The sequence below is a fragment of the Spirosoma foliorum genome (genome assembly GCF_014117325.1).
GTDB classification, from domain to species: domain Bacteria; phylum Bacteroidota; class Bacteroidia; order Cytophagales; family Spirosomataceae; genus Spirosoma; species Spirosoma foliorum.
In genome coordinates this window covers 4494186-5416931 of sequence record NZ_CP059732.1, presented here as the reverse complement: position 1 = coordinate 5416931, position 922746 = coordinate 4494186, and the positions used below count along the sequence as shown (strand labels likewise).

The window sequence follows — 922746 nt, the reverse complement described above, 5'->3', positions numbered from 1 at the left end:
GTACCAGCGTTGTTGCTTCCATAGAATTGTCTATATTAAGTTGGGTGAGGTTATAGCGCTATAAACAAACAGATTTCTCATCACTAAAATTGCGTTAAACTAACATCTGGCGTAAATATTTCGTAAACGTCCTGTATGTACTTTTTTTTAGTACTATTGCCCCGGCAAAATCCAAACGTTTCTCAACCATGAACAATACCTATTTTACAGTCGGAAAACCCCTGGCTGTTGGTCTGCTCGCTCTGACTATGACCTTTGTTAACAATCCTATCCAGGCAACTAGCGTTCCAAAACCTGCTATTAGTAAAAATAGTGAGGTTATGGCCAAAAAAGGCAAGTGGGAGACTCTGTTTGATGGCAAAACGTTAACAGGTTGGCATATCTACTTAAAATCAGGACAGCCCATCTCCGAAAAATGGATTGTCGATGATGGGGCAATTCACTTAACGGCAGGTGGGGCTGGTGATTTAGTCACGGATAAGGAATATGGTGATTTCGAGCTGGAGGTAGAATGGAAAATTGCCGAAGGAGGCAACAGCGGCATTATTTACCACGTTCACGAAGATCCGAAATACCGGGCTACGTATCAGACCGGCCCCGAAATGCAGGTTCTTGATAATGAGCGCCATCCCGATGCCAAGCAAGGCCGCGATAATAACCGGACTGCCGGTGCTCTGTATGATTTACAAAAGCCTGTTAACCTCGGAGCCGCCAAACCGGCTGGTGAATGGAATAAAGCCAAGTTGATCATCAAAGATGGTAAGGCAGAGCAATTCCTGAACGGAAAGAAAACAGCTGAGTATCCAACCAGTGGTCCTGAATGGGACAAAATGGTGTCAGAAAGTAAATTTAAGGGATGGGAAGGCTTTGGTAAGTATTCGACAGGGCATATCGCTCTGCAAGACCACGGCAACAAAGTCTGGTATCGCAATATTCGAATTCGCGAATTATAATTTTGAATGATAGAATGACTGAATGATAGAATGACCCCCGTCAGCCTCTTATTCTATCATTCAGTCATTCTATCATTAGTCATTCATAATTTATGAAATCATCCTCTCGCCGAACGGCCCTTAAAACATTAACAGGAACAGTGTTAACGCTGCCTGCCCTGACTAATTCCTTCGCCAGTTCCATGTCTCAATCTGAACAAGCAGCTCCCATGCTGAAAGGACGTATCAATCACGCGGTTTGCCGGTGGTGTTATAGTAAAATTTCGCTCGATGACTTATGCAAATCGGCTAAGGAAATGGGCATCAAAGGAATTGATTTAACGGGCCCCGCTGAATGGCCTACCCTAAAAAAATATGGCCTTACCTGTTCGATGGCACAGGGAGCCGGAAAAGGGATTCCAGATGGTTTCAACGATCCAAAATTCCACGACGAGCTGGTAGCCAGTTACGAAGCTATTTTTCCGAAAATGAAAGAAGCGGGTCTGACGCAAGTTATCTGTTTTTCGGGCAATCGCCGGGGTATGAGCAACGAGCAGGGATTAGAAAACTGCGCCGTTGGTTTGAAACGACTGATGCCAAGTGCTGAAAAGTACGGTATCACGATGATCATGGAACTGCTCAACAGTAAGGTTGATCATAAGGATTACATGTGCGATCACTCGGCCTGGGGCGTTGAGCTTTGCAAAAAAGTTGGTTCTGAGAATTTCAAACTGCTTTATGATATCTATCATATGCAGATCATGGAGGGCGATATCATTCGGACAATCCGTGAGAACAATAAGTACTTTGGCCATTACCACACAGGTGGTAATCCCGGTCGGAACGAAATCGATGAGACACAGGAACTCTATTATCCTGCTATCATGAAAGCTATTGTCGACACAGGTTTCAAAGGTTTTGTGGCGCAGGAGTTCATCCCCAAACGCGACCCATTAACCAGCCTGAAAGAATCGGTGGCTATATGTGACGTTTAGTTTTGTAGAGACGCAATCCTTTGCGTCTCATACTATGAATGATTGTTGATGCTGCAAATTGCTGACGCAATGGAGACGCAAGGAATTGCGTCTCTACAACTTATAATTCTTATACTCACCAATACGCCAGCCGGTGAGTTTTTCCATGAAGGTTAGAAAACGGACTCTGGCTGAGTAGCGTTTCTGGCTGGTATCGAATGTAAATGGCCAGTTCAAGCGATCAACGCGGGCTTGCATCACGGCAGGGTGCGTCCCTGTAAAATGTGCAAGTGAGTCGATTTGACTATAATCGAAGGCATCAACACTGGCATCGGCCTGAGCAATGGTTGCGCTGGTATTCCAGAAATGATTCGCATTGCGTAGCCGTTTTTTCTGCGTTTCGGGTGGTTTTACCCAACCATAGTGATAGATGTAGGCGTCAATCAACTTCACCTTCAGCTTCTGGTTAGCGCGCGTCCGAAATCCCTGGGCATCTTTGTACGACACCACATTTCCAGTATTTCGAATCACGCGTATTTCGCGCCGATACCATCGACGGGAGTCGCCTACGTAGCTGTAGGAACCGTAGAAATGCAGGTATTTGAACAATAGCCCATCTACACTCTTATCGTTCAGGTACTGCTCCATAGCCTGCTTCACAACCGGAATCGACTGTTCATGCAATACCTCATCGCCCTGGATGTAAAACGCCCAATCGGCATCCGGCGAAACAGCTGCCAGCGCTTTGTCGGTTTCCAGAGCTAACACGCGCCCTCCGGCTTTGGCCGTATCATCCCAGGTTGTTCGAATAATGCGAATCTTATCGGACTTGATCGATTCAATCAACCCAAGTGTATCGTCGTCTGAGTCACCAACAGCAATCACAAATTCATCGCATAAGGGCAGGACCGAGGTGATAGCCTCAACAATAGGGTAATCGAATTGAACGGCATTGCGGATAAAACTGAATCCAGCTACTTTCATGGGGAGCAAATTGGATTGACTACGAGCTGGTAAAGATAAGTCCGTTTTCGTTAGCTGCCAGACGCGTAGATTCAGCAAGTAAGCAGGAATCCTGGAGTTGAATCATCTACAGCCTTTGTGACCCCATTGGAGTCACACAAAATATGGCTTAGCTTTTGCCTGATTTATTAATTAATCTGATGATTTATATAGGTATATTGAATATATTTGAAATAATATTTTATATTTAAGTAATTTTCAAAATATAATTTTAAATAAAGATGATTTTTTAGTCTTATAGTAAGTCTCGTTGTGAATCTGCAACTGATTCTGGCACAACCAGCGTATGGGCATTCTGCTAAAACTGTACTGAATTTTAACTTCACTCACTTCGGTCAATGACTTTTTTCAACGAAAGCAGTTTGCTTAATCAAATTTCTGAGGGTGATGAAAAGGCATTCGGCAAACTATATGACTTTTACCGACCTAGTATCCATCGTTTCGTCTGTAAATTTCTGAAATCAACGGATCTGTCGAATGACATTTGTCAGGAGGTATTCATGAAACTATGGGAGGACCGTTTAGCCACTAAGGATATCCATGCCTTTAAACCCTATTTGTTCACGATTACCCGAAACCATACGTTTAACTTCCTTAAGCGGGCTGCCGTAGAAGATCGGATAAAGACAGAAGTAGTAAGGTGGCATTATACCTCAACAAACGATACCGAAGACGCCATTATAGCCAAGGAATATCAGCAATTTCTTCAAGACGTTTTAGACACATTACCGCCCCAAAGCTGTGCCGTATTTACCCTATGTAGGCAACAGGGGAAAAGTTACGATGAGGCTGCCCAAATCTTAGGTATATCGAGCCATGCGATCAAAAAGCATATGGTTCGATCGATGAAAGTGATCCGATTTGCTGTTCAAAAAGATATAGGAATCGCCTGAGTTGATATTAAAGGTTTCAGGTTTAACGTTTCAAGTTCCATTTGGTGGTCTGCTAACCTGGAACTTGAAACCTGGAATCTTTAACATTCATCGATTTAATTATCGCCGGGGTGGTAGATTTTCTCGGCGTGTTTATAAACGTCGTCTTTGTAGAAATAAATTTCCTTGTACTGGCCCGTAATGTAGCCATTTACCTGATCAGTATAGTGTGGCGATGCCGGATCAGAACTGGAGCCTCCCGTCAAAATTGTCTTGGCCCGAAGCTTGTCGCCAAACTCAACCGCAGCAACGAAGGTATTGCCAGTGATGCCATATCGTTTATGCGTTTTGGCCGTTTTTTTGCTTACATACGCATTCAGCGAACCCATAAAACCGGGCGTTGCCGGAACACCCCAGCTAAGTTTATCATCGCTGGGGTCGCTTTCCGCAATCCGCTGAAAACGGTTGTCTGTTCCCCAGGCTACCTGCCAGGTGCCAAATTCTTTTTCGAGTTCAGTTACGACCTGAGCTAACGCTGTGACCTGCTCCATTGGCGATAAGAATTCAGTGGTAACGGCGGCTCCGTTGGTCAGCGAGTATTGTTCTTCGGTAGTAGCGGGTTTGGGCAAACGGGCCATGTCCAGTGCAATGATTTTTTCCAGCCAATGTACTGTTAGCGTCGTAGCGACCGAGTTTGTATCTGTTTTGAAATCCCATTTCTGTAAGATGTCTATCGGTTGTGCCAATTTTGTCTTAAGGGAGTCATTCGTTATGGATTGATATGCCGCAATCAGACTGGGAATGAACCGCTCTCCACTGGGCAGATACGTATCGTACGAAGCGGCAATAACATCGTCCATCGTCGCATTTTTCAGGGGCGTTAACACACGTACAGCGTGGACAGCGCGAGGGGTGTGGCCATCGGGTAGCATGTAAGCTGGTAACTTTAGCATTTCGGTGGATAACTCACCAGCACCATACAAAGGGGTTGAATTGCAGTTCTGTAACCAACCATTTGCCGGGTTGATGTAGTGTGGAATTTCCGTTAACTCATGGGTTCCCTGCCATTCCGTTGCCGATGTAGTTCCGTCTACCGGTCGTTTCCAATCGAGCAATGGGTTTTTTCTGGGTACGAAATTACCGTGCCAGTAAGCAATATTTCCGGCCTTATCGGCATACACCACATTGCTGCCGACCATAGCCCGGGCATTAATAGCCGCCGTAAATTCTTTCAGGTTACGCGCCTTCATTTTCAGCCAGTGCATACCCAGTAGTTCGATGTTGGGCTCGAAGGTTTTCAAGGTAATCCAGCGGGTGGCGGTGGCGTATACAACCGGTCCGTGGTGCGTACGATACGTAACGAATTTCCTGGTTGCCCAACCCGTTCCTTTCTTGTAACGTACGTCAATAACTGTGCTATCCACTGGTTTCCAGACGCCATTGTAACGATACATCCATTTCCCTTTTTTCTTCTCGACATCTTCGGCGTAGAGATCTTTGGCGTCCGAAAGCGAAACGGGGTGCATCCAGCCACAGAATTCGTTGAATCCCTGAAAAAGATTGAACTGGCCCAGGAAAGGCGCACCATACGAATTAAGCCCCTCATCGCTAACCACTTGAATTTCAATTCGACCGTAGTATTCGGCGTGCGGATTGATGAACAGCATCGCTTTCTTGCTCTTCGTGCGGGAGGGAGCCAGCGCCCAGCCGTTTGACCCGTCATTTTTGGGTGGTTCAGCGGTAAAACTGCGGCTGACGGTTGGGTTCTGATTGGCTTCTTTCAGATAGAAGGCTTTAAAATCGGCTTCACTGACATTGCTTCCACCCATCGCGGGTACGTTATTCATCAGGATCATCCAAGGCTCTACCCGAGTAAGCAATTTGGGCTTTACGGCCGGATGAGTAATCAAATAATAATTAATTCCAGCAGCGTGGGCGTCGCAGAGTTTCTTGAGCCAGTCTGGCGTTTTTTTGTACAACTGAATAGCCTGTGTAGAGTCAATGAACATCCGTGACCAGAGATCGCGGTAAATAGCGGATTCGCCTTCCGTTTCAGCCGTGCGCCCTAGTCGGCTAATGAGTGACGCTTCTACTTTATCGAAGAACTCTTCGCATTGCACGTACATAAGACCAAATACAGCATCGGCGTCTGTTTTTGCATATACGTGCGGAACGCCATAGGTATCTTTGACAATCTCAATGCCCTTGGCCCGCTTTTGTAAATCGGTCGCTTCCTGACTAGAAAACGGCATCTGTGCAATCGTGGATCTGGCCCACAGTCCAAAGAAAATAAGAACGAAATAAGTTTTTACATGCATCATCATTCAGGTTTAACTCGCTAGTTAATGGCCTAAAGAATAAATTCATTCTGTAGGCCCGAAAGCTAAAATAGCTTCATTACCTGAAAGACAATTAAGTTGACGGAGCGGGTACCCCTAGAGTCTTTTTTGTGTAGTCTGCTTTCTGGTTAAGAGATATTGTTGTTTCAGAGCCGCAGCAGCTTCCGGCTAACGGGCTGCCCGTCCAGATCAAGTTGCAGATAATAGGTGCCCGATGCCGTGGGCAACGAACGAGCAGGTACTATTTCCTGATGATCGCCCGCTGATTGATTAGGCCAGGATAGGCTATTCATCTGTCGACCAGTGGCATCGGTAATAATCAGCCGCACGTTGGTCCGTTGCTGGAGCTGGTATTGTAGGGTAACATCACCTATGGATGGATTTGGACTGATGGTGAAGGTAAATCCATCGGTAATTTCGGTGGCCAGCACGTCGGAGCCAAAGGGCAATACGGCGTTATCTATCCACTCCAAGCGGTTTTTTACCCATGTTTTCAGGTAATCAATTTCCTGTTGATAGGTTTGGCCCACATAGCCATTCGGCCAGACATACACGCCAATAACGGGCCACTTTTGGAAATTGCGGGTACGGGCGTCGGTCAGCTCTGTAGCTACCGAGTCGATGTAATTTTGAATCCGTTCGGTTTTGAGTACGTTCTTGCGAAGAGCCTGATACTTAATGCGAACTTTGCTGGCGAATGCTTTGTCGCTTAATAGGCGATCCCACCAGAATGGCATCTGGAAATCATCAGTCGCGCAGGTACGGGTAAAATCGTACGCCCATCCCTGATAAGAATTGCCGTTGCAATAATTGGAATTCCCATAGGTCAGGTTATAATCCCAGATTGGCCCCATGACCAATTTTCCGCCTTTACTATCGCGGTCTTTGTAGAAAAATGAACTGAGCCGATACCCATCCACATTTTTACAGACCTCCGTTAAGAGCAAGTAATCGACAAACGAATCATCGTTGATGTACTTTCGATAGCCCACCAGCGAGTCCTGATATTGTGCGCCTTTCAGCGCATTCTCGAAATCGGTTGCATACTGCTTGGCATATTGGAATTGGGCTTCGGCGAGGTCTTCTGGCTTTGGTCGATCAATCTGAATCAGGATATTTTTTCCATTGGTTTGATAAGCCGAATTCCATTCGCGCGACGCTGACCCTTCGGTTTTATCGATCTTGAAAATATACCCTCCCGTCAGCGCGTCGCCCGATATATCGGTTGTTTTGATGCTGGTAATATTGACCCGGTTTTTATCGCGCTTGATCTTCTCGAATAAAATGTAAATCCCTGAATAACTACCATTGACGATCACCTCACAATAGCGGTAGCGTGGCGTGTAATACTTGCTCATCTGCCGGTTCAAATCGTAGGTGAGCGTTTCCCGAATCAGAGTTTTGTCATTATAGGTCGCATTCAAAACCCAGTCCGACTCGGAGGGCATGCCCAGAATGGAGGCATTTGCAGAGTTCAACCCAGACGTGTCGCGTAGTTCAAATCCGTACGGTTTCTTCGGAAAAAATTGTTGCGATGTAGCTCCCCGTAATTCAATACCGATTTTACTACTGAAGGAAGGCTTGTCAGTTATACTATTAGTTTTACCTGCACCATTATCAATAATCTGTAAGCTGGCTACAATCTTTGGATCATCGGGTATGGTTTGTCCATTCGTATTAATAATCAGGATAGGAAGTTTGGATGACGTAAGTGTTTGCGCAGATACGGAAAAGTGGAGAAAACCAACGATGAGTAGTAGAAACGAAAACAAGCGCATAGGGGTAGTATACTAATTAGAATATAAAAATACGCCTATTTTATTGGATGTATAGAATTATTAGTAGAGGCTAAAGGCTGTCTATTGACCGATTAAGGGATTTCTTTTCAAAAATTCCCGCCAGTTCAATACAGTTATACCAGTGCTTCTTTTTTGCATTTGATTACCCGCATATAAGACAAATGAGTCTCTTTGATCACTTAAATTGTTCCAATAGGTTATATTTTTGAAAAACTCATTATTAATTGTTTGGCCAGGTTTTAACTCAATGGGTATAAGTTTTTCGGTTTCGTCAATAATGACATCTATTTCATGTCCTGTTTTATCTCGCGAATAAAACAGGTTGATAGGTAACCCCGCATTAGTACGTTGTTTTACTAATTCGGTGATGACCATGCCTTCAAAAATAGCTCCTCGTAATGGATGATTTTGGAGGTGTTCAAGCTTTGTGATGCAAATAAGCAAATAGGTCAGGTGTTCGCTGTACTTCGTCCAGAATGGCCCTATATGGATAAGAAGCCAAAAATCCCCTTGGGTCCTGTAACGCAAATTGGCGCATGTCTGGGTTTTCTAAGGATACATAGGGCTTGTCCTTAAATAGTTTTTTAGCCAGAGTCGTTTTCCCCGACTGGCGAGGGCCTGTGACAGCAACATCTTTAAAGGTAATCACTAACTGTATTAATTTTTCTTCTGAAATCCGATTAATCATTTTATAATTTAGCGAAAACTGGAAAAATCTGGAATCTGATTCCAGATTTTTCCAGTTTTCGCTAAATTATAAAATGGGCTATTGTACTTTCTATGTCTTACCAATGGGTGAATACCAACAGCGCCCAGACCAATATTGGCCCGGGCGCTGTTGGTATATGGCAACTAGGCATTCTACATACCCTGCATATCGAACTGTACTTTATCGATAGCAAACAGTGCTTTTGGCCCAGCATTAGGGTTGACAAAAACAAGGTATAGCTTATGTACGCCCTGAACCGGCTGACGGAAGGGTAGATTGACAGGTCCTGTAGCACCATGTTTTACATCGGCTTCGCCAAGCAATGTACCCGTTGGGGAATCAAGTCTGGCTTCTAGTTTGCCACCTGCAACCTGATCGTTTGAGGCAAATACTGATGGTGTAAGTGCCTGAATACCCGTTAAGTCAATGTCCTTAAAGATCAGGTAACTGCCTGATTTTGTCCCGATAGCGGCAGGGCCTAATTTCGGAATATCATACTCGAAGATGTCTTGTTTCCCGTCGGCCGAAACGGCTTTTACCGACGGCGAACGCAACGCCAGCGAGGTTGAACCTGTCAGGGGACCAATAACGCCATTACCCCGGTCGGTATAGCTGGCGGTCAGGATATATGAGCCATCTTTTTTCTGTTGTACGGGTACATAATCGCCCGCAATCGGTTTGCGGTTGGCTGGTTTATCATTGGCCAACGACAGAATGTAACGAACCATGTCGGTAACCTCACTTTCTTTCAACTGTGGGTGAGCGCTCATAGCTTGTTCGCCCCAGACTCCGCCACCACCCGAAATGATCTTCCGAACCAGTTTGCTCTCAATACCAGCAGTGCCTTTGTATTTCTTGGCTACGTCGATATAAGCAGGTCCGATTGATTTCTGATCGATGGCATGACAGGCTTTACAGTCGCTCAATTCCATTAACCGTTTGCCGGTCGAGTTACCCGTATTGGCCTGGTGCCCTTGGGCTAACATCGTTTTATCGAAGCCTTCGAGGTAATCGATGGTCATCGTTACATCGTCGGCGTTGATACCTTTCTGAAGTGAGCCGTCTTCTTTGTCAACGACTTTTACGGCATATTTAACCGGTTTGTTCGGAAAATAGAACGTCTTGTTTCCGGCAACGGCGACTTCAACTTTAGGTTCATCGTTACCAACTTTAATCTCCATTGTTTTGGTCGCGGTGTTTCCTGCGGCATCAGTCACTTTCAGGGTAGCAGGATAAGTTCCTGGTTTACTAAAGGTAACAGTTGGGTTGGCGGTTGTTTGTGAAGGTGCTCCTTTTCCGAATGACCATTCGTATTTTAACGCATCGCCATCGTAGTCCATTGTGCCTTTCGAATCGAACTTCACAACCAGTGGGGCAGCTCCAACCGTTTTATTCGAACTTGCCACGGCAACAGGCTTGCGGTTACCGGCATTATAGGTTATGCGCGACAGACGAGCGTCGGCATTGGCGCCGAACCATTTCTGGCCGTATTCAATCGTGTAGAGCGAGCCATCCTTGGCAAACTGCATGTCGATGATGTGCGAGAATTTCGTGCTGGGCATGAAGGTTTCCATCTTCACGAAATCGCCATTTTCTTTCATGGTTACCGGGTGAACCCAGTCGCGAATCCAGTCGTAGGCAAAGAATTTACCATCGTAGTGACGAGGGAATTTTACAGACGTTTCTGGATAATCGTCGTAGTAGTAAACCGGTCCACCCATCGCATTCCGACCACCTTTTCCAACAATTTCACCGAACTCAGGCGAGTCGGCATAGGGGTAGTAGATGTAGGCTTTCTGAGCTGGGGGCAATTCGGTTAAGCCCGTGTTATTGGGCGAGTTATTGATCGGCTTCATTGGGTCGAACAATGGCCCTGTAGTGCTATCGGCAAAGGTACGCTGGTGGTAGGGACGGTTATCGGCAACGAACAACGGCCAGCCGAAATAACCAGCTTTTCGGGCCTGATTGACTTCGTCGTGACCACGAGGGCCGTATTTGTCGCTGTTGTTACCAGCATCAGGGCCAACTTCACCCCAGTACAGGAAACCCGTGCGCTGATCCACTGAAATCCGGTATGGATTCCGGTTACCCATTACATAAATTTCGGGACGGGTTTTAGGCGTTCCTTTCGGGAAAAGATTGCCTTCGGGAATGGTGTACGTGCCATCGGCTTCGGGGTGAATCCGCATGATTTTTCCCCGCAAATCGTTCGTGTTGCTGGACGTTAGACGAGCGTCCCAGCCACTACGGCCTGGACGCTCATCAATCGGTGCGTAACCGTCGGAGTTGAACGGGTTTGTGTCATCACCAGCAGAGAGGTACAGATTTCCTTTCCGATCCCAGGCAATAGAGCCACCCGTGTGGCAGCAACCATCACGCTTTACCGGAATAGTCAGCAGTACTTTCTCCGTATTCAACAGTACCGTATCCCGAACGTCGTCGTATACAAAACGCGACAGGTGTTGGGCGGTATCGGCAACAGTTTTCCCCGTCGAAGGAGAATAATACACATAAATCCACTTGTTCTGCTTGAAGTTGGGGTCGATGTTCAGCCCCATCAGGCCATACTCGAACTTGGTGAAGACCGGGAAATTAGCGACTACTTTTGTCTTTTTTTTTTTGCGGATCGTACACCGTCAGTTCGCCTTTGCGTTGCGCATACAACACTTTACCGTTGTCCAGTACAGCTAGCTCAGTCGGCTCGTCCATTCCCTGAACCAACACCTGCTGGTCAAAGCGATTTTCTTCGGGAAACGGCTGCGTTTTAACCTGGCCAAATTTCAGGCTGGTTGCCATTACGGATTTGATCCCGCCCAGAATGTGCTGTAAAAACAAGGGATCAGCATACGACTCATCTGTATGACCACCACCCGTGTAGAACGCCTTACCGCCATCGAAATCGTGATGCCAGATAAATGGGTGATTGTCCCCATTTTTGCCACCTTCGTAGGTTTTTTCATCCAGTTTGCCCAGTACTTTCAGGTCTGGTTGGATGCTCTTGTAACTATACCATTCGTCCCAGCGCTTCCAGACGTCGGGCAGCATTTTGGTCGATGGGTGGCTTTTGTCGATAATGTCGATTTCGGCGTTTTGCTGTTTGGGGTGATTCAGGAAGTAAGCACCAACTAATTGGTTGTACCATGGCCAGTCATATTCAGTATCGGCAGCTGCGTGAATACCCACAAAGCCACCTCCTGCCTGAATGTATCGCTCGAAGGCAGCCTGTTGGCCTTCGTCGAGAATGTTGCCAGTCGTACTCAGAAAGATGACCGCACTGTACCGTTTGAGGTTAGCTTCATTAATTTTCGTCGCATCTTCGGTTGTATCGACGGCGAAACCGTTTTCCTTACCGAGTTTCATAATGGCTAGTTTCCCTACAGGGATCGATGCGTGCCGGAAGCCTTTCGTTCGCGAAAAAACCAATACCCGATTCAGGGCTACGGGTGTTTCGGCCGAAGCCACAGCCGGTTTACTAGTCGTACGCTTGGCCGTTGTTTGGGCCCAGACCGAGTTCGACGGCGCAGAGACAGTAGTTGCCAACACGCCCGCCAACAAGAGCACACGGGAGTGAAGCCGTAAGTTTTTCATAGGTTTGGTATTTGATTCAGATTGGTTTGTAAACAGCTAGAAGTCAATTTGTAGCTTAATTTTAGGATTCAATTGACTTTTATTGAGAAACAAAAGTAACGAAAAAGCGAACGCTACCGTGTAGTCGTTCGCTTAAAATAAAGGTTAAAATGACACTAATCTACTTTTTTAAAAACCATAACAACCTTGCCGGCACGGAGTAAGGTCAACTTACCCTCACCGACCCTGTAAGCCAAAGGTTCGCTTAATGCCTGTAGAAATTTAGGCTCAAACTGCCCCGCTTCGCCCATACAAGCCATTTTGGTGGTAATTAATGGTCCGAATACAATTTGTCGGGTATCGGCTCTGACAGTTCCGCTCAGTCGGTTGCAGCCAGTTGTGCCCGTTACCCGGGCTTCTGTCAGTGAAATTTCTAGGCGGGGCACTTCATTGCGCGACCCACCAGCCGAAATGCTATTTCCCTGAAAACTGCTGAGTACCCAAATATCCTGTAGTAAAGCCAATTGCCGTAATGACGAACCACAACCTACATAGCTTTTGCCCCGATAGTCAACTTCCACACGGTAATCAAAACGTTGGCCGGATAGTTTATCAACGCAACTATCTGGTCTGAACAAAACGTTGATTCGGCCCGATTGAGTACTGTCTATCAAAGCGCTAAAACGGAGGACACCTTCTGAGTCGGTTTGAATTTCGGGCGCTTTGGTTGTTAGGCTATCGCTGGTTAATGTCGTGAACGTTAAAAATCCCTTCGATGGATTAATGGTGAGCGTCCAGGCAGGATCACTTCCCATGGCAACGAGTTCGTCACCCGCTTTCAGGTTTCGACTATAGTCTGTGGGCTGATTGACGGGTGTCATCATTGCCGCAAACTGAGTTGATGGACGACGGCAGGCTACCGTCAACAATAAAAGACCAAACAGAAGCGTACGCATGATTTCTAGAGCAAGTAAATTCTGTTTGTAAGACTCCCTGTAGCCCGGAAAGTTTAAATCCGTTTATCAGCGAGCCACTACCATTCGCTTTGTCAGTATCCCCTGAGCTGTTTCAACGCGGAGTAGATAATCGCCTGTAGGCAAATTACCGACGTTGAGTAGAACCGATGTTGGCGTTGGGCGTGAGGAGCTGACGGACATATATCGGCCTTGTGTGTTAGCTATCTGCACCGTTTTTATCCCCTGAACAAGCCAGTCCGACTCCAAAATCACTTCTGCCGATGCTGGATTAGGGTAAAGTCGTGCTTCAGCGGCACCAGGATCGACTCCTGTAACTACGGCTGGTGCCCGAAAGACCGGAGCAACCGCGAAGTCTTTAAATAAGGCAGCGGTTTCGGTGCTGGCATCGGCTCCGAACCAATCGGTCAGGATGGCTGCGTAAACTTGCCGGAAGTCGGTCTGCATTTTGAGATTGTTATTATCCAGGTCACTCAGATTCGGATTTTTCCCCACCATTGCCGACTTAATGGCCGAGCCAAAAACAAACATAGGAGCCGAAGTGCCGTGATCGGTGCCGTAGCTGCTATTTGAGATGGCGCGTCGGCCAAATTCGGAGAACGTCATACCAACCACCCGATCATCTACTTTCAACTGCGTCAGATCATTCTGGAAGGCCGCAACCGCATCGGAGAGGGTTTTAAGCAGATTGGCGTGCGTTCCTGTGGTTGTATCGGTAGCAACTACCTGACCGGCATGGTTGTCGAAACCACCTAGTGTAACGTAATACACTTTCGTTTGCATGCCTCCACTGATAAGTCGGGCAATTATTTTAAGTTGATCGGCCAGTGCGTTTGAGGTAGGGTAAGTAGCCAGATTTTTCCCCTTGCCAGCCGCTGTTTTAATCTGCCCGGCATAACTCACCGAACTGGCCTGCTGCTGACGAATGTAATCAATTTGCTGACCAACATAACCCGTTAAGTTTGTGACTGGCGCGTTGGGTTTATCGCCCACCAGCCGGGCAAAAACGTCTGGATCTTGCAACACAATAGCCATTGAATCCGTTGGGCCGAGCAGCGAAGTTGCCGTTACATAACCGATCTGGATCGCTGGTGGATCAGGCATGTCGGTGGTTGGGTAGGCACTCGGGAAATTAGGGAAACGCTGGTCAAGGTAGCGGCCAGCCCAGCCAGAAGTCGCAGTTTGATTCGAGTCGACGGCAGTCATCCAGATATCGCTGGCTCGGAAATGCGAGAAGTTGGGCGTTGGATACGACACCCCCTGCACAATACTCAATTTATCGTTGTTGAATAGCTGCTGCATCCCCGTCATGGCCGGATGCAGGCCCGTTCCCGGATAGCTCTTTAGTCGGAGCGCTTTGGCTTCGGGAATGGCAATATTTCCGCGAAAACCTGGCGAGGTGTACACGCCCATTTGATCGAGTGGGATCACCATATTCAATCCATCATTCCCCCCAACGAGCTGAATGATGACCAGCACACGATCGCTTTGAGCGGCCAGGCTAATCAGTGATTGAATGAACGAGGAAGGCCGGGCGAATGCTTTGGCTCCGTAGCCATCAATCAAAACCGGAAGTATCAGCGACGAAGCTGCCTTTTGGAGAAAATTACGACGTTTCATGAATTTGATGAGTGATTGAGTGAATGAATGATTGAGTGATTGACTGATTGGTACATGAACTATTCAATCACTCAATCATTCACTAATTCATTCATTGCTTATGCAACCTGATACTCGGCCATGCGGAAAATGTATTGCAGAAGTGTCGTCAGCTTTAGTTGAACCGACTGCTTCTTCGTATTGTCATTGGGGCTTTTGAGGTAGTCATTCCATTCACTCGTCCATTCGTAGCCCGGTAAGCCGTTGAGCAAGACGGTGTTGGTCAGAAAATCCTTTTGTGCCTGATCGAGCGGAATGGCCAGCAACTGCCCAACAGCATCGTTGACTAAGGTGGCAGGATTCGTAGGATCGGAGAGGTTTTTAACGTAGGCTATTGGATCAATAACCGCCTTTCCATTGAATTTCAATAGATTGATTGTCAGAGCGTCGCCGAAATAACCGCGTAGCCCCAGCGTCGTCGAATTGATCCATTGCTGATAATAACCCGTTTGATAGTAGGCTGTCCAGCCAAAAACAGTGGGTGGGTTGAGTAGCTCTTGCTGTTCTTCTTTCAGACGGAGATTGATATAATTTCCGATCTGGTAAAAAACAGTAATAGCCTGTGTTGGATCGGGGGCTTGCACTCCCCAGAAACGGAACGTACCAATAACCAACTCGGTGGGCGATTTAATAACGGCTCCGCGTAAGGCGCTATCGAAAAAATGCTGGCTCTGAAAAAGCGCTGATAATACTGGTTTTATCTCAAAATTGTTCTTTCGGAACAGATCGGCGAGGGGTATAATAAAGTTTGTTTCGACATCAGCCGTAATATCGGAATTGACGAACCAGCGATAAATTCGTCGGCAGATATAACGGGGAGTTTCAACATTCTTCAGAATCATATCCAGCAGATCGTTCAATTCATCCAAACCTGCATTAGCCCCTGTCCGACCTTTGATAACCGTATTCTGATAGGTTGCCGAGAACGTTTTGTCGGTTGAATCGTGCTTGGTCGGCCGAAACGAGCTACTAATGCTTGTGCTAGTCGCATCGCGATAACCTGTATCGGTCCAGCCTGTCAGCACTTTAGCCGCTGCCCGAACATCATCTTCCGTATAGCCACCATTTCGCCCAATAGTAAAAAGCTCCTGAAGCTCGCGGGCATAATTTTCATTGGCGGTTCCTGCCACGTTTTGATTCCCATTTAAAAATCGCAACATGGCCGGGTCCTGCGTAATAGCGATGGTAAAAGCTTTGAAGTTACCGAGGGCATGTTGCCGAAGAAGGGCATTGTACCGATACATATAACGATGATCATTGACCGTCGAATCATTGGTGACGAAATGATTTGACCAAAACAGCGTCATCTTTTCCAACACCGATACGGGCTGATTAAGCATCAGGTTACCCCACCACATTTTCAGATAGGCTCTGTAAGTCGGCTGAGTAGTGGCATCGAAAAGCTGATCTGTAAATGGCTTACCTGTGTTTAGATCGAGCGGAAGCGGGGGCGTAGGCTGATCGGCCAGCAGTTTTGTGGCGATTTGAGCGGCTGTTTGTCCCGTAAGTGTTTTGATCTGATCGGGAGTAGGCCCAAAAGTGGCCCGCCGGAGCAGGTAAGCTACCTGATCTGCCGTCAGAGGTTTAGTATAAGCATCGAGTAGAGCCACGGGCTAGGTAGTTTTAGTAAGTCGAAGAAGCTTTATTAGGGTCAGATAATTAGTTAGACTATAGAGTTTAATTTTTGTAAGTTAATTAATTGATTTTTAATGAAAATATCTGCTGTTTAGTCAGAAGTATAGGCATAAAAAAAGCCCTGAAACTACTCAGTTTCAGGGCTTTTCTATTAGTTAAAATTACTTAGAAATAATTTATCTTTTTTACAGCTGTGGTTGCTCTAGTACGATGTTCTCGTCGACAGAACCGGCCTTGCTGTTACGCAACCAGAACCAAAGAAGCGTGAAGGCAACAATGAGGATGATAGGGAATGTCATCATGGTTGAAAGAGTAGCCTGGCCAGCTGCTAATTCCAGCTCTGAACCGGTTAATCCTTTAGAGGCTGCTGCAGCATGATCAGAATCAATCCAACGGCCAATGATAGGCTGGAAGATAGATGTCGACAGCATACCCACGCCACCAATGATAGACATACCCAGCGCACCACTCAATGGAACCCGTTGCGCAACAAAACCAATCATGGTTGGCCAGTTAAAGCATACGCCAAGGCCAAAGATCACAGCAGCTAAATAAGCGATTGGGCCAGTAACCGTGCTGAACATATAAATACCGATAGTTGCCAGCACTGCGCCACCAAGCAAAACGCCTGTTTGACCAAATTGTGCTACAACCGGACCTGTGAAAAGGCGACCGACGGTCATAACCCCAAAGGTCAAGGCTAATACGAGCATGGCATCGGCTCCACTGCTGCTCAATACAACAGCTACCCATTGGTTAGGACCAAATTCGGTGATAGCGGTTAGGGCCATGCAGCAGAACAGAACGATGTACAGCGGGGTTAGCATAGCCTGGAAATTTTTCGCTAGTGACGTAACTCCTTCCACTTTTGGTTTTGGGAAAGCCTGTCCGAAAAACAGGAATGCGTAAACTACTGTTGGAAGCATAAGTACCCAGATTTGAGACTGCCAGGAAGCACCAGCACTGGTCATAAATTTGGAGATTAAGCTACCGATAACAATTCCACCAGGGAACCACATGTGGAATCGGCCCAGCATTTTGTTCAGCTTGCTGCTGGTATACATATCGGCAATCATCGGATTACAGGCTGCTTCTGTACAGCCATTACCGAAACCAATGAAGAAGGTTGACAATAACAAGCCAGTGTACCCACTCGCATAGATAGTCAGTAAAATACCCAATGTGTGGGCAACAACGGCCACCTGCATAATAATTTTAGGACCTACCGAGTGGTATACGATACCACCAATGACCATTGAAATCGGGAAGCCAAAAAAGAACATGGAATTGATAAAGCCCAATTGCTCGGCAGTCAGGCCAAACTCAGTACCTAATTGGGGCAGAATACCCGCCCGTATACTGAACGAAAAGGCTGTTGTAATAATAGCAAGGCAACTGGCCAGAAATAGCCGCGAAGGGTTAACGGTTTGATTCATTTTCTACGAGAGAGGGATTTAGTGAGTTTTAAAAATTGGATTAAAAACTAAAGGCGTACAAGTAAAGAAACTCCCCGCTTAGAGGTCGTTTTTGTGCAAAATTTCCGAAAAATAAGAGAAAACAGCTAATTTCCAGCCGTAAAATAAGTGAGTAGGTTCAATGACGATCCGTCTTGGTAAAATAACCTTTCGATAAGTCATTTTCTTCTACAGACCTCTCATTGATAAAACGTTCATAATCAACTGTAAATTATCCATTACGGATACTCAACTTTAACACCGATGCACAGAAAATTGCGAATGGGTATGGTTGGTGGGGGGCTTGATGCCTTCATTGGAGCCGTTCACCGCCGGGCTGCTGGGTTCGATGGGGAAATCGAACTAGTTTGTGGCTGCTTCAGCTCAAATCCCGACAAATCGAAGGCTACCGGTCATGCCCTTTACCTGCCCGAAGATCGAGTTTATTCGTCGTTTGAAGAGATGATTCTGGCCGAAAAAGCATTGCCAGAAGGCGAGCGTATGGATTTTTTGTCCATCGTAACGCCTAATCACATGCACTTTCCGCCAGCCAAAATGGCCCTCGAAAATGGCTTTCATGTGATGTGCGATAAGCCCATGACACTTACGCTGGAAGAAGCGAAAGAACTGGCTACTATTGTTGAAAAGTCCGGTTTAGTGTTTGGCCTAACGCATAACTACACAGGTTATCCGATGGTGAAAGAAGCCCGCGACATGATTCGTAACGGCAAGCTGGGTAAACTTCGGAAGGTAGTTGTTGAGTATCCACAGGGCTGGTTATCGAAGAAAGAAGAGGATACCGATTACAAACAGGCAATCTGGCGTACAGACCCGGCCAAATCGGGGGCTGCCGGCTGCATGGGCGATATTGGTACCCATGCCGAAAATCTGGCCGAGTACGTTACGGGTTTACAAATCTCGGAACTCTGTGCTGACCTTACGGCATTCGTGCCCGGTCGTCAGCTTGATGATGACGGAAACGTTCTGTTGCATTTTGAGGGAGGAGCCAAAGGGGTTCTGCACGCAAGCCAGATTGCCAATGGCGAAGAGAACGCTCTGAAAATCTATGTGTATGGCGAACTTGGCGGTCTGGAATGGCATCAGATGGAGCCGAATACATTGAAATATAAAACGCAGGAAGGCCAGCGGATTATTCGCCCGAATGTGGGCACGCTATCCGATTCGGCAAAGGCGCACTGGCGTATGCCATCGGGCCACCCCGAAGGTTTCTTTGAAGCATTCGCTAACCTGTATCGCAACTTTGCCTACGCCGTAAAAGCGCATATGGAAGGTCGCGAACCTGATCCAATTTACGACTTCCCATCCGTGGCAGACGGCGTTCGTGGGCTGGCCTTCATCGATACGGTCATTGCCTCGAATAAGACCGAGACGAAGTGGACGAAGTTTGTAAGTTAAATGATTGAATGATTAAGTGGTTGAGTGATTGAATAGATAACGCGAACATTACATTCAATTACTTAATCATTCAACCTTAATCCCACCGTATGTCGAGATGGATAAAATTGAGTTTGTGCAGCAAATGCAGAAGCGGACAAAAGAATTTGTGTTGAGAAGTATTCGTCTATTTCGTTCGCTTCCGAAAACAGAGGAAGCCAGAATTATAGGAAAGCAATTACTTCGGTCTTCAACATCGGTGGGAGCGAATTACCGGGCTGTTTGCCGAGCCAGAAGTCAGGCTGAATATTTCGCTAAACAGAGTATTGTCGTAGAAGAAACTGACGAATCACTGTTCTGGCTTGAACTATTGGTTGAAGCAGAAATAATGCCTGAAGCTAAACTTGGAAATTTAATGGCAGAGGTTTCTGAACTGCTTGCAATCTTTTCCACTGCCCGTAAAAATACGCCAACCGAAAAGCGCAGGTAAGCCTTATTCAATCACTTAATCATTCATTAATTCAATCACTTACCCTTACATGCAAAAAATTAACATCGGTGTCGTTGGCACCGGATTTATCGGACCCGCGCACATTGAAGCGCTGCGTCGCCTACCTAATACTAATGTTCTCGCCCTTTGCGAAGTAACGGCCGAACTGGCTCGTCAGAAAGCCGATCAGCTGGGTATCGAGCGGTCTTGTACGTTTGATGAACTGCTGAAAATGGACGACATTAAAGTGGTCCATATTTGTACCCCGAACTTCCTGCACTATTCGCAATCGAAAGCGGCCCTGGAAGCGGGTAAGCACGTTGTCTGCGAAAAACCACTCGCCAAAGACCTGCACGAAGCCGAAGAGCTAGTTGAGTTGGCAAAGAAAACCGGTCTGGTCAACGCTGTGCATTTTAACCTCCGCTACTACCCGCTGGTTCGCCAGATGAAAGTAATGCGCGAGCAGGATGATCTGGGCGAAGTGTATTCGATTATCGGGTCGTACTTGCAGGACTGGCTTTTCTATGACACCGATTACAACTGGCGTCTGGAACCCGATAAATCAGGCGATTCCCGCGCTATTGCCGACATCGGTTCGCACTTGATGGATAGTCTGGAATACATCACCGGTTTGAAAACGGTAGCCGTTATGGCCGATTTCAATACAGTTCATAAATTCCGTAAGAAGCCATTAAAACCCGTTGAAACGTATTCGGGTAAAATGCTTCAGCCAGAAGATTATGCTGATGTCCCCATCAATACCGAAGACCACGCTAACGTACTGCTGAAGTTTGACAATGGCAACCGGGGTGTTATTACCGTATCGCAGGTATCGGCAGGACGCAAAAATCAGATGAAACTGGAAATTGCTGGTTCGAAGAAAACCTACGCCTGGAACTCCGAAGCCCCTAACGAAATGTGGATTGGTAACCGCGATGGTGCCAACCAATCGTTCATGCGTGACCCATCATTGGCACACCCCGAAGCGCGTTCGGTTATCTCATTCCCCGGTGGCCATAACGAAGGTTTCCCTGACACATCAAAGCAGTTGTTCAAGGAAGTTTACGACGCCATTGCCGCCGGAAAACAACCCGAAAACCCAACGTTCCCAACCTTCGCCGATGGTTATCGCGAATTGCTGATTTGCGAAAAGATTCTGGAGAGCAATAGGAAACAGGCTTGGGTCGAGATTTAGATAGTAAGTAGTTTTTTGTCATTCCGACGTCAGGAGGAATCTCAAGCTTGACTAATGAGAAACTTGAGATTCCTCCTGACGTCGGAATGACAAAAAAACTGTGTAGTTCCCTCGTTTAACTCTGCGTTTATTTTCTAACGCATAACCTACTTTGACATGAAAACAATGAAAGGGCCTGGAATCTTTTTGGCCCAATTTCTAGGCGATACAGCCCCATTTAACTCGCTCGAAACGATCGCCAAATACATGGCCGATTTGGGCTATAAAGGCGTTCAGATTCCAACCTGGGACCCTCGGTTAATCGACCTCAAAAAAGCGTCAGAGAGCCAGACCTATTGCGATGAACTGAAAGGTAAACTCTCGGATATCGGTGTCGAAATCACGGAATTGGCGACTCACTTGCAAGGTCAGCTAATAGCGGTTCATCCGGCTTACGGCCCAATGTTCGATGGTTTCGGTCCGGCTGAATTGGCGGGCAAACCAAAAGAACAACAAGCCTGGGCAGTTGATCAATTATTGATGACCGCTAAAGCCAGCAAGAATCTTGGCCTTAAAGTGAGCCCTACCTTTTCGGGTGCTTTACTGTGGCCGTTTATCTACCCCTGGCCACAACGCCCGGCTGGATTGGTGGAAACCGGCTTTACCGAACTGGCAAACCGATGGCTACCGATCCTGAACGCCTACGACGAAGCAGGTGTCGATCTGGCTTATGAGTTGCACCCTGGCGAAGATCTACACGACGGTATTACCTTCGAGATGTTCCTCGAAAAAGTAGGTAATCACCCACGGGCGGGCATTAACTATGATCCAAGTCACTTCGTGCTCCAACAACTGGATTACCTACAATTCATTGATTTCTACCACGATCGTATTTACGCGTATCACGTAAAAGACGCCGAGTTCAACCCAACGGGCAAACAAGGCGTATATGGCGGATACCAGGGCTGGGTTGAGCGCGCAGGTCGGTTCCGGTCGCTGGGCGATGGGCAGGTTGATTTCTCGGGTATCTTCTCCAAACTGGCTCAGTATGATTATGATCGTTGGGCTGTATTAGAGTGGGAGTGCGCGTTGAAACACCCTGAACAAGGCGCTGCTGAAGGGGCTCCCTTCATCGAAAGTCACATCATCCGCGTTACCGAACGAGCGTTCGACGACTTCGCCGGAACCGGTGCTGATGATGCATTTAATAAGAAAGTGTTAGGTCTGTAATTGAGTTTTTATTGATTTTTTGAAGTGCCGAGTTAGCAAGCTCGGCACTTTTTGGCATTTATAAATTATACGGATAATGTTGGAAGTTCAACAATTAAAAGACTTTTTGAAAGATCAAAGTAATTTGATAGTTGATCTAAATATATCTGTAAAAAATATGAGAAGATTAATGGAGGATAAATATGACTTTGAAGATCAAATTAAAAAATATGGATTTTTTCAACATCATATTTATCAATTGAAATTTATATCTATTGTCCAGCTCTCGAAACTATTTAGTTCAAAGAAAAATGAGGAGCGCAGTTTCTATAAATTATGTAATAAATTAGAAACATCAGAATATGGAATAAGTTTGGAAAGTTTAATTGAAAATAATAAAAATAAATTAACAGAAGAAGTAAAGTCAAGATATGATATTGTAAGTCTAGTAGTTGCGGTGCGTAATTTAATGAATGTACATAAAGATCTAATTAATAGGGTAATTGGCCTGAGAGATCAAGTTTATGCCCATATAGATAATAATCCTAAAACTCAATCTGTATCGTTGGATGAAATAAAAATATTGGTTGAACTTGCAAATGAAATCCACAATTTAATCCGATTTAGAATATTCTTCTGGCAGACTATGTTTGATTACGTGAGGGACTGGAGTATTGATCCTGTATTGTGGAAAATGTCAGAACTAAGAAGAATAGATTTAGACGAACTTAAGAGAAAGAAGGGTTTTAGTGCTGAATAAGATTTACGGTCTTTATAAATTAATATCATTTCTCGAAAACAACAAAACTAATGGCAGGTCAAGGTTCGGGTGGCAATGTATTGGCTGCCCTTTGTAGTTTCTTTATTCCGGGATTGGGCCAACTGTTACAGGGCCGATTGCTAATGGCTATTCTACAATTTGTCCTGGCGGGGGCGTTGTGGTTTATCCTGATGGGATGGGTTATTCACCTATGGTCCATCATTGATGCTGCTCGCTACGATCCGAATAAATAACCCATCCTGTACGTATTTTCCCATTGGGCGTTGAAACCTCTCATCGCCCTTTTACCCATGCATCATGCAACCCTTCCCCGTTTCTTCATCGATTCTATCTAAAACCCACCTCGCTCAATTTTTACAACGTCAGTATAACCTGGGCCCGGATGCTTCCTGCCAGTTGCTGAAAGCGGGCGTCAATCATTCGTATCTAGTAACCGATGGATCGACAAAAGCCATTTTTCGGCTATATAGTCTGGATTGGCGTACTGAAATTCAGATTGGTGAAGAGATTCGCTTATTGAATCTGTTACAGGAAAATGGCCTACCCGTTTCGTATCCTATTGCTGATGCGGCCGGGACCTATATTCAGAAACTGGATGCGCCCGAAGGGCAGCGGTTTGGTGTGCTTTTCTCCTTTGCTTATGGTGAAAAAATATTGAATTTTTCGGAGGAGGTGCATTTTCAAATCGGGCAGATTATGGCTCGTTTCCACCAGCTGACGCAAAATATGGCGCTGGAGCGAGTAACTTATACACCAGACGTTTTACTGATTGATCCGATTGAAAAACTAAGGCCATTTCTTCCTGTCGACACACCCGAGTTCCAGTTTATGCAATCGGCTCAACACTATATGCTGGATGAGTTTTCGCGGATTGATTACACTAAAACCCGTCAGGGTGGAGTGCATCTTGATATCTGGTTCGATAACCTCAATATTGCTAGCGATGGTACGGTAACGATCTTCGATTTTGATTTTTGTGGCAACGGATTGCAGGCGCTCGACATTGCGTACTATATCCTCCAAATTCATAGTACCGAAACCGACCTAGCCGAATTTGAGAAAAAGAAAGAAAGCTTTCTGCAAGGGTACGAGTCAGTTACGAAAATCAGTGATGAAGAGAAACGACTCCTGCCGATGCTGGCCGAAAGCATTTACTTCTTTTACATCGGAGTTCAGTGTGAGCGATTCGACAATTGGTCGAATACGTTTTTGAATGAGATGTACCTGAAGCGGTTTATCAACCTGCGTGTAAAACGATGGCTTGATTTTAATAAATTAGGCTAATTTTAAAACATTTGTTAGTGTTGCCAATACGCTTAGGTCTCAATTAATGACACCAACATTTTTTCCGACATCAGCTGACTTTCGGACATGGTTGGCTGAAAATCATCATCAGGAAACCGAGTTACTTGTCGGTTTTTATAAAGTTGGTTCAGGAAAGCCAAGCATGACCTGGTCTCAATCGGTTGATGAAGCGCTGTGCTTCGGCTGGATCGATGGGGTGCGTAGGTCTGTTGATGCCGACAGTTATTGCATTCGGTTCACTCCCCGAAAACCGAAAAGCATCTGGAGTGCAGTCAATATGGCTAAGATCGAAGCGTTGACCCAGCAAGGATTGATGCATCCAGCAGGCGTGGCCGCATTTGCCAAACGGGAAGAGAGTAAATCAAAAATTTATACTTACGAACAAAAGAATGAAATAATCTTGTCTGCCGATTTCGAGACGATAGTTAAGGCCAATGAAAAAGCGTGGGCGTTTTTCCAGAAACAGGCTCCCTGGTACAGAAAACAGATGATCAACTGGGTTATGTCGGCCAAACAGTCGGCAACTCAACTCAATCGACTCGACAAATTAATAAGTGCCAGCGCCGAAGAGCGGAAACTGTAGATGTATGATTAGCTGAGTCTTACATCCAATCTGTGCAAGTATTTCGTATATTCGATACCCTTTTTCGAGAAGTACCGAAGGCGATTCCTAAACTCACAGATCGTACAGCACGGCTATGCAACGAGGCCTTATTTGGACGTTAGGTTGGCTTGCACTCATCCTGCCGGGGATTGCTATGGGACAAAACCTTGTTCCAAATGGGAGCTTTGAGAAATATCGAAATTGCCCTACTCACGATAATCAGTTAGTAGAAGCCATACCCTGGTACAATCCAAATAAAGCCACCCCCGACTTCTATCACCATTGTTTTGATTTTGGCCAGCTGATTTTGCCTCCGCATTCGGGGCAGGGCGTCGCTCATTTATATTTCGACCAGGGTTGGGAAGAATATTTGGGAGTACAGTTGACTAAGCCTCTCAATGCCGATGAGTGTTATTATTTCGAGATGTATGTGGCAACTGACACTCCTGCCAAATACATTACAGAAACCATTGGGGCTTATGTCTCGAAGCAGCCGCTAACGGGTACCACTACCGATATGCTGGCCGCCAATCCGCAAATACTTGATCGGACGTCCAAAGCGAGTGTTTCTTCGTTGCAATGGCAGAAAATATCCGGTTTTGTGAATGCCAAAGGCGGGGAGGAGTATCTAACAATCGGTAGCTTCTACAAAACTCCCCCCTTTCTGGGTTATTATTATTTGTTTGTTGATGATGTCCTGCTGACGCCTATAAATCTTGAGCTAGGTAACGATACAACGTTGTGCAGTCGCCGAAACACACTTTTGCTCGATGCCACAACACCCGGCGCTTCGGATTATAAATGGAACGATGGTAGCATCAAACCGACCTTGCAGGTAACCAAGCCCGGAAAGTATTCAGTTACGGTGATTACCAGCTGTAAAACGTTGTATGATTCAATCAAGGTTGATTATGCCCTTGATTTTGACCTGGGAGCCGATACTACACTTTGCAATGGAACGGAGATGGAACTGAGTGTTCCTTCGGCCCCTGCGGCTACGTATCGTTGGCAGGATGGTTCCGTACAAACAACCTATAGAGTGAAACAACAGGGGCAATACTCAATCGCCGTCACACAGGCCAATTGCGTAGCTACCGACACGATTCAGGTACGTTATATAAAACCTCCTCAATTGGAGCTAGGACCAGACAAGGAGCTTTGCGGGGCCGAGACGTTTACCATAAAGCCCACTATTGCCGAAGGTAAATTTGCCTGGCAGGATCAATATGCAACAACAGATCGAATCGTAAATACCTCCGGCGTATTTTGGGCCAGCGTTCGTAATGATTGCGCCACCGTAACGGATTCAATCGAGATTGATTACGGTGCCTGCGACTGCATTCTTTACGCACCCAATAGCTTTACGCCCAATGGTGATGGGCAGAATGATGTATTTTTGACCTATGGTTGTGGTGATATCAAGATTACATCGCTCTCTATTTTCAATCGGTGGGGTGAGGTGATTTACAGGACGACAACTCAACCGTTTCAGTGGGATGGGTACTATCGGGGCAAGCTTTGTGAACTTGGCGTATATGCCTGGAGTATTCAATATGAATTACATCATGGAAAGAAAGTCAAGCTCGACCAGAAGCAGGGGCCTCTTAGTTTGATTCGCTAACTGGTGCTAATGGCTTTATAATGAGATTATTTAAGCTTTATTATTTTAGTTCAGTTTGAATCGTTTTTTGTCATTCCGACTTCAGGAGGAATGACAAAAAAGAACCCCACATTTTCTTATTAAAGAAAAATTCAACTAGATACAATTTTTAACCCGTATGAGATCCCGTTCGTTACTGTATTTTTCTACCCTGATTTTTACGATTTCGCTCCTTGCTGGAGGCACTATGTCAACATGTGCTCAATCACCGAAATCCAGTTTTCGGGTAGTCGCTATCGCGGAGAAGAACGGAGGAGTTCATGCGCCTTTCGTAGCCGAGGCAAAGAAGTGGCTCGCGCAGGTTGCATCAGCCAATAATTTTACGATTGATTACATCGAAAATACGGAGCCAATCAACGACGCTTTTCTGGCGAATTATCAGTTATTCATTCAACTGAACTATCCGCCTTATATGTGGACTGACACAGCGAAAGCCGCTTTTCAGAAATATATTACCGAAGGGAAAGGGGGCGGTTGGGTAGGATTTCACCATGCGTCGTTGCTCGGCGAATTTGATGGTTATGCCATGTGGCCCTGGTTTTCGGAGTTTATGGGTGGCATCCGCTACAAGAACTACATTGCCAGTTTTGCAAAGGCAACGGTGCACGTAGAGGCCAAATTGCATCCGTGTATGAAAGGCGTACCCGCTTCATTCGAGGTAGAAAAAGAGGAATGGTATACCTATAACAAAAATCCCCGACCAAACGTAAAGGTATTGGCCACCGTTGATGAATCGACCTACTCACCCGACTCGAACATTAAAATGGGGGGCGATCATCCCGTAATCTGGTCTAACGAACACATGAAAGCCCGCAATGTGTATATTTTCATGGGCCACCATCCTGACTTGTTCAAGAATGATGCGTTTGTGAAAATTTTCCAAAACGCCATTTTCTGGGGAGCTGGGGTGCCTAAGCAATAATGCGCTATGCTTAATAACCAATCGTCTGACTTCGGCATTAATTGGGGAGCGTATAGTCACTTGCTTGAGGAGATAACAATACCAGCCAAAACGACTCTGTTGCAGGAGGGCGATGTTTCAAAAAACGCTTATTTCATCAAGAAAGGATGCCTGCGTCTTTGGTTCAACAACAACGGCAAAGATGTGACGTTTCAGTTCTTCTTCGAAAACTATGGCGTATCGTCAATCGAGAGTTTTCAGTCTGGGCAGCCGAGTTTGTTCAGTATCGAAAGCATTGAGCCGTGTGTATTGTTGGTGATTTCCAAAGCGAATATGGAGCTAATCATGCAAGAGCTTCCAGGGTATCGGGAGTTGTTTCAGTATCATATTTTGCAGCGGATGCACCACTACGCCAAGCTTTTTCTGTCGCGTATTAAAAACAATCCGCAAGAGCGCTACCTAGAATTGCTGGCCGATAGCCCGCAGATTGTGCAGCGGGTGCCGCAACATTACATCGCTTCATATCTGGGTATTACGCCCGTATCGCTGAGCCGAATTCGGAATAAGGTACTGACCGACAAAAAATAGATTTTCCTCAATCGTTCGCGGCATTTCTTAACAATTGTTATCGTGTATCGGCATCAGGTCAACGGACCTTTGTCGTAACAAAAACACGACGACTATGAAAGCCGCAGTAATTCATCAATTTGGCGAAACACCCCGTTACGAGGAGGTTGCCGATCCTATTTTACAATCTGAAAACGAGTTGTTGATGACGGTGAAAGCCGCATCAATCAAGAATATCGATAAGTCGCAGGCAAGAGGTTCACATTACGACCGTTCTAAGCAACTACCGGCCATTGTAGGTACGGATGGCGTAGGTGTATTGCCAGATGGCTCACGAGTATATGCTTTTTATGCTGGCAGTACAATGGCTGAAAAAGTATTAGTTCAGAAAGGGGGTTACATTGTCTTGCCTGATGGCATCGATTATATAACGGCGGCAGCATTGCCCAATCCGGGGTTGTCGGCTTGGTTCTCGCTGTATTATCGGGCTGGATTACAACCGGGGGAAACGGTACTAATAAATGGAGCGACAGGAGTTACAGGGAAAATAGCGATCCAACTAGCCAAGCACTTTGGAGCTGGAAAAGTAATTGCTACGGGCAGAAATCCGCAAGCACTCGCCACATTACCTGATTTAGGTGCCGACGTAGTTATTTCGCTGGCTCAATCTGACGCTGATTTGCAAGCTGCGCTAAAGGCTGAACAGAGAAAAACGCCTTTTGATGTTGTTATCGATTACACCTGGGGGCACCCCGCCGAACTGATATTGGGTGTACTTGCGGGTAACGATTTTATGGCCGAAGCGCATCGGACACGGTACGTAACTGTTGGTGAAATGGCCGGGCCTACTATTCAATTGGCTTCGGGTGTTTTACGAAGTGCCGCCATTGAGTTGTATGGCGTTGGGGGAGGAAGTATTCCGAAGGAAGTTATGCGTAAAGTTCCAACCGAAATCCTACCAAAGCTATTTGACCTGATCGTAACTGGGAAATTAAAAATAGAGACAGAAGTGGTGGCTTTAAGTGATGTAGAACGGGCTTGGAATCAGAGCGAATCTGGTGGAAAACGGCTGGTGTTGGCGCCTTAATGCGCGTGAATTATCGAGGAAGGCGGGGTTAGAACTCAATGCCTTCCTCGGTTAGCAAGGCGGCTAAATTCAGGTGAACATCGTCCAGTACCGGTACAGTAGCATCCCAGTTTTGGGTAAGCCACGGAGAGGTACGAGTAGCTACAAAGATCTTTTTGGGTTGTGTTGTAATCCAGATCACGGTATCGACGCCAAACTCAAGCAAGCGCTCGGTTTTTTCATACACATAGCCCGATTCTTTACCCGAAAATTCTTCAGGCTCTATGCGCACATCTACTTCAATGGCGATTTTGGGGGGGATATTGAAGTATTTATCGGTTAATGTGAGACCTGAAGATTTATCGAAAATGGCAATATCATTAGATAAATTGTTGCCTTTGTCGAGGTGAATGCCTGACTTGTTGGTTGCAAGTAAATATTGCTTCCGATCAATGTGTGTGAATAGAAAGCCATGTATCAGCGACACAAGCATGGCCTGCAATGAACTACTTCCCATAATTTCGGTGGGGGTCTTTTTTCAGTTGTTACATCGCGGTAACCACGGTAATACAAAGCACGTCCATTCAGCGTTTCATAAATCAGGTAAGATGGCACTCCCGATTTCCTTCGCTTAGTTGGTACTGTTGCAACGGCTACTGACATGACTTTCGTTGAATACGTTTTAACAATACTACGCATTTTGATCGGTAAAAGACAATAGTAAGCCAGTCATTCATATGCCATATCTTCAAGATATGGCATATGAATGACTGGCTTACTATTGTAATAGCTTAACACACTAGAATAACTTCACAATCCGAGATAATCCTGCCGAAATAAGAAGAATAACGGCGACAAACCCCAATCCATAATAAAGCCCAAATGCTTCAGAGACGAATCCAATAACAGGAGGCCCTGCCAGGAATCCAATGAAACTGAAGGTCGCAAACGTGGCCAAACCTGCTGCTGGTGGAATACCCGGTACACGCATAGAAGCACTATACAGAATCGGTGCACCGAGTGAGCAGCCAGCTCCTAATAAGGCAAAACCTATTAAGGCGGTTGGCGGGTAAGGAAGGGCAATTGCGAAAGCCAGACCTGATGCGGCCAGAAGACTCCCTAATTGGAGCCAGCGTTTAGCTCCAATTTTTGGAATAATTGAATCGCCAAAAAAACGTAGGCTAGTCATAGTCAACGAAAAAGCTCCAAAACCCAGCGCGGCAATCTGGCTGCTGGCTCCGAGCGTTTCGTGTAAATAGACTGCGCTCCAATCCAGCGCTACGCCTTCGCCCATCGCTACGGCCAACCCAATAAAAATCATCAGAAGCAAATCCAGATTAGGCATCACAAACGACGACCCAGCTTTCTCGCCCGACTCAGTACGGCTGCTCGATGGAATGGTTTGTAGCGTAGGTTGTAGAAGGAATGTGGCAAGAAGTACCAACCCAGTTATTACCGCCATGTGAATCTGAGGAGATACGTGCAACGCGATAACAGCCCCCGAAATACCGGAACCCAACAAACCGCCCAAGCTCCACATACCATGACAGGACGACATGATGGCAATGCCTTCTTTACGTTCCACATTGGTGGCGCAGGTATTCATGGCCACATTGATCAACGCACTCGACAGGCCTAATAAAAATAAACCCAGCGCCATGACGATCGTGTTTGGCGCATTGATAGGGATACAAACGGCCAGTGCAACCCCTACTGCCGACCAGAAACAGGCTCGTGCCTCACCTAATTTGGCAACGATCCAGCCCGTCAGCGGATTCATAACAAGCAAGCCAATGGGCATTGCAAAAAGCGTTAGCCCTAATCCAGCGTCGGAAATATGGAGCGTTTCTTTAACATGCGGAATATGCGCTACCCAACTCCCGAGCAGGATACTGTCTGATGCGAATACCAATCCAACAGCCAGCGCCTGCCGATTTAGAAAGAATGTCAGCAGGTTTTGGATGAAAGGATTCCGGTGTGATTTAGTTAATGAGGCAGTTGTATTCATAATGCAATAATAGCCGGTCTGGGCCGGCTATTATTGCAATCTATTAGCGTATATTGATGCTGTATTGACTTTTTGTGGTCAATATCTATTCTAACATTGTTAACGCTGTATTATTTTTGAGGTGCCCTACCATTGCTTTGCGCAACTTTTCTACTTTTGGCAGCGATACGCTCTGAATGTAAGGCTGGTTGGGGTGCAAGGCAAAGTAGTTTTGATGGTAGTTCTCGGCTGGGTAGAAAACCGTGATTGGCGTCACTTCGGTTACGACCCGATTGGCATAGTGCTTAGAGTCGTTGGTGCGTTTGATGGCTTCCTGAATTTCGGCTTTTTCTTCGGGGGTCCGGTAGAAGGCAACTGACCGATAATCACGACCAACATCGGGACCCTGCCGATTTAGGGTGGTGGGGTCGTGGCCTGCGAAAAAAGCATCAAGCAACTGTGAATAACTGATCACTTTGGGATCGTAGTAAACCTGGACTGATTCGGCATGGCCAGTTTCGTCGGTTCCAACTTGCTCGTAGGTTGGGTTTTTAACGTTGCCACCAGCATAACCCGAAATGACTTCATGAACGCCTTTGAGTTGGTTCATACCTTCTTCGAGTGCCCAGAAGCAGCCACCAGCAAAGGTTGCTACGGCTTCGCCAGGTTTAAGCGAAGGAAGTTTAGCCGGGCTATGGTCGTTGGATTGACCTTGTGCGCAACCTGCCAGTAAAAGCAGGCTAAGCGCATATAAATGAATTCGTTTCATGCTGTTTCGATCTTGGATTCTGTTACTATATAAACGATGAAAACAGGCTTACGGTTTCATAAGTAGTGCGGATGGAAACCCGCGAAGTACTAGCTATAAAAGAAGCGGGTTTCCACCCGCATTACTCGTTATGAAACTTCAATTTGAGAAAATAGAACCCGAGGCAGGTAGCTCCTTTCGGGTAATTCATAATACAGAAGCGGAAACCTGTCGGGTTTATTGGCACTATCACCCAGAATACGAGATTGTCTATATTCCGTTTGGGAATGGTCAGCGACGGGTAGGGACGAATGTGTCGGCCTATGAAGCGGGCGAATTGGTATTTATTGGGCCAAATTTACCGCACCTCAATTTTAGTTATGGAAAAGAAGGGCAGTATGAAGAGATTGTAGTGCAAATGCGCGACGATTTTATGGGCGAACCGTTTTTACAAAAGCCTGAATTAACTACGGTTAAACGGTTATTCGAGCGTGGGCATATGGGACTTACATTTGGCTCAGTCACCAAACAACAAGTTGGGCCGTGGTTAGAGCAACTACCTAATCAGCCGTCATTCGATCGCTTTCTCACGCTATTGCGAATATTACACTACTTAGCCGATGCTCCTGACGCCGAACCACTGCATGCCAATGGAGTTCAGTTTGATCTGAATCCGAAAGAACAGGAGCGCATTAATCGGGTTTGCCAGTATGTGGAGCAGCATTATGCCGAACCTGTCGATATTCATGCTGTAGCCGATCTGGCCAGTCTGACTGTGCCTGCTTTTTGCCGCTACTTCAAACGCATGACTCATTTAACGTTTACCGATTTTGTCAATGAATATCGTGTTAATCAGGCCCGACGAATGCTGCACTCTGCCCGTACTGTTGCAGATGTAGGTTTTGCCGTTGGGTTTAATAATTTGTCGTATTTCAATAAGACATTCCGGGCTGTAACGGGCCAAACGCCGAGTGCCTATCGAAAAGCATTGGTTGGCTAGAGGCCATAAAAAAACTCCTCATCTAGCTTTAGATGAGGAGTTGAGTTTGTCTTACTTATATTACTTAAACACCTGGATAACCTGGGTTCTGAGTTTTCAGATTTGGGTTGTTCAACAATTCCTGCTTTGGAATTGGAAGCAGCAGATGTTTTTCCTGCAATGGCTGATTATTAGAACTTGGATTCACGTGTCCAACGAAATTATCAAAACCATTGGTTTTATCATTATAGACTTTCCGTAGACGAACCATATCGAACCAGGTGATTTGCTCGTAGCATAGTTCGTGCCACCGCTCGCGCCATACCGCTTCCCGGAACGTAGCTTGAGTATATGTGCCCAGGTCAGGCGTAGTAAGCGTAGCCCGGTCACGAATACGCTTCATCGCATCATAAGCTGCCTGATTTGGTCCACCCACTTCGTTTTGCGCTTCAGCGTAAATCAGCAGTGTTTCAGCGTAGCGAATTTGGGGCACGTTCAGGTTGTTCTGCCGAGTCCCGGCAACGCCCGCTGTTCCGTTGGCAGTCCGGTTAAAGTGTTTGAACACATAAGGGGCACCCAAATCGAACTGCGCTCCGTTTCCATTGGTGTAGTAGGTGGTGTAAAAATAGCCAACCTGATCTTTAGCCCGTAGGTCTCCAGCTTCGTAAGATTTGTAAAAACTAGTCACTGGAACCGAGCTACCCGTTCCACCAGGACCATTATAGGTTACCGGTTTGAAGTTCGGGTAGAAGTTGTCCATGGGGTTACCAGCTACACTTGTATTATACTGAATCATGAACAAATGCTCTACACGGTTTTTATTGCTCTCCTTGTGTACATCATCATAGGTTGTAAACAGATTGATGGTCGATGGATTGGCATTTGCATACGTAATTACTTCAAACGCTTTGTCAGCGGCTAACTTATAGTACGATGCTCCCTTGCTAAGTGGGAAACCTGCCATAGTCAGATACACTTTAGCTAACTGCGTTTTTACGGCAGCTAAATTAGCTCGTCCGCTTACGTCCATCCAGGCCAGACCAGCAGCTTCGGCCGCAGTCAGGTCATCGACAATCAGTTTATAGACATCCTCTTTGGATGAGCGAGCTGGTAGGAAGTCTGCCGATGCTGCCGTTTGAGGTTTGGTAACCAGAGGAATATCGCCCCATAGCTGAACTGCCGTAAAGTAGGCCGAAGCCCGTAAGAATCGAGCCTCTCCCAAGATTTTAGTTTTCTGAGCCGCATCCATTGGGTTAATCCCCGGTACCTTGTCCAGTACCTGATTGGCGTTGGCAATTATCCGATAAAGGCCATTCCAGTAGTTCACTACGTGTGCTGTATTGCCGTCGTGCACCAACCCGTAGAGATTGTTTAAATCGGAGTTCTGCGCTGTTTCTGTAGTAGATGTACCTGTGAGAGCTTCCAGTAACTGCCAGTTGCTGGAGAAGATACCAGCTCCATCTCCCATGAATCGCAGGCCCTGATAGGTTGCAGCAATAGCCGCTTCGGCATGGTCAGGAATCGTGTAGAAGCTGGTTGGAGTTAGGTTTGATGGAGCCTGTTCTTTCAGGAAGTCCGTACAACCAACAGGGCCGACCAATATCAGTCCACCTAGCAAGGCTTTACTTATATTTTTTACAAGTGTATGTCTCATAATTGAATGAGGAATCAAAGAATTTAAAATGAGTGTATTCAGGTCGTTTGCTTCGCGTCGTTAACAATTAGCAATAACGCGAAGCAAACGACTGACATTTTACAGGCCGATCTGGAGACCTACCAGGTATGTAGTTGGTTTTGGATAGTTGTGCCAGATTTGACCCTGCGAGAAAGCGCTGCTGCCAGTTCCCTGGTTGGTAGGCGTTACTTCTGGATCGCCAATGATTGGGTCAGATACTAACAGGAAGAAGTTTTGCGAAGAGGCATACACACGTAGACGGTTCAGCTTCAACTTGTTGGTAACCGCAGATGGGAATGTATAGCCAATCAGTGCGTTTTTACCCCGTAGGAATGAACCATCCTTAACCCAGTGGCTATCCACGTTCGTTACGTAACCTGCACGTGTATCCCGGATTTGAGCAATCATCGTATTCTGATTGGTTGGCGTCCAGGCGTTCAATACAGAGGTGTAGCTGTTTGCCAGAGCCTGCCGGTCTTCACTTGGGTGCAGGTTCATCAGCATTACATCGTTACCATACATATACTGCAATTCAAGCGTAGCGTCGAAGTTACCCAACTTGAAGTTGTTGGTCAACGCACCCCAGCCTTTAGGGCTACCGTTACCAATAATGCTGCGGTCAGCGTCGGTAATTGCTTTGTCGCCGTTCACGTCAAGGTACTTGATGTCACCAGGTAGCAGGGTCAAACCATTCCGATAGCTGGTAAATTGAGCTGCCTGATCGCGTTCAGCTTCACTCCATGTACCTAAACGGGTCAATCCCCAGAATGCACCTACTGGCTCACCAATTCGGATGATGTTGGTTTGGTTCGTAAAGTTCGGACCACCTACACCGAAAATGTCAGATGGCGTAGCCAGCGACAACACTTTGTTGCGGTTCATCGAGATGTTGAACGTCGTGTTCCAGGTGAACGAACCTTTGTTCACGTTCACCGTATTGATCGAGAACTCGAAGCCCTGGTTCTGCATCGAACCTACGTTGCGCCGAATCGTAGCATAGCCGCTGGTGCGTGGAACAGGTGCATCAAGTAACATATCGGTGGTTAGACGATAGTAGTAATCCAATTCCATGTTAACCCGTCCTTTGAATAGACCAATTTCTAAGCCTACATCAGTCTGAGCTGTTTTTTCCCATTTCAGATCGGGGTTAGCTAAGCGGTCAATACCGGTTCCACTAACCCGTGTGTCACCGTAGACAGTAGTATAGGTGGAGCTAAGTAACGATAGCGACTGATAAGGTGGGATTTCCGAGTTACCCGTCAGACCATAGCTACCACGCAGTTTCAGGTTAGAAACGGTCTGATTTCCTTTCAGGAAGTCTTCTTCCGAAATACGCCATGCTAAAGCCGCCGATGGGAAAAACGCGAATTTGTTGTTTTCCCCGAATTTAGACGAACCATCGGCCCGACCTGTCGCTGTGAACAGGTACTTGTTTTTATAACCGTAGTTAATCCGACCGAAGTACGAATTAAAGGCAAATCGGTTAGCACCTGATCGAACAGAAGGGTTGGTTGCACCAGCGCCTAAGTTGTTGAATCCAAAGTAATCGGTAGCAAATCCACTAACAGCAGCACCAATACCGAAATAGTTGGTTTCCTGCCACGAAATACCCAATAAGCCGGTAAACGAATGGTCCTGGCCAAACTGCTTGTTGTAGGTCAGGTAGTTTTCCAGCGACCAGAACGAGGTACGGTTGTTGGCAACATCAGCGTTACCGTTACCACCAATGTTCAGCGTACGGGTTTGCGACTGGTTAACTTCCTGAGTCTGAACGTTCGCACCTAGAACGGTTCGCATTTCCAGCCCTTTACCAAAATTGATGTTTGTATACAGGCTACCTAATGTCGTTTGCGTGTTCTGAATGTATTTCCGATCCATCAGACGGTGTACCGAACTCATTGTACCTTCAGCCTGTGGATAGTCGCGGTTTTCAGCAAAGATACCTGTGTCAGGATACCGAACAGGCAGGAATGGGAAGTCTTCCACGATCTGACGCGCTACAGCGTCATTGATATCGACCAGGTTTTCACTCTGGTTGTTATAGCTCAGCGTACCACCAATTTTGAGCCAGCTTTTTACCTGATCGTCAATGGAGAAGCGGCCAGAATACCGTTTCATGTACGAGGTTTTGATCAGCCCCTGATCGTCGCGATAGTTAAGCGATAGCGAATACTGCGTACGCTCATTACCACCGCTGAAGCCTAACTGATGGTTTTGGGAAATCGAATTCTGCGACGATTCCTTGAACCAATCGGTATCATACAATGGGTTCAGGTTCGCATCAAAAACGCCTGGGTGGGCTGCACTGAATGCTTTCCGTCGAGCTATAGGGTCCAGGTTCGTATATTTCCCAGCCGCCCAGCCAGCTGGATCAAACTTGGCTATGTTCGCATAAGCCAGATCCTCAGTAGCCAAGTACTGTTTTGCATTGAGCACTTGTGGCTTATTGGGGCCAATGGTATTTACGCTGAACTGTGTGTCGTAGGTAATCCGGCTTTCGCCTGCTTTACCTTTTTTGGTCGAGACCAGAATAACGCCGTTAGCGCCCCGTGCTCCATAGATGGCAGTCGACGAAGCATCTTTCAATACTTCTACATTGACGATATCGTTCGGGTTAATGTAGTCAATTGGGTTACTGAACTGATCGCCAGTACCTTGTGGAAGCATAACACCGTCAACAACATAAAGTGGGTTGTTCGACGAGTTAATCGAGCTAAATCCACGAATACGGATAGTAGTACGGCCACCAGGACGGCCTGAGTTGGTGTTTACCTGTACACCTGGTAGTCGGCCAGAAAGCTGCTGGTTAAGTGAAGGAGCTGGGCGTTCTAACAGCTCAGCCTCTTTTACGCCCGAAACAGCACCCGTTAAATCTGATTTTTTTGACGTACCGTAACCGATAACGACAATTTCATCCAATACCTTGCTGTCTGTTTTCAGGCTGATATTCACCGAAGCCTGATTGGAAACCTGAACTTCCTGAGGAAGGTAGCCTACGAACGAAAATACAAGGGTAGATGTACCATCGGGTATGTCTAGTCGATAACGACCATTGGCATCCGTAACGGTACCACGCTGTGTTCCTTTAATAATGACACTTACGCCCGGTAACGCTTCATTTTTCTCATCGCTAACCTGTCCTGTCAGAGTCCTGTCTGCAACGGTTGTTATGTTGCCCCGATCGGTGGGGGTCTTTGCGTAGGTTAGGTTAAGACAGCTAAATGCCAGTAGCAAAGGCGTTGCCGAGCGATATAACTGCCTTCCAAACCAAGGTTGAGGAGGTAAGTGTTTTTTCATAGATGTTGTGATCATTAATGCTTAGGTTTGAGCGTAAACGGAGATTAAAAATGTGCTAAATAGATTAAAAAATAATTGGACTCTACGCGTCAAAACTAGTATATAATCCATTTCTACTCGTTGTAATTAGAAAATAATTAAGCCATAGTTAATAAGTTATTAAAAATACTAGATAACTGCCTGAGTATTTGAGCTTAGCCTTTTTTGGGTAAAAGTGTATGTTTTTAATGATATCAATAGGTATAAATTACTAACATTAGATTAACATTTGATCGATTGAACGCATGAAAAAGCCACCCGCCTGAGCTTCCTTCAGGGCGTTCAAGCAACTGGAAATCAAGTTAGATTTATTGGGTATCTGATAGTATTTTTTGTTAATAGGCCCACTTAAGAGGGGGCAGTTTCAACGAAGGTCAATTATTTCCACTGGTAGCGTATTCGATCCTCAAAGTAAGAAACCCCAGCCTAAGTAGAGTATGAATTGAACAAGGATCACTTTTTTCATAGCGACAATTCGAATCATAAATCAGTCCCCTTTTCTGAATCAACTTAACCAGTCCATCTACTCCTGTTAGCGTGTATTAATGCTGCAGGATAACCTGGGAAATACTGACATCGCTATAGACTACTCACGTATGCTTCGACCTCTTAGTAGCCTTCTGGTACTATCTGCCCTTATCGGCGCAACTGCTCCCGAACCTACACTTCGCTTTAACCGCTACTTTGTGGCTGCCGAAAGTTATGAATCGGTAGGTGTGTTTGACGTCGATAAAAATGACACACTTGACATCGTGTCCGGCGATTTCTGGTACGAAGGTCCTCGTTTTCGCAATCGGCATCTCATTGGAAACGAGCCGCGTAAAGACCAATATTATGACGATTTTTCGACCATTCCGCTCGATGTCAATGGGGATGGACGTATGGATTTTGTAACCGGTGGTTGGTTTGATCAAACACTGCGGTGGGTCGAAAATCCAGCGAAGAAAGATAGCCAGTGGCCCTTGCACGAGATTGGCAAAGTTGGTAATGTCGAAACGACCCGCGCCTGGGATATAGATGGTGATGGCACCGTTGACATTGTGCCTAATAACCCAAACCACCCCCTTAAATACCTCAAGCTGGTTAGTCCGGGTGTATTCAAAACCGTTACAGTGGCGCCGACGCAAGGGCATGGGCTCGGCTTTGGCGATGTGAATGGCGATGGTCGGGGTGATCTGATTGTGAGCGATGGTTGGCTTGAGGCCCCTGAAAATCGGGAATCAGGTCCCTGGACATTGCATAAAGAGTTTGCCTTCGGCACGGCCAGTGTACCCATCATTGTGGCCGATGTGAATGGCGATAAACAGAATGACCTCATTGTAGGGCAGGGGCACAGTTACGGTCTGCACTGGTACGAACAAACCCGCGATGCCAATGGGCAACGCGCCTGGACAAAGCACCTGATCGATGATAAAAACTCACAATATCATTGCCTGGAGTGGATTGATATTACAGGCGATGGACGCCCAGAACTACTAACCGGCAAACGTTTCAGGGCGCATAATGGCAGAGATCCCGGCGAAGAAGATCCCGTTGGCCTGTACTATTTCACCTGGGATGCATCGAAAAAACAATTCGTGAAGCACGATATTGCGTATGGGCAAGCAGGCGTTGGCAAAGGAACTGGAATTTACTTTGCGGTGGCCGATTTGCACAAAACTGGCCGGAAAGACCTTATTGTGGCCGGGAAAGATGGCTTGGTTGTATTTTTTAACGAGGGCTTCTTGAAAAAATAGTAGCTGTTAGTCTATAAGTGTAGTAGTTTTTGGCGTATTTTTATCAATTGTATTGATCGCTTATCGTAACTACTACCTCTATGCAACGTGCTCAATTAAAAGAGTTTTACGGCTACGGATTAATCGTACTTGTTCTGATTGCTGTCCAGATTTATTCTGTTTACACGGCTGCCACTACAGATTTGGCATTAACTTGGAAGCATTATGCTGGGTTTGGAGCCACCGCCCTGGCGGGCGTCTTGTGGGCTATTCGCAAACCTCAATACCTATTTTACGCGCTTGGTCTGACGTTGATGCTGGGCTACGAAAACCTGATTGGCTTCACGCCAACTCTCGATTTCACTGCAACGCGTTATTATATTAACAACATGGCGTTACCCGTATCGTACCAGGACTTTTCGATGTATATGCTGCTCATCTGGGCCTACATTGCGCATGCAAGATTGCGGACAATGGTGCAGTCCTTGTTCGTGAAAACGAGGGGTTAACTGCCCAAGAATGCTTTGTACAAGCTAATGTAGTTAGGGCTAGTTATCATCTAAATAACTTCGGTAACACTAAAATCGGTTTGGTGCGGTTATACGTATCTTTCTGGAAAAAGATGTTAATGCGCCTTCTTTGTCTGGTCTTCTGTCTATTACCGTTTTCAATATTGGCTCAACTTAAGGGCTGGCAGGAAATTACAATCTCTGAAGGCTTGTCGCAAGGAATGATTTATGATCTTAAACAAGATCATAAGGGCTTCATATGGGCAGCGACTAAAGATGGGCTGAATCGCTATGATGGCTATAATTTCACGGTTTTCACCCACGACGCGTACAATAAATTTAGTCTGTCATCCAATGGCTGTTCGACCTTACTGGTTGATCGTCAGGGGCGTTTATGGATAGGAACCTTAAATCGGGGGCTTAATTTATACGATGATCGAACCCAACGATTCTATCATATAGATCTAAGTGATCCGGCTCTACCTGATGCGGGCAATTTCGAGATTAGTATGTTGGCCGAAGACCCAGAAGGCAACATTTGGGTAGGCACCAGCCAGAATAAACTCGTTAAAATTACCTTGACTGACGCGCTGAAAAACGGGTTTCCTCAACAGGATGATGCTACATCCCAGGTCCAATTCAGCCGGTTTTCATTCCCAAGCAGTGGCAGTGCTCCCGCCCGAATCAGATTTCATGACAATGGACAGGCGGTGGTTAGTGCCGCCCGAGAATTATACGCACTGAACTGGCGACAACCGACTGGCTATTCGCAAAGTAAGCGGTTCGGTCCACTAGCCACCCTGTTCCAGGCAACACCCGACGGGCAACAACCTGACTACTGGTTTGGATTCAGTTCGGATACACTCGTTGGCTGGCAGCAGACCAAACGAAAGGTGATCAAGTTGCCGCCTACTAAAAACTTTAATCTGTATCTCGATGCCCTTAATCCTCAAACGGTTGCCGTAGCAACACCCGATTTTTTGTGGCTTATGTCGCCCGCCCAACTCTACGCGCAGGATAATCTGTCGGAACGCAATGCATTTGCCGTTATGCCGCCAAATGTGTTTGCAGTTACCAAACTCCTGATCGATAAAACCGGGAATATCTGGGTAGGTACAGCGGGTTATGGACTTCGAAAATTCAGCCCGCGCATCAAGCAGTTTCAGGCTTACTTACCCAATACCTCACTCTCATATCTATTTCAGGATCAACGGGGTCAGACTTATGTGCGAAATCAGTTTGATTATGGCCAGTTAGACCGCTCTACTAACAACTGGAAATCTTTTTTGAGTAAAAGCGGCACAACTCAATCCGATCGGCCAGCTTACATCATGCAGGATCATCAGGGGTTTTTCTGGGCCTCGATAGCAAACGTCCAGGCCGATCCACATATCCATCAGCTCGTTAAGTTTTCGCCGAACTGGCAACCGCTCAAAACGTATCCGCTGCCGCCCGGTACGGCGTTTGGTCTGTATGGTAATCAAACTCGTGAAGACAAATTCGGGAATCTCTGGATTGGAGCGATGAATGGGAAACTCCTCAAATTCAATCCAGTAACCGAAACCTTTACTGTATTTTCGTACCAGAACCTGCTGCCTCGACAAGCCGCCGAAGTCGAAACCTATTCTCTGTACTTCGATGGAGCTGATACAGGCTGGATTGGTACCCAGAGTGGCCTTATCCGGGTCGATCATCTACAGTCGAACCCGGCTTTTTCGATTTATAAAAATGATATTACTAAGCGGGAAAGTCTGAGTAACGATTTTGTGTCGAGTACCATCAACGACCCTGATCAGCCTGGGAAATACCTCTGGGTAAGCACCAAGGGGGGCGGGCTGGAACGACTTGATAAACAAACCGGGCAGTTTCGGCATTTCACCGAAGCCCAGGGCTTGCCCAACAAAGTGGTCTATGGAATCCTGACAGATGAGTTTAAAAATCTCTGGATGAGCACCAATCGGGGGCTGGCCCAGTTTAATCCCCGGACATTCAGGTTTCGTAATTATACCAAGGCCGATGGGCTTCAGGACGATGAATTTAATACGGGTTCATTTCTTAAAACCGCATCGGGTGAGTTACTCTTTGGGGGCGTAAACGGGTTAACCGCGTTTCAACCTAAAGACGTGGCGGCTACAACTGCCGGATCGGCTCCCCCGGTTCAGATCATTGGGCTAAAAATCAATAACGAGGCTGTTGCGGTGGGTGCCTCAGACGGCATCTTGCCAGAAAGTATAGAGCAAACGCAGCGGCTTGATTTGTCGTATACGCAGAATCTGGTAACTCTGGAATTTGCCGTAATGGATTATGCCAATTCGGCCAAAAATCAATATCGATATCGACTGGAGGGCATTGACCAGAACTGGGTGGAAGCCGGTACGAATCGATTTGCGAACTATGCCCAATTGCCTGATGGTAACTACACCCTTCATGTGATGGGCTCGACCGATGGTCAGATATGGAGTAAGCCCGTCGACTTGCAGATTCGGGTGCATCCGCCATTTTACCGCAGTTGGTGGGCCTATTTGCTGTATATACTTGGGGCGATTGTTATTGTCTGGCAGCTATATCGGTTCCAGAAACAACGGTGGTTGTTGCAGCAGCAGGTGATTTTTGAGCAGAAAGAGGCCAGCCGTCTGGCGGAACTCGATGCACTGAAAACGCAATTCTTTACCAATATTTCCCACGAGTTTCGCACCCCGCTGACGTTGATTCTTGGTCCATTGACTGCATTAAAAGAACAGCTTCGGACGGAAAATGTGGTCACGTTAACGGCATCAGTTGTGAATTTAATGGAACAGAACAGTAATCGGCTACTCCGCCTGATCAACCAGCTCCTCGATCTGAGTAAACTATCGGCGGGTCAACTTCAGCCAACACTGGAAAGTGGCGATATGGCTACATTTTTTCGAACCCTGGCCAGTTCGTTCAGCTCATTGGCCGAAAGTCGACAAATCCGGTTCTCGTTCTCACAGCAATATGCCCATTTTCAGACTAGTTTCGATCATGACAAAATCGAGAAAATAGTAACCAACCTACTCTCAAACGCCTTCAAATTCACCCCAGAGGGAAAGCAGGTCCATCTGCATGTCGACTATCCGCCCCCCGTCCTCAACCGGTGAATTAGTCATTTCGGTAGAGGATACGGGTATTGGTATTGCCCCGGCGAATCTGGCGACCATTTTCGAGCGGTTTTATCAGGTTAAAGCCAACCGCATGGGCGGACCGCAAACCTACGAAGGCACTGGTATTGGGTTATCGCTGGTTAGCGAGCTGGTAAAGATACTTGGGGGCACGATCGCCGTGTCAAGCACAGAGGGAGTAGGCACGAACTTCACGGTTCGCCTGCCGCTGGCAGGTATTGAACAGCAATCGGTGGCAGATGGCTTCGAGATGATGGAAACGGCAGAACATAGCGATAACCTCCCGGTAATTTTGACCGATACGACTCTGCCAACTCCGGTAACCGATAACATTCTGCTCATTATTGATGACAATGCCGACATTCGGGCATACGTACGGACTGTGTTTGAGTTGGACTACCACATCATTGAAGCCGAAGATGGACTGGACGGACTGGAAAAAGCAACGGCTAATTTACCGAACGTAATCATCTGCGATCTGATGATGCCCCAACTCGACGGGTTTGGCTTTTGTAAAGCGCTGAAAACTCAGGAAGTCACCAGTCACATTCCAGTGATCATGTTGACGGCTAAGGCAAGGGTAGAAGATCGTATTGTGGGTTTCGAAGTAGGAGCTGATGATTACCTGATCAAACCCTTCAACCCGACCGAACTGCGGGTGCGGGTGAACAACCTGATTCAGCAGCGTGAACGACTGTATTACTGGTTTAGCCACCAGACTCCTGCCAGCGAAGAGCCATCAGCAACCTCGACGACCACCGGGGCACCACCAGTACTGCCCCCAGCCGACCAGAAATTCCTCGACCGGCTGTCGGCCATCGTTAACCAAAATCTGAGTGAGCCCACATTTAATGTGGAATCGTTGGCCGAGGCTGCGAACCTAAGTCGCACGCAGCTTAACCGGAAGTTGAAAGCTATAGCTGACACCAGCCCAACTAACTTTATTCGGGAGATACGGCTGACTAAAGCGACCGAATTACTACTTGAGGGTGAGGAGAGCGTAACGCAAATAGCCTACGCCGTCGGGTTTGATAACCCATCTTACTTTACCAAAGTATTTCAGGAACGCTACCAGACGTTGCCCTCGCAATATGGCAAAACAACAAACGGGCGGACTATAAAAGACGAATCATCACTTATGTAGTATAATTTACAAAAAATCAAAATCCGTATCTTAACAAGGAAGTTTAGTCATCAAGAAGCCCAGAATCGGGCTTCTTTTTTGTTGGATGCACCCAAATTGACAAACAATGCAACATATGTGGTGGCGGTTGCGACGCCAGGTGTGGTACTTGCCGGGGCAATTTATCGCTAAATCTCAAGCCGACTCAACCACCAACGTATGAACCATTTCTACCTCAATCTATGGACAGCCTCTCCTATTTTGGGCTGTGCCAAACGTACTAATAGCCTCAAACAACCCGACGCTGTGCGAGTAACCGGCTCAACACGAAACACCAGGTTGTATCTCCCTTGTTGCCGCACTTATACCACTACCGAGGGAGTTCAGGATATTGCTCCTGACGGTTTCGCCAACTGATAAACGCTTTCCGCTTCATACATCTTTCTGCTTTTCTTCCCGTCAATCGATCGGATACAGGAATCGACTGTCTCCAAAAATCTTAAATCCTTAGTCAATAGTCGTTATGATCTCTCTTTTACAGTTCAGTCATTGTACCATTTGGCGGGTGAAAAGCCTGCTGATTACGCTGCTTTGCGTCGGTTTTCTCGCTCAGGGGAAACCCATCGATTCTGGTATATCCATGATTGATGCCAGTACCGATTCAACCACTGTCGATAGCACATTGGCTAAACAAACGGACAGTAGCGGAGGAGCTGACTGGCTTTTACGCTATGGCTGGCTGACCAGCGATGGGCCGAAAATTGAGCACCCAGACGGAAGAATCTCGTTTGAGATAGTTCAAAATGGGGGAAAGAAAATCAGCGATACCAAGGCCAGCTTACGAGCCGCCCCGCTCTCAACGCTTGATTACCAGCCATTGATGGATTTGTACAATGGCACAAATGGGCCAAACTGGACCAACCATACAGGCTGGGGTAGCGGTACAGACCCCTGCACGGGTAATAATGGTAGTCCCTGGTTTGGCCTGACCTGCGATAATGGACGGGTAAGTAAGGTTTCGTTAACCAATAATAACCTGGTGGGTAGCCTTCCAGGTAGTCTGAGCATGCTCACAGGTTTAACCGTGATTCAGATTAACCAGAATTCACAATTGAGTGGCAGCATCCCTACAGGCTTGGGTAATTTAACCAGCCTGTTTGGCCTCGAACTGGATAACAATGCCTTGACGGGTTCGATTCCAACCGAGCTATCTATGCTGACTAACTTACTAGAACTTAATTTACATTATAATCGGTTAACGGGCGGCATTCCTTCTAATCTGCCTACAAGTCTGCAAATGCTTGATTTGCAGCACAATCAGCTAACGGGTAGCCTTCCCGCTAACTTGCTTACCATGATCAACATTCAGTCTATTGTTCTAAGTGCCAATCAGTTAACCGGTACTATTCCAGGCAATCTGAGTGCTTTGACCAGCCTGTTAAACTTTAATGTAAGTGGGAATCAGCTAACAGGCAACATTCCTACGGGCCTACCTGCGAGCCTGCAGGGATTCGAGTTACAGGATAATAAGTTGACCGGTACCATTCCGACTAATCTGTCTAAGAACATAGAAAGACTTAATTTATATAACAATCAGTTAACAGGTGGCATACCGACCAACCTGAACACGCTAACCAAACTGACAGAGATTAATTTACATAACAATCAGTTAACAGGTGGCATTCCAACGAATCTGCCTACGAGTCTGCGATTCCTTAATTTAAATAGCAATCAGTTAACGGGTAACATTCCTGCTACCTTGGGTGCTCTGCCCAACCTAACTGACCTTAATTTAAGTGTTAATCAGTTGAGCGGTTGCTTCCCGGCTTCATTAACAGCGCTTTGTGGAGCAGGACGTTCTGCTAACTTAAGTAATAATCCAGGTCTGCCAGGAGCGGGAGACTTCGACACATTCTGTAATACAGGCGTTGGTAAGGATGGATTTTTGGCCCAGGCTTCGGCTGATCAGCCTGAGGTCTGTGTCCAGAGCGTGGTCAGTTTAAGTGCTAACGGTGGAAGTGGCTACACGTACAACTGGATAAGCCCAGCCGGTGCCACACTAAGCGGTAGTTCAAGCCAGACCGTGTCGGCAACGCTGACTACTTCTGGAGTGAAAACCTTCACGGTGGTGATTAGTAGTGGACTGAGTTGCAGCAGCACAGCCACGCTTAGGGTCACATCGAACGGATTGCCCACAGCTAGGTTAGAGAGCAATGGTATCCTTACCTGTGCCGATCCTAGTGTTCGATTGACAGCTACCGGCGGTACATCGTACACCTTTGTCAACAGTAGCGGTGAGGTTTTGGCCGGATCAGGCAATATCCTAACAGTAACTACCCCTGGCACGTATTCGGTTATGGTAGGCAATGCCAATGGCTGTGTCAGTACCACTAGCACGACCGTCCTTGGCGACACAGATCCACCGACAGCTACTATTCTGGCTCCAGCCAGTAGCACAATAACCTGCACCACCACCAGCCTAAGCCTGACGGCCACCGGCGGAGGTACTTACCGCTGGGATAATAATACGACCAATGCCATCCGAACCGTTACTGCAGCAGGTAGCTATTCTGTAACCGTTAGAGCCCCTAACGGCTGTACTGCAGTGGCCACGCAGGTCATTATGGGCAACACGGACCCACCAACCGCCGACATTCTGGCTCCAGCCAGTAGCACAATAACCTGCACCACCACCAGCCTAAGCCTGACGGCCACCGGCGGAGGTACTTACCGCTGGGACAACAATACGACCAATGCCATCCGGACCGTTACCGCAGCAGGTACCTATTCGGTCACGGTTAGAGCCCCTAACGGCTGTACTACAGTGGCTACGCAGGTTATTATGGGTAACACCGCCACTATATCGGTGTCGAATCCTTCGACCACAACAGCTAACCAGGGCACGTTCTTTAGCCAGACTTTTCTGGCCAGTGGTGGGTTGACCCCTCGTAGTTTTGATTTAGCTAGCGGCAGTTTACCGGATGGCTTAAGTCTGTCTACTACAGGCGTGTTGTCGGGTACACCTACCCAGGGTGGTAGTTTTACCATTACAGTACGAGCTACAGATGCCAATGGCTGCTCTGGCATAGGAGCATCTTATGTTATGACCGTTGCAGATAACACGCCTATCATTACTGATTTTGCAGCCGTGAATACGAGTATGTGTGTGGGTAGCCCCTTCACCTTTACGGCTACAATCAGCAACGTAACAGGCACCTACAACTACACGCTCACGAATGGTATTAACCTCCCCTCAATTGGCACAAAAAGTGGTGCTGCTTTCAGTCTGAATCTGACTCCTTCCGGGTCAGGAAATCAGAGCTACACATTGGTTATCAGAGACAACGGTCAGTCGGCATCAGCAATTGCCAATATAACCGTAAGCCCATTTCCCATTCCCAGTCTGACCAATAATGGACCCGTCAGTTGCACCATGACTACCGTAACTCTAACGGCATCGGGCGGTACCTCCTATACATTCACGATGGGTGGAGTAGTAGTTGGGACACCGGGCTCATCGAACACGTTGAATGTGACCACGGCAGGTGGCTATGCGGTACGAGTGGCCAATGCTACTGGCTGTGCGAGTACGACCACTACCACAGTAGGCTCCATCGTTGCGACCGTCACTGTCGACAACCCAACTACGGCAAACGGAGTAAAGAATGCAGCGTTTAGTCAGGACTTCAGCGCACAGGGGGGCACTTCTCCCCGTAGGTTCAGTGTGGCCAGTGGTAGCTTGCCAACAGGACTAAACTTATCGACCACCGGTGTCTTATCGGGTACACCGACGCAAAGTGGTAGTTTCCCCATCACTGTACGAGCCACTGATATCAATGGTTGTTCAGGCGTGGGCGCTTCTTACGTGCTGACGATTGTGAACAACACACCCATTATTGACAATTTTGCAGCCGTGAGTAATGTAGTCTGTTCGGGCAGTCCCTTCACCTTCACGGCCACTGTAAGTAATGTAACAGGAACTTACAGTTACACACTTACGAACGGAATCAACACCCCGACAAGTGGTACCAAAACTAGTGCTACCTTCAGCCAAAGCCTAACTTCTGTGGGATCGGGAAGTCAGAGCTTCACGCTTGTTATCAGCGATAATAGTCAATCAGCATTTGTAACTACCGATGTAATCGTAAACTCATTACCAACGCCTAGTCTGACCAACAATGGGCCTATCAGTTGTACCCTGCCTGCGGTGACCTTAACTGCATTAGGCGGTAACTCGTACACGTTCACCACGAGTGGTGGCATAGTAGTCGGTATACCGGGAACAGCTAACACCGTGGATGTAACCACATCAGGTACCTATACGGTCAGAGTTGCTAATGCTACAGGCTGTGTAAGTACAACCACTACGAATGTTACTGGAACGATACCCACTATTACCGTTACGAATCCAGCAACCAAAAGTGGCACTGCGAATGTTGCGTTTAGCCAAAATTTTACGGCATCGGGTGGAACGGCTCCCCGCAGTTTCAGCATGGTTAGCGGTCGATTACCGGATGGATTGAGTTTAGCGTCAACGGGTAATCTGTCGGGTATACCCACCGAGGGAGGTAGTTTTACGATTGCTGTGGGCGCTACCGATGCGAACGGCTGTTCGGGGGTAGGAGCGGCTTATATACTGGCGATTACAGACAACACGCCCACTATTGCCGATTTTGCCGCCGTCAACAGCAGTGTTTGTGTAGGGAGTACAGTTACCTTCACTGCCACAGTAGGCAATGTGTCAGGGAGCTATACCTACACGCTTACAAACGGCAGTGGAACTCCCTCAACAGGTACAAAATCCGGTGCAGCCTTTAGCCTGAACGAAACGACCGCTGGCGCTGGCATCCAGAGTTTTACGCTAACTGTTCGAGACAATAATCAGTCATCAACAGCTGCGACCGATGTACTGGTGAGTTCGTTCCCGGTTCCTGGTCTGACCAATAATGGCCCAATCAGTTGCACGATGACTACCGTGACGTTGACAGCTTCAGGCGGAAACTCCTATACATTTACCCTTGGCGGAACAGTGGTAGGCTCATCCGGTTCAGCAAATACACTGGATGTGACCGTAGCGGGTACCTATACGGTTAGAGTTGCCAATGAATCCGGTTGTGCGAGCACGACCACAACAACGGTTACCAGCAATACGGCTATACCTGCCCTCACTGTTAGTCCCACCAGCGCTACGCTGACCAACGCCAATCCAAGTACCACCCTCACGGCCAGCGGTACGGGTAGCCTCCTTTGGTCGACGGGACAAACCACGCCTATGATCTCGGTAACCACCAGCGGCAACTACTCGGTCACGCTCACCGGTGCCAATGGATGTAAAGCTACCGCCAATGTGCCAGTAAGGGGCTCCGATTTAACCGCGAACATACTGTTACCACAAGCTCAGTTTGGCGCATCGGGTACAGCTGCCGTGGGTAATTTCGTGGTGAATGTGTTTGAAGTAGGTGGCTTACCCACGTCTTCCGGCAATGTGACCATTACGGTTACGGCGCCTATTGGCTATACCATAGCGTTTCCTGCCAGCCTAACCAGCATTGATGTACAGAATAGTGGTACAGTAAACGTGAATAACGGGCAATGGACCGTTACAAAGTCATTGGCGAATCGGCAGCTCAGCCTAACGATGAATTCAGGAACCTTCATTAGTGGAGGTGGCGAATCGAGTTTAGGCTTTACCCTCACCCGAACGAGTGCGAATTCAGGTAGTACGTCCAGCATTACGGTAAATGTGGCCGATGATCTGACCATGACCTACGATGGCAATTTGTCCAACAATGTATACGCCCGAATTATCAGCGGCTTGTAGGCCCTACTCTTGCGGAGTGAATCAATTAAAATTTACTCCGCAAGATTACTATTAAGTAGGAGCCTGTTCATAGAATAAGGCTTTTTTGATGCTCGTGCAACCAGATTGTTAATTTATGCAACCAGTGTGGTGGTATATCATTGGACATGTGTGCTATTTGCCATCGTATTTAACTCCCACTTTAAACGCCATTCAATGCATAAAATAAAACACAAAATGTAACGCAGTCCTGACTAGTAAGTCTGAATTAAAGTCCGGAAAAATCAACCGTTTTTCCAAATAATCTAACCCATACTCATTACTTTATGAACACAATGTATACGTACATGCCTAAGCTGTATGCCATCAGCTGTGGCCTTTTTAGTAGTTTCCTCTGTTTGCTGGGGAGCCAAACCACTGTTCTGGGATTGTCGCTGCCATCCGCAACAGTCCCATTTGCTACTCTGTCGTCGCCGAATTCTGTTTCGGTTATTGATCCCAGTAAGTGTTATCGACTCGTATCCCGACTAAGCGGTAAAGTATTAAGTGTAGACGCTAGTGCCCAGAACGACGGCGATAAACTCAACCAACGAGCCGATCTTAATCAGCTCACTCAGGGTTGGCGGTTTACTACTTCCAATGCAGGCTATTACAGCATCACGATTCTAAATACGCAGAAAGGTATTGAGGTCACCAACTCCTCAACGGCGGATGATGCCTTGCTGGAGCAATGGACGTATTGGGGGGGTAATCATCAGCAATGGCGTTTGGTACGCAATGCGGATGGGTACTACAACATCATCAATCGTAACTCGAACAAAGCCATCACGGTACGCAATTCGAGTACGGCTGATGGTGCCCAGATCAGTCAGATGACACTGGGAACGGGGCAGGAACAGCAGTGGAGTATTGAAGAGCGTAGTTGTACCGCCACTGCTACCACTAACCAGGCTCCTGTCGTTGTTGCTACCTCTACGTCACTAACGGGGACGTCGCCCCTCAGCGTGACCTTTACCGGCAACAAATCCTACGATCCAGATGGTGACCCTATCACCTACGAATGGAACTTTGGCGATGGAAGTAGCTATGCTACGGAAGCCAATCCTGTTAAGGTATTCACGGCAAAGGCTGGCAGTCAGGGTGTCGGGCTGGTACTCAACTATACGGTTCAGTTGACGGTCATCGATAGTAAAGGATTGCGCAGCCCTGTTCAGACATTTTATGTCAAACTCAACAACAATAACCCAACGGTTAAAATTACGAGCCCGGTCAATAATGCTAAATACCCCCTTGATAAAGCCACTAGCTATACGCTAGGTGCTACGGTCGCTGGCAATAGTATCCAATCGCAGATCTGGCAGATAAAGCTTCGCCACAACAATCGTGAGCAGCTTGTAAAAACCACATCAGGTGCTAATCCAGTTGTTGATATATCGCCCGCGGGCTGCGACGGCGATGATTACTATTACGTGATTTCGGTGAAAGTAACGGATTATAACAATCTGTCGGGGCAGGATTCTGTCAAGATTTATCCCGATTGTAACTCGCCCAAACTCAATATTACTGGCTTAACCGCAACCACGCTTACGAGTAACAGTGTGCGGCTTAACTGGACTAACCCAACGCTACCTTTCGACAAGGTGTTGGTCGTAGGGATGGCAGGATCAGGCCTTACAGATATACCGCTAGAGCCTAATTATACGGCCAGCTCAAGCTTTACGGGTACTGGTTCAGTTTTGCCAGGGGGCGGTAAGGTGCTCTTTCAAGGTACATCAACCTCGGTAGTCGTAACTGATCTGACAGCCGGACAGCCCTATTATTTTCGGGTTTATGCCCATTCAGGAAACGGTTGGTCGGGTGGTGTACAAGTGAGCACAGTCGCAGTTGCTGCAAATCGTCCTCCTGTAGCGGTAGCCACAACGACTTCATTGACAGGTTCAGCACCTTTGAGCGTGACCTTTACTGGCGACAAATCGTATGACCCCGACGGTGACAATCTGTCTTATGAGTGGAGTTTTAGCGATGGGACCGTTTTGTACGGAGCTAATCAGGTAAAGGTCTTCTATTTACAAACAGGGCAACACGGATCGGGTGTGATCAGCACTTATACAGCTCAACTCACGGCTATCGATACAAAGGGGTTGCGAACCACAAGTCAGGTATTTACGATTTCGCTTAACAGTACCGCAACGATTAAAATTACGAGCCCGGTCAATAATGGTAAATACCCTCTTGATAAAGCCACTAGTTTTGGGCTGACGGCTGCCGTTACCAATGGTAGTACCAATCCACCCTTATGGCAAGTGAAATTACGCCGTGGCACTCACGAACAATTGATTAAGACGACTGCCGATAACACCATCGCTATTCCGCCAGTAGGCTGTGATGGCGTAGATACCTATTATCTGATCTCTGTGACCGCGACAGCGGCAGGTGGTGGCTACTCGGTGACGGATTCTGTCAAGATCTACCCCGACTGTAATTCGTCCAAGCTCAATGTTACGGGACTGACGGCTACCACGCTGACGAGTAGTAGTGTACAACTCAACTGGACCAACCCGACTCTTCCTTTCGATAATGTGTTGGTTGTAGGGACTGTGATCGACAATCGTACGGATATACCGCTGGAGGTAAGCTACGCAGGAAATGCCAGCACAAGCTTCACGAATACTAATTCGGCTATGCCAGGGGGCGGAAAGATTCTTTATCAGGGAACAGGAAATTCGGTTACGGTAACTGACCTGACAGGCGGGCAACTCTATTATTTCCAGGTTTACGCCCAGGCAGGCAATGGCTGGTCTGGTGGGGTGCAAGTCAGCGCAACGCCAACACCACTTATTCCCTTGTTGCCAGGTTCCGTTTCGTCGGTTGAAGCGAATAAATGCTATCGACTCATATCCCGGCTTAGTGGAAAAGTGCTGAGTGTAGATGCCAGCGCCCAGAACGATGGCGATAAGTTAACTCAACGTACCGACGCCAATCAGCTCACGCAGGGCTGGCGCTTTGCTGCTACCGATGGTGGCTACTATAGCGTCAAAATTTTGAACACCCAGAAAGGTATTGAGGTGACCAATTCATCGACGGCGGAGGATGCATTGCTGGAGCAGTGGACGTATTGGGGGGGGAGTCATCAGCAATGGCGTTTGGTACGCAATGCGGATGGGTACTACAACATCATCAATCGTAACTCCAACAAAGCCATTACGGTACGCAATTCGAGCACGGCTGAGGGCGCTCAGATTAGTCAGATGACCTTGGGGACTGGTCAGCAACAGCAGTGGATTATTGTGGAACGGACGTGCCCAGCCGGAGCTAGAGTAGGTGCTTCAGAACTAGGGGAAACATTCAAATTATGGCCTAATCCAGCGAGAGATCATGTGTTGATTGACCTCAGTTCAGCCATTGGCCAATCTGTAAGTTTGCAACTGAATGACCTTCAAGGTCGATCACTCCAGCAAACGCAACTGGAGGCTGCTCCAACAGAACCGTATCGTTTCGATACAGGTCAATTATCAGAAGGCCTGTATTTGATTCAAATTAAACCTTTGGGGCAATCGCCAACGACATTGCGGCTGTTGATACAGCGGTAACGGGATAATTGGTAATGAATAATGTAAAATGGACAATGTGTTGGCAGATAGCCCTTTGATGCATTATCCATTTTACATTATTCATTAAAAAAGGGCACCGAGATAGTTTACTGCCTCGGTGCCCTTTGTATACCTGTGGTTAAAAACCTTTACGCGTTTAACGACCAGCCTTGGCGGTATTCGCGCTTAACGAACTGGTTCGCTTCGTCGAAGTTCGTGATTTTCATGTTTTTACCATCCCAGGTCAGTTGTTTCCGGCCAGGATAGGTAAAGCCTTTACCGTCGGCTTTAGGCGCGCGAACGTTGTAGCTACGAATCGCCAGGTTACCCATCAGAACGGATTCGGTCAGAGGGCCAGCAAAGTCAAAAGACGACGTAAGTGCTTTGTGCTCTTTGCTGTTGAAACCAGCTTTACAAGCTTCGGTCCATAGCACCTGGTGACCATTTTCTGGCAACGGCTTAGAGCCATCAGCTGGCTTTGGCTTCGGATCACCTACGATTTTCTTACCATCCTTGGTGTACAGTTTTGGATCTTCGCCATACATGCCGCAGATCAGCAAACCTTTGTCGCCGTGGATAAGTACACCGTTTTCACCATTTTCTGGCATTGGCTCACCTTCTGGCAACATCTCTGGACGGAAAGGACGAATGCCTCCATCTTCCCAGATCATTTTTACCACCGATTTGTTTTTAGACGTTGCGGGGAATTTCAATTCCACGTGCGACGATGGTGGGCAACCTTCAGGAATGTACTCCGGTGTCCAGTCTTTGATGAATACCTGACCAACGCTGGTTTCAACCTCAGTTGGGTAACCCAGGCCGAGTACGCGGAATGGTGTATCCATGATGTGGCAACCGATATCGCCCAAAGCACCAGCACCAAAGTTCCACCAGCCACGCCATTTGAATGGGTGATAAGCAGGGGTATAGCCCACTTTTTGAGCTGGTCCGAGCCAGAGATCCCAATCCAGATCAACAGGGATTTGATCCACTGCTGCTGGTACCGGAATGCCTTGTGGCCACACAGGACGGTTGGTCCAGAGGTTCACCGTATGTACTGTGCCCAGAAGTCCTTTATCGAACCACTCCACCATTTGTTTTTGCTGGGGATTGGACGAGCCCTGGTTACCCATTTGGGTCACAACTTTGTATTTACGAGCAGCTTCGGTTAGTGCCCGAGCTTCGTAAATGTTGTGTGTCAGGGGTTTCTGCACATATACGTGCTTGCCGCGCTGCATGGCTGCCATCGCTACAACTGCGTGCGTATGGTCGGCGGTCGACACGGTAACGGCATCAATGGCTTTTCCTTCTTTATCCAGCATCTCACGGAAATCCTTGTAGCGTTTCGCGTTGGGGTGCTTGGTGAAGTTTTCTTTAACACGGGGGAGGCCCCAGTCTACATCGCACAGAGCCACGATGTTATTGGCTCCGTTGTTATACGAGTTATTAGTATCACTGAACCCTTTACCGCCAAAACCGACACCGGCAATGTTGAGCTTGTCGCTGGGTGCAATGAAACCTTTACCTCCGAGTACATGGCGTGGTACAATAAAGAAACTAGTAGCCGCTAAAGCACTAGCCTGAATGAATTGCCGTCTCGAAGTGGTGCCCGAGTTGTTCTGCTCAGGCGTAGAGTTATCTGACTGATTCATGAGAAAATGAATAGGAGTTCTTACTGATAAGGATATATACGCCGAAATTTACCCAATAGACTATTATGATTTTTCGGTTACGAGGGAGATTTAGCGGTTGCTCTGTGTATAGCTCTGATATTTAATCGTGTACTCAGTGGCGTCAGGTTCAGAACCTGACGCAGCGAGGTTTCTCAAAACCTCGTGTTACGATGTCTCGTAAGGTTTTGAGAAACCTCACGATGTCAGGTTGAAGAACCTGACATCACTAAAACAAAACCGCAGATTAAAGCGATTTGCGAACAATCAGCCGGAATGGATTTTCGACGTGCTCAACGCTGGCGTTCAGGACTAAGCGTGCCGCCGTCCGGCCCATTTGAGCAAAATCGGTGGAAATAACGGTAATGCCATCCAGCAAAAATTCCTTCAGTGGCGTGTCGTTGTACGAAAGAATGCCAACTTCATTTCCCACGATATAGGGAGTTTCCTTTATGCGTTTGATAAGCTCAACAAGGTCTTCTTCCATCAGATTGATATAAGCATGGCCCGGTTCAATTACCTCATTCTGAACGGTATTAATCACCTTGGTTTTAAATCCATGCTCATAGCAGAATTTGTAAAATCCGTTGAGAATAGCCTTGGGATGATAGCTATACGACGGGAACAGTATGCACAGAGTCGAATACTTTTTCAGTAGCGGGAGCGCATCAGTTAACGACTGATACAAGTCACGTTCAAAATTCTGGAATACAGCCCCATAGCTCCCCGTTATCCCTTCCACCAGCTTGTCCAGGATAATTAATTTGTGCTTTGGTAAACTGTTGATGAGTTCATCGGCTTTTTCGCCCCCTTCGAAAAAATGGCCGATAATGACGTAGTGGGTATGGTTACGAGCCTGCCGCTGAATCAGATCCCGAAACAGGCGAAAGTCATTGTTGTAGATGAAAAAATCAATGGCAACCCCCGGCCCCAGCAGTTCGACGAAGGAATCATAAATGATTTTTTTGTGGGCGCTTAACTTGTTGAATAACAGGAATACTTTTAGGTTGTTTCCTGTCGGTGTGTAGTTGATGTAATAGCCTTTTCCCTTTACGGCCCCAATAATTTCTTTCTCTTTTAAAAGCTCATAAGCCCGCTCAATCGTGCCCTTCGAAATATCAAATTCGGCGCAGAGTTCGTGAATAGACGGTAGCTTATCGCCCGGTAGAATATCCCGATTTTCAATGCCTTCGACTATCGAATTATAAATCTGCTGGTATTTAGGCGTATTTGAATAGTCGTTGATCTTTATGTGATAAATCATGGGTTATTGGTTTCGTACAAAAAAATAGTTCTTATGGTCAAAAAAATAGGACAGTATAGGAAAGTCTCTGGGGGACGACCACCTACTTTCAGCCTTTATTAGACAAAAGCATTCAGGCTCTAATACTAACCATATAACCTATCTAATACGTTTACTCAGTTATGCTATCAACCATCAAAACCTATCGGCATGTAAGTTACTTGTGGGATGAAGAAAAGGCGGCCTCTTTAGCGAATGACAACCCGCAGGAACAGGAAGTTGCCCTGTTGCTGTATCGGTCCAATTTATTGGGAGCCGATTTGCGCCTTACGAACTACGGCGGAGGCAACACGTCCTGCAAAACCACGTCTCGAGACCCACTCACTGGAAAATCCACCGAAGTTATGTGGATCAAGGGCTCTGGTGGTGATATCGGTACCCTCACACGTGGTGGACTGGCGGCCCTGTATATGAACCGGTTGCATAGTCTTAAAGAGGTTTACCGTGGGCTCGAATTCGAAGACGAAATGGTTGAATTGTTCAACTACAGCATTTTCGATTTAGCCTCCAAAGCTCCTTCTATCGACACACCTTTGCACGGTTTTCTACCTTACAAACACATCGACCACCTGCATCCCGATGCGGCTATTGCCATTGCCGCTGCCAAAGACGGCAAACGGATTACGGAAGAGCTGTTCAACGGGACGATCGGCTGGGTCGACTGGCAACGGCCGGGCTTCGATCTGGGTCTGAAACTGGAACAATGCATTACCGAAAATCCGGGTATTCGGGGAATTATGCTTGGTTCACATGGCCTATTCACCTGGGGCGAGACGGCCTATGAAAGCTATGTAAACACCCTGGATGTGATTGAAACCTGCGCTCAGTTTCTGGAAGATAGCTACACGAAAAAAGGCGCTCAATTTGGTGGATCGGTTCGTGAATCGTTGCCTAAAGAGGACCGAAAAACGCAGGCGGCCCAACTAGCCCCTGTTCTGCGAGGCTTATGTTCGAGCCAGAACCGAATGATCGGGCATTTTACCGACGATGACCGGGTGCTGGAATTCATCAACTCCGCCGATCTGGCCCGACTGGCTCCAATGGGAACAAGTTGCCCCGATCACTTCCTGCGAACCAAAATCAGCCCACTCGTGCTGGATTTAGCGTCTGATCAGGACGTAACCGATGCTGCGGCTATTCGGGAGAAATTGACACCAGCGTTCGAGGCTTATCGCGATATGTATCAGGCGTATTACGACACTTGTAAACACCCGAATTCGCCCGCTATTCGTGATAAAAATCCGGTTGTTATTCTCTGGCCGGGCGTGGGTATGTTCACGTTTGCTAAGGACAAACAAACGGCCCGTGTAGCCGCTGAATTTTACATCAATGCCATCAATGTCATGAAGGGTGCCGAAGCCATTTCTGGCTATACGTCCCTGCCACGACAGGAAGCGTTTGATATCGAATACTGGTTGCTGGAAGAGGCTAAACTTCAACGAATGCCCAAGCCAAAACCGTTAACGGGTAAGGTGGCGCTGATTACAGGCAGCGCGGGAGGCATTGGAAAAGCCATCGCCAAAAAGTTTGCCGATGAAGGAGCCTGCGTGGTCATCAACGATAACGATGCCGACCGACTTGCATCGGCCAACAGCGAATTTGGAAAGAAATACGGACGAGATACACATGCCGCTGCTCAACTCGACGTAACCAACACAGAGACAATTGCTAACGCTTTTAAGACGGCCAGTTTAGCCTTCGGAGGTGTCGATATTGTGGTCAACTGTGCGGGTTTATCAATCTCTAAACCCATTGAAGAGCATACCGAAGCCGATTGGGATTTACTGTACGATGTTCTGGTGAAGGGCCAGTTTTTAGTGACTCAACAAGGCGTTGCCGTAATGCGTAAGCAGGAGCTTGGGGGCGATGTGCTGAATATTGTCAGCAAAAACGCACTAGTCTCCGGCCCGAACAATGCAGGTTATGGTTCGGCAAAAGCGGCCCAATTACATCTGAGCCGATTGAACGCGGCTGAGTTAGGAAAAGATCATATTCGGGTCAACGTAGTCAACCCCGACGCCGTTATTTCCGATTCTAAAATCTGGGCAGGTGCCTGGGCCGAAGGCCGTGCCAAAGCCTACGGTATCACCGTTGCCGAATTGCCCGCCTATTACGCCAAACGGACCTTACTGAATGAAATTATCCTGCCTGAAGACATTGCTAATGCGTGTTTGGCGTTTGTGAATGGCCTATTATCCAAATCTACCGGTAATGTACTTAATGTAGATGGGGGTGTTGCTATGGCCTTTGTCAGGTAACGCCAGTAAATCAGAGGCTTCGAGTACTTATTTCGACGTGATAACAATATTAACCGAATCGTTCTGGCTCTGGCAATTTCTGGGCCGTTTACATCCGCTAATCGTTCATTTTCCGGTTAGTCTTTTATGCATCGCCTTGCTGCTCGAAGCGGTTGGTTGGTTTCGCAAATCGACCGATATGCAGGCGGGTATCCGGGCAATGGTCTGGGTTGGGGCCATCAGTTCAGTGGTGGCCGCAGCGCTGGGTCTGTTGCTGGTAAATCAGGACGATTACGGCGGAGATACAGTAACTATTCACCAATGGTCAGGGCTGGCAACGATGGTCCTGGCCATTGGAACAGTACTTGCCTTGCGTAGCGGTCGTCTGGAATTGTATCGGGGCTTGTTGATTGTAACAGTCGTTGGGGTTAGTCTGGCGGGTCATTACGGCGCGATGCTTACGCATGGCGACGACTACCTAAGTAGCGTGTTGCCCTTCGGTAAAGGAGGTGGTAGTAGTCCAATAGGGGAGGAGTCGAAATTCGCTTTTGCTAGTGCCACGGCTGGCCAACCCTTGAACGACAAGCAGATTGCTGACCTGAATCTGGAAGTTCGGTCGATTCTGGCGCACAATTGCTACAGTTGCCATAGTGCGACCAAAACCAAAGGTGGCTTGCGGCTGGATAAAAAGGAGTTCGTTATGAAAGGCGGGGAGAATGGCGAGATTCTGGTGCCCGGTCATCCCGAAAAGAGTGATATTATTCGGCGCATCAAACTGCCTGCTGGTGATGAAGACGCGATGCCCACCAAAGGAAAACGCCTAAGCGAACACGATGTCGCTCTGCTTGAATTCTGGATTCAGCAGGGGGCTCCCTGGCCTAGTGGTGCCGAAAAAAGCATTTATAGAGTAGCCGAATTGGAGCCACGCTTACCTGTCCCTCCTGAAGCTCCGGCGGGTATTACGAACCCTATTGATCGGTTTGTGACTGTTTACTTCCAGCAACATAAACTGGCCTGGAAAAGCGTCGTGGATGATCGAACGTACATGCGCCGGGTATATCTGGATGTAGTAGGATTGATCCCATCACCTGAAAAATTAAAAGCTTTTGAAGCTGACCCAAGACCAAACAAGCGAGAGATTTTGGTTAATGAATTGCTTGGCCGAAATGTCGATTACGCGCAGCATTGGTTAACATTTTGGAACGATGCGCTCCGCAATGATTATACCGGAACCGGCTACATTACGGGGGGGGCGATTCGATATCACAAACTGGCTTTATACCTCACTGAAAAATAATAAACCTTACAATCAGTTCGTCCGGGAACTCGTTAGCCCAACCAAAGAGTCGGCGGGGTTTATTAAAGGCATTAAGTGGCGGGGTACCATCAATTCGAGCCAACGGACGGAGATGCAGGCGGCTCAAAACGTGTCGCAGGTATTGTTGGGGTTGAACCTGAAATGCGCTTCCTGCCACGACAGTTTTATCAGTGACTGGAAACTGGCCGACGCCTACGCGTTCGCCAACATATTTGCCGATACCACACTGGAAATCAATCGCTGCGACAAGCCTACAGGTAAATTGGCCGGTACCAAAATCATCTTCGAAAAGCTGGGAACGATCAACGGAAAAGCTACTACCGACGAACGACTCAAAGAACTGGCGAATTTTCTGGTACAACCCAAAGATGGTCGATTGTATCGTACAGTTGTGAATCGGATTTGGGCGCAGGTGATGGGCAGGGGTATTATTGAACCCGTCGATATGATGGATAACGAACCCTGGAGTCAAGATTTGATTGACTGGCTGGCGTCTGATTTTGCCATGAATGGCTACGACATCAAGAAGCTGATTTTCACCATTCTGACCTCCAAAACATATCAATTGCCTTCCGTTGGCCTGAAAGATGCTGACCTGATTACGTCTCCCAATTTCGTGTTTCAGGGCATGGTACGTCGTCGGCTCACGGCCGAGCAATTTGCCGATGCAGTTAGCCTGGCGTTTAGCCCGATCTACGTGGATACGTCTATTGTGGAGAAGCAGTTTCCCAAACAACTCAAGAAAGAAATGCCGTTCCCAAGGGCGTCGTTGGTGAAAAATGATCCATTCCTAACGGCGCTGGGCCGCCCGAATCGAGAAACGGTCAGTACCAGCCGGTCGTCGCAGGCGAACCTGTTGCAGGCACTGGAACTGACCAATGGCGAGAAATTCAACGACGCCCTTAAGCGAGGTGCCCAGCAATGGAAAGTCACCTATCCGAATCCAGATGCCTTAGTGAAAAACTTATACTGGAAAGCCTTAGGCCGTGAGCCAAAACCAAACGAGCTAACTATTGCGCAGAAAATTATTGGCAAAAATCCAACGACAGAAGGCATTCAGGATCTGGTCTGGGCCATTAGCCTGCATCCGGAATTTCAGTTAATTTATTGACATAGCCGTGGTGACAGGGGCTCTGATGTGATGTCAGGTTCTTTAACCTGACATTGGTAGGTTTCTCAAAACCTACTGTTCGCACCGTTCGGTTTTGAGAAACCTCACTGTGTCGGTTATAAGTAACCGACACCACAAAGGCCGTAGGAACCTGACATCAAGTAAAAAATAATACGAACCACCTTATAACTCCCTAATGTACAAGCCGCAGGCAGAAGTACTTTAGAGAGCACAACGACATGAAAACGTACTGGAATAGACGGGAGTTTTTACAGAAAACAAGTGCGGCTACGATGGCCGCTTTTGCGGCTGGTGCTCCTATGTCGAGTCTTTTGTCGGGTTGCAGTCCGTCGAAGAAACCGGGTCAAACAAACGGTACCGCCGACACCGTAATTCTGCTTTGGATGGCGGGCGGCATGGCGCATACTGAAACCTTTGACCCTAAGCGCTATACACCCTTCACAAAGGGCATGGAAGGCAATCGGGTGCTGAGTACGTTCAAGTCAGTGCCGACAGTACTGGATGGTATTCACTTTTCGGAAGGACTTGAATCCATTGGCAAGGTGATGGATAAGGGCACCCTGATACGGTCGTATGTAGCGGCTGATATGGGGCATATTCTGCACTCGCGTCATCAGTATCATTGGCACACCTGCTATGAGCCGCCCCAAACGGTAGCGGCTCCGCATCTGGGTTCCTGGATTGCGAAAGAACTCGGTTCCAAAAATCCAGTGATTCCTGCCTTTGTCGATATTGGTCAGCGGTTTACGGTAGGTGAAGCTGAAGAACTAAAAGCGTTTCATACAGCGGGTTTTCTAGGCAATGAATTTGGGCCTTTCTTTATCCCCGACCCCAGTCAGGGTCTGGAAAGCGTTCGGCCACCCGTTGGGATGGATGCGAAACGGTTTGAGCGACGGAACCAACTCTACAACGACCTGATCAGCAATGGACCGATGGGGGAATTTGGCAGCGATTACCAGAAAGAGTCACTTAAACGGTCGATGGAGCAGGCGTATATGTTGCTCAATTCTCCCGAAGCCAAGGCGTTTGATCTGAGCCAGGAACCTAAAGCGAGCTATGATATCTACAATACCGGTAAATTCGGACTAGGCTGTCTGCTCGCCCGTCGACTTACCGAACAGGGTGCCCGGTTCATCAGTGTGACGACAGAGTACGAGCCGTTTAAGGGCTGGGACACGCACGAGAATGGACACACACGCCTGGAGGATATGAAAAAACAGATCGACGGCCCTATTGCGCAACTCATTAAGGATCTGGATAAAACCGGACATCTGGATCGTACCATCGTCATTCTGGCCAGTGAATTTAGTCGGGATATGATGGTGGAAGGGCGACCCGGAGCCAAAGTGTTGGAACAGGTCAATCAACCGGATATTCTGTCGGATCTAAAGTTTTACGGCATGCATCGCCATTTTACAGATGGGTGTTCGATTCTAATGTTTGGCGGAGGAATTAAAAAAGGCTTCGTTTACGGTAAAACTGCTGATGAGCGTCCGTGCAAAACCATTGAAAATCCGGTTCATATCGATGGGATTCACCAAACGATTTATCACGCATTGGGCATCCCACCCGATACGCATTACGAAGTGGAGAAGCGCCCGTTTTATTCGACGCCAGATGGGCTGGGAAAACCCGTTATGGACTTGTTGATCTGATGGCGCAGGATGGCGCGCGGCTCTAGCCTCGTGCCTATTATTCCCCGGCCTCTGGCCGAAATAAATTAGCTGAAAATCGGCCAGAGGCCGGAGAATAGTCGGCACGAGGCTGGAGCCTCGCGCCATCTCTAAACAAATCGTTGTTATGCGAATAAGTCCATACTATTTGCTGGCTGTGATTGCAGGGTTTGTGTGGTACATGCAATCCTGCGCAACTAGTTCAGCTAATCACAGTGGGTCGGAAGCTATTCCAGAGGTGGTTAGCTATAACTTCGATATCCGCCCTATTCTTTCGGACAAATGCCTGGCCTGTCATGGTCCCGATGCGAACAAACGCGAAGCTGGACTACGGCTCGATATGGCCGAAAGTGCTTATAAAGCTCTGAAAGAACACCCATCGGCTCATGCACTGGTACCCGGCAAACCCGAACTGTCGGAAGTGTTTTTGCGAATTAGCTCGACCGACACGGCGATGATGATGCCCCCGCCTTCGTCGAATCTGAAACTATCAGCTCGTGAAATAAAGTTGATCGAGAAATGGATTCAGCAAGGGGCGACCTACGAGAAACACTGGGCGTTTGTAGCCCCCAAGAAACCGGCTCTTCCAACTGTAAAAGAAACCGACTGGCCCAAAAACGAAATTGACTATTTCATCTTGCAAAAGCAGGAAGAGAAGGGCTTAAAGCCCAATGATGAAGCTGATAAAGAACGATTGCTGAAACGCTTGAGTTTCGATTTAGTCGGGTTGCCACCTAGTCTGCAACTAATGGACAGTTTTCTAGCTGACAAGAGTGCCAACGCTTATGAGAAAGCTGTCGATCAGTTACTGAAAAATCCGGCTTACGGCGAAAAAATGGCGTTGCATTGGCTTGATCTGGCTCGTTATGCCGATTCGCACGGGTATCAGGATGATGGCTACCGAACGCAGTGGCCCTGGCGCGATTGGGTGATTCATGCATTCAACAAAAACATGCATTACAACGATTTCGTGACCTGGCAGCTGGCGGGCGATTTGATGCCAAACTCTACTAAAGAGCAGTTGCTCGCGACGGGTTTCAACCGGAATCACAAAATAACCGAAGAAGGAGGCACGATTCCCGAAGAATACCGAACCATGTATGTGACCGACCGAACTGACCTGTTGGGTAAAGGCTTATTAGGCGTAACCATCGAATGCGCGCATTGCCACGATCACAAATACGACCCGTTTCCTCAGAAAGAATATTACCAGCTCTTTGCCTTCTTCAATAATGTGAAGGAAGTGGGTATCGAGTCGGTGATTGGTGGGCCGGATACCTATGCCAAGAAACCACTGATGGAAATCTGCGATGAAGACATTCAAAGCATTTTGTCGTTCGTCAATAAGCGGGATACCAATCGGCTGATTGTGTCGGTGATGGGTGATTTGGATACGACTCGCAAAACGTTTTTGCTGAAACGCGGAGCCTATGATGCGCCGGGCGAAGAAGTTCAGGTTGGGACACCTACGGCAATTCTTCCGTTCAATCCAAGCTATCCCAAAAATCGGTTAGGGCTATCTAAATGGATGTTCGACAAAAAGAACCCGCTCACGGCTCGTGTGTATGTCAATCATTTATGGCAGGAGTTTTTCGGGAAAGGCATCGTGAAAACGTCCGGTGATTTCGGCATGCAGGGTGACCTCCCCACGCACCCCGCTTTACTCGACTGGCTGGCCGTCGATTTTATGGAACATGGCTGGGATATCAAACGGCTGGTCAAGCAGATGGTGACTTCGGCTACCTACCGACAATCGGCCGTGATAACGCCCGAAAAACTGGCCACTGACCCAGACAACGTACTTCTGGCGCGTGGCCCTCGCTACCGAATTCAGGCTGAGTTTATCAAAGATTTAGTCCTGAGCAGTAGCGGATTATTAAACCCAACCATTGGCGGGCCGAGTGTAAAACCGTATCAACCTGCGGGTTTGTGGGAAGGCGCTACATCAGGGCGTGGCCTGCTTTCTGCTTACAATCAGGATCATGGGTCCAGCCTGTATCGACGGGGGATATATACGCTCATTAAACGAACCGTTCCTCCACCGTCAATGGCGATTTTCGATGCCAGCAACCGCGATCTCTGCGAGGTTCGACGCTTGAAAACCAACACGCCGTTGCAGGCGTTGGTCATGCTCAACGACCCAACCGTACTGGAAGCGTCGCGAGTGTTGGCGGCTAGGTTATTGCAGGAAAATAGTGCTGTGAACGATAAGATCAGCAAGGCGTTCCGCCTGATCGTGAGTCGGCAACCAAACAAAAAAGAAACCGAACTGCTAACGGCCTATTACGAAAAGGAACTGAAAAAGCTTACGCCAGCCAGTACGGAGAGATCGCTGGCAGTGGGTGAATATCTAATTCCGGCTCGTATCGATAAGAAAAAACTGGCTGCTCTGATGCGAGTTGTAACGACGATTTATAATCTGGAAGAAACCATCACAAAGTCTTGATAAACAGAACGCTGATGGTTATGATTTTTGAGATAAAAATTAAGACCTTTTTATAACTGCATCCTCGGTCTGTGTCCTCACAGAACGCTTTGACATAAGCTGAATTACAGGCGTTCTGTGAGGACACAGACCGAGGATGCAGCTAAATCATATTTGATCATATTGATCATAAAATCAGCGTTCTAGTTGCCAACTGCTATGGAAAAAGAAATTCTCGAACACGGTCTGAATTTTAACCGGCGTCGTTTCCTCTCCCGATTGAGTTTGGGCTTGGGCAGCGCGGCCCTGGGTTCGTTGCTGATTCCTGATCTGTTCAGCGGAAACGGAATGAGCGAAGACGGGCTAACCCCCGGAATTCCCCATTTTGCGCCAAAGGCAAAACGGGTGATTTACCTGTTCCAGAATGGAGCACCCTCGCAACAGGAACTGTTTGATTATAAGCCCAAACTGCGGGAAATGATGGGGCAGGAGATACCCCCTTCTGTTCGCGGGACGCAACGCCTGACGGGTATGACAGCCAATCAGAAGCAATTCCCGTTGGTGGGCTCGTTTGTCGATTTCAAGCAGTATGGCCAGTCGCGGGCGTGGGTGAGTGACCTGTTTCCATATACAGCCAAAATTGTGGATGACCTTTGCATTGTGAAGTCCATGTTCACGGAGGCTATTAATCACGATCCAGCGCTCACGTTTTTGCAGACGGGTTCGCAGCAGGGAAATCGACCTAGTATGGGTTCCTGGTTGAGCTACGGACTAGGTAATGAAAATAAGAATCTGCCCAATTTTACGGTATTGCTATCGCGGGGAATTGGTAATGGACAGGGCGTTTATTCCAAGCTATGGTCGAATGGGTTTCTGGATTCCATTCACCAGGGCGTTCAGTTTAGCAAGGGCGAAGACCCCGTTTTGTATCTCCGCGATCCCGATGGTATGAATCGGCAGGATCGCCGGGACATGCTCGATAATCTGGCGCAGCTCAATGATTTATCGTATCAGGAGTTTGGTGATCCAGAAATAACCGCCAAAGTGAAGCAGTACGAGATGGCGTACCGGATGCAAACCGCCGTGCCTGAAGTCATGGATTTATCAAAGGAGCCCGACGATATTATCAAACTTTATGGTCCTGATTGTTTGGTGCCCGGCACCTTTGCTGCCAATTGCCTACTAGCCAGAAAGCTATCCGAAAACGGGGTTCGATTTGTTCAGTTGTACCACCAGGGCTGGGATCAGCACGGGAACCTTCCGTTCGAGATTGCCAAGCAGGCGAAAGACGTCGATCAGGCATCAGCCGCTTTAGTTACCGATCTAAAACAGCGGGGTTTGCTCGACGAAACACTGGTGATTTGGGGTGGGGAGTTTGGCCGCACCAGCTATACGCAAGGCAAACTGACTAAAGACAATTACGGTCGGGATCATCACCCACGTTGCTTCACGATCTGGATGGCGGGCGGTGGTATCAAACCCGGCATTGTGTACGGCGAAACCGACGAAATGGGGTATAATATCGTCAAAGACCCTGTGCACGTGCATGATTTCCAGGCTACAGTGTTGAATCAAATGGGCCTCAACCATGAGAAACTGATCTTCAAACACCTGGGCCGTCGGTATCGGCTGACGGATGTTTCGGGGAAAGTGGTACATGATATTATTGCGTAATTATGGCGCGAGTATTTACTCGTGTCTTTTAATGAAGTCAGTATTCACTGACGCAAGCGAATGCTTGCTGAATAAATAGGCACGGGTAAATACCCGCGCCAGATCATTAGCTCCTTACCTTCAATTTTAAAATGAATAAACGGCTGATTGGAGTAGCGGAACAGGCGTTGTTTGCCTCGACAATCTTCATCGTATTTCTATTGCTGTTCAGCACCCGTTTCGTCGTACCTATCTGGCTACAGCCGCTAGGACGAATGCATCCGCTGTTGCTTCATTTCCCGATTGTGATTTTGTTGCTGGCCATGATTATGGAGGCTTTTCGCTTTCGGATGACCAGTGCTGCAAATCCCGCCGTTTCGGAGTTTTACCGTGATTTTCTGAATAGCCTATTGCTGGTGGGCGCTTTATCGGCTGGGATTACAGTCATTATGGGTCTGTTTTTGGCTAAGGAAGATGGCTATAGTGGCCAGGCGCTTTCATGGCATAAATGGACCGGTGTGGGTATCTTTTTTCTGGCAACGCTGGTGTACTGGATACGAAACAAATCCTGGTATACTACTCGAATTGCCCAGGTCAGTGCTGTGACAACAATTCTTTTTTTAATCGGTGCCGGGCATTATGGGGCAACGCTGACTCACGGCGATAATTTCCTCTTCGAACCAATCAGTAACCAGTTCAAACCCGCTCCCGTTTCGCTCGATAAGGCGCTGGTGTACGCCGATGTAATTCAACCTATTTTTGAGCAAAAGTGCGTTAGTTGTCATAATCCCGATAAACTAAAAGGACAGCTAAATCTGGCTTCGGTTGAGGCTATGCTGAAAGGTGGAAAAACGGGTAAGTTGTTTGTTGCTGGGAAACCCGATATAAGCTTGTTACTGCAACGAATTCACCTGCCACTGGATGAGAAAAAACACATGCCACCATCCGGCAAAACCCAGCTTACACCGCAGGAAGTAATGTTGTTGTCGTTATGGGTGAAAAATAACGCTGATGTTAAAAAGCGTGTAATCGATCTGCCCGCTAACGACTCGTTACGTTTTATCGCAGCGGGCTTATTTAAACCCAGCGAGCAAACCGAAGAGTTTGATTTTGATGCGGCTGATGAGGAAACTGTTAAGAGCCTGAATAATGATTACCGCACCGTGGCTCCGTTGGCGAAAGAATCCCCAGCTCTGGCGGTGAATCTGTATAACAAGTCGGCCTTTACACCCGAAAAATTAACAGAACTGAGTCCGGTTAAACAACAGGTTGTCTATCTGAATCTCAATAAGATGCCCGTAAAGGATGCTGATTTAAAACGAATTGGCGAGTTTGAAAACCTTCAGAAACTAGATCTTAATTTTACGGATATTACAGGGGCAAGTTTAGGCGATTTATCCGCTTTAAAACAGCTACAAACATTATCGTTAGCGGGTACAGGTGTTACATACGATGTCTTACAGAAACAGCTTAGTGGCTTCAAAAGCCTGAAAACGCTGGCGGTCTGGAATACAAAATTGACGACAGACCAAATTGGTCAATTACAGAAAGCGAATAAGCATATTCAGTTCATTGCTGGATTCGATGGAGCGAGTAGTGAGCCTATCAAACTGAATCCGCCACAAGTAAAAAACAGCTCAACTATATTTGGTCAGTCGCTTACTTTGCAACTAAAACACCCCGTTAAAGGTGTTGAAATCCGTTTTACGACTGATGGTTCGGAACCCGACAGTATTCATTCGCCAATCTTCAACGGTCAGACGGTACTCAATCAACCAACACAGATAAAGGCAAAGGCATATAAAGCCGGTTGGTTCGGAAGTAATATGGCCACGTTTGATTTCTATAAAAGCAGCTTTAAGCCCGATAGCGTTAATCTGTTACTGCCATTAAATCCTGTACATCAGGCAGATGGCGCTCATACGTTTTTCGATGGTAAGCTGGGTACATTCAATGCCAATAGCCCGGCCTGGGCAAATAACTGGGCGGGGTTCCGGAAAAACGACATGGCGCTGGTGTCCGAATTTAAGAAGCCAGTTACGGTCAACTCAGTTGCTTTGCGGATCATGGTCGAGGAGGAAACCAGCATTTTCCCGCCGAGCGTAATTGAGATTTGGGGAGGGGACAAGCGAGATCAGATGAAGCTACTGGGTACCCTCAAACCTGAACAACCCACCAAGAAAATTCCCCCTGTGTTGAAATCAGTGGAATGCCGATTTAAATCACAAACCGTCTCTTTCTTAAAGATTATCGCAAAGCCTGTCAAACAAATTCCGGACTGGCACCCGAATAAAGGAAACAACGCCTTATTGCTTGTTGATGAGGTATTTATCAATTGAACGTAGCTGATTTATTCCCCAACCATTCTTAATGATTATACTATAATGTGCCTGCTCGACAGGCATAGATAATCTCTTGTTTACTAACCATCGGACCAATTAATAAATATATAATAGATAATTTTTATAAATAATTGTACGAAGTGTGGGTAGGTATGGGAAAGTTGGTGGTAGTTGATTGGTAATATTTGGCCATGAAACTGACTTTTCCTCAGGATAGTTGGTCGAGCTAACCTTATTACCTATCTAATACTTTTATGAAAAAACTTTATCAGTTGGTGGCACTATGCCTGCTGACGGGCTCTTTCACGAGCTTCGCTCAGGTGCCCAAAGCCGTGCTATCGGAGCACACTCGTCCCACCGATTTACTGGCGAGAAACACCACGAATCCTCACACTGAAGCGACTGCAGACGTTACCGTATCGGGTAAAGTAGTTGATGAAAAGGGAGCCGGATTACCGGGCGTAAGTGTCATTGTAAAAGGTAGCACTCAGGGTACCAACACCGACGCAAGCGGGAGTTTCAAACTTGTAGCGCCTAGTACCAGTTCGGTACTGGTGTTTAGCTTTGTTGGATATGCGCGTAAAGAAGTACTGATTGGTAATCAAACGTCGGTAAATGTAACACTGACACCTGATGATCAGACTCTGAACGAAGTCGTTGTTGTTGGTTACGGTAGTCAGTTGAAAAAAGAAATCACGGGTGCTGTACAAACCGTAAGCGCGGCAGAAATTAAAGATTTACCCGTATCGCAGATTGGCCAAAAACTGCAAGGCCGTCTGGCAGGTGTGCAAATCAACCAGGCCACTGGTAAACCAGGTCAGGGTATCAGTATTCGTATCCGGGGGCAGGTATCAGTTTCGGCTGGTAGTGACCCGCTTTACGTAGTCGATGGTTTCCCAATCACGGGCAACATTGCCCAACTTAACCCTGATGAGATTGAAGATCTCTCGATTTTGAAAGATGCTGCTTCAACTTCTCTCTATGGTTCGCGGGCAGCTAACGGAGTTGTGCTGATTACCACCAAAAAAGGGAAACCTGGTCAGACAAACATTAGCTTTAACACATTTGCAGGTGTACAGCAGGTGCCGATGAAAGGTCGGGTGAAAATGTTGAATGCTGTTCAGTTTGCTCAGTTTAAGAAAGAATATTACGAAGACCAGTTGCAGGCTGTACCGGTCGAGTTTCAAAATCCATCTCAATACGAAGGGAAAAATAACGACTGGTATGACGCTTTACTGCGAGTTGCGCCTATTCAGAGCTACAACCTCAGTATTTCCAGCAACACAGGTAAGTCCAATACATCCTTGGTAGCTGGTGTTTTGAATCAGGATGGGGTAGTGCTTAACAATAATTACAAACGGTACTCACTACGTCTGAACTCAAATTACAATATATCGGATCGAGTAACGATTGGCTTTAACGTCGCACCTTCCTATGTATACGACAATACACCCCGGACTGATGGTGACCGCGGAACCGGGATTTTGTTTAACGCCCTGCACACATGGCCAGTTATGCCTATTTACGATGCGAATGGCGAGCTAACTAAATTCAACCAGTTCCCAGCTAGTACAGGTAATATTTTCCAGTATCCAAACTGGGTGCGGGCTGCTAAGGAACTGATCAATGAGACCAAGAATACAAACTTGCTGGCAAACGCTTATATCCAATATCGGCCGATCACAGGATTAACCCTTCGGTCGACGATGAACATCGAATATCAGAATTCTAAATTCTTCTTCTTTAACCCGTCGACAGCCACCAGCGCTATCAACGTACCCATTCCAACCACCGCTGTTTCGATTCGTCAGGGATTGGAAAATACGTCCTGGCTGAACGAAAACTTAGCTACCTATAGCCGTAGCTTTAACGATCACAACTTCGAGTTGCTGGCTGGTTTTACTAATCAGTACTATCGTCAGGAGTTTAGTCGGATTCAGGCTGATACGTATGCCGATGATCGGCTGCCAACAATTCAGGGAGCACTTAATATAAACCGGGGTGGTACAAACAATGGCATCAACCAATGGGCATTGACTTCTTACCTGTCTCGTTTGACCTATAACTATAAAGGCAAATACCTGTTTACGGCGGCTGTTCGTACGGATGGTTCGTCTCGTTTTGGCGCCAATAATAAGTTTGGTACGTTCCCATCAGCTTCGGTGGGCTGGGTAGTATCAGACGAAGATTTCATGAAATCAGTGCTACCCGTTTCGTTTGCCAAAGTTCGGGCTAGTTATGGCGTAATCGGTAATAACAACATCGGTAACTACACATCGTATGCGTTGGTGAACAATACAACCAATGCCGTATTTGGTAGCACGGTTGCTACGGGAGCTGTTGTCACATCGCTGGCTAACCCAAATCTGGGCTGGGAAACGACAAAGCAGTTCGACATTGGTCTTGATCTGGGTTTATTGAACGATCGTATCCAGTTCATTTACGATTTTTATACAAAGCGGACAACCAACCTGCTGTATAACGTACAGGTGCCACAGGAATCCGGCTTTGTTAACTTCCCTGATAACATTGGAGAGATTAAGTTCTGGGGGCATGAATTCTCGCTGACGACCAAAAACTCAGTAGGTAAACTGAAATGGACAACCAACGCCAACATTTCATTTAACCGTAACCAGGTTGTATCGCTGGCTCCTGGTATTGATCGGGTATACGGTGGTACGGGCTTCCATATTACACAGGTTGGTAAGCCTTTCGGCCAATTCTATGGTCTGGTTAAAGAGGGGTATTACATGACTGCGGAAGAGCTTAAGAGTTCTCCGGTCATTCCTGGTCGTTCGGCTATTGGTACCATCAAATTTAAAGACATAAACGGCGATGGTGTTATTACGAATGGTGGTGATGCTGATGACCGGACTATTCTTGGTAGCCCATTCCCCAAATTCACCTACGGGATTACCAATGACCTGAAATACGGCAATTTCGATTTCTCGATCACGGGGTCTGGCTCCTACGGTAACCAGCTTTGGGTTCGCCACTTATATAGCACCGCTAACCTGGATGCTGTATTCAACATGGTTGAAGGCGTAAAAGACCGTTTCCGAGTTCAGAATTCCATGATCAATGGTGTTGGCGTAGCAACCACCGTGATTACTCCAGGGGCAGGTATGTTTGGGGCAACGAACAACGGTGGTAACTACACCGGTATTGAGCGTGACTGGCATAGCTCGCAGTTCCTGGCTGACGCGTCGTTTTTCACGATCAAAAACATAACGCTGGGCTATAACATTGGAGCGGTCAACAAGCTCTTCAAATCGGCTCGCGTATACGCGTCGGTTCAGCAGGTCTATATATTCACGAAATATTGGGGTGGCCCGAATCCAGAAACTAGTGGTAACGGTGCAGGCGATGGCCCAGGCGACAATTTGAGCCAGGGGGTTGATTTCTCGAACTACCCAGTTCCACGTACGTATACCATGGGCGTCAACCTTAATTTCTAAATGAATAATGTGAAATGGATAATGAACAATGACTCCAAGTTCATGACATGGTGTAGAAGTAAATTCGTTTATTATCCATTTTACATTATTCATTATTCGTTTACTTAACTAATTGTAAATCAATGAAAAATAGATATATAGCGACCTGGCTTTTAGCACTTGCCTTAACCGGTTGCAGCAAAGATTTCCTGACCGTAGTTCCCGAAACGGCGCTGAGCTCAGCTACGTTTTTCAAAACCGAAGCCGACTTTCAGCAGGCTGTCAATGGGGCTTATGTACCCTTTCGGCAGATGTATAACGAGCGAGCCTGGGTTTTAGAGGAAATGCACTCCGATAATACCTATTATGCCCGTAATACACTCTATGGAGCGGTTGACCCAACCGAAAACGTGGCTGATTTTGCCGTTCCAACAGCTAATGGTGTTACGGCCAATGATAACGTATTGGTACAGTATCGACTGAACTACGTGATTATTGCCCGTGCCAATCAGATTCTGTCGCTTATCGACGGCGCCGGGATAACGTTTTCTTCGGATGCGTCAAAAAATAACCTGAAGGGGCAAGCTCTGTTTCTGAGAGCTTTCGCCTACTTCGATCTGGTTCGTTTGTTCGGTAAAGTCCCCTTGCATTTAGTGCCAGTTACCGGTCGTGAAGATGCGGCCTTACCTCTGGCTACAACAGACGCGATCTACGCTCAGATTGAAAAAGATGCGCTTGCTGCCAGCACAGGCTTACAAAGTAAAGCTGCACAAGCCGCAACGGATCTTGGTCGGGCTACATCGGGAGCGGCTAAAACCCTGTTGGCAAACCTGTATATCACACAGAAAAAATGGGCGCAGGCTGAAGCAGTCCTGAAAACGATTGATGGTTATACACTACAGGCCGACTATAACAACGCCTTTTCGTTTACCAGCACCAATAAGAATAATTCGGAGTCGATATTTGAAATTCAGTATATGGAAGGTTCGGCTGGCTATAACGGTAACCAGATTTATCGGTTCCTGCCTTCGCCGATCTCTGCTGCCGAGATAGCGCCTATTGTTGGCACATCGAACCCACAACCAACATCTCAGGAGAGTAATAATATTCCGACGCCAGATCTGATTGCTGCCTACGAAACCGGCGATAAGCGGAAAGATATTTCTATCGGTTATGTAACATTAAGCGGAAGCTTGCGAGCTGACAAAACGTATCCGTACATCAAAAAATACGCACGGGTACACTCTTTGAACCAAAATACTGGTCAGAACTGGCCCGTATATCGCTACGCTGAGGTGCTGTTGTTCCTGGCAGAGTCGTTAAACGAGCAAGGTAAAACGGGTGAGGCTGCTCCTTATCTGAATCAGGTACGGACCCGTGCAGGACTGGCAGCCACAACGGCATCGTCTCAGGCCGATATGCGGGAAGCTATTTTCAAAGAAAGACGTGTTGAGCTTGCCTTCGAGAACAAACGCTGGTTCGATTTGACCCGGACAGGCCGCGTGAAGGAAATCATTGGTGCGTATGGGGCTAAAGTAAAAGCGAATCCGGCGGCCTATTATTTCCCAGCGGGTGCAGTTCCACCACCAAACGCATTCACGGTTCTGGATGATTATTATGGCCTGCCTGCTGTTGAGGCTGCCCTAACACCGAATTTTTAATTTTTAAATTCAGTAATCAGACTAAGCATGTATCAAGAGGGTGTGACCCTATCGGGGTCAAATGTCTATAGAGACAATTATTAGCTATAAACATCTGACCCCGATGGGGTCACACCCTCTGACAACTTAGTGCCGTATTAGTTTGAAAATATGTATACCACTTGATAGCCGCTTTGTCTCTGTCAGAGGTATATATACAAAAACAGTCATTTAGTTAAACATAGGTTGGTAAGACTAAATCAATAGAAGCAGAATCGTTTCGGCTCTGCTTCTTTTCTTTCCTCTACCAGCCTCGAAAAAGCCGGTATATTGCCCTCTAAAGGCGCTTTATGCATAGATTGTCCGCTTTACCATCCGACTAACCGCCAACCCGGCACGATATTAACTTACTTACTCAATACGATTATGTTTTTTACCTACAGACCAGCCAAGTTGATGCTTGCCGTTTCGGCCATCGTTCTGATTGGGGCCTCCTGGGTTAATATGCGCGGAGTGTCATCCGAGGCAACCAAGGCCGACAACCCCAGGCTCGACAAACTGAAACTGTTGCCCGGCTTCAAAGCTGAGCATCTTTACAGTCCCTCCGACAATAAACAGGGTTCCTGGGTGTCTATGGCTTTTGATAACAAGGGCCGTATGATCACCTCCGATCAGTATGGTTTTTTGTATCGGTTGGAATTGCCACCTATCGGTTCTGGTGTACAGCAGCCTAAAATTGAAAAACTGAAAGTTGGAAACGTTCAACCAGGCGATACCACAGTAGGTATGGGTTATGCGCAGGGCTTGTTGTATGCTTTCAACAGCCTCTATGTAATGGTGAACAACCGGGAGAATAAAAACTTCGGGAAAGGGAGCGGCCTTTATCGCCTTCAGGATAAAGACGGCGATGATCAATTTGAGACCGTAACTCTTCTGAAATCACTGAAAGGAGAAGGTGAGCATGGTCCACACAGCATAAAACTCTCGCCCGATGGCAAGTCGCTGTACCTCATGTGTGGTAATTTCACGGACGTCCCTAAAATGGACGCTTATCGGTTACCACCCGTTTGGAAAGAAGATAACCTATTTCCCGCCATTAAAGACCCTCGTGGACACGCTACCGATCGGATGGCGCCGGGTGGTTGGCTAGCCAAAATCGATCCTGATGGACAGAAGTGGGAGTTGATGGGCGCTGGTTTCCGGAACACCTTCGACTTCGATTTTAACGATGCTGGCGATGTAATTGGTTACGATTCGGACATGGAGTGGGATTTCGGTCTGCCCTGGTATAAGCCAACCCGTATTTGCCACATCACGAGTGGAGCTGAATTTGGCTGGCGTACAGCTGCCAGCAACTGGTCGCCCACGTTTGCCGATTGTTTGCCTGCTGTTTTAAATATGGGCCAAGGCTCTCCGACGGGTGTGTTTGCCGGTAGAGGAGCACGTTTCCCTCAGAAATACCAGAAAGCCGTCTATGCATTCGACTGGAGTTTCGGCATTATGTATGCCGTTCACCTACAGCCTCAGGGGTCGACCTATAGTGCTACAGCCGAAGAGTTTATCTCTGGATCACCACTGCCATTAACCGATGGTCTGGTGGGTCCCGATGGCGCGGTTTATTTCTTAACGGGTGGTCGCCGACTGGAGTCCGATCTGTACCGGGTTACGTACACAGGTACGGAGTCGGTAGCGGCTAATACGCAGGCACCAACCCTCACTCCTGAACATCAGATTAGAACGAAACTGGAGCAATATCACGGTGACCCAATGGCTGGTGCTATTGAAGCTGCCTGGCCATACCTGAACCATCCAGATCGCTTTATTCGCTATGCCGCTCGCATTGCCGTTGAACATCAGCCCGTTAGTCAGTGGCAGGCCAAGGCACTCGCCGAAACCGATCCCGTACGCGCTACCTATGCTATCATCGCATTAGCTCGTCATGGTGATCCAGCCCTGAAAAGCCAGATGTTGAATACCCTTCTGAAGATCAAATTTGATCCGCTTACCGAGACCCAACAACTGGATGTAATGCGAGCTATCGAACTCGTATGTACGCGTGCTGGGTTGCCAGAAGGAGCTGATAAAGCAAAGGTAATTGCGTATCTGAGTCCACGTTATCCAGCTAAAACAGCGGTATTGAATCGCGCTTATAGCAAGTTGCTGATCTCATTTGACGCTCCAGGTGTGATTGAGAAAACCTTAGCTCTGCTCGATAAAAATAATGAAGATATAGGGCCCGTGGGTGGTCAGACAGTTACTGCGTCGAGTGACCTGATTTTACGTAACCCTCAGTACGGACTTGATATCGCCAAAATGCTGGAAAAACTTCCCCCAGCTCAGCAAACTTACTACGCCACCATGTTGAGTAGCGCCAATACAGGCTGGACGCCAGCCCTGTGGGATCGGTATTTTTCCTGGTTTGCTAAAGCGTTCAAATATCAGGGTGGCCGCAGCTACATTGGCTTCATTGACAAAGCTCGTAAGCTGGCCCTGAATCACGTACCGAAAGATCAGTTTGAAAAGTACAATAAACTATCGGGAGCCGATTTACTGACTGCATCCGGGAATGATATTGTTAGTGATTATTCGCCTAAAGGCCCTGGTCGTCAATGGAAACTGGAAAAAGCCGTCGCGATTGTTGATAGTGGATCAGGAACTCGTGACTTTGCTACGGGTCAAAAAATCTACTCGGCTATCTTGTGCAGCCGTTGCCATTCGATGGGTGGTCAAGGTGGGGATATCGGTCCTGACCTGACACAACTAGGCACTCGATTCTCCAACAAGGATATTCTGGAAGCGATAATCAATCCTAACAAGGCTGTTTCTGATCAGTATGCATCTACTATTTTCTACCTGAAAAATGGACAGTCTGTGCTTGGTCGGTTAGTTAGTGAAGACAAGGTGAATTACTCTATTTCTCAGAATCCGTTTGCGCCAGATCAACTTCGTAAGGTTCCCAAAAGCACTGTGACGTCGAAAAAATATTCGACAGAGTCGGTTATGCTTCCCGGTCTGATCAATAGCCTGAACGGTGATGAATTAAAGGATTTGATTGCCTATCTGAAAGCGGGTGGCAATCAGAATAACGATGTATATAAGGCAGGCTCGAAAGGGAAATAATAAGTAGCTCGGACATCCTGTCCGCATAGCCGTAGATAAAACAACCTATGCTATGCGGACAGGATGTCCGCGCTACAAAACTAAAATTGACATGCTAAAAAGAAGAAATCTCAACTTTATCCAGCTAGGATTACTACTGGCGGTTATGACGACCGCTGGGATCAATACATCCTGCGTCGCACAAAAAAAGAAAGATGGCTTTGTTCAGATTTTTGACGGAAAAACGCTGAAAGGCTGGGACGGTGATCCAACCTACTGGCGTGTCGAAAATGGCAATCTGGTTGGCGAAATAACGCCAGCTACGCTACTGAAAACCAACTCGTTCATTATCTGGAAAGGGGGAGAGCCCGGCGATTTTGAGTTCACAGGCGAGTTCAATATCACGCAGGATGGTAACTCAGGGATCAACTATCGTAGTGACCAACTGACTGATGTTCCTTTTGCTCTACGAGGGTATCAGGCCGACATCGATGGGAAAATCCGTTACACAGGCCAGAACTACGAAGAACGGAAACGAACAACACTCGCGTATCGGGGACAGAAAACAACCATTCCACCTTATACAGGACCAGCAACACCCGAAGGTGTCCGCGCTAACGTGAAAAACAATGCCTGGAGCGGATTGACCGTGACAGGTTCATTAGGCAGCTCCGACTCATTAAAAACGCTGATTAAAAGCGAAGACTGGAACACCTTCCGGTTAGTCATCAAAGGCAACCGTTTACAGCACTACATCAATGACGTGCTCATGAGTGAAGTGACTGATGAAGACACAGTCAACGGCAAATCCAAAGGTCTTTTAGGCGTACAGGTACACGTGGGCCCACCCATGAAAGTGCAATACCGGAATTTGATGCTGAAACAGTTGTAGTTTCGGTTTACGGTTTATGGTTTACGGTGGCTGATGTACAAGCAAAACACTCGCGTCAGCCACCGTAAACCGTAAACCGTAAACAATAAACCTAGAAATTCATTTTGACTCAACAATCCTGGACAGATAAAGTCTCTAATCCGGCCCAGATCGGCGGTATCGAAACGTCGGTGCTGGATAACGGATCGGGCCGTGGTACCCGAATTGCGTGGATAAACACCGGAACGGGCCTGCGGTACAAAGTGGTCATCGACCGCGTAATGGACATTGCCGACGCCTTTTATAACCAACATAGTCTGGCCTGGCTCAGTCACACGGGAGTAACACCACCCCAACCCTTTTCGGATAAGGGGATCGACTGGCTTCGGACATTTGGTGGCGGCTTACTTACCACCTGCGGCCTCTCGCATGTAGGCGGTCCCGAACAGGATGCTTATGGCGAACGCGGATTGCATGGGCAAATAAGTAACTGCCCCGCCGAAATCGAATCCATTATCCAGCCCGATCCACTGTTGGGCAGGTTGGAAATGAGTATTACCGGCCGAATCAAGGAAACGAAGATTTTCGGACCTAGTCTGGAACTACGTCGGACCATCTCCGGTACACTGGGCCAGCCATTTCTTCGGATTCACGATGAGGTGATCAACCGGGGCAATACAGCTGTACCGCACATGCTGCTCTACCATTTCAATTTCGGTTGGCCACTGGTCGATGAAGGAACCGATATTATCTGGAAGGGAGATTGGCAAACGCGCGAAGGTGGTATCAATGCCGACATATTTCGGGAGGGTAACGACTTCCGTAAATGCCCCGCTCCGTTAGATACGCACAGTGGAACAGGCGAAGCCGTTGCCTCTATTGATTGTACCCCCGATAGTGCTGGCCAATGCACAGCTGGTTTGCATAATGCCAAGCTAGGCATTGCGATGGCGCTACGGTTTCAGAAAGCGCAGTTGCCCTGGCTGATCAATTGGCAGCATTGGGGAAAAGGTGAGTATGTAACAGGCCTGGAACCAGCAACTAACTCGCTGATTGGACAAGCTAAGGCTCGGGAACAGAACGAATTGTTGTTTCTGGCACCGGGCGAGCGTAAATCTTATGATTTAGAAATCGAAATTTTACATGAGAAAGACGCTATAACTGCCTTTCTCTCCTAATATCGTTAAGCTGATTATTAATAAACCTGTATGGAAACAACGCCAGCACTCAGTGTAATTGAAAAAGCATTAGAACAAGGAAAAGGAGTTTTACGCCTAACCCCAACCTGGGTACCCCGGTCGTTTTGCGTACCAGGCCGTCGGATTAAGCTGCATCCAGATGATTACTATGTATTAGGTGGTGAGCGGGGCGGTATCGACGAACGTTGGTTCTCTTCAACTACGCCTGCTAAAAACGGACCACTAACAGGCGAAAACGAAGGCCTGAGCCACGTAGTTTTCAACGACGAAGGCAAAGAAGTTCAATTCCTGTTGAAAGACGCCGTAAGTGAGTTGAAAGGCGAATTGATTGGCGACCGTTTGTGGGATGAGTACGGTGCCTGGCCAATGTATTCTAAGTTTTTCGATAACATGGGTCCGCTGCCACACCACCTGCACCACAACGATGAGCAGGCTGCCCTGATTGGTCAGTTGGGTAAACCCGAGGCCTATTATTTCCCACCACAAGTGAATAACCACGGTGGCGATTTCCCGTATACGTTCATCGGTATTGCACCCGGTACATCGAAAGAACAGATCAAAGAGTGCCTGCAAAACTTCACCAAAGGCGATAACAAAATCACTAACTACTCATCGGCCTATCGACTGGAGCCAGGAACGGGCTGGGATGTACCACCGGGATTGCTTCACGCGCCCGGAAGCATGTGTACCTACGAGCCGCAGAAAGCGTCTGACGTTTTCGCCATGTACCAGTCGCTGGTGAACGAAGCCATTATTCCCGAAGAGTTGCTTTGGAACGGTACGCCTAAAGAGCGTATCGGTGATTACGATCAATTGATGGAGGCAATCGACTGGGACTTGAATACCGATCCGCAAATGATGGCCAACCGGTTCATGAAACCACTACCGGTTCGGGATGTGGAAGAAATGAACGCAGCCGGATACAGCGAAGTATGGGTTTGCTACAAGTCGGATGCCTTCAGCGCCAAGGAGTTAACGGTATTGCCTGGTCAGACGGTAACCATCAAAGATAGTGCTGCTTACGGTCTGATTATGATGCAGGGCCACGGCAAACTAAACGATTGGGACATCGAAACACCAACCATGATTCGGTACGGACAGTTGACCAACGATGAGTTTTTTGTGAGCGAAAAAGCGGCTCTGGAAGGCGTTGTCATTGTTAACCAATCAACGACTGACCCCATTGTGATGCTGAAGCACTTTGGACCAAGCAATCCAGATTTAGTACTTTAAAGAAGTTTGAGGTTTGCAGTTTGAGGTTTGAAGTTGATAGCTGTTCACAACTACGAACTTCAAACCTCAAACTGCAAACACCTACCTTAAACCATACTTTCATGAACGAGAATAATTATCCTAAACTCCACAACGCCATGTGGCCGGGGGTTGTTGGCAAAGGCCCCGATTCCGAACCTGTTGTTGGCTTCGATACCATGCTGGAACTGACAGCGGGTGCTGAAGTGGATGGCGTGAAATTCGACGGCGTCGATCTGGCTCTTTTCGAGCATATCGATGTGAATATATCGGACGATGAGATCAAACGACTGGCCGATAAAGTAGGCGGTTATAACCTGAAAATTGGTTCGCTGGTGGCGCCAATCTGGGGTGGTCCAGCGATGGGTAGCAAAGAAGATCGCGCCAACTTTGTTGAGATGGTTCGCAAATCCTGCCATATCGGCCAGAAACTCACCGAACTCGGAATTCGCCCCAGTGGTGTTGTGCGTATCGACTCGGCCAGTTCTCCGCATGATTGGGACGCTGATCCGACCGGAAACACCAAATTGATTGCCCAAACCTTCCGCGAAGCCTGCGATGTAGCGGCTGAATATGGTGAAAAACTGGCGGCCGAGGGGGAAATCTGCTGGGGCGGTATGCACAGTTGGAAAACCATGCTCGAAACGCTGGAATTGGTTGATCGACCAAACATGGGCTTCCAGGCCGACATGGCGCATACATTGCTGTACACAATGGGCTACAACCGCGAACAGGATCGTATTTTACCGCCTGACTTCGACTGGAGCGACCGGGCTACGCTGGAAGAAGCGCTCAAGACCTTAACGAATGCATTGCGCCCTTGGACTATCGACTTCCACGTCGCCCAAAACGACGGAACAGTCTTTGGCTCCGGTTCGCACGATAAAACGGGCCGTCACTGCCAGGCATTAGACCCCAATGGCAAACTCGATGTTGTTCATGATGCAGGTTACTGGCTGCGCGACGAAAATGGCGTTCTGACCAAAGCGTTCAAACACATCTGCTGGGATGGCTGTATGTTCCCGAATTCGGTGATGACAAACCAGCAGACCTGGAACGATATTCTGGCGACCATGATCAAAGTCCGCCAAGCACACGGCTGGTACGAGGCTTAAAAATAATTTATGGATTACGGTTTATGGTTTACGGTTGGCTGACGCGAACAATGCTGGCGTCAGCCAACCGTAAACCATAAACCGTAATCCGAAAACCAAACAACATGTCAACTAAAAAAGAACTACGAATTGGTTTAGTCGGTACAGGATTCATGGGCCGAACACACTCCAACGGCTATAATCGAGTCCCTAATTTCTTCCCTGATCTGGAATACACGCCGGTTTTGAAAGCCGTCTGTTCCCGTAATGCTGCGAAAGTGCAAGCATTTGCCGACCAATGGGGCTATGAATCTATCGAAACTGATTGGAAGGTGCTGGTTGCTCGAGATGATATCGACGCAATCGACATTTGCACACCTAATGATTCGCACGCCGAAATCGCCATTGCGGCTGCTAAAGCGGGCAAAATGATCCTCTGCGAAAAGCCGCTAGCCCGGACCGTTGCCGAAGCGCAACAGATGGTTGATGCCGTTAAGGAAGCCGGTGTTGCCAATACGGTTTGGTATAACTACCGTCGCATTCCAGCCGTTTCGTTGGCGAAACAGATTATCGATTCGGGTAAACTGGGCAAGATTTTCCATTACCGCGCTAACTTCCTGCAGGACTGGACAATTAGTGCCGAGGTTCCACAAGGTGGTGCAGGTACCTGGCGTATGGACGTTGAAGCTGCCGGTTCTGGCGTAACAGGCGACCTGCTGGCTCACTGTATCGATACCGCTATGTGGCTGAACGGCACCATCAAAGACGTATCGGCGGTTACCGAAACCTTCGTGAAAGAACGGTTTCACCAGGGAACGGGGAAAGTAGAACCCGTTGGTATTGATGACGCCTGTATCTTCCATTGTCATTTCGATAATGGCTCGTTAGGTCTGTTCGAATCGACACGCTATGCCCGTGGTCACAAGGCGTTGTATACGCTTGAAATCAACGGTGAAAATGCTTCGATCCGTTGGGATTTGCATGACCTGAACCGCCTGGAATATTTCGATCATTCTGACGAGAGTATTGTGCGCGGGTGGCGCTCAATCCACGTAACGGACGGTGACCAGCCCTATATGGATAAATGGTGGGTGCCCGGTTTAGGCATTGGTTATGAACACAGTTTCATTCACCAGGTAGCTGATTTCCTGAAAAGCCTCGAAACGGGTGCCCCTTGCTCGCCAAACTTCCAGGATTCGCTGGAAACCCAGAAAGTCTGCGAAGCCGTGCTGGAATCGGCAGCATCCAGAAGCTGGAAGGACACGGGTGTTGAAGAATTCACGCAGTAAAAACCTTATTAATCTCGTAGGGATGACCTGTCAATAGTAAAGAGATTGCCGAATCAATATAGCGCCGTAGGTGCGACCTAATTGTTAATCAAATTAGGTCGCACCTACGGCGCTATGGATAAATGGTCGTGAGATTTTGCTATTAACAGACCGGACCTACGGCCCTTTTCATTAGATTTATCTCCGTTAATACCAGCTATGGCTTCTCCCCAAGACTACATCCTTCAGGTACGTGGACTGACGAAAATCTTCGCGGGTGTGGTGGCCTTGGACGACGTTCAACTGAACATCCGTAGGGGAGAGGTTCATGCCTTGATGGGAGAAAATGGAGCTGGGAAGTCTACGCTGATGAAGCTTCTGATTGGACTCCTGAAACCTGATGCTGGTGAAATCAGTTTTGATGGCAACGACCTAACCGCTAGTCATGTCAGAGAGGTGATTAAGCAGGGCATTTCCATGATTCATCAGGAGATGCTGGTCGTTCCTGAATTGACGGTCGCACAAAATATCTTCTTGGGTCGAGAAGCAAAAGGAAAGCTGTTCAGCTGGTTAAACGACCGGACTATAACAGAGCAGGCAGGCCAACTCCTTCGGCAAATGGGCGTAAACATACGTCCTGATACCCAGATGAAATACCTCAGTGTGGCGCAGATGCAGATGGTTGAAATTGCCAAAGCTATCTCAAACAACGCCAAGGTCATCATCATGGACGAACCCACATCGGCCTTGTCTGATAAAGAAGTGGCGACCCTGTTCGGTATCATTAGCGATCTGAAAAAGAAGGGCGTTGCCATTATTTATATCTCCCACAAAATGGAGGAGATTTTCGCCATTGCGGATACCATTACGGTGCTTCGGGATGGAAAATACGTGGCCACCAAACCAGCTGCCGAACTTGATATACATACCCTGATTACGATGATGGTGGGTCGTGAGATCGACACGCTCTTCCCCGACTCCACAGCCCAATCGGGCAAAGAAGTACTATTAGTAAAGCACTTGAGCCGAAACGGCAAATTCTCTGACATCAATTTCGTGGTTCACGAAGGCGAAGTACTGGGTATTGCTGGCCTAATGGGAGCGGGGCGGACCGAGGTGGCCTGCGCCATTTATGGCCTTGATCCCGCCGACAGTGGTGAGCTATTCATAAAGGGAGAAAAGGTCACGATAAATACACCACAGGATGCCATTCGGCATGGTATCGGCTACGTTAGTGAAGATCGTAAACAATTTGGTTTCATTCCTCACCTGTCGGTTCGGGAAAACATTACCCTGACCACGTTGCCCAAGTATGCAAAAGGGCTTTTGGTTCAGGCAAAAAGTGAATCGGAGGTCGCCGGCGCAATGATGACGAACCTGCGAATCAAAGCGTCCAGTCTTGATCAACCGGTTTTACAACTTAGTGGAGGAAATCAGCAGAAGGTAGTCATCGGTAAAATTCTGCTTTCTTCTCCATCGCTCATCATCCTTGATGAACCAACCCGAGGTATTGACATTGGTGCTAAGGCTGAAATTTATAAACTCATCAATCAACTGAAAGAATCTGGTACTGCAATCATCCTGATCTCATCCGAACTCCCCGAACTGCTCGGCATGAGTGATCGGATACTTGTTTTGTCGCAGGGAAAACAAACTGCACTCTTTTCAACGAAAGAGGCCACACAAGAAACGATCATGCACTATGCAATGGAGCAGTAAATGATTCTGGTGATTCTATTTGTATTGAGTGATAAAAATGGACTGTTTCAGGGCAATAGAATCAAAAAGAATCTAAGAATCCGTAGAAGCCAAAGTGGCCAATAAATTACAATACATGGAAAAAGACATTACGCTTAATAAGGGTGACTATTACGGTAAAATACGCATCGGTAATGTTGGCCGGTATGTGCTTCTGATTGTTCTGGTGGCGATTTGTATTGCTCTTTCGATAACGACACCCCGATTTTTTACGATTCAGAACCTGATGATTATTGTCACACAGGTGTCGATCAATGCGTTGCTGGCCTTTGGCGTTACGTTTGTGATCATCACAGGTGGTATCGATCTGTCTATCGGTTCGATTGTTGCCGTTACGGGCGTTGTAGCCGCTTCGTTTGCCCACGCTGATACGTATCCGGTTATCGTTCCAATAGTAATTGGCTTGCTGGCGGGCCTGCTTTTTGGGGCATTCAACGGTTTTGTCGTGACTCGTACGAAAGTTCCTCCCTTTATTGTTACGTTGGGGACCATGACCATTGGCCGCGGACTAGCCTTGATCCTGAGTAAAGGACGTCCGATTTCTAACCTGTCCGATTCGTTTAATTTTATAGGTGGAGGCAAAGTACTTGGCGTGCCCACACTGATTATCATCCTTGTTGTGTTCTTTGCCATCTGCACCGTTATTCTGCGGAAAACCGTAATTGGTCGTTATATGTACGCAGTGGGCGGAAACGAACAGGCAGCTAAGGCATCGGGAATTGAGTTGAAGCAGGTCAAAATGATCGTTTATACCCTATGCGGTGGACTGGCTGCCTTAGCCGGAATCTTGCTGACTTCCCGGATTACAACCGGCCAACCCAATGCCGGAGCAGGGTTTGAGCTAGATGCCATTGCGGCTGCGATCATCGGCGGAACCAGCACGTCGGGCGGGGCCGGAACCATGACCGGAACGCTGTTGGGTGCTTTACTGATCGGCGTTATCAGCAATGGTCTTGATCTGATGAATGTAACATCCTATTACCAGCAAGTCGTGATGGGCGCTATCATCATTGGCGCCGTAGTGCTGGACAGTTTGAAACATGGAAAGAATGGTTGATTCATTTGATCGCTACGCGACCAGTTAAAAATTCAATATTTTTATTTTCTACAAACATTTAGTCGCTATGCGACTGAAAAGTAAAACTCTAATGAGACAGACCTACACACGATTTGTTAGCTATTATCTTTTCAGCATATTTCTATTAACAGGCTGTAGCCAATCATCTTCCAGCGAAAAAGGGCAGGAGGGCGATGGTAAAAAGCTCGTGGTAGGCGTCTCGATGCTCAGCATGCAAAATGAGTTCATCGTGAATGTGCACGATGCGATGGTTAAAAAAGCAGAAGCCGATGGAGTTGAGTTGATTACCGTCGATGCCGAACGGTCGGCGTTGAAACAGGTGGAACAGATCGAGAGCTTTATCGCTCAGAAAGTCGATGCCATTATTATGAACCCCTGCGAAGTGGAAGCGAGTTCGCCAGCCGTGACGAAAGCGCTGGCGGCTAACATTCCGATTATCAACGTAAACTCAGAAACGAGCGCAAAACCCTCGGCTTTTGTTGGTTCCGATGACGTGGAGTCGGCTCGTATTGCCATGAAATACATTGCGGAGAAATTGGGTGGTAAAGGCAATGTGCTGATGATGCACGGTTACATGGGGCAGGCCGCGCAAATCAAGCGGGAGCAGGGCGCTCGTGAAGTGCTGAAACAATACCCAAACCTGAAACTTCTCGCCCATCAAACGGGCGAATGGGATCGGGCGAAAGCCATGTCCTTGATGGAGAACTGGATTCAGTCGTATGGTTCCCAGATCAATGCAGTATTTGCACAAAACGACGAAATGGGATTAGGCGCTGTAAAAGCCCTGACCGATGCCGGTTTGAAAGACAAAGTAATTGTCGTGAGTATCGACGCCATTCCCGACGGACTACAGGCCGTTAAGAAGGGAACGCTGGACGCTACCGTTTTCCAAAATGCGGAAGAACAGGGCTCTAAAGCGATTGAAACGGCAGTAAAAGCTGCCAAGGGGCAGGCGTATGATAAAGAAACGCTCATCCCGTTTCAGTTAGTGACGAAAGACAACCTGGCCAAGTTTCTGAAATAGAATCTGTTTCCTTCTTTTTTGTCATTCCGACGCCAGGAGGAATCTCAAGCTTGACTAATACACAACGTTGAGATTCCTCCTGGCGTCGGAATGACAAAAAACGATTAATTGGCATATTTAGCCTGCATGGCTTTGATGAATTTGAGGCCGTTTTCGGCGATGTCCCAAGGGTCGTTGTATTCGCGCCAGACATTGATCGAGTTGGCGAAATCAATGTCATTGCGAGTAAAGGCTTCAATTGTCATCCAGCCTTTATAGTCGATTTCGGCCAGTGTTCGGAAGGTATCATCCCAGGGGATATGGCCATCACCAGGTGTTCCCCGGTCATTTTCGCTGATGTGTACGTGTGCCAGAACGGGAGCAATAGTCTGAATTGCTTTCGGAAAACGCTTTTCCTCCATATTGGCATGGTGCGTATCGAACATCGCCCGAACATTCGAATGGTCGGCCATGTGTATCAGATGCGACAATTGCTCCATAGTATTGCACAGATAACACTCAAAGCGATTTAGTGCTTCGGGCGTCAGGATGATGTTTGCCTGCTTGGCGTAATCGCCGACAATGTGTAACACTTCGGCACTGTGGGCGTATTCGTCAGGTTGTGGTTCGCGTCGGGTGAATGTCGCAAAAGCAGAATGAAAAGGTCCACAAAGCACCGATGCATTCATGGCATGAGCCCGGTCAATGACACCTTTCAAAAAATCGACAGCCTGCTCCCGAATTTTAGCGGAATCACTAGCCGGATTTTCGTCGGGGCCAACCACCACCACGCAGGTACTTTGCAAGCCAAGCTGATTCAAATGATCGCCAAACTGTCGGTATACGGCAACATCGGTGTTATCGACAAAGCACTCAATTCCATCGTAACCAATGGTTTTAAGACGCTCCGTGAGCGGGTTCAGTTTTTCGGACATTACGGCTGTCCAGGCTAATACGTTGAAGCCGACAGGTGAAACTATTGAATTAGGCATGATTAAGGGTATTAGGGCATAAGTAAATGTAAAATGCATAATGAACAATGGATAATGACAGGGTGAGTACTTTCCTTATTCATTGTCCATTATGCATTTTACATTATCTATTCACTTACTTCTCCATTGGATGTTCTTTCAGCAACTGATCCGGTGAATAGAAATCTTTTTTACGTTCTGTGGCCGCTCTGACTTGCTTCACTTTTTCAGGTGTAATAGGTGAAGCATTGTTGCCGAATGAATTTCGTACATACGTCAGTACTGCCGCGACTTCATTGTCTTTTAATAAGCCGCCAAAGGGAGTCATTGGCACCTGACCGGGGTAGTTTTTGCCTACGACTTCAATAGGACCCATCACACCTTTCAGAACGATTTTGATCAATCGCTCTTCATTGCCCGAGACCCAGTTGGTGCCCGTAAGTGGAGGGAATCCAGAGGCTGCAAGACCCTTTCCATCAGGCTGGTGACAAGTGGTGCAATAGCCTTCCTTGGCATAAATTTGCTTGCCCAAATTATACAGCGCCAGTTCTGACCCTTTCAAGGTTGACTTCTCTACGACTTCTTTCTCTTTCTTTACGTTTTCTCCCTTGAGGTGCGCCACAGCGGCATCATAAGCGTGAATCATCCAATCGTCAAGTGGCTTTTTAGCAGCTTCCGCCAGGATGGGCAGTCCTTTTTCCTTGCCGATCCAGGAGGCAGCCACAATCGCGTCTAATCGAACCCGACTGTTCTCGTCCTTAACGGCCTGCATCAACAGATCGGCCTGATCTTTTACCTGATGTCCCGTGTACCGAACTACCTGAACCGCAGCGGCTCGGGCGTGGTAATCTTTGGCTTTCAGAACTTGCCGGAGTAGGGTTTGATCGACTTTGTCCATACCCCAACTCACCCATAAGCCTTCCAGCAGATGGTGCTCGTAACGCGGGTCTTTTTTGTCAAGACCAGCTACCCAGATTTTCAATTTAGCCAGTACTTCCGATGCATCCCGACCGCGAAGTTCACGACGTGTGCGGTAGCGAGTACGGTATTCAGGCAGCTTGAGATTATCCAACAATTGCTCAATACTGGCTCCATCAATTTTAGCGGGTGTTACCAGCGGGCGCGATGGATACGTAATCCGGTACACCCGACCGTGCGAATGGTCGCGCAGGGGATCGCGGGCGTTGTGCTGCATGTGGCCGATTAGAATGTTGTGCCAATCAATCAGATAGAGTGAACCATCAGGTGCAAACTCCATATCGACAGGCCGGAAATTACGGTCTTCACTCACAACCAGATCGGCGCGGTGTTTGCTCTTATAGCCGGTTCCATCGTCGACGAGCGTATGTTCTTTCGTTCCCAGAAATCCAATGGTGTTGTTAATCAGGAAATCGCCCTGAATATCATCCGGAAAATGGCGACTGGATACAAATTCCAGACCAGACGTAGGCCGAACCCGATGCGCTTCTTCCACCAACTGAACTGATTTGTGCGTGTATTCGCCATAGCGAGGCAACACCGAACCGGGCATCATCCAGCGAACATCCGGGCTGGAAGTTTCGGCGAAGAACGGTTGTCCCCAGTCATCAAAAGCAATACCCCAGGGATTCGGGATGGAGAGTTGCGCTGTGCGTTCCAGCTTGTGCAGTTGGGGCGCGTAACGGTAAAATCCTCCGTTGGTAGCGCGAACAGGACCATACGAAGTTTCGACGTTAGTGTGCAAAAACACCCCTTCGCCGGAGTAAATGGCACCGGATGGGTCGACGCAAAAAGCATGGCTATTGTGGTGGGTGTCATGATCGTCGTAGCCACTCATCAGAATCACACTTTTGTCGGCTTTGTCATCGCCATTCGTATCTGTGAAAAGCTTCAAATTCGGCCCCTGCGAGATATAAACGCCTTCTTTCGCGATTTCGAAACCAAGCGGAAGGTGCAGATGATCAGCAAAAACCGTTTGTTTATCCGCTTTACCGTCGCCGTTGGTATCTTCCAGGATCAGGATTTTGTCATTGGGTTTAGGATCGCCGGGTTTGTAGTGCGGATAACTTGGCATGGCCGCTACCCAAAGTCGCCCCTTGTTATCGAACGACATCTGCATGGGTTTCGCCAGATCGGGAAACTCTTCTTCGGAGGCAAACAATTCGATTTTATAGCCCTGTGGCACTTTAAGCTTGCTCAACGCTTCCTGCCCGTACAGATATGTCAGACTGCCGTTTTTCTCCGGGTTAAAATTGGTTTTTACTTCAGGCAGTCTTCTCGTTCGTTCATCGGCCGTGGCAATGTCCATTTTCTCCCCTTTAGAAGCTGCAAGCCATACCGCCGTATCCCGAATGGCCGTCATCTGCCGGATTTTCTCGATTTCAGCCGGGTAATTGTCTGGCCCGAATGGGTTGTACCGACGACCGTAGACGTGAACGCCATTCGGAATTTTATAGTCGTTATGAAACATCCAGTCTTTCTCCATAACGGCATCGTAAACCAGTTTCCGTCTGGATTCGGCTTTAGGCGACGATTTGCCGAAAATTTGATCGACGAGTAGAGGGCCAAGCTTTTTATAGCCTTCATCGGTAAGCTGAGAACCATCAATTGTCAGTGGCTCGGCAGTGGTGTTGTACCATTGTTGCGAGGGGGCATAAGCGTCAACAAAAAGAACATGGTTTTTCTCCGCCACTTCCTTCATGGCATTCGCATAAAGCGAAATGTTCTCGTTTTCGGTTTTGCCGTTCGGCAGATCGTATTTGTCGGATAAATTCTCGAACGCGATGGGCGATACGATGGCCAGTTGTGGAGCTGTTGTGCCATTGTATTTCTGGCTCAGCGTGTGCTTGATAAAGGCATCCAGTTCGGCTTTGTAATTGGCCAGACCCGCTTTACCCTGGAAGGATTCATTGTAGCCAAAAAAAGCAATGATCACATCGGTTTTGAGCCGGGTTAGCCATTCGTCGGGCGATTCAAACTGGCCCTGACTATCCGACGGATTGGCGTATTCGGTTTGAAAACGCTCGGCACCGGGAAAGGCCCAGGGCAAGAATCGGCTCGAACGGGGTCTGAAACCAGGTGTATCGCCCGGATCGCACATGTTACGGATGAAGAGCTGGTCATCAGGGTAACGAACCTGCATTTCAGTCTCAAAATGATCGTAGTTCATCATCCGAGAGCCCAAATTGTTGCCAATCAGACTGATATGGGTGCCTTTCTTCAGCGTAATCGGCTGAAAGGCATTGCCTGAACTCGACAGTTGGCCTGACTGAAAAGCACTAAATCCGATGAGTACAGCAACGACGACCAGGAGTACGCTATAGATGTTAGTTCTTCGAGAAACAAACGATTTCATAAATCAAGGTTTTTGGGGGTGGCCGTAGGGCACATTGATGTCAATTTTTCCTTTCCATTTCTTCGGGATTGGCAGCCCTAACTCCCAATGAATCGCATTGATAACTAACCGCTGAAACGATTCGACCTGAAAATCTTCGGGGTGCCCCAGCGTGGTCAGGAAAGCTTTGCCGCCCCATTCGTTTTTCCAGGTCCAGGCAACGGGGTTTTCGATGGCTGGCTTATCGGGGTTCACAGATTTACCCATCAGCAACCAGGTTGATCCTTTGGCCGGATAATCGGGCTGAACGCGGTATAACCAGGATGATGCATGAAAGCTTGGTTCAACACCCGTCAGAATAGGATTCTTTGCCGCTTCAGGGATGATCGTCACATCGGTTGTGCTTTTATGGCCGTAGTGCGTATGCTGTGCCTTGCCACCCCAGCCCGGAGGTGCGCCAAAGGCAAACTCGCCAAAGGAGTTCCAGCGTATGCGTGGATCGCCTTCGGGATAGTTGAACGCATGGGTTGTTGTCCGGAAGCCCATGACTGGTTTTCCTGATTTCAGATAGTCGTCAATAAACTGAAGTTGCTCCTTAGGAAGTTGACGCCAGCGGAGATAGAAAACGGCCAGATCGGCCTCTTTTAGAGCTTCAAGGCCGGGAATATCTTTTTCGCCATTATAATCTGGGTAAGCTTTCAGGACTTTAGTCCTCATGCCGTAGTTTTTCTCAAGTTCAGCGGCAATGAGTGGCAATGTTAGTTCGCCACTGTACTCATGATCGCCAGTAACAAACACCACCAGTGGCTTCTTAGGGGCTTTTACCGTAGCCAGACCCGGTAAGGCACTTAGGCTGACTAATCCGGCGACTGTCTGAAGAAAAGTTCTACGTTTCGTGTTCACGTCTGATTTTTTCGATTGAAAAGCGAAAAATTTGATTGACCTACTATTAAAAACAGAGGTTATTACTATTGCCTGGAGGATAGGAAGACACGGTATAAATCCGCCGTCACGCAAAATAAAGAAATGAGAGGCTCGTAATTGAGCGTATTAATCTGGAAAAGGGCATTTTTATTTATTAGTAATTAAAAAGTATTTATTTGGTTACTTTTTTCGTTTTTACGCTTAACCGTAACCTTATTATGGAACCAAACTATACTAGCTTTTTACTGGAACTTAAAGACCATATTCTACAAAGCCGCTACCGAGCTGCCCGACTCGTTAATCGTGAGTTATTGTTGCTTTATTACGCGGTTGGCAAGCGGTTATCCGAGAAAATTAGTGCCGAAAAGTGGGGAGCGAAGGTTTTGGAACAGCTTTCAACCGATTTGCAGAAACAATTGCCAGGTCTTAAGGGCTTCTCTTATAGAAATCTAAAGAATATGCGTCAGTTCGCAGATACCTATTCACAGGTATTTAGTCAATTGACGAATAGTCAGTCAAAAGGGGTGAATGAACAAGGGAATTCAATTGGGCAGACTGTGTCTGCCCAATTGAATGATATCGAATTAAATATCTTTTTAGGGATTGGCTTCTCGCATCATATTCTGTTACTAAACCGTTGCCACGATCTACAGGAACGCGTGTTTTACATGCAAAAAGCTGTAGCTAATCAGTGGACTCACGAAATGCTCGACTGGCAAATAAAAGCCAAAGCCTATCAGAAACGCGACCAAACTTTAGCTAATAATTTCGCAAATACACTTCCGGAAACGATTCGTAATACAGCTCTGCAAGCGTTCAAGGACGAGTATTTGCTCGACTTTATCAATGTTGAAGCAGATGATGAGCGAGTTGTTGAGAAAGGTATTGTGCAGAACATCAAGGACTTTATTCTGAAGGCAGGAAAGGGGTTTGCTTTTATTGGTAACCAGCATCGGCTACTGGTCGATGACGAAGAGTACTTTGTCGATCTACTATTCTATAATCGCCAGTTGAAATGCCTGGTTGCTGTTGAGTTGAAAAAGGGGAAGTTTAAACCTGCTTATGCCGGACAGCTAAATTTCTATCTGAACGTATTGAATGATCAGGAACGAATGCCCGATGAAAATCCAGCGGTAGGCATTGTACTGTGCAAAGAGAAAAATGACAAGACTGTGGACTATGCATTTCAGGCCATTCAGAATCCGATGGGTGTAGCTACCTATCAACTCAGTTCAGACCTACCGGAACACTTGCGTAATGTATTGCCGGACCCTGAATCATTAAGAAAGCTGCTTGATTAGCAGATTTGTAATTGAAGGAAATAGTAAACCCGACTACTCAATAAATAGGCGAATCATCAACACCAAACAACGCCCCCAACATCCGCTCAAACTCTGCCTGAAAAGGAGCTGTAATGCTAATCCGTTCCTCAGTAACGGGATGCGTAAATTCAAGCTGACGGGCGTGTAGCAGCATCGTACTCATCTCGAAATGCTCTTTAAATAGCTTGTTCTGTTTGTTACAGCCGTGGGGTCGGTCGCCGATGATGGGGTGGAGAATATGCGCCATGTGTTTGCGCAGTTGATGCATTCTTCCGGTGGTTGGGGTTAGCTCTACCAATGAATAACGCGAGGTAACGTGTTTGCCAAACGGCAGGGGGATTTCAGTACGTTGTACCGTTTTGAAGTAGGTTACTGCATCCTGAAATACACCTGTTTCGTCGTTACGTAAAGCATAATCAATTGTCTGTTCGTCGGGCGTGAAGCCGCGAACAATGGCCAGATAACTTTTATCAATACCCCCTTCCATAAACTGTTGCTGCATGAGCGAGTTCATGGAGTCGGTTAGGGCGAAGAGTAACACACCACCCGTTTTGCGGTCGAGTCGGTGAACAGGATACACGCGCTGCCCCAACTGATCGCGGAGAATCTGTACGGCAAATTCGCTGGCATCGCTGGCAATGGGAGAACGGTGAACCAGCAGGCCATGTGGTTTATTGATGGCAACTAAATCGGCAGACTGGTAAAGAATGGGGAGGAGAGGAGAAGTATCAGGAGATGAATTCATTCGCGACAAATAATACCAAAAATAGTAGGATGCCCTGTAACTTACGCCCATTACTAGCGAAACTCAAAAAACATGTGTGTTCATTGGCTACAGACGAGTGTTGCTCTGCTATTAGTTCTAGTTTCTTCAAGCATCAGTAAAGCCCAGAAGGCGACCGAAATACGTCGTTTTCAACTAGCCCAGGTTCAGCAAGGCGTCGCGGTCGACCAGACCCATTTTTACGTCATAAATAACCACTCGCTAACAAAGCATAGCAAATCTGATGGCAAACAAGTAGCGGCTTGGAACGATACTACAGGTTTGTTGAAGCACATGAACAGTGGCGTGGTAATTGGTCAGAAACTCTATTGTACGCATTCGAATTACCCCGATGTACCGATGGCGAGTTCGATTGAGATTTTCGATACACGCACGCTCCGGCACATTGGCAGTCATAGCTTTGGGCTGTTTCCGGGTTCCATGACCTGGGCCGATTTTCATGACGGTTATTGGTGGGTGGCATTTGCGAATTACTCAAACAAGTCGATGGCCGAGGGACGTGATAACCGCTGGACGACATTGGTGAAATTCAATGAGAACTGGCAGCAACTCGAAGCCTGGGCCTTCCCCGCAACTGTGTTACAGGCCTTTGCGCCATATAGTACGTCGGGTGGAACCTGGGGACCGGATGGACTTATCTATTGCACGGGCCACGATAAACCTGAGATGTATGTGCTAAAACTGCCCGAACGTGGACACACACTTCAATACGTAAAAACCATTCCGACCGTCAGCGAAGGACAGGCGTTTGCCATCGATCGAAGCGTCAAAAACAAACAGGTGTTTTACGGAATTACCCGCAATGACAATTACGTTATTGTTTCGGTAGTTGAGTGAAAAGGAGGCTGCTCCAAGCTCCGGCTTAGCCCATACATCCCAACATGTTGAGTAGCCAGAAATGAAAACAGAACGATTTCTTCCTTCTAGCCAGCTTCGGCCATTTGTCAAGACGTTCATGCTTATTGAGAGCGAGCAGGGTATGGTCAACAAGTTGTTGCCCGGCACGTCTATTGTCATGGCGTTTCGCTATAAAGGAAATGTGCGTTATGCCGAGGGCGTCAACGCAGGACTTATGCCCACAGCTGTGATAACGGGTCTGCGAAACTCAATGCGCTTGGTCGATTATACCAGAGAAACAGCTACGTTGTTAGTTATTTTTAACGAAGGCGGAGCTGCGGCTTTATTTAAGGAGTCGCTTCACGAATTATTTGGTACGAGTGCCACGCTGGATGAACTGATTCCACACCGGATCGTAAGTGAAGTGGAAGAACGGTTGGCCGAAGCGAAAACGAACTCGCAGCGGGTGGCAATTGTAGAGCAATTTCTGCTATCGAGACTACAGGAAACTTCTACAGATTTGCTTGTGCAGCGGGCTATCCAGCGAATCCAACTGGCCAACGGCACTGTTCGCATCAACGAATTACTGGCCGATTTGCCCATTAGCCAGGACCCTTTCGAGAAGCGTTTCCGGCGCGTTGTAGGAACTTCACCCAAGCAGTTTTCGAAAATCGTGCGGTTGCGATCGGTGATTAATCAGTATTCTTCTACGCAAAGTCTGACCGAAATGGCTCATCAGGCGGGGTACTTCGATCAGGCTCATTTTATCAAAGACTTCCGTTCATTCACGGGTAAGGTTCCTCATCTTTTCTTTCAATCAGGAGGCTATTGGTGAAGATGGAACGCAGATTTATAAGATCAGGTATGATTTTAAATGATTCAATTGGTAGTTATAAAATCATACCTGATCTTATAAATCATAAAAATTAGCGTTCTATCAAATCAGTGATTTTTTACAATTCTGGGCTTGCTCATCCATCTAGTTTTGTTCAGCCAATTAGGGCCTAACCAAAACACAAACGACGATGAATGAGTATGTTTTTTTGATACGATTCAGCACCCAGAAGACCTTAACTCCCGAACAACAGGCACTGAATACCGAAAAGTGGGGGAAACTGATTCAACTCTGGACAGGGCAGGGGGCTTTTGTAGGAAGTAGCCTGATTACCCAGCCCGGTTTTGTTGTAACGGGCTCACAACGGCAAGTAGAGCAGGGTGTCGTGGCCGATGCGGATTTTAAAGTAACGAGTGTGATTCGGGTGTTAGCCGCCAATCTGGATAGTGCCGTAGAAATGGCCAAAGCTTGCCCAACACTGGATTACGAAGCCTCTGTAGAGGTCAGAGAAGTGCAAAATCGACCTGTTCAGGTGAAAATTGATTAGGTCAGAAGTAGTCAGATATGGTCAGGAATAGTCAAGCAATTGTTTATCAAAACTTGACTATTCCTGACTATATCTGACTATTGATTTTACCGTTTCGCCAGGGCGACAATATCTTTTACTTCCAGAATCTGCTTTTCATAACCTTTCGTGGCCGATTTGATCATGGCCAATGCTAACTCCTGCAAAGTCGAAAAGCCAGCTGGATAAAGTGCCCGACCAATGGGATAGAGCCAATCAATGTATTTGTAGTAACTCTTCACGTTTTTTTGTCCGGCCGTTGCCTTCATAAAACCCGGACGCATCATATAGGAGTTTTTGAATAACCGCATCAAAGCATTTTCAGTGGCACCCTTCACCCGCGCCCACGCCTGACGACCTTTCTCTGTACTGTCGGTACCCGCACCAGACACATATTCGAAAGTCAGATCAGGATTCAGCTTTGCCAGTACATTGGCGAAATTCATCGTCAGATCGTAGGTCATGCGCTTATAGTCATCGTCCTTCATTCCAACCGACGAGACGCCCAGGCAAAAGAAGCAGGCATTATACCCACTCAGTTGACTCTCTATAGGGGCCAGGTTGAAAAAATCCTTGAGGATAATTTCTTTTAGCTTAGGGTGCGATACACCACCCGGTTTTCGGTTGATAACCAGCACCTTTTCTACATCAGGATGTTGCAAACATTCGATCAGGACACCTTCGCCGACCATGCCCGTGGCACCCGTAATAATTGCCTTGATTTTCATAGAGTAAATGGTTTGTCACGACGCTAAAACTCGTCGGTTATTCGTGCTGAATTGAATAAATTTACCGACCTGATGGCTATTAGTCCAAAACCGAACTAACCTAAATAGGTTCAACGACTTAGCTAATTAACCTGTACCTACGGGCTTCAGCCCGTATTTCATCATCTAATTAATACACGGGCTGAAGCCCGTGGGTACAAACACCTCACCAATAGCCTTAATGCAACTATGAAACTTTTTGTCTCCCTTCTACTCACAACCCTGCTCCTGGCCCTGCACCACGCTCCAAGCGCAGGAACTCACCAGCAACGGTCAGCGTGACATTGTATTCAGATCGGTGAATGTGATTCCGATGGATCGGGAGCGTGTTATTAGCAACCAGACTGTCGTTGTGCGTAATGGACGAATAGCGGCCATGGGCAACGAGGGAAGCGTGAAATTTAGTAAAGACGCGCTGGTCATTGATGCGAAAGACAAATACTTGACGCCGGGTTGGGCCGAAATCCATGCCCACGTTCCGCCCATCAATGATATTGAGCCGATGAAAGAGGTGTTGATCCTCTATCTGGCAAACGGTATCACCACCATTCGGGGTATGTTGGGGCACCCTAAACATCTGGAGCTACGGAGCAAAATCAACAGTGGCGAAATTCTTGGGCCGCACTTCTATGCAACTGGGCCATCATTTAACGGGCAAACGGTAAAAACTGCCGAGCGGGGTGCCGAAATGGTGCGGGAGCAGAAAGCGGCTGGCTATGATTTTCTGAAACTGCATCCGGGTCTTACCAAAGAGACGTTTCCGGCGATTGCCAAAACGGCCCACGAAGTCGGTATTCCATTTGCTGGACACGTTTCCTTTAACGTGGGCGTTTGGCGCGCCATCGATGCAGAATATTCGTCGATTGATCATATGGATGGATTCATTGAAGCGATTGTCCCCCGATCCGATACACTGGCCGAACCTGAAACGGGACTGTTTGCATCCTGGATTGCCTACCGAGCCGACGCTTCGCAGATCCCGAAACTTGTGAAAGGTCTTCGCGAAAAACACATTCGGGTGGTGCCAACACAGGCGCTGGCGGAACGCTGGCTTTCTCCGCTTCCGGCCGATGCATTTTCCAATGATCCCGAGATGAAGTACATGAAGCCGGAACAGCTAAAGGGATGGGTGAACACCAAAGTAGGCTATCTCGCCAATCCGAACTTCTCCAAAGAGCACGCCGAAAAGCTAATTCAGATTCGCCGGAAACTGATTTATGAATGTCAGAAAAACGGCGTTGAGCTATTACTGGGTTCTGATGCTCCCCAAATCTTCAACGTGCCGGGTTTCTCGATTCACCACGAAATGAAGTACATGGTCGATGCGGGATTGACGCCCTACGAAGTTCTGCGCACTGGAACGGTCAACGTAGCTTCCTATTTCAATAAGCCCGATTGGGGCACGATCAAACCCGGCAATGTATCCGATTTAGTGTTGTTGGGTGGCAACCCTTTGAAAGACATCAGTCAAACAAAAAGCATCGAGGGTGTGATGATGGGTACGAACTGGTTATCGAAAGAGTATATTCAGAAAGAGTTGAAGAAACTGAAGAAGCAGTAGGAAAGGTAATGGCTAATGGTGCGAGCATTTGCTCGTGTCTACTAATTTCGTCAGCATTCGCTGACGCGCGAATAGCTGGATAGCCAGTATTCACTGGCTATATGAAAAGGCACGAGCGAACCGGAACGCCGGAACGACTCGCGCCAGAATGCCATTTTACTCCTCCAACGGATGTTGGTGGAAAATTTCTTCCAGCCTTGTGAAAAGCTCCGGGTGTTTTTCGTGCAGTAAATCAGGTCGTTTGAAGAAATACTCGGCTACGACGGCGAAGAACTCAGCTTCGTTGGTGACGCCGTAGGGGTTGATGTCTGAATGATTGGCTTTGATATCGTGAATGCTCTTATGAATCAATTGAAGCCACGGCTTAATATGATCTTTCTCCAGCAAATACTCCGGTAATCCATCCGTAGAGCCATCGGCTTTGTCGAGGAGATGGACAAATTCATGAATGCCTGTATTCTCTTTGCCGGTCTCATTCGCAAACCCTTCATGCAAAGCGGGTTTCGACAAGACCATCGTGCTCTGCAAGGCACCGCCTTCGCCAACCATCCCCAGAATATTTCGACCTTCTCCTGTGGTTTGGAAATCAGCGTTGAAACTGCCTTCGTAGAGCAGCACATTGGTTAGCGGGTAATACCAATCCTCGAAGCCGAAAATAGGGATGATCGCGCTGCTGGCTACCAGAACTTTATCGACATCGTCGACGGTGGTAGCTACGCCTTCGATCTTGACATGGTGCAGGAAATGATTGACCCGATCATCGAATAGCTTCTTTTTTTCGGGGCTTAACTCCTGGTAATAAGGCACATACGCTTGTAATAATTGCGGATAGTTGGTAGGCAGGGGTTGGGCATCCTGTTTCTTTTGACTCAGATATCGCCAGACGAGCCAACCAATTATTAATACAACTAGGCTGATAAAGAGAACCATAAAATGAATTGTTTTCACAGGATTAACAGGATAAAACAGGATTTGTATTCTAGCCCTTAATCCTGTTTTATCCTGTTAATCCTGTCAGAAGAAAAGATTATAACTTATTGACTTTCAGTGCTATTTTTGACTCCACCTTAATCAGCGTCTGGATGCCGTCGGGGCGAATGGCAATCTTTTGGGGAGTAAATCGGAAGGTGTTTATGCCCAAATCCGTTTTCTTTCCGGCTCCCCCTTGCTCAAATGCTTTTTCAATTGCCTGCGGAATTTTAGCAATATCATCGCCCAATCGAATCGTTAATAATCCCTCTAATAACGTGCGCAAGCCATCATGCCATACAGCTCCTGTATTTTTCGATAACACACTTCCCGATTCCGCATCAAAATCTAAATTTTTGACTTTTAGCGTGTTAGTTAACGTATCGAACGTTGGTTTACCTCGTAGGTAAACAATGCCATCCAGAAGTCCAGCCAGATCGGCTTTTACAATCAGCGAATGCTGGCCGCCATAAACCGAAATACCTTTGATGGTCAGGCTACCCAAAGCGAGTTTTTTATTCTTTACCGTAAGGGCCAGCATTCGGTTGATATCGGAATAGGGGATGAAGCTCATCAGGTGCAAATCTGAAACTTGAGAAACCTGCTCCCGCTTCTGTAAAAGTGGTAAAGGCGTGTACGCATGAACTGGTTTCTCTGGCTTTACCGCTGTTTGCGTTTCCATTGCAATCCGCACATGAGTCGTTAATTGGGTCGAATCGCCCGTGATCAAACCGGCAGCTATACTAATGGGTTTAGGAATCAGCCAAAGACCGTACTCCTTGTTAATCAGCAGCGGATTTTGCATATCGTGCCAGATCGGTTTCACCATTTTATCGAGCCGAAGTTCTTTATGAACTGCCGAATCGATAGCCATTTCAATCGCGCTCTTGTGCTTTTCCAACAGGTTCTCAACCAGATTGGTTAGCGAAATGCCGACAATTTTAGGTTGAACGATCCAGGTATAATCCGTAAAGGTTGTGTGGCTGGCTAGTCGCCAGTCGGGGGTTACGCTGATTGGACTTTTGAAATGTACGTTAATCGCACAAAAGGGCTTTTCAGGGGGCGTCGTATCTCGGCTGAAAGGTCTCGTGAGCCACATTTGAAGCGGGGCCGATAGCTTTATCTGCTGATCGGCATACTCAACGTGCACCGAACCGAGTCGCTTAACCCGAAGCGACATGATCCCTTTCGTTTTGCCATCTTTTGTTTGTTTGCCGACCAAAACGGGGCTGAGTTCCTTGTTGATTTTTTCCTGTAACTCGGTCAATTGAAACATAATGGGGCCAGCCACATACGATATCGTTTCAGGTATGGGCGGATCAAACCCCTCGGCTTTGGGAGCTTGCGGTTGTTTGTTCTGGCATTGTCCTAGAAGAACAATAAGTCCAAGAGCAAGAAAATAATAGTGCGCTGGTGGTGTCCTCATTAACAGAAAATAGCCAATTGATTGCAAGTCAAAACGTTCCTGCAAACTGGCTATTCAATAACTGATGGGCTGGTGCGTATGTTTTCGCCAACTGTTTTCTATACCTTCTGCCATATACGTTAAGCCTGTTTGAAATTTTCTTTTGACTAATAATCCGCTCGTTTTTTGTCATTTCGACCGCAGGGAGAAATCTCAAGCTTGATTATTGTGAAATTTGAGATTTCTCCCTGCGGTCGAAATGACAAAAAACGAGCGGGCACTTTTCTGAAAAATTAGAAAGTTTAAACAATTTCTTGAGAAACGAAGAAGGCCCGCCACTAGCGAGCCTTCTTCGTTTCTCAGATTAAAACAATTTCTCCTGCGGGGGCTTCACACCTTTCATTCGAATGTAGATCGTGCATTGGCCTCGGTGATGGGTTTGGTGTTCAAACGCTTTTGACAAGACCACTTCTTTCGTCATTTCACGCTGGCCCATTTTTACCGATTCGCCCAATTGCGCATCCGTCATGCTTTTTACGGCATCGATCATGAAATCGTAACTGTCCATGACGGCCTTGGTCAGCGCGGCCTTGTTTTTTAGGTCGGCCATTTCTTCCAGTTTTTTGCCCTGCATCGGGTTCGATTTGCCGCTGGCCAGTGCACCGAAGTTGTAGTTCGCTGCGGCTAAGTGTAACATCTGCTCAGCGAAGCTGCGGATTTCAGACGTTGGTTTGAAGTTGACACCGTCTTCAGGCATCACATCCAAATACTCTTTGGTGTACTCTTTCGCCCGCTGCCAGTCGGCGGTTAGTTGCGAAATGGTGGTTAATGACGCAGCTGCCTGAGCGGTTGTAAATACCCAAAGCAGGCCCAGAAAGACGCGTAGGAATCGTAAATGTGATTTAGTCAGCATAGTTATGTTGGTTAGTTTAATACAAAAGGTCTATAGAGTAGTAAGCTACTGAGTGCGTTTGTCCAGCCGCCTGTTTTCGGTTATCTTTCTGCACAGATAGATTTTTGATTTCGATGCCTTCACGTCGCTCATTCCTACAGGCAACTAGCCTTGCGCCCTTTCTTTCGCTGACTGCTAACGAGCCTCCGGCTACCATCATCAAACCCAGTCGCTTAAAGCCGGGCGATACAATCGGCCTCTTTTGCCCGGCGGCTCCGGCTTATAGTCAGGAGACCGTGAAGATCGCCCAGGAATCATTAGCAGCACTTGGGTTTCAAACCAAACTCGGTCCGCACATCTACGACCGATACGGTTACCTTGCCGGACGTGATGCCGACCGGGTTTCGGATTTACATGCGTTCTTCGACGACAAAAGTGTTAAGGCCGTGATGGCGATTCACGGTGGCTGGGGATGCGCTCGTTTGCTGCCCTTACTCGATTACAATCTAATTCAGCGCAATCCCAAAATCCTGATTGGGTATAGCGATGTTACGGCCTTGTTGCTCGCCATTTATGCCAAAACGGGTTTGGTAACTATGCATGGTCCCGTCGGTTCGGCAACCTTTAACGCCTACACGGTTAATTGGCTAAAGCAAGTATTGATAGAGGGAGAAGCCGTAACAATGCGCAACCCGACTGAAAAAGGCGATAATCTGACGCAGGTGCAAGACCGCATCACGACCATCAAACCGGGACTGGCTCGCGGTCGACTGGTGGGCGGGAATCTTACGGTGTTGAGTCATCTGATTGGATCGTCGTATCTGCCCGACTGGAAAAACACGATTTTATTTGTGGAAGACACGCACGAGGACGTTTACCGTATGGATCGAATGCTGACCCATTTGAAACTGGCGGGCATTCTGGATCAGATTTCGGGCTTCGTTTTTGGCAAATGCAGTGAATGTGGTCCGGGAAGTGGCGGTTACGGTTCGCTCACGCTGGACGATGTACTGACTGAACACATCATACCCCTAAACAAACCTGCTTTTTCGGGGGCGATGATCGGCCATATTCGTGATAAATTTACCGTTCCCTTAGGCATCGACACCGAAATTGACGCCACGGCAGGAACCATAAGACTGCTTGAATCGGCAGTGAGTTAAACTTGTCTGGGCCAAGCTCTGGCTTGGCCCGTTAATAATTTCCAAGACCAAGCCAGAGCTTGGCCCAGACATATATGGCCATAGAACCAGCCCACGGCAACCCCGACTTATTAAAAGAATTACTCCACTATCAGATGCCCTTCGGCAAATACAAAGGGCATCTGATCAGGTCGTTGCCGATGTCGTATTTAGAGTGGTTCGTGCAAAAAGGCTTTCCGGCTGGCAAGTTGGGTATGTTGTTACAAACCATGTACGAAATCAAATTGAATGGCCTGGAGTATTTGCTCGACGGCGTTCGGCGGAGTTTGTGAATGGATTGCTACCTCATGGATATTATGATACGATGAAACTCTTTAAGGAAGAATTGTGTACATTTGAAACACAAGTGTTGTAAACACAGATCTAACACATACATACTGAGGTTAGTATCAACAGTATACTTTACTTGTTTCTCTTCTAATCATAACTCAAAGAGGCTGAGTCATGAGCAAACCAAAAATGAGTGTTGGCGGACGTAGCGTTCCAGGCACGAAACGATCATTTAGCTGTATATCTAAGGCCGAAAGTGTAGCTGTTGTCGCTGGTCAGGCTTCTGACTCTGCGCTTACATCTTTTTCGGGCACTATCAACGTTCGCCAGATGGCTGAAGATGCAGCGAAAATGCAAGACTATATAGCTAACGGCGGCAAGAAAAGTGAGTCAAGTGGCGTCAAATTCATTAAACAATCGGGACTATTTGATATCCGAAGAGTCGGAAGATGATAGTGAATTCTCCTTTATTACGGCCCAAGGCATAAAATATTTAGTTTACTTTAAAGAAGCGGATGGTTATGTGCCATTCGCTTCTTTTGCTGAAGACGCTAAAATGTTTGGCTTTGGTCCAACGAAAGAGACAAGGCCAACGGGTAAACTTCCCAAAGATGCTCAAGTAGGCATCGCCATATTCGAGATTCTCTATTACTATATTTCTAAATACCCCAACAGGATTTTGTTGTTTGTTTGCAGCGATGAAAGTATTTGGTATCCTGGTGCCGAAAACAAACACCCTCGATATGCCAAATGGAGGAGCAATACATTCTCGGAATGGTTTGAAAACTGGCAACAGACAGGAGTTATGCCTGCTGAGAAAATAGACTATAATTTATACGGAGAACTTCACTGTTCATGTCTATTCAGGTCAGGTAACCCCTATGAGGTAGAAGTTAGGCAAGTTATCGAGCAAACGATTCTGTCAAAGCAACCGTAATTCTGTATCTTTCGATTCGCCATCCCCTTTGCCAAAATCCATGAAAAAAAGCAGTTTAATTCCCTTGATATTCGCTACACTATTGAGTTGCACATCCAACAAAAGCGACCAAACCACCACCGCCGATCCTGGCTTTGCGGCCGTGCTGGACGATTATTATGAACAACGGTTAAAGCTGTTTCCGCTGGAGGCTACCATGCAGGGCGATAATCGGTACAACGACCAGTTGCCGAATGACATTTCGCAGGCGTTTCTGGAGCAGACGAAGACATTTTATACCGCTACGCTCGACAAACTAAAACCGTTTGACCGGGAAAAACTGTCTGACGAAGACAAAATTTCCTACGACATTCTGAAACGGGAGATGGAGCTGCAACTGGAGCAATTTCCCTTCCATCAGGAAGACATTCCATTTAACCAATTCGTTGGGTTGCCGCTGATGTTTGGGCAGGCCGGGAGTGGGGAAAGTGCGCAACCGTTCAAAACGGTGAAGGACTATGACGATTGGTTAAAACGAGTCTCCGCGTTTACTGTTTGGGGTGATACGGCCATCGCTGATTTTCGGAAAGGTATGGCTACCAACAACGTATTGCCGAAAAGCCTGGTTGTCAAGATGATTCCCCAGATGAACGATTTAGTGGTGACCGACCCCACTAAAAGTCTGTTCTATGGTCCGATTCAAAAACTACCGGCCACATTTAGCGAAGCGGATAAAACCCGGCTGACGGCAGCTTACAAGAAAGCCATTCTGGAGCAAATCGTACCGACTTATCAGAAGTTAGGGACGTTCCTCAAGAATGAATACCTGCCCAAAGCCCGGACAACATCGGGTATCGACGTATTGCCCAAAGGGCCGGAACTCTACACGTATCTGGTTAAGGTTCAGACAACCACCAACGACACGCCGGAAGAAATCTACCAGATTGGTCTGAAAGAAGTTAGTCGGATTCGGGGCGAAATGGAGAAAGTAAAAACACAGGTAGGCTTTAAAGGTACGCTGGCTGAATTTTTCGAGCACCTCAAAACCGATAAAAAGTTCTATCCTTACAAAACCCCCAAGGATGTATTAGGCGCGTTTAACACCATTCTGGCCCGGCTTGAACCGAACCTGAAAAAAGAGTTTACGAATACGCCAAAGACGAAATTCGAGATTCGGCAGACCGAGAAATTCCGCGAAGCCTCCGCCAGTGCCGAATACAATCCGGGTTCGATGGATGGAAGTCGTCCAGGGATTTTCTACGTCCCGATTCCCGATGCTACCAAATTCAACGTCACATCGGGTATGGAGTCATTGTTTTTGCACGAAGCCATTCCGGGTCACCATTATCAGGTATCGCTCCAACAGGAAAACACAAGTTTGCCAAAATTCCGGCGGTTTGCCTGGTACGGTGCCTATGGTGAAGGCTGGGCGTTATACTGCGAATCGTTGGGTAAAGAACTGGGTCTCTATACCGATCCGTATCAGTACATGGGCGCGCTGGGCGATGAGATTCACCGGGCCATCCGGCTTGTGGTGGATGTGGCTCTGCACACCAAGCACATGACCCGTGAGCAGGCAATCAAGTACATGATGGATAACGAACCCATTGCGGAACAAGGTGCTACCGCCGAAATCGAACGATACATGGCGATTCCCGGTCAGGCACTTTCCTATAAAATCGGTGCCATGAAAATACGCGCCCTACGGACGAAATACGAGCAGGAACTTGGTACGAAATTTAACATTGCAGCCTTTCACGATGAGTTCCTCAAAGACGGTTGCATGCCATTAGACGTGCTGGAACGCAAAATGGACGCCTGGGCCGCAAAGCAGAAGTAAGCGGAGTGAAAGAATAATGAATAATGTAAAATGGATAATGGACAATGAATAATGTAAAATGAGCTAGTAATTAACGTGAATTATGGATGATTTACGAATAGAATTAGACTAGTTTTCTGTCATCCCGACGTCAGGAGGGATCTTCGGTAAATAACCAGTTGCCGAAGATCCCTCCTGACGTCAGGATGACAAAAAAATACATTATAAATAACTGACAATCAGTTGATAATTTCAGACTGTATCCATTTTTCACGTTAATTAGCATTCTACATTATTCTTTGTCCATTATTCATTTTATTACGGCTTCACTAACGCCGGTGATTTCCAGAAATCTGGCTTGCCATATTGTCCTTTGGCGACATCACCACCATAGAGCACAGAGTTAAGTAAAACGCGGTATGTGCCCAACGGTTGGCCACGCCATTGTGGCCGGAAACCATGCAGAATAACATGCCCTTGCCCTTGTTGCACATCCAGCGAAGCGGCATACCCCTGTAGGTATTTTTCGCCCAATAAATAGCCTGATCGTAAGGGCGAACCACTGGTTGAAAACTTGGCCAGAGCCTGCCCTTTGAAGCCATCGAGCGTAGCAAACACGGGGCTATCATCCACAAAAACAGCGGCTCGGGTAGGCATTCCAGCCATGACCGGGTGCGTCGGGTCGGTTTCTACTTCCAGGATTGATCCTCCCGTAAAAAAGTCTTTGGCGTTGACACCCGCTACTACGTTTTTTACAGGCAGATGAAGGGCTTCGATGGCATAATCGCTGCTCTCGTTCAGGCAAACGAGCGTTCCACCCTGACTGACAAAGTTGGTTAAGTTCGCAGCGCCCAGAGTTCCTACCCCCCCTTCGTAGGCAGGTGGCACGGCTCCTTTCGCAAATCCGTCTTTCAGGTTCCGTGGTCGGTCGGAGGCCATCAGGATCACGTCGAAGCGGTCGTTGAGATCACTGGCGAGCACGTCGGTGTTGGTGATGATCGCGAACGGAAACTCAAACTGCTCCAGAATCCACTGCGACCAACCTTCGTCCATACTGGCTGTCCAGGGTTTGTAGATGGCAATGCGCGGTTTCACCGTTGCCCCCGATGTATTGGTAGTCAATTCGGCATTGAGTCCTAAGTCTTTAACCCAGGGTTCCAGAGTTGTTCGAGCCAGACCGCTAATCGCGTAACGCTGAGCTTCTTTAGTAAATTTGACACTTCCGCCCGCTTTGAGTGAGCGCGTAATGACTTTAAACGCATTGTTCTCCGCCGGATTAACCAGCAACACGGTCCCGGTTCCCGTCAGTTTTCCCTCGGGTACTTTGATTCCTGCCGAAACCGGGTTCGTATCAAAGCCAATCCCTGCCACAAAATCGGCGGGTGTGGCATCTTTCTTATCATCCGTTTTCCAATCTTTTCCAGTTCCACTAACCAACTGAATTGCTCCTTTTAGCTCGGGAGATAACGGTTTGATTGCCGGAATGACGTTCAGTTCAAATTGTAACGGGAGTGTCCAACCAGCGGCATCGTAAGGTTGTTCAGGAGGACCGCCGGGGAATTCGCGCAGGTCAGGATACGCTTGTACATCAAGAAGTTGCTTGGTCAATTCACCATACTCCTGATTCATCGGAATGACCCAAGTTCCTTTAGGGTAATTGCGGCCATCAAAAGCGACATCTTTCGTTAACTGACCAATGCGAATACCATGAAAGGCTAGTCGGCGCAGAAGCTCGGCTGGTCGGGCGAGATCGCGTTGTTTTTGGGGGATGAAATAGGCGTAAGGCGGCTCCTGTTCGTATTTTTTGATGGTGTTTCGTCCAGCCTGATAGCGGTTATACAGCAGCACATCGCTGTACTTGGCCGCATAGTCGAGGGTGGCCAGCGAAGCCGTTTCCATGTAGGCCATCGCATCGCTGATTCGCCACCAGCCCCCTGGCCAAGGACTCGAATACAACGACTCTACCCGAAACTCTTTTTTGTCCTGCGGGAAATCGCGGACGGTGTAAAAATGGGGGGTGGCGTAATTGTACAAAGCCGTTTCGGTCCAGAACGCCGGGATGTTTTGCAACACCGGCATATAATCGATATAGCCCGGATACCAGGCATCGAAACCAGTCCCCATGTGCGTGGCTCCCTTCTGTCCGTTGCTTTCCAGCGCCTGCGCCATTGCCATGCCAATCATGTTGACTTCGCGGGCAATGATGGGTGGCGTTTGCGAGGCAATCGGCTCAGCAAAAGGGGGTAACCAGATGCGCGTTGGGAAGGGAGAGGTTTGGTGATGCACAAAAATGATATTCGGCTCCCACTCGCGCCAGGTGCGCGCCACCACCCGCGATTCGATCATGTTGAGCATGTAGGCATCACGGTTATTGTCGTGCCCAACGTACTTCTGATACAAGAATGGCGGAGGAGCAATCTCAAACGGCGTTCCAACATTCGATTTATACCAGTCGCCAATCATCGTTTGGCCATCCGGATTGAGCGACGGCCACAAGAGCAAAATCACATTGTCCAGAATGTTCTTGATCTTGGGGTCATCGGCTTTGCTGAGCATATTGTAAGCCAATGAAATGGTATGCTGCGCCCCCGCGACTTCCGATGCATGCAAGCCGCCGTCGATGTGCACCAATGGTTTTCCTTCCATCGATAGCTTTTTGGCTTCCTCGTCTGTAAGTCCCGCAGGATGCGCGAGCCGCTGCGCAATGGCTCGGTACTTATCAATATTATCGAGATTCTTCTTCGACGAGATCAACGCAAAGTACCAGGGCCGACCTTCAGATGTTTCACCGACATGCACCAGCTTGACCATATCGCTGGCTTCGTCGAGTTTCTTAAAGTAGGCCAAGGATTGTTCGTAGGTAGCTAGATGGAAATCGGCACCAACGGGAAAGCCGAGGGTTTCTTCGGGTTTCGGAATCGGTTTTTGCTGGGCTGTGCTGGGTGAGGTGGCTAGCCAACAGCAGCTAAATAATGCAAGTAAAAAAGCTCGCTTCAGGAAGTACATGGTCATTGATCTATAGTTCAGGTTGTAAGTAAATAACAGTGGCTTTTAGCATGATACTGAACCCCTGATTGTACATAATCAGAAGCCATATGAAGATTTTTTGTCATTCCGACTTTAGGAGGAATCTCAAGCTTGACTGATACGGAACTTGAGATTCCTCCTAAAGTCGGAATGACAAAAACACATTTACAAAACTTTAATAACAGTTTTAGAAAACCTCATTTCCCCGCCACAGGTGGCTTGGCCGCATCGAAATCATCGGGCAGCCGAATCAGCCACAGGTTCCGGACACGGCCGTTTGACATGCGCAGGCCACTGACGATATTTTTCGAATTTCGGACAACGTCGATGGTTGAGGCAAACCACCAATCGGTCGAGAATTTGTCTTTATCGGTTGGTTTCAATGCAACCTCGCCATGATGGACATGCACCAGTTCGAGGCCATCACCCTTTGGACGAATGGTATAAATCGCTTCTAATTCAGGACTGTAATACCGGCCCACATAATCGGCGCTGACGAGCTTGTCCGGCTTTTTGTCGGTCGTTGGGGCTTTGGGTGGAGTGGGAGTCTCTTTCCCTTTTTGCTGGTAGGCAGCCAGATAAATATCGGCTATCTCCAATGCCTTGCCCGTTGGATTAGTCTCGGCCAGATTGTTTAATACGATAAAGCCGTAATCCTCTTTTGGGAAGTACGTGATGTTGGATCGAAAGCCCGCGTCGGCTCCACTGTGGCCGTAATACGGTAACCCCTTGTGCGTACCGTGTACCAACGCGAAAGCATACGGAATGGTATCGCCCTTGGTCAACCGACCTCGCTCCAGCATTTGGGTCATTGTAGCTGCATTCCCAACGGTTGTATTTTTAAAGTTGTTGATCCACTTTGCCAGGTCTTCAACCGTAGTAAATAAACTGGTGGCTCCGGCGTTGGCATAGCTTAGCACACTTTTCTTGAAAAAACCTGCCGACAGGTCGTTAGAGCGATGAAATGAGTACGCTCGCCCTTTCACAATGCGCTCGTCATCGTCGTAGAACAGTGTATTTTTCATGCCCAGCGGTGTGAACACCCGCTGTTTCATCCACTCCCGAAACGGCTGCTTGCCCACGCGGGCTACAATTTCGGCTAATAGTGTATAGCCTGTATTGCAATAGAGATATTCAGCACCGGGAGCAAAATTCAATTCCTTCTGCCGTTTGACGAGGTTAAATACATGCTGTTTCGTAATCACATCACTCATATCCCAGCCCGCCATTGTTAGCAACGCCCACTGATCGCGCAGGCCGCTCGTATGGTGAATCAAATGGCGAATTGTGATTTTCTGCCCAAAATCCGGCACTTCGGGCAGGTACTTATGAATGTCGTCATCCAGCGACAACTTGCCTTCCTGCGCCAGCAGCACAATTCCATAAGCGGTAAACTCCTTGGAAACGGAGGCCACATGGAATATGGTTGTGGGTGTAACAGGCGCTCCCGTTTCTATATCAGCCTCCCCAAAACCTTTGGCATAAATGAGCTTGCCACCATGCAGAACCCCCACAGCCGCCCCTGGCCGTCCAGTCCCATTCCATTCCGAAAATAGCTTGTCAACTCTGGTTGCTAGAGAATCTGGAATTGACTGGGCAGTTGAGAGATAGGCGCTTAGAAGGGCCGAAGTAAGTAAGAGAAGGTTTTTTGTCATGATATGTAGAGACGCAATCCCTTGCGTCTTCTCTAACCGGATGGTTTTGCTGATATGATGCGAAGCTTGCTGACGCTTGAGAGACGCAAAGGGTTGCCGCACCGGCGGACCGGTCTCTACTTGCTCACAGGCAAAATAATCTTACTAGCTGCTGTAGCGCCGTGGTGCACTTTGATAGTCGCCTTCTGGAAATCGCTGTCTTTCGCGTGGTAGATGTCCACGTATTTCTGCGGATTCCGGTCGACCAGTGGGAACCAGGTGCTTTGGATTTGCACCATTACCCGGTGTCCTTTCTGGAAGGTGTGCGCTACGTCGGGAAGGGTGTATTTCACTTCGGTAACCTGACCCGGAATAAATGGCTCTGGTTTCTCGAAACTTTTGCGGAAACGCCCCCCGGAACACTTCACCCCGAACCATCTTCTGGTAGCCATTCATGATGTAAGCATCGGCCGCGCTGTACTGAAAATCATCAGGGAATACATCGATTAGTTTGACAATGAAGTCAGCATCTGTACCGCTTAAGCTCACCTGCAAATCGGCGACGAGCGGACCGGCCAATGTTAAGTCTTCGGTTAGAACATCCGTCTGGAAAACCAGAACATCGGGACGACTGGCGGCAAAGCGCTGATCGTCGGTCATGTATTCGCGGGTGCGGTTAGCTTTAACGCCTTCGGCATAGGGAACCGGTTTGGCCGGATCGCTGACATATTCCGAGAAAGCGCCACTCGCCGAAGGTTTGGTGAAGCCCAGCTTTCCGTTGGCTTGGAGATACAGATCACGATCCGATGTGCTGGCAGGTGGCCACTTCTCGAACTGATGCCACTTGTTTTCGCCCGTGAAGAAGATGTTCGCTTCCTTGATTTTGTCGATGCTCCCTTTTCCTTTCAGATAATAATTAAAGAAAGGAACTTCCACATTCTCCGCATAATACGTGCTCGTCGGGCTGCCGAACTTCACATTACCCAACGATGAGCCGTCACTGCCCCGGCCTGCCCACTGGCCATGAAACCAGGGGCCCATAATGATCTTGTTATTGTTCTTCGCTTTGCCTTCAATGGCCTTGTACGTAGACCAGGCCCCAAAACAATCCTCGGCATCGAACAGACCACCGACAACTAATGTGGCTACATTTGGTGAAATGCCGTCAACGAAATTCCGAACGTTGCGCGCCTTCCACCAAGCATCCAGATTCGGGTGCTGCATCATCTCATTCCAGAACCGAACGCTGTCGCCCGCAAAGCGGGTCAGATTTGCCAGTGAACCACTACGCAGATAGAAGTCGTAGCTGTCTTTAGTTGGCACTGACAGCCCTTTAGGACCAACTGTGGTTGGTTTGGGATGTGGAAAGCCGAACCCGCGACGGAGGTAGAAATTGAAGGCGTCCATCTCCATGAACGCGCCGTTGTGGTGAAAATCATCGCCCAGAAACCAGTCGGTAACAGGGGCTTGTGGGCTGGCTGCTTTTAAGGCCGGGTGGTTGCTCAGAGCTGCCATTGTTGTGTAAAAGCCTGGATAAGAAATCCCGAAAACGCCCACCTTTTCGTTGTTGTTCGGTATGTTTTTCACGAGCCAGTCGATGGTGTCGTAGGTGTCGCTGGCTTCATCAAAGTCCTTCCCTTTTTTATCGGTTTTAAACGGGCGCACATCTTCAAATACGCCTTCGCTCATCCAGCGGCCCCGCACATCCTGCACCACCATAATGTAACCTTCTTTCAGGTATTCTTTGTAATGGTTGCTATAGAAGGGCCGGTACTCCTTTTCACCGTAGGGCGCGCAGGAATAAGGCGTCCGGGAGATTAAAATCGGGTGCTTTTCGGCGTTGTCGTTTGGCATGTAAATGGATGTGAACAGCTTGGTGCCATCCCGCATCGGAATGTATTGTTCTTTCTTGGTGTAATTAGCCTTAAACCAGGTTGAGTCTGGCGTTTGAGCATGCGTGAGCAAAGGCACAAGCGCCACCAACAGGTAAACGAGTTGCTTCATGGTTGTATTCTGATTGACAGAAGAGAAAAAGTTTATTCGGCAATTTACTGAAACTACAGAATTTCCATGGGTGTTGTGGTGTCAGTTTCTTAAAACTGACATGATAGGTTTCTTAAAACCTATCGAATAGATTATCAACTTAACGAGGTTTTGAGAAACCTCGCTTGTCAGTTTTAAGAAACTGACACCACGTGAAAAATTCTCTCAATCCTGTCGAAAAAACTAGCCCTTTACTCTTTACTAATTTTCACATTGCTGATATAAACATTCACGTTTTCGTTACCAGTGCCGACCGTCCAGTTTTCCCAGTTGATGGCGCTAAACTGAACACCGGCTGGTATGACGCAGTATTCGCAGGGTTTGCCATATTTGCTTTTAAAATCGGATGGGAGGATGACGGGCTTGTTGTTGACAAAGAGCGTGACTTCTGAACCTCGCTTGAGCAACTTTACGTGTACCTTGTTCTGGCGATTCGTAAAAACGGTGAGCGGCTTGATCGATTCCCCACCGGCTTCGACATACGTATTGGATTTGACCAACGGGTAACTAGTCACTTCAACTTTTGCCTGTCCCCGGTAATTATTGTTCTGAAAATCTCCTTCATTGCCCGCCGTGATAATGACTTTTATGTACGTAGACGCACGTTTGCGGTCGCCCTTCATGCCACCATTCAACTCCATCCTGACTTCTCCGCCTGTTCGGGAACTAAACTCGTCCGTAGCGACATCGTATTCCATCGAAAAATTCTCCGGAAGTGGTTTAGGCAACGCCGTCGGATCGACCTTGTTGTTGTAGCCGAGTTGCAGCCATTTGCCTGGTAAGTTCTTTACGGTTGTTACCTGCGACGCTTTTCCATACGAAGAAAAGAACCAACCCGCTGGGCGATTACCGACTTCGTTATTAGCAAAATTGTCTTGAAAAAGAACACCAGGAGGCAATGCCGCCCCGGTCGCTGCCGAATTAGTCCAGTAGGATCGTTTGCTATAAGTAGCCAGCGTCTTTTTCAGTAACTCCTCGTTGACAGGTCGGTAGGGTTGCCCTTTAACTTTCTCGGGATTGAAGAAATAATCGTAGACATAATCGAAGTTGAAATGCTCCGTAATGGCCCGAAACAGCTCATATTTCTTGCGGCCATCTTCCTTGGTGGCATACGGAAAAGTAATAGCAATCCACTGGGGCTGATCGGTGAGGCATTTTTCGTAGACTGATGATTCGTACGTATACACGCCGTACGAATGCTTTAGATTGGTAGAGAAAGGATCAATCTTGAACGGGTCCACAGAGCCATCAACGGTATAAATGGTTGGTTGCATATCCCGAATCACCGCTGGCTCGTTCAGGCGACCACTGTACTGGTTCTTTAATGCTTTCAGTTTTTCGCGATAGGTTTTGATCTTCTCCCGCTCTGAGGTCATGGCTTCATTTTGAGCCTTCTCGCCGTTGAACTGGCGGACAATTTCTTTCTGTTTTTCAGCTAAATAGCGATCAAACGACACGTCAGATAGATCGAGAAACTCGCCTTTTGTCAGCTGCCGGATGGGTAATTTATTGCCGGGAGCTAAATAAACGGTCATGGCACCGCTGTTTACCGTTGTGATGTACTTGTAGACATTCGGGTGGATTTTGGGGTCTGCATCCTTGAACCGCTTCAGAAAGAAGTCGCTCTCCATATAGCCATTCGGTAATAGCGTAAAGATGTACTGCGAAGGCGTGTTGAGGTAATAAGCCTGATTGAAATCGAATACGACATTGGCTGCTATCTGAAAAGGCACCCAGGTTTCGTCGATGGGTTTGAAATGGCCTTGTTTATCCAGGGTTTTGAAATCGACATTATAGGCCTGAAAAAATATGCCGTACGCATGCGGGAAGTACTCGTCTTTTTTTGCGTAGTACCGTTTTCGGAAAACACCAATGCCTGCTACAGGCGTGTAGGTTTGCTGCATCCATTGTACAAATAGGTTGTTGATTTCCTGCTGCCGGATCGAAAACGTTTGCCCGCCCGATTGGATTGGTCTCACGGGTTTGTCGGCGGGAGTGAGCTTTGTGTACCAGCCAACCACGGTGTCTTCAATCATCTGCTGCTGGCTAATCTGGGCAAATGAGCCGGAAACTGTACAAAGAAAAACGAACGCAAGTGAACTGATTTTCATGATGAGTTGAGTTGTTGATTCTTGAATCAGCAATGCCAGGCCGCTGTCTTAAAAGTAAGAATTCAACGCAAAACAGGGAAGTGAGGTTGTTGATTAATTCGTGAGTGGTAATGGGTGGGGTAAAAGGTGGCACTAGAACTCGTTACCTTTGTGAATGGATTATTTTAAAAATCTGCTCGATTTACTCAAGGTTGAACGAGAAGAAGACCGTGCTCAATACCGTAAACTCACTGAAACAACTTCCGTTGCCGAACGTCGGGCCAATGGCTTAACCTGGTATCCGATTGCTATTCGAGGTTCTGAAATGAGCCGGGGAGATTATCTGACGGTCGAAGTGGAACGGACGACCCATCAGGATATTCCGCACCAGCTCCGGTTTGGCATGCCCGCTGTGTTTTTCAGTAATCACGATCCTAAAAACGACCGGGTCGAGGGGACGATTTCGTATCAGGGGGGCAATCGGGCCAAAATTACCCTGCGTACTGATGAGTTGCCCGATTGGTCGAGAGATGGGAAACTGGGTGTTGAAGTGCTGTTCGATGACAACAGCTATAACGAAATGGAGGAGGCCCTCAAACAGGCCAATGCGTTGGGCGAGAAATCGGACAATCGCCTGATTTCCATTCTGACGGGCGAGAAATCGCCGACGTTTCATCCAGATATTCCAACGCCATACCTGCCCAAACTGAATCCGAGCCAGGTATCGGCGGTCGGGAAAATACTGACTGCGAATGAATTGGCGATTGTTCACGGCCCTCCGGGTACGGGTAAAACCACGACGTTGGTACAAGCCATAAAAGCCCTGATTGCGCAGGATCATAAGAAGATCTTAGTGGTTGCTCCCAGTAACACCGCCGTTGATCTGCTGAGCGAAAAGCTGCACGACGAAGGGGTAAACGTGATTCGGGTGGGCAACCCGGCTCGGGTATCGGAGCGATTGATGGCGCTGACACTGGATCATAAAATGGCCGAGCATCCTTACATGAAGGAGGCCAAAAAACTGAAAAAGCAGGCGAATGAGTTCAAGAACATGGCGCACAAATACAAGCGCAATTTTGGCAAAGCCGAGCGTGATCAGCGTAAAGCCCTGTTCGATGAAGCGCACCGGATCATGAAGGAAGTCGGCAATTCGGAACAGTACATTATCGATGACCTGATTGCGAAAGCGCAGGTGATTACGGCCACGCTGGTCGGCGCTAATCACTACACGGTCCGAAATCTCACGTATCATACCGTTGTGATCGATGAAGCCGGACAGGCGCTGGAACCCGCCTGCTGGATTCCCATTCTGAAAGCCCAGAAGGTTGTATTGGCGGGCGATCACTGTCAGTTGTCGCCTACCATAAAATCAGCCGAAGCCGCCCGGAAAGGCTTGAGTAACACCTTGCTGGAGAAATGCGTAAATCTGCATCCCGAAGCCGTCTCGCTATTGGATGAGCAATACCGAATGCACGAGCACATTATGGGTTATTCGTCGCAGGTGTTTTACGGGAACAAAGTGCGGGCTCATGCATCCGTAGCCCGGCATTCGCTGTATGCCGGCGATACATCGCTGGTATTTGTGGATACTGCCGGTTGTGGTTTCGACGAAAAACTGGAAGGCACCAGCTCGACAAACCCCGAAGAAGCGGCCTTGCTGATCAGGCATCTGACCCAACTCGTGGCCGATCTCAGTACGCGTTACTCGAAGCAGGATTTTCCAACAATTGCGATCATTTCGCCCTACAAGCAGCAGATAAATATCCTGAAAGAACAACTACTTAGCGTGCCTGAATTACAGGGATATGGCGATAAGATTTCGGTGAATACCATCGATAGTTTCCAGGGGCAGGAGCGCGATATTGTCTATATCTCCATGACCCGAAGTAACGCCGAAGGGGAAATTGGTTTCCTCTCCGACATTCGTCGGATGAACGTAGCCATGACCCGCGCCCGCAAAAAACTCATCATTGTCGGCGACAGCGCTACACTGGCAGGTTTCCCGTTTTACGCTGATTTTATTGCGTATTCGGAAGGGCTGAATGCCTACCAAAGCGCCTGGGAGTGGATGTAAATAAATGAATAATGGACAATGTAAAATGAATAACGGCCTTCTTTCTGCGAAATCCGAGACTACGCCGAACGGGGGTTTAATTCGAAACGAAATGAACGCAGACTATACTTTATTGCTGCAAACGGTTCGTCACTGGATACCTGTTCACGAAGAGGAAGAATCTGTTATTTCTACTTTGTTTGAGCATAAGCAGTTGGCGGCCAATGAGTTCTTTCTAAAGGCAGGTGATATTTGCCATTCCGTTGGGTTTGTTGTTGAGGGGCTGCTTCGCTATTACATTTTGGACGATGGTCAGGAACACACCTATGATTTTTCGCCCGAACGACAATTTACCTGCAACTACGAGAGCTTTCTGACAAAAACGCCTTCTGTCCGATTTATTCAGGCCATTGAAGATACATCGCTACTAGTCATCAGTTACGACAATCTCCAACGGCTTTATGATCGATTACAGGAAGGGCAGAAGTTTGGCCGTCTGGTAGCCGAGGAACTGTTTGTGGGCATGTTGCAAAAACTCACCTCGTTTTACAACGAAACAGCCGAAGAACGCTACGATACCTTGCTGCGAAGTTTCCCGGATTTGCAGGAGCGAGTGCCGCAGTATGTTATCGCGTCGTATGTGGGCATTAAACCTCAATCGCTCAGTCGGATTCGGGCGCAACGGGCGGGTAAGAATTATTGAAGTACATTCGATCTTCACCTAGGTGAATGCAGGCGTCGGTAGGGAGTAGGACCTTTGTTGCGTCACTAATTCATACAACGATGCTAAACGCAACACTGCCCCTTTGGGCCAAATTTATTGGTTATTTCTTCGGTGCCGGATTGATTTTTATTGGTGCCCGTTTTCTGATCCTGCCAGAAACAGCCGAACTCGGTTTTGGACTCCTGTATGCCCAACCGAACGAGTCGTTTCACTATATCAAAGGCGTTCGCGATCTGACGTCTGGACTGTTTTTTACCGTATTTACCCTCGCTGGCTGGCGTAAACCGCTTGGTGCTCTGTTTCTGATCGGCTCAATAATACCCGTAGCGGATATGATCATCGTGCTAACCGCACCCGCAGCTGTGTTGGGTACCGCCTGGATTCACGGACTAACGGCGTTGGCGGCCTGGGTAGGAGGCTATTTTTTGTTGCGGCAGAAAAGCTGATGGCTTTTTGAACATCCGATTCACTCCGTGGTAACCTTCACTGTCATATTTAATCTGGATATGCTGAATGGGCTGGTGGCGATCATCCCTGAACGGATGGTTCGGGGAGAGATTAAGGAGTTACTTAGTTGAACCTGATGAGCATTTTTGTCATGCTGACGAAGGAAGCATCTTAATGTAACCTAACTTCCAAGTATGGATAACTAAAGATGCTTCCTTCGTCAGCATGGCAAAAATGACCTAAAACTTTTTCTGCACTGTAGCAAGAATCTCCTGAGGATACCCCATCGCAATGGCGCTGACCTCATCCAGACGCGTCACCTGATCGGTAGTTAGTTGGATATCAAGTACTTTTAAACTGTCCTCCAGATGGGTCAGCGTTCGTGCGCCGATTATGGGAAATACGTCTTTGCTCAATACCCAGGCCAACGCTACCTGTCCGGGAGTTGCTTCCAGTTCGTTCGCGATTTGTTCCAGTTGATCGATTACGGTTCTGGCTCGATCATCTTCCTGATAACTTCCAGACCCAGAAAGTGTCAATCGCCCGGAGGAACCTTGTCGGTATTTTCCCGTCAGTAAACCCCCTGCCAAAGGAGAGTAACACATCATGCCCAAACCGAAGTGTTTAGCCATTGGTGTCAATTCTCGCTCTGGCGTTCGTTGCAACAGGTTGTATTCGATTTGGATAGCGGCCAACGGCATCGATGTGGCAATAACTGCTGCTTTCCAGGCCGGAAAATTGGCCAAGCCCGTATATAAAACTTTACCGGCAGACACGAGGTCTTCCAACCCCCGAACGGTTTCCTCTAAAGGCGTTACGCCATCATCAAAATGCGGAATATAGATGTCGATATAATCGGTCTTCAGGCGTTTCAGGCTGCCCTCGATGGCCTGACGCATGGCTTTCCGGTGATTTCCGGAATTGACCAGCGACGGATTTGGTTGGCTGCTCCGGGTGTACTTGGTGCAAATAATGAAATCGTGCCGGTTGTGCTCAATAAACCGCCCGACCGTTTCTTCCGATTCGCCCAATTGATATTGGTCGGAGACGTCGATAAAGTTTCCGCCAGCATCAGCATAAGCTGAAAGGATTTCGAGCGCGTCGTGGGCGGCAGTGCCATAACCCCGGCGGTTGCCCAGCTGCGAGCCACCCATAATCAACTCGCTGGCAGGTAAGCCGGTCTGTGTTCCGAATAGTTTGTGTTTCATCCTGCAAAGCACCGACGGGAACAAACGAGAATCAAGTACGGCTAAATTCAGCCGTATCTAGCAGCTCTTGCGAAGGCGTATATTTGTCGGATGTATGAGCGGAAATTACCGGTTGAGCTCGAATGCGGGCTTCACCTATTCATGGAGGTGATGAATGGGAAGTGGAAAATCAGCCTCATTTGGTGCATTCACTCGGGGATTCGGCGACCCGGTGAATTGCATCGGAAAATCCCTAAAGCATCGCGCAGATTGTTAGATACCCAGTTAAAACAGCTGGTGGAGCATGGTATCCTTGCCAAAACGGTTTTTGATCAACGGTCCTTAAAGGTCGAATATGCACTCACACCACTGGGCGAAACCTTGATACCCGTTATTGAATTGACGGCAAAATGGGGCGAAGACCATCGAAGCGTTTTAGAGCCGTTGTTTATTAGTGAATAGGCTTGAAGACAGGGCTGGTAAGGGTTGTGATTTTAGCCCCTCTCCCAAAACGGGAGAGGGGAACAAACTAGGGCAAGAACTCCGTACTTAACAGCCTTGGGCTTGAGGGGAGCGTTTGCTGGGAATTTTTCGACCCCAATGCGGTAAGAATCAAACGATAAAAACTATTCTCTCTGAGCACGGAGGGCAGGTAGACCGATACCACCGGCACTGAAGCCGCCATCAACTGCGATCATTTGCCCGGTAACATAAGCGGCTTTTTCGGAGCAAAGGAATACGATTGTTTCGGCAATATCCTGTTCTGTAGCCGATCGATTTAACGGGATAGCGTCATAATAAGCCTTGATAATTTCCGGCGAATGGACGGCTTCGGCCAACTTGGTTTTGACAGGACCGGGCGACACGCAGTTTACCCGAACGCCATAATCCCCAAGCTCTACGGCCAGTTGCTTGGTTAAATGCACAACCGCTGCTTTTGATGTGCCATAAGCAACCCGTAACGTGCTTGCCCGAACGGCCGAAATGGAAGCAATATTGACCACCGATCCCCGACTTTCTTTCAAGGCAGGGATAGCGGCCTGCGTACAAAGAAAAACACCATCCAGGTTGGTCGCCATAATGGTTCGCCATACGTCGAAATCCGTTTTTTCCAGCGGCTGAAAAACGGCAACTCCGGCGTTATTGATCAGCGCATCGATGCGTCCGAACGTAGTCTGCACGCGGGATACCATTTCCTGAACCGCTTCTGGAATCGAGACATCGCAGGGTATGGCTACTGTATTGGGGAGTTTTTCGGATGCCAAACGTAACTCGGCTTCGTCACGATCAATCATGGCGACCTGCCAATTCGTCTCCAGAAACAATTTGGTAGTGGCCAATCCAATTCCTCGGGCAGCGCCTGTAACGATGGCAATCTTTTGGGTCATAAATCATCTGTTTGCCTTTAAAGAAAGGCTGGCCCTTCTTTTACTACCGGCATTAGTGCGTTATTGACCTGTTTAAACAGTTTCGGCCTGTGTCTGTAGCTAGTTAAGGTTAACTGTCTATAAAAACACTCGGTTTCAACTCAAACTCAGAGCAATGATGCCGCTTAGTATTAGCCCGCTGGCAATGAGTCTTCGTTTGCCATCTTTTTCATTAAAGACTTTTGATCCCATAAACACGCCTAACAAAATGCTGGTTTCTCTAGCTGGCGCCACAACGGTTAACGGCGCATATTTTACCGCTTCCAGGACTAATATGTAAGCCGCCGGGCTCAATATGGCAATGGCGATAATGATCCATTTATGCAGTTTTACTTCTCTTTTTAGCTCCTCTTTTTTAGACAGGACGAATGGCGAAAGTAAAACGGCCCCAAAAAGATTGGTGCCTAATGTGAGCGGTAAAGGAGATACAGCATAAGATTTTACGGCGATGGTGTCGTTAATCGTGTATAGGGCGATGAACAAACCCGTCAGTACGCCGTACGTAATTCCCGGCATAAGTTGCTTGTTGGTCTCTTTGTTGACGCTTAACCCCGTGATCAGCAGCACACCCGCAATAATTAAAAATAGGCCAATGGTTGCCGTTAATCGTAGTGGTTCGTGTAAGAATACAATAGCCGCGATAGAGGAAAACAGCGGGCCCGACCCTCGGGCAAGTGGATATACCACCGACAGGTCGGCGCTTCTGTAGCCCTTTTGCAACACGATATAATATCCCAGATGCAGCACAGCGCTGCTTACTGAAAACCAGAGGAGCGGTGCTGAGTAGAGGGTATCGCCCTGCATTAGTTGGAATAGGAGTACGGGTAAATACACAACATTACTGGCGATATACATTAACCAGATGTAAGGTGTTTGGCCTTGTGTTTTTTTGGAAAGCAGATTCCAGGTGGCATGCAGAACGGCAGCAGTTAGTACCAGCGATAAAACGTAGAGACTCATTTCTGATGGTTAAATGGCTATTGGTCGGTTGTATTCAATGACTCGTTATGGCGTCAAGTTAGTTTAACTCTTAAGGGCTGTCTACATTTCACAAAAACAGTCTCGGTTTTACCCCCAGCCCTGCCCTGAAGGGGGCTTATTCTCATAATGAACTAAGCCCCTTCAGAGGGGTGGGGGTAGGGTAAGTAATTGAAAAGCCTGATTTTAGATGGTCTCTAGGCCATCTGGCAAATGTATGAACCAGAAATGCTTAGAGGTTAAGTGATGAAAGATCAATCTGTTAAATCTTTGTATGGTTTCACCGTGTCAGTTTTGAGGAACCGACACCACGGAATGGGAATTAGAGTGTTTCATGCGATAAATCGGGCGTTGAGTTGGCTACGCGGGTAAATTCTAAGGTGGATACTCTTACAGGAGAGTACATATTATCAAACCACTTTGAACCGAATGAAACTCATCCGAAATACACAATTTGCTATACTGTCTGCCGGGCTACTCCTTGCTGTCAGTGTGGCCATGATTCCGAGTGCTAAAGAACCTGTTGGTGTTGGACTGAAAGCGCCGAAAGGGGCCGAAATGCTGTTCGATGGCTCGAAGAAGATGCTCGATGAAAAATGGACGTATTGGGAGGGGCCTCGGCTTAAGGCTAGCCTGCCCATCAAATGGAAAATTGAGCAGGACCCCGCTGGTACGGGTACGGTGATGAACACCAACGATCCGGCTGCTGCGGGTGGACTATATGGGGCCGCCGACATTGTGACCAAGGAAACCTTTCGGGATTTTCGTCTGCACGTTGAGTTTTACGTAAGCAAAGCGGGCGGAAATAGTGGAGTTTATCTGCAAAACCGATACGAGATTCAGATTTTCGATGGCGATACGACCAGTCACGGATTAGGAGCGGTTATCAACGAATCACCTTCGCCCTACAAACTATACAACGGCATTGGCAAGTGGAACGCCTACGATATTGAGTTCCGGGCTGCCCGTTTCAAAGACGGTAAACGCACCGAACCCGCTATGGTAACGATCTATTTGAACGGTAAAAAAGCGCACACCAACCAGAAGATAACTCAGGTGTGGGGTGGACCAAATTCGGGTATCGACGGAGGGAATGATGGGGGCAAAGGCGTCACCGATACGCCAGGTGGTCTAAAACTCCAGGCCGAAGGGCACGACGTGCTTTACCGCAATATCTGGATCAAGAAAATGGATATAAAAGAGGCCAACACAGATTTTTAGTGTAACGCGGCTGGAAAGCCGCTTGCTCTGTAAACTGCCCATTACTGTCATTCCGACGACAGGAGGAATCGTAAGGTTTCCTTACGCTCAGGGACTGTCTAAGTTTCATGAAAACAGGCTCGGTTTTACCCCCACCCCCTGAAGGGCTTAGTTCATCGTGGGAATGAGCCCCCTTCAGGGGGTGGGGGTAGGGTAAATAAACGCACTAAGAAAGCATAAAATCAGGAGCCACATTCCGCTTATAACAACATAAATTGACCAACTATGAATCGCCGATTTACACATCGCTTAGCCCAGTTATTGCTCCTGAGTATGCTCGGGTTTGTATTGCCCATGCATGGCTATAGTCAGGAGAAGGTCCCCAAAACCGGAAAAGTAGAACGGATAAAGGTACACGGTAAAGGGCTGGAAGGAAATCTGGCTGGCGATTCACCAGATCGGGATGTATCGGTGTATTTGCCGCCCAGCTATCAGACCGATAAGAAGCGCCATTATCCGGTTATTTATTTTCTGCATGGATTTACGGATAGCGACGATAAATGGTACGGCTTCACGAAACACTGGATCAATCTGCCCGCCGTTGTCGATAAAACGTTGGCCGAAGGGAAAACGAACGAGTTTATCATTGTGACACCGAATGCGTATAATCGCTATTTCGGGAGTATGTATTCCAACTCCGTGACGATTGGCAACTGGGAGGATTTTGTGGCCCATGAACTAGTTGCCTACATCGACAAGCAGTACCGCACGATTCCGCAAGCGAGTAGCCGTGGCTTGGCGGGGCACTCGATGGGCGGATACGGCACGATTCGTATTGGGCAGAAACACCCCGAAATATTCTCCAACTTATATCTACTCAGTCCCTGCTGCATGGTGCCGAATATGAACAGCTCGGTCAATGCCGAACGGGCAGCTTTGGCGGAGGGTATCAAAACGGTTGATGATTTGAACAAAGCCGATTTTGGGATTAAGGCCATGTTTGCTTCGGCGGCTTCCTGGTCGCCCAACCCGACGAACGCGCCCTTTTTTCTGGATTTACCGGTGAAAGAAGGCCAGCCTCAACCTTTGGTAACGGCAAAATGGGCGGCCAACGCGCCACTGGCCACCCTCGATCAATACATCGGGAATATCAGGCAACTTCATGCGCTGGCGTTCGATGCAGGCTCAAAAGACGCTTCGATAGCGGCCACAAACAAAGTACTCGACGGTATGCTCACTACCTACCAGATTCCGCATACCTACGAGGAGTACGACGGCGACCACATCAACCGAATCGCCGAACGCATCGAGCAAAAAATGCTCCCTTTCTTCACGACTAATTTATCGACGGAGATGGGGAAAGGCGGGAAGAAGAAGTGAGTTGATTTTAGTTGCTCAAGCAGTTCGGCGTAGTATTTACTACGTCGGTGCGTTATCCGGTCTTTAACCGGTTTTCTGGTAGATATAACTACACCGGTCAGAGACCGGATAACGCTCGAACGTAGTGAATACTACGCTCAGCACACCTACCGCGTAAACTTCAAAATCGTATATGAATAAGCCGGGGAATCATACACCGAAGCCGTTCCTTTAAGCACCACCTTAGTGTGTACAGTTTTATGACGAGCGGGTTCCGTTCGGGTCGATTTGGGTGGGTATCGTTTGCGCACCCGTATTCACAACGTGGACGACTAACGTCTTTCCGCCTTCGCTGTGGACGCGTAGGGGCAGTTGAAGAGGTTCTGGCTGGTGGAATTACGACGCTATCTACTGACTTCAAACAGATGGGAAAGACGCTGGCGCAACTCATAACAACCAAAGCCATCACCACCATCGGAAACTCCTGGCATTTCAATATTCGAAAATCGCTTTGATGTCTTTCTTCAACTCATCTGCCCGGCAATTCACAAGAGAAAGCGACGTTATTTACCCTTATGCATCACTAAATCATCGGTAAAAATCTGTTGCCATTTCCAGAGGACCTTGCCTTTCTGACGGGTTAAAATGAATAGTGGGGCGTTGGGTTTAACCCGGTCCTTGGCGTAAAACGCGCCGTCGGTTGCCGACCGATAGTAGACTTTTAATGTCGTTGGCGTGCCGGTTGCCCAGCAGTCCAGGGTATAAAATGTTTGAATCCCTTCGGCATGCACCTCACATAAATTCATGCCTTTGTATTTATCCTTGACCTTGATGGTATAGGTGACTCCTTCGGGGTGTTCGCCTGTCCATTTCCCCATCCAGCCATCTGTTTGCTGAAAATTGAGGAAGGTCGCGGCTATAAGCAGGCAACAGATGGCGGCAACTACCTTGCGCATGGTGTGTTGATTTAGTGATGGAGATTGACAACTAGGAGTGCATGAAGCCGTACCACATAAAGGCAACGATAATAGCTTCGATGATCCAGACGTGTAGTGTATTGTGATGGGCTAATCGACGGATTAGAAAATGAAGTCCAACCGCTCCGGCCATGATAGGAATGCCGAATAAAAATTGCAGAATGTTGTTCTGCTGTTTCATATCGACAAAGCCATAGAGAATCATGATAAGGCCCATCAGGGCGACAATCATAAGGGGCGTAACCAGATTAAATACCTTTGAAATATCCATATACACGATCAGTTAACGGCCATAATGATCGACCGAGGATCATTGACCAATAGCCAAAATCAATAGGTACAGGGTGGGTCATTTGCGTTTGGCTTATTTCAAGAAATGGCCTATCCGGATCACTAAAATAGGCCTGTTTAATGCCGATTTCATGAACTCTTTAATCGGCTGGAAAAGGGTGTCTGTCGGTATTTACGCCTGAATGGTCTAGTAAATGCGTACGTTCGCCGGGGGTTATTTATCTTTGGGTCATTAAAAGTATTAGATAGGATTAAGGAAAGCGGCCTGACTTTGTTTAGCCGCTTTTTTGTGTTAATCCAGCCTCCATATGCAGACCAACCGATAAGGGATACGGTCAGCGCAAATAGTGTCTGGATAGAATCCCCGCTAAGTCCAGACACTATTCTCTGTGACATCAATGTGATTGCCAGGATGGCGACAGAGTAAGTCCACCGCCAACAAGACCATTTTCGGCCTGCCCACCGTATAAGTTGAAGCTTTTAATAAGGCTATTCCCTAAAAAGCCATTCGTTAGGCCGTTTCGTACGACATCGACGCCAGTACCAATATTGGTTCCTTTACCGGATTTCTTGCCGAAATATTTATAAAGTCCATATCCTGCGGCCAATGCGGCTCCCAGGGCAATTCCTGCGATAGCTGTTACCTTCTTATCCATGAGTATTTATCAGATTGTTTGTATAGGTAACAGACGGTAACACAAATGGTTTTGGTATGAATACTCCAATGGACATTTGATTAAAGCCCGAACTTGCTCAAAAGTACGTTGTTAGCACCGGGTTAATAAGGGGCATTTACGATGTCTGGCTAGCTTAAGGAGGGTGAAGATTTTTTCAATCTGCGCCGGGTTAAAACCCGGCGCAGATCATTGATTCTGTCTTCTTGCACCGGGTTTTAACCCGGTGAGATTGAAAAAATATGCCTGTTGTTCAACCAGAAATTGACGCGTAATTATTGACGCAATTAACCCCTACTTTGTCGGATTTGCCCCACGTCAGCGCCCTAGATTTGCCGTATTTTTGTTCTGTAAATCACCAAACAACACATACTCATGGCAACCAAGATTTTTTTAAACCTGCCCGTTAAAGACCTGAACAAATCGGTTGAGTTTTTCACGAAACTAGGCTACTCCTTCAACGCCCAATTCACCAATCAGGATGGTACCTGCATGATTATCAGCGAGGATATTTATGTCATGCTGCTGGTCGAGAAGTTCTTTAAGTCGTTCATAAAAAAGGAAATTGCCGATACTTCCAAAACCACCGAAGCGATCATTTGCCTTTCTGCCGACAATCGGGAAGCCGTCGATGAAGTAGTGAAAAAGGCAGTAGCTGCGGGGGCTACAACGCCTACTGAAGCACAAGATCAAGGCTTTATGTATAGCCACGGATTTCAGGATCTGGACGGCCACCTGTGGGAGTTTGTCTATATGGACCCTGCTGCCGTCAATCAGGCGTAACCAACGGCAGAGAACAGCTCATTAAAAAAACAGACAACCTGAAAAAGCAGAAAGCCCGATCCTTGTTGTGATCGGGCTTTCTCTTCTAGTATTCGTCCAATTTAGTTTCTATAGATTCTTTTGCTTCTTTTTTTGGATTCTATTCGCTGATTATCAATGTAATAAGGGTAATAAAATCTGGCAGAATCACTAGAATCTAGTTTGACAAAGCACTAGTTTTCAACAAACTCTTTGTCTTCGAGCATGTGCACTACATCGAGGAGTGCTTCAGTTTCCAGATCGTCCCACGTAAAGAGTTCGCCAATTTTTTTGCCAACGATGTGGGCTAGCCCTTGTTCCGTAATTGCATTGAATTCCTGCCCTTCATATTCCCATTCTTCGGCTAAGGCAGCTTCGGGCATTACGGCACCAGTGTGATCCTTTACGTTCTGACGATACAGCTGGCTGATTAATTCTTTTATCCGTTTCCGAAATTTGTCATGCTCTTCCAGGAGCATTTGTGAAGTTTGTTTCATGATACTTTATAAAGTTTAAGGTTGATTGTGAATAATTCATTTTTTGGTTACTGGCTTAGACTGGTTTTGATTAAATAGTATCAGGTTGTAGGTCGCTATGAGATAAATTTTAATGAGAATAACTGATAAGTGTTTGATAGTGAGAGAATTTATCGGTGAAATGATTTTTGCCATTCCTATTTCATTGGGAGGCAGATAGGCTAATCTGGAGGAGTATTTCCGGGTAAAATCTTTAGAAGATATTGGCTGAAAAATAAAAAAGGCACCCTAGGGCGCCTTAACTTAAGTGTATTTATACGCTACCAGACAAAATCATCCAGTAGCTTCGGGCTGTTTAATTAGGATGCTGACTTCTGATTGTGGATGATTAACTTATCGACTTCCAGTTCACCAATTCGCAGCTTCCGGATATAACCCCGACCAACGCTTAACTGTCCAATTGCCAGTGCGCCAATAGCAAGCGCACCCATTGCCAGGGCTCCGGCGGCAAAAGCCCCTAAAGCCAGACGGCCTACAGCAGCCTGCCCCACGGCCTGCCTGCTTAGTTGTCGTGGTAACTTGAATCGTTTCATGGTTTTCGTTTTAACCAGAACTTATATTGCCTCGGCAGGTTTTATTGTATTATCCTACGGACCAAATTAATTGATGAACCGATTTTACGCCATTTTAGCCAACTCGCTGGTTGCCTCATTGACCAATAATCTTGTCTGGTTCGCGGTTACTTTCTGGGTTTACTTAGAGACTAAATCGGTGGTGGCCACCTCGTTGATGGCTGGTGTCTATTCAGGTACGGTAGCGCTTTCCGGTTTTTTCCTTGGCTCACTGGTCGATCGGTATAAGAAGAAGCTCTCAATGCTCATTTCGAGCCTTGGCTCGCTCGTTTTATACGGACTCTCGTTCCTCATTTTCATCACAACACCCGAAAAAATCTTTAAAGACCCCACCAGCCCGATTCTGTGGACATTTATCATTCTTTCCTTGGTAGGCGCCATCGCCGGAAACATACGGAGCATTGCCTTGTCGACGCTCGTGACGGTTCTGATACCTGAAGATGGTCGGGATAAAGCAAACGGGATGGTGGGCACCACAAATGGCGTTTCCTTTCTGGTTTCGTCGATTTTCAGCGGGCTAATTATCGGTTTTCTGGGTATTTTCTGGATGCTGGTTATCGCTATTGGTCTGACTGCTCTGGTGCTGATTCACCTTTGGCTTTTAGAGATTCCCGAAAAAGGAATTGCCCATGCCGAGGAGCATACCAAACGCATTGATATTCGGGGAACGATCAAGGCTATCAATCTCGTACCAGGCCTGTTTGCACTTATCTTTTTCAATACCTTCAACAACTTTCTGGGCGGTGTATTTATGTCGCTGATGGATGCGTACGGCCTGTCGTTAGTCACGGTTCAGACGTGGGGTATTTTGTGGGGTGTTCTGAGCCTTGGGTTTATTATTGGCGGATTGATCGTATCGAAAAAAGGCCTTGGCAAACAGCCGCTTCGCACCCTGTTTTTGTCCAACATCGCCATGTGGACAGTCTGCGTTTTCTTTACGATACAGGCATCGATTATTCTGCTGGCGGTTGGGATGTTCATTTATCTATGCCTCATTCCGGTTGTTGAAGCAGCCGAACAGACGATTCTACAAAAGCTGATTACGCCAGAGCGTCAGGGGCGGGTGTTTGGCTTTGCCCAAAGTATTGAGCAGGCAGCTTCCCCGATAACCGCGTTTATGATTGGTCCCATTGCGCAGCTCATATTCATTCCGTTCATGACCACCGGAGTGGGCGTAGAACTGATTGGTTCCTGGTTCGGGACAGGTAAGGATAGGGGCTTGGCTCTTTTATTTACGGTTACCGGATTGATTGGCCTCATCATTACGATTATAGCCATGAGGTCTAAAGCTTATGACACGCTATTGGCAAACTATCAAAAGCAAATCCAGCTCCAGCCGGAGGTAGATAATGGATAATGTAAAATGAATAACTAGGGGTTCATTATCCATTTTACATTATCCATTTCCTCCCTGTACAACTAATTTCTTGCCTTGTCGGGTCAAATACACTGAAATTAAGATTCCCAATCAGAATGTAACTGCTTCCCCAAATAAGCGATAGCACAATGAAATAAGCAATCAAGCAGAATTAGCTTAGGTTATTTTGAAAAGGCGTTTTTGTCATGCTGACGAAGGAAGCATCTTCGGGTGAGGCTATTTATCCGGCTACCAACGATGCTTCCTTCGTCAGCATGACAAAAAATAATCTAATGTATTTTAGTCCACCTACTTACATTCATTTGGTGTAGGTTTGAATGGTATGCATAATTGAAGGTGAGATATAGATAGATTTATCCCGTAGGGATTGAATGTTTATAGTGAAATAGCTAGGTTATCAGCCGCATGCCGTAGGTATGCAACTAGTGCGATTGTTGCATACCTACGGCATGCTCTACAAACTTACCCATTCTGTGTGCTATAAACATTTGATGCCTAACGGCATCCTAAAAGAAGGCCAACTAGTCATAACTCACATTGATCTAGTACTACTAGGTGTGCGGGGGTGAGGGGGCTACTTCTCCAGAACCGACGTCGGTTTGCCGGGTTCAGCCACGAAAAAGACTAACAATTTGGCCGGAACTGTCGAACTCGTATTTCGGGCTGAACTGTGCAGTCCATTGCTGAATTCATAGAACGTGTCCCCTTTCTTATACACACGGGTCTTGCCTTCGAAAGTAGATTCAAGTTCGCCTTCCAGGAGATAGCCAAACGTAGGGCAGGGGTGACGGTGTGCGGGAGAGGAGCTGTTAGGCGGATAGTCCACAATAAGCATCTGGACTTCTCGATTGTCGATCCCTTTTTCGTTCAATAACTGCTGACGAATGATAGAGCGCGTTACGTTCGTAGGGCTGTTGGTAGCCGCCGTATGGTCATGTTGAGCAAAGAGTTGGCCCGATAATGAACTCGCCAGTATGGCGCTGATAATGAGTAGTGTTTTCATGTGAGAGTTAAGGGGAAAACGTGAATGTACAAACCTATAAGGTTTCAAAAACCTTATAGGTTTGTGTTTTGACTGAACATCAATCCCGGTCGGCAACCATATGCGTGGCAATGGCAATGCGATTCCAGCTATTGATGGTGTTAATGACCAGAATGATTTGGGCTACTTTTTGCTCGCCAAGCAGGCTTACCACCTTATCATACACGTCGTCGGATACGCCCTTGTTGGTTAACTGCGTCAATTCTTCGGTGAACCGCAAAACCGCCTGTTCGATTTCGGTGAAAAAGGGCGTTTCCCACCAGGCACTCAGCGTATACAATCGTTGTTCGGTTTCGCCAATTCGACGGGCTTCTTTGGCGTGCATGTTCAGGCAGTAGCCGCAGCCATTCAATTGCGACACGCGCATTTTGATCAATTCGGTCAATATAGGATCAAGACCGAAGGAAGCCTGTTGTTTTACCGCTTCCATCATGGCCGTATAAACTCTGGGTTCTACTGCTTTAACGCTTAATCTGGTTTTCATGCTCTGTACTGTTTAAGTGAGCAACAGCCGCTTTTTAAGGCGTTTGTTGCCGTTTGTACTTGTGTTTTGTCTCGACAAATGTCTATCTTTCCTGGACTACTTTTATAGTCCAGATTGAACAAATAAAGTAGTCCAGCTATGCTCCTGTTCAAAGATTTTATTCAGATCGACAAAGACGCCGATACGGCCATTTATTTGCAGGTTGTTAATGCCTTAATTCAGCAAATTCGACGGGGGCAATTGCGAAGCGGATCGAAGTTGCCGGGTTCACGCGAGCTGGCCGAAGCGTTGTCTATTCATCGAAAAACCATCGTAGCGGCCTACGATGAGCTCATGGCGCAGGGCTGGATTGAGATGATTCCGCGGAAGGGAACCTTCGTTGTTCAGGATTTACCCGAGATCAAACCAAAGAAGCTGAAACAGCCTGAACCTGTGCTGCCATATCCAAGCCAAACGATTTTTACTATTCAGGAAAATCGACTTGGTTCGTTTCCGGTTGCGGTTATTCCAGACCCTAAAGCATTGGTCATCAATGATGGCTTTCCCGATACGCGCTTAGTTCCTACTGAGTCGCTACTGCGCGAGTTAAGAAGCGTGGGTCGGCAGACCGCTTTCCGACAATATCATATGTATGGGAATCCGGAAGGTACTGATTACCTGCGCGAAACGCTGGCGAATTTTCTGCGTGAAACCCGAGGCTTACCCATTTCGGCCGCCAACGCGATGATTACTCGTGGTGCGCAAATGGGTATTTACCTGACAGCTCAGCTGCTGCTGAAACCGGGCGATCAGGTTGTTGTGGGCGAGTCGAGTTATTTTGCTGCTACGCTCATTTGCCAGCAGACGGGCGCGCAAATCAATCGGGTTCCTGTGGATGAGTACGGTATTGATGTCGATTCAGTAGAGCAGCTTTGTAAAAAGAAGCGAATCCGGTTGTTGTACGTGATTCCGCATCACCATCATCCAACTACGGTGACCCTGCCGCCTGAACGGCGCATCCGGCTCCTTGAACTAGCCGCTACCTACAAGTTTGCTATTATTGAGGATGACTACGACTACGATTTCCACTACACCAGTAACCCCATACAACCCATGACCAGCCTCGACCATCACGGCAGCGTGATCTACATTGGAACGTTGAGTAAAACGCTGGTTCCGGCCATTCGGGTTGGGTTTATTGTGGCACCCGAAAATTTTATTCAGGCGGTTGCCAACTTACGTATGGCTATCGATCGGCAGGGCGACAGTATGATGGAAATAGCCATTGCTGAACTGTATCAAAACGGAACCATTAGCCGGCATATTCGGAAAGTGGTTAACCTCTATCGGGAGCGCCGAGACCATTTCTGTGCGTTGATGACCGATCAACTTGGCGATCGGGTTTCGTTCAAAATACCCGATGGCGGTATGGCCGTCTGGACAAAATTTACTGACAGCGACCTCCGGCAAGTTTCGGCGAAAGCGGCCACAAAAGGATTGATTATGAGCGATGGTCAGCGCTACAACACGGGCTCCATAAATTATAATGCTGCTCGATTGGGTTTTGCCTCGCTAAATCTGGCTGAACAAGATAGAGCAATTGAGATTATGGCAAGTTGTTTTTGATGGGCTCTGACACTGGCGCGAGTATTCACTCGTGCCTTTTACTATGGCAGGCATTCGCTTGCGCCAGTGAATACTGGCAAAATAAAAAGGCACGAGTGAATACTCGCGCCAGGCACCCGGATTGCTCCTGAATCCATGCAACAAACATATGTATCAAAACGTATAGTATTTATTCGAATAGTGCTACCATAAAGTGCCACCAGATACAAAAAAAGCCCTTTTTGCAACTAAAGTGGCATTAATTTGGAATATTTGTAGTTCTAAAATTCATCAACGTTAGATCAATGATTGAAACTGCTACACGAACCGATTTTCCTTCCGATCAACAGCTCTGGCAACGGTTTAGAGAAGGCGATCAGGTTGCTTTTGAGCAGATTATTGCCACTAATTACAACAGTTTGTTTCGGTTTGGCACCCGGTTTACCAAAGATGTTGGCCTGATCGAAGATTGTCTTCACGATCTATTTGTTTACCTCTGGGAAAAGCGCCAATCGCTCGGTGCGACCGATTCGATTCGAAAATATCTGTTCAAATCCTTCCGACACAAAATGCTGCTGGAGTTGCAGCGGGTGTATCGGCGGGGCTGGGTTTCTGAAGACGAAGCGGCTGAGATGGCTTCCGAGCAGAATTTTCAGGAAATACTTTTTCGTCTGGAAAAAGAGCAGTTGACCACGCACAAGGTGAAAGAAGCGATTAATCAATTGCCCGTTCGTCAGCAGGAAGCGTTGTACTTACGTTACTTCGAAGGGCTGGATGTGGATCATATCGCCCAGATCATGAACATTAACCGCCAGTCGGTCTCCAATCATCTTCATAAAGCGCTCACCTATCTGCGCGAACACTGGCAGGACTTTTCCATTTCTATGTTGTTTTGGTGCTTTTTTTAGTAATTGACTAAAAAAGATTCTAGTGATTCCATGGCTGCTTTTTGATTCTATAGGACACCTGATCGCCTATATATAAGCTTCTGAATCCAGAAGAAACTGCTGATTGCCAAAACAATAGAATCCAACGAATCTATAGAATCAACAGAATCTCTTTCACGCTATCAACGGCCCGTAGCCTCAATTCTTCAAAAAGAATCTAAAAAAAAGTTAAAAACGGAGGGTATATTTTTTTAGCTCGCTAATTGTCTGAATAAAGGGGTAAACAAGTAGCGTTTTTTGATGAAAACATTTAACCATTCCGAGCTAGGCGATTTTCTGGAGGACGAGACCTTTCGGCTGTGGCTGTTAGGTAAGGCCACACCCGGACTAGCGCAGGAATGGGAGGAGTTCCCCTATCGATATCCCGAGAAAGCGGCTACATTCAGAAAAGCGCAGGAAACACTGCGCGCCATTCAGGGCGATACGTTTGTGCTGCCATCGGCAAAGGTTCGGCAAAATATCCGGCAAATTATGGAGGCTATTGAACCCGTTTCAGTTAGTCAGCCGGTGGTTTGGTATCAGATGCCGATCTGGCGGTGGGCGGCTGCCGCTATGGTTCTGTTGGGCGTAACCTGGTTTAGCTGGCAACAGAATAGGTTAGACGCTAACACATCGGCCCGACTTTATCAGCAACTGGTCGCCACGGCCGAATCTCCCCTGGAGGAAGTTACGAACACAACCTTCCGCAGCCAACTGGTTATGCTTTCCGATGGCAGCTCGGTGCTGCTTCAGCCGAATAGTCGTATCAGTTACGCGAAGCAGTTCAATCAACACACAAAGCGGGAAATCTACCTGACGGGTGAAGCCTTTTTTGAAGTGGCTAAAAACCCGGAGAAGCCTTTCTTTGTCTACGCCGATAATCTGATTACCAAAGTGTTGGGTACCAGTTTTACCGTTCGGGCTAATGGTGAAAGTGAAGTCGATGTGATCGTGAAAACGGGGAAAGTGTCTGTGTTTACCCGGTCGGATAAAGAGCGAGTTGAAAAACAGCAATCCAAACAACTGACCGGATTAGTACTGACGCCAAATCAACGAGTGCAGTTTGATGAAGTTGGAAATCGCCTGTTACGCTCGTTGGTCGATTCGCCAACAGTGCTCGATATGCCCATTCAACAATCGATGTTCGAGTTTGGGAATACACCCATTACCCAGGTTTTTGCCTCACTCGAAAGAGCCTATGGTGTGGAGATTGTTTTCGATGCGGAGGTCATGAAAAACTGCTATCTGACGGCCTCGCTGGATGATGAACCCTTATTTGAAAAACTCAATATGATTTGCCAGACACTGGATGCTCAGTATGAGCAGATGGACGGGAAGATTTTAATTAGCAGCAAAGGATGTCAATGAATGCCCTAAAATTACTCAACACAATTTCTTAGCCTATGTCTGAAAAATAAGTACGCTTACCTCCAAAGAAAGAGTCAGCAATGCGCCAACATCACTGACTCCAGAGTTTTTCCCCACTTGCTCTCTTCGAAAAAAGCACCCCCTCCAACAGGGTAAGGAAATTTTATTGCCGATCTAAACCGACAAACAATTCAAAAGTATGACAATTCCAATACAAATGCAGCACAGGCTGCTCAAAATTATGCGAGTCAGTTTTTACCTGTTTTTTGTGGTAACAACGGTTGCTTCAATGGCACGGGCGCATGATACGTATGGTCAGGAATTACTTAACCGGCGCGTGAGTTTACAGCTCGCCAACCTGACCGTTGAACAGGCCATCAGTCGCATTGGCAAAGAAGTCGATGTGAAGTTCATGTATAACCCACGCATCTTCACACAGCAACGAATTGGAGCGCTTACGTTTACAAACGAAAGACTTTCCGATGTGCTCGATCGAGTGCTGGGCCCCGCTGCTATTTCGTATGAAGTAGGCGGGAAAACAATTATCCTGAAACGGGTAGCTACTGGACCAGAAAGCGGCCCAAACGTCGAAAAACCCGTTCCGCCCATAACCGTCACGGGGCGGGTTCTCGATGAAACCGGCGCTGGATTGCCAGGTGCCACCGTGTTGGTCAAAGGAACGAGCAACATTGGTACCGCAACCGACGCCGACGGTAAATTCTCGCTGAACGTACCCGATGGTAATGCAACCCTGGTCATTTCATCGATTAGCTATACATCGCAGGAAATCGCCATTAATAACCGCACAACCCTACCCGACATCAAACTGGCGTCGGACGTAAAATCACTGAGTGAAGTAGTCGTGGTTGGGTATGGTACGCAACGGAAAAAAGACCTGACCGGTGCTGTGGCTGTTGTGAACGTGGCTGAGCTTCAGACACAGCCAACCTCACAGATTACCAATCAGTTGCAAGGGCGCGCTTCCGGCGTTACAGTACTTGGATCGGGGCAGCCTGGTGAGGCTCCACAGGTTCGCATCCGGGGGTTGAATACCTTCGGAAATAACCAGCCATTGTACGTTGTGGATGGTGTGCCGACCCAAAACATCAACGACATCAACCCCAACGATGTAGCGTCTATGCAGGTATTGAAAGATGCCGGTTCGGCGTCAATCTACGGTTCGCGGGCGGCTAATGGTGTGATTATCATTACGACCCGTCGCGGCAATGGCAAAGTAAAAGTTCAGTACGATTCGTACTATGGCACCCAGATTCCGAAAAGCGGTAATGTTTGGAATTTGCTCAATCCACAGGAGACAGCACAACTGAAATTCAATGCGTTGCGAAATGCTAATCCAAATACGGCCATCAATGACCCCCTGTATGGTAGTGGCGCCACGCCCGTATTGCCGGACTATATTTCGCCACAGGGAGCCAAGGAAGGTGATGCATCTGTAAATCCTGCCTTGTATAATGTAAACCCAACCTACAACAGTGCCGATCAGTACAACTCGTTCTACCGGATTACACGGGCCAACAAAACCGGCACCGACTGGTTCCATGAGATTTTCAAAGCGGCACCGATCATGAGCCAGAACCTGGCCGTTAGTGGGGGAGGTCCACAAGGCAATTACCTGTTCTCGTTCAACTATTTCAATCAGCAGGGTACGCTGATCAATACCTATCTGAAACGGTACACGATCCGGTCGAACAGCCAGTACAACATTCGGGAAAACATCCGGGTGGGTGAGAACATTGCCTTTTCGGTGACGGATAACCCACGTGTTAACGCCTTGCAGGAAGGCAGCGCCATTGGTATGGCATTCCGGGAACAGACCATTATTCCGGTCTACGACATCATGGGTAACTATGCCGGTGGTTATGGACAAGGACTTGGAAACGCCAGCAACCCGGTAGCTGTTCAGCAACGAACCGCGAATAACAAGGGGTTGAACAACCGATTGTTTGGGAACATGTATGCTGAGATCGACTTCCTGAAAGATTTCACGGCACGCACGAGTTTCGGGGGTGAGATTTTCATGGGTAACTTCCATTCGTTCACCTACCCAACGTACGAGAACCAGGAGAACACGACGACCAACTCATATACCGAAAATACATTCAATGGGTCGAACTGGACCTGGACCAACACGGTACAGTATCAGCATAACTTCAACAACACGCACGATCTGAAAGTACTGGTTGGTACCGAAGCCTATAAGAATCAGGGCCGTAACGTAGGCGGTACAACGCAGAGCTATTTCTCCTTCGATCCGAACTTTACGAACCTCTCAACGGGGTCGGGAACACCAACCAACTACAGCAATTACTACGCTGATGCGTTGTTCTCACTGATTGGCCGGGTCGATTACTCGCTGAAAGACAAGTATCTATTTGGTGCAACTATTCGTCGAGATGGCTCGTCGCGCTTCCTGAACTATCAGTACGGCTGGTTCCCGGCGGTGAGCGCTGGCTGGCGGGCGTCGCAGGAAGACTTTCTGAAAGGTGTCACCTGGTTGAATGACTTGAAAATTCGGGGCGGTTACGGGATCATGGGTAACCAGTTGAACGTAGATCCTGCCAACGCCTACACGACTTATGGTGGAGACAGAACGTCGTCTTATTACGCCATCAACGGTTCGAACTCGGCTAATACCCTGGGCTTTCAGCGGACACGAATCGGTAACCCCGACGCTCGTTGGGAGAAAAACATCAACTCCAACATTGGCTTTGATGCCAGTTTGTGGAAAGGCAAACTCGATCTGACGGTTGATTATTACAACAAGGAAGTTCGTGATCTGCTGTACACACTCGAACTGGCAGGAACGGCCGGTTTAGGTACTGCCCCCGCTGTGAACGTCGCTAAAATGCGCAACCACGGTTTGGATATTGCCGCTTCGACCAACCTGAACATCACAAGTGATCTGAAGATAAACGCCACAGCTACATTCACGAGCTACAACAACAAGATTGTGTCGCTGGCCGATGGTATCGACTATTTCGATCAGGAAGGCCGTCGGTTCAATGGTAGTTACATTGTTCGTAACTCAGTTGGCCATTCTATCGGACAATTCTTTGGCTATAAAACCGCAGGGTTCTGGAACTCGCAGGCAGAAATTGATGCGGCTAATGCGCAGGCTCAGCAAAAGACGGGTAACTCGGCTGCTGTATATCAGAGCGACGTAGCGGTAGGTCGTTTCCGGTATGCCGACACCAACGGCGATGGCCAGATTACCGATGCTGACCGGACTTACCTGGGTAATCCAAACCCAAAATTCAGCTATGGTTTGAATCTGGGTGCTACCTACAAGAAGTTTGACTTCAGCATTTTCTTCTACGGAACGCAGGGTAACGATATCTGGAACAACGTACGCTGGTGGACTGATTTCAACGCGAATTTCCAGGGAGCCAAGAGCCAGACGGCTTTGTATAATTCCTGGACGCCCGAAAATCATAATGCCAAAGCGCCAATTCAGGAAACCGTTGGGTCGTTCAGCTCGGCCAACGTGCCTAACTCGTATTTCGTAGAAAACGGGTCGTACCTGCGAGCTAAAAATGCACAGATCGGCTATACGTTGCCCGCCAATTTACTGAAAAAGGCAGGTGTTGAGCGTCTGCGGGTGTACGTTCAGGCGGCTAACCTGTTCACCATCACCAAGTACTCGGGTCTGGACCCTGAAATTGGTACGACATCAAACACCAACAACAGCTCAGGTGGTAGTTTGAACCAGTCGTTCTCAAATACTACCTCATTTGGTATCGACGAAGGCGTTTATCCGAATCAGCGCCAGTTCCTGTTTGGCTTGAATGTGACGTTCTAACTCATTAACTCGACATACGATGAAAATACAACAGTATATAGCCATCCTGGCAGTTACGGCGGTCAGTTTGACATTTGATTCCTGTAAAAATAGTCTTGATATAGCCGCCCAGGGTGCCCTGAGTGACGAGACGCTGGCCACCGAAAGTGGGGTAGATGCGTTGCTTACGGGGGCCTATGCCGCGCTGGATGGTCAGTACAACAACGGCTCGGCACTGAACCTGAGTGGTTCCGATGCCTGGCAGGCATCGCCTAGCAACTGGGTATATGGAAGTATTGCTGGTGGTGATGCGCACAAAGGCAGTGACGGTAGCGATCAGCCAGCCATTGATGCCATTGCCAAGTTTACATCTGACCCCAGCAATGGTTTTTTTAACGGGAAATGGCGGACCGTATACGAGGGTATAAACCGGACGAACTCAACCTTACGAGTTCTGGCAAAGGCAACGAGTGTTTCTGATGCTAAACGGACCAGTTTTACCGCTCAGGCTCGTTTTCTGCGTGCCCACTATTACTTCGAGCTGAAGAAACTATTCAATAACGTTCCGTGGATCGATGAAACCATCGAAACATCGGCTGCCAGTTCGCAACCGAACAATGTGGATATCTGGCCGAAAATTGAAGCTGATTTGAAGTATGCCGTGGATAATCTGCCTGCCACTCAGTCAGACATAGGTCGGGCAAATAAATGGGCGGCAATGACTTATCTGGCCAAAGCCTATCTGTACGAGCATAAATATGCGGATGCAAAAACACTCTTCGATCAGGTGATTAGTTCGGGCGTTACCAGCAATGGACTGAAATATGCATTGGTGAATAAGTTCCACGATAACTTCGATGCTGCTACGGAAAATAATTCAGAGTCGGTGTTCGCGATTCAGATGGTGGCTAACGATGGTACCGGTACCATCGCCAGTGCCAATCAGGGCGATATGCTGAACTTCCCGTACGGGAACAGTCCATTCCGTTGCTGCGGTTTCTTCCAGCCATCGCAGGATTTGGCCAATTCGTACCGGACTGATGCAACTGGCTTACCGTATGTAGATGCTTACAATAGCCATCCTGTGAAGAACGATCAGGGCGTTGCGTCAAATCAGGCCTTTACGCCAGATGCTGATAATCTCGATCCTCGTATCGACTGGACTATTGGCCGCCGGGGTATTCCGTACCTCGATTGGGGCAATCACCCTGGTGCCGACTGGATTCGGAGCCCAGGTCAGACCTACGCTGGACCGTATTCGCCGAAGAAAAATATTTACATGCAGGCTACCCAGGACCAGTATGCTGATAACCACTCATGGGCACCCGGTACAGCAATCAACCTGAATTTGATTCGTTATGCCGACGTATTGCTGATGGCTGCCGAAGTAGAGGCTCAATTGGGCAATCTGGATCAGGCGCAAACGTATGTCAATCTGGTACGGGCACGGGCCGCTAATCCGGTCAACTTCGTGTACAAATATGCCAACGATGCAACGCCTTTGGCAGGTTACTCAACAACAACCGCAGCTAACTACAAAATGGCGGTGTACCCTGCTGGTAAGTTCACCGGGTTGGGTAAGGATGGTGCGTTGAAAGCTATCTATTTTGAGCGCAAACTGGAGTTAGCTATGGAAGGTCATCGCTTCTTCGATCTGGTCCGCTGGGGAACGGCAGAAGCAACGCTGAATGCGTTCTTTACCTACGAAAGTACGGTCACAACCGACATTCGGGGTGGCCACTTTACATCTGGCAAAAGCGATTATTTCCCAATTCCACAACGGCAGATCGACTTAAGCACATCGAGTGGTAAGTCGTCGCTGACGCAGAATCCAGGGTATAATTAATGAGTTTGTAAAACCTCAAAAGAGGCAGTCATCGTGCTGCCTCTTTTTGTTGTTAATACCTGGCGCGAGCATTTGCTCGCGCCAGTACGTACTCAACATGCGAAGACTATCTTTTCTCATTACAGAGCCTTGGTTCCTTCCATTACTAGGACTGTATATTGTTGTAGTCAGTTGTCAATCTAACAACGACTCAACAACGGCTAAAGACCCGGTTGCTGCCGAAGGCGAAAAACTAGCTCGTCAGTATTGCAGCACCTGCCATTTGCCCGTTCTCCCCGACGCACTCGACAAAGAAACCTGGAGCAAGCATGTTTTGCCCGAAATGGCCACCAAATTAGGGCTGGAAGTCTGGCAGAAGACTCATTATTATCCCTCACAAAACGCCACCATTTCGTTCGAAAACTGGACGAAGTTATTGGCGTACTATGAAAAATTCGCACCTGCGAAACCAATTAAAGCAACCCCACCAACTCCGCTGGTTAACGATTGGTCGATCTTCAGTCTTCGAAAGCCCGCTGAAATTAAAACCGAACTGGCTACTACGACTATGGTCGCCGTTGATTCGACTAGTGGTCAGATTTATTCCAGCAATGAAAATACGTCAGGACTTTATCAGTGGAATTCGGCCCTGAAACCAACCCTGATTCGTACCCTAAATTCGCCAGCTGTTCAGGCTCGATTTATACAGGCTGGCGGTTCTCATCGAGCGCTTCTGACCTGTATTGGAACGATGATGGCGGTTGATCGGCCCAGTGGTGAAGTTGTTGAGGTTGAGTTAGATAAATCGGCAACTAATCAACCTAGTACACTAGCAAGGCAATTGCCGCGTCCTATCCAATCAACACCAGCAGATTTTAACCATGATGGTCTGACGGATTATATCGTTTGTGGATTTGGTCATAATGCCGGTGGGTTATACTTGTTAAAGCAACTGCCCGATCGTCAGTTTGAGAAACAGGTTATCAAGGAAGCACCAGGCGCTACCCAAGTCATTACAGGTGATTTTAACAACGACGGCTGGCTCGATTTTATGGCTCTCTTCGCCCATGCTGACGAGGGTATCTGGTTATTTACCAACGATCAGCAAGGTGGTTTTAATGATCGTAATCTGCTTAAGTTTCCACCTGTTTACGGGTCTACCAGCTTTCAGCTAATCGATTTCAACAAAGATGGGCGATTGGATATTCTGTACACCTGTGGCGATAACAGCGATTATTCGCGGGTTCTGAAGCGGTTTCACGGCGTTTATATTTTCCTGAACAAAGGCAATAATCGTTATGAGCAAGCCTACTTTTACCCAATCAACGGCTGCACCAAAGCCGTTGCCGCCGACTTCGATCAGGATGGCGATCTGGATCTGGCAACCATTGCCTTTTTCGGTGATCTGCAAAACAACCCAGCCGAAACCTTCGTCTATTTCGAGCAGAAAAAATCACTGGATTTCAGTCCCCACGCTGTACCTGTACACCCCTATGGGCGCTGGATTTGTATGGATGTAAACGACCTGGATCGTGACGGCGATCTGGATATTGTGCTCGGCAACTACTCCCAGGGGTTTCTCAATGAAGTCGGATTTCAGCCTGATTGGAATGGATACTTGCCGTTGGTTGTGCTGGAAAATAAGGTTCGTTAATTTGTTTGATGGCGCAAGGCTCCAGCCTTGTGTCTACTATTCTCTGGCCTCTGGCTAAAAAAAAGTAATAATCAACCGGCCAGAGGCCGGAGAATAGTAGGCACGAGCGTAGACGCTCGCGCCATCGATACTACGCACTCAAGCTATATTTCTCCACCCACCGGGCCTTAATATCGGCCCTGGCCTGAATAAACTCTTTGTCTGTTCCCTGGGCAATGGCATCCAATGGATAGCGCAATGGACGCGTTCCTTTTTCCATGTCAACAAGGGCCAAAACACCGTCGGCGATGGTTTGTGGATTCATGTTGAACTCGGCCATTTTACCAAAAAATCCGGCCCCAATCGCATTGAATTTGGCCGTAGCTGAGTCACCGTATTCCGTTACGATCTCAGGCTTGTCGGCATTAAGACCCGCTTTTACGCCCGATGTCATTTCTGTCGGATAAACGCCTGGTTGGATGGTTACGTTTTCGATACCGTAATCAGCTAGTTCGTCCTGTAAGCCTTCGGTAATGGTTTCTACGCCAAATTTGGAGATCAGGTATGGAACCATAAAGGGAACTGTGAATCCGCTGGCTCCCGAGGTGAGGTTAATAACCAACCCGTTTCTTGCTTTACGCATGGCGGGTAAAACGGCCTGATAAGTGCGCAACACGCCATACAAATTAACCTCCAGCATCGCCCGAATCTGATCCAGCGAATAACCTTCCAGCAGGCCAAAACCACTTACGCCAGCATTATTCACCAGTACATCAATTCTGCCATATTTAGTTAACGTTTGTTCGATAGCCTGCTTCACCGATTCATCGCTGGTGATGTCCATTTCGACGACGTCAATATTGGGGAAGGCTGCCAATTCCTGCGCAACAGCGGCATTTTTGCCGGTTTTTCCACGCATGGTTGCAATCACGGTATGCCCCGCATTGGCTAGTGTAATAGCCGTTAATTTACCAAACCCAGTGCTTGTTCCTGTTATCAAAACTACTTGGGAATCAATGGTCTTTTTCATGGTCTTATTCTTGAATTTTCCTGTTGTATTATCTCTGTTTGAGTGATACAAAGGTGGGGAAGAACAAGGCCCTCGTCCATTGACATTTCGTAAGAAATAGCTTGATAAATGTCAATGATATTTTGTATGTAATTAATAATTAGTGATTTATATTTTGAGGTGTAGCGCGGACATCTTGTCCGCATAGCCGAATTCTAAAATTTCACTTGGGCTATGCGGACAGGATGTCCGCGCTACTTCTTCGCCATTTGGTTTCGGACTCGACTGAGGGTTTCGGCGGAGATGCCCAGATAGGACGCAATCATGTGCTGGGGAACTCGGTTGGCTAGTTCGGGACGGGTGGTGATGAAGTTCTGGTACTTTTCTTCGGCGGTATAGCTGATCGTCGCGTAGATTCTGTTCTGCGAAGCAATGAAACTCTTCTGGAGAATTGTTTGAATAAACTCGTTGAAGGAGGGGAGTTGCTGGCAGAGTTGATCGAAGTTTTCCTTGCTAATCAGTACAACTTCCGAATCTTCAATGGCATCGATATTACTGATAGCCGGATTGCCCGTTAGTAAACTATCGCGGTCACCAATCCACCAGTTTTCGGTGGCAAATGTCAATATGTGTTCCTGCCCTTTGGCATCGACCTGATACCTGCGAAGACAACCCTTAGCTATAAATGCATTGGATCGCCAGACATCACCTTCCTGCAATAAGTACTGGTGTTTTCGCAGTTTTTTGATGACACTCATCGCCCTTATCTGCTCAAAATCGGCTTCGGAGAGGCTAGTTTTACTGCTTAAATAGTTTCGGAAAATCTCGAACATACCTATTGGTCGACTTAACGAGCTAGTTCAATTTTGTACTTCTTTCCCTTCATTTTTTCGTCTTTGATCCGCTTCAGAAAAGCATCAACTTTGGCTTTTTTTACGGCCGCAAACGAGATGAAATCCTTTACTTCAATCAAGCCTAAATCGCCTTTTTCGAGTTGCCCCTTTTGAGAGAAAAAGCCAACGATATCGACCTTGTTAAGCTTGTTCTTCTTGCCCCCACTAATATAAATGGTCACAAATTCGGGCGGATTGGGTAAGGGCGAATTAGCGGGGAGTTCTAACGTTTCGAGTGATTTATCCAGATACGGTGGTCGGGGTTCATCACGGTGTAAAATCACATAAGCCGTTCCCGATGTCTGCATACGCGCCGTTCGACCGTTCCGATGAGTAAACTCGTGGGCGTGTGGCGGCAGATGGTAGTGAATCACGTGTTTCATTTCGGGAATGTCCAACCCACGAGCTGCCAGATCCGTGGTAACCAGATAAGTAACACTGCCGTTGCGGAACAGAATCAACGCCCGTTCGCGATCGTCCTGCTCCATGCCACCGTGATAGAAGGTCGAATAAATTCCCATTTCGTTCAGCAGGGCACTGGTTCGCTCGGCGGCATCCCGATGGTTGCAGAAAATCAGAGCTGATTCCGAATTCAGTGAGCAAATCAGTTGAAACAGCGTCTCAATTTTATCTTTTGCGTCCGAATTGACAATCTTAACGGTTAAGTTAGTCGATACGTCTTCGTTGGGCGTGAACGTTAGGGTTGTTGGAGCGTTGAGTTTAACAAAATCAGGGATGGTAATGCCCGATGTAGCCGAAACCAGCACCCGTTTCCGGAGATTACGCAGGCCGCTGATAATATAAGCCATCTCCTCCTGAAAGCCCAGTTCCAGCGATTTATCAAATTCATCCAGAACCAGCGTATGAATACCGTCCAGCGAGAAGGTTCGACGGGAAATGTGATCTGTAATTCGTCCGGGAGTGCCAATCAGTAGGGCAGGGGGATTACTTAGGTTCTTGATTTCGGTTTCCACCGGATGGCCTCCGTAGCACACGTTGACTTTATAACCCGTCGCCATTTTTTTCCAGACCTGTTCAATCTGCATGGCCAGCTCACGGGTGGGTGCCAGAATCAGGCATTGCACCTCATTCCGATTCGGTTTGAGTAGTTGGAGAACGGGAAGTAGAAACGCAATCGTTTTGCCGGAACCCGTCGGCGCTATCAGAAATGTATCGTTATCCTGTAAAATGGCTTTTTGAGCAGCCTCCTGCATCGGTTTTAACGCCGAAATACCGAGACTTTTCAGGGTTTGCTCCTGCTGTTGCGAACTTATCATACCCTAAAAGTACGGATTAAATTTCTGACAGGATTTACAGGATTAACAGGATGTGATACGACAAGAGAAATCGTATCCTCGGTCTGTGAGGACACCTAGAGTATACACACATTTTTTGAGCATGTTCAAAACTCCGTTAGGAGTCTCCTGTTAATAGTAAATAGAGAACTAATCGTACCCTGAAGCGCCGTAGGTGCGACCGATATGAACAGAATTAGGTCGCACCTACGGCGCTTCAGACTTCTACTAAGCGACAATGCCTATTGACAGGACGCCCTTACAGGGCTGATTAGCCTAAGTCTGAGATGTGTATACACTCTAGGTGTCCTCACCGCTTGTAAATCAACCTTAGTCAAAGCGTTCTATGAAGAAACAGACCGAGGATATGGGATACGGATCTCTTCAGATTCAATAAAATCCTGTTTTATCCGAACGTCGGCCCGGCTGTAAATCCTATCAGAAAAACCTATCCTGCAATGAGTTCATGGAATAGCCGTACCTTTACAAACTGGTAGACAATGAGCACGCTATGACGTTTGATGAACTGAATCTGAATAAACCGCTGAGTAATGCCCTGGAAGACCTGGGCTACACGACACCCACAACCATTCAGCAGAATGTGTTTTCGGTTGTTATGTCGGGACGGGATGTGTGCGGACTGGCGCAAACAGGAACGGGGAAAACACTGGCGTATCTGCTGCCCTGCCTTCGTCAGCTCCAATTTTCGAAAGAGAAACTGGCCCAACTTCTGATCATCGTTCCCACGCGCGAACTGGTCGTGCAGGTGCTGGAAACGGTGAACCAATTAACTGCCTACATGAACCTGACAGCGGTTGGCGTGTATGGGGGCGTCAATCTGAAACCACAGGCGGCTGAAGTGCAGAAAGGCATGGATATCCTGGTCGCTACGCCCGGTCGGCTGGTCGATCTGTTGTCGAATGGTACATTCAAAACGAAGGCGATCAAAAAACTGGTCATCGACGAAGTGGATGAAATGCTGGATCTTGGGTTCCGTACGCAGCTAAAAATCATTCTGGACCTACTACCACCCAAGCGACAAAACCTGCTGTTTTCAGCTACACTAACGATTGAGGTTGAGAAGTTAATCGAAACGTTTTTCAACAATCCGGTTCGGGTAGAAGCCGCGCCAGTTGGAACACCCCTGGAAAACATTGCGCAATCGGCTTATGAGGTTCCTAACTTTTACACAAAAATTAACCTCCTGAAATTGTTGCTGAATCAGGACGCCACAATGACTAAAGTGCTAGTCTTTGTGGCAACCAAGCAACTGGCCGATCAGGTTTATGAAGAAATGGATGCCAAATTTCCTGGTCAGCTAGGAATTATTCACTCGAACAAGGCACAAAATCAGCGATTTGAGGCTGTTGATAACTTTAAGTCGGGCGCGTTTCGTATTCTGATTGCTACGGATATCATCGCTCGCGGATTAGACGTAGCTGAAGTGTCGCACGTGATCAATTTCGATATGCCCGACGTGCCGGAAAACTATATCCACCGGATTGGCCGAACGGGGCGCGCCGACCAGAAAGGCATTGCAATAACCTTCATCACACCTGCCGATGAGGAGAAACAGGAGGCCATCGAAGCGTTGATGAATTACCAGATTCCGCTAGTACCATTACCGGAAGATCTGGCCATTTCGGAGGTGCTTACAGAGGCTGAAAAACCGAAGGTTCACATGAAAATGCCAGAGGTAAAAGCACCTAAACGCGAAGACGTTGGGCCAGCTTTTCACGAGAAACTGGCTAAGAATAAAAAAGTAAATGTCCGGCGCGATCACGCAGCCGAAAAAATGTTAAAATATGGTCGACCCATTAAACGAAGCGGAAAAAAATAACGCAACGTTCGCATCGCTGGGCTTGTCGGAGCCGCTTGTGAAAGCCGCTGCAGAGCAACTATACACGCGTCCTTATCCCATTCAGCGAGACGCTATTCCATCCATTCTACGCGGAAAGGACATTCTGGGTATCGCCAAAACAGGGTCTGGAAAAACCGCCAGTTTCGTGCTGCCGATTCTGGAATTGTTCCATCGAACAAAAGAAGCCAGTGGTCGATACGCCAGCGTGTTGGTGCTGGTGCCCACACGCGAATTGGCTGGTCAGGTTGCCGATGTGTTTCAGACGTTGGGTGTACACCTGTTTCCGAAAGTAAAAACCGTGGCCGTTTACGGGGGCGTATCCATCAATCCGCAAATGCAGGCGGTGTATGGCGCTGATATCATTGTAGCCACACCCGGTCGATTACTGGATTTGCTGGACCAGCGCGCCCTGCGTTTATCTGATGTCGAAATTCTGGTGCTCGATGAAGCCGATAAAATGCTTGAACTCGGCTTTGCCGACGAAATGAGCAAGTTGTTTGCGTTGTTGCCCAAAAAACGCCAGACAATCCTGTTTTCGGCCACATTGGGCGATGCCATTCAGGACATCAACGCAACACTCTTACGAACACCGATTAAAATTGAGGTTGTCGAAGAAGAAACCAATCTTGACCTGATTGAACAACTGGCCTATAAAGTTAACGCCGAACGCAAAGGCCCGCTGTTACGGTACCTGATCAAGACCGAGAAAATGAAGCAGGTTCTGGTCTTTGTTTCATCGACCCGAACGGCTGACAATCTGGTTGTTAAACTGACGAAGAACGGAATACAAGCCGCTGCTATTCATGGTCAGAAAGGACAGAATATCCGAACCGAAGTACTTCAGAAATTCAAGGCAGGTCAGCTTACTGTAATGGTCGCCACCGATTTACTGGCGCGCGGCATTGACATTCAACTACTCCCGTACGTCATCAACTTCGATTTGCCCCGATCTCCTAAAGATTACGTTCACCGAATTGGCCGGACAGGTCGCGCGGAAGCGAAAGGGAAAGCCTTTTCGTTGATTACGCCCGATGATGAACATCATTTCAAAATCATCCAGAAAAAGATGGGCAAACGAGTCGAGCAGATCGATAGCGCCGACTTTGATTTGCAAGGGTATTGATTCCAAACCTATAAGGTCTTCGAGACCTTATAGGTTTACTTAAATTTCCGGCGGTTAAACAAGCTCGATAGTTGTCCCCAAACGTTAGTCGTTGACCGATGCTGGGGTTCGCTGGTCAGATTCCGCGTAGTATCATCAGCCAGGGAGTCTGACGAAAGCTGCCTTCTTATGGAGTTAATGACAGCTTCGGATGGCTTTTTGGCGTAAATGCTCTGTACGGCTTCGATGGGAATCGTAACTTGTTTATTACCCGCTTTCGTTTTTACCAAAACAGAATAATGCAAGTCATCTTTGACCGTATGTTCGAGGTACTGGACGGCTCCACCCATACCTAATAACAACTCGATTGGCTCTTTGTCGGATTTGTAGTGTGCGTTCATGGTTATTACCTTGTGTTATCGGATTGATAGTCAATCCGAAGGATACCGCTACAATGACACGTTCTGGAGCGGAAAGCTGCAAACACACGGATTTAAATGAGCGCAATCGTGTGAATTTTTGCTGCCTGAACCGCTAACTTGATTGGAATAAACAAAGCCCGACGATTGCCGGGCTTTGTTGTTGATTTCATGTGTTTTCCTTAGTTCATCGCAATAGTCCGAGCCACTTGCTGAACAGGCTGCGATGACACATTCAGTTGCTTAACGATACTGCCTTCGTTCGATTTGATTTCCAGTTCATACTCGCCATCAGCCAAATCATTGACATTCAATTTAACGGTGTACTTGTCTTCTTTTTTGCCAATGTTGTGCTGATAAAGTACGTCGTGGTTTTTGTTCCGGAGTACCACTTCAATTGGGGTTTCGGCCGACTTACGAACGGCTACCCGAATCTGATGATCGGCAGTTACAAAAGCACTTGCGTCGAATGACAGCGTTTTAGGGGTCGTAGGATTAAACAGGGTTGAAGCGCTTAACAAAAGTGATGCGGCAACTTTAGTCATTAGTGGTAACATGGTAGTAGTTGTTTAGTGTTTGTGTTGTTTACTGAGTTGCTATCATTAAGTCAATGAGCGTGCCAAAACTTTAATTGTATTGATTATCAATGAATTATAATTTGTGCCAATTCGTTGGTACGTCCGCAACCGGACAAATTCTGTTCACTTGCGGACAAAATCAGGGCAATTGATCACTGCTAATTAGTAAGAGAGGAAAATTGGATAAAAGCGTGTAGAAAGGTCAGCGTGACTGATGATTTTTTCGTCTTTTTGAGCGGATAGGAAGCAGTGAATTTTGTGTAAATCGAAAATCAGATAAGTCTTCGAAACGGCTACTAGCACGGGTATAGATTTGCCAAAATTGCCTTGTGGTATAGAAAAAGTGGAGGACTTTTAGGAACTCAAAATAGCGCCTTAAGCCCTTAACCGCTTTACATTACTTCCGCTTATTCACTCCTATTTTCTGGTACGCGATTAATTGATCGGCGCGAGATGCGGGTGGGCGATGATACACAAATACTTCGTAGTCGTTTTCTGTGCCTGAGTAGCTCCCTTCAATAAAATGCTCGTCTGTTTTAGGTGGCGTGGTTGTCGTTTGCCCAACGTAATCATAGTTGTAAACGCCTTGTTTGAGCAGAATAGTAGCTCTGTAAGCCCCCAACAAGGCATCGAATGACATGCGATTTCGATCGTTTAGTTGCCAGAAATTAAACGCCCCGTTTACATATATATCCCAGTTCTGCACTTCGGGTATTTTGAGCGTGAAAACTGTTTCGATATAGTCGGCATTCGTTGCCCCATTGCTGGTTTCCCGCTGGTCGATTACAAATTGACCATTGAAATCATCGCTCTGGATATAAGGGCCCTGATTTCGCGATTTATCCGTCTGCACATAAACCACATTCCGGTCGGCAAGCCGGTCAATTCGATCAATGTAGTTAGCACGAGATAGTACCGTTCGCGTATCAAAAAATCGGTACTCATTCCCACCTAATATGGTGTTGCTCAGGTCGATGAGCTTATATTCCAGCGTCTGGTCGAAAGACTGTACATTGGTCGGACGTAATCCACGAATCTCACGATCATCACGGTAATTCTGCCGGATCACCACCTTGAAGTCATCTTGTGGCGAGATAACCTGATAGCCTTTGTAATTAATACTCAAATCGATTTGCTGATCGGAAAATTGACGGGCCGGGTCTGTCGAAAAGCGTGCTTCGGCAGTTACTTGTACCCGATTCTGGTAGGTACAAAATCGACGGGTGAAGATGATGTTGTTTCGGTTACGCTCGTCGTAAACCACCAACAGGTAGTTACCCGGCAGTTTCAGCTTGGGAAGCGTAAATCGATAATGATAATAGGGAATTTTAGTGTTGATCGAATTTAGGTATTCCGTAATCGGATTGTCGTTGTACTCATAGGTGAACTCAATGTCGTTCAGAACAGAGCGTTGCCAATCGGCGTTACAATGAACAATTCGAGCGCGGAATGAGCGATATGTAGCTGTCAGATCATCAAATTCGAGCTGAAGCGCCACCTGTTCATCCAGCGAAATAACTGGCGGATTGAGGGTTAGCGATGGGTCGAGCTGGTTGGTACTTACTTGTGGAAACAGCAGTACGGTTTCCACTTTAGGATCATAAATATGGTCGATGGTTTTCAGTTGCTGACCCCATACGGGTGCCGCTAGTATTCCCAAAAACAAAAGAGTAGACAATCGGGCAAGTAAACTCATTTAATCTTATTTTAATACGACAGAGTTACTAAATTAACGCTTTACAATCGGCGCGATTATACAAAGTTGCCAATAGCAATGAATTTAACCATTGGTATCGCCAGCAGAATCGCGTATGATTATAGTTTGCTCAACACAACAGCTACATGGTCAGGTACAACCCCAAAGAATGGCTCCGGTTTATTGTTACGTTTAATCGGGCCGATACGGTACGTAAATTACTGCCTATTTTAATCGGCGTAGGCTTTTACGCGTTTGTAATCGTTCATATACTCGAACTGCTCGATCTGAGCGAAAACCCGCATCTGAAGAACTTCTCACTCATGCACACGCTGCTGAGTTTCGTAATTTCGATGCTGCTGGTTTTTCGTACCAATACTGCTTACGATCGTTGGTGGGAAGGTCGAAAATTATGGGGATCGCTGGTAAACAATTCCCGAAATCTGGCGCTAAAGCTAGATCAATTACTGGAACCAGATCAAACCGAAACCCGCGAGTTTTTTCGGGCCATGATTCCCAATTTCGCCTTTGCCCTCAAAAACCATCTTCGGCAACAATCTTTTGAAAGGGAATTCACAGAACCCTCAACATTCAGCCTTCAGAGCTTACATCTGAATGAGCATGTTCCCCAACAAATTGCGTTAATCATTTTTGGCAAGGTCAATGACTTACAACGGCGAAGGGTGTTATTGCCAGAACATCTCATTATTCTAAACTCAGAAATTCAGTCCCTAATGGATGTCTGTGGCGCTTGCGAGCGAATCAAAAATACCCCTATTCCCTTTTCTTACAGTTCATTTATCAAGAAATTCATTTCCTTCTACTGCCTAACATTGCCGCTTGGGTACGTCTCCAATCTGCACTATCTGGTCATTCCGCTGGTTATATTCGTTTTTTATGTGTTGGCCAGTCTTGAAATCATCGCCGAAGAAATTGAAAACCCCTTTGGTACCGACGACAATGATTTACCCTTAGACACCATTTGCAAAGGCATTCATAAAACTGTAACACAATCTTTCGATCATAAACTTACGCTGGAACCCGCCGATCAAAACAGCGAAAAGGAAAAAGGGTTTTCGTATGAGAAATAGGTGGCTAGGCCACACATCTACTCAAACAGTCCAATTTGCCCCGCTGGCCGGAATAGGTCGGTTCTGAGTCGAGGAGGTTGACGGTCGCTGAGGTATTTCTGGCAACCGATACGATGCAGTTGCGCAATGTGCTGTGCATAATTCCCTTCTCCTGCCATACGGGTTCTGAATCGGGAATCATTCAACTGGCCGCCATGACAATCGGCAATCTGCTTCAGTACACGATCGGCGCGGTCAGGAAAGGCTTGCTGAATCCAGTCGGTAAATAGTGGACCAAGTGCTCCATTTAAGCGCACAATCGTATAGGCAGACCAGCAAGCACCCTGTTTGGCTGCCTGTTCAATCAGTTTAGGAATCTCATGATCGTTCAACGAAGGAATAATCGGAGCGGTCATAATGCCTACGGGTACGCCCGCCTGATGCAAGGTATGCATCGTTTTAAATCGTTGAGCCGCGGTAACCGTACGCGGTTCCAGCAATAGGCGCAGACTTTCTGTTAACGTGGTAATCGAAATAGCTACACTCACCAGCTTCAGAGCAGCCATCGGCTTCAAAATATCCAGATCGCGGAGAACCAGCGCATTTTTTGTAATGATGGAAACTGGGTTACGATACTTCAGGCAGAGGGCCAGCATCTGTCGAGTGAGTTGATACGTTCGCTCGGCAGGTTGATAGCAATCGGTGTTACCCGAAAAATGAATGACATCGGGTTTGTACGAACGCGCTTGAAATTGTTTTTCCAACAAAGCAGGCGCGTTTTTCTTCACCATAATTTTGCTCTCAAAATCCAGACCTGCCGAAAACCCCCAATACTCGTGCGTAGGCCGAGCATAGCAGTAAATGCAACCATGTTCGCATCCCTGATATGGATTGATCGACGCCACAAAGCCAATATCAGGACTGTTAGGGCGACTGATAATCTGCTTAGGGGTTTCCTCGAAAAACTGTGTTTTTACTGTCGGTTCGGGAAAGTCATCATCATAAAAAACTCTCTGATCATCGAATTCGTACTGATGCTTTGAGAATGAATTGGCTGTATTAAACTGCGCCCCCCTACCTTTTTTATAGTCACCCATAGCCATACAAGTAAAACACAATTATATTTTATTTGTACGATAAAAACAAAGAGCGAAAGGGTGAATGAGTAAAACTTACCTTCACTCATTCACCCTTTCGCTCTTTAAAATCTGGTTAGGCTAGCTTTTTCTCCCATTCCTCGGCTTCGAGCATAGCCGTTTCCCACTCATCCTGCAATTGATTGATCTGGGCCGTTACGTGTCGATATTCGTCATTTTTAGCCTGCATCAGTTTATCATCGCCATAGGTAGCAGGATTCGCCAATTCGGTTTCGAGCCATTTTTTTCGCTCTTCTAACTGGGCAATTTTCGTTTCCGACTCCTGAGCCTGACGGTTCAAATTCTTGAGTGTTTTTTGCCACTCTTTTCGCTCATCTTCTGATGGTTTGCCATTCGTAGCCTTCCCGTTCGTAACGGGTGCTGGCGTGGGTGCAGGCTGCATCTTCGAATTGTCAGTCGGTTGCTTCGAAGGCCCAAGACCTTGCGCTTTCCGCTCCTCCTGCCACCATTCGTATTCATCGTAAGTACCCGGATATTCTTTAATCTGCTCGTCTTCGATATACCAGATTTTATTCGCAATCTGCGATACGAAGTACCGGTCGTGAGAAACAACCACATACGTACCTTCGTACTGCTGCAAAGCCTGAATCAGAATATTCACCGACTGCATGTCCAAGTGGTTGGTCGGTTCGTCAAGCAGCAGGAAGTTCGCCTGTGAGAGCAGTACCTTTGCTAACGCTACCCGCGATTTCTCTCCCCCCGACAACACTTTGATCTTCTTGAAGACATCGTCACCCGAAAACAGGAAGCAGCCGAGTACTCCCCGAAGCTCACCATCCGATTTCGTTGGGTTTGCCTGTTTCAGCTCGTCCAGCATCGAATCTTCAACCCGCAGCGACTCTAGTTGGTGCTGAGCGTAGAAGCTAAACGAAACGTTATAACCTAAAACGCGGTCACCCTCGATGGGTTCTGAGCCTGAAATAATGCGCAGTAATGTTGATTTTCCACGTCCGTTGGCCCCAATCAGCGCCACTTTATCACCCCGTTCGAGACGGGCTGTAGAGTGAGTCAGAATACGTTTTTCGCCATAAGCCTTCGAGATATCATCCAGGTGCAGAATATGCCGACCGGGCTGTTGCGAGAAGTTGAACTTAAAATTAACCCGTGCATTACTGTCGATTACATCATCCACAAGCTCCATACGCTCAAGTTGCTTAACCCGGCTTTGTGCCTGTTTAGCCTTCGAAGCTTTTGCTTTGAAGCGTTCGATAAATCGTTCTGTCTGACGAATTTTGGCCTGCTGGTTTTCGAACGCCCCTTTTTGAATTTCATTCCGCAACGCTTTCTCCTCCATGTAGTACGAGTAATCGCCAGCGTAGTAATTCAGTTTCGCCCCCGACACTTCAACAATGGTATCGACCACATTATCAACGAATTCACGATCGTGCGAAACCACAATCACAGATCCTTCGTAGTTCTGAACATATTTTTCAACCCACTGAATCGACGGTAAGTCAAGGTGGTTGGTTGGCTCATCGAGCATCAGCAATGAAGGCTTTTCTAACAGCAGTTTGGCGAGCATTACACGCATTCGCCAGCCCCCGGAGAATAGCTTTAGTGGCCGTTGAAGATCGTCGGTCGAGAAGCCCAGACCTTCCAGAATTTCTTCGGCTCTGGACTGGATTGTATACCCATCGAGCGCATCAAACTCTTCCTGCGCCTTGCCCAGTTTATCAACCAGATCATCGGTATAATCGGTCTCCATTTTATGAAGCAACTCCTCAATCTTGATCTGCAGTTCGTTCTGACGGGCAAATGCCTGCATAGCAACAGCGAGGATCGAATCGTCGGTCTGATAAGAGAGCAAATCCTGATTCAGGAATCCAATCGATACATCGCCCGCTTTGGAAATAATCCCCCCGTCGGGTTGGTATTCGCCGTTGATAATTCGGAGTAGCGTCGATTTGCCGGTACCGTTCAGGCCAATCAGACCAATTTTCTGGTTAGGCTTGATATGGAGTGACGCATTTTCGTAGAGCGCCCGGCTACCGAGGTAGTAAGAGAGGTTTGTGATGGAAATCATGGATGCAAATTTACCAAAAATAGAACGGATACTTGCGTTCTTAAATTCCAAACGGTTATATTTGCACCCGCAAAAGCAGTAAAAAGCCTCCTTAGCTCAGCTGGTAGAGCGACGCATTCGTAATGCGTAGGTCGCAGGTTCGAATCCCGTAGGAGGCTCAATAAATAAAAAAGGCTAATCAGAAATGGTTAGCCTTTTTTATTTACCATACTTTACTGCCGAAAAGTTTTCTTTGTGGACGGCCTGTAGTGCCGTTTATACTGCATTCCATTTTTGCAAAAGAGCGCCCTTCGTGCCAAAAACGGGATCAGTTTCTGGAAGTGCTAGCTGAGGGATTCGTGCAAAAGCAAGAGTTCGTTCCTCAAGATTGCCCTTCATCAAGTCCCAGGCTAAGCCTCCCGGATACCCACCAACGATTTCGTAGTTTGTGCCCTCGGTTAAGGCGCGATGACCGACACCAGCCGGAATGATCAGCACATCTCCCGTGGAAACAGTCAACGCCAAACCGTTTCTTTTTCCACCAAGTTGCAAACTCACCGAACCATAGCCAACCCCTAAAACTTCGTGCGTTGTGCTGTGAAAATGATCGTAAGGCAAGATAATGTCGCGCCAGTTATTGGTCCAATTGTTAGCCTTAAAACGGTTTTCCAACCAGGCAGACAGGTTGTTACCTTCTTCTACCTGGCGATAGAGAATAACAGGGAGCCGGTTATTGGGAATGACACCATCATCTGAAAAAGAATAGGTTTCAATATGCATATTGATTGTAAGGATAATCTGTGTTAGTGGAAGAAACGTCCGGTTAAACTTCAAAAGAGGCAGCCGTTATGATTTACTCTACGCTTTAAGCTACAATCAGCTTGTTAAACACTATTGTGAGTCCTTAGTAAGACAATCCTTCAATAGCGTTTCAAAACCCTCTGGTTTGAGCAATTTCCCGATAAATACAATACGGCTAATACGGGATTCGTCTGGCAGCCAGTTTGCTCCTTCGGCTAAAGTCATTGTACTTCCTACAGATTGAAGAATCATCCGATTGGGTCGCTGGACATCAGCGATAATGCCTTTGATACGGTAGATTCCCTGTCCTTGATACAACAACAAGGTTGTTAACTGATTGTATAAACGGGTCAGGTTGAAAGGTTCTTCGAAACGAAAACTTAATGAAACGATAGAAGAATGGGTATGATGATGGTGTTGATGGACTGGCCGAACTAGTGATCGATTTTGAATTCCCTTGGCTAAAGGCTGAAATGCATTCGTTGAACTTAATGGCAAGGGCAGTAGCGTAGCAGGTTGGTCGGTTGCGGCCGTATCACGTTCTATGCGCATCAACTCATCGACTGGATAAGCCTCTTTGTGGCCCAGTAGTACCTGAGCAAACGGGTTCAGGCTTCGTAATGTGTCCTGTAACTGAGCGAGATAGTCTGGCGATACGCGATCTGTTTTATTCAACAGGATCACATCACTGAAGGAAATCTGCTGGATTGCTTCCTCAGTGTCCCGCAATTGGTCCTCAACGTGTTCGGCATCCACCAGACAAATGACCCGTTTGAGCGTGAAGGACCGTTTTACTATTGGCAGCATCAAAAAAGGAACAGCTACTCCCGATGGATCGGCAATGCCCGTTGTTTCAATAATCAACTCATCGAACTTATCCCGCCGATCATCCAGTGCTTCCAGCACATTCAGCAAATCGTCGTTTAGTGAGCAGCATAGGCAACCATTACTTAATTCGGTCACATCCACATCGGGGCGCATGACCAGTTGACCATCAATGGATTCCTCCCCAAATTCGTTTTCGATCAGGGCAAAACGAGTTTGAGGTCGGTCAGACAGAATGGCGTTCAGTAGCGTAGTTTTTCCGGAACCCAGAAATCCTGTTAAGAGAGTCACGTCTTTGGGCATTGTAATAGATTTTACGCTTTGAGTACCTCCAGAAAGTGATTTAGCTTCTGCTGATCGACCAGGTCGGCACCCAATTGGAACTAGTTACGTTATAAAATAGCCAGGGAGGATAAATATAGCCTTACATTCAACAACCTGTTTTTGATAGCCATTCAACAATGAATAATTCCCAACGAAAAATCCTGCTCCTCGACATTGGAGGGGTGCTTCTTTCCGATGGCTGGGGCCATGAATCTCGTGAGAAAGCTGCCGATGTTTTCGGTATCGATCACACGGAAATGAGTGCGACCCATAATCTTCTCTTTAGCTTATACGAAGCTGGTAAAATTACGCTCGACGACTATCTGGACACTGTGGTATTCAATCAGCCGCGCGATTTCAGTAAAGTACAGTTCAAGGAATTTATGTTTTCCCAATCGGTGGAACTGACCGATATGTTGAGTTGGCTAAAAGAGTGGAAGCGTCGAAGCGGTAACGTTCGGGTTATTGCCGTCAACAACGAAGGGCGCGAGTTAAATCAACATCGTATCAAAACATTCGGTTTGCATGACGTATTCGATGCGTTCGTTTCTTCCTGTGAAGTAGGCCTGACTAAGCCTGATCCTGCTATCTGGCGACTAGCGATGAGCATCGCTCAGGTAAAGCCGGAGCGTTGTCTTTACTTCGATGACCGACTTTTGATGGCGCAGGCGGCTAAACGACTTGGCATTCAGGCTTATCAGCATCAGACCGTTCAAGAGACGCATGCGATTCTGGAAGATTGGGTACAGCAGCGCTAATTGTTTCTTTAAACAGGTCAATTCCCCGTATTTCCGACGTCACGCAGTTTACTAAGAGGCTGTCTAAAAAGTAGTTTTTCATTTATTTACCCTACCCCCACCCCCCTGAAGGGGGCTTAGTTCATCGTGGGAATAAACCCCCTTCAGGGGGGTGGGGGTAAAACCTAGACTATTTTTATGAAATTTAGACAGTTTCTACTACTTAGGTATGTGTTCTTAAGAAGAATTATAAGGCTATGATTCTATATAATTTCGTTAAGTATACTCATTCTAAATAATTTGGCATTATTTTTGGAATTCGCTTATCCTAAGGAGTAGTACGATATGAAAAAAGCGGTTCCTTTTGGTCTATTTGCCCTGTTGCTGTATCACATGTTGGCATACGTGCTGGCGTGTGTCAGTGTATGGTGGCAGGCAGAACAGGATTTGTCGGAACGGCTGTTAGTGTATAGGGCAACAGATAGCCTGATTGAGTTTCAGTTGCCACTGAAAAATAAACCTGATGATGCCCATGCAATAGCTCGAACGACGGAGGATGGATTCAGGTATCGGGGCCATTTCTACGATGTGGTGAGTCTGGAAATCCGGAATGATACGCTTTTCATCGCTGGCTTGGAGATTAAGCGGAAGCAAAAGGCATTCTGGCAGGAAGATTTGTTATCATTCCTCAACGATCATGTCGATGGGATGGCTAATTCTCAAAAGAAAGCCAATAAATTTCTGAAATTTCTGTTGACAGAATACTCGCCAAACCCGCGAGCCGTTTTTTGTTTTCTCACGCTGGGAAACGACGAAACTGGTTGCATGCCAACCAGGCAGATTAACCTCTCTTCGCGTTCCCTTCCGGTTCACTCTCCCCCGCCCGAAGCGTAAGTCCCTTTTTCTTGTAACAGGTCAGGCCGGATCAATCCGTCAATCCAAACCCGTTTTTAATTGGGTATTGTCTTGTCGTATCCATTGGGGTAGCCCGCAGCTATGCCCCAATACCTCATCCCTCTTACTGAGAATCTATAAGCCAGTTTACAAATTGGCCACCAGTTCCACTGTTCGAACTGGTGAGTCAACTAGGCTTGGAGAAATCAACCAATATCAAGCATTTAATTAATTCATGGAAAAACGCAGTTTACATATAGATATTAGAATACCTCGATGTCTCGTCGTGGGCCTATTGAGTTCTGTTGCCTTCATTCAGTCCGTATCTGTTGCCATTGGTCAAAGTAAATCCACGAGCGACTCCTTACGTTCGCATACTCTAAACGCCGTTACCGTGAAGGGGGCTCGTTCCATCGTTGTTGAGACGCTACCGGAAATACACGGGACCTACCTGATGGGCGGCAAACGGAGTGAAGTCATTCGGCTTTCTGAGATTGATGCCAACGTGGCCGAAAAGAACCCCCGGCAGATTTTTGCCCGAATTCCCGGCGTATTTGTTTACGACATGGATGGAACGGGTAATCAGGTCAACATTTCGACGCGTGGATTAGACCCGCACCGATCCTGGGAAAATAACATTCGCCAGAATGGGGTCATCACCAACTCGGATATGTATGGTTATCCTGCCAGCCACTATTCGCCACCCATGGAAAGCATGGAGCGTATTGAGTTTGTTCGGGGGATGGGCTCGCTTCAGTACGGCGCTCAATTTGGCGGTATGCTTAATTACATTACCAAAAAGGCCGACACAACACGCCGTTTTGGGTTCGAGACGATCAACTCGGTGGGGTCTTATGGCCTACGAAGTACGTACAATGCAATTGGTGGCCGGATTGGCAAGTGGACCTACTATGCCTACTATTACCGGCGGCATTCGGATGGTTATCGCCAAAATAGCAACTCGGATTCACAAGCTCAATTTGGTTCGTTGCAGTTTCAGGCGTCGAAAAGCGTAGGAATATCGGCAGAATTGGGTCGTTCGACCTATACCTACCACATTCCGGGTCCACTAACCGACGCTATGTTTGCTCAAGACCCACGCCAGTCGAGCCGGAGTCGTAACTATTTCAACCCGGACATCTACATTCCGTCGTTGAAACTGAACTGGAAAATTTCGGATCGAACCAGTGTGTTGTGGACAAACTCAGCGGTGTTGGGTGCTCGAAACAGTGTCCAGTTGGATGCTTTAGCTACGGTTCTGGACACCATTAATCGGGCAACGGGGCAGTATAGAGCCCGGCAAGTGGACATCGATAACTTCAATAGCTACACCACCGAAGCCCGGATACTGCATCGGTATAAGTTAGGGGGTATTGGGGGCGCTTTAGCCGCAGGTGTTCAGCTCATGAGTACCGATCTGCATCGTCGTCAGCTAGGTGTGGGTACTACAGCCAGTGATTTTGATCTGACTCTCACGGCTCCGTTCAAACGCGATCTACACTTTCGGACGAAGAATTTCGCGGCTTTTGCCGAAAACCACTTCTATTTGACGGATCGCCTGACGGTTTCGCCGGGTATTCGGGTCGAAAGCGGTACAACCGAGATGCGGGGAACGATCTCGTATTACGATAATGCCACGCTGCCTCGGGATATTAGCCACCATTTTGCCTTATTGGGCATCAATGGCCAGTACAAACTATCGAATGAGGTGAAACTGTACGGTGGTTGGGCGCAGGCTTATCGCCCTGTGGTTTTCAAGGACATTATTCCAGCATCAGTTTATGAGCGCATCGACAATAATCTGAAAGATGCCTATGGCTACAATGCTGAATTTGGCCTCGAAGGTCGCTGGCAGGGTTTGCATGTGAATGTGACGGTCTTCGATCTGTTGTATCGCAATCGGTTGGGTACAGTTCTGCTGACCAATCCAGATGGCGATGGTGTCAATTACATTCTTCGGACGAACATCGGCGATAGCCGGAGTACTGGCGTCGAGGCTTTGCTTGAAACCCAGCTATTCCGTTCCGAAAAATTGCTGATCAGCGGCTTTACGTCAACTGCCTTTAACAACGCCCGTTATATCAACGGTCGTGTTTCGACGGGAACGGAAAACCGGAACGTGACGGGCAATCAGGTGGAGTCGGCTCCGCGATGGACGTCTCGCAATGGCTTAACGGCTCGTTACGGAACCGCTAGTTTGACGATTCAATACAGCTACGTGGCGCAAACGTTTTCTGATGCCCTCAACACAGCGGTTCCATCGGCCAATGGTGCAGTTGGCCCCGTTCCTGCCTATAGCTTGGTAGATCTGAATGGCACTTGGCGCATCAAACGGCTGCTCACCATCCGGGGCAGTATCAACAATCTGTTGAATCAGCAGTATTTCACCAAGCGTCCTACGTTCTATCCTGGTCCCGGCGTGTGGCCTTCCGATGGTCGTAGCGCCCAAATCACAGTTGGTCTTAATCTCTAACTGGGAGTTCAGAGGGATAACCAGACAAGCCAACCCATTGCGGTTGGCTTGTCTGATTTTGTCAAATAAAATAAAGCTTATAGTTCGCTTTCGACCAAAGTAATTCTGAGGGATAAAACGTGCCCTGCATTTTAGGAGAATTCAGTTTGGTGGCGGGGCGAATCGAGTTTATGCTTTGTTCTTACCCGGACGACTGCGAGTGCAGGCAGCACGTCCAACATCACGGTGAATGTGGTAGATGATCTGACGATGAGCTATGATGGCAATCTGGCCAATAATGGTTACGCCCGAATTATCAGTGGGTTATAAGGGAAAATGAGTCTACCTTATAATTAATAAAATTCATATTAATCATCCTATTCGCTAATTTCGAATTACTGACTATACCAATTTAGTCACACTAATTCGTTATTTCTATGACTCCTTCACGACCTGGCCACAGACGCGTTGCCGCCCGTAGGGTTCCCTTCATTACATCTTCTGGAGGGTCAGGCCTGCCAGCAGTGAGTGGTAATCCACGGCAAATTGCCCAGGCGAGAGCCGCTGCGGTTGCAGCTCCTCCACGTGTTGGTGCGGAGAGACGAGTGGCAGCCCTACCGGGCAAGGTTGCTTCAAACGGTTACTGGGCCGCAAAAAAACTCTACCAACAGGGAGATGAGACCAGAGAGATGCGGTATTGGAATCCGGGAGTAGGTGGTGGGAGCACACGACGGGCCGGTTGGTATGGTCGGGATTTCATGGGCGGATGGACTGATGCATCAACTCCGTTGATCAGTAGTTCCGCTCTAAATACCAGCGAAGCCGGGGTTGAAATCCTATCAAGATTTGATCAACCGTCAGCGCCTGTCAGTCAGCTTGCTTCGATAACGGAGCGCGAGGATCACTTTGGTGCAATAGAAGGGAGATCACGCGGCCGTGGGGTCACGAGTATGCCTGCGAGCCTTCAGATAGAACGTTTCGGCGAAATAGCCAGCTGGTGCCAGAAGGTTGATGATCTAATCGACCTGTTCGAGAAAAACGAGCAAGATGTAACCAAGTGGCGAAACCGCCTTGGAGCATTAAGCGGAGCACAAATAGCGCTCGGTATGGTTGCTGGTGGAATAATTATTGCCGGGATTGTTGCTACTGGTGGTCTGGCGGCTATTCCAATGGCTGCTGGTGCCATAGCCATTGGGGCCTCTTCGGCCGCAGTTGGTGTAGGGGTGGGCGCTGCACGGGCAGTTGCAGAGAGAGGCCTAGAAAACGCACGACATGAAAGTGGAGTCCAACACGGAAGAGCCGCAATTGCCGGAAAAGAGTTATTAAAAGGGGGCGGGGCAATAGGTGCTAAAGAAGGAATGACCAGAGGATTAATGGCAGCTACACAGGCAGGAGCGGCTCAGGCAGTAGGCGCTGCGGCTGGTGGTGGTGGTGCCGCGATTTCCATAGTAACGGGTAGCCTAGGGGTATACAAAGCCGCGAAGGTGGATGTAGGAGCCATCTGGGAACAAGTTAAATGGGATCAGGCATTGCAAAATATAGCTGAGGCCGAAGCGTTTCTGGACAGACACTCAAGAGGTTTCAATCCTGGGATGGTAATACAGATAAAAGCGAAGCTAAAAAGCACTGGAGAGAATATATTCAAGGTATCACGAAGCAAGAACCCTATGTGGAGCTAAAGCTCTGTCATTGAGTAGATAAAGGCTAATCAGTTTTAGAGCATAGACGTCTACTAACTGATTAGCCTTTTTGCGTTAGTGGGTAGATTGGTTAGTTAGCGTTTGCCCAATAGTTTCGCGGTCAAATACGTTCATTTAGCATGACAAATCACCTACGCGACCTGGCTATCAAAATTTGGGACTATCATCATACCAACCACCAGTTACGGAAAGCAGATGCTATTTTGGTGCTGTGTAGCCACGACGTCCGGGTTGCCGAAAGGGCCGCCGATTTGTTTCTGGCAGGCTGGGCACCCTTATTAATATTTTCGGGCGGATTAGGCGTCATCACAAAATCAATGTGGTCAGAGCCCGAAGCCGACTTGTTTGCCCGTATTGCGATCAATATGGGAGTTCCCGCTGATCGAATTTTGATTGAGAACCGATCAAGCAATACCGGCGAAAACGTGTTATTTACAAAGCAGCTACTGGAGCAGCACAACCTCGACCTACAAACGTTTATTGTCGTCCAAAAACCGTATATGGAACGACGGAGCTTTGCGACCTTCAAAAAAGTGTGGCCCGAAAAAGAAGTGATCGTTACGTCGCCACAGGATTCGTTTGACGACTATTTAAGCACCTACACAAATCCAGAATTAACCCCCGATGATGTTATCAGCATTATGGTTGGTGATCTGCAACGAATAAAAACATATCCCGATAAAGGCTTCCAGATTCCACAGACCATTCCCGACGATGTGTGGGATGCCTTCGATGTTTTGGTAAAAGCAGGCTATAACCGGCATTTGCCAACAAACTAACTAAATTCGCAGTAGCAGATTCAGGCAGAAGAATCCGGCCACGAGGGTAGATTCAATCCAGTACTTGTTTTGACGAGTATAAATCCTTGCGGCTACGCTGAGTTCTCCTGGTACCGTCAACCCCATTTTTATGAAATCGCTATACGCTCTTATCGTACTGATCATTATTACGGGCACTAATTTGCTGGCCCAGACAACTCAAAAAGGAAAGGCCAAAGTCATCAGAACGCTCATTGTCGACGGGCAGAATAACCACGAACAATGGCCTAAAATCACGTTTATGATGAAGCGTTACCTCGAGGAAACGGGTAAGTTTTCGGTCGATGTAAAGCGGTCTTATTATACCTGGAACGGCGCTGATCTGATTGAAAAATATAAGATTCCGGGGGTTCAAAACACCGTAGCGTTACCCAAAGCAAAAGCCGATTCCAGTTTCCATCCCGACTTCTCGAAGTATGATCTGGTCATCTGCAATTTTGGCTGGAATGCCGCTCCCTGGTCCGACGAGACGCAGGCCGATTTTGAAAACTTTATTAAAAAAGGGGGTGGGCTGGTTGTTGTTCACGCGGCAGATAACTCGTTTCCGATGTGGCCCGCCTACAACAAAATGATCGGCCTTGGTGGTTGGGGCGATCGTACCGAAAAAGACGGTCCTTTTGTGTATTACGACAATGAGGGAAAGTTAATTAGAGACCCGCAACCCGGACGTGCCGGATCGCACGGGGCGCAGAGCGAGTTTCTGATAACGGTTCGGGACGCGAACCACCCGATCACGAAAGGTATGCCCCTAACCTGGATGCATACAAAAGATGAGATGTATGATCGCCTACGCGGTCCCGCTGAGAATATGACGGTACTTGCAACGGCTTTCTCGTCTAAAGAGAACAAAGGTACCGACCGAAACGAGCCAATGCTCATGACCATTAATTACGGGAAGGGTCGAATTTTCCATACTCCTTTGGGGCACGTCGATTATTCAGTCGAATGCGTTGGCTTCATCACCTGTTTGCAACGGGGTGCTCAGTGGGCCGCCACTGGCAAAGTCGACATTCCGATTCCCACCGATTTCCCAACGCCAAACGCCACCAGTAAACGGAATTTCGTTGAGTAACAACGGTTGATAGGCTTTTTACAAGTCTGTTTTTTCACTTGCCGCACTTTCGGTCTATGCCCTCCCATAGAGTATACACACATTTTTGGGGCATCTTCGAAACTCCGTTAGGAGTGGCCTGTTGATAGAAGTCACAGAATTAGCAATACCTTGAAGCGCCGTAGGTGCGACCGATATGAACAAAATTAGGTCGCACCTACGGCGCTTGAGTCTCTTACTAAGCAACAATACCTATTGACAGGACGCCCCTACAGGGCTGATTAGCCATCGCCAGAAATGTACGTTTACTCTAGGCGTTCCCCATGTTGAGCGTAGTATTAACTACGTTCGTGTGTTATCCGGTCTCTGACCGGGGTGAAATAAGTTGGAAAAACCGGTCGGAGACCGAATAACACCACGGCGTAGTCCATAGACTACGCCGAACAAAGAGAACATTTCTGCAAAAAAGCTCCTTATCCTACTACAATAACGCTGTTTTTTTTACTTGCTGGCTGTGGTAGCTCCGAATATAGTCGCCGGGAGACATGCCTGCGATTTCTTTAAATTGACGATTGAAGTTTGACAGATTGGTGTAGCCGCAACTAAAGGCGATCTGGCTAATCGTTTGTTTAGATTCGCGCAAATGTCGACAGGCGTGTTCGATACGAACTTCGTTGAGCAAAGTCGAAAACTTTTTGCGGGTATGCTGTCGGAAAAAGCGACAGAAAGCGCCCGGCGTTAGATTCGCAATATTCGCCACATCTTCCAGCGAGATTGGTGAATCGTAACGCTCCAGAATATAGGAAAAAACCTGCTCCAGCCGACGGTGATCTTCAGGCCGCTGGGGTTGTTCGTAAGCCACGACCGACAATACCTCCCGAACCGGATTAGACGCCAGCGAGTCTAGTAAAGTCAACAAGCTCAGAAATTGTTCGAAGGGCCGAAGACCTGGAATGGCTGTTAGTTGTTCGACCAGTGGATGCCCTTCCCAACAACGCAAACGGACGCCATGCCTGGATTCCAGAAGCAGTTGATTCAGATGGCGGGTTTCGGGTAAACTTAAGACCGTCGACTCCAATTGCTCAGGACGAAAGAGGATCGAGACCGAGGTTGAACGTTGGGTCGCATCGGCCTGAAAATATGCCGGATCACTTCGTAGTACATGCGGCAGATTGGTACCCAGCATCAGAATATCGTAAGGCGCAAATCGGTCTATTTTATCGCCCACAATTAAGGTACCCTCCCCTGCCTGTATCAGCGTTAGTTGAATTTCCGGATGAAAGTGCAGATGCCCATAAAAATGCGCCAAATTATCCTGCTCAATGCGAAACGACCGATCATCGACAGTAGGAATTTTGAACAATAAAGGCTTCATCGGTATATTTTTTACAAATATACACGCACAAATGGCTGTTTTTAGCGAAAATAATACCATTTCAGCCACGTTGTACCGCTTGTGTCATGCTGATTCGTTACTCGTGGCCGAAGTATAATAAAGCCACGTATTGGGCTAACTCAGCCGAATGTAAAGTTAAAATCGCATCCTGTATAGTGTAGCCAATGTGTCTCGGTCAGCAATACTAGTTTTGATAGACAGAATCATCTGTCAGTTCAGACAATCGATTTTAACCAATCCCGACATTTCCTACCAGCATGACATCAACTACCTCTATGACCATCGATATACAAGATCAATATTTATTAGGACGCACGTCGGCTGAGTATCAGCGATTACGGGCCCAAGCCTTACTTTGGGAAGTGTCTACGGTACGGGCTCTTCAGGCCATTGGTATTCAGGAAGGTATGAATTGCCTGGAAGTGGGTAGCGGCCCCGGCGAAGTGATGCGCTTACTGGGAACAATGGTTGGGCCAGAAGGTCATGTAACGGGCATTGATATAGATGAGCGTCTGGGCGAAGAGTCCCTTCACATTTTAAAAACAACCATCGGTCCTCAGTTTAGCTTCCAGGCGCTCGATCTGGAAACCCTACCTACGCATTTACCCAATGCCCCTTACGACTTAGTTTATGCCCGGTTGACCATGATCCACCTCAACAATCCGGTAGCGGTATTACGGCATTTGTGGTCGTTCGTTAAACCCGGCGGCACGTTACTCATCCAGGATTATGACATGAGTTACGTCCATACATACCCGCCTACCTGGGCTACCGATGAATTTGAGCGGGTTTTGTTCCAGACATTTGACATCAGTGGAAAAGATTATCGGATGGGTAGTCGAATGCCTGGGTTATTTGTCGAAGCTGGAATTGGCGCCCCTACAAACACAGACATCTACGGCCTGATTGAGCCGTTTCAGAAAATCTACCCTATGCTGGTGGCTGTTTACAGGAGCCTGCTGCCTGCCGCCCTAAAAATGGGGGTTACTACGGAGCAACAAAGCAATCGTTTTCTAACTGAACTTGCAGAGCAGGCCCAAAATAGAACCTATTATACCGGCAGTTGGCCGCTGATGATTGCAACCTGGAAACAAAAAGTAGGGTAATTAATGTAGGTTTCGAGGTAGTACCTTTTTTGCATCCTCGGTCTATGTCCTCACAGAACGTGTATGCACATCTTTTTGGCCTGTTTGAAACTCCGTTAGGAGTGACCTGTTAATAGAAAAAAGAAGATTTCCCACACCCTAAAGCGCCGTAGGTGCGACCTATAGAGACAGAATTAGGTCGCACCTACGGCGCTTGGGGCTTGTAATCAACAATAATAACTATTGACAGGTCGCCCTTACCGGGCTGATTACTCTGCATCAGAAATGTGTGGAAGCTAGGTCTCTTCACAAAACACCTGCATGTCAGCCTAAGTCAAAGCGTTCTGTAAGGACACAGACCGAGGATTCGAAACAAAAAATAGATTAGCTAATGCAGGTCTAGAATCCAATTAATGCTTCCCATTTGACCGATCGACGCAGCTTGACAACGCTCGGTAGGTATGGTAGGCCGCTTTCCAGATATGGCCTTTATTGGATGTCTTCCGTTCGGGATCTTTGTCCAGTCCTTCTTCATACCATTCACCATACTGATGGTCGATCAAATAGGTCTGACAATATTGCCAGAGCAGTTTGTAATTCGCAAAATACTGCATAGGATCGTTGGGATACCGATCGGCCATCAACAGTAAGGTGTTCAACCCTTCGGCCTGCGACCACCAGTTTTTGCTGTCATCGATGATCGTCATACCAGGTTTGTCTTTGAAATAATACCCTTGATCGTAGAAACCGCCCACTTTTTTGTCCCAACCATTGGCTAATGCGTGATCAACCATGCGTTTACCCACTTGCAAGGTTTTCGTGTCATTTTTCAGGCCCAATGCGTGCGAAGCTTCCAGCATCAGGTAGGCCGTTTCTACATCATGGCCAAACGAAACATGGTCCAGGCTGCGGTGCTTAAGGACAACCGCTTCCGACGAGTCGCGAAACGAGACAGGCTTCCAGTCGGGTTGTAAAAACAGGATCAGATTGCCTTTGGGCGAGGTGATGACGTCGCGTACCAGGTGAAGCATTTCGTTCAGACGCTCCCGGACCAGTGGATCAGGCCACACCGCGTAGAGTTCGGTTAGAGCTTCCAGCAGGTGAATCGAACTGTTCTGATCTTTATAGCCCGTACTGGCCGTAGAGGGTGTAGATGCATCGCGTTTAAGGGGCGTACCATCTGGCGCTAAATCCTGAAAATACCCTTTGCGAATAGGATCATGGCTGTGTTTTTCCAGCCAGTTAAACGACTTTTTAGCCAGATTCAGTGCAGCCGTATCGTGCGACATATGGTAGTAAGCGCTTAAGGCATACAGTCCAAACGCATTTCCATACGCCACTTTGGTCGACGCATTCTTTGGGTTACCCTGCCGATCAACCAGCGTATAAAAACCGCCATGTTGTTTATCCCACATCTTGTCGCGCAGGAACAGGAAGCCGTGCCGTGAATTATCCTTGTAATAGGCGACATTGGGGTACCGCTCAGCCGCTTTAGCAGTTGTCCAGACGTGACGAGCCTGGGTCACAATCATTTTGTCCTGCGGCCCAGTGGGTTTGAAATCGTAAGTGAAGGTGCTCAGAAACCCCCCAAACTCCTTATCAACCGACTGCGGATACCATTTATTGAGCATTTCAGTCCGGATCGAATTTTCCATTTCGGCTGCAATGCGCTTTCGATCATCGCTCGTCTTCTGAGCCAGAGCCGATTGATGAAAGCTCATTATCAAACAAAGCAGATTAAAACTCAACAACGTGTTTTTCATGGTAAGTCCCAAGGTATAGTAGCTTAGGTTATTCTGAAAAGCCGTTTTGTTAGGCTAACCTACTTAAGCAATCACGGAGATTTAAATTGACCTATGTTTTGTGTGACTCCGATGGGGCAACTGCTTCAATAAAAAACATGAGTCATCCCGAATTTTGAGTCCATAAGTGGGTAAAGGCAATTCGGATGCGATAAAGCGGTGCTGAGGCTTCTCGGCACCGCTTTCCCGTTCGGTGGCAACCCATCCGCAAGAGTAGTTGCTGCCAGTGGCTAAGCTCAGCCCGTAGTAAGGAGAGTAAAAAGGCGTATAATAAAGCGACGATCATCATCAGCTTGAGCCGATTTTCCCAGAACCACAAACGAGGAGATTCTAAAGCCAGCTCCGATTTGGTATACCGAAAGGCTGTCTCAATCTGCCAACGACGGGCATAGGCAAACACCATTTGCCAAGCCGATTCCAGGGAATCAATGACCTCGTTAGTGAGCAAATACCAAGGCGTACGCCCCTTACCAGGCCGCGATACGATCAAATACAGGGGCACATCAGGGTAAGCCGGGTGCCGGACTGGCTGGTAAATAATACCCGTTTTTCGATGACACTTCTGAACCGCATCATAGACTAACCGATGATCGACCGACCGTTTGCCCCGCGTGATTTCCCAGGTCTTTATTGAATCACCCGCTTGATTGAGTAAGCGATAATGGGTTTGCCAGCGAATTAGTCCCTTCAGGTTGGCCGTCAATACTTTTCCTAACCAAGCCTGGGAAGCATAGCCTCTGTCGAAGACATGTAAGACGGTCTGACTAAAACGCTGGGTCAGCTCACTCAAGGTATCATCGAGCACATCCGTTCGCTGGCGAGCATGCTCCCCCCGTCTAGTCCACCACGCAAACTCAAACAGGCAAGGTGCTCCACTCGCACCCGCCAATAAAATGCCCAACCATTCTAGACCTGGGACACAAACCGGTTTACCATCCGGTGGATTGAAGTAGCCAGGTCGAATGCGCTTAAGTCGGCGAGCTTTACTACTCCGAACGGCCCCCAAATCCTCACTAGCCAGTGTCTCCGGCTTTTCCATCACACTCTCATCCGCACCGGCGGCCCGGCCAGAGCACCAACACGCGTTGTCCTTGTTGATGAAGTTGTTCATAAAAGGTTTGGGCTTTGGCACGAATACTTGTCTGGATCAGGGTATGACTCCAATAGGGGCATCGTAGCAAGTTAGAGATTCGTTTAGTACCCGCTGGGGCTTGACGGGCAGAGAGCAGATGTTCGCCTAATTCGCTCAATAGCAGCCCCTGATTTCGGTGCCGAAAGCGTAATAAGGTAATCAGAAGCTGGCTAAAGGTGCGTACTAGCCGCACATCTATCAAGGTCGTTAACTCCTTAACAATACTTTGGGTAAACTGGGTTAAGCGCTGTTGATAAAAAAGGCCCACTGATATTGGCCATTCTTGCTCAGAATTAGTTTGTTTTGCAGCAGTATTCATTAGAAAACCTCCTGTTTTGTAGTTTGGCGACCACAAAGTTCAGGAGGTTTTCGCTTGTTTAGTCAGACCCTAAAATTCGGGATGACTCATGTTACTTGTTAAGCGCTATGCAAAAACTCCATAATATCGCCGTCCTGCACGACGTATTCTTTCCCTTCAACTGCTAGCTTCCCGGCTTCCCGGACACCCGCTTCAGTTTTGAATTGCGAGAAATCAGGGAGTTTCATGACTTGTGCCCGAATGAATTTCTTCTCGAAATCGGAGTGGATAACCCCGGCAGCTTGAGGTGCTTTCCAGCCCCGGTGAATGGTCCAGGCACGAACTTCTTTTACACCGGCCGTAAAATACGTAATCAGACCCAGCAGTTTGTAAGAGGCTTTAATCAGCTTACTCAGTCCCGATTCGGTTAGGCTATATTCGCCCAGAAACAGTTCCCGTTCTTCGGGATCTTCCATTTCGGCAATCTGCGATTCAATACCTGCACTGATTACGATTACTTCCGCACCTTCGTCTTTTACGGCTTCCCGAAGGGCATCTGAATATTTATTACCTTCTGGTAATGAACCTTCATCCACGTTGGCCACGTAAATAACCGGCTTTATCGTGAGCAGGGAAATGTCGCCAATAGCTGCATCGCGCTCTTCAGGCGATAAGGGTACGGTACGGGCGCTTTTGCCTGCTTCTAGAGTCGTTTTGTATAGTTTCAGAATTTCCAGTTCTGCCTTCGCCTTGGCGTCGCCAACCTGAGCAGCTTTCGCAATTTTCTGAATTTTCTTGTCAACGGCTTCCAGATCTTTTAGCTGTAACTCAGCGTCAATAATTTCTTTATCTGAAATCGGATCAACTTTTCCTTCGACGTGAACGATGTTGTCGTCTTCGAAACAACGAATCACGTGCACAATCGCGTCGACTTCCCGAATATTGGCCAGAAATTTATTGCCCAAACCGGCACCCTGACTAGCGCCTTTCACCAAACCGGCGATGTCTACAAACTCGATGATTGTTGGCACCACCTTTTGGGGTTTTACCAACCCTTCGAGTGTATCCAGGCGTTCATCAGGTACGGTTACTACACCTACGTTAGGTTCTATTGTACAGAACGGATAGTTGGCTGCTTCGGCCTTTCCGCTCGAAATTGCATTAAACAACGTCGATTTACCTACGTTTGGCAAACCCACGATTCCACATTGAAGTCCCATAAATAATTTTGAATGAGTGAATGAGTGAATGAGTGAATAGCTGCTAATAGGTTATTTACTCATTCACTTATCCAAAATTCGCTCTTTGTTTTTTTGCAAAAATACAACTGCTATGTCGGACCACAAAAAAAGCCTTCGGCATTGGTGCCGATGGCTAACTGTAGTTTGTATGTAGTAAGAAGGTAGAGTCTAACTCATTCAGTAAACTTGTAAACCGTAACGGGGCCGCCCGCGCGGTCGTAAATCAAAACTCCCTTTATTCCCATTTGAGTTCGCTGGCGAAATCATCCTGTTCATCGCGTTCGCGTTGCGTAAACTGCGCAAAATCTACATCGGGCATGAGTTCGGTTTTTACATGCTCTACCGTTTCCTGTAAGGCTTCCACAAACTTGTCGAAATCTTCTTTGTAGAGAAACATTTTATGTTTCTCATAAACAAAGCCATCGCCCTGCGGATGTCGCCGACTTTCGGTAATGGTTAGGTAGTAATCGTTTGTACGGGTCGATTTAACGTCAAAAAAATACGTTCGTTTACCCGCCCGAACTCGCCTTGAATAGATTTTCTCCCGGTCTCTTTCGTCCACAATCAGTGAGGTTTAATAGGTTCACAAACGCTAAAGTACGGGCATTCAGGAAAGAACAAAAAGAAAGCGGATAAATATATTTTGGGGTAGAATAACCCCAAAACGAAAGGCAGTTGTGGAGGCTATTCCACACTTTTTTGGCTAAATGCTTGGTAGTTAAGTTGATCTATACTATCTTTGTTTTACAGGAATTGCACTTTTTGGGGGCGGATGGTATGAGTAAGTTGATCTTCATGCTATTCGTCTATTTTTTTCACGTAACCAAAAGCTGTATGAGTTTGATCATGTCTCTCATGTTGTTTTTTAGCAACATGAAACCGGCGGAGGCTCTTCCGAGCCTCATACAGAAAGGCAAAGCGTCTTTTTATTCCAAGAAGTTCAATGGTCGTAAGACCGCCTACGGTGAACGAGTTAATTCCGAAGTGCTTGCCGGTGCCCACCGTCACCTGCCGCTTAACACATTAGTCGAAGTAACAAATCTGGATAACCAACGATCAGTAATTGTACGAATCAATGATCGGGGTCCCTTTTCCAAAGGTCGTGTTATTGATTTGACTCATGCGGCTGCACATGCACTTGGCATGGTTTCTAAAGGAATCGCCAATGTATCGCTTCGGGTTGTTGGGAAGGGGAGTTCCATTGCGTTTGCTCCTTCTATATTTGATACCCCTATTGCTTACCAGCCCATGCTGGAACCCGTATTGTAACCTCCCTCTTAGGGTACATTAAACCGAACCGTTCGCCATTTCCCTGTGCAATTCCTGCCGGAAATGTCGAACGGTTCGGTTTTTGCGTTATGTTTAATAAGGGAATGAGCGAAAGAGTGAATGAGCGCAAGAGTGAAAATTATTGCGCCAGCTTTTCACTCTTGCGCTCATTCACTCTTTCGCTCATTAAATTCCATGAAACAACCGCTTAATCTAGGCCAGGTACGTTCATTTGGTAACGTCGAATTTCTAGCCCGCCAATTGGTCGAAGGGTTCATTACCGGCCTGCATAAATCGCCATTCCACGGTTTCTCGGTGGAATTTGCTGAACACCGACTCTATAACACGGGTGAGACTACGCGGCATATTGACTGGAAGGTATTCGGCAAGACCGAAAAACTGTTTGTCAAACGATATGAGGAAGAAACAAATCTGCGCTGCCACCTACTGATTGATACGTCGTCGTCGATGTATTATCCAGAAGCCACTTATGGGAAGATGACCTTTAGTGTCATGGCTGCAGCTTGTTTGGCGTATATGCTACAGCGTCAGAAAGACGCCGTGAGCTTGACAACATTTGCCGATCAGATTGATTTGCAGACGCCTACCAAGTCGACGCCATCGCATGTCCATAAACTCTTTACGCAATTGGACTTGCTGATGCAGCAACCCAAACCCTTACGTCGAACGTCGGCTGCGGATGTGATTCATCAGGTTGCCGAGAAAATCAACAAACGGTCGCTAGTGGTTATTTTTAGCGATATGTTCGACAATAGTGAAAAGGCCGATGCGCTTTTTTCGGCTTTGCAACACCTGCGTCATAACCTGCACGAGGTGCTACTGTTTCACGTTACCGACAAGAAAACCGAAGAGGACTTTGCATTTGACGAACGCCCTTACGAATTTATTGATCTTGAAACGGGCGAGAAAGTAAAACTTCAACCAGGGCAGGTTCGGGAAACCTACCAACAAGCTGTAAAAACGTATTTTCAGGAACTGAAGATGCGTTGTGGTCAATACAAAATTGATTTTATCGAAGCGGATATTGACCAGGGCTTCGATCAGATTCTGACGTCGTATTTAGTGAAACGGACGAAAATGAAGTGAAGTAACGTGGACCTCTGGTCCGCATAGCCGAAGGCTAAGTTGCAGTTATGTAGTTAACCTTAACAAAGTTAGCCTTCGGCTATGCGGACCAGAGGTCCACGTTACTTGTTACTTCTTCACACTTGCCTTGGCATTCGCTGGTGCTACAGCGGCAGGTTTTTTAGCAAGCTGAGCGGCTTGTTGCCGTTTGTGGAATAACATGAAATCTTCCATTTGCTCAACGGGTAGTTTACGCGCAATAATTTTCTTGTTTTTGTCGAGTATGTAGATGGTTGGGGTCGTCCAAACATCGTATTGATGGCGGTAATCGGTGCGATAGCTGAAGTCGTAGCCGTTGATGGCATTACCAAGTTTGAACTCTTTGATAAACTTCTTCCAGTCTTCAGGGCTTTGGTCAATGGCAATTGCCACAACCTCAACACCTTTTCCTTTATAGTCGTCGACAAACTTCTTCACCTTAGGCGCGCTCTCGCGACAGTGACCGCAGGTTGGTGAGTAAAAGAATACAACAGTATAGTCGGCTTTGATGGCTGAGAATGCAATGGGCCGACGGAGCGTATCGCTAATGACGGGCGAAGCCAAGATTTTACCCACCAGATTGGGTTTCATGGTGGCCACTCGTTCACCAATACTTTTCAGTGTCGACGAATCCGACACGGTCATGATTCCTGTTTTGTAATACTTCTCGAACATGTGGACAAATAGGCCATCTGTTCCCATTACTTTGGGTTGCTCATACTGACTCGTGATGTAGTAGATAGTATAGTACTTTACTTCAGTATTCTTGCCGGCAATGGCCTTATTAACCAGGAAATCGGCTTCTTTAATTAATGAGTCAGGAGTCTGAACCGTCAGTTCCTTAATGTAGCGCTCAATTTTCTGTTGTAAGAATGGGGTTCGCACAAAGCGCTCATCGGCGAAGTCGAAATCATCCCAGAAATGGTTTTTGAAATAATTGAATACCCAAACAGAATCAGGGCGACCATTTGACGCCTTAGGAGCAGGTGGTACTTCGGGCTCGGCAGTAGCTTTAAATAATTTAGCGGCAAACGTAGTTGGATTATCTTTCATAAACTGGATACGATAATCATTCGCTTGCTTTTGCAGATCGCCCATCTGCTTATTGAACATAGCTTTCGAAACGTCATCCGTACGAATCTTTTTCTGAATATTCAGCGCCTGAGCTTCATCTGATAATTTGCTGAGCTGTTGCTGATAGGCATAGAACAGTTCATTTTCTTTCGAACCCGTCACCTTCATGTCTTTAATCATGTTGGTTGTATCGGTTTCAAACGAAAATTGCTGATCGTCGGTAATTAATAGTTGGAGGTATCCTTTTTTAGGAACTACAACGAGAAATAAACCCTGGGGTAAGCTTTTATTGCCTTCGAACACCATATTTCCGGCGGCATCTACACGGGCTGTGTCTTTGGGAATGTACTGGGTTGAGCCGAAATAATGAGCCAGTACGCAAGTTGTATCTTTCAGACCTTTTATCTGGCCTGTAATCCGAAAACCGGCAGATGGAGTTTCAGCGGTTGATTGTGCGCTGGCAGCAGGTAGCAAAAGCACACCAAGCAGAGCAGTCAGCAGGAGGTTTTTCATGTATGGAAGTACGTATTTTCGTCGGAAAACAGAGTCAAATTTACGTTATTTGCTCATAATTATATCGACTACAAAACGCTTGCCATACTTACTATAGTTTATGGAAAATGAATAATGTACAATGAATGACGAATAATGTATGTGTTAACCCACTATTCATCATCCATTGTACATTATTCATTTTTAACTTATACGCTCAGGATTTTAACCATTCGGAGCAAATCTTCATTAATGGGCTTCGGTAAACGAATGGTATCCCGGAAAGGGGTATAAACCAATTCATTATTAACAATGCCCGCCATTACATTTTTTTCACCATTCATCAGACCCTCCAATGCGCCAAGGCCAAGTCGGCTGGCCAGAATGCGATCGTAGGCTGTTGGGATACCACCTCGTTGAATGTGGCCTAACGTTGTCACACGCATATCTATAGCCGTTTCAACCTGCTGACGAATTTTTTCGGCAATTTCTGTGGCAATACCCGCTTCTTCGCCCTCGGCGATTACAACGATAGAAGAGGATTTTTGCCGACTCCAACCCGACTTCAGTGTTTCAACAACTTCCGAAATAGGCGTCAATACTTCAGGCACCATAACCATCTCGGCACCACCGGCAATACCCGACTGAATGGCAATGTAACCTGAGTCGCGACCCATTACCTCGATCAGAAAAATCCGGTCGTGTGAATCGGCAGTGTCCCGAATTTTATCAATCGCTTCCAGCGCGGTGTTTACCGCAGTATCGAATCCAATGGTATGGTCGGTACCGTAAAGATCATTATCAATTGTTCCGGGCGCCCCAACGGTTGGGATGCCGAATTCGTCATAAAAAAGGGTAGCTCCTGTGAAAGTCCCGTTACCACCAATGGCAACCAGCCCTTCGATGTCGAACTTTTTGAGTTGTTCAAAAGCCTTAGCACGGCCTTCGGGGGTCATAAATTCTTTACTGCGGGCCGATTTTAGGATGGTGCCTCCACGCTGTACGATGTTACTCACCGAGTGCGAAGACATCTGAAAAATATCGCCATTTATCATTCCGCTGTACCCCCGGCGGATACCGAATACTTCGATGCCATGATAGACCGCCCCCCGGACAACCGCCCGGATACAGGCGTTCATACCCGGCGCATCACCACCCGAGGTAAAAACAGCTATTCGTTTCATAGGTTAAATCAATTTTTTGTCGGAATTGCACAAAAAGGTCAGGTGGGTTTCATAATAAACCCCGCAAATTTATCCGCATTTCGCAATCTAAAGGCATTGTTCTGGTAATTATCCCATTGTTTTCCTCTAAATTTCATAAAATAGCTAAAATGGACATTTTAAGGGTTGATTAATTAGCCAAGCGTAACGGCTATCCAATCGCTTTTTGAATTGAAGAACGCAAAATAGTCATTGTTTTTCGAAGCGCTTGGCACGTAAAAGAATCTTAATATGGTTACGTACTGTTGGCAGAAATCCGAAGTGCGTTACCAGAACTTTAAATCGATCAATCAGCGACCGGCGATGCTGCTGAACAGACAACCCGCCGATGAGGTATTTGCATAAAACAAACGGTAAAAATTCGATCTTTTTTGCCGCTTTCAGGCAACGAATTTCCCAGTCTAAATCGGCACTGAGATTATTGGTCGGGTAGTCTGGCGCAATGGCTTTCCGGGCTACAAAGGCCTGATGGCATACTTTCATGCCGAGTGCCATATCCTGCCAGGTCAGGTTATGGGGTAACGTGTGTGGTGTTATCTGACTTCGTAAACCAACCGGCGATCCATCTTCTTCAACAAACAAGGCATCGCTATAATAGACATCTGCCTGAGTGGCGTTGATCCGAGTCAGGAGATTCGAAAGGGTTTGCGGGTCGTGTAATTCGTCGCCCGCATTCATGAACCAGACATACTCGCCTTTGGCCAGGTGCAACCCTTTGTTCATGGCATCGTACAACCCTTTGTCTGGCTCCGAAATCCAGGTCGTGATATGACTCTCGTAGCGTTTGATGATGTCCAGTGTTCCATCTTTCGATGCTCCGTCAATGATAATATACTCAAAATCACTGACCTGCTGAGCCAATACGCTCTGAATCGTGCGCTCCAGAAACCGCTCGGCGTTATACGTAATGGTGATTATGGAAACAGTAGGCATAGTTTAATGAATGAATTATTGAATGAGTGAATGATAGAATGAGAAAATAGCTAACGCGATATTCACTCATTCTATCATTCACTCATTCAATAATTGTCTATATAACTCAACGTGTTGGCTGGCTACCACTTCTTCCGAGAACCGGAATTCGGCCGATTGGCGAGCGTTTTGGCGTAAGGTTTCGGGATTTGGATGAGTCAGGACAAAGGCCATACCATCCGCGAGTTGCTGAGCTGAACCGATGTCGGCCAGATACCCATTTTGCCGATGGCCGATCATTTCAGGAATTCCCCCCGTTCGGAAGCCAACTACCGGCGTTCCGCAAGCCATAGCTTCGATGACGGTGTTAGGCAGATTATCTTCCAGTGAAGGCACAATCATGGCATCTGCGGCATTATAGGCGGCCACGATATCGTCTTCGCTCGTTAAGAGACCGAGATGGCGTATCGGATAAGGAAGCTCGTTGAACAAGTAGGAGCGACCTTTGCCGAACACCAGAATCTCGGGTGTTAAATCAGGATGCTGTTGATGCAGGAGTGTAAGCGCTTCGGCAAAGTAGGTAAAGCCTTTACGCGTGTCTGTTACGTTCGCACTACCGAATAAGAGTCGAGGTTTGCCTGTGTCGGGAAGGTCAAGGTGGGTATTGGCTTCGGCACGTTCAACAGGACAAAAAATGGTTTGATCGATGGCGTAGGGTATAACCGAGAATGGGAAATTTCTCAGTAACGCGCTGCGTTTCGCTTCGTCGGCCAGCCAATGGCTCGGTGGGGTAAAGTGCACCCTGGCATTCCCGAAAACGCCTTTTTTGCGTTCAAAAACAGTATAGGCTAAATCATGTTCGCCGGGCTTTTTTAGGTACGGGCATTGGTGGCAATGCGTGAGAAAATGAGTACAGCCCCGCGCGTAATGGCAGCCACCCGTAAACGCCCACTGGTCGTGTAGTGTCCAGACGATAGGCTTTCCTAACTCGAATAGCGATTGCAGGCCGTTGAGGGATAAAAAGCCAAAGTTGATCCAGTGAAGATGCAGGATATCAGCCTGTTGGATAGCAGGGTGGAAGTTGAGAGTAGCGCCAAACTTAGCAGGTGAAAACTGAAATCGTACCGAAACGTCACGCTCCTGGGGCAAAAAGTACAGTCGCTCAGCCACAAACCGACCAAAGGCTGTTTGTTCGGCCAGGAAATTATTCGCCAGATAAACAACGCCAGGCTCTGGCCGGTGCGTTTCCTGTCGGTTCGACGTACCCACGAGCATGGTACTTTCGACTGACCCAGTCCATTGCCCAATCTTCGCTAATGCCCGATGCAGCCGGTTCGCTGCTACAGCCGCCCCGCCGAACAAATGATAGGTGCTTAGGTGCGTAACTCTCAACGTCCCAGTAATTTATCGAACTTTTTGACGACTTCTGGCCAGAATCCTAACCCGAACACACGCCCCCAAATCCGCCGACGGGAATAGGCTTCCATTTCGGCAAAAATTGGATCTGAGGAAATGATTTTGGCTTTCTGGGTCAGAATCAGGGCAAAACCGTGCTGCTTTAGCGTCGTTGCGAAGACCCAACCTAAGAGCAGATTTCGTGTCGTAAGCGTAGTGCTGTCAGCAAAACGGTTCAGGTAGGTCATTTCGCCCCAAACGGCGCTGTTCTTGAGCGAGAAGAGAACGAACTTCTTTACTAATGGCTGACTGCTGAAACTGTCCAGCAAAGCGGGCGTGATTCGGGGAGAGCCTTTCGGGAGCAATTCGGCGAGCCAGTGGCTGCCTGTTTCTTCCATGAACTGCAATACCTGATACAGTTTGTCCTCGCCATCGTAGATAGACGCAATGCCCGGTTCGAACTCCGCCGTGAGCACGCGTTTAGCACGGTCGTCGCCCAGATTTCGGAACAGGCGAAGGTCGGTGCCTTGCGAATCCGTTTTGAACCAGTCAACCTGCTTGATATTCAGGCTGTCGAGTGTAGATTGCAAACTACGCGTTTTGAGTTGAACCACTTTTGTCGGTTCAAATTTGGGCGCAAATGCATACTCCTGAATCAAATCGGGCCGGGGACGCAACAGACTGGAGCAATGGGGCGAAACAGTTAAATAGAAATTTGCTGTTTCGGTATCCTCCTCCGCTGAATTTGGCCCGGTAACAATATTATTGAAGGTATACAGTTTCCGAAAATGGCTGGATTCGCTTTCGACATAGCCAAAATCGCGGTCGTCGGCATCGAAGGCGATACAGACGGCGTATTTGGCAAATGATTTCCAACGGCCATGCAACTGCCCCGAAGCCCCAATATCTACCAATACAGGCGGTTCTGACTGAAATTCAGGGCGAGAAAGGATTTTGTCGATCATAGAACTAGTTTGTGGTTCGTAGTTTGTAGTTCGAGGTTTGATGTTCGGAACGGGTGCTTATCTACGTGAACGTCAAACCACGAACGTCAAACTACAAACTCAACTTCTGTACGCAAAGATATTCAATTGCAGGTCCATGCTATCGTTGCCTTTGTAACGGTGATTGACCAACGGCGCGTGGCGGTACTGGCTTGTATTGATGTAATAGCGAAATCCACTTTTTTCCAGCACGTTCATCACCTCAGCTAATGTTTGTGGATGGTCGAGATAAGCGTGGAATTCAACGAACAGGTTTTTGACGTGGGCGAGCGCATCATGGCAATCGGTCAGGACAGCGGTTTCGGCTCCCTCGATGTCCATCTTGAGCATATCAATGTGCGTTTCCCGAAGAAGAACGTCACGCAGTCTGACAGACGGCACTAACTTTCGATCTGTTTGGGAAAAAATTGACGCCGAATCGGCCTGATCGCTACCGAACCAGATGCCTTCTTCGTTTGTCCAGACCGCTTTCGTAATTACCTCGACCCCTGTGATCTGATTTTTTCGCAGATTGTCCTGTAAGGTCGCGCTAATCTGCTCATCTGCTTCAAAGGCGACAATGCGTGCATTTGGGTAGTTCTGACGAAAATACACAACGCTCGTACCGATGTTCGTTCCGCAATCGAAAATGACGGGGTTAGAACTCGTTGTCGAGAACTTGTAAAATTCATCAACAAAAATTTCCCGATACTGCCAGACAAACGATAGCGCATCAGGTACCCGAAACTGATAGAGCCCAAACGTAACATCAACAGCCTGATTACGTGGCCGATCACCATATTGAAAAGCCAACCAGAGTAACCGCCGACCTTCAATCGAACGTACGAGTCGAGCCGCTTCAGTAAATAAAAATCGAAAAACCCACATGTTCTATAACCGAGTGATTTTGTCATGCTGACGAAGGAAGCATCTTGAGGTTTCCTAACTAGTCAGCGAGGAAGTTTTAAGATGCTTCCTTCGTCAGCATGACAAAAAATGAAATCATAAAAACCGTTTTCTCAACCCCTCTACCATTTGGTTTATATCGGATGATAGTTTGAGTCCGATAATTGCTCCTCCAAACAATAGGCTGATTAGTGTTGATCGCCAGCCAATATCCAGTACAGTTTGCCATTTAGGGGCATCGGGAGCCGGATAAGGAATCTGGATGGCTAGCCACCAGACAACAAGTCCCAACAGAATAACCACCAGATTTCGCCAGGTAAAGGGCTGCATTTTAAACGCAAAACCGACAAACAGCGTACGAGCGAGGTTATAAAGTATCGTTGCCAATGCAGCCCCAATGGCAGCCCCGTTAATACCGAAGCGTGGAATTAGGAGTAGGTTGGCGGCAATGGTAATGAAAATGAGCGCGATAAAAAACAACGTGTCGTAGGTGTAATAACGCGACGTGTTCATGATAATACCATTCACCCCAGTTGCCATGTCAATCAGTTTGCCGAGACCCAGCCAGAGAATTACATAATAACCGGCCGCATAATCGGGTGGGAGAAACCGAAAGACATTAGACAGATTAGCCGCTACGCCTACGAAAACTAAACAACCTGCAATCAATTGGTTCAGACAGCTTTTTTGATAAATCGTGGCAATGTTTTTCAGATCATTTGTTTTCCACGACTCGGCAATAAGCGTACCCGACACTTTGTATAAAGCGGTTGCCGGAATCGCAATAACGGCGGCAAAATAAGAGGCTGTGCCATAAATACCTGTGTCGCCCAGTCCTTGTTTGCTGTTTATCATCACCTTATCAATAGTCCAGACAATTTGCGTCGAGAGGGCCGATGTGAGGGTCAAACCGGCATAACGCATCATATTCCGACGCAAACTGGCATCGATTGACACAAACTTTCGGTTGAAAAACAAGGCTTCGTCCTGAGCAACGCTGATGATCATGACAATCAGCGGAATGAGAAAGGCCAGTAACCAAACGCCCAGAAACTGTGGTAGCGTGACCCATCCTAGCCAATACAAGCCACCCGCAAGCAGAATCAGGACTCGCAAAACAAACTGCTGCAATAACGTTCCGGTAACGGGGTCATAGAGCAGCCGGGCGTAGTTATCAAAGACCGTAAAATAGACGGTAAAAAGCGTTAGGGGAATGAGCAGATAATAGTATTCGACAAACAGAGCTGAGTCTTTCTGGTAGAATTCGATAACCCAGGGACGTGCCAGCCAAAGAGCCAGCACACAAATCCCAAAACCAACCAACGTAGTCAGACTTGTTATGAGCAGATAACCATTGTGTTGTCGGTCGGCGTTGCGGAAGAAGGGGAAATATCGCCCACCAGCTCCGTTCAGTCCCAGATTCGATGCCTGGGCTAATACCTGCGAGAGCGAAATCAGCAAGGTCAACAACCCTACGACTTGAGTTCCACGGAATAAGTTCGGAAACCAAATACCCTGCGTCAGAAAGCCAACGGCTACACCCGCATAGGAGTAAATAGAACTCTGAATGGTTTGCCGTTTGATGATACCCATGTAGGTGAATGATTGAATGATAGAGTGAATGAATGATTGAATATGTTTTGCGCCAGCTATTCAATCATTCATTCACTCTATCATTCAAAATTAAATCCCAAGCCAGCGCTGTGCCCGCCTGAATGTCTTGTTTGGCGGTTTTGCCGATGATGTCGTCGTAGTAACGGGTGTGTAAACCGTTGGCCGGGCGGATACTACGTACAGTGTCGGGTGAAAAAGTTTCACCCGCTTTCATATCGCGCACGACGTACAACGACCGTTTGAATTGCAGGCTCTTTTCTTCTTTGGGCGTGAGGGTGTAATTCACTTGTCCCATAGCCAGATGCGCCCGCTCAGTTTCGATAACAAGGTTTTTTAACTCGTCGGGTTCCAGCGAAAAGGCCGAATCAACACCACCATCGGCCCGGCGCAGGGTGACGTGCTTTTCCAGCACAACCGCGCCTAACGCTACGGCTGCTACAGCAGCGCCAATGCCCATAGTATGATCGGAAAGGCCAACGGGTACGTCGAACAACTCGCGCATATGCGGAATCGTATGCAGGTTGGTGCTTTCGGGGGTAGCGGGGTAGGTGCTCGTGCATTTGAGCAGAATCAAGTCCTTACAACCATTGGCACGCAGGACTTTTACGGACTCGTCAAGATCGGCAACCGACGCTACCCCGGTGCTCATAATGACCGGCTTACCTGTTTGCGCCACTTTCTTGAGCAGGATATGATCCGTGTTTTCGAAGGACGCGATCTTGTAGAGCGGTACATCCAGCGATTCCAGAAAATCAACCGCAGTCGTATCGAAGGGCGAGCTAAAGGCAATCATTCCCCGTTTCTGCGCGTGCTCGAAAATGGGCTTGTGCCATTCCCAGGGCGTATAGGCTTCGGCGTAAAGTTTGTACAGATTTTTATCGGCCCAAAGCGACTTGGCATCCCGAATGTAAAACTCTTCCGACCCACCGTTGAAGGTAATTGTGTCGGGCGTGTAGGTTTGAAGTTTGAGCGCGTGCGCACCGGCATCGGCTACGGCATCGACAATTTCCAGAGCCCTTTCGAGGGATTGATTGTGATTGCCCGACATTTCGGCGATAACAAACGGGCGGTGAGCCGGGCTAATGGTATACTGGGCAACCTGAATCGGTTGGTCTTTTCTCATAAATATAGCAAACCTTATAAGGTTCCAAAACCGCAACGGCACGCTCCGCCGTTACTGGCCCGGCTATAAGGTTTTAAGGTAAAGCAAACAGGGCCTTTGCTGGCCCGAGTTCCCAAATTTACCGCTTTCGCCCGACAATTTGAAACCAGCCCGTTCGAAAGACCGTATCGACGCCTGATTCTCAGGTTTGATATAGGCATGAATGGTAACGGCATCCCACTTTTTCCGGCAAATGGCACAAGCCTGCTCAATCAATTGGCTGGCTAATCCTTTTCCGCGTTGTCGGGCATCAACAGATAACCCAATAATAATTTCGTCGGGCATATCGGCGATGGGCGTGCGTTCGAAACGGACCTGCCCAACTGGCTGGCCTGCCTCGTTAGAAAAAATAAGCAACAACGCATTGGGATCGGCTAGTTTACGTGTAAACCAGGCCGTGTGCGTTTCCAGCGAAATAGGGTTGGACTTGAACGACTGTTGCCGGGTATCAGGATCATTGGCCCAGTCAAAATAAAGACGGGCATCGGCGGGTTGGGCGGTTCGGTAAGTAAGCATAGTCGTAGCGCGAACGTCTGACCGAATTACGCACTTAATTGTCGAAATAGCGTACGAAATCGTTCGGGAGAACGACCATCGAAAAACCGACGTTGGTTGGCGAGCGTTTCGACTGTGTTTTCGGGTGAAAACTGAAACGATTGAATCGCAAATTTTAGCAGTTGATCTAACGCCAATACGGGCTTCATACGCGTGAGCAGCGTTGGAAAGTTGACCGAAAGCGCCAGTTTCTCTTCCGATAAAAACTGTGCTAACCGAGCCTGATTATCGGCGGTGACAATGGCAATGAGTGGCCTGTTTATGGCACAGACTTCATAGCTAATCGTACTACAAGCAGTGATGGCTAGACTACATTGCTGCAGTTCACTAACCATTTGTGGAGCGCTCAGATTTTGCAGAATCGTCAGATTCGGAAGTTTATTTCGGGCATCTTCAATAGCTTGACGATTTGGATGAAACGGCCCCAGAACGATATGCACAGGTAAGGTAACATCAACCTGTTGAATGGCTTCCAGTACGGTGAGTGAGGTATTTTGTGGGTCGGCACCGCCCAGACTAACGAAGATTGGTCCAGCAGTGGGAGCTTCTCCAAAACCTTCTGGTTGTAAGAATTCAGGCCGAAGCAAGGCATAGTGTGGACCAAGACAAAACTGCGTATCTGACGAGGCATCATAATCCGTCGTAGCAACACCACCCGCATGATTGATTACGACATCGGCCACCTGATGCCCAGCTACCAAATCATCGATAAAAACCAATTTTTTGGCACGGGATTGAACGGCTTTTTGAAACGACTCATCAAACGCGTAACCGTCCAATACGACAATGTCATCTGACTGAATCTGGTCCAGAAAATCCGCCTGTTGAGTTGATAAGGGTAGGGGATTGACTGATAATCCTGCGTTTTCAATCAATGCGCTAACTTCTGACGTTGGCTCAACGATGGAAAATCGCATGGAAAATTCGCCAGTCAGCATATCCGCCAAAGCCAGACAACGCATCACGTGGCCCAGGCCAATTTGGGCGTTACCATCTGCTCGAAATAAGATTCGATTCATGGGTTAGTGTAGAAAATGGATAATGTAAAATGAGTAATGATAAATAGGTTGTCGGTTTGTGTTGACTCACATTATCCATTACTCATTTTACATTATCCATTAGTTTAAATTTAAACTCCGCTACTTGCCAATCGGTCTCATTATCAATGTCATGAGCGGCCATTTCTGAAATAACGATGCCTCCTGAATTGTCGGTTATCAGGCGATTCGTTTGCCGGAAGGCGTTTACACTGAAAAAGTAAAACTGACCTGCGTCGTGGTAAGCGGGTTCCAAATCCTGCGAACGGGTTAACGCATGTTCGGGTTGAAACCACTGCACTTTTGAATCACTTAACCGTATGGCTCGCTGAATTGGAAAACTAAATTGTTGAACCGGATAAACGGTATCGAACTGCTTTTCGGTCAGGGTCGAAAAAGCACGGCTTAGCAGTTTTGGAGTAACGAATGGGGCAGTAGGGTAGAGGCAGCAGGCATAGTCAAATCGTTTTCCTTGCTGTTCATATTGACTAAGTACCTCGCTCAGCACTTCGGCTGTTGTTGCAAAATCACCCGCTGTTTCGGTGGTTCGTAAAAATGGAATAGATGCCCCGTACTGGCGGGCGATAGCTGCAATCTCTTCATCGTCAGTCGAAACCATTACGTCGCTGAACAAACCCGATTGCAGAGCTGTATCGATAACATAGGCGATTATTGGCTTACCCAAAAACGGACGAATGTTTTTTCGGGGAATCCGCTTGCTACCGCCCCTTGCAGGAATAATAGCTAGGTTACTCATGCGATTAAAAACTCCTTTACTGATTCAATGACATACTGCTGCTCTTCGTCGGTTAATGTTGGGAACATGGGCAGGCTAAGGCAACGGGCATAATAGCGTTCGGCGTTCGGGAAATCGCCGGGTTTCCAGCCAAACTCACGGTAATAGGGCATCAAATGCACAGGAATATAATGCACCTGCGCCATGATGTTTTTGGTCCGTAAGAAATCGTACAACCCTTTCCGGTCATCCACCTGAATTACGTAAAGATGATAAGCATGATTCACGTTGGCAGGGGGAACGATGGTCGTAACATTGGTTCCGGCAAAGGCTTCGTCGTAGCGTTTGGCAATTTCCTGCCGACGAGCCAGCATGGCATCTGCGCGTTGCAACTGGCTCGCTCCCAATGCAGCTTGCATGTCGGTTAGGCGGTAATTGTAGCCCAATTCCTGCAATTCCATGTACCAGCCTCCACGCTCGGGCTCACCCGGATAAGGTTCCGTAAACTCATTGGGTTTATTGGTGATGCCGTGGGTACGGAGCCGGAGTAGGTGTTTATACAGCGCTTCGTCATTCGTCGTAATCATGCCGCCCTCACCAGCCGCAATATGCTTAACCGGGTGAAAACTGAAAATGGCTAACTCCGCCAGCGACCCATCGCCACAACGATGATTAATGCCTGCACTATCGGTAAATGAACCGCCCGGTGCATGGCAGGCATCTTCTAAAAGCCACAAACCATATTCATCGGCCAGTTGGCGAAAAGCAGCAAAATCGACCGGATAGCCCGCAAAATCGACGGGAATAATACCTGAAAAATACCCTTTAGGATGTTGTTCCAGCAAAGCCCGCACGGCATTGATGTCGAGTAGCGCCGTTTCGGGATCAACGTCGGCAAAATGAACTTCACCCCCGCAATACCGAACGCAGTTGGCCGACGCTGAGAAGGTAATGGGCGTGGTAATGACTCGTGTACCTTCTTTTACGCCAAGCGCCATGCAGCACAAGTGTAAAGCCGCTGTGCCATTAGCAATAGCTACGGCATATTGGCTGCCAATATACGTAGCGAACGCAGACTCAAATGCGACAATATGCGGTCCCTGTGTCAGGAATGGCCCGCGCAGGACTTCGGCGACAGCGGCAATATCTTCGTCCGTAATGTGTTGCCGACCGTATGGAATGGGAGACATAAGAGAAATGTATAATGAAGAATGTATAATGGAAAATGATCAGAGAAGTCGAATCACAGGTCAGTCATTATACATTCTTCATTGTTCATTATGCATTAAAATCAGGATCGACGTGTGCGCGAATCTGGTCGCGTAGTTGCTCTACGTTCAGCCAGTCGGTATTCGTGCCGGAGTTGTATTTGAAGCCCATCTCAACTTGTTTCCCGTTGAAGGCTTCCATGTAATCATCAACGCTCCAGGTGGGTGTCGAAGGGGTAATGACGTAATATTTATCCGTTTCGACTGTGTTGAGCGAGTCGGTTTCGGTGATCATTTCCTCATGCAATTTTTCGCCCGGACGGATACCCACCAGTTTTTGTTCGCAGTTGGGGCCGATGGCGGTGGCCACGTCAGTGATGCGGTACGATGGAATTTTTGGGACGAAAATCTCACCACCCCAGGCGTGTTCGAGGGCATGAAACACCATTTCAACCCCTTCTTCAAGTGAGATATTGAAGCGAGTCATGTCTGGATGGGTGATTGGGAGTACGCCATCTTTCCGTTTGTCCAGGAAGAACGGTACAACCGAGCCGCGTGAGCCAATTACGTTGCCATAGCGAACAACTGAGAACCGCAAATCGCGACTTCCTTTCATGTTGTTGGCGGCAACAAATAATTTATCCGAGCAGAGTTTGGTTGCTCCATAGAGGTTGATCGGAGCCGCGGCTTTATCGGTCGAAAGGGCCACTACGCGCTTAACGCCATTGTCTAGCGCTGCGTTAATGACGTTTTCTGCACCAAAGACGTTGGTTTTGATGCACTCCATTGGGTTATACTCGGCTGCCGGAACTTGTTTGAGGGCGGCTGCATGTACAATGATGTCGATGCCTTCACAAGCTCGCTTGAGCCGATCGCCGTCGCGCACATCACCAATGAAAAACCGGATGGACTTGTATTTCGATTGTGGATAATATTGCGCCATTTCGAACTGCTTTAGCTCGTCGCGCGAGTAAATGACGACACGTTTAACATTCGGGTGGCGTTGATAAACCATCTCGACAAATTTTTTGCCGAAAGAGCCTGTGCCGCCCGTAATCAAAATGGACTTATTCGTTAAATCAAGCATTGTTATAAATACCAAGTTGGCCCAGGGCCGTGTAAAAAACTGTCTATTTTGAGCTTTCTTTTTCCCGAACGGAGTTCAATAAAGCACCAAGTTTAGTAACTATCTGCGGATTTTGTCCGGCCAGATTTTTTGTTTCACCCAGATCAGCTTTCAGATCGTACAGTTGGGGCTGAGGAGTGTAACCTGTTTCAATGCTAACCTCCCGCATAAACGCCTGACCATTGCTGGGTTCAATATATTTCCAGTTATTCTGTAACAACGAAAGTGTGCCGTTGAGCGCATGTTCAATGACATATTCCCGGCTTTTTTTCGACTTTCCGAGAAACGTATCGATCATGTTGAAACTATCTCGTGCCTCCGCTTTGTCCAGCGACTGGCCCGTTAATGCCGCAAATGACGCCAACAGATCAACCTGACTAACCAGCGCATCGGACGTGCCGGGCTTTACCTTACCCGGCCAACGTACAATAAATGGAACTCGGGTTCCTGCATCAAACGCACTGTATTTCCCTCCGCGAAGTGGGCCTGCGGGTTTATGCCCGTTTAGTTTGGTAACGGCCTCATCCTGATAGCCATCGTCGACTACGGGGCCATTGTCGCTGCTAATGATGACAATCGTTTTGTTTGTTAGGCCAAGTCGATCTAGTGTTTTGGTGACTTCGCCCACGCACCAGTCCAATTGGAGAATAGCATCTCCGCGAGGGCCCATGCCACTTTTACCTTCAAAACGGGAATTTGGTAAGCGGGGAACATGAATATCGTGAGTCGAGAAATAAACGAAGAAAGGGTTGTTTTTGCTGGCTTCAATAAACTGATTGACTTTGCCCGTCAGTACATCCGCCATCTCTTCATCGACCCACCGTGCCGATTTCCCTCCGCTCATGTAGCCAATTCGACTAACGCCATTCACAATGGTTTGATCGTGCCCATGCGAGTACTTCATTTTGAGCAACTCTGGATGATTTTTACCCGTTGGATCATTCCCAATGGGTTCTTTATAGCTGACCTGAATTGGGTCGGTGGGGTCTAAACCAACGATGCGATGTTTTTCGACATATACACACGGAACACGGTCGCCGGTAGCGGGTAGGAGAAAGGAATAAGTAAAGCCAATTTCGAGCGGACCGGGTTTGATGTCGGCGTTCCAGTCTGGGCCGCCTTTAGGTCCTAAACCCAAATGCCATTTGCCTACTACGCCCGTTTTATAGCCCGCTTTCTGGAGAACACCGGGTAGCGTAATATGGTCGGTAGGAATCAGGAGCGCTGCATCGCCGGGAGCAATACCCGTTCCGGTTTTTCGCCAGGCGTAAGTGCCTGTCAGGAGCGAAAAGCGGGAAGGCGTGCAGGTCGATGAGGAAGCGTGGGCATTGGTGAATTGTAATCCCTCTTTGGCAATTCGGTCAATGTTTGGGGTCCGGATTTTGGTTGCGCCATTACAACTAATATCGCCGTAGCCCAGGTCATCTGCATAAATCAGAACAATATTTGGCTTTTGTTGTGCGAATGTAGCTGCTTCGCCGACTAGCCAACTACCAAGAATCAGGAGAAGAAACTTTGCTTGCATGGGGTTTAGCTAGTACGCATTGATTGGTTAACTGGCTGATTGATCGATTCCCGTTCAAACGCATCGATGTAGCTTTTGGCGCTGGCATTAACAATGCGGACACCCCGATAATCGGCATAATCACGCAGAACTTCGTAGCCCCGAAACACTTTGTGGAATGATAAAAACTGCGAGGCCATTGAAAAGGTACGTTGCCGATGCACGTCGGAATAAACCGGCTGATGCGATACATCTTTGGGCTTGTCGTAAAAATGGATTTGCTTGATTAAGAAGCTGATTTTGGTCATTAAGGCGAATTTCTTCGTGCCAGGAAGTATCGGCGCCAAAGAGATAGATTGTTTCGAATTTTCGGTTGATCATTAGCGCCAGCGCGGCAATAATAACGGTTTGTGCCTGTGGCATGCCCAAACCTTTGGCGTATAGCCAATAAACCAGCCATTGGAATCCCCGAACAACGGTATAGTTGAAATAAACGACTTTGATAAGCGGATTTCCCTGTTCAATCTTGCCAAGCAAATAGGAGCCTTTGGCAAAGTGCGGGACATACAATGTCATGGGCCAATCGACAGTATCCAGAAAAATCGATAACGTCCGGCGGATATCGTCCCGGTCAGTGGTTTGCTCGGTGAAAACGAAATAGTTAGGATCCGAAATGACGTAATCCTGCGGACGTAATCGCGGAAAAATATCGGCGTGGGCAAAGTTATTCACACAGACAATTTCGGTCTGGCGAATAAAATCGAACTGATCACTCAGCGATTCTTTTAACGACGGGCCGTTGCCCAAAACAGAACAAACAGGAAGTTGCCGGGCGGGCAAACGAGTGGCATGCCGTCCACGAATCGCTACTTTCACGAGCGATATCAGCGATGCAAACAACTCACTCAGGAATTGACTAACCGAATTAAAACCAGCTTCAATCATGCTGTCGGCTCCAGACAGGTAGCCTTTTTTTCTACAAAATAACGAAGAAAATAGCAGACCGGGAGAAGGGTAGTCTGGATGAGATTAGGACAAGTTCTTTTTTCGACAGGATTAACAGGGTTTCCAGGATTTAAAAAGTTATTACAAATCCTGGAAATCCTGTTAATCCTGTCGAAAACTAGAGCTGTTTCTCAAAAATAAGTTTGGGCGATTCCTGAGCGCCAAGATTACGTTTGAAACGTAGTAAGCTCGGTTTCTGCTGGCGTTTTTCATCAAGCGATACCCCCAAATCGAGCAGTCTGATTTGTTGTTGCTGGCAATACGTAAATAATCCATCGATTAGCATAACCATCGGGCTAAATGCCTGATAATGAAGGTGTGATGCGGGCAGGAAATTGTACAGTATATCCTGGCGAACACGCACAGCTACGGTTAAGGCAGTAAGATCAGTTCTATCTTTTACGACAAAAACCGCGAACTGCTTTGGGAAGCCCTGAACTAATTTTAGCAGCCGATCGGGCGGTAGCGTGAGTGAATAGTCTTTCTGCGCATGGGTTTCCTGCAAAAAGTCGAGCACTTCGTGGAGATTCGGTTCCTTCCAATGCATAAACTGAAAACCTGCTTCCAGGCATTTGCGTAATCGTCGACGCTCAGCGGGAACAATGGTGCGATCAAACGGAATATCGGCAATTGCTAAAAAGGATGTTGGGTTTATTTCTCGAAGATAGAAGCCATGTTCAATCAGGCGATTCGTTAGCAAGCACGCTTGTTCTGGCGCATAGCAATTGGGATAATTGACTAACCGTACTATAGCAACATCGACCGAGCGTGCTACATTAATAAGTGTGCTCAAAAACATATCCAGAACAAATTTGGGTAATGTTTTAGTGAATTCAACAGAGCCAAATGGAGCAGCTGCAGGACTCAACGCGTTGTTGGCCTGAATAAAAAACGCACAACGGGCCTCGGCTCGCTGAGTAGACAGATTTAAGGCCGAAACCAAATAGAATGGGCCATCATTCTGTTGCTGGAGATGAGCGATTTCGTTGAATAGAAAACCATCCCGATGGAATAAAGGAACATCGAACGGATGTGGATTCCGTTGAACCAGAATACGATACATGGCATGCTGTTAGGTGCGTCGGCCATGTGACGATCCTAGCGTGCCGAAAGTAACTGTACTTTTCCTTCTAATTCATAAAATCATGTGTGGGTAAATACACACTGAAGGTCGCTCCTTTGCCCGCCTGACTCTGTGCCATAATGTAGCCCCGATGATTTTCGACAATCTTTTTCGCAATGGCCAACCCAATACCGGTGCCTGGATATTTATCAGGGCCATGCAACCGCTGGAATGTACCAAATATACGTTCTGCCTGATGGGGATCGAAACCAATGCCGTTGTCGGTAACCTCAATGAGACAATACTCTAGGTCGGGCGATAGCGGGATGAAGGTGGAAGGAAGTTCTGAGCTACCTACTCGTCTGCTTTCTATACGTATATGCGGAATCGTGCCTGGGTTTATAAACTTAATTGCATTGGAGAGCAGGTTCTGAAACAGTTGTACAAGCTGCCGGGAGTCGCCGGGTATAGTATCCAGTTCGCCTACCTGCACAAGCGCACCCGTATCCTGAATGCCAATTTCCAGTTCGTTCAATACCGTCTCTACAAGTTCGTCTAAGGGTTGAGGACGCCAGCTATCAGGGCGTAGGGTCAATCGGGAGTAGTCGAGTAAATCTTTGATAAGCATTGACATGCGCCGGGCGGCTATCACCATTCGGTTCACAATGTCGGCTCCTTCCTCATCTAACTTTGGCGCATAGGTTGTCTGAAGCCGGTCGCCAAATGCTTGGATTTTGCGCAACGGTTCCTGTAAATCGTGCGAAGCCACGTAGCTGAATGAAGCTAGTTCGGCATTTCGGTTGACCAGCTCCTGGTTTTTTTCCGTCAGTTCCCGGTTGATTTCTTTAAGCTCTGTTTCATAATGAAACCGCTCAAGCTCAAATTCAGCTCGTTTGGCTACAATTTTTAAAAGCGACGAAATATACTCCGGTTCATCGATAGCCGATTGGTGCATGGCGACGATGATGCCAAAGGCACGTCCTTTTGCGTCGTACAAGGGGTAACCGATGTATCCTTCTACATTGAATTGAACCAGGGTCTGATTTTTCGGAAAAAGTCGACGGCACTGGCTAGGATAGGTAGAGAGTTTACCCTGAATAACCTGTTCGCAGGGGCCATCGGGCAGGTCGTATTGAATATTGCCAACCGTCTGGCCATTGGCCGTGAGCGCGTACGTACGGATGGCAAATGCGCCTGGCGATGGTTCGATTAACTCGCCCAGAAATACATAATCCAGCTTAGTTTGCTCAGTAATATAGTTGACCAGCGAGTGAAAAAACTCATCACCAACTTTATAGGTAGCAAATCGATCGGAAAATTCCAGCAGAAACCGCTGGTCAACTCCTTGCTGGTTTAGCTGAGATTTTAATTGACGGTTTTCAAGAGTCAGAGCGTCGATCCGCTGCTGTAAATGAGCAGTTGGCAGTACGTCCATGTTACGGTAGTTAATGACTACTTCTTGGTTCAGAGAAGTCGGCTATTCCTTATGCCGAAGCGATAAGCAAAAGATTAACCAAATTTAACGTACTCATTAAAAAACCTACCGCATGTCTGATTTATTTTTTTAAACGGCCAAGCAGTAACACCGTGTAAACCTTTTTTGAGTTTAGCGACTGCTTGGCCGCAATACTGTGTAGCTAAGTTGATGAACGTTGGGCTAGGAGAGAGACTTCCGTTTGCCCAATTGTGAGTAGACTAATTGAATAATGCCATCTTTCAGTCCCAAATCAGGCACAATAATTTTGTTGGCCCCTGCCCACTTCATAACCGAAATATAGATGTCGGCAGCGGGCACAATCACATCAGCTCGGTCGGCATTCAGTCGGAGCTTATTAACCCGATCTTCCAGCCCAAAGCCGGCTATATAATCGCGAATTCGTTCGATTTCGGAACGTGTCGTTTCCAGTTCCGAGGTTTTGGAGGCCAGATTAAATAGCTTACTAATGTTGCCACCTGTACCAACGGCCGTAATCTCGCGTGTTCCATCAACATTATCCTCCACCCAATCTTCAATCTTACGCCAGGCTCCTTTCGTCTCCTTGCCTTCCAGCAATCGAACAGAGCCAATCTTAAAGGATTTGGAGTTTATTTTTTGACGATTCTCATACACGTTTAACTCTGTACTCCCTCCGCCAACATCAATGTGTAAATACTGACGATCGTCCAGCGCTTGCACTACTACATTATTAATGAGCTCAGCTTCTTTGCTACCGTCAATAATATGGATCTTGATCCCCGTTTGGGCTTCAATCCGCTTGGCAACCTCATGCCCATTTTCAGATTCACGCATGGCCGAGGTAGCACAGGCCATATAATCCTCTACCTCATGCAACTCCATGAGCAGTTTGTAGGCCTGCATAAGTTTCATGGTTCGGGCTTCACTTTCAGAGGTCAGGGCGCCGTAATTAAACACATCGTGGCCTAGGCGAAGCGGGAAGCGGACATACTCAACCCGTTTAAAACTAACCAGGTCGTCGTTGTGTAGTATCGTTGAGATTTGCAGACGGGCTGCGTTGGAACCGATATCAATGGCTGCCAGTTTCATAGAGTCAAAAGAGTGAAAGAGTGAAAGACTGAAAGAATAAAAGGCTGACGCACGTCATTTTCGCTCTTTCACTCTTTCAGTCTTTCACTCCTTAATAAAGGCCAAAGATACTCTTTTTGACGCCAGACACTCTACTTTTTCGCCACCTTTTGCCTGTCCATACGCTAAGTCACCTAAGCCGAAAATGCTGTCAGCTCTGCCTCATTAGTCCTATTGACAGCAAAAATTGGTGTTGGTTAAATCTCCAGCGCCCTTAAAATCAGCAGAATCAATAGCCAAAAATAGACTGCAGAATATACCAGCATAGCCTATTTTTGGTTACTTTTGCATTAGCTTATCCAGAAAGACGGAGGGAACGGACCCGATGATGTCTTGGCAACCAGCCAACTCCAGGAGATGGTGCCAATTTCCTCCCGCTACGAAGCGGGATAGATAAGATTAGCTTCCTGCTACCTGTCTTTCTGTTGGTAAGTCTTTTTACTAGTTTGGATTTTTTTAAGGGCGCTCCTTGTTGGTAGCTCTAAGAATAATGCCTTGTATAACTTGCCAGTGAAAACGATACACGAACTCCTGCACGAACGCATCCTTGTCCTCGATGGCGCGATGGGTACCATGATTCAACGGTATAACCTGACCGACGCGGATTATCGGGGAGACCGATTCAAGGATTGGCCACACGATCTTAAGGGTAACAATGATTTGCTGTCATTGACAAAGCCGGATATAATTCAGGCAATTCATAAACAATATTTAGAGGCTGGTGCCGATATTATTGAAACCAATACCTTCAGCGCCACAACCATTGCCATGGCCGATTACCATATGGAGGAGTTGGCTTATGAACTCAACTACGAATCGGCCCGGATTGCGAAAGAGGTTGCTGTTGAGATCACAAAACAAAATCCAGATAAGCCGCGCTTTGTTGCCGGTGCTATGGGACCGACTAACCGTACCGCTTCACTCTCGCCCGACGTCAACAATCCGGCTTACCGGGCCATCACGTTCGATGAACTGGTTAATGCCTATTATGAGCAGGTGAGTGGCTTGGTGGATGGCGGTTCTGATTTACTGCTGGTTGAAACGATCTTCGATACGCTCAATGCGAAAGCAGCGATGTTCGCTATCGATAAGTATTTCAATCTGAATCCACAGAAAACAGTTCTGCCGATCATGATTTCGGGCACCATTACGGATGCCAGTGGACGAACTCTGTCGGGGCAAACAACCGAGGCATTTTTGTATTCGGTTTCGCACTTACCGCTGTTGAGTGTGGGGCTGAACTGTGCATTGGGAGCAGCCCTCATGCGCCCGTATATTCAAACGCTGGCCAAAGAAGCCCCATTCTTCACATCGGCCTATCCGAATGCAGGCTTGCCAAACGAGTTTGGTGAGTACGATGAAACGCCGGAGATGATGGCGTTACAAATTGAAGATTTTATCAAGAGTAACTTTGTCAATATTGTTGGCGGATGCTGCGGCTCTACCCCCGATCATATTCAGGCTATTGCCGATGTAGCTGCTAAATATCCCCCTCGTCAACTACCAGATGCTGAGCCTTATCAGAAGCTGAGCGGACTGGAACCTCTGAAAATAACAGAGCAAACGAACTTCCTGAACGTTGGTGAACGGACAAACGTAACGGGATCGAAGAAATTTGCCCGACTCATTAAAGAAGGGAATTACGATGAAGCACTGAGTATTGCCCGTGGGCAGGTTGAAGGTGGGGCTCAGGTGATCGACATCAACATGGATGAAGGTATGTTAGATTCGGTAGAGGCCATGAAAACCTTTCTGAATCTGATTGCCGCTGAGCCTGATATTGCCCGCGTTCCTATTATGGTCGATTCCTCTAAGTGGGAAGTCATTGAAGAGGGCCTAAAATGCGTACAGGGCAAAGCTATTGTCAACTCGATCTCGCTTAAAGAAGGCGAAGAAGCCTTTATTGAGCGGGCCCAGTTAGTGAAACGGTATGGCGCAGCTGCGGTTGTGATGGCGTTTGACGAAACGGGTCAGGCTGATTCGTATGAACGACGCATTCAGATTTGCGAACGAGCTTACCGAATTCTGGTCGATAAAGTTAATTTCGCTCCTCAGGATATTATTTTTGATCCCAATATTCTGACCGTTGCGACGGGTATTGAAGAGCATAATAATTACGCTGTTGACTTCATTAACGCTACCCGTTGGATCAAGCAAAACCTGCCGTTGGCCAAAGTGAGCGGAGGGGTGTCGAATATTTCGTTTAGCTTCCGGGGTAACGAAGTTGTCCGGGAAGCGATGCACTCAGCGTTTTTGTATCACGCCATCCGGGCTGGTATGGACATGGGTATTGTGAACGCGGGTCAGCTTGAAGTTTACGACAGCATTCCAAAAGATTTGCTGGAGCGTTGCGAAGATGTGTTACTGAATCGCCGTGACGATGCTACCGAGCGTCTGGTCGATTTTGCCGAAACGGTAAAAGCCAAAGGGAAAGCAGTTGTTCAGGACGAAAGCTGGCGTTTAGAACCTGTTCGGGAGCGGCTTAAGCACGCGCTTATCAAAGGAATTACCGACTATATTGACCAGGACGTTGAAGAAATTCGGCTTCAGGTGGAGCGCCCCTTACACGTTATCGAAGGTCCCTTGATGGATGGGATGAACGTTGTAGGCGATTTGTTCGGTGCCGGAAAAATGTTTTTACCGCAGGTTGTAAAATCGGCGCGGGTCATGAAAAAAGCGGTGGCTTATCTGACGCCGTTTATCGAAGCTGAGAAATCAGGTACAGGCTCTTCATCGGCAGGGAAAATCCTGCTGGCAACTGTCAAGGGCGATGTGCATGATATTGGCAAAAACATCGTTGGTGTTGTTTTGGGCTGTAACAACTACGAGATAATTGATCTCGGTGTGATGGTGCCAACCCAGAAAATCCTGGACGCTGCCCGTGAGCATAACGTAGATATTATTGGTCTGAGTGGCCTGATTACCCCATCGCTTGATGAAATGGTTGGGGTTGCCAAAGAAATGCAGCGTCAGGGCTTTACCCTGCCGTTACTTATTGGTGGAGCAACCACTTCCCGTATGCACACGGCGGTTAAGATTGATCCGCATTATACGGGTCCAGTTGTTCATGTGCTGGATGCTAGCCGAAGTGTTCCAGTTGCCGGGCGATTGGTGAGCGAAACAGAGGGTACACGGGATCAAATCTTTACCGAAATTAAAGCTGAATACGTCAAGCTTCGGGACGACCATGCCAAACGGCAAAAAGAAAAGGCTAGCCTGACGATTTCAAAGGCGCGTGAAAATCGCACAAAAATCGACTGGAGTGCTTTCAGCCCAACGAAACCGACTTTTCTGGGAAATCGCTACTTTGAGGATTATGATATTGCCGAATTAGCCGATTATATCGACTGGACGCCCTTTTTCCAAACCTGGCAATTGCACGGAAAATACCCGGCCATTTTTGATGATGCGGTCGTTGGTGTGGAAGCGAAGAAGTTATTCAACGATGCGAAGCAGCTTCTGCAGGAAATCATTGATAACAAACTGTTGAAAGCGAAAGCTGTTGTTGGATTCTTCCCGGCTAATTCGGCCGACGATGATGTGTTGTTACACGATTTTGAAGAACACGTTCGGGATATCCCCTGCGAACGGCACGGTTCTCATCAGCACATCGAGTACAAAATCAGCAAGGCGCAGTCGCAAACGGCAGTTAGCCCGGCGGGCGAGTTGATTTACGACACCAAAACCGTGTTGCACTTCCTGCGTCAACAGAATCAGAAAGCGCCCGGATTGCCAAACTTCTGTTTGTCGGATTTTATTGCTCCGTTGGAAAGCGGACGGGAAGATTACATAGGTGGGTTTGCCGTAACAGCCGGTATTGGTATCGAAACCTTGCTGGAAAAATACGACCGCGAGCATGATGATTACAACAGCATCATGGTGAAAGCTCTGGCCGACCGTTTGGCCGAAGCCTTTGCTGAGCGGATGCACGAGCGGGTTCGGAAGGAGTTCTGGCCGTATGCTGCCAACGAAACGCTGACCAACGACCAGCTAATTAAGGAAGCGTATCAGGGTATTCGGCCTGCACCAGGTTATCCGGCCTGCCCCGATCATACCGAAAAAGGCACTCTGTTTAACCTCCTGGATGCCAATAAGATTGGTATTGAACTCACAGAAAGCTATGCAATGTATCCGGCTTCGTCGGTAAGTGGGTTTTACTTCTCGAATCCCGAGTCGAAATACTTCGCGTTGGGCAAGATCAACAAAGATCAGATTTTAGACTATGCTCATCGGAAAGATATGCCGGTGGAGGAAATTGAAAAATGGCTGAGCCCCGTATTGAGTTATGATGCGTAGGTTTTAAGTCAAATTTATAGGAAAAAGACGGTTGTATAAGCGACCGTCTTTTTTGTTATTAACTTTAGCGGGTAATCGTTAGCCATACATGGATCACTTTATCGACCATATTGAAATCAGTAATTTTAAATCCATCCGGCATTTGGATGTAAGTGGATTCAAGCGCATCAATATATTCATTGGTAGGCCGAATGTTGGAAAGTCAAATATTCTAGAAGCTTTGTCGCTATTTAGTTTGCCGTATGTTTGGGATGGATCGAAGAAGTTGACGGACTTAGTACGTCTCGAAAATCAAAGGGAGTTATTTTATGAAGGTAAACCTTTTGAAGATATTCTGATACGTGCAGGTAAAATAGATAAAGTGCAAACCTGGGAAAATTGCTATATTAATTTTGATCTAGACACAGGTGGCCTTAAGGTTGACATTTCATTGACTCGAATAGATACAAATAGTGATAAAATTGCCGGGTATTCGTCAGCTCCTGAGATATTGTACAGGACTACGCTTGGGATTGATCAGAAGTTTAAGCTTCATTATATTAGCAGATATAATGAAGTCAATTTTGTCGATTATATAAAGCAATACACGTTCAATCCAGCCACTAAATATAAGGAACATAAAACGCCATTTCTACATCCACCTTTTGGCGCAAATCTTCTTTATGTTCTTGAGCTTATGCCCGAATTAATAGATGTATATACACAATGGTTCAGGCAGTATGGTTTACGTTTAGTATTAGACAGGGCAAGCCAAACGTTGAAAATTTTGAAAGATAAAGGTGATGAGATTTTTCTATTGCCCTACTCATCGGTAGCTGATACTCTACAAAGAATCATTTTCTACAAAACGGCTGTTGCCTCCAATAGAAATTCTGTATTGCTTTTTGAAGAACCTGAAGCTCACGCTTATCCTCCATACATCGTTGAATTTACTCAGGAAGTAATCAAATCAGAAACGAATCAGTTTTTTATTGTTACACATAGTCCATTGATAGTCAATGATTTTCTTGAGGGTGCTATTGATGATTTAGCCATTTTTATGGTTGATTTTAAAGACGGACAGACGGTAGCAAAACCATTAACAAGAGATGAACTGAACGAGGTTCATAAGTATGGTGTCGATTTGTTTTTCAATAATGAAGCTTACTTGAGCTAATGGATCTGCACATAATTCCTGAATGCTATATCGACACCAAACTTCTCAAAATAGCTGTCCCGCCCAAAGGCCGATATAATCATCAGAAAGGCTGCCCGAATGTAATGAAGCTCATGCAGGAAAAATTGCGCAGCGATTTCGCTTTAGGGATAATTGATAAGGACAAAGTAATAATGAAGTATGTGGAGGAATTTAACGATATTATTCATATACCCGATAAACTTCAGCTTCTAAAGCACCCGCATCGACATCATTATTTGATCTTTATTTGCCCTGCGCCTGAAAAATGGATGATAGCTACCGCTGAAGATGCTGGTTTATCGCTTACAGATTTTGGTCTACCACACGATTTTGATAAACTGAGTAAGATTACTAAAACGTCGAAAAGTGAGAATGATGATCCCTATTCGGCTAACTTTCAACAGCTATTCAAAGAAATAAAACGGAAAGAGTCGCCTTATTGGATGATTTTCTCCTTTTGGATTGCTTATCTAAAAGCCAATCCATATACTGCAGATATAGGATGGCTTATTCAAGAAACAGAACGTTTAGTGGGTAATTCGTAATACAAAAAATTCCCAGAGAAAGCTCTCTGGGAATTTTGATTGTGTCGGAAATAAGTAAGAAACTTGTTAAGGCATCAATACGGTATCAATCACGTGAATCACGCCGTTGGACTGGTTCACATCGGCGATTGTTACGGTCGATGTGCCGCCTTTAGCATCCATTAATTCGATTTTTTTGCCTTTCATCATGGCCGTCAACGTACCACCTGAAGCCGTTTTCAACGTGGCTTTACCACCACCGTCCATGATTGCTTTCATCAGATCGGCGGCACTCATTTTACCGGGTACCACGTGGTAGGTCAGTATTTTGGTCAGCGTTTCTTTGTTCTCAGGTTTTACCAGTGTTTCAACCGTGCCTTTAGGCAGTTTGTCGAATGCTTTATTCGTTGGAGCAAATACAGTGAATGGACCAGGACCCGACAACGTTTCGACAAGACCAGCAGCCTTAACTGCCGCTACAAGCGTAGTGTGATCTTTCGAGTTTACGGCATTTTCAATGATATTTTTGGACGGATACATGGGCGCACCACCAACCGTCACGGTCTTCTCCTGGGCAAATGAAAATTGGCTGATAGACAGTAAGCTGAGTATAGCCAACGTGAATTTGAACGTCTTCATCGTCGTTATTTTAGAAAGTGTTAAAATTATACTGAACTGTGTCGATCAACGGGAAGACTTACGGGATAGCGGTAGGCTTTGGATTGGAATGTCCTATAACTTTTTTTTAAGCTGTTGATTTTTAGTTAATTATATTTTTTCTGTACCTGTCCAGATAGCTATAAACAAAGACCGCCAGACATATGTCTGGCGGAACTAAGCTTCTAATTAGGTGAGGATATCCTTATGGCGTGGATGAGAATGAAAGCCTCTACAAAAGTGATCGATAAATTATAGAATTAGTAGGGGAGAACACCCAATTCGTATACGGGAGATTTCCCGTATCAAATACGGGAAATCTCCCGTATTTACTCAGCAAATGACTAGTAGTAGTCTACTATTTTGTAGTTAAGTGTCTGACTTTTAAGAATATAATAGGTTGCTTAATCATGCCAAAACGTATATAGGATGTAGTGTATATTGTTTTAACATACATAAGCCATTAGGTTTGAGTGGACCTTTTAACTACTTATTCAAAATGGCTGAAACTGTACAGAATGACCCATATCCTACAGATCCCATAAAACTGAAGGAAGCTTGTGAACGCTACGAAAAACTGCTGGCCGAATCAGGCTTAACTAAATTTTTTCAAACGGGCTACTTTGATGTAACAGGAATTCAAAAAATACTGGCTGAAAATCAGTCAGACCACATCAAAGTATATTACGGCATTGACGAAAAAGATCGACATTTTTTGTTTATTGCTCCTACACAGCCAGATGGCCGCGCTCGGGAAGATACAGACCTGACTGAAGCGGAATGTTGCTGCCAGCGCCCTCCGTGTCCGCTGGAACTTAGCGATCGATACGCAGATCAATAGATAATTACGTAGTATGTGGGATACGCTTTTGTATGTTGGATTGATGGGTGTAAGTACTTATTTGTATAGTATAAACTATCGGGTACTTACGCCCCCACTCCGCTTATTAACGATTAATATAACCCTGACATTCGCTACTACTTTGTACGCGATATATATAATAAAAGCAACCAAAGACGATAACATCTATCTGTATCATATTCTTACAATAGTACAATATTCTTTATACGGTCTACAATTTGGTCAGCTAGATGAGTCGTCTTCTCGTAAACGACTCATTTGGTTGTCAATCATTTTGTTTGATATTGGGGCTTTAATTTTATCGCTCACAATCCAGCCCTGGACTCAATATAATTCGTATGCAATTACGATTTTCAATGTGTTAATGGCTTTTTTATCAGGGCATTACCTTTTGCGAATTTTTATGGATATAAAAGTTCTGGCGTTAGAGCGAGATGCTATGTTCTGGATTGCTGCAGGTTTATTTTTCACATCGCTGGGTAATTTTTTTGTACAGGGTTTAATGCAACATTTGATTAGTAACTCGGGCCCTTACGCATTAACGGTTTATTGGATTCATGAGTTAATGGATTGTTTATTGTTTGCCTTTTTTTTGCGGGCTTTATATGTCTACTTGCGATATTCGCAGAACAGTAACAGGCCGTAAGCAATATGTCTAATAATGCACCTGATGTTATCCTGATTATCTCAATAGGCACGTTGGTTTTTCTTTTATTAGGAGGCTTCATTACGTTATTACTCTTCCTGTATAAGCAACGGTACAAAACACATCAGCAGGAATTAATTACGATTGAGGAAATCAATCGACGCAAACTTCTTCAGTCGGAACTCGATACGCAAAATCAGACCCTTCAGCAGATTGCACACGAGCTTCACGATAATATTGGACAATTGCTAAGCGTAGTTGTCATGCGCCTGAATACGATAGAAGACGAAACGACCGAAGTTGCTACCGAGCAATCTGTTCAGCAAACGCGCGACTTAGTTCGAACTGTTATTACAGATGTTCGGATGATGTCGAAAACGCTTGATTATGATACGGTTAGTCGGTTTGGATTGCTCCCTAGTTTGACGCTTGAACTGGAACGCATCGAACGGGCAGGTCGCCTAAAAACTCAGCTAAATACCGTTGGCGAGCCCTATTCATTGGAGAAGCAAACCGAAATGGTCTTGTTGCGGATGACGCAGGAAGCGCTCAATAATGCCATTAAACATGCCCAGGCGAAAACCCTGACCGTTAAACTAGATTATAGCGCCAACCCATTTACATTATCTATTTCCGACGATGGGCGGGGGTTTGTTGTGTCAGAAGCCATGAATCGAACAATCGATCAGGCGGGGTCTGGTTTGGGTAATCTTCAGCACAGAGCAGGCTTACTTGGCGGTACTTGTACCATTACGAGTCAACCCGGCGTTGGCACCTGCATTGAAATTCGGATGCCTGGTAATCAACCCAGTTAACGAATGCAAAAAATACATTAAAATAATTAGATGTATTTTTTGCATTCGTTGGTTTAGGGCTATACTTTTCAGGTAGCAACCACGTGCCCTCCCTCTATGCCTGTATCCATTGCCATTGTCGACGATCATCGTCTGGTAGCCGAAGGGCTATCCAACCTGATCCAAAAATTTGACGAATATAGTGTTCTATTGGTCGCCGAAAATGGCCGCGACCTGCTCGATCAATTAAGCCGAAATGCTCAAGTTCCTGATATTGCCCTGCTCGACCTAAGTATGCCCATAATGGATGGTTTCGAGACGGCGTTGCAGCTTCGACAACTTTACCCAACTGTACGCGTACTGGCTTTGTCAATGACCGACCGCGAAGATCATATTGTTCGGATGGTGCGTAATGGTGCCCGAGGTTATTTACTGAAAGATTGTCGCCCGTCCGAATTCCGTCAGGCGTTGAATGATGTTATGACCAAAGGCTACTATTATACCGATTTTCTGACAACCAAACTGATTCATAACCTTAATACCCCCAACGGGCAGAGTGCGGTTGCCAGTTTCAATCTGAATGATCGTGAATACGAGTTTTTGAAAATAGCCTGTAGTGAACTAACCTACGCCGAGATCGCTGATCAAATGTGCGTGGCTACCCGAACTGTAGATGGGTATCGGGAAGTGGTTTTTCAGAAAATGAACGTGAAAACACGCGTCGGAATGGTCATTGAGGCTGTGCGTCATGGATTGGTCACTTTTTGATCTTTCCTGTTCCACCTATCTTTGTTGAAATCTTAGCGTCATGCAACTGCTTTTTCACCGGATTGACCTCCGCCTGAATCATACATTTACGATTGCCCACGATAGCCGCGACGTTCAGCCAACGCTCATTGTCGAACTGCGCGATGGGGCCTACCGGGGTTTTGGTGAGGCTACGGCCACCCATTATTATGGTGTTACGATTGAGGGTATGGTCGTTGCGCTCGAAGCCATCCGCGATCGCATTGAAGAGTATAATCTGACGGAGCCTGAGCAGTTTTGGGCGGATATGCAACCACATCTGGCCGAAAATCCGTTTGCTCTCTGTGCGCTTGATCAGGCTGCCTGGGATTTATGGGCTAAGCGAAAAGGTCAGCCGCTTTACAAAATCTGGAATCTCGACCCCGTTAATTGTCCCCCAACCGATTATACGATTGGATTGGATACGCCCCAAAAGATGGTCGAGAAAATGCAGGAGCGCCCCTGGCCGCTTTATAAAATCAAACTCGGTCGTCCTGACGAAGATATAAACCTGGTTCAGTCGTTACGGCAGCACACCGATGCCCTCTTTCGGGTAGATGCTAACTGCGGGTGGTCGGCAGATGAGGCCGTTGCCAAGTCGAAGTTATTGCGTGACCTAAATGTTGAGTTTATTGAACAGCCGCTGCCTGCCGATGATTGGGAAGGAGCCAAGCAGGTTTATGAACAGAGCGCCCTACCGATTATTGCCGATGAAAGCTGTATCGTTGAAGCCGATGTTGACCGATGCGCAGGTTATTTTCACGGGGTAAATATCAAACTAACCAAATGCGGAGGCATAACGCCCGCCCGACGAATGATTTCCCGTGCCCGTGCGTTGGGTTTACAGGTCATGGTGGGCTGTATGACCGAGTCGAGTGTGGGTATTTCGGCCATAGCTCAATTGCTGCCTTTGCTCGATTATGCCGATCTGGATGGTGCTATGTTGATTGCGAATGATCCGGCTACTGGCGTTACCTTTGAGTATGGTAGGATTGTTTACCCCGACGAAAACGGCACTGGCGTACGATTATTAGCAGCAGAATGAGCGAGAGCGTAACAGGACGAACGATTGATAATTTCGAAATCAGTCACCTTCCAAACCGAACGATTACCCATAACGAAAAGACGTATCGTTTTTTTAGCGGCACAGCTTATCTGGGGTTGCCCCAAAATCCGTCATACCATCGATTAATGTTAGCGGCCATTGGCCAATACGGAACCGTTTTTGGTAGTTCACGGAACGGAAATTTACGGCTCAGTATTTACGAAGAAGCCGAGGCTAAATTAGCCTCTAGTATTGGGGCTGAAGCTGCGTTGACCGTATCGTCGGGTATGATGGCGGGGCAGGTTGTCATAAACTGGCTACGTGGACAGAGCGTTACGTTCGTGTATGCCCCCAACGCACATCCGGCCCTCTGGCACGAACCTGTGGTTAAGTTGCCATCAATGTCTTTCGACGAGTGGACGGCGCAACTCTCCAATCAACTGCAGACACTTCCGATTGGTCCGGTAGCTATTTTGACCAATTCGATTGAGGCCGTTCGCTCAGACTATTATGATTTTAGTTGGGTTAGCGAGCTGCCTGATGATCGGCCTATCATACTGGTTGTCGACGATTCCCATGGATTGGGCGTGCTGAATCAGGGCCGGGGTATTTGGCCGAAAATCAGCCATAAACCAAACGTTCGATTGGTGGGTACGGCGTCTTTAGCGAAGGCAATGGGCATGCCGGGGGGCGTTATTTTCGGGGATACTGATACATTGACCAACCTGCGCCGTACAGCTTTTTTCGGGGCTTGCTCGCCTATGCCACCCGCCAATCTGGCTGCCTACTTACAAGCCGATGCACTCTATGCCGAAGGCTATGAGCGTCTGCAACAGAACATTCTTCTTGCCGAGAAGCTCTTGCTGCCAACCGGTTTATTTCGGCATGCAACAGGCTATCCGGTTTTCTTCACTGAGCAGGATGATCTATATGCTTACCTACTCGATCATGACATTCTAGTTTATTCATTTGCTTACCCCACGGCCAATGATCGGGCCAATACACGAATTGTTATTAGCGCTTTTCATACGGCTGAAGATATTCAGGAATTAGCCGAGCGAGTTGGAGGATTCAAACTTCTAAAGTGATTAATAAGGTAAACTTTTCTGTCATTCCGACGTCAGGAGGAATCTCAAACTTGACTGATATGAGAATTTGAGATTCCTCCTGACGTCGGAATGACAGAAAAATGATTTTAAATTCATTTGAGAAATTTAAATAGCCTCTTTTAAGTCTTACTTCAATCCCTCCAAAAATTTCAGACTTTCGGGCATCTGCTCCATCGAACGGGAGGATTCGTCTTCGATGAAAAAGTGTTTGACTCCCGATTTTTTGGCTTGTTTCATAATCGCTGCAATGCCCACATCGCCCTGGCCAAGCACAACATTCGATTCTACATCCGAATGACCTGTCTGACTATCGGGAGTGCCAGGTTTTCGATCTTTGAGATGCATGAGCAGGAAGCGTTTGGGATACTTCTGCAATAGCGCGACTGGGTCATAGCCTGGCGATTTCACCCAGAACACATCCATTTCAAAATGGACAGCTTTTGGATCGAGATTTTCGGCCAGATAATCGAAAAAAGTACCGTCCTTGTAGGTCTGAAATTCGTAGCCGTGATTGTGGTAGCAGAAGGTTAAGTCGTTATCGGCCAATAGCTTTCCGGCGGTGTTGAATACATCAATTGCACGGTCGGCATCCTGTACCGTAAATTTATCGCCAGCGTGAGGAATCCAGGTACAGACAATGTATTTTACTCCCAGTGCCTTCGCTTCGGCAATAATCTTCGGGACGTTCGAATCCAGATCCTCGAAACTCGCTCCCGTGCTAATCGCCTTTATACCATTCTGATCCAATAATTGACGGAAATCGGGTAAGCTAAGCCCGTAAGTGCCTGCAATCTCGGCTTCCCGAAAGCCCATTTCTTTCACTTTGGCCATCGTACTCGGAACATCTTTCGCAAACTGAGTACGAAAACTGTACAATTGCAGGCCGACTGGAGCCGGTTTCTGAGCCTGAGCAGCCATGCCCCACAAAAGCAGGCCAGCCAATAGAAGGGTAGAAGGAGCTTTCATGGATGGAGGGTTTGGGATTGTTTTAGTTGTTCAAGGTTTCAAGTTCAAAGTTGTTCATAATCAACTATCTACCCGTTTGGGTTGTGAACGTACTTTCGAAAATCTTGTCGGCATTGCCTGTTTCGAAGCCTTCGCGTCGGTGCTGCCGAGTGATCTGATCGGCGGGTAAGTCGCGAAACTGAGGGAGCACACGCCGTTCGGCAAACTCTACGTAAGAACCTGCAATGCGGAATACATCGCCCCCGGCAAATTCAGCGTCGATTAGTTGCGCTACCGTCGAGGCCTGTCGCAAATCGCCGTCCGGACTAATTTTGATGGTGCCCCCAGCTGAATTGAGTCGGAAACCCCGGCTTTCCAGAAAGGCAACATACTCGCCGATGGTGTTATAACCCTGTTTCAGATTATGAACGCTGATAGTGAAATGGTTCAGGTAATAGCGATTGTAAATCACCCAGGCCGCATACTCGCTTTCGGCCAACAGGGTTTGATAATCAGCCAGGGTTGGCGTTTCCCAAAGCGGCTGGTGCAGAAACTGATCAACAGCATTGGCATCGTCTAGATCCAGCGAATCAACGGGGTCACTCGTGACCGTGTCGGTATAGCGGTGAATGATCTGTTGGGCTTCGTCGGATAGCTCATGAACGCGGAGTTCACTCGCAAAAATGCGCGGATAATGGGGTTCGGGCGGACTGTACCAGTAGGCCGTTAATTTCTTACCCGTGAAGTTGAACTCGTCGCGTTTCTCATAACCATAATGAAGGAAAATCTTCTCGAACGAGGCAATGCCGAGGTTGGGGACGCCCATCGTTCGGAAGGCGATGTGGTCATTCTCGATCTCGTTCGGCGATTGAATAATGCCCGCGTCGAGCATGGCGTTAATAACGTTCTGCACATCGGGAACGCGCTCGCTGTATCGATGCATCAGTCCGCCGAGCACACCGTCAAGCGTTTTTTTGGATGAAGTGGTCATAATTGTTTTTGTCATGCTGACGAAGGAAGCATCTTCGTTAACAGCAATGTACTCTAGCTATAGCAATAGCCAATCGACGAAGATGCTTCCTTCGTCAGCATGACAAAACTAACACCAAAGGCTTCTGGCCAGTAACACATCTTTCCCCGATTCGGGGTGTAAAATCCGATGCAGAAATGCCTGTGGGCTTTCAATAACTGATTGAATCTGCAATTGATCCTGCCAGTGACTTTCGGTTCGGTAAACTAAATCAATTTCGGCTAATTTCCGCGTTTTTAACGTTTCTGTACGCATTGCTTCAAGTAGCCATTCAACGTAAGCCACATTATTGACATGTTGATTCTGGTCGATGCTTAGCCAGCCCACTTCTATGTCTTTGGTATGAGTCGGGTTAAAATCTGCCGATTGGAAAATGGGTCTGGAGGATAGTTTCCCTATTGGAGCAACAGTCGTTTTAGGAAGATCTGTCGGCGGACTTAACCTACGGATAAAATCGGGGAGCGATACCATCGATCGTTTTTCCATACTAAACACGAGCCACGTGCTGGCGGCATCGGCGAGCAGCGTTCCATCTTCGGCCAATACCTGGAAATCACGATAAATAAAATATTTCTCGACCTCAGTAGGATAGGTCATTACCCGAATTGTCTGGCCATAACGTGGGTACTCGTGCATCCGTAGTCGAAAGCGCATGAGCATCCAGCCGAAACCGCGTTCGGCCAAATCGGAAATGCCGATGCCGTAGTCGATCGCGTTCCGATTCGCGGATTCCTGCATCAGGTTCATGAGGGCCGGAATACTCATTCGGCCGAACGCGTCGCATTCGTAACCGCGTACTGTAAAGGTGTCTGTTTGGATAAAGGCCATGCCGTAAAGGTACAAAGGCATCGCTTTTATTTTTGGCGTGTGGTGCTAGCTCGCTTAGTTGACTTGTAATTCACGTAGGCATCAGCGACCTAGTAGCTCATAGGTAGAATTTGTTCGGAGAAAACTTGATAGCTATAATTCAGTAAATCAGCGCGTTTTGGCAATTTTATAACGTACCTAATCAGGCATAAAGCCAATCGTTTCATTGAAATACTAAGGGGTTATTTACTTGTCTATACGAATCAGGATCATGAAGAAAGTCTTACGCATTATTGGGGTCTTACTCGTACTTGTTGTTGTTATTGGATTGATTCTGGCGTATTGGCCAACTGAGTCAAAGACGAATCATGCTGGTATTACGCCTGAAGAAGCAGTTAGTTTGAGACAACGTTTTACGGGGCCCCACGAGCAGTTTACGACATCAGATGGCGTAACACTTTTTCTGCGCCGATGGAATCCTGACACGATTGAACCCGCCAAGAAAGACATTGCCGTTTTACTTTTTCATGGCATAACGGCATATAGTGGGGCCTATAATATGGCCGGGACCCCACTATCGGCGGGTGGTTATACGACCTTCGGGTTGGATTATAGAGGCCACGGTTTATCGGATGGTAATCGGGGAGATAGTCCGAATAAAGAACGTTGGATTGCTGATTTAGTCGAATCGGTCCGCTATATCAAAAAACTGGGTTACCCCAAAGTGGTTATCCTGGGGCATAGTATGGGCGTGGCATCTGCGATTCTGGCAGCCGATGCCATTCCCAATGAGATTTCGGGTCTGGTATTACTTTCGGGGGCTTATGAAGGTAAAAAAGGAGTCTCAGCACAACCTGCACTTTTCGAAAAAGCAAAAATTCTCGCCAGCTCTATTTTTCGCCCATCGTATCCGGCCGTTGAGTACTACAGAAAGGGGATGATTGTCTCGAAAGATTCTTTGTTCAATTATAGATACACCCTTCGATTTGTATCCATGCTGAATGTCAAAGAACTCCGGCTGCCGAAAACGTTGACTATCCCAGTACTGGTCGGTGTTGGCGATCAGGACGAATTATTTTCTATCGATAAAGTGAAAGAGTTCTACAACCTTGTTCCCGGCAACAAAAAGGAATTTTTGGTCATGAAAAACACGACACACGCGAAAATCCCCGTAGAGAGCTGGAATCAGGTAGTGGCCTGGTTAGATGAAACCTTTCAGTGAGCTATACAGCTTAATTATAGCGAAATAGATCATCGCCGACCAGGTAATTTAGCTCTTCATAAGCGCTGATTCGGTCGGCTTTCAGACGGTTGAGCTGGCGAACGCTATCATTGTAGGATTCAATCAGGTCGACGAATTCGAGAAGGGTCAGGTTCCCTTTTTGGAAGCTGGTAATAACGCCCCGGTTCAGTTCGTCGAATTGATCGGTAAATGAACGCTCGACAGATTGTACCCGCCGTTCAACTTCCCGGACTTTTTCCAGGGAGGTAGCTACTTCATTCCTGACCTGAACAACTTTCTGGTGTTGTAACTGGCTCTGGTAATTAATCTGGCTACGAGCCGCCCGGATGGCCCCCTGGTTTCGGTTAAAAACGGGGATATCGGCCGAAACCGAAAGACCAACATAGTTTTGAATATAACTGCCTGCCTGATCATAGGTACCGCCTACGCGCAAGTCGGGCACAGCTAGTGCTTTCTGCAGATTATAATTTAACTCGGCCTGCCGAATAAGTGATTCCGACCCTTTCAGATCGGGGCGACTTCGGAGAGCCATTTGCTGGAGCGTGTCATCGGATTGGGTTGGCAAATGATAGCGTGGTATCGTTGCATCCCGAACCCGTGGCCGAATGGGTTGGTCGACCGATAGGAGCGTGCGTAATGCCCGCTGATCGTCGGCTAGTTGGAAGATAATTTCTGTTCGGTCGTTGTTAAGTTGAAAGAGCAACGCCTTAAGCCGAAGCAACTCCCGAAGCGAAATGTTGTTCCGTTGGTACTGAGTTTCATAGGCGGATACAATCGTTTCAAGCATTGTAATCTGCTGATTGAACCGATTCAACGTCAGTTGCTGAAAATAAACGGAGTAAAACCGAGACCGTAGGTCAAAACGCAGACCACGTAGTAGATCCCGTAATTCCAATTCAGTCAGGCGAGCCGCTTCAGATGCCAGCGCGATCCGTTTATTGCGTTTACCTGCCGTATAAAGTAGCTGCTGCACCGAGACGATTTTCTCCCCTTGCTTGCCTACATCCAGCACTCGCCGAGTCTCGTTGTTGAAGGAGCTGACCTCCAGCGAGACGTTTGGGTTGTCGTATAAGCTGGCCTGCAACACCTGCGCCTGACTGGCATCGATCCGAAACCGCTCGGCCAGTAGCAATAAATTGTTTTTGAGAAACAGGCTGTCGGCCTGTCGAAGCGTGATGAAGAGGGAGTCCTGCGCCCGAAGAGGCTTGGTATACAGAAAAGACAGAGAACAAACTAACAGAATCAGCAGTAGCCGCATGGTTTCATAAGTAGGGCTACAAATTTCCTCAACTTATATTAATCAAAGCTTAAAACCGTATTAAAGGAAATTTATAAAAAGATTAGAAAATTATTAGAAGCCTGCCTTGGGCTGATCTAGAGCTACCCATTTTTTGTCATTCTGACGAAGGAAGAATCTTACATTATCCTTACTTTCTGGTAAAGAAACGCTAAGATTCTTCCTTCGTCAGAATGACAAAAAAGCTCGTTTGAGTAACTGGTCTCAAAAGTTTAAATAAGCTTATTAGTAAGTACTTACATTATTTTGAGATGCCTAGTGCCTAGTTAATAATTATCTTCAATTGCCGCTGAGGGGGCGTTATTTTTTACGGATTCAATACCATTGTCGCGCCCAGCTGCACTTTCGTACATCTGACTTGTTCCGATGATTTGTCCGTTGGTGGCTTTTAAATTAAAATAGAATTTACCGTTGGCCGACTCTTTTCGGGCGAATTGGCCATCGTTCGGTGCGTTGTTTTTGACAGACTCAATCCCGTTCATGCAGCCGGCTTTGCTAGTATAGCCTTCGCTGGTAAGAATGACCTGACCATTGTCGGCTTTTAAGTTGAAATAAAACTGATCATTAGCGGCTTTTGTCACAACAAATTTTCCCATGACGTACAGATTTTAGGTTACCATTAGTTTCCATGCCGTCGGAATAAACGCACATAGAAAGTTGCTATCCGCCATAAAACGCATACTTATGTGGCTTCTACTTATTCATAAATACAATTCGTTGTGAGGTAGTTAGCTGAGGTCTGAAGGCAGTCCCAGGAATTACAAATGAGGAAGTGAAACCGTAAATGTACTACCCTCGCCTAATTGGCTGTTAACGGTCATTGTACCGTGATGAAGCTCAATCAGCTTCGCGCAAATGGATAGCCCAATGCCAAATCCCTGATAATTCAGCGCGTTGGTCGATCGGTAGAATGGCTCAAAAATATGCGCCTGGTCATGTTCTGACATGCCAATCCCCTTGTCCTGAATGGCAATTCGGCAATATTGACTATCAGTACTGATCCGAACCTGAGCAGTATGATCGGACGAGTATTTGCAGGCATTGTCAAACAAATTGAGCAGAACCTGTTTGAGCAGGCTTTCATTGGCCTTGACGAGTGTTTCAGTTTCGGTTTCGGGGATATTACTATAATCAATAGCGATTCGGTAATTGGGCTTCGCGCTTACCAGTTCATCTTTAGCCAGAAAAACAACGTCGTCGACCCGAATGGATTGAAATGAAACCTGATTGCTTGTTTCCAGCGTTCGGGCCAGTAACAGTAAACTATTGGTCAGGCCAATGAGTCGGTCGGTATCCGACAGGAGGTTGGTTAATATTTCTTCCGATTCCGGTGCAGTTAACGGGCGCCGTAAACCCAGTTGAATTTCTGATTTCAGCGCGGCCAGCGGTGTGCGGAGTTCGTGTGAAGCATGCGATACAAAACTCCGTTGTTGTTCAAACGCTTGATACAGCCGATGCATCACATCGTTGAAATTCATCGCCAACCGGGCAATCTCATCCTGCCGATTGCCCTCGTCTAATCGTTGCTGCAGATTTGAGGCTGTAATGGTTGATACCTGCTGATTGATCTGACTGATTGGCTGTAACGACTGCCCGGCAAAAAAAATGCCCAGGCCGATGGTAATACCGATACCCGCTAATAATCCCCAACCCAATGTAAGACGAAGGTTTTCTAATTTGCTTTTTCCGAACTGATCATAGGCAGAAGCCAGCACAACCAAATCGCGGCCATTCTGTCGGTAAAGCAATCCGATCAGTTCATTATGCCCGCTAAAGGTTTCAATTTCCTTTTTTTGTCGGACTTCATCCAGCAAGGTGGCTTTGAAATAAATCACCTGATCATCGACGCTTGAATAGATCAGGCGATTTTTGGCGTCAAAAATTAAGACCTTCTCATCAATAAGCGCCGTAAGGGTATTGCGGTCGATGATTTTAAGCAACTCCCGATCGACTTCTTTTACCTCAATCAAAAAACGAACCGTCGTTCTGGCTTTATTTTTTAGGCGATCATAAAATTCCTCCCGCCGATAGGTTGCCGACACCAGGTATATCAGTACCGAAAACACAATCAGAATAGAAGCAACAATGAGCGAGAACTGAAGGGCGATACGATTACGAATGGTCATGGTGAGAGGGAGAGAGGGAGGAGGGGGAAAAGTGGGAAGAAAGGGAGGAGGGAGAGGAAAATAGCTCATTACGCTTTCCCTATTCCCCTTCTTCCCTCTCTTCCTTTCTCCCTATATTTACTCCTCTTTTAACACATAACCCATGCCAGGGCGGGTATGAATTAGTTTAGGCTCAAAGTCGCGGTCGATTTTCTTGCGCAGGTAATTGACGTATACCTCTACGACATTGGTACCTGGGTCGAAATTAAGATTCCACACGGTTTCGGCAATATCCAGTTTCGATAGCACCCGGCCTTTATTCCGAATCAGGTATTCCAACAGGGCAAATTCACGGGCCGTCAAATCAATCAGTACATTATCCCGGCGAACTTCTTTTAGGGTCAGGTTAACCGTTAGATTAGCCACTTGGCAGATGTCTTCGGCAACGGCGTCGGTAAGTAAGGCCGACCGCCGAAAACAGGTTGCTACCCGAGCCAGTAATTCACGAAAGTCGAACGGTTTGACCAGATAATCGTCGGCACCCAGCGCTAACCCCTCAACTTTGTCTTCAATTTCGCCGAGGGCAGTAAGCATGATGATCGGGAGTTGGGGTTTCTCTGCCCGAACACTCCGGCACACTTCAAACCCACTCAGACCGGGTAAATTGATGTCTAAAATCAATAAGTCTATTCCCGTTTGTAGTGCAATCTGGCGACCATTCAACCCCTCATACACCACTTCGGTTGCATAACCTTCTTCCTGAAGGCCCCGGCTTATATTCTGGGCAATGCGTCGGTCGTCTTCAATGATCAGGATTTTTTTCATGCCTGTAGGGTTGAGTAAAGTAAACGTAAATAGCACGTTTAAATTGACGAGATTACAAACCTATAAGGTTTTTGAAACCTTATAGGTTTAAAAAAGAACTCCCCTGCCACGGTTACCGCAACAGGGGAGTTCTGTATCAACTGGAAATGTCTTACTTCGTACCGTACCGTTTGCGGAACTTGTCCACACGACCAGCTGTATCAAGCAGTACGTTTTTGCCCGTGTAGAATGGGTGCGACTGCGAGCTAACTTCGATCTTAACGAGCGGATAGGTTTTCCCTTCGAACTCGATGCTGTCTCTGGTTTGAACTGTTGAGCGCGTCAGAAATTTATAGTCGCTTGACAGGTCGTGGAATACCACTTCGCGGTAATCCGGGTGAATGCCCTTTTTCATGATTATCTTCTGTTTCTTATCATCTTCTCGGTTTCCGACCGAAAAGGACTGCAAAGGTACGGTGTTTTATCAGGATTGACAAGCCTTTTTATGGGTTCTTTTGTGGGTTGATAACGAACCGGTTAAAGGAGAACCGTTGCCTAATAATTCGGTAATATGCCCTTGTGCTGTGCCTGTTTCTTTTTAGCTTTCCGATGCAATACGCTTCTTCCACGGAATGGTGCTGCCAACGTTTGGCCGCTCTTCCGATCTATAAAAACGCTTTTTTTAATTTCTTAGAATATCTCTTGGGTGGGGTATTGTTAAGTCGCTAACGCTGACGACTTAACAATTTCTTAACCTGCCCGCAGAGTTGAACGTTTCAAGGATTTGCAAAAATGCCCGAACCTTCCGGGTTGCTTTTCCGTCTTTTTCAAAAGAACTTTAGAACGCCATCCTGCCACGCTTCAGACTAACGCCCGAAGTTCGGTTTTTTGGTTACTTGTTCAAGTGCCTTCGTACCTGAACAACTAAAAATAAACTGCCTCTATAATTAACCATCATATAACCTACATCTCAACCGTAACATGTCCTACAGTCAACATTTTTCCATACTTAACTAGCCAAACTACGTATGTACGTTATCAAACGCGACGGTCGCCGGGAGTCCGTCAAGTTCGACAAAATCACCGCTCGCATCGAGAAGCTGTGCTATGGCCTTGACCCCGCCTATGTACAACCCGTTGAAGTAGCCGTAAAAGTTGTAAGTGGTCTGTACGATGGTGTAAAAACCACCGAACTCGACAATCTGGCCGCTGAAACAGCTGCTTCGATGACGACCAAGCATCCAGATTATGCCATTCTGGCCGCTCGGATTGCCATCTCGAACCTGCACAAAGAGACCAACAAATCGTTCTCTGGAACGATCAAGAAATTATATCAGTACGAAGACCCCAAAACCGGCGAAAACGCATCACTGATTTCTAAAGAGGTATATGATGTTGTACGGCAACACGCAGCGTTGCTGGATTCAACGATCATTTACGATCGGGATTATGGCTATGATTATTTTGGCTATAAAACCCTAGAAAAATCATATCTGCTAAAACTCGATGGTCGGATTGCCGAACGCCCACAACATATGCTGATGCGTGTGGCCGTCGGAATCCACATGGAAGACGTCGAGGCAGCTATAGAAACCTATAATTTGCTTTCCGAAAAATGGTTTACGCACGCAACCCCGACGCTCTTTAACGCCGGAACGCCGAAACCACAGATGTCGAGTTGCTTCCTGCTGACGATGAAGGACGACTCTATCGACGGAATTTATGATACACTGAAACAAACTGCCAAAATTTCACAGTCGGCAGGTGGTATTGGGCTGAGCATTCATAACGTTCGGGCAACGGGAACCTACATCAAAGGCACCAATGGAACCAGCAATGGGATTGTACCAATGCTGCGCGTATTCAACGATACGGCTCGTTACGTAGATCAGGGTGGTGGCAAGCGCAAAGGTTCGTTTGCTATTTACCTGGAACCCTGGCATGCCGATATCTTTGACTTCCTGGATCTGAAAAAGAATTCGGGTAAAGAAGAAGGTCGCGCCCGCGATCTGTTCTATGCGCTTTGGACGCCCGATCTGTTCATGAAGCGGGTAGAAGCCGATGACGTTTGGTCGTTGTTCTGCCCACACGAGTGCCCTGGTCTGGCCGATTGCTATGGCGACGAGTTCGAAGCTCTGTATGAGCGTTACGAACGTGAAGGCCGTGCCCGTAAGACGATAAAAGCGCAGGAATTGTGGTTCAAAATTCTGGAATCGCAAACGGAAACCGGTACTCCTTACATGCTGTACAAGGATGCCGCGAACAAGAAGTCGAACCAGAAGAACCTGGGTACTATCAAATCGTCGAACCTGTGTACCGAAATCATCGAGTATACTGCTCCGGACGAAATTGCGGTGTGTAACCTGGCGTCTATCGCACTGCCGAAGTTCATTAAGCGTGATCCAGACGGCATCATGCGCTTCGATCACCAGAAGTTGTATGAAGTGACCAAAACGGCCACCCGCAACCTCAACAAGATCATCGACATCAACTACTACCCAGTTGAAGAGGCTCGTCGGAGCAACATGCGCCATCGGCCAATTGGTTTAGGTGTCCAGGGCTTAGCCGATGCGTTCATCATGCTGCGGATGCCGTTTGAATCGGACGAAGCGCGCCGGTTGAACGAAGATATTTTCGAGACGATCTATTTTGGTGCCATGACTTCGTCGATGGAGCAGGCGAAAGAATACGGTCCATACGAAACCTGGAAAGGATCACCGATTTCGGAAGGTCAGTTCCAGTTCGATATGTGGGGTGTAAAACCAAAATCAGGTCGCTGGGATTGGGAAAGCCTGCGGAAAGACGTTGTAGAACATGGCGTTCGTAATTCGCTGTTGCTGGCACCAATGCCAACCGCGTCGACCTCGCAGATTCTGGGTAACAACGAATGTTTCGAACCATACACGAGCAACATCTACACCCGTCGCGTATTGTCGGGCGAGTTCGTGGTTGTGAACAAGCACCTGCTGAAAGACCTTGTGAAACTGGGCTTGTGGAATGACTCTATGAAAAACAATCTGATTCTGGCCAACGGCTCGATTCAGGCGATTCCGAACATCCCACAGAACATCAAAGACCTGTACAAAACAGTTTGGGAGATCAAGCAGAAGCACATCATCGACATGGCCGCCGATCGGGGTGCATACATTTGTCAGTCGCAGTCGCTGAACATCCACATTCAGGATTCGAACTTCGGTAAACTGACGTCGATGCACTTCTACGCGTGGAAAGCGGGTCTGAAAACGGGTATGTATTACCTCCGTACGAAAGCCGCTGCCGATGCCGTGAAGTTTACCGTTGTTCAGCCACAAGCCGAACCACAACTGGAAGCCGTTATGACCGAAGCCGCACCCGTCGAGAAACCGCTCGATTACGTACAGTACGCCAAGGAGCACGCGCAAAACGCAGCCCCACAGCCTGTACCAATGGTAACGGATCTGGAACAACAATATGCCGCCATGACCTGCTCACTCGATGACCCAGAAGGTTGCGAGATGTGTGGAAGCTAGTCTGTTTTGCTATTTAAGGTTTCAAGTTTCAAACTCCCGGCTGTGGTTAACATGGTCGGGAGTTGTGTTTTAGTATTTATTCTATTCTTTGTAAAAGCGCTTTACGGGTTTCAGTGTACTCAATTAAAAAGAATGGCAAAGAGAATATCATCAGATGGAAAAGGGTTAGAGAAATTAGTTTCTCGTATTTATGAATCTCTAAAAGACAATCCTTTAATCGAAGTTATTCATGATATCAAGCTCCCTAACTGTATTGGGTCAAAATCTCAGTTCGATGTCATTATTAAAAATAAATTTGACGATGACATCGAACTGATTGCTATAGAATGTAAGGACTATAAAGGGCGTGTTAGTATCTCGCAAATTCATGATTTTAATGGTAGATGCAGTTTAGTGAAAGGTATAGGGAAAAAGGTATTTGTCGCAGTAAATGGTTACCAATCAGGGGCAAAAGAACTTGCTAATCATTATAATATAGAATTGTACAACCTAAATGAGATTTCGGTAGACTTACTTAGAAGTTGGATAAAATGGGAAAGAAGCTATGTAAGCTACCCTGAAAAGCGACAAATTGGGGCTATTCTATTTCATGCTCAGGGAGGCAAGATAATTTCATACAACTTAGATAACTTATCTAATTTGAGTCTCAACTTAGTGTTACAGAGTCCAGGAGTCGAACCAGTGATTTTACAAAGTCTTATTTCTAGTATGGTGAACAAAGATGGGTTTAACAGGGGCCTTCTTCAATTTGCAGGGGAAGACTTTAATAAACTGACTGTTAGTGGGGATGAAAAATTAATAACCATACCTATGCGTGTTCAAGTTATTCCAGAAATTCCATATGTTACAGCTCTGGAAGGCTTTCAGGTACAGATAAATAAAGTCGAAGTTGTATTTGAATATACTTATAAAATTGCCCGCTTTGAAGATGTGACAGCTAGGTCATATCAAACTAATGAAGGAAAAAATACAGCTCATGTAATGTCAACTCAGGTGGGTGAAATGAAGTTAGAAATAATCAGGAATACATTTAATGGTATAAACAGCTTTTATATAATCGATTCGGGGGGACATATGCATAAAATGAATCAGGAGAGAGTGAAAGAGTTTTATGAATAAGATGTTTTGAAATACTTTTAACGTTATCGCTCTCAAATCAATATTCCATAAACTTTCAATTAGCTAGATATGGAAAGTTGCCCAAAATCAACTCATACTTTATTATAGGAATGTGCAATTGCCGATGTATATCCTAATTCGCCTTTATGAAAAAGCTTACTCAATTACTGATAATCCCTTTAGTTGTCTTGAACCTGTTTGCGTGCGGTCAGCAGCCACTTGACAGGAAATATAATAGCACAACCATGTGGTTTGATATTCGGGAGGGGTCAAAGCCCAGGAATGACTCCCTGAATCACGAGCTGTGCAATCAGGCGGTTGCTGACAATACTAAACGTGGCGTGAAAAATGACGGCTTTACCTATCGGGAGTTAATTGATCAGGGGTACGAGTTGCTGGCTAAAGCACACTCGAAGGCTTATGCGGATAGTGTGCGGGAAGCCCATAAGTAAGGGTATTAAGCCCCTCACTCCACCATATCGGCGTGTAAATACACTTTCATTAACCCTTCTGTACTAACAGTGGGCATGGCATAGGGAACACCATTACGGTCTGCAAATTCCAATAAATAATGACCATTAGGGCCGATGTCAATGACAACCCCAATTTCGCCCCGGCGAAGATTATATTCGGGTATAGGTTTCGTTAGAGCCACAACATCGTGTAATTTCAGTTCTTCCATGCTGATTGTAACTTAGTTAACAATATAACAACTGGTTAATCTCGGAAAGTTTTCTCCGTCATGAATAATCCAGCTTGTACGGACAATAGCGTTCTGAGAGTTGTAAACCATTTCAAAATCGACAACGTACAGTTCACCGTATCCATTACGTCCTTCATGCGAAGCTGAGTTAAGCAAAACTGCTGTGAGAACAGCGTCCCGCAAAATTCCCCAGTTTTCCCTGGTTATCCCTAGTGCTGAACGGAATACGCGAGCTTTATGCTTTCCATAAGGATGTTCGAAGTTCAGACAGTAGTCTAAAAATTTAGAATCATCCGCATAGGCCTGCTCGGCGAAAGGTAGCAGCATAGGCGTAAAATATTGTTTCCCGCAAAGTACTGATTTAAATTTTAGCTGGCTAATACCTGTAATTTGCCAAGTAAAAGTAAGGCGATTAATCCACGATATTCACTGGTCATATTACTTCAACAACTCCACCAATTGCGACTTCACCAGATCAATACGTGCCAGGTAAAGATGATCGTCGGACGAAAGCAAACGGGTTCGGCGAAGGTTGGGTAATCGTAAGGTTTCCGCAGCGTACCAGTCCATCAATGCATCAACCTGAGTTAAGGATTGGTGTAAATCAAAATTCAGGGACGAATTGATGCTCACTACTTTCTTTCTGGCGGCTATACCCTCCGTTGCCGGAATACGCTGGTAGTCGACGGATAAGGTATCGGTAAATAAATTCTCGTCGCCATAAAGCACCCGCCCATTCACAATCGTACAACGTACCGATGAATCATCCTGTGTTTGCAAAGCCGTTAAGGCCGGTTGTCGGGCCGATTGTTTGCGTAAAATAAAGAAATCGGCATTGTAGCCCGTTTCAATAAGGCCCGCTTTTACGTTTCCTAACGCAGTGGCTGGATTCTGGGTAATCATCGCCAGCAGTTGGGCATTGCTAACATCGAGCGATAACGCATCGCAGAAATGACGGGCGAACTTCAGCTCATCCCACACATGTTTGCTGCCGCTTGGCGCCCAGTCGGAACCGAGACAAACGTTGATGCCATGATCCAGCAGGGTTTTTACTGGAATAGTGTCGCGATAGAGAATCAAATTGGATACCGGCGACCAAACGATGCTGATGTGATTGTCGCGCAGAAAATCGAGCGTGGTGGAGTCGGAATAATTTAAACCACAGGCATGCGTCAGGGTTAAATTGGCCGTTTTCAGAAATTCCGGATTCGGAAGCTGGAAAAGCGCTTTCCGGAACTCAGTAAACTCCCGCCGACTAAAGCCATCGGGTTTTCCTCGCTGGAGGTAACCCGCTCGCCCTTCGGCAATGTGCGCAATGGAAGCATAATAGCGGTTATTGCCGTTTTGGACTGATGCTAAAAAATCGTCGAAGCTAGGGTGCCGCATCATGGGCCAGCCCGATGTATCGTCATTGGCGTGGAGTGGGCTGCTGGGCGGATCGAAATCCGGTCCCGGTCTTACAAAATCGACTACGGAAAACACTTTTTTCGTGCCAGGAAGACCTAGTTCGTCTGGTGCTCCTGTGTTCCGGACAATGAAGCTGGGCAGACTTCCATTATTCTCCAATTTGATCGTTTGCTGCATGAGCGTCGTACCACCTGCCACGGCTTGTAATTCAGTGATGACGCCATGCATTTTTTGGACCTCGCTAATGGCCGACCTCACCGAACCAGTTGGAAACGCTCGCTGATTGTCGGCTGTGACCGATTGACCATTAAGGTTTATGAAGCCGGGATAGTCTTTAACCCAACGAGCCTCGATATACTCTTTGAAATTTTTTATCTCCCGAATGTACTGGTCATTTATGCGCCACTGATACCGATTGCTCCAAACGGCCGGGCTTTGCCAGAGCGGAAAAACATTGTATTCTGAATGGACGTGTAAATTGATCAAACCTGGAAACACAACCTCGTCGTCGGCTAGCTCAAGCAGAATTAGATCCGGGAGTGATAAGGGCACTTTACCCGCCTGAATCGTGCTGATCTTGCCATTTTGGACAAGTATCGTTTTAACTGATTCGCGGCCTTGTGCATCAACCATATTGCCCATGATGCACAACGGACGACCAGACGAAGAGACCATACTGATTTTGTTGTAGTTTGTCTTTTTTTGGATAATCTACTAGATAATATTGAATAAATAGGGATTCGGGATAGATTAGTTGGTATTGTCGGTACACTTGCCGTATTTCGGTATAACACGCATCGACATTCACTCTAGCCATGACTACCCAACAGATAAATCGATTAGAACGAAATCTACAACATACAAAAACGCTTGTTGTACCCCTGATGAAGGCTGTTTGCTGGCTGATAATCATGGCCCTGGCTGGACAAGCGTCGGCCCAGAAACTGAGCGTTGCCAAAATGGATGCACTGGTTGAAAAGCAGCTCTGGCCGGCAATCGATGAACTGAGCGAGTATGTGTCGTACCCGAACGATGCGGTGAGTGCCGAAGATATCGCCAAAAATATCGCCTGGACTGAAAAGGCGTTTGCCAAACGGGGCTTTCAGACAACGGTTCTTAAAACAACCAGTTTGCCGTTAGTTCTGGCCGAAAGATCATCGCCAAAAGCAACCCAAACCGTTTTGTTCTATTTCCATCTGGATGGCCAGCCAGTGCGGCCTGCCGAGTGGAATCAGAAAGACCCCTGGGTGACGGTCCTCAAAGAGAAAACCGGAACTACCTATAAAGAGTTGGGTGGCGATGTACCCAAAACAACTGTAAACGATGAATGGCGTTTGTTTGGCCGATCGACGTCGGACGATAAGGGGCCAATTATCATGATGTTGAAAGCGCTGGATATCGCTCAGGCGGAAAAACAAACTCCGCCTTTTAACGTCAAGATTATTATAGACACGGAGGAAGAGAAGGGTTCGTCGGGGCTAAAAAGTGCTTTGGATTCCTATAAAGAGAAATTGAAAGCCGATTACATGATTGTGATGGATGGCCCCATGCACTCATCCAATATCCCGACCTTAACGTTTGGGTGCCGGGGAAATGCTGGTTTCACGATGACAACCTATGGTGCTATTACGCAACAGCACAGCGGTCATTTTGGGAATTATTCACCGAATCCGGCCTTTCGGCTGGCCCGACTTATTACGTCCATGAAAGATGAGCAGGGTAGGGTATTGATTCCGGGCTTCTACGACGGGATTGCCTTTGATGAAGCCACTAAAAAAATCATGGCTGCCGTACCCGATAACAAACAGGATATCAACAAGACTCTGCAGATTGCTGACGAAGAAAAAGTGGGCGCGAATTATCAGGAGTCGCTCCAGTACCCATCCTTGAATATCCGGGGCATGAAAGCTGCTGTGGTTGGGAAAGGCTCCGGTACCATTATTCCCGAAGAAGCCGTCGCGAGTTTTGATATCCGGTTGGTGCCCGAAACAGATGGCAAACGAATGGTCGACCTGGTTCGGAAACATATTGAAAAACAAGGCTTCACGGTGCTGGACCACGTACCGACAACCGAAGAGCGACTGAAGTATGCTCAAATCGTTTTCTTCGAGGGGAGCCCCGGAACACCTGCCTTTCGGACGGACATCAATGCCCCGATGGGAAATTGGCTGCGAAAAGCGGTGACGAGTGGATTTGGGAAAGATCCCGTTATTATTCGGATTATGGGCGGTACCGTACCCGTTGTGCCGTTTATTCAGGCGTTGAAAGTTCCGGCCGTAATTGTACCACTAGTCAACATGGATAATAACCAGCACAGCCCAAACGAAAACCTGCGGTTGGGGAATCTGAGAACAGGCATCAAAACCTGCCTGGCCATTCTGACCACGGCGTTGCCGTGATATATTTTTTGTCATTTGTATCCTTGGTCCTGTGGCCTCACAGAACGCTTTGTGGATGGCTGACTGACAGATGTTTTGTGAGGACACAGACCGAGGATGCGGAAATTAGTGTAACTATGTAGTTATGAAAATCCTGCTACTTCTGCTTTCGATTCTGCTAACTACGGCTGCCATTGCCCAATCGTCTTTTTCGGACCAGCTTGCCAAACACCGGGAGAAATACAAAAAGGATTTGCTTAAATCGGCTGGTGGACCGTTGGCTTCGGAAGAAGAGTTAGCGTTTGTCCAGTTTTACGAGCCGGACTCGACTTATCGTGTAACGGCTACGGTGCAGCTAACGCCCAAAGCCGAACCATTTGAGATGCCAACCTATAACGGCATGACCCGCCCGCATGTATCCTACGCGATCCTGTCGTTTGTGCTTGATGGCAAGCCGCAACAATTGACCTTGTATCGTAATTTGAACGTGATTCGAATGCCCGAGTATCGGGATTATTTGTTCCTTCCGTTCAAAGATGCTACATCGGGGCAGGGAACTTACGGCGGTGGGCGTTACATCGACTTTCGCACGGGAGAGGTTCAAAACGGACAACTGATTATCGATTTCAATAAAGCTTACAATCCGTATTGTGCCTTTCATGAGGGCTACCCATGCCCAATTCCGCCCAAACAGAACCAACTGTCTGTAGCCGTACCCGTTGGCGAAAAAGCGTACGGAAAAGCTCATTAATGGGTATGTACTACGATATCGTTTAGGTCCACGCTGTGTTTCTGTATGAACTGAAGGGACATTAAATGACTTGGAAACCACTTGATTTAGAGCGGTATGAGCTTATAATAGGCTATAATTGACCCGCCATTGTACTCACTCATTTATGATTTGTGAATATTATTTCAAAGAAACAACTTATTCTGCTGATATAGGGTTGATTAAGTAGTGGGTCATATAAACCCGCACGGATTGGCGGATTGTGGTCGCAGTAACCCACCTCTCTGAAGTACATCCTGACGAACGCACGCAGGCTGATCTCACATAATAACTAAAGAATGGAGACATTTAGTAAAAAAGAAAAAGAAAAAGCAAGGCAGAAAAAGAGAAAAGACAAAGAAGAAAAGCGCGAAGAACGGAAAGCAAATGCTCAGAAAGGGCAGGGGCTGGACGAAATGTTGGCCTATGTGGATGAGAATGGGAACATAACCTCAACGCCACCAGACCCAAGAAAGAAAAGAGCGATCGATCAGGAAGATGTTCAGATCGGTGTGTCGAAACAGGAAGATATTGCACCCCAGGACACCGTCAGAAAGGGTATTGTGAGCTTCTTTAATGGATCGAAAGGATACGGCTTTATCCGGGATTTACAGAGTCAGGAGAGTATTTTCGTGCACATGAACGGGCTGGTTGATCCCGTTAGTGAAAATGATAAGGTAACCTTTGAGGTCACAAGAACCCCTAAAGGACTCAATGCTGTTTCGGTGAAAAAAGCCGTATAGGCTTACTATTTATAAACCATCTTTGGCCGATGGACACTAATCGTGCATAAATGGAGTTGTGCTTGTAGACCAGGTGTTATGCGAATACCTGGCTCATCCTTATCTCCTATATTTATGAGTAAGCCGACTTACACCTCTATTCCTCCTACCACTGATAGTGTTTACTGGATGTTGAAATCTTCGGATGGTAAAACCAGTATATATGTACCGAGGGACAGAGATCTTGATCGCCAGCTAAAAATTAAGTTTCAGGCCGAAGTAGCTGCGCGGACGTCGATTAAACGGAAAAAGGATCATCGGTAACCAGTAAAAAATAAGCATATTAGTACGGCCTGGCCTTTTAGCCAGGCTTTTTTATTGCCTAGTTTGTTCGATCCCTTCCGGGCCGAACCTTTGCACCTTGTGTTCCATAGCCTCGCTCTTTCCTGATCTGCCATTAAGATTCTTTAATCTGCTCGATGCCTGCCAAACACGAATGACAGATCGGTAGTTAAACTCCCACTGATTCTATTCGTTTTTTATCTGGGACTATGGCAAAGACAGGAGCCGACCTATTGGTCGAACGGTTGTTGGAGTGGGGTGTTGATACCGTGTTTAGCTTACCCGGCGACGGTATCAATGGTATTTATGAATCGCTGCGTAAGCGGCAGGATAAGATTCAACTGATTCAGGTGCGGCATGAGGAAGCAGCAGCCTTTATGGCCTGCGGTTATGCCAAATTCACGGGCAAACTAGGGGTTTGTATCGCAACTTCAGGTTGTGGAGGCATTCATCTGCTCAATGGCCTCTATGACGCCAAGTACGACTCGCAACCTGTACTAGCCATTACAGGCCACACAGCCCATGATATCAGCGGTACTTTTTTTCAGCAGGATGTCGATCTGGTGAAAGTCTTTACCGATGTGGCCGTTTACAACGAGCGGGTTATGGGGCCAGATCATGTGGTTAACGTGCTGGATCAGGCTGTTCGGACGGCGTTGGGGCAGCGTACCGTAACCCACATTTCGTTTCCGAAAGACTACCAGGACTGGACTGTAAGTGATGATAAACGCTCCTCAACTAACGTTCCCGATCATAGTAGTGCAACGCAGGTTAGTCAAACAGTAGTGCCCGATGCCCGGCAGTTACAACGAGCTGCCGATCTGATTAACGCTGGCGAAAAGGTAGCCATTTTTGCCGGACGTGGTTGCCTAACTGCTCGCGATGAAGTGATAGCTTTGGCCGATGCCGTAGGTGGGCCTATTATTAAAGCCTTATTGGGAAAAGGCGTAGTGCCCGATAATGATCCCTTTACAACGGGTGGTTTAGGCTTGCTGGGAACAGCTCCTTCGCAGGATGCTATGCAGGAATGCGATACGTTGATTATGATTGGCACACGATTCCCTTATCTCGAATTTTACCCCAAAGCAGGTCAGGCGCGAACGGTCCAGATTGACCTTGATCCGTCGCACATCGGCCTGCGAACACCTGTAGAGGTTGGTCTGATGGGCGATAGTAAAGCCGTTTTACAAGCCTTACTGCCCCTGATTCAGCGCAAAAAAGATCGCAGCTTTTTGGAGAAAGCACAAAAACGTATGGGGCATTGGAACGAACTCCTGACCGAGCGCGGTACGCAGGAAGCCATACCCATGAAGCCGCAGGTAATTCCGCATACGCTTAGTCCACTCCTCAACGACGACGCTATCGTTACCTGCGATTGTGGTAACAATACAACCTGGGCTGCCCGACATATTCAGATTCGGGGTTCTATGAAATTCTCTACGTCCGGACTACTGGCCACGATGGCATCGGGATTGCCTTATGCAATTGCTGCATCGGTTTCGCATCCAGGGAAGCAAGTGGTGGCTTTAGTGGGCGATGGCGGTTTCACAATGCTTATGGGCGAACTGGCTACAGCAGTGAAATATAAACTACCGATTAAGGTGTTCATTTTCCACAACAATTCGTTTGGGCAAATTAAATGGGAGCAGATTGTAATGGAGGGTAATCCCGAATTTGCCGTGGATTTACAGCCCATTGATTTTGCCGCCTATGCTAATGCCTGCGGAGCAAAAGGGTTTACGATCAATGACCCTAAGCAAGCTGATGCTGTTATTCGGGAAGCGCTGGCGCATGATGGCCCGGTGGTTGTTGACGCCATTGTTGATCAGAATGAACCCCCCATGCCGGGTAAAATAACGACCGACCAGGCCATCGAATTTGCCAAAGCTCTCGTGCGTGGGGAGCGCGACCGAAGTGAGATTATCAAAAACGTGATCAGTAATCAGTTTCACGAAGCTGTTGCTACCAAAGGACGTAGTTTGCTGGATATTTTACCTGGGAGAGGATAAGTAATTAAATCCGTATCTTTGCTTGTGTAGTAGATTGATTGTTAGTATATTATATTCCATCATCATGAGTATAGAAGAGGAAATCACGATCTATCAATTCGGACACGGCGTTTATTCAGTTAGCGATATTCTTGAGCAATTTCGCCAACTGAATGAGGGTGAAAAAAGGATGAGGTTGTATGAGATTTATTCGCTGATACAGCAATCAAACCCTGCTGACACGGATATTGAACAGGCTATTGCTTCCAGTTCGTTAGATCCTACAAATGAGTCTTGTACTACGCTAAAAACCCAGCGATTCCAGCCTCATATGGTATTTCTGCCAGATGGAGAATCTGAAAAGATAGCCGAGTTATTACTACATGTATTTAAGTTGGCGTATCAACGAAGCTACGAACTGGAAAAAGAAAACCCGCGTGAATGGTGGTATGCTGATTTTTCGAAACCTGATATTGTACAGGCTACATTGGCGAGACATCGTGAACTAGCTGATGAGATGTATAATAACCCCAGTTTTCGATTTGAATTTGTTGCTCTTACCAAGCTGTGGTATAAGAGGAAAACAGTAAGAGAGGTGTCGGAACCAGAACCCGTTCCTGAACCACAGACGCATTTCGATTTTGTTACTTATGATGAGATATCAATAGAGGGTCTGGCTACGTATAAGCGTGATTACGACATGATGTACCTGCAAAATTCGGTTACCAAAGGATTAGCGAAACAGTATGAGGTAGATATTGATCTGGCAAGACGATTGATGCTGACTGTTATTGACCGACATATGCAGGAAACCTACCATACTACTCTCCTATAAGAAGCCCACGGGACTGTCTTGACTACATAGAAAATCGTCTCAAAAACTAAACTAACCGCTTCGAGTAAAATTAGATTATTGTGGGCTTTCTGATTTGAAAATCAATCGTTTGTTTAGCTAAAATAGTCCCGCCTATGAACTGGTGGATGGTATTTCAGGTATGCCAATGGGTGGCGAATATAACGGCCACGCCAGACGAGTATCGGCTGAGTGATCAGGCATTTTTTGCTCAGTCGATAAGCCAGCAACCTATAGCGCTTGATAAACCCGATACACTTCTGTTAGATATCGCGCTATTTCAGGCTACCAATGAAGCTCGGCGGCAGGCAGGCTTAAGTCCGTTATTGTATGATCGGGCTTTGTATCAGGCTGCCCGAAACCATGCTCAATCCATGATCGACCATAATTACTATGGTCACGAGGATTTTTATAATCTAAGCGAGTTGACGGTCCAAAAGCGTATTGGAAAGCAGACAAACCAGTTTGAGCGATTTGCTGAAAATATTGGTCAGTATCAGACCATCGATACCCCCGACTGGTTCTGCGCCCGTTTGAACAAGCGAACACATCAATATGAATATATGGATTCGCAAACTAGCCAGATTTTTCAGCCATATACGTATGCGAGTTATGCCCGGTACGCTGTTAAGCAGTGGATCAACTCACCCCACCACCGAGCTAACTTGCTGAATCCTTTGTTTACCCACGTTGGGTGTGCCGGGCGCCTGTCGACTAGCCCGTTTAAAGAACGAAAACCGCCTTTTGGGCGAGTGGTGCAGAATTTTGGTGCAAAGAGTTTATTTGCTCACGTAGCCCATTAGTACGTTTTCTGTGTCAAGCTGGTTTTACGGCCCAGATCAAGCCATAATCCATCTGTGTCGGAATATTCGTAGCGGTTGGTTCTAAACCCGCTTCCGCCAGCCAGCTCCGGTATTCGGCCCGGCTGTAGCAACGCCCAAGTGTATTCCAGAAAAGTTGCGCGGAATAATCCGTAACGGCTAATGGCCCACTTAGATCGTCATCCAGAAAAGCATCGTGTACCCATAATTCGCCACCAGGGCGCAAGGCTGCGGCAAAGCGATGGGCCAGATGTTGGCAGGTAGATGTTGGCCAATCGTGAAAAAGGCTGGCTGCCAGTAAAATATCTGTTTGTGGAATATCATCGGTTAGCATATCCCCAGGCATGAATGTTACCCGCTCTTTAACGCCTGCCGCCCCCGGCCGACCACTTTGAACGAATTCCTCCAGCAATTCGACCGCCACCGCAAGCACCGCTGGCCGGTCGAATAGGGTAGCCGTTGAGGTCGGATTTGCTAACAACCATTCGTAGGTATAGAAGCCTGTACCGCCTGCAACATCTAACAAATGCCCTTCTCGTTTTGAGAGATTTGCGGCTGCTATAGGGGAAAGATGACGGGCGCGCCCGGCTAAGCCTAGCGTAAATTTTCGGGATAGCTCCGGGTCATCCATAGGCGAAGGGCCTTCCCCTTCCTTCACGAACGAAATGCCTTCTGGGGCCTGAAGCGGGCCATCGTTTCGGAGTCGAATGGCCATTTCGAGGACACCCGGATCGTCTTTCTCCAAACCCGTATAACCCGTTAAATTGGGTGTTTGAGTTTGCGTTAAATAATGCCCTAATTCTGTGAGAGCAAGTTGGCCTGATTCATCAAACCGCAGCAATTCCATGGCACATAGGGCCGGAAATAAGACCATAGCTGAACGCTCGGCCAGTTGGAGCTGATTGCGGAGTTCGGTTACGGAAAGTGGCCCGCCTTTTAATTCCTCAAATACGTTCAAATGATGAACCGCAGCCAGTAATAAACGGGAGCCAAACATAGCCCGTAGATGGCGTGTGATAGGAGCAAGGTCGAGTTGGGTTATTGGGAGCATTGAGGATACGATTGAGTCAAGCTGGGCGTCAAAGATAAAGACAAGCCTTGGAACTATCCGAGTCCTTAGATATGCCATTTCTTTGAGAAATGGCGTATCTAGTAAAATAAATCAGTGAGTAGCTAGCCCATAATAACGGGTTTTAGGTCATATAGAGATGAATCCACTAACGAGTTAATGACAAGCACAGCCATTCGAACCCTTTTTCAACGATTTGCCGGCCTGAAAGTGGGCGTTATCGGCGATTTTGCCATTGATCTTTATTTCACACTGCAAACCCAAACCGGTGAGACGTCGCTCGAAACGGGGCTAAATGTATTTTGGGGAAGTAAACCCCGTGCCTTTCTTGGAGCCGCCGGAAATGTTGTTCAGAATCTGGTTGCGCTGGGTGTTTCAGACATTCAGGCTATTGGCTGCGTGGGCAACGACCTGTATGGGCGAGAAATGCAGCATTTGTTTCAATCGCTGGGTGTAAAAACTCAGTATCTGCAAGTGCTCGACAACGGCTGGGATACATGCGTATACACCAAGCCAAATCAGGATGGCAAAGAAGCTAATCGAATTGATTTCGGCATTGCCAATAAACTGGATGAGGCTGTTTTCGCCAGTGTGATCAACGGTCTGGAGCAGGCACTGAAGAATCTGGATGTGCTGATCATCAATCAGCAGTTTGCCAATCCGTTACTCACCGAAGCGCGAGTGAAGTTGCTCAATGAGTTAATGCCCCGGTTTCCGAACGTGAGATTCCTGGTCGATATGCGTGATGTGGGGAAGCTGACTCAACGGGCCACACTGAAAGTAAATACGGCCGAGCTGGCTAAATTTCTGGGTATCGAAGAAGCCCCCGAACATCCTGAGCTGGATTGGTGCGTTCAACAGGGAAATTTATTCCGGGAACGAAGTCAAGGCCCCTTGCTGATTACGCGTGGTCAGGCTGGCATTCTGTATCTGGATGATCAGGAAACAAAGCTCGTAGAAGGTCTTTCCCTACAGGGCGAACTCGACACGGTTGGGGCCGGTGATACGGTTGTGGCTACCTGGGCGGCTTGTATAGGCGCCGGTGCTTCGCCCCAGGAAGCCCTGACAGTGGCTAATCTGGCGGCTGGTGTTACCGTCCAAAAATTAAATCAAACCGGCACAGCCAACCTGGCCGAAATCCTTGCCTTGCATACTACCTACCATTCTAATGACTAACGAAACCTTACAACAGTATCGTCAGGAAATGCATGATCACCTGACGAATGAGTTATTGCCTTTCTGGATGCAACGGGCCGTCGATCGCGGAAACGGGGGCTTTATCACTCATTTCGATCAACACGGCAATGATTCGGGCGAAGACGAGAAATCGCTCATTGCCCAGACCCGCTCCATTTACACCTATGCGTCGGCCCACCGGGCTGGCTACGGCAATGGCGAACTGGCCGATATGGCTCGTCACGGCGTCGATTACCTGATAACCAACATGTGGGATCAGGAGTACGGCGGTTTTTACTGGATGACCAATCGAAAAGGAGAGGTACTGATCGATCAGAAAATCGTGTACGGGCAGAGCTTTGCCATCTATTGCCTGAGTGAGTACACGCTGGCCACAGGCGATACACGCGGGGTTGAGTATGCCCGAAAGGTATTTGATCTGTTACAGAAATACGTCGTAGATACCTGTTACGGTGGCTATTTCGAGATGTTCCACCGCGACTGGACGCTGAAAGGTCCGGGTGCTGCTGGTGGAGATCGTAAAACGCTCGATGCGCACATGCACTTGATGGAAGCTTTCACCACCTTGTATGAATGCACGCAGGAGCCGATTCATCGTCGTAAACTGCTGGAGGTTATAGAGTTGCTGGTTACGAAAATCATGCACCCAGCCTATGGAACGGGCGTGCCCCAATTTTGGGCCAATTGGCAGGTAGCTCCGCAAATCAAGTTTGATGTGATTTGGGGCTGGGATCGCTTTACCGAAGATGGTGTAAAGCGGGAAGCGGAAGACAACACGAGTTATGGCCATAATGCCGAGTTTGCGTGGCTATTGATTCATGCGTTGGATGTATTGCAAATTCCGTATGATACGTACCGCGATCAGCTACAAAAATCATTTTCTCATGCTGTTGACTACGGGGTTGATTGGGAACAGGGGGGCGTTTTTGTAGAAGGCTCGCATAGTGGTGCCGTATACGATCGGGAGAAGGAATTCTGGCAACAGGCTGAGGTATTGATCGGCTTTCTGGACGCCTACCGAATTTTGGGCGATGAAAAATATTGGAATGCCTACGCAAACGTCCACCGATTTGTGCTGGACAAAATGGTCAATCATCCGATAGGGGAGTGGTGGCCATTGATGACCCGGCAGGGTGTTCCTATCTGGACGCACATGAGCCATTCCTGGAAAATTAACTACCACACCGTTCGGGCGGTAGTTCAGTCTATTCGACGATTAGATAAGCTAATTGATAAGGAATAAGTACAAAATAATATTTGTATATTTTAATTTTATTCTATAGCTTGACCGGTAAATCAACCCTCTTACGGTCATGAAAACCTCACTTTTGGTAGTTACCCTTTTGCTGAGTACCGTTCTGCGTGGTCTGGCTCAGGCCGACAACGATGCCATTAAACGCGTGCTGTTTAATGAGACCGAAGGTTTTTTTACGCGTGATAAAGCGAGGTGGGCAAATGCCTGGGCGCATACCCCCTATGTCAACTTTGCCGCTAATCTGTATGGCGGAGATTTCAGGCTCATAAAAGGCTGGAATGATCTGGAAAAACAATTTGCCAGTCAGTTCAAAAGCTCGAAAGTGTTGGATAAGGTAATGGTGCAAAACACTAATTATACCATCCATCAGAATGGAAATATGGCGTTTGTCAGCTACGATCAAACACTCGTAGATAGCCACGGGAAAACAACGTCGAAGGAAACGCGTGTGGTGGAAAAGTTAAGCGGAGAGTGGAAAATAATTAATGTGATCGCGCTGACGAATCTGCAGAACTTCGCGAAGAAGTAAGAACGGTGCACTGACAAACCCCGATAGGGGTGTCCTGTTAATAATTGGGATAGTGTTTAATCAAAAGCGCCGTAGGTGCGACCTGTTTAGATGAGGTCGCACCTACGGCGCTTTAGTTGAATCAACCATAAAATACGCTATTGACAAGCCGCCCTTGCAGGGCTAATACAAACCCTATAAATTCTAAGTTTAAGCGCCAAACTGCTTTACTAATCCTTCCAGCGTGTGTAGCGGCTGAACGCCCGACTGACGCCAGACAATCTTACCGTCCTTGAACATAATCATGGTCGGAATGCTCCGAATCTGATATTGCTGAGCGGCTTCCTGTGCCCTATCCACATCAATTTTAATGACCCGAACCTTGTCGCCAGCACGCTCGGTAAGTTGTTTCAGAATGGGCGCCTGTTGCTTACAGGGACCACACCAGTCTGCGTAGAAATCGACCAATACAGGCTTATCGCCCTGAATAAGGTCTTTGAATGATTGCTTGCTCATCGTATGTAATTTTCTGTTTACAGTACTCGGTTTACGGTTAGCTGAAGCCAGTTCACCGGTGCGGTTAGCCAACCGTAAACCAAATACTGTAAACCATAAACCGTACCTATTGTTCTTCGTTAACAGGCTCATTCAGAATTGTATGGCCCATTTTATCGCGCTTGGTTTGTAAATAGCGGATGTTGTGCGGATTGGATGGAATCTCAATGGGTATTGTGTCGATGATTTCCAGTCCGTAGCCCATCAAACCAGCCCGCTTTTTAGGATTGTTCGAAATGAGCCGCAGTTTGCGAATACCCAGATCCCGCAGAATCTGGGCACCAACACCATAATCACGAGCGTCCATCGGTAAACCAAGTTCGAGGTTTGCTTCAACCGTATCCCGACCCATCTCCTGAAGTTTGTAGGCTTTCAGTTTGTTCATCAAACCAATGCCACGCCCTTCCTGAAACATATACACAATTACTCCCTTACCTTCTTCTTCAACCATTTTCATGGATGCGTGAAGTTGGGGGCCACAATCGCAACGGCAGGAACCAAAAATGTCGCCCGTAACGCAGGACGAGTGAACGCGTACCAGAACGGGTTCGTTAGGTTCCCAACTGCCTTTGATGAGCGCCAGATGCGTATCGCCTGTGTTGCTTTGCTTATAGGCAATCAGGTCGAAATGACCCCATTGAGTGGGCATATCGACGCCAATTTCCCGATGAATCAGCGTTTCGGTACGGAGCCGGTATTCGATCAAATCCTGAATACTAACGAGTTTCATACCGAAGCGGTCGGCCATTACCCGCAATTGGGGGAGCCGGGCCATGGTACCATCTTCGTTTAATACTTCGATGAGTACACCAGCAGGGGATAACCCTGCCATCCGCGCCAGATCAATAGCCGCTTCGGTGTGTCCGGCCCGACGGATAACGCCACCTTCGGAAGCGCGTAATGGGAAAATGTGACCAGGACGACCGAGATCATCGGGAACCGTTGTTGGATCAACCAGCGCCTGAATCGTTTTCGCCCGGTCAGAAGCCGAGATGCCTGTTGTACAGCCGCGGCCCAGTAAATCGACCGAAACCGTAAAGGGCGTTGTGTGTACAGACGTATTACTCGTAACCATCATCTCAAGCCCTAACTCATCGCAACGCTCTTGGGTGAGGGGCACACACATAAGACCACGGGCTTCACGAACCATGAAATTGACCATTTCGGGCGTTACCATTTCGGCTGCGCAGATCATGTCGCCCTCATTTTCGCGGTCTTCGTCGTCAACTACAATCACAATTTTCCCCGCTTTTATATCGGCAACAGCCTCTTCAATACGGTCGAGTCGAATAGGGGCTATATCAGCTTGGGTTAACTCATCGCCAGCAGTAGCTTGAGGTCCAGTGGTTTCAGAGTTGGTACTATTATTGCTCATCTTTTTTGGTCTATGCGTGTCGGTGAAAGTATATTTGGTAGTTGATTCATTGGCTGTCCAGATGGCCAGTCAATACGTTTTACCTACACTCAGTTTGACCTGAAAACTGATTTTAAGAAAGATACGTTTCGCTGGACGCGAAAATGTCCGTTGGGCCGTTTTCAAGCATAGGAACGATAGATTAAAGAACAATAAAAAAAGACCCTCTGTGCGAATTTTACGATTGTGGCTGATTGATGTTGGGGCGAAAGCTAATGTGTTGGCTTATTGGAAGGTAATGGCTCTGTTGGGGCTACTACTTCTCTGTAAATCGCCTAGTACACAGGCCCAGAATGCCTGCATAAACCCACTGTTCCCTGGTAATTTTTCGCTTACTAAAGACAAGGTTTGTGTGGGAACACCGGTTGAGGTTAAGACAGGTCCCAATATCATTAATGTTGGCTATAACTTCCAATATGATGGTAAGAGTCCACTCGGTCAGGTAACTTTTGCGTCAAGTACGACTGCTACATATGCACAACCCGGATCTTATACAATTATCCAGTATGGTTCTGGGGGTGGGGGCACTGTCTTGTGTAAAGAAGTTACCGTACTTCCTGTTGATCAAGTGAAATTTGCTGCAAAGTCGTGTTCGGGCCGGAGGGCAATGATTGTTCCAGATGCCTCAACATTAGGCCAATATGATCAGTATGAAGTGTATTGGGGAGATGGAGTGCGCGAACTAAAAACGCGTGCTCAAATGGCTCTTGAACTGTCGCATACCTACACGAACGCGGGTACCTATACATTGACGGTTCAGGGCATCTACAATGCTCCAGCCAGTTGCCGATCAACGCTAACGACGGCACCTCCTATTACAGTTGCGGCTAATGCAGCTCAACCAACCATCACGGCCTTAAAAACAACCAGCGACAATTCGATTGATATTACCTATATGGCCGGTGCAGGTTCTTCCGTACAGTTGTTTCAGAAAATAAATGGAACCTATGCGGCAACAGGACAGACTGGTACGGGAGGTGGGTCATTTACTGTTCAAACGGATGCCAAACAAGTACAGTGTTTTCAGGTACAAACGCAGGATGCCTGCAATAGTACCCCACTGAAATCGGATGAGGTGTGCAGCCTGGTTATAGATGTAAAAGCTGCGAACAAACAGAATAACCTAAGCTGGCAACCCTATGCCGGAACGATTTCTGGAGCAACACAATTTCGGTCATATAGAATCTATAAAGGCAGCCTTCCTGCTGGTGTCGTAACGAACCAGGCTACTAGTAGTTATAGCGATAATTCGAACATTGCCTGTGGCGTGCAATACTGTTATAGTATCGAAGCGACTATTGCCGGAACGGCTCAGACTATTGTTACGTCGGCTCCCGTTTGTGTGCTGGGTATTAATGGCGAGTTGCCCGGTGATTTGGGAAGTACAGTTGTATCCATTGAAAATAACCACCCTCATTTAGTCGTTTCCTTGCCCACTACAGGGGCCTCGTCCAGCTATACGCTGGTTGTCAGTCGAGCTAGTGAGGGTTCAAATACGTATACGCCAGTAGGTACCATTGCGAATAAAAATGCATTCACAGATGAAACTGCCGACGCATCGACCGGCTCTTACTGCTACCAGATAACTTACCTCACGAATTGTGGCGTTGCATCGGCTCCATCGGCACCCGTTTGTTCGGTGTATTTGACATCCAAGTCACCAACAGGTATCGACTGGACGGCCGAATCGCCTTTTACGCCAGAAAAAATCGGGAATTATATCATTGAAGTGATCGACTCGGTGAATAATACCCGACGAGAAATTACCAATATTGGGGTCAATACACATTATGATCTGAGTGCTACTGACCTGGATATACAATCGCAGAAGTACCGAATCATTGCTGTTTCGGACAATGGAGCCGTTAGCTACTCGAATTTTTATACATTCCGCCGTGAGGCTAAAATCTGGGTTCCCGACGCCTTTACGCCTAACAATGATACTCAGAATGATACCTTTGTTATAAGAGGTACTTATTTTGATCAGTTCAGGATGAGCATTTTCGATCGATGGGGCGAGGTAATTTATAGCACTACCGATAAAACGCAGGGATGGGATGGAAAAGTGAAGGGACAGGATGCTGCAACTGGCCAATATATGTACCACATTGAGGTCATTGACCTGACCGGTGTGAAAACTGTTCGTACGGGTGCGGTGTTATTGGTACGATAAAGGAGTCAGTAGTGATCAGCTAATAGTCGTTAGGACTAGATTGCTGCGTAACTATTGACCATTGACTAACTCACTATCGACTTAAAATTATGAATATGATGGATATGTTCGGGAAGATGAAAGAAGTTCAATCCCGAATGAAAGATGCTCAGGAGACACTTAGTACCATTACCGAAACAGGTGAATCGGGTGCTGGCTTAGTGAAAGTAACGGTGAATGGCCTGAAAAACGTCCTGAAAATTGAGATTGACCCCGATCTGATTCGCCCCGACGACCGCGAAATGCTTCAGGATCTTATTGTAGCAGCCACCAATAAAGCGATGGCTAATATTGAAACAAAATCTCGTGAGCACCTTCGTCAGGCTACCGAAGGGCTGCTGCCTAATATTCCTGGTCTAAATCTGGATGGATTGATGTCTTAATAGTTTGTAAGTTTGTACCGGGCCGCCGGGGCGGTTTGACGTTTGACGCTGGCTCATGATCTATACACTATAGCCAACTACAGACGTCAAACCGCTCCGGCGGCTCGGCACAAATTGATTTGGATACCCTTGCCATTGTTATTCTTAATTACAACGGAAAACCGTTTTTAGCCAAATTCCTGCCTGCAGTACTGGCCACCGCTAATGGGCACCCAGTGTATGTTGCCGATAGTGCTTCTACCGATGATTCTGTAGCTTTCCTACGATCTACATTTCCGACTGTTCGTGTTATTGAACTTCCTCGTAATGAGGGCTATGCCGGCGGTTATAACGCAGCTTTAGAACAGGTTCGAACGCAATACGGAGGAGCTACTTACTACGTCTTGCCAAACTCCGATATTGAAGTAACCCCCGGCTGGCTGTCGCCCGCACTGGCTCTATTGGAAGCAAATCCGAAAATTGCCGCCTGCCAGCCTAAAATCCGTTCATACAGTGACCGCGAGTTTTTTGAACATGCAGGGGCTGCCGGTGGCTTTGTTGATTGGTTGGGTTATGTATTTTGTCGAGGGCGTGTATTCGCTACCTTTGAGAAAGATCATGGCCAATACGACGATAACCGACAGATCTTCTGGGCAACTGGAGCCTGTCTATTTGTCAAGGCGGAGATATTTCACCAGATAGGAGGTTTCGATGGGTCGTTTTTTGCCCATATGGAAGAAATTGACTGGTGCTGGCGTGTGCAGCGATTAGGCTATGAAGTATGGGCGTGCGGGCAATCGACGGTTTATCACGTAGGCGGGGGCACACTTCATAAATCCAATCCCCATAAAACCTTCCTTAATTACCGCAATAGCCTCTTTATGCTCTATAAAAACTGGCCCGCTGATGGCTGGTTGTGGCCCAAAATTCTGTTTAGGTTAGTGATGGATGGTTTATCGTCGTTGCTCTTTATGCGCGAAGGCCAGTGGCCAGATGTGTGGGCAATTGTACGAGCCCACTTTGCCTTTTATGGAGCACTGCCCAGGCTCCAGCGCCAACGGCGTGAACTAAAAAATCAGCAAACCACCGAAGTTAAACTGTATCCCAAAAGCGTTGTCTGGCAGTACTTTGCCGAAGGAAAGAAGACGTATGGGGAAATGATGAATGATGAATGATGAATTGTTTTGTACAATCATTCATCATTCATCATTTTGTTACAGTTCCCAAATAGTGGGGTGAGCATGTCGGCGCAGGTGTTTATTCATCTCCATCCAGAAAGCGAGTATCAGATAGAGAACAACGGGAGAGCCGAGTGTCAGAAACGAGGTATAAATAAAATATAAACGAATGCTACTGGCCGAAATATTCATCTTCTCCCCCAAACGAGAGCAGACACCGAACGCCTGACTTTCAACAAAATAGCGAATCTTATTCATTTTGATTGTCCCTGAAGTGGATTATACTCTGTCATCAATCCTACACAAAACTAACGGCTGTATTTGATAGAATGTTTGCCGTTTACGAAGAAAGCCAATATAAACTTAATGAAATTAGCTAAAAAATGCGCGTAAACTCATTGAAGTCAGAACATTTTCGTTTTCTTTGTGTTGTAACGGGGCTAAGGGCTTTTACGTGCCGTTTTCGCCATTACATTTAACAAAGTTCGTTGATCTTCAACCTCATATCCTAATGAACCGGATATTTAGTTTTCTGTTTTCGGAATCTTTGTTAATGACTGACCCCTTAAATGTTTAATTAGTTTAATTGTTTACGTTTTATGCAAACAGGTGAAGTAAAATTCTTTAACGAAAGTAAAGGTTACGGATTCATTGTTGAAGATGGTACCAACAGAGAACATTTTTGTGCACATCACGGGCTTGAATGGGATTACCATTCGGGAAAAAGATCGGGTGCAGTTTGAAGTGGTAGACGGCAAGAAAGGACTCAATGCCGTAAAGGTGCAAAAAATTAGCTAATTAGATTTACTCCCCAGCATCGACTTACGAAATAGAAACCCCACCCGGTTTTCAGGTGGGGGTTTCCTTATTTAATTTCCAGTCCAACTACGTACCTGATCCAGCGTAGGCATTGGTACGTCCATTTTTAGTTTTTTGCGCACACCCCCAAGATCATTAAAGAGCTTATTAGGGTTGCTTGCCTGGAGTTGATCGACTGTTTGAATAGCCAACTTTTGTAGTGCCGGAATCCATTCGGCCGGAACACCGACTACGACAAAAGCACTATCGTCCGCTAGCTCTACTTTCTTTTCTGGGCGCATCTGTGGGAAAAACAGAACATCCTGGATCGAAGGCTGGTTGGTCATGATCATCGTCAAACGATCAATACCCAGACCAACGCCCGCCGTTGGGGGCATACCATATTCGAGGGCCCGCAGGAAGTCTTCGTCCAACGCCATTGCTTCTTCGTCACCCCGTTCGGCCAGGCGCAACTGCTCTTCAAAACGCTCACGCTGATCGAGCGGATCGTTTAGCTCAGAGTAGGCGTTGGCAATCTCTTTTCCGTTACAAATAGCCTCAAATCGCTCAACCAGACCCGGTTTGCTCCGGTGCTTTTTGGTCAACGGCGACATTTCGACAGGGTAATCGGTAATGAATGTCGGCTGGATAAGGTTGGGTTCGCAGGCATCCCCAAACAGCTCATCGATCAGTTTCGATTTGCCCATGGTGCTATCTACTTTAATTCCCCGACTTTCAGCAACCTGACGCAGTTCGTCTTCTTCCATTGCCGATACATCAACACCAGTATACTCCTGAATAGCCTCGAACATCGTTAGGCGTTTCCAGGGACGTTTGAAATCAATAACGTTTTCGCCAACAGTCACTTTCGTGGTGCCAGCTACGTCCAAGGCTACTTTTTCAACCATCTCCTCAATGGTGTCCATCATCCAGAGATAATCTTTATAGGCAACGTAGAACTCAACCTGGGTAAATTCCGGATTGTGGGTCCGGTCCATGCCTTCGTTACGGAAGTCTTTCGCAAACTCAAACACGCCATCATAGCCGCCCACAATCAGACGTTTCAGGTATAGCTCGTTGGCAATCCGCATATAAAGCGTCATGTCGAGCGAGTTGTGATGGGTGCTGAATGGGCGTGCCGTTGCTCCGCCGTGAATAGGCTGCAAAATCGGCGTTTCGACTTCCAGATAGCCTTTCTGACTCAAGAATTGCCGAATTGAGTTGACCAGTTTGGTTCGTTTTACGAATACGTCGCGTACTTGTGGATTCACAATCAAATCCACATACCGCTGGCGATACCGTTGTTCCGGATCGGTAAAAGCATCGAAGGTTTCTTTCTCTCCTCGCTCATTGACAACTTCCTTCACAACTGGCAATGGGCGCAACGCTTTGTTCAGAATCTTAAATTCTTTCACATAAACGGATAGTTCACCGGTTTTGGTGGTGAAGACATGACCCCGAACGCCAATGATGTCGCCAATGTCAAGCAATTTCTTGAAAACCGTGTTATACAGGGTTTTATCTTCGCCGAGACAGATGTCGTCACGACGGAAGTAGAACTGCATCCGGCCAGTGGAGTCTTGTATTTCGACGAATGAGGCACTACCGCTAATGCGGAATACCATCAATCGGCCCGCCAGTTGAATATTGCCCCAGCGTTCGTCGCCTGAAAAATCCTGTTCAGGTTCAACAGTTTGGAAAGCCTCACGGATGTCGGCGATGGTGGCCGTTACGTCAAATAGCTCAGCAGGGTAGGGGTCGATCCCCATCCGCATTAATTCTTCGCGTTTTTGTCGGCGATTTATTTCTTGTTCACTCAGTTGCATGATTGTCAATAAGTTGGTCAATCAGCAGGTTGACCAGTAATTAAGGCCGCAAAAATAGTGAAAAGGATTGGCGTTTGTAGAGTTGGGGATGTAAGACTAGTTTTTTCTGACAGGATTTACAGGATTTTCTCTAGCCTTCAATCCTGTTTTATCCGAAGCGTCGGCCCGGCTGTAAATCCTGTCAGAAAACAAACTAGTCATTCATCGAAACCATTGCTTTGATGACCCCATTCGCTGGATTGAGCCAGCTGGCAAATTTGTCGCTTACCTGCCCAAACGTCACTCGATGCGTGATGTAGGTTGTTGGATCAACCTGACCGTTTTTCATGGACGCAATCACATGTTCGAAATCCTGCCGGGTTGCGTTGCGGCTGCTCATAAGCGTGCCTTCCCGTTTATGAAACTCTGGGTGACTGACCGAAATTTCGCCTTTCTGCAATCCCACCAGCACATAACGGGCACTATGGGCCATATACTGAAACGAATTGTTAATGGCCTTAAGATTGCCGGTTGCGTCGATGACAACGGTTGGCATATCGCCATTCGTGATTTTGGCTATCTGGTCAAAAACGTCCGGGGCAGTGGCTAGCACCGTATGTTCTACGTTTAATCGGTTTCGGCAGAAATCCAGTCGCGATTCATTGATATCCAGTGCGATTACCTTGCCGCCAGCAATACGAGCAAACTCCATGACACCCAGTCCAATAGGACCTGCGCCAATAACCAGCACCCACTCGCCCGGTTGTACATTGGCCCGACGAATACCGTGCGCGCCAATAGCCAGCGGTTCAACTAAAGCCAGCTCATCGAAACTCAGGCCATTGCCATGTACCAGCGAGTAAGAGGGCACGGATAGGTATTCAACCATGCCGCCATCTGAATGAACCCCACATACATTAAGACTCGCACAGCAATTAGGCTTTCCGGACCGGCAGGCAATGCAGTGACCACAGTTGAAATAGGGAAGGAATGTAACGGCTTCGCCGGGTTCAAAATCAGGCGCTCCGTCTGCCTCGACCAACTCGCCCGCCAGTTCGTGGCCAAGAATACGTGGGTAATTGAAAAACGGCTGGGTGCCTTCAAACGCGTGAAGATCAGTGCCGCAGATACCAATCCGGCGAATGCGAATAATGGCGTTGCTAGGCGTTAGCTCGGGCTTTACGCCTGCTTGGTAGGTTAATTCCCCCGGCGTTGTACAGACTAAGGTTTGCATTCAAGTTTGAGGTTTGTAGCTTGAGGTTTGATGTTTTCGGTCTCTGTGAACATCAAACCTCAAACTACAAACCTCAAATTTTTTTAGTTATGACGCGTTTGCTAAAGCACGATCGAGGTGAACGTAGCCGCCATCGACGTACAGAAGCTGACCTGTTGTGTGGCTGGAACGGTTCGATAGTAAAAACGCCGTTGTGTTAGCGATTTCTTCGGCAGTCGTCATTCGGTTTTCGAGAGGAATATGCGAAACGATCGATGCCAGTTTTTCTTCTGGATTAGGCAGGGTGTTAATCCAGCGTTCGTACAGCGGAGTCCAGCATTCGGCTACCACAATGGCATTGACCCGAATACCATATTTCAGGAGTTCAACCGCCCACTCACGCGTTAGCGCGTTGCGTCCACCATTTGCAGCTGCGTAGGCCGAAGTACCTCCCTGACCTGTGTCGGCCGTTTTCGAAGTAATATTAACGATCGCTCCTTTTGACTCTTTCAAGGCAGGTAACGCATGATGAACGATCAGGTAATAATGGACCAGATTCTTATGCAGCGAAGCTATGAATGCCTCGTAATTACCATGCTCGAGACCAACGCCATCGTTTACGCCAGCATTGTTGACAACGCCGTCAATTCGACCAAATTTTTCCAGAACTGCCTGTACTGCTTTCGCTGATTCTTCGGGCTGAGTAAGTTCGGCTACAACCTGAAATGCCTGACGGCCAGCGGCTTCGATCTCCGCTACGACTTTCTGATTGTCGCTTTCATTTCGACCAATAATAACGGGAATGGCGCCTTCGCCAGCTAGTACGTTCACAATGCCTTCGCCAATGCCTTTGGCTCCGCCCGTAACGATGATCACCTTGTTTTGCAGTTGTAAATCCATATATGTAAGTACTGAATGAACGTTCGATGAAAAAAAGAAAGCCCTCACTCAAGCCGGTGGGGGCTTTCTGAAACCAACCTATGAAAATAAACTCCTTCAGAGAGTGTTATTGCTGTTGTCGTGAACGGACTAAATCCGATTCAGGAATGTATTGTGTATACGAAGTTTTCCTCGATTCGTACCCTTCACCCTTTAATTAATGTGACGTAGTTAAGGCTACATGTTTTACAGAAAGGTTTTTTATTGCAAAATACAGAATGGGTAAAAAACAGATAGCGGGTACCAGGTAAGCCGTTTGCATGGTGGTCATATCAGATACGCGGCCCATGATAACCGGGAACACAGCCCCACCTGCAATGGCCATAATGACCAATGATGACCCCAATTTAGTTTTTGACCCCAATCCCCGAATACTCAGCGAGAAAATGGTTGGGAACATAATCGACATGAAAAATTCAACGCCAACCAGTGTATAAACCGGTACCATTCCATGACCAAATACCGCAATGGCCAATAAACCAATGTTGAGTAAACTATAGAGTGCCAGTAAACGGGGAGGGGTAATATACCGCATCAGGAACGTACCGAAGAAACGACCAATCATAAAACCGAGTAGCGCGAAGGACAGTAACTTGGCGGCTTCTTTTTCGCCGATATTGGCTACCTGCCCCACAAACCGAATGAAAAAACTGCTGATGCAAACCTGCGCACCCACGTAGAAAAACTGAGCGATAACACCCATTACCAGATTTTTTTCGGATAAAATAGAGCCCTGACTAGCTGTTGGTGAATCGTCTACTTCCTCAATGACAGGGAGCGACGTCCGGCTAATCAGCAACGCTACCAGCAACACAATACCGCCAATGATCAGAAACGGAACCTGTACCGACGAGGCTTCTTCTTTTAGGTAGGCTTCGAATTGTGTAGAGCCCATAGCTTGTTGCTCTGAAGCTGATACATTTTTACCCGACAAAATAAATGCGCCACCAGCAAGCGGTGCCAGAAAGGCGGCAAGCCCATTGAACGATTGGGCGAAATTGAGTCGCTGGGTGCTTGTTTCAGAATCACCCAATACCGTGATGTATGGATTGGCGGCTGTTTCGAGTAACGTCAGCCCAGTGGCAATGACAAACAAAGCCACGAGGAAAAGGCTAAACTGCCGAAGTTCAGCGGCTGGGTAAAACAGAAACGTACCTCCTGCAAACAGTAATAACCCCAACGTAATGCCTGCTTTGTAGCCGTAACGTTTCATGAACAGCCCGGCTGGCAGGGCAATCAGGAAATACGCAAAATAAGATGCTGAATCGATCAGAGCTGATTGTAAATCAGTAAGTTGGCAGGCTTTCTTTAGGTGTGGAATCAGAATGGGATTCAGATTCAATGCAAAGCCCCACAGGAAAAATAAAACCGTAATTAAAGCAATGGCGAAACGATTGTCAGACTTGGACACAGGACTTTTTCGGGTTTAGGTGTAAATCCGGTAAGATTACGCTACAAAGTAACTCTATTTCGTAAGTCATATTTTGTAGGAATTTACCCAGATACTAAGCTATATTGGCATAGCATCGGAAATGATGCTGCTATTGGAGAATATTTTTATGAAACCCCAGTTATTAAAAGTTACTACTGGTCCTGCCCACTCATTTAGCGTTCGGCAAGACCAATTGCCCAATATCAATAACCGCTGGCACTTTCACCCCGAGGTCGAGCTGATTCAGTTTCATAAAGGTACCGGAACCCAGTTTGTCGGCGATAATATCATGCGGTTTGGGCCGGGCGATGTGGTGCTGGTGGGTGCTAACCTCCCTCATTATTGGCGATACGATGAACAGGAAGCCGCTGATAACCAACCTACTCAACCCTATGCTACCGTTATTCACTTTAGCAAAGACTTTTGGGGAGATCATTTTCTGGCGCTTCCCGAAATGAAACCGATCAGGCAGGTGCTGGATAAAGCGCAACGAGGTATTTTGCTGACCGGAGCTGCCTGCGAGCTGATTGGGTCGAAAATTAACACTGTGTATCAGTCTAGCGGTCCTTATCAGCTAATTGCCTTGCTGGATTGTCTGGTCGCCATTGCTCATGTAAAAGAAGCTACGTTGTTATCATCCCTGGGCTTCGAATGTAATTTTGCCGACGCTGAAAATGAGCGCATTAATGCTATTTATGACTTCACCTTTAGGGAGTTCAAACAGAAAATCCGATTGGATGAGGTAGCCTCTGTCGCGGGCCTGTCTTCCAATTCATTTTGCCGGTATTTTAAATCACGCACCGGGAAGACCTATTCCCAATTTCTGACTGAAATCCGGGTTGGGCATGCTTGTCGGCAACTGATCGACAACCGCATGAGTATCCAACAAATCTGTTACGAAAGCGGCTTTCAAAACGCGACCTGCTTCTTCGAGAAATTTAAAGTTGTTACCGGACAAAGTCCGTTAAGTTATCAGCGATCGTATCGTAATCGTCTCTAATTGGTCTTATTAGATTATCACCGGGTTAAAACCCGGCGCACAAAACAGAACAGATGAAATGCGCCGGGTTTTAACCCGGTGAGACTTTATGGTCAATTTAATACCACTAGTGGATTTGCCTGACCGTTCCTATAGATTCTCACGGATTGTTAAGAAGGCTTCGTATCATTGTGATATCAAAATGATATTGTTTCCATCATCTAAAACCTTACGATAATGCAGGAGAAACCACTCACATCGATCTCAGGCTATGTGCTTTTGCTCATAGCTGTAGTTTGCTTAATTGCTGCTCCCTTGGCATTGATTGCAAAACTTGGATTTGTTTTGCCCATCATTCTGGTACTTGCCTCTATTGTCTTGTTCATGGGTATAACCGTTATCAATCCGAACGAAGCAGCGGTTTGTACTTTTTTCGGCGATTATGTAGGCACTATGAAACAAGGTGGTTTGCGGTGGGTAAACCCACTATATAGCAAAAAGAAAATCAGCCTTCGGGCGCGAAATCTGAATGGACAGACCCTGAAAGTGAATGATAAAATGGGAAATCCGGTTGAGATTGCAGCCGTAGTTGTCTGGCAAGTAAAAGACACGGCCAAAGCCCTGTTCTCGGTTGATAACTACGTGAATTTCGTACAGATTCAATCAGAAGCGGCCGTTCGAAAACTGGCTAATTCGTACCCATACGACCATATGGAAGACGAAACGTCAGATGTAACGCTTCGGGATAGCACAGGCCAGATCAACGTATTTCTGGAACAGGAACTAAACGAACGGCTCGAACGGGCTGGGGTAGATATTCTTGAAGCGCGTGTTAGCCATTTGGCGTATGCCTCCGAAATTGCAGGCGCCATGCTGCAACGTCAGCAGGCATCGGCCATGATTGCGGCCCGGCGTCTGATTGTTGAAGGTGCAGTTGGTATGGTCGAAATGGCCTTGGAACGACTTGAAAAAAATGGTGTAATTGCGTTAGATGAAGAACGAAAAGCCGCTATGGTGAGTAACCTGCTGGTTGTCTTATGTGGTGAAAAATCAGTTAGTCCGGTTGTTAATGCCGGGACGTTGTATAATTAAAGGAGGGGGAGGAAAGGGACGAGAGGGAATAAAGGGAGAAATAGTTAAATACTCGAATCTCCCTTGTTCCTTTCCTCCCTTTCCTACTTCCTTCCTTTCCTCCCCCTTCTTATGGCTGCTGAAAAAAAAGCCTTTGTCTTACGAATTCAGCCCGAGACGCTGAAGGAACTGGAGCGCTGGGCGCAGGACGAGTTTCGGAGCGTGAATGGGCAAATTGAATTTTTGCTCAATGATGCACTTCGCAAACGAAAAAAGCGCGGCCAGGCCCCCAACAATGAGTCTTCACCTGCTTCCGACGAATGAGCTGAATTATATTGAATGGCACAGGGTGCGACCCTGATGGGGTCGAATGTTTATAGAAACTACATTAGCTATAAACATTTGACCCCATCGGGGTCGTACAATAACATCATCCTCAACAGTTTAGTCTCTCCTAAAGCCTTTTCCTATTCGGGTGCAACAACTACACCCTTGGCCGACGCGGTCTTGGCCTCCTGTTCAACGAGTAGGTTGTAGCGATCGATGAGGACTAAACGACCTAATAGATGTCGGTCGTTGATGTTGTGATCGTAAATGTAGCGTTTCAAAACTTTATCGTAAGCCGTCATGATTGGATCATAGATGTCGGTATAAAACCGATCCAGCGCTAGTAAACGCCCCGAATCATAGACGTAATAATTGAAGTAGTCGGTATTCTGCGCCATTATTGGCTGATCAACAAAATAAGCTGGGTGCGAGAGTACACGTTTGAAAAGACCATGTGGTTGCCGTAAGTTTCTGACCACGGTTAACGAACCATCCATACAAATTTCGAAAAATGCATGTCTGATGTACGTCTTGGTTTTTGCGTCATCACTAGCGAGCGCTTTGAACTTTCGGTATTGGTGAACGGAAAAATCAAACCAGCCAAATTGATCAACCTGGTTTGCCGAAAATGTCTGAACTCGTCCGTCAGTATGGCGAAATAATACCGTTTCCATGAGCCAGTTGTACGATAAATCGCCTTCCAGAATCGTGTGGTTTATAAGAATAAGCTGGCCCGATTTCCAGGCTGGCTTCGGTAAACTTGCTTGGACAGAAAAAATAGGAAAAAGTACAATTAGTGTAGATAAAATAAGCTTGTAGACTAGTTTCATCGCTGTTGATGTTTGGTGAAAAAAAGAATTTCAGCATGTCTGACTCGCCTAAACATTTTACGAGTAGAGCACGACGCCTACATCAATTTATGAAACAGATAAACTGCTTGTTATCAGCTGATAAATAGTCCTATTTCTGGTAATTTAACTATCTGTTGATTGAATAGAACTGACCGGGGAAAAGATAAAGAATGTACTATTTTTCTGTTTTTTGGTTAAAGAAGCGTCCGCTAATAGATTTATTATATGGTCAGTAAATAATTCGATCTTTTTTGGTGATATATAGATAATACAATTAAATATGTTACCACAACGCTAATTTTTGGAAATAAAATATTGTAAATAGGGCTAAACTATTTATAACAGAACTTTCGCAGAAAGCCATGCCAAAGCCAGCAAAGGCCAGGTTTAGTACCTAGCCTTTAGTAGTTAGCAGAAAAGAATTTATTGTCTGTCTGTCGAGTTGGTAACGAATTCACCAATCAGGCGAACGCCTTCTAGGGTAAGCGACGGAACAATGTCGGTAAAAACATCCTGCAGCGAGGGAATTCGACCTGATAAACCGCCTGTCGCTACAGCTATACAATCGCCGTTTAGTTCAGCTTGAATCCGCCCTACCAACGAACGAACTAATCCCTCGTAGCCAAGCACTATACCCGCCTGGATTGCGTGTGTCGTATTGGTGCCCAGTGCCGATGCCGGTACTTCAATGGGTACTTCTGGTAGTTGAGCTGTGTTGGAAAATAGAGATCGAATGGCGGTTTTTAGTCCTGGGGCAATGGCCACTCCCAGAATTTTACCTTCGCCTGAAACCGTCGTAAACGTGAGCGCCGTCCCAAAATCGACAACAACACAGTTTTTTTTGTAGCGTGTATAAGCTGCCAGCGCATTCGCGACAAGGTCTGTTCCAATTTCGTGCGGGCGAAGAATCTCAATGGGCAATAGTGGATACACGCCTGGACCTACTACGATTGGATCAAAACCAAACAATTCGGTAAGCATAGCCCGCATGGTTGGCGTTAAATCAGGAACAACGCTACTCAGAACGGTGCTTTTGATGGCGCTCAACGGAATGCTGGCTTCGAGCAACCAGAGCCGTAACCGACGCTCGTAAGAGTCTGCTGGTTCATCGAGCCGGGCGGGCGTACGCCAAATGTATTGCCAGGTAGTTTGGTCGTAGAGTCCGAAAACGGCATCGGTATTGCCAATATCAACGATAATCTGCACAGGAGCGAGAACTAGACGGTTGTCGGGGCGAAATAAGGGGAAAAACGCCAGATTCCCGCTTTATGAGAAGTTATGTTTTCGACAGTCTTTACCTTTTTGACAAGATTAACAGGATTTATAGCCTTCAATCCTGTTAATCTTGTCAAAAGGGTTAAACCAGTAGCTTTTTGGGCTGTGTAGTCATAAAATCTTTCAGGTAGAATGGCTCAAATGTGGCCAAATCTTCGAACTGTCCTTCGGCAAAAGCGGCTGTTGCCAACTGCCCAATGGTGCGGGCCGAAGGGATTATGGTTGCCTCTGGAAAGATGGCATTGGGTTGTTTGCCTAATACCGCCTGACATTTAGCAGCCCCATCGCCGAAGAAAACAACTGGCCCCTGGGAGAGCCATGTATTGAACGAATTTTCGTCAATAATCTGAGCCGAGGTCGGTTGAATTTCCTGTCCGTTAGTGTTATAAAACGCGCAATAAACCTCCATACGCCGGGCATCGATCATTGGGCACAGGGTATGTGTATCTGGATAATAAGCACGAACCTGTTCGGACATACCGGCCAGTGTGTTGACAGCAAGGAGTGGTTTGTCTAAAGCAAAGCACAGGCCTTTAGCCGTTGAGACAGCAATGCGGAGGCCGGTATAAGAGCCTGGTCCTTTAGCTATAGCTACTGCATCTACCTGAGCTAATTCATAACCTGCGTGTTGCACAACGTCCTGAATGAGCGTTGTAAGCATAGCGGCTGATGTACGCTCCGTAAAGAGTTCATAACAGCCTAACAGCAGGCCATCGCGATGGAGCGCAACTGAACAGGAAGCGGTAGATGTGTCGAGGGAGAGAATAAGCATGTTAATGATGAATGATGAATGATGAAGTATAAATGACTGGTAGTCCTATAATTCATCATTCATAATTCATAATTCATCATTATTGTTTTCCTTTTAAAATAGTCGAGTAGCGGCCCATGTCTTTGAATAAATCGAGGGCGGCTTTCATTTCGGGATCGGTAGCGAACGACGCTTCTTTCAACCCTTTTTGCAGGTAATAATGTCCGGCAATCTCCTGCTCAAGCAGCGTTCGGATTTCAGGCTTGAACGTGTTCAGGTCGGCATCTTTGCTGTGCGACATCTTGGTCTTAAGCGACTTGAGCTGATCCTGAATCTGATCGAAGTATTTTTCTTTCTTAGCCGACGCTTCGAGCGTACCCAGATCTTTTTCAACCTGCGTGGTGTAATCGTATTCTTTATCGGCAACCCACTTGGCGAAGTCAGCATATTCCGCATCCGTCAGGCGGAATTCACGAGCGGGCTTGATAGTTGGGTGTTCGTGACGATATTTCACAGCATAATCGAAAAGCAACCCTTTGTTGGTCAGGCTTAAAGCGATTGGTGTTGGCGTTTGGGCTTCGATCACAACATCAGGCAGTACACCACCTCCATCATAAACCACGCGTCCTGCTTTGGTTTTAAAGGCTGTTTTGAGTGAATCCGGAATCTTACCAACGCTACCATCTGGATTGCGATGGCTATAGTCGATTGCCTGAATACAACGCCCGCTGGGAATGTAGTATTTAGCCGTTGTGATTTTCAGTTTGGTATTGAACGACAACTCACGAGTGGTCTGGACCAACCCTTTACCATACGTCCGCTGGCCAATCAACACACCCCGGTCATAATCCTGAATCACGCCCGACACGATTTCGGCGGCCGACGCACTGTGGTTGTTGGTCAGCACAATAATGGGCATTTCCAGATCAAGCGGTGGATTTAGCGCCGTGTAGGTTTTGTTCCACTCCGTCACTTTACCCTTGGTCGTAACAACTTCCGAATCTTTCGGAATGAATGTGTTGCAGATGTCGATGGCCATGTTGAGCAAGCCACCTGGATTTTCACGAACGTCGAGAATGAGCTTTTTCATGCCCTTTCCCTTCAATTCCTGGAAGGCGGTACGAACTTCCCGAGAAGCCGTTGCCGTAAAATCCTTCAAATCGATGTAGCCAACCTCGTCGTTAATCATGCCATAGTAAGGCACGTTGGTCATTTTTACCACATCCCGAATAACGCTGAGTTCAACCGGGCTTTTCTCGCCATACCGCTGAACGGTTAGTTTCACCGCTGTATTATTCTGACCTTTCAGAAGTTTGCCTGGATCGGCCTCTTTTCGCGCTTTTATATCGACGCCATCAATCTTAATGACTTCATCACCAATCCGAAGGCCTGATTTTTCGGCGGGTGTTCCTTCATAAACCATCAGCACAATACTCTTGCCCTGACGCTGACCAATAAGTGCGCCAATGCCATTGTAGCGACCCGTGGTCATGGTCATGTAATCCTCAATTTCATCTTCCGCAAAGAAGTTCGTATACGGATCGAGCGCTTTCAGCATGCCGTCGATACTGGTTTTGACCATCCGGTTCGGATTGATCTCATCAACGTAATACAGGTTCAGTTCTTTGAACAGCGTGGCGTAGATGTCGAGGTTCCGCGCGATTTCGAAGAAACGATCGTCGTTTTTAAACGAAAAGAAACCAATGCCACCCGCTACGAGCGCTGACGAGGCTAACAGAGTGAAACGTTTAGGAAAGCGCATAGGACCTTTTGTGTGAAGAATGTATAATGCAAAATGTACAATATATAATGAAAAGCGCACTGGACACATTTCTCATTATGCATTATTCATTCTACATTTTTGCTATAGCTAATTTCATACCTTTTTCTATCTCTTCAAACGAAATTATCTGTTTTGCGGTATAAAGAAAGGCAATATAGCCCGGTCTGGATTGACCGGGTAACGTTTTTTGCTGATCGAATAGATGCTTATTGAGCCGATACGCTTCCCGTACACGCCGACGAATCAGGTTTCGGTCAACGGCGCGCTTGAAAATTCGCTTCGGTACAGTAATGACAATGGCAGGCAACAAAACGTTGCTTTCAGGAGAAGATTCTGGAGCGGGGAGGTGGAGTACCCTAAATGGAAAAAGGTAGAACGTCCCAACGGTCGCACTACCCTTTTTAAATAATTCAGCGAGAGTTTTTTTGCTGCAAAGCCGTTCTGATTTGGTGAAGGTTTGCGGCATATAGTTCGAGGTTTGTAGTTCGTAGTTTGACGTTTTCTATTACCCAAAACATCAAATATCGGATACCAAACCGCTCCGGCGGCCCGGGTCAAACTATTAAATTTTAAAGCGGTCGCCTTTTTTCTCGTCCGAGACGGTCAGTTTATGGCGGCCTTTTGCCCGACGGCGAGCCAAAACCTGGCGGCCATTGGCAGTAGCCATCCGCTCACGGAAGCCGTGTTTGTTTTTACGCTTCCGGTTCGATGGTTGGAACGTTCTTTTCATGATCTATCTTGCCTAAAAACTCTTAGTTTTCGAAATGAGTCCGCAAAGATAGGGGAAAGTGTGCAGTTTAACAAGTCGATTTTTGTAAAAACGATTTGATATATTGAGCGTTACTTTAAAATAGAATGCTGATTTCTATGATTCGGATGATTCATACTGGTTTTACAGCTACCGATAACTGTAATTCATTGAAAATAAGTACTCAAGTATAAATAGCTTAGGTTATTTTGAAAAGGCGTTTTTGTCATGCTGACGAAGGAAGCATCTTCGGGTGAGGCTATTTATCCGGCTACCAAAGATGCTTCCTTCGTCAGCAGGACAAAAAATAATCTACTGTATTTTGGTCGACCTACTTAATTGAATTACATAAACGGGAGTCATGAATATTCTTGCCCATCCTAAAAACCAGCGTTCTATCTTACTTTAAGTAACAGCTCTTTTTTACCAACCTATGAACTATCGCTTAGCGCCTGATCCTCAGATTCCTCATTATATAGCTGTTGAAGCCAACCTGGCCAACATTGTTGGTGAAACTATAGAACTGCAATTGCCCGCCTGGCGACCAGGACGGTATGAGTTGCAGCAATTTGCCAAAAATATTCAGCGATTTACAGTTGTTGATGGATTGGGAAATCCACTTCCATTTCGAAAGATTACGAAAGATCGCTGGCGTGTGCAGATGAATGGGGCAACGGAACTGACTGTTCACTATAACTATTATGCATTGGTTCCTACCCCGAATCAGCTCAATGCGGGCAGCAGCTTTATCAGCGAAACGTTGCTCTATGTTAACCCGGTAAACCTGTGTGTCTATGCAGAAGGACGGATTAATGATCCCTGCACATTGGAATTGGCAATTCCGGATGGCTGGACAATTGCCTGTGGGCTGGAGCAACTCGATACCAAAACGCTTCGGGCGTCTGATTTCTATGAATTGGTCGATTGCCCACTTATAGCCGCACCCGTTATTCAGCACATTCAGTACGAAGTGGGTGAAACGTCGTTTCATGTCTGGATTCAGGGAGGCCGCCGGACGGATGGTGATCCAACCTTTGATGCCGACCGAATCATCCATGATTTCAGCCGGTTCTCGCAGACACAACTTGACCTTTACGGCGAATTTCCTGAGAAGGCGTATCATTTTCTGACCTTGATTTTACCCGTACCCTATTATCATGGTGTTGAACATCGGAACTCAACCGTGTTGGTACTAGGACCAAATGACGAAGGGGAGGGGCTATATCAGGATTTACTGGGAGTGTCGTCGCACGAATTATTTCACGCCTGGAACATCATTCGTATTCGGCCTATTGAATTACTTCCGTATGACTTTACACAGGAGAATTATTTTTCAACGTGTTTTGTGGCCGAGGGAGTTACAACCTATTATGGTGATTTAATGCTTCGGCAATCCGGCGTTTTTTCCGATGAAGCCTATTTGAAAGAGTTGCAGGTTTTGTTTAAGCGTCATTTCGAAAACAATGGTCGGGCGTTCCAGTCACTCACGGAATCGTCCTGGGATTTGTGGTTGGATGGGTACGATAAAGGCGTTCCCGACCGTAAAGTATCTGTTTATCACAAAGGGTCGATTGCTGCGCTCATTTTAGATTTACACATTCGTAAACTCACGAACCATTCCCGCTCGCTGGACGACGTGATGCGCATAATGTGGCAGCAGTTTGGTAAACCATTTGTTGGCTATACGCTGGAGGACTATCGAGCTGCCACCGAAACGGTTGCTGGTGAGTCGCTGGATTGGTATTATGACCTCTGCATCTTTGGAAATCAACCACTAGAAACTAAACTGAACGAATACCTGGCCTGGGTTGGATTGCAGATCGTTTATGAAGAACCGACGATGGATCATCCGGGAGGGATTCGCCTATTGGAACAGGATGCCGCTCGTGTGGATGGACCGATGAGCCGTCAGCATCGGGCACAATGGTTTGGCGGACGATTGACCGAACCGCCACACGAAGGACATGAGTTGATTTCGGAGCATAAACTGGGTAAAAAAGTAGTGGCGAAATAACGAACGTAAAGTATTACGCCTTTAAACTAGTAGCTCGTTGCCGGTTCCTGCCTTTACGAACAAATCTTTAGCAAGCCTATTAATGATAAAACGATTAGTAGTATTTCTTTTTTTGCCGAGCCTGCTTCTGGCTCAATCCAAATCTGAAAAGCTCTGGATGCTGGGCCCGTTTCAGAAATTAAATGCCGATAACCCGATTTTAGCGGCAAAAACCAGCACAACGTTTGATTGCCCGGTTCGGCACCAAACCATTCGCTGGGAGGAGAAAGACGTATACAACCCAACAGCGGTAGTGCGTAACAATAAAGTGTACATGGTTTACCGGGCCGAGGATACCGTTCGGCGGGTGGGTGGCACATCTCGGCTGGGGCTGGCGATCAGCACTGATGGCATTCATTTTAAGCGTATGCCGAAGCCGGTTTTTTACCCTAATAACGACGCCATGAAAACCTACGAATGGGAGGGAGGTTGCGAAGATCCGCGCATCGTAGAAAGCCCGAATGGCGTGTATGTCATGACCTACACGGCGTATGATGGCGATAAAGCCCGGCTTTGTGTCGCCACGTCGAAAAACCTAACGGACTGGAATAAGCAAGGATTGGCTTTTGGTGACTTCGATAATGGTAAGTATCGCAATAGCTGGTCGAAATCGGGGGCTATTGTTTGTAAGCGTGTTGGTAGTCGGTTTGTCGCACAGAAAATCAACGGTAAATACTGGATGTATTGGGGCGACCAGCCCCAGCTTCGACTCGCTACTTCCGATGATCTTCTGCACTGGTCACCGCTCGAAAGCGAGAGTGGGAAACCTACTGTAGCGGCCGAGTCGCGAAAGGGTAAACACGACTATCGATTAATCGAACCCGGCCCCTACGCGATGCTCATAAAAGATGGCATTCTGTTGATTTATAATGGAATGAACGATGCCAAAAATGGTGACGTGAACTTGCCCGAAGGAGCTTATGCAGGCGGGCAACTGTTATTCGACGCCCAGGACCCAACCAAACTAATCGACCGATCGGAAGCCCATTTTATTAAACCCGATCAACCCTACGAAACCCAGGGTCAGGTGAATCAGGTTGTTTTTCTGGAAGGCATGGTGCCGTTTAAGGGCCTTTGGTTCTTGTATTACGGCACCGCAGATTCAAAAATTGGTGTCGCCACAGCGAAACAGTAATGGTGCAGGATGGCGCAAGGCCGGGCCACGTTGGCTCTAGCCTTGTGTCGATTATTCCCCGGCCTCTGGCCGGTTTGAAAGACGTATTTTTTAATAATCCGGCCAGAGGCCGGGGAATAGCCGACACAAGGCTAGAGCCTTGCGCCATCGATACAACTCCTTACTTCCATGCAGACCTTGTCTTTCGAAGAATACGTCAAACACGACGCAACGGCCCTGGCCGGACTCGTTCAAAAAGGAGAAGTTACGCCTGCCGAATTATTAGAAACGGCTATTGCCCGTGCCGATGCGGTCAATCCAAAGCTGAATGCTATCGTCACACCTTTGTACGATAAAGGGCGCGAAATGGTGAAGCAATTGCCCGCCACAGGGCCTTTTAGGGGTGTGCCGTTTCTGCTGAAAGATCTGGAGCTTGAATGGGCTGGAACGCCCCTGAAGTCAGGATGTCGCGGGTATGCCAATTATGTATCGACGATCGATAGCGAAATTGTCAAACGCCTGAAAACCGCAGGCGTGACTTTATTTGGAAAGACGAATACGCCTGAATTTGGGCTTACACCCTATACCGAATCGAAGCTCTACGGGCCCGCGCACAATCCCTGGAAACTCACGCACTCGCCGGGTGGGTCAAGCGGAGGCTCAGCAGTGGCAGTAGCGTCTGGCATTGTTCCGGCAGCGACCGCAACAGATGGCGGAGGTTCAATTCGGATTCCAGCTTCGTGCTGTGGATTGTTTGGTCTGAAACCGTCTCGGGGTCGTGTTACACTGGGGCCTAAGTTCGGTGAGTTGTGGAATGGTGCCGTGGCGGGTCATGTCCTGACCCGTAGCGTTCGGGATAGTGCGGGTTTCCTGGATACCATTGCTGGCTCGATGGCGGGCGATCCGTACACGATTGCTCCACCCGAACGCCCGTTTGGGAAAGAAGTTGGTAGAGAGCCGGGTAAGTTACGCATTGCCTTCTCGACGAAATCATTGATGCCCTCGCAAACCACCGATCCGGAATGTGTAAAAGTCGTTCAGGAAACGGCTAAATTGCTTGAGCGACTGGGACATACGGTTGAGGAAATTCCGTTACCCTACGAGAAAACGATTGTGACGGAAGCCTTCTTTGTCAATGTACTCAGTGAAACGGCGGCAGTTCTTCGCGAGCTGGGCGAATACCTGGGTCGCCCTGTCCGACGGGATGATGTGGAATTGAACACCTGGGCGCAGGCACGATTGGCCGAGGGTTTCTCGGCGGCCGATGCCGCTTTTCAGAAACGTCGCTGGAATTCGCTGAATCGGAGCATGGGTCAGCTTCATGAAACTTATGATCTGTTTCTGACCCCAACCTTACCCCGTCCGCCAATTGCTATTGGTACATTTCAAAATAAAGCGTCTGAAGAGCGTCTGCTTAAGCTAGTCGATTCGTTGGGTGGCCTGAAATACCTGAATGGCACTAAAATTGTCAACGATCTGGCCGAACGTTCGTTAGGGTATATTTCATTTACCGTTATCACCAACATGACGGGTCAGCCGTCGATGTCGGTACCGCTGCATTGGTCACCAGATGGACTTCCGATTGGGGTTATGTTCGCTGCTAAACTCGGCGACGAAGCCACCTTATTCCGGCTCGCCGGGCAGATGGAGCAAGAAAAGCCGTGGTTTGATAAACGACCTGTTTTGTGAAAACTCTATTTCTTATACGCCAGAAAAACGACCAGAAAGGCCAGGATTGACGTGACAAAGCCAAACATGAAAATGCTATAGGCAATTCGCAGCAATTTGTACTTCTTGGCCAGCACAAGTCCCAGGTAATAAATATCGCGGGTCATGCTGCTGTATAGGTAGTTGCTGTCCTGCATCAATTCCTGAATACCCCACTCAAATTCGCCCAGACTCATTCGGTGAAAATTGCCGAAGAAGAGTAGATTCCCCTTTTTCTGCTGGATATCTTCATGGCTAAATGTGCCCTGCGTTATGTTGGGCCGAGTGGCTAAAATGGCAAAAATGATTGTCAACAGCGAGGTTGTCAGAAACATGGCCGTTGGAATGATCAGGGCCGGATTCTCTTCAATTCGGCGGGGTAGGATAGATACCAGTACCGACACCGTAATTGAGTTCACCGAAATCATGATGTTGGCTTTGCTATCGGCAATTTCGCTCAGGCGCAGATGATTCGTAGAGGTCGTTCGAAACATGGTTTCGATGCCTTTATCGGACTTGCTGTCTTTATTTTTCTTCTTATCGTTTAACGGAGTTTCGGGCGTTACAAACTGCTGGACTGGCTCGTTTGTGGGTTGTTCAATTGGCTGGGTAATGGCTGTTGCTTCAGGAATTGGCGTACCCGATTTCTCGGCTTGTTTTTCCTGTAGACGACGAAGGTTATCGGCCTGACTTTTGGCTAAGAGTGTCTGCGCATACGTAGTAAAATACGTGTGAGTTGTGAGCAGGTCAATATTCTGCTGCCGCCAGTTGCTGCCCGAAATGTCGGTTCCGGTCAGTTTTTCCAGTTCTTTGCGGAGTTGTTTCTGCTTGCTGTTGTACTCATCGCTGCCCAGATGAAAGAGATCGGCATCGCAAATAATTTCTTCGAGCAGGCTTTGTGGCGATTGCGGCATTTTGGTTGCCCGAATGCAGTGCTTCACCGACTTGATTAGGTTTTTTGGCTGATCCTGATGTTCCAGGAACTTAGCGGCTATATCGGCACTCCGTTCTTCGTGCCCTTCTGGCGAACCCTCTAAATAACCCGTATCGTGAAACCAGGCCGCAGCCATTACTGCCAGATAATCGGCTTCGGAAAGTTGATAATTCCGGGCAATCTGATCCGTGGCCTGAACCACCGCCTGCGTGTGCGCCAGATTATGAAACGTTAGCTCGGGACGCGCGTGTTTCTCGAAATAATGGATAACATGGGCTTCAATTTGAGGTAAAAGGCTAGTAGGCATAGTCGTTAAGAGGGATTAGGCTTTGGCAGTAGTGGATCGTAAAAGAATTATAAAAAGCTATGTGGCCTAACCTTTTTTAATCAAAACCGGAAACCAAGTGATATGTAAGGCAACGCTCCTTCGTCCGAAAAACCAACTGTAGCGGCTACAACGAGCAAACTGGCGGGTGTTACGTACAAACCTCCTCCATAGCCGTCGTGCCATTTTTTAGAGTTTTCGCCCTTCAGCCATACACGCCCCAGATCGTTGAAAGCTACCAGACCTACGCTCCCTGGAAATAGAAACGAGCGAAAATCGAGCAGTTTCAGTCGGGCTTCCAAGTTATAATAAAATAACTGATTCCCCGCGAAACGATAGGTACGATAGCCCCGCAGATTGTCCTGACCACCTAAATAAAGCAACTGGTAAAACGCCGGATTGCCGAACGTTACTCCGCCACCAATGCGGTTGACCATTACAAAGCGAGCCGACTGGCTGAAGCTGGTATAGATAGCCATGTCGGATCGGAGCTGCGTGAAATGACTGGTGCGTTGACTAAATCCCTGAAGGCCCAGCAACGTTGTGTTCCAGTAAAAACCGCGGGAGGGCTGAATGGGTTTATTCCGATTGTCGACCACCAACCCTGCCTGTAGACCACCGTAACTTTCCCGAAGCTTGAACTGGCTCGGATTGGGAAGTTGAGCCAGATAATCTTCAATGAACCGCCCATGATTATCGTCCAAGTCGAGCGTAAATCGTTGAAAAACGGGTCCAATCGACATAGACATACGCTCGCCCAATTTCCGTTTGAGTAAAGCCGAGATGTTAATCAAATTATAGCGGGTTCGGTAATAGCGAATGCGGTTGTCTTTGTCGTAAACGGTTTCATTGCCCGGCCCGAAAAAGTTTGTGACATTGTCGGGGGCTTTCGAGAGGGCGTTGATCCACAAATCGTTCTTGCCGATGAGGTGGGTGAAAATTCCGTCGTATTTGATCGACATGGCGTCGGTTGCCAGTGAACGGGTGACCAGCAGGCGGTTCATGGCCGCGTAAGGTGATTTTCGGAATCCCTGTTTGGTCCACTGAACCCCTGCGCCCAACAAAACGCCATCATCCAAGTTATAGCCTGCCGTTGCCAACGGAGCAACGATGTCGTATTTGAAGGCGTGTGGATCATACTCATTCACAGCCTTATCGGTTGACAGACGCAAGCTGGCCAGATTTCGACCGGGTAATACATTGGCTTCGGTGCTTAAATCGTAGATAATCGGCTTGCCCGGATGGCCATCAACCTTGAATACATCTTCTCCCTTACCACCAATGAGCCGGACTTTGATAGGACCGCTTTGAGCGCCCGTGACCTCAAATCGATCATCACCTTTCTGGCCATACAGCCGAATTTCGTTGGTGACTTCGGCGTCGAATACCCGGTGATAATAACGTTGAGCCAGCGAACCGTCTTTGGCAACCTTAAATACCGAAACTTCTACATGATCGTCATCCAGATTTTGAATACGGAATAAGTCAGTCTTGTCGGAGCCGGGAATATCGACCGCTTTAGAAATGAACCGATAGTATTCCAGTCCTTTTTCCAGGAGCCAACCCCGCCGAATCTTGAGCGTTTCCAGCAGTTTATTTCCCGATTCTTTCCGAATGGTATCGGGCAGTTGGCTGATGGCGCGCTGTAGAACGGCATCCGTCAATGAGTCGCGCAGGGTGGTAATTCCGTTCATCCAATCCTGCACATCCAGGCCGTTTAGGAACATCCGGTCAACGTAACGACCATTGAACATAAAGCCGTCTACATTAGCCAGTTTGGTTGTAAAGCCTTGAAATTTAGGCTGTAACCAAGGCAATGAGGCAATGCCCGGCAATAGACCATCCGTTCTGAAAAATACCTGATCGCGGTCGCGGGGAATGGGGAAGAATGATTTTCCCGTTGCCGTTTTATGGCTTCCCCAACGCCACTGATCTTCATGTCGGTCCCAGTCGCCGATAAACAAATCGAGCATTCGGGCCCGTAAAAAAGCCTTCTGGTCAACCTGATTATCGTTATCTTTTTCCAGAGCCTCAAGGACTTTCGGGGTGCTAATCGATTTCCCATCGCCCGGACTACGCTCCTCGAAAAGACAAACTGTTTTCCCGAAATCGGCCTGATAAATGCCCAGCGCCGGATCATCGGGAACGTACACGAGTTTTGGATTGGCGTGGGGCACACCTGCTACCTGCGCCAGCGTTGGCACGACTAAAGGGGCGAATGGGTAACCCGCCGAGATCTCGTCCTGCAAGACATCTTTAGCAATGGTTTCGCGTAAGGCCGCTGGCAACGCATTGGCCGGGTCTTTCTGAATACTCCGAAGCACCCACTCCCGACCATTGGCATCTTCGAGCCGCAACGACTTGGTCTGCTGACCGCCACCCCGTTGTAAAATTTTAAATCCTCCACGGGTCAGGTCGAACACCGGCAAATTAACTGGCGTAGCCCATTCGGTCCGGTAATTGTTGCCGAGGAGCCAGCGCTGCGTTCGTCCCACGCTATCGTAGGCGGGCACGATGGCCAATCGGACGCTGTCGGGCCAGCTGGGGCGCTGTAAATTACCCTGTTGTCTATCTGTTACGGGCGGAATTGTAAATAACGTAGCATCGTGTGCGTCGGTGGCGTTAGCCGCTTCATCGACGGTGTAAAAGGCGGCTTTTACTTTGCCATTGGTCAACTCGTCGAGTACAACGTAGCCCCATTCACCACTTACAAACTTAGCCAATTTCCCATTCTTCACCCGCTCGCGATTGATGCCTGATCCACTGACGATGTAATTGCGAGTACCATCTACGATATGTTGTATGGCATGATCGTGGCCCGACACGTACACCACATTAGGGGCTACCGATGTAGCTTTCTCCATTGCCCGAACCATCTGTTTGTAGGTTGGGTTGGGTAAATCCTGAATGTTTCCGAACACGCCCCGAACCAGCGGATAGAGTGAGCCAATGACAGGCAGCGGAATGTAAAGCTTTTCTGAAAACTCGGTCAGCGGGAAAATATGCTGCTTAATCGTGTAGTATCCGCCGTGAATACCGTAACTACGAAACGGATGGTGGGTCGCCAGAATAATGCCCTTTCCTTTGTTTCGGTTGGTAATGTCGGTCAGCCGGGCTATCACTTCGTCTTCACTTTTACAGGCACAATCCGAATCAAGGCCGGGTTTGCTGAACTGATGCAACCACCATTGGGTGTCAATAATGACCAACACCAGATTGTCGCTCAGCTGAATCTCTTCCGGACCGGGGCAGCCATTAGCTGGTAAAAGCCGAATGTTGGGGGCCTTCAAACTATCCAGCCACGCACCCTGTCGTTGTATTCGCTCCCAGCCATCGGCATGGCTTTTCGCCCAATCGTGATTGCCCGGAATAAACAATACCTGAGATTTTTTGCCCCCCGCTGGACTTCCAAGGCCAGGCTGGGCCTGATACTTCAGCACAGCCGCTAGTGATTCATGATCGGGGCTGCTCTCGTCCGATAATCCGTGCGGATAGACATTGTCGCCAAGGTAGAGTAACGTCGTGCGCGAATTATTAAAATCGTAACGGGCGCTTACGGCATCGACAACCGGATTTTTACCATTTCGTAGTCGCCCGGCATCGCCAATCAAAATGACCCGGTGCCGGATCGAATCGGCCGGAACCGACTGACCCATAGCAACGGTAAAGACGAAAAAACTACTCACCAACCCCACAAGCCAAGCACCTGGTTTACTTACTAGTTTCATGCCTGCGTTGAGTCAGTATAGTTTATGTGAATGCGTAATGCCTTGAGATGAACAACGCCCTGCATCGGCTCCAGATCAAGATATTCCACGTTAGATTTCAATTGCCCACTTTCCTGCATTTGGGTAATAAAAGGCAGATAACCAGCTATTTCAGAAGAATGACTATAGACCAACGCAATGGTGTCGGGCTGGGTCAATCGTTCTTGCGTGCCTTCGATAAGTGCCTTGTCGATCCGTTTTTTCAGCACTTCGTACCGAATACTGTAGGAGCCTTCTACATCGAACCGACGCTCATCGTGCCGGAAACTAATGTCAACGGGCTGACTATGCGCCAAAATAAGCTGAGTTGTTTGCAAGGGTAGTGGTAAATTAGGCAGTAACCGATGAGTTAGGTGAGCCATTTCCAGCATGGATGTCAACTGCCAATGGAACAACCGCCGATTTACCGCTTGCGTAAATTCAAACCCAGGCGCAATCGATTGCCCGACAAAGATGGTATACTCAGTTCCGTCGGTGCGATATCGTTCAAAATAATGCGGAAAAACCGTTTGCAACTTTTTCTCTTCTGCATCAATGTACTCGTTCACCGTCACGTTGAGCCAATCCATGCTTCGCTCATAGCGTTTTAGCGCCTGATTGAATAAACCCGTTGCCGGGTCGACCTGAGCAAAATAACGTTGGATAAGCACTTCCAGCGATGGATGACGGGATGATAGTGACCGAAAATAAGGGTTCACTTCCTGATCCAGAAACAGCGCCATTTCTGGCTCATCCTCCGGCGAAAGTCCCGCTATCAGTTTGTGTTGGCATTGGTAGCTCTCTTCCCGCAGTTGTTCGGGTCTGTCCCAACTCGACGGAAAATTGGCATCGGAAAAGATTTCGTCAATAGCCGCTAACTGATTGGCTAAATCCTGATGAACGGCCTTGTGGCGCTCAACGGACGAGTTTCGAATATCGACAGCCCCATAGAGTGGATATACCTGCGGAAAGCGAACGGGGATGGTTTCTGTACCAGCCGATTCATTTTGACCCCGGCTCAGTTGGCGCCAGGCGGCTTCGTAAAACTTCCATTCTACGGAAGGTTGCAAAGAGGTAAATTTCTGCCGAATAAGTTTTTCCAGGTTGTTATTGAACTGATTGAGCTGATACCGCAGAAATTCCTGAATGAGTGGAATAATCTGTTCAACTCGGGCCAGCACGGTTTCATTTAAGCCATTTTCATGCGGACTTCCCATTTCCAGTAGCCCTAGCACTTCATTGGCTACCGAAATCGGGTACATCATAAAGCTCCGAATTCCCTGTTTATGAAAGACTTGCCGTTTTACTTCAGGCAGTCCGTTCAAATTAGAGAAAATGTGCGGAACAGGATTGCTAAACAACTGCGTGATCATTTGCTGTGCCCTAGGGTCCTCAACACCGTCCAGATGCATATCGGTGTTCCGCAGAAATACACTCCGGGTTTTGGCATCGGGGTGATACACAAACTTACCATTTACCTGCGGCAGCGAAACAAGGCCAATCTGTAAGTCTGGCTGACCGCACAGATTGCGTAACGCCGATTCAAAACGCTGATAAATAATGGGTTCAGTGTCGGAATGTAAGTGGGCGAACACATCCTGCAACTGCTGAATCGTTTCGCTCTCTGTTACGTCTTCCATCATGAAAAACGAAAAGCCTTCGAATCTGAATTCATCTAACGGTAGAGGGGGTACATCGGCAGGCAGTGGTGTGGCATGTTGAACAAAATCGACCCAGGCTTGCTGTAAGGGCGGTAGCTCCCGGTCGAAATGGGGTTCCATAAACGACTGGTTGATGTCGAGCTGATAATATTTCACCAGGCCGTCCCGCTTATTCTGAAAACGAAAAGAGGGGCCATTGTCTTTACTGATCTGAAGACCATAACATTTGTTTAGAACGATCTGATAAACAAATCGTTGCCGCTCCTGAACTCGAATTTGATTCGGCAGTGTGAGTAGGAAATCCGGTGATTGATCCATCAACTGCTCAAATGCGTTTGAGTAGTGGTAAATCGTTAACGGAACCGGTAGGCCAAACGAATAGGCAATTTTTTGTCTTGCGTGGTCTAAGGGCAATACCGCTATAGTTGCCAACTGAAAAAGTTCTTTCAGATGTGTCTGGTCAAGTTGACCCTCATGGGCATCCTGAAGCGCAACGGCGGCACTAAACTGGTTAATGAGGTACGTATATAATTCGTAGAGACCGTCGGACGACGTACATTGTTGTTGCTGCGCTTTTAAGAAGGCAACAAACGGACGAAACGATAACTGAAATTGAAGAGGTAAATCGTCTATTTTCGGGAAAGTAAATGCTGTTTCCATATTCATTTAATCTTGCGGACGGCTTGTACACCAACTTATTATTGGCGTTTGCAGGCGACCCTGTAACCTTGTATCATCTAGGATGTAGACGAAGGGTCAGAAACCTTTACAAAAAGTTATCTGACTTGTTTCCTGAACAACAGCGGATTGCATGTGGTTCAGCGCGATTAAAACTAGATAAAATAGTAATAGAGGTGGGTAAAATTATTCTATTGGGAATCAACTGTTCGTAAAGTAGCGTGAATGTGGGATTAGATTTCATTTGTTTTGGCCCATTAGGGCCTTCACAGCGCAGCGTCGGTAGCAAAAGTCCCCATGTGGACAACGTGTGCCGTCAGGTACAAAATAGTTATGTACCTGACGGCACATTTTTGCCTTTGAAGCTGAATTTTCTACCGACGCTACGCTGTGCAGGCCCTAACGGGCCGTTTCTAATTCCGAACTTATGTTTAGAATTTTCGAAGAAGTGGCAAAAATCCGCATGTTAATGGAAATAAATTATTTCCTCAAATTTTACAGAAAACGGGCGATCAAGTATTAGTACAATTGATATGAGTTAGTCGGACAGCCTTTGTAATAATATAGCTTCTTCTTTTCCTAAGTCGCCGTAATAAGCTAAGGACGATAAATGTCGATCAACCAGAAATTTATAGAATAGATAAGCATTCAGATAAGCGCCTAGCTTAGTAGGGTGACTGTCCTGATCAAATAACTTAAGAGAAGGTTGTTCTTTTAGAGCCTTATAGTAGATACGATCAATATCGACCAAGCTTATCTGAGTGCTAATACGAACAGAGTCATACCCTATTTTCAACAAGTTGTACGCTTCGTCTAAGTTGTTTACTCGAACCGAGCAATAACTTTCCTTATCAGTCGCTCGATTGAGCATAAGAGCTGGATAACAGAACTGAGTTGGGAAGGTACGGCTAGGTGCCCAAGTTTGGAAGAGAATAAATTGACAATGTGAGTTGGTGACACGTTGCTTGATTTGTCGAATACTCTCTTGAGTGGAATACTTTCTTACTTCAGGGATAAGGATACGAACGGGTGCTTCCTGAAGAATAATTACATCCCACTGTTTACTGAGTAGTAGGGTTTCCGTTAGTGTCTGTTCGCCGGGCCTTTTCGGGCGTGTATTGATACCATCCTGGGTTCTGGATTCAATTATATCTCGAAGATGATCCTCTAGAGACATACCCGGATAAGCGCTTACTGCCACCTCGATTGGTTGATTAGTCGCTAATAGCATCGCTTTCAAATAATCAGGCATACCAGCGTAGTAAGTCAAACTGTTGCCAATGAAGAGTATATTTTTCTTCATTGCTTTCTGGCTATACGCATCAAAAGTCTGACAAAGCAAAAAGAACATCCACCAGAGTTTCATTGTAAGCGTTAAAATGTTGTTGTATAGGTGCCTTTATGCCAATTCATGCAAAATCCCCAACTTACTCACTATAATCCAGCTCCTTCCCATAGGTTTCTTCCATCGTAAGCAACGACCATATGCCAAACCCAAAGCAAACAATGGCGACAATGGCTGCTGACTGAATCACCCCCAGCGAAGGTTTCATGGCCTGAAAAGCAGGAATGGTGAGTAGCGTTGTCGCCCGAACGTTATTGGCTACAGACGTTGTGGCGGTGGCGCGGAGGTTGGTGCCAAAACTCTCGGCCGTGATGGTCAGGAACATAGCGATATAGCCAATGCTGAATCCCATAGCTACACAAGTGGCATAAAACACATTCGTTGAGCTAATGCCACCAAATAAATAGACCAACATAAACACGAACGCCATGCCCATCATGAGTCCGATGGCTTTCTTGCGCGACTGAAGCCACTGACTTAACGGCCCACTGAACAAGTCGCCAACAGCCATGCCGATATAGGTAAACATCACGCAGCGGCCCGGCTGGATGGCTTCCTCAATACCTAACGCTTTCCCGAACTCATTCCCGAAAGTAGTTAGAATGCCGATGACCAGATAGGTTGGCAGAGCGATACCCATACAGCGGAAATAGCGTAAAATCTGATTTTTACCTCGAAATAAAGCCCAGAAATTTCCTCTCGATACGCCCGTCTGCTGAGCGCGTTTGAACATGCCCGATTCGAGGATACTTACCCGAAGGAGTAGTAAGCCTAAGCCTAACCCACCGCCAACAAAGTACGTTGTTCGCCAGTCGAACAGACTAACCGTGAAATAAGCAACTACGGCACCTAACAGTCCGACACCGGCTACCAACGACGAGCCGTACCCACGCAGACGTGGGGGTAAAATCTCGCTAACCAATGTGATTCCGGCCCCCAACTCACCCGCCAAACCCAGACCTGCTACAAACCGAAGCCAGGCATAGACTTGCGGATCGTGTACAAAACCACAGAAAATGTTCGCCAGCGAGTAGGTAATGATGCTCCCAAAAAGAACTGATAATCGCCCTCGTTTATCGCCCAGAATACCCCATAAGATACCACCAGCCAGCAGACCCGTTTGCTGATAATTGATAATCTTACCACCTGTCAGCGAGATGTCGGCTTCGGATAAACCAAGATCTTTCAAACTGGGGACCCGAACGATATTGAACAGCAACAGGTCATAGACATCCACAAAATAGCCGAGTGCAGCTACGATAACAGGTAAGGCAAACAACGGACGTAGTGAGGTAGGAGAGGAGGGGCTTGTCATGCGCTTGTGAAAAAAGCAAATTTATTAAACACAGAGGCACAAAGAACACAGAGATTTTAAGTGACTTCTCGGTATCCTTTGTGCCGTAACTGCGTAGACTTTGTAGTGCTGAATATTACCAGAATCGGATGTAAAGCATTGAAACCAGCATCACAATAATAACAACCATTGCCAGATTGACCGGTGCCAGTTTAAACATGGACGAATCGATGACCAGTCCTTTGGGGTTTATTTTTGGTCCGGCCAGACTAATAAGTATCATCAGAGCGACGGTCAAAAAGAACGCCCAGCCCATAGCAACCAGGAACGGGATCTCGTACACGCCCTCGCTGTTCAGGAATGCTGAGTACATGATCGTTTCAGGGCCAAACAGTCTAGGAGCGAAGTTGTTGAACAGAACCGCAAAACCAAAGCCACCCAAAATACCAGCAATAGCCGCGATACCAGTGGTACGTTTCCAGAAGAAACCCAGCAGAAATACTGCGAAAATGCCGGGACTGATGTAGCCGGTATATTTTTGAATGAATGTAAAGCCACCTTCGCCACCAATACCCAGCGCATCCTCCCAGGCCAGCGCAATGGATAGCGCTACCGCTACCAGAATTGTGGCCCGTCCAATCCAGAGCGAACGGGATTCACTTGCGTTTTTGTTGATGTATTTCTGGTAAATATCGAGTGTGAAAATGGTCGAAATCGAGTTGGCCTTGCCCGCCAACGAAGCCACAATAGCGGCCGTCAGGGCGGCTACCGACAAGCCTTTCAGACCGGTTGGTAGGAACGTCAGTACTGCTGAGTAAGCATTATCGCCCGATACAACTCCGTTTCGGAGCATTTCGCCCTGAAGTCCGCCATTTTTGTGAATCACATAAGCAGCAATGCCTGGGAGCATCACAATGATCGGCATGAAAATCTTGAGAAGGGCTGCGAAGAGAATACCAGTACGGGCCGTTTTGAGGTCGGCCCCGAGAGCACGCTGGGTAATGTACTGATTACAACCCCAGTAGTTGAGATTAACTACCCACATGCCACCAAGATACATAACGATGCCCGGCAACGTTAGGTAACGTTTGATTTCGGGTTGGGATGCACTAATACCTGGTTTTTCGAAAATCATGTGGAAATGGTCGTCGGCATCTTTGATCATGGCACTTAATCCCGAAAAAACGCCACCATCCAGCCCTAAAGTCAGGCTAACCTGTTGCAGGGCCAGGTAAGTAGTAACCAGACCACCAATAATAAGCACCAGAACCTGAATAACATCTGTATACCCAATGACATTCATGCCTCCCAGAGTGATGAAAATCGCGAACAGACTCAGGCAGATAATGATGGTATGAAAACTGTCGCCCCCTACCAGGCTGCTAATGGCCAGCGCACCAAGGAATAAAATGGAGGTCAGGTTGACAAATACGTATAAGAATAGCCAGAAAACGGCCATAATCAGGCTTACCGTTTCGTTGTAGCGCGTACTCAGAAACTGCGGCATCGTGTAAATGTGGTTCTTCAGATAAATGGGAATGAACCACACCGCTACAATGATTAGTGAGATTGCCGCCAGCCATTCATATACCGCAATAGCGACCCCGAAGCGGTAACCATCGCCCGACATACCAATGAACTGCTCGGCGGAGATGTTAGAGGCAATTAGGGATGCCCCGATGGCCCACCAGGTCAGTGATCCCTCGGCCAGAAAGAAATCTTTAGTGTCTTGTTTGGTTTTTTGATTTCGGCGGTAAATCCAGTAACCGTACGAAGAAACACCGATAAAGTAGAGGAAGAAAATAATGTAATCGGTTAAGGCAAGTTGGTTCATTGTAGCAGTACGAAAAATAGGTTTTGAAATCAGCCTGTAAAAAAGCAATTATTTCTTCAAATAGGCTTAGTGTAGGCTAAAATCATTTAAAGATTAGCTAATCCAATATTATTTTTTGCCTACAAAGCCGACAGATGTATAGAGATTGCCTGCGTAGGTATCTCTCGAAACGAATGGGGGTGCAAAGCGCTTCATTAGTATTTGGTCGGGCTGCACTTTAGCTGTTGAACCTATTCATCGATTCCTATGGCCGACTATCAATCTCCCAAAGACCGTGCGTACACCGAAACGCTCATTAATTCAGCTAAAAAAGAGGCTGCGGCTTTCCTGAATCTCAAGTATACGGCTGAACGAAAAGACGGAGCTATTCCTGTTAAATATCGGGAATTGATGTCGGTAGCGGTTGCCCTGACCACGCAATGTGCCTATTGCATTGAAGCCCACATTACCAATGCGGTTCAGGCGGGGGCCACGCGCGAAGAAATTGCCGAAACCGTATTCATTGCTGCTGCGCTACGAGCAGGCGGTGCGGTGGGCAATGGGCTGATGGCGATGCGGATGTTTGAGGAAGCGACTCAGCAAACTCCCTAAGCCTTCTGATGACGAAAATTCTATTGAACTGCTCGTGTTTGCAGAAACTGCTGACTTTGTCGCACTTCGGTTCTCGTAGATGGAAGAGTAGCCAATTGGCTGAAATAAACCTTAAGTATGGTCTTTTTCATGAAGAATATCAGTAAGAAGCGACCTGTCAATTCGTAAAATTTGACCTGACTTCACAATCAACCTACCGATTGAGACACCTTCAATTCGTTGTATGACAAATCCCCTGTTCGATTTTCTGGGTTGATCCTGAACAAGTTAATAGGAGTTGCCTGTCGCGAACCGATCTTCTGAGGGAATGGTAAAAAAAGCCTCTTGATAGAGAATGAAACTCGATGACTTTCATTCTCTATCAAGAGGCTTTTGTATGTGTTGCTTAGCTATTCGCTTGCTCTACTTTTTTCTGAAGTGGTATTTTGGCTACGTCGCGTTCTCGCTCGGTTTGTTCCACATACACGGCATAGTCGGCGGGTTCTATTTTGATGCCAAAATGATTCGCGTAGGCTTGCGTAAACTCAGCACCGAAATATAGAATAGCCGCCGTGTAGTAAATCCAGGTCAGAATAACGATCAATGACCCAGCTGCTCCATAAGTTGAGCTGGTACTGGTGGTTTCGATATATACCCCAATCAGATAGCGCCCGAGCATGAAGAGTAGAGCGGTAAAAATGGCTCCACCCCGCACGTCTTTCCAGTCGATTTTGGCATCGGGCAAGACCTTAAAAATAACGCCGAATAACACCGTAACGACACTCGTACTAATCAGAAAATTGAAGGCACTGATAACATAGACACCCAGACCTGGCAAGTAACGGGTGAGGGTACTGCTCAAGGCTAACACAATCCCGTTGATGATCAGTGAAACCAGTAACAGAAAACCCAGACTAACGACTAGCGAAGACGATAATAGTCGATCTTTGAGAAGCTTGACCCAACCTTTTTTGGGTTTCGGTTTGACTCGCCAGATCAGATTGACAGAGTCCTGAATTTCGACGAAGATACTGGTAGCACCCATCACCAACGTAACAATACCAATTACCAGCGCGGTACTGGTTTTACCAGACAATCCTACACTTTTAATCATGTCCTGAATTTGCTTGGCCGCTTCATTGCCGACCAGACCATTAATCTGGCCAAAAATCTGTCCCTGAATTGCTTCCTGTCCAAAAAAGATGCTGGTCAGCGAAATGACCAGTACCAGCAGAGGAGCCAGCGAAAAAATGGTGTAATAAGCCAGAGCGGCACTTAATTTCAAACACCGATCGTCCATGAAGCCATTGAACGAATCGTGTAATACGGTCCAGGCATTGGAAAAGAAGCCCTGTTCTGTTTTTGTTTTCTTCTTGGTAGTTGCCATAGGTAGTGGTATTGAATCGGCGAAGAGTTTCCGGTAGAAACGCGCCAGTAGATTTGTCATGGATGTCGTCATCGTAAGTAGGCCACGGGTTGGCTGTTAAACTGTGATGATGCTTGCTGAGCCGTTTCGGCTATAGAGATAACTCAAATACAGGGCTGTTGTTCCTAAACTAGGCCTTATCTGAGGATAGGGGCTATCTGACCCGATTTGTTGTTCACTACCGGACATAAACTGTACGGTTTCGGACAATGTTTTTGAGTAGAACCCTTATTTATAGCTCGTGAGGGCCTTTTTTATAGTTGGCAGGTTATTTGTTTTGCAAAATTACAACTAATCATCTCAGCCATTTATCGCTATGCGACGGGCCTTTCTAGGGGAGTTCGAAGAAATTGTATTACTGGTTGTTGCTGCCTGTTCCGACGAGGCCTATGGCGTTACGATCTGGGAGGAGGTTCAGCAACAGACTGGGCGCTCCATAACCATGAGCGCCGTTCATGCTACGCTGTACCGGCTCGAAGAGAAAGGGTATCTGGCGTCCAGTATGGGTGGGGCCACCGCCGAGCGGGGTGGTCGACGCAAGCGATTTTTTACCCTGACGGCTTTGGGCGTTCGGGCATTAAATGATATTCAGGAGATGCGGAACCGCCTTTGGGAAGCTATTCCTCCAGGTAAGTTTCAGTTGATAGGCGGCTAAGGAATGAATAATGAACAATGTAAAATGTACAACGATGACTACGAGTTTGATCAAGTACTAGAAAGTCTGGTTTCTCATTACAATTATCCATTTTTCATTATCCATTATGAACCCTCGACCCGTCGAACCGCCCCGCTGGGCCGACCGACTTTTAGAAGCCTTCCTGGCTCCTCATCTGCTGGAGGACGTGCAGGGAGATTTGCACGAGGTATTTTATAAACGAGTCGATGAAGTGGGCGCGACTAAGGCGCGTCGGGAGTATGGATGGGCGGCAGTACAGTATGTAAGTCCATTCTTTTTTAAAGCATTTCGACGTGGTCCGTCGCCTGGAATCCATGAGTCGGTTGAGTACGTTCAGCTTCCATTTTTTCATCCAGATATGATACGCAATTACCTTACCGTTGCCCGACGCAACCTTGTCCGCAACAAATCCTATACAACCCTCAACGTATTCGGATTGGCGCTCAGCATGGCTTGCAGCATCCTGATTTTCATGATGGTGAGCTATCACCTTAGTTTCGACCGGTTTCATGCCAACGCCGACCGTATTTACCGAATCGTGACTGGAACAGGGGCGGCAAACGCCTTAAGCTCAGCGGGTGTGTATGTACCTATGGGTCGGGTTTTTCGGGACGAATACACATTCGCGGAAAAAACGGGCCGGGTTGCCACCAATTATGGGACTACCATTTCAATACCCGGTACCAGATCAACCAATAAGTTTCGGGAAGCTATCGCGTTTGCCGAACCCGAGTTCCTGGAAATAATGAGCTTTCCATTTGTGCAGGGACGGCCTGCCGCGCTGGCTGAGCCAGATCGGGTGGTCATTACCGAAGCGATAGGCCAGAAGCTTTTTGGTGATCAGAATCCCGTTGGAAAGACGATTCGATTGGATAACCGGATGGATGTCACAGTAACGGGTGTCCTGCAAAATATCCCGGCGAATACCGATCGGCGGGAAGAGATTTACGTCTCCTTTGCCAATCTGAAACCCTACAATGATTGGTTTCACGAGGAAAACTGGACGGGCATTTCGGGGAATATGCAGTGTTTTGTGCTGCTCAAGCCAACAGTGCCGGTAGCGGAGGCCGAAAAAGCCTTTACCGCGATTAGCCAGAAGTACATCAAGGACGCCACCGAACGGAAAAATGTGTTTCGTTTACAACCCATCGCCGACATTCATTTCAACCTGAATTATGATGGTCGAATGGACAAAACGAATCTATGGGCTTTGTCGCTGATTGGGTTGCTGTTGATCGTTACGGCCTGTGTTAATTTCGTTAATCTGGCCACGGCTCAGGCTCTGAAACGTGCCAAGGAGATTGGTATCCGAAAAGTATTGGGTAGTGAGCGGGCCCAACTGTTCTGGCAGTTCATTGCCGAAACGGGTATCATTGCCGTTTTTGCTATGCTAGTGGCAGTTGGCGTCGCTTATCTGCTGATGCCTCTACTGAATCAGCTATTCCAGATTGATCTGTCGATCATGATTAATTATCAACTGGTTGGCTTTCTGGTTGCCTTAACGATCCTCGTTACGCTGCTATCAGGTTCGTATCCTGGTTTGATACTGGCGGGCTTCCAGCCGATTCTGGCCTTGAAAGGGAAGCTGTCTCAGAAACACGTTGGTGGTTTTTCAATCCGACGCGTATTGGTTGTGGGGCAATTGGCCATTTCCCAGATACTCATTATCGGGACCATTGTCATTACCAGTCAGATGCGTTTTTCGCAGCAATCCGATCTGGGATTTAATAAAAACAGTGTAGTCCTGTTGCCCATGCCTGTGCAGGAAGCTGCTAAAATGAGTACGCTCAAATCGCAGTTTATGCAGCTTCCGGGTGTCGAAAATGTATCGTTTTGCATGCAGGCTCCGGCTTCACAGGCTGTGAATATGACGAGTGTACGTTTTGATAATCGGGATAAGGACGAGGATTTTTTAATCCGGACCAAAGACGCCGATGAAGCCTACATGCCTACGTTTGATCTGAAACTGGTTGCGGGCCGTAACATTCTTCATTCTGATACTACCCGAGAGTTTGTCATTAACGAAACGGCTGTGAAAGCGCTGGGTATAAAATCGCCACAGGAAGCCCTCGGTAAGATACTCATTACCAGTAAAGGACGCCGGAGAGGGCCAATTGTGGGCGTAATGAAAGACTTTTTCAATAACTCATTCCGGGGCGCTATCGACCCAATCTGTCTGCGGGCTAATCTGGGTGAGTACGGTAATTGCGCCGTAAAAATCAATCTGCAAAGCCGACGGGAAACGTTAACGTCGTTGGAGAAAATCTGGAATACAAGCTTCCCCGAATTCATTTACAGCTACCAGTTTGTCGATGATCAGGTGGCTCAGTTCTATGCCCTGGACGAACTCATTCTGAAACTGATTCAGTTCTTTGCGATCATCGCTATCAGTATCAGTTGCCTTGGCCTGTTTGGGATGATTTCGTTCATGGCGGCTCAGAAAACGAAAGAAATCGGTATCCGAAAGGCTCTCGGCGCGGGTGTCGAAAGTATTGTCTGGCTCTTTAGTAAGGAGTTTATTCAACTGACCGGCATTGCTGTTTTGGTCGCCACACCAATCGCCTGGTGGGCCATGCACCGCTGGTTGCAGGACTTCGTCTATAAGATTGGTATTGAGTGGTGGATGTTCGCCCTATCGGGCACAGTGGCATTGAGCATCGTACTGCTAACGGTGAGTTATCAGAGTGTAAAAGCCGCTTTGGTAAATCCCGTGAAGAGTTTGCGAAGTGAGTAACTCACCTGATTACTCGTCCGTTGTAGGACAATGCCATGTCCATTTACGGACAGATTTTACTAACTATCATGATGTTAAATGCTCAACCTGACCCATTTGAGCCAGGTTTTCTTTTTGGTCGCATATTTGTACGATAAAATATAAACTAATCAGCAAGGGCCATGCGACGTACGTATTTAGGCGAGTTTGAAGAGGTTGTTCTGTTAATGGTGGCGATTCTGGATGGGGAAGGCTACGGGGTTACCGTTAGTCAGGCACTGGAGGAACACACGGGCCGAATTGTAACATTTGGTACTGTCCATAACACGCTCATTCGCCTGGAGGAGAAAGGCTTCGTGACCTCGGAATTGGGCGGAGGTACAACGGAGCGGGGCGGACGACGAAAGCGCTTGTTTCGGGTAACGGCTTTGGGGAGCAAGGCTCTTCAGGAGATTCAGCAGCTTCGCCAGGAGCTTTGGGGAATGATTCCACCTAAAATAGTACAGTTAAGTGGCCAATGAACTCACCTGACAAAACCCCACCACGTTGGGCACACTGGCTTTTAACTACGCTTCACCCGCATGAAACCCTGGAAGAAGTTGAAGGCGATCTGGATGAACTGTACATGTACTGGTATGATCGGGCGGGCCGGACACAGGCAAGCTTACGCTATTTGCTGAATGTAGTGTCGGTGTTGCCACCCTTTGTGCGCCGACGAAAGCCTAGTAAACAACAAGATTACCGAACCACCTCAAACCTACACCCTGACATGATTCGTAATTATCTCAAAATCGCCTTTCGCAATCTGAAACGACAAAAAGTCTCAACCAGTATTAATGTGATTGGGCTAGCCATTGGTCTGGCTACTGGCATCCTGATTATGCTGTACGTGCAGGATGAATTATCCTACGATCGCTATAACGAGAAAGCAGACCGCATTTTCCGGGCTAACCTTAAATTGCAGTTGAACGGAAAAGACGTTGGTGGCCCCAGTTTAGGGCAGAATGCCGCCCGGGACTTGAAACAGGAATTTCCGGAAGTACTAAAAGCAACACGCATCAGGGGGCAGGGAGGTGAGTTTGTCAGCTATGGAACAACCTCATTCAGACAAGATAACCTGCTGCTTGCCGACTCCTCTTTTTTCGATGTATTCACCATTCCGTTTCTGAAAGGAAATCCGAAGCGGGCATTAGCCGAGCCAAATACGGTAGTATTGACTGAAGAAACCGCCCGAAAATACTTCGGCAATCAGGACCCGATTGGAAAAGTCCTGTCATTTGGCAACGACAAGAGGCCCTATCGGGTTACAGGCGTGGTCAGGAATGTACCGACAAACTCCCATTTTCGGTTCGATATGCTGGCTACGTTAGTCGGTCATGATCAAGTTATCGATTGGCCGGGATGGCTGTATAGCATCGACTATCAAACCTACGTGCTTCTACCCGAGCATTACGATTACAAACAGCTGGAGGCCAAAATCTCCAAACTCGCTGAAAAACAGATGGGGAGTGAAATACAGAAATGGCTGAAACTTACCCCGAAACAGTTTCGCGAGCGGGGTGATGATTTCGGGGTTTTTCTACAACCACTCACCGATATTCATTTGTATTCCAGGAGCGAGTCAAGTCAGAGTGGGAATATTATGTACGTATACGTGCTGACCGCCATTGCTGCTTTTATGCTGCTAATTGCGTGCGTAAATTTCATGAACCTGTCGACCGCTACGGCAGTTCGGCGTTCACGGGAGGTCGGGGTGCGTAAGGTGCTGGGTTCGGTAAAAGGGCAATTGCAGCAACAGTTCCTGATCGAATCAGTTCTGTTGGCGATAGTGGCGTTGTTGGTTGGATTACTGCTGGTAGGTCTGGCGCTGCCGTTTTTTAATCAATTGACGGGTAAAGCTCTTGCCATGAGTTTATTGACCAACTCATCTGTAGCGGCTGGTTTAGTAGCGGGCACTGTGCTGGTGGGGCTGCTGGCTGGTAGTTACCCGGCTTTTTACCTGTCTTCCTTTAAGCCTGTTTTAGTCTTGAAGGGACGGGCTACAGCCAGACGAGGAAGTTTTAACCTGCGAAGCGGTTTGGTGGTCTTTCAATTTTTTGTTACCATCTCACTAATCATCGCCACCGTTACCGCCGACCGCCAACTGCGTTACATGCAAAGCCAGAAAGTCGGATTTGATCACGAACAAGTGCTGGTGATTCATGACACGCACATGCTCCGAAACAACGAGACGGTATTTCGCGACAGAATCATTCAATCTCCACAAGTCGTCATGGGGAGCATCTCAGGGCAGGTACCCGTCGGGCGGACCAACATGGATAACACCACCGTAAGGACCAAAGAAAATCCTGATCAGGGTGTCATGACCCGGTTCTATTTCGTTGATCCTGAGTATATCCCTACCCTGGGAATGCGGATGGTGCAGGGGCGTAATTTTTCAAAAAGTTTCCCGACCGATGCCTCTGGGGTTATTCTGAATGAAACGGCTGTACAAGCCTTGGGTTGGCAGAAGAACCCGATTGGCAGAGAGCTAATTGGTCACACGGATGATAATGGCGTAAATATAATATACCGGGTTGTTGGTGTCGTCAGCGACTTCCATTTCGAATCGCTACGGCAGAAAATCGGACCTTTAGCCATGTTTTTGGGTAGAAACTCCGGCAATATTCTTGTCAAAACCCGTACAGATAAACTTCCGGAGTTTCTGGCTTCGTTGAAGCAGCAATGGGAATCATTTGCACCCGCAGCCCCATTTAGCTATTCGTTTCTAGATGATCGATTTGCAAAGGTTTATGTCAGCGAGCAAAAAATAGAACAGGTATTAACCCTCTTCTCAAGCCTAACCATTTTCATTGCCTGCTTAGGGTTATTCGGATTGGCCACCTACACCGCCGAGCAACGCACCAAGGAGATTGGTGTTCGGAAAGTGCTGGGCGCATCCGTTGGCAGTGTGGTGGCCTTACTTTCCAAAGACTTTCTCAAACTCATTCTGATTGCGCTGGTGATTGCTTCCCCCATTGCCTGGTGGGGCATGAATCAATGGCTAAAGGAGTTTGCCTATAAGGTTACAATGGACTGGTGGATTTTCGCGTTGGCCGGACTGCTAGCAATTGGGATTGCCTTGCTGACGGTGAGTTATCAGAGTATAAAAGCCGCGTTGGTGAATCCGGTGAAATCGTTACGTAGTGAATAACCCGTATCCCCGTGCGTAGAGACAGGGCATGCCCTGTCTCTGCCAATACCCATCTACCATGAAACCGCCCCGCTTTGCCCACTGGCTCTTAACCCGACTTCATCCTAAAGAAACACTCGAAGAAGTTGAAGGCGACTTGGATGAACTGTATACGTACTGGTATAATCGGGTGGGCTGGACACAGGCTGGCCTGCGCTATTTGCTGAATGTAGTATCGGTGCTGCCGCCCTTTGTGCGACGACGAGAACCGAAACGCTACAATGAATTTCCAAATCCAACAAATACGGCTATGCTAAAAAACTATCTAAAAATCGCTCTTAGAAATCTGTTGAAAAATAAGGTTTATTCGTTCATCAACATAGCAGGCTTAAGCATTGGACTGGCTTGTGCCATTTTAATTATGTTGTATGTAAAAGATGAAGTAAGCTTTGACCGGTTTCATGAACATGTAAATACTATTTACCGTATTGAACGCAACCATAAGAATGGCAGTACAGGTTTTTTACAAGGACCAAGATTTACGCAAAATATCCCTGGAATAAAATCTTTCGTTCGTGTGCAGGGAGGGGCTGTAGATATAAAAAAAGGAGCTGAAGTGCAGGAGCAAGGTATGGTGTTATACGTTGACTCAAATTTCTTTTCTGTATTTACATTTCCTTTATTAGCCGGAAACCTTAAAACCTGTTTACTAGAACCACATTCAATTGTATTGAATGAAGATGTTGCAAAGAAATATTTTAATACAACTGATGCTGTCGGCAAAGTAATGATGATAAAAGTAGATACCACTTTTGTCTCTTACAAAGTGACGGCTGTAACAAAACGCTGCCCGCAAAATTCTTCCATACAATTTGACGCATTGCTGCCTTTTATCGTCTCTGACGCTGATATAAAGGATACCCATAACTGGTTTAATTCTTTCCTAAATACATTTGTCGTATTGGATGATAAAGCAAACCTGCAAACAGTTGAAAAGCAAATGCAACGTTTTTATGTTGCAGATGCGAAGCGAACTTTTTATGAGATGCTGAAAAATGATGGCGGAAACCCGAGTGATATTCCTATGGGTACCTATTTTTTGCAGCCTTATCTTGACATGCATTTAAACACAGAACTGCCTGTAGCTAATGGATTAACTAACGCAAGTAACCCAATTTATTCTTATTTACTTTCAGGCATTGCAATGTTTGTGTTGCTGATTGCCTGCATCAATTTTGTGAACCTCACTATTGCACGGTCAATTAAGCGTGCGAAAGAAATCGGCATTCGCAAAGTGATGGGCAGTGATAGAAAACAGTTGATATTCCAGTTTCTCGGCGAATCGTTTTTTCTCTGCACGGTTGCTTGTGTATTAGCTATTGCGTTGGTGTACTTGTTATTGCCGTTGTTTAATGAACTTGCCAATAAAGCATTGTCAATTTCTTATTTGTTCGATGCAAAATTAATTACAGCTTATAGTACTTTGTATATCATCACAGGCTTGCTTGCAGGCTTCTACCCTGCATTGGTTTTATCTGGTTACAACCCTGTACAAACTCTGTATAGCCGTTTTCAGATAGCAGGGAAAAATTACCTGCAAAAATCATTGGTGGTATTGCAGTTTACGCTCGCATCGTTTTTGATCATTGCTACAAGTACCATTTATGAACAGTTTAATTTATTAACCAAAACCAATTTGGGGTATGATGACAATAATCTTGTTATCGTAAATAAAAACGACCTAAAATCTGCCGATGTTGCCGCTTTTAAGAAAGAATTGCTCAGAAATCCAAATATTGTCGGCGTTAGCATAAAAAATGCCGGGAAATGGGGCACTGGTACAAAAAATACCGTTGGCTCGCCCATATACTTTTCTGGTGAAACTGTTGATGAAAATTATTTGCCGTTATTGAAAATTCCATTAGTAGCAGGAAGGAATTTTTTAGCCTCATTTTCCGCTGATGCTGCACAATCTGTTATTGTGAATGAAAGTTTTGTAAAAGCAGCCAACTGGAAAAATCCAGTTGGCGAAACTATAGAGCTTTTGGGAAGTAGTAATGACAAGTATCATGTAATAGGTGTGGTGAAAGATTATCATTTTGCTTCATTAACCAAAAAAATAACACCGCAATTATTTAACATGAATGGCTCGTATGGAACTTATTATATCAAGATAAAGCCCAACACAGCGGCTGCAAGTTTAAAATGGATACAAAAAATATATCAGCGATTTTACCCGATGAGTGCTTATTCTTATGTGTTCAAAAACGATGAAAACAGGAAACAATATGCTGATATTGAAAAATGGAAACAGATTATTTTATTCGGTGCCATATTAACTATATTCATTTCCTGCATTGGTTTGTTTGGGTTATCTGTATTAGCTGCCGAACAACGAACAAAAGAAATTGGCATACGCAAAGTGCTGGGCGCTTCCGTAAGCAGTATTGTATCTGCCCTGTCAACCGATTTTATAAAATTGATTTTTATAGCCTTGGCCATATCAATACCCTTTGCCTGGGTAGCAACAAGCCAATGGCTGCAAGGTTATCCGTACCGCATAGCGCTTAGCTGGTGGCTGTTTGCATCGGCCGGACTCCTAGTCATTGCAGTGGCCTTCCTAACAACTAGCTTTCAATCGATCAAAGCGGCTTTGATAAATCCCGTGAAAAGCTTACGTAGCGAATGAGAGTTTACTAACAATAAATACAAACCAATGAAAATGAGAAAATCAATTTTTGTTTTGTTAGCTACTCTGTGTTGGCATATCAGTGTAGCCCAGATAAAGAAGCTACCTCTCACCAGCCAGGACGAGTTTACGCCGGTTCATGTGGAGGTATCGACAGAAACCTATCTCGGGAAAGCTAGTGTTCGGTTGGTCGATCCAGGTAATACCAACTTTTCGCAGGTAACCTATGCCAAAATCAAAAATCTACGCTTTCAGAACGGCACCATCGAGCTGGAACTGGCCGGTAAGCCACTCGCTACTGCCGGCGAGGGGGCACGAGGGTTTGTGGGTATCGCTTTCCGCGTTGCTGACGATGATTCCAAATTTGAATGCATCTACCTCCGCCCCACCAATGGTCGGGCGGAAGATCAGGTACGCCGTAATCACTCGGTGCAATATATCTCCTATCCTGATTTCCCCTGGGAGAAAAGCCGAAAAGAAACGCCCGAAAAGTACGAGTCGTATGTGGATCTGGCAGTGGGCGAATGGACAAAAGTAAAGATTGAGATTCAGGGAAATAAAGCCAGATTGTATGTACATGGCGCTTCACAGCCATCCCTGATCGTCAATGATCTAAAACATGGTCCAGCACAGGAAGGAGCCATTGCTTTATGGATCGGTCCTGGAACCGACGCCCATTTTACGAATCTGGTAGTCACCCCTAATTAATAATTGCCAGATGCGATCCAATGCTAATCCGCCCTTCAGAAATATGAGTATCGGCCTAAGCTCTCGTGGTGGATTTTTACCGCATCTGGTATTGGTGCGTTGATGATTACGTTACTGACAATCAGTTTGCAAAGTATAAAAGCATCACTGGTGAATCCGGTGAAGAGTTAGAAGAGCGAGTAGAACCCGGCGAATTGATGCCCAAAAAAGAAAGCCAGACGACGTAAAGTCACCTGGCTTTTGTTTCGCTCAATAGATGGCTATTTTTTCAATCAGGTACCTTTCACAGTATCCCCATTTATCAGCGAATTACGAATACATAACTATCGCCACGAAGAATTGTTTTCGAAGGCGCGACTATTTTCCACTTTTTTTCGCACTACAACTCACCAAGCTCTTTTTTAATCCCCTCGCACATTTTCTTGATTCGTCGGTACGATGCTTCAGAATTATCACCTTTGTCCAGTTCGATCCGCACGCGACCTGGCGATTCCTCCAATTTGAATTTAGTGTGATCGTCCAGGGTGGTTGTAATATCCACATTGTCGCCTGAAAATGAACTGGTAGGCGCTACTTCGGCATTGATAAAGTCCTGAACCTGTTGGGTTTTGCTTTTATCGAATTTGGCGAAGAACTCATAGGTGTCATCTGAGTCTTTGACCGAAATTTTATGCTCATTTCCCTCACAACAGGTCAGTAGAGCACTGATAATAAGAAGGCCGGATATTCTTGTTAGCTGTTTCATTAGGATTAATGTTTTACAAGGAACTATGCAATATATAGTAGTGGTATATATTAATCACTTTCAAAATACACCAGCGGTAGTTTTACAGGATAAGGGCTAGTTGAGGTCTGTAAGACAACGACTTGTCTATTCGGATTTGACTTTCGTATGCGTGCCCATGCTAAAAAGAGTGATTGGGTACGAAGTCAAACAAAGCCACTGATTTCGGTAAGGGTATTGATAATTTTAGGAAAGCTGCTCACAGACCGTAAAAAGATTACGGCCTACAGGGTATAAACTTGCATCGATACAGTAAAGAACGCTACCAGAAGACGAATAGGCTTTGAGGTGAGGTAAACGAAATGATCTGTTAACGAAACAGCAAGACGAATGGAAACGACAACAGTACTTATTAAAAATGCCTGGCCTTATCAGGAAGATAAAATGAATTTACCCGTTCACAATCTGGAAACGGCTATCCCTTTTTATGAAACCATCATGGGCTTTCAGGTTGTCGTCAGAGATGATACCCCTTATAAGTCGGCTACGTTGTCTAAAGGTGAATTTCAGATGGGACTTGCTGAAAATGGGGGCGATCCAACCCAGGATGGCTGTTTCTTCGAGGTCGATGATCTCGAAAAGGCGTTTGCGGAATTAAAGGCCAATGGTCTGGAAAAAGGACTATCGGAGTTTCAACGTCAAACCCACGGAACGACCGAATGGAACGTCTTTTTTGTCGTCGCTCCCGATGGACTTTGCTACTGCTACGGTGAGCGACAATAGGATGTATACCTGAACAACAAATACAATGTCTCTACAAAAATTGATCGCGGAGAAATACCTTGATGGTATCCGCCAAGCACTTGACCAAAATCCTGATCTGGCCAACAAAGGCATGCCGTATGACGAGCACAATACGACCAAAGCGCACCCCCTTCACCGAATTTGCGATGGAGTATTCAACAATACGTACTCGGATGAGGAAGCAGTTGAGATGGCGAGCCTTCTGCTGGAATATGGTGCACGGGTAGATGGCTATAAACTGGTTGAAAATCAGGATACACCACTGCTCGCGGCTGCCAGCCTACATGCCGATAAGGTGGGTCTGCTGTATATTGAAAAAGGGGCAGTTTGTTAAAGGCGAGACGCTTACGCTCAATGATGGTGGGTCTGCTGTATATTGAAAAAGGGGCTACTATTCATCATGCCGGGTGTCATGGAGGAACGGCTTTGCACTGGGCCGCCTGGACAGGTCGGGATAAACTGGTGCAGCGATTGCTTCAAGAGGGGGCCGATATCCATAAACGGTGTACGACCTTTTGGGGTACGCCACTCTTATGGGCGGTTCATGGATTCAAATTCGGCGGGCCTGAAAACCGATACCATCAAATCAATTGCGTACGCTTGTTGCTGGAAGCCGGGTCTGATAAAACTATTCCAAACAAAAGTGGAGAAAAAGCCGTCGATTTTCTAAGTGAAGAGGATGTTAAATTAAGGCAACTTCTGAGTTAGCGAGCAGCTATAGTCTTTCTCTTGCTGTGGTGGGATCAAATTCCTATTGGGTGGAACTATAAAGAAATCGTGGAGCGCGTTTTAGCTAGCCCAAAGCTATAAACCGCAGATTATTAGGATACCGGGTCGCCGGTGCGATTAAGATTAGGTATGATTGTAGTTGAATCCACGTAAATCCGCTTAATCCTAAAAATCTGCGGTCTATATTCGCTGCTTCCCGGGCATCTTATTAGCTTGTGAAACACACCTTTTGGATGGTATCCTCACTCTTTATTGACAACTGACTGCATAGTACAACCATAGGTATAATTACATAGCGTGGTTCTTTTTTTATAGAGAATAATTTAATCTCTATGCGCACCTCATTCTTCATTGGTTGTATAATGGCCCTTCTGCTGCTAGGAGCGCCCCGGTTCGCTCATGGACAAACAACAACTGTTCTGACTGGATATGTAACGGATGCCAATACGGGCAAGCCTATGCCCTTTGCCAACGTCTATGTGAATGGATCAACGCGAGGGGCGGTTACCGATGAAAAAGGAGCGTATACCCTTGCTGGCATTTCACTAGGTACGGTCGAAATAGCCGCTTCATTTGTGGGCTATCAGCCAGCTACGCAAAAAATCCGATTCGATAATACGGCACCCCAGAAGGCTAATTTTGCGCTCAAACCGAGTGAACAAACACTGGATGCTGTAACCGTGCGGGGAAATCCCAAACAATGGGAACGGCACCTGCGGCAGTTTAAAAAGCAACTCTTCGGCGAACCATTTGGCTCACAGTGTCTGCTGGTCAACAGCGAAGTACTAAATTTTAAAGAAGACAAAGATCATCTGTATGCCACGGCAAATGAGCCATTAATCATTGAAAATCAGGCGCTAGGTTATCGACTAATCTATGCGTTGCAACATTTCGATGCCACGGCGTCAGGAAATGTGTATTCGGCGGGTAGTGCCCGTTTTGAAGAACTAAAGCCCGAGAATGAGCGGCAAGCCAGCCGGTTTCAACGGAACCGACTAATGGCTTACAAAGGCTCAATCCGGCACTTGATGGCCAGCCTGATTGACAACACGTTCGAGCAGGCTGGCTTCATGGTTTATCAGGAAGATCTGACAAAGGCGATCTCCATCGAACAGCGGTCAATTACCCTGTCCGCTATGGTTAACGACTACAAGCGGCTGGTTCCCGTGAAGACCGCTACGTTGATTCAAGCTGGCCGATTAGCTTCTGAACGTAAATTGGTTTCGCCCAGCAAACTGATTGTATTCTACACAAATGCGACCTCGGGTTTCTCGCCCTATCCCGATGCCCGTTATGCCTATACGGAAATGAGACTGCCGAGCGGGCAGCTGCAAATGACTGTGGATGGGCTTATTACCATGCCGGAGGGCATGGAAGCGAAAGGATCGATGGGCAATGACCGCCTATCGACGATGCTACCCGCCGACTGGAAACCTGAAGGTAATGAGAAGGAATCATTGCCAACTAATCAGTTGGTTACGCAGGGAAAACTCATGCCACCCGACGCCCGCCTGGAACGGATCAGGACGGCCTTCAACGAGCGATTCAAGTTGCTGGCTCCCACCTTGTTTGTGCACATCGATAAACCCTTTTACGCCACGGGCGATCGGCTCTGGATGAGCACGTACTTCCTCGATGCGGCTAGTCACCAGCGAGCCACTGGCGAAACGGCCATCCACGTCGACCTGCTTAGTTCAACCGGAAAACTCGTGCAACATCAGTGGGTGCGGATCGCTGACGGACGGGGCGAAGGCAATTTCCGTCTGTCGGATACTCTCTTGACGGGCACCTATCGCCTGCGGGCTTATACCGATGAGGATGACGCCCAACGACGCCCAGCTTTCGAGCGGTCGGTGGCGATTTATAATCTGATCCGCAATAAGGTATCGATACGGAGTGATTCGGCTGCTCAGCCTTTAGACGTTCAGATTTTGCCTGAAGGTGGTCGCTGGATTGCTGGTTTACCCGCACGTCTGGGTATAAAAATTGTGCAGTCTAATGGCCAGGGTTTACCGATAGAGGGCCGTATTATTGATGAATCAGGCACTGAAGTCGTTCGTTTTAAGACTAATCCGCAGGGGATGGGCAGCGTGTCTATGGAACCAAAGCCGCAGCGGGCCTATTATGCCGACGTAACGTATAATAACCAACTACAACATGTTTCGTTGCCCAAACCCGAAACGGAAGGGTTGTTGCTTTCAGCCGATGCGATCAGCGATACCAGTCGGCTAGCGCTGACCATACTAAGTACTAACCGGGCTGCTATCGACTCTGCGTATGTGCTGATTCAACAACACGGTCGTGTGGTCGATCAGCGAAAAATTCTGTTGCAGAATGGGGTGGCGAAAGTCAGCTTGCCGATGATGAGTTGGTTGCCGGGCCTGACGCAAGTTACCCTGTACGATGCCAGTGCCCGCCCTCAAGCCGAACGATTGATTTTTGTGCCCGAATTCACGGCGCCAGTACGTGTGCTGATGGGTGTCAACAAAAAACAGTATCAACCCCGCGAGTCCGTAACCCTGAGTCTGAAGCTGAGTGATAACGGATTACCGGCGTTAGCCGCTTTGTCGACCTCAATTACCGATGCGGGCAAAGTGCCTGCTGATACCGCCGAGGCCACCTTGTCTGCCCATTTGTTGCTAACGGGAGAGCTTCGGGGGCGTATCGAAAATCCCAATCAATACGTCCTGAAGCCCTCTGCCGAAAGCCGTCGAGCGTTGGACGACCTGCTGCTAACGCAGGGTTGGCGACGGGTCAGTGGCACGCCCGAAACCGATTCGCTGGGTGGGATATCGCTGCGGGGCCAGCTTGTGAATGCGAAGAATCAACCCATCCCTGGCGCGCAGATTATTGTAGCATCGATTGGCCTCGGACAATCGTTCGCAAAATCGGCTGGTGCTGACGGGCAGGGACGCTTTCGGCTGGCGGGGCTGGCCATTGCCGATACGACACAACTACTGACGCGAATCACTGACCGTCAGTTAAGAAACCTTTCTAGCAAAGAAGCTTTTCTGGTTCAGGAAGCCATCGGCAAAGGATGGGAATCCGGTCGACTGATGGGTGCGCCCAACTGGTCGACGTTGCGGGCCCAATTAGAAGTCGCTCGAACCCGGCAAGAAGCCAATACTGATTTTTACCGCGACAAAACGGCGAAAGTGCTGCAAGAAGTGTCGGTTCGGGCGCAAAAAATCGATAAAAGACCTGAGGACATTCAAATGCGTAGTTTGCACAATGAGGCTGATGCTGTTATTGTGGTCGATGAGAAATCGCCAGTTTTCCAGAATTTATACGAAATGCTTCAGGGACGATTAACCGGCGTAACGGTTAAACGAATAGGGGCTGCTGTACCGCTTTCCTATAATGTATCGATACGAGGAACAACTAGTTTTAACATGGGTTCACAACCCTTATATTTGATGGACGGTATGCCCATCGAAGACCCATATGGAACGGCTTTGTTTTTCTTCAGCTCAACTGATATTGAGCGTATTGAAGTCTTGAAAAGTGCCAGTACGACGGGCATATACGGGGCTAGGGGGGGGCAACGGAGTCATTGCTTTTTATACAAAAAGCGCACGCTCTATGCAGGCAAACGCGAAACCTAAAGAGAGTATGAAGCCCATTCAATTTATTGGTTACCCATCGGTACAGCGTGAGTTCTACGTTCCACGTTATAATACAGAAGTAGCCACCGACTCCATTACTGGCGCCGTCGATTACCGGGATGTTCTGTATTGGAAACCACTCATGCAGACTGATAGCAAGGGGCACAGCCAGCTACGATTTCCGCTTTCAGACGTAGTGCGAACGGTACGCGTTGTGGTACAAGGCGTTACGGCCGATGGTCGTCCGGTGCTGGGCGTTCAGCTAATCCGGGTTCAATAGCGATTTTGTTTAAACGTTCTTATTTCTGTTGAATTTGAACCGTTTACTGTCATTCCGACTTTAGGAGGAATCTCAAATTTCTCATTAGTCAATCTTGAGATTCTTCCTAAAGTCGGAATGACAACAAAGGGCTACATATTTTCTTAGTAGAGAGAAGTTTAAATAGTTTAAGTATTGAAAATCTGCGGTCTATGGTTAAGGCGTAACTTGCCCAATCCGAAGCGTTACCGTCGCTGTATCGTCTTCACCGTTTGTAAAGCCGTTGTTCGGAGTTGAGTCCGGATCTGCTAAGGAGGATGCTTCGATTTGCGTCTGTACTATTTTATTGCCGGTCGTTGTAGGCGTCATGGTAAAGGTAAGTACCGCCTGACCACCCGAAGCAATACTGGCTATCGTACCACGAACGGTATTACTAACCACCGTCATTGTACCGCTGCTGGTGAATACTAATCCAGCAGGTAAGAGACAGCCAACCTGCACACTTTGAGCCGTTAATGCACCACTATTTCTGACAATCAAACTTGCCGAAACGGGCGAATTCGTTGCAGGTGCCATACTGCTCAGGGCCAGTTGTAAACTCAGATCGGCTTTGTTGGGGTCGCCAAAAGGTTGATTATTAACGACCTGAGGTAATATAGGTGCATTTTGCGAGACTGTAGTTGAAAATACAGATGATGAACTCTCGGTTGTTCGAAAATCTATCCAAGCAACATCATCCTCACCATTAATAATACTGGTATTGGGCCGTGAGTCCTGGTCCAACTGATCTGCCCGAACGATTTCGCTGGCTATTCGATAGATACCTGCTTGCTTGGGACGAGCGATGAACCCGAGTGCAATTTGTTGACCAATGTCCAGACTGGGGATTGATGCTAACAGAGTTCCCTGTTGGTAACTCATCGTTCCACTACTCGTGAACTGCAACTGATCGGGTAATTGGCAGCGTACCTGCACATTTGTAGCTGGCAAACTACTCTCATTTATAACGTTGATGGTGAAAGGTATGTCTTGATTAACTGAGGCTGTCCGGCTGTTTGACTCAGCCGTTAGCCGTAGATCACTTACGGTTGGAGCTTGCGCCAATAGCGCTGTTGTCGACCAGATAGAGCTTGTTAGGGCCATGTTCCAGGCTCTGGCCAGTCGGGTAAGGCCACTTCCCAGAAAATACGTGCCATCGGGTCTGGGTACTTGAATCGTATCAGTAATAGGGCCAGCCATAACCTGGGCTGTTGTCTGGATTACTTCATTCTGACGGTTGGTTACTGGTTCGTAACTGCCTGATGGATACAATGAACTCGTTGTATTATCGACTGAGGCTCGGGCTATAATCCACGGCAGTTGGGCAAAACCGGCATCCACCCGGCTTCGGTTAATCACGGCTTTTAAATCCGTCGCATAGTTGGTGGCTTGTGGCGTAGTGGAGTAATATTCACTTTCTCCCTGTTGCCAAAGTACTGCTCGCAAGCCTGTCAAAGAGACATAATCTTTCAGTACTCGTTTAAGATTGCTGTAGGGCATCCCAGCTGGCATTTGAGTATTGTCTATGGTATTTGTAGCGCCCTGTTCCATACTTTCCCGCCAGTTTCGAACGGTTGTGCCCGTCCAGGCTACGTTGTAAAATAGAACAGGAACATTGAGCCGATTGGTTAGTAAATTGCCTAATTCGCCCCAGCACCAGGCCGTATTGCCGTGCGGTCCGATTGCTTCCTTTGCCGTTATCTTACTGAATGCGGGAGGTAAAGGTAAGCGGGTCGTATCGGTATAATTATAATGAGGAACACTAATTACCCGCTCGTCAGCAGCCGATACAACCGATCGGTTGGGTGTAATCCCCTGTGCATTGTCTTCACCGGCAATCACAAAAACTTCGCCTACACCAACAGGCGTGACTCGTATGTGACTAATTACGCGGCTTTGCGCAATGGCCTGTATATCCAGATTATACCAGCCGCCAGTAGCCGTAACCGATCCCGAAAAAGTCCCATTGTTCGGTTGACTATCCAGTACGACATAGGAATCGTTGTTTTGCCCATAACCCGATACCGTTGGCGAAACCCGAATTTCAACCCGTTCAGTTTGAGCAGGGCAAAGGCCCCTGATATTGATCAGGGCAGTGTTGTTGTTATCTCTTTGTAAAACCGTTCGGGGTGTAGGAAACACTACATTGAGCGATGTGCCTGCTGTAGCAACGGGTGCTGAGGCTGGGAAAAGACGATCTTTTGGAATATAAACGGCTTGGGTAGTGCCGGGCACTACCCATTGTAAGCGAATCTGGGCATTGTACCAGTATTGATATAACTCAACCCGGATGTCGTACCGCTGATTTGCCTGCAACGTAATCTGGCCTTTTACTGTGAACGGATAAGCATGAGCACCCAATTCATCAATAATCAGTTGGCCATTGACCCAGATTCGGGTTGCATCATCATAGCTACTTTTTATGGCATACGTACCCGTAACTGGGGCTTCGATCTGACCAGTCCAACTAATAAGCCAATCACGGATGGGCATATAGGGCGTAGGCCCACTATCATACCAGGTCATATCCAACGGCCCATCTAGTTGTGAATATAAAACAGGACCATTTGTGTCAGAACCACTGTAATATTTTCCCGTTAACCCTGTGCCTGTTTTCTTGGCATAGGTTGGCGCAAAAACGGTAATTGGTGCACTAAGCGTCGACGAAAATACTGACGAGACAATTTTGGTCTTATAGGTTCCGGCTGCTAAGTTATCCGGAAGTGTTACGCGTAAGGGTCGGGTATTGTTGATGCCCAGGTTTGTTATGAATTGTCCAGTCGAAGAAACTAACTGGGCCGTATACGCAACACCCGATTCTGGGCCGTCCGGGGCTTCGTCTAAGAAAGGAATAACGAGATGCCCACCCTGATACTGATAAAAAGGCTGAGGCATACCAACTGTAAGTCGGGGTGCATCCTGCGGAAGAACATAAGGCGTCGACTGCTGAAAAAAACTGGTCGTGAGTGCCTGATTCCAGAGGTCGGCTAATTGAGGGTAAAATGACTGCAGGAAATGGGTGCCGTCCTGCCGATAGGCATTACCATAGGCATCGGTATTTGGGCCAGCATAGCAATAAGGAACCTGGGAGATCAATTGATTCTGGGCGGCAATAATATTGGGGTCGTTACTGCCTTCGAACCAGGAAGCTCGGGCAATCATCCAGGGTAAAGTTGTAACGCCTAAATCCTGACGGCTTGCTTCGATAACTTTCTGAATATTTGTGATGTAGTCAGATGCCGACTTCCCTTTGTCGGATTCGCCCTGATGCCACAGGATAGCGCGCAAGCCGGTTCGTTGTACATAGTGAGTCAGTGTTGCCTTTATGGCTCGATAGGGGCGTAAATCGTCGGCACCGTCCCATTGCGTACTCTCTGGAATAACCTGTCCTTCTGCGGTTTGGCGCCATTGGAGAGACGAGGTACCGCCAATGGCCGCCCCATAAATCAGAACGGGTACGCCTAATTTCTGAACAAGCTTGTCGCCTAGTAGGCCATAGATATAGGACGAATTGGTTGGACCAACATTCGTGGGAATCGATAAATGACTAAACGTAAGCGGAAAGCGCGACTCCGTAATCTGACCATCATAATAATTTAGACAGGATACCCGATCGTCGGAAGCGCCTGTTGTGTACGGAAAGCCCTGCGCATTGGACTGACCTGAAGCAATTAAAACTTCGCCGACGCCCACTCGATCAATACGTTGAATGCCCAGGCTCACGGCTCCATTGAAAGATTCGGCTTCCAGATCATACCAGCCTCCCTGAACAGAAAGAATACGCCCTGAAACAGCATTATTGGAAGGTGTAAAGGTCGACCAGGCCGTGGTGGTTCCTCCCTGACGAACAACTAACCGTACCTTAACCTGCGTAACTGATGCTGCGGCTACGGCATGAAAAGGAACCGCTGCCTGATTCGAGTTATCTCGTTGAAAAACGATTCGTGAGACGGGGAAGTTAAGTTGAAGCTGACCAAAAGTAATGGTCGGAATAAAGAGCAGTAAGCAGACAATTAGTTGTAATCGGTGGACTTTATGTACTAGTCTGTAGCAGTTAATCATAGACGTCTATTTTTAGTGTGGCGGGTGGTTTTTTGCTGAAAACAGCGCAAAGTCAGCTTGTGGCTGATTCTGTTGAACACTAGGTTTGGCACGGTATTTGGCCCGGCTTGTGTCCGCTTTTGGGGCTAATCGAATCCGAAATTTTACCGGATTTTTCATTCTTCCTTCGATTAATTAGCGAGAAGGATAGGTATTTAATTAAATATTATAGATTCATTTTTGTGTTATTGGTACATATTTTTGTGATTTATAGTACAATAAAGCTTACTATTCTTTTATGAATGAAAAGATCTTACTAGAGGATAATACAAGAAATGTGCCGATGGAAGCCAGTGCTTTTTTGAAAATATATTTGATTGAAATCATGATTTTAATCAGGATTAGCTAACTTGATTGGCAGGTTGGTTTGTAGGCCGACTAGCTAATATTTACAGCTTTTCGTATTGTTGGGGTATGAAAACTCCCTACCTATACCTTGTTGTGTTATTTCTGTTAACTGCCCCTTCTAGTTTAGCGCAGTCAACTAATCCGGCGATCCTTCGCCAGGAGTGGATTTATGAAAAGGCTCCTTTTCCAGAATGTCATGCCTCAACGATAGCCGAAACCCCGAAAGGATTAGTGACGGCCTGGTTTGGTGGTACACGTGAGCGCCATCCCGACGTTGGAATTTGGGTAAGCAGCCAAACGAATGGTAACTGGACACCCCCCGTTGAAGTAGCCACAGGCGTGCAACCCGATGGCAAGCGGTTACCTTGCTGGAATCCAGTTTTGTTTCAGAGACCTGGTGCCGAATTAATTCTATTCTACAAGGTGGGACCAAGCCCATCGACCTGGTGGGGCATGCTAAAGCGATCGACAGATGGGGGCAAAACCTGGTCGGTAGCCGAACGACTGCCAGAGGGAATTTTGGGCCCAATCAAAAACAAACCGGTTTTGCTGGCATCGGGTGTGTTACTTTGCCCGACTAGTTCAGAAGATCACAACTGGCGAGTGCATTTCGAGCGAACCAGCGATTGGGGTAAAACCTGGCAGAAAACAGATGCTATTAATGATGGGGTTAACGACGGAGCTATTCAGCCTAGTGTTCTGTTCTATCCTAATGGCCAGCTACAGGCCCTTTGTCGTAGCCAGAAAAGTGGATTTATTCTCGAAACCTGGTCGAAGGATGACGGAAAAACCTGGTCACCTTTGCAAAAGACAACACTTCCTAACCCGAACTCAGGCACCGATGCGGTTACGCTGAAAGATGGTCGTCAGGTATTAGTATATAACCCCGTGGCACCTACACCGGGTAAATCTGGTGGACCAAGAACACCGCTCGATATCGCCATTTCTAACGATGGAAAAACCTGGAAAACGCTGGCCGTACTCGAAAATGAGCCAGGAGAGTATTCGTACCCTGCTGTCATTCAAACAGCCGATGGGCTTATCCACGTAACGTATACCTGGAAGCGTCAGCGTATTCGGCATGTCGTGCTGGACCCAAAGAAAGGAAGTAGGTAGTACCCTGCCAAGATAGAGATTAGATGAATTGTCTGGGCCAAGCTCCAGCTTGGCCCAGATATTTACTAGCCTGATTATTTAATGAATAAATTGGCCCAATAGTAACTACTAAAGCCCATTAATAATTCGGGCGTAGACGTTATTGGTGGTGTTGCCGTCATAGGTTTTGGCGGCATCGTTTTTGACATTCACCGTGATACTGGAGGTACTTCCTGAATTGGCCGTTGTTCGGGTAAGGCTGAAACCCAGAGTAGCTTTGCCTTTAGCCGGTATAAATTGACCACTATTAATGGTTAAGGTCAACTGAACGCCAGGCGTCGCAGCCGAAACGGCCCATTTGGTATTATCTACTTCCACAGGAGTGGCACTACCTCCCGATACGATAATGCCCGTCAGCGAATTGTCAAACGAAAGCGTATAGCCTGTAGGCGCAGTGATCGTGATGACCACATTGTTCATGGACGTCGGCAAGCCGCTTACTTCGAAAACATTCACCAAAAAATTGCTTGTACTACCAATCGGGAAATTAGCCTGTGGCAAATCGATAGTCGGACTTAAATCGGTACCGGGCAATGCCACACTAGTTGTACTGGAGCAGCCAGCGATACTCGTAACCGTTACTGAATAAGTCCCCGAAACATTGGCAACCGCTGTTCCAGATATCGAATTCTGACTTACAACGCTGGGTCCGCTAAACAAATAAGAAGTGCCTCCGCTGGCAGTCAGCGTGGCACTGGTTAGAGTGCCATTCAATGGGTTACTCGCCGTTAGCGTAGGAACGGGCAATGGATTGACGCTTACGTTTACACTAGCTGTTACATTCGTTGTTCCATCGGTAGCGGTAACAGTCAACGTGTAGGTCGTCGCCGTACTGACAGAAGGGGCGGTAAAAACAGGCGAAGCACCACTTGCCGACAAGCCACTGGGCTGGCTAGTCCAGGTATACGAAGTAGGAGTGAAATTGATGGCTGTAGCTGTGAGACTGAAACTGCTTCCAACGCAGGCGCTTATTGATGTAGAGGGGTTTATACGCACACTAGCTGGCGCACTGACCCGGCGAATAAGGTTGTTTGCCTGATCGGCGATGAACAGGTTACCTCCGCCATCCAGCGCTACACCAAAAGGCGCATTGAGTTGGGCACTAGTGGCTGGCCCATTATCCCCATCTTTACCCGGCGACCCGTTTCCCGCAACCGTAGAGATTGTACCATCCGAAGTTACCTTCCGAATGCGATGATTAAACGTGTCGTCGATAAAGAGGGTCCCGTTGCCGTCTACCGCTATTCCGGAAGGTGTATTTAGGTTAGCGTTGATAGCGGGACCATTGTCACCACCTGATCCCTGAGTCCCGTTGCCTGCCACGGTAGAGATGGTACCGTCGGGGGTTACTTTTCGGATGCGATGATTATCCCGATCAGCAATATACAGATTACCAGTCCCATCGACCGCCACCCCTGTAGGATTATTGAGTACTGCATTAACAGCTGGACTATTATTGCCACTAAAACCAGCGGTGCCCGTACCCGCTACTGTAGAAATGGTCCCGCCGGGGGTTACTTTTCGGATGCGATGATTCGTGCGATCGGCGATGTACAGATTCCCGCTGCCATCGACCGCTACACTTGTCGGATTGTTGAGTGCCGCATTGATTGCGGGGTTATTATCACCACTAAAACCGGCGGTGCCATTGCCCGCCACAGTTGTAATTTTACTATCGATAGTGACCTTCCGAATCCGACTATTATCTGGATCGGCAATGAACAGATTACCACTGCCATCCACCGCCACGCCTGTGGGCCCAGCCAACTGTGCATTGATGGCCGGGCCAGTGTCTCCGCTAAAACCGAATAAGCCATTGCCTGCTATGGTGGTAATTATACCATTCGTAGCCACTTTTCGGATGCGATAATTGGTCTTATCGGCAATGAAGAGATTGCCACTCCCATCGATTGCCACACCGGAAGGACTGCCCAGGGCCGCATTGATAGCGGGGCCATTATCGCCACTGAAATCAGGCGTGCCATTGCCTGCCACAGTAGAAATAGTCCCATCAGTAGCCACCTTCCGAATTCGGTAATTAGTCTTATCGGCGATGAAAAGTTGGCCTGTCGCATCTACAGTAATACCAGAAGGGTTATTCAGGTAAGCATTGGTAGCGGGGCCATTATCGCCACTAAAGCCTTGTATATTAGTGCCTGCTACGGTGGAAATAGTGCCATCGGTCGCTACTTTGCGAATGCGGTGATTGGCTAAATCAGCGATGAACAATTGACCACTCGCATCGACCGCCACACCCGTAGGATTTGCTAGCTGTGCATTGGTTGCTGGACCCGTATCGCCACCAAAAGATTGAATACCTGTGCCGGCTACCGTAGTGATCGTCCCATCGGTCGTTACTTTGCGAATGCGGTGATTAAGTGCATCAGCAATAAAGAGATTGCCAGTGGCATCAACCGTTATGCCAGAAGGTGTATTTAGATTAGCTGCGATTGCCTGAATGTTATCGCTGTTATAACCTTGTGTACCAGTACCCGCTACAGTCGTGATTTTACCATCGGTAGCGACCTTCCGAATCCGATGATTGGCCTGATCCGCGATAAAGAGATTGCCGGTTGCATCGACCGCTACTGCGTATGGCGTGTGTAAATTGGCATTGGTTGCTGGACCCGTATCGCCACTAAAACCAGCTATACCATTGCCCGCTACGGTAGTTATTGTTCCATCGGTAGCCACTTTTCGGATGCTATGGGTATTCTGATCGGCAATGAACAGATTCCCTGTCGCATCAACCGCGATGCCAGATGGACTACCCAGCGTAGCATTGATCGCGGGGCCATTATCGCCACTATAGCCATAAGCTCCGGTGCCTGCCACCGTAGAGATGGTCCCATCGGGCGTTACTTTACGAATGCGGTGATTATCCTGATCGGCAATGAAGAGATTGCCATTTCCATCAACGGCTACACCCGTTGGCGTACTCAGGGCCGCACTAATGGCTGGTCCTCCATCGCCTTTCAGAGTAGACCCAGCTATGGTGGTAATGATTTGGGCCGATAATTGGGTTGCGAGTAAAGAAAGTAAGATACTTAGCGTTGCACAAACTGTTGATCTGAATGAAGTTTGGGTTAGGTAATATGCTTTCATTGATAGTAATATGAAAATATGGTAACAAATAAATTGAAACGTATATGGCAAATCCTGTTGACCGTTCAATTGTTACTCTAAACTCGCCTTTAAATTGCTCATTATTAGTATATTGTCAGGATTATTTTTCGCTTAACCTGGATTAAATAATAGCGGAATTGTGGCGCTATAGCTTGAATGAACAGCCTTCTTTTGGAAGAGGCTAACTAAGTAATGCCTATAAGGTTGGAAGCATTGTATAGACGAACTTACTGGCACCACAAAAGTTCGGATGACGTTTTATCAAAAGCCTGGATGAGTAATAAGAAGGTTTACAGACACTTTATAGTATGTAAACCTGCGAAACCACTAAACGGATGAAATCAACCTGGACTCATCATCGGCAAAGACCAGATCTACACTGGCGATTTTTGATCCTACCGTTCATATTAGCTATTTATAGTGGTCATGGACAGCCGCTTTTGGCCCAGTCAACTGTAAAAGCGCAATCGCTGTTTGACGGAAAAACGCTGACGGGCTGGAAGACCGTCGATCCGGCGCACGCATCGCTGTGGTTTGTGAAAGATAGTGTCATTCGAAGTGGTGATGGGGTAAAAAAAATACCCGAGAATACCTATCTGCATACATTGAAAGAGTACGGTGATTTTGAATTTAGATGCCTGTTTCGCTTATCTGGCGATCCGAAAACGGGTATGATCAATAGCGGTATTCAGTATCGTTCGATTCTGGAAGGCGGAAAAATAGTTGGCTATCAGGCCGACATTGGTAATGGCTACTGGGGCGACCTGTACGACGAACACCGACGCGAAAAACTGGTGGGTGGTGATTTGAGCATCCTCAAGCGAATCCTGAAAGAAGATGGCTGGAACAGCTACATCATTCGCTGCAAGGGTAACCACCATGAGTTGTATATCAACGGCGTTAAAACCTGCGACTATATTGAAAAGGACAGCAAAATCCCCGCAAAGGGCGTGATTGCCGTCCAGATTCATAGCGGAGGTATCGCCCAGGTTGAATTCAGAGACTTGACTATTTCTGAGCTTTAGGGGCTAAATGGATAATGCAGAATGAATAATGTGCAATGAAATGCCTTTGATAATCAGTGGGTTGTAATTGCTTGTGTCCGTTATTCATTACCATTATTCATTATCCATTTTACATTATTCATTAACCATTATCCATTATCCATTACTTATCTCTATGAACAAATTCCGTTTGCTCATATCTTGCCTCTTCGTTGGTCTTGCGTTACCCAACCCCTATAGCCAGGCCCAGGCACCCAAAGCTAAACTAGCTGCTGCAACAGCCCAGGATGCCGAGAAGGTCGACCGTGAGTATGCGCTGGAGGCATCTATGCTGGGGTACTTTTCGAAAGATGGGGCTCGTAACCCAACCCTAAAAGCTAACAAAGGCGATCGGGTTCGAATTACTATTACCGATGCCGAGCAAATGACGCATGATATCGCGCTTGAGAAACTCGGCCTGAAAAGTAAATCGATCAATGATAAGGGTGCCAGCACCAGCATTACATTCACCGCCGATAAAAGCGACACCTATTATTGTACGGTTCCCGGCCACCGGGCTGCCGGTATGGTGGGCAACTTCGAGGTAGTGGAAGGCAACGTTAACGATGTCGCCATTGCTGGTCAGATTCCCTCGAAAAATGGCCAGCCGCTGAACCTTAACTTCGAGACAGGGACGCTGAAAGACTGGACGGCCACTGGTGATGCGTTTGCCAACCCGCTTGTTGATCAGGATCCTTCGCCCGTTCACGAAAAAGACATGACCATCGGCTTTGCCGGAAAGTACTTCCTGAGCAGTGGCGGTACCACCAATTATAAACTGACCGGGACATTAACGTCTGTTCCGTTCACAGTCACGCAGCCGTTTGCCGCCTTTCGGGTTTCGGGCGGTGCCTTGCAGGACACGCGGGTAGAAATCGTGCAGGCAAGTACAAATAAAGTCATTTTTCATAGCACCGGGCAGGGGAGAGCTACGCTTCAACCCGTTGTCGTTGATCTGAAACCGTATCTAAATCAGGAAATCTTCATTCGGATTATCGACAACGAGACGGGGATTTCGCAAATTCCATACATTGCCAACGACAAATGGGCGCACATCAACTTCGATGAATTCCTGTTTTACCCCACCCGCCCGACCTTCCCGAACGAGCTACAACAGAAAGATATTATCATTCTGCCACCACTCGACCCAGTTCTTCACGCTGGTCTTTCGGGTACCGAAGCAGCCAAAGTGATGACCCTCCCCAACGGCTTTAAAATTTCGCTGGCGGCTGCTGAACCAGATATTGTGAAACCCATCTGTTTCACCATCGACTGGCGTGGCCGACTTTGGGTGGTTGAGGGACATACGTACCCTGTTCCGGCACCGGAAGGGCAGGGGAGAGACCGCATCCTGATTTTTGAAGACACCAATGGCGACGGAACCCTGGATAAGAAGAAAGTCTTTGCCGAAGGCTTGAATCTGGTCAGTGGCATCGAGGTAGGCATGGGTGGTGTGTGGCTCGGTGCGGCACCTTATCTGTTGTTTATTCCCACTGATTTTAAAACCGATACCCCAACCGGTGCACCCCAAAAATTGCTCGATGGCTGGGGTACGCAGGATACCCACGAAGTCCTCAATAGCTTCCGATGGGGACCCGATGGCTGGTTATATGGTACGCATGGCGTGTTTACCCACTCGAATGTCGGTAAGCCGGGTGCACCCGATTCAGAACGGACAAAACTGAACGCGGGTGTCTGGCGGTTTCATCCTACGACACAGAAATTCGAGTTGTTTGCCGAAGGAACCAGTAACCCCTGGGGGCTGGATTTCAATGATTACGGTCATGCCTTCGTGACGGCCTGTGTAATTCCGCATATGTATCAGATGATTCAGGGCGGACGCTATTTCCGGCAGGCAGGTAAACATTTCAATCCCTACACCTACGACGACATCAAAACCCACGCCGATCACGTGCACTGGCTGGGCGAACGGGGGCCACACGCGGGTAATTTCCGGTCGGCTTCGGCGGGTGGTGGACATGCCCATTCGGGAGCGATGATTTATCTGGGTGGTGATTCGTGGCCGAAAGAATATCGTAACGATATTTTCATGAACAACATCAACGGGGCTCGCCTGAATCATGACCATCCTGTTCGCGAGGGGTCGGGTTATCTGGTCACGCACCAACCCGATTTTCTGGTCATGAACGATTCCTGGTCGCAATGGCTGAACATGAAATACGACCCAAGCGGTTCGGTATTTGCCATCGACTGGTACGACAAGAACCAATGCCATAGTCCGAACCCCGACGTACATAACAAAACGATGGGCCGGATTTTCAAGATCACGCACGAAAACGACAAATGGGTACAGGTCGATCTGGCGAAGGCATCGGATATGGGGTTGGTGAATTACCAACTGCATCCGAACGAATGGTATGTTCGGCAGGCCCGACTACTCTTGCAGGAGCGTGGCCCGAATAAAAAAGTGCATAAAGCGCTGAAAGAAATTCTGGCAAAAAATCCCGATGCAACCCGTAAACTTCGGGCACTTTGGGCGCTTCATGTCACGAAAGGATTGACCGAAAAAGAACTGACGGACTTACTGTCGAACGAAAGTGACTACGTCCGAAGTTGGGCGATTCAGTTATTGGCGGAGGGTAAAAGCGTTTCGCCCGAAACCCTGAAACGCTTTGCAGAGTTGGCCAAAACGGATAATTCAGCCCTTGTTCGGCTTTATCTGAGTTCGGCCATGCTTCGTCTGGACCCCAATCAGCGGTGGGATGTGCTGGATGCGCTTGTTCAGAAATCGGAAGATAAAGAGGATCATAACCTGCCCCTGCTTGTGTGGTATGCCGCCGAACCACTGTCGGCCGTCGATGCGAAACGCGCCCTCCAAATGGCCGAAAAGGCGAAATTACCCAAATTGTTACCTTATACAGTTCAGCGAATAGGTGCTCTGGGTACCGAGGATTCGAAGAAATTGCTCAAAGAGTTGAATGACCGCGTCGGTAAGCTGGAACATTCGCACGAAACGCACGAACTTCAGTCGTTGATCGCCAAGACGCTGGAGGAATAGTAGGAGTAATATTTTGAGATTTGCTAAACAGTTCATTTTTGTCATCCCGACGCAGGAGGGATCTCATGCGTCAGGAAACATGAGATCCCTCCTGCGTCGGGATGACAAAAATATGTGCACTTGCAGCCGTTTTAAAAGACAACATCAGAATCGTAAACAGATGCGATAATCATGAATACAACAACCAATATAATTAGCCGACATATTCTTAGCGGTCTGTTGGCTCTCTGTTGGATAGCAACTGCTTATGGACAGGAAAAATCACTGTTCAATGTACGTCAGCAACAGGCAACGAATGCCGCTGCGAACGTGGCTAAATCGACGAAACCCGTTGTACCAGATGGTGACTTTAAAAAGACGACGATCACGCGGGACTTTATTTCGGAAGGTGTCGCTGTTGCCGATCTGAATAAGGATGGCAAGATGGATATCGTGGCTGGTTATTACTGGTTCGAAGCTCCCAACTGGACACGCCACGAGATGGCCCCATCGCGTGTGTTTGACCCACGGAAGGAATACAGCGAATCGTTTCTGAATCTGGGAATGGACGTAAATCTGGATGGCTGGGACGATGTAGTGATTATTGACTTTCCCGGCAAACCCGCTTTCTGGTTTGAGAATCCTAAAACCAAAACTGATGGTGCCTGGAAAAAGCACATCCTGGCTGATTCGGTGGGTATTGCCAATGAGTCGCCGGGTTTTATTGATATCGATGGTGATGGGCGGCTGGATATTCTTTGTGGCGATAAGGCCAAGAAACAGATTATCTGGCTGAAACCGCCGGTAAAACCTGGAGATACAGAGTGGCAGCGATTTGCCTTAAGCCAGGAAAACGTTCCGGGTACAGAGACGTTCTCACACGGTATCGGCTTTGGCGATATCAATAAGGATGGTTTCAACGATGTAGTGGTTCGGGAGGGATGGTTTGAAGGAACTGCTGATAAAAAGTCCGCGAACTGGGTATTTCATCCGGCCGATATCGGGGAACCCTGTTCGCATATGCAGATATTGGATGTGAATGGCGACGGGAAAAATGATGTGGTAAGCGCATCGGCGCACGCGTTGGGCATCTGGTGGCACGAACAGGTGATGGATGAACAGGGTAAAATCAATTTCAAAACCCATCTGATGAGCAACACAACGGCCCAGACTCACTCTTCCATCATGACCGACCTGAACGGCGATGGTCGGAAAGATTACATTACCGGGAAACGGTTTCTGGCCCACCACGGTCGAGACCCCGGTGACAGTGATCCGGGTATTTTGCTCTGGTTTGAGTTCACACCCGGCAAAGCGCCTTATTACAAAGAACACGTGATCGACAACGATTCGGGTGCAGGGCTCAACATCGTAACACACGATATGAACGGCGACAAGAAGCCCGATATCGTGATTGCCAATAAAAACGGTGTGTTTCTATTCGAGAATAAGGTTAAGAAATAGCTATAGGATTTTTAGTTTACCTCATGCCCCTCATGCGCCAACCCTCATTACTCATCAGTTTTCTATTGTTGACTAGCTTATGCCTAGGTCAGTCCAGACCGGGTCAGTCCAAACTGGGTCAGTCCAAAACAAAATCCGACAACTGGATTCAACTCTTCAACGGCAAAGACCTCAAGGATTGGTCGGTGAAGATTACGGGCCACCCGCTCAACGATAATTACGGAAACACGTTTCGGGTTGAGGATGGTAAAATGGTTGTCCGCTACGACCAGTACACTGCCTTCGATGAGCAATACGGCCATATTTTTTACAAGAAGCCATTCTCGGCTTATCTGCTTGTTGTGGAATATCGATTCGTGGGCGATCAGGTAAAGGGTGGTCCAGGCTGGGCGATTCGTAACAGTGGAGCCATGCTACATGGACAAGCGCCCGAAACGATGGGCCTGAAACAGGATTTTCCGATTTCGATGGAGATGCAACTGCTGGGCGGAGACGGTCAACATGAACGGCACACGGCCAACCTTTGCACACCCGGTACCAACGTTGTGCTGGATGGCAAACTCTTTACTCCTCATTGTATTGATTCAAACTCAAAAACCTATCCCGGCGATCAGTGGGTTCATGCCGAAGCGTTGGTTCTGGGCGATTCTCTGCTAAAGCACATCGTTGAAGGCGATACGGTGCTGACTTACGCCAAACCACAAATAGGAGGGGGCAACGTCATTCATTACGACTCCGCTGTTAAGAAGGACGGACAATTGCTCGATAAGGGCTACATCTCCCTACAAAGCGAAAGCCACCCCGTCGAATTTCGTAAAGTGTCCCTGTTCGATTTATCTCCCTATATGCACAAACCGAAGCAATTAGCTGCTATCCTGAAGCAATTGCAGACCCGGAGTAAGTAACGCGGAGATCCTGTCCGCATAGTCGTTGATTTTAGCCCTCAACGTGCGGACAGGATGGCCGCGTTACATGTGTAAACCAGCCTCTTAATGAAAAACGCTCTTTACCTGCTTGTTCTAATTATATCGCTTACTACCTCTCTAAAAGCGCAGAACCAACCCCGAAAAGAACCCTATTCCGCTTACCTATTCGCTTATTTCACCGGTAATTCAGGCGACGAAGAAGCTATCCGGTTTGCGATTAGTAAGGATGGCTATAATTATAAAGCTCTGAATTACAACGAACCCATTATGCCATCAGCCGAGATCAGTTCGACTGGCGGTGTTCGTGATCCGCATATTCTACGGGGGCAGGATGGGAAAACGCTCTACATGGTGGTTACGGATATGCATGTGGCCAAAAACGGTTGGGGACCTAACGTAGCGATGGTGCTGCTCCGCTCAACGGATTTGGTTCATTGGAAATCCAGCAAGGTCGATGTGCCCGCAACGTTTGCTGAATTCAATGGCGTTAACCGGGTGTGGGCACCGCAAACGATCTATGATCCGACGCAAAAGAAGTACATGATCTACTGGTCGATGCGTTTCGGGAACGAGGCCGATAAAATCTATTACGCCTATGCCAACGCTGATTTTACGGGGCTGGAAACCGCACCGAAATTGTTGTTTACAAACCCCGCTGGTGGCTCCTGTATTGATGCCGATATCGTTCAGAAAGATGGTCAGTATCATCTGTTCTACAAGACCGAAGGCTCAGGAAACGGCATCAAAAAGGCCACGTCTACCAGTCTGACGGGCCCGTTTACGCAATACGATACCTATTTGCAGCAAACCACCGATCCCGTTGAAGGCTCCAGCGTTTTCAAATTGATTAATTCCGACAAGTACGTCCTGATGTATGACGTTTATACCAAAGGGCGCTATGAGTTTACGGAGAGTACCGATTTAACGCACTTCAAAAAGATCGACGGACAGATTTCGATGAACTTTAAACCGCGTCATGGGACAATTATCCCTATTACACAGGCCGAAGAAAAAGCGCTGACCCAGCAGTGGGCACTGACGAATAACCCCGTTCTGGGTAGTTTCTTCGCCGATCCCGAAATCCTCTTTGCCCAGAAAACAGGTAAATTCTATCTCTACCCCACCAGCGATGGTTTCGACAAATGGTCGGGGAATTTTTTCAAAACCTTCTCGTCCGACAATCTCGTGGACTGGAACGATGAAGGCACGATTCTGGACTTACCTAAGCAGGTTTCCTGGGCCAATCGGAATGCCTGGGCACCTTGTATCATCGAGAAAAAGATCGACGGGCAGTACAAGTACTTCTACTACTTTACCGCGGCTCAGAAGATTGGTGTAGCCACGGCCGATAACCCAACGGGCCCCTTCACCGATTCTGGCAAACCACTGATTGACCGAAAGCCCGAAGGAATCACGCGTGGTCAGGAGATTGATCCGGATGTGTTTACCGATCCAAAATCAGGCAAGAGCTATCTCTATTGGGGTAACGATTACATGGCTGGAGCCGAGTTGAACGACGATATGATTTCGCTGAAACCAGGTACGCAGCAGCTCATGAAACCAGACGCGACGTTTCGAGAGGGAACTTACGTTATCTACCGGAACGGGACCTATTACTTCTTCTGGTCGGAAGATGATACCCGCAGTGAGAATTACCGCGTCCGCTACGGCACCTCCGATTCTCCATTGGGGAAGATTACCGTACCGGCAAACAATGTGGTGCTGGAGAAAGATAAGAGCAAAGGCATCTTTGGAGCCGGTCACAACTCGGTTGTTCAGATACCAGGTCGCGATGAGTGGTTTATCGTCTACCATCGGTTCAATTACCCCGATGGCATTAACATGGGTGAGTCGGCAGGTTATCACCGCGAAGTCTGCATCGACAAACTTGAGTTCAATGCCGATGATAGTATTAAGAAAGTACAGCCCACGTTAGAAGGCATTAAGCCTGTTTCTGTGGGGAAGTAGCTGCAATAAAAAGGCTTTTATAGTTGGGCGTAGTATTGACTACGTTCGAGCGTTATCCGGTCTCCGACCGGTTTTGTAATCATACTTCACCCCGGCTTGGGATGGTTTGAGCCAATTTCTGCCCTGTTAAGGGCTCAACAGCGTAGCGTCGGTAGCTAAGTTAAGATGGAGTAGTATTTCTCCAGCGTGCCGTAGGTACGCAACTGATTATAGATCGCGTACCTATGGTACGCCAAATGGATCTTGAAATTACTTCGTCTACCGACATTGCGCTGTTTGATCCCTACGGGATTTTGCTCGCTTTGTTAGGGAAAATCAATGAGATCGGATAACATCATGTCGTAGGCCAGAGGCTATCCCCAACAATGAAAATCGGTCCTGAATGCTAACTCAGGACCGATTTTCATTGGTATCTAATAACTCCAGTAACCTTCGACCCAGACTCGTCCACGTGGAGTTGCCCGCCAATAACCGGGATTCCAGGTTTTATACCGGGCTGGTTTTGAATAGGTGGCATACTGAGGGGCCGCTGTCTGATAATGGCCGTCTATCCAGATACGATCCCGTCCTCGTTGAACGTAGTGCCCTGGAACCCATACCTGCTCTATGGGTGCTTGATGCATAGGTGGGGTATTGGGAATAACAATAACCCTACGGGGTGTTTGTGCAGTGGCAGTATCTGAATCGATTGTACAGAACGCGGTAGCTAATAAGCCCGCTAATGCCAATACTTTCATGTTCGTTTTCATAGCGTTTACCGATTAAGTTCGGCAAGAAACCGGCTTTTTACCTACTCAGCGAGCCGCTTCCTGCTGCAATTATCATTACTAGGCTATACTTTATAAACTGAAAAGTTTCAAACCTGACTACCTATTAACTCATCTGAAATAATATTGTTAGATTGATTTGTTACTATCTGATCTTCGTTAAAGCTACTTTCCTGTCTCCGACAACTTTCACCGCGTCCTCGGTTTGTGAAGATACCTGCCGTATATACACAGCTATTTTGACCAATACACGATCAGTCGACACACTGCTTTGGTACGCCAATCACGTATACGGCCTCTCATTGGTAAGGCTTGAATAACGCCAGTATCCTGCCCTGGAGAGAGTCATTTTTGAATTCCAGAGAAATTGCACTTCGGCATATATAGGCTATCCAACGCGCTCGACTCGACGGCCAAAGACTATATGTATTTCAACATTGGCGGCCAGCAACTGGTGGATGCGTCGTATATCGCCTAGGCGTTTGTGCGGGCACCCTGGCTATGGGAAAACCTGAACAAAACAGATCAGCAACGACTGGTCAAAGCCTTGAAAACCACCCGCCAGTTTAAACCGATGTTCTCAAACAGGCTGCTATTATCGGCCATGACCGAAGCCTGGGATACAAAATACAAACCCAACCAGGACTGGAATCATGCCTGGGGAGCGGCTCCGGCCAACATTATCGTGCGGAAATTAATGGGCGTAGAAGCCTTGACTCCCGCTTTTGAAACGGTTCAGATCAAACCCCAACCCGATACCTTACGGCAGGCATCGTTGCAACTGGCTACTCTACGCGGGCCAATCCTGGTGGCATTCAACAACACACCTGAACGGTTTCAATTGCATGCTACTTTACCGGCCAATAGTACCGGGGTAATTTATTTGCCTCGTAAAAAGGCCAAAAGCCAGGTGTGGCAAAACGGAGCTGTCGTAAAAGCCGTTGCCGAAGGTAACTTCTGGAAGATTACTGGCGTTGGCGCAGGCAAGCATGAGTGGGAAGTGAAGTAACGCGGACTAGAAGTCCGCATAGCAACATATACAGTTTAGTCTATTGCTATGCGGACTAGATGTCGGAATGCCGCACCACCGCGCTACAAATAATTATTTATCATCTTTCAACGTCGATAGAAAACTAATTACATCCCGAATTTCCCGTTTGGTTAACAGGTACTTCATTTCGGGCATGCTCGATGGGGCGGTTGTTCGCTTGGCGACCTGATCTTTTCGTACGGTTGTGTCTGGCTGATCGCCCACTTTTACCTTGATTTCGGAACTTGTTTCGCCCTGCAAAATACCGCTGACCGTTTTGCCATTTTTCAGTTTCAAATTGACCGTACCGAAGCCTGGCGCTAAACGGGCACTTGGATTAATCAGGGCTTCCAGCAGTTGCTCACGCGTAAGTCGGCTGGCGACGCCATTTAGACGAGGGCCAGCGTTTCCACCAAGGTCATCGTAGGAGTGGCAGCGGATACACTGCGCTGTTTGGTGACGGAAGAAAATCCGACGACCCAGATCAGGCTCTCCACCTAGTAAACTTCCCTTGTACGAAGCCGCCAACGCATCGGGCGACAGTTTTGACGTGATCGCTTTGTATTTAGCCGCCAATTGGGGCGAATGGCTGCTTTCGATGGCTTCCTCCAGTTCTAGTTGTAGTTCGACAGGCATCGTACCGGCCGATAGTTTGGTCAGTAACTGATCGAATGTCTTCTGCGAATTAGCAATCGGAAGTTTGCCGAGGGTGAGCAGAGCCGCTTGTTTTTCCTCGGTCGTACGCGTGTTGATTACATCTGACAGCAAGCTCACCATCCGATCTTTTGGCATGTTCGATTTGGCCAGCAAATCCAACCCAGCTACCCGAACGCTTTTTTCGTTGTCGGCAAGCGCCGTTTCAATGGCTTTGCTGACTTCTTTATCGTTCATGGAAGCCAATGCCCGCAAGGCCGCAATGCGCACGGCCGCTTCTTTGTCGCCCGTCAACCGGCTGAACAATGGTTCAGAAGCTTCGGTTAGGTTGAGTTTTGTAATGGCTTTGATAGCACTCAACCGAAGTGCTAAATCTGAATGCGTCAACAGCTTGATGTACAGATCAGCAGTCTTTGTTTTCAGTACCGCAGGATCACGTTCGATCACTCCCCGGTAACGACCATCGACCCGGTCCAGCACCGACGGTTTAGCCCAGGTGCTCAGGGCTTCCAGTGCTTCGCCCCGCATGGCTACCGGATTCCCTTCTTTCTGCGCATAGTCGATCAGTGCCTGCATAGCTTCGGGAGTGCCTACGCGCAAATTGGCGTTGATGGCCCGTCGAATTAACGCTTCGTTGGTAAACCGTGTGCTGGGCAATACTTTTCCTAAAGCGGGTAAAGCATCGGGAATCGACAGGTCATCGTTGATGCCGCGAGCAGCTTCGGTAACCACAAACTCGTCCTTATCGGCGAGGAAAGCCGCGATACCCGGATCACTCATACGGCGGAGCGCCACAACAGCGGCAACCCGAACTGCTTTTGACGAATGATTGGCTAAAGCCACAACGGGAGCTGATTTGCCAATACGAGCCAGGGCCAGACTACCCGCATGTCGGATGTAGGTATCTTCGTCGTTGTTAGCCTCCAAGAATTGAATCATAGGCTGAACAGCAGGCTCATATTCAATGCGCCCCAGTGCTTCGGCCGCGAAGAATCGGGCACGACTGTAGGAATCTTTCAAGAGAGGTATCAATGCTGCGCCCGCTTCCTTGTAACGAACATCGCCCAGCCATTTGGCTGCCTGCGCCCGAATTTCGGGGTCGCTATCCTGAAGCAAGGGCATCAGCAACTGACCATATTGTTTATCCTGACGCGTTAGTTGGCTAATGCCCCAGATGCCGTGCACCCGCGCCAGTTGGTTATCGGTTTGCTTCGTTGAGGCAGTAAAAATCGTTGCGCCTTTAGCGCCCCGTTTAACCAGCTCGAACTGCGCTTTTTGCCGAACACGCATGTCTGGATTCTTGAGCAACTCGCCTAAATCAGCTTCCGACCGAGCCGCAAATTTTTCGGCCAGTAAGGCTTTCGTCCGTTGACGATCTGCCGAATTAGCGCCTGCTTTGTCGTCCAGTTTCCAGATACGACCATAGTCTTTGGTGTCCCAGCCATTGATCCAGTCGGCCACGTACAAGGCGCCATCTGGTCCGAAATCAATTCCAGTGGCGAGCACATTACCCAGGACTTTTTTCTGTTCGCCGAGTTCAAAGGTGGCTCCTTTAGGCTTTAGCTTAAACGCATGAATACCCGAACGAGCCGGGTTTCCAACAAATTCGGCCAGGAAAAACATGTTTTTGTAAGCCGGGCTCAGAGCTGTACCCGGATTGTATCGCATGCCTGCCGGACCACTCACGAAGTTGGCAATCGTGGGTGTGATATACGCGGCCTGCCCTTCGAAACGCGGTTTGTACATCTGCTCGTCCATCCAAACTTTGTAGGTGTTGTTGTTCGGGTCGCGGTATTTGCCGTACTGCCAGTTGCTGCGCCAGCCCGTATCCGAGCCGTTGACGATGTACACCAGACGCTCTTTCTCGCCCGGATGGTCGCCGTCGTTGTCTTCGCTGATCAGGTTGCCGTATTCATCAAACACGAACTCGTGCGTATTCCGAACGCCGTAGGCAAACACTTCGAAGTCGCTTCCATCAGGGTTGGAGCGCACCACAACACCACTGTTTGGATGCTCCCATTTTTTGCCGTCGGGCCCTTTCCCGTTGAAGCCGATGTCGCCAATCTGCCAATAGATTTTGCCATCGGGTCCCATTTCAATTCCCGACATGCCGTGACCGCCAAAGCCCACGTGGATGCCGTATCCATGCGAAATAGACGTTTTTGTTTCGGCAATGCCGTCGCCATCTTTGTCCTGCATGCGCCACAGATCGGGGGCAACGGCTACGTACAGATCATCGCCATTGGTCATCACACCGCCAGCGACATCGGTTACTTCATCATGAAAATCATCGACCACTAATTGCGATAAATCAGCAACACCATCGCCGTTGGTATCTTCGATGCGGAAGACGTTTTCCTTCTCGACCGTCATGTCCCGCCAATCATGCGAGCCATCGCCGTTCAGGTCTTTGAGCCATTCATTTTTCTTGCTGTTCTCGGGAGATAAAACCCGGTGCAGGAATGCCCGCTTATCCTCAATACTCTGCAAATGATTCGACTCGATCTCCCAATCCTGGTGGCTTCGGATATCAAATTCCGAGTTTTTCTGCCGATTGGTTCGGGTATAATACAGCTTGCCATTATCATCAATATCAATAGCAATGGGATCGGCTACCAACGAATCGACTCCCCACAAACGTAGCGTAAGTCCCTCTGCTAATTCGGGCGTTACGGTGGCTTCAATAGCTTTCGCTAACTGAGCCGCTTTTTCGGGAGCCATGCGCTTAATCCGGCGATCGATCGGGTCTTTCTCCTTCTGGTAGCCCACTAAAAAAAGCATCGGAGCCAGCGCACAGAGCCAGATAACTTTCTTGTTTTTTACTAAACTCATGTTCCCCTTTTTCATTCTAAGCTTTAGTTAAAACATCTTATCGCAAGCTACTAACCATTGAAGAGCGTTGTGCGAAGCGATTACGTGTTTAAAAGACATTTTTAGCCTTACGTTACTGAATGGTTAATGACTTTAGTCAACAAGGTTATTGAAGAAACTGTCTAAATTTCATAAAAGCAGTCTATAGTTTTACCCCCAACCCCCTGAAGGGGCTTATTCCCACGATGAACTAAGCCCCCTTCAGGGGGTTGGGGGTAAGGTAAGTAATTGAAAAATCTGATTTTTAGGCAGCCTCTAAACTTTCTGAAATAGATGGACAAGGGTTCTTTTTAACCGTAGAAGGCGTGCCCATATGAATGGTTAAGCCTGATTATTTAAATTTACCCTCTTAATTAGTAGAGATAATAGGTTAACTCCCTGAAGTCGATAGACTATTTCATAACTAATTGATAATCATTTTGTTGATTTTGTTTGCAGAATTAAAAAATACTTATCAACTTTGCTGCCGATCTCAATAACTGATCGAGATCGCCTAAGTCAGTTTGGAACTGGCTTCTTTATTTTCGAGAAAAATCTAGTTAATATATAGATTAAGAGGTTTTAAATTAAGCAATACAGACTATGACACTGGAAATGGTTAATGAATTGGGGGAGATACGGGGTGTAGTTGTTAAAGACCGGCAGCCTATTGAGCGAGTTCGTCCCTTGTTAACGGGTGAATCAGTTCCTTTCTTCTCGTTAGTCGACACCGCCGATTATTGGCAGGCGTCTCTTATTACAGCTGGCGTATCGCATCAGACGGTGAGCCTGCCCGAATTACTAACCCGTGGGCCAATTGTGATTAGTTTCTATTGCCCTTGCTGGGGAGGTTACGCCCGCCCGTTCTTAACCGCACTGACAAACATGGCCGCTGAAGTTCGGGAGAAAGGGGGCCAGATGGTCGTCTTTACCAACGAAAATCCTAAATATCTGGCCAAACATACTGATCTATCGTCGATGCTACTAGCCTACGACGCTGATAAATCGGTAGCTCGCCAGTTTGGAGTTTATTCGGAAACAGATCCAATCTGGGATCGGGTGTCGGGTATTTCGGAAGATGTGTTTGTTCCGGCTGTGTATGTTGTCGATCGTTCCCGCCAGATCCACTACCATTTTCTGGACGAGAATTTTGAAGGCTTTACACAACAAGCCGAGGTGTTGGAAGCATTAGGCTAGTGTTTCAGGAACAGTCAACTGCCTTACGAAATGAATACGAATCTTGAGTGCCCTGTTGATGGGGTGCAGATTAATGAAACGAAGGTCCGGCTGGTAGCCGGTCTGGTGTTGATTACCGGACTAGTGTATCTAGCCAGTGGTTGGTTGGTATGGCCCTTGTTACTGGTCGTAGACTTTGGCTTGCGGAGTTTTGATTTGGGCAAATATAGTCTTTTCGCGAACCTGGCCGAAGGGTTAGTCAAGACGCTTCGGTTGCCTTATAAAGCTACCGATCAAGCCCCCAAGCGGTTTGCGGCTCGTGTTGGATTGGCTTTTGGATTGCTCATTTTGGGGCTTCAACTAGCAGCTATTTCTACACTTATCCCGACAATGGTGTTGGTGATTTTCGCCACACTCGAATCTGTTTTTGGTTTCTGCGCGGGTTGTTACGTTTATACGTTTTACATCCGCCTGTTTCCGAAGGCTGCGTGATTACGCTGTTGTCCAGTAATTTTTGGCACTGCTTTTAATACATTCATTTAATTGAACAAGGCTCCTTTGTAAGTATAAGCTTACAAAGGAGCCTTGTTCAATTAATCACGATTGCGTAGCTGCCAGACCGAGCATAACTACACATAGTCATTTTCCGGATGATCTTTTTTATATTGTTCTATCCATTTGATTTTATGCCATGGATTGTAGTTGGGTTCTTTCTTGTGCATTTCTCCTAGTTGTATATCGGTCAATTTGGGTCTGTTTACTGTTTTAGGAACTACTAGATTCGTAGAGGTAGATATAGGCTTAAGGGCTACCAATTCCGTATTGTATTTCCATTGCAGTCTGCCCGGTAATCGATTTTGGGCTTCGATCTGTACTACGGCTGCGGGCGATTTTACTACTGGAGTAACATGCTTTAATTTAATTGGCTTACCAGACTTTAAATCGGAAAGTACTTGCTGCTTGGCTGCGTAAGTTTGCATTGATTGCGCAAAGCCTTTGAAGATATTATCTGACCACATGATAGCGTCCTGATGCTCGTCAAATGCCTTTCTCGCTCCCCCGGTTCCTGATATAGCCTCTGGGTGTGAGGTAATTCCCATAACGGGAGCTCCATATCGTGTTTCAAAACCCTCTGGGGTCTTAGTTTCACCGGTTCCATCCCAGACTGTAAACTCCACTTCTGGCTTGCCATTAATTAGCATTCGTTTTTGAGGCACATTCTTGCCTTTCACTCTCAGCGTATCTGATCCGACATCGTCCCGAATAATCATTTCTCTGTTCTTATCCAAGGCGACCACTTTTTGGTGGGTGGAATTCATCGCATTGATTTTGTTCACGATTGTTTTGACTCTGTCTTTATGCTGGGCTGCCCCACCTAAAAGGCCAAAAAACTGATTCGATGAAAAAGAGCCCCTATCGGTAGGGACATTACTAAAATGCAATGGGTGAGCTATGGCACTGGTACCTTTATGATTATGAATCTCAATTTGATTATCGGTTAACGTTTGCTCCATTCCTCCAAATCCACGCGCCAGACTTCTGGACCCACCGCATATTGCCAAAATGGGCATACCTAAATTTCGAGCCCTTTTGATTAAAGCCTGTTCATAGTTTTCACGGCTCTCTTTCTCAATATGACCGTTTTTTTCTCGATCTAGGTTATCCTGACCGCCTGGAATATACAAGCCGTGGACGCCAGCTAGATGCTCATTGACATTCTTTATAATACGGTCTTTCTGTACGCTTTTTAACTCCTGTTGTGTTTGGATTTCGGTGGCCTCCCTGTCCAACGCGAAGTGGTTAGGTGGTAATGAAAATGTCAGAATAGGTGCACCTTTATTATCACTTAAGGCCTTACTATCGTAGCCAAATCCTGGCCGATTGCTGATGCCAACTTTAGGCTTAAAACTAACAGGAGCAAATGCTCCAGCCTGGCCACTATTAGTTTTAATAGGAGGAGAGTTTGGTGCTCGTTTCTGGCTATAGTACTTCTTTGGGGGTTGGACTGGCTGATTGTTATGCCTTTTGTAATTGTTGGAGCGTTGGTGTTGCATGATATTTAAGCGAAAATAGCCGGATAGATTCGTTCGTAATTCTTTACTACAAGGGTAATGAATGGTATGCTATCAAGTTCTAAAAAAGGCCGGATAGCGCCAAGACTTTTCATACAAACGGCCGAAGAATTTTCGCTTAGTAGGTGACGGGTGGTTTCTGGGCGAATTTTAAGAATAGTAGGACTTTCGCAGGGAGCTATGCCACGGTTATTCAGGTAAGTCAATTGAACCACGGTCTGCCGCTACGATGGCATGGCTCCCTACGAAAGTCTTAAGTTTATGGGTACTCAATTGTTGATAATAATATTACTACGGCTTCCCATAATGAATGGCGATTACGTTACAATCAAACGATTTTGTTTCTATAAGTTTTAGTTTGGTCGTTCCTGTAACATGATCAAATAGGGGTAGTCCTTGACCTAAAATTATTGGATTGACGAATAACCAGAACTCATCGATAAGCCCCAGATTTAATAACGATTGCGAAGCGCCAGGACTTCCGAAAATCAATATGTTTTGGCCTTCCTGCTGTTTTAACCGATTGATATGCTCCGAAAGCTGATCTCCAATGACGGTTGTGTTCGTTAAGCCAGCGCCACTGATCGTTTTGGATAAGACAATTTTTGCGACGTTGTTGTACCAGTTGCCATGCTCAATGTCGTGTTTAGAGGCATCGGGTTGCTCAGCTGCGGTCGGCCAATAGGCCTGCATCATTTCATAAGTTACTCGGCCATAGAGGGCTGCGTCGGCTTGTTCGGTCATGGAGCCAACGAAGTCGAACAGGGAGTCGTCCAGATTAATCCAATCCATTTCTCCGTTAGTGCCTGCCACAAAACCATCCAGGGATGTGTGCATGAAAAAAATCAGCTTTCTCATCTTTACGTTCTTATCTCAAAAAATCACTGTTAATCGTAACAATCTTAAAAATCTGCGCTCTATGTAGTAACCTGATAATAAAGTCCAACCACACCTGAGTTAAACGCTTTGGCTTTGGTAAGCGTTAGTTTGGTCCGGTCATGAACATCCTTGAATAAAGCCTTGCCGTCGCCGAGAAGGATTGGTTCCAATTTGATTCGGTATTCGTCAATCAGATTTTGTTCAGCCAGAGCTGCAACGAAGGTTGCCCCGCCGAAGACCACCATGTCGCCACCCGGCTGCTGTTTTAAATAATTGATTTCGTCGACAATGTCCCGCTCGGCTAAGACTGAGTTGGTCCAGTCGACGGTTTGTAAGGTCTTGGAGAAAACAATCTTACGGGTATTATTCATCCAATTTCCGAAATCGACTAGTTCTGCCGGGATACCCGGACTGGACGGAACGGAAGGCCAGAAACTGGCGAAACCCTGGTACAAAACGCGCCCAGTCAGGATCGTATCGACCGTCGACTGGAAGTCTGCTGCGAGGTATTTGCCCATGTCATCATCGTTCATGGTCTTCCAGTCCTGCTCGCCATTGGGGCCGCATACGAAGCCATCGAGCGACATATGCATGAATAAAATTACCTTTCTCATGGTACGTATTAGTTGTTCTATTTCTGGTTTTGCTATAGACAAATGTAGCGCGATTTAGTAACACCAATAGGGGGTAAATACGGCAAAGTAAGGGTTGATTCCGACAGTGATTTTCGCTATTTTTGAACTATGAAGCAGATATCGATCCTAATCCCAAAAGGTGCTATTTTAGGCAGTCTGGAAGGCACCCGCCAATTATTTTCAGAAGTAAATAATTTTTTCAAAGCAAGGGGCGAAGATCCTTTATTTAAGGTGCAGCTAGTTGGCCTTTCGAAAGAAACACCGATAAGCGGAGGCTTATTTACTGTTCATGCTGATTTATTAATCGATGACGTAGAAAAAGCAGATTTAATTATCATTCCGGCTCTTGATGGCGACCTGAAAACTTCGATAGAAAATAACCGGGATTTTATTCCCTGGATTATTAAACAATATGAAAACGGAGCTGAAGTTGCCAGCCTCTGTTTAGGTGCTTTTTTATTAGCCTCAACTGGCTTATTGAAAGGTCGAAAATGTGCGACACATTGGCTCGCTGCGAATCAATTCAAACAACTGTTCCCGGATGTTGATCTGGTAACCGAAAAAATTATCACCGACGAGCATGGCATTTATTCGAGTGGAGGAGCATTTTCGTATTTGAATCTTATTCTGTATCTAATTGAGAAATATGCTGGCCGTGATATTGCGATTCTGGCAGCCAAAGTGTTTGCGATAGAAATAGAGCGGGAAAATCAGTCCTCGTTTACGATTTTTCAGGGTCAAAAAGATCATGAAGATGAACCTATTAAAAAAGCACAGGAATTTATAGAAAGGAATTTTCAGGATAAAATATCGGTCGACGATTTAGCATCAAAATTTGCGTTAGGAAGGCGAAATCTGGAACGACGTTTCAAAAAAGCTACATCCAATACCGTTGCGGAATATATGCAGCGCGTAAAAATGGAAGCCGCTAAAAAAAGCCTCGAAACAGGTCGGAAAACAGTCAATGAAATTATGTACGATGTTGGCTATTCAGATACAAAAGCATTCAGGACTATATTTAAAAAAATTACTGGTTTAGCGCCTGTTGATTACAGGAATAAATACAATAAAGAAATGCTTGTTTAGAAGACCATTTTTTTATCATTCCGATAATAGGAGGAATCATAAAAAGAAAATAACTAGATAAAAAACGGGGTGTATAAAAAATAATTTAATTTTTTATACACCCCGTTTTTTTGTAATTGATAATCTTGCTTGATAAGCACCTCGTTTATCTATGCAAAAAGTGCCGCAAGAAATCGTCTTTGTAGCTTCGACTGATCGGTATTAAATAGGAGCCAATACTTATTTCGGCCTCGTTAAATGAATCTACTTTGTTGATATTAACAGCAAAGGAGCGATGAATGCGAACCAGCTCTGGTAAATTGATGCGTTCCAGAATACCACTCAATGTAAGGCGGAGTACATACTTGCGGCTTGAGGTAAACAGCGTAGTATAAATATTATCGGCTTCCAGATATAGAAGGTCGCTTAAATTCACTTTTACGAACTGATAGTTCTGTTTTATGAATAAGTGATCATTGATTTGCAGGATTGTTTCCCGGCCAAGTATGTCCCGATCCGATAGGGTAGTTTCGGGTTGATTAGCTGGAGCTGGATTAGTCCGGGCAATAAAGTTATGAATCGCTAACTCAATGGCTGTTCGAAGACTGTGCAACTGATAAGGCTTGTTGACGTAAGCCGCCGGGTAAGTCTGTTTCGCTCGTTCCAGCGTTTCGCGATCCGTCAGGGCAGTTAGGTAAATAATCGGTACAGGCCGCTCGTTCGTAATATGTTGCACTGTTTCAATACCGTCCCAATCGCCTTTAATCGTAATATCGCACAACAACAGATCGACGGGTTGTCGTTTGAAGATATCCAGCGCTTTGCGCCCATTATTGGCTGTGCCAACCACATCATATCCTTCATCTTCCAGACTATCGCTCAATTCCATTGCCAGAATAGGCTCATCTTCGACAATCAGAATTTTTACTCGTTCATCGGGATTCATACATTGCAGTTAATAAAATTCGGGAATTGACGGTGCTTAGGCTTATGCTTGAGTCCGGATGTTGGGCATATGGAGTCGGAATAAAGTCCCATTCTGTTTGAGTAGTTCAAAATGCCCGTCCAGTTGCTCGCTAAGTGAGGCTATTAATCGTTTCCCGAACGAAGATTTATTACCCTTTTGTTGCCAGTCTGATATGTCGATACCAGGCCCGTTATCCTGAACTTCTAACGTAATGCCAGATTGTGCTTGATCGGTTTGTTGCCGTAAGTCGATTCGGAGCAAGGGACGTTTCCTATCGGCCTTGTTATAGGCGTATTTAAACGAATTGGTAATCAGTTCGTTAACGATTAATCCCAGGGGCATAGCCATATCGACATCCAATTCCTCGAGCTCGATATTGAGTTGTAGGTCAAATTCGTCAGCCGAATAATCGTAAGCCCGCATTAGGCTCTCCGACAAATCGGCCAGATAAGCACGCATGTTCACGGTCGTTACTTCGTCTGTTTGATAAAGCCGTTGGTGAATAAGCGACATGGCTTCAACCCGTTGTTGCCCTACGCGAACCGCCTGTATAGCTTTTTCATCGTCCAGACGATTCGATTGTAACTTAAGCAGACTGGATACAATGGCCAGATTATTTTTTACGCGATGATGCAACTCTCTCATCATCAGGGTTAACTGATCTGATTGCTGGGTAATTTTCTTACGACTTTGTTGTACGCGCGCATACAGCCAGTACAGTGTTCCGAGCAGAATGGTCAGTACAATTAAGCCGCCTACACCCGCCCAAATCTGGCGGGTTTGGTGAGCATTGGTAGCTGCTAACTCCCGGATGTTTTCTTCTTTTTCCCGCGTTTGATAACGAGCTTCCAATTCGGCTACCTGTCGGTTTTTTGTGGCGTTAAATACGCTATCACGACTGGCTATATGGCGTTTATAAAAGAGTAATGCCTGACGGAAGTCTCCTCGTTTCTCATAAATTCGACTCAAATGTTCGTTTACATCGGCTAAGATGGAATGTTTCTCCAGTCCCTTTTTTTCAGCCCAGATAAGGGCCTTGTGGCAAGCTTCTTCCGCTTCGTCTAATTTATTCTGCGGAATCAGTGCGTAAGGAATGCTTGTGTTGATATAACCCTGCAAGAATTCGTCGTTCGTTTTGATTGCATAGGCCATCGACTGCCGAAACGACTGCTCTGACCGAACGTACTGACCCATATTTTTATAGAGCAATCCGGCGTTAAACAGGGTACCATAGTAGGTATTCCAGTCTTTTTTCTGCTTATAATATGCCAACACCCTATTAGTATACGCAATCGCTGATGCGTACTGCTTACTGTTGCTGTCTATATTGATTAGCTCACTATAAAACTCAGGCAGTAGCTGGTCGTAGCCAGATTGCTGCGCCAAGGCCATACCCCGCTCTACATGCTGACGAGCTTCTTTAGTCTTGTCAAGTCGATTGTAACAGAAGCCGATATTATTAAACATTCGGATATAATTCCGTTGATCACTACTGGCTTTAAAAGCCACCTGTGCCTTTAAATAGAAGGATATGGCCGTAGCAAAGTCGCCAGTTGATTGGTAAAAACCAGCAAGTTTCCGGTAACCAATAGCTATTCGATGGGTATCTTCACTAGCCTGTGCAATGGCCAATGCCTGTTCCAATAGTTTCTTGACGGGCGCAAACTGGCTAGTGTTCAGCAAAGAGTCACTTAGGTTCCAAAGCTGTTTTATCTTAATGGAATCGGGAGCGCTGGATTCGATAGCCGGCTGTTCCTGCTGAGCCAATACAATGCAGGGAGCTAACCAAATTATAAGATAAACGAAGCGTTTAGCTAAAATTAGCATGGAAGAGGGAAGATAATCAGGCACTAATTTAAGTCATATAGTTATCCAGTAACAAAAGGGATACGGCTATTTATGACATTTTCTTGTTTTGTTGGTAATATTATTCAATAACAACTCAGATATTACCCTGAAAATCTTGATACTAAGCCTTTTGTGTTTTTCTGATTTGAATAGTTACTTAACGTAAATACGGGATTAGATAGGCTCTATGGGCCATTTCTAATCCCGTATTTATGTTACTTATCATTTAGGCTGGGTTATCAAGTAGCTTTCAGAATGAAAGGATTTACTACTGAGTATAAGAGCAGGAGGGTAGCTAAAAAACGTGTCACAGCCTAGTGTAGGTTGTGACACGTTTTTCTGAGAAAGATCTGAAATTGACGCTTGAGCTACTGCTTGTACTGCTTTAAGATATACTCATAGAAATAACCAACATTCACGTCGGTCGCGATTTTTAACTCGTAGCCGTTCGAGTCCAGATAGGTTTGGCCGGCGTTGGGTGGGCGAGTGCTTACGTTCGCTTTTACGATTTCGGTCGTGAATTGTTCAGACATAGCCAAATAACTCGTAGCCAAGAGATCCCACATGAAATAGGTATAGTGGTAACTCGGAATTGTATCGAGTGTAAGCGCCCAAAGTTGCCCTGTTAAATTGGAAAGCTTGTAGTCAATTTGCGTGGCCAGCGTAGACAGAAACTTCTTCGTAACAGGTACATGGTTCGTGACGTCCAGCGGAATCAAGGTCAGTGGAAGTTCATAGGAAACCAGTTTTTGCGAACTGATGGGGTCCCAGAACACATTCCATTCAGCACTACCGTCGTGCTGGAAGGTCTGCACATTTCCGTTCGTTCTGAATGCTCCCGCCATCCAGACAATCTCATCGATTTTCGCTTTTAGTTCAGGCGCTTTCTCCAGTGCCATCACCAGATTAGAGCACGGCCCCGTCATCAGAATCGTTACCTTTTGCGTGGCTGAGGATAACTTATCGATGATCAGGTCGGGGGCGCTTGGGTACAGATATGGATCGGGCGATTTGGGCAGGTTGATCAACATGGGCAACGCATTGATGATCTCCGGCCGGGCGCGCCACTCATTCGGAAAGGCATTGATGCCATAATAATCCCCCCGGCCCAGGGCGACCTGTTCCTTTCCCATCAACTGGAGCAGCTTGTATGTCGATTCGAGGGCGGGTTCGATATAACAATCGGCGGGGGTTACCGTCACCCCGATCAGTTCGGTATCGGGCATGGTGAGTACGAGCAATTGCGACAATAAATCATCAATTGCGCCGTCGTGATCCATTAAGATAAGTTTGGGCATTGGGCGTAGTCATTTAGAATAGCCTGATTGATCGGCAATGGTTACTGATCAGCAAGGCTATTGAATTTGGTAGCAGTATACGCCCTCCTTTTGGGAGAAGCAAGCGTTCTACCCGTAGAGATTCTGGAAAAATGAATCAACCTGATGTTGATCCTGGGGGAAGTTGTAGACTTCGCTAATTTGGCCATCCGCAAATTTCCAGAGCAGACAGGACATGCCCGTAAACTGGCCACCTTCGGGAAGATTACTCCAATTATGATGACAATCAATTACGTAGTCATCAGTAACGCCCGCTACAATTGGTTGAGCCTGAAAAGCGGCCTTGCCCAATTGATTCAAGTAGGCGAGTACTTCATCGGGACCCGATTTAACGCCACTCAACGGATGCTTTCCGGGAATAACCCAGCGAATGGTTGGCGAAAGAAGTTGATGGATTGTTAACAGATCCTGCTCGGCATAGGCCTGGAAAAATCGATGAACAAGGGTGAGATTTGGGTGAGTTGTTTGCATAAGCAATGGACTACAAATAGGTTGGTTTATTGCTTGACGGCTACTACAACACCAGTGGCCCAGTCTAACTGACTGATGCGTAGATCGGGGCGGGTTTGCAGGTGTGCCAGCAAATCCGCAGCTTTTTGATCATGCCCGGCTGGCCAGTTGGGTTGGGGTAGCATGTCGTCAATCAGGTAAAAACCACCCGGTTTTAATAACGCCAACGTTTCGTCCAGGAAGAAGTATTTCCCCGGCCAGGTGTCCGCGAAAATATAGTCGAATTTCTGACCCACGGCTGTTTGAAGCCATTCACCGCCGTCGGCTTCTATAAGGTTTAGTCTACTATCGGCGATCAAATACTGTTGGGCAATGGCCAGACAAGCGGGATCGTTGTCCAGTGAAATCAAGGTTGAAGCGTTGTCCATTCCGGCTAGTATCCAGGCGGTTGCCAGCCCTGTGCCAGTTCCTAATTCCAGAAAATTTCCTCCGGGTTTACTAGCTGCCAGCGTACTAAGTAAAGCACAGGTGAGCGGATCGGAGGCCATGGAAAAGCCCGCTTCCTGCGTTGCTTTTTCAATTAATTTGTAAGCTGCCGGGAATGATTTTACCGTTGGAGGATTCATAAGTAATTGTTTTATGTAAATGTAGACTCGCCAATTTGTTAAGCCGATTTAAACTAAAAGTTGTGTGCCCCCATCGGGGTCATGCAAAGCCCACAAATAATGTGCTGGCAAAAGTAGATTTTTCTAACTTGGCCCGTATGTTTGAAAAAGACAATGATTTGTTCGCATCGGCCACCGCCCGAAAACCAGTAAGCTGTGCGTCGGTTGCAGCCGAGAAACCCACGTTTGTCTATCATCAGGAGTTAGGACGCTTTTACACCGATTGGCACCAGCATCCGTGGGGGGAGTTTGTCTACGCCGAAAATGGGTTCGTTCATCTGCACGTAGCGGGTAAAAAAGTGTTGTTGCCCAGTTGGTATGGGGCCTGGATTCCTCCCAATACACTGCATGAAATTTGGTCAGACAGTCCATCGCTGCACATGCGGGCGATCTGTTTTCCGGCCGATTCATCAACGAATGGGCTTAAGTCTGAACTTACGGTCTTCCCCGTTTCCCCTTTGCTGAAGGAAATGGTTCGGTACACCGAAAGATGGAATGAAGTGGAACCGGCAGATTTTCGGGAAGTTACGTTTCTACAGGCTATTCAGGACCTGTTGCCAGAGGAAATGACAAAATCCATACATGTCTGCCTTCCTTCGACCAGTCATGAAAAACTCGCTCAATTGCTGGACTACCTGAAAAATCACTTAGCTGAAAAAATTAGTATCGAGACGCTGGCTCACCAGTTCGGATTTTCGGTTCGAACGTTGAGTCGCTTGTGCAGGCAACAACTTGGCGTGTCTTTTTCCAGCTATTGTAAACTGGCTAGAATGATGAAAGCGCTGGAGTTGATGGAACAGGGAAACGATAATGTTTCGGAGATTGCCAGTCTGGTTGGCTACGAGAGCTTAGCCACATTCAGTAATAACTTCCTTGATATCTGCGGAAATCGGCCGCTCTATTTTATTAATAAAAAGCGGGTTCAAAGATAATGTTTTGGAAAAAAGCTGTGCTGTGTTGATTGAAAATGCTTGTTTTTCTGTCATTCCGACGTCAGGAGGAATCTCAAGCTTGACTAATACGGAAACTTGAGATTCCTCCTGACGTCGGAATGACAGAAAACTATACTTACAAACCACTCATTTTTTAGCGGCTGCGTGCTTTTTGAGGAGCGTTAAGGTGTGTTCCAGTGATTTTTTATCACCCCATTCCTCATGACCGGGAACCACAATTCGAGCATCGCCAAATTGCTTCATCACATTCTGAATGGTACCTGCCCAGGCATTTAGGTTCGCATCAGCAAGATTCCCCATTCCGAAGGCGGCTACGCTTTTTACCAGGCATCCGCCATGCAAAATTTTCTGATTAGGTAGCCAGACCACAATGTTATCGCTGGTGTGTCCTTCGCCCGCAAAGTAGCACCGGATCGGCTCTTGCCCAATCGTGAATGTAGTATCGTTCGGTAAAATACCATCGGGCGATTCATAGCCGAGTTTCACCGATTTCTGCGCGGTTAAGGGCGTGCTTACGACCCGGATGCCCGCTTTACGGAGTTCATGAATCCCACCTACACGATCTTCGTGCGCATGCGTAACAATGCAAAGTCGGATCGGTTGGTGCAGATTATCGGCAACCCATTGTACTATATCTCGGGTATTATCGGTATTGGTGTCGGTATCCCAACCCGTATCAATCAACACAACTCCATCTTTCGTCTTTACGATCAGTCCATTAGAGCCTACAGGCGTGCCACGATATAGACCATAGGTGGTATGCACATACACCTGATCATTCAGGGGTGTAACGGTCAATTTGGGCTTTTGTACAGATTGAGCCAGGGTAAGATGTTGGAAAAGAACGAATAATGAAAGCAAAAGTAAAATACGCATGAGTTGAGCTAATTCTGGCGCGAGCATTTGCTCGTGCTTGTTCATATGGCCAGTATTCGCTGGCCCCTATATTGAACACCAGTAAATACTGGCAATATAAAAGGCACGGGTAAATACCCGCGCCAGATGCTGCCGTTAGTTACCCGGCGTCTTGTCTTTATAAACAGCCCAGTTCCCAATCAGTTTATCGATGACCACAACGCCCGTTTGGTAAGCGGCTTCCAGTGCTGGCACGTAAGCCGTGTAACGTTCCCCAACTTCTTTGCCGCCATTGGTTAGATTTTCGGCGGCTGTTACGCCAGCGGGTTGCATGGTGTAATTACTTGCCGTTCGCAAAACCATATACCGATTGATATCCGCTTTTCCCGCATTTGTCAGCCACTGTAGAGACTGCCCGGTTCCGGTATCCTCCATAGCCGACGTTACAAAATTTCCTTTGCCTCCTGTCCAGTAACTGACCCATTTGTTGGCCCAGTCATTCAGGTATTTACCGTGCCAGAAAGTCATGGCAGCAATATGGTCGCCCATCATAACACGTGGTGGTTTTTGGGCTTCGGGGAAACCCTTATAGCGGGATCGCATTTTCTGAAGGGTTTCATTATCCGTTAGCTTCGTGTCTTTCGTTAGCCCAAATGCCCACTTAGCCAATTCAGGATTCAGGTGGATCGAAACAGTGAAATCGTTATCCTGAGCGGGTTCTTCATAGGGTTTAGTCCGGCGTAACGGCAGGTAGCCCGTTGGCCATTCTTTGGGAGTTTCGCGCGGATCGATCTCATGGGCAAGGTCACCATCTACTAACCATTCGGCCCAGACGGCTGAGCCTGCGCTACCATCTTCGGGATCAATTCCGGCAATGCCCGCCACCATCCAGTAGGCATGAGATAGATCAAAGCGAGGGTCCATACCCAGCGCCATAATAGAGGCCGCAGACCGAGCCGTTCCCATACCGGTACAAATGCCCAGAATCTGTTTGTCTGGATTATACCGAAGGTTACGATAACCCTGCGGAAACGGGATGGTTTGCGAAAGTGGAAGTCGTTCGACCCAGTACTGAAATTCGCCGGGTCGATCGCCGGTATCGGCCCCAATTTCGAACATTGTCACGACCACTACCTTAACCGGAATGGGCGCCGTTGGCTGGGCATAGGTAGATAAACTGACAATTAATAAGATCGGTAGTAATAGTTTCCTGCGCACGTGGGGTATGGCTACTTGTTTTTTGTCATCCCGACGCAGGAGGGATCTTAAGGCTTCTTGACTCTCAAACAAGGATGCTTTAAGATCCCTCCTGCGTCGGGATGACAAAAAAACTCCTGTAATTCATTATTCCATTAGCCACTTTAGCTAGGTTATTAGAGCTTCCCCAAACGTTGTAAGCGGTAAAGCTCTATCCGTCCTGAGAAGCTCTTACTGTAGCATTATGGATTCGTTAAAACGCCAACTTTCAGGAAGCTTGCGCCTGATTTGCCATGATACACTCGGTGCGTGGCTTTCTGATAATCAGATTCTTTGGCTGAGAAAACGGGTACGAATGTTTGTGGATTCCGGTCGGCGAGGGGGAAGCACGAACTTTGGACCTGCACCATGAGTCGGTGTCCTTTTTTGAAGGTATGCAGAACATCCTGTAACTCGACGGCCACCTGCGTTGGCTGATTGGGTTTGAAGGCTTCGGGTTTGCTGACGTTGTTCCGGTAACGCCCCCGAATAATCTCGCTCCGAATCAGTTGCTGGTAATTACCATACACAACGTCTTTATGCTGAGGATTTTCTGGTGCATCTGGCGGATAGACATCAATCACTTTCACCATCCAGTCGGCATCGGTACCGGTGGTCGATACCGTGAGTTGAGCCAGAATAGGCCCAGCCAGCGTTACATCTTCCGTAAGAGCGTCGGTTTGAAACGTCAATACATCTGGACGAGCGGAGGCAAATCGCTGATCGTCGACCATGTACTCCGCCGAAAAACCATCGTTGATTTTGCTGGAAAACGGAACCGGATGCGCTGGGTCGGAAGGAAATTCAGAGAATGCCGCACCCGTGGTTACGGGCGAAAAACTGAGTTTTCCGCTACCCCCTAAATGCAGCTGTTTCTCCACGGTTCCCTTCGGGGGATACGTATCGAAACTCCGCCAGCGATTGGTGCCCGTTTCGAAGAGGGTGGCTTCGGGTAAGGTCAACGGGGTGGTTTCGTTGAAGAGATAGTGCTTGAAAAATTTAGCTTCGATATTCTCCTGATAATAAGGCGATGTCTTGGAGCCAAAATCGACATCGGCCAGTGTTTGACCTGATGGACCCGCCCATCCACCGTGTACCCAAGGACCTACCACAAAAATGCTCTGAATACCTGGATTCTGCTTTTCAATGGCCTTGTAGGTGTTGAAGGTGCCGTACAAATCCTGCTCATCGTACCAGCCACCAACAACCATGACAGCGTGTTTGATACCCTTCAGGTGCGGCAGAATATTGCGCTTTTTCCAGTGCTCATCATAGTCAGGATGTTCGAAATTTTCGTGGTAGTACACGTTCCGACCTTTGTAGTATTGACTTTCCGAATTGGCCGTTGGCCCCATGTTCAGGTAAAAATGATAGCCATCGGGATCGTCAATAGAAAATAAACGTTTAGGGCGTTCTTTCGTTGGTGCTGTTTGCTCCTGAAAACCGGTGTAAAAACCAAAGTTCGCGGCAATTTGAAAGGCCCCGTTATGAAACGCATCATCGCGCCAGAGGTCGGCCATCGGTGCCTGGGGCGACGACGCTTTCAGAGCAGGGTGGCCCGACACTGATCCTGCTGAGGTGAAGAAACCGGGGTAACTGATGCCCCATTGGCCCACATTGCCGTTATGGTTGGGAATATTTTTCAGTAGCCAATCGATGGTATCGTAGGTATCGGAAGCTTCGTCGTGATCGGCATTTCCTTTCTTGTTATCAACATGGGGCGTCATTTCAACAAACTTGCCTTCGGACGCCCATCGTCCACGAACATCTTGATAAACAACAATGTAATTCTCGCGCAACATAAATGGATTAGGCCCTAAACGTCGACGAAACAGGGCAACGCCATAGGGTTGGCAGCTGTAAGGCGTTCGTTGCATCATTATCGGATGCTTCACCGATTGGTCTTTGGGCGCATAGACCTGCGTAAAGAGCTTGGTGCCGTCGCGCATGGACACCATAAATTCAGATTTCAGGTAATTCTCGCGCACATAAGCCGTGTCTTGTACGGGGGTATATGGGTAGGGGTTGGCGGGTGGAGTCGACTGGGCGACAGCGAGCGCGGGCAACAGCAGAATAAGAGCGACTAGTGTTTTCACAGAATGTTGGAAGTCATTTTTGGTACAAAATAGCGCTAAAAAGGGCTAGATAATTCGATGGGCCAGTAATTTAAGCACACAACCATCCATGGCAGGATTCTTGCCTGATCAGTTAGTAGACTAGCAGTCACCGAATTGTCAGTTTATGGCGCTACACTATTAACCATTCGGTATAATAGTTATCAGTGTGCTGTACTAACTTTGTGGTTGGCTGGCAGCAAGCGTTTGTTTGGTAAGCACGGTTCCTCTCGTGCGCCACCACCCACCGACATGAAACGTACGTTAAAATCTGTTGCAACAGGGCTTAAACGATTGAGCCTTGGCATAGGCGCTATTATTCTGCTAGTCGGCCTGACGATTGGCGGTTTGCCTTACTTGTTTCCCGGCTTTATTACGGAAAAGCTGAACGAGTGGACAGCCAGTCACCTGAAAGGGAAACTGGTATTTTCAGACGCGACACTCTCATTTTTTGCGCGCTTCCCCAACCTGACATTGACCCTGCACGACGTTACGCTCAACGGCTCGGCTCCGTTTGAACGGGATACGCTCATCGCAGCCCGGGAAATCAGTTTGGGCGTCGATCTATCCAGCCTGCTTGAAAAGCGAATTGAAATCGACAAGGTGTTTCTGGCCGACGGGCGAATCAATGTTCAGGTAGATAAGGAGGGACGCGCCAACTACAATGTCTATGCAGCCTCTACCGATTCGGTGGCGGCTCCAAAAGATACCAGCAGCACTGCACTGACTATCGAAAAAATACAGATCGAGCGGACCAATATTCTCTATAACGATTTGTCGATCCCGATTCTGGTTCGGGCGAAGGGCGTGTTCTATGAAGGCAAAGGTGATTTGAGTAAAGACATCTTTGACCTCTACACGCACACCCACATCGACTCGGTTGATCTTTATTACGATAATCAGCCCTATGCGCTTGGGAAACAGGTCAATGCCGATTTAATTACCCAGGTAAATACAACTTCGCTGGCGTTTGTGTTTGCCAAAAACGATCTGAAAATCAATAAGCTGCCTGTTCAATTTAAGGGCAAATTTGCCTTCCTGCGCGACGGTTATACAATGGATTTCAAAGCGAACTCTGTTGAAACAGACCTCCACAATATCATTACGGCCCTGCCGCCCGATCTGGTACGCTGGGCTGCTAAAACGGATATTAATGGTTTCGGAGCATTCGGCGTGTCGCTGGCGGGTGAATATAGCGCGGTCAATAAAACCAAGCCGGAACTGCAACTCAATGTTGCCCTGCGCGATGGGTCAATTGCCTACGAAAAAGCACCCGACCCCGTTCGAAACCTGCGTCTTGATTTGGCGGTCAAACTTCCCAATCTGAATCCCGAAGAGCTGGACCTGGCGATGGATTCGCTCTATTTTACGATCAATAAGGACTTTTTTAGCTCACGGCTGCGGGTAAAAGGATTCAGCAAACCGAACGTTCACGCGCTGGTTAGTACAGACCTTGATCTGGAAAAATGGGACAAAGCATTTGGTATTCCGTTGATTGATGTAAAAGGTCGGTATCGCCTGAATCTTCAGGCCGACGGTGATTATATTGTTACGCAGAAACGTATCAGTGCGCACAAAGTGGAGCAGACTATTTCCAGCATTCCGCGATTTACACTAACGTCCTCATTAGAAAATGGCTATTTTAAATACGACTCACTACCACAGCCGATCAGGGATGTCCGGTTTAATCTCGACGCTTCCTGCCCCGATCAGGATTATCAGCACACACAAGTTGCGTTGCGAAATCTCCAGATCAAAGCCCTGCAAAATGTGATTCGTGGATTTGTTCAGGTGAGTAACCCCAGGCAACTAGCCGTGACCGGACGATTGGATGCTATTCTACGCCTGGACGAACTGAAATCGTTTTATCCGCTCAATGATAGCCTGCAATTGGCTGGTAAACTTACCATTGAGGCCGAGACAGAAGGGAAATATGTACCCGAAAAACGCCAGTTCCCGATCACCAAAGCCATTATTCAGCTGACCGACGGCACTGTTCAGACGAAGTACTACCCGCATCCTATTGAACGCATTCATGTCAACGCCAACATTCTCAGTACATCTCCATCACTGAACACGCTCAAGGTTGGCTTTAGCCCTATTTCGTTCTCGTTTGAGGGACAGCCATTTAAGGTGCAGGCCGATCTGAAAAATTTCGATAACCTGACCTATGCCATTACCTCACAAGGCACGGTCGATGTGGGTAAACTTTACCAGGTTGTGGCACAACAGGGTTACGATGTAAAGGGCAAGATAAAAACGGACTTCTCGCTTCGTGGTAATCAGAGCGATGCCACGGCTGGCCGATATGATCAGCTTTTCAATAAAGGAACCGTGCAGGTGAATGATCTACTACTGTCGTCGGATATGTTCCCATTACCTTTTCTGATCAAAACGGGCCTGTTTCGATTCGATCAGGACAAAGTTTGGTTCGATAAGCTTTGGGCTACCTATGGCTCGTCTACAGTAGATATGAACGGCTACCTGACAAATGTTATCGACTACCTGACCAAGCCACTGTCGCCCCTTCGTGGCAGCTTCACCCTGAACAGCAACTCGATCAATGTTGACGAATTTATGGCCTTTGCCAGTAAACCGACGCCATCGGGTAAAGTCTCCTCGTCGTCATCGGGGGTGGTTGTTGTGCCACCCAATCTGGCAGTTGAGGTGAAAGCAACGGCTAAACGCGTGAGTTATAACGGTCTGGCCTTGCAGGATGCACATGGCCAGATGACCATCGATAGTGGTCGAATTAAATTGCAGCAAACTGGCTTTACGGTGATCGGTACACCTGTTACGATGGATGCTACCTACCAGAGTATATCCCCCAAACGAGCTGCTTTCGATTACCACATCAATGCCATTGATTTTGACATCAAACGGGCCTATCGTGAGATTACGCTGTTTAGAACGTTAGCGACATCCGCGGCCAAGGCCGAAGGACTTGTTTCGCTGGACTACCAACTGGGCGGTAAACTGGACGCCAATATGGACCCGATTCTTCCGTCGTTGATGGGTGGTGGTGTATTATCGGTTCGTAAAGTCAAAATGAACGGATTCCGCTTGTTTGGAGCTGTGAGCAAGAAAACGGGGCACGATATCAGCAATCCTGATATTTCGGAAGTGTCCATTAAGACCACGATCGCCAAAAATACGATGACGCTGGCCCGCACCAAACTGCGTATAGCTGGTTTCCGCCCCCGATTAGAAGGTAAAGTTGGCTTAGATGGGAAGCTAAACCTGAACTTTCGATTGGGCCTGCCACCCCTGGGCATTCTGGGTGTCCCGATGACCATTACCGGCACGCAAACCAATCCGAAGGTCAAACTAGGAAAGAATAAAGAAGATAAAGACGAATCGGAGCAGTGAGTTACTTTGATTGATGGCGCGAGCGTCTTCGCTCGTGTCAATTATTCATCGGCCTCTGGCCGATTGACAACTACATTTTTTCGGCCAGAGGCCGGAGAATAATCGGCACGAGCGAAGACGCTCGCGCCATCTTCCTACTAAGGTTTGTGCTCTCGCAGACCTTTTTTATTCCTGTAATCAATCAATGATTGTAGTTGATACCCCTTTCTATACAGGTTATCAAACTAATTTCCATTGAACATAAGCAAAGGCTATTTTTACTAGTGTCTGATTCTTAATCAATTCTAGTAGAAATAGCCTTTATGCCTTCGTACACGTTAGCCGTCAACGGAAAGAAATACACCGTCAATGCCGATGCCCAGATGCCTTTGTTGTGGGTTATTCGTGAATTAGTTGGCCTCACCGGAACAAAATACGGATGCGGCATGGCGCAGTGTGGAGCCTGTACCGTGCACCTCAGCGGTGCGCCTATTCGCTCCTGCTCTTTTCCTGTATCGGCCGTGCTGAATCAACCAATCACGACCATCGAGGGAATTTCGAAGGATAACAACCACCCCGTACAAAAAGCATGGATTGCCGAACAGGTGCCGCAATGCGGCTATTGTCAGAGCGGCCAGATTATGTCGGCCGTTGCCCTTCTGAAGACAAATCCACACCCTACCGACGCAGATATTGATGCGGCTATGCAGGGGAACATTTGTCGGTGTGGCACTTATCCCCGAATCCGAAAAGCCATTAAAGTCGCTGCTGGTACAGTTCTAAAAACCAATGGCCAATGAAACAGACGAACGGGTTGTCGCGCAGGGATTTTATTCGTCAGACTAGCCTTTTAGGGATAGCCTTAACCATAGGGACTTATGGCGTTGCTTCGGGTGTACCGGAAATCATTAACGTCCAAACGACTGGCAAGACAGGTATCGAACTGCTTGCCTGGATTTCTATAGATACGTCTGGTAAAGTGACGTTGCGCAATCATCGCTCCGAAATGGGACAGGGTACGTTTCAGGCAATTCCCCAGATGATTGCCGAAGAACTGGAAGTTAATCTTGATCAGGTTACGGTTGTGTTCGCGGCTGCCAATCCGAAAAAGTTTGGTCCTCAACCGCAGGAAGGTAGTTTTTCGGTGCGCGGCTGGTACAAACAACTGCTACAAATTGGCGCTTCGGCGCGGGAAATGCTTATTGCCGTAGCCGCTAAACAATGGAATGCGGAAAGATCAGATTGTTATGCGGAGAACGGCCAGGTAATTCATCGGCCATCTGGTAAAAAATTGGGTTATGGCTTACTTGTCGAAGAGGCTTCGAAATTGACACCTCCGCAGAACGTGCCACTAAAGCTCCGGAAGGATTATAAAATCATTGGAAAACCGATGCGCCGTCAGGATACTCCACTGAAAACCAACGGCACTGCGCAGTTCGGGTTAGACAAAAAAGTACCGGGCATGTTGTATGCAGTGGTTGAGCGAAGTCCTCGGTTTCGCGGAAAAGTAACCCGGTTCGATGCCTCAAAAACGAAAGCCGTACCGGGCGTAAAGAACGTCTTCATGGTGCAACGTGCTGTTTTCGGGACTCTGACGGAAGGTGTTGCGGTAGTCGCCAATTCGCTTTGGGCGGCCATGCAGGGACGCAAACTACTGAGCGTAGAGTGGGACGATTCGGGATTTGATCACCTGGATTCCGGGCAACTTTCTGCACAGATGCGGGAAAACCTTGGCAAGCCCGGTCCGTCCGAAAAATTTGAAGCCGTCTGGCAAAGCTCCGTTAGAAAAATTGACGCGATTTATGAAACGCCCTATCAATCGCATAGCTGCATGGAGCCACTCAACTGCATTGCTCATGTGCAGGAAAATCGCATTGACATTTGGGGGCCAATTCAGGAAGCGAACTGGATACAAGCCGATTTGAGTGAACGGATGGGTATTCCTAAGGAAAATGTCACGGTCAATATGACCTTTCTGGGTGGAGGTTTTGGTCGCAAAGGATTTACCGACTATCCGCATGAAGCAGCCCTGATCTCGAAAACCATGAAAGCGCCTGTTCAGGTGGTCTGGACGAGGGAGGACGATATGCGTACTGGTCCATTTCGAACCGGAGCCTCTTATGCCTGCAAAGGTGGTGTCGATAAGAACGGTCAGATTCTTGCTTTTCAAATGATAACGGCTGCTCAGTGGATTGGGCAGGAATGGAGTCCTAAACCTTATCCTGACCCGGAACCGCCTTCCTATAATAACGGCACGACAGAAGGAATGCTACATTCTTATCTTAAAGCGATTCCGCATTATAGCTTCTGTGGTGTGGGAACCCGCGCACCCATACCTGTACTATGGTGGCGCTCGGTATATGCCTCTACCAACGGCTTTGCGGCTGAGAGTTTCATTGACGAACTGGCTCATTTAGCCGAAACTGATCCATTAACATTTCGCCGAAACCATCTGCCCGACAAACGCTATGCGGCTCTAGTCGATCAACTGGAAACGATTAGTGGCTGGAAATCAAGAGGAAAGCAGGCAGGTTGGGGTGTTGCCATTACGGAATGCTTTGGCGGCATCTGCGGACACATCGTTCAGGTGTCACGCAAGGCCGACGGAAAGCTCAGGATCAATAAAGTGATTGCCCTGATCGATTGTGGCTGGTATGTCAACCCCGATATTATTCGAGCCCAGGTTGAAGGCAGTATCATCATGGGCCTGGGAGCTGCCATCAAACATGCGACTACCTTTAAAGATGGGAAAGCGGTGCACCAGAACTTCAATACCTACGAAATGCCCCGTATAACGGATACGCCATACATTGAGGTGCATATCATGGAAAACGATGAACCCGCTGGGGGCGTAGGCGAGCCTGGATTGCCCCCCTTCGCGCCCGCTTTGTGCAATGCGATTTTTGACCTCACCGGTAAGCGTATCCGTATGTTGCCGTTTAACCTGGAGGATGTGTAGGTATAATGGTGATGTCAGTTTCTTAAAACTGACCCGATTTTCCGTGGTCTGTGAGGACACCTAGAGTATATACACATCTCTGGCATAGTCTAATCAGCCCTGTAAGGGCGTCCGGTCAATAGTTATTGTCGTTTATTAGAAACCTCAAGCGCCGTAGGTGCGACCTAATTTAGTTTATTTAGGTCGCACCTACGGCGCTTGAGGTTATGTTCAAGCAACTGCTTTCTATTAACAGGCCACTCCTAACGGAGTTTTAAACAGGCCCAATATATACAAAGAACTTGGTGTTAAATTATTTTCCACTAACTGGCTTCCCCGTTGCGGCACGCAGATAAAGCGAAGCAATTTCCTTGGCGATAGTTTCGGGATTGGCCTCTTCGCCATTGGTCAGGATAATAACCGAAAGGTTAGCCTGCGGAAAACGGGCATATTCCGTCCGGAAGCCAGGGAGCGATCCACCGTGGTGAACCCATTGCGTCCCCTGAAACGAATCAACCCGCCAGCCTAATCCGTAGGGATAAGGCGTTCCATCTTTCAATACAAAAGGCGTCAGCATCTGTTTCTGGCTGGCTTCTGTCAGAAATTTGGTGGTATATAAAGCCGCATCCCATTTCGCTAAATCCAGTACCGTCGACAGAAAGGCACCGCTAGGGCGTAAGGCGCGGTAAGGGATTGCGCGGTGGAGATGATCTTTATCCCATTCATAGCCATCGACCCGGTTGGGTACAATTTCGCTCAGGGTTGTGGTACGGGTAGCCGTCATGGCGAGCGGTGTAAAGACCCGTTGTTTCAAAAAAAGTAGCCCAGGGCTGGCCCGACACTTTACGGATAATATCGGCCAGTGCAAAATACCCTACGTTACAGTACTGCCATTTTGTGCCAGTCGGAAATTGCAAAGGTAAGGGAAACGCCGACTGAACCACCACTGAATCTGGCTGAATTTTGGCCGGATCAAAGGCGGGCGCTTCCCGAACAATCCCGGAAGTGTGTGACAGCAAATGGCGTAACGTGATGCCTTGCCAGGTTTGGGGAGCGTCGGGGTAGAATTTATGAATATCATCGTCGAGGCCAAGTTTGCCTTCTTGCGCGAGCATCAGAATACCCGTCGCAATAAACTGTTTACTGACCGAAGCAATGGCAAAGACACTTTGCGGGGTTACGGGTACATTGAGTTCGACATTTGCCAGTCCGTAGCCCTTTGCCAACGTCACCTTTCCCTGCCGAACCACAGCAACCGAGACGCCTTGTATATGCTTGCTGGTCATGTGCGTTTTGATAATGGCATCGACACTATCCGTAGAAACTTGCGCAACAGATTGTGCCCAGCTCCCATGCTGAAACAGTAAAAACGCGACGAATAAAAGTAGATGGGTACGGTAAGCTGGAGAAGTGAACAATGCCATAGAGCGTGAAGAGGAAGAGAATGCTATAGTTCAGTAAAGTTAGTGTAGATATAGCTCCGTACGATAACAAACATCCCGAGCCTAATTTTTTTGTGAAGTTGATTTTGAAAGCGTCCGTGAAAAAGGCCGTTACGGGCGAAGCACCTTACAAACGGAATACCCAGACACCCCTGCTTTTATTAGTACAGACACGAGAGATTTTGATGCTGAAAAACGGCGATTAATCGATTACATCCTAAAAACGCAGCAACTTGGTAAAGAACATTTCAGCAACAAGCCATCGCTCTCGTTCGGGCCATTGAGCATAAAGGAATGGAATAATCTGTTTTACAAACATTTAGATCATCACCTGACGCAGTTTGGAGTATGATGGTGCGAACGTCACTTTTTGCTCACTTTTCGAGCTTGCTGAAGGCACTTGTATTTCTGGTTCTGGGCCGAGTGTAGGTTGGAATAACCGTCGTCCTTTACAATGTCGGTGATCTGTTTGCTAGTGAAAAAAATGGCCGAGAGTAACGTCTGACAACGAATGGTGAGTTTCTTAAGAATCGCTATTACGCTCTCGTAGGCAGAGGGTGGTGTTTCTAGTTCAACTGGTGGTACGAAACAGCTTACTTCATCGGCATCATCAAGACTCGTCCAGCGAGCTGATTTCTTTAACTGTTTAAGCCATAGGTTTTTGCTAATGGCAAACACATACGTTTTTAAGGAGGACGTCACCTGGAAGTCAGGGCTTTGCAGATTAGTTAGCAAAACCAGCAACGTCTCCTGAAACAAGTCCTTTGCCTCATCCTGATTCCCGCTATTTTGAACGACAAAATGCTCTATCGACAGGTAACACTGTCGATAGAGCTTGTCGAAACCTTGATTGTCGCCCGCCCGTAACTGATTGAGCAGTTGTGGGTCAGGAGAGTCTGTTAGTATAGGCATGGCAAAAAGTAAACGATTTTAGATTAACCACACAAGCACAGAGTTTTTAAAGACTTTTTCTCTGTGCTTCTGTGGTTAATCTACCTTTAAATCTACTTCGAAATTGGTCGAATTAGTCGTAAAATGCTATAGCCTACACTGGTTGTTACACAAAGTGGGCAAATACCAAACCGAAAGAAGAACAGGCCCATTTTTTTGTACCAGGGCAGATTAATGGGCGTAATTGGGCAACTAACGCCGTCGCCTTCGTATTCATGAATGTTCCAGATATTCATAGTGCTTTTTGTTTAGTTAGGCCCGACCAAAGAGCATATACAGACAGCAGGTGGTCATCAAAAGAGCAGTGATAATAAGAACGTATTTCGTGCGAGATTTCATAAGAGACAACTGGTTTGTTTCTTGTTAATACCCGCCTTCGTCGTTTATCACCCGCTTTATTGTTTTTTTTCTCTGTTATTTCAGCCATACCGTTCAGCCAGATAGTCTTCCCAAGTCTGAGAGTCAGTCGCGACTTCCCGACAGATTGCATTCCCCTGTGAAATACCCGTGAATACTGAACCAATGATGGGAATCGGTAGGATAGGTTTGGAAATATTCTGAGACTTCATCCAGAGCTTAGCGAGTGTGCCTGCATTATAGACCTGTGGACCGCCCAAATTCAGTACCCTCTGTTGATTACCTGCCTGCGCCAGTTGACACAACTCCTGAGCTACGGCCTCAACCTGAATGGGTTGAATGAGAAATTTCTTAGGAACAAACCCAATGGGCAAGCTCAATAACTTGCCCAGCACAAAGTCAACAAAATTATGGAACTGGGTTGCCCGCAGAATAGTGAAGGGTACTTTGCTTTCCTGAATCAACATTTCGGCATCAAGTTTGGCCTGGTAATAACTGTACAGGATTTTATCGACGCCAACGATTGAGCTATATATCAAGTGCTTCACATCCGATTGGTCAATGGCACTCAGTAAATTACGCGTAATCACGACCTCAACCGATTCGCTCCCGATTTTCCCCTGACCACTGGCGAGGTGAAAAACCGTATCGACGCCAGCGAGTGCATCGGTGAGTCCTTTACCCGTTAATAGATCAACTTTTGTCCACGGCAAATTAGAGACTTGATTAACACGGCTGTACGCATCTGTTTTGATCTGGTGCCGACTTCCGATCTGAAAGTTCACCTGATTTTTTTGTAGTTCATTTACAACGGCCGAACCTAACACGCCCGATCCGCCGATAATTAAGGCTTTGTTCATGATTACGAGTTAATTAACGTGAATTATGGCCGATTTAAAGATAGCTTGATACTAGTTTTTTGTCATCCCGACGCCAGGAGGGATCTTCGGTAAATAACCAGTTTCCGAAGATCCCTCCTGGCGTCGGGATGACAAAAAACAATAATATAATTAACTGATAATCAGTTAATAAATTAAGATTTTATCTGTAGCTCACGTTAATTAGTTTAGATGTACTGATTTGGTTTATGGAAGATAGGCTTGTGAAATAGCAGTAGGAGGGGAAGCAAAACCGCAGTCCCTAAGGCCACCGCATTCCCGACTTGATCGATGACTGGAAGCATGTGCAGATGCTGCAAATGGTACAGTAAGTGAGGGGCGTTGAAGATCAATAAACAGATTGCCGTTGCCTTTACTGACACCAGACGAGGAGTCAGTAAGGCAAGAAAGCAAAGTGTGGCAAGGGCTAGAAAGAAGCCGCCAACATCCCGAATCAGGTGTTCATTATACGGCCCATCGACTGCCACCCAAACCCGGCCAAAACCGGGGAATGAAGTATAAAAGCTATGGGGCATAAACAACGCCCAGGCTCCGGGAAAAGCATTGGTTAAGCCTAAATAAAGCAGGTTAGCCTGCACCCAGCGAACTTGTTTGGTTTGCATGTGTATGAAATTTTGAAAAATCTCACACAAGACAAACCAGAGCCTACGGTTGTGACAGACTTGCTAATTTTTTTCTACAGATGCGTTAGCCTCCGATAAACATTGACACTTTTATTTGACACTGATCTTTTTTTGTCATTCCGACTTTAGGAGGAATCTCAAGCCTGTCTATTGGGGACTTTGAGATTCCTCCTAAAGTCGGAATGACAAAGCCACTTTCATTTTGGCCTTATTATAGAAACCAATATAGAATCTTTTTTCGGTACTTAAAGGTCAATAAATCAACGGATTAATTTTGCATGTGCACCAGTTTATCCGGATTTCGAACGAAATAAATCCGACTGATACCCGCTTCATCGAGTTCAATAATCATGACCGTATTCAGCATCTGATTATCTTTCTGGGTAAATAATATCGCCAGTTCACCATTGACCAGCGCAGGCCTGGCGTCTAACAGATCACGTTGTTGACTGACGATTGAGCGCATAAACTGCGCAGCAATAGCCGACCCGAACAACGGTTTGAGCGCAGCAATAACTTTCCCTCCACCATCAGAATACAGCTCAATATCGCTTTTGAATAGTTGAATTAAGACGTCGATGTTCCCCGTTTCACTGGCTTGGGCAAAGGCCTCCAGAAGCAGTTGCTGTTGGGGTGGATCGATTGTAAAGCGTCGACGGGCGCCCGAAATTTTTTCCTTGGCTCGGTGATAAAGCTGTCGGCCATTGGCTTCAGTTGTGTCGAAAAGCTGAGCTAATTCGGCGTAGTCAAAATCGAAGCTTTCTTTCAACACGAAAACGGCTCGTTCGAGTGGGGCCAGCTTTTCGAGCAGAAGCATGAACCCATAAGATATGTCCAGTTTGGCGTCGATGGCATAACTATCAGCTAAAATTGGCTCTGGTAACCAGGGCCCTTTGTACGCTTCCCGCTCGCGTTTCACTTTCGCCAAATGATTGAGTGATGCGTTTATAACGCTCTTGGCGAGGTAAGCTTTATCGTCCTGAATCATCTCTTCTGATCGGTTCATCCACTTCAGAAATGTTTCCTGTACAATGTCTTCGCTAACCATTACCTCGCCCGTCATGCGATAGGCAATTGACAATAGCGTAGGGCGATAGCAGTAACAGCGTCGGCAGAGGTCAAAGTTGAAGTTGATTGCTGATCAGATCGCTAAAAAATAATGACTAAAAAGAGGCCAAAGTATACCGAGTTGACTCTTACAGTATAGATAAGGTCACTGGCGCTCGGATAAGCTACATGAATTTATCATAGGTTGGTTTGGCTAAGGTCTCTGGTATTGCTGGAGACCTTACTTAGTTGCTCGCAGCCAGTTCGCATTAGTCACAGCTGAATCTGCAAGCCATCGTAACCTAACCGAATCCCCACGGGCAACTCTTTCTCAACTTCATTATGTAGGCCGAGTTTATGGCTGATATGAACGAAGTATGTTCGATTGGCATTGACGCGCTGGGCGAGGTCGATAGCCTGATCGAGCGTAAAGTGCGAGATATGCGACTGACGCTGAAGGGCATCGACTATCAGCACTCTGGAACCTTTCACCTTTTCTAACTCTTCGTCGGAAATGTAATTAAGGTCGGTGAGGTAGCTGAAATCGCCAATCCGGTAGCCAAAAACGGGGAGTTTATGGTGCATTACCTCAATGGGGATAATCGGAATTCCACTAACCTCAAAGGGCTCGTTTCCGATTTCGTTCAACAGAACGTGAGGAGTGCCGGGGTACTTGTGTTCGGCAAAAATGTAAGCAAATTCGCGCTGTAACTGAGCCAGTACTGTTGGGCGACCATACACAGGCATATCCTGCCCCGACCGGAAATTGTAGGCTCGAACCTCATCTAAGCCTGCCGTATGATCTTTGTGTTCGTGCGTGAACAGAACGGCATCGAGCTGTAAGAGATTGAGCCGAAGCACTTGCTGGCGGAAATCGGGACCTGTATCTATGACGAAACTGCGCCCGTCCACCGAAATATGGACCGACGTACGAAGTCGTTTATCCCGAAAATCGACTGAGCGACATACATCACATTGGCATCCGATTAGCGGCACGCCCGACGATGTTCCTGTTCCCAGCAGTGTGATGAGCATAAAGATTGAATGATTGAGTGATTGAGTGATTAAATAAATAAACGGCAATGCGTTATTCAATCATTCAATCACTCAATCATTCGCTAATTATTTATCTGTCAGTTGATTAACGACTTCTACCAGGCGGTCGAAGTTGAGCGGTTTTACGAGTACGTCGTTGAAACCAGCTGTTTTAAACTCTTCTTCTGTATAGTTTTTCGCGTTGCCTGTAATGGCCACGATGGGTACACTGGCTTTTTCTTTTTCGGGTAATGCCCGAACACGCCGAACGCACTCCATACCATCCATTAACGGCATATTGATGTCTAACAGAAGAATACTGAAGTCTTCTTTCTCCAGAATCTGCAATACTTGTTCGCCATTTTTAACGGCTGTGATATCATAGTTCTGAAACTCAAGTATTTTGCGGGCCAGATTCTGAATAACGGAACTATCTTCGGCAATCAGGACGCGTTTGGAAGCTGACATAAGTCTTGTGGGATCGTTGTTTCGGTTTAATGTGGTGAAATTATAGAGTTAAATCGGCAAACGCAAAAGGGCTTTGACTCCAAAATCAATCCGTCCCTCTTTTTTTTCTGCTTTGCTCAGGTAATCAGCAAGAAAGATACAAGCGCTGGTAAAGCCGAAATTTGGCAAAACAGGCTGGTTTTTCGAATTAGGATAACTCTCTTTTCATAACCATGAATTCCAGTGGTTGTTTAAGAATACCTATGTTGGGATTATTAGGGAAAGGTATCCGTTCGCCCGTAGGCTGGTAACCTCTTCGCTCGTACCAGGCAATTAGTTCGTGCCGAACCGTAATAACCGTCATGGTAATGGCTGTGCAATGCAATTCTATAGCATGCTTTTCGGCAGCCGCCATCAACTGTTTGCCAATGCCACACGTCTGTGCATCGGGCGAAACGGTCAGCATGCCGAGGTATAAATCAGTGCCTTTCTTTTCCAGATAAACGCATCCAAGAAGTTTGCCGGATTCTTCATATTTCAGAATGGTGGCATTCGGCGTCTGGAGCATCTCGCGCAGACCATATTCATTGGTGCGCAGCCCATCGATTAAATCAGCCTCGGTTGTCCAGCCCTTCTTCGAGCTTTCGCCCCGATAAGCACTGTTGACTAATTTGTCTAAGGCTGGAATATCCTGCTCGGTAGCAGGGGAAATTGAGATTTGAGTCATTGGTTTCTGTTCTGGCGCGAGTGTTTACTCGTGCCTTTACATATAGCCAGCATTTGCTGGCGCGCTAATTATTCCATTCGAACGCCAGTAAATACTGGCTATATGTAAAGGCACGAGTAAACACTCGCGCCAGAATTCCACTATTTACTTACTTCCCTGAAATCCAACTGCTGAATAAGGGCCGGGTTTTCGGGGGTTAGGGTGAAGAATACGTCGATGTTGGCTGTTGTGCCTTCTAGCAAGAAATGGCCACGTAACTGATTTTCGGGGATGAGTTCACCAACGCGTTCAATTTTTCCGGCTTTGGCGTATAAATCCTGCACCACTTTCCTACGTATGGCAACCGACTTATCAGGAAAGAAATTCTCAGCAAAAATGCCGCTTTGTTCCGCCTTCGTCCAGTCGGGGAGTAGTTTTACGAGTTCGGCTTTGCGTTGGGCGAGGATAGACGATACAGGTAATTGACGAGGTGCTAATTTTCCAATACCTACCAATGTGTCGAGTACAACGGCGTTTACGGCTCCCATACCAGCGTAGGTCAGGTTGGCGTACGAAATGATGCCAACGCCATAATCGGTCAGGATGCGCCACTGACTACCGAAGCCCGGTAATCCACCTGTATGGCCTATACCAATTTGCCCTTTACAGTTTTGTCCCCATCGAAGTCCGTACCCGTAGCCTGTTACCTCTGGGCATAGCTGGCCTGCCGAATTTTTCGCCTGAGCATTCAAACCTGATAAGGTCCAGGGCTTTTGCATTTCGCGTAGCGAACTCCGTTTTATTGGCCCGTTATCAGGTGCATTGCTGGGTGGCCAGGCGCTTTGGTGGAGCGCTACGTACTTACTGAAATCGTCGATAGAGGTGATCAAACCGCCCATTGCTCCGTACGAACCATCGTGCAGGAGTGGTTCTTCGAGCCATTTGTCGTCCTGCCAACGGTAACCAAGGGCTAATTTTTCGGCGGGGATTTTGGTGTATTCCCACTGCGTATCGTTCATGCCCAGCGGTTTCAGAATTGTCTCGGTAATGTATTGCTGATAGGGTTTGCCCGACACCACATTAATGATATGCCCAAGCATAGCGAAACCCAGGTTACTGTATTCATAGGCAAAGCCCGGTACGTTCGAATTCGAGATACCGTCTTTGATTAGTTTCAGCAGATCGGTGTCAGAATCATCTAGTTGCCGGTCGCCCCAGGGATTATCTTCGGGAAAACCCGCTGAGTGGGTCATTAGATTGCGAACCGTGATGCGAGGTGCATCGGCCGTCAGGTATTTGTGCGATTTGAGTTCGGGAATGTATTTTTCAGCCGGATCGTCGAGTTGCAATTTGCCTTCATCGCGTAGTTTCAGAATCGCCATCGAGGTCAAGCTCTTGGTCATCGAGGCAATCCGAAACAGCGATTTGGCATTTGCGGGTATTTTCTTTGCCACATCGGTATAACCAACCCCTCCCGAATATACGAGCTTGCCATCCAGAACAATACCAAAAGCTATGCCGGGCAGGTGACGTTTTTCCGCTGCGTCCTTATATATTTTTTCAACAACCGGGAAAGCCGCTTCCAACCGTTTCAGTCGATCAGCATCAGTGAAAACGGGTGGTTGGTAGGTTGTTACGTGCGGTACTGTTCGCGTAGTGCCTGTCTGGGCAAAAGCGGAGGTTGTTAGTAAGAGGAAAGTCGGGAGAAGTAGTTTCATGTTCAGGTTGTTTTCAAGTCGGCTAACTTACCAAATAATCATGTAGCATGGGTTTCTGGTTTGAACGCTGTATTGAATTTTTACTTATAAATCGAGGATCAGAAGAAACTCATCAATACGTATGTACGATTCCCTGCGTCAAGGCATTTTCGTATGCTTCCTTGTCAAACTGGTAGAGGTAAGGTGACCGATGCGCACCAATAGATCGCCGTTCATCTAACTTGTTGATCAGCCCCAGACTGACCAGCTTTTTCCCAAAATTCCATGGGTCCAGCTTTTTGCCAAGAATGGTCTCATACAAGGAATGAATCTCGGGAAGCGTGAATTTATCGGGTAATAGATTATAGCCAATCGGTTGGTGATAAATCTGGAGCCGAAGAGTAGCTAATGCCTTTTCCACCACCTCATTCTGGTCGAATAACAGCGAAGGAATCTCGCTCACATCGCACCACTGATATCCATCCGTAAAAAAGTCGGTGGTGACCGAAACTCTGGAGTAATCTACCAGAGCAAAATAACTGATCGATAAGGTCCGCTCAAACAGCCAGTGATCCGTATCCACTTCAAAACCATACGTGTTGGCAAACTCCTGAGCATTCCGCTCCTGGAGTCGATAGGGTGAATCGCCGAATACCTGAAACTGTTGCAGAAAGACATTATCTAAACCAGTCCGCTCCTGTAAGATACGGTTGGCTGCCTGACTGAGGGGCTCTCGTTTCCTGATAAAGCCACCGGGCAGCCCCCAGCCATTTAGACCTCTCCAGCGTAGGAGTAAAATCTTGAGTTGCTGATCGTGGTAGCCAAAAATAACCGGATCAATGCTCAGGTGTGAAAGGTACTGTTTATGACCGTTCTTGATGAAGTCGTCTAGGTCTTCTCGGGAGTTCATACGTTAAAATTAAAAAATATTATTCAGTAAATTTTACAGAATATAAAATTTACCTTACCTTTATTCAGTAAAATTTACATATTGAGTTTTTGTGATTCAATAATGACTTAACAATCAAAATATTAGCACCCCTTTTCGATTACTATTATGAAAAATGTTAGCTTATTCCTGTTCGCTTCTTTCCTGTCAATTTCCGTCCAGAGCTTTTCTCAAACAACAGCATCGGCCTCAACGACGCCAACCATAGTGGTGAGTTCAACCGATTTTTTCGCCGGTAAATGGGAAATCACCATTACCGGAACTCCTAGTGGCGACACTAAAATGGTAACGGATCTGGTTCGCAAAGATGGTAAACTGACTGGCGAACTGAAAGACCCGACGGGTACCCGCCCAGCGATGCCGCTTTCCAAAGTGGATGAAGAAAAAGACAAGATTACGCTCTATTTCAACTCCGATCAGGCTGGTGAGATTCCCGTTGAACTGACCAAAGTGGACGACGACCATTTAAAAGGACAGTTGATGAATATGTTCGACGCTACAGCCCTACGAGTTAAAAAGTAACAGTTTCTTACTCCACATTTGATCCAAACCCTTGGCCCCCTACCCATGAACAAATTTATCGCTTTCGTTCAGACTTTAGTCTATTCAGTAATCGCCATTACTACGTTTGGGCAAGACTCCCGGGCGGTGTTATTTGATGCCGATTGGCGCTTCAAAAAGGATAGTCTCACCGGCTTGGAAAATCCAACGTATAAAGATGATCGTTGGCGGAACCTGAACCTGCCCCACGATTGGAGCATCGAAGATCTGCCAGGTCAACTGGCTGGTCAGGTAATGGGGCCGTTTACCAAAGCGTCGGTTGGCAAAGCAGCTACCGGCTATACGGAGGGCGGGGTAGGCTGGTATCGAAAGACTTTCACGCTGGATAAGTCCTATCAGGGAAAGCAAACCTATATCACGTTTGATGGGGTGTATATGGACGCCGATGTCTGGATCAATGGCCACCATCTGGGCAATCATCCTTACGGCTATACGGCTTTCTCGTACAACCTCACCGATTTCCTACAGCCAACCGACCAACCGAATGTCATTGCGGTGCGGGCCAAAAATCTGGGCAAAAACTCGCGTTGGTATGCCGGGGCCGGTATTTATCGGCATGTGTGGCTCATGGCGGTTAACCCTGTACATACTGCCATCAATGGTACGTTTGTGACCACACCTTCCATAACACCGGGAGCGGCTCAGGTTTTAGTAGAAAGTAGTGTGGAGAATATGACTGCTCAGCCAAAAACTGTTGAGGTTCGGGTTGACGTGCTAAATCCATCTGGACAAGTCGTGGCGAGTCAGAAACAATCCGTAATGGTTGCGACTATGAGTACGCGTTCGTCTACCCAACAACTAACGGTCAAGATGCCTGTTTTATGGACGCTGGAAAAGCCGATACTCTACTCAGCCAGAGTAACTCTCTTGTCGGAGGGCAAGATGCTTGACCAAACCCGTACGCCATTCGGGATTCGGAGTCTGGAGTTTAATGGCCAGAAAGGGTTTCTACTTAATGGCAACGTAGTAAAAATCAAAGGCGGTTGTATTCACCATGACAACGGGCCATTGGGCGCTGTAGCGCTTGATCGGGCGGAAGAACGGAAAATAGAATTGCTCAAAAAGGCGGGCTATAATGCCATTCGCCTAAGCCACAATCCATCCTCATCCGCCTTACTAAATGCCTGCGACCGGCTGGGCATGTTGGTCGTTACCGACGCCTTCGATATGTGGGAGAAAGAAAAGCTGGGCGTCAGTAATGGCTATCATCGTTTTTTCAAGGAGTGGTGGAAGAAAGATATTGATGCCATCATGCTCCGCGACCGTAATCACCCATCGATTATCATATGGGGTATCGGCAATGAAATCTGGGAAGCCGCCGACACATCGGGTCACCGGATTGCAAAACAATTGGCCGACGAAGTACGCCGATTAGATCCAACAAGGGCGGTAACCGAAGCCATGCTGTATTTACCCCAGCAGATTAAATACAAGTGGGAAGCCTTCGGACCGCATCTGGCGAATCTGGATGTGGATGGCTATAATTATTTCATTGGTGGTCCCTACGACCCCATGCAGCGGGATAGTGCAACGACGCATCGGTATGAAACGGAACACGCCCAGCACCCGAATAAACTGTACATGTCCACCGAATCGTACCCATCGGCAGCTTTGGAAAACTGGAATGCTGCTGAAAAATACTCTTACGTCATCGGTGGATTTAGCTGGACAGCTATGGATTATATCGGGGAAGCCAATATTGGCGGGCCAAGCCTAGTAGCCCAGGCCACTAAAATACCCAAGGGGCTGATGAGCCTTGTGTTCTTTTTTAAACCGGAATCCTGGCCGGTATTCAATGCTCATTGCGGTGATCTGGACCTGATTGGCAACCGAAAAGCCGCATCCTATTACCAGAATGTGGTTTGGCGGAATAGTCCGATTGAACTGCTGGTTCATCGACCTATTCCGGAGGGCATGAAGGAGGCCCGGTCACCCTGGGGATTTCCTGATGAACTAAAAAGCTGGAGCTGGTCGGGGCAGGAAGGAAAACCCATGCAGGTGAGTGTATATACCCGAGCTAAGCGCGTCAGGCTGGAGCTAAATGGTAAAACGATTGCTGAGCAAACTGTACCTGAAGGTTCTATTACGGCCACTTTTGACATACCCTACCAATCGGGGACGCTTACGGCACATGGTTTTGATGGAGAAAAAGAAGTGGGCACTAGCAGTCTGTCAACAACGGGCAAACCGGTGGCTATTCGGTTAGTAGCCGATCGGACAACGATCAAAGCCGATCAGCAGGACTTGTCCTACGTTCAGGTTGAACTGGTTGATCAGGCTGGACAAGTCGTTCCCTGGGACAACGATACCGAGATTACCTATCAATTGACAGGGAACGCATCGCTGGCAGGCGTTGGCAACGGCAGTCCGGTCGATTTATCTAGTTTTCAGCAAGCCCACAAAAAGGTTTATGAGGGGAGAGGACTTGTGATTCTTCGGGCTAGTGGTCAGAAAGGAGTTGCTACGCTAACAGCAACTGCCAGGGGAATGAAAGCCGCCAAAATCGCCATCACGACCCGGTAGCTTTTTATATAATGAATAATGGTTATGTATTTGATTATCAGTTGATTGCTGGGTGGTTACTGATTGCCCATTTTACATTATTCATTATCCATTAATTTATCTGCTCTCCCATGAAAGTACCCTTAATTAGTAGTTGTCTCTCGCTCATCAGCCTGCTGGTAGCGGCCCAAAATACCACTCCGCCAAAGGTGTCACTCTGGTTTCCACGCTATGATTTTCAACTTTCTGGTTTCGAGAAACCGGTGGCTTCCTTTGGGCCAATGGCACGTTGGTGGTGGCCGGGAAACTTCGTTACCAAAGATGAATTAAAACGGGAAGTCAACCTCTTTGCCGATCATGGGTTTGGGGGCGTTGAAGTGCAGCCAATGAATTTGGCCATCCCCACCAAAAGTGCTGAAGAACGGCAGAAAATAACCAGTTGGGACACGCCTAACTATTACGAAAACCTCAGAACGGTCATGGATGAGGCCCGTAGGCGTAACCTGATTGTCGACGTGACTAATGGCAGTGGGTGGCCACCAAGTGGGCCAATTTTACAATCCGAAGACGGTTTTCTATCACTGGAATTTAGTGACACGACGGTTACGGGGGGTAAGTCGTTATCATTTTCACTTCCACTGCTTAGTCCGGCCAAAAATCGAACCAAGTCACTACCGCGACTTCAGGCCGTGGTTATTGCCAAACTACTTCCCAAAACGACTGATGGCGATGGAACCATTCTGTTGGACCCATCTTCAACTCAGGTACTCACTTCGTCGGTAGAAAACCGCACACTTTCCTATTCATTTCCGGAAGGCTCCTGGCGGGTTATTGCCTTCTGGGCCGTTCCCAGTGGTGAGCAACCCAGTCTTGTTGCTGCACCTAAATCGGGGCCAGTGGTAGATCACCTGGATACGCAAAAAGTACTTAAACTCTACAACTATCTGTTTGGGGAGCGAACCGGCCTGCAACCGTATTTCGGTAATCCCATGCGGGCGGTGTTCAGCGACAGCTACGAATTCAAAACCAATCGGCACTACTCGCTTGACTTACTCGATTGGTTCAGGAAAAAGCGTGGGTATGATATTACGCCATTCCTGCCCGCCAACATGCAGCGCGGCTACAATTACGTCGCGTTCATGCGCCCTAATGCCAAGCCGGACTTCGCCTTTTCAGATCAAGACTGGCGGCTACGTTACGATTACGATTTGACGGTTAGTGAGTTAGTAGGCGAGCACTTTTTTAAGACAAGCAGAGACTGGGCAGAAAGTCGGAACCTGTTATTTCGAACGCAGGGATATGGACTCAACATGGACATGATGGCTATGGCTGGTTTAGCCTCCATCCCGGAAACGGAAAGTATGCTGGGACCAGAAGCCAACCTGAAGATTATGACATCGGGTGCCCTACTGTACAATCGGCCTATTGTATCGGCGGAATCGGTTGTCTTTAGTGGTCGGGCGTATACAATTACTCCCCAAAAGATTAAGATGGCGGTTGATAAACTGTTTGCTGCTGGGGTCAATCAGGTCATCTATCATGGCGTGCCGTATCGGTACACGCCCGAAGCTCTCGGTCCCGAAGGTTGGTATCCGTTTTCCTCCCCATTACTGGGTACAATTAATTTCTCCTCGAATCTGGGCGAGTGGAATATTTTCTGGAAAGACCAAAAAGATATCAATCAATACGTCAGCCGGATTCAGTATGCATTACGTTCAGGAAAACCACGGGCCGATGTACTGTTGTATTTTCCGTTTATGGATGTGGAAGGTATGCCGGATAACCCAGAGGAGATTCTGACCAAAGGCTATATTCAGGACGTGGAAGGTCCCTTGCCCAAGTCCAAAGACGACACTAATCCGGTAAAAGCCACATGGGCAAAAGAAGTGTATCCACTTATCAATCAACTGGAAGCCAGTGGTATTAGCTGGGCATGGGTCAATGATGCCTCTATTCAGGAAGCCCAGTTGGAAAAGAATGGAAAAATCAATATCCGGGGTAATCTCTTTCAGGCATTAATCCTGGCTAACGACTCCATTATTCAACTGAAAACGGCGGAGAAGATAAAGGAGCTTAGCCGAAAAGGCATGCGCTTACTGGCAACGGGGACTTTACCCGTCAAGCAGCCTTCGTACCTGAACTGGCGGGAGAACGATACCAAAACCGCACAATACATTGCCGAAGCCTTAAAGGGAAAAAGCGCTCGGTATATCCAGCACGAGAGCGAGTTGAACGACTGGATCGAGGGATTTTCTCAACCCATCAAATTTCAACATCCGTACTCGTTTACCCGAAAAGCCGAACGGGAGCTTTCTGACGGTAGCCGAATTCAATTCATCTGGAACAAAAGCGATGCGTGGCAAACCCTGACTTTATCGCTGGATAAAAAATTCAATGGTAGTTACTGGCTGGAACCCACGTCTGGTGCGATCATCAAAAACAAGGGGACCGTCATCTCGTATCAACTTCCACCCTATGGGTCAGTGCTGTTATACGCGTCAACGAAAGGGGAAATGCCTGCTAACGTAGTTTCAAAGCCATCTCTGCAAGCTGACCAGACCAAACAAGTGTTGGAACTGACCGGATGGACTCTGAAGACCGATAGCCTGACAATAGCGTCCACTCCGCTTTTTGACTGGCGAACGAATGCTAATCTGAAATTCTCATCCTCGGAAGGCATTTACACGACTACCTTCCAGTGGGAGCAGCCGACTTCGTCCACTGCTTATTTTCTGGATCTGGGCAAGGTTAGTTATACGGCTGAGGTGTACCTGAATGGACAATCGGCGGGTAAACAGATTTTTGCTCCCTACTTATTTGACCTGACAAAATTCCTTAAACCCGGCACCAATACACTGGAAGTACATGTGACGCCGGGTCAGTTGAATGGGTTTATTGGCAAAGCCATGAATGGCGATAATCGGTATAAACCTTTCAAAGACAAGGCAGACCAGCTTATGTCGGCTGGTCTGCTAGGGCCTGTTACGATTAGGCCATCAATGTCTGCAAAGTGAGAAAAACAACCTGAAGGGCTAGAAAAGCTCCTTCCTGTTCAATTCATTTTTAGCTATCTAGTGCGCGGCTTTCCACCCGCGTTACATGATTTCCAGCACCAATACCCCCAAAGGTGGCAAATCAATGGGGACACTGTTTGGCGCGTGGAGGTTCGTTTTTGTTCGGAAAATATCCCGGAATGAATGAATGTCAGCCCCTTTTAGATTCATCTTCTGCCAGGCATCGTCTGGAATGTTGACGAGGGTAGAGGCTGATTTCGTTTTGTCGAAGTTGCAGATAATCAGTAGCTTTTGTTTGCCGGAATAGCGTAGGTAACTGTAGAGTCGCTTCTGGTCATAGTCGGCATTTTGACTATTGCTGGCCTGTAAATCGTAGAAACTACCCGTTCTGATAGCGTCGCTCGTGTTGACCAACTGGTTGAGTTGCTGGTAAAATTGCCGTAACTTTTTCTGATTTGCGGTTAGTTTTCCCCCATCGAATTTTTTGCCGTTGGTCCAGGCCTGATACTCAGGAATGCCCCAATAATCGAAAATGGTGGTGCGCCCATCGTCGCCTTGGAATCCTTCGGCCTGAGTCGGATTGACGCCTACTTCCTGACCAAAATAAAGCATGACCGGACCTGTGTGAAGCGTCGCCGATAACGTCATAGCCGGAACCGCAGCCCAGGGATCACTCGCGAAGAATTTAGATGCAATTCGCTGTTCGTCGTGGTTTTCCAGAAACCGAACCATGTGTTCCGAAATATCTCCCGATTCGGTTTGCCAAACTTTGGTGATGTCTTCTACGGTGGCTTTGTCTTTATCCTCGATCAATCGTCGGAGCGAATCGTAAAGCCCAACTTTGTCGTAGAGATAATCGAATTTGCCCGCCTGGATGTAGTTTTTGTATTGCTGAGGATTATAAATCTCGGCAATAAACACCAGGCTAGACCGGAATGCTTTTACCTGTGGAATGGCCCAGCCCCAGAATTCGACGGGCACCATTTCGGCCATGTCGCAACGAAATCCATCGACACCTTTTTGTGCCCAGAACAGCAGAATATCCCGCATCTTAAACCAGGTTGAGGGGACTGGGTTGAAATGGGTCTGCCGGTTATTTTGATAATCGACGCCGTAGTTTAGTTTGACGGTTTCGTACCAATCATCGAGGCTGGGTTTGGAATTGAAAACATCGTTTCCTGTGGCTTTCGCCGGGAGTTCGATGTATGGTCCTGCCGATATGTCTTCTGGCGTATGAACGCCATCGGGCACATGAAACAGTTCTTTAGGCAGGTAGTAAAAGTTGTTTTGGGGATCAAAGGCTTTCGTTTTGTCGTCGGCTTGGCCCATGTCTTCAACGCCCGCCGGTTTCGCATTGGAATGGTATTGACGAGCGAGGTGATTCGGTACAAAATCAATAATGACTTTCAATCCATTGGTGTGCGACCGCTTGATCAGACTCTCAAATTCCTGCATCCGATTCCGTACATCAACGGCCAGATCTGGGTTGACATCGTAATAATCCTTGATGGCATAAGGCGACCCTGCGCGCCCTTTCACAACTTGTGGATTATCTTTCGGAATGCCTTTCGACGAATAATCGGTCATGAGCGCATGTTCAATGACGCCGGTGTACCAAACATGCGAGATGCCGAACTTTTTCAGCTCCTGCAACGCCTTGTCGGTAATATCGTTGAATTTACCTACGCCGTTTTCGTTGCGGGTTCCCCAGGGTTTGTTAGTCGCTTTCTGGTTGCCGAATAATCGGGTGAAAATCTGGTAAATAACGAGTTTGTCGGATTTTGAAACAGCAGGATTCAGGAGTTTATCGGCAGCGTCTGCCAGGGTCGTTTGTAGTAATCCAGCTGAAATTACTCCAGCTGTGAATTGCCGACGAGAGAGGGATAGGGGTGTGGACGCGTTTTTTGTCATAAATGTTGAATAAAGCTCTTGACGGGGTTAGCGTGTGTCGGTTACTAATAACCGACATTTTTAGGTTTCTCAAAACCTATCGGTATAAACAGTAGGTTTTGAGAAACCTAAAATGTCAGCTGTAAGCATCTGACACCACAAATACTACAAACAAATAACCAAGGCTACAGCAAATCTTGCCAAAGCTAAGCTACTTCATTGTTTTTATCCATTCCCGAAGCAATTCTACACTTTCGACATGAACGACCTTTCGACCTAGTTCGGGCATCATTTCACCGGGATCGGTTGAGTTCAGGCGATACATCAGAATGGATTCATCGGGTTTGCCTGGTACAATATCGAACGGATGACCACCCGATCCACGTCCGGCTGCAACGGGCGTTTTTAATATTCCTAACGCTGTTGGGTCTGTTTCGGAAATGCTCAGATTTAAGCCTGATGTCATGGCGGGGCCTTTAGGGTTATGGCAATGTGCACAATTGATGTCGAGCCAGGCGCGGGCCCGATCGTTAAGCGAGCCTGTTTCTGGTTTATTCCAAATGGGAGTTTTGGGGCAGTTTGCCAAGGCCGGTAAGCCCGTGAGCATGCCTGCCTTTTTCCAGTACAGCAATTGATTTTCGTTCGTTGCACCATAGACTAAATCACCATTGAGTTGCCGTATCGATGGACCGATCGGCGTCATGGTTTCGCTTCGGTTGTGGCATCCTTTGCATTGGTTCAGGTTTGGAATGGTATAATTCTGTTGGCGGGTAACCCCCTTATTATCAATGTAGCTAACCGCTTTCGTATCGCCTGCTACCTCCAGTAAAGCATCGGTTTGCTCGTCATTCCAAACATAATCGAAGGCTTTCCAACCTTCAGGCTGATGAACCAGCAAACGGGTTTCCATCAATCGACGGCCTTTGGCTGGATCACGAAAATCATTTGGGTAATAGAACGTTTTGATCAACGTAGTGCCGATCGGGAAGTTAAGTACAGCTGAATCGTTGTACGCAACTGACTGACCAGTAGGCAATTTTACGAATCGAAGCTTCTCCGCATAATCCGAAAACAAAGGCGTGTTGAGCGCATAGGGAACCACGCCAGCTGCTGGCTCCTGATTGGCTGGATTTCCTTTGAAGAAGCCATAATCGGATAATTTTTCAGGTACAGCCGCCGTTCGCCAGCTACCGAGGGTAAGCCAGAAAGTGATTAAAAGCAAAGACCAAAACAGATAAGAACGCATCATGGTTAACGGACACTCGTCGTGATTTTCAGCGGCTCCAACTGGCAATCGAACGGAGTTGGGCTAAACGAAACGTTTTGAAATTGTCGTCCGGCATCGAGGTTGACGAGACTCTGGTTTTTGTTGTTCCGAATGCAGATGCGCTTGTTGGCAAGCGGTTTTCCATCTTTATCGAAGGTCGCCGGATCAGCGATGCCGTCGTAGATAATGTGCGGAATTGACTGGCCGGACTTTAGAATTTTGTCGAAAATCTGGTTGTAGCGACCGCGCGAGCTGGCCGGGCCGGGATTGCGCTCGTAGATGTTATCGTGAATAGAAACCGCCGTCGAAAATGGGTAGTAGGTTTTATCAGTAATCGGGCGCTCGGTGAGCAGGTAGCTGATGATGCCTGTTCCGAGTGTTTGGTTTCGGATGAATCGATTTTTGAAAACTTCCACGCCGTTGGCCGCCAGAATCATTAAGCCTGTACCGTCGGATACACTAGCCACGATATTGCCCGCCGGAGCAAAATTGGGTAGGTTATTGTCGTGAACATAGTTGTTAAATACCCGCACATTGCCACCCTGTTTCTGCACCAGATCGGGCAGATCGAAAATCAGGATGCCGCCCGTATTGTCGTAGGCTTCGTTATCAAACACATCAGCATTGCGCGAATTCTCAATCTCAATACCAGCCACATTATGGTAGGCCTTGCTGTTTTTAACGATAATACCACGCGACTGCCCGACGTAAATTCCCGCATCGGAAGCACCGATTGCCGTGCAACCATCAATCACGACATTATCGCATTGAACCGGGTAGAGACCATAGCCTCCATTTTCTGCCTTTGGTGGACCCGTCCATTCAACTTTCACGTTTCGGAAGGTGATGCCTTTCACGTTCATGGTTTTAATGCCGTCGCCTTTCGAATCCTGAACGGTCAGGTTTTCGATAACAATATCTTCGGCATTGGACACCCGTAACCCTTCGGCCCCATCGGTTTGCCCTTTGAAACTCAGGATCGTTTTATCGATGCCTTTGCCCCGAATAACGATGCGTTTTTTGTCTTCCAGTGAGAGCGTTCCTGTGAAGGTGAAGGTTCCGGCATCGAGATCGACGGTACTGCCGTTGTCGGCCATGATGAGTTTGGTCTGATACCGTTTCTGGACATCAGCCTGCGCCAAGGCCAAGTGAGTAAACAGACAAGCGGTGAGGGCTAGAAGGTAAGGTTTCATAGAGTTTAGGGGGTGTTAGGGTAGGAAATAGCAATTAAATAAGCACACTGAACTGGTATTTTACAAGTCAATAATGACAATAAAAAATCATACCACATCTACTAATTAGCTAATGCGACGCTACTGTCTACAAAGGAATTATGCCTTTAATACGAACTATTTCGTTTTTGTACCCCCCAACGATACGATATAAATAGCAATATGCTGATAATCAGTAGTTGTATCGCTGTGAAAAAGTTTGTTATCATTTTAGCCATCGGGTTTTGGGTTAGTGCAGGTGTTTTGTCTGATCCCGATTCCGATAAAAGCGAACCACCACTAAATTGGGAGAATGCGCTCACTAATACTATTAATGAAATAACGAGCGCCAAACCCGTTATGATGAGTATCCAATTTAAATAGGTGCGCCTGAATGAGTTCCGAAACTCTTTGACGAAGTAAAGCATAAACGTCACTAGAAGGAACATAGGTACCAAAATGTACCAGGATTCAACGACCAGATAAGTGTCGTACAACTGGATATCTAAGCTGGTTAGAAAGGTCGGCCCAAAAAGAAATCGTGCCACCAGCATTGTCAAGCCCAGGGAAAGAATCAGCCATGAAATCTCAATAAAACCTTGTCGGATTGCTTTCTGCATCATTCGTGTGGATTGGTGAGCATTCTCGTTCACTGCCAAACTAATAGAACCGTCGCTTATCGTTTTCTCCTATTCTTTATCCAGTATTCCTGATTCTTATCGTCTTTGCCAAAGGGCTTTCCGTTAATAAGCAGAATGTCAAGGCTGCCAAGCTTTGGGTCTAGATCAAAATCAACATGTATCGTAAAACCATTAATTTGTTGAGGCCAGGGTATCTTACTGTGCTCCAACGACCATAAGCTATAGTCTTTTTGATGTTTATCATACGTATCTATGGAGTTGGGTGACCGAAGAGCCAACCTGGGATATACGCCCATTGGGTAATACTCGTCGGACGCTGGTTGCCGCGACTTTATCTTTATACGATAGATTTCGCTGCTACTATAACTCAATTGTACAGTACCTAAGGTTGTTGTATCCTTACTTTGATCTGGCAGAAACGCCAGATAGAATCTTGAGTCTCTATTGGGGATGTATGCAGTTTGTATTTCAGCGCCTTCAACAAGTAGCTTACCCTGATAATCATAATAGTTAAATTGATCGAGGCTTCCGCAACAGCCATATTTTACAGTTTTGTAATACTCCCAGTCAAATAGTATTTCATCGCAATCGTGTTTCGTCTTCAGAATTATTTTCGCTGGATTATCTAGCGTACCTAGCTCGAATTGAATGCTTCGATGTTGACCTTCCATACCTGGCGCATCATCGGTTACTGTATGGAATTTAACGAGACAATTCTTCCAGGTCTTGATATCTACAACCTTATAGGTAGTCTCAGTCGTTCTAAAATGCTGACCAACGATTGCATCCTTTTCTGTAAAGCGGAATGATGAGGTACCTGAATCAGCGTAGGTAATCTGTTGGGTTGAATCAGGCTTGCCAATTGTCGATTTCTCAGATTTTCGAGCGCAACACCAAAAAAGGAAAGGAAGGACGATAAATAGCAAACGAAATTTCATGGATACGAAGGTTAATTGGGTGGTTAAGGCAGAGGCAACTACGGAATTCTAAGCATTCTATAGTCTCTTTCTATTGCCTCGCAGAACGAGGGCGTACATGAATCGATACTTTCGTGGTGTCGGGTTCTTTAACCCGACACAATTAGGTTTCTCAAAACCTAATTTATAGTACTAAGACAAGGTTTCTTAAAACCTTACTTGTCAGTTTCTTAAACCTGACATCACACGGCTAGGGAATGCGTTTATAATAAATACTAGTAAAGTCCTAGAATATCCTAATCAAAATTGGCTATTAGGTCATTTTGAAATAGATTCTTTGTTACTCTTCTCTATCCGCGAAATCATTGATAAATTGCTTGCCTAAAATCAGTCGCTGGGTAAAACTCAACGACCTCTAGTCTTCCTTGCAACCAATTATCTATGAAACACTTCAGTACATTACTACTTTGTCTTGCCATTTCATCAGCCAGCTATGCCCAGAAATCCTACTACGGCGTCGAAGAAAAATGGCCGGAACAGGACACTGCCCGTAAGTTCTACACCGTGAAAGGGGAACGGCACGGCGTCAGCTTTTTCAAGAAACACAAGTTTAAAGACGTCCAATACCAGCCAGGACCAACGCTTACGTTCGATACCTATCATACACCCGATGTGATGTATAGCTGGTGCCGGAAATGGGCCGAGCAATATCCGAATCTGGTGGAGTTGTACGAAGTGGCGAAGAGCTACGAAGGTCGCCCGATTCTACAAATGACGCTGACCAACAAGAAAACGGGCAAGCATACCGACAAACCCGCTGCCTATTTCGAAGGTGGTCGTCACAGTGGCGAAGTAACCAGTAGCGAAGCCGTTCTCTGGCTGACGAAGCACTTGCTGGATAATTATGGAAAAGATCCGTCCATTACGAAACTGCTGGATACCAAGGCGATTTACCTGCGCCCCGAAAACAACCCCGATGGTGCAACCATGTATCTGTACACGGCTCAACGCAACCGGAGTTCGATGCGCCCTTACGATAACGATCGCGATGGTTTGTTCGATGAAGATGCCGAAGATGATCTCGATGGCGATGGCGTAATTTATCAGCTTCGGAAAAAGGCCGTTACGAAAGAAGAACTGGAAAAAGCCGACTACGTCATCGACCCCAAAGACAAAGCTGGTCGGTTGATGAAGCGGGTTCATGCCGGAAAGGGAACGCACCTGGTTTACACGGAAGGTATTGATAATGACGGTGATGGAAAATATAATGAAGATGGCATTGGCGGGTTGGATAACCACCGGAATTATCCCGAAAACTGGCGTCCTGATCAGGATGGAGACTTCACAGGCCGGGGTTATACACAAGGTGGGGCTAGCCAATATCCGTTGAGCGAGCCCGAAACCCGCGCTACCTATGTCTGGCTCATGGGCCATCCGAATATTACGGTTGTGAACTCGATGGATACGAGCGTGCCGATGCACCTGCGTCCACCGTCCACATCGAGTAGCATTGAAAGCATGTTCCCATCTGACTTAGCTATCTACAAACACATGGATAGCCTTGGGCTTTCGTTTACGGGCTACCCTTGGGCGGGCGATGTGTATGAAACCTACAACACGCGCAATAAAACCAATCGATTAACCGGCGACCCAACCAAGCCAACGCCGTTGTTCGGCCACGGTCCTGATTTTGGTTATTTCCAGTATGGTGCGGTGTGGTATGGCGATGAACTCTGGAACAACGGGGCCATGAAAGATTATGACAAAGATGGCGATTACGACGACTACGATGCGCTGATGTGGGACGATGAGGCCAATGGTAAACGGGGCTTCAAAGTCTGGACCAAGATGACGCACCCACAGTTGGGCGAAGTGGAAATAGGTGGTTTCAACCCTAAGTTTTTCTCACAAAATGGTCCGGCCTGGCAGTTGGATAACTGGATTTCGAAACAATCGAAGTTTAACCTGGCGATGGCTAAAGAGCTGCCGCAGATTGAGCTAACCGATGTAACGGTGAAAGCGCTGGCTAACAACGAGTACGAGGTAAAAGCAACCTGGACAAATTCGGGGCAGTTGCCCGTTGCGTTAGAGCAGGCGAAACGCGTGAAGATGGTTCAGGAAGATCGGGTGACGCTGGACTTCGACAAGGCGCTGTTGAAAGGCGATACAGATGCCAAAGTCGTGATCACACAACCGACACTGTTTGACAAGACAATCTACGCGGGTTACACAAGTGTTGGCGAGAAAAAAGAAGCCATTTTCCATGTAAAACTCAATCAGCCGGGCTCTGTGAAAGCGAAACTCAAACTGCTTTCCACACGCGGTGGCTATAAAGAGAAGGAAATCACAATTGGGAAATAGGTAGAAAACTGTAACTGGCACGGGTGAATACCCGCGCCAGTTACAGTTTTCCTTCTACTACCTCCTTCAGCCCTTTTAGAATACTGTCCCAACCCTTCTCCGACCGTTTATAGCGGTCTTCAGCACCTTTCCCTTGACCCACATCATCGGTGATCGACAGAATGGTTTCACCGTTTTCGTAAGTCAATTCGTCCGTCACGGTAGAGAAATTATCCGGGTCATCTTCATTTTGCAGCGTGTATTTGAGCAACTTATTTGGCTCGAATTGAACGATCTGCCCTTTCAGTTCGATCTTTTTGATCAGAAATAGTCTGCCGGTAAAAAGTATCGTGCTCCCAACTTCCCAATCCGAAAAGACTTCACAGTTAAAGAAATATTGCTTCGTTTTTTCGGGATTGGTTAATGCATTCCAGACCTCCGAAGGCTCCGCTTTGAGGCTGATTGTTTTTCGTACAACAAACTCGTCCATAGTGTTTATAATGTACCCACGGGTTTCAGCCCGTGTATGAATGGATATATAACACAGGCTGAAGCCCGTGGGTACATTTCTCTCAGACTATCTTATCCTGTGGATATTCAACGGGCGGCCAACGCCAGTGCCAGACTGTGCAGGTCCTGGTTGATCGAACGGACGGATGATTGAAGTTGATTGAGCATATTGGCTCGGGCGTGAAAATCATCCGCTTTGTAATTGCCACCCTGCCCAAAATATAATGCCTGTTCCTCGGGTGAACTGTCGTTCAGAACGAAATTCTCCCAACGTTGACGAATATTATGGATAACCGAATATTGATTGCTGTTGCTGAATACCTTCTCATTGAGTACATACCACACAAATGGAGGGTAAACTTTAGATTGCTGATTTTGCTGCCAGACGTCTGTTAATAAATTGCGCTGGTGAGTCAGGTGAATTGTTCGATTGGTGGAAAAAGCCGCTAATCCACCGAACCCCGCACCAATAACTCCACCGCCAATGCCCACCGCTTTACTGGCATCGCTGGACTGTATCAGTGTTGTTGCTACAGTGGTGGCTGCCCCAATAACAATAGATAGGAGCGTTAATCGTCGGATGCGCTGGGTATCGTATTGATCGAGGTAAGTGGCGAGTCGCTCCGCTCGTTCGCCTTCGCAATCAAGTTCGGCGGCCACACTGGAAATCTGCGTAGAAGCCACCAGAAGCCGGTTGAGAATCTGCTGGTGTTTTATAACGCTTTCCAGACGAGCCTCAGCTTTGGTATTTTTTTCTAACGCAATTAACTCTTGGAGTAAAGGGATAACGCCTATCGCGTTGGCCATCAGCAAATCATGACGGGAATAGCGTCTGGTTAGTGCGGTATCGATTTTCAGAACTGCATCGATATTGGCTTGGGGCGAATAGGTTGAATCGTAGCTGTAGTCGATGGTTGGGTGGCAATAGTTGCTTTGGGCCGTTGTTTCCTGCTGGCTTTGCTTTATGGCTCGACAAGCTGTAAAACCAGCTAGAATGCTGACAAAGCAGGTAAACCGAATAGCCCATCTGTTCCATTTAATTCCTTTACCTGTCATTGCCCTATCGTTTTTTGTAAACCAGATAGCGCAAATATGACATGCTATGGGTTAATCGCCAAAGTAGGACTCTGGTTTTACCAACCTCAAAACTTTCAATACGGCACGAAGTTTTACTATCAGTACTTTATCTAACAACAAATTCGACGGAAGATGACAACGAACACAGAAACGGTAACTACAGAAACCGACGCGAAAGAAGTTGTACTTGCTTTTGTGCAGGCAATCAATGACGAAGATTTTAAGACTGCCCGAAGTTTGGCGAGCGATGACATGACGTTCCAGGGGGTACTTGGAGCGCGGGATGGTGGGGATGCCTACATTCAGGATATGGAGAAAATGAAATTAAAATATGCCATTCAGAAGGCATTCGTTGAGGGCGACGACGTTTGTCTGTTTTACGACCTTACCATGTCTGGAAAAACAATAGTTGGTTGTGGCTGGTATCAGGTTCAGGATGGTAAAGTCCATTCGCTTAAAGTTCTTTTTGATCCACGGCCTTTTCTGGAAGGGGGTAAATAGCTTCCTGATTTATCTTGGATAATTTTTCTGTCATTCCGACGATAGGAGGAATCTCAAGTTTTGCAATAGTCAAGTTTGAGATTCCTCCTGACGTCGGAATGACAGAAAAATTCTTTAGTGACTCATGAAAATGTTTAATGACTTTGCATTGTTACCGGGTTTGCCCAAGTGGTCTGAGCACCAGATCGTTTATAACAACGTTACCGGGTTGACTTATGGCGTAAATTACAGCGTTGGCTACTGCATCTTCATCCATCTTGGGCATGTTTGTTAGGTTTCCGTAAATGGCTTTAATCTTCGGGCTGGTAATATCATGACCCAATTCGGATTGGGTAGCACCGGGAAAAATAGTTGTTACTTTTATCGTCTGAGCGACTTCTTCGCGAAGGGTATCCATAATAGCCCGGACCGCAAATTTGGTCCCAGAATAAACGCCAATCCCAGGCGATGTTTTCAACCCACCTACCGACGATGTTGCCAGAATATGCCCCTGACCGCGTTCCAGCATGTGTGGCAAGACGGCATTAATACCATACAACACGCCCTTGATATTAATATCGATCATCCTGTCCCACTCATCCACAAGACCTTCGTCAAAAAATGAAATCGGCATAATACCGGCGTTATTCCAGAAAACGTCAACCTGCCCAAACCGGTCAATTGCCTGTTGAACGAGATTATCCAGATCGGCCCGTTTGCTCACGTCGGTTAGTACATACATTGCATTTTTACCCAGTTCAATGACTAAGGCTTTCAATTGGTCTTCCCTGCGTGCGGCCAATACGACCTTGGCACCGAGTTGAACTAGTTTCCGGGCCGTAGCTGCACCCATACCACTACTAGCTCCGGTAATGACGATAACTTTGTCTTTGATGTTGTCCACGTTGTTCTTGTTTGGAGTGAGATGACACTGCTAGCGCTCCTGTGGAGTCAGATGCTTACATCTGACTCTGGTGGGTTTCTCAAAACCTACTGTTTACACCGATAGGTTTTGAGAAACCTTACAATGTCGGGTTGAAGAACCCGACACCACAAGCAGTGCTATTATTTCTAGGACAAAATTAGAGCGGACTAACGAAGAGAAATTATGCGAATCAAACGCATACTTATGAAATCGAAACGACCTCTTTTCGGAAATGATTGGGTGTTTGGCCAGTCTGTTTCTTGAAAAAGATGTTGAAATTAGATGCGTGTTCAAAACCCAGACAATAGCCAATTTCGGCAATATCCCAATTGCTGTGCAGGAGCAGAGCCTTGGCTTCTTTCAGGATTCGGGCACTGATATGTTCCGTTGTTGTTTTTCCGGTTGTTTCCTTGAGGGCCCGGTTCAAGTGGTTCGTATGGACGGGTAGCTGGCTGGCAAATTCGTTGGCATTTTTCAGCCGGATGGTATGCTGTGGCGACGTAATTGGGAATTGCCTTTCCAGTAAATCTAAAAACAAGGCGCTGATTCGTGCCGACGAACTACCCGGCTGTTGTTCCTTTTCGAGAGGCTCTAGTTTAAGCGCTTCATGAAGTATGATTTGTACGTAGCTACGCAGTAAATCATACTTGTGCGTGTAAGTAGACTGCATTTCAGCGATCATCTGTTCGAAAATGCCTCTCAGAAATAATATCGATTTCTGCTCGAGAACCAGCACATGGTTACCGCTGACTTTGAATAGGGGAGACTTCACCAGACTGTCCGAACGCAGGTGATTTCCGATAAAGTCTTCCGTAAACAGGCATGAATAACCCGAATCATCCTGCGAGATAGGTTCCCAGGCATACGGGATCATTGGGTTGAAAAAAGCAATCACATTATCCCGAATATGGAATGACTTATCAGCATAGGAAAGAATACCTTCGGCCCTGGTGACGAGCGATATTTTATAGAAATCCCGCCGGGTATGGGGCAATGAAGTCGCTCCCCGACGATCTTCCGTTCTGTATATCGTAAACTGCCCCGGCTCCGAATTGTCCTGAACAAGACGGTGGTGAAAATCGATGGCGCTTTCCGTTTGCTTCATGAAGCAAAGTTATGCAATTCAAATCATGGCAAAGTAGCGAAATTACCAGACAAAAGGGATCAATCTGTATTTAGTTGTCTGGCAATAGTTGCTGTACCCTTGTAAGTTTCGAACCAGAAAACGCTCTTCATCGACGGCTCTGAAACCCAGGCCAATAGTCAGTAGAATACTAATCAATAACGCCCAGTAAGAGCCTAAAGCAGGAGGAGTGGCGATAAAGATCAAGAAAGCTCCACTATACATCGGGTGCCTGACTATGGCGTAGGGACCTGTCGTTGTGACCGATTGATTGGTGTCTACCTTGATCGTTGCAATAGTGTAACTATTCTCCTGAAAAACGCGGAACACAATGTAAAAACCAACTAGTATTAACCCGTCAGCAATAATAGAAAACAAGCTTGAAACCCGACTCCATTCCTGATACCAATCAATCACGGAAACAATGACCAGCGCCAAGGCTAACAGACCTGTAATGGCCTGAATATACTGCTGACTTTTCTCTGTTTCGGCCGATGGCCCTGCATCTACACGGCGAGCCAATAGCTCTTGATCGTACTTGGCCAGATAGAGTGTAATTAGCAAGGTTGGAAGGCAAAAAGCGATTAGATAAGCCCAGCCTTGCCAATAGTGAATTGTCCAGGCTGGTAGAAAAATGAGAAGCCCAAGGCTGACTGTCAATCCAACAACGCCTTTGACTGCCTTATTTGTTAGCTGGTCCATTTTATTGAAAAAAGAAGGTGTCAATTCGTTTCCCCGCGTTTTCACGGGATAAAACTAGTAAGGCAGTGCTAAAATAGGTGGCTGTTGTGTGACCCCGATGGGGTCAAATATTTATAGTCGAGTTAGTTTCTATAAACATTTGACCCCATCGGGGTCATACAACATGGTGTCTTAAATCTCGCAAACTCACTGCCCCACTAACGCTAGCTTCTTGCCTTTCGGATCAATAGCCAGCCGGGTTAATTGCTTAACACCAATCGAACTCAAGTCGGCGAGTGGTGTCCAGGTTTGGCCGTTTTTCGGATTGAGTTGATATAAGATTGGTCCTTTGCCCATCAACAACGCCCCGTCGGGCGTCCAGACAAAATCTTCACTACCGGGTAGGGTTGGGGCAATAGTTGTCATCTGGTTTGTTTTCAGGTCGAGCTGCTTGATCTCCCACTCGGTTTCGATGCGTTTATGAACAAAACTCAACGCGTTTTTACCCGGAATCTTATGGAGCGATCGCCCAATGCTGCCTTCAATTCGAGTTGTATCGCCGGTACTAACACGAGCCAGTTGCAGCGAATTGGGTTTGCCCAGAATGAACAGCGCCAGCAAATCGGGAGTAAGCCAGCAATGGTAGCCAACAGGTTTAACGTTTGTCAAAATCAGCGTTGGTTCGCCGTTCCCTGATATCGGGAATTTCCACAGGCGTTGCGTTTTATCCATCTCCATCTGAATGACAGAGAAGTAAGCCTGATCGGGCATGACGGTGGGAGAGTATTCACCTTCGGGCGTTTTGGTGAGCTGTGTAGTTGTCTTTGCTGGAAGATCGTAACGATAGATGTCGGTTTGGCCATCTTCATGCATCGCTGTGAACAGAATTTGTTGTCCATTCGGTGTGAACGATGGCTGATTATCGTACCCCTTGCGCTGGGTAATATTGATCGGTTTACTGACCTGTCTAGCCTCTTTTGTACCCGTCAACTCAACCAGAAAAATATCGGTGTCGGGCGGATTTTGCCCAAAGGTTACGCAGGTATTGATGAATGAAATTGGCAGAATTAGCCAATGGAGGGCTGATGATCGACGTAGAATTTTGTCGATGAAGTTTGTGAGAGATAGCATAGTTTATCGTTTCAGGTTGTTTGTTAGGTAAGCTCGTCAATTTTTCTGTCTATTCCATTTGCTTATCCGTCATTCCGATTTATGATAGCCTCCGAGGGATCGTAGGGGTCTACCTTTACGGCGTACTTTGACGAGCCAGTCTGGTCGACATTGATCGCGTAAGGGATTGGCTTCCAGTGATATGATAACGACAGATATTTGCATTATAGGCGCAGGTCCGGTGGGTCTGTTTGCCGTTTTTGAAGCGGGTTTACTGAAAATGCGGTGTCACCTGATTGACGCCCTGCCCCAAGTAGGCGGTCAGCTTTCGGAGATTTATCCGCAGAAGCCGATTTACGACATTCCCGGTTATCCGTCCATCAACGCGCAGGATTTGGTCGATAACCTAATGGAACAGATTGCCTCGTTCAATCCCGGCTTCACCCTGGGCGAACGGGTGGAAGGATTAGATCGACAAACGGATGGATCATACATTGTTACCACCAACGAGGGTACAACTGTCCATTGTCAGGTAGTTGTTATTGCGGGTGGACTAGGTTGTTTTGAGCCCCGTAAGCCGGAAATTGTCAATCTGGAACGCTTTGAAGGTAAGGGCGTTGCGTACATGGTAAAGAATCCCGAACAACTGCGCGACCGCCGGGTGGTATTGGCGGGTGGGGGCGATTCTGCCCTCGATTGGACCGTTTTCTTAGCCGATGTGGCTAACGAAGTAACGTTGGTTCATCGGAGCGATACCTTCCGGGGGGCACCTGATTCCGCCGAAAAAGTATTCAATCTGGCTCGTCAGGGTCGAATAAATCTGGTACTCCAATCGACTATTACGAGCATCAATGGTAACGGTCATTTACAGGAGGTTAGCATAACCGCGAAAGACAAAACCGTAATGACGCTTGCTGCTGATCATCTAATTCCCCTCTTTGGCCTGACCCCCAAACTCGGCCCCATCGCCGATTGGGGACTTACCATCGACAAGTCAGCCATTCATGTTGACACAACCGATTATTCCACCAACGTCGAGCGCATTTATGCTATTGGTGATATCAATACGTATCCCGGCAAGTTGAAGTTGATCTTGTGCGGTTTCCACGAAGCTGCGCTCATGTGTCAAAGTGCTTTCCGCTACGTTCACCCCGACCAGAAATTGAGCTTCAAATACACGACTGTTAACGGCGTACCTACGTTTTGACAAACTGGCGCGAGTATTTACCGCACGGGCGGCCCCGTCGTGCCTTCTCATATTGTCAGCATTCGCTGACGTTTCATTATTTCTGTGCCAGCGAATGCTGGCAGTATTAAAAGGCACGACGGGGCCGCCCGTGCGGTAAATACTCGCGCCAGTTTACAGTCATGATCCAATTCACCATAGAAGACCGCAACGGAGAGCGGCAACCGATCGAAATTCCTGAAGGCATCAACCTAAGTTTGATGGAAGTCCTGAAAGCATCGGAATATAACATTTTGGCAACCTGTGGCGGAATGGCGCTCTGCGCAACCTGTCATGTTCAGGTATTGAACGGACTGGAAACCTTGCCCGAGCCACAGGATACGGAGCTGGATATGCTCGACACTTTACCCGATGCTGACTCCGATAGTCGGCTGGCTTGCCAGATACGCGTCGATGATACGTTGGAAGGGGCAATTTTCAGGATAAAGAGCGAAGAGCCTGTATAAACTAAGATGGTGAACGCGCATCTTCGGCCTATTAAAACGGAATAGCCCATGACCATACAATTCAGCCAGCCGGAGATAGATGACATGCGACGTTATTTTAGCCAGATTGAGGCTGGAGAAATCCGTTCGCAATTGCAGGACGTGCAACTGGAGTTTCCGGAATGGAACCGGATTTTTCTACTGCTCCGAAAGCTGCTGGCTTATGGAATTCATGCAGGTATACAATCTGATGACGAAATCAGCTACAACGAGTTGCAGAAACAAACCCAGGAATCCAGGGATATGCTGGTGAATGTGCATGCTTACGTCGGGCATTTTGAAAAGTTGCTGGTGCTGTATGAAGAGAACTCTACGAGGTAGTCTATGATATTCCGTGGTGTCAGTTTCTTAAAACTGACAAGTGAGGTTTCTGGAACGCCAGCTCGGTCAAAACCTCGTCAAATAAATAGTCTATAAAGTAGGTTTTAAGAAACCTATGGTGTCAGTTTTGAGAAACTGACACCACGATAACGTCGAATGCTTTCTCTTGACTGAATTATAGTACAATTGGGCTGAAATCTAGAATTTTATTTCTCCGATTGAGCAGAATAGGAAATAATATGCGTAGTTTGAGTCTTTCCGTTAACAGGCTCATTCAAGCATAGATTTCTTCATTCAGCAGTCCATGAAAACGCTTACCTTCCTCTGCCTGACGCTAGGCATTTTACTGACCCAATCATCTCGGTTACAGGCGCAGACCTTCTCGCTGGAAGCCATTAAAAGTTACCCGTTCCCAAACGAACTGACCAGTTCCGCAACAGGATCGCGCATTGCCTGGGCATTCGCTGAACAAGGCAAACGTAATGTATACGTAGCCGAAGGGCCAGACTTTGCTCCCCGAAAACTCACGAATTATACAAACGATGACGGGCAGGAAATCACCAGCCTGTCGGTATCCGATGATGGTAAGTGGGTTGTGTACGTGCGTGGTGGCGATCATGGTTCTAACTGGGACGACGAACTGCCAGTCAACACGACCTCATCGCCTGTTTCTCCTAAAGTACAAATCTGGAGTGTTCCGTTTGCGGGTGGTGAACCGAAGGCTATTGCTGAAGGCGATGCGCCCGTTATTTCGCCGAAAAGTGATCGAATTGCCTTTATCAAAGGTGGTCAGGTTTGGATTTCACCAACCGATGGGTCGTCGGTAGCCAAAGCATTGTTTAATGCACGCGGCACAAACAGCTCTATTCAATGGTCGCCGGACGGATCGCAGCTGGCCTTTGTCTGCGACCGGAAAGACCATTCGTTTGTTGGGGTTTTTACTGATGAAACAACGCCGATTACCTGGATAGCTCCTTCGTTCTCGAAAGATGACGCGCCAAGCTGGTCGCCAGATGGGAAGCGCATAGTGTTCGTTCGTACCCCCGGAAGCGGTGGCGCACCTGATTCTATTTTGGTGCGCAGACATCGCCCCTGGTCGATCTGGACGGCGGATGTAGCTTCGGGAACGGCCACTCAAATCTGGCAGGCGCCTAAAACGCTGGCGGGTTCCGTTCCGACTACGCACGGCGGTTTTAACCTACATTGGGCCGCTGGCGACCGAATTGTGTATCTATCCTACGAAGATGGCTGGCCGCATCTGTATTCCATCGCAGCATCGGGTGGCACACCATTGTTGCTGACGAATGCTCCATTCATGGCCGAACACATCACATTAAGTCATGATCGCAAGTGGCTGTTGTTCAGTGGCAATACGGGTCCCGATAAGTTAGACATTGACCGTCGGCACGTTGTGCGGGTTCCTGTCGATAAAGCCGCGATGGAAGTTGTCACGCCCGGCGCTGGTCTCGAATGGATGCCGGTTGTAACAGGCGATGGTGCTACGATTGCCATGATCAGTGCTACGGCTCAACGCCCACCACTACCCACCGTTATGGCCTTTACGAAAGGTACACCGAAGGTGCTGGCTCAGAATCTGATACCTACTAATTTTCCGCAGAACCAATTGGTTACGCCCAAGCAAGTTGTCTTCAAAGCTCCTGATGGCATGACGGTACATGGTCAGCTTTTTGAACCTGCTGGTGGCGCATCTGGGAAGAAACCAGCGTTGATTTATGTACACGGCGGTCCTCCACGACAAATGTTGTTGGGCTGGAATTACTCGGATTATTACGCCAATTCATATGCGCTCAACCAATATCTGGCCAGTCAGGGGTTTGTGGTTTTGTCGGTTAACTATCGGTTGGGTATTGGCTATGGCTACAATTTCCACCAGCCTGCCGATGGTGGGGCATTGGGCGCTTCGGAATACCAGGATGTTAAAGCCGCTGCCATTTGGTTATCCGAACAAGCGCAGGTCGATCCGGCTAAAATTGGTATTTACGGCGGATCGTATGGGGGCTACCTGACGGCACTGGCCCTCGCCCGAGATTCTAAGCTGTTTGCCGCTGGTGTGGATATTCATGGCGTACACGACTGGAGTCAGCAACGGGGAGCAGGCGAGGCATCGACTGGGCGATTTGAGAAAATCCCTGATCTGGAAGTGGCTAATAAAATTGTGTATCAATCCTCGCCAATTTCATCGATCAGTAGCTGGACGTCACCCGTTCTGATCATCCACGGCGATGACGACCGCAACGTTCGGTTCAACCAAAGCACCGATCTCGTTCGTCGCCTTGAAAAACGGGGAGTTCCGATGGAAACGCTCGTCATCGTCGACGATACGCACCACTGGATGAAGCACACCAACGCCCTCAAAATGGGGAACGCCACCGCCGAATATTTTAAGCGGAAGCTGATGAAGCCTAAGCAGTAACGTTTGTTGTTTCAGGTTCAAGGTTTCATGTTCTATAGCCCCTCTGCGTGGTGTCAGTTTCTTAAAACTGACACTGTGCGGTTTCTTAAAACCGCTTGTAGCTTTCAAACGGTTTTGAGAAACCTTGCTGTGTCGGGTTTAAGAATCCGACACCACGACTACCTTCTCCAACCTCATACTTAACCAATCAACTAACTTCATGCAACTCTTTACGAACAAACGACTTTGTCGGGCCAGCCTATTCGCAATAACTGGTGTTGTGCTCGGTAGCCTATCACTTCGAGCACAGTCAATCGACGCAACTTATAACGAGAAAATAAAGGAGTACACGACCGATAAGCGTTTCCTGCCCGCTACGGTTCTGGACTTGCCCGACGATCCGAAAGTGCCGTCGCCCCGCAAACATTTCGGCCAGATTATCGGGACGCCGGGGATTATTCACCGGACGCCTGAGATTTACGGCTACTACCAGAAATTGGCAGAAACCTCGCCTAATATCACCATGCAGGAGGTGAGCAAGACGGAAGAAGGTCGCCCGATTCAGTTGGTGGTTATTGGTAGTGAGGATGCCATGAAACGGCTGGATCATTACAAAAAGCAACTCGCGCTACTGGCCGATCCCCGTAAGATGGGCAATCAGGACATCGAGAAAGTGCTGGGCGATACCAAACTGGTGTATTACTTGAACGGCGGGTTGCATTCGCCGGAAATGGGTTCGCCCGAAATGCTGATGGAGCTGGCTTACCGGTTGATTACTAGTCAGTCGGCCGATATTAAAACCATTCGGGAGAACATCATTGTGATTATCAATCCTGTCTCGGAACCCGATGGCTGGGATAAGCAGGTTGACTGGTATAATCGCTACACCAAAGTTCGGAAGGACTATGAGGACGGTTTCCCGAAATCGCCACCGTATTGGGGCAAATACACCTACCACGATAACAATCGCGATGGCCTCCAGATTTCGCAGTCGCTGACCAAAGCACTCTACAAAATCTTTTACGAGTGGCACCCAACGGCAAGTCTGGACTTACACGAGTCGGTGCCGCTGCTCTACATCTCGACTGGTACCGGCCCTTACAACGAAACCATCGACCCGATCACCATTGGCGAGTGGCAGATCATGGCCCACCATGACATTACGGCGCTGGCGGCACAGGGCATTCCGGGCGTGTTTACCTGGGCATTTTACGATGGCTGGTATCCCGGTTATGCGCTCTGGATTTCGAACAATCACAATGCCGTTGGCCGGTTTTACGAAACCTTTGGCAATGCGGGAGCGAATACCTACTTGCGCGATCTGGCCAATCAGAAATACGCGGGCGATGAAGTGACCTCGAAAGAATGGTACCGGCCCGATCCGGCTACCGAAAAAGTCTATTGGTCATACCGGAATGGCATTAACTATATGCAGGCGGGCGTGTTGGCGTCTCTGTCATACGGCGCTACGAATAGCCGCATGATGCTGAAGAATTTTTACCAGAAAGGGCTGAACAACATCCGCAAAGGCGCTGAAGAAAAACCTAAGGCATTCGTCATTTCGAAAGATCAACGCGATCCCGCTATGGCAGCTTATCTCGTCAATCAGTTACGGGCGCAGGCCATTGAAGTGCATAAGGCCGAATCGGGAAAAAATCAGGGCGATTATGTGGTGCTGCTGAATCAACCCTATCGCAATCTGGCGGTGTCGCTGCTTACCAAACAGAACTACCCAAAGGAAGCGAAATTTCCGCCTTACGACGACATTGCCTGGACGCTGGGCTACCTGTATGGCGTAGATGTGAAAGCTGAAGACAGCGTTAAATACGCGACTGGTGATCTGAAAATGATCAGCGACGATGTGCATTATGCAGGTGCAATCAATGGCGACGGAACGAACTATGTTCTGAATTACAAAGGCCAGAATAACTTGCTACCTGCCCTTCTCTGGATGAAATCGCAGGGGGGCAAAACGGCTAAAGCGGTGGTGTTGGATACGAAGACAACCATCGCCGGAATTAAAGATACATTGGCGGCTGGGGCAGTGGTCTTCAAAGGCTTAACTCCCGACCAATCCAAAAAACTAGCCACTCAATTCGGGCTTGATCTACAGGCTGCTAAAGGAGAACCAACCGGGCTCGGTGCACCCTTGCGTCAGCACGATGTGAGTTTGCCCCGCGTAGCCATTTACCATAGCTGGTACAATACGCAGGACGAAGGCTGGGCGCGTTTTACGTTCGAGCAGCGCGGTATTCCGTACACATCGATCAACAAGGACCACCTGAAAACGGGCGAGCTTCGGAAGAAATTCGATGTCATTCTGATTCCCCGAATGCGTGGTTCGGCAACGAATTTTATTCACGAAATCGACAAGCGGTTTGGCCCGCTGCCGTATACCAAAACGCCAGAATTTCCGTCACATGGTTTCCCCGATGCTACCAATGATATTACGGGAGGTCCTGGTTTCGAAGGCGTTGAGAATCTGAAGCAGTTTGTGGAAGCAGGCGGAGTGTTGGTTACACTCGATAACTCGTCGCAGATCATTGCCGAAACCGGTATTACCCGCGACCTAGACGCTGTTAGCGCGCCAACGCTGTTCCACCCCGGTTCGATTGTGACCGTAAAAAATCGGCGTCCTGATAGTCCGGTTATGTATGGTTTCCCTGAAACCTTCCCGATTTTCCGAGGTATCGCCCCGCTCTTGCAAACGAAGCGCCATAACCGCGATATGATGCTGATGCAATACGGCACCAAACCGCTTAAGGACGAGGAAGAATACAAAGGCTTGATTATGGGTATGCCGGATAAAAAGCCCGCGAAAGAATCGCCCAAAGCAGCTACGCCAAAGAAAGAAGAGCCCTATGTACTATCAGGCATGGTGCGTAACGAGCAGACGATTATCGGACACGGCGGTATTTTCAACGTGCCAGTTGGTTCAGGGCGTGTCATTGCCTTTACGTTTGACCCCTTGCACCGGTATCTGAATCATCACGATGCGCCCCTGCTCTGGAACGTGCTGATCAACTGGAATCATCTTGATACCCCCACTCCGGCAACCACCGCCGAAGTGAAAGCGAATCCAGCGGGTAAGGTGAGTGGCAACTAAGTAAATGTAACGCGGACATCCTGTCCGCAGGTTAAATTGAAAAGAAACGAATATCTGATCACTTAGCCTGCGGACAGGATGTCCGCGCTACAATAACATCTTCCTCTCTATGCTAACGACCCGTAGCTTTTGGCTTAAGTTTTTTGAAGTGCTGTGCCTGATCGTTGTGCTGATTGGGTTGATGCAAATCGTTGAATCGCTATCCCGATGGCAATTTGAGGTTGTCGATGATTGGGCGAAATCGTTGCCGATGCTGGCCGGTATGCTACTGGTTAGTTTCGGAATTGCTTATACTTGGGAACGTAGCGGAAAAGGTGAACGGCTTCACGTGCTATTTCAAACCATCATTGCCTTTTATGTCGCCTATGCGATCACGGGCTATGGGGCAGCCAAAGTTCTGAAAACGCAATTCCAGCCGCCCAATTATGTCCTCGAAACGCCGATTAAAGACTTGAGTGGATTCTGGTTAACCTGGACCTATTATGGCTATTCGCAAACGATGGCTTATATTCTGGGATGGACTCAAATTGCTGGTTGCATTTTGCTCCTGTTTCGGCGCACTCGCCTGCTTGGCGTTTTTATCTTGTTGCCCGTGATGGTCAACATTGATCTGATCGATCATTTCTACGCAATATCGCCACTGGCTTATTACAACGCGCTGCATTACACGTTGCTGCTGTTTTTTCTGCTGGCACTAGAATACGATAAGCTAAAGGCGCTTTTTATGGCTTATCAGGAAAAAGTTAGCCTGAATGGGAAGACTGTTTTGCTGAACGTTGTCCGGTTCGTAGTGATCGGATTTGCGTTCTGGCGAATCGCTTCCTTGCGGGATTCGTTCGAACCCAAGACGAAGCTCAACGGGGTTTGGCAGGTGGAAACCATGATGCGCAACAATAAAGCAGTTTCTGCCACGACCCCACAGGACTCAGCCTGGTCGAAGCTTTATTTCGAATGGCGATACGGGTGTCTATTCAAATACAATCCCGATAAATTTCAGAAGCAGGATTTGCATGGGAAGTATAAACTGGACGAAAAAGCGAAGGTACTTAGCGTTAATTTCCCAAAAGAAAATGGCGAACCCGGTGATTCACTTCGGGTACAGTACACGCTCCTGAACGACAGCACCCTGACGATGCAGGGACGCTACAAACAGGATTCGCTGACTATGAAATTGAGAAAGTTGATTTGAGTGTTTTTTTCTGTCATTCCGACGTCAGGAGGAATCTCAACAACCCTATTAGTCAGACTTGAGATTCCTCCTGACGTCGGAATGACAGAAAAAAAGTGAATTATAAAAGGTTAAACAACGGCTAAACTGAAAACGTCAATGGGGAGGTAAGTTAGAATCTGTTTGGAAATTGCCTTTATTGGGCAGATTCCAGCACAGCTTATGACCACGACTCAACAGCCATACGGCGCCGATACAACCCTGCCTCCACTTACCGAATTACAGATGGGACCAATGACCGTCTGTTATGAAAACGGATCGTTTCGTTATTTCCGATGGGGGGGGCATGAGATTCTGCGGATGATTTATTTCGCGATTCGGGATCAAAACTGGGCAACCTGGACGCCGATTATCTCCGATGAACAGTGGACAATTGAGCCGAATGGATTTCGACTTAGTTATACCTGCCAGTATGAATCAGATGGAACAACTGCGTTCGTCTGGAAGGTAGTGGCCGAAGGTAATGCGACGGGCGAATTTTCGATAACGATCGATGGAATTGCTCACCAGACGTTCCTGAAAAATCGCGCTGGCTTTTGTATTCTCCACCCAATTCAGGGGACCGCTGGGCAACCTTGTGAGTTAATTCATGCCGATGGCTCGCTGGAGCTGGCGCAGTTTCCAGAAGCTATTAGTCCGGCCAACCCGTTTAAACAACTGGCCGGAATGCGCTGGTTACAAGCAGGTGGCCAGTGGTTTAAGCTAGAAATGACGGGCGATATTTTTGAAACCGAAGACCAGCGCAACTGGAGCGATGCATCGTTTAAAACCTTCTGTACTCCGCAGGACCGCCCGTTTCCAGTTACACTTCACGCAGGTGAGTCCGTTTATCAGCGTATTCATTTCCGACCCGAACAACCCTTGCCGCCCTTAGCGGAGAGTGGGCCAGAGGCTATATTTATTCGGGTTGAGGAAGACCAACGAACTGATTTACCCGCATTGGGGCTGGGTGCGTCGACTGAAATTCCGGTACTCAGTGAATCCGTTGTCCGTACGTTGCAGGGGTACGCATTCAATCATTACCGGGTTGATGTGACCCCGGGACAACCTAGCTGGATACCTGATTTTTTACAGGAAGTTGCTACTGGTCAGCGGTTAGGCTGGCCGTTGCTGGTAGCGCTTCATTTATCGACCAATCATGTTGCCGAATTACGTGCCTTTCTGGATGTGGTGAGTCGACCGCAAATGATACTGGCCGAACTTTTACTGCTGTCGACCGAAGGGTCTGTTACCGATGCCGACATGCTTGCTGTAGCACTCGAAACAGTACGGGCGGAGTTACCCCAGACACGGGTAGGAGCGGGGACCAATTATTATTTTGTCGACTTAAATAGGAACCGTATTTCGACAGTGGGTCTCGACTTTATAAGCTATACCGCTCAGCCGCAGGTTCATGCGTTCGACAATCGAACTATCGTCGAAAATCTGGGCGGGCTGGCCGATACGGTGCGAACTGCTAAGTCGTTTTCCGAGTCCGCTTCGGTTTATGTATCGCCCATTACAATTTGCCATCGACTTAACCCCGACGCCCGCGACCCGGCCGATCGCTTTTTGAGTAACGCTCAGAAAACTGACCCGCGTCACCCTACGCGCTGGGCTTCTGGCTGGACAGTGGGCAGTATCAAGCAACTGGCCGAAACGGGCGCTAAGGCGGCTACTTACTACCAGACAGCTGGTTACCAGGGAATCCTTTCAGAAGAGGCTCACCTCTATCCGATAGCAGTGGTCTTTGCGCAGGTACTGGAATTTCAGGGTGGGCAGGTGATCCGTACGCATGCCAGCAAACCGTTGTCGTGCAGTACTTTATTGCTGATACATGGTGACCGACGGCGGTGGCTCGTAGCAAATCATACCGATCAGCCCTTGCCTGTTCAATTGCCCGAGCCGATTCGTGAAGGGTATCGGATTACGTCTGTGCCTTCAACAAAAGTGCCACTGGAATTATCGGATTCACAGCGACTTTTGATGGAGCCCTTTGGCGTTTGGATTCTTGATTGTACCTAGGAGCTTATTGATTTATATCAACTAAGCGCCTAAATACATATTACCCTTTAGGCTAACTTGTCCGTCATTCGTATCCTCGGTTTGTATGTATGTACTAGCTAAAGATGCGGTTTTTAGCTCTATCAATTCATTTACAGATCTACTATCTTTCGCCCAATACTTATTTGAAAATGTTTGCCTATTACATAATTACGTTATGAAACTCATTCAGGTATTTATCTTAATACAAGGGCCTTTACTTTTTTTTGGTTGCCCACGTCAAGACATGCCCCCCCTTTGTCCAGCTCCAGATAGCCTTGTAGTAGATGCGACTTGTTATAAGCCAAGTGAAGGAGTGACTGTACGAGCGATGGGACTGAGTAAGTTAGACTCAATGACTCGATTCAAATGGGATGTCTTTATTTTTGCAGACTCTTCTGGTCGTGAATACTTTGATCATACTGATATTACAATTGACAAAAAAGGTCAAAGCCAAATAACGATACCAGATTCTCTACTGAAAGACAACCAGAAATTTTACATTGCTGTTAATGCTTACTGTGAAGGCGTAGAGAGAGGGCCTGGTCTACGCTATAATCAATTTGTGAAACGCTTTAAAAAGCAAGACGCCTGCTAAAAATGGGAAGCGCAGCCATTCTAATTAACGTAGATTATGGCCGATTTACAAATAGCATGATACTAGTTTTTTGTCATCCCAACGCCAGGAGGGATGACAAAAGTCAATACTATAAATAGCTAACAATCAGTTAATAAATCCATATTTTATCCATAATTCACATTAATTAAGCTATTGCCTTATACTATATATGGAAAACCTGAATGGTGTTTCCTGTTCGCTCAATCCAGAAACTTACTTTTGGGGTATATATTAAGCGATTCTAGTTCATCCGCGATTCTCCTAATGAATTTTACCAACCTGTATTTTCTTCGATTGCTGTGGCAAATTCCGATTGCTTTACTCATCCTATCAATATTCCTGTTTTCGATAAGCGGCTACGCGATTTCGTTCAATAGTCGCCGAACGAAAGATGTGGCTTACGTCTCACCAACATCACCCGATTTTAGTCCAGAGCGCCACTTGCTGGATATATATACACCACGTTCTACATCAGCCAAAGGCCGACCCGTTGTGGTGTTTATGCATGGCGGTGCCTGGAATAGTGGCAGCAAAAATTTGTATTTCATTATTGGTCGGCGGCTGGCTAAGCAGGGTGTGGTAGCCGTTGTGATCAATTACCGGCTCGCGCCTTCGGTCGAAGTGCCCGCTATGGCCGACGACTGCGCTCGCGCCGTGATCTGGACAGCCCAGCACATTGCCGACTACGGTGGCGATCCAAACCGAATTTTCGTGATGGGCCATTCGGCGGGTGGTGGATTGGCCGCACTGGTCGCCAATGATGACCAACTGTTTACCAAATTCGGGATGACCAAAAATCCAATAAAAGGGGCCATTCTCGACGACCCTGGTGGACTGGACATGTTCGATTACTTAACCAAAATGCAGTACCCTGGCGATGAATCGTATTTGGGGGCATTTGGGAAGAAACCCGATGTTTGGCGTACTGTATCGGCCTTATATTACCTCCGGGCCGATAGCCCACCGGTATTGATGTATGCGGGCGAAAATACCTATCCAGGCATTGCCAGCAGTACACGCAAGTATGATAAGCGACTTCAGGAATTGGGTATAAAGCATGAGTTTACCGTGTTGCCGGGCAAGAAACATATCCCGATGGTTACGCAATTGTTCTGGAAGAACAACGTCATCTACCGCGACCTGCTGAAGTTTGTCGGGGCCGAATCTTCGTAGCGGTACGTTTTCCAAATGATCAGCTCACCTATGCTACTATTCAGCCCTAAACTGAGCCAGATACTCGTTACATAGGCTATGTCGAAATTCCAGTGGAACCCATTAAAAAACAGTTGGAATAGAATGCGGAACGAGACGACAATAAGCGTGAACGCGTAACTACGCAGAAACCATCGTTTATGGCTAAGAAGCTCGTTTTGGCTAACTGCCCGTACGCCTAGCCAGGTACAACCAAACCAGCCAATGTCGGTTAGGAAAAAGCCAAAGATGCCCATTGGACTAACTGAGGCATAATAACTCAGGTATAAACCCGCCACGCTACTGCATAAAATAGCCATAGTGTAGATAGTCCCTAAGAATCGGTGGGTAGTGGCTTGGTAGAGGCCGGAGAAAAATAAAAAAGCACCCAGAACAAGTCCCAGCGAGCCACCCACGAGATGAATAGTGAAGGCTGTTTTCCAAAGTAGCTGGTGGGCTAGTGTCCCTTTTACCGCTAAAAAATCAAGAGGACGCGCGTTTACTATAGAATTTAGTTGGAAAGGAAATCCTAATAAATAAGTTACGGCATAAAGGGCGATGAGCAGGGCCAGAAAGGTGATACAGAGGGTACTAAGTCGAAGTAAAACGCGCTTTTTAGTTACGGGTTGAGTACTTAATGGAATCATTCGTTGGGTTTGCAGTAAGTCTGCCTGATGAAATTAACCGCAAAAAAAGGCCTCTTTCGCTGCACAACCAGAACTTCTGCCATAAATAACATAGAGAATAGGCTAAATTATCGCCCCGCAGTAACGTATGGACGATGGGTTGTGTACTCTTCTATCGGTCAATATCGGCTATCTGCCGATGTCTTCTCCCTTCCAGTCTATTGCGCTTGCACATTTACCCGAAAAAATAGTGCTTTGAGGATAGTACAAGACGACGGCTATGTGCTTTTAGTCAACATGGAGTTTTCCTAAAACAGCTTACCTAAACCAGATTGCAGCCTGGTCGATGCCGATAGGTTGGGATTTATGATAAAACGATGAAACAGTTCTTTACTTTCGGTCTGACAACCGCTGTGGCTGCAGTGGCTTTGTCGTCATTCATTGGATTTGATCCAATCCAGCAGATTCGCCTGCAATCGACGTTTGTTGTGGGCGATACCCTGCCCAAAGTGTCACTGCCCGAAGGCGCTGATCCCAACGATCCGGATTGGAAAGGCGTTGACCTCGCGCCTAAGGAGCCCGTTCAACCGTTGACGCCAGCGGAGGAAGCTAAACTTTTTTTGCTGCCACCGGGCTATAAAATCCAGCCCGTTCTGACCGAGCCCGCTATTCAGCAGCCCGCAGCCATTTCGTTCGATGGTAACGGACGGATGTATGTATTGGAGCTACGAACGTACATGCTCACCGCCGATTCGAAAGACGAGCTAAAGCCAACCAGCCGGATTTCCAGATGGGAAGACAAAAACAACGATGGTATCTACGAAACCGGAACGGCCTTTGTCGATAATCTGATTTTTCCCCGCTTCGTGCTTCCTTATGGCAAAGACTGCATCCTGACGATGGAGTCCGATGCCGACAATGTCTATAAATACACCGATACCAACGGCGACGGTAAGGCCGATAAGAAAGAGCTGTTCACCAATAAATACGGCCGTTCGGGCAATGTGGAGCATCAGCAGGCTTTCATGTATTGGGGAATGGATAACTGGCTGTATAGTACCGTCAACGCGTTTCGTATTCGGGAAACACCGAATGGAATTATCCGCGAAAAAACGGGCGCCAACCGGGCCCAATGGGGCATTACACACGATGACGACGGTAAATTATGGTTTCAGGGGGGAGCTACCGGGGTTCCTTCGCATTTTCAGTTTCCTATCCAGTACGGCAATTTCGATGTACCCAATGAGTTGGCTCAGGGTTTCGATGTGCCCTGGGGAGCGCCTGTAAAGCTGGCCGATATGCAGGGTGGAATGGACGAAGTTCGCCAACCCGATGGCTCGCTGAACCACGTAACCGGCTCGGCTGGTAATGACGTGTATCGTGGTGACCGACTCCCTGCCGAGCTGAAAGGCCAATATTTTTACGGGGAGCCCGTTGCCCGAATTGTTCGCCAGATCAACCCTGTCGTAACCGAAGGACTGACGACTTTGCACAATGTTTATCAGGACCAGAAATCAGAATTTCTTCGCACGACGGACCCCTTATTCAGACCTGTCGATATGACCACCGCGCCTGATGGTACGCTGTACATTACGGACATGTACCACGGCATCATTCAGGAAGGGCAATGGACGCAGAAAGGGACTTATCTCCGGGCCAAAATCGAGCAATACCAGTTAGATAAAGTAGTAGGTTTAGGCCGAATCTGGCGGATTACATATGATGGGAAAGAGCGGGATAAAACCCGCCCCAACCTATACGCCGAAAAGACGGCCGATCTGGTCAAACATTTGGAGCATCCCAACGGATGGTGGAGAGATGCCGCTCAGCAGCAATTAGTGCAGCGTAAAGATCGCTCTATTGTGCCGCAGTTAACCACAATGGCGCTCACCAGCAAAAATATCGTGGCTCGCATTCATGCTATCTGGACGTTAGAAGGTCTGGACGCGCTAAAAGCGCCTGTCGCACAGAAGCTGCTGAACGATACTAATCCTCGCATACGCATTCAGGCGCTTCGGGCTAGCGAAAGCCTATACAAAGCGAGCGACAAAACGCTGGAAGCGGATTATAAACGGGCGTTGACCGATGCTAATACCGATGTTCGGATTCAGGCTATGCTAACGGCTAAGTTCGTGAAACTGCCCGACCTGGACAACAACATCAAAACCGCGATGGCCAGTAGTAAAGCCGCTGGTGTGAAGCTAATCGGTGAGCAGATTCTAACGCCACCCAAACAACGAAACATGGGCCCCTTTGGTGCGCCCGAATTGAGTGCCAATCAGAAAGCGCAGGTAGAGCGAGGGGCTCTGATCTACAATGAATTATGTTCGCAGTGCCACGGTAACAATGGCATGGGGACCCCCGCCGGGAACGGGCGCTTGCTGGCTCCAGCGCTGGCCGGTTCGCAACACATGCAAGCCCATCCCGATTATGCCATTCGGGTCGTGTTGCATGGCATGGAGGGAGCTATCGAAGGCAAAACGTATGCCGGGGGCATGATGGCCAGCATGAAAGAACAATCTGACGACTGGATCGCCGATGTGCTGTCGTACGTTCGGAATGGGTTATCGAACGATGCGTCGTTTATTTCTCCTCAACAGGTGGCCAGGGCTCGTCAGAAAACGGCAGATCAGAAAGGGCCTTACCAGTACGCGCAACTTTCGAAGTCGATTCCATATGAACTACAACCGCAGACCTTACACGTGACGGCCAGCCATACGGCATCGACCCGAATTGGAGGTAATGTGTCGCCCGCAAGCGCGTTTACCTACGAAGGCTGGTCGACGGGTGCGGTGCAGGAAAAGGGCATGTGGTATCAGATTGAATTGCCGAAAGAAGCTAGCTTAGCCGAAATTCGCTTTACATCGCCACAGTCCATCAAAAAAGGCTGGAAACCCAAACCGGGCCAATCCTTTGCAGCAATGGTCATTCCATTTATTCACCAGTACCCCCGTGCCTTCACGTTTTCAGTATCCGACGATGGGAAAAACTGGAAGGAAATTCCGACCGAAACAAAAGGTGTTCAGGGAGATAATGTCATTGCGCTGAATGGTGTTAAAGCCAAATTTTTGAGGATGCAACTGAGCGAAAGCCTCACTAACGACCCCGACGAGATTCCCTGGTCGATGGGGCAATTGAAACTGTTTGCCCAATAAACCCAATAATCGAATTAAACCAACCGCATGTAAATTATGGAAAACCAGCCAACACGCCGTCAGTTTTTAGGCACCACAGCCGCTCTTGTTTCGGGGGCTATTTTGAGTAGCGGTAAGCTCTTCGGAGCACCCGCCATTATTCGTAGTCTGGGCGACAAACCCAATTCCTTGATCGATGGTGTACAAATTGGGGTCATTACCTACTCGTTTCGGGATATGCCTGACCAGAGTGCTGAAGCAACCCTGCAATACGTTCTGGATTCTGGGATCAGCGCCATTGAATTGATGGGTGGCCCTGCCGAATCATTTGTCGGTGCGCCTAAGAATACGGTTGATATGAAATCGGTTTTCCCCTTGATGCGGAAGCGATTCGAGAAACAGGAACTAACCGACGACGAGAAAAAGCAACTGGTCCAATTCGACGAACAGATGAAAGCCTACCGTGCCGAAATGACCAAATGGCGACTATCGGCACCCATCGCCAAGTTCGAACAGGTGCGCAAAATGTACAATCAGGCAGGCGTGAAAATCTACGGATTCAAGCCCGACACGTTTGGCATTCAAAGCTCAGATGCAGAGATTGAATACGGTCTGAAGGCGGCCAAACTGCTGGGAGCCAATCAGGTTACGGTAGAGCACCCGTCTAATGACGCCCAGACTCTCAGATTGGGTACGCTGGCGCACAAACACGGTTTACGTGTGGGTTATCATGGCCATGAACAACAAACCCCAACCTTCTGGGATACCGCTCTGGCGCAATCGCCGGGTAATGCCATCAATTTCGACTTAGGCCATTACGTTGCCGCTGGCAATCCCGACCCATTGGTCTTCCTAAAACAGAAACACGATCGTATTTCCAGTATGCACATCAAGGACCGCCAAACCGCTGATCACGGTAAAGGAAACCTACCCTGGGGCCAGGGCGATACGCCTTTATTACCCGTTCTGAAGCTGATGCGTGATCAGAAATATAACTTCCCGGCTACCGTAGAGCTGGAATATAAAATACCTGAAGGCTCAAACGCAGTGGCCGAAGTGAAAAAATGCGTGGCTTTCTGCCGGAATGCATTGAGCTAGGAGGGCTTGAGTTGCTGGTATTTTTTATTCTCGCCGGGTTAAAACCGACGCATCTTTTCTGTGCTGGACTACAAGGAGTTTGCTGGACGTAATCACTTCGTTATCGGTCAGCAAACCTGGAAAGAAGACGCCGATTATATTCTGGCGTGGCTGGATAAAAATGCGTAGGTTAACTTGATGGATTTGCGGTTTTAGTGTGGCCTGGGCGGTTACGTCTGGGTAGAAACTAGCTTAATTTTGCCCGGACGTGGCCGTCCAGGCTACACTAAACCTATTCTCGTTATGAACGCTTTCCTACGGTCAGGATGCATGGTGTTTAAATCGCGTTTTTCGGCCTTTGTGGACTGACTTTGCTATGACTGATCTTGACAGTAGTCTACGCGCAGAGTCTGCTTCTCGCTCCGAACAATCATCCGAGCACAATTGCGTTCCAGCTTTTGGAAACTAGCTTGATCGTATGATGCAATCACCAAAACGTTTTACATAAGCAGCGTTCACGAACGTAAAATTATCAGCTACACCACCCAGAAAGGAACTGCCAACTATTCTGATTTTGCCATTGAATTAATTGCCGCTCTATATCAGAAGATTGGCTGTTGCATTCGCTTACTCAAACTGAAAGGCAAAGTATGTACAACTGCCCTGACTTGTGTTTTGTAGTGCGTGGGGAACGTTGGATTCCAGAAAAATCAAATCGCCTACTGTGGCTGGGTAGAGTTTACCATTGATACTTTCCTGCGACGACTTGTCGACCATGAGGAGGAATTCAGCGGCCCGATGGGTGTGTGGCGGATGGCTCCATAATCCCTGATTCAGCGTAGTTACATGCATTTCAAAGCGTTTCGTCATGGCCGTAGCTCGATCGAACATACGTCGGATTCCACCTTTGTCATGTGGTTGAAAAGGAACGTCGTTCCAGTCGATCATGAAAGAGCCGCCCGCTTTTCGGCCTCGATCCAGATCTTTCGGCTCTTTTGATTCGTACCGCATCACATAGTAGGTAGCGGGTGTATCTTCCTTGTTTTCAAAACCATGCTCATCACCTGGCATCATGAGCGCTACGCTGCCTACCCCCAAGGTTTTCGTCTTTCCCTCAATGGTTACAGTCAATTTGCCTTCTTTGATGATAATCAGCTCTTCGTCGTCGTGCTTATGGGCGGGGTGCGGAGCCTGATGCGGTAGCAGCGTAGTCGCATGAACTTCGAGATGGCGGAAATCAGTAGTGGTGCCTTCCAGAATGGCTCTCTGCTCCGAATTGGCTTTTTTAGTCACGGGTGCTTCGGCCCATACATAGGTTTTAGACTCAAGAGATTGAGCAATTGTCTGTTGCATCAGCAGACCAAAAATAGCGAAGGATAGAATGCGTACTAGCATGACAGATAGAGGCTTTAAAATCATAAGCCGGGTTGTTTACAGGGCTACTGTTAAGCCCGCGAAAAACCCTAAAAACGAGCTGAATTGAGAAAAAATGACAAATTGGAAATTACTGCTGACATAGGGCTGTCATAGGGGCCGAGTACCTTTAGCATGACAATAGAACGCAGATTTTTATGATAGTTTAGATTTTGCCTTCTTTTGCAAAAAACTGTCTTTTCTAGAATCATATTGATCATGAAAATCTGCGGTCTATCATCATGTCGGATTTACAATTAACCCAGCTTCGTCTTGTTAATCAGCAACTAGTACAGCCGATGTTTACCAAACCGTCCGATTTGGTGGCCTGGTTTGGTGCAGTGCAGGCGCAGGATTATGCCGCATCCAAATGGGCACTGGGGCTTCGGTTGCCCAACACGACCGACGCTGCCATTGAGCAAGCTATTGCCGATAAGTCCATTATTCGCACCTGGGCTTTTCGGGGTACGCTGCACCTGATTGCGGCCGACGATCTGCGGTGGATGCTGGCGCTGGTCAGGCATCGGCTCGAGTCGATCAGTCGTTCCTACTACCGAAAACTGGAGTTAAATGAGGCCATATTCGCCAAAAGCCACGCTGCCATGGTTCGGGTACTGGAAGGGGGGCAGCAGTTAACCCGCCCCGAATTGAAGCTGGCGCTTTCGCAGGCGGGTATCCTTACCCACGACTTACGCTTGAATTTTCTGATGAACAATGCCGCTTACGATGGATTAATTTGCTGTGGGAATCGGAGAGGGAAAGAATTTACGTTTACGTTACTGAACGAGTGGTCGCCGGGAGTGAAGCAACTGGAACGGGATGAAGCGTTGGCTACTCTCACGATCCGTTATTTTACAAGTCACGGTCCGGCTACGCTACCCGATTTTGTGTGGTGGTCTGGTCTGACAATTACCGAAGCCAGAGAGGGACTTGAACTGGCTAAATCAGCGTTAGTGACCAAGACCCTAAATGGCCAGACCTACTGGATGGCTCCGGCAATTTCTAACCCGAACATTATACTGCCAACGGTCCATTTATTACCCTCGTTCGATGAGTATCTGGTTGCCTACAAAGATCGGAGTGCAGCCCTGGGTCCATTGGACTTTAGCCAGATTGTGAGTGCTGGTAACGGCATCTTTAGTCCGGTCATTGTCGTCGATGGGCGCGTAGTGGGCACCTGGAAACGAACAATAAAAAAAGATACCGTTACGATTGACACTCATTTGTTTTTCACGCTCTCCGACGAACAGCAACAGGCTATTGCGCTCGCCAGTAGGCAGTACCGTGATTTTCTGGAATTATAAAAGGTCAATAAGGTTATACTTACTTCGAAACAAGTGACTATATTCTCCTTAAAGTTAATTCATAGGCCTCCTAACTAACCTTTTAATTGAATATCCGTGTAACTCATTAATTTTAGGCTTTTATACGCTTTAGCTGCCATCTGGTTGTTACAAGGCTTTGCCCTTAGGCACTTGTTTCAGTAAGATGGCTTTGCCGTATCGTATAAAATGGGTTTTGGGCGGTACACTATCGAAACAAAGACTAGCGGAATGCGCGTTATTAATAGAGGGTATCGTTGTTCCGGTTTCGCAGGAAGCCCCACCCAGCCTTATATTCAACGTTCTAATTAATAGCCTGACATGATTCTTATTGTTGATGACAGACAGGAAAATATTCTTCCGTTAAAGAAGATTCTTGAGCTGCATCGATTTTCAGTGGATACTGCCGAATCGGGGGAAGAAGCCCTGAAAAAAATTCTGAAAACGGATTACGCAGTCATCATTCTTGATGTACAAATGCCCGGAATGGATGGCTTCGAAGTGGCCAATGCCATTTCCGGATTCAGCAAATCCCGCGATACCTCCATTATTTTCCTGTCGGCAGTTAATACCGAAAAAAAATTCATTACGCAGGGCTATACCTCCGGGGGCATTGATTACCTCACCAAACCCGTTGATCCCGATATCCTGGTTTTAAAAGTTAAAATATTACATCGACTTTACGACCAGCAACAGGAGCTTCGAGCTACGCAGGATTCGTTGCGGAAAGAAGTGGATATTCGTAAACGGGCCCAGGAAGAGTTAGCGGCCCGATTCCAGGAGCTGCAAACCGTGTTGTCGAGCTTGCCGCAGATGGCGTTTGCCGTAGCACCCGACGGGCAGATCGAGTATGTAAACCAGCACTGGTTTCGGTATGCCAGCAGTGCAAAATCGTTTCCTGAAACGCACGAGCAGGATCGACTTTACGACGGGTGGACGACCATCTTTACGCAGGAAGATGATTTTACCCGCGAAGTACGTCTGAAAGACCTGGTAACCGGCGAGTATCGGTATCATTTGCTGCGTATCCTTCCCATTCGGCAACAGGATGTATTAATTCGCTGGATTGGCACATTCACCGATATTCATTCACAAAAACAGGCCGCCGAACTGCTTGAACAACAGGTGAAAGTACGAACCAACGAGCTACAGCTTAAAAATATAGAACTGGAGCGGACGAATCACGAACTGCAACAATTTACCTGGGTGGTTTCGCACGATCTGAAAGAGCCGCTTCGGAAGATTCAATTGCTCAACGATACCATTAAAGAGAAATACCTCAAAGGCAATGATGAGGCTGTTTCCTACCTTGATCGATCGATTCGGTCGTCGGCGCGTATGTCGTCATTGATCAATGATTTACTGGCCTATTCCCGGTTATCCAATCCTGAGTCGTTTGAACAAACGGACCTGAACGGCATGCTGGGTGAATTACTGTTAGACTTCGATGAGGCTATCAGCCGGACCAGAGCTACGATTGTTATCGATAAACTGCCCATCATTGAAACAATGCCGAGCCGGATGCGGCAAATCTTTCAGAATCTGATCAGTAACGCGCTGAAATTCTCGAAGCAGAATGTGCCGCCGGTCATTCGCATTAGTGCCGATTTAATTGAATCGAAAGATATTGAGGCTGCGCCCGTTTCTGATGGAGCCTATTGCCGGATTATGGTACAGGACAACGGTATTGGATTTGACGAGAAATTCCTGGATCGCATCTTCGTTATTTTTCAGCGATTGCATAGCCGGACTTCGTACGAAGGCACCGGTATTGGCCTGGCGATTGCGAAGAAGAATATCGATAAGCACCAGGGCTTGATTTGGGCACAGAGTCGCGTTGATGAAGGTACCCGATTCATTCTCGTTTTACCCGTACAGCAAGCCAGTCAACTCGTGGTTAACGAAACTGTATAAGCTAGCCTAGCTACTCACTACTTAACTTATGCCTAAATATTCAACGTCGAACTCTGTAATCCGACAACTACAGATTGTTTTTAGTATTTCTACCCTCTTACTGCTCATCAGTCTACTGGCGTCGTTCTACAGCATTCAGCAACTGATTAGTAATTCGAAACTCGTTAATCATACCAACCAGGTACTGATCGAAGCGGAGAACATTATCTCCTTCATGAAGGACGCCGAAACTGGTCAGCGCGGGTATCTGGTCACGCTGGATCAGCGCTTTTTGCAGCCTTATAATGGCAGTTTTGAAAAAGTCGAGACTAGCTATGCGCATCTACAGGAGCTGACAAACGATAACCCAGACCAGCAAAAGAACTTGGCTGAGGTCAAAAATTTGTACGATGCCAAGTTCGCCCAAATGCAGCGGGTTGTCAATCTGGTCAAACAGAATAGGGCTTTTCTCCGCGATACCATCGAGCGGCACCGTGAGATGATGAAGGGAAAAGAGGTGATGGATAAGTTGCGAATCGTAATCACCCAAATGAAGGTCGAGGAAGAAAATCTGCTGAAAGAACGAGTCGAACAGCAACAGATTTACATCACCTATACTCCTTTTCTGCTGGTTATTGCGGCCATTGTATCGATCCTGATTACGGTCTTAACGTACGTGCGCATCAAGCAGGATCTGGACGACCGGATTGCCCGACAGAAACGGGAAGAAGAGAAGTATATTGAAACCGCTGGGCGTATTGCCGTCATGGAAGACATTACGCAGGATATTGCCGGGGGCGATTATTCAGCGCGAAGTACGGACGAGCGAGACGATGAACTTGGTCGGATCTCGAAGGCTTTGAATCAGATGGCTTCTTCACTGGAGCAGACGTTTACGGATTTAAACGATCGTAACTGGCTACAGGCGGGTTCCGTGGCTCTAAGCGATGCGATTCGGGGGCAGAAAGATTTAAAAAAGCTCGCCACCCAGCTTATCGATACTATGGCCAGCTACGTAAATGCTCCACTGGGAACCGTTTACCTGATCGATACCGAGGCCAGTTTTAAATTGTCGGGCAGTTATGCGGCACATCAGGTGCCTGCCACAGTCAATCCTGGCGAAGGGCTGATTGGGCAGGTAATTGAGCGGAAGAAAATGATTATTGTCGAGAATGTCCCCCAGGATTATAGCCGGATAACCTCCTCCCTGGGCGACACACACCCTACCGCTTTAGTCATTGCGCCCTTGCTGTATGGCAGCACTTGCGTTGGGGCGCTGGAACTCGGTTTCCTACATAAGCCTAGTCCATTAATTATCGATTTTATCGAGCGAAATCTGGAAGCCACGGCCATTGGGGTTAACGCAGCTCTGGATTACATCAAGCTGCAAAACTTCCTGGAAGAGACGCAGGCTCAATCGGAAGAACTCCAGGCGCAGCATACCGAGATGGAAAACCTGAATGCCGAACTGGAAATGCAGGCGCAGAAGCTTCAGGCATCGGAAGAAGAGTTGCGCGTTCAGCAGGAAGAACTTCAGCAAACAAATACCGAACTCGAAGAACGCGGCCTGTTGCTGGAAGAGAAAACCAGTGAGATTCAGAAAAAGGCGGATGAACTGGAACTGGCAACCCGCTACAAATCGGAATTTCTGGCCAATATGTCGCATGAACTCCGGACGCCACTCAACTCGATTTTGCTGTTGAGCCGATTACTGGCCGAGAACACCGACGAAAATCTGAACGGCGATCAGATTGAATATGCCAAAGTCATTCAGTCGTCGGGTAATGGCCTGCTGGGTTTGATCGATGAAATCCTCGATCTGTCCAAAATTGAAGCCGGTCAGATGAACCTGGACTACCAGGACGTGGCCATTCAGGAGATAACCGACGAACTACAATCGCTCTTTGGGCTATTGGCCAAAGAAAAAAGGACTCGACTTCGGTATCACGGTTGAGCCAGACGTACCCGCGATTATCGAAACCGATAAAATGCGGTTGGGACAAATTCTCAAGAATTTACTATCGAACGCCATCAAATTTACCTCTAAAGGTAGCGTCACCTTAACGATCAAGTTAAATAAAGCCAAGTCTGGCCGCGCGGGCAGGGGAGCCGCAACCCCAACGCTCTGCTTTGTGGTGAGGGATACGGGTATTGGTATTCCGATCCAGAAGCAGCCACTGGTTTTTGAAGCGTTCCAGCAAGCCGATGGGTCTACCAAACGGAAATATGGCGGAACTGGCTTAGGCTTATCCATTAGCCGTGAGTTGGCTAAACTGCTTGGGGGCGAAATTAAACTGAAAAGTGAGGTAAATGAAGGCAGTGAGTTCACGGTTCATTTACCAGTTTCGGGCGTTGATATGACTGGCGCTACCGAGCGAGTAATCACGCCGTCGCTGCCTGAACAGGTTTTGCCAAGTGCAACGGCCGTTCCCAACAAATACATTAGCGCTACGATTCCGGAGGCTATTCCCGATGACCGAAACGCTATTACGAAAGAGGATAAAACCATCCTGATTATTGAAGACGACACCAATTTCGCCAAATCGCTGCTGGAGTATGCCCGCAAAAAAGGCTACAAAGGAGTGGTATCGGTGCGGGGCGACGAAGGACTACGATTGGCCGCTATTTATAATCCAATTGGTATCCTGCTCGATATTCAGTTACCAGTTATGAGCGGTTGGGAAGTGATGGACGCGCTGAAAGCCAATCCGCAGACCCGCCCAATTCCGGTGCATATTATGTCGTCGCACAAGCTCAAAAACGAGAGCTTATTGAAAGGAGCTATCGATTTTGTCGACAAGCCAATGGCCTTTGAGCAGATGCAGGACATCTTCAAAAAGATCGAATACGTGCTGGATCGCAATCATAAGAAAGTGCTGATTATTGAAGATAACTCCAAACACGCCAAAGCGCTGGCTTACTTCCTGGAGACCTTCAACATTAAATCGGAACTGAAAAGCAACATTGTGGAGGGAATCAGTGCCCTGAAGACGAAAGAGGTCGATTGTGTTATTCTGGACATGGGCATTCCCGATCATAAAGCCTACGAAACGCTGGAGGAAGCGAAGAAAAATCCGGGCCTCGAAAACCTGCCCATCATCATCTTTACCGGCAAGAGCCTGTCGATGTCGGAAGAGTTGAAAATTAAAAAATACGCCGACTCGATTATTGTCAAAACCGCTCATTCGTACCAGCGCATGCTCGATGAAGTATCGCTCTTTTTGCACCTGGTTGAGGAAAATAAACAGGGCGATACCGGCGGAGGCTCGAAAAAGATGCTTGGTCTGAGTCAGGTACTCGACAAAAAGACCGTTCTGGTGGCCGATGACGATGTACGGAATATCTTCTCGTTATCAAAAGCACTGGAGCAGTATAACATGACGGTGATAGCCGCGCTGGATGGGAAAGAAGCCCTGCAAAAGTTAACTGAAAACCCGGCCATCGATATTGTCCTTCTGGATATGATGATGCCGCAGATGGATGGGTACGAAACCGCGCAGAAGATTCGGGAGCATTACCAATGGAAGAACCTGCCCGTTATTGCGGTTACAGCCAAAGCCATGACTGGCGATCGGGAAAAATGTATTCAGGCGGGCGCATCCGATTATATCACCAAACCTGTAGATATTGACCAACTGGTGTCCTTACTTCGCGTTTGGCTTTACGACCGATCATAGATAGGTTTACTGTTTTTGGTTTACAGTTAGTGAATATAGGAAATTGCTAGCTCTTCCGTAAACCTCAAACTGTAAACCTTAAACTAAAAACCTGAACCCTATGCCTAAAAAACGAGTCCTGATTATTGATGATGATCCGAGAAATATTTTTGCGCTGACGGCCACACTCAAAGCCAAATCGTTTGACTGTTTGTCTTGCTTAAGTGCTCGGGAGGCATTGGAAATCCTCAAAACAGATGCTGTGATCGACTTTATTCTGATTGACATGATGATGCCGGAGATGGACGGCTACGAAGCGATTCCGCGGATCAAAAATTTACCTAATCGAGAAAATACGCCCATTTTTTCGGTTACAGCACAGGCCATGGTCGGTGATCGGGAAAAATGTCTGCGCGCAGGGGCAACCGATTATATTGCCAAGCCAATTGATGTTGACCGATTATTTCAATTGCTATCGGCGAGCTAAGCATTGGGCTATGGTTTGTCATCCCGACGCAGGAGGGATCTTAAGGTTTATTAATGCTCTAGCAAGGATACTTTAAGATCCCTCCTGCGTCGGGATTGTAAGTTTGCTCTGAACAAATAATCTTTGGTTCTCCAGGTCATACCTACGTCGGGATGGTCTAAAAGACCGGTTGTCATGATCGGTAGCCTGGAGAGCCAATCTCATGGAACCCGGACAGTTCAGTGGGCATATAGCCCGTTTCACAATGATGTCGAGAGCATGAGTAGTATCCCGCTTTTTTCGTTTTTAGCATGAACCAACCAGCTATCTATTACGGGGTTGATGTCAGTAAAGAGACCTTACACATCAGCTACCAAATCGGAATCGATGCCAATGGGCAACCCCAATGGGCCTATCAAACCCTGCCCAACCAAGCGGACTCCATTGAGCAATGGGCTGCTGAACTGCCCGCCAATAGCCACCTCATTTTCGAGCATACAGGTACCTATTCGGCTCGATTAGCTTGGGTATTAGCCCTGCAAAATCGCCCCTTTAGCCTCCTTACGCCCAACCAAAGCAAAGGCTTTGCCGCCACTCTGAAGTCTATCAGCAAGACCGACCGGAGCGATGCGGCACTATTGGCGCGCTACGGACAAGTCTTTCAGCCCCAGCCTTCGCAACTGGCCGATGAGTCTCTACATCAGCTTCGCCAACAGCACAAACACCTCAACGACCTGCGAATCAGTCAGCAAGCGGTGGCTAATCAGCTTCATGCGCTGTCGTTCGACCCCCGGGCCAGTCAGAAAGTCAAGGCTAGCCTGCTGGTTCTCCAACAGAGCTACCTGACTCAGATTGCGCTCTTTGAAGAGGAACTGGATCAGCTGAGTCAACAGGAGTTGCAGGCCATTTCGGAGCGGATGCAGCGGGTCAAGGGGATTGGGCCGGCTTCCTCTCAAGCCTTGTGCACGGCCACCAATGGGCTGGCTGGATTCGAGTCAGCCAAAGCGGTAGCTAAGTTCGTGGGCATTGCCCCCAGTCAAACTCAATCGGGCAGTTCGGTTCGTCGGCGTGGTCGGATGGCCCGCACGGGTTTAGGGTATGTACGGGGCCTTTTATACATGGCAGCTCGTTCGGCCCGTAAATACAATTTGGGCTGTAAAGCGCTTTATGATCGGCTACGGGCCAAGGGTAAATGCCACAAAGTGGCGATGGTGGCGGTGATGAATAAGTTGTTGCATCAGGTGTTTGTGGTGGTGAAGAAGAATATTGAATTCGTCAATGGGTTCAGCCTATCCAAACAAAATTTGGCTTAAAACTTGTTTTTTGACACAGTTCATGACAAAAACAATTAATTTCTTATTGATATTGTCCGTTACTAGTGCCTATTAAAAATGATTGAGGAAAGAGAAGTTGATCTTTTACTAAATGACCTGCTTGAGGTATATGGGTACGATTTCACCCACTATGCCAGAGCGTCGTTGAAGCGACGGATTAACCGGCTATGGTCCTTAGATAAGTTTCCTAGTTTTGCCGAAATGCGTTATCGGGTCCGAACAGACCCCCATTATCTGAAGCGATTTGTGGAAGAATTGACCGTGAACGTTACCGAAATGTTCCGTGATCCACTATTCTATAAAACACTCCGAACCGAAGTGATTAGTACCCTGGCGGCCAAGCCCTTTATTCGGATATGGCACGCAGGTTGCTCAACGGGCGAGGAAGTATTCTCGATGGCTATCCTGCTGAAAGAGGCCAATTTGTTGCACAAATCGTTGCTATACGCCACAGACCTCAATTCGGAAGTGCTGGAAGTAGCTCGTAAAGGTATTTTTGCGCTGGCTCCTATGAAGCAGTATTCGGAGAATTACATACTGTCAGGTGGGAAAAAAGATTTTTCGAGCTACTACACGGCGCAGTATGGCCACGTGAAATTCAATGAAGAATTGGCCGGGAAAATGGTTTTTTCGACACATAACCTCGTGTCGGATCGGTCGTTCAACGAATTCGATCTCATCCTGTGTCGGAACGTGCTGATTTATTTTGATAAGGCCTTGCAGGAACGGGTACTAACGCTTTTCAACGAGAGCCTGGGGCCGCTCAGTTATTTGGCGCTGGGCGCAAAAGAAACCCTGAAGTTTTCTACCCTACAACCTAAGTTCAAACAGTTAGAGAACAACGAAAAAATATGGCGGAAAATAGGATAATCAACCACTGCCAAGTGGTCGTCATTGGTGGCTCAACCGGCAGTATTGATGTTTTATTAAAACTACTACCAGCGTTACGATCACCGCTACCGTTTACGCTGATCATTGTGTTGCACCGAAAGAACACCGCCGATTCGACGTTGGCGAATTTGTTTTCGCTTAAAACGAGTCTGCCGCTTAAAGAAGTCGATGATAAAGACGTAATAGTACCTGGCACCATCTACCTGGCCCCCGCCGATTACCATCTATTGATCGAGAAGGATGGCACCTTTTCATTGGATGATTCCGAAAAAGTAAACTACAGCCGCCCTTCGATCGATGTCACGTTTGAATCAGCGGCCGATGTATACGGATCGTCTTTGGTGGGTGTTTTACTCTCGGGGGCTAACGCCGATGGGACCAATGGTCTGGTGGCTATCAAACGAGCTGGTGGTGTGAGCATCGTTCAGCGACCCGAAACGGCCCAGGTTGCTTTTATGCCCCAACAGGCAATTCTGAGCGCGCCCATTGATTATGTCCTTGATGTACAGGAATTGATCTCGTTTATGAATGACTTGAATCAACCCGGCAGGGTGAGGTAATCGCCAAAATCGTAGCGATAGCTCAATATTAAAGTTTTTTAATACTGTAGCGAATTATAAACAAGCGTAAGTACTGCTTGTTAAGTAGCTATAAGTAGATTCACTAGGTAGTGGATTGGCTTTATAAGACTAAACACTCACTAACGGGATTATCCCAAAAACGTTATGAAAAAAGTAATTGCAGTTGTTGCCGCCCTTGCCCTCACCTTGAGTATGGCGCAGGCCCAGGATAATAAAATGAAGAAAAAAGCTGAAGTTGTTGAAGCGAAAGCCGAAGTAGCAGGCGACAAAGCAGCTTTAAAAGCAAATAAAGAGGCTCGTAAAATCGATAAAGCAACGGGCGATCAGGAATCCCTGAAAGCGCATCGTAAACAACGAATGAAACAGGAAGGCGAATTGGTAAAAGACCAGGCCAAGAAAGATGTTAAAGTAGTGAAAGAGAAGTTATAAGCTGGCTCTATAGAGAAAGAATAAAACCGCCCGATTTTTGAGTCGGGCGGTTTTGCGTTTTCAGCAAGAAAAGATGCCGTAGATTACGCATCCTGAATCGCTACTTCGTGTTTCTTGGCTGCCTTTTTGATGCGTTCTTTAATGGTACTTACTTCATCCGCGTCATACTTGGCCGCATTGTCTTTATGGTTTATATAGCTCCATGCTGCCCGGACGTGCTCAGGCGTATCGATGGGGTATTTTTTGTTCGTCCGATCGGCGAATTCAACATCACCATATTTGTGCTCACCTTCTTTGGGTGTGACATCGTTACGCCGATCAATTTTTGGGTCGTTTGCCATGATCGTTGAGTTGTTTGATTAGATTTAAAAGCCGGTTGGGTTATTACCCCAACTAATTTTTTGCTCAACGATAAACGAGAATCGAATGTTTATTTACGGGCCATGCCCTCACTAAAAGCGTATGTCAATTCTTTTTTCTCCGCTATCTATCCGTAGTCTTCATCTTAAAAATCGGATTGTTGTCTCGCCCATGTGCCAGTACTCGAGCGAGGATGGTTTTGCCAATGACTGGCATCTGGTACACCTGGGTAGCCGGGCTGTAGGCGGGGCGGGGCTGATTTTTACCGAAGCAACGGCCATTTCGCCGGAGGGCCGAATTTCGCCCGATGATCTGGGTATTTGGAAAGATGATCACATCCCTGGGCTAAAACGAATCACCCAATTTCTTCGGCAGAATGGCACGGTGGCAGGTATTCAACTGGCCCATGCTGGTCGGAAAGCGAGTCATCGTCGGCCCTGGGAAGGTGGCACGCTCATTTTACCCACTGCCGAACGGGGCTGGCAAACCCTGGCTCCCAGTGCCATTCCGTTTCAGGAGTCGGAACCGGCACCGCTGGCTTTAACCGTCGATGGTATTAACCAGGTGCTGGCCGACTTTCAGGCGGCTGCTCAGCGTGCGCTTGTAGCCGGTTTTCAAGTTGTGGAAATCCATGCGGCACATGGCTATTTGTTACACCAGTTTCTGTCGCCATTGAGCAATCAGCGGACTGATGACTACGGGGGAGCATTTGAAAATCGCATTCGATTGTTACTGAAGGTAATCGAGCGCGTCCAAACTGTATGGCCAGCCGAGTTACCCATTTTTGTACGGATTTCGGCAACGGACTGGACCGATGGGGGCTGGACAATCGAGGATTCGGTGGCATTAGGGGCTATCCTGAAAACAAAAGGTGTCGATGTGGTTGACTGTTCAACGGGAGGCAACGTGGCCAATGCGAAAATTCCGCTGAAACCCGGTTATCAGGTTCCTTTTGCGGAGCGAATCAAACGAGAAACGGGCATCATGACGGCGGCCGTAGGGTTGATTACATCAGCGAAACAGGCCGATGCAATTTTGTCTGCTGGTCAGGCCGATTTAGTGCTGCTCGCACGTGAATTTTTGCGAGATCCTTATTTCCCGTTGCATGCGGCTCATGCGATGGAAAATGCCATCAGTTGGCCAATCCAGTATGAACGGGCTCGACCCCGATGAATAATTGCACGAGAACGAAACATTTTACCGACAGAAACAGTAATCTTGGCAACTGAGAGTAACGAACTAATTGTGTAATCACCATTTATTAACTGAGAAAATTTTATGCGCTGGTTAGGAGGACGAGAAAGCGATAATGTCGACGACCGCCGGGGAAGCGGTGGGGGAGGACTCATTGTGGGCGGTGGAATTGGCACCGTTGTGATAGCCGTTATTGTCATGCTCTTGGGGGGCGACCCTTCGGAGGTATTAAACCAACGCTCAGCAAATCAGGCAACATCGCAAGCGCCATCAGACCCACAGGCGGACGATGAAGCGGCTCATTTCACGAGAAAAGTGCTGGCCAGTACCGAAGATGTCTGGACGAAACTATTTGCCGAACAAGGAAGCCAGTACCGTAAACCGGTTTTGGTGATGTTTCGGGGAGTAACTTCGTCGGGTTGTGGTACTGCACAAGAGGCAATGGGCCCGTTCTATTGTCCTGTAGATCAGAAAGTTTATATCGATCTGTCGTTTTACGACGAACTGGCTAAACGGTTTCAGGCTCCCGGCGATTTTGCGATGTCGTACGTGGTTGCTCATGAGATAGGCCACCATGTTCAGAAACTATTGGGCATTATGGATAAAACGGATGCCCTACGGCAGCGAATGAGCGAGCGGGAATACAATCGGGTATCGGTTCGGCTGGAATTGCAGGCCGATTTCTTCGCCGGTGTTTGGGCACACCACGCACAGGGACAAAGTATTTCGATCGATGAGAACGACGTAGAATCAGCGTTGACAGCGGCTAACGCCATTGGCGACGATAAAATCCAGGAAGAAACGCAGGGCCGCGTTGTTCCCGATGCGTTTACTCATGGCACGTCAGCGCAGCGGGTATACTGGTTCAAGAAAGGCCTGAAAACGGGTGATCTGACTCAGGGCGATACCTTCAATAGCCGCGAAGACGCTAATTTGTAATAGGGAACAGGTTAAAAAGAAAATCGGTTTATTCCCTAAGGGTTTAGCTTTAGACGTATTTTCTATGACGCACATCATAACCATCGAAACGGAGAGTGAGACGGACTTTGCCCAAATTAAAGGGTTGGCGGAACGTTTAGGTCTTTTGATCAAGGAAGTGCATGCTGAAACGGAATTGGGTCAAGAAGAAGAATTGCACTTGCTGGATCGTATTGCCGGAAGTTGGGAAGGGAAAGAGACGGGTGATGAATTGAATGCTATGATTCGAAGCGCCCGCTACGATAGCTTGCGTGACATTGACCTATGAGTCTCTATTTGCTTGATACAAATATCTGCGTTCATCTTCTGAAAGGTGAGTACCAGATTAAGCCCAAACTTGCTGAAGTTGGTGTGAAATCTTGTTTTTTATCCGAAATTACGATAGCCGAGTTATTATTTGGTATTGAGAATAGTGCACCTGACAGGCGAAAGCAGAACTTGGAGCGATTCAATACTTTTCAGACACTTTTCTCTGGGCGTATTTTATCGATTGGCGAAGCCTTACATGAATACGCTCGTCAGAAAGCAACCTTAAGGCGAATAGGTCGTCCAGTTGGAGAGTTTGATCTGCTGATTGGATCTACCGCTATCATTCGTGGATTCATCTTAGTAACCCGTAATACAAAAGACTTTTCAAGCATGAATGGAATTCAACTTGAAAACTGGGTTGATGACTAATGCCTGTCGAGTAGTACAACTTGAGGTACTAATACAAGTGGAAAGACAGAGCTGTCCCTTTTATCGGCCGTTAACAGTCGATAAAAGGGACAGTTTTTATAAGCAATAAGTTGTGTTTACTTCTTCAATTCCACTAAAAATTCCTCGAATGCCTGCTCCAGCGCTTGTAGGGCTTCGGCTAATCCGCTGGTGTCATTGACTTTTAGTTTCCCTTCTGCCACGCGGGCAATCTCGGCGACCCGAGACACGCCGATGGTTCCAGCGCTTCCTTTCAGTGTGTGCAGGTGGCTTTTTACCGTTGGAATATCGCCCAGAGAATACGCTGACAGAGAGCTACCGACCAGATCTGTGGCCTCGGTTACAAACTCTTCCATAATACTGTCTACCAGATCCTGACCGCCAATATCGCGGAGTTGCCCAACAATCTCAGGATCAATAATCGGCAGAGCTGGCTCCGCCACCTTAGCAATAGGTTTAGGGGCAGGAGCCGCACTTGACTCAGCAGCGCGTTTGGCCCGATTGGCATCCGTCAGTTCTTTGACCTTAGCCACCAGACTCTGCGCTCGAATGGGCTTAGCAATGTAGTCATCCAGCCCCTGACTAATGAAACGCTCTCGGTCTTCTTTCATTGAATAGGCCGTCATCGCAACAATGGTTGGTAGGGATTTGCCAAACTGTTCGCGCAGTCGTCGGGTGGTTTCAACGCCGTCCATATCCGGCATCTGAATGTCCATGAAAATGACATCGAAACCTTCTGCTTCACCAGTAGCTCTGGATTCTACTTCCCGAATAGCAGCTGGACCACTGTCGGCGGTGGTGACAACGCAGCCCGATTTCCGAAGGATTTCACTCGCCACTTTCCGGTTTACGGCGTTGTCGTCAACCAGAAGCACATTTGGATGGTAGGTGCTGAAGAAGTTGGCAAGGGCAATTTCAGCAACTTCGGTTGTTTGCTGCGTTGGACTGATGGCGGTTTCTTTCAGTTCGATCGTGAACCAGAAGGTACTGCCTGATCCGACAGTCGATTCTACGCCAACTTCGCCTTTCATTAAATGCGCCAGTTCTTTTGAGATGGCTAAGCCTAAGCCCGTACCCCCAAACGATTTTCGAGAAGAGGTATCTACCTGGCTAAAGGAGTTGAACAACAGGTTAATATTTTGGGGAGAAATACCGATGCCGGAATCGGTGACGGCCACTCGAATTCGGTTGAATTTGCCGCGCTTACTAATGAGCGACGCTTCGACCCGAATGGTACCATGTTCCGTGAATTTAATGGCATTGCTGGTCAGGTTCGACAGAATTTGCAGCAGTCGCGTCTGATCGGCAATAACAAACGTAGGTAAGTCTGGCCCGAGATGATACGTCAGGGTATTGTCTTTAGAATTGGCTTGCTGTCCGAAGAGGGCGATTAGTTTTTCGAAAATCTCCTTGAAGGCTACTGGCGACTCGTGCAGAACCATCTTTCCGGCCTCAATTTTCGAGAGATCCAGGATGTCGTTCAGAATGTTCAACAGCGTTTCCGACGAGCGTTTAACGGTTTTGACGTAACTACGTTGTTCCTCGTCCAGTTGCGTATCGTTCAGCAGATCGATCATGCCGATAACCCCGTTCATCGGCGTTCGAATTTCATGGCTCATATTGGCCAGAAACTGCTCTTTTACCTTCAATGATCGTTCGGCTTCATCTTTTGCTTTGACTAATTCTGCCGATTGCTTTTTCAATTCAGTAATGTCGCGAGCTAGTACCGCCACAACTGAGCTATTACCCGGTTCGTCGTTCAGCATCAGCATGTTAAACATGTACTGCCGTTCGCTACCGTCTTTTCGGCGCATGCTGGCTTCGAAATTGCGTAGACTGCGATTACGAGCCAGCTTAAACATGGCATGGCGAATCGCATTTTCGTCGATGAAGAATTTGGTAATTTCTTGTCCCAATACTTCTTCCGGCGTATAGCCCATCCGTTTAAAAATAGATGGGCTAATCATCGTAATTCGGCCTTTCCGATCAACACGCGCGTAGATGTCCTGCAGGTTTTCGAAAATACCCCGGAATTTTTCTTCACTCTGGCGGGTAGCGATCTCCGCACGTCGGCGGTTGGTAATATTCCGGGCAATTCCCGACACTTCATCAATGGCGCCACTGGCCAGTAAAATCGGGTTGAGGTGAAACTCATAATACGTTTCCCCAGCAGTGGTCATGAAATGCAGCTCAAAATTTTGCGGCAATCCCCGAAAAGCCTGTCGGTAACGTTCTTCGAGCCGGTCTCGATTTTCATCGCCAATCATACGCCAGCCGAGTTCGGGCGCATGGGCCTGAACAGAAGGCGTTTCGTGGGTCTGATACTCAATAAGTCGAGCGTAGTTTTTGTTGAAAGAGGTTAGTTGAAGCGCTTTATTGACCGACCAGATCAAATACGTACTACTGTCGAAAATGGCGTTCAGTCGGGCATTTTGTTTGTCCAGACGAGCCTCCGATTGTTTTCGGGCAATGGCCAGCGCTACCTGGCCTGAGATGAATTCCAACAGCTCCAGATCACGCGGGCCATAGGTTTGCGCATCGTCGTATGACTTAACGCCGATGATTCCGGTAATTTCATCGCCAATACGGAGCGGGGCTGTGAGCATAACCTGTGGCTGCCGCTGGCCATACAGATCAATGTCATGGTGTTCTTCTAACTGGCGGATATCCCGCTCGTACAGAAATAAAGGCTTGTTGGCCAGAATGGTGTATTCGATAATACCATTCCCCAATTTCCGCTTCGTAAACCGCATGGTACTCCCGAAATATTCATCGACATAGTACGGGAATGACAAAAACGTTTTGGTAGAATCATAGAGCGCAATGAAGAAATTGCGGGCGTCAATAATGTGGCCTAACTCTTCGTGGATCTTATGATACAGCTCACCCAGGTTGGGCGTATTGATTGTCCAGTTGGCAATACTGTAATAAAGCTTCTGCGATTTTTCGGCCCGAATTTTGCCAGTCGTATCGTGCAGGATACAGCGGAAGGCAGTAGGGCGACCGTTATCGAACCGGCAGTTGACGCTGCCCGATAAAAACAGGGTTTTACCTGTTTTGCTCCGAAAAACGGTTTCGACATACGGAAGTTTATCGCCTTCCTGAATTCGTTTGAGCATACCGAGCGTACTGGCGGCATAATCGGGATGAAGAACATCGCGCAGGTTGAGTGCCGAAATCTCTTCGGAATTGTAGCCGAGGGCTTCGCGCCAAGCGCGGTTCACGAAGATAAATTTGCCATCGAGCGTGAGCAACTGAATCAGATCGGACGTGTTATCGACCAAATCCTGTAGTTGAGCGTTGGTGTTCGATAGAGCTGAAGCAACGCGACGTTTATTGGTGACGTCTTCGCCAATGACCGTAAATGAAGCGACATGATCATCAATGCTGTTGACAATGACCGAGTTGAGTTGCACATTGCGGAGAGCACCAGAACGGGCAAGTAACGTAATTTCTTTTTGCTCAGGAAAGCCACCTCTTACTAAAGCCTCTTCGAATTCAATTTCAAGCTTGGCCCGATCAGTTGGAGGAATAAAGATTTCGAAGAAATTTTTGCCAATAATGTCGCTCGGTTGCCAGGCTGTTACCCGGTACGTATACGGATTGGCATAACTCAGTGTTCCGTCGCGTTCAATTGTCAGACCCACTAAGTTGAGTTGATCAACAGTTTGGCGAACGTCGAATATAGGTTGCGCGTCAGACAACGGTTGTCCGTCGCGCTCATGGTGGAGTCGTTGAATTTCGGCCACTAGTTCATCTTTTGTTTTGGCAGACCAGCGCATAGCGTTAGGCAATGTATTGTATAAATTTACGAAAATGTTGGGTTCCGTTAACGACTGTATAGATAATTGAGGATGGCCCGCTGATTTTTATGATGAATAAGATCAGGTTATGAGTTAACAGTGATTAGTATCTGTTAACTCGAAACTCATAATCAATCTCAATGATCATAAAAATCAGCGGTCTGTTTTAACTGACAATCGGTTTAGGAAACGGATTTGCAGATTAGACGGTATGTCGTTGCGGAAGTATTGCTTACATTGGTGTGTGTCAGTGAATAACTATGGGAAGGCATTTTATTTATTTGTTGGTATTGCTGGCCACAATGGCTTGTGAACCCTTTGATTTAACGAAAAAAAACTTTCCCGTCTGTGCCAAACCGTCGTCATCGATTGGGTACTCGATTGGGCATTTAGACGTCACCTTTTTTTTGGATAATCCGCAGGGCGACATCGGTGTTGTTGGCTGGGACCCCGGCGATAATAAAGGTAAGACTCGCGTTGGAACCCGTGTAACGTATACGTACGATCAACCCGGTACCTATACGATCACGCTCACGATTGCCAATTCGTGCGATGATAAATTCACGACGACCCGCCAAATTACTGTCAGCAATTAACTCATGATGCGTCTAGTTCTCCTTTTCGTTTTTTGTCTCTTTCTGGTTTTGCCAGGCCAGGCACAGGAGCGCGTCCGTAATGTTCGGATTCATGTTGTCGATTCCTCGCAACTCGAAATTCGCTATGATCTGATTGTTGCCCGCCCTGGCGATTCCCTTTATTTTGAAGTGCAGAGTCGTTTACGAGGTAACTTGCATATTCTACCCGAATTTGTGCGGGGTGATATAGGTATCCGAATTACGGCGGGTTCGGATCGACGGATTATCTGGGATGCATTGGCCAACGGCTACTCGCTCAATGAAGAGATTCAGGCAAAAGTTCTCGTACGGGCGAGCGTTCCGTTGGTTGCTTCGCGTCCTGCAACAGCAGAGCGCTCAACTCAGGTAACACACCCGAAACCCTCTATTTTTGCTTCAGATAGCGTAAACAAAGAGCCTGCTAAAGTTGCCCCTGTTGCTACGACACCGCCTGTTGCGACTACATCACCAACACCTACGCAACCACCGGCTTCGGTAGCGGTTTCAACGCCAAACCTTCAACCACCAGTCTCGCAAACTGTACCAGCCGTTCAGTCAGTCAGTGAGGCTCCGCTGGCTGTTGTGACTGATTCGGTTCGTCGGCCGAAAACACGGTATGCTGGGCCAGCCTGGGCGTTACTGTCGGCAGTGGCGCCGGGAATCGGGAATATTTTTGTGCAGATGCCCAAGCCTAAAGTGGGTTTCCGGCCGTTATTGACAATAGGGTGCTATGGACTGATTGCCTATGGCTTATCGGAGCGAACAAAAGCGCAGGATGCCTATGCTGTTTATGAAGAGCAGAAAAATAGTACTGCTGGCGAGCCTTATTACCAAACTGCCAACGACCACCATCATCGTTATTTTATGGCTACCCGAGGGGCTGTTGTTGTGGCGGCTGCGGATGTAATTCTGACATTTATCAAAGGACTGCGGAATAGTCAAATTCAAAAAGAAGCCAAACGATTTCAAGGTGTTAGGCTTCGGCCTGGCCTTCAGGCAGGACAAATGACCGCAGTGGTACGGTACTCGTTTTAATTTTGAGTGATAGAATGAGTGAATGATAGAATAACTGGAGTATGATTATTCGGTCATTCTATCACTCATTCATTCAAAATTTAGTTCTCCTATGCGTTTATTTCTGACAATTTGCTTTGTAGCCCTGACATCGGTCATAAGCCTTGCACAGTCGACGGAACGACGCGCGAAATCGGCAGTTTATTCGGCTTCCAGTGAGTGGCAGCGAGTAACCCTTAGGCCAACGTCCCGGTTGACTACGAATTCATCTGGCGTTAGCCCGTCGACGGCAACTACGTCGCCCGTAGTTCAGCCGGTCGATCGCCTGGAACCGACCGTTGCCAGCTCGTCTGCTCCGGCTAGCCCTGACTTTCGTCCGGCATTTATCGGCGATTTTGCCACAAGCCGAAACGGTTGGCGGTCTGGTAATAAGGGAGATTACAATTATCAGGTAAGTATGGGGCGCTATAACATTCGTAAACTGAATGTAAATACCACACAGGTGGCGTTTAGCGCCGTTGAACTGCCTACAGATATTAACCTGAATAGAGCGGATATATTCACTATAAAGGTCGACGTGCTGGCCGATTCGGGTCAGGTCCCTACGGGCGGACTACTGTTTGGTGTGCAGGATTCGCTCAATTATTGTGCTTTCACGTTGAACGCAAAAGGCGAAGTATCTGTGAGCCGGGTGATTAATGGGCAAGCAACCAGCGATTATCTATCAGGGCGTTACATCGTACCGGGCGTAGCCGTTGAGAAAAATCGTGACCGACTCATGATCAAACGAAGCGGAGAAATACTTCGATTTTATATCAATGCCCAGGAAATTCGCACGAGCCCGTATAGTCTCAAAGTGTTTCCCGGTAATGGAATTGGCCTGATGGCATCCGGCTATTGGACCTCTTTCCAGAAACTAAGCGTGACGCTGGGGCCGTGATTTTGAATGATAGAATGATTGAGTGATTGATTGAATAAATACAGTCTGAAAGCCATTCAATCATTCAATCATTCAATCATTCAATCACTTAAAATTAATTCCTCACCTGCTCGCCACTTCGGTTGATGGTCATGAGCTGGCCATTTCGAAATACGGAGGCTGTATTGCCGCGAAACGGCGTAACGGCTTCGTATTCGGGCGGGATTACCCATTCGTCGAACTCATTGACATACCCCCAACGACCACGACTTCGGGCGCGTCGCCAGCCGTGTTCGTCCATGCCCAGCTCCACTTTGTCGTAAGGTTTATTGCCAAAAGCCTCCTCATATTTTCCCTGGCGGGCATCGGCTGGAGTAGTCGGTTTGGATTCTGGTTCAGATGCAGGAGGGGTATTATCCTTAGCCTTACTACTTGTTTTTTCGTCGCTTTTCGGAACCGTAGTTGAGGCAACTGTAGCATCGCTGGGCGCTTCGGCTGGCGTATCTGTTGCTTCCGTCGTTTCGGGTTCTTTATCCGGTTTCTGATGGCTTACCGTTGAGACCTCTACCGGCTGATCAGTCTGAAGTGATCCCGTTGTCTGCTCCGTTTTTTGCCTTGGTTTTGGCTCGCTAGTCTTTGCATTACTGCTTTTAATAAACCAGTAAATAAGCGCGAGTAACGCCATCGCAAACAGTACCCCATACACACCACTTCGGTCGCGCGACATGACCTCCACGCGTACGGTGCTGAGGGGATTGTTATTGGCGTCGAACAGGGTATAATCTGTGCTTTTGGATGGTTTGACCCAGCCCCGATTATTCGGAGATAACCCTTCGCCCAAATCATCAATTGTAACGGCCAGCAAATTCTCAACCTCCCAGGCTAGCGTTACTGATTGCCCCTTGTATATGCGGGCTGGGGTAGCTGTAAAAGACCGCACAAGTGGTGGTGGCTCATAGAGTGTAGAAACGGGTTCCGCAACAGGTTGCTCAACAACTACTGGTGGTGGCAAAACTGGCTCCGGCTCCCGTACTGTAATTTTTTGAGGCTCAGGTTGGGTAGGTTCAGGTTCGCTTTCAATTAATTCTTCAAACTTGTCAGGAATTTCAACCGGAGGAGCTACTGGTTGAGGTGGCACAACAATGGGTGCTTCGGGTGCTTTTGGCGCAGCACTGGAAGTAATTCGTTGTAATACAAGCGGTACCCACCGATTTCGGACGAAGTCGGGAGAGAGTTTTAGCGAGGTGGCAGCGTTAATAATCTGACTTAAATCCTGCTCGATCAGGTGGGCGCGCGAGGGCTGCGCTAACCGGGCAATCCGGGCCTGTATGTTTTGAAACAGTAAGCTGTTATTGGCAACTTCCTGGCTTATTTCGTTCGCTCGTTTGAGTGCATCGGTCAACGAAAGGCCTGCCTGTTGTGCATCCTGAAGATAGCCGTTAGTTCGCCAAACGTCGGGCCCGTCGAGAACAATGGCTTCACGAAGTCGGTCGGTCAGTTCGGTTTCAGTCATTAGGTAGCGCGTCAGGTTTTACGGGTAAAGTCAATGTTTTAAGGATAACGCATAAACAGGGCAGTTGTCCAGGAAAGTTCTAGGCCATGCGCCCGTTCTTTTTCATAATAATCAACTAAACGCATGTTGTGGTCGCGCATGAGCACCAGAATCTCCAGTGGATCAGACTGTCCTTCGTACAAAGATGCAAAGTTCAGTTCCAGCATAACGGCCCCAATTCGTTTGTTTCGAAACAAATTAGCTCCTCCACGGAGTCCGGGAAGCTCAAAACCCTGCGTATCAATTTTTAGTAAGTCAATCTGTTCGATGCCCCGATCCGAACAAAAATTGTCCAGCGTGTTTACCTGAACCGATTCGGTCAGCATCAGCTTTTCTTCCGCAAATATATTTTCCGATCGGTCAGGGTTTACGGGCAGAAATGAACTTAGTTCCGATTGGGCGTAGTTGCGAAACTCGGCCACTCCGATCTGTTCGCCCAGGGCGAGCTGATGAAGTTGCACCCTTGACCCGAACGATTGACTTGCCAGTGTTGCAAAGGTAGCAGATGACGGCTCAAATGAGTGAATAATCGGGTCACGAAAACAGTCCTGAAATAGTTGAATCGTTTGCCCACGATTGGCGCCAATATCGAAACAGACCGGATTTTCGTTCCGAACAATGACTTTCAAATCATACGGTAGTTCGTGACCAGTTATGGCATTGGGGTACCGTCGGGCAACAAACAATCCGAACGATGAAAACACCGACTTTACATAATCGACTAGTTTTTTGCTCATAGTTGCCAACGTGACCGGGGTAATGCCATCATTTAATTGACTCAACTAGTCGGCTTTCGTCATTTAATATCAATCGAATGTTACTACATTTCGCCGATAATCCACAGAGATTTTACCAAATTTCGACAAGGCCGACTGACCAAGCAACAAAGGGGCTTTAGTACTTCGCACTACGTTAGCGTTCACGTTTTCAAGGACCCGGTCGCCAATTTGCACGGACTTTAGCCGAATGATATCACCGGGAGATAGGTCGCCGTTGGCGTCTTCAAAACGCGATTGCCCTACAATATCGGCTTCGGTAATGGTGCCCTGCTTCATCATGAATTCGGCTTCCGTCGATGAAATCGAAATTAGGCTGGCACCCGTGTCCAGAATGAATTTCATGGGATGCCCATTGATAATTACCGGTACCTTGTAAACGCCCTTTTCTTTTTCCATCGCCACTTCGGTTGGCCCACTTCCTATCTGGGTTAGCGTTGGTTTAGGCGCTGGTGTTTCGGCTTGGGCTGTCTGGCTCATCGGCTGTTCCGTCTTCGTACCTTTTTTCTTTCGTGGTTGGTGACTACCCGATCGAGAGCAGCCCGAACACCCTGAGAGATAGAGTACGGTGGCGAAAAGACATAAGGATATAGCGAGCCGTATGGCGATTGAGCGAACATGTGTGGTTTTCATGACTATCTAACGAATGACAGGGCTGGACACGACGCCTTGCGTTATATTTTTTTGACAGGATTGGTTGTGATGTCGGCTTTAAGAAGCCGACACCTTAGGTTTCTCAAAACCTATTGTTCACACCGATAGGTTTTGAGAAACCTAAGGTGTCAGGTGTTAGCACCTGACACCACAGAAATTTCCATTTTATCCGAAGTGTCGGTGCGGCTGTTAATCCTGTCAAAAATAGTACTACTATCACGGTGGCTACTCGTACCGAATAAGTGCCTTTGTTTTCACACGCCAGACACCATTGTCGAGAATGGCCTGCCCATCCCGACGCATGGCAATTCGGGTATGCGTAGTTGTGTAGCTATTTTCGCTTTCGCAAGCCGGCTCAATCATGTAATTCCGATACGTCAGAAAGCGGGCTACACGACCGGGTTCAGCTTCGAATCGGAATGAGGCTACCGATGGATTGTCGGCACTGACACTGAACCGATAAGCGGATTCGGGCGAGAGTATATCTGATTTCTGAGATAAATCGAACTGCCCGTTTGGATCGGGTGGGGGAAAGTAAAATACCTCCGAACGGGGTGGCATTGGTGCTGGTTCGGGTGCCTGAATAACGGGTATTTGCTGCTGGATCTGTATAGGTTCAGGTGTTGTAGTAGGCTCAATTTTGGGCTCGCCAGATCGAGAAATTGGCACTGATTTCGGCGTTGGTTTAGTCAGTTGCTGTTTTAACTGCCGGATGGCCAGCAATGGATTGTCGGTATCCAGTTCGGTAACAAGCTTATCATAGGCATCCGCCTTCTGCCGGTAATCGACTCGTACAGAATTGGCTTCATTTCCGGGTTTAGCCGCTCGGCGGGCCGATTCTAGCGAATTTGTTAACTGATTGTTTTCATCCAGTAACGCTTTGATTTCGGCCTGTGCTGCCCGATAGAGCAATAAATAAATGGCTCCCGCACCAACCAGCAATCCAACAACACCCCCTACGATCATCATCCAGAGTTGTTTTGCTTCAGCCTCTTTAGTCCGACTTTCCAATTGACTTTGGTGAAACGCTGCAGGGTCTATATCTGTCTCGTCTGCTGGTGTGGTCTGCGTATCAGCCGAACTGTCCGAAACCGTTGATGCTGGTTCAGTTGCTATGGCTGGCGGCAGCATCCGATCAATTTTAACTAGAATCTGAGCCTGAATGGCTGAGCTAAGCGGCTTGCCATAATTGTTATCTGTTTTGTAACGAGTGTAGAAAGTGACCAGTTGTTTCCGAATGGCTGCATTGGCCTCCTCGGGCGACATGGTAGCAAAAGCAGCGGTATTTTTCAACTCACTCAACTCCTGCATTTTGGCGCCAACCTGGTCCCAACTGCCCACCGTACGAATAATCGTTTGTGGATCACAACCATCGCCACAGTTGCGCAGTTGAGTATAAATTTCCTGAGCCTTCGGCTGATTGATCTTGGCAAATACAGCAATCGCTACATCTTTCGTCATCGTATCAACCGCCGACTGGTTGACGTTCTGGGCGAAGGAGGTTGATGTGAGTAAAGCGAAGAGGCTTATACAAGATAGTCTTAGCATAAAAGAAGGTTAAGTAGCTGGTTGTTTAGGCTGTTTAGATTCACCGAGTTAAAACCTGGCGCAAGCCAACCAATTTGATTGTAGTGCGCCGGGTTTTAACCCGGTGAATCTAATTCTAGATCTGACAACTCCTGACAATTTTTGACTAGCCAATTATGCCAGCGCGTTGGCCAATTTATTGATCGCGCCAATGAGCGGGTAAAAAAACAAGGTTTCCTCAATGGGAGCACCGAGAGCATCGGTCATGCCACTGTATTCGGCCGCTACATCACCTTCTTTTCGTTGAATACCATCCATGAGCGATGTATCCAGATGCGTTCGTAATTCCTGCTGGGCAATCACCAACGATCGCGCCGATACGTTCAAATTCCGAACGAAACTGAACTGTTGGTTGATAGCAAAGAAGAAATCAATAAACGCATTGGTCTCTTTCAGCAACGAGTCGATCACTTCGGGCTTCCGAAGATCAGCATAGGTCAGGGCCGGAAACTCGTCGTTGAAAGTTGCCGGATATACATAGTTGATTGCTTCCGTATCGACCGGACGGCTGTTAGCGGGTTGCATGAGGGCACCTTTACAGGTTACTTCTTTTGGCCCTTTACGCTCATAAAACAGCGTTAGTCCACTCGTATCGTACGTTTGCTCATACACTTTCTCGAAGATAGCCTTTGCCAGCTTGCCTAGCATCTGATCGTCGGAACTGATGATCGTGAGTAGCTTGGAACCCGTTCCGCTGAAGGTGATGGCTCCAGGCAAACTAATATTTTTATGTTTCATCAACCGCGCAACGTGGTAAAGCAGCGCCGAATAGAACAAGACAAAAACTATTTTCAAGTCTTCGTCTTTGGCCAGTATGCCATTGAACGACAACATGCTTTTTGCCTTCACGTCGTTACTCTTCTCAATCGAGAACCAGAACGCCATGATATCTTCCGAGCGGTTCGTGTCCAGAATTCGGCGGTTGTTATCGCTCAGATTGCCGAGGCTCTGACTGTCTAGTAGCGTCTGAATCCGGTCAGCATATTTGCGCACGAAACCGTTGTGACTCGCGGCTCCGTACTCGCTGAAGGCGTCCCCATAAATGGCATTCCCGGCAAACCGGAATGATGTCAGCAATTTGGGTTCGTTGCGTTCATAGACCACGACATCGGAGGTGCCACCACCAATGTCCACATTGATAACGGGCCGAGCCGACGCACTCAACGTTGGATTTTGCTTGTAATAATAGAACGGTGCTACCGACTCCGAAACTTCGCGCAACCGACCTTGTGCTCCACCAATGTAGCGATCGTATAACAACTGCCAATCGGCTCGGAGCTGGCTTACGCGACCAGGAGTCATACTGGCCGGGAAGAACCAGTAAACCGTCGTTTGGGCCAGATTCCCACCTTCGGTCAGCACCTTGTTTTTGATCAGCATCAGCAATTCTTCCAGAAAAGCCTCGACCCGACGTTCGGTCTGATCGCTGGTTTTGGCCCATTTCAGGTTGGTCGTGATGCGGTTGGAGCCTGCCGGTTGTCGTTCGACATAGAACGGAATATTGAAGTCGGCCAATGCCTGGGTTTGCTGATTGAAACTCAGGTTCATTGGCTCAGCAATAGCCGTGCGTGTCGGGAAATTGTCGGGTCGACTGGGGCCGATGGTGGGCGGTACAAACTCCAGATCGTACAGCAAAAACAGCTCGAATAGGGCTGGGTTGTACTGAGCCGGAGCCACCAGCGTAGCGACTTGTGGTGTCAGTTCGGCTACGTCGAACGGGCGAGGTGAACCACCGTCTACTTTGTATTCGACGTGGGTGTTGGTCGTCCCAAAATCGACCGAGAACTCGAACTGCTTGCTGCCGCCGTTGTACAATTGCCAACGTGGAATCAGGATGCCGTTCATCTCACGACCGTCACCACGAATATTTGTCTGTAGATAATCGAACTCCTGGCGCAGCACATAGTACACGCTCGATCCGTCAGTATTTTGCTGACGAACCGTTCGTTGGTGCTTCGATTCGACTTGCACTTCGGTGTTTTCCTTCTGGCCGAAATACGTCAGCTCATACTGATTCTGGCTGTCGAAACCCGATTCGATAAGCTGCACCCGATAGTCGGCAGGAACAGTAACGGCTCCCGACCGCACAAACGGATAAATATTGACCGTGAATGAGTTCTCGATAATAATCCCCTCGTTGGTAATCTCATTTGGCGTCCCCGAACTGCCCGCTGTTTGGCTGTATAATCGCTCAAAAGTGACAAACTGGTTACCCGGCTGGTTAGGCGCTGTAACAGGAATGTCGAGTGTGACATTAATGCCCCCCGCCTGTGGGGTCATCTTCAACCGAACGCGACCCATAAGCAAGTCGTCGACATCGAAGAAATCAAAGAAATCTTTTTTGAGTGGGAGCAGGAATCCTTTGTCCGTGGCGGGTGTTTGCAGGTTCCCATCAAAGAATCGGCCCCGGTCGGTTGGGAAGGGAAGGCGAATTAGGTAGGGTTCCAGCAAGTCGCTGACCGTGAGCCAGGGGTAATTGCCCGGCTGACCCGGTAACGGCCGCTGGTTATCGCGCCACGATTCGCGGGCATAGTAGGGGACGGGCGTATTCGAGTTCCACTGCGCCTGTGGCACGTACATAAACTGCCGGAAAAAGCGGTTTTGCAAGGCCATTGGGCGAGGTTGACTCGGATTCAATCGGGCGTATTTGTCCGATTTGATGATGAAATCGCTGACCTTGTCAATGGCGCGGGCATCGGATTTTTTCTTGCGAAGCGGGAAGCCCAAAACTTCTACAATATCACCCGGCCCTGTTGTCAGTTCGTCGAAATCCTGATCGAATTTTTCGCGCGTTAACAGTGGCTGCCCATTGTGTGATTCGATATGTTCGTAGAACATAGCCGGATTTTGCTGTTGCAACAGACTCCGGCTTCGGTTCAGGTAGTCGTCCACTTCGCGGAAACGGTCGCGGAAGTTGGGCATGAATTGCTTAATCGCATACCAGAATTTTTGGTACTCAATGTCACGCTGGTGCAGTGGGCAAACCGACGCATCGAACAGCCGATCGTTTCCCATCGACACATCAACCCAGCTCAGATCATTCCCTGAACTGAAAAATAGCGTTTTAGGTGAAGTTCCGCCTATGACTCGTCCGCGATAACTGAGCACAAACAGCCGATTGATATCGCCAAAATTGTATTCCGGTGCATCCTGATCCAGGAACAGCTTTAGCGCGTCGCCCAATCGTTTGTGCCCCTGATTCGTGGACTGCCGGAGTCGATTAAGGTCGGTATGAACATCGAATGGCGTAATAGTGATGTATGTTTTGAGCTTGTCGTAGTTGAAAAACAACTCGCCCACATCCAGCGCGTCGGATACGATACGCTGGTCGTTCATCGTGCCGCTGAGATCGGGCTTGAGGGCAAGATTGAGGAAGGCCGAACGCACCAAATCCATCCGGGCAAACGGGCTTGGAATAGACGTTGGCTGTTTTACGGTTTGCCCCCCCTGCGGGTCACGAATGGCTGCAATCTGGTCGGTACCAAGCGGTTTGCTGACATACCAGTGCAGGCCGGGAGTAGGGTTATGTAGACTGAATGTTGTAGGCATGTTTTTAAGTTTTCGGTTTTTCGGTTTACAGTTTTTGGTTACGCGAAGCGGTCTTGCGTCAGCACCGAAAACTGTAAACCGAAAACCATAAACCAATTAATAATCCATCACTTTCGGCAGTTTCTCGCGGACGAAGCGGTCGGTGCCTTCTGAGAACAGTTGTATGAATTTATCGGCTTCGCTGCCGTAGGCTTTTCCTTCGGCGGTTTTATTGAGCGTCTGGTCGAAGTCGTCCACGATGTCTAGCTTCACATCCGACTCTCCACCGAAAATTCCTTTCTTCTTCGGCTCGAATCCACGCACGGTATGTCCCAGATTTCCGGCATCGAGCAGGAACGGTTCAAATGACCGCTTGTTCTCGCGCATTTCGGAAAGCCACTGCCGGAAAGCCGTATCGAAATTTTTGACGCTGTTATAAAAGCCGGAATTCAGAAACGAAGTCGAAATGGTTGGGTTGGCTTTTGACCACTGCACCGTACCAGCTGCCTGCCGAAGTCGCTGGCTTAAGTAGGTACTAAACAGCGCCATTTTCGACAAGGGTAAGCTAATGAGTTGCTTCGTGGCAGCGGCAAGATTCCCCAACTGGATGCTGATGCCATCCTGTTCGATGCCAAATTCCTTATAAACCGGATTTGCCGGGCGTCCGTTTGTAACAGCCAGACTACTGTCGTCCATGTTCATGAAATCGACAATGGCTAGTGCCGATGCCATTTCTACAAAGTGTGCTTCGTTTTTCTGACCGCCTGCGCCGGGATCGTAGGTGTAAGCTTTGGTCTGATCATCGCCGATATAATAAAGCGCATTGACGGACGGGTTCACACCCTTCTGATAGTAATTCAGAGCCGCTTTGGTTTTGGCGATAAACGAGGCCGGGTCGATCAGTTTGTTGTCGTTAGTGGTCAGGCTGAAATACGGCATGACCGACACCGCCCCAATTTTTGCATTGGTCAGAAAAGCTGGATTCGGAATCTGCCCGATGGCCTGCGCTCCCCGAATATTCTTGAGCAAGATTGGAAAACCAGCCGCACCCGTTCCCCCAAAAATCGAACTGACAATAAAGATCCGATCGTTGGCACCAAAGTTTTCGGCAAACGCCTGGAATACATCGGAATAGCGGAACTGGTTAAGCACCGTACTGCCAATATTCGGGTTGCCAACGAAACCAATGTCCATTTTGGTCTCCAGATTTTCGTCAGAAAACAAAAGGCTGGCAAAGGCTTTACTTGGCCCATCCAGTCCTTCGTAATTGATATAATCCCTAAATTTCTCCTGTTGAACCCCCTGTAATTCAAAAACATAGGTGTCGGCAATTGTTGCGTTGCCGCCAATGGAGCGGTTGAGGGTTTTGATTTCGGTACTGAAAAAACCAGAAGTCGGTTTAGTCTGCATACCCGCACGGATGTTACCGTATTCGCGTAGCAGGTCTTTCGTTCGTAATAGATCGTCGTTGGTCGCGTGAGGGTCCAGCACAATGGGGATCACCTCGTCGGTATTGTTAAGTTTAACGCCAGAGGCCAGCAAAAACGTCAGGGCTTTTAGCACCCGTGAGCCCGTTCCGCCAATGGCGAAGACAAATAGTTTAGCCATAAGTTATAAGTTTTTGTAGAGACGCAATCCTTTGCGTCTCATAACCGAATGGTTTACAGTCGGTTGATTGATTGCTGACGCGTATGAGACGCAAAGGATTGCGTCTCTACTTGGATGGCCACAGCATGGGCCGATGTTTCGCGTTTTTACTGAAATTTTTCATTACCATCGAGATGATGAAGAAGATAAGCGCAGTGAGTAACGCCATTTCGAAGGCATAACTCAGGAATACGCTGATTCCCTGATCGAATAGTGTTCCCTGATTGGGATCTGCTTCATCACGAGGAATATCCTGATTGGCTTTCTGGTAGCAGGTGACGAGTGTAATGATGAATAATAATAGAGAACTGACGCCCGTCATGAGCAGCCAGCTGCCCATCCCACTGAAACTCACTTTGTTGAAGGGCCAGATGTAAAATGCAAATGCCACCACGAAGGCAAGGCCGATGGCCGTCCAGGTAATGGGTGAAAGCAATTCTTCCTGATATAAATCTTCGAGCAATGCCCCGTTGACGAACAGGTTGTAAAAGTTATAGAGTGATTCTTCCATCGTTTGTGAATGATTGAATGATAGAGAGATTGAATGATTGAATAGCTGGCGCAAATTTTATTCAATCACTCTATCATTCTAAATTAATTTTTAGCGTGAAATATTCGGTTTGGTTGTTAGGGTTGTAGGCGCGTTCGACGCCTTGTAGGAGGTTTTGAATACCGAAAGTTGAGTTGGCATCGGGTTCGGTATCGTTGGTTGTATTGGTATTGGCAATCCAGCGGGGTGGAAACTGCCGCCGTAGCCGAATCGTTGCTGTTCGTTCGCCACGAGCCGGTTTGTCGGTGGTGAGTAAAAGTTTGTGGGTAGTGCCATTCGCTCCTGCATAGGTCTGAACACCTGAAACCTTGAAATTGTCTTTTCCATCTACTACATATTGGCTGGCGTCGGTTAATAGCGATGCGGGTACACGCAAAGCTGATAAATCGACGGCTACTGGAATGGTTAGACTTTTATCGGTCACGTCGGGTTGCACATCGGTCAGTGCATGAACGGCTTTAGCATGGCTCCGGACTTCTTCGTCCGACCGTTTGAAACGGCCTTTGCGAGCAGGATCAGTTACTAGTATGCTGTAAAATGGTGTCGTCGCCTTTTCATCGCGACCAAAGAACCATGAATCGGCGAAGCCTGGCAGTTGGTCGAATCGGCGAATGGTCTGATACGTTTGGTCCTGATAAAGCCGCTGAATCGTTTCGTTACGACCAATCAGGCAGAGGTAATAAGGCCGTTCGCCCGTATACTTTTTCTTGGCGTTATTCCAGCTATAATAGGTTCCGTCGAAGTCAGCGTTGAATTTCAGAACCAGCATCGAATGCGTGCTGGCGTACGGGTTGAAAACCGTAGTGAGTAATGAACTGGCTGCATCGAGCGTTTTCTGGGCACTCATACCGGCCAGATTCGCATCGGAATAAATCAGATCGGAGACTAGAATACTCAGATCGTCGCCGGAGGTATTGCTGAGGATATCGGTGAAGATCTTTTCGAAATCGGTGCTGGTCGTTTTCCCTTTTGTTTTGGCGACGGTAAAGATATTTTTTTCTTTAAAGAACTGCGGAAGCGACAAACCCAGATCATTCACTTCGGTATTCACAACGAATAACTTGCCCTGACCAGGATTGACCGCATCGAATTCGGTGAGTACGTCGTTGAGAGTACGCTTAAATGCCCCATTTCCGCCGGGCGCATCATACGGAAACATGCTGCCGCTGGCTTCCAGATACAGTTTCAACCGTACTGGTTTTCCAGAAACTGCTTCTCCCGACAAATTGACGGTGGGCGTTTTACCTTCTTTGGCGAGCTTCCGATATACTCGGTTGCGTTTAATGTAAGCCAACAGAGCCGACTCATCGATTTTACCGTCAGGTGTGAGCAGAGCGGTTGTTTTTTTATCCTTGCCAAGCTCCTTACTTTCCTGCGCCACAAATACCCGAAGGGCGTCGGCTTCGGTTACGTCGATGGTGTTGTCATCCAGGGCATCACTAATTTGTTCGTCCAGATGATCGGCCGAGCTGGAGCAGCCCGATAACCATCCTGCCGAGACAAGGAGCAGCATCAATACATAAAAACGGGGGTGGGTCATGAACGGTTTCTGAGTGATTAGCGAATCGGGCGTATTATTAAAGTAGTAAACCCTGTACAGCTTGCCGCTGTTTTGCTTACTGAATCTTTAATTTTTCTTAAATTTCTATACAACCTAACGAAGCTACCAGCCATTTTATGTCAATCGGTACGGATTAACGATGAACGGACGTTTACCTTTGTAGCTAAATTTAATGAGTGAAAGCGTGAAAGAGCGAAAGAGTGATTATCCGTTACAGGTCCATAAAGTAAGTTGTTTGGGGGTGATTCATTCGGTGAGTACATGGTTTCGCTATTTCTTTATTGCCTTCTTTCTGACACTGCCGTTCTTGCTCCAAAACTGTGCTCAGGTGGCCCAACCGCCCGGTGGCAAGAAGGATACGCTGGCGCCAAAGTTGGTGAGTAGTATGCCTGCTGCCCGCCAGCTAAATTATAAAGGCAAAACTGTTGAACTGGAGTTCGACGAGTATGTAAACAGCGAAAACCTCCAGCAAAAAATCACCATTACTCCTCAGGACAGTAATACGTTTGTCGTAAAATCGCTGCCGTTTGGCATCCGGTTGAACTTTAATAAACAGTTTTTACCCAACACGACCTATACCATTGATTTTGCGGATGGCATTAAAGACGTTACAGAGCGAAACATTGCTAAAAATACCAAGGTGGTATTCAGTACCGGTCCGACGATTGATTCGCTTTTTCTGACTGGCAATGTCGTAGATGATGAAAGTCGTACACCTTTGCTGGGCTTTGTGGTGGGCCTTTTTGCCTCGACCGACACATTACCTATTAACCGGAAACGCCCGCAGTATTTTGCCCGGACAGATAGTAGTGGAAATTTTCGGATTGAAAACGTAAAGGCTGGCCTGTATAAAGTGTATGGGTTCGATGATAAGGATTTGAATCTGGTAAATAACACGCCGGGTGAGCGAGTGGCCTTTCGGGATAGTGTGCTAAACCTCAACCGGAATTACACGGATATTAATATGGTGGCTTTTCGTGGCTATGGTAAGCCGCGTATCAGTCGGCGTGAACGCACCGACGAGACGCTGGGCTTAGAACTTAGCAGCGGTATTGCCAGCTATAAATTGCGTTACGGAAGGCCCGTTTCCACGTCGGCCGCATCCTCAACTGCCACATCGACGACTAGTGTTTCGACATCGGCAGTTTCTATCTCAGCTACGTCCCCAACGATTACGGAAGCCTCTTACACGGGTGATACGCTGGTGTCGTTTTTAGAAAATCCTAAAATGATCCGGCTTTTCCGACCCGCAAATCGGGCTGCTGATGACACTCTACATTTAACGATTGTTGCCGAAGATTCGGTGGGTAACGTTACAGAGATGCGGGAGCGAATTTACTTTTCTCCACTGAAAACAAAAGCTAAAAACCGATCGCCACTGACGGTACAGATCAATCCGCCATCGGGTGAGCCGATTGATAAAAATCTGGAATTTACGCTGGTGTTCAACAAGCCGGTGTTTCGGTTCGACACGAAGTTGATCATCATTGGTCCGGATAGTACGAAACCGCTGCCGCTTACACCCGCCAACCTGACGTGGAGTAACAATAACTCTCGCCTAGTCATCAAGCAAGCTACCAATCTGAAGGATACGCTGCTCTTTCGATTACAAAAAGGCTCGTTTGTTAGTGTGCAGGGCGATACGCTGGCCAAATATTCTGCCCGATATAGGATAGCGGAGGAGGATAGTTACGGGTTGATTGCCGGACGGGTAAGTCCTGCAACGATTGGCTCGGCAGGTAAGAATTTCATTGTGGAATTGCTGGACGATAAGTACAAAGTAATCCGAGCTGCTTACGGTACGGCGGCTTATAGCTTTGGTCGACTTAAGCCCGGTCTCTACCGCGTTCGATTAATTATCGATGCCAACGGCAACCGAAAACGCGATATTGGGAATGTACAGAAGGGAATCCAGCCTGAACGAATTATCTATGCCCCTGGTACTGAGGAAAACGGCTCTATCCGTGTCAAACAGAATTTCGAGTTGACGGATACGGATTTTTGAGTAACGAAGAGTGCTACTGTGCCATCAAGTTAGGGAGTAGTTTTCTTTCGAAAGACCTCTTCGTTTAGATCTTTGGGCCGTATAACTTCTTCACATAAGCGATTACTGATCAGTGGGAAAATTATGCTGGATACTTTCCACAAATTCAAGCGATACAGATACTAGTATAGCTGCTTGTTCTGGAGTCAAACCCATCTGAAGAGCATTCTTTACAGTTTCTTTTTTAATAACTATTTCTGCTTCCTTAATTTTCTGTTTTTCAGCCTTGACGGCTTCGGCATTAGCTGCTGTTACTCGAGCAAAATAAGCCCGCTCTTCAGGCGTCATTTTTCGGGTGTCCAGTTCTTCAATCGCTCGCTTGAGCCATTCTTCGTTCCAGAAGTCAGGATACTGAGTAGGTTCGGTTGTATGGAGCGTCTTCATAGTATAAACCAACTTTTCCAGGTCGGTCTCAATATCAGCTACTTGCTTATCAAATTTAGCCAATTCTATAGTAATAAACGACATTTGGTGATCAATGATTTCACCTTGCTCACTTCGTAAATTGGCAATGGTGTGGAAATGAGTCGTTGGTAAGATACTTTTGGCCAGAAAGGCAATAGCGTAAAGCTTAGGGAGATTTACATAATCAAACTCGCCCCGTTCGACCAACGTATTGAATTTATGCAGAGCATAGAACTTCATGCGTTGCACAAAGTAAGGAGCATGCGCCAACTGCATCTCAACAATAAATTGCGTTCCATTTTCGTCGGTGCATGATAAATCGAAAATTCCACTTCGACTATCGATCGTCAGTGCTTCAAAGACATTCTTGTCGAATTTAATTTGACGAATGGGTATTTCGGATTTGATAAGTGCCTGTAAGGCAGTACGCAAAAATAAATCATCAGACTCATTGCCAAATGTCGCTTTAAAACCGTAGTCAGAAATGATGGGAATGTATACACTTGTCTCCATTTTGCAAATGTATTGCAAATTTGGATACATATGGTAGTGAGTATTTTAGGCCCGATAGCTAATAAAAAAGGCTTACAATGGATATAATTTAGCCACAGTAAACCTTCTTTATTTGTTTGCTGAAATGAGTGAAAGCCGGGGCTTTACTTCACTTTCCAGCTATTATTGCTTTCGTCGGCGTCCATGAAAATGCCGCCTTCCAGCATTATTGACTGAATTTTCTTTTTGACAGGTAGTTTTACAAGGGCCTGTTTCTGATTCGCTTGCCAGATGGCGGGTGTCTGGTGGAAGGTTTCAGTTGTGCCATCTGCCAATTTTACGACAATATCCATTGGTGCTACATACCCACCAATATTCTGAATGGTGATGGCGCATTGGGTAGGAGAGGGCTCTACCTTTTGGATGGCAAAATCAATGTAGTTATTACTGAAGAACCAATTGTTCCAGAACCAGTTCAAGTCTTTGCCCGACGCACTGTTGAAACTGTAAAACATATCCCATGGGTTGGGATGTTTGCCGTGCCAACGGTTGATGAATTCGTGCAGGCACTTCTTAAATTCGGTTTCTCCCAACAACTCTTTAAGCGCCAGATAACCGATGGCGGCCTTCCCATATTCATTATTACCCATTGCGGCCCCACTCAACACATTGGCGGGGGTAATGATCGGTAAATCCTGCTCGGCAGAAGGGTCTTTACTCCAACCGGTAACCCGGAATTGCTGGAAGTTTTTAGTCGCCTTTTCGTTTCCTAAATCGGCCTGACTAATCAGGTACTCAAAGGCCGTTGTCCAGCCTTCGTCCATAAAGCCATAGCGGGTTTCGTTGATGCCCATGTAAAATGGGAACCACGTATGCGCAATTTCATGCTCGGCCACAAAGCGTGAAAAATTCAGATCTGTCGTTGTGCCATCATTCACCATCATTGGGTATTCCATATCGGCAAAGCCCTGAACAATAGTCGTTTTGGAATAGGGGTACGGAATGCCGGGTAAGTTATTCGAAAACCAATCCAGTGAATGTCGCCCGAAGCTAACCATCTGATGGAAGTCTGCAGCATTGTCTAGAAAAGCAGCCTGAACACTGGCCCGGCGGTTCGTTTTCTTATCTACTACCACACTCGACGCATCCCAGACGTAGTGATTGCTGATACACAACGCCATGTCAGAAACATTAGTCGCCTTCCATTTCCAGGAGTTGACGGGTTGTTGGGCTGTCACCTGTTTGGCGGTCAACTCGGCGAGGGTAGCTACGTGAATTAGCTCATCGGTTTTTAAGGATTCGCTCAGCCGTTTGGCATAGGTTGGTTGCAGCACGTCGTTGGCATTCTGTAAATCGCCAGTTGCCCAGACTACATAATCTTTGGGGACATTTACCGTGAGCGTGTAGTCGTTGAAGTCGTTATAAAACTCCTGGGCCTCGGTAAACGTGGTTCGGTCCCAACCGTAATAGTCGTCATAAACAGCTACACGTGGGTAAAAATAGGCCAGGAAGAACGTAGTAGAATCAAGCGACCCTTCTCGCCCGCTCTCGATCGAAACATCGTAATGCCAATCGAACGCAAGTTTGACTGAATCTTTAGGCATCAGGGGCTTGTTCAACAAAACCTGTTTTGAGGTGGCAACACCAGCATCGCGCCAGGGTTTCGGGGTGCCATTCTCACTGTATTTGTCGATGTGAATCCCCGAGGTCAGGTATTCTTCTGAGGCCGGTGCCTGTCGAATAGCGCCTGCTTTGTGGCTATTGAGTATTAGTTTATAAATGAGGGTCGTCAGCGTATCCGGGCTGTTGTTGATATAGGTAATCTCTTCAGTACCCCGAATGGTACGATTAGGGGGCGTGGCGTTAACCGTGATGTTATAACGAGCAAAATTCTGCCAATACTTTGCCCCCGGCTTCCCATCCATTGAACGCGTTCCTTTCTGATAGGCTTTTTTTACATTACGGGGCATGTATAAGTTCTGAGCCTGAGCGGTCCCGAAGGCGAGTAGGCAAACTAAAACAAGTAATCTCATGATAGATGGAGTGTTTGTCGACTAAAAGATAATTAGTTGAGTCGTCGCAAGCTACTAAAAAAGCCATAAGTCAGTGTCTTGATTGGGAGGAATGGCAAGTAGTCCAGTGATACCAGTTACCGTGGTGTCGGGTTCAAAACCCGACACAGTGAGGAAAACTCCTTTAGGAGTGGCCTGTTAATAGAAAACAGAGGATTGGATATAACCCAAGCGCCGTAGGTGCGACCTATATATCAATAATTAGGTCGCACCTACGGCGCTTCAGGCTCTTTACTAAACGACAATACCTATTGACAGGACGCCCTTACAGGGCTGGTTAGCCTGTAACTGAAGTTAAACTTATTTCTTCCCACCTTTATTCAAGCCTGCTTCTGCCAATAAAACAAGCAAAATCCGTTGCATACCCAGGTAGCCTTTATCGTTTAGCCACCACTCGTTCAGAGCATGCTCGCCCCCGCCAATACCACCACTGCCAATCGTGATGGCCGGAATACCTAAGGCAATGGGTGTGTTGGCGTTTGTGGAGGCTACGTCTAACTGAGGTTCGGCGTTAAAGTATTTTGTTATGGCTACTGCCCGCTGCACGATTGGCGCAGTGGCCTCTGTTTTACCCGACGGGCGATCACCAATCTTTTTGACGTCTACGGTCAAATCGGGCCCCTGGCGTTTGATGGTGTTTTCTTCTTTCAGCGCCCGTTGAATGGCCGTCTGAAGCAATTGATCGACTTCGTTGAGTTTCTCGGGACTTTCGGAGCGCATATCAATTTCCATCCACGACTCGTAAGGAATGGCATTCACCGATGTGCCTCCGCCCATAACACTCACGCTATAGGTCGTTTTAACGCCTTGTCGGGTGGCTTTATCGGCTGCTGTTGTGAAGTAATAAATCGCTTTCCCGGCGGCACTGTGTGGGTTGACAATCCCAAACGAACCGTAGGAGTGGCCGCCCGGCCCTTTGAACGTAACCCGGTAGCGATGCGAACCCAGGCCCCGGTGCACGATGCTGCTAATTCCATCGCCATCAACGGCAATGTATGAATCAACTTTGGGGCTGCCTGGTCGAAGTAAGTGCTTCACGCCACGGAGGTCGCCCAGCCCTTCTTCACCCACTGCCCCTACAAACAGTACATCCGCATCTGTTTCAATAGAGGCTTTTTCCATGCCTTTCAGAACGGCAAGAATCGCTGTGAGGCCGCGCGTATCATCGCCAATGCCAGGTGCGTAAAGGGTATCGCCGTGTGGTTTGACCTTGACATCTGTTCCTTCCGGGAAAACGGTATCCAGGTGCGACTCAACCACCACCGTCTTCTTGCCCGAACGACCTTTCCGCTTAGCAATTACGTTGCTCACCTCGTCGATCCAGACCGAGTCGGCACCGGCTTCTTTCAACATAGCTGCATATTTTTTTGCCCGGACGCTTTCCTTGAACGGTGGTGATGGAATCTCGGTCAGCGTAAGGTGATCCTGTTTCGTTTGAGGCTCCAGGTCGATAAAGATCTGAAATGCTTTTTTTACAGCAGGCTGGTCGGCCAGTGTTTTCACTTGATCCACATACTGTTTATCTGGTGTGATTTGCTGAGCCTGGAGATGATGGGCTGTGCCTAAACTAGTTACAAATACTGCCGCAGTTAGCAAAGAAATTTGACGCATGGAAGATGATGAAGCCAGAAAACGTGCTGAAAAAAATATCAAATTAGATTATTCAGTGTTGAGCCTGTTTGTGTTACGAAAAAGCACTGAATAGCGAGTAAAGTTATCATTTATTTGGTGAAATGGAGAAATACATCCTTCCTGTTTGGTCGTGTAAGAGTTGTCTGAAACAGTATGCCTTAAAATGAAAAATCGACTGACACGGTTCTTTCACAGACGTATCAGTCGATTTTATTAAGAAGCCTACCAGTAATGATATAGTAGGTGTTGATTAGTATGTAAAACGGGCGGCCCCGTCCGTTTTACATACTAATCAACACTTTAGAAGGCACTACCAGTCTTCAGATCAGATTCCTAAAGGACCACCTGCCGTAACGTCCTGATTAACGATCGGATGACGACTCGCGTGGTGGCTACCGGGATGATGATCTTCTTCCTCTTTTGACCGTTTATTCACAAATGATTCGGCCAGGGCAGCCAGTGTATGATCTGTCGTCTTTTCTTCGGCCAGCGTTTCTTCTAATAATTCTGCTGACTGGGTAAAGTCCAGCACATGAGCTAACGTTAGCAGCGACCCATAAATGGCAATTTCGTAATGTTCAATTGCCTGAGCACCGATAATCAACCCGGCATCGCGCGTTAATGAACCTGATTCGGTCGATGCAATAATCCGCTCTACGTCATTAATAAGTCCATTAATGCTTTCCGAAACTCGTTCTTCGGTTCGTACGCCAATAATTTTAAATATTTCTTCCAGCCGTTCTACATGTGTACGACTCTCCTCCTGATGCTGCAGAAAGGCATTTCGTACTTCGTCGGTTGTGCTGGCTTTGGCCTGTTTACCTAGTGCATCGACAGCCTGATGCTCCGTATAATACACACTTTTTAATTCGCTGATAAACAGGTCTCTTAACCCTTCGTCGGTTGTGGAATCATTGCCACTAAAAAAACTTGCAATTCGATCTGCCAAAGCTGCCATGATATGTTGAGTATTTAAATAAACTATTCATGTCTAATACACCTAATACAGGTTGCCAAATCTGTGCCAAATGCTGACTACGAGTATATTATGGATTTAGAAACGATAGTATGGTTACACCTCTCCACAAGTTTTGTAGAGTATACTCTCTTTAACGCGTTTTAGCGCAGGAGTGTTGCAAATTCGGGCTGCCTAATTGGTGGCTTAATAACCCGCAGCTTGCCCATCTTTACGCATCTCGGTAGCACCCCAGTAAATCTTATTGATAGCATCCCATTGAATGGCCTGATAGCCACCAAAAAAGTCAATTGGAGACAGGTGATGCCCACGAGCTTCCAGAGCAGCCCGAACCTCAGGTGAAATACCGCTTTCGAGGGCTAATCGACCACCGTCGGTCATGGTTGTACCGATAGGTTCACTACTTCCTGAATGGCTAAACCGAGCCGCATCGCCTGCTTCCTGCACATTCATGCCGAAATCGATCATGTTGCACAACACCTGCAAATGGCCCTGGGGCTGCATGGCTCCTCCCATGACACCAAAACTCAAAAACGGCTCTCCATTTTTGGTGACGAAACCGGGGATGATCGTGTTAAATGACCGTTTGCCCGGCGCATATACATTGGCGTGATCGGGCTGCATGTTGAAACTAGTGCCCCGGTTGTGAAAAACAAACCCGAGTCCATCAGGAACCATACCACTGCCAAATTCCAGCATATTACTTTGAATAAGCGACACCATATTCCCCTGATCGTCCGCTACGGTCAGGTAAACCGTATCGCCCGACTGGAGCGCTGGATCACCGGCGTCAAGGTGATCAGATGCTCTTTTGGGATCGATTAACTTGCGACGTGTAGCCGCGTATTGTTTTGTAAGGAGCCAGTTGAGCGATGCTTTGGCAAAATCGGGATCGGCATAGTACCGGGCACGATCTTCGAAGGCTAATTTCTTAGCTTCGACTAGTATGTGCAAGTAATCGGCGCTATTGTGGCCCATACTTTTCAGATCGAATCCTTCGACAATATTTAGCATCTGGAGTACTGAAATACCCTGACCGTTCGGGGGTAATTCATACACATCGTACCCTCGATAGTTGACCGATACTGGCTCTACCCATGTGCTCTGATGGGCTGCCAGGTCTGCTTTGCGCAAATACAAACCCGCTCTACGAGCGTAACGATCAATGGCATCGGCTATAGCACCTTTGTAAAAAGCATCCCGTCCGCCTGTGGCGATTTTCTCATAGGTAGTTGCCAAATCTGAATTTTGAAATACCTGCCCCTGAACAGGCGCTTTACCGTTGATCAGAAAGGTTTTTCGGAAATTGTTGAACTCGTGAATAATAGACTCGTTTGCTGTCAGCCGATTTGCGGCTACCTGCCAGGAATACGCAATAACCTGTGGAACCGGAACGCCTTCGCGGGCATATCGTATGCTCGGTAACAACAGACTACGCATAGGCATTTTGCCAAAGCGCTTATGCAACTGAAACCAGCCATCTACGGCACCCGGCACCGAAACCGACAAGGGACCGTAAAGCGGAATCTGCTTCTGTTGACCCAGAGCCGTCTTCAGCGCGTCATACGTTAATCCTTTGGGTGAGCGGCCGCTGGCGTTCAGGCCATACAATTTGCGGTCTTTCGCCGACCAGACAATGGCAAATAGATCGCCACCAATGCCACCGTTATTCGGTTCAATAACACCGAGAGCGGCATTGGCAGCAATAGCCGCATCGACAGCAGTGCCACCTTGTTTCAGGATATCCAGTCCAATTTGTGTCGCCAGGGGATGACTAGTGGCCACCATGCCGTGTTTTGCCAGAATCGGACTGCGGGTCGCAAAATTTGGCCCTGTAATCCGATCGCCCTTATCCAATACCTGACCGAATAGGGCAGACGAAAGCAGGTAAAACAGACAGAAATAATAACCAACATGGATCCGCTTCATAGGGGTAAGAATGGCTTCGGGGATTTTGATCTAATGGGTTGACAGCCTATAAAGAAACTGGCTGGCAGATTTACCCGAAATCAACACGTAGCCTGTTTTTAATCAGGCTGCACAGTTTTTACCTGTTTTGGCCGTTGTCCTTATCTTCTGTGCGTTGCTTCCTTCGGTTAGACGTTCGTATAAAAGTAGAGAAATGTTAACCGAATCGGCCTATATCAATCCTAGTCGGATTTTCGACTAAACCCCTGTCTGATAAACTCATTTATACTCCTCACCAAGTTCAAAGAAAGCTTCTGCAACCTGACTACGGTAGGGGTGTTGGTCGTGAAGGATCATAGAAATAAAGGTAAAGCGATCTCTATCGGGAATAATTTTATTCAACTTAGCCAGATGAGAGTGGCCGTACGAATAAAACCACGCATCGAATTTGCGGGCACGAGCCGATTGCCTTTTATCAGAGGTATCGCAGACATAGACAACAACTTGATCGCGTGTCCTGAAAAAATCAAAGAAGATGGCTGCGATAGTTGGGGAAATGAGTTGATCAGCGGGTAATCTACCACCCGTATTATGTTGGGCGACCGAAATACTCATTTCAAATGCCTGAATCTGAAGTTCAGCACGGGCAGCGAAAAGGTAATTGGATGGGACAAATTTAACCTGATACGCTATATCGTTATCCGTTGAAAAGAAATAAGCATTCTGCTCTCCACCTGCGTATATGAACTCGTAATTAGGTTGTAATTCGTCGTTGGGCATTTCGCTTTTTTAACTCGTCAAAAATTGCCTGAATGGTTGGGTCGGACTGGTAGGCTTTCTGAAAAGATTTTTGCTCCTGTTCTTTCACTTCCACCAGCCTACGGACTAAATCAAGGCCTCGCTTTGTGTTTTCTTTAGGTTCCATTAGTTGCTGTTTTTGCCCTGAATATACAAAAAACGCTTAGTAGAAGAAACCGCTTCACTTTATCCAGAGCTTCGAGTTGACTACCTGATCAATGACTTGTTCACGATAATTTCGACTGATCGGGATTCGGTGAGCCTGAATGAAAATCTCGTTACCTTCAATACTATTGATTTTATTGATCGATACCAGATAGGATTTATGCACCCGAATAAATGCCTGATTCGCTAAGTTTTGCTCTAAGGTTTTCAGGTTCAGGAGGGTTATGTATTTGCCTTTAGTGGTGAAAATGGTCACGTAATTCTGCATGCCCTCGATGAACAGAATATCGTCGAAATAAAGTTTTTCATACTTGTTGCCGCATTTGATGAAGATATAATCCTGTTCGGTTTCTACGTTTTGCGGGCTTGCGGGCATTACATTCGTCAGGAGCCTATGGTAATCTCTGGCCTTGTTGGCCGATTTAACAAAACGATCAAAGGTGATGGGCTTGAGCAAATAATCCAGTACGTTCAACTGAAAGCCTTCGAGCGCGAAATTGGAATAGGCCGTCGTGATAATCACCATTGGTGGATTTTGTACAATCTTCAGGAAATCAATGCCATTCATTTTGGGCATCTGAATATCCAGAAAGATCAGATCGACGGGTTGTTTATCCAGCAAGCTCATGAGTTCAAGCGGATTCTCACACGTTCCGGTTAGGTGCAGAAAATCAACTTCGTGTACGTAGTCAGCTAGCCCTTCTCTGGCTAACGGTTCATCATCAATGATTACACAGGTGAGGCTCATCGTTGTGTCAGGCTAGTTGTAACGAGGTTGAAACCACCGATTCTGTCAGCATTAGCCGCAGCTTTACCTCAAACTGATTTGAGTCATGTTGTATCGCCAGATTATGTTGCCCCGGATACAATAAGTCAAGCCGTCGTTGTACGTTTTGTAAGCCAATACCCCCCGACTTAATGGCCTCTCCGGCGGCATTGGGTGAGGTGCTATTGGCCACAAAGAAATCCAACTGGTGTTCGTACAGGTCTAGCCGGATCGTAATCCAGTTTGACTGGCCGCTATGCCGGGAAACGTGCTTGAATGCATTTTCCACGAACGTCATTAAAATAAACGGAGCAATTTCCAGATGCGCTGCAAATAGTGGCTTACGATCAAAGGTGACGTTTATGTTGCTGTTTTGGCGGAGCTTTTCCAGGCCAATGAAGTTTTCCAGATACGTAATTTCTTTCCCCAGCGGAATCTGCTGGTCATTGCAATCGTAGAGTTGATACCGCAACAATTCGGAGAATTTAGCCAGCGAGTCGGAGGCCATATTGGGGTTTTTATGAATCAGGAAAAAGATGGAATTGATAGTATTAAACAGGAAATGCGGGTTAAACTGATTTTTGAGGAATTTCAGTTCGGTTTCCAGTTTTTCTTTTTCTAGTAATTGCTGACGTTGCCGGGTCTGAATCCAGTTTTTGGTCAGTTTAATGCTCATGGCCAGAGTCATACTGGCAACGGTTGATGGCAAGGCATTGCTCAGAAACGTATTGAAACAGGACGATTCGCCATACAGGTCGGCGGTGGTTCTGCCACTGACATAAGCGCTAAAGTAATATCCGCCTACAATACATAAGGTTGCGCATACGATTGTCAGCAATAAATAGGCAATGTAAGGGGCAAACTTACTTTTCTCCAGATACTTCGGAATGAGAAAATAGAGATTGAAATAAACCGCCAGCGCCTGAAAAATGACGTAAAAACTGTACTTAAGCGCATAAGGCAGAACGACTAACGACTGGAAAACTTTGATGGGATTGCCTAGTGTGACAACCCACCAAAGGTAATGATACACGAACCAGAAGGGCAGGTGATAGATTTTGTATTTGAAGAACCAGTTCTGGTTTGACGGAAGAGTTGGCAGAACGTTCATTTCGTGAGGTGCTCGCTAGTTTTTCTAAACACGCTGAACAAAAGGCAGTTGTTTGCTCGAAAGTACAAAAATACAACCGGGTTCTCATCGTTGATCGACAAACGACATCGCTCAATTGATGAAATACATTTTTGCCTGTACAACGGGCGAAGCCTACCTACTTCTATCAACTTCTGTCTGATTCTACGTCGTTGGTCAATTAGATCACCCCGGTTATCAATCCTATTTTTTAGCTGTTTGGCGTGATTGTTTCTTGTAGCCTATTATTCACTAATGGGAGCAACACCATAGATGGATTATCCTAAAGGAGACGCTGTAAAATGAACAAAGCAGACAGGATAAATCGCCGGGATTTTCTGAAAATTGGCACACTTGCCAGTGGCGGACTTTTAATTGCTTTTGCCACCCCTGCCGAAGCCAGACAGGCGCTAGTGTCAACCAGCCCGAACACAGGGGCTACGCTGAATACATACCTGCGCATTGGCGAAGACAACAGTATTCATATTATTCTCTCGAAGGTGGAAATGGGGCAGGGCATCTGGACTACGTTGCCGATGCTGATTGCCGAAGAACTGGATTGCGATTGGAAGAAGATAAAAGTAGAAGCCAGCCCACCGGGAAAGGCCAGTGATTTTCTGGAGAATCCCGTTTATCGGTCTACGGGCGGATCGGAGTCTACCGTGCAGGAGTTTGATCGCTGTCGAATAGCGGGTGCCACAGCCCGGGAAATGCTGGTTGCTGTTGCGGCCCGCCGTCTGGACGTAAAACCAGAAGCGTGCCGAACGGAAAACGGCTATGTCATTGCGGGTGATAAACGACTTAGTTATGGGGAAGTGGCCACCGAAGCGTCCACTCAGCTAATACCTATGGTAAAACTTCGCGAGCCTAAAGACTGGAAATACATCGGGAAATCACAAAAGCGGCTGGATACGCCTGAGAAAATTAATGGGAAAGCAGTCTATGGCCTGGATATTGACTTCCCCGGTTTATTGACAGCCATTGTGGCACACGCGCCCGTTTTTGGTGGAACGGTAAAATCCGTTGATGCAACTAAGGCAAAAGCCGTGAAAGGTGTTCGGGAAATAGTGCAAATTTCGACGGGTGTTGCGGTGTTAGCCGATAACTTCTGGGCAGCTAAAGTTGGCCGCGATGCACTGAAAATAGACTGGGATTTGGGGGCAACGGCCAATCTTGACAGTACGACGCAACTGGAAGAATACAAGCAAATCGCCAAAACGGAAGGGTTAACGATCCGAAAAAAAGGAGATGTGACTACCGCTCTGACTAAGGCTGTAAAGACCATCGATGCTACCTTCAGTTTTCCCTACCTCGCCCATGCCCCAATGGAACCCCTGAACTGCACCGTGAAGATTCTTCCAGATACGTGTGAAGTCTGGACGGGGACACAATCGCACTTATTGCACCAGGCCGAAGTGGCTGCGTTTTTGGGTTTTAAGCCTGAACAGGTTCAATTTTATACGCCTTTTCTGGGCGGCAGTTTTGGACGTCGGGGTTCTTTTAGCTCCGACTGGGTTATGGAAGCTGTACACATTGCCAAAGTGAGTGGCAAGTTTATCAAGCTGGTCTGGACTCGGGAAGATGATATTAAGGGAGGGTATTATCGGCCCGTTTATGTGCATGGCGTTCAGATCGGCGTTGGCGCGGATGGATTTCCATTGGCATGGCAACACCGTATTGTTGGGCAATCGCTGTTCACGGGCACCCCTTTAGCCGATATGATTGTCCAGAAAGGAATTGATTATAGCTCTGTTACGGGAGGTGCTCCTTATTCGGATTCTGTACCTGATTATTCCTTTGAGTTGCACACAACATCGGTAGGGGTTCCCGTTCTGCCCTGGCGATCGGTAGGGAGTACGCACACGGTTTTCGTTGTGGAAGCCTTGATTGATGAACTGGCGACGATGGCCCAAAAAGATCCCGTTGACTATCGACGCTCGTTCTTTAAAAATCACCCCCGGCATCTGGCCGCGCTCAATCTGGCTGCTGAAAAAGCGGAATGGGGAAAGCCGTTGCCTACAGGGCAGTTCAGGGGAGTAGCTGTCTGCGAAGCGATGGGCAGCTACGTTTGTCAGATTGTTGAGCTATCTATTGTTGATCGGCAGGTTCGGGTGCATCGTATTATATGTGCCATTGATTGTGGACTAGCGGTGAATCCCGATGGCGTTCGCGCTCAAATGGAAAGTGGAATTATCTACGGACTTACGGCGGCTTTATATGGCGAGATTACGCTAGAGAAAGGACAAGTCAAACAAAGTAATTTCCATGACTACCGTATTCTTCGAATCAATGAAACACCTGAGATAGAGGTACACATTGTAACCAGTACTGACAAGATGGGAGGGGCTGGTGAGCCAGGAGTTGCCCCCATTGCCCCGGCAGTTGCCAATGCCCTTTTTGCCGCTACCGGAAAACGAATCCGAAGCCTGCCTGTTCGAGTTGACGATTTAGTGAAGCCCTAGCATATAGGGGTGGTGTCGGTTACTAATAACCGACACAATTAGGTTTCTCAAAACCTACTGTGATTCTTTAGGTTTTGAGAAACCTAATTGTGTCAGATGTGAGCATCTGACACCACATTAGCTGATGCCAAATCAGCCGATTATCCAACTCAACACCATCACACCAGCCAGACCCGATACCGAAACTAGCGTTTCCATGATGGACCAGGTTTTGAGCGTATCGACCATTGAGAGCTGAAAATATTCCCGAAACAGCCAGAAACCTGTATCGTTGACGTGCGAAAACATCATGCTTCCGGCTCCGATGCTCAGCACCATTAAGTTAGGCTCTACGCCGGTGGATGCTAACAAGGGTGATACAAATCCGGCCGTCGTAATACCCGATACTGTCGACGAGCCCACGCATACCCGGATAAGGGCGGCCATGCCCCAGGCAAGTATATACGGATGAACCGACGAGTTCTGCATCATGTCGGCAATAGATTGGTTGACGCCCCCGTCGGTCAATACTTGTTTTAGGGCACCAGCTCCGCCAAAAACCAGAAAAAGCATGGCTACATCCTTAATGGCATCACCCAGGAGAGTAGTCACTTCGGGCATTGTTTTCCCTCGCCAGATGCCAAGTGTAAATAGCGCGACCAGCACCGCAATGAACATACTCACAATCGGCTCACCCACAAACAAAAGAATTTGCTGGCTTACTGAATTCGTGGGTAAAAACGGACTGACTACTGTACTCACACCAATGAGCAGAATCGGTAGCAAAACCGTCAAAAAACTCACGCTTGTCGAAGGCATCTGGTCTTCCTGCAAATCGGGAGCAATGAACGCAGGATTGGGTAAGGTTGTGTAGCGTTTCAGCGTTGACCCAAACAGTGCACCCGAAATCAAAATGGCTGGAATCGATACAATAATGCCATAAAATAAGGTCAGACCCATGTTGGCATTGAACTGTTTCAGGATGGCTAACGGAGCCGGGTGAGGTGGCAGATAACCCTGCGTGACAGACAAGGAAGCCAGCATCGGCAAGCCAATGTACAGCGCAGGGAGTTTATACCGATACGCCACTGTAATCACCAAAGGCGCCAGCAACATAAATCCGACCGAATAGAAGAGGGGCAAGCCGACAATGAAGCCCGTTACCAGAAAAGCCCAGCGGGCGTGTCGGGTTCCTACCAACTCCATCATGTTGACGGCAATTCGCTGAGCGGCACCACTTTGAGCAACCAGTTTCCCGAGCATGGCACCCAATGCAATGATGGCCGTAATTGAGCCTAATGTGCCGCCAATCCCTTTCTGGACGGCTTCGACAATGGCCAGCGGTTTCAGGCCAAGTGCCAGGCCGACGCCAATAGAGACAGCGAGAAATGCCAGAAATGTGTGCAGCCGGGCAACCGAAATGAGGGCAATCAGGACCAGGATGCCAAGAAGCGTAATGGTTAAGGGCATGACCAAACAGATCGAATCTATTCGGCAAACGGGAATAGCTGACTTATCTACTTACCAGACTCGTAGGTGTTGCTGATCGAATGTTCGTTCAAAAGGTACGTTGAGTCATGATTAAACGAAAAAAAATGCCGGATTTTGAAACGAATCATAATTTGAGAACTCAGTATTACGGCTTTTATGAATTAATGATAAATGGGAAAAATAACAAATTTTAAACTGAAAATTCTATTAAATGAATTTTTCTATCTTTTGTCATACAGGTTTATTTTCTATTACTATAAAAATAGTTAAAACTATTTTTTGTTATTTATCGTAACATTATTCCCAAATTGTCGTCAACAAAACCACAGATATTTATAGTTATGAGCAATAGTAATCAACTTCAGTACTTTGTTTCCCAATCATACCGCCAGGTTCAGTTATCAGTTGATAAAGGCACTCGACCTTATTTGCACGGTGAGTTTTTGGGTCAATTCAACAAACTATTGGAAGCATCTGGTGATGAAGACTACACTCGCCATCTGACCATTCAATTAGTAGAAGAGGCTGCGAAATACAACCAAACTACCGACTACCTGCGTCAGGAAATGGCGTTCGAAATTAAGGTAGCTACAATCGGTGACCGGGCAACGGCGGCCTCACTTGACCAGTCGAACCTTAGCTCAGATTTATACAATCGACGCTTACACCGACAAACGACACGCAAGGGCCAACTTGTGGCTGAGCTGGTTTGAGCGGATAATCTGAAACTTTACCAAAGTCGACGAATGGCATAAGCATCAAAATGACCATCTCGACTTAGTACTGGCATATTATCAACTATAGCTTGGGAAATAATAATCCTGTCGAACGGATCTTTGTGATTAAAAGGCAAGGATTTGACGGTAGTAGTATGATCGAAACGGATAGGTAATACCGTGATATTATTCTCCCAAGCTAGTTGATAGAGCTGCTCAAAGGGTTTGGATAGTTCAAGTTTGCCACCAATACTTAATTTGATAGCGATTTCCCAAAACGACGCAATACTCACAAAGTTGTTATTACCTGGGTTTTCAATCAAATTTTGGCAAGCTTGACTTAATTCTGCATTACCTTCCAAATACCAGATCAGGGTATGCGTGTCTAATAATAAATTCACGGCATGTAATCCTTAAAGTCGTCTAATGGGGCATCAAAATCATCGGACATGAATGTAACCAGACCTTTCGCGCTGCCAAAACGGGGTGTTCGAACGGGAACGGGAGGATGAAGTAGACGTATCAGATCATCATAAACTTGCATAAATTGTTCGTCAGACAATTCTGCAATTTCTTTTACTACGTGTATTTTAAGTTCGGCTGCCTGCATAACGACGAATATACGAAAAAAACAGCATTAGGGCGTTGACATTCCTTACGCTTTCAGCATCAGATTCAGCAATTTCCTGTCTAGTTTGTGGCCATACCAATCTTCGTAGGCAACATCAGTACGACCCGAATCCAGAATGCCGAATGAGCCTACAAACTCCCAGAGGGCAAAGCCGATACCGTTACTCGATAAGATGTCTAGCACATCGTTGAACCAGGCCAGGAATACATCGTGTGGAGTTTTGTTCCAGCAACCGCACTCGCCACAATGGACACCGACTCCCTTATTGACCAACTCAATCCAGGGCTGGTAGAAGGTTTCGAGCATGGCGCGACTCAGGTATTTGTCGCCCACTTGGCCCGGCCATTTCGGTTCGGGTAAATGATCCGGATCTTTATTCGCCCAGGGAGCCTTGTAGTGCGAAATAATGCCCGGATTGTAGCCACGACAACTTTGGGCGATGTTCAGATCGGCAATGGCCGGTATGACCGATGAGCCTGTATCGTTCCCATCAGCAATGATGAGGTGGTTTTTATTTTCTTTCCAGATAGCTTCTGAAGCAGCCAGAGCCACTTTTCGATAAACCTCGCCTGGCACGGTGCTATGTCTGGCATGCTGATCGTTCATATCGGCTCGCACGCTGGGTTCATTCAACAGATCGAAGCTGATTTTCTTTGACGATACGTTCTTGTACCGTTTGGCCCACATGTTCCAGTGAAAGCAGAACGCGTCGAGTGCTGCCTGATCGGTCCAGAGATTGTAAGGCTCATGAAAGCCAGAATTGACACAATAACCTGGTGCCCGGTGCAAATTCAGGCTCACATGCAGGTTATGCTTATGCGCCATCGCTACCAACGCATCAATCCGATCAACAGCTTGCTGATCAATTTGATAGACTTCGTCTGGGGTGATATTGCGACTTCGGTCGAATTTGAGATAAGCTGGATAGGCCATCGGAATTCGGACGAAATCGAACCCCCAGTCCTGCATCCATTTGAAATAGTTTTCCTGCGAAGCGGGACGGCTGTTGGCCGGATCGGGTGAAAAGAAATCCAGCATGTTGAAGCCTTTCCATTTCGGTAGCTTGTTTTTACCTGCGTTCTGTGATGGCGAAACGGCCAGAAGCTCCGTCCCGGCTGTGCTCAGGGCTGCCGTGAGCAAACCCGTGTTCTGAATAAACGTCCTTCGTTGCATGCAACAGAGAGAGACATAAAATCAAAATCTACTTGCAACTGAATCAGCTCTTGACGCCAATATAAGTAAAAACAAGGCCAATCTTGTCTTATAGACCGGGCTTGCGTTTCAACCAAAGTCATGAAATACGCGGAAGCTAGTTGAGGCCAACTTATTGCTGGATGAGTATTCGCCAAGTTAGTTTCATGTATGATCCGAGTTGCTCATTAGGCTATAAATGCATTTAAAAAGAAAACCGATAACCATGAAAAAAACCTTTTTCTCGTTGTGTTTGGCAACCGTTTCCTTACTCAATTTAACAGACAGCTTCGCTCAAAAAGGCAAGCTGTACACCTTCCCCATCGGGGTCGAGTCGTACACTTACCGAGCCAGCTTCCCCAAAAATGTCATTGCCACGCTGGATACAATCAAAGCGCTCGGCATCACGGATATGGAGGGTGGAGCACCTAAAGGGTATACCGAAGCCGAATTCAAAAAATTATGCGACGAACGGGGTATTAAAATTTCGGCGACAGGTGGCGGATACGAAGAGCTGGCCAAAGACCCTATGCCTGCAATTAATAAAGCAAAAGCATTGGGGGCTTCCTTTATTATGTGTGCCTGGATTCCTCATCAAAAGGCGAATTTTAACCTGGAGAATGCCAAGAAAGCCGTCGAGGATTTTAACCGGATCGGTAAAACTATGAAGGAGAATGGGATAACCTTCTGCTACCACAATCACGGCTACGAATTCCATCCGTACGAAGATGGTACGCTGTACGACTACATCGTTAAAAATACCAACCCGCAATACGTTTCGTTCGAAATGGACATTTTGTGGACGCAACATGGTGGTGCTGATCCAGTTGCACTCTTGAAAAAATATGGCAACCGTTATAAACTAATGCACCTGAAAGACCTAAAGAAAGGTGTTAAGGGTGATCTGACTGGCGGAACTCCTCCCGAAAATGACGTTGTCCTTGGCGATGGTCAGGTAAACATTCCGGAAATTTTACGCTTAGCGAAAAAAGCGGGTGTTAAACACTATTACATCGAAGACGAGAGCAACAAAGAATACGAACAAATGCCTAAAAGCATCGCGTATTTGAAAAGCCTGAAAGAGTAGACAATTTTGTCATGAACTGTGTCAAAAAACAAGTTTTAAGCCAAATTTTGTTTGGATAGGCTGAACCCATTGACGAATTCAATATTCTTCTTCACCACCACAAACACCTGATGCAACAACTTATTCATCACCGCCACCATCGCCACTTTGTGGCATTTACCCTTGGCCCGTAGCCGATCATAAAGCGCTTTACAGCCCAAATTGTATTTACGGGCCGAACGAGCTGCCATGTATAAAAGGCCCCGTACATACCCTAAACCCGTGCGGGCCATCCGACCACGCCGACGAACCGAACTGCCCGATTGAGTTTGACTGGGGGCAATGCCCACGAACTTAGCTACCGCTTTGGCTGACTCGAATCCAGCCAGCCCATTGGTGGCCGTGCACAAGGCTTGAGAGGAAGCCGGCCCAATCCCCTTGACCCGCTGCATCCGCTCCGAAATGGCCTGCAACTCCTGTTGACTCAGCTGATCCAGTTCCTCTTCAAAGAGCGCAATCTGAGTCAGGTAGCTCTGTTGGAGAACCAGCAGGCTAGCCTTGACTTTCTGACTGGCCCGGGGGTCGAACGACAGCGCATGAAGCTGATTAGCCACCGCTTGCTGACTGATTCGCAGGTCGTTGAGGTGTTTGTGCTGTTGGCGAAGCTGATGTAGAGACTCATCGGCCAGTTGCGAAGGCTGGGGCTGAAAGACTTGTCCGTAGCGCGCCAATAGTGCCGCATCGCTCCGGTCGGTCTTGCTGATAGACTTCAGAGTGGCGGCAAAGCCTTTGCTTTGGTTGGGCGTAAGGAGGCTAAAGGGGCGATTTTGCAGGGCTAATACCCAAGCTAATCGAGCCGAATAGGTACCTGTATGCTCGAAAATGAGGTGGCTATTGGCGGGCAGTTCAGCAGCCCATTGCTCAATGGAGTCCGCTTGGTTGGGCAGGGTTTGATAGGCCCATTGGGGTTGCCCATTGGCATCGATTCCGATTTGGTAGCTGATGTGTAAGGTCTCTTTACTGACATCAACCCCGTAATAGATAGCTGGTTGGTTCATGCTAAAAACGAAAAAAGCGGGATACTACTCATGCTCTCGACATCATTGTGAAACGGGCTATATGCCCACTGAACTGTCCGGGTTCCATGAGATTGGCTCTCCAGGCTACCGATCATGACAACCGGTCTTTTAGACCATCCCGACGTAGGTATGACCTGGAGAACCAAAGATTATTTGTTCAGAGCAAACTTACAATCCCGACGTCAGGAGGGATCTTCGGCAACTGGTTATTTACCGAAGATCCCTCCTGACGTCGGGATGACAAAAAACGATTCAATTTTGAGAAAATTTGGAAAGTTTAAACAGCTTCTCTATTGACAGCAGCCCGGCAGATCGCTGGGCTGCTGTTTTTAGGTGGTTTATTTTCAGGGTGATCGCCTGTTAACTCAACGCTTGACTTTGGCTGATTTCAAACTCTTGTTCGCCTTTCGAATCGTTTCGTGTGATAAATCGTAGGTAAAGCAACTCTCCCAACCTTTAAAATCATAATGCCACCATTCCCAGGGAAAAATTGAGAAACCAACCTTCTCCATCGCCGACCGCAAAATGGCGCGGTGAGCCAGCGAGGCACTGTCAGAGTCCATGTAGCTATGATAAGCGCGGGGTGTCGATTCGTCATAACCCGACGGCATCGACAGTCGTTTGCCCGTTTTGAGGTCGAAAAGCGATAGGTCGATGGCCATACCTCGATTATGCTTTGAGCCTTTCCGTGGATCGGCGACGAAGGTCGTATCGCCGTGTTCTTCGTAGAAAAGAACCGTGATAGCATAAGGTCGGTATCCATCGAAGAGCAATAGCCCATAGCCCTGCTTTTTTAAATTTTCACTCGCCTGCCGAATAGCCAGAGCCGCCGGTTTTCGCATGAAGACATCGGCTGTTGGATACAGTTTGCGCTTGAGAAAATTGGTCGTGTCGGCATAAGTGACGTCAAACTGAGCCTGCGGCAAAATCTGGCGCATGTCCACCAACTCATTGGCAGGGTCAGCCGCTACGATTTTCTTATAGATGTTCACATCATTGACTACCGGAAGACCATACTTGCTTTTGGGAAGATCGTACGTTGTCGTCTGAGCTAAGGTTGTTGTAAATAGCCCAAGCAATGCCCCAATTGAGCATAAACGGTGACCTAAGGACTTTTTCATGAATAGCAGGTTGTTTGCCTTAAGTTATGGATTTTTATGATCCGCTGTGATGTCAGCTATAAGTAGCTGACATCACCACTAAGAGATAATGATTAATATGAATAATCATAAAAATCAGCGGTCTATAAACCGTTTTTAATCGTAAATTTGCGCCCTTTTTCTACTAAAATCGGGCATTTGGGGATGACAACACTTTCTTGCGGAATCGACTTCGGTACATCAAATACAAGCGTAGCTATTGCCAATGGCGGTGAAATCAGTCTGGTACCTGTTGAAAATGCATCGGTGACAATCCCGAGTGCTATCTTCTTTCAACGCAGTAACAACAAAGCATTTTATGGGCGAACAGCGGTGAATCTGTTTTTTGATCGGCAGGAAGGTCGTTTCATGCGAAGTTTAAAGCGGGTTCTGGGTACATCGCTGATGAAACAGGGCACACTGGTGAACGGTGCATCCATGAATTTTTCGTCGATCATTACCGCCTTCCTGAAGCACGTAAAAGATAAAGCCGACGCGGTTGCCGGTCAGGAAATCGAGCATGTGGTCATGGGACGCCCGGTTCACTTTGTCGATAATGATCCCGACGCCGACGTTCGGGCACAGGCTGAATTGCAGCTAATTGCCCAACGGATTGGCTTCAAATACATCGACTTTCAGTTTGAACCCATTGCAGCAGCTTTCGCACACGAAGCGCAGCTAAGCGGTGAAAAACTGGCCATTGTCGCCGACCTGGGCGGTGGTACGTCCGATTTTACGGTGATCAAATTATCGAACAAAAACATCAATAAATCCGATCGGGCTTCTGATATTCTGGCTAATACGGGCGTTCGGGTTGGGGGTAATGACTTTGACAAAGAATTGAGTTTAGCGGCTATCATGCCCGAAATCGGTTACCGCAGCACTTATGGCGAAAAGAATCTGGAAGTCCCTTTAAAACCATTCTATGATTTGGCTGAATGGAGTAAGGTTAACTTTCTGTACACACCTAAAATAATTATGCAGGTACGGCAGCTTCTGCATCAGTCGCACGATAAAACACGATATAAGCGACTCCTGAAAGTGCTTGAAGACGAAACCGGGCATACCCTTCTGGCCGCTGCCGAAGGGGCAAAAATTGCCTTAAGCGATCAGGATGAGTACAAAACCCTGCTTGATTTCATTGAGGATGATTTCTATGTGCCGATCAAACGCACCTTATTTGAAGCGTCTATTGAAGGTGAAGTTGAGAAAATTTCAGCCTCCGCCCGGCAGTGTCTTCAGGAAGCGGGCGTAAAAGCCGAAGCGATCGAGTTGGTCATTCTGACGGGCGGTTCTACCGAAGTGCATTCCGTTCAGGTCGAATTTAAACGACTTTTCCCGAACGCAGCTATTGCAGACGAAAACAAACTTTCCAGTGTTGGACTTGGATTAGCCTACGATAGTGAAAATAAATTTGGTAAACGAGCTACTGTTTTGGCTAATTAAGGTCGAGATTGTAGCCGGTTGTGGGTGAAATCGGAATACTTACCCGACTGCCCAATTGAATCCCCAAACGCTACAGAAGTCAATTACGAATGAACCTTCTCCTGATTAAACTAACCATCATTCCGGCCGTTATTGCGCTGGTCACCCTGGCGATTCGGAAGTGGGGAAATAAAATTGGGGGATTGATTGGAAGTATGCCCTGGACGGCCGGGCCTATTCTGCTGTTCTTCATTCTGGAACAGGGAAAAACCTTTGGTATTCAGTCGATTCAGGGAGCCATGACGGGCATTTTGGCATTAATCGGCTTTTGCCTTAGTTATTCCTCGTTGTCCCGAAAGCTATCCTGGCTGCCTACCATTCTGTTATCGTACGGCGTATTTAGTGCTATTGCTTTACTATTCAATTATTTACAGTTGAATCTAGTGCTGAGTTACGCGCTTGTTATTGGCTCTGTTCTGTTAGCACTCTATGTATTCCCTACGCCAACCGATCATGTCGTGAAAGTTCGGAGATTACCGTTCGATATTCCAATCAGAATGGCAGTTGCGACTTTGTTTGTACTGGCTATTACCGGATTAGCCCACGTGCTTGGACCAAGTTGGAGTGGTATTTTGACGCCATTCCCAATCATGACATCGGTGTTGGCTATTTTTTCACATACTCTGCTGGGGAGTAATGCCGCCATTACGACGTTGCGAGGGCTTGTGATCGGCCTGCTAGGGTTCACTACCTTTCTCTTTTTGCAAGCTTTCCTGCTGCCTTCTTTTTCGGTAGGTGCGTCGTTCGGAATTGCTTTCGTCGTGAATACCATTATCAACCTGATCGCCAGCCGAATTTGGTGAAATTGACTAAATCACTTTACATATGCCATATCTTCAAGATATGGCATATGTAAAGTGATTTAGTCAACGGGTTGCTGTAGATATGGCGGGTGTTTGGTACAAAAAGTAATCATAAATCGAGCGGGCACTGTGTGCAATGACCTGCTCTCGCTCAGCTAATGGCATTGGCGAATCACCCACGAAAACAGCAATGGCAATATGACCCGCATCTCCGGGTAAGGTAATGATGCCTACGTCGTCGGTAGCAGCGCCATCCAGTGAACCCGTTTTATGTGCAATTACTGTGTTGGGTGGCAAATACCCTTTGAGTCGGGCAGCGCCCCCCCGACATCGTTCCATGACGCCCAACAGCAGCGCCCGACTTTCTGGTTTGAGCGCTGTGCCTCGGTAGATTTGCGTTAGTAAATTAACCATCGCTTCGGGCGTTGAGGTGTCTCGTGGGTCGGTTACGAGTTTAGCGGTTGCAGCTCGTTTCATAGCTGGTGTAGTGGCACTGTCTAGTTTGGCATAAAAACCGAGTGTCCACTGACTGCTAGGCGGCAGTGTAATGCCGTCGAGATCAGCTAGTAATTGAATAATGGTGCGATCTACCGACATACCATTAATGCCCAACGCTTTTACCCGATTCTGAACGGCTTCGGTGCCCCCTACTAAACGGAGCAGGATATCGGTTGCTGAGTTATCGCTGATAACCATCATCAGTTCAAGTAGATTCTGGACAGATAGCTGAACACCGGGTTTGGCAAAGAGAACGTCCAGGGTGCCGCTACCTGGGTGAAGATCAGATGGTTGCAAATCGGTCATTGTCATTAGCGACAGTTTGCCTTGCTCAATCAGCGTAAAGAGTTGTACAGCAATGGCAACTTTAACCGTACTGGCCATTGGAAACCGTTCCTGCAAATTCAGGCTAACCTGCTTGCCTGATTCAAGATGCAATGCACAAATACCTACTTTGCCCTTGGCCAGTTTTGCGATGCTTTCTAATTCCTGCTCCAGCCGTTGGGTAGCTAGATCTGGTTTTTTCGTTGCTACGCTGGTTTGCGCATTGCTCTGAAGATTGATTAGAAATAAAAGATTGAGTAGGAGGAAGGAGAGTTTTTTCATTGTTATGGAGATTTTAGTGTAGCGCGGACCTCTGGTCCGCATAGCTGTGATCTAAAAAGTGTAGTTACAATTTAGGCGATAACTATGCGGACCAGAGGTCCACGTTACTTATAAAGAAGCCAGAGCATTTTCCAGGTCAGCCAATAAATCTTCTACGTTTTCGATACCGACCGAGTACCGAATCAGGCTTTCGGGAATGCCTAACTGTTTCCGTTGGGCTTCGGTCAATTCAACATGACTCGTTGTTCTTGGTGGTCCGGCTAGAGTACTTACGGAGCCAAGACTAGCTGCCAAATGCACAAACTGGAGTTTCGGCAGGAATTTCTTTACATGGTCATAGCCGCCATTCAGCGAAAAGCTCATAATGCCCCCGAATCCTGACATTTGCGCTTTGGCAATGGCGTGGCCAGGGTGAGTTTCTAGTCCGGGATAAAACACATCACTGACTTTAGGATGCGCTTTCAGATACTTCGCGATTGTCAGGGCGGAAGCATTCTGTCGTTCAATGCGGAGTTCGAGCGTTTTCATACCACGGGCAATCATGTAGGCAGGGTCGGCCTGGAGGCTCGCCCCGTTGATTTCCCGGAACTGGAAAACTTTCTCAACCAACTCTTTATTTCCACACAAAACTCCGCCCATCGCATCGGAGTGACCACCGAGGAATTTAGTAGCACTATGAACCACCAGGTCGGCACCGAGTGCGAGTGGATTTTGATTGATAGGCGTCGCAAATGTATTATCAACAACGGTAATGGCTCCCACTTTTTTGGCTGCGGCTGCCAGTCGGGTTATATCGACAATTTTAAGGGTTGGGTTGGTTGGCGTTTCGAGGTAGAGAACGTCGCAGCCTTTGGCAATTTCTGCTTCGAGCGTGTCGAAATCAGTCGTGTCGCAAAGGGTAACATTTACCTGATAACGGGGTAAAAAGTCGAGAAAGATTCGGCTGGCACCACCGTAGGTATCGTTCAAAGAGACAACTCGTTTTCCCGGCCCGAGCAACGCAAACAGTGTATTGCTGATAGCGCCCATACCTGTGGCAAACGATGTTGCGGCTTCGGCACCTTCCAGAATGCGGATTTTTTCTTCGAGTACATGTACCGTTGGATTCGTGTTGCGGCTATAAATGTAGCCCTCAGCTTTACCCGTGGCTACGTTATGCCATTCGTCCAGGTCATGGTAGGCAAAGGCTACACTGCGCACAATTGGTGTTGTAACAGCCCCATCAGCCGTTGGCTCGGTCTCACCTGCCCATACAGATGTCGTACTTTTTTTATGTGTCGAAAAATCCATTATAAATTATTGATTGTCAGGTTGTAGTTTTTGCTAAACACAAAGGGAATAGAGATTGACAGAGAGAAAACGGAGACAATTTTTCTGTGTTTTCCGTACTAGCCTCGGTTCCCTTTGTGTTTGACTCCTAATAATACACAAAAAAGGCGGAAAGGGACTTGTAGGTGCGATGATGAAATGCGCTGAATTGACTAAATTTTGGCGTCTACCAGTATTCTTTATACAACCTGAACAAATGAAGTATCTGAATTTCAACGCAAACTATCTTATACTATCCCTCATCTGCTTGTCAGCTACCTGGCTTCCATTGTTGGCGCAACCTCGCCAGACGATCCCCGAATTGCGCCAGAAGATTGAGCAGGAACTTAGTAAATACCCCGGCGTCTTTGCCGTTGCCTTCAAAGACATAGCGACTGGTAAAGAATTGCTGATTCGGGAGCGAGAGGTATTTCATGCGGCTAGTACCATGAAAACGCCGGTGATGATTGAGGTCTATAAGCAACAGGCTCAGGGTAAACTGTCACTATCGGATTCCATTCTGATCAAGACCGAGTTCAAAAGTATTGTCGATGGCAGTCCGTATACACTTCCGGTTTCATCGGATAGTGATTCCGTGACGTATAAACAGATTGGAACGAAACGAACGCTGGCTTCTCTGGTTTATGACATGATTACCGTTAGCAGTAACCTGGCAACGAACTTGATTATTGAACTCGTAGGAGCGCCAAACGTACTCCAAACCATGCGCGATTTGGGGGCCAAAGACATTCAGGTTCGGCGGGGTGTTGAAGATTCAAAAGCCTTTGCCAAAGGGCTCAACAACTCGACCACGGCCTACGACCTGATGCTGATTTTTGATAAAATCGCGACGGGTCAGGCAGTAAGCCCCGAGGCTTCGAAGGCGATGATTGCTATCTTGCTGGATCAGAAATTCAACGACGCGATTCCGGCCAAGCTGCCTAACAATGTGAAAGTAGCACACAAAACGGGCTCCATTACGGGCGTCCGGCACGATTCGGGCATTGTTATTTTACCCGATGGGCGACAGTATGTATTGGTTCTGCTATCGAAAGACATCAAAGATGATAAACTTACATCGGGCGTGATGGCTACGGTTTCGGAGTGGATTTATCAGTATGAAATGCAGGGGAAATGAATAATGAATAATGAATAATTTACCGTAAAACTGTCTTAACTTTTATAGAAAAAGTCAGGCAGCTTTTTGTCATTTCGACGCAGGAGAAATCTCAGGTTTCGCAATAGTTAAGCTTGACCGGGCTGCCGGAGCGGATTTCTCCTGCGTCGAAATGACAAAAAATCTATCCAGCTTTAACGGGATTTGGAACGTTTAAAACAGCTTTAGTAAGCATTATTCATTTTTCGTCAAATGCTCCTCCAAACAGCGTTCCAGGTTTTGCAGACCGGTTGCCAACTCATCGGAAGTAGGGTAACCAAAGCCAATGCGCATATAGATTTTGTCCTGTTCAAACCAGTGTCCTGGCCCAACAAGGGTTTGATAAGTTGAATACAAGGATTTATAAAACGCTTCGGCATTGATGGAGTAACCCGCTTTCAGGCGCGGGAAGCAAACAACGCCTGCTGTTGGTTCTACCCAATCGAGGTAGGCTGTTTCGGTGAAGAATCGTTTGATAATGGCAAAATTGGTTCGGATATGGTGATGAGCTTCCCGCAAAAGAGGTTCCTGATTTTGTAAAATATGTAGAGCAATCTGCTCATCCACCACCGAATTGGTAATCATGATTTGTTCTTTTGCTGCCAGAAACTGATGCATAAGTCCTGCCTCCTGACAAATAATCCAGCCAATGCGGATACCCGGTACACCAAATGCTTTCGATAGCGAACTGACCGAAATAACGCGCTTACTTTTTTCCGCCAAGTAGGGGCGGAGTGGTGTCTGGAAATTCAGATATCGGTACGTTTCATCAACAAGCAAATAGCAATTATTTGTCTCGGCTAGTTCAACTAATTCATTGAGAACATCTTCAGAAATAACCGTTCCTGTAGGATTGTGCGGATTAGTGATGCTGATGAGTCGCGTGTTAGGCCGAATGGCTTGTCGTATCTGATCGACGTTTAGGGCAAATTGGTTTTGAAACGTTAGGTCGATAATACTCATAGCGCAGTTGATGGCGCGCGGTGTTTCGAGGTTCGTTCCATAATTCGGTCGCACTACCACCAAATGGTCTTTCTCGCTGAGCAGGGTAGTAGCTACTATAAACAAAGCGGTAGCCGCTCCACTGCAAACCAGCACATCCTCAGACTTTAGAATCGAACTCTCGTCGGCGATACTGGTAAGCAAATCGGGGTGGCCACGATGGTGCCCATAACACAGCAGTAAGTCGTCTAGCTTGATATTCAGATCTTTCACATGGATGTCGCGCACCGAACTTTCGGCCAGATTGTACTGGATAGTTGAATAACCGATCTCTTCCGGCGATTCGATTTCTATCGGCATTCGGGTGTAGTTCATAAATTTTCTGGTGGGGCAATCTGGCGCGAGTATTTACTCGTGCCTATTAATATGGCGAGCATACGCTCGCATTCATGCTTAGGCACGAGTGAATACTCGCGCCAGACGTTATCGAACTGGCAAGTCTCGCACATTGGCCAACTGTTTGGCTAACGTAGGTGTATCGGCCATCAATGATTTAATATGGTTGAGTGTCTTTTCTGGGAGTTGTGGGGTGCGGCTGATGATATCGACACCTTCGGGTGTAAACAGTGTTTTTGAAAACCAGATAACTGCCCATTGCCCATCAGGGTCTTGCAAAACAACTTTCCATTTGCTCCGCACCAGACTTAATACCCCTTTGCCTCGCCAAACAAAAGCTGCCGAATCGGCTGGATTCTGGTAATCGAAGCCCGTGAGTGTTTTCGACTCGCCTTTGTGTTGGTACTTCACCTCATCCAGCAAGACATTCGTTTCCCCTTTTTTGTCAGTGATCGAGTACGTAAAGGTAGGATTCGTTTTATCGCCCTTTAGCCACATCGGGAAGCTTGTACTGCAAATAAACCAGGTTCCAACGAGCGCTTGAATCAGGGATTTCATGAGGATGAAGATGTGTTAGTCGACTATTGTGAATAGAGCTGACTTATACAGGGCATTGTTCTGCCAGACAAGTACGCGATTTTAACTAATCAGAAAGCGAGGTGGTTTGAAAATAGCGGGTTCCCTCACCCCCGGCCCCTCTCCCGAACACGGGAGAAAAAAGACAATTGAACTCCCCTCTCCTGTTTTGGGAGAGGAGTCGGGGGAGGGTACATGAGGGTAAACTACAACTTTAACTTTATCCGCATCTTACCCAACACCGCCGTAATACCAATAATCAGCAGAGCGAACAGGAGTGATTTGAGTAATCCAACTCCGCCGGTTGTTAGCCACTCAGGGAGTGTAATGCCGACTAGAGTAGCTATACTGTAATAAAGATCTGGGATCAGATAGCAGGTCAATGTGCTGGTTCCGGCAGTTTTTATTAGGTCGAACCAATGGGCTTTGCCGTTCAAATCGACTAACCAATAAATACCGGCGTAGACAATGAACGCGATGCCACAGCACAGGAAAATCCAGGTAGGAGTAGCCTGAATTTTCGAGATGATAAAGAAGTTTCTGGCTAACAATCCGGCTACCAAAAACAGGACGCCTATGCCGATAAACAGGATCGGTACCTGTTGCGATTTTTCAGTCTGTTGTAGCCGTTTCAGGAATAGGGTAGCGAGTATACCCGCAAAAGCGAGGGAGTCAAATGCACCATTGTCGGGAATCCAGGTGCGCGGTCCATTAGGCCATAAGGCGTGCAACCATCCTGAATGCCCGGCAATATTTAGTAACGTAAAAAATGCCCAGGCTGCGATCAGCAGAATTGGCTGTTTGTGAAGGAACAAATAAAGAACGGCGCAGGTAAGATACGTCCAGCCAATGAGCCCTAAAATGCCCCACCACTGTGGTGTCAGACCAACCAAATGATCGTTGCTACCTCCTTTAAAACGGATAGCTAGATAAACGAGTATGCCTACGCCAACTACCTGAAGACCAGTGAAGATGGTTTTTGTCGTGCCTTCCTGTTTAGGGTATTGATTCCAGATCAGGAAAAATGCCGTAATCATCAGAATGACAAACCAGTCCATCGAGAAGCCAGTTGCAGCGGGATTCAGATCGTGGACGTTGACAAAGAAAACGCCCATAACTAGTAAGGCTACCGATCGGAGAGCTATGTGTCCAATGATCTGGGTATAAGAATCGCCTTTATCGAGTCGTTGCTGAATGGCAAAAGGAATCGACATGCCAACAATGACCAGAAAGCACGGGAAAACCGTGTCGGCAAATCCCAGAAAATCCTGATCGGCGCGCGAATGTTCGAGCCAGAGCGGAATACCTGACAAGGCTCCCAAGTCATTGACAAAAATCATCGTGAGCATCGTTAACGCCCGGAACACATCGATAGAAAACACGCGCTTTCCGGTCAGATTCCCAGTACTTACTTTCGGTGGAGCTGATACCATGATAGAATAATTAATTCGCTTCGCTTAGTCGTTTTATTTCACCAAATAAGGTTCTAAAGCAGTTGCTGGCGGTATCTTCACCAGCGTCTGGGTTTACTTTCACCCCATAGAATTCATCCAGAAACGGCCCCGCACCTGACCATACGGTTTGCATCATACCCTGAAATCGCTCTTTCATAACGGGCGTAACGGACTTTCTGAATTTGATCATATCCTGCGTTTGAGTTACTGCAAAGCCGGGCTTTCGCCAGGGGCAAGTGATTACACTCAGACCCTTTGTCGCAAAATACACGGCGGTTTGGTCAGGTCGCTCGTAGTGCCAGTCGCAGATTGTAACGTCTTTGGCAATCAGGTCAATAGCACGGTAAGTATTGTTGAAACTGCCTTCCCACATGCCAATGCCTGTCGTTTTTCCATCGATAAGTCGGTCGCCCCAAATCCAGAGTTTCCGATTTTTCTCCGCCAGATGATTCCGAATCAGGTTGACTTCGCCCGCAAACAATTCAGCATTGTCGCGGCCTGAACAACGAGGGCATTTTTCATGGCCGATGTAAAATACTTCGTCCATACCCGCATGAAAGGCATCGGTTTCAAACACCTCGCAGATTTCATCGACCAATCCAAATACCACCCCGTGAACCCCCGGATGTAACGGACAATAACTCTTGCAATACAACCCATCTGGATTGGGCCAGACGTATTTCTCGGGCATTTTGACCTGGGGCGTTTCGTCGAAGTCGGGGTATACACGAAGCAGGTTGGTGGTCTTGTTTGCCCACGATTGATGACCAAGCAAATTGATTTGGGGAATCAACCTGATGTTATGTTGCCGACAAGCCTTCACTAGTTTTTTGACCTCCCGTTTCGATAAAGCAATACTGTCTCGCAACTCAGGATGACTATCGAATTCGTAATTGAAATCGACGCGCAGAATTAACGTATTGACCTGACGAGGAGCTAGTTCTTCGTTGATAAACTTGATAAACGTATCGAGCTGTTTGGGCTGTGGTGCTGCAATGCAAAACCCGCGAATGGGCAACAGGCTATCGATTTTAGTTTGACCTATTGCCAACGAGCAGGAAAGGAGATTAGCCAAGAATGCAAACAAAAAGTAGAGCCTGGTCATTGAAATCGGGTTTAAGTATTGGTGCGTTCCTAAGTTAAAGGAGCTTCTCTTATAAGCCAAATACGAGCTAATTCTATTGAGAAGGGCCTCAAAAGTCTGAAGTAAATCATGAAGCTGGTTAACGGTTTAGCGTCTAACCTCAAAGAGCGGAGGAGTATTCGCAAAGCTCGCAGCAATACGTCTCACACAGGATACCTATTTCGCTCGTAACCTTCTGGAAGGATGGCAGTTTCCAGCTCGACGTCAATCTGTTTACTACTAAACTTACTGTAACCAATCATGAAATCTGTTTTCTGGACAGGAATGAAATTTTCGTGTCTACTTATGCTACTGGGATTGTCAGAAAGCACACTGGCCCAGAAAAAAGCGGCCGTAGACAATTCCAAACAATACCTGCCTAAGGCGTTACAGGAAGACTTTCTGATTTTCAGAAAGACGTTGGAAACTACGTATCCCAGTTTATATCGCTATACGGACTCGGTTACAATGAATGCCTATCTGGATAAGCAATTTGGCTTACTCAATAGGCCGATGAGCGAATCTGAATTTTATAAACTAATTGCGCTCTCCTGTGCGCGCGTAAACGACGAACATCTGATTGCTAAACTTTCGCCGGACTATCTTACGAATCAGTTTTTCAACAAGGCCAGGCCATTCCCCTTTACGTTCAAAATTATAAATCGCCGGTTTTATATTCTAAAAAGTGCCTTCAGTCCATCGCCCATTAAAGCAGGTTCCGAGCTTATTTCGATTAATGGCCGGTCAATGGAAGAGATGTTGAATTTGTTGCTTCCCGCTATTCCTGCCGATGGCTATATCCAGACGTTTAAAATCCGGCATCTGGAAGATTACTCTACTACCCAGGAGGAGAATCTGTTTGATATAATTTATCCTCTTTTTATAGAAGAAGCGACTTCTTGCCGTCTGGAGTACATTCCGGTTGATGAACCGTCGACCAAACAAACGGTAGTTGTTGCGGGGCTGACAAGGGATGAATATCGAAAATTTTACAAAGAGAGACGGACTCTTGATAAACCGCTTACGTTCACCTATTTGAAAGAAGGCGTAGCGTATTTAAAGATTAGTTCGTTTCTCGGATGGCATCGACGAGTGTTTAAACAAAATTTTGACTCACTATACCAGGCTGTTTTTGATGAACTCAAATTCAGGAAGACCCCTCACCTGATTCTGGATCTGAGAAATAATGAGGGTGGAGACGGCACGGGCGAAGAACTGATTGCTTACCTGCTTAAAAAGCCCTATCGGTACTTTGATTACATCGAGAAAAAATATGTTGGTCTCCCCCCAGTAAGTGCGTATTTGGAGAATGGAAAGCAACTTTATGTTGCGGACTCAACTGTGTATAAAACCGCTGCCGGCAGTTATCGGCCCAAGTCAGAATACTACCGTCTTTGGACACCTCTTTTGCTGGAACAGCAACCTAAGGCCAATCATTTTGATGGACAATTGACTGTACTGGCCAACGGGGCTTCGGGCTCAATGGCTGCCGTAGTTTGTAGTTTTCTGAAATCGAATCAGCGGGCGGTTTTTGTGGGCGAAGAAACCGGCGGAGCTATGGAAGGCCCTACTGCGCGGTCTTTCACGAAATTAACGTTACCCAATACACATATCAGCATTGTCGTACCTTTAACTAAAACGGTTAATGCTGTGACCTATACGAAAGGAAGAGGGGTGATTCCCGATTATTGGATTGAGCCTACTATTGGCGATCTACTTCAGGGAGTGGATACAGAACTGAACTTCACCCTGAAACTAATTGATCGGGAATAAACAGAGTTCCGCCTTCATCAAAACAAAACTTCCCGAAAGTTTAGAGCCTTCGGGAAGCTAACGAATAATTTTCGGTAAGCTTTAGCAAATCTATTTGATAGCGATCATCCGGGTTGGGGCCTCTACTGATGGCGTGGCCAGTTTAACAGAAATCTCTTCTTTCTGATCGCCAGCCGTGATCCGGAATGTGTAATTGCCATCGCCAAGCTCGTTCACATCAAACTGCTGACGAACCGCACGGTCTTTGCTGTTTTTGTTGCAAATCACTTCATCGAATAGTACATCACCCTTTTGATTGACTAACTGAAGGGTGATTTTATTTTCGGATTGGTATTTTTCCAGACACACCCAAATTTTGGATGCATTGGCAGAAGGGAACACTACGGCAGCAAATGCTTTTTGCTTTGGACTGCCATCGGTAGCGAATGAAACGGTTGATGTTGAGATAGTTAAAGCAACTGCAAAAGCGCTAGCGAGTAATTTGATGGTCGTTTTCATTGAGTTGAATGTTTTAAGTTTTTAACCTTTAGCTGTCAACCCAATGATGCCGATATGCCCTCTGAACGCTGGTAATCTGGAGAAACGGTTTAAATAAATGATGAGTGGTTTATGTGACGTAAAAAGGAAAAATGGGTAATGTAGGATGAATAATGATAATCAGAGGCTTACCATTATTCATCCTACATTACCCATTTTCCATTGATTTACTCCACGAAGTCCAGATCCTTCCCAAATGTCTCTTCCATTCGGCTTAGCGACCAGAAGGAAAGCCCATAAACAAGGACGCCCAGAATTCCAGCAGCAACTAAAGCACCTAGAGATGGTTTCAAAGCCTGAAAAAACAACGTCATGGGAATAAGTGTACCTCGAACTACACTCGGCACTGAGGTGGTGGCTGTGTTGCGGAGGTTTGTTCCGTAGAGTTCAGCAACCATAGTCAGGAACATAGCGATGTAGCCTGTACAGAAACCCAAAATCAAGCAGACTGTGTAGATGCCGCTGGCAGTATGAATGCCACCAAAGAGATAAATACCGCTCATAATGGTACCCAAAACTAGCAAGCCCGTAATTGTTTTTAAGCGCGATTTTAGCCAGTGACTGAGTGGCCCACTTAGTAAATCTCCTACGGCCATACCCACATAAATCATCATAACACATCGACCCGGTTTTACCACCTCGTCGATACCCAATGCCTGACCAAGTTCATTGGCAAACGTAGCCAGAATGCCGACCACAAACCAGGTTGGCATGCCTACCGTTACACAGCGTAAGTATTTGATAGCTTCTGGCCAACTTCGAAAAAAATGCAGGACATTGCCCCGACTGACCTCTTTATGCTCCGTCTTCATTCGACTGAACAAGCCCGATTCAAATACGCTGACGCGAAGCAACAGCAAGGCAATTCCCATGCCACCACCTACCCAAAAGGCTGTTCGCCAGTTGAAATATTCAACGGTGAAATAAGCCGCACCAGCGCCCAGATAGCCAATGCCCGCTACAACAGCAGAACCATAGCTTCGAATGGCTTTGGGCAGGGTTTCGGACACTAACACAATAGCCGCCCCAATTTCGCCGGAGAGGCCAACGCCAGCCAGAAACCGCAGAAAGGCGTACGTATTTATATCCTGTACAAATCCGCAGGCAATGTTGGTAAGCGAATACGTAATAATGCTCCCGAATAGCACCGACATACGTCCGCGTTTATCACCCAGCGCACCCCACAGGAAACCGCCAACAACCAGGCCCGCTTGCTGAAAATTGATAATAAACGTCCCTGCTTTTGATACCTCGTCTTCCGATAACCCCAGCGACTGCAAACTTGGAACGCGTACAATGCTGAAAATAAGCATATCATACACATCCACAAAAAAGCCCAACGCCGACACAATAACGGGCAGGGCAAATAACGGACGGAATGAAACTCGGGTGGGCGTAGGGGTGAGGGTTTGCATAGAGAGGGAGGAAAGGGAGAGCTGATGTATGATATAGGATGTATGATGTAGTTAACGTGATAGAAATACATCATACATCCTATATCATACATCAGCTCTCTTCCAGATAATTCAAATCCTTGCCGTGGGTTTCGGGAATGCTCAGGATGGAATAAAAACCAAGCAGAAAACTAATCAGCCCGATAACTGCCCCGGCATTAATGATGTCTAATGAGGGCTTCAGCGCCTGATAGCCAATGGTCATTGGGATGACTAGGCCGCGTACCATATTGGGAATCGTAGTAGCCGCCGTAGCGCGAATATTCGTCCCGAATTGTTCAGCCCCGATAGTGACAAACATGGCCCAATAGCCAATACCAAAGCCCATTGCCAGACATAAGCTGTACAGAACGGTTGCGCTTTTAACCCCGAGGTATAAATAAACTAAGCCAAACACGAGCGCAACGGCCATGAGCAATGCCACTGCTTTTTTTCGTGAGGAGAAAGATTGGCTGATGAATCCGCTGGCTAAATCGCCCACAGCCAGGCCAACGTAACACCACATGATAGCCAGACCCGGCTGAATTTCTTCAGCAATGCCTAATGCTTTACCAAATTCGTTACTAAAAGTAGCCAGAATGCCAATGACGAACCAGGTTGGCAAGCCGATGCCAATGCACTTGAGATAGCGCGACAGTCGGTCTGCGTTTGTAAAGAAGGACAGGAAATTACCCCGACTGACGTGTTTCTGGTCAGATACATCTTTGAACATACCGGATTCAACTACACCAACCCGTAGTAGTAATAACCCAAATCCTAAGCCTCCACCCACAAAAAAGGCCATTTGCCAGTCGAATAGCTTAACGGTAAAATAAGCCACTACGGCACCAAACAGGCCAATTCCTGCTACGAGAGATGTGCCAATAGCTCGCTTTTCTTTAGGCAAGACCTCACTGACAAGCGTAATACCAGCTCCAAGTTCACCCGCTAACCCAATGCCTGCTATAAAACGCATAAGAGCGTAATACATCGTTGGGTCCATAAACGTGATGTTCTTGACAAACCCGCAGGCAATGTTGGCAATGGAATAGGTAATGATGCTGCCAAACAAAACAGATAAACGCCCACGTTTGTCGCCAATAACACCCCAAAGGATGCCGCCGAGCAGTAGACCACCCATTTGCCAATTGATAATGCTGGCTCCAACACTGGATATTTGATCGGGAGCAAGACCGAGATCTTTTAAGCTGGGTACGCGAACTATGCCAAACAGAAGGAGGTCGTAAATATCAACGAAGTAGCCTAGTGCGGCTACAATGACTGGCAAGCCAAATAGTCCCGCCTGAGTCGACTTAGCCTCGTCGGACGGTTTAGAAGAAACAGTAGGATTAGCCATGCGGCACAATCAATGGTTATGAAAGGGAAATAGTTTTGCAATAATACGAAATGGCCAAAGAAGATTAGGCCTACCCAATGGCTGATACTGCTGATATGTTGATTTTGCGCAGATTTTTTAGCTAGCACCGACTTACGGTTTGCTTGTTATTAACTTCTTATGGATAAATACATCAGCATACCGCTGGCCGAGAATTCGGGCTGAGTGAGTGTCGAAATGGGTTGAATCTCCTTTGTCTGTTAGCCCTTCTGATACTACGCAATAGGAATTTGGGATATGTTTGGTTGCCTGTTGAAGTGCTTCATTGACGATTTTAGCCTCTGGGTCTCGATTTACGACAAAATCACCTAGTGTTCCTACTACAAACGGTACATGGGGTGCATTCAGATCTTTCCGGAATCGCTGGACTAGTTCAGCGAGTTTTTCTTCATAAACGATGGCTTTCTCTGGCTCTGAATCTGATTCACCCTGATGCCAGATAAAACCGGCTAGCTGCCCATTTTCAAGTGCTTTTTTTGCCCGTCGTAAAGCATCATCGTAAGGATGTGATTGGGTAGGTTCGTAATAAGCACCTGGTTTCCAGACATCAATGCCCGAACCACCAACGGCGCAGGGAATTAATCCGATATTCATTTCTGGGTAAGTTTCGGCCAGTCGTTTCGCAAACGAAAATCCAGGACCAACACCTATAACAGCTGGTTTATCGAAGTGCATCGGATCGCGAGCCGGTACCCAACTTAACTCTTTTGTCAGCATCCAGATGTGTGGATTGGTCTGCTGATCTTCGGCTTCGGGAACACCTCGACCTGCCATATTCGATTGGCCAATGAGCAAAAATAGCTGCAATTGGGGTGGTACGTCCTGCTTAAAGGCAAGCGTGATCAAAAGAATAAGACTCATTAAAACAATGTTACTGCTTGTATGCATTTGCCTGATGTTATTGGAGATAAAAGCTACTAAATAGGGTTACTACTTATCTATCCTGGCATTTTTTAGGCAAGGTTTTGATCAATTTTAGCCTGTCATAAGCACAAAGGTTTAGTATGGATGTTGACCATTACACTACCACTAGCCTCAAAAAATAAGGCTAAAAACTACCGGCTTTTGGCTACGTATACAATCCTCACTATCTTTATTCTGTTAAAGCGGCACTAGCTTACCTTAAATAGCGGAATTTTGAACGGTCATTTTTCCACCGATTTCAGGTTGAGCCTGTGTATTTACGATATCCGCCCCTACTATGTGACATGAATTAGAAAGTTGACATTTCTGTACAGTTTGGACTGTAAGCTTTCGATGTTTATGGAATGAATAGTTTAAAAGTTTTCCTTATGCGTTTTAATTGGCTTATTGCTGTTATTGCTCTTGCTCTCGTTTATACGTTCGTATTTTTCTATAGAGAAAACCTGGCTTTTACGCTTTTTGGCGATGAAGTTCATTTTTGGGATACTGTTCTTCTATTCAGTAAAGAGCCGCTACCATCTGTACACCTGTTAAATAATTATCCTGAAGTTATTGCCCCATTGCCATTTATGATTGCGGGCTGGGTGATCAATATATTTGGCCATTCCGTTCAGTATTTGAGAATCCTCAATTTGGGCCTGAGTTTCGCTATTCTAATGCTCTTTCTCAAAATTAGCCCTAACCCGGGGCGGTTCTGGCTGGCAGCTCTAGGCCTGATTCTTTTCCCTTACTATTACTTCTGTAGCACTATTTTTTATACCGACATTCTCGCCCTTTCGTTCATTCTTCTGGGCTGGGTTTGTTACCTGAAACAAGTGCATTGGGCTAGTTGCTTATTCTTTATTGCGGCTATTAGTTCCAGGCAATATGCCGTAGTTTTTCCGGCCGTTATTTTATGTTATGAGCTAGGCCCAGCCGTATTTCGGTTTAGTAGCTGGCAGGCATCGGTGCGTTGGGCACTCGACAGACCTTACCTTATTTATTATGTGATTGCCGGATTGGCACTTATTGCCTGGGTGCTATTTTGGGGTGGATTAGGGCCTGCTCCTGAGGTTGCCCGGCAGAAATACAACGATACAGTACATAAGTTGATGTATAAGCCTGGGTTTGTCCTTTACGCATCGGCATGTCTTGGACTTTATTATGTATTGCCCGAAATAGTGTTAACCCGAAAGCTCCAATTTTACGGGTTAGAGTCCCAACAACGCCCGTGGTTAATTGGCTGGGTTATATTAATTGGTTTACTGATCGCTTTTTTTCCTGCCGAACAGATGTACGATGGTTTTTTTGTTGTCAAGAACCTAGGCTTCTTTGATCGACATCTGGAACTAATTGGGATTAAAGGAATAGCCAAGCAGCTCATTTTTGGCTTTTTTATGCTACTCACTATTCTACGTTTTGCTAGCCCTAAAAGTGGAATGGCAGGCTGGGTGGTTCTTCTCAATCTGATCCTGATGGGGAAGGCACACATTGGTTGGGATAAGTATTTGCTGCCCACTATTGCGACTCTTTGGCTCCTTACAATGTTTGACAAACACTGGCCATTGAGCAAAACCGAAAAAAGAGAAGAACTTGTTTCGGATGTTAGTTTCTAGAACCAGTTCTTCTTTATGGCTCTATGACACCTAGTGGAGTTTCATTGTCAGGTTCGCTGGCAGGCTGGCTTATCTGAACAGGCTGTGGAATGAAGACGGGTTTAGGCAACTTTTCATACTGGTTGTAAGCTGTTCCTAATGACCAGACTTTCAGACCAACACGACCGAAAATCAATATTTGTTGAATAACAGCCATCAGCAAAATAGTTAGCCAGTTGCTCATTAAAATGGCTTCGTCCAGAAGGAAATAAATTCCGAATAAACCGGTGCCAATCGCAATCAGCATTCCATATAAACCATAGGTTCGAATGGGATTGCGAAGGACTAATCGACCGGCTTGCCCAAATGCGCGAAAGGCATTCTGTTCATCTTCCCGAAACATCAAAACTTTGGCGTAATCGCCGATGCAGAACAGGAGTGTAGCGGTAAAGGCGAAGAGTACAAAAAACACCAAACCAATCCAGAATTCACCTCGTTCGGTTAAAGTATTGTTTAGCGCCACACCCACTAACGAACCTGCAACGAGCCAGAAGCCGGCACCCACCACAACAAACAGGAGCGTAACAGCAAACAGTCGTAGAAACCGGGCTACGTAATGGCTACAGCCCTGCCAAAATAAGCCAGCACTGAAGCGAGAGTTGGGTTGAGCGAAGCGAAGTAAAATTCCTCCCGCAAAAAAAACACTTAGAAAAATATACGCCAGGCCTAACCAGCGTCCGACACTTAACAGCGGGGCAATTACGCGCTCGCTGCGATGCATAAAGTCGGAGTAAATGGTATAGTCGAACCCATCGAGCAGGTTCATAAACGCAAGCGAATTCTGATCCTCTATCTTAAGGGTATTGTAGAAGGGGAGAGCTGCCAGTAAGCCTAGTACCAGATTGATGCCATAGATCAGCCACAAAAGCCGGATTGACCCAAGAGTTTGGCGAAGGGAAACAGAAAGGGTGCTCATGGTTGAAACATTAAACGTTTAACCTCTGGACAACGGGTGCTCGGTTCGTATTTTTTCCTGCAATTTCAGGAATCCGTCGATCAGCGCTTCGGGACGCGGTGGGCAACCGGGTACATACACATCAACCGGGATAATGCGATCGACTCCTTTCACCACATGATAACCGTGTTGCCAGTAAGGCCCCCCGCAGTTGGAGCACGACCCCATTGAAATGACATAGCGAGGCTCGGCCATTTGCTCGTAAAGTCGCCGGATACGATCGGCCATTTTATAGGTAACCGTACCCGATACAATCATAATATCGGATTGTCGTGGGGAAGGGCGCGGAAAAATTCCAAACCGTTCAAGGTCATAACTGGCAGTCATAGCCCCCATCATTTCAATGGCGCAACAGGCAAGTCCAAAGGTAAGCGGCCACAGCGATTTCTCTCGCGACCAGTTTAATAAGTCTTCGGAATGCATCAGCATAACGCTGGCTTCACCTGATTTATCAGTTGTTGGTTGAGGAGTCATATACGTTAAGGATATTGGTTAATAACGTCTTTTTGAAACGTTTCGCTGAAAGGTTCTAAAAGATGGTATAAACGATTTACGGATTCTGGATCGCCTACAGAGCGAAAGGTGAAGTGGGCGCGCCCTATACTCGCACTGAATTTTCCTATAAGGGCGCCGAAACCGGCTCCTCCTGCCGCCCCAAAGGCAATCGTAACGCCTAATAAAATAGGACTTCTACTGTTACCGGGGCTGCGGTTATTTCCCTGATACGAAGCATATCCGCCTGCCAACGCCCCCAAAATAGCACCCGTAATGATTCGGGATCGTACATTATTGACATCAATGAGCTTCACCTTCCGAATCGAAGTTAACGGTATTTTAATGATGTCCCGTCGTTTATCCTCAAAATACAAGGTGGATTCGCTCACACCCGATAAAACTCCGTTGATTCGTTCGCCCGAATCCAGAAGAACACGGATTTTGTAGGTTCCTATTTCGTAGCGTTGAGCTAGTCCTCTGATAGGAGAGGATAATAAGGTAAGGAGAAGAATGAGCTTTAATAAAGTCCTGTCACCGCTGATATTTCTCATTTACTTTCCTGTACAACTCCGCAGGAACCTTCGTTTCCACTGTTGGTACTTTCGGTTGGGGTTTTACCCAATCAAGATAACCTTTCACCCAAACATAGGCAAGCCCTAACGATAATATAATGACAAACAAGGTTACTTCTCCTAATGCAAACCAACCCCAAAGGCCTCCAGTTTCCTTAATAAGCTGTTCCTGACCAAATACAGTTGCCCACGGAAATAAAAAAACTAACTCAACATCAAACAGAACAAATACGAGTGCTACAACGTAGAAACGAATGTTGAACTGAATATTCGCATTACCAACAGGCTCTTCTCCCGATTCATAAGTGCTATTTTTCTCGACATTCGGTTTGTTAGGGCGAAGTAAGCGCGCTATAAAAAGTACGATTGCGATAAACGCAAACGCACCTACAATAAAGAGCAGGAGAACGCCGAAGTCGGAGAGCATAGTTTGAATAGTACTAGAAGCGAGGAGTGCGTAGTAGAATACTGTTCAACACATCCTACTTACGCACTCCTCGCTTCTAATACGAAATTATTTTTTCTTCTTCTTCGGAAACAGGTTATACACCATCGACACCTGAAGATTTCGGTTATAATAGGCAGCTGTTGCTTCGGGCGATACGTTGGTAAAGCCGTAAATGTAGCGGACGTTTAGACTAAACTTGTTCAGCATGTCTAAGAAGTCGTAGTGAACCCCTACGGCAAGTCCCAGATCATTATTAGCACTAGGACCACCTGTTTGGCCGGCGTTAAGCGCATAACTGAACTCTGGGCCAGCCTGAACAGTCAACCCCTCGGTTGGAATATAGCCTAACATGAAAGGAAGGCTGGCATAATAATAAGAAACCCCTGTTGTAGTGCGGCTTCCATTGGATTGTTCCTGCTGAAAGGTACCTCCCCGGATCGATAGGATGGCTTCTGGCTGAACTACCCAGCGGTTATACCGATACCGATAGATTGCCCCCAGATGCGGCTCTAATGCCCGGTGAGGGATATTGACTGTAGATCCGGATATGGCTATTTGGGTGAACGATGCTCCGACTTTTAGTCCAAAATGGCCACCAATAGGTTTATCGCTTTGTGCCTTCGCGATGAAAGGCGAGGTTACTATAGTAATAAGAAGTAGTAATCGGTACATGTACATACGGAACTGCAGAAAGGAAGTTAACCCTTCGATAACGTTTTTTATCCGAAACATCGGGGATGCGGCCTGCCGACCGCCACAAAATTGGCGAAAAAAAGTTAAGAAGCCGCCGTTCGTCTGGTTCGGGAAATGTTTAAAATTGTTAATTAAGTCGTGGATCGACCGGATAGTGGGCTATTGATTTGTATTCGCCCCCCATTCGCTTGAGAACACCCCGCCAAAATTCTTTCGTTGGGGTATCAAATAGGAAATCGGCAGTGATACGGCTAATGATCCAGGCTTTCTGACTAAGTTCGTCATCTAACTGTCCTTCGCTCCAACCGGAGTAGCCAATAAAAAAACGAATGTCGCGCTCAGTAAGCGTTCCCAGATTGACCGCTCGTTTGATCTGCTCAAAATCGCCACTCCAGTACAAGCCATCGACAACCCGTATCGATCCGTCAATCAGATCGGGGCGACGATGGATGAAATGCAGCGTATTTTGCTGGACAGGCCCGCCTACAAATAAGGGTAAATCGGGATGAATTTCTTCGATTACATCGCTCAGGTGAATATCGGTAAGCTGATTCAGGACCAGCCCAAAGGTGCCAGCCTGACTGTGTTCGCAGACTAAAACTACACTACGCTCAAAATTAGTGTCGCCCATGAATGGTTCGGCAATCAGAAGATCACCATTTGTGACGGTTGGTGGGGTCGTATTCATAGCACATCGGGCAATTAATTCCTAGTATAGCCAAAACGCTTTTTCAGACGCTATATTCATTAAAAACTGTTAAATACACTACTCGGAAACAGGATAATGTTTGTACGGGCCAATTAAGCGAGTAAAGTTTGGGTAGAGGCAAATCACATAATTTCGGCCGAGAGAACATTACTTTTGTCAGAAAATATGCTTTGAGTATAATCTAGGGCATTGACGAAATGAATTCTGGAGGATTCTCGGGGATGCCCTTGTGGTAGATTTTATTATCGCTGGTTATCAGTACAATAGAATCCAAAGAATCGATAGAAACAAAATTGAACAAGTAATCGGTAAATAAAGGCGCTAATTTGCCTGCTATAAGAACGTTAATGCTATGCAGAATCAGCTTCATGACCGGCGGGGGTTTCTTCAAAAAAGTGCGTTGGCAACGCTGACCGCTTTGATAGGAACAGATGTCGTTTTCGCCGATAAAATACCGGCAGGTTATACGCCATTGGCGTTTGACTATGACCCTCTTAAGGGTAAAAGTGCTGAGATGAAGGTGTTAGGCGATAAACCCTGGAATGTTGAATCACCTATTCATCTGTTAGATGATGCCGTTACACCCGTCGATAAAATGTTTATTCGGAATAACGGCCTGATTCCTACAGAACCCATTAATCCCAAAACCTGGACGCTAACGATCAAAGGGGAGTCGGTAAAAGCCACAAAAACCTATACGCTGGACGAACTCAAAAAACGTTTTACAACGCATACCTACCAACTCGTACTGGAATGTGGAGGCAATGGTCGATCGGGATATGAACCCCAAACAACGGGTAACCCCTGGGATCAGGGAGCGGTAAGCTGCGCTGCCTGGACTGGGGTTAGGCTAAAAGATATTCTGGCGGATGTCGGATTGAAAGACGATGCCGTGTATATTGGTTATTACGGTAAAGACCCACACCTGAGTCAAGACCCTACTAAAGTGTCTATTTCGCGTGGGGTACCTATTAAAAAAGCCCTTGAAAATGAGGTATTACTTGCCTGGGCTGTTAATGGTGAGGACATTCCGTTAGTGCATGGTTATCCATTGCGGCTGGTTATTGGTGGCTGGCCCGCTTCGGTATCCGGGAAATGGCTGCATACGATTGCTGTTCGCAATAAAGAGCATGACGGTGCCAAGATGGAAGGACATAGTTACCGAATGCCGATTCGCCCGGTACAGCCAGGTGAAAAAATTGCTGAGACACCCGAGAATTTCCGGATTATCGAGTCGATGCCCGTAAAGTCAATAATTACATACCCGAAAACGGGAGCTATGTTTGACAAGAAGAAGTCGCTGGCTTTACGAGGACATGCCTGGGCCGGAGACCGCGCTGTTGCAGAGGTACATACATCCATCGACTATGGTGCAACCTGGCAAAAAAGTAAACTGGAGCCAGCCAAAAACCGACTAGCGTGGCAGCAATGGTCGTCGGAAATAAAATTTCCAGAAGTAGGTTATTATGAAATATGGGTGCGTGCTACCGATAGTAGTGGCGTTACGCAGCCAATGGTCATTCCACAGTGGAATCCGGGTGGCTATCTTAATAATGCCTGTCATCGAATTGCCGTAAAAGCAACCTAGTATTTTGGTAAACTAGATTCTTTTTATTCTATAGTTTCTGATTCTCAATGCGATAAAATCAATAGAATCAAAATTAGACTAGTAGTAGTTTTTTAGGTCTAGAAGAGCGTGAAGATAGTAATAGGTTTATTTCTTATTGGAGCTACTGTGATTGGATTGGCTAGCTTCCAGACAGTTACTGTATATCCGCGATCAACGGCAGAAGTTAGCGGGAGGATAACCGATTCGCTAAAAATTGATGCCGAAAGTGGGTTAATTGATTCGCCGAGCCTGATGATGGTAAAAGCACAGTGTACAGCCTGCCATTCCTCGAAACTTATCTTGCAGCATCGTTTTACGCGGGCAGGCTGGACGGAGCGCATTCGATGGATGCAGAAATACCACAAACTTTGGGACTTAGGCGAATCGGAAAAGATTGTTTTAGATTACCTCGAAAAATACTACGGGCCATCAACGGGAGATACTAAGGCCGCTTTTCGTCGTGCTCCGTTGAAAGATGTGAAGTGGTATAAACTAGATTAAAATTGTTCAAGGTTCAGGTTCCATCTTCGTGAAGAGCAAAGCATGGAACCTGAAACAGAATTTACTATTCCCGAAAGGCCAACCCTACCTTTTTACCCGAAATACGTTCGAGCATGGGGCGGAGAATCTGGTTAGCATTTTGGCGGGTTTGGTTAAGGATGCCGCCGTCAAGTGCCGACTGGCGAACCTGCCGTTCGGCCTTCCGATAAGCGTCGCTCACTAGCTGAGATTGGTCCAGAAACGAAAAGTGAGTATCGTACACCCTCGACCGGTCGTGATTGATTTTCCAACTACAGAGTTCCGGTTTCGGTAGTTGGACAGTTATTGAATCACCTTCGGCTACGATGTCAGTTGCCGAAATTCTGGTTAGGTCAATACAGCCGGTGGCTTCGCCTTCTACAATTAATATAGCGTTTGCATTGGGCAAAAACGTATTCACCTGCTCGTGTTCAACAATGTCTTTGAAAGTGTATTTGACGAGTTCCAGTTTTCCCAGAGCTGTAATTTCCTTCAGGACAATGCGTTGGGTCGTGTTATCACCTCGTCGGAAACGACTGAGCAGGCTATTCCCACGAATCTGCTCCCAAATGGCAATAAGACCGGCAACCAGCACCGCGATAAGAAACAAACGAAACAGGGCGTTAATCAGTCGGGTCATTTGTAGGGAAGAGTCGCTTATTCGTTTATAAACACAGATTCGATGAGATCAGTAAGATCATTTTATCAAACTTAGCTGAACTTAACAATATTTAACTTATTAAAGCCGAGCCCTTATTGCTAAATTTGAGAGTTATAGCCGGATCGATGGCAGGCTGACCGTTGTCTTTCGGGTTGTAGGGTTGACTAATGCTTATCGTCCATAATTTTACACGTTAACTCCTCAAACCAAGAGGTGTACCTACCTAATTTAGATTAAACTAACCGTTAAAATGAAGAAGATTTTTAATTACGTGCTTGTGGTGGCTTTATCCCTGACTGCTTTAGGACTGCAAGCCCAGACTGTAAAAGTAGGCCACACACGGATAGATTATATCTTGTCTCAAACCCCTGAAAATAAGGTAATCACTGACTTGTTGATGGTTCAGCAAAATAAGGCGCAGGAAGAGCTTAAGCGATTGCAGACAGAGTTTCAGGCGAAGTACACAGCTTATCAAAAAGAGGGAGCTCAAATGACCGATGTGATTCGGAAAGATAGAGAGACCGAGTTGCAGACTTTACAAAACCGTATTCAGGTGTTTAGCCGTGATGCCGATGAATCGATTCAGAGTAAGTACAAGCAGTTAGTTAGCCCAACACTGAGTAAAATCCAACAGGCGATTGATTCGGTAGCTAAAGAAAATGGCTATACGCACATTCTGAATACTGGTAATTCGACCGACATTCTGTATGCACCTGAGGAAAATAACATCACGGAGCTAGTCCTTAAGCGATTGGGAATTACGCCGGGGCAGAATGATGAAAAACCAGCTACAACGTCACCTGCTACACCTACTGCCAAAGCACCCGTTAAGAAGGCTGCTCCCAAAAAGAAATAATAGCCTATTTTTTGTCATTCCGACGTCAGGAGGAATCTCAAGCTTGACTAATACTCAACTTTGAGATTCCTCCTGACGTCGGAATGACAAAAAACGATTCAGGTTGAATGGAGGTTTAAATAGGTTCAACAAAAAAGCTCCTCAATCAGTCTGATCGAGGAGCTTTTTTTAATGGAAGTTATGTATCAATAGGAGTGTTTTGAATCACCTGCCGCTTGTTTTTCTAGGTCAAACAGATCATTTAAGACATCGATCAGGGTTTCGGCTTCTCCACGTTTGCAGGCAGCTTTCAGTTGCAGCACAGGCAGCTTAATGATCTTCTGCATAATGCCGCGCGTAATTTTGTCCACTTTTTCCGACTCATCGGGAGTCAGGTGTTTCAAATGCCGGGCAATTTCGTCACGACGAATCTGCTCCAGGGCATTTTTAAGTTTATTGATGGTTGGTGATACCACCATTTCCTTCGACCAGTCGCCAAACTCAGTCACAGCTTGTGTGATAATGGCTTCGACCTGAGGAATAGCAGCCAATCGCTGATTTAAGGCTTCATCGGTACGATTACGGATATGGTCAATGTTATAGACCAGTACTCCCGGAATCTGCTCAACGGCAGTATCTACACTACGTGGAACCGATAAATCAATGAAATATTTGAACGTTAGCACATTGATTTCCCGAAGAAATTCAGGCGTAATGAGCGGATCGTCGCGCATGATCGACGAAATGATTACGTCGGCCCGGCGAATTTCGTCCGTAAGATTATCAAAGTCAGCAACCCGGAAACCGTATTGCTCAGCCAGGGCTTCGGCTTTTGTTTGCGTACGGTTGCAAAGGGTAATGTTGGTCAACTTGCGGTCTTCGAGATTTTTACAAACGTCGGTTCCAATCTCTCCGAGGCCAATAACCAGTACATTGGGGTTCTTATGTTCGCCAACCAGCTCATCAATCAGCTCAACGGCAGCATAAGAGACCGAAGCCGCTCCGTCACGAAAAGGTGTTTCCTGAGCAACCCGCTTGTTGGTAAAGAAAATCGTGTGCATGAGTCGGTGCAGAAACGGCCCCGCCATTTCCAGATCCGCCGACCATTGATACGATTGTTTCACCTGATTCGGAATCTGCATATCGCCCACTACCTGCGAGTGTAAGCCAACGCATACTTCGAACAAGTGCCGAACAGCCTGATCATTTGCCTCAAAAAACTGGAAATAAGGCAAATAATTAGCGGTATCTGTCAGCCCTTTTTCGATCAGTAATAAACGGGCAATATCACTATTGAGATCCTGTTCGAAGGCATAATATACTTCTGTACGATTGCAGGTTGAGATAACAAGCAAATCGGTCAACCCAAAAAAGTCACGCAACCGAATCATCAGCCGCTTGGCTTCTTCTTCGTTTAGTGCAATTAGTTCCCGCACCTGCAACGGGGCCATCTTATAAGATAAACTAATTGCTTTGAAGGTATCTAACATGGTAACAAATCACCTTTATTGGCCTTAAGCCTTTACAAAATTACGGCATATTTATCGGATATAAACAGGCACCATCTAAGTGGTGTGTTATTTAGAATACATCCAAACAAAGGGTTGGGTTCTTTGTTCAATCCTATTCGATTTTGTAACAGTAAGCGTAGCGCAGTCGTTCCGATTTAGATAGTTTGCCTGCTTTTTATCGTTTAACGTACAGAAGGTATCTGCTGAGCGACGTAATAGGTCAACAATCTGTTTAGTTTTGTAATACCTCCACATTTTATTCTCAAAAAGCTGCTTTTAAGCCAAACCTATTTCAGTGATGGCAGCTTATAAGACCACATGTTAAAGTCATTCGATATTTATAATCAGAATAATATTCTGAAAATTATTTTGGCTCTGAACCTATTGTTAGTTGGAACAGGATCGCTGCTTTATACCAATCGCCTTATTTTAAAACTCGAAGCTCGTGAGGAGCAATATGTACAGCTCTATGTAAAGGCCGTAGAGTATTTGTATAGCTCAAGTCGTCCTGATGCCGATAGTGGTGATTTAACGTTTGTTACGAGTGAAATTCTGCAGGCAAACAAGACCATACCAGTTATTTATGTCGATCATAATAATCAAGTATTGGCCAAGCTGAATATCGATGGCTTAACGAAAGGGCTTACGCAGGCCGAGGAGCATGCTTTGCTTCGCAATAAAATGATTGAAATGGGTAAGAATCACCCGCCTATACCTGTGGTGATGAATGATGGTAAACACGGGAAGGTTTATTATTCTAACTCAGATGTATTACGACAAATTACGTACCTGCCGTATGCGCTATTGGCAATTCTGACAGCCCTTGGGGTATTGGCTTATCTATCGTTTAGTTCGTCGCGACGGGCGGAGCAGAACCGTGTATGGGTTGGATTGGCGAAAGAAACGGCGCACCAGTTAGGAACGCCCATGTCATCATTGATGGCCTGGGTCGAGTATATGCGCTCCGATCCTGACCAGTATGACGGATCGATAACCGATGAAATTGAAAAAGACGTTCAGCGACTGGAGACTATTACTGCTCGTTTTTCGAGTATTGGCTCTGTGCCTACCTTGAAAGAAGAAAATCTAAATGAGGTAGTTAAGCAATTTACGGATTATCTGGCGAGACGTATTTCGACGAAAGTGAAAATGAGCCTGGCCAGCCAACTGCCGTCCGATCAGATGGTCAAAATCAATAAGCTACTCTTTGAGTGGGTCATCGAAAATATATGCAAAAACGCAGTCGATGCCATGAAAGGAGTTGGCGAATTGCGACTCAATATTGTGCCTTTATCACAGCAGCAAGTGGCAATTGACATTACGGATACGGGCAAGGGGATTTCTAAAGCCAATATGCAAAAAGTATTTTCGCCAGGTTTTAGTACCAAAAAACGGGGCTGGGGACTGGGACTGACCCTAGCCAAACGCATTGTAGAAGAATACCACAGTGGTCGACTTTATGTCAAAAGCTCGGAAGTCGGGAAAGGAACAACGTTCCGGATTATTCTGAATGCAGATTAATCTGCTCTGATCCGTATTCAGAATACTATCGCAGATAAGGCAATGTTATTGTATCCGTCTCGATGACATTGCTGACGTTCAGGTCCCGATCTCGAATGCGAATTTGAAACTTGGTCGGGTAAAATACATTGGATGTACCGTACGTAAAAGTTTGATTGAAATCCAGTGTTCCCTCAATAGGGCCTTTGGGTTTGTTTTTTGTCAGATCCGGGAAAAACAAGGATGTGAGATCTGTTTGCGTGTACTCTACATATTGCTTGTTGATGAATCGAAATGTTCTGATTTCGTAATTTCCCCAACCACCATTGCTTGTATAACTGGTAATCGTTGCCGTCGAGGGATTGTCGACACCGAGATTGCCATCACCATCTTTGAAGCCGATAGTAATCACAATTGAATCCCGCTTAGCTTGGCCCACTCCGCTACTTGCTGCAATTGAGTATTTAAATAGCCCCTTAAAGTCGATGGCTGGGGTATTTGAGTAATTTGGTTCGGTAAAGCAGGCCGATACGGTTAGGACAATGCCGAAAACGAATAAGTAGGTTTGAATTTGTTGCCGTCGCATACTGTTGTACTCGTTGTGCAATAAACGCTTTTGTTATTTTGTCTTTTTCATTAACACTTTCAGCCGCTGCGGCCCCGCTTCGGCAATCACTCCGACAGCAAGTTCTGGAACTTGTGTCGAACTTTCCAGATCGAGCGGCCTTCGAAACGCTGGCAATGTCCGTTTTTCGGTATCAGGCAGCTTACAATCCTCTATATAAGGCTTATCTGCACCACCTGAATTGTCAGCCTAACGAGATAACCAGGTTGCATCAGGTGCCGTTTATGCCGATTGGCTTTTTTAAAACTCATTCGGTTTTAACGGGCATCGACTCAAGTTGCAATCCAGCTAAAACAGATACGCTTACCTTTGCCAGTAGCGGTACTACCGGTGAACAGACCAGCCGCCATTTTGTGCCCGATTTAGCTCTTTACGACGCCGTCAGTACGCAAATTTTTGAGCAAACGTATGGTCTACTCCGCGACTTCCATATTCTGGCGTTGCTGCCGTCTTACCTTGAACGAAATAACTCCTCGCTCGTGTATATGGTTCAGCAATTTATGGCGCAGAGTGGAGGTGTGCAAGCCACTGAACCCACATCCGGTTTTTTTCTCAACAACTATGCTGAACTGACGCAACACCTACGACAACTCTCCCAACAACCTGATCAGAAAAAGATTTTGCTCATTGGGGTTACATTTGGTTTGCTGGATTGGGCTGAGTCAGCATCGGATTTGTCATTTCTGGGAAAGTTTCCCAATCTTATTGTAATGGAAACAGGTGGTATGAAGGGCCGTCGGAAGGAGCTACTACGCGAAGAGGTACACGAGATTCTGACGGAGCAATTAGGGATACAAGCCGTTCATTCCGAGTATGGTATGACCGAATTGCTATCGCAGGCTTATTCAATGGGGAATGGTGTATTTCGGCCTAGCTCAACGCTCCGAATTTTCTTGCGGGACATCAACGACCCGTTTGCACTTCATCCAGAAAAACAGACAGATGTCGGCTCGCGCCAAACGGGAGGAATAAACGTTGTCGATTTAGCCAATCTGGACTCCTGTTCATTTATTGAAACCCAGGATTTGGGACAATATGTTGGTGCGGAAGGCGATTTTCGGGTGATCGGCCGCTTCGATAATTCTGACGTAAGGGGCTGTAACTTAATGATTGAATGAGTGAGTGATTGAATGATTGAGTGATAGAATGATTGAATAGTTTATCATAGCTATTCAATCATTCTATCACTCAATCACTCACTCATTGTCACGCATAAAGCTTCACATCTTCCAGTGTAATATCATCGCCACACATGATCACCAGGCGTTCGATGACGTTCCGCAATTCCCGAACATTTCCTGTCCAGGGAAGCGATTGAAGGAAGTTCATGGCGTCGCTTGTCAGGTCTTTAGGGGGTGCACCGTATTCTGTAGCGATATCGTGTAAAAACTTATCGGCGAGGAGAGGGATATCGACCCGCCGTTCAGCTAAGGGGGGCACGTGAATCATGATAACACTTAGGCGGTGGAATAAGTCTTCCCGGAAGTTGCCGTTGACAATTTCCTGTCGAAGGTCTTTGTTCGTAGCCGCAATGACCCGCACGTTGACTTTAATTTCCTTATCGCCACCAACGCGTGTAATCTTGTTTTCCTGCAAAGCCCGTAGCACTTTTGCCTGTGCCGACAAACTCATATCGCCAATCTCATCAAGGAACAGCGTGCCGCCATCGGCTTGCTCAAACTTACCGACCCGGCGGGCAGCAGCTCCTGTAAATGACCCTTTTTCGTGGCCAAATAGCTCACTTTCAATGAGTTCGCTTGGTATAGCAGCGCAGTTTACTTCCACTAAAGGCTGGTTAGCGCGACTACCTTTCTCATGAATCTGCTTGGCTACCATCTCTTTACCGGAGCCATTGGCCCCTGTTACCAGCACACGCGCTTCAGTAGCCGCAACTCGATTGATCGTATCTTTAACTTTCTTGATAGGCTCCGACTCGCCAACAATTTCATTCAGTTTATAGATACGCTTCTTCAGGGTTTTGGTTTCCTGAACCAGCTTGGCCCGCTCAATGGCGTTGCGGACGGTAATTAAAAGGCGGTTGAGATCGGGTGGTTTGGTAATGAAATCAAAGGCTCCGCGTTTGGTTGCTTCAACGGCATTTTCGACGTTGCCAAAGGCTGAGATCATGACAACCTGTGTACTTTTCTCGGCTTCGCTAACTTTTGCCAGTACCTCAAGGCCATTCATTTTGGGCATTTTAATATCGCACAAAGCTACGTCGTAACTTCCGCGCAGAATCATATCCAGCCCTTCTTCACCATCTTTCGCTTCGTCAACATCGTAGCCTTCATATTCTAAAATATCGCGTAGAGCCGCACGAATTTTCTGTTCGTCGTCCACGATAATCAGTTTGGCCATACAAAAGGGATAAATTTAAACATATAGATTATGCACAGCCCGAAAATAGGGTATTTTCTATCGGCATCCGTTATTTTGGTGACTAAATTTGATAAAAACTCTGTCTTTCTTAATGAAATAAGGTCATTTACCCCAGTATACCGTACAATTTCTATTTATTCAATAGAGCCTAGTGCGGTGAGAATCAGGTGTTATAAATTAACCTAATTGCTGACTTTGATACTTGCTTCGAGTGACTAACGCGGTAAAGATAAGTTGACCTCTTCTGTGACCTTTGTGCGAACATCTACGGGCCGCATTCGGAACGAGTATGTATAAGGCTTGTTGGCCGGAAGCAAATAGTCTGGATGAACGCGCGGTGACCAGCTATCGTCGCCACCGAGGCCCATTTGTGCCATGTCGATGTTTAAAACGGTTACGTTTCCGCGTTCAAGGTCTTGCGTATTGGGTTGCTTGGCTTTGAGTAAAGCCGCATCGGTATAATCGCGGGCGTTGATATTGAGTAGCGAATTGTTACTCATATCGCTCATAAATAGAACTCCAAATCCCTGTTCGTCGGTAAGTTTAGCCCAGCGTACATCGGTTTTATTGCCATTTTCCTGCGCCATTGTATAAGGGAAAAACTGGTTCGCTACTTTCGATTCGTAGAGTCCGACTTTAGCCGCATCTTTCCGATCGGCGTAACTCTCAAAAGGGCCGCGCCCGTACCAGGTGAAATTGGTGAAACTTGTTGGTAACTGAACCTGCATCCCAACTCGGGCTAGTGGCGGCAAGATGCCTGAAGGCGTGTAGGTTGTTGTAACCTGTATATCGCCGGTGCCATACACAATGTAGTCCGTTTGCTGACGAAGGCTACCACCTACAGCCATCAGATCATTTGTGCAGCTAACCCGCACCATTTGCGGCCGAGGGTCTAGTTTAAATTCAACAGGGCGCGCTTTGATGGTGTCTACTCCAGCCTTCCGCCAACGAGCTGCATAAGAAGCCTGTCCACCGCCTTCGTCATTATCGGTAGGTACCCGCCAGAAACTTGGCTGAAGCCCAGGCTCTGCACTTCGCTCTGCCGTGGAGGCTTGTGCCAGCAGGTTTTTGCCTTTATAGATCCATTGGCTCAGTGTTCCTGTACCTTTATCAAAAACAACGGCGAATTCTTTTCCGCGGATCGTGACTACTGCTGGCGTGGCTGTCATCTTAACCGCTGGAATTCGATTCATACCCATAACAATGGGCGTTGGCGAATCGGTTTTAATTGGGAATTGCCCAGATGCGACTTCATGACCAGCAGGTGCCCAACTGGTTGCCTGTTTTAGCCGGACACTTACATTGAGAAAATACTCACCCGACTGCGCGCTTCGCTCCGCTAGTGCAGCCGCAGAAGGGCGTGCATTCCCATCAATCTGCCGGGTATCAACGGTGGCGTTAAGCTTAATGGGAAGTGTCAATACCTGCGTTTGCCCTGGTTTGGCCACCAGATTACTTTCGCCACCCCGTTGAACTACTTCGCCATTTCGAATCAACTCCCATTCGAATCGGAAGGGTTCAAGTGATTGGAAATCGTAGGTATTCCGAACGTTAAGTTTAACGGGTTGGCCAGGCACTAAAGGAGCGGCCGTATTTAGTTTTACGTATTGATAAACTAGTTTTACTTCGTTGATTTCAGGTTGGGGTGTCCGATCTGGGTTAACCAGGCCATCGCAGGCATTCGCCCCATCAATGTAATTAATATGGTCGGTGTACGCTTTACCTGCTTTATTTTTCAACCGCAAACCCTGATCGACCCAGTCCCAAATGAACGCACCCTGCATGCGTGGATATTTGTCGATAGCCGTCCAATAGTCTTTCAAATTACCAACGCTATTTCCCATCGCGTGCGCATATTCACAAACGATAACAGGTCGGTGAGGGTCCTTTTCCATGAGTTTCACCATGTCGTCGACAGATGGGTACATGGTTGAAATAATATCAAAGTTGGTCAGCGAGGTGCTATTGTACGGTTGCCGACCTTCATAATGAATGGGGCGTGTAGGGTCGATGAGCCGCATAATGTCGGCCATGTCTTTAAAATTCTGACCCATGCCCGTTTCGTTACCCAAAGACCAGATGACAATAGAGGGATGATTCTTGTCGCGCTCGACCATTGCCCGACCACGTGCTACAAAGGCATCGCGCCATTCGGGTTTGGCCGCTGGTGTCTGGCCTTTGCCCCACAAATCATGACTCTCGATATTAGCTTCATCAATGACATACAGGCCATATTCGTCGCAGAGATCATACCAGTCTGTTACGTTTGGATAATGCGATGTGCGGACGGCGTTGATGTTGTATTGTTTCATCAACTTTATGTCTTGAATCATCGACTCCCGACTAATGACCCGCCCCGTGTTAGGATCAAATTCGTGGCGATTGACACCCTTATACGTAACGGCCTTGCCATTGACTAAAAGCTGACCGTCAGTTAAGGTCATTTCGCGAAAACCTATTCGTTGACTAACTGCTTCCGACACTTGCCCATCTGCCCCAATCAACTGGGTTGTAAGCGTATATAGAGCGGGCGTTTCGGCACTCCAGAGCAATGGTGCTTTTATATCTTTTTTCAACCGAAAAAGGGCTTCCTGGCCCGCATCGGTGGCATTCTCGGAATTGATTGTCTCCGAAAAAACAACGGTTCGTTTAGGGTCATATAAGGTAAATCGAATCCTATAAGGAGCTTGTGTGCCTGTAGCCAGATGGCGAACATTAGCTGTAAGTTTTAGGCTGGCATCGCGGTATTGATCGTCCAGATCAGTGACAATGGTTAAATCCCGAAGATAGGTTTTAGGGGTTGCGACTAGAAAAACATCACGAAAAATGCCCGAAAAACGCCAGAAGTCTTGATCTTCCAGATAGCTTCCATCTGACCAGTTGATGACTTCAACGGCTAGTAAGTTCTCGCCCGCTTTGAGCTTGTCTGTAAGCAGAAACTCAGCAGGTGTCATGCTGTCTTCGTGATAACCAATCGGTTGCCCGTTCAGATAAACCCGGCAGGTTGATTGCACCCCGGCGAAGTGTAAAAAAATCTCGCGGTCCTGAAAGGATGCTGGAATCGTAAACCGCATCCGGTATAAACCAACCGCGTTCGTATCAGCCGTAATGCGTGGAGGAGTGGCCGGAAATGGGTGCTTAATGTTCGTAAAAATAGGGCGATCATAAGGTCGTCCTTCCCGAGCGCCTACTACTTGCCAATTTGAGGGTACAGGCAGGTTGTCCCAGTTTTGGTCGTTGGTTGTGGGTTGGTAGAAATCGACCGGAATTAGTTTGGGATGTTTCACCCAGCGAAATTTCCAGCTGCCATTGAGAAGTTTAACATGAGGAGAGGTGCGCCAGTCGGAGGCAGTCAGCGCTTGTTGCTCGGTGGCAAACGGAATTAAGTTTGCATGAGGTTTCTCGGTATGTTGGCTAATTACTTGCGGATCTTCCCAGTCGGGTAGGGTTTGGGCTTGACTGCTGGTGAGCCGTAAAATTGTTAAAAAGATAGGGAGGAGTAAGCGTTTGTGCATTATGGGTTCGTTTAAGGAATAACACAAGCGAGCTGTTTGGACCAGAGAGCGTCGGATAAAGAATTCACTAATTCGCGATCAATGGCTTCTACGGCGTAAATTTCGCATAAATTAACCGCCTTTCACTGTCTATAAGCCCATGTCGATACGTAGTTTACTAATTTGTTCGTACCTGGTCGTGCTGACATTAACCGCTTCGGCCCAATCTCGCCGACGTGCTCAGCTAACAACCCCGCAAAGTAATGGCCCTGTTCCGGTAGTAGCCGCCCCGCAAGTTCGGCTGTTAGAGAGCATGGTTATGAATAGTTCGCTGATGAACCAGGCTGTCAAATTCTCGATTTATCTGCCCCCTGATTACTTTGTGTCGAACCGGCGGTATCCAGTTGTTTATCTGTTACACGGCTTAGGTGACAACGAAACCGGCTGGGTGCAGTTTGGCGAAGCCGATCGAATTGCCGACGAAGGTATTAAATCAGGCCAACTGCCGCCAATGATTATTGTCATGCCCAATGCCTGGGCTACCTTTTATGTAAATGATTATCAGAACAAAGTTCGGTATGAGGACATGTTTGTACAGGAACTGATTCCCCACATCGATTCCATGTTCCGGACCCGTACCGAACGTACGTATCGGGCTATTTCGGGGTTATCGATGGGAGGGTTCGGGTCATTGACATTAGCCATGCATCACCCCGAATTATTCAGTGCCTGTGCGGCTCTCAGTGCAGCCGTCCGAACCGACGAAACATTCGCCAGTGTACCTGATGAGCGTTATAATACGGTTTATGCGCCCATATTTAGCGGCCCCGTTAAAGGCCAGGAGCGACTAACGCTTGCCTGGAAACGGAATAGTCCTATTACGCTGGCAAAATCAGCTCCAGAAAGCGATCTGACGAAAGTACGTTGGTATCTTGATTGTGGTGATGATGATGCACTGACTGTTGGCAATGCCATGCTCCACATTGCCCTGTTGGAGCGAAAAATACCGCACGAGTATCGGTCCCGTGATGGCGCACATACCTGGTCGTATTGGCGTAGTGGATTGCCTGATGCGTTAAAGTTTATAGGGGAAAGCTTTCACCATTAAATTTCCAAACCTATAAGGTTTCTAAAAACCTTATAGGTTTAAAATGAAAAGCCGCCTAGCTATTCGATAGGCGGCTTTTCATGTCATTAATGTTTATGCTTAATCATTATTTGTTCGTTTCTGAACTGGTATGATGGCTTCGGTTTCGTCCCACGCCAGAACCATATCGGTACCTGTTGTCGATGGCGAAAAGCTGATATAAAATTGTTCGGCCATTGGGCTATGTTTCCGCGATGCTACCGGCACCCGGAGTACGTCTTTTGTTTGATCGTAACTGGTACCCCATTGGCCAGTCTCACTGTTAAAAATAGCGATCCATCCATCGGAAGACGGAATCGTCCAAAGTGTGTACTCACCTTTCTCTAAAGGCTGTCCAGCGATAACCACATTTTGATCGAATTCAATGATCGTAGCCTCGTTTGCGCCGGTCCGCCAGACTTTTCCATAAGGCACTAGCCCGCCGAAAATCTTGCGTCCTTTCTTGTAAGGCTGACAGTAATCTACTTTTATTTTCAGACCATTCTGGTCGACCTGTGCTACGGCTTCGGGACTGCTGGATTTGGTCCAGCTACGCAGAGAGAAATAACCAATAAGTACAACGGCTGCGATAATGCCGAGGATAAGCAGTAGACGTTTCATAGAGGTTTCGTGATTTAACCTGATGGCCTGCAAGGTAAGGATAATTTGTAATTTGCGTATAGCAGTCGAATTTGACTAAAGCCAAAAGGGGCTTAGCAAGCCCCAAGTCTCTACAAGTGAAAATAACAGATTCTGTGTAGTAAAATAAATATGTAGCTTTATGGCCTAAAAATAGATACAAAATAAAGGGTGTCCAGAATCGATTATTTACTTGTATATCCAGACCTCCGGAAGAAAGAAACTGAGTCGTCTGGTGGTTATGTAGAAATGCACATTACACATGCCTCGCACGAAGCTGCCAGAAATATTGAAACAGCTATTGTTTTAGCTAAGCAGGGCTTTAAAGTGCGACTTCTACCTATTGATAACACACCGCATATTAAAAATCCAGATGCCTATTTAATTGACCAAGATGTAGTGGTTGAGTTCAAACATAACTATACACCTACGGCGTCGGCAATTGAGCGTGAAGTGCGCAATGCTAAAAAACAGGCCGACCATATCTTGATTCATGCCATGAGTAGCATTACAAAAGGAGAATTGATTCGAGGATTAAAGTTGCAGATTCACCGAGCGGAAAATGTACTTGAGGTATGGATAATCTGGGAAGAGAAATTATATCGCCTTACACCGACTGAAATTCGGGATGGTACGATTGAGCGTAAAATACAATGAGGTGACACGGCCGAACCGCATCACCTCAAGGAGGGGCCTGGGATCTCTCCCTGACCGTTGCAAATATAGTAGTAACGTTTCAGAAATGCAAGAAATGGTTGCATTTCTGAAACGTTACGCCGTCTCTTTCTTCAGTTTATCCCGCAATTGAAACAACTCGTCGCGTAAGCGAGCGGCTTCCAGGAAGTCAAGGTCTTTGGCGGCCCGTTCCATTTTCGATTGCGTTTCGTTAATCATTTTTTCCAGATCGCCTTTGCCCATATACCGGACCACAGGATCGGCAGCAATGCGGATTTCTTCGGGTTCGACGTAGAAATGTTTCGCCTTTGAGTCGGCCACTTTGGTTTGGCCCATGATGGCTTCTTTGGATTTCAACACGGTCATTGGTGTGATACCATTATCAGTATTATACTCCATCTGGATGGCCCGCCGACGGTTGGTTTCATCAATGGCTTTCTCCATCGAACCTGTAATCCGGTCGGCATACATAATTACTTTGCCATTCGAGTTTCGGGCTGCCCGACCAATGGTCTGAATGAGTGACCGAATGTCGCGGAGGAAGCCTTCTTTATCGGCATCCATAATGGCTACCAGCGATACTTCGGGTAAATCAAGCCCTTCACGCAATAGGTTGACACCGACTAATACATCGAAGTTGCCCAATCGTAAATCGCGCAGAATTTCGACTCGATCCAGGGTTTTTACTTCTGAGTGAATGTAACGGGTTTTAATGCCGACGCGGTCGAGGTATTTAGTCAGCTCTTCGGCCATCCGTTTGGTGAGGGTGGTAACTAAAACACGCTCTCCATTTTTGATACGGCCATCGATGGATTCGAGCAGATCATCAATCTGGTTAAGGCTTGGGCGAACCTCAATTTCAGGATCTAGCAAGCCCGTTGGCCGGATAAGTTGCTCTACGATAACGCCATCGCTTTTACGAAGTTCGTAGTCGGAAGGAGTAGCCGATACGTAAATCGATTGACCCGACAAATCTTCAAACTCCTGGAACGTTAGCGGTCGGTTGTCCATTGCCGACGGCAATCGGAAGCCGTAATCGACAAGCGCTGTTTTACGAGAACGGTCGCCACCCCACATGGCCCGGATTTGCGGAATCGTTACGTGACTTTCGTCAATCACCATCAGGAAATCGTCCGGGAAATAATCCAGCAAACAGAAGGGGCGTTGACCGGGTTGGCGTCGATCAAAATAACGCGAATAGTTCTCGATACCCGAGCAATAGCCCAACTCCCGCATCATTTCAAGATCGAACTCGGTACGTTCCTGAATACGCGTAGCTTCCTGTTCCCGCATCTCCGATTCGAAGTACCGCACCTGCGCTACCATGTCGTCCTGAATTTCGTGGATGGCATTGTTCAGCGTATCCCGGCCCGTGACAAACAGATTGGCGGGGAAGATTGTAACCATAGTCTCATTCGAGATCTTGCGGCCAGTGCTGGGGTCAATCTGCTGAATTGTTTCAATCTCGTCGCCGAAGAAAATGACCCGATAAGCAAAGTCGGCATAGGCAACATAGAGATCAACCGTATCGCCTTTGACGCGAAAGTTACCTCGTTGAAAATCACCTTCCGTGCGACTGTATAAGATGCTAACTAACTGATGTAGAAACTGATTGCGGCTCATTTGTTCGCCCACCCCAATTCGGACCACGTTCCGTTTAAATTCTTCAGGGTTTCCCATACCATAGATGCATGAAACTGAAGCCACAACAATCACATCGCGCCGACCGCTCATGAGCGCCGACGTTGCCGCGAGTCGCAGTTTGTCGATCTCTTCATTGATGGCAAGGTCTTTCTCGATGTAGGTGTTTGTGGTAGCGATGAACGCTTCCGGCTGATAATAGTCGTAGTAAGAGATGAAGTACTCAACCGCATTTTCGGGAAAAAACTGCTTGAATTCGCCGTAAAGCTGAGCCGCCAGCGTTTTGTTATGACTTAATACGAGCGTTGGCCGATTGGTTTGTGCAATGAGGTTTGCTACGGTAAAGGTCTTGCCTGAGCCAGTAACCCCGAGTAATACCTGCGCTGGTTCGCCTTCATTTATACCCTTGACCAGCTTCTCAATCGCTTTGGGTTGGTCGCCGGTGGGTTGAAATTCAGAAGTTAATTTGAAGTTCATTAGTTGCGTTTAGAATCTGGCTAATTTACGAAGATTTGGGGTGGATTGCAAGGGCAATTTAATGTTCTATTTTAGCTCCCTAATTCGTACAGATTTAGATCAAAGGGCCTAAAACCATGAATTTTGACAATTTTGAAGAAATCCATCCTTATATAAAAGCTGGTAATCTGAAGGATGCAATTCAGTATTGTAAGACCGAAATAGGTAAACTCAATGCATCAATTTATCATCAAGCCCTAGATAGAGACTTTTTAGCGCAGACCGAACCATTACTTAACTGGATAGATGCTTTTTACGCATCAATGTGTTCCAAAAGTGTAGTAGTGTGTATGTATTTTGAGATAAATGAGTTTGATATAAACAGAGATCGCTGGTATTGCGATGGATTTGCTTATGAAGTTGATAATGGCTTGGATGATATAGACTGGCTAGCGTCTTGGAGTGGCTCTACGGATAACGATTTTACATTAACAGGTTTTGAAGATATTCAGGAATCCGTATGGACTGAATTTGATCCCGAAAATTATGACCCAAAAGAATTCGAGAGATTACAAGCTGAAGAGGAAAAAAATGCTCCAGCTTGGGATTGGTTTGAATTGCTAGTACTCTTAAGATTTCTGGAATTAGTTGAAGCGGCTCATAAGGAAGCACATCTAAGAGATTTATCTTGGGGGAAATTGCCAATCTATGCAACAGAGCACGAGTTTGATATTTTATATAGGACGCAATCCTAGTAAAAAGAGTATTATTTGATAAATGTGTTACAAGTCTGCAATGGCTTGCCGTGCGATATGTTGAATTGGGGCAGTTTTAAATAGACGTACTTAACTACGATATATGTCTTTTGTTGAAGTAAATAGATGAGAAAGTTTTTTGTCATTTCGACCGTAGGGAGAAATCTCAAATTCCCTCATTGGTCAAATTTGAGATTTCTCCCTACGGTCGAAATGACAAAAAACTAATTATTCAGCCGTGTAAAGCCACCATCAATTGGATAATCGCATCCGGTTATGAAACCGGCCTCGTCGGAACAGAGGTATAAAGCCAGAGCACCAATTTCTTCGGGCTCAGCCATTCGGCCGATGGGTTGCGTTTTCGAGAGTTTTTCAAACATCTCCGCTTCACGACCCGGATACGTTCTGGCAATGAACCCATCAACAAAGGGCGTGTGCACCCGCGCAGGCGAAATACAATTGCAGCGAATATTATCTTTCAGGTAGTCTTTGGCAATGGATAAGGTCATCGTTAGCACGGCACCTTTACTCATGGCATAAGCGAAACGATCGGGTATACCGATGGTAGCGGCTATCGATGCCATATTCAGAACTACACCGCCCCCGTTGGCTTTCAGATGCGGAATAGTCGCATGAAGGCAGTTGTAGACACCTTTAATGTTAATGCGGTAAATCCGGTCGAAGTCGGCTTCAGTCGTCGTTTCTACCGTACCTATGTGCGAGACACCTGCATTATTGACCAGAATATGAATCGGTCCCTGTTCGGCAATCTGGTTGATGATTTCTACCGTCTGTTGCTGATTCGAGACATCAATCGCATGGCTAACGGCCTGACCACCTGCCTGTTTTATCTCATTAACGGCCTGATCAGCCTGATCTTTATTAAGATCAAGGATATAGACAGAAGCACCTGCCTGGGCAAACGTCTTTGAAATGGCCAGCCCAATACCGCTGGCTCCCCCCCGTAACGAGGGCGGTTTTGTTTTTGAGTGAGAACATAGTCTGAATGATTGAATGAGTGATTGATTGAATGAGTGAATACCATCCGGCGGAGCATCTTTGCGTCAGCTATTCAATCAATCTATCATTCAAAATTATTTAGAGTGAAACACCCCGTTTCCAGGGAATAAAGTCGTCTTGGCCTAATCGTTCAGCTTGGGTGATTGTTTCGCCCGACGCCAGTTGGATAATGTATTCCAGCAGAGCGTCGGCATTTTGAGCAATGCTTTGTTCGCCGTCGATGATGGGGCCACTATCGAAATCAATCACATCGGGCATCCGATTTTTAAGGACCGTATTTGTCGAAACCTTAACAACCGGGCAAACGGGATTGCCTGTCGGGGTACCGAGGCCAGTGGTAAATAGAATGACGTTTGTGCCTGAACCCGCCATACCTGTGGTTGCTTCAACATCGTTGCCGGGTGTACATAGAAGACTAAGGCCGGGCGTTGTGGCTGGCTCAGCGTAGTCCAGTACATCGGCTACCGGGGCCGTTCCGCCTTTTTTTGCTGCTCCTGCCGACTTAATCGCATCGGTGATGAGGCCATCTTTGATATTTCCTGGCGACGGATTCATGTCGAACCCTGACCCAACGGCTTCTGCCTGAGCTGAGTACTCGCCCATTAAGGTGATGAATTTCTGAGCTTTAGCTGTGTCTTCTGTACGGTTGATGAGTTCCTGCTCTACGCCGTTTAGTTCGGGAAACTCAGCCAGCACTGTTTTGCCACCTAATGATACAATTGTATCCGACAAATGCCCCAATACTGGATTCGCCGAAATGCCCGAAAAACCATCGGAGCCACCACATTTTAACCCAACGGTCAATGCATTTAATGGAGCGGGCTTTCGTTCAATTTTATTGATTTCGATCAGACCCAGAAACGTTTCCTTGATAGCCTCCGACATGAGCGCGTATTCGGTACCAGCCTGTTGCTCAAATAAAAGAAGAGGCTTATCGAACTTCGGATTCTGCCGTTTAATTTCTACCGAAATCATATCGGTTTGCAAATGCTGACATCCCAGACTCAACACGGTTGCGCCCGCCACATTAGGGTTGTTGATGAAACCAGCCAGCAATGAGCCTAAATAGGCCGAATCCTGACGAGTACCTCCGCAACCCATTTCGTGCGTCAGGAACTTGATGCCATCGACATTTTTGAAAGTCCGTTTCTGTGCGTGGTTACCTGTTTGGTTAGGCTCGATAAATGGCTGCATCTTTTTAATGACATCCATTTCGCCCGCTTTGTAAAGGCTCAATAACTCATGAACGTTTTCGCGATAGATTTCAGGTTGAGCGTAACCTAACTCACGTTCAAAAGCATCCTTCATGATCAGCACATTCCGATTCTCGCAGAAAACCAGTGGCACAACCAGCCAGTAATTGCGCGTACCAACGCTGCCATCTGCCCGATGATAACCCATAAACGTCCGATCCTGCCAGTTCGAGACATCGAGTGGTTTCCAGGAAAAAGGTTGTTTTTTGTCGAGGCCGTAGTGCTCGGAATCGTGTTTTAAATTGAAGGTAGTAATCGGTTCTCCCCGCCGAATGGGCTGAGTTGCTTTACCAACCAGTACACCATACATAGTGATCGGGTCGCCGGGTTGACGGTCTTCGGTCACGAATTTATGCTTAGCGCCAACGGCATAAGGCAAAACGTAGGTATCGTTCTCAAATTCAATGTGCTCTCCCGCCGAGAGGTTGCGAAGTGCCACAATGACGTTATCGCCGGGATGAACTTTCAATACACGGGCATTCATCAGAAAAACTGGTTTAAAATAGCTGGTCAGATGGTGGTCAAGGTTGGTCAGGTAGGGTCAGGAATTATCAGGCTACTAACAACCTTTCACTGCTTCTGACCCTACCTGGCCACGTCTAACCACCATCTGACTAATTCATTAAAGAGACGCAATAAGCCGAAATATACCACCTCTCCACAAAAACTTTATTCATGTTGTTGCGAATGTGGATGCCATTGCCAAGTTTTAAGACTTAATTCCTACCCGTTACCGATGCCTCCACTTTCTGATGTAAACAAAACCGGCTTCCTGGCTGGTCGACTAATGTCTATGGACGCCTATCGGGGTTTTGTTATGACCTTGATGGCCGCCGAAATTCTGCAATTTGATCATCTCCACGAAGCTTTTCCGGATAGTGGTTTCTGGGCATTTCTAGCTCACCACCAGAGCCACGTTGCCTGGGCTGGTTGTTCGTTGCACGATCTGATTCAGCCTTCTTTTTCATTTTTGGTTGGCGTGGCTCTCCCGTATTCAATTGCGAGCCGGGTTAAACAAGGGCAATCGTTTTCTGTGCAGTTGTGGCATGCGTTTCGGCGGTCGCTGATTTTAATTTTGCTCGGAATTTTTCTGCGATCTACACATGCCGATCAAACGAGATTTACGTTTGAGGATACGCTGACCCAAATCGGTATGGGTTATACATTTCTATTCTTAATCGGAAGTGCTTCTAAAGCTCGAACCGCCTGGATTGCGTTAGGTGTAATTTTAGTGGGTTATTGGCTAGCATTTTTGCTTTATCCTGTCCCGAATGGCATAGCTTTTGATTATAGCGCCGTGGGTGTTCCGGCAGACTGGCCAGAGCATTATACTGGATTGATGGCCCATTTTAATAAGAATAGTAACCTGGCCTGGGCTTTTGATACCTGGTTTTTGAACCTGTTCCCTCGCGAAAATCCATTTTTGTTTAACGGTGGCGGTTATGCTACGCTTAGTTTCATTCCTACCCTCGGAACAATGTTGCTAGGGTTGCAGGCGGGTTTATGGTTGCGGTCTGGAATGACACAGCGCGACATTCTGAAATACTTCCTGATTGCCGGCGCCATAGGGCTGGCTAGCGGTATCTTGCTGCATGTGACCGGAATTTGCCCTATTGTGAAACGAATCTGGACACCAGCGTGGGTATTATTCAGTGGTGGCTGGTGCTTTTGGCTGCTCGCTTTCTTTTATGGTGTTATCGATGTGGCCGGTCGTCGGGGATGGGCGTTTCCGCTGGTTGTGGTGGGCACGAACTCCATCGCGATTTATTGCCTGGTGCACCTTATCGACAAGTTCATAATCAAATCCTTCTATACCCACCTGGGGCATGGGCCTTTTCTGGTGTTTGGGGCCACCTATGAGCCACTGCTAATTGGCTTCGCTACGCTGGCTATTTTTTATCTAATTCTCTGGTGGATGTACCGCCGTAACCTATTTATCCGAATCTAATTTATGATCACGGCTAATATCCTGAATCTCTTTGACCAAACGATTTTTTATGGCTCGATCACCGTCGAAAATGGGCGGATTAACGAGATTCAGCGCCTTGGGCCTGAACGCTCGGGCGAATCTTATGTATTGCCGGGTTTTGTAGATGCCCATGTTCATATAGAAAGCTCGTTGCTGACCCCACCGCAGTTTGCGCGGCTGGCCGTTGTTCATGGAACGGTTGCTACCGTCTCGGACCCACACGAGATTGGGAATGTGCTTGGCGTTGCGGGCGTACATTACATGATTGAAGAGGCTCGACGTGTTCCCTTCAAATTTATGTTTGGGGCACCTTCCTGCGTTCCGGCTACCACGTTCGAAACGGCGGGTGCTACTATTAGTGTTAAGGATGTCCGAAAACTGCTGGCATTAAAGGAAATAGGCTATTTAGCTGAAATGATGAATTTCCCTGGCGTACTAAACCAGGACCCCGATGTAATGGCTAAAATCGCCTTGGCCAATGCATTTAATAAGCCTATTGACGGCCACGCACCGGGTTTAATGGGCGACGATGCCCAGCAATACATTGATGCTGGTATCACTACCGACCATGAATGCTTTACCTATGAAGAGGGTCTTGATAAGGCGCAACGGGGTATGAACATTCTTATTCGAGAAGGCAGTGCCGCCCGTAATTTCGAGGCTCTGATTCCCTTGCTGGCTGAGTTTCCTCAGCAAATTATGTTCTGCTCGGACGATAAGCATCCGGATACATTGGCGGAAGGGCATATCAATCAACTCGTTGTACGCGCTTTGGCAAAAGGCCATTCGCTTTGGAATGTACTTCGGGCTGCTTGCCTGAATCCCGTCCTGCATTATCGATTACCAGTTGGTCTGTTGCGTGAAGGTGACCCTGCCGATTATATCGTGGTTGATAATTTACAGTCGTTCACGGTTCAAAAAACGGTTATTAATGGGGGTATTGTTGCCGAAGATGGTAAGTCGAATATTCCGGATTTGCGGAGCGAGCATGTTAATCAGTTTAGTTGTTCGCCTAAGAAGCCGGAGGACTTTGTGGTGACCTTTCCCTCACCGACCCGTCGGACCGCCCCGGCCCCTCTCCCAGAACTGGAGAGGGGAGAAAATCGGGCAGTTCTACACCCCTCTCCCGTTTTGGGAGAGGGGCCGGGGCGGTCCGACGGGTCGGTGAGGGAAAGTACAATCCGCGTCATCGAAGCTCTCGACGGCCAGCTCATCACCAATGAACTTCATCTTGAACCTAAACTAGAGAACAATCAAATCGTACCTGATCTAGAACAGGATATTCTGAAAATGGCGGTTGTCAATCGGTATCAGGATGCGCCACCTGCGATTGCATTTATCAAAAACTTTGGCTTAAAACACGGCGCTATTGCCTCGTCGGTTGGTCACGATTCGCACAATATTACAGTGGTTGGGTGTGATGATGACAGTATTTGCAAGGCGGTTAATTTGGTGATCGAATCTCGGGGTGGCTTATCGGCCGTTGCTGGTACGAAACCGCATGAGCATGATGATGAAGTGATGAGCCGCCGTGAGTTTTTGCATTTAACGACTACACCTGAGTCGCACTTGCTTTCGTTACCAGTAGCTGGTCTGATGACGGATGTAGATGGGTATGATGTAGCCGGTCAATATACATTGCTGGACCAATTCGCGAAGAAAGAATTAGGAAGTACACTTGCTGCACCATTTATGACCTTATCCTTTATGGCTCTGCTGGTTATCCCAGCCCTAAAATTAAGCGATAAGGGACTGTTTGATGGGAAAAGGTTCACTTTTGTATCTATTCAAACGGGAAATCAGTAACCATAAAAAAAATTTTTGAGTACTTTTTTAAATTCTATTTTTTATGGGTAAGTTTACACACTCCAAGGCTATTCCTAACCTTTACCCTCTCTATCATGGCTCGCTCCCGTACTCAAATCGGACCCGACGACGAAACTCTCTGGAATTTGTTTCGTAGCGGTGATGAAAATGCGTTTGCCCGACTGTACCAAAATTATGTTCAAACCCTTTACCATTACTGCGCCCACTTTGCTACCGACCGGGCGCTGATTAAAGACTGCATCCACGATCTATTTGTTGAGCTCTGGAAGCACCGCACGACCATCGGACCAACGACTTCCGTACGTTTTTATCTGATGGCTTCGATTAAACGTAAGCTGGTTCGCCACCTAACGGCCGAACAGAAATTGGTGAGTCAGGATGATATGGTAAATGGCCGACGCGTTGGCGACACGCTTCCTGGCGCTGATCCATCCCACGAAAATTTACTGATTGCCCATGAGGAAGATTCGTTTATGAACGACTGCCTGCATCAGGCCCTCGAAAAACTTCCCCGCCGTCAGCGTGAAGCCGTTCACCTGCGGTATTTTCAAAATATGAGTAACGAAGAAATTTCGGCTCTCATGCACATTAACATTCAGTCTGTTTACAATTTGATTTTCGGAGCCATGAGCAACCTCAAGCGTTATGTTACGCTCGAAAATGTGTCGCTCTAACGCTGACTATTCTTAACCTATTCTCCAACCCGGTAGTTCTTTACGAACTATTGGGTTTTTCTTTGGTTAGGTAGCGTAGACTTCCACCGAGCTGGCGTTCCAGTCCGCGTAGCTGAAGACTAATTGGTCGAGTAAAATTGATAGCTACATGTTAGTCTTCGGCTACGCGGATTTCCATCCACGTTACTTTCGTAACTTCGTTGAATGAATACGGACTCAACGCCCTTACCCGAGCGGGTACGCCCTCGCACACTCAATGATGTTATTGGTCAGCGTAAACTTATTGGACCTAATGGAGCGCTTCGACGGGCGGTAGAGTCTGGCCGTTTGCCCTCCATGATTTTATGGGGACCTCCTGGTGTTGGTAAAACTACACTGGCACTATTATTAGCCGAAGCGGTTAAACGACCTTTTATTGCTCTGAGTGCCATCAATTCGGGCGTTAAGGAAATTCGGGATGTGTTGAGCCGCCCAAGTGGAATATTCCCCCCCCGTGGTTTTCATCGACGAAATTCACCGATTCAATAAAAGTCAGCAAGACGCTTTGCTCGGAGCTGTTGAGAAAGGGCAGATTACACTCATTGGGGCTACCACCGAAAATCCTTCGTTTGAGGTAAACAGTGCGTTGCTATCGCGCTGTCAGGTCTATATTCTGGAAGGGCTTGATCGAGAAGAACTGATTCAGGTAATTGACCGGGCTATTGCTCAGGACGCCTTTTTGCAATCAAAAAAAATTACAGTTGACTCGTACGATGCGTTGCTTCGGTTATCGGGTGGCGATGGGCGAAAGCTACTGAACCTGTTGGAACTGGTTGCATCGGCTCACGTATCTGCTGATCCGTTAGTGATTACTGATGAAGGCGTAACGACCGTAGCGCAGCAGAATATTGCCCGATATGATAAATCAGGCGAGCAGCATTACGACATTATTTCGGCCTTTATCAAATCGTTGCGCGGTTCCGATCCAAACGCGGCTTTATACTGGATGGCCCGGATGATTGTAGCGGGAGAAGATCCAATTTTCATTGCCCGACGTATGCTGATTATGGCCTCGGAAGATATTGGGAATGCCAACCCAACGGCGATGATTATGGCCTCGGAAGCGGTACAGGCAATTCGCGCGATTGGCATGCCCGAAGGTCGGATTATTCTGTCGCAGGTAGCGGTCTATCTGGCAACATCGCCAAAGAGCAACGCGAGTTATGTTGCTATCGATGAGGCCATCGCTCTGGCGGAGCAAACGGCTCATTTGCCTGTACCTCTCCATCTACGTAACGCGCCTACCAAGCTGATGAAGCAGATTGGCTACGGGAAAGACTATCAGTATTCACATGCTCACGAAGGCAATTTTGCCCAGCAAAACTTCCTTCCCGACGACCTAAAAGGGCACAAACTCTATGAGCCCGGCCACAACGCCCGCGAAGCCGAAATCCGCCGAAGTTTGCAGAAGTGGTGGGGAGACTGGTATGGGTATTGAGGTTACTTAGTTACACCTTTACACTGGCACTAAAGGAAGGCTATAGCTAAACAGGTATCGTCCATATTCAATTACCTAATTCTTGTGTGACCCCGGTGGGGTCAAATGTCTATAGAAATTACAGGCTCTCTATAAACATCTGACCCCATCGGGGTCACACAGCATACCGCTCAGTTTAACTCTGCGTAAGATTTTTATGTGAACAATTAAACTGATAAATTATGGATTCGTTGAATTTATTAGATGTGGTTGTCTTAGCCACAGATTTGCCTGCTGAAAAACTTAAAAAAGGCAGTTTAGGGACAATTGTTGAGGTATTTAATAATGGTGACTTTCTTGTTGAATTTGCCAATATGAATGGCATTACTTACGCTCTGTCTACACTGTCATCAACACAATTGATAAAAGTATATCAAGAGCCTATTGAAGCTTGATCAGTAAACAACTTAGGTTCCCATTGTCTACCGTGAAGCCGAAATCCGCCGGAGTTTGCAGAAGTGGTGGGGAGGCTGGTATGGGTATTGAATTGCCTACTACTAGCAATCAACTTGCCATAACAACCGGACTTTAATAAGATGTAATCTCAGCTTGCAGATTGTAATACTTCTCGAATGTATTAGCCTGTTACACTAATATATTCGATTGAGAAGCAGACCTTTTTGTAGCTGTTATACGCTTTGGGAAATGTCCTGGGTTAACGAGTCGCTTAGTCGCAATTAAATTTTCACAATTGTTAGAATCGACCTTGCTGGTAGAAGGTAAGGTTGGTTGATAATCGCATTGATAACAAAGACTTGATGACTGAATAACCAGGGCTACGGGAATTAATGAAGCAGGTCTGATAAAGTTTCGTAAAAGTAAAACCAGACCTAAGAGGATAGCTGGGAGACTTAGTAGCTGACCCATATTGAAACTCATACTGTCCTCAAAGGCCACCTGGTTTTCTTTGAAAAACTCCCAAACGAATCGTAAGCCAAATACCCAAATTAAGGCTATACCAAGCATGGTGCCGGGTGCTGATTGATTTCTGTACGCTTTCCAATACCAAAATAAAACAACAAAAAGAAGTAGACAGGAGAGGGATTCGTATACCTGTGTAGGATGCCGGGGAACCTGGCTGAACTCATGATCTCTCAGAAAGACAAACGCCCAGGGGACATTGGTCGGCTTTCCGAATATTTCGGAATTCATTAGATTTCCAAACCGAATAAATGCCCCCGCTAAAGCTGCCACAATGCACATGCGATCAATAACCCACAGAAACGTTTGACCACTCATCTGGCTAGATTGGCGACGGGTATAAAGCCAAAGGCCAATAATGATGCCTATAATACCGCCATGACTAGCCAATCCGTCGAAGGGTGGTGTTATAATGCGCAACGGATTTTGAATGAACATGTAGGGCTCATAAAATAAAAAATGACCCAATCGAGCACCCAAAACCGTCGAAAGCACCATTGTAACGAGCAGCGGGTCGAGATCCGCGAGCGGCTTCTTTTCGATCCGGAAGATGTAATTCATAACCCGAACCCCCAGCAAAAAGCCAGTAGCAAACAGTAAACCATACCAGCGCACAGGCCAGGAGCCAATACGAAAGATTTCGGGATCAACATTCCAGATGATGTATTGAAGCATTTTCTCGGGTATATAAGTTGTCCTTTAGGCCAATAAATAGTCAACGCACTACCACCGAACTTGCCCGTCGCCCACAACAATCCATTTCTCCGTTACGAGTTTCTCCAGCGCGAATGGGCCGCGAGCGTGGAGCTTTTGGGTCGAAATGCCGATTTCAGCACCTAGGCCAAAGACACCGCCATCGGTGAAGCGGGTCGACGCGTTCGCGTAGACGGCAGCTGCATCGACTTCGCGTAGGAATTGGTTAATAAGTGATTGATCCTGAGAGATAATCGCTTCGGAGTGGCGAGATGAATACGCCTGGATATGCGACAGCGCTTCATCCAGATCAGCCACAACTTTCACGGCGCATTTATAATCCAGAAACTCGCGGCCGAAGTCTTTAGGTTGAGCGTGTTGCAGATTTGTGTAGCCCGCTTTCTCGAAAATGGCATAAGACGGCTCATCGGCAAAAACTTCTACGTTCCACTTGTTGAAATCGGCAGTTAGCATAGGCAGGAAACGCTCGGCAATGGCTTCGTCAACCAACACACAGTCGAGGGAGTTGCAAACCGATGGGCGCGAAACCCGGGCATTCACAACAATAGCGGCTGCTTTATCTAAATCAGCAGTTTGTTCAACATAAGCGTGGCAAACGCCAGCACCCGTTTCGATCGTGGGTACCAGTGAGTTTTTACGCACAAACTGAATCAGTGATTCCGAACCACGTGGGATAATGATGTCTACGTAACGCGTAGCCGTGAGTAACTCATTGACAACCGCCCGGTCGGGTGGGAGCAAGGTCACGGCGGCTTTGGGTACCCCAAACTCAACGAGTACGCTTTGAATCAGACTAATCAGGTATCGGTTCGAGAAATCGGCTTCTTTACCACCTTTTAGCACACAGGCATTGCCAGAACGAAGACACAACGACGCAACATCGACCGTTACGTTTGGACGAGCTTCGTAAATAACGCCTACCACGCCCAGCGGTACAGCAATTTTCTTGAGTTGTAACCCCTGTTCAATGGTACGTTCAAAAATAACTTCCCCTGCCGGATCGGGCAATATAGCCACTTCACGTAAACTTTTCGAAAGATCAGCTACGCGGGCTTCAGTCAGTTTAAGCCGGTCGTATTTAGGATCGGTTGCCGGCATTCGATCGAGGTCTTTCTGATTTTCAGCAACGATTTCGGCAGTATGTTCTGCCAAAACATCGGCGAGCCGATTGAGTAAATCAGTTTTTTCAGCGGGGCTAAGCCGCCGAACGGCTGCTGCAGCTTGCTGAGTAGCCTGGAGAAGTGGCGTAATTGGAGTCATAATTACAAAAGTACAATATCATTCGCATTGGCAATCTCAACATTTTGCTGATTAAGCTGTTGCAATAATTCTTCCGACGAAATTCGCGCTCGGGCTACAGCTATCGTTTCCTGGTCTTCATCTAAAATATCCACCATTTCGCCAGCTGTAAATTCATCGAGCACTTTTCGTACGCCCACTGCCAGTAAACTCTTACGTTGTTTCAACGCGCGTACGGCACCAGCATCAATCTGTACACGCCCAACGGCTAAACTACCGCTGGCTAACCATCGATTTCGCGCAGAGGGGGCTATTGGATGGGGCGTAAACTCAGTACCTATTTCCCCTTGTAAAGCCCGACCGATACCATCTGGTTCATTTAGACCGAAAATAACGACACGAACGCCCATTCGGGTAGCGAGTTTGGCGAACGTTAATTTAGAGGCCATGCCACCCAAACCTAACGATGACTTATCGGTCCGGACAACGCCAAATACACTTTCGTCGAACTCCACAACCTGCCGAATAATCGTCCCATTGGCGTCTAATAAACCGCCTACCGATGTACAAAGCATCAACGCTTCTGCCCCGAAGCCTACAGCGATAAGCGTTGCTAATTCGTCATTATCGGAAAACTTCAATTCACGATTGCTAACTACATCGTTTTCGTTGGCAATCGGAATCAGGTCGTTGGCCCACAATTCTTCGTACGTCTGCTTTAATTGAAGAAACTGGTCGCGACTAGCAAAGTGATGACGCTCGCAAAGGCTTTGGGCAATGGAAATGCCGTATATGGAAAAGAAACGAGAATATTGATTGAGTAACAGAAGATTACCGACAGCCGCAGCGGCTTTGCGCTGGGTAATATCGCCTTTATAATCACGAATTAGGGACTTTCCTGCCCCCACTGCCCCCGATGAAACAAGCACAATACGAAAGTGAGGATGCAGCGCAGCCACCTGTCGGGCAATATCGACCATAACGGGCTCATTGGGCTCACCGGTAGGTTTTGTAATCGAAGCAGTCCCAAACTTCAGGACAAGAACGGGTTTTGACATGCGGGCAAAGATAGGGATTTACCGTTTTGGGTATACGGTTTTTGGTTTTCGGTAGGCTGGGTAAGTCCAACTTGCAGCAACCGAAAACCATATATCGAAAACCGTGATTTATCTAAACCTTTTCAGGTATCAGAGCGGCAAATCGGGCTTTTTGCTTGAGGGCTGTTTTTAATTGCCGTAAGTAGTCGGCTTTGGGAATTTCAATAGCCCCATATCGCCGAACGTTATCGTTAATGAACTGTGTGTCAAGCAATGTAAACTTTTGCTGGCGTAGGATCAGGATTAAATTATGGAAGGCTACTTTAGAGGAATTACTAACGGCACTAAACATCGATTCACCGAAAAAAGCCGAGCCCAGTGCCACGCCGTATAAACCACCTACCAGCCGATTGTCTATATACGTCTCAACGCTATGCGCCAATCCCATGTGATGTAATTCGGTGTAGGCGTCAATAATTTCGTCGGAAATCCAGACGCTATCATCTTCCGAGCGAGGCTTCGAACAGGCGCGCATGACGTCAGAAAAGGCTGTATTTACGCGGATTTCGAACTGATTGCGGTTCAGAACCGGGCGAAGTGATTTAGCTGGTTTATAACTATGGATAGGAATAATGGCCCGAGGATCAGGGGCATACCAATAAAGCGTACCGTCGGCATCGGCCATTGGGAAAATCCCGTTTATGTACCCGTAGATCAGGTCATCAGCGGTTAGCTTATTCATGAAAACTGTAAATGTGTCGTATACAAATATAGAAAAGGTGAAAATAGTACCACAATATACTAATTCTTGGTATTTGCATTTTACCTGAAATACAGAACTTTGATCGACTGAATTTAATCAACCAACTATACCGCATGAACGTCTCTGTGCAATGGGAAGGTGTGTATCCCGCGTTATTGACTCCATTTACGGCCGATGATCAACTCGATCTGCCTCTTTTTGAAAAAAATCTGCATGCTCAGCTCGATGCCGGTGTACATGGGTTTATCATTGGTGGTTCTCTGGGTGAAGCCAGCACACTGCTGAATGAGGAACGAATCGAACTCTTAAAGTCTGGCTTGGCCGTTAGTGATGGAAAAGTGCCTGTATTGGTAAATATCGCAGAACAGGCTACGAAACAAGCAATTGCCCGTGCTCATGAAGCGGAAGCCAACGGTGCCGACGGACTTATGCTGCTACCACCAATGCGGTACCCCGCCGATTCCCGTGAGACGGTTACGTACTTTAAATCAATAGCGCAGGAAACGTCGTTGCCGATCATGATCTACAATAATCCGTACGATTACAAGATCATGACAACCGTAGCCATGTTTCAGGAACTAGCCGAATTGCCTAACATTCAGGCCGTAAAAGAATCGACGCGTGACTTGACGAACGTAACCCGAATGCGGAATGCCTTTGGTGATCGTTACAAACTGCTGGGCGGTGTCGATACGCTGGCGCTGGAGGCACTGCTGCTCGGCTGCGATGGCTGGGTTGGTGGTCTGGTCGATGCGTTTCCTGTAGAAACCGTTGCTATTTATGAATTAGCCAAAGCAGGCCAAATCGCCGAAGCACTGGAGATTTATCGCTGGTTTATGCCGCTCCTCGAATTGGACATTCATCCAAAACTAGTCCAATATATTAAGCTGGCTGCTACAGCAACCGGTCTGGGTTCAGAGTATGTACGCGCACCACGGTTACCCCTAATCGGTGCCGAGCGCGAGCAGGTACTGGAGGTGATTCAAACGGCTTTGGCGAAGCGTCCAATGATTAATGTATAATGAACAATGTGCAATGCATAATGACATACATCAAATGAACCTCTTCATTAGCCATTATTCATTTTACATTATCCATTAACATGGCTGAATTCCATTTTTTCTGTATTGATGCGCATACCTGTGGCAATCCGGTTCGGGTGGTTACGGGGGGGGAGTATTCCGTTTTTGCAGGGCGGAAACATGAGCGAAAAACGTCAGCATTTTCTGCGCGATTACGACTGGATTCGGAAGGGTCTGATGTTTGAACCGCGTGGCCACGATATGATGTCGGGGAGTATTCTTTATCCGCCCACCGATCCGGCGAATGATGCGGGTGTGTTGTTTATTGAGACTTCGGGGTGTTTGCCAATGTGTGGACATGGGACTATCGGTACCGTAACGGTGGCCATCGAACAAAACCTGATTACGCCCAAAACGCCGGGCGTTCTCAATCTGGAAGTTCCGGCCGGACTGGTTCGCGCTGAGTACCAGCAGGAAGGGCGTAAGGTAACGTCGGTAAAGATTACGAACATCAAATCCTATCTGGCCGCCGAAAAACTGACCGTTGAATGCCCTGATCTGGGTACGCTCACTGTCGATGTGGCATACGGAGGAAACTTCTATGCAATTGTCGATCCACAGCCCAATTTCCCCGGTCTGGAGCATTACAAAGCGGAGCAGCTTATCGGCTGGGCGCGGACAATGCGTCAACGGATGAATGAACAATACACGTTTGTGCATCCCGAGAATCCGACAATCAACGGGCTGAGCCATATTCTCTGGACGGGTAAGCCGCTGAAAGAAGCCTCGACCGCCCGAAATGCCGTTTTCTATGGTGACAAAGCCATCGACCGTTCGCCTTGTGGAACCGGTACATCAGCCCGAATGGCGCAGTGGTATGCACAGGGGCGACTGAAACCGGGCGATACATTTGTGCACGAAAGCATCATCGGGTCAATTTTCAACGGACGTATCGAGCAGGAAACTGAATTGGCCAATCGACCAGCCATTGTGCCAAGCATTGAAGGCTGGGCCCGTATTCACGGTTACAATCACATTATTCTCGACGAAGACGATCCGTACGTGTCTGGTTTTCAGGTAATCTAAGTTTTGAATGATTAAATGATAGAATGACTGAATGGTTCTTAAGTCGACAATTTTTATTCTATCATTTAATCACTCTATCATTCAATCATTGTATCAATGTCACATATTGGTATCGTAGGGGGAGGCATTGTTGGGTTGTGTTCGGCTTATTATCTGCATAAAGCCGGACATCGGGTAACGCTGTTCGATCAGGGGCCTATTGCCGATGGCTGCTCGTTTGGTAATGCGGGTATGATTGTACCTAGTCACATTATTCCATTGGCCCAACCGGGTATGATTGCCAAGGGAATGCGCTGGATGTTGAAATCGACCAGCCCATTTTATGTCAAACCACGCCTGAACGCCGATTTGCTGCGCTGGGGTTGGCTCTTCTATCGCCATTCGACACCCGAACATGTTAACCGTTCGATTCCTGTCTTGCGTGACCTCAGCTTATTGAGCAAAACGCTGTATCAGGATTTGGCGGCTAATGGCGATCTGGATTTTGAATGGCAGGAGCGAGGTTTACTCATGCTCTACAAAACCGCATCGGCCGAACACGAAATGGCCGAAGAAGCTGAAGTCGCTAATCATGCCGGTATCGAAGCACGGCAACTTAACGGTCAGCAAGTGCAGGATCTGGAGCCCGATACACGCGTCGATGTACGGGGAGGTATTTTTTATCCAGGTGATGCCCATCTGAATCCGAACGAATTGATTCGGTCGTTGGTCGCTTATCTGCGTCAGGCTGGCGTTGCCATACTGGAAAATCATACCGTTACGGGCTTCGTAAAAACAGGTTCACGAGTAACAGCTGTGCATACATCGCAGGGTGATTATGCTGTTGATGCAGTTGTTGTGGCGGGTGGAGCATGGTCGCCCACAATTGCGCGGCAACTGGATATAAACCTATCCTTACAGGGCGGAAAAGGATACAGCTTTATGCTTCGGAACATAGCGAATAATGTTCGGGTACCGGCCATCATGCTCGAAGCCCGTGCTACAGCGACGCCTATGGGAGCCGATCTCCGTTTCGCGGGAACCCTCGAAGTAGCTGGCACCGATATGACGGTAAATATGAATCGGGTACGTGGTATCGTTCAGTCGATCAACAATTATTACCCAGACATAACAGTTGGTATGCCAGCCGTCGATACGGTTTGGCGTGGCTTGCGTCCCTGCTCACCCGATGGCTTGCCGTACATTGGTCGACCAGAGCGTTATGACAATGTTGTGCTGGCCACAGGACATGGCATGATGGGATTGAGTTTAGGACCTGCCACTGGCAAATTAGTGAGCGAACTGTTGACCAATTCGGTTAGAAGCATGGATATTGTCGCTTTTAAACCAGAACGTTTTGGGTAAGCTATTCCCGAAAACAGGCTACTTTTGCCCCAATCTATTTATAACTCCTGCCTGTCGTTATGACAAACTCCCTAACAAATCCCGTTACCGAATCATTTCAAGGCATCAATCCAGCTACTGGTGAGTCATTGCCAGGTCAATTTAACGAAGCAACCACGAACGAAGTGGCACAGGCCTGTGAGCGAGCTGCCGAAGCGTTTACAGAGTACCGTAAGAAATCGGGCGCAGAGAAAGCCGCTTTCCTGGAAAAAATTGCTTCCGAAATCGAAGCGCTGGGTGACGAATTATTAACGAGAGCACAAGCAGAATCTGGTTTGCCATTGGCTCGCCTGACGGGTGAGCGTGGCCGTACAACTGGCCAGCTTCGCCTGTTTGCTGAATACCTGCGTGAAGGCTCCTGGGTAGAAGCCCGCATCGACACTGCTTTGCCCGATCGCCAACCCTTGCCTCGTCCTGATTTGCGGCAGATGCTGCGTCCGCTGGGACCTGTTGGCGTATTTGGTGCTAGTAATTTTCCGCTGGCTTTCTCGGTAGCAGGTGGTGATACCGCATCTGCGTTGGCTGCAGGTTGCCCAGTTGTTGTAAAAGGACATCCGGCTCATCCGGGTACGTCGCAACTGGTTGGCGATGCCATTAGTCGGGCCGTTGTTGCCTGTGGATTACCCACTGGCACATTTTCGCTGGTGCAGGGACGAACGATAGCTGTAGGAATGGCTATTGTAGAGCATCCGGCTATTAAAGCTATTGGTTTTACGGGTTCATTCCGGGGTGGGAAAGCCTTGTTCGATGCGGCATCCCGCCGTCCTGAACCGATTCCTGTCTATGCCGAAATGGGTAGTACGAATCCTGTTTTCTTTCTTCCTCAATTACTTAAAGAAAAAGGTGGTGCACTGGCTCAGAGCTTTGTGGGGTCGATTACCCTGGGTGTTGGGCAATTCTGTACGAATCCGGGTCTGGCTGTAGTTGAGCAATCGGCAGAGGCCGACTCGTTTATACAAGCAACGGCTCAAGGTATAACCAATAGCCAACCCGCAACGATGCTCACGCAGGGTATTCAAAAAGCGTTTACAACAGGTATTGATAAATTAACGGCTGCCGAAGGGGTAGAAATCGTTGGGCAAGCTACCTCAACGGAGAGTTTTGCTAATGGTACGCCAACGCTTCTGAAAACCTCTGCCGAAGCTTTGCTAGCCAACCCGGTTCTTGCCGAAGAGGTCTTTGGACCAAGCAGTGTTCTAGTCGAAGCAACTGGCCGTGAGCAATTACTGGCCGTAGCACGTGGGCTGGAAGGCCATCTGACGGCTACAGTATGGGGCACTGATGCCGAGTTGCTGGAGTATGCCGACCTCCTCGAAATTCTGGAACAGAAAGTAGGTCGGTTGTTGATTAACGGTTTTCCAACGGGTGTTGAAGTCAGTCATGCTATGCAACATGGCGGCCCATATCCGGCTACAACCGATTCCCGTTCGACGTCGGTTGGTACAAATGCTATCTTGCGCTTCGCCCGGCCAGTCTGCTATCAGAACTTCCCCGATGCGCTGCTCCCCGACGAACTGAAAGCGGCCAATCCGCTGAACATCTGGCGCTTGGTTGATGGCAAACGCGTGAATGCGTAATGATATATATGTCCACAGAGAATACAGAGTTCTATCATTATTAGTTAAGGTGTTTAAACTTTCTTATTTCTGTTGAAATCGAAGCATTTTTTGTCATTCCGACGACAGGAGGAATCTCAAGTTTGGCTAATAGGAGGCTTGAGATTCCTCCTGTCGTCGGAATGACAAAAAGCAATCCCATTTTTCTTTAACAAGAAAAGTTTAAACGGCTTCGATTAAAAACTCTGTGTTCTCTGCGGTTCGGCGTTGCGGGATCTATGTGTTTAAAACGAATCAACTACTTATGGGTCGCTTATCCTTTCTTTGGGCTTTTCTAATAATCGGTTGTTTCAACAGCTTTGGTCAATCGACTCAATCAGATAAAGACTGGAAATTAGTTTGGGCTGATGAATTTGAAACGGCTGGACCGCCAAATCCGAAGAACTGGAAATTTGAAACGGGCTTTGTCCGAAATCATGAAATCCAGTGGTATCAGCCAGACAATGCCTTCTGCGAAAATGGCTTTCTGATCATTGAAGGGCGTCGCGAACAAAAGCCCAATCCAACGTATCAGGCTAACAGCTCTAACTGGCAAACCAACAGGCCAACTATTGACTACACGTCTTCCAGCTTGCATACCAATGGGTTGCATAGTTGGCAATATGGTCGGTTTGAGATGCGAGGACGTATTGAAACCAAGTCCGGCTTGTGGCCTGCTTTCTGGACTTTGGGCGTGAAAGGCGAGTGGCCTGCCAACGGAGAAATCGACATTATGGAGTATTATCGGAATATGCTACTGGCCAATGTTGCCTGGGCAACCGGTAAACGCTACACCGCTGAATGGCGCAGTACTAAAAAGCCAATGGCTTCTTTTAACGATCCTGACTGGTCGAAGAAATTCCACGTATGGCGTATGGATTGGGATGAGACTGCCATTCGACTCTATGTGGATGATACGTTGTTAAATACGGTCATGCTCTCGGAGACCATCAATAAAGATGGAACGAGTATAAATCCGTTTCGCCAGCCTCATTATCTACTAGTCAACCTCGCCATTGGTGGCGATAATGGGGGCGACCCATCGACAACCTCATTTCCTAGCCGGTACGAGATTGATTATGTGCGGGTTTATCAGAAACGATAGCCCGCTGATTCTTATGATCAGTCTGGATTTGTCATGATTTTTCCTGTGAGATTGAAAATCATACTTGCTCGTAAGAATCATAAAAATCTGCGTTCTATAACTTTAATAAGGCTTTCCCAATTCATGATGCAGCAAAACCAGATTGCTCGATTATTCTCCACACTACTTAGCATTGGGTTACTCAATACCAGTTTGGCACAAGTTACCCCGCAAAAGCCCGTTGCCATCGAGGTCGATTTGTCTGTTGATAAAGGACCGATTAAACCTATCTGGGCGTGGTTTGGCTACGACGAACCGAACTACACTTACATGAAAGATGGTAAGAAGCTGCTTACCGAAATTTCGCAATTGAGCAAAGTGCCAGTCAACGTTCGGGCGCATAGCTTGCTGGTTACGGGCGATGGAAAAGCAGCCCTAAAATGGGGGTCGACCAACGCGTATACCGAAGACAAAAAAGGAAATCCAGTTTACGATTGGACGATTGTCGATAAAATCTTTGATACGTATATAGAGCGCGGTATGAAGCCCATTGCCCAGATTGGTTTCATGCCTGAGGCACTCTCAACGCACCCACAACCCTATCGGCACAACTGGAAGCCCGGAGATAATTACAATGATATTTATACCGGCTGGGCCTATCCACCGAAAGACTATGTGAAATGGGGAGAGCTGGTTTACCAATGGGTCAAACATTCGGTAAGTCGGTATGGCCAGAAAGAAGTGGAAAGCTGGTATTGGGAGTTGTGGAATGAGCCCAACATTAGTTACTGGAAAGGCACAACCGAGGAGTACATCAAACTCTATGATTACACGGCCGATGCTGTAAAACGCGCCTTGCCAACGGCTAAAGTAGGCGGTCCTGAAGTGACGGGCCCAAATTGGGATGTATCGGCTAAGTTTTTTAAAGCCTTTATGGATCACGTGGTTAGTGGCAAAAACTACGTAACGGGCAAAACGGGTACACCCATTGATTTCATTACGTTTCATGCCAAGGGGGCGCCAAAACTGGTGAACGGAGCGGTGCAGATGAACATGGGCACACAGCTTCGAGACATCGACAAAGGCTTTGAAATTGTGGCCTCTTACCCAACGTTGAAACATCTACCAATTATCATTGGCGAATCTGACCCCGAAGGCTGCGCGGCCTGTTCGGAGGATTTGCATCCCCAGAACGCCTATCGAAATGGCACTATGTATTCAAGCTATACAGCGGCCTCGTTTGCTCGTAAATATGATCTGGCGCAGGCTCGTGGGGTTAATCTGGAGGGGGCTGTTACCTGGGCTTTCGAATTTGAAGATCAAGCCTGGTTCCGGGGTTTTCGCGATCTGGCGACTAATGGCGTCGATAAACCGGTGCTGAATGTATTCCGGATGTTTGGCATGATGCAGGGCAATCGGGTGGCGGTGAAAGGCGGCCTTGCCTACGATTATGCCCGAATTCGGGATCAGAGTGTTCGGGCTGAAGATGATATCAATGCTTTTGCAACGAAAGATTCGAAAACGGCTTCGGTTATGGTCTGGAATTATCATGATGATAATTTACCTGCGCCAGATGCCCCCGTTACTGTGCAGGTAAAAGGCATTCCGGGGGCCAAAGTTCTGCTGCAACATTACCGGATCGACAAGCAGTTTAGTAATTCCTACGAAGCCTGGAAAAAGATGGGCTCCCCTAAAACGCCAACGTCCGAACAAATTGCTGAATTGGAAAAGGCAGGCCAACTGCAACTACTCACATCGCCCGAATGGATTACGGTGAAAGATGGTGCTGTAAATCTGACAATGGAGTTGCCTCGTCAGGGCGTGTCTTTGCTGAAGTTTTCGTGGGAATAATACCGTATAGCAGATAACATCCTATGTTGCATTTTGGGCGTTGGCGGTATCTGACGAAACGATTATCTTGCCGCGTTAATTAAAATTTAATTTACCCACCATTGATGTTCAGTTTCCTGTCCTGCCACCGATTGGCCGTGTTCACTACGGCCTGTTTTCTGCTTTGGAGTGGTTTTGGTCTTGCTCAGAAACCCGTTGATGCACCACCTGACATCAAATTCGGTAAATTAACTCCTGATCAATTTATTAATCGTTCTGCTGATTCCACTGCTGAGGCTGTGGTGCTGTATGAAGCAGGTGATGTTTCCTTTAAAGTTAATGTCGATGCAAGCTGGATCATTTTTTCACATTATATCCGTATCCTTATCCGTCGAAAATCAGCCTATGGTCGGGCAACTGTACAACTTCCTGTTCGCCGGGGAGTTGGAACGCTAAACGAAAAAATGGATGAACTGGAAGGGTATACGTATAATCTGGTTGATGGGCATGTATTAACTGACCAGTTGGATATAAAATCAGCTCACTTTACTGAAAAGGCAACAGAATCGTATTGGATTGAAAAATTTACGATGCCTAATGTTCGAGAAGGGTCAATTATTGACTATAAATACACACTCCGAACACCTTACAATATAGATCGTAATCCACGAACATGGCGGTTTCAGCGTGATATACCCGTTGATTGGAGTCAATATCGAATTGTTCTTCCGGGTAATTCATACAAATTGCTGTTGAGTGGTTCTTTAAAATTGACTATCGATGAAGCAAAGGCGGTGAAAATCAGTCTTATTCCGGGGCAAAGACAAAGTGATGCCGAAGAGCATTTCTGTGCAATTAAGAATGTGCCTGCGTTTCAACATGAAAGTTATACCTCCAATGAAGACGACTATATATCAAAAATTGATTTTGAACCTCCTAATTATTTGAATAATGTAGCTAATGTAGAGTTTGCGTATAGTTGGGAAGGGATCGACAAACGACTACAAACTAACATAGATTTCAGTGATCGACTTACTCCTTCTAACTGGTTAAGAAAACAGGCCGAGAGGCTATTCCCGAGCCAGGGAGATATGCTTAGTCGTGCTATATTGGTTTATAATTTTGTACGACACACCATGACCTGGAATCAAGAATTCTCTATCTGGGGTCTTGATGCAAAACAACTTTTAACAAGTAAAAAAGGAGATACAGGTGATATTAATTTATTCCTTATAGCCCTGTTGCGAGCTGCTAACATAGAGGCTTATCCCGTCATTTTAAGTACTCGTTTACATGGCTCAATTGTAGAAGAGCATGCATTGTTTAGGAAATTTAATTGCGTGATTGCCTTGGTTCAACTAGATGGGAAAGAGATATTGTTAGATGCGACGGACCCATATATAAAGCCTGGAATGTTACCTTTTCATTGTCTTAATGGGGTAGGTCGATTAATCAATCCTCCTAATAGTCGATTTGTATCATTGGTTCCTACAGAGCGACTAAGTGAAGTTACTACAGGCCAATTTACACTTAATGAATCTGGCGAGCTAATGGGTACAATGTCTAACTCATATGGTGGTTATGGCGCCTGGATAAATTATAAATTAGTAGCCAGTGCTGGGCAGGCCAACTATGTAGAAGCAATTCATAAAGTTCATAATGACTGGCAGGTAGAGGATGTAAAGTTTACAGATACAAATCAATCAGAGGAGAGTTTCGGAGTCAATTATAAACTTATAATTTCAGATGCCTGCACTAAGGCTGGGGATCGTCTTTATTTTAAACCGATGTTAACCGAAGCCTATCAGGAAAACCCATTCAAAGAGTCTTTTCGGCGATATCCTATTGATTTTACAACCCCTATTGACCAAGCCTTTACGGCAACCTATGTGTTACCGAACGATTTTCAAGTTGAAGCCCTACCTAAACCGGTATCAATAGCACTGCCCGGAAATAGTGGTCGATTCTTGTATCAGGTATCAATCGATACAAATCAACTGCGCGTAAACAGTCGCTTTATCTTACGTAAGCCAATATATAATCCTAACGAGTACCCTGCGTTGCGAGAATTGTTTATCCAGATTGTTGCTAAACACAAAGAGTCAGTTGTACTCAAACAGAGGATATCCGAAAAAAAATAACTATTCACTAACGCTTACTTATCTCTCCCACCACTCATGTTCTCCCTCCAGCCTGGCTACCGTTTTTCGGTGCTGACCATTGTATTTTTTCTTGCTGGCCTAACGCTGGCTTTCGCCCAGAAACTCGCTGATCCAGCTCCAAAGATCAAATTCGGAGTCGTAACTCCAGATCAATTTGTTAACGCAACTGCCGATTCGACCGCTGAAGCCGTAGTCTTGTATGATTATGGCGAAGCATCGTTTGAAGCAGAGTCTGGTAATATATGGCTTACCGTTACCCACCACGTTCGGACAAAAATCTGTAAGAAATCCGCCTATGGCCGAGCTACACTTCAACTCACTACTCGCCGAGGTACCTCTGGTCAACATGAGTTTATCTCTAATTTTGAAGGTTATACCTATAATAAGGCCAACGGAGACATCTCGATTGATCCGTTAAGCAAATCTGGTCATTTTACCGAGAAAGCGTCTACTGAGTATTGGATGGAGAAATACACGCTTCCCAATGTTCATGAAGGATCTATTATTGAATACCGATACACGCGTCATACGCCTTTTAGCGTGAATTACAATCCGCGTACGTGGCGATTCCAGCAGGACATACCCGTCAAGTGGAGCGAATACCGGATTACTATTCCCGATTACTTTTATTACAAGATGCTCCAGAGTGGCTACTTGTTAATGTTGGTTAATGAACATAAAAAGACCAGTGTTGATTTGTTTGCGGGTGAGAATGGGGCTTCTGCATCTGCTTATCGGTTTGCGATGAAAGATATTCCAGCCTTTCGCGACGAGGCTTATGTAATTAACGATGAAGATTATCTGGCCAAAATTGACTTTGAATTAGCCAGATATCAACGGCCAGGACAACGAACGCAGGACTTCTCGGTCGATTGGCCTGATCTAGATCGTACTCTACTGGAGCATCCCGATTTTGGTGGTCAGATTAAACGAGCTGGTTTTCTTCGAGAAACGGCCAAAACATTGCTAAGTCAGCATGCCGATACACTCGGGCGAATTACGGCTGCGTATGAGTTCATTCAGAAAAATATCAAGTGGAATAATGAGGCCGGATTGGTAGCCTCACAGGATTTAAGGAGAGTATTTGAGAATAAAAAAGGCGACGCGGCTGACATTAATCTGATGCTCGTTGCGCTACTCAGGGAGATGGATATTGACGCCAATCCGGTGATTTTGAGTACCCGAGACCACGGGCGTATCAATGAGGCTTATGCATTGATCAAGAAATTCAACTACGTGGTAGCGCAGGTTTGGGTTGGCGGAAAAGATGTGCTTTTGGATGCAACCGATGATTTTCTGGTGCCAGGTATGTTGCCCCTCCATAGCCTGAACCAGACAGGTCGACTCGTAGATTCGAAAAAAGCCCGTTTTGTGTCCCTCGTTCCGGTAGAGCGTGATATTGAAGCCTATACAGGAACATTTACACTGGATGAGGACGGCGAGTTATCCGGAACAATTCGGCATTCGCATGGCGGGTACGATGCCCTAAGCGCTCGAAAATCGTTTACGACTGACGGGAAAACGAAGTACCTGGATGGTATTCGAAAAAAGCAGCCTGCCTGGCAAATTGAAAAGGCTGAATTTTCGGGAACCGAAGTTAAAAGCAGTGCCTTCAACGAAGACTATACATTAACTATTCCGGAAGCCTGCGGCCGGGCTGGAGATCGCCTTTATTTCCGACCTATGATTACGCAGGCGCATACTATTAATCCGTTTAAAGAGCCAGAACGGGTTTATCCGGTCGATTTTGGCGTGCAGAGCGAAGAGACCTTCATCGCCACCTATACATTGCCCCAGGGATTTACAGTCGAAGAAATGCCCAAACCTGTTTCTATGGTGTTACCCGAAAATGGCGGTCGATTTATTTATCAGGTTTCTGTAAACGACGGCAACAAGCTCCAGGTTATCAGTCGGATTCTATTACGCAAACCGATGTTCTACGCTGGCGAATACGGGCCGTTACGGGAACTGTTCAGTCGAATTGTAGCGAAGCATGCTGAGCAGGTTGTTTTGAAACGGGGAGTAATTGCGGATAAAAAATAGGTATGAAGAACTTTTTTCTGGTAGTGCTGCTAATAAGCCAGACGGCTTGGGCACAAATCGATTATAAAGCAGCGTCTATTCCTGCCACATTAAAAGAAAATGCGCACGCGGTGGTTCGTCGGCACGAAACGGTATTCGCTGTAAAATCACCAGGAGAAGCTGCTCAACGGGAATATACGGTGGTTACTGTGCTGGATAAAGAAGGCGATAAGCAGGCAACGAAAGTGGTAGGTTATGATAAGCTTTCGAAAATAACCAATATGGAAGGGGCGCTTTATGACGCAGACGGGAAGCTGATTAAGAAGCTAAAGAAAGCCGACATTAGCGATTACAGTACCTATTCCGATTATAATCTTTTCGATGATCAGCGGATGAAAGCCGCGGCTTTCCCGAAGCAGCCAAGCTATCCGTATACGGTAGAATTTCTGGTCGAGACGACTGAGCGGAACCTGATGTTTTACCCAACCTGGGTACCACAATCCGGGCAACACTTGTCTGTTGAACAGGCGACGTATACAGTAACATTGCCGCCAACGATGGCGTTGCGCTATAAAGAAATGAATCTCCCAACACCCGGAGTCGTTACGTCGTCGCCCGATGGTGGGAAAACCTATACCTGGACGTTGGCCAATCAATCGGCTCTTGAATTTGAACCTTTGTCACCTCCTGCGCGGGAGCAGGTGCCGATTGTTTATACAGCTCCTACGGATTTTGAGGTGCAGAGTTACAAAGGGAAAGTAACGACCTGGAATGATTTAGGGAAATTTTACCACACGCTTAATGAAGGTCGTGACCTCATTCCTGATGATTTACGGCAACGAGTACTCGAGTTGACGAAAACAGAATCAACTACACGTGGAAAAGTACAGAAACTATATAAGTTTTTACAGGATCATACCCGTTACGTTAGTGTTCAGCTAGGTATTGGCGGCTGGCAAACCATTGAAGCCGATAAGGTAGCCGCCAGTAAATACGGTGATTGCAAAGCGCTAACCAATTATACCAAGGCGTTGTTAAAAGCAGTTGGAGTTACGGCTTATCCAGCGCTGGTTCGGGCTGGAGACGATGAACCAGATGCCTTAGTCGATTTTCCAAGCTTCCAGTTTAATCATGTTATTCTGTGTGTACCTGACGGGCGTGACACGCTTTTTCTGGAGTGCACAAGCGGAAACAGTCCAGCAGGCTATGTTAGCGATTTTACGGGTAATCGACACGCCCTACTTATTATGCCTGACGGTAGTCGATTAATAAAAACGCCTGTTTATAAATCAGCAGATAATCGGCAGCAACGGCAGATTAGGGTCAAGGTTACTGAACAGGGCGATGCCACTGCCGATGTTCGAACCCGCTATACGGGCCTCCAGCAAGATGCTTATGTCGACGCACTTCATCACCTTAATCGCGATGACCAGCGTAGTTGGTTACTCAAACGCATTCGTATTCCTGCTTTTGAATTGAACACGTTTGGCTATAAAGAAGAGCCCGGAATTATTCCGGCAGTCACCGAGAACCTTGCGCTAGATGTTCGTCAGTGGGCAACGATCAGCGGTAGTCGGCTGTTTCTGCCGCTTAACCTGATGTCGGCTCTTCTGCCTGCAACGCCACTAACGCAAGCGCGCAAAACACCTGTTGATTTAGGGACGAACTACGATTTTGACGATAGTGACACCATTTCCTACCAGCTTCCTCAAGGCTATACCCCTGAATTTAAACTAGCTCCCGTAGCGATAGAATCTAAATTTGGGCGATATACAGCAGAGTTAACAATTAACGGTGACCAGATCACGTATGTCCGTCATATAACTATGCATGGTGGAAAATTTCCGGCAACTGCTTATGCCGAGTGGGTTGATTTCCGGAAGAAGGTAGCCAAAGCCGACCGGACACAAATGGTATTCGTTAAAAACAATTAAACCAAACCCTTTTCGTACTGTCGAACGTTTATACAAAAAGGACTAAAGTCAACTATGAAAAAAGCACTTGTTATACTACTGGCAGCATTGCCCTTATTGTTCAGCCAATGCAGTGTCAATAACCAGATTTCTCAGGCCAAAACGCTTGGCGCTTGCCGTTATACGATTGCGTCTGCCGATAGCATCTATTTAGCAGGCATCGATGTTCGACAACTACGCAAAGTGGAGGATATTAATCCGGCTCAGTTTCCACGATTAGCAACTGGGTTGTTAACACGTAATGTACCGCTGAACGCCCGTCTGAATATTGATATCACCAACCCAACCAATAAACTGGCTGGAATCAATCAACTGGAATACCGGATTCTATTGGCCGGACAGGAGTTGTTCAATGGTTTTTTGAATCAGCGTATCGAGGTGCAACCCGGCGGTGGTCGTACGCGCGTTCCGGTCCAGTTGAACACCAATGCCTATCAGTTGCTTACAGACAGCAAGACGCGTGATGCTTTTACGCAATTGGTACAAAACCTATCGGGTGCAACCGGAACCCAGCCTTCTAAACTGACAATTAAGATTAAACCAACGTTGGATTTGCTGGGTAAGCAGGTGAATTATCCAGGGTATATCACAATTGACCAGGACGTAACGAATAAAATTTTATTAGGTAATTAAGCAGCTTTATATCTTTGTATTCAGTAGCAAACAAATCGCCCCAGCTTCTTAGTTTGGGGCGATTTGTTTGCGTTTCCTTTATCCTTTCGATTCCTACTTTTGACTAACTAATTAGCTGATGCGTTACTATTTCATTGCGTTCTTCCTTTTCAGTACGATCCTTGCCAGCCGAGCCCAATCGAATCAGATTCAACTGACTCACGACGAAGCCCAGAAACGTATTTCTGTAACAGTCGATGGAAAGCCATTTACCGCCTACATTTATCCAGGACCGACAGTGTTGAAAAAGCCAGTTCTGTATCCCATTGTGTCGGCAGGAGGAAACTTTATTACGCGAGGCTGGCCACTTGACCCTCGGCCCGATGAACGCATCGATCACCCGCACCATGTGGGTATGTGGTTCAACTATGGTGATGTGAATGGCCACGATTTCTGGAATAACTCTATTCAGGTTGGTCCCGAACATAAAGGTCCATTTGGTACGATCGTTCATACTGGCGTAAAGTCCATGAAAAGTGGGAAAGGAAAAGCGACCTTGGTCGTGACAGCCGATTGGCTCGATAAAGATGGAAAAGCAATGCTTCAGGAAACAACCACCTATGAATTTCTGGCTACCGCAGCTAATCGCACGATTGAACGAATTACAACTCTGAAAGCGACCGATAAAGAGGTTGTTTTTAAAGACAATAAAGAAGGAATGATTGCTTTGCGTGTTGCCCGCCAACTTGAGCAGCCCTCTACTAAGCCGGAGGTTTTTACTGATGCGCAAGGTGTGGAGACCAAAGTACCTATATTGAATAATAAAGGCGTAACAGGTTTATACCACAGCAGCGAAGGTATAGAGGGCGATGCCGTTTGGGGAACACGGGCGCAATGGATGAAACTGACGGGTACGATTAACGGAGAAGACCTTTCTGTTGTTTTATTTGACCATGCCAAAAATGTAGGTTACCCAACGTATTGGCATGCTCGCGGATATGGTTTGTTTGCGGCTAACCCATTAGGAGTTTCAGTTATGAGCAGTGGTAAGGCGCCCGCCCTGAATTACTCATTGCCAGCAGGTCAGAGCGTTACGTTCCGTCATCGGCTGTTAATTCAGTCTGGCAAACTTGTAGATGCTGATTTGAGTCGATTAAATAAATAGTTAACTAATATCGAAAAATGTTAATTTATTTGCGCAAAAATCATTTGGCATATTATTTGTAAACAGCAAATTAGTATACCAAATCGTGCTGGTTTATATGCCCCACATGTCACTTCGTAAGTTCTTGCATTGGCGTTTTTTATTCTTGATGACCTTTCTCTGGTCACCAATACTACTAAAGGCTCAACTTCGTAACTCTCCTCCTGGCCCACGTACGTCGTCATTGGCGCGCGTAGGAGCCTTTAACGATGGATTGCTGACGATTGAGAATTCGCAGATTAAAGTAGGTATTAACACAAATGCTGGTGGTGCTATTACGTACCTTACATTTGTCAATGACCATGGTGGCCTTGTTAAGACGCAGAACATGGTTAGTAACCCTGTCCTTGGCGGGCGTACTGATCTTGGTCGGCAAATACAGATAGGACTCTATGGAGGGCCTTACGATTACTCGCAGAATGGAAACCCAGCCTGGATCGGTCTGGGCTGGAATCCTATTCAGGCTGGTGACGTGAATTTTAATCCCGCACAGGTATTATTGGTTGAAAAGCAAGATAATTTACTACATACTAAAACTATACCTAAGCAATTTGCTTTTAACAATGAGCCTGGCGAAGCTACTATAGAGCACTGGGTGCGTTTAGATGGTAATGTCGTAAAAGTGCACGTAAAAGTCGAATTATCTCGATCGGATAAAACACAATATGAGGCTCGTCAACAAGAATTTCCCTGTGTGTATTTGACGGGGGATTATCATAATATGTGGCTCTATAATGGCGCAAGCCCCTATACCAACGGCTCACTTTCATTAGAGCGGATACAGCCTCCTAGTACCATGCTTTTTGGTGATGTTTTTCCTACCGAACCCTGGATGGCATCTACCAATGATAATGGCTATGGAGTTGGCCTATATTCACCAGGTAATTATGAATTTAAAAGAGGGTATTTCGGATCTGATTTAGGGGGCGATGAAACGAGCACCGTAGCTTCCTATATTGCCGCTACGAATAAGGTCATATTTGACTATAATTTGGTTCATGAATGGGATTACGAGTTGATCTTAGGACATTTAAATGATATTCGTTCCTACGTTTATAACAAAACCCACTCGCCTGCAGGCCCTAATTTTCTTTTTGATACATCAAGAAAAGGCTGGACTTATTATCATGTAACAGATACAGGCTGGCCGATTGCGGGGAAATTGCATATGCTGCTTGATGATGCAACAAATGCGCGAGTTTTGTCTCCATTTGTTTTCTGGAAAGGGCGCAACAATCCGAAAATTTATTTGAAGGCCGCGTTTAATACCCAAAGCGATAAATTCAGACTCAAATGGCGCCGAAGTGATGATGTAACACTCTATGGCACAAGCGATCGAATAATGGAGTTTCCGGTCATTAATGATGGGAAATATCATATCTATACAATTGATTTGAGTTCAAATGATGATTGGCTTAATGCCAATATTGGGCAAATTGCGTTTGAACCTGTTACGGATAAGGCACAACCGAATGCCTGGGCTGAGTTTGCCTGGGTTGCTTCAACTATCGACGGCCCTACTGTAGATGCCACTGATCCACCTACTCCCTGCGTACCAGGCTGTGCGCTGGTTGGCGTAAAGAAAATTCAATATATCCCTTCAAATCGGAAGCGATAAGCAAATTCTGGCAAATAGAAAGCTATTCGTTTTACAACAGGAAAAGGGTTAATTAACGGCAGTCTCCCCGTTAATTAACCCTTTTCCTGTTGTATAGAATGCCTATTTAGTTCAAATGGACTAACGATGAACGATAAACGCGTCCATCGAGCGATTTCATCCAAGAGCGTAGCGCCTGACTTTCTGTTGTAGCACGGCCAAGCTCGTTATCAATCTGACGAAGTAGGAAGAATAATTGATGAACATGTTGCCACTGCTCTGCCAGCTGATTAACATTTACAGACTCAGACTTATGCTGACGAGCCGACTGTGTTAATTGGCGTAAGCTCATTTTGAGATGATAACGAAGGATAATCAACCGACTGGCCATGGGCAACTCCTTGGGATTGCGTTCCATGTGCGATATACTTTTAGCTAAGACATTATTACGTTGCTGAAGTTGATCGGATACAAGCATCCAGGCATACTCAGCTTGAAGAGATTCGTAAGTTAAGTTTGGCATGAGGATCAGTACAATACGGTTTATCAACAAATATAACAAAATGATAATTTATTTAATAGGTCAAAACTTTACCCAGGCAAATTTTTATTGGCTAATCCAGACTTATACGAAATATATGTCTCAGGATGGCACTAAAGTGAGTCTACAAAAAGTAAAAAGATTTGCTAACCAATTCAGAGTAAGTCACTACCTATACATGGTTTTACTTTAAACCGTTTATCTTCGCCCCGAAGTGTCGGTTAGTTACCATAATCTGCCATTGCTTATTTGCTCATGGATCCTATTTACCGCGCGCTAATTGTCTGCACAAATCATACGGATTATCCGACAAAGCCTCATAAGACAGGCTTGTGGTTAAGTGAGGCAACCCATTTTTATGATGAGTTAGCCGGACGGAATTTACCTTACGATATTGCCAGTCCTGCAGGGGGCACTATACCAATTGATGAGAAGAGTATTGAGCGACGTGATACGATCAACGAAAAATGGTCGCATGATCCTACATTTCGTTCGAAACTAGAGGACTCTCTAAAACTAGATGATGTTGATCCGGCTAATTACCAGATCGTTTATTTCACGGGCGGTCATGGTACCATGTGGGATTTTCCGAATAATCAGGCGCTTCAACGGATAACCCAGCAGATTTATGAGGGTGGTGGTATGATAGCTGCTGTTTGCCACGGTGTAAGTGCGCTGCTTAATGTTACTTTGTCGGATGGCTCGCTTCTAATAGATAATCGGCAAGTAACGGGTTTTTCGAATATGGAAGAAAAGCTTGTGCGACTCGACGAAGAAGTCCCGTTTTCTCTTGAAGATGCCTTAAAACAGCGAAAGGCGCTCTACAGCAAAGGGCTTATTCCCTTTTTACCTTATATTGAAGTCGACGAACGATTGGTAACGGGGCAAAACCCATTGTCAGCTCGAAAAGTTGGTCGGAAGGTATTAGAAGAAATGTATGAGAAATAAGTGGCGATGTGAAGTATATGATGTAGAATGTATGATATATTCTTCTTGCTAACTATATCATACACCCTATATCATATACCTTACATCAAACTATGCTTCCGGTAAAACCTCACGTAGGGTTTTTAACTCCTGATCTTTCTCCGAAACAATAGGATTTTCTACTCCCCAATTGATATTCAAGTCTGGGTCATTCCAGATTATACCTGATTCGGAGGCTTTGTTATAAATATTCGTGCATTTATAACTGAAGACACTATCTTCCAGCGCTACAAAGCCGTGGGCAAAGCCTTCTGGAATATAGGCCATATTAGCCAGTTTGGCGTCTAGCAGGAAGGTTTCGTATTGACCAAATGTTGGCGAGTCTGGTCGTAAATCAACGGCAACATCCAGGACCTGGCCTGTAATTACCCGAACTAATTTTCCCTGAGCGAAGGGTGCATTTTGCATGTGTAACCCACGCAGAACGCCTTTTACAGAGAAAGACTGATTGTCCTGCACAAACTCCATAGGCAGGCCCAGCGATACAAAAAGGGGTTTATTGTAAGACTCGAAGAAATGGCCGCGTTCATCCTCAAATACGCGTGGAATCAATTCAATCAGGCCCTCAATGGCAGTTTGCCGAACTTGCATAGTAAGTGGAATTTCTAATTTCGAAGGTCTATAACGGACAAATTTATGAAACCGACACGGTAAGTTGTAATTTTGAGCACAATCTTTTCGTTCGCGATTCCCACTTCAGCATGACTTATTCGGAGTTAAGTAATCTGATTTTTCAAAAGCAATCTTATTTGTGTGTTGGTTTAGATACCGATCCTCGTAAGCTCCCGCATCATCTGCTAACCGAACCTGATCCGGTTTTTGCCTTCAACAAAGCAATTATTGATGCTACTGCCGAGTTTACTGTAGCCTATAAACCCAATATTGCTTTTTACGAAGCACAGGGACCACGAGGTTGGGAAAGTCTTAAGAAAACGCTGGATTATATTCCGGCCGATTGCTTCACAATTGCTGATGCCAAACGGGGAGATATCGGTAATACATCAGATTTGTATGCCCGTACTTTCTTCGATCCCGCAGCGGCTGGGCTGTCTTTTGATTCTGTAACAGTAGCCCCTTATATGGGTCACGATTCGGTCTTGCCTTTTCTGGCCTATGAAAATAAATGGGTCATTCTGTTGGCGCTTACGTCCAATCCTGGAAGTGCCGATTTTCAGCGCCAGCAAGTGGGCGATCAGGAGCTATTTGAACTAGTAATGGAAGCTGCCCATAGCTGGGCCGGGGCAGATAAACTAATGTTTGTTGTTGGAGCTACTCAAGCAAATGAATTAAGCCGTATTCGAGAACTCGCTCCTGATAATTTTCTGCTTGTACCTGGTGTAGGTGCCCAGGGAGGGAGCCTTGAAGAAGTTTCCCGGCGAGGTTTAACCGCTGCCGGTGGTCTGTTAGTGAATGCGTCGAGAAGTATTTTATATGCATCTAGCGGATTGGATTTTGCCGATAAGGCACGAGTTGAAGCCAGTAGTTTACAGAAAGAAATGGCCGGGTATTTAGATGATATCATCAAGAATTAAACTGTTGTTTGTTAGTAGGTATATTAGTTAAATAAATATGTTTACATTGAGCTTCTCTTGGCGTTTCAATGGAGATCTATTTACTACTAATTAGCTATTGACCTGTGCCCGAAATTTTCCTTTATTTTATTTGGCAGTTCCAGTATTTTACTAAAAATAGACTGATAACTACCGACGGCGAATTTATTCAGGTTCTCCATCCTGGGTTTCGGAACAATAACGCGGGGCCAGATTTTACCAATGCCCGATTATTAATCAATGACGTAGAGTGGGTGGGTACTGTTGAAATGCATACCCGAACATCGGATTGGCTTGTGCATCGTCATCAATACGATCGTGCCTACGATAATGTTATCCTACATGTCGTCTGGCAAGATGACCGGGTAGCCAATGGCGCTCAGGTCGATCGTGCTAATGGTACTCCACTACCCACCCTTGAACTCCAGCCCCTCATCGATCCGACCTTGCTGGATCGATATACGTTGTTAAGTAGTTCGGTAGAGGCTATTCCATGTGCCGGGCAGTTTCGTAACGTAACGCCTTTACACATCACATCTATGCTAGATAAGGCTATGATGCAACGACTGGAGCGTAAAGCCTCAGACGTTCAGCACATAGTTGAGCAAACAGGTGGCGATTGGGAGGAAACAGCCTATCGACTGTTGGCCATAAACATGGGGTTCAAAATCAATGCTGACCCGATGGCGCAACTCAGCCGTACTGTCCCTTTAAAGGCAATACTGAAACACAGGGACGTACTGCCACAAGTTGAGGCAATGTTGTTTGGGGTGGCTGGATTATTGGAGGTTGATGAACCGGATGAATACACGAAAATGCTTCAGCGCGAATACCGATTTATGGCCGCCAAATATGCGCTAGCTGATAAGGAAATGCTAGCTCATATATGGAAGTGGGGGAGGCTGCGGCCAGCTAATTTTCCTACGCTACGATTGGCCCAGTTCGCTCGTTTGGTAACGCACCATGCCAGTTTATTTTCGCTTTTTGTAGCTACACCCGATGTTGAACGATTGCTTAAAGCCTTACAGATAATACCGTCTGATTACTGGCTGGCGCACTATCGTTTTGGGAAAGAAACAGACAAAGGGGCTCCTACTTTAGGATTAACCTCAGCCGAGAATATTGTAATTAATACAGCAGTACCCTTGTTGGCTGCGTATGCCCATCATCGGGATCAGCCAGCGTATATTGATTGGGCGATTGAATTGTTGGAGAAGCTTTCGGCAGAAAAAAACCACCTGACCGAAAACTGGGACACCCTTGGACTAGGTATTCGCACGGCTTTCGATTCACAGGCGGCCATTGAACTCTATAATGAGTTTTGTTCCGTAAAAAAGTGCCTCAGTTGCCAGATCGGCGCAGCACTGTTGAAATGATGTATGATGTAGGATATATGCAGTGAAAAGACATCATATATCCTACATCATACATAAAAAACTAGCTTATCACCATGTCCTGCTTGGTTGAATCCCAGGTTACGCGCTTGCCGGTATGCAGAGCCGTGGTAGCCATGATGTTGGCAACTGAGTGATTAAAGCCCACCCGAGCTGGTGCATTTGTCTCTTTCCGACTACGGATACATTCCATCCAGTTCAGCATGTGTAGTGAGGTCATTGGGTCGCCACCGGTATTAGCCGATGTTTCCATTTTAGCGGCTTCGCCAAGTGACATGGTTGGCAGTAGGTTTGCCTGCATGTTCATATCTTTGGCATATTTCGCTTCCAGACCACCCTCGGGAGAAATCTTGTTCGTGTCGAGGTTAATCATACCACCGTTCGAGAAGTAGTATTCTTTTACACCACCAGCTTCGTTGTTCATCCGAGAGGAGTACAACACCTGGAAACCCTTGGTTTTATCATTGTCTGGGCCGTAATCAAAGACAGCCGTAAACGTATCTGCATTGACGCGGCCATCTTTCCAGCTATAAATGCCGCCATTGGCCACTACCGAACGAGGATGGTCTAAACCGCTGAACCAGTGTACGGTATCAATCTGGTGCGACATCCACTGACCAGGAATACCTGACGAGTACGGATAGAACAACCGGAACTCCAAATATTTACGTGGGTCCCAGGCTGTTTTGGGGCGATTGAGTTGGTAGCGATCCCAGTCAGTATCTTCTTTCCGAATTTCAGATACTAACTTAGGCCGACGCCAGCGACCAGGCTGATTAACGTTCCAGGTCATTTCAACCATCGTAATATCGCCAAATTTACCTGATCTGATAAAGTCGTTAGCAGAATGATAGTTTGGTGCTGAGCGACGTTGTGAACCAACCTGTACAATTTTTTTTCGACGCTTCTACTGCTTTAACCGCTCTGCGGGCATCGTCGAGTGATTCAGCAAATGGCTTTTCGCAATACACATCCCGGCCCGATTCCACAGCGGCTGTACAATGTAACGCATGTTGGAAATCGGCGGTGCTGATAATAACGGCATCGACATCCTTACGATCAAGGAGTTCATCGTTATTACGAGCCTTGAAAAAGGTGCTGTCGTTCAGACCTTTTCCCTTTAAGTACTCATTGGCTTCATCACGACGGCGATTCCATAGATCAGAAACGCCTACGAAGGCAAAATTTTGGGCTTTAGCGTGTTCGGCAAAAGCAGGGGCCAGCGATTGCCGGAAACGATCCGAGAAACCAATGATACCTACACGAACGCGGTCGTTTGAGCCAATGATTCGGGCGTAGCTACTAGCCGAGAAACTCATCCCCAGACCAGCTAAAGCCGATTTTTTTATAAACTCACGGCGATTTTCCATAGAAGTTAACGTGTTTTTAAAAGATACTATAGACGATGATAAAAAGGCTATTAGTTCAGAAGCTGCTTAGAGCGTTTTAATCTTCATATTTCGGAAGTATACCCGATTGCCGTGATCCTGAAGCAGGATATGGCCTTTAGGCGCTTCGCCAAAACGGCCATTGGCATTGTAATCGGGAGCTTTATACTTACTAATGGCAACCAATTCGCGGAACTGTTCGCTACCGCGTTCGTACTCAACGACTTTTTTGCCATTGAGCCAGTGTTCAACGTGCTTGCCTTTCGAAATGACGCGGCCTGTATTCCACTCGCCAATTGGATTGGCTTTTTTACCACTTGCCGGAATCAGATCGTACAACGAACCTACCGTGCGGTTCCCGTTCCGACCGAGTTTGGCATCAGGATGTTTATCATCGTCCAATACCTGAAACTCCAGGCCAAAAGCTGATCCTTTTGGTTTCGGGCTTTGTTCGGCCACAAAATATTTAACGCCACTATTAGCGCCTTCCGTTAATTTAAAGTCAAAGACAAGGTCGAAATCGCTGTATTCGCCATCGGTAACAATATCACCGAAGCTTTCAGATTCAGACCCATTCGATTGTTGGATGGTCAGCATGCCATCGGTAACGTCCCAACCTTTTGCGGGAAATTTATCTTTGTAAGCCCCTCGCCACCCATTGGTGGTTTTGCCATCGAACAGCAATTTCCAGCCATCTTTTTTCTCCTGTGCTGTGAGCGTATTAGGAGCCTGTTGAGCTTTGCCGAGTAAACCTGTTACGAGGAGTAATCCTGTTAAAATAAAGTATTTCATTTTTTTTAGGTGATTGGTTGTATCATGAATAACGTGTACTACAATAGCCAGTAGGCATTTCGCAAAACTATTCACTTTGTCATTCATTCGGCCATTCACAACGGCTGATTTAAGGTTTTGGTAATATAGTCTTTATTGATTTGAGCGCACTGGATAGGTGTTTTGTCTTTTTCGGGTACACCATCTAGTTCAACAATACCCCAGCCTTTAAACTTAATTTCGTCCAGGGCTTTAAACACCGCCGGAATATTTACATTGCCTCGACCCAGTTCAACGAATTTGTAGGCTTTAGGATCGCCCGGTTTGTCGGGTAAGGGAGACATTGTGTCTTTTAAATGCAAGGCATAAATAATGTCTTTGTATTGCTTGACTGCCTTTTCAGGTTGGCCACCACCTTGTTTGTAGTGAGCAATGTCGAGCTCTAATTTCACGTACTTCGGATTCATTGCCTGTACAATCATCTCCACCTCTTCAGGCGTTTCGCCTAGTTGGTGCATGTGATTATGATAAGTTGCCTGAATACCCAAATCGGCTGTTTGTTTGCCAATCTCATTCATGACGGTTGCCAGCCGTTTCAATTCTTCGGTTGTTGGAAGTCGGTCTTTTGGGCGAGCTGAGTTCGTTAATTGAATGGCCGAGCCGCCAAGTGCTTTAACAAAACTCGCATGGGCCACGTGCATGTCAATCGTACTCTGCTCTTTAGCCGGGTCGATCTCTACATTCCCACTTGAGAACATAGCCAACGCCAGGTGATTTTGTTCGAGCAATGCTTTCAATTCAGACGGTTTGGCTTTATAAGGGCCAAAGGCATTAGCTCGAAGCTGGATTCCATGATAACCCAGAGAAGCCAGATCGGAAATCGCTTGTGCATCATTGCCGCCCCAGGTAATGGCGGAGTAAGCGATTTTGAGGCCAGGTACTTTTGCTAGTGCCTGCCCACCAGAAAGGGTTGGTCGAGCCAATAGGCTGTCAACGCCAGCGAACATGGCTAACGCCGATAAACCAGCTTTTGATAGAAACTGTCGTCTGTTTTCGATCTCGTGCATAATAAGGGGCTATTAATCTATTCAGGTTGTTGTAATGATTATTGACTGCTTAAACGTAAAATCAAAGACTCGTAGAAATAAGCGTTGCCCAATTCTATTCTACTACTAAAAAAGGGTGATCAAGAAACGGTTGCTTTCGCCATTTATTAATCACCCTTTTTATTCGTTAATCTTTAGAAACCTGGATTCTGAGCGAATCCTGCATTCTCGGTTCGGTCAATCTGGGTTTGCGGAATTGGACGCAAATTGTGGGTTTCTTTTACGTTGGCAGCGCCATCAGGGTTATATAACTTAACCCGTTCAACCAGGTTACCCCAACGTTTTAGGTCAAACCAACGCATCTGCTCTCCAGCCAGTTCACGTGCGCGTTCCTGCATGATCATTTCCATGTCTAATTGAGTAGGTATTATTTCCATGGCTGATTCTTTCCCTGGCCAGGCAGCCCGACGGCGGACGGCGTTAATCGCGGCAGTCGCTTCAGTCGTTTTGCCCGACTTGAATTGCGCTTCAGCTAAAATCAGGTAAGTCTCGGCCAGGCGGAATGCCAGATAATCGCGGCTACCTTGTTCGTAGGTCAGATCAGGACGAGTGGGATCGAGGAATTTTTGCAGGGTTGGGAATAGCGCTGCTGTATACGCACTTGGCACTAAAACCTGATAAGGTTTAGCAGCCCGCTGCGCTACTGTCCACTCAACACCTGGAATATAAATAGCCGTATCGCCCGCCTTAAGTGTCATCTTAGCCTTACTGTTGTCGAAAGACGTATTCAGATTCGTACCGGGGTTATTGCTCAACCACGTATCCTTGAATGTTTTCTTATAGCGGGAGTCATTCACCCGATCTTTGAAAACGGTTTCAAGCAGATAGGTTGTTGGACGAAGCCGTTTGAAAGGCCGGTCGTTGGCAATGTCGCGTTTCATACCAGGCTGCACATCGTACTGCATCCCGAAGTACAAGTGCAGCTTGTTTCCATCACCATTATTGGTGTTGGCCGTGTTCATATTAGTCAGCGGGTCTGTTGTGTATTGAACCGAGAAAATAACCTCATCGTTAATTTCGCCACTTCCCTGAGCAAACACACTCGCAAAGTCAGGCAATAGCTTCAGGCTATAGTTGCTGATTACATTCTGCGCATAGGTTGCCGCTTTGGAGTAATCATCAGCAGCTTTGGCCGACGAAGTGGCTTTGGTCAGGTACACCCGAGCCAGCAAATGTTCGGCAGCCGATTTGGTAGCTCGCCCATAATCACTTGCTCCCTGCGAAGACGCTTTAACAGTAGGCAGATCGGCCAGTGCCGATTCCAGGTCACTCGTGATAGATTTATAAATGTCGGTCTCTGTTGCCCGGCTGGTTTTTTTCGTAGGCAGTATCGTTTCTGTTAATCGCAAGTCGACTCCACCGAACTGTTGTACCAGAATAAAGTAATAGTGTGCTCGCAGAAACTTCATCTCGGCTACCCGAAGTTTTTTGGTGGCATCCGAAACGGTAGCGGCCGGAGCACGCTCAATAACTGCATTGCAGGTATTAATGCCTCTGTACAGTTCTTCCCACACTTGCTGGATGATGTCAACGAAGCTATTCATCTGGGTATCATAGAAATGAAACCCTTTATAGCTTCCATCCGCTCCGGCCTGGTAAAGATCCGTACCAAATTCGGTCATAGTCAATCCGCGTTCCGATGCATAGAAATTCCGCAACGAGGAGTAGGCCGCCTTACTGGCATCTTCAAACCCTTTAGGGGTCTTGATGTAATCGTTCCCGATATTAGAAACAACCGTTTCCTTCAGTATATCCTTACACGCCTGCCCACTAAGTAGGATAACGGCAAGAGCCAGGACGCGAAATGATTTATGTGAAAATTTTGATTTCATGTTTTTAGAATCTTAAGGTATTTATAAGCACATCACGTACGGTTATGCGCTTAGAATTTGACGTTCAAACCAAAGGTTGTAACCCGGGTAGCGGGCGTAACACCATTACTGACCGTACCATCGCTGGTTTCAGGGTCAACGCCGTTATACTTCGACCGGTAGGAGGAGAAGATGAATGGCTGCTGAATGCTGGTGAATAGTCGCAGTGATTGCAAATGGAGTTTTGAGGCAACACTTGCCGGGAATGTATAGCCAAAGTTGATATTCCGAACCTTCACAAACGAACCATCGAAGTAGATAATGGCCGAATTATATACAGGGAACTCCTGACTTGAGTTAGGTCGGGGGAACTCATTCGTTGGATTGTTGGGTGTCCAGTAATCCACTTTTATCTGCTCATAACGACCTGCTAACTGGTTATTATCGCGGTGGAAACCACTCAGAATGGTCTGGCCAACCCGGGCATAAATGAAGAAGTTCAGATCAAAGCCTTTGTAGCTGAACCGGTTGGTAATACCACCACTCCAGGTTGGAATGTCGGACCCTAAAAATACCCGGTCATCAGCCGTAATTTTGCCATCACCATTCGTATCCTGTACTTTAATCTGACCAACAGCGCTCTGGTAAGACTTAGCGGCATCGGCTTCGTTAGTCTGCCAGATACCCGCTTTCTTATAGTCATAGAATTCGGTCAGTGGTTTGCCAATAAAGCGTTTGTTACCTACGTCATCAACAGGTCCGTTGAACAAGGAGATAATGGCTTCCGTATTTTTGGAGAATACAATGTCGGATGTCCACTTAAAGCCGCCCTTCGTATTCACGTTCACTGTCGACAAACTAACTTCTACCCCTTTGTTCTGAGTTTCTCCAATGTTCCGGGTTACAGAATTGAAACCGATTGAGGTAGGTAGTAAGTCAGATAGAAGCAGGTCGGTGGTACGGGTTTGATATAATTCGATAGCACCCGATAGCCGGCCGCGCCAGAGGCTGAAGTCAACACCAATGTTTGTCGTAGTTGAGGTTTCCCACCGCAAATCGGGGTTTCCAATTGTTTCTGGCCGATACCCATAAGCAGGAGTCGTACCAAATGCATAGACAGTGCGACCTAACAACCCTTGGGTTTGATAGGGTGCTACCCCCTGGTTACCTACCGAACCGCGACTTACCCGTAGTTTCAACAGATCAACCCATGTGGAGCCCTTCAGGAAGTCTTCATTACTGATATTCCAGCCTAAGGCTATACCTGGGAAGTTACCGTACTTGGTATTTTCACCAAACCGGCTTGATCCATCTCGGCGCAGCGTGGCCGTAACCAAGTATTTGTCTTTGTAGTCGTAGTTGATACGTCCCATGTACGAGTTGATCGTCCACTGAATCAGACCACTGCCAACACCCAGTACTGAACTAGCGTTACCTACGTTATAAAACGACTGCGTTTCGGCGGGAACACCCTGTACGTTAATGGTATTAAACTCGGAGTTGTCGCGCTGAATAGATTGTAGAGCGGTTATACCGAAATTATGATCACCAAATTTTTTGTTATACGTTATGAAGTTTTCCAGCGTGTAGTCAAAGTTAAAGGCGGCAGCGTTAGTAGCTTGCGGGTCGCCCCCCTTCCGAGCATTCGTCTGAGCGCCAATGAAGCGGCCATATCGGTTGATCGTAAAATCAGGCCCGAAATTGACCCGGTATTTTAGACCGTCAATAATGTTTACTTCTGCATAAACGCTGTTGAAAATGCGGTATTTCTTCCGTTCTTCTATCTGGGCCCCCGGTACAACCTCGGCGAGCGGGTTGGTGAGCAAGGCGTCATTTGTTGGAGAGAAAATCAGGTTTCCATTATCGTCGTAAGGCCGACCAAGAGGGTTCTGCTGAAGCGTAAAGTTATACGGATTCAGGTTCTCGCCATTGCGTAGATAATACATCATGTAGGAAGAAAGGCCTACTTTAAGTACCTTATTGATCTGATGATCGACATTGGCACGTAGCGAATAGCGAGTATAATCTACGCCAGGCATGATCCCTTTGTCCTGGAAAAATCCCGCCGACAGATAGAACTGTGTTTTTTCGTTACCACCCTGGATACCGAGCGAGTGGTTCTGCTGAACACCCTGTTTTAAAATCAACGACTGCCAGTCGGTATTCCGCCCAGCCGCAATACCCGCTGCTACGTTCGGGTCACCACCCAGTACGGCTACCTTCGAGTCGGCGTATGCGTCGACTACACCCGTCGGAACTGGATTCCCATTAGCGTCTTTATAGTTGCCCGTTGTCCGATAAGCTTCCCGGACAAACTCGGCAAATTCAGAACCGCTGAACAGATGGACTTTATCAAGGGCATCCGTAAAACCTACATAGTTATCGTAGCTGATAGTCGTTTTGCCGTTTTTATTGCCCCGTTTTGTTGTAACCAGCACTACCCCATTAGCACCTCTGGCCCCATAGATTGCCGTTGCAGTAGCATCCTTCAGGATTTCCATAGAGGCCACATCGTTCGGGTTAATGTCTTCGTATTCTCTGGCTAATGGAATTCCATCGACTACATATAATGGGTCGTTACCCGCATTAAAGGAGCGACGTCCCCGAATCCGAATCGTGGGTACAGAGCCTGGTTTACTACCCGACTGCGCCACGTCTACACCAGCTACCCGGCCCTGCATGGCCTGACCAATATTAGTGACGGGTTGCTCCGTAATCTGCTTAGGGGTAATTGACGAAATAGCCCCGGTGGTCTGACTCTTTTTCTGCGTACCATATCCAACGACAACGACCTCATTCAGTGATCGGTTATCAGTCGTAAGCGTTATGTTGACTGCCGACTTATTGCCAACTGTAATTTCCTGGGTAACAAATCCTACGGCAGAGAAAACAAGCACAGCCTGATTGCTTGGTATGCTAATTCGGTACTCCCCATTTGCATCAGATGTTGTTCCGCGTGTAGTGCCTTTTACGGCTACACTAACACCTGGCAGTCCTTGATTGTCGTCACCAGAAAGAACCCGGCCTGTTACAGTTCGCTCCTGCGCAGGGTTTTCAATAAGTGAACGATGGGTGGGTGGCGCGCTGAACGCCGGTTGACTAACCAGCGCAAGAGCCGTTAGTCCGAGCAAAGGAAGCCACGCTCGCCGTGGCGGTTGGGTAATTGTTGTCTGCATTGTAGGTTCAAGTAAGAGTTAATTGTTAAGGTAAAGACTTGGCTAAACCCGCGATTATCTGGATCGAATCGCCAGGTTGAAGCTGAATGGATTGCTGTTCTTTCAGAAGTAAGTTCATGTTCCCGGAAGTCAGGGCTACATAAGTTCCATTGGAGCGTTGTCTTACGCGAAAAATGGTACCAACTGCTTCTATGGTAAAATCGGGCAAATGAACTCGGAACAATCGGGCCGATGAGGTATCATTCCGGTGTGTAACCGAGAAATCGGCTTCACCTTTCAGCCAGACGGCCCTGGGGGTTTCTTCGTTCCATTGACGCGCATACCGTACTGAACTATTCGGTTGCAGGGTCATGGTTGAATTATCGGGTAATCGAATTAAGCGGGTCTGGTTGGCAGGTGTACTAATCGTTGATACGCATTGATTAGGACCATACTGCATCCATAGCGCCCAGCCAATCAAAAGCATGACACCCATCAAGGCCGCTATCGTTCTCATAAAATACCACCACCCAACAACTGCCCGTACATCGGGCTGAAGCGGACGGAGATCTTCCATCGTTTGAAGCGATTCCCGGATTCGCCCCCATACCGACGAAATCTCGTCGGTTGATAAAGCTGGCAATCGAGGCTGACTGGCTTCCTGAATCAGGTTGCGGGCTGATTCAACGGTTTCGGTACAGTCTGGATTCTGCGAAAGCCAGTTTTGCCAATACGCTGCTACCTCATCGTCGTCGGGATGTTGCACCCAACGCACGAACAGGTCATCAAGGGCGAGCTCCTCAATGGTATAAGCAGAGTAGGGCTTATGGGACACGGTGTATAGCTGTTTCGTGTAGGCCAAAGCGTCAGATATAAGGGTTTCTACTTATTAAAAACATCACCTGAGGGCGGAGTAATCGCCAGATAGAATGAGATTAATTGTGGATTATTCTTTGATGCGACTTTATTATGTACTATTATTCTTTGAAAAAATTCTAGTATGATATTCTGAAAAAAACCGGACATAAAGAATAATTTATCGCACTTTTTTTACGCAAGCGTTACCGGGAACGTTCCCGGATAGGAAAACAGCAAGATTTTTTTGTCGCTTAGGAAGAGATTAACACAGGATTAACGATTTTTTGACCGAGTTTGGAACCGGGTGTTATTTTTCGATTTTTGTACTTAGCTAAGAAATAGCTAGTTTGCTAAGTGGGCTCTATTTGATTTTATCTATCACTTATAATAACCCATAAAAAGAATAGACTTCTTTTTGTATATACTTTACCTGCTCTTATGGTTAATTTAGAGGAGGCCTATCAGCAGTTTTTCGACAGAAATCTAGACTGTAGTGGGTGGATATAATAGACAAGGAAAGGTCTTATCAGAACCATTGTGACCGGGCACAGTTATTAGCTAACCAACTGTGTGAAAACTATGCGATTAGGATGGATTCTAACTTTACCTTGTCTACTTTGGCTTTATATCGGTACGGCAGTTTGGGCCCAGCCAACCGCGGTTATCGATAAGCCTACTCACTTACAGAGTGCTACTAAACCTGATACATTACAGAGTGCTCGCCCCAAATCGCTTACGTTTACAGCTTCAACCGACCAGCGTTTTTTTTTCTTTAATGATACACGTAATGATAATGGTCGACGGATGCCGGTTAGCATGTATGGAGTCAGAGCGGGCTTTTTATTTCCGGCTCAGCATGATCGGCCGGCTTTACGAGGAGGTCGATTGGCTAGTTTTAAGGCTGGCGCTGGCTTTTATTTCATAAACCAAAGGCTTGATGAACCTGGATTATTGCCGAATACATCCGAATCCGTTACGCGCCATTTGCGTATCGCTACAGTGTATTATGAGCGTTACCTGTATCGCCGGAAAGCTTTCGAAATAAGTTTGCCGATTGAATTTGGCTACGGGCACTCACGCTATGAACTGGATGATGATCAGACAAATCGGCATGAGGTGGCAAGAGGGGTTTTTCTGCCGCTTGGTGTAGGGGTAGATGCGGCCTATCATTTCCCAACGGTACGCTGGTTGAGGCCCTTACACTGGTTTGGTATTAATTTTTTGGCTGGCTACCGATTTATCCTAAAAAAAGATATTCCAGATAGTCAGATCAATTATTCCGGTTTTTATATATCTGTTGGGCCGTCGTTCTTCCTCGAAAATCTGACTTCGGATATCAAGTATTGGCGACAAAAACGGAAAAAGAAATAAGGTGATGTATGGTATTTGATATATGGTATAGGATGTATGATGTATTTAACGCGTGGGAATGGGAATACATCATACATCCTATATCATACATCAGGCCGCCACTCCTGTTTCCCATCGAATACTCACGGCTTGCTCAAGATCAGGGTGTAAGCTAATAGCAACGGGACAGGTATGGGCAATTTTTTCAAGCCGGGCACGGGTTTCATCGTCGGGTAAAAAAGCTTCACCTTCCCGACTCGCGCGGAGCGTTAAGTTAACTTCGATGCGGGCAATACGACGGGGAGGTTGCGTGGTCATCACTTTCGTGACGTCGAGTTCGCTCCCGGTTAAATCGATGCCATCGCGACGGGCAAAAATGGCCATCGTTGTAATAATGCAGGAGCCAAGGGCGTTAGCCACCAGGTCGGTTGGTGAGAACGCTTCACCCAGGCCCTGGTTATCAGTAGGAGCATCGGTGTTAATATGCGTACCCGATTGAAGATGTACACAATCGGTACGTAGGCCACCCAGGTAATCAATGTGAATCGTTGCCATATAAAAAAACGTATATCGTTTAGAGTAAATCACAAATCTCGCTGCTTACATTGGTAACAGCTAATGATAAGCAGCCGCCGTTACCTAAATCGCCTACCTGCGATGGCTTCGGACTCTGTTTAAGCCTAAACATAAAAAGAACGATGTAGTTACGCTAATTGTGGTCTCTGATTTTGTGAATAATCAGTAAAATGAGTAGCTTTAATTCAGGATTTTACCGAAATGCGAACACTATACACAGTATTTGGACTTGCGTTAAGCTGTCTCCTCTTGTCGGGCCAGGTTTCTAATGCGCAAAATGTCGACAGCGAAGAGGATAGCTACCATACCATAACAACATTTGGGTTGACTACCAACACGAATTCGGGTATTATCGGTGGCTTTGCTTTCCGGCAATCTCGTTTATTATCGAATAAACTGTACGGCATGCCGCAGTATAGTTATCTTAGTGTTGAGCTTGTCAATGTAAAACATCCGAAAGAGATCCAATCCTCTGTCAATTCGATTAGCTCTCGGTATATCAGCGGAAAAGAAAATTATCTGTTTGTCCTGCGCCCTTCCTACGGTCGGGAAGTAAAACTGTTTCAGCGCAATAGCGATGAAGGAATTGCCGTAAGTGGCATATTGGCTGGGGGGCCTTCGCTCGGTATCATTAAGCCTTATTATCTGGAAGTATCCTATGGCAACTCGTCCCGAACAGTACCGGCTTCACAAGTGAATGGCTATATGACGCCCACTGGCGAAACAGTGGTAGGCGCTGGCGGCTTTTTTCAAGGCCTCGATCAGTCGAAGCTCACCGTCGGATTGAACGTAAAAGCGGCTTTAAGTTTTGAACTGAGTTCTTTCAGGGCCAATACAACAGGTATTGAAATTGGTTTTTTAGCTGAAGTTTTCCCCAATAAAGTTGTCATTATTCCCAACCAAAGCGCAACGGGTAATCGGGAAGATGGCAATCGTAACTTCTTCACGTCGGCCTATCTTACGTTATTTTTTGGGGGTAAGAAATAGAGTATAGTCAGAAGTCGTCAGTCATCAGTTGTTGGTCAAAATTACTAACAACTACCGGCTGACGACTTTTGACTATTATGAACTTTCCGCTATGAAAACGAATTTTGCTGGAAAGGATTGAGGTGACATGATCGAACTACCCGTAATACCCTCTGAACAACAACGCAACCGGGCGGGAGCCCCGAAACGTCCCGACTGGCTGCGCGTAAAACTGCCTATCGGCCCTGAATATGCTAAAGTTCGTAAGTTAGTAGACGAGCATAAGCTGCACACCATCTGCGAAAGTGGCAATTGTCCTAATATGGGCGAGTGTTGGGGTGCAGGCACGGCTACATTTATGATTCTGGGCAATGTTTGCACACGAAGCTGTACATTCTGTGCCGTGGCAACCGGCCGCCCTAACGAATATGATACCGATGAGCCCCGGCGTGTAGCTGAAGCCATTGTGCTGATGAAAGTTAAGCACGCTGTACTAACGTCGGTCAATCGCGATGAACTGAAGGATCGGGGTGCCGAAATCTGGTACCAGACGGTGAAACTCATTAAAGAAGCATCGCCCTCTACAACCATAGAAACCCTTATTCCTGATACAAAAGGGAATTGGGAGGCACTCGAGCGAATGATTTCGGCTGGTCAGGAAGTGGTTTCGCATAATATGGAAACCGTAGAACGACTTTATCGACGAGTACGTCCACAGGCTCGGTATGAGCGTAGTCTCGAACAAATTCGCCGTACTAAAGAATATGGACAGCGAACAAAATCGGGTATTATGCTTGGTTTAGGTGAAACCCATGATGAAGTATTTAAGGCAATGGATGATCTGGCCGCTAATGGGTTGGATATTCTGACCTTAGGCCAATACCTACAGCCGACCAAAATGCACCACGAAGTAATTGAATGGATTCATCCTGATACATTCGCTATGTATCGTGAAGAAGGGCTGAAACGTGGGCTGAAGTACGTTGAGTCAGGACCCTTAGTTCGGTCCAGTTATCATGCCGAGAAGCATGTAAATGTGTAAAAGAAGTTACCGAAGGCTAAACATTTTAGGTCCCTTCGTCATTTTATAAGAAAGAGTCCGGACCAACGGCCCGGACTTTTTCTTTGCCGCATGAAAAAATACGACTTCATCATTGCTGGAGGAGGGATGGCAGGCTTAAGCCTGGCTTATTACTTACTCCAGTCTCCATTGCGTGATCGACGTATTCTGATTCTGGATCGTGAACAGAAAAATCGTAATGATCGAACATGGTGCTTTTGGGAACGGGAGCAGCAAAAAACGGAGTCTACTGACTCCAGTGCATTATTGCATCCGTTTGAGTCGATTTTATTTCGTACCTGGAACGCAATCTCCTTTCATGGAACTACCTATGCCGGTGAGTTGGATATGCGGGGCTACCAGTATAAAATGTTACGAGGCATTGACTTCTATGGGTTTATAGACACAGAACTGGCTAAATGGCCTAATGTTGAGCGCAAACAGGCAACGATTCAACGTATCAAAGATACTCCGCAAGGCGGCTTTGTTATTGCTGACGACGAACCCTACATAGCTGACTACGTATTTGACAGCACGTTTGCTCTAAAATTAGATCAGCCAGAGAATCATAACCTTTTGCAGCATTTTAAAGGTTGGGTAATTACAACCTCAATGCCTTGCTTTGACTCCAAATGCGCAGAGATCATGGATTTTCGAATTGGGCAAGGGGGTGACTGCCGATTCATATATGTATTGCCGTTCAATGAAAAAACAGCTCTGGTTGAATTTACGATTTTCAATTCGGCCTTACTAGCTGACGAAGAATACGATGTTGAATTACAGCAATATATAGACCGTTTTTTACCAACAGGAGGTTATGAAATCTGCGAAACCGAGTATGGAGTTATTCCCATGTCCGATGAGCCAACGCAGGAGAATCCTTCTGAACACATCGTTAGAATAGGCACTGCAGGCGGTTTTACCAAAGCCTCAACAGGTTATACATTTCACCGAACGCAACGTTATCTGCAGGAAATTGTGAACAATTTGGCCACAACGGGTAAGCCAAATCGAACTATACCTTGGTTTAAGCGACGATTTAAACTTTACGACAGTATTTTCTTGAATGTACTAGAGCAAAATCGGCATCCAGCCGACGATATTTTTACCCGCATATATACTGAAAACCCTCGCCGTGTTTTTAAGTTTTTAGACGAAGAAACTCATTTTTTTGAGGAAATTCAGTTGTTTGCAACAATGCCCTTCTGGCCATTTTTGTCGGCCTTCTTTAGTGTATTGCGTCGAAAAATAGCCGGATAGTAAGGAAGGTATATACTGATGTCTTGCCCCCTACTCAGAAACTCGTAGATTTGTGGCTTAAACCAAGTCTACGGATAATTCAATGCCTTATCTTTTCACTTCCGAGTCTGTTTCTGAGGGACATCCCGATAAAGTCGCCGATCAAATTTCTGACGCACTGATTGATAATTTTCTGGCGTTTGATCCGTCCAGCAAAGTAGCCTGCGAAACACTCGTTACAACTGGTCAGGTTGTTCTGGCTGGTGAAATCAAGACCGACACCTACTTAGACGTTCAAAAAATCACGCGCGAGGTAATCCGTAAAATTGGTTACACGAAGAGCGAATATATGTTTGAGGCTAACTCGTGTGGCATTTTCTCGGCTTTACACGACCAGTCAGCCGATATTAACCAGGGCGTTGATCGTTTGGTTGACAACAACGATTTTGAGTCAAAAGCAAACGCACAAGGAGCTGGTGATCAGGGCATGATGTTCGGTTATGCTACCAACGAAACCGATAACTACATGCCATTGCCGCTAGATCTGGCCCATGCTATCCTGCGTGAAATGTCGGTTATTCGGAACAACGAACTCGAGCTTATGCCTTATCTGCGGCCCGATGCCAAGTCGCAGGTGACGATTGAATACTCAGACGATCATCAGCCTATCCGGATTGATACGATTGTGGTTTCAACACAGCACGACGATTTTGCCGATGATGAGACGATGCTGGCCAAAATCAAAGAGGATATCATCAATATTGTGATTCCACGTGTGAAAGCGGCTCAAAAAGCTGAATTACACGGTTTATTTACCGACAACATTACCTATTACATCAACCCAACGGGAAAATTTGTAATTGGTGGCCCTCACGGCGATACTGGTCTAACAGGTCGTAAAATTATCGTTGACACCTATGGCGGTAAAGGCGCCCATGGTGGTGGAGCTTTCTCGGGTAAAGACCCCTCTAAAGTAGACCGTTCGGCAGCCTATGCTACGCGTCACATCGCTAAAAACCTGGTAGCGGCTGGTCTTTGCGATCAGGTGCTGGTACAAGTTTCTTATGCGATTGGGGTAGCCAAGCCTTGTGGTTTATATGTAAATACATATGGCACGTCTAAGGTAGATCTGCATGATGGAGTTATCGCTGAAAAAGTGAGCGAGATTTTCGATATGCGTCCCTATGCTATCGAACAACGGCTTAAACTCCGCAATCCGATTTACTCCGAAACGGCTGCATATGGCCACATGGGTCGTAAGAACGAAATCGTTAAGAAAACCTTTGGTTCGAACGGAAATACGAAAGAAGTTGAAGTTGAGTTGTTTACTTGGGAAAAACTCGATTTTGTTGATAAAGTCAAAACAGCATTCGGTTTGTAAGATGTAACGCGGGTTTTCACCCGCGCTACATCTTACAGAAAAGCCACTCCAAACGGAGTGGCTTTTCTGTTGGTTAATTTACTTTTTATAACTCGTCAGGTTCGAAAACCTCGTCTTCATCTTCTACATCGGATGTGGCCTTAGTAATAGCCGGGCTGGAGATATCACTCCGCTTTTGCTTAAATCGGACGAGTTTGTCTTTCAGGACATCCATAACCCGATCGGTGGCGCTTTCGAAGCTTTTATCGTGTTCTTTAACGAAGATTTCCTTTCCGGGAATCATTAGTCGAACTTCGATGATTTTCTCTTTGACTTTATTGGAGTCTGCCCCCTCTAGTCTTAAGAACACTTCTCCGCTGATAATACGATCATGAAAAGTGTCTAGCTTATCAAGCTTAGCCTGGATAAAATCTAACAGGCTCTGATCTGCCGTGAATCTAACGGCGTGCATTTGTAGTCTCATTGTGTCGCATTTAAAGTGAACTGAAATTAGAACATCAATGGACTATCTAAGTTTGGGTATGTGAAGCACAAAGTCAATACTACCTACGAAAGATGCAAGTGTGTTTCACGGACTTCCGTTTCCTTATAGTCTAACCGGCTGAGAGAAGGGGTTTTTGCTGGTAACGTGGAACGGCTTACCTGTAAAATTCTTTAAATAGTATAAAAGAAAATTTACAATAAATTAATGTAAATGGCTTGACTAGGTCGTAATGTGATCAATGGCTTAGGAATAATGCGCTGATTGGCGACGGATTTAAAATCAAACGAACGAGCCAACATGCCCAATAAGATTTGCATCTCCATCAAGGCGAACTGATTCCCAATACACAAGCGAGGCCCTCCACCAAAGGGTAGATACGCATACGAATGGAGTTGATCTTTAAGGCCGCCCGCTACAAACCGATCAGGGTCAAATCGGTCAGGATCGGGCCAGTTGGTTGGGTCTCTATGCAATAGATAAGGTGAGATCAGGGCTGTGTCACCTGCTGGAATCGTGTAGGGGCCAATGTGGTCAGGGTTGTGCGCCCGTCGACTCATAATCCAGGCAGGAGGGTACAAGCGTAGCGATTCCTGCACGACTTGCAATGTGTACGTTAATGACCGAAACTTGTCGGGCGAGGGCATAGGCTCATTGCATAGAACCTCTCTGCTCTCGGTTTGGAGTCGAACTAGTACATCAGGGTGTTGGCTTAACAGATAGATTGTCCAGGCCATAGAAACAGCCGTCGTTTCGTGACCTGCCGAAAAAAGAGTTACACATTCATCGCGTAGTTGTTGGTCTGACATTTTTTCGCCTGTGTCTTCATCTTCGGCACTCAGCAGCATGCCCAATAAATCATCTTTATCTTCCTGATGGTGCCGCCGTTGATCGATGACACCGTAAATAAACGAATCGACCTGGGCTCGGGCTCGTTTGGAGCGTATATTATCGGGAGTTGGCCAGCTATAAGGAAATCGAAGTGGGTTGAGCATCTTCTTATTGGCCAGATAATTAAGTGTATCGAGTGCGTTTGAGAGACCGTCCAGTTTCCCCGTTGTATCAGAACTAAACAGTGTTTTGCAAACAATACGCATCGTTACGTCCATAAATGCCTGCGACATGTTAATGGACTGTTTGTTTCGATGCTGTTCCAGTTCATCAATCCAACTGGCCGTTTCGGCAATCATGGTCATTGTTAAGGCAGCTAACCGTTGCCGGTGGAAGGCCGGTTGGGCCAATCGCCGTTGACGTCGCCAGAAATCACCATCGCTAGTCAATAGCCCATTCCCCAGAAAAATCTTCAGGATTTCAAAGGCTGGCGAACGCCCGTAATTGCGGTGATTTTCCTGTATCACATACTTGACATCTTCAGGCCGAAGCACCAAATACTGATGCCTTCCACCAATGCGTAAGTGCACCAGACGATCGTGTTGCCGTTGCAGGGTATGTAACGTACCTAGTGGATTGCGCAGAAAAGCCAATGTGTTTCCTAACATGGGCAAGCCCGGATGCAAAGGCACAGGAAGGGCAGAAGTAGCTGTCGTTTCCATCAATGAAAAGCATTTTCAGAAAGGTTATAAAGATAAGATTGACCTGACAGAATTGCTATAAATTCACTACCTCTCCAGCATTCACATAAATCACTAGGCTGGAACAATACGATGCCTCTTTATTATGTGAAAAATGAGCTTGTATAAATTAGATTTTTAGATGAGCTAACTTCGCGCCCTAGAAACCAGTAACGTGTCGAATCAACAACAAATAAAGGCTGCCCTTTTTGCACAGTGCGAAGTCTATGTGCAACTGCGGGTTAGTACCGCAAAGCAGGCAATGGAAGCCGCGCAGGAAGCGGCTAATTCGGAATCGAAAAGCAGCGCGGGCGATAAATACGAAACAGGGAGAGCTATGGCCCAACTTGAGCGTGATCGAAATGCCCAGCTTTTAGCCGAAGCTCAGAAGGTTGAGCGCGATCTGAAGCAGATTAACATCGACAAAAGTTTTACTATTGGTCAACCCGGAAGCCTAATCATGACAAGTCGGGGGAAGTTTTTTATCAGTATTGGCGCTGGTAAACTGACACTCGACGGAACGGATTACTTTGCCGTTTCAGCAGCGTCGCCAATTGGAATTGCTTTGTCAGGGCGAAAGGCCGGCGATTCGGTCGTGTTCAATAAAATGGCTTATCAGGTTCTGGAAGTATATTGAAGAAGGAATAGAACGCTGATAGGTATGATGATTATGATGTTAGTAAATCATAATCATCATACCTATCAGCGTTCTATTCCTTAACAGACCTAATAAACCCGCTCGCCACCGACCCAGGTCTGGCGTACTTTGGTCTGCCGTAGTTTCTGGTTCGGAGCAGTCATAATATCCTGATCAAGAACCACAAAGTCAGCTTGTTTGCCAGGAGCGATGCATCCTCGTAGTTGGTCTTCAAAATTGGCGTAGGCAGCCCAGCGAGTCATAGCTAATAGAGCTGATTTACGGTCGACAGCATTCTCCATTTGATACCCACCTGCCGGGAAATTTTTAGCATCCTGGCGAGCTACAGCGGCATGAAAGCCAAATAGCGGATTAGGAGCTTCAACCGGAAAATCGCTGCCAAAAGCAATTAAACTATTCTGTTTCATCAGATCATTAAAGGCATAGGCCCCTTTAACCCGAATTGATCCCAGTCGATCGCCAGCCCAGTACATATCTGAGGTAGCATGGGTGGGTTGTACCGATGGAATAATCGAATATTGGGCAAACTTCACAAAATCTTCCGGTGATACTACCTGTGCATGTTCGATCCGCCAGCGACGGTCATTTTTCTCTTTTAATAACTTGCCATATAAATCGAGCATCAAGTGGTTCGCCGAATCACCAATGCAGTGAGTGTTTGCCTGAAATTTAGACGCGTAGATAAGTTTTGTTACCCGTTCTAGCTCTGATGGAGCCAGTAAAAGAAACCCGCTTGTTTCGGGGCGATCGCTGTAGGGTTGGCGTAGACAAGCTCCCCGTGAACCTAAGGCTCCATCGGCATAAAGCTTGAAGGAGCGTACGGTTAGCCGATCGGTCTGAAATGGGCCTCGTTTGAGAAAATAATCCAGATTGGGTTCGCCAAGGCTAATCATGGCATAATCGCGTATCTTGAGTTTGCCCGCTTGTTGCAAACTATCGATCAGATTAATTTCATCGGGGCTAATACCGGCATCAGATACCGTTGTCAAGCCCAAGGCAAAACAGGCCGTTTGGGCATTCAATAACATGCGGGTTTTATCAGCGTTGTCGGGGCGCGGAATTACCCGTCTGATGAACTGCATGGCATTGTCTACCAATACACCCGTTGGCTGGCCGTTTTCGAGAACAACTTCGCCACCGGGGAGTTTCGAGCCAGCCGTTATATTAGCCAGCCTAAGCGCTTTTGAATTGATAAGCAGCGCATGGCCATCTACACGCATCAAAGCGACGGGCACATTTGGGAAGGCAGCATCCAGTTTCTCCTTTGTTGGGAAAACTTTTTCGGGCCAGTCATTTTGGTCCCATCCACGACCGCTAAGCCATAAAACATTCGGATGGGCTTTATAAAATGTTTTCAGCCGTTCAATGACTTCATCGTACGACTCTGCGCCAACCAGATCGGCCTGATCCAATACCTGGCCTAATCCCAAGAAATGGGCATGAGGATCATAGAAACCCGGATAAACGGGCTGGCCTTCCAGATCTAGTGTAGTAGTTGCTTCATATTGGCCGGCTAATGCCTGTTCCGATCCCACTGCCAGAAATTTTCCATCCTGAACAACAAACGCATCCGCCATCGAAAAACTGGAATCTGCGGTATAGATCTGTGCATTTTTAACGAGTAAATCAGCCTTTTTTTTGAAAGAACAACCCGTAACCAGAGCTGCAAGAGTAGAAAATAGCAGTAGATGACGTTTCATGAGGATTAAAAGGAAAGATGCAAGATAGGCGAAAGGTGAATAAGCTGACGGGCTAATTGAAGATTCTCTTATTTTTGTCTTACTTGTTCTTATCAACCTCGAATCAATGAAACTCAGCAGTTGGCTTTTTTTTACCTGTATTCCTACACTGGCTCTTGCGCAGCAACCCACTCAACCCGCTCAAACCCCTATTCAACGTGCTCTACGCAATGCTACAATTGTTCAGCAAGGTGAAGTAGTTACCTTGGCTAATGCCATTCAAACGGCACTTGCCCAAAACTATCAGATTAAAATAACCCAGACGCAGCAACAAATAGCTGCCTATAATAACACCCTGGGTAACGCTGGTTTCTTACCTGTCTTGAGTGGTAACCTAACCAATAACAACTCGAACCAGCACATACGGCAGTCTTATTTAATACAAACCACCCAGCCTACCGATCTGCCAGGTGTTATCAGTAAAAATACAACCGCTAGTGTTAACTTAAACTGGAACATCTTTAATGGCTTTGCAACGTTTTACGTGCTTGATCAGCTAAAAGAGTTAGTCCGAATTAGCGAAGTAAATACCAGAGCCAATATTGAAGGAACGTTAGCCAGCGTTGCAACGGGTTATTATAATGTTGTGCGACAATTACAGCGTTTACTCGCTGTACGACAGGCACTTGATATTTCACAATATCGACTTGATCTGGCCAAAACTAACTTCGAAGTAGGTAGTTTCTCGAAAGTGGATTATCTGACGGCTCAGGTAGATTATAATGTCGATAGTGCCTCGCTGATAGGCCAGCAATTGGCCCTGTCGAACGCTAAAATTTTACTGAATACGCTTCTTGTGCGCGACCCTACTACTGAATTTGCCGTACAGGATACAATTATAGTCCGCTCTAATTTGGTTCTTGAGCAATTACGGGAGTCGTTGCTTTCTAATAACCCCTTGCTGGCTGCTGCCGTATTAAATCGTAAAGTGGCAGATCTAAACATAAAACTGGCCGAGGCACAACAGTATCCAACCGTAAACTTATTATCTGGCTATGCGTATACGGCTGTTAATAACCAGGCGGGTGGAACCTCAATTTTAGCAACAGCCCGGAACAACGGGCTTACCTATGGTATTCAGGCATCGGTGCCCATTTTTAATGGATTTAACCTGCGTCGCCAAAAACAGGTAGCTACTGCTAACGCACTTAATGCTGAATACCAGACGAATAACCAGCGTGTACAGCTAGAGTTAGCGCTTAACCAGACATTTCAGCAGTACAGAACCAACTTGCAATTGCTATCGCTCGAAGTACAGAATTATAAAATTACGACGCAGAACGTAGACATTGCCTACGACCGCTACCGATTGGGAACGCTGACGGCTGTTGGTTTTCGGGATGTACAACGCAACTTGCTGGATGCACAACTTCGGTTGATCGATGCTGAATATAATGCCAAAACTGCCGAGATCGAACTTCTTCGCTTAAGTAGTACGATTACTCAAGAGCTTGGCCGTCAGCAGTAAACAGTTGGTTAGCTAAGAGGTTAATTTCCTACTAGACTAACAAAACTAATTTACTGATATGCCCTGGACAAAGAAAGAATACCCAAATTCGTTGAAGAATTTCATGGCTCCAGTACGTAACAAAGCCATTGATATCGCCAATGCCCTGCTAGCTGAGGGGAATGAAGAACAGCGCGCTATTGCTATTGCAACCGCCAAAGCCGAAGAGTGGGCTTCGAACAGAGGGATTAAAATTCGGAAAGCAAATACGTAGACAACGATAAAGATCAGGTAAAGTTGGTGAAGTGAATAAGGCCTATTACGGCATTTACTTCACCAACTTTACCTGATCTTTGAGAAATTTTAGCAGTAGCTTCTCAATACCATCGAGGCCAAAAGGACTGGTTTGGCGAAATCGGGCTTTTTGTTTGATATATGGATTAAGATCCTGACATTCATAAGCCTCCAGAATTTGCGGATGAACATAATGTTTTCGGCAAACAGTGCGGGTGTTGCCTAATTGATGTGCCACTTCATCCAGCACCGTATTTACATTTTTCTTTAATTCTTTTTCCGTATCGCAAGGCTCCAATTCAACTAAAAGTCGTAAGGCATTGGCGGTGCCTGCCCAGGTGCGGAAGTCTTTCGCCGAAAAATCGTCGCCCATTGTTTCGTGCAGATACTCATTCACCATACCTGAGTCAATGGAATGGCGATTACCATCCTGATCGAAATATTGAAATAATTCTTTTCCAGGAATATCGCGGCAAGCTTTGACTAAGCGAGATAGTCGCTTATCGTGTAGTGTAATGTCGTGATAGATGCCTTTTTTACCTTTAAAACTAAACCGTGCTTCGCTGCCTTCGAGCTTGACATGCCTGTTTTTTAGCGTTGTCAGACCATAGGAACCATATTCTTTTTCATAGGCTGCATTACCTACCCTAATTAGGGTTTGTTCCATAACACTGAGCGCAATCGCAATTACTTTTTCGCGGGAAAGCGTCTTCACTTTTAAATCCTTGGCTAAACGTGCCCGCAGTAAAGGCAGTGCTTGCCCAAAAGCAACCATCCGAAAAAATTTTGTTTCGCTTCGAATCGCATTCCATTTTGTATGGTAGCGGTACTGCTTTCGATGTTTAGTATCGATACCAGTTGCCTGTAAATGGCCATTAGCCTTGGGGCTGATCCAGACGTCCTCCCAGGCAGGGGGTAGAGTCATGCTACGAATTCGGGCCAGGGTTTCTTCGTCCTCCAGTTTTTGGCCAGCAGGATCAACATACGTAAACTGACTGCCAGTTCGCTGGCGATGAATGCCCGGCATTGTATCATTCATATACACCAGCCGGGCGGCCTTAGCGACCAGGGCTGGACTATGCGCTAACTCCAATAAATTCACGTTCGTTGAGTCGTTTGATCTAGTTTATCCTTCCCGACATGGAAAGAATTGAGAAGGTAACTCGTCGTGATAGGGATTGGTTAAGCGGCTTGCTTTTTTCCTGATAAATAATTTTCAGACAATACCAACGCGCCAGTCTGCGGATTTTCCGAACAGCCATAACGCAATGGCTGTGGCATAATGGTAAAAATCGGTTGGGTGAACTAGCGAGTCAAAGGCTTCGGCTTTCGTGGCTAATCCCATCATCATAGCTGCCAATACCACCCAGAGGCCCCGTTTATTTCGCTGCATTAATGAAAAAACCGCTAGCAACATCAATACTAAAATGCCCATTGAGGGCACGATCGGTGTAAAAACACGCGCATTAGGAAATAGTAATCCGGTGAACAGTAGCAACCCAAAAAAAACAGTGGCTACGAATGTAATCAAGGAAAGAGTTTGGCGGTTCAATAAGGCATAGACGGCAGTTATAAGGCAGGCAACTCCCAGTGTATCAGATAGTAAAATCATAGACTGATGGAGTGGGCGCATGGATTCATTGCCTGTATAATAAAGCACCCCAATTAGGGCAGCCAGCGATGTTGTTAACAAAAATACCCCCCATAACAGGCGATTGAAGAGAGAAATGCGTCCGAAAAAGTGCAAAAACACCACGACGCCCGCTCCGGCCAGAATACAACCGGAAAGGATGTGCGAAAAAATCATCACGTAATTTACGAAGTTTCGGCTACTTTTGCCCAACTTTTAAAGACGTAAGACGAGTAAACCTAAGAATAAGAAGTGGTCAACCACAGAATCCTTTTTCTTTTGTCTATTTCTCTTTCCTCTTCATAACCGTATCGCCAACGATTTCTAAAACCTGTTATGTCTGTTTTAGTCAACAAAGATTCTAAAGTTATCGTCCAGGGCTTTACTGGCTCGGAAGGCAGTTTTCATGCCCAGCAGATGATCGAATATGGTACTAACGTTGTTGGGGGCGTAACACCTGGCAAAGGTGGCCAGACTCACCTCGACCGCCCTGTATTCAACACCGTTCAACAGGCTGTTGAGCAGGCAGGGGCCAACGTTTCCATTATTTTCGTACCGCCCGCTTTTGCTGCCGATGCTATTATGGAAGCTGCCGAAGCTGGTATCAAAGTAATCATTTGCATTACTGAAGGTATCCCAACGGAAGATATGGTAGCTGTAAAAAACTACCTGGCCGATAAAGATGTACGACTCATTGGGCCAAACTGCCCCGGTGTTATGACTGCCGAAGAATGTAAAGTAGGTATTATGCCTGGCTTCATCTTTAAGAAAGGTCGGATTGGGATCGTTTCTAAGTCTGGTACGCTGACGTATGAAGCCGTTGATCAGTTGACCAAAGCTGGCCTCGGGCAATCAACAGCTATTGGTATCGGGGGAGATCCAATCATTGGTACAACTACGAAACAGGCGGTTGAACTGCTCATGAATGATCCTGACACTGATGCGATTGTTATGATTGGTGAGATTGGTGGTGGTATGGAAGCCGAAGCCGCTCGCTGGATTAAGGCCGATGGCAACCGGAAACCCGTTGTTGGGTTTATTGCTGGACAAACTGCACCTAAAGGCCGTCGTATGGGTCACGCTGGTGCTATTGTTGGCGGTGCAGATGACACAGCTGCTGCTAAAATGGCGATTATGCAGGAATGTGGCATCCATGTAGTTGAGTCTCCAGCCCTCATTGGCGACACGATGCTGAAAGCGTTGGGCAAATAAAAGAGTTAGAGAGTGAAAGAGCGAAAGAGCGAAAGATATGTAATGAGCCAGGCAGCTATAGCTGTAATAACGCTCATTCACTCTTTGGCTCTTTCGCTCTTTTTTTTTATCTGCTGAGGCACAGCCTCGTACCAGCGGTATTGGTCCGGGTGGTAAGTATTATCCCGTTCACGATTTTCATAATGATTTTCAGATATATGACGAGCGTGCGAAAGCCTACGTGCCGTATATCAACGAATTACACGCCGATCAAACGGCATTGAGTGTTTATGTAGACCTGGAAAGCAACCGGCATTATAGTCTGGTGATGTCTACCCGACAAGATGGCTTTCTGTTTATCAACGCGGCTCTCAAACGAAAACTCCAGGCCGATCAGTGGCAGGTTTTGAGTATTGATAGTCTATACCGGGTTTATCGTCAACCAGAAATTTTCCTGACGATTTATGGTGCGCCTGGGCTCGATAATAAGCAGTTGTTTATTGGTTACCCTAAGTCGGCTACGCAGAAGCCGGTCGTATTAAACGATAATAACTTGAGCGTACGGCCCCGTGTTCGGACGATCTATGACAATTTCCTGAGTTTGGGTCTGCTGTTCTTATTAGCTACCCATGCGTTTTTATTTAGCTTCAATAGTCGGGCCTTTTACCGGTTTTATAGTTTACGAGATCTAGTCTCAATACGTTCACAAGATGATTCATTCCTCATTAATCGACCATTGAGCAGTACGAATACATTATTTGCCCTGAATTTAAGCTTTGTCATTGCTTACCTGATTGTTTTTGTACAAAGCCGTAACCTAGATGTTTTTGCATCCCGGGCTCTATTACCAGGAGAACAGCAATTGGGTTGGTTGGTGGGCGAGTTTTTTTTGCTGAGTGGCGTCGCTTTTTTAAGCCTGATTGGTAAGTACGTGGCTTTAGAAATAATGGGAGGGCTTTACAAATTGCAGGAGGTGGTGAATGTCCATTATTTTAAAATTCTACAGTCATCTCTGCTATTTTTCACCACGTTGACTCTCTTGCTGGCTATCATTGCCTATAACACATCGGCAACGACTTGGGCGCAAAATGCTATCTTGTTGCCATTGATTGTCTTCTATGCTGCCCGTTTAGCTCTCTTATACTTCGTCATACGTAGTGTTGATCCTATCAAGAATCTTTATTTATTTTCGTACCTTTGTATCGTTGAATTGATTCCACTCATCATCGGTTTGCGTTTTGCACTGTGATGGATGAGTTTTCAGCATCAGGAAGCTATTGACAGTTACTAAGTGCGTTCTATAACTGTTGACAGAAACTGTTGACTGCACTGACTATTGACCCGAGTAGAGATTCAATGAACGAGACTAGTATGCAATCCACAGAGGCCCGGCTTACGAAAGTAAACCGGATGTTAGTAACCCAATCCAGACCCGCCGACGAAAAATCTCCGTATTTTGATTTAGTTAGCAAGTACAATCTTCAAATTGACTTCAGACCCTTTATTCAAATTGAGGGCGTGTCGTTTAAGGATTTTCGGCGTCAGAAAATTAATATTCTTGCCCATACGGCAATTATTTTCACGAGCCGTAACGCTATCGACCACTTCTTTCGGATTTGCCAGGAAGGTCGGGTTGAAGTTCCCGCCGATATGAAATACTTCTGTATTTCGGAACAGACGGCCAATTATTTGCAGAAATACATTGTCATTCGGAAGCGTAAAATCTTTAACGGGACTAAAACGGCTACCGAACTGTTCGATCTGATTAAAAAGCATAAGAGCGAGAAATTTCTGTTCCCCTGCTCAAACATTCGGCGGAATGATATTCCCGAATTCATGGATACCAGTAGCCTGCATTTCACAGAAGCTGTTATGTATGAGACAGTTCCAACTGATTTGTCGGATCTGGATATCAAGAGCTACGATATTATCGCCTTTTTTAGCCCGTCGGGAGTTAGTTCGTTATTAAGCAATTTCCCAGATTTTAATCAAAATGGAACGCGGTTGGCAGCTTTCGGTCCAACCACTGCCAAAGCGATTACAGAAGCTGGATTAACCCTCGATATTGAGGCTCCATTGCCGAACGCACCCTCTATGACAGGTGCCTTAGATTTGTATCTGAAAAAGGCTAACAATTGATAAACGATTGTTGTTATATAAAACTAAATGCCGGAACCGAGAAATAACCTCAATTCCGGCATTTAGCCGTTATTTACGGGCCAATAATTTGTCTTTACACGCGTTTAGTTGTAAACTGTGATATTGTTTAACAGAACGCTGTGATTGTTGATCAATTGCCGTTCTGAATTTCGCTTAGGCTGTATGATTCGCACATTTTACGTTTACGCCTTATTACTACTGGCCATTGCTGCTCAAACTGCCCGGGCGCAACAAGACCCCCAGTTCAGTTTATACATGTATAATCCGCTGTATTACAATCCGGCAGCGGCAGGGTCGGAGGGCGTGTCACGATTGCAGATCACACAGCGAACGCAGTACCTAGGTTACCAGACTGCTGGTAATGGCGATGGTAGTGCTGCACAAAGTACTCAGTTACTGTCGTTTAATATGCCATTGGCAAGCATTAAGAGCGGTATTGGTATCTATGCACTGAACGATAAATACGGCCCTTCTATTAATCAGGCTGTGCAAGTATCTTATGCGTATCGCTTAGCCCTGAAAAACGGTACATTGGCATTAGGGGTACAAGCGGGCATGTTTAACCGGGGGTTTGACTTTGGCCAATTTCGGGCCACAGACCCAAATGATCCATTAATTCCAACCGGACGCATTAACCAGTTTAAACCTGATATTAGTGCAGGCGTTTATTACAACACAACCGACTATTGGTTAGGTGTCAGCGTTTCTCACCTGAATAAAGCCACCTATAGCTATGTGACTGACCGCTCGCTTGATCCGTCTGAACCTAAAGCATACTTATCCGCTGGGTATCGACTTGGACTGGGTTATAACATTGATATTCAGCCATCCGTGTTAGTTCAGTATAGTACACTTCAAGGAGTCCGTGGATCGGTAGCGACAGTTAATTTAGTCGGAACCTATGACAATCGAATTTGGGCTGGCGTCGGTTATCGATTGAAGGATGCCTTGATGGCTACCGTTGGGATAAATTTAATGCGTAATAATGCACTACGCGTTGGATATTCGCTGGATATTGTAACAAGTGGCGCTCAAATAAAAAGTCCAACGTCGCATGAACTTATATTGGGTTATGCCTTGCCAGCACCCGATGCCCGCAAAAAACCTATTGTGAGAACTCCGCGTTTTCGCTATTAATTTTAGACCAATCGCTAGCTTAATTTTTGCCATTAAGACCATTTTGGCAATATTCTTGTTAGGCTGTTTGCAACTGGTCGCTTATTTTTGGGGAATAGGTTGATTTGAGGTCAAACGAGTTTTTCCAAATAGAACCGGAATTGAGTAAGAATACTGATAGAAAATAATTCTGAACCCGGTTTAACATACAATAACCAAACAGATTTTCGTTTTTAGTCTGGTCTCGCACAAGAAGAAGAAGAAAAGGTCTACGATGATGAAGTATAACTGGTTAACAGTCAACGCAACCCGGGTAGTGATGGTCGCAGCAGTGGTACTGCTAATGCAAGGTTGTGGCTTTCTGAAGTCAAAATTTGGCGGCAAAGGCGGCAAAGGAGGAGAAGTAGGCGTTACAAATGGAGAAATTACCGCCACTGGACGGAAAGGTTGGAAACAACCCACTCCCTATGGTATGGTTCTCATTCCATCAGGTTCGTTTATTATGGGTCAAGCCGACGAGGATGTGGCAGCTACCCAAATTAACATGAACCGTCAGGTGACGATCAGTTCTTTCTACATGGATGATGCTGAAATTTCCAACCATGAATATCGGCAGTACGTCAATGCATTATTGGCTGATTCGGTATCGACATTGGGTGAAGAAGAAATTATGGCTAAGTTTTATCCAGATACCACTGTTTGGAAAAACGACTTTACTTACCACAATGGTGATCCTATGCTGGAACACTATTACGCTCACCCGGCTTTTGATACCTACCCAGTTGTGGGTGTGAGTTGGATTGCAGCAAAGCATTTCTGTAAGTGGCGTACCAACACCCTCGACGACTTCCGGAATAAAGAAGGTGGGTATCGTTCATTTGGATTCCGCCTGCCATCAGAAGCAGAGTGGGAATGGGCAGCACGTGGTGGCAAAAGTGGGGCTAAATATCCTTGGGGTAACCCATACGTAGCCAACGGCAAAGGTTGCTATCTGGCTAACTTTAAACCACAGCGTGGTAATTTTGATGCCGATGGCTATCCTTACACCGCTCCAGCAAATGCCTATAGCGCCAACGATTATGGTCTATATAATATGGCTGGTAACGTTGCCGAATGGTGTCGTGATGCTTATGCCGATAATACAAACGCTATCGTTTGGGATATGAACCCCGACAACCAGAATGCTGATGAACCTCGCAAAGTGGTTCGTGGTGGTTCCTGGAAAGATATTGCTTACTATCTCGAAACGGGTACTCGTTATTATGAATATGAAGACCAGAAGCGTTCTTACATTGGCTTCCGTTGTGTAATGGATAATCTGGAAGGGCGTACTGCATCGGCTCGTGGTGGTAAGGTAGGAGGAAGCAGCAAGAGTAAAAGCAGCAAAAAGTCAGCTAAAAAAGTATAACTAAGTCAATTACCTATTCCATCCAATAATCGCTTATCATGGCAGCAGAAAAATCCACGAGTTTCTTTTGGGATCGTTTAGTACCAACTATTTATAGTGCTGGGGCAGCCGTCGTTATTTTCGGAGCCTGGGCTAAAATCACGCACAACGAGCAGTTTGGCTTTATGCTTACGCTCGGTCTGCTAACCGAAGTAGTTATTTTTGCCTTATACGCAGTACAAAGTTTTACAATGCCAGCTACAGCTGGTGATGGATATGCCTGGGAAAAAGTTTATCCTGAACTAGCTGATGATTTTAAAGGTGAAGCCCGTAAACCAGCTCCACAAGCAAATGGTCTGACTGGTAATATGGACCAGATGTTAGCGCAAGCTAAAGTAACTCCTGACGTATTTGAACGGTTGGGTACTGGTTTCCGAAGCCTGAACGAAACAGTAACGAAAATCAAGGATCTTACCGACGCAACCGTTGCTACAAATGATTACGCTAAGAGCGTAAAATCGGCATCGACTTCGATTTCTGAAATGAATAAGTCGTATGGTACAGCTATTACGGCTATGAATTCAATGGCCGATGCGACTACTGATGCGAAAGATTATCGTGATCAATTCCAGAAGGTAACTAAAAATATGGGTGCCTTGAACGCAGTTTATGAGCTGGAATTGCAGGATACAAACAAGCACTTGAAAGCAATGAACGCCTTCTACGGTAGCTTAACCGCAGCTATGGAAAACATGAGTGATGCCAGCCGTGACACACAGCAGTTTAAAAATGAACTGGCTAAATTGACCGGTAACTTAGCATCTCTTAACAATGTATACGGTAGCATGTTGACAGCTATGCGTGGCAACGGCAAATAAATTGGTTTACGCTATTATTCACAAACCAGTACTGGTTTGTGAATAATAGTAATGTAGACTTTTCTCTTCTTACACGATAACCGCTAAAGCGGACTGTTCCACATTTTTTTATTCTCACTACCATAGTTTATGGCAGGCACAAAAGAGACACCCCGTCAGAAGATGATCGGGATGATGTATCTGGTTTTGACCGCTTTATTGGCTCTCCAAGTCACGTCGGCCATTCTGGAAAAATTCGTTTTAATTAATAACAGCTTAGAGCAGTCTACAGGTGCCGTTGGTAAAATTAACCAGGGTACATTTGATAATATTCGGGCTACTGTCGAAAAATCAGGTAATCGCGCTACTGATCTCGTTATTGTTAAACAAGCTGACGAAGTGCGGAAGCTAACAGCAGACGTAATTTCTGAAATTGACAAACTTAAGGAGCAATTAGTAGAGGCTGGCGGTGGCCGTGATGAATCGGGTAATATTAAAAACCTGAGTGAAGAGGAAAAAGTAGCCCAGCTCATGATCGGTACAAACCGAAATGGAGCAGCTTTTAAACTGAAAGATCAGTTGAATGGCTATGTTGAAAACCTTTCGAAGTATTCAGGTGCGAAGTACAGCCCAATGGCACTCGACGGCAAAGACGATCCAATTGCCAGCAATTCGCCTGATCAAAAAAGAAAGGATTTTGCTGAACTGAATTTTGCTCAAACACCAGTACCTGCAGCGTTGGCGGTTTTAAGTCAGAAGCAAGCCGACGTACGTCGAGTTGAAGGTGAAGTACTTGATGCGCTGGCTAGTAAAGTTGGTGCACAGGATGTTAAATTCGACAAAATCATTGCCATGCTTAGCATGGATTCGAAAGTTGTTGTAGCGGGTACAAAGTTTAAAGGTCAAATGTTTTTGGCGGCCTCGTCATCTGGTATTCAGCCTCGTATGAGTCTGAATGGTGGTGCAGTTCGTATGCAGGATGGTCAGGGTATTGTTGAGTTTACCGCTCAGGGGGGTTCTTATGATAAGAACGGATTAGCTCGTCGCGTGTTAACAGGCTCAATTGCTTATCAGACCCCGGCTGGTTTAAAAACGGTTCCGTTGTCGGCGGAGTATTTCGTAGCGAAACCTTCTTACCAAATCGAAACAGGTACATTGCCTCCTTTATACCTCGGTTGTGCCAATAAATTGAGTATCCAAAGCCCTCAATTAGGTGCTTTATGGAACCCAAATATAAGTGCAGATGGCGCGTCTGTTATTGCATCTGGTGAAAAAGGTAAGGTAACTGTAGTGCCAAGCTCAGCAAACGTTGCGTTAAATATTAGCAATAGCGGTAGCCTGCTAGGAACTGAACATTTCAAGGTGACGAAAGTACCACGTCCGAGCATACAAGTATCTGTTGGTGGCACGCCTGCAACGGACCCACGTGGTGTTCCTGTATCATCGGCACGTAGTGTGAAGATTCAAGCTGTTTCCGATCCGAGTTTTGCCGCTTTCTCACCCGACGATGCTAACTTCCGTACTACAGGAGCAACAATATCGCTGGTACGTGGCACAAAACGGGTTAAGTTTACCAAAACAGGAGCAGGTGGTGGATCAATCAGTGATCTAGCTGCTGAAGCTCAGCCTGGTGACCGCCTGATTATTGAAATTGATGGTGTTCAGCGCCGGAATTTCCGGGGTGAAATCAGTGATGTCCCAATGGGAAGTCTGTTGTCACAGGTTTCTCTTTATTAACGTACTAAAGTGGTTTACTGGTCGTTACATTTACAAGTTGGACAATAAATAAAGCCATGACACAAATTAAAACGATACGATTTGCTGGTGTGCTGGCGGTAGCAGCGCTGGCGTTGGCAGGGGAGAATGCCTTGGCTCAGGAAAAGGCGAACAGTGCTGTGAATGCAAATTCGGTTCGTGGAATTAACGAGAATGATATTATGATGAAGAAGACCCTTTGGCGTCGGATTGACCTAAAGGAGAAACAGAATCAGTCGATGTTCTCGAAGAATAACGAAATCTCGAAGTATTTGATGGAAGCTGTGAAAGCTGGTCTTATTGACGCCTACACAAGCGATTCATGTACGACGAAAATATCTCCTGAGAAATTTCACGAGAACCTGTTGATTCCAAATACAGGTGGTGGCTTGTCGAAAGAAGAGATTGCTGCAGGTTTTACCGAAGAAGGTAAAGGTAAAAGCGATGGCTGGGATGCCCCTAAAAAGGACGACAAGAAAAAAGCTGACGATGGTTGGGGTGCTCCTAAAAAAGCCGCTGAACCAGCAGATGATGGCTGGGGTGCTCCTAAGAAAAAATCGGCGATAGTTAAAGGAAAAGGAAAGAAAGGTAAAACTACTGTTCCAGCTCCTGTTGTAGAACCGAAGAAAGATACGGTAGCAGTTGCGCAAGCACCCGTTCTTTCTGGTGATGAATATTTTCCAAAAGAGTTGAATATCCTGGAAATTAAAGAAGACTGGATTTTTGACCGAAAACGTTCTCGTCTGTATTACGATATTCAGACTGTAACACTTCTGCTTCCTGCGGATAAGAATACAGCTGGTTACGAGAAGCCTATCGCTTCGTTCAAGTACAAGGATTTAGACAAGCTGTTCCGTAGTGATCCTAAGAAGTTTATCTGGTATAACCCACAAAATCAGGCACAGCATAAAAATCTTGCCGATGCCTTTGATCTCCGGTTATTCTATGGTCGGATTACGAAAGTAGCTAACCCAGGTGATACTGATTTAGTTGGTATGTATGGTGATCGGGAAGGTTTGCTGAAATCGTATCAAACCGAATACGAATTGATGGAAACTGAGCATAGTCTCTGGGAATACTAATAAGGCATAAAAAAAAAGCGGCTTAAAAGCCGCTTTTTTTTTATGCCTTATTAGTTCGCTCTCGCAATTGCTAGCCGTTCTGAATGATATCGAAGTATTCTTTGAGCTTTGTCGCCCGGTCTTTTCCAACCACTTCGGCCACTTCATCAAAGGATGCTTCTCGAATTTTAGTCACGCCTTTAAAGTGTTTCAGGAGTTTAGCTGCTGTTTTTTTGCCGACTCCTTCTACATTTTCCAGTTCACTAATTAAGCTATTTCGGCTGCGTTTATCCCGGTGATAGGTAATGGCAAATCGGTGGGCTTCGTCACGAATGCGCTGTATGAGCTTGAGTGACTCCGATTTCTTATCAATGTAAAGCGGCAGGTTATCTTCGGGGAAATAGATTTCCTCTAACCGTTTGGCAATACCGATAATGGGCACCTTTCCATATAAGTCCAGGGCTTTCAATGCATCGCAGGCAGCACTCAATTGGCCTTTACCACCATCAATTACGATAAGGTCTGGCATGTCGGTGCCTTCGGTCAGTACACGAGTATATCGACGGGTAACAACTTCATACATACTGGCAAAGTCGTTAGGGCCGACAACAGTTTGAATAGAAAAATGCCTGTATTCCCGATTGGCTGGTTTGCCACCTATGAAACACACCATAGCCGAAACCGGATTTGTACCTTGGATATTGGAGTTATCGAAGCACTCAATGCGATTAGGCAGCGTTTTTAACTGCAAATCCTGCTTCAAACGAATCAGTACACGATCCTTTTTACTAGCGCTGGCTGTTGCTTCTGCGGCTGCTCGCTCCTGCCGTTCACGCCGGAAATACAACACGTTTTTCAAAGACATGTCCAGCAACTTCTTCTTATCACCAATTTGGGGGACGGTCACTTCTGCTTTCAGATCTACATCAAGCGGAATGTTTGAGATAATCTCTTTCGCCTGACTACCGTACTGCTCTCGGAACTCAATGATCATCATGGCCAATAGATCAGGGTCAGTTTCGTCGAGTTTCTTTTTGACTTCAACCGTATGCGTTTGAACGATAGTCCCATTCACGACCTTCATGAAATTGATGTAAGCTGAAACTTCATCAGAGGCTATCGAAAATACATCGGCGTCAGCAATCTTGGGGTTTACAACGGTTGATTTGCTCTGGAATCGTTGCAGAACGTCCATTTTCTCCTTGTATTTCTGAGCTTGCTCAAACGCTAACTCGTTGGCCGCTTCAACCATGCGCCCCTTGAAATACTCCTGAGCCGGTTTCAGATTTCCTTTTAAAATGTGATGGACCTGCTCAATGTCATTGTTATAATCAGGTTCGCTTTGTTTGCCCTCACAAGGCCCTTTACAGTTGCCAATATGATATTCTAGACAAACTTTATATTTACCCGCTTCGATATTTTCCTGAGCTAGGTTGAAGTTGCATGTACGAATAGTAAATAACTGGCTGAACATATCCAGCACAGTATACATTGGCTTCAGGTTGGCAAACGGGCCATAAAAGGTGCCTAATTTGCGGTCAATACGCCTAGTTGTCATAACTCGTGGAAAATGCTCATTCGTGACGCAAACAAAAGGGTACGTTTTATCATCACGCAGCAAAATGTTGAATTTCGGCTGGTATCGTTTAATGAGCTGATTTTCGAGTAAGAGCGCGTCAAATTCAGTGTGGACTATTGTAAATTCGATCTTACGGATTTGGCTAACCAGCCGCAAAGTTTTACGATCATGCCCTTTTGAGTTCGTGAAATAGCTACTTACACGATTTTTCAGGTCTTTGGCTTTACCTACATAAATCACCTCGCCCGTCGCATCAAAATAGCGGTAAACCCCAGGTTCGTGGGGCACTTTTGTTAATTCTTTTTTATAGTCAAAATCGGGCATACTGCAGGTAGACCAAGCGGGTCAAGCGTTAATCTTATGGCGTCTTCGACCGAGATGGCCGGTATTACAAAACAATCAAAATCAGTGAAAGGTTGCTTCAAATTTACCTACTAAAAAGGCCAGCAATGGGCTGGCCTTTTTAGTATTACTGTAGAATTTCATCTTCATCTTCCGGCACCACTTTGGGTGGAATATACCGTTGAGAAGAGTCAATATGATAGCCCCCACAATCAATTTTGAAGTTATTGGGTTTGCGGAATGGCTCTGGCCGATAATTTGTCAGCGTGGGGTCTTTATAAATTTTCTGCATGTATACTGCCCAGGCTGGCATAGCTACCCGACCACCCTGGCCTAGTTCAATATTTCGGAAGTGAATGGAACGGTCATCGCCACCTACCCATAATCCAGACACTAGATGTTGCGTCATACCCATAAACCAGCCATCTGAATAATTGGAGGTTGTTCCGGTTTTGGCCGCAATTTCATTGCCACCTTCCAATAGCTTGTACTGAGTTTCTAAGCGTTTAGCCGTGCCATTAGGCTCTTCAACAGCTCCCCGCATCAGGTGAAGCATTTCGTAAGCTCTGTTGGCACTGATAACTTGTTTGGCATCAGGCGTAAAGTCTTTTAACACATTGCCATTCTTATCCTGAATCTGTACCAGCATCATTGGCCGGACACGCATACCCCCATTAGCGAAGGCACAGTAAGCCGACACCATTTCGTAAACAGATACGTCGCTGGTGCCCAGACAAAGCGTTGGGTCGGCTCGTAAATCTTTACTTTCAATGCCCATTTCATGCGCATATTTTATGACCTCTTCCGACCTGGTTTTCTTAATCAACTGAGCACTAACCGTATTGATCGACTGACCTAGTGCTTCTCGTAGCGATAAACTCTGGTAGCTGTATTTGCCGTTCGAATTTTTGGGTGTCCAGGCTGGGCCATTGTTGTTGTCTTCGCCATGAGCGAATGTAGTAGGCTGATCAACTAGATGGCTACAGGGCGTAACAAAACCTTGATCCATAGCGGTTAGGTAAATAAATGGCTTAAACGTTGAACCAGGTTGGCGACGGCTCTGGCGAACGTGATCGAACTTCATGTGTTTGAAACTCACCCCACCTACCCAGGCCTTCACATAGCCATTACGAGGGTCCATCGACATGAATCCTGTATTGAGTAGCCGTTTGTAGTAGCGAATGGAATCGAGCGGACTCATGGTCGTATCTTTCTCATTCCGTTTACCTCCGTACACAAATACTTTCATCTTGATGGGCTTTCGCATATCACGCCAGATGGCCTGATCATCTGTCCCATAGAGCGCTTTAAGCTGTTTATAGCGCGTTGTTCGTTTGGCCCGATCTTCAATGAAACCCGGTATCTCAATATATTTTTTGGTACGATCGTCTTTTTTTACCCAAGGGTTTCGACCGCGCCAGTGTTCATAAAATTTCTTCTGCTGGTCACGCATGTTGGTCATCACGGCTTCTTCAGCATAAGCCTGCATACGCGAATCGATGGTCGTGAAAATTTTTAACCCGCTTGTATAAAGATCAAGCTCAGCACCGGGATTCTCTTCATTATACTGTCGAATCCACCGTTTAATGTCGTCCTTAATGACCGACCGGAAATAGGCCGCCATACCAGTGTTCTGATTTTCAACACTGAAATCAAGTTTCAGCGGTTTATTTTTATAAGTGAAATACTGCTCGTCGCTCAGAAACTTGTATTTTTTCATCTGGCTTAACACAACATTTCGACGATCTCTTGTGCGTTCTTCAGACAGACGCGGGTTATAAAATGTTGGGTTTTTAAGCATACCAACCAGCATTGCCGCTTCTTCGACGTTAAGATTCCAGGGCTCTTTACTGAAATAGGTTTTAGCCGCCGTCTTGATTCCATAGGTGTTGTTCCCAAAAGACACCGTATTGAGGTACATCATCATGACCTCTTGTTTGGTGTAATTGCGTTCCAACCTAACCGCCAGAATCCACTCCTTGGTTTTCGCAATGACAAGGCCAATAATTGGCACATTCCCCAATACCCCACGAAGTTCTTCCTGTCGGGTATCGAAAAGATTTTTCGCTGTCTGTTGCGTGAGTGTACTGCCACCACCTGAACTGGATGCGTCTTTGAACGTGAGAAATCCACCTATTGCCCGAAAAAGCGAGCGAGGATCAATGCCTGAGTGCTTGATAAAGCGGGCATCTTCTGTGGCTAGCAGCGCCGATGTAACGTTAGGAGATACTTGAGAAATTTCAATAAGCGTCCGGTTCTCAACATAGTATTTACCCAGCAATTGATGATCGGCTGTATAAACTTCAGAGGCCTCTTCGCTTTTTGGGTTTTCAAGCGCTTTTAAGCTTGGCATACCACCAAAGAGCCATAGAAAGTTATAACTAACCGCTAAAACATATAAAATCAGCAGAACGATGCTGAGCAATGAGTATCGCCAAAGATTTCGAATTATAGTTCGGTAGGTTCCGGGGGCAAATTCAATCATTGTTAAATTCCTAGATTTATGGTTTTCGGTTTACAGTTTTCGCTAGTGTGCTTGTGATAATTGTAGGCCGAAAACCATAAACCGAAGACCTACTTTATTTTCGTTTCGCTGTTGCCTGATCAGCAGCAGTTTGCATTTCTTTTACGCGGGGGAGTAACTGACTGCCTGGGTAATCACGCACAAATTCATTTAAGGCCTGACGGTAAGCGTCCACATTCTGAACCTTGCCAATTAACATAACTCGTAACAAAGCCAATTTGTCTTCTAACTGCGTACCGGCCATGCCACTCATGGCTGTTTCGGCACGTGCTAATGCTTCCGTTGGATTCGTCTTATACAATTCATAAATGGCTGTATAGGTCTTGAGGGCCTGTGCTTCTGAATCGGTTGTGTGAGCAGCCGCTTTACCTGTTAGACGCGCATAAGAGGTATTTGGATACTCGGCCAGCAATTTATCTTTCCAGGAGGAAGCTTTCCCTAGCTGCTCATTTGAAAGATAAAGTAGATAATATACCTCTGGTTTTTGTAATGTGTTTGGATAGCGAGTTAACAACTGCTCGAATGTCGGAATGGCATCGGCAGGCTGGTTTAATTGAAATTTGTAAAGCTTTCCTAATTTGTAAAGCGCATTTTCAATTCGTTGATTGGCCGCCGTCTGTGCTTCTTTTGTAAACGGAATTTTGGCCATCATGGCATCCTTCTTCGCCTTCCGGCCAGCGGCTGGACTGGTTAAATCAGCGACAGGACCTGATACATCCGCAGTCGATAAGGTGGCGTTTGGGTTTACCGAATTAGCCGGCGAAGCCCCCGAAACAGGACTATTAACGCCCGCTACAGCTTCGGATGACTCTTTATTACTACGTCGCCAGTTATCTTCTAAAGGACGGTTGCCCCAACGAGATGTAAATTCCTGCCTTCCCTGACTTAAGTTAACCGGATTATAGAGAATCCAGCGTTCGCCAGGCTGTAAATTAGAGTTTGTAGCGCCGGGTACAGAATTAATATTGCCATTGGTAGCCTTATCGATAATTTGCTTTGCCAGATCAGCCTGTGCTTTGTCTGCTTTTTCTTGCTTTGCAATTACGTCATTCAACTGTTTATCAAGTGCTGCAGGATCGAGTTGGGCCAAGTGGAGCAAGCTGTCGTCGGTTCGGATGGTTATTTGATAGAGAACAAACTCATCCAATGTCTTTTTACGATTCAGGAGCGTAGCATAATCGGGGGATTGTTTGGGTAATAGGGCCAATGCACTATCATAGTACATTTTTGCATGAGTGTAGTCGGCTTTCTTTTCAAAATACAGCTTGCCAATTTCCAGATATGTGTAAGGTACTTGCTGAGTATTTGAACCAGCTGCCTGAATAGACTGACTATAGAGTTTGATTGCTTTATCAGTTCGGCCGCTGCGGGCTTCGAGCAAACCCATTGTGAAGTAAATTTTATCTTTCAGATCTGCATTTTTATGATCCTTAAGCAATTCTTCAAATGTCTCGTTTGACTGAGCCATTCGTTTTTGGTCGCCTGTCAGGCCATTACTTTGAATGGCGTAGAGGTTTGCATAAAACGACTGATCGTAGGTTGGTCTTGATTTGAGTACCTTTCTATAGTGGTCAACGGCTTTTGCAGGCTGGCCGATCAGATCATACAATTGCCCTGCAATCAAATGTAGTCGGGCGGTAACTTCCCCTTTTTTCAAGACTGGAAAGGTGGCATCCAGAATACCAACTGCGGTTGCATATTCCCCTTGTCGTTCATGTAAGTAGGCTTTTGTTAGATAAAAGTCGCGGGTGTTGATTTTATTGAGAGGCTGATTTCGCAAATACTCGGCTACGTTCAGCGCATTCGTATAGTCGCTCGCTTCAGTGTAGGCTCGCATTAAACCAACTAAGGCCGTGTGCTTATCGTCCTCATTGGTTCCTTTGGTATTCACATATTTGAATACCTCTATCGCGTTCGGCAAGTCTTGTTTTAACAGCCGCGCCCGGCCAATGAGTATATATGCGTTATCGAGCCATTTGCTATTTTGATGACGTTCGGGAATAAGCGAAGCCTTTTTTATTGCATCATCTAGCTGTGGTTTTACCGATAGTGTCTGTATAGAATCGATCGGTAATAGAATGGGTAATAACTGGCTGTAGTTTTCCTGCCTCTTTTTAAAGAGTTCCTGCTCTGCCTGGGCAATTTCATCGCGGGCAATTACGTAGGCATTAAAATGAGCTGTCAGGTTATGATACCCTTTGCTGACGGGCTTGGTGCTATATTGCGAACATGAATTCAGCCCAACGGTCAGTGTCGTAAGGACCGTATAGAACAGGAAGAGGTGATGACGAAAATAGCGGGACATTCGAAAATAACACGTGGTCACTCGTATTAAAACGTTTCATAGTGGTTAGGCAATATGGAACGTTAGGCCAAATTAACGAATTTTGTACGGCATATTGTATTTCAGCGCGAATTCTATGGAAAACGAACCTGAGCAACCCAACCTTAAGCCTTCTGGAAGTAGTGATCCACTAAAGAAAGCGACTGAAAAAACAACGTCGTTTGTTCAGTTCAGTGGCATCGCCTTTCAAATGTTAGGAACGATCGGCCTCGGCGTATGGGCAGGTATGAAACTAGATGCCTGGCAGCAAAACCGTCGACCTATCTGGACTATTGCATTATCTCTAACGGCTATCGGCGCTTCACTTTATTTATTTATCCGCCAGTTGACAAAAAGATAGTCAATTCCTGGCTTGAGGATGAGATGACTATAGGAAAATGTACCTTTGTGAAGATTTTAAGTATAATTGATTTAGGTTATTTATGATAACAAGAAAGTTGATTAATCTGATTTTCTTCAACTAGCTTAATTTATTCAATGAGTACTGCCCAAATTATTTACGAACAATATAAAGTTTTGCCCAAGCGAGTTCGGCAAGAATTAAAGAAACTAATTATCAGTGAGGATGAAGAAGAGAAACCTTTATCACTGATGGAAGAAATAGAAGAAAGCTTGAAACAGGTGAAGCTGATTCGGGACGGAAAACTACCTCGTAGAACGTTCGCCGACCTCAAGCAAGAGATGAAAGATGGCGAATAGAGTAACGCTAACGACTTATTTTGAGAGCCGATACAAAAGACTGGTAAAGAAATTTGTATCATTGGAAAGTGAGCTAGATGACCTCATTGAAACTATTTCAGAAACCCCAAAAACTGGCGAGCCGCTTGGATCAGGGCTTTATAAAGTTCGATTAGCCAGTAAGAGTAAAGGCAAAGGGAAAAGTGGCGGTTTTCGGGTAATTACCTATCTACTCACTGAAGCCGAAGAAGGAATAGATATTTATCTGATTACGATCTACGATAAATCGGAAGAGAGTAGTATAAAGAAAGATGTCTTACTCAAAATCGTAGAAACCTTGTTCGGCGAGTAAGTTTTATCCTCTCTGTATTTCTCCGCTTATTCCTGCCTCATGCTTCGTACATTCTTATTTACCATCATATTAGCAATTGTATTTTTCATAGCCGAACGATATTCGGTTTCTCCCTGGTTGCACCCTGACTGGAAAATTATACTTGGCTTTTTTCTAAGCGTCTCAATTCTAACTCAACGGCTGGTAGAGACTGGTTTACAAGACAATCGGGAGCGACTCATCCCGCTTTACCTTGCCGCAACGGTTGCCCGTTTAATACTCGGACTAGCCTTTGTTGGTTTTTTTCTATTCCGCCATATTGAGCAACGCCGAGCCTTCGTTTTGGACTTTCTTGTACTATATATATGTTACACGGGCTTTGAGATTTGGACGCTTACTCGTAACTTGCGACGCGATTCGTAAAAAGGATCTGTCACATCATATGATGCGTTCGTCAATTAAGAAGTTATTAGTAGCAACGGCTCTCATTTTGAGTTCGTTAGTAGGCGCTCAGGCGCAGGAGCATAGTCAGGAGGGCGAAGCACACGCCCAACACGAAGGCAAAGCCGCCGAACATAAAGGGAAATTTAATGTAGGTGAAATGATTATGCACCACATTAAAGACGATCATGGTTGGGAGTTTGCACACGGTGTTACTTTGCATTTACCCGTAATTTTGTACTCGAAAGATCGGGGTCTGGAAGTTTTCTCATCATCACGGCTGGCTCATGGCGAAGTATACGAAGGGTACAAGAATGAGCATGGCAAAATTCATCGTGTAGATGCAGAAGGCAAGGTTGATCACGAAGCGAAATTCTACAACTTCTCAATCACCAAAAACGTAGCGTCCCTACTGTTGAGTGCCGTTATTATGATCCTGGTGTTTTCGGCAGTTAGCAGTGGCTACAAAAAGAATAAAGGCAAAGCTCCAAAAGGTATTCAGTCGTTTTTGGAACCTATCATTTTGTTCGTTCGGGACGAAATCGCCAAACCAAGCATTGGTCCTAAATACACAAAGTTTCTGCCTTATCTGCTGACGTTATTCTTCTTCATTCTGATCAACAACCTGCTGGGTCTGCTACCCGGTGCAGCTAACCTGACGGGTAACATTGCTGTTACGTTGGTGCTGTCTGTAATCACCTTCCTGATCGTTACGTTCAGTGGCAACAAGCATTACTGGCTGCACATTCTGAAGCCAACGGGTGTTCCGGTTCTTTTGCTGCCCATTATGATTCCGGTTGAGATTGTAGGCGTATTCATGAAGCCATTATCGCTCATGATCCGGTTGTTCGCTAACATCACCGCTGGTCACATCATCATCCTGAGTTTGTTAGGTCTGATTTTCATGGCCAATCACATGGGTGGTATGGGAACCAGCATTGCTATCAGCCCAGTTGTCCTGTTTTTTACCCTGTTTTTGAATTTAATCGAATTATTGGTGGCGTTTCTACAAGCGTTCATCTTCACACTGCTGACGGCTATGTACATCGGTAGTGCGGTAGAAGAACACCATGAAGCTGACCACGGTATCGGTTACGAAGGCGCAGAAGCGCACTGATTTACGAAGGTCGCATTACTAATTACGATGTGTTGGTAAATCGTACCTCGTAAATCGTAAATCAATACGCAATCTTTTGTTTCACTAATAAATCTGTTTGAAGGTTATGTTCGCAATGTTGTTTTCTATGCTGTTAGAAGCTACGGGTAGTGTTTCGGTTATGGGTGCTGCTATTGGCGCTGGTCTGGCTGCTATCGGTGCTGGTCTTGGTATCGGTAAAATTGGTGGTAGTGCAATGGAAGGTATCGCTCGTCAGCCAGAAGCGGCTGGTCGTATCCAAACTGCCATGCTGATCATCGCAGCTCTGATCGAGGCCGTTGCTCTGTTCGCAGCCGTTATTTGTCTTCTGGTTGCTACAGCTTAATTGGGCTGAGCGCCACAGACGTTACCTTTGAGTAGGCTGGTTGCATTAGGCACTGGCTCCACTGCTCACCAAATTCTCAGAAAATGTTCGCCCGTTTGGGTTTGCCGATGGGCGAACATTCTCTAACAAAAGATTGAATTGAGTTACGATTTACGATTTACAATTTACGAGATAGGTAGAGAGTAAGGGTAGTCGTGACCGTAAAAATATTGTAAATCACACATCGTAAAACGTAAATCTATGGATTTGCTTACTCCCGATCTCGGTCTTTTATTCTGGCAGGTGGTAGTGTTCCTCGGCCTGTTTTTGATTCTTCGTGCATTTGCCTGGAAACCTATTACGGAAAGCCTGAACGAGCGCGAAAACAACATTCAAAGTGCGCTTGATCTGGCCGAAAAAACTCGCCTGGAAATGACAGCACTGAAAGCTGATAACGAAAAATTGTTGGCTCAAGCTCGCTCGGAGCGGGAAGCAATTCTGCGCGGTGCTAAAGAAACTGCTGATAAAATGCTCGCCGATTCTCGTGATAAAGCGGAGTCGGAAGGCAAACGGATTCTGGAGCAAGCTCGTGAATCGATGCAGAACGAACGTCAGGCGTTGGTGATGCAAATGAAAAAAGAAGTTGTTACGCTGTCGCTTGATATTGCTGAGAAAGTTCTTCGGAAAGAACTTAGTGATAAATCAGCACAGGAGAAACTGGTGAGCGATCTGGTTGCCAATTCACGCTTAAACTAATTCGATTATGGCAGTTGCTACTGTAGCCGCTCGCTATGCTAAATCGTTATTGGATTTGGCTCGGGAAAAAGGCTTGATTGAGACCATGTATAAAGACATGGTCTTCTTTAAAAACACATTGGCGGGTAGTCGGCCATTGTTGCTCATGTTGAAGAACCCGATCGTTCGGGCTGAAAAGAAAAACGCTGTTTTGAAAGCCGTTTTCGCTAGCCGCGTCGATCCGGTCACGATGTCATTTTTTGAAATCATCGCGAAGAAAAATCGTGAGCCTATCATGGACGCGATCGCCGACGAGTTCATCAACCAATACGATCGCCTGAAAGGTGTTGATCGGGCAACCGTTATTACCACTGTTCCCCTTACCGAAGAACTGCGGACTAAGTTCAAAGCAATGGTTATGAAAACGACGGGTAGTAAATTGGTTGAATTAGAAGAAAAAATCGATTCTCGTCTGATTGGAGGCTACGTTTTACGCGTTGGCGACCAGCAGATTGATGGTTCTATCCGCAGCCAGCTGAACGAACTACGGTTGCAGTTTCTGAACTAAAGGATAAATTCATTGCCTACTTAAAAGCGCCGATTCTGCTGAAGAATCGGCGCTTTTGTTTACCACCATTTTTCATATCCTTCAACTGGTTTCCAACTTGATTTAGGCTCAAAATAGTGCCAGAGTATTGACGACACCGTACGCAATAAGGAATATCCTTCATTGGTGCGCTCCCAGCTTTCGTCTTTTTGATTCTTCGTTATAACACAGTATACGTACTCACCATGCGGAGCGTGAACAAACACAACCTCTGACCGAGATTGATTGACGGCCCCATTTTTACAGGCTGTTTTTATATCGGGTGGAATCTGCGACAACCCATCGTTATCCCAAAATTGACGCCCTAAATTCCGATACATTTCTTCGCTGGCATCCGGACTTATGGCTTTTCCCTGACGAATGTAGGTGAGTAATTCGGCCATTTCTCGCGGAGTGGTTTGCCCCCAGCCATACTGCGTGCGGTTCCCTTCCCGGCCTGGAGTTCGAGAGTTGACACGAGTTTGATGAAAACCACTCGTTTCGAGCCAATTATTGATTGCCGTTCCTCCGCCAGCCAGTGCCTGGCACCATAAACTTCCGGTATTATCGCTGACGGTTTCCATCAGCATGACTACTTTGTTAAGGCTAATCTTAGTACCGTCTTTTAGGGAACCCACAATGCCGTCGTCGTAGTGTAGCGAGTCTTTGTAGGTTAATTCCTGATCATACGCTAACTCACCTTTGTGAATTTTGTCGAACAGGCCGCATTGGATCGGAATTTTGATCATGCTGGCCGTGGGAAATAGCGTATCAGCATTAATAGCGACAGTTTTACCTGTGCGAAGATTCCGCACATATATACCTACATCTCCCCGAAAATTGGCGAGAGCAGCCATAAGTTTTCGTTCCAGAGCGACATCGTTTCGTGCTGATGGCTGGCAGTTGGCTATGAGCGTATGTAGAGTAAATAATAGATAGAGGACGATAAGGCGCATTAGCGTTGAATGGGTTTGACCAATTTAAAGTGCGTTTTTTGAAAGGATTCGCGTTCGTAAAATCGAACGGTATCCAGCCGTTTTTGATTAGTGGTTACTTCCAGATTAACAAGATTCTCGCGAATTGCCAGCGCATCTAATGCCGAGACAAGCTCATGTCCGATACGCTGATTCCGGAGATCGGGCCGAACGTATAATTCCTGAATTTCGCCCACTTTTCCACAGTGATGAAGTAAATACTGCACATGACAACTAATGAAGCCAATTACATCACCTTGCTGCTCCGCTACCAGATAATGTATAGATGGATTCGCCAGATTTTGTTGGTAAACCATTCCGAAAGCTGCCCGCTCCAGTATGGTTTCTTCTAAATCGCATAAAAAACTATAAACGATTGGCTCATCGGTTGAGGCAGCAGTTCTGATTTGTATCAAATTTGCGAAAGTAGATTGGGGCGTCACTGTAATTTATAGAGATGCATGTGGCTACGAAAATGCCTGTTCAAGTTCAGCATTTTTCAGATTGCACATTGAATTTCTTATGAACAAAATCATCGCACTCATTTTTAGCGGTTTGCTGATCGCCTGTTCTACTCGAAAAACCGCATCGACCAACGAACAAGTCACCTCTGCCGATTCAATTTCCCAAGTTCCTACAACGAATATGTACGCTAACGACCGACAGTTTTTACAAGAGCACCATTCCGATTTAGTTGAATTAGCATTAGGAGAAGCCCGCGCCCTAATTTGCCCCGCCTATCAGGGACGGGTAATGACGACGACGGCCGATGGGCAAGCCAGTTATGGATGGATCAACTACGAACTGATTAAATCCGGCAAACTTCTGCCACACATGAATGCGTTTGGGGGCGAAGACCGTTTCTGGTTAGGGCCTGAAGGTGGACAATATGCGCTTTATTTTAAAAAAGGCGATCCGTTTGATGGTGACCACTGGCAAACACCAGCAGCCATCGACTCTGAACCGTTCGAAATCGTTAGCACCACCAAAACAATAGCCACCTTTTCCAAAAATGTATCGCTGGTTAATTATTCGGGAACGCAATTCGATATCGGTATTGAACGAACGATCAAGCTCTTAGATAAATCGGAAATTGAACGGCAATTGGCTATTGCTACCGATTCGTTAAAAGCGGTTGGCATTCAGTCGGACAATGTTATTACAAACAAAGGGAAAAAGGCTTGGGAAGCTCAAACCGGAATGCCGTCAATCTGGATTTTGGGGATGATGAATGCGTCGCCCGAGTCCATGATTATCGTGCCCTATCGGGAAGGGGATGGGCAACCCGTTAATGATGCGTATTTCGGGAAAGTACCCGCTGATCGATTACAGATGGGGAAAACGGCTGCGCAGTTTAAAGCTGATGCAAAGTACCGTAGTAAAATTGGCGTTTCGCCTGCCCGGGCTACGAATTGGATTGGTAGCTATGACTCCGCCACGAAAACATTAACACTGGTCACCTACGATTTTGACCTGAATGATCGACAGTATGTCAACTCTGCCTGGGAACACCAAAAAGATCCCTATTCTGGCGATGTACTTAACGCATATAACGATGGTCCTATGAAGCCAGGGCAACCGCAGATGGGGCATTTTTACGAGCTAGAATCCTCATCGCCAGCGGCTAATCTGGCTCCCGGCTCGAAACGCCAGCATCGACACACAACGTTTCACCTTCAGGGCTCGGAACAGCAACTAAATCAACTCGCACTACGACTATTGCATACCGACTTAGCGTCGATAAACTGATGAGTTTAAACACAATTGCACGGAGCGCGCATTATGAGGAGACTATGTTTTATAATTAGTCTGTTATAACCTACAGTATTATTAGCGCTGATTGACTTGCTTGACAGCTTGATTTCTCCTGCGTAAGATATAACGATGATAGACAGTCGATGAAGGTACAGTTGAGGTTCCATCAATAGTGACTAACTCCCACCCATTTTTATAGACATAGTTGAGGGCTTCAACGATAGAGAAAAATCGTACGCTCTGGTGATTGTTAATGGGTTTCAGGAATTCGCTTGCTTTATAGCCGTCGAACCCCCTACCAAAATCAATCCAAACACTGGTTTCGAGACTTGAACGTTTATAGCCAATCAACTCAATATATTGAATATTTAACGTATCTATATTAACCCCTCCTACAATTAGTTGCGCTTGTGCAACGATTGAGTTAGTCAACCAGCAGAGTAGAATTATCAAAAAAGATTTATGCATTTCCTAGTGGTAAGATAAGTCTATATAATCTAACATTATGTTGGACAATGTCCAGAGCATCAGCTTTTTAGATTTACTCAACTCTGTGCTTCTCGTGACTCTGTTGTTGAATGAAGACTAAAAGCGACCCTCTAAAACTCCTGCAAAGCATCGGACTCAAAAACATGCTGGCCAATCAGACCCTGTTGGGCTGTTTCTAGCATGGCATTGGCTACTTTCCCCGCATCTACCCCTTTGTATCTGGCTGGAATGAACGGACTGAACAGGCGCATAGCCCCGGCTGCCAATCGCTCACCGAAGCGCGATTCGGAGCGGTTGCCGAGTAGGAGTGAGGGCCGAAAAATAAGTAAGGTTGGATAGTTCAACGTTGACAGATCGCGCTCTACGTCGCCTTTGACCCGGTTGTAGAAAAAGGAAGAGCCAGAATTTGCTCCCATAGCGGTAACGATGGCAAATTGTTTGGCGCCATTAGCCAGACTTAATCGGGCAATATCCATTGGATACTGGTAATCTACTTTTCGGAAAGCCTCTTTTGACCCCGCTTTTTTAATCGTTGTTCCCAAACAGCAATAAACATCATCCGCTTGCGTAAGAAGACCATTTGGGTGATCGAAATCAAACAGCACTTCCTGTAAGCGCGGGTGCTGCCAGCCTAATGATTTGCGAACCAGTACTTTTACGTTGTGATAAAATGGGGAGTCGACAAGTCGATGAGTGAGCAGATCACCAATGAGTCCCGTAGCGCCAATCACTAATGCTGTCTTATGAGTAGGGTTAGTCATGGTAAAAAGAGGGTATTTCCGCTAATTTAGTTGCTTCATTTGTTAACGAAGTCTATTCACTCCAAAATCTATTCTATGCGTCTTACTTTTTTAAATCGAGTCAGACTTGGTATTTCGCTTGTTGTTGTGTCACTGTCGGCGGTTTGCTTTATCGATGATGGTGATTTTAGTAAACTGCTGGTTGAGCGCTTCCAGACATATAACCAGCAGCACCCCACGGAGAAGGTGTATGTCCATACAGATCGTGATGCATATCTTGTTGGCGAAACGATTTGGTTGAAAGGCTACCTGATGAACGGGGCAACGCATGAAGCCGATAGTGTTAGCCGAGTGTTATATATTGATCTGGTAGACCCTATTGCCCAGCGCGTTCGCTTACGAATGCAGCTCCGGGCAACCGCTGGTTATGCACCTGGGCAACTCTTCTTGCCTGACTCGGTAGCTGCCGGGACTTACCAGCTCCGGGGCTATACCAACTTCATGCGTAACTATCCCGATGCCTATTTCTTCTCGAAAACCATAACGATTCTTGGGGCAGACGTGGCTAATGCTGAATCCGCGAATGGAGTTGCAACGAATGTCCGACAACAAAGAAGTACACAGAACCGACCGGATGTTCAGTTTTTGCCCGAAGGTGGCCAATTGGTAGAAGGCATTGAAAGTCGAGTGGCTTTTAAAGCGATCGATGCGTTCGGCCTGGGCATACCTGTAGAGGGTTTTATTCTGAATGCGAAAAAGGATACGGTTATCGGCTTTACCAGTACTCATTTGGGCATGGGTTATTTTACAATTAACCCCGAAGCCGGGCAGACATACACGGCTAGTTTGCGACTCGGTGATGGTACAACGTTGTCGTACTCCTTGCCTGCTGTGCAAACGCAGGGAGTTGTTATGCAGGTTGATAATCTGAGCCATAAGGAGAACATTAAAGTTTATGTTCGACATAATAAAACTAGTGCCGATGCTACCGCAAAATTGACTCTTTTGGCACAGACACGCGGACAGGTTATTCATGTAGTGAACATACCTATTGCCAAAAAAACGTCGTTGATTCAACTCCCAAGGAATAACTTTCCCGAAGGTATTTCGCAGCTCACGGTATTCGATGAGACGCAGAAGCCGGTGGGTGAACGACTAGTTTTTATCAATAAGAACGAGCAGCTTTCGATTACGCTGGCTCCTGATAAAAAGACGTACAAAAATCGAGAGAAAGTAGATCTGACCATTAGCACGACGAATGCACAGGGCAAGCCCGTTTCGGCTAACGTGTCGCTGGCTGCGGTTGATGCACACCTATCCCCCGAAGCCGACTCAGGCAGCGCTACGATTGTATCCCATTTACTGCTCTCGTCCGATCTGACGGGGACGGTTGAACAACCTGGTTATTATTTTAATCCGTTGAATTTAGAACGCTGGATGAAGCTAGACCTCTTATTGATGACTCAGGGTTGGCGACGCTTTGTCTGGACCGATGTGTTAGCCGGAACCACTCCACCAATAAAGCATTTTGTTGAGCGTGGCTTATCGTTGACAGGCCGCGTTGTTCGTCCTAATCAAAAAGATATTGGTGGTAAAGTGAAACTCACCTTTCTACTGGCCAAACGAGATAGTGCAGGTACGGGAGATCGGCGGGATTTTTTACTTGGTGAAACCGATGACGCTGGAAATTTCGGGGCGTATGATCTCGATTTTACGGATACAACTACTGTGCTAATTCAGGGTGTCAAAGGCAAAGCGAATCGGGCATTGGCGATTTCGCTCGATCAACTGCTAATGCCAACGGTAACCATCACGAAGGTTCCATATAACCCACTGGAATTCCGACGCGATGAGTTGGCAGAATTTATCCGAAGAACAAAAGAATATCAGGAAATAGAGCGGCAAATTCGACGGAATGGTGAGGTATTGTTGCAGACGGTTACGGTAAAAGCAAAGAAATATCAGGAAGCCGATTCCAGAGTGATTTATGGGACGCCAGACGCCAGCGTTAAATTTACGTCGCAGAACACCGCTGGGCGAATGACGATTCTGGATGTTATTCAGGGGCAGGTTGCGGGCGTGAATGTAACGGGTAACGGGTTTAACGCGCGGGTGCAGATTCGAGGAGCCGCTAATTTTAATGGTCCCATCTCCCCATTGTTTGTTCTGGATGGCATGCCAATGGATTTGCAGGCAATACTGGGTATTTCGGTTCAGGACGTTGAGCGAGTTGATGTGCTAAAAGGGGCGTCGGCGGCTATTTATGGCTCACGGGCATCCGGGGGCGTTATTTCAATTCTGACAAAGCGAGGCAACCCGAACTATGATCTGAGTCAGGAAGTCACTCCGGGTACGCTGGTGGCCAAATTGCCTGGCTATGCACCGCTTCGGGAGTTTTACGCACCACGCTACGATGTTAAGAAACCAGAACATGTAAGGCCTGACTATCGCACTACTTTATTCTGGAATCCCATGATTCAGACCGACGCAGATGGAAAAGCAACGGTGTCTTTTTTTACATCAGATGCCAAGACAACCGTTCGATTGCAGGCAGAAGGCATAACCGTTAGTGGCATGCCGGGCGTTGGGAAAACGATTGTAAAGGCTGAATAAAAAAAGGGTCAGGTTTGAGAACAAGGGTCAGGTTTGAGAACCTGACCCCACGTAAACAGCTCAATAAACGCCCACTAAGTCGTTTAGGCGTTTAGGATTTTCATATTGATCGGGTCCCAGTTCATTACTTTTTTCTGGAAGTAACTGATGTTGCCACACTGAGTTGGCCCACAAGCCCGCAGACCAAACGTAGCGTCTTCGATGTTTGGCGCACCCGTACGGACCGAGTTGAAGAAATTGGCAAAGTGTTCGTAACGGTCGCCTTTATATTCTTTCGGGAAACTGTATTTAAACTCCTTTGGACCAACCAATTCTGGCACTTGTGGGTATAGCTTGTTGTATTCGGCGATGTACAACTCTTTCTGGTCTTTCGGGAAATTGTCGATCGACATGCCGGGCGCCTTCGGGAACTTGTTCCGATGCACGGTCAGTGAATCGAAGCCGAGTGATAGATCCCCTTCGGTACCCACAATCCGAACCAGATAATTACCACCACCACCATCAACGAAATTGGAGCGCGTAGTTAAGTTAAACTCGGGATGTTCGGCTGTTTTGCCATAATCATAAATACTTAACTGAATGTCGGGTACATCACGACCATCTTTCCAGTAGCGTGTTCCTCCCGTTGAATACACCCGGTTTGGACCTTTAGAGCCTGTAATGCAGTGTAATGAGGTTAGTAAGTGAACGTACAGGTCACCCGCAATGCCAGTGCCGTAGTCCTGATAATTCCGCCACCGGAAAAAACGGAGCGGGTCCCAGGGACGCTTGGGGGCACTGCCCAGATACGTATCCCAGTCAACGGTTTGGGGCGATGCATCGGGTGGAACCGAATATTGCCAGGCACCCATCGCACTGTGGCGATCGTAGATGGCTTCGGCAAATACGAGTTCGCCAATGTCTCCGGCTTTCATCAGTTCACGAGCCTTGGCAATCAGCAATGAGCTGGCAAACTGGCTACCTACCTGAAAAACCTTACCGGTTTCTTTGGATACTTTTATCAGCGTGTGGCCGTCCTCAACTTTCTGGACCATCGGTTTTTCGCAATACACGTGCTTGCCTTTGCGCATCGCATCCGAGGAAATTTTTTCGTGCCAGTGGTCCGTTGTCGCATTAATTACGGCATCAACATCTTTGCGTTCCAGAATCTGGCGGTAGTCCTTCGTTACAGGCAGTTGGTCGCCCCAAAGCTCCTTGGCCCGACGTAGTCGACCGTCGTACAAATCACAAGCAGCAACCATCTCAACACCATCGACCATGAGCGCAGTTTGCATATCGCCAATGCCCATGCCTCCCGTACCAATGAGCGCAATCCGCACTTTGTCGTTGGCTGATGTGCTGGAGTGACTACGAACCAGATTTAAATACTGGGGAGCGGCAATTGGGGTTTCGGCAAGTGCAGCGGGCGCAGCGGCAGCAGCTGTACCGGCAATACCAAGGGTTTTCAGAAACGTCCGTCGAGAGTTGTTTTCTTCATTAGCCGAGGAAGAGGCCCCTTTGTTATTCTTTATCATGAGATACTGTTGAGAATTTAGAAAATGCCTTTAAAAATACGGTATGTTTTCAGGAATAGAACCGGACTAACTGATTTTATACGCAATCTGGTTTATGCATTATTTAACTACGCAAAATAGAGAAAAAGATACTATCCGTGTTGAAAAAGAAGCTATTTCTGTGTCTTATTGGCGCACTCCATCGTCCTAGTGAAAAGGATCATTAGAAAGTAACCTTTCCTGGTCTTTTCTATTGGCTGTACCCCAAATTCATCGTACCATTGAGCTAAATTCCTGACATTAACCATGAAATCAAAACCGTTACTACTAGTAGGCTGGCTGGGCCTTGTTCTGAGCTCAGCCAGTGCCCAAACAACGCCATTTCCTACCATCGGTCAGATTGTGAAGGCTGATCCGCGATTAGACAAACTTGTATCCGCAGATGCCAAAATTGAGGTACTGGCGAGTGGCTTTGATTGGACCGAAGGCCCGATTTGGGTGAAAAATGAAGCTTATCTGCTCTTCTCGGATGTGCCGAAGAATACTATTTTCAAATGGACCGATAAAGAAGGCGTCACGCCGTTTTTGAAACCCTCCGGTTATACGGGCCTCGGCCCTTACAGCGATGAACCCGGTTCCAACGGTCTGACCATTGACAAACAAGGACGACTAATTGCCTGCGAACATGGCGATCGGCGTGTTACGGCTATGTCGATGACGGGTGCTGGCGGTAAACGAACGTTAGCGGATAACTACAATGGCAAGCGGTTCAACAGCCCTAATGATGTAGTTGCTCACTCGAACGGCAGCTATTACTTCACTGATCCACCATATGGAATGCCGAAGAAAGAAAAAGATCCGGGTCGGGAAACGGATGGATGGGGTGTTTATCGCATCGCACCCGAACGGGCTGGTGTACCAGGGGTAGTTTCTATTGTTGTCGGTGATCTGACACGCCCTAATGGAATCGCGCTATCGCCCGATGAGAAAATACTGTTTGTGGCTCAGTCAGACCCATTACGTCCGGTTGTAATGGCCTATCCAATCCAACCCGATGGTTCCGTAGGCAAAGGACGTATTGTGTTTGGCCCGGAGCAGATGAAAAAGCAAAACCTTGAAGGTGGTTTCGATGGTATGAAAGTCGATCGTGACGGAAACCTTTGGGTAACAGGTGGGGGAGGTGTTCTGGTTCTGGCTCCAACACAGGGAACAGGCCCCTATGATTTTCTGGGACACCTCAAAATTGGCGGTGCTACGGCCAACTGCGCCTGGGGTGACGACGGATCTACACTTTATATCACCGCCGATATGTATCTCTGCCGGATTCGAACGTTTGCTAAGGGATGGTGAGATGTAATGATGAATTATGAATGATAAATGATGAATAAGAAATGGTGGGCTTTAGCTCATTTATTTACTGACTATCATCATTTATCATTCATAATTCATCATTCTTAAGCTAACTTTGTAGAGAGTACATCGCTTGATTGAACGGAATTTATTCTCATGTTAGAGAATCGGAAGTGGGTCATTATCGGCCTTTTTTGCATAGTCGGATTAACGTATCTGGCTCGGTTGTTTTATTTGCAGGTTTTAGACGATACCTACTCGCTAGGCGCATCGAAAAACTCCATTAAGCGGGTTGTCGAAATACCGTATAGAGGTCAGATTTATGACCGGAATAATCAATTAATCGTCTACAATACACCCGTTTACGATTTATATGTCACGCCCAAGCAGGTGCGAATTCCTGATACGGCTGCATTCTGTCGGATGATGGCCATTACCCCTGCCGATTTCGATAGTATCATGGGGTTGGCCAAGAACTATTCGGCCGTAAAACCGTCGCTGTTCTTACGGCAACTCTCTAAAGAAGATTTTGCCCGAATTCAGGATGCGTTGGTCGATTATCGGGGCTTTGAACCGGTGATTAGCTCCATGCGCACGTATCCGGCTCATACGATGGCGAATGCGCTCGGGTATGTGAGTGAAATCAGTAAAAAGCAACTCGAAAATCAGGACATCGTATACTATCGGCAAGGCGATTATATTGGACATAACGGTCTGGAGGAACAATACGAAGAGCAGTTGAGAGGCAAGCGGGGCGTTAAGTTTATGATGCAGAACGTTCGGGGGGTAAACAAAGGCTCCTGGAAAAATGGAGAGTTCGATACTTTGGCGGTAGCCGGGCAGAATTTAATTACGGGTATTGATGTAGAAGTTCAGAAATACGCTGATAGCTTAATGCAGAATAAAGTGGGTTCCGTTTTGGCAATCGAACCCTCATCAGGCGAAATTCTGGTCTCCGTTTCGGCTCCAACCTATGACCCGAATCTGCTATCGAGCCGATTCTTTTCGAAGAATTACCGCGCATTGATTAAGAATCCCTATAAACCGCTCATTAATCGGCCCATTATGGCCAGTTATCGACCCGGTTCGACGTTCAAATTGATTCAGGCTTTAATTGCGCAGCAACAAGGTTCTCTTTTTCCCAATACCGTTTATGGACACAGCGGATCGCCGATGCGATGCCACTGCCGTGGAGGGAACAACCTGCGTGGGGCGATTCAAAATTCCTGTAACCCTTATTTTTACTATGTATTTCGTAAGTTTCTCTATTTCAATGGGGAACACAATACATTTAAGGCATCGGCAATTGGGTTGAAGCAATGGCACGACATGGCCGAAAAGTTTGGGATGGGCGCTCGGCTCGGTATCGATTTGCCAAGTGAACTAAAAGGAAACCTGCCTACGCCGGAATATTACGATAAAGCCTACCGCGGTCAATTGCGCTGGAAGTTTTCCAACGTCTATTCATTAAGTATTGGAGAGGGCGAATTGCTGATTAGTCCACTGAAACTGGCTAACTTGGCCGCGACCATTGCCAACCGGGGCTGGTATATTACTCCTCACTATATCAAGGGCTTTGGAAAACCAGGAGCAGGTCTTCCGGCGGAATATCTTGAAAAGCACCAAACAGGCATCGACTATCAATATTACCTCCCCGTAATTGACGGAATGCGACGGGCTGTTCTTGCCGGAACGGTAACTCCTTTAGTAAATACAACCAATATTGAACTGTGTGGCAAGAGCGGCACCTCCCAGAACGCTAAGTTTGGCCACAAATTTGACCACTCCATTTTCATCGGTTTTGCCCCAATGAACAACCCTAAAATTGCGGTTGCCGTGTTTGTTGAAAACGCAGGTTGGGGAGGTAAAGCAGCCGCTTCTGTAGCCGCTCTGGTTGCCGAGCGGTATTTGAAACGCAAAACCGAAGCCCTGAAATTGGATGAACAGGTGAAAGCATCGAATTACCTGCCACCCGCGCAATTCCTTCCTGGAGCGAAGAAGCCTGTTGCTCCTAAAAAAGACACAACTCAGAAAACACCTGCTGCCAAACCACTGATGACGGTCACCAAACCTCAATCAGTTTCGACAATGGCTGTAAGCGGAAACTAACTGAATTACGAGTTACGAATTACGATGTATGATTTCATTAAATCATACATCGTAATTCGTAACTCGCACATCGTAAATCATAATTCACCTTGGCTCGTCAAAACGACCCCTTCTCACAAAACATTGACTGGCTCACGCTACTGTTGTATCTCGCTTGCGTTACGATGGGCTGGCTCAATGTCTATGCTGCTGTATACAGCCCTGAAGATCACACTAGCCTGTTCGACCTGTCGACCAACGCAGGAAAACAGTTAATGTGGATTGGTACAACCGTGATTCTGATTATCTGTGTTCTGGTTATCAACCACACGTTTTTCGACACGTTTGCCTTTGTCTTCTACGGCTTTATGATTTTGCTGTTGATTCTGGTACTTTTTCTCGGAAGCAACATAAATGGATCGCGGTCGTGGTTCAAGTTCGGATCGTTTACCCTTCAACCAGCCGAATTTGCCAAAGTAGCAACGGCGCTGGCACTGGCGAAATACCTGGATGTTCCGGGTATTAATCTGTCCAAACAGAAAGACCTGATGTACATTGCCGGCATTATTGTGCTGCCTTGTATTCTGATTCTGGCCTCTAATGAAACGGGCTCTACGCTTGTATTTGCCTCGTTTGCTATTATGCTTTATCGGGAGGGGCTACCGGGCTGGATTCCGGCTGTGGGTTTGTCGGCAGCCGCTTTATTTATCCTGGCGCTTGTGTTTGCCAAGTTGTATATCTTTTTGGGAATCGTTGTCTTGCTGTTGCTCGTAATTCTACTGATGCCCCGTTATAATCGTACGTTACCTAATCTGCTTGGGATGGGGTTAGTTGGGCTGGTCATGATGGGTTATGTGGCTGGCGTCGACTTTTTTGTGAACAATGTGCTGCAAAAACACCAGCGAAACCGAATTAAGGTATTAGTTGATCCAACGATTGATCCACTCGGTGTGGGCTGGAACGTTACACAGGCAAAAATCGCCATTGGCTCCGGCCGACTTCAGGGTAAAGGCTTTCTGGAAGGAACACAGACTAAATTTGACTTCGTACCCGAGCAAAGTACCGATTTTATATTCTGCACGATTGGCGAAGAGCATGGCTTTCTGGGTAGTCTGGTTGTTGTAGCGTTGTTTGTTGCACTCCTATCCCGTATTGTGATTCTGGCCGAGAAGCAACGTACCAAATTTGCCCGAGTATATGGCTACTGTGTGGCCGGAATTATCTTCTTCCACGTGATGGTCAACATTGGGATGACCATTGGTCTAATGCCCGTTATTGGGATTCCGTTGCCATTTTTTAGTTACGGCGGCTCCTCGCTCTGGTCGTTTTCTATTCTGCTGTTCATCTTTCTTAAACTCGATTCCCGTCGGGCAGGCGCCATGTGGCGTTAAGGAATGCCTAGCTGATGGAAACGGGCTGGACGCAATTGGGCCTACAGGAAGCGAATACTATTCCACAAATAGTCGCTACTAATCACCGGCCCGAATAATGCCTGTTCACAATAAGGGAAATAGGCAATCCGACCATGATCATGATAATTGCCATACCTATGGCTGCTTTAGAAAGATCGAATGGCGCAGAGGGAACCCTACTCAACGGCAGAACAACTCGGTTCATGACTAGCCAAATCAATATGCCATAGAGTAAACCAATGGCAACCGGACTCGTGATAAATCGTTGTAGTTGCGGGTAAATCAGAAAGTAAAAAGCGGCACATGTCAACGCGATAAAAAAATGAAATGCCAGTCCCCAGAGAACCATTGGCACGCCACCCGTTAACGCTTCTGGCCCGAAAACTCCACTGGCTACGTACCGCCAAACGGCCGAGGGGTCTTTACCTCCTCTAATTATCGTCATGACCATAGCGGCAATAGCATCCAGAATACCAGCTACCAGGCCGGCCTGGACAATTGTGCGAGCGGGCGTTTTCATAGTGGTAGGTCAGTTAGCGTAACCGTGCTTACTTTCAGGGATTTAGAGTATGAATTAGGTTGTCAAGATAGCCATAATTCCAGGAAATCAAACGCGTTGATAAACGATCGTCATGCGTTTGGCTTTGGTCGGGTTTGGCATTTTAGGGTTTTCATCGTAGTTGAAAATCCAGGTCATGGTATTCCCCTGAAGATTGACCTCATAAGTAGCTTGTGGAATGTCTTTCATCGTAGTTGTAACAAGTACCTTATTTCCACTCATTGTCCACCGGCCCGATGCATTCATGGATTCGATGGTTTTCTTTAAGGCTCCGCAAGCATCTGGAACGTTCGTTTTCAGCGTCCCGTCGGCACTGAATGTGTAGGTTATATCCTTTGTACAAGGCATGTTCTTCTCCATCATCTTATTCATATCGGTTGTTTTTCCGTCACCGTCTACCAGCAGCATAGACGTGCGTTTCCAGGTGCCTGTAACTGTATCGAAGGCAGGAGCAAGTATTGGACGAAAAGCAGTTCCAAGAAGGGTAATCAGCGTTATCAAAAAGAAGGAGCGGCCCATAAGCTAGTGTATTTGTTGGTTTGAGGCCGTAAACTAAACTGCCGCTCAACCAAAAGGGAAAACCTTTGAGTGAACGGCAGTTAGTCGTTAGCGAACGGCGTACCAGCGTAATTTTATTGCTGACCAGTACGTTTCACTATCAGTAAATTAGGAGAGGTGTGGATAGAAATTATACGTGGATAAGGTAGAAAGTTCTGTTCATTGGGTAGGATTCGCCTGACAAATTTTATTACCTGAATCTGCAAAAAAAGCAAGCTACAATCGCCATCTCTGCACCCTATTTCTCAATAGGTGCTACATATAATTCGTTTACGTTCACAAAGAAACGCATCAAGTGACCATGTGTTCAATACTGATCATTCAGTATTTTTGGTGATTATTCACACCGAAAGCCAGTTGATATGTCCACCTATGATTATAGTTTTTCGCTGATTAGAAAGATATGGCGTTCCGATTTGCTTGAACCGAACATTGCAGAAATTGAAGAATTGATTCAGGTGAATCCACTGTTGCATGAAACGTTATTGCTTCAGGGGACAGCGTTGGCAATACTCGACATCAGCACCTTTCAATACGTGGGTATGTGGGGAGATTTGGAAAACCTGGTGGGCTGGAGTAAAGAAGAGCTTTTTGAGGGTGGAGCCGCGTTTTACATGTCTAAATTCTTACCTGCCGATCAGGCAGGTTTTACAATCATATCACAACTCATCAATGATTACGTCAGAAGGTTTAGTCCTGCCGAACTTCCATCTTTGCGTACAATATATGATTACAGAATCATGCGAAAAGATGGGCAGCAGGTACGAATAGGGCAGGAAAGTGTCATTTTAAAAGCCGATTCCGAAGGACGGATGCTTTATTCGCTGGCGTTAGCATCCGACATCTCACATTTGAATAAAGAAGGTACTCAGCATCTCTGTTTTCTAAATGGATCTGAACGACAATTATATGCTATTGATACTACAACCGATCAATACCGACAGATCGATGTACTTAGTCGACGGGAAATGCAAATTGCTCAACTCCTGAGTCAGAACCTGACTAGTGAACAAATTGCCGAACAATTATTTATTAGTACACATACTGTTAATACGCATCGTCAGAAAATGATTCGAAAAATGGGGTTAGGTAATACAACCGATCTTCTGAATTTTCTGAAAATATATCGGCTCATTTAAGTCAATGAATAATGGTTAAATAGTTAGCACATGGTGTGTTATTCATTGTCCATTGACTTCAGTTTTGAGTTGTCGCTTTCTCCTTTTATCCACTAATTAATCTAACCCATATGAGCGCCGTTAATCAGAATCAGTTTAGTTTCGGATCATTTCAAAAAGCGTGGAACAAGGGTGTTGAAGCTGCCGATATCAGTGAGATCAGCGAAATGCTTGCGCACAACCCTCTGTTAAATCAGACCCTATTATTACAAGGATCGGCATTGGCGGTAAAAGATATTACCAGAATGCACTATCCATTGATTTTAGGCGATGTCGAAAATGTATGTGGTTGGTCTAAAGAACTGTTTTTTAAAGAAGGTGTAGAGGCCCTCATTGCCCGAATTCCTCTTGCCGACCGGCCAGGGGTTGAAGAAATGACAAAAGTGATTAATGCCTATGTTGCTGCATTGCCTCCGGAAAAACTAAAGTCGTTTCGGGCTATTTTTGATTATCGCCTGATGCGTAAAGATGGCCGCGTTGCCCGGATATGTCAGGAAAGTATCGTTCTCAAAACCGACTCGAAGGGTAATATTCTTTTCCTGCTTGCCCTGGTGTCCGATATATCCTACGTTAAACGCATTCAAAAACAGCACCTTCATTTAACTGACGGAAAAGAACATTTACTTTTTGAAGTCGATGATTCGAATCAATGTAAACCGATCGATCTCTTAACTAAGCGTGAGTTAGAAATCCTGAAGTTGTTGAACTTGAGCCTGACCAGCGATCAAATTGCTGAAAAACTGTTTATTAGTCCCAACACGGTTAATACGCATCGTCAGAAAATGATTCGGAAAATGGGCATGAGCGACACGACCGACTTGATAAATTTCCTGAAAGTTTATCGGCTGTTGTAGGCACTGTACGACTTCATCTGTCAGTAATTCTCTGTAAGTTTTAGCTGACTACCGTCATACCCACCGGGCATGTTTACCACATGATTTAAGGTTGCGAGATTGGTGTTTACTGGACCATAATTTTGCCAAAAAGCCGTTGTGATGGCAACGGCTTTTTGGCAAAATTGATGACTATAGTGCACCTTCATGGGTACGTAACTGATGGTATCGATTGAGGCCGACCGAAGACCGTTTACCAGTTGAGGTTATTGAGCCAATAGATGGGTTTGCCTGAACGTCCGTAACCGAATCAATGGTTTTTTCGGAAGATGCCAAGGCAATTAAGGTAGCCATCTCAGCATTCAGATGTTCCAGCTTTTGTTGTAATGAAATAAGACGTTTTTCTAAGGAATTCATAATGATGGTATTTTAGTATGTTTAGCCTCTTTAGAGAAGTTTCTCTAAATCAGGAAGATGGAAAGCCGATTAAATTCGGGGGGCGAATATTGCCACCAAAGGGCATTGAAAGTCGGGCCAGACCTTCGAATCCCTGGGCGTTTCGATTAATAAAGCCTAGGGTGAATAAACGAGAAAAAGTACAAATACTGATCCACGTCGCCCTTGCTTTGTTTTCGTGTTTTAGCGCGTGTGAGAATTTCATAACTATAGTAATTTATTAATAATCAATAGAGGTAGAGCCATGTCGAAAACTTGTTCCTCTCAACTATATAACAGAAATGAGTACTAGAATAGTTTGGTTTTGTTGGTATAGTACAAAAAGTGCCTTTGATTTTTCATCGAAAAGGTTAATTATACAAGTGATTCTTTAGGAAGTAATATGATTTTAGGCGCTGATAGAGGAAGGATCTGGCCTTGTACTCTCGCTTGTGCTAGGATAGATACCTAGATAAAAACGTAAAATCATTGCTCCAGTTAAATACGAATGTTAACAGCGGCACTGATTATCCTATTGGCAACTTTGCGTTAACATAGCGATATTATTGGTTTTAGACTTTTTGTTTAAATCCACATATATTGTGATTAAACAGTGTTGAAAATTTGAGCCAACTTCGCTCATGACTATTTTTTTTCGTTGGCTACTAACTGTGCAACCACCGGTAGACAGAAAGTATATTTTTAGGACAGGCTGTCTCTTACTTAGCCTGATCGGATTAGGCCTGACCAGTTGTCAGACGTCTTCCCAAACGAAGACCTATCGGATTGGCTTTTCGCAGCGAACGGAGACCGACAGTTGGCGTAAAACCATGCTGGAGGATATGAATCGAGAGTTGTCATTTTATCCCGATATCGATTTTCTGGTGAAAGACGCAGGTGGGCAAAGTGATAAGCAGGTTAAACAAATTCAGGAACTTATCGATCAGCACGTCGACCTGCTCATTGTGTCGCCGAATGCCGCCCGGCCTATTACCCCCATCGTTGAAAAAGCTTACCAACAGGGAATTCCTGTAATCATATTGGACCGGCGAACCGTATCCGATCAGTACATCGCTTATGTCGGGGCCGATAATGTGGAAGTTGGGCGTACTGCCGGAGCTTATGCCAATACACTCCTGGACGGAGCAGGAAAGGTAGTCGAGATCGGAGAATCGCCGGGGTCGTCGGCTGATATTGATCGGCACCGTGGTTTTGTTGAAGCGATTAGTCATCATCCCGGAATTCGGTTGGTGAAAAAGCTGGAAGGCGATTGGGATAAACATTCATTCGCCGATGAACTGACTCAATTGCTGAAAGCTGAGCCAACCGTTCAACTTATTTTCGCGCAGAACGACCGCACGGCCCTAAAGGCTCATACAATATGTAGGCAATTAGGGCTCGACCAGCGCGTGAAAATTATTGGCGTGGATGGGTTGCCGGGTAAAAATGAAGGCATTGATCTCGTAGAACGAGGTATTCTGAAAGCGACAGTGCTTTATCCCACCGGAGGAAAGGAAGCGATTCGGACGGCGTTGGCGATCCTAAAAAAACAAGCGTTCAAGCGTGAGAACCGATTGCCCATCACGCTGGTCGATTCGTCGAATGTACGGATGATGAAACTTCAGAATGCTAAAATAGCAGAACAACAGGCCGATATTGAAAAACAAAGTGACCGCATAGAGGCATTAAATCGAACCTACACATCCCAGAAAAATACGCTGTATTTTATTCTCGGTAGCCTGATTGTTGCTATTGCACTTGGCGGATGGGCTTTGTATTTATTTCGGACGAAGCAGGGAGCTTACCAATTACTGGAAAAACAGAATCGAGCGATCAGGGAACAAAAGGATGAAATTGAACGGGTATCGCAGCAGGCTCGTTTGGCCACCGAAGAAAAGCTTAGGTTTTATTCCTATATCTCGCATGAATTCAATACACCCCTAAGTCTGATTCTGACACCCACGGAAGATTTGCTGGGAAAGAAAAACGTCAGTTCATACGATCTCCGAAGTAACCTGTCGATGGTGCAGAAAAATGCGTATCGACTCCTGCGGCTAGTCGATCAAATGCTGGACTTGCGTAAGACGGATGCCGGGAAACAGCAATTGCGCACGGCGGAACAGGATATTGTTGCGTTTGTGCGTGACATCGTTCTGGACTTTCGGCGCAAGGCTGAAAAACAGCGAATTGATCTTCAGTTGATCACAAACCTCTCGAACGAACTTGTCTGGTTCGACGCTGAGAAGCTCGACAAGGTGTTGTTCAATCTGTTATCGAATGCGTTTAAATACACACCCAAAGGTGGCTTGATCCATGTTCGGCTGGATCGGCTGGATACACAAATTCAAATTCAGGTTCAGGACAATGGCCAGGGCATGACCCCAGATGAACAGGCGCACGCGTTCGATTTATTTTATAGTGGAGCTAAGTCATTTAATCTGTCTAAAGGGATAGGGTTGGCGCTATCGATGGAGTTCATTCAACTGCACCGGGGTACTATTTGTGTGCAATCCGTTAAGGATAAGGGGACCACGTTTACACTGTTGTTACCACTCGGTAATCAACACCTGACGGCGGACGAAATGGTTAGGTCGACGAGTCGAAATCCGCTATTTCAACAACACCAGTTGACAGAGCTTAGCGATGATGTGGAGCCAATGCCTGTTTCGTTGCCGACCAAACAGGCTGGTACACTGCTGATTATCGAAGATAACGACGATCTCCGGACATTTCTGACAACTCGCCTGGCTACTGAATATGACATTGTTGCCGAAAGTACTGGCGAAAAGGGATGGGAGCGGGCCCTGGAAATTATTCCTGACCTGATTATCAGCGATGTTATGCTGTCGGGGCAGGTTGCCGATGCTATGGATGGCTTAGAATTGACGCAGCGAATAAAAACCGATTTGCGCACCTCGCATATTCCGGTAGTGTTGCTAACGGCCAATGGGCAGGTGGAAAATCGCATTGAGGGTACCCGCGCCGGAGCTGATATCTACCTGACAAAACCCTTTAACACGACACATCTACTGGAAACGCTTCGCACAACGCTGGCCAATCGACAGAAATGGCAACAGCGATTTGCGTCTGATTTTGCTCCACAATCCGGTAATCGGGAGGAGAAAAAATTCCTGAATGAGCTTACGGTATTGATCGAGCAGAACTTGACCGATCCGGCCTTTGGGGTTGAAAAGTTGAGTCGCGAAATGGGGCTTTCGCGGGTGCAGTTATATCGGAAAGTACAGGCGCTGCTCAATATGAATGTGATGGATTACCTGACCGAAATCCGGTTAAAACGCGCCAAGTACCTCCTGAAAGAGACCAATAAGCCTATGGCCGAAATTGCGGACGAAACAGGCTTTAATTCGGCCGCTTACTTCACTACATTCTTTAAACAACATACGAAGAAGACGCCATCCGAATTTAGAAAGTCACCTGTGAATACGTAGGATTTGATTGTTTCTTTCTCGGGCCTGTGAGGAGACATAGCTGTCGGGTTAAACAAATGGTGATGTCAGTTTCTTAAAACTGACACGTTAGGTTTCTTAAAACCTAACTGAGCTGACAGCCTATTCGATAGGTTTTGAGAAACCTCGCTTGTCAGTTTTAAGAAACTGACACCACTACAATAGCTGTCAGCGAGAGTAAGCCATTTGGGGGAAAGTATATAGATGAAATTACTTCAATACATCGCTGGCTTCGGCAGTTTTGATATAATCCTGTGCATCGTCGGGCAGTAACAAACGTTGTTTAACCAATTCATTAACCGATTGTACAATGGCCTTGACATAGTTGTCATGGGTACGATAACGTTCCTCTAACGACAAGCGTGGATCGTTACTTGCTATCCGTTCGGCTTTTGTTTTTTTGAACGGTATGTATTGGCCAGCGCCTTCGCAACCTTCGTTTTGGCCAAAATCGGTACTTCGTAAAGCCCAGCCTGTGGTGGTGGCCGTCGGGACGGCAACAATGGGTAAACGAATGCCCGCTATCTCGTTGCCATCATGGTCAACTTTAGATACAAAATTTACATACGTCGGTCGATTGGCTATAGCGGGTGGATAATTGGTTAGAGCCCCCTGGTTAAAAGTGGGGCCAAAATCAAGCTGATAACGCGTTGTGATAATTCCCGTATACGTTACCCCCGGAATAGTCGGCCAGCCAAGTTTCTCCTGAGGCACAACGCCCGTTTGCAAACCCGGTTGGGGAAGGGCAATTATGGCATTCCCGGCTGACTTCCGGGGTACAGCACTCTTAGGCGGCTCAATGCTTTTCGTTACCCAGTCGTCCAGTGCCATAAATAGCGCCCGCAAAACTGGGTCAGCATTGGTAGGGTTCTGAAATTGTTGACACATGCCGCGTGAAGTTGCATTGCCAGTACCATGCTGAGCACCAGCCACGAGGAAAAAGCGAACATTCTCGGGGTCGGGCAGATCGTTGCCTTTGGGATCGGTATGCAGGAGCGAAGCAGCTTTGACCCAATACTCGTTTGCTGAATTAACCTCAAACACCTTGGGGCAGGTGTTGCTTGCCGAACAGGCTGCAATACGGCCTGCTGTTTTCCCCGTAAACGGATCGGTCATAACGGGATACGCAAACGGAAAAACTGCTTCAGGGTAGAGGTGGTTCTGGCGATTTCGCTCGGTGCGGGACGGTTGAGCAAACCGAACATTCAGGCCGATGCCACTTCCGCCACCCAGCCAGTTTTCAATTCCATCAAGAACCCGTTTCCCTGTCTCGTCAGCATTAAAACCCAAGGTTTGAAAGTCATTGAGATAACGAGCCGGTTGAGAAACGGCAAAGGAAAATGTAAATTTGATATCGTTGGCCAATGGGTTTGGGTTGCCAAAATCGTCGGCAGTAGCATAGCGCAGGAACGAAACAAAATCTCGCGTTGCCGCCAGCCCAATACCTGCCACTATCGGATTACTGGCGGTATACGCAAACTCATAAACAGCACTTTGTCGAAACGGTGTTCCGGCTGGTAGTAGCCGAATCGTGCGCTCATTGACGTATTCCCAGCCATCGGCCGAAATAACGGTGGGGGTATCCTGTAAATGATTGCGTACAGTAAGCGTTGCCTGGGTTTTGTTTACTGTCGCGGCAGGGTAGGCTAGCGTGTAATTCGTCGACGTTGCATTGTCGTAAACTATATATTCGTAGGAGGGACCTGTAATGGTCGAACCATCTGTGTTTTTAGCGATGGGGACGCTGATAGTCAGGTTGTTGTTTGTGGGATTTGCCGATGGGTCCCATCCGTTCCAGGCAATGCTGTACCCTCGATTCATCAGAAAGGCGTCACCTGCCTGTGCTGCTGTTGAAGGGTCATTGCCGCCACTGCTTTTGTTGAACCCGCCAAAGAGTTTACCTCCCCGATTATTTACTTCTAGAAAAAGCTTGTGATTGCCTTTTGCCAGATCAATGGGTTTGAGAATGTAAATGTCCATTGCATACTCAACCATACCTTTGGCATTACGGGGTGCCAGTTGGATGTCGGTAATAAGCGCGTTTTGGGGACTGGCTGGGTCAAGTTCACCATAAGCTTTTCCCCGAAGTTTTTCATAAGCACCTACTTGCCCAAATACCTTACCCTCAAACGTTGGTGCCTGTCGGCTGGTGATCTCGATTCGAATGATACGGGCCTGAGCCATTGACCCGGCAAGCATCGCGATGACGAATAGGCAGTTGATAAGGGCTATTTGTCGAACAGATTTCGGCCTGTGCATAAGGAAGGTTTCTTTTGGGTAAAATCCTTTTTTCGATCTGACCTACTTGCTCTTTCCGACTTGTATTTGTAAGAGATGAGAAACTCAATAATTCCCTATAAGCTGAAAATTAATCCCTTTACCCTCACCCCCGGCCCCTCTCCCGTTTTGGGAGAGGGGAGCAACTTGAGATTATGATTCAGAAATTTTAGTGGTTTTAAGACACCTTCTGAAAAATGACCGTGCCATTATGACCACCAAACCCAAAGGTGTTGCTCATCGTCGTTCGGACATCGAACGGGATGGTTTCCTGCAAAACAATCGATAGATTTTTTGGAATTTCGGGGTCTAACTCAGTGGTGTTGATCGTAGGCGGAATGACGTTGTCGCGCATCGAGAGTAGGCAAATAATGGCTTCGATGGCTCCAGCTGCTCCCAGTAAATGACCGGTTATCGACTTGGTTGCGCTGATTTTAAGTTTGGTTTTATCTGGACCAGTGAGCTTGGCTACCGCTTTTATTTCTGATATATCGCCGAGAGGGGTTGAGGTAGCATGGGTGTTCAGGTAATCTACGTCGGCAATCGTCAATCCAGCCTCATCTAAAGCAAGTTGCATGGCTTTGGCTGCTCCTAAACCTTCTGGATGGGTGGCTGTCATGTGGTACGCATCGGCCGTCATGGCAGCTCCCGTAATTTCGCCGTAAATCGTTGCGCCCCGTTTCACCGCGTGCTCATATTCCTCCAAAACCAGGGCACCAGCCCCTTCGGCCATAACGAACCCGTCCCGATGAACATCGAACGGACGCGAGGCCGCAACTGGATCATCATTGTGAGTCGACATGGCTTTTAGGGCGCTAAAACCACCGAACGAGGCTGGCGTAATCGGGGCCTCAGAGCCGCCAGTTATGATTATTTTAGCTTTCCCAAGCCGGATGTAGTTGAACGCATCCATAATCGCCGTGTTCGAGGTGGCACAAGCCGAAACCGTCGTATAATTAATGCCCATATAGCCATTACGAATCGAAATCATACCCGATGCCATGTTGACGATAAGCTTTGGGACAAAGAACGGGCTGAACCGAGGTTGACCAGTTCCCTGAACATACTCGGTTACCTGTTGCTCAAACGTTTCCATACCACCTTGACCTGAGCCCCAGATAACACCGACATCGAACGGGTCCATTTGGGAAAGATCAAAACCAGAATCCTTGATGGCCTGATCGGAAGCAATGAGTGCGTACTGCGTAAAGGGATCGGTCCGTTTGATGTCGGCGTGGCTTAAAAACTGCGAAGCCGCATAGTTTTTGAGTTCGGCCGCGAAATGCGTCCGGAATAAAGACGCATCGAAGTGAGTAATCGTAGCGGCTCCACTGCGCCCGGCAACAACATTTTCCCAAAAAGTTGGAATGTCATTGCCTACGGGAGTTAATGCGCCAATACCTGTAATAACAACTCGGTGTAACATTTTTCGTTGATGCTAAAATAAGGACTGAGCTAGTTGGTAAACCAATGATCAGTTCATCGATCTGAGTAAAAAGCGGGCAAAGATATTAAATATTGTACCGAAAGGTATATTTTCTTTTCGTGCTGTTTTCTCAAAACAACGGGCCTGATTCGCTCAGTATGCGGATAACAGTTTGATAGAGAGACTTCGTTCCATCACTATGGCCCCTTTATACTCCTAATTGACCTTGCCTGGACTCTTTGGGCGAAGAGAGGAAATAGTTGATGATCTGTTTCGAGCAAAAAAAAAGATTGAGACTTTTTGAACTAAAATATACCAATCGGTATTTTATTGCCACTGGTCGACAGGTGCTATTCACTATCTTGAAAACATCGGCCTATTATCAACTCATTCGCTTAGATTGTTCGTAAAATGAAAACGACTCAGAATACCATCTTAATTACTGGTGGAAGCGCAGGCATCGGATTTGAAATCGCCAAGCAATTCGACCAAAAAGGGAATCATGTAATTATTACCGGCAGAAGTGAAGATCGCTTGAAGAAAGCGGCTGCCCAACTGAAAAACGTAACGGCTATTGTCTGCGACGTAACGAATGAAGAAGAGATAAATGGGTTAGTAGACAGATTATATGCCGACTTCCCTAATCTGAATATTCTGATCAACAACGCCGGAAACGCATTCTATTATAAGCTGGAAGCAGAAGCGAATGCCTTTGATAAGGCGCGTGAAGAAATGCTCACCAATTACCTTTCAATTATCCGGCTCACCGAAAAATTGATTCCTTTACTGGGTAAGCAGGAAAATTCGGCCATCGTGAATGTATCATCGATCGTTGCCTTTGCCCCCAGCCACACCTTACCAACCTATGCTGCCAGCAAAGCTGCTCTGCACTCTTACACCCAATCGTTGCGCATCACGCTTGAAAGAAGCTCAACTACGAAAGTGTTTGAGCTGATGCCTCCGCTGGTCAATACTGATTTCTCGCAGGCCATTGGCGGAGCGAATGGAATTGCTCCCTCGGTAGTTGCCGACGATTTACTTAACGCACTGGAAAACGACGAGTACGAAATTCACGTGGGCGACACCGCTCAGATTTATGCCTTGTCGCTTTCTTCACCCGCTAGTGCTCTGGCAGCTATGAATGGCTAGGGTACGTTACTGGCTGACAAGCCGGTTGATTGCATGAGGCATTGCTGGTAGCGTGGTGTCAGTTTCTCAAAACTGACACTATTGCTGAATACCTACTCGTTTTTCGTGTATTTTGCCTCAAAAAGTTCAGCATGTCCCTGGCCGTTCCTGTTTATAAGCTTCAGTCGTTTCCGCGTCATGAACCCGATGCGCTCTTTTACATGACTCGCCTGGAGAAACTGGTGCAGGAATTTAAAGGGATCGACAATCCGCATTCGCATACGTTCTATCTGCTGATGTGGATTGTGCAGGGGAGCGGCACACATACCATCGATTTTAGAACATATCCGATCGGGCCTTCTCAACTTTACTTTCTTACGCCCGGTCAGGTACACAGCTGGGAGCTGTCTGCTGATGTTCAGGGATATAATCTGTTTTTCGACGCTAATTTCTTTCGGGGACGCTTTGGGAATCGGCTGTATCAGTATCCGTTTTTTCATTCGCACCAGCACCAGCCCTTGCTGGAAGTAACCGATCAGCAACCCCTGTTTAGCGACTTGTTTCGGTATGCATACAAGGAATATGAAAATCAACAACCTAATCGGGCTGATGTCTTTCTATCGTTTGTGCATATTCTGTTAGAGACCGCCAACCGGATTTATAATCAACAATGGATGGGAACGGATACCCATTTCTACGATCGGATTCGGGATTATGAAGAGTTGATCGAAAGCCAATTTCTGACGGTTAGAGAGGTGAGCGCTTATGCCGACCAGATGAACCTGACGCCAAATTACCTGAATCATATTTGCAAAAAAGTGCTCGGTAAAACCGCCAGTCAGCTTTTATATGAGCGAATTGCGATTGAAGCACAGCGATTATTAACCCACACGGCTCAGTCGGTAAAGGAAATAGGATTTCAACTGGGCTTCGAAGACCCTTCTTATTTTGTGCGGTTTTTCAAAAAAACAGTAGGACAGACTCCCGCCGAATTCAGGCAATTAGCGGGAGCTCATCGGTGATTTGTACCATACATAGCTTGGTTTGTCTTTTCAGAGCGATTTGCAGTCCGTTACCTTTGTCAAGTAAAAACTGCCTGAGCAACAGTTGATTTTCAGACAAAGTCGTCTGCCCTTTGCTCCCAAGCCATGTTAACCGATAGCCGATTATATAGCGTTGTTTTCAATAAATGTCCCCGTTGTCATGAAGGAGATTTCTTTGTAGCGAAGAGTGCCTTCAGCAAAAATTTTGACAAAATGCATGAGCATTGCCCACATTGTGGCGAGAACTTCATGCCTGAACCTGGTTTTTACTGGGCCTCTATGTTTGTGAGCTATGCGTTTTACACCATTTATACCCTGACTACGTTTTTCATCTTTGTTCAATGGTTGAACGTTGATGTGGATTATTACCTGGTTGGCCTGATTCCAACTCTGGTACTGCTGACTCCCTATTTCTTTCGGATGGCCCGCCGAACATGGCTAACCTTGTTCATTGCACCGAAACCAGAACATAAAGCCGGAATCCCTCATCAAGTGTAGTTTTACAAGCCTGTTTACAAAAGGTCGTGCTCCGATTTACTCAAACTGTAAAGAGTAAATCGGAGCACGACCTTTTGTATGACCCCTGTTAAAAAGGCAGATTTGAAAAGCTGTCTAAAATCAGGTTTTTCAATTACTTACCCTACCCCCCCCCCTGAAGGGGGCTAAGCTCATCGTGAGAATAAGCCCCCTTCAGGGGGGGGGTAAAACCGAGACTGTTTTTGTGAAATTTAGACAGTCTCTTAAGGTTTTACAATTCCTTTACAAGGTTTTACAGCCTTTTACCGACTGATGTATAGGGGTCTCATACATTTGTTTGATCACGAATTAAACACGAAAAATCATGCGAAATGTAATGAGACTTGCGCTCATCGTTGGTGGGTGCACTCTGGCTAATCTTTCCTATGGCCAGCAGGCTTTCAAAGACTGTGCGGCTGCTTTTGTCGGCAACAAAATGGTCGTGAATGAATACTCGCCAAGAGGAACCTGCAAACTACCCGCTACGTCGACGGGTAAACTGACCGTAAATACAGTAGAACTATCATCGACGGAAAGCAAAGCTGTTGACCCGATTTCGTTTAAAATTGCGATCCGCGACAAAGCAACTCAAACGCTGGTGCTTTATTCAAAAGAAGCGTTTAAACAGGTGCCTGTTCAGAAAGTATTGGCAAAATGTCATAAAGGCGACCATATTGTTCTGCTGACATTGGATAAGTCGTATGCTTTACCGCATAATGAAATTCTGGTTCAATAATCGTGTAATCAAGCACTCACCTTTAATCGCTCTCTTCTGATGATCAAGCAACTTTTTATACTAGTCTCATTGGCGTTGATACCATTGTTTACAAATGCAAAGGTTAAAAAGGCACGAATGATGCCCGTGCATAACGAAGTCCGGGGAAGTGAACCAGCTAAAAAAGTTAACTTTTATGGTAACCCAATTGTGCTGAATGATAAACCGTTGGATTATAGTACATTCACCAAGGCCAGTCGGGGAGAACTAGCCCTGGTGGAAGGCGACCCTGAATCGAAAGAAGCCACAAAGGTTCCTTTTCGAGTCTATATTCGGCGGTTAGGTACGGTGGCCGAACAAAGTGTGCTCGAGAGTGCTCAGTCCATATATTACCGTATCGAGGTGGCGGACGTATTGGCATTCGCTCACCCAGGAGACGATCTGATTATTGAACCGGCCAGAAAAACGGACTCGGTAGCCAGGCGTGTTATCAAGGTGAAAGCGTCCAATACATGCTTGCCGGTTAACTGGCTTTATTTTTCGGTAAACGGGCGCCCAGGATGCTAAGAATTAGTAACTTATTTTTTGTCATTCCGACAAAGGAGGAATCTCAAAGTTGTATATTAGTCAAGCTCAAGATTCCTCCTTTCGTCGGAATGACAAAAAATAGTCTTTCTGAAAGAAGTTTAACTTGTTTCAATGACAAACCGATCAGGTATTGAAGCCCTGATCGGTTTTAAGTGTTTAGTAGATTATGCATAAATGGGTAAGGATAATCGGGATGGTGAGCCTCATAGTGGCTGGGTTGCTCTGTACGCAGTTTGCGTGGTTGACACCTGCTCAGACGGCGACAGATAAACAGCGATTTTCTCAGAAAGTAAATCTGGCCCTCCGGCGTACTGTGCATCATTTGCTGCTGAAATCAGGAGATTCTACTTCCCGAATCCAGCCTGTTCAGCAACCAACGGAACAGACATTTCAGGTACGGATCAATCATGCATTCGACTACAGTCGGTTGCCACCTCTGTTACAAGAGTCGTTTACTGTGCACGACATTCAGGTTAATTATGACGTAGTAGTACTCGACTGTGCGCAGGGGAAATTGCAACTGGGGTATAATTTTCGAGACTTAACGGAAAATAATGAAGTGCCTTGTGTAGGCCGCCAGCAACTACACGGATGCTACACACTGCAAGTGACTTTTGCGACTCCCTCACCCGCTTCTACTCCCATAGTGGGCTGGTGGGTTGTAGCATTGGGCAGTCTGCTTGCAGGGATTGGGTACGTAGTCTGGAAACGACGACCTACGCCTGATCAAACTGAAACACCCACGGCTGATCCTGTACCGACAACAACCGACCGAATCCCGTTTGGCCACTCGAGCTTCGAGCCAGCCAGGCAGCTTTTGCATTCGGGTGCTAACCAATACAATTTAACCTATCGCGAAGCGAAGTTGCTCACGTTTTTTATAGGTCATCTCAATCAGGTAATCGAACGGGACTTCATTCTTAAATCGGTTTGGGAAGATGAGGGTATTATTGTAGGGCGTAGCGTCGATGTATTTGTCTCACGTTTACGGAAAATGCTTCAGGATGATCCAAGTATTCGGATTGTTGCAGTGCATGGCGTAGGCTACCGCGTAGAGGTGTTGAATCTGGAAAAAAATGCTTCGTAACAAAATCGAAAATCAACGTAACAAAATTGAAAAAGTATTCAATATGTATTTATTAATATGTTGATAAACAGTGATTTGTGTTCTGATCTTAATTTGTAGTTAGTTGAACAATATCTGAAAGTCTCCTGCCAGGACAAGCTGTAAGTTTGATTCATCAATCGGGTGATAGCCTGATTGATGAATCAATGTATGAGTCAGAAACAGCGCATTTTTGTTTGGTCAATCACAGCCGCTCTGGGTGGTTTTCTCTTCGGTTTCGATACCGCCGTTATCTCTGGGGTTGAGCAATCCTTACAATCTCTATGGAGCCTTAATGTCTGGGAACATGGCCTGACTGTTTCCATTGCGCTCATCGGTACGGTTATCGGCTCCATGCTGGGCGGTATTCCTGCCGAAACCTTTGGTCGTAAAAAAACACTACTCTGGATTGCCATTTTGTACTTAGCCGCGTCTATCGGAACGGCACTGGCTACCGATTGGAATATCTTTCTAATCTTTCGTTTTCTGGGTGGGTTAGGTGTAGGCGCTTCCTCAGTGGCGGCCCCCATGTACATCACCGAAATTTCGCCCGCCAACTCCCGTGGACGCCTGGTTGCTCTGTTTCAGTTCAATGTTGTATTAGGCATTCTGATCGCTTATCTGTCGAACTTCTTGCTGGCAGGCGTTGGGGCTGACTCGTGGCGCTGGATGCTGGGCGTACAGGCAATACCCTCACTGATTTTTCTGGTTGCCGTTCTGAATATTCCCGAAAGTCCTCGTTGGTTATTGCTCAAGAAAGGGCAAGTGGCCGAAGCCCTTCAGGTACTGAATATGATCGATCCAGCCACTGCCAAGGAAACGCTGGTCGCCATTCAGCAAAGCAATCATCATATCGAAGGCTCTACCCGACTGTTTTCGGCAAGCCATAAAACACCCATTATGCTGGCCGTATTGTTTGCGGTCTTCAATCAGGTTTCGGGGATTAATGCCATCATTTACTATGCGCCCCGGATTTTCGAAATGACGGGTCTGGGCAAGAGTTCGGCTTTGCTGTCATCGGCAGGTGTTGGGTTGGTCAACCTCATCTTTACGATGATTTCGATGAACCTTATTGATCGGTTTGGCCGCCGGACACTCATGAAAATTGGGTCGGTTGGTTTAATCATCACTCTGGGCTTAGTGGCTCGGGCGTTCTACCTACAAGATTTTAGCGGCATGAGTGTGCCTTTGCTGCTCTTTGGCTATATCGCCTTTTTTGGTTTCTCGCAGGGAGCGGTCATCTGGGTATTCATTTCCGAAATATTCCCCAACGAGGTGCGTGCCAGTGGCCAGTCGCTGGGCAGTTTTACCCATTGGCTAATGGCGGCTATTATCACGTTTACTTTTCCCTACTTCGCCGAACACATTGGAGGGGGCAATACCTTCCTGTTTTTTACCATCATGATGGTGTTGCAACTCCTGTTTGTTGTTCGCCTGATGCCCGAAACGAAGGGAACCAGTTTGGAGCAAATCGAAAAAACATTCCTAGTCCATTAATCGGCTTCAGCAATGACATCGACAACTATTATCTGCTTTGGCGAAATTCTCTGGGACATCTTACCGGATAGCAAACAACCGGGTGGGGCGCCTATGAATGTAGCCGTTCACTTACGGAATTTGGGATTAAATGCTCAGTTAATAAGCCGGGTAGGTAACGATGAGCTGGGGCGCGAACTACTGAACTTTTTGCGGAAAAAACACCTGCCAACGGCCTATGTGCAATTGGGAGCTACTCATTTGACCGGTATTGCCAAAGCTAACGTGACGGAGCGCAATGAAGTCATTTATAAAATCCTGCAACCAGTAGCCTGGGATTACATTCAGTACGACGCAACGCTGGCTCCGCTTTATCAAAAGTCGATTCTCGTGTATGGAAGTTTGGCGGCTCGGAATCAGGAGTCCCGAAATACGTTGCACCAACTTCTGGATCAGGCGGCTCTAAAGGTATTTGATGTTAACCTGCGTGCTCCGCACTACACACCTCTGGAGGTTACGTATTTGTTGCAAAAAGCAGATATTCTGAAGGTCAGCCAGAGCGAACTGGCTGAAATTGCTGGCTGGTATACATCGCCACGTACTGAACGGGATGCGATGCAGTATCTGCGCAACCGATTCAACTTGAAGACTATCTGCGTAACGCGGGCTGAAAATGGGGCCATCATGCTCAGTAACGATGGCTTCGAAGAACACCCTGGTTTCTCGGTAAATGTAGCGGATACGATCGGAAGTAGCGACTCCTTTCTGGCAGCTTTTCTCTATAAAATATTGCAGGGAGAGACACCTAAGAAAACACTGGAATTTGCCTGCGCTACAGGAGCCTATGTGGCTACCCAGCGTAGTGCCACACCCATTATTTCCGAGTCGCTTATCATGAAAAAAGTTCGCCGGGCGGCAGTTGTATAGCCTGTTCCGGTAATCCTGATCACTTTGCGTACTTATCGTAACTTAGTTCTATACACGTCCATTTTCATCAATAGACAGCACGAAAATGGACATTCTGACACCTGATTTAGGTTGGTAATATGGCTTATGGCAGGGGGCGGTTGTAGTATCCGACCGACTCCCTGCTCTAACTTATATGAGTGAACGTCAGTTGATCTTGAACGTTTAAATCTACCTGAAAGAGCGAATACAGTAACCTATGATAAACGTGGATTAATACCGAAATGGATTGCTGCTAAAATTGGTGGTCTATTCGGTTGTAGTAAAAAGGGTATTGAGGCATCTCGATACCCTTTTTTGGTTTTATAGGATTTTCGCTGGTAGCCGTGCCACGGTTCTTACATGACGCTAAAATAAACCGTGGCACAGCTACCGGCTTAAGCTTGCTGCATAGCTAAGCGATTATAAGCCATTTGCTTGAGTAGAAAAACGACACCGTATTTCGCAATTTGAGTCCGGTATGATTTGTACATGGCCACAAAATGAGAGTAGGTATGCAAGCGAGCTGTAGCTATGGTGGATATTTCCAGCAAAGCTGCTACATCATCGCTGTTGACCTTTGCCCAATCGTGTTGATGAAAGTGAGCGTCGTTTAATTCATAGGAAACGCCCTTGTCATCGGTGCCCGCGCAGAGGTAATGGCCGTATGCCGCTAGCAGGAATGCCATGCGCTGAACATCCCGATTCTGCGCCAACAGATCACGCAGAGTTGGCAGGATTAAGGCCGGTAACTTCGACGCACCGTCGACGCATAAATTGGCTAATGGATCGCTCGTTGGTCTGGAAAATTGGCTGAGCCATTGTTGTCTATTATCGTCCAGGTTAATGGCATCCTGTGCTTCCGCAAAGGGCATAACATCCTGTTCGATAAATACATTGAGGTAGTTGCTGAATAAGTGGTCATTCAAGGCTTCCTCTACCGTTCGATAGCCAGCCAGAAATGCTGGATAGGCCAGCATCATTAAAAGATCTTGATTATTGGTTTTCATGATGAGTAAGTCGTAACGAGTGTTTGTATGGGCGTACTAAAGAGTCCATCTAAACCTATAAGGTCTTTGAGACCTTATAGGTTTAATTAAGCCTGATTAAACGAATTCGGTCTGATCAGGTTGCAGAAGTTGTGCTATTGAATTCGGGCGAGTCTGGTTGATCTCGTCGTGATGGCGAAGGTTCTGAGCAATGTTCGTGATTTGATCGCCCAGTTTGCCTTGTTTACCAATGCTTGCCTTATCGTATTGATGCTGTCGGGTTGGTTCCCAGAAGAAGAGTTCGGTCTTGGCGTCGTAAATACCAATCGGTTTGTAGTCTTCCTGCGTAAGCAACTTTGCTAAAATTGCATTGGCTTCTTCGTGTGTGTCACTGTAAATATGGTGATACTGCTTATGAAGCAGATAAATGACTGAAAAACGGCTCATGTGTTGTGAAGTTTGATTGTAACGGCGGCTGTTGAACCACAGGTTCGATGCCTGATGTCGGCTAGTAGCGAATTACGCAACGAGGCCGGCGTACTATGCCACGGCGGGAGCCGCAGGTACTGAATTGATCGTCAATTGCATGGAAAGGCTTTTTGAGCCAATCGCGTGTTTGGGCAATAGGTGAGTAAGTAAATGCGCTGTTTTTCTGGCATTCAATTACCGGTTAATAGATGGTGACGATCAGGTAGTTGGTTAAATTTAGTTTGGTTAAAACAGAAAAATGGAGGAGTTCTCTCTCCAGTAATCGATTCTCGTTTAGTAATTTCCGGATGTCCAGATGCCTCTAAAGTTTTTGGTCTTCAAAAGGCAAAAGCGGTTAGGCTTCAACTACTAGACTTATGTAAACCTAAAAAAGTACAATTAGTTATCCATAATTTTTTCTCCCTACTTCCTATTTTTGATGGTTAAGATAACGTTTCATTTGTTGTAAGTTATTTATAATCAATCTTAAATAGACGAATGTGGAGCGGACATCTTTTCAACTAAATAACTAAATAGAGGTGTTGATTGGTTTAGGAATATTGATAAAGTACCATAACTGCCTTTTATCTTTCAGCGAAAAGCAGAATTGTACAAGCTATTCTTTAGGAAGTAATATGGTTTTATAGACTATAAAGATCGATGAAAGTAGTAGGCAACTGAAAATGATTACATGGATTAATTGAATAGTATAAATTTATTCGGACTGGTAAGCTGCGTCAAGTGTGGGGAAGAGGAATCAAATTCCGATTTCACCAAACTTCTCCCCCCCATCGACTGTGTTCAAAAGGAAGCGTCACACTGTGTGTCAGCGGCTAAACACCTGAATCGTACAATAATCCTATTCGCTGAAAAGGCAGTAGAAACAGTTAGTCACTATGGAATACAGACAATTAGGTGCATCGGGACTACACGTTCCTGTATTGAGTTTTGGTACGGCCACCTTTGGCGGAGGCAATGAATTCTTTAAAGCCTGGGGGAGCACGCAGGTCGATGAGGCTACTCGATTGGTCAATCTCTGTTTAGAGGCCGGTGTTAATTTGTTCGATACGGCCGACGTATATTCAGATGGTTTATCGGAAACCATTTTAGGGAAAACGGTGGCGGGTATTCGCGACAAGGTGCTCATCTCGACCAAAGCAACGTTCACATTTGGCGAAGGACCTAATAACCAGGGCTCATCGCGCTTTCACTTGTTGAAACAATGCGAAAGCAGCCTTAAACGTCTGAAAACAGATTATATCGACATCTACCACATGCATGGTTTCGATGGAGTAACGCCCATTGAAGAAACCCTTCGTACGCTGGACGATCTGGTTCAGAGTGGCAAAGTGCGCTACATTGCCTGTTCCAATTTTTCGGGCTGGCACCTGATGAAATCGCTGGCGATTTCGGAAAAGTATGGCTGGAATCGGTACGTAGCGCATCAGGTTTATTACTCCCTGGTGAATCGGGAGTACGAATGGGAATTGATGCCGTTGGGTATCGATCAGCGCGTAGGAGGGATCATCTGGAGTCCGTTGGCCGCTGGTCGGCTAGGGGGTAAATATCGCCGGAATCAGCCGGTTCCGCCCGATAGCCGGGTTGCGCAGGGCGGTAGTCCCGTTCCGGCATTTGCCATTTCCGATGAATTGTTTTATACCATCATCGATGTACTGGATGAGCTGGCTGCCGAAACGGGTAAATCAGTAGCCCAGGTGGCGCTCAACTGGCTCTTACAGCGACCAACGGTATCGACAATCGTAATTGGGGCTCGGAATGAAGAACAGTTGAAACAAAATCTTGACGCTGTTGGCTGGAACCTCACAACGGAACAGGTGAAAAGGTTAGATGCAGCTAGCGATGTGCCGACTATTTATCCCTATTGGCACCAACGCCAAAATCTGACGTTGAATCCCCCACCGAAATTTTATTAAGCGACCAGGATGATACAGTTCATACGACTCGACCATGTGTTGATTTGCATTCCGGAGGGAACAACGGCCCAGGCCCGCGAATTTTACCGTGATGTACTGGGGCTCGAAGAGATTCCGGGGGAGCATCCGAGCGGTGCCATCTGGTTCAAAATTGCTGATATTCAGATTCATCTTCGGGAAGAAGCTGGCGGCAATTATTCCAAACGGCATCCGGCCTTTGAAGTCGCTAATCTTACTGAAGCAAAGCAGAGTCTGATCAGCAAAGGTCTTGCTATCGAATATTCATCTGAGATCGATGGGCGAGAACGGTGCTTCTTCCGTGACCCATTCGATAATCGGATTGAATTGATTGAATTTATTGATTAGTAGTGTTTTGTACTATAGTCATACGTCCTTTGTTAAGCGTAGTCCAGACTACACTCAACAGGGAAACTCGTCTTATTAATTACTCTTCTCTTTTTTCATTCTCGCCGGGTTAAAACCCGGCGCAGCTCACTTATTCTGTGTTTTTGCGCCGGGTTTTAACCCGGCGAGAATGAAAAAATACCTTTGTATTACTACCAACGCTGTTGCGTGTATCCGGGTATAACGAGTTAGATTTGTACCTTAAAAGGCCGATCAATTACCTTTTAACGGTTGGGGAGGTCATGCATACGATCAACGTACTGTGCAGATTGGAAAAGCAGCCCTTGTTGTCAGGTTGCGCTTTGGACTAGCCTTGTGTTAGTTTTGAGTTGGGGATACGTATCACCTTTGGAATCGAAATACCATTGAATACAGATGTAGTAACAACGGGCGAGCTATTTGAACTGTTAACAAAGGCTACAAGAGATGCCGTCTGGAATTGGAATCTGGAAACCAATACGATTTGGTGGAATGAAGGGTATACAACCCTGTTTGGCTACAACACACAAGAGGTTGCCGAAGATGCCCTGGAAGCCTGGGTCGATCATATTCACCCCCAGGATAAAGATCGCGTTTTATTTAGTATTCATCAGGTTCTTGATGCGGGTGGCACGAACTGGTCGGACGAGTATCAATTTCAGCGGGCCGATGGTCGTTATGCAACGGTTTTAGATCGGGGCTATATTTTGTATCGGGAAGGCAAACCACTGCGAATGGTGGGCGCTATACAGGATATTACCGATCGCGTTGCCTTGCAAAAAGCCCACGAGGAGAGCGAAGAACGGTTGCGGTTTGCGCTGCAATCGGCCCGGCTAGGTACCTGGGAGCTAGACCCGGTGCGCGGTGTTGTTAACTGGGACAGTCGCTGTCAGGAGCTATGTGGACTGACAAATGCCGACAGCCAATCGTATGCACAAACAGTAGATTACATCCACCCTGATGATCGAAGCCGGGTTGAAGAGGCCGTCCGATGGGCGCTCAACCCGCTGTCGGGAGGTCATTATGAAACAAGTTTCCGAACCATCGGCGTTAATGATCGGCGCTTGCGATGGGTGCGGTTCATCGGCAAGACGCACTTCTCCGAAACAGGCGAAGCTTCCCGTTTTTCGGGGGTTGCGGAAGATATTACCGAAGAAGTACTCGCGAAAGAGCAAGCTGCTTTATCGGAGCAGCAGGCTCGAATAGCGTTGGAAGGATCGGGATCTGGGTCTTTTTTTATTAAAACCGGGAGCGAAATTGACGGAGATAATAATATCCTTTATTCGCCTTCATTTTCCCGGATTTTAACCGGCCAGGAGTCGCCCAATCTTAGCTGGAAGGTATTTGTCGAGCATTTACATACCGACGATCGGAAAATCAGAAATCAGGCACATAGCCTGGCCGTTCTGACGGGAAATATTAACTATGAAGCGCGTTTTGTTTGGGTTGATAAAACGATTCATTGGGTCAAAATAGTTGGCCAATACTTATTCGACGCCAGTGGAAAACCGGTTTCGGTTACGGGGATAGCCCTGGATGTTAGCGAACAGAAAGAGCGGGAGCGCGCCTTGCGAGAGGCCGAAGAACGTTTTTCCATCGCCTTCAGCAACACGTCGATGGCGATGGGTTTTACCGATCAGAAAGCCAATTTTACGTTAGTCAATGATGCCTATACGCAACTGCTGGGCTATTCGGTTTCAGAATTATATACACTGAATAACTTCGACATCACCCACCCGGACGATCGCGCCTATAACCGTCAGTTGTTTGAAGAAGTTGTAGCGGGGAATCGGCCTTTCTTCAATCTGATTAAGCGCTATATACACAAAGATGGATCCATCCGCTGGGTGCAATTGAATGTGACCAGCGTGACCGATGCGCAGGATGAGGAGCATAGCATGATTATCATTGCTCAGGATATTAGCGAACAAGTTGAAGCCAATAGTAAAATACGGGCGAGTGAAGAGCGGTTTCGGAACATGATTATTCAGGCTCCGGTGGCGATTAGTATCCTGAATAGTCGCAGGCTGATCGTTGAAACAGCCAACACATCGATGCTGGAAATATGGGGCAAAGACGCATCGATTATGGGAACGCCACTCATTCAGGCACTGCCAGAGCTGGAAGGGCAAGGATTTATTGAATTACTGGAGGGTGTATATGATTCGGGTGTTTCGCACTATGGGGTTGAGACACGTGCCCGTCTGTATCGTAGGGGAGATTTAGAAGATGCTTACTTTAACTTCGTTTATGCACCTGTGCGCGATGATCAAGGAAAGATCAGTAGCGTAATGGTGATCGCTACCGAGGTTACCACGCAAATGAAAGCGAAAGTGGCCCTGCAGGAAAGCGAACAACGTTTCCGAACGCTGCTGGAAGCCATAGCCCAAATGACCTGGACCAATACGCCAGAAGGTGAAGTCAACTTCTACAATCAACGATGGTACGATTATACGGGGTTGGATTTCGACCAGATCAAAGCATGGGGATGGCAGTCGCTGGTTCACCCGGCCGATTTGCCGCGTACACTTGATATGTATAAAAAGGCGCTTGCCGACGGAACCACTTTTGTTGTCGAAAACCGGTATCGGCGTGGAACTGACGGTATGTACCGATGGCATTTGAACCGGGCATTACCCATCCGAGATGAGTTGGGTGAGATTGTACTTTGGGTAGGTACAGCTACTGATATTCATGAACAGAAGTTGCTGGCTACCCAGTTGGAACAGCAGGTCCAGGTCCGAACAGAGCAGTTGGTGGCTTCAAACCAGGACCTTCGCCGGTCGAATGAAAACCTGGAAAAATTTGCCTACATCGCCAGTCACGATTTACAGGAGCCATTGCGAAAGGTTCAGTCATTTGGTGATCTGCTAAAAAATCAATATGCAGTTGAGTTAGGAGAGGGGCTTGATTATCTGGAACGGATGCAAAGTGCGGCCAGTCGGATGTCGTTGCTTATTAAAGACTTACTAACGTTTTCGCGTATATCCACACGTCAGGAATCTACCACGTCGGTGTCGCTGAATCAGGTAATCGAAGAGGTGATTGATGATCTGGAAGTTGCGATTCTGCAGGTAGATGCGCAAATACAGGTTGATTTATTACCCGTCATATCGGGAGATGAGTCGCAGCTATGGCAGTTGTTTCAGAATTTACTAAGCAATGCCCTGAAGTTTCAGCAACCCGGTATTGCCCCGGTTATTCGCGTACAGGTTGAACAAATTTTAGCCGGTAGCATACCGGCTCTGGTGCAGCCTTCCCGCCAGGCAATGGCTTACCATCAGATCAACGTCTCGGATAACGGAATCGGCTTCGACGAAAAATATGTAGACCGTATTTTCCAGGTTTTCCAACGACTGCACACCCGAAATGAGTACGCCGGTACAGGCATTGGTCTGGCCATTTGTGAGAAAGTAGTTGCCAATCATGGCGGAGCTATTACGGCTTACAGCAAGCCCGGTAAGGGTGCTACCTTCACCATTTACTTCCCTATCGCGTAAGGTACCCAATGTACCCACGGGCTTCAGCCCGTGTATGAATTAGCTAGAACACGGGCTGAAGCTCGTGGCTACAATCTGCTCCTAAGGTCTGTGTCCTCACAGACCCACTCGCGTCAGCAATTAGCTACATCCGAAAGATAGCTTTGGCCTGTGTCCTCACAGGCCTTGGGTTAGCTATTTCCTCCTGTTTAGCTTTCCAGAAAAAAATCTAAATTTTTTTTTCACCCTCGTGCAACCTGCCCCGTGGGTTCTGACATCTTCCTGTCAAATAACACAACAAATACTTCATGAAACTGGCAATAGCCTAAACCCTCAACCTTAAAATAACAACAGCTATGAACACGCTCAAACACCTCCTCACCACCGCTATGATTGCTGCCACAACGGCTTCGTTCGCACAATCAACTACCGTTACCATCACGACCGATTCGACATCATCGACCTCGTCGACTCAGATCACACGGACAAGAAGCCGGCACTACGCTCGTGTTACGTCTGACTTCGGTATTTACATTGGCTTGAATAACTTCGGCAGTTCGCTCCCTGCGAATTATGAACTTAGCCCAATTGGTTCGCGCTTTGTGGCACTCTCCTGGCAGAAACGTATTCCGATTGCCGTGAATGGTTCGACCAAACTTCGCCTGATTACAGGTCCCGAAGTAGCCTGGAACAACTTTATGTTTGTCGATCGAAACATGTTTGTTGCGCAGAATGGTCAGGTTGGTGTCGAGGCCGCTTCCGTTGATCTGCACCGGTCGAAACTGGTGACGACGCAGCTTAACTTACCGGTGATGCTTAATCTATCACTTCGGTCGGGCTTTAGCTGGAGTCTGGGTGCTTATGCAGGTATGCGATTAGACAGCTACACGAAAGTGAAACCTGAAGGCGGAGCAGCTGTGCGAAATCACAACTCCTACAACCTGAATCCGATTCGCTGGGGCCTGACAACCGAACTCGGCTTCCGGGGTGATGCCAAGCTGTTCTTCCGCTACGAACCCAACAGTCCTTTCCGGTCAGGCCAAGGCCCCGATACCAGCGTATGGGCTGTGGGGATTAAACTGTAATCCGAACCGGGATTTATGTGATTTTACTGACTGACTGTGATTTTTATGATTTTCTTCCCAAAAGCCGAAGGCTAAAAACCACAAGAATCAAAGTCAGTCAGTGAAATCATAAAAATCCCGGTTCAGACATGCAACGTTTGCTTTCTGGCTTGTGTCTTTAGCTTGAAGTTTCCCCTCAAAGTGCCAACCCCCTCGTAAAATCCACTCATCCTGCCGTTCAGACCGCTTGTGTAAGAACAGGTACTTTGTGATGCCCACTACCTACCTTTGCCATGTACTTGATACAAAGACAAAGCAACCTTCTGAAAACAACAATACATATGAAGACAATATTCTCCTTTTCAATCCTTAGCCTGCTGACGCTCACCACCGCGTTTTCGCAGGTTCTGACACGGGGAACTGTCAATGGGCAGGTGGGCACCGTAGCCGGCAAGCCGCTCGAATTTACCACCATGATGCTTCTCAAAGCTAAAGATTCAACCCTCGTTAAAGGCGCTATTAGCGATGTCGACGGGAAATATGCTTTCGAAAATGTGGGCGCAGGTCAATATCTGGTAGCTGCTCAACAGATTGGTTTCCGCAAAACGTATAGTGCACCGTTCGCAATAGATGAAGCGCATCCAACCCGTGAATTGCCCGCATTGGCTATGGCTGATGAGACGAAAAGTCTGACCGAAGTGAAAGTCGTTGCGCAGAAACCGTTCATTGAGCAACAGGTTGACCGGACAGTTATGAACGTCGAAAACAGCATTGTGGCCAGTGGTAACACGGCGTTGGAAGTACTGGAAAAAGCTCCCGGCGTAACCATCGATCGTCAGAACGACCAGATTCAGCTAAAAGGTAAAGCGGGTGTCATCGTTTATATCGACGGCAAGCAGACCTACCTTTCGCAACAGGAAGTATCGAACCTGCTCAAAAATACGCCGAGCGATAATATTGCATCCATCGAGATTATTACCAACCCCGGCTCTAAATACGATGCCGCTGGTAACTCGGGGATTATCAATATCAAAATGAAGAAAAACAAGAATTTCGGTACCAACGGAACCTTCATTTTGGGAACTGGCTACGGCTGGGTGAAAAACCTTAGTGGGGCACGTGATGATCTGCCGAAATTCAACTCGTCGCTGAATATTAACCATCGCGAGGGTAAGATCAATTTGTTCGGAAACTATAGCTACGTAAATCGCCAGAGTTCGCAAAGCAATCAAATTATCCGGAACATTCCTTACAACGGGCATACGACTTACTTTGACCAGAATTCGTTTCGGCCTAATCAGTTTATCGGCCATTCGTACAAGGCGGGTATGGATTATTTCATCAACGACAAAAGTACGATTGGGGTATTGGTGAATGGTTTTTCGAACGACTGGCGGTCATCGGGCCAGAACAATACGCTCATCAGCGACGAAAACCATGTGTTGACTAGTAAAGCCATTACGCAAACCAATCAGGGTAACCTTTTGTCAAACCTGACGGGTAATGTTAACTACAAATTTGACTGGGGTAAAGGTCGCGAGTGGACTGTAGATGGGGATTTCGTACACTACGGTGGCAAGAATAGCAACAATCTGGCTACCCAGTATTTTAATTCTGAAAACGTCATTTATCGGCCTAATCAGGATGTGCGGAGCAACATGCCATCGACAATCAATATCTGGGCGTTCAAAACCGATTATGTGCATCCGTTGAAAAATGGAAGCAAAGTAGAAGCGGGTCTGAAAAGTAGCTACGTTAGTGCCGACAACAATACGATTTACGATACACTGCAACAGGAGAATCGGCAGTGGTTACCAGATGCCAGCCGTTCCAACCAGTTTCAGTACAATGAAAATATCAACGCAGGTTACCTTAACTACGCTGGTAAATTCGGTAAGCTGAAAGTTCAGGCAGGACTACGGGCCGAACATACACACTCGATTGGCCATTCAATCACGCTGGACCAGACCGTTGATCGGAACTACCTGAACCTGTTCCCAACCGTGTTCCTGTCGCGGCAACTGGATACGAATAACGTGTTGAACCTCTCGTACAGCCGTCGGATCGATCGTCCTGATTACCAGAATCTGAACCCCTTCGTGTTTTACCTGGACCCATACACTTATCAGAAAGGGAATCCATTTCTGCGACCTCAGTACACCAATTCGATTGAGTTGACCCACGTATTCAAAAATGCCTTTACAACAACGCTGAATTACAGCCGCACTACGGATTTTATTAACCAGGAAACACCCCGCCAGATTCCTGCTGAGAATGTTACCTACGTAACGCCAGAAAACCTGGGTTCTATGGATAATGTGAGTTTGAATCTGAGCTTTCCTGTAATGGTGGCTAAATGGTGGCGGATGCAGAACAACATCAATACCTACTATCAGCACTACCAAACCATATACTCGGGCACCCCTTACGAAGTGAAATTAGTCGCCTATAACTTATATATGTCGAACAATTTCACGATGAGTAAAACGCTGTCGGCAGAAATATCGGGCTGGTACAATTCAGCTTCGCAATATGGCTTCTATCGGGCGCAGCCAATGGGTGGTTTCAGCATCGGTGTCCAGAAGAAAGTGCTGGATGGTAAGGGTACATTGAAACTGAATGCAAATGACCCCTTCTGGTTGAACCACTTCAACGGTCGGGCGCTGGTTCAGGACATTGACTTCCGGGTACAGTCGCGCTGGGAGAGCCGCCAGTTCCGACTGACATTCACCTACCGATTTGGTAATCAAAACGTAAAAGGTGCCCGTCAACGCAATTCAGCCACATCGGCCGAGCAAAACCGGGTAGGCGGACAGAACTAAAGAGATAGATGATGTATGATATAGGATGTATTGTTTTCACCGGCAGGTCATATCATACTTCCTACATCATATACCATACATAGCAACAACGGACTTAGTTTAGGTTAAGAAAACGTGAAAGCCGTCCCCGGATTGAGGGGCGGCTTTTTTGTTGGGTGATACCCAGGTATTTATGGGATGAGTTTTGGGTGCTCTTGAAATTAAGCTAGATATAAGGAACAAAAATCAACGGATTTACTCTTTAGCTGGCAATCGTAACAGGTTGCTTTAACAGTTTTAGATAAGATTAAGAACAAATAAACAGACCCGCTAGACTTAACGGGCCTGTTTATGTATCGCATCAACCAGTGGTTTATCAGTTACTAGTGCATTGCGGCTAGGGATGGAACTGAGCTAGGGTCATTCACAAAGAGTCTTGCCTGGAAACCAGTACTAAGCCCGACTGCTATCCACAATATATCACCTACCGTTAACTCGATGCCCGAAAATAAACCGTATTCGGGTGTTCGAAACAGATCGCTGCCGTAGGGAGTAAGACGAAACCACTCCCGGTCACCAATCTCGTTAAACTCATGCGTGGCCACATAGTGTAGTACGTCCTCTCGGCTGAGTGAAGGAATTGGGTTGTGAGCCTCGATATTCATGGTAGTAATATTTAGAGATTTTTTTTACTTATATAACGAAAATAAATAGCGGAACGTTTAAAAAAGGCTCATAAATCGGATAAGAATTAACCAAAAAAGGCCCAGGCAGGCATACTGCAAGGGCCCCTTTTCATACGTACGTTTGTTTCCTCAAATTAAACCAGGAGTAGTAGATTATTTCAGTTGTTTGAGCTGCTCGTAATAGTATTTTTTGGCTTGAAGCACCGATGGTAGATTACTCGGCTTATCCTCTGCGTCGCGCTCAATGTAAATTGGACCACTAAAATTCTGCTTTTTCAATTCTTGAAAAACAGCAGGAAAATCAACCACACCTGTGCCAACCGGTACATCTTTTAAGCTAGGATCATTATAAGCCGCAATGTCTTTTAAGTGTATGCCAATGATATGTCCTTTTAGTTTTTTAACGGCGTCAACAGGATTGATACCGCTTTTGGGCCAATGCCCCAAGTCGGCACAAGCGCCAAAGTTGGGATGATTTTTTAGCGCAGCTAATACCGAATCAGGATGCCAATAGTGACTTACTCCTTTCCAGTGTTCATGAATGGCTACTTTCATTTTGTAGATTCCGGCCAGGCTGTCGATTTCGTTCCAAAGGTTTACCGGTGGCTCCGCAGTGACAAATTTGGCACCAAGCTGTTTGGCAATCTCAAATTGCTTCTTCCAGGAATTAACCGTTTTATCACCAGCAATATAGACTGATCCGGCCTGTAAGCGTCGCTGATCAATCATTTTTCTGAGTTTGGCAATACCGCCCGGCGAGAGCTGATTCATAGCCGAATCCTTTAAGGCAGGTCCTGTTTTATGAAATGTATTCGGTTCAATGTAGGTAATTCCGGCACTGTCTACTTTCGCTAACGCATCCTGAAAATTAACGGTATGGAACGTCCATAGGGCTACACCGAATTTCCATTCGTTAGCTATTTTCCTTGCCTTAGGGGTTGAGGCAGCCTGTCCGAAAGCAGCAAAAGGCGCCAAAATCAACAGGATGATTGTTAAGTGGATTTTCATAATTAATCTGAATAGCCTTTTTAGTGCAATACAAGGGAGAATAGTGCACTATTTTACTTAACGTCAAGGTTTATTATCTAGTAGATAAGCTTAGCAGTCGAATGTTAATTTAGGGTTACTATTGACTGAAACTTTCTGGCGGCTTTAGAAAAATGTAGAAGAAGGAGATGCTGGCTTCCAAAGCTGTATCACATTATGTTTTCCTGCACAGCCTGATAGACCGTCCTGATTGTGGGCTGGAAACCCAGACTACGAGCAAGCGAACTATCGCTAAGCAGGTACCACGGGTTCACAAGCGGCTCGGAGGATGATTCCAATGACCCACCGACCAGCTGGACTAATTCGTAAATCGATGTCGGGGCTTCATCGGATATATTGACGATGCGCCCGTCCATCGCGCCAGCTAAGGCCAGGTTGATAGCGATGGAGATGTCGCGGTGGTGGATTGTGCTCATCCGCATAGCCGGATGCCATTTGCCTGCAATCGCATACTTGGGTAACGATTCCAGATGCCCATCCCCATCACCATAAACAAATGGGAAACGCAGTACCACCCAGTTGAGACCACTTTCGCGTAGCTCTTTCTCAGCGGCAACCTTGCTGGCTGGGTAGGCCTGTTGGGGAGCTACTTCGTCATCTTCGCGGCCGGGATGCGAATTGTTGGCGTTATAAACGTTTGTGGTACTGGCCAGAATGAAACGTGCGTCAGGCGCATAGGCCTTTGCTGCCTCGATCAGATTACGCGTCCCGTCGAGATTGCTTTTCCAGATCAGATCCGTGTCTTGGGTGCGGAACACGGCTGCCAGATGAATAATAGCTGATACATCCAGCACTGCCTCTTTGAGCGATGCGGAATCGAATAAATCGCCTTCCACAGCCGTCACGTTGGCCGCAACATGCTTTCCTCCTCGCACTAGCGCGCGGCAGTCCATCCCCGCATCCGCAAGACGCCTGAGCAGGCGCTCGCCTACCAGGCCCGTTACACCGGTTACCAGTATTTTCCCTACTTGTCTGTTCATTATCCTACATGTTTTATGGTAGGGGCAAAGCTCGGGAGAGTACAGTAAACAGAGCCGGACGAAAGCCGACAAGTTCAGGACAAATCCTGAAAAAACTCAGCGACCGTTTTGCCAGTTTCCTTTTTAAACAGGCGGGAAAAGTAGTCAGGGTCATTGAAACCAAGCTCAAAAGCCAATTCCTTAACGGAAGATCGCTCTCCGTAATATAGTCGGCGTCTAGCTTCCAGAATAAGACGGTTCGTAATAAATTCTTTTGGTGAGCGCCCTGAGTAGTGTTTAACCAGGTGGTATAAGCTATCAGTGTTCAGGGCAAGTTTTTCCGCAATATCCTTGATGGTCGGGTGATCAGTGAGGTTGTTCTCTACAAATACCTTGAATCCGATGTATTTGGCGAGTTTGTCATCTGAGGGCTTTCTATCACTGGCAAAATAAGCCAGATTAATTTCCGTCATCAGACTATTCAGATGGGCCAAGATAAGCTCAGGCTCCGTATCTGAAGTCGTTAACAAACCCAGAAGTAGTTCAAAAATAGCCTGAAGCCTACTGGCAGCCGCAGGTGAAAAACTTATTTTTTGCTGATTAAGTGGATTGAGCAGGAAAGGGTATTGCTTCGGCAATCGGGACAGGCATTCTTCATCAAAGCCCAGTTTATAATAATCCTTTCCATGTACATTGACCGGCAATTGTTGAATCTGGTGAGGCAACGCGAAAAGTAGCTCATGCTTACTGAGGTCGACCTTTTCCATGTCAACGGCATACTGAGCAGAGCCTTCCAGAATAAAGAGAAAGTAGTAGTAAGATAAACGACGCGTCGGCTCATACTTATCTGTAGTTTGGGGGGATAAATGACCAAAATCCGGAGAAACAATTCGGATGGGCAATTGGCTATTTTGGCTGAAATCCTCCGGTAACGAATCGATCCTATGCATGCCTGCTTGTTACTTACTAGTGTTACTTAAAGAGTAGTCTGGCGGCTTTTTGTATTTTTGATGCTGTAACTCATCTTCCATGACTAAGCATCGACTGACTCTAACGGCCACCGAACGTACAGAATTACTGGCTAAAGTCCAAAAAGGCAAAACAGCCGCTAAACTCATCCAAAAAGCACAGGTGCTTTTGGCCAGTGACGAGGCTGTCGAACGCCAGAGCCAAACTACGATTGCCGCCACCTATCATCTCTCCACACGCAGTGTTGAGCGGATTCGCAAAGAATTTTGTGAGCAGGGCATGGCGGTCTTTGATCCAAAGCCCCGCCAGCCCCGTTCCGACAAAAAGCTGACGGGGGAAGTGGAAGCTCACTTGATTGCCATTGCCTGTAGCGAACCACCAGTCGGTGAAAGCCGCTGGAAATTACAGGCTATTGCGGATCGACTGGTCGAACTCCAAGTAGTTGAAACGCTTTCTCACACGAGTGTGGCAACGGTGTTAAAAAAAACCAACTTAAGCCCTGGCGGGTCAAGGGATGGGTGATTCCGCCCAAGCAAAGTGCCGATTTTGTGTACTATATGGAACAGGTTTTAGCTGTTTATGAGCGACCTTATGATGAGCGGTTTCCCGTTGTTTGTGTGGACGAATCACCCAAACAACTAATCGAAATCAAGCAATATCGTTCCGCCGACGGCACACGCATCCAAGATTCCGAATACATCCGGCGGGGCGTAGGCGAGATTTATATGGCCTTTGAACCCTTGGCAGGGCAACGGTTTGTCGAAGTCAAAGACGATCACAAGGCCATTACGTGGGTGGGTGTGCTAGCCAATTTATTGGACGGCCCTTATACAGACTGTGTAAAAATGACGGTGGTTGGAGATAATCTGAGTGCCCATAAACCCAGTGCATTTTATACAGTTTTTGGGGCCGAGAAAGCCAAAGCGTATCTGGATCGATTGGAGTTTGTCTATACCCCCAAGCATGGCAGTTGGCTTGACATGGCTGAGATTGAGTTGTCCATCTTACAGCGTGATTGCCTGAATCGGCACATTGCGACCAAAGAGTTGCTGGTAGCAGAAATTACCGCCTGGCAAGCAAACAGAAATGCCAAACAAGCGAAGGCGAACTGGCAGTTTACCACCAAAGATGCCCGAGTAAAATTACATAAGCTATACCCGACAGTTTAATCTTTAGACAACACTAGTAAGAGTTCAAGAATTACACTAGTAACAACAGAAATGAAAACGTGTTATGGAGTGTAGTTTACTGGCAGTGAACACAAAAATTTCTCTTACAACACTCGTTTTTCGAAGTATATAAAGGCTTTTATGTCACCAAGGAGTATTTTTTGAGATTAATGTAAGGGCCGATTGCTTGTTAGCCTGATTGATGAATCTGTTTTTACTATCCTAGGAGCAATAGTTACTATAAAGTTATACGGAAACAAAATCATAGTGACGACACGAGGAGGTTTGTCGTGAACGGGAAAACAACATTGCCTTTCTATCGAGTAGGTATAATCAGCCAACCTCGTCTTTTTAGAACGTAAATCGTTCCCCCAAAGACAAGCCTTAGCTGTGCCAACTCGTAGCACGATTAGGGATTTCCGAACCCCTTATGAACCTTAATCTTAAAGCACAACTCAACAATACGTTCGATGCCATTGTGGTTGGTTCGGGCGTTAGTGGCGGATGGGCCGCTAAAGAACTCACCCAGAAAGGATTGCAGGTGCTGATGCTCGAGCGAGGGCGTGATCTTCAGCACGTTACTGGCTACGAAACTGCCACGAAAGCCCCCTGGGAGTTTGCCCATCGCGATCGTACGATTCTACCCAAAGATGACCCAGCTCCTGATTTTCGGGTTATGGGCTATAATGAACAAAGTGGCCACTTTGTATTCGATAATCGAAACGCGCCCTACAAAGAAATACACCCATTTCTCTGGTATCGCCCTGATATATTGGGTGGTAAGTCGATTATGTGGGGGCGGCAGAGCTACCGATTTAGCGAGATGGATTTTGAGGCAAACGCCCGCGATGGTTTCGGCACCGACTGGCCCATTCGGTATAAAGACCTGGCTCCCTGGTATAGCTATGTCGAATCATTCGCCGGTATTTCAGGCAATAAGGAGGGGTTGGCTCAATTACCTGACGGTGAATTTTTACCGCCTATGGATTTGAACTGTGTAGAGGAGCACGTTCGCGGGAAACTGAAAACCAAAATGAATCGCGTGATGACTATTGGCCGAACCGCTAATTTGTCGAAAGCCAATCCGATACACACCTCGGTTGGTCGCGCTCCGTGCCAGTACCGGAATCAGTGCGTCAGAGGTTGCCCGTATGGTGGCTATTTCAGTTCGCTTTCGGCTACATTACCAGCCGCCCGCAAAACCAATCGGCTCACGGTTCGGACCGATAGTATTGTGTCGGAAGTGTTGTTTGACGAGAAAAAAGGGAAGGCGATTGGGGTTCGGGTTATCGACTCCAAAACGAATCAGACAACCGAGTATTACGCCCGGATTATCTTTCTGAATGCGTCGGCTATGGCCACGAATTTCATTCTGCTCAACTCGGTTTCAAGCCGTTTTCCAAACGGCTTTGGCAATGATAGTGGCACCTTAGGTAAATACATCATGGACCACCATTTTCAGGTAGGGGCCAACGCACAGGCCGATGGTATGGGGTTCGATGATAAATACTATTACGGGCGTCGGGCGAATGGCATTTATATTCCCCGCTATCGGAATATTGGAACCGACAAGCGTTCATACCTGCGCGGCTTTGGCTATCAGGGCGGGGCTTCCCGATCCGGCTGGCAGCGACTTATTGCAGAAGCCGCTACTGGTGAGGCTGAGTTCGGAGCGGCCCTGAAGGAACGAGCAGAACAGCCGGGACCATGGACGATGGGCATCATGGGTTTCGGTGAATGTTTGCCCTATGAAAACAACACAATTACGCTTAATCATAATCGGCTTGACAAATGGGGTTTACCCACGGTCATCTTCGACGTGAAATTCCAGGAAAATGAGGAGCGTATGCGTCAGGACATGATGAACGATGCCGCCGAAATGCTCGAAGCATCTGGGCTGAAAAATATCACTACGTACGATAACCACTCAATACCCGGCAATGCCGTTCATGAAACGGGGGGCGTTCGAATGGGCCGTGACCCCAGGACGTCGATGCTCAACGCGCACAATCAGCTTTGGGCGTCTAAGAATATTTTCGTTACCGACGGGGCTTCGTTTGCTTCGGTGGCTTGTCAAAACCCATCGCTCACGTTTATGGCGCTAACTGCCCGAGCGGCCAATTTTGCCGTAAGCGAATTGAAACGGCAAAATTTATAAGTTGATGTAGGATGTATGATGTAGGGTATATGATATAAGGTGTATGATATAGTTGGCACCACAGTAATCCTTCATACATCCTATATCATACACCATGCATCATACATAATATTACCGCTAGGGAGATGATAAGCCTCCTTTACTTAGTGCAAGCTCTTCGGCCAGCCCGATGAGTATTCCCTCGGGGCCGCGGATATAGCACAGTCGGTATGAGTCTTCGTATTGAACCACGTCACCAACCAACTGGGCGCCCAGTTGGTTGGTGACTGTCGAGCGTCTGGTCGATGTCTTCTACGGTGAACATGACCCGCAGGTAGCCCAGCGCATTCACAGGAGCGTTCCGGTTATCTGCGATGACAGGCGGAGCGAGAAATCGCGAGAGTTCGAGTCGGCTGTGGCCATCGGGGGTGACCATCATAGCGATCTCGACGTGTTGGTTGCCCAGTCCAGTTACGCGACCGGCCCATTCACCTTCTATCATAGTTCGCCCTTCGAGTTTGAGGCCAAGCTCGATAAAAAAAGCGATAGTCTCATTGAGGGATTCTACCACAATGCCAACATTATCCATGCGTAGCAATTTGCTTTTGGTCATTGGTTTATCTTTTTTATAGTAAACGTACTAATGAGCTATACCCAGCTTTCTACCGAAAGTAAATTGCTTAGATTAATAGTACAGATACGAAATCTATAAAAACTGCCAGTATAGTTATGAAGGCCTATAAATTTGAGGTTTTTACCAATACCATTGAAAAAAATATTAGAGAAGGCGTTTTTAAGCCAGGCCATAAGTTACCCTCCGTTCGCGAGTTAAAGGAGCAGTATCAAACAAGCATCAGTACGATACAAAATGGCTATGAATATCTTATGGCCTGCGGACTGGTCGAGAGTGTCCCCAAATCGGGATACTATGTCAGTAATAGGGTGGAGGTATTAAATCCACCCCAGAAGGTCAACCAGCGACCAGTGGTCCGAGATGCCATTTTCAAACACCATCTCGGACTTACTACCTCGCTACGGGCCGGGCGCAAACTGTCCGAATTTAATGTAGCAGCTCCGGGCGATCTGTTGATTCCCCAAAAACTACTGCTACGAACTATGCAGCAGATAATTAGGGAGCAAGGCGCTGGCTTGTTACGGTATTATCCGTCAAATGGCTCTCTGGAACTGAAGGAAACTATCATTAAACGGGCTGCCACTCATCAAACCATTCTTAATCCAGACGAACTCCTGATTACAGATGGCGCATTACAAGCACTTTTTATTGCGTTACTGTCTGTTTGTCAGGCAGGCGATGTAATAGCGGTCGAGAGTCCATGTGTATTTTCAGTGTTGGAAGTGATCAGGGTACTCAATCTGAAAGTCATAGAAATTCCGGTTGATCCACAAACCGGTTTCGATGTTGACTTTTTGAGAAAGGCCTGCCAGAACAACATCGTTAAAGCGGCAATTGTAACGCCTAACTTCCACAATCCTACGGGATTATTACTGACAAATGAACAAAAGCTGGCGCTGCTATCGATTGCCTATCAATACAATGTAGCCCTCATCGAGAATGATATCTATGGCGATTTGAACTTTCAGGGACCAAGACCTTCTCCGATAAAACGATTCGATGACAGTGGCCTGGTGCTATCTTACTCATCTTGTGCAAAAACATTGGCCCCTGGAATACGACTGGGTTGGTTAGCGGCTGGGAACTATATGCAACGCGCAGAACAGGTCAAATTTGCCTTGGGCGGCACAGTCTCGCCTGTATACCAGGAAACCGTCAGTCGATTGTTAAGCGGGAGTATCTATGATCGCCATATTCGCGCTTTCAGGATGCAGCTGGCAAAGAATGCCCACTTGACCATTAATCTGTTAGCGGATAATTTTCCGCAAGGAACCTCCATGATAACCCCAGCGGGCGGATACAATATCTGGGTGAAAATGCCGGACGATACAGATATAACCCGCTTCTATGATCGATGTGAGAAGGTTGGAGTCAGATTCACGCCTGGCTACACATTTTCTTTTTCATCGACTTTCGATAAGTATTTCCGAGTGGTGTTTGCTGATAAATTTTCCCAGAAAAGAATTGACGCGATTAAATTGGCTGCTCAATATTCGTAGCATCTGTACTGGTTATATATACAAATTGTGTACTGTGTACTGAAATCCTGATACGCATACATTTGCCTATAACATAGTTAATGGGTATGCGTATTATCACAAAATTTACGGTAGCGACAGAGCAGGGACTGGAAGCTCTTTTAAAGCTTACCAAAGAACTGGCAACACAGAAATTTTCATCCCTGCTCAGCCAGAAAGTACTTAAAAAGTACATCGAAGACAATTTCAATGAACAGACATTGATTGCAGAACTCAACAACTGGTCTAACCAGTGGCTGGTAGTTTATGCGGATAACAAGCCCGTTGGCTATGCGCGAATTACAACAAAGGGGCAAAAACCTCAGGTGCTAGATAATAAACGGGCTGTCCGAATCGCAGACTTTGGCGTACTAAGCAGCTATTCGGAGCCCACTATCAGAGATTCTCTGCTCGACAAGTGCCTCACCATTTGCAAGTCCTACGAAGGGATCGGGATATGGATAAATGAGTCTATCGAAAATCCGCTGATTGAATTTTTTGAAAGCAAAGGATTCTCCCGGCAACAGGAAATTGATCATCTCGATGAGCTACCATTGGCATCAGTATATTTAGTCGCCTAGGCGGCCCGCTGTAGTCCTGAAATGAGATTTTTAACATGAAATCAACTCAACAGCAAGGCGCTTTAGTTCAATCACTTACGAGTGCTGTTACCCCTCCTATGTTTCTGGTAGTTGTCTTGTCGCTAGGAACATTCATTATCTTCTTTCAAGGGTTTATGGTTGCCCCTATTTTGCCGGGTTTGTCCAGGATTTTCCACGTGTCTGTTCGGCATGTGAGTTTTATTGAACCAGCTTATTTGTTGGGTTATGGTTTGGCCACCTTAATTTATGGGCCGCTGTCGGATAAATATGGCCGGTTTCCAGTCATCTTATGTTCGTTAACCTGCTTTATTGTGTTGACTGCCTGCACCGGATTTTGCCAGTCTATTACGCAGATGATTATACTGCGATTACTAACGGGTATAGGTGCTGCCGGTGTGGCACCAAACACCATTGGGTGGATTGGGGATAAATTTCCCTATGAACGGCGTGGTCACGCCCTGGGTATTTTTTTTGGATTCATGGCCGCAGGGACTGCCTTTGGATCGAGTGTTGGCGCTTTGTTTACCGCAAAGGTGAGCTGGCCAGTGCTGTTTTGGATGGTTGCAGGAGTTGGTGTGTTAATTCTAGTTCTGCTGATTGGTTACCGTAAGAATTTTCTTCAGAAAGAAAGTGAGCCTTTTGGTAGCTTTGTCGCCTTATATCAGTCGGTTAAAGAGGTTTTTTTCTTGCCCCGTGGCTGGAGAACTTATTTATTCGTTCTGTTCAACGGCATGTTTCATAGCGGTGTTTTTGCCTGGACTGGGTACTTCTTTTACAAAAATTATCACCTGGATGAGCAGGGTGTGGGCCTGGCCCTTCTCGGATACGGCATACCAGGGTTGTTACTCGGACCGCTGCTAGGGAAACTTGCCGATAAGTATGGCCGCTCTAGAATTATCCCAATCGGTATTCTAATCGGTGCGCTATCTGCAATTTTGCTGAGTATGAATTATTCGCTGGTTGCCTCTTGCCTCTTTATCGCGACATTATCGTTCGGCTTCGAATTGACCCACCCTTTATTTGCGGCAATTATTACAACGCTCTCACCCAAAAAAGGAGCAGCAACGGGTTTATTTGCCTTTTTTCTGTTCATGGGCTATGGTTTGGGCAGTCTGGTGTTTAGCTTGATCGTAACTATTGGACTGAATCAGGCATTCAGGGTATTTGGAACTGTTGCTTTGATTGCCGCCTGTGTTGCCGCTATTAATTTTAAAGAGGAAAAGTAAGAAATCAGGCAGACTATTTATATGGATTTCAGTGTTCGCGTGTATGGCTTACTCGTTAATGAGCGACAAGAGATTTTAATTTCGGACGAAATGATGGATGGACTCGTCTATACTAAGTTTCCAGGTGGTGGGGTTGAATTTGGAGAAGGCTTATTGGACGCTCTAAAGCGGGAATTTGTAGAAGAGTGTAACACCGCTGTTGAGGTAATTCATCACTTTTATACAACAGAAATGTTCGTTAAGTCTTCCTTTGATGATAAACAAATTGTCAGTGTTTATTATTTGGTCAGATTGCTCGAAGAGCTTCGCTGTGCGATAAAGACAAAGCCCTTCGATTTTGACCCATCTCTGGACAGTCAACAATCCTTTCGCTGGGAAATGATTAGTACATTGACTTTGGATGACTTCGCATTTCCAATCGATAAACATGTGCTAATGCTTTTAAAGGAGCAATAGTAATTAAATACCTGCTTCTCCTACGTTCACGTTTATAGAACTTAGGAATTCTCTTCCCGAACAATATCAAGTATTTCCTCGGCCAGCGTTTGAATCCGCTGTTCAATAACGCGTAAGGGTTGTCCCGTTTCTTTAGCAATCCGTTCCGCTTCAAGCTGTTCAAGTACCCGTAAATGGGCCTGCGTTACCAATAGTAACTCCTTTAATTCATGTATAGCCAAATGCATGCCTCAATGAGTTTAGTTTATACTCATCAAAGTAAAGGGATAATTCTTATTTGTACATCGCTAAGGCAGACGAATCAAAACCGAAAGACCAGACCTGCCCCGACGCCCACACTGTTCATCGCTACGTTATAGCTTAGGGCTTTGTTGGGTTGGGTAGTGGAATTTACGATGCTACCCTCATCAATGTAGTCTGTAACGACGAGACTCGTAGTGGGTTTTCCGCCAATAACATTGGCGGTCGTCACTTCGAGCCGTTTGGGTTTGAAGGATTGATTGTAGAATACGACCTCGGCAAAACCTCGTATGGCCTGACTCAATCGAAATTGAATCCCCAAAGCTGCCTGATATCCTAATGCCAGCGAGTTACTGGTATAACTGTTGGTAGAATTAAAGGTATTACTGGTCCCGTTCTTAGCCACGCTGACCCCATTGGTGACTGTCTTGTAATCGAGTACAACTCCGCCCACCAAACCAAGCCGATTGTAGATGTAGTAACTCGGTCGCGAGAGGGCTTTGAAGGTAATATTGGGTATAACCGAAACGACCTTTAGCGTTGTGGATGATGAGTTGGTGTACGAATACGTACCGTCATCATAACTATTTGTAATGTTTACCGCCGATCCAAACAGCATATCGGCATCAATACCAATGTTAATGAAGTCGCTAGCAATCAGGCCAATACCGACGCCAGCGCGAGGGCCCGCTCCCAGTCCTTTGTTGGTTGTTTTGAACGGGAAGGCAATGCCCGTCTGACTTTGTGATTGACTATACTGGATCTGCACTCCCGGTGTCAAGAGGCCATACACCCCGTAGAGCTTTACATAAATGGGAGACTCGGCAGCGGCAGTCTTGGTAGGCATAGCCTCCTGTGAAACAGTGCCAGTCGATTGGCTTAGGGCATTTGAAGAAAGGGTAGATTGGGCTTTTCCTGATACAGTGTACAGGAGCAGGCTAATGAGAAGCGTGATGAATCGATTCATGATAGCAGGTTGACGATTTAAGCTAAATGTTACAGCCCGATAGGGGGCTATCCGATCGCAATGGAGTAAGGAGTCGTAGCGCAACTAGAACCGAAAAACCAGTCCAGCCCCTACGCCAACGCTGTTCATGGCGACATTAAAGCTTGGTTGTTCGTAGGGGTTCTCTTTATTATAATCGCCCAAATCTTTAAAGACAGTGGAGGAACTCTGAACAGAAGTAGTTCCATTCGTTGTGCTGTTCGTTGTGCCCTGTAGTTCCTTGGGTTTAAACGATTGGTTATAAGCCACTATCTCAACAAAGCCCCGAATGGCCTGGCCCAACCGAAACTGAATACCAAGGGCTGCCTGATACCCCAGCGCCAGAGAGTTTTTCGTATAATCAGTCGTGTTTACAGAGGTAGTAGTTGCTCCTTTGGGCGGGGTCTGAAGCGTATTACTAACCGTCTTGTAATCGAGTACAACTCCGCCCACCAGACCAAGCCGATTGTAGATGTAGTAACTCGGTCGCGAGAGGGCTTTGAAGGTAATATTGGGTATAACCGAGACGACCTTTAAGGTTGTATTGGAGGTAATAGCATAGAAACTGGCAGTACTACTACTACTGCCAACAAATACATTATAGTCAGTTTTCAAGGTTGCTCCAAACAGCATTTCGGCATCAACCCCAACATTAATAAAATCGCTGACAATAAGACCAGCGCCGATACCTGCTCGTGGTCCCGCTCCCAGATGCGTATTGATCGGCTTGTAAATAGTAGGTGCCGTGATCTGGCTTTGTGATGAGCTATAATTAATCTCCGTTCCGGGTGTCAACAGGCTATAAAATCCATACATCTTTAGAAAAAAGGGTGCCTCGCTGGCCTTCGTATTGCGGGGGGCTATCGCCGTCCTTGTGGGTTTGTCAGAATTATTCCGCGTGTTCAAGGCAACAACTGGTTGTGCCAGCGTAGTCGAAACGCGTAGAAGCAGGCCAATGAGTAACAGATGATATCGATGCATAATGGTCAGTAGTTGTTCAAATCAGGCGAATAACAGGTCGTATAATTCCAGGCAGACGTAACGCATTTATGAAGGAGGTGATTAGATTAAATGCGTTTGAACTAAAGCGTACTAATTACATGGTCATGCTGCAAATTAATCACCCAGTTAATGCATAGAGTTAGTCTTTGATTTAACGGCACATAGGATTTAGTAGTGGGCGATACGTGGTGGGTTGGCATTTTTCTTACTTTGGCTAAATCTATGGCTACCAGCGAAAAACCAGCCGTAAACGAAAAAATACACTTTTAGTTATTCCTGAAATTCTTGACGCGCTCAATCATGAAAAGCTGTTCAAAGGGGGCTTGCTAGCCAGCATTCTATTCCTCAGTAAAGAAGTTGATGCCCGGGTGCGTCTGGGTATAAAAGCGGGTGTTAATTCCTGGTTTTTGTCATCCTGGCGTCGGGATGACAAAAATCAATACTATGAATAGCTAGTAATCAGTTAATAAATTCAGATTTTATCCATAATTCACGTTCGCTTTACTAAGTTGACTGACTGTATACTATGTGACCAAATTTAGACGGTATCGTCTTAGTTGTGTCTAAAGCGGTTACAAATCGTTAGGCAGCATTATTACTTTCTTATCGTTGAGCGGTACTAAAAACCGCATAGGCAACATGGAAGACCAACATTCACCTCCCAACACTCCATCTTCGGCCATTGAACAGGCTAATCAGGCTCTACGAGCGGCAATACGAACCGCCTATCTTAATCGGGATATTCCCTTAGAGGCTACTTACGAAGTGAAACCACTTCCTACAACAGGTAATGATGAACGCGAACCTGTTGTTCGTGAGGTATGGGTATATCAAACAAAGCCTGAAACACGGACCTTTAAACTGCTGACGGAAACCTTGACGATTATCCCAACTGAAAGCGGTTTTGAACTAGAGCAGACAATTATTGAAGAATCATAACTGTTTAGCTGCTTTATTTTTGCCAAAAGCCGTGTTAAAGAAAACGTGCAAGCCGTCCCTCAATCTGGGGCGGCTTTTTTGTGTCTTTTTAGATAGTTTGCCAGCACGGAAATACCGTACCTTTGTTGCTGAATAGCACAGGCGGTTACACAATTGGCTCGCATTCATTGAATTATTTCCGAGATAAGACGTTTTCAGGTATATAATACCATGTACTCATGATTGAAAGACCCCTTACAGACTGGTTGCCTCTGACAATGAAAGAAGTCGAAAAAAGAGGCTGGGACGAAGTTGATATTGTGCTTGTATCGGGGGATGCATATGTTGACCATCCAGCATTTGGCACGGCTGTGATTGGTCGGATCATGGAGAGCGAAGGGTTTCGGGTGGCCATTATTGCCCAACCAAACTGGAAAGACGATCTACGCGATTTTAAGAAATTCGGTAAACCAAAGTATTTCTTTGGCGTCACGGCGGGTTGTATGGACTCGATGGTTAATCACTATACCGCCAACAAACGCCTACGCTCCAATGACTCCTATACACCCGGTGGCGAAGCAGGTTTCCGGCCTGATTATGCTACCATTGTGTATACCAAGATATTGAAAGAATTGTACCCCGATGTGCCGGTTTTGCTCGGTGGTATCGAGGCTTCATTACGTCGGGTTACCCACTACGATTACTGGCAGGATAGGCTTATGCCGTCCATTCTGGTCGATGCGGGTGCCGATATGCTGGTGTATGGTATGGGCGAACAACCCCTTCGTGAAATCCTGCAATTGGCCCGAAAAGGCGTTCCGTTCTCGTCGATGCGGAACATAAACCAGGTGGCTTACATGCACGACGCCAGCACCGAACTGCGCGACTATAATAACTGGAATTCAGTCGAGTTGGCGAGTCACGAAGTATGTCTGGAAGATAAAATCAAATATGCGGCCAACTTCAAAATTGTTGAGGTAGAGTCGAATAAGTGGCAGGCCAATCGGATTCTTCAACAGGTGGGCGATCAGATTCTGGTGATTAATCCGCCGTTTAAAACGATGGAAGAAGCCGAAATCGACAAGTCGTTCGATTTGCCATACACGCGGCTTCCGCACCCGAAATACAAGAAACGGGGTCCGATTCCGGCCTATGACATGATCAAGTTTTCGGTTAACATGCACCGGGGCTGTTTTGGCGGTTGTAGTTTCTGTACCATTTCGGCCCACCAGGGTAAGTTCGTGGCTTCTCGCAGTGAGCAGTCAGTGCTGAAAGAAGTAGATGAAATTACGAAGCACCCCGAGTTCAAGGGATATATCTCGGACTTAGGTGGACCGTCGGCCAATATGTACAAGATGAAGGGCAAAGACGAGACCATCTGCGCCCGTTGCCAAAGCCCAAGTTGTATTCACCCGGTTATCTGCTCGAACCTCGATACGTCGCACAAACCTATGACGGAATTGTACCGTAAGGTCGATGCCAATCCGAACATCAAAAAAGCGTTTGTGGGCTCGGGTGTACGTTACGATTTGCTAGTCGATGATTTTAACAAGAACAACGCCGATGGCAACCACGATGAGTATATGGAGCAGCTTGTTACGCGCCATGTGTCGGGTCGGTTGAAAGTTGCCCCGGAGCATACGTCCGACGATACGTTGCGGGTGATGCGGAAGCCATCGTTCAAGTACTTCAAGCTATTTAAACAGAAGTACGACAAGATTCAGGAGAAGCATAATCTCAAACAACCACTGATTCCGTACTTCATTTCGTCGCACCCCGGTTGTGAAGAGCAGGACATGGCCAACCTGGCTGCCGAAACCAAAGACTTAGGCTTTCAACTCGAACAGGTACAGGACTTTACGCCGACGCCGATGACCGTAGCCGAGGTGATTTACTACTCAGGCGTTCACCCCTACACGTTGAAACCCGTTAAAACGGCTAAAACGCGGGATGAAAAACAGGCGCAGAATCGTTACTTCTTCTGGTACAAACCTGAATACAAAGACTGGATTCGGAATCGCCTGAACAAACTCAAACGTCCCGACTTGGCCGACCGGTTATTAGGTAGCCCCAAACAGGGAAACGCTGGCAAATCCAGGTCTGAGGGAAATTACTCAAAGAAGAAAAAACGCTAAACTAACCATGTGATTTTGTGGTGAAAGTTGGCAAAAGAGAAACATAAAAATGACCCAGAATTGGGTTATATTCGTGGCTGTCAGTTTAACTGGCAGCCATTATTTTTTCCCTTATGCCTAATCTAAATACCACCGTAAACAAGACTCATACCTACGATGCTATAGTTATTGGCTCTGGCATCAGTGGCGGATGGGCGGCTAAAGAGCTTTGTGAAAAAGGGCTCAAAACGCTCGTGCTGGAGCGAGGACGCCTGGTCAATCACATTGAGGATTATCCGACAATGAATCTCGATCATTGGGATTTTGAACACCGGGAAGCCCTTTCTCATGCCGATCAGGAAACGTATCATGTACAGGCCCGAAGTGGCTTTGTCAATGAAACCAACAAGCACTTTTATACTAACGACCTCGACGCGCCCTACACCGAAGTAAAGCGTTTCGACTGGATTCGGGGTAATCAGGTAGGCGGTCGGTCGTTGCTGTGGGGCAAACAGTGCTACCGCTGGAGCGATCTTGATTTTGAGGCCAATGCCAAAGACGGTATCGCTATCGACTGGCCTATTCGGTATAAAGACCTTGAGCCCTGGTACACGTATGCCGAAAAATTTGTGGGTATTAGTGGGGAAAAACTGGGTCTGTCGCATCTGCCGGATGGCTATTTCCTGCCACCAATGGACTTGAATTGCCTCGAAAAGCACGTTCGTGCCGAGGTGGAGAAGAAGTTCAAAGGGCGTCATTTAACCATTGGTCGGGTTGCCCACCTCACCGAACCGAAGCCCTGGCACCTTGACTTAGGGCGGGCGCAGTGTCAAAACCGAAACCGTTGTTCGCGGGGTTGCCCTTATGGTGCTTACTTTAGCAGTAATGCGGCTACGTTGCCAGCGGCTAACCGAACAACAAATTTCACGATCCGGCCAAATTCGTTGGTTCACTCTATTATTTACGATGAGCAGAAACAGCGGGCAACGGGCGTTCGGGTGATTGATACCGAGAGCAAGGAAATGGTGGAGTTTTATGCCAAAATTATTTTTTGCAATGCATCGACACTTGGCACTACCGCAATTCTACTTAATTCACTGTCAAAGCGCTACCCCAATGGACTAGGTAATGACAGTGGCGAATTAGGGCATAACCTGATGGATCACCACTATCGATTGGGGGCGATGGGTGGTTTCGATGGGTTCAACGATCAGTATTACAAAGGCCGCCGTCCGAATGGTATTTTTATTCCCCGTTACCGAAATCTGGACGATGCGACTCGTACCGACAAATTCATTCGGGGCTATGATTATCAGGGGGCTGCTGGCCGTGGAAACTGGGGCGGAGGGGTCAATCGGGAAGGGATTGGCGCCGATTTTAAAGATTCGCTCTTTGAGCCGGGAGGCTGGGGGATGTCGCTGGTTGGTTTTGGCGAGTGCCTGCCATATCACGATAACCACGCTAAACTCGATCAGACTAAGAAAGACAAATGGGGGCTACCAACGCTTTCGATTGATGCGGAGTTTAAGGAAAACGAGATGAAAATGCGTGAGCAGATCAAAGCCGATGCGGTTGAAATGCTCGAAGCGGCTGGTCTGAAAAACGTGACATCGTTCGATTACTCGGGTGGCATTGGTGTGGGCGTTCATGAAATGGGAACTGCCCGGATGGGGCGCGACCCCAAAACATCGGTGCTCAACGGTAATAACCAGGTGCATGGCGTACCGAACCTATTTGTGACCGATGGAGCTTGTATGACATCTTCTTCCTGCGTGAATCCGTCCATCACCTATATGGCTTTAACTGCCCGTGCCGCCGACTTTGCCGTTAAAGAACTCAAGCGAATTAATCTTTAATGAGAGAAAGAGCGAAAGTGTGAAAGAGTGGTTGCTACGAGGGGAAAGTATCTCTGATTCGATTCCCGTTAGTGTAAAGTCGAGCAACTTATTCTTCATCCTTTCAACTTATCGCTCTTTCACTCATTCATCCTTTCACTCATTAAAAACGATGCAACGCAGAGACGCACTCAAACATACCGCTCTGTTTTTCGGATATGCCGTTTCCATATCGGCGCTCTCCGAAACATTTATCGCCTGCTCCAAAGAGGCAACCCTTAGCTGGAAACCAGAATTCCTGACCAATAATCAGGCAAATACCATTGCTGAAATTACGGAGACTATTCTCCCGAAAACCAAAACGCCCGGCGCTAAAGAGCTTGGTGTTCCGCAGTTTGTCGATAAAATGCTGAAGGACCTTCTTTCGGAGGATGAGCAAAAAGACTTCCTGGCAGGGCTTGATACCTTCGATTTCGATAAAGCCTGCGAAGCCTCAACTGGAAAACCATTTGTCGATTGTACGCCAGAACAACGCACCAGTTTTCTACTGAAGCAGGATAAAGAGGCCGCCAAACTACCGCCTTCGGTTTGGGGAATTCGACTGGCAGCTCCGGGGCCAACGGCTTTCTTTCGACGGGTAAAGGAGTTGACGTTACTGGGCTATTTTACGTCCGAAAAAGTGGGTAAAACGATTTTGGGTTATGATCCTATTCCGGGCCATTATATCGCCTGTATGCCGCTGGCTACAGGTGAAAAAGCCTGGAACGAGTAAAATTGATTCATCTCTATATAGGCCTGATTTCCTCTTCTGTCTTATGACTTTGCCTGTCTAATCAAACTACTCTCAACTTTTATGTTTTTAAAGATCTTTTCCATTGGTTTCCTAACCAGCCTTTCTCTCGTCAGTTTACGGGCCCAGGAACTCAATACATTAACTCACCAGGAAAAAAAAGATGGTTGGAAACTCCTGTTTAACGGGAAAAATGTGTCGGGATGGCACAGTTATGCTTCGAAAAGCGTCGGAGCGGCCTGGCAAATTGATCAGGGAGCGTTGCAGTTAAACGTTACCAATCGGACTGGGAAAAAAACGTCTAACGGGGGCGACTTAGTAACCGACGCCATCATAACGGGCGATTTTGAGTTCAAGGCCGAGTGGAAAATCGAGCGGTTCGCCAATAGCGGGATTTTCTTCTTCGTTGAAGAAGATCCTCAGTATAAAAACATTTTTGATACTGGGCTGGAAGTTCAGGTTATTGACGATGCCATTTATGAAGGAGCTGATGATACGAAGCACCGTCATCGCTCGGGCGATTTGTTCGGCATTGCCACTGCTGGCACTCGGGAGCTTCAGCCGGTTGGCGGCTGGAACAAGATTCATTTTGTGCTCAAAAAAAATAAGCTAACTGTCTCACTGAATGGCTCTTGCATTCAGGAACATGATATAACCAGTGCGGATTGGAAACAACGCATTGCTACCAGCAAATTGAAAAATGCGCCTATCAGCAAAGGAATTTTTGCTGGTCGTATAGGTCTGCAAGACTGGGGCTGTACCGTCTGGTACCGCAATATTAAACTTCGCCAATTGTAAGTGTATAGAGATTGTTTTTAGCGGATTGTGGTCAACGTTATATGTCATATCTTCAAGATATGACATATAACGTTGACCACAATCCGCTTTAATCCAGACGTACCCACATCGTACCCGTGAGTGCTTCGCCCGGCTTCAATATGGCTAAGCCCTGCCCATTATTAAAGGCATCGACATTGGCTGTTAGTGGTTCAATGGCAATTCGGTCGCGCCGGGTTGGAGTATAACAGACCAGATAATTTAACTTTCCATCGCCGGTTTGCTGCCCTACAATCAGCCGAGCACCGGTAACGAGTGATGTTAAGATGGTTTCGGCAAACGACTCAGTATCAGTTGGGCCGCTCGTAGGTTCAATCAGAAAAGCGGTATCCAGGTGTTGATCATGTAATTCGATTGTGCCAGCCATTTCAGCAGGAAGCTGCCCGTTGGGAATCATGTACTCGTCGAGTGAAATCGGAATGCGGCTTGGCAATGTCAACAGCATTTTGCCAATGGGTTCTTTGGCGAGTTCAATGTCCTCGGAAAACCTGAAATACGGATGCCAGCCGAACGCTGCCGGACTGCTTGTTACGCCCGTATTTTTAGCCTCGTAGCTAATCCGTAGCGCACACATGTGATCTTTCTCCGGGTTGCTTCCATGCCGAAGCAAGTTCGCCTGAACTAACTCATAGGTAACAGTCAAGGAAAACGGGAAAGGGTATCCGAATGTATCACCCGTATAGTCATAGCGTAATACCAATTGCGCGTGGGTGTCCGTTGCTTCCTGACTTATTACCGAAAAAACCCGCCCATGTACAAACCCGTGCATGGCATTATCGCGGTGTGTGTCGTTCATTTTTAGGGCGTAATCCTGCCCTTCGAAATGATAAATACCGTGGCGAATACGGCTTGGAAATGGATAAAGTAGCGCACTGGCATAACTCTCGTCGGCCATCAAAGCTTGGGGTGAGTCAGGACCTTCAATCAAGGCGAACACATGCTTGCCCTTGCGCAACACTAACCGGCGAAGAACAGCCCCAAATTCAGGGATAACAGTAATGAATTCGCCCGTTTCGGTGTGTTCGAGTAGATACTCTGTTAGCGGAGTGGCACCCGTTGGCAATGGGCCAAAAGGTTGAGTGGTAATCTGAAATGGCATAGTATACAGTTCGTAGGTCGGTACGTAAGTAATCTATTCCGGCCAATGATTGTTTATTAAGGTTTATTAATTTGTGTAGTGGAGAGATGCTCACATTTCCCCTTCAACGCCTAACCCAAATAACGCAAAGTCGTAACGAACCGGGTCGTTGGGGTCGAACTGGCGAAGTGCTTCCGTTAGCTCCAGGGCTGCTTTCCAGTCGGTCTGAGGTCGATTCAGTAACCCTAACTGACGTGCTACACGATTGACGTGAACATCGATGGGCATAACTAACTGATCGGGGCGTAGTTGCTTCCAGATACCAAAGTCAACACCTCGGTCGTCGTCCCGCACCATCCATCGCAGAAACATCAACAGCCGTTTGCAGGCTGAGTTTCGAGCGGGTGTGGCAATGTGTTTACGGGTACGTTCTGGGAAGAAATCGGTAAGGCCGCAAAATTGATCGTGAAAGGCAATGAGTGATTGGCCCACTGGACTAAAGTCCGGTGCAGTTGATTTTGACTCAACTGTACTGGTGTTAGTCAATAAAAACGCGTCCTCCAGTGAATCATGCTCCTGATAATACTGACGGAAGAAATGCAGGAAATACAGCGCGTCAGTAGCGTTGAAGGTCCGATGTTTAAAGGCCAGAAACCGCTTCAGGTCGCTTTCCTGATGATTGAGAATGAAATCGTAGGGAGCGCCATCCATCAACTCGACCAATTCGTTGGTTTTCTTTAAAATAACCGGTCGTTGTCCCCAGGCCAGTACGGCTGCCCAAAAACCCATAATCTCGATATCCTGCTTTCGACTGAAGCGGTGCGGGATACTAATGGGATCGCGCTCAATAAATGAAGGCCGATTGTATAGATCGGCCTTCGTATCTAAAAAATCTTTTAAAGAAGAATAACTTCGTGTATTTATTAGTAATTCATCATTCATCATTCATCATTCATCATTCATCATTCATCATTCATCATTCATTTACTACTTCCTCCGCTAACAACCCATGCGAATGCCCGCGATATACCGGAAAAGATAGCGAGTAGGGTAGACATAATAAACGTAAAGACTGCAATGAACGGATAGGCCAGCGTAAACATAATACTGAATGTTACATAGCCTGGTGAGGCTTTCATTTGCTCATCGCGTTCTCGGTGGCGCCGGGCAATGCGCTCCTCTTTCGTTTCTTTTTCCATAACTTAGTCAGGCTAACGGGCAATGTAACTTACCTCAGCTCGAAAACGCCGATCATCGGGCGAAAGTTTCGCGAAAGCCTGTGCCGATAGTTTAATGAGAATTTTATCATTGACGCCTGTATTGGGCAATCGGCCAATGACTTTCACCCAAAGGCTCTGATTATTAAACTCATTCCTGACTTGTACCAGGGTACCAATCGGTGCTGTGCGATGTAGCGCCAGGTATTTTCCGGAGCCATCAGCCTCAATCATTTCGGCTATACCACTGGCCGAAATACGTCGTCCACGCGTAGGCATGGGAGCGTCGTTCCCTGGCCGTGGGGGTTCTACTTCGGCCTCAGCTGGTTTTGTGTCGGTTGCTGAGGGCTTCGTTGGCGAAGTTGCGGTTTCTCGTTCTAGATGACGCTCTGGTTTTGGCTCAGTGGGCGTAGTCGCTCGTGGCTCGTTGGAGCGGGGTTCGGGCGAAGTAGTTGCCGGTTTTGTAGGCGTCTCCTTAGTGGGTGTTTCAGTTGTTTTCGGAGCTGGCGCTGAAGGTGTCCGGGCTAAATACGCTTTTTCGGAAACGATCAGTGCCTGCCCAATCAGCACGTTGTTGCCCGACAGATTATTCCATTTGCGTAAATCGGACTGCTGTACACCGTATCGGCCCGCCAAGCTGTAGAGCGTTTGACCGGTTTCAACTACGTGTATGCCCGCTCGTGCCGGATCGTCGGTTTTTTTCTGCTCTTTCTCCGGTTCTTTTTCAGCTTTCGCGACGGGCTTAGCCATCAATTCCTTCTCTTTCTCGGCGGCTTTCGCTTCCCGTTTTTCTTCCTTTTCCTTCTTCTTAACGGCTTTGTCGATGGCTTTTTCTTCTTTCCGACTTAGGGCACCATCAGGAATCGGGACGCGAACAAGCTGGTCGTACCGAACCGCATCTTTCATGTCGGGGTTGGCGGCTTTGATCTCGGCAACCGAGCGTTTATACCGCCGGGCAATGGCATAAAGCGTCTGCCCTTCGTCAACGCGGTGCAGAATGAACCGTTTGCCGTCTTTTTTTTCGACACCAACCGAGTCGATAATTGGTGGGTGAACAAATGCAGTTGGCTTGGCTTGGATAGTATGTGTGAAGGCAATACCGCCCAGTAGAAAAAAGGCGTATGTGAAGTGGATTCTGTTCATGGGTTATTATCAGTCGAGATACGACCGGGTGTTCGACTGTTAGCTATAAACGGCGTTGTTCGTAAAAATAACGTAAAGTAAAGCAGAAATACTATCCTGCCCTTCGGATTAGCCGACTATACTTGTCGACCATTCGGCGAGCGTGATTTCACTGATTTACAAAAGCTAAGAAACAAAGTAACTAAGTAGGCGTCAAAAGCCTTTAGTTGCCAGAGCCCCTGGCAATATATTTGTGCTGTTAAAAAAGCTTAATGCCGAACCGCCCGAACAGAACCGGACGTTTAATGTTAAACAAAGAAGAGTTTTTGTTTTTAAGGTAGTATGCTGTAAATCGATACTGTACTGCCTACACTACCAAACACCCCACGAACGCATGCAAAATTATTCGATACTCTGGGCCGACGATGAAATTGATCTCCTGAAGCCCCATATTCTGTTTTTGAAGAATAAAGGATACGATGTTACCTCTGTCAACAGTGGCGCTGATGCACTCGATCATGTTGAACAGACTAATTATGACGTCGTTTTTCTAGATGAAATGATGCCCGGTATGACGGGACTGGAGACGCTCGCGCAAATTAAGCAGATGCGTCCTAACCTGCCTGTCGTCATGATTACCAAGAGCGAAGAGGAGCACATCATGGAAGAAGCGATCGGCTCCAAAATCGCCGATTACCTCATTAAGCCGCTCAACCCCAATCAGATTTTACTTTCGGTCAAGAAAATTCTGGATAATAAACGACTCGTAACCGAACGGACGAATATTGGGTATCAACAGGATTTTCGGAATATCTCCATGCAATATAACGACCGCATGAATTTCGAAGAATGGGCTGATGTCTATAAAAAGCTTATTTACTGGGAGTTAGAATTAGATAATTCGCAGGATAAGAGCATGGTAGAAGTTATGAATATGCAGAAGAGCGAAGCCAATTCGGAGTTCTGCAAATTCGTGATCGACAACTATGAAGACTGGCTGAATGATCCTAAAATGAGCAGCCCGGTCATGTCGCACCAATTGATGCGGAAGAAGGTATTCCCCTTGGTGGAACAAGCTGGCAGCGCGGCTCCCTTATTCTTTATTCTGATCGATAATCTTCGTTACGACCAGTGGAAGGTGATTGAACCTCTTTTGGCTGAGTACTTTACAGTTGAAGAAGAATCGTCGTATTACTCTATTCTGCCAACCACGACTGGCTTTGCCCGTAACGCTATTTTCTCGGGGATGATGCCGAGCGAAATGGAACGCAAACATCCTGATTTATGGGTTAATGATGATAGCGAGGATGAAGGATTGAATAACCACGAGGATGAGTTCCTGCGTCGGCAACTCGATCAGAGTCGACTGAATATCAAAACGTCTTATCATAAGATTCTAAACGTTAACCAGGGGAAATCGCTGGTTGATAACTTCAATAATCTGTTGCAGAATCAGTTGAATGTGGTTGTGTACAATTTCGTGGATATGCTTTCGCACGCCCGAACGGATATGGCCATGATTAAAGAACTGGCTCCCGACGAGTCGGCCTATCGTTCGATTACGCGGTCGTGGTTCTTACACTCTCCTTTACTGGAATTCGTACAGAAAATTGCTGCCAAAGGTGGTCGCCTGATTATCACAACTGATCACGGCATGATTCGGGTGCAGAAGCCAGCCAAGATTGTTGGCTACCGCGAAACCAATACGAACCTGCGTTACAAACAAGGCAAGAACCTCGGTTTCGATGACAACCACTTATTTGTTGGCCGTAAACCTGAGCGGTTGTTCTTGCCTAAACCGAACGTGTCAACAGCTTACGTCTTTACACTGGAGGACTACTTCTTTGCGTATCCGAACAACTACAATTACTACGTAAACCATTACCGGAATACGTTCCAGCACGGGGGCGTATCGCTGGAAGAAATGATTATCCCGTTTGCGTATCTGAAGGCGAAGTAGGGAACAGTTAATAGAAAGAGGCCGATATTGATACGCCATATTTTCAAAATATGGCGTATCAATATCGGCCTCTTTCTATTAACTGTCATCAATAATTAGAAAAAATAGCCTCCATCATATAAGCGTGAGTGCCTAACCACTTGGCCGTATTATCGAGTTTAGTAAGTTCGATGGTCAGATCAGTTCGGAAATCGCTCAGGCAATATTTGCTGATAGCCTGCTCGATGGTATTCAGGATGAAAGTTGCAGCTTTGGCGAGCACACCATCAACAATAATGATTTCGGGGTTGAACAGGCTGATGGCAATGGCAAGGCCTTTTCCTAATTGAAGACCCGTTTCATGAAGTATATCGATAGCGTATGAATCGCCCTTATAGGCTGCGTTAATGATTTCGTCGATATCAATTTCTTCAACTCGGTCATAGAAAGCGGCTAATTTAGAAACCTGACCAGCCAGAATGTCGCGCTGTACCCGTTTCACCAGGGCTGATGCGGAGGTTACGGTGTTTAGACAACCAATTTTGCCGCAATAACACAGTTCACCGTCGGGGTCAATCTGAATGTGTCCCAGTTCACCTGCGAATCCGTTCCCGCCCTGAAAAACTTCGCCATTGACAATAATTCCCAGACCTACACCCCAGTCGATATTGATGGCTAACACCTGTTTCTTACCCTGCGCTCCGCCAAATCGGCTCTCGCCCAGCACCGTCGCTTTGGTGTCATTGATCAGATAAACGGGATACCCAATTTGCCTTGACAGCCAGTCGGTTATTGATTCATTGGCCGGACTTAAATGCTTATAGGTCATATTGAGCCCACGCCGAGTATCAATTAAACCCGGCATTGACACCCCAACGGCAATAATTGCATCAGAAGATAATCCCGAATCAGCCAGGGCGTTGGCAAAATAATCGGCCAATGAAGCCAGAAAGGTAGGATTGTCCACTAACCGAAGATCATAGTCGCCACGAAACACTACTTCGCGTTGCGTATTCATGAACAGGATCTTGGTGTCGTGCGTACTGACATCCAACACGGCAACATAGTTATGCTTGGTATTGAGGCCAAACAGTACAGGTCTTCGACCATTGCTTCCGGTGGCCATGCCCAGCGTTGTTACCCATTTGTTGTCAATTAGCTCCTCTACCAGATTGGTAACAGATGGGACACTACTATGTAATGCTTTTGTTAAATGGGCTAGCGTGCAAGTGCCCTCTGTGTATAAATGGGCCAGTACATCCCGTTGTTTTTGTTTCTTTTTGTAATCAACAACAGACTGTTGACCAGGCCATTCTTCATCAAGTGTTACGCTAGCATTCATTAGGTATAAGGATATTATTCAAAAAGAGTTAAAAAAGGAAGTATTCGTTGCTTCTCTTGCTCAAAGAAAACTCTTTAATTGAATTACTTAGGTGATTGTAAAGGAGTTTATGATTTATTCTGGTTAGAAGTAAGCTAGATTTAACAACTATTAATTAGATGTCACCCTAATCTCCAGTAAAGTCTATTTTACAAAACGCAATTCGTTGTTCTTGTAAATACCCAGGCCTTCGTGATCTGCCAGAAAAAATAAAGTACCATCAGCAGTAACGACCATCTTTTGCACATTCATCCCTGGGCCAGCAGCAAATTGTTGACCTCCACTTCCTTGAAGTTCTGGCGTGAGTATGTTCTGCCACTGCTTTATATCTGATAAATCAGCTGTTAGCTCACCCTTATGAATCCCTAATTGCGAGAAAAAGTAAAGGCACTTGTCTACTGGATTGTAAGCAACCGGCCCAATACGATGTCCTCCTCGCCAGGTAGTCATGATTCCTTCTTTTTGCGTCCCATCAGGCTGCATAGTTGTAACGTTGACTGGTGTTTCGACGTCTCTGGATAAGAGTAAAGAGTTGATTGTTTGGTCGCTAACTTTCAAAATACTACCATGAGTCATAAACATATGGCTGACTCCGCCAGAGATATAGACATTGGATGGGTCTTCACAAAAGCCAAAAACAGGATTCAAACCCAGTTGAATACTGTCTTTTTTTAGCTGAATGAAACGTCTCTTGTTTGCATCGAAGGCAAATACATCACCACCCCATTCGCCATAATTGAATCCTAGCCAAAGACGATCATGGCTATCTATGAAGTAGGCGGGCGTTGCAACCCATCCTTTTTTAATAAACCGAATGCTTTTGTTGCCAGAATAGCTGTTGTCGGGGAAATACGTCTGCTGTTTATCTGGATCAACAAGCCCACCTTTGGTTACTAATAAACAGCGGTTTTGATTGTCGAAGATGATCCCGGTTAGCTTACCGGCATACGTGCCGATATCATGCCACTGATTCGTCTGTTTGTTGTATTGTTTCAGGTAATGAGCTGTATCGCCGATAACGATAGCCCCCTTTCGGTCTTTTGTTATCGCCACCACCATTGAGTCAATAGTAGTCGTTGACTTTGCTAATTGCCCGGAGTTCAAATTGACTTGTTTTAGAATGCCGTTTGTTGTGAGCAACCAGACATTCTCACTGTCAATAATAAAATCTTTATACGTTACCTCTTCTTCCTCTACCGACTGAGCATGGCTAGGGATTTCAATAAAGCAAATGAAACAAAGTAGGACAACTAGCAGAGAACGATTCATGAGCTGATTTGCAGATAGATAGGTGATGGACAATAAGTAGGCTAACGTAAATGATCAGCTAATTTATCTGTCTGGTCAATATCTTGTGTCTCAGCGTATAGTCATTATTTTAGTTAGTTACGAGCAACGAAGAGCGAATCTCTGTGCTAAGTCTTCGATCTCCTCCCGTTTTGCTACTCCCTGTATCCAGTGGACTGGAATGGCTTGATAACCGTAAAATAGTCCGGCCAGACCACCGGCAACAGTCGCTGTTGTATCGGTGTCTTCCCCTAAATTAACCGCTTTTAGAACACATTCAGAGTAAGAAGAGGAAGCCGTAAAACACCATAAACTGCTTTCCAGAGTATCCAAAACATAGCCTGAACTTCGAATATTATTTTCATCCAGCTGGCTAATATCATTATGAAGGATACGGTTAAAGAGACTCACTTCACGATTAGAAAATGACTGTTGCTCTATGAATTGATTGACAAGCTCTTGCATTCGTTCATAAGCAGCAGATTTATCTAACTGTTTTAACAGCCCAATGGCGAACTCTGTATAAATAAAGCACGCCAAAATCGAGCGTAAATGATAATGAGTAATGCCAGATACTTGCTTGATCAAATCATAACGAATGGCTATATCTGGTTCTGACTGTGTGTAGAAAGCCATTGGCAGAATACGCATGAGTGACCCGTTACCATTATTTGTCTCCGACATACCTCCTGATATTAAGGGAGAGGTGCCATTCATGAGTCGATCAATCGCCCCACTAGTTGCATTTCCAATATCAAACACGGTCCCATGAGCGCTCCAATAACCAAAACAATACCAGCGAACGAATCGATTCGCTATATCGGTCAAGTCAAATCCATGACAAAGACTTTCTGCCGTACAGAATAACATCGAACTATCATCGGAAAATGTACCCGGAGGCTGATTCCAGGTTCCATACCCAATGTAATCCTGAACGGGGTTATTGCTCAATGAACTCCGAGATTTGAATTCAACGGGAACTCCTAGGGCATCACCAACAGCTGCTCCGAAAAAAGCCCCTTTTATTTGATCCTCCATAGTTTAATTATTTAGTGTTAGCCCCTCCGCCCCCTGGCGTTTCAATTCGGATACGTTCTCCGGGTTGCATGGCGCGGGTGAAAATGCCTGGCAGACTTTCTGTTTGACCATTAGCTGAAATCAGCGTTTGACTGCCTATGGCTCCTGATTGTCCACCATGTAACCCATAAGGGGCCACCACCCGATGCTGACTCAAAAGGGTTGCCTGTACAGGTTCCAGAAACTCAATTTCGCGGATAATTCCGTCGCCCCCGCGCCATTGACCATTGCCCCCGGACCCTGCCCGAATGGCGAACTGATGCAGGCGTACCGGATAGCGTCGTTCGAATTCTTCGGGGTCGGTGAGTTTGGTGTTGGTCATGTGCTGATGCACTGCTGAGCGACCATCTGAACCGTCGGTAGCCCCGGCACCACCCCCAATAGTTTCGTAATAGCCGAAGTTGCCCGAACCGGCTCCCGACTTCCCAAACAGGAAATTGTTCATCGTTCCCTGACTACAGGCGGCCAAGCCAAGGGCTTTCAGTAGAGTATCGACCAGCCGCTGACTGACCTCGGTATTGCCGCCCACTACCGCCGGACAAAGTGCAGACTCGTTAGGGAAAACTGGATTTAGGAAGGATGACTCAGGTAAAATCAGATCGACGGGAGCCATTAAGCCTTCGTTTAGCGGAATATCGCGTCCGCACCATAAGCGAAGTACATACAAGACGGCGCTGTATAGAATGGAAATATTGGCATTGAGATTGTGCGGGTGCACGCCTGAAGTTCCGGTAAAATCGAATTGAATGCGTGGCGTAGAATCGACAGTACTTTTTTTCGAAATCTGGATTTTCAAGCGAATCCTGTGCCCATCGTCCAATCCTTCTTCGGCTTCGTAGACGTTTCCGGCTAACGGTTTCAGCACCACCGAAATAGCACCCGTGGCCGATTGCTGCAACCGCTTCATATACTGTTTCACCGTTGATATGCCATACTGCCGAACGAGCTGTTGAAGGGCTGTTTCACCGGCTTTTAGCGAGGCCAGCGCGGCTTCAATATCGGCTCTGTTTTCGGCCAGGGCACGGGTCGGGTAGGGGGCATCTGTAAACCGTTGGGCAAGTGTATCTTCCCACAAAAACTGCCCGTTCTTCACGACATACATGGGTTCTAGCACAACTCCTTCTTCGATCAGCGACACCGCGTCGGGTGGCATTGATCCCGGAACTTTACCGCCAATTTCGGCGTGGTGTGCCCGGTTTATGACGTAGCCGATAAGCTCATTGTCATCCGTAAAAACACCGCTTAGTAACGTTACATCGGGAAGGTGTGAACCACCAAATTTCGGGTGGTTCGTGATGATAACATCGCCCGGTTCTAGCGTAGGCATGGCTGCTAAACTCAGGCGGGCGCAAACACCCAGACTGCCCAAGTGGACCGGAATGTGTGGCGCATTGGCCACCAGCTCGGCATTGGCATCGAGCAGGGCACACGAGAAGTCGAGTCGCTCTTTGACGTTGACGGAGAAGGCCGTACGCTGTAATTGCGCGCCCATTTCTTCGGCAATCGCCCGGAACCGCTGGGTGAATAATTCTAACTGAATAACCTCGTTCGATTCGACGATGGTTTCGTTGTCATTATCTTCAATGTAATCAACAAGTGCATTCCTGTTTGCCTGAACGATCAATCGCCAACCGGGTTCAATGAAAGCTGATGAGGTTGTGTTAAGGAGCAACGCTGGCCCCCGAAACGTATCACCTTCCTGTAGTTTCGTCCAGTCGTAGGCCGGGTAAGCCTCTGTCTGGAAAGCCGGAGCAGCATGATGATGACTCACTGGTGAACTGCCCACTGGATTTTCGGGACTAACGGTACTACTAATGACCCGAATACTTTCCAGTTCGATAGGCCGATTCGCAGGGAAATGGCCGTATAACCGTTGATACTTTTCCCGGAAATCGTCTTCCAGATTCGCACTAAACGGAATATCAACAGTGGCTTCCTGACCTGACAAACGCAGAAACAACGAGATGGTCTTTGTGTCAATAGGAACATCGGCCCCAACGTCTTCCCGTAAAGCTTCGGTTGCGCTCTGAATCAATCCGTCGATCAGGGTTGGTAGATCAGCTTCTACAACTGATAAGGACTGTAACACCGACCGTGTTGCCATGCGCTCGATTTGGGCCTGACCAATCCCATAAGCACTTAGCAGACCGCCATCGAACGGCAAAATCAACTGCTCCATGCCCAACAGTCGGGCAATGGCGCAACCGTGTAACCCACCAGCTCCACCAAAGACCAGCAAACTATAGTCCTTTGGATCGAAACCGCGTGCTACCGAAATCTTGCGAATGGCTCCGGCCATCGTTTCGTTGGCAATCCGCTCAAAGCCACGCAGGACTGTTAATTCGTCGGGTCGGCTACCCGTTTGTGTTTCAATTTGCTGGATGACTTCTGCTAAGGCTTCCTGGGCTTTTTCGGGAAACACAGGAATGCCAAACTGTTTTGGATGAAGTTTTCCCAGGAGTAGATTGACATCGGTAATGGTCAACAGGAGTGGCTTGCCGGTAGCCGAAGCGCCGTAACAGGCCGGACCCGGATTTGCTCCAGCGCTCTGAGGTCCCACACGCAATTGGCCAGACGCGGCTCCGTGACTCTCGAACCAGCAAACGGAGCCACCGCCAGCCGCTACCGTTTCAATCGCCAGTGATGGCAATTGTAAATCAAACGGCCCAATTTTGGTCGTAAACCGATAATCAGCTCCCCCCTGAATTCGGGCGACATCGGTACTGGTGCCACCCATGTCGAGGGTTAATACCGGTTGATTCTTCGCAATGGAAGCTGCCCCAATAACACCACCGGCTGGCCCACTTAACAAACTATCTTTCGGTTGAAACAAGTCTGCCCGAACTAGTCCGCCCGAACTGGTCATGATTCGCACGTTAGCACCACCGAGTTGCAACTGAACGTTGTCCAGATAAGACCGCATTACCGGAGTCAAGTAAGCATCGACCACGGTTGTTTGCGTGCGGGATACATATTGCGGAGTCACCGAAACGCTGGTGGAGCGGGTTATGTAAGTAAAGCCAGCTTCGGTTAGAGCCGTATGGAGTTGTTGTTCGTGAATTGGGTTTTTATAGGCATTCAATAGGGAAATCGCAATGGCATCCGGTTGCGTTTCCTGAATTTGTGAAACAAGCGCGTCAATCGTCTGGCTGGATAAAGGCGTTAGCACTTGACCATCAGCGGCTATGCGTTCGTCCACTTCCAGGACGGAATCATAAAGAACTTCGGCGGGGGGGATAGCGAGTTGAAATAAATCAGGGCGTTGCTGCGTGCCAATTTTGAGAAGGTCTTTAAAACCTTTTGTAACGAGAAGTGCCACGCGGCCGCCTTTCCGTTCGAGTAGCGCATTGGTTCCTTTGGTCGTTCCCAGGCGCATTTCCAAAGGCGGAAACGGTTGGTTGATAGGCGTTTGTGTCAATAAGCGAGCCGCCAAAACAGGGGCTTCTTCGCCGGTGAAAAGCTCGACTGTTTGTAACGCGCTGAGGTGTAACGCGGTGATGCGGCATTCCGACATCCTGTCCGCAGAGTTCAATGCGGACAGGATGTCGGAATGCCGCATCACCGCGTTACACCTCACTGTCCCATCAACTGCCAATGACTCTATGGTAAACAGTTCATCGGTTTCAATAACCCGTAGCTGATACCCATCAAAAATAGGTGCTGTTAACCAGGGCGCTACAAGTTTGCCATCGATCAACTGACCGCGTAGGCGGCTACTGCTCAGCACTTTGGTTCGGTGTAAATTCCCATTGGGGTCAAGAGCGAGGCCGTCGGTAAAGGTGCCGCCCGTATCAATCCAGATTTGGTACATGGGTTAATTGATCAGCGTAATTCCCGCCTGTCGATAGGCTGTTACAAGCTCAGGGTTCGCTTCCTTATCTGTAATGAGCACATCGAATAGGCTTAATGGCGCAAAATAGAGGTATTTGTTGGTTTCTAATTTCGAGGAATCGCAGAGGAGATAAACTTTTTCAGTTTGTCGGGCCATTGCCGTCGCTATGCTCGCTTCCTTCTCGCTGTTGGCACTCAACCCATGCGCCAGCGAGATACCATCGACGCCCATAAACGCCCGGTTGGCTCGATAACGGGCCATATGTTCTTCGGCAATCAATCCATGAACTGCCTGCCGCTCTTTATCGACTTCACCGCCTACTAAATTAACGGACACTTCTGACTCCATCAGTTCTGCCACAACGGGCAGCGAATTCGTGATTACCGTAATGCGTTTATTGCGGATGAATGGGCAAAGCCGAAACACCGTGCTGCCACAATCCATGAAAATCACATCGCCTTCCTGAATTTCCTGGGCGGCCAGCTGGCAGATATAATCTTTCCGTTCTGGATTAACGGCGGTTTTGTTCGAAAATCGGTGTTTATCGGTGGCCAGGCTTACTTTCATAGCGCCACCCCGCGTTCGGTAAACTAGCCCTGAAGCCGCCAATTGAATCAAATCTCGTCGAATAGTCATCTCCGACGTTTGTACCAATTCGGCCAATTCACCCACATCCACCGAGCCGCGTTCCTCGACCGCTTGTATAATAAGTTGCTTTCGCTGTTGGAAATTCATACCCGATTTATTTCTTTTGTTCAAAAATAAACAAAATTGAACAATTTTAAACAAATGACTACTGAACGCGTACAAATAACGGAGGAGAAATTACTTTCCGACAACTGGTACATTCTGAAACGTTTTACATTCAATTATCTGGGTAAGAATGGAAAATGGACTACCCAACAACGCGAGGCTTATGATCGGGGCAATGGGGCTACTATTTTGTTACACAATCCACAAACCGACACGGTGATTCTGACCCGCCAGTTCAGATTGCCGACCTTTGTGAATGGTAACCAGTCAGGTATGCTGATTGAAGCCTGCGCAGGTCTGCTCGACGATGAGCATCCGGACGATGCCATCCGACGGGAAATGGAAGAAGAAACCGGCTACCGGATTCAATCGGTCCAGAAAATTATGGAAGCCTACATGAGTCCGGGCTCCGTGACCGAAAAGCTATTTTTCTACCTCGCTCACTACACCGCCGACACCGAGCGAAATGCCGGGGGAGGCATCGACGAAGAAGAAATTGATATTCTGGAACTTCCTGTTAGTCAGGCGATGGTAATGATTAAAAACGGTGGCATCATGGATGGTAAGACGATCATGCTGTTGCAGTATTTGCGTTTACAGCAGCTAAACCAAAACTGATATGCTTATTCTCATAGCTGGACCCTATCGCTCTGGCACCAACGACGATACAAATCTGATTGCCCAAAATATGCAGCAAATGGAGGAGGCAGCCTTAGCGGTTTATCGGTTGGGACATACGCCCATTTGTGGCGAGTGGATCGCTTTACCCCTCATTCATATGGCTGGTTCTACGCAACTTGGTGATGCTGTTTTCAATGAGATCTTTCACCCCGTTGCCTGAATCATTTATGGTGGTTCCAACTAGATTCGGCCAGAGCTAGCTTTGCTACAGCCATCGTGCACTTGCAGCGGTACAACGCTTTAAATGATTCGCTGATCAACGAAACAATTAAGCAGCGAACGGCCCTGTTTGAGGTTCAATATCAAACACAGGAAAAAGAACAGAATATTACGTGGCTTCGTCAGCAGGGAACGTTACGGGAAGCTCAATTGCAAAAAGCCCAGACAACGCGCAATTTTATCATTGTTGGGGCAATTATGCTGATATTGCTTTTGGGGCTGGTGTATAATCAGTATCATCTTAAGAAAAACAGTCACCAACAGTTACAGAAACAGCAGGAATAAATCAATCGTAAGAATGCTACCCTGCAGGTATTACTGACTGAAAAAGAATGGCAATTAAAGGAGATTCATCACCGGGTTAAAAACAACCTCCAGATCGTCATGAGTCTATTGAACTCCCAGGCGGCTTTCTTGCTGGACCCTTCAGCTTTGTCGGCCATTCAGGAGAGTCAGCACCGAGTCCATGCTATGGCCCTGATCCACCAGAAACTCTACCAGAGTGAGGGAGTTGCCCGCATCCCTATGGGTGCTTACATTCAGGAGGTGATGGCTTACCTCCACGAGTCGTATGAGCTTCCCCAAATCATCGGCTTTGACTTGCAGGTTGAGCCTATCGAACTAGATGTGACCCAGGCGGTGCCCTTAGGCTTAATCATCAATGAAGCCATCACTAACGCCCTCAAATACGCCTTCCCGAATGGGAGAGCAGGGAGGGTGCAGGTCAATTTGCATAAGTGGAATGAGGGAGGGTATGAGCTGGTGATTGCCGATGATGGGGTAGGCTTACCGGCCGAACTCGACCCAACTCAGAGCCGCTCACTGGGCATGACGCTGATGTATAGCTTCAGCGAACAGCTCGGAGGGAAGCTTCAGATCAGCAATCACTCGGGGCTGAGTATCCGCTTACAATTCCACGATGAAGTAGATACAGTCCATACTTGAGTAAAGAAAAACGTTCAACGTTGGAAGCTAGAAATACATCTAAGTCTGCTACATGTACAGGATAAGGTTGTACAAATAGTAAACGACCCTACTATAAATGCGATAATCATTCACTCTGGTATTAGGCTCTGCTGCCGGTTACTTTAGTTAATGCCTGGCTTACCCAAGAATAGCTAGTACTCTTCCAATTTAGATTCTAGAGATTCTTTTGATTCTACCTGATGGATTATTGATTATCAGTATAATACTGTCAATAGAATCCTACAGAATCAATAGGATCTAGTTTGGTAAAGCACTAGCTTGACATGAAAATTAGTAAAGTTATTACAGGATAAGACGCTGTGTCTTGTCGGGAAATCAACCGGACGTTTTTCTGAACGGTTTTGCTAGCTGATTACGACAAGTTCAGTTAATGATGATCAACGACCTTTTTGTGAACGATACCAAATGAACTAATTTAAGTGAACCGCTAATTTAGGTTACATATTAAATTCAATTGGTAATCTGGCTATTGACGCAATAAATTGAAGAGGGCAACATTAATAAACAGGGTTTCTTTCCACTTCTTTTCGGCTCTCAGCACGCCCAGTTGCTCTAAGCTACGCAAATATTTAGAGGCCGTCCGGCGGTCGACTTGTAGGCGATCAACCAAGTACTCGATTTTACTATAGGGGTACTCGAATAAGACCTCGATTAACTCTTTGCTATATACTTTGGCTTCGAACTTGCGTGCTGAAGCCGCCCAACTTTCCTGGCGCAGGATAGGTATGGTTTCTACGAGTTCACGCGCAGGCAGTAACAGGGGTAGCTTATTGTAAGGGAGTTCAGCTTGAATTGATTCATGTACAAATATGTACATGAAATGTACGCGATACGGCTATGATGTACAAAAGATGTACATCATAGCTTTTATACTCCTAAACTAGGCATACGTGATTCAAGCCTTTTCGATTGCTAGTTGGCTGGATCGGTATGCTGGGCATTTTCTGAGATTAGCTGGACGTTATTCTAAGCGATTTTTAAGTAAGCGAGGAGAAATAAACATTTTCAATAAATGTCTACTCCGAGCCACAGGACATTTAATGGAAGTTAAATGTTGATCTAAGGTATCAAATACGGCTGTAGAATACGACCAATTTCCGCAATAGTTTCTGGATCGCTGAATAACGTGTTATGTTCACCAACCAAATGATAGACTTCAACGCCTTGGCGAGCATGACGCCCCCACCCAAAATCTACCTTTTTAGAGACTAACGCAAAGGTATTCGCTTTGATAGCCCGCAGAAAAACAAGTTTTCCTTTATAAGGTTTAAACTCATACCGGCTATAGGCTTCCCGTAAGCTTCTAACAAGCAAACTATCGGGTTCGCTCGCATCTTGTTCAACGGAATAACTGACTTCAGACCTCCTTAAACCAGGAACAGTCTGCCAGAGCCGCCGAAATAAGTAGTGACTGATCCATGGAATTTTCTGACGAAGAATGGGCAAGAGCACCACCGGATGTTTGGAAAGTGAGCGCCAGTACTGATAGTAATACCCAAGGAGCTGATGAAGGGGATATTTCGTATGGTTATCTGCATCCGGATTGATGGGGTATGCATCGATCAACGCGAGCAATTGTACCTCTCTACCCATCTGAGTTAGCTGACGGGCCATCTCGAAAGCTATGATGCCACCCAGTGAAAAGCCCCCAAGGGAATATGGACCCTTCGGTTGCTTCTGGAGAATAAGTTGAATGTAGTGAGCCGCCATGGCTTCAATGGATTTCAAGGGTTGCGTAGTGCCATCCAGGCCAACAGCGCGAAGGCCATACAATGGCTGCCCCTCCGATAGGTAAGGCGCCAACTGGTAGACATAATGTATATCCCCCGATATAGGATGAACTAGGAAAAGTGGGTTTTTTGCCTCAGGTGACTTGACGCCAACCAGGCATTGCCAGGCCAGATCGGATTGACTGGTTTGCAAGTAAAGGGCCAGTTGGCGCAGGGTAGGATGGGCAAAAACACTGCTGATCGGGAGCGAATGAGTGGTCTGGCGCTGAATCGCAACGGTCAATTGAAGAGCTAACAGCGAGTGCCCACCCAAAGCAAAAAAATCATCATCCAGGCCCATGGTCGGCCGCTCAAGCAGCTCACACCAAATCTTTTCAAGCAGCTTGACGACTGACGGATGTAGGAGTTGGCCCGCTAAGTCTGGCTCTTCGGGTCGGGTTATTCTTGATTGATCAGGTGAGATGGATAGAGGAGCCGATAGACCTCCTATCAACGGCTCAACGGCTTGATCAGGTTGGGTTAGAAGTTGCTCCAGAAGCTGAATGAATTGATCGGCCAGCTTGGTTATGGCTTGCTCAGTGAACAAGTCGGTTCGGTAAGTAAACGTACCCATCAACCCATCATTAGCCTCCTGGCAGGAAAGACTCAGGTCGAATTTGGCCCTATGCTGCTGGAAAGGGACAGACTCAATCTGTAAATCATTTAGCGCCCAGCAGTTTGTTGTGTCTTCCTGAAAATCAAAAAATACTTGCACCAGAGGTGAGTATGCCTGGCTCCGTGAGGGGCTGACCTCCGCTACAATTTGTTCAAATGGAACGGCTTGATGTTCGTAGGCGTCCAGGGCCAGTTGCCGTACCTTTCGGACTAGTTGCCGAAAGGTTAAATCTGCGGATACATCTGCGCGCAGTACGAGTGTATTGACAAAAAAACCGATTAGGCCATCTAATTCGGGATTACTACGCCCAGCCACGGGTATACCAATCACGATATCCTGGAGACCTGTGATTTGACGAAGCCAGACCATGTAAGCAGTCAGTACCCGTAAAAATAGCGTTGTGTCCGGTTCCTGGAAGCCGTGGCGAAGCGGATGCCAGCGTGAATTAGGCAGGAAAAAACAGTAGTCGGCCCCCCGGAATGATTCACTGGCCGGACGGGACTTGTCAATAGGCAGCGTAAGAATGGGAGCTACCCCAGCCAACTGATTTCGCCAGTATTCCAACTGGCGGGTTAGTGTTCCCAGTCCATACTGCTCCGTCTGCCACCGTGCATAATCGACGTATTGAATTGGCAAAGGGGATAGACTAACCGGCAGACCCTGGACCTGCGCCGTATACAGAAGGCTAAGTTCTCTGGCCAGCACTCTCGTTGACAACCCATCAAAAATAAGGTGATGAACAGTCAGCAACAACAACCAGGACATCTCTCCCACTTTTGCCACGTTTACCCGCACTAAAGGTCCCTTTATCAGGTCGAACGGCTGGTAGGCCAACTCCCGTAGCCAACCGTCAACTGTCTCCTGTTGAACGAAGTCCATTAGGTTAGCAAAATCGCTTACCGGTATGTCGATCAAAAAAGCAGGCTCAATTTTTTGAAAAGCAACTCCGTTGGTATGCCCAAAGGTGGTACGCAGGATTTGATGCCGGTCAATGAGTTGATTGAGACTTTGCTGTAAGCTCGGCAGGTTTAGTGAGCCGCTAATACGAAGCACGATGGGTACGTTATAAGCGCCCTGTACCGAGTAAAGTTGCTCCAGAATCCACAACCTGTTTTGAGCGAATGAGAGCGGAAAGTGAGCCGTCAGATCAATTTTGCCTGATGACCCCGGTATCGATTGAACCAGCTCACGGGGTAATGCATCGATGTACCCGCCCAGTTTATGCAGGGTTGGGTAGTTGAATACATCCGTCATTCTTAACCGGACTCCGAACTGCTGTGAAATAAGGCTGATTAACTGGATTGCCATCAGGGAGCTTCCCCCCATATCAAAAAAATGATCACTTCGATTCAGTTTGCCTATCCTTAGCACCGAGGTCCACAAAGGTGCCATCGCTCGTTCCGTTGGCGTCTGTAGATCGACCTGATGGTGGGGTGTGTCGAATGGAATCGACGGTAAGTTCGCTTTGTCGACTTTCCCATTGGCCGTCAACGGAATGGCCACTAAGGGAATAAATACATTAGGAATTAAATAATCGGGTAGGCTGGTTTTCAGGAAGGCTCGTAAATCATCGGGTTTGATAACGTCTCCCGATTTAGCTACCAGGTAGGCCACTAAGCGTTTTATCCCCGAGCTTAATTCATCAGCTACCACCAAAGCCTGGGCAATGGTAGAGTGCTGACAAAGCGCCTGCTCAATCTCGGCTGGCTCAATCCGAAAGCCGCGAAGTTTCAACTGATTGTCCAAACGGCCCAGAAACTCAATGGTACCGTCGGGCTGATAGCGGGCCTGATCGCCGGTTCGGTAAAGCCGACTACCTGGTCGATGACTAAAAGGATCAGGAATGAATTTAAGTTGGGTAAGTTCGGGTTGATTCAGGTAGTCCCGAGCCAGGCCATCCCCCCAATGAGTAGTTCACCCGGCACGCCCACGGGCATAGGGTTCATAAACGAATCAACAATGTAGAGTTGGGTGTTGCTGAGGGGTTTCCCAATCGGTACGGGTCCCGTTCCCCAATCGCCTGCTGTCAGGTTATAAAAACTGGCAAAGGTGGTGCTTTCAGTTGGCCCATACCCATTAATCAGGGTGCAATGGGGTAACTGACGTCTGGCCCGAAGGACATGCTCGGCCGAAGCAGCCTCGCCACCAGTGGCCAGTTGAGTTAGCGTATGTAAGCCATCAATGCCGCTGTCGACCAGTACATTAAACAATGCCGCCGTAAAAAAAACGGCATTAACGGCGTGGACCTGAATGGTTTGCTTGATGTCGTCCAGCGAAGGCGGATTTTCGCTCAGCATCACCAGGCGTCCGCCATTGGCCAAACTTCCCCAAATCTCCAGTGTGGAAGCATCGAACGCCAGAGGAGCCAGTCCCAGCATACATATGGTTTCGTCCAGCCGCATGTAGTTTGTGCTCCGGACCGTGCGGACAATGGCCCGGTGCGGAACCGCTACCCCCTTCGAACGTCCGGTCGATCCCGATGTAAACAGCACATACGCCAGTTGGTCGGCTCGAACCGAAATGGCTAGATTACAACTACTTTGCCGGGCAATCAGCTTCCGGGATTCGTCGAGTATAATAAAGGTACTCTGAGCTGGTAGGCGATCCACCCAGGCTCGCTGAGTAATGATATGGTGAAGACCTGTTTCCGCAACTAACTCGGCTAACCGGGCGGTCGGGAAAGTAGGATCGAGAGGTACATATGCACCGCCAACCTTCAGAATGGCTAGCAGGCTGACGATCATATCGGCTGAACGTTCCAGGCAAATGCCTAGTAACGTATCGGGTTTTATCCCCTGGCCCTGCAGGTGCCAGGCCAGTTGGTTGGCTCGCTGATTTAGTTGTTCATACGTCAGGGCGAGGGAACCAACCCGTAGCGCTTCGGCCTGAGGTCGCTGATCGGCTTGCGCTTCGACAAGCTGATGAACGGTTTGATGGGTTGGGTAATCCGTTTTTGTAGCATTCCAGTCAATCAGTATCCGTTGCTGCTCGTCTGGGGTCAGTAACGACACCAGGCGAAGGGGTTGACTGGGTTGACGCACTAAATTTTCCAACAGCAAAATCCACCGATTAGCCAAATCGGCTACCCAGTTTGCTGGCCATCTTGCTGGGTCAAAAGATACCTGACCGGCTGGATTTTCCTCTGTGGGCAGACTAATCCGTAAACCATCTCCTGGAAACGAAGTATCGGATACGGGCAGATTGCCATCAATCAAAATGGGAAACAATGGCTGATCGTTTTCCTGTTTCAATGGCTGCAAGGCGGTCTGACTAACCAGACTTTCCTGCGCAAACGTCAGGTGATTATGCAGTGTTACAAGTTCCTGCTGCGTAGTATATAAGGCGCGCTCAAAGCCGGTCTCCCAATCAAATGCTACCTGTAAGGGGAGGTACTCGGCAAACGCACCGGCGGTTTCAGCCGCTATTCTTGCACTGGACTCAGACCTATAACCTACCCCAATGGACCGCTGATTCGTTAGCCGGGCCAGCGTTACCAATAGAGCCGTCATGGCCAGCGGGTAAATCGTGGGGCTTTCTATCCCGATTCTTCTGCCAAGTGGCTTACAAAGCGGGATACTGATTTGTTGACGTTCTGGGGGAGTGCCGTCTCGTTTTCCCGTTGGGAGTAATCCTGAAAGCTTTGTTGGCTGAAACTGGCAAAGCTTGTCAACCCAGTAGGCCTGATGAACAGCACATTGCATTTCGGCTCTATTAATGGCTTGAATGAGTTCTGGCGCGGGCAGCCTCACCAATTGACCTTCGGTAAGTGAGGTCTGTTCATAGAATACCGCCATCGACACTGGTTCACCATCCAGAGTCTGGACATCATCAATAACCAGCAGGAAGTCGCGCGTGGCAATTAGCAGCCTGTCGGGAAAACAAGCTTCTATGGTTCCAGGGAGCTGCTTTGCGTCTGTTGTGGCTGCCCTGGCGCCCCGCACCAGCCAGAACCGATTTCCGGCCCAGATCTTCAAAAAACCAAATGGGTTTGACTGAAAGCCAAAGTCCAGAGACCGTTGCATACGGGCAATTGTAGCGGCTGGCTGGTCGAAGTTGAGGATTAGGTCGGGTCGCTTATTCCGGGCATAGTAAGAGCGACCAGCAGTGTCTTGCGGGTAACTTGTTAACTTACCTGATTCAAGTTCATCAAGCACCTCCCGAAAGGCGTCAACAGCGGCTGCATAACATTTTATGTTCAGGCTGATTGAGGTCTCGTCAGACTGAATCGGGAATCGCTTTTGTTTCACAATTGCCCCCGTATCAATGCCGGTATCGACCAAATGCCAGGTTACGCCGTGCGTTTTTTCGTCGTTAACGAGTGCCCAAAACGTAGCATGCACACCGGCATAAGCGGGTAGTGGGCCATCATGATAATTAAGGGTAAATAACCGAGGGATGTTTAGTATTTCCTCAGATAGAATATGTCCGTTCGAGATACTGAAAAGGTAATCGAAGGGCTCGTCGTTTAAAATAGTAGCAACGGGCAACGATGAACCAATGGAACGAAGCCCTGCACTGGCGCAATAAGTAAGCACCTGCGGGTCCTGACTGATGATACCTCTAATCAGAAAACCGCGCTGGCAAAGAATGGTTGAGCACTCAATCAATAAGGTACCCTCACCAATTATAAAACAGCTCGGGGGCATGGGTAGTATAAATAGACATAGCCATTGGTTGGCTTATTGTATAACTGGTTCACCAAAGTTAACTCCTTTCTTGGAACATATTATCATCTAAACTACTAGCTTAAGTAGCCAGCCACGGAGGTTTTTTATCCAATTAGTTAATAGGCCCGACGTCTTCGCGGTTTATCACGGCAGAAACGTTGAAGGATAAACCTCAGTAGCTGATCGCCACGTGAAATTGGCTTCGTGCATGACAAAAAATGCTGAATAAAACAGGGAGAGGCATATTTAGAAAGACAGATATCCAGCACATGAAAACGCAGCCCAACACGTAGACTAGTTTAGTTCTAACACCCATTCTTTTACCGCCGAGAAGGTGCCTGCAACCGAAGCCGACCGGCTGATGGCATGAGCCTGGTTTGTACCTGCATTTAGTTCGACCGTACATTCGATCTGACCGGGGTATTTTCGCATCAATAAATTGACCGTCGAATCATCCAGCCAGCGAACTGTCCAGGCCGACCAGCCATCGGCATCAAGCGAAAACAGACAAACAGCATCGCTCACCCGAATCAGGTAAGGCTGATCGATCCAGTGACTCATGCGGACCTCGTAGCTGCTAAAACTTATTTTGTAGTTGCCATCAGGCGAAACCATGTCTTCGGACATACAGATATCGTGGTCAGTATAAGGCAGATCAATACACGTTTTGCGTGGTCTGTTAAGACTTTGGTAAACGTATTTCCGGTAGCGAAAACTGGGCTACTGCTTTTACCAGTATGGGCTTGTCGGTTTTTAGCTGTATCAGAAATGGATCAACGTCTTTCCCATAAGCCCGTGTACTGACAGCGAATAAGAGCATCCCCTGCTGGCCCGTTTTCGCTTTAACGGACTTAAAGCGAAAGACCGTTCGTTCAACCACACTATTCCGATCGTCGGGAGCCGTTTGCCCGATCAGACAATCAATCATTTTTTCGCACGTCGCCTTATTGCTCAGTATAGTAAAATTAACGGTAGGATTCGTTGTCTTTAGTGTCTCCAGTTCATGAATCTTTGCCGATACAGCCTGATCGACGGTAGCGGCTGTCAACACGAAATCGATCATAACCATCGACTTGTACTTGGGGAAACGATCCCCAACTGCTAAGTATTCCTGTTTGTAAAGTGAGGCATCCGGGTGTGATGACCAGGTTAATTGATACGCTTTCTTCTGGACATTGATAGGATCTGAAATAGATAAATAATTAATCTGTTCATTGGCTGTTTGCCCATATAATTGACAGGACAGTACTGGTAGACCGGCTAAACCGACCATAAAGAATATATACTTCATTTTGAGTGATACTAAAGGGTTTTTGTTCTTGATAGCTAGAGGAGAGTGTCTGCTCAGACAATGTTGACCTGATTTTTGCCAGGTCTGGGCTCCCTTATTCGGGCTTGATACGATGGCCATCTTTATACGAATAATACTTGTCTGCCGCATCACGGTCTGCGTCGTTATCGACCAGCGCAAACGAAACGGGGTCTGCTTTTTTCAACAGTTTGCCTTCATAATAGACCTGGTTGGCGTCTTTTGCATAGCCAAGGCCAAGGACTGTGAACGTTGTGATGTCGCTCGCCGACAGGGGCCTATGCTCGTAAAAAACGGCGTTAGCATCCTGCGCGTAAAAATCTGTCAGTAAGTGAAATGACGCTTTATCTGCTTCCATAATCAGTTTTTCCTGAAAATAAATATGTGTGCTATCACGGGCATAATTGATCTCATTGGCATTCCATTGCCTGAATGAAGCAGGGGCGGCAGCTGGCAGGCAGTGATCCTTGTAAAAAGCGTGAACCTGATCGGTGGCGTAATACATACCGATTACCGTAAATGAATCAGGGGTCGCCAACGGTATACGGTGTATGTCCGAAAAGGGAGGCCCATCTGCAGCCCGCGAGGTGTAATAAACGTGTTGCTTGTCTTTTGAGTAGTTGGCACTTAACACCGTAAACGAGCGTCCGTGACTACCGGGTATTGGTTTGAGATTAAAATAGCCCGTTACATTGTCTTTCCCGTACCCATAGTCGAGCGGTTGAAACGAAGCAAGGTCGCTGACGGCAAAGCCTATATCCTTATTGTAGCACCGATTTTTATCTTTGGCGTATTCACTACTCTCCAGCACCTCAAATGTGCTGGCATCAGCATTATAGATCCGGCTGATTTTATCCTTCCGTTTTGTTTCAAATAGCTTAAAGTCGAGGTAGTTATCGCAATAAAAAACCATTGTTTTATCCTTGCCATAATGATCATTGAGGGCTAGAAAGCTGGCACCGTCGGCATCGGTCAGTGAAATGCCCCGATAATAGGCATGTTTTTTATCTTTGGCGAATAGATCGTTCAGCACCTCAAACGAAGCATAATCGGCCTCGCGAAGCAGGTAGTCCTTATAATAGACTGATCCGTCTCTGGTTTCGTATCCGGACTTTTTGCAGGAGATCAGGAAGCCCAGGCCGAGAATTGACAGCAGGATGTGGAGTGATTTCATGGCCAGGAAATAAATCAGCTTGATAAATCGGAAGACGTCTGCCATCAGTTCATGGTTATGTAGCGGACCATCCACAGGACAAGAATTCCGAGCAGGAAAGTGAAGGCCTTCGTCCAGTGATAAGGCAGCCGATTGAGGCCGATCAGAACAAGCAGAACAACCGCGCACATTCCTTTAATGGCTGATTCTGCGCCTTGCCCGGCGGCATCGGTAGGGCTATTCGGCAGTGTCAGGTAGTAGAGCATCATGGCTGCCCAGACCGCGATGAGCAGCCAGTTGATGTAGGTAAGCAATTTCCAAAAAGTCATATGGAGTTTGGCGAGGTTAGGCCCTTACATCAGGAGTTAAAGACCTCATCTGTAAAGGGGTGTTTGGTTAGAATCAGGTTGTGTTCGGTACGTTTTGTTTCCTGCCAATTTATGTTGATACGCCCCAGGAATTCTTCCTGTTGACTAAATAGTATTCGCCTAAAGTCCTGACTATGATTGCGGTTATCCAGTTCAAACCTACAAGCCATCGAAAAGGTGATTGTGTCGAAAATCCAGTACAAGAGGTCATCGAGTGCGGTAGTCGCTCGTCGTTCCAACTCCTGACCCCGTTCCACCACCACAAAATGAAAAGTGCCCGAGCCATCAAGTTCGATATGCGGCAATGCCCCATCGGCAGAATAGCCATAGGTCGGATACAGATGGTGGGGCACATTGATCAGTCCTCCCAGGGTTTCTATCTGTTCCTTTATCGCAGAAAGCGTCATTGTCTTCATTTCTGTTTTGCTAGTATATCTGTCAGATAGTCTGGTTGAGCAATTCTGTTGCTACTCATTTCCACCCAGAGTTGCCGCCCATGATCATTAGCCCCATAAATAGGCCATAGAGCAAGCTGGGTATCGCCAGGATGGCCAGCAGAAGTTTGGCTATCACGGCGTGTTGATGCGAAGACAGCCAGTAGCCACCTAACAAGACAACGGCCAGGCCGCTCAGTATGACCAGCCAAAGTACAATGTTGGACGACGAGACGGTGCCATCACCTAGGCCGATAAAAAAGAAGTAAAGGCATATAAGGGCAACAAATGCGTCGATACCCCATAAAATCCAGAATAAGTACATTGTTTTAGGGTTTGATATTGACCTGTTTGTGGTCTCGTTCTTACTCCTGACTTACGTTCAGGATTTCATTGATCAGCCATTGGTTCGCGTCGTGCACAAGCCGGAATTCGTATGTATCGAACAGTACACACATTACGACAGCCTGTTGTCTGTCAATTGTTACCCGTTTGATCTTCAGCGATTTGAGCGAGGCTAGTTGCATGTCTACATCCTGATTGAGCATGACTAAATCGTAATCAAACCCGGTGGGGGGACCTTCGGTTTGCGGGCTGATCCGAAAACTCTCCTGACGTTCTTTGAAAAACGTTCGCCATCCATTCAGGTACGAATCGGTTAGTAGTTGGCTGCTTTTCAGATAGGTTAGGTAGCGTTCCCCATTCTGGATATTAACGGAGTAAGGCTTTCCGGCCTGCTGGTTTACTAAGGGTATCCGATTGGCTGCCTGGATGTGGTTTTTGTACCAGGTCAGAAACGTACGAACCGTTTGTGCCGCGGTTGCCGAATCAGGAGCAATGGTTGATAAAGCCTTTGGGGCCTGCTCCGTTCTGGATGCAGTCTGTGGCTGGCAAGACGAAGTGAGTGTCATCAAGGTGGCCCATACCATCAGCAATATCATCCGTGTACGCCTGAGGTACCGATTGCCGATGGTTTTCAGACGTCAAAAGGGAGTTCGTATTCTTTGGTTATTACCTTAGAGCTACGGGTTTTTACGGCTACTCTGACTTTCAGAGGTGAACCCAGTACGAGGTAGTTCTTAACGAACTGATCGTCATATATCATCCACGAGTGATCATCCAGCAAGTATTCGTCAACGCCGGCTTTGGTGGCCTGATACGCCAGCCGCTCTACAGCCAGCGGCTCGTAGTTGATGATATGGCCCATGTATAATACCTGTATACCGGGCAGCGACTGGTTGCCCAGTTCGGTGCAAGACACGACCGAAATGGTGAGAGATGAGCCGTCTTCGAGGTCTTTGACCGCCCATTCATCAATGATTGTTTTTTCGTTTGCCATGGTTGTAAAGCAGTTTAGATGTGGTGCTGGCTGATCATTAAGCTGATCATCAGAACGGTTTGTAATTTTTCATATAGTCCTGTAAAGAGGTCAGCCTGAGGTTGATTTGCCCATCAAGGGCTATGTAGATGGCTCGGAGGTCAGCTTCGTTTTTCTGGCAGTAGCTTTCGATCGGGGTGGGTTTGGTCCCATTTTCCAGCACGTCAAGCTGTGTGATGGTTGCCCGGTATTTGCGATTAGTGCACTCGATAATAAGGCTGTACCGAAACGTGTAAACACCACCAGCCGAATGCTCCGAACGGGGCAGCGCAACCACCTGCGATACCCGCCCGACTAAATCGCCGGTTTCTTTGTCGCTTAGCGAAAACGTATCGCCGGGTGAATAGCAGGATTGAACAGCCCACAACCGGGCGCGCCGGAACAGATCGGCCTGTGAAACAGCTCCACAGTCGGTCACTTCTGAGTACCTTACCTTCTGATTCACTACCGGCAGGATGCCCTGTAGTTTTCCATTGGTGATAAGTGGTGGACAATCCACGATTCCGTAGCTTGGGTTTAGGAAGCAGGCCATGAGCAGGCCAATGAGAAAAAGACGCATGATAAGGTGTAGTTTATACGCTGTATTGTACTAACAGGGCGTTTTGATGACACAAAGGTGGGTAGGTCTACACCGCTCAGCAATTATTTAAAGTCGAGTTGCCAGTTTTAGGCAGATCAACCGTAATGGGCTGGCAATGAATCGTTTTTCGGGCTAAGCGAATCAGGTCGTTATTGGAAAGTGTGACGTTCTAATGGGGGCATACCTTTAGGGGATCTTTGTAGCCTGTGCTTCCAGAATCAGTTGCTTTTCCGTTGGTATCCCCATCTGATTTTAACTCGTCAACGACGCGGCTAATTTCAGTAATATTAGCACCAGAGGTGGGCTTGAGCGCCACCCGTGCCTTTTGGCTAAACGGACGGCTCAACAGATTATACCACCGTTTTTATAGAGTCACTATACGGCTGCCGCCGAAAGACAAACAAATCGGGTTGGTTGATTGTCGGCAGTACATCAGCCGGAGCCAGTTCGCTAAACTTGTTATATTGATAGATTAACTCATTGTTGTAGAAGCAATAAGCGGACTCAAATGGGTTTGTTAATGACGTGCCGGGTTTCACGGCCTCAACTACCTTCACAAAGCGAAGCGAGTTGTCGGCTACATCTTCATAGGGCGAATAGGGACATAGACCGTTGCTGCGTCCGTAGCGTTTGAGGCCGTTCAGATTTGCATATTCATTGGTTATCAGCGAACGAGCGTTGCTGATGATCATGTCCATCGTCGGTAGGTGATCGACTTGTGCCCTCAGGTATCGTTTTATCTCGAAAAGGGCTTCCCGATCCCGGTCGATGGTCTCTAGCAGAGCCCGGCCCGATACGTACCAGGCACTCGTCCGGCTGGCAGGCGGATAACTTTCGTAGATACGCCGTACATCCGTATAGAGCCGTTCTTTATTCTGGTCGAATACCTCAAACAAGTCAGCATACCGATCCAGGACGGCGTCGGAGCGCTGTAACTGGTCTTGCCGATATTGTTTTCCGCTGGTGTAGCGAACCAGTTCAGTACTCAGACCGTCCATTTCCGTCAGTATTGCAAACAGCACCTTTAACTGGTCCGTCACCGATGCACGGTAGGGCAGCGGAATGTGGCGGCTTGTCGTCAGTAAAAGCTGATAGGCCGAAACCGGCAGGATGACCTCATCATACGTGTAAGTGAGTGGCGCACGTTTCACCGCGTCAGCCGGACTCCGATAGTACTCGGCAGAGGATTGGTAATTACGGATCAGAAGCTGAATCCGGTGCATTTGCCGCAACGATTCATTAATAAATCCAACGTACCTGGATAAAACTTGAGCGGTGGCTTTCGGCAGAGGGGAAGCGGCCGGCTTTGTCGTAAACACAGACGGGGCCATGTCCTGAAAAGCGGGTGTTTGCCCTGTGCCTTGAGCGGGTGGGGTAGGTGTGGCGAGACTAAAAACCGGGCTAAGTTTAGGAGAATGAAGCAGCCGTTTGGTCAACAGGCTGTAGTTAACGAATCCGTCACGGGCCGCCAGTAAATCCTGATTATAGTGCATCAGGAGGGCGCGGTAAAAGGCATTTCCATGCTCCGCCGATTGCTGGGCGGCTAGAGAGTAGCCGTCCACCGCGTCGCGCTTCAGTTGCTGAATGGAGCTGAGCGCGACGCTGAACTGACTAACCATTCCGGAAGCCGGGTACGCTATTCCCAATGGGTCATTGTCAAAACTGGCCAGAATCTTCTCATCGGCCAGCAGGCTTTGCTGCACCAGTTCGACCGGCCAGTTCGAGGGGTCATTGGCTCGCAGGTAAAACGTAAGTGTATCAAGTAACTGCTGCTGGCCATGTAAGATGCGGTCCATACCGTCTTCGGTAGCCAGATAAACGTCCGTGGCTAGCAGGGGCTGATACCGACGATATACCCGTCTGACCTGGCTAATAAGCACCTCGCGTTCCTGACCGAACTGCGCAAACAGCGACTGCATCTGGCCAATCAGCACATCGGACTGACGCAGGTTATCGCGTTGGTAGTCATTGAGTCGGACGTAAATTTCCAGCGCCTTCGCCGTTTGGTCGATCTTTGTCAGACAGCGCCATAGCAATTCAGTTGTGCCAGTGAGCCGTTGTTTTTCGGCAGGTGTCAGGCCGTCGCTCGCCAGCGCCTGCCGGTACCCGTAGTCGTTCAATGGTCCCGACGACGGTAAATGGAGCTGTAATGTTCCGGTTGAATGGAGCTTGTCGGTAGCTGCATAAGCGGCTGTGTAGTAGGCCTGCACCATCTGGAAACGGCCTGTCAGCTCATCGGCTGACTGATTCAGAAAGGTCACATACCTATTAAGCGACTGCTGCGGTGTTTCCCGCACGGGTTGACCCGCTGCCCAGCCGTAGGCAAGAACAAGAAAGAGGCAGAACACGAACGGTTGCATAGAAAACAGGCGGGGAAGTTATTGATATAAGATAAGACTATTCTGAATCAGTCAGGGTCCATCTCGCCGAAACTGGCCTGAAACCGGCCTTTGCGTAACTCACCGTCAAACTGATCGCCGATTATTCTAAGCAGCGGCTGGTCTGTGCTTTCCAGACTCAGGCTTTTGTAATCGTCACGAACGTATAGATTGAACACGGACTTATTTATGGTGAACACGGCACTGATCATACCTTTAGATCGCTCTACGTTGGACTCGATAGCGGGATACTGTTTTTTAACCCAACTCATGAAGTGATCAAACATACCGGGCAGCACCGGTTTTAGCTGGTAGCGAATCGGTTGCCCTTCGCCCGGATCCTGCGCCCAGCGACCGTGCCAGGGCGGGTGTTGCGTGTAGGGATGAACGCTAAGGATCTCTTTGCCCTCGCTGTCCGTTGTCCAGTCAAAGTAAGTGGCAAACCAATCCGACGTTGCGTCCTCAGCCCAGATAAATTGCATGTCCGACGGACGGAATGGAACGGCGTACACCTGATTCTTTAAAAAATCGACGCCCAGCATCGCATACTCAGACCGATTGCGCTGGTGGTTATAGCGGGTGCCGAGAAATACCAGTTGTGTCTTGCCGGGCGAGAAACTAACCAGCCTTGAGCTAACCCGAACAAAGCCGTCTGTTCGCTGAATCGAAGCCTCACTGATCAGATCAAGAGGGTAAATCATCAGCCTGAGTACGTCTATGACACTGCGTTCATCGACCAGTAAAAAACGCCCTCCCGACAGAAATCGGGATGCCCCCGAGTTATCCGTCGGTGTACTGCTCTGCGCTCTGCCGGGTTGCCCATGTTCGCTGTCGAGCCACTGATACGTACACAAGTCGCCTACATCACTAACGACGGTCGATGTTTGTACCTGCCCATTATCGTCGGAAATCAGGAAGATGCTGTTGCTGGTAGCCAGAATGGCTGCTTTTGGAGCATCAGTCAGAAATCGGGCCTCCCATATTTTCGTTTTTTTGCCCTCTCCATTGGTCAGCCCTACAGGCTTACCCCGATAGCTGATGTTGAAGTAAGACGTCGTGTGCGAGCCGATCAGGTTCCCGTTACTATTGTTGGTGAACAGGTTCAGACGGTAATTCCGCTCAAGCGAATAGCTAATGGCCATTTGACCGCGAACAACCTGATTCTGAGCGATTTTTGAACAGCCCAACAAGGCTAGGAAGCTGGTCCAGGTGGCCATAATACGTACTAAAAACATGGGTTTATGGAAAGGAACTCCGAAATTATCAGATCAATTAGTTACGGCTGTAATAGCTGGCCATAACCGACCCTAAATTCAGGTGATGAACTGGATATGAATTGTACTCGCTCCGCTTTTGGGATCGTAAGAAGTCTGAATAACTCCCCAATCAAAAGTTCCTTCCCGGCCCAATTCGGCAAGCACCCATTGCCGCAGCCGGAACAGCGTGTTTAACTCGTCGGTTTTAGACCAGCTTTCCCAGCCCGCATCCTGTTCGAACCGATTCGCTGATACAATCAGGTTGAGTTGAGACAGTGCATCGTGGTAAAAGCCAAAAGTGGCAAGTATGTAATTCGTTTCAACGACTATATTTTTAACGGTCAGCCATTTCCAGCCGGTTCCCATGTCTCTGAGCAACTGATCTTCGCCGAAATTGAATGCGGTTACCTGGTTGATGCTGTCGCCGGAATTGACCTGAATGGTTTCGGAAAAGGAGATCGCGCCGGTTTGTGGGTCAATCATAGCAGGGAGGACAAGGGTGAGTAAACGGCTAAAATTACAAAAACTCACCCTTGTTCTCCCTGTCCCTTGGGCTGGGCATCCCGCGTGTTTTTCTGAACGGCAATGGCAGCAAACAGACTAAGTGTGAATGACATACCATAAAAGCCTTTTTCGCTCGGTGTCAGCGTGGCGTTCCACAGCCCGATGGTAAGCAGCAACAGGCTCAGCAGCACCGATACCCAGCTCAGGCCGTAGTAGATGGCGGTGACGGGAATGCCCTCCTGCCGATCGCGAACGCTTTTTTGTACCGAAACGGACGCAAACAGGCCATACATAAGCACAGTAAAATAATAGCCTTTCTCGTTTAAAGGCATTTGGGCGTTCCATAGCCCAATGTTGAAGGCTAACAGCCCGGCGAATAAGGCGGCCCAGGCGGCTGCAATAAAAGCCCCGGATGGTTGTTGGTTCATGATTGTCGTGTGTATTTTAAGGATTATGAACGCTTAAGAGTTAATCGTCAACTGGGATTAAGGAACCTGATGCATAGGACAACCGCCCTGGTGAGCAACAACAGTTGGCGGTTCGGTAAGTATAGGTATCGGGCAAACACCGGCGGGCGCGCTAAGGTCAAGGTGGTCGCCGGGTTGTACTTCGTCGAGCAACCGGTTGCTAACGCTACCAAGTTTGCCTGGTTCGCGTTTCACGACAATGCTATAATAAAGGCCATTTGAGAGGCTCTCAAGGCGGTACGGATGCGGCTGAAACAGTTGCAGTTCGGGCATGAACAATCGTACATTCAGGTACTGACCTGAGCCGTAATCGGTCACTCTTTCCCCATCGACAGGGTACAGATAGAAGGTCGTATTACCGCTGGTATCCGCTATTTTGGCGTTGACAACAAACGGACGCCAGTCAGTCCAGCCACCCGGCTTGGTTTCCTGAGCTGCGTATAAATCGGCTTCGATACCGATCATCAGGTTGGCTAATTGCTCATAAGCTGCCGTCCAGGCATCAAGCAGTGTCGGTGTAGCCGCTGTACCCAGCACTTCACTGATTGAGGCAATCAGGTGACGGCCAATAATGGTATAGTGTTCGGGGCGAACGGCCAGGCTGGTATGTTTGTGGCCAATGCGCTCTAACGTGGATAGTAGGACCGATGGATCGTCGATGTTTTCAGCGTAAGCCAGTATGGCCATCGCCAAGGCCATCGGTTGTCGGCCATTCTGATGGTTAGCCATGTTAAACGTGTTCTTTAATTCGGCATTGATCGAGAAAACGCGCTGGTAAAAGTGCGTGGTCAACAGCATGCCGCTTTCTTTTAGCACAGGCACGGTCGCTTTAATAAGTTGTTTCTGTTCGGTAGTCATTAATTCAGGTATTGGATTACAGAGGAAGGACGATAAAATACAGATAAGGCTGTACAACATTTAAACTTGATTTGCCCAATTCAGGTGGATCAGGCCGGATCGGTCAGGCTACCGATGTGCAGAAACAGGTTTACGCGTTCAGGTTCCTCTCCAACCTGAAACGTGCGTAAACTACCGACGGCTTTCTGGCCTAGTTGCAGTAACCGATCCGCATTTCGGTAATTAAGTGGCCAGGCTACTAAATCCATGTAGGGTTTGGATGGATGGTTATCGGCGAAATTGCCGACAATCAATTCCCCATCTGGTGTCAGGTACTGAGCAAATCGGCTGATAAGCTGCACAAACTGCCGGTCGTTGAAATAGTCGAATAACCCCGCCGACCAGATCATATCGTACTGCCGGTCGGGCATGAAGCGGAACACGTTTTTCTGAATGAACCGAACATCGTCCGAGTTGGTGGCAAATTTCTGTTTGGCGTAAGCAATGGCTTTGCTGTCTAAATCGACGCAATCGGCGATGATCCGGTAGCTGGGATTTTCAGCAATGAACTCGGCCAGTTCAGTGCAGGGGCCACTAGCTAAATTCAGTAGTCGGATCTCGGTCCGGTTGTGGCGCTGCATATACGCCTTAACGATTTCTTTGAAATACGTTTTGCGGTTTCGCACGGCACGGCAAGCAGCATGGTTTTGTAAAAACAGGTCCCACTTGGTGTACTGCCGGTCGGAGCTGATGTGCCAGGTGTACATACGCTCGATGATTTCGAAATCACCCGCGTAGCCGTGGGGTTTGTTAAGCATAAAGCCCTGCATTGTCTGGTTCGATAAAGTTGCGCCAAACTCCGTCCGAATACTGGTTAGTTCATCGTCGGTCAGTAGACCTGACTGTAGCTGGCTGCTTAACCGAATCATCAGGTTGTCGACTTGCTGGTAATCTTTTACGTCGGGACCACCCTGATGGACTAATTTCTTGATTTCTGCTTTCATCAGCGAACTAACTGGGGTGTAGGTAAGAGCTTCCATTTATTGTATTACTTTATTGGTTATGAGAAAATTGGTTAATGGCTATCTGGTGGCCGGACAGGACCAGCAAGCCGACGTTAGGCAGTTTCTGTAGTTTGGCGAAACCGTCGAACCATCCAGTACTAGTATTCCCGCCAGCAGGATACTGAAAAAGGAATTGGTTCGCCGGATTTTTGACGTGTGGGAGTTGGTTCATTTGTTGTTTGCTTGAGATCAGGTTTTCGGCCTTGTGTGCTGTATTGTGGTTCAAAAGTGGCAGGTGCGAATAGGAGTGACAAAAGTTTTCCCCTGAATGGCCTTAATCTATTGGCTGAACTGTAGGCCAGTGTCGATGAATCGTTTAGGGATGCTGTGTAGGATGAGAAATTTGCTGACGAAGCGATATGAAAAAGCCCACCGGCGTGAACGACGGAGGGCTATCTGATAGATGGTTATTTACCTACGTTTTCCTGCCGCATTAAGGACTAAGTGGCACCTGTTCGAGCATGAGTTGAGTGATGGCGTCATAACAGCCAATCCAAGCCTGTTGCACATCGGTGTTCCAGTCGAGTCCTAACCCGCGTTCGAGTGTCCATAGCAGAGCTTCTTTAACATCCTCATAGTGAGTAGGCTGTACGCCATACCCTGCGTGGCTGCGGGCCAACATACCAATCTCCTGCGCCACGGTATCCGGCCGGTCCAATCGGGCTACGATAATACTGAGCATGTCAACAAACTTCTGATACTGGCTTTCCATTGATCGGTTGAACATGGGCCGCAGAGCTGGATACTTGAAAAATAAGCGCCCATAAAAGACGCCACCCAGCACCGACGGATCTATTTCACGCAGGAGTTTCCAGGTTTGTTTAACGAGTTGTAGTTGTTGATTCGTCACCATAAAATACATGACAGGCCTTATACTTCCATAAACCACCGAATTAATGGGTAGGTCACCAAATTTTCTCCAATGAATCGCCTGTATTGGGTAATCAGTCGTAAGAAAGAAGTCATGATTCGCGGCTAACTTACTGCCGGCACGATTCATTGCCCGTTATGCGTCATTAAACCCACAAACAGTACAGTTCATAGCTGGAAACTTGCGATTCCTTTCTGAAAAGCAGAGTTTTAGGGTATATTTTATGCTCAATCTTCCCGGCCATGAATGCGCTCATTATTGAAGATGAAAAATTAGTAGCTCTCGAGCTGACGGCCAGCCTTGCAGAGGTTGATCCAGGCATCAAGATTGTTGGTACGGTCAGCAGTGTGAAAACTGCCCTGCGATGGTTCGCTGAGAACGCCGAGCCAGACGTCATTTTTGCTGACATTCAACTGTCCGACGGGATCAGCTTTACCATCTTCGAGAAGTTTAAAGTCTCCTGTCCCGTCATTTTTACGACGGCTTATAACGAACATGCTATCCGGGCCTTTAAAGTAAATGGCATCGACTACCTGCTTAAGCCCGTCGACTGGGACGAACTTCGGCAGGCCGTTGCCAAAGCCCGCGCATTGACTAGAAACCAACATAAACTGGTTGTCGACGTTCAAAAACTCATGGATGCGCTGAATACGCCAGCGTCGCTCAAATCTACCTATAAAGAGCATTTTCTGGGCAACGCACGCAACAGCTGGATTCCGGTTAAGATAGCCGATGTCGCTTACATTATCCGCGACGAGCTAAATTTTATGGTTACCAACACCAGCGAACGCTACATTCTGGATTACGATACGCTGGACGAGATTGAAACCATGCTCAATCCCGACCTGTTTTATCGCGCTAGTCGCCACTGTCTGGTTAATATCAACGCGGTACAGAGCGTAAAAGGACTGGCGAATCTGAAGCTGCAACTTGTGCTGAAAACGCCAAATCATCAGGTACACATCGATATCAGCCGCGACAAGGCCCCTTCGTTCAAAAAATGGCTGGAGAAATGAGGCTCGCTTCGTTTTTCAGTCTTTTCCTACTGTTTGGTTGGGCCGGCATCGGTAGTCAGTCAGTTGCGGCTCAACCCGTAAACCTGCCGCTCGAATTCCAGCACATCCAGGAATCGCAGGGGTTGTCTTATAATGTCGTTAACAGTCTGTTACAGGACCGTGATGGCTACCTCTGGATTGGCACCTACGAAGGATTGAACCGGTTCGATGGAAGCCATTTTACGGTTTTCAAGTCCAGTAACAGGGCGGGTAGTTTACCCAACAATGTAGTTCACGACTTATGTCAGGATAGAGCAAATGATTTGTGGCTGGCAACGGATGATGGCGTGAGTCGGCGCGATAGCCACACAGGGCAATTCTCAGCTATCCGCGTGGTGGGTGCCGAAAACCTCGGCCGGTGTATGAACATCCTCTGCGACCGCAAGGGGCGCATCTGGTTTTCCAGTTTGAACAAAGGATTGTTTCGGCTGGACCCGAAAACGGGACAGATCACTCAGTATAAAAACGATCCGGCCAGGTCGGCTACGCTTTCCGGCGATTACATCAGCAAAAATGGTATCGTGGAAGATCCTCAACGGGATGGTCTATGGCTGACGACGGAACAGAATGGACTCAACTACCTGGATATCAACTCCGGGCAATTTTTTAATCATAGAAATAATCCGGAGCAACTGCCCGTTTTTCGCCTGCACGACACATCAGCCCTGGTGCTCGATGGCACCAATCGGCTGCTTTTTTCAGATAATACCGATCAGCGGATTTTAGTGTATGACCTGGTCCATAAAGTGATTATGAACACCATTTCACTAACCAGTCAGACAGGCCGTTCTGCTTTTCCGGTGGGCACAATCTTCGTGGACAGGAAGCATACATTGTGGATTAGTTCGTGGACCTACACTATGTTTACGGCCGAAGCCGGTTCGTATAAAGTCCGTGAATTTTTTCATGATGTGGTCCGGAGAACCTCCATTGCCGGTGATTTTTTCTGGGCGGGCTGGCAGCAAAATGACGGTACCATCTGGCTCGGTACGGTGAACGGCATTTCGTATACCAATCCCGGAAACGCCTTTTATCAAATTCATGATCTGGCCCGGCTTCACCCGTCGCTTGCCCACAAGCAGGGACTAACGTCGTTCCTGGAAGATGAGATCGGTAACTGGTGGTTTTTTTCAGTTAATAATGAGTTGTTTAAATACGAGTCAGCCTCCGGTCAGTTGACTGTTTATCCACTACCCTTGTCCATGCGGAATACGGCTTGGTCGGGTCAGTCGACTTTATTGACGGGCCTTAAACCGGATGAAATCTACATTCGGCAGGGGAAATCGGTAAGCATTTTTAACCGGCGAACCCGAACGTTTTCTCCGTTTTCCTTACCACCACCTCTGCTCAGTCATGCTACTGATCTGCGCAGTATGGTACGGCAGGACGATTGGCTTTGGTTGTTCGGTACCAGCGATGTTGTATTCAGGTGCCACCTGCCATCGGGCCGCTGGCAAACCTACCCACTGCCTTTTGGCGATACCAAAAAATACCGTGTTTACTCGGCCGGCCTGGATAAAACTGGACGTTTATGGGCCGATGTGCGGGACAAAGGGCTTATCTGGTTTTCGGCTGGTCAGCAGCGATTTGTGTCGTTTCCTTTGCAACAGGCTGGTTCGGGCTACTCCGACCATTTACCATTCAAGACCGACGCCCGGAACCGGCTGTGGATACCTGCGTCGGGGCAGGGGTTGCTTGAAGTGGACCCCAAACGGGGCACATCGCGGCTCTGGACGGATCAGGACGGCCTGAGCACCAACGAGTGCAAAGCGGTCTGTGCCGATGCCTACGGGCAAATCTGGATGGCTTCGCTTAATAAGTTTTCCATTATCAACCTAGCCCGCTCGTCCGTTCAAAATATCACACTGGCGCTCAATGAATCAAACATTGGCTATACCAATTACATGTTTGCCCTGCGAAATGGAAACCTGATTACCACTCTGAAAAACTACGTGGTCGAGTTTATGCCTCACCGAATCAATCGACAAATTGCGCCCGCCAGTGTCCTGATCAGCACCCTTGCCTTGCCCGATACAACGATACTCGTTCAAGCGCACAGTCCGGCAATTCGGCTGGGCGTAATCGCTACCAATTTCAGCATTAGCTACGCCGTCCTGAACCGCGTTCAGCAGCATTACGTCTATTTTTATACCTTGGACGGATACGATGATCACTGGGTAAAGGCCGACGCCCGTACGGTGGCTAACTACACCAAAATTCCGGGGGGCGATTACACATTCCGGGTCAAAGCAGTAGCTGGCAAAACAGAGACTGGCGAAACGACACTGGCTGTTCACATTGATACTGCCTTTTATAACACGCGCTGGTTTCGGACTGCCCTGCTGGCTCTGTTGCTGGGGCTGACGTACTGGTTGTACTTATACCGTACCCGGCAAACGGCGCAGTTACATCACTTTCAGATACAGACGACCCGGCTCGAACGGGATAAGGCTCAGATTCAATACCAGAACCTGATTAACCACCTTAATCCGCATTTTCTGTTCAATAGCCTGACCTCGCTCAATAGCTTGATTAGTACCAAACCCAAAGATGCGTCACAATTTCTGCGAAAGTTATCAACGATTTATCGGTACATTCTTCAGAATAAAGACAAGGAACTCGTGAGTCTCCAGGATGAACTAACCTTTGCTCAAAACTTTATTGATCTCCAGGCAGCCCGTTTTGGCAGTGACCTGCAAATCGGCGTCAACGTAGACGCTGCGTACCTAACGCGCCAAATTGTACCCGTAACGATTCAGAATCTGCTCGAGAATGCGATCAAGCATAATATTCTCGATGAAGAAAGTCCGCTTTATATTCAAATCTACACGAAAGATGACACCCTGTTTGTAATGAATACGCTCCAAAAAAAGGACTTCGTGGAAACCTCGAACAAACAGGGATTAGCTAGTCTGAAATCACTATATAGCTACCTAAGTGGACGCGAAATTAGTGTTACCCAAACCGATACACAATTTATCGTAGCGGTGCCGTTGCTCTAAAATAAACGTAGCTTTCAGGATAGTTCGAAGCTACAGATAATGAACGGATTGCAGCAGCACTCGAAACCAATACCGTAGCCAGATGCCTGCCCATGTAGTGCTATTTTTGAGGGGAACTGGCCCACTCCATGGCGGCCATTCCGTCGATTGGGTTGGCCGATACGGTAGTTTCATCGGGCAAGGTCAGGATGAAGAACCGTGGCGCTGCACATAGCCCCAAAGCGGGGACAGTTATATAGCGATCCAGGCTCGGTATCGGGATTGTCATATTGAATTAGGTGGCTAGTCGAGCAGCCGACGTAACCAGTTCCGCGAACCTGGTTGGCCTGATGTTGCATCCAGTTGCTTCTGATAGTGAAACCACTGTGTAGCGAATATAGCACTGAGTAGCCCCAGGGCGGCTGCCATTGGTCTATCATCCTGCCATTGCCAGGTAACCATGTCTATTCGGATGCTGATGGCCACGGCAAAAAGACTGCATAGAATAGTGGCCATCCGACAAACATTTCGCTTTTCCATTATATCGTTGGGTGAGTAATAAAGAACGCTACAAACCTACGGAGAAGCGGCAGGCGGGGGTTAGCAGGCTTGTAACATTCTATAGCACAGCTGTAACAGGGGATAAACTAATTGAGTACTCAGGGAATAAAATAACGTGATCAATGGTGTTTATGGGGATATCAGGTTAAAGATTATTTGCCGATACCTAAGTATCGTCACGTTTTCTCACACTGTGATGATACCTTACTGCCTTTGCCATCTCCTCCACTTATGAAACCAATTTTTACCCTGCTATTGGGTGTTATCCTCTTGATAAAGCCGCACGTGGTTGCAGCCCAGCAGAGCAAACGGGATAGCCTGGAAAACCTCCTTACCCATACCGGCATGGATACCAACCGGGTAATCCTGCTCAATAAAGCAGTTGGGCTGTATTTCAGTAACAATCCCCAAAAAGCAAAGCAGTACGCTGAACAGGCATCCCGGCTTGCCCAACAACTTGGTTATTCGCGCGGAATTGGTCGTAGTTACCTCAGTCTTGGAGTTTATTACTGGTCGCAGGGGAAGTACCAGCAGGCTATTCAGTTAGCGAACAAGGCCCTTATTTATTTTGACAAGCTGAATGACCAGAACGGATTGGCTTCGGGATACAGTAATATCGGCCTGAGCCTGCGTGGCCTGGGCGACTTTTCACGGGCAACAGCGTACTATTTTAAAAGCCTGCGGGCAAGTGAAAAAGCGGGTGATCTAGGGGGCGTTGCCAAGACGTATAATAACATAGGTATCGTCTTCAAATACCAGGAAAAATACGATCAGGCCCTGTATTACTACTGGCAGTCGTTTCGCAAAAGTGCCGGTGTCGATCCCCGTAATCAGGCGGGTGTATTAGCGAATATAGGCGTCATCTATCAGCTAAAGAAAAATAACTTGAAAGCCATTACCTACCTGAATCAGGCACGCAACCGATTTGCTGCCCTGAATGAGCCGATGGGCCTGGTTATCTGCGACAACGATCTGGGCGAAACCTACTGCCGGATAAAGCAATATGACAGGGCAGAAACTACTGTTCAGCAGGCGTTACAGGCAGCTACCCACCTGAACTATACACCCGGTATCATATCGAGTTTGCTATCGCTGGGTGAGATTCGACTACAGACTAGCCGGGCTTATGAGAGTTTCGTTTTTTTTAACAAAGCCCTGCCTCTGGTTGAAACGCTCAAACAACAGGCAGGTCGGTTACGCGTTTACAAGGGATTGGCAACGGCTCATGCCCAGACAGGTGAGTACGCAAGAGCCTTCCAGTTTCAGTCGAAATGGGTAGCGCTCAAGGACTCGGCCTTTAATGAGGAAAGTATAAAAAAAATCGCCGGGGTACAGGCCGAATACCAATCGGAAAAGAAGCAGGCCGAAATCGAGCTGTTAAAAAAGGATCAGCAAGTGGCCGGGTTGTGGCGCAATACGGTAGGGGCCGGTTTGCTGGCTGCTTTGATCATTGCCGGTCTGGTCGTAAGTCGGCAACGCCTGAAAATCCGTAACGATCAGGTTTTGCTAACACAGGGCAAGGTAGTCGCCAAAAAGAATCAGCAGTTGGAAGCCCAGGCGCAGCTACTGGAGAGCCAGGCTGTTGTGTTGACTACACAGGCCCAGCAACTTCAAGAATTGGATGAAGCAAAAAACCGCTTCTTTACCAATGTTACCCATGAATTCCGCACTCCGTTAACCCTCATCCTTGGTACATTGAGTGAAAAACTACATGGGTTAGTCGATAATGCAGAAACCAATATTCGACGGGCAGAGGTAACGGTTATGTATCGCAATGCCGAACGACTCTTGCAGTTGATTAACCAACTGCTCGATCTGTCCAAACTTGAATCGGGGCGACTGCATCTGCATCAACAGACCGACGACGTAAAACCTCTGTTGAACTTAGTAACTTCCCTGTTTTCGTCCTCAGCTGAGCAACGGAACATTCGCCTTTCGGTGAAGCTGTCGCCAGAACGGCTACTTGTCAGCCACGATGCCGATCAACTGGAAAAAGTAGTGACTAACCTGTTGTCCAACGCCTTCAAGTTCACCCCTAATGGTGGAGAAATAATGGTACAGGCCGAACTCATTCAGGTTGACGGCTATGCTTTTGTACAAATAATCGTAGAGGATAACGGTTTTGGCATTGCACCGGAGCAGGCCGATAGGGTCTTCGAGCGGTTCTATCAGGGCGAAGCCTCCCGCATGGACTGGCAACCTGGCACGGGTGTTGGGTTGTCGCTGGTGAAAGAAATCGTCGAACTGCACAAGGGTACAATCCGAATCGATAGCCAGCCCGGCGCGGGTGCCCGATTTGTGGTGCTCCTTCCGGTTGCCGGGTCGGATACGGCAGGAACCAGCTTATCTATCCATAGACCGGCGCCTGCAAGTCGATTTGTTCTGGCAACCGTTCCACACCCGCTACCTAGTGCAGCCCCGCTGGTTAAGGGTCGTACAGATCAGCCCCTATTGTTGATCGTCGAAGATAATGGCGACGTACGTACCTTTATCCGTAACCTGATGCAGGGTACATATCGGGTGGTGGAAAGCGAGAACGGTCGTCAGGGCCTGAAAATGGCACAGGAACAACTACCTAACCTTATTATTAGCGACTGGATGATGCCCGACATGGACGGAATTGAACTCTGTCACCGCATCAAAACGGATGAACGTACCAGCCATATTCCGTTTGTGTTACTAACGGCCCTCTCCACGCAGGACAAGCGCCTGACGGGTCTCCAGACCGGTGCCGATGACTACCTGACCAAACCATTCGATGCCCGAGAATTACTAATTCGTAGTCGCAATCTGATTGATACGCGTCGCCAGTTGCACGAGCGTTTCAAACGGGAAATTCGTATTCAGCCGAAGGAGGTAACGGCCACCTCGGCCGACGAAAAATTTCTGGCCAGGGTTATAGCTATTGTGGAAGCCAACCTTGGCAATGCTGATTTCAGTGCTGAGCAGTTCGGACAGGAAGTTGGCCTGAGCCGGATGCAGTTACACCGCAAGCTCCTTGGCCTGACGGGTGTAGCGGCCAGCGATTTCATCCGGCTCATGCGCCTGAAACGGGCGGCCCAACTGCTGGAAGGGCAAACCGGCCGTGTGTCCGAGATTGCCTACGGGGTAGGCTTTAATTCACTGTCTTATTTCGCCAAGTGTTTCCGCGAACAATTTGGTATGTTGCCTACCGACTATCAGAACAAAGCACGTACTCCCGCCTAGTACTTGACCAGACATAAGCTTATCCAAAAATTGAAAGAAAAAGTATTCGTTTATTACAATGCACTAGCTGGCAGGAAAACAGAGGTTTTCGTGGACGTTTTCCATAACACCTGTTAAAAATGCAACCAGCTTATTATCAGTAAATTATTGACTCATTTGGTCAATTATATGACCTGTTTACTGGATGGAACCGGTTAATGAAGTAAGTGAAGATGTTACAACTAATTATGTTGAAAAATTAAATCGATAGATAGGATAAAGGGTAGTTAAAATATTGAGGTGAGCTTACAAAAAATCTAAAAATTGGCCGTTCATATGCACTTGTTATCTGATTGGAAATTTCATAGTTACTGAAAATCCATAGCTACTAGTGCTTTTCCAATTTAGATTCTATAGTTTCTGTAGATTCTATAGATTCTGATAATCAGGTATCTAGTATCAAAAGAATCTAATAGAATCTACAGAAACTATTTTGGAAGAGCACTAGCTTTAATAACGGTTAACATTAAAGATTTCTAAATAGCGAGTAATCTCAGCCATTAAGCCTACCTGTTCCAATTGTCATGGGTAGTCGTTTGTACCCGCGCAATCATTCGATTTCAGGATAAGATAACATCATAAATCCTACTTGGACTTGACTCGGTCTTGCATAGAGCGGCTTAACTCGTCTCGTTGCTGGTCGACTAATTTGACAACCCCAACTAAGAGGAAGAAGCACCTGCCATCCGTAAACGCTGCACTCGTCGAGATGACATGTTTGACGCTTGTGATGACGTATTGGTGGTCGTTGCTGGACGCTACGGGTGAGTCGGAAGGCCTAAAAAGATGTATAATATCGCCTACCCGATAGTCAGGATGATAGCTTAGTGAGTCTTCTAAGAGAGTACCCTCATCGGTGAAGAGAATTAGCTGTAGAGCTTTGGCTGAAGTTTCCATAAAAAATAGGATAGTCTACTAAGTACCATGCGGAATAGGTCCGCTCACTTTCTTCTTATCTTATTTTGTGGGAGCTAATTAGGTGCCAGGTTTACTGGATAAATTATAAGGCCTTAATTTTCTATCAGTTATATAATATTATTTATCAGAAAGTCATGGTAAATCACTCCATTTTGAATAGATAATTTCTCACTTTGACCAGGTTAGGAATGGCTCGTATGCGGACTTTTTCACCTTACCTGTACTAACAGCTACTAAGAAAGTTGATCGTTATTGGAGCTAGCCTAATTAGGAAATCTCAGAAGCAGTAAAACCTTGTCATACGCCAAGACAGAAATCGTATTAAGCAACTTAAGTTAACGGACTTACTCTGTAGCACACACGTATTCAGCGCCAAAGGTTATTGATTTGATAATACTCCTTATCAAAATGGTATGGATATACGCATCCAATGCGAACAATAAAGAAAGGCAATTGATTGATAATCAAAGGTATAATTATTATTTAATGTATATGGCATGGAATTGTTAGCAGATCGGCTAATACCTATTAACTATTCGTGCTATGGAAGATGTCATTCATAAAACCGAACTGCTCAGTCTGTTAATCAATCGCCTACCCGAAAGCCGGGAGGAATTTATGGGTTTGCCTCAGGAGACTAGTATCCATGTAACGCTACATCTGCTCAGTGAAGTCACGGTCAAGTTGGCCCATCAACATAAGCATCTAGCCCTCGAACGATGTTTATTAACCGCTGAAGAAGTATTGATAAACGGCGACAAACAGGTCAGTGACGCATTTTGTACGGTGTATATGTATCAACTTTCTATGTTGATGCGACATCGAGATGCTGATTCGGAGCTGATTCATCGTTTGTTACCCTATGGTCTGCGCACCGAGTATCAGCGTCAGCTTACTGCCGGGCTGTCGTAAAGGAAGCATTTTCCTGAAACTTGTGGAGAAAAATTGAATTCAGGATAACTATAGCAACTATAGTGAATAAGAAGGTCTAAGTTGTCCCGTCTAGTCTCTCATACCCACCCGTTTAAACCATCCATATATGCCACCAGCCACACCGATCATAACCAGCAGCGTAGTGGGATAGCCATAGCGCCAAGTTAATTCGGGCATACGCTCGAAATTCATTCCATAAATACCTACGATAAATGTCAGTGGTAGAAAGAATGCCGAAAAGACGGTAAGCACCCGCATAACTTCATTGGTGCGCTGAGATGCCATCGAGAGGTAGATAGTAAGCAAATGCGTAGCCGCTTCTTCCAGTTGTTCATAAATCGTGCGGGCTTTCAGATGCAGATCCAGTGTGTCCTGAAGGACCGGAGAATCGCCCTCACTACGTTGTAAACAATGAAGTATGTCTTCCGTTAAGGATAAAATTCGTTTGGCGGAGGACGCTTTGCGTTTAAGATAATAGAGCTGTTGAAGAACCTGTTTGGTCGGTTTGCCTAAAAATAAAGCAGATTCGTAATCATCTAATTCTTTGGCTAGGGCTAAACCCGGATCGATGTAACTGTTGAGTACCCAGCGGACAATTCGAATAGTCAACTCAGAAGTTGATCCACAATGACCTGGGTCTACAAAGCGATTCTTAATTTCGTCCAGCACCGGCTGGCTGCTCCGGTGGACGGTAATGATAAACTCCTTGCTATAAAAGATAGCGATTTTATTGCTTAGCTCCTGAATGGTGTCGCCGTCCGTATCTTTATCGGGGTTATAGATGCGGGTAATAATAAAGTTGACCGGTCCAATCGATTCAAATTTTGGCAGATGATCGGGTTCCAGGCAATCCTTAATGACCGTATAATACAGATCGTACTGCTTGGCTACCTTATTCAGTTCATCTGGTGAAGGATCGTTTAGATCGAGCCACGTGAAAGCGTGCTTAGTTGGGCTTGCTAATTCTTGTTGCATTTGTATACTGTATCGTTAAATCAAGAATCCATTACTTACTTAAATTAAGCGAAGAGATTGATTCATGCGTAAACGAAGCCATGTCAGTGCTCCAATGATGTGCTCATCAGACAACATCGTTTAATTGTGTGCAAGCTAGAAGCGTTAAACACGCAAACGCCAGTAAATTTGCCAAAATTCCGATCATCCATCGATCAGCAAGCTGGGCAAATAACATGATTAGTCCAGCCAGTATATTGACCCGGATGGTAACCAGGAATGATACCGTCTGAAGGTACTGTAAAATCTGAGAACGCTTATCTTTTGGCACTACTGTCATTTCCTTTTTCACTGGAATCGTTGGCTTGCGATCCGAGAAATACAAGATACCCGCCCCAAAAAAAAGAGAGTAGAATGGGTAAATAATCTGTGTAAATGGGGGCGCTCAATGTCGTTTGCAGAATATAGATCAGCAGAACGCTGGCGACAAAGCTGGCCGTTAAAAGCTGGAGAATAATTCGACGAGGCTCGGGTAAATCAGTCCGCTTTAGAAGTAGACTTAGAACGGATGAACGAAAGATGATCAATAAAACAAACATGATCAGCAGGGTACATAACCAGCTATCTCGTGTAGAGAATTGATCCGCCTGGCCTGTTTCCGTAAAATGAACCGGTAATCGAGCTGGCATTCGGTCCCAAATCAGGACTACATACAGCATGGGTATATAAGTAATTAAATTACCCAACCATTGATAGCTATTTTTCATGAACCTGTTCAGAATTCGCTAGACTTTCGGATAGTATACGCTACCTAAGCTATGGCTGACCAGGCAGATTTGAACGTAGGTTTATGCTTTTGCCAGTCGAAAATAAAACTCGGCTCCGGGTGTTACGTCGGGATGTAATCCGATTTTTCCTCCCATCGACTGAATAAACTCCCGGGAAATGGCCAGTCCCAGCCCCGTTCCACTAAAGGGTCCATTGAGGCCAGGCGCTTTAAAATAGCGGTCAAATACCCGCTCCCGGTGTTCTTCACGCAAACCGGGGCCATAGTCACGCACCGTGAATTCCACCTGTTCCTCTACTTGTTTGACGGTTATGTCAATCGAAGACTGATCCGGGCTATGCCGAACAGCATTGGAGAGAAAATTAATCAGCACCCAGGAAGCCTTATCCGAATCAGCTTTCACAGCAGGTAAACTGGTGGGTATAGTTAGTTTAAACTGAATCTGTTTCTGCTCAGCTTGGGTCTTTAGCGCATTGGTGGCCACCTGTACCAATTCGGCTGGATCAGCCGCCTGGATTTGGAGCTGTATTTGACCTGATTCGACCTGGGCCATGTTCATCAATTCACCCGTTAAGCGTAATAATCGATCCGTGTTTTCCTCGACATGCGTGACCATTTCCTGCTGCTCACTATTCAAACTTCCCAGGCGTTTATCCGTCAGGAGTTTTAGACTCATTTTGATGGCTGAAATTGGCGTTTTTAGCTCGTGAGAAACGGTAGCAATGAAATTGGTCTTGGCCAGATCTAATTCTTTATAAGACGTAATATTCAGCAGGACAATCACATAGCCAGCGTTAACCGCCTGATTTTCACCCGTTGGCGTCACTTTAACGGCATGGATTTCTTTGTTGTAGTAACACTCTTTTCCTTTCCCATTTTGGCCAGGGTCGTAAATTTTTAAAAGTCCTGAACCAGTCTCTGCTAGTGGAGACTGAGCAACCAACGGCGTGGATGCTAAATCAGGTTCTACCATAATATCCTGGATAAGAGACCGAAATAAATCATTGGAGGTCGCTACATCGGGCGCGTACTGGCCGATAAGCTTTTGCCGTTCCACGCCCAGTAAGCGCTCAGCAACTGGGTTAATAAACAAAATCCGACGGCGCTCATCCAGGCCAATAATGCCTTCACTCATGATCTCTACCAGTGTATCGATTCGTTTTTTCTCAAAAAGGAGCTTAGCCACGTTCGAATGTTCAAATTCATATAGCTTCTGGGCCATGGAATTGAACGAGCGGGCCAGTTCGCCAAATTCATCGCTGGATCGAATGTGTAGCCGTTCTTCAAAGTTTCGACTGGTGATCTGCTTGATGCCTCGGGTTAATTCCCGAATGGGTCCGGCGATGTAGCTGGGAATATTGATGACAAACGAGAAAACAATCAGAAAACAGAACGTACCAATCGAGCCCAGCCAGAGCAGGGCATCCTTGGCGGTTTGTTCAGCTATTTTACTTTTACTAATAATGGCCTGTCGATTCACATCATCAATGGCAAAAAGATGCTGCCGGATGCGGTTAATCGTTGGCGTATCAGTAGCGCCCGCCCGAAGTCGGGTAAATTCCCGGCGAACAGCCTGGGTGGGCTCGCCTTCACCGACTTCAGTAACATTAGACTCCTGTTTTTTCAGGTTTGTCTCAAAGTCAGTGAGCGCATCGGGATCGTCGAGCGTAGTCAGCGCTTTCTGCATGTTGCTGACAAATTCCAGCGAGATATAATTGTCTTTCAGGATCGCTTTCGAATCCTCGGCCAGTTGATTTAAATAAAAAGCACCTAGTCCCCCAAGCACGAGAATGATGCCAGACAGAAAGACGAACGAGAGCGATACTTTGGTTTTGAGTGTCATAATCAGGAAAGAATAATCAGGTCCGTATCTGACTCAGAAAGTCTGGTGAGCAACTGGTTAAAGGCAAACGTGCGCAGAATGATCTGAATCAGGTTAAAATGAGGTTTCCCTATGCAGACTGTCGTGATGTTTCGTTTCTGCACTTCCTCCATGATGCAATTGACGACATTAGCACCTTTCGCTTGAATGACTTCGGCACCTAACTCGGTCGCCAGTTTGAAATTGTTAATTAGGTGGCGTTGCAGATCCAGCCGAATGCGGTCGGGATCTTCGGCGGGTGTTTGTACGTAGAGCACATACCAGCGGGAGTTGTAATAAGCCGCCAGCCGGGCTGTCTTGCGAATAACTCGGCGGGCAATTTCCGGGTTCGAGCTAATACTGGCCATAAACCGCTCTGGCTTAGCCTTTAAATTAATGGGTAGACTCGTCTCAATCTTACGTTCGACCGCCGTAGCGACTTCCCGAAGGGCTAATTCGCGCAGTTGTAAAATTTTATCAGCCTGAAAAAAGTTGGTCAGTGCTGTAGCAACTTTGGCCTGATCATAGATTTTACCTTCTTTTAGTCGAGTAATCAGCTCATCGGCGGTTAAGTCAATGTTCACCACTTCGTCGGCCATATGCAGCACCCGGTCCGGAACGCGTTCCGTTACGTCGATGTTGGTAATCTCATGCACTTCGTCGTAGAGACTTTCAATATGCTGAATATTGACTGCCGAAATGACATTGATACCGGCGTCCAGAATTTCCAGTACGTCCTGCCAGCGTTTTTCGTTTTTTGACCCCGGAATGTTAGTATGGGCTAACTCATCCACAATAGCCAGTTCTGGGTGCTGGTTAATAATAGACTGTACGTCCATTTCTTCCAGTTCACGTCCTTTGTAAAATAGCTTCCGACGCGGAATGATGGGCAAACCATCAATTAACGCATGGGTCTCGGCCCGGTTATGGGTTTCAATAAACCCAATTTTAACGTCGATGCCGCTCCTTAGGAGCGCGTGGGCTTCCTGTAGCATGCGGTAAGATTTACCCACCCCAGCACTCATACCAATGTAAATCTTAAACTTTCCCCGGCGGGACTCCTGAATAAGTCGAAGAAATTGGTCTGCCGATTGATCTCTTTCGTCAGTCATGGGGACGTATCATTAAAACTGTATAGTTGCTATACTTCATTAAGTTGTCGACGCTGATAAAATGAATACCCGGCAATAAATACATAGACCAGCAAATTAGCCAGAATGCCTACCGACCAGCGATCCTGCCACCGAACAAAGAACATGACCAACCCGGCCAGTAGGTTGACTCGTATGGTCACCAGGCGAGTTAAGCTATGTACTCGCTGGCGAATCGCTAACTGTTGGACGAGAAGTTGATTGGCCTGCTTTGGTTTAAACGGTTCAGTGGGCAGTTCGGCAGGCACCCCGTAATAGATAAAGCTGCTGCCGAATAAAAAGAAAAGAATCGGTAACCATTCCTGATACAGAGGCTTTTGCCAGATACCCTGCCCGATCAATAGGATCGAAGCGCCCATCATGAGTACCGCTGTAGATAGGTATAACTTGACGAGTTGCGAACGCCCTATACCTGGCTGACGACTAATTAAGTTTAGAAAAACAATTCGTATAGTACTCAATACTAGAATTGACCAGGAAATGCCCGTTAGCCACTGATAACGGGTACCGAATTGATCGGCTTGCCCAAACTGGTCAAAATGAATCGGTAACTGATCGGGTAGCCGCTCCCAGTTCCCTAAAAGAACCAGGATTGGCAACACGATCAGCGTTGCGCTCAGGATTTGATATATTCGCTTGATCCGCACGGTCAAAAGGGTCAGGGTTTAGGACAAACCGGGTATAGGTTAGAAAGAAATGGCCAAACTGGTGGTCAGTGACGTATTGCTGCGTCCAAATCCACTCGTCGTTTCAAATATGGCATCCTTACTATTATACACTTTGCCTTCGATTCGGAAGAGAGCATTGGGCAAAATAGCGTAGTCATAATTGAGCGAATACCCCCAGGTCTGGAATCCGTTCGGGGTGCTGGTCGCAACGATGACACCATTCTTATCGTCGTAATACTCAATACGGCCAGCCAGATAACTTTTAGCACTCGTTGCGAGCCGGGCAATAACAACCGGCGAATACCACACATACGAACCGCTGCCTACCCGGCGATCACCACTGATAATTGGTTTGCGGTCAGAGCCAATATCAAAGCCCAGGATTACCCCGAACTTGCCCGTTGGATTGATAATGGCATAGAAGTTATTAAAGAACCGTCCCTGCTTGAGCGAATCCGGACGATCCGATCCCAGAAACGTACTCCAGTTCAGCGTCAGCTTGGAGGAAGGGCGGAACTGGACCTGGGTACTTATCGATGGACCACTGTAACCCGGTAATTTGGTGACGCGCTGCCAACCGTTTAGCACCGAGCCTAGCAGCGTCAATTTACCATTCGACGTAGTATAGGTCAATTTGGCACCAGACAGATAATAGGGTGAGTTTTCGGCCAGAATACTCCGGGTCAGCGTCCAGCAGTCTTTCGAGATCGCACTTTCAAAACCAATGTGCGAGGAGAAAATCCCGGCGTCCAGCCAGAGGTCTTTCTTACTACTGAGTTTGACGCCTGCATTAGCTTCATAAATGTTTTTTATTAGATCTTGCTCAGCTGCGTAGTTGTATTGGGCATACGTACCGACCTGAAGGGCTAGGTTTGCCCGAACACGCTCACCCACATAAGCTCCCTTTATAAAGGCCAGATTGACATTTACCTCCCGGTTTCGTTTGTGATTATAGAGGAAGACGGGACGTTCCTGAGCCGTTTTAGGCGCTGTAAAATCGTAACTGTAATAGGCTTCAATATAACCCGACACGGTTAATCCAGAATTGGGGGTTGCCACTGTCGCAGCCTGCCTTGGCGCGGGGACCCTAGTTGTATCTGTTGTCTGGGCCAGCGAAGTGGTCAATATACCAGCAACCAGGGCTAATGTTGTAAAAATAGTTTTCATAATTATTGTTTTGTTGTACTCACGTTATTGATCATGCCTAGTGATCTTCTTAGTACATTCAGGCATAATTTTTTGAGAAATCAGGGCTTTGCGCCCTGAGTTAAAAATTCAGCGATTGGGCCAATCGCAAGGGCCGGAAAGAAACTTAACGCGCCGATAATGAAGATGATAGCTGTCAGCAACAGTCCGAATGTCCACGATTCAGTGGGCAATACGCCTGCCGTAGGTGGGGTATACTGCTTTTGGTATAAAAGACCACCAATAGCCAGCGGCCCGATGATGGGAATAAACCGGCCCAGCAGCATTACCACCGCCGTAGATAGATTCCAGAAGGGCGTATTATCCCCAAGACCCTCAAAACCCGACCCATTGCCAGCGGCAGACGACACATACTCATAGAGCATTGTCGTGAAGCCATGGTAACCGGCCGGGCGGGCGTTCCCGTTGCTCAACCAGCCGATGTCGGGATTGGCATCCAGAATGACCACCGCTATCGCCGTGGCCGCTAAATACAAAAAGGGCAGGATAACAATGACGAATGTGGCGATCTGAATTTCAGGTATGCTTACTTTCTTACCTACTAATTCAGGGGTTCGGCCAATCATCAGACTGCCAATAAAGATAGCCAGTATGATATACAGAAACATATAAAGAAAGCCTGTACCTACCCCGCCATAAAAGGCATCCAATTGCATTCCCAGCAGCATAAATACCCCTGACAGGGGTGTATAGCTGTCGTGCATTGAGGTTAGTGTACCAGCTGGGATCACAACGTTTACCCCACACCAGAAAGCCGACGCCAGCGTACCAAATCGTATCTCTTTCCCTTCCAGACTCCCAGCCGATTGGTCAACTCCCATCTGACTAATCGCTATGTTCCCGCCCAATTCCTGTTGTATCGTCGGGATAGTTAGCGCCAGCCAGCAACCCGTCATGACTGTGAACAAGATGACGGCCAGCTTCCGGCGGTTCAGGAAATAGCCCAGGAAAACAACAAATGCCATCGGCAGCAGAAACACATCGATCAGGTTGATGATGTAACTGGCGAAGTTGGGGTTCTCAAATGGATGCGCGGTATTCGCCCCGTAGAATCCGCCCCCGTTTGAGCCTAAATGTTTGATCGACAGCATAGCCGCTACCGGTCCGGTTGTTACAGTTTGCTCATGGCCTTCCAGGGTTTTAATGACCTGATACGGTTCGAAGGTCATCGGAACGCCCGTGAACGACAGCAGTACCGCACTGAGCAGGGATATGGGCAAAAATATTCGGGTAATTGACAGCAAAAAGTCCTGATAGAAATTACCGACACTCGAACTGGTTTTAGCCTGCAATGACCGCACCACGGCCACCCCAACGGCCAGACTCGTTCCCGCCGAAACGAATTGGAGGAAAGTCAGCACCGCCATTTGGCTGAAGTAGGTAGCCCCACTTTCGCCCGAATAGTGCTGAAGGTTCGTGCTGGTTAGGAAACTGATCGCTGTATTGATGGCCAGTGTCCATTCCATCGATGGAATATTTCCCTGATTCCAGATAGGAATAGCTGCCTGCACCAGTAACACAATAAGTCCATACACCAACCACAAGCCGTTGATGGTCAGCATAGCTACGGCGTATTGCCGCCAGGTCATGGGTTGAGTCGGGTCAATGCCGCCTAGTCGGTATAGAAGCCTTTCCAGCGGAGCCAGAACATCGAATCCGCTCTTCTTGCCGTTGAATACGCGGTTCATATACCACCCAGCTCCGATGGCTAACCCAACGGCCAGGCCAAACAACAACCCAAGCCCGATATATTGCGGTATCATAGTGGTGTCTGATCAATAAACCGGTCGGCCCGGTTGAAGGCCGGACTGACCGGTAATAGATTATTTAACCTGATCAAGAGCTACATTCAGCGCTAACACATTCACTTTGGCGGGGCCAAAAATGCCTAACAGCGGCCCTTCCGTATGCTGATCAACTAATTGGTTCAGTTGCTCTGCCGAGATGCCCCGTACTTTAGCAATACGAGCCACCTGTATTTTGGCTCCGGTAGGTGACAAATCCGGATCTAAACCAGAACCTGAGGCTGTTACCAGCTCGGCGGGAATATCAGCTTTGTTAACACCTGGATTATGAACCAGAAACGTATCAATGCGGGCCTGTACTGTTTTCAGGTAATCTGGGTTCGATGGGCCTTTATTCGAACCGGCTGATCCGGCTGCATTGTACTCTACAGCTGACGGGCGACTGTTAAAATACCGATCTTCGGTGAATTTCTGGCCAATTAACTTGTACCCTACCACTTTACCGTTTACAGTAACCGTTTCTCCTTTTCCTGCACCGGGGGCTAATTTGGCAATGCCTGCCACGACAAGGGGATAAATAACCACTAACAATACCAGCATGACAAGTGTCAATCGAATGGCTGGTCCAATATGGGTTTTCATGATTTTTATTGTTTATAACGAGATCCTATATACGTAAGGCTCGAATTTGATTTTAGACAAATAATCCGACCATCAGGTCAATCAATTTGATCCCGATAAAGGGAGCTATAATACCGCCAACCCCGTAGAGCAATAGATTCCGACGTAACAGGGCACTAGCGCCAATTGGTTTATATTCTACCCCGCGCAAGGCTAGCGGAATCAGCATCGGAATAATGATGGCGTTAAAAATCACCGCCGACAGAATTGCTGACTCGGGGGAGTGCAAGCGCATAATGTTGAGAGCCTGCAAAGCTGGAATTGACAGCGTAAACAGAGCGGGAACAATGGCGAAATACTTCGCAACGTCATTGGCAATGGAGAACGTCGTTAGCGTACCCCGTGTGATGAGCAACTGTTTACCAATTTCCACGACCTCAATGAGTTTGGTTGGATCATTATCCAGGTCCACCATGTTACCGGCTTCTTTAGCCGCCTGCGTTCCTGAGTTCATCGCTACGCCCACATCAGCCTGGGCCAGGGCGGGCGCATCGTTAGTACCGTCTCCCATCATGGCTACCAGTTTACCGCCAGTCTGTTCCGTGCGGATGTACTGCATTTTATCTTCCGGTTTGGCTTCAGCTATGTAATCATCGACGCCCGCTTTTTCCGCAATAAACTTGGCGGTCAGTGGGTTGTCGCCTGTCACCATCACCGTTTTTACGCCCATCTTGCGGAGCCGCTCGAAGCGTTCAGCAATACCCGGTTTGATAATATCCTGTAATTCGACAACACCCTTAACTTCTTCGTTTTGGATGACAACCAAGGGCGTTCCGCCGTTGGCAGCAATCTCCTTGGCTTTTTTATCCGTTTCGGGGGGGAAGTTATTGCCCGCCCGCTCGACAATGTTACGGATTGAATCCGTTGCCCCTTTTCGAATTCGTTCACCGGTAGGCAAATCAATACCTGACGAGCGTGTTTCGGCCGTAAACTTGATTAGTTTAGAGCCGTTCGTATTCAGATTCCGGGTGACATCAAGGCCTGCCAGTTCGACAATCGACTTACCTTCTGGCGTATCATCGGCCAGTGAGCTAAGCGCCGAAATGCGTATCATATCAACTTGTTTGATACCTGGGGCAGGATAAAAATTCGTGGCTTTCCGGTTACCAATAGTAATGGTTCCCGTTTTATCGAGCAGCAACGTATCAATATCGCCCGCTGTTTCAACGGCCCGTCCTGACTTGGCAATGACATTGGCCCGTAGCGCACGGTCCATACCCGCAATCCCAATGGCCGATAACAAGCCACCGATAGTCGTCGGAATCAGACAGACGAACAGCGAAATCAAGGCGGCTATCGTGATGGGGGTGTTGGCGTAGTCGGCAAAAGGCTTCAAGGCGACGCAGACAATGATAAAAATAAGCGTAAAACCAGCCAGCAGAATCGTCAAGGCAATTTCATTCGGTGTTTTCTGCCGGGTAGCGCCTTCCACGAGCGCAATCATTTTGTCCAGAAATGATTCACCAGGCTGCGTGGTTACCATTACCTTAATCTTATCAGAAAGTACTTTCGTACCACCCGTTACCGAGGATTTATCACCACCCGCTTCGCGAATTACCGGAGCTGATTCCCCGGTAATGGCCGATTCGTCGATAGTCGCCAGGCCTTCAATGATTTCGCCATCCGACGGAATAATATCACCGGGTTCGCAGATGAATACGTCGCCTTTTTTAAGTTGTGCGGACGAGATTGTTTGCACCTCATCGAGTTTCATATTCCCTACTGGTCGGATAACTTTAGCGGGGGTCTCTTGCCGGGTTTTCCGGAGCGATTCGGCCTGTGCCTTACCCCTCGCTTCAGCAATGGCTTCAGCAAAATTGGCGAATAGGACCGTGATGAGCAGAATAAGCGTGATAACGATATTGTAGGTCAATGACCCCTGCGTGGTATCCCCCGAAAGCGCAATATAAGCCGTCACGAACACCATGATCAAGGTGCCAATTTCGACAGTAAACATCACCGGGTTTTTAATCAGGATGGCAGGATTCAATTTTACAAATGACTCTCGGATGGCTGTCCCGACGAGTTCCCGTTGGAACAGGCTGGGGGAAGATGATTGCTTTGCCATTTTAGTATGTATAGAGGTAGTACGCCAGATTACCGGCGTAACTAATTTTATTTAAGTGAGAAATATTCAGCTAGTGGTCCCAAGGCCAGTGCTGGAAAGAAGGATAGTGCCGTGAGAATGAAAATGACCGCAAAAATCATCAGTCCAAACGTGGCCGTATCAACTGGTAGCGTACCTAATGACTCGGGAACATACTTTTTACGAGCCAGCAAGCCTGCAATAGCAACTGGTCCAATGATGGGAATAAACCGGCCCACAATCAGCACGATTCCCGTTGAGAAGTTCCAGAAGAAGTTGTTATCGCCCAGCCCTTCAAAGCCCGATCCGTTGTTGGCATTGGCCGAGGTCATTTCATAGAGCATTTCTGAGAAACCATGAAAACCAGGGTTGTTCAACCAGGCGGAGGGTTTAACTGCCCAGGTGGACGCCACCCCGGCTGCATCGCCGTACTGCATAAAAATCCAGGCTGCCAACGCCGTACCACCTTTTACCAGGAAAGCGCTCAGCAAGGCGACAATCGAGGCAATCTTGATTTCACGCGCTTCCACTTTCCGACCGAAGAGCTCGGGAGTCCGGCCAACCATCAGTCCCGAAATGAAGACGGCAATGATCAGGAAAAAGTAAAAGTTCAGCAAACCAGCCCCGACGCCCCCGTAGAACGCGTTTACCATCATGCCCAATAGTTCCATAACACCTGACAAAGCCATTGAGGAGTCGTGCATGGAATTGACCGATCCCGTTGAAATGATCGTTGTGGCGATGCTCCAGTAGGCCGAAGCCAGCGTGCCAAACCTGACTTCTTTACCTTCCATAGCGCCCGTTGGTTGCCCAACACCCAGTTGAGCGATAGCTGGACTACCCCCTAATTCAGTGAAAATGGTTGGAATAACCAGAAGCAGAAAGCCAATGGTCATCACCCCATAAATCATCCAGGCAAAGCGTTTCCGATTGATAAAGAAGCCTAAGGCGAAAATCATCGCAATGGGAATGATCATTTGAGCGATCATTTCAACCATATTAGTCAGGTAATTAGGGCTTTCCAGCGGATGGGTTGAATTCGCACCAAACCAGCCCCCACCATTGGTACCCAGGTGCTTGATGGCAATCATACCCGCTGCCGGTCCCCGCGAAACCCCAACCGTATCGCCCTGCATCGATACAATCGTATCTTTACCGTCGAAACTAGCAGGTACTCCGTTAAAGACTAAGATTAAGGCGATTAGGAGTGAGCCGGGCAACAAGAGCCGGGTAATGGCTTTTGTAAACAGGACATAAAAGTTACCAACCGTTTCAGTCATTTTCGGCAGGAACGAGCGAAACAACAGGACGGCTGCAGCTATACCGGTTGCCGCAGAGGTGAACATCAAAAACATCATGACGACCAATTGCGTCAGATAGGTCGCACCGGATTCGCCGGAGTAGTGTTGTAGGTCGCAGTTGACCATAAAACTAATGGCCGTATTGAAAGCCAGGTCGGGGGTTTGCGAGGGGTTACCATCCGGATTGAGTGGCAAACTTCCCTGAACTAATAGCAGAACGAAGGCCAGTATAAACCAGACCATGTTGATCGTCAGAAGCGCTACCAGATTCTGTTTCCAGGTCAGGTCAGCGGTTGGGTCAACGCCACCCAGACGATAAATGAGTCGCTCTAACGGCTTCATGAAGTCGAACGCGTTCGGCTCATCTTTAAAAACCTTGGCAAGAAACTTGCCCAGCGGAATCGCCAGCAGGACCGTTAGTCCATACATGACCAGTACGCCAATCCATTCAGTTGTCATTGTGTAGTTAGTATAGGTTAAAACTTTTCTGGTTTAATTAACACGTATAACATGTAGGCGAAAACCAGCAACGCGACAATAAAGACGAGAGTAATCATGGTCAGTAGTGTTTATTTAGATGCGTTCGAACCACTCAATGGCTTTATAGAAAATGAAAAAGCAACCAAGTGCCGAACCAAGTAGAAGCAGAAGCGTACCCATAGTTTTTGAGTAATACTGTTTAGTTTACCACACTATGCCAAAAACTTAACCAAACTTTTTTGAAGTAATTAATTTATTAGATAATCGGCTGAATATTAGTATTTTATTGCAATGTTCAGTCAGCGAAAGAAGTGGGAGTAAACAAAAAACCTTACCATTTTGGTAAGGTTTTTTCTCAGTTTGGTAAAGTTCTTAGCTAGCGTTATCGGTAGTAAATCAATAATTAATCTGTGCAAATAAGAAGGTTTGGGTTAACTTAAATTACAAGGGATAAAGTACATATAGATTAATGCAACTCTTGCATTGAAGCGTTCAGAAACCGGTTTTATAGAATGAAGCTATAGAAAACATATAGGACAGCATATACGCAAACCAGAGATGGGTAGAGTATACGCTGTCCTAGACTGACAGGGGCTACTACAAGAGCCCCAAAGCGTATGTATTAGGTAGGCTGTCAACAGCAGTAAATGGCTTTAGCTGCTGAGATGAGAATAGCCGTTGTCGTTATCAACTGATATTGCTCAATTTTTCGATACAACGTACTTAAACCAATACCGAGTAATCGAGCTGTTTCCGCTTTATTACCTTGCGTATAATACAGGATTTGAGCAATATGCTTTTTTTTCGACGGTCTCCAGGTCAAATGCTGAACTTGTAATGGTATTCGCCGATGATTGCACATCTAGGGGTAAAGATTCAGGCAATAAAGTAGATCCATCGTTTAGAATGACAGCCCGTTCAATGACGTTTCTTAGCTCCCGAATGTTCCCCTTCCAACTATAGCGCATGAGAACATCTAAAAAGGTGGGACTGAGGGCCATCGGTTTTTTACCCAATTTTACGGCGCTAATCCGGGCAAACTGTTCTGTTAGCAAGGGAATATCTTCACGGCGTGCGTGTAGACTGGGAAGTTCAATGGCAAATACGGACAGCCGGTAATACAAATCGAGCCGAAAATGACCTCGGCTGGCTTCCTGCTCCAGACTACGGTTCGTGGCCGCAATGATGCGAACGTCAACCTGGGTAGGCTTCGTATCGCCGACACGAGTGAACTCGTGCGTTTCCAGAACGCGCAGTAGTTTTGCCTGAAGGTCAAGTGGTATTTCTCCAATTTCGTCTAGAAATAGGGAGCCTTTATGCGCTTCGGCAAATAATCCCTTCTGGTCGCGGTTAGCCCCCGTAAAAGCCCCAGCGCGGTGGCCAAAAAGCTCACTTTCCAATATCTCTTTACTAAGGGCTCCGCAGTTAATCGCCACAAACGGGCCTAGTCGACGCGGGCTAGCTTGGTGAATGGCTTGAGCAAATACCTCTTTTCCCGAGCCCGTTTCACCAGTTAACAGCACCGTCGTATCGGTTGCTGCGACTTTACGGGCTAGTTCAATGGCCTGCCGAATCGCCCGCGACTGCCCAATTATATTGTCAAAACTGTACCGCTGCTGTACCTGATCTTCCAGTTGCTTAATTCGCCATTGTAATTGAGCCTTTTCCATGGCCCGGTTCACCAACGGGATGAGTTTGTCATTGTCATCCCCTTTCGTGATGTAATCAAACGCGCCGTTTCTCATCGCCATTACCCCATCGGCAATGGTTCCATAGGCTGTTAGAATAATAATCTCGATGGCTGGATACGCTAGTTTGATTTGAGCCGTCAGTTCGATCCCATTAGCGTCGGGAAGCTTGACATCGCACACCACGACATGCACTTCAGCTTGCTGAAGTACGCGTAGACTACTTCGAGCCGAATCGGCTTCCAAAACTTTAAACTCTTCCAAACTCAGGATGCGAGCCATGAGCTGCCGCAGCTTAGGTTCGTCGTCAATCACCAAAATGGTACCAAGCATCGATTTAGGGAACAACTTGTCGCAACTCTACTTTGAAAATATTCTGGCCACTCGGAATGAAAAACGGATGGGTCCTTCAACAATGCTTTGAGGGTTATCGTTTCGACGCTGGATACAATCAGTGGCAGGGAATCAGGGAACAAAGGCATATGTTTTAGCAGGATTTGCTGAAGCCGAGAAGGCCGGATCGAATAACATACCCGTGCAGAGACAGTATTTTTTGCTTGTTCGGATTAAAATATCACAGTTTTGACAGCTTGCACATTGCCCCCAGAAACGAGCTTCTTGAGGTAATTCTGAGAAAGCGACTGGCCGAAAACCAAGCTGAGTATTCAGGCTCATGACGGCCTGATTAGTCGTGATACTAAAAATTTTTGCCTTGGGGAAAAGCCGCCGACTTAACGTAAACAAAGCATATTTAAGTCGTCTGGCCACGCCGTGTTGCCGGAAAGCAGGGTCGACAATCAAACCCGATTGAGAAACAAATTTTCCTTCTTCCCATACATCCAAGTACGTAAAGCCAATCCATTGCCCATTCGGTAACGTAGCAATGATAGCTTTACCTTCTTCCATTTTTTTACGAATCGATTCAGGCGAACGACCGGCAATACCGGTTCCCCGGCTCTGAGCACTCAGAGCCATTTGTCGGCAGATCGAATCCGCCTGCGATAAGTGCTCTCGAGAAGCAATTGAAATTCTACAGTCAGTGTCCATGGTTAATAAGCTGCTCAAACAGCCCGTTAACTTTATGAGATTATGGAAGGGAGGTTGTTAATTGACGACGGTATTCAGTACGTAACGCCAGAGGCAACATATAATGAATTACTTCTGCCCGAGAGTCCCGTTTATCCAGCAACAGGCTTATGTAATAGACGTAAATCGTACAAACGGCATTGCTGATCTTCGGTTCAGCATGCGTCAACAATTCCTCCGCGGCTAATAGACAGTGTTTGACGGCTTTGAATCTATTCTGATGCGCCAGCACTGAGGTTACTTCGCAAAGTTTATGAAGGGTGGTGTACACACTGGCCTCCCCAGGTAAAGCTCCAAACTCATTTCGAGCTTCTGGTATTTGCTCGATTAATAAGCTACGTAAGCAGCTTTGATCAATGATGGTTTCCATACTCTAGCATACTTTTCTAAATGAGTATGCCAATTCAGGGCCAGTTTTACCGTAGTAAATTTAATTAGCTATGTATCTGATCATTACGAAGTAAAGGTTAATTCATGACGCTAAAAATACAGCTCATTTTGAAATGGTGATTTATCATTTTGAAACGGTATCACTCCACTGATTGCTTAGATCAAAAGCAAATTCACCCAGTATCCAGGCAAACTAGGGGCTTATGTCGACTAGTTAATCATAGGTTCCATTTCATCTTAGGCTTTTTGGGAAAACCTAAAAGCCGATGCAACGTATTTGAGCGTCTATGAAAAGCAGCCGTCGTCACCGATAATGAGCGGGTAGGCGTTTTAGCCAAGCTGAATAATCAGTTTCTAGGCCTGAAAATAAAAACGTTTTCTTTATCTGAGAGGAGTCAGGCCATTGACTGGATACTTAAGTAGCAAAGAGAAGTTAGGAGTAGTATAGCACTTTCCTGATCTATTCATCCGGATACGTATTACGATGAAATTCGGTGCGCAGACCGATAGGTAACAGAAAATGAACAAATTCTGATTGGGCATCCCGTTTATAGAGTAACGTAGCTAGTCGATACATATAAACGGTTTTCAAGCTTGTCCTAATGTCATGATCACCCTCTTTTAACAAGTCTTCTGCTACCAGCAAACACCGTTTCACAACTCTGAACTTATGCTGGCTGATGAGGCTAGCTGTTATATCAAATAGTTTGTTCAGAATAGCGGCTACACTAAGTTGATCAGGCATACGCATAAACTCTCGTCGCGCTTCAGGAATCCGATTGGCGAGTATGTTAAGTAACTCATTGCGGCTAATCTCGTTTTTCATCGAATTGATCAATAGGTTCTACAGCCCTGCTATCAATATCGTGCCATAGCGTTTATCTAATTTATAAGTGAATAATAACCAGAAAGTTAGCAGTTGCTGTGGTTGGGGATAAGTCTATTTTGACCTGATCGTTTTGATAAAGGATTTTATCAAATTGGGAGTATTGTTAAGCTTGCTTACCTGCTCAAGATCCTAAGGTTGTCTACTACTGGTGAATAAACAGACCTAAAACAATGAAGGTATCCGCCGTTGGCGGATACCTTACATGAGTACAACAAACTATAAATAAGGTTGTCAGGAAAAGCAACCGAATAGAATCACTAATTGGATGCCTGCAAAAGCCGGTTTATTTTGAATGTATGATAGTAGGCATCATAAGCGCTAATGGCATCGCGATTGCCCTGTAACCAGGCATCCAGTAGGTCATGTAGTTTCTGGTTATGAGAAAACGTTTGCTCGATTGGTGTGGAGGTAAGTGGTAGAATGTCTGAATCGACACTGGCGCTGAAGTAGAATCGGTCTACCTGCTTTACACCTTTAGCACCACTGGATTCGATTGCTATGGAGCGGTAAATGACGATCGACTTCAGCTCCTCGATCTCGTACAAGCGCCGGTGAAAAATGCGGAAATCGTGTCCTTCACAGGTGCGCAGGCCAAAAATGCTGTCCTTGGGAAACACATATTTTTTCCCTTGGTGAATGACAGTCAAAAAGGGACTGTTTAGAAAATCATTCATTCGCACTTTACTTTTCTCTTGCTGGCAATCAGCGGGTAAAGTCAGCTTGCCCTGCTCAAAATCCGCTGAACTTTGGTAAATACCGCTACTTGTCCGGGCGGTATAATCCGCTGTAGCAGTTTGAGCTTTCACGCCCGCACCTGGTAGCAGGCAATTCATCAGGGCGATGATTATCATTTTCATAGTACAATAAGATGAGTGAATGGACTTAAAAGCGAACGATCATATCCATGGTAGCGACAAATTGATTCTTCTTCGTACCCAGGTCGTAAGGCGTAACGTCATTATCCAGGTTATAATCATACCGGATTTCGGGACGGAACGTGAGCCAGTTGGCAAAGTGGTGAACGAAGCCCAGTGTGTGACTGATATAACTGGTTTGAAAGCCAGTGCGCCATCCATTCATATCTCGCAGATAATCATTACGGATACAGAGATAATCTTTCGGAGAGGTCTGGATATTAAAGTAGTTAACAAATCCCGTTGCCCCCGAGATGCCCGGAATAATCGTCCCTTGTCCACCACCGGCACCATAGCGAACCGGGCCATCGCTGGCCGAGCCACCTAAAGCCGCGTCGCGTTCCCATTCGTAGTAGGCTTCGGTCATCATGTGGACGGAGTTGCTGAACTTGTGTCCCCAAACACCGGCAACATGATTCAAATTGTCATGGCTGTTCTCATACGTACCTCTTCCAAGCTCATTAAAACCAAGCCAGAGCGAGTTGTTATTGTTCTTGGCCACATAACGAACAAATGCCTGACCGGTCAGTCTCGAAGAATTGGTGCCAATGTTCATATCGTTCCCGGCATCTAATGCAAACTCAATCGTCCACTGAGGGTTAAGCATGATAGTCGCCTGGATGCCTGTCTCCGTAAAGGGATCATAAGAGAACATGACCGAGTGAGTGGCTAAGTAATTATCAGGTGATAGCTGAGCCTCAATGTCGTGTAAATTATTAATTTATAGACTATTACATAGACCATAAGTAAGTCTAAATATCTTTTTATTGGACAGAAATCTCGATGATGTAGGTAGTTTTTTACAAAAAAGAAATAACTCACGCAGGGCCGCCTGTGCGGTTAGTCTCGGAGCCGCGCTCGACTTGCGCCGGGCCGCCGTTGCGGTCGTTTGTATTAGCAGTCAACTAAAACGTCCCACCAATAGAGTACTTCGGGAGACGGCTTTTTTTTATCACTGTCAAGTGGCCGCAGTCGGTGCGCCGACCGGGGTCTAGCTGTCGCCATCTCGGCCCTATTAGTAACATATGGTTAGATCGATTCATTGATATATTAACAATTATTTATAAAAAAATAGTTACTTTTGATATAATGTATATAACTACCTTTAATGGCAAAGATATTAGTAGTCGAGGATGACTTGCAGTTAAGGGAAAATATCAGTGAGCAGCTCGAATTAAGTAATCACGAAGTTAAAACCGCACCAGATGGAATCAGGGCGTTTGAATTACTACCCTCTTTTCGGCCCAATCTAATCCTGTGCGATGTCATGATGCCCAACATGGACGGCATTGCATTTATCCGGGCAACAAACAGACACGCTCTTTACCGGTCAATTCCGGTTATTTTTATAACTGCCCGAGTAGCTGAACAGGACAAACTTCTGGGCTTAGAAGCAGGCGCTGTTGATTATTTGTTCAAGCCCTTCCTGCAAAAAGAACTACTCCTAAAAGTTAATAATATCACCCGTGGACAAACTGAGTTAGTCTTGCACCAATTAGAGCAGGCGGCCGCTCATCAGGAAACCGAAATTCAGTTCATTAAGCGCTTTAGCGAGCTACTCGAGCAGCAGGCTAGTAATCCATCCTTGACCGCCGATAAATTATCGTTGGAAATGAACATGAGTCTGTCGGCGATGCAACGGAACCTAAAGAAATACCTCCGACGCAACTTTAGTGAACTGCTAAAAGACCACCGTTTTCGTAGGGCTACCGTGTTTCTGTTAGAAACCGACTATAGTCTTCAGCAGATTGCCGACCGATGTGGCTTTGGGAGCCTATCTTATTTCTCATTCAGTTTCAAGGAAGCCAATGGTGTGTCACCCCTGCGTTTTAGACAACAACACCGCCCGAAAACGGCTTTGCCTAACAACTAACGTTGGCATCCGATACGCATCGAATGAGCCAACGCAACCATTGAGACGGACAACTTGTTTGTGCTCCTTAACTCACACCAGCCCCTTGTTCCTTTAATAGATTACCGATTTGACCGTTAAGCTTTTGCATGACCGTTACATGAGTTTTCAGCAAACAGACCATGGCCGACGAGGATTGAGTTTGCTTTGTTTGCTGATCTAATTCGGCTACAAACTGTTCAATAGTTTTGAGCAAAGCTGACTGTAAACGTCGCAACTTACTAACCTCATGGGCCGATGCAGTCGACGGGGAAGCTAGTAATAGAGAAATCAGATAATAGTTGTTATACAAAGCTTCTACTTCCCGTTGCCAATCGGTTCGACTCACCGTCTTATTGACATACTTTATAAATGGATTAGTCGCCATCTTAGTCATGTATTAGTGGGCGTATTCTGTTGAATGGTGACGAAAATGAGCCACCTCAAATGGCCGAAACAAAGCTAAGGCAGCGTTTTTTCTATTCTGATTCGATTTTTTTAGAATAATCACGGCAAACTCCCTACGCATAGCGGGTACTATTATTTTTATTGATAAAGCGAGGCTTCGCCGATTTAAGAAGACCCTACGTGTTTTTCAGGTAAACGCTCAGCATGACACCTCGATCCAGGCAATCCCAAACGACCCAATCCATCGTACCCTCTTTTGACCAAACATGAAAACGCAGGTATTAGTCATCGAAGATGAGTCATCTATTCGTGAGAACGTAGCCGAACTGCTTACGCTACAAGGCTTTATTGTCGATACAGCCCCCGATGGCCATGAAGGCATAAACCGAGCCATTCAAGCACAACCCGATTTGATACTTTGCGATGTCATGATGCCCGGAATGAACGGTTATCAGGTACTGGAGTCCATTCGCGCTCACCATTCGCTGCGTCACATACCCTTCATTTTTCTCACGGCCAGAGCCGAACCTGATGACCTCCGCCAGGGTATGGTCTTAGGCGCTGATGACTACCTCGTCAAACCATTTACGAGTAAAGACTTACTAAAATCCATCGAAACCCGGTTGAAGCGAGAGCAGATTCGCCACAACCAATTACAGGGCCAGTTGACCGACTATCTTACTAACCTGGGTCGGGTCGCGATTCATGAGCATAACACACCCTTAGCCGGGATTATGGGCTGTATCGGCCTATTAAAGGAAGATCACTCTATACTCGACTCCTCCGAGATGGAGTCTATGCTGGACCAGATGATGACGTGTTGCTTACGGCTTAAAAGAACCCTCGACAATGAACGTCTCACTAATTTACTGATCCGCCCGCATGGTTCAGCAGAATACGACGCACTAAGCCAGGGCAACGCCTATGTGTTCGATGCGCTTGTTGAACAGGTTAAACAAACGATTGAGAAAGAGCATGAACAGCCTGCAACCATCCGTATTGCTACTGAAATGGCCCATCTACGCTTACCGCCCCACAGCCTGACCAAGATACTGGAGGAGTTGATAGACAATGCGATTAAGTTTTCGGACACAGGTCGTGACGTTTGTGTATCGGGGCAGATTAGGGATGAGTGCTACCAGCTAACCATTACCAATTGGGGACGAGCGTTTAAATCCGGCGATATTCTCCGGATTGCTCCTTACACTCAGTTTGACCGCAAGTATTACGAGCAGCAGGGTTCGGGGCTGGGCTTGTTCATCGTCAAAACCCTAATCGAGATGAACCAGGGGCACTTACAGATTGAGAGTAAGCCAGAGGGCCTTACGAAAGTGACGCTCCAGCTTCCACTGATGGATCGTGTTCGTTCACTGACTAAATCTGCATAAGCCCCAAAGATGACAACAGCATGGCTCCTTGACCATGCTGAAACCTACCGTTTTATGACTATATCAGAAACCGAGCAGCAGCGCTTACAGGCGCTCATGAGCTATACTATTCTCGATAGCTTACCAGAAGCGGAATATGACGCTATAACCCAAATAGCTGCCCATATCTGTCAAACGCCCATTTCACTGATTACTTTTTTGGATACTGAGCGTCAGTGGTTTAAAGCAGCCCAAGGTTTTACCCTCAAGGAGACGCCCCGGCAATATTCATTCTGTGCGCACGCCATTCAAACGCCAACCCTGCTTATGGAGGTGATGGATGCCCGTGTGGATGAACGCTTCGCCCAAAACCCACTGACGTTAAGCGACCCGCCTGTTATCTTTTACGCGGGTGTCCCGCTGGTTGATGAGGCTGGACAGGCACTGGGTACCTTATGTGTGATTGATCATCAGCCACGGCACCTCTCCGATCAACAGGCCACATCCCTTAAATCGTTGGCCCAGCAGGTTGTATCGCTCCTGAAACTGCGTCGGAGTCAGACCTTGCTAAGCCAGGCCAATCAGTTGCTAAACGATACGAATGCGCTATTACAAGCCGTCGTCAGTAGCTGTCCGGCCGGGTTGACCCTTTTCGAACCAGTTTATTCGAACGGTGAACTGACTGATTTCAAGTATGTTTTCACCAATGTCGCCAACGCCGTTATTGCTGGACGGAGCGTCGAACAGATGACCGGCAATACACTCAATACCCTGTTTTCAACAGCCGTTACAACTGGCCTGTTCGACCGATTAAAAACGGTTCAACAAACCGGCCAACCTCTCCATTTACAATGGCAGGTAACCGTTGAACACGAGCAGATTTGGTGTAATCTATCCATGGTTTCAATCGGGGAACGAGTCCTATTATGCGTACAGGATATCTCGCAACTGAAACGAACCGAGCAGCAACTACAGGCCCAGACCGAAACTTTAGAGCAGCATGTTGCGGAGCGTACGCTTACGATCGGGCAACTGTCGGCCTGGCAAAATGCAATTCTGGAACATGCCGGTCAGGCGATCATTTCAACGGATATCAACGGGATTGTTCGAACGACGAACCGGGCGATCGAACAGTTGTTAGGCTATAAACCCGAAGAGTTGATCGGTTGCGTCGTTCAGATTGAACCTGGCCCACCCGAAAATCCTGTACCCCTCGTTTCCTACCAGCCTTCTTCGGATCTCCCCACATCCGAACTACTTAAAACGGCGTTGGAAACGGATGGCTTTTTTCACATCGAATGCTTAATCCTGGGTAAAAGAGGCCAACGTATCCCGGTTTTTATGACGGCCAGCACCTTAAAGGATGAGGGCGGAACGGTGACAGGATACGTCGGGACGGCAACAGATATTTCGGCCTTGAAAGCCGCCGAAGAAAAGGCTGAAAAAACGAGTCGTGAGCTAAAGATCTTCTTTGAACGGGCGCTTGACCTCCATTGCATTACCAGCCTGGACGGGCATTTTTTAAAAGTAAATCAGGCCTGGACCGAAACGTTGGGCTATCTGGCGGAAGAAATTGAGGGGCATTACTTTCTCGATTTTATTCACCCCGACGACCGCGACGACTCGTTACAAACCTACCAGACGCCCGTCATCGACGGTTTTGTAAACCGGTACCAGCACAAAGACGGTAGTTATCGCCTGATCCAATGGCGCGCCAAACGGTATGAGAAACTGATCTATTCGTCAGCCCGGGATATTACTGAGCGAAAAAAGGCCGAAGATGCCCTAAGGGAAAGCGAACAGCGGTTTCGAGAGATTGCCGAAAACGTGGATGAAGTTTTCTGGATTCAGTCGGCGAATCCCTTTCAATTGTTATATATCAATCCGGCCTATGAACGCGTTTTTGGCATTACATCCCAACGTCTCTACGACGATCCTTACTCGTTCCTGAACGCGGTTATCCCCGAAGACCGTCCGATGGTAGAAGCGGCATTCGAACGGTATCGCCAGGGGGAGGAAATTCCCGCTCAGTACCGAGTTCAGGGAGGGGACGGCCTGATTCGTTGGCTCAATGTTCGCAGTTTTGTGATGAAAGACAGGGGGGGTATTCCCCTGCGGTGCATTGGTATTGCCAGTGATATTACGGATATGAAAGAAAAGGAACTGGTTCTTCAGCAATCGCTGATCCGGGAGCAGGAGTTAAACAAGCTCAAATCCCAGTTTGTCGCAACCGCTTCCCACGAATTCCGGACACCCCTGGCAACTATTCAATCGAGCGTCGATCTGATCCGTATGCACTTAGAGCGATCGATCCAAGGTCCGCCCCCAGCCGTTAGCCGACATCTGGAAACCATCGAACGGGAGATTGCCAACTTTAGCGAGTTATTAACTGATATCCTGACGATTGGCAAGATTGACGTTGGACGAATTCCCTTTCATCCTGAACCGGTTGATCTGGTTGCCTTAACGAATCGAGTGATCGAAACGCATTTCGCGGATCGTAAAGATAATCGGGTCGTAGATGTATTGATTGAAGGGGAACCCGAACGGGTCTCTGTGGATCAGAAGTTAATCAGCCACGTACTGGTTAATTTACTGTCAAACGCCTTTAAGTTCTCCCAAAGTAACCCGAAGTTACTGATCCGTTTTGGGGCACAACTGGTTATATCGGTTATTGATCAGGGAATTGGTATTCCGGCCGAGGAGCAAGCTCACTTATTCCAGACGTTCTTTCGCGCGAAGAATGTGGTGAATATTCATGGGTCGGGTTTAGGGTTAGTGATTGTTCGCGAGTTTGTGGAACTACACGGAGGTACAATACGAATCGATAGCGTTGAACATGAGGGAACAACTGTGACATTCACCTTATTGAAAGGCTAGCCACTCCATATGCATATGCTCTTGATTAAGTTGGACAGTAGTAAAAATTGTGGATTCGCTTCCAGTCCGATTCCGGCGTTTAACTGAACGATCCAATTAAACAATCACCATTCATTCAAGTTCTAACATAGAAGATTAGTACTTGTTCAATTAGTTGAAACAACCTGCCTTTTATTGGACGAAACTACACGAATGCTCTACATCGAGTTTGGGAATATTCGTATTGAGAAAGTAAAAATCCTGCTTTTCAATTTCAGCACAACGGTAGGCTCAATAGCGTCAATGTACATTCGGCTGAGCTTTCCGAAAAGTTACCAACGTCAGCAATCCATCTGACCACTGACGCGGTCATTTTCCGTCGAAACTTGTAGCGTATGGTCAACTTCTTTCTGTTCTACAGCAAACTCGCCTAGCCTGATATAGGTTGGCAATTAAGACCTAAAATTTGCCAACCTATATCAGGCTAGGACAACCTGGCCTTTTTGCCGCACCATTGGTTCGGCAGAAGTTTGTCGCTAACCCCGTATACATTATGAGCAAAATAAATTCGCAGGCTGGACAGGAATCTGATTCCAGCCTCATTCGCGTCCGCGGGGCTCGGCAACACAACCTCAAAAACGTCGATCTGGACATTCCCCGTGACGCGCTGGTGGTCTTCACCGGCGTTTCAGGCTCCGGAAAATCGTCCCTGGCCTTTGGCACGCTCTACGCTGAGGCCCAACGGCGGTATTTAGAATCGGTCTCGCCCTATGCCCGGCGACTATTTCACCAGATGGCCGTCCCCGAAGTGGATTCCATTGACGGCTTACCCCCGGCCGTTGCCTTACAACAGCAGCGGGGAACGCCAACGACCCGATCGTCGGTAGGGAGTGTCACGACACTGTCAAACCTGGTACGTATGCTCTATTCCAGGGCCGGTGACTACCCGCCGGGACAAGGCATTCTGTATGCAGAATCGTTTTCTCCCAATACGCCCGAAGGAGCCTGTCCCACCTGCCATGGCCTGGGGAGTGTCTATGAAGTGACGGAAACCTCCATGGTCCCTGATCCTTCGCCAGCGGGCGATTGCCGCCTGGCCCCAGGCCTGGGGCGGGCAAAACCAGCGGGACATTCTCGTTTCCCTTGGGTATGATGTGGATCGTCCCTGGCACGAGTTGCCTCAGACACAACGGGACTGGATTTTGTTTACCGATGAACAGCCCGTGGTGCCGGTCTACCCAGGCTATTCGCCGGAACAAACCCGGCGTGCCCTCAAACGGCAGGAGCCGCCCAACTACATGGGCACCTTCAGTAGCGCCCGTCGGCATGTATTTCATACCTTTGCCACGACACAAAGTCAATTAATGAAAAAGCGGGTACAGGCGTTTATGCTCCAGACCCGCTGTCCGCTTTGCCTGGGGAAACAGCTGCGTCCTGAATCGTTGCGGGTTAAGTTTGCCGGGCTCACTATTGCTGACCTCTCCGAATTGCCCCTGAAGCAATTGAGCGCCCTACTCCAACCCTATGCTGAAGGCAGTAGTATGAAGAAAGATCCGTCACAGAAAATTCCCCCAGAGCAGGCAGAAGTCCGGCTTCGAATTAGTCAGGATCTGGTAGCTCGGCTTGAGGTCCTGCTTCAACTGGGTCTGGGGTATTTATCACTGGAACGTAGTACGCCCACCTTATCGCCCGGTGAACTTCAGCGGCTGCGACTGGCCACCCAATTGTATTCGAATTTGTTCGGTGTCGTCTATGTGCTCGATGAGCCCTCGGCCGGGTTACATCCGTCCGACACTGAAGCTCTGTTAGACGCTATGGCGGGTTTAAAGCGGGCGGGTAATTCCTTATTTGTTGTTGAACATAATCTGGATGTTATTCGGAAAGCCGATTGGCTGGTCGATGTAGGACCGGCTGCTGGGGAACAGGGTGGGCAAATCCTCTACAGCGGTCCACCAGCTGGTTTAGCCGATGTTTGCCTTTCCCAAACGCGCCCTTATTTGTTTCCTCAACAGCGCGCTCCTACCAGGCGTCAGGTCCGAACCCCAACGGGCTGGCTGCAATTGGCCCAGGTAAGCCGAAACAATTTACAGGCGCTGGACGTATCGCTGCCGCTGGGTGTCCTAACGACCGTTACGGGGGTATCGGGATCAGGCAAGTCGAGCCTGATCAGCCAGGTACTGGTCGAATTGATGGCCGCTTATCTGGGTCAAGCACTGACCGAAGACGAAACGAGTCTGGAAGCGGTACCGACGACCCAGGGCGGTCGACTCGTGGATGGTATGGAGCGTATAAAACGTCTGGTCGTAGTCGATCAAAAGCCAATTGGCCGAACGCCCCGCTCGAACATGGCCACCTACACGGGCTTATTTGATTCAGTGCGGAAGTTATTTGCGGCAACCCCTGCCGCCCGGCAACAGGGTTATGATGCGGGCCAGTTTTCGTTCAATGTGGCCAAAGGCCGTTGTGAACACTGCCAAGGCGAAGGCTTTGTGATGGTTGAACTCCTGTTTTTACCCAGCGTCTACACGCCCTGCCCGGTTTGCCACGGTGCGCGTTATAATGCGCAAACACTCGCCATCCAGTACCGGAACAAAACCATTGCGGAGGTACTCGATCTAACTGTGGATGCGGCTGTATTATTTTTCAAGGATGAGCCCGCTATACTCCGTTCGTTGACAACTTTGCGTGAGGTGGGGCTAGGCTATCTGCGATTAGGTCAGCCGGCAACTGAATTGTCCGGCGGAGAAGCCCAGCGGATTAAGCTAGCGACTGAATTACAGCGCGCTAGTAATGGATCTTACCTGTATGTACTCGATGAGCCTACCACCGGTCTGCACCCGGCTGATGTAGAAAAATTATTGATTCAGCTCAACGGGTTAGTGGAGTCGGGCAATACCGTCATACTCGTTGAGCATACCATGCGGGTGGTAGCCGCCAGCGACTGGGTGATCGATATGGGCCCCGGTGCTGGCGATGAGGGAGGGCAAATCGTGGTACAGGGCCAACCAGCCGACGTAGCGTTGCATCCTAACAGCCGAACGGCCCCCTATTTGAACGAGTTGATAACCGATAAAAATTGAGTCATCTTCTAGGTACGTTGATGAAACGGATGTTGTTTCCCCCTGTTGACGAATTGCCAACGACTTCGTAAAAATGATTGTGATGTCTTATCCTGAAAACATAGGGAGGGTTTCGTGGGCGGGGTTCTGTACGTCCAACTTAAAATCAACCAATTAATTTACACGCAATTAAGTAGTTCGTTAAATAGCAATAAGTGACGTTTAAATGAACGGTAATCGAGTCAAGTAAGAGGGGAAGAGCCGAAAACTGGCTTTTTTGCGTTCAATAAACCCGTTCATTTTAATTGTTCAGCGTTTATAAAACCTGTCAAGGTTTAATTGAACGACTGATACTAGAAAACTACTCAAAGCCTCGTTTGACTCTGAACCTAATTTTTCATCAATAGCATCAAGGCAATTTAAGTGTTCTCATCATTAAAGCCTGGTTTGTTACCTTTCAAGGCCATTCGGAAATAAGTGGCCTTGGAAGGTAAATTATTTTTCGAATTCACAAAGTCCTCTCTCTTCCAATTCATTGAAAACTAATTCAAAAACCTCCATCGGGGATTTCTCAAGCAGTTTGACTATTCCAATGATAGCCTGCACTGTGAAAGCTTCCGGATGTACGAGTAATTTTTCTACATCTGCAACGGAGAGTCGGGTTACTATCTGATTCATAATCGTTTACTTTAGAAAATTAAGTAAGCTAATATAAATATAAAATATATAAATATGTTTAGTAAAATGAATAAACAGATATATACCAGAGCTATACATAATATAAACCCGAAATGTAATAGTTGGTTACTAATAGAGTACCTTTATTGGCAATTTCCTTTTTTAGATAGTCAACACTTTCCCCTTTAAAAGTTAGATTAATTAATTTTTAACCTTATGTTAGGCCACAAACCGACTTATCATAAAGGTATTTAATCCAGCGATTTCATCCTATTTTGTTATACTATGTCGATTTCTACCGAACCAGTATCTACGCCCAAAGAAGCGATTGTCAGCCAGATTGGACCAGTTTGGCTAGTAGTAAAATCAGAGTTGATGCAAAGACTGCCGCTCTATTAAAAAGTACGTTTTAAGGAACGAGTGGCATTCGGTATTAGCACAATAGTCAAGATCAAAAATTAACTCAACTGGCCAACCCATTTTTCCTCCATCTATATATTTTTGACATCCTTCGAGGACTTTACTGCCTTACTTATCGGCTCACTACCTACCCCTTTAAAATTATAAATGTCCTTTATAGGTGCTATTTGGCCGTCCATGACCAGGTTCATGCAATTGTTTCTCACTGGTTTTTAACGAAACATATTCTTTTGTTCAAATCCATTCTTTTATCCTAGATAATATGATCTGCCTATCGACTACGGGCAAAAAAAATAGATACCACAACCGGTGATAGTTACTTTCTCCATTCATGTTGGCGTTATTCAACTATCGATTGGCTTAAAGCACTATTTTTCTTTTCAACTCCTGATAAGCCTTACTAAATGCGGACCTCTTCTTAATTCGCAACAGTATCTACTGATAGCATTGATTGAGTCATGGATTAGGATCAGCTCCTCTTTTTTCCCTCGCTATTAGTATACGTTCCCAAGTGATAGCATAACCCGCTATTTCTTCGGGTGTCCAACGCCGATTCCGCTACCTTTCAATCTTTTACGAGGGGGCCGGCTGACTAGACCATTTATCATTCTTTGATCTCAGCTGCAAAACGGGGCCAAAATGAAAATAGAACTTCTTGATTTCCCTTTTTCATCGTCGATAGTAATCGACGATCTCCAGCATATAAGCTAGATCGCCAATCCTAGTAAGGGGCACCTTGAACATATCGATGTGAAAACTTCCGGGCTGGGCATCAAGTCTACCCCTTACGACCGCCCGGAGGCCCGGCTTGTAGGTATAGACTTTCGGGTGCTCGGATGACTCAGTAAAGCCCAGTTGTAACAGGCCCTTTGGCGTAATTTTCATGGGTGTATTGGGTAAGCAGAAAAATCATTGATAGGGCCTTCAATAGAAGTTGAACTAATGCTTGAACTGGCTACTGCGTACATAAGCGTACAGAGTTGGCTTGCTGATAGCCAGTATCTCACATATCTTCTTGACAGTGGTTTTCTTGGCCGTATAGAGCTCAACGGCCAACTATTGTTTATCCGCATTCAATGATTTTGGCCGCCCGCCCAATCGACCCCGCGCCCGCGCAGCCAATAAGCCCGCCATGGTTCGTTCCTGAATTAAATTACGCTCGAACTCGGCTAAGGCCCCGAATAGGTGGAAGACTAACTTGCCTGTTGAGGTATCAATCGATTCATGGAGACTCTTTAGAGCCATCCCCTGATTTTCCAAATAAGCCACCCAATCGATAAGGTCTCTTAAGGAGCGGCCTAACCGATCAAGCCGCCACACACGCTGGTTGAGCGCATCATTGTTCTTGGATGGAACTAAGTGATAAGGAATAAGTCTTGTCACCTGCGACAAATCCTAGTTGTTTGTCACTCTGATAATACCTACCGCTGAAGTTGACTTTCAGACCAGGTTTTTGGTAGTCAGTTGTCAAGTTGCAAGTGTAGCCTAAATCATGAGAATCAAAGCTATTTGGGACTCGAATAAAGTAGCTGCTTTGTGTGGAATCATAGTAAACCACACCGTTTTCACGTTTAACCTCTTTAATCAAAGCTCCAGCATTAGCGCAGCGGGGAACAAGCGACTCTTCTGTTTTACATGAGCCTATGATCAATAATAGGCTTACAAATGGGACTAATATGGCTCTCATAGCGTACTACTTTGCCAGAATGACCCCCAGTTTGCGAGAATAGTTGGAATTAGGGCTCAATCAATTGCCTCTTTTACAAAGCTGATTCATCTTAAGATGGAGCATTTTGTGAGAAAGTCTAAGCTAAAGAGTTTTATTCAGGATATAAGCTACACCGTGGTAGTTGTTGACTTGTTTAATGATTAATCTGGAAGTTTCGGAGCCATTAATCAGATGATTACGTGGCAAATTGACCATCAATAGGCTTTTTATCTAAGGCGCTCCCCAATAGTTGGCTCTTACGCACTTTGTGTGGTTCACCACCGATAAAGTACTCGTTGACGCAATAAGTCCAATTTGGTCCTCCCATACATTTGTCGTTTAATGAGCTTCACTCGGGTGACTTGTCCTTCCGTTTGGCCGTTGCTCCAAGGGGTGGACAAAGCTGCTCGCACGGCCGCATAGTCCTGTTGAAGATGAAGACCAAACTGCTGGAGTAACACGGCGGAACAAGTTTGGCAACGCACCAACCAATTGTCTAATAACTTTGCCTGACGAGTTCGAACCATGGCAGCGAAGTCCTTCACTAGTTCATAGACCTGGGCAATAATAGCCTCCTGACAAACATGGTTCAGGATTTGTCCATCAGTCTCTTCCAGTAAGGAGACAGGACGTACCATCAGCCAGGCAAGCTGCTGAGTAGTGGGTAACTCAAAAGGCAGTCGATCAGGGACAGACGAGTTGGTTACTGGTTGTTTTTGAGTCGTTGGCACATCCTCCTTGCGACGTCTGCTCAGCCATTTGGTTACCTGATTATGAGCACCCGGATAGCCCTGCTGGCCAAGCTCTCGCCACAACTGTTGGGCGTTACGGCAACCTTGTCGATAGCGATTTTCTAAGTAGGCTAGATAAGGAGTCAGCATGCTACGCCCGCTTGGACGTTGGACTCGTTCGGGAAATGATTCAGCGTAGGCATACCGACGAACCGTACTCCGATTCATGGCCAATTTCCGACTACTCTTAGAAATAGACAGGCCTGCCCGGCGTAACTGCTGTACTTGATTAAAATAGTCTAAGTGTTTTTCCCGGCCAGCCCAACGGGCCTCTAGTTCATTTTTTGAGTAATCTCGCATCACATAGTTAAGCCGTTCTGGTGTCGGCTGAGTTGGTGTATCTGCCTGAGATACTGGCAGTTTTCGCAATCGTTGATAGCAGCCAGTTAATAATCGCTCTAGGACTTGTTCCAGGTTTTGCAGCAAATGCCATCGGTCGGCAACTTGTTGAGCTTGTGGGGCTCCCTGACGGGCTCCGCGTGCATATTCTCCAGAGCGATCCCTTCCGGGCCGCCGTTGCGGTAATAACTTCTATGCCGGGATGGGCCTTCAGCCGCGACGGCGGCCCGGCAATCTCATAGACCTTCTGCCGTTCGGCCTTCTAGTAAATCAATCGGTTGATGTCGATCCAAATCAACGCCAGCGGGCGACCGTTAAAATCGTACCATAAGTTTTCGCTTTTCGTATCGCCCAATCATCAACACCCAGTGCATAAGGTGTTTGTGGCCCGACTGGTTGCCATTTTCGGATGAGTCGTAAGAGGGTATCATGGCTAGTGGGCATATACAACTGGGTCAGCAGACGGCTACCGGCTTGTCCGCCTAGCATCATAGCCACACTCTGTTGAGCATGAGCCAAGCGGTTCGTTCGACGGGCAAAAGCAGGGAGCCAATCTGGACAAGGCTGACTAAATGTTCGTTTGGGGCAAGTTGGATTTAGACAGCGAAATCGTCTCAATCGCAGTCTCAACTGGACTGATTTATCGCTAATGGGTAAATCGGTCGGCTTACGATAGTGATATCCGTGTGATCTGTTTGAGACTTGCTGACAAAATGGACAACTGGCCTGCTTGTCCGTTGAGTAGACTACTAGGATATAGCCGCCTTCACCGTGCTGACAGTCAATAATTTGGCAATTGGGGAAATAAATGGGAAATGAAAGCTGAGTGCTCATTTAGACAGAACACCAAAAGCTTAAAATCAGGTCATCAGCTCAATCACACAAAGTGCGTAAGAGCCAAGTTTAGGGGAGCACTATAGGAACAGTCAGCTCATAGATCTCGTAAAAAGCTCCTTTATGTGAGACTGTAACAAATCGTCACAACTAATCCCTTAGTTTGAAACCGTAAAATTTCGCCCTTTTGGAAGAAGAACCCTGTATTTGAGCAGTAAGTACGATAACAGTCAGTTTACTGATTTTTTAGCCGTGCTGATTGGCCTCTCGATTGCCAGCTTGGGATTATTGGGCATGGTGACCTATAATATGCAAGGTCATGGGGGCGACAGCCGGGCAACTGGTGAGCAAGCTATCCTGGGAATTTAGTAAACTATTGCTGATCGCCCTGTTGCTAGCCTGCCCATTGGGTTATTTGGCGGGCATGGTCCTGCTGCAAAACTTTGCGTATCGGGTGAGCGTCGGCCTGGAAACGTTTGGCCTTTGTGGTGGTGTGCTTTTGCTACTAGGTGGCTTGACGATCGGGCTAAAAACCTACCGGGCCGCTTAAGCCAATCCAACCGATAGTCTGCGGACGGAATGAGTACAGTGAATGATCCATTATACTGTCTGCTTAAGAATCTCCAAAAACGCTCATAAGTGAGACAAATCATCAACACTTGTCCATGATTCCTGGCCTGAACGAAAAGGATTCTTGATGCAGATCTTTACAATAAGTAAAAGATGCAGTAAGTCATGCCCAAATTAAACCCCGCATGGCAAAGAATTGCGCCCAAGAGTGAGCCTGAAGCCGTTTTAAACCAGAAAAATAGCCTACTCACCAAAAACATACTCATTACCCAGAGAAAAGCCGGCATCATCAAAAACCCCCATTGTTGGTCGATGAACACCAGACCAAAATGAGACAGGTGGGTCGGCGCAAAAGCAGAACTATCTACCAGAGAAGCTCTTTTCTCCCCAATAGAACGGGCAAAACTGGTGTGAACGATACCCCGGAAGAACAACTCTTCACCGATAGGGCTAAACAGCATACCCGTTATCGCTACGATAGTGAATAAGCTTGCTCTATCCAGCTGAGAGATACCGGCTGGTATTTTGTAGGATTTGCCGATATAGACATACCAGTTCTCAAAGGAAGTGGCGTATAAAGTTCGTCCTATCGCGTACAGTAGACCACTGAACACGATAGCCGCTACAAACGCCACTACTAGCTGGCTGTAGCGGTCAGGCTTGGTTATTCCAATTTTTCGGCGTCCAAACGGGGTCAGAAATACAAACGGGCAAAGCGCGGAAATGATCATAATCGCCCCGATTGAACTATAGTTGCCCGATGCGTTAGCCGCCAAGACTAAAATAAAGCGGGGGATACAAACGACCAGTAGTAAACCAAGACCGAATTTCCAATTTAAGTGAATGAGTTTTTGCTAACTTGGTCTTACTTCGTCTTCCATAGGTTAGTTAAGAGCTGCTTGACTATTCGATCCGGCAAAAGTAGCTATAGAGTAGAAGAATTATCCATCTCGCCAAACCCTCCTTCTTGAGACGGTTGCAAGCACTGCTTTAGGCAAACGACGAATTATGTAATTAAACTCAGCCGTCGAGTCGCCCCGACGGCTGGTCTTCAAAACCGTGCTTGAGGCTTTTACCTCACACGGCTCCTCAGTGAGTCAGCCTTTGATGGTGTCTTCCTGCAACTTATCTTGTTGATCGGTCGCCGTTTTGACATCGTGACAATGGCGGTGTAAAAGTTGAAGATTTTCATATCGATCACTGCCACCGGCTGACCGGGGTTGCTGGTGATCGACCTCCAGCAAATCACCATGTTTAAAGAACAGCTTGCAGTGGGTACATTGGCCCTTTTGCCGTTTCAACAAAAACCCAAGTCGTGTACCGACTTCCGGATGTCTACCCATTCGACTACTCCAATACACCCAATTACCATCGAATGGACTTCGGCTACCGATGACTTTGACGTGACGCACAATCCGAGTATCACTGTGCTGAAACAGAGCTTTGCCTTTATCTGCAAATCGCCAGCTTTTGTCCTGAAAAGGCCAGTAACGTTTTCGCAACCAATAGGCTCCTTTACGCGGGTGTCTGCGACTCGCCCAACGCCATAACTTCCTAAACAGTAGGTGAGTTAATCGGCAATAGTGCTTCTTGCTCACCACCGTCGAATAATAGTTGGACCAACCCCGAATGACTGGATTAAGCTCATCAATCAGGAGTTGTTGTTGGCTGCTCCGATGACGGCGGATGATCGTATTCAAGCGTTGACTATGCCGTTTGATAGCCACCACTGAAGGTTGTATCAAAGTCTTGAAGCCCAGCGGGGACCGTTTGTTATCCAAACCGGAGTGATGCTTGCCAACGGGAAATTGCCGTATTGTAAAGCCCAGAAAGTCAAACCCTATCTTACCCTCATGGGCGTACAGCGTATGGGTAATGCTAGTTTTGCTCTCTTTTAGTTTAAGTCCCATTGGAGCCAGCCAATCAGATACCAGCCCCTTGCATTGCTCGACTACGGCTAACTCCTCATGTAAAATAATGAAGTCATCGGCATAGCGAACAATGTGTGGGGTGGTTTGCCGGGTTAACACCCCATTGACCTTTCGGGTTTGGGTTGGGAAGGCTTGGTGAATCGCCTGTTCCATCCCATGCAGGGCGATATTAGCCAATAAAGGGGAGATAACGCCCCCTTGCGGGCTGCCTTCCTCGGTTGGGAATAACTGGTCTCCTTCCATAACACCTGCCTTGAGCCAGCTTTTGATCTGTCGTCTCAGGGTGGGGAACGTACTTAGTTTGGCTAACAGAGCTTGGTGGTTGATTCGATCAAAACACTTCGCAATGTCAGCATCTAAGACGTAGCGCGTCTTGTTACAGATGGCACTAAAGATGGCCTGAATCGCGTCATGGGCACCACGCCCCAGTCGAAAGCCGTAACTGTTGGCTTCAAAGCGGGCTTCCCATTCGGGTTCCAATGCCTTCTTGGCCAAGGCTTGAAGAGCGCGGTCGTACAGGATTGGAATACCTAACGGTCGTTTCTCCTGAGAACCAGGTTTGGGTATCCAGACCCGGCGAGTTGGAGTTGCCTTGGCAGGCATTTTCAGGGTGGTAACCAGGGCCAATCGTTGTGGAGGAGATAGCGATTTGACGCCATCGAGCCCTGCCGTTTTCTTTCCTTGGTTGTCTTGAGTTACCTGGCGAACGGCCAGTGTTTTGGCCGACTGGGATCGGATTAGCGTTTTTTGGAGTCGTCGTACTGTTCTTACATCATCACGTTGTGAAGCCTTGAATATTCTCTTTTGCAGCCGAAAGACGTACCGCTCCAACTTGCGCCAGGGCGTATCTTTCCATTCCTCCATCGTATTGGCCATACGTGTTTTAGCTATTACTGTTACTAAAGAATAATCAACTTAACTCACCGTGCCTACGTCAGCATATCCCAATTATTACGATGGGCGTTGGCTTCTTAGGCAATCTCTTTTTGTGTTGGCATCCGGTTGGCACCTGCTCCTTTAGAGAGAGCCGACACAAGCTTGCTTCGTTCCTGACACGCGTTGGTCGAGTTGTTAGGATGATACTTTCTTCCAGGTTTGTGGGGTATGCAACTGGTCATTGAAAAGAGATGCCAGCCCCTGGATTTTTCTCTGGCCCAACAATTGGTCAGCCCCTATCCTTTACCATTTTGGTCTTGCCTATTAACCTACCCGGGTCGCCGGTGCGATTGGCAAGTTTTCTGTGACGACAGTTCAAGTGTACTTTCGCTATCCATAAACTCATGCTCGACGGGATTTGGTGTTAGGTTCACCGTTACCGCCTTTTCACCCCGCTCTACGGATTGATGGCCAGTCGCTACCGTAGGGGTGATGCTGTTACCCCTGCACTGGGGAGAGGGACTTGCACCCTCACGCTTATCAAGTTGTCAAGGTGTTGATACCTTGCTGCCTATCCCTCACCGAAGTGATTTCAGGCAAACGAGTCGCACCTTTTCCGCAGAACTACCCCAATAGAGTACGATTTCGAAGGCCCATAGGAATTCGTCTTTGCTGGAATGAAGCATGAGACGGTTCTAATGGAAATATGCCACCTGAATATGGATAATTAATTGTCTAGTGGTGTCAGGTTGAAGAACCTGACACCACAACGATGGAACGCTACCGTTTGCTCGAAGAACCCGAGACCGAGGCTGCTGAATCACTGGCCGCCGAAATCATGTTGGCAAACAAGCGGTAAGCACCCGGTACGCCAGCGGGTAATTCGCGGAAGAAGACCAGACCCGTGTACATAAAGTGGCCTTTGCCGTATTTGGCATAAATCAAACTTCCTTGTTTGGGCGCTTCGTTCTGATCGTTGGCCGAGAAAATGGGTTCGTAGGCTTTATCCCAATCCTGCGCGAAATAAATGCCGCGTTCCTGAATCCAGCCCGAAAAGTCAGCGGCTGTAATTTTATTCGGGTAATTGAGTAGCGGGTGCTGCGGATTGATAAAGTTCATCGGTGCATCTTCTTCCGTAACACGCTCGTTTACAACTTTAAATGGGTAGGGGCCAAGTTGGGGTAGGGGGGCTTCATTCCGAAAGAACGAGTTAACGGGCGTAACATACTGCACAATCATCGTTCCACCATTTTTGACATAATCCATCAGTTTTGGTTGAGCCCGAGCCATCCAGCTATTGGTGTTGTAAGCCCGAACGCCTACGACAATGGCGTCATAGCCAGAAAGATTACCGATTAAATCATTGGGGCCGAGCAACGTAACACGGCAACCCATTTGCTGTAACGCAGCAGGCACTTCATCTCCCGCGCCAACGATGTAGCCAATGTTTTTCGCAGTTACTTTTACATCGAGCTTAACCAATTTGGCCGAAGCAGGCGGAAACAGCGTTTGTGTTGGAATATGCTTGTAAGCAACCAGTCGCAGACCAGTTGTGAAAGTACCGCTAGCCGTTGTCATGACGGCCTGTAATTTGCCATCTTTGGCCTGAGCCGTTGGTGACAGACTAAAGGTTATCCGTTGCTCGTCGCCCTTGTTCGTCAGCGAAAAAGGAACAGAGGCTGGTTCGGCACGCCAGCCCGCCGGAACATCCAGTTTAAGCGTTCCCGACTGATTAGATTGCCCGGCTTTTAAAACGATTTCTGCTGTTTTGGGGGTATTGTCGGAGAAGACGTACACCCGCTCGGTGAGGTTGGCCGTTACGGCAGGCTGAATGATAAATGGACGATAAATCTCCCCATCAACCGGGTCGGTGGATTTGTAAACGACGGGACGACTATACGTAAACGATTGACCACCAATCTCGAAAGTATAACTGGCCGTTACGGCTGCCGGGTTTTCTGGAAGACCGATTAACTGCTGATTATCTACCTGGAACAAGCCCTTGTCGATTGGTTTCTCAAGCCAGTAAGGTTGCGAAATCGGCTGCGTTTGGGGAATCGCCAGTGTAGTTGGGAAAAGGATAACGTCATTGGGTTTAAGCGCCAGATTGAGCGTCGTGTCTTTCCCCGTTGAATAGCGGATACTAACCAGCTTAACGGGCGCATCAACCCGGTTGACAACGTTAGTCGAAATTTTGATCGTTTCGCCGGGGGTAGCTGCGTAGTCAGCCGGATTTGTTTCAAACCAAAGCCCCAGACATTGTTGCAGGAGCGTTTGTATTTCCTGACGTTTGGCTTTTACGTAGATATTGGTCGTGTCCAACTTGCTGATCGCGCCATAAAGTTGCACCAATGCCGGAACGGAAGCGGCAGGTTGGTCGGGCCGAAAGCTGGCAATTGTCTGGTTAACGAGCGATTGCACAGCGTCGCTATTTTTTACCCGTTTCCAACTCATATCGACACCTTCGAGTGGATCTTTTTCAACAGGATCGCCACCTTTCAATAGGAAATAGTCGATTTTGGCGCCCCGGTTAGGGGCTACCCCAAAGCCCTGACTTTTATGCTGACTGCGGCTTTCGGAGGCAATCTCGCCATACGACTTACCCAGCATTGGGTTATATAGCCCCGTTTCAACGCCAACCAGATTGCCCGCTTCGTCGGGCTTTTTATTACTCAGGAAAGCACCCGGAATGAACATGTTCCAGAAAATTCGCTTGGCCTGCCAGGGTTTTACATAGGCCAACTGTTCCGGGAATTTAGTCGGATCGTTCGAGATTTTAAACGCTTCTTCGGCCAGAAAACCCGATGCGCTATGATGTCCGTGACCCGCACGGGCATCGGGTGGAAATCGGGTGATAATCACATCGGGCTGATATTTTCGAATCATCCAGACAACGTCGGCCAGTACTTTATCCTGTCCCCAGGTGCGCACGGCTTCATTGGTCGATTTGGAGAACCCAAAGTCATACGCCCGACTGAAAAACTGATCGGGCCCATCGACCCGACGTGCTGCCAGAAGCTCCTGCGTACGGATAACACCAATGTTTTCGCCCTGCTCCGGCCCAATCAGATTTTGACCGCCATCGCCCCGTGTCAGCGAAAGATAACCCGTTCGAACGAGTCGGTCTTTGGCGAGGTAAGCAAGGAGTAGCGTATTTTCGTCGTCGGGGTGGGCGGCTACATAAAGCACCGTGCCGAGAACATTCAGTTTTTTTAGATTCGAGAGGATTTCACTGGAGGGTGTTGGCTTAATTGGTCCATAAGGAACCTGAGCAACTAAAGCTGAACTAAGCGAAAGACCAAGTAGTAAGGCAGGCAGGCGTTTTCTGAGCGACACAGGCTGAAAATAGATTATTGATGGATTGGACAAATTTACAACGAAAGCATAGAAAAGGCTACCCTAAAAAGGTAGCCTTTTAACTAGTGTTGCCTAACAACTAAACGTATTTACTGGAAGATTGGGATTTTCGTAAACTGGTCTGGGAGTGGTGAAGGCACGTTTGGATTCGTATTGACCTCTCCCTGTGGATAAATAAACCGTTGAGGCTTCTGGGCACCGAAGTAAAGTGGGATAGGTAACTGCACGAGAGGTGTGGCCTTCGCCATCCGGCGTACATCGTTGAAGGCTTCGTATTGCATCAGGAAAACAATGTAGCGCTGCGTAATAATCTCATACAGCATGGCCGTTTGCACTGTTGCCAGTTTGGTTGGATTCGCCAGACCAGTAGGGGCAAAGTCATCCAGCGTATAGGCATCGTACTTGCGCCCTGTGGTAGAGAGGGTTTGCCCATTGATGTAGCCTCCCGACAGTCCGCTTCGAACCGTATTCAGGGCTGCCAGCGCTTTGGCCGTATCGCCTAACCGGGACTGCGCTTCTGCCAGTGTAAGCTGGTTCTCGTAGTAGGTTAAAATGGGGTGTGGTGCTGTCGACTTAAACGCTCCGTCTACAACATTTGGATCTAGGCTACCCGTTGCGGTTATGCCCGTTTTAAAATAGAAGTTATAGAGCGCAGTCTCGTTGGTTTTGGTATTAGCCGAGCTAATCCGGGAGTTCATCAGTGTAGGCAGATAAGCGCCATCGAAACCCGTATCGCCCGCCCGGTTTACCCGGAAGAAATCGTAGTTCTGGTTGTAATCGACACCCTGGCTGGTTCCGTGTGGCACCAGCGCATCGCCTGCTGTGCTGCTAATTCCCGTACTGGCGTTCGTGACCGCTTTGGCGTAATCGCCGGTGTGTAAATACAGGCGGGCTTTGAGCGTGTAGGCGGCCGCTTTCCATTTGGCCACATTACCACCGTAGATGAAGTCCTGAGTTGCAAAGGCCAGGCCAGCTGAAGCCGACAGGTTCTGGATCGCATTATCTAACGTAGTCTGGAGGGCGGTATACACATCTGCCTGCTTGTCAAACACTGGCGTCGGGTATTTAACGTCATCAAATGCCTGGCTGTAAGGAACATCGCCATACAGATCCGTAGCTTTTGCGATCAGCAGGGCTTCCAGTACCTGCCCAACCCCTTTGGTCCATTTGTCGCCAACGGCATCGGCTTTGGATTGAATCAATCGTGCCTGACTGGCTGCTGGATACAGTGGACTCCAGGAGAAATTCTGCGATGAGACGATGTATTCGGCATAGCCTTGATGTTGTCGGGCCAACCCATTCAGTTCGCCTGCCCAGATCGCCGAAATCCGAACATCGGTATCTTCATGCAGCATCGAAACGCCCAATAGCGTTCCTGATAGTAGGGTGGCTACATCGACATCAGTAACCGCATTTGGGTTGCTTTTGATATTCTGTTCATTAAACAAATCACTGCAACTACTGAGGAGCGTAACGCCCAGCAAGGCAATCGTGACTTTATTGGAAAATGATTTTTTCATGATTCTAAGTGAGTTTACGGTTGATGGCTTACAAAGATTCGTTGCAATAAGTAGCTGAGAAAAAGCTTGTTGACTTACTGTAGCAACGGTCTGTCGAAAACCTTGAACGCGATTAGTACGTGATTTTCAGTGTGAACAGCAGCGATTTCGTGTTGGGGTTTGTAAACCAGTCCTGACCACGTGATAAGCCAGCTCCCGTAATGTTCACCTCTGGGTCGGTGCCCGTGTAGTTGGTCCACAAAACAAGGTTACGGCCCGTTAAGCTGAAATCGACGTTCGATAAGTGGGTGAGTCGGCGGAATCCGGCGCTACGAAGGCTGTAGCTCAACGTGATTTCGCGCATGCGGGTAGCACTGCCATCTTCAATAAATTGCTTGTAAGAAGCTGAGTTGAAGGCTGTTCCCCGACCTTGCCACCAGGCCTGATTGATGGCTACTGGTCCGGCACCGAAATCTTTGATCTCACCCTGGAACGAAGTGCCTGCCGCTATTGTGTTGCCGTTCACATCTTTCAGACCACCTGTTGGCGCAACTACTGTATGACCCTGATCGCCATGTGTACCAATGTTATACAAAGCTCCGCGCGTACCGTTGTAAAAATCATTGCCAGCTACCCGGTCAAACAGAACATATAGCGACAGCCCTTTGTACGAGAATGTGCTTCCGAGGCCACCCCGCCATTTTGGATTTGGGTTCCCGATGATTTCGTTCGTGGTACCACCTTGTGGGAAACCGTTGGCATCCAGCTTGTATTTGCCCGACTCATCTTTCAGGAAGTCAGTCGAGTAGAAAACACCGAATGGCTGACCCGGAATCAGGGAGGCATTTTCCTGATAGCTGTCTGGTAAGGTATATACGCTAGCTCCTGCCAATGAAATAACCTTGTTGCGGTTCAGGGAGAAATTGGCCGATAAATTCCATTTAAAATCGCCCATTCTCATTACATCGGCACCGGCTTCGAGTTCGAGTCCTTTGTTCGATAGTTCGGCCGCGTTGATATTGCGAACAGTATACCCCGTTTCGTTCGGTACATTCAGCGACAGAATTACGTCTTTTGTGTTGTTGCTGTAAGCAGTAGCCGAGAAATTGATCCGGTTGTTCAGGAAGCGAAGGTCAACCCCAACTTCAGATTCTGTTTTACGCTCTGGACGCAGGAAGTCGTTACCCGCCGTTGTGCTCCGTACGTAACCACCACCATAAAGCGAGCTGGCTGCCGATAAACCACCGGCAAAGGCATCTCCATAAGATGCCGGTGAGAACGTAGTGAAATTCTGGTAGGGTTGTGGTTGAATACCCACTTGTCCCCAGGTCAAACGCAGTTTACCGAAGCTAAGTACTGAGCTTGTTTCCAGTCCTTTAAGCTTACTGAATTGCCAGGCCAGAGCCGCCGATGGGAAAAAGAAGCTACTGTTCGTTTTGGAGCCAAAAGTCGACGCACTTTCACTCCGACCGGTCAGGGTCAGGAACAGCATATTGTACGCTTGTACTTCGGCCTGCGCATAATAAGCATAGGTACGAATCAGCGAATTATAGTTGGTGGCTGTAAGATTCGAATTCAGGGCATTCGTCAGAATATCTGGCGCTGTCGGAACAATCAGATTCGTGATCGCATCCGTCAGGATGGCTTTCCGACGGCTGTTATAGTTAACGCCCACCAATACCGAACCACTAAAATTATTGCTGAACGTTTTGGTCGCGTTGGCAAATACATCAGTGTTAAACTGTTTCTCCGTAATCCAGTTTTTCGACAGATACCCACCAAGATAGGTCGAGGAATTACGGGCAAAACGCTCCAGACGAGCATCCGTAAAGTTATCGATACCCGTCCGACCCGTAATGCTTAACCAGGAAGTTGGCGTAATACCTAGCTCGATATTGCCAGTAATCCGATCGACATCGGTCGTGTTTTTGTTGTTGTTGATGTTCCAGACCGGGTTCGAATAAATAGAGTTCTGATCCTTACCCAGTGGATTCCGATACGAAACGTGTTCGTTAGTAAAAACCTGGCCCTGCGCGTTGGTGTAAGTGCCCGTATAATATGAGTTGTCGAAGTCGGGCGCAGTACGTGTGCCACCTAACAGAATCCCATCCAGGTTATCGCCCTGTTGGTTACGCGACGAAAATACTTTGGAGTAAGCAACGTTGGCAGACGCCCGGAACCATTCGGTAAACTGGCTGGCTACATTGACCCGAGCCGTGTTCCGCTGGTAATTACTGAAAGCCTTTACAATCCCTTCCTGATTCAAGTTCGAATAACTGATCATGAAGTTAGATCGGTTGTTGCCTCCGCTCAGGTTGATGCTATTATCCGTAAAATGACCGGTCTGATAAACGTCGTTCACGTGATCGAAAACATCTCTCGAATTTTTGCCACCATGTGGATTGGCCGCTGTTCCGGCCGCAATAGCGTACCGTTTTGTACCATCCGGAAAAGTTACGTAACCTTGATAACCCGCTGCGTTGGGATCGGTTATGTAGGTATCTGCCCCGCCAGCCCGGCTGGAGATCAGATCGCCGAAGCTCACTTTATTTCCCTGGCTGTAGAGGCCGTTAGTACCCTGACCGTAAGTAGTTTGCAGCGGGTGCATCTTATTAACCCGGTCGAACGAAACACTCGATTTAAAGGTGATATTGACCTTCCCTTTGCTGTCTTTCCCTTTTTTAGTCGTAATAATAATTACCCCGTTGGCTGCCCGTGTACCCCACAGAGCCGCAGCCGAAGCTCCTTTCAGAACTTCCATGCTTTCGATGTCTTCGGGGTTGATGTCGTTAATCCGCGATTGCTGGACAATACCGTTTCCGGCAGCTGTTCCGTTATTATCGCTGGAGTTACTAACGGGAATCCCATCGACAATGAAAAGCGGTTGAGCATTTCCGTTAATGGTATTCTGGCCCCGAATTTGAATGTAAGCACCTGCCCCTGGGTCACCGCCGTTCCGGGTAATAATTACCCCTGAGGCTTTTCCACTTAAACCAGTCAGAAGGCTCGTTTCGCCCGATTTGGCGATACTTTTCCCTTCCACCGTCGAAACGGATGAGGCAAATTTGTCGCGCTCTTCTTTAACGCCAAGCGCGGTGATGATAACCTCCGATAATTGTTTGGTATCGGTCTTCAGCTGAACATCAATGACTGCCCGGCCACCTATCACTTCTTCAACCGTTTGCATACCCACTGCCGAAAAAACCAGCGTGGTACCTGATGGCGGAACATTTATACTATACTCACCCTTCACATCGGTTACGGTACCAATAGTTGTTCCTTTAATAACAACCGTAGCCCCCGCAAACCCGCCAATCCCTTCATCGGCCCCAACAGTGCCGCTTACCTTACGACCCTGCGCCCACACGCACGAACAACTTAAGCCCACCAGCAATAGGCTCATGAGTAGTGATTTCATCATAGTTTTAGTTTAAGTTAAGAAATGCGGTTTTACTTCCATGAAATGGTATATAGTTGACTATTTACAAAATATTATTTTAATAAAAATGATTAATAAGAAACTATATTTTAATTATATGATTTTATTTAGAATAATTTATTTTTTAAGTATAAATACTAGGTAATTTAATTTTATTTTTATCGAATTTTAATCTGAGTGTTTAGGTCATATCTGTACGATATTGCTGTTAATCAGTGCTATGTATTTATTGATGATCATTTCTGTAAGTAGTATAATTACTCTCACTGGTCGCCATTTTTCTAATCATTACATACTTGAATATCCTACCCGCATGGATAAAGTTTAGGCAAGCTCGTTTGGCTCTGTTTAACGGGGGTCTTACCAAACAAAACACCCCTTCTTTCATAGCGGAAAGAAGGGGTGTTTTGTTTGGACCTAGTTGATTTATAACAACTAGCGCAGATTCGCGCTATAACTAAGGGCGTGTTAGCAGGCGTTCAATGGGTAGCACTTCGCCATTCTTGATTACCTGTTCCACATTCAGGGCGTCGCGCACATTGGTGAGTGGGTCACCGTTGACAATGACCAAATCGGCCAACTTGCCCGGCTCGATGGAGCCTAAATCCTTACTAACGCCCACTGTTTCGGCAGCCCAAAGTGTGGCCGATCGTAGCGCCTGATATGGAGTCAACCCTGCATTAACAAATACCTGAAGTTCGGTATGCAGACTCATGCCATAAGGGACAAATGGGCTATCGGTTCCGGTTGTAACATGGGCACCAGCATCAACGAGCGCTTTTATCCCTTTTTGAAGATTCCCGAAATTGCTCAGGTAACCGGGGCTTATTTTAGCATACTGAGCCGAACCTGCTTGTAGAGCATTCGTAAACTCTTCGGAATAAAACGCCTTATATTGCCGATTCTCCAGCAAACTTGGGTCTTTGATCGTCAATACGGAAAATCCACCTTGTAAGGAGGCCGTCGGCGTAATGTTCATGCCCGATTTGGCGAGCAACTGAATAACATCCTGATAACTCCGGTTCATGGCCGTAATCTTGGGTGAATAACCGCGTCGGCTGGTACCGCCAATGTGTTCAACCGCATCGACATCGTAGCGCATGGCCGGGAAAATTTCGTGCGACGACACCGGCATGCCATGAGCGTGGGCAAAAGCGGTGATGCGTTGTTGCATGGCGTCGGGCATGCGGACGTAGGTTTTGATAAGATCGTAACCCAGCCGAACAGATCGGTTAAGCTCACGATCGAGTTGCTCGTCGGAGTTGATGCTGGTGGCTGCGCCGTAATAAATTCGGGTTCCGTCAGTCAGTCCACCGGTGAAAAATTGGCGTGGACCGGGCCGAACGCCACTCGCCCAGGATTCCTTACGTTCGAGGGCGTCGTATGGGTCAGCACCGGGTTCACGGATGGACGTGATGCCGAACGATAACCACAAGCGTCCTATTTTTTCACCAACCATCGAGTGCTGATGCGTGTGCATTTCGAACAATCCGGGAATAACCGTCTTCGTTGAGGCATCGACTAGCGTTCCCGGACGACCAGCCTGATGAGGCACAATGGATTTGATCCGATGCCCTTCAATCAGAATATCGACATTGGTACGGTACGTGTTTGCTTTACCGTCGAATAACCGACCGGCATGAACCACTACTTGCCCGGTTGGCTGATTGATTTGCCAAGTCAGATCCATCGGGTGCGTTTCAATGTGTCCGTCGGCCAGATAAACCTGCTTCAATAGGTCGGTTGCCAGGAACAGCAAACTTTTTGAATCGCCCGTCCAGGTAGGTGTATCGGTTTGTTCAGTGGTCAATTGGCGAGGTTTTCCTGTAATCGTTCCGTCAGGTTGCACGTCTGTAATCCACAGCAGACCATCCAGAACATAGGCCATCTTCGTGCCATCGGGCGACCAGACTGGGCCGTTCTGACTCCGTGTTGCCAGACTATGGCCTGGTGCGGGTGATACGTATCGGTCGTTCTTCCCATCGAATGAAAGCAACAGTACTTCACTAACTCCCTCGCGATAGCGCGACGAGTAGGGGTGAAGAGCCGATATGGCAATCGTTTTCCCATCTGCTGACCAGCTTGCCTGACTGGGTACAAACACGGATTCGTGTAGTTTTTTGGTTTTTGGAACGTTCACATCGGCCGTGTAGGTTACGTCGGCGGTGTATAGCGTGCTGCGGCCCCATGCATTGCGTGGATCACTCTGATAAAAAGCAACTTTACTACCGTCGGGCGACCAGCTCGGGAAGTGCAGATCATCGGCCATATCCACCAAAACCCGATCCTGTCCTGTTTTTAGATCCCGAATCCAAACGTCCATATTCCCGTTCCGGTCCGAAGTATAAGCCAGTTTGGTTCCATCTGGTGACCAGCTTGGTTCCAATTCCATCGATTGCCCCTGAGTTAGTCGTTCAGGTTTTTTTGTCCCTTTTGCCAATAGCCACAAATCACCCAGAGCCGCAAACGCAATCTGTTTTCCATCGGGCGAAATGGTGGGACCTTTGATGCCAAGAACTGGTTGAGGTTTCCGATTATCGAAGTCGTAAGTTTTTCGTTTGTAGGTCGTTTTGGGTAGATTAATCAACGCCTGGAACGGAATGATATGCACAATTGAACTACCAATTTTTCGTCGTTTCAGGGAACCACTGCTGGTATATAAATATTCATCGGACGAGAACCAGCTTGCCCGAAACGGGAATACATCTTCCGACGCTTCGGTTAACATCTGTGCTTTACCATCAGCCAGCGAGACGACCTCTAAGCCACTTTGTGAATTATTCAACACATTATAGAACAGGTGCGATCCATCGGGCTGCCAAGCTGGCCCGACCAGTTTCCCTTTCGTCGACGAAACCAGTTTTTCTGGTTGGCCAGGGTTGATTACATAAATACCCGGCGCATTCGTCCGGTCAGAAACAAACGCGATTTGTTTCCCATCTGGCGAAAACGCGGGGCTGAAATCATTACCCGAATCGTTGGTAAGCTGAGTAAGTTTTCCATCAGCCAAATTGAGTTGCCAGATGTCATAGTTACCACCCCGATCAGAAGCAAAAACCAGTTGCTTGCCATCGGGTGACCAGTGAGGTTCGCGATCATCGTAAATGCCCGTAGTTAGCTGTTTGGGCCTGCCACCTTCCTTAGAAACAGACCAGATGTGATAGCGACCATCCCAAAAGGCATGGAAAGCAATCTGCTTCCCATCGGGCGACCAACTCGGCTGCCGGCAATCGCCGAGCGGGTCGGTGACAGGACGCGCCGTTCCGCCCGAAGTCGGTAAAACCCAGATCGTTCCCTGCAAATCAATGGCGATGGATTTTTTATCTGGCGAGAGGTCTGCCGCCATATTTGTTCCCTCCGTTACCGTTACGCGTAGCGAGTCAATGGAACCCGCCTGAGCAGTACTCTTTAGGAAAGAGGGTAAGCAGAACGATATGGCTATTATTGGAAAAATAAAAGAATAAATATGTCGCATAAAGCAAAAATAGGTAGCTATTATTTTGATGAAGAGTTGATTTTGTGTTTTTTCTTTTGAACCTACGCAGTTGAACGTCCACTTCCAAACATAGCCTTGATTTCTAGAGAGATAATTGATGAACTCCTAGAATAACCGAAAAAAACCTCAAAAAAAGTCAATCAATTTGCTTGTATGTTGGCCGTTATGAAACGGCAAATTCTATCTTTGCGAGAATCACATATTTTAACCTATACCTATTTCTATGAATTACAGTGTTTATCTGGTTCCCATCCTTGGCATTGTTGGCCTGCTGGTGATGTTTACCAAGTTCATGTGGGTTTCTAAGCAGGAGGCTGGCGACGCCCGAATGCAGGAAATTGCAGGCTATATTGCTGATGGGGCCATTGCTTTTCTTAAAGCTGAATGGCGTGTGTTGACGTATTTCGGCATTATTGTCGCCCTCTTGCTGGCCTACATGGGCAGTCTGGTTCCGAATTCTAGCCCAATCATTGGGCTTTCTTTTATCTTAGGTGCATTCCTGTCGGCGCTGGCTGGCTATATCGGTATGAACATTGCCACGAAGGCCAATGTTCGTACCGCTCATGCTGCGCGTACAAGCCTGACGAAAGCCCTGGAGGTTTCATTTACGGGAGGCTCTGTGATGGGTATTGGCGTTGCTGGTATTGCTGTACTGGGTCTGGGTAGCCTGTTCATTGTTCTCTACAAATTATATGTTGAGCCATCGGGTGATGTTAACGGTCTGCCGATGGAGAAAGCGCTCGAAGTACTGGCCGGTTTCTCGCTCGGTGCTGAATCGATTGCGTTGTTTGCGCGTGTAGGTGGTGGTATTTACACCAAAGCGGCCGATGTGGGCGCTGACCTTGTTGGTAAAGTAGAGGCTGGTATCCCTGAAGATGATCCACGTAACCCAGCTACCATTGCCGATAACGTGGGCGATAACGTAGGCGACGTAGCGGGTATGGGTGCTGACTTATTCGGTTCATACGTAGCCACCATTCTGGCAACTATGGTACTGGGCCGCGAAATCGTTATTCCAGGTGATCCAATTATTGGCCACGCACCGATCGTGTTACCGATGGTTATTGCGGGTCTGGGTCTGATTTTCTCGATTATTGCTACCTACTTTGTTCGGGTTAAAGACGATAACGGAAACGTACAGGGTGCGCTGAACTTGGGTAACTGGGCGTCGATTGGCATTACGCTGGTGGCTTCTTATTTTCTGGTGAATGCGATGTTGCCTGCTACCACAATGGAAATCAGGGGCGTGGAGTTTACCCGAATGGATGTGTTCTATGCCATCGTTACAGGGCTTGTGGTTGGTGCGCTTATGAGTACCGTTACGGAGTATTATACGGCTATGGGGCGCCGTCCAGTATTGTCGATCATTCGGCAATCGGCAACAGGTGCTGCTACGAACATCATCGGTGGTTTGTCAGTCGGTATGGAGTCGACGGTTATTCCAATTTTGGTGCTGGCAGCTGGTATCTATACATCCTATCACTTCGCAGGTTTATACGGGGTGGCTATTTCGGCTGCGGGTATGATGGCCACTACGGCTATGCAGTTGGCGATTGATGCCTTTGGCCCTATCGCCGATAATGCCGGTGGTATTGCTGAAATGAGCTACCTGCCGGAAGAAGTACGGGGCCGCACCGATATTCTGGATGCGGTTGGTAACACAACTGCGGCTACGGGTAAGGGTTTTGCAATTGCTTCAGCCGCTTTAACGGCACTTGCTCTGTTTGCTGCTTTTGTCGGTATTTCGGGTATTTCGGCCATTGATATTTATAAGGCCGATGTATTGGCGGGCTTGTTTGTTGGGGGTATGATTCCATACATTTTCTCGTCGCTGGCCATTGCGGCTGTGGGCCGTGCGGCTATGGCGATGGTAGAAGAAGTTCGTCGTCAGTTCCGAGAAATTCCGGGTATTATGGAAGGAACAGGCAAACCGGAATATGAAAAATGCGTGGCTATCTCGACACAGGCGTCTATCCGTGAGATGGTATTGCCAGGTGCTATTGCCTTGACGGTGCCTGTTGTCGTAGGCTTCATTTTTGGTCCTGAAGTGCTGGGTGGTTTGCTGGCTGGTGTTACTGTATCGGGGGTGTTGATGGGTATTTTCATGAACAACGCCGGTGGTGCCTGGGATAACGCGAAAAAGTCGTTTGAAAAAGGCGTGCTGATCAATGGACAGATGTACTACAAAAAATCGGAGCCGCACAAAGCATCGGTTACCGGCGATACCGTTGGTGATCCATTCAAAGACACATCGGGCCCATCAATGAACATCCTGATTAAACTGATGTCGATTGTGTCGCTCGTTATTGCGCCTTATATTGCTGTTCCCTCTGCCGAAACGCCGGGTTATAACAAAGAAGGCAAAGAAGCTGCTGGCACAGAGTTGCCTCTGGAAGAATCGACTGCGGCCGATAACGACAAAGTAAGTACGCCGAATACGGGTCTAGGCAAATTCCGTCCTGAAAAACTAACGAGCGGTGTCGAACTGAACATTCCTGAGTTTGGTATCGAAAGCAAACTGCTAGCGTTCATCAAAGGCGATAAGCCTGTTGACAAAACAACCTGGTTTGACTTCGACCGTTTGCTATTCCAGACAGGTAGCGCCACGTTGGAGCCACAATCGCAGGAACAGTTGAAGAATATTGCCGAAATTCTGAAAGCACATCCAACTGTGAATATTAAGCTGGGTGGCTATACCGATAACACGGGTAATGCCGCCAGCAACCTCAAACTCTCGCAGGATCGGGCCAATTCGGTACGGGTCGAATTAGAGAAAATGGGCATTGCCAAAGATCGCCTTGAAGCTGAAGGCTACGGACAAGAGCATCCTGTTGCTTCAAACGATACAGAAGAAGGCCGGGCGCAAAACCGCCGGATTTCAGTTCGCGTGACGAAGAAGTAAAGTTAACTGATATATTGACGAACACGCCAGCTCTTCAAAAAGGGCTGGCGTGTTTGTATTTAAGGGGTGAGGCCATCCCTATTTAAATGTTATACATTAATCGGAAAAGCCAGAAGTAGTGGTGATAGGCATTATGACTGTTCAGCAAGTAGCACAAAATGCTGAAGTATCAATTGATTTTGTGCTCAGATAAAGGCTAATTTATCCCATAAGCAGTAGCTTTTCGGGTGCCGAAGAATTACTTGCTTGGCTAAAATAAAAATCAAAAATCCGTAAGAAAACACCTGATTTAATGGACGTCTTCTTACGGATTTTTGATTTTGTTTAAGATAATTAATTCCCTAGTGCATTGTAAATCAGTAACTGATTGTTCGTCACAACGCGGTCGCCGGGAGCTAACCCGCTTGATAGGTACGTTTTTGGTCCAATCGATTTATAGACATCTACTTCCCGTACCAGCGGCTGATTTTGACGATTAACCATGACTACGAAGTTTCGATTCTTATCGAATACGACGGCGCTTGCCGGAATAGCCACACGTTTGTCCTGACCCGCGTAGGTGACGCTTACGTTAGCAAACATCTCAGGTTTGAGCCGGTAATCGGCATTGTCGAGGGTAACACGAACTTTCAGGGTTTTACTGTCGGGGTCAAGTACATTAAAGATTTTGTCGATCCGACCATGAAAGACTTTATCTGGGTAAGAGAGGGTTGTAATGGTTGTTTGATCACCCTCTTTTATGTTGGCTAAATCAGACTCATAGACGTTCGCTAACACCCACACATGATCGAGGTTAGAGATCGTAAATAAATTTTCTGGGTCATCAGAACGAAGTTCCATTCCCTGCGACGCGGATTTCTCGACAATAAAACCACTTACAGGAGCCTTTACAATGTAAACAGCACCCGTTCCACCAACAATTCGGCGTCGTTCATTTACCCGATTTACTTCGCCTTTAGCTGCCACTAGCTGCTCCTGACTCGCTATCAGTTCACGTTGTGAGCTCAGGCCTGCTTTGGTCATGTCTTCGGCAACTTGCAGGTTTTTCTGAGCAACGGCTAACTGGCCTTTTGCTGAAACATTCTGCTGCTCCAAATCAGCCAAGTCGCCAGATCGGATTACAGCCAGTGTTTGGCCTTTTTTCACATAATCACCTAAATCTGCTTTGAGCGTTTCGATGTGACCGCCTACTAATGGAAACACCTTGACAACCTGATCTTGGTTGAACGTGATTTTGCCCGTTAAATTCAATTCATTACGAGCGTTCTCATACTTGGCCGTGTCGAAGGCGGCCGTAGCTAACAGATTTGTCTCCTGGCGTTCTTTGGAGGCAGGATTTTCTTCTGATTTTTGAGCAGTACTATCGCAACTGGTTAAGCCACCCAATACGGCCAGACCAATAGCAATCACAAAGGCCCCACTATGTATAGATCCAACTGCCCGGCCAGAATCTGTACGTACGACGGACACCGCTACTTGATTTTGCAGGTTCGTTACTTCTTTATCGTTTATAAGCCTCAGCCAGTTATGAACCAGAGAGTAAACGAAAGCAAATGGGTATTTTTTCATGATGTTACGGCTCTTACAACGATATATTTTTTAGTCGCTGATAAGCAAAAAGGAGCCTTTACAAAAGTCTACTTTATTAATTAAAGGCTTCTTAAACCCAAATTAAAAGGTTATTAAAGCCGAAAAGCAACAGTGCCTGCCAGATCGATCTGGCAGGCACTGCATTTTTCAAGAACGTTGAGTAAATAGAGTACTATTACTTAAGCTTTTAAGGAAGATTTAGCGTCATCAACTCCCGATTTTGCATTATCGGCTAGCTCTTCGACTTTGTCGTTATATTGATCCTTAACCTCCTCTTTATTTTTATTGAGGGCAGCCTGTGCCTGGTCTTTATACTGATTGTATTGTTCTTTGGCTTTGTCGGTGTATTGATTTACCTGACTTACCGCCTGCTCGTATCCTTCCTTTACCTGCGATACACCTTTCTCCCACTGATCCTTTAAATCGCCGGAGCGTTTGTTCGCTTCTTCCGCTAATTTCTCACGGGTTTCTTTACCACTGCGGGGAGCTGTTAGAAGACCAATAACAACACCGGTAATAATACCAGTCAAAAAATCTCTTGTGCTTCTCATTGTTTTATGCGTTTTAGGTGAGTGTTGATTTCAGCGAATCAGCAGATTACTGCTTGGCTTTTTTCTTGGCCTGATTAACCAGATCCTGGGTTTTTCCGGTTGCCGAATCAACATAATCATTGTACTGGCTTTTTATATTGTCCAGTCCTGACTGTAATTGATCCTGCAAATCTTTGAAAAACGAATCTGAATCAGACGAGATACGTTTCCGCGTTTTTTTACCGCTCTCGGGAGCAAGCAAAACACCGACAACTGCGCCAATTGCTAATCCTACTAAAATACCTGGTAGTGATTTCATGATTTCTAACTTTGGTGAATGACTTATGGTTCCAAGATGGTCAATCTACTAGAAAATACTGTACCACTATTGAGTAGGTGAGTTAAGTGGCTGTAAGCTAGTTGTTTGTGCTTGGTCTTGTTTGTGTACATTGAGGATTTTTTTCTACAAGGACGTCCACGTTTTACTCAATAAATCAAATTGAGATTGATATCTGGTATTAAACTCATGTTCTAAAGGCGCTTGACTCATAGGGCGAGTTTGGTAGTAATGCAAAAAAAATCCCCGCGCTCAATTTGGCGCAGGGATTCCGTACCCACCGTAACTTGTACTTAACCTAAAATAATTCACCTCGGATTAACCCAGGCCTAACACAACGAGTTGGTTAGAAAATTATCTATATCACAGATGATATTTCATAACTTAACGTACTCCCTTCTTCACACACCACGACCTTGAATCAGACGTAGAATAATCGCAACTACTGCAATTACTAGCAGAATGTGGATTAAACTACTGCTACCAATTCCTGTACCCAGCACCCCCAGGAAGCCCAGGAGCCAGATAATAATCAGGATGACAGCGATAGTGTAAAGAAGGTTTCCCATGACGTTTATTGAGTAAATCAGAACAAACTATCTCGCAATTGATAAACTTATTAGAAAAAGTTGTGCCAATATTGGTAGATACAGGTAGTTATAGCCACTAGAAGGCCTTATACGCTTGGAAATGAGCATATAATTAGGTTATAATCTTTAAATAGGTCTTTTAGGGAGTTAACTGCCGAAAAACGAAAGTTGTGGAATTTATTCTACAACTGTAGAATAAGCGTGGAAAAATGGCTCAATTAACGGCTGAACGTTTCCACACTAATTAATCTGGAGACCGGCTAAATTTATGATATTATAACCGCAATTAGTTAATCTGATGGACATTAATATAGGTTGCTACTTGAAAATTGAGCACTAAAAACACTTTCGGCACATATTTTATACAGTGTATTGTCAGAAGAACACAATTGAAAAACGAGATGTGCCGTGGTAAATACAATAACAGGGATTAACATGGGGCAGCAATACAGGCCGATCGCTATTAATGCGACCCCTATGGCAAAGCGCGTATTGATTGTCGATGATGAAGCTGACATCTGTTTGCTGTTATCAGGACTATTACGTCGCCTGGGATACCAACCTACCTGTGCCCATTTTATTGAAGAAGGCCGTCAATGTCTCCACACACAGAAATTCGACGCTATTTTTCTAGACTTAAATCTGCCAGATGGATTGGGCTTTGATCTGCTGCCTTTTATTAAAGAAGACCAGACGGAAGCTAAGATAATTATGATCAGTGCGTTTGATGGACAAGCCGAACGTCGGCGAGCTACCGAGCAAGGTGCTGATTATTTTATAGGCAAACCCTTTACCCGCCGTTCGGTAGAGATGGCTTTGCAAACCATTCAGGTTTGAGTAACTTTGTTCATACAGCAAAGGTAGATTCATTCGTTGTTCATTACTGGACATGGTCTGTCTGAACAAGTTCAATACCGCTTCATGGAAAAAATTCTGATTATTGACGACAACAATGATATATGCCTGCTTCTAGAGCGTTTTTTGAGCAAGCAGGGCTATAAAACGGCGTCGGTACAGCGGGGTGATGATGGGCTGGTTTTGTTACGAAAAGAAGCTTTTGAGTTAGTCATCTGCGATTTTAAACTTCCCGATATTGATGGCCTTGAAATGCTTCGGCGTATCAAGGTTATGCACCCCACTACAGCTGTTATCATTATTACAGGCTATTCGGATGTTCGAATGGCCGTGCAAACAGTTAAGCATGGGGCATATGATTACGTAACGAAACCCCTGTATCCCGACGAGATTCTATACACGATAAAAGCAGCCCTCGAACGGCGTGCACAATCGTTGAATCAGTCAAAAGGGGCACCTGCAACCGCTGCACCGGGTACCACAAAAGTAAGTACCACAAAACCGTCGCCTGCCAAGACGGCTTTAACGCCCGACGGTAAACGATTTATATTTGGCCGAAGTCGTGCCGCCGAACAGCTTCAGAAACATATCGATCTGATTGCCCCAACGGATATGTCGGTAATTATTACTGGCGAAACCGGTACGGGTAAAGAGTTTGTTGCCAATGCCATTCACCTCAAGAGCAAACGTGCAGATAAACAATTTGTGGCGATTGACTGTGGGGCTTTAGGTAAAGAACTGGCTGGTAGTGAGTTGTTTGGGCATGTGAAAGGCTCGTTTACGGGAGCCATGTCGGACAAGGCGGGAAGCTTTGAATTTGCGAATGGAGGTACCATATTTCTGGATGAAATCGGTAACTTATCGTACGACAATCAGATTAAACTGCTTCGGGTACTACAAGAGCGCAAAATTCGACGAATAGGTAGTAACCAGGATATTCCGGTCGATGTGCGGATTATTGTCGCTACGAATGAGGACTTGCGTGAAGCTGTCCGGCAAGGAAAATTCCGGGAAGATATTTACCATCGGATTGCTGAGTTCGAAATGCACCTATCGCCATTGCGTGAACGCAAATCCGATATTATGATCTTTGCGGAGCATTTTCTGGAATTAGCGAATCAGCAGTTAGAGAAAGATATTCAGGGCTTCGAAGAAGAAGCGAAGGATAAATTGAAGGAATATTACTGGCATGGTAATCTGCGAGAATTGCAAAACGTGGTGAAGCGAGCCGTGTTGCTTACACAAGGCGATTATATAGAAGCCGATGTGTTACCTCACGAAATTATCTCGCCCCAGTACTTTACGCCCGAAGAGACGAACGCTGGCCATGTTCAGGTTAACTACGATCCGGCTCGACCAGGTATTCCGGTATTCAGTCAATCAGCAGCTAACTTGAAGTCCGTTTCGGAAAATGCCGAACGCGCGGCTATTTTGAAGGTGCTGGAGAAAACGGGGTACAACAAAACCAAAGCCGCTGAGGTCCTCAATATCGATCGTAAAACGCTTTACAATAAATTGAAAGCATACGATATCCATTTATAATGTTGAATGATTGAGTGATAGAATGATTGAATAGCTATACATTAAACTATATTCAATCATTCTATCACTCAATCATTCAACATTAGTTCACACTAAAGCCCACTGAAAGCAGTCCTACACCGTTTTTAGCATTACCCAGTATCGTATTGGCTGCTCCGCTGTTAGCAATGTTTTGTAATCCCTGCTCATAACGGGCTCCAATAAATGCTTTGCCAAAGTAGAGGTTAAGTCCACCTGCAATACCATAATCGACCTTATTGAAATTGTCGCGGTTGACTGCAGTAGAGCCGCTTCCAAAATCACCATTCGAATTAATATTCGAGTTCAGCAGGTAGGATACATAAGGACCAGCCTGCAACTCAACGGCCTGTCCTAACTTAAATGTGGCCAAAACAGGTAGCTCAGCATAATTGAGTTTGAAGGTGTTTTTGCCGTTGAAGCCAATAACATTATATGTGGCTGAAGCACCTTTCGTCATATAAAGTAACTCGGGCTGAATGGCAAAGAACTCACTAACCGGTATCTGTGAAAAAACACCCGCATGAAAGCCGATTCGTTCGTTTTTGTTCGTAGCTCCCTGACTATCGTAATACAACGAACTTGCATTTAAACCACCTTTTAATCCGACCCGGGCTTTACCCTGTGCAAGCGCATCAGACGAGTTCAACAATAGGCTACCAACGCTAAAGAAGGCAGCCACCATCAAAGTTTTTACTGAATTGTTCATAACGTTAATTGGTTGAAAACAGAACATAAATTATATCTGTCCTGGTAGAAGTTGTGTCAAATCCGTGCCAGAATGGGCAGAATTAGCGTAAATGCGCATTTACGTCTGGTTTTCTTGGGGTTAAGGTACTTTCGAAAGGGTATGAGTTTATTTACCTAGTTAGCAACAATGAGTAAGAAATTCCCCAATTTGTAGAGCGTCTCAATCAGTTTTCACGCCAGAACCGTAGGTACTTGATAAGTTGTAAACTGGCGATCAATTTACGGGGCTTTATCTATTGATTCTGGCTTTATAATCCTAAAAATGGATTTACTTATTGATAATCAACTTCTGCCCTAAAAGTAGATTTTGTCTGTCTATAATTAGAAATCAGGCATTTGAGTAAGCTAACATAGAAGACAACAAGCCGGAATTAAGCAGAGCCAGGTATCTGGAGTTTTATACTGGTAAATAATACGTTAATAAATTGATGTTTTTAAGTAATTTTGGAAAAGAGGGAAACCTCCTGAAAAAATAGAAAATAGATAATGGCGCTAATTGATTAGAGACGTTAAGTTGATTATAGCCTACTAAAACGTAAGAAATCAATTAGTATTCAATAGCCGTAATTTTTACTGATCTGTATGCACCGTAAACTTACAACCATGACCATTCTGATCGCCGATGATGATACAGATGATCGTTTGTTCATGGATAAGGCACTTCGTCAGAGTGGTTATACGCAAAATGTTCAGTTTGTTGAAGATGGCGAAGAGTTGATGGAATATCTGCGTCAGGAAGGGCGTTATAATGAGGAAAATGCCCCCTGGCCTAATCTATTGATTTTAGACCTGAACATGCCCCGCAAAAATGGCTTTCAGGCCCTGAATGAAATAAAAGATGATCCTAAACTGCGCCGATTGCCGGTGGTTGTTATGACCACATCCTCGGCCGACGAAGATGTACTGAAAACCTATAATCTTGGCGTTAATTCATTTGTGACAAAGCCCTTTAATTTTAATCGGCTGGTCGAAATGGTCAGTGCTTTGAAAACATACTGGATAGATACCGTTAAACTGCCATAACAGCTTTCGGTCAGTGATTTTTATACTTTTCTGCTGATTACTGTGTCTTTTCACTGTTCTCTGCCAACTACTCACGGTTTATGATACCTGCTGCACTTGATGTTGTCGAAAAAAAAGAGACAATTCGCATCCTGCTCATTGAGGATGACGAAGACGATTATTTGCTCACCAAAGCGTTAGTTTCAGTTCGGGAGAATGCATCTATAAAGCTCGACTGGGTCGATAGTTACGATCGTGGTCTGGCGGCTATTGACAAGGGAGAATACGACGTTTACCTTGTCGATTATAGATTAGGACCTTACACGGGCATCGACCTGATCCAGGAAGCGTTTCGGATGGGGTGCAGAGCACCTATGATCCTGCTTACTGGCCAGGATGACCTAACCGTCGATCAATCAGCTCTTGAGCTGGGTGCTGCCGACTATTTAGTAAAAGGGCGTATTGATGCCCAACTGCTTGGCCGTAGTATTCGGTATGCCCTTCGGCAAGCCAGTGTGCTGGCTGAAGTGGCTCAGAAAGAAAATAAATACCGTAGCCTGTTCGAACGATCAATCGATGCCATTTTTGTGGCCAACGACGAGCTACGTTTTCAGGATGCGAATTCATCTGTTGAGCAACTGCTAGGCTACAGCCGGGATGAACTCCGTTATCTGAATCCTGCCCGACTTTTTGCCGACCTGAACCACCTGCGTAATCTTCGATTTAACGTTCGGGAACATGGTCAGATTAAAGACTTCGAAACAATGCTCATCCACCGAAATGGGCGCAAACGAATTTGCCTGATTTCGGTTTGGGCCGTTGAAGATATGATTGGGCATCCAGAGTGGTATCAGGGAATTGTGCGGGATATTACTGATCAGAAACGAGCGCAACAGGATCTAATTCTGGCCGAGAAGCTAACAATGACCGGAAAAATTGCCCGGAGTATTGCGCACGAAGTTCGGAATCCGCTTACTAACCTCAGTCTGGCCTTAGAACAGCTCAAGGATGAGTTGGATACCGACAGTGAATATGTGACTATGTTTACTGATATCATTGGCCGGAATGTAGACCGCATTGGGCAACTCATTACTGAAATGCTCAATTCGTCGAAACCGCGTGATCTGGATCGGAAAAAACAGGATTTCAATATCGTTGTCAAAGAAACATTGCAGCTCGTTAGTGACCGTATCAAACTAAAGCGAATGCGTTTGGAAACGAGCTTCACAACCGACGATTCTATAGCACTCCTGGATCGTGATCAGGTAAAAACGGCCTTACTCAATATTCTGGTCAACGCTGTTGAGGCAATGGAAGAGGGGAAAGGCATATTATCCGTTCGGACTCACTGTACAGATACTAATCGGGTGTGTGTCGAAGTGAGTGATAATGGCGGTGGTATTAGCGAAGCAGACCGCCAACGGCTCTTCGATCCATTTTTCACCGGGAAATCGGGGGGAATGGGATTAGGGTTGACCGCTACCCAGAATATCATCAATAGTCATAAAGGCTCCATTGAGGTAGAAAGTAACGTGGGACAGGGAACAACTTTCCGACTTTTATTTCCCAAATAGGGGAGTCACCTTCACTGAAATTGGCAGATTGTCTTTAGACGATAATTTACCAGAACCAGCTTTGTAGAAAAGCTGGTTTTTTTTGTGGAATTGAGTGGGTAAAAATATACACACTCCACTAATGAATTCTACGGATTTGGTAGGAAAATAGAGGCTGGATTAATAAAAAATCCTTCATTTGTAGAGTTAATTACCTGAAAATGAATAGATTGGTAGCTAGTCTTGAGTGAGACATTCGCCTTAAGATGGAAATGGCACAATAAAAGCTATCTAGTAGATAACCTACTAACTAACGCTATGTGGTCTATCACTCATTTTCCGGCGGCCATGCGGTCATTAAACCCGACTACTCGGGCAAAGGCAATTGAGATTGCGAACCAATTGCTCGAACAAGGGCAATTAGAGAAGCAGCACATCATTATGATGAGTGTTGAAGAGGCTCGACGGTGGGCGCGTGTTGAAAGCGCCAATCGGGAGTGGTCAAGTAGAGTAATGCAACCTTACGCCTAACCAAAATTCACTAACTAAAAACCTACCATTGGCTATGATCTGGAAGAAAAACATCTATGATTCGTTGACAAGCTGTGCCACTCTGTGCAACGAGTTCGCCACCGAATGTTCTAATGCAGAAGACATTGAGATGCGTTATCGTAGCATTTTCCTGAATCTGGATTGTGCCGATATGTGCCGTAATCTGGCCATGTTGTATGTTCGGGGTTCTGAAAACGCCCGTCTGCTAGCCAAGGCCTGTATTGAAGTATGCGAAAAGTGTGCGCAGGAAGTAAGCCAGTTTGACACCGATCGTAGCCGTCAGATTTATGCCATATGTCAGCAAACGATTGCCAGTTGTGTGAACATCGTTGACATGGGTTATCAAACCGATATGGAAGTTCAGAAACCTGCTGTCACACCAGCTTCCCTATTTTATGGTATAGACTTGCGGGAAACGCTTTATAATTAATAGGCAACAGTACATATAGTCGTCAGTCGATAGTCAACGGTCAAAGTAGGTATGTTCTAGAACTATACTATTGACTACCTACTATCGACTGACGAATTTTTTTCAACGTTATGGAAACCACAGAACAAATTAACAAACCCCTGGAGAAAGTGCGTGATATGATTGAAGACATTCGTATCGCCATGATGACAACCCTCGACGAGCAGGGAAATTTAGTAAGTCGCCCAATGGCCGCACTTCAAGTAGATGAAGATGGAACCGTCTGGTTTTTCACGAAACGATCGTCGCCTAAAGTTGATCAACTTGAGCAGAACGGTCACCGGGTAAACCTGGCCTTTGCTGCGGTTAGTGACGCCAGTTATGTATCCGTATCGGGCCAGGCCCAGGAGGTTGAGGATCAGGCTAAAGTAAACGAACTCTGGAATCCGCAGGCCAAAGCCTGGTTTCCTGAGGGGAAAGACGACCCCGAGTTGACACTGCTGAAAGTTCATATTGACATGGCTGAATACTGGAATGCAAGCGATAGCCGCATGATTCGATTAATTCAACAGGCCACCGCAGCCATTACAGGTAATCCACCTAAAATGGGAGAGAACAAAAAAGTGTATAATTAGAAGAATAACTGGCCCCGTGGTGTCAGCTACTGATAGTTAGTGTATTTATATATCTTTTAAGTATCCTTGAAACTCCGCTAGGAGTGACCTGTTAATAGAAAACAGGGGATTGGAAGTAACCCCAAGCGCCGTAGGTGCGACCTATTTAAATAGAATTAGGCCGCACCTACGGCGCTTGGAAGCATAATAAACTGCCATGACTATTGACAGGACGCCCTTACAGCGCTGATTAGACTACACCCGAGATGTGTATATACAGTAGCTACTTATAACCGACACCACGGCAAAGTACTAACAACATAAACAGCAAAGCCCGCGCAACTTGCGCGGGCTTTGCTGTTTCTAGCTAAAACTATCACTATTTCAGCCGCAAAAGTATCGATGAACGACCTGGTACGGTGAACGGCTTCCCGCCCGCAGTAGGAGCTACCTGAGGATTTACTTGCCCGGTGAAGGTATTCACGACAACTTCCCAGGAAGAGCTTTTGCGACCGATTTTTGGCAGCATAAACGGGATGTCTTCCCAATAAGCATTTAAAATCCAGATCAATTGCTCATCGCCAATGTCCTGACCGTCTTCGGTCTGCTCCGATACCCGTAAACCGTCGATGAAAAGGGCCAAACAGTGCGTGTGTGGATTATTAAGATCATCACCCGTCATTTCTCCGCCATCTGGGCGCAGGTAGGCAACTTGCTCGCTGCCAAAGAAACGACGTCGACTTAGCAGAGGAATGTCATGCCGAAGGGCCGTCAATTGACTGGTAAACTCGAACAGAGCTTGCTGTTTCTCGTTCCAGTGCCAATCCATCCAGCTAATTTCACTGTCCTGATTGTAGCCATTATTGTTGCCATGTTGCGTGCGCCCGCATTCATCGCCCATCACAATCATGGGTGTACCCTGGCTCAGTAGCATTGTTGTCAGGAAGTTACGCTTCTGACGTTCGCGCAATTCGTTGATGGCAGGGTCGTCGGTAGGCCCTTCAGCACCGCAGTTCCAACTCATATTGTCGTTAGATCCGTCGCGGTTATCTTCGCCATTTGCCTCGTTATGTTTATCGTTATAACTAACCAGGTCATTCAGGGTAAAACCGTCATGAGCCGTAATCAAATTGATGCTGTTGGCTGGCGAACGGCCATCAGCTGCATACAAATCAGGGCTACCTAATAGGCGAGTGGCGGTTTCGGCCGCTTTGCCTTCGTCGCCTTTCCAGAAAGTCCGGAGGGTATCGCGGTACTTGCCATTCCACTCCGACCAGCGTACCGGAAAACCTCCGACATGGTACGATTGAATATCCCAGGGTTCAGCAATGAGTTTTACCTGAGCCAGAATTGGGTCCTGAGCTACCGTGTCTAGGAATGACGAAACGCTGCCGAACTCTTCGTCGGTACGGATCAGGGCAGACGCTAAATCGAACCGGAAACCATCAATATGCATGTCGGTTACCCAATAACGCAGACTGTCCATTACCAGCTGCAATACGCGTGGATGGCTTAGATTGAACGTATTGCCAGTACCCGTATAATCCATGTAATACTCAGGACTATCGCCAACCTGATGGTAGTAAACGCGGTTGTCGATTCCTTTAAACGAAAGTAAAGGTCCCAGTTGATTACCCTCGGCGGTATGGTTATAAACCACATCCAGAATAACTTCGATACCTGCCTTGTGCAGGTTTTTAACCATCTGCTTGAACTCCGCAACCTGCTGCCCAGCCATTCCAGACGAGGAATAGGTATTTTGAGGAGCGAAGAAACCGATGCTGTTGTAGCCCCAGTAACTCTCGTCGGTAAATTGATGAACAGGCAACAGTTCAACCGCAGTAACGCCCAGTTTTTTCAGGTAGTCCGTTACTTCGGGCGTACCCAAACCCGCATATGTCCCTCGAATGGATTCATCGATGGTTGGATGTAGGTGTGAAAAGCCTTTGACGTGCATTTCGTAAATAACCGAACGATGCAGGGGAGTGGCGGGTGCGGTGTCATCTTCCCAATCGAAAGCCGGATCAACAACCACACTTTTAGGCATGGTTGGTCCACTATCCTCCTGACTCATCACTAGGTACTCATCGGTACCTTCATCAGTAGAGGTGGGTTTAGTATGATCGTAGGCCAACCAAGTGTCGTTATGATTGACGGGGGCGTTGATGGCACGAGCATAAGGGTCGAGCAGGAGTTTGTTAGGATTGAAAAAATGACCTGCCTGGGGATCATAGGATCCATCTACCCGAAAGCCATACAGTTGCCCCGGTTGCAGACCATCCAGATAAATATGCCACACTAAGTCAGTGCGCTCCGTAAGTGGGATACGGGCTGTTTCGCGACTCGGATCATTGGTATCATAGAGACATAGCGAAACAGCAGTAGCATTTTCGCTAAAAAGCGTGAAGTTGACGCCCTCGCCATCATAGGTAGCGCCTAGCGGGTAAGGTTTGCCAGGTTTGGATTGGATCGATTCGGATAATGAATTGCTATTAGATTGTTTACTCATAACGTAGTTGTGTAGTAATAAAAGGTGTTTATGCAGAGAGTAACCACCTGTAGGAGATGAATGTTTTGGTGAGCAGATGGCACAAAAAAGCCTACCTCCAAAGGAGGCAGGCTTTCCAATCCCACCATTCACTACACTACCAAGGCCAGACGAGCCATTGTTGAATTGGCTGAGTCAATGCTATGCTTCTGTTGAAGCAGCAATTCACGTGTGCTGGCTGCTAAGTCTGTTTCCTGAAGTACGGAGTTATAGGTATTCAGGGCTTCCTGATCTCCTCTATGACACTCCTGTACTACAGCTTTATCATCATTGGTGGAAAATGCTGACTTGATGTTAATCCAGGCACGGTGTAAATCAGCTGTTAAGCTGGTGCCTTCGTCGGGTTCTCCACCCAGTGCCCTTATCTCACGATCCAGTTCCTGCGCAAACTCAGCTCGCTGACGCGACTGGGTTTGAAGCAATATTTTTAAGTCGTTATCGTCTACATTCTCGGCGGCTTCCTGATACCCTTTTTCGGCATCATGACTAAGGGTTAGGAGCTGGCTTAGTTGATCCAGGATTTCGACCCGGCTTACTTTTACATTCATAACGTTTTTAGGATTGTTGTGTTAACTAGGTGGCAAAAATTCATAACGTTTCGAGTTGAGCAAATCAGAAAGGCACTTGTATTTGAGTATTCGGTAATTACGATTTAGTAGGATCATGACCCCAGTTTTTTAGGGAGTATTCCCAATTGGAGTCAGCTACCTGTTCAGGACGTTGGGCAGTATGACGTTTTACATAACTGACTACTTTTCCCATGTGAGAGTAATCGTCGTCGGTTAAATCGCTGGCTTTCTTGTTAAGAATATCGATAATCCGCTTTCCTGACTTGTGGCCAATCGATTCACTTTCGCCCTCTTTTGTTTGGCCAACCGACTTTGATTCGTCGGTTTTTAGCCAGCTTTCAAGTTGAGACGCCGACATGTTGACGACTTGCTCAAACTCCTTTCGGGCCTGCTTCTTATCCTGATCGTTGTGTGTAGCTGTGGTCATAATCGTTTTATAGTTTGATGACTTCACTAGCCGATTTTACAATTCGTTTCTTTCCCTGTTTGATAACTAAAGCCGGTTCATCGGCAGAGCCTTTCCGTTTGACGGTTGTTCCCTGAACCGTTCGTTTGATGTCTTCCGGGTGAACTTCTACGATTTGGCCTGTAGCTTTCCCCTTACTATAGTTCCAACTTACTTCGTCGCCTTTTTTCGGATTATTCATGGCATTTAGTTAGGTAACGGGGTGGAGAAGAAAACAGCCGGTTAAGAACCTACTCTTAACCGGCTAATGACTTTATTCACTAGCGCTGAGCTTGCCGTTTTTAGCATCTGACTGCATTTGTTTGTTAGCAAACACAGCAATATCGACCCGGCGATTTTTCTGACGACCAGCTGCGGTAGCGTTGTCGGCAATTGGCTGATTTTCACCATACCCTTTCTCGTCGACACGGGATGTTCGTACACCCTGTCCTTCCAGAAAGCTGGCAACGGCATCGGCTCGTTTTTTAGATAAAGCCAGATTGTGTTCTGCCGAGCCTGTAGCATCAGCGTGGCCCTCAACCAGAATATTCGTATCCTCTTCTTTGTTGAGCGTTTGTGCAAAGTTGATCAGCTGTTGACGTGTAGCCGATTTAAGCGCATAAGAGTCTGTATCGAACAGAATGTCTGAACCCAGACTCACTTTGATTCCCTCGCCAACCCGCTCTACTTGCGCATCGGGCATCTGACGCTTGATTTCTTCGGCTCGTTTATCCATCCGACGACCAATTACGGCCCCGGCGGCTCCCCCAACGGTTGCGCCCAGAATAGCGCCCAAAGCTGTATTCCCTTTAGTTTTGCCAAGCATCCCACCAAGAACGGCTCCTCCGCTGGCACCAACTATAGCCCCTTTCTGGGTTTTGTTTAGCTTCTTTTTGTCACTCTGGGCAGTAGACACATTACTAGATAAGATACTGACAGCCATCAGAAGCGCAATTGACTTCGTTCCGACTGATTTCCATTGATAGTTCATAGCGTTGTGAATAATTGGTATTGCTTCATAGCTATCCAAACGCTGTACCAGTTTAAGGTGTGACACGTATTGGTGTTCGTGTATCTCTATACAAGTAATTGATAATTAATGGCTTAACTTTTATTGAGTAGGGCCTTATTTTAGATAATTAATTTTTAAGACAACTAATTTGATAGAGTAAGCGGGAAGCTAGATGCCTATTGTTGTGGATTTCGCTCTACATAAATGGACAATTGGGAAAGAGATAGGGCGCTGTTGTGAATCGTTACAACCAATACAAATAGAAATTTAGTGTGTTTAGTTGTTGGTTTTTATGTTCAACTATCTGTTTGTTAATAATTTAACTATTTTTTGGTGTCAGTCTGTTTATTTGTTTTAGCAAACGAAAACGACTTTGCAAACGTTAAATAAGTAGCCTGTCTATTGTTTTATCCAACTACATGTTGACTATTAAATCATTTCTTTCTCTGCTACTTGCAGGGATTCTTCTACTCGTTGTACCAACAAGCTGCAAAACATCGGGAGATGCAGTTGTAGCTGCGTTCCCCCGCACATTAGTGACGAGCACACTACTAGGCGAGTACACAACCGCCCAGTTACGTAGTCGCTTTACAGGTACGAATGCCGCTCTTCAGCTTTTTATTCGGTACGGAATTAAGGCGTATCGGTTAGAATACACCACGACGAATACAGATGGAAAGTCTATTAAAGCATCGGGAGCGCTTATTATTCCGAATGTGCCAACAGCCGTGCCGCTGCTAAGTATGCAACATGGAACAATTACGAGCGAGAGCGATGCCCCCTCGAATTTCGGCTCGAGTAGTGAAGCGTATTCATTTGGATCGGTGTTTGCCTCGCAGGGCTATATCATTGCGGCTCCAGATTACATTGGCTACGGAGCTTCCAAAGACCTTCCGCACACCTATGAGCAGCGTAACGGACTAGCTACAGCCTCGCTGGATATGATACGTGCCACCCGCGATTTCCTTACCGATCAGGGTATCAACTGGGACAAACGATTATTCATTGCTGGGTATTCAGAAGGAGGCTACGCTACCTTATCGCTACAAAAGAAAATAGAGGAAGAGACCACAAATGAATTCAATTTAGTGGCTTCGAGCTGTGGGGCTGGCGCTTATGATAAACCGGCTTTCATGAAGCAGATTATTAACGAAAAGACGACAGGCGTCGATTATATCAATCGACTTTATATATGGGTATTACAAACCTATGATCGAATTTATGGGCTGAATCGGCCCATATCGGCTTACTTCAAAGAACCCTATGCTACACAGATTGCAGCACAGGGCAAAGACGTTTCTATTAATGTAAGTCTGAATCAGACGTTTACGGATAGTTTTAAACAGGGTATCAACGATGGTACCGATAAAGCATTTCTGGCTGCCGTTCAGGACAACGACATTCACGACTGGAAACCACGTACCCCAACTCGCCTGTATCATGGTGATGCCGATGAGATTGTGTCTTTTCTGAACTCGCAGAATGCCTACGACGCCATGATAAAACGGGGTGCCACGAACGTTAGGCTGATTCCGTTAAAAGGAGCCACACACGGAACCGGCGTGCTGGGCTTTATTACAGGGACTTACGATTTTTTTGGCTCGATACAGTGAGGATCATATAGGCCGCCTGGTTAACCTGCCGCGTTTGGGAGCCAATGGTTGTCCGGGCGCGGTCGTCATCACAGATGAGCAGGAGCCGCCTGGCATCCAGTGGTGTCAGGTCTTCGGCTTTGTGCCCCGGCGTATGTACAGGCTGCCCCTTGGCATCGCGGATGAGCGTGAACGGCTTGTTGGCGTATAGTTCATCGGAAGTAGCGGTCCACAGATAGGCATCCAGTTTCCCGTTGGCTTCCTGCGAGGTGAGCATCCAGAATCGTTTCTGAAACGGATCATATTCCAGGCTCGATAGGGCGAGTGGTTTCGGCAACGTTGCATCAGCATTGGCGATGTCGAAATCATTGATCAGTTTCCAATCGTCCAGCACGCGAATTCGTTCTGTATTGCCGCTTTTCTCAATTTGGTACGATACGCCAATGATTTTTGCCTGATAGGTGAAACTTTCATACGATTTACCCATCTCCCGAATGCCGAACAAAAGTTGGTTGTCGGTAGCAGCCAGCCCCTCAATTTTGAAATAAGGAATTTCGCCGGGAAACTCGCTATTGGCCAGGACCTGCGCAATTCGATGCCGATAAGCCATCGAATTATGGCTGGTATCATCGGGAGCTAGTACGTGCGGATGCTGCTCGTCGCCACTGCGCCAATACAGAATCGTATTGTAGCTGTCCCAATCGTGGCTACCCGGTTTTACACGGTCGAAGGCAGTGGTGAGCAGGATAAACTTCCGATCGGGCGTTTGGGCAAAGTCCTCGTATTTACGGGTATTGGAGAATATGGGTTGCGTCAGGTACGTTGGGGACTGGTTCGAATCGGCCAGTGTTGCGGGTGTTTTCACAAACACCGGACTCTGACCGGCGGGCATGTCTTTATCATTGGCGAAGATCAGATTTCTGCCGTCGAACACAACAGCCGACGCTTCGCACCAGACCGCCTGCCCGTTCAGTGAAGTTCCGGCGGCAAAGCAGGTCAGGAATCCTTCTTCGGTAATTTTTGCGGTAGGTATAGTGGTTGCGTTGCTGGCTACTTTAGCTGTTTTACAGCCAAAAACGAGGGCCAGCGAAGTGACGAAAATGGAGCAGTATTTAAAAACCATAGTAGCGTATCGAAGTTGGGCGCAAGATAAATAATATGGCTAATAGATGATGTTAGTACCTACAGTGGCTACTGCCGTAAAACGAACCCGACTCCATGCACATTCTCGATTCGGATAGTTGGGTCCTGAGCAAGACGTTTTCGGAGTCGGGAAATAAATACATCGAGACTCCGACCCATGAAATAATCATCATCGCCCCAAACGGCCCGCAATAATTCATCTCGCCGGACAAGCGTATTGGGCCGGTCGAGGAGGTACGCGATTACATCGGCTTCGCGATGGGTGAGGGTCTGTGTTTGCCCTTTCACCGTAAGCGTTAGATTTTGCCGATCGAGAGTGGTATGGCTTACTGGTTGTCGATCTACAGCAGTCGTTGTTCGACGGAGGAAAACGTTGATTTTTAGGATCAACTCTTCAATACTGAAGGGCTTGGTCAGATAATCGTCGGCTCCCAAACGAAGCCCCTGCAAGCGGTCATCCCGGTTGGCCAGGGCACTTAGGAATAAAATCGGGACTTGTGTATTGATGGAGCGAATTTGCTTTGCCAGCGTAAAGCCATCGCTTTGAGGCAGCATCACGTCCAGCAAACAGACATCGAACGAACCTGCCTGAAACGCAGTCCAGGCATCGGGGCCATTGGTGCAGTGCGTAACCCGAAACGGGACGTTTTCGAGCGTATCCCGAATAACGAATCCAAGGTTGACATCGTCTTCAACGAACAGAATGTGAGCCGTTTTCAAAGGTGAAAGAGTGAAAGAGTGAAAGAGCGCATAGCTGAGAGAACACTCATTCGTTCATTCACTCTTTCGCTCTTTAATAAATTACTCATTACTTCAAACTTGCTGCCTTTGCTTACCTCGCTACTGAGTTTCAGTCGCCAACCATGTGCACGAATAACTTGCTGGACATAATATAAACCCAGTCCAAAGCCTTTTACATCGTGCGTATGCCCGGATGAGACCCGAAAAAACTGTTGAAAAACAGCTTTTTGATGCTGGGGGGCAATACCGATACCGTTGTCGCTCACCGACCAGATTAGTTGTCCTTCTTCATTTCGTGTGTGCAATACGACACAAGGCTCTTGGGTGCAATACTTCATCGCATTGTCAATCAGATTGTTTAAGGCCGTTTCGAGTTGATAGCGGTCGGCACGTATATGTGCGTTCGTTGCAGTCAAGTTAAGAGTAATAGTTGGCGTAAAGGAGTCTGCGGCAGTGCGCATAACTTCATGTAAATTGACTTCCGTTAGTTCAAGGCCGAAACCCGTGCGTTCGGAGCGGGCCAGTTGTAGAACGCTGTTGATTTGTTTCTGCAATCGCCGACTTTCTTCGCCCAACACACGAGCATATTGTTTCAGCCGGTCGGGTTGTTGGGTAATAGTTTCAGATTGAAGGACATCAGCCGCAATACGAATGGTTGAAACCGGGGTCTGTAATTCATGGGTGATGTTGTTGATAAAGTCGCGTTGTACTTCGGTTAATCGTCGCTGTTTTAACACAACACTTAGCGTGTAGCCGAAGAAACCAACTACCAGCAGTACCGCCATCGTCGACCACAGCCAACCTGTTAATTGACCAGCTACAAAGGCCGTTTGATTAGGAAATCGAATCCCGAAATAGTACGTATATCGTGGAAATTTCGGCAGCGTTTTGCCGTTTTGCAATTTCGTTACAGCCAAACTACTGGTGCTTACATAAGCCCCGTAGACCATTCGATCGGTTTCGCAATTATAAATACCATACTCATAATCGGTAATGAGATTATGTTGCTGCAAGGACCGCTGAATGTATAGCTCGAGCGTAGCCGGGTCGATAGGGGCGTCGGTATTGACGATGAAATAATCGGCCGAGAGTTGGGTAACGGCATACCGATTCAAGGTGAAGTTGTTGAGCTTGGCTACGTCGTCGGCCACATCCTGCAACGCAATAAACGCCGACTGCCGGAACTGCCGTTCGCGCAGAGCATAGGCATTCCGAACCCAAATTGCCTGTACGGCCAGGATTCCGATGATGGATAGCACCGAAAGAACAACTAACAGGCGTAGACGAGACATTTTTTAATGAGCGAAAAAGCAAAAGAGTGAATGAGTGACTGTAAAGTAACGTGAATTCGCTCAATCACTCAATCGCTCTTACACTAATTTACCCCTCGTTAACAACTCATTAACAAACATTAGCAAGTGCTTAACAAGGCGTTCGACATGGAGAAAGTAGGTTTGCATCGTTGCCTGAGTGGGCAAGTTGATAAACCATCTCAAACCATTTTTCTATGAAACGTTTCCTGTTTTTCGGTTCGCTAGTTGTATTGGCCGTTTCTATGGCCATGACCGTTCCTGCTGCTTTATTTAACTGGCGGAGTGCTACCCATGATTTTGGGCGTGTTGTTCAGAATAAGCCTGTTACAGCGGAATTTTCGTTCACGAATAAAGGCGAATTACCACTTGTGATCAATCAGGCCAAAGGTTCTTGTGGCTGCACTGGAGTCGAGTATCCTAAAGCACCTGTTTTGCCAGGTCAGTCGGGCGTAATCAAGGCCACTTTTAATGCCGCTGCTTTAGGTGCGTTTAATAAATCGGTCACTGTTGAGTCGAATGCCGAAGGAGGAACGCAAGTCCTCTATTTCAAAGGCGAAGTCATTAAAGAAGGCGCAGCGGCTCAATAAAGGAGAGGTGGTTCATAATCAGTCTTTTTGAGCTGAATTAATCCCTTTTTCTACAACAGTAATAATTATCCAGGGCGTCGCTTTTAGTAGCCTAGATCGGTACGATCCCATCGGGGTCATACCGATCTGTTTACTTGCCAAAAAGAGCCCTTTATGAACCGTATTCCCTGTCAGCCCTGTCTATCACTTCTCTATTTGCTTTGTTTTCTGTCGCTTACAGCCCATATCTGTGTTGCTCAATGGAAACCAAGTGCCTGGCCAACTCTGAAACATTATGACAAAGACCACCTGCGGAACATTGCCCTTCCGCTGGGCGGAATTGGTACGGGAACGGTATCGCTCGGCGGGAGAGGGGAGTTGCGCGATTGGGAAATCATGAACAAGCCTGCCAAAGGGTTTAGCACAGTTACCGTTGGAAATAACGCCCCGTTTTTTGCCATTAATGTGCAACCTACTCAGGGCAAATCCATGACGAAGGCTTTACTTGGCCCACTAGATCCTTCGGAATTTCAGCATTACGAAGGGCGACCTGTGAATCAGCATGGTTTCCCCCGTTTTACGGATGCTTCGTTCGATGCGGCTTATCCGTTTGGGCAGGTGAATCTGTCAGATAAACGAATGCCGGTTCGTGTAACCGTGAAAGGCTTCAATCCCTTTATTCCCGGCGATGCCGATAACAGTGGAATTCCCATTGCGGTGCTCGCCTATGAGGTAAGCAATACAGGTCAGGAACCCTTAACCGTGTCGGTATGTGGTTCAATGCGGAATTTTGTTGGCAGAGATGGGAGCAAATCCATAAAAGACTGGAAAGGCGACTACGTTCCAATCGGGGCTAAAAAGAATGTGAACACCTACAAACAGCAAGGCGATGTGCAGGGCATATTCATGCACTCGGATAGTGTGAATCGGCGGGATGCGGCCTGGGGAACCATAGCCCTGACAACCAACAACCAGACGGGCGTCAGTTACCGGACCAGTTCACGATCTAACGATTGGGAAAATGCCATGCTTGATTTCTGGGATGATTTTAGTGCAGATGGTGTCCTGACCGAAAAGAAGCAACTAGTTGATGATGATCCATTGGCGTCGCTGGCAGTTCAGAAAATCATTGCGCCTGGTCAGACCCAGACATTTACATTTTTTATCACCTGGAATTTCCCGAATCGAGCGGCCTGGGCGTCATTTTCAACAAAGGCAGATCAACCAGCCGTTGGCAATTACTATTCGGCTCAGTACGCCGATGCCTGGGATGTTATTGTCAAAACCTTGCCCCGATTGCCGATCCTAGAGCAGAAAACCCTACAGTTCGTCAACGCCTTTTTGCAAAGCGATTATCCCGATGTGATTAAAGAAGCAGCGCTGTTTAACCTGGCCACGCTACGGTCGCAAACCGTTTTCCGAATTCCAAGTGGCCATTTAATGGGCTGGGAGGGTGTTTTCGATGAATTTGGCTCGTGCTTTGGCTCTTGCACCCATGTCTGGAATTATGAGCAGGCAACGGCCTTTTTATTCTCCGATCTGTCGCAGTCGATGCGGGATATTGAGTTTAATTATGCGACGAACGAAGCTGGCAAGATGAGCTTTAGGGTCATGTTGCCGCTTGAAAAAGCGCAAGAGTGGAAGAATGCCGCAGCCGATGGACAATTGGGAACAATCCTGAAGTTTTACCGCGATTGGCAATTGTCCGGTAATCAGGAGTTTCTGAAGAAAAACTGGTCCCAGGTGAAAAAAGCACTGAGCTATGCCTGGGTCAATGGCGGTTGGGATGGTAACCAGGATGGCGTAATGGAAGGACGCCAACATAACACGATGGACGTCGATTATTTCGGACCCAATCCGCAGATGAGTTTTTGGTATCTGGGCGCATTAAAGGCGGGTCGTGAAATGGCCATCGCGATGAACGATCCTGAGCTGGCTAAAAAGTGTGATGATTTAGCGAAGAAAGGGAGTGCCTGGATAGACAAGAACCTGTTTAATGGAGAGTATTATGAGCACAAAATCACCGACCCTAAAACCTTTGCTTTTCTTAATTGGGAACGCGATTCGACTGTGAATGTGCCGGATTATCAGTTAGGAAAAGGTTGCCTTGTGGATCAGTTAGTTGGTCAGATGATGGCGCACATAGTAGGGCTAGGGTATCTGGCCGATCAGAGACACATCCAGACGACGCTGAAAAGCATTATGAAATACAATTACCTGGACAACTTCTCGGATCATTTCAACAACATGCGTTCGTACGTTATGGGCGATGAAGCCGGATTGCTTATGGCAAGCTGGCCCAAAGGACGTTTGAAAGTACCATTCCCCTATTTTGCTGAGTCGATGACGGGTTTTGAATATTGTGCTGCGGTAGGCATGCTCTATGAAGGCCAGACCGAGAATGCCCTTAGCTGTCTTTCGGCCATTCGGAATCGATTTGACGGCCAAAAGCGAAACCCATTTAACGAACCCGAATGCGGCTATCATTATGCCCGATCGATGACCAGTTGGAATGCAGTGCTGGCCTGGAGCCAGTTTCAATATTCGGGCGTCACAGAAACGATGACAATAACCTCGAAACCTGGAAACTATTTCTGGTCAAACGGCTCCGCCTGGGGAACTTGCGCTGTAAGTCAGACAGGCCCGAAAACGAACATTGCCTTAACCGTACTGAGTGGCAAAATAGGACTTCGAACGTTTAAGGTTCAGCATGCAGGAAAGCACTCATTCGCTAAACGGCAGGAATTGGGAGAAGGGAAAATGATCAATTTTACCGTAAATGAATAGTTTTTTGTACCCATGGGCTTCAGCCCGTGTATGAGATACTTGATACACGGGCTGAAGCCCATGGGTACAAAAACTTATATCAACTGCATTTTAGCCACTTTAGGATCCACGTGGACTGTATCATGCTCGAAATCTAACTTGATGCGCCATTTCTGCATCGTAGCCGCACCAATGATCGCTTCTTCACTCAAGCCCGGTACGACCAGAAATTCATCGGAAAGAAGTACATCCTGTAGATAGAAATCTAACCGAACAACATGCTTAATTTCGATGTAATGACCTTCTGCTGCCGTAGCCACACGCCGAATTCTACCTAGACTTTCCAAATGGGCTAACTCAGGAACGTGCTCAGGATTGATACAAGACAGATTGGCTCCACTGTCGAACAGTGTGTACAGATGCTTCTCTCCCTGAGAACCTACATAAAGTAGCGGCTGCTTGATAATTGACATGTCGGCGGATTGTTTCTGTAAAGTTACATAAAAGGCCTTTTCATATCAATATTTCATTTCACCCCGATCCTTCTCGACGGCTGATCGCCCCTCTTTCATCCAGATTGGCGTGGGCGCATCTTTGAGGTAATAATCAAAGAATTGGTACAGGCGAATGCTCAAATCTTTCGCATTATGACGCTGGGTCAGGTTATGCCCTTCGCCATTGTAGACCAACATCCAAACAGGCTTGTTCAGACGACGCAGCGCTGAGAATAGCTCAATACCCTGATACCAGGGAACGGCTCCATCGGCGTCATTGTGTGTCATCATCAGCGGAGTTTGAATACGATTCGCGAAGAAAAGTGGCGAGTTCTCAATGTAGTTCATCGGCTTATCCCAAAGCGTACCCCCAATCCGGCTTTGCGTTTTTTCGTACTGGAATTGCCGGACAATACCCGTTTCCCAGCGAATGCCACCATAGGCCGAGGTCATGTTGGCTACAGGAGCACCAGCCTCAGCGGCCCGGAACAGGTTTGTGCGGGTAATGATGTATGCAGTCTGATAACCGCCCCAGCTTTGCCCTTGAATACCTAGCCGGTCGCGATCAACAAAGCCTTTGTCCAATAAACTTAATACGCCCGGCACAATGCAGTCATAGGCATTGGGGCCCGGCTGGCCAGTGGTGTAAACAATATCCGGAATGAAAACCAGATACCCATTCGAAACGCAGTAAGGCACGTTTATGGTAGAGCGGCTTGGCGCTGGTGCACGGTAGTCATTTAGCGTTTCGGCATTTCGTTCGTAGAAGTACGTTAGCATCGGGTACTTCTTCTTCGGATCGAAACCTTCGGGTTTAAAGAGCAACCCTTCGAGTTTGATACCATTGGTGCCAATCCAGCTTACAATTTCGGCACTACCCCAGCGAATACTGTCCTGTTGTGGGTTCGTACGAGTCAATTGTTTTGGTGAAGCCAGCGTTGTATCGGTCAGAAATATGTTGATTGGCTCCTGGTAATTGCCTTTGTAAAACGTCATCGTCGACGCATTCTTCGCTTTGTTCAACCCGAAATACCGGTGATTACTACGGCTCAACGTGGCTGGGTCCATAGCCGCAAGCCCATTCTTGCTTTTCAGAATCCCGGTCGATTTGTCGCTTTCCCAAATACCTGTCAGAAATAACTCGATTTTTGGATCAATGGCCTTTTCAACAATACCACCCCGTCGGCCAGGCGCATCATCATCGTCATTGTCCAATTCGGCACGACGGAGCCGAACGTTGTTTTTACGTCCCCAGCCAGCAGTCAAATTAAGCGGTTTTTCACGCCCAGTTGGGTCAACCTGCCAGATATCGTAGCGGTCATAGAGCCACACATACCGGTCGCCGGTTGTCCAGCCAGCCGCCCCATAGGCACCGGGTAGATTTGGCGTATCATGCTCTTCATCGAAAAATTTACTAGGTAGGCCGCGTGTCAGATCAATGCGTTTCCCGTCCATCACCGACCAGGCGCGCCAGAGCGAATCCCGCTCATCGAACCAATAAGCATATTTCCCTTCTGGCGATAGCTTTGGTTGCGATGCCATAATATCATTGGCAATCCGCTTTTTTGTACCTGTCTGGGTGTCGATCAGGTATAAATCCGTATGGCCAGGGTCCCAGGATGCCTGTACCTGATAGGGCAGATCACTTAATCCCAATAAGTAACGTGGATTAGTTTTTGGGTCGAATCCAACCGTCGGCACTTCCCGATTGGCTAACGGAATAACGGTGCCGGATGCCAGATCATAGACAGTCAGGAAACCGCGTTCTTTTTCTTCTTTGAGCCGTTTCTGTTGCATCGGTTGCAGGCGCGTATCGGTCCAGGTCCAGATATCCATCCGCACCTTTTCATCATCGGGCGTCAGGGTGTCTTTGGTTGGTTTGGGCGCAATAGGTGACGTTGAAAAATACAACCGCTTGCCATCATCGGCAAACTTCGGCTCCCGAAACTCATTCACCGACCAACCTTTGGGCAGCGCTTTAACCGTCGTATCGGCAATTACGGTAAAGGGCACTTCAACCAGGGGCATTTTGGGCTTTTTACCTTTAGCTACGCTTGCTGGCAATAGACTTTTATAGTAGAGCGAAAACACTTTCACATCAGAGCCCGCGCTATCGGCCGATGCCATCCAGGCCAATTGTTTGCCCGCTTTATCAATGGCCAGGCCTTTGTAAATTTTTCGCTTCGAGCTTGTGTCGACAAGCATTGTTTTGCCATCGGTTGTATTGAACAGGAAAACGCCTGGAATACCTGCTTCGCCCGTTTTTAGTGAGTCACTTGCCGATTCTTTACTATAAAATACGGCCTGACCATTATCCGAAACAACAGCATTAGAAACGTAGCGAACGGTTTTACGGGTGCCATCGGCCATGTTGAGCAGCGTCAGATCATCACCTTTGGGCTTTTTCACCGGGCCTTTCCGGGTGGCTACCGTTGTTATGGAAACGGGCGGGGCTGGGTTGAGGGTGTCTTTCGGCGTTTGTGCTACAGGTTTAGGGGCGGGTTTTTCTTTATCTTCCTTCCGTTCCTGAACCACAGCCAGCCACGAACCGGCTTCCTTGCCAAACGAGAATGATTTGATATTCGGTAATTTAGTTGATTTTCCTGTCGATAAATTCAGCACTAAGAGACTATCTTTCGGCATCTCGTCGGGCTTTCGTTTTTTGAGCTTGGCCTTACGAACATCGGCTACCGGTACTTTCAGACGCATCACCAGAAATTTACTGTCGGGTGTAAATTGAGCCATGTAGCCCCGTGGAAAAACATAGCGCGTAGCTGCAGCGCTGGCAGCTACTTCCAGTCGCCCATCGCCGTCCTGAGGGTCAATCTGGTAGGCAATCCAGCGGCCATCGTTCGAGATTTTTTCCGAGCGAACACTTTGCCAACGATCGTAATCGGCACTGGTGAGAGCTCGCTTCTGAATCTGAGCAAATAGGGGGGAGGAAAATAAAAAACAGAGTAAGAGTTGACTGAAGCGGGTCATAAAAAGGAAAAGTTGAGACCAACTAAATTACTGAAAATCCAACAGTACGACCTTAATCTGAGTTAATTTGTCTTTTACTTACAATTAATCATGAGATTTCTACTATTCGCCTTCAGTTTATTGCCAATTAGTGCGTTTGGACAATCGATAAATTCGCTCAAACGCGAGCTAGACAGTATGTATGTGCTGGATCAGCGTAATCGAATATGGCTGACTAAACTAGGTAATAATCAGCCATTAACAGATAGTTTAACTACTCTGTATAAAGTTGATCGAACCAAATTGGCGGGCGTACTTTGGACCGAGCAGATAAAAATAGATTCCAGTAATCTGAAGCGGGCCGATGTGATTCTGAAGCAACAGGGTTATCCGGGTAAAACCAAAGTTGGTTTGCCAACCAACGAGGTTGTTTTTTATATCATCCAGCACGCGCATACGGTGGATAATTATTTGCCCGCTGTCAAAAAAGCAGCTGACGAGGGCGAGTTACCATTCCGCCAGTATGCCCTGATGCTCGACCGATCGTTGATGTATGCTCAAAAGCCGCAACTGTATGGCACTCAGGTCGCCTGTCGGAAACTCCGGTCATCATTGACTTCCCGTTGTTTTGTATGGCCCATTGAAGACTACCGAAACGTGAATCAGCGCCGAAAACAAGCTGGCTTGCTGCTCACAGTAGCCGAGAACGCCCTTCGCGTAAATGCGTCTTACGATCCCTCGCTGACAATGGAAAGCGCCCGGAAATTGTATATCCTGGAGTTGTAAGGTTTTCTGACAGGATTAACAGGATGTACAGGATTTTTAATGCTAGAAATCCTGTACATCCTGTTAATCCTGTCAGAAAATAACACTTAAAAAATCTTATAGTTATCCCGTTTGTTAGGCTCAATCCAGGTGCCCAATGGATCTATAATTACTTTCCGGGCATTCGGCAAAGGAGGCAGCGATACAAACCGTTCGTCTGGATTTGGATAGGCCAATTGGCTGTAGATTACACGATTATCCTGATCAAGGACGGCAAGGGGAACATAGTCGTTCATAGGGATACTTTGCCGTTGTCCTTTGCTGGGCTCTCGCCACTTTGCCGTGATAATTTCAACCGTTAAACCATTCGACAGATTAGCTACTCGCCCTACTTTAAAATCGAACCACAACTGATCGCTTAGGTAGGATTTCAGGTAATCTAACGAGTCGGGTAACTGGCGGGTAAGTTCACTGGCAAAGGCAACCGCTGTCGCCGATGTTGGCTGTTGAATGGCTTTTTGGTAGAACTGACTAATCGTAAAACTGAGCGGTTTCGCCCCCCAAACCTGTTCGATACTAGTTAGGGCAAGAACAGCTCGTCCGCGTTCGACGGCGTCGTTGCCACTTGACTGAAGTATAGGAAGTTCGGGCTTATTACTGCGCTGTCTGCTTTGGGTATACCACGTTGCCCGTTGCGCAAGTCGTTGTTGGAGTCGTTCCTGACCATATTGCTGGCCAACACTCTGTAAGGCCAGATATTCAGCCAAACCTTGTTTGATAAAACCATCTCCCGGCTTTGTAGTAGGCTTTAACTGATGCACTAGCCATTGCTTAAATACTTCACGACCAATCAGGTAGTCAATGTGATCAAGCTTATCGGGTTGTCGATCATCGGCGATCCAGCCTTGTTTTTCAGAAATAAGAATTTGGCCGGGCGCTGATGAAACATCGGCTATGCCAACTGGTATTTCGGAAATTTGTAAATCGGCATAGGGGTAGGCTCCAAATAGTTGTTCGCCCCTGTGTAAAGCTCGTTCAGTGGCACGGAGTATATGCTGAACCTGATACGGATGATGGTGGTGTATTCGAATGGCAATGGGCTTGCCAGTTACCGATTGAATAGCCAGCGTTTGCGATTTATACTGAATGGTTTGTGTGGCTGGTACTGCCCGAAGGCGTTGGTGAGTTTGCCAGACAGACAAGCCAAATAGGGTGCCAAATACCAGAAACGCTACTTGATAAGGCCAACGGAACTGACTTCGCCAGTGGCCAACACGTTCAGTTAATCCACTGACTACACCCCGATTCCAGGTCAGAAAAAAGGAAGTCAGAAAGACGCCCGCAACACCCCACCACACAAATTGGACGATAGTGCGGAGGGGCGCATTTACCCCAAAGTCGATTAAGTCCGAATAGGTTGCCGAACCGGGCAGAAAGCTATAGAGAAGAACGGTCTGCCCATGGCTATTGATCTGGTATAGGAACGTTAGGGTGCTAAAAATGAGTAGATTAACAACATGGCTGGCGATGCGATTGTTTGTCAGCGTGGCAACCAACGCGCCAAGAGCTATAAGCTGACAATAGCGTAGAAATCCATCGGTCAGCAAGTCGGCGGTATAGCGCCACCAATCGATTTCACGGAATCCACTCCCTAGCTGTATGCCAACACTGGTCAGAAAAAGGACAATTGTCAACAAAGCCGCAACGCCGACCACAGCCAGCAATTTGGCCAGCAGTAAAATCGCGTTGGGCTGGGGGAGGGCGTCATAAATAGGCCAGAAGCCCGTGGTTCGTTCATTAAAAATTAGTTCGCTAGTCATAACTAGCAAAAACAAACCAATAAATATTCCCAATGGCAACCGAAGGGCTGTCATGCGTGAGGTGACAGGTAGCTCGGGAAAGTCGGGATTTATGCTCAGTACGGTTGCTAATAGGATTGCTAGTAGCACCAATAAGCCTACCGAAATCGAGAAAATGGGTTGCCTAATCAGATTCAGGAATTCTAATTTTGTTAACCGCCAGGTAGTTTTCCAGGAGAGCCAACCGCCAAAGCGAGGTTGCACAGAAGGAAGCTGTAAAGAAGCAGGCCGTTCTGTGATTGACTTGTCTAAACGGACTGATTTCCTGGCTTGTGTACTGGCGAAAAATTCAAAGGAAAAGCGGCCCTCTGCATAGGCTAGCAAGCCAAAGGATAGCCCAAGCCACAAGAGTCGATTGATGAAAAACATATCGGAATAGGAAAGCCACCCACCAGGATCATCACTAAAAGGCATGTTGGCCACTGATTCTCTCGCCATATCCACGCCAAACGGGTCCAGTAGTTTCCATAGGTCTGAATCGGCCATTAGATTATGGCTGGATTCGGTTAGTAGAAAATAAAGCACAACCAGAAACAAGCTGATATAAGCTCCCCGTATGCTTCGGAGAAATACCGTCAGTGAGAATGTTAGGCTAACGGCTATAAAACAGTTTTGAGCGATTAATCGTACGAAACCATCCGCTAATGCCAGCCATGATGTAGGTGCCTGGGTGAAGGCTACTGAATGGAATCCGATACCGAGCAGATAACACATCGCCAGTAGCAAAACGGCACCATACGTGCCCATAAACCGCCCGGCAAAGTGCATCCGACTGGTGATCGGCAACGAAAATAAGTAGGCCGTCGTTTTGTAATCCAGATCTTTGGTGAGCGATTGGCCAGCTAGTAAAACCGACGCTACCGCCAGCATAACCCCTAGTGAGGCTACGATCAGATAAGCTGTAACGGCAGGATCGCTGTACGAATACAGCGCTGCTAATTGGGATGAGTACCAGATTCCCTGCCCGAAAACGAGAACAGCAAACAGGTAAACTACTGGCTGGCGTAAATGATAAGCCAACTCGAACCGGGCAATCGTTAGAATTAGTCTCATAATGCCCCAATATACGAGAGTTTGAGACGAGTTATATGCGCACTAATTCGGCTAGTCCTACGCCCGAATCCGCTGCACCATAGTACACCCAAATTTGACCAGCCTTATCGCTATGATCGGGCCACTGAATCCAGCCATTTGAAAACACAACATTGGGGAAGAAACCTTCGCGCTCCCACAATAATTCGGGTGAGAGCAAAGGCAAGCTCGAGCGATCTAACACATGAGCGGGGTCGTCTTTGTCCAACAAAGCCAGCGCCAGCGAATAGGAGTGGGTAGGGTCGGCTCCGTGGTAGCAAACGAGCCAGCCTTCATCAGTCAGGATTGGCTCCGGACCAGCGCCAATTTTTCCGCCCTCCCAGCCATAAGGATTGGCCAGTGGGTCAAGACTAGTGTGCCCTCTACCTCCAAACAAAAAGCGATGATTACCCCAGTGGACACCATCCTCCGATTCGGCTAACCAGATCGATGGTTTGCCAATATCCGAAACCATAGGCCGGTGAAGCAGTCTGTATTTTCCGTTGATTTTCTGCGGGAACAAGGCTACGTCTTTGTTCGGAGGTGGCAAAATCATACCGACGCGCTCAACGTTTACAAAATCGGTTGTGATAGCGAGCCCTACACCAGGGCCATGTTCGGAGACTGCCGTATAGGTAATCCAGTATTTCCCTTCCAGAAATGTGATTCGAGCATCTTCAATACCGTACGATTCATCCATACGAGCCGGAAATAAAAACGGCTTGTCGTCGATCTTGAAATGAATGCCATCCTTGCTACGAGCGAGACGAAGATGACTGAGAGATGTCAGGTAAACTTTTCCATCCAGCGAAATTACCCGTGGGTCATACGGTTCGGTGGGTTCCGGGAAATTTCGGATTACTAAGGAAGGTATACCATCCTGTTCTTCAATCAACGGTATCACAATAGTACCTGCTTCGGCCTTTGGTGCTTCGGCCACACGTAATAGAAGCACAACTTCATCGTTGAAAAAACAAGCCGCCGGATTGAAGGCTCCCAGTACATCAAAGCCTTCAACACTGGGCTTTACATCACTGGTTTGCAGAATAGCTTGGTCGGATAAACGTCGGAGTTGATAATTTTTCATAAGATACAACCTTGAGAATTGTTAGACTATGTTCGCAAGAATAAGGACGTTGGACTCTTATAGAGTTAAGTTCTATTCAGAATGCTTTAGTAATGAAGTGATTGATAAGGTAATAGAATGCGAGTACCTATATAATTAAGCGAGTTGTGAAGTCCCTTTATTCATTAATTCAGGCATCATGACAAATAAACTTTGTACAGACGTTGTAGTTTTGAATCAATTATTGAATAAGTTTGGGAGCGGCTTAAACCTTCGGGGAAAGAGCCGCGTTATGAAAAGTAAACTAACTTTTATTCTCTATTAACCATGATTTACCAGCCAACGTTTGATCAGGATGAAGACGTGCTGATGTTGAACCCTGATCCAGAAGCAGCTGCATTTGATGACGATGAGGACGACTTCGATGAAGATGATGCCGAATTTGATGAACTTGGCTCTGGCGCCGGTAGCGGCTATGGAGCAGATGATCTGGACGACATTGAAGAAGACTTCAATCCTGAAGATCTCGATGAAGACTTAGATGACGACATCGACGACGATCTGGACGATGACAGTATGGAGTAAAAAAACTGACCGTAGTACACTACGGTCAGTTTTCGTTTCAATCTTTTAATTTTCAACGTTATGACACAAGAACAGCAAGCGCCGAATCCGGCCGAAGAACCTTTAGTGACAACCGCAAACGCCGAAACCGAAGGCACTGCGCCTGACGCCGATACGCAATCCTCCGCAGCCAGCGAAGCTGGTGATCGAACCGCCGAAGAAGGCTCTAGAGCCCCAAACGATCCAGCCGAAGGAGCGTAATTTTTTAATGATGAATGATGAATTATAAATGAAGAACATTCATCATTCATCATTCATCATTCATCATTACTTTAAGAAGGGTTTGACATTTCATTTCGGTTTCCTGCCACTCTTGTTCAGGGTCCGAATCTTCGGTGATGCCTGCACCTGCATAGAGGGTTGCCAGTCGTCCTTCGAGCTTCATGCAACGGATATGGACGAAGATGCTACTCGTTGGGCCCTCGTTATTCGAGCTTATATTAACAGGACCTAGAAAACCGCTGTATAATTCACGGTTGTGGGGTTCGTGCTGGCGAATAAACGCAAAGGCTGCATCGCGGGGGGTACCACAAACGGCCGAGGTTGGGTGCAATAAACGCAGCATAACCGTGCCGAGCTGTGGGTAACGAACGGCTTGTGTATCGACGGTGAACGAGGTGCCGAGGTGCATTAAATTGCCCGCGATGATGCTTTTGGGCCCTTCTTCAAGGTATTCGCGCAACCGAATCTTCTTGAAGCATTCGATAATATAACGACTCACCAACGCCTGCTCCTCAATTTCCTTCTGCGACCACATGGCTTTAGCCGGATGTTTGGCCGTACCGTCGGGGTGAAATGCCGATTGTGTGCCCGCCAGGGATGTCGTCTTAAAAATCCCATCGGCATTAACGCTTACCAATCGCTCTGGCGTAGCGCTGATCCAGATTTGCCCCCATTCCGGAATCGAAACCGCGGATACAAAGGCCGTGGGGTATTTCTGGCAAAGTTTATCAAATAACTCAACAGCATTAGGGGCATTGGCAAACTGCACCTGTTTTGTGCGCGATAACACTACTTTTCGTAATTCTCCCCGTTGGATCGCTTCAATTGCATGACCTACGTTTTCCTCAAACAAAGCCTCCGCAGAAGGGTCGGCGATAGGTACGGGTAAGCCTGACAAAGCAGGCTGACTAGTCTTATTTTTAGCGCGTGTTTTTAGCGTGTTCCAAAACAGCTCAACGGTCGTGCTAGCTGAGTTTTTAAGCTCAGTTCGTTTTTGAGAAGAATCGCCATTGCCTAGAAAAGTAGCCTGGATATCGGCCCGTAAAAAAAGGGTTTGTGGAACAATCCCACTCTGATCTAAGTGTTCGGAAAGTTGTGCTTCTACGGGAGCGTTTTTGGCGAGGTTATCGAACGGACTAATCAGAAAACCTGCGGGTAATTCATCCAAATCGGCAGATACACGGGGTAGAACCTCTTCGAATGAGACAATCAGCTGTTTATCCTGTTGATTAGGTAACCGCCAAAGAGCGGCTGGAAATCCAAGTGAAAGGGCCGTTTCCCAAAGGTCGCTGGCGTCGGGTTGGCCAGTTCGTTGCGATTCGGCGAGTTGTCCTATTGATGAAGTATTGATTCTATAATCCGATTGCATAATCAACAACCTACCGGGTTAGGGTTGGTTATATAGATAACAGAGTTTGCCGAAAATTTGTGCGTCGACAGATCGAAACTCTTTAGTTATTGATAAACAAATGTCTATAATTTATATAGATCACTGTGATCTGCACCGGCTGTCAGTCGGGTTCATGTACGAGCATAGGCCCCGGATGATATAAGCGGGCATGCGTTGTTCCCCAACTGTAAAGTGCGTCGAGCATAGGGCGTAACGTCTGTCCATACGGCGTCTTGCTTGATCGGAATAGTTGCGTCAACGCCATTAGCCCTGGTCCGGTTACGACGGCTATCTACGATAAAATGGGTGTGCCAGCAGCGGGCATTGAAGGGTATACTCAACTGGTGCCTATGAAGCGATTTGGCTCACCGAGAGAGATTGCCACCATTGCTACGTTTCTGGCGTCCGATGATTCGTCGTTCGTGATTGGTGAAGAAATCGTAGCGGGCGGTGGTATTGGGACGTTGCAAAGATTGACATAACCCTACAAAAAATAGCCCCAGCTAATCGTTAAAATTAGCTGGGGCTATTTTTGCAACTAGTTATTTCTAGTCCTGAGTAATCATTTCGGCATCGGCCAGAATGTAATTCAGTTCATAGATGTTATCGGCGTTGAGCTTGAGGGTTCCCCGGAAGGTACGACGCTCATCGGTTTTGAATTTCTTATCCGACTTTTTGAATTTCAAGGATACGACTGATTCTGGTCCAGCACCACCGCAGAAGAAACAGGCACTATAAGGAAAAGCCGATAGTACATAAATATTCGATTCAAGATCAACGGGAAGGACGTAACCCGTTAGGTCAACCGTTTTTCCGTTTAATTTTTGAATCGCCTGCCCAAAAGTTGGGTAGAGCATGTACACTGACTCTTCAGCGTACCATTTTTTCTTGAACGTGACGTCTCGCAGGACTTCCCACGACAATTTTACCGGTTCGGCAGCGACGGGCGCTACTCTCTTGGACGTGGTTCGTTCGATGGGTAAGATAGCGGGACGAAAGGCCGAGGCTACGAGCGACACGCAGAGGAAAGCAATGACTATACGGTTCATGGCGTTGAAAGACTTTAACGGTAGAAAACAAAGGTAAAACTACAAAAAAGATTACTTTTATAATTCACTTTAAGCTTCGATCACGCTGCCGTGTCCGACTCACCCATCGATAACGCAAAAGACGGTTCGGTAATTCCCGTTCGGTTCACTCGTTTATACTTGACAATGCTTATTATCCTGGCCGTTATCTTAACTGCAGGGCAGGGGCTAACCCAATGGCGCTTTGGAGGCATTGATCAGGAATTGAGTGTTGTTCGTCACACCGCGCTACAACGCCACCAAAGTCAACAGATTGTGAAGCAGGTTTTGCAGGTAACGGATGCGAGTGAACAAAGCAGCTTTAACGAAAACGTTGCTGAATTACGACGGTTATTTCCCGTTTTTGAACGTTACCACTTGCAGACTCGGGAAGGCCGTACCGATGACCCTAAAATACATCTTATTTATGATGATAACATTAATCGATTGTATGAGGGGATTCGTCCACAGTTTGAAGCTTTTCAGCAAAGTGCCCATCGAATCATGCGTCTGCAACGATTTGATGAAGTAAAGCAGCCCGATGTACAGGCTAGTCTTAAATTAATGCTGGCTAATGAAAAGCCATTTCTAGAGAAAATAGACGGAATTGTAGTAGTCTGTAATAGCGATTTTAGGGCTAAACTAAGCATGTTGCGCTCTATTGAATTGTATTTGTACGTCTTTACTGTGATTGCGCTTGTTGGCATTGGCTTACTGATTTTCAGACCAGCCGCCCGGAAACTTAAGCAAACCTTTGCCCAACTTATTGAAGCTGAGAGCCAGACAACAGCCGCTAATAAGAAACTGTTAAGTGCCAACAAATCGCTGAAGGAAACGCGTCAGAAACTTTTTGAGGCAACGAAGCAACAGTATGAGCAGCAGATCGACGACCAGAAATTGCGCACATCATACCTGATTGCTGGCCAGGAGGAAGAACGTAAACGAATGTCGCGCGAGTTGCACGATGGTCTGGGTCAGATGCTTACGGCCATTAAGCTGCAAATCGAAGGCCTTGAAGCCGGGATAACCAGAGCAGCGGCAACCGAACAAAATGGAACACCCAGTTATTCTAAAAATTTAAAGACGTTAAAAAGTCTTATTACGCAGACGATTCAGGAAACCAGGACGATCTCTAACAATCTAATGCCTAGCGTGTTAAGTGATTTTGGTGTAGTGCCTGCCATTAAAATGTTGGCTGAGCATGACCGGAACGAAACGCTGGATGTTACCTTTAAAACAAACTTTACGGCCGATATGCCCCGTTTGGACCGCAACATAGAGATTATGTTATATCGGGTAACGCAGGAAGCCGTTAGTAATGCGGTGCGGCACGCGAAGCCATCGCATATACATATCGAACTAAAAGAGCGTGGAAATAGCTTACAATTAACAGTGAGCGACGATGGTAAAGGCTTTCAGGTACCTCGCAAAAATCAGCCTAACGAGTTAATGAAACCGATTCAGGAAAATATAACGAGTACAACTCAATCGGCAACGTTACGTCCGCCCTCGCAGGGATTGCATAACATACAGGAACGAACGAAGCTGGTTAACGGCAAATTCAAATTAACGTCTACTCCGGGGAAAGGCACTAAACTACAGGTTAGCGTACCTTATCAAACGCATCTTGCTCATCATGACACCTACTAAATTAATGCTGGTAGACGACCATTCTATTGTTCGGGATGGCATTCGACTCCTACTGGAGCAGGCCGATGGTCTGGAAATTATTGACGAAGCTAATGACGGAGAAGAGACTCTTGATAAGCTGAAAGCCCATCAGGCCACTCCAGAACTGCTGCCAGATCTGATCTTGATGGACATTTCCTTGCCAGGCATGTCGGGCATTCAGACTACACAAGTGGTTAGTCGGTTGTATAAGAATGTGCGGGTGTTAATGCTATCCATGCATAACAATGAAGATTACATTTTACGGTCGGTTGAGGCTGGTGCTTATGGCTACATGCTGAAAGATTCATCGTCGGATGAAATGATCAAAGCGATTCGTACCATTGCTGCTGGCGAAAAATACTACAGCTCTCCTGTTGCTTCCATTATCCTGAGTGGGTACATGCAGCAACTCAAAAAAGGTAGCCGACACAGCCGTACTGAGCGCCAATCGAAACTGTCGAACAAGGAAAAAGAGATTCTACAGTTTTTAGTGGCCGGTATGAGTAGCCGGGAAATCGCCGAAAAACTTCAGCTCAGCGTTCGAACGGTAGATAATCACCGCGCTAACATGATGCGTCGGTTACAGGTTCGTAACGCTGCAGAACTGGTTCGGATGGCCGTTGAAGATAAATTGATCTAAATTCTGGTCAGGAATTTTGAAAAATTGCGAACTCGCAACTTATTTTTTAGGTTTGCCCATCAAACCGGCTCGCTGCCGGTTTTCCATTTCCAGAATACTATATTAACAAGATAGAATTTGTCAACTAAACCACCTCTTATATGTCACTTCGCTTAGGAGATATCGCCCCCGATTTTGAGGCCGACACAACACAAGGTCACATTCATTTCCACGAATGGTTAGGTACGTCATGGGGAATGTTATTCTCGCACCCAGCTGATTTTACGCCTGTCTGCACAACCGAGTTAGGAAGAACCGCTTTGTTGAAAGATGAATTCGGCAAGCGTAATGTAAAGGTTATTGCGGTATCAGTCGATGATCTGGAATCGCACAACCGTTGGACGCCCGACATTAAAGATGTTACGGGTTCGGAAGTTAATTTCCCCATCATCGCTGACCCCGATCGTACAGTAGCCACACTTTACGATATGATTCACCCCAATGCTAGTGAAAAAGCAACGGTGCGTTCGGTGTTTGTGATTGGACCCGATAAAAAAATCAAATTGACGCTGACATATCCAGCCTCCACAGGCCGTAATTTCAACGAGCTACTGCGCGTAATCGATTCGCTACAACTCACGGCTGAATATCAAGTAGCAACCCCTGCCGATTGGAAAGATGGCGAGGACGTAATTGTAACACCTGCTGTATCGAATGATCAGCTGGAGGCTAAATTCCCGAAAGGGGTAACGTTCGTGAAACCGTATTTACGGACAACTCCTCAGCCTAATAAGTAAAAGAATGGCTTGCCTGTTAAGGTTTTCTAGAAGACTATAATTAACAGGCACTCGTTATAGTAGGTATTAGAAAAGCCCTGGGCACATGCTCGGGGCTTTTCTAATACGATCAGGTTCAAAGATAAAACCGTAATTTCGGTCCGTAAAGTCAACTATTTACATGAGATTTCGCGTACTGGTCAAGATTATTTCGCGCCGATACGGTTTATGGATTGTGGCAGGCCTGCTTATTGTAGCCGCCATTTGGGTTTTTCGATCGCGACAGGCAGACGACATGAATTGGCGGTTTGTGCAGGCATTCGGTATTCGCTTGCCGATGCGCTACGCTATTCATGGCATCGATGTATCTCGCCATAACGATCGGATCAATTGGGCACGGGTTCAGCAAATGGAAGCAGAGGGCGTTCGATTGCAATTTGTTTTTATCAAGGCCACCGAAGGAGCAACCTTAGCCGATAAACATTTCGACAAAAACTGGCGCGAAGCAAAGAAAATTGCGCTGCACCGAGGTGCCTATCACTTCTACCATCCCACCCGTGACCCACTTAAGCAAGCCAATAATTTTATTCGTCATGTAGAGTTGAGCCCAGGCGATTTTGCCCCTGTGGTTGACTTTGAAGTAATCAATGGCCAATCAGATGAGACAATCGTGAATGGGCTGAAGCTGTGGCTCGAAACGATTGAAGAGCACTATCAAATTCGCCCCATTATTTACACCAACGGTAATCTCTATAAACGCTATATTAAAGGGAACCTGGACGAATACCCACTCTGGATAGCAGACTATTCTACCAAACACCTACGTAGTTATAATGCCGATAAACTCTATCTCTGGCAGCATAACCAAAATGGCTGGGTTAAAGGTATTCGTGGGCAGGTCGACTTTAACGTATTTGTGATGGATGATACCCGGATGCAGGAAATCTGTTTGTGAATCGGTCAAATCCTGGCTTCAAGCAATCTGTCGCTACACCGTTACTTTTGTCAGCTCAACAGGCTTTGCAAACCAATCTTTTGCTTTAGCGCCAAACGCTTTCATGTGTGGCATTTCGTTATGCGCCTGCAACCCCGCTTCGTCATCCCAGAGTTCATGCATTATAAAGCGTTCGGGATGCTCTGCGCTTTGATATAGTTCATAAAATTGGCAGGCGGGTTCTGTCCGAACTTCCGTAACTAATTCCTGCAAGCCACTTTTTAAGTCGACTGCATTTTCTGGCTTGGCTGTGATGTTGGCAAAAACTAAAAGAGGCATGTGTTTAAGGTTTATTAGGACGCGAAAGTAGTTTAGTTACGATTGCCAGATTTCCCAGGCCTTTTCGGCTTGTAATTCCAGCATGCGCAATCCATTGTGTACAGAAGCTCCTCGTTCGAGGCCAAGTTTCATGAATTGGGTTTCCGCAGGGTTATAGACCAAATCATACAGCAGGTGCTTATCCGTTAGTAAATGATAGGGTATATCTGGCGCTTCGCTTGTACGTGGGTAAGTCCCAACAGGTGAACCATTAATAAGTAAGGAATAGTCAGCTAAAACATCAGGTAACTCTTCATAAGTTAAGTTATCGGGCGTTTTGGTTCTGGATACAAATTTATAAGGAATACCTAAGTCGGTCAGGGCAACTGTAACGGCTTTCGAAGCGCCACCGGTACCAAGCACCAGCGCTTTGAGGTCTGTAGGTACGCGCTCAAGTTTGGTGAGCCAATCGGTCAGCGATTGCCGAAAACCATAATAGTCAGAGTTATAGCCTGTTCGTGAGCCATCGGCCTCTAACTTAATTACATTGACTGCACCAATCTTTTCAGCCGATGTGTCTAGTCGGTCTAAATAAGGAAATACGGCCTGTTTATGAGGGATAGTTACATTCAGCCCGCGCAAACCTGGTAACTGCAATAGATCTGTCAAACCAGAAATAGCTGGCATATCGAACAGGTCGTAACGACTATCTATAATGCCTTCTCGTTCAAATTTCTCTGTGAAATATCGTTGAGAAAATGAATGGGTAAGTGGAAAACCAATAAGGCCGTATCGATTCATTGGCTTGGGTTTAAACTAGTATGCCACAGCTTTGGGCAGTGGCATACGTAAAATCGATAAATGTAAATACTACTTGGAACGCTTTTTGAAAAACTCAATGATAATGGGCAATACCGATAAGCCGACAATACCGAACACCACTAATTCAAAATTCTTCTGAACAATCGGGAAGTTGCCAAAAAAGTAGCCCAGTAATGAAATGCTTGTTACCCAGAGGATAGCACCCAAAACGCAGAATTTAATATACGTACCATATGTCATACTGCCCGCTCCGGCTACAAAGGGTGCAATGGTCCGTACGATAGGAATAAACCGGGCAATAATTACTGTCCGACCACCGTATTTGGCGTAAAACTTTTCTGTTTCAGCAATGTATTCCCGCTTGAAGAACAAGATTCGCTCCCGCGATTTGATCTGTGTTCCCAGGAATCGGCCAACAAAATAGTTGACGTTATCACCTAGCAGGGCGGCTCCAATCAGGAGTGGGATAATCACCCAAACGCTCAGCTCATTGGTCGGTCGTGCTGCCAGAGCACCAGCCGCAAACAGCAATGAATCGCCGGGTAACAATGGCATGACAATCAATCCCGTCTCCGTGAAAACAATCAGGAAAAGAATGGCATAAAGTAGCACACCATATTCATTAGCCCACAGATCGAGGTAACGATCAAGGTGAAGCAAAAAGTCAAGCAGCGATTTGATGAGATCCATAAAAATAAGTCGCCAGTTACCAGTCGATAGTTAATAATCGTCTAATTCGTACTGACTGAGAGCTATTGACTATTTATCTAAAAAGTGTGTAAATGTATCACCTCGAAGCCCCAACCGGATCGTTTCCAGAGGAATAACTTCATGAGGGGCGATGTTTCCAAGGTTAACATTGGCACCCAGCAGCTTCACAAACCAAACCTGCTGTTCTTTCTGAGGGGCTTCCCACAAAATACTTTCGAAGGGAACCTGCGTCAGAATTTCTTCAACTAATCCCTGGCGAACCTCACCGCTGGAACGGAACAAACCAACGGTACCGCCTTCACGGGCTTCACCAATGACTTTCCAGGAGCCAGCCTGTAGTTCGGCTTTCATCAACTGAATCCACTTATAGGGAGGAATGATTTTGGCCTCATCTTTAGAGCCTACTTCCGACAAAACAGTTACCTGAGTGGCTAACGTGCGGATGTATTCACACTTGTCGTCCTGAGCCATTTCAATCGACCCATCCGACACTTCGGCATATTCCATTCCGTATTTATCTAGTAGCTTTCGGTACTCATCGAACTGATTTCGTACAACAAAGGCTTCAAATAAGGTTCCGCCGAAATAAACCGGAATACCCGCTTCCTTATAGATGGCTAACTTTTCTGTCAGCTTCGGCGTAACAAACGATGTTGCCCAGCCCAATTTAACAATGTCTGTGTAGTCAGCAGAGGTAGATAAAAAATCCTCTACTTCCCGCAGGCTTAGCCCTTTATCCATAACCATCGTTAAACCGCTATTGCGAGGTTTCGAGGTACGGTCAGGCAACTGCGTAAGCGTATAGTTCATACAGAGTAATCGAATAGGCGTATTAATAATCGCTCAAAAGTAACATAAGTCTTGAAAACCTCCCAAGAAAATCCATAAATAATAGCAGCATAAGGCCCTCTGACTTAGTTTAATGCTATTTTTGCCGGATATGGACAATTTGATAAATCCCCGACTGGATTTCTTTCGTTCTCAGATCGGTCATGATATGCAGAATAGTATATCACCTTTCGGTCGCTGGCTGAATGGTACAATACGCGAGGCCGATTATGGGCGTATGGTTGCTGACTATACAGTGAGGAAAGAGATGACTAATCCGGCTAATGTACTGCACGGTGGAGCAGCATCGGGAATACTGGACGATTTAGTGGGCGCGACTGTGTTCGCCCTTGGTCGTGAATACGCGTATACTTCCGTAAATCTGGCGGTTGATTTTTTGCATGCCGCCCGACTCGGCGACGTTGTTACAGTAACGGCAGAAGTAGTGAGAGAGGGGAAAAATATAATTCATTGTGAGGGGCGAATCGTAGCTGCCGATGGGAAAATCATTGCGAAATGCGCTACAAATCTGATACAAACATCCTTGAAGTTGACTATCTAGTCGTTTCAATTGGAATATTTTTATTATTAGGTTACTTGATATAGCTATATACGTTTATCTTTGCCGAATGAATATAGGGGTGTCTTGATACTCAGAAAATATGCCTGTATGTCTCTATTTCGATCAATCGCTTACGAATAGATGTCTCTACTAACTGAATTCAAGTGAAAAGAATTAATAAATTTTTCATCTTATATAGAAGGAATAGGAGAAGAATTTAGATAATGTCAAGAAAAAGGTATTTGTTCGACGGTTCAGTTGGGAATTGTTTTTTTATCACTTGATAATTACTATTATTGACCATCATTAAACTAAAGAAAGTTTTGAACACAATTCAAGCGAATTAGTAGAATGATAATAAAAGTTGTTTACAAGCTTATTGTAAGACCTGTATTCAGTAAATAAAGTATTTAGCCTGTTAGGCTAGTATAATATTGATGACGGGTACTTAAAAAAAATGGAAAGTATGAATTGACTTTTGCAATTCGGCCTTAACATTGCAGAAAAAATGAAAGCGCAATGCCCATTTGGAGCTAATTAGCCATCAAATGAGGTTGTAATCGGAACGATTGTATGATTCGTTCGGCTTCATTTTTAGGGAAATTTTTCGGTTAAATGCAGCTGGTAATTTTTTTTTGTAAAGTTTAAGAAACATTTAGCCGAGAAGTTAGTCATATAGCATATACGTTAAGGTTGTAAGTTAACCTTTCTGTAGAAGTGCTTAGTTTACATAGCGGAATAAGCCTGTGGTTATATAGCTTGAACCGTTCCCTAAGTTTCTACAATCGTATTTGGAAGAGTAAAAGTTTAATCGGAATCATTGCGTCAAATTAACTCAATAAATATGCGAACATTTATCCAACAACACCCCCTGAGGATGCTGGCTGGACTCGTGTTGCTAAGTTTTGCAATACCATCTATTAGCCTTGCTCAACGGGCTGATTCAGTCCGGGTTCAACCCGCTACAACAACTTCCAGCGGGAATTATGTACGTGAGAATATCTACCGTTTAGGGAAAGGTATTTACACGGACACCCTGCGTAGAAGTGATTTCAAAGCGCAGGCCAGTGATGTGGCTGAACTTGATGACTGCGACACAACCTTTCAGACGTTTATTCTAGTACGGCGATTATCTCCCTGGCGAGTGGGCTTGTATGCTGGTCCTAACTTCGCTTATTGCGGTACTTGGGAAAATACTTTTGGGCCAAATAAACGGGACAATACCCTCTATAATGGCGCTGGATTTAACATCACGGCTAATGCAGATTATTATTTGACACCAGCAACCCGTCGGCTTCGTTTTGGATTAGGAGCAGCTTTGGGATATGGTAACTATATTACTCGTAGCATTTACCGGGATTATCTTTACAGCCTGGCTGCAGCACGTGGTTTCAATAGTTCTCAAGTGACAATTCGTCAGAGAGCTTCTGAAGATATGTTCATCACAGTTGGTCCTGTACTTCAGTTCACGCTTGCTCGTAGTCGTAAAAACCCAGATGCAGTAACCTTCATCGAAGCAGCTGCCCGAGGTGGTCTGTTCCGTACAGAGGCTGCTACCATTTCAGCTTATACGCCATCGACATTAACGCTGCCTGCAGTACCTTCATTTGTAGACGGTGGTGGACTTATTCGGTCGGTTAACCCCAGCTCGAATCTGTACCATTTGGGTGCATTAGGGTCTTTAGCAATCTTCTTCCCGTTGAAAAATAACTGGAACATTGGTCTGCAGGGACAAGGGTTCATCACACAACTCAATTACCTGATTGTAAATGGTGTTGATGATCAGTTGTATGAATTTAAACGTAAGCATGGTGGCTTTACCGTTGGACTAGCCGTTCGGAAAGGATTTGTTCAGAAGAAACTTATCCCCAAAGCTCCTGTGTCCTGCCCAACTTGCGAACAGATTCCTGAGTTGAACGTTCAGTTCAATGGTGCTTCGCTCAAAGGTGCATCACTGGCTTATACCGACGGCAGCAGCGCTCCTGTTAACACAGCCGCTACCGCCCCAGTTATCAGCTGGCGCAGCACGACTCCGAATCCGAAAAATGAAACCTTTACAGCTCGTTTGTATTATCGTCCAGATTCAGTCGTAGCAGGTAACACGGATCAAGTAATTGCACAATTGGAAAATACAACAGATACGTCGCTGCCATTCCCAGCTGCTTATTTCTCGAATGGTCAACTGAATCCAGGTTTCTACTACGTAACAGTTCACAACAAGCAAACAGCTAAGTGTGGTACTTGTATGAGTGAGGTTGTAACAACAAGCTTCTCTAGCGTTCGTCCAAGAAACATTGTTCAGCCTGAGTGCGAATACCGTCACCGTCTGGAGCGTCTGGAAGTGTATTACCGCACACCATACACCCGCGAAATTGCTAACGTTTGTTACTGTAACGGTACGGTTACCTCAGTTGGTGACACAGTTACCCGCCTACGTTACCGTGGTTTGAACCGTCGTCTGGCCGACAACGTGGTTGAGTTCGATACGAATACGGTTATTCTGAACCTGAACGAACTACCAGGTGGCTTAGCTCAACAGCTACAAGCTGAGAAAGCGAAAATTGAAAGTGGTAACGCTATCCGCTTCAAAGGTCGCCGTGTACGTCCACAGGTTCAATACTTCCGCGCAGTGTTTACCGTTACGAAACTGCCATGCAACGGTCAGCCTGAACAAACTGTGGGTAGCTTCAACACAACGATCAGCGATAACAGCTACACGATCACTGACCTGAAGCCACTGACAGATGATCAGAAAGCTAAATTACTTGCTCCACCAGCGCCTGCTAAGAAAAAAGCACGCCGGGCTGGTAACAGCGGTCGCCGTTCAGATGTAATGTTCGGAGTTGAATAACCAAGTCATACACTAGTGAAAAAACCGGGAGCCAACGCTTCCGGTTTTTTTATTGAATAGCTATTGTAGAGGAGATGAAATCAAGAAATTGTCGTCTTTCAGTCAAATAATTGATGCTTCGATTTCTATACTATCAATTCAACTAAGATTCAACTCAGTTAACAGATGCGCTTTTTTATCCTGATTATATTGTTCTACGGTTCTATGGATATACTTAATGCTCAATCCTATCCTGCTAATTCCCCGGTTATTTCGACAATAATGCAGACGTACTCGTTCCGCTTACGGCCAGGTCATGACTTAAAAAAGGAATTAGATGCTTTTATACGACAGGAGCGTATCGAAGCTGGCGCCATATTAACTTGTGTGGGTAGTTTAACTGATGTGAGCCTACGATTGGCTAATCAGTCAGAACCAAGCGTATGGAAAGGGCATTTTGAGATTGTTTCATTAGTAGGAACACTCTCAACGAATGGGAGTCATATACACCTATCGGTAGCTGATTCAACTGGCCGGACACTAGGTGGTCATCTAATGGAAGGATGCAAAATTTATACGACTGCGGAGCTGGTGGTTGGTGTAATGACCGACATAACGTATTCCCGAGAGGTAGACCCGGTATTTGGCTATAAGGAATTAGTTGTCAGGAAGAAAAGACGGAAGTAAAGAGTCGCTTTTAATTTCCCCTAAAACGGAAGAAAGCCATCTTACTAAGATGGCTTTCTGTATTTATTTAAGATGAGACTATTAATTACGTTTACTCATTTCATCGCGAATCTTGGCAGCCCGCTCATACTCTTCATTGCCAAGTGCTTCTTCGAGCATGTGCTGGAGTTCTTCCGATGAGGCATTTTTTAGCTGGTCGCCAAATGATCGCGTTGACGGGCGATTCGGAGAACGTACAAGTTCCTCTTGCTCTTCTTCGTCATTACCACTGGCTGTAATACCCGCTTCCGACAGAATCGACTCATTCGTATAGATAGGAACGTCGAAACGAATACCAATCGCAATGGCATCCGATGGACGAGCATCAATAACAGACTCCCGAACGCCATCGAAACAAACGATTTTTGCAAAGAAAATTCCTTCTCTAAGATCAGAAATCATGATCTCGCGGACCGTAAACTTAAATTGTTCCGCAAACTGCTTGAACAAATCATGAGTCATTGGTCGGTTCGGAACAATCTTCTCAATTTCGATTGCAATGGCCTGTGCTTCAAACATGCCAATGATGATAGGCAATCGTCGGTTGCCATATTCTTCACCTAACACCAGTGCAAACGAGCCCGATTGCGACTGGCTGGGTGATAGTCCTAATATTTCCAGCTTAATCTTATCCACGGTGCGAAAATAGCAATTTTTAGCCTTAGGTCATTCGTCTATAGCCATCAGTAAGCATAAGTTTTCAATAAAAACGAATGACTGACAATAGACTAAAGCGCCTTCACGGCTTTCGTCAGGCGGGGCAGCACGTCGAATACATCACCAACGATACCATAATCCGCCGATTTGAAGAAAGGAGCGTCGGCATCCTTATTGATAACAACAATTACCTTCGAGGAGTTTACACCCGCCAAATGTTGTATAGCGCCGGAAATACCGCAGGCAATGTATAAGTTAGGGCTGATTTTAAGCCCTGTCTGACCTACGTGTTCAGAGTGAGGACGCCAATCCAGATCAGATACCGGTTTAGAGCAGGCAGTTGCCGCATGAAGCGCTTTAGCCAAATCTTCAACAATGCCCCAATTCTCAGGCCCTTTCAATCCCCGTCCAGCTGATACCACTAAGTCGGCTTCTGGAAGGAGAATATCGCCCGAAGATTTCTCTGTACTTTTTACCGAAATGGCGAAATCAGCTTCATTTAATGCAGGCGTAAATGCTTTGACTGAAGCCGTAGCATCGGTTTCTTCTGGCGTAATGGTATTTTTCTTGATCGCCAAAATTTTTACATCAGCTTTCAAGTCGTTATAGGCAAATGCTTTACCTGTATAGATACTGCTCTTCACCTGAAAACCATTCGATAGATCAGGAAGTGAGATTACGTTTGCAGCCAGGCCCGCTTTGAGTTTACCCGCTAAGCGAGCCGTCATGGCATCGGCGAGCGATGATTTAGCAAGAACGATAACCTTGCTTCCTTCCTGCTGAACGGCTGCAGCCACTACCGTAGCGTAAGCCATGCCGTTGGGTTCGTTTAATTTAGCATCGGTAGCATGTAGCACGTTTGTTGCTCCAAAGCGCCCAGCTAAAGCTAGTTCTGACTCATCAGCAGCTCCAATAATAATAGCAGTTGCAGTTGTACCCGTCATCTGGGCCACTTTGGCCCCGTAGAAGATAGCTTCCTGCGAGGATTTTTTGATCTTACCTTCGTCTAATTCGGCAAATATGAGGACTGACATTTTTTGAAAAGTTAAAGAGTTTCCTGGTTGCAGAGTTATAAGGTTGTGCTTGATAACTCTACAATTTTATGACTCGGTTTAAATTACTTTAGCTTCGGTATGGAGAAGTTGGATGAGCTTTTCGGCTTCGTCGGCCGGAATCATTTTTACCGCGCCACGAGGGGCAGGTAATTCATAACTGGCAACGGTAGTAAGCGTATCAGTTCCAGTTGGCTCCACTACTTTAAGAGGTTTGGTACGAGCAGTCATAATACCACGCATGTTGGGGATTTTCCACTCAGCAATGGGTTCCTGGCAGCCTAGTACTAAAGGTAACTTAGCTTCTAAACCTTCTTTACCACCTTCAATTTCGCGCGTAATTCGGGCGGTATCACCGTCCAGATCAAGGAGCATAACGGGTGAGATCGAAGGAATACCAAGCATTTCTCCAACGATACCATGAACCTGGCCCCCATTATAATCGATAGATTCGCGGCCCATTAAAATCAGGTCGTAACTATTTTCTTTGGCAATAGCTGCTATTTGCTCGGCTACGAAATAGGCATCTGTTGGCTCAGCATTGACACGAATGGCATCGTCGGCACCAATAGCCAGACATTTGCGAATAACTGGTTCTGAATCAGCCTGCCCAACGTTCAAAACCGTGATCGATGCTCCCGTTTTTTCTTTGAGTTCAACAGCCCGTGCTAAGGCATAGTCATCGTATGGGCCGGTAATAAACGTTACGCCTGCCTTGTTGAGCTTTGTTTTATTGTCGGTAAAGGCAATTTTGGTGGTAGTGTCAGGCACACTTGTCACACACACTAATATTTTCATGCTTATTCGGGTTTTGTAGTGACTAGTCTGTAGTCAATAGCTGCCGGTAGATAGTCATTTGACAATAACTACCTCCTAACAACTGTTGACTAATTTTACGATTCAAAAGTACAAACAATCTTAAAAAAATGGTATGCTTGCATACTATTTTTCTCGAAAGTATGAACAACGACCGTATTCAGTTATTAAGGCAGTTTATAGAAGAAGAACCGGGGAATCCATTCAATGTTTATGCCCTGGCTATGGAATATATAAATAGTCGACCTGAGCAGGCGCGTATTTATTTTGACCAGCTACTTCAGGAAAATCCCGATTATCTGCCTACCTATTATCATGCGGCTTCTTTGTATGCGGAGTTGGACGAACGAGATAAGGCCGCAGAATTATATGAAAAAGGAATAGCTCTGGCTAAAGTGCAGAATAATTTAAAGACGTTACAGGAGCTACAGCGCGCACAACAGGCGTTTGAAGATGATGACGACGACTGGTAGCAGGGTGCTTTGAACCTACTTAACGTCGCTTGCGGCTATTTTTTTGTTGAACCAGATCCTGTTTGAATAGCAAAGGAACAGTAGCCTGTTCTGGTAAACTATAATTGATAGCCAGGTACTTCGCCGATTGAACTTTGGGGAAATAAACAAGTCCACGTACCGATTCGCCGGGTGCCACCGTAGTAGCTTTCAAGGCTAATTCCCGCCAGCGATACTCTTCATAATCATATCGTTGCATCCGATTGGCAAAGGTGCTATAATCGACGGCACGCTTAACCGCAATGCCTTGATAAGCAAGGCCATGAACAACTCGATTGTTTGTATATTCACGATAGGAACGACTATTGTTTGAGGACGAAACATCCGATGCAATAGCTGCCACCATCAAAATTGTATTAAATGCTTTAGCCCGCTTCAGTCGTTTTTCTTCTTCCTTACGCTTTATAGTCATACGACTAGCCTCATAAGCAGGATCAGCAGCCGAACGGGCCAGGATCGTATTCGGATGTTGGAGGTCGGAGAGGGTATCTTGTTCAGCGCCTAGTGCCACAAAGTGAAAATCGGCTGGATTGACATCAATGGGGTGATCAGTTCGGTTCTTGATCTCTATATCCAGGGTAATAAACTCCAGATCTTCGTGCTCAAACGAAGCCACGACACCCACGCCATTTTGCTCGGCTTTGGTCACTGGCCGACCATCTATCTGTGCCACATCGCCCGAAACTGGTTCAAGTCGATAAGCACTAGTTAAGGCTGGCGAACAACTATTCAGTGTACTAACCAGCAAACCAGCGGCCAGGGTATAGGTGAGGGTAGAAAGAAGCTTCATGAGTTGTACGAATTGAAGCAGATAAATCGATGTTCTTTTCGGTAAAGTTACGGAATCAAGTGATTCCGTTTCAGTAAGAACATATTAGTTTTAATAAGAAATCCAGCGCTACCTACCGATAAATAAAACATTGGCAAATTGTTGCCAATCAACAGATTAATCATAGCAAATTAAGCTCGTTAAACTGCTAATCCATACTAATCGAGCCATCTATGAAACGTTATGATTATATTTTTCTCGTCTTTGCTCTATTAACCAGTAGTCGACTTTTAGGGCAGGGGATAAGTGGTACATGGACGGGTACGCTGGGTTCACCTGCCAACTCGGCAATAGCGTTGCAGAGCGCCATTCTTTGGAAAGCGAATGGCCAGCAGATCAATGGCGAACTTCAGATTCGAGCTGGTGAGCGTGTCGATCAATACCAACTGCAAGGAACAACAACAAATACGAAAGCGCAAGGTACGGCAACTTATCCTGCTGACGGATCTATATTTCAATTTGAAACCACCCTACTCAATGGTCAGCTTTTAGTTAAGCTTGGTCAAAACGGGAACGTAACTATGTCGGGAACGTTGACGCGTGCCAACACAGGAGAGAAGCCTGGAGATACGAGAGCGGCACCTTCAAATTCAACAGCTTCTGCTGATGGTTTATACCGCGATCCTGCTTTGGTTGGTGCCTGGCAAACATCCAGCAATTATGGAGGAGGAAGCACTGATGGCGGCTTTTATGGAAGCACATCGTCCATTATGGTTCTGAAAGCCGATGGTACGTTTGGGGATGGTGGCTCGTCGGGTTATGCTAGTGGAGCAGGCGTCTCGGTGCAATCTTCGGGCAAAGGCAATTCGACTCTTTATGCGCAGTTGGCAGCGGCAGGGGCACGATGGTTCACGAAAGGTAATTTATTCTGCGTTCGGTTGCGGGTGAACGGGCAGATGCAGGAGGTGCCTTCCGCAAAGTATTACGTGGAGAATGGAAAACTGTTGATCACTGAGCTGAAGTCATCCAAAAAGACTCTGTACTATAAAACAAACTGAGTATAATTTGTTTATGCTTAACGGATTAAGGTATAGATTAGCTAGAAATTCATATTCAAATTTTTATCTTTGGGCTCTGTATTTCAGTTCATTGTAATTTACTTGACGAGTAAAAAACGGAACGAAAATTGCTATATTTAGTCATTATTTCCATAGCCAGATTTATCTATGAAACACGTTACTTTTACTTTACTTGTATTGACCACTAGCTTCGCGACGAAGACATTGGCGCAAAGCCAGATTATTACTCCTGACAACCAGGTGGTTAGTTTTCAGTCACCTAATGGCAACAATAATCTGTTTATTGGCCAAAGCACAACAGCTACAGTTGGCGGCACCGGCACATACAATACATTCATGGGTAGTATGGCTGGGCAAAAGAATGCAGCAGGCTCGTACAATACCTATTTTGGCTATAAAGCAGGTTTCCCTAATACCAGTGGAAGCCATAATACCTTCGTTGGTGTTGAGTCAGGTAGCTTAAATGTTGACGGCAGTGATAATGTTTTTATTGGTTATAATGCTGGGCAAAACAATCAGCGTGGTAATCGTAACCTTATTATTGGCCCCAATTCAGGTTTCGAAACGGTGGATGGTCAGGATAATACATTGCTGGGCGCTAATGCAGTTGGCGTTGGCGTAGGGCTTTCTAATGCCACAGCTATAGGCGCTAATGCGCGCGTGTTGAGCAGCAACGCAATGGTTTTGGGGAATAATGTAAATGTTGGTATTGGCACATCGTCGCCACAGAATCGACTGGAACTCACCGCTGGTACGGATGGGCGTAGTGGCCTTCGTTTGACAAATATGACAGCGAGCTCGCCGACGAGCGATGCAACGGCTAGTAAATTCCTGACCGTTAATGATAAAGGTGATGTTACCTTATCTGGAAGGCTTTCGACTGTAGCCATGCACGTACAACCTGCCTCGGAAAACCAATGGGCCGACTACGTGTTTGCGCCATCTTATAAGCTTCCATCGTTGACAGAAGTCGAGAAATACGTTCAGCAGAACAAACACCTTCCAGGTATTCCGAGTGCCACCGAGATGGTAAAAGAGGGCGTCGATTTAACAAAGTTGCTGGCTACGTTAGTAAAGCAGAACGAAGAAATGACTCTTCGTTTGATTGAGCAACAGAAGCGAATTGAACAGTTAGAGCGTGAGGTTCAAAAGAAGAAATAAATAGCTGACGATATAAATGAAAAGGAGTGGGCGCCAACTGCGTGTCCACTCCTTTTCGTTTTATGACTGAAATGCCAGCCAGACATTCCATAACCCCAGTATGGCAGTAACTAATACGATAGACCCCATTGCAACGTTTTGGGCCAATGAGTTGCGGTATTTACCCAGCAACGTTCGATTATTAACAGCAACAAACAGAAAAATGGTTACGAAGGGGAGGAGGATACCATTAATGGCCTGTACGGCAACAATTACGGGAATTGGCGTAACATTTAGCAAGCCAAAGGTCACTCCTGTAAGCATCACGACGATCCAGATGCCACGGTAAACAGGCGAATTCTTTTGAACACCCAGTAGGCTTTGTGCCGTTACAGCTGCTGCTAGTGGAGCCGTTAAGGAAGAGGCAAATCCGGCTGCTAATAAGCCAAAGGCGAACAAAGAGCCAGCCCATGAACCCAGGCTGTCCGTTAGAACTTGCGCCATGTGCGGATACGAAAAATCAGTAGGGATAAGCAGGCCAGCTAATAATAATACCACCGAGATAATGCCACCTAATACAACGGCAACCCAAATGCCGAGTCGCATTTCGCTAAGCGACTGACCAGGCACAATACTTGAACCAAAAAATAAATTGTAGGGGACTATCGTCGTTCCAATCAGGCTATTAATTAGCAGCAATGAGCCATCTGGAAAGCTGGGTGTGAGCAAAGACTTGGTTAATTGAGAGGGCGTAACAGGCGTTCCGAAGGCTACATACACAAAGGCCCCGCCCATGGCAAAGACAATCAAACCCAGAAAATTGGCCAAATTTTGGGTTGATCCAATCCATAACAGACCGATGCAAACTAACCCGATACCAACCGTTAAAGCAGGAACTGGTAGCCCGGTAAGTAAAGCCAGCCCAGATACTGCTCCCAAAATATTCCCGGCCTGGTACGCAGCACAACCTAAAAAAATAGCTAAAAATAAAACCCAGGATACCCAGCGTCCTTTTACTCCAGTGTATGTCTGGGAAATAACCTGTCCTAAATCTTGTCCGGTAGCAATGGTAATGCGTGCTGCGGCTTCTTGCAGCCAGACAGTGCCAAGTGTGGCAAAGGTAAGTACCCAGAGTAGTTGGAGCCCATATTTCGAACCAGCAATAGCGCAGGCAGTAACGGAACCGGGACCAATAAATGCGGCTGAGATAACCGACCAAAATAAAATACTGCCGAGACCTGAACGGAGAGAAAGAGATTTGGGCACGATATGAAATTGATGAATAATGGATAATGAAAAATGAATATAAGGCTTTTTGCCATTACCCATTGATCATTATCCATTATTCATTAAAACTACGAAAGATACTTCCGTAGCATCCAGGCCATAGCTTCATGAGCTTCCATCAGACCCGTCAAAAAGTCAGCGGTACCAGCGTCTTTTAATTCCTCATCACACTTTTCAACATCGTCACGAAGCTCGCGAACAATCTGTTCATGGTCTGATAAGAGATTCCTGAACATGTCAGCCGTGTCTTTAGGCTTGCCTGAATCTTCTTTCAGGCTGGTGTTATGAATAAACTCGGCCATAGTAGCCAAAGGGGTTCCCCCTAACTGTCGGATACGCTCGGCTACTTCATCAATTTCGGCTTCAATAGCTTTGTACTGGCTTTCAAAGAATTTATGATATTCCATGAAATTCGGCCCTGCGACGTTCCAGTGGTATTTGCGGGTTTTAATATAGAGTACGTGTAGATCAGACAAAAAGTCGTTTAGTAGGGTATTGTCCTGTTTAAGAACATCTTTTTCAAGGCCTATATTGGGTTGCATAATGATAACGTGAGTTTAATTGACTTGGTTATTTATGAATACACTGCGTTGTGCAGCATACGGATGAATAACTGTCAATTGAACGGTTTGTTTCAGTAGCCTAGCAACCCTGAGAAAAAGGTTTTAGCATAAGTCAGGTCTTGCTTATGCGCTTCTACTGGCCCCATTGTATTTGGCGATCCTTTCTCCAGGCATTGTTCCAGAACCAGCAATGGGCGGCTATTGATTGCTTTCAAATCGGTGGTAAGACGTTGGTAATCAATATCACCCTTTCCAAACGTTTCTTGCCAAATTCCCTCGCGCGATTGCCGAATATGAACCTCGACGATGCGTTTACCGTACAATTTTATCACATCGAATAACGCCACTTGCGAATTCCCCGACCCTCGATATACCCAGTGCGCATCTAAACAAAGGGATACGTTTTTAGGATCGGTTGCGAGAAGCATATGGTGAAACTCACGGGCGGCCTGCCGGTGTTCGGGCGCGTGCGTATGATAAGCTAGCGTGATATCACGTTTCCGTAGCTCTGCTCCCAGACGATCCAGGTTACGGGCCTGCTCAACCAACTCGGCATCTGATTTATCGTCGTTACTGCCCCACTTAATTGGGCTAGGGTTGGTTACAAAAATACTGGTTCCAATTGGGCGGGCAGCCTCAGCAATGGCCAGGACCGTATCAATGGATTTTTGGGCCTCAGCTGCTTGATGCAATGTGCTGTTAACGTATAAAGAAGGCATTGCCAGCTTATATTTTTTTAACAGTGGGATGAGTTTGGTGACTTCTTCGGCGGAGTTAATTGCTGGTTCATAGGCCGTTAAGCCAGATTGAGTCAGTTCGCTCAATGACGCATCGGGATCAGCCATCCAGGTTTTTCCCTGCCGTCCGTAGAAAGTAAGCCAGCTATAGGAATTGCAGGCAATCGGGTATGGCTTTACTGCGGCTTTGGCCTGGACTAATTTAGTTTCTGGGAGCAAAGAAATTCCAGTAAGCGCTGTAAGCGTGCTTAGGAAATGACGACGACGAAGATGCATAAAGCCGGGGTTTATCCCGTCTAAAGAATCCAGATCAGCCTCCTTACTTATAGTCTACGATTGAATTAACCACCTAGTTCGACAACCTGCCCATCCTGACAGCGCAATACGCGGGCGGGATATTTGTTAAGAAGGTCGTAGTTGTGCGTAGCCATGAGCACAGCGGTTCCGGCATTATTGATTGCCTGAAACACTTTCATAATTTGGTCGGATACCGCCGGATCAAGGTTTCCGGTAGGTTCATCGGCAATGAGAATGAGGGGTTCATTCAGCATGGCACGGGCAATCACAACGCGTTGTTGTTCACCGCCTGAGAGTTGGTGAGGCATTTTTTTCTGGGCTGTTCCCAGGCCAACCTGCATGAGCACATCAGCAATGCGGTTGTTCATATCAACCTTGTTGTTCCAGCCAGTGGCTTTCAGAACGAACTTCAGGTTGTCTTCTACAGTACGATCAAAAAATAATTGAAAGTCCTGAAAAACGATGCCAATTTTTCGGCGGAGCTGCGGAATATCGCGGGGTTTGAGCGAGTCGAGTGGATAACCAGCGACAAGCCCTTTGCCATTCTGAAGCCACAAATCGGCGTACAATGTTTTTAATAAAGATGTTTTTCCACTACCAGTTCGCCCAATAAGATAGGCAAAATCACCCTTATTGATCTGAAACGATACATCGCCTAATACCAGTTTTTTGTCCTGATAAATATCGGCATGGTCGAGCGTAAGGACGGATTCTGTGGAAAACATAGGGATTTACGATTTACGATTTACGGTTTACGATGTATAACGACAAATCGCACATCGTAAACCGTAAATTGTAATTCAATTTTATTTTTTCTCAGCTTTCGCGTGATCGGCCAGGAATTTGGCAAGACCACTGTCAGTCAGAGGATGATTGAGCAACATTTTAATAACGCCCAAAGGAGCGGTCATAACATCTGCACCGATTTCGGCACACTGAATAACGTGCATTGGGTGACGTACCGATGCGGCCAATACTTCAGTTGTATATCCGTAGTTCGTGTAGATATTTACGATTTGCTCGATCAGAGCCATACCATCCGTCGAAATATCGTCCAAACGGCCTACGAACGGCGATACATAGGTAGCACCAGCTTTAGCAGCCAACAAAGCCTGACCGGCCGAGAATACTAATGTACAGTTGGTACGAATGCCTTTTTCCGAGAAATATTTGATGGCTTTGATGCTATCGCCACTCATTGGCACCTTTACCACGATGTTCTCGTCGATATCAGCCAATTCTTCGCCCTCTTTAATCATCTCATCGTAGGTAGTTGAGATAACCTCCGCGCTTACGTCACTTTGAACGATTTCGCAGATTTGCTTATAATGGCGCATTACGCTGTCTTTGCCCGTAATACCTTCTTTGGCCATTAACGAAGGGTTGGTTGTAACGCCGTCAAGAATACCCATTTCCTGGGCTTCTTTAATGTCAGCCAGATTGGCTGTGTCAATGAAAAATTTCATGGTAAAATAGAGTTAATTAATTGTCTATGGTCAGTAAATCTATAAGCTGTTTTTTAGTCCATTTACTTATTATGATCTACTGCCTTGCTAACTACACTCGTTCCGTTTTGGATTTTGCAGACGTGAAGGTACGTATCTTTACCCGTTTGGGCTTTGTATTGTTTCATAATCAGGCTCGTAAATGTATCAATGGCCTCTTCGCGCACCAGATTGATAGTACACCCGCCAAAACCTCCGCCCATCATACGAGCACCTAGTACACCCGGATGCTGCCGGGCAATGTCCACCAGTATATCTAATTCGGGGCAACTAACTTCATACCATTCGCTTAACCCTTCATGAGAACCGTACATCAGTTGCCCAAACGTAGCAATATCATTGGCTTCGAGTGCGGCTACGCCATCAAGCAGGCGCTGATTTTCCTGTACTACGTAGGCACATCGCCGATAAATTAATGGCTCTGCATCACGAAGATGTTGGTCCAGCATTGGCATCGTTACATCGCGCAGACTCTTGATTTCAGGATAAAACGTTTGGAGAAAACGAACGCCCGCTTCACATTCTGAACGACGTGTGTTGTATTCTGAAGTCACCAGAGAATGTTTCACTCGTGAATCGCAGAGGACAATACTGATGCCATCCATTTGTAAAGGAGCATAGGTGTATTCGAGCGATCGGCAGTCGAGCTTAATAACATGATCAGCTTTGCCCATCATACTCGCAAACATATCCATAATTCCAACTTTCGCGCCAACAAAGTCGTTTTCGGCGCGTTGCGAGAATTTGAGTAAGGTTATACGATCAAGCCCCAGGTTGAATAATTCGTTGAGGGCAAAACCAACGCCATTTTCAAGAGCTGCCGATGACGATAGCCCCGCACCCATTGGAATTGTACCGCCAAAAACGCAGTTAAAACCACCGACCTCATGACCTGAAAGCCGAAATTGGGCAACTGTCCCCAGTAAATAATCGGCCCAGGTAGTTGTCGGAATCAGGTTGTCGAGAGAACCTTGGTAGGTTTTGTTCAAATCATGGGCTACGAAATGCAGCTCATTGTCTGAACGAGGGCCAACGGCTAGGTAAATTGCTTTGTCGATGGCAGCTGGAAGAACAAACCCTTCGTTATAATCGGTATGTTCGCCAATGAGATTAACACGACCAGGTGAGCAAATCAACAACGGATCGGTATGAAATGAATTCTGAAAGGAAGTGGTGAGTTGGCTAAGCAGGTCCATCTTAGTTAGAGAATTTAGCGGTCTGATACAGCTAAACGCATAACCCGCTAAACAGCATAACCGCACTGGGCGGAAATAAAAAATGGCAAACCAATGTCTCACCGCTACGACCACCTACCCTTGCTTCGGTCAAGACCTGGGGGATTCAGCAGGAGCTGGTAGCACCGATTTGCCGATGCAAAGTTAAGCAATTGTTCGTCAAACGACCAAATTTCACACGTACCTTTGTCCAAATTAAGTTTTAAAGTTTAAAATTTTCAGTATTCGGTTTACGGTGGGCTGACGCATTGGTACCATCGGCAACCCACCGTAAACCGAATACTGAAAACCAAAACCTCAGCTAATGAAGCGATTATCATTCTACATTATTCATTTTACATTATTCATTTTGTCCGCATGCAACTCATCCGATAATTATGTTGAACAGGGAAGGACTTATTTAAAAGAAGGTAAATTTCGGGAAGCAGTACAGGTGCTGAATCAGGCAATCGAGTCTGATGCCGACAACTCTGAAGCATTTAATTCAAGAGGGGTTGCTTATTTTGAGTTAAAAGAATACGCCAATGCTGCCCTTGATTACGATCAGGCCATTAAGCTAGCCCCCGATTTTTACCGGCCTTATTACAATCGGGGATTACTGAAAGTGGCCCAAAATGATTTGCCCGGCGCCTTAAAAGATTATTCGGATGCCATTCGATTTGCCCCAGATACCAGCCGCAGCATCAGTGCCGAACTATTTCTGAATCGTGGGCAGTTATTTGCAACACAGGGGCAGACGCAACCTGCCTTGACGGATTTTTCGCAGGCCATAACGTTAGATTCGACCAATGCACTCGCTTTATACAATCGAGGGAACTTGCGGTTTCAGCAAAAAGAACTTGCTGGGGCCACTGACGATTTTCTAAAAGCCGTGAAAGCGGACCCGAAATTTGGGAAGGCATTTTATGGGTTGGGCATTGCACAATTGTTGCAGAATGCCCGCGAAAATGGTTGCCTTAACTTAAAACAGGCTCAGGTATTGGGCTATGCCGATGCGGCTACAGCTGTGGCGGAATATTGTAAGTAAGTCGCTAGTCAATAATGGTCAGTCAATAGTTGATTAGACGAGTAGAATGAACGCTATTGACGGACCACTATTGACTAGATAACGATTATGCGTAAAATCCTTTTGATCACCTTTGGCATACTCTTCATTTTATTTGCCGCCGTACAGTACAATGACCCAGACCCACAGATCTGGATTCCTATTTATGGGGTCGCTGCCATAGCCTGTTTTATGGCTTATGCGAATGTTGGCGAATGGTGGGTTTTTGCCATATTGGGTGGTATTTATATCGGCGCGGCTGTTTATCAGTGGCCACCAAAATTCGAAGGATTTTTGTTTAGTGAAGTAGGTATGCGGAGCATGAACATCGAAATGGCGCGCGAAGCGGGTGGATTAGCCATCTGCGCTATTGTGATGGTTGTGCTGGCCATAATCATGCGTCAACAAGCTCGCCGATGAAACTTATAGAGTGCCCACGCGATGCCATGCAGGGGTTGACTCATTTTGTGCCAACAGACCTCAAAATTCAATACCTGAACACCTTGCTTCAGGTTGGCTTCGATACCCTCGATTTTGGGAGTTTCGTGTCGCCCAAAGCAATTCCGCAACTACGCGATACGGCTGAAGTATTAGCCGGGCTTACTCTGTCGAAAACCAAAACGAAACTGCTGGCTATTGTTGCTAACCTGCGTGGCGCCGAGCAGGCTGCTGCCTATCCGCAAATCCAATACATCGGTTTTCCGCTGTCAATTTCAGAAACCTTTCAGCAGCGTAACACAAACAAGACAATAGCGCAGGCTTTTGCCGAAGTGGCCGATATTCAGAAGGTGTGCCTTGACGCAGGTAAGCAGTTGGTTGTTTACTTGTCGATGGGTTTTGGTAATCCCTATGGTGATCCCTACAGCCCTGAATTAGCAAGTCAGTTTACGACCAGGCTGGTGGAATTAGGCATTTCAATAATTGCTCCCTCAGATACTGTTGGCTCATCGACCCCCGAATCAATTGAAGTACTTTTTAAGCACCTAATCGAAGCCTTTCCAACTGTCGAATTTGGGGCTCACTTGCACGCTCGTCCGGGCGAAGCCGATGCCAAAGTGCGCGCTGTTGTACGAGCGGGCGTACAGCGAATAGATGGCGCGTTACGAGGTTTTGGGGGGTGCCCCATGGCAGCTGACGACCTGACGGGTAATTTGCCTACTGAAGAAATCATCCAAACACTCGGGAGCGAAGGGATAGCCCTTCCAATCAATCAAGCAGCCTTACAAAAAGCACTGATGGTTTCGGCAGGTGTGTTTTAGTGTAGCGCGGACAGGATGTCCGCGCTACAAATCACATAAACATTGCCTGAATCTCTGCCTTCAGGGCATGGAGGGCTTCGGAAGTGGGCTGCTTATCGCGCTGAATAATTCGTTCGAAAATTCGCTTCGATAGTTCAAGTGCCGGTGCGTCGGGTTGGGTGTCGCCCGATGCCTGATTGACAAGGGTCATTACGTCGTTCATCGCAGCCTGAATCTGATCCCAGATAGCTTGACTCATATACACTTGCTGAGATAGATTGTGATTATACTCTTCCCGAATCTCGTGCAGAAGCCGTTGCTGAAACTCCAGCACAGTTGTCGAACTGCCGCCTAATCGCAACAATAAATTATTAGGGCTAATACGTTCCAGAAACAGAGTCATGCGTTCATAAGCTTGCAATCGAATCGGTACAACAGTTTCGGTGTAGCGGGCTTGTACATCGTATTTATGACGATCGGCTTCACGCTCCAGTAAGAGTTTCACGGTGAGGTACATACCGTATAATACCAGGCCGGCGGGTACAATCAGTTTCAAAAAGTCGCTCAATAGATCCATAGAGAGAGGGAACGTTGTTCCGTAAAAATGGGTAATTTTGAAAAAAGGGTTTATTGTATTTTATGCTGACAATTGACAATCCTGTATACGTTCGGCCTGAAGCGCGTCAACAGATTCTGGACACATTACAGGCTAATAAAATTCCCGGCGAGTACGGATTGCGCGTTGGTGTACGCGGAGGAGGCTGCGGATCATCCTGGTTATTAGGGTTTGATTTGCCTGGCCCGACCGACGAAGTGTATAACGTAGAAGGCGTGCGGGTCATTATTGATCGGAAGCATTTACTTTATGTATTGGGTGCTGAAATTGGCTATGAAACCGGCGGCTACACAGTCGATAAACCGGTAGTGGAGAAATGATAAGTAGTCAGTGTGAATCGATTAACTAACTAGTAAAAAACTTGGCATGATTTTAGGGATTGTTTTTGACTAAGACAATACTACCCATTTTGTGAAGCGTATCGAGAAACATATTTTTCTGCTACTGGCAGTACTGGCTGGAGGATTAGCTATTTTATGCTTCTTCTTACTGGAACAGAATGCCCCTGGTGCTACGGATGAACAATATGTAAGTGCTGTTCAGCAGCGGGTGAAAGATGAAATGAAGATCAGTGATACTGATCTGGATAGCGTAGCTGACTTACTGAAGCGCAATCCTAAATCAACGTTCACCAATTTATTTAAACTACCTACCCACTATCCTTATTTCGTATTTCAGGCCAAACAATTAGTCTATTGGTCAGATTATCGGTTTATTCCAGACTATAGTCAGCTTGCCTATGTCACCACGACTCCCAAGCTGATTAATTTTGAACAGGGTAGATACATTGTTAGCCACCGTCGTGTATCTGTCGGGGCAGAGGTACTGGATGTATTTTCGTTAGTCAATATTTATCGATACTACCATAGCAGTAATGCGTATCTGCAATCGGGTTATAACCCGGATATATTTGCCCTTGACCCTAAGTCGGTTATCGATAAACGACAAAATACATATCAGGCAATTTATGACAATAGTTCGGCCTTCTTGTTTTCGGTAGAGCCGCCCAAGGTCGACGCTTATCGTAATCATTCAACGCCAGTCAATACGGTTATTCTGGCTACATTATTTATTGTTTTTCTCGGTCTTTACGTTCTGCAACTGATGTTCCGGCTTCGAAAGGAACGTCATTATGAATGGGGCTTTGTTGGGTTGGCTGCCTACTTATTGCTCCTTAGGGCAGTGATGCTCTACTTCGGTGTCCCGTTTTTATTCATCGAAACAGATCTGTTTAATCCCAAGTATTATGCCTCGTCTATTCTGGTTCCATCTCTGGGCGATCTGTTACTCAATGCATTAGTCGTTACCATATTGGCCTTCTATTGGGTTAGGTATTACTACCGCTCAAAAACCTATATGTTGCTACTACGCCAGCCTCACTGGCTAAAATTAGTCTTATCGGTAGGCTGTGTAGTTGGCAGTTACCTGGTTTTTGCACTGTGCTATGTCGAGTTGAATAATATTTACGAGAAGTCTCAGTTTACGCTCGACATCACCCTTAACATCCATTTTTCGTTTCTGAAAATAGTTTGCCTGGTGGTTTTCATAACCATTTCCTGCATTTACTTTTTGATCACTCATTTGCTGGGCAGCCTTTTTCTGCGGTATAATCGGGGCAGTAATATTGGGGCTGGCTTGTTGCTAATTGTGGCAGGCACCGTGCTAAGTGGCGGGGTTTGGCTTATTCTGGGTGGGACATTAGATAGTGTGTTCCTGCTGAATGGACTTTATTTCCTGCTTATTTATATAAGCCAGCTACCGAAGACTTTATACACATTTCGCTACAAAACCTCCATTTATCTGTTTCTGGCGGCCTTCATATGCGCTGTCATGACAGCCTATGTGGTTTACAATCAGGAAATTAGAAAACAGCTGAATCATGAACAGGAGTTTGCTACGCAGCTTCTGGCCGAAAACGATGTGTTTGGAGAATTTCTGATGAGTAAGGCTCAGGAATCGATTCAAAAGGATACTGAAATTGCCCATTCTTTACAATCCGACACGTTGTTGGTGCGGGAACGGATTCAACAGCGGGTGAAGAGTTTGCACCTGGATAAGTATTTTGATAAATACGATATCGAGGTATTTTCCTTTCGAGCCAATGGGCGACCGCTGGACATCAGCCCAAATCCTATTTCGCTGAGCACTCTGACGAGTCGTTATCGACAACCGAATTACAAAACTGAGTATTCAGGCGTATATTTCGTTAATGAGCTTGGTAACCAGTTTGTTAAACAATATGTATGTTTCGTAGCTATTCCCAGGCCGAATCTGGTTCGTTCGCAAGGCGCTTTCCAGAGTGATACATTAGGTTATGTCGTGTTGGATTTACGGTTGCGTAATGAACGGCCTAAAAGCGTTTATCCTGAATTGTTGGTCGATACAAAGTTTACGCAAAATTCAGATACACAGGAATATAGCTATGCCTTCTTTTCGGGACCAGCTTTAGGTAATTCGTCGTTTGGTCCTGCGAAGCATCGGTTGCTTTATAGTGGACCAGGGAGTTATAATTATGATCGGAGGCTTGATTTGTCGTTGCTCGACAATCCAACTCTGTTTAGTACTGGGATCTCGAGTAACAAGTATCATCACATTGCTCAGCGTGGTCGCGATGGGCATATTGTTGTCGTTTCTTCGCCTGAGTATCCCTTCCGAAATATCTTTTCCAATTTCTCCTTTCTGTATCTGTTACTGGTGCTGACGGTGATTCTGGTCATTTTGGGTTACGCCATAAATTACCGCTTCTCCAAGTTCAATATTAATTACTCGACCCGGATTCAGATTTTGCTGAATCTGGCCTTCTTTCTACCGCTGATCTTTGTGATTCTTATCATTCTAGGGGTCATCAGTTCTAACTACGTTGATAATCAGAAGAATACCTACATCAGCAACACGCGAAATATTGCGACCAATTTTCTAGCGTATCTGGACGAGCACCTGTATACGAAAAAGCGTAGTAAAGCGTCGATGGAGGAGGAGTTAGGCAAAATTGCCCGAGACGCCAATATTGATATCAATCTGTTCGACACGAAGGGGCAGTTGTATACATCGACCCGACCCCTTATTTACGAAAGCGGTTATTTATCCAAACGGATTAATCCGGAGGCTTACATTCATATTATTGAGGATAAGGAGAACCAAATATTGCTCGATGAATCACTGGGTAGTAAGCAATATCGAACGGCCTATGCAGGCATTAAATCATACGATGGCCGCTTGTTGGGCGTGTTGAGCATTCCTTATTTTTATGCGCAGCCAGAACTTGATCGGAAAATTATTGAGGTCATTGCAACCTCGCTAAGCATTTTTACCGCTCTATTTTTATTCTTCCTGATATTATCCTACTTCGCATCGCACATGCTGACGAAGCCGCTTCGGTTGTTGACGCAGAAAATCAGGAAAACGAATCTTGAGCTGCCTAATGATCCATTGCCCTGGCAATCGGACGACGAAATTGGATTGCTTATTCAAGAGTATAACCGTATGCTTTTGAAGCTGGAAGAAAGCAAGCAGGCACTGGCTCAAACCGAAAAACAATCGGCCTGGCGCGAGATGGCCAAGCAAGTGGCTCACGAAATCAAAAACCCCCTCACGCCTATGAAGCTTACGTTGCAACATCTGCAACGGACGTTTCCTAATGCGAAGGATTCATCGGCTGGAGCCAATGACCCCGCTCGTCGGATTATTCTGCGGACGTTTGATTCACTGCTGGATCAAATTGACAACCTGAGTGATATTGCTACGTCGTTTTCGGAATTTGCCAAAATGCCCCTGCCGAAGAAGGAGGTTTTTGAAGTGGCAGGCGTATTCAACAAAACTGCCGATTTATACGGCGATGATAAACGAATTACCCTTCGACGGGACATTACGTCAGGTCCGGTTATGGTTGTTGGCGATCGACAGCTCATTGGCCGTATCCTGACCAATTTGCTGATCAATGCGATTCAATCTGTACCGCCGGAGCGAAAAGCTGTTATTGATTTGAAGTTGTACACCAATAGCGATGCAGTTCAGATCGAAATTCATGATAACGGAGCAGGCATTCCAGAGGCCATTCAGAGTAAAGTTTTTCTCCCTAATTTTAGTACCAAACGGGGCGGTTCGGGGCTAGGCTTAGCCATTGCCAAGCGAGGAGTTGAACATGCAGGAGGTACCATTTGGTTTGAAACCACCGAAGATGTGGGTACCTCATTTTTTGTGTCACTTCCCTTAGCTGGCGTGCCTGGGCCGATGGTTGGCGAATCGGTGAACTATTAAATTGTCAGGAGTTGTCAAGATCTGTCAGGTATCGTCAAGTAACTATACCTGACAGATCTTGACAACTCCTGACAATTTTATGACGATCATTACCCGCTACTCAATCGTAACATGCTTCCAGTTTTCGCCGGATCGGATACGGTTTAGTTGCGTGTGGGTGATACCAAACTGCTTGGCAATCATTTTCAACCTGTTTTTGTCGTTAAGTAGCAGCTTTTTAATGATTTTAACCTTACTCTCAGTGAGTTTGTAATTGCGGGTCTGGCGGGGCAATTGCCGGTTTTTGAGACTAGGATTATTCCGATTGTGCTCAATCATTTCATCTTTCGTGACCCATTTCAGGTTCTGATAATAGTTATTCTGCTTATCATGATCAACGTGAATCACAAACGTCTGATCGGCGTTTTCACGTTTTAGAAACTGTTCAGCAACTAGTTTATGGACGTAGCGGTTGAAGGTTTTCCCTCCAGAGCGAATATTAAGCGACCGATACCCCTGAATAACGGACCCTTTTATTGGTTTGCCAGGTGTTTTTCCCGAAAAAGTATTGGGGGGTGTTGTAGAGGAAGACTGAAAACTGCGCAACCTGCCATAATTTGAAACCTCATAATGAGGAGGGTTCTCAATTCCTTCAAACACAATTGGTGTCCACTTTTCATTCCAGAAGCTTTGGGTCCCTTTCGCATCCATAACCTACGTTTTTATATTTAGCGTTGGATAAGCTAATTCATGTGATGATTGCTTAACAACTGTGTAGTAAAATAGTTGTCAGTTTTTTAATATATTGATTGTATCGCCTATATAATTGGTAAAGAAGCGCATGTCTATGATAAGCTATTGATAATGAACCAATTTTATGGAGAAGTAACGTTAGCCTCAGATTTTTTTGCGAAGATTCTGGAAATGCTCAAAACTGCTTAGATGCCAGATTTGTTAAGAACGCATAGGTATGTACGATTAATGTATATATCTGTAAAATAATGGATACGAACGCAAAGAAAACGTTAGTAATTGGAGCTACTGAGAAATCGGGGCGCTATGCAAATTTGGCCGCTTACAGTTTGCTTCGGCACGGGCATGAGATCGAACTGCTTGGCTTGAAGGAGGGCCAGATTGAAGGAAATACAATTCATATCGGAGAGCCCGCTCTCGAAGACATTGATACAGTCACGATGTATGTTGGCCCCCAAAATCAGCCCCAATTATATGACTATATCAAAAGCTTGAAGCCTCGCCGGGTAATATTTAATCCTGGGGCCGAAAACCCAGAATTTGAGAAACAGCTCCAGGCAGAAGGAATTGAGCCTATAGAAGCCTGTACCTTAGTTATGCTGTCGATCGGAACGTATTGAGTAGAGTGTGTGTGATGTATGATGTAGGATATATGATGTACACTAGAGAAATACATCATACATCATACATCCTACATTATATAGATCATCTTACCATTTAATTAGCGCTGAAGCCCAGGTAAAACCGCTACCAAATGCGGCCAGACAAATTAAGTCGCCGGATTTGATGCGTCCTTGTTCAAAGGCTTCTGTCATGGCAATGGGAATCGACGCTGCGGTCGTATTGCCATACTGCTGAATATTATTGAATACTTTTTCTTCGGGTAAGTTCATTTGCTGCCGAACGTACTCCGAAATCCGAATATTGGCCTGATGCGGTACTAGCAAAGCCAGATCATCCGCTCTATAGCCATTGGCTTCTAAGCTCTCATTAATTACTTCCATAAACCGAACGACAGCATGCTTAAAAACAGCATTGCCATTCATGGTTACGTTGTAATTGCCGTCAGTTAACGTGGCTTCACTAATCCACCGGCCTTCCCGACTACTGCCTGGATCACGTACATACAATTCTTCAGCATAGCGACCATCGGCGTGAAGATGGGTCGATAAAACACGATGATCAGGGTCAGTAGTTGCCTGTAAAACAGCAGCGCCGGCTCCATCGCCGAAAATAACAGCGACACCCCGACCTGCATTACTTTTATCGAGAAATGTTGACTGGATTTCCGAACCGACAACCAGAATGGTTTTATACATTCCCGTTTTGATGAACTGGTCGGCAATGGATAGCCCATAGACAAAGCCTGAGCACTGATTCCGAATATCGATAACCCCGATGCCTTCGAGCCCCAGTTCACGCTGCATCAGAAAAGCAGAACCCGGAAAGTAATAGTCCGGCGTGATAGTTGCATAAACGATTAGATCAACATCTTTAGCGGCCAGACCAGCGCGATCGAGTGCCATCCGCGAGGCTGCCGTTGCCATGCTGGCGTTGGTATCTTTGCCGGGGGTGAAATAGCGTCGTTGTTTGATGCCCGTCCGTTCCTGAATCCAGGCATCCGACGTATCCATATATTGGGTCAGGTCGTTGTTGGTAACAATGTTATCCGGAACGTAAAACCCTAATCCCTTGATACTAGAATAAATTGTATTCATTCGCTGTTGCAAAATAGTTGGCAAAAATAGTACTTTTTGTGGTGCGTATTCTCTCGAATTCACCAATTGTACTATTTGTGCCGGAAAAAGACAATGGATGCCTTTTAAGCTGTATGCAGCTCAAATGAATATTCTTCCATAATAAGATTGGCCAGCAACTGACGGCAGGCTGAATCGACGGTTGTACGAGCCTGTTCTTCGGTGTCGGCATCTACTTCAAGCCGAATGTGTTTACCAATACGAACGTTGTCGATCGTATCCATTTGGAGATTATGAAGCCCCAACTTAACGGCCTTGCCTTGTGGGTCCAAAATTTCCGAACGGGTCATGATGTTAATTTCAGCGATGTATTTCATTATTTAATGAGTGAAAGGGTGAAAGAACGAAAGAGTGAATTTTGAGTGATAAGGGTTCACTCTTTTGCTCTTCCGCTCTTTCGCTCTTTAGTAAAAAGTGAAAGAACAATGTAAAGTAAAATAATCAGCGGGATGGCCGCATAATGCAAAAATAACAGGAGCAGAACAGAAGCGATTAGAAAACTGTATTTAATCTGGTTTTCTGCCCAGCCAAAGGTCTTGAATTTGAGTGCGAATAAAGGTACTTCAGACACCATCATAAACGAAAAGGCAATCATCATTCCCAATCCTATATCATTTTTCCAGATCGCATCAAATTGAGGTTGATAGCGTTCCATAAGTGGAAAGGCGGCAATCAACATTGTATTGGCTGGAACTGGTAAGCCGATGAACGATTCGGACTGGCGTGTATCGATGTTGAAATTCGCCAACCGTAGAGCAGCCAGAACAGCGATTAAAAAGGCACCGTAGGAAATTACGTCTAATCCCTGAAACCAGGCAAGTTGAAAGACAATCGTAGCGGGTAAGACCCCAAACGTTACGACATCGGCCAATGAATCCAACTCTTTCCCAAATGGACCGGATACCTTCACTAATCGGGCTACGAATCCATCACCAAAATCTAGAACAGCCGCTAGCATAATTAACCAGGAAGCCGTTTCCAGATGACCGCGCAGGGTCATGACCAGACCAATACAGCCACACAGCAAGTTGCCGCAGGTCATCGCATTGGGTAAGTGTTTGAGTAGTGATTTCAAGATTGAATGATGAATTATGAATGATAAATGATGATGGAGCCACCCATATAATGATGATAAATAATTCATCATTTATCATTTATAATTCCTTTTACATATGGATTTGTTCGCTTTTCCTGGCCAATGGTAGTCGGTTCCATATGGCCCGGATAAACAACATAATCATCAGGTAAGGTAAAAAACTGCGTTCGGATACTGTTGATCAGGTCGCTATGATTACAATACGGAAAATCCGTTCGGCCAACACTGCCCCGAAACAACACATCCCCTCCAAGCACATAACGGTCTGCGTGGTTTACAAAGGCAACATGGCCTGGCGCATGTCCGGGTACAAAGATCACATCCAGAACCGTATTGCCGAACCGAAACTGATCGCCCTCTTTAAGATAAGCATCAATTTCAGAGGGTTCATACCCTCGCAATCCGTATAATGCACAGCGCGTTGGTACGTCATTGTAAATCACCATATCCAGCTCGTGCAAATACGCTTTAACGCCAAACTTGCGCTTAACATACGCAACCCCAAACACATGGTCGAGGTGAGAATGAGTGAGCAGTAGATACTTGATTTTGAGCTTACGGTCGATGATAAACTTTGCCAGCGCTTCCTTTTCAGCCTGTTCGTAACAGCCAGGATCAATGATCACAGCCTCACCAGTAGCATCATCGGATACGACGTAGGTGTTTTCGTGGAATGGAGAGAATTCGAAGGCTTGGATCATAGGTAACGCGGACATCCTGTCCGCTTTCAGGGCATAAAACAGCGGACAGGATGCGAAAACGTTCGTCCGACCGCTTATATTTACAAAAGTAGGAACACGGTTGGTTTTTTACGTAAATCAGGTGCTTGTGATTTCCATTCGCGAATCGTAAGCGTCCGAATAAAGGCATCAGGAGCGGTCAAATTACAAGCTACACACAAGCGCGTGTTGGGCTGACAGTTGGCTAGAATATCGGCAAAAAGGGCATCGTTTCGATACGGCGTTTCCATAAAAATCTGAGTTTGCTGCCGGGTTTGTGCTTCTTTTTCCAGGTGACGTAACGACCGGGCGCGATCCTGCCGATCAATGGGAATATATCCGTGAAATACAAATGATTGGCCACTCATACCAGAACCCATCAGCGCCAGTAAAATAGAGGATGGCCCTACGAGTGGTTCAACTTTCCAGCCTAATGCATGGGCCATACCGACCACTACTGCTCCGGGGTCTGCCACACCAGGGCAACCCGCTTCTGACAGAACGCCAGCGTTCCGTTTACGCTCTGTCAACTCCTGAATCTGGCGTCGGGTATCGGCTGGAGGAGTGTCTTTGTCGAGTTCGAAAAAGGTTGTTTCATCGATCACCCGTGTTGTCTTCAGGCCACTGATAAACCGTCTGGCTGTGCGGATATTCTCCACAAAATAAGCGTCCGTTTTTTCGATAATCCCTTGTATAGGAGGAGGCAACACCTGACTGGCGGTGTCGTCGGCAAGTAGGGTAGGGATGAGGTATAGGGTTGGCATTTTTTGTCATGCTGACGAAGGAAGCATCTTCGGGTGAGCAAACTTTATTTTATACTACCGAAGATGCTTCCTTCGTCAGCATGACAAATTTATCTATGAACAAACTTCATCAACACATCAACAAACTCAACCGGTTTCTCGGCTTGTACCCAATGGCCTGCTCCCTGAATGGTTTCGATTTGGGCATTTGGGAAAATGCGCTTGATCGTTGGAATATCTTCATCCAGAATATAAGGCGATTCGCTACCCCGCATAAATAAGGTTGGTGCAGTAACGATTTGAGGATTTGTCAACTCTTCGCCAATACCATGCAATTCACGTTCGATAACAGGGATATTAATGCGCCAATCAAACCCTCCCTGTTCGTTTCGATACAGGTTTTTAAGCAAAAACTGCCGCACCGGAATCAAGGGTTCATACTGTTGCAAAACGGCATCGGCTTCATTGCGTCCTTTGATACTAGCGAGATCAATGGCTTTCAACCCTTTTATAAGTTGAGCGTGGTGAACCGGGTAAAACTTAGGGGCAATGTCGACAACAACGAGTTTCTGGAAGGTGCCCGGATAGAGCATGGCGTACTGCATAACTGTTTTTCCGCCCATCGAATGACCCACCAGAATTGGATTATCCAGATTTTGGTCGATAAGAAATTCGCGTAAATCGGCAGCCATGCTCTGGTAATCCTGATCGTTGCTTCTGGGGGATTGCCCATGATTTCGCTGATCGAGCGCAAAGACACGGTAGCCGTATGCGGCAATGGTTTTACTGGTAGTCAGCCAATTATCTGATGAGCCAAAAACGCCGTGTAGAATAACGATGGCTGGGCCGGTTTCGCCGGTTTGACGGAAGAATAATTTCATAGAGAGGGAGGAGGGGGAGAAGAGGGAGGAGGGGGAGTAAAAGATATATGCTGCTTTCCTTTCGTCCCTTTACTCCCCCTCCTCCCTTTTCTCCTATTAATTTACATACACAACTTTTTCTCGTTGTTCGACTAACTCGCCGAATGGTTGCAAAGTAAACCGGTTTTCCTGGGCTACGCGTTCAAATTCATCCATACTACCGGGATCAATGGCGATGAGGAGGCCCCCTGACGTTTGTGGATCAGCCAGAATATAGCGCTGTAGTTCGGTTAATTCGCTGATTTTATGTCCATAACTATCCCAGTTACGAATCGTACCACCTGGAAAACTTTTCTGCGCCAGATAGTCTTCAACCATGTCTAGTTTGGGTACTGCATCGAAATCAATGATTGCACTTAGTCCAGATCCTTCGGCCATTTCGGTCAGGTGACCAAGTAAGCCAAAACCTGTTACGTCAGTCAGCGCCTTCACATATGGCAACTTTCCTAAAACGGCTCCGAATTTATTAAGCTGAGCCATTTGAACGGGTGCTATACTGGCGTGCTCAGCTTTCAGAATTCCCTTCTTCTGGGCAGTTGTCAGAATACCAACACCCAGTGGTTTGGTCAAATACAATCGACAGCCTGCTGTTGCCGTGTTATTTTGCTTAAGATGATCAAGCCGAACTTTACCGGTTACGGCCAGGCCGAAAATTGGTTCAGGAGAGTCGATGCTATGGCCCCCTGCGAGTGGGATTCCGGCTTCCAGGCAGATTGCACGAGCGCCTTCGAGCACCTGCCCAGCAACGGCAGGGGGGAGTTTGTCTAACGGCCAGCCCAGAATGGCAATAGCCATAATTGGTTCGCCCCCCATGGCATAGACATCGCTGATCGAATTAGCCGAGGCAATTCGCCCAAAATCGAAAGCGTCATCGACGATGGGCATAAAGAAATCCGTTGTGCTGATAATGGCTTCTCCATTGCCGAGGTCGAGAACAGCTGCGTCATCCCGCGAGTCATTTCCAACCAATAGATTATCGTAACGAGGCTGGAAAGCCGTTGCATTTGTGTGCAGGATTTGGTCCAGGATTTTGGGCGAAATCTTGCAGCCACAACCCGCGCCATGACTGTATTGTGTAAGCTTAAAATCGGACTTGTCGATTGGTTGCATAAGAGGACAAAACTAAGAGAGGATTAAGTTGAGATAGCTACTTTAAACAAACATAATTACACATTTACCACCCAAATGGGTATACAATGTCAACAAAACCGTCTAAAGAATTTTTCCCCTTAACAATATGGTAATGAACATTATAGAACCTAATCATTTTAAAATAAGATTATTTGTAGAATTTTGTCAATACATTTTAATATGGTGGTACTTTTTTAAGAAGCCTTGCTTTTTTGACTTGAAAAAAATAGCATATTTGTCATTAAATTGAGAAAGTATCTGATGGATACAAATCTCATTACCTACTAACAAAACAAACACTTCTATGTCTAAAAAACTACTGCAATTTCGAGTGGCTTTGTTGCTGGTCGGCAGTATGCTACTGGCAGTGCTCAGTGGGAGCGGAGCCATGGCACAGGTAACTACCGCTGTCATTGATGGACAGATAACCGATGACAAAGGCGGAGTTCTGCCTGGCGCTACGGTTGTTGCTATCCACCTACCATCAGGTAGCCGCTACGGTACAACTACAAACGCATCGGGTCGTTATACGATTCCTGGTGTGCGTGTAGGTGGGCCTTTCAAAGTAACTGCCACTTATGTTGGCTTCAAAGATCAGGTGGTAGACGGTGTGTTTACCAACCTGGGTACTTCTGCCGATGTAAGCTTCAAAATGGTTGACAACAGTACTTCTTTAGCAGAAGTTGTTGTTTCGGGTAACCAAGGCGGTATTATCAGCTCTAACCGTACAGGGGCTGCTACAACCTATGGTCGGGAAACGATCAACACGGTGCCAACAATCGGTCGTACCATGACTGATATTACCAAATATAACGCGTATGGTAATGGTCAATCGTTTGGTGGTCAGGACCCTCGTTTCAACAACATCACCATTGATGGTGCCGTATTCAACAACGGTTTCGGTTTAGGTTCTTCGGCTATCGCGGGTGGACGTACCGGTACAACCGCTGTGTCGTTGGATGCTTTAGACGAAATTCAGCTTAACGTAGCGCCTTACGACGTTCGTCAGACAGGCTTCTCGGGTGCTGGTATCAACGCCGTTACTCGTTCTGGTACGAACGATTTTTCGGGATCGGCTTACTACCTGTTCCAGAACAGCAGCTTAGCTGGTAAAAAAGCGGATGGTCGTGATCTGGCTCCAGTAACGATCGATAAGAAAACCTCTGGTTTCCGGTTGGGTGGTCCGATCATTAAAAACAAATTGTTCTTCTTTGTAAACGTAGAACAATTCAAGAGCAGCGTACCTGCTCTGGATTGGGTAGCTAGCCGACCAGGATCAACTGCCGGTAACGTATCGCGTGTAACCGCTGCTGACCTGGAAGACCTGAGCGCATTCATGAAAACGAACTTCAATCGTGATCTAGGCGCTATCGATAACTTCAACAACCAGGTGAAAAGCACAAAAGGTTTGATTCGTCTGGATTGGAACATCAACGACAACAATAAGCTGTCTGTGCGTTATTCTCACCACGATTCTAAGTCAGATCAGGCCATTAGCAACAGTAGCAGTAGCGGCACGGCTGGTAATGGTAACCGTACCGGTTATGCTTCTTCGGGTTATGCTGGTAACCTGGCGCTTTCTCCACAGAATACGGGCTATCAAATTGCTGATAACACCCGCTCGATTGCGGCCGAATTGAACTCTACGTTTGGTGGTAAGTTTGCTAACAAACTGGTTGCTACCTATAACAAACAGATTGAAGACCGGACTTATTTGACGGGTATATTCCCAACCATCGATATTTTGAAAGATGGTACGACTTATACCTCTATCGGTTTCGATCCGTTTACGCCTAACAACAAACTGAACTACTCGACGCTGAACATTACCGACAACTTCAGCTATTTTGCTGGTAAGCACACGCTTACATTCGGTTTGTCGTACGAGAAATATACGTCGAACAACGTATTCTTCCCCGCTTCGAACGGTGTGTATGTGTATAACTCGATTGCCGATTTCAAGACGGCAGCCCTGGCTTCAATTAATAACCCAACAGCTACGACGTCACCAGTACCAGTAAAGCAATATAACCTCCGTTACTCGTTGGTACCAGGGGGTGGTGAGCCATTGCAAACGTTGCACAGAAGTACTTATAGTGCTTATGTGCAGGATGAGTTCCAGGTTAACCCAACCTTCAAACTGACGGCTGGTGTTCGGGCTGATATTTTCGCTTACGATAACTCAACGGCTACTGCATTCAACAACCCACGAGTAGCTAGCCTGACTTATAAAGACGAAAATGGTGCTAATTATTACCTCAATACGGGTGTTTTCCCAAAAGCTCGTCTGTTAATATCTCCTCGTGTTGGTTTTAACTGGGATGTGAAAGGGGATAAAATGACCCAAATTCGTGGAGGAAGTGGCTTATTTGTATCGCGTATTCCTGAAGTATTAGTATCGAACCAGTTGGGTAATAATGGGGTAAATACAGGCGTATTGACTAGATTAAATAGTACAACTGTTGCCTCTGCTACTGATGTTCCCTTCGCTACTGACCCCAGCAAATTGCCTGCCGGTGTCTTGCCCGCGATCAATACAGATGTTATGAGTCTGAGCGGTTATGCTGTTAACGCAACAGATCCGAATCTAAAATATCCTGTGGTCTGGAAAACGAATATTGCTATTGACCAACGTCTGCCCTGGGGCTTGATCGGAACATTGGAAGTGATCTATAACAAGACAATCCAAGCTCTACGTTATATCGATGCTAACTTACAATCACCAACCGGCCAACTTAGCGGTCCTGATACTCGTAGCCGGTACCCAGCATTGGGTGTAACGGGTACAGCAGCTATCAACACAGCTCGTTATATTAACTACCCTTATAATACCAACGCGTTTGTGCTGAAAAACACAAACCAAGGTAGCTCGTACACGTTCACCGCTAAACTTGAGAAACCAACAAGCCGAGGTTTTGGCGGTATGTTGGCTTATACCTACGGTCTGTCGCGTGATTTAATGTCGGTAGGTAGCACTGTAGTTGGTAATACCCCAACGGTTGCTGGTCAGAACTTCCTGACGACTTCGTATGGCGATAACGACCTTCGTCACCGGATTATCGGTTACGTTAACTACCGCCTTAACTATGGTGGTAAATTCGGTGGTTCGACCACGTTTACGCTCGGTGGTTCTTCTACCAGTGGTTACAAACAGTCGTATATTTACGGTAGTGACCTGAACGGTGATGGTCAAATCAACGACCTACTTTACGTTCCTAAATCGGCGTCTGAATTGACATTCGCAGCGCTTACAGTAGGTACAGGTGCAAATGCTGTTACATACTCTCCAGAGCAACAACAGGCTGCTTTCGATGCGTATATCAACAATAACGATTACCTGAAAACACGTCGTGGACAATATGCTGAACGTAATGGTGGCTTTGCTCCATGGTTGAGCCGTTTCGACTTCACTGTAATTCAGGAGTTCTATATCAAAGTTGGTGCAAAAGATATCAAGCACAGCATTCAGTTCCGTGCTGATATCCTGAACGTTGGCAACTTATTGAACAACAAATGGGGTGTAGGCTGGGTTTCTACGACTGCTAACCCATTAGCAATTGCTAGTGTTAGCTCGGCAGGTGTTCCAACCTATCGTCTGGCTACGCAGAATTTGAACGGTCAGACAATTCTGCTGCAAGATTCATGGGTTAAGAGCATTACGATCGATAACGTTTGGCAGGCTCAGCTTGGCGTTCGTTACTCGTTCTAATTTCTTCGCAGTAACATGACAAAATCCCCCGCACAGAAATTGTGACGGGGGATTTTTATTTCTAACAAACCAGAGTTATGAAAACGAACATTTTTCTTTTACTGACACTCCTCACAGCGAGTAAGGGAATGGCCCAATTGGTCAATCGGTTTCACGATACTAAAACTGTCGATGCCTTTTTTAAGTACTCCTCAACTCGAAAACACCCGCTCATATTAGCCCATCGAGGAGGTCCTGGTTCGTCGGATACCGAAAATTCGATCACTACATTCGATAAAACGGCAAAAGTGCTTCCTGATGCTATTATTGAGATGGATGTGCGCATGACGCGCGACAGTGGCTTTGTTTTATTGCATGATGCTACACTGGATCGGGAGTCGGATGCGAAAGGGCCGGTGTCTGAAAAGACATTGGCGGAGTTACGTAAAATTAAACTCAAAACGCTGGCAGGAGAGTTGACCAATCAGTCGATGCCAACGTTTACGGATATCCTGAACTGGAACAAAAACCGCTATATGCTTGCTCTGGATGTGAAGCCGGGAACAGACCCTTTGCGTGTAATGAAAGAAGTGGATAAGCATAAGGCAGTACATTCTGTTTTTGTTATTTGCTACTCATTTGCCGAAGCGCAACGAGTACGGGATAAATATCCTACGCTCTGGTTGGCCGTTGGCGTAAACAGTATGGCCGATCTGGATAAACTAGAAAACCATCCATTGGCTTCGGGCCATTTAATTGCACTTACCCCACAAAAGCTTCAGCCAGCAACGTACTACGAACGCTTACATAAACTTGGTATTCTTGCCTCCGTAGGCACTTATGGGCCTGGGCAATTAGACGAAAAGCCAATGGCAGAAGCTGGCGCTGGTTATCGGGATGTAGTTAAGCAAGGAGGAGATATACTGACCACCGATCGGCCACAGGAAGTAGCTAGCTTATTTTAATAGTTTAAACCTATAAGGTCTGCCAGACCTTATAGGTTTGTAGTTTTGACAGTAAATAATCTACTCCTTATTGCTACATGCCATTCATTCGACTTCTGTTTTTAGGGGTACCATTGCTGTGGATAACGTCTGTCTGGGCACAACAAGTGGGCAAACCCTTGCCCGTTTGGCAGGAAGGGCAACTGGATATTCACCAGATCAATACGGGACAAGGGAACTCCACGCTTATTGTATTGCCAGATGGCACTAGTTTACTGGTAGATGCAGGTGCCATTAACCCGATCAACTGGCGGACAGGCAAGCCACGAAACATACCTGTAAAGCCTACAAATGAGCGTCAGGCTGGGGAATGGATTGCCCGCTATGCTCGCGCCATGTTACGCTTTAACGCTCAACCTGCCATCGATTACGCCATCATCACGCATTTTCATAATGATCATATGGGTTCCCCGCTAAACGTGACAAAGCTGGGAGCGGGAGGCTATGTATTGACAGGTATTACAGAAGTCGCCGAGTATATTCCTATCCGAAAATTATTAGACCGGGGGTGGCCCAGTTACAACTACCCAACTCCGTTTACCAGCGATTCTATGGTTGTTAATTACCGTCGGTTTCTGGATTGGCAAATCCAGCATAAAGGCTTAAAAGTTGAGCGATTTCAGGCAGGCCGAAACGATCAGATTACCTTTGTTGAGCAGCCTAGGCTAAGCAAAAAATATCCGGTAGAAGTTCGGAACATGGCCGTTAATGGCGAAATCTGGACGGGTGTCAAGAATGAGACCTGGTCAGATTTTCCGAGTTTGAGCACTTTACAACCGAAGGATTACCCAAACGAAAATATGTGCAGCATTGCTTACCAGATTCGTTATGGAGACTTTGATTATTTTTCGGGGGGAGATATTCAGGGGGTGCTTCAGTTTGGGTCACCTGCCTGGCACGATGTAGAAACGCCTATTGCCAATGTCGCCGGACCTGTCGATGTTCAATTGATTGATCATCATGGCTACGCTGATTCTGAAAATGGAACGTTGCTGGCTAGTTTGCGACCACGCGTATTGATTCTTCCAGCCTGGGCTTCTTCACACCCAGGACGTGACGTGCTTGAGCGTATGCTATCGAGGCAGAGTTACGCTGGCGAACGTGATGTCTTTGCCACCAACTTACTGGAAGAAGCCAAAACCGCTATTGGCGAGTTACGACAACAACTCAAAAGCGAGGCTGGCCACATTGTTGTTCGGGTTGACCCCGGTGGTAAATCGTACCGAATTTTTGTTCTGGATGACACTAATGAGTCGTTTATCCTGAAAGCTATTCATGGACCTTACCGCTGTCAGTAGCTGATCAGGGCAAAATTGTCTTAGAACCGATCAGGCGCTTCTGCTTCACCATATCGGTTCCGGCCTGATACCCCTGCACAATCATCTTTCCAATATCTTCCGAGGTGAATTTCATCAGATTCAACGACAGAGGTTCGGTAGGACGGATAATGGTTAGGTTGAGATTACGATCATGGAGTTTTTCGCGTTCGGCAAAGCGTTCGGCCCATGCAATATCATTATTGACCAACTGATTGACCGTTATATCTTTCACCCGGTCCATCAAGTTCAACAGGTTTCGGTAGTTGAATTTCTCGTTGTAAATCTTCTTGGCGTGGCAGGCTATGCAGGCTATGTCGTTGGCTCCATCTTCGATAGCGACTCGCAACGGAGCTACTTCTCGCAGACCACCGTCTAAGAACGCCCGCCGATGGTCGCCCCCGATTTGTATGGCAGGCATTAAGAACGGTAGCGAACTGCTCGCATACACATAGTCCAGAAAATTAGGGTCGTGAGCGTCGGCATAATACATATCGCCCTCGATAATGTCGACCGCACCAACTTTCAGCGTTACAGGGCCCGTTTTGATGGCTTCAACATCAACATGACTTCGGATAAGGTTTTGAATCGGCGAATTATCTAACAAACCATCGAATCGACTCATGAGGGTGTTGTACCCCATACGGAACCGAGATCGTATAACCGCCACGTCGCTGGGCTTCGTGATATTCCGAATCCAGAATTCAATTAAATATTTGCCTACTTTTGTCCAGTCAACCTGACCTGTTTCGGCTTGCTGACGGGCTGCTTCATTCGCAATAAACGTAGCGTTGAGGCTCCCAACCGAAATTCCATATAGTTTATTAGGTACAAAGCCTGACTCAAAAAGTGCCATAACGGCTCCAACCTGGAACGCCCCTTTTAGCGATCCTCCTCCTAATACGAGTGCGTGAGTGGTTGAATTGGTTCTGGGCTGAGTAGCGGCTACCTTCGGAACAGTTGGAGTAGGGTTGTTAATCATGCAAAACGATAGTAAATGGCATACCTGACTTGCCGTGCCGGTAAGTTGAGTGTTTTCAAGTAATAAACAAAACGAATTGATGCTCGGATAGTTATGAAAAGGTGGTTAGGTTTTCTGAACGGCTTTTTCGGCGTCTGCGCTTTCCTTACTATAATTGTTAACGAATAGTTAATAGTCGTTAGTCAATAGTTGTCGGTAACAAGTAATAACTGACAACTATTAACTAACGACTATCGACTGAATACCCCATATAATGTCTCTTACCGTCGCTGATATACAGGCCCCGATTGCTGTCGAAATGGAATTATTCGAACAGAAGTTCAGGGGATTGATGAAGAGTGACGTCATGCTGCTCGACCAGATTACGAAGTACATTGTGAAGCGGAAAGGCAAGCAACTTCGCCCGATGTTTGTGTTTCTGATGGCCGGTGTTTGCGGACAGATTAACGAATCGACCTACCGGGGTGCCTCACTCATTGAATTGTGCCATACGGCCTCGCTCGTTCATGACGATGTGGTCGATGAATCGAATTATCGACGCGGCTTTTTTTCCATCAATGCGCTCTGGAAAAATAAAGTAGCTGTACTGGTTGGCGATTACCTGTTGACGCGTGGTTTGTTTCTGGCCGTTGATAATAATGAGCACGATCTGCTTCGTATCGTTACAATGGCCGTTCGCGAACTCAGCGAAGGTGAGCTGCTTCAGATTGAAAAAGCGCGTCGTTTAGATATTACCGAAGCCGTTTACTACGAGATTATTCGTCAGAAAACGGCTTCGCTCATTGCCGCCTGTTGTGCTGTAGGGGCACAGTCGGTGGGTGTCGATAAAGACATGGTGGAAAAGGCTCGCGTTTTCGGTGAAAAAGTTGGGATTGCTTTCCAGATTAAAGATGATTTGTTTGACTACGGTACTGCCGAAGTTGGAAAGCCATTGGGGATCGATATCAAAGAGAAAAAGATGACCTTGCCGCTTATTTATGCGTTAAATAAAGCCGGTTTTCTGGAAAAGCGTCGAATTATCAATATCATCAAGAATGAAAGCGAGAAACCCAAAAAGGTGGATGAGGTGATCACCTTCGTTAAGAATTCCGGCGGGATTGAATACGCAACGCAGGCCATGAACCAATACGTGGCTGAAGCAAAAGCACTATTGAACGCCTTCCCCGATTCAACCTACCGCCAGTCACTGTACCAACTCGTACAGTATACTATAGACCGAAGTAAATAGTATATGCTTAGTAATAGGAGTGAGGAGTGAGAAGTTGCTGACGCAACACAACTATTATCGTCAGCAACTTCTCACTCCTCGCTACTATTCCTCTTTTTCGTTTTCTCCCCAAATAATCGGTGAAAATCGGGGCTTTCGGTTTTCATCCATTTATCCCAAAACGTGAAATAGAGCCCGTAGTTGAACCGGAATTGCGTGTGATGTAAACTATGGTGAGTTGCTCCGATAAGCCAGCGCCCAAACCAGTGATTATTGAAGTTACGGGGATAAATTTCTGTATTCAGGTGATTGACCGCGCTCGATAAGGTCATAATCATGAGGATAAGCCCAACCGCAGAAATATGAAGTGGAATAACAAATGTTAGTGCAGGAATGATAATGGCCTGAAGCGTACTTTCAATAGGATGAAACGAGAAGGCAGTCCAGGGCGAAGTCGTAATACTGTCGTGGTGGGTTTTGTGAACCCATTTATAGACGCCCGGCCGGTGCATCCAGCGGTGTAGCCAATAATAATACGTCTCGTGAATAAACAGAACCAATAGAATACTAACCGGATACCAAAGGAGCGGATAGTCGTGGAGGTGCGTGTAAACAGCAGTATGACCAGCCTGGTAAGCCAGAATCATCCCCATAGCAATAGCGGTGAAGATAATCGACGTCAGTGCCGACCAGCCAATCTCACGCCAATCCTGATCTGGTTTTCGCGGGCGCGTTTGTACGGTCCTTTGCGCAAACTGCTCTTTCCACGACACGTTGAACAGCCACCAGAATGTCAGCGAAAATAGAACGTATCGCCCGAAAATAGCTACGAAAAATAGCAGAGCTGTTAACCAGAATGTAGCGGGTCCGGAAATCTGAATCATGTCAAACAAGAGGATAACTATTAACAGAATCAAAACCAGAATGTTGGAAAAAAAAGTCGCCTGATTATATATACTTGGCAACTCTTGCTGGATTTTTTCGAATCAGAGATCACAAAGGCTTCATTTTTATCCTTTAATCGCCCAACAATTTGTTTTGTACATTTGCCCAAAAGTTACCCAACCCCAACAAACGACCTTATGCGTCTTATTTCTTCCATTTTGTTATCGTCTTTACTAACGGTAACAGCGTTAGCGCAACCTAAAAAAGCGCCGGTAATTGCCCGGTCGCCGTTAGATAAGCCTAAACTCGTTGTCGGAATAGTAGTCGATCAAATGCGTTATGATTACCTCTACCGATACTATTCCAAATTTGGCACGGGTGGTTTTCGACGATTGATGGATCAGGGATTTAATGCCCGAAATAACCATTATCATTATGCCGCTACGTATACGGGGCCTGGTCACGCTGCCATTTATACGGGATCTGCTCCAGCACTCAATGGCATTGTAGGTAATGATTTCTATGAGCGGAATATTGGTCGTTTATTATACTGTGCCGAAGATACGACCGTAACTACAGTAGGTAATACAGGTACAGCGGGTAAAATGTCGCCCCGCAACCTGCTGGTTACTACAATTGGCGATCAGCTCAAGCTGGCTACTGATGGTCGGGCTAAAGTAATTGGTATTGCTCTGAAGGATCGGGGTGCCATTTTGCCCGCCGGACATGCCGCCAACGCTGCCTATTGGTTTGATTCGAAAGATGGTAATTTCATAAGCAGTACATTTTATCAGCAGGAGTTACCGCAATGGGTACAGGCATTTAATGCTCAAAAACTGCCTGAGAAATTCATTAGCCAAAAGTGGGAGACTACGCTTCCCATGAATCAATATACAGAAAGCTCTGCCGATGATAAGCCTTACGAAGCTACAATGCCGGGCGAAGCAAAAGCGGTTTTCCCTCATGAATTTGTTGTTCAGACGGGTAGCAGCAAATATGAAGTATTGCGGACTAGTCCCTATGGCGATCAGATTACGAAAGAATTTGCGTTGGCTGCCATAAAGGGTGAACAACTGGGCAAGCACGATGTAACGGATATGCTTTGCCTCAGCTTTTCATCGCCCGATTATATCGGCCATGCTTTTGGAACACACGCCGTAGAAACAGAAGACAACTACATTCGACTTGATCGTCAACTAGCTGATATTTTTGCTCAGTTGGATGCTACTGTAGGGCAAGGCCAATGGGTAACGTTCCTATCGGCCGATCATGGCGTGGTTGATGCCCCCGGTTTTCTACAGGAGTACCGCATTCCAGCTGGTGTAAAGAGTTATGGAGAAATTGGCGAAACCGTAAAGGCCACGCTCGAAAAAGCCTATGGCCCAGGCCAATGGATGCTGTCCTACATTAACCAGCAGATTTATCTGAATCATGCATTGCTAACCGAGAAGAAGATTGCTATGCAGGATGTTTACGAATTGCTACGAGCGACGTTACTTAAACAAAAGGCGGTTGTCAACGTGGTGAATTTACACAACCTGGGAGCAGAGGCTCTGCCATTATTGCAGGAAAATTTGTTTCGGAATGTGTACCATCCAAATCGGAGCGGTGATTTCTATGTAATGCAACCTCCAGGGTGGATTGAAGGTCGTAACAAGGGTACAACGCATGGTACTACGTACGCTTATGATACCCACGTACCATTCCTGATTTACGGTTGGGGCGTAAAACCGGGCCAAACGCTGCGTCGAACGCATATTCATGATATTGCCCCAACTATTACAGCTCTTCTCGGTCTCCTCGAACCAAATGGCTGCATTGGTAATCCAGTAGAGGAAGCGATTAAGTAATATGTATGATGTATGATGTATGATGTATGATGTATGATGTATTTTTCTACCATGCATCATACATCATACATAAAAGCTTACTTCTTTAAAGTTAAAATACCGCACTTGGCCGGCGGTTGATATGGCCAGACGACCGGTAGCATCTATACCAATGATTGTCCCTCGGAACGAGTAGCCATCGGCTTCGAATGTATGCTCTTCCTGATAGCGATAGAGTATCTGTAGATAGTTGATTTTTAAGGCATCCCGTTGTCCTGCACGCAATTGTAAGTAGCGCTGTTCGAGCGTTTCGCATAAACGGCTAAGTAACCCAGGAAGATCATACGAATTTGGTAGCGGAGCCTGTAGTTGTAACGACGTTGCCGTTGAATAACCAAACTCTGTTTGATTCACATTCAGCCCCATTCCCACAATTGACCACTCGATGTTATAGCCGTGCAGAATATTTTCAATCAGAATTCCGCCCAATTTCTGATCACCGACGTAAATATCATTGGGCCATTTAATCCGTAGCGAATCGCCAACAAGCGGTTGGAGGGCATCGTAAATACCTAGCGAAATAGCGATGTTGAGCCAGAATTGTTCGGTGGCCGCTAAGAAAGATGGCTTAAGAATCAACGAAACGGTTAGATTCTGCCCAGATTTTGCTTCCCATTGATTACCACGTTGTCCGCGTCCAGCAGTTTGGTTGTCGGTTATGACAAGCATGCCCTCACTAGGGTCCGTTTGGGCAATCAAAGCAGCCGCTTCGTCGTTAGTAGACTGACAGCTTGGCAGATATTGGATTATTTGTCCAAGAAAAAGCGTTTTGGGATAGATTTTGTACAAAATATTGTATAGTTTAGTAGTAGAGCTAATGAATGGTGCTTCGGACAATACGTCCTTTAGAGAAAGTACCCGCTGGTTGGCATGACAATGTTAAACTGAAAGCATGAGAATTAACAACAATAAAGAGTTTACCGCTGAGCAAATACGTGATTTTGTTGTTCGCGGAATGCAGGAAAAAAAAGGGCATGACATTGTAGTAATGGACTTGCGCAACGTTAAAAACGCCATCTGCGATTATTTTGTCATTTGTTCGGGTAATTCCGACACGCAGATTGACGCCATCTCAACGTCTATTGAAGAAGAGGTTTATAAAGCCAGTAAACAAGATCCCTGGCATAAAGAAGGTAAATTGAATCGGGAGTGGATTTTGCTGGATTACGTAGACGTTGTTGCCCACGTATTCAAAAAAAGAGCGCCGGTCATTCTACGATCTTGAACAACTGTGGGGAGATGCTGAAATTCATTTGATTGAAGATAATGAACTAACAGTGGCTTCCTAACTTAAGATTAGTTAACTATGGCTTAATTTGGGCCGCTTATAGGCCTGATTAACCGTCTGTCCTAACCGTTTCGAGAAAGAAACATTCAATTGAAAAACGGTGTTACTTGTTGAAAATCTGTTTGCATAACCTGAAGAAATGGCAGAAAATAATAATAGAAATCCGTTAGTACCTCGTGGAGGGCCTCGTAAGCCTAACTTTCAGGGTTGGATTGTTGCATTGCTGATTGCCGCCATTCTCGGCATTACGTTCTTTAACAAAAGTTCGGCCACTCGCGAGACATCGCAAAAGCGGTTTGAAGCTATGGTTAAGGATCACGAGGTAGCCGAAGTAGTGGTCGTAAATGATAAGATTGCGGAAGTTACCCTTACGCAACAAGCTGCACAAAGCCCGAAATACCGGTCTATGTTTACCGAAAAACCTTATTTCGGTAGCGGTCATGGCCCCCATTTCCAATTTCAGATAGCTTCTGGTGAGACCTTTAAGAAGGACCTTGACGCCATGCAGCAAGGCGTACCTGCCAATGAGAAGGTTGAGTATAAATTTGAACAACGTAGTGACTTTGGTAGTATTATCAGCACATGGGGATTCCTGATCGTGATGATACTAGCTATGTACTTTTTGTTGGGTCGAATGTCGGGCGCAGGTGGACCTGGTGGACAGATTTTCAATATCGGCAAGTCGAAAGCTGCTTTGTTCGATGCTGATAATAAGGTAAAAATTACCTTTAACGATGTCGCTGGTCTGGATGAAGCTAAGGAGGAAATCAAAGAAATCGTTGATTACCTGAAGAACCCGACCAAGTTTACCAAACTAGGCGCTAAAATTCCGAAAGGTGCTTTGTTAATCGGCCCTCCGGGTACAGGTAAAACACTCCTGGCGAAAGCTGTTGCTGGTGAAGCTGGTGTTCCCTTCTTCTCGTTGTCAGGTTCTGACTTTGTTGAGATGTTTGTAGGGGTGGGCGCTGCTCGGGTCCGCGACCTCTTTAAACAAGCGAAAGAAAAAGCGCCTTGTATCATCTTTATTGATGAGATCGATGCGGTAGGTCGTTCACGGGGTCGGGGTTCAATGCCCGGCGCAAACGATGAGCGTGAGAATACGTTGAACTCATTACTGGTTGAAATGGATGGTTTCGCTACGGATTCAGGTATTATTATTCTGGCTGCAACAAACCGCCCCGATGTACTTGATTCGGCTTTATCACGTCCAGGTCGTTTCGATCGTCAGATCAGTATCGATAAACCAGATATTATTGGTCGGGAAGCTATTTTCCGGGTGCATTTGAAGCCAATCAAATTGTCGCCAGATGTTGATCCAAGAGAACTGGCTGCTCAAACACCTGGTTTCGCTGGTGCTGAAATTGCTAACGTATGTAACGAAGCTGCCCTGATTGCCGCTCGTAGCGATAAGGAAGCTGTTGATATGAAAGACTTCCAGGATGCGATGGATCGTGTAATTGGTGGTCTGGAAAAGAAAAACAAGATTATCTCACCAGAAGAAAAAGAGATCGTTGCTTACCACGAAGCTGGTCACGCTGTAGCAGGCTGGTTCCTCGAACATGCTGATCCGCTCGTAAAAGTTACGATTGTACCACGCGGAGTAGCTGCTCTTGGTTACGCGCAGTATTTGCCTCGTGAGCAATATCTATATCGCACCGAGCAGCTCATGGACGAAATGTGCATGGCATTAGGTGGTCGGGCTGCTGAAGATTTGATTTTCGGTAAAGTATCGACGGGCGCTCTGAGCGATCTGGAACGAATCACTAAACTGGCCTACAGTATGGTGACGATGTATGGCATGAATGATAAGATCGGGAATGTATCGTTCTACGATTCGAAGCAATCGGACTACGCATTTAACAAGCCGTATTCGGAAGAGACAGCCAAACATATTGACGAAGAAGTTCGTAAGATTGTTGACATCGCCTACAATCGCACGAAGGATCTGCTGACTGATCACCGTGAGGCTTTAGAAATCATTGCTAAGGAATTACTTTCGAAAGAAATTCTGTATCAAAATGATTTGGTACGTCTAATCGGGAAACGTCCATTCGAACGTGAAACCGTCTATCAGGCTTACAAGAACAAAGGTGTAGCTGAGGAAGTTAAAGAAGAAATCGGTAAGGAAGCCAAGCCTGCTGAAACAGAGCCTGAGTCACTGCCGATATAAGTTTCATAACGTAATAAAAAAGGGTTTCCTGAACAGGAAACCCTTTTTTGTTACATTACTTTTTACCTAACTCAATGGCCTGCATATCTAAAATTCGCCCCGAATCGAGCGAGAATCGTACGGCAGTTCGCATAACATGAAAACCTGTTTTGCCAGCCGCTCCTGGATTAATAAACAGCATATTCTTCATCATTGAATCGCGTGTGACTTTGAGAATATGCGAATGTCCACAAATAAAAATATCGGGCGTATTAGCCTGTAGTTGTGGCCGAACTACAGGGTTATATTTGGGTGGAGAGCCGCCAATATGCGTCATCCAGATGCTTAAGTTTTCAAGCTCGAAGCGTTGATTAGCGGGTAAATCGATGCTTTCGCGATCAATATTGCCTGATACAATTCGTAAGGGTTTGAAGGCTCGTAACTGCTCCATGACAACGAGATTCCCTACATCACCCGCATGCCATATTTCGTCACAAGTATCGAAGTGTTTGAAAATTTGCGGGTCCAGATAGCTGTGTGTATCGGATAAAAGACCTATACGTGTCATAATCGTAGCCTGGATGGCCACATCCGGGTTAAGTACACTAGGGATTCTACCCGGACGTGGCCGTCCAGGCTCGATTATGACGCTAAAATTTGTTCTTTCATTTCGCTTCGGATGCGCTTTTTGTCAATTTTACCGACGCTTGTTTTCGGTATTTCCGATACGAATAAAATATGGTCTGGAACGTACCATTTATGAAGTTCACCACAGTCAACCTGAGCTTGTAATTTAGATTTTATCCCTTCGGCAGTGAGGTTATAACCTGGTTTCTGTACAATGAGCGCATGAGGCCGTTCACCCCAACGCGCATCTGGAAGACCAACTACCGCCGATTCAGCTACACCTTCTACCTGCGAGAGCATGTTTTCCATATCCAGTGAAGATACCCATTCACCCCCGGTTTTAATAACATCTTTAGTTCGGTCGGCAATCATAACCCAATAATCGGGGGTGATGCTGGCAACATCCCCAGTATGAAGCCAGCCGCCTTTCCAGAGTTCGGCTCCACGTTCTGGATCGTTATAGTAGCCTTGCGTGAGCCAGGGGCCGCGTGCCACAATTTCGCCGAGTGAATGTCCATCGTGTGGAACAAAATTGCCCTCGTCGTCCATTAATCGCATTTCGATGAAAGGCGAAATGCGGCCTGCTCGTGTGCTTAACTCAATCTGCTCTTCTTTAGATAGCTCTTTTTCCTGTTCATTTAAATACGCAACGGCCATAACGGGGGCTGTTTCTGACATCCCATAACCAGCCATAACCCTAATGCCTAAGTCAGTAGCAGTCTGGGCCAGCCCTTTTGTGAGTGCTGAACCACCAATTAACACTTTCCATCGACTCAGGTTTTCCCGAAACTTCTGAGCCGCGGGATTACTTACTAGCATGTTTAGAATAGTGGGTACGCAATGCGACAGCGTAACTCCTTCTTTAATAAGAAGTTTAAGTAGTAATTCAGGTTCGTAACGACCTGGATAAACCTGTTTTGCCGACATCATCGTTGCCAGGAACGGAAATCCCCACGCATGGACGTGAAACATGGGTGTAATAGGCATATACACATCTGTAGTACCTTTGAACGGCATCGCTTCATACCCAATAATGTAGGCCAGAAGCCCCATGGTATGCATAAATAGCTGACGATGGGAAAAATAAACTCCTTTTGGATTTCCTGTCGTACCTGTGGTATAGAAGGTTGTTGCCCAGGTATTTTCGTCGAAATCAGGAAAGTCATAATCTGATGGTGCCCCTTTTAGCAGGGCTTCGTATTCACCGGAAAAATAGTTCGGTATGTCACTTAAGTCTGTCTGAGAGCCATACACTTTGTCGCTTAGTATAATAAACTTCTCTACCGTTGTAAGCTGATCCTTTATGGCAGCCAGAATCGGTAGGAAATCTTCATGAATCAGGACGATCTTATCTTCGGCATGATTCATTGTATAAAGAATCTGGGCAGGCGACAGACGGACATTTACGGTGTGTAGAATAGCCCCAACACTTGTAACACCAAAGAAGCATTCAAGATACCGATGGCTATCCCAGTCAAGTACGGCCACAGTATCACCAGCTTTAACGTCTAACTCAGCCAATACATTAGCTAGTTGACGAACGCGCTGGTTGAACTCAACATAGTTCATGCGAAACAAATCCCGATATACAATCTCCCGCTGCGGTTCGTATTTGAGCGATTGTGCCAGTAATGATTTTATGAGTAGGGGAGGCTCACTGGCTTCGGCTGTCCGTGGAATCAGTTTTGTCGGAATCATTCTTAACGGGGTTTAGCGGCTATGGTTAATCGTCATTCGTACCACAATAGTAAAACGTCAGGAATCTAAAGTAGAGTTGAATAATGTAAAGAAAAAATAGGAATCAAAAAAAAGCCCGGCTACTGACAAATCAGAGCCGGGCGAAAACATATAGATTAGTTCGGTACAATCAAAGGAGTAATCCGGCTAGTGTAGCCGACATATAACTGGCCAGTGTGCCACAAATCAAGGCTTTAAAACCTAGTTTGGCAAGGTCACTACGTCGTTTGGGGGCTAATTCGCCGATACCACCAACCTGAATCGCAATAGAGCTGAAGTTGGCAAATCCACACAAAGCAAAGCTCACAATAGCAATTGTTTTTGGTTCCAGTGAGGGCTTAAGTTTTATCAGTTCCAGATACGCAACAAATTCATTGACGACCATTTTTGTCCCCATCAGCGATCCTGCGGCCTGAATATCCTTCGCTGGTACGCCCATTGCCCAGGCAAAAACTGAGAAGAATTTACCTAACAGAAAGTTCAGACTTAAGTAATCAATGCCCAAAATATAGAATCCGAAGCGAAAGAATAGGCTGTCGATTAGGGCAATTAGTGCAATAAAGCCAATCAACATGGCAACAACGTTGAAACCTACCTTTAACCCTTCGCTAGCTCCGGCAGCAATGGCATCGAGCAGATTCGCGTATATTTTCTTGATTTCAACCTTCACCGTCCCACGAGTTTCTGAAATCTGTGTTTCGGGCATGACAATCTTACTGATGACCAATGCGCCAGGAGCGGCCATAATACTGGCGGCTAATAGATAGGGAGCTGGTACACCCAGCGAAATATAAACCGCTAACACACCACCGGCTATGCAGGCAAACGAACCCGTCATGCTGGCAAGCAACTCAGAGTTTGTCATGCCATTTAGGTAGGGCTTAATCATAATCTGCGCTTCAACCTGACCAACAAATGTACTAGCTACGTTAGAGAGCGCTTCGGCACCACTTACCCCCATGAGCCATTTCATAGCACGCGCCATAACCGCCACGATGCGCTGCATAATGCCCAAATGGTAGAAAATATTGACAAGAACCGCAACGAAAATAATTGTTGGAATAATCTTGAAGAAGAAAATGAAGTCGTTACCGGGGCCAAAGACTTTAACTAATACATCCGTTTTGACGAGTGAAGAAAAAACGAATTCAGCACCAATACTAGCTTTTTGCAAAAGCCGGTCAACATAATAGCCAAGCTTTTGAAAAAGGAGTTGGCCGATGTCGGTTTTTAACACAAATAAGGCCAATCCAAATTGAAGGGCTAATCCTACACCAACAGTACGATAATTAATAGCTTTTCGGTTATCAGAGAGGGCATAGGCGATGCCCAGAATTAAAACGATGCCAATCAGGCCGGTAAAACGATCCATTCAGTGATGATGAAATTACAGTTAGGTGGGCTAAGATACAAAAAGTAGAACACTAACGAATCCACTCGAAGCGTAACAAAATGAAAACTGGCTGATTTGACGAATAATATTCGTCAAATCAGCCAGTTTTCATTAGCCATCTTCTGCTTAGATGAGCGCCGTCAGATCGAGCACAAAACCGGGCAAAACGTCTTCGCCCGACAACTGGCTGAGACCAATAACTTCCTGTGATTTCTGGCCTGGTCGATAAACGTATGTCGTTTGGTTGGTGAGGTCAATTAGCCAGCCAAGTCGACATCCATTTGCCATCCAGTCGTCCATTTTCTCAAAACAGTCCTTCAAGCGATCTGATTGTGAGCGTAGTTCAAGTACAAAGTCCGGGCAGAGTGGTAGAATTTTGCGACGTTGCTCGGGTGTCAGTTCATCCCAGCGACTTTGGGTGATCGCCGAAACATCAGGTGACATTATAGAGGTATCAGAAAGTCGGAAAGCCGTCGACGAATCAAAAAACTTACCAAACCGGGCCTGTCGGTTCCAAATAGCAAAATCAGCACCTATTTCAAAATTGTAATTACCACTTTCTCCTCCTGTGTTTGCCATAAAAACAATATCACCGTTTTTTCGGCGCTCAAATTTCAGGTCCGGGTTGTCCTGACAAAAACGAGTGAACTCGTCATCGTTCATTCGTAAATCTTCCGGTAAATGCACCCTTATTGATTCCATGCCGTATAACTATTGAGGAGGCAAAACTAAGAAATTAATTTTTAAGTAATAAAAATATTGATAATAGTTTACTTGTGTATTGCTGTTCAATCAGTGGATTTGTCAGCAGAACTTAGCAAAGACCTAAATATCCGCAATGGCGCGTTCAGCACCTTCCTGATATTCTTCCTCGATTTTGGCTACTTCAGTTGACTTAACTTCTGGGTCGAACAACCGCGCTTCCAGGGCTTCTTTTTCCGTAACATCGAAGAATCGCTGATGGATGTTGAATGACTCACCACCTTCAGGTACCTCGCATTTCTGAAAATCGCCGTCTTCTTTTAGCTCGTAGGCATTTACATTGTCGAGCAGGTTGTATTTCAGGATCAGAATAGCCTGTTGCTTAACGCGGGTATCTGCTAAGTAAAACAACGACTCAATTCGTCGGTCAAAACTACGGACCATTACATCGGCACTGCCACTATATACTTTAGGATCGCCGTTGTTATGGAAATAATAAATACGTGTATGTTCTAGAAAGTCGCCGACAATTGACCGAACAGTAATGTGTTCACTCAAACCTTCCCGGTGCGGACGCAGGCAGCAAATACTGCGCACAATTAGACGAATGGGTACGCCAGCCTGTGAGGCTTTGTATAGTTCGTCAATGACCAGCTTATCTTCCAGCGAATTAACCTTTATACAAATGCCACTTGGTAAGCCGCGTTTAGCATTTTCTGCTTCTAATCGAATTAACCGAACTAACTGATCGCGCATGTCGCGCGGAGCTGTAATCAGGTATTGGTATTCGTTAGGTAACGAGTGGCCCGTAATAACATTAAAAAACTCCGAAATATCGTGTGTATACGTTTCGTTTGTAGTTAGCAAACCAATATCGGTATAGAGCTTGGAGGTGTCTTCGTTGTAATTACCCGTAGCCATATGTGCATAGCGACCAACCCGGCTTCCCTCATTACGAACGACCAGCAACAGCTTGGTGTGTGTTTTGAAACGGCTAATGCCGTAGATGACAAAACACCCAGCCTTCTGCAATCGCTGGGCTTCCCGGATGTTGTTCTCTTCGTCGAAACGCGCTTTTACTTCAAACAAGACGGATACGTGTTTACCATTTTCAGCCGCTTTTAAAAGGGCTTCGGTAATGCGTGAGCGTTTTGCCAGCCTGTAAACCGTGATCTTAATAGCCAGTACATTTGGGTCTTCTGCCGATTGTTCGAGCAGTTGGAGTACAGGTTCAAAGTTGTTGTAGGGGTGGTGTAAAAGCAGGTCGCGCTGCTTTATTATCTCGAAGATATCATCCGTTTTTTCGCGAACTAGGCCCAGCGGAGGCACCGGTACGTGCGGGCGAGGCATGTCGTCTTTAAACTCAGGATGACCAATAATTTGCCAGCAGGCTGAAAAGTCAAGTAAGCCAGTTGATTCGAAAATGTTCAGATCATCAATTTCCCAGCGTTTTTTCAGCAGGTTGATCATCCAGGGCGAATTCGTTCTGGAGGCACTGTTTACATACGTTTCTACCTCAACACGGGTAACACGACCTAAGCGCCGATTTTTGATTTTCTGCCGGACCTCATCAATAAAATCGACTTCATCGTCATCGTTTTCATCAAGCGTAAAATCGCCATTACGCGTTATCCGAAATAAGTTTACTGAGGTAATTTCTACGTTTCGGTATAGTTTTTTAATGTTATGTCGAACGATTTCTTCAATCGGCAGGAACAAAATGGTATCCTCACGTTCAAATGATAGAAAGCGTGGCAGGTTGGCCGGAATTTGGACAAACGATAAGCGTTGACGGTCATCATCATCGTCAGAACGCTGATTGTGTAAATCGATTCCATCAGGACTTTGTGTAACCACACCGAAAATCAACACCTTTGCCAGTAGCACCGGAAACGTATGTGTATAATCATACAGCATAGGTGTTAGGGTCGGATAAATCGCTTTGTCGAAATAGTCCGTTGCTTCCGCTCTTTCTTCAGCACTTAGATCATCGTAGGTAACTAACTGAAGCCCATTTTCGGCAAAAAGTGGGAGTAACTGTTCTGTAAAAACAGTTTGCTGATCCTGGCAAAATTGATGAGCAGCCGTAAACAGAGCTTTACGGAAAGGAACCTCGCGAAGCCCTGAATAATCGACTCGTTGCTTATGGTAGTCCAGATAGTTGTACAGACTACCAACGCGAATCATAAAAAACTCGTCGAGGTTAGAGGCTGAAATTGCCAGAAACTTCAGACGCTCCATGAGCGTCCGATGTGGGCTACGAGCCTGATCCAGAACGCGCTCATTAAATTTAAGCCAGCTTAAATCACGGCTGAGGTAATCGCTTTGATCAATTACACTGCTTACTTTCTCACTAACTTTTGCCATTTTATCAGTCACCTGGGCAGTAGTAGTTGCCTGACGGTGGGTAAACCGGGAAACTAAATTGCCCAATATCGTTCGGTTTGGATTCAGGGAATAACGCATACTCATTTCAAACTTTGAATTACAACAAAAAAGCGGACTAAAAAGCCCGCTTTATGTTATCATTCGGTTAAACATCCACTCGGGCGTATTTCGCATTTCGTTCGATGAAGTCGCGTCGGGGGGCTACTTCATCACCCATAAGCGTCGAGAAAACGTGGTCAGCATCGGCGGCCGACTCCACCGTTACAACTTTTAGCGTTCGTGTATCGGGGTTCATCGTTGTGCTCCAGAGCTGTTCGGCATTCATCTCGCCAAGTCCTTTATAACGTTGTACCCCCACATTTTCTTCTTTACCGCTACCTGCTAATTCTTTTACGGCTGCTTCTCGCTGGGCTTCCGTCCAGCAATAGCGCTCTTCTTTTCCTTTTTTGACAAGGTAAAGAGGAGGCTGAGCAATGTAAATGTATCCATTGTCGATCAGGGCCTTCATGTTGCGGTAGAACAATGTCAGAATCAGTGTCCGGATGTGGCTACCATCAACGTCGGCATCGGTCATGATGATGATTTTGTGATAACGGAGTTTTTCCAGATTCATCACTGTCTCATCATCTTTCTTTTCTAAACGAACGCCGAGAGCAGTCCAGATATTTTTGATTTCCTCGTTCTCGTAGATTTTGTGCTCCATCGCCTTCTCTACGTTCAGAATTTTACCACGCAAGGGTAAAATAGCCTGAAACGCCCGGTTACGACCTTGTTTGGCCGTTCCGCCAGCAGAGTCACCCTCAACCAGATAAAGCTCACAACGTTCTGGGTCGGTATCAGAGCAGTCGGCCAGTTTGCCGGGGAGTCCCATACCGCCCATGAAGTCCTTACGCTCGGTCATGATACGCTTGTAAGCCAGATCGGCCGCAATCCGCGCCTGAGCAGACACAAGTACTTTCTTTACGATGCCTTGTGCTGTTTTCGGATTTTCTTCCAGCCAGGTTTCGAGCAGATCGGCCATTGCCTGACTTACTGCACTGACAACTTCCTGATTCCCTAATTTGGTTTTCGTTTGTCCTTCAAACTGGGGTTCAGCTACTTTTACCGAAATAACAGCCGTTAGGCCTTTCCGGAAATCTTCACCGCTGAAGGTAACCTTACCCGAATTCTTTGGCAATACACCGGGGTTTTTATCGGCGTAATTTTTCAATACCCGCGTTAGCGCTGAGCGGAACCCCTGTACGTGCGTACCGCCTTCGTGGGTGTTGATGTTGTTTACATACGATAGTACGTTTTCGCCCGCTTCATAGTTGTACACCAGAGCGACCTGTACAGGCGTCGATCCTTTGGTGTTCTCCATGTAAATCGGCTTCATTCCATCAAGAGCTGGACGTGTTTGATCGAGATACTCGACAAACTCAACCAGACCTCCCTGCGAAAAGAAATCATCGTGACGTATGGGTTCGCCCGCTTCATCCAGCTCACGTATGTCGTTCAGGAAAATATGGATGCCCTTGTTCAAATACGCTAACTCACGCAGACGGCCTGCTATGGTATCATACTTGTAAATGGTATCGGTGAAGATACTGCCATCGGGTTTGAAATGGGTTCGAGTGCCCGTGTCGTCAGCATCACCAATAACACGTACGTCATACAGCGGAATACCTATTTTGTATTCCTGTTCAAAGATTTTACCTTCCCGATGAACTTCTACACGTAGGTCGGTCGAAAGGGCATTTACGCAGGACACGCCAACCCCGTGAAGACCGCCCGATACTTTATAGGTGTCTTTGTCAAATTTACCACCGGCATGCAACATGGTCATCGCCATTTGCAGAGCCGAAACGCCCATTTTGGTATTGATACCAGTTGGAATACCCCGACCGTTATCCTGTACCGTAATGGAATTATCTGGATTGATTGTTACCGTAATTTTGTCGCAATAACCTGCCAGAGCTTCGTCAATAGAGTTATCAACGACTTCCCAAATCAAATGGTGCAGACCACGAGTACCCACGTCACCAATGTACATGGATGGACGTTTACGAACGGCCTCCAGACCTTCTAGCACCTGAATATTATCGGCACCATAGTTGCCTAGCGGAGTGTCAACGGGAGCGTCTGCTTCAATTATTTCGTTGGTCATATCAGAATAGGAGCGAGTCTGAAATTTATTGTTTCAGGCTTGAAAAATAGCCCAATTTTATGTGTCTATATAGATTGTAAAAATACAAAAATTTTTCATCTTTTCCAATCGGTTTTTGAGCGGATTTGCCTGATGTGTCAAAAAAAAAGTATAATCGGCAAATGGCAGGGTAGTCAGTGGCTTTCTATCAACTTTGATGCCCTTTTTGATCAGATTATCAGACGTATTACCCGTGTTTAAGTGACCTGTAAAAGATGCGTTTGAGTAGCCCTTTTTGAAGGGGCTATTTCCCCAAAAAGTATTATTCATGTCTTAAAAAAAGACAAGCCGAATCGGGTAGATTCGGCTTAGGAAAACGCTCGAAGAAAGTTTGTTTAATCTTCGGGGTATGGAATATACACAAAGCCCGCAAAATCGCCGTGTACGACGAATAAACAGCAATATTCATCTGGCTTTTTGTAGTTCTCTTTCCATAGCTCAATTGAGTCCTCGCCAATGAGTTCACGCTGGATAAATTCATCCAGAAAAGAGGCTTTGTAATTCCACTGATTCTCTAATTCTGTAGCTCCAATAAGCAACTGCCCTACAGGTACATCCCGGCGGGAAGCGACAAAAATTGGATAGTCTGAAAAGCCACGCTTGCGGATCTGATACGAAGCTTCTTTAAGTTGATCGGAGACTTTCACAAAATCCGACGAAATGGTTCCCATCAACTGTTTATTGACATCGTAGGAGTTTGCGTCGTCGAGTAGAGTATTTTCGTTGCTATGGTTAATCATTGGGAAAAAGTTTGTAGTTTGAAGTTTGTGGTTTGAGGTTCGTAGTTAGCAACCGTCAACTGCGAACCTCAAACCACAAACTTCAAACTTCTTAAAATCGGGCGGCCAATAAGAGGTCTAAATCTTTGAACCGCAGGTTGAATTTGCGGGCGATATAGGCATTCGTAAGCGTTCCCTTATGCGTATAAACACCTTTCATAAACCAACGGTTCGCGTACATCATCTGCTCAATGCCGCCTGTTGTTCCGGTTTCGAGCAGGAATGGTAAGAAGATGTTACTCAGAGCCATACTGGCCGTGTAAGCAACGCGTGCGGCAATATTTGGAACGCAGTAATGTATCACCCCCATATGCTTATAGGTAGGCTGTTTGTGAGTCGTCATGCGCGATGTCTCAAAATTACCCCCTTGATCGATTGACACGTCGATAATGACCGATTCTGGTTTCATCCGACTGATCATTTCTTCTGTGACCACCACTGGGCTGAGGCCATCTTCGGCCCGCATGGCACCAATCACAACATCGGCCCGCTGAATGGCTTCCGCCATCGTATCGGTGTCGATAATGGACGTGTACACGTGCTGACCAACGGCATATTTAAGTCGCTGTAATTTGTACAGGTGCTTGTCGAATACTTTTACGTCGGCACCCATGCCAAGTGCCATACGAATCGCATATTCGGTTACGGTTCCAGCGCCAAGCATCACGACTTTCGTTGGTGGAACGCCCGTGATACCACCCAGAATAATGCCCCGACCATTATCGGCATTGCTAAGGTATTCACCCGCAATAAGCATAACAGTGCTACCTGCAATCTCACTCATCGATCGAATAACGGGTAAGCCACCGCTCTGATCCTCAATGTATTCGTAGCCAAACGCAGTCAGATTCTTACTCAGCATCTTCTCGAAGTAAGCCTTATCGTGCGATGGTAGGTTTAGGGCCGAAATGACCGTGCTGCCCGATTGAATATGATCGAACTCTTCTTCGACAAGTGGCTCAATTTTCAGAATGAGATTGGCTTCGTAGACTTCTTTGGGCGACTGAGCAATCTGCGCACCAGCCTCGCTATATTCGTGATCGGGAAACTTGGCTTTCTCGCCTGCGTTAGTCTCCACAATCACATTGTGGCCATTTCGAACCAGAATAGCCACGGCTTCCGGAGTGAGTGCGATGCGGTTTTCCTGAAGCGATACTTCTTTGGGTAACCCAATAAGCAGGCCATTCCGGCTAGTTTTTACCGCCAGTGGAGCTTCTTTCGGATACAGGGCCGTTTGCTTGGCCAATTCCTCAAATCCAGTCAATGCTTTGATGTTTGTGGTTTACGGTTTTGGGTTTACAGTTGGCTGACGCAAGAATTAACCAATGCATCTGCCGACCGTAAACCAAAAACCGTAAACTGTTAAACTATTTCTGCTTCAATTATTCGGTGCCCATCTGTGTCCACCGATAGTTGAATCTGATAATACATGGCAGGCCAAAGAGACATAATGCGCTCAGGCCATTCGATAAAACAATAATCGCCCGAAGCAAAATATTCCTCAATACCTATATCCAGCGCTTCAGCTTCGTTTTTGAGTCGGTAACAATCGAAATGATACACCGAGTGCCCTTCGTGGGTAGTATATTCATTAACAATTGAGAACGTTGGGCTGTGTACCGTACTAACAACCCCTAACGCACGACAAAGAGCTTTAATAAGCGTGGTTTTACCAGCTCCCATCTCTCCGTCTAGTAACCATACCGGCCGTTGCCGCCCTTCAGCGAGTAGCTGGTGGGCTACAGTATCGAGTTCGTCGAGGTGGTCAACATTCAGTATCATAGGCTTGTGTTAGTACTAGCCTGCAAAGATACAGATTTTAGGTCGTCTACTTCGTTCTCATAGGTTGACTTAATGCGTGATTATACTTATTGGAGAAACAAAAAAAAGGAATGGGCAAACTATACCTGCCCATTCCCCTCCGTCTTTTGATACTTATTGATTCTTTGGATTCTGTAGATGCTACTTTAGTAAAGCCCTAATACCCCTGATTCTGTGGGAAAGTAGTCTTGTTGTTATAGACATCAATTTCCGACTGCGGAATTGGATAGACCACCCGATAATCAGGCATAGTAATACCCGTTACCTTAATGGCCGCTACAGCTGTTCCTGTACGAAGCAGGTCGAACCATCGGTCGCTTTCCAGAGCAAGTTCCAGGCGACGTTCATTAATGATAGCGGTCTGGAAGGCATCTTTTGTAGCAAGCTGAGCGCTGGTGTAAGTCGCAACACCCGCCCGAGTCCGCACCCGATTCAACGCTTTAAATGCGTCGCCATCGGCTTGATATCCAACCTGATTGAGTGCTTCCGCATAGAGTAGCAACACATCGGCATAACGTAACACCGGGAAGTCATTGCCAACATCGCTCGTAGAGGATAGCTCATCATAAAACTTCCTCGGTACAGCATTGATGCTGGTAGGAACCGGTACCATAACCGTTAACGGAAGCCGCTTATCTCCAGCCGAGTAAGCCGCTCGCAACGATGGCTCAACAGGGTCGCCAATGCTGGTGCCGAACCAGGATCCGTGACCCTCACCAATAGTGCCGCCTTTTTTGAATTTGACCGAAAACAGCAGTTCCGCATTGTTTTTGTTGGTTACCGAAAACACATCGGCAACGTTGGGAAGCAACTGATAGGTAGTGCCGTTGGCCAGATCTTTCAGCGCCGAAACGGCCAGATCATATTTCTTTTCGGTTACATATACTTTGCCTAGCAAACCTGCTGCCGCACCAGACGTAGCCCTGCCAATATCGTTTCCAGTATAAGATGCTGGTAAACCTGCTACGGCTGCTGTCAGGTCTTTTTCAATGGCTGTATAAATATCCGCCACCTCATTGCGAATATACGAACGAGCCTCGGTCGTGGTGCCCGCTGTCAGAACCAGAGGCACTTTGCCCCACAAACGGACTAGATTGAAATACGACAAAGCGCGAATAAACTGAGCTTCACCTTTGTAGCGCGATTTTAATGCAGCATCCATTGGTATGGCGTCGATCTTATCCAGAATCAGATTACACCGGTTGATGCCTGTATACAGGCTACCCCAGGTGTCACGCAGAACGGTGTTTGTAGTCGGCTCGATGAATCGATCGATGTTGTACCGCAGCCCAGAACTGGACGAAGGGTCGTTATCGAGTACGTTGTCGCCACGGGCTTCAATGACGGTGTTATAATCATTGCCATACTGGTTTGAGCTTTGTAGGGCATCGTAGGCACCATTGACTGCGTTATTGAAATCGGTTGACGTCTTGTAGAAATTATCTACGTTGGGCTGCGACTGAGGCTTAAGATCCAGAAAGTCTTTCTGGCAGGCTGTCAGACCTACAAAGGCAGTAAGAAATAAGGCTATCTTTTTCATGGTTGTAATTAGAATGACAGGTTGAGTCCAACTGAAGTAGTGCGGGGGAGGGGATACGTGCCATAATCTTCGCCGGATGATAACGCACTGTCGGGGCGGCTGTTAACCTCTGGGTTGTAGCCCAAATACTTCGTGAAGGTAAACGGGTTTTGGGTCGTCACGTATAAACGGGCACGGGTCAGGCGCAGCCGGGTAAGTAAGGCAGTTGGCAGCGAGTAGCCCAGCGTAATTGTACGAATCCGTACGTATGAGCCATCTTCGATATGCCAGGTTGAAATTTCGCCGTTGGAGCCAGAAGCCAGACGATTGGCGCGGTTTACTAAGCCATTGCCCGGATTGTCTGCTGATTGCCAGCGATCCAAAGCCCCTCTGAACAGGTTGCCGTTACCTTCCATGTTGTAGATGTATCGCCGGATCAGGTTCAGAATTTTATGCCCCTGCACGCCCTGTACGGTTACGCCCAGATCGAAACCTCGGTAGTTAAGACTTGTGTTGAAGCCAAAGGTGTATTTCGGGAAATAGCTGCCCGTAACGGTGCGGTCACTGCTAAGGTCAAACTTGCCATCGCCATTAGCGTCCTTAAACTTGAAATCGCCGGGCCGCGATGTCGAAACGTGAAGGGCTGGATTAGCGTCCAATTCGGCCTGATTTTTATAGACACCTTCATAAACGTAGGTGTAATATTCGCCAATCGGGTGGCCAATCTGAGTGATAAACTGCGCTCCGGCAACACCACCCGCTACAATAATCGGATCGCCCGAAGGTCCGAGGGCTTTAACTTCATTGCGGTTCGTAGCAATGTTGGCGCTGGCATCCCAACGTAACCGACCAAAAGTCTGGCGAGTGCCGAGCGTAAATTCAAAGCCCTGGTTGTTCACTTTCCCAATATTCTGTAGTTCAGTACTGAAACCAGAGGCACGGGGAACGGGTACGTTCAGAAGCAGGTCAGATGTGTTGGCATTGTAATAATCGAACGTGAAATTCAGTTTGTTCCGAAGGAAACTCACGTCGAAACCGACATCGAGCATCGCCGTTTTTTCCCATTTCAGCTTGTTATTGGCCGAGTTGCCGGGAGCTAGGCCACTTACGACGGTTTCGTTACCTAGAATGTAGTTCGAGTAGTTGAGCAAACTGACTGAGCCATAGTTCGGAATCTGGAAGTTACCCGTTAAACCGTAGCTAGCCCGTAGTTTAACGTCACTCAGCCAGTTGACGGATTTTAGAAACGTTTCCTGCGATATATTCCAGCCCGCCGATACAGAGGGGAAATAGCCCCATCGATTATCTTTCCCGAAGCGCGAGGAACCATCCGCCCGGATTGCTGCCGATACCAGATATTTTCCGCCGTAATCATACTGAACCCGACCCAGATACGATAGCAGCGACCATTCCTGAACATCGGAACTGCCCGACGTAACTTGCCCCGCATTGAGTGTGTAAACTAAGTCGTTCGGGAAATTAGTCGCGGTAAGTTCGTTGGCTACCCGACGATCTTTCTGGGAAGAGAAACCCGCCAGTGCCGAAAGCGTGTGTTGCCCAAAAGAACGATTGTAGTTCAGCGTATTCTCGACCAGCCAGTCTACGAAATTCTGGGCGCGTGAGAAGCCTGTTGGGGTTGAAGGTCCTTTCCGGTCACGTATTTCGAGCGTTGATGGCCGATAGTAATCCCGTTGGAAACTGTTAACATCGGCCCCGACACTAAGCCGATACGATAGGCCATCAATGATTTCATATTGAGCATAGGCATTACCCAATAATCGTAACTGACTCAGTTTGTCACTAACCTGATTGGCAATGGCAACTGGATTTAGGATAGATGTAGCCCCGTATCCCCAGGCATTGCCGCCAAAATTGTAGGAGCCATCTGCATTGTAGACCGGAAAAAGTGGGGGCATTTGCAGTGCCAAGCCTACAACCCCTTCGCCCAGATAAGGACCTTCTGCCTTGATCAGATCGTGGTATGAGTAGGTGGGATTGAAGTTAATCCCCGTTGTTAGGCGGCCATTCTTAACCTCTACATTGGCCCGCATGCCATACCTTTTGAAGCCTGAGTTAATAACTACGCCCCGTTGATTTAGGTAATTGGCTGATAAATAATACTTAATATTTTCTTTGCCGCCCGAAATAGAAAGCGTGTGGTTCTGAATTGGGGCAGAACGGAAAATCGCATCCTGCCAGTTAGTATTGGTCAGCCCGGCCTGGCCACTCAGATAGGGTACGATTTCGGGCTGGATGAGCGTGCTGGGTGCCCCTACGCCTTTATTCCGAATATCGTTCGAATCGGTAGGTTTGCCGGTTGGGTTCCGGTCGAGATAGGCGTTGTTTTTAGCTTCATAGCTCAGTTGCGCGTATTCGTAGGCATTGAGCATATCAATCTTTTTCGAGACGTTTTGCACCCCTATGTACGAGTCGTAACTGATAACTGTTTTGCCCTCTTTACCCCGTTTAGTGGTTAATAATACAACCCCGTTAGAACCACGAGACCCATAAATGGCTGATGCAGAGGCATCTTTCAGTACTTCGATACTTTCAATATCATCGGTATTGATCGTGCTCATCACGTTGATTGGATTGTCTGGGAATTGCGAGTTGGTACTCCCCGTGGCATATTTAGTATCACGCGAAAGGGGAATACCGTCGATCACGTAGAGCGGATCGTTACCAGCACTGATCGAGCCCGTGCCGCGTACCCGAATGGAGAGGGCTGCACCCGGTGCCCCCGATGTTTGTGACACCTGAACCCCGGCGATTTTAGACGCCAGTGCCTGATCGAAGCTAGCTACGGGCTGGTTTGCCAGGTCTTTGGCCTTCACGGAGCCAATGGCTGTTGTGATGTCCCGCTTGTTTTGGACACCATACCCTACCACAACTACTTCACTGAGGGCATTGTCAGTGGCGGTCAGCTTGGCATCGACCACGCTCTGATTTCCTACGGCAATTTCCGTTGGCTGGTAACCAATGAAGGAAAAAACGAGGGTTTTAGCCCCTGTAGGCAGGTTAATCTGATACTTCCCGGCGGCATTGCTGGTTGCACCAACGTTGGTACCCTTGGCCTGAATGGTTGTGCCAGCGAGTACTTCGCCGGTCGTGGCATCGGTTACGGTACCGGTAATTGTAGTTTGGGCATAACTCAACTGAGTCGATAGAAACAGAAGACTAAACAACACCCATTGTCGATACCCATTTCGGGTAGAGTTTGGTAACGGAATGATCATAAAATAAGCTTTATTACAGGTTGACCTGATTAAGTAAAAGAAACAGAGTAGAATTACTCGTGTGACTATCTACAATTATACTAGTAAAGAGGATATAAACTTTAATATATCTTTAATTCTTGTTGAACGGATAATTAGGGGTGTTGACTGGATTTTGGCCTATTCGAAACTCCGATAGGAGTGGCTTGTTAATAGAAACCGTGGATTGGATATAACCTCAGCGCCGTAGGTGCGACCTATATAGCTGGAATTAGGTCGCACCTACGACGCTGAGTGCTCTTAATAAGCAACAATAACTATTGACAGGACGCCCTTACAGGGCTTATTAACCTGTGAGGCAAATGTGTGTATACTCTAGGTGTCCCCACAGAACGTTTTGAGCTAGTCTGATTTACAGGCTAAGAATACGTAGGTAAACACAAGCATAAAAAAGCCCACCTGTTTGCACAGGCGGGCCAGATACTATCATAAGCATTATAAGAGCGACTAGGTCAGTTGTAACTCATCAATGACTCGTTGCACTTTTGCTTTTAATTGAGCATACGTATCATCAAATGCTTCTTTACTTTCGAGTGGCTCACGAACGCTGACGTAGAATTTAATTTTTGGTTCAGTACCGGATGGGCGAGCCGATACTTTCGTACCATCTTCTGTGAAGAATTGCAGCACGTTCGATGATTCGATACCCATTTTACCCGCTTCGATGGCTGAGGTTGTGCCAGTTGTTGCATCGAGTCGAGTCAGGGCCTTGTAGTCATCTACCCGAACCACAGGTGAACCGGCAATCGATTTAGGCGGATTGGCGCGGAAGTCAGCCATCATCTGCTGAATTTCTTCGGCACCTGATTTACCTTTCTTGGTCAGTGATACCAGCGATTCATAATAGAAACCATTGTCCTGGTACATGGCCATCAGCATATCGAACAGACTCTTGCCCTGATCTTTGGCGTAGGCAGTCAATTCAGCAATGATAGCGCAGGACGCAATAGCATCTTTGTCACGTACAAAATCGCCGATGAGGTAGCCATAACTTTCTTCACCACCACCAATAAACTTCTCTTTGCCCTCTAGTTCACGAATTACTTCGGCAATGTATTTGAAGCCCGTTAGTGTGTTATAGCAGGTTACACCGTAGTTTTTGCACATCTGATCGATGAGATCGGTGGTTACGATGGTCTTTGCCACGAACTCCTTACCAGTCAGTTTACCGGCATCTTTCCAGGCATTCAGTAAGTAATAAATGATCAGACTGGCCATCTGGTTGCCGTTCAGCAACTCAAATTCGCCATGATGATTGCGGGCTCCAGCGCCAACGCGGTCGGCGTCGGGGTCGGTTGCCATGATAAGATCGGCGTCCAGCGAATTAGCCAAATCTAAAGCCAGTTGCATGGCTGCGCGTTCTTCGGGGTTGGGCGATTTTACTGTTGGGAAGTTTCCGTCTGGGGTTGCCTGTTCCTGAACAATATGAACGTTGTTGAAACCTAATGCATCCAGCACACGCGGTACCAGCGTAATGCCCGTTCCGTGAATGGGCGTGTACACGATGTTCAGATTGGCCTGACGTTTAATAACGTCTGGATTCACCGCATTCGACTTAACCCGTTCTACATAAGGTGCGTCAATTTCTTCATCGATCAGATGAATGCGCTCAGGAATACCCTCAAACTTAATATCATCAACCGACGTGATCTTGTTAACCTCTGCAATAATGGCCTTATCGTGCGGGGCCACCACCTGACCGCCATCGTTCCAGTACACTTTGTAGCCGTTATATTCGGGTGGGTTATGCGAGGCCGTAACGACAATACCGCTCTGGCAACCCAACTGCCGAATCGCAAACGATAACTCTGGCGTCGGACGAAGAGCGCTAAACAGATATACTTTAATGCCGTTTGCCGAAAAAATATCGGCTACTAACCGGGCAAATTCAGGGCTCATCCGGCGACTGTCGTGGGCAATGGCCACGCTGATGTCTTCGCCCGGAAAAGCGGCATTGATGTAATTGGAAAGACCCTGTGTTGCGGCACCAACTGTGTAGCGATTCATTCGGTTGGAGCCCACACCCAAAATGCCACGCAAACCGCCTGTACCAAATTCAAGATCGCGGTAGAAAGAATCGGTGAGTTCGGTAATGTTACCCGAATCAATCAGATGCTGGATCGATTCTTTAGTTGCGGCATCGTAATTACCGGTAAGCCATTTATCAACACGTTGCTGGGTAGGGGAGTCAAGGGCTGTTGCCATGCTTATGTATAAACTGTTATTGATTATAGAGTGAATATATTTCGTTGTATGCAAAAAAGAACATTATTTTCGGGAATATGTCAAAAAACCTGTAGTAGTTAATCCTTTATGAATTTTTTTTGGCTGAGACATCATTACGCGGCCAAAATTACAATTCCCCTCGGGTCAACCAAATCCGTATAATAGATTCAAACACGGAGAATACAAGGTAATAGTCCTTTTTGTATCTTTTTATTGATTTTTAATTCACTTAAAGCGAAACAATTTCATAAAGTATACGTCTAATGCAAATATGGCTAATAAGGTCATATTTTGGAATTAAACGTATACTCAACATGAATATTCTGGTAATTGGTGGGTGTCAGGTCTATGGCTATGGACTAACTTCGAATGAACGCAGCTTTGTGGATCAATTTTCGGATCGACTCAAAGAAACGGGTTACTCTCCTCAAATTACCAGCTATGTTTTTCTGCCACTGGCTACTGTTCGGGAAACACTAGCGCACCTAGACCTCTCGAACGTTGATTTATTGATTATCCAACCGGCCCATTACAACCTTCAGCATCCATCTACGTTTTGGAAACTGTTTAAAACACCCACTAAAAAAGTGCCTAAACAGGCAGGCTATGGATTGACAACGAACGAATTGAGTGCTATGAGGGCGCTGCCACCCTTGCCGCTCGATAGGACACCCATCGGTCGAATCAAACAAATGAAGAATTGGCTTAAACGCCTTTTGTTGTGTGTAAGTAAGCCTGCTGGTCTCGTAAAACAGCTGCTCTATGTTGAACAGGAGATAGCCGCCTTACTGGAGCAATTGCATCCACATCGGGAAAACGTTATTCTGTTGACACCTACGCCCCATCGTGATCTGGTTAGTCAATGGTTGCGGAAACAGGGGCGTACTATAGTGTTGAACGAAGGTAATCGATGGGGAATGACTGTTCTGGATACCCACTTGATTATCCGCCCCGACGAAAAGGTTTATCTTACAGACGACCCTAGCCATTTAAATAGCACCGGTCATCACTTACTAGGTCAGGCTTTAGTAGCTTGTTACGAGGTACAACAGGGGCTAGTGGAAGAAGTCTTCGTTTGATATTTTGCGGTAGCCACCTACAAACCTCGAACTACTCCTGCCAACCATCGGGTTTAAAGGGCGTCCGGCTATCGCTGGGAACGCAGATGGCGGTTACGGGTCGGGGAGGACCACCAAGAATGCGGATGTTGGGGTAAGGGTAAATGGGTTCAGGAGTAGGTTGCCGCAAATTGAGCGAATAGAACAGCTCAGAACCCGGCAGTTTAGAGGGACCAGTTGGGTCGGTTTGGCCGAATGGCAAGCCAATCACATCTTTTCGGTCAATCCAATGCCGAACCGCCGACACCGCAGAGGCCGTGAAATAGCCCACAACGTGCTCCTGGCTGTTACCCAAATTCTGAATGTTGCCTACCGGGGCAGAAGGTATGGGGTCGGTCAGGCCATTTGTAGTTTGAGTTTGATCCTGAAAGCGCTTAAAGTACGAATAGGCTGGCTTCGTCAGAGACAACTGTCTGATTTCAACCAGGCAGGCTGTACTGTCGTAGTAGGGGATCTGGGCAATTTTTCGTTTGGTAATCAGGCCGCCATTACTGAACTGATCATCGAAAACATTGAGTGCCGAACTGTACAGAATTTCCCAGCATTCCATGCGGCACGGATAATCATAGACGTATAATCCGGTTGTGAAAGGGGGCTGGCCCGCTTCGAAATAATTGGTCGGTACAAAACAGTTTTCGTAGAGTGCATCGCCCGATACATAAAACGTTTTGTCTTTATACACATGGTCAAGAATGGCATTGACCGCATAAACCCCTTGTTGGCAACTCCGACACCACGACTGCTTTTCCCACAATTTCCACTCCCATCGGTAATAGTTCTGCTCATTGGCGGGGTCTTTCCAGTCGATATATACATCATGACCACCTCGATAGCCACCTGTTAAGGCGAGTTCGACGGGCAAACTTGCCGAATTGTACTGCGACGATACCCGATCAATAGCAGGAACTGCGGGCATAATTTGTGGCGTCGATTGGTAGTGCGTGCCGTCGCTGAGTGTAAAGCGGAGTTGATAACTATGACCGATCTGGCCTTTAAAATCGCTGGGTAGCTGATAGCTCCCGGCTTCGGTTTCGTGGCAGGGAATAACATTAACTGAATCAACAAGAACTTCAACAGTTGCTTTTGTGATGGGAACACTGCCAAAACGGCCTGTCAGTGGGTCGGCTTTCGAGCGATTAATGCGAATAATTTGTGGTTCCGCGCGGTTTGTGATGGTTCCATCAACCACCAACGTATTAACCGTTCCGTTAAGCGTTAACTCAATTGGGTCTACGCAACTGGTGAGTAGATTGACAAAAAGAAAGGTAATTAGAGCAAAAGCGAGAAAGCGCATACCAACTAAAAAAGGTAATTTAGTTGGAAAAATTTGATTAATGGCAAGGTGGTGCGCTCTTGTTCAGGAATCGCAGATGTACATCGACGTGGTGTCAGTTTCTAAAAACTGACACCACGTCGATAGCTTTACTGATTATAGGTATACTCAATGGTATTAATAAACTCTGTACCCCGATACGACTTCATTTGAGCAGGATAGCCGTCAGCCCGGTAGGTGTATTCGTAGCGCCACGCATCGCCAGCTCCCGGTTGGTTGATCGTTTTTCGCGTGACTACATTGTTCACGTTAGTCGTGTTGAAGGATAACAACTCGCCCATCGTGACCATTTCAGAATCACCTGTTGTTCGGAAGGGATTGGGATGGGTGTCGTACGTAAAATAATCGACTGCCCAATAATCGAGTGGCGCTATCGAACGGGCCCAGAGGATATTTCCTGCGTCATTTCGTCGGTAGGTGGTGCCGTCGATACGTTTACCCTGGTCATCAATCGTACCCGACCAGATATAGGCTCCTGATGGGCTGAACCCTAATTGAGATTGGGCAATTCCAGCTTGCTGGGACCACTCTGAAAAGACCGTATTTGTTGTTTTTGTTAGCCCGGCTATTCCTTTGTCAGTGGGGCTGTAGCCGATTGTTCGACTAGGTAGTAGATCGTTATGTTGAGGAGAACCTTCTATAAATGGGGCCTCCTTGTTCAACTTAGACGCAACCTGCACGAGCCCATTGTTATCATACGTGTAGGTGAGCTGAAAATAAATATGCACGCCATCTGTATAGTAATTGGTGCGTTCGATAAGGCGGTTTTGTGCATCATATTGGTACGTAATCCAGGTTTTTCCATTGAGCGTCACTTGCTTTAAGCTAAGCGTTGTGTTCACTGGATTCAATTGGCCAAATGGAAACTGACGGGGCGTGCCTGTGGTGCCGAAAACTGGTTGGTAGGTCGCGATCGAATCGGGCATTGATCGACTCGACGTTCCGATAGCTGATGGATTAAGGGGCGTTACAATGATCTGATCCGTAGTTTGAGAATTGCAACCAAGTAGCGCCAGTAAACTGACCGGAAGAAGGAAATGAAGGTTTCTACGCATAAGTGTGTATAGTGAATCTGGTTACTTCCCTTTGATTTTGTACAACACTCCGAATCGGATTACGGACGAATTACATTCATTCCGACCGCCAACCCAACCACTTTTGTAGTTGCTGAGCCCATAAGCATAGGACGTATAAGCGCCTACTCGTTTGTAAAATACCGTGATTTGGCCCCTGGGTCTGACATCTGTTTTCAGCCCCGTTCTATCGATTGATGTGCTATAGGTTTTTCCGTTAGCTCCTGTTGCTTTCCCGATTTCCTTTGAACTCAGCAGATACCCAACATCCAGTCCCGCGGTTAGATCGACCGAAACCTGTTGAAGACCAATTCGATAGCCCACGTAAGGGAACGCATTGAGTTGATTGCTGGATAGATAGGTTTGGCCCGATGCTGCATCCTGATAGGTGCCGGTCTGGGTATTATAGCCATTAACCGCATTTAAGGTTGTCTTACTGCGTAGGTTCTCGTATCCTACACTGATACCAGCAATGAAGTTGCGCCGGGAAATGCGCTGAATCTGATAGGAAGCTCCATAAGAAACTCCATTTTGCCCCCCAAATGGATTATTCGTATAGCCGGTAGAGCCATCGGTTGACAAGTTTATTTGAGAACTTTTCTCGGCAGAATAACCCTGAAAGGAAAATAAATTGGCGTTCAGAGCGAGTATCGATTCTGTTTTTTGACCAAAAGAAAGGCTGGTTGTCAGGGCTGTCAAAAGAAGTAAAAATGCCTTTTTCATTGTGTAAACCTGGTTTTCTCTTCTGACCCTAAAAATCGCTAATTAGTTGGAATTCTGCTGCTAAAATCACGGAGATGGGTTTATCCTAGAATTGTCGAGAAAATGACTAAAAAAGTTGGGCTATAGCCCGGCTGTTATTGGCTAATGCAAGTATATAAAAGTTTCCTTAACCTTTATCATTAATCCCTGTTAGTTAACCGGTTTGCTTTTACCGAAAGCATAACGTTTTGGAAAAGCAAAACAGGTCGACAGCGTTTTCGTTCTATAATACGTCTATGAAAAAAACGGATTTATAGGTATGCTACGCTAAAAGAAACACACCAAAGCATTAACCTTTCTTTTCATGAATCGATTACTACTGACAGTTTGCTTGCTGGTTTTGGTAAGGTTTGTAGCTCATAGCCAGATACTCTATACGCTTTCCGGTACCGTTCGTGACTCCGCCAGCCAGCAACCGATTGTGCGGGCTGCCGTGGTACTCGATTATGAAAAAAAAGCTACCGGTACCTACACCGATGCCCAGGGGAATTTCTCGATCAAAGCGCGTATTGGTCAGCACGTTCTGGTGGTACGGAGCTTGGGTTTTGTGCCTTATAGAGCTACTATTAGTTTACGGGAAAATACCGTTTTTAATGTTAACCTGCCTTCTGTATCCAGTCAACTCGAAGAAGTGGTCGTAACCAGTAAAGGCTATGACCGAAACGTGCGTCAACCTCTCTTGGGAGTTAGTCAGATCAATATCGCTACGCTCAAAAAGATGCCCGCTGCCTTGGGTGAAGTAGATATTCTGCGGAGCTTGCAAATGCTGCCGGGCGTTACGAGTGTTGGAGAAGCCGCCAACGGCGTCAACATCCGGGGTGGTACAACTGATCAAAACCTGATTCTGCTTGACGATACGCCGATCTTCAACCCGACCCACATGTTCGGCCTTTTCTCGGTCTTCCCGCCCGATGCCGTGGGGAGTCTGGATTTGTACAAAGGGAATGTGCCTGCTCGTTACGGCGGACGAGCAGCTTCAGTGCTGGACATTGCCTTACGTAACCCTGATCTGAATCAATTTCGTCTGACAGGTGGGGTGAGCTTCGTAGCCAATCGACTGACGGTTGAAACGCCTATCGTTAAAGGAAAATTGGCCTTGATGGTATCGGGGCGGGGTGCGTTTAATGACTTTTTACTTCGAGCAGTTTCCCCCCGCTTAGATAATATCCGCGCCAAATTCGGGGATGGAACGGCTAAGATGTTCTGGCGGGTCAACGACAAGAATACCGTGACGGCAATGGGGTATTTGAGCCAGGATTTGTTTCAAACGAATCTACTGGGGAGTCTGGCCAATGTTAATGCGGTGAATACCCAATACGCCCAACAAACGGCCAACGGCATGGTTCGTTGGTTCCATGCGTTCAATGACCGAACAAATCTACAGACAACGGCCTTGGTGGCGCAGTACATTCCCCGAATTCTATCGACCGAAGACAGTACCAATAATAAAGTGGTGCTGAAACAGTCACTGTTGCAACGGCAGATCAAATCGAACCTGAACTACCAGTTAGAAAATCAGAAGATCGAAGTTGGTATCAGCGGCACTCATTATCGACTCAATCCGGGCGAGCTAATTCCGGGCAATAGTCTGGCCGTAAATTATCAGAAAACCCCCATTGAGAATGCGCTGGAATTTGGGATTCATGCCGAAGATGAGATCAGTTTGTCGGAAAACCTGGCTGTATCGGCAGGTTTGCGGTACTCCCACTTCCTGAATCTGGGACCATCTGTAGTTCGTCGCTATTCAAACGGCGAAGTGCCCGATGCCACAACTGTTGTTGATTCGGCAGTCTACGGAGCCGGGCAGGTGACGAAGCAATATGGCGGTTTTGAACCTCGGCTGGGTTTGCGTTACGCCCTGACGCCCAATTCCTCCATTAAGATTGGGTATAACCTGATGCGGCAGTATTTGCAAGTGATCACCAACACAACCACGCCTTTGCCTACCTCGCGCTGGAAAACATCCGATGCGCATATTCAGCCACAGGTGAGTCAGTTGTTTTCGGTAGGATATTTCAAGAATTCGAAGAATAACATTTTTGAACTGTCGGCGGAGGCTTACTGGCGAAGTACGCAGCACATTCTGGACTATAAGCCGGGTGCCGATTTTCTATTGCAACCTTATCCAGAAACGCAATTGTTGCCCGGTCGAAGCAAGGCGTATGGTCTGGAAGTGATGGTTTCGAAGAAAAAAGGGGAACTGACGGGTTGGGTTAATTATACCTTTGCCCGAACACTGAATCAGGTGAATCAGGGCGTTGATTTTCAGCAGCAGATTAACGGTGGCGACTGGTACCGGGCCAACTACGATCGGCCTCATAGCTTGAATATGAGTCTGACCATCAATCAGGGGAAACACCATAGTTTTTCGTTCAACTTTGCCTACAGCACAGGTCGCCCTTACACGGCGCCGGAAGGGTTCATTCGCTATCAGGGTCGGACTTACCCGTACTACGATGAACGTAACCAGTATCGCCTGCCCGACTATCATCGGCTGGATTTCGCCTGGAATATCTACAATCCGAGTATGAAAAACCGACGCTGGCAGGGCCACTGGACCTTTACGGTATACAACATCTACGGTCGTAAAAATGTGTATTCGATCTTTTATCGCACTGAAGGCCAGGCCACAAATCCCTACCGACTCAGCATTTTTGGGGCACCAATCCCGAGTTTGACGTACAATTTCGAGTTCAAGTAATCGCTCAATAGTATGCGTGTACTTGTCATTGCCGGTTTCATTTTTCTGAATAGCCTACTGTTGACTGCTTGTGTTGATCGCCTTGACATAAATCTTCCTCAGCACACAAACATCATTGTTGTGGATGGCATACTCAATAATTTACCCGAGCCCCAATTGATCCAGCTTAATCGTGCCCAAACCGATTCGGTAACGGGTCGTGCGGGATTCAAGGCGATTACGAAAGCGACTGTGGAAGTGATTGTTGACTCGACACAAGTGATTACCTGTCATGAAACAATAGACGGCAGGTATCAACTCCCCTCTGATTTCCGGGGGAAAGTGGGGCATACATATCAACTCCACTTTAAACTCAGTGATGGAAAGCAATATTTGTCTACAAAGCAACTTATGCAACCCGTGCCACCGATTGACAAAGTTACACTTCGATTCAGCCTTACCAGTTTACCAGCTAATACAGGCTTGCTCGAAGAGTTTCGATCTGGATTTGATGTGGTGGTGGATGTTCAGGACCCCGCGAATCAGCGTAATTATTACCGTTGGGACTGGAGCCTCTACGAAAAGCAAGACTGGTGCCAGAGTTGTAATCGGGGATATTACATGACCAACCAGCTCAAGATGGTTAGCAGTTATCCCAATATCCTTATTTATCAAACTCAGCCGGAACCCTCCGAGAGTTGCTTTGAGGCTCCCTCGCCATCTCTTTTTGGTGGAAATTATACATCGCTCCCTGTTTTTTTTATCAACTCCTATGTTTGTCGAACCCAATGCTGGGACATCATACCAAATTCGAAAATTAATCTATTTTCTGATGCGTATAGCAACGGAGGACTTATCGCGAGTCGTAACGTAGGGCAAATACCGTACTACACAGAGAACCCTGCTCTGGCAGAGATTCGTCAAAGCAGCCTGACAGCCGATGCATACCGCTATTTTAGTTCAGTACAAGAGCAGACGCAGAATACCGGTGGGCTGGCCGATGGACAGCCGGCAGCCTTAGTTGGAAATGTTCATAACACAGCCAATCCGCAGGAAAAGGTCATCGGCTATTTTACCGTTGGGGCTATCTCGTCGGTTCGCTATTGGCTGGATAAAAAAGATGCTACGGGTATCGCTTATGGTGGCACATATTATGATCCAGGCCCCAAAGTGACGTTTCCGGTACCGGGGGAGCAACAATTATTTTTTGCTTTTCACCGAGCACTACCTACGGTTGAAGCCTATTTGAACTTCACCATCTTAGGTGGAGGGATAAGGCCCCCAACCGCTTTATGTGTACCGAGCGACAGTAGAACGCCAAACCGACCCGAAGGCTGGCGGGATTAAGTGAACAAAATGCCCTCGTTATGAATGTCTTTGTTTCATCACTTCGTCGGTTTTTTCTGTTGACCAGTTGGCTTCTTCTGTTCATCGTAGTTTCCTGCGTTGACTCAGTCGAAACAACGGTAAACAGCTCACTCAATGTCATCATTGTCGACGGGACGATTACCGATTTAGCCGAGCAACAGGTTATTCGGCTCAGTCGCTCGCAGGCTGATCGGCTTACAGGGCGGCCGGGTTCTGTACCCGTTACCAAAGCGACTGTAATGGTAGTGGTTGACTCATCGACCCTTATTTCCTGCCATGAAACCGAGGACGGGAGCTATCAGCTACCCAGCGATTTTAAAGGCCAGGTTGGCCATGCCTATCAGCTTCGGTTTGCGTTGAGTGATGATACGAAGTATGAATCGACCACCGAAGTGTTGCAACCCGTTGCGCCAATTACGCAGGTTCGCGCCCAGTTTAATGAACGTAGCCTGAGTTCAACACAGCGATTGAATAACGTGTATACGGCGGCTCATGATTTTTACGTAGATTTTACTGACCCGGCCGATCAAACCAATTATTACCGGTGGGAATGGAAAGATTGGGAGCATCAGGAGTGGTGCCGGAGTTGCCGAGATGGCCGATACCAAATCACAAATGATCAGGGTAAGTTGATCGAAGATTGCGTTAATGAGCAGTTTTCCTATCCGAACTTCGACTACAATTGCCGGACCCAGTGTTGGGAAATTATTTATAGTAACGACCTGACGGTATTCGATGATCGGTACACCAATGGGAATGCCGTTAAAGCACTGAGGGTGGCTCAGGTTCCTCTTTATTCAAAAGAGCATTGCCTGGTCGAGATTCGGCAGACTTCATTGACAAAACAGGCTTATACCTATTTCAACCAGTTAAATGAGCAAACCAAAAATTCAGGTGGTGTGGCTGGCGCTCAGCCCGCTCTGTTGATAGGGAATATTTATAACGTAATCAAGAAGAATGAGCCCGTAGTGGGCTACTTCAGCGCGTCGAGTGTGTCGGCGGTGCGGCACTGGTTAAACCGGAATGATGCTACTGGTTTTACACCGGGTTTATTTCAGGCGCTTAATGGGCACGATCCGGTTAATGAACCGAGTTATTATGGCCGTTATCGTCCGCCCCTGGCCGTATGTGTGTCCAGTGAGACGCGAACACCGGTCAAACCAATAGGCTGGCAGGATTGAGACAGGTTAACACGCCCATTATGATTCACACTCATTCATCGTTTCAACCGTTTATTGTGTTGCTGGGCTGGTTTCTGCTAGTCATGGTACCACTGGCTTGCGTTGATCCGGAGAATATCCTCCTGCGTGGTACGAATGATATTCTGGTTGTGGATGGTATGCTTACAGACTTGGCTGAACCTCAGATAATCAAAATCAATCGCTCAAAGGCTGATCCGCTCACGGGTCGATTCGGCACAACGCCTATTACCAAGGCAACGGTAGAAGTCGTCATGGATTCGACGGTCGTTATTGCCTGCCATGAAACCGTAGACGGTAGCTACCAACTACCCAGCGATTTTAAAGGGCAAATTGGCCATGCCTATCAATTACGGTTTACGCTCAGCGACGGCACTCACTATCAATCGACGCAACAAGTGATGCTGGCTGTTCCGCCGATTAATCGAATTTACACTCGGTTTAACCCATCTAGCCTGACGAGTACAGAGTTAGGCGGCTATACGGCGGCTCATGATTTTTATCTCGACACACAGGACCCCGCTAACGAACGCAATTACTACCGCTGGGACTGGAAGCAGTGGGAAAAACAGGACTGGTGCCGTACGTGCCAAAATGGAGTTTACTCAATAAACAATGTCATTAAACACTACTCGCCGGGTGGTATTCGGTACTGGTCTGCTGGGGACTCTTTGTTTGAAGACTGTTTTTATCCGCCTTTTGAGCCCGGTCAGCCAGTCATTGACCGTCCTTTCGTCTATGACTATCAATGTCGTACTCAGTGTTGGGCCATTTTTTACAGTTATAATCTAAACGTCTTTGCCGATGACTATACCAATGGAAAATTACTGGCTGGTCAGAAGGTGGCCCAAATTCCCTACTATCAACATGCCCCTTGTCTAGTCGAAATTCGGCAGGCTGCTCTCGATCCGGCTGCTTATCAATATTATAAACAGCTTCAGGATCAGACACAGAAAACGGGTGGCCTGACGGATACGCCCCCGGCTGCTCTGGCGGGGAACGTCCACAATCTAGCCAATAATCAAGAAGGGATAGTCGGTTATTTCACTGCCTCTGCTGTAGCAGCTACACGTTATTGGCTGGATCGGAAAGATACTACTGTTTTACCCTTAGGTGCTACTGACCCCAGTGGGTATTCTGGTCTGGTGGGCGCTGAATTATTTTTTGCTATTAATAAACGCCAGCCTAAACCAGAGCCTTCGCCACCCACTGTTCCTGAAATACAAATCTTTGAAAATCCACTACATCCCCGACCGTACACCGCCATTTGTGAATCAAAGGAAAGCCAAACGCCAGCTAAGCCAGTAGGCTGGCGAGATTGAGACACACTAAAAATGCTCGTTATGATTCACACTCGTTCATCGTTTCAACCGTTTTTCGGGTTGCTGGGCTGGTTTCTGCTGGTCACGGTACCACTGGCGTGCGTTGACCCGGAGGATATTACATTGCGCGGAACGGTCGATATTATTGTTGTAGACGGAGCGATTACCAACCTGGCCGAAGAACAGATTATCCGACTCAATCGCTCAAAATCAGATCCATTGACAGGCCGATTTGGTACCCGCCCCATCACCAAAGCAACGGTTGAAATAATGGTTGACTCATCTCAGATCGTGCCCTGTCATGAGACGGTCGATGGGAGTTATCAGCTACCCAGCGATTTTAAAGGGCAGATTGGCCATGCGTATCAATTGAGATTCACGCTGAGTGATGGTACGCAATATGTGTCTAATCAACAGGTAATTCAGTCTGTGCCTGCCATTGACAAGGTTACGGCTCAGTTTAACCCGAAAAGCATTTTTCCGCCGATAAATGCATCATTTACATCGGGACACGACTTTTCCGTTGATTTCATGGATCCGGCCCAGACGCGCAACTACTACCGCTGGGACTGGAAACTCTGGGAAAAACAGGAGTGGTGCCGATCCTGCTATCAGGGTGTCTATGCGATCTATGGAGATATCACACCAGTTTTATACTTTACGCCTGATCCGCCCAATTACTTTTATGTCTACATATCGGGCAATACCCAGTTGCTGGAAGACTGTTATTACGAGCTTGCACCGCCCGTTCCTTCCAAAAGAAATCCAGTACCCGGCTATACGTATGACTACAGTTGCCGAACTCAGTGTTGGGAGATAATTTATAGTCACGATCTCAACCTCTTCGATGATCAGTACACGAATGGCGGCTTGCTAGTCAACAAAAAAGTAGCGCAGATTCCTTTCTATGACCACAATCCCGGCCTGGTTGAAATTCGCCAAAGCTCACTAACGCCCGATGCCTACCGATACTTTAAATTGTTTCAGCAACAGACCCAGAATACGGGCAGCCTGGCTGATACGCCCCCGTCGGCTTTAGCGGGCAATGTTCACAATCTGGCTAATAATCACGAAGCTGTGGTAGGTTATTTCTCGGTCTCAGCCGTCGCTACGAAACGTTATTGGCTCGATCGGAAAGATGCCTCTGGCTTGTCATTAGGCAATACCGGAGGCTACTCCAGTTTACCGGGTGCCGAGTTATTTTTTGCTCTGAATCTGCGTCAACCTCAACCCGAACCTTCCTTGCCGGGAGCACCCGTGCTTCAATTGTTTAACGCTCCTCCTCGCCCGCCAACGGCCATCTGTGTGCCCAGCGATAGTAAAACGCCTTATAAACCAGAGGGTTGGCAGAATTAAATGAATTGAGATAATGCCATGATGACTACATTCTTTTCAAGGATACGCTTGTTGGCCACGTTGCTAAGCCTGTTTTTACTGATCGTGATCCCATTGGCCTGCGTCGATCCCGAAGATCTTTCCTTATTTGGTACGGTAGATGTACTGGTTGTGGATGGCACGATCAATAATTTGGCTGAACCTCAGGAGATTTTACTGAATCGCTCCAAAGCAGATCGGCTCACCGGACGATTCGGTAGCCTGCCCATTACAAAAGCATTAGTTGAAGTCGTGGTCGACTCAGCGCAAGTAATTGCCTGCCATGAAACGGTGGCTGGCACCTACCAGCTACCCGGCGATTTTAGAGGGCAGATCGGCCATGCTTATCAACTCAGGATTACCCTGAGTGATGGAACACACTACCTGTCGACCCAACAAATCATGCAGTCCGTACCGCCTATTGACGCCATAAAAGCCCAATTCAACCCGACGGGTCTGACTACCAAAGTGAATGGTATTTACCCCGCTGCTCATGATATATCAATCGATTTTAAAGACCCCGCCGATCAACATAATTACTACCGTTGGGACTGGAAATTATGGGAGAAACAGGATTGGTGTAAGTCCTGTGTTCAGGGGGAATATGCGCAATACAACATAGTAGGTAAAGGGGTTGGTACAAACTGTTATGTAGGTGGTAACCAGCTTTATGAGGATTGTTTTTCGCCACCCGAAATCACAATGCCGGAATACAATTATGGCGGACAGAATCTATATTTTGTATACGATTATAACTGCCGGACTCAGTGCTGGGAAATCCTATATAGTCATGCGATCGATGTATTCGATGATAAGTTTAGTAATGGAGGGACTATGACAGGACGCCGGGTTGCCCAGATTCCTTTTTATCAGAAAGAGGGGTGTCTGGTTGAAATTCGGCAATTAGCACTAACCGCCGATGCCTACCGATTCTTTTTGTTATTTCAACAACAGACGCAAAACACGGGTGGTCTGACCGACACGCCCCCGTCGGCCCTTGTTGGGAACGTTCGCAACATAGCGAATGCCAGAGAAAAAGTTGTTGGGTATTTCACCGCAGCGGCAGCTTCCGCAAAACGTTACTGGATTGATCGCAAAGACGCTACTGGCACATACCCCGGGTTGTTCTATGCACAGAATGGCCGCCCGCCTATTCCAGAACCCGATGCGGCTAAATTTTGCATTGCTCCCTTGCCCTTGCGCCCTCCTAAAGCGCTCTGCGTTCCCAGCAACACAAAAACCCCATTTAAACCGGATGGCTGGCAAGAATAATCCACAAAAAAGCCCCCGATTCTGGTATGAATCAGGGGCGATAAAGTCTTGCCAAAAGGGGACAACTACTTCAAAATAGGCTCCAGAGCGGCTCGGTTTTCGTTGAGCCAGTCGTGAATATCACTCACAATCTCGCGAACACCAAGTTGGGGTTTCCATCCGGTCAGTTTCGTGACATTAGTGTTGTCCGTAATGTAAAGGCGAATATCGGCGGCTCGGTTTTCGGGCACTTCGGTGATAGGGATGGTTTTGCCGGTTACTTCCTGACAGATTTTGGTCAGTTCCTGCAACGACGCGCTGCTTTCTATACCACCGCCCGCGTTAAGGATTTCGCCGTTTACTTTATCCAGATTGTGTAATTCCCAGTCAATCAGGCGGTAAAGATCGGCGATGTGGAGCATGTCGCGAGTTTGCTTGCCCGTGCCACCATAGCCAATATACGAGAGTTTCTGCTCGAAATAGTGCTTGGCAATCCAGAGAACCATAACGCCCTGATCGACCTTGCCCATTTGCCAGGGACCAGTAATAACACCACAGCGGTTAATTACCGTTTTCAAGCCGTAAAACTCATTATATTCCTGAATCAACAGTTCCGACGCCAGCTTGGTAGTGCCATAAAGAGACCGGGCCCCTGTGAGCGGGAAATCTTCGGCGATACCCTTCGAGGAAACACCCGGAACAGGCTGAGCGTCAGTGAGAACAAAACGTGTATCGGCTTCCTCGAAATTAAGGGTTTCGATGGTTTTGATCGGGTAAACGCGACTGGTCGACAGGAAAATAAAATTGGACTTATGCTTCAGCGCGTAGTTCAGGCAATTGACTGTACCAAACAGGTTGGTGTTAATGAGGTAATCGGGCGTTCCATCCAGACCAGCCAGTACCGATGGTTCGGCAGAGGCTTCAATTACCGTGTCGATAGCGGGTAGGGAATCGAAATCTTCTTTATTTCGGATGTCGCCGTGAATAAATTCGATACCTGCCGCTTTTAGCCTAGCCAAACTTAGTTCAGATCCCCGTCGTTTAAGATTATCGAGTGCAAAGATCTGATAGTCAGGATAATTCTGTTTGAGTGAAATAGCGAGCGATGAGCCAACAAATCCGGCCCCGCCGGTAATTAATAATTTCATAGTTGTAGAGTTGTAAAGTTATAGAGTTGTAGAGTTTTGGCGCCAGCTAACTTTATAACTGTATGACTCTACAACTCTATAACTTCTAAGATGTGATGCGTTTTAGTTGGATGTTTTCGACTGGGCGAATGACTAGGGGGACTTTTTCAATTTTAACTGAGCTACTATCTAAGCCAAACCAACGGTCTTCAGGGGTAGTAAAGCTCTTAATGCTGAAATAGATGCTCATGATCAGGCGCTCGGTAGTGGGAAGCTCGTTCTCAAACGACAGGAATTTTTCCAAAACCACAAACCGGAAATCGCCGATAACATTCTGACGACTAAGGGATTCGTAGCGGCTCGTGATATCCACTTCTTTGTTTTTTACCATATCTTCAATCACCTTACGGAAGAACAGATTAATGCGCTGTTCAACCCGGAAACCTAATTTAAAGGTCACTTTATAGGCGTCGTCGGGAGCAATGGTGTTCACTTTATATTCCATCGTATATGGATCATCGGTCGTATCGACATGCACAAACCAATAAATGTCCGCGCGTTTAGGGCGTTTCTGGAAAATCGAGTAAATAATTTTCGACTCGATTTCCGATTGCCGGGCCGCATTGCTCATGAAGACAATGTGCGTGGCATATTTCGGAATACTAATATCGCGGCTGAGTTCTTTGATGGCCTGAGTATACTGGTCGATTCGGACGTATTCGGTTAAGCGAAGTTTGATCTGGAAGGCTCTTAACCAGACGATCATAACGAAGGCCATGACCCCCGCAATCAGGATAGATACCCAGCCTCCGTGGGTAAATTTGGCCAGGTTAGCTACTAGAAAGCAGCTTTCTATGGCTAGATAGAATACGAGAAAAAAGGCGACAAACCAGGCATTGTATTTATGTGAATACATGTAGTAGCTAAACAGGATCGTACTCATCATCATCGTCAGGGTAATGGCTAACCCGTAAGCCGCTTCCATCCGCGACGATTCCTGAAAGTAAAGTACCACACCGATACAACCAGCGAAAAGCAGCCAGTTGATACTAGGCACATAAAGCTGACCTTTTTGATTGGAAGGATACCGCAGCCGGACTTTAGGCCAGAAATTAAGCCGAATTGCTTCGCTAATGAGGGTAAAAGCACCTGTCAGCATGGCCTGACTGGCGATAACCGTCGCGGCTGTAGCCACGCAAATCCCGATGATCAGAAACCATTCGGGCATAAGGGAATAGAAAGGATTCTGCTCGCCTAACTTCTGTCCAACCAAACTTTCGACGAACGCCCCCTGGCCGAAATAATTGAGCATCAGGCAGGTTTTCACATAAGCCCAGCTAACACGAATATTGGCCCGGCCACAGTGGCCCATGTCGGAATAAAGGGCTTCTGCTCCCGTTGTCGATAGGAAAACGGCTCCCAATAACCAGAATGCTCCCGGCGTTTTTGTCAGAAAATTGACTCCATACATGGGGTTCAGTGATGTCAGAATGGTCGGATCGTCAACGATGTGGATAAGACCCAGAACGCCAAGCATCGTAAACCAAACCAGCATGATTGGACCAAATGCTGTTCCTACAACGCTAGTCCCAAATGTTTGTATCAGGAACAGAAAAGCCAGAATGCCGATAACAATAGGGACAGTTGGAATATGTGGGTACAAAATTCGTAACCCTTCTACGGCCGACGAAACAGAAATAGGCGGGGTAATAATACTGTCGGCCAGGAGCGAGCTACCACCTATAATAGCCGGGATTGTAAGCCACTTGGCATGACGGCGCACCAGTGCGTATAAAGCGAAAATGCCACCTTCCCCCCGGTTATCGGCCCGGAGAATCAAGATGACATATTTAAAGGTGGTTTGTAGAGTTACCGTCCAGAATATACAGGAAAGAGCACCACGAACAGTATCGGACCGAATCGGTTCTGTGGTACCAACAACTGAACGCAGAACGTACAAGGGCGATGTGCCAATATCGCCGTAGATGATACCCATTGCTACCAGAAGGCCAGCAGCCGTAACGGTATCTAAATGCTTTTTGTCTTCCATAAATTAGGCCTGCGCCTTCTGCTGTACAAGCGGGTAAAAACCGGGCAAAGATAACCTATGTTTAGATTCGTTAATCGCGCTTTAATCGAAAGTTCCCCATTTGCTAAAAACAGTCTAAATGGGCTTTAGATTGAAAATAGCTTATAGATTAAAGAAAACCATAGCGTCCAAGTTACCGTATGTACTGTGGCCGTTCTAGAACTGGCCGGGTTTTGTTTAATTAGGTGGGTTCAGTAGATGGTTCGCAATCTTAGCGGACCATCTCTTTTTTTGCCCAAAAGTGAAGGCTATATCGATTGCACCAGAGATTCTGAATAAGAAACCCATCTGAAGTCACATCATTTCAGAATGTAGCTTCGGATGGGTTTCAATACGAACAGTAAGGCGACAGGCGATAAGAGTACGTTTGGTGCTCTAACCACTGAGCTACATCAGTGTATAAAAACACTGATGGCCGGATTCGAACCGGCGACCGCCAGAATCACAGTCGAAGTAACTCTAGTCTACGGCACTTACTGAAATTTTAATTAAACTAACAAGGCAACAAGCGATAAGAGTACGTGTAGGTATTCTACCAACTGAACTACAGTAGACATTGTCTAATGACTGGATTCGAACCAGTGACCTCCTGCGTGGAAGGCGAACCGGGACGCCGGAGCGTTAACTCTAATCTACGGCACTTGTTAGATTATATGCAGGGCAATTAGTGAATAGAGAATATTGCTGGGATTCGAACCCAGACTTTTCCTTGCGGACTTTCAACCAATCGAAGTAACCCTAGTCTACGGCACCTGCAAAATCATAAAAACAGGAGTAACAAGCGGAACGGGAAATGGGGCATTGCTAGCCGGATTCGAACCGGATGGCCTCATTTCAGTAAGAAATCTCGCCATTCCTCCCCTTCATGGCGCGAAGTAACCCGTACCTACGACATCCTGTTTTTGTAAACCTATAAGGTCTCAAAGACCTTATAGGTTTTACTTATCTCAAAGCGCAATCTGTTGAATCGTGCTTAGCGTTGTTTGACCTTCTTCAAGGGCCTGTAATACGTCGAACACTTTGTCTGACCAGCCAGCAATCAGAAAAACGTCGTTTTTTTCAACACGTAAAGGTACGTTTCCGTAACCCGCCAGGTCGAATAGATACAATCGGGCGTCGGGAAACAGGCGTTTATACTGCATCCATTTGGCCGATAAGGTATTGGCCGACTGATTGTTACCAGTGTTACTGTCCCATAATTGGGTATCCGTAAACAACATGACTTTGTCGGCTTTATACCGTTTCTGAATTAGGTCGTTGATTACCAGATACCCGTTGGTTGAATAGCCCACTTCGCCTTCGCGACGGTAAAATTCATCCATGTTGGCCAGTATGCTTCGGGCTGGTAAAGCGATCGTTTTCCAGCGGTCGCCGAACATCCCACTTAACACGTTTCGACATTTAGCCTGTAACAACATGCCTAATAACAGACCAATATCATACAAAAGCACCTTGCTGTTGGGCGAAATAGGTTTTTGCATCGACCCCGATACATCGCAGGCAACCACTACGCTGGTTTGAGAATCAAAGCCTCGTAAGTTAGCCACACTGGCGTAAATGGCATCTTCGAGGGCTTCGAGCACAAGGGGCACATGGCCAAGCGGCAGAGCTTTCAATTCCCGGTAAGCCGACAAAAAGCGAAATGGCAACTGTTTGGCGTTTCGAACGGCTTTCGGATTGGACAGCAATTCGCAAACTTGTTCGACATGTGCTCCGCTAATGCCCGCTACGAGCATATTGCGCAGGTTCCGTAATGTGGCCATATAACCAAGGCGTCCGCTGGTAATCAGTTCCTCCCATTTTGCGCGAATCGCGGCTGCTTTCTCGGCTTCGGTTGCAAACTTGATTTGACCTACTGCACTCAACTCGGTTTCCCAGGTGTAGGGCGTGCTTAAAGTGCCGTTGACAATCTTATCGAAAACCGCTTGCTGGGTTTCTGTCTTAGCTTTAGGGTGAACTAGAAACAAGGCATCCCGAAGTTTGACAGCCGTATTTCGCTCGTACTTGGCGAACTGGTATTCGTCGAATTTATTGAACGCAGTTGCCAATCCTTTCTGCATCTGTTTCGAGATGCGGTTAAGTTTCTTGGCTCCCGTGCGCTGGTTCGTGCGTTGGTAATAGGCCAATAATTCCGTGATTTCATCCGGGCGCTGTACGGCTCGACCAACGGCATTGCCAACTAGATTATCGCCATTATGAACCTTTGCCAATTCGCCCAACAAAACAACCGGTGCCGAGCGTAGGTACATTTGTTCCCGAACATATACGGCTAGTTTTGCCACAAAAACTGGGTTGGCTTCACTGACAAGCGCCTGAATTCGCTCTAACCGCTGATCAGCTTTCTCGTAATAAGAATCGTTCAACATCGTCGTAACCACGGCGGAGTACAATTCCATTTCCGGCGTCAGCGTATACGCGTTAGCTCCCTCATGGTTGACGGTTTTGGTTGCGGTGTTACTAAAGATGTTGAATTTCATGATCGTCGGTGTTTTTATGAACTTGACGATACAAAGGTTTATACCACCTGCGCAGCCTTTTTGCGTAGATGGAAGTTTTTTTAACTTTTTTTGAAAAAAGTTTTAGGTTCTTGCTTAATGAAGCAGTTTGGATTGCTTTGTTCGGCGTAGTCAATACTACGCTCAACCAGGGAATTAACGAACTGCACCGGATTGGAACTCTGTGACTATGAAAAACAAATATTTTGATGCTAAAATGATAATAATTAGTTGTGAAGTTGTCGAAAAAGAAATAGTCGGAGACATCTAGGTTAAGCTTGTTTCATTCGATAAATTGCAGTCCCTATAGTATCTACACACCAGACCTTTCATGATTGTCTCCACGAATGACGGCCAGTTTGACCAACTGATCGACGACTTAAGTCGATTGCCGACCTATACGATCGGGCGGGCGACAACAAATTCAATCGTTGTCGCCAATGGAAAAATAAGTGGACAGCATGCCCGACTCATTCAGTGTACGCCTACCTGCTTTATCTTCGAAGATCTGTCCAGTAAAAACGGCTCGTTTGTCAATGAGGTGCGGATCGCACGTAAGGTTGTCGACAAACAGGATACGCTTCGATTGGCTGATACAACGTTCGATATTGATACGCTTCTGGCGCTACTGAAAGCTGAGCCCGTTAAAGCCGAGAAACCAGTTCCGCCAGTCAGTATAACGCCTAAGCTCCTTTCCGAAGTAGAATCGAATTCACTGAATTTTACGGAGGAATTCGCCGATCTGAAACAGGTCTATGAGCAATATCCCAAACTGCGAAAGGATTGCCGGAATCGCGAGAAAATGATTCGGACGGGTAGTGTTATTCTATCCTCCATCGTCAGTATTAGTGCTGTAGTATCGACGGGAGGAGCTGCACTACCTTTGTTGCATGTCTTGTCGGGAGCGGGTTTGAGTGTCCTTATTCCTACACTGTGCTCCACCTTGTTATCGACTGAAGAGAAGCTGGAAGTCATTGATAAAGAGTATCGGGAGCGGTATCGTTGCCCCAATCCGGCCTGTCGTGATCCCTTTGGTACACGCGAATGGGAGCTTCTTGCCCAGCAGAAAACCTGTCGTCGTTGCCAGGCGATTTGGGTTCAATAAAAAAACTTTCTATTTCTGACTTACCTTTTTTCGAGCTGTCCTATTAACTGCAAAATAGAACGCTGATTCGTCTGATTTTAAGAATAGGTATGATTTTCTCCTCAATCCTAAAAATCAGCGTTCTATTGATTCTTAACTGATTATCAAGTAGCCACCATGTCACAACTTTCCGAGCAAACCGATTTATCAACCGATTCATATACGATGGATTCTTCCGCTTCTATCCCCACCAAATCAAGCTTGACCATGGATAAAAAGAAAATGCTGGGCATTTCGGCCGCGACTTTATTACTAGGAGGCTCGGCCTGGGCTATCAGCCAAAAAATTGTAGGACACAAGGAACCTGCTGCCGAAAATGGGTCAACTTCCTCTGACGCTACAGCTAGTATGACTTTGCCCGCTGATATTGATGTTGCTGGAAAAACGACTGATAGCATGACGTTTGAACAGGCGTTCGAAACTGCTCGCGAAGAAGTGGGTATGGGGGGCGTGTTTAGCTGGCATGGGCATTGGTACAATACGTTTGAGAAAGAAGAATGGAGTGATCTTTCGTTGACGCAACGTCAGGAATATACCGAAATGATTACGGGTGAGCACCTGCCCGTAAAACCATATGCGCAACCAGTAACTCATATACCCGGTACAACTACAACGCAAGAACCGACTTCTGAACCGACTATCATTGAAGGCCACCTAAACGGCCAGCGAATAATGGGACTCGACTTTGATCATGATGGTATTATCGACACAATGGTTTTGGATGGTGCCGATGGCAATACGTATCGGGTAGTCGACGCCACTGGCGATGATGGCTTAGATACTATTTATCGCTATGATTCGCTGGATGGCGAATTAACAGCAGCCGTTCGTTTAGACCACCCAATAGTCTTGAGTAACGACCAGTTCAATCAGGGCCTGGAAGAAAGTATGTCGAAAGAAATCGTCGATTCAATTCTTGAACCTGAGCCGCCGACATCAACTGTATTAGTAGCATCGCATGAAGCGGCCGATCTGGATGAGCCAACAACTAACCACGAAACCCACGCGGCTGATACATACGACGATGATGATACCTATATCAACGACGGTAATGTTCAGGATATGGACGAGTAGGAGATATGAGTGGATTTAAAACAACGCTTATTAATTGCCAGCAGTGTGGCCGGCGCATTATGGTTCGTGCCGTCGATACCGAACGTGGATCAATTGTGTGTTCGCACGTGGGTTGTGGAGCTGTTAATGTATTGCAAAAGCCGTTTCATTACGACGAATCTATTGTTCTGGGCCTTCCCTCGTTTGGGCAATTGACGTACCTGGGTACTCCTGAAACAACGTACAGATTGCAGTTTGGCAGTAATGTCATCGGTACATCCGATGCCTGTACAGTTCAGGTTGCCCGCTTTGTTCATAATGGCCGGTGTTTCATCAGTCGTCGGCATTGTACGCTGACTGTTGTATTTGACAAATGGACGGGTCAATTGCGCTACCAACTTCAGGATGGCGCTGTGGATGCGACGACACAGCTGAACCAATCCAGCCTGAATGGCACACAACTTAACGGAGTCCCTCTACTGAAAACTGAACTGATCGACGTTAGCGATGAGGGAATTATCACGTTGGGTGGCGTAGATCGGTTTCGCCTGGCGCACTATACGATCCCATCAACGATGCTCGATACCTATAAAATCGAACTGGATTTCAACCCTGACCGAACTCAGTAAACTATGCAGATTCAGCCAGCTTTGCCCATTGCCTTTTCGCACATTGGCCAACGGACGATCAATCAGGATGCAGTATATCCGGCTGTGACGATGGCGACCGAGCAGACGCAGCTTTTTATTGTGTGTGATGGCATGGGCGGGGCCGATAAGGGCGAGATTGCCAGCCAGTTACTTTGTGATGCGCTGATCGGCTATTCTGCCTCGATGAATGAGCCCATTTTTGATAGGGTTCATATACAAGCGGCTCTCGATCTGGCTTATACGGCCTATGACGATTATCTGAAGCAGCACCCGTTGGTTAGCCGTATGGGGTCAACGCTGGCCCTCTTGCAGTTTCATGAGCAGGGAGCAACGGTAATCCACATTGGCGACAGCCGTGTGTATCAGATTCGGGCAGGGAAGGTTATGTTTCAGACGCAGGATCATCGGCAGGTAAACGACATGGTGGAGGCTGGTATCATCACGGCTGCTCAGGCCCTTACGCACCCCTGGCGCAATCGCCTGAGTCGGGCGGTGGTGGCAAGTGCTGCGGATAAAGACGGGCAGGCTATCCGGCCTATACCCGAGATAACGCTCTTAACAGATGTTTGGGCGGGCGATTATTTTTTCATGTGTACAGATGGCGTACTGGAAAAAATCGATGCCTATGTGCTGGCAACACTACTCGTCAGTGACATGCCCGATCAGGCTAAAATCGGGTCGTTACAGGCCCTGTGCGATGGACATACTAAAGATAACTACTCAGGCTATTTGATAGGAATCAGTCAGGTGACTCACGCCGAGCCCGTTCAATCCGTGAATGCCTTCTAAAGCTATGCTGACTCCATTACTGATTAGTTTAGGCATATTGTTGGGGTTTCAATCGCCTATGGCGCGGGGGCAAACCTATGCGGTTGTGGTAGGCATTGCTGATTATCAGGCACTCTCTTATTCAACCGGCGATTTGCGGTTTGCCGATCGGGATGCCCGTCAGGTAGTTGATTTTTTGCAGAGCAAGTCGGGTGGCAATGTATTGGCATCACACATTCGATTGTTAACCAATCGGCAGGCAACACAAGCTACCATCGAACAAGCAATGACCCTCTTTCAGCAAGCGGGCGCAAACGACCGGGTTATCCTGTATTTTTCGGGACACGGCCTGCCTGACAGTTTTGTTCCATACGATGCTCGTCCGGGCGATCAACGGAAATTGCTAACCTATGCCGCTATTAAAGCGGCTTTTCGTGCTTCTAAAGCCCTTACAAAGCTGTGTATTGCCGATGCCTGTCTGTCTGGTGGCATAACCCGCCAACAAACCAACCGATCTGAACTGGCAAAGACAGGACGAGATGGCAGCAACGTGGCTATGTTACTGGCTAGTCGATCAACGCAAAATGCGGTTGAAGATCGGCGTTTGGCAGGAGGAGCGTTTACCTACTTTTTGCTCAAAGGATTGACCGGGCAGGGCGATCTCAACGGCGATGGCATTGTAACCATACGAGAGCTGCACAAATACGTAGCTCCGCTGGTCAGGAAGCGAACGAAGGGAAAGCAGACGCCGGTTTTTTATGGTCGGTTTTCGGATAGTCTGCCTTTAGCGTATCTTTGATTGATCCACATTATACCCACCTAACCCTTGCTTATGAATCAGACGTTTACTACGTTTCTGGACTTTAAAAAGCGTTATCCGATCCGCCCGAATGATGAGGGGGCTCTGTTAGGTGTCGGTACGTATGGCCGGGTTATCAAAGTTGAAGATCAGCTCGAAACAGAGTGGGTAGCGATAAAAATCAGTGAGTTTAAGGGTCATGACACCAAATCGCTGAAAGCCGAAGTTGAACTGGCCCAACGAGTGCCGAGGCAAACCAATATAGCGCGCTACGATTCCTGCCATCGCCTGGAAACGGATACCAGTGTCAGCGATTTCGCGATTATGAAATATTACCCGGATGGCAATCTGGCCGATTTGCTCCGACGTGTAACGCTGACACCCACGCAAATTTATGAGATTACAAAAGGGATCTTACTCGGCCTCCAGCACCTGCATCGCCACCGCATCGTTCATCGCGATTTTAAACCGGCTAACATTCTAATATCCAGAGATAATGCCGGGCGATTCATTCCAAAGATTGCCGATTTTGGGCTTAGTAAATTAGTGAGTGATGACGAACTCGATAGCTCTGATTTTGATCTGAGCGACGGCCGAGGTACACCATCCTATAAAGCGCCCGAGCAAATTGAAGGCAGTCGGGTGAGTTTCAACCTCGATTTATGGGCATTTGGTGTCATCCTCTACGAAATGATGACGGGCGAAAAGCCGTTCCGGGCCGATTTGCGAAACAGTAGCGAACAGTCGGTGCGACGTGAGGTGGAAAAGAAAATTATGACGGTCGAATTGCCCGCCCGCCTAAGCCAGATTGCCGAACCGTATGGGACTATGATTCGCCGATGCCTAGTTCGCGATATTCATGAGCGTGTTCGTAAAGAAGATGAACTGCTGGATTTGCTGGACCAGATTCCGCAGTTGCTGAATCAGGCAAACATACTGTTTGAACATGCTGACTACCAGCAGGCAATTGCGGTGCTCGAACAAATACTGGCCAAGCGGGAGCACCATGTTGACGCCCAGAATCGACTAAATCAATGCACGAATGCTCTCCAACAAGAGCAACTCACCCAGTTACTGAACGAAGCTAATATCCTGTGTCGACAACAGCGTTTTGATCAGGCCAAAAGCCAATATGAGCAAGTACTGAAACTCAATCCAACGGATGAAACTGCCATTCAGGGGCTGGCGCTGTGTATTGAGCAACTTCGACCTAAACCCGTAGCGATTGAGTCGGAGTTAACAGATGTCTATGAAGAAGAAAAAACGGATGTTTATGTAGCTCCCCCCAGTCCTAGTCCGACAGTTGCCAAACCAGCTGTTCTAGTTACGCCGTCTCCCATTAGCGCGCCAGTCCAGGTCAAGGGTCAAACGGTATCAAAACCAACCCTTCCACAATCGACAAGTAATCCCATCGGGCAGGCCTTTCCCTGGAAGATCGCTGCTCCGGCCGCTATCGTTGTTGCTGGGATTGGGCTGTATATGAGCTTGTATAGCACTAGTACGAGTACACCCAGTAATGGACAACAACCAGATAGTATACTGAGCTTGCCTGTGCTGCCTAAAACGAAATCCATATCCCCCGAAGCAATAAAGTCAATCCCCGATGAATCGAAAGCCGATCTACGTAAACGTATCGATGTCGCTCTTGGCAAAGCACATCAGGCGTATAAAGCCAAAGACTATAATCTGGCTCTCGTATTGACCAACAGCGCCCTCCAGCTTGATCCGACCCGGCAGGACGTAACTAAACTTCGGGATGCCGCTCAGAAGGAAATTCAGAAACAAGCGCCACGTGAGGAACAACCCGTTAATGCTACGCCAGAGCAACCTAAAAATACGACGCCAACGCCGGAAGTAGAGAAACCAAAACCAGCCGAACCTGAAGAAGGTGCCAATGACAAGCGACTGAAAGAAAAGCAGGAACAGCAGACTAAATACGACGATCTGATTGAGGAAGGCGTAAAAGCCATCGCGAATGGTAATAATAAAACAAAAGCTATTTCCTCGTTCGGTAAAGCGCAGGAATTAGCAAAAGGACAGGAATTAAGTACGGCTAAAGCCGAGGCCGCTTACGCACAATACATGGCCAAAGCGAATAAGATTTTTTCTACAGACGAATTCGACGGAGCAAAGGCCTGGTATCAGGTGGCACAGGCTCTGAAAGATACGGATGAAGTCAGACGGAAAATTAAACAGTGTACCAATCAGTAACCCACCTAATTTATGATGTTCAAACCACTACACCATTTCATGTTAGTATTGCTGCTGTCCTTGGTTGGGCTGCCTGCTTTTCAGGCTCTAGGCCGAACAACTGAGGCAACTGTTGTTGTCGATGACGAATATGATCGCTACAAGAAACGTGGCGATGATTATTTTAAAGAAGGCAAGTATCTTGAAGCTCGGCGGCAATACCAGAACTGCCTCGAAGTTCCCGGTTTCGAAAACGATGCCTACGCGAAAGAGCAAATTCAGGAGTGCACCATAGGGCTGAAACTTCGCCAACAGGCCGATGATGCCCTGAAGCAAGGTAAAAGCCAGGAGGCTGTCCGTTTCTTTGGTCAACTTCTGAATCTAAATCCAGATGATGCCCTGACAAAGGTGCAACTGGCTGATCTCTACGAGCGAGAGGGGAACCAGCTTTTTAATCAAAAGCAGTATGCCGAAGCCAGACTGAAATACACCGAAGCTGGCAAATATGCTTCGATAACCAAGAAAGAAACGCTACTTATTCAAATTCGGACGATCGATGACTTAACTCGTCCCAAGTACCCAAAACTTGTCGGTTTGAAAGTATTTACGGGGTTAGTGGCAGTAGGAGCCGGAGCCTATGCACTTATTTTGCGCAATGATTATCAGTCGAAAATGGGTACACTGAGCCAGATCAGCCAGACTGTTGACCCTACAGGTAGTGGTGTGATCAGTGATCGAAGTGCCTATCTTCAGTATACCGATGCCTATAATGCTGCCGAGGCTGCTCAGAAAAAAAATGGACTGTTTAAAGCCTGTCTGGGTGTTGCGGCTGTAGCCACCGTTGCCGAATTATACCTGCTGCTTCACAAGCCCAAACCACGTACAAGCGCTATACAGTGGAAACCCTCTTCACAGTCATGGGGCCTTGCTGTTAGCTATACATTTTGATTCTGTCTATCCATCGAATCTTTAATTTCTTATTGACAATGAATCGTTTATTGGTTTATATAAGTGCGTGTTTTTTAGTTGTTAGTAGTGGAATGCTCTTGTTGAGTTGCGGGAACTGGGATATTCCCTCGCGCAAATCGCAGCGGGAGTGTATAAAACCTGCGGGTACCCTTACCGCTCAAATACAGCAATTGAAAGTCGATTTTTCAATTAGTGGTAGCAGCGGAACTATCGATAAAGTAAACTGGGATTTTGGGAACAACAGTACCACCGCAACGACCGGATTAACCGTTAGCAATACCTATCCAGCCTCAGGTACGTACACCGTTAAAGCCACGCTGACAAATTCGTGTGGCAACGAGACTGTACTTCAACAGGTAATTTCGGTGAGTAATGCATTGTCTCCTAACGTGACCTTACAGCCTGTTACCGATATTACTACAACGTCGGCAGCAGTGCGTATGACCCTAACGTCTACGGGTAATGCAACCATTACGCGCTATGGAATCTGTTATTCAGCAACTAATGCTGTTCCAGAAATCGGTAAGGAGAATGTAACTACAATCGATAGGCCGTCAGTCCTTTCGATTAGTACCCCAACTTCATTTACGCTGACACCTCTCTTACCGAATACGACTTATTACGTGCGTAGTTATGCCATTAATTCAGCGGTTTCAACGCCTGGCTATAGTGATGTTCAAACTTTCCGAACCGGGCAAAACCCAGTTGTTGCTGTTAATGGTACGGCGTCTGTAGGAACCACAACGGCATCCGTGAACTTTGTGGTGACGAATCCGGGAAGTCCGGCGGCTGTTGAGTATGGTATTTGCTACTCGTCGAGCAGTAGTACGCCTGATAAGAACTCATCGACCGTAAAGGTTACCAGTCCGACTACAGGCGCTAATGTAGTTGTGGCGCTTACCGATCTGACGCCCAACAAAACATATTACTACCGTTCCTATGCCATAACAGCTTCGGGCGAGGTTATTTATGGTGATGTAATGACCTTGACTACGCAGGTCGACACCGTTTCGCAGGATTTAATTGCTTCTATATCCTTTACTGATCGGTCATTACTGGATGCCAGTGCGAACAATAACGATGTCAAACTGGTAGGGAATCCAACATTCGTGTCTGATCGGAAAGGCAAAGCCAATGCTGCGATTTCGCTAAATGGTACGGGCGATTATTTCTATATGCCTTACAATAGCAGCCTTGAACCAGAAGCTCTGTCAATTAGTATCTGGATCAAGCCTACAGCGGTAACCGACAGGATGCTTATCTACAATAAATCCCGATTCAGCGATGGCGCTTTTGAGATGTATAGTTCCCTTATTAAGCCTGGTGATGGTGGTTCAGGAGTAACGATTAATACAGATATTAAACAAACTGGGAACTGCCAGCCAGGCAGGGTTGGCAGACATTGTCATTTACCAGTGCACCTGATTTAACTCGGTGGCATCATATTGTTATGACCTATAGTGGTCGATCTGCTCGCATGTATTTTGACAATGTGTTATTATATCAGAAAGATGACCTACCCGCAACCAGTATCGATAAATGTCCTGGGGGAGAGTTGAAATTTGGTGCTCAATCGCAGGTACTACCCCAGTATTTTAAGGGTGCACTCGATGATATTAGAATATACAAAAGGGTGCTGTCGGCCAGCGAAGTAGAAACGCTTTATAACCAGTAAGTCAGACTACTCGATTTTGTGTAATACCTGTTTTGCCAACGATTGAAAAGGATTGGCCTTGTCGGTACTGATGGTTTTCAGTATGGGTAGGGCCTTTTCTTTTTGATCGTTCTTCACGTAAGCGAGAGCAAGAAACCATTCGGCTTTTTGCCGGATTTTGAGCGAGGGTGCCGTTACTGCTTTGCTCAGCAATGGAGTTGCTTCAATCGGTTGTTTATTGGCCAAATAGCTTAATCCCAGGAAATAGTTTTTGTAGTGAATCGTCTGTTTATCAGCTGGCAACGTGGTCAGTTGGGCAATAACCTGGTCATACTTCCCTGATTTGTACTTCGCCAGCGCATTCAGTAACTGAGCCTGAACATCGGGCGAAACGGCACCGGATGGAAAGTCTTTGACTAACTCGTCGGGCGTAGATGTTTCGGCGTAGGCAATATCAGCCTGCCGGTCGCTGGTTTGCTGGTAGGTATAATAGCCGAGACCGAGCACTACTACAACCGAAGCGGCTGCGGCCCAATAGCGCCAACTGATCAACGGTCGAACAATCGGTTTCGCTGCAATTGTTTCTTCGGTGACTATGGTTGCTTTGTACTGCAATTTTGCCCGTTCCAATGCTTGTTCAATGCCAATGGCCCGCAAGCCCAACCGGATGTCGCGCTGACGGGCAACTTCCGTTCTAAGTTCAGCATCGGCCTGTATATCGCTCTCAAACACAGTGCGATCTGCTGCCGATAACTCATTGTTGATATAGGCTTCAATAACCTCGAATTGTTCTTCAGATAGGTTCATAATCCGTTCTTATTTGCCGTTTTCTGATAAAATCCCTTCAGCTTTTCGGCACAATCATACCGTTTCGATTTAACCGAAGACTCTTTCATATTAAGTCGTTCAGCAATTTCTCTCAGTGAAACTTCTTCGACATAAAACCATTCAATAAGTTTTCGACATTCGTCTTTAAGCTGCCCTAACGACTGTCGAACCACGTTCACAACTTCCATTCGTTCTAAATCCTTTGCTACATCGGCGGTGTCAATTACATCGATTGTATCCGGCAAACTGGCTCGGGTGCGAAATCGGGCCGATTTTAGCTCGGTAAGCCAGACACATTTGCAATAATCAAAGACGACCGTAGTGATACGGGTGCCAGCCTGAAGCTGATATTTTCCTGTCTCTATGTTGAGTAAAAAGTTGAGCAGTCCTTTCTGGAAAGCGTCTTCAGCGTCCATTTCGGTACCATTGTTGTTCTGCACCCAGAAGCGGAAGGAAGGGAACGATTCAGCGTATAAATACTGATATGCCCGCTCATCGCGCCGACTCAAGGCATCGTAAAAATTCTGGTCTGTTGCGTAAATGGGTAGTGGTCGGGTTGCCATAAGGTGGTTGAATGCACGAAGATAAAACCCGATAGCTCAGCATCTAACGAACAGCCAATCATTGATGAATAGGGAAGGTGTAGAAAAGGTAAGTCAGAAATTTGATCAAAAATTTTTGCAGTCGTTCTGACTGACCTTTTTGCTGCTTAATCTATACAGTACCAAACACCAAAGTTCGACCTCAGAAAATGGTAAGTGTAGAAAAAACGGATGTAAAACCTTTACTGTATCGGAATAGCCAGGAGAAATATGGTAAACTTTATCCAGTAAAGGAGACGAGCCTACTGCTCCCCTCGTTGGTTTTACTGATAGGCTGTCTACTGGTAACGGTGCTAATTCGTTACCGATTGATTTTTTTTGTTAGTCCCGATATCGGTGGAATTGAAAGCAATGTAATCTATTCGATCCAGCGCTATATGGCGGGTTATCCGCTCTATGCAAACCCAGAAATAGCCCCGTATTCCATTACCCAGTATAGCCCTGTTTATTATCGGATTGTAGCTGCAATTGGTTACCTGGCAGGAGTAGAGCCTGATGATACATTGGGTGTTTATCGGTTAAGTCGGGTTGTCTCGCTCACGGCTAATGGGTTTTATGCAGCACTACTTTTTGGGTTGGGAAAGCGGTTTTGTCTTACAACAAAAGCAAGTATGGCCATTGCTATAACGGCGTTTGTGTTATTGCCTCCTCAAGCCTATTCCCGGCCCGATAGCCTTTATATTTTATTGGTTATGGCCACGTTATATGCGGTTGTGCGAGCTATTCAGGCAGAGCAAAAGAAACAGGAGCTTAACTGGTTGGCCGGTACTGTTGGACTAGCCGCGTTGGCTATTGCGACAAAACAATCGGGCATTGTTTTACCCTTTGCGGTGGTGGGCTATTATGCGTTCGTAAACGGCCACTGCTTGAAAGGGCTTGTTTTGGGTGGTTGTATCGGACTAGCTGGACTACTTTTCCTGATTGGTTTTATGCCTGAACATGACCCGATCCTATTATATGCAAACATTATTAACGGTGTGAATCAGGGCGTTGACTGGTCGTCATTCAAAATCAACATCGTTGACCATTATTTCCGGACATTTAGTGTACACATTGCCATTGGTTTACCGCTTTGTATTTGGCTCATACGGCAAACTAAAGCAGACTATCGCTGGCTTGGCTGGAGCGTATTGGTATTGTTCGGGTTTTCGTTGTCGACGAGTATAAAATGGGGTTCGGCGTTAAATTATTTCACGGAGTACGTGGCTTTAACAGGCTTAGTCGCAGCTGTCTGGCTAAATGAGCAAAGTTTCCTGGTAAGTAAGCGAGGGATGGGGTGGCCCTTGCTGGCATTTTCTGCGATATTCTGGGCGGTAGTCCCCAACATGACGAATTTCAACTGGCCCTTGCTCATGCGTTCAGGGGCACTTTCTGAAACACCTTATCGGCAACAAAAACAGATTGCTGATTACCTGAGAGATTCGCTTAACCTGAAGTCTACGGACGCTGTGTTTGTGACAAATTATAATTACTGCTACCTCAATGGGTTGCTTTATCGAAACTGCCTCATTCCTCAGCAAGACATGATTGCAGCCGTCATGTATCCTCGTAAAAAATTAGATTATTCGGCCTTGGATAAGCAAATCAGCCAACAAGGTATACGATTTTTGATTACACGTACTGGCGAGACTGCAACCGAGTTTCCGGGATTAACAACGGCGCACTATGTTCTCAGACGTAGATTCCCTCAGTTCGACGTGTATGAGTCGCGCTGACATTCAGTTACTTACTTACTTACTTACTTACTAGGCTAACGTATCCCAGAGTAAATAGCCATTCAATCCCATAATCAGAGCCGCTACGGCCCAGGACAACGTTTTTAGCCAACCCGGATTAACGAAGCGCCCCATTTTTTCTTTATCGCAGGTGAATTGTACCAGAGGCACTACGGCAAAACTGAGTTGGAGTGATAGCACAACCTGACTCAGTACGAGTAATTCGCTGGTGCCATGTTCGCCGTAAAGAATCGTGACGACAAACGCAGGGACAATCGCCACTAAGCGGGTAATTAACCGGCGTAGCCAAGGTTTTACTCGCAGATTCAGAAAGCCTTCCATCACAATCTGACCAGCCAGTGTACCTGTCAAGGTTGAGTTTTGACCCGATGCTAACAACGCAACGGCAAACAGAATACCCGCTAGTTTAACGCCTAGAATTGGGTCGAGGAGCCGATGGGCATCAGTAATGTCGGCAACCTGCTGGTTGCCCGAGAAGTGGAACGCTGCGGCTGATAAAACCAGGATGGCCGCGTTGATAAAGAAAGCCAGAAACAACGAAACCGTCGAATCGATTGTCGCGAATTTAATGGCCGATTGTCGCCCCGCATCATTACGCCCGAAATCGCGGGTTTGTACAATACTGGAGTGTAAATAAAGGTTATGCGGCATGACGGTAGCCCCCAGAATCCCGATGGCAATGTAGAGCATCCCTGGATTGGTGATCACATCAGTATGCGGTATCAGCCCGGCAACAACATCGCCAACGTTAGGCTGCGAAACCAGCAACTCATAACCGAAGCAGCCAACAATCAGGAAAATCAGGCTGGCAACAATCCGTTCGAGCACTTGAAACCCCTTATTCTGTAAGTAAAGCAGCAGCAACACGTCCAGCGAGGTAATCAGAACACCAATCGTAAGTGGAAGACCAAAGAGTAGATTGAGGGCAATGGCTGAACCGATCACCTCTGCCAGATCACAGGCCGCAATGGCGATTTCGGCCAACAACCATAAGCCAAAACCTACCGGACGGCTAAAATGATCGCGACAAGCCTGTGCCAGATCGCGACCGGTAGCAATGCCTAATTTGAGAGCCAGGTGTTGAAGTAGAATGGCAAACAGATTGGAGATCAGCACAACCGACAAAAGTCGATACCCATAACGGGCTCCTCCTGCAATATCGGTAGCCCAGTTACCGGGGTCCATATAGCCTACGGCTACCATCAGCCCAGGTCCTGCATAGGCTCGCAATGTTTTGAAAAAACCTGCACCCTTTGGTACATGAACAGAGCTATGAACATCCCCTAATGAGTTTTCGTTAGACTCCTGTCGCCAGTTTTTCGTTTGTGTATTAGTTGCCTCCATGTAAGCAATTGGTAATCATCAGAACAGTTGAGCAAACTTACAATGCATCAAATATAAGTATTATTGAAATAAAAATTTAGACTAGTCTAAATTTTTAGAAAGTTTAACATAAAAACTACCTTTGTGGGTAAACTGTTTTGATTTAGTTTGCCTTTCTGTACAAGGAGTCGTGGTCTATGCAATCATTCACTGAAGAAAATTACCTGAAGATGATCTATTCACTTGCCAATCGTCGGCAGGGGGAAGTCAGCACGAATGCATTGGCAGAAATGACATCGACAAAGGCCGCTTCCGTAACCGATATGCTTCGTAAACTGGCTGATAAACAGTTGATTCACTATAAGAAATACCAGGGCGTTCGCCTGACAGAAGAGGGCGAACGGCTGGCCCTACAAGTAATTCGGCGGCACCGGCTTTGGGAGGTTTTTCTGGTCCAGAAGCTCGGTTTTGGCTGGGATGAAGTCCATGAAATTGCGGAAGAATTAGAACACATTCGGTCAGAAGAGTTAGTGGCCCGTTTAGATACGTATTTAGGCTGTCCACAGTTTGATCCGCATGGCGATCCAATTCCAACCCCGGCGGGTCAAATGCCTGAAATGGGTTATCGAAAATTATCGGAGGTGGCTATCGGCGAGGATGTCTGCCTGATGGCCGTGTTAGAACATTCACCTGAATTTCTGCAACACCTCGATCACTCGAATTTAACGCTTGGCTGTACGATAACGATTCATGAAATCAATGCCTTCGACAAATCGGTACTGGTTCAGATCGTAACGGGTCGTACTGTATTCGTCAGCCACGAAGTCGCTAAAAATTTATTGGTGAATTAGTATATGGTTTACGGTATATGGTATTCGGTGACTGACGAATAAATATTGCTTTCGCGTCGGCCACCGGATACCATAAACCATATACCGTAACCTTTAAAAGATTTATGAAACTCTTAGACGCTTATATACTCAAACGTTTTCTTCAGACCTACATCTTCGTGGTGATGGTCATTGTGTTGGTGGTTGTTATGATCGACTACACCGAAAAGGTGGACAACTTTCATAAGACACATGCCCCCACCAACGAAATCCTCTGGGATTATTACCTCAACTTCATTCCGTACTGGGCCAATTACATCAGCCCATTGATGGTGTTTATTGCTACGGTTTTCCTGACTTCTCGTCTGGCTGCCCGAACCGAGATTATTGCTATTCTGAGTACGGGTGTTAGTTTCATGCGCTTGCTGTTTCCGTATGTGTTGGGCGCATCGGTCCTGGCAGTAGCGACTTATTTTATGGTTAACTACGTAATTCCAGCGGCTAACAAAACCCGGATTGCGTTCGAAATCAAGTATATCAATGATTCGTTTACCTACTCGAATCGGAATGTCCATCTGAAAATTGCCCCCAATACCTACGCCTATCTGGAGAGCTACAATAATGTGGTCAATACCGGCTATAAATTCACCCTGGAGCGCGTAGAGGGTAATCAACTCAAACAAAAACTAACGGCTGATCATATTGAATGGGATGCGAAAAAGAAAAAGTGGACCATCGTGGATTATAAAATCCGGGATATAAACGGTTTGCATGAGACCCTTACGCCCGGTGCGCGTATCGATACCACGCTGAATCTGAAACCGGATGATTTTGGGTCGAATTTTAACCTCTACGAAACCCTGACCCGACCTGAACTCAATAAGCGAATTGCGTTGCTGCAAAGCCGTGGATCGGATGGGATCGAAATTTATCTGATTGAAAAGTATAGTCGCGATACCCGCCCGTTTGCTATCATCATTCTGACGGTGATTGGTGTCATCATGTCGGCCCGTAAGAGTCGCCGTGGGGTAGGGTGGCAGGTGGCCTTAGGATTTATTTTAGCATTCACTTACCTGTTGTTTTTTATGCTGGCCAAAGGCATTGCTGAATCCGGCAACCTCAATCCTATAGTAGCAGTCTGGCTTCCAAACGCTATTTTTGCACTCATCGGGGTATTATTGTACAATACAATACCGAGGTAGTGAATGAATTATAAATGATGAATGATGAATGATGAATATCACAAGATAGCTCATTCATCATTCATCATTCATCATTATGACTTATAAGCCTTCCTTCACAGACTACCTGCAACTCCATTTCATTGTCCTGATTTGGGGGTTTACGGCCATTCTGGGTAAATTATTAGCGCCACTCGATTCGTCGGGAGTGGTTTTATTTCGGACGCTACTTGCCGTAGTCGGTATGGGCGTTGTGCTCTTATGGCGTCGGCAGAGTCTTCTGGTGTCTCCGGCCGATCGTTGGCGATTAGTGGCGACGGGGGGACTGATTGGGCTACATTGGGTTCTGTTTTTTCTGGCCACTCGCCTGGCCAATGTTTCGGTTTGTCTGGCAGGCATGGCCACCAGCTCGCTCTGGGCTAGTGTGTTGGAGCCGCTAGTGCTACGTCGGCGCGTGCGTACCATTGAAGTTGTGCTGGGGGCTGTAATAATGGCGGGTCTTTACCTGATTTTTCGGTTTGAATTCGATAAAGTAATCGGGTTAGTAGTAGCTGTAATTGCCGCTATGCTATCCTCCCTGTTTACGATTATTAACAGCCGATTTACGCAGCGTTACGATGCGCTGGTCATCTCTTTTTACGAGATGATAGGTGCATCGGTGGGCGCATTTGTACTCTGGCTTCTAGTTTGGACAAGTGACCCAATGGATGCTAATCACGTCATACAATACATACCTGATTCACTTCTGCAATGGCTTTGGCTGCTGGTGTTATCGCTGGTTTGTACCGTGTATGCCTACACGGTGGGCGTAGGATTGTTGCGGAAATTCTCACCCTATATGGCTGTTTTAACGGTTAATCTGGAGCCAGTTTACGGAATTTTATTGGCCGTATTGATTTTTGGCGATACGGAACGAATGACCCTGGGCTTTTATGGAGGGACCCTTGTGATTCTGGCAGCTGTTTTAGCCTATCCATTTCTGAATAGTCGATTTACCAAAACACAAGCCACCTTACCCACCTCAACTTAGTCCGCTATTATGCGTGAATCAATGCCTTTAACGCGTGTTATTACCGGTGCATTACTTGTTTTTGCGGGTGTGTTAATCATACCCCTAATTGCCCTGGCGACGTTCAATCACCCGTCGCCAACCGACGATTATTGCTTTGCCAACACGGCTATGCAATTCGGTTTCTGGAAAGCACAGCAAATGTATTATGATGGTTGGACCGGGCGATTCTTCCATAATTTTATTGTTCACACCAGCCCACTCGTAATTGGTTGGTTTGGCGGATTTAAACTATATCCGGTCATTTTTCTGGCTATTCTACTGGCCAGCTTTTATGCTTTAGCTAGTCAATGGCTCTATCGGACGTTTGCTGTTGGAAGTAAAGTCGCTTTGGCGTCAGGGCTCTTTGTTGGTTTTATGGCAACGCTGGCCAACATTCCTGAATATTTATACTGGTACACCGGTTTGGCTAGTTACGGCCTCTCTAGTGCCTTATTTCTGTTATTGCTGGCTACCTTACTGGCTCATCAACGGCGTGGATTTGGTTTGCAAATAGGTTATTTGCTGATCGAAAGTCTGCTCATCGCAGCTATTATTGGATCGAGCGAAATGACCATGGTGCTCATGTTATCCGTATTGGCCATGATTGCCTTTATGGATCTGCTTCAACGCCGGAAAGTGGCACTGCCAACGGTGGTTTTGATGATCGTAGCGGGCCTGTCCTGCTATTTTCTGATGAAAGCACCCGGTAACGCCATTCGACTAGGGGCTAATCCGAACAGTAGCAATATTCCCCTGACGTTAATCTCGTCATTGCGCTATATGGGGCCTTATGTCATTCAGCAAATTGTTCGAACGCCCTGGCTTCCTTTATCGTTGTTATACGTGCCCATTGCCTGGAAATTGACAGAACCAACCGAAACAGGCAGACGGAGTGAGTTGCCTTCCTATTTACGAGTACATCCTGTATTAGGGGCTCTACAGGGGTTTGCCACCGTTCTGGCGTTGATCTCATTACACTTTTACGGTGTCGGTATTGCGCCAATTCCTCGGTTGATCAATATCGTTAATCTAACGTTTTGGCTAAGCTGGATCTATACTATAACCCTTTTGGTATGGTTTTTACATCCTCGATTACAATTCGATCGTTGGCAGGTAAATTTCCGTTCTCTGGTGTACGTTTTACTGGTCTGGGCACTTGCCTCTTCAACTGTTGGGCCTGTGATCCCTGTTGTGTATGGCGACTGGCTGAGCGGGCGGGCGGCTCAATATGATCGCGAAATGGAACAGCGATATGCCCAGCTAGCTCACACAGATACAGATATCAGTTTACTAAAGCCATTGAGTACTTACCCTGTTTCTTTGTTTCTGGAAGACATTCAGCACGACCCGAAGCACCTCTGGAATCGTTGCTGGGCCGATTATTTTCATAAAAAAGCGATTATACTGACGAAGAAATCTAAGTAGTCGGTCCTGTAATCTTATGAGGCTAATTTCTATATCCAATTCCTATTCGTTTCAATCCCGCCAGTCACGTGTCCTGGCGTCTGTTCTGGTAACAATACCCATCCTATGCTTTTGGGCGCTCTTGTTAACGTACGTGGCCAATGTTCCCTGGATTGATGACATCGATGCATTTCTTAGTTTTATTATCGGCTATATCGATGCGCCTACACTCAGCGAAAAGCTGGATTGGTTGATTCGCCCCAACAATGAGCATCGAATTTTAATTGGTAAGTTAATTACGCTGACGTTTTATAAACTGACGGGTGAGGTCAGTTATCGCTGGCTGGTGTTTGCTGCTTTTGCTTTTCTGCTGGGCCTTTTAGGGCTTTTTTATCGTGTTTTTCGATCAACTAATCTGCCCCTTTTGGCATTTGTCCCCGTATCGTTTTTACTGCTTCAGCCGCAATATTATCTCACCAGCCTATGGGCAATTACCGCCCTACAGCACCAGGTGGTAATCATGATGGCGTTCACGGCCATTTATTTGCTGGCTAGCGATACGCAAAGTCGATTTGGAGTCGCATTGGCGGTACAGATCTTAACGTCGCTTTCGATGAGTAATGGTCTGTTTGCCTGGGTAGCGGGAGCGGTGGTGTTAGCCTTGCAGCGACAGTGGATTCGGTTGGCTGTCTGGCTTGTAGTAGGGGCTGGAACGATTGTATTTTATTTTCATGATTTCCCAGATGGGCAAGGGAATGAGACGAGCGTATCCTTTTTTCTGAAATACCCTTATCTGGTATTCCTGGGTTTTTTTACGTTCACGGGTGGCCTGTTTGATTTCTTTTCAAAAGTTGATATTCTCTGGCGGAGTATACTTCCAACACTGGCGGGATTTGCCATTATCCTCACCATGCTAGTATTACTGTGGCGTATGAATGAGCCTCGATTGGGGCATCGAATGGGCACCTATGAATCCTCAAACCGAGCTACGAAAGCACTGTGGAAACGCCGATACTTTTTTACTGGGTGCTATACATTTTTAATGGTTAACGCGGTAATCATTGCCTTTCTACGACCTCGTTTTGGGTATGGGGTTATGTTGATTAGTAATTACATGATTTACCCGGCTGTACTGGTTAGTCTGATCTACCTGAATGTACTTAGCGAACGCCAATCTGAGTTTACTCTGAACCGATGGGTGGGCCTTGGACTTCTGCTTAGTTTATTCATCTGGGCCAACTGGTATGTTGTTCAACTGCCGAAAATTGCCTTTCGGAAACACCAGATACTGACCTACGCTTTTAATCAGAAGCATAACAAAACTGGCCTCGGACCGAGCTGGGGAAGTCCTTTTGTTGCCTTAGCCGAGCGAACGATGAATGAAACAATTCGTCGGGGTATTTATGAATACCCGGAGACGTACTATACACCCTACGAATCGCGGCTACTCTCGTCGAATCAGCTGAAACCCGACACCAGTTTACACATACGTGTGTTGGGAGGAGGGTACAGCTACATCGCCGAAACCGATTATAATGCACTTGCTCAACCGATTGATAATGCAGCCATTGTGATACAATCGCCGGAACGAACGTATCTCTTTCCATCAGAGATACCCTATTCATTTACAAATTATTACCTGAACCGACCTGTCAGAACGATTCAGGGTGAAATCATTAATCCGACGGTTGCACCGGGGCGTTATCGCGTAGGTATTCTGTCGCCGTCAGATGAGAAAAACCCGATTCGATTTAGTAATCAGGTCGTAACCGTTCCTTAAGAAACAAAGACGACTTATCCCCTCAATGGCAAAAAATCTTATTTTTGCCGCTTAGTCACCGACTCACTAGCTATTATTTTGCCAAATCCTCAGATTTCGATTATCGCTCCACTGTACAACGAAACCGAGTCGTTGCCACGCCTTGTTGCCCGGTTGAACGCCGTAATGGAGAATTCACCCCTGACTATTGAAGTTGTACTGATTGATGATGGCAGCCGTGATGACACCGCCGTACAGATGCAACAACTTGCGCTGACCGATGGCCGGTATCAGTGCATATTTCTCTCCCGTAACTATGGTCACCAGATTGCGTTGTCGGCGGGTATTGCACGCGCTAACGCTACCGAAGCCCTATTTATCATTGACGGCGATTTGCAGGACCCGCCTGAGTTGCTGACCGATTTCTATCAGAAATATCAGGAAGGCTACGATGTTGTGTATGCTGTTCGGAAAAAGCGGAAAGAAAACTGGTTTAAGCGGTCGGCTTATGCCTTGTTTTACCGATTTATGCGGTCGATTTCGTACGTTGATATGCCGCTGGACAGCGGTGATTTTTCGCTCATCAGCCGCCGGGTGGCCGATGTACTGAATCAGATGCCCGAAGAAAGTCGGTTTATTCGGGGCATGCGGAGCTGGATTGGCTTTAAGCAAATCGGTTTCGAATACGAACGGGATGCCCGCCAGGCCGGAGAATCGAAATATTCGTTCAAAATGCTCCAGCGGCTGGCCTACAATGGAATCTTTAACTTCAGTGAATACCCGGTTAAAATTATTACTCGAGTGGGTATGTTCACGCTGGGAATAGCTGGGCTGTACTTAATTCAGACACTGATCAAACGCTTCGTTTATCACGATGTACCACAGGGTTTTACGGCTTTATTGTTCTTTATCATTCTGTTTAGTGGCATACAATTGATAGCATTAGGGCTGATCGGTGAATATGTCTTGCGCATATTTTTTCAGGCTAAAGGGCGCCCACTCTATGTGGTTCGGGAAGTTATTCGTCATCAACAACGTCAGCCCTTGTCAGGTGTAAACGGCCAGAAACCGCAGGAGAATGCTATTTAATTCACTACAGTTTTTACTGTTTTTTATTGTTGTTACCCTTAGCTACTTCAGCCTGAAATGGCAGGGGCGCTGGATACTGTTGTTAGTAGCCAGTTGCTACTTCTACATGGTTTTCCAGCCAGCGTATATCCTGATTCTGTTTCTAACCATTGTCATTGATTACATAGCCGGTATCTGGATTGAAAAAACGAGTGGGAAGACCAGGCGATGGCTATTAATTTTGTCTCTGATTTCGAATCTCGGTATCCTGGCGTTTTTTAAATACCTCGGCTTTTTTACCGAAAATATTGCTGCCTTGTTCGATACGTTTCAGATGCCGCATATTGCTGAAACGGTTACCAATCTGGCGAATAAAGTCTTCGTGAAAGTGTTGCACGTTTTTGGGAAGAGCGACATATCGTCCTACAAAGACAACATGAGCATTCTGCCCATTGGGCTGTCGTTCCACACGTTTCAGGCCATGAGCTACACCATTGAGGTGTATCGGGGAAATCACAAAGCGGAGAAGCATTTTGGTATTTATGCGCTTTACGTCATGTTCTACCCGCAGTTGGTAGCCGGACCGATCGAGCGACCACAAAATGTATTGTGGCAATTTCACGAGTATTTCAAGTATGATGTTGAGAATGTCAAAGCTGGGTTGATGCAGATGGCTTTCGGCTTATTCAAAAAGTTAGTGATTGCCGATCGGCTGTCTATGATGGTTGATTATGCCTACGGAAACCCGTCGGAGCATAATGGGCTGACATTATTAGCGGCCACCTTTTTCTATACATTTCAGATTTACTGCGATTTCTCGGGCTATTCTGATGTGGCTATCGGGGCTGCACGGGTCATGGGTTTTGATCTGATGGAAAATTTCCGAACACCTTACATTGCTCAATCCATTTCGGAATTCTGGCGACGCTGGCATATTTCGCTCTCAACTTGGTTTCGCGATTACCTCTACATTCCGCTGGGAGGCAATCGCAAGGGGGAATTCCGACAGTACCTGAACATGCTGATTGTATTTCTGGCGAGTGGCCTCTGGCACGGGCCAAACTGGACGTATGTAATCTGGGGTGGGTTGAATGGCGTTTATCAGATTCTGGCCGTTCTGCGCGATAAATTGCTGGCAAAAATGGGTTTTTCAAGCACACCTGCCAGTTTAGTCACGTCTCCTGTAAACAATAAACAAAGCCGTAAATCGCCTGTGCGGGTAGTTCTGAATACCCTCATCACATTTGTGCTGATCATGTTGACCTGGGTGTTCTTTCGGGCCCGTAACCTTAGCGATGCTTTTCTGGTCCTGAAACAAATAGCGACCTTATCGTTCAGCGATCGGCTCGACAGTCCGATGAATTCGGTAGAGATGTGGTTCAGCGTTTTCCTGATCGCATTCCTGATGATAAAGGAATATTTTTATCTGACGATTCCAACCCGTAATACCGTTCGTTTCGCTGTCCTCTTCGGGCTAATTACATTCGTGACCTATCTCTTCGGGGTCTTCTCCTCGAATCAGTTCATTTATTTCCAGTTCTGATTGGTATATTTGTTTTAAGCAATTAGAAATGTATGGCGACACTAACCGCCCCTGGTCCTTCATCAATTACGAGTGAATCGAAGTCGATTTCATTTCGAATACCACAGATAACAACGTCGGAGGATTTTTATCTATTCTGTCAGGATAATCCTAGCTACAAGTTTGAGCGTGAATCCGACGGACTTATTATTGTTATGCCTAATACTGGAGGAAAAACGGGGCGAAAAAATTCGGAGTTGACAACTGATGTAACTATCTGGAATCGCCAAACTAAACTTGGTGAAGTGTTCGATTCGTCAACAGCTTTTAATTTGCCTGATGGTAGTACCCGCTCACCAGATGTTGCCTGGATTCATCGTGAACGTTGGGATAACTTAACCGAACGAGAGCAGGAGCAATTTCCTCCAATTTGTCCAGACTTTGTTATTGAACTTCTGTCTGCTACAGATTCGCTGAAAACGGCTAAAGCAAAAATGGAGGACGTTTGGATTGCGAATGGATGCCGGTTAGCATGGTTGATTGATCCTAAAACAGAAACAACATATATCTTCCGGGCTAATGGTGAAATTCAGATTGTTGGCTTCGATAAGATATTATCAGGTGAGGATGTCTTAGTCGGATTTGAATTGAAGCTATAACTCACTATAGCTTATTCTTTATTGCCCCAACTCAAATACCAGCGCCACGCCATTCATACAATAACGCAGACCAGTAGGCTCCGGTCCGTCGTTGAATACATGACCCAAATGCGCATCGCAAACCGAACAGCGAACCTCCGTTCGATTGCCATCGGCTTCATTATAAACTGCATTTGAAACGATAGGCGCGTAGAAACTGGGCCATCCCGTATGGGAATCGAATTTTGTTGTGGATCGAAAAAGGAGGTTGTGACAACAAACACAAGCGTATACGCCCTGCCGATGTTCGTTGGTTAATTCACTGCTGCCGGGCCACTCAGTACCTTGTTTACGGGTAATGTTATAGACCGATCGGGGTAGAGTTTGCCTCCACTCTTCATCTGTTTTTTCAACCCGACGGCCATTAGGAGAGGTGACCCCCGCAGGACGTTTATGAGGAGGACGAGGTTTGGCTATGTAAGTACCATAGAGCCAGAGCCCTCCAGCGATCAAAACGGCAATCAGCAGAAATAATTGAGTTGGTTTCATGGGCATATATCCTTCTAAACCAAAACACTATCTATACAGTCCGCGTTCACCAACTTCACCTATCGTCCGATGGCGACTTTACGCAAAATAGAGTCAATGATCTGTAAGGTTGTAACGCCATCCGCTTCGGCTTCGTAGTTGAGCATGATGCGGTGGTTGAACACATCAGGAGCTACTTCTTTGATGTCTTCGGGAAGAACATAATCGCGCCGGTCGAAGTAAGCGAGTGCTTTAGCAGCCAGATTCAAATTAATACTAGCGCGGGGCGACACACCAAACTGAATGTAACGGGATTCATCGCGGAGGTTATACTCCAGCGGTCGGCGAGTGGCGAAGACCAGCTCAATAATATATTTTTCGAGTGTTTCCGAGATGGTAATACCATTAATTTCGTTACGAATGGCCACCAGTTCTTCCTTACCTAAAACGGGCTGCACTTCATAGTCGAAATTCATGTTCGACATTCGGCGCATCACTTCCAGTTCATCCTCTTTGTTCAGGTAATCGACAAAGACTTTCATCATGAATCGGTCTACCTGAGCTTCGGGCAACGGGTATGTACCTTCCTGTTCTACGGGGTTTTGAGTAGCCAGCACCAGAAAAGGTCGATCCAGTACAAAGGTTTCTTCACCAATAGTTACCTGTTTCTCCTGCATGGCTTCCAGAAGGGCCGCCTGCACCTTCGCGGGGGAGCGGTTGACCTCATCGGCCAGAATCAGGTTGGCAAAAATAGGCCCTTGCTTTACTTCAAACTCTGCCGTTTTCTGATTGAAAATCATCGTTCCAATCAAATCGGCGGGCAGCAGGTCGGGCGTGAACTGGATGCGCTGAAAATCTAATTCCAGTACTTTGGCTAGCGTGTTAATGGTTAAGGTTTTGGCCAGACCAGGCACGCCTTCCAGCAAAATATGTCCACCCGTGAACAGTCCAATGAGCAGCCGATTAAGCAGTCGTTCCTGCCCGACCACAACCTGACTCATTTCGCTAAACACCTCGCGAATTTTAGTATGGTAAGTGAATGACGTGTTTGATTGCATCCTTTCGGAGTTATAAAGTTGTAGAGGTTAGCTAGTTGTAGAGTTATGGCTCTACATTATCTCCATCAGTACCTTTTGAGTAGCGCCTGCCTTTATTCGTCGAATTATTTAAATAGAGAAGTAGTTTATCAATAATTCGGCCTACTTCATCGGCTTGGCTGTATAAATCATCAAAGATAAGCTTGGTCAGATATTGATTATCTAAAGAACGGTATAGTTGAGATTTTACTTCAGTAAGCGAACCTCGTGCGATGCCTAAAAACTGAATAAATTCACCGCGATTACCTCTTCCAAATCCTTCGGCAATATTATCCATGACCGAACCGCCTGACCGGCGTATCTGTCGTTTCAAATCCAGATCATCCTGGAATAGTTTATCCCGCGTTGTCTGGTGAATATTGCTTGATAACCACCGAGCTTTTTGCCAAGCCTGTAAGTCTTCAATTCGGTTAATTGTGGGCATTCTTAAGAGTTATAAAGTTGTAGAGCTACAAAGTTGGCTGACGCTAACTAATGCCATCTGAGACTACAACTGTACAACATTGTAACTCTACAACTTTATAACTCGCTAAAACGTAGCCCGAATGCTACGATCCTTGCCGTGAATATCTTTATAGACCTGGATCTTAGTAAAGCCGCGGTCGGCAAATACCTGTCGGGTAGCCTCGCCGAAACGCTCATTGATTTCAACGTAACAGGACCCATCTTTCGTTAGGTGGCGAACACAGAAATCAGCGACTGCTTTATAGAAAACCAGTGGGTCGTTGTCTTCGACGAACAAAGCCAGATCGGGTTCGTAATCGAGCACGTTGCGGTCCATGTCAGCCGCTTCCGAACGAGTTACATAAGGCGGATTACTCACCACACAATCGAAACGGCGACTGAAATCGGCGGGCACGTTCAGAATATCCTGAATCTCGAAAATGACATCGGCATTCAGATGGTCGGCATTTCGTTGGGCAAGGGTAAGCGCTTCGTCCGAAACATCCCAGCCCGTTACAACCGATTGTGGTAGAAAACGAGCTAGTGTAATGGCAATACAACCGCTGCCCGTACCGATGTCTACAATAGGAACGTCGTCCGTGCGATCGGCAAAATCGTGCATGATAAGTCGCACCAGGTCTTCGGTTTCAGGTCGGGGAATCAGTACATCCGGCGATACCTCGAATTCTAAACCGCAGAAAATGGTTGTGCCAATAACGTGCTGGATGGGTTCCTGGCGGTTTAATCGTTCCAGAATCTTGAACCAGTCAGGCTCTGTCCGGTTCGGCGGCAGAGGTTTGTCGGTCAGTACATCCGTTTTGCGAAATCCGAAATAATGGTCGAGCAGCATAAACGCCATTTCCCGCGCTTCTTCGGGTGGGTAGGCTGTAATGTTTTTGCTTAGGCGGTCGTATAGAGGTTTGGCGGTGGCCATTGGGTTCTGTCGAGTAATTTTGCCAAAAATAGGGAAGTTTACGGTATTCAGTTTACGGTTTGTGGTTTACAGTGCTTTTATGCAAGCGCCAGCCACCATAAACTACGAACCGTAAACTATAAACCACAAAGTACAAATTATGGACCAATTCATGCGTCGTGCGCTCGAATTAGCCACCTTAGGTCGAGGGCAAGTGAGCCCTAATCCAATGGTTGGTTGCGTCATTGTATATGATCCTGAAGGCGCTGAGCCACGAATTATTGGCGAAGGATGGCATCAGCGCTATGGCGAAGCCCATGCAGAACGGAATGCAATTGCATCCGTTCACCCTGAAGATACGCACTTACTGCCTCAAAGTACGGCTTATGTAACGCTGGAACCCTGTTCGCATTATGGTAAACAGCCTCCCTGTGCCGATTTACTGATTGAAAAACGGGTTGGTCGCGTTGTTTGTTGCAATGATGACCCCAACCCGTTAGTCGCTGGTCAGGGATTTGCTAAACTTCGGGCGGCAGGCATTGCGGTCGAAACGGGTGTTTTATCTGAAATAGGCCGTGAATTGAATGCGCGTTTTTTTACCTTCTTCGAGCAAAATCGACCCTACATTATCCTGAAATGGGCCGAAACATCAGACGGCTTTATTGGCGCGACCGACAGTCAGCCCGTTAAAATAACTGGCGATCTGGCGAACAGATTGGTACACCGCTGGCGGAGTGAAGAGGATGGCATTATGGTGGGAACAAACACGGCCCGCCTGGACAATCCCCGCCTGAATACGCGTCTGTGGCCGGGAAAAAATCCGACTCGGATTGTCATTGATAATCAGCTTTCACTTGATCAAAATTTACATCTGTTCGATGGTTCACAACCTACCATTGTTTATCACCAGCAAGAAAATAAAGTACCAACAAATCATCCCAACGTCATTTACTCATTCACTCAATCACTCAATCACTCATTAGAAAATCTCCACCAGCGTAAAATTCAATCGGTGCTTGTTGAAGGCGGAGCGGCTCTTTTACAGTCGTTTATTGAGGCTGGTTTGTGGGATGAAATGCGCGTATTCCGTAGCCGGATGATGTTGGGGAAAGAGCGGCTCGGTAGTGCGATAAAAGCGCCTGTTGTGCAGGGAGCACTAAGCAGCAGAGAAATGGTTGGGGAAGATGAGTTGACGATCTATAAAAATAGCCCCGAAAAATGATTCGGGGCTATTCAGACAAGTATCACTTTTAACACTCTTTAATTCGATTGCGCCACAGGAGTTGCATTGGCACCAATATTCCCACTGGCAACCAACGTTGAGCCGGATAGTATTTTGACGTTGGCACTGTAGGTACTTAGTTTATCAAAGAAGCCCGCTTCGCTAATTGTAAAGTATTTATTGCTGGAGAACTCGCCGGTTGCCCCACTAATGGCATCAAGCGGTTTGAGGGCCGTGCTGGAATTGTCGGCCAGCTTTCCCTGATAGATTGAGGACGCATAGGTGGTTCCGGTAGTCGTGTTGTAAAGCCCCATCTCGACCAGCGTAACTGTAGAGCTATACTTATAAAATACGACGCGCCCATAAACCGTTGCCCCCGAAGCCGACGTCAAGGTGTACGATTTGTAAGTCGTTACGGTACCACCACCCGGCGCAACACTCGTGTTAGGTTCGTACTTATTTTGTTCGCAGGAACTCAGGAAAATGAGCGCTGAAAGAAACAGACCCAATGCAGGGAAAATGCTTTTTGTGTTAAAATATCGATTCATAGCTGGAGTTACAATTAGAAGTTGAACGCTACACGGCCGTAGTAATAGGCTCCGTTGGAACCTTGCTGGTTGTTGGAGTACAGGTAAAAACCTTGATTCTCTGGACGAAGGATTTGCGGATACTTATCCAAAATGTTGCTACCGCCAAGCGATAGTTTCAAATTGCGATTCACCGTGTAACCAACACTTAGGTCAAAAATGGCTTGTCCCGAAAACGTCTGGTCATAATAATTGCCGTCCTGATCGGAGGAAGTAGAACGCTCGGTAACGGAGCCGAAGTAGGTGCCCCGTAACATCACATCAAATTTGTTGAACCGATAGATGGCCGATGCAATCAGTTTGGTTCGAGGAGTTCCGGTTTCAAACTGACCAATGACACTCCGACTTAGGTATTTTTCAACCACCTGATCTTCAGTTAGATTCGCTACGTTCAGGTTGAGGGTTTTCCGGTTCAGTACCGAGTTCTTACTCAAAATGGCCGCCAGCGTGAAGGTTAAACTTTTCGATTTAGGCAGGTCGAGGGTGTAGTTGCCAACCACTTCGATTCCTTTAGAACGAACATTGGCCCCGTTGACGAAAAATTGCGCTTCGCCATCGCCAATTACTTCCTGATAGTTATTCCCAACTTCCGACGCATTGAAATAGCTGGTTTGGAAAATCCGGTTGTCTACGTCGATCTGATAGGCATCGACTGTTACCTCGAAGCCGCGAGTGGGCTGATAGGTAAGGCCAAAGCCATACGTACGTGATTGCTCCTGCTTCAAGCCTTTAATGCCTAACACGCGAGCCGCCGTGCTGTTTGTTGGATAGGTAGTCACGTCGAGGGGTTGTGGAATCCCATTTGCATCGGGTACGAAGGCCGTAGCCGTGTGCGTATAATTCAACTCCTGTAAAGAAGGAGCCCGAAAGCCGCTGGCAATGGAACCACGGATAGACAGCGTTTTCGAGATCGAATAGCGCGCGGCTAGTTTGCCGATGGTTACACCACCAAAATCAGAATAGTTTTCCAGTCGAAAAGCACCCGCAATCAGGAAATTTCGGCTTAATTCCAATTCTGCATCCAGATAGGCCGCCATTGTTGTCCGAAATTCATTGCGCTCATTCTTAGGACCAAAACCGGAGAAACACTGGCAGTTTGCCGATAGGTTTTTGACGGTTACTTGTTGCCCGGCATAAACCGACAAGGGTTTACCGGTAGCATCGACAATGGGCGCACTGGCTTCATTTTCAAGCGGTTTTCCATCCGGTCCAACCAGCAGCCCGGCCTGAGCTACGGTCAATATACCGGCATCGCCATAGGTATAGCTCTCTTCCTGCCCCTTCATGATTTTATAATTCTCGACACGCATCTCGGCACCAAAGGCGATGTTCAACCCGTTCATAATGCCTTTGAAATAGCGAGAGAAATCGAGGTTAGTGGAGTTTTGTGTGAACTGGTGTGTACCAATGTTCATGTTCACCGGCGAGTTTGAACCCATCGACGCGTTGATGGTATTGACCATTCCAATACGCATGGTATTGCTGCCAAACGTATTGCTGAAGTCAACGTTGAATTCGCCAACTTTACTTTTAATCCCCACCGTGTTTGAAATATCAGACGTATTAGACGTCATCTGAGGACGATAGCCGTTGGGATAGAGCAGATAGTTAAATCGGTCAGTTTGGGCGGGCCGACGGAAGTAGCAGGAGAAACCTTCCAGGTATTTATACGAAGCACCCCCAAAACTGTAAAATGTAGTGGTTGGGTTGATTTCATACCCTGCGTTATAGAACATACTACCGAGCGTAATGGCAGGCATACCAGCGTAAACCGCGAAATCGGCTTTCGTCAACCCACGAGCACTCATCAACCCATCTTCTGTTTTCAGTGAGGCCATTAGGTTACTATTACCGGCCACCTGCGCACTAATCAATTCGGGGTTAGTGATGACCGGATTACCGTTTTTGTCGGTCCGAAGATTGTTCAGGTAGGTATTATCAAAGAACCCCCAATCATTCACAAAGGGCCGGAGCGTGGGTCGACGTTGGGTGATCTGTCCCGAAACATTCAAAAAACCTTTGTCGCCAATTTTGAACCCGTAGTTCGCGTCGAACTGGTAGTTGAAGCCGTCTGGTTTTCCACTTTTGGTCAACGCTCCGGCTTGCCCACCTGTGTTGGCGTAACCTCCTCCCGTGAGGCTGGCGGTTAATTTGTTCGTTCCTTTTTTCAGGATGATGTTCACCACACCCGCCACCGCATCTGAGCCATATTGAGCAGCGGCACCATCCCGAAGAATTTCCACCCGATCAATGGCCGAAACAGGAATCGTCATCAAATCGACGGTGGTAGATGGGCTACCTACCGCCGTCTCGGTGATGAGTAGCGCCGATGTATGACGTCGTTTGCCGTTAACGAGAACAAGAATCTGGTTCGGTGCCATATTGCGTAGCTGCACCGGATCGACGTGTGAGTTCAGGTCGCCACCCTGCGAGCGAACCGAGTTAAAGCTGGGGGCTACAACGGCCAGCATTTGGGCCAGATCCATTTGCGGGAGTGAACCCATAATGTCTTTGATCGAGATGACATCTACGGGCACCGGCGATTCAATGATCGTTCGTCCAACGTTTCGGGTCCCGGTTACCACCAGTTCGCTGAGTTGGGTAGCATCTTCTTCGAGTGGAATATCAAAATTCGTTCGATCACCTACTTTTATTTCCTGCGCTTTAAAGCCGATAAAGCTAATCACCAGAACATCGGTTGGCAGAGCTTCCAGCGAAAACATACCCTGATTGTCGGTAATGGCACCTTTCCGGCTGTTGCCTTTTACAAGTACATTGACACCCTGTAAGGCTTCGGAGGCCCCACTAGTGTACACTTTACCGGTTATTTTTCTGGCTTGTGCCCAGGCATCCATAGGGCAGCTAACAGCCATAATAATCAGGGCGACGACAGCGAGGACGTCATGCTTACGTAGTTTTCTTTGCATGTTGATAGGGGGATTTATATTGGGAAAGTTGAGAAAATACACAGCCAGCGACTGCTGGAAACCCGGCAGACGGAGTGACCCTTATCTGTTTAGATAAGGCTATAGCAAGATGATTACGGATTAATGCCTGGTGCCTTGTTGGGTGCTTTCAGAATGTGTCTGATGTCCATACCCATAAGGCCGCCCTGCCAGCGTGTGCACTCTGAAATTATTTTTTGCGGAACAGGTAGGCGATGTGTATTGCATAATACCGGGCGAATAACTCCCGTGTACTAAAGAAGTACTACTTTTTTCAGGACGTTTCATGGTAGTAATAAGCTTATGATTATGCGTACTATGGATACTGAAAATCTGGGCAATACAATAACCGACAGGCTATTTAGTGCCTGTGAGATTATCGAAACATATATTGAAATTGTGCAGCAACCAGCCTGACTAGGAATGATTGACCAGTTGCCTGCTTCCTGAATAGATAAACTCCCCTATGAATTTTTGCGCGCTAGACTTAGGAGTTGACGTTTGTTGTACTTGATCGAAAGTAAGATATTTAATAATGTTAAAAAAGTATTTTATAGAATATTGTATGGTATTATTTGAAAAATACAATATAATTAAATTGAATTCCTGTTTTTTGTGATATTTTTAATACTGTCGAGCTGTTTATAGTTGTTATTGAGTAATTAACCCAGGAGTTGTTTGGGGTAATTACTCAATAATAAAGGGCTTGCTACTGAGTAATTGTCAAACCAATTTTTCGCCTGAAATCCATACGCCTTTTGTCGTCAGCGCTTTATCTGCAACGACCAGATTGGCTACATAACCCGGCTTGATTTTTCCGATCTGGTTGCCCAGGCCAATGATCTCTGCCGGAATCGTTGACGACATCCGGAGGGCGTTTGTTAATGGAATACCCGCTTGCTCAACCGCAATCCGAACGCAGTCAATAAGCGTAATGGACGACCCTGCCAGATTCCCTTCGTTGTTGACGTAACGTCCGGGGCCATTCGTATCGGGTTCGTAGTGAACAATAAATTGCTCCAGATCAAATGCGGGCCTGGGTGGGTTGGCGAAAAGGGCATCCGAAATCAGAAAAAGTCGCTCGCCAAGTAGTCGATACGCAATGCGGATGGCAATCGGGCTGCAATGGTAACTGTCGGCAATGATACTGGCCCGAACGGATGGGTGGTCGAAGACGGCACCAACTACACCGGGTTCGCGGCTTTCATAACCACGCATCGCATTATATAGGTGTGTTGCCAGAGGCATGCCGTCATTGAAAGCCGCCGTTGCCTGTTGAAAGGTTGCATTACTATGGCCAAGCGAGAGGAGTGTATTCGTATGTTTCAGCCGCTTAATGGTATTGAATTGTTCGGGCGTCAGTATTTCGGGAGCCAGCGTCAGAATTCGAATAACATCAGCATTCGTACTGAACAAAGCCTCCAATTCGCCTTCGGCGGGTGTTCGAACGTAGGCCATGCTGTGCGCTCCCCGTTTTATTGGGTTGAAATAAGGTCCTTCAATGTGAATACCCGGCACGCCAAACGGATTTTCGTTTCGCACCACCTGCACTGCCGCCATCGATTGCTGCATAATAGCCAGCGACGTTGAATGGATTGTGGGCAGTAGGGTAGTGGTACCATTTCGAACGTGAGAATCGTAAATGTGCCGGACGGTTTCGGGCGTAGGCTGGTCGTTCAGAAACAGATCGGAGCCGCCGTATAGTTGTAAATCCACGAAACCGGGAAGCAGATAGTCGCCGTTGAGATCAATGACAGCCGGATCGCTGGAGTCTACAAAAGTTTCTGCGGTTGAGATTTCCTGAATGCGACCATTGTCGATGCGCACAGATGCGTTGGTAAGCCATTCTTCGCCAGTAAAAACGGTGGCGTTAACAAACTGATTCATACGAAAAAAGCGGTTTCATGTTGGCTAACGAGCCAATGATGACCGGAATCTAGTAGTTATTTCGTTTTTTTGCGAACTATTTCTTTTATGGGTTTTGGGTTCACAGTTTACGGTACTCAGTTTATGGATGATGGTGACTAGCACAGAAAATGGCTTACACGCCAGCCACCGTAAACAGTAAACCGAATACCGTAAATCCCAACTAGTCTAATCAGTTTATCTCTTGAACGCTGTTCGTTTATCTCCTCCCGCTACGCTGACGAATCCGGGTATCGTCCAGGACCGTCTAGTCCGGGCCACTGTGCCCCTGGCTTCGTCGAAAAGTGAAAGCAATCGTGCTCTTATCATTGATGCCCTGACCGGCTTTCAGTGTGATCTGAAAAACCTATCGACCGCCCGCGATACGCAAACGATGATTCGGTTGTTGAAGTCAGAAGATTCAGTTGCTGATGTATTGGATGCGGGCACGACCATGCGTTTTCTGACGGCCTATTTCGCAGCAACTGGGCAACAGAAAACAATGACTGGCACGCCCCGTATGTGCGAACGCCCCATTGGTATTCTGGTCGATGCCTTACGAACACTTGGCGCTGATATTACCTATCTAAACAAAGAAGGTTATCCGCCGACGCAGATCAATGGGTTTAGTGCATCGGGTACTAATAAAGTGAGTGTTCGGGGTGATGTGAGCAGCCAATATATTTCGGCACTGGTGATGATTGCTCCGCTACTGCCAGATGGCCTGACGCTGGAGTTGACTGGAGCCATCGGATCGCGGCCCTATATCGAAATGACGCTGGAACAAATGATCTATTTCGGCGCTGACGTTCAGGCGGATTGGGAAGCAAAAACGATTACGGTTGCTCCTAAACCGTACACCCCTAAACCCTACGCTATTGAATCTGATTGGTCGGGAGCCAGCTATTGGTATAGCGTGGCGGCTCTGGCCCAGAATGAAACGGCCGAAATCACACTTCTTGGTCTAAAAGCGAAATCGCTGCAAGGCGACAGCGCTATTGTCGACATTATGCGGTCGCTGGGCGTGGAGAGTACCTTCACCGAAGAAGGCGTTCGCTTGACCAAAGGCCCCACCAGCGAATCGCTGGCCTGGGATTTTACCGATTGCCCTGACCTGGCGCAGACCGTTGCTGTATGTGCCGCCGTGAAAGGCGTAACCCTACACCTGACTGGGGTTGAAAGTCTGAAAATCAAGGAAACGGACCGGATCGCGGCTTTACAGGCCGAGTTACAGAAAATTGGTGCTGAGCTGGTGGAACTGGAGCCTAACCATCTTTATGAGGTTCATCGGCTACCAACCAGCCATGAGGTTCCGGCTACGATTGAAACCTATGATGATCACCGGATGGCGATGGCGTTTGCCCCTGTAGCCATGCGCGAAGAGATTATTATCGAAGAGCCACGAGTGGTCGATAAATCGTACCCAAGCTTTTGGGAAGATATGGCGCGAGTGGCCACGGTTGAGTTTATTCAAGAAGAAGCAATTCGTTAAAGTGGAGTGGTGTCAGGTTCTTAAACCTGACACCACAGCAACTAAAGAAACAATAAAAACAATGACACGTCGGGAACAATTTGAGCAACAGGGCTACCTTATCGTCCGTAACGTTTTTACGCCCGATGAAGTAACCCAATTACGGCAGGCCGCTTATGAGTATCGCGATCAGCAACAGAAACTCGGTCTGGTCGCGAAAGTAAAACAGGCTGCCTCGGTAAAGGGAGACTTACTCAGTAAAGAGAAACTGGGTTGGGTTATTTACGATCCACGAATCGTTGCCATTGCGACCGAAATCCTGGGCGACACGCCGGTTTATTTCTCCGACAGCACCTATCAAATTGGTACGGGTACGCGTGGCTTTCACCGCGATAACATCGACCGGTATCAGTTCGGGCAGGGAGCAGATTGGGAGGGGGCGTACCCATTGATTCGGTTCGGTATTTACCTGCAAAATCACGATACCTACAGCGGTGGTATCCGTTTCAAATCGGGTAGCCATGATGCTGCCGACGGTGCCGATGTGTTTGCCGATACTCGTGCGGGCGACATTGTGGTCTGGAACATGCGGACGCTCCACAGCGGCAACGCCCGCCGAATGAAAGTGTTGAACAATTTGCCCCTCCACGTTGGTCTGGAAAATCGACTGCCCGATTTTCTGTTCCGCGAGCAGGAAGGAGAGCGTGTATCTTTATTCTTTAGCTACGGATTGGAAGGCAAACACCTTGATCGGTATCTGGAAAACCACATTCAGAAACGAGCCGATATGCAGGAGAACGTACGTCTATCGACCTATACGCCTGAAACCCTCAAAAAAGCGGAGCAGAATAAGATCAAAGTGCTGGATGTGAAAAAACTGGTGAAGTCTTAGTCAACGCACCGATATGTTGAAAATTTTCGGAGCCATCTTACTGATTGGCTGGGGTGTAAGTTTTATGGGGTCTTTATCCCCCAACCACAACTTAACCGTAACCAAAGCCCCTAAACGACCCAATATCGTTCTGATTATGGCCGACGATATGGGCTACTCGGATTTGGGTTGTTATGGCTCCGAAATTCCAACGCCTAACCTGGATAAGCTGGCAAGTCAGGGCGTTCGGTTTACACAATTTTACAATGCTGCACGCTGCTGCCCAACCCGAGCCTCCTTGCTGACGGGCTTGTTTCAGCATCAGGCCGGTATTGGTCACATGACCAAAGAACCGGGTAATGGCACCAATTACGATTATGGCGTGTATGGGTACAAGGGCGAAATAAATAGAAACTGCGTTACACTGGCTGAGGTTCTTAAATCAGCTGGATACCATACCTACATGGCTGGTAAATGGCATCTGGGTTCCGGCAATCCAGACCTGTATCCACGCCAACGAGGTTTTGATCGTTTCTACGGATTATTAGCCGGGGCCAGCAGCTATCTTGACCCTACCCAACCACGAGGCATCTGGACGGATAACGAGCCTGTTGCCCATGTAGAACAGCCTTTTTACACAACCGATGCGTTTACCAATCATGCCATTTCGTTCCTGAATGAGCAGAAAGATCAGGACCCGTTTTTCCTGTATCTAGCGTTCACATCGCCACACTGGCCACTTCACGCGTTGGAAAATGATATTGCCCGATTTAAAGGTAAGTACCGACAGGGCTGGGACCGCTTACGGGAAGAGCGCTTTCGGAAGCAAGTGCGGGAAGGGATCGTTTCGGAGAAATGGGGAATTTCGGAACGACCCGGCAAGTTTCCAGCCTGGACAGAACAGGATAGCGTTCGCCAGCGCGAAATGGACTACCGCATGGCGGTTTATGCCGCTCAGGTTTACCGAATGGATCAGAACATTGGTAAGCTGGTTGATCAACTCAAAAAAACAGGTAAGCTGGATAATACACTGCTCGTCTTTCTCTCCGACAATGGCGCTTGCCCGGAAGGAGGCATACTAGGTGGGGGGAGTATTCAGGATATCAATAATTCATCGAAATGGGGTGCTATTTCGTACGGAGGTGTTTGGTCAAATGCTTCGAATACGCCGTTTAAAGGCTTCAAGCACGTGTCGTACGAGGGCGGTATTGCAACGCCACTAATCGTTCACTATCCGGCTGGCCTTGTCGGTCAGAAAGGGAAAATCAATAAAACGCCGGGTTATCTGATCGATATCATGCCGACGTTTATTGAAGCGAGCGGGGCAACCTACCCAACACAGGCAAAAGGCCAGAAAATCCACTCGCTAGAGGGAAAAAGCCTCCTGCCTGTGCTGGCTAGTGGGACACGCCAACTTCATGAATACATGTATTGGGAGCACGAAAACCACCGGGCTATTCGATTCGGAAACTGGAAAGCAGTTGGTCCAGTAAGTGGCCCGTGGGAATTGTACGATCTGGAAATCGATCGAACAGAGCAACATAATCGAGCCGCCGAGCATCCTGAGTTAGTTGAAAAGCTCAACAAAAAATGGACGGATTGGGCAAATTCACATTACGTTCTCCCCAAAGGGTCGATGAAAGAGGACTTTAGTAAGGAGTGGTATTTTTAGATTGCTGAGAGAATGAGCAACTGCTAATAGACCACCTGAAATTTAAATTTTGTCATTCCGACGAAAGGAGGAATCTTAAGGTTTCCTTACTCTCAGATGAGGATAATTTAAGATTCCTCCTTTCGTCGGAATGACAAAAACTTCTTAAACTATCGGGATTTTCTCGTCGTAGTGTCCACCAATTCCTACATAAATAACCCGTTTGTCTGCGCCCGTCAGAATGGCGTCGTAGAAACGAACGCCCGCTTGTGCGATGTCATGCATGAATTGGGGATAATCCGTTTTGCCTTGCTGGTTGTCGCGAATGGCCTGAATGGTAGCAGCTTCGTCGAAGTTGGCGGCAATGGCTTTGGGCGCAGTTGTACTTGTGTGCAGTAAGGTTTCGCCATCAGCCAACCGATACAAGATGATACTGGACGACACCTCAACCGTATAGGAATGAACCCTGGCCTCAACAAGTTTTTGGGCTAAGTCAGGATAGTTTTTGGCCGTAGCATAGGCTTGTTTTATACGTTCTTCAGTCGACATGTTCTCTTCGTTTTGTTCATGACAAAGGTCGGAGAATGGACACCCGTACAATTGTAAAAAATCGTTTTTCTTCCTTTCAGGTCTTGGGCATGTTCTGTAGAAACTCGGTGGGGGTTAGGCCCGTAAATATCTTGAAGCTGTTGATAAAGTGTGCCTGATCGAAGTAGCCAGATTCGATGCTAATGTCGGTCAGGCTATCGGTGGTCGAAAGCGTAGAAATGGCCTGCTGCATACGAACAATCGATGCAAACTTTTTGGGCGAGGTGCCGACTAATCGCCGGAAACGCTTTTCGAGTGGGCTTTGGCTAATGCAAAGTTTATCGGCCAGAGCGGTCATTCGAATGGTGCCTTTGGTTAGATAAATCTGCTGGATAGCCGCCGAAACAAGGGCGTCGGATTTGGGCGTCTGTAATCGTGAAAGCAAAAACTGCTCAATAAGGTGAATCCGGGACTGATCCGTTCTCGCTTCGGCTAGTCGATCTGCGAGGGTAGTAAGAAGCGCACAATTCAGAAAATTGTCGAGACCTACGCTTTCGCCAACTAACTCGTGGATGGGATTATTGAGAAAGGAAGCCGCCCCTGTTTCGGTGAATACAACCAGTACCGAACCAGTAGCAGGCTCATTTTTGAAGATTCGAACCCCATTCTGAATACCCGTTATGCCAGCCTTTGCTAACGGGCGTGTGGTTGTTCCGAGTACAGTGGCGATTCTCCCCTGATATTGAAATCCCATCACCAATGATGTGCCTGGCAGTACCCGATACGTTTGCGCATCGTTGCCTTCCGAAATAACGAACTGCTTCACATAGGGTTTCAGCCTATCGCAAGGTATGAATACATCATAGCGCATGAACGGATTTTTAAAGAGTGTTTTAGGGCTTCTTGACTTCCTGTTGTCGCCCGTAAATATAGCGTAGGGCGATGCCGAAGCCCCAGCCTGTTCCATTAGCCGTGACCGTTGATTGTGGTTGAGCAACACCATTAACGGTATAGGTAATATCCGAACGGACGGCTTGGCCAAGACCCCAATATTTTCGGATATACGTGCCGAATTCGAGTGAAGAAGACAAGCGAACGGAGTAATCAACTCCTAATTCGGCAATGCCCGAAATACTTTTGAGCGTAGTAGTATTGTCTAATCGCAAGGTATCGGCGACGCGGGTTCTACTACGATAATTATAGCCAATCAGTCGAAAGTTATCGGTATTGATGCTGCCATTAGGAACGAGCCAGGCACCTGCCGAAAGCCAAAATCCAGTGCCATTGGCGGCACGACTTGCAGAGCCGATACGTCGTTTAATGCGTAGAGGAATGCCATGTCCGCTGTTCTGATAGTTGTAAATAAGCGGTTTTGATCCGTTCGCAATCGTAATATTCAGGTGTACAGGCGCATAAGTGTAACCCGCTTCAATGATCCACGCATTTCGGTAGGTATAGCCCACTAAAGCACTCCAGGTGGCTTTTGTGGTAGAACTGCTGCTGATTAGCCCATCGAACGTATTGGTAAGTACAGTGCCATCGGTACGAAATCCACCTTCGAGACCCACATACCAGGTTTGAGTTTCCTTGAGTTGATAATCAGCTGAATGGTCGGACTGACGTTGGCGGGCAGAGCGATTTCGATATGGATTTTGATCGGGATCTTCGGTCAGTACTTTTTTACGAACAACAGGAGGGGGGGCATAATAATTGGTATCAATCACAACCTCCTGAGCCAATGCCGACACGGATAAGCCCACTAGAAAAAGAAGAAGTGAAATGTGTTTCATGGTAGACTACAAGCCTGATGGAATAAACAATACGGTAAATACTACACCAATTACGCAGCTTTTTTCAGTTACGTTGCTGATCAGCCAAAAGTTCTGGAAAGACGTAGGTAGTACTACCCGCAATGCCCGAGATTTTCGCAATTGGTCAGTCGATTTGCGTGGTTCGTCAGTGACTACATCGTGTAGGAACCTGACCTTTGTTCTGTACAAACAGACGCACAAATCTCATGAATACTACACCAACTATCCTCGTTCTGGGCGCAACCGGTAGCATCGGTTATGCCGTTGCTGATAACCTACTGGCTCGTCGAATACCTATAACAATTCTTGTTCGCGACCGGGCTAAGGCGGAGGCTTTGTTTCCGGATCAATCTACCCTGACTATTATCGAAGGCGATGTGCAGGATGCCGCTTTACTCAATCGAATTTCGGCCGATAAGGATGTCATTTTTCATGGAATCAACTACCCATACAACAAGTGGTTTGGGAACATGGATACGGCAACGCAGAAGATAATAGATGCTGCTGAGCAGAATCATGCAACTGTTATTTTGCCCGGAAACGTCTATAATTTCGGGAACACTGCCGAACCAATTCGGGAAAATAGTACGCCCAATCCCTGTACGCGAAAAGGCCAGCTTCGGGTTGAGATTGAAGCCATGCTGGAACAAGCTGCTACGGCTGGCCGGTGCCGCGTTATGAACGTACGGCTTCCTGATTTCTGGGGACCAAACGTGTTGAATGAAGGGATAAAGCCCATTTTTGAAAATGCTCTCACAGGGAAAGCGCTGCCCTGGATTGTGAATGCCGATATTCCGCATCAATCGGTTTATACGAAAGATGCGGCCGAAATTATTGTCCGGCTACTTTTACGAGATTGGTCTAGCCGGACGCAACCAACCACAACTACGGCGGCAGACAAACCATATGAAGTCTGGAATTATGGTGGAACGACAGTACCATCGATGCGGGCGTGGTTTGAGCAAATTACCTCATTAACCGGAAAGCCTCTGAAAGTGCAACTGTATAGTCGCTTTATCATCAGTGTACTGGGCTTATTTATGCCTGTGTTGCGGGAGGTGAAGGAGATGCTTTATCTCTATGAAAACTCCATTCTGCTCGACGACCAAAAGGTACTGGCTTTGTTCCCTGACTTCCGCCCAACACCTATGAAACAGGCGTTAACCGAAACGTTGACCTGGTTCGCCAAACATGCAGGTAAGCAGACGTTTGTACCTGCGGGAGCCACGAACTAAGCTGTATCAATTTAGCTATTTTCTTATTTACTAAACGCTGATAATCAAATGAAAACCTTATTGAAATCCGAAGAATTGATTCAATTTCTGGGCGCTATCTACCTGTTCTCTCGCCTAAGTTTTGCCTGGTGGTGGTTTCCCGCGCTTATCCTTGTACCCGACTTGAGTATGATTGGCTATGCCATTAATCCAGCTGTAGGAGCTGTGTTTTACAACATCGTGCACCACAAAGGGTTAGGCATCGTGATTGGCTTGCTAGGCCTGATGACAGGCAATCAGGAATTGATGTTAGCAGGGATTATTCTCTTCGCACACTCTAGCATGGATCGTATGCTGGGCTATGGTCTGAAATACTCAGACAGCTTCAAGCACACGAGTTTAGAGAGTTTGTAGCCATGTAACGTGGACATCCTGTCCGCGTAGCCGGAGGCTAAGTTGTAGAGCAAAGAACAGCTATTCGACTATGCGGACAGGATGTCCGCGTTACGAGGCTTGTGCTAATCGGTAGGCACCCGGCGTTTGACCCGTCCATTTTTTGAAGGATCGGAAAAAGACACTTGGTTCGGCAAAGCCAAGCAGGTAGGCGATGTCGGTAGTGCTCAGATTCGATTCACTAAGGTGGCTTACTGCCAGTTCTTTACGGGTTTCGTCGAGCAGTTGCTGGTAGGTTGTACCGGCGTCTTTCAAATGAAGCTGAAGCGTTCGAACGCCCATCGCCAGACGGTCGGCAACGTTGGCCAGCGTGGGTTCTTCGCCTTTCATGATGGCAATAATTTCTGATTTAACCCGGCTGGTCAGCGATGGTGCTTTAAGCTTGCCGAGAATATCCGTCGCGTGTTTTTCAAATAGGATCGACAATGTTGGGCTGGCGTTCAACACGGGAAGATCGAGCAAAACGGTATCCAGGAACATCGCTGTTTCAGGGGCATCGAATACCAGACGAGCGGGTGCAAATACCCGTTCGTGTTCACGTGTATCAACGGGCCGAGGGTATGAAAACCAAATTTCACGAGCTTCGATACGATGGCCTGTTAAAGCCCGCATAGCAGACAGATAAATCGAAAACTCGGAGTTAAGCGCGTGTTGAGGGTAAATAATATCCGCACTGGTTATCTGAAGCGAGAGCATGAATTGCTTTCCTAGTGTCTCGGACTCGATCAATTTTCCCGATGTTCGAATACCTTCGCAGACAATATCCTGATACTGACAAAGTTTGTCAAAGGCTTTGCCCAAGGTAGGGCTGTGCATCATCACATACGCCAACACGCCAATGGCAACCGGATTTACAAGTTCGCCGAGTTGTAGCGCAATGTTTGGGTCGCCCGTGGTGGTTATGACTTCGCGCCAGAGTGCCTGTACCTGACGAACCAATACCCGACTATCGGGATCATGTAACTGCTCTGAACTGATCCCCACGGCGTGAGCTAGTGCATCGGCATCGGCACCGCGTTGCCGGGCCGCAAACAAAATCAAATTGATGGACGCAACGGAAAGCGTATCGCCGGTGGTTAGCATTTAACGAAAAATACGGTCGTGGGAAATGATTAATTCGGGAAAAATGCCGTTTGGGTCGAGCTGCGAGATGTCGGTGATCATGAGCTTTGTTGGGCAATTTCGGTACGCAAGTTCCTAAAATAGTCCGACGACCGCAATAACCGACTCCCATACCACGAAAATAGCTCACCATCCACAATCCGTATCTTGGCTAACGGGCAGATCGTGGTAAATTCGGCAAGATGTTTTTCCGTAAATGGATAGGGTTCCGACGACAGAAAAATCAGATCGGGTTGAACGGCTTGCAGTTCTTCAGCTGTGATTTCGGGATACCGTGTCTGGTTGACAAACGCATTGCGGAATCCGGCTATTTCCAGCATCGCATGAATAAACGTATCGTTGGCCGCAACCATATAGGGTTTTCGCCAGATGAAATAAGCGACGGAGGGGCGCGGTGATTGAGGCAGTGGGAAAAGTGATGTTTCGATGCGTGTAACTATCGTTTCGGCTTCTGGTTGTTTCCCAACTAAGGCCCCCACGTCCCGAATCATCGACACTGCATCTGGCAGCGTTGCCACATCGGTTATATGAACGAAGTACTGTTGTTGAAGTGCCTCAATTTGCTCGCGTGTGTTTTCTTCTTTGTTCGCCAGAATAAGGTCGGGCTGTAGCGTTAGAATGGTATTAATGTTCAGTGTTTTCGTGCCGCCTACAATTGCCTTGCCTTTAACTTTGTCGGCCGGATGAATGCAGAATTTTGTGATACCAACTAGCTGATCACCTACGCCCAAATCGAACAGCAATTCTGTTTGCGAGGGTACAAGAGAAACAATGCGTTTTGGGTTCATAACGTAGTCATTCGGCACGTAAAATTACCGACTCAGCGCCGATTTAGCTGGTTTTAACGAGATTTTGGCCGCGAGTTGAAAAAATAGTGCAACGTTTACAGCAAGAATCTCTCATTTTCCCATGAAACAAGCCATTTTCACCTGTCTCCTTACCAGCCTGGTTGCCACAGCATCGTTGGCACAAAATACGGCTTCGGTATCTGGTAAAATTACCTACGAAGGCATGCGTCAGATCGACCGGTCGCAAATGCGGATGAACATCAACGGGCAGGAAGTTCGGCCCGGAGCTCCAGGTGCACCTGATGCGCCGGAAGGGGCCCCCGAAGTAATATCGTTTACGCAGAAACTCGTTTTTGCAGGCAATATGGCCAAAGAAGAACGTGATCGTCCGCAAGGAGGTATGATGTTTCGCCGACAAGGGGGCGATGGTGCGCCCGATGGTGCAGGCGGACCGGGCGGTGGCGACCGACCCAATCGGGGCGGTAACATGCGGGCTAATTTCCCATTCGAACAGCAAACGTATCTGGACTTAGCCAATCGGCAGCGAATTGATGTGCTGGTCGTGAAAAAAGATTCCGCAACGCAGACCTACCGTACCGAGAAGCCAATGCCAGCGGCTACGGATTGGCAAGCCAGCGATAAGACGAAAAAGATTGCGGGCTATGTTTGTCACAAAGCCACGGCTACCCACCGGAAGCTGCCTTACACAATCTGGTACACTACAGATTTTCCATTTACCTATTCGCCTGTTGCCGATCTGACACCCCCTCAGGGCGTCGTGTTGCTGATTGAATCGGATACGGAGTCGTATAAGGCAACTGGCGTATCGATGGAAGCGATTGCCGCAACGGCTGTTGAACCGCCAAAAGAGGCAAAAGCTATCTCGTCGGACGAAATGGAGCAGATACGCCGGAAAGGTATGGCCGATTTCCGTCAGCGAATGATGCAAAACATGAATATGTCGGCCCCTCGGAACTAAGTAAACAATAACTAATGGACAACGTATAATGTAAAATGAAAAACTTACTGACTGTGAAGCCATTACTCCGACTTTCGTTATTCATTATTCATTGTACATTATTCTGTAGCCTCGACGGCTTCGCCCAGTCTTCGGGTACCATTAAAGGAACAGTTGTGGATTCGGTAAGCCGAAAGCCGCTCATGGAAGCATCGGTATCCCTGCTGTTGGCCAAAGATTCATCGCTGGTTACTTTCGGTATTACGGATGGCGATGGAAAATTTGAGTTTCCTAAAATAGCCGTAGGTCAATATCGGGTGCTGGTAACTTACGTTGGTTATCGGGGTCGCTCAACGCGCGTTTCGGTTACGCAAAATGATCCTACAGTCGATGTTGGGTCAATTGATATCGTTGCCCAATCACAAACGCTCATGGAAGTATCTGTTCAGGGCGAACGGGCTCCCATTGCCGTAAAAGGCGACACTCTGGAATTTAATGCTGGTTCGTTCAAGACACGACCAAATGCACAGGTGGAGGATTTGTTGAAGAAATTGCCCGGTGTAGAAGTCGATCGCGATGGGAACGTAAAGGCTCAGGGACAGGCCATTACGAAAGTGTTAGTCGACGGAAAACCTTTTTTCGGCAGCGACCCTAAAATGGCCACCCGCAACCTCCCTGCTGACATCATCGATAAGGTGCAACTCTTCGATCAGGCATCGGAGCAGTCGGCTTTTTCGGGGGTAGATGACGGTGATCGGGAGAAAACGATCAATATCACCACCAAAAAAGACAAGCGTAAAGGCTCGTTTGGTCAGCAAACCATTGGCGCTGGTCCCAAACCGGGCGACGACGCTCGTTATTCGGGCCGGGTGAGTTTCAACCAGTTTAATAATGGTCGCCAGATTTCGATGCTGGGTATGGCCAACAATGTGAACCAACAGGGCTTTACGGCCAGTGATTTAGGCTTGGGTAACAACTTCGGCGGAGCTGGTCAAGGTCAAGGTGGTGGCGGAGGGAGTAATGTAGTGCGAGGTGGGGCTGGTGGCGGTAGTGGAAATGGCGCTGGTCAGGTGGGTAGTAATGCCATTACCACGTCGTGGGCTGCGGGTATCAACTACCGCGATGGTTGGGGTAAAAAAGTTGACGTTGTGAGTAGCTATAATGCCAGTAATACGAATACCCTTACCAGCCAGCAAAGCCACCGGGAAAACATAATTCCAAGCGGGACCGCTGGAACAACTACAACGTCGCAGGCAGGATTTGTTCGTGATCAGACAAGTGGTTCCGACAATACAAACACCAATCACCGAGTCAACCTTCGGCTCGATTATCGGCTTGACACCATGACGATGATTCGGGTTATTCCTAGTTTGTCGTGGATGAATTCGAATTATAGTAATCAGAGCAACGCGACAACGCTTACGAATGAGGGAGTTATGGCGAACTCAAGCATAACGAACTACAATTCAACTGGTAATGGTTTTACGGGAAACAACCAGTTATTATTATTCCGTAAGTTTCAGAAGAAAGGCCGGAGCTTTTCGGTCAACTGGACCGTTGCGCTTAATAATCAGGACAATAACGGTATCAATAACTCGGTCAACAAGTTTAACGGATCATCGACAAGCCTTACGTCTGGGGTTATTACGAAAGACACTTTAACGGGAATTACCACGCAGACCATTAACCAGCGGAACGACCAGGAAACGCATTCGATGACCAATACCATCAATGTGAGTTATACTGAGCCGTTATCGATGCGTCAAACGCTGGAGTTTCATTACAACTTGTCCGATAATCACAACACATCGAACCGGGCTGTAAATGATTTTAATGGGCTAACAGACCGGTATGATCTGCTAAATACGCCACTGAGCAATAACTTTATAAACGATTACGTAACCAATCGGGGTGGGCTAACCTGGCAGACAAAACGATTGAAATACACCTATGCGTTCGGGTTGGATGCGCAGCAATCGAGCTTAAATTCGAATAACCTGAGTCAGGAAACGAACCTGAACCGGACGTTTTCCAACTTTTTACCCAATGCCTTATTGACGTACAACTTTGCGAAAAGCCGCCGACTACGACTTAGCTACCGAACCCGTCTTAACGCGCCGTCGGTAAGCCAGCTACAGCCTGTGCCTAACAACACCAACCCGTTGAATATTCAGTTGGGGAATCTCGACCTGCAACCGGAATACAGCCATACCGTATCGCTGAATTATAACCAGTTCGATGCGGCCACGTTCCGCAACATGTTTGTCTTCCTGAATGCGAGCCGGACAGATAACAAAATCGTTAACTCAACGATATTCAATGCATCGGGCGCGCAGACAACCAAGCCAGTAAATACCAATGGGTATTACACCGTCAACGGATCGTTTGTCATTGGTCGGCCGCTTAAAATAGGCGCCCAAAAAACAAACATAAACCTGTCGACCAACCTGACGTATAACCAAGGTTCCAGCTTCATCAACAACCAGTCAAACCAGGCAAAAAACTGGCTGATAGGTCAGGGAGCTACGATAAGCTCAAACTTTACCGAAAAACTAGATCTGAACCTGACGGGGAATATCAACTGGCAATCGGCGAGGTATTCACTGCAACCACAGCAAAACACGACGTATCTGAATCAGTCGGTTACGCTTGACGTGTATTACCAATTGCCGCTCAAATTTACCTTCTCCACAAACGTTTACTATAACCATTATGGAGGAAGTTCGGCCAGCTATAACCAGTCGTATACGCTTTGGAATGCAACCCTGGCCCGGCAGTTGTTTAAGCAGAATCAGGGTGAAATACGCTTCCAGGCGTTCGATTTACTGAACCAGAACCAGAGCATCGTGCGGAACGTGACAGACACCTATACGGAAGAAGTCCGGAGTCGCGTCCTGAACCGGTATTTCATGATTAGCTTCGTGTATAACCTGCGCCGATTCAGTGCCGGAATTACAGCGCCGAGAGATCCATTCCAGCAAAATGGGGGAGGCCAACGAAATGGTGGTGGTTTCCGCCGGAATAACGGATAAAAGATAGTAAAGGGCTTAAACGACAGAGGCACAGAGAATCTATTTTCTCTGTGCCTCTGTCGTTAAAAGTACCTGTAGGAATATCGCCTGCGGCTAAGGATTTACAGGCTTTGTGGATGACTACGTAGCCAATCTTTAATGGTGTTATCCAGGGCTACATACTTTAACCAGGCTTGTTTAAAATAAACCGTTCCATTAGGATCAATCAGGTAAGCCATATTGGGAGCCTGACCAAATGATAGCCAAAAATCGTTTGTTGGATTATCGACCAAAACAGGCGCTAGTATATAATTCTGCTGCTGCCATTTTTTCGCCAGACTCTTTCGCTCACCATACGTTTTAGGTTGTTGAGCCTCTACATGCTCCCTGACATTTGCCGGAGCGATTTCGATCTTATTATTTTTTGAATAGGGACTGGCAACATCAGAAGGGTGTGCATCAATTGTGTATACCATGTAGATGCTTACTTTATCTTTATACTTTCCGGCCAGGGCATTAATATCAGCTATGTTATGCCGACTAATATCGCATGTATAACTGCCTGAGATCAGGAGAAGCGGTTTCTTTATGGCCAATACTTCTGACAATGTAAATTTTTTTCCTTCAGGCGAATACAATGTGAAGTTTGGGATTTTTGTGTCTTTGGAATAACCCAATTTTTCGAAATCTTTGTAGTTATTTCCAATTCCTTCTGATACCGGAAGACTTATTTTATCTGCATCCGAAGGGATTATAGTTGTACTGCTAGTATGGGTATTATAATTTGTTCGGCATGATGCTAATAGGGTAAGTAAAAGCATGCCTAACAGACATCTTGTAAACTTTGTACTCATTACAATTTTTGTGATTATGTATACTATCAATTAGTTTTTTCCTGCAATAAGAACTATAGAAAGAAATATTGCTTTAACAATATTAAATAAGAATATGTGGAGGGGTTATTAAAATAATATTAAAATAAATTTTTATTAACTAGCTGATTTTCTGTGATATAGGTGTATTTATTGGTGTAATTTAGGTAGATTTTTACACCGTTTTATTGACTATTAATTAGAATGAATTGAGTATTATTTTTAGAATAATTGTTAAGTATAATTTTTTGTTAATAATATAATTGCCTAACTATCAAATGATAATTATTAGTCGATGAGGCAAATAGAATGGAACATGAAGGCTATTTATTTGTGCCAGAAATTAAGTAAATGTGCGATAAGTAATTTTAGTAGGCTATGTAGTAATAAATACTATTTTTACTATATAAATAAGAACCTTAAATGAGAAGGGTAGATTATAGAAGCGAATTCTATTAAAAATAATTTGGGCTTCAGTTGTATCAACTAAAGCCCAAATGGTTAATTTATTTAATGTATCTAAAATCCTCATTGCCTTTCAAGGCCAAAAGAGTTTCGTACATAAGCTTAATAACATTCTGCACATCATCCATATGAACCGTTTCGACGGTTGTGTGCATGTATTTCAGCGGGAGCGAAATCAGCGCAGAAGCAATGCCTTCGGTAGCATAAGCGAAAGCATCCGTATCGGTGCCTGTTGAGCGGCTAACCGCCTGACGTTGGAACGCAATACCCTGTTGTTCCGCCACCGCAATCAGGAAATCGAGGACGTTGTTCTGTACGGCGGGACCGTAGCAAAGCACCGGGCCATCGCCACATTTCAAATCACCCTGCTCTTTCTTGTCGTACTTCGGCGATTGGGTATCGTGCGTTACATCCGTACAAATGGCGAGATCGGGCTTGAGTCGACGGGCAATCATTTCAGCCCCACGAAGGCCAATTTCTTCCTGTACCGCATTGACGATGTAGAGCGTAAAAGGCAATGTAACATCGTTCTCCTTCAGCAACCGGGCCACTTCGGCAATCATGAAACCACCCATCCGGTTGTCCAGCGCACGGCCAACATAAAAACGGTTATTCAATTCCGTCAAGCCATCAACGAACGTACAGACGGTACCGACATTGATGCCCATATCGAGTACTTCCTGTTTAGTAGCAGCGCCCACATCAATGAACAGGTCGGTTACTTTGGGAGCGGTATCTTTCGCCAGATCACGAACGTGTATAGCAGGCCAGCCGAAAACACCTTCTACCACGCCTTTCTTGGTATGCAGATTCACCCGCATAGACGGAGCAATGAGCGCATCGGAACCACCATTCCGACGAACGAAAATATAGCCGTCGTCGGAGATGTAATTCACAAACCACGAAATCTCGTCGGAGTGGGCTTCGATAACCACTTTATACTCCTTGCCCGGTCCAATGACACCAACAGCAGTACCGTAGGTATCGACAATGTATTCGTCGGTATAGGGCTTAAGATAATCTAACCAAATCTGCTGTCCCGACGACTCAAAGCCGGTGGGCGAAGCATTGTTTAGGTACTTGTACAGGAAGCTTTTACTTTGTTCGTTCATTGTGCACTAAAATAGGGGTCTAAAAATTCTTTTAACGGTTTGAGGGGCGGGTGATTTGGATCGAGGTTCCAGTGCTTTGGGTTTCGATAATCTCGATTTTCTTCTTTGATTTTAGCCTTCTGCTTTTTTGATTCACCTGCTAGGGCTTCTAGGTAGGCATAAATCTTTGTCTTTCGAGCAGGTAGTGTGAATTTTCCTGAGATTGTCGTTTTAGATTCCTGGTCAGTTAAGCATTTTTCGTACGCTTGCCAGCAGTCAAAAATTATCTGATTATCTGCGCAGATTATTTCCTGAAGTAGAGTTTCTAAATCGCCATCATTTTTATCGGGCTCTGGATGAGTGCCATTATAAGGTAACAGGAAATATTGAAACCCACGATTTGCGCAAAATTTGTCAATAATGGGATGATTTGTGCTATAGATATCCGCATCAAAAATGACCAACATGGGTATCTCTTCAAATTGAAGCGTTTCGATAATAGGATCAAGAAAATTCATCTTGATTGGATCTTCGAATGAGTCTTTGCCGCCCATGTCAAAAATATCGCCTAACTCGATTTTGGTATTTTTTTCAGCGAACTTTCCTTTGGTTAGTTTAATGCCGTACCATTCGTTAATCAGATCCTGAAAGAATTTCTGGTCAGCTACTCCCTCAACAAAAATCTGAACATTGCTCATCGTGCGCCACCCCGTGTATTAAAGCCAATATTTAGTGCGTATTCAAACTGACCAAAATCATAGGTAACAGCTTTTACTTCTCCCTGCTTATTCTCGATCAGTGAGATATTTCGAGCATCTTTTTGGTACTGCTTCATCTCCTCGTCCTCAAGAGCCTCAATAAAAGCTTGTTGACATTCAAGGCTATGAGTTGTGGCAAAGAGTTGAACATTGTATTTAAAACAGAGCTGGATGATCGTTTTCCAGTACTCTTTTAAACGTGTAAAATGAATGCCAGAGCCGATCTCATCGACCATAAGACGAAGATTTTGATGAGCGATGATTTCCATTAAAAGCCGAAGTACTTTTACGGTTCCATCACCATACTGTGTAACTGGCTGTAAATTATCATTATCTTTTATAGAGAAGGCAATCATATCTCTCTCTCCATAAAATCTATGAATTCTTAATTCTTCTAAGTTTGGAATAATTAATTTTAAACTTTGCTCTAACTCTCTTCTAGTAGATTTATGTTCGTTAAAAAACCTATAGAAATATGTAACAAGGTCATCGTCATAACTCAGATTTGCAGCTATAAAGGCTGGGTCTGATTGATACATTTCTTTATTCTCAAAGTAAGCAGGAGTAATTTGAAAGAAACCAGAATCATTAAAAACTATTTTTATCCAATATTCAGGGACAACTCCGACGACTGTCTTTCGTATTTCGTCTGCTTCCTCTTTATTCAAAGAACCTGAACTGAGAAGATTTACAGATATGTAAGCCTGACTAGGGGCCGTGTGAAAGATTATTGGCTTCTTGGGATCTTTAAAAATAGTTTGCCAAAAATCAGTACTAGGAATTTTTTTTATATTTAGATGGCCTATTCTTCCAAAAGTTGAAATGCGGTGACCTCGATTTAAGAAAGTTTCAAGATAATTAGCTGTAAATCTAGTTGCATCCTCATCAAACGTCAGCGCTTCCAATACCGATGTTTTCCCCACGTTATTATCCCCTACAATCAAGTTAAACTGTCCAAGATTGCTCATCTCGAAGGAGTCGAACCGTTTGAAGTTTTCGATTTTGAAGTAGGTGAGGTGTTGCTTTTCCATAAATGAGGTTGGTCTAGCCACAGGTAGCTATCCAGCAAATGTAGTAAACGACAGGAATACCCTGTAAACTAATCTAAAACCCAATCCGCTCGCGTTTCTGCTCAACGCCCATTGAGCGAAGTAACTCCATGGCCACTCGTTCGTCGTATTTTCGTTTCCAGTAATCGGCTTCCAGGCGGAGCTTGTCCAGTTCAACATCTTGCTTTTCAACGGTCAGACGAAGAGTTTCAAGCTCATGACTGATAAGGGTGTCGGGTTTGGGTTCGACTACCTGAGCAACAAGGGGTTCGTCGGAGAGGAGCGTCAAGAGCGAAATACCCAGAACGCTGGCAATCTGGTTGAGCCGGGAAATTGTCAGGTCGGTTTTGCCGCGCTCAATATCCCCATAGGCAGTGGTGGAAAGATTGAGTAGATCGGCCATGTTTTCCTGCGATAAACCGCGTTGAAGCCGCTCTAAACGTATTTTTTCGGCCGGGCCACGAGAGGTGATGGTGCTCATATCAAGTAACAACGATAAAATCTAAACCTAAACTGACAGGGTTTTTCGAGAGGATAACGCAATTTTGTAACGAAACGATTCTCGAACTTACACCAATCAATATTGGTTTTCAAATTAACGAAGTAAACCCCATTATGAATAACGAAAAAGAATTCCGCAATTTCGCGGTACATCACATGGGCCTCAATGGCCTGACAGTAGACGGGTATGTGAACCATACGATTCAGAACAGTACGGTTCAAAACATGACCCGTTCAGTTATTGAAGAGCGTCCGATGAATTTCCGTGAGGTCGATGTGTTTTCACGACTGATGGCCGACCGTATTATTTTTATGGGTCTGCCTGTTGATGATAACATCGCCAACATCATCGTTGCCCAGATGCTGTTCCTGGAATCAGCTGATCCTAAAAAAGATATACTGATGTATCTGAACAGCCCCGGCGGTTCGGTATACGCTGGTTTGGGTATTTACGATACCATGCAATACGTTCGTCCGGATGTAGCTACGGTTTGTACGAGCCTGGCTGCTTCGATGGGCGCTGTGTTGCTGGCGGGTGGTGCTGCCGGAAAACGGTCGGCCTTACCACACGCTCGGGTTATGATTCACCAGCCATCGGGCGGTGCACAGGGAACCTCGAAAGACATGCAGGTGACCATGAAGGAAATGCTTGAATTAGAGAAAGATCTGTATCGGATCCTGGCTAGCCACTCAGGTCGTACCTATGAAGAAATCGAACAGGCTTCTGATCGCGACAAATGGTTCAGAGCAGAAGAAGCCAAAGAATATGGCCTGATCGATGAAGTTCTGCACCGGGATAAGTAAATTGAATTGCGATTTACGAAGTACGATTTACGATTTTTCTCTGGCTTCAGTAATAAATCGTAAACCGTAACTCATAAATCGTAATTATTTACCCGCCAGTTAATAACTTTGCTAAGTACGAATGGCTCAGGTTCGCCTGAGTCATTTTTTTTTCTGCCGAAATTTAGGCTTATAAAGTTTTTTTCGTTCTGTTTAAGTAAACTCGGATCGTGGCGTGCGACTCGCATAGATCCGTTAACTCCCAATTCACCCTGCAAACGTTCATGCCACAAATTAGTTGCTCGTTCTGTGGACGGCGCAAAAACGAAGTGATGTTGCTGTTGTCGGGCATCGACGCGCACATCTGTAACTACTGCATTGAGCAAGGGCACCAGGTGGTGCTGGAAGAAATGCGCCCTAAGCGTAGTGAACCAAGTGAGGTGAAAATTAATCTCATCAAGCCGGTCGATATGAAACGTCACCTCGATCAATACGTGATTGGTCAGGATGATGCCAAAAAGTCCATTACGGTTGCCGTTTACAATCATTACAAGCGGTTGATGCAGCCCAAAACGGATGATGATGTGACGATTGAGAAATCAAACATCATTATGGTGGGCGAAACGGGTACAGGCAAAACGTATCTGGCTCGCTCTATCGCTAAAATACTGGAAGTGCCGTTCTGTATTGCCGATGCTACGGTTATTACCGAAGCAGGTTATGTGGGCGAAGATGTTGAAACCATTTTGACTCGATTGCTCCAGGCGGCTGATTACAATGTTGAAGCGGCTGAGAGAGGCATTGTTTACATTGACGAGATCGATAAAATTGCCCGAAAGTCGGATAACCCAAGCATCACTCGCGATGTTAGTGGCGAAGGCGTTCAACAGGCGTTACTGAAACTTTTGGAAGGTTCGGTTGTGAATGTTCCCCCTCAGGGCGGCCGCAAACACCCCGACCAACGATTGATTGCGTTGAATACCGAAAATATTCTGTTTATCTGCGGGGGCGCGTTCGATGGTATTGAACGGCATATTACCAAGCGGATCAATACTCGCCCGATTGGTTTTTCGGGCGATCGGAGACTGAACGAAACCCTCGAAAAAGGTCATCTGATGCGGTACATTTCGGCACTGGACTTAAAATCGTTCGGTCTGATTCCAGAACTGATTGGGCGTTTACCCGTGCTTACGCACCTTGAACCTCTGGACCGGTCAACGCTCATGCAGATTTTGACTGAACCTAAAAATGCCATCACCAAGCAGTATAATAAGCTTTTCCAGATGGAGGGAATCACACTTCATTGGGACCCTACAGCCTTGAACTACATTGTTGATCAGGCGTTATTGTATGGCTTGGGCGCACGGGGCTTACGTTCCATTTGCGAATCGATCATTACAGATGCTATGTTTGAGATGCCCTCGCAAACGGGCGTTAAAGAGCTGACAATTAGTCTGGAATATGCCCGTGAAAAATTTGGTAAAGTCAGTACGTACCAACTCCGCTCTGTAGCGTAACGAGAAATAGATAACCATAAAAAAAGGGCCACATCCGACGAGATGTAGCCCTTTTTTTATGGCAGATGATTTTTTAATAAACCTGATCCTGGTCGAATGGTTAGTATGTTTATTGTCACGAATTCATTACTCCATTCACTACCTATTTCGTATGAAAACGATTACCCAACATCTTTTGGGCAGCTTACTGCTGCTTTTGCTGGTTACTGCCTGTAGCCGACAGCCCGCTTATTTCCAAGCATCTCATCGCGACTATCATGTACCAGCGTCTCCACAAACTTCATGGTCTAAAGCTCTGACTGAGGAAGCCCATGTTTCTTCGCAGGTAGCCAGCACGGATTCGGCATTTAATCAGCTTGAAGTACTAGTGCGTAATGACAGCGAACTGGCAACGAATAAAACTGTCCAAAAACGACTGAATCGAGCACGTATACTATTCACTTCATCGTCGACCAAAGCGAATGTAGCTTCCACCGAAACCGTAGCTCACAAGAAAATGACCTTCATGGAGCGGATGATGGTCAAGAAGTTGAATAAGAAAATCAGCAAACAGCTCGCGCCCAGCAACCCAGAAAAATCGTTGGCTAGTAAAAGTATTCTGGCGTTATCAATTGTATTGATAGTAGCTGGTATCCTCTTATTAGCCTTGACGAGTGGGGGCGGCTTTGCGCTTGGGGCTATTGCGTTTGCGGCCGGATTGGTCATCTTATTGATTGAACTGATCTAAAGCAAATCCAGTCAAAATCATAAAATCTTCGTTAAAATCAGTTCCTTTTAGCTGCGAAGATTTTATGATTTTTCTGCTTTTGTACGGGCAATTCAACTAATTTTTTGTTGCAACCTAACAAACGAATAAAGTTGTAGTTGTTGAAGGTGATATCTTAATCGTTCACGTCAATTCTCACATTATGAAAACATCTTCAAAACAACTGTTTGCTGCACTTTTCGGACTAATTGTTGTATCATCCTGCAGCCGTCCTGTCGCTTATTTTCAGCCTACTGCACGGGAACACTATGCTGCCAAAACTTCAGAATCTGCTCCTGTTGTTACTCCGTCAACATCAGTAGACCAAACTCCGGTTGTCGAAACAACCAACGCTCAACAACTGGCACAAGCTAACTCATCGCTGAACGAGCTTGACGCAATGGTGAGTACGAATACCAAATTAGCCAATAACAAGACTGTTCAGAAGCGCCTGAACCGCGTTCGTACGTTGTTGGCTTCTGCTTCTACCAAAGCCAGTCTGTCTCCAACTGAAGTCGCTGCACCCAAAAAGATGAATCTGATGGAGCGGATGATGGTCAAGAAAATGAATAAGAAAATCAGCAAACAACTCGCCCCTAACAATCCTGAAAAGACAATGATGAATTCGGGAACGCTGGCTACGGGTGCTGTTCTGGTTCTTATTGGTTTATTGCTACTTTTATTGACCACCGGTACAGCTGCCACTGTTGGGGTAATTGCGTTAGTAGTAGGTGCTGTTCTGCTTCTGGTTGGCTTGCTGTAGCTGATTTCTTAGGAGAAAACTTCCGCCTGACTAAACATTTCGAACGTCGGCTAGAGAGTCAAGTATAAATTTTCCATCTTTAGGCTATATTTTTTCGGATTAATATAACAAATAGAAAAAGTTGTAGTTTTCCGGATGTTATCTCAATCGTTCATTCACTTTTAACCCCTCATCTATGAGAACGCTTACCCAGTCTCTTGTTGCCGCTGTTATGGGCACAGTTATCCTTGCATCCTGCAGCCGTCCTGTTGCTTATTTCCAACCCAGCGCGCGCGAGAATTTTAAATCTCCCCAACCCAATGCTGTTGCCGTTGTGACGCCCGCTACTGAAGTGAAATCGACCGAAACCGAAATGGTAGAAGCTGTTTCAACGACTTCTGAACCAACTGCTGCTGATCAACTTGCCCAAACCAAGCAAGCTGTCAGCCAGGTTGAAGCCTACGTTCGCAACGATACTAAGTTGGCTTCGAGCAAAAAGTTGACTAAGCGCATGGCAAAACTGAATGAACTGCTCAATACCGCCAGCGATAAAGCAGTAACGTCGACCAATGTAGCGTCTGCAAAAAAGATGACGTTCATGGAGCGGACGATGCTCAAGAAGATGGATAAGAAAATCAAGAATCACGTGGCCCCCGATCAAACGAAGGTCATGAATTCGAATGTTCGATTGGGACTTATCATCGGAATCGTCGGTTTGCTGTTGCTGCTGTTGGGTGGTGGTAGTGTGTTAGGTATTCTTGGCCTTATTGGCTTCATTGTTGGTTTAGTCTTGATCCTGATCGGCGTTATCAACGCGTAAACGAGAATATCAACTTAGTAGGAATGAGTCAGTCAATAGTTTGTTGCCTCATCCACGGTCACGGCGTAGATGCTTCCATTTGGGATGGCATCTACGCCGATTTGGCATCAGATGCCTCCGTGTTGAAACCCGATTTTTCCCATATGGTAACGCATACCTCCGTTGAAGGGTATGCCGAAGAGTTGTATGCCCGATTACAGACGGCACAGATCGGAAAAGTAGTGCTGGTAGGGCACTCTATGGGAGGCTATATCGCCCTGGCTTTTGCCGAACGATATCCAGATATGGTTCAGGGGCTGGTTTTGTATCACTCTACGGCAACTGCCGATGACAACGCTCGGAAGGAAGTTCGACGGCAAGCGATTGAGGGGTTGGAAACACAAGGCACAATACCGTTTATTCAGAAGCAATTACCCAAAATGGTTGCGCCTGATTTTCCGTCAGAGAAAACACAGGCCTTAGTTGAGCGCTTTGTCAGCTTGCCTGCCGATGCACTCATTGCCGGAATGAAAGCCATCGCTGGTCGTCCTGATCGAACGCATGTTTTACGTGATGCTGATTTTCCCGTTTTAATCGTGCTTGGCCGAGAGGACCAATTAATTCCTTATGAAAAAACGGCTCAATTGGCCGACTTGTCGGATGCCGTTCGTGTGGTAACTATTGAGCATGCTGGACACCTGAGTATGATTGAACAACCTGCCCAATCGGTTGAAGTTCTTAAGGAATTTCTGGGGCAGTACTAATTCGAGGGTCGTATCGATATAAATGAGGGAGCCAATGGCCTCCCTTTTTGTGTTTTAAGCCCATTTTCAACTGATTATCCGTAAACTTGCACCTTGTTTGTGAAAATACCGGCAAGTGTAAATTATCTACCCCGGTTTAGCGCATTAGAAAGAATGGCAGAACTGTTTAACGTTTATCCGCTGTACGACATTGAACCTGTTCGTGCGCAGGGTAGCTACCTTTGGGATGTCAATGGCACCCGTTATTTAGATCTCTACGGCGGTCATGCCGTAATCTCGGTTGGGCATACTCACCCTCGGTATGTACAAGCCCTGACCGATCAATTAAATAAGATTTCGTTCTATTCGAATTCTGTCCGGATTCCGCAACAACAGGAACTGGCCGATAAACTAGGCGACCTTTCCGGCCATCCCGATTATGCGTTGTTCCTCTGTAATTCTGGGGCAGAAGCCAATGAGAATGCCCTGAAGCTAGCGTCATTTCATAATGGACGGACGAAGGTAGTTGCCTTTACCAAATCGTTTCACGGCCGTACCGCTGGTGCCGTTGCCGTAACGGATAATCCGGCTATTGTGGCACCCGTTAATTACAACCAGCACGTCAGCTTTCTGCCGTATAACAATGTTGAAGCGGCTAAAGCAGGTATTACCTCAGAGACCTGCGCGGTCATTGTCGAAGGTATCCAGGGAGTGGGTGGTATTCAGGTAGCAACCGATGAGTTTTTGCAGGCACTCCGCCAACGTTGCGACGAAACGGGCGCCATACTCATTCTGGACGGCGTTCAATGTGGCTATGGGCGGTCGGGAAAATTCTTCTCGCACCAGTTTAGCGGCATCGAAGCCGATATTATCTCGATGGCGAAAGGGATGGGCAATGGATTCCCAATTGGGGGTATCCTGATCTCTCCCAAATTCAAAGCTAGTTATGGATTGCTTGGTACAACCTTCGGCGGAAACCATCTGGCTTGTACGGCTGGTATTGCCGTTTTAGACATCATGAAGGAAGAAGGCCTGATGGAAAATGCCACGCGCATGGGTAATTACCTGATGGACGGTATTCGGCAGATTGGTGGTTACAAAGAACTCCGTGGTCGTGGTCTGATGATTGGTATTGAGTATGATTTTCCTGTCGATGCGCTCCGAAAAACATTGCTGTTCGAACACAAGCAATTTACAGGCGTAGCGGGCAAAACCATCATTCGACTGTTGCCCTCACTGGCCATTGGTGTTGACGAAGCTGATCAGTTTCTGGAAGCACTGCGGGTATGTTTAAATGCAGAGAAAGCCGAGGTTTAGTATTGGTTTTGAACTCTTTTTAGTAATTCAGAAAAGGCTGTAACATTACCATTCCAATGTTTACCAAAATCTATAGCTTTTTGTAGTGCATTGATAGCATTCGTTTTTTGTTGTGCATGCCCAAAGTTTAAGACAAGGTAAGCTGTACTTTGGGCGTATTTTACAGCATACCAATCAGAGCTTTTTGATCCATAAGATTTTAGTGATTGAGAGTTTGCTGAAGTAATCATACCTCGATATGAAAGCTCACGAATTTCTTCCAAAGACTTTGGGTCGTTTTCACAATCAGACTGAAGTAATTTTTTTAAGTTGTCAATTTCGATTTCGGAGAGTGGTTGGGTAAGCATGGAAGTAATCAGGTTTAAATAAAAACTTTGCAAAATTACTACTGATTCTGAGAGCCTACCCAGTCATAACTTCGATTAGTTATGACCTGTCTATTAGTGTAAATCACTATTAGGCTATCTTTATTAAAACAACTTAGCTATGAATTGGCAAGACTATATTCACTCGGATGAGTCGGTACTCTTAGGAAAGCCCGTTATTAAAGGCACCAGATTATCGGTCGAATTTTTACTGGAGCGTCTGGCTGATGGTTGGACTGAGCAGGATTTGTTGGATAATTATCCAAGATTGACCAAACAGGCCTTACAAGCTGTTTTTGCCTATGTTTCGGCTACAATGAAAGATAACTTGGTTTATTTCCCATCGACTAATTTACGCCAAGCTTCATGAAGTTTCTGGCAGATGAAAACTTTCCTATTACCGCCTTTCGGATATTGCTTGAAGCTGGGTACGATATTAAACATATTGCGTATGAGATGCCCAGTGTAACTGATATAGATGTAACTGGACTTGCAATTCGTGAAAATCGCATTATTCTTACGTTTGATGGAGATTATGGTACTCTGATTTTTAAACTAGGATACCGTCCTCCGGGTGTTGTCTATTTTCGTTTGCCAACTATCACCGCTGATGAGCCTGCGCGTATTGTCATGAATTTGCTAAAAGAAGGTTATCCAATTGATCATATGCACACAGTAGTTGAAACTGATAAAATTAGGCAAAGACGCATTCAGTAAAGCTCAGTTTATGGAGTCACGTTGAAAATGACTTATAAGCTCTTCATATTCTTGCGCCCTTTGCGTTTAAAAAAATGACCAATTTTCTCTCTCTTGCCGACGTCACGAATATTGACGCCCTTGTCCAGTCTGGCCTAGATGCCAAAGCCAATCCGTTTGCCGATCAACAGCTCGGCAAGAACAAAACCATTGGCATGATTTTCTTCAACTCAAGCCTGCGGACGCGGATGAGTACCCAGAAAGCAGCCCAAAACCTTGGCATGAACGTCATGACGATGAACGTGGGCCAGGATAGCTGGGGGCTGGAAATGGAAGAAGGCGTGTTGATGAATGGCGACAAAGCAGAGCACGTTCGCGAAGCGGCTGCCGTTATGGGACGCTATTGTGATATCATTGGTATTCGGGCGTTTGCTGAACTCAAAGACCGGGACAAGGATTATCGGGAGCAGGTGATGCATCAGTTTGCTAAATATGCGAAGGTTCCCATCGTGAATCTCGAATCGGCAACGCGGCACCCACTGCAATCGTTAGCCGACTGTATTACTATTGAAGAAGAGAAACGGAAGTCGATTATAATACCCGCCCGGCCAAAAGTTGTACTGACCTGGTTGCCGCATTTCAAGCCGTTACCACAAGCCGTTGCCAATTCATTTTCCGAATGGATGAATGCCCGCGATGTTGAGTTTGTGATCACCCATCCAGAAGGCTATGATCTGGCACCCGAATTTGTGGGCAAGGCCCGTGTGACTCATAATCAGGACGAAGCTTTTGAAGGGGCTGACTTTATTTATGGGAAAAACTGGTCGTCGTACACCCACTACGGGCAAGTGCTGACCCAAGACCCGTCGTGGGCGGTAACGATGGACGATTTGCGTTTGACAAACAACGGTAAATTCATGCACTGTTTACCGGTTCGACGCAATCTGAAAGTGGCCGACGAGGTATTAGATGGACCACAATCGCTCGTTATTGAGCAGGCTGCTAACCGCGAGTGGTCGGCACAGGCGGTATTGAAAGAAATATTACTAAACTTCTAGGGAGATAAAGGAGGAGCGGGAAGAAAGGGGCAAAAGACGTACGTGTTTTCTCCCTCTCTTCCCGCTCCTCCCTCTCTTCCTTTTTCCCTTTCAATGGATAATCTTACTGTAATAAAAATAGGGGGCAACGTTATTGACGCCCCGGATGCTCTCAAACGCTTCCTGACTTCGTTTGCTAGCCTGACTGGCCCTAAAGTGCTGATTCATGGCGGAGGCAAAGTAGCTACCCAGGTGGCAGATAAGCTTGGCATTGAAACTACGATGGTTGAAGGTCGGCGTATTACCGATCAGCCCATGCTCGATGTGGTGACGATGGTGTATGGTGGCTTAGTCAATAAACAGATCGTAGCTAAACTTCAAGCCCTGGATGTTAATGCTATCGGACTTACAGGGGCTGATGCAGGAACTGTGCTGGCAAAAAAGCGCCCGGTAAAAGACATCGACTATGGAATGGTCGGGGATATTGAAGAAGTTGATTCTGGTCAGATTCAGTTTTTTCTACGTCAGAATTTGACGCCCGTTTTTGCCCCAATTACCTACAGCACCGCTGGCGATTTGCTCAACACCAACGCAGATACCATGGCGTCGGCCATTGCGGTTGACATGGTTCGGCATAATAGCGTTACATTGATTTATTGCTTTGAGAAAAAGGGTGTGTTGAAAGACCCAACAGATGATAACAGCGTTATCAACGAATTGACGCCAGCCCTTTATGCCGAATACAAAGCGGCCGGAGCCATCAATAAAGGCATGATCCCGAAGTTAGACAATGCCTTTAAAGCACTGGAAAGTGGTGTAGCAAAGGTCGTTATCTGTCATGCTGATGAATTGGCCACTGCCGTGAATCAGGGCGCAGGAACGACATTAAAAAAGTAAAGCGGCTGGAAAGCCGCTTCAAAGAAATGTAATATAATAAGAGCGGCTTTCGGGCCGCTTTACTTTTACTTCTCTGCCAATAGATGCGCAACGCGCCGAACGCCCATAAACCGTCGCTGATAGTAACTGGCATTTAAATAGTCGTAGCGAACGCCACCATTCCAGGCTGAGTGAATGAATTTGATCTGATCGCCAATTACTTCGGTAATCAAACCGACATGGCCAATGCGGCTACCGCCAGAGCTATGGCCTTTAAACAGAATCAGATCGCCAGGTTGAGCGGCATCTTTGTCGACTGCTTCTCCCACGCCACCTTGCGCGGCACTAGAGTGTGGAAGGGCGATACCAAACTTGTTATAACAAAAACGGGTAAATCCCGAACAGTCGAAGCCACGAGTGGTCGTACCACCAGATCGGTAACGAATTGACAGATGCTCTTTGGCGTAATTGATAACATCATTTACGAGCGGAATTTGCTCATAAAAGCTTGCCTTGTTTGAAGTTACGGTGGGTACGTCAGTTACGGCGGGTATGTCACTAGATACGGTGGGTACGGTTTGAGCTTGAACGATGCCAAACGAGACAGTACAAACTACTGCCAGGAGCATTTTTCTCATCATAGAAGTAGGTCAAATCCAGGTTACGCCTATAAAAGTATCGTAATATGGTCAAACTACCTATAGACTGAGGAAATTTTTCCCCATTTAGCCGAATTTTTTTGTGCCAAATTTATCAACTTGTTGACCGTAAGATAATTATGCTACATTAATAAAGTATTATATTTAACTAAGCACCCATTTAGGGTTATATCAATTCCAAAAAAGTCGGCCTCATTGATGAACAGCTAATTCATCAATGAGGCCGACTTGCATTCACTTCAGGACTGATCAGAACCAGTTCGCACCAATAATACGGAATGGCCAGGGGATAGAAGCCAGAATAAGCAACAAACCTATGCCATAGAAAATACCAATCAGACGTTGTTTGGTTGTTGCATCAGAAGCGCGCTTCGAACGGGAATAACCAACGGTAATTAGGGCAATGGCAATCAACATACCCGTTGTATGTTCTACGCTATAGAAACGATACAATTTCTCGCTCATCATGCTGAAATCAACTTTAGGACTGATGAATAACAAAACCAGACCCAGCAGCAATTGTGTGTGTACGGAGATTAACGTGAACAGATATAGCTTACGGTTTCCATCTGTATAGCCGCTACGCCCTTGCCATTTGCCAATAGCAGTGATAACGGCAACGATCAACAAAATAAGAGCTACCCAGCGAAGCCCTGAGTGGGCATGTACTAGTCCAGAATACATAACTTGGTTAGTTTAACGGATAAATTGATTTCTCAGAGCAAAGAAACAACCAAACCGTCAACTTACCTTGCCGATTGGGTGTTTGTCTCCATATGATTCTCTACAATACGACCTATAGCGTTGCCGATGAAGTGGCTGCTGACTGGCTTCGCTGGATGAAATTATTCTTTATACCAGCTGCTCTGGCTACCAAATTGCCTGTGAGCCACCGGGTTTTACGACTGTTGACTGAACTTGAGAACGGGGGCACAACCTATTCAATTCAACTCGACTTCGAAACGCTGGAAGCCTACAACATTTATCTGGAACTGCATGCCGATGGGCTGCGCCAACGTATCCAGCATCGATTTGGCAATCAGTTTATCTCCTTTGCTACGCTATTGGAGGATGCTTGACTGTAATCTATTGCTGTAAAGAATTCAGGCTGATATATGTTATCAATTTCGACACATAATGCCATCCTATTGCTCTCATGGCCAAAGTGCTATTTGAATGATTTGGAGCATTTGGACGAAGATTAACAGTGGGCAGGGTTTTCGTTTGGGGATGTGTTGCCAGTTTAATAGCTTGCTGGAATTTACTAGACATCCATCTCTTTTTTTTGTTTATGACGTTTTTTTACCGCTTTACTTTGGCTTTTGGACTAACAGTCGCCAGTATTAATAATGTGTCAGCACAAAGTAATTTGGTTATTTCTGGGCCAGCATCAATAACACCAGGAAATACCAATGTTATCATTAATCCGGGTTGGGTTAACCCAGGTTTGACAGGCATGAATAATACGGCCGTGGGGCATTGGGCTGGGAATCAATTAACAACGGGTTTATCGAACACATTTCTCGGGAAATCAGCAGGCCAGAATACTACATCAGGCTATTCAAATAACTTTTTCGGCTATTTGGCAGGTAATGCGAATAGGGATGGGTTTTCGAATACAATGATTGGGAACTTGTCTGGCTGGCAAAACAATGGAAATAACAATGTTTTCGTCGGTACATCAACAGGCTTAAATAGCCTATCAGCTAACAACAATACATTTATTGGAAATTTTAGTGGTTTCAATAATACCAATGGAAGTACGAATGCTTATCTGGGCATTGCCGCTGGCCGTACTAATCAGATAGGATCGTATAATGTAATGGTTGGTGATTCATCGGGATATAATAATACAGCCTCAAACAATCTTTTTGTTGGCAGTAAGTCTGGCTACACGAACCAAACGGGTCAACAGAATACCTTCTTAGGCTTTCAATCTGGCTACAATGCCGTTGCTGATTCCAATACGTTCGTAGGGTATAAATCAGGTTATTCTGCGACGACCGGTAAAGGCAATACGTTTTTTGGTTCATTGTCTGGGCAGGGAGTTTCTACCGGAAGCCATAATACAATCATGGGTAACGGGGCTGGACCCACCAATGGAAATGGCGATAGCAACATATACATTGGCTACACAACGGGTAAAAACGACGATGGCTCGCGTAATACATTTTTGGGTACTGGAGCAGATGCATTAGCTAAAAATTTAACCAATGCGACGGCTATCGGTGCCAGTGCGAGTGTATCCGTGAGTGATGCTGTTGTGCTAGGGAACGAAGCCAATGTAGGCATTGGAACCACGGCACCAACCGCTCGGTTGCATGTCCGAAGTGAACGGGCCGATGAATCTGGAGTGCGGCTGGAACGCCTTACTAGTAACAGCCCAGCGTTAGCAAAATCAGATAAAGTGCTGAGTGTTAACGAACAGGGCGAAGTTATCTTGGTGCAACCCACAACAGACAAACTATTGGTATCTAGCAAAGTAGACTGGGCGGATCGAGTATTTGAACCCGGTTATACGCTAAAATCCCTTGACGAAGTGAACCAGTATGTTACGAAAAACAAGCATCTGCCAAACGTACCATCGGCTGAAGAGGTCGTCAGGAATGGCTATAATGCTGCAACGATGGATGCTCGATTACTCGAAAAAATAGAAGAAACTATGTTGTATGTTATTCAACTGAAATCAGAAATAAATCAGTTGCGGCAACAAAATCAACAACTAAAACGAGCCGTAAGCCGCTTGAAAAAACACTAATCAACTCAATTGCATTGAGAATAATTACAGCCGTTTCTGATTTGCCGTACGGCAAATCAGAAACGGCTGTAATTATTCATTTATAGGGCAAAATAAAGGATTAGTTGGATAATAATTTGTCGTGAAAGTGGTTTAGCCCATTAGTTCATTAAAATGTTTGGTCTGGCCAAACAAAAGAGGGTATAAGTCGATTGTAGTAGTAGGTAATACACCATCTAATTATAGCCCTACTCAACCCCCATGACAACTCATACAAACTTTAGCGGAATACAAAATCAGAATGATCAACGATTAAATGTTTGGGAGCACAATCCTAAAAATGTAGCCTTTGTGGGCGATTATTTACCCCGTCAGTGCGGCATTGCCACATTTACATCTGATCTCTATCAATCGTATAATTCGTTTATACCTGATTCAAACGCTTTAGTTATATCGGTAAACGACACACCTGATGGATATGATTACCCGTCGGAAGTTCGGTATGATTTTTACCAGCATGACCAGGACGCCTATCGTAAAGCCGCTGAGTTTCTGAATTCGAAAGACGTTGATGTCGTGTGCTTGCAGCATGAGTATGGGATTTACGGCGGTTCGGCAGGGAGCTATATTCTAACGCTGTTGCGGAATCTGACTATGCCGGTTGTAACCACGTTCCACACGATTCTAAAAGATCCGAATGAAGAGCAATTGGTAGTCCTGAAAAGCATTGCTGATCTGTCGTCTCGGGTAGTTTGTATGAGTGAAAAGGGACGGGATTTTCTGATTAATATTTACGAAGTTCCGGCTGATAAAATTGACCTTATTGCGCATGGTATTCCCGATATGCCCTTTGTTGATCCCCATTTTTACAAGGATAAATTCGGGATGGAAGGTAAACAAACTGTTTTGACGTTTGGTCTGCTGTCGCCCAATAAAGGCATTGAAAATGTAATCCGGGCACTCCCGCGCATTGTAAAACAACATCCCAATGTAGTGTATATGGTGTTGGGGGCAACGCACCCGCATTTAATCAAACATGAAGGAGAAGCCTATCGCGATAGCCTGAAAAAACTGGCGGCCGATCTAGGCGTTCGGGATCATATTCGATTTTATAATCAGTTTGTCGAGTTAGAAGATCTGCGCGAATACCTGGGCTCTGCCGATATCTATATTACGCCTTATCTCAACCCCGCTCAGATTACCTCAGGAACGTTGTCCTACGCGTTTGGCTGTGGAAAAGCGGTAATATCGACGCCATACTGGCATGCCGAAGAACTTCTGGCAGAAGGCAGAGGTATACTGGTGCCTTTTGGTGATTCGGAGGCCATTGCCGATCAGATTATCAATCTCTTAACGGATGAGCCTATGCGTCATGCTATGCGGAAAAAGGCGTATATGATGGGCCGTGAGATGATCTGGGAGCGAACTATTCAGTTATATGCTCACTCATTTACACAGGCTCGCCAGGAGCGGATGAGTAGCATCAACAGCCAGGTTCCTTACTCGGTGGGTGGCCATACCAGCGCAGCCTTTAAACTACCTACGCTTCGGCTTGATCATCTGTTCCGCTTAACCGATTCGACGGGAATTGTTCAACACGCCCGCCATCATTTGCCTTATTACGAAGAAGGATATTGCACAGACGATAATGCACGGGCGCTGATTTTGACGCAAATTTTGCAGGAAGCCGGATTGAGCGATGCCAAATTAGCACGCACAGCCGATAATTACTGCGCCTTTATTAATCATGCCTATGCGCACGATTACCGACGATTCCGCAATTTCATGAGCTACGATCGACGTTGGCTTGAAGAGGTAGGTTCTGATGATAGTACCGGCCGGACCATCTGGGCGTTAGGCACTTGCATTGGTCGGGCTACAGACCGGAATACGATTAGTTGGGCCATGAACCTTTTCGAAAAAGTACTTCCGAGTGTTGTAAATATGCCATCGCCACGATCCTGGGCATTCGCGTTGCTGGGCATTCATGAGTATCAAAAGAAATTCAACGACGACCGCCTGGCCAAAACCATTCAACGACAACTACTCGACAAGCTGGTGTTCCGTTATACAGAAACTGCTACGGACGAATGGCCATGGTTCGAAAATACCTTGTCGTACGATAATGCCGTACTGGCACATGCACTGCTTCGTTCGGGCGATGCACGGTTGATCGAAATTGGTCTTACATCACTTCGCTGGCTAATAAATTTGCAAACGGCTTCTTACGGGCATTTCCAGCCCATTGGGTCGAATGGATTTTATACCAAAGGTCAGACCCGAGCTTATTTCGATCAGCAACCGCTCGAAGCGCAGAGTACCGTTTCTGCTTGTTTGGCGGCTCTGGAAGTAACGGGCGATGCTGAGTGGCATCGGACGGCAATCCGGGTATTTAAGTGGTTTTCAGGGTTCAATGATCTGGGTTTGCCCCTTTACGATCAGCAAACAGGTGGTTGCCGGGATGGTCTGCATATTGATCGGGTTAACCAAAATCAGGGTGCCGAGTCGACATTGTCTTACCTGATTGCGTTGGCCGAATTGCATATGGTTCAAAAAAAGAAGGTTGCGGTAAAGCCGGTAAGCGTTGATATACCCGCTTTGCTAAATGGATAAGAAGTCAAACAGTTATTTCGTTTTACAGTTGGATTATAATACATGACTTTCGCAGAAAGCTGTGCCACGGTTGCTAATTGCACTTAATTAAACTGTGGCACGACTCTCTGCGAGAGTCATGTACTATGTTAACTCAGACCCATTTTGAGAATAAACTGTCTGACTGACCACCTTCTTACTGACGCTGATGAGTATAAAAGCCACCCGAACGGGTATTGTCCTACGGCCCGATCCTACCCGAGTTTTGTTTCGTCCATTTGAACTGGGTAGCACTACCCGTACCCTGAAAATTATTGCGCGTGTCGGTAGCATGACCGATGAAGAAGCCGAACAAAAGCTCGACGAGGTGATTCGGGAATTTGGCGGGCGCCACTACAAACTCGAACGGTTTTTACTACAGCGGTTTGAGCAAATTAAGACGCAGCTGTTGACCGATGAGCCATTAACGGAAGATCGTAAGCTGCTGCTTGGTGCGTATTTCACGATGGAATATTCGCTGGAGTCGGCTGCGTTGTTCAATCCATCTATGATCTGGCATCCAGATCAGACCAACGTGCCACCAGGATATAAGCGTTTTATCCTGAGTTTACGTGCAACAGGAGAGGGGCACGTTTCGTCGATCTCATTTCGGATGGGCTATATAGACGATACAGGAAAAATCGTATTACGGAAACCATCCCGTTACGTGACATCGCCCGACATGGTTCCTAACCATGTATTTAACCGTGCTATTTTTGAGCGTAAACTTTACGAATTGCGTCTGGAAAATAGCATTCAGGAAAAAATGATGGCAGGCCTGGGTGATGCCTTTAGTCTCTCCGAACTCGAAGCTCAGATTAAACGGGTTTCAGCCCAGTTTCGCTATAATGCAGAATACGAGACGATTGCGAGTGGATTATTGGCGCTAGCCAAGTCGAATTATGAGGTTCACTTCGATGATGATCAGAGCTTGGACGAGCGCTGTATTTTTCCCAATTCACCGAATGAAACCAATGGAATTGAGGATGCGCGTTTCGTTCAGTTTACGGATGATGATGGGCAGATAACCTACTACGCGACCTACACCGCCTACAATGGTCGAGTGACATTCCCGCAATTGCTTGAAACCAAGGATTTCACGCATTTCAGCGTAAGTACACTGAACGGAGCCGAAGTCTCGAATAAAGGTATGGCGCTGTTTCCGCGTAAAGTCAATGGGAAATATGCCATGATTTCGCGGCAGGATGGAGAGAACATTTACCTGATGTACTCCGACGATCTGTACTTCTGGCAGACCAAAGACATCCTATTGAAACCAACCTACAATTGGGAGTATGTACAGTTAGGCAACTGTGGTTCGCCCATTGAAACTGAAGCGGGTTGGCTGGTACTCAGTCACGGCGTTGGCCCCATGCGGAAGTATGCGATTGGTGCTTTTTTACTTGACCTGAACGACCCTTGTAAGGTAATTGGTCGCACGGTTGAGCCGATCCTGAGTCCCGACGAAAACGAACGGGAGGGCTATGTACCCAATGTAGTTTATAGCTGTGGTGCATTAATTAACAACGATGAATTGATAATCCCATACGCCATGGCCGATCATGCCAGTAGTTTTGCGACCGTCAATGTGAAAGAACTTTTGGCTGAATTAACCGGACAGACTAAATCAGAAAATGTACCGAATGAGGTAACTGCCTAATGAACGGTTAAAACGAGACAGCCCCGATGTACATGTACATCGGGGCTGTCTCGTTTTAACCTCTTCTGTTATAGAAGAGGGGTGAGGTTACTTTGTCAGTGAAATGACCAAAATTTGCGTATGGTAGTTCGCACTGATGACGACGTTGCTTGGCACGGTTGTGATGCTAAGCGGTATTGCATAAGGGCCACCAGTAGCGGGCACCTGTGTACCGACAAAATTTACATTTACCGTCGCAATGCGTTGACCTGCCGTTACAGTTACCATCGGATTGGTTAACTGAAAAGCTGCCGCGGGCGGAATCGTATAGGATGTTTTGTTCGCCGTGTTATAGGCCGTCAAAGCCGCCTGATCGATAGCTACCGTAACCGGAACATCCTGCGATGGCGGATTAGGCGACGCAATATTGATGTCGACGGGAGCCACGAGCGAGGTACTGGTAGCTGGTACCGCTACCGTTTTTAAAATGCTTCGGTTGGCCACGTAAGGAATCTCCGCTACATAGCCAGCACTGGCAAAATCAACGAAATGTTCGTCGTCTTTAAGGCATGAAGTCAGCCCAACTGCTAAACTTACGGCCACGATAATATTGAATAACTTGTTCATGGTTGTCTGCTTGTTTTGGTTAGGCATTACTTCTCCCAGAAGATTTTGCTCGTAAACTGATTAATAGTTCCCTGGGCTCCTACATTGAATGCGTTATTGCTGTATTCCGAAGTGGGATAGAGCAACCTAACGGGAATTTGTTTCACCGTTGTACTTGGGTCTTGTGAGATTGGAATGGTGGCTGGAATACCCAAACGGCGGTAATCCGACCAAGCCTCAAAAGGAGCTGTACCATTTTCAGAAGCCCATTTTTGCGTAATGATCGCTTCAATCTTGTTAGTCGAGGCATCCCAGTTTACATCATTTATACCTGCCTGCGAATAATAAGCCGTTGCTTCGGCTTCGGTCCGGCCTGCATTGATGAATGATTCCGTAATGGCAGACTGATACAGTGTTTTCGGATCGCCCGCAATCCAACCCCGTTGTGCCGCTTCTGCCTGCATGAACAGACTTTCGTGTGATTGGATGATTGGCGAGCGTTGGTCAACACTTTTCAGAACACCTGGTCCAACATCAGATACCAGACTATTTACCACCACATCTATAGTACCGAAAAGTGTTCCATTAAATGTGTTTGTTGTGCCCGCTACGGGTCTGTAGTAAGCACCCAGGCGTGGGTCGTTGGTGTTTTTGTAGAACGTAATGCCATACAGATTTCCTTTGTACTGGTTATTCAGCGTTGTTGGATTTCCATTGATGGCATAAAATGCACCGTACAACGGATTCTGCATGTTTTGTGAGTTTGTATAGCCAGGGCTTACACTGGCGTTTTCACCAGCTCCCAGAAAGCCATAACCCGACGCTTTAATCGTTGCCAGTTGTGTTTGAATAAACGATGCCCGATCCGTTTTTTCCGATTGACGAAGGAGCATCCGGAGTTTAAGAGTATTGGCGAACTTGAGCCACTGGCTTATATCACCCTGAAACATGATGTCGTTAGGTCCCGGATTGAGCGTTCCGTCGCCTTTGTTTAGCAACGCGATTCCCGCATCGATCTGCTTGAACAGGTCATCATAGATATCCTGTGCATTATCATATTTAGGCAGAATATTAGCCGTGCCCTGTAAGGCAGTAGTATAAGGTACATTTCCGTACGTATCTACCAGAATATGGAAATGCAGCGCTTTCATTATCTTGGCCATACCTTGCAGAAGGGGTTGGCCGAGCACAGCTGCCTGCGTATCTACATAATTGTAGTTTTTTAAATTGAGGTAAGCGCTTGTCCAGACACTGTTGTTAAAGCCCTGCGTAAACTGATAGTTTTTATCCGATGTTGCAATCGAGTAGTTACCGCTCCAGTTCCAGTAGCCCATCCATAAGTTCAGGAAATAGAAACTACCAGTAGCACCACTAGGTGCGTTGCCTGTCAGGTACCAACCCGTTGTGGCCAAAGCATCGGGAAGTACTAACTGAGGGCTAGCAGCCGTAACCTGGTTCGGATTGTTATTAACGTCGAGGTAATCGCTTTTGCAGCCAGCTACTACGGCCAGCAGGACAGCCAGCATACCGGCTGTCAGTCGTTTTATATGAATCATGTTGTTTGCTGATTGAGTTTAAAAACCAAAACTGAGCCGGAATCCATAAAGCCGCGTTGGGGGCGTCTGGTATTCGGTTGTTGTACCGACGGCATTGCTGGTATCATTGGCATTGGAGCCTCCCGAGAACTCAGGATCGGTGAACACGTTCGTTTTAGGGCGTAGCATAATCAGGTTCCGGCCCGTCAGCGCAATATTCAGCGACTTAATAAACTTGGTGTAATTGATGATCCGGGTTGGAATATTGTAGCTCAGTACAACCTCCCGAAGTTTCCAGAAGTCAGCGCTTGTTACATAGCTGGATGCGGCATTGTGATAACCCGAAGTCGTCCAGAAAACCAGATTACCATCTTTGGTCGTCACGTTTGTGTTAGGAGTAATACTTGTAGAACCATCTGTATTGGTGCCTACCAACACAGAATTTGGGAATACAAAATTCTGTCGCCCTGCATATGTCGACCGGATACCAGCTCCCGTAAATTCGAGGGCGTTTCCAAGAGCATTATAGATAACGGCACCACCACGATACTCAACAACAGCTGATAACGTCAGACCTTTGAATTTAAAGGTATTCGTCAGGCCGAACCGGTATTTGGGTTGGGTTGTGCCCATGTATTTAAGTGTTGGGTCCAGAAGAGGATAACCTGTTGCATCAACTACAGGTCGACCGGTGTACTGCCCAGTCGGATCATAGTTAGCGGCTTTGGGATCAGTCGATTGTACACGCTGAATATCACTGACAAACAAAGCTGGATACGCATAACCTTTAGCCGCAAATACATTCGAGGCTCCACCAGTCAGGGTTGGGCGATAAGGGTCAGTTCCGTAAGGTATGTTGATACGGTTAAGTTCCTGATACAGATCGGTAACCTTGCTTTCTAAATACGTGAAGTTGGCGTTAAGATCCCAGGTAAAGCCACCTGCATTTACTAATGGGCGAATTGTCCGCAAGTCCAGCTCAAAGCCTCGGTTTTGCATGCTACCCGTATTGATAAGAGCGGCAGAATAACCTGTTGCTTGTGATATACCAATGGGCACCGTCTGATTAGTCGTAACGGTATTGTAGTAAACGGCTTCCAGATTGAACCGGTCAAACAGACCTACTTCCACGCCCACTTCCCGACTGTTTGTAAACTCGGGTTTCAGGTTTGGGTCGTTTTGCTGATTGCTCTGTTCAAAACCAGCCTGACTCCCAAAGGGAAAGCCTGTGCCTGGATTGAATACGTTCTGCAACTGATACGGAGCCACGTTTACCTGTCCTACTTTCGACAAACCTCCCCGTACTTTAAGATAACTAAGGGCTGTTGTGCGTTTCAGAGCTGGAATTAACTCGCTTAAGACAACCGATGCATCGACGCTTGGGTAAAAGAACGACCGATTGCTTGGGGCTAACAGAGAGGTCCAGTCATTGCGCCCCGTTGCATGTACGAACAACGCATTTTTGTAGCCTAAGGTAAGGTCACCAAATACACCTTGCAACCGACTCTGGCTGCTGTATTCGGCCAGAGTAGCGTTGCCTAGTCGGTTGGCTACGTTATAGGTGCCAGGCACAACAAGGGCTCCCGCATAATCGTAGGTGGCCCGCATATACTCTTGCCGGGTTTGCTGGCCTAAAACCAGTTTAGTGGTGAAATCGCCAAAAGTTGGGCTCAATGTAACAAGTAAGTCACCTGTAAAGCGCGTTTTTAGCTGCGTAGCATCCTGCACCGTAGCATTGGTATGTCCACCGGCCGATGAGGCAATGTTACCCGCTTCCCAGGGATCGCCAGTGGCGTAATCCGAGAATGTCACATCGGCAATGTGAGCTTTCAACTGCGAATTATATACCTGACCACCAACCCGATATAATACACTCAGCCAATTCGTGAATTTATACGATATGTCGGCTGATCCCTGCAGTGTGTAGAGGTCCGTAATTTTTCGTGAATTGTCGCCCGTTATTTGCCAGTAAGGGTTTGGGTAATACGCATTGTAGTAACCATTTACATCGCCATATGGAGAGGTGATGTCATTGAGCGGATAGCTATTTATCGGAGCCTGAGGTTGCTGATTCAGAACGTTCCAGTATACGGGGCGATTCTGGTTGAAGTCGCCGTTTTCCGTATTCGTATTCTGATAGGAGAACTGGACACCGGCGTTGGCCGTGAACTTATCGACCGATCGGCCCCCTTTGATAGCGATGTTTGTCCGCTGATACTTATCATTCGGTACAACCCCTTTCTGATCTACCCGTTGCAGGCTCAACCCAAAATAATTCAAGTTATCGCCAATTCGGTAGGAGATGTCATGCTGTTGCGTAACACCTGTGTTGAAAAAGGCTCGCCGAGGATCTTTAGAGGGAGCAGAATAAGGAACTTTCAGCGTATCGAGCCGAACACTTCCATCGGTTCCCCGAATCTGAACGCCATAGCCCAGTGGTTGAATCGAGCCATCAAAGGCATTGCCAAACTGCTGATTCTCATAGGGTACGTAGGTGCGGGCGTAGTTGCGATCATAAAAAGGGACGCCTTCGCCACCATTTGCTCCAAATTGAGTTTGCAGGCCGGGCATATAAGAGATGCTCTCGAACTGCGTATTGTTAGTATAGGTAATCTGTGGTTTGTTGTTTTGAGCACCCCGCTTTGTGGTGATGATAAGCGCACCATTCGATGCATCAGATCCATACAAAGCGGCCGCGCTCGGTCCTTTTAGTACAGTAGTGTTTTCAATATCATTCGGATTGATTGATGTTAAGAAAGTGATATCGGAGATAACACCGTCGACAACCAGTAAGGCCTGGTTATTACCCAAAAAAGATCGGTTGCCTCGTAATGTAAGCCTGACACCCGCTCCTACACCATTGTTGGTCGTGCTGATCTGTAGCCCCGAAACCTTACCGGTTAAGCCATTCGCTACGTTGATAGGCGCGGCCTGCGTAATCTGGGCGTTGCTAATTCGGGCGATGGATGTCCCGATTTCCCGCTCTGTGCGTTGAATGCCAAACCCGGTAACAACAACTTCATTCAGTGTCGATGCATCGGCGGCTAGTGCGACATTGACTGTACTTTGACTACCTATTGCAACATCCTGGGACTTGAACCCAACGAATGAAAATGTCAGGGTAGTATTGGGCGCGACATTGATCCGGTAATTGCCATTCACATCGGTGGTTGTCCCTCGACTGGTACCTTTTACAACGACGCTTACACCCGGTAGGCCAGATCCGTCGTCCGACGAAGTTACACGACCTGTTACTGCCGCGTCTTGTGCCAGTACTGGCAGGCAGAAAAGGAGCGAGAGTAACCAGCTTCCAATTAGAATTTTTCTCATAAATGTTGATGGAAAAACAGTGAAATTGATTAGTTAAGAAATGTAAAATTTTTCCTGTTTTAGCGTCAGGAAATTGTAATATGCCGGTAATATAGAGCCCTTATGATTAAAAAAAAATTAGCAGACAGGCTGCATTAGTGCTCTGATTTCCTGCTATTTGAATTGTATTTTTAGGTGATTATACTTAAGTGGGAGTTACGGTAATTTATCAAGAATGCACCACGAAAAGGAGATAATTTTTAAAGAGTTAATGTAATCAAAATTTTATATTATGTATTTATAAATTTATTCTATTTAATTCTAATGGGTGACTTTTCATATATAGCGATTACTCACCAGAAAATGAGCAATTAAGAAGGTATAACAGCTACGAGAAGAAAATGTGAAGAAAAGAATAGAGGTGTGTGATTGTTTTAATCTGATTTTATAATTGTATTAAATTTTAATTAAAGAAATATAAAATATAATTTAATCTATATTTTGACAGTTAAGTCCGACAATCAGCATATTTGCCAAATAATATTCTGTTAACGAGTTGACTCGTGATTTTTTGTAGATAGATTTCTGTGATCGAAAAAATGTTGTTGTTAATGTTTTTTTAATAAATTTGATTTAGTTTTTATACTTAGGTATCACTTCTTAACTTAAACAGCGTTCTATGCGTAAATTTTTACTAACACAGCTCTTACTGTGTTTATTCGCTATTCCATTGCTTGCCCAGAACAGGGCGATCACTGGAAAGATCACTTCATCAGAAGACGGTTCCCCCCTGCCAGGTGTTTCTATCCTAATTAAAGGCTCGAACCAGGGAACCACGACCAACTCAGACGGTACTTTCCAGATTAATGCATCGAAAGGTAGCGTACTCCAGGTAAGCTTTATCGGTTTTGCTACCGAGAGCGTTAAGATTGAAAATCAGAGTTCTGTTAATCTTGCCCTGAAACCTGACGCGTCTCAGCTTCAGGAAATTGTAGTGACAGCCCAAGGTATCCGCAAAAGTCAGCGGGAAATTGGTTATGCTATTTCTAAAGTAGCTACTGAAGATGTTACCGTTGGGCGGTCTCCACAATTGGCGCAGGCCCTTTCCGGAAAAGTAACCGGTCTGGCCGTTTATAACGTCAACAACAGTGTTGATCCTGCCGTTAAAATCGTGTTGCGCGGTTACCGTTCGTTGACGGGTAATAACGAAGCGCTGGTGGTATTGGATGGTATGCAGACCACGTCGACGATCCTGTCGACGATCAACCCGAACGATATTGAGAGTGTATCGATTCTGAAAGGTGGTCAGGCGGCTACTCTGTATGGTTCGTCGGGTATCAATGGTGCCCTGATCATCACGACCAAAAAAGGAGCGAAAGGAAAGCTGAAAGTGAATTATTCAAACAGCACGAACTTTGAGCAAATCAGCTTCCTGCCACAAATTCAGGATAAATACGGTTCAGGTTCGCACTATGCTACGGCTTTCGGTACAACAGGTTATAAGACAGATTATCTGGCTCGTATGGCCGACAACTGGCGTTCCTATGAAAACCAGCAATATGGCGATGCCTTCGATGGTTCGATGCGGATTCAGGGACGGACTGCCGAAGATGGCAGCCAGCTCATTATTCCTTATTCTGCTGTTAAAGACGCTCGTCGGAAAGCGTTTAACACGGGTGTTTCGGTAAACAACCAGGTTAGTTTCCAGGGTGGCGACGAAACCAGTGCGTTCTACATGTCGATCGAAAATCAGTCGGTGAATGGAATCGTTCCCAATGACAAAAGTAACCGGACAGGTACTCGTTTGTCGGCTACGAAAGAATATGGCAAACTGACCGCCAGTTTTAACGCAGGTTACGTACAAGGTGTTTACAATCGGACTTCGTCTGACTTCTACAACGATGTACTGAACCAGCCTGCTAACTTGCCATTGAGCGATCTACGCGATTGGCGGAACAATCCGTTGGCAAACCCTAATGGTTTTTATAATGACTATTATAACAACCCGTATTTCAACGCCGACAATAACCGGATGAACTACAAGGACGCGAACATAAACGGTAACCTGAGCCTGACCCTCAAAGCTACCAACTGGTTGTCGTTGACAAACCGAGTGGGTGTGATGAACAACTCACGGACAGGTAAAAACACAACAGGTAAGTTCATTTATTCTGACTGGGCTAAAACGAAATCGTATATCCCAGCTCCATTCTTCCGAGATGGTGATGGTACGGGTATCTACCGCGCCATTACTGATGTCCCTGGTTCTGTGTTAGACTACTCAGGTACAGAAAACGTTATCAACAACGAATTCCAGATTCAGTTAGCCAAAGATTTCGGTCCAGTATCGAACCGATTGATTTTGGGTAATAGCTTGTATCAACGTACCACTAACAACATTGCCGTCGGATCGAGCTCAATCGTTGTACCTGAAGTATATAACGTAGCAAACCGTCAGGGCATCCTGACCGGTGGTCAGACACTGACACAAGAGCGTCGTTTAGGCTATTACGCTGACTTAACGATGAACTATAAGAACTTCCTGATTGTAAACGGTTCGTTCCGTTTCGACCAGACGTCTAAGTTCTACAAGCCAACGCGTGATGCTAGTTTCTGGTCATATCCGTATTATGGAGCAGCTGTATCGTTCATTGCTACCGACGCTTTCCCAAGCATCAAGAGTGAGTTCCTGAACTACTTTAAGCTACGGGCTAACTATAACAAGAACGCTAACGATAATATCCCGTTATATGGTCTTGACCTGACCTATCCGAACGGAACCAGCTTCCCATATGGTAACACAGTTGGTCAAACGGTTGGTAACATCCTGCCTGACCCAAACCTGAAGCCTGAACAAGTATATTCTTCGGAAATTGGTGCTGAATTTCAATTGCTGAACAACCGCATCAATATCGATGTGTCGGCTTATACACAAACATCAAAAGGCCAGGTAATTACGGTTCGCGTTCCTAACTCAACTGGTTTCAGTAACCTGCTGATTAACGTAGGGGAAACCAAAAACTGGGGTTACGAGGCTGAGTTGAAGTATTTGATTGCCCGGGGTGGTAAGTTCTCCTGGGATGCCAGCGTTCGTTACTCGTACAACGACAACAAAGTTGTTGACCTTTACCCAGGTATCAACGAATTCCAGATCGGTGGTTTCTCGTATGCCAATACGAACGTAATCAAAGATTCACGTTTCCCGATCCTGAAAACGGATGGTTACCAATATGCTCCTGATAACTCAGGCCGCGTTCTGGTAAATGCAACGACCGGTTATCCACTGCGTAATACTTCGTTATTACCTCGGGGTGGTGTGCTGCCTCGCCACATTGCTGGTCTGGGTTCTAAAATGGAATACGGTAACTTCGGCTTTACGTTCAACTTCGAATACCGGGGTGGTAACGTAATGTTCAGTGACCTGGGTCGTCAGATGACGTTCACCGGAACGGGCAAATGGACAGAAGATCGTGCTCCACACGTATTCCCGAACTCGGCTATTCTGAACGCTGATGGTAGCGTATCGGCTAACACGACGAACGTTCGTGAGGCTGAATACTCTCTGTGGGTAGATAACTACCGGTTGATTTCTGAGAACTTCGTTACACCAGCCTGGTTCATTAAACTGCGCGATATCAACCTGTCGTACCGGTTGCCACAGAGCCTGATGACGAAAACGAAGATTTTCTCAGGTGCCAGCATTGCGCTTTACGGTCGGAACCTGTTGACTATTGTTGATAAGTTGAACTACTACACCGATCCTGAATATAGCTATCAGGGTAACCCAACGCCAGGTAGTCAGGCTACAACTGTGCCTACCACGAACACCTCTGTTGGTATCGGTATCAACACAACTGGTCAAACGCCACCTGTTCGCCAATACGGTGTAAACATCAACCTGACATTCTAGTAAAAGCAACATAGATCTTAACATGAAATTCAAAACACTTATAATCGCTGCTTTAGTAGCATTGGGTGGTAGTAGTTGCAATACCAAGTCATTTCTGGATATTAACACGAACCCAAACCAAGCGGCTAGTACACTTCCAAGCTATGTATTTACCAATGCGCTGAATACAACAGCGACCAACATAGCTGGAAACACTAATGGTCAAGGGTCTAACGAACTTGGCTTCTATTGGGCAGGTCAATGGACTCAGGGTAATGGATACATTATCACGACCACTCAATTTGCCTACCAGTTCACCAATGGTGATTTCAACTATTGGGATACGTACTATGACAATCTGGAGGATTATCAGTATGTAATCAACAATGCCGATGCAAACAACCAGAAGTTCCTGAAAGGGCCTTCAAAGGTAATGAAAGCCATGCTGTATCAACAGATGGTGGATCTGTATGGTAACTTGCCTTATACGGATGCCTTGAAAGCTGCTGCTTCTTTGGCCCCAAAATTCGATGATCAAAAGGCAATTTATGAGTCGTTAATTACAGCGCTGGACGAGGCTATTGTTGATTTAAAAGCGAACGCTTTCACAAGTGCTTTTACTACGTCGGATATTGCTTTCAATGGTAATATTACGAAGTGGATTCAATTCGCGAACTCGCTTAAGATGCGTATTCTAATTCGCCAATCTAAAGTGTCTGGTCGCGATGCGTACATCAAAACGGAGATCAACAAGATCGTAACTGAAGGTTCAGGCTTCCTGACTGGCTACGAAGCCAGCATCGGTGGACCATCGTTCTTCCAGCCAGCAGCCGGTCAGTTGAACCCAGTTTATGACCGTTGGGGTTATGACGCTACGGGCGCTAAACGGGCGTTGAACAACTACCCTCGTCCAACGAAGTTCCTGATCGACGGTCTCAAAGCCGCTGGTGATACGCTACGGCTGAAGCGGATTGCCTATGCTACTGGTGGTGAAAGCACCGGTACACCGGGTGTTAGTACGAAAGCTGAAATCGCAGCAAACTACGCAGGTACACCCTTTGGGGCTAGCTCAGGTTATTTACCTGCAAACACTTCATCTGTTGGGCCAAGCCTCTTAGTTAAAGGTGATTATAATCGGCCATACATTCTTATGACCTCATCGGAAGTTCAGTTCCTGCTGGCAGAAGCTAAACAACGGTATGCAGATGTAACGCTCCCAAATACGGCTAAGGCTTATTTCGAAGAAGGTATCGTGCAGTCGTTCCGCGTATTGGGGGCTAATACGGCTGGTGCTGCTGCGTTCAAAGGTAGCAAAATTGAAAACTATGACTTTGATTCATCGGCAGATAAACTGGCCGCTATTGCCATCCAGAAATGGATTGCCCTGACCAACTTCAACGGTCTGGAAGCCTGGGCTGAATATCGCCGGACGAACCTACCAGTTACGCCACAAAGTATTCAGGTGCCTGATAACAAGCGTCCTACGCGTCTATTTTATCCGAACACCGAAGCTGGCTCTAACGTAGCCAATGTGACCGCACAAGGTACGATTGATGCGTTTGCCACTAAGATATTCTGGGATGTTGACTAACTAGTCAACGGAGATTAGTAACGGAAAGAGGTCATCATGTTGATGGCCTCTTTTTTTGTGATTTGTGAGCTGGATACCCATATAAAAAAAGCGGGCCGATATGATCGGGCCGCTTTCTGCATTACGCTTTATCCAACTATTAAATTTACTGTCTATAGATACGATCAAACCGGCGAACAACATTCAGGATCGGCACGGATTGATCGACTGTAAGTCGCTTGTTATAAAATGATTGAATCGGCTTATGTGCCAGATTCTATTAGAAATTAAACGCTATTCTTATTAAAATCATAGCACGCCTAGTCTAATGTATATTTTTCGGTAGGTATATTAATTTTCCGGTAGGTTGGGTGTAGCGACCATAATTTCAGAAAGTATTCCTTCGACCTGTTTAATTCGATTCGTTATAGAAAATAATTGGCTAACACAAGTACAAACTTTTTAGCTGAAACGAGGTTATTCTATAAAATAAGCCGACTCAACGACATGAAAGACGAAAAAGATATAGATCGTGATACTGCCCACATAACCGGAAGGACGGATGGCCCGTTGGGTTCCGATGATACCGATGCCGATAGGGCTTACTCTGACAATAGAAACCGTGCCGATCAGGAAAATTCTGCGAATGGTCTGGATAGTCAGCAGGTGAGGGGTGGGCAGGATGGCCGGAATGAACGGGCTATTGGCAGTACCGATATGGATAGTAAAAATGGTGTCCTACGGATGGGCGATAATGCCAACAGCACACTTGAATTGACAGAAGAAGGCCTAAATAGCGCCGTTGCCGATGAGGCAAAGACAAATACCGCCATGGTAGATGTCACGACACATGGTCCCGACGATTATGCCTCTGCCAATGAGGTGCCTGTTCCTAAAGCGGAGCGTGCTGCCAAAGAGCAGAATAGCGATAAGAAAACATCAGACGAGGAGACCCAAAAAGAGCGTGAAGCCGACGTTGCAGAAACCGGGACCGATCTGAACAACAAGCCTGCATATTAACTTTTCTTTCTCAACACTTAACAAAAAACGTTATGAGCGTAAGTAGCAAATCCCGCAAAGAAAGCACTGAGTCGTTTGCCGCTCAGGCTATGCACAACACAATGGGTATTCCCCCTGCGTTGGCACAATTGAATGATAAAAATCTGGACAACGATCTTCCTTCCCGCGTGGCGTCTAGTAACGATACCGACGTACCGGGCGATGTGTCAGAGGCAGATGCCATTGCCGCAGAGGCTGATCAGGAGAAAGGCATTACCAATGCCGATATTGAAGAGTCGAAGCGCGCTTCGTGGGGACAACCACCCGTAAACAGCGAAGAAAGTAATCCTGACTGGACGACCAGCACAACCGATGAAAGTATTCCGGCTACTAGGGCCAATGAGCCTGAGCGGACGTTGGGTAATGCGTAGATTAGGATAGAGGTAAATAATACGTATGACCCCTTCAGGGTCAAATGTCTATAGCTAAATTATTTACTATAAACATTTGACCCTGAAGGGGTCGCACTTTATGTGCTGCCGGGTGACTGTTTCAACAATCTGTCTACCGCAGGAGAGGGGAGGAGAGTTCCCGATAATACTTGGTTTTCGAGCTGAGTGAGCTGTTCACGAATACCCGGCTGGTCGAAGAATCGACCTTCCAGTCGCTGGCGCAAAAGCGATCGGAACCAGGTCAACTGCTGCTCCTGCCGCCGATGAACTCGGGTGCCATTTTGAGTTGTCAATCGCTGATGTTCTGCAATCATTTCCCAAACGTCGGTTATGCCAACTGGGGTGGCGCTTTGGATGGGTAGGGCCGAGCAGGTGAGTACAGGTGGAAACCAACCTGTTCCGGTAGGAGGGAATAAGTGTAGAGCATTTTGGTATTCGACGCGAGCCCGATTCGCTGCTTCTTTGTTGTCGCCATCAGCTTTCGTAATAACCAGTGCATCGGCTAGTTCCATAATGCCTCGTTTCATTCCTTGTAATTCGTCGCCAGCCCCTGCCAGCATCAGTAACAAAAAGAAATCCACCATGCCGTGTACGACCGTTTCGGACTGGCCTACACCAACGGTCTCTACCAAAATGGTATCGAATCCGGCAGCTTCGCAAAAAAGAATTGTCTCCCGAGTACGATGCGCGACTCCACCTAGTGAATCGCCCGCTGGCGAAGGGCGGATATAGGCATTGGGGTTCATCGAAAGCGTTTCCATTCGAGTTTTATCGCCAAGCAAACTGCCGCCCGAACGCTGGCTGGTTGGGTCGACAGTGAGCACCGCTAGCCGATGAGATTGTTGAGTCAGATACGTACCAAAGGCCTCGATAAATGTACTTTTTCCCACGCCTGGCACGCCCGTAATGCCTATCCGAATGGAATTACCTGTTTGGGGCAGAACAGCCTCCAGCGCCTGTTGGGCTATATCCTGATCATCAATTCGGCGACTCTCTACAAGCGTAATAGACTGACTGAGCACTAGTCGGTCACCGGCTAGAATGCCGTCGATGTAGTGTTGAGCAGGGAGTCGTTGGCGCATTGTCAGAACCGGGATTTTATGATTGGACTGATTTTTATGATTTTGTTTACTGATTTTGTAAAACCTTATGACTTAGATAATAAGCCTAAAATGTAGTCTATTCATAGTTTGCAAAATCCTGTAAATCAGTAAAATCATAAAAATCCTGGTTTAAGATCCTCCGGCGTTGTAATCTTAATATTTTCGTATGCCCCTTCGATAAGCGTAATTGGGAAGCCAGCGTATTCCATCACACTGGCACAGTCGGTAAAAAACGACTGCTCCTCAACTTGAAAGGCCTGACGGAACGAAGTTAGTTGAAATGTTTGAGGGGTTTGGACCAAACGATATTGACTCCGATCAACAGCCTGACTAACGCCATTGGCTCCAACGACCCGCACCGAATCTTTAACCGGTACGCAGGTCACCGCCGATCCTGTACGCGCTGCTGTCTCGAAGCTATTCTGAATAATTTCTGGCGAAATAAACGGGCGAACACCATCATGAACGGCCACTAATCCCTCTGAGACAGTAATTGTAATCAACCCATTACGAACCGACTGGAAGCGGGTGGCTCCCCCATTAGCCGTTTGAATGGATGGATGGAAATCATGCTCTTGACAGAGGTCCTCCCAAATCGCCTGTTCTTTTGCGGGCAAAACCAGAATTAGTTGGGATGCCGGAAGCACCTCCAGAAAACGTTCAATGGTATGCTGAAGGATGGGTTTTCCGTTCAGTAGCAAAAATTGTTTAGGCACGTCGGATTTCATCCGGCTGCCACTGCCGCCTGCCACAATGATGGCAAAATGGGTTGTAAGTTGGGCGTTATCAATCATTCGTCGTGGGCTGTCAGAATAGCCAATACGCATAAAAAAGGGGGCCTACTGGCCCCCAAAAATAGTAATCACAAAGTACTTACCACTACCGATTGACAACTATCGACCGAGTTAGATGATCAACATCGCGTCGCCATAGCTGAAGAAGCGATATTTTTCTTTAATGGCCGCCTGATAAGCTTCCTTGATGAGTTCGTGACCACCAAAAGCACTCGTCATCATGATCAGGATTGACTCGGGCAAGTGCAGGCTCGTTAACAGCGAGTTGGCAATTTTAAAGTCATAAGGTGGGAAAATAAACCGATCTGTCCAGCCTTCAACGGGCTTCAGACGGCTATTTGCCGATACCGATGATTCAATCGCTTTGAGCGAAGTAGTACCAATGGCACACACCCGCTTACCAGCATCGAGCGCCGTGTTAACAATTTTGGCTGACTCTTCCGAGATCTTATAGTTTTCAGAATCCGTTTTGTGTTTGGTCAGGTCTTCAACGTCTACCTGGCGGAACGTGCCTAAGCCAACGTGAAGGGTGATTGGAGCAAAGTCAATGCCTTTGATTTCCATTCGCTTCATCATGGCCTTGGTAAAGTGCAAACCAGCGGTAGGCGCTGCTACGGCTCCTACATGTTGGGCGAAAACGGTTTGATAATCTTCACGGTCAGCATCTTCGGCTTCCCGGTTCATAGCCCGAGGAATTGGTGTTTCGCCCAGTTCATCAACCGCTTTCATGAATTCCTCATGATTACCATCGAATAAGAACCGGATTGTACGTCCTCTTGATGTTGTATTATCAATTACCTCCGCAACCAGATCACTGTCTCCGAAATATAGTTTGTTGCCAACGCGAATTTTACGGGCTGGGTCGACTAATACATCCCAGAGTTTCATTTCACGGTTTAGCTCGCGCAGAAGAAATACTTCGATTTTAGCACCCGTTTTTTCCTTGTTGCCATAAAGCCGCGCTGGAAAAACTTTAGTGTTATTGATCACCATTACATCACCATCTCCGAAGTAACTCAGCATATCCGAAAATTGCTTGTGTTCGATCGTTTTGGCTTTTCGGTCTACAACCATAAGCCGAGATTCACCCCGCTCAACTGGGTATTTGGCAATAAGACTTTCGGGTAAATCGAATTTAAATTCGGATAACTTCATAGGATATCAGCACGAAAATGAACGGTGCATTTTTTGTAAAGGCCGCAAATATAGTAAAAAACCCGAAAAAAGTCAAATTTTTCGGGAAGTTTTCTTGCAAATATCGAAGAAATGACTAGGAGTTGGTTCCCTCATGCCCAATTGGCTGAACGGAACCCTCGGTATTGATATGGGCGCGGTCTGTTGTGTTAAATTTAGCCATTAGCTCGGGCGATACTTCATTCGAGTACGTACCCTGGGCCGACACGAAAACCCCTTTCATACCATTGGATGCTGTAATGGCATAGAGTGTCATTTCATCGCCAGGGTCTGAGGTACCCTCAAACCGATAAAACTTATCGACGTTAAAGTCTTCACTCTTCAATTTCGTTTCAGTGCTCTTTTCTTCCAGATAGTCCTTTTTAGGGCCGAATTCATGTGTATAGCCTTTTGTCCGGAGCTCTTCCATTACTTCAGTCAGGGTGGTCATATGGCTCATAACGGTAACGATTTAGTGTGGTAGTAGAACTCAAAAGAGACCGGATAGTTTAAACCACCTGGGATACGGAGCGAGAAGCAGGGATGACTAAAAAACAACGTGCTCGAAGCAGAATCGATTAAATCCTGTTCCGAGCACGCTACTTCTTGTCTTATAAATGATTAGTCGGGCAATACTTTAATCATGATGTCTTTGTAATACACCTTGCTTTTTGGGTCGTGTCCCTGTAGAGCCACTGTACCCATGCTTAACTTTTTAGAGGATTTTCCTGTGCTAATGCTGTCTGGCTCAGTATAATCGTTGATGAGTTTATCATTGATTTTGATCATCACTTTTTTGCCCTGTACGATGATGTGTTCAGTATACCACTCGTCGTCTTTAACAAAGGTTTCTTTTACATCCTGAATGCCATAAACGCTGCCCGTTTTCCGCCAGTCGGTGTGGGTTTGGTTGACCTGGATTTCGTACCCTTTGGATGGCCAGCCTGTTGTTTGGTAGGCCGTGTGAATAAACATACCTGAGTTGGAGCCAGGCATGGTTTTTACCTGAGCTTTCCACTCAAAATTCTTGAAGTTGTGGTTATTTACGGGGCCTTCATAAAACAAGTGAGCACGCGGTCCATTTACGACAATAGCTCCATCCTGAATAGTAAACGTTGATGGGCTATCTTCCGTAACTTTCCAGCCGTTAAACGTTTTGCCGTCGAAGATACTAACCCAACCATCGGCAGATGGGCGTAAAGTAAAACTGAAGCAAAAGCCCAGTAGCAGCATAGCCGCAAAAAAAGTCAGCCAATTTTTCATACGAATAGGGCAAGTTATGGTTTTGGAGGTGC

At 46.8% G+C, this 922746-nt stretch carries 756 protein-coding genes, 2 tRNA genes, 13 pseudogenes and 1 riboswitch (1 of these 772 cut by a window edge); of the genes and pseudogenes, 370 read left to right on the top strand and 401 right to left on the bottom strand.

From position 1 onward, the window contains the following. On the bottom strand, nt 1–22 hold the start of the coding sequence (moeB, locus tag H3H32_RS22925; protein WP_182457937.1) for a molybdopterin-synthase adenylyltransferase MoeB. 1118 nt of this gene lie to the left of the window's left edge; the window shows 22 of its 1140 coding nt (coding positions 1–22); its start codon is at nt 20–22; its stop codon lies off the left edge, out of view. Between the two features lie 298 nt (nt 23–320). Between moeB and H3H32_RS22920 the strand changes: the two genes are divergently transcribed. After that, nucleotides 321–953, top strand: coding sequence for a 3-keto-disaccharide hydrolase (locus tag H3H32_RS22920; protein WP_374191853.1), 633 nt, complete (start codon nt 321–323; stop codon nt 951–953). A 92-nt stretch (nt 954–1045) separates the two neighbouring features. After that, nucleotides 1046–1927 carry a hydroxypyruvate isomerase family protein gene (locus H3H32_RS22915; protein WP_182457935.1) on the top strand — a complete coding sequence of 294 codons (882 nt, stop codon included), beginning with the start codon at nt 1046–1048 and terminating at the stop codon, nt 1925–1927. 93 nt (nt 1928–2020) lie between these two features. Here H3H32_RS22915 and H3H32_RS22910 read toward each other — a convergent pair whose 3' ends face one another. Beyond that, nucleotides 2021–2890: a glycosyltransferase family protein gene (locus H3H32_RS22910; protein WP_182464451.1), complete on the bottom strand. Its 870-nt coding sequence runs from the start codon at nt 2888–2890 to the stop codon at nt 2021–2023. Between the two features lie 377 nt (nt 2891–3267). On the opposite strand from H3H32_RS22910, the gene H3H32_RS22905 reads away from it, so the two are divergent. After that, the gene (locus H3H32_RS22905) at nt 3268–3822 is read left to right on the top strand and encodes an RNA polymerase sigma factor (protein WP_182457934.1); all 555 of its coding nucleotides are present in this window, start codon (nt 3268–3270) and stop codon (nt 3820–3822) included. 95 nt (nt 3823–3917) lie between these two features. Here H3H32_RS22905 and H3H32_RS22900 read toward each other — a convergent pair whose 3' ends face one another. The 9 genes and pseudogenes from H3H32_RS22900 to H3H32_RS22865 form a co-directional block, all read right to left on the bottom strand. Next, nucleotides 3918–6053: a penicillin acylase family protein gene (locus tag H3H32_RS22900; protein ID WP_240543464.1), complete on the bottom strand. Its 2136-nt coding sequence runs from the start codon at nt 6051–6053 to the stop codon at nt 3918–3920. Nucleotides 6054–6286: 233 nt separating this feature from the next. Next, nucleotides 6287–7918, bottom strand: coding sequence for a CotH kinase family protein (locus H3H32_RS22895; RefSeq protein WP_182457933.1), 1632 nt, complete (start codon nt 7916–7918; stop codon nt 6287–6289). An 81-nt stretch (nt 7919–7999) separates the two neighbouring features. Next, the gene (locus H3H32_RS37595) at nt 8000–8383 is read right to left on the bottom strand and encodes a DUF4143 domain-containing protein (protein ID WP_240543463.1); all 384 of its coding nucleotides are present in this window, start codon (nt 8381–8383) and stop codon (nt 8000–8002) included. After that, the gene (locus tag H3H32_RS37590; protein WP_240543462.1) at nt 8358–8627 is read right to left on the bottom strand and encodes an AAA family ATPase; all 270 of its coding nucleotides are present in this window, start codon (nt 8625–8627) and stop codon (nt 8358–8360) included. The genes H3H32_RS37595 and H3H32_RS37590 overlap by 26 nt, the downstream gene beginning before the upstream one ends. Before the next feature lie 173 nt (nt 8628–8800). Continuing rightward, nucleotides 8801–12236 (bottom strand): annotated as a pseudogene (locus H3H32_RS22885) (ThuA domain-containing protein). Between the two features lie 155 nt (nt 12237–12391). Next, nucleotides 12392–13171, bottom strand: coding sequence for an META domain-containing protein (locus H3H32_RS22880; RefSeq protein ID WP_182457932.1), 780 nt, complete (start codon nt 13169–13171; stop codon nt 12392–12394). A gap of 66 nt (nt 13172–13237) precedes the next feature. Further along, nucleotides 13238–14809, bottom strand: a complete 1572-nt coding sequence (locus tag H3H32_RS22875; protein WP_182457931.1) for a DUF1501 domain-containing protein — start codon at nt 14807–14809, stop codon at nt 13238–13240. 98 nt (nt 14810–14907) lie between these two features. Beyond that, nucleotides 14908–16458: a DUF1800 domain-containing protein gene (locus tag H3H32_RS22870; RefSeq protein WP_182457930.1), complete on the bottom strand. Its 1551-nt coding sequence runs from the start codon at nt 16456–16458 to the stop codon at nt 14908–14910. A gap of 210 nt (nt 16459–16668) precedes the next feature. Continuing rightward, on the bottom strand, nt 16669–17919 hold the full coding sequence (locus H3H32_RS22865) for an MFS transporter (protein WP_182457929.1): 1251 nt from the start codon (nt 17917–17919) through the stop codon (nt 16669–16671). Nucleotides 17920–18219: 300 nt separating this feature from the next. Between H3H32_RS22865 and H3H32_RS22860 the strand changes: the two genes are divergently transcribed. From H3H32_RS22860 to H3H32_RS22805, 12 genes are all read left to right on the top strand, one after another. Continuing rightward, complete coding sequence (locus tag H3H32_RS22860; RefSeq protein ID WP_182464449.1) at nt 18220–19353, top strand: Gfo/Idh/MocA family protein; 1134 nt, start codon at nt 18220–18222, stop codon at nt 19351–19353. Between the two features lie 97 nt (nt 19354–19450). Continuing rightward, on the top strand, nt 19451–19822 hold the full coding sequence (locus tag H3H32_RS22855; protein ID WP_182457928.1) for a four helix bundle protein: 372 nt from the start codon (nt 19451–19453) through the stop codon (nt 19820–19822). A 49-nt stretch (nt 19823–19871) separates the two neighbouring features. Next, nucleotides 19872–21017 (top strand): Gfo/Idh/MocA family protein, encoded by a 1146-nt coding sequence (locus H3H32_RS22850; protein ID WP_182457927.1) that lies wholly within the window; start codon nt 19872–19874, stop codon nt 21015–21017. A 156-nt stretch (nt 21018–21173) separates the two neighbouring features. Then, on the top strand, nt 21174–22226 hold the full coding sequence (locus H3H32_RS22845) for a sugar phosphate isomerase/epimerase family protein (protein WP_182457926.1): 1053 nt from the start codon (nt 21174–21176) through the stop codon (nt 22224–22226). 76 nt (nt 22227–22302) lie between these two features. Further along, on the top strand, nt 22303–22965 hold the full coding sequence (locus H3H32_RS22840) for an AbiU2 domain-containing protein (protein ID WP_182457925.1): 663 nt from the start codon (nt 22303–22305) through the stop codon (nt 22963–22965). Between the two features lie 50 nt (nt 22966–23015). After that, complete coding sequence (locus H3H32_RS22835; protein WP_182457924.1) at nt 23016–23219, top strand: hypothetical protein; 204 nt, start codon at nt 23016–23018, stop codon at nt 23217–23219. A 64-nt stretch (nt 23220–23283) separates the two neighbouring features. Further along, nucleotides 23284–24270, top strand: a complete 987-nt coding sequence (locus tag H3H32_RS22830; RefSeq protein ID WP_182457923.1) for a phosphotransferase — start codon at nt 23284–23286, stop codon at nt 24268–24270. Nucleotides 24271–24316: 46 nt separating this feature from the next. Next, nucleotides 24317–24874 carry a YdeI/OmpD-associated family protein gene (locus tag H3H32_RS22825; RefSeq protein ID WP_182457922.1) on the top strand — a complete coding sequence of 186 codons (558 nt, stop codon included), beginning with the start codon at nt 24317–24319 and terminating at the stop codon, nt 24872–24874. 115 nt (nt 24875–24989) lie between these two features. Further along, nucleotides 24990–26516, top strand: a complete 1527-nt coding sequence (locus H3H32_RS22820; protein WP_182457921.1) for a T9SS type B sorting domain-containing protein — start codon at nt 24990–24992, stop codon at nt 26514–26516. Between the two features lie 157 nt (nt 26517–26673). Further along, complete coding sequence (locus H3H32_RS22815; protein WP_182457920.1) at nt 26674–27477, top strand: ThuA domain-containing protein; 804 nt, start codon at nt 26674–26676, stop codon at nt 27475–27477. Between the two features lie 6 nt (nt 27478–27483). Next, complete coding sequence (locus H3H32_RS22810; RefSeq protein WP_182457919.1) at nt 27484–28044, top strand: Crp/Fnr family transcriptional regulator; 561 nt, start codon at nt 27484–27486, stop codon at nt 28042–28044. 94 nt (nt 28045–28138) lie between these two features. Beyond that, complete coding sequence (locus tag H3H32_RS22805; protein ID WP_182457918.1) at nt 28139–29110, top strand: quinone oxidoreductase family protein; 972 nt, start codon at nt 28139–28141, stop codon at nt 29108–29110. 28 nt (nt 29111–29138) lie between these two features. On the opposite strand, the gene H3H32_RS22800 is transcribed toward H3H32_RS22805, so the two are convergent. The 3 genes from H3H32_RS22800 to msrA all read right to left on the bottom strand — a co-directional run bounded on the left by H3H32_RS22800 (nt 29139) and on the right by msrA (nt 31845). Beyond that, complete coding sequence (locus H3H32_RS22800; protein ID WP_309547107.1) at nt 29139–29606, bottom strand: Uma2 family endonuclease; 468 nt, start codon at nt 29604–29606, stop codon at nt 29139–29141. Between the two features lie 282 nt (nt 29607–29888). Next, the gene (locus H3H32_RS22795) at nt 29889–31097 is read right to left on the bottom strand and encodes an MFS transporter (protein ID WP_182457917.1); all 1209 of its coding nucleotides are present in this window, start codon (nt 31095–31097) and stop codon (nt 29889–29891) included. Nucleotides 31098–31182: 85 nt separating this feature from the next. Beyond that, a complete protein-coding gene (gene msrA / locus H3H32_RS22790) occupies nt 31183–31845 on the bottom strand; it encodes a peptide-methionine (S)-S-oxide reductase MsrA (RefSeq protein ID WP_182457916.1) in 663 nt (220 codons plus the stop codon). 130 nt (nt 31846–31975) lie between these two features. On the opposite strand from msrA, the gene H3H32_RS22785 reads away from it, so the two are divergent. After that, complete coding sequence (locus tag H3H32_RS22785; RefSeq protein ID WP_182457915.1) at nt 31976–32824, top strand: AraC family transcriptional regulator; 849 nt, start codon at nt 31976–31978, stop codon at nt 32822–32824. 64 nt (nt 32825–32888) lie between these two features. On the opposite strand, the gene H3H32_RS22780 is transcribed toward H3H32_RS22785, so the two are convergent. Next, on the bottom strand, nt 32889–34457 hold the full coding sequence (locus tag H3H32_RS22780; protein ID WP_182457914.1) for a RagB/SusD family nutrient uptake outer membrane protein: 1569 nt from the start codon (nt 34455–34457) through the stop codon (nt 32889–32891). 99 nt (nt 34458–34556) lie between these two features. Then, nucleotides 34557–37775 carry a SusC/RagA family TonB-linked outer membrane protein gene (locus H3H32_RS22775; protein WP_182457913.1) on the bottom strand — a complete coding sequence of 1073 codons (3219 nt, stop codon included), beginning with the start codon at nt 37773–37775 and terminating at the stop codon, nt 34557–34559. A gap of 635 nt (nt 37776–38410) precedes the next feature. On the opposite strand from H3H32_RS22775, the gene H3H32_RS22770 reads away from it, so the two are divergent. The 7 genes from H3H32_RS22770 (at nt 38411) to H3H32_RS22745 (ending at nt 53691) form a co-directional block, all read left to right on the top strand. Then, the gene (locus tag H3H32_RS22770; RefSeq protein ID WP_182457912.1) at nt 38411–39550 is read left to right on the top strand and encodes an FG-GAP repeat domain-containing protein; all 1140 of its coding nucleotides are present in this window, start codon (nt 38411–38413) and stop codon (nt 39548–39550) included. A gap of 80 nt (nt 39551–39630) precedes the next feature. Beyond that, entirely contained in the window at nt 39631–40038 is a 408-nt protein-coding gene (locus H3H32_RS22765; RefSeq protein ID WP_182457911.1) for a hypothetical protein, read from the top strand. Between the two features lie 164 nt (nt 40039–40202). After that, complete coding sequence (locus H3H32_RS22760) at nt 40203–43157, top strand: ligand-binding sensor domain-containing protein (RefSeq protein ID WP_309547106.1); 2955 nt, start codon at nt 40203–40205, stop codon at nt 43155–43157. Then, nucleotides 43123–44322: a hybrid sensor histidine kinase/response regulator transcription factor gene (locus tag H3H32_RS38060; protein WP_309547105.1), complete on the top strand. Its 1200-nt coding sequence runs from the start codon at nt 43123–43125 to the stop codon at nt 44320–44322. Before H3H32_RS22760 ends, H3H32_RS38060 begins: the two co-directional genes overlap by 35 nt. A 198-nt stretch (nt 44323–44520) precedes the next feature. Continuing rightward, nucleotides 44521–44718, top strand: coding sequence for a hypothetical protein (locus H3H32_RS22755; protein WP_182457910.1), 198 nt, complete (start codon nt 44521–44523; stop codon nt 44716–44718). A 106-nt stretch (nt 44719–44824) separates the two neighbouring features. Continuing rightward, nucleotides 44825–50122 (top strand): putative Ig domain-containing protein, encoded by a 5298-nt coding sequence (locus H3H32_RS22750; protein ID WP_182457909.1) that lies wholly within the window; start codon nt 44825–44827, stop codon nt 50120–50122. Nucleotides 50123–50427: 305 nt separating this feature from the next. Then, the gene (locus tag H3H32_RS22745; protein WP_182457908.1) at nt 50428–53691 is read left to right on the top strand and encodes an RICIN domain-containing protein; all 3264 of its coding nucleotides are present in this window, start codon (nt 50428–50430) and stop codon (nt 53689–53691) included. Between the two features lie 149 nt (nt 53692–53840). Here the strand turns inward: H3H32_RS22745 and H3H32_RS22740 are convergent, their stop codons facing one another. Both H3H32_RS22740 and H3H32_RS22735 read right to left on the bottom strand, forming a co-directional pair. Continuing rightward, nucleotides 53841–55343 (bottom strand): Gfo/Idh/MocA family protein, encoded by a 1503-nt coding sequence (locus H3H32_RS22740; RefSeq protein ID WP_182457907.1) that lies wholly within the window; start codon nt 55341–55343, stop codon nt 53841–53843. A gap of 265 nt (nt 55344–55608) precedes the next feature. Further along, on the bottom strand, nt 55609–56625 hold the full coding sequence (locus H3H32_RS22735) for a GntR family transcriptional regulator (RefSeq protein ID WP_182457906.1): 1017 nt from the start codon (nt 56623–56625) through the stop codon (nt 55609–55611). 161 nt (nt 56626–56786) lie between these two features. On the opposite strand from H3H32_RS22735, the gene H3H32_RS22730 reads away from it, so the two are divergent. The 17 genes and pseudogenes from H3H32_RS22730 (at nt 56787) to H3H32_RS22650 (ending at nt 87163) form a co-directional block, all read left to right on the top strand. After that, complete coding sequence (locus tag H3H32_RS22730) at nt 56787–58922, top strand: bifunctional aldolase/short-chain dehydrogenase (protein ID WP_182457905.1); 2136 nt, start codon at nt 56787–56789, stop codon at nt 58920–58922. Nucleotides 58923–58962: 40 nt separating this feature from the next. Next, nucleotides 58963–61330: pseudogene (locus H3H32_RS22725) on the top strand (DUF1549 domain-containing protein). Between the two features lie 239 nt (nt 61331–61569). Beyond that, a complete protein-coding gene (locus H3H32_RS22720) occupies nt 61570–63006 on the top strand; it encodes a DUF1501 domain-containing protein (RefSeq protein WP_182457904.1) in 1437 nt (478 codons plus the stop codon). A 199-nt stretch (nt 63007–63205) separates the two neighbouring features. Continuing rightward, on the top strand, nt 63206–65470 hold the full coding sequence (locus H3H32_RS22715; protein ID WP_374191852.1) for a PSD1 and planctomycete cytochrome C domain-containing protein: 2265 nt from the start codon (nt 63206–63208) through the stop codon (nt 65468–65470). A gap of 198 nt (nt 65471–65668) precedes the next feature. Next, entirely contained in the window at nt 65669–67123 is a 1455-nt protein-coding gene (locus H3H32_RS22710) for a DUF1501 domain-containing protein (RefSeq protein WP_182457902.1), read from the top strand. Between the two features lie 131 nt (nt 67124–67254). Further along, on the top strand, nt 67255–69441 hold the full coding sequence (locus H3H32_RS22705; protein WP_182457901.1) for a c-type cytochrome domain-containing protein: 2187 nt from the start codon (nt 67255–67257) through the stop codon (nt 69439–69441). Nucleotides 69442–69698: 257 nt separating this feature from the next. Beyond that, on the top strand, nt 69699–72902 hold the full coding sequence (locus H3H32_RS22700; RefSeq protein WP_182457900.1) for a SusC/RagA family TonB-linked outer membrane protein: 3204 nt from the start codon (nt 69699–69701) through the stop codon (nt 72900–72902). 122 nt (nt 72903–73024) lie between these two features. Continuing rightward, on the top strand, nt 73025–74542 hold the full coding sequence (locus H3H32_RS22695) for a RagB/SusD family nutrient uptake outer membrane protein (RefSeq protein WP_182457899.1): 1518 nt from the start codon (nt 73025–73027) through the stop codon (nt 74540–74542). Between the two features lie 405 nt (nt 74543–74947). After that, entirely contained in the window at nt 74948–77641 is a 2694-nt protein-coding gene (locus H3H32_RS22690) for a c-type cytochrome (RefSeq protein WP_182457898.1), read from the top strand. A 91-nt stretch (nt 77642–77732) separates the two neighbouring features. Next, nucleotides 77733–78512 carry a 3-keto-disaccharide hydrolase gene (locus H3H32_RS22685; protein ID WP_182457897.1) on the top strand — a complete coding sequence of 260 codons (780 nt, stop codon included), beginning with the start codon at nt 77733–77735 and terminating at the stop codon, nt 78510–78512. Between the two features lie 104 nt (nt 78513–78616). Next, on the top strand, nt 78617–79669 hold the full coding sequence (locus tag H3H32_RS22680; protein ID WP_182457896.1) for an aldose 1-epimerase family protein: 1053 nt from the start codon (nt 78617–78619) through the stop codon (nt 79667–79669). 30 nt (nt 79670–79699) lie between these two features. Continuing rightward, on the top strand, nt 79700–80923 hold the full coding sequence (locus H3H32_RS22675; RefSeq protein WP_182457895.1) for a class I mannose-6-phosphate isomerase: 1224 nt from the start codon (nt 79700–79702) through the stop codon (nt 80921–80923). A 101-nt stretch (nt 80924–81024) separates the two neighbouring features. Further along, complete coding sequence (locus H3H32_RS22670) at nt 81025–82056, top strand: sugar phosphate isomerase/epimerase family protein (RefSeq protein WP_182457894.1); 1032 nt, start codon at nt 81025–81027, stop codon at nt 82054–82056. Between the two features lie 104 nt (nt 82057–82160). Beyond that, nucleotides 82161–83324: a Gfo/Idh/MocA family protein gene (locus H3H32_RS22665; RefSeq protein WP_182457893.1), complete on the top strand. Its 1164-nt coding sequence runs from the start codon at nt 82161–82163 to the stop codon at nt 83322–83324. A gap of 198 nt (nt 83325–83522) precedes the next feature. Next, entirely contained in the window at nt 83523–85022 is a 1500-nt protein-coding gene (locus H3H32_RS22660) for a sugar ABC transporter ATP-binding protein (protein WP_182457892.1), read from the top strand. Nucleotides 85023–85137: 115 nt separating this feature from the next. After that, complete coding sequence (locus H3H32_RS22655) at nt 85138–86118, top strand: ABC transporter permease (protein WP_182457891.1); 981 nt, start codon at nt 85138–85140, stop codon at nt 86116–86118. A gap of 91 nt (nt 86119–86209) precedes the next feature. Next, entirely contained in the window at nt 86210–87163 is a 954-nt protein-coding gene (locus H3H32_RS22650) for a sugar ABC transporter substrate-binding protein (RefSeq protein ID WP_182457890.1), read from the top strand. A 104-nt stretch (nt 87164–87267) separates the two neighbouring features. Here H3H32_RS22650 and H3H32_RS22645 read toward each other — a convergent pair whose 3' ends face one another. The 3 genes from H3H32_RS22645 to H3H32_RS22635 form a co-directional block, all read right to left on the bottom strand. After that, entirely contained in the window at nt 87268–88134 is an 867-nt protein-coding gene (locus tag H3H32_RS22645) for a sugar phosphate isomerase/epimerase family protein (RefSeq protein WP_182457889.1), read from the bottom strand. 115 nt (nt 88135–88249) lie between these two features. Further along, nucleotides 88250–91447, bottom strand: coding sequence for a PVC-type heme-binding CxxCH protein (locus H3H32_RS22640; RefSeq protein ID WP_182457888.1), 3198 nt, complete (start codon nt 91445–91447; stop codon nt 88250–88252). Nucleotides 91448–91450: 3 nt separating this feature from the next. Next, on the bottom strand, nt 91451–92260 hold the full coding sequence (locus tag H3H32_RS22635) for a ThuA domain-containing protein (protein ID WP_374191851.1): 810 nt from the start codon (nt 92258–92260) through the stop codon (nt 91451–91453). Nucleotides 92261–92568: 308 nt separating this feature from the next. On the opposite strand from H3H32_RS22635, the gene H3H32_RS22630 reads away from it, so the two are divergent. Beyond that, complete coding sequence (locus tag H3H32_RS22630; RefSeq protein ID WP_182457886.1) at nt 92569–93651, top strand: PDDEXK nuclease domain-containing protein; 1083 nt, start codon at nt 92569–92571, stop codon at nt 93649–93651. A gap of 37 nt (nt 93652–93688) precedes the next feature. On the opposite strand, the gene H3H32_RS22625 is transcribed toward H3H32_RS22630, so the two are convergent. Beyond that, nucleotides 93689–94417, bottom strand: coding sequence for a pseudouridine synthase (locus H3H32_RS22625; RefSeq protein ID WP_182457885.1), 729 nt, complete (start codon nt 94415–94417; stop codon nt 93689–93691). A 72-nt stretch (nt 94418–94489) separates the two neighbouring features. On the opposite strand from H3H32_RS22625, the gene H3H32_RS22620 reads away from it, so the two are divergent. The 3 genes from H3H32_RS22620 to H3H32_RS22610 all read left to right on the top strand — a co-directional run bounded on the left by H3H32_RS22620 (nt 94490) and on the right by H3H32_RS22610 (nt 96675). Then, nucleotides 94490–95293, top strand: a complete 804-nt coding sequence (locus H3H32_RS22620) for a hypothetical protein (protein ID WP_182457884.1) — start codon at nt 94490–94492, stop codon at nt 95291–95293. A gap of 61 nt (nt 95294–95354) precedes the next feature. Next, nucleotides 95355–96128 (top strand): helix-turn-helix domain-containing protein, encoded by a 774-nt coding sequence (locus H3H32_RS22615; protein WP_182457883.1) that lies wholly within the window; start codon nt 95355–95357, stop codon nt 96126–96128. A gap of 190 nt (nt 96129–96318) precedes the next feature. Continuing rightward, a complete protein-coding gene (locus H3H32_RS22610) occupies nt 96319–96675 on the top strand; it encodes a YciI family protein (protein WP_182457882.1) in 357 nt (118 codons plus the stop codon). 86 nt (nt 96676–96761) lie between these two features. Here H3H32_RS22610 and H3H32_RS22605 read toward each other — a convergent pair whose 3' ends face one another. Then, nucleotides 96762–97421: a Rossmann-fold NAD(P)-binding domain-containing protein gene (locus H3H32_RS22605; protein ID WP_182457881.1), complete on the bottom strand. Its 660-nt coding sequence runs from the start codon at nt 97419–97421 to the stop codon at nt 96762–96764. Nucleotides 97422–97659: 238 nt separating this feature from the next. Between H3H32_RS22605 and H3H32_RS22600 the strand changes: the two genes are divergently transcribed. Next, a complete protein-coding gene (locus H3H32_RS22600) occupies nt 97660–99021 on the top strand; it encodes an amidohydrolase family protein (RefSeq protein WP_182457880.1) in 1362 nt (453 codons plus the stop codon). Nucleotides 99022–99177: 156 nt separating this feature from the next. Here the strand turns inward: H3H32_RS22600 and H3H32_RS22595 are convergent, their stop codons facing one another. The 3 genes from H3H32_RS22595 to H3H32_RS22585 all read right to left on the bottom strand — a co-directional run bounded on the left by H3H32_RS22595 (nt 99178) and on the right by H3H32_RS22585 (nt 102308). Then, nucleotides 99178–99969, bottom strand: coding sequence for a M90 family metallopeptidase (locus tag H3H32_RS22595; RefSeq protein WP_240543461.1), 792 nt, complete (start codon nt 99967–99969; stop codon nt 99178–99180). A gap of 79 nt (nt 99970–100048) precedes the next feature. Next, on the bottom strand, nt 100049–101416 hold the full coding sequence (locus tag H3H32_RS22590) for a DUF4403 family protein (protein ID WP_182457879.1): 1368 nt from the start codon (nt 101414–101416) through the stop codon (nt 100049–100051). 343 nt (nt 101417–101759) lie between these two features. Beyond that, entirely contained in the window at nt 101760–102308 is a 549-nt protein-coding gene (locus tag H3H32_RS22585; RefSeq protein WP_182457878.1) for a DinB family protein, read from the bottom strand. Between the two features lie 113 nt (nt 102309–102421). Here H3H32_RS22585 and H3H32_RS22580 point away from each other — a divergent pair, with 113 nt between their 5' ends. From H3H32_RS22580 to H3H32_RS22560, 5 genes are all read left to right on the top strand, one after another. Continuing rightward, nucleotides 102422–103450 (top strand): S66 peptidase family protein, encoded by a 1029-nt coding sequence (locus H3H32_RS22580; protein ID WP_182457877.1) that lies wholly within the window; start codon nt 102422–102424, stop codon nt 103448–103450. Nucleotides 103451–103524: 74 nt separating this feature from the next. Continuing rightward, nucleotides 103525–103761, top strand: a complete 237-nt coding sequence (locus H3H32_RS22575) for a DUF3820 family protein (RefSeq protein WP_182457876.1) — start codon at nt 103525–103527, stop codon at nt 103759–103761. A 172-nt stretch (nt 103762–103933) separates the two neighbouring features. Further along, entirely contained in the window at nt 103934–104212 is a 279-nt protein-coding gene (locus H3H32_RS22570; protein WP_182457875.1) for a hypothetical protein, read from the top strand. Beyond that, nucleotides 104187–104696, top strand: a complete 510-nt coding sequence (locus tag H3H32_RS22565) for a hypothetical protein (RefSeq protein ID WP_182457874.1) — start codon at nt 104187–104189, stop codon at nt 104694–104696. The genes H3H32_RS22570 and H3H32_RS22565 overlap by 26 nt, the downstream gene beginning before the upstream one ends. 40 nt (nt 104697–104736) lie before the next feature. Continuing rightward, a complete protein-coding gene (locus H3H32_RS22560) occupies nt 104737–106515 on the top strand; it encodes a DUF885 domain-containing protein (RefSeq protein ID WP_182457873.1) in 1779 nt (592 codons plus the stop codon). 297 nt (nt 106516–106812) lie between these two features. Here the strand turns inward: H3H32_RS22560 and H3H32_RS22555 are convergent, their stop codons facing one another. The 5 genes and pseudogenes from H3H32_RS22555 to H3H32_RS22540 all read right to left on the bottom strand — a co-directional run bounded on the left by H3H32_RS22555 (nt 106813) and on the right by H3H32_RS22540 (nt 115309). Then, nucleotides 106813–109506, bottom strand: a complete 2694-nt coding sequence (locus H3H32_RS22555) for a M14 family metallopeptidase (RefSeq protein WP_182457872.1) — start codon at nt 109504–109506, stop codon at nt 106813–106815. Between the two features lie 212 nt (nt 109507–109718). Further along, entirely contained in the window at nt 109719–111176 is a 1458-nt protein-coding gene (locus H3H32_RS22550) for a serine hydrolase domain-containing protein (RefSeq protein ID WP_182457871.1), read from the bottom strand. Between the two features lie 116 nt (nt 111177–111292). Continuing rightward, the gene (locus H3H32_RS38055) at nt 111293–111607 is read right to left on the bottom strand and encodes a CocE/NonD family hydrolase C-terminal non-catalytic domain-containing protein (protein ID WP_309547170.1); all 315 of its coding nucleotides are present in this window, start codon (nt 111605–111607) and stop codon (nt 111293–111295) included. A gap of 22 nt (nt 111608–111629) precedes the next feature. Next, nucleotides 111630–113009: pseudogene (locus H3H32_RS22545) on the bottom strand (CocE/NonD family hydrolase); the annotation flags it as partial. 380 nt (nt 113010–113389) lie between these two features. Further along, the gene (locus tag H3H32_RS22540; protein WP_182457870.1) at nt 113390–115309 is read right to left on the bottom strand and encodes a hypothetical protein; all 1920 of its coding nucleotides are present in this window, start codon (nt 115307–115309) and stop codon (nt 113390–113392) included. A 154-nt stretch (nt 115310–115463) separates the two neighbouring features. On the opposite strand from H3H32_RS22540, the gene H3H32_RS22535 reads away from it, so the two are divergent. From H3H32_RS22535 to H3H32_RS22525, 3 genes are all read left to right on the top strand, one after another. Beyond that, the gene (locus tag H3H32_RS22535; RefSeq protein ID WP_182457869.1) at nt 115464–117362 is read left to right on the top strand and encodes an AAA domain-containing protein; all 1899 of its coding nucleotides are present in this window, start codon (nt 115464–115466) and stop codon (nt 117360–117362) included. Between the two features lie 91 nt (nt 117363–117453). Next, a complete protein-coding gene (locus tag H3H32_RS22530) occupies nt 117454–118044 on the top strand; it encodes a Crp/Fnr family transcriptional regulator (RefSeq protein ID WP_182457868.1) in 591 nt (196 codons plus the stop codon). 80 nt (nt 118045–118124) lie between these two features. Further along, nucleotides 118125–118511, top strand: a complete 387-nt coding sequence (locus tag H3H32_RS22525; RefSeq protein ID WP_182457867.1) for a DUF4267 domain-containing protein — start codon at nt 118125–118127, stop codon at nt 118509–118511. 240 nt (nt 118512–118751) lie between these two features. On the opposite strand, the gene H3H32_RS22520 is transcribed toward H3H32_RS22525, so the two are convergent. Beyond that, entirely contained in the window at nt 118752–119720 is a 969-nt protein-coding gene (locus tag H3H32_RS22520; protein WP_182457866.1) for an aldo/keto reductase, read from the bottom strand. A 90-nt stretch (nt 119721–119810) separates the two neighbouring features. Here H3H32_RS22520 and H3H32_RS22515 point away from each other — a divergent pair, with 90 nt between their 5' ends. After that, nucleotides 119811–120161: a winged helix-turn-helix transcriptional regulator gene (locus H3H32_RS22515; protein WP_182457865.1), complete on the top strand. Its 351-nt coding sequence runs from the start codon at nt 119811–119813 to the stop codon at nt 120159–120161. A gap of 164 nt (nt 120162–120325) precedes the next feature. Here H3H32_RS22515 and H3H32_RS22510 read toward each other — a convergent pair whose 3' ends face one another. Both H3H32_RS22510 and H3H32_RS22505 read right to left on the bottom strand, forming a co-directional pair. Continuing rightward, nucleotides 120326–121087: an SDR family NAD(P)-dependent oxidoreductase gene (locus H3H32_RS22510; RefSeq protein ID WP_182457864.1), complete on the bottom strand. Its 762-nt coding sequence runs from the start codon at nt 121085–121087 to the stop codon at nt 120326–120328. A gap of 135 nt (nt 121088–121222) precedes the next feature. Then, nucleotides 121223–122086 (bottom strand): DMT family transporter, encoded by an 864-nt coding sequence (locus H3H32_RS22505; RefSeq protein ID WP_182457863.1) that lies wholly within the window; start codon nt 122084–122086, stop codon nt 121223–121225. Nucleotides 122087–122533: 447 nt separating this feature from the next. Between H3H32_RS22505 and H3H32_RS22500 the strand changes: the two genes are divergently transcribed. The 3 genes from H3H32_RS22500 (at nt 122534) to H3H32_RS22490 (ending at nt 125178) form a co-directional block, all read left to right on the top strand. After that, entirely contained in the window at nt 122534–123325 is a 792-nt protein-coding gene (locus H3H32_RS22500) for a 3-keto-disaccharide hydrolase (protein ID WP_182457862.1), read from the top strand. 264 nt (nt 123326–123589) lie between these two features. Beyond that, nucleotides 123590–124684: an alpha/beta hydrolase gene (locus H3H32_RS22495; protein ID WP_182457861.1), complete on the top strand. Its 1095-nt coding sequence runs from the start codon at nt 123590–123592 to the stop codon at nt 124682–124684. A 227-nt stretch (nt 124685–124911) separates the two neighbouring features. Beyond that, the gene (locus tag H3H32_RS22490) at nt 124912–125178 is read left to right on the top strand and encodes a hypothetical protein (RefSeq protein WP_220472557.1); all 267 of its coding nucleotides are present in this window, start codon (nt 124912–124914) and stop codon (nt 125176–125178) included. Nucleotides 125179–125226: 48 nt separating this feature from the next. On the opposite strand, the gene H3H32_RS22485 is transcribed toward H3H32_RS22490, so the two are convergent. The 3 genes from H3H32_RS22485 to H3H32_RS22475 all read right to left on the bottom strand — a co-directional run bounded on the left by H3H32_RS22485 (nt 125227) and on the right by H3H32_RS22475 (nt 126587). Next, the gene (locus H3H32_RS22485) at nt 125227–125619 is read right to left on the bottom strand and encodes a DUF5991 domain-containing protein (protein ID WP_182457859.1); all 393 of its coding nucleotides are present in this window, start codon (nt 125617–125619) and stop codon (nt 125227–125229) included. A 31-nt stretch (nt 125620–125650) separates the two neighbouring features. After that, a complete protein-coding gene (locus H3H32_RS22480) occupies nt 125651–125911 on the bottom strand; it encodes a hypothetical protein (protein ID WP_182457858.1) in 261 nt (86 codons plus the stop codon). A 415-nt stretch (nt 125912–126326) separates the two neighbouring features. Next, on the bottom strand, nt 126327–126587 hold the full coding sequence (locus tag H3H32_RS22475; RefSeq protein ID WP_182457857.1) for a hypothetical protein: 261 nt from the start codon (nt 126585–126587) through the stop codon (nt 126327–126329). A 393-nt stretch (nt 126588–126980) separates the two neighbouring features. Here H3H32_RS22475 and H3H32_RS22470 point away from each other — a divergent pair, with 393 nt between their 5' ends. Next, complete coding sequence (locus tag H3H32_RS22470; RefSeq protein ID WP_182457856.1) at nt 126981–127388, top strand: VOC family protein; 408 nt, start codon at nt 126981–126983, stop codon at nt 127386–127388. Nucleotides 127389–127600: 212 nt separating this feature from the next. Here the strand turns inward: H3H32_RS22470 and H3H32_RS22465 are convergent, their stop codons facing one another. Further along, nucleotides 127601–127903 (bottom strand): hypothetical protein, encoded by a 303-nt coding sequence (locus H3H32_RS22465; RefSeq protein ID WP_182457855.1) that lies wholly within the window; start codon nt 127901–127903, stop codon nt 127601–127603. Nucleotides 127904–128241: 338 nt separating this feature from the next. Continuing rightward, nucleotides 128242–128475 (bottom strand): hypothetical protein, encoded by a 234-nt coding sequence (locus H3H32_RS22460; RefSeq protein WP_182457854.1) that lies wholly within the window; start codon nt 128473–128475, stop codon nt 128242–128244. A 73-nt stretch (nt 128476–128548) separates the two neighbouring features. Here H3H32_RS22460 and H3H32_RS22455 point away from each other — a divergent pair, with 73 nt between their 5' ends. Continuing rightward, nucleotides 128549–129871, top strand: a complete 1323-nt coding sequence (locus H3H32_RS22455; protein ID WP_182457853.1) for an MFS transporter — start codon at nt 128549–128551, stop codon at nt 129869–129871. Nucleotides 129872–130466: 595 nt separating this feature from the next. Here the strand turns inward: H3H32_RS22455 and H3H32_RS22450 are convergent. Continuing rightward, nucleotides 130467–130895 carry a cupin domain-containing protein gene (locus tag H3H32_RS22450; RefSeq protein ID WP_182457852.1) on the bottom strand — a complete coding sequence of 143 codons (429 nt, stop codon included), beginning with the start codon at nt 130893–130895 and terminating at the stop codon, nt 130467–130469. Between the two features lie 79 nt (nt 130896–130974). Beyond that, nucleotides 130975–131418, bottom strand: a complete 444-nt coding sequence (locus H3H32_RS22445) for a carboxymuconolactone decarboxylase family protein (RefSeq protein WP_182457851.1) — start codon at nt 131416–131418, stop codon at nt 130975–130977. A gap of 138 nt (nt 131419–131556) precedes the next feature. On the opposite strand from H3H32_RS22445, the gene pdxR reads away from it, so the two are divergent. The 6 genes from pdxR to H3H32_RS22415 all read left to right on the top strand — a co-directional run bounded on the left by pdxR (nt 131557) and on the right by H3H32_RS22415 (nt 142574). After that, nucleotides 131557–133023: a MocR-like pyridoxine biosynthesis transcription factor PdxR gene (gene pdxR / locus H3H32_RS22440; protein ID WP_182457850.1), complete on the top strand. Its 1467-nt coding sequence runs from the start codon at nt 131557–131559 to the stop codon at nt 133021–133023. Between the two features lie 284 nt (nt 133024–133307). Beyond that, the gene (locus tag H3H32_RS22435) at nt 133308–133910 is read left to right on the top strand and encodes an RNA polymerase sigma factor (protein ID WP_182457849.1); all 603 of its coding nucleotides are present in this window, start codon (nt 133308–133310) and stop codon (nt 133908–133910) included. Nucleotides 133911–134189: 279 nt separating this feature from the next. Further along, the gene (locus H3H32_RS22430; RefSeq protein ID WP_182457848.1) at nt 134190–135296 is read left to right on the top strand and encodes a FecR domain-containing protein; all 1107 of its coding nucleotides are present in this window, start codon (nt 134190–134192) and stop codon (nt 135294–135296) included. Nucleotides 135297–135495: 199 nt separating this feature from the next. Beyond that, nucleotides 135496–139116, top strand: coding sequence for a SusC/RagA family TonB-linked outer membrane protein (locus tag H3H32_RS22425; RefSeq protein WP_240543460.1), 3621 nt, complete (start codon nt 135496–135498; stop codon nt 139114–139116). 19 nt (nt 139117–139135) lie between these two features. Continuing rightward, a complete protein-coding gene (locus tag H3H32_RS22420; RefSeq protein ID WP_182457847.1) occupies nt 139136–140941 on the top strand; it encodes a RagB/SusD family nutrient uptake outer membrane protein in 1806 nt (601 codons plus the stop codon). A 97-nt stretch (nt 140942–141038) separates the two neighbouring features. Further along, nucleotides 141039–142574: an FG-GAP repeat domain-containing protein gene (locus tag H3H32_RS22415; RefSeq protein ID WP_182457846.1), complete on the top strand. Its 1536-nt coding sequence runs from the start codon at nt 141039–141041 to the stop codon at nt 142572–142574. A 130-nt stretch (nt 142575–142704) separates the two neighbouring features. On the opposite strand, the gene H3H32_RS22410 is transcribed toward H3H32_RS22415, so the two are convergent. From H3H32_RS22410 to H3H32_RS22400, 3 genes are all read right to left on the bottom strand, one after another. Further along, a complete protein-coding gene (locus H3H32_RS22410) occupies nt 142705–143583 on the bottom strand; it encodes an SDR family oxidoreductase (protein WP_182457845.1) in 879 nt (292 codons plus the stop codon). A gap of 233 nt (nt 143584–143816) precedes the next feature. After that, nucleotides 143817–144395: a Crp/Fnr family transcriptional regulator gene (locus H3H32_RS22405; RefSeq protein WP_182457844.1), complete on the bottom strand. Its 579-nt coding sequence runs from the start codon at nt 144393–144395 to the stop codon at nt 143817–143819. A gap of 14 nt (nt 144396–144409) precedes the next feature. After that, nucleotides 144410–145732 (bottom strand): DEAD/DEAH box helicase, encoded by a 1323-nt coding sequence (locus tag H3H32_RS22400; RefSeq protein ID WP_182457843.1) that lies wholly within the window; start codon nt 145730–145732, stop codon nt 144410–144412. Nucleotides 145733–146261: 529 nt separating this feature from the next. Here H3H32_RS22400 and H3H32_RS22395 point away from each other — a divergent pair. Both H3H32_RS22395 and H3H32_RS22390 read left to right on the top strand, forming a co-directional pair. Continuing rightward, nucleotides 146262–147590: a DEAD/DEAH box helicase gene (locus H3H32_RS22395; RefSeq protein ID WP_182457842.1), complete on the top strand. Its 1329-nt coding sequence runs from the start codon at nt 146262–146264 to the stop codon at nt 147588–147590. Beyond that, on the top strand, nt 147556–148734 hold the full coding sequence (locus H3H32_RS22390) for a DEAD/DEAH box helicase (RefSeq protein ID WP_182457841.1): 1179 nt from the start codon (nt 147556–147558) through the stop codon (nt 148732–148734). Before H3H32_RS22395 ends, H3H32_RS22390 begins: the two co-directional genes overlap by 35 nt. A 35-nt stretch (nt 148735–148769) precedes the next feature. Here H3H32_RS22390 and H3H32_RS22385 read toward each other — a convergent pair whose 3' ends face one another. The 3 genes from H3H32_RS22385 to H3H32_RS22375 form a co-directional block, all read right to left on the bottom strand. Further along, entirely contained in the window at nt 148770–149114 is a 345-nt protein-coding gene (locus tag H3H32_RS22385; protein WP_182457840.1) for a hypothetical protein, read from the bottom strand. Nucleotides 149115–149314: 200 nt separating this feature from the next. Then, the gene (locus tag H3H32_RS22380) at nt 149315–149689 is read right to left on the bottom strand and encodes a DUF3244 domain-containing protein (RefSeq protein WP_240543459.1); all 375 of its coding nucleotides are present in this window, start codon (nt 149687–149689) and stop codon (nt 149315–149317) included. Between the two features lie 418 nt (nt 149690–150107). Then, nucleotides 150108–151406: a type IX secretion system plug protein gene (locus tag H3H32_RS22375; RefSeq protein ID WP_182457839.1), complete on the bottom strand. Its 1299-nt coding sequence runs from the start codon at nt 151404–151406 to the stop codon at nt 150108–150110. 146 nt (nt 151407–151552) lie between these two features. On the opposite strand from H3H32_RS22375, the gene H3H32_RS22370 reads away from it, so the two are divergent. After that, nucleotides 151553–152497 carry a bestrophin family protein gene (locus H3H32_RS22370; protein ID WP_182457838.1) on the top strand — a complete coding sequence of 315 codons (945 nt, stop codon included), beginning with the start codon at nt 151553–151555 and terminating at the stop codon, nt 152495–152497. A 17-nt stretch (nt 152498–152514) separates the two neighbouring features. Here the strand turns inward: H3H32_RS22370 and H3H32_RS22365 are convergent, their stop codons facing one another. After that, nucleotides 152515–153573: a PA0069 family radical SAM protein gene (locus tag H3H32_RS22365; protein WP_182457837.1), complete on the bottom strand. Its 1059-nt coding sequence runs from the start codon at nt 153571–153573 to the stop codon at nt 152515–152517. Nucleotides 153574–153688: 115 nt separating this feature from the next. Then, the gene (locus H3H32_RS22360; protein WP_182457836.1) at nt 153689–155656 is read right to left on the bottom strand and encodes an ABC-F family ATP-binding cassette domain-containing protein; all 1968 of its coding nucleotides are present in this window, start codon (nt 155654–155656) and stop codon (nt 153689–153691) included. 85 nt (nt 155657–155741) lie between these two features. Between H3H32_RS22360 and H3H32_RS22355 the strand changes: the two genes are divergently transcribed. Further along, nucleotides 155742–155814: transfer RNA gene (locus H3H32_RS22355), tRNA-Thr, on the top strand. A 97-nt stretch (nt 155815–155911) separates the two neighbouring features. On the opposite strand, the gene H3H32_RS22350 is transcribed toward H3H32_RS22355, so the two are convergent. Further along, nucleotides 155912–156415 (bottom strand): cupin, encoded by a 504-nt coding sequence (locus tag H3H32_RS22350; RefSeq protein WP_182457835.1) that lies wholly within the window; start codon nt 156413–156415, stop codon nt 155912–155914. 111 nt (nt 156416–156526) lie between these two features. Then, entirely contained in the window at nt 156527–157564 is a 1038-nt protein-coding gene (locus H3H32_RS22345) for a CobW family GTP-binding protein (protein WP_182457834.1), read from the bottom strand. A 158-nt stretch (nt 157565–157722) separates the two neighbouring features. Between H3H32_RS22345 and H3H32_RS22340 the strand changes: the two genes are divergently transcribed. From H3H32_RS22340 to H3H32_RS22315, 6 genes are all read left to right on the top strand, one after another. Next, nucleotides 157723–158343 (top strand): HAD family hydrolase, encoded by a 621-nt coding sequence (locus H3H32_RS22340; protein ID WP_182457833.1) that lies wholly within the window; start codon nt 157723–157725, stop codon nt 158341–158343. Between the two features lie 324 nt (nt 158344–158667). Continuing rightward, complete coding sequence (locus H3H32_RS22335; RefSeq protein ID WP_182457832.1) at nt 158668–159216, top strand: hypothetical protein; 549 nt, start codon at nt 158668–158670, stop codon at nt 159214–159216. Nucleotides 159217–159502: 286 nt separating this feature from the next. Next, complete coding sequence (locus tag H3H32_RS22330; RefSeq protein ID WP_374191850.1) at nt 159503–161689, top strand: TonB-dependent receptor family protein; 2187 nt, start codon at nt 159503–159505, stop codon at nt 161687–161689. A 416-nt stretch (nt 161690–162105) separates the two neighbouring features. Further along, on the top strand, nt 162106–163347 hold the full coding sequence (locus tag H3H32_RS22325) for a hypothetical protein (RefSeq protein ID WP_182457830.1): 1242 nt from the start codon (nt 162106–162108) through the stop codon (nt 163345–163347). A gap of 140 nt (nt 163348–163487) precedes the next feature. Further along, nucleotides 163488–164147 carry a YdcF family protein gene (locus H3H32_RS22320; RefSeq protein ID WP_182457829.1) on the top strand — a complete coding sequence of 220 codons (660 nt, stop codon included), beginning with the start codon at nt 163488–163490 and terminating at the stop codon, nt 164145–164147. A gap of 130 nt (nt 164148–164277) precedes the next feature. Beyond that, the gene (locus H3H32_RS22315) at nt 164278–165258 is read left to right on the top strand and encodes a ThuA domain-containing protein (protein WP_182457828.1); all 981 of its coding nucleotides are present in this window, start codon (nt 164278–164280) and stop codon (nt 165256–165258) included. Nucleotides 165259–165718: 460 nt separating this feature from the next. Here the strand turns inward: H3H32_RS22315 and H3H32_RS22310 are convergent, their stop codons facing one another. Next, the gene (locus H3H32_RS22310; protein ID WP_182457827.1) at nt 165719–166612 is read right to left on the bottom strand and encodes an AraC family transcriptional regulator; all 894 of its coding nucleotides are present in this window, start codon (nt 166610–166612) and stop codon (nt 165719–165721) included. Between the two features lie 278 nt (nt 166613–166890). Here H3H32_RS22310 and H3H32_RS22305 point away from each other — a divergent pair, with 278 nt between their 5' ends. Then, nucleotides 166891–167739: a methyltransferase domain-containing protein gene (locus H3H32_RS22305; RefSeq protein ID WP_182457826.1), complete on the top strand. Its 849-nt coding sequence runs from the start codon at nt 166891–166893 to the stop codon at nt 167737–167739. Between the two features lie 389 nt (nt 167740–168128). Here the strand turns inward: H3H32_RS22305 and H3H32_RS22300 are convergent, their stop codons facing one another. From H3H32_RS22300 to H3H32_RS22285, 5 genes are all read right to left on the bottom strand, one after another. Then, nucleotides 168129–169439, bottom strand: a complete 1311-nt coding sequence (locus H3H32_RS22300; protein ID WP_240543457.1) for an AGE family epimerase/isomerase — start codon at nt 169437–169439, stop codon at nt 168129–168131. Between the two features lie 184 nt (nt 169440–169623). Then, a complete protein-coding gene (locus H3H32_RS22295; RefSeq protein WP_240543456.1) occupies nt 169624–170631 on the bottom strand; it encodes a transposase in 1008 nt (335 codons plus the stop codon). Then, nucleotides 170567–170971, bottom strand: a complete 405-nt coding sequence (locus H3H32_RS37585) for a hypothetical protein (protein WP_240543455.1) — start codon at nt 170969–170971, stop codon at nt 170567–170569. Before H3H32_RS37585 ends, H3H32_RS22295 begins: the two co-directional genes overlap by 65 nt. A 98-nt stretch (nt 170972–171069) precedes the next feature. Beyond that, the gene (gene ychF, locus H3H32_RS22290) at nt 171070–172170 is read right to left on the bottom strand and encodes a redox-regulated ATPase YchF (protein ID WP_182457824.1); all 1101 of its coding nucleotides are present in this window, start codon (nt 172168–172170) and stop codon (nt 171070–171072) included. 256 nt (nt 172171–172426) lie between these two features. After that, nucleotides 172427–172753 carry a DUF3276 family protein gene (locus H3H32_RS22285; RefSeq protein ID WP_182457823.1) on the bottom strand — a complete coding sequence of 109 codons (327 nt, stop codon included), beginning with the start codon at nt 172751–172753 and terminating at the stop codon, nt 172427–172429. Nucleotides 172754–173025: 272 nt separating this feature from the next. Here H3H32_RS22285 and H3H32_RS22280 point away from each other — a divergent pair, with 272 nt between their 5' ends. Together H3H32_RS22280 and H3H32_RS22275 are read left to right on the top strand one after the other, a co-directional pair. Next, nucleotides 173026–173460 (top strand): septal ring lytic transglycosylase RlpA family protein, encoded by a 435-nt coding sequence (locus tag H3H32_RS22280; protein WP_182457822.1) that lies wholly within the window; start codon nt 173026–173028, stop codon nt 173458–173460. A 195-nt stretch (nt 173461–173655) separates the two neighbouring features. After that, nucleotides 173656–174567, top strand: a complete 912-nt coding sequence (locus H3H32_RS22275) for a DUF58 domain-containing protein (protein ID WP_182457821.1) — start codon at nt 173656–173658, stop codon at nt 174565–174567. Nucleotides 174568–174675: 108 nt separating this feature from the next. On the opposite strand, the gene H3H32_RS22270 is transcribed toward H3H32_RS22275, so the two are convergent. The 19 genes from H3H32_RS22270 to H3H32_RS22185 all read right to left on the bottom strand — a co-directional run bounded on the left by H3H32_RS22270 (nt 174676) and on the right by H3H32_RS22185 (nt 195125). Continuing rightward, nucleotides 174676–176172: a TlpA family protein disulfide reductase gene (locus H3H32_RS22270; RefSeq protein ID WP_182457820.1), complete on the bottom strand. Its 1497-nt coding sequence runs from the start codon at nt 176170–176172 to the stop codon at nt 174676–174678. 188 nt (nt 176173–176360) lie between these two features. Further along, entirely contained in the window at nt 176361–177335 is a 975-nt protein-coding gene (gene pfkA / locus H3H32_RS22265; RefSeq protein ID WP_182457819.1) for a 6-phosphofructokinase, read from the bottom strand. Nucleotides 177336–177563: 228 nt separating this feature from the next. Beyond that, nucleotides 177564–178307, bottom strand: coding sequence for a glycosyltransferase family 2 protein (locus tag H3H32_RS22260; RefSeq protein WP_182457818.1), 744 nt, complete (start codon nt 178305–178307; stop codon nt 177564–177566). Between the two features lie 78 nt (nt 178308–178385). Then, entirely contained in the window at nt 178386–179678 is a 1293-nt protein-coding gene (locus H3H32_RS22255) for a glycosyltransferase family 4 protein (RefSeq protein WP_182457817.1), read from the bottom strand. Further along, entirely contained in the window at nt 179675–180646 is a 972-nt protein-coding gene (locus H3H32_RS22250) for a hypothetical protein (protein ID WP_182457816.1), read from the bottom strand. The genes H3H32_RS22255 and H3H32_RS22250 overlap by 4 nt, the downstream gene beginning before the upstream one ends. Nucleotides 180647–180745: 99 nt before the next feature. Continuing rightward, nucleotides 180746–181552 carry an FkbM family methyltransferase gene (locus H3H32_RS22245; RefSeq protein ID WP_182457815.1) on the bottom strand — a complete coding sequence of 269 codons (807 nt, stop codon included), beginning with the start codon at nt 181550–181552 and terminating at the stop codon, nt 180746–180748. Nucleotides 181553–181666: 114 nt separating this feature from the next. Further along, on the bottom strand, nt 181667–183163 hold the full coding sequence (locus H3H32_RS22240) for a lipopolysaccharide biosynthesis protein (RefSeq protein ID WP_182457814.1): 1497 nt from the start codon (nt 183161–183163) through the stop codon (nt 181667–181669). A 64-nt stretch (nt 183164–183227) separates the two neighbouring features. Next, a complete protein-coding gene (gene pseI, locus H3H32_RS22235) occupies nt 183228–184307 on the bottom strand; it encodes a pseudaminic acid synthase (protein WP_182457813.1) in 1080 nt (359 codons plus the stop codon). A 63-nt stretch (nt 184308–184370) separates the two neighbouring features. Continuing rightward, nucleotides 184371–184862 carry a GNAT family N-acetyltransferase gene (locus tag H3H32_RS22230; protein WP_182457812.1) on the bottom strand — a complete coding sequence of 164 codons (492 nt, stop codon included), beginning with the start codon at nt 184860–184862 and terminating at the stop codon, nt 184371–184373. Between the two features lie 26 nt (nt 184863–184888). Continuing rightward, on the bottom strand, nt 184889–185920 hold the full coding sequence (gene pseG / locus H3H32_RS22225) for a UDP-2,4-diacetamido-2,4,6-trideoxy-beta-L-altropyranose hydrolase (RefSeq protein ID WP_182457811.1): 1032 nt from the start codon (nt 185918–185920) through the stop codon (nt 184889–184891). A gap of 82 nt (nt 185921–186002) precedes the next feature. Next, on the bottom strand, nt 186003–186695 hold the full coding sequence (pseF, locus tag H3H32_RS22220; RefSeq protein ID WP_182457810.1) for a pseudaminic acid cytidylyltransferase: 693 nt from the start codon (nt 186693–186695) through the stop codon (nt 186003–186005). Next, nucleotides 186692–187864 (bottom strand): UDP-4-amino-4,6-dideoxy-N-acetyl-beta-L-altrosamine transaminase, encoded by a 1173-nt coding sequence (gene pseC, locus H3H32_RS22215; protein ID WP_182457809.1) that lies wholly within the window; start codon nt 187862–187864, stop codon nt 186692–186694. The genes pseF and pseC overlap by 4 nt, the downstream gene beginning before the upstream one ends. An 88-nt stretch (nt 187865–187952) precedes the next feature. Continuing rightward, complete coding sequence (pseB, locus tag H3H32_RS22210; protein WP_182457808.1) at nt 187953–188969, bottom strand: UDP-N-acetylglucosamine 4,6-dehydratase (inverting); 1017 nt, start codon at nt 188967–188969, stop codon at nt 187953–187955. Between the two features lie 43 nt (nt 188970–189012). Continuing rightward, nucleotides 189013–190533 (bottom strand): sulfatase family protein, encoded by a 1521-nt coding sequence (locus H3H32_RS22205; RefSeq protein WP_182457807.1) that lies wholly within the window; start codon nt 190531–190533, stop codon nt 189013–189015. Nucleotides 190534–190538: 5 nt separating this feature from the next. Next, on the bottom strand, nt 190539–190682 hold the full coding sequence (locus H3H32_RS37580) for a hypothetical protein (protein WP_240543454.1): 144 nt from the start codon (nt 190680–190682) through the stop codon (nt 190539–190541). Continuing rightward, on the bottom strand, nt 190654–191457 hold the full coding sequence (locus H3H32_RS22200) for a hypothetical protein (protein ID WP_240543453.1): 804 nt from the start codon (nt 191455–191457) through the stop codon (nt 190654–190656). Before H3H32_RS22200 ends, H3H32_RS37580 begins: the two co-directional genes overlap by 29 nt. 178 nt (nt 191458–191635) lie before the next feature. Continuing rightward, on the bottom strand, nt 191636–192580 hold the full coding sequence (locus H3H32_RS22195; RefSeq protein ID WP_182457806.1) for a GNAT family N-acetyltransferase: 945 nt from the start codon (nt 192578–192580) through the stop codon (nt 191636–191638). A 67-nt stretch (nt 192581–192647) separates the two neighbouring features. Next, complete coding sequence (locus H3H32_RS22190; protein WP_182457805.1) at nt 192648–194015, bottom strand: sensor histidine kinase; 1368 nt, start codon at nt 194013–194015, stop codon at nt 192648–192650. Nucleotides 194016–194237: 222 nt separating this feature from the next. Beyond that, a complete protein-coding gene (locus H3H32_RS22185) occupies nt 194238–195125 on the bottom strand; it encodes a Ppx/GppA phosphatase family protein (protein WP_182457804.1) in 888 nt (295 codons plus the stop codon). Between the two features lie 331 nt (nt 195126–195456). Continuing rightward, a riboswitch (SAM riboswitch) is annotated at nt 195457–195564 on the top strand. A gap of 110 nt (nt 195565–195674) precedes the next feature. Here H3H32_RS22185 and metH point away from each other — a divergent pair. From metH to H3H32_RS22170, 3 genes are all read left to right on the top strand, one after another. Further along, entirely contained in the window at nt 195675–199460 is a 3786-nt protein-coding gene (gene metH, locus H3H32_RS22180; RefSeq protein WP_182457803.1) for a methionine synthase, read from the top strand. An 88-nt stretch (nt 199461–199548) separates the two neighbouring features. After that, a complete protein-coding gene (locus H3H32_RS22175; RefSeq protein ID WP_182457802.1) occupies nt 199549–200616 on the top strand; it encodes an AAA family ATPase in 1068 nt (355 codons plus the stop codon). Continuing rightward, a complete protein-coding gene (locus H3H32_RS22170; RefSeq protein WP_182457801.1) occupies nt 200616–201182 on the top strand; it encodes a hypothetical protein in 567 nt (188 codons plus the stop codon). Before H3H32_RS22175 ends, H3H32_RS22170 begins: the two co-directional genes overlap by 1 nt. 66 nt (nt 201183–201248) lie before the next feature. On the opposite strand, the gene H3H32_RS22165 is transcribed toward H3H32_RS22170, so the two are convergent. Next, nucleotides 201249–201800 (bottom strand): fasciclin domain-containing protein, encoded by a 552-nt coding sequence (locus H3H32_RS22165; RefSeq protein WP_182457800.1) that lies wholly within the window; start codon nt 201798–201800, stop codon nt 201249–201251. Between the two features lie 517 nt (nt 201801–202317). Between H3H32_RS22165 and H3H32_RS22160 the strand changes: the two genes are divergently transcribed. The 5 genes from H3H32_RS22160 to H3H32_RS22140 all read left to right on the top strand — a co-directional run bounded on the left by H3H32_RS22160 (nt 202318) and on the right by H3H32_RS22140 (nt 207039). Then, the gene (locus H3H32_RS22160) at nt 202318–202659 is read left to right on the top strand and encodes a hypothetical protein (protein WP_182457799.1); all 342 of its coding nucleotides are present in this window, start codon (nt 202318–202320) and stop codon (nt 202657–202659) included. A gap of 672 nt (nt 202660–203331) precedes the next feature. After that, nucleotides 203332–204141: a sensor histidine kinase gene (locus H3H32_RS22155; protein ID WP_182457798.1), complete on the top strand. Its 810-nt coding sequence runs from the start codon at nt 203332–203334 to the stop codon at nt 204139–204141. Between the two features lie 96 nt (nt 204142–204237). Then, a complete protein-coding gene (locus H3H32_RS22150) occupies nt 204238–204888 on the top strand; it encodes a response regulator transcription factor (RefSeq protein WP_182457797.1) in 651 nt (216 codons plus the stop codon). A gap of 40 nt (nt 204889–204928) precedes the next feature. After that, complete coding sequence (locus tag H3H32_RS22145; RefSeq protein WP_182457796.1) at nt 204929–205951, top strand: dipeptide epimerase; 1023 nt, start codon at nt 204929–204931, stop codon at nt 205949–205951. Continuing rightward, complete coding sequence (locus H3H32_RS22140) at nt 205948–207039, top strand: aminotransferase class I/II-fold pyridoxal phosphate-dependent enzyme (protein WP_182457795.1); 1092 nt, start codon at nt 205948–205950, stop codon at nt 207037–207039. Before H3H32_RS22145 ends, H3H32_RS22140 begins: the two co-directional genes overlap by 4 nt. 147 nt (nt 207040–207186) lie before the next feature. Here H3H32_RS22140 and H3H32_RS22135 read toward each other — a convergent pair whose 3' ends face one another. The 3 genes from H3H32_RS22135 to H3H32_RS22125 form a co-directional block, all read right to left on the bottom strand. Then, nucleotides 207187–208026: a sugar phosphate isomerase/epimerase family protein gene (locus H3H32_RS22135; protein ID WP_182457794.1), complete on the bottom strand. Its 840-nt coding sequence runs from the start codon at nt 208024–208026 to the stop codon at nt 207187–207189. Between the two features lie 64 nt (nt 208027–208090). Further along, complete coding sequence (locus H3H32_RS22130; RefSeq protein ID WP_182464445.1) at nt 208091–208996, bottom strand: DUF1338 domain-containing protein; 906 nt, start codon at nt 208994–208996, stop codon at nt 208091–208093. 108 nt (nt 208997–209104) lie between these two features. Then, complete coding sequence (locus H3H32_RS22125; RefSeq protein WP_182457793.1) at nt 209105–209863, bottom strand: acyl-[acyl-carrier-protein] thioesterase; 759 nt, start codon at nt 209861–209863, stop codon at nt 209105–209107. 250 nt (nt 209864–210113) lie between these two features. On the opposite strand from H3H32_RS22125, the gene H3H32_RS22120 reads away from it, so the two are divergent. Next, entirely contained in the window at nt 210114–211064 is a 951-nt protein-coding gene (locus H3H32_RS22120; protein WP_182457792.1) for an alpha/beta hydrolase, read from the top strand. A gap of 10 nt (nt 211065–211074) precedes the next feature. Here the strand turns inward: H3H32_RS22120 and H3H32_RS22115 are convergent, their stop codons facing one another. From H3H32_RS22115 to H3H32_RS22095, 5 genes are all read right to left on the bottom strand, one after another. Then, complete coding sequence (locus H3H32_RS22115) at nt 211075–212343, bottom strand: TolC family protein (RefSeq protein ID WP_182457791.1); 1269 nt, start codon at nt 212341–212343, stop codon at nt 211075–211077. Nucleotides 212344–212648: 305 nt separating this feature from the next. Continuing rightward, nucleotides 212649–212978: a YegP family protein gene (locus H3H32_RS22110; protein ID WP_182457790.1), complete on the bottom strand. Its 330-nt coding sequence runs from the start codon at nt 212976–212978 to the stop codon at nt 212649–212651. A 162-nt stretch (nt 212979–213140) separates the two neighbouring features. Beyond that, nucleotides 213141–214508 carry a sensor histidine kinase gene (locus H3H32_RS22105; RefSeq protein ID WP_182457789.1) on the bottom strand — a complete coding sequence of 456 codons (1368 nt, stop codon included), beginning with the start codon at nt 214506–214508 and terminating at the stop codon, nt 213141–213143. A gap of 117 nt (nt 214509–214625) precedes the next feature. Then, on the bottom strand, nt 214626–215312 hold the full coding sequence (locus H3H32_RS22100) for a response regulator (protein ID WP_182457788.1): 687 nt from the start codon (nt 215310–215312) through the stop codon (nt 214626–214628). A gap of 151 nt (nt 215313–215463) precedes the next feature. Continuing rightward, nucleotides 215464–215706 (bottom strand): type B 50S ribosomal protein L31, encoded by a 243-nt coding sequence (locus tag H3H32_RS22095; RefSeq protein ID WP_182457787.1) that lies wholly within the window; start codon nt 215704–215706, stop codon nt 215464–215466. A 613-nt stretch (nt 215707–216319) separates the two neighbouring features. On the opposite strand from H3H32_RS22095, the gene H3H32_RS22090 reads away from it, so the two are divergent. From H3H32_RS22090 to H3H32_RS22080, 3 genes are all read left to right on the top strand, one after another. Further along, nucleotides 216320–218800 (top strand): ribonucleoside-diphosphate reductase subunit alpha, encoded by a 2481-nt coding sequence (locus H3H32_RS22090; protein ID WP_182457786.1) that lies wholly within the window; start codon nt 216320–216322, stop codon nt 218798–218800. 132 nt (nt 218801–218932) lie between these two features. Further along, entirely contained in the window at nt 218933–219919 is a 987-nt protein-coding gene (locus tag H3H32_RS22085; RefSeq protein WP_182457785.1) for a restriction endonuclease, read from the top strand. Between the two features lie 146 nt (nt 219920–220065). Then, entirely contained in the window at nt 220066–220371 is a 306-nt protein-coding gene (locus H3H32_RS22080; protein ID WP_182457784.1) for a hypothetical protein, read from the top strand. A gap of 14 nt (nt 220372–220385) precedes the next feature. On the opposite strand, the gene H3H32_RS22075 is transcribed toward H3H32_RS22080, so the two are convergent. The 3 genes from H3H32_RS22075 to H3H32_RS22065 form a co-directional block, all read right to left on the bottom strand. Then, nucleotides 220386–220601 carry a DUF4926 domain-containing protein gene (locus H3H32_RS22075; protein WP_182457783.1) on the bottom strand — a complete coding sequence of 72 codons (216 nt, stop codon included), beginning with the start codon at nt 220599–220601 and terminating at the stop codon, nt 220386–220388. 12 nt (nt 220602–220613) lie between these two features. Continuing rightward, a complete protein-coding gene (locus H3H32_RS22070) occupies nt 220614–220949 on the bottom strand; it encodes a DUF6883 domain-containing protein (RefSeq protein WP_182457782.1) in 336 nt (111 codons plus the stop codon). Nucleotides 220950–221060: 111 nt separating this feature from the next. Then, entirely contained in the window at nt 221061–222704 is a 1644-nt protein-coding gene (locus H3H32_RS22065) for an amidohydrolase family protein (protein ID WP_182457781.1), read from the bottom strand. A 140-nt stretch (nt 222705–222844) separates the two neighbouring features. On the opposite strand from H3H32_RS22065, the gene H3H32_RS22060 reads away from it, so the two are divergent. From H3H32_RS22060 to H3H32_RS22030, 7 genes are all read left to right on the top strand, one after another. Further along, nucleotides 222845–224428, top strand: a complete 1584-nt coding sequence (locus H3H32_RS22060) for a M20/M25/M40 family metallo-hydrolase (RefSeq protein WP_240543452.1) — start codon at nt 222845–222847, stop codon at nt 224426–224428. 124 nt (nt 224429–224552) lie between these two features. Continuing rightward, the gene (locus H3H32_RS22055) at nt 224553–225158 is read left to right on the top strand and encodes a DUF1684 domain-containing protein (RefSeq protein WP_182457780.1); all 606 of its coding nucleotides are present in this window, start codon (nt 224553–224555) and stop codon (nt 225156–225158) included. A gap of 317 nt (nt 225159–225475) precedes the next feature. Further along, nucleotides 225476–225919, top strand: a complete 444-nt coding sequence (locus H3H32_RS22050) for a cold-shock protein (protein ID WP_182457779.1) — start codon at nt 225476–225478, stop codon at nt 225917–225919. Between the two features lie 114 nt (nt 225920–226033). Next, on the top strand, nt 226034–226222 hold the full coding sequence (locus tag H3H32_RS22045; RefSeq protein ID WP_182457778.1) for a hypothetical protein: 189 nt from the start codon (nt 226034–226036) through the stop codon (nt 226220–226222). A 227-nt stretch (nt 226223–226449) separates the two neighbouring features. Further along, on the top strand, nt 226450–228249 hold the full coding sequence (locus H3H32_RS22040) for a thiamine pyrophosphate-dependent enzyme (RefSeq protein ID WP_182457777.1): 1800 nt from the start codon (nt 226450–226452) through the stop codon (nt 228247–228249). A gap of 64 nt (nt 228250–228313) precedes the next feature. Beyond that, nucleotides 228314–229063, top strand: a complete 750-nt coding sequence (locus H3H32_RS22035) for a DUF5958 family protein (RefSeq protein ID WP_182457776.1) — start codon at nt 228314–228316, stop codon at nt 229061–229063. A 134-nt stretch (nt 229064–229197) separates the two neighbouring features. Further along, nucleotides 229198–229884, top strand: coding sequence for a CAP domain-containing protein (locus H3H32_RS22030; RefSeq protein WP_182457775.1), 687 nt, complete (start codon nt 229198–229200; stop codon nt 229882–229884). Nucleotides 229885–229897: 13 nt separating this feature from the next. On the opposite strand, the gene H3H32_RS22025 is transcribed toward H3H32_RS22030, so the two are convergent. Further along, nucleotides 229898–230953: a methyltransferase gene (locus tag H3H32_RS22025; RefSeq protein WP_182457774.1), complete on the bottom strand. Its 1056-nt coding sequence runs from the start codon at nt 230951–230953 to the stop codon at nt 229898–229900. Nucleotides 230954–231130: 177 nt separating this feature from the next. On the opposite strand from H3H32_RS22025, the gene H3H32_RS22020 reads away from it, so the two are divergent. The 3 genes from H3H32_RS22020 to H3H32_RS22010 all read left to right on the top strand — a co-directional run bounded on the left by H3H32_RS22020 (nt 231131) and on the right by H3H32_RS22010 (nt 233952). Continuing rightward, nucleotides 231131–232147 carry a bifunctional heptose 7-phosphate kinase/heptose 1-phosphate adenyltransferase gene (locus tag H3H32_RS22020; protein ID WP_182457773.1) on the top strand — a complete coding sequence of 339 codons (1017 nt, stop codon included), beginning with the start codon at nt 231131–231133 and terminating at the stop codon, nt 232145–232147. After that, on the top strand, nt 232140–233411 hold the full coding sequence (locus H3H32_RS22015; protein WP_182457772.1) for an AGE family epimerase/isomerase: 1272 nt from the start codon (nt 232140–232142) through the stop codon (nt 233409–233411). Before H3H32_RS22020 ends, H3H32_RS22015 begins: the two co-directional genes overlap by 8 nt. A gap of 70 nt (nt 233412–233481) precedes the next feature. Further along, a complete protein-coding gene (locus tag H3H32_RS22010; RefSeq protein ID WP_182457771.1) occupies nt 233482–233952 on the top strand; it encodes a hypothetical protein in 471 nt (156 codons plus the stop codon). 189 nt (nt 233953–234141) lie between these two features. Here the strand turns inward: H3H32_RS22010 and trxA are convergent, their stop codons facing one another. After that, nucleotides 234142–234447, bottom strand: coding sequence for a thioredoxin (gene trxA, locus H3H32_RS22005; RefSeq protein WP_182457770.1), 306 nt, complete (start codon nt 234445–234447; stop codon nt 234142–234144). Between the two features lie 106 nt (nt 234448–234553). Next, nucleotides 234554–235861: a bifunctional 3,4-dihydroxy-2-butanone-4-phosphate synthase/GTP cyclohydrolase II gene (locus H3H32_RS22000; RefSeq protein WP_240543451.1), complete on the bottom strand. Its 1308-nt coding sequence runs from the start codon at nt 235859–235861 to the stop codon at nt 234554–234556. Between the two features lie 208 nt (nt 235862–236069). On the opposite strand from H3H32_RS22000, the gene H3H32_RS21995 reads away from it, so the two are divergent. The 3 genes from H3H32_RS21995 to H3H32_RS21985 all read left to right on the top strand — a co-directional run bounded on the left by H3H32_RS21995 (nt 236070) and on the right by H3H32_RS21985 (nt 239649). Beyond that, entirely contained in the window at nt 236070–238073 is a 2004-nt protein-coding gene (locus tag H3H32_RS21995; RefSeq protein WP_182457769.1) for a T9SS type B sorting domain-containing protein, read from the top strand. A gap of 89 nt (nt 238074–238162) precedes the next feature. Then, on the top strand, nt 238163–238495 hold the full coding sequence (locus H3H32_RS21990) for a YbaB/EbfC family nucleoid-associated protein (RefSeq protein WP_182457768.1): 333 nt from the start codon (nt 238163–238165) through the stop codon (nt 238493–238495). Nucleotides 238496–238614: 119 nt separating this feature from the next. Then, on the top strand, nt 238615–239649 hold the full coding sequence (locus H3H32_RS21985; protein ID WP_182457767.1) for a glycosyltransferase family 2 protein: 1035 nt from the start codon (nt 238615–238617) through the stop codon (nt 239647–239649). A gap of 39 nt (nt 239650–239688) precedes the next feature. Here the strand turns inward: H3H32_RS21985 and H3H32_RS21980 are convergent, their stop codons facing one another. After that, nucleotides 239689–239910 carry a PspC domain-containing protein gene (locus H3H32_RS21980; RefSeq protein WP_182457766.1) on the bottom strand — a complete coding sequence of 74 codons (222 nt, stop codon included), beginning with the start codon at nt 239908–239910 and terminating at the stop codon, nt 239689–239691. 341 nt (nt 239911–240251) lie between these two features. On the opposite strand from H3H32_RS21980, the pseudogene H3H32_RS21975 reads away from it, so the two are divergent. Continuing rightward, a pseudogene (locus H3H32_RS21975) lies at nt 240252–240450 on the top strand (cold-shock protein). 71 nt (nt 240451–240521) lie between these two features. Here the strand turns inward: H3H32_RS21975 and lysS are convergent. From lysS to fucP, 4 genes are all read right to left on the bottom strand, one after another. Continuing rightward, nucleotides 240522–242276: a lysine--tRNA ligase gene (gene lysS / locus H3H32_RS21970; RefSeq protein ID WP_182457765.1), complete on the bottom strand. Its 1755-nt coding sequence runs from the start codon at nt 242274–242276 to the stop codon at nt 240522–240524. A gap of 193 nt (nt 242277–242469) precedes the next feature. Further along, nucleotides 242470–243489 (bottom strand): zinc-binding alcohol dehydrogenase family protein, encoded by a 1020-nt coding sequence (locus tag H3H32_RS21965; protein ID WP_182457764.1) that lies wholly within the window; start codon nt 243487–243489, stop codon nt 242470–242472. An 87-nt stretch (nt 243490–243576) separates the two neighbouring features. Then, nucleotides 243577–244368, bottom strand: coding sequence for an L-fucose dehydrogenase (locus H3H32_RS21960; protein ID WP_182457763.1), 792 nt, complete (start codon nt 244366–244368; stop codon nt 243577–243579). Between the two features lie 196 nt (nt 244369–244564). Further along, complete coding sequence (gene fucP / locus H3H32_RS21955; protein WP_182457762.1) at nt 244565–245818, bottom strand: L-fucose:H+ symporter permease; 1254 nt, start codon at nt 245816–245818, stop codon at nt 244565–244567. A gap of 148 nt (nt 245819–245966) precedes the next feature. Between fucP and H3H32_RS21950 the strand changes: the two genes are divergently transcribed. The 3 genes from H3H32_RS21950 (at nt 245967) to H3H32_RS21940 (ending at nt 248213) form a co-directional block, all read left to right on the top strand. After that, a complete protein-coding gene (locus H3H32_RS21950; RefSeq protein WP_182457761.1) occupies nt 245967–246839 on the top strand; it encodes an AraC family transcriptional regulator in 873 nt (290 codons plus the stop codon). Between the two features lie 216 nt (nt 246840–247055). Further along, nucleotides 247056–247910, top strand: a complete 855-nt coding sequence (locus H3H32_RS21945; protein WP_182457760.1) for an SPFH domain-containing protein — start codon at nt 247056–247058, stop codon at nt 247908–247910. 111 nt (nt 247911–248021) lie between these two features. Continuing rightward, nucleotides 248022–248213, top strand: a complete 192-nt coding sequence (locus H3H32_RS21940) for a type II toxin-antitoxin system antitoxin (protein ID WP_182457759.1) — start codon at nt 248022–248024, stop codon at nt 248211–248213. A 143-nt stretch (nt 248214–248356) separates the two neighbouring features. Here H3H32_RS21940 and H3H32_RS21935 read toward each other — a convergent pair whose 3' ends face one another. From H3H32_RS21935 to rpmH, 6 genes are all read right to left on the bottom strand, one after another. After that, entirely contained in the window at nt 248357–249046 is a 690-nt protein-coding gene (locus H3H32_RS21935) for a hypothetical protein (protein ID WP_182457758.1), read from the bottom strand. A gap of 444 nt (nt 249047–249490) precedes the next feature. Continuing rightward, the gene (locus tag H3H32_RS21930; RefSeq protein ID WP_182457757.1) at nt 249491–250273 is read right to left on the bottom strand and encodes a type III pantothenate kinase; all 783 of its coding nucleotides are present in this window, start codon (nt 250271–250273) and stop codon (nt 249491–249493) included. A 151-nt stretch (nt 250274–250424) separates the two neighbouring features. Beyond that, nucleotides 250425–251114, bottom strand: coding sequence for a tRNA (adenosine(37)-N6)-threonylcarbamoyltransferase complex dimerization subunit type 1 TsaB (gene tsaB / locus H3H32_RS21925; protein WP_182457756.1), 690 nt, complete (start codon nt 251112–251114; stop codon nt 250425–250427). 79 nt (nt 251115–251193) lie between these two features. Then, a complete protein-coding gene (locus H3H32_RS21920; protein WP_182457755.1) occupies nt 251194–252855 on the bottom strand; it encodes a S41 family peptidase in 1662 nt (553 codons plus the stop codon). Between the two features lie 91 nt (nt 252856–252946). Continuing rightward, nucleotides 252947–253342, bottom strand: coding sequence for a ribonuclease P protein component (locus H3H32_RS21915; RefSeq protein WP_182457754.1), 396 nt, complete (start codon nt 253340–253342; stop codon nt 252947–252949). A 96-nt stretch (nt 253343–253438) separates the two neighbouring features. Beyond that, nucleotides 253439–253606, bottom strand: a complete 168-nt coding sequence (gene rpmH, locus H3H32_RS21910) for a 50S ribosomal protein L34 (RefSeq protein ID WP_182457753.1) — start codon at nt 253604–253606, stop codon at nt 253439–253441. 451 nt (nt 253607–254057) lie between these two features. Between rpmH and H3H32_RS21905 the strand changes: the two genes are divergently transcribed. The 3 genes from H3H32_RS21905 to H3H32_RS21895 all read left to right on the top strand — a co-directional run bounded on the left by H3H32_RS21905 (nt 254058) and on the right by H3H32_RS21895 (nt 258480). Then, entirely contained in the window at nt 254058–255638 is a 1581-nt protein-coding gene (locus tag H3H32_RS21905) for a M61 family metallopeptidase (RefSeq protein WP_182457752.1), read from the top strand. A gap of 82 nt (nt 255639–255720) precedes the next feature. Further along, complete coding sequence (locus H3H32_RS21900) at nt 255721–256812, top strand: glycoside hydrolase family 130 protein (protein WP_182457751.1); 1092 nt, start codon at nt 255721–255723, stop codon at nt 256810–256812. A gap of 168 nt (nt 256813–256980) precedes the next feature. After that, entirely contained in the window at nt 256981–258480 is a 1500-nt protein-coding gene (locus H3H32_RS21895; protein ID WP_182457750.1) for an amidase, read from the top strand. Nucleotides 258481–258485: 5 nt separating this feature from the next. Here H3H32_RS21895 and H3H32_RS21890 read toward each other — a convergent pair whose 3' ends face one another. The 6 genes from H3H32_RS21890 to H3H32_RS21865 form a co-directional block, all read right to left on the bottom strand. Continuing rightward, nucleotides 258486–259739 (bottom strand): Pycsar system effector family protein, encoded by a 1254-nt coding sequence (locus H3H32_RS21890; protein ID WP_182457749.1) that lies wholly within the window; start codon nt 259737–259739, stop codon nt 258486–258488. An 80-nt stretch (nt 259740–259819) separates the two neighbouring features. Continuing rightward, nucleotides 259820–263485, bottom strand: a complete 3666-nt coding sequence (locus tag H3H32_RS21885) for a BamA/TamA family outer membrane protein (RefSeq protein WP_182457748.1) — start codon at nt 263483–263485, stop codon at nt 259820–259822. Beyond that, nucleotides 263482–265824: a GAF domain-containing protein gene (locus H3H32_RS21880; RefSeq protein ID WP_182457747.1), complete on the bottom strand. Its 2343-nt coding sequence runs from the start codon at nt 265822–265824 to the stop codon at nt 263482–263484. The genes H3H32_RS21885 and H3H32_RS21880 overlap by 4 nt, the downstream gene beginning before the upstream one ends. Before the next feature lie 556 nt (nt 265825–266380). Then, the gene (locus tag H3H32_RS21875) at nt 266381–267208 is read right to left on the bottom strand and encodes an SGNH/GDSL hydrolase family protein (RefSeq protein WP_182457746.1); all 828 of its coding nucleotides are present in this window, start codon (nt 267206–267208) and stop codon (nt 266381–266383) included. Nucleotides 267209–267269: 61 nt separating this feature from the next. Continuing rightward, nucleotides 267270–268502 (bottom strand): MFS transporter, encoded by a 1233-nt coding sequence (locus H3H32_RS21870; protein WP_182457745.1) that lies wholly within the window; start codon nt 268500–268502, stop codon nt 267270–267272. Between the two features lie 115 nt (nt 268503–268617). Continuing rightward, nucleotides 268618–270315 carry a sodium:solute symporter family transporter gene (locus tag H3H32_RS21865; RefSeq protein ID WP_182457744.1) on the bottom strand — a complete coding sequence of 566 codons (1698 nt, stop codon included), beginning with the start codon at nt 270313–270315 and terminating at the stop codon, nt 268618–268620. A 246-nt stretch (nt 270316–270561) separates the two neighbouring features. Here H3H32_RS21865 and H3H32_RS21860 point away from each other — a divergent pair, with 246 nt between their 5' ends. Continuing rightward, entirely contained in the window at nt 270562–270906 is a 345-nt protein-coding gene (locus H3H32_RS21860; protein WP_182457743.1) for a carboxymuconolactone decarboxylase family protein, read from the top strand. A 385-nt stretch (nt 270907–271291) separates the two neighbouring features. Here the strand turns inward: H3H32_RS21860 and H3H32_RS21855 are convergent, their stop codons facing one another. After that, nucleotides 271292–272272, bottom strand: a complete 981-nt coding sequence (locus H3H32_RS21855) for a YihY/virulence factor BrkB family protein (RefSeq protein WP_240543838.1) — start codon at nt 272270–272272, stop codon at nt 271292–271294. 355 nt (nt 272273–272627) lie between these two features. On the opposite strand from H3H32_RS21855, the gene H3H32_RS21850 reads away from it, so the two are divergent. The 7 genes from H3H32_RS21850 to H3H32_RS21820 all read left to right on the top strand — a co-directional run bounded on the left by H3H32_RS21850 (nt 272628) and on the right by H3H32_RS21820 (nt 282496). Next, nucleotides 272628–272966: a PadR family transcriptional regulator gene (locus H3H32_RS21850; protein WP_182457741.1), complete on the top strand. Its 339-nt coding sequence runs from the start codon at nt 272628–272630 to the stop codon at nt 272964–272966. 106 nt (nt 272967–273072) lie between these two features. Next, the gene (locus tag H3H32_RS21845; protein WP_220472556.1) at nt 273073–275721 is read left to right on the top strand and encodes an ABC transporter permease; all 2649 of its coding nucleotides are present in this window, start codon (nt 273073–273075) and stop codon (nt 275719–275721) included. Between the two features lie 161 nt (nt 275722–275882). Further along, on the top strand, nt 275883–276221 hold the full coding sequence (locus tag H3H32_RS21840) for a PadR family transcriptional regulator (RefSeq protein WP_182457740.1): 339 nt from the start codon (nt 275883–275885) through the stop codon (nt 276219–276221). Next, on the top strand, nt 276218–278893 hold the full coding sequence (locus H3H32_RS21835) for an ABC transporter permease (protein WP_220472555.1): 2676 nt from the start codon (nt 276218–276220) through the stop codon (nt 278891–278893). The genes H3H32_RS21840 and H3H32_RS21835 overlap by 4 nt, the downstream gene beginning before the upstream one ends. A 58-nt stretch (nt 278894–278951) precedes the next feature. Further along, nucleotides 278952–281561 carry an ABC transporter permease gene (locus H3H32_RS21830; RefSeq protein WP_220472554.1) on the top strand — a complete coding sequence of 870 codons (2610 nt, stop codon included), beginning with the start codon at nt 278952–278954 and terminating at the stop codon, nt 281559–281561. Between the two features lie 33 nt (nt 281562–281594). Then, nucleotides 281595–282269: a hypothetical protein gene (locus tag H3H32_RS21825; RefSeq protein ID WP_240543450.1), complete on the top strand. Its 675-nt coding sequence runs from the start codon at nt 281595–281597 to the stop codon at nt 282267–282269. A 65-nt stretch (nt 282270–282334) separates the two neighbouring features. Beyond that, nucleotides 282335–282496 carry a hypothetical protein gene (locus tag H3H32_RS21820; protein ID WP_182457738.1) on the top strand — a complete coding sequence of 54 codons (162 nt, stop codon included), beginning with the start codon at nt 282335–282337 and terminating at the stop codon, nt 282494–282496. Between the two features lie 152 nt (nt 282497–282648). Here H3H32_RS21820 and H3H32_RS21815 read toward each other — a convergent pair whose 3' ends face one another. Then, nucleotides 282649–283014 (bottom strand): hypothetical protein, encoded by a 366-nt coding sequence (locus tag H3H32_RS21815; RefSeq protein WP_182457737.1) that lies wholly within the window; start codon nt 283012–283014, stop codon nt 282649–282651. 369 nt (nt 283015–283383) lie between these two features. On the opposite strand from H3H32_RS21815, the gene H3H32_RS21810 reads away from it, so the two are divergent. The 5 genes from H3H32_RS21810 to H3H32_RS38050 all read left to right on the top strand — a co-directional run bounded on the left by H3H32_RS21810 (nt 283384) and on the right by H3H32_RS38050 (nt 288411). Next, the gene (locus H3H32_RS21810) at nt 283384–283776 is read left to right on the top strand and encodes a VOC family protein (RefSeq protein ID WP_182457736.1); all 393 of its coding nucleotides are present in this window, start codon (nt 283384–283386) and stop codon (nt 283774–283776) included. A gap of 25 nt (nt 283777–283801) precedes the next feature. Further along, complete coding sequence (locus H3H32_RS21805) at nt 283802–284131, top strand: hypothetical protein (protein ID WP_182457735.1); 330 nt, start codon at nt 283802–283804, stop codon at nt 284129–284131. A 20-nt stretch (nt 284132–284151) separates the two neighbouring features. Next, nucleotides 284152–284505, top strand: a complete 354-nt coding sequence (locus H3H32_RS21800) for an ankyrin repeat domain-containing protein (protein WP_182457734.1) — start codon at nt 284152–284154, stop codon at nt 284503–284505. A gap of 353 nt (nt 284506–284858) precedes the next feature. Beyond that, a complete protein-coding gene (locus H3H32_RS21795) occupies nt 284859–288131 on the top strand; it encodes a carboxypeptidase-like regulatory domain-containing protein (protein WP_309547102.1) in 3273 nt (1090 codons plus the stop codon). A 7-nt stretch (nt 288132–288138) separates the two neighbouring features. Then, nucleotides 288139–288411 (top strand): hypothetical protein, encoded by a 273-nt coding sequence (locus tag H3H32_RS38050; RefSeq protein ID WP_309547101.1) that lies wholly within the window; start codon nt 288139–288141, stop codon nt 288409–288411. A 195-nt stretch (nt 288412–288606) separates the two neighbouring features. Here H3H32_RS38050 and H3H32_RS21790 read toward each other — a convergent pair whose 3' ends face one another. Together H3H32_RS21790 and H3H32_RS21785 are read right to left on the bottom strand one after the other, a co-directional pair. Continuing rightward, nucleotides 288607–292491, bottom strand: a complete 3885-nt coding sequence (locus H3H32_RS21790; protein WP_182457733.1) for a sialate O-acetylesterase — start codon at nt 292489–292491, stop codon at nt 288607–288609. Nucleotides 292492–292503: 12 nt separating this feature from the next. Beyond that, nucleotides 292504–292650 carry a hypothetical protein gene (locus tag H3H32_RS21785; RefSeq protein ID WP_182457732.1) on the bottom strand — a complete coding sequence of 49 codons (147 nt, stop codon included), beginning with the start codon at nt 292648–292650 and terminating at the stop codon, nt 292504–292506. A gap of 294 nt (nt 292651–292944) precedes the next feature. On the opposite strand from H3H32_RS21785, the gene H3H32_RS21780 reads away from it, so the two are divergent. Next, entirely contained in the window at nt 292945–293994 is a 1050-nt protein-coding gene (locus H3H32_RS21780) for a sialidase family protein (protein ID WP_182457731.1), read from the top strand. A gap of 108 nt (nt 293995–294102) precedes the next feature. Here H3H32_RS21780 and H3H32_RS21775 read toward each other — a convergent pair whose 3' ends face one another. Continuing rightward, on the bottom strand, nt 294103–297138 hold the full coding sequence (locus H3H32_RS21775; RefSeq protein WP_182457730.1) for an NHL repeat-containing protein: 3036 nt from the start codon (nt 297136–297138) through the stop codon (nt 294103–294105). A 356-nt stretch (nt 297139–297494) separates the two neighbouring features. Between H3H32_RS21775 and H3H32_RS21770 the strand changes: the two genes are divergently transcribed. The 5 genes from H3H32_RS21770 to H3H32_RS21750 all read left to right on the top strand — a co-directional run bounded on the left by H3H32_RS21770 (nt 297495) and on the right by H3H32_RS21750 (nt 305558). Further along, the gene (locus H3H32_RS21770) at nt 297495–298184 is read left to right on the top strand and encodes a 3-keto-disaccharide hydrolase (protein ID WP_182457729.1); all 690 of its coding nucleotides are present in this window, start codon (nt 297495–297497) and stop codon (nt 298182–298184) included. A gap of 154 nt (nt 298185–298338) precedes the next feature. After that, entirely contained in the window at nt 298339–301221 is a 2883-nt protein-coding gene (locus H3H32_RS21765) for a PVC-type heme-binding CxxCH protein (RefSeq protein WP_182457728.1), read from the top strand. Nucleotides 301222–301392: 171 nt separating this feature from the next. After that, nucleotides 301393–302664, top strand: coding sequence for an FG-GAP repeat domain-containing protein (locus H3H32_RS21760; protein WP_182457727.1), 1272 nt, complete (start codon nt 301393–301395; stop codon nt 302662–302664). A 32-nt stretch (nt 302665–302696) separates the two neighbouring features. Then, nucleotides 302697–303569 carry a 3-keto-disaccharide hydrolase gene (locus H3H32_RS21755; protein WP_182457726.1) on the top strand — a complete coding sequence of 291 codons (873 nt, stop codon included), beginning with the start codon at nt 302697–302699 and terminating at the stop codon, nt 303567–303569. Between the two features lie 87 nt (nt 303570–303656). Further along, nucleotides 303657–305558 (top strand): glycoside hydrolase family 43 protein, encoded by a 1902-nt coding sequence (locus tag H3H32_RS21750; RefSeq protein WP_182457725.1) that lies wholly within the window; start codon nt 303657–303659, stop codon nt 305556–305558. Between the two features lie 413 nt (nt 305559–305971). On the opposite strand, the gene H3H32_RS21745 is transcribed toward H3H32_RS21750, so the two are convergent. Beyond that, the gene (locus tag H3H32_RS21745) at nt 305972–306307 is read right to left on the bottom strand and encodes a YXWGXW repeat-containing protein (RefSeq protein ID WP_182457724.1); all 336 of its coding nucleotides are present in this window, start codon (nt 306305–306307) and stop codon (nt 305972–305974) included. A 502-nt stretch (nt 306308–306809) separates the two neighbouring features. Between H3H32_RS21745 and H3H32_RS21740 the strand changes: the two genes are divergently transcribed. After that, the gene (locus H3H32_RS21740) at nt 306810–307334 is read left to right on the top strand and encodes an alpha-L-rhamnosidase C-terminal domain-containing protein (protein ID WP_240543449.1); all 525 of its coding nucleotides are present in this window, start codon (nt 306810–306812) and stop codon (nt 307332–307334) included. Between the two features lie 93 nt (nt 307335–307427). Here H3H32_RS21740 and H3H32_RS21735 read toward each other — a convergent pair whose 3' ends face one another. After that, nucleotides 307428–310856, bottom strand: a complete 3429-nt coding sequence (locus tag H3H32_RS21735; protein WP_182457723.1) for a HEAT repeat domain-containing protein — start codon at nt 310854–310856, stop codon at nt 307428–307430. A 606-nt stretch (nt 310857–311462) separates the two neighbouring features. Here H3H32_RS21735 and H3H32_RS21730 point away from each other — a divergent pair. Both H3H32_RS21730 and H3H32_RS21725 read left to right on the top strand, forming a co-directional pair. Then, entirely contained in the window at nt 311463–312056 is a 594-nt protein-coding gene (locus H3H32_RS21730; RefSeq protein ID WP_182457722.1) for a redoxin domain-containing protein, read from the top strand. 30 nt (nt 312057–312086) lie between these two features. Then, complete coding sequence (locus tag H3H32_RS21725) at nt 312087–312527, top strand: DUF4395 domain-containing protein (protein WP_182457721.1); 441 nt, start codon at nt 312087–312089, stop codon at nt 312525–312527. 137 nt (nt 312528–312664) lie between these two features. Here the strand turns inward: H3H32_RS21725 and H3H32_RS21720 are convergent, their stop codons facing one another. From H3H32_RS21720 to H3H32_RS21710, 3 genes are all read right to left on the bottom strand, one after another. Next, entirely contained in the window at nt 312665–314089 is a 1425-nt protein-coding gene (locus H3H32_RS21720; RefSeq protein ID WP_182457720.1) for a gamma-glutamyl-gamma-aminobutyrate hydrolase family protein, read from the bottom strand. 309 nt (nt 314090–314398) lie between these two features. After that, nucleotides 314399–314965 (bottom strand): dihydrofolate reductase family protein, encoded by a 567-nt coding sequence (locus tag H3H32_RS21715; RefSeq protein ID WP_182457719.1) that lies wholly within the window; start codon nt 314963–314965, stop codon nt 314399–314401. 59 nt (nt 314966–315024) lie between these two features. Continuing rightward, nucleotides 315025–315600: a dihydrofolate reductase family protein gene (locus H3H32_RS21710; protein WP_182457718.1), complete on the bottom strand. Its 576-nt coding sequence runs from the start codon at nt 315598–315600 to the stop codon at nt 315025–315027. A 129-nt stretch (nt 315601–315729) separates the two neighbouring features. Between H3H32_RS21710 and H3H32_RS21705 the strand changes: the two genes are divergently transcribed. Continuing rightward, the gene (locus H3H32_RS21705; RefSeq protein ID WP_182457717.1) at nt 315730–316707 is read left to right on the top strand and encodes a GlxA family transcriptional regulator; all 978 of its coding nucleotides are present in this window, start codon (nt 315730–315732) and stop codon (nt 316705–316707) included. A gap of 145 nt (nt 316708–316852) precedes the next feature. Here the strand turns inward: H3H32_RS21705 and H3H32_RS21700 are convergent, their stop codons facing one another. The 5 genes from H3H32_RS21700 to H3H32_RS21680 all read right to left on the bottom strand — a co-directional run bounded on the left by H3H32_RS21700 (nt 316853) and on the right by H3H32_RS21680 (nt 321914). Further along, nucleotides 316853–317632 (bottom strand): response regulator, encoded by a 780-nt coding sequence (locus H3H32_RS21700; RefSeq protein ID WP_182457716.1) that lies wholly within the window; start codon nt 317630–317632, stop codon nt 316853–316855. Nucleotides 317633–317674: 42 nt separating this feature from the next. Then, complete coding sequence (locus tag H3H32_RS21695) at nt 317675–319480, bottom strand: tetratricopeptide repeat-containing sensor histidine kinase (protein ID WP_182457715.1); 1806 nt, start codon at nt 319478–319480, stop codon at nt 317675–317677. A 389-nt stretch (nt 319481–319869) separates the two neighbouring features. Beyond that, nucleotides 319870–320799 (bottom strand): nucleoside hydrolase, encoded by a 930-nt coding sequence (locus H3H32_RS21690; protein WP_182457714.1) that lies wholly within the window; start codon nt 320797–320799, stop codon nt 319870–319872. Nucleotides 320800–320907: 108 nt separating this feature from the next. Next, nucleotides 320908–321309, bottom strand: a complete 402-nt coding sequence (locus H3H32_RS21685) for a nuclear transport factor 2 family protein (RefSeq protein WP_182457713.1) — start codon at nt 321307–321309, stop codon at nt 320908–320910. A gap of 26 nt (nt 321310–321335) precedes the next feature. Beyond that, nucleotides 321336–321914, bottom strand: a complete 579-nt coding sequence (locus H3H32_RS21680; RefSeq protein ID WP_182457712.1) for an O-methyltransferase — start codon at nt 321912–321914, stop codon at nt 321336–321338. Between the two features lie 137 nt (nt 321915–322051). Here H3H32_RS21680 and H3H32_RS21675 point away from each other — a divergent pair, with 137 nt between their 5' ends. Further along, on the top strand, nt 322052–322885 hold the full coding sequence (locus H3H32_RS21675) for an AraC family transcriptional regulator (protein WP_182457711.1): 834 nt from the start codon (nt 322052–322054) through the stop codon (nt 322883–322885). 147 nt (nt 322886–323032) lie between these two features. On the opposite strand, the gene bla (H3H32_RS21670) is transcribed toward H3H32_RS21675, so the two are convergent. From bla (H3H32_RS21670) to H3H32_RS21660, 3 genes are all read right to left on the bottom strand, one after another. Beyond that, on the bottom strand, nt 323033–323827 hold the full coding sequence (gene bla, locus H3H32_RS21670) for a subclass B1 metallo-beta-lactamase (RefSeq protein ID WP_240543448.1): 795 nt from the start codon (nt 323825–323827) through the stop codon (nt 323033–323035). Nucleotides 323828–323917: 90 nt separating this feature from the next. After that, nucleotides 323918–324979: a purine nucleoside permease gene (locus H3H32_RS21665; protein WP_240543447.1), complete on the bottom strand. Its 1062-nt coding sequence runs from the start codon at nt 324977–324979 to the stop codon at nt 323918–323920. 221 nt (nt 324980–325200) lie between these two features. Continuing rightward, entirely contained in the window at nt 325201–327093 is a 1893-nt protein-coding gene (locus tag H3H32_RS21660) for a CocE/NonD family hydrolase (RefSeq protein WP_182457710.1), read from the bottom strand. Between the two features lie 270 nt (nt 327094–327363). Here H3H32_RS21660 and H3H32_RS21655 point away from each other — a divergent pair, with 270 nt between their 5' ends. The 3 genes from H3H32_RS21655 to H3H32_RS21645 all read left to right on the top strand — a co-directional run bounded on the left by H3H32_RS21655 (nt 327364) and on the right by H3H32_RS21645 (nt 333418). Next, a complete protein-coding gene (locus H3H32_RS21655) occupies nt 327364–330480 on the top strand; it encodes an AsmA family protein (protein ID WP_182457709.1) in 3117 nt (1038 codons plus the stop codon). Nucleotides 330481–330782: 302 nt separating this feature from the next. Further along, a complete protein-coding gene (locus tag H3H32_RS21650; RefSeq protein ID WP_182457708.1) occupies nt 330783–331259 on the top strand; it encodes a (2Fe-2S)-binding protein in 477 nt (158 codons plus the stop codon). Beyond that, a complete protein-coding gene (locus tag H3H32_RS21645; protein ID WP_182457707.1) occupies nt 331256–333418 on the top strand; it encodes a xanthine dehydrogenase family protein molybdopterin-binding subunit in 2163 nt (720 codons plus the stop codon). Before H3H32_RS21650 ends, H3H32_RS21645 begins: the two co-directional genes overlap by 4 nt. Nucleotides 333419–333710: 292 nt before the next feature. On the opposite strand, the gene H3H32_RS37910 is transcribed toward H3H32_RS21645, so the two are convergent. Then, nucleotides 333711–334181, bottom strand: coding sequence for a serine hydrolase domain-containing protein (locus H3H32_RS37910; RefSeq protein WP_182457706.1), 471 nt, complete (start codon nt 334179–334181; stop codon nt 333711–333713). Further along, entirely contained in the window at nt 334120–334821 is a 702-nt protein-coding gene (locus tag H3H32_RS37905; RefSeq protein WP_182457705.1) for a serine hydrolase domain-containing protein, read from the bottom strand. The genes H3H32_RS37910 and H3H32_RS37905 overlap by 62 nt, the downstream gene beginning before the upstream one ends. Nucleotides 334822–334913: 92 nt before the next feature. Between H3H32_RS37905 and H3H32_RS37900 the strand changes: the two genes are divergently transcribed. Continuing rightward, nucleotides 334914–335045: a hypothetical protein gene (locus H3H32_RS37900; protein WP_256432914.1), complete on the top strand. Its 132-nt coding sequence runs from the start codon at nt 334914–334916 to the stop codon at nt 335043–335045. Nucleotides 335046–335202: 157 nt separating this feature from the next. Here the strand turns inward: H3H32_RS37900 and H3H32_RS21630 are convergent, their stop codons facing one another. The 10 genes from H3H32_RS21630 to H3H32_RS21585 all read right to left on the bottom strand — a co-directional run bounded on the left by H3H32_RS21630 (nt 335203) and on the right by H3H32_RS21585 (nt 343511). Continuing rightward, on the bottom strand, nt 335203–335751 hold the full coding sequence (locus H3H32_RS21630; RefSeq protein ID WP_182457704.1) for an RNA polymerase sigma factor: 549 nt from the start codon (nt 335749–335751) through the stop codon (nt 335203–335205). A 92-nt stretch (nt 335752–335843) separates the two neighbouring features. Beyond that, nucleotides 335844–336026: a hypothetical protein gene (locus H3H32_RS21625; protein WP_182457703.1), complete on the bottom strand. Its 183-nt coding sequence runs from the start codon at nt 336024–336026 to the stop codon at nt 335844–335846. A 183-nt stretch (nt 336027–336209) separates the two neighbouring features. Then, entirely contained in the window at nt 336210–337007 is a 798-nt protein-coding gene (locus H3H32_RS21620) for an SDR family oxidoreductase (RefSeq protein ID WP_182457702.1), read from the bottom strand. 206 nt (nt 337008–337213) lie between these two features. Next, on the bottom strand, nt 337214–337648 hold the full coding sequence (locus tag H3H32_RS21615; RefSeq protein ID WP_220472552.1) for a hypothetical protein: 435 nt from the start codon (nt 337646–337648) through the stop codon (nt 337214–337216). Nucleotides 337649–337937: 289 nt separating this feature from the next. Further along, nucleotides 337938–338804: a sigma factor-like helix-turn-helix DNA-binding protein gene (locus H3H32_RS21610; protein WP_374191849.1), complete on the bottom strand. Its 867-nt coding sequence runs from the start codon at nt 338802–338804 to the stop codon at nt 337938–337940. 185 nt (nt 338805–338989) lie between these two features. Next, on the bottom strand, nt 338990–339751 hold the full coding sequence (locus tag H3H32_RS21605; protein ID WP_182457701.1) for an MBL fold metallo-hydrolase: 762 nt from the start codon (nt 339749–339751) through the stop codon (nt 338990–338992). A gap of 87 nt (nt 339752–339838) precedes the next feature. Next, nucleotides 339839–340219, bottom strand: a complete 381-nt coding sequence (locus H3H32_RS21600) for a response regulator (protein ID WP_046575488.1) — start codon at nt 340217–340219, stop codon at nt 339839–339841. Between the two features lie 187 nt (nt 340220–340406). Continuing rightward, entirely contained in the window at nt 340407–340925 is a 519-nt protein-coding gene (locus tag H3H32_RS21595; protein WP_182457700.1) for a GNAT family N-acetyltransferase, read from the bottom strand. A 140-nt stretch (nt 340926–341065) separates the two neighbouring features. Beyond that, nucleotides 341066–342622, bottom strand: a complete 1557-nt coding sequence (locus H3H32_RS21590) for a serine hydrolase domain-containing protein (RefSeq protein WP_182457699.1) — start codon at nt 342620–342622, stop codon at nt 341066–341068. A gap of 112 nt (nt 342623–342734) precedes the next feature. Next, nucleotides 342735–343511: an NUDIX hydrolase gene (locus H3H32_RS21585; RefSeq protein WP_182457698.1), complete on the bottom strand. Its 777-nt coding sequence runs from the start codon at nt 343509–343511 to the stop codon at nt 342735–342737. Between the two features lie 147 nt (nt 343512–343658). Here H3H32_RS21585 and H3H32_RS21580 point away from each other — a divergent pair, with 147 nt between their 5' ends. The 3 genes from H3H32_RS21580 (at nt 343659) to H3H32_RS21570 (ending at nt 349627) form a co-directional block, all read left to right on the top strand. Further along, on the top strand, nt 343659–344072 hold the full coding sequence (locus H3H32_RS21580) for a hypothetical protein (RefSeq protein ID WP_182457697.1): 414 nt from the start codon (nt 343659–343661) through the stop codon (nt 344070–344072). 45 nt (nt 344073–344117) lie between these two features. Beyond that, nucleotides 344118–346634, top strand: coding sequence for a glycoside hydrolase family 2 TIM barrel-domain containing protein (locus H3H32_RS21575; RefSeq protein ID WP_182457696.1), 2517 nt, complete (start codon nt 344118–344120; stop codon nt 346632–346634). Nucleotides 346635–346744: 110 nt separating this feature from the next. Next, complete coding sequence (locus H3H32_RS21570; RefSeq protein WP_182457695.1) at nt 346745–349627, top strand: glycosyl hydrolase; 2883 nt, start codon at nt 346745–346747, stop codon at nt 349625–349627. Nucleotides 349628–349708: 81 nt separating this feature from the next. On the opposite strand, the gene H3H32_RS21565 is transcribed toward H3H32_RS21570, so the two are convergent. The 5 genes from H3H32_RS21565 to H3H32_RS21545 form a co-directional block, all read right to left on the bottom strand. After that, nucleotides 349709–351538: an alpha-amylase family glycosyl hydrolase gene (locus H3H32_RS21565; RefSeq protein WP_182457694.1), complete on the bottom strand. Its 1830-nt coding sequence runs from the start codon at nt 351536–351538 to the stop codon at nt 349709–349711. Nucleotides 351539–351728: 190 nt separating this feature from the next. Further along, nucleotides 351729–352766, bottom strand: a complete 1038-nt coding sequence (locus H3H32_RS21560) for an SO2930 family diheme c-type cytochrome (protein WP_305791433.1) — start codon at nt 352764–352766, stop codon at nt 351729–351731. Nucleotides 352767–352768: 2 nt separating this feature from the next. Then, on the bottom strand, nt 352769–353977 hold the full coding sequence (locus H3H32_RS21555) for a parallel beta-helix domain-containing protein (protein WP_182457693.1): 1209 nt from the start codon (nt 353975–353977) through the stop codon (nt 352769–352771). Between the two features lie 146 nt (nt 353978–354123). Continuing rightward, nucleotides 354124–354618 carry a hypothetical protein gene (locus H3H32_RS21550; protein WP_182457692.1) on the bottom strand — a complete coding sequence of 165 codons (495 nt, stop codon included), beginning with the start codon at nt 354616–354618 and terminating at the stop codon, nt 354124–354126. Nucleotides 354619–354671: 53 nt separating this feature from the next. Continuing rightward, nucleotides 354672–355574, bottom strand: a complete 903-nt coding sequence (locus H3H32_RS21545; RefSeq protein ID WP_182457691.1) for a hypothetical protein — start codon at nt 355572–355574, stop codon at nt 354672–354674. 420 nt (nt 355575–355994) lie between these two features. Between H3H32_RS21545 and H3H32_RS21540 the strand changes: the two genes are divergently transcribed. Then, on the top strand, nt 355995–357914 hold the full coding sequence (locus tag H3H32_RS21540) for a M14 family metallopeptidase (protein ID WP_182457690.1): 1920 nt from the start codon (nt 355995–355997) through the stop codon (nt 357912–357914). A gap of 40 nt (nt 357915–357954) precedes the next feature. Here the strand turns inward: H3H32_RS21540 and H3H32_RS21535 are convergent, their stop codons facing one another. Next, nucleotides 357955–358383 (bottom strand): SRPBCC family protein, encoded by a 429-nt coding sequence (locus H3H32_RS21535; protein WP_182457689.1) that lies wholly within the window; start codon nt 358381–358383, stop codon nt 357955–357957. Between the two features lie 107 nt (nt 358384–358490). Beyond that, nucleotides 358491–359459 (bottom strand): hypothetical protein, encoded by a 969-nt coding sequence (locus H3H32_RS21530; RefSeq protein ID WP_240543445.1) that lies wholly within the window; start codon nt 359457–359459, stop codon nt 358491–358493. A 153-nt stretch (nt 359460–359612) separates the two neighbouring features. On the opposite strand from H3H32_RS21530, the gene H3H32_RS21525 reads away from it, so the two are divergent. After that, nucleotides 359613–359981, top strand: a complete 369-nt coding sequence (locus H3H32_RS21525) for a nuclear transport factor 2 family protein (RefSeq protein WP_182457688.1) — start codon at nt 359613–359615, stop codon at nt 359979–359981. Nucleotides 359982–360132: 151 nt separating this feature from the next. On the opposite strand, the gene H3H32_RS21520 is transcribed toward H3H32_RS21525, so the two are convergent. The 4 genes from H3H32_RS21520 to H3H32_RS21505 all read right to left on the bottom strand — a co-directional run bounded on the left by H3H32_RS21520 (nt 360133) and on the right by H3H32_RS21505 (nt 363820). Then, nucleotides 360133–360864 carry an SDR family oxidoreductase gene (locus H3H32_RS21520; RefSeq protein WP_240543444.1) on the bottom strand — a complete coding sequence of 244 codons (732 nt, stop codon included), beginning with the start codon at nt 360862–360864 and terminating at the stop codon, nt 360133–360135. Between the two features lie 223 nt (nt 360865–361087). Then, nucleotides 361088–361990, bottom strand: coding sequence for a helix-turn-helix domain-containing protein (locus tag H3H32_RS21515; RefSeq protein WP_182457687.1), 903 nt, complete (start codon nt 361988–361990; stop codon nt 361088–361090). 42 nt (nt 361991–362032) lie between these two features. Next, nucleotides 362033–362710 (bottom strand): methyltransferase family protein, encoded by a 678-nt coding sequence (locus tag H3H32_RS21510; protein ID WP_182457686.1) that lies wholly within the window; start codon nt 362708–362710, stop codon nt 362033–362035. Between the two features lie 186 nt (nt 362711–362896). Then, nucleotides 362897–363820, bottom strand: coding sequence for a TolB family protein (locus H3H32_RS21505; protein ID WP_182457685.1), 924 nt, complete (start codon nt 363818–363820; stop codon nt 362897–362899). A 181-nt stretch (nt 363821–364001) separates the two neighbouring features. Between H3H32_RS21505 and H3H32_RS21500 the strand changes: the two genes are divergently transcribed. The 9 genes from H3H32_RS21500 (at nt 364002) to H3H32_RS21460 (ending at nt 376412) form a co-directional block, all read left to right on the top strand. Then, on the top strand, nt 364002–365006 hold the full coding sequence (locus H3H32_RS21500) for an NAD(P)/FAD-dependent oxidoreductase (protein WP_182457684.1): 1005 nt from the start codon (nt 364002–364004) through the stop codon (nt 365004–365006). Between the two features lie 161 nt (nt 365007–365167). Continuing rightward, complete coding sequence (locus tag H3H32_RS21495; protein ID WP_182457683.1) at nt 365168–365491, top strand: 2Fe-2S iron-sulfur cluster-binding protein; 324 nt, start codon at nt 365168–365170, stop codon at nt 365489–365491. 48 nt (nt 365492–365539) lie between these two features. Further along, nucleotides 365540–365851: a hypothetical protein gene (locus H3H32_RS21490; RefSeq protein WP_182457682.1), complete on the top strand. Its 312-nt coding sequence runs from the start codon at nt 365540–365542 to the stop codon at nt 365849–365851. Between the two features lie 304 nt (nt 365852–366155). Beyond that, nucleotides 366156–368285: a prolyl oligopeptidase family serine peptidase gene (locus tag H3H32_RS21485; protein ID WP_182457681.1), complete on the top strand. Its 2130-nt coding sequence runs from the start codon at nt 366156–366158 to the stop codon at nt 368283–368285. 199 nt (nt 368286–368484) lie between these two features. Next, complete coding sequence (locus tag H3H32_RS21480; RefSeq protein ID WP_182457680.1) at nt 368485–371370, top strand: M14 family zinc carboxypeptidase; 2886 nt, start codon at nt 368485–368487, stop codon at nt 371368–371370. Nucleotides 371371–371479: 109 nt separating this feature from the next. Beyond that, a complete protein-coding gene (locus H3H32_RS21475) occupies nt 371480–372559 on the top strand; it encodes a hypothetical protein (RefSeq protein ID WP_182457679.1) in 1080 nt (359 codons plus the stop codon). 201 nt (nt 372560–372760) lie between these two features. Continuing rightward, nucleotides 372761–374602: a D-apionate lactonase family protein gene (locus H3H32_RS21470; RefSeq protein ID WP_182457678.1), complete on the top strand. Its 1842-nt coding sequence runs from the start codon at nt 372761–372763 to the stop codon at nt 374600–374602. Between the two features lie 196 nt (nt 374603–374798). Beyond that, nucleotides 374799–375218, top strand: coding sequence for a hypothetical protein (locus tag H3H32_RS21465; protein ID WP_182457677.1), 420 nt, complete (start codon nt 374799–374801; stop codon nt 375216–375218). A gap of 285 nt (nt 375219–375503) precedes the next feature. Beyond that, entirely contained in the window at nt 375504–376412 is a 909-nt protein-coding gene (locus H3H32_RS21460; RefSeq protein WP_182457676.1) for an alpha/beta hydrolase, read from the top strand. Here the strand turns inward: H3H32_RS21460 and H3H32_RS21455 are convergent. Then, nucleotides 376370–377077 carry a DUF2306 domain-containing protein gene (locus H3H32_RS21455; RefSeq protein WP_182457675.1) on the bottom strand — a complete coding sequence of 236 codons (708 nt, stop codon included), beginning with the start codon at nt 377075–377077 and terminating at the stop codon, nt 376370–376372. The genes H3H32_RS21460 and H3H32_RS21455 overlap by 43 nt on opposite strands. Before the next feature lie 356 nt (nt 377078–377433). Between H3H32_RS21455 and H3H32_RS21450 the strand changes: the two genes are divergently transcribed. Continuing rightward, nucleotides 377434–380211: a DUF7133 domain-containing protein gene (locus H3H32_RS21450; RefSeq protein WP_182457674.1), complete on the top strand. Its 2778-nt coding sequence runs from the start codon at nt 377434–377436 to the stop codon at nt 380209–380211. Nucleotides 380212–380247: 36 nt separating this feature from the next. Next, nucleotides 380248–381288, top strand: a complete 1041-nt coding sequence (locus H3H32_RS21445) for a sugar phosphate isomerase/epimerase family protein (RefSeq protein WP_182457673.1) — start codon at nt 380248–380250, stop codon at nt 381286–381288. A gap of 606 nt (nt 381289–381894) precedes the next feature. Here H3H32_RS21445 and H3H32_RS21435 read toward each other — a convergent pair. Then, nucleotides 381895–382662 (bottom strand): cupin domain-containing protein, encoded by a 768-nt coding sequence (locus H3H32_RS21435; RefSeq protein ID WP_240543443.1) that lies wholly within the window; start codon nt 382660–382662, stop codon nt 381895–381897. 260 nt (nt 382663–382922) lie between these two features. Here H3H32_RS21435 and H3H32_RS21430 point away from each other — a divergent pair, with 260 nt between their 5' ends. The 8 genes and pseudogenes from H3H32_RS21430 (at nt 382923) to H3H32_RS21395 (ending at nt 393252) form a co-directional block, all read left to right on the top strand. After that, the gene (locus H3H32_RS21430) at nt 382923–383984 is read left to right on the top strand and encodes a winged helix DNA-binding domain-containing protein (RefSeq protein ID WP_182457672.1); all 1062 of its coding nucleotides are present in this window, start codon (nt 382923–382925) and stop codon (nt 383982–383984) included. A 339-nt stretch (nt 383985–384323) separates the two neighbouring features. Continuing rightward, nucleotides 384324–385916 carry a hybrid sensor histidine kinase/response regulator gene (locus H3H32_RS21425; protein WP_182457671.1) on the top strand — a complete coding sequence of 531 codons (1593 nt, stop codon included), beginning with the start codon at nt 384324–384326 and terminating at the stop codon, nt 385914–385916. A gap of 28 nt (nt 385917–385944) precedes the next feature. Further along, nucleotides 385945–389572, top strand: a pseudogene (locus H3H32_RS21420) (response regulator). Between the two features lie 100 nt (nt 389573–389672). Further along, the gene (locus tag H3H32_RS21415) at nt 389673–390038 is read left to right on the top strand and encodes a response regulator (protein WP_182457670.1); all 366 of its coding nucleotides are present in this window, start codon (nt 389673–389675) and stop codon (nt 390036–390038) included. 290 nt (nt 390039–390328) lie between these two features. Further along, nucleotides 390329–391330 carry an IS110 family RNA-guided transposase gene (locus H3H32_RS21410; protein ID WP_182457633.1) on the top strand — a complete coding sequence of 334 codons (1002 nt, stop codon included), beginning with the start codon at nt 390329–390331 and terminating at the stop codon, nt 391328–391330. Between the two features lie 78 nt (nt 391331–391408). Further along, nucleotides 391409–392221, top strand: a complete 813-nt coding sequence (locus H3H32_RS21405) for a CheR family methyltransferase (protein ID WP_182457669.1) — start codon at nt 391409–391411, stop codon at nt 392219–392221. Beyond that, nucleotides 392203–392802: a chemotaxis protein CheB gene (locus tag H3H32_RS21400; RefSeq protein WP_182457668.1), complete on the top strand. Its 600-nt coding sequence runs from the start codon at nt 392203–392205 to the stop codon at nt 392800–392802. Before H3H32_RS21405 ends, H3H32_RS21400 begins: the two co-directional genes overlap by 19 nt. A gap of 165 nt (nt 392803–392967) precedes the next feature. Then, complete coding sequence (locus H3H32_RS21395) at nt 392968–393252, top strand: hypothetical protein (protein WP_182457667.1); 285 nt, start codon at nt 392968–392970, stop codon at nt 393250–393252. 83 nt (nt 393253–393335) lie between these two features. Here the strand turns inward: H3H32_RS21395 and H3H32_RS21390 are convergent, their stop codons facing one another. Further along, on the bottom strand, nt 393336–393593 hold the full coding sequence (locus H3H32_RS21390) for a DUF6582 domain-containing protein (protein ID WP_182457666.1): 258 nt from the start codon (nt 393591–393593) through the stop codon (nt 393336–393338). A 121-nt stretch (nt 393594–393714) separates the two neighbouring features. Between H3H32_RS21390 and namA the strand changes: the two genes are divergently transcribed. From namA to H3H32_RS21370, 4 genes are all read left to right on the top strand, one after another. Continuing rightward, nucleotides 393715–394785: an NADPH dehydrogenase NamA gene (gene namA, locus H3H32_RS21385; RefSeq protein WP_182457665.1), complete on the top strand. Its 1071-nt coding sequence runs from the start codon at nt 393715–393717 to the stop codon at nt 394783–394785. Between the two features lie 105 nt (nt 394786–394890). Further along, nucleotides 394891–395745, top strand: coding sequence for a KPN_02809 family neutral zinc metallopeptidase (gene ypfJ / locus H3H32_RS21380; protein WP_182457664.1), 855 nt, complete (start codon nt 394891–394893; stop codon nt 395743–395745). Nucleotides 395746–395809: 64 nt separating this feature from the next. After that, nucleotides 395810–396052 (top strand): hypothetical protein, encoded by a 243-nt coding sequence (locus tag H3H32_RS21375; RefSeq protein ID WP_182457663.1) that lies wholly within the window; start codon nt 395810–395812, stop codon nt 396050–396052. Continuing rightward, nucleotides 396049–396462 (top strand): PIN domain-containing protein, encoded by a 414-nt coding sequence (locus tag H3H32_RS21370; RefSeq protein ID WP_182457662.1) that lies wholly within the window; start codon nt 396049–396051, stop codon nt 396460–396462. Before H3H32_RS21375 ends, H3H32_RS21370 begins: the two co-directional genes overlap by 4 nt. A 116-nt stretch (nt 396463–396578) precedes the next feature. Here H3H32_RS21370 and H3H32_RS21365 read toward each other — a convergent pair whose 3' ends face one another. After that, a complete protein-coding gene (locus H3H32_RS21365; protein WP_182457661.1) occupies nt 396579–400262 on the bottom strand; it encodes a PAS domain S-box protein in 3684 nt (1227 codons plus the stop codon). Between the two features lie 281 nt (nt 400263–400543). Between H3H32_RS21365 and H3H32_RS21360 the strand changes: the two genes are divergently transcribed. The 3 genes from H3H32_RS21360 to H3H32_RS21350 all read left to right on the top strand — a co-directional run bounded on the left by H3H32_RS21360 (nt 400544) and on the right by H3H32_RS21350 (nt 402851). Continuing rightward, on the top strand, nt 400544–400879 hold the full coding sequence (locus H3H32_RS21360; RefSeq protein ID WP_182457660.1) for a PKD domain-containing protein: 336 nt from the start codon (nt 400544–400546) through the stop codon (nt 400877–400879). A 3-nt stretch (nt 400880–400882) separates the two neighbouring features. Then, complete coding sequence (locus H3H32_RS21355; RefSeq protein ID WP_240543442.1) at nt 400883–401932, top strand: hypothetical protein; 1050 nt, start codon at nt 400883–400885, stop codon at nt 401930–401932. 91 nt (nt 401933–402023) lie between these two features. Next, nucleotides 402024–402851, top strand: coding sequence for a hypothetical protein (locus H3H32_RS21350; RefSeq protein ID WP_182457659.1), 828 nt, complete (start codon nt 402024–402026; stop codon nt 402849–402851). Nucleotides 402852–402945: 94 nt separating this feature from the next. On the opposite strand, the gene H3H32_RS21345 is transcribed toward H3H32_RS21350, so the two are convergent. The 8 genes from H3H32_RS21345 to H3H32_RS21310 form a co-directional block, all read right to left on the bottom strand. Beyond that, entirely contained in the window at nt 402946–404343 is a 1398-nt protein-coding gene (locus H3H32_RS21345; RefSeq protein ID WP_182457658.1) for a WG repeat-containing protein, read from the bottom strand. 38 nt (nt 404344–404381) lie between these two features. Next, complete coding sequence (locus tag H3H32_RS21340; RefSeq protein WP_182457657.1) at nt 404382–405119, bottom strand: FkbM family methyltransferase; 738 nt, start codon at nt 405117–405119, stop codon at nt 404382–404384. A gap of 69 nt (nt 405120–405188) precedes the next feature. Further along, nucleotides 405189–405791, bottom strand: a complete 603-nt coding sequence (locus H3H32_RS21335) for a retropepsin-like aspartic protease family protein (RefSeq protein ID WP_182457656.1) — start codon at nt 405789–405791, stop codon at nt 405189–405191. Nucleotides 405792–406037: 246 nt separating this feature from the next. Continuing rightward, the gene (locus H3H32_RS21330) at nt 406038–407360 is read right to left on the bottom strand and encodes a hypothetical protein (RefSeq protein WP_182457655.1); all 1323 of its coding nucleotides are present in this window, start codon (nt 407358–407360) and stop codon (nt 406038–406040) included. Nucleotides 407361–407513: 153 nt separating this feature from the next. After that, nucleotides 407514–410948, bottom strand: coding sequence for an acetate and sugar kinases/Hsc70/actin family protein (locus H3H32_RS21325; RefSeq protein WP_182457654.1), 3435 nt, complete (start codon nt 410946–410948; stop codon nt 407514–407516). Between the two features lie 96 nt (nt 410949–411044). Then, nucleotides 411045–412535: a hypothetical protein gene (locus tag H3H32_RS21320; RefSeq protein WP_182457653.1), complete on the bottom strand. Its 1491-nt coding sequence runs from the start codon at nt 412533–412535 to the stop codon at nt 411045–411047. A 106-nt stretch (nt 412536–412641) separates the two neighbouring features. Beyond that, the gene (locus H3H32_RS21315) at nt 412642–413085 is read right to left on the bottom strand and encodes a hypothetical protein (RefSeq protein ID WP_182457652.1); all 444 of its coding nucleotides are present in this window, start codon (nt 413083–413085) and stop codon (nt 412642–412644) included. A 73-nt stretch (nt 413086–413158) separates the two neighbouring features. Continuing rightward, nucleotides 413159–414664 carry a hypothetical protein gene (locus H3H32_RS21310; RefSeq protein ID WP_182457651.1) on the bottom strand — a complete coding sequence of 502 codons (1506 nt, stop codon included), beginning with the start codon at nt 414662–414664 and terminating at the stop codon, nt 413159–413161. Between the two features lie 193 nt (nt 414665–414857). Between H3H32_RS21310 and H3H32_RS21305 the strand changes: the two genes are divergently transcribed. Then, nucleotides 414858–416690 (top strand): Ig-like domain-containing domain, encoded by a 1833-nt coding sequence (locus H3H32_RS21305; protein ID WP_182457650.1) that lies wholly within the window; start codon nt 414858–414860, stop codon nt 416688–416690. Nucleotides 416691–416792: 102 nt separating this feature from the next. On the opposite strand, the gene H3H32_RS21300 is transcribed toward H3H32_RS21305, so the two are convergent. The 9 genes from H3H32_RS21300 to H3H32_RS21260 all read right to left on the bottom strand — a co-directional run bounded on the left by H3H32_RS21300 (nt 416793) and on the right by H3H32_RS21260 (nt 427054). Further along, on the bottom strand, nt 416793–417647 hold the full coding sequence (locus H3H32_RS21300) for an Rpn family recombination-promoting nuclease/putative transposase (RefSeq protein ID WP_182457649.1): 855 nt from the start codon (nt 417645–417647) through the stop codon (nt 416793–416795). 143 nt (nt 417648–417790) lie between these two features. Further along, complete coding sequence (locus H3H32_RS21295) at nt 417791–419659, bottom strand: M1 family metallopeptidase (protein ID WP_182457648.1); 1869 nt, start codon at nt 419657–419659, stop codon at nt 417791–417793. 339 nt (nt 419660–419998) lie between these two features. Beyond that, complete coding sequence (locus tag H3H32_RS21290) at nt 419999–421348, bottom strand: M20/M25/M40 family metallo-hydrolase (protein WP_374191848.1); 1350 nt, start codon at nt 421346–421348, stop codon at nt 419999–420001. Between the two features lie 307 nt (nt 421349–421655). Then, nucleotides 421656–422288 (bottom strand): YciE/YciF ferroxidase family protein, encoded by a 633-nt coding sequence (locus H3H32_RS21285; RefSeq protein WP_182457646.1) that lies wholly within the window; start codon nt 422286–422288, stop codon nt 421656–421658. 204 nt (nt 422289–422492) lie between these two features. Next, nucleotides 422493–424235, bottom strand: coding sequence for a gamma-glutamyltransferase (gene ggt / locus H3H32_RS21280; RefSeq protein WP_182457645.1), 1743 nt, complete (start codon nt 424233–424235; stop codon nt 422493–422495). A 258-nt stretch (nt 424236–424493) separates the two neighbouring features. Continuing rightward, nucleotides 424494–424994, bottom strand: a complete 501-nt coding sequence (locus H3H32_RS21275; protein WP_182457644.1) for a DUF6169 family protein — start codon at nt 424992–424994, stop codon at nt 424494–424496. Continuing rightward, nucleotides 424969–425139: a hypothetical protein gene (locus tag H3H32_RS21270; protein WP_182457643.1), complete on the bottom strand. Its 171-nt coding sequence runs from the start codon at nt 425137–425139 to the stop codon at nt 424969–424971. Before H3H32_RS21270 ends, H3H32_RS21275 begins: the two co-directional genes overlap by 26 nt. A gap of 54 nt (nt 425140–425193) precedes the next feature. Further along, complete coding sequence (locus H3H32_RS21265; protein ID WP_182457642.1) at nt 425194–425925, bottom strand: LytR/AlgR family response regulator transcription factor; 732 nt, start codon at nt 425923–425925, stop codon at nt 425194–425196. Between the two features lie 7 nt (nt 425926–425932). Further along, nucleotides 425933–427054, bottom strand: coding sequence for a sensor histidine kinase (locus tag H3H32_RS21260; RefSeq protein WP_182457641.1), 1122 nt, complete (start codon nt 427052–427054; stop codon nt 425933–425935). A 320-nt stretch (nt 427055–427374) separates the two neighbouring features. Here H3H32_RS21260 and H3H32_RS21255 point away from each other — a divergent pair, with 320 nt between their 5' ends. After that, nucleotides 427375–429534, top strand: coding sequence for a xanthine dehydrogenase family protein molybdopterin-binding subunit (locus H3H32_RS21255; RefSeq protein WP_182457640.1), 2160 nt, complete (start codon nt 427375–427377; stop codon nt 429532–429534). Between the two features lie 132 nt (nt 429535–429666). Here H3H32_RS21255 and H3H32_RS21250 read toward each other — a convergent pair whose 3' ends face one another. Then, the gene (locus H3H32_RS21250; protein WP_182457639.1) at nt 429667–430983 is read right to left on the bottom strand and encodes a gluconate:H+ symporter; all 1317 of its coding nucleotides are present in this window, start codon (nt 430981–430983) and stop codon (nt 429667–429669) included. A 362-nt stretch (nt 430984–431345) separates the two neighbouring features. Between H3H32_RS21250 and H3H32_RS21245 the strand changes: the two genes are divergently transcribed. After that, the gene (locus tag H3H32_RS21245) at nt 431346–431717 is read left to right on the top strand and encodes a hypothetical protein (RefSeq protein ID WP_182457638.1); all 372 of its coding nucleotides are present in this window, start codon (nt 431346–431348) and stop codon (nt 431715–431717) included. 17 nt (nt 431718–431734) lie between these two features. Here the strand turns inward: H3H32_RS21245 and H3H32_RS21240 are convergent, their stop codons facing one another. The 3 genes from H3H32_RS21240 to H3H32_RS21230 are packed head-to-tail and all read right to left on the bottom strand — an operon-like array spanning nt 431735 to nt 433524. After that, nucleotides 431735–432121: a type II toxin-antitoxin system VapC family toxin gene (locus H3H32_RS21240; protein ID WP_182457637.1), complete on the bottom strand. Its 387-nt coding sequence runs from the start codon at nt 432119–432121 to the stop codon at nt 431735–431737. Continuing rightward, nucleotides 432118–432330: a DUF2281 domain-containing protein gene (locus H3H32_RS21235; protein ID WP_182457636.1), complete on the bottom strand. Its 213-nt coding sequence runs from the start codon at nt 432328–432330 to the stop codon at nt 432118–432120. The genes H3H32_RS21240 and H3H32_RS21235 overlap by 4 nt, the downstream gene beginning before the upstream one ends. A gap of 45 nt (nt 432331–432375) precedes the next feature. Beyond that, entirely contained in the window at nt 432376–433524 is a 1149-nt protein-coding gene (locus H3H32_RS21230) for a glycoside hydrolase family 5 protein (protein ID WP_182457635.1), read from the bottom strand. Between the two features lie 244 nt (nt 433525–433768). On the opposite strand from H3H32_RS21230, the gene H3H32_RS21225 reads away from it, so the two are divergent. Then, nucleotides 433769–434629: a sugar phosphate isomerase/epimerase family protein gene (locus tag H3H32_RS21225; RefSeq protein WP_182457634.1), complete on the top strand. Its 861-nt coding sequence runs from the start codon at nt 433769–433771 to the stop codon at nt 434627–434629. Between the two features lie 35 nt (nt 434630–434664). On the opposite strand, the gene H3H32_RS21220 is transcribed toward H3H32_RS21225, so the two are convergent. Next, nucleotides 434665–435666, bottom strand: a complete 1002-nt coding sequence (locus H3H32_RS21220) for an IS110 family RNA-guided transposase (RefSeq protein WP_182457633.1) — start codon at nt 435664–435666, stop codon at nt 434665–434667. 386 nt (nt 435667–436052) lie between these two features. Beyond that, the gene (locus H3H32_RS21215; protein WP_182457632.1) at nt 436053–436808 is read right to left on the bottom strand and encodes a M15 family metallopeptidase; all 756 of its coding nucleotides are present in this window, start codon (nt 436806–436808) and stop codon (nt 436053–436055) included. Between the two features lie 183 nt (nt 436809–436991). Here H3H32_RS21215 and H3H32_RS21210 point away from each other — a divergent pair, with 183 nt between their 5' ends. Both H3H32_RS21210 and H3H32_RS21205 read left to right on the top strand, forming a co-directional pair. Continuing rightward, nucleotides 436992–438272, top strand: a complete 1281-nt coding sequence (locus H3H32_RS21210) for an Hsp70 family protein (RefSeq protein ID WP_182457631.1) — start codon at nt 436992–436994, stop codon at nt 438270–438272. An 89-nt stretch (nt 438273–438361) separates the two neighbouring features. Further along, entirely contained in the window at nt 438362–439114 is a 753-nt protein-coding gene (locus H3H32_RS21205) for a hypothetical protein (RefSeq protein WP_182457630.1), read from the top strand. A gap of 63 nt (nt 439115–439177) precedes the next feature. Here H3H32_RS21205 and bla (H3H32_RS21200) read toward each other — a convergent pair whose 3' ends face one another. Then, a complete protein-coding gene (gene bla / locus H3H32_RS21200; protein WP_240543441.1) occupies nt 439178–440218 on the bottom strand; it encodes a class A beta-lactamase in 1041 nt (346 codons plus the stop codon). A gap of 108 nt (nt 440219–440326) precedes the next feature. Beyond that, a complete protein-coding gene (locus H3H32_RS21195; RefSeq protein ID WP_182457629.1) occupies nt 440327–441508 on the bottom strand; it encodes a cystathionine gamma-synthase family protein in 1182 nt (393 codons plus the stop codon). A gap of 235 nt (nt 441509–441743) precedes the next feature. On the opposite strand from H3H32_RS21195, the gene H3H32_RS21190 reads away from it, so the two are divergent. After that, nucleotides 441744–442664: a serine hydrolase gene (locus H3H32_RS21190; RefSeq protein WP_182457628.1), complete on the top strand. Its 921-nt coding sequence runs from the start codon at nt 441744–441746 to the stop codon at nt 442662–442664. A gap of 213 nt (nt 442665–442877) precedes the next feature. On the opposite strand, the gene H3H32_RS21185 is transcribed toward H3H32_RS21190, so the two are convergent. The 4 genes from H3H32_RS21185 to H3H32_RS21170 all read right to left on the bottom strand — a co-directional run bounded on the left by H3H32_RS21185 (nt 442878) and on the right by H3H32_RS21170 (nt 447155). Further along, entirely contained in the window at nt 442878–443999 is a 1122-nt protein-coding gene (locus H3H32_RS21185) for an aminotransferase class I/II-fold pyridoxal phosphate-dependent enzyme (RefSeq protein ID WP_182457627.1), read from the bottom strand. Between the two features lie 108 nt (nt 444000–444107). Next, nucleotides 444108–444578 carry a lipocalin/fatty acid-binding family protein gene (locus tag H3H32_RS21180; RefSeq protein ID WP_182457626.1) on the bottom strand — a complete coding sequence of 157 codons (471 nt, stop codon included), beginning with the start codon at nt 444576–444578 and terminating at the stop codon, nt 444108–444110. A 224-nt stretch (nt 444579–444802) separates the two neighbouring features. Next, entirely contained in the window at nt 444803–446029 is a 1227-nt protein-coding gene (locus H3H32_RS21175) for a DUF5009 domain-containing protein (RefSeq protein WP_182457625.1), read from the bottom strand. A 10-nt stretch (nt 446030–446039) separates the two neighbouring features. Beyond that, a complete protein-coding gene (locus H3H32_RS21170; protein WP_182457624.1) occupies nt 446040–447155 on the bottom strand; it encodes a family 20 glycosylhydrolase in 1116 nt (371 codons plus the stop codon). 279 nt (nt 447156–447434) lie between these two features. On the opposite strand from H3H32_RS21170, the gene H3H32_RS21165 reads away from it, so the two are divergent. Next, on the top strand, nt 447435–448946 hold the full coding sequence (locus tag H3H32_RS21165; protein WP_182457623.1) for a S41 family peptidase: 1512 nt from the start codon (nt 447435–447437) through the stop codon (nt 448944–448946). Between the two features lie 90 nt (nt 448947–449036). Here the strand turns inward: H3H32_RS21165 and H3H32_RS21160 are convergent, their stop codons facing one another. The 4 genes from H3H32_RS21160 to H3H32_RS21145 all read right to left on the bottom strand — a co-directional run bounded on the left by H3H32_RS21160 (nt 449037) and on the right by H3H32_RS21145 (nt 453173). Next, nucleotides 449037–449444 carry a T9SS type A sorting domain-containing protein gene (locus H3H32_RS21160; protein WP_182457622.1) on the bottom strand — a complete coding sequence of 136 codons (408 nt, stop codon included), beginning with the start codon at nt 449442–449444 and terminating at the stop codon, nt 449037–449039. Between the two features lie 206 nt (nt 449445–449650). Further along, nucleotides 449651–450898, bottom strand: a complete 1248-nt coding sequence (locus H3H32_RS21155; RefSeq protein WP_182457621.1) for an MFS transporter — start codon at nt 450896–450898, stop codon at nt 449651–449653. Nucleotides 450899–450989: 91 nt separating this feature from the next. Continuing rightward, the gene (locus H3H32_RS21150; RefSeq protein WP_182457620.1) at nt 450990–452273 is read right to left on the bottom strand and encodes an MFS transporter; all 1284 of its coding nucleotides are present in this window, start codon (nt 452271–452273) and stop codon (nt 450990–450992) included. A gap of 132 nt (nt 452274–452405) precedes the next feature. Then, nucleotides 452406–453173, bottom strand: a complete 768-nt coding sequence (locus H3H32_RS21145; RefSeq protein ID WP_240543440.1) for a sialate O-acetylesterase — start codon at nt 453171–453173, stop codon at nt 452406–452408. Nucleotides 453174–453604: 431 nt separating this feature from the next. Here H3H32_RS21145 and H3H32_RS21140 point away from each other — a divergent pair, with 431 nt between their 5' ends. Next, complete coding sequence (locus tag H3H32_RS21140) at nt 453605–454831, top strand: Dol-P-Glc:Glc(2)Man(9)GlcNAc(2)-PP-Dol alpha-1,2-glucosyltransferase (RefSeq protein ID WP_182457618.1); 1227 nt, start codon at nt 453605–453607, stop codon at nt 454829–454831. Nucleotides 454832–454844: 13 nt separating this feature from the next. On the opposite strand, the gene H3H32_RS21135 is transcribed toward H3H32_RS21140, so the two are convergent. The 6 genes from H3H32_RS21135 to H3H32_RS21110 form a co-directional block, all read right to left on the bottom strand. After that, on the bottom strand, nt 454845–455786 hold the full coding sequence (locus H3H32_RS21135; protein WP_182457617.1) for a hypothetical protein: 942 nt from the start codon (nt 455784–455786) through the stop codon (nt 454845–454847). A gap of 18 nt (nt 455787–455804) precedes the next feature. Continuing rightward, the gene (locus tag H3H32_RS21130) at nt 455805–456299 is read right to left on the bottom strand and encodes an NADH-quinone oxidoreductase subunit B (RefSeq protein ID WP_182457616.1); all 495 of its coding nucleotides are present in this window, start codon (nt 456297–456299) and stop codon (nt 455805–455807) included. Nucleotides 456300–456304: 5 nt separating this feature from the next. Continuing rightward, nucleotides 456305–456871: an LSm family protein gene (locus H3H32_RS21125; protein WP_182457615.1), complete on the bottom strand. Its 567-nt coding sequence runs from the start codon at nt 456869–456871 to the stop codon at nt 456305–456307. Beyond that, complete coding sequence (locus H3H32_RS21120; RefSeq protein ID WP_182457614.1) at nt 456852–457319, bottom strand: NADH-quinone oxidoreductase subunit A; 468 nt, start codon at nt 457317–457319, stop codon at nt 456852–456854. The genes H3H32_RS21125 and H3H32_RS21120 overlap by 20 nt, the downstream gene beginning before the upstream one ends. 87 nt (nt 457320–457406) lie before the next feature. Beyond that, nucleotides 457407–458018, bottom strand: a complete 612-nt coding sequence (locus H3H32_RS21115; RefSeq protein ID WP_182464429.1) for a porin family protein — start codon at nt 458016–458018, stop codon at nt 457407–457409. Between the two features lie 142 nt (nt 458019–458160). Continuing rightward, a complete protein-coding gene (locus H3H32_RS21110) occupies nt 458161–458721 on the bottom strand; it encodes a YqgE/AlgH family protein (RefSeq protein WP_182457613.1) in 561 nt (186 codons plus the stop codon). A gap of 373 nt (nt 458722–459094) precedes the next feature. Between H3H32_RS21110 and H3H32_RS21105 the strand changes: the two genes are divergently transcribed. After that, on the top strand, nt 459095–460330 hold the full coding sequence (locus H3H32_RS21105; RefSeq protein WP_182457612.1) for a sulfite oxidase: 1236 nt from the start codon (nt 459095–459097) through the stop codon (nt 460328–460330). Between the two features lie 108 nt (nt 460331–460438). Next, nucleotides 460439–460852, top strand: coding sequence for a hypothetical protein (locus H3H32_RS21100; RefSeq protein ID WP_240543438.1), 414 nt, complete (start codon nt 460439–460441; stop codon nt 460850–460852). A gap of 64 nt (nt 460853–460916) precedes the next feature. Here the strand turns inward: H3H32_RS21100 and H3H32_RS21095 are convergent, their stop codons facing one another. After that, nucleotides 460917–461510, bottom strand: coding sequence for a DUF4230 domain-containing protein (locus H3H32_RS21095; protein WP_182457611.1), 594 nt, complete (start codon nt 461508–461510; stop codon nt 460917–460919). A 271-nt stretch (nt 461511–461781) separates the two neighbouring features. On the opposite strand from H3H32_RS21095, the gene H3H32_RS21090 reads away from it, so the two are divergent. Then, nucleotides 461782–462387: an OmpH/Skp family outer membrane protein gene (locus H3H32_RS21090; protein ID WP_182457610.1), complete on the top strand. Its 606-nt coding sequence runs from the start codon at nt 461782–461784 to the stop codon at nt 462385–462387. 185 nt (nt 462388–462572) lie between these two features. Here H3H32_RS21090 and hemA read toward each other — a convergent pair whose 3' ends face one another. Then, the gene (gene hemA, locus H3H32_RS21085) at nt 462573–463856 is read right to left on the bottom strand and encodes a glutamyl-tRNA reductase (RefSeq protein WP_182457609.1); all 1284 of its coding nucleotides are present in this window, start codon (nt 463854–463856) and stop codon (nt 462573–462575) included. 339 nt (nt 463857–464195) lie between these two features. On the opposite strand from hemA, the gene H3H32_RS21080 reads away from it, so the two are divergent. Further along, nucleotides 464196–465398, top strand: a complete 1203-nt coding sequence (locus H3H32_RS21080; protein ID WP_182457608.1) for a sensor histidine kinase — start codon at nt 464196–464198, stop codon at nt 465396–465398. A gap of 25 nt (nt 465399–465423) precedes the next feature. Here H3H32_RS21080 and H3H32_RS21075 read toward each other — a convergent pair whose 3' ends face one another. Then, complete coding sequence (locus tag H3H32_RS21075; RefSeq protein ID WP_182457607.1) at nt 465424–465963, bottom strand: hypothetical protein; 540 nt, start codon at nt 465961–465963, stop codon at nt 465424–465426. A 38-nt stretch (nt 465964–466001) separates the two neighbouring features. On the opposite strand from H3H32_RS21075, the gene H3H32_RS21070 reads away from it, so the two are divergent. After that, nucleotides 466002–467120: a LuxE/PaaK family acyltransferase gene (locus H3H32_RS21070; protein ID WP_182457606.1), complete on the top strand. Its 1119-nt coding sequence runs from the start codon at nt 466002–466004 to the stop codon at nt 467118–467120. 88 nt (nt 467121–467208) lie between these two features. On the opposite strand, the gene H3H32_RS21065 is transcribed toward H3H32_RS21070, so the two are convergent. Both H3H32_RS21065 and lacZ read right to left on the bottom strand, forming a co-directional pair. Continuing rightward, entirely contained in the window at nt 467209–468360 is a 1152-nt protein-coding gene (locus H3H32_RS21065) for a sigma-54-dependent transcriptional regulator (protein ID WP_182457605.1), read from the bottom strand. Between the two features lie 236 nt (nt 468361–468596). After that, the gene (lacZ, locus tag H3H32_RS21060) at nt 468597–471896 is read right to left on the bottom strand and encodes a beta-galactosidase, LacZ type (RefSeq protein WP_182457604.1); all 3300 of its coding nucleotides are present in this window, start codon (nt 471894–471896) and stop codon (nt 468597–468599) included. 139 nt (nt 471897–472035) lie between these two features. Here lacZ and H3H32_RS21055 point away from each other — a divergent pair, with 139 nt between their 5' ends. Further along, on the top strand, nt 472036–472983 hold the full coding sequence (locus H3H32_RS21055) for an alpha/beta hydrolase (protein WP_182457603.1): 948 nt from the start codon (nt 472036–472038) through the stop codon (nt 472981–472983). A gap of 99 nt (nt 472984–473082) precedes the next feature. Here the strand turns inward: H3H32_RS21055 and H3H32_RS21050 are convergent, their stop codons facing one another. Then, nucleotides 473083–473622 (bottom strand): DUF2911 domain-containing protein, encoded by a 540-nt coding sequence (locus tag H3H32_RS21050; RefSeq protein WP_182457602.1) that lies wholly within the window; start codon nt 473620–473622, stop codon nt 473083–473085. 189 nt (nt 473623–473811) lie between these two features. Between H3H32_RS21050 and H3H32_RS21045 the strand changes: the two genes are divergently transcribed. Then, nucleotides 473812–474297, top strand: a complete 486-nt coding sequence (locus H3H32_RS21045; RefSeq protein ID WP_220472551.1) for a hypothetical protein — start codon at nt 473812–473814, stop codon at nt 474295–474297. A 114-nt stretch (nt 474298–474411) separates the two neighbouring features. Here the strand turns inward: H3H32_RS21045 and uvrB are convergent, their stop codons facing one another. Next, nucleotides 474412–476433: an excinuclease ABC subunit UvrB gene (uvrB, locus tag H3H32_RS21040; protein ID WP_182457601.1), complete on the bottom strand. Its 2022-nt coding sequence runs from the start codon at nt 476431–476433 to the stop codon at nt 474412–474414. 116 nt (nt 476434–476549) lie between these two features. Between uvrB and H3H32_RS21035 the strand changes: the two genes are divergently transcribed. Continuing rightward, nucleotides 476550–477167 (top strand): hypothetical protein, encoded by a 618-nt coding sequence (locus tag H3H32_RS21035; protein WP_182457600.1) that lies wholly within the window; start codon nt 476550–476552, stop codon nt 477165–477167. Nucleotides 477168–477391: 224 nt separating this feature from the next. On the opposite strand, the pseudogene H3H32_RS21030 reads toward H3H32_RS21035, so the two are convergent. Both H3H32_RS21030 and H3H32_RS21025 read right to left on the bottom strand, forming a co-directional pair. Continuing rightward, a pseudogene (locus H3H32_RS21030) lies at nt 477392–478166 on the bottom strand (SDR family NAD(P)-dependent oxidoreductase). 99 nt (nt 478167–478265) lie between these two features. Further along, the gene (locus H3H32_RS21025; protein WP_182457599.1) at nt 478266–479924 is read right to left on the bottom strand and encodes a UxaA family hydrolase; all 1659 of its coding nucleotides are present in this window, start codon (nt 479922–479924) and stop codon (nt 478266–478268) included. A gap of 309 nt (nt 479925–480233) precedes the next feature. Here H3H32_RS21025 and H3H32_RS21020 point away from each other — a divergent pair, with 309 nt between their 5' ends. From H3H32_RS21020 to H3H32_RS21000, 5 genes and pseudogenes are all read left to right on the top strand, one after another. Further along, nucleotides 480234–481388, top strand: a complete 1155-nt coding sequence (locus H3H32_RS21020; protein ID WP_182464426.1) for an acyltransferase family protein — start codon at nt 480234–480236, stop codon at nt 481386–481388. Between the two features lie 3 nt (nt 481389–481391). Beyond that, a complete protein-coding gene (locus H3H32_RS21015) occupies nt 481392–483215 on the top strand; it encodes an adenine deaminase (protein ID WP_182457598.1) in 1824 nt (607 codons plus the stop codon). A 95-nt stretch (nt 483216–483310) separates the two neighbouring features. Next, nucleotides 483311–483910, top strand: coding sequence for an RNA polymerase sigma factor (locus H3H32_RS21010; RefSeq protein ID WP_182457597.1), 600 nt, complete (start codon nt 483311–483313; stop codon nt 483908–483910). Nucleotides 483911–484114: 204 nt separating this feature from the next. Beyond that, nucleotides 484115–485387: pseudogene (locus tag H3H32_RS21005) on the top strand (replication-associated recombination protein A). Between the two features lie 221 nt (nt 485388–485608). After that, nucleotides 485609–485821 (top strand): DUF4926 domain-containing protein, encoded by a 213-nt coding sequence (locus H3H32_RS21000; protein WP_182457596.1) that lies wholly within the window; start codon nt 485609–485611, stop codon nt 485819–485821. 190 nt (nt 485822–486011) lie between these two features. On the opposite strand, the gene lgt is transcribed toward H3H32_RS21000, so the two are convergent. The 4 genes from lgt to aat all read right to left on the bottom strand — a co-directional run bounded on the left by lgt (nt 486012) and on the right by aat (nt 490079). After that, nucleotides 486012–487022, bottom strand: coding sequence for a prolipoprotein diacylglyceryl transferase (lgt, locus tag H3H32_RS20995; protein ID WP_182457595.1), 1011 nt, complete (start codon nt 487020–487022; stop codon nt 486012–486014). Nucleotides 487023–487070: 48 nt separating this feature from the next. Next, entirely contained in the window at nt 487071–488321 is a 1251-nt protein-coding gene (locus H3H32_RS20990; protein WP_182457594.1) for a glutamate-5-semialdehyde dehydrogenase, read from the bottom strand. A 2-nt stretch (nt 488322–488323) separates the two neighbouring features. Next, complete coding sequence (proB, locus tag H3H32_RS20985) at nt 488324–489358, bottom strand: glutamate 5-kinase (RefSeq protein WP_182457593.1); 1035 nt, start codon at nt 489356–489358, stop codon at nt 488324–488326. Nucleotides 489359–489470: 112 nt separating this feature from the next. After that, nucleotides 489471–490079, bottom strand: a complete 609-nt coding sequence (gene aat / locus H3H32_RS20980) for a leucyl/phenylalanyl-tRNA--protein transferase (RefSeq protein ID WP_182457592.1) — start codon at nt 490077–490079, stop codon at nt 489471–489473. A 134-nt stretch (nt 490080–490213) separates the two neighbouring features. Here aat and H3H32_RS20975 point away from each other — a divergent pair, with 134 nt between their 5' ends. The 12 genes and pseudogenes from H3H32_RS20975 (at nt 490214) to H3H32_RS20920 (ending at nt 507691) form a co-directional block, all read left to right on the top strand. Further along, nucleotides 490214–491122 (top strand): dihydrodipicolinate synthase family protein, encoded by a 909-nt coding sequence (locus H3H32_RS20975; protein WP_182457591.1) that lies wholly within the window; start codon nt 490214–490216, stop codon nt 491120–491122. 80 nt (nt 491123–491202) lie between these two features. Continuing rightward, nucleotides 491203–492208: pseudogene (locus H3H32_RS20970) on the top strand (4-hydroxyproline epimerase). 96 nt (nt 492209–492304) lie between these two features. After that, nucleotides 492305–493552, top strand: a complete 1248-nt coding sequence (locus H3H32_RS20965) for an NAD(P)/FAD-dependent oxidoreductase (RefSeq protein ID WP_182457590.1) — start codon at nt 492305–492307, stop codon at nt 493550–493552. Nucleotides 493553–493611: 59 nt separating this feature from the next. Next, the gene (locus H3H32_RS20960) at nt 493612–495168 is read left to right on the top strand and encodes an aldehyde dehydrogenase (NADP(+)) (RefSeq protein WP_182457589.1); all 1557 of its coding nucleotides are present in this window, start codon (nt 493612–493614) and stop codon (nt 495166–495168) included. 283 nt (nt 495169–495451) lie between these two features. After that, nucleotides 495452–496291 carry a glycoside hydrolase family 16 protein gene (locus H3H32_RS20955; protein WP_182457588.1) on the top strand — a complete coding sequence of 280 codons (840 nt, stop codon included), beginning with the start codon at nt 495452–495454 and terminating at the stop codon, nt 496289–496291. 123 nt (nt 496292–496414) lie between these two features. Beyond that, nucleotides 496415–498121, top strand: coding sequence for a GH39 family glycosyl hydrolase (locus tag H3H32_RS20950; protein WP_182457587.1), 1707 nt, complete (start codon nt 496415–496417; stop codon nt 498119–498121). A 137-nt stretch (nt 498122–498258) separates the two neighbouring features. Next, a complete protein-coding gene (locus H3H32_RS20945) occupies nt 498259–500241 on the top strand; it encodes a DUF3858 domain-containing protein (RefSeq protein WP_182457586.1) in 1983 nt (660 codons plus the stop codon). A gap of 36 nt (nt 500242–500277) precedes the next feature. Then, complete coding sequence (locus H3H32_RS20940; protein ID WP_182457585.1) at nt 500278–502305, top strand: DUF3858 domain-containing protein; 2028 nt, start codon at nt 500278–500280, stop codon at nt 502303–502305. A gap of 2 nt (nt 502306–502307) precedes the next feature. Next, a complete protein-coding gene (locus tag H3H32_RS20935; RefSeq protein ID WP_182457584.1) occupies nt 502308–504218 on the top strand; it encodes a DUF3857 domain-containing transglutaminase family protein in 1911 nt (636 codons plus the stop codon). Nucleotides 504219–504272: 54 nt separating this feature from the next. Further along, the gene (locus tag H3H32_RS20930) at nt 504273–504890 is read left to right on the top strand and encodes an LEA/WHy family protein (RefSeq protein ID WP_182457583.1); all 618 of its coding nucleotides are present in this window, start codon (nt 504273–504275) and stop codon (nt 504888–504890) included. 118 nt (nt 504891–505008) lie between these two features. Beyond that, a complete protein-coding gene (locus H3H32_RS20925; RefSeq protein ID WP_182457582.1) occupies nt 505009–506034 on the top strand; it encodes a DUF6807 domain-containing protein in 1026 nt (341 codons plus the stop codon). Nucleotides 506035–506182: 148 nt separating this feature from the next. Then, nucleotides 506183–507691 (top strand): hypothetical protein, encoded by a 1509-nt coding sequence (locus H3H32_RS20920; RefSeq protein WP_240543437.1) that lies wholly within the window; start codon nt 506183–506185, stop codon nt 507689–507691. Nucleotides 507692–507797: 106 nt separating this feature from the next. On the opposite strand, the gene H3H32_RS20915 is transcribed toward H3H32_RS20920, so the two are convergent. Next, a complete protein-coding gene (locus H3H32_RS20915; RefSeq protein ID WP_182457581.1) occupies nt 507798–508193 on the bottom strand; it encodes a hypothetical protein in 396 nt (131 codons plus the stop codon). 273 nt (nt 508194–508466) lie between these two features. On the opposite strand from H3H32_RS20915, the gene H3H32_RS20910 reads away from it, so the two are divergent. Continuing rightward, the gene (locus tag H3H32_RS20910; RefSeq protein WP_182457580.1) at nt 508467–509159 is read left to right on the top strand and encodes a type 1 glutamine amidotransferase domain-containing protein; all 693 of its coding nucleotides are present in this window, start codon (nt 508467–508469) and stop codon (nt 509157–509159) included. Between the two features lie 90 nt (nt 509160–509249). On the opposite strand, the gene rfbC is transcribed toward H3H32_RS20910, so the two are convergent. Further along, nucleotides 509250–509789 carry a dTDP-4-dehydrorhamnose 3,5-epimerase gene (gene rfbC, locus H3H32_RS20905; protein WP_182457579.1) on the bottom strand — a complete coding sequence of 180 codons (540 nt, stop codon included), beginning with the start codon at nt 509787–509789 and terminating at the stop codon, nt 509250–509252. Between the two features lie 110 nt (nt 509790–509899). On the opposite strand from rfbC, the gene pyrF reads away from it, so the two are divergent. After that, nucleotides 509900–510730, top strand: a complete 831-nt coding sequence (gene pyrF, locus H3H32_RS20900; RefSeq protein WP_182457578.1) for an orotidine-5'-phosphate decarboxylase — start codon at nt 509900–509902, stop codon at nt 510728–510730. Nucleotides 510731–510834: 104 nt separating this feature from the next. Continuing rightward, nucleotides 510835–512124: a DUF2851 family protein gene (locus tag H3H32_RS20895; RefSeq protein WP_182457577.1), complete on the top strand. Its 1290-nt coding sequence runs from the start codon at nt 510835–510837 to the stop codon at nt 512122–512124. Between the two features lie 61 nt (nt 512125–512185). Here the strand turns inward: H3H32_RS20895 and H3H32_RS20890 are convergent. The 6 genes and pseudogenes from H3H32_RS20890 to H3H32_RS20865 form a co-directional block, all read right to left on the bottom strand. Next, nucleotides 512186–513512: pseudogene (locus H3H32_RS20890) on the bottom strand (Gfo/Idh/MocA family protein). A 66-nt stretch (nt 513513–513578) separates the two neighbouring features. Then, the gene (locus H3H32_RS20885) at nt 513579–514322 is read right to left on the bottom strand and encodes a 3-keto-disaccharide hydrolase (protein WP_182457576.1); all 744 of its coding nucleotides are present in this window, start codon (nt 514320–514322) and stop codon (nt 513579–513581) included. 95 nt (nt 514323–514417) lie between these two features. Next, nucleotides 514418–515368, bottom strand: a complete 951-nt coding sequence (locus H3H32_RS20880; RefSeq protein ID WP_182457575.1) for a sugar phosphate isomerase/epimerase family protein — start codon at nt 515366–515368, stop codon at nt 514418–514420. Nucleotides 515369–515541: 173 nt separating this feature from the next. Continuing rightward, nucleotides 515542–517239, bottom strand: a complete 1698-nt coding sequence (locus H3H32_RS20875) for a RagB/SusD family nutrient uptake outer membrane protein (RefSeq protein WP_182457574.1) — start codon at nt 517237–517239, stop codon at nt 515542–515544. Nucleotides 517240–517289: 50 nt separating this feature from the next. Further along, a complete protein-coding gene (locus H3H32_RS20870) occupies nt 517290–520394 on the bottom strand; it encodes a SusC/RagA family TonB-linked outer membrane protein (protein WP_182457573.1) in 3105 nt (1034 codons plus the stop codon). Between the two features lie 25 nt (nt 520395–520419). Further along, on the bottom strand, nt 520420–521235 hold the full coding sequence (locus H3H32_RS20865) for a FecR family protein (protein WP_240543436.1): 816 nt from the start codon (nt 521233–521235) through the stop codon (nt 520420–520422). A gap of 575 nt (nt 521236–521810) precedes the next feature. Here H3H32_RS20865 and H3H32_RS20860 point away from each other — a divergent pair. Continuing rightward, nucleotides 521811–522602, top strand: a complete 792-nt coding sequence (locus tag H3H32_RS20860; protein ID WP_240543435.1) for a hypothetical protein — start codon at nt 521811–521813, stop codon at nt 522600–522602. A gap of 90 nt (nt 522603–522692) precedes the next feature. On the opposite strand, the gene H3H32_RS20855 is transcribed toward H3H32_RS20860, so the two are convergent. Continuing rightward, the gene (locus H3H32_RS20855; protein WP_182457572.1) at nt 522693–523136 is read right to left on the bottom strand and encodes an OsmC family protein; all 444 of its coding nucleotides are present in this window, start codon (nt 523134–523136) and stop codon (nt 522693–522695) included. A gap of 222 nt (nt 523137–523358) precedes the next feature. Between H3H32_RS20855 and H3H32_RS20850 the strand changes: the two genes are divergently transcribed. The 4 genes from H3H32_RS20850 (at nt 523359) to metK (ending at nt 527803) form a co-directional block, all read left to right on the top strand. Beyond that, the gene (locus H3H32_RS20850) at nt 523359–524144 is read left to right on the top strand and encodes a hypothetical protein (protein WP_182457571.1); all 786 of its coding nucleotides are present in this window, start codon (nt 523359–523361) and stop codon (nt 524142–524144) included. Nucleotides 524145–524271: 127 nt separating this feature from the next. Next, nucleotides 524272–525165, top strand: a complete 894-nt coding sequence (gene lipA, locus H3H32_RS20845) for a lipoyl synthase (RefSeq protein ID WP_182457570.1) — start codon at nt 524272–524274, stop codon at nt 525163–525165. Nucleotides 525166–525255: 90 nt separating this feature from the next. Continuing rightward, complete coding sequence (locus tag H3H32_RS20840) at nt 525256–526443, top strand: lycopene cyclase family protein (protein ID WP_182457569.1); 1188 nt, start codon at nt 525256–525258, stop codon at nt 526441–526443. Between the two features lie 82 nt (nt 526444–526525). Further along, nucleotides 526526–527803, top strand: a complete 1278-nt coding sequence (gene metK / locus H3H32_RS20835) for a methionine adenosyltransferase (RefSeq protein ID WP_182457568.1) — start codon at nt 526526–526528, stop codon at nt 527801–527803. Nucleotides 527804–527888: 85 nt separating this feature from the next. On the opposite strand, the gene H3H32_RS20830 is transcribed toward metK, so the two are convergent. After that, on the bottom strand, nt 527889–528266 hold the full coding sequence (locus H3H32_RS20830) for an HPF/RaiA family ribosome-associated protein (protein WP_182457567.1): 378 nt from the start codon (nt 528264–528266) through the stop codon (nt 527889–527891). A 212-nt stretch (nt 528267–528478) separates the two neighbouring features. Next, the gene (locus H3H32_RS20825; protein ID WP_182457566.1) at nt 528479–529837 is read right to left on the bottom strand and encodes a cytochrome P450; all 1359 of its coding nucleotides are present in this window, start codon (nt 529835–529837) and stop codon (nt 528479–528481) included. 193 nt (nt 529838–530030) lie between these two features. Between H3H32_RS20825 and H3H32_RS20820 the strand changes: the two genes are divergently transcribed. Beyond that, the gene (locus H3H32_RS20820; protein ID WP_182457565.1) at nt 530031–530492 is read left to right on the top strand and encodes a 3-oxoacyl-ACP synthase; all 462 of its coding nucleotides are present in this window, start codon (nt 530031–530033) and stop codon (nt 530490–530492) included. A gap of 89 nt (nt 530493–530581) precedes the next feature. Here the strand turns inward: H3H32_RS20820 and H3H32_RS20815 are convergent, their stop codons facing one another. Then, complete coding sequence (locus tag H3H32_RS20815) at nt 530582–532213, bottom strand: amidohydrolase (RefSeq protein ID WP_182457564.1); 1632 nt, start codon at nt 532211–532213, stop codon at nt 530582–530584. A gap of 106 nt (nt 532214–532319) precedes the next feature. On the opposite strand from H3H32_RS20815, the gene H3H32_RS20810 reads away from it, so the two are divergent. Both H3H32_RS20810 and H3H32_RS20805 read left to right on the top strand, forming a co-directional pair. Then, nucleotides 532320–533720, top strand: coding sequence for a TolC family protein (locus H3H32_RS20810; protein WP_182457563.1), 1401 nt, complete (start codon nt 532320–532322; stop codon nt 533718–533720). Between the two features lie 58 nt (nt 533721–533778). After that, nucleotides 533779–533973 carry a DUF2188 domain-containing protein gene (locus tag H3H32_RS20805; RefSeq protein ID WP_182457562.1) on the top strand — a complete coding sequence of 65 codons (195 nt, stop codon included), beginning with the start codon at nt 533779–533781 and terminating at the stop codon, nt 533971–533973. Between the two features lie 54 nt (nt 533974–534027). Here H3H32_RS20805 and H3H32_RS20800 read toward each other — a convergent pair whose 3' ends face one another. Together H3H32_RS20800 and H3H32_RS20795 are read right to left on the bottom strand one after the other, a co-directional pair. Further along, nucleotides 534028–535095 (bottom strand): DNA topoisomerase IB, encoded by a 1068-nt coding sequence (locus H3H32_RS20800; RefSeq protein WP_182457561.1) that lies wholly within the window; start codon nt 535093–535095, stop codon nt 534028–534030. A 114-nt stretch (nt 535096–535209) separates the two neighbouring features. Beyond that, nucleotides 535210–535800: a hypothetical protein gene (locus tag H3H32_RS20795; protein ID WP_182457560.1), complete on the bottom strand. Its 591-nt coding sequence runs from the start codon at nt 535798–535800 to the stop codon at nt 535210–535212. Nucleotides 535801–535959: 159 nt separating this feature from the next. Here H3H32_RS20795 and sucD point away from each other — a divergent pair, with 159 nt between their 5' ends. The 8 genes from sucD to porN all read left to right on the top strand — a co-directional run bounded on the left by sucD (nt 535960) and on the right by porN (nt 545171). Beyond that, complete coding sequence (sucD, locus tag H3H32_RS20790; RefSeq protein ID WP_182457559.1) at nt 535960–536835, top strand: succinate--CoA ligase subunit alpha; 876 nt, start codon at nt 535960–535962, stop codon at nt 536833–536835. 220 nt (nt 536836–537055) lie between these two features. Then, complete coding sequence (locus H3H32_RS20785; protein WP_240543434.1) at nt 537056–538063, top strand: DUF4271 domain-containing protein; 1008 nt, start codon at nt 537056–537058, stop codon at nt 538061–538063. Between the two features lie 107 nt (nt 538064–538170). Next, a complete protein-coding gene (locus tag H3H32_RS20780) occupies nt 538171–538953 on the top strand; it encodes a uroporphyrinogen-III synthase (RefSeq protein ID WP_182457558.1) in 783 nt (260 codons plus the stop codon). A gap of 183 nt (nt 538954–539136) precedes the next feature. Next, a complete protein-coding gene (locus H3H32_RS20775) occupies nt 539137–540111 on the top strand; it encodes a PorP/SprF family type IX secretion system membrane protein (RefSeq protein ID WP_182457557.1) in 975 nt (324 codons plus the stop codon). Between the two features lie 253 nt (nt 540112–540364). Further along, the gene (gene porK / locus H3H32_RS20770) at nt 540365–541498 is read left to right on the top strand and encodes a T9SS ring complex lipoprotein PorK/GldK (RefSeq protein WP_182457556.1); all 1134 of its coding nucleotides are present in this window, start codon (nt 540365–540367) and stop codon (nt 541496–541498) included. Nucleotides 541499–541536: 38 nt separating this feature from the next. Then, entirely contained in the window at nt 541537–542355 is an 819-nt protein-coding gene (gene porL / locus H3H32_RS20765; RefSeq protein WP_182457555.1) for a type IX secretion system motor protein PorL/GldL, read from the top strand. A gap of 129 nt (nt 542356–542484) precedes the next feature. Further along, nucleotides 542485–544071: a type IX secretion system motor protein PorM/GldM gene (gene porM / locus H3H32_RS20760; protein ID WP_182457554.1), complete on the top strand. Its 1587-nt coding sequence runs from the start codon at nt 542485–542487 to the stop codon at nt 544069–544071. Between the two features lie 56 nt (nt 544072–544127). After that, nucleotides 544128–545171 (top strand): type IX secretion system ring subunit PorN/GldN, encoded by a 1044-nt coding sequence (gene porN / locus H3H32_RS20755; RefSeq protein ID WP_182457553.1) that lies wholly within the window; start codon nt 544128–544130, stop codon nt 545169–545171. 70 nt (nt 545172–545241) lie between these two features. Here porN and uvrC read toward each other — a convergent pair whose 3' ends face one another. The 3 genes from uvrC to porW form a co-directional block, all read right to left on the bottom strand. Beyond that, the gene (uvrC, locus tag H3H32_RS20750) at nt 545242–547053 is read right to left on the bottom strand and encodes an excinuclease ABC subunit UvrC (protein ID WP_182457552.1); all 1812 of its coding nucleotides are present in this window, start codon (nt 547051–547053) and stop codon (nt 545242–545244) included. Between the two features lie 145 nt (nt 547054–547198). Then, entirely contained in the window at nt 547199–549556 is a 2358-nt protein-coding gene (locus tag H3H32_RS20745; protein WP_182457551.1) for a penicillin-binding protein 1A, read from the bottom strand. Nucleotides 549557–549650: 94 nt separating this feature from the next. Then, nucleotides 549651–551900 (bottom strand): type IX secretion system periplasmic lipoprotein PorW/SprE, encoded by a 2250-nt coding sequence (gene porW / locus H3H32_RS20740; RefSeq protein ID WP_182457550.1) that lies wholly within the window; start codon nt 551898–551900, stop codon nt 549651–549653. A gap of 115 nt (nt 551901–552015) precedes the next feature. Here porW and H3H32_RS20735 point away from each other — a divergent pair, with 115 nt between their 5' ends. The 8 genes from H3H32_RS20735 to atpH all read left to right on the top strand — a co-directional run bounded on the left by H3H32_RS20735 (nt 552016) and on the right by atpH (nt 556152). Continuing rightward, complete coding sequence (locus H3H32_RS20735) at nt 552016–552279, top strand: AtpZ/AtpI family protein (protein ID WP_182457549.1); 264 nt, start codon at nt 552016–552018, stop codon at nt 552277–552279. A gap of 137 nt (nt 552280–552416) precedes the next feature. Beyond that, nucleotides 552417–552638: a hypothetical protein gene (locus H3H32_RS20730; RefSeq protein ID WP_182457548.1), complete on the top strand. Its 222-nt coding sequence runs from the start codon at nt 552417–552419 to the stop codon at nt 552636–552638. After that, complete coding sequence (locus H3H32_RS20725; RefSeq protein ID WP_182457547.1) at nt 552628–552969, top strand: type II toxin-antitoxin system RelE/ParE family toxin; 342 nt, start codon at nt 552628–552630, stop codon at nt 552967–552969. Before H3H32_RS20730 ends, H3H32_RS20725 begins: the two co-directional genes overlap by 11 nt. A gap of 39 nt (nt 552970–553008) precedes the next feature. Continuing rightward, nucleotides 553009–553371, top strand: a complete 363-nt coding sequence (locus tag H3H32_RS20720) for a hypothetical protein (RefSeq protein ID WP_182457546.1) — start codon at nt 553009–553011, stop codon at nt 553369–553371. 19 nt (nt 553372–553390) lie between these two features. Continuing rightward, nucleotides 553391–554506: a F0F1 ATP synthase subunit A gene (atpB, locus tag H3H32_RS20715; protein WP_182457545.1), complete on the top strand. Its 1116-nt coding sequence runs from the start codon at nt 553391–553393 to the stop codon at nt 554504–554506. A 106-nt stretch (nt 554507–554612) separates the two neighbouring features. Then, on the top strand, nt 554613–554870 hold the full coding sequence (atpE, locus tag H3H32_RS20710; RefSeq protein ID WP_082111625.1) for an ATP synthase F0 subunit C: 258 nt from the start codon (nt 554613–554615) through the stop codon (nt 554868–554870). Nucleotides 554871–555110: 240 nt separating this feature from the next. Beyond that, a complete protein-coding gene (gene atpF, locus H3H32_RS20705; protein ID WP_182457544.1) occupies nt 555111–555605 on the top strand; it encodes a F0F1 ATP synthase subunit B in 495 nt (164 codons plus the stop codon). A 7-nt stretch (nt 555606–555612) separates the two neighbouring features. After that, nucleotides 555613–556152, top strand: a complete 540-nt coding sequence (gene atpH / locus H3H32_RS20700) for an ATP synthase F1 subunit delta (RefSeq protein ID WP_182457543.1) — start codon at nt 555613–555615, stop codon at nt 556150–556152. A 59-nt stretch (nt 556153–556211) separates the two neighbouring features. On the opposite strand, the gene H3H32_RS20695 is transcribed toward atpH, so the two are convergent. Together H3H32_RS20695 and H3H32_RS20690 are read right to left on the bottom strand one after the other, a co-directional pair. Continuing rightward, nucleotides 556212–557126: a serine hydrolase gene (locus H3H32_RS20695; RefSeq protein WP_182457542.1), complete on the bottom strand. Its 915-nt coding sequence runs from the start codon at nt 557124–557126 to the stop codon at nt 556212–556214. Then, nucleotides 557126–557560 carry a GNAT family N-acetyltransferase gene (locus H3H32_RS20690; RefSeq protein ID WP_240543433.1) on the bottom strand — a complete coding sequence of 145 codons (435 nt, stop codon included), beginning with the start codon at nt 557558–557560 and terminating at the stop codon, nt 557126–557128. Before H3H32_RS20690 ends, H3H32_RS20695 begins: the two co-directional genes overlap by 1 nt. 106 nt (nt 557561–557666) lie before the next feature. Between H3H32_RS20690 and H3H32_RS20685 the strand changes: the two genes are divergently transcribed. Beyond that, nucleotides 557667–558893 (top strand): DUF6786 family protein, encoded by a 1227-nt coding sequence (locus H3H32_RS20685; protein ID WP_182457540.1) that lies wholly within the window; start codon nt 557667–557669, stop codon nt 558891–558893. 81 nt (nt 558894–558974) lie between these two features. On the opposite strand, the gene H3H32_RS20680 is transcribed toward H3H32_RS20685, so the two are convergent. Together H3H32_RS20680 and H3H32_RS20675 are read right to left on the bottom strand one after the other, a co-directional pair. Beyond that, nucleotides 558975–559331, bottom strand: a complete 357-nt coding sequence (locus H3H32_RS20680) for a hypothetical protein (protein ID WP_240543432.1) — start codon at nt 559329–559331, stop codon at nt 558975–558977. Nucleotides 559332–559498: 167 nt separating this feature from the next. Then, on the bottom strand, nt 559499–560149 hold the full coding sequence (locus H3H32_RS20675) for an oxidoreductase (protein ID WP_182457538.1): 651 nt from the start codon (nt 560147–560149) through the stop codon (nt 559499–559501). Nucleotides 560150–560224: 75 nt separating this feature from the next. Here H3H32_RS20675 and H3H32_RS20670 point away from each other — a divergent pair, with 75 nt between their 5' ends. After that, on the top strand, nt 560225–562741 hold the full coding sequence (locus H3H32_RS20670; protein WP_182457537.1) for a TonB-dependent receptor plug domain-containing protein: 2517 nt from the start codon (nt 560225–560227) through the stop codon (nt 562739–562741). An 83-nt stretch (nt 562742–562824) separates the two neighbouring features. Here the strand turns inward: H3H32_RS20670 and H3H32_RS20665 are convergent, their stop codons facing one another. Then, nucleotides 562825–564255, bottom strand: a complete 1431-nt coding sequence (locus H3H32_RS20665; RefSeq protein ID WP_182457536.1) for a Gfo/Idh/MocA family protein — start codon at nt 564253–564255, stop codon at nt 562825–562827. A 285-nt stretch (nt 564256–564540) separates the two neighbouring features. On the opposite strand from H3H32_RS20665, the gene H3H32_RS20660 reads away from it, so the two are divergent. From H3H32_RS20660 to rodA, 3 genes are all read left to right on the top strand, one after another. After that, a complete protein-coding gene (locus tag H3H32_RS20660; protein WP_182457535.1) occupies nt 564541–565584 on the top strand; it encodes an SMP-30/gluconolactonase/LRE family protein in 1044 nt (347 codons plus the stop codon). A gap of 156 nt (nt 565585–565740) precedes the next feature. Beyond that, entirely contained in the window at nt 565741–567693 is a 1953-nt protein-coding gene (locus H3H32_RS20655; protein ID WP_182457534.1) for a penicillin-binding transpeptidase domain-containing protein, read from the top strand. Between the two features lie 89 nt (nt 567694–567782). Then, nucleotides 567783–569063, top strand: coding sequence for a rod shape-determining protein RodA (gene rodA / locus H3H32_RS20650; RefSeq protein WP_182457533.1), 1281 nt, complete (start codon nt 567783–567785; stop codon nt 569061–569063). An 82-nt stretch (nt 569064–569145) separates the two neighbouring features. Here the strand turns inward: rodA and H3H32_RS20645 are convergent, their stop codons facing one another. After that, nucleotides 569146–569604, bottom strand: coding sequence for a DUF1440 domain-containing protein (locus tag H3H32_RS20645; RefSeq protein ID WP_182457532.1), 459 nt, complete (start codon nt 569602–569604; stop codon nt 569146–569148). A gap of 87 nt (nt 569605–569691) precedes the next feature. After that, nucleotides 569692–570162, bottom strand: a complete 471-nt coding sequence (locus tag H3H32_RS20640) for a lipocalin-like domain-containing protein (protein WP_182457531.1) — start codon at nt 570160–570162, stop codon at nt 569692–569694. A gap of 401 nt (nt 570163–570563) precedes the next feature. On the opposite strand from H3H32_RS20640, the gene H3H32_RS20635 reads away from it, so the two are divergent. Both H3H32_RS20635 and H3H32_RS20630 read left to right on the top strand, forming a co-directional pair. Continuing rightward, nucleotides 570564–571340, top strand: coding sequence for a helix-turn-helix transcriptional regulator (locus H3H32_RS20635; RefSeq protein ID WP_182457530.1), 777 nt, complete (start codon nt 570564–570566; stop codon nt 571338–571340). Nucleotides 571341–571450: 110 nt separating this feature from the next. Beyond that, entirely contained in the window at nt 571451–572233 is a 783-nt protein-coding gene (locus tag H3H32_RS20630; RefSeq protein ID WP_182457529.1) for a helix-turn-helix transcriptional regulator, read from the top strand. 171 nt (nt 572234–572404) lie between these two features. Here the strand turns inward: H3H32_RS20630 and H3H32_RS20625 are convergent, their stop codons facing one another. Then, nucleotides 572405–572629, bottom strand: coding sequence for a hypothetical protein (locus H3H32_RS20625; RefSeq protein WP_182457528.1), 225 nt, complete (start codon nt 572627–572629; stop codon nt 572405–572407). A gap of 659 nt (nt 572630–573288) precedes the next feature. Between H3H32_RS20625 and H3H32_RS20620 the strand changes: the two genes are divergently transcribed. Then, nucleotides 573289–576096 (top strand): substrate-binding domain-containing protein, encoded by a 2808-nt coding sequence (locus H3H32_RS20620; RefSeq protein ID WP_182457527.1) that lies wholly within the window; start codon nt 573289–573291, stop codon nt 576094–576096. A gap of 228 nt (nt 576097–576324) precedes the next feature. On the opposite strand, the gene H3H32_RS20615 is transcribed toward H3H32_RS20620, so the two are convergent. Continuing rightward, nucleotides 576325–578373: an alpha/beta hydrolase domain-containing protein gene (locus tag H3H32_RS20615; protein ID WP_182457526.1), complete on the bottom strand. Its 2049-nt coding sequence runs from the start codon at nt 578371–578373 to the stop codon at nt 576325–576327. Between the two features lie 196 nt (nt 578374–578569). Beyond that, on the bottom strand, nt 578570–579817 hold the full coding sequence (gene fabF / locus H3H32_RS20610; RefSeq protein WP_182457525.1) for a beta-ketoacyl-ACP synthase II: 1248 nt from the start codon (nt 579815–579817) through the stop codon (nt 578570–578572). A 411-nt stretch (nt 579818–580228) separates the two neighbouring features. On the opposite strand from fabF, the gene H3H32_RS20605 reads away from it, so the two are divergent. From H3H32_RS20605 to H3H32_RS20570, 8 genes are all read left to right on the top strand, one after another. Next, nucleotides 580229–580966, top strand: a complete 738-nt coding sequence (locus H3H32_RS20605) for an SDR family oxidoreductase (RefSeq protein ID WP_182457524.1) — start codon at nt 580229–580231, stop codon at nt 580964–580966. 131 nt (nt 580967–581097) lie between these two features. After that, nucleotides 581098–581967, top strand: coding sequence for a helix-turn-helix domain-containing protein (locus tag H3H32_RS20600; RefSeq protein ID WP_182457523.1), 870 nt, complete (start codon nt 581098–581100; stop codon nt 581965–581967). A 126-nt stretch (nt 581968–582093) separates the two neighbouring features. Then, a complete protein-coding gene (locus H3H32_RS20595; protein ID WP_182457522.1) occupies nt 582094–582486 on the top strand; it encodes a DUF983 domain-containing protein in 393 nt (130 codons plus the stop codon). 343 nt (nt 582487–582829) lie between these two features. Further along, complete coding sequence (locus H3H32_RS20590) at nt 582830–583240, top strand: hypothetical protein (RefSeq protein WP_182457521.1); 411 nt, start codon at nt 582830–582832, stop codon at nt 583238–583240. Between the two features lie 39 nt (nt 583241–583279). Continuing rightward, on the top strand, nt 583280–583786 hold the full coding sequence (locus H3H32_RS20585) for a hypothetical protein (protein ID WP_182457520.1): 507 nt from the start codon (nt 583280–583282) through the stop codon (nt 583784–583786). 214 nt (nt 583787–584000) lie between these two features. Then, complete coding sequence (locus tag H3H32_RS20580) at nt 584001–584894, top strand: winged helix-turn-helix domain-containing protein (protein WP_240543431.1); 894 nt, start codon at nt 584001–584003, stop codon at nt 584892–584894. Nucleotides 584895–585083: 189 nt separating this feature from the next. Further along, nucleotides 585084–586409 (top strand): sugar porter family MFS transporter, encoded by a 1326-nt coding sequence (locus H3H32_RS20575; RefSeq protein ID WP_182457518.1) that lies wholly within the window; start codon nt 585084–585086, stop codon nt 586407–586409. Nucleotides 586410–586421: 12 nt separating this feature from the next. Continuing rightward, entirely contained in the window at nt 586422–587315 is an 894-nt protein-coding gene (locus H3H32_RS20570) for a carbohydrate kinase family protein (protein WP_182457517.1), read from the top strand. Between the two features lie 416 nt (nt 587316–587731). Here the strand turns inward: H3H32_RS20570 and H3H32_RS20565 are convergent, their stop codons facing one another. Both H3H32_RS20565 and H3H32_RS20560 read right to left on the bottom strand, forming a co-directional pair. Continuing rightward, nucleotides 587732–588343, bottom strand: coding sequence for a mannitol dehydrogenase family protein (locus tag H3H32_RS20565; protein WP_182457516.1), 612 nt, complete (start codon nt 588341–588343; stop codon nt 587732–587734). Between the two features lie 96 nt (nt 588344–588439). Then, nucleotides 588440–588769, bottom strand: a complete 330-nt coding sequence (locus H3H32_RS20560; protein WP_182457515.1) for a hypothetical protein — start codon at nt 588767–588769, stop codon at nt 588440–588442. A gap of 917 nt (nt 588770–589686) precedes the next feature. Between H3H32_RS20560 and H3H32_RS20555 the strand changes: the two genes are divergently transcribed. From H3H32_RS20555 to H3H32_RS20535, 5 genes are all read left to right on the top strand, one after another. Then, on the top strand, nt 589687–590724 hold the full coding sequence (locus tag H3H32_RS20555) for an aldo/keto reductase (protein WP_182457514.1): 1038 nt from the start codon (nt 589687–589689) through the stop codon (nt 590722–590724). 9 nt (nt 590725–590733) lie between these two features. Then, the gene (locus H3H32_RS20550; RefSeq protein WP_182457513.1) at nt 590734–591090 is read left to right on the top strand and encodes a VOC family protein; all 357 of its coding nucleotides are present in this window, start codon (nt 590734–590736) and stop codon (nt 591088–591090) included. Between the two features lie 404 nt (nt 591091–591494). After that, nucleotides 591495–594608, top strand: a complete 3114-nt coding sequence (locus tag H3H32_RS20545) for a PAS domain-containing sensor histidine kinase (RefSeq protein ID WP_240543430.1) — start codon at nt 591495–591497, stop codon at nt 594606–594608. Between the two features lie 335 nt (nt 594609–594943). After that, the gene (locus tag H3H32_RS20540) at nt 594944–595672 is read left to right on the top strand and encodes a porin family protein (RefSeq protein WP_182457512.1); all 729 of its coding nucleotides are present in this window, start codon (nt 594944–594946) and stop codon (nt 595670–595672) included. Nucleotides 595673–595992: 320 nt separating this feature from the next. After that, nucleotides 595993–598473, top strand: a complete 2481-nt coding sequence (locus tag H3H32_RS20535; RefSeq protein ID WP_182457511.1) for an outer membrane beta-barrel protein — start codon at nt 595993–595995, stop codon at nt 598471–598473. A 362-nt stretch (nt 598474–598835) separates the two neighbouring features. On the opposite strand, the gene H3H32_RS20530 is transcribed toward H3H32_RS20535, so the two are convergent. From H3H32_RS20530 to H3H32_RS20515, 4 genes are all read right to left on the bottom strand, one after another. Continuing rightward, nucleotides 598836–599117, bottom strand: a complete 282-nt coding sequence (locus H3H32_RS20530; protein ID WP_182457510.1) for a hypothetical protein — start codon at nt 599115–599117, stop codon at nt 598836–598838. A 174-nt stretch (nt 599118–599291) separates the two neighbouring features. Further along, nucleotides 599292–600146: a sugar phosphate isomerase/epimerase family protein gene (locus H3H32_RS20525; protein ID WP_182457509.1), complete on the bottom strand. Its 855-nt coding sequence runs from the start codon at nt 600144–600146 to the stop codon at nt 599292–599294. 188 nt (nt 600147–600334) lie between these two features. Then, nucleotides 600335–601165: an NAD-dependent epimerase/dehydratase family protein gene (locus H3H32_RS20520; protein ID WP_182457508.1), complete on the bottom strand. Its 831-nt coding sequence runs from the start codon at nt 601163–601165 to the stop codon at nt 600335–600337. A gap of 74 nt (nt 601166–601239) precedes the next feature. Next, nucleotides 601240–602094: an AraC family transcriptional regulator gene (locus H3H32_RS20515; RefSeq protein ID WP_182457507.1), complete on the bottom strand. Its 855-nt coding sequence runs from the start codon at nt 602092–602094 to the stop codon at nt 601240–601242. Nucleotides 602095–602173: 79 nt separating this feature from the next. Here H3H32_RS20515 and H3H32_RS37200 point away from each other — a divergent pair, with 79 nt between their 5' ends. The 3 genes from H3H32_RS37200 to H3H32_RS20505 all read left to right on the top strand — a co-directional run bounded on the left by H3H32_RS37200 (nt 602174) and on the right by H3H32_RS20505 (nt 605440). After that, nucleotides 602174–602635: a helix-turn-helix domain-containing protein gene (locus H3H32_RS37200; RefSeq protein ID WP_220472550.1), complete on the top strand. Its 462-nt coding sequence runs from the start codon at nt 602174–602176 to the stop codon at nt 602633–602635. Beyond that, the gene (locus H3H32_RS37195; protein ID WP_220472671.1) at nt 602632–603282 is read left to right on the top strand and encodes an IS630 family transposase; all 651 of its coding nucleotides are present in this window, start codon (nt 602632–602634) and stop codon (nt 603280–603282) included. The genes H3H32_RS37200 and H3H32_RS37195 overlap by 4 nt, the downstream gene beginning before the upstream one ends. A 430-nt stretch (nt 603283–603712) precedes the next feature. Continuing rightward, nucleotides 603713–605440: a GMC oxidoreductase gene (locus H3H32_RS20505; RefSeq protein ID WP_182457506.1), complete on the top strand. Its 1728-nt coding sequence runs from the start codon at nt 603713–603715 to the stop codon at nt 605438–605440. 232 nt (nt 605441–605672) lie between these two features. Here H3H32_RS20505 and H3H32_RS20500 read toward each other — a convergent pair whose 3' ends face one another. Further along, nucleotides 605673–606032, bottom strand: coding sequence for a VOC family protein (locus H3H32_RS20500; RefSeq protein WP_240543429.1), 360 nt, complete (start codon nt 606030–606032; stop codon nt 605673–605675). Nucleotides 606033–606148: 116 nt separating this feature from the next. Here H3H32_RS20500 and H3H32_RS20495 point away from each other — a divergent pair, with 116 nt between their 5' ends. The 4 genes from H3H32_RS20495 to H3H32_RS20480 all read left to right on the top strand — a co-directional run bounded on the left by H3H32_RS20495 (nt 606149) and on the right by H3H32_RS20480 (nt 609854). Further along, nucleotides 606149–607552 carry an aminotransferase-like domain-containing protein gene (locus tag H3H32_RS20495; RefSeq protein WP_182457505.1) on the top strand — a complete coding sequence of 468 codons (1404 nt, stop codon included), beginning with the start codon at nt 606149–606151 and terminating at the stop codon, nt 607550–607552. Nucleotides 607553–607638: 86 nt separating this feature from the next. Beyond that, nucleotides 607639–608151 (top strand): GNAT family N-acetyltransferase, encoded by a 513-nt coding sequence (locus H3H32_RS20490; RefSeq protein ID WP_182457504.1) that lies wholly within the window; start codon nt 607639–607641, stop codon nt 608149–608151. 35 nt (nt 608152–608186) lie between these two features. Further along, nucleotides 608187–609398 carry an MFS transporter gene (locus H3H32_RS20485; protein WP_220472549.1) on the top strand — a complete coding sequence of 404 codons (1212 nt, stop codon included), beginning with the start codon at nt 608187–608189 and terminating at the stop codon, nt 609396–609398. Between the two features lie 21 nt (nt 609399–609419). Next, nucleotides 609420–609854 carry an NUDIX domain-containing protein gene (locus H3H32_RS20480; protein ID WP_182457503.1) on the top strand — a complete coding sequence of 145 codons (435 nt, stop codon included), beginning with the start codon at nt 609420–609422 and terminating at the stop codon, nt 609852–609854. A 41-nt stretch (nt 609855–609895) separates the two neighbouring features. Here H3H32_RS20480 and H3H32_RS20475 read toward each other — a convergent pair whose 3' ends face one another. From H3H32_RS20475 to H3H32_RS20465, 3 genes are all read right to left on the bottom strand, one after another. After that, a complete protein-coding gene (locus H3H32_RS20475) occupies nt 609896–610081 on the bottom strand; it encodes a hypothetical protein (protein WP_182457502.1) in 186 nt (61 codons plus the stop codon). A 74-nt stretch (nt 610082–610155) separates the two neighbouring features. Beyond that, nucleotides 610156–611061, bottom strand: coding sequence for a hypothetical protein (locus H3H32_RS20470; protein WP_182457501.1), 906 nt, complete (start codon nt 611059–611061; stop codon nt 610156–610158). An 84-nt stretch (nt 611062–611145) separates the two neighbouring features. Continuing rightward, nucleotides 611146–612060, bottom strand: a complete 915-nt coding sequence (locus H3H32_RS20465) for a hypothetical protein (RefSeq protein WP_182457500.1) — start codon at nt 612058–612060, stop codon at nt 611146–611148. Between the two features lie 660 nt (nt 612061–612720). Between H3H32_RS20465 and H3H32_RS20460 the strand changes: the two genes are divergently transcribed. The 5 genes from H3H32_RS20460 (at nt 612721) to H3H32_RS20440 (ending at nt 618536) form a co-directional block, all read left to right on the top strand. Continuing rightward, a complete protein-coding gene (locus H3H32_RS20460) occupies nt 612721–613020 on the top strand; it encodes a hypothetical protein (protein ID WP_182457499.1) in 300 nt (99 codons plus the stop codon). A gap of 218 nt (nt 613021–613238) precedes the next feature. After that, nucleotides 613239–615134 carry a YgiQ family radical SAM protein gene (locus tag H3H32_RS20455; RefSeq protein ID WP_182457498.1) on the top strand — a complete coding sequence of 632 codons (1896 nt, stop codon included), beginning with the start codon at nt 613239–613241 and terminating at the stop codon, nt 615132–615134. 113 nt (nt 615135–615247) lie between these two features. Beyond that, nucleotides 615248–616969, top strand: coding sequence for a GMC oxidoreductase (locus tag H3H32_RS20450; RefSeq protein ID WP_182457497.1), 1722 nt, complete (start codon nt 615248–615250; stop codon nt 616967–616969). A 151-nt stretch (nt 616970–617120) separates the two neighbouring features. Next, the gene (locus H3H32_RS20445) at nt 617121–617720 is read left to right on the top strand and encodes a gluconate 2-dehydrogenase subunit 3 family protein (RefSeq protein WP_182457496.1); all 600 of its coding nucleotides are present in this window, start codon (nt 617121–617123) and stop codon (nt 617718–617720) included. Nucleotides 617721–617801: 81 nt separating this feature from the next. Beyond that, nucleotides 617802–618536 (top strand): 3-keto-disaccharide hydrolase, encoded by a 735-nt coding sequence (locus H3H32_RS20440; protein ID WP_182457495.1) that lies wholly within the window; start codon nt 617802–617804, stop codon nt 618534–618536. 88 nt (nt 618537–618624) lie between these two features. Here H3H32_RS20440 and H3H32_RS20435 read toward each other — a convergent pair whose 3' ends face one another. The 4 genes from H3H32_RS20435 to H3H32_RS20420 form a co-directional block, all read right to left on the bottom strand. Next, nucleotides 618625–619674 (bottom strand): aldose 1-epimerase, encoded by a 1050-nt coding sequence (locus tag H3H32_RS20435; RefSeq protein ID WP_182457494.1) that lies wholly within the window; start codon nt 619672–619674, stop codon nt 618625–618627. Nucleotides 619675–619764: 90 nt separating this feature from the next. Further along, on the bottom strand, nt 619765–620598 hold the full coding sequence (locus H3H32_RS20430) for a TIGR02757 family protein (RefSeq protein WP_240543428.1): 834 nt from the start codon (nt 620596–620598) through the stop codon (nt 619765–619767). A gap of 35 nt (nt 620599–620633) precedes the next feature. After that, a complete protein-coding gene (locus tag H3H32_RS20425; protein WP_182457493.1) occupies nt 620634–620852 on the bottom strand; it encodes a hypothetical protein in 219 nt (72 codons plus the stop codon). Between the two features lie 12 nt (nt 620853–620864). After that, complete coding sequence (locus H3H32_RS20420; protein WP_182457492.1) at nt 620865–622013, bottom strand: DPBB and LysM peptidoglycan-binding domain-containing protein; 1149 nt, start codon at nt 622011–622013, stop codon at nt 620865–620867. A gap of 373 nt (nt 622014–622386) precedes the next feature. On the opposite strand from H3H32_RS20420, the gene porX reads away from it, so the two are divergent. After that, nucleotides 622387–623952, top strand: a complete 1566-nt coding sequence (porX, locus tag H3H32_RS20415; RefSeq protein WP_182457491.1) for a T9SS response regulator signal transducer PorX — start codon at nt 622387–622389, stop codon at nt 623950–623952. Between the two features lie 88 nt (nt 623953–624040). Here the strand turns inward: porX and H3H32_RS20410 are convergent, their stop codons facing one another. The 5 genes from H3H32_RS20410 to H3H32_RS20390 form a co-directional block, all read right to left on the bottom strand. Further along, the gene (locus tag H3H32_RS20410; protein ID WP_182457490.1) at nt 624041–625273 is read right to left on the bottom strand and encodes an ROK family transcriptional regulator; all 1233 of its coding nucleotides are present in this window, start codon (nt 625271–625273) and stop codon (nt 624041–624043) included. Nucleotides 625274–625456: 183 nt separating this feature from the next. Continuing rightward, complete coding sequence (locus H3H32_RS20405) at nt 625457–626581, bottom strand: hypothetical protein (protein WP_182457489.1); 1125 nt, start codon at nt 626579–626581, stop codon at nt 625457–625459. A gap of 117 nt (nt 626582–626698) precedes the next feature. After that, nucleotides 626699–627637: an ADP-ribosylglycohydrolase family protein gene (locus H3H32_RS20400; RefSeq protein WP_182457488.1), complete on the bottom strand. Its 939-nt coding sequence runs from the start codon at nt 627635–627637 to the stop codon at nt 626699–626701. A 7-nt stretch (nt 627638–627644) separates the two neighbouring features. Then, entirely contained in the window at nt 627645–631487 is a 3843-nt protein-coding gene (locus H3H32_RS20395; RefSeq protein WP_182457487.1) for a hydantoinase B/oxoprolinase family protein, read from the bottom strand. 3 nt (nt 631488–631490) lie between these two features. Continuing rightward, nucleotides 631491–632243, bottom strand: a complete 753-nt coding sequence (locus tag H3H32_RS20390) for a DeoR/GlpR family DNA-binding transcription regulator (protein ID WP_182457486.1) — start codon at nt 632241–632243, stop codon at nt 631491–631493. 54 nt (nt 632244–632297) lie between these two features. Between H3H32_RS20390 and nudK the strand changes: the two genes are divergently transcribed. The 4 genes from nudK (at nt 632298) to H3H32_RS20370 (ending at nt 634106) form a co-directional block, all read left to right on the top strand. Next, nucleotides 632298–632879 carry a GDP-mannose pyrophosphatase NudK gene (gene nudK, locus H3H32_RS20385; protein ID WP_182457485.1) on the top strand — a complete coding sequence of 194 codons (582 nt, stop codon included), beginning with the start codon at nt 632298–632300 and terminating at the stop codon, nt 632877–632879. A gap of 1 nt (nt 632880) precedes the next feature. Then, entirely contained in the window at nt 632881–633102 is a 222-nt protein-coding gene (locus H3H32_RS20380; RefSeq protein WP_182457484.1) for a hypothetical protein, read from the top strand. Between the two features lie 62 nt (nt 633103–633164). Beyond that, entirely contained in the window at nt 633165–633446 is a 282-nt protein-coding gene (locus H3H32_RS20375) for a hypothetical protein (protein ID WP_182457483.1), read from the top strand. Next, entirely contained in the window at nt 633447–634106 is a 660-nt protein-coding gene (locus tag H3H32_RS20370) for a sensor histidine kinase (protein ID WP_374191847.1), read from the top strand. Between the two features lie 508 nt (nt 634107–634614). Here H3H32_RS20370 and H3H32_RS20365 read toward each other — a convergent pair. The 20 genes from H3H32_RS20365 to H3H32_RS20265 form a co-directional block, all read right to left on the bottom strand. Continuing rightward, nucleotides 634615–634965: a hypothetical protein gene (locus tag H3H32_RS20365; protein ID WP_182457481.1), complete on the bottom strand. Its 351-nt coding sequence runs from the start codon at nt 634963–634965 to the stop codon at nt 634615–634617. Nucleotides 634966–635207: 242 nt separating this feature from the next. After that, a complete protein-coding gene (locus H3H32_RS20360) occupies nt 635208–638267 on the bottom strand; it encodes a condensation domain-containing protein (protein ID WP_182457480.1) in 3060 nt (1019 codons plus the stop codon). Nucleotides 638268–638407: 140 nt separating this feature from the next. Beyond that, a complete protein-coding gene (locus tag H3H32_RS20350) occupies nt 638408–641179 on the bottom strand; it encodes an AMP-binding protein (RefSeq protein WP_182457479.1) in 2772 nt (923 codons plus the stop codon). A 315-nt stretch (nt 641180–641494) separates the two neighbouring features. Then, a complete protein-coding gene (locus tag H3H32_RS20345) occupies nt 641495–641827 on the bottom strand; it encodes a hypothetical protein (protein WP_182457478.1) in 333 nt (110 codons plus the stop codon). 52 nt (nt 641828–641879) lie between these two features. Continuing rightward, on the bottom strand, nt 641880–642491 hold the full coding sequence (locus H3H32_RS20340) for an HI_0983 family protein (RefSeq protein WP_240543427.1): 612 nt from the start codon (nt 642489–642491) through the stop codon (nt 641880–641882). Nucleotides 642492–642585: 94 nt separating this feature from the next. Continuing rightward, a complete protein-coding gene (locus H3H32_RS20335; protein ID WP_240543426.1) occupies nt 642586–643728 on the bottom strand; it encodes a DKNYY domain-containing protein in 1143 nt (380 codons plus the stop codon). Continuing rightward, the gene (locus H3H32_RS20330) at nt 643728–643991 is read right to left on the bottom strand and encodes a hypothetical protein (protein ID WP_182457477.1); all 264 of its coding nucleotides are present in this window, start codon (nt 643989–643991) and stop codon (nt 643728–643730) included. Before H3H32_RS20330 ends, H3H32_RS20335 begins: the two co-directional genes overlap by 1 nt. Before the next feature lie 29 nt (nt 643992–644020). Beyond that, on the bottom strand, nt 644021–644437 hold the full coding sequence (locus tag H3H32_RS20325; RefSeq protein ID WP_182457476.1) for an Imm63 family immunity protein: 417 nt from the start codon (nt 644435–644437) through the stop codon (nt 644021–644023). Nucleotides 644438–644501: 64 nt separating this feature from the next. Beyond that, entirely contained in the window at nt 644502–644789 is a 288-nt protein-coding gene (locus H3H32_RS20320) for an osmoprotectant transporter permease (RefSeq protein ID WP_182457475.1), read from the bottom strand. Nucleotides 644790–644829: 40 nt separating this feature from the next. Continuing rightward, the gene (locus H3H32_RS20315) at nt 644830–645375 is read right to left on the bottom strand and encodes a hypothetical protein (protein WP_240543425.1); all 546 of its coding nucleotides are present in this window, start codon (nt 645373–645375) and stop codon (nt 644830–644832) included. A 65-nt stretch (nt 645376–645440) separates the two neighbouring features. After that, a complete protein-coding gene (locus H3H32_RS20310; protein WP_182457474.1) occupies nt 645441–645803 on the bottom strand; it encodes a hypothetical protein in 363 nt (120 codons plus the stop codon). A 49-nt stretch (nt 645804–645852) separates the two neighbouring features. Continuing rightward, nucleotides 645853–646401 (bottom strand): DUF4468 domain-containing protein, encoded by a 549-nt coding sequence (locus tag H3H32_RS20305; RefSeq protein WP_182457473.1) that lies wholly within the window; start codon nt 646399–646401, stop codon nt 645853–645855. A 371-nt stretch (nt 646402–646772) separates the two neighbouring features. After that, on the bottom strand, nt 646773–648782 hold the full coding sequence (locus H3H32_RS20300; protein ID WP_182457472.1) for a hypothetical protein: 2010 nt from the start codon (nt 648780–648782) through the stop codon (nt 646773–646775). A gap of 47 nt (nt 648783–648829) precedes the next feature. Beyond that, nucleotides 648830–650035 (bottom strand): hypothetical protein, encoded by a 1206-nt coding sequence (locus tag H3H32_RS20295; protein WP_240543424.1) that lies wholly within the window; start codon nt 650033–650035, stop codon nt 648830–648832. 78 nt (nt 650036–650113) lie between these two features. After that, a complete protein-coding gene (locus tag H3H32_RS20290; protein ID WP_182457471.1) occupies nt 650114–650539 on the bottom strand; it encodes a hypothetical protein in 426 nt (141 codons plus the stop codon). 44 nt (nt 650540–650583) lie between these two features. Continuing rightward, the gene (gene yiaA / locus H3H32_RS20285; RefSeq protein ID WP_182457470.1) at nt 650584–650988 is read right to left on the bottom strand and encodes an inner membrane protein YiaA; all 405 of its coding nucleotides are present in this window, start codon (nt 650986–650988) and stop codon (nt 650584–650586) included. A gap of 57 nt (nt 650989–651045) precedes the next feature. Beyond that, nucleotides 651046–651885: a globin domain-containing protein gene (locus tag H3H32_RS20280; RefSeq protein ID WP_182457469.1), complete on the bottom strand. Its 840-nt coding sequence runs from the start codon at nt 651883–651885 to the stop codon at nt 651046–651048. A gap of 89 nt (nt 651886–651974) precedes the next feature. After that, complete coding sequence (locus tag H3H32_RS20275; RefSeq protein ID WP_182457468.1) at nt 651975–652904, bottom strand: class I SAM-dependent methyltransferase; 930 nt, start codon at nt 652902–652904, stop codon at nt 651975–651977. A 13-nt stretch (nt 652905–652917) separates the two neighbouring features. Beyond that, complete coding sequence (locus tag H3H32_RS20270; protein ID WP_182457467.1) at nt 652918–653100, bottom strand: hypothetical protein; 183 nt, start codon at nt 653098–653100, stop codon at nt 652918–652920. Nucleotides 653101–653361: 261 nt separating this feature from the next. Then, nucleotides 653362–653928 (bottom strand): globin domain-containing protein, encoded by a 567-nt coding sequence (locus H3H32_RS20265; protein WP_240543423.1) that lies wholly within the window; start codon nt 653926–653928, stop codon nt 653362–653364. A 113-nt stretch (nt 653929–654041) separates the two neighbouring features. Between H3H32_RS20265 and H3H32_RS20260 the strand changes: the two genes are divergently transcribed. Together H3H32_RS20260 and H3H32_RS20255 are read left to right on the top strand one after the other, a co-directional pair. After that, entirely contained in the window at nt 654042–654815 is a 774-nt protein-coding gene (locus tag H3H32_RS20260; protein WP_182457466.1) for a LytR/AlgR family response regulator transcription factor, read from the top strand. Beyond that, nucleotides 654812–657856: a ligand-binding sensor domain-containing protein gene (locus H3H32_RS20255; protein ID WP_182457465.1), complete on the top strand. Its 3045-nt coding sequence runs from the start codon at nt 654812–654814 to the stop codon at nt 657854–657856. Before H3H32_RS20260 ends, H3H32_RS20255 begins: the two co-directional genes overlap by 4 nt. A gap of 100 nt (nt 657857–657956) precedes the next feature. Here the strand turns inward: H3H32_RS20255 and H3H32_RS20250 are convergent, their stop codons facing one another. Further along, on the bottom strand, nt 657957–658124 hold the full coding sequence (locus H3H32_RS20250) for a hypothetical protein (protein WP_182457464.1): 168 nt from the start codon (nt 658122–658124) through the stop codon (nt 657957–657959). 14 nt (nt 658125–658138) lie between these two features. Further along, nucleotides 658139–658375: a hypothetical protein gene (locus H3H32_RS20245; protein ID WP_182457463.1), complete on the bottom strand. Its 237-nt coding sequence runs from the start codon at nt 658373–658375 to the stop codon at nt 658139–658141. Nucleotides 658376–658627: 252 nt separating this feature from the next. Here H3H32_RS20245 and H3H32_RS20240 point away from each other — a divergent pair, with 252 nt between their 5' ends. Continuing rightward, a complete protein-coding gene (locus H3H32_RS20240; protein ID WP_182457462.1) occupies nt 658628–661603 on the top strand; it encodes a tetratricopeptide repeat protein in 2976 nt (991 codons plus the stop codon). 624 nt (nt 661604–662227) lie between these two features. Here the strand turns inward: H3H32_RS20240 and H3H32_RS20235 are convergent. Next, nucleotides 662228–662539 (bottom strand): hypothetical protein, encoded by a 312-nt coding sequence (locus H3H32_RS20235; RefSeq protein WP_182457461.1) that lies wholly within the window; start codon nt 662537–662539, stop codon nt 662228–662230. Between the two features lie 564 nt (nt 662540–663103). On the opposite strand from H3H32_RS20235, the gene H3H32_RS20230 reads away from it, so the two are divergent. Then, a complete protein-coding gene (locus tag H3H32_RS20230; protein WP_182457460.1) occupies nt 663104–663472 on the top strand; it encodes a DUF7674 family protein in 369 nt (122 codons plus the stop codon). A 90-nt stretch (nt 663473–663562) separates the two neighbouring features. On the opposite strand, the gene H3H32_RS20225 is transcribed toward H3H32_RS20230, so the two are convergent. From H3H32_RS20225 to H3H32_RS20160, 14 genes and pseudogenes are all read right to left on the bottom strand, one after another. Then, a complete protein-coding gene (locus H3H32_RS20225; protein WP_182457459.1) occupies nt 663563–664468 on the bottom strand; it encodes a magnesium transporter CorA family protein in 906 nt (301 codons plus the stop codon). A 296-nt stretch (nt 664469–664764) separates the two neighbouring features. Beyond that, complete coding sequence (locus H3H32_RS20220; RefSeq protein WP_182457458.1) at nt 664765–665214, bottom strand: DUF1648 domain-containing protein; 450 nt, start codon at nt 665212–665214, stop codon at nt 664765–664767. Between the two features lie 81 nt (nt 665215–665295). Beyond that, nucleotides 665296–667077: a sensor histidine kinase gene (locus H3H32_RS20215; RefSeq protein WP_182457457.1), complete on the bottom strand. Its 1782-nt coding sequence runs from the start codon at nt 667075–667077 to the stop codon at nt 665296–665298. A 2-nt stretch (nt 667078–667079) separates the two neighbouring features. Then, on the bottom strand, nt 667080–668207 hold the full coding sequence (locus H3H32_RS20210) for a sensor protein KdpD (protein WP_182457456.1): 1128 nt from the start codon (nt 668205–668207) through the stop codon (nt 667080–667082). A 29-nt stretch (nt 668208–668236) separates the two neighbouring features. Then, the gene (locus tag H3H32_RS20205; protein ID WP_240543835.1) at nt 668237–668893 is read right to left on the bottom strand and encodes a DUF1648 domain-containing protein; all 657 of its coding nucleotides are present in this window, start codon (nt 668891–668893) and stop codon (nt 668237–668239) included. A gap of 39 nt (nt 668894–668932) precedes the next feature. Beyond that, nucleotides 668933–670081, bottom strand: a complete 1149-nt coding sequence (locus H3H32_RS20200; protein ID WP_182457454.1) for a porin — start codon at nt 670079–670081, stop codon at nt 668933–668935. An 80-nt stretch (nt 670082–670161) separates the two neighbouring features. Beyond that, complete coding sequence (gene kdpA / locus H3H32_RS20195; RefSeq protein ID WP_182457453.1) at nt 670162–671883, bottom strand: potassium-transporting ATPase subunit KdpA; 1722 nt, start codon at nt 671881–671883, stop codon at nt 670162–670164. Between the two features lie 60 nt (nt 671884–671943). Continuing rightward, complete coding sequence (locus H3H32_RS20190) at nt 671944–672507, bottom strand: K(+)-transporting ATPase subunit C (protein WP_182457452.1); 564 nt, start codon at nt 672505–672507, stop codon at nt 671944–671946. Between the two features lie 52 nt (nt 672508–672559). Then, complete coding sequence (gene kdpB / locus H3H32_RS20185; protein WP_182457451.1) at nt 672560–674614, bottom strand: potassium-transporting ATPase subunit KdpB; 2055 nt, start codon at nt 674612–674614, stop codon at nt 672560–672562. 47 nt (nt 674615–674661) lie between these two features. Next, nucleotides 674662–676392 carry a potassium-transporting ATPase subunit KdpA gene (gene kdpA, locus H3H32_RS20180; protein ID WP_182457450.1) on the bottom strand — a complete coding sequence of 577 codons (1731 nt, stop codon included), beginning with the start codon at nt 676390–676392 and terminating at the stop codon, nt 674662–674664. 17 nt (nt 676393–676409) lie between these two features. Continuing rightward, on the bottom strand, nt 676410–676490 hold the full coding sequence (locus H3H32_RS20175) for a potassium-transporting ATPase subunit F (protein ID WP_020599353.1): 81 nt from the start codon (nt 676488–676490) through the stop codon (nt 676410–676412). A gap of 557 nt (nt 676491–677047) precedes the next feature. Next, a pseudogene (locus H3H32_RS20170) lies at nt 677048–678434 on the bottom strand (sigma-54-dependent transcriptional regulator). A gap of 132 nt (nt 678435–678566) precedes the next feature. Further along, complete coding sequence (locus tag H3H32_RS20165; protein ID WP_182457449.1) at nt 678567–679148, bottom strand: GNAT family N-acetyltransferase; 582 nt, start codon at nt 679146–679148, stop codon at nt 678567–678569. Between the two features lie 40 nt (nt 679149–679188). Continuing rightward, entirely contained in the window at nt 679189–679557 is a 369-nt protein-coding gene (locus H3H32_RS20160) for a DUF7674 family protein (protein ID WP_182457448.1), read from the bottom strand. A 323-nt stretch (nt 679558–679880) separates the two neighbouring features. On the opposite strand from H3H32_RS20160, the pseudogene H3H32_RS38300 reads away from it, so the two are divergent. Then, a pseudogene (locus tag H3H32_RS38300) lies at nt 679881–680000 on the top strand (SpoIIAA family protein); the annotation flags it as partial. A 37-nt stretch (nt 680001–680037) separates the two neighbouring features. On the opposite strand, the gene H3H32_RS20150 reads toward H3H32_RS38300, so the two are convergent. From H3H32_RS20150 to H3H32_RS20140, 3 genes are all read right to left on the bottom strand, one after another. Continuing rightward, complete coding sequence (locus H3H32_RS20150) at nt 680038–680403, bottom strand: DUF7674 family protein (protein ID WP_182457447.1); 366 nt, start codon at nt 680401–680403, stop codon at nt 680038–680040. A gap of 320 nt (nt 680404–680723) precedes the next feature. Next, complete coding sequence (locus tag H3H32_RS20145; RefSeq protein WP_182457446.1) at nt 680724–681323, bottom strand: hypothetical protein; 600 nt, start codon at nt 681321–681323, stop codon at nt 680724–680726. A 25-nt stretch (nt 681324–681348) separates the two neighbouring features. Next, the gene (locus H3H32_RS20140; RefSeq protein ID WP_374191846.1) at nt 681349–682083 is read right to left on the bottom strand and encodes an outer membrane beta-barrel protein; all 735 of its coding nucleotides are present in this window, start codon (nt 682081–682083) and stop codon (nt 681349–681351) included. Nucleotides 682084–682488: 405 nt separating this feature from the next. On the opposite strand from H3H32_RS20140, the gene H3H32_RS20135 reads away from it, so the two are divergent. Further along, nucleotides 682489–683253, top strand: a complete 765-nt coding sequence (locus H3H32_RS20135) for a response regulator transcription factor (RefSeq protein ID WP_182457445.1) — start codon at nt 682489–682491, stop codon at nt 683251–683253. A gap of 67 nt (nt 683254–683320) precedes the next feature. Here H3H32_RS20135 and H3H32_RS20130 read toward each other — a convergent pair whose 3' ends face one another. Next, complete coding sequence (locus H3H32_RS20130; protein ID WP_182457444.1) at nt 683321–683659, bottom strand: hypothetical protein; 339 nt, start codon at nt 683657–683659, stop codon at nt 683321–683323. Nucleotides 683660–683945: 286 nt separating this feature from the next. Between H3H32_RS20130 and H3H32_RS20125 the strand changes: the two genes are divergently transcribed. The 4 genes and pseudogenes from H3H32_RS20125 (at nt 683946) to H3H32_RS20110 (ending at nt 690985) form a co-directional block, all read left to right on the top strand. Beyond that, a complete protein-coding gene (locus H3H32_RS20125) occupies nt 683946–685067 on the top strand; it encodes a hybrid sensor histidine kinase/response regulator (protein WP_182457443.1) in 1122 nt (373 codons plus the stop codon). Between the two features lie 54 nt (nt 685068–685121). Beyond that, on the top strand, nt 685122–687926 hold the full coding sequence (locus H3H32_RS20120; RefSeq protein ID WP_182457442.1) for a PAS domain S-box protein: 2805 nt from the start codon (nt 685122–685124) through the stop codon (nt 687924–687926). Between the two features lie 192 nt (nt 687927–688118). Beyond that, nucleotides 688119–688262 carry a hypothetical protein gene (locus tag H3H32_RS20115; RefSeq protein WP_182457441.1) on the top strand — a complete coding sequence of 48 codons (144 nt, stop codon included), beginning with the start codon at nt 688119–688121 and terminating at the stop codon, nt 688260–688262. A gap of 196 nt (nt 688263–688458) precedes the next feature. Beyond that, nucleotides 688459–690985, top strand: a pseudogene (locus H3H32_RS20110) (excinuclease ABC subunit UvrA). 474 nt (nt 690986–691459) lie between these two features. Here the strand turns inward: H3H32_RS20110 and H3H32_RS20105 are convergent. The 6 genes from H3H32_RS20105 to H3H32_RS38285 all read right to left on the bottom strand — a co-directional run bounded on the left by H3H32_RS20105 (nt 691460) and on the right by H3H32_RS38285 (nt 695734). Next, the gene (locus tag H3H32_RS20105) at nt 691460–691642 is read right to left on the bottom strand and encodes a hypothetical protein (protein ID WP_182457440.1); all 183 of its coding nucleotides are present in this window, start codon (nt 691640–691642) and stop codon (nt 691460–691462) included. Between the two features lie 1089 nt (nt 691643–692731). After that, on the bottom strand, nt 692732–692947 hold the full coding sequence (locus H3H32_RS20100) for a hypothetical protein (RefSeq protein ID WP_182457439.1): 216 nt from the start codon (nt 692945–692947) through the stop codon (nt 692732–692734). Nucleotides 692948–693001: 54 nt separating this feature from the next. Beyond that, nucleotides 693002–693118 carry a helix-turn-helix domain-containing protein gene (locus H3H32_RS38295; RefSeq protein WP_220472548.1) on the bottom strand — a complete coding sequence of 39 codons (117 nt, stop codon included), beginning with the start codon at nt 693116–693118 and terminating at the stop codon, nt 693002–693004. Beyond that, complete coding sequence (locus H3H32_RS38290; protein ID WP_374191778.1) at nt 693119–693445, bottom strand: recombinase family protein; 327 nt, start codon at nt 693443–693445, stop codon at nt 693119–693121. Nucleotides 693446–694045: 600 nt separating this feature from the next. Then, nucleotides 694046–694930, bottom strand: coding sequence for a transposase (locus H3H32_RS20090; RefSeq protein WP_182457438.1), 885 nt, complete (start codon nt 694928–694930; stop codon nt 694046–694048). Between the two features lie 264 nt (nt 694931–695194). Then, nucleotides 695195–695734, bottom strand: a complete 540-nt coding sequence (locus H3H32_RS38285; protein WP_182457437.1) for a transposase family protein — start codon at nt 695732–695734, stop codon at nt 695195–695197. 207 nt (nt 695735–695941) lie between these two features. On the opposite strand from H3H32_RS38285, the gene H3H32_RS20080 reads away from it, so the two are divergent. Continuing rightward, on the top strand, nt 695942–696103 hold the full coding sequence (locus tag H3H32_RS20080) for a hypothetical protein (protein ID WP_182457436.1): 162 nt from the start codon (nt 695942–695944) through the stop codon (nt 696101–696103). Further along, entirely contained in the window at nt 696054–696284 is a 231-nt protein-coding gene (locus tag H3H32_RS20075) for a hypothetical protein (protein WP_182457435.1), read from the top strand. The genes H3H32_RS20080 and H3H32_RS20075 overlap by 50 nt, the downstream gene beginning before the upstream one ends. Before the next feature lie 157 nt (nt 696285–696441). Here H3H32_RS20075 and H3H32_RS20070 read toward each other — a convergent pair whose 3' ends face one another. From H3H32_RS20070 to H3H32_RS20040, 7 genes are all read right to left on the bottom strand, one after another. Continuing rightward, nucleotides 696442–697035, bottom strand: a complete 594-nt coding sequence (locus tag H3H32_RS20070; protein ID WP_220472547.1) for a CPBP family intramembrane glutamic endopeptidase — start codon at nt 697033–697035, stop codon at nt 696442–696444. Between the two features lie 366 nt (nt 697036–697401). Beyond that, nucleotides 697402–699111 (bottom strand): group II intron reverse transcriptase/maturase, encoded by a 1710-nt coding sequence (gene ltrA, locus H3H32_RS20065; protein ID WP_220472546.1) that lies wholly within the window; start codon nt 699109–699111, stop codon nt 697402–697404. 95 nt (nt 699112–699206) lie between these two features. Continuing rightward, nucleotides 699207–699353: a hypothetical protein gene (locus tag H3H32_RS20060; protein ID WP_182457434.1), complete on the bottom strand. Its 147-nt coding sequence runs from the start codon at nt 699351–699353 to the stop codon at nt 699207–699209. A gap of 538 nt (nt 699354–699891) precedes the next feature. Continuing rightward, a complete protein-coding gene (locus tag H3H32_RS20055; RefSeq protein ID WP_182457433.1) occupies nt 699892–702447 on the bottom strand; it encodes a PIG-L family deacetylase in 2556 nt (851 codons plus the stop codon). Between the two features lie 110 nt (nt 702448–702557). Beyond that, entirely contained in the window at nt 702558–703988 is a 1431-nt protein-coding gene (locus H3H32_RS20050) for a SusD/RagB family nutrient-binding outer membrane lipoprotein (protein WP_182457432.1), read from the bottom strand. Between the two features lie 112 nt (nt 703989–704100). Continuing rightward, nucleotides 704101–707388: a SusC/RagA family TonB-linked outer membrane protein gene (locus tag H3H32_RS20045; RefSeq protein WP_240543421.1), complete on the bottom strand. Its 3288-nt coding sequence runs from the start codon at nt 707386–707388 to the stop codon at nt 704101–704103. A gap of 475 nt (nt 707389–707863) precedes the next feature. Further along, nucleotides 707864–710881, bottom strand: a complete 3018-nt coding sequence (locus tag H3H32_RS20040) for an amidohydrolase family protein (RefSeq protein ID WP_182457431.1) — start codon at nt 710879–710881, stop codon at nt 707864–707866. 244 nt (nt 710882–711125) lie between these two features. On the opposite strand from H3H32_RS20040, the gene H3H32_RS20035 reads away from it, so the two are divergent. Further along, nucleotides 711126–713804, top strand: a complete 2679-nt coding sequence (locus tag H3H32_RS20035; protein ID WP_182457430.1) for a sodium-translocating pyrophosphatase — start codon at nt 711126–711128, stop codon at nt 713802–713804. Between the two features lie 333 nt (nt 713805–714137). Here the strand turns inward: H3H32_RS20035 and H3H32_RS20030 are convergent, their stop codons facing one another. From H3H32_RS20030 to H3H32_RS20015, 4 genes are all read right to left on the bottom strand, one after another. Further along, nucleotides 714138–715373, bottom strand: coding sequence for an efflux RND transporter periplasmic adaptor subunit (locus tag H3H32_RS20030; RefSeq protein ID WP_182457429.1), 1236 nt, complete (start codon nt 715371–715373; stop codon nt 714138–714140). A gap of 200 nt (nt 715374–715573) precedes the next feature. After that, nucleotides 715574–715945, bottom strand: a complete 372-nt coding sequence (locus tag H3H32_RS20025; RefSeq protein WP_182457428.1) for a YtxH domain-containing protein — start codon at nt 715943–715945, stop codon at nt 715574–715576. 46 nt (nt 715946–715991) lie between these two features. Further along, a complete protein-coding gene (locus H3H32_RS20020; RefSeq protein ID WP_182457427.1) occupies nt 715992–716243 on the bottom strand; it encodes a YtxH domain-containing protein in 252 nt (83 codons plus the stop codon). 419 nt (nt 716244–716662) lie between these two features. After that, nucleotides 716663–716830, bottom strand: coding sequence for a lmo0937 family membrane protein (locus H3H32_RS20015; protein ID WP_182457426.1), 168 nt, complete (start codon nt 716828–716830; stop codon nt 716663–716665). 498 nt (nt 716831–717328) lie between these two features. Here H3H32_RS20015 and H3H32_RS20010 point away from each other — a divergent pair, with 498 nt between their 5' ends. Both H3H32_RS20010 and H3H32_RS20005 read left to right on the top strand, forming a co-directional pair. Further along, nucleotides 717329–717688 (top strand): response regulator, encoded by a 360-nt coding sequence (locus H3H32_RS20010; protein ID WP_240543420.1) that lies wholly within the window; start codon nt 717329–717331, stop codon nt 717686–717688. A gap of 84 nt (nt 717689–717772) precedes the next feature. After that, the gene (locus H3H32_RS20005) at nt 717773–719248 is read left to right on the top strand and encodes a sigma-54-dependent transcriptional regulator (RefSeq protein ID WP_182457425.1); all 1476 of its coding nucleotides are present in this window, start codon (nt 717773–717775) and stop codon (nt 719246–719248) included. A gap of 82 nt (nt 719249–719330) precedes the next feature. On the opposite strand, the gene H3H32_RS20000 is transcribed toward H3H32_RS20005, so the two are convergent. Continuing rightward, nucleotides 719331–719975, bottom strand: coding sequence for a porin family protein (locus H3H32_RS20000; protein WP_240543419.1), 645 nt, complete (start codon nt 719973–719975; stop codon nt 719331–719333). A gap of 644 nt (nt 719976–720619) precedes the next feature. Here H3H32_RS20000 and H3H32_RS19995 point away from each other — a divergent pair. The 5 genes from H3H32_RS19995 (at nt 720620) to H3H32_RS19975 (ending at nt 724167) form a co-directional block, all read left to right on the top strand. After that, a complete protein-coding gene (locus tag H3H32_RS19995; protein ID WP_182457423.1) occupies nt 720620–721039 on the top strand; it encodes a response regulator in 420 nt (139 codons plus the stop codon). Between the two features lie 80 nt (nt 721040–721119). Beyond that, nucleotides 721120–722592 (top strand): hybrid sensor histidine kinase/response regulator, encoded by a 1473-nt coding sequence (locus H3H32_RS19990; protein ID WP_182457422.1) that lies wholly within the window; start codon nt 721120–721122, stop codon nt 722590–722592. 297 nt (nt 722593–722889) lie between these two features. Further along, on the top strand, nt 722890–723102 hold the full coding sequence (locus H3H32_RS19985) for a DUF2188 domain-containing protein (protein ID WP_182457421.1): 213 nt from the start codon (nt 722890–722892) through the stop codon (nt 723100–723102). A gap of 34 nt (nt 723103–723136) precedes the next feature. After that, a complete protein-coding gene (locus H3H32_RS19980; protein WP_182457420.1) occupies nt 723137–723553 on the top strand; it encodes a four-helix bundle copper-binding protein in 417 nt (138 codons plus the stop codon). A gap of 110 nt (nt 723554–723663) precedes the next feature. After that, nucleotides 723664–724167, top strand: a complete 504-nt coding sequence (locus tag H3H32_RS19975) for a pyridoxamine 5'-phosphate oxidase family protein (protein WP_182457419.1) — start codon at nt 723664–723666, stop codon at nt 724165–724167. A gap of 358 nt (nt 724168–724525) precedes the next feature. On the opposite strand, the gene glgX is transcribed toward H3H32_RS19975, so the two are convergent. The 5 genes from glgX to H3H32_RS19950 all read right to left on the bottom strand — a co-directional run bounded on the left by glgX (nt 724526) and on the right by H3H32_RS19950 (nt 728699). Continuing rightward, nucleotides 724526–726655: a glycogen debranching protein GlgX gene (gene glgX, locus H3H32_RS19970; protein ID WP_182457418.1), complete on the bottom strand. Its 2130-nt coding sequence runs from the start codon at nt 726653–726655 to the stop codon at nt 724526–724528. A 131-nt stretch (nt 726656–726786) separates the two neighbouring features. After that, on the bottom strand, nt 726787–727242 hold the full coding sequence (locus H3H32_RS19965) for a ferritin-like domain-containing protein (RefSeq protein ID WP_182457417.1): 456 nt from the start codon (nt 727240–727242) through the stop codon (nt 726787–726789). A gap of 97 nt (nt 727243–727339) precedes the next feature. Next, a complete protein-coding gene (locus H3H32_RS19960; RefSeq protein ID WP_182457416.1) occupies nt 727340–727690 on the bottom strand; it encodes a DUF3140 domain-containing protein in 351 nt (116 codons plus the stop codon). Nucleotides 727691–727697: 7 nt separating this feature from the next. Continuing rightward, nucleotides 727698–727910 carry a hypervirulence associated TUDOR domain-containing protein gene (locus H3H32_RS19955; RefSeq protein WP_182457415.1) on the bottom strand — a complete coding sequence of 71 codons (213 nt, stop codon included), beginning with the start codon at nt 727908–727910 and terminating at the stop codon, nt 727698–727700. Between the two features lie 72 nt (nt 727911–727982). Next, complete coding sequence (locus H3H32_RS19950) at nt 727983–728699, bottom strand: YiaD family glycine zipper/OmpA-like lipoprotein (protein WP_182457414.1); 717 nt, start codon at nt 728697–728699, stop codon at nt 727983–727985. A 440-nt stretch (nt 728700–729139) separates the two neighbouring features. Here H3H32_RS19950 and H3H32_RS19945 point away from each other — a divergent pair, with 440 nt between their 5' ends. Then, nucleotides 729140–730333 carry an alpha/beta hydrolase family protein gene (locus H3H32_RS19945; RefSeq protein WP_182457413.1) on the top strand — a complete coding sequence of 398 codons (1194 nt, stop codon included), beginning with the start codon at nt 729140–729142 and terminating at the stop codon, nt 730331–730333. Here H3H32_RS19945 and H3H32_RS19940 read toward each other — a convergent pair. The 3 genes from H3H32_RS19940 to H3H32_RS19930 form a co-directional block, all read right to left on the bottom strand. Next, on the bottom strand, nt 730296–731435 hold the full coding sequence (locus H3H32_RS19940; RefSeq protein WP_182457412.1) for a hypothetical protein: 1140 nt from the start codon (nt 731433–731435) through the stop codon (nt 730296–730298). The genes H3H32_RS19945 and H3H32_RS19940 overlap by 38 nt on opposite strands. 68 nt (nt 731436–731503) lie before the next feature. Further along, a complete protein-coding gene (locus tag H3H32_RS19935; protein WP_182457411.1) occupies nt 731504–732175 on the bottom strand; it encodes a response regulator transcription factor in 672 nt (223 codons plus the stop codon). Further along, entirely contained in the window at nt 732172–733488 is a 1317-nt protein-coding gene (locus tag H3H32_RS19930) for a sensor histidine kinase (protein ID WP_182457410.1), read from the bottom strand. The genes H3H32_RS19935 and H3H32_RS19930 overlap by 4 nt, the downstream gene beginning before the upstream one ends. A 215-nt stretch (nt 733489–733703) precedes the next feature. Here H3H32_RS19930 and H3H32_RS19925 point away from each other — a divergent pair, with 215 nt between their 5' ends. Continuing rightward, complete coding sequence (locus tag H3H32_RS19925; protein WP_182457409.1) at nt 733704–734096, top strand: DUF1573 domain-containing protein; 393 nt, start codon at nt 733704–733706, stop codon at nt 734094–734096. 153 nt (nt 734097–734249) lie between these two features. Continuing rightward, the gene (locus tag H3H32_RS19920; RefSeq protein ID WP_182457408.1) at nt 734250–736862 is read left to right on the top strand and encodes a GH116 family glycosyl-hydrolase; all 2613 of its coding nucleotides are present in this window, start codon (nt 734250–734252) and stop codon (nt 736860–736862) included. A gap of 74 nt (nt 736863–736936) precedes the next feature. Here H3H32_RS19920 and H3H32_RS19915 read toward each other — a convergent pair whose 3' ends face one another. After that, nucleotides 736937–737314, bottom strand: a complete 378-nt coding sequence (locus tag H3H32_RS19915; protein WP_182457407.1) for a retropepsin-like aspartic protease — start codon at nt 737312–737314, stop codon at nt 736937–736939. Nucleotides 737315–737359: 45 nt separating this feature from the next. Continuing rightward, a complete protein-coding gene (locus H3H32_RS19910) occupies nt 737360–740317 on the bottom strand; it encodes a S9 family peptidase (protein WP_182457406.1) in 2958 nt (985 codons plus the stop codon). Nucleotides 740318–740407: 90 nt separating this feature from the next. On the opposite strand from H3H32_RS19910, the gene H3H32_RS19905 reads away from it, so the two are divergent. Beyond that, a complete protein-coding gene (locus H3H32_RS19905) occupies nt 740408–741082 on the top strand; it encodes a DUF6624 domain-containing protein (protein ID WP_182457405.1) in 675 nt (224 codons plus the stop codon). A gap of 86 nt (nt 741083–741168) precedes the next feature. Here the strand turns inward: H3H32_RS19905 and H3H32_RS19900 are convergent, their stop codons facing one another. Both H3H32_RS19900 and H3H32_RS19895 read right to left on the bottom strand, forming a co-directional pair. Further along, nucleotides 741169–743973 carry an ABC transporter permease gene (locus H3H32_RS19900; protein WP_182457404.1) on the bottom strand — a complete coding sequence of 935 codons (2805 nt, stop codon included), beginning with the start codon at nt 743971–743973 and terminating at the stop codon, nt 741169–741171. A 31-nt stretch (nt 743974–744004) separates the two neighbouring features. Further along, a complete protein-coding gene (locus tag H3H32_RS19895) occupies nt 744005–745078 on the bottom strand; it encodes a glycoside hydrolase family 130 protein (protein ID WP_182457403.1) in 1074 nt (357 codons plus the stop codon). A 306-nt stretch (nt 745079–745384) separates the two neighbouring features. Here H3H32_RS19895 and H3H32_RS19890 point away from each other — a divergent pair, with 306 nt between their 5' ends. Together H3H32_RS19890 and H3H32_RS19885 are read left to right on the top strand one after the other, a co-directional pair. Further along, nucleotides 745385–745642, top strand: a complete 258-nt coding sequence (locus H3H32_RS19890) for an adhesin (protein ID WP_182457402.1) — start codon at nt 745385–745387, stop codon at nt 745640–745642. Nucleotides 745643–745702: 60 nt separating this feature from the next. Continuing rightward, nucleotides 745703–745882 carry a hypothetical protein gene (locus H3H32_RS19885; RefSeq protein WP_182457401.1) on the top strand — a complete coding sequence of 60 codons (180 nt, stop codon included), beginning with the start codon at nt 745703–745705 and terminating at the stop codon, nt 745880–745882. A gap of 49 nt (nt 745883–745931) precedes the next feature. Here the strand turns inward: H3H32_RS19885 and H3H32_RS19880 are convergent, their stop codons facing one another. Further along, on the bottom strand, nt 745932–747272 hold the full coding sequence (locus H3H32_RS19880) for a chorismate-binding protein (RefSeq protein ID WP_182457400.1): 1341 nt from the start codon (nt 747270–747272) through the stop codon (nt 745932–745934). 254 nt (nt 747273–747526) lie between these two features. On the opposite strand from H3H32_RS19880, the gene H3H32_RS19875 reads away from it, so the two are divergent. Continuing rightward, nucleotides 747527–747775 carry an SDR family oxidoreductase gene (locus H3H32_RS19875; RefSeq protein WP_182457399.1) on the top strand — a complete coding sequence of 83 codons (249 nt, stop codon included), beginning with the start codon at nt 747527–747529 and terminating at the stop codon, nt 747773–747775. Between the two features lie 66 nt (nt 747776–747841). On the opposite strand, the gene H3H32_RS19870 is transcribed toward H3H32_RS19875, so the two are convergent. Beyond that, nucleotides 747842–748342, bottom strand: a complete 501-nt coding sequence (locus H3H32_RS19870; protein ID WP_182457398.1) for a DUF3299 domain-containing protein — start codon at nt 748340–748342, stop codon at nt 747842–747844. Between the two features lie 90 nt (nt 748343–748432). On the opposite strand from H3H32_RS19870, the gene H3H32_RS19865 reads away from it, so the two are divergent. The 4 genes from H3H32_RS19865 to H3H32_RS19850 all read left to right on the top strand — a co-directional run bounded on the left by H3H32_RS19865 (nt 748433) and on the right by H3H32_RS19850 (nt 752381). Continuing rightward, nucleotides 748433–750010: a sensor histidine kinase gene (locus H3H32_RS19865; RefSeq protein ID WP_182457397.1), complete on the top strand. Its 1578-nt coding sequence runs from the start codon at nt 748433–748435 to the stop codon at nt 750008–750010. Continuing rightward, the gene (locus H3H32_RS19860) at nt 749997–750671 is read left to right on the top strand and encodes a response regulator transcription factor (protein WP_508614163.1); all 675 of its coding nucleotides are present in this window, start codon (nt 749997–749999) and stop codon (nt 750669–750671) included. Before H3H32_RS19865 ends, H3H32_RS19860 begins: the two co-directional genes overlap by 14 nt. Before the next feature lie 140 nt (nt 750672–750811). Next, nucleotides 750812–751447 carry a peroxiredoxin gene (locus H3H32_RS19855; RefSeq protein WP_182457396.1) on the top strand — a complete coding sequence of 212 codons (636 nt, stop codon included), beginning with the start codon at nt 750812–750814 and terminating at the stop codon, nt 751445–751447. 160 nt (nt 751448–751607) lie between these two features. Then, nucleotides 751608–752381, top strand: a complete 774-nt coding sequence (locus tag H3H32_RS19850) for a glycoside hydrolase family 25 protein (protein ID WP_182457395.1) — start codon at nt 751608–751610, stop codon at nt 752379–752381. 33 nt (nt 752382–752414) lie between these two features. Here H3H32_RS19850 and H3H32_RS19845 read toward each other — a convergent pair whose 3' ends face one another. From H3H32_RS19845 to H3H32_RS19830, 4 genes are all read right to left on the bottom strand, one after another. Continuing rightward, nucleotides 752415–752699 (bottom strand): putative quinol monooxygenase, encoded by a 285-nt coding sequence (locus H3H32_RS19845; protein ID WP_182457394.1) that lies wholly within the window; start codon nt 752697–752699, stop codon nt 752415–752417. Nucleotides 752700–752735: 36 nt separating this feature from the next. Beyond that, nucleotides 752736–753479 carry a shikimate dehydrogenase family protein gene (locus H3H32_RS19840; RefSeq protein ID WP_182457393.1) on the bottom strand — a complete coding sequence of 248 codons (744 nt, stop codon included), beginning with the start codon at nt 753477–753479 and terminating at the stop codon, nt 752736–752738. 69 nt (nt 753480–753548) lie between these two features. Next, a complete protein-coding gene (locus tag H3H32_RS19835; protein ID WP_182457392.1) occupies nt 753549–754190 on the bottom strand; it encodes a DedA family protein in 642 nt (213 codons plus the stop codon). A 69-nt stretch (nt 754191–754259) separates the two neighbouring features. Beyond that, the gene (locus tag H3H32_RS19830; protein WP_182457391.1) at nt 754260–755021 is read right to left on the bottom strand and encodes a phosphosulfolactate synthase; all 762 of its coding nucleotides are present in this window, start codon (nt 755019–755021) and stop codon (nt 754260–754262) included. A gap of 130 nt (nt 755022–755151) precedes the next feature. Between H3H32_RS19830 and H3H32_RS19825 the strand changes: the two genes are divergently transcribed. The 3 genes from H3H32_RS19825 (at nt 755152) to H3H32_RS19815 (ending at nt 759118) form a co-directional block, all read left to right on the top strand. Next, complete coding sequence (locus tag H3H32_RS19825) at nt 755152–755601, top strand: PaaI family thioesterase (protein WP_182457390.1); 450 nt, start codon at nt 755152–755154, stop codon at nt 755599–755601. Nucleotides 755602–756478: 877 nt separating this feature from the next. After that, nucleotides 756479–758452, top strand: coding sequence for a hypothetical protein (locus H3H32_RS19820; RefSeq protein ID WP_182464409.1), 1974 nt, complete (start codon nt 756479–756481; stop codon nt 758450–758452). A gap of 165 nt (nt 758453–758617) precedes the next feature. Continuing rightward, nucleotides 758618–759118, top strand: coding sequence for a PPC domain-containing DNA-binding protein (locus H3H32_RS19815; RefSeq protein WP_182457389.1), 501 nt, complete (start codon nt 758618–758620; stop codon nt 759116–759118). An 81-nt stretch (nt 759119–759199) separates the two neighbouring features. On the opposite strand, the gene H3H32_RS19810 is transcribed toward H3H32_RS19815, so the two are convergent. The 3 genes from H3H32_RS19810 to H3H32_RS19800 form a co-directional block, all read right to left on the bottom strand. Continuing rightward, complete coding sequence (locus tag H3H32_RS19810) at nt 759200–759793, bottom strand: bifunctional nuclease family protein (RefSeq protein WP_182457388.1); 594 nt, start codon at nt 759791–759793, stop codon at nt 759200–759202. 92 nt (nt 759794–759885) lie between these two features. Then, nucleotides 759886–760848: an electron transfer flavoprotein subunit alpha/FixB family protein gene (locus H3H32_RS19805; protein WP_182457387.1), complete on the bottom strand. Its 963-nt coding sequence runs from the start codon at nt 760846–760848 to the stop codon at nt 759886–759888. Nucleotides 760849–760926: 78 nt separating this feature from the next. Next, complete coding sequence (locus tag H3H32_RS19800) at nt 760927–761664, bottom strand: electron transfer flavoprotein subunit beta/FixA family protein (protein ID WP_182457386.1); 738 nt, start codon at nt 761662–761664, stop codon at nt 760927–760929. 161 nt (nt 761665–761825) lie between these two features. On the opposite strand from H3H32_RS19800, the gene H3H32_RS19795 reads away from it, so the two are divergent. Next, nucleotides 761826–762155, top strand: coding sequence for a tetratricopeptide repeat protein (locus H3H32_RS19795; protein WP_182457385.1), 330 nt, complete (start codon nt 761826–761828; stop codon nt 762153–762155). A 19-nt stretch (nt 762156–762174) separates the two neighbouring features. Here H3H32_RS19795 and H3H32_RS19790 read toward each other — a convergent pair whose 3' ends face one another. Next, complete coding sequence (locus H3H32_RS19790; RefSeq protein WP_182457384.1) at nt 762175–762984, bottom strand: hypothetical protein; 810 nt, start codon at nt 762982–762984, stop codon at nt 762175–762177. 212 nt (nt 762985–763196) lie between these two features. Between H3H32_RS19790 and H3H32_RS19785 the strand changes: the two genes are divergently transcribed. After that, nucleotides 763197–764021 carry a hypothetical protein gene (locus tag H3H32_RS19785; protein ID WP_182457383.1) on the top strand — a complete coding sequence of 275 codons (825 nt, stop codon included), beginning with the start codon at nt 763197–763199 and terminating at the stop codon, nt 764019–764021. 168 nt (nt 764022–764189) lie between these two features. Next, the gene (locus tag H3H32_RS19780; RefSeq protein WP_182457382.1) at nt 764190–765203 is read left to right on the top strand and encodes a hypothetical protein; all 1014 of its coding nucleotides are present in this window, start codon (nt 764190–764192) and stop codon (nt 765201–765203) included. Between the two features lie 60 nt (nt 765204–765263). Here H3H32_RS19780 and H3H32_RS19775 read toward each other — a convergent pair whose 3' ends face one another. From H3H32_RS19775 to galK, 6 genes are all read right to left on the bottom strand, one after another. Beyond that, nucleotides 765264–766448 carry an Nramp family divalent metal transporter gene (locus H3H32_RS19775; RefSeq protein WP_240543418.1) on the bottom strand — a complete coding sequence of 395 codons (1185 nt, stop codon included), beginning with the start codon at nt 766446–766448 and terminating at the stop codon, nt 765264–765266. A gap of 89 nt (nt 766449–766537) precedes the next feature. Next, a complete protein-coding gene (locus H3H32_RS19770; RefSeq protein ID WP_182457380.1) occupies nt 766538–767011 on the bottom strand; it encodes a Dps family protein in 474 nt (157 codons plus the stop codon). A gap of 92 nt (nt 767012–767103) precedes the next feature. After that, nucleotides 767104–768045, bottom strand: a complete 942-nt coding sequence (locus H3H32_RS19765) for a sugar phosphate isomerase/epimerase family protein (protein ID WP_182457379.1) — start codon at nt 768043–768045, stop codon at nt 767104–767106. A 65-nt stretch (nt 768046–768110) separates the two neighbouring features. Next, nucleotides 768111–768791, bottom strand: coding sequence for a cell division ATP-binding protein FtsE (locus tag H3H32_RS19760; RefSeq protein WP_182457378.1), 681 nt, complete (start codon nt 768789–768791; stop codon nt 768111–768113). A gap of 81 nt (nt 768792–768872) precedes the next feature. Then, nucleotides 768873–769532 carry a fructose-6-phosphate aldolase gene (gene fsa, locus H3H32_RS19755; RefSeq protein ID WP_182457377.1) on the bottom strand — a complete coding sequence of 220 codons (660 nt, stop codon included), beginning with the start codon at nt 769530–769532 and terminating at the stop codon, nt 768873–768875. 62 nt (nt 769533–769594) lie between these two features. After that, nucleotides 769595–770767, bottom strand: coding sequence for a galactokinase (galK, locus tag H3H32_RS19750; protein ID WP_182457376.1), 1173 nt, complete (start codon nt 770765–770767; stop codon nt 769595–769597). Between the two features lie 343 nt (nt 770768–771110). On the opposite strand from galK, the gene H3H32_RS19745 reads away from it, so the two are divergent. The 3 genes from H3H32_RS19745 (at nt 771111) to H3H32_RS19735 (ending at nt 773110) form a co-directional block, all read left to right on the top strand. Next, complete coding sequence (locus H3H32_RS19745) at nt 771111–771833, top strand: tetratricopeptide repeat protein (protein ID WP_182457375.1); 723 nt, start codon at nt 771111–771113, stop codon at nt 771831–771833. Nucleotides 771834–771920: 87 nt separating this feature from the next. Next, on the top strand, nt 771921–772271 hold the full coding sequence (locus H3H32_RS19740; protein WP_182457374.1) for a transmembrane 220 family protein: 351 nt from the start codon (nt 771921–771923) through the stop codon (nt 772269–772271). Beyond that, entirely contained in the window at nt 772268–773110 is an 843-nt protein-coding gene (locus H3H32_RS19735; protein WP_182457373.1) for a hydroxymethylglutaryl-CoA lyase, read from the top strand. The genes H3H32_RS19740 and H3H32_RS19735 overlap by 4 nt, the downstream gene beginning before the upstream one ends. Before the next feature lie 31 nt (nt 773111–773141). Here H3H32_RS19735 and H3H32_RS19730 read toward each other — a convergent pair whose 3' ends face one another. After that, on the bottom strand, nt 773142–773666 hold the full coding sequence (locus tag H3H32_RS19730) for a DUF7935 family protein (protein ID WP_182457372.1): 525 nt from the start codon (nt 773664–773666) through the stop codon (nt 773142–773144). 62 nt (nt 773667–773728) lie between these two features. Here H3H32_RS19730 and H3H32_RS19725 point away from each other — a divergent pair, with 62 nt between their 5' ends. Together H3H32_RS19725 and H3H32_RS19720 are read left to right on the top strand one after the other, a co-directional pair. Beyond that, nucleotides 773729–774025, top strand: coding sequence for an iron-sulfur cluster assembly accessory protein (locus H3H32_RS19725; protein ID WP_182457371.1), 297 nt, complete (start codon nt 773729–773731; stop codon nt 774023–774025). A gap of 91 nt (nt 774026–774116) precedes the next feature. Then, the gene (locus H3H32_RS19720; protein ID WP_182457370.1) at nt 774117–777962 is read left to right on the top strand and encodes a sensor histidine kinase; all 3846 of its coding nucleotides are present in this window, start codon (nt 774117–774119) and stop codon (nt 777960–777962) included. A gap of 96 nt (nt 777963–778058) precedes the next feature. Here H3H32_RS19720 and H3H32_RS19715 read toward each other — a convergent pair whose 3' ends face one another. Continuing rightward, on the bottom strand, nt 778059–778652 hold the full coding sequence (locus H3H32_RS19715; RefSeq protein WP_182457369.1) for an HNH endonuclease: 594 nt from the start codon (nt 778650–778652) through the stop codon (nt 778059–778061). Between the two features lie 290 nt (nt 778653–778942). Here H3H32_RS19715 and H3H32_RS19710 point away from each other — a divergent pair, with 290 nt between their 5' ends. Beyond that, nucleotides 778943–779314: a CoA-binding protein gene (locus tag H3H32_RS19710; RefSeq protein WP_182457368.1), complete on the top strand. Its 372-nt coding sequence runs from the start codon at nt 778943–778945 to the stop codon at nt 779312–779314. Nucleotides 779315–779404: 90 nt separating this feature from the next. Here H3H32_RS19710 and H3H32_RS19705 read toward each other — a convergent pair whose 3' ends face one another. The 7 genes from H3H32_RS19705 to selD all read right to left on the bottom strand — a co-directional run bounded on the left by H3H32_RS19705 (nt 779405) and on the right by selD (nt 785039). Continuing rightward, complete coding sequence (locus tag H3H32_RS19705; RefSeq protein WP_182457367.1) at nt 779405–780412, bottom strand: 3-oxoacyl-ACP synthase III family protein; 1008 nt, start codon at nt 780410–780412, stop codon at nt 779405–779407. Nucleotides 780413–780516: 104 nt separating this feature from the next. Continuing rightward, the gene (purS, locus tag H3H32_RS19700) at nt 780517–780768 is read right to left on the bottom strand and encodes a phosphoribosylformylglycinamidine synthase subunit PurS (protein WP_182457366.1); all 252 of its coding nucleotides are present in this window, start codon (nt 780766–780768) and stop codon (nt 780517–780519) included. A gap of 56 nt (nt 780769–780824) precedes the next feature. Further along, entirely contained in the window at nt 780825–781526 is a 702-nt protein-coding gene (pssA, locus tag H3H32_RS19695; RefSeq protein ID WP_374191777.1) for a CDP-diacylglycerol--serine O-phosphatidyltransferase, read from the bottom strand. Nucleotides 781527–781594: 68 nt separating this feature from the next. After that, nucleotides 781595–782248, bottom strand: coding sequence for an MBL fold metallo-hydrolase (locus H3H32_RS19690; RefSeq protein ID WP_182457365.1), 654 nt, complete (start codon nt 782246–782248; stop codon nt 781595–781597). A gap of 80 nt (nt 782249–782328) precedes the next feature. Next, a complete protein-coding gene (locus H3H32_RS19685) occupies nt 782329–783030 on the bottom strand; it encodes an SAM-dependent methyltransferase (protein WP_182457364.1) in 702 nt (233 codons plus the stop codon). Nucleotides 783031–783119: 89 nt separating this feature from the next. Beyond that, nucleotides 783120–783890 carry an alpha/beta fold hydrolase gene (locus tag H3H32_RS19680; protein WP_182457363.1) on the bottom strand — a complete coding sequence of 257 codons (771 nt, stop codon included), beginning with the start codon at nt 783888–783890 and terminating at the stop codon, nt 783120–783122. A 96-nt stretch (nt 783891–783986) separates the two neighbouring features. Beyond that, nucleotides 783987–785039, bottom strand: a complete 1053-nt coding sequence (gene selD / locus H3H32_RS19675; protein ID WP_182457362.1) for a selenide, water dikinase SelD — start codon at nt 785037–785039, stop codon at nt 783987–783989. 325 nt (nt 785040–785364) lie between these two features. Here selD and H3H32_RS19670 point away from each other — a divergent pair, with 325 nt between their 5' ends. The 3 genes from H3H32_RS19670 (at nt 785365) to H3H32_RS19660 (ending at nt 791050) form a co-directional block, all read left to right on the top strand. Next, nucleotides 785365–788769: a TonB-dependent receptor gene (locus tag H3H32_RS19670; RefSeq protein ID WP_182457361.1), complete on the top strand. Its 3405-nt coding sequence runs from the start codon at nt 785365–785367 to the stop codon at nt 788767–788769. Between the two features lie 77 nt (nt 788770–788846). Then, nucleotides 788847–789713, top strand: coding sequence for a glycerophosphodiester phosphodiesterase family protein (locus tag H3H32_RS19665; RefSeq protein ID WP_182457360.1), 867 nt, complete (start codon nt 788847–788849; stop codon nt 789711–789713). A 77-nt stretch (nt 789714–789790) separates the two neighbouring features. Then, on the top strand, nt 789791–791050 hold the full coding sequence (locus tag H3H32_RS19660) for a ComEC/Rec2 family competence protein (protein WP_182457359.1): 1260 nt from the start codon (nt 789791–789793) through the stop codon (nt 791048–791050). Nucleotides 791051–791054: 4 nt separating this feature from the next. On the opposite strand, the gene H3H32_RS19655 is transcribed toward H3H32_RS19660, so the two are convergent. Further along, nucleotides 791055–792050 carry a patatin-like phospholipase family protein gene (locus tag H3H32_RS19655; RefSeq protein WP_182457358.1) on the bottom strand — a complete coding sequence of 332 codons (996 nt, stop codon included), beginning with the start codon at nt 792048–792050 and terminating at the stop codon, nt 791055–791057. A gap of 253 nt (nt 792051–792303) precedes the next feature. Between H3H32_RS19655 and H3H32_RS19650 the strand changes: the two genes are divergently transcribed. Further along, nucleotides 792304–793278 carry a polyprenyl synthetase family protein gene (locus H3H32_RS19650; RefSeq protein ID WP_182457357.1) on the top strand — a complete coding sequence of 325 codons (975 nt, stop codon included), beginning with the start codon at nt 792304–792306 and terminating at the stop codon, nt 793276–793278. Nucleotides 793279–793349: 71 nt separating this feature from the next. On the opposite strand, the gene H3H32_RS19645 is transcribed toward H3H32_RS19650, so the two are convergent. Further along, nucleotides 793350–794141: a sterol desaturase family protein gene (locus H3H32_RS19645; RefSeq protein WP_182457355.1), complete on the bottom strand. Its 792-nt coding sequence runs from the start codon at nt 794139–794141 to the stop codon at nt 793350–793352. 198 nt (nt 794142–794339) lie between these two features. On the opposite strand from H3H32_RS19645, the gene pafA reads away from it, so the two are divergent. Continuing rightward, nucleotides 794340–795992: an alkaline phosphatase PafA gene (gene pafA, locus H3H32_RS19640; RefSeq protein ID WP_182457354.1), complete on the top strand. Its 1653-nt coding sequence runs from the start codon at nt 794340–794342 to the stop codon at nt 795990–795992. A 63-nt stretch (nt 795993–796055) separates the two neighbouring features. On the opposite strand, the gene H3H32_RS19635 is transcribed toward pafA, so the two are convergent. Further along, nucleotides 796056–796820, bottom strand: coding sequence for a biotin--[acetyl-CoA-carboxylase] ligase (locus H3H32_RS19635; protein WP_182457352.1), 765 nt, complete (start codon nt 796818–796820; stop codon nt 796056–796058). A gap of 103 nt (nt 796821–796923) precedes the next feature. Here H3H32_RS19635 and rsfS point away from each other — a divergent pair. Together rsfS and ftsH are read left to right on the top strand one after the other, a co-directional pair. Then, nucleotides 796924–797320 (top strand): annotated as a pseudogene (rsfS, locus tag H3H32_RS19630) (ribosome silencing factor). Nucleotides 797321–797458: 138 nt separating this feature from the next. Continuing rightward, nucleotides 797459–799489, top strand: coding sequence for an ATP-dependent zinc metalloprotease FtsH (gene ftsH, locus H3H32_RS19625; RefSeq protein WP_182457350.1), 2031 nt, complete (start codon nt 797459–797461; stop codon nt 799487–799489). 55 nt (nt 799490–799544) lie between these two features. Here the strand turns inward: ftsH and H3H32_RS19620 are convergent, their stop codons facing one another. From H3H32_RS19620 to H3H32_RS19565, 12 genes are all read right to left on the bottom strand, one after another. Then, nucleotides 799545–800036 (bottom strand): metallophosphoesterase family protein, encoded by a 492-nt coding sequence (locus H3H32_RS19620; protein WP_182457348.1) that lies wholly within the window; start codon nt 800034–800036, stop codon nt 799545–799547. Nucleotides 800037–800110: 74 nt separating this feature from the next. Next, the gene (locus H3H32_RS19615) at nt 800111–801793 is read right to left on the bottom strand and encodes a fatty acid--CoA ligase (protein WP_182457346.1); all 1683 of its coding nucleotides are present in this window, start codon (nt 801791–801793) and stop codon (nt 800111–800113) included. Between the two features lie 169 nt (nt 801794–801962). Next, nucleotides 801963–803204, bottom strand: a complete 1242-nt coding sequence (locus H3H32_RS19610) for a NupC/NupG family nucleoside CNT transporter (protein ID WP_182457344.1) — start codon at nt 803202–803204, stop codon at nt 801963–801965. A 147-nt stretch (nt 803205–803351) separates the two neighbouring features. Beyond that, nucleotides 803352–803927 carry a Uma2 family endonuclease gene (locus H3H32_RS19605; RefSeq protein ID WP_182457342.1) on the bottom strand — a complete coding sequence of 192 codons (576 nt, stop codon included), beginning with the start codon at nt 803925–803927 and terminating at the stop codon, nt 803352–803354. Nucleotides 803928–804050: 123 nt separating this feature from the next. After that, nucleotides 804051–806393, bottom strand: a complete 2343-nt coding sequence (ppk1, locus tag H3H32_RS19600) for a polyphosphate kinase 1 (protein ID WP_182457341.1) — start codon at nt 806391–806393, stop codon at nt 804051–804053. Between the two features lie 67 nt (nt 806394–806460). Further along, the gene (gene gyrB, locus H3H32_RS19595) at nt 806461–808461 is read right to left on the bottom strand and encodes a DNA topoisomerase (ATP-hydrolyzing) subunit B (RefSeq protein WP_182457339.1); all 2001 of its coding nucleotides are present in this window, start codon (nt 808459–808461) and stop codon (nt 806461–806463) included. Nucleotides 808462–808835: 374 nt separating this feature from the next. Then, nucleotides 808836–809240, bottom strand: a complete 405-nt coding sequence (locus H3H32_RS19590; protein WP_182457337.1) for a hypothetical protein — start codon at nt 809238–809240, stop codon at nt 808836–808838. A gap of 91 nt (nt 809241–809331) precedes the next feature. Further along, nucleotides 809332–810543: an alanine dehydrogenase gene (locus H3H32_RS19585; protein WP_182457335.1), complete on the bottom strand. Its 1212-nt coding sequence runs from the start codon at nt 810541–810543 to the stop codon at nt 809332–809334. A gap of 98 nt (nt 810544–810641) precedes the next feature. Then, nucleotides 810642–811061: a tRNA (adenosine(37)-N6)-threonylcarbamoyltransferase complex ATPase subunit type 1 TsaE gene (gene tsaE, locus H3H32_RS19580; RefSeq protein ID WP_182457333.1), complete on the bottom strand. Its 420-nt coding sequence runs from the start codon at nt 811059–811061 to the stop codon at nt 810642–810644. A 196-nt stretch (nt 811062–811257) separates the two neighbouring features. After that, nucleotides 811258–812640, bottom strand: coding sequence for a RagB/SusD family nutrient uptake outer membrane protein (locus tag H3H32_RS19575; protein WP_182457331.1), 1383 nt, complete (start codon nt 812638–812640; stop codon nt 811258–811260). Between the two features lie 8 nt (nt 812641–812648). Next, complete coding sequence (locus tag H3H32_RS19570) at nt 812649–815855, bottom strand: SusC/RagA family TonB-linked outer membrane protein (protein ID WP_182457330.1); 3207 nt, start codon at nt 815853–815855, stop codon at nt 812649–812651. Between the two features lie 486 nt (nt 815856–816341). Then, complete coding sequence (locus H3H32_RS19565; protein WP_182457327.1) at nt 816342–818099, bottom strand: phospho-sugar mutase; 1758 nt, start codon at nt 818097–818099, stop codon at nt 816342–816344. A 335-nt stretch (nt 818100–818434) separates the two neighbouring features. Between H3H32_RS19565 and H3H32_RS19560 the strand changes: the two genes are divergently transcribed. After that, the gene (locus H3H32_RS19560) at nt 818435–819199 is read left to right on the top strand and encodes an SGNH/GDSL hydrolase family protein (RefSeq protein WP_182457325.1); all 765 of its coding nucleotides are present in this window, start codon (nt 818435–818437) and stop codon (nt 819197–819199) included. A 31-nt stretch (nt 819200–819230) separates the two neighbouring features. Here the strand turns inward: H3H32_RS19560 and H3H32_RS19555 are convergent, their stop codons facing one another. The 3 genes from H3H32_RS19555 to H3H32_RS19545 all read right to left on the bottom strand — a co-directional run bounded on the left by H3H32_RS19555 (nt 819231) and on the right by H3H32_RS19545 (nt 822367). Beyond that, nucleotides 819231–820532, bottom strand: coding sequence for a DUF4249 domain-containing protein (locus H3H32_RS19555; protein WP_182457323.1), 1302 nt, complete (start codon nt 820530–820532; stop codon nt 819231–819233). A 128-nt stretch (nt 820533–820660) separates the two neighbouring features. Beyond that, a complete protein-coding gene (locus tag H3H32_RS19550) occupies nt 820661–821626 on the bottom strand; it encodes a hypothetical protein (protein WP_182457321.1) in 966 nt (321 codons plus the stop codon). A 21-nt stretch (nt 821627–821647) separates the two neighbouring features. Beyond that, nucleotides 821648–822367, bottom strand: coding sequence for a hypothetical protein (locus H3H32_RS19545; protein ID WP_182457320.1), 720 nt, complete (start codon nt 822365–822367; stop codon nt 821648–821650). Between the two features lie 343 nt (nt 822368–822710). Here H3H32_RS19545 and H3H32_RS19540 point away from each other — a divergent pair, with 343 nt between their 5' ends. The 6 genes from H3H32_RS19540 to H3H32_RS19515 are packed head-to-tail and all read left to right on the top strand — an operon-like array spanning nt 822711 to nt 831621. After that, nucleotides 822711–825107, top strand: a complete 2397-nt coding sequence (locus H3H32_RS19540; protein ID WP_182457318.1) for a TonB-dependent receptor — start codon at nt 822711–822713, stop codon at nt 825105–825107. Nucleotides 825108–825119: 12 nt separating this feature from the next. After that, nucleotides 825120–826433, top strand: a complete 1314-nt coding sequence (locus tag H3H32_RS19535) for a DUF4249 domain-containing protein (protein ID WP_182457316.1) — start codon at nt 825120–825122, stop codon at nt 826431–826433. A 20-nt stretch (nt 826434–826453) separates the two neighbouring features. Continuing rightward, entirely contained in the window at nt 826454–827635 is a 1182-nt protein-coding gene (locus H3H32_RS19530; protein ID WP_182457314.1) for a DUF4249 domain-containing protein, read from the top strand. Between the two features lie 20 nt (nt 827636–827655). After that, nucleotides 827656–828975, top strand: coding sequence for a DUF4249 domain-containing protein (locus H3H32_RS19525; protein ID WP_182457312.1), 1320 nt, complete (start codon nt 827656–827658; stop codon nt 828973–828975). A gap of 21 nt (nt 828976–828996) precedes the next feature. Further along, nucleotides 828997–830331, top strand: coding sequence for a DUF4249 domain-containing protein (locus H3H32_RS19520; RefSeq protein ID WP_182457310.1), 1335 nt, complete (start codon nt 828997–828999; stop codon nt 830329–830331). A gap of 18 nt (nt 830332–830349) precedes the next feature. After that, on the top strand, nt 830350–831621 hold the full coding sequence (locus tag H3H32_RS19515; protein WP_240543417.1) for a DUF4249 domain-containing protein: 1272 nt from the start codon (nt 830350–830352) through the stop codon (nt 831619–831621). Nucleotides 831622–831686: 65 nt separating this feature from the next. Here the strand turns inward: H3H32_RS19515 and H3H32_RS19510 are convergent, their stop codons facing one another. The 4 genes from H3H32_RS19510 to H3H32_RS19495 all read right to left on the bottom strand — a co-directional run bounded on the left by H3H32_RS19510 (nt 831687) and on the right by H3H32_RS19495 (nt 837293). Beyond that, nucleotides 831687–832748: an NAD-dependent epimerase/dehydratase family protein gene (locus tag H3H32_RS19510; protein ID WP_182457308.1), complete on the bottom strand. Its 1062-nt coding sequence runs from the start codon at nt 832746–832748 to the stop codon at nt 831687–831689. Between the two features lie 85 nt (nt 832749–832833). Further along, nucleotides 832834–834777, bottom strand: a complete 1944-nt coding sequence (locus H3H32_RS19505; RefSeq protein WP_182457307.1) for a KUP/HAK/KT family potassium transporter — start codon at nt 834775–834777, stop codon at nt 832834–832836. Nucleotides 834778–835222: 445 nt separating this feature from the next. Next, nucleotides 835223–835367 (bottom strand) — tRNA-OTHER (locus H3H32_RS19500). A gap of 396 nt (nt 835368–835763) precedes the next feature. Beyond that, entirely contained in the window at nt 835764–837293 is a 1530-nt protein-coding gene (locus H3H32_RS19495; protein ID WP_182457305.1) for a TROVE domain-containing protein, read from the bottom strand. Nucleotides 837294–837642: 349 nt separating this feature from the next. On the opposite strand from H3H32_RS19495, the gene H3H32_RS19490 reads away from it, so the two are divergent. The 9 genes from H3H32_RS19490 to H3H32_RS37565 all read left to right on the top strand — a co-directional run bounded on the left by H3H32_RS19490 (nt 837643) and on the right by H3H32_RS37565 (nt 846559). Beyond that, nucleotides 837643–838416 carry an FHA domain-containing protein gene (locus H3H32_RS19490; RefSeq protein ID WP_182457303.1) on the top strand — a complete coding sequence of 258 codons (774 nt, stop codon included), beginning with the start codon at nt 837643–837645 and terminating at the stop codon, nt 838414–838416. Nucleotides 838417–838572: 156 nt separating this feature from the next. Beyond that, nucleotides 838573–839529 (top strand): hypothetical protein, encoded by a 957-nt coding sequence (locus tag H3H32_RS19485; protein WP_182457301.1) that lies wholly within the window; start codon nt 838573–838575, stop codon nt 839527–839529. A gap of 5 nt (nt 839530–839534) precedes the next feature. Then, nucleotides 839535–840137 carry an FHA domain-containing protein gene (locus H3H32_RS19480; protein WP_182457299.1) on the top strand — a complete coding sequence of 201 codons (603 nt, stop codon included), beginning with the start codon at nt 839535–839537 and terminating at the stop codon, nt 840135–840137. Between the two features lie 3 nt (nt 840138–840140). Beyond that, nucleotides 840141–840947 (top strand): PP2C family protein-serine/threonine phosphatase, encoded by an 807-nt coding sequence (locus tag H3H32_RS19475; RefSeq protein ID WP_182457298.1) that lies wholly within the window; start codon nt 840141–840143, stop codon nt 840945–840947. Nucleotides 840948–840951: 4 nt separating this feature from the next. Then, nucleotides 840952–841725 carry a caspase family protein gene (locus tag H3H32_RS19470; RefSeq protein ID WP_182457296.1) on the top strand — a complete coding sequence of 258 codons (774 nt, stop codon included), beginning with the start codon at nt 840952–840954 and terminating at the stop codon, nt 841723–841725. Between the two features lie 33 nt (nt 841726–841758). Continuing rightward, the gene (locus H3H32_RS19465; protein ID WP_182457294.1) at nt 841759–843936 is read left to right on the top strand and encodes a serine/threonine-protein kinase; all 2178 of its coding nucleotides are present in this window, start codon (nt 841759–841761) and stop codon (nt 843934–843936) included. Between the two features lie 39 nt (nt 843937–843975). Continuing rightward, the gene (locus H3H32_RS19460) at nt 843976–844863 is read left to right on the top strand and encodes a hypothetical protein (protein WP_240543416.1); all 888 of its coding nucleotides are present in this window, start codon (nt 843976–843978) and stop codon (nt 844861–844863) included. A gap of 38 nt (nt 844864–844901) precedes the next feature. After that, nucleotides 844902–846314: a fibronectin type III domain-containing protein gene (locus H3H32_RS19455; RefSeq protein WP_240543415.1), complete on the top strand. Its 1413-nt coding sequence runs from the start codon at nt 844902–844904 to the stop codon at nt 846312–846314. Beyond that, nucleotides 846287–846559 carry a LamG domain-containing protein gene (locus H3H32_RS37565; protein WP_374191776.1) on the top strand — a complete coding sequence of 91 codons (273 nt, stop codon included), beginning with the start codon at nt 846287–846289 and terminating at the stop codon, nt 846557–846559. Before H3H32_RS19455 ends, H3H32_RS37565 begins: the two co-directional genes overlap by 28 nt. A gap of 6 nt (nt 846560–846565) precedes the next feature. Here the strand turns inward: H3H32_RS37565 and H3H32_RS19450 are convergent, their stop codons facing one another. Together H3H32_RS19450 and H3H32_RS19445 are read right to left on the bottom strand one after the other, a co-directional pair. Then, entirely contained in the window at nt 846566–847345 is a 780-nt protein-coding gene (locus tag H3H32_RS19450) for a hypothetical protein (protein WP_182457292.1), read from the bottom strand. Next, nucleotides 847342–847929 carry an RNA polymerase sigma factor gene (locus tag H3H32_RS19445; protein WP_182457290.1) on the bottom strand — a complete coding sequence of 196 codons (588 nt, stop codon included), beginning with the start codon at nt 847927–847929 and terminating at the stop codon, nt 847342–847344. The genes H3H32_RS19450 and H3H32_RS19445 overlap by 4 nt, the downstream gene beginning before the upstream one ends. A gap of 188 nt (nt 847930–848117) precedes the next feature. Between H3H32_RS19445 and H3H32_RS19440 the strand changes: the two genes are divergently transcribed. Next, the gene (locus tag H3H32_RS19440; protein WP_182457288.1) at nt 848118–849683 is read left to right on the top strand and encodes a glycosyltransferase family 39 protein; all 1566 of its coding nucleotides are present in this window, start codon (nt 848118–848120) and stop codon (nt 849681–849683) included. A gap of 30 nt (nt 849684–849713) precedes the next feature. Here the strand turns inward: H3H32_RS19440 and H3H32_RS19435 are convergent, their stop codons facing one another. Next, on the bottom strand, nt 849714–851048 hold the full coding sequence (locus H3H32_RS19435) for an Nramp family divalent metal transporter (protein WP_182457287.1): 1335 nt from the start codon (nt 851046–851048) through the stop codon (nt 849714–849716). A 176-nt stretch (nt 851049–851224) separates the two neighbouring features. On the opposite strand from H3H32_RS19435, the gene H3H32_RS19430 reads away from it, so the two are divergent. The 8 genes from H3H32_RS19430 to H3H32_RS19395 all read left to right on the top strand — a co-directional run bounded on the left by H3H32_RS19430 (nt 851225) and on the right by H3H32_RS19395 (nt 860501). Next, the gene (locus tag H3H32_RS19430) at nt 851225–851878 is read left to right on the top strand and encodes a metal-dependent transcriptional regulator (protein ID WP_182457285.1); all 654 of its coding nucleotides are present in this window, start codon (nt 851225–851227) and stop codon (nt 851876–851878) included. A 104-nt stretch (nt 851879–851982) separates the two neighbouring features. After that, a complete protein-coding gene (locus H3H32_RS19425) occupies nt 851983–853059 on the top strand; it encodes an LptF/LptG family permease (protein ID WP_182457283.1) in 1077 nt (358 codons plus the stop codon). Nucleotides 853060–853135: 76 nt separating this feature from the next. Continuing rightward, on the top strand, nt 853136–854068 hold the full coding sequence (locus tag H3H32_RS19420; RefSeq protein ID WP_182457281.1) for a DMT family transporter: 933 nt from the start codon (nt 853136–853138) through the stop codon (nt 854066–854068). Between the two features lie 9 nt (nt 854069–854077). Further along, nucleotides 854078–855514, top strand: a complete 1437-nt coding sequence (locus tag H3H32_RS19415; protein WP_240543413.1) for a DUF6056 family protein — start codon at nt 854078–854080, stop codon at nt 855512–855514. A 16-nt stretch (nt 855515–855530) separates the two neighbouring features. After that, nucleotides 855531–857273 (top strand): hypothetical protein, encoded by a 1743-nt coding sequence (locus H3H32_RS19410; RefSeq protein WP_182457279.1) that lies wholly within the window; start codon nt 855531–855533, stop codon nt 857271–857273. A gap of 78 nt (nt 857274–857351) precedes the next feature. Further along, nucleotides 857352–858341, top strand: coding sequence for a glycosyltransferase family 2 protein (locus H3H32_RS19405; RefSeq protein WP_182457277.1), 990 nt, complete (start codon nt 857352–857354; stop codon nt 858339–858341). Next, complete coding sequence (locus H3H32_RS19400; RefSeq protein WP_182457275.1) at nt 858331–859863, top strand: MBOAT family O-acyltransferase; 1533 nt, start codon at nt 858331–858333, stop codon at nt 859861–859863. Before H3H32_RS19405 ends, H3H32_RS19400 begins: the two co-directional genes overlap by 11 nt. A 32-nt stretch (nt 859864–859895) precedes the next feature. Then, nucleotides 859896–860501: a Uma2 family endonuclease gene (locus H3H32_RS19395; RefSeq protein WP_182457273.1), complete on the top strand. Its 606-nt coding sequence runs from the start codon at nt 859896–859898 to the stop codon at nt 860499–860501. 18 nt (nt 860502–860519) lie between these two features. Here H3H32_RS19395 and msrB read toward each other — a convergent pair whose 3' ends face one another. From msrB to prmC, 4 genes are all read right to left on the bottom strand, one after another. Next, nucleotides 860520–861029 (bottom strand): peptide-methionine (R)-S-oxide reductase MsrB, encoded by a 510-nt coding sequence (gene msrB, locus H3H32_RS19390; RefSeq protein WP_182457271.1) that lies wholly within the window; start codon nt 861027–861029, stop codon nt 860520–860522. A gap of 59 nt (nt 861030–861088) precedes the next feature. Next, nucleotides 861089–862066, bottom strand: a complete 978-nt coding sequence (locus H3H32_RS19385; protein WP_182457269.1) for an AAA family ATPase — start codon at nt 862064–862066, stop codon at nt 861089–861091. A gap of 43 nt (nt 862067–862109) precedes the next feature. Next, nucleotides 862110–862529, bottom strand: a complete 420-nt coding sequence (locus tag H3H32_RS19380; protein ID WP_182457267.1) for a four helix bundle protein — start codon at nt 862527–862529, stop codon at nt 862110–862112. Nucleotides 862530–862634: 105 nt separating this feature from the next. Continuing rightward, complete coding sequence (gene prmC, locus H3H32_RS19375; protein WP_182457265.1) at nt 862635–863483, bottom strand: peptide chain release factor N(5)-glutamine methyltransferase; 849 nt, start codon at nt 863481–863483, stop codon at nt 862635–862637. Nucleotides 863484–863622: 139 nt separating this feature from the next. On the opposite strand from prmC, the gene ribD reads away from it, so the two are divergent. Further along, entirely contained in the window at nt 863623–864684 is a 1062-nt protein-coding gene (ribD, locus tag H3H32_RS19370; protein ID WP_182457264.1) for a bifunctional diaminohydroxyphosphoribosylaminopyrimidine deaminase/5-amino-6-(5-phosphoribosylamino)uracil reductase RibD, read from the top strand. 38 nt (nt 864685–864722) lie between these two features. Here the strand turns inward: ribD and H3H32_RS19365 are convergent, their stop codons facing one another. The 4 genes from H3H32_RS19365 to nagA all read right to left on the bottom strand — a co-directional run bounded on the left by H3H32_RS19365 (nt 864723) and on the right by nagA (nt 870103). Next, nucleotides 864723–865232 (bottom strand): hypothetical protein, encoded by a 510-nt coding sequence (locus H3H32_RS19365; RefSeq protein ID WP_182457263.1) that lies wholly within the window; start codon nt 865230–865232, stop codon nt 864723–864725. 14 nt (nt 865233–865246) lie between these two features. After that, nucleotides 865247–868198, bottom strand: coding sequence for a TonB-dependent receptor (locus H3H32_RS19360; protein ID WP_182457262.1), 2952 nt, complete (start codon nt 868196–868198; stop codon nt 865247–865249). 120 nt (nt 868199–868318) lie between these two features. Further along, the gene (locus tag H3H32_RS19355) at nt 868319–868504 is read right to left on the bottom strand and encodes a hypothetical protein (RefSeq protein WP_182457261.1); all 186 of its coding nucleotides are present in this window, start codon (nt 868502–868504) and stop codon (nt 868319–868321) included. Between the two features lie 435 nt (nt 868505–868939). Beyond that, entirely contained in the window at nt 868940–870103 is a 1164-nt protein-coding gene (nagA, locus tag H3H32_RS19350; RefSeq protein ID WP_182457260.1) for an N-acetylglucosamine-6-phosphate deacetylase, read from the bottom strand. Nucleotides 870104–870326: 223 nt separating this feature from the next. Here nagA and H3H32_RS19345 point away from each other — a divergent pair, with 223 nt between their 5' ends. From H3H32_RS19345 to H3H32_RS19335, 3 genes are all read left to right on the top strand, one after another. Then, complete coding sequence (locus H3H32_RS19345; protein ID WP_182457259.1) at nt 870327–871613, top strand: 3-phosphoshikimate 1-carboxyvinyltransferase; 1287 nt, start codon at nt 870327–870329, stop codon at nt 871611–871613. 61 nt (nt 871614–871674) lie between these two features. Then, nucleotides 871675–872484, top strand: a complete 810-nt coding sequence (locus H3H32_RS19340) for a phytanoyl-CoA dioxygenase family protein (protein ID WP_182457258.1) — start codon at nt 871675–871677, stop codon at nt 872482–872484. Between the two features lie 13 nt (nt 872485–872497). Beyond that, a complete protein-coding gene (locus H3H32_RS19335; protein ID WP_240543412.1) occupies nt 872498–874135 on the top strand; it encodes an arylsulfatase in 1638 nt (545 codons plus the stop codon). A gap of 144 nt (nt 874136–874279) precedes the next feature. On the opposite strand, the gene H3H32_RS19330 is transcribed toward H3H32_RS19335, so the two are convergent. From H3H32_RS19330 to H3H32_RS19320, 3 genes are all read right to left on the bottom strand, one after another. After that, entirely contained in the window at nt 874280–874663 is a 384-nt protein-coding gene (locus H3H32_RS19330) for a DUF1398 family protein (protein WP_182457257.1), read from the bottom strand. A gap of 76 nt (nt 874664–874739) precedes the next feature. Next, nucleotides 874740–875513, bottom strand: coding sequence for a helix-turn-helix domain-containing protein (locus H3H32_RS19325; protein WP_182457256.1), 774 nt, complete (start codon nt 875511–875513; stop codon nt 874740–874742). A 22-nt stretch (nt 875514–875535) separates the two neighbouring features. Beyond that, the gene (locus H3H32_RS19320; protein WP_182457255.1) at nt 875536–876432 is read right to left on the bottom strand and encodes a hypothetical protein; all 897 of its coding nucleotides are present in this window, start codon (nt 876430–876432) and stop codon (nt 875536–875538) included. A 227-nt stretch (nt 876433–876659) separates the two neighbouring features. On the opposite strand from H3H32_RS19320, the gene H3H32_RS19315 reads away from it, so the two are divergent. After that, nucleotides 876660–877688 (top strand): NAD(P)H-binding protein, encoded by a 1029-nt coding sequence (locus H3H32_RS19315; RefSeq protein WP_182457253.1) that lies wholly within the window; start codon nt 876660–876662, stop codon nt 877686–877688. Between the two features lie 48 nt (nt 877689–877736). Then, complete coding sequence (locus H3H32_RS19310) at nt 877737–878081, top strand: DUF4260 domain-containing protein (RefSeq protein ID WP_182457251.1); 345 nt, start codon at nt 877737–877739, stop codon at nt 878079–878081. A gap of 90 nt (nt 878082–878171) precedes the next feature. Here H3H32_RS19310 and H3H32_RS19305 read toward each other — a convergent pair whose 3' ends face one another. Beyond that, nucleotides 878172–879203 (bottom strand): AraC family transcriptional regulator, encoded by a 1032-nt coding sequence (locus tag H3H32_RS19305; protein ID WP_182457249.1) that lies wholly within the window; start codon nt 879201–879203, stop codon nt 878172–878174. A gap of 77 nt (nt 879204–879280) precedes the next feature. Further along, a complete protein-coding gene (locus H3H32_RS19300; RefSeq protein WP_182457247.1) occupies nt 879281–880030 on the bottom strand; it encodes an ABC transporter substrate-binding protein in 750 nt (249 codons plus the stop codon). 121 nt (nt 880031–880151) lie between these two features. On the opposite strand from H3H32_RS19300, the gene H3H32_RS19295 reads away from it, so the two are divergent. Further along, nucleotides 880152–881009 carry a GLPGLI family protein gene (locus tag H3H32_RS19295; protein WP_182457245.1) on the top strand — a complete coding sequence of 286 codons (858 nt, stop codon included), beginning with the start codon at nt 880152–880154 and terminating at the stop codon, nt 881007–881009. Between the two features lie 35 nt (nt 881010–881044). Beyond that, nucleotides 881045–884020 carry an outer membrane beta-barrel family protein gene (locus tag H3H32_RS19290; protein ID WP_182457243.1) on the top strand — a complete coding sequence of 992 codons (2976 nt, stop codon included), beginning with the start codon at nt 881045–881047 and terminating at the stop codon, nt 884018–884020. 101 nt (nt 884021–884121) lie between these two features. On the opposite strand, the gene H3H32_RS19285 is transcribed toward H3H32_RS19290, so the two are convergent. The 5 genes from H3H32_RS19285 to H3H32_RS19265 all read right to left on the bottom strand — a co-directional run bounded on the left by H3H32_RS19285 (nt 884122) and on the right by H3H32_RS19265 (nt 888715). Next, nucleotides 884122–884637 carry a thioredoxin domain-containing protein gene (locus H3H32_RS19285; protein ID WP_182457241.1) on the bottom strand — a complete coding sequence of 172 codons (516 nt, stop codon included), beginning with the start codon at nt 884635–884637 and terminating at the stop codon, nt 884122–884124. Nucleotides 884638–885377: 740 nt separating this feature from the next. Beyond that, nucleotides 885378–886448 carry a M42 family metallopeptidase gene (locus H3H32_RS19280; RefSeq protein WP_182457239.1) on the bottom strand — a complete coding sequence of 357 codons (1071 nt, stop codon included), beginning with the start codon at nt 886446–886448 and terminating at the stop codon, nt 885378–885380. Then, nucleotides 886445–887125 carry a DUF3226 domain-containing protein gene (locus H3H32_RS19275; protein WP_182457237.1) on the bottom strand — a complete coding sequence of 227 codons (681 nt, stop codon included), beginning with the start codon at nt 887123–887125 and terminating at the stop codon, nt 886445–886447. The genes H3H32_RS19280 and H3H32_RS19275 overlap by 4 nt, the downstream gene beginning before the upstream one ends. Further along, nucleotides 887122–888216 (bottom strand): AAA family ATPase, encoded by a 1095-nt coding sequence (locus H3H32_RS19270; protein WP_182457236.1) that lies wholly within the window; start codon nt 888214–888216, stop codon nt 887122–887124. Before H3H32_RS19270 ends, H3H32_RS19275 begins: the two co-directional genes overlap by 4 nt. 73 nt (nt 888217–888289) lie before the next feature. Next, nucleotides 888290–888715, bottom strand: a complete 426-nt coding sequence (locus H3H32_RS19265) for a helix-turn-helix domain-containing protein (protein ID WP_182457235.1) — start codon at nt 888713–888715, stop codon at nt 888290–888292. 134 nt (nt 888716–888849) lie between these two features. Between H3H32_RS19265 and H3H32_RS19260 the strand changes: the two genes are divergently transcribed. From H3H32_RS19260 to H3H32_RS19230, 7 genes are all read left to right on the top strand, one after another. Then, nucleotides 888850–889539, top strand: a complete 690-nt coding sequence (locus H3H32_RS19260; RefSeq protein WP_182457233.1) for a ClpP family protease — start codon at nt 888850–888852, stop codon at nt 889537–889539. Between the two features lie 263 nt (nt 889540–889802). After that, on the top strand, nt 889803–891035 hold the full coding sequence (gene clpX / locus H3H32_RS19255; protein WP_182457231.1) for an ATP-dependent Clp protease ATP-binding subunit ClpX: 1233 nt from the start codon (nt 889803–889805) through the stop codon (nt 891033–891035). A 151-nt stretch (nt 891036–891186) separates the two neighbouring features. Then, nucleotides 891187–891762, top strand: a complete 576-nt coding sequence (locus tag H3H32_RS19250) for a hypothetical protein (RefSeq protein WP_182457229.1) — start codon at nt 891187–891189, stop codon at nt 891760–891762. A gap of 181 nt (nt 891763–891943) precedes the next feature. Beyond that, nucleotides 891944–892543: a hypothetical protein gene (locus H3H32_RS19245; RefSeq protein WP_182457227.1), complete on the top strand. Its 600-nt coding sequence runs from the start codon at nt 891944–891946 to the stop codon at nt 892541–892543. Between the two features lie 175 nt (nt 892544–892718). Continuing rightward, nucleotides 892719–893342: a hypothetical protein gene (locus H3H32_RS19240; protein WP_182457225.1), complete on the top strand. Its 624-nt coding sequence runs from the start codon at nt 892719–892721 to the stop codon at nt 893340–893342. A 23-nt stretch (nt 893343–893365) separates the two neighbouring features. Continuing rightward, nucleotides 893366–894085, top strand: coding sequence for an alpha/beta fold hydrolase (locus H3H32_RS19235; RefSeq protein ID WP_182457223.1), 720 nt, complete (start codon nt 893366–893368; stop codon nt 894083–894085). Nucleotides 894086–894238: 153 nt separating this feature from the next. After that, nucleotides 894239–895381, top strand: a complete 1143-nt coding sequence (locus tag H3H32_RS19230) for an aspartate aminotransferase family protein (protein ID WP_182457221.1) — start codon at nt 894239–894241, stop codon at nt 895379–895381. On the opposite strand, the gene H3H32_RS19225 is transcribed toward H3H32_RS19230, so the two are convergent. Continuing rightward, nucleotides 895378–895728: a hypothetical protein gene (locus H3H32_RS19225; RefSeq protein ID WP_182457219.1), complete on the bottom strand. Its 351-nt coding sequence runs from the start codon at nt 895726–895728 to the stop codon at nt 895378–895380. The two genes, H3H32_RS19230 and H3H32_RS19225, sit on opposite strands and share 4 nt — an antisense overlap. A gap of 139 nt (nt 895729–895867) precedes the next feature. On the opposite strand from H3H32_RS19225, the gene H3H32_RS19220 reads away from it, so the two are divergent. From H3H32_RS19220 to argB, 4 genes are all read left to right on the top strand, one after another. Further along, entirely contained in the window at nt 895868–896116 is a 249-nt protein-coding gene (locus tag H3H32_RS19220; RefSeq protein ID WP_182457217.1) for a DUF433 domain-containing protein, read from the top strand. Beyond that, on the top strand, nt 896113–896463 hold the full coding sequence (locus H3H32_RS19215; protein ID WP_182457215.1) for a DUF5615 family PIN-like protein: 351 nt from the start codon (nt 896113–896115) through the stop codon (nt 896461–896463). The genes H3H32_RS19220 and H3H32_RS19215 overlap by 4 nt, the downstream gene beginning before the upstream one ends. 74 nt (nt 896464–896537) lie before the next feature. Beyond that, nucleotides 896538–897500: an N-acetylornithine carbamoyltransferase gene (locus H3H32_RS19210; protein WP_182457213.1), complete on the top strand. Its 963-nt coding sequence runs from the start codon at nt 896538–896540 to the stop codon at nt 897498–897500. A gap of 93 nt (nt 897501–897593) precedes the next feature. After that, on the top strand, nt 897594–898376 hold the full coding sequence (argB, locus tag H3H32_RS19205) for an acetylglutamate kinase (RefSeq protein ID WP_182457212.1): 783 nt from the start codon (nt 897594–897596) through the stop codon (nt 898374–898376). A gap of 65 nt (nt 898377–898441) precedes the next feature. Here argB and H3H32_RS19200 read toward each other — a convergent pair whose 3' ends face one another. Together H3H32_RS19200 and H3H32_RS19195 are read right to left on the bottom strand one after the other, a co-directional pair. Beyond that, nucleotides 898442–898996, bottom strand: coding sequence for a C40 family peptidase (locus tag H3H32_RS19200; protein ID WP_240543411.1), 555 nt, complete (start codon nt 898994–898996; stop codon nt 898442–898444). Between the two features lie 267 nt (nt 898997–899263). Then, on the bottom strand, nt 899264–899698 hold the full coding sequence (locus H3H32_RS19195; RefSeq protein WP_182457211.1) for a cytochrome B: 435 nt from the start codon (nt 899696–899698) through the stop codon (nt 899264–899266). Between the two features lie 92 nt (nt 899699–899790). Here H3H32_RS19195 and H3H32_RS19190 point away from each other — a divergent pair, with 92 nt between their 5' ends. From H3H32_RS19190 to H3H32_RS19175, 4 genes are all read left to right on the top strand, one after another. Beyond that, nucleotides 899791–900093, top strand: a complete 303-nt coding sequence (locus tag H3H32_RS19190; protein WP_182457210.1) for a DUF4286 family protein — start codon at nt 899791–899793, stop codon at nt 900091–900093. Between the two features lie 377 nt (nt 900094–900470). Beyond that, a complete protein-coding gene (locus H3H32_RS19185; protein ID WP_182457208.1) occupies nt 900471–901772 on the top strand; it encodes a hypothetical protein in 1302 nt (433 codons plus the stop codon). 240 nt (nt 901773–902012) lie between these two features. Beyond that, complete coding sequence (locus H3H32_RS19180; protein WP_182457206.1) at nt 902013–904364, top strand: glycosyltransferase family 4 protein; 2352 nt, start codon at nt 902013–902015, stop codon at nt 904362–904364. Nucleotides 904365–904551: 187 nt separating this feature from the next. Next, nucleotides 904552–906042, top strand: coding sequence for a glycoside hydrolase family 130 protein (locus tag H3H32_RS19175; RefSeq protein ID WP_182457204.1), 1491 nt, complete (start codon nt 904552–904554; stop codon nt 906040–906042). 87 nt (nt 906043–906129) lie between these two features. On the opposite strand, the gene H3H32_RS19170 is transcribed toward H3H32_RS19175, so the two are convergent. From H3H32_RS19170 to H3H32_RS19160, 3 genes are read right to left on the bottom strand one after another with little or no spacing between them, the layout of a single operon-like run. Further along, entirely contained in the window at nt 906130–906648 is a 519-nt protein-coding gene (locus H3H32_RS19170; RefSeq protein ID WP_182457202.1) for a DUF1735 domain-containing protein, read from the bottom strand. Nucleotides 906649–906674: 26 nt separating this feature from the next. Next, nucleotides 906675–908183, bottom strand: a complete 1509-nt coding sequence (locus H3H32_RS19165) for a SusD/RagB family nutrient-binding outer membrane lipoprotein (RefSeq protein ID WP_240543410.1) — start codon at nt 908181–908183, stop codon at nt 906675–906677. 18 nt (nt 908184–908201) lie between these two features. Beyond that, nucleotides 908202–911492, bottom strand: coding sequence for a SusC/RagA family TonB-linked outer membrane protein (locus H3H32_RS19160; RefSeq protein ID WP_182457200.1), 3291 nt, complete (start codon nt 911490–911492; stop codon nt 908202–908204). Between the two features lie 658 nt (nt 911493–912150). Between H3H32_RS19160 and H3H32_RS19155 the strand changes: the two genes are divergently transcribed. From H3H32_RS19155 to H3H32_RS19140, 4 genes are all read left to right on the top strand, one after another. Further along, a complete protein-coding gene (locus H3H32_RS19155; RefSeq protein ID WP_182457198.1) occupies nt 912151–915381 on the top strand; it encodes a SusC/RagA family TonB-linked outer membrane protein in 3231 nt (1076 codons plus the stop codon). Between the two features lie 22 nt (nt 915382–915403). Then, entirely contained in the window at nt 915404–916951 is a 1548-nt protein-coding gene (locus H3H32_RS19150; RefSeq protein WP_182457196.1) for a SusD/RagB family nutrient-binding outer membrane lipoprotein, read from the top strand. A gap of 486 nt (nt 916952–917437) precedes the next feature. Further along, on the top strand, nt 917438–917950 hold the full coding sequence (locus H3H32_RS19145; RefSeq protein ID WP_182457194.1) for a hypothetical protein: 513 nt from the start codon (nt 917438–917440) through the stop codon (nt 917948–917950). A gap of 32 nt (nt 917951–917982) precedes the next feature. Continuing rightward, complete coding sequence (locus H3H32_RS19140; RefSeq protein WP_182457192.1) at nt 917983–918360, top strand: hypothetical protein; 378 nt, start codon at nt 917983–917985, stop codon at nt 918358–918360. A gap of 98 nt (nt 918361–918458) precedes the next feature. Here the strand turns inward: H3H32_RS19140 and meaB are convergent, their stop codons facing one another. The 5 genes from meaB to H3H32_RS19115 form a co-directional block, all read right to left on the bottom strand. Next, on the bottom strand, nt 918459–919463 hold the full coding sequence (gene meaB / locus H3H32_RS19135; RefSeq protein ID WP_182457190.1) for a methylmalonyl Co-A mutase-associated GTPase MeaB: 1005 nt from the start codon (nt 919461–919463) through the stop codon (nt 918459–918461). A 134-nt stretch (nt 919464–919597) separates the two neighbouring features. Further along, entirely contained in the window at nt 919598–920278 is a 681-nt protein-coding gene (locus tag H3H32_RS19130; RefSeq protein ID WP_182457188.1) for a 2-C-methyl-D-erythritol 4-phosphate cytidylyltransferase, read from the bottom strand. 111 nt (nt 920279–920389) lie between these two features. After that, nucleotides 920390–921433, bottom strand: coding sequence for a tRNA preQ1(34) S-adenosylmethionine ribosyltransferase-isomerase QueA (gene queA / locus H3H32_RS19125; RefSeq protein ID WP_182457186.1), 1044 nt, complete (start codon nt 921431–921433; stop codon nt 920390–920392). A 115-nt stretch (nt 921434–921548) separates the two neighbouring features. Then, complete coding sequence (locus H3H32_RS19120; protein ID WP_182457184.1) at nt 921549–921911, bottom strand: hypothetical protein; 363 nt, start codon at nt 921909–921911, stop codon at nt 921549–921551. 161 nt (nt 921912–922072) lie between these two features. Further along, entirely contained in the window at nt 922073–922714 is a 642-nt protein-coding gene (locus H3H32_RS19115) for a 3-keto-disaccharide hydrolase (protein ID WP_182457182.1), read from the bottom strand. Between the last annotated feature and the right edge of the window lie 32 nt (nt 922715–922746).

Coding starts and splice junctions, on each gene's coding strand:
- H3H32_RS22920 (WP_374191853.1), top strand. CDS start 321: ATGGCCAAAAAAGGCAAGTGGGAGACTCTGTTTGATGGCAAAACGTTA.
- H3H32_RS22915 (WP_182457935.1), top strand. CDS start 1,046: ATGAAATCATCCTCTCGCCGAACGGCCCTTAAAACATTAACAGGAACA.
- H3H32_RS22910 (WP_182464451.1), bottom strand. CDS start 2,890: ATGAAAGTAGCTGGATTCAGTTTTATCCGCAATGCCGTTCAATTCGAT.
- H3H32_RS22905 (WP_182457934.1), top strand. CDS start 3,268: ATGACTTTTTTCAACGAAAGCAGTTTGCTTAATCAAATTTCTGAGGGT.
- H3H32_RS22900 (WP_240543464.1), bottom strand. CDS start 6,053: ATGCCGTTTTCTAGTCAGGAAGCGACCGATTTACAAAAGCGGGCCAAG.
- H3H32_RS22895 (WP_182457933.1), bottom strand. CDS start 7,918: ATGCGCTTGTTTTCGTTTCTACTACTCATCGTTGGTTTTCTCCACTTT.
- H3H32_RS37590 (WP_240543462.1), bottom strand. CDS start 8,627: ATGATTAATCGGATTTCAGAAGAAAAATTAATACAGTTAGTGATTACC.
- H3H32_RS22880 (WP_182457932.1), bottom strand. CDS start 13,171: ATGCGTACGCTTCTGTTTGGTCTTTTATTGTTGACGGTAGCCTGCCGT.
- H3H32_RS22875 (WP_182457931.1), bottom strand. CDS start 14,809: ATGAAACGTCGTAATTTTCTCCAAAAGGCAGCTTCGTCGCTGATACTT.
- H3H32_RS22865 (WP_182457929.1), bottom strand. CDS start 17,919: ATGAATCAAACCGTTAACCCTTCGCGGCTATTTCTGGCCAGTTGCCTT.
- H3H32_RS22860 (WP_182464449.1), top strand. CDS start 18,220: ATGGGTATGGTTGGTGGGGGGCTTGATGCCTTCATTGGAGCCGTTCAC.
- H3H32_RS22855 (WP_182457928.1), top strand. CDS start 19,451: ATGGATAAAATTGAGTTTGTGCAGCAAATGCAGAAGCGGACAAAAGAA.
- H3H32_RS22850 (WP_182457927.1), top strand. CDS start 19,872: ATGCAAAAAATTAACATCGGTGTCGTTGGCACCGGATTTATCGGACCC.
- H3H32_RS22845 (WP_182457926.1), top strand. CDS start 21,174: ATGAAAACAATGAAAGGGCCTGGAATCTTTTTGGCCCAATTTCTAGGC.
- H3H32_RS22840 (WP_182457925.1), top strand. CDS start 22,303: ATGTTGGAAGTTCAACAATTAAAAGACTTTTTGAAAGATCAAAGTAAT.
- H3H32_RS22835 (WP_182457924.1), top strand. CDS start 23,016: ATGGCAGGTCAAGGTTCGGGTGGCAATGTATTGGCTGCCCTTTGTAGT.
- H3H32_RS22830 (WP_182457923.1), top strand. CDS start 23,284: ATGCAACCCTTCCCCGTTTCTTCATCGATTCTATCTAAAACCCACCTC.
- H3H32_RS22825 (WP_182457922.1), top strand. CDS start 24,317: ATGACACCAACATTTTTTCCGACATCAGCTGACTTTCGGACATGGTTG.
- H3H32_RS22820 (WP_182457921.1), top strand. CDS start 24,990: ATGCAACGAGGCCTTATTTGGACGTTAGGTTGGCTTGCACTCATCCTG.
- H3H32_RS22815 (WP_182457920.1), top strand. CDS start 26,674: ATGAGATCCCGTTCGTTACTGTATTTTTCTACCCTGATTTTTACGATT.
- H3H32_RS22810 (WP_182457919.1), top strand. CDS start 27,484: ATGCTTAATAACCAATCGTCTGACTTCGGCATTAATTGGGGAGCGTAT.
- H3H32_RS22805 (WP_182457918.1), top strand. CDS start 28,139: ATGAAAGCCGCAGTAATTCATCAATTTGGCGAAACACCCCGTTACGAG.
- H3H32_RS22800 (WP_309547107.1), bottom strand. CDS start 29,606: ATGGGAAGTAGTTCATTGCAGGCCATGCTTGTGTCGCTGATACATGGC.
- H3H32_RS22795 (WP_182457917.1), bottom strand. CDS start 31,097: ATGAATACAACTGCCTCATTAACTAAATCACACCGGAATCCTTTCATC.
- msrA (WP_182457916.1), bottom strand. CDS start 31,845: ATGAAACGAATTCATTTATATGCGCTTAGCCTGCTTTTACTGGCAGGT.
- H3H32_RS22785 (WP_182457915.1), top strand. CDS start 31,976: ATGAAACTTCAATTTGAGAAAATAGAACCCGAGGCAGGTAGCTCCTTT.
- H3H32_RS22780 (WP_182457914.1), bottom strand. CDS start 34,457: ATGAGACATACACTTGTAAAAAATATAAGTAAAGCCTTGCTAGGTGGA.
- H3H32_RS22775 (WP_182457913.1), bottom strand. CDS start 37,775: ATGAAAAAACACTTACCTCCTCAACCTTGGTTTGGAAGGCAGTTATAT.
- H3H32_RS22770 (WP_182457912.1), top strand. CDS start 38,411: ATGCTTCGACCTCTTAGTAGCCTTCTGGTACTATCTGCCCTTATCGGC.
- H3H32_RS22765 (WP_182457911.1), top strand. CDS start 39,631: ATGCAACGTGCTCAATTAAAAGAGTTTTACGGCTACGGATTAATCGTA.
- H3H32_RS38060 (WP_309547105.1), top strand. CDS start 43,123: ATGTCGACTATCCGCCCCCCGTCCTCAACCGGTGAATTAGTCATTTCG.
- H3H32_RS22755 (WP_182457910.1), top strand. CDS start 44,521: ATGAACCATTTCTACCTCAATCTATGGACAGCCTCTCCTATTTTGGGC.
- H3H32_RS22750 (WP_182457909.1), top strand. CDS start 44,825: ATGATCTCTCTTTTACAGTTCAGTCATTGTACCATTTGGCGGGTGAAA.
- H3H32_RS22745 (WP_182457908.1), top strand. CDS start 50,428: ATGAACACAATGTATACGTACATGCCTAAGCTGTATGCCATCAGCTGT.
- H3H32_RS22740 (WP_182457907.1), bottom strand. CDS start 55,343: ATGAATCAGTCAGATAACTCTACGCCTGAGCAGAACAACTCGGGCACC.
- H3H32_RS22735 (WP_182457906.1), bottom strand. CDS start 56,625: ATGATTTATCACATAAAGATCAACGACTATTCAAATACGCCTAAATAC.
- H3H32_RS22730 (WP_182457905.1), top strand. CDS start 56,787: ATGCTATCAACCATCAAAACCTATCGGCATGTAAGTTACTTGTGGGAT.
- H3H32_RS22720 (WP_182457904.1), top strand. CDS start 61,570: ATGAAAACGTACTGGAATAGACGGGAGTTTTTACAGAAAACAAGTGCG.
- H3H32_RS22715 (WP_374191852.1), top strand. CDS start 63,206: ATGCAATCCTGCGCAACTAGTTCAGCTAATCACAGTGGGTCGGAAGCT.
- H3H32_RS22710 (WP_182457902.1), top strand. CDS start 65,669: ATGGAAAAAGAAATTCTCGAACACGGTCTGAATTTTAACCGGCGTCGT.
- H3H32_RS22705 (WP_182457901.1), top strand. CDS start 67,255: ATGAATAAACGGCTGATTGGAGTAGCGGAACAGGCGTTGTTTGCCTCG.
- H3H32_RS22700 (WP_182457900.1), top strand. CDS start 69,699: ATGAAAAAACTTTATCAGTTGGTGGCACTATGCCTGCTGACGGGCTCT.
- H3H32_RS22695 (WP_182457899.1), top strand. CDS start 73,025: ATGAAAAATAGATATATAGCGACCTGGCTTTTAGCACTTGCCTTAACC.
- H3H32_RS22690 (WP_182457898.1), top strand. CDS start 74,948: ATGTTTTTTACCTACAGACCAGCCAAGTTGATGCTTGCCGTTTCGGCC.
- H3H32_RS22685 (WP_182457897.1), top strand. CDS start 77,733: ATGCTAAAAAGAAGAAATCTCAACTTTATCCAGCTAGGATTACTACTG.
- H3H32_RS22675 (WP_182457895.1), top strand. CDS start 79,700: ATGGAAACAACGCCAGCACTCAGTGTAATTGAAAAAGCATTAGAACAA.
- H3H32_RS22670 (WP_182457894.1), top strand. CDS start 81,025: ATGAACGAGAATAATTATCCTAAACTCCACAACGCCATGTGGCCGGGG.
- H3H32_RS22665 (WP_182457893.1), top strand. CDS start 82,161: ATGTCAACTAAAAAAGAACTACGAATTGGTTTAGTCGGTACAGGATTC.
- H3H32_RS22660 (WP_182457892.1), top strand. CDS start 83,523: ATGGCTTCTCCCCAAGACTACATCCTTCAGGTACGTGGACTGACGAAA.
- H3H32_RS22655 (WP_182457891.1), top strand. CDS start 85,138: ATGGAAAAAGACATTACGCTTAATAAGGGTGACTATTACGGTAAAATA.
- H3H32_RS22650 (WP_182457890.1), top strand. CDS start 86,210: ATGAGACAGACCTACACACGATTTGTTAGCTATTATCTTTTCAGCATA.
- H3H32_RS22645 (WP_182457889.1), bottom strand. CDS start 88,134: ATGCCTAATTCAATAGTTTCACCTGTCGGCTTCAACGTATTAGCCTGG.
- H3H32_RS22640 (WP_182457888.1), bottom strand. CDS start 91,447: ATGAAATCGTTTGTTTCTCGAAGAACTAACATCTATAGCGTACTCCTG.
- H3H32_RS22630 (WP_182457886.1), top strand. CDS start 92,569: ATGGAACCAAACTATACTAGCTTTTTACTGGAACTTAAAGACCATATT.
- H3H32_RS22625 (WP_182457885.1), bottom strand. CDS start 94,417: ATGAATTCATCTCCTGATACTTCTCCTCTCCTCCCCATTCTTTACCAG.
- H3H32_RS22620 (WP_182457884.1), top strand. CDS start 94,490: ATGTGTGTTCATTGGCTACAGACGAGTGTTGCTCTGCTATTAGTTCTA.
- H3H32_RS22615 (WP_182457883.1), top strand. CDS start 95,355: ATGAAAACAGAACGATTTCTTCCTTCTAGCCAGCTTCGGCCATTTGTC.
- H3H32_RS22610 (WP_182457882.1), top strand. CDS start 96,319: ATGAATGAGTATGTTTTTTTGATACGATTCAGCACCCAGAAGACCTTA.
- H3H32_RS22605 (WP_182457881.1), bottom strand. CDS start 97,421: ATGAAAATCAAGGCAATTATTACGGGTGCCACGGGCATGGTCGGCGAA.
- H3H32_RS22590 (WP_182457879.1), bottom strand. CDS start 101,416: ATGAGGACACCACCAGCGCACTATTATTTTCTTGCTCTTGGACTTATT.
- H3H32_RS22585 (WP_182457878.1), bottom strand. CDS start 102,308: ATGCTGACTAAATCACATTTACGATTCCTACGCGTCTTTCTGGGCCTG.
- H3H32_RS22580 (WP_182457877.1), top strand. CDS start 102,422: ATGCCTTCACGTCGCTCATTCCTACAGGCAACTAGCCTTGCGCCCTTT.
- H3H32_RS22575 (WP_182457876.1), top strand. CDS start 103,525: ATGGCCATAGAACCAGCCCACGGCAACCCCGACTTATTAAAAGAATTA.
- H3H32_RS22570 (WP_182457875.1), top strand. CDS start 103,934: ATGAGCAAACCAAAAATGAGTGTTGGCGGACGTAGCGTTCCAGGCACG.
- H3H32_RS22560 (WP_182457873.1), top strand. CDS start 104,737: ATGAAAAAAAGCAGTTTAATTCCCTTGATATTCGCTACACTATTGAGT.
- H3H32_RS22555 (WP_182457872.1), bottom strand. CDS start 109,506: ATGACCATGTACTTCCTGAAGCGAGCTTTTTTACTTGCATTATTTAGC.
- H3H32_RS22550 (WP_182457871.1), bottom strand. CDS start 111,176: ATGACAAAAAACCTTCTCTTACTTACTTCGGCCCTTCTAAGCGCCTAT.
- H3H32_RS38055 (WP_309547170.1), bottom strand. CDS start 111,607: ATGGCTACCAGAAGATGGTTCGGGGTGAAGTGTTCCGGGGGGCGTTTC.
- H3H32_RS22540 (WP_182457870.1), bottom strand. CDS start 115,309: ATGAAAATCAGTTCACTTGCGTTCGTTTTTCTTTGTACAGTTTCCGGC.
- H3H32_RS22535 (WP_182457869.1), top strand. CDS start 115,464: ATGGATTATTTTAAAAATCTGCTCGATTTACTCAAGGTTGAACGAGAA.
- H3H32_RS22530 (WP_182457868.1), top strand. CDS start 117,454: ATGAACGCAGACTATACTTTATTGCTGCAAACGGTTCGTCACTGGATA.
- H3H32_RS22525 (WP_182457867.1), top strand. CDS start 118,125: ATGCTAAACGCAACACTGCCCCTTTGGGCCAAATTTATTGGTTATTTC.
- H3H32_RS22520 (WP_182457866.1), bottom strand. CDS start 119,720: ATGAAACACAAACTATTCGGAACACAGACCGGCTTACCTGCCAGCGAG.
- H3H32_RS22515 (WP_182457865.1), top strand. CDS start 119,811: ATGTATGAGCGGAAATTACCGGTTGAGCTCGAATGCGGGCTTCACCTA.
- H3H32_RS22510 (WP_182457864.1), bottom strand. CDS start 121,087: ATGACCCAAAAGATTGCCATCGTTACAGGCGCTGCCCGAGGAATTGGA.
- H3H32_RS22505 (WP_182457863.1), bottom strand. CDS start 122,086: ATGAGTCTCTACGTTTTATCGCTGGTACTAACTGCTGCCGTTCTGCAT.
- H3H32_RS22500 (WP_182457862.1), top strand. CDS start 122,534: ATGAAACTCATCCGAAATACACAATTTGCTATACTGTCTGCCGGGCTA.
- H3H32_RS22495 (WP_182457861.1), top strand. CDS start 123,590: ATGAATCGCCGATTTACACATCGCTTAGCCCAGTTATTGCTCCTGAGT.
- H3H32_RS22485 (WP_182457859.1), bottom strand. CDS start 125,619: ATGCGCAAGGTAGTTGCCGCCATCTGTTGCCTGCTTATAGCCGCGACC.
- H3H32_RS22480 (WP_182457858.1), bottom strand. CDS start 125,911: ATGGATATTTCAAAGGTATTTAATCTGGTTACGCCCCTTATGATTGTC.
- H3H32_RS22475 (WP_182457857.1), bottom strand. CDS start 126,587: ATGGATAAGAAGGTAACAGCTATCGCAGGAATTGCCCTGGGAGCCGCA.
- H3H32_RS22470 (WP_182457856.1), top strand. CDS start 126,981: ATGGCAACCAAGATTTTTTTAAACCTGCCCGTTAAAGACCTGAACAAA.
- H3H32_RS22465 (WP_182457855.1), bottom strand. CDS start 127,903: ATGAAACAAACTTCACAAATGCTCCTGGAAGAGCATGACAAATTTCGG.
- H3H32_RS22460 (WP_182457854.1), bottom strand. CDS start 128,475: ATGAAACGATTCAAGTTACCACGACAACTAAGCAGGCAGGCCGTGGGG.
- H3H32_RS22455 (WP_182457853.1), top strand. CDS start 128,549: ATGAACCGATTTTACGCCATTTTAGCCAACTCGCTGGTTGCCTCATTG.
- H3H32_RS22450 (WP_182457852.1), bottom strand. CDS start 130,895: ATGAAAACACTACTCATTATCAGCGCCATACTGGCGAGTTCATTATCG.
- H3H32_RS22445 (WP_182457851.1), bottom strand. CDS start 131,418: ATGAAAACCAGATTAAGCGTTAAAGCAGTAGAACCCAGAGTTTATACG.
- pdxR (WP_182457850.1), top strand. CDS start 131,557: ATGCTCCTGTTCAAAGATTTTATTCAGATCGACAAAGACGCCGATACG.
- H3H32_RS22435 (WP_182457849.1), top strand. CDS start 133,308: ATGATTGAAACTGCTACACGAACCGATTTTCCTTCCGATCAACAGCTC.
- H3H32_RS22430 (WP_182457848.1), top strand. CDS start 134,190: ATGAAAACATTTAACCATTCCGAGCTAGGCGATTTTCTGGAGGACGAG.
- H3H32_RS22425 (WP_240543460.1), top strand. CDS start 135,496: ATGACAATTCCAATACAAATGCAGCACAGGCTGCTCAAAATTATGCGA.
- H3H32_RS22420 (WP_182457847.1), top strand. CDS start 139,136: ATGAAAATACAACAGTATATAGCCATCCTGGCAGTTACGGCGGTCAGT.
- H3H32_RS22415 (WP_182457846.1), top strand. CDS start 141,039: ATGCGAAGACTATCTTTTCTCATTACAGAGCCTTGGTTCCTTCCATTA.
- H3H32_RS22410 (WP_182457845.1), bottom strand. CDS start 143,583: ATGAAAAAGACCATTGATTCCCAAGTAGTTTTGATAACAGGAACAAGC.
- H3H32_RS22405 (WP_182457844.1), bottom strand. CDS start 144,395: ATGTTCGAGATTTTCCGAAACTATTTAAGCAGTAAAACTAGCCTCTCC.
- H3H32_RS22400 (WP_182457843.1), bottom strand. CDS start 145,732: ATGATAAGTTCGCAACAGCAGGAGCAAACCCTGAAAAGTCTCGGTATT.
- H3H32_RS22395 (WP_182457842.1), top strand. CDS start 146,262: ATGACGTTTGATGAACTGAATCTGAATAAACCGCTGAGTAATGCCCTG.
- H3H32_RS22390 (WP_182457841.1), top strand. CDS start 147,556: ATGGTCGACCCATTAAACGAAGCGGAAAAAAATAACGCAACGTTCGCA.
- H3H32_RS22385 (WP_182457840.1), bottom strand. CDS start 149,114: ATGAACGCACACTACAAATCCGACAAAGAGCCAATCGAGTTGTTATTA.
- H3H32_RS22380 (WP_240543459.1), bottom strand. CDS start 149,689: ATGTTACCACTAATGACTAAAGTTGCCGCATCACTTTTGTTAAGCGCT.
- H3H32_RS22375 (WP_182457839.1), bottom strand. CDS start 151,406: ATGAGTTTACTTGCCCGATTGTCTACTCTTTTGTTTTTGGGAATACTA.
- H3H32_RS22370 (WP_182457838.1), top strand. CDS start 151,553: ATGGTCAGGTACAACCCCAAAGAATGGCTCCGGTTTATTGTTACGTTT.
- H3H32_RS22365 (WP_182457837.1), bottom strand. CDS start 153,573: ATGGGTGACTATAAAAAAGGTAGGGGGGCGCAGTTTAATACAGCCAAT.
- H3H32_RS22360 (WP_182457836.1), bottom strand. CDS start 155,656: ATGATTTCCATCACAAACCTCTCTTACTACCTCGGTAGCCGGGCGCTC.
- H3H32_RS22350 (WP_182457835.1), bottom strand. CDS start 156,415: ATGCATATTGAAACCTATTCTTTTTCAGATGATGGTGTCATTCCCAAT.
- H3H32_RS22345 (WP_182457834.1), bottom strand. CDS start 157,564: ATGCCCAAAGACGTGACTCTCTTAACAGGATTTCTGGGTTCCGGAAAA.
- H3H32_RS22340 (WP_182457833.1), top strand. CDS start 157,723: ATGAATAATTCCCAACGAAAAATCCTGCTCCTCGACATTGGAGGGGTG.
- H3H32_RS22335 (WP_182457832.1), top strand. CDS start 158,668: ATGAAAAAAGCGGTTCCTTTTGGTCTATTTGCCCTGTTGCTGTATCAC.
- H3H32_RS22325 (WP_182457830.1), top strand. CDS start 162,106: ATGACTCCTTCACGACCTGGCCACAGACGCGTTGCCGCCCGTAGGGTT.
- H3H32_RS22320 (WP_182457829.1), top strand. CDS start 163,488: ATGACAAATCACCTACGCGACCTGGCTATCAAAATTTGGGACTATCAT.
- H3H32_RS22315 (WP_182457828.1), top strand. CDS start 164,278: ATGAAATCGCTATACGCTCTTATCGTACTGATCATTATTACGGGCACT.
- H3H32_RS22310 (WP_182457827.1), bottom strand. CDS start 166,612: ATGAAGCCTTTATTGTTCAAAATTCCTACTGTCGATGATCGGTCGTTT.
- H3H32_RS22305 (WP_182457826.1), top strand. CDS start 166,891: ATGACATCAACTACCTCTATGACCATCGATATACAAGATCAATATTTA.
- H3H32_RS22300 (WP_240543457.1), bottom strand. CDS start 169,439: ATGAGCTTTCATCAATCGGCTCTGGCTCAGAAGACGAGCGATGATCGA.
- H3H32_RS22295 (WP_240543456.1), bottom strand. CDS start 170,631: ATGAACAACTTCATCAACAAGGACAACGCGTGTTGGTGCTCTGGCCGG.
- H3H32_RS37585 (WP_240543455.1), bottom strand. CDS start 170,971: ATGAATACTGCTGCAAAACAAACTAATTCTGAGCAAGAATGGCCAATA.
- ychF (WP_182457824.1), bottom strand. CDS start 172,170: ATGGGACTTCAATGTGGAATCGTGGGTTTGCCAAACGTAGGTAAATCG.
- H3H32_RS22280 (WP_182457822.1), top strand. CDS start 173,026: ATGAGTTTGATCATGTCTCTCATGTTGTTTTTTAGCAACATGAAACCG.
- H3H32_RS22275 (WP_182457821.1), top strand. CDS start 173,656: ATGAAACAACCGCTTAATCTAGGCCAGGTACGTTCATTTGGTAACGTC.
- H3H32_RS22270 (WP_182457820.1), bottom strand. CDS start 176,172: ATGAAAAACCTCCTGCTGACTGCTCTGCTTGGTGTGCTTTTGCTACCT.
- pfkA (WP_182457819.1), bottom strand. CDS start 177,335: ATGAAACGAATAGCTGTTTTTACCTCGGGTGGTGATGCGCCGGGTATG.
- H3H32_RS22260 (WP_182457818.1), bottom strand. CDS start 178,307: ATGCCTACTGTTTCCATAATCACCATTACGTATAACGCCGAGCGGTTT.
- H3H32_RS22250 (WP_182457816.1), bottom strand. CDS start 180,646: ATGATCGACAAAATCCTTTCTCGCCCTGAATTTCAGTCAGAACCGCCT.
- H3H32_RS22245 (WP_182457815.1), bottom strand. CDS start 181,552: ATGTGGGTTTTTCGATTTTTATTTACTGAAGCGGCTCGACTCGTACGT.
- H3H32_RS22240 (WP_182457814.1), bottom strand. CDS start 183,163: ATGGGTATCATCAAACGGCAAACCATTCAGAGTTCTATTTACTCCTAT.
- pseI (WP_182457813.1), bottom strand. CDS start 184,307: ATGAGAAAAGACCAACCGATTCAGGTTGCCCAGTATACCATTAGCCCG.
- H3H32_RS22230 (WP_182457812.1), bottom strand. CDS start 184,862: ATGCTTACTTACCGAACCGCCCAACCCGCCGATGCCCGTCTTTATTTT.
- pseG (WP_182457811.1), bottom strand. CDS start 185,920: ATGAATCGAATCTTATTTCGAGCAGATGGTAACGCCCAAATTGGCCTG.
- pseF (WP_182457810.1), bottom strand. CDS start 186,695: ATGAGTAACCTAGCTATTATTCCTGCAAGGGGCGGTAGCAAGCGGATT.
- pseC (WP_182457809.1), bottom strand. CDS start 187,864: ATGTCTCCCATTCCATACGGTCGGCAACACATTACGGACGAAGATATT.
- pseB (WP_182457808.1), bottom strand. CDS start 188,969: ATGCTTGATTTAACGAATAAGTCCATTTTGATTACGGGCGGCACAGGC.
- H3H32_RS22205 (WP_182457807.1), bottom strand. CDS start 190,533: ATGCAAGCAAAGTTTCTTCTCCTGATTCTTGGTAGTTGGCTAGTCGGC.
- H3H32_RS22200 (WP_240543453.1), bottom strand. CDS start 191,457: ATGATTGAAGCTGGTTTTAATTCGGTTAGTCAATTCCTGAGTGAGTTG.
- H3H32_RS22195 (WP_182457806.1), bottom strand. CDS start 192,580: ATGTATCGTATTCTGGTTCAACGGAATCCACATCCGTTCGATGTTCCT.
- H3H32_RS22190 (WP_182457805.1), bottom strand. CDS start 194,015: ATGGACGTACTGCCAACTGCTCATTTACAGCAGCGGATCGACGCTCTG.
- H3H32_RS22185 (WP_182457804.1), bottom strand. CDS start 195,125: ATGAAACTGGCAGCCATTGATATCGGTTCCAACGCAGCCCGTCTGCAA.
- H3H32_RS22175 (WP_182457802.1), top strand. CDS start 199,549: ATGGATCACTTTATCGACCATATTGAAATCAGTAATTTTAAATCCATC.
- H3H32_RS22170 (WP_182457801.1), top strand. CDS start 200,616: ATGGATCTGCACATAATTCCTGAATGCTATATCGACACCAAACTTCTC.
- H3H32_RS22165 (WP_182457800.1), bottom strand. CDS start 201,800: ATGAAGACGTTCAAATTCACGTTGGCTATACTCAGCTTACTGTCTATC.
- H3H32_RS22160 (WP_182457799.1), top strand. CDS start 202,318: ATGGCTGAAACTGTACAGAATGACCCATATCCTACAGATCCCATAAAA.
- H3H32_RS22155 (WP_182457798.1), top strand. CDS start 203,332: ATGTCTAATAATGCACCTGATGTTATCCTGATTATCTCAATAGGCACG.
- H3H32_RS22150 (WP_182457797.1), top strand. CDS start 204,238: ATGCCTGTATCCATTGCCATTGTCGACGATCATCGTCTGGTAGCCGAA.
- H3H32_RS22145 (WP_182457796.1), top strand. CDS start 204,929: ATGCAACTGCTTTTTCACCGGATTGACCTCCGCCTGAATCATACATTT.
- H3H32_RS22140 (WP_182457795.1), top strand. CDS start 205,948: ATGAGCGAGAGCGTAACAGGACGAACGATTGATAATTTCGAAATCAGT.
- H3H32_RS22135 (WP_182457794.1), bottom strand. CDS start 208,026: ATGAAAGCTCCTTCTACCCTTCTATTGGCTGGCCTGCTTTTGTGGGGC.
- H3H32_RS22130 (WP_182464445.1), bottom strand. CDS start 208,996: ATGACCACTTCATCCAAAAAAACGCTTGACGGTGTGCTCGGCGGACTG.
- H3H32_RS22125 (WP_182457793.1), bottom strand. CDS start 209,863: ATGGCCTTTATCCAAACAGACACCTTTACAGTACGCGGTTACGAATGC.
- H3H32_RS22120 (WP_182457792.1), top strand. CDS start 210,114: ATGAAGAAAGTCTTACGCATTATTGGGGTCTTACTCGTACTTGTTGTT.
- H3H32_RS22115 (WP_182457791.1), bottom strand. CDS start 212,343: ATGCGGCTACTGCTGATTCTGTTAGTTTGTTCTCTGTCTTTTCTGTAT.
- H3H32_RS22110 (WP_182457790.1), bottom strand. CDS start 212,978: ATGGGAAAATTTGTTGTGACAAAAGCCGCTAATGATCAGTTTTATTTC.
- H3H32_RS22105 (WP_182457789.1), bottom strand. CDS start 214,508: ATGACCATTCGTAATCGTATCGCCCTTCAGTTCTCGCTCATTGTTGCT.
- H3H32_RS22100 (WP_182457788.1), bottom strand. CDS start 215,312: ATGAAAAAAATCCTGATCATTGAAGACGACCGACGCATTGCCCAGAAT.
- H3H32_RS22095 (WP_182457787.1), bottom strand. CDS start 215,706: ATGAAAAAGGGCATTCACCCGGATTACCGCGAAGTGGTATTCCACGAC.
- H3H32_RS22090 (WP_182457786.1), top strand. CDS start 216,320: ATGTACGTTATCAAACGCGACGGTCGCCGGGAGTCCGTCAAGTTCGAC.
- H3H32_RS22085 (WP_182457785.1), top strand. CDS start 218,933: ATGGCAAAGAGAATATCATCAGATGGAAAAGGGTTAGAGAAATTAGTT.
- H3H32_RS22080 (WP_182457784.1), top strand. CDS start 220,066: ATGAAAAAGCTTACTCAATTACTGATAATCCCTTTAGTTGTCTTGAAC.
- H3H32_RS22075 (WP_182457783.1), bottom strand. CDS start 220,601: ATGGAAGAACTGAAATTACACGATGTTGTGGCTCTAACGAAACCTATA.
- H3H32_RS22070 (WP_182457782.1), bottom strand. CDS start 220,949: ATGCTGCTACCTTTCGCCGAGCAGGCCTATGCGGATGATTCTAAATTT.
- H3H32_RS22065 (WP_182457781.1), bottom strand. CDS start 222,704: ATGGTCTCTTCGTCTGGTCGTCCGTTGTGCATCATGGGCAATATGGTT.
- H3H32_RS22060 (WP_240543452.1), top strand. CDS start 222,845: ATGACTACCCAACAGATAAATCGATTAGAACGAAATCTACAACATACA.
- H3H32_RS22055 (WP_182457780.1), top strand. CDS start 224,553: ATGAAAATCCTGCTACTTCTGCTTTCGATTCTGCTAACTACGGCTGCC.
- H3H32_RS22050 (WP_182457779.1), top strand. CDS start 225,476: ATGGAGACATTTAGTAAAAAAGAAAAAGAAAAAGCAAGGCAGAAAAAG.
- H3H32_RS22045 (WP_182457778.1), top strand. CDS start 226,034: ATGAGTAAGCCGACTTACACCTCTATTCCTCCTACCACTGATAGTGTT.
- H3H32_RS22040 (WP_182457777.1), top strand. CDS start 226,450: ATGGCAAAGACAGGAGCCGACCTATTGGTCGAACGGTTGTTGGAGTGG.
- H3H32_RS22035 (WP_182457776.1), top strand. CDS start 228,314: ATGAGTATAGAAGAGGAAATCACGATCTATCAATTCGGACACGGCGTT.
- H3H32_RS22030 (WP_182457775.1), top strand. CDS start 229,198: ATGAACTGGTGGATGGTATTTCAGGTATGCCAATGGGTGGCGAATATA.
- H3H32_RS22025 (WP_182457774.1), bottom strand. CDS start 230,953: ATGCTCCCAATAACCCAACTCGACCTTGCTCCTATCACACGCCATCTA.
- H3H32_RS22020 (WP_182457773.1), top strand. CDS start 231,131: ATGACAAGCACAGCCATTCGAACCCTTTTTCAACGATTTGCCGGCCTG.
- H3H32_RS22015 (WP_182457772.1), top strand. CDS start 232,140: ATGACTAACGAAACCTTACAACAGTATCGTCAGGAAATGCATGATCAC.
- H3H32_RS22010 (WP_182457771.1), top strand. CDS start 233,482: ATGAAAACCTCACTTTTGGTAGTTACCCTTTTGCTGAGTACCGTTCTG.
- trxA (WP_182457770.1), bottom strand. CDS start 234,447: ATGAGCAAGCAATCATTCAAAGACCTTATTCAGGGCGATAAGCCTGTA.
- H3H32_RS22000 (WP_240543451.1), bottom strand. CDS start 235,861: ATGAGCAATAATAGTACCAACTCTGAAACCACTGGACCTCAAGCTACT.
- H3H32_RS21990 (WP_182457768.1), top strand. CDS start 238,163: ATGAATATGATGGATATGTTCGGGAAGATGAAAGAAGTTCAATCCCGA.
- H3H32_RS21980 (WP_182457766.1), bottom strand. CDS start 239,910: ATGAATAAGATTCGCTATTTTGTTGAAAGTCAGGCGTTCGGTGTCTGC.
- lysS (WP_182457765.1), bottom strand. CDS start 242,276: ATGCAACTGAGTGAACAAGAAATAAATCGCCGACAAAAACGCGAAGAA.
- H3H32_RS21965 (WP_182457764.1), bottom strand. CDS start 243,489: ATGCAAACCTTAGTCTGTACAACGCCGGGGGAATTAACCTACCAAGCA.
- H3H32_RS21960 (WP_182457763.1), bottom strand. CDS start 244,368: ATGGATTTACAACTGCAAAACAAGGTGATCATCGTTACGGGCGGAGCC.
- H3H32_RS21950 (WP_182457761.1), top strand. CDS start 245,967: ATGAAACCCCAGTTATTAAAAGTTACTACTGGTCCTGCCCACTCATTT.
- H3H32_RS21945 (WP_182457760.1), top strand. CDS start 247,056: ATGCAGGAGAAACCACTCACATCGATCTCAGGCTATGTGCTTTTGCTC.
- H3H32_RS21940 (WP_182457759.1), top strand. CDS start 248,022: ATGGCTGCTGAAAAAAAAGCCTTTGTCTTACGAATTCAGCCCGAGACG.
- H3H32_RS21935 (WP_182457758.1), bottom strand. CDS start 249,046: ATGAAACTAGTCTACAAGCTTATTTTATCTACACTAATTGTACTTTTT.
- tsaB (WP_182457756.1), bottom strand. CDS start 251,114: ATGCTTATTCTCTCCCTCGACACATCTACCGCTTCCTGTTCAGTTGCG.
- H3H32_RS21920 (WP_182457755.1), bottom strand. CDS start 252,855: ATGCGCTTTCCTAAACGTTTCACTCTGTTAGCCTCGTCAGCGCTCGTA.
- H3H32_RS21915 (WP_182457754.1), bottom strand. CDS start 253,342: ATGCCGCAAACCTTCACCAAATCAGAACGGCTTTGCAGCAAAAAAACT.
- rpmH (WP_182457753.1), bottom strand. CDS start 253,606: ATGAAAAGAACGTTCCAACCATCGAACCGGAAGCGTAAAAACAAACAC.
- H3H32_RS21905 (WP_182457752.1), top strand. CDS start 254,058: ATGAACTATCGCTTAGCGCCTGATCCTCAGATTCCTCATTATATAGCT.
- H3H32_RS21900 (WP_182457751.1), top strand. CDS start 255,721: ATGATAAAACGATTAGTAGTATTTCTTTTTTTGCCGAGCCTGCTTCTG.
- H3H32_RS21895 (WP_182457750.1), top strand. CDS start 256,981: ATGCAGACCTTGTCTTTCGAAGAATACGTCAAACACGACGCAACGGCC.
- H3H32_RS21890 (WP_182457749.1), bottom strand. CDS start 259,739: ATGCCTACTAGCCTTTTACCTCAAATTGAAGCCCATGTTATCCATTAT.
- H3H32_RS21885 (WP_182457748.1), bottom strand. CDS start 263,485: ATGAAACTAGTAAGTAAACCAGGTGCTTGGCTTGTGGGGTTGGTGAGT.
- H3H32_RS21880 (WP_182457747.1), bottom strand. CDS start 265,824: ATGGAAACAGCATTTACTTTCCCGAAAATAGACGATTTACCTCTTCAA.
- H3H32_RS21875 (WP_182457746.1), bottom strand. CDS start 267,208: ATGAAACTCTGGTGGATGTTCTTTTTGCTTTGTCAGACTTTTGATGCG.
- H3H32_RS21870 (WP_182457745.1), bottom strand. CDS start 268,502: ATGACAAGCCCCTCCTCTCCTACCTCACTACGTCCGTTGTTTGCCTTA.
- H3H32_RS21865 (WP_182457744.1), bottom strand. CDS start 270,315: ATGAACCAACTTGCCTTAACCGATTACATTATTTTCTTCCTCTACTTT.
- H3H32_RS21860 (WP_182457743.1), top strand. CDS start 270,562: ATGGCCGACTATCAATCTCCCAAAGACCGTGCGTACACCGAAACGCTC.
- H3H32_RS21855 (WP_240543838.1), bottom strand. CDS start 272,272: ATGGCAACTACCAAGAAGAAAACAAAAACAGAACAGGGCTTCTTTTCC.
- H3H32_RS21850 (WP_182457741.1), top strand. CDS start 272,628: ATGCGACGGGCCTTTCTAGGGGAGTTCGAAGAAATTGTATTACTGGTT.
- H3H32_RS21845 (WP_220472556.1), top strand. CDS start 273,073: ATGAACCCTCGACCCGTCGAACCGCCCCGCTGGGCCGACCGACTTTTA.
- H3H32_RS21840 (WP_182457740.1), top strand. CDS start 275,883: ATGCGACGTACGTATTTAGGCGAGTTTGAAGAGGTTGTTCTGTTAATG.
- H3H32_RS21835 (WP_220472555.1), top strand. CDS start 276,218: ATGAACTCACCTGACAAAACCCCACCACGTTGGGCACACTGGCTTTTA.
- H3H32_RS21830 (WP_220472554.1), top strand. CDS start 278,952: ATGAAACCGCCCCGCTTTGCCCACTGGCTCTTAACCCGACTTCATCCT.
- H3H32_RS21825 (WP_240543450.1), top strand. CDS start 281,595: ATGAGAAAATCAATTTTTGTTTTGTTAGCTACTCTGTGTTGGCATATC.
- H3H32_RS21815 (WP_182457737.1), bottom strand. CDS start 283,014: ATGAAACAGCTAACAAGAATATCCGGCCTTCTTATTATCAGTGCTCTA.
- H3H32_RS21810 (WP_182457736.1), top strand. CDS start 283,384: ATGGAAACGACAACAGTACTTATTAAAAATGCCTGGCCTTATCAGGAA.
- H3H32_RS21805 (WP_182457735.1), top strand. CDS start 283,802: ATGTCTCTACAAAAATTGATCGCGGAGAAATACCTTGATGGTATCCGC.
- H3H32_RS21800 (WP_182457734.1), top strand. CDS start 284,152: ATGATGGTGGGTCTGCTGTATATTGAAAAAGGGGCTACTATTCATCAT.
- H3H32_RS21795 (WP_309547102.1), top strand. CDS start 284,859: ATGCGCACCTCATTCTTCATTGGTTGTATAATGGCCCTTCTGCTGCTA.
- H3H32_RS38050 (WP_309547101.1), top strand. CDS start 288,139: ATGAAGCCCATTCAATTTATTGGTTACCCATCGGTACAGCGTGAGTTC.
- H3H32_RS21790 (WP_182457733.1), bottom strand. CDS start 292,491: ATGATTAACTGCTACAGACTAGTACATAAAGTCCACCGATTACAACTA.
- H3H32_RS21785 (WP_182457732.1), bottom strand. CDS start 292,650: ATGAAAAATCCGGTAAAATTTCGGATTCGATTAGCCCCAAAAGCGGAC.
- H3H32_RS21780 (WP_182457731.1), top strand. CDS start 292,945: ATGAAAACTCCCTACCTATACCTTGTTGTGTTATTTCTGTTAACTGCC.
- H3H32_RS21775 (WP_182457730.1), bottom strand. CDS start 297,138: ATGAAAGCATATTACCTAACCCAAACTTCATTCAGATCAACAGTTTGT.
- H3H32_RS21770 (WP_182457729.1), top strand. CDS start 297,495: ATGAAATCAACCTGGACTCATCATCGGCAAAGACCAGATCTACACTGG.
- H3H32_RS21765 (WP_182457728.1), top strand. CDS start 298,339: ATGAACAAATTCCGTTTGCTCATATCTTGCCTCTTCGTTGGTCTTGCG.
- H3H32_RS21760 (WP_182457727.1), top strand. CDS start 301,393: ATGAATACAACAACCAATATAATTAGCCGACATATTCTTAGCGGTCTG.
- H3H32_RS21755 (WP_182457726.1), top strand. CDS start 302,697: ATGCGCCAACCCTCATTACTCATCAGTTTTCTATTGTTGACTAGCTTA.
- H3H32_RS21750 (WP_182457725.1), top strand. CDS start 303,657: ATGAAAAACGCTCTTTACCTGCTTGTTCTAATTATATCGCTTACTACC.
- H3H32_RS21745 (WP_182457724.1), bottom strand. CDS start 306,307: ATGAAAACGAACATGAAAGTATTGGCATTAGCGGGCTTATTAGCTACC.
- H3H32_RS21735 (WP_182457723.1), bottom strand. CDS start 310,856: ATGAAAAAGGGGAACATGAGTTTAGTAAAAAACAAGAAAGTTATCTGG.
- H3H32_RS21730 (WP_182457722.1), top strand. CDS start 311,463: ATGACACTGGAAATGGTTAATGAATTGGGGGAGATACGGGGTGTAGTT.
- H3H32_RS21725 (WP_182457721.1), top strand. CDS start 312,087: ATGAATACGAATCTTGAGTGCCCTGTTGATGGGGTGCAGATTAATGAA.
- H3H32_RS21720 (WP_182457720.1), bottom strand. CDS start 314,089: ATGCAACACCAACGCTCCAACAATTACAAAAGGCATAACAATCAGCCA.
- H3H32_RS21715 (WP_182457719.1), bottom strand. CDS start 314,965: ATGAGAAAGCTGATTTTTTTCATGCACACATCCCTGGATGGTTTTGTG.
- H3H32_RS21710 (WP_182457718.1), bottom strand. CDS start 315,600: ATGAGAAAGGTAATTTTATTCATGCATATGTCGCTCGATGGCTTCGTA.
- H3H32_RS21705 (WP_182457717.1), top strand. CDS start 315,730: ATGAAGCAGATATCGATCCTAATCCCAAAAGGTGCTATTTTAGGCAGT.
- H3H32_RS21700 (WP_182457716.1), bottom strand. CDS start 317,632: ATGAATCCCGATGAACGAGTAAAAATTCTGATTGTCGAAGATGAGCCT.
- H3H32_RS21695 (WP_182457715.1), bottom strand. CDS start 319,480: ATGCTAATTTTAGCTAAACGCTTCGTTTATCTTATAATTTGGTTAGCT.
- H3H32_RS21690 (WP_182457714.1), bottom strand. CDS start 320,799: ATGCCCAAACTTATCTTAATGGATCACGACGGCGCAATTGATGATTTA.
- H3H32_RS21685 (WP_182457713.1), bottom strand. CDS start 321,309: ATGCAAACAACTCACCCAAATCTCACCCTTGTTCATCGATTTTTCCAG.
- H3H32_RS21680 (WP_182457712.1), bottom strand. CDS start 321,914: ATGAATCCTCCAACGGTAAAATCATTCCCGGCAGCTTACAAATTAATT.
- H3H32_RS21675 (WP_182457711.1), top strand. CDS start 322,052: ATGTTTGAAAAAGACAATGATTTGTTCGCATCGGCCACCGCCCGAAAA.
- bla (WP_240543448.1), bottom strand. CDS start 323,827: ATGAACAAGCACGAGCAAATGCTCGCGCCAGAATTAGCTCAACTCATG.
- H3H32_RS21655 (WP_182457709.1), top strand. CDS start 327,364: ATGAAACGTACGTTAAAATCTGTTGCAACAGGGCTTAAACGATTGAGC.
- H3H32_RS21650 (WP_182457708.1), top strand. CDS start 330,783: ATGCCTTCGTACACGTTAGCCGTCAACGGAAAGAAATACACCGTCAAT.
- H3H32_RS21645 (WP_182457707.1), top strand. CDS start 331,256: ATGAAACAGACGAACGGGTTGTCGCGCAGGGATTTTATTCGTCAGACT.
- H3H32_RS37910 (WP_182457706.1), bottom strand. CDS start 334,181: ATGACGGCTACCCGTACCACAACCCTGAGCGAAATTGTACCCAACCGG.
- H3H32_RS37905 (WP_182457705.1), bottom strand. CDS start 334,821: ATGGCATTGTTCACTTCTCCAGCTTACCGTACCCATCTACTTTTATTC.
- H3H32_RS21630 (WP_182457704.1), bottom strand. CDS start 335,751: ATGCCTATACTAACAGACTCTCCTGACCCACAACTGCTCAATCAGTTA.
- H3H32_RS21625 (WP_182457703.1), bottom strand. CDS start 336,026: ATGAATATCTGGAACATTCATGAATACGAAGGCGACGGCGTTAGTTGC.
- H3H32_RS21620 (WP_182457702.1), bottom strand. CDS start 337,007: ATGAACAAAGCCTTAATTATCGGCGGATCGGGCGTGTTAGGTTCGGCC.
- H3H32_RS21615 (WP_220472552.1), bottom strand. CDS start 337,648: ATGCAAACCAAACAAGTTCGCTGGGTGCAGGCTAACCTGCTTTATTTA.
- H3H32_RS21605 (WP_182457701.1), bottom strand. CDS start 339,751: ATGCTCATCACACTGCTGGGAACAGGAACATCGTCGGGCGTGCCGCTA.
- H3H32_RS21600 (WP_046575488.1), bottom strand. CDS start 340,219: ATGTCAGCTTCCAAACGCGTCCTGATTGCCGAAGATAGTTCCGTTATT.
- H3H32_RS21595 (WP_182457700.1), bottom strand. CDS start 340,925: ATGACTCAAATCTCAATTTCCCCTGCTACCGAGCAGGATATTCCAGCC.
- H3H32_RS21590 (WP_182457699.1), bottom strand. CDS start 342,622: ATGAAACTACTTCTCCCGACTTTCCTCTTACTAACAACCTCCGCTTTT.
- H3H32_RS21585 (WP_182457698.1), bottom strand. CDS start 343,511: ATGAACTCCCGAGAAGACCTAGACGACTTCATCAAGAACGGTCATAAA.
- H3H32_RS21580 (WP_182457697.1), top strand. CDS start 343,659: ATGAAAAATGTTAGCTTATTCCTGTTCGCTTCTTTCCTGTCAATTTCC.
- H3H32_RS21575 (WP_182457696.1), top strand. CDS start 344,118: ATGAACAAATTTATCGCTTTCGTTCAGACTTTAGTCTATTCAGTAATC.
- H3H32_RS21570 (WP_182457695.1), top strand. CDS start 346,745: ATGAAAGTACCCTTAATTAGTAGTTGTCTCTCGCTCATCAGCCTGCTG.
- H3H32_RS21565 (WP_182457694.1), bottom strand. CDS start 351,538: ATGACAAAAAACGCGTCCACACCCCTATCCCTCTCTCGTCGGCAATTC.
- H3H32_RS21560 (WP_305791433.1), bottom strand. CDS start 352,766: ATGATGCGTTCTTATCTGTTTTGGTCTTTGCTTTTAATCACTTTCTGG.
- H3H32_RS21555 (WP_182457693.1), bottom strand. CDS start 353,977: ATGAAACCTTACCTTCTAGCCCTCACCGCTTGTCTGTTTACTCACTTG.
- H3H32_RS21550 (WP_182457692.1), bottom strand. CDS start 354,618: ATGATGCAGAAAGCAATCCGACAAGGTTTTATTGAGATTTCATGGCTG.
- H3H32_RS21545 (WP_182457691.1), bottom strand. CDS start 355,574: ATGAAATTTCGTTTGCTATTTATCGTCCTTCCTTTCCTTTTTTGGTGT.
- H3H32_RS21540 (WP_182457690.1), top strand. CDS start 355,995: ATGAAACACTTCAGTACATTACTACTTTGTCTTGCCATTTCATCAGCC.
- H3H32_RS21535 (WP_182457689.1), bottom strand. CDS start 358,383: ATGGACGAGTTTGTTGTACGAAAAACAATCAGCCTCAAAGCGGAGCCT.
- H3H32_RS21530 (WP_240543445.1), bottom strand. CDS start 359,459: ATGACAGGTAAAGGAATTAAATGGAACAGATGGGCTATTCGGTTTACC.
- H3H32_RS21525 (WP_182457688.1), top strand. CDS start 359,613: ATGACAACGAACACAGAAACGGTAACTACAGAAACCGACGCGAAAGAA.
- H3H32_RS21515 (WP_182457687.1), bottom strand. CDS start 361,990: ATGAAGCAAACGGAAAGCGCCATCGATTTTCACCACCGTCTTGTTCAG.
- H3H32_RS21510 (WP_182457686.1), bottom strand. CDS start 362,710: ATGGACCAGCTAACAAATAAGGCAGTCAAAGGCGTTGTTGGATTGACA.
- H3H32_RS21505 (WP_182457685.1), bottom strand. CDS start 363,820: ATGCTATCTCTCACAAACTTCATCGACAAAATTCTACGTCGATCATCA.
- H3H32_RS21500 (WP_182457684.1), top strand. CDS start 364,002: ATGATAACGACAGATATTTGCATTATAGGCGCAGGTCCGGTGGGTCTG.
- H3H32_RS21495 (WP_182457683.1), top strand. CDS start 365,168: ATGATCCAATTCACCATAGAAGACCGCAACGGAGAGCGGCAACCGATC.
- H3H32_RS21490 (WP_182457682.1), top strand. CDS start 365,540: ATGACCATACAATTCAGCCAGCCGGAGATAGATGACATGCGACGTTAT.
- H3H32_RS21485 (WP_182457681.1), top strand. CDS start 366,156: ATGAAAACGCTTACCTTCCTCTGCCTGACGCTAGGCATTTTACTGACC.
- H3H32_RS21480 (WP_182457680.1), top strand. CDS start 368,485: ATGCAACTCTTTACGAACAAACGACTTTGTCGGGCCAGCCTATTCGCA.
- H3H32_RS21475 (WP_182457679.1), top strand. CDS start 371,480: ATGCTAACGACCCGTAGCTTTTGGCTTAAGTTTTTTGAAGTGCTGTGC.
- H3H32_RS21470 (WP_182457678.1), top strand. CDS start 372,761: ATGACCACGACTCAACAGCCATACGGCGCCGATACAACCCTGCCTCCA.
- H3H32_RS21465 (WP_182457677.1), top strand. CDS start 374,799: ATGAAACTCATTCAGGTATTTATCTTAATACAAGGGCCTTTACTTTTT.
- H3H32_RS21460 (WP_182457676.1), top strand. CDS start 375,504: ATGAATTTTACCAACCTGTATTTTCTTCGATTGCTGTGGCAAATTCCG.
- H3H32_RS21455 (WP_182457675.1), bottom strand. CDS start 377,077: ATGATTCCATTAAGTACTCAACCCGTAACTAAAAAGCGCGTTTTACTT.
- H3H32_RS21450 (WP_182457674.1), top strand. CDS start 377,434: ATGAAACAGTTCTTTACTTTCGGTCTGACAACCGCTGTGGCTGCAGTG.
- H3H32_RS21445 (WP_182457673.1), top strand. CDS start 380,248: ATGGAAAACCAGCCAACACGCCGTCAGTTTTTAGGCACCACAGCCGCT.
- H3H32_RS21435 (WP_240543443.1), bottom strand. CDS start 382,662: ATGCTAGTACGCATTCTATCCTTCGCTATTTTTGGTCTGCTGATGCAA.
- H3H32_RS21430 (WP_182457672.1), top strand. CDS start 382,923: ATGTCGGATTTACAATTAACCCAGCTTCGTCTTGTTAATCAGCAACTA.
- H3H32_RS21425 (WP_182457671.1), top strand. CDS start 384,324: ATGATTCTTATTGTTGATGACAGACAGGAAAATATTCTTCCGTTAAAG.
- H3H32_RS21415 (WP_182457670.1), top strand. CDS start 389,673: ATGCCTAAAAAACGAGTCCTGATTATTGATGATGATCCGAGAAATATT.
- H3H32_RS21410 (WP_182457633.1), top strand. CDS start 390,329: ATGAACCAACCAGCTATCTATTACGGGGTTGATGTCAGTAAAGAGACC.
- H3H32_RS21405 (WP_182457669.1), top strand. CDS start 391,409: ATGATTGAGGAAAGAGAAGTTGATCTTTTACTAAATGACCTGCTTGAG.
- H3H32_RS21400 (WP_182457668.1), top strand. CDS start 392,203: ATGGCGGAAAATAGGATAATCAACCACTGCCAAGTGGTCGTCATTGGT.
- H3H32_RS21395 (WP_182457667.1), top strand. CDS start 392,968: ATGAAAAAAGTAATTGCAGTTGTTGCCGCCCTTGCCCTCACCTTGAGT.
- H3H32_RS21390 (WP_182457666.1), bottom strand. CDS start 393,593: ATGGCAAACGACCCAAAAATTGATCGGCGTAACGATGTCACACCCAAA.
- namA (WP_182457665.1), top strand. CDS start 393,715: ATGTCAATTCTTTTTTCTCCGCTATCTATCCGTAGTCTTCATCTTAAA.
- ypfJ (WP_182457664.1), top strand. CDS start 394,891: ATGCGCTGGTTAGGAGGACGAGAAAGCGATAATGTCGACGACCGCCGG.
- H3H32_RS21375 (WP_182457663.1), top strand. CDS start 395,810: ATGACGCACATCATAACCATCGAAACGGAGAGTGAGACGGACTTTGCC.
- H3H32_RS21370 (WP_182457662.1), top strand. CDS start 396,049: ATGAGTCTCTATTTGCTTGATACAAATATCTGCGTTCATCTTCTGAAA.
- H3H32_RS21365 (WP_182457661.1), bottom strand. CDS start 400,262: ATGCGCTGGTCTGCCAAAACAAAAGATGAACTAGTGGCCGAAATTCAA.
- H3H32_RS21360 (WP_182457660.1), top strand. CDS start 400,544: ATGGGAAGGCATTTTATTTATTTGTTGGTATTGCTGGCCACAATGGCT.
- H3H32_RS21355 (WP_240543442.1), top strand. CDS start 400,883: ATGATGCGTCTAGTTCTCCTTTTCGTTTTTTGTCTCTTTCTGGTTTTG.
- H3H32_RS21350 (WP_182457659.1), top strand. CDS start 402,024: ATGCGTTTATTTCTGACAATTTGCTTTGTAGCCCTGACATCGGTCATA.
- H3H32_RS21345 (WP_182457658.1), bottom strand. CDS start 404,343: ATGACTGAAACCGAACTGACCGACCGACTTCGTGAAGCCATTGTTCTC.
- H3H32_RS21340 (WP_182457657.1), bottom strand. CDS start 405,119: ATGAGCAAAAAACTAGTCGATTATGTAAAGTCGGTGTTTTCATCGTTC.
- H3H32_RS21335 (WP_182457656.1), bottom strand. CDS start 405,791: ATGAAAACCACACATGTTCGCTCAATCGCCATACGGCTCGCTATATCC.
- H3H32_RS21330 (WP_182457655.1), bottom strand. CDS start 407,360: ATGCTAAGACTATCTTGTATAAGCCTCTTCGCTTTACTCACATCAACC.
- H3H32_RS21325 (WP_182457654.1), bottom strand. CDS start 410,948: ATGCCTACAACATTCAGTCTACATAACCCTACTCCCGGCCTGCACTGG.
- H3H32_RS21320 (WP_182457653.1), bottom strand. CDS start 412,535: ATGGCTAAACTATTTGTCTTCGCCATTGGCGGAACGGGCTCACGGGTG.
- H3H32_RS21315 (WP_182457652.1), bottom strand. CDS start 413,085: ATGGAAGAATCACTCTATAACTTTTACAACCTGTTCGTCAACGGGGCA.
- H3H32_RS21310 (WP_182457651.1), bottom strand. CDS start 414,664: ATGACCCACCCCCGTTTTTATGTATTGATGCTGCTCCTTGTCTCGGCA.
- H3H32_RS21305 (WP_182457650.1), top strand. CDS start 414,858: ATGAGTGAAAGCGTGAAAGAGCGAAAGAGTGATTATCCGTTACAGGTC.
- H3H32_RS21300 (WP_182457649.1), bottom strand. CDS start 417,647: ATGGAGACAAGTGTATACATTCCCATCATTTCTGACTACGGTTTTAAA.
- H3H32_RS21295 (WP_182457648.1), bottom strand. CDS start 419,659: ATGAGATTACTTGTTTTAGTTTGCCTACTCGCCTTCGGGACCGCTCAG.
- H3H32_RS21285 (WP_182457646.1), bottom strand. CDS start 422,288: ATGGCAGCTTTGGCAGATCGAATTGCAAGTTTTTTTAGTGGCAATGAT.
- ggt (WP_182457645.1), bottom strand. CDS start 424,235: ATGAAGCGGATCCATGTTGGTTATTATTTCTGTCTGTTTTACCTGCTT.
- H3H32_RS21275 (WP_182457644.1), bottom strand. CDS start 424,994: ATGCCCAACGACGAATTACAACCTAATTACGAGTTCATATACGCAGGT.
- H3H32_RS21270 (WP_182457643.1), bottom strand. CDS start 425,139: ATGGAACCTAAAGAAAACACAAAGCGAGGCCTTGATTTAGTCCGTAGG.
- H3H32_RS21265 (WP_182457642.1), bottom strand. CDS start 425,925: ATGAGCCTCACCTGTGTAATCATTGATGATGAACCGTTAGCCAGAGAA.
- H3H32_RS21260 (WP_182457641.1), bottom strand. CDS start 427,054: ATGAACGTTCTGCCAACTCTTCCGTCAAACCAGAACTGGTTCTTCAAA.
- H3H32_RS21255 (WP_182457640.1), top strand. CDS start 427,375: ATGAACAAAGCAGACAGGATAAATCGCCGGGATTTTCTGAAAATTGGC.
- H3H32_RS21250 (WP_182457639.1), bottom strand. CDS start 430,983: ATGCCCTTAACCATTACGCTTCTTGGCATCCTGGTCCTGATTGCCCTC.
- H3H32_RS21245 (WP_182457638.1), top strand. CDS start 431,346: ATGAGCAATAGTAATCAACTTCAGTACTTTGTTTCCCAATCATACCGC.
- H3H32_RS21235 (WP_182457636.1), bottom strand. CDS start 432,330: ATGCAGGCAGCCGAACTTAAAATACACGTAGTAAAAGAAATTGCAGAA.
- H3H32_RS21230 (WP_182457635.1), bottom strand. CDS start 433,524: ATGCAACGAAGGACGTTTATTCAGAACACGGGTTTGCTCACGGCAGCC.
- H3H32_RS21225 (WP_182457634.1), top strand. CDS start 433,769: ATGAAAAAAACCTTTTTCTCGTTGTGTTTGGCAACCGTTTCCTTACTC.
- H3H32_RS21220 (WP_182457633.1), bottom strand. CDS start 435,666: ATGAACCAACCAGCTATCTATTACGGGGTTGATGTCAGTAAAGAGACC.
- H3H32_RS21215 (WP_182457632.1), bottom strand. CDS start 436,808: ATGAAAAAGTCCTTAGGTCACCGTTTATGCTCAATTGGGGCATTGCTT.
- H3H32_RS21210 (WP_182457631.1), top strand. CDS start 436,992: ATGACAACACTTTCTTGCGGAATCGACTTCGGTACATCAAATACAAGC.
- H3H32_RS21205 (WP_182457630.1), top strand. CDS start 438,362: ATGAACCTTCTCCTGATTAAACTAACCATCATTCCGGCCGTTATTGCG.
- bla (WP_240543441.1), bottom strand. CDS start 440,218: ATGAAAAAACTCTCCTTCCTCCTACTCAATCTTTTATTTCTAATCAAT.
- H3H32_RS21195 (WP_182457629.1), bottom strand. CDS start 441,508: ATGGATTTTTCGACACATAAAAAAAGTACGACATCTGTATGGGCAGGT.
- H3H32_RS21190 (WP_182457628.1), top strand. CDS start 441,744: ATGAAGTATCTGAATTTCAACGCAAACTATCTTATACTATCCCTCATC.
- H3H32_RS21185 (WP_182457627.1), bottom strand. CDS start 443,999: ATGAACTACACCCGAATGCCGATAGAAATCGAATCGCCGGAAGAGATC.
- H3H32_RS21180 (WP_182457626.1), bottom strand. CDS start 444,578: ATGAAATCCCTGATTCAAGCGCTCGTTGGAACCTGGTTTATTTGCAGT.
- H3H32_RS21175 (WP_182457625.1), bottom strand. CDS start 446,029: ATGGTATCAGCTCCACCGAAAGTAAGTACTGGGAATCTGACCGGAAAG.
- H3H32_RS21170 (WP_182457624.1), bottom strand. CDS start 447,155: ATGACCAGGCTCTACTTTTTGTTTGCATTCTTGGCTAATCTCCTTTCC.
- H3H32_RS21165 (WP_182457623.1), top strand. CDS start 447,435: ATGAAATCTGTTTTCTGGACAGGAATGAAATTTTCGTGTCTACTTATG.
- H3H32_RS21160 (WP_182457622.1), bottom strand. CDS start 449,444: ATGAAAACGACCATCAAATTACTCGCTAGCGCTTTTGCAGTTGCTTTA.
- H3H32_RS21155 (WP_182457621.1), bottom strand. CDS start 450,898: ATGCAAACCCTCACCCCTACGCCCACCCGAGTTTCATTCCGTCCGTTA.
- H3H32_RS21150 (WP_182457620.1), bottom strand. CDS start 452,273: ATGGCTAATCCTACTGTTTCTTCTAAACCGTCCGACGAGGCTAAGTCG.
- H3H32_RS21145 (WP_240543440.1), bottom strand. CDS start 453,173: ATGAGTCTTATTCTTTTGATCACGCTTGCCTTTAAGCAGGACGTACCA.
- H3H32_RS21140 (WP_182457618.1), top strand. CDS start 453,605: ATGCGTTTTAATTGGCTTATTGCTGTTATTGCTCTTGCTCTCGTTTAT.
- H3H32_RS21135 (WP_182457617.1), bottom strand. CDS start 455,786: ATGAGCACCCTTTCTGTTTCCCTTCGCCAAACTCTTGGGTCAATCCGG.
- H3H32_RS21130 (WP_182457616.1), bottom strand. CDS start 456,299: ATGACTCCTCAACCAACAACTGATAAATCAGGTGAAGCCAGCGTTATG.
- H3H32_RS21125 (WP_182457615.1), bottom strand. CDS start 456,871: ATGAGAAATATCAGCGGTGACAGGACTTTATTAAAGCTCATTCTTCTC.
- H3H32_RS21120 (WP_182457614.1), bottom strand. CDS start 457,319: ATGCTCTCCGACTTCGGCGTTCTCCTGCTCTTTATTGTAGGTGCGTTT.
- H3H32_RS21115 (WP_182464429.1), bottom strand. CDS start 458,018: ATGTACATGTACCGATTACTACTTCTTATTACTATAGTAACCTCGCCT.
- H3H32_RS21110 (WP_182457613.1), bottom strand. CDS start 458,721: ATGAATACGACCCCACCAACCGTCACAAATGGTGATCTTCTGATTGCC.
- H3H32_RS21105 (WP_182457612.1), top strand. CDS start 459,095: ATGCAGAATCAGCTTCATGACCGGCGGGGGTTTCTTCAAAAAAGTGCG.
- H3H32_RS21095 (WP_182457611.1), bottom strand. CDS start 461,510: ATGACCCGACTGATTAACGCCCTGTTTCGTTTGTTTCTTATCGCGGTG.
- H3H32_RS21090 (WP_182457610.1), top strand. CDS start 461,782: ATGAAGAAGATTTTTAATTACGTGCTTGTGGTGGCTTTATCCCTGACT.
- hemA (WP_182457609.1), bottom strand. CDS start 463,856: ATGTTAGATACCTTCAAAGCAATTAGTTTATCTTATAAGATGGCCCCG.
- H3H32_RS21080 (WP_182457608.1), top strand. CDS start 464,196: ATGTTAAAGTCATTCGATATTTATAATCAGAATAATATTCTGAAAATT.
- H3H32_RS21075 (WP_182457607.1), bottom strand. CDS start 465,963: ATGCGACGGCAACAAATTCAAACCTACTTATTCGTTTTCGGCATTGTC.
- H3H32_RS21065 (WP_182457605.1), bottom strand. CDS start 468,360: ATGGCCAAACTGATTATCGTGGACGACGAACAGAAAATTCGTGCGGCT.
- lacZ (WP_182457604.1), bottom strand. CDS start 471,896: ATGCACAAACGCTTACTCCTCCCTATCTTTTTAACAATTTTACGGCTC.
- H3H32_RS21055 (WP_182457603.1), top strand. CDS start 472,036: ATGTCGATACGTAGTTTACTAATTTGTTCGTACCTGGTCGTGCTGACA.
- H3H32_RS21050 (WP_182457602.1), bottom strand. CDS start 473,622: ATGAAACGTCTACTGCTTATCCTCGGCATTATCGCAGCCGTTGTACTT.
- uvrB (WP_182457601.1), bottom strand. CDS start 476,433: ATGAACTTCAAATTAACTTCTGAATTTCAACCCACCGGCGACCAACCC.
- H3H32_RS21035 (WP_182457600.1), top strand. CDS start 476,550: ATGAATTTTGACAATTTTGAAGAAATCCATCCTTATATAAAAGCTGGT.
- H3H32_RS21025 (WP_182457599.1), bottom strand. CDS start 479,924: ATGAATGCCCGTGTATTGAAAGTTCATCCCGGCGATAACGTCATTGTG.
- H3H32_RS21020 (WP_182464426.1), top strand. CDS start 480,234: ATGGACGCCTATCGGGGTTTTGTTATGACCTTGATGGCCGCCGAAATT.
- H3H32_RS21015 (WP_182457598.1), top strand. CDS start 481,392: ATGATCACGGCTAATATCCTGAATCTCTTTGACCAAACGATTTTTTAT.
- H3H32_RS21010 (WP_182457597.1), top strand. CDS start 483,311: ATGGCTCGCTCCCGTACTCAAATCGGACCCGACGACGAAACTCTCTGG.
- H3H32_RS21000 (WP_182457596.1), top strand. CDS start 485,609: ATGGATTCGTTGAATTTATTAGATGTGGTTGTCTTAGCCACAGATTTG.
- lgt (WP_182457595.1), bottom strand. CDS start 487,022: ATGCTTCAATACATCATCTGGAATGTTGATCCCGAAATCTTTCGTATT.
- H3H32_RS20990 (WP_182457594.1), bottom strand. CDS start 488,321: ATGACTCCAATTACGCCACTTCTCCAGGCTACTCAGCAAGCTGCAGCA.
- proB (WP_182457593.1), bottom strand. CDS start 489,358: ATGTCAAAACCCGTTCTTGTCCTGAAGTTTGGGACTGCTTCGATTACA.
- aat (WP_182457592.1), bottom strand. CDS start 490,079: ATGAATAAGCTAACCGCTGATGACCTGATCTACGGGTACATAAACGGG.
- H3H32_RS20975 (WP_182457591.1), top strand. CDS start 490,214: ATGAACGTCTCTGTGCAATGGGAAGGTGTGTATCCCGCGTTATTGACT.
- H3H32_RS20965 (WP_182457590.1), top strand. CDS start 492,305: ATGTCACATATTGGTATCGTAGGGGGAGGCATTGTTGGGTTGTGTTCG.
- H3H32_RS20960 (WP_182457589.1), top strand. CDS start 493,612: ATGACAAACTCCCTAACAAATCCCGTTACCGAATCATTTCAAGGCATC.
- H3H32_RS20955 (WP_182457588.1), top strand. CDS start 495,452: ATGGGTCGCTTATCCTTTCTTTGGGCTTTTCTAATAATCGGTTGTTTC.
- H3H32_RS20950 (WP_182457587.1), top strand. CDS start 496,415: ATGATGCAGCAAAACCAGATTGCTCGATTATTCTCCACACTACTTAGC.
- H3H32_RS20940 (WP_182457585.1), top strand. CDS start 500,278: ATGTTCTCCCTCCAGCCTGGCTACCGTTTTTCGGTGCTGACCATTGTA.
- H3H32_RS20935 (WP_182457584.1), top strand. CDS start 502,308: ATGAAGAACTTTTTTCTGGTAGTGCTGCTAATAAGCCAGACGGCTTGG.
- H3H32_RS20930 (WP_182457583.1), top strand. CDS start 504,273: ATGAAAAAAGCACTTGTTATACTACTGGCAGCATTGCCCTTATTGTTC.
- H3H32_RS20925 (WP_182457582.1), top strand. CDS start 505,009: ATGCGTTACTATTTCATTGCGTTCTTCCTTTTCAGTACGATCCTTGCC.
- H3H32_RS20920 (WP_240543437.1), top strand. CDS start 506,183: ATGACCTTTCTCTGGTCACCAATACTACTAAAGGCTCAACTTCGTAAC.
- H3H32_RS20915 (WP_182457581.1), bottom strand. CDS start 508,193: ATGCCAAACTTAACTTACGAATCTCTTCAAGCTGAGTATGCCTGGATG.
- H3H32_RS20910 (WP_182457580.1), top strand. CDS start 508,467: ATGGATCCTATTTACCGCGCGCTAATTGTCTGCACAAATCATACGGAT.
- rfbC (WP_182457579.1), bottom strand. CDS start 509,789: ATGCAAGTTCGGCAAACTGCCATTGAGGGCCTGATTGAATTGATTCCA.
- pyrF (WP_182457578.1), top strand. CDS start 509,900: ATGACTTATTCGGAGTTAAGTAATCTGATTTTTCAAAAGCAATCTTAT.
- H3H32_RS20885 (WP_182457576.1), bottom strand. CDS start 514,322: ATGAAATACTTTATTTTAACAGGATTACTCCTCGTAACAGGTTTACTC.
- H3H32_RS20880 (WP_182457575.1), bottom strand. CDS start 515,368: ATGCACGAGATCGAAAACAGACGACAGTTTCTATCAAAAGCTGGTTTA.
- H3H32_RS20875 (WP_182457574.1), bottom strand. CDS start 517,239: ATGAAATCAAAATTTTCACATAAATCATTTCGCGTCCTGGCTCTTGCC.
- H3H32_RS20870 (WP_182457573.1), bottom strand. CDS start 520,394: ATGCAGACAACAATTACCCAACCGCCACGGCGAGCGTGGCTTCCTTTG.
- H3H32_RS20860 (WP_240543435.1), top strand. CDS start 521,811: ATGCGATTAGGATGGATTCTAACTTTACCTTGTCTACTTTGGCTTTAT.
- H3H32_RS20855 (WP_182457572.1), bottom strand. CDS start 523,136: ATGGCAACGATTCACATTGATTACCTGGGTGGCCTACGTACCGATTGT.
- H3H32_RS20850 (WP_182457571.1), top strand. CDS start 523,359: ATGCGAACACTATACACAGTATTTGGACTTGCGTTAAGCTGTCTCCTC.
- lipA (WP_182457570.1), top strand. CDS start 524,272: ATGATCGAACTACCCGTAATACCCTCTGAACAACAACGCAACCGGGCG.
- H3H32_RS20840 (WP_182457569.1), top strand. CDS start 525,256: ATGAAAAAATACGACTTCATCATTGCTGGAGGAGGGATGGCAGGCTTA.
- metK (WP_182457568.1), top strand. CDS start 526,526: ATGCCTTATCTTTTCACTTCCGAGTCTGTTTCTGAGGGACATCCCGAT.
- H3H32_RS20830 (WP_182457567.1), bottom strand. CDS start 528,266: ATGAGACTACAAATGCACGCCGTTAGATTCACGGCAGATCAGAGCCTG.
- H3H32_RS20825 (WP_182457566.1), bottom strand. CDS start 529,837: ATGGAAACGACAGCTACTTCTGCCCTTCCTGTGCCTTTGCATCCGGGC.
- H3H32_RS20815 (WP_182457564.1), bottom strand. CDS start 532,213: ATGAAACGTCATCTACTGCTATTTTCTACTCTTGCAGCTCTGGTTACG.
- H3H32_RS20810 (WP_182457563.1), top strand. CDS start 532,320: ATGAAACTCAGCAGTTGGCTTTTTTTTACCTGTATTCCTACACTGGCT.
- H3H32_RS20805 (WP_182457562.1), top strand. CDS start 533,779: ATGCCCTGGACAAAGAAAGAATACCCAAATTCGTTGAAGAATTTCATG.
- H3H32_RS20795 (WP_182457560.1), bottom strand. CDS start 535,800: ATGATTTTTTCGCACATCCTTTCCGGTTGTATTCTGGCCGGAGCGGGC.
- sucD (WP_182457559.1), top strand. CDS start 535,960: ATGTCTGTTTTAGTCAACAAAGATTCTAAAGTTATCGTCCAGGGCTTT.
- H3H32_RS20780 (WP_182457558.1), top strand. CDS start 538,171: ATGAACGAGACTAGTATGCAATCCACAGAGGCCCGGCTTACGAAAGTA.
- H3H32_RS20775 (WP_182457557.1), top strand. CDS start 539,137: ATGATTCGCACATTTTACGTTTACGCCTTATTACTACTGGCCATTGCT.
- porK (WP_182457556.1), top strand. CDS start 540,365: ATGATGAAGTATAACTGGTTAACAGTCAACGCAACCCGGGTAGTGATG.
- porL (WP_182457555.1), top strand. CDS start 541,537: ATGGCAGCAGAAAAATCCACGAGTTTCTTTTGGGATCGTTTAGTACCA.
- porM (WP_182457554.1), top strand. CDS start 542,485: ATGGCAGGCACAAAAGAGACACCCCGTCAGAAGATGATCGGGATGATG.
- porN (WP_182457553.1), top strand. CDS start 544,128: ATGACACAAATTAAAACGATACGATTTGCTGGTGTGCTGGCGGTAGCA.
- uvrC (WP_182457552.1), bottom strand. CDS start 547,053: ATGCCCGATTTTGACTATAAAAAAGAATTAACAAAAGTGCCCCACGAA.
- H3H32_RS20745 (WP_182457551.1), bottom strand. CDS start 549,556: ATGATTGAATTTGCCCCCGGAACCTACCGAACTATAATTCGAAATCTT.
- porW (WP_182457550.1), bottom strand. CDS start 551,900: ATGTCCCGCTATTTTCGTCATCACCTCTTCCTGTTCTATACGGTCCTT.
- H3H32_RS20735 (WP_182457549.1), top strand. CDS start 552,016: ATGGAAAACGAACCTGAGCAACCCAACCTTAAGCCTTCTGGAAGTAGT.
- H3H32_RS20730 (WP_182457548.1), top strand. CDS start 552,417: ATGAGTACTGCCCAAATTATTTACGAACAATATAAAGTTTTGCCCAAG.
- H3H32_RS20725 (WP_182457547.1), top strand. CDS start 552,628: ATGGCGAATAGAGTAACGCTAACGACTTATTTTGAGAGCCGATACAAA.
- H3H32_RS20720 (WP_182457546.1), top strand. CDS start 553,009: ATGCTTCGTACATTCTTATTTACCATCATATTAGCAATTGTATTTTTC.
- atpB (WP_182457545.1), top strand. CDS start 553,391: ATGATGCGTTCGTCAATTAAGAAGTTATTAGTAGCAACGGCTCTCATT.
- atpE (WP_082111625.1), top strand. CDS start 554,613: ATGTTCGCAATGTTGTTTTCTATGCTGTTAGAAGCTACGGGTAGTGTT.
- atpF (WP_182457544.1), top strand. CDS start 555,111: ATGGATTTGCTTACTCCCGATCTCGGTCTTTTATTCTGGCAGGTGGTA.
- atpH (WP_182457543.1), top strand. CDS start 555,613: ATGGCAGTTGCTACTGTAGCCGCTCGCTATGCTAAATCGTTATTGGAT.
- H3H32_RS20695 (WP_182457542.1), bottom strand. CDS start 557,126: ATGCGCCTTATCGTCCTCTATCTATTATTTACTCTACATACGCTCATA.
- H3H32_RS20685 (WP_182457540.1), top strand. CDS start 557,667: ATGAACAAAATCATCGCACTCATTTTTAGCGGTTTGCTGATCGCCTGT.
- H3H32_RS20675 (WP_182457538.1), bottom strand. CDS start 560,149: ATGACTAACCCTACTCATAAGACAGCATTAGTGATTGGCGCTACGGGA.
- H3H32_RS20670 (WP_182457537.1), top strand. CDS start 560,225: ATGCGTCTTACTTTTTTAAATCGAGTCAGACTTGGTATTTCGCTTGTT.
- H3H32_RS20665 (WP_182457536.1), bottom strand. CDS start 564,255: ATGATAAAGAATAACAAAGGGGCCTCTTCCTCGGCTAATGAAGAAAAC.
- H3H32_RS20660 (WP_182457535.1), top strand. CDS start 564,541: ATGAAATCAAAACCGTTACTACTAGTAGGCTGGCTGGGCCTTGTTCTG.
- H3H32_RS20655 (WP_182457534.1), top strand. CDS start 565,741: ATGTTAGAGAATCGGAAGTGGGTCATTATCGGCCTTTTTTGCATAGTC.
- H3H32_RS20645 (WP_182457532.1), bottom strand. CDS start 569,604: ATGAAAACGCCCGCTCGCACAATTGTCCAGGCCGGCCTGGTAGCTGGT.
- H3H32_RS20640 (WP_182457531.1), bottom strand. CDS start 570,162: ATGGGCCGCTCCTTCTTTTTGATAACGCTGATTACCCTTCTTGGAACT.
- H3H32_RS20635 (WP_182457530.1), top strand. CDS start 570,564: ATGTCCACCTATGATTATAGTTTTTCGCTGATTAGAAAGATATGGCGT.
- H3H32_RS20630 (WP_182457529.1), top strand. CDS start 571,451: ATGAGCGCCGTTAATCAGAATCAGTTTAGTTTCGGATCATTTCAAAAA.
- H3H32_RS20625 (WP_182457528.1), bottom strand. CDS start 572,629: ATGAATTCCTTAGAAAAACGTCTTATTTCATTACAACAAAAGCTGGAA.
- H3H32_RS20620 (WP_182457527.1), top strand. CDS start 573,289: ATGACTATTTTTTTTCGTTGGCTACTAACTGTGCAACCACCGGTAGAC.
- H3H32_RS20615 (WP_182457526.1), bottom strand. CDS start 578,373: ATGCACAGGCCGAAATCTGTTCGACAAATAGCCCTTATCAACTGCCTA.
- fabF (WP_182457525.1), bottom strand. CDS start 579,817: ATGTTACACCGAGTTGTTATTACAGGTATTGGCGCATTAACTCCCGTA.
- H3H32_RS20605 (WP_182457524.1), top strand. CDS start 580,229: ATGAAAACGACTCAGAATACCATCTTAATTACTGGTGGAAGCGCAGGC.
- H3H32_RS20600 (WP_182457523.1), top strand. CDS start 581,098: ATGTCCCTGGCCGTTCCTGTTTATAAGCTTCAGTCGTTTCCGCGTCAT.
- H3H32_RS20595 (WP_182457522.1), top strand. CDS start 582,094: ATGTTAACCGATAGCCGATTATATAGCGTTGTTTTCAATAAATGTCCC.
- H3H32_RS20590 (WP_182457521.1), top strand. CDS start 582,830: ATGCGAAATGTAATGAGACTTGCGCTCATCGTTGGTGGGTGCACTCTG.
- H3H32_RS20585 (WP_182457520.1), top strand. CDS start 583,280: ATGATCAAGCAACTTTTTATACTAGTCTCATTGGCGTTGATACCATTG.
- H3H32_RS20580 (WP_240543431.1), top strand. CDS start 584,001: ATGGTGAGCCTCATAGTGGCTGGGTTGCTCTGTACGCAGTTTGCGTGG.
- H3H32_RS20575 (WP_182457518.1), top strand. CDS start 585,084: ATGAGTCAGAAACAGCGCATTTTTGTTTGGTCAATCACAGCCGCTCTG.
- H3H32_RS20570 (WP_182457517.1), top strand. CDS start 586,422: ATGACATCGACAACTATTATCTGCTTTGGCGAAATTCTCTGGGACATC.
- H3H32_RS20565 (WP_182457516.1), bottom strand. CDS start 588,343: ATGAAAACCAATAATCAAGATCTTTTAATGATGCTGGCCTATCCAGCA.
- H3H32_RS20560 (WP_182457515.1), bottom strand. CDS start 588,769: ATGAGCCGTTTTTCAGTCATTTATCTGCTTCATAAGCAGTATCACCAT.
- H3H32_RS20555 (WP_182457514.1), top strand. CDS start 589,687: ATGGAATACAGACAATTAGGTGCATCGGGACTACACGTTCCTGTATTG.
- H3H32_RS20550 (WP_182457513.1), top strand. CDS start 590,734: ATGATACAGTTCATACGACTCGACCATGTGTTGATTTGCATTCCGGAG.
- H3H32_RS20540 (WP_182457512.1), top strand. CDS start 594,944: ATGAACACGCTCAAACACCTCCTCACCACCGCTATGATTGCTGCCACA.
- H3H32_RS20535 (WP_182457511.1), top strand. CDS start 595,993: ATGAAGACAATATTCTCCTTTTCAATCCTTAGCCTGCTGACGCTCACC.
- H3H32_RS20530 (WP_182457510.1), bottom strand. CDS start 599,117: ATGAATATCGAGGCTCACAACCCAATTCCTTCACTCAGCCGAGAGGAC.
- H3H32_RS20525 (WP_182457509.1), bottom strand. CDS start 600,146: ATGAAAATCCACTTAACAATCATCCTGTTGATTTTGGCGCCTTTTGCT.
- H3H32_RS20520 (WP_182457508.1), bottom strand. CDS start 601,165: ATGAACAGACAAGTAGGGAAAATACTGGTAACCGGTGTAACGGGCCTG.
- H3H32_RS20515 (WP_182457507.1), bottom strand. CDS start 602,094: ATGCATAGGATCGATTCGTTACCGGAGGATTTCAGCCAAAATAGCCAA.
- H3H32_RS37200 (WP_220472550.1), top strand. CDS start 602,174: ATGACTAAGCATCGACTGACTCTAACGGCCACCGAACGTACAGAATTA.
- H3H32_RS20505 (WP_182457506.1), top strand. CDS start 603,713: ATGAACCTTAATCTTAAAGCACAACTCAACAATACGTTCGATGCCATT.
- H3H32_RS20500 (WP_240543429.1), bottom strand. CDS start 606,032: ATGACCAAAAGCAAATTGCTACGCATGGATAATGTTGGCATTGTGGTA.
- H3H32_RS20495 (WP_182457505.1), top strand. CDS start 606,149: ATGAAGGCCTATAAATTTGAGGTTTTTACCAATACCATTGAAAAAAAT.
- H3H32_RS20490 (WP_182457504.1), top strand. CDS start 607,639: ATGCGTATTATCACAAAATTTACGGTAGCGACAGAGCAGGGACTGGAA.
- H3H32_RS20485 (WP_220472549.1), top strand. CDS start 608,187: ATGAAATCAACTCAACAGCAAGGCGCTTTAGTTCAATCACTTACGAGT.
- H3H32_RS20480 (WP_182457503.1), top strand. CDS start 609,420: ATGGATTTCAGTGTTCGCGTGTATGGCTTACTCGTTAATGAGCGACAA.
- H3H32_RS20475 (WP_182457502.1), bottom strand. CDS start 610,081: ATGCATTTGGCTATACATGAATTAAAGGAGTTACTATTGGTAACGCAG.
- H3H32_RS20470 (WP_182457501.1), bottom strand. CDS start 611,061: ATGAATCGATTCATCACGCTTCTCATTAGCCTGCTCCTGTACACTGTA.
- H3H32_RS20465 (WP_182457500.1), bottom strand. CDS start 612,060: ATGCATCGATATCATCTGTTACTCATTGGCCTGCTTCTACGCGTTTCG.
- H3H32_RS20460 (WP_182457499.1), top strand. CDS start 612,721: ATGGAAGACCAACATTCACCTCCCAACACTCCATCTTCGGCCATTGAA.
- H3H32_RS20455 (WP_182457498.1), top strand. CDS start 613,239: ATGATTGAAAGACCCCTTACAGACTGGTTGCCTCTGACAATGAAAGAA.
- H3H32_RS20450 (WP_182457497.1), top strand. CDS start 615,248: ATGCCTAATCTAAATACCACCGTAAACAAGACTCATACCTACGATGCT.
- H3H32_RS20445 (WP_182457496.1), top strand. CDS start 617,121: ATGCAACGCAGAGACGCACTCAAACATACCGCTCTGTTTTTCGGATAT.
- H3H32_RS20440 (WP_182457495.1), top strand. CDS start 617,802: ATGTTTTTAAAGATCTTTTCCATTGGTTTCCTAACCAGCCTTTCTCTC.
- H3H32_RS20435 (WP_182457494.1), bottom strand. CDS start 619,674: ATGCCATTTCAGATTACCACTCAACCTTTTGGCCCATTGCCAACGGGT.
- H3H32_RS20430 (WP_240543428.1), bottom strand. CDS start 620,598: ATGATGAATGATGAATTACTAATAAATACACGAAGTTATTCTTCTTTA.
- H3H32_RS20425 (WP_182457493.1), bottom strand. CDS start 620,852: ATGGAAAAAGAAACGAAAGAGGAGCGCATTGCCCGGCGCCACCGAGAA.
- H3H32_RS20420 (WP_182457492.1), bottom strand. CDS start 622,013: ATGAACAGAATCCACTTCACATACGCCTTTTTTCTACTGGGCGGTATT.
- porX (WP_182457491.1), top strand. CDS start 622,387: ATGCAAAATTATTCGATACTCTGGGCCGACGATGAAATTGATCTCCTG.
- H3H32_RS20410 (WP_182457490.1), bottom strand. CDS start 625,273: ATGAATGCTAGCGTAACACTTGATGAAGAATGGCCTGGTCAACAGTCT.
- H3H32_RS20405 (WP_182457489.1), bottom strand. CDS start 626,581: ATGAATCGTTCTCTGCTAGTTGTCCTACTTTGTTTCATTTGCTTTATT.
- H3H32_RS20400 (WP_182457488.1), bottom strand. CDS start 627,637: ATGGAGGATCAAATAAAAGGGGCTTTTTTCGGAGCAGCTGTTGGTGAT.
- H3H32_RS20395 (WP_182457487.1), bottom strand. CDS start 631,487: ATGTACCAAATCTGGATTGATACGGGCGGCACCTTTACCGACGGCCTC.
- H3H32_RS20390 (WP_182457486.1), bottom strand. CDS start 632,243: ATGAATTTCCAACAGCGAAAGCAACTTATTATACAAGCGGTCGAGGAA.
- nudK (WP_182457485.1), top strand. CDS start 632,298: ATGACTACTGAACGCGTACAAATAACGGAGGAGAAATTACTTTCCGAC.
- H3H32_RS20380 (WP_182457484.1), top strand. CDS start 632,881: ATGCTTATTCTCATAGCTGGACCCTATCGCTCTGGCACCAACGACGAT.
- H3H32_RS20365 (WP_182457481.1), bottom strand. CDS start 634,965: ATGTACATATTTGTACATGAATCAATTCAAGCTGAACTCCCTTACAAT.
- H3H32_RS20350 (WP_182457479.1), bottom strand. CDS start 641,179: ATGCCCCCGAGCTGTTTTATAATTGGTGAGGGTACCTTATTGATTGAG.
- H3H32_RS20345 (WP_182457478.1), bottom strand. CDS start 641,827: ATGTCCGAAGACATGGTTTCGCCTGATGGCAACTACAAAATAAGTTTT.
- H3H32_RS20340 (WP_240543427.1), bottom strand. CDS start 642,491: ATGAAGTATATATTCTTTATGGTCGGTTTAGCCGGTCTACCAGTACTG.
- H3H32_RS20335 (WP_240543426.1), bottom strand. CDS start 643,728: ATGGCAGACGTCTTCCGATTTATCAAGCTGATTTATTTCCTGGCCATG.
- H3H32_RS20330 (WP_182457477.1), bottom strand. CDS start 643,991: ATGACTTTTTGGAAATTGCTTACCTACATCAACTGGCTGCTCATCGCG.
- H3H32_RS20325 (WP_182457476.1), bottom strand. CDS start 644,437: ATGACGCTTTCTGCGATAAAGGAACAGATAGAAACCCTGGGAGGACTG.
- H3H32_RS20320 (WP_182457475.1), bottom strand. CDS start 644,789: ATGTACTTATTCTGGATTTTATGGGGTATCGACGCATTTGTTGCCCTT.
- H3H32_RS20315 (WP_240543425.1), bottom strand. CDS start 645,375: ATGACACTCACTTCGTCTTGCCAGCCACAGACTGCATCCAGAACGGAG.
- H3H32_RS20310 (WP_182457474.1), bottom strand. CDS start 645,803: ATGGCAAACGAAAAAACAATCATTGATGAATGGGCGGTCAAAGACCTC.
- H3H32_RS20305 (WP_182457473.1), bottom strand. CDS start 646,401: ATGCGTCTTTTTCTCATTGGCCTGCTCATGGCCTGCTTCCTAAACCCA.
- H3H32_RS20300 (WP_182457472.1), bottom strand. CDS start 648,782: ATGCAACCGTTCGTGTTCTGCCTCTTTCTTGTTCTTGCCTACGGCTGG.
- H3H32_RS20295 (WP_240543424.1), bottom strand. CDS start 650,035: ATGTTTTTAGTACGTATTATGGCCACCTGGACCAGCTTCCTAGCCTTG.
- H3H32_RS20290 (WP_182457471.1), bottom strand. CDS start 650,539: ATGATTGACCCACAAACCGGCGCGATCTCCTTTTCCGAAACCATTCAG.
- yiaA (WP_182457470.1), bottom strand. CDS start 650,988: ATGAACCAACAACCATCCGGGGCTTTTATTGCAGCCGCCTGGGCCGCC.
- H3H32_RS20280 (WP_182457469.1), bottom strand. CDS start 651,885: ATGACTACCGAACAGAAACAACTTATTAAAGCGACCGTGCCTGTGCTA.
- H3H32_RS20275 (WP_182457468.1), bottom strand. CDS start 652,904: ATGGAAGCTCTTACCTACACCCCAGTTAGTTCGCTGATGAAAGCAGAA.
- H3H32_RS20270 (WP_182457467.1), bottom strand. CDS start 653,100: ATGAACCAACTCCCACACGTCAAAAATCCGGCGAACCAATTCCTTTTT.
- H3H32_RS20265 (WP_240543423.1), bottom strand. CDS start 653,928: ATGAATCGTGCCGGCAGTAAGTTAGCCGCGAATCATGACTTCTTTCTT.
- H3H32_RS20260 (WP_182457466.1), top strand. CDS start 654,042: ATGAATGCGCTCATTATTGAAGATGAAAAATTAGTAGCTCTCGAGCTG.
- H3H32_RS20255 (WP_182457465.1), top strand. CDS start 654,812: ATGAGGCTCGCTTCGTTTTTCAGTCTTTTCCTACTGTTTGGTTGGGCC.
- H3H32_RS20250 (WP_182457464.1), bottom strand. CDS start 658,124: ATGACAATCCCGATACCGAGCCTGGATCGCTATATAACTGTCCCCGCT.
- H3H32_RS20245 (WP_182457463.1), bottom strand. CDS start 658,375: ATGGAAAAGCGAAATGTTTGTCGGATGGCCACTATTCTATGCAGTCTT.
- H3H32_RS20240 (WP_182457462.1), top strand. CDS start 658,628: ATGAAACCAATTTTTACCCTGCTATTGGGTGTTATCCTCTTGATAAAG.
- H3H32_RS20235 (WP_182457461.1), bottom strand. CDS start 662,539: ATGGAAACTTCAGCCAAAGCTCTACAGCTAATTCTCTTCACCGATGAG.
- H3H32_RS20230 (WP_182457460.1), top strand. CDS start 663,104: ATGGAAGATGTCATTCATAAAACCGAACTGCTCAGTCTGTTAATCAAT.
- H3H32_RS20225 (WP_182457459.1), bottom strand. CDS start 664,468: ATGCAACAAGAATTAGCAAGCCCAACTAAGCACGCTTTCACGTGGCTC.
- H3H32_RS20220 (WP_182457458.1), bottom strand. CDS start 665,214: ATGAAAAATAGCTATCAATGGTTGGGTAATTTAATTACTTATATACCC.
- H3H32_RS20215 (WP_182457457.1), bottom strand. CDS start 667,077: ATGACACTCAAAACCAAAGTATCGCTCTCGTTCGTCTTTCTGTCTGGC.
- H3H32_RS20210 (WP_182457456.1), bottom strand. CDS start 668,207: ATGACTGACGAAAGAGATCAATCGGCAGACCAATTTCTTCGACTTATT.
- H3H32_RS20200 (WP_182457454.1), bottom strand. CDS start 670,081: ATGAAAACTATTTTTACAACATTAGCCCTGGTTGCTGGTATATTGACC.
- kdpA (WP_182457453.1), bottom strand. CDS start 671,883: ATGATACCGCAATATATCGGGCTTGGGTTGTTGTTTGGCCTGGCCGTT.
- H3H32_RS20190 (WP_182457452.1), bottom strand. CDS start 672,507: ATGAAAACCCATATTGGACCAGCCATTCGATTGACACTTGTCATGCTG.
- kdpB (WP_182457451.1), bottom strand. CDS start 674,614: ATGGCAAAGCAATCATCTTCCCCCAGCCTGTTCCAACGGGAACTCGTC.
- kdpA (WP_182457450.1), bottom strand. CDS start 676,392: ATGACAACTGAATGGATTGGCGTACTGGTCATGTATGGACTAACGGTC.
- H3H32_RS20175 (WP_020599353.1), bottom strand. CDS start 676,490: ATGATTACTCTCGTCTTTATTGTCGCGTTGCTGGTTTTCGCCTACATG.
- H3H32_RS20165 (WP_182457449.1), bottom strand. CDS start 679,148: ATGGACACTGACTGTAGAATTTCAATTGCTTCTCGAGAGCACTTATCG.
- H3H32_RS20160 (WP_182457448.1), bottom strand. CDS start 679,557: ATGGAAACCATCATTGATCAAAGCTGCTTACGTAGCTTATTAATCGAG.
- H3H32_RS20150 (WP_182457447.1), bottom strand. CDS start 680,403: ATGAAAAACGAGATTAGCCGCAATGAGTTACTTAACATACTCGCCAAT.
- H3H32_RS20145 (WP_182457446.1), bottom strand. CDS start 681,323: ATGAAAATGATAATCATCGCCCTGATGAATTGCCTGCTACCAGGTGCG.
- H3H32_RS20135 (WP_182457445.1), top strand. CDS start 682,489: ATGGCAAAGATATTAGTAGTCGAGGATGACTTGCAGTTAAGGGAAAAT.
- H3H32_RS20130 (WP_182457444.1), bottom strand. CDS start 683,659: ATGGCGACTAATCCATTTATAAAGTATGTCAATAAGACGGTGAGTCGA.
- H3H32_RS20125 (WP_182457443.1), top strand. CDS start 683,946: ATGAAAACGCAGGTATTAGTCATCGAAGATGAGTCATCTATTCGTGAG.
- H3H32_RS20120 (WP_182457442.1), top strand. CDS start 685,122: ATGACTATATCAGAAACCGAGCAGCAGCGCTTACAGGCGCTCATGAGC.
- H3H32_RS20115 (WP_182457441.1), top strand. CDS start 688,119: ATGCTCTACATCGAGTTTGGGAATATTCGTATTGAGAAAGTAAAAATC.
- H3H32_RS20105 (WP_182457440.1), bottom strand. CDS start 691,642: ATGAATCAGATAGTAACCCGACTCTCCGTTGCAGATGTAGAAAAATTA.
- H3H32_RS20100 (WP_182457439.1), bottom strand. CDS start 692,947: ATGAAAATTACGCCAAAGGGCCTGTTACAACTGGGCTTTACTGAGTCA.
- H3H32_RS38285 (WP_182457437.1), bottom strand. CDS start 695,734: ATGAGCACTCAGCTTTCATTTCCCATTTATTTCCCCAATTGCCAAATT.
- H3H32_RS20075 (WP_182457435.1), top strand. CDS start 696,054: ATGGGGGCGACAGCCGGGCAACTGGTGAGCAAGCTATCCTGGGAATTT.
- H3H32_RS20070 (WP_220472547.1), bottom strand. CDS start 697,035: ATGATCATTTCCGCGCTTTGCCCGTTTGTATTTCTGACCCCGTTTGGA.
- ltrA (WP_220472546.1), bottom strand. CDS start 699,111: ATGGCCAATACGATGGAGGAATGGAAAGATACGCCCTGGCGCAAGTTG.
- H3H32_RS20060 (WP_182457434.1), bottom strand. CDS start 699,353: ATGACCAGTTGCATACCCCACAAACCTGGAAGAAAGTATCATCCTAAC.
- H3H32_RS20050 (WP_182457432.1), bottom strand. CDS start 703,988: ATGAAAAAATCATTTTCCAATAAAGTCACGATTGCCTTGCTGGGCGTT.
- H3H32_RS20045 (WP_240543421.1), bottom strand. CDS start 707,388: ATGATGAAATCACTACTCATGAGCCTATTGCTGGTGGGCTTAAGTTGT.
- H3H32_RS20040 (WP_182457431.1), bottom strand. CDS start 710,881: ATGCGACATATTTATTCTTTTATTTTTCCAATAATAGCCATATCGTTC.
- H3H32_RS20035 (WP_182457430.1), top strand. CDS start 711,126: ATGAATTACAGTGTTTATCTGGTTCCCATCCTTGGCATTGTTGGCCTG.
- H3H32_RS20030 (WP_182457429.1), bottom strand. CDS start 715,373: ATGAAAAAATACCCATTTGCTTTCGTTTACTCTCTGGTTCATAACTGG.
- H3H32_RS20025 (WP_182457428.1), bottom strand. CDS start 715,945: ATGAGAAGCACAAGAGATTTTTTGACTGGTATTATTACCGGTGTTGTT.
- H3H32_RS20020 (WP_182457427.1), bottom strand. CDS start 716,243: ATGAAATCACTACCAGGTATTTTAGTAGGATTAGCAATTGGCGCAGTT.
- H3H32_RS20015 (WP_182457426.1), bottom strand. CDS start 716,830: ATGGGAAACCTTCTTTACACTATCGCTGTCATCCTGATTATTATCTGG.
- H3H32_RS20010 (WP_240543420.1), top strand. CDS start 717,329: ATGGCAAAGCGCGTATTGATTGTCGATGATGAAGCTGACATCTGTTTG.
- H3H32_RS20005 (WP_182457425.1), top strand. CDS start 717,773: ATGGAAAAAATTCTGATTATTGACGACAACAATGATATATGCCTGCTT.
- H3H32_RS20000 (WP_240543419.1), bottom strand. CDS start 719,975: ATGAACAATTCAGTAAAAACTTTGATGGTGGCTGCCTTCTTTAGCGTT.
- H3H32_RS19995 (WP_182457423.1), top strand. CDS start 720,620: ATGACCATTCTGATCGCCGATGATGATACAGATGATCGTTTGTTCATG.
- H3H32_RS19990 (WP_182457422.1), top strand. CDS start 721,120: ATGATACCTGCTGCACTTGATGTTGTCGAAAAAAAAGAGACAATTCGC.
- H3H32_RS19985 (WP_182457421.1), top strand. CDS start 722,890: ATGTGGTCTATCACTCATTTTCCGGCGGCCATGCGGTCATTAAACCCG.
- H3H32_RS19980 (WP_182457420.1), top strand. CDS start 723,137: ATGATCTGGAAGAAAAACATCTATGATTCGTTGACAAGCTGTGCCACT.
- H3H32_RS19975 (WP_182457419.1), top strand. CDS start 723,664: ATGGAAACCACAGAACAAATTAACAAACCCCTGGAGAAAGTGCGTGAT.
- glgX (WP_182457418.1), bottom strand. CDS start 726,655: ATGAGTAAACAATCTAATAGCAATTCATTATCCGAATCGATCCAATCC.
- H3H32_RS19965 (WP_182457417.1), bottom strand. CDS start 727,242: ATGAATGTAAAAGTAAGCCGGGTCGAAATCCTGGATCAACTAAGCCAG.
- H3H32_RS19960 (WP_182457416.1), bottom strand. CDS start 727,690: ATGACCACAGCTACACACAACGATCAGGATAAGAAGCAGGCCCGAAAG.
- H3H32_RS19955 (WP_182457415.1), bottom strand. CDS start 727,910: ATGAATAATCCGAAAAAAGGCGACGAAGTAAGTTGGAACTATAGTAAG.
- H3H32_RS19950 (WP_182457414.1), bottom strand. CDS start 728,699: ATGAACTATCAATGGAAATCAGTCGGAACGAAGTCAATTGCGCTTCTG.
- H3H32_RS19945 (WP_182457413.1), top strand. CDS start 729,140: ATGTTGACTATTAAATCATTTCTTTCTCTGCTACTTGCAGGGATTCTT.
- H3H32_RS19940 (WP_182457412.1), bottom strand. CDS start 731,435: ATGGTTTTTAAATACTGCTCCATTTTCGTCACTTCGCTGGCCCTCGTT.
- H3H32_RS19930 (WP_182457410.1), bottom strand. CDS start 733,488: ATGTCTCGTCTACGCCTGTTAGTTGTTCTTTCGGTGCTATCCATCATC.
- H3H32_RS19925 (WP_182457409.1), top strand. CDS start 733,704: ATGAAACGTTTCCTGTTTTTCGGTTCGCTAGTTGTATTGGCCGTTTCT.
- H3H32_RS19920 (WP_182457408.1), top strand. CDS start 734,250: ATGAACCGTATTCCCTGTCAGCCCTGTCTATCACTTCTCTATTTGCTT.
- H3H32_RS19915 (WP_182457407.1), bottom strand. CDS start 737,314: ATGTCAATTATCAAGCAGCCGCTACTTTATGTAGGTTCTCAGGGAGAG.
- H3H32_RS19910 (WP_182457406.1), bottom strand. CDS start 740,317: ATGACCCGCTTCAGTCAACTCTTACTCTGTTTTTTATTTTCCTCCCCC.
- H3H32_RS19905 (WP_182457405.1), top strand. CDS start 740,408: ATGAGATTTCTACTATTCGCCTTCAGTTTATTGCCAATTAGTGCGTTT.
- H3H32_RS19900 (WP_182457404.1), bottom strand. CDS start 743,973: ATGAGACTAATTCTAACGATTGCCCGGTTCGAGTTGGCTTATCATTTA.
- H3H32_RS19895 (WP_182457403.1), bottom strand. CDS start 745,078: ATGAAAAATTATCAACTCCGACGTTTATCCGACCAAGCTATTCTGCAA.
- H3H32_RS19890 (WP_182457402.1), top strand. CDS start 745,385: ATGATTTACCAGCCAACGTTTGATCAGGATGAAGACGTGCTGATGTTG.
- H3H32_RS19885 (WP_182457401.1), top strand. CDS start 745,703: ATGACACAAGAACAGCAAGCGCCGAATCCGGCCGAAGAACCTTTAGTG.
- H3H32_RS19880 (WP_182457400.1), bottom strand. CDS start 747,272: ATGCAATCGGATTATAGAATCAATACTTCATCAATAGGACAACTCGCC.
- H3H32_RS19870 (WP_182457398.1), bottom strand. CDS start 748,342: ATGAACCGTATAGTCATTGCTTTCCTCTGCGTGTCGCTCGTAGCCTCG.
- H3H32_RS19860 (WP_508614163.1), top strand. CDS start 749,997: ATGACACCTACTAAATTAATGCTGGTAGACGACCATTCTATTGTTCGG.
- H3H32_RS19855 (WP_182457396.1), top strand. CDS start 750,812: ATGTCACTTCGCTTAGGAGATATCGCCCCCGATTTTGAGGCCGACACA.
- H3H32_RS19850 (WP_182457395.1), top strand. CDS start 751,608: ATGAGATTTCGCGTACTGGTCAAGATTATTTCGCGCCGATACGGTTTA.
- H3H32_RS19845 (WP_182457394.1), bottom strand. CDS start 752,699: ATGCCTCTTTTAGTTTTTGCCAACATCACAGCCAAGCCAGAAAATGCA.
- H3H32_RS19840 (WP_182457393.1), bottom strand. CDS start 753,479: ATGAATCGATACGGCCTTATTGGTTTTCCACTTACCCATTCATTTTCT.
- H3H32_RS19835 (WP_182457392.1), bottom strand. CDS start 754,190: ATGGATCTCATCAAATCGCTGCTTGACTTTTTGCTTCACCTTGATCGT.
- H3H32_RS19830 (WP_182457391.1), bottom strand. CDS start 755,021: ATGAACTATACGCTTACGCAGTTGCCTGACCGTACCTCGAAACCTCGC.
- H3H32_RS19825 (WP_182457390.1), top strand. CDS start 755,152: ATGGACAATTTGATAAATCCCCGACTGGATTTCTTTCGTTCTCAGATC.
- H3H32_RS19820 (WP_182464409.1), top strand. CDS start 756,479: ATGCTGGCTGGACTCGTGTTGCTAAGTTTTGCAATACCATCTATTAGC.
- H3H32_RS19815 (WP_182457389.1), top strand. CDS start 758,618: ATGCGCTTTTTTATCCTGATTATATTGTTCTACGGTTCTATGGATATA.
- H3H32_RS19805 (WP_182457387.1), bottom strand. CDS start 760,848: ATGTCAGTCCTCATATTTGCCGAATTAGACGAAGGTAAGATCAAAAAA.
- H3H32_RS19800 (WP_182457386.1), bottom strand. CDS start 761,664: ATGAAAATATTAGTGTGTGTGACAAGTGTGCCTGACACTACCACCAAA.
- H3H32_RS19795 (WP_182457385.1), top strand. CDS start 761,826: ATGAACAACGACCGTATTCAGTTATTAAGGCAGTTTATAGAAGAAGAA.
- H3H32_RS19790 (WP_182457384.1), bottom strand. CDS start 762,984: ATGAAGCTTCTTTCTACCCTCACCTATACCCTGGCCGCTGGTTTGCTG.
- H3H32_RS19785 (WP_182457383.1), top strand. CDS start 763,197: ATGAAACGTTATGATTATATTTTTCTCGTCTTTGCTCTATTAACCAGT.
- H3H32_RS19780 (WP_182457382.1), top strand. CDS start 764,190: ATGAAACACGTTACTTTTACTTTACTTGTATTGACCACTAGCTTCGCG.
- H3H32_RS19770 (WP_182457380.1), bottom strand. CDS start 767,011: ATGCAACCCAATATAGGCCTTGAAAAAGATGTTCTTAAACAGGACAAT.
- H3H32_RS19765 (WP_182457379.1), bottom strand. CDS start 768,045: ATGCATCTTCGTCGTCGTCATTTCCTAAGCACGCTTACAGCGCTTACT.
- H3H32_RS19760 (WP_182457378.1), bottom strand. CDS start 768,791: ATGTTTTCCACAGAATCCGTCCTTACGCTCGACCATGCCGATATTTAT.
- fsa (WP_182457377.1), bottom strand. CDS start 769,532: ATGAAATTTTTCATTGACACAGCCAATCTGGCTGACATTAAAGAAGCC.
- galK (WP_182457376.1), bottom strand. CDS start 770,767: ATGGACCTGCTTAGCCAACTCACCACTTCCTTTCAGAATTCATTTCAT.
- H3H32_RS19745 (WP_182457375.1), top strand. CDS start 771,111: ATGAAGCGATTATCATTCTACATTATTCATTTTACATTATTCATTTTG.
- H3H32_RS19740 (WP_182457374.1), top strand. CDS start 771,921: ATGCGTAAAATCCTTTTGATCACCTTTGGCATACTCTTCATTTTATTT.
- H3H32_RS19735 (WP_182457373.1), top strand. CDS start 772,268: ATGAAACTTATAGAGTGCCCACGCGATGCCATGCAGGGGTTGACTCAT.
- H3H32_RS19730 (WP_182457372.1), bottom strand. CDS start 773,666: ATGGATCTATTGAGCGACTTTTTGAAACTGATTGTACCCGCCGGCCTG.
- H3H32_RS19725 (WP_182457371.1), top strand. CDS start 773,729: ATGCTGACAATTGACAATCCTGTATACGTTCGGCCTGAAGCGCGTCAA.
- H3H32_RS19715 (WP_182457369.1), bottom strand. CDS start 778,652: ATGGATGCGAAAGGGACCCAAAGCTTCTGGAATGAAAAGTGGACACCA.
- H3H32_RS19710 (WP_182457368.1), top strand. CDS start 778,943: ATGGATACGAACGCAAAGAAAACGTTAGTAATTGGAGCTACTGAGAAA.
- H3H32_RS19705 (WP_182457367.1), bottom strand. CDS start 780,412: ATGAATACAATTTATTCTAGTATCAAGGGATTAGGGTTTTACGTTCCG.
- purS (WP_182457366.1), bottom strand. CDS start 780,768: ATGAAATACATCGCTGAAATTAACATCATGACCCGTTCGGAAATTTTG.
- H3H32_RS19690 (WP_182457365.1), bottom strand. CDS start 782,248: ATGATCCAAGCCTTCGAATTCTCTCCATTCCACGAAAACACCTACGTC.
- H3H32_RS19685 (WP_182457364.1), bottom strand. CDS start 783,030: ATGCCAACCCTATACCTCATCCCTACCCTACTTGCCGACGACACCGCC.
- H3H32_RS19680 (WP_182457363.1), bottom strand. CDS start 783,890: ATGAAATTATTCTTCCGTCAAACCGGCGAAACCGGCCCAGCCATCGTT.
- selD (WP_182457362.1), bottom strand. CDS start 785,039: ATGCAACCAATCGACAAGTCCGATTTTAAGCTTACACAATACAGTCAT.
- H3H32_RS19670 (WP_182457361.1), top strand. CDS start 785,365: ATGTCTAAAAAACTACTGCAATTTCGAGTGGCTTTGTTGCTGGTCGGC.
- H3H32_RS19665 (WP_182457360.1), top strand. CDS start 788,847: ATGAAAACGAACATTTTTCTTTTACTGACACTCCTCACAGCGAGTAAG.
- H3H32_RS19660 (WP_182457359.1), top strand. CDS start 789,791: ATGCCATTCATTCGACTTCTGTTTTTAGGGGTACCATTGCTGTGGATA.
- H3H32_RS19655 (WP_182457358.1), bottom strand. CDS start 792,050: ATGATTAACAACCCTACTCCAACTGTTCCGAAGGTAGCCGCTACTCAG.
- H3H32_RS19650 (WP_182457357.1), top strand. CDS start 792,304: ATGTCTCTTACCGTCGCTGATATACAGGCCCCGATTGCTGTCGAAATG.
- H3H32_RS19645 (WP_182457355.1), bottom strand. CDS start 794,141: ATGATTCAGATTTCCGGACCCGCTACATTCTGGTTAACAGCTCTGCTA.
- pafA (WP_182457354.1), top strand. CDS start 794,340: ATGCGTCTTATTTCTTCCATTTTGTTATCGTCTTTACTAACGGTAACA.
- ftsH (WP_182457350.1), top strand. CDS start 797,459: ATGGCAGAAAATAATAATAGAAATCCGTTAGTACCTCGTGGAGGGCCT.
- H3H32_RS19620 (WP_182457348.1), bottom strand. CDS start 800,036: ATGACACGTATAGGTCTTTTATCCGATACACACAGCTATCTGGACCCG.
- H3H32_RS19615 (WP_182457346.1), bottom strand. CDS start 801,793: ATGATTCCGACAAAACTGATTCCACGGACAGCCGAAGCCAGTGAGCCT.
- H3H32_RS19610 (WP_182457344.1), bottom strand. CDS start 803,204: ATGGATCGTTTTACCGGCCTGATTGGCATCGTTTTAATTCTGGGCATC.
- H3H32_RS19605 (WP_182457342.1), bottom strand. CDS start 803,927: ATGGAATCAATAAGGGTGCATTTACCGGAAGATTTACGAATGAACGAT.
- ppk1 (WP_182457341.1), bottom strand. CDS start 806,393: ATGCGTTATTCCCTGAATCCAAACCGAACGATATTGGGCAATTTAGTT.
- gyrB (WP_182457339.1), bottom strand. CDS start 808,461: ATGACCAACGAAATAATTGAAGCAGACGCTCCCGTTGACACTCCGCTA.
- H3H32_RS19590 (WP_182457337.1), bottom strand. CDS start 809,240: ATGATTAACCATAGCAACGAAAATACTCTACTCGACGACGCAAACTCC.
- tsaE (WP_182457333.1), bottom strand. CDS start 811,061: ATGATACTGAATGTTGACCACCTCGACGAACTCGATACTGTAGCCCAC.
- H3H32_RS19575 (WP_182457331.1), bottom strand. CDS start 812,640: ATGAAAAAGATAGCCTTATTTCTTACTGCCTTTGTAGGTCTGACAGCC.
- H3H32_RS19570 (WP_182457330.1), bottom strand. CDS start 815,855: ATGATCATTCCGTTACCAAACTCTACCCGAAATGGGTATCGACAATGG.
- H3H32_RS19565 (WP_182457327.1), bottom strand. CDS start 818,099: ATGGCAACAGCCCTTGACTCCCCTACCCAGCAACGTGTTGATAAATGG.
- H3H32_RS19560 (WP_182457325.1), top strand. CDS start 818,435: ATGAATATTCTGGTAATTGGTGGGTGTCAGGTCTATGGCTATGGACTA.
- H3H32_RS19555 (WP_182457323.1), bottom strand. CDS start 820,532: ATGCGCTTTCTCGCTTTTGCTCTAATTACCTTTCTTTTTGTCAATCTA.
- H3H32_RS19550 (WP_182457321.1), bottom strand. CDS start 821,626: ATGCGTAGAAACCTTCATTTCCTTCTTCCGGTCAGTTTACTGGCGCTA.
- H3H32_RS19545 (WP_182457320.1), bottom strand. CDS start 822,367: ATGAAAAAGGCATTTTTACTTCTTTTGACAGCCCTGACAACCAGCCTT.
- H3H32_RS19540 (WP_182457318.1), top strand. CDS start 822,711: ATGAATCGATTACTACTGACAGTTTGCTTGCTGGTTTTGGTAAGGTTT.
- H3H32_RS19535 (WP_182457316.1), top strand. CDS start 825,120: ATGCGTGTACTTGTCATTGCCGGTTTCATTTTTCTGAATAGCCTACTG.
- H3H32_RS19530 (WP_182457314.1), top strand. CDS start 826,454: ATGAATGTCTTTGTTTCATCACTTCGTCGGTTTTTTCTGTTGACCAGT.
- H3H32_RS19525 (WP_182457312.1), top strand. CDS start 827,656: ATGATTCACACTCATTCATCGTTTCAACCGTTTATTGTGTTGCTGGGC.
- H3H32_RS19520 (WP_182457310.1), top strand. CDS start 828,997: ATGATTCACACTCGTTCATCGTTTCAACCGTTTTTCGGGTTGCTGGGC.
- H3H32_RS19515 (WP_240543417.1), top strand. CDS start 830,350: ATGATGACTACATTCTTTTCAAGGATACGCTTGTTGGCCACGTTGCTA.
- H3H32_RS19510 (WP_182457308.1), bottom strand. CDS start 832,748: ATGAAATTATTAATTACCGGCGGGGCCGGATTTGTTGGCTCATCGCTC.
- H3H32_RS19505 (WP_182457307.1), bottom strand. CDS start 834,777: ATGGAAGACAAAAAGCATTTAGATACCGTTACGGCTGCTGGCCTTCTG.
- H3H32_RS19495 (WP_182457305.1), bottom strand. CDS start 837,293: ATGAAATTCAACATCTTTAGTAACACCGCAACCAAAACCGTCAACCAT.
- H3H32_RS19490 (WP_182457303.1), top strand. CDS start 837,643: ATGATTGTCTCCACGAATGACGGCCAGTTTGACCAACTGATCGACGAC.
- H3H32_RS19485 (WP_182457301.1), top strand. CDS start 838,573: ATGTCACAACTTTCCGAGCAAACCGATTTATCAACCGATTCATATACG.
- H3H32_RS19480 (WP_182457299.1), top strand. CDS start 839,535: ATGAGTGGATTTAAAACAACGCTTATTAATTGCCAGCAGTGTGGCCGG.
- H3H32_RS19475 (WP_182457298.1), top strand. CDS start 840,141: ATGCAGATTCAGCCAGCTTTGCCCATTGCCTTTTCGCACATTGGCCAA.
- H3H32_RS19470 (WP_182457296.1), top strand. CDS start 840,952: ATGCTGACTCCATTACTGATTAGTTTAGGCATATTGTTGGGGTTTCAA.
- H3H32_RS19465 (WP_182457294.1), top strand. CDS start 841,759: ATGAATCAGACGTTTACTACGTTTCTGGACTTTAAAAAGCGTTATCCG.
- H3H32_RS19460 (WP_240543416.1), top strand. CDS start 843,976: ATGTTAGTATTGCTGCTGTCCTTGGTTGGGCTGCCTGCTTTTCAGGCT.
- H3H32_RS19455 (WP_240543415.1), top strand. CDS start 844,902: ATGAATCGTTTATTGGTTTATATAAGTGCGTGTTTTTTAGTTGTTAGT.
- H3H32_RS19450 (WP_182457292.1), bottom strand. CDS start 847,345: ATGAACCTATCTGAAGAACAATTCGAGGTTATTGAAGCCTATATCAAC.
- H3H32_RS19445 (WP_182457290.1), bottom strand. CDS start 847,929: ATGGCAACCCGACCACTACCCATTTACGCAACAGACCAGAATTTTTAC.
- H3H32_RS19440 (WP_182457288.1), top strand. CDS start 848,118: ATGGTAAGTGTAGAAAAAACGGATGTAAAACCTTTACTGTATCGGAAT.
- H3H32_RS19435 (WP_182457287.1), bottom strand. CDS start 851,048: ATGGAGGCAACTAATACACAAACGAAAAACTGGCGACAGGAGTCTAAC.
- H3H32_RS19430 (WP_182457285.1), top strand. CDS start 851,225: ATGCAATCATTCACTGAAGAAAATTACCTGAAGATGATCTATTCACTT.
- H3H32_RS19425 (WP_182457283.1), top strand. CDS start 851,983: ATGAAACTCTTAGACGCTTATATACTCAAACGTTTTCTTCAGACCTAC.
- H3H32_RS19420 (WP_182457281.1), top strand. CDS start 853,136: ATGACTTATAAGCCTTCCTTCACAGACTACCTGCAACTCCATTTCATT.
- H3H32_RS19415 (WP_240543413.1), top strand. CDS start 854,078: ATGCGTGAATCAATGCCTTTAACGCGTGTTATTACCGGTGCATTACTT.
- H3H32_RS19410 (WP_182457279.1), top strand. CDS start 855,531: ATGAGGCTAATTTCTATATCCAATTCCTATTCGTTTCAATCCCGCCAG.
- H3H32_RS19400 (WP_182457275.1), top strand. CDS start 858,331: ATGCTATTTAATTCACTACAGTTTTTACTGTTTTTTATTGTTGTTACC.
- H3H32_RS19395 (WP_182457273.1), top strand. CDS start 859,896: ATGGCGACACTAACCGCCCCTGGTCCTTCATCAATTACGAGTGAATCG.
- msrB (WP_182457271.1), bottom strand. CDS start 861,029: ATGAAACCAACTCAATTATTTCTGCTGATTGCCGTTTTGATCGCTGGA.
- H3H32_RS19385 (WP_182457269.1), bottom strand. CDS start 862,066: ATGCAATCAAACACGTCATTCACTTACCATACTAAAATTCGCGAGGTG.
- H3H32_RS19380 (WP_182457267.1), bottom strand. CDS start 862,529: ATGCCCACAATTAACCGAATTGAAGACTTACAGGCTTGGCAAAAAGCT.
- prmC (WP_182457265.1), bottom strand. CDS start 863,483: ATGGCCACCGCCAAACCTCTATACGACCGCCTAAGCAAAAACATTACA.
- ribD (WP_182457264.1), top strand. CDS start 863,623: ATGGACCAATTCATGCGTCGTGCGCTCGAATTAGCCACCTTAGGTCGA.
- H3H32_RS19365 (WP_182457263.1), bottom strand. CDS start 865,232: ATGAATCGATATTTTAACACAAAAAGCATTTTCCCTGCATTGGGTCTG.
- H3H32_RS19360 (WP_182457262.1), bottom strand. CDS start 868,198: ATGCAAAGAAAACTACGTAAGCATGACGTCCTCGCTGTCGTCGCCCTG.
- H3H32_RS19355 (WP_182457261.1), bottom strand. CDS start 868,504: ATGAAACGTCCTGAAAAAAGTAGTACTTCTTTAGTACACGGGAGTTAT.
- nagA (WP_182457260.1), bottom strand. CDS start 870,103: ATGAATCAGTTTGTTAACGCCACCGTTTTTACTGGCGAAGAATGGCTT.
- H3H32_RS19340 (WP_182457258.1), top strand. CDS start 871,675: ATGACACGTCGGGAACAATTTGAGCAACAGGGCTACCTTATCGTCCGT.
- H3H32_RS19335 (WP_240543412.1), top strand. CDS start 872,498: ATGTTGAAAATTTTCGGAGCCATCTTACTGATTGGCTGGGGTGTAAGT.
- H3H32_RS19330 (WP_182457257.1), bottom strand. CDS start 874,663: ATGTCGACTGAAGAACGTATAAAACAAGCCTATGCTACGGCCAAAAAC.
- H3H32_RS19325 (WP_182457256.1), bottom strand. CDS start 875,513: ATGCGCTATGATGTATTCATACCTTGCGATAGGCTGAAACCCTATGTG.
- H3H32_RS19320 (WP_182457255.1), bottom strand. CDS start 876,432: ATGAAACACATTTCACTTCTTCTTTTTCTAGTGGGCTTATCCGTGTCG.
- H3H32_RS19315 (WP_182457253.1), top strand. CDS start 876,660: ATGAATACTACACCAACTATCCTCGTTCTGGGCGCAACCGGTAGCATC.
- H3H32_RS19310 (WP_182457251.1), top strand. CDS start 877,737: ATGAAAACCTTATTGAAATCCGAAGAATTGATTCAATTTCTGGGCGCT.
- H3H32_RS19305 (WP_182457249.1), bottom strand. CDS start 879,203: ATGCTAACCACCGGCGATACGCTTTCCGTTGCGTCCATCAATTTGATT.
- H3H32_RS19300 (WP_182457247.1), bottom strand. CDS start 880,030: ATGAACCCAAAACGCATTGTTTCTCTTGTACCCTCGCAAACAGAATTG.
- H3H32_RS19295 (WP_182457245.1), top strand. CDS start 880,152: ATGAAACAAGCCATTTTCACCTGTCTCCTTACCAGCCTGGTTGCCACA.
- H3H32_RS19290 (WP_182457243.1), top strand. CDS start 881,045: ATGAAAAACTTACTGACTGTGAAGCCATTACTCCGACTTTCGTTATTC.
- H3H32_RS19280 (WP_182457239.1), bottom strand. CDS start 886,448: ATGAACGAACAAAGTAAAAGCTTCCTGTACAAGTACCTAAACAATGCT.
- H3H32_RS19275 (WP_182457237.1), bottom strand. CDS start 887,125: ATGAGCAATGTTCAGATTTTTGTTGAGGGAGTAGCTGACCAGAAATTC.
- H3H32_RS19270 (WP_182457236.1), bottom strand. CDS start 888,216: ATGGAAAAGCAACACCTCACCTACTTCAAAATCGAAAACTTCAAACGG.
- H3H32_RS19265 (WP_182457235.1), bottom strand. CDS start 888,715: ATGAGCACCATCACCTCTCGTGGCCCGGCCGAAAAAATACGTTTAGAG.
- H3H32_RS19260 (WP_182457233.1), top strand. CDS start 888,850: ATGAATAACGAAAAAGAATTCCGCAATTTCGCGGTACATCACATGGGC.
- clpX (WP_182457231.1), top strand. CDS start 889,803: ATGCCACAAATTAGTTGCTCGTTCTGTGGACGGCGCAAAAACGAAGTG.
- H3H32_RS19250 (WP_182457229.1), top strand. CDS start 891,187: ATGAAAACGATTACCCAACATCTTTTGGGCAGCTTACTGCTGCTTTTG.
- H3H32_RS19245 (WP_182457227.1), top strand. CDS start 891,944: ATGAAAACATCTTCAAAACAACTGTTTGCTGCACTTTTCGGACTAATT.
- H3H32_RS19240 (WP_182457225.1), top strand. CDS start 892,719: ATGAGAACGCTTACCCAGTCTCTTGTTGCCGCTGTTATGGGCACAGTT.
- H3H32_RS19235 (WP_182457223.1), top strand. CDS start 893,366: ATGAGTCAGTCAATAGTTTGTTGCCTCATCCACGGTCACGGCGTAGAT.
- H3H32_RS19230 (WP_182457221.1), top strand. CDS start 894,239: ATGGCAGAACTGTTTAACGTTTATCCGCTGTACGACATTGAACCTGTT.
- H3H32_RS19225 (WP_182457219.1), bottom strand. CDS start 895,728: ATGCTTACCCAACCACTCTCCGAAATCGAAATTGACAACTTAAAAAAA.
- H3H32_RS19220 (WP_182457217.1), top strand. CDS start 895,868: ATGAATTGGCAAGACTATATTCACTCGGATGAGTCGGTACTCTTAGGA.
- H3H32_RS19215 (WP_182457215.1), top strand. CDS start 896,113: ATGAAGTTTCTGGCAGATGAAAACTTTCCTATTACCGCCTTTCGGATA.
- H3H32_RS19210 (WP_182457213.1), top strand. CDS start 896,538: ATGACCAATTTTCTCTCTCTTGCCGACGTCACGAATATTGACGCCCTT.
- argB (WP_182457212.1), top strand. CDS start 897,594: ATGGATAATCTTACTGTAATAAAAATAGGGGGCAACGTTATTGACGCC.
- H3H32_RS19200 (WP_240543411.1), bottom strand. CDS start 898,996: ATGATGAGAAAAATGCTCCTGGCAGTAGTTTGTACTGTCTCGTTTGGC.
- H3H32_RS19195 (WP_182457211.1), bottom strand. CDS start 899,698: ATGTATTCTGGACTAGTACATGCCCACTCAGGGCTTCGCTGGGTAGCT.
- H3H32_RS19190 (WP_182457210.1), top strand. CDS start 899,791: ATGATTCTCTACAATACGACCTATAGCGTTGCCGATGAAGTGGCTGCT.
- H3H32_RS19185 (WP_182457208.1), top strand. CDS start 900,471: ATGAATAATACGGCCGTGGGGCATTGGGCTGGGAATCAATTAACAACG.
- H3H32_RS19180 (WP_182457206.1), top strand. CDS start 902,013: ATGACAACTCATACAAACTTTAGCGGAATACAAAATCAGAATGATCAA.
- H3H32_RS19175 (WP_182457204.1), top strand. CDS start 904,552: ATGAGTATAAAAGCCACCCGAACGGGTATTGTCCTACGGCCCGATCCT.
- H3H32_RS19170 (WP_182457202.1), bottom strand. CDS start 906,648: ATGAACAAGTTATTCAATATTATCGTGGCCGTAAGTTTAGCAGTTGGG.
- H3H32_RS19165 (WP_240543410.1), bottom strand. CDS start 908,183: ATGATTCATATAAAACGACTGACAGCCGGTATGCTGGCTGTCCTGCTG.
- H3H32_RS19160 (WP_182457200.1), bottom strand. CDS start 911,492: ATGAGAAAAATTCTAATTGGAAGCTGGTTACTCTCGCTCCTTTTCTGC.
- H3H32_RS19155 (WP_182457198.1), top strand. CDS start 912,151: ATGCGTAAATTTTTACTAACACAGCTCTTACTGTGTTTATTCGCTATT.
- H3H32_RS19150 (WP_182457196.1), top strand. CDS start 915,404: ATGAAATTCAAAACACTTATAATCGCTGCTTTAGTAGCATTGGGTGGT.
- H3H32_RS19145 (WP_182457194.1), top strand. CDS start 917,438: ATGAAAGACGAAAAAGATATAGATCGTGATACTGCCCACATAACCGGA.
- H3H32_RS19140 (WP_182457192.1), top strand. CDS start 917,983: ATGAGCGTAAGTAGCAAATCCCGCAAAGAAAGCACTGAGTCGTTTGCC.
- meaB (WP_182457190.1), bottom strand. CDS start 919,463: ATGCGCCAACGACTCCCTGCTCAACACTACATCGACGGCATTCTAGCC.
- H3H32_RS19130 (WP_182457188.1), bottom strand. CDS start 920,278: ATGATTGATAACGCCCAACTTACAACCCATTTTGCCATCATTGTGGCA.
- queA (WP_182457186.1), bottom strand. CDS start 921,433: ATGAAGTTATCCGAATTTAAATTCGATTTACCCGAAAGTCTTATTGCC.
- H3H32_RS19120 (WP_182457184.1), bottom strand. CDS start 921,911: ATGAGCCATATGACCACCCTGACTGAAGTAATGGAAGAGCTCCGGACA.
- H3H32_RS19115 (WP_182457182.1), bottom strand. CDS start 922,714: ATGAAAAATTGGCTGACTTTTTTTGCGGCTATGCTGCTACTGGGCTTT.